The sequence below is a fragment of the Candidatus Kuenenia stuttgartiensis genome, assembly GCF_900232105.1.
Lineage (GTDB): Bacteria > Planctomycetota > Brocadiia > Brocadiales > Brocadiaceae > Kuenenia > Kuenenia stuttgartiensis_A.
Window position 1 is genome coordinate 403396 of the sequence record NZ_LT934425.1, and the last position, 922746, is coordinate 1326141.

General features: G+C 41.2%; 777 protein-coding genes, 11 tRNA genes, 3 rRNA genes, 30 pseudogenes, 4 CRISPR repeat arrays and 2 riboswitches (1 of these 827 only partly in view). Of the genes and pseudogenes, 342 read left to right on the forward strand and 479 right to left on the reverse strand.

Annotated features, from left to right (window positions below):
• Positions 1-130: 130 nt before the first annotated feature.
• Positions 131-3637 (forward strand): UvrD-helicase domain-containing protein, encoded by a 3507-nt coding sequence (locus tag KSMBR1_RS01970; RefSeq protein ID WP_169702854.1) that lies wholly within the window; start codon positions 131-133, stop codon positions 3635-3637.
• A 405-nt stretch (positions 3638-4042) separates the two neighbouring features.
• Here the strand turns inward: KSMBR1_RS01970 and KSMBR1_RS01980 are convergent, their stop codons facing one another.
• The 13 genes from KSMBR1_RS01980 to KSMBR1_RS21465 form a co-directional block, all read right to left on the reverse strand.
• Positions 4043-4414, reverse strand: coding sequence for a hypothetical protein (locus KSMBR1_RS01980; RefSeq protein ID WP_099323824.1), 372 nt, complete (start codon positions 4412-4414; stop codon positions 4043-4045).
• A 10-nt stretch (positions 4415-4424) separates the two neighbouring features.
• Complete coding sequence (locus KSMBR1_RS01985; protein WP_099323825.1) at positions 4425-5942, reverse strand: tetratricopeptide repeat protein; 1518 nt, start codon at positions 5940-5942, stop codon at positions 4425-4427.
• A 171-nt stretch (positions 5943-6113) separates the two neighbouring features.
• Positions 6114-6186, reverse strand: a tRNA-Glu gene (locus tag KSMBR1_RS01990).
• A gap of 123 nt (positions 6187-6309) precedes the next feature.
• On the reverse strand, positions 6310-7077 hold the full coding sequence (locus KSMBR1_RS01995; RefSeq protein ID WP_099323826.1) for a dihydroorotate dehydrogenase electron transfer subunit: 768 nt from the start codon (positions 7075-7077) through the stop codon (positions 6310-6312).
• Complete coding sequence (locus KSMBR1_RS02000) at positions 7070-7990, reverse strand: dihydroorotate dehydrogenase (RefSeq protein WP_099323827.1); 921 nt, start codon at positions 7988-7990, stop codon at positions 7070-7072. Before KSMBR1_RS02000 ends, KSMBR1_RS01995 begins: the two co-directional genes overlap by 8 nt.
• A gap of 1 nt (position 7991) precedes the next feature.
• Positions 7992-8732, reverse strand: a complete 741-nt coding sequence (locus KSMBR1_RS02005) for a M48 family metalloprotease (RefSeq protein ID WP_099323828.1) — start codon at positions 8730-8732, stop codon at positions 7992-7994.
• 131 nt (positions 8733-8863) lie between these two features.
• Positions 8864-9628: a TIGR04255 family protein gene (locus KSMBR1_RS02010; RefSeq protein ID WP_099323829.1), complete on the reverse strand. Its 765-nt coding sequence runs from the start codon at positions 9626-9628 to the stop codon at positions 8864-8866.
• A gap of 182 nt (positions 9629-9810) precedes the next feature.
• Positions 9811-9884: transfer RNA gene (locus KSMBR1_RS02015), tRNA-Gly, on the reverse strand.
• 1 nt (position 9885) lies between these two features.
• Positions 9886-10899 (reverse strand): tRNA modification radical SAM protein MnmL/YtqA, encoded by a 1014-nt coding sequence (mnmL, locus tag KSMBR1_RS02020; RefSeq protein ID WP_157820316.1) that lies wholly within the window; start codon positions 10897-10899, stop codon positions 9886-9888.
• A 215-nt stretch (positions 10900-11114) separates the two neighbouring features.
• Complete coding sequence (locus KSMBR1_RS02025) at positions 11115-12371, reverse strand: tetratricopeptide repeat protein (RefSeq protein WP_164995153.1); 1257 nt, start codon at positions 12369-12371, stop codon at positions 11115-11117.
• 269 nt (positions 12372-12640) lie between these two features.
• The gene (locus KSMBR1_RS02030; RefSeq protein WP_099323832.1) at positions 12641-13342 is read right to left on the reverse strand and encodes an MgtC/SapB family protein; all 702 of its coding nucleotides are present in this window, start codon (positions 13340-13342) and stop codon (positions 12641-12643) included.
• A gap of 207 nt (positions 13343-13549) precedes the next feature.
• Complete coding sequence (locus tag KSMBR1_RS02035; RefSeq protein ID WP_164995154.1) at positions 13550-15238, reverse strand: HD domain-containing phosphohydrolase; 1689 nt, start codon at positions 15236-15238, stop codon at positions 13550-13552.
• A 235-nt stretch (positions 15239-15473) separates the two neighbouring features.
• A complete protein-coding gene (locus KSMBR1_RS21465; protein WP_169702852.1) occupies positions 15474-16010 on the reverse strand; it encodes a hypothetical protein in 537 nt (178 codons plus the stop codon).
• Between the two features lie 419 nt (positions 16011-16429).
• Between KSMBR1_RS21465 and KSMBR1_RS02045 the strand changes: the two genes are divergently transcribed.
• Entirely contained in the window at positions 16430-18352 is a 1923-nt protein-coding gene (locus KSMBR1_RS02045) for a YgiQ family radical SAM protein (protein ID WP_099326944.1), read from the forward strand.
• A 143-nt stretch (positions 18353-18495) separates the two neighbouring features.
• Here the strand turns inward: KSMBR1_RS02045 and KSMBR1_RS02050 are convergent, their stop codons facing one another.
• Positions 18496-18816 carry a DMT family transporter gene (locus KSMBR1_RS02050; RefSeq protein WP_099323834.1) on the reverse strand — a complete coding sequence of 107 codons (321 nt, stop codon included), beginning with the start codon at positions 18814-18816 and terminating at the stop codon, positions 18496-18498.
• Positions 18817-19407: 591 nt separating this feature from the next.
• Here KSMBR1_RS02050 and KSMBR1_RS02055 point away from each other — a divergent pair.
• Positions 19408-20757, forward strand: coding sequence for an MATE family efflux transporter (locus tag KSMBR1_RS02055; RefSeq protein WP_099323835.1), 1350 nt, complete (start codon positions 19408-19410; stop codon positions 20755-20757).
• 358 nt (positions 20758-21115) lie between these two features.
• Here KSMBR1_RS02055 and KSMBR1_RS02060 read toward each other — a convergent pair whose 3' ends face one another.
• On the reverse strand, positions 21116-22129 hold the full coding sequence (locus KSMBR1_RS02060) for an NAD-dependent epimerase (protein ID WP_099323836.1): 1014 nt from the start codon (positions 22127-22129) through the stop codon (positions 21116-21118).
• A 229-nt stretch (positions 22130-22358) separates the two neighbouring features.
• On the opposite strand from KSMBR1_RS02060, the gene KSMBR1_RS02065 reads away from it, so the two are divergent.
• Entirely contained in the window at positions 22359-23357 is a 999-nt protein-coding gene (locus KSMBR1_RS02065) for a magnesium transporter (RefSeq protein WP_099323837.1), read from the forward strand.
• A gap of 73 nt (positions 23358-23430) precedes the next feature.
• Positions 23431-25083 (forward strand): DNA recombination protein RmuC, encoded by a 1653-nt coding sequence (locus KSMBR1_RS02070; RefSeq protein ID WP_099323838.1) that lies wholly within the window; start codon positions 23431-23433, stop codon positions 25081-25083.
• A gap of 203 nt (positions 25084-25286) precedes the next feature.
• On the opposite strand, the gene KSMBR1_RS02075 is transcribed toward KSMBR1_RS02070, so the two are convergent.
• From KSMBR1_RS02075 to radC, 6 genes are all read right to left on the reverse strand, one after another.
• Complete coding sequence (locus KSMBR1_RS02075; protein WP_099323839.1) at positions 25287-27863, reverse strand: DNA gyrase/topoisomerase IV subunit A; 2577 nt, start codon at positions 27861-27863, stop codon at positions 25287-25289.
• A gap of 4 nt (positions 27864-27867) precedes the next feature.
• Positions 27868-29709, reverse strand: a complete 1842-nt coding sequence (locus KSMBR1_RS02080) for a DNA topoisomerase IV subunit B (protein WP_099323840.1) — start codon at positions 29707-29709, stop codon at positions 27868-27870.
• Between the two features lie 176 nt (positions 29710-29885).
• Positions 29886-30569: an NAD(P)H-hydrate epimerase gene (locus KSMBR1_RS02085; RefSeq protein ID WP_099323841.1), complete on the reverse strand. Its 684-nt coding sequence runs from the start codon at positions 30567-30569 to the stop codon at positions 29886-29888.
• A 1-nt stretch (position 30570) separates the two neighbouring features.
• Positions 30571-31989, reverse strand: a complete 1419-nt coding sequence (gene pyk / locus KSMBR1_RS02090) for a pyruvate kinase (protein ID WP_099323842.1) — start codon at positions 31987-31989, stop codon at positions 30571-30573.
• A gap of 156 nt (positions 31990-32145) precedes the next feature.
• Positions 32146-32385, reverse strand: coding sequence for a hypothetical protein (locus tag KSMBR1_RS02095; RefSeq protein ID WP_099323843.1), 240 nt, complete (start codon positions 32383-32385; stop codon positions 32146-32148).
• A gap of 91 nt (positions 32386-32476) precedes the next feature.
• Entirely contained in the window at positions 32477-33175 is a 699-nt protein-coding gene (radC, locus tag KSMBR1_RS02100; RefSeq protein ID WP_099323844.1) for a RadC family protein, read from the reverse strand.
• A 296-nt stretch (positions 33176-33471) separates the two neighbouring features.
• Here radC and KSMBR1_RS02105 point away from each other — a divergent pair, with 296 nt between their 5' ends.
• The 14 genes from KSMBR1_RS02105 to KSMBR1_RS23010 all read left to right on the forward strand — a co-directional run bounded on the left by KSMBR1_RS02105 (position 33472) and on the right by KSMBR1_RS23010 (position 52148).
• Positions 33472-34023, forward strand: coding sequence for a DUF2284 domain-containing protein (locus KSMBR1_RS02105; protein ID WP_099323845.1), 552 nt, complete (start codon positions 33472-33474; stop codon positions 34021-34023).
• A gap of 22 nt (positions 34024-34045) precedes the next feature.
• Positions 34046-34357: a phasin family protein gene (locus KSMBR1_RS02110; RefSeq protein ID WP_099323846.1), complete on the forward strand. Its 312-nt coding sequence runs from the start codon at positions 34046-34048 to the stop codon at positions 34355-34357.
• A 357-nt stretch (positions 34358-34714) separates the two neighbouring features.
• Positions 34715-36403 (forward strand): ABC1 kinase family protein, encoded by a 1689-nt coding sequence (locus KSMBR1_RS02120; protein ID WP_099323848.1) that lies wholly within the window; start codon positions 34715-34717, stop codon positions 36401-36403.
• 35 nt (positions 36404-36438) lie between these two features.
• A complete protein-coding gene (xerD, locus tag KSMBR1_RS02125) occupies positions 36439-37326 on the forward strand; it encodes a site-specific tyrosine recombinase XerD (protein WP_157820318.1) in 888 nt (295 codons plus the stop codon).
• Positions 37327-38432: 1106 nt separating this feature from the next.
• On the forward strand, positions 38433-39638 hold the full coding sequence (locus KSMBR1_RS02140) for a hypothetical protein (RefSeq protein ID WP_099323852.1): 1206 nt from the start codon (positions 38433-38435) through the stop codon (positions 39636-39638).
• 193 nt (positions 39639-39831) lie between these two features.
• Positions 39832-41568: an IS1634 family transposase gene (locus KSMBR1_RS02145; RefSeq protein ID WP_099323573.1), complete on the forward strand. Its 1737-nt coding sequence runs from the start codon at positions 39832-39834 to the stop codon at positions 41566-41568.
• 36 nt (positions 41569-41604) lie between these two features.
• Positions 41605-43146: a carboxypeptidase regulatory-like domain-containing protein gene (locus KSMBR1_RS02150; protein ID WP_157820319.1), complete on the forward strand. Its 1542-nt coding sequence runs from the start codon at positions 41605-41607 to the stop codon at positions 43144-43146.
• A 35-nt stretch (positions 43147-43181) separates the two neighbouring features.
• The gene (locus KSMBR1_RS02155) at positions 43182-43586 is read left to right on the forward strand and encodes a hypothetical protein (RefSeq protein WP_099323854.1); all 405 of its coding nucleotides are present in this window, start codon (positions 43182-43184) and stop codon (positions 43584-43586) included.
• A 387-nt stretch (positions 43587-43973) separates the two neighbouring features.
• The gene (locus tag KSMBR1_RS02160) at positions 43974-44963 is read left to right on the forward strand and encodes a hypothetical protein (protein ID WP_099323855.1); all 990 of its coding nucleotides are present in this window, start codon (positions 43974-43976) and stop codon (positions 44961-44963) included.
• A gap of 390 nt (positions 44964-45353) precedes the next feature.
• A complete protein-coding gene (locus tag KSMBR1_RS02165; RefSeq protein ID WP_099323856.1) occupies positions 45354-50096 on the forward strand; it encodes a DUF3320 domain-containing protein in 4743 nt (1580 codons plus the stop codon).
• Between the two features lie 175 nt (positions 50097-50271).
• Positions 50272-50997 carry a hypothetical protein gene (locus KSMBR1_RS02170; RefSeq protein ID WP_099323857.1) on the forward strand — a complete coding sequence of 242 codons (726 nt, stop codon included), beginning with the start codon at positions 50272-50274 and terminating at the stop codon, positions 50995-50997.
• A 57-nt stretch (positions 50998-51054) separates the two neighbouring features.
• Positions 51055-51327, forward strand: coding sequence for a hypothetical protein (locus KSMBR1_RS02175; protein WP_099323858.1), 273 nt, complete (start codon positions 51055-51057; stop codon positions 51325-51327).
• A 385-nt stretch (positions 51328-51712) separates the two neighbouring features.
• Complete coding sequence (locus tag KSMBR1_RS02180) at positions 51713-51898, forward strand: hypothetical protein (protein WP_099323859.1); 186 nt, start codon at positions 51713-51715, stop codon at positions 51896-51898.
• Complete coding sequence (locus KSMBR1_RS23010; protein ID WP_099323860.1) at positions 51885-52148, forward strand: type II toxin-antitoxin system RelE family toxin; 264 nt, start codon at positions 51885-51887, stop codon at positions 52146-52148. Before KSMBR1_RS02180 ends, KSMBR1_RS23010 begins: the two co-directional genes overlap by 14 nt.
• Before the next feature lie 122 nt (positions 52149-52270).
• On the opposite strand, the gene KSMBR1_RS02190 is transcribed toward KSMBR1_RS23010, so the two are convergent.
• The 11 genes from KSMBR1_RS02190 to KSMBR1_RS02245 form a co-directional block, all read right to left on the reverse strand.
• Positions 52271-52867, reverse strand: coding sequence for a Fic family protein (locus tag KSMBR1_RS02190; RefSeq protein ID WP_099323861.1), 597 nt, complete (start codon positions 52865-52867; stop codon positions 52271-52273).
• A 114-nt stretch (positions 52868-52981) separates the two neighbouring features.
• Complete coding sequence (locus KSMBR1_RS02195) at positions 52982-53518, reverse strand: Fic/DOC family N-terminal domain-containing protein (protein ID WP_099323862.1); 537 nt, start codon at positions 53516-53518, stop codon at positions 52982-52984.
• Positions 53519-53898: 380 nt separating this feature from the next.
• Positions 53899-54465, reverse strand: coding sequence for a hypothetical protein (locus KSMBR1_RS02200; RefSeq protein WP_099323863.1), 567 nt, complete (start codon positions 54463-54465; stop codon positions 53899-53901).
• Positions 54466-55126: 661 nt separating this feature from the next.
• Positions 55127-56158: an aldo/keto reductase gene (locus tag KSMBR1_RS02205; RefSeq protein ID WP_164995171.1), complete on the reverse strand. Its 1032-nt coding sequence runs from the start codon at positions 56156-56158 to the stop codon at positions 55127-55129.
• Between the two features lie 716 nt (positions 56159-56874).
• Positions 56875-57273, reverse strand: a complete 399-nt coding sequence (locus tag KSMBR1_RS02215) for a hemerythrin domain-containing protein (RefSeq protein WP_099323866.1) — start codon at positions 57271-57273, stop codon at positions 56875-56877.
• 161 nt (positions 57274-57434) lie between these two features.
• The gene (locus KSMBR1_RS02220; RefSeq protein WP_099323867.1) at positions 57435-57833 is read right to left on the reverse strand and encodes an ATP-binding protein; all 399 of its coding nucleotides are present in this window, start codon (positions 57831-57833) and stop codon (positions 57435-57437) included.
• 26 nt (positions 57834-57859) lie between these two features.
• Positions 57860-59023 (reverse strand): cytochrome D1 domain-containing protein, encoded by a 1164-nt coding sequence (locus KSMBR1_RS02225; protein ID WP_197705307.1) that lies wholly within the window; start codon positions 59021-59023, stop codon positions 57860-57862.
• A complete protein-coding gene (locus KSMBR1_RS02230) occupies positions 59011-60099 on the reverse strand; it encodes a radical SAM/SPASM domain-containing protein (RefSeq protein ID WP_099323868.1) in 1089 nt (362 codons plus the stop codon). Before KSMBR1_RS02230 ends, KSMBR1_RS02225 begins: the two co-directional genes overlap by 13 nt.
• Entirely contained in the window at positions 60083-61792 is a 1710-nt protein-coding gene (locus tag KSMBR1_RS02235) for a nitrite reductase (RefSeq protein WP_099323869.1), read from the reverse strand. The genes KSMBR1_RS02230 and KSMBR1_RS02235 overlap by 17 nt, the downstream gene beginning before the upstream one ends.
• The gene (locus KSMBR1_RS02240; RefSeq protein WP_157820320.1) at positions 61792-62217 is read right to left on the reverse strand and encodes a c-type cytochrome; all 426 of its coding nucleotides are present in this window, start codon (positions 62215-62217) and stop codon (positions 61792-61794) included. The genes KSMBR1_RS02235 and KSMBR1_RS02240 overlap by 1 nt, the downstream gene beginning before the upstream one ends.
• 70 nt (positions 62218-62287) lie before the next feature.
• Positions 62288-64153: a nitrite reductase gene (locus KSMBR1_RS02245; protein WP_197705308.1), complete on the reverse strand. Its 1866-nt coding sequence runs from the start codon at positions 64151-64153 to the stop codon at positions 62288-62290.
• Positions 64154-65253: 1100 nt separating this feature from the next.
• Between KSMBR1_RS02245 and KSMBR1_RS02255 the strand changes: the two genes are divergently transcribed.
• The 5 genes from KSMBR1_RS02255 to KSMBR1_RS02275 all read left to right on the forward strand — a co-directional run bounded on the left by KSMBR1_RS02255 (position 65254) and on the right by KSMBR1_RS02275 (position 69852).
• Positions 65254-65583 (forward strand): hypothetical protein, encoded by a 330-nt coding sequence (locus tag KSMBR1_RS02255; RefSeq protein ID WP_099323872.1) that lies wholly within the window; start codon positions 65254-65256, stop codon positions 65581-65583.
• A gap of 464 nt (positions 65584-66047) precedes the next feature.
• Entirely contained in the window at positions 66048-66287 is a 240-nt protein-coding gene (locus KSMBR1_RS02260; RefSeq protein ID WP_099323873.1) for a hypothetical protein, read from the forward strand.
• Positions 66288-66564: 277 nt separating this feature from the next.
• On the forward strand, positions 66565-66834 hold the full coding sequence (locus tag KSMBR1_RS02265) for a PleD family two-component system response regulator (RefSeq protein WP_099323874.1): 270 nt from the start codon (positions 66565-66567) through the stop codon (positions 66832-66834).
• Positions 66835-66898: 64 nt separating this feature from the next.
• Positions 66899-67291 carry a response regulator gene (locus KSMBR1_RS02270; protein ID WP_099323875.1) on the forward strand — a complete coding sequence of 131 codons (393 nt, stop codon included), beginning with the start codon at positions 66899-66901 and terminating at the stop codon, positions 67289-67291.
• Between the two features lie 296 nt (positions 67292-67587).
• Positions 67588-69852, forward strand: a complete 2265-nt coding sequence (locus KSMBR1_RS02275; protein ID WP_099323876.1) for a PAS domain S-box protein — start codon at positions 67588-67590, stop codon at positions 69850-69852.
• Positions 69853-69980: 128 nt separating this feature from the next.
• Here KSMBR1_RS02275 and KSMBR1_RS02280 read toward each other — a convergent pair whose 3' ends face one another.
• The 4 genes from KSMBR1_RS02280 to KSMBR1_RS02295 all read right to left on the reverse strand — a co-directional run bounded on the left by KSMBR1_RS02280 (position 69981) and on the right by KSMBR1_RS02295 (position 74929).
• The gene (locus KSMBR1_RS02280; protein ID WP_099323877.1) at positions 69981-70550 is read right to left on the reverse strand and encodes a nitroreductase family protein; all 570 of its coding nucleotides are present in this window, start codon (positions 70548-70550) and stop codon (positions 69981-69983) included.
• 682 nt (positions 70551-71232) lie between these two features.
• Positions 71233-73191 carry a glycine betaine uptake BCCT transporter gene (locus tag KSMBR1_RS02285; RefSeq protein ID WP_157820321.1) on the reverse strand — a complete coding sequence of 653 codons (1959 nt, stop codon included), beginning with the start codon at positions 73189-73191 and terminating at the stop codon, positions 71233-71235.
• Between the two features lie 26 nt (positions 73192-73217).
• On the reverse strand, positions 73218-74090 hold the full coding sequence (locus KSMBR1_RS02290) for an SAM-dependent methyltransferase (protein WP_099323879.1): 873 nt from the start codon (positions 74088-74090) through the stop codon (positions 73218-73220).
• Positions 74087-74929: a glycine/sarcosine N-methyltransferase gene (locus KSMBR1_RS02295; RefSeq protein ID WP_197705309.1), complete on the reverse strand. Its 843-nt coding sequence runs from the start codon at positions 74927-74929 to the stop codon at positions 74087-74089. Before KSMBR1_RS02295 ends, KSMBR1_RS02290 begins: the two co-directional genes overlap by 4 nt.
• A 787-nt stretch (positions 74930-75716) precedes the next feature.
• Between KSMBR1_RS02295 and KSMBR1_RS02300 the strand changes: the two genes are divergently transcribed.
• The 4 genes from KSMBR1_RS02300 to KSMBR1_RS02315 all read left to right on the forward strand — a co-directional run bounded on the left by KSMBR1_RS02300 (position 75717) and on the right by KSMBR1_RS02315 (position 83079).
• Positions 75717-77030, forward strand: coding sequence for a TldD/PmbA family protein (locus KSMBR1_RS02300; RefSeq protein WP_099323880.1), 1314 nt, complete (start codon positions 75717-75719; stop codon positions 77028-77030).
• 890 nt (positions 77031-77920) lie between these two features.
• Positions 77921-80767, forward strand: coding sequence for a PA14 domain-containing protein (locus KSMBR1_RS02305; protein ID WP_099323881.1), 2847 nt, complete (start codon positions 77921-77923; stop codon positions 80765-80767).
• A gap of 28 nt (positions 80768-80795) precedes the next feature.
• Positions 80796-81077, forward strand: a complete 282-nt coding sequence (locus KSMBR1_RS22280; protein ID WP_230408032.1) for a hypothetical protein — start codon at positions 80796-80798, stop codon at positions 81075-81077.
• Positions 81078-81084: 7 nt separating this feature from the next.
• Positions 81085-83079 (forward strand): flippase activity-associated protein Agl23, encoded by a 1995-nt coding sequence (locus KSMBR1_RS02315; RefSeq protein ID WP_099323883.1) that lies wholly within the window; start codon positions 81085-81087, stop codon positions 83077-83079.
• A gap of 141 nt (positions 83080-83220) precedes the next feature.
• Here the strand turns inward: KSMBR1_RS02315 and KSMBR1_RS02320 are convergent, their stop codons facing one another.
• From KSMBR1_RS02320 to KSMBR1_RS02330, 3 genes are all read right to left on the reverse strand, one after another.
• Positions 83221-83955: a dolichyl-phosphate beta-glucosyltransferase gene (locus KSMBR1_RS02320; RefSeq protein ID WP_157820322.1), complete on the reverse strand. Its 735-nt coding sequence runs from the start codon at positions 83953-83955 to the stop codon at positions 83221-83223.
• A 166-nt stretch (positions 83956-84121) separates the two neighbouring features.
• Entirely contained in the window at positions 84122-85324 is a 1203-nt protein-coding gene (locus KSMBR1_RS02325) for a type II secretion system F family protein (RefSeq protein WP_099323885.1), read from the reverse strand.
• Positions 85325-85489: 165 nt separating this feature from the next.
• Positions 85490-86119, reverse strand: a complete 630-nt coding sequence (locus tag KSMBR1_RS02330) for a hypothetical protein (protein ID WP_099323886.1) — start codon at positions 86117-86119, stop codon at positions 85490-85492.
• Positions 86120-86580: 461 nt separating this feature from the next.
• Positions 86581-87129: a CRISPR direct-repeat array (repeat unit 29 nt; unit sequence GTTTCAATTCCTTATAGGTGCAATGAGAC).
• 118 nt (positions 87130-87247) lie between these two features.
• Here KSMBR1_RS02330 and KSMBR1_RS02335 point away from each other — a divergent pair.
• Complete coding sequence (locus KSMBR1_RS02335; protein ID WP_099323887.1) at positions 87248-88351, forward strand: IS4-like element ISCku3 family transposase; 1104 nt, start codon at positions 87248-87250, stop codon at positions 88349-88351.
• 321 nt (positions 88352-88672) lie between these two features.
• A CRISPR array of direct repeats spans positions 88673-89668; the repeat unit is 29 nt; unit sequence GTTTCAATTCCTTATAGGTGCAATGAGAC.
• A gap of 77 nt (positions 89669-89745) precedes the next feature.
• Here KSMBR1_RS02335 and KSMBR1_RS02340 read toward each other — a convergent pair.
• Positions 89746-91482, reverse strand: coding sequence for an IS1634 family transposase (locus tag KSMBR1_RS02340; RefSeq protein ID WP_099323573.1), 1737 nt, complete (start codon positions 91480-91482; stop codon positions 89746-89748).
• 230 nt (positions 91483-91712) lie between these two features.
• Positions 91713-92779: direct repeats of the CRISPR family, unit length 29 nt; unit sequence GTTTCAATTCCTTATAGGTGCAATGAGAC.
• Between the two features lie 124 nt (positions 92780-92903).
• Here KSMBR1_RS02340 and KSMBR1_RS02345 point away from each other — a divergent pair.
• Positions 92904-94232, forward strand: a complete 1329-nt coding sequence (locus KSMBR1_RS02345; RefSeq protein WP_099323888.1) for an ISAs1 family transposase — start codon at positions 92904-92906, stop codon at positions 94230-94232.
• A 31-nt stretch (positions 94233-94263) separates the two neighbouring features.
• A complete protein-coding gene (locus KSMBR1_RS23015) occupies positions 94264-94662 on the forward strand; it encodes a transposase (protein ID WP_420886552.1) in 399 nt (132 codons plus the stop codon).
• A gap of 225 nt (positions 94663-94887) precedes the next feature.
• Positions 94888-95371: a CRISPR direct-repeat array (repeat unit 29 nt; unit sequence GTTTCAATTCCTTATAGGTGCAATGAGAC).
• Positions 95372-95685: 314 nt separating this feature from the next.
• On the opposite strand, the gene cas2 is transcribed toward KSMBR1_RS23015, so the two are convergent.
• The 15 genes from cas2 to KSMBR1_RS02425 form a co-directional block, all read right to left on the reverse strand.
• Positions 95686-95952 (reverse strand): CRISPR-associated endonuclease Cas2, encoded by a 267-nt coding sequence (gene cas2 / locus KSMBR1_RS02355; RefSeq protein ID WP_099323890.1) that lies wholly within the window; start codon positions 95950-95952, stop codon positions 95686-95688.
• Between the two features lie 2 nt (positions 95953-95954).
• The gene (locus tag KSMBR1_RS20625) at positions 95955-96137 is read right to left on the reverse strand and encodes a hypothetical protein (protein WP_157820323.1); all 183 of its coding nucleotides are present in this window, start codon (positions 96135-96137) and stop codon (positions 95955-95957) included.
• On the reverse strand, positions 96131-97123 hold the full coding sequence (cas1b, locus tag KSMBR1_RS02365; protein WP_099323891.1) for a type I-B CRISPR-associated endonuclease Cas1b: 993 nt from the start codon (positions 97121-97123) through the stop codon (positions 96131-96133). Before cas1b ends, KSMBR1_RS20625 begins: the two co-directional genes overlap by 7 nt.
• Before the next feature lie 107 nt (positions 97124-97230).
• A complete protein-coding gene (cas4, locus tag KSMBR1_RS02370; protein ID WP_169702847.1) occupies positions 97231-97743 on the reverse strand; it encodes a CRISPR-associated protein Cas4 in 513 nt (170 codons plus the stop codon).
• 13 nt (positions 97744-97756) lie between these two features.
• Positions 97757-98146, reverse strand: a complete 390-nt coding sequence (locus KSMBR1_RS02375; RefSeq protein WP_197705310.1) for a type II toxin-antitoxin system death-on-curing family toxin — start codon at positions 98144-98146, stop codon at positions 97757-97759.
• A complete protein-coding gene (locus tag KSMBR1_RS02380; RefSeq protein WP_099323892.1) occupies positions 98143-98370 on the reverse strand; it encodes an AbrB/MazE/SpoVT family DNA-binding domain-containing protein in 228 nt (75 codons plus the stop codon). The genes KSMBR1_RS02375 and KSMBR1_RS02380 overlap by 4 nt, the downstream gene beginning before the upstream one ends.
• 391 nt (positions 98371-98761) lie before the next feature.
• A complete protein-coding gene (locus KSMBR1_RS02385) occupies positions 98762-99523 on the reverse strand; it encodes a hypothetical protein (protein WP_157820324.1) in 762 nt (253 codons plus the stop codon).
• Position 99524: 1 nt separating this feature from the next.
• Positions 99525-100508, reverse strand: a complete 984-nt coding sequence (locus KSMBR1_RS02390; protein ID WP_099323894.1) for a DevR family CRISPR-associated autoregulator — start codon at positions 100506-100508, stop codon at positions 99525-99527.
• 2 nt (positions 100509-100510) lie between these two features.
• Positions 100511-102217: a hypothetical protein gene (locus tag KSMBR1_RS02395; RefSeq protein WP_099323895.1), complete on the reverse strand. Its 1707-nt coding sequence runs from the start codon at positions 102215-102217 to the stop codon at positions 100511-100513.
• Positions 102214-104640, reverse strand: a complete 2427-nt coding sequence (gene cas3 / locus KSMBR1_RS02400; RefSeq protein ID WP_157820325.1) for a CRISPR-associated helicase Cas3' — start codon at positions 104638-104640, stop codon at positions 102214-102216. Before cas3 ends, KSMBR1_RS02395 begins: the two co-directional genes overlap by 4 nt.
• On the reverse strand, positions 104637-105476 hold the full coding sequence (locus KSMBR1_RS02405; RefSeq protein ID WP_099323897.1) for a nucleotidyl transferase AbiEii/AbiGii toxin family protein: 840 nt from the start codon (positions 105474-105476) through the stop codon (positions 104637-104639). Before KSMBR1_RS02405 ends, cas3 begins: the two co-directional genes overlap by 4 nt.
• Positions 105476-106135 carry a type IV toxin-antitoxin system AbiEi family antitoxin domain-containing protein gene (locus tag KSMBR1_RS02410; protein WP_157820326.1) on the reverse strand — a complete coding sequence of 220 codons (660 nt, stop codon included), beginning with the start codon at positions 106133-106135 and terminating at the stop codon, positions 105476-105478. Before KSMBR1_RS02410 ends, KSMBR1_RS02405 begins: the two co-directional genes overlap by 1 nt.
• Positions 106136-106616: 481 nt before the next feature.
• Complete coding sequence (locus KSMBR1_RS02415; protein WP_099323899.1) at positions 106617-107072, reverse strand: four helix bundle protein; 456 nt, start codon at positions 107070-107072, stop codon at positions 106617-106619.
• Between the two features lie 103 nt (positions 107073-107175).
• A complete protein-coding gene (locus tag KSMBR1_RS02420; RefSeq protein WP_099323900.1) occupies positions 107176-108153 on the reverse strand; it encodes a CRISPR-associated endoribonuclease Cas6 in 978 nt (325 codons plus the stop codon).
• Between the two features lie 386 nt (positions 108154-108539).
• The gene (locus KSMBR1_RS02425; protein WP_099323529.1) at positions 108540-108950 is read right to left on the reverse strand and encodes a hypothetical protein; all 411 of its coding nucleotides are present in this window, start codon (positions 108948-108950) and stop codon (positions 108540-108542) included.
• A gap of 105 nt (positions 108951-109055) precedes the next feature.
• Here KSMBR1_RS02425 and KSMBR1_RS20630 point away from each other — a divergent pair, with 105 nt between their 5' ends.
• The 8 genes from KSMBR1_RS20630 to KSMBR1_RS02460 all read left to right on the forward strand — a co-directional run bounded on the left by KSMBR1_RS20630 (position 109056) and on the right by KSMBR1_RS02460 (position 115456).
• Entirely contained in the window at positions 109056-109328 is a 273-nt protein-coding gene (locus KSMBR1_RS20630; protein ID WP_131493604.1) for a hypothetical protein, read from the forward strand.
• 38 nt (positions 109329-109366) lie between these two features.
• Positions 109367-109819 (forward strand): helix-turn-helix domain-containing protein, encoded by a 453-nt coding sequence (locus tag KSMBR1_RS23020; protein WP_164994994.1) that lies wholly within the window; start codon positions 109367-109369, stop codon positions 109817-109819.
• Between the two features lie 52 nt (positions 109820-109871).
• Complete coding sequence (locus KSMBR1_RS02435; protein WP_230405650.1) at positions 109872-110927, forward strand: Mu transposase C-terminal domain-containing protein; 1056 nt, start codon at positions 109872-109874, stop codon at positions 110925-110927.
• A gap of 2 nt (positions 110928-110929) precedes the next feature.
• Positions 110930-111721, forward strand: a complete 792-nt coding sequence (locus KSMBR1_RS02440) for an ExeA family protein (RefSeq protein WP_099323525.1) — start codon at positions 110930-110932, stop codon at positions 111719-111721.
• An 11-nt stretch (positions 111722-111732) separates the two neighbouring features.
• A complete protein-coding gene (locus KSMBR1_RS23025) occupies positions 111733-112035 on the forward strand; it encodes a CHC2 zinc finger domain-containing protein (protein ID WP_099323524.1) in 303 nt (100 codons plus the stop codon).
• Between the two features lie 638 nt (positions 112036-112673).
• A complete protein-coding gene (locus KSMBR1_RS02450; protein WP_099323902.1) occupies positions 112674-113696 on the forward strand; it encodes a ParA family protein in 1023 nt (340 codons plus the stop codon).
• A 1-nt stretch (position 113697) separates the two neighbouring features.
• Entirely contained in the window at positions 113698-114216 is a 519-nt protein-coding gene (locus KSMBR1_RS02455) for a restriction endonuclease subunit S domain-containing protein (protein ID WP_099323903.1), read from the forward strand.
• A 58-nt stretch (positions 114217-114274) separates the two neighbouring features.
• Positions 114275-115456, forward strand: a complete 1182-nt coding sequence (locus KSMBR1_RS02460; RefSeq protein WP_099323904.1) for a M20 family metallopeptidase — start codon at positions 114275-114277, stop codon at positions 115454-115456.
• 325 nt (positions 115457-115781) lie between these two features.
• Here the strand turns inward: KSMBR1_RS02460 and KSMBR1_RS02470 are convergent, their stop codons facing one another.
• From KSMBR1_RS02470 to KSMBR1_RS20640, 6 genes are all read right to left on the reverse strand, one after another.
• Complete coding sequence (locus tag KSMBR1_RS02470) at positions 115782-116645, reverse strand: metal ABC transporter permease (protein ID WP_099323906.1); 864 nt, start codon at positions 116643-116645, stop codon at positions 115782-115784.
• A 46-nt stretch (positions 116646-116691) separates the two neighbouring features.
• Complete coding sequence (locus KSMBR1_RS02475; RefSeq protein WP_099323907.1) at positions 116692-117363, reverse strand: metal ABC transporter ATP-binding protein; 672 nt, start codon at positions 117361-117363, stop codon at positions 116692-116694.
• Between the two features lie 71 nt (positions 117364-117434).
• Positions 117435-118073 carry a peptidoglycan recognition protein family protein gene (locus KSMBR1_RS02480; RefSeq protein WP_172953464.1) on the reverse strand — a complete coding sequence of 213 codons (639 nt, stop codon included), beginning with the start codon at positions 118071-118073 and terminating at the stop codon, positions 117435-117437.
• A 311-nt stretch (positions 118074-118384) separates the two neighbouring features.
• The gene (locus KSMBR1_RS02485) at positions 118385-119311 is read right to left on the reverse strand and encodes a metal ABC transporter substrate-binding protein (protein ID WP_099323909.1); all 927 of its coding nucleotides are present in this window, start codon (positions 119309-119311) and stop codon (positions 118385-118387) included.
• Between the two features lie 114 nt (positions 119312-119425).
• Positions 119426-121066 (reverse strand): hypothetical protein, encoded by a 1641-nt coding sequence (locus KSMBR1_RS02490; RefSeq protein WP_099323910.1) that lies wholly within the window; start codon positions 121064-121066, stop codon positions 119426-119428.
• Between the two features lie 247 nt (positions 121067-121313).
• Positions 121314-121712 (reverse strand): hypothetical protein, encoded by a 399-nt coding sequence (locus KSMBR1_RS20640; protein WP_157820328.1) that lies wholly within the window; start codon positions 121710-121712, stop codon positions 121314-121316.
• 403 nt (positions 121713-122115) lie between these two features.
• Here KSMBR1_RS20640 and KSMBR1_RS02500 point away from each other — a divergent pair, with 403 nt between their 5' ends.
• The 11 genes from KSMBR1_RS02500 to KSMBR1_RS02545 all read left to right on the forward strand — a co-directional run bounded on the left by KSMBR1_RS02500 (position 122116) and on the right by KSMBR1_RS02545 (position 136745).
• Positions 122116-123897, forward strand: coding sequence for an SLC13 family permease (locus KSMBR1_RS02500; RefSeq protein ID WP_099323912.1), 1782 nt, complete (start codon positions 122116-122118; stop codon positions 123895-123897).
• Positions 123898-124535: 638 nt separating this feature from the next.
• Entirely contained in the window at positions 124536-125900 is a 1365-nt protein-coding gene (locus KSMBR1_RS02505) for a DUF6754 domain-containing protein (RefSeq protein ID WP_099323913.1), read from the forward strand.
• 877 nt (positions 125901-126777) lie between these two features.
• Positions 126778-126984: a hypothetical protein gene (locus KSMBR1_RS02510; RefSeq protein ID WP_099323914.1), complete on the forward strand. Its 207-nt coding sequence runs from the start codon at positions 126778-126780 to the stop codon at positions 126982-126984.
• A gap of 64 nt (positions 126985-127048) precedes the next feature.
• Complete coding sequence (locus KSMBR1_RS02515; RefSeq protein WP_099323915.1) at positions 127049-127702, forward strand: hypothetical protein; 654 nt, start codon at positions 127049-127051, stop codon at positions 127700-127702.
• Positions 127702-128517 carry a hypothetical protein gene (locus tag KSMBR1_RS02520; protein WP_099323916.1) on the forward strand — a complete coding sequence of 272 codons (816 nt, stop codon included), beginning with the start codon at positions 127702-127704 and terminating at the stop codon, positions 128515-128517. Before KSMBR1_RS02515 ends, KSMBR1_RS02520 begins: the two co-directional genes overlap by 1 nt.
• Complete coding sequence (locus tag KSMBR1_RS02525; RefSeq protein WP_099323917.1) at positions 128510-129259, forward strand: hypothetical protein; 750 nt, start codon at positions 128510-128512, stop codon at positions 129257-129259. The genes KSMBR1_RS02520 and KSMBR1_RS02525 overlap by 8 nt, the downstream gene beginning before the upstream one ends.
• Positions 129260-129329: 70 nt before the next feature.
• Positions 129330-129464 carry a hypothetical protein gene (locus KSMBR1_RS22595; RefSeq protein ID WP_261341077.1) on the forward strand — a complete coding sequence of 45 codons (135 nt, stop codon included), beginning with the start codon at positions 129330-129332 and terminating at the stop codon, positions 129462-129464.
• A gap of 36 nt (positions 129465-129500) precedes the next feature.
• Entirely contained in the window at positions 129501-130055 is a 555-nt protein-coding gene (locus KSMBR1_RS02530; protein ID WP_157820329.1) for a class I SAM-dependent methyltransferase, read from the forward strand.
• Positions 130056-130543: 488 nt separating this feature from the next.
• Positions 130544-131773 (forward strand): sulfatase family protein, encoded by a 1230-nt coding sequence (locus KSMBR1_RS02535; protein ID WP_169702846.1) that lies wholly within the window; start codon positions 130544-130546, stop codon positions 131771-131773.
• Positions 131774-132337: 564 nt separating this feature from the next.
• Positions 132338-132508 carry a GIY-YIG nuclease family protein gene (locus KSMBR1_RS22285; protein ID WP_169702845.1) on the forward strand — a complete coding sequence of 57 codons (171 nt, stop codon included), beginning with the start codon at positions 132338-132340 and terminating at the stop codon, positions 132506-132508.
• Positions 132509-132791: 283 nt separating this feature from the next.
• Positions 132792-136745, forward strand: coding sequence for a tetratricopeptide repeat protein (locus tag KSMBR1_RS02545; protein ID WP_099323921.1), 3954 nt, complete (start codon positions 132792-132794; stop codon positions 136743-136745).
• On the opposite strand, the gene KSMBR1_RS20645 is transcribed toward KSMBR1_RS02545, so the two are convergent.
• A complete protein-coding gene (locus tag KSMBR1_RS20645; RefSeq protein WP_099323647.1) occupies positions 136652-138208 on the reverse strand; it encodes a hypothetical protein in 1557 nt (518 codons plus the stop codon). The two genes, KSMBR1_RS02545 and KSMBR1_RS20645, sit on opposite strands and share 94 nt — an antisense overlap.
• A 901-nt stretch (positions 138209-139109) precedes the next feature.
• Between KSMBR1_RS20645 and KSMBR1_RS02560 the strand changes: the two genes are divergently transcribed.
• Positions 139110-140333, forward strand: a complete 1224-nt coding sequence (locus tag KSMBR1_RS02560; RefSeq protein WP_157820330.1) for an outer membrane beta-barrel protein — start codon at positions 139110-139112, stop codon at positions 140331-140333.
• Between the two features lie 723 nt (positions 140334-141056).
• On the opposite strand, the gene KSMBR1_RS02565 is transcribed toward KSMBR1_RS02560, so the two are convergent.
• Positions 141057-142073 carry an IS110 family RNA-guided transposase gene (locus tag KSMBR1_RS02565; RefSeq protein ID WP_099323925.1) on the reverse strand — a complete coding sequence of 339 codons (1017 nt, stop codon included), beginning with the start codon at positions 142071-142073 and terminating at the stop codon, positions 141057-141059.
• Positions 142074-142555: 482 nt separating this feature from the next.
• Here KSMBR1_RS02565 and KSMBR1_RS02570 point away from each other — a divergent pair, with 482 nt between their 5' ends.
• Positions 142556-144823: an IS4 family transposase gene (locus KSMBR1_RS02570; protein ID WP_099323926.1), complete on the forward strand. Its 2268-nt coding sequence runs from the start codon at positions 142556-142558 to the stop codon at positions 144821-144823.
• 434 nt (positions 144824-145257) lie between these two features.
• On the opposite strand, the gene KSMBR1_RS02575 is transcribed toward KSMBR1_RS02570, so the two are convergent.
• The 23 genes and pseudogenes from KSMBR1_RS02575 to KSMBR1_RS02675 all read right to left on the reverse strand — a co-directional run bounded on the left by KSMBR1_RS02575 (position 145258) and on the right by KSMBR1_RS02675 (position 188368).
• Positions 145258-145686 carry a hypothetical protein gene (locus KSMBR1_RS02575; RefSeq protein ID WP_172953465.1) on the reverse strand — a complete coding sequence of 143 codons (429 nt, stop codon included), beginning with the start codon at positions 145684-145686 and terminating at the stop codon, positions 145258-145260.
• A gap of 18 nt (positions 145687-145704) precedes the next feature.
• Complete coding sequence (locus KSMBR1_RS02580) at positions 145705-154752, reverse strand: Ig-like domain-containing protein (RefSeq protein WP_099323928.1); 9048 nt, start codon at positions 154750-154752, stop codon at positions 145705-145707.
• Between the two features lies 1 nt (position 154753).
• Positions 154754-157576 (reverse strand): Ig-like domain-containing protein, encoded by a 2823-nt coding sequence (locus KSMBR1_RS02585; RefSeq protein ID WP_099323929.1) that lies wholly within the window; start codon positions 157574-157576, stop codon positions 154754-154756.
• A 1-nt stretch (position 157577) separates the two neighbouring features.
• Entirely contained in the window at positions 157578-158228 is a 651-nt protein-coding gene (locus KSMBR1_RS20650) for a hypothetical protein (protein WP_157820332.1), read from the reverse strand.
• A 619-nt stretch (positions 158229-158847) separates the two neighbouring features.
• Entirely contained in the window at positions 158848-160404 is a 1557-nt protein-coding gene (locus KSMBR1_RS02595) for a hypothetical protein (RefSeq protein WP_099323647.1), read from the reverse strand.
• 324 nt (positions 160405-160728) lie between these two features.
• Positions 160729-160917, reverse strand: a pseudogene (locus tag KSMBR1_RS20655) (ISAzo13 family transposase); the annotation flags it as partial.
• 86 nt (positions 160918-161003) lie between these two features.
• Positions 161004-161333 carry a glycosyltransferase gene (locus tag KSMBR1_RS02600; RefSeq protein WP_099323931.1) on the reverse strand — a complete coding sequence of 110 codons (330 nt, stop codon included), beginning with the start codon at positions 161331-161333 and terminating at the stop codon, positions 161004-161006.
• An 86-nt stretch (positions 161334-161419) separates the two neighbouring features.
• On the reverse strand, positions 161420-163309 hold the full coding sequence (locus tag KSMBR1_RS02605) for an asparagine synthetase B family protein (RefSeq protein ID WP_099323932.1): 1890 nt from the start codon (positions 163307-163309) through the stop codon (positions 161420-161422).
• Between the two features lie 51 nt (positions 163310-163360).
• Positions 163361-164359 (reverse strand): glycosyltransferase family 2 protein, encoded by a 999-nt coding sequence (locus KSMBR1_RS02610; protein WP_157820334.1) that lies wholly within the window; start codon positions 164357-164359, stop codon positions 163361-163363.
• A gap of 48 nt (positions 164360-164407) precedes the next feature.
• Positions 164408-165583 (reverse strand): phosphotransferase family protein, encoded by a 1176-nt coding sequence (locus tag KSMBR1_RS23875; RefSeq protein ID WP_099323934.1) that lies wholly within the window; start codon positions 165581-165583, stop codon positions 164408-164410.
• Positions 165584-165678: 95 nt separating this feature from the next.
• Positions 165679-167028, reverse strand: a complete 1350-nt coding sequence (locus tag KSMBR1_RS02620; protein ID WP_099323935.1) for an ABC transporter ATP-binding protein — start codon at positions 167026-167028, stop codon at positions 165679-165681.
• Positions 167029-167057: 29 nt separating this feature from the next.
• On the reverse strand, positions 167058-167891 hold the full coding sequence (locus KSMBR1_RS02625; RefSeq protein WP_099323936.1) for an ABC transporter permease: 834 nt from the start codon (positions 167889-167891) through the stop codon (positions 167058-167060).
• A complete protein-coding gene (locus KSMBR1_RS02630) occupies positions 167885-168700 on the reverse strand; it encodes a sugar phosphate nucleotidyltransferase (RefSeq protein WP_099323937.1) in 816 nt (271 codons plus the stop codon). The genes KSMBR1_RS02625 and KSMBR1_RS02630 overlap by 7 nt, the downstream gene beginning before the upstream one ends.
• Before the next feature lie 148 nt (positions 168701-168848).
• Positions 168849-169607, reverse strand: a complete 759-nt coding sequence (locus tag KSMBR1_RS02635; protein ID WP_157820335.1) for a class I SAM-dependent methyltransferase — start codon at positions 169605-169607, stop codon at positions 168849-168851.
• 64 nt (positions 169608-169671) lie between these two features.
• Positions 169672-169845, reverse strand: a complete 174-nt coding sequence (locus KSMBR1_RS20660) for a hypothetical protein (protein WP_157820336.1) — start codon at positions 169843-169845, stop codon at positions 169672-169674.
• Between the two features lie 2 nt (positions 169846-169847).
• On the reverse strand, positions 169848-171170 hold the full coding sequence (locus KSMBR1_RS02640) for a DUF4910 domain-containing protein (RefSeq protein ID WP_099323938.1): 1323 nt from the start codon (positions 171168-171170) through the stop codon (positions 169848-169850).
• 102 nt (positions 171171-171272) lie between these two features.
• On the reverse strand, positions 171273-172511 hold the full coding sequence (locus tag KSMBR1_RS02645; RefSeq protein WP_099323939.1) for a class I SAM-dependent methyltransferase: 1239 nt from the start codon (positions 172509-172511) through the stop codon (positions 171273-171275).
• A 49-nt stretch (positions 172512-172560) separates the two neighbouring features.
• Complete coding sequence (locus KSMBR1_RS02650; RefSeq protein ID WP_157820337.1) at positions 172561-173481, reverse strand: aminotransferase class IV; 921 nt, start codon at positions 173479-173481, stop codon at positions 172561-172563.
• 59 nt (positions 173482-173540) lie between these two features.
• Complete coding sequence (locus KSMBR1_RS02655; protein ID WP_099323941.1) at positions 173541-174878, reverse strand: UDP-glucose dehydrogenase family protein; 1338 nt, start codon at positions 174876-174878, stop codon at positions 173541-173543.
• A complete protein-coding gene (locus tag KSMBR1_RS02660; RefSeq protein WP_197705311.1) occupies positions 174878-176026 on the reverse strand; it encodes an NAD-dependent epimerase/dehydratase family protein in 1149 nt (382 codons plus the stop codon). The genes KSMBR1_RS02655 and KSMBR1_RS02660 overlap by 1 nt, the downstream gene beginning before the upstream one ends.
• Positions 176027-176029: 3 nt before the next feature.
• Entirely contained in the window at positions 176030-176803 is a 774-nt protein-coding gene (gene rfbF, locus KSMBR1_RS02665; RefSeq protein WP_099326952.1) for a glucose-1-phosphate cytidylyltransferase, read from the reverse strand.
• Between the two features lie 1581 nt (positions 176804-178384).
• A complete protein-coding gene (locus KSMBR1_RS02670; protein ID WP_099323925.1) occupies positions 178385-179401 on the reverse strand; it encodes an IS110 family RNA-guided transposase in 1017 nt (338 codons plus the stop codon).
• 288 nt (positions 179402-179689) lie between these two features.
• Positions 179690-188368 (reverse strand): Ig-like domain-containing protein, encoded by an 8679-nt coding sequence (locus KSMBR1_RS02675; RefSeq protein WP_099323942.1) that lies wholly within the window; start codon positions 188366-188368, stop codon positions 179690-179692.
• A gap of 34 nt (positions 188369-188402) precedes the next feature.
• Positions 188403-188485, reverse strand: a riboswitch (cyclic di-GMP riboswitch).
• 562 nt (positions 188486-189047) lie between these two features.
• Between KSMBR1_RS02675 and KSMBR1_RS02680 the strand changes: the two genes are divergently transcribed.
• On the forward strand, positions 189048-190025 hold the full coding sequence (locus KSMBR1_RS02680; RefSeq protein ID WP_099323943.1) for a sulfotransferase: 978 nt from the start codon (positions 189048-189050) through the stop codon (positions 190023-190025).
• 176 nt (positions 190026-190201) lie between these two features.
• On the opposite strand, the gene KSMBR1_RS02685 is transcribed toward KSMBR1_RS02680, so the two are convergent.
• The 13 genes from KSMBR1_RS02685 to KSMBR1_RS02745 all read right to left on the reverse strand — a co-directional run bounded on the left by KSMBR1_RS02685 (position 190202) and on the right by KSMBR1_RS02745 (position 206115).
• Positions 190202-191338, reverse strand: a complete 1137-nt coding sequence (locus KSMBR1_RS02685) for a glycosyltransferase family 4 protein (RefSeq protein WP_099323944.1) — start codon at positions 191336-191338, stop codon at positions 190202-190204.
• 126 nt (positions 191339-191464) lie between these two features.
• Entirely contained in the window at positions 191465-191839 is a 375-nt protein-coding gene (locus KSMBR1_RS02690; protein ID WP_099323945.1) for a four helix bundle protein, read from the reverse strand.
• Positions 191840-191899: 60 nt separating this feature from the next.
• Positions 191900-192274, reverse strand: a complete 375-nt coding sequence (locus KSMBR1_RS02695) for a four helix bundle protein (protein WP_099323946.1) — start codon at positions 192272-192274, stop codon at positions 191900-191902.
• A gap of 46 nt (positions 192275-192320) precedes the next feature.
• The gene (locus KSMBR1_RS02700; protein WP_197705313.1) at positions 192321-193349 is read right to left on the reverse strand and encodes a radical SAM protein; all 1029 of its coding nucleotides are present in this window, start codon (positions 193347-193349) and stop codon (positions 192321-192323) included.
• Between the two features lie 407 nt (positions 193350-193756).
• Positions 193757-194674 carry a methyltransferase domain-containing protein gene (locus KSMBR1_RS02705; protein ID WP_099323947.1) on the reverse strand — a complete coding sequence of 306 codons (918 nt, stop codon included), beginning with the start codon at positions 194672-194674 and terminating at the stop codon, positions 193757-193759.
• 1 nt (position 194675) lies between these two features.
• A complete protein-coding gene (locus KSMBR1_RS02710) occupies positions 194676-195923 on the reverse strand; it encodes a glycosyltransferase family 4 protein (protein ID WP_099323948.1) in 1248 nt (415 codons plus the stop codon).
• Between the two features lie 2 nt (positions 195924-195925).
• Positions 195926-197095 carry a glycosyltransferase gene (locus KSMBR1_RS02715; protein ID WP_099323949.1) on the reverse strand — a complete coding sequence of 390 codons (1170 nt, stop codon included), beginning with the start codon at positions 197093-197095 and terminating at the stop codon, positions 195926-195928.
• A gap of 135 nt (positions 197096-197230) precedes the next feature.
• On the reverse strand, positions 197231-198628 hold the full coding sequence (locus KSMBR1_RS02720; protein WP_157820338.1) for an O-antigen ligase family protein: 1398 nt from the start codon (positions 198626-198628) through the stop codon (positions 197231-197233).
• Positions 198629-198768: 140 nt separating this feature from the next.
• Positions 198769-199707, reverse strand: coding sequence for a glycosyltransferase family A protein (locus KSMBR1_RS02725; RefSeq protein WP_099323951.1), 939 nt, complete (start codon positions 199705-199707; stop codon positions 198769-198771).
• 5 nt (positions 199708-199712) lie between these two features.
• The gene (locus tag KSMBR1_RS02730) at positions 199713-200612 is read right to left on the reverse strand and encodes a glycosyltransferase family 2 protein (protein WP_099323952.1); all 900 of its coding nucleotides are present in this window, start codon (positions 200610-200612) and stop codon (positions 199713-199715) included.
• 308 nt (positions 200613-200920) lie between these two features.
• Positions 200921-203296, reverse strand: coding sequence for an IS4 family transposase (locus KSMBR1_RS02735; RefSeq protein ID WP_099323953.1), 2376 nt, complete (start codon positions 203294-203296; stop codon positions 200921-200923).
• 125 nt (positions 203297-203421) lie between these two features.
• Positions 203422-205095: a polysaccharide biosynthesis tyrosine autokinase gene (locus KSMBR1_RS02740; protein ID WP_230408033.1), complete on the reverse strand. Its 1674-nt coding sequence runs from the start codon at positions 205093-205095 to the stop codon at positions 203422-203424.
• A 180-nt stretch (positions 205096-205275) separates the two neighbouring features.
• Entirely contained in the window at positions 205276-206115 is an 840-nt protein-coding gene (locus KSMBR1_RS02745) for an SLBB domain-containing protein (RefSeq protein WP_099323954.1), read from the reverse strand.
• 1222 nt (positions 206116-207337) lie between these two features.
• Here KSMBR1_RS02745 and KSMBR1_RS02755 point away from each other — a divergent pair.
• Positions 207338-207538 carry a hypothetical protein gene (locus KSMBR1_RS02755; RefSeq protein ID WP_099323956.1) on the forward strand — a complete coding sequence of 67 codons (201 nt, stop codon included), beginning with the start codon at positions 207338-207340 and terminating at the stop codon, positions 207536-207538.
• A gap of 74 nt (positions 207539-207612) precedes the next feature.
• On the opposite strand, the gene KSMBR1_RS22600 is transcribed toward KSMBR1_RS02755, so the two are convergent.
• On the reverse strand, positions 207613-207735 hold the full coding sequence (locus tag KSMBR1_RS22600; RefSeq protein WP_261341078.1) for a hypothetical protein: 123 nt from the start codon (positions 207733-207735) through the stop codon (positions 207613-207615).
• A gap of 219 nt (positions 207736-207954) precedes the next feature.
• Between KSMBR1_RS22600 and KSMBR1_RS23040 the strand changes: the two are divergent.
• From KSMBR1_RS23040 to KSMBR1_RS02770, 4 genes and pseudogenes are all read left to right on the forward strand, one after another.
• A pseudogene (locus tag KSMBR1_RS23040) lies at positions 207955-208083 on the forward strand (hypothetical protein); the annotation flags it as partial.
• Positions 208023-208226 carry a GIY-YIG nuclease family protein gene (locus tag KSMBR1_RS21750; protein WP_197705314.1) on the forward strand — a complete coding sequence of 68 codons (204 nt, stop codon included), beginning with the start codon at positions 208023-208025 and terminating at the stop codon, positions 208224-208226. The pseudogene KSMBR1_RS23040 and the gene KSMBR1_RS21750, both read left to right, overlap by 61 nt.
• A 439-nt stretch (positions 208227-208665) precedes the next feature.
• Positions 208666-210033 (forward strand): NAD-dependent succinate-semialdehyde dehydrogenase, encoded by a 1368-nt coding sequence (locus KSMBR1_RS02765; RefSeq protein ID WP_099323957.1) that lies wholly within the window; start codon positions 208666-208668, stop codon positions 210031-210033.
• A 1-nt stretch (position 210034) separates the two neighbouring features.
• Positions 210035-211669, forward strand: a complete 1635-nt coding sequence (locus tag KSMBR1_RS02770) for an acetolactate synthase large subunit (RefSeq protein ID WP_099323958.1) — start codon at positions 210035-210037, stop codon at positions 211667-211669.
• Between the two features lie 110 nt (positions 211670-211779).
• Here KSMBR1_RS02770 and KSMBR1_RS02775 read toward each other — a convergent pair whose 3' ends face one another.
• The 32 genes and pseudogenes from KSMBR1_RS02775 to fliF all read right to left on the reverse strand — a co-directional run bounded on the left by KSMBR1_RS02775 (position 211780) and on the right by fliF (position 229960).
• On the reverse strand, positions 211780-212229 hold the full coding sequence (locus tag KSMBR1_RS02775; protein WP_099323959.1) for a sigma-70 family RNA polymerase sigma factor: 450 nt from the start codon (positions 212227-212229) through the stop codon (positions 211780-211782).
• Between the two features lie 599 nt (positions 212230-212828).
• Positions 212829-212972, reverse strand: coding sequence for a hypothetical protein (locus KSMBR1_RS20670; RefSeq protein WP_157820339.1), 144 nt, complete (start codon positions 212970-212972; stop codon positions 212829-212831).
• Between the two features lie 748 nt (positions 212973-213720).
• The gene (locus KSMBR1_RS02785) at positions 213721-213924 is read right to left on the reverse strand and encodes a P-loop NTPase family protein (protein ID WP_099323961.1); all 204 of its coding nucleotides are present in this window, start codon (positions 213922-213924) and stop codon (positions 213721-213723) included.
• On the reverse strand, positions 213915-214085 hold the full coding sequence (locus KSMBR1_RS20675) for a P-loop NTPase family protein (protein WP_157820340.1): 171 nt from the start codon (positions 214083-214085) through the stop codon (positions 213915-213917). The genes KSMBR1_RS02785 and KSMBR1_RS20675 overlap by 10 nt, the downstream gene beginning before the upstream one ends.
• A gap of 17 nt (positions 214086-214102) precedes the next feature.
• Positions 214103-214327: a P-loop NTPase family protein gene (locus KSMBR1_RS02790; protein ID WP_099323962.1), complete on the reverse strand. Its 225-nt coding sequence runs from the start codon at positions 214325-214327 to the stop codon at positions 214103-214105.
• A 376-nt stretch (positions 214328-214703) separates the two neighbouring features.
• Positions 214704-215041 (reverse strand): annotated as a pseudogene (locus KSMBR1_RS23045) (FHIPEP family type III secretion protein).
• A gap of 194 nt (positions 215042-215235) precedes the next feature.
• Positions 215236-215391, reverse strand: coding sequence for an FHIPEP family type III secretion protein (locus KSMBR1_RS23050; protein WP_420886554.1), 156 nt, complete (start codon positions 215389-215391; stop codon positions 215236-215238).
• On the reverse strand, positions 215343-215498 hold the full coding sequence (locus KSMBR1_RS22295) for a hypothetical protein (RefSeq protein WP_230408034.1): 156 nt from the start codon (positions 215496-215498) through the stop codon (positions 215343-215345). Before KSMBR1_RS22295 ends, KSMBR1_RS23050 begins: the two co-directional genes overlap by 49 nt.
• Before the next feature lie 187 nt (positions 215499-215685).
• Positions 215686-216006 carry an FHIPEP family type III secretion protein gene (locus KSMBR1_RS23055; RefSeq protein ID WP_157820343.1) on the reverse strand — a complete coding sequence of 107 codons (321 nt, stop codon included), beginning with the start codon at positions 216004-216006 and terminating at the stop codon, positions 215686-215688.
• Positions 215897-216276: pseudogene (locus KSMBR1_RS23060) on the reverse strand (FHIPEP family type III secretion protein). Before KSMBR1_RS23060 ends, KSMBR1_RS23055 begins: the two are co-directional and overlap by 110 nt.
• An 82-nt stretch (positions 216277-216358) precedes the next feature.
• Entirely contained in the window at positions 216359-216496 is a 138-nt protein-coding gene (locus KSMBR1_RS23065) for an FHIPEP family type III secretion protein (RefSeq protein WP_420886546.1), read from the reverse strand.
• The gene (locus KSMBR1_RS02810; RefSeq protein ID WP_099323966.1) at positions 216493-216738 is read right to left on the reverse strand and encodes a hypothetical protein; all 246 of its coding nucleotides are present in this window, start codon (positions 216736-216738) and stop codon (positions 216493-216495) included. The genes KSMBR1_RS23065 and KSMBR1_RS02810 overlap by 4 nt, the downstream gene beginning before the upstream one ends.
• A gap of 75 nt (positions 216739-216813) precedes the next feature.
• Positions 216814-217193: pseudogene (locus KSMBR1_RS22610) on the reverse strand (EscU/YscU/HrcU family type III secretion system export apparatus switch protein).
• Positions 217190-217288 (reverse strand): EscU/YscU/HrcU family type III secretion system export apparatus switch protein, encoded by a 99-nt coding sequence (locus KSMBR1_RS23070; RefSeq protein ID WP_478210069.1) that lies wholly within the window; start codon positions 217286-217288, stop codon positions 217190-217192. The pseudogene KSMBR1_RS22610 and the gene KSMBR1_RS23070 overlap by 4 nt, the downstream one beginning before the upstream one ends.
• A gap of 206 nt (positions 217289-217494) precedes the next feature.
• Entirely contained in the window at positions 217495-217695 is a 201-nt protein-coding gene (locus KSMBR1_RS02825; protein ID WP_099323968.1) for a hypothetical protein, read from the reverse strand.
• Complete coding sequence (locus KSMBR1_RS23075) at positions 217692-217853, reverse strand: EscU/YscU/HrcU family type III secretion system export apparatus switch protein (RefSeq protein ID WP_099323969.1); 162 nt, start codon at positions 217851-217853, stop codon at positions 217692-217694. Before KSMBR1_RS23075 ends, KSMBR1_RS02825 begins: the two co-directional genes overlap by 4 nt.
• Positions 217854-217859: 6 nt before the next feature.
• Positions 217860-218132, reverse strand: a complete 273-nt coding sequence (locus KSMBR1_RS23080; protein WP_157820813.1) for a flagellar biosynthetic protein FliR — start codon at positions 218130-218132, stop codon at positions 217860-217862.
• Entirely contained in the window at positions 218126-218242 is a 117-nt protein-coding gene (locus KSMBR1_RS23085) for a flagellar biosynthetic protein FliR (RefSeq protein WP_099323970.1), read from the reverse strand. The genes KSMBR1_RS23080 and KSMBR1_RS23085 overlap by 7 nt, the downstream gene beginning before the upstream one ends.
• Positions 218239-218637 carry a flagellar biosynthetic protein FliR gene (locus KSMBR1_RS02840; protein ID WP_099323971.1) on the reverse strand — a complete coding sequence of 133 codons (399 nt, stop codon included), beginning with the start codon at positions 218635-218637 and terminating at the stop codon, positions 218239-218241. The genes KSMBR1_RS23085 and KSMBR1_RS02840 overlap by 4 nt, the downstream gene beginning before the upstream one ends.
• A gap of 126 nt (positions 218638-218763) precedes the next feature.
• Positions 218764-219006: a flagellar biosynthetic protein FliQ gene (locus tag KSMBR1_RS02845; protein WP_230408035.1), complete on the reverse strand. Its 243-nt coding sequence runs from the start codon at positions 219004-219006 to the stop codon at positions 218764-218766.
• A 672-nt stretch (positions 219007-219678) separates the two neighbouring features.
• A pseudogene (gene fliP / locus KSMBR1_RS23090) lies at positions 219679-220197 on the reverse strand (flagellar type III secretion system pore protein FliP).
• 88 nt (positions 220198-220285) lie between these two features.
• On the reverse strand, positions 220286-220549 hold the full coding sequence (locus tag KSMBR1_RS02855) for a hypothetical protein (protein WP_157820345.1): 264 nt from the start codon (positions 220547-220549) through the stop codon (positions 220286-220288).
• Between the two features lie 1372 nt (positions 220550-221921).
• A complete protein-coding gene (locus tag KSMBR1_RS02860; protein WP_099323974.1) occupies positions 221922-222062 on the reverse strand; it encodes a FliM/FliN family flagellar motor switch protein in 141 nt (46 codons plus the stop codon).
• A gap of 109 nt (positions 222063-222171) precedes the next feature.
• Positions 222172-222555 carry a FliM/FliN family flagellar motor switch protein gene (locus KSMBR1_RS02865; RefSeq protein ID WP_099323975.1) on the reverse strand — a complete coding sequence of 128 codons (384 nt, stop codon included), beginning with the start codon at positions 222553-222555 and terminating at the stop codon, positions 222172-222174.
• Between the two features lie 64 nt (positions 222556-222619).
• Positions 222620-222871 carry a hypothetical protein gene (locus tag KSMBR1_RS02870; RefSeq protein WP_099323976.1) on the reverse strand — a complete coding sequence of 84 codons (252 nt, stop codon included), beginning with the start codon at positions 222869-222871 and terminating at the stop codon, positions 222620-222622.
• Between the two features lie 305 nt (positions 222872-223176).
• Positions 223177-223737 (reverse strand): flagellar basal body-associated FliL family protein, encoded by a 561-nt coding sequence (locus tag KSMBR1_RS02875; protein ID WP_099323977.1) that lies wholly within the window; start codon positions 223735-223737, stop codon positions 223177-223179.
• 73 nt (positions 223738-223810) lie between these two features.
• Positions 223811-224536, reverse strand: a complete 726-nt coding sequence (locus tag KSMBR1_RS02880) for a MotE family protein (RefSeq protein WP_099323978.1) — start codon at positions 224534-224536, stop codon at positions 223811-223813.
• 21 nt (positions 224537-224557) lie between these two features.
• On the reverse strand, positions 224558-225022 hold the full coding sequence (fliJ, locus tag KSMBR1_RS02885) for a flagellar export protein FliJ (RefSeq protein WP_099323979.1): 465 nt from the start codon (positions 225020-225022) through the stop codon (positions 224558-224560).
• Between the two features lie 108 nt (positions 225023-225130).
• Complete coding sequence (gene fliI / locus KSMBR1_RS02890) at positions 225131-226450, reverse strand: flagellar protein export ATPase FliI (RefSeq protein ID WP_099323980.1); 1320 nt, start codon at positions 226448-226450, stop codon at positions 225131-225133.
• Positions 226450-227151, reverse strand: coding sequence for a FliH/SctL family protein (locus tag KSMBR1_RS02895; RefSeq protein ID WP_099323981.1), 702 nt, complete (start codon positions 227149-227151; stop codon positions 226450-226452). The genes fliI and KSMBR1_RS02895 overlap by 1 nt, the downstream gene beginning before the upstream one ends.
• Positions 227148-228176 (reverse strand): flagellar motor switch protein FliG, encoded by a 1029-nt coding sequence (gene fliG / locus KSMBR1_RS02900; protein WP_099323982.1) that lies wholly within the window; start codon positions 228174-228176, stop codon positions 227148-227150. Before fliG ends, KSMBR1_RS02895 begins: the two co-directional genes overlap by 4 nt.
• A 29-nt stretch (positions 228177-228205) precedes the next feature.
• Positions 228206-229960: a flagellar basal-body MS-ring/collar protein FliF gene (gene fliF, locus KSMBR1_RS02905; RefSeq protein WP_099323983.1), complete on the reverse strand. Its 1755-nt coding sequence runs from the start codon at positions 229958-229960 to the stop codon at positions 228206-228208.
• A gap of 347 nt (positions 229961-230307) precedes the next feature.
• On the opposite strand from fliF, the gene KSMBR1_RS02910 reads away from it, so the two are divergent.
• Positions 230308-230532 carry a hypothetical protein gene (locus KSMBR1_RS02910; protein ID WP_157820346.1) on the forward strand — a complete coding sequence of 75 codons (225 nt, stop codon included), beginning with the start codon at positions 230308-230310 and terminating at the stop codon, positions 230530-230532.
• Between the two features lie 609 nt (positions 230533-231141).
• On the opposite strand, the gene fliE (KSMBR1_RS02915) is transcribed toward KSMBR1_RS02910, so the two are convergent.
• Positions 231142-231444, reverse strand: coding sequence for a flagellar hook-basal body complex protein FliE (gene fliE, locus KSMBR1_RS02915; RefSeq protein ID WP_099323985.1), 303 nt, complete (start codon positions 231442-231444; stop codon positions 231142-231144).
• A gap of 470 nt (positions 231445-231914) precedes the next feature.
• Between fliE (KSMBR1_RS02915) and KSMBR1_RS02920 the strand changes: the two genes are divergently transcribed.
• Positions 231915-232319, forward strand: a complete 405-nt coding sequence (locus tag KSMBR1_RS02920) for a DUF6941 family protein (protein ID WP_099323986.1) — start codon at positions 231915-231917, stop codon at positions 232317-232319.
• A 57-nt stretch (positions 232320-232376) separates the two neighbouring features.
• Here KSMBR1_RS02920 and KSMBR1_RS02925 read toward each other — a convergent pair whose 3' ends face one another.
• Together KSMBR1_RS02925 and KSMBR1_RS02930 are read right to left on the reverse strand one after the other, a co-directional pair.
• Positions 232377-232982 carry a hypothetical protein gene (locus KSMBR1_RS02925; protein ID WP_099323987.1) on the reverse strand — a complete coding sequence of 202 codons (606 nt, stop codon included), beginning with the start codon at positions 232980-232982 and terminating at the stop codon, positions 232377-232379.
• Between the two features lie 460 nt (positions 232983-233442).
• The gene (locus tag KSMBR1_RS02930; protein ID WP_099323988.1) at positions 233443-234780 is read right to left on the reverse strand and encodes an IS1380-like element ISCku8 family transposase; all 1338 of its coding nucleotides are present in this window, start codon (positions 234778-234780) and stop codon (positions 233443-233445) included.
• Positions 234781-235276: 496 nt separating this feature from the next.
• Between KSMBR1_RS02930 and KSMBR1_RS02935 the strand changes: the two genes are divergently transcribed.
• From KSMBR1_RS02935 to KSMBR1_RS02965, 7 genes are all read left to right on the forward strand, one after another.
• On the forward strand, positions 235277-236146 hold the full coding sequence (locus tag KSMBR1_RS02935) for a prephenate dehydrogenase (protein ID WP_099323989.1): 870 nt from the start codon (positions 235277-235279) through the stop codon (positions 236144-236146).
• Between the two features lie 13 nt (positions 236147-236159).
• On the forward strand, positions 236160-239027 hold the full coding sequence (gene purL, locus KSMBR1_RS02940; protein WP_099323990.1) for a phosphoribosylformylglycinamidine synthase subunit PurL: 2868 nt from the start codon (positions 236160-236162) through the stop codon (positions 239025-239027).
• 296 nt (positions 239028-239323) lie between these two features.
• On the forward strand, positions 239324-240109 hold the full coding sequence (purQ, locus tag KSMBR1_RS02945; RefSeq protein ID WP_099323991.1) for a phosphoribosylformylglycinamidine synthase I: 786 nt from the start codon (positions 239324-239326) through the stop codon (positions 240107-240109).
• Between the two features lie 155 nt (positions 240110-240264).
• Positions 240265-240735: an NADH-quinone oxidoreductase subunit NuoE family protein gene (locus KSMBR1_RS02950; RefSeq protein ID WP_230408036.1), complete on the forward strand. Its 471-nt coding sequence runs from the start codon at positions 240265-240267 to the stop codon at positions 240733-240735.
• Between the two features lie 179 nt (positions 240736-240914).
• On the forward strand, positions 240915-242567 hold the full coding sequence (locus KSMBR1_RS02955; protein WP_099323993.1) for a NuoF family protein: 1653 nt from the start codon (positions 240915-240917) through the stop codon (positions 242565-242567).
• Positions 242568-242766: 199 nt separating this feature from the next.
• Positions 242767-243948 (forward strand): HD-GYP domain-containing protein, encoded by a 1182-nt coding sequence (locus tag KSMBR1_RS02960; RefSeq protein WP_099323994.1) that lies wholly within the window; start codon positions 242767-242769, stop codon positions 243946-243948.
• A gap of 3 nt (positions 243949-243951) precedes the next feature.
• Positions 243952-244650: a metallophosphoesterase family protein gene (locus tag KSMBR1_RS02965; RefSeq protein WP_099323995.1), complete on the forward strand. Its 699-nt coding sequence runs from the start codon at positions 243952-243954 to the stop codon at positions 244648-244650.
• A gap of 9 nt (positions 244651-244659) precedes the next feature.
• Here KSMBR1_RS02965 and KSMBR1_RS02970 read toward each other — a convergent pair whose 3' ends face one another.
• Positions 244660-246198, reverse strand: coding sequence for a sigma-54 interaction domain-containing protein (locus KSMBR1_RS02970; RefSeq protein ID WP_099323996.1), 1539 nt, complete (start codon positions 246196-246198; stop codon positions 244660-244662).
• 377 nt (positions 246199-246575) lie between these two features.
• On the opposite strand from KSMBR1_RS02970, the gene KSMBR1_RS02975 reads away from it, so the two are divergent.
• The 10 genes from KSMBR1_RS02975 to KSMBR1_RS03025 all read left to right on the forward strand — a co-directional run bounded on the left by KSMBR1_RS02975 (position 246576) and on the right by KSMBR1_RS03025 (position 256755).
• Positions 246576-247001 (forward strand): Hsp20/alpha crystallin family protein, encoded by a 426-nt coding sequence (locus KSMBR1_RS02975; protein ID WP_099323997.1) that lies wholly within the window; start codon positions 246576-246578, stop codon positions 246999-247001.
• Between the two features lie 34 nt (positions 247002-247035).
• Entirely contained in the window at positions 247036-247446 is a 411-nt protein-coding gene (locus KSMBR1_RS02980; protein WP_099323998.1) for an Hsp20/alpha crystallin family protein, read from the forward strand.
• Between the two features lie 133 nt (positions 247447-247579).
• Positions 247580-248086, forward strand: a complete 507-nt coding sequence (locus KSMBR1_RS02985) for an Hsp20/alpha crystallin family protein (protein WP_099323999.1) — start codon at positions 247580-247582, stop codon at positions 248084-248086.
• A gap of 297 nt (positions 248087-248383) precedes the next feature.
• Positions 248384-248860, forward strand: a complete 477-nt coding sequence (locus KSMBR1_RS02990) for a phosphate-starvation-inducible PsiE family protein (protein WP_197705318.1) — start codon at positions 248384-248386, stop codon at positions 248858-248860.
• Between the two features lie 291 nt (positions 248861-249151).
• Complete coding sequence (locus KSMBR1_RS02995) at positions 249152-250807, forward strand: IS1634 family transposase (protein WP_420886551.1); 1656 nt, start codon at positions 249152-249154, stop codon at positions 250805-250807.
• A 228-nt stretch (positions 250808-251035) separates the two neighbouring features.
• Positions 251036-251698, forward strand: a complete 663-nt coding sequence (locus KSMBR1_RS03000) for a nucleotide exchange factor GrpE (protein WP_099324000.1) — start codon at positions 251036-251038, stop codon at positions 251696-251698.
• Positions 251699-251746: 48 nt separating this feature from the next.
• Positions 251747-253615, forward strand: coding sequence for a molecular chaperone DnaK (dnaK, locus tag KSMBR1_RS03005; RefSeq protein ID WP_099324001.1), 1869 nt, complete (start codon positions 251747-251749; stop codon positions 253613-253615).
• Between the two features lie 328 nt (positions 253616-253943).
• Entirely contained in the window at positions 253944-254930 is a 987-nt protein-coding gene (cbiB, locus tag KSMBR1_RS03015; protein WP_099324003.1) for an adenosylcobinamide-phosphate synthase CbiB, read from the forward strand.
• Between the two features lie 124 nt (positions 254931-255054).
• Positions 255055-255864, forward strand: coding sequence for an energy-coupling factor transporter transmembrane component T family protein (locus tag KSMBR1_RS03020; RefSeq protein WP_099324004.1), 810 nt, complete (start codon positions 255055-255057; stop codon positions 255862-255864).
• 90 nt (positions 255865-255954) lie between these two features.
• Positions 255955-256755, forward strand: coding sequence for a hypothetical protein (locus KSMBR1_RS03025; protein ID WP_099324005.1), 801 nt, complete (start codon positions 255955-255957; stop codon positions 256753-256755).
• 262 nt (positions 256756-257017) lie between these two features.
• Here KSMBR1_RS03025 and KSMBR1_RS03030 read toward each other — a convergent pair whose 3' ends face one another.
• The 3 genes from KSMBR1_RS03030 to KSMBR1_RS03040 form a co-directional block, all read right to left on the reverse strand.
• Positions 257018-258139: a glycosyltransferase family 9 protein gene (locus tag KSMBR1_RS03030; protein ID WP_099324006.1), complete on the reverse strand. Its 1122-nt coding sequence runs from the start codon at positions 258137-258139 to the stop codon at positions 257018-257020.
• A 177-nt stretch (positions 258140-258316) separates the two neighbouring features.
• A complete protein-coding gene (locus tag KSMBR1_RS03035) occupies positions 258317-259747 on the reverse strand; it encodes a HAMP domain-containing sensor histidine kinase (protein WP_099324007.1) in 1431 nt (476 codons plus the stop codon).
• Entirely contained in the window at positions 259725-260399 is a 675-nt protein-coding gene (locus KSMBR1_RS03040; RefSeq protein WP_099324008.1) for a heavy metal response regulator transcription factor, read from the reverse strand. Before KSMBR1_RS03040 ends, KSMBR1_RS03035 begins: the two co-directional genes overlap by 23 nt.
• Before the next feature lie 41 nt (positions 260400-260440).
• Here KSMBR1_RS03040 and KSMBR1_RS20715 point away from each other — a divergent pair, with 41 nt between their 5' ends.
• Positions 260441-260602, forward strand: coding sequence for a hypothetical protein (locus tag KSMBR1_RS20715; RefSeq protein WP_157820349.1), 162 nt, complete (start codon positions 260441-260443; stop codon positions 260600-260602).
• A gap of 148 nt (positions 260603-260750) precedes the next feature.
• Here KSMBR1_RS20715 and KSMBR1_RS03045 read toward each other — a convergent pair whose 3' ends face one another.
• The 6 genes from KSMBR1_RS03045 to KSMBR1_RS03070 all read right to left on the reverse strand — a co-directional run bounded on the left by KSMBR1_RS03045 (position 260751) and on the right by KSMBR1_RS03070 (position 268794).
• Positions 260751-262151, reverse strand: a complete 1401-nt coding sequence (locus KSMBR1_RS03045; RefSeq protein WP_099324009.1) for a trypsin-like peptidase domain-containing protein — start codon at positions 262149-262151, stop codon at positions 260751-260753.
• A gap of 42 nt (positions 262152-262193) precedes the next feature.
• The gene (locus KSMBR1_RS03050; protein ID WP_099324010.1) at positions 262194-264623 is read right to left on the reverse strand and encodes a DUF4340 domain-containing protein; all 2430 of its coding nucleotides are present in this window, start codon (positions 264621-264623) and stop codon (positions 262194-262196) included.
• A gap of 163 nt (positions 264624-264786) precedes the next feature.
• Positions 264787-266490: a GldG family protein gene (locus tag KSMBR1_RS03055; RefSeq protein ID WP_157820350.1), complete on the reverse strand. Its 1704-nt coding sequence runs from the start codon at positions 266488-266490 to the stop codon at positions 264787-264789.
• A complete protein-coding gene (locus KSMBR1_RS03060) occupies positions 266487-267197 on the reverse strand; it encodes an ABC transporter permease (protein ID WP_099324012.1) in 711 nt (236 codons plus the stop codon). Before KSMBR1_RS03060 ends, KSMBR1_RS03055 begins: the two co-directional genes overlap by 4 nt.
• Entirely contained in the window at positions 267198-268142 is a 945-nt protein-coding gene (locus KSMBR1_RS03065; RefSeq protein WP_099324013.1) for an ABC transporter ATP-binding protein, read from the reverse strand.
• A gap of 451 nt (positions 268143-268593) precedes the next feature.
• Positions 268594-268794, reverse strand: coding sequence for a DNA-directed RNA polymerase subunit omega (locus KSMBR1_RS03070; protein WP_099324014.1), 201 nt, complete (start codon positions 268792-268794; stop codon positions 268594-268596).
• 226 nt (positions 268795-269020) lie between these two features.
• Between KSMBR1_RS03070 and cysK the strand changes: the two genes are divergently transcribed.
• The 4 genes from cysK to KSMBR1_RS03095 all read left to right on the forward strand — a co-directional run bounded on the left by cysK (position 269021) and on the right by KSMBR1_RS03095 (position 272915).
• Positions 269021-269950 carry a cysteine synthase A gene (gene cysK, locus KSMBR1_RS03080; protein WP_099324016.1) on the forward strand — a complete coding sequence of 310 codons (930 nt, stop codon included), beginning with the start codon at positions 269021-269023 and terminating at the stop codon, positions 269948-269950.
• Positions 269950-270687 (forward strand): serine O-acetyltransferase, encoded by a 738-nt coding sequence (gene cysE / locus KSMBR1_RS03085; RefSeq protein ID WP_099324017.1) that lies wholly within the window; start codon positions 269950-269952, stop codon positions 270685-270687. The genes cysK and cysE overlap by 1 nt, the downstream gene beginning before the upstream one ends.
• A 276-nt stretch (positions 270688-270963) precedes the next feature.
• Positions 270964-271746, forward strand: a complete 783-nt coding sequence (lsrF, locus tag KSMBR1_RS03090) for a 3-hydroxy-5-phosphonooxypentane-2,4-dione thiolase (protein WP_099324018.1) — start codon at positions 270964-270966, stop codon at positions 271744-271746.
• Between the two features lie 149 nt (positions 271747-271895).
• On the forward strand, positions 271896-272915 hold the full coding sequence (locus KSMBR1_RS03095; protein ID WP_099324019.1) for a zinc-dependent dehydrogenase: 1020 nt from the start codon (positions 271896-271898) through the stop codon (positions 272913-272915).
• A 150-nt stretch (positions 272916-273065) separates the two neighbouring features.
• On the opposite strand, the gene KSMBR1_RS03100 is transcribed toward KSMBR1_RS03095, so the two are convergent.
• The 7 genes from KSMBR1_RS03100 to KSMBR1_RS03130 form a co-directional block, all read right to left on the reverse strand.
• Complete coding sequence (locus KSMBR1_RS03100) at positions 273066-274154, reverse strand: tetratricopeptide repeat protein (protein ID WP_099324020.1); 1089 nt, start codon at positions 274152-274154, stop codon at positions 273066-273068.
• Positions 274155-274232: 78 nt separating this feature from the next.
• Positions 274233-274526 (reverse strand): carbon storage regulator CsrA, encoded by a 294-nt coding sequence (gene csrA / locus KSMBR1_RS22615; protein ID WP_099324021.1) that lies wholly within the window; start codon positions 274524-274526, stop codon positions 274233-274235.
• 239 nt (positions 274527-274765) lie between these two features.
• On the reverse strand, positions 274766-275215 hold the full coding sequence (gene fliW / locus KSMBR1_RS03110) for a flagellar assembly protein FliW (protein ID WP_099324022.1): 450 nt from the start codon (positions 275213-275215) through the stop codon (positions 274766-274768).
• A 263-nt stretch (positions 275216-275478) separates the two neighbouring features.
• Complete coding sequence (gene flgL / locus KSMBR1_RS03115) at positions 275479-276396, reverse strand: flagellar hook-associated protein FlgL (RefSeq protein ID WP_099324023.1); 918 nt, start codon at positions 276394-276396, stop codon at positions 275479-275481.
• An 83-nt stretch (positions 276397-276479) separates the two neighbouring features.
• Positions 276480-278450, reverse strand: a complete 1971-nt coding sequence (flgK, locus tag KSMBR1_RS03120; protein WP_099324024.1) for a flagellar hook-associated protein FlgK — start codon at positions 278448-278450, stop codon at positions 276480-276482.
• 12 nt (positions 278451-278462) lie between these two features.
• The gene (locus tag KSMBR1_RS03125; protein WP_099324025.1) at positions 278463-278987 is read right to left on the reverse strand and encodes a flagellar protein FlgN; all 525 of its coding nucleotides are present in this window, start codon (positions 278985-278987) and stop codon (positions 278463-278465) included.
• Positions 278988-278992: 5 nt separating this feature from the next.
• A complete protein-coding gene (locus KSMBR1_RS03130; protein ID WP_099324026.1) occupies positions 278993-279442 on the reverse strand; it encodes a rod-binding protein in 450 nt (149 codons plus the stop codon).
• 551 nt (positions 279443-279993) lie between these two features.
• Here KSMBR1_RS03130 and KSMBR1_RS03135 point away from each other — a divergent pair.
• The gene (locus tag KSMBR1_RS03135) at positions 279994-282894 is read left to right on the forward strand and encodes a tetratricopeptide repeat protein (RefSeq protein ID WP_099324027.1); all 2901 of its coding nucleotides are present in this window, start codon (positions 279994-279996) and stop codon (positions 282892-282894) included.
• 1235 nt (positions 282895-284129) lie between these two features.
• On the opposite strand, the gene KSMBR1_RS23095 is transcribed toward KSMBR1_RS03135, so the two are convergent.
• Positions 284130-284408 carry a phage integrase N-terminal SAM-like domain-containing protein gene (locus tag KSMBR1_RS23095; protein WP_099324029.1) on the reverse strand — a complete coding sequence of 93 codons (279 nt, stop codon included), beginning with the start codon at positions 284406-284408 and terminating at the stop codon, positions 284130-284132.
• A gap of 440 nt (positions 284409-284848) precedes the next feature.
• Here KSMBR1_RS23095 and KSMBR1_RS03150 point away from each other — a divergent pair, with 440 nt between their 5' ends.
• The 9 genes and pseudogenes from KSMBR1_RS03150 to KSMBR1_RS03195 all read left to right on the forward strand — a co-directional run bounded on the left by KSMBR1_RS03150 (position 284849) and on the right by KSMBR1_RS03195 (position 292796).
• A complete protein-coding gene (locus KSMBR1_RS03150) occupies positions 284849-286021 on the forward strand; it encodes a hypothetical protein (protein WP_099324030.1) in 1173 nt (390 codons plus the stop codon).
• 504 nt (positions 286022-286525) lie between these two features.
• Positions 286526-286732 (forward strand): annotated as a pseudogene (locus KSMBR1_RS23100) (reverse transcriptase N-terminal domain-containing protein); the annotation flags it as partial.
• A gap of 211 nt (positions 286733-286943) precedes the next feature.
• Complete coding sequence (gene sugE, locus KSMBR1_RS03160) at positions 286944-287264, forward strand: quaternary ammonium compound efflux SMR transporter SugE (RefSeq protein ID WP_099326957.1); 321 nt, start codon at positions 286944-286946, stop codon at positions 287262-287264.
• A gap of 154 nt (positions 287265-287418) precedes the next feature.
• Positions 287419-287619, forward strand: a complete 201-nt coding sequence (locus KSMBR1_RS03165; RefSeq protein ID WP_099324031.1) for a hypothetical protein — start codon at positions 287419-287421, stop codon at positions 287617-287619.
• 66 nt (positions 287620-287685) lie between these two features.
• A pseudogene (locus KSMBR1_RS23105) lies at positions 287686-287880 on the forward strand (ParE family toxin-like protein); the annotation flags it as partial.
• A 161-nt stretch (positions 287881-288041) separates the two neighbouring features.
• The gene (locus tag KSMBR1_RS21480; protein WP_169703826.1) at positions 288042-288518 is read left to right on the forward strand and encodes a general glycosylation pathway protein; all 477 of its coding nucleotides are present in this window, start codon (positions 288042-288044) and stop codon (positions 288516-288518) included.
• Between the two features lie 278 nt (positions 288519-288796).
• Positions 288797-290419: an NADP-dependent glyceraldehyde-3-phosphate dehydrogenase gene (locus tag KSMBR1_RS03180; RefSeq protein WP_099324032.1), complete on the forward strand. Its 1623-nt coding sequence runs from the start codon at positions 288797-288799 to the stop codon at positions 290417-290419.
• A 41-nt stretch (positions 290420-290460) separates the two neighbouring features.
• Positions 290461-290733, forward strand: coding sequence for a HigA family addiction module antitoxin (locus KSMBR1_RS03185; RefSeq protein ID WP_099324033.1), 273 nt, complete (start codon positions 290461-290463; stop codon positions 290731-290733).
• A 1109-nt stretch (positions 290734-291842) separates the two neighbouring features.
• Positions 291843-292796: a class I SAM-dependent rRNA methyltransferase gene (locus KSMBR1_RS03195; RefSeq protein ID WP_099324035.1), complete on the forward strand. Its 954-nt coding sequence runs from the start codon at positions 291843-291845 to the stop codon at positions 292794-292796.
• A gap of 147 nt (positions 292797-292943) precedes the next feature.
• On the opposite strand, the gene KSMBR1_RS03200 is transcribed toward KSMBR1_RS03195, so the two are convergent.
• Positions 292944-293258 carry a hypothetical protein gene (locus KSMBR1_RS03200; RefSeq protein ID WP_099324036.1) on the reverse strand — a complete coding sequence of 105 codons (315 nt, stop codon included), beginning with the start codon at positions 293256-293258 and terminating at the stop codon, positions 292944-292946.
• A gap of 367 nt (positions 293259-293625) precedes the next feature.
• Between KSMBR1_RS03200 and KSMBR1_RS03210 the strand changes: the two genes are divergently transcribed.
• From KSMBR1_RS03210 to KSMBR1_RS03220, 3 genes are all read left to right on the forward strand, one after another.
• Complete coding sequence (locus tag KSMBR1_RS03210) at positions 293626-294219, forward strand: CsgG/HfaB family protein (protein ID WP_099324038.1); 594 nt, start codon at positions 293626-293628, stop codon at positions 294217-294219.
• Positions 294220-294338: 119 nt separating this feature from the next.
• Positions 294339-295298 (forward strand): ribonuclease H family protein, encoded by a 960-nt coding sequence (locus KSMBR1_RS20720; protein ID WP_157820351.1) that lies wholly within the window; start codon positions 294339-294341, stop codon positions 295296-295298.
• A 72-nt stretch (positions 295299-295370) separates the two neighbouring features.
• Entirely contained in the window at positions 295371-296378 is a 1008-nt protein-coding gene (locus tag KSMBR1_RS03220) for an aspartate-semialdehyde dehydrogenase (protein ID WP_099326959.1), read from the forward strand.
• 146 nt (positions 296379-296524) lie between these two features.
• Here the strand turns inward: KSMBR1_RS03220 and KSMBR1_RS03225 are convergent, their stop codons facing one another.
• From KSMBR1_RS03225 to KSMBR1_RS03235, 3 genes are all read right to left on the reverse strand, one after another.
• Complete coding sequence (locus KSMBR1_RS03225; protein ID WP_099324039.1) at positions 296525-299728, reverse strand: EAL domain-containing protein; 3204 nt, start codon at positions 299726-299728, stop codon at positions 296525-296527.
• A gap of 102 nt (positions 299729-299830) precedes the next feature.
• Entirely contained in the window at positions 299831-300061 is a 231-nt protein-coding gene (locus KSMBR1_RS03230; protein WP_099324040.1) for a hypothetical protein, read from the reverse strand.
• A 109-nt stretch (positions 300062-300170) separates the two neighbouring features.
• Positions 300171-300422: a PilZ domain-containing protein gene (locus tag KSMBR1_RS03235; RefSeq protein WP_099324041.1), complete on the reverse strand. Its 252-nt coding sequence runs from the start codon at positions 300420-300422 to the stop codon at positions 300171-300173.
• A 469-nt stretch (positions 300423-300891) separates the two neighbouring features.
• Between KSMBR1_RS03235 and KSMBR1_RS03240 the strand changes: the two genes are divergently transcribed.
• Positions 300892-301749 carry a hypothetical protein gene (locus tag KSMBR1_RS03240; RefSeq protein ID WP_099324042.1) on the forward strand — a complete coding sequence of 286 codons (858 nt, stop codon included), beginning with the start codon at positions 300892-300894 and terminating at the stop codon, positions 301747-301749.
• A 26-nt stretch (positions 301750-301775) separates the two neighbouring features.
• A complete protein-coding gene (locus tag KSMBR1_RS03245) occupies positions 301776-302480 on the forward strand; it encodes a tetratricopeptide repeat protein (RefSeq protein ID WP_157820352.1) in 705 nt (234 codons plus the stop codon).
• 51 nt (positions 302481-302531) lie between these two features.
• On the opposite strand, the gene gcvPA is transcribed toward KSMBR1_RS03245, so the two are convergent.
• The 3 genes from gcvPA to carA all read right to left on the reverse strand — a co-directional run bounded on the left by gcvPA (position 302532) and on the right by carA (position 308690).
• The gene (gcvPA, locus tag KSMBR1_RS03250; RefSeq protein ID WP_099324044.1) at positions 302532-303875 is read right to left on the reverse strand and encodes an aminomethyl-transferring glycine dehydrogenase subunit GcvPA; all 1344 of its coding nucleotides are present in this window, start codon (positions 303873-303875) and stop codon (positions 302532-302534) included.
• 98 nt (positions 303876-303973) lie between these two features.
• Positions 303974-307249, reverse strand: a complete 3276-nt coding sequence (gene carB, locus KSMBR1_RS03255; protein ID WP_099324045.1) for a carbamoyl-phosphate synthase large subunit — start codon at positions 307247-307249, stop codon at positions 303974-303976.
• A gap of 319 nt (positions 307250-307568) precedes the next feature.
• Positions 307569-308690, reverse strand: a complete 1122-nt coding sequence (gene carA / locus KSMBR1_RS03260) for a glutamine-hydrolyzing carbamoyl-phosphate synthase small subunit (protein ID WP_099324046.1) — start codon at positions 308688-308690, stop codon at positions 307569-307571.
• A gap of 606 nt (positions 308691-309296) precedes the next feature.
• On the opposite strand from carA, the gene KSMBR1_RS03265 reads away from it, so the two are divergent.
• Positions 309297-310523, forward strand: a complete 1227-nt coding sequence (locus KSMBR1_RS03265) for a bifunctional 3,4-dihydroxy-2-butanone-4-phosphate synthase/GTP cyclohydrolase II (RefSeq protein ID WP_099324047.1) — start codon at positions 309297-309299, stop codon at positions 310521-310523.
• Positions 310524-310634: 111 nt separating this feature from the next.
• Here KSMBR1_RS03265 and KSMBR1_RS03270 read toward each other — a convergent pair whose 3' ends face one another.
• Entirely contained in the window at positions 310635-311243 is a 609-nt protein-coding gene (locus KSMBR1_RS03270) for an RNA ligase partner protein (RefSeq protein ID WP_099324048.1), read from the reverse strand.
• Positions 311228-312475 (reverse strand): putative sugar nucleotidyl transferase, encoded by a 1248-nt coding sequence (locus KSMBR1_RS03275; protein ID WP_099324049.1) that lies wholly within the window; start codon positions 312473-312475, stop codon positions 311228-311230. The genes KSMBR1_RS03270 and KSMBR1_RS03275 overlap by 16 nt, the downstream gene beginning before the upstream one ends.
• Before the next feature lie 492 nt (positions 312476-312967).
• On the opposite strand from KSMBR1_RS03275, the gene KSMBR1_RS03280 reads away from it, so the two are divergent.
• Positions 312968-314587 carry an ArnT family glycosyltransferase gene (locus KSMBR1_RS03280; protein ID WP_099324050.1) on the forward strand — a complete coding sequence of 540 codons (1620 nt, stop codon included), beginning with the start codon at positions 312968-312970 and terminating at the stop codon, positions 314585-314587.
• A gap of 185 nt (positions 314588-314772) precedes the next feature.
• Complete coding sequence (locus tag KSMBR1_RS03285; protein ID WP_099324051.1) at positions 314773-315084, forward strand: hypothetical protein; 312 nt, start codon at positions 314773-314775, stop codon at positions 315082-315084.
• Between the two features lie 464 nt (positions 315085-315548).
• On the opposite strand, the gene murD is transcribed toward KSMBR1_RS03285, so the two are convergent.
• Both murD and KSMBR1_RS23110 read right to left on the reverse strand, forming a co-directional pair.
• Complete coding sequence (murD, locus tag KSMBR1_RS03290) at positions 315549-316922, reverse strand: UDP-N-acetylmuramoyl-L-alanine--D-glutamate ligase (protein WP_157820354.1); 1374 nt, start codon at positions 316920-316922, stop codon at positions 315549-315551.
• Between the two features lie 303 nt (positions 316923-317225).
• Positions 317226-317735, reverse strand: a pseudogene (locus tag KSMBR1_RS23110) (IS1634 family transposase); the annotation flags it as partial.
• A 135-nt stretch (positions 317736-317870) separates the two neighbouring features.
• Here KSMBR1_RS23110 and lexA point away from each other — a divergent pair.
• Together lexA and KSMBR1_RS20730 are read left to right on the forward strand one after the other, a co-directional pair.
• On the forward strand, positions 317871-318521 hold the full coding sequence (gene lexA, locus KSMBR1_RS03305; protein ID WP_099324055.1) for a transcriptional repressor LexA: 651 nt from the start codon (positions 317871-317873) through the stop codon (positions 318519-318521).
• Between the two features lie 25 nt (positions 318522-318546).
• Positions 318547-318711: a hypothetical protein gene (locus KSMBR1_RS20730; protein ID WP_157820356.1), complete on the forward strand. Its 165-nt coding sequence runs from the start codon at positions 318547-318549 to the stop codon at positions 318709-318711.
• Here KSMBR1_RS20730 and KSMBR1_RS03310 read toward each other — a convergent pair.
• On the reverse strand, positions 318689-320062 hold the full coding sequence (locus KSMBR1_RS03310; protein WP_099324056.1) for an IS701 family transposase: 1374 nt from the start codon (positions 320060-320062) through the stop codon (positions 318689-318691). The two genes, KSMBR1_RS20730 and KSMBR1_RS03310, sit on opposite strands and share 23 nt — an antisense overlap.
• A gap of 898 nt (positions 320063-320960) precedes the next feature.
• On the opposite strand from KSMBR1_RS03310, the gene KSMBR1_RS03320 reads away from it, so the two are divergent.
• Both KSMBR1_RS03320 and KSMBR1_RS03325 read left to right on the forward strand, forming a co-directional pair.
• Positions 320961-321410: an MOSC domain-containing protein gene (locus tag KSMBR1_RS03320; RefSeq protein ID WP_099324058.1), complete on the forward strand. Its 450-nt coding sequence runs from the start codon at positions 320961-320963 to the stop codon at positions 321408-321410.
• Between the two features lie 3 nt (positions 321411-321413).
• Positions 321414-321920: a MogA/MoaB family molybdenum cofactor biosynthesis protein gene (locus tag KSMBR1_RS03325; RefSeq protein WP_099324059.1), complete on the forward strand. Its 507-nt coding sequence runs from the start codon at positions 321414-321416 to the stop codon at positions 321918-321920.
• A 358-nt stretch (positions 321921-322278) separates the two neighbouring features.
• Here KSMBR1_RS03325 and KSMBR1_RS03330 read toward each other — a convergent pair.
• The 7 genes from KSMBR1_RS03330 to KSMBR1_RS03360 all read right to left on the reverse strand — a co-directional run bounded on the left by KSMBR1_RS03330 (position 322279) and on the right by KSMBR1_RS03360 (position 326044).
• Positions 322279-322353: transfer RNA gene (locus KSMBR1_RS03330), tRNA-Glu, on the reverse strand.
• A 19-nt stretch (positions 322354-322372) separates the two neighbouring features.
• Positions 322373-322445 (reverse strand) — tRNA-Lys (locus tag KSMBR1_RS03335).
• An 86-nt stretch (positions 322446-322531) separates the two neighbouring features.
• Positions 322532-323092 carry a ribosome recycling factor gene (frr, locus tag KSMBR1_RS03340; RefSeq protein WP_099324060.1) on the reverse strand — a complete coding sequence of 187 codons (561 nt, stop codon included), beginning with the start codon at positions 323090-323092 and terminating at the stop codon, positions 322532-322534.
• A gap of 5 nt (positions 323093-323097) precedes the next feature.
• Positions 323098-323823, reverse strand: a complete 726-nt coding sequence (gene pyrH / locus KSMBR1_RS03345; RefSeq protein ID WP_099324061.1) for a UMP kinase — start codon at positions 323821-323823, stop codon at positions 323098-323100.
• A 31-nt stretch (positions 323824-323854) separates the two neighbouring features.
• Complete coding sequence (locus KSMBR1_RS03350; RefSeq protein ID WP_099324062.1) at positions 323855-324442, reverse strand: translation elongation factor Ts; 588 nt, start codon at positions 324440-324442, stop codon at positions 323855-323857.
• A 186-nt stretch (positions 324443-324628) separates the two neighbouring features.
• Positions 324629-325324, reverse strand: a complete 696-nt coding sequence (gene rpsB / locus KSMBR1_RS03355) for a 30S ribosomal protein S2 (RefSeq protein ID WP_099326960.1) — start codon at positions 325322-325324, stop codon at positions 324629-324631.
• Between the two features lie 330 nt (positions 325325-325654).
• Positions 325655-326044, reverse strand: a complete 390-nt coding sequence (locus KSMBR1_RS03360; protein ID WP_099324063.1) for a transposase — start codon at positions 326042-326044, stop codon at positions 325655-325657.
• A 389-nt stretch (positions 326045-326433) separates the two neighbouring features.
• Here KSMBR1_RS03360 and KSMBR1_RS03365 point away from each other — a divergent pair, with 389 nt between their 5' ends.
• From KSMBR1_RS03365 to KSMBR1_RS03380, 4 genes are all read left to right on the forward strand, one after another.
• Positions 326434-327780 carry a glutamine synthetase family protein gene (locus KSMBR1_RS03365; protein ID WP_099324064.1) on the forward strand — a complete coding sequence of 449 codons (1347 nt, stop codon included), beginning with the start codon at positions 326434-326436 and terminating at the stop codon, positions 327778-327780.
• Positions 327781-328092: 312 nt separating this feature from the next.
• Positions 328093-328566, forward strand: a complete 474-nt coding sequence (locus tag KSMBR1_RS03370; RefSeq protein ID WP_099324065.1) for a hypothetical protein — start codon at positions 328093-328095, stop codon at positions 328564-328566.
• Positions 328541-328957, forward strand: a complete 417-nt coding sequence (locus tag KSMBR1_RS03375; RefSeq protein WP_164994835.1) for a CBS domain-containing protein — start codon at positions 328541-328543, stop codon at positions 328955-328957. The genes KSMBR1_RS03370 and KSMBR1_RS03375 overlap by 26 nt, the downstream gene beginning before the upstream one ends.
• A 70-nt stretch (positions 328958-329027) precedes the next feature.
• On the forward strand, positions 329028-329858 hold the full coding sequence (locus tag KSMBR1_RS03380; protein WP_099324067.1) for a metallophosphoesterase: 831 nt from the start codon (positions 329028-329030) through the stop codon (positions 329856-329858).
• Between the two features lie 145 nt (positions 329859-330003).
• On the opposite strand, the gene KSMBR1_RS03385 is transcribed toward KSMBR1_RS03380, so the two are convergent.
• On the reverse strand, positions 330004-330267 hold the full coding sequence (locus KSMBR1_RS03385) for a SemiSWEET family sugar transporter (RefSeq protein WP_099324068.1): 264 nt from the start codon (positions 330265-330267) through the stop codon (positions 330004-330006).
• Positions 330268-330452: 185 nt separating this feature from the next.
• Here KSMBR1_RS03385 and KSMBR1_RS03390 point away from each other — a divergent pair, with 185 nt between their 5' ends.
• The 3 genes from KSMBR1_RS03390 (at position 330453) to KSMBR1_RS03400 (ending at position 333438) form a co-directional block, all read left to right on the forward strand.
• Complete coding sequence (locus KSMBR1_RS03390; protein ID WP_157820358.1) at positions 330453-331469, forward strand: tellurite resistance/C4-dicarboxylate transporter family protein; 1017 nt, start codon at positions 330453-330455, stop codon at positions 331467-331469.
• A gap of 449 nt (positions 331470-331918) precedes the next feature.
• Positions 331919-332908, forward strand: a complete 990-nt coding sequence (locus KSMBR1_RS03395; RefSeq protein WP_099324070.1) for a KpsF/GutQ family sugar-phosphate isomerase — start codon at positions 331919-331921, stop codon at positions 332906-332908.
• Between the two features lie 5 nt (positions 332909-332913).
• Positions 332914-333438 carry a KdsC family phosphatase gene (locus KSMBR1_RS03400; RefSeq protein ID WP_099324071.1) on the forward strand — a complete coding sequence of 175 codons (525 nt, stop codon included), beginning with the start codon at positions 332914-332916 and terminating at the stop codon, positions 333436-333438.
• A 172-nt stretch (positions 333439-333610) separates the two neighbouring features.
• Here the strand turns inward: KSMBR1_RS03400 and KSMBR1_RS22315 are convergent, their stop codons facing one another.
• A complete protein-coding gene (locus KSMBR1_RS22315; protein WP_230405830.1) occupies positions 333611-333913 on the reverse strand; it encodes a hypothetical protein in 303 nt (100 codons plus the stop codon).
• Between KSMBR1_RS22315 and lptC the strand changes: the two genes are divergently transcribed.
• The 3 genes from lptC to cobA all read left to right on the forward strand — a co-directional run bounded on the left by lptC (position 333912) and on the right by cobA (position 339718).
• A complete protein-coding gene (gene lptC / locus KSMBR1_RS03405; RefSeq protein ID WP_261341091.1) occupies positions 333912-335738 on the forward strand; it encodes an LPS export ABC transporter periplasmic protein LptC in 1827 nt (608 codons plus the stop codon). The two genes, KSMBR1_RS22315 and lptC, sit on opposite strands and share 2 nt — an antisense overlap.
• Positions 335725-337509, forward strand: coding sequence for a HEAT repeat domain-containing protein (locus KSMBR1_RS03410; protein WP_099324073.1), 1785 nt, complete (start codon positions 335725-335727; stop codon positions 337507-337509). Before lptC ends, KSMBR1_RS03410 begins: the two co-directional genes overlap by 14 nt.
• Before the next feature lie 682 nt (positions 337510-338191).
• Positions 338192-339718, forward strand: coding sequence for a uroporphyrinogen-III C-methyltransferase (cobA, locus tag KSMBR1_RS03415; RefSeq protein ID WP_099324074.1), 1527 nt, complete (start codon positions 338192-338194; stop codon positions 339716-339718).
• 373 nt (positions 339719-340091) lie between these two features.
• On the opposite strand, the pseudogene KSMBR1_RS03425 reads toward cobA, so the two are convergent.
• The 7 genes and pseudogenes from KSMBR1_RS03425 to KSMBR1_RS20740 form a co-directional block, all read right to left on the reverse strand.
• Positions 340092-340970, reverse strand: a pseudogene (locus KSMBR1_RS03425) (IS1634 family transposase); the annotation flags it as partial.
• A gap of 51 nt (positions 340971-341021) precedes the next feature.
• Entirely contained in the window at positions 341022-341324 is a 303-nt protein-coding gene (locus KSMBR1_RS23115) for a CHC2 zinc finger domain-containing protein (RefSeq protein ID WP_099323524.1), read from the reverse strand.
• An 11-nt stretch (positions 341325-341335) separates the two neighbouring features.
• Positions 341336-342127 carry an ExeA family protein gene (locus KSMBR1_RS03435; protein WP_099323525.1) on the reverse strand — a complete coding sequence of 264 codons (792 nt, stop codon included), beginning with the start codon at positions 342125-342127 and terminating at the stop codon, positions 341336-341338.
• 2 nt (positions 342128-342129) lie between these two features.
• Complete coding sequence (locus KSMBR1_RS03440; RefSeq protein ID WP_099323532.1) at positions 342130-342714, reverse strand: Mu transposase C-terminal domain-containing protein; 585 nt, start codon at positions 342712-342714, stop codon at positions 342130-342132.
• A 165-nt stretch (positions 342715-342879) separates the two neighbouring features.
• Positions 342880-343185 carry a DDE-type integrase/transposase/recombinase gene (locus tag KSMBR1_RS03445; RefSeq protein ID WP_230408017.1) on the reverse strand — a complete coding sequence of 102 codons (306 nt, stop codon included), beginning with the start codon at positions 343183-343185 and terminating at the stop codon, positions 342880-342882.
• A gap of 52 nt (positions 343186-343237) precedes the next feature.
• The gene (locus KSMBR1_RS23120) at positions 343238-343690 is read right to left on the reverse strand and encodes a helix-turn-helix domain-containing protein (RefSeq protein ID WP_164994994.1); all 453 of its coding nucleotides are present in this window, start codon (positions 343688-343690) and stop codon (positions 343238-343240) included.
• A gap of 38 nt (positions 343691-343728) precedes the next feature.
• Positions 343729-344001: a hypothetical protein gene (locus KSMBR1_RS20740; protein WP_131493604.1), complete on the reverse strand. Its 273-nt coding sequence runs from the start codon at positions 343999-344001 to the stop codon at positions 343729-343731.
• 105 nt (positions 344002-344106) lie between these two features.
• Here KSMBR1_RS20740 and KSMBR1_RS03460 point away from each other — a divergent pair, with 105 nt between their 5' ends.
• Positions 344107-344517: a hypothetical protein gene (locus KSMBR1_RS03460; RefSeq protein ID WP_099323529.1), complete on the forward strand. Its 411-nt coding sequence runs from the start codon at positions 344107-344109 to the stop codon at positions 344515-344517.
• A gap of 243 nt (positions 344518-344760) precedes the next feature.
• Here the strand turns inward: KSMBR1_RS03460 and KSMBR1_RS03465 are convergent, their stop codons facing one another.
• Complete coding sequence (locus tag KSMBR1_RS03465) at positions 344761-345570, reverse strand: IS1634 family transposase (RefSeq protein WP_099324077.1); 810 nt, start codon at positions 345568-345570, stop codon at positions 344761-344763.
• A 206-nt stretch (positions 345571-345776) separates the two neighbouring features.
• On the opposite strand from KSMBR1_RS03465, the gene KSMBR1_RS03470 reads away from it, so the two are divergent.
• On the forward strand, positions 345777-348179 hold the full coding sequence (locus KSMBR1_RS03470; RefSeq protein ID WP_099324078.1) for a DUF7948 domain-containing protein: 2403 nt from the start codon (positions 345777-345779) through the stop codon (positions 348177-348179).
• A gap of 88 nt (positions 348180-348267) precedes the next feature.
• Here KSMBR1_RS03470 and KSMBR1_RS03475 read toward each other — a convergent pair.
• A tRNA-Pro gene (locus KSMBR1_RS03475) sits at positions 348268-348345 on the reverse strand.
• Between the two features lie 463 nt (positions 348346-348808).
• Between KSMBR1_RS03475 and KSMBR1_RS03480 the strand changes: the two genes are divergently transcribed.
• A complete protein-coding gene (locus KSMBR1_RS03480; protein WP_099324079.1) occupies positions 348809-349066 on the forward strand; it encodes a hypothetical protein in 258 nt (85 codons plus the stop codon).
• 89 nt (positions 349067-349155) lie between these two features.
• On the opposite strand, the gene rtcA is transcribed toward KSMBR1_RS03480, so the two are convergent.
• Together rtcA and KSMBR1_RS03490 are read right to left on the reverse strand one after the other, a co-directional pair.
• Entirely contained in the window at positions 349156-350199 is a 1044-nt protein-coding gene (gene rtcA, locus KSMBR1_RS03485; protein WP_099324080.1) for an RNA 3'-terminal phosphate cyclase, read from the reverse strand.
• A gap of 80 nt (positions 350200-350279) precedes the next feature.
• On the reverse strand, positions 350280-350624 hold the full coding sequence (locus KSMBR1_RS03490; RefSeq protein WP_157820359.1) for a hypothetical protein: 345 nt from the start codon (positions 350622-350624) through the stop codon (positions 350280-350282).
• A gap of 689 nt (positions 350625-351313) precedes the next feature.
• Here KSMBR1_RS03490 and KSMBR1_RS03495 point away from each other — a divergent pair.
• The 12 genes from KSMBR1_RS03495 to KSMBR1_RS03545 all read left to right on the forward strand — a co-directional run bounded on the left by KSMBR1_RS03495 (position 351314) and on the right by KSMBR1_RS03545 (position 362469).
• Positions 351314-352303 carry an AAA family ATPase gene (locus tag KSMBR1_RS03495; protein WP_099324082.1) on the forward strand — a complete coding sequence of 330 codons (990 nt, stop codon included), beginning with the start codon at positions 351314-351316 and terminating at the stop codon, positions 352301-352303.
• A 9-nt stretch (positions 352304-352312) separates the two neighbouring features.
• Positions 352313-353194, forward strand: a complete 882-nt coding sequence (locus KSMBR1_RS03500) for a DUF58 domain-containing protein (RefSeq protein ID WP_099324083.1) — start codon at positions 352313-352315, stop codon at positions 353192-353194.
• Positions 353195-353216: 22 nt separating this feature from the next.
• Positions 353217-354245, forward strand: coding sequence for a hypothetical protein (locus tag KSMBR1_RS03505; RefSeq protein ID WP_099324084.1), 1029 nt, complete (start codon positions 353217-353219; stop codon positions 354243-354245).
• 64 nt (positions 354246-354309) lie between these two features.
• Positions 354310-354825, forward strand: a complete 516-nt coding sequence (locus KSMBR1_RS03510; RefSeq protein ID WP_099324085.1) for a hypothetical protein — start codon at positions 354310-354312, stop codon at positions 354823-354825.
• A 177-nt stretch (positions 354826-355002) separates the two neighbouring features.
• Complete coding sequence (locus tag KSMBR1_RS03515; protein ID WP_099324086.1) at positions 355003-355998, forward strand: vWA domain-containing protein; 996 nt, start codon at positions 355003-355005, stop codon at positions 355996-355998.
• A 156-nt stretch (positions 355999-356154) separates the two neighbouring features.
• On the forward strand, positions 356155-357069 hold the full coding sequence (locus KSMBR1_RS03520) for a VWA domain-containing protein (RefSeq protein WP_157820360.1): 915 nt from the start codon (positions 356155-356157) through the stop codon (positions 357067-357069).
• 16 nt (positions 357070-357085) lie between these two features.
• Positions 357086-357967 carry a tetratricopeptide repeat protein gene (locus KSMBR1_RS03525; protein WP_099324088.1) on the forward strand — a complete coding sequence of 294 codons (882 nt, stop codon included), beginning with the start codon at positions 357086-357088 and terminating at the stop codon, positions 357965-357967.
• 459 nt (positions 357968-358426) lie between these two features.
• On the forward strand, positions 358427-360268 hold the full coding sequence (locus KSMBR1_RS03530; protein WP_099324089.1) for a BatD family protein: 1842 nt from the start codon (positions 358427-358429) through the stop codon (positions 360266-360268).
• The gene (locus tag KSMBR1_RS03535) at positions 360265-361134 is read left to right on the forward strand and encodes a tripartite tricarboxylate transporter TctB family protein (RefSeq protein WP_099324090.1); all 870 of its coding nucleotides are present in this window, start codon (positions 360265-360267) and stop codon (positions 361132-361134) included. The genes KSMBR1_RS03530 and KSMBR1_RS03535 overlap by 4 nt, the downstream gene beginning before the upstream one ends.
• Before the next feature lie 514 nt (positions 361135-361648).
• Positions 361649-361771 (forward strand): hypothetical protein, encoded by a 123-nt coding sequence (locus KSMBR1_RS22620; RefSeq protein ID WP_261341080.1) that lies wholly within the window; start codon positions 361649-361651, stop codon positions 361769-361771.
• A 54-nt stretch (positions 361772-361825) separates the two neighbouring features.
• Positions 361826-361954 carry a hypothetical protein gene (locus KSMBR1_RS22625; RefSeq protein WP_261341081.1) on the forward strand — a complete coding sequence of 43 codons (129 nt, stop codon included), beginning with the start codon at positions 361826-361828 and terminating at the stop codon, positions 361952-361954.
• Positions 361955-362049: 95 nt separating this feature from the next.
• Positions 362050-362469: a hypothetical protein gene (locus KSMBR1_RS03545; protein WP_099324092.1), complete on the forward strand. Its 420-nt coding sequence runs from the start codon at positions 362050-362052 to the stop codon at positions 362467-362469.
• 155 nt (positions 362470-362624) lie between these two features.
• On the opposite strand, the gene KSMBR1_RS03550 is transcribed toward KSMBR1_RS03545, so the two are convergent.
• Complete coding sequence (locus KSMBR1_RS03550) at positions 362625-365000, reverse strand: PDZ domain-containing protein (protein ID WP_157820361.1); 2376 nt, start codon at positions 364998-365000, stop codon at positions 362625-362627.
• A 304-nt stretch (positions 365001-365304) separates the two neighbouring features.
• On the opposite strand from KSMBR1_RS03550, the gene KSMBR1_RS03555 reads away from it, so the two are divergent.
• The 4 genes from KSMBR1_RS03555 to KSMBR1_RS03570 all read left to right on the forward strand — a co-directional run bounded on the left by KSMBR1_RS03555 (position 365305) and on the right by KSMBR1_RS03570 (position 371844).
• Positions 365305-366312 (forward strand): response regulator, encoded by a 1008-nt coding sequence (locus KSMBR1_RS03555; RefSeq protein WP_099324094.1) that lies wholly within the window; start codon positions 365305-365307, stop codon positions 366310-366312.
• A gap of 103 nt (positions 366313-366415) precedes the next feature.
• Positions 366416-366604, forward strand: coding sequence for a hypothetical protein (locus tag KSMBR1_RS03560; protein ID WP_099324095.1), 189 nt, complete (start codon positions 366416-366418; stop codon positions 366602-366604).
• 487 nt (positions 366605-367091) lie between these two features.
• Positions 367092-370424, forward strand: a complete 3333-nt coding sequence (locus KSMBR1_RS03565; protein WP_164994825.1) for a diguanylate cyclase — start codon at positions 367092-367094, stop codon at positions 370422-370424.
• Between the two features lie 346 nt (positions 370425-370770).
• Positions 370771-371844, forward strand: a complete 1074-nt coding sequence (locus KSMBR1_RS03570; RefSeq protein WP_099324097.1) for a DUF362 domain-containing protein — start codon at positions 370771-370773, stop codon at positions 371842-371844.
• Between the two features lie 145 nt (positions 371845-371989).
• Here KSMBR1_RS03570 and phoU read toward each other — a convergent pair whose 3' ends face one another.
• The 7 genes from phoU to KSMBR1_RS03600 form a co-directional block, all read right to left on the reverse strand.
• Entirely contained in the window at positions 371990-372655 is a 666-nt protein-coding gene (gene phoU, locus KSMBR1_RS03575) for a phosphate signaling complex protein PhoU (RefSeq protein WP_099326961.1), read from the reverse strand.
• Complete coding sequence (locus KSMBR1_RS20750) at positions 372645-372782, reverse strand: hypothetical protein (RefSeq protein WP_157820363.1); 138 nt, start codon at positions 372780-372782, stop codon at positions 372645-372647. Before KSMBR1_RS20750 ends, phoU begins: the two co-directional genes overlap by 11 nt.
• Positions 372783-372786: 4 nt before the next feature.
• The gene (gene pstB / locus KSMBR1_RS03580; RefSeq protein ID WP_099324098.1) at positions 372787-373554 is read right to left on the reverse strand and encodes a phosphate ABC transporter ATP-binding protein PstB; all 768 of its coding nucleotides are present in this window, start codon (positions 373552-373554) and stop codon (positions 372787-372789) included.
• Between the two features lie 64 nt (positions 373555-373618).
• On the reverse strand, positions 373619-375220 hold the full coding sequence (pstA, locus tag KSMBR1_RS03585; protein ID WP_099324099.1) for a phosphate ABC transporter permease PstA: 1602 nt from the start codon (positions 375218-375220) through the stop codon (positions 373619-373621).
• Positions 375217-377481: an ABC transporter permease subunit gene (locus KSMBR1_RS03590; RefSeq protein WP_099324100.1), complete on the reverse strand. Its 2265-nt coding sequence runs from the start codon at positions 377479-377481 to the stop codon at positions 375217-375219. Before KSMBR1_RS03590 ends, pstA begins: the two co-directional genes overlap by 4 nt.
• A gap of 131 nt (positions 377482-377612) precedes the next feature.
• Positions 377613-378587: a PstS family phosphate ABC transporter substrate-binding protein gene (locus tag KSMBR1_RS03595; protein WP_099324101.1), complete on the reverse strand. Its 975-nt coding sequence runs from the start codon at positions 378585-378587 to the stop codon at positions 377613-377615.
• A gap of 78 nt (positions 378588-378665) precedes the next feature.
• The gene (locus tag KSMBR1_RS03600) at positions 378666-380045 is read right to left on the reverse strand and encodes a porin (RefSeq protein ID WP_099324102.1); all 1380 of its coding nucleotides are present in this window, start codon (positions 380043-380045) and stop codon (positions 378666-378668) included.
• A 582-nt stretch (positions 380046-380627) separates the two neighbouring features.
• On the opposite strand from KSMBR1_RS03600, the gene nifU reads away from it, so the two are divergent.
• Both nifU and nifS read left to right on the forward strand, forming a co-directional pair.
• Entirely contained in the window at positions 380628-381482 is an 855-nt protein-coding gene (gene nifU, locus KSMBR1_RS03605) for a Fe-S cluster assembly protein NifU (protein ID WP_099324103.1), read from the forward strand.
• Entirely contained in the window at positions 381479-382672 is a 1194-nt protein-coding gene (gene nifS, locus KSMBR1_RS03610; RefSeq protein WP_099324104.1) for a cysteine desulfurase NifS, read from the forward strand. The genes nifU and nifS overlap by 4 nt, the downstream gene beginning before the upstream one ends.
• Before the next feature lie 231 nt (positions 382673-382903).
• Here the strand turns inward: nifS and KSMBR1_RS03615 are convergent, their stop codons facing one another.
• Entirely contained in the window at positions 382904-384442 is a 1539-nt protein-coding gene (locus KSMBR1_RS03615; RefSeq protein WP_099324105.1) for a DegQ family serine endoprotease, read from the reverse strand.
• 431 nt (positions 384443-384873) lie between these two features.
• On the opposite strand from KSMBR1_RS03615, the gene KSMBR1_RS03620 reads away from it, so the two are divergent.
• Together KSMBR1_RS03620 and KSMBR1_RS03625 are read left to right on the forward strand one after the other, a co-directional pair.
• Positions 384874-386289 carry a phospholipase D-like domain-containing protein gene (locus KSMBR1_RS03620; protein WP_099324106.1) on the forward strand — a complete coding sequence of 472 codons (1416 nt, stop codon included), beginning with the start codon at positions 384874-384876 and terminating at the stop codon, positions 386287-386289.
• 289 nt (positions 386290-386578) lie between these two features.
• Positions 386579-388411: a tetratricopeptide repeat protein gene (locus tag KSMBR1_RS03625; protein ID WP_169703550.1), complete on the forward strand. Its 1833-nt coding sequence runs from the start codon at positions 386579-386581 to the stop codon at positions 388409-388411.
• A gap of 129 nt (positions 388412-388540) precedes the next feature.
• Here the strand turns inward: KSMBR1_RS03625 and tilS are convergent, their stop codons facing one another.
• Entirely contained in the window at positions 388541-389989 is a 1449-nt protein-coding gene (gene tilS / locus KSMBR1_RS03630; RefSeq protein ID WP_099324108.1) for a tRNA lysidine(34) synthetase TilS, read from the reverse strand.
• Between the two features lie 260 nt (positions 389990-390249).
• On the opposite strand from tilS, the gene KSMBR1_RS03635 reads away from it, so the two are divergent.
• Positions 390250-390744: a DUF192 domain-containing protein gene (locus KSMBR1_RS03635; RefSeq protein WP_197705320.1), complete on the forward strand. Its 495-nt coding sequence runs from the start codon at positions 390250-390252 to the stop codon at positions 390742-390744.
• Positions 390745-391016: 272 nt separating this feature from the next.
• A complete protein-coding gene (locus KSMBR1_RS03640; RefSeq protein ID WP_157820364.1) occupies positions 391017-391655 on the forward strand; it encodes a formylglycine-generating enzyme family protein in 639 nt (212 codons plus the stop codon).
• Between the two features lie 29 nt (positions 391656-391684).
• Here KSMBR1_RS03640 and KSMBR1_RS03645 read toward each other — a convergent pair whose 3' ends face one another.
• From KSMBR1_RS03645 to hisD, 3 genes are all read right to left on the reverse strand, one after another.
• Positions 391685-392122 (reverse strand): Minf_1886 family protein, encoded by a 438-nt coding sequence (locus tag KSMBR1_RS03645; protein WP_099324110.1) that lies wholly within the window; start codon positions 392120-392122, stop codon positions 391685-391687.
• 198 nt (positions 392123-392320) lie between these two features.
• Positions 392321-393388: a histidinol-phosphate transaminase gene (gene hisC, locus KSMBR1_RS03650; RefSeq protein WP_099324111.1), complete on the reverse strand. Its 1068-nt coding sequence runs from the start codon at positions 393386-393388 to the stop codon at positions 392321-392323.
• Between the two features lie 56 nt (positions 393389-393444).
• The gene (hisD, locus tag KSMBR1_RS03655; protein ID WP_099324112.1) at positions 393445-394764 is read right to left on the reverse strand and encodes a histidinol dehydrogenase; all 1320 of its coding nucleotides are present in this window, start codon (positions 394762-394764) and stop codon (positions 393445-393447) included.
• A 397-nt stretch (positions 394765-395161) separates the two neighbouring features.
• Between hisD and udp the strand changes: the two genes are divergently transcribed.
• The 4 genes from udp to KSMBR1_RS03675 all read left to right on the forward strand — a co-directional run bounded on the left by udp (position 395162) and on the right by KSMBR1_RS03675 (position 399164).
• A complete protein-coding gene (gene udp, locus KSMBR1_RS03660) occupies positions 395162-395941 on the forward strand; it encodes a uridine phosphorylase (protein ID WP_099324113.1) in 780 nt (259 codons plus the stop codon).
• Between the two features lie 89 nt (positions 395942-396030).
• A complete protein-coding gene (era, locus tag KSMBR1_RS03665) occupies positions 396031-396927 on the forward strand; it encodes a GTPase Era (protein WP_099324114.1) in 897 nt (298 codons plus the stop codon).
• A gap of 2 nt (positions 396928-396929) precedes the next feature.
• Positions 396930-398495 (forward strand): DUF2851 family protein, encoded by a 1566-nt coding sequence (locus KSMBR1_RS03670; RefSeq protein WP_099324115.1) that lies wholly within the window; start codon positions 396930-396932, stop codon positions 398493-398495.
• A gap of 24 nt (positions 398496-398519) precedes the next feature.
• Positions 398520-399164 carry a lysophospholipid acyltransferase family protein gene (locus KSMBR1_RS03675; RefSeq protein ID WP_099324116.1) on the forward strand — a complete coding sequence of 215 codons (645 nt, stop codon included), beginning with the start codon at positions 398520-398522 and terminating at the stop codon, positions 399162-399164.
• 566 nt (positions 399165-399730) lie between these two features.
• Here KSMBR1_RS03675 and KSMBR1_RS03680 read toward each other — a convergent pair.
• The 6 genes from KSMBR1_RS03680 to KSMBR1_RS03705 form a co-directional block, all read right to left on the reverse strand.
• On the reverse strand, positions 399731-403675 hold the full coding sequence (locus tag KSMBR1_RS03680; protein ID WP_099324117.1) for a tetratricopeptide repeat protein: 3945 nt from the start codon (positions 403673-403675) through the stop codon (positions 399731-399733).
• Between the two features lie 2 nt (positions 403676-403677).
• Entirely contained in the window at positions 403678-404712 is a 1035-nt protein-coding gene (locus KSMBR1_RS03685; protein ID WP_099324118.1) for a family 8 glycosyl hydrolase, read from the reverse strand.
• Positions 404705-406849 (reverse strand): cellulose biosynthesis cyclic di-GMP-binding regulatory protein BcsB, encoded by a 2145-nt coding sequence (locus KSMBR1_RS03690; protein ID WP_099324119.1) that lies wholly within the window; start codon positions 406847-406849, stop codon positions 404705-404707. Before KSMBR1_RS03690 ends, KSMBR1_RS03685 begins: the two co-directional genes overlap by 8 nt.
• The gene (gene bcsA, locus KSMBR1_RS03695) at positions 406846-409119 is read right to left on the reverse strand and encodes a UDP-forming cellulose synthase catalytic subunit (RefSeq protein WP_157820365.1); all 2274 of its coding nucleotides are present in this window, start codon (positions 409117-409119) and stop codon (positions 406846-406848) included. Before bcsA ends, KSMBR1_RS03690 begins: the two co-directional genes overlap by 4 nt.
• Positions 409120-409283: 164 nt before the next feature.
• A complete protein-coding gene (locus tag KSMBR1_RS03700) occupies positions 409284-409448 on the reverse strand; it encodes a type II toxin-antitoxin system HicA family toxin (protein ID WP_197705321.1) in 165 nt (54 codons plus the stop codon).
• 61 nt (positions 409449-409509) lie between these two features.
• Positions 409510-409758, reverse strand: coding sequence for a type II toxin-antitoxin system HicB family antitoxin (locus tag KSMBR1_RS03705; RefSeq protein ID WP_099324121.1), 249 nt, complete (start codon positions 409756-409758; stop codon positions 409510-409512).
• A 495-nt stretch (positions 409759-410253) separates the two neighbouring features.
• On the opposite strand from KSMBR1_RS03705, the gene KSMBR1_RS03710 reads away from it, so the two are divergent.
• The 14 genes from KSMBR1_RS03710 to KSMBR1_RS03775 all read left to right on the forward strand — a co-directional run bounded on the left by KSMBR1_RS03710 (position 410254) and on the right by KSMBR1_RS03775 (position 425212).
• On the forward strand, positions 410254-410550 hold the full coding sequence (locus KSMBR1_RS03710; RefSeq protein ID WP_099324122.1) for a hypothetical protein: 297 nt from the start codon (positions 410254-410256) through the stop codon (positions 410548-410550).
• A gap of 193 nt (positions 410551-410743) precedes the next feature.
• Complete coding sequence (locus KSMBR1_RS03715) at positions 410744-411604, forward strand: hypothetical protein (RefSeq protein WP_157820366.1); 861 nt, start codon at positions 410744-410746, stop codon at positions 411602-411604.
• A gap of 280 nt (positions 411605-411884) precedes the next feature.
• Positions 411885-412883, forward strand: coding sequence for a hypothetical protein (locus KSMBR1_RS03720; protein ID WP_197705322.1), 999 nt, complete (start codon positions 411885-411887; stop codon positions 412881-412883).
• Between the two features lie 116 nt (positions 412884-412999).
• Positions 413000-413467: a GIY-YIG nuclease family protein gene (locus tag KSMBR1_RS03725; protein WP_099324124.1), complete on the forward strand. Its 468-nt coding sequence runs from the start codon at positions 413000-413002 to the stop codon at positions 413465-413467.
• Positions 413464-416076 (forward strand): DNA mismatch repair protein MutS, encoded by a 2613-nt coding sequence (gene mutS / locus KSMBR1_RS03730; RefSeq protein WP_230408037.1) that lies wholly within the window; start codon positions 413464-413466, stop codon positions 416074-416076. Before KSMBR1_RS03725 ends, mutS begins: the two co-directional genes overlap by 4 nt.
• A 287-nt stretch (positions 416077-416363) precedes the next feature.
• A complete protein-coding gene (locus KSMBR1_RS03735; RefSeq protein WP_099324125.1) occupies positions 416364-417368 on the forward strand; it encodes an Rpn family recombination-promoting nuclease/putative transposase in 1005 nt (334 codons plus the stop codon).
• 166 nt (positions 417369-417534) lie between these two features.
• Positions 417535-418551 (forward strand): flotillin-like protein FloA, encoded by a 1017-nt coding sequence (gene floA, locus KSMBR1_RS03740; RefSeq protein ID WP_099324126.1) that lies wholly within the window; start codon positions 417535-417537, stop codon positions 418549-418551.
• A gap of 334 nt (positions 418552-418885) precedes the next feature.
• The gene (locus KSMBR1_RS03745; RefSeq protein WP_099324127.1) at positions 418886-419668 is read left to right on the forward strand and encodes an MlaE family ABC transporter permease; all 783 of its coding nucleotides are present in this window, start codon (positions 418886-418888) and stop codon (positions 419666-419668) included.
• A gap of 13 nt (positions 419669-419681) precedes the next feature.
• The gene (locus KSMBR1_RS03750) at positions 419682-420428 is read left to right on the forward strand and encodes an ABC transporter ATP-binding protein (RefSeq protein WP_099324128.1); all 747 of its coding nucleotides are present in this window, start codon (positions 419682-419684) and stop codon (positions 420426-420428) included.
• A 211-nt stretch (positions 420429-420639) separates the two neighbouring features.
• Positions 420640-421086, forward strand: coding sequence for an outer membrane lipid asymmetry maintenance protein MlaD (gene mlaD, locus KSMBR1_RS03755; RefSeq protein WP_099326965.1), 447 nt, complete (start codon positions 420640-420642; stop codon positions 421084-421086).
• A 4-nt stretch (positions 421087-421090) separates the two neighbouring features.
• A complete protein-coding gene (locus KSMBR1_RS03760; protein WP_099326966.1) occupies positions 421091-421693 on the forward strand; it encodes an MlaC/ttg2D family ABC transporter substrate-binding protein in 603 nt (200 codons plus the stop codon).
• Positions 421694-421845: 152 nt separating this feature from the next.
• Complete coding sequence (locus KSMBR1_RS03765) at positions 421846-422781, forward strand: MlaA family lipoprotein (RefSeq protein WP_157820367.1); 936 nt, start codon at positions 421846-421848, stop codon at positions 422779-422781.
• Between the two features lie 22 nt (positions 422782-422803).
• Positions 422804-424381, forward strand: coding sequence for a bifunctional phosphoribosylaminoimidazolecarboxamide formyltransferase/IMP cyclohydrolase (gene purH / locus KSMBR1_RS03770; RefSeq protein ID WP_099326967.1), 1578 nt, complete (start codon positions 422804-422806; stop codon positions 424379-424381).
• Positions 424382-424603: 222 nt separating this feature from the next.
• A complete protein-coding gene (locus KSMBR1_RS03775) occupies positions 424604-425212 on the forward strand; it encodes a phosphoribosylanthranilate isomerase (protein WP_099324130.1) in 609 nt (202 codons plus the stop codon).
• Between the two features lie 10 nt (positions 425213-425222).
• Here the strand turns inward: KSMBR1_RS03775 and KSMBR1_RS03780 are convergent, their stop codons facing one another.
• Positions 425223-425447 carry a DUF2905 domain-containing protein gene (locus KSMBR1_RS03780; RefSeq protein WP_099326968.1) on the reverse strand — a complete coding sequence of 75 codons (225 nt, stop codon included), beginning with the start codon at positions 425445-425447 and terminating at the stop codon, positions 425223-425225.
• A 196-nt stretch (positions 425448-425643) separates the two neighbouring features.
• Between KSMBR1_RS03780 and KSMBR1_RS03785 the strand changes: the two genes are divergently transcribed.
• On the forward strand, positions 425644-426123 hold the full coding sequence (locus KSMBR1_RS03785; protein ID WP_230408068.1) for a nucleoside deaminase: 480 nt from the start codon (positions 425644-425646) through the stop codon (positions 426121-426123).
• A gap of 52 nt (positions 426124-426175) precedes the next feature.
• Positions 426176-426613, forward strand: coding sequence for a nucleoside deaminase (locus tag KSMBR1_RS03790; RefSeq protein ID WP_099324131.1), 438 nt, complete (start codon positions 426176-426178; stop codon positions 426611-426613).
• Positions 426614-427211: 598 nt separating this feature from the next.
• Here KSMBR1_RS03790 and KSMBR1_RS03795 read toward each other — a convergent pair.
• The 3 genes from KSMBR1_RS03795 to KSMBR1_RS03805 form a co-directional block, all read right to left on the reverse strand.
• Entirely contained in the window at positions 427212-428582 is a 1371-nt protein-coding gene (locus KSMBR1_RS03795; protein ID WP_099324132.1) for an IS66-like element ISCku7 family transposase, read from the reverse strand.
• A gap of 161 nt (positions 428583-428743) precedes the next feature.
• Complete coding sequence (locus tag KSMBR1_RS03800; RefSeq protein WP_197705323.1) at positions 428744-429451, reverse strand: Druantia anti-phage system protein DruA; 708 nt, start codon at positions 429449-429451, stop codon at positions 428744-428746.
• Between the two features lie 109 nt (positions 429452-429560).
• The gene (locus KSMBR1_RS03805) at positions 429561-431444 is read right to left on the reverse strand and encodes an IS1634 family transposase (RefSeq protein ID WP_099324133.1); all 1884 of its coding nucleotides are present in this window, start codon (positions 431442-431444) and stop codon (positions 429561-429563) included.
• Positions 431445-431649: 205 nt separating this feature from the next.
• Between KSMBR1_RS03805 and KSMBR1_RS03810 the strand changes: the two genes are divergently transcribed.
• The 30 genes from KSMBR1_RS03810 to KSMBR1_RS03965 all read left to right on the forward strand — a co-directional run bounded on the left by KSMBR1_RS03810 (position 431650) and on the right by KSMBR1_RS03965 (position 461357).
• On the forward strand, positions 431650-432513 hold the full coding sequence (locus tag KSMBR1_RS03810) for a lysophospholipid acyltransferase family protein (protein WP_157820368.1): 864 nt from the start codon (positions 431650-431652) through the stop codon (positions 432511-432513).
• Positions 432514-432645: 132 nt separating this feature from the next.
• A complete protein-coding gene (locus KSMBR1_RS03815) occupies positions 432646-433380 on the forward strand; it encodes a LolA family protein (RefSeq protein ID WP_157820369.1) in 735 nt (244 codons plus the stop codon).
• Positions 433380-434012 carry a TVP38/TMEM64 family protein gene (locus KSMBR1_RS03820; protein WP_099324136.1) on the forward strand — a complete coding sequence of 211 codons (633 nt, stop codon included), beginning with the start codon at positions 433380-433382 and terminating at the stop codon, positions 434010-434012. Before KSMBR1_RS03815 ends, KSMBR1_RS03820 begins: the two co-directional genes overlap by 1 nt.
• Complete coding sequence (locus KSMBR1_RS03825) at positions 434005-435063, forward strand: radical SAM/SPASM domain-containing protein (protein WP_099324137.1); 1059 nt, start codon at positions 434005-434007, stop codon at positions 435061-435063. The genes KSMBR1_RS03820 and KSMBR1_RS03825 overlap by 8 nt, the downstream gene beginning before the upstream one ends.
• A 13-nt stretch (positions 435064-435076) precedes the next feature.
• The gene (locus KSMBR1_RS03830) at positions 435077-435958 is read left to right on the forward strand and encodes a hypothetical protein (protein WP_157820370.1); all 882 of its coding nucleotides are present in this window, start codon (positions 435077-435079) and stop codon (positions 435956-435958) included.
• 68 nt (positions 435959-436026) lie between these two features.
• The gene (locus tag KSMBR1_RS03835; RefSeq protein ID WP_099324139.1) at positions 436027-436593 is read left to right on the forward strand and encodes a DUF4823 domain-containing protein; all 567 of its coding nucleotides are present in this window, start codon (positions 436027-436029) and stop codon (positions 436591-436593) included.
• Positions 436594-436817: 224 nt separating this feature from the next.
• Complete coding sequence (locus KSMBR1_RS03845) at positions 436818-438161, forward strand: B12-binding domain-containing radical SAM protein (protein ID WP_099324141.1); 1344 nt, start codon at positions 436818-436820, stop codon at positions 438159-438161.
• A complete protein-coding gene (locus KSMBR1_RS03850; protein ID WP_099324142.1) occupies positions 438139-439302 on the forward strand; it encodes a carboxylate--amine ligase in 1164 nt (387 codons plus the stop codon). The genes KSMBR1_RS03845 and KSMBR1_RS03850 overlap by 23 nt, the downstream gene beginning before the upstream one ends.
• A gap of 267 nt (positions 439303-439569) precedes the next feature.
• Complete coding sequence (locus KSMBR1_RS03855; protein WP_099324143.1) at positions 439570-439866, forward strand: nucleotidyltransferase family protein; 297 nt, start codon at positions 439570-439572, stop codon at positions 439864-439866.
• Positions 439853-440314: a ribonuclease toxin HepT-like protein gene (locus KSMBR1_RS03860; RefSeq protein ID WP_099324144.1), complete on the forward strand. Its 462-nt coding sequence runs from the start codon at positions 439853-439855 to the stop codon at positions 440312-440314. The genes KSMBR1_RS03855 and KSMBR1_RS03860 overlap by 14 nt, the downstream gene beginning before the upstream one ends.
• Before the next feature lie 14 nt (positions 440315-440328).
• Complete coding sequence (locus KSMBR1_RS03865; protein WP_099324145.1) at positions 440329-440595, forward strand: macro domain-containing protein; 267 nt, start codon at positions 440329-440331, stop codon at positions 440593-440595.
• A gap of 102 nt (positions 440596-440697) precedes the next feature.
• Positions 440698-441483: a hypothetical protein gene (locus tag KSMBR1_RS03870; RefSeq protein WP_157820371.1), complete on the forward strand. Its 786-nt coding sequence runs from the start codon at positions 440698-440700 to the stop codon at positions 441481-441483.
• Positions 441480-442304, forward strand: a complete 825-nt coding sequence (locus KSMBR1_RS03875) for a polysaccharide deacetylase family protein (RefSeq protein ID WP_099324147.1) — start codon at positions 441480-441482, stop codon at positions 442302-442304. Before KSMBR1_RS03870 ends, KSMBR1_RS03875 begins: the two co-directional genes overlap by 4 nt.
• A gap of 193 nt (positions 442305-442497) precedes the next feature.
• Positions 442498-443712, forward strand: coding sequence for a beta-ketoacyl-[acyl-carrier-protein] synthase family protein (locus KSMBR1_RS03885; RefSeq protein ID WP_099324149.1), 1215 nt, complete (start codon positions 442498-442500; stop codon positions 443710-443712).
• Positions 443700-444761: a beta-ketoacyl synthase N-terminal-like domain-containing protein gene (locus tag KSMBR1_RS03890; RefSeq protein WP_099324150.1), complete on the forward strand. Its 1062-nt coding sequence runs from the start codon at positions 443700-443702 to the stop codon at positions 444759-444761. Before KSMBR1_RS03885 ends, KSMBR1_RS03890 begins: the two co-directional genes overlap by 13 nt.
• 100 nt (positions 444762-444861) lie before the next feature.
• Positions 444862-445848, forward strand: a complete 987-nt coding sequence (locus KSMBR1_RS03895) for a class I SAM-dependent methyltransferase (RefSeq protein ID WP_157820372.1) — start codon at positions 444862-444864, stop codon at positions 445846-445848.
• Complete coding sequence (locus KSMBR1_RS03900; RefSeq protein WP_099324152.1) at positions 445845-447026, forward strand: beta-ketoacyl-[acyl-carrier-protein] synthase family protein; 1182 nt, start codon at positions 445845-445847, stop codon at positions 447024-447026. The genes KSMBR1_RS03895 and KSMBR1_RS03900 overlap by 4 nt, the downstream gene beginning before the upstream one ends.
• Positions 447023-447610 carry a hypothetical protein gene (locus KSMBR1_RS03905; RefSeq protein WP_099324153.1) on the forward strand — a complete coding sequence of 196 codons (588 nt, stop codon included), beginning with the start codon at positions 447023-447025 and terminating at the stop codon, positions 447608-447610. The genes KSMBR1_RS03900 and KSMBR1_RS03905 overlap by 4 nt, the downstream gene beginning before the upstream one ends.
• Positions 447607-448914 carry a phenylacetate--CoA ligase family protein gene (locus tag KSMBR1_RS03910; RefSeq protein ID WP_099324154.1) on the forward strand — a complete coding sequence of 436 codons (1308 nt, stop codon included), beginning with the start codon at positions 447607-447609 and terminating at the stop codon, positions 448912-448914. The genes KSMBR1_RS03905 and KSMBR1_RS03910 overlap by 4 nt, the downstream gene beginning before the upstream one ends.
• Complete coding sequence (locus KSMBR1_RS03915; RefSeq protein ID WP_099324155.1) at positions 448907-449959, forward strand: radical SAM/SPASM domain-containing protein; 1053 nt, start codon at positions 448907-448909, stop codon at positions 449957-449959. The genes KSMBR1_RS03910 and KSMBR1_RS03915 overlap by 8 nt, the downstream gene beginning before the upstream one ends.
• On the forward strand, positions 449956-451317 hold the full coding sequence (locus tag KSMBR1_RS03920; protein ID WP_099324156.1) for a lipid biosynthesis B12-binding/radical SAM protein: 1362 nt from the start codon (positions 449956-449958) through the stop codon (positions 451315-451317). The genes KSMBR1_RS03915 and KSMBR1_RS03920 overlap by 4 nt, the downstream gene beginning before the upstream one ends.
• The gene (locus tag KSMBR1_RS03925) at positions 451302-452054 is read left to right on the forward strand and encodes a beta-ketoacyl-ACP reductase (protein ID WP_099324157.1); all 753 of its coding nucleotides are present in this window, start codon (positions 451302-451304) and stop codon (positions 452052-452054) included. Before KSMBR1_RS03920 ends, KSMBR1_RS03925 begins: the two co-directional genes overlap by 16 nt.
• Before the next feature lie 2 nt (positions 452055-452056).
• Complete coding sequence (locus tag KSMBR1_RS03930; protein ID WP_099324158.1) at positions 452057-452308, forward strand: phosphopantetheine-binding protein; 252 nt, start codon at positions 452057-452059, stop codon at positions 452306-452308.
• Complete coding sequence (gene fabZ / locus KSMBR1_RS03935) at positions 452305-452745, forward strand: 3-hydroxyacyl-ACP dehydratase FabZ (RefSeq protein WP_099324159.1); 441 nt, start codon at positions 452305-452307, stop codon at positions 452743-452745. Before KSMBR1_RS03930 ends, fabZ begins: the two co-directional genes overlap by 4 nt.
• Positions 452742-453590: a class I SAM-dependent methyltransferase gene (locus tag KSMBR1_RS03940; protein ID WP_099324160.1), complete on the forward strand. Its 849-nt coding sequence runs from the start codon at positions 452742-452744 to the stop codon at positions 453588-453590. The genes fabZ and KSMBR1_RS03940 overlap by 4 nt, the downstream gene beginning before the upstream one ends.
• Positions 453591-453723: 133 nt before the next feature.
• Complete coding sequence (locus tag KSMBR1_RS03945) at positions 453724-456123, forward strand: efflux RND transporter permease subunit (RefSeq protein WP_164994746.1); 2400 nt, start codon at positions 453724-453726, stop codon at positions 456121-456123.
• Complete coding sequence (locus KSMBR1_RS03950) at positions 456120-457574, forward strand: phytoene desaturase family protein (RefSeq protein WP_099324162.1); 1455 nt, start codon at positions 456120-456122, stop codon at positions 457572-457574. Before KSMBR1_RS03945 ends, KSMBR1_RS03950 begins: the two co-directional genes overlap by 4 nt.
• Positions 457564-458604 (forward strand): glycosyltransferase family 2 protein, encoded by a 1041-nt coding sequence (locus tag KSMBR1_RS03955; RefSeq protein ID WP_099324163.1) that lies wholly within the window; start codon positions 457564-457566, stop codon positions 458602-458604. Before KSMBR1_RS03950 ends, KSMBR1_RS03955 begins: the two co-directional genes overlap by 11 nt.
• 500 nt (positions 458605-459104) lie before the next feature.
• Positions 459105-460292 (forward strand): OmpA family protein, encoded by a 1188-nt coding sequence (locus tag KSMBR1_RS03960; RefSeq protein WP_099324164.1) that lies wholly within the window; start codon positions 459105-459107, stop codon positions 460290-460292.
• A 111-nt stretch (positions 460293-460403) separates the two neighbouring features.
• Entirely contained in the window at positions 460404-461357 is a 954-nt protein-coding gene (locus tag KSMBR1_RS03965; RefSeq protein WP_099324165.1) for a YbgA family protein, read from the forward strand.
• A 145-nt stretch (positions 461358-461502) separates the two neighbouring features.
• Here KSMBR1_RS03965 and KSMBR1_RS03970 read toward each other — a convergent pair whose 3' ends face one another.
• From KSMBR1_RS03970 to ffh, 14 genes are all read right to left on the reverse strand, one after another.
• The gene (locus KSMBR1_RS03970; RefSeq protein ID WP_099324166.1) at positions 461503-461994 is read right to left on the reverse strand and encodes a hypothetical protein; all 492 of its coding nucleotides are present in this window, start codon (positions 461992-461994) and stop codon (positions 461503-461505) included.
• 35 nt (positions 461995-462029) lie between these two features.
• Positions 462030-462932, reverse strand: a complete 903-nt coding sequence (gene murB, locus KSMBR1_RS03975; protein ID WP_099324167.1) for a UDP-N-acetylmuramate dehydrogenase — start codon at positions 462930-462932, stop codon at positions 462030-462032.
• 255 nt (positions 462933-463187) lie between these two features.
• Entirely contained in the window at positions 463188-464825 is a 1638-nt protein-coding gene (locus tag KSMBR1_RS03980; RefSeq protein WP_099324168.1) for an NADH:ubiquinone reductase (Na(+)-transporting) subunit F, read from the reverse strand.
• Positions 464826-464837: 12 nt separating this feature from the next.
• On the reverse strand, positions 464838-466256 hold the full coding sequence (locus KSMBR1_RS03985; protein WP_099324169.1) for an Rnf-Nqr domain containing protein: 1419 nt from the start codon (positions 466254-466256) through the stop codon (positions 464838-464840).
• Positions 466250-466933, reverse strand: coding sequence for an RnfABCDGE type electron transport complex subunit G (locus KSMBR1_RS03990; RefSeq protein WP_099324170.1), 684 nt, complete (start codon positions 466931-466933; stop codon positions 466250-466252). The genes KSMBR1_RS03985 and KSMBR1_RS03990 overlap by 7 nt, the downstream gene beginning before the upstream one ends.
• 75 nt (positions 466934-467008) lie before the next feature.
• A complete protein-coding gene (locus KSMBR1_RS03995; RefSeq protein WP_099324171.1) occupies positions 467009-468112 on the reverse strand; it encodes an RnfABCDGE type electron transport complex subunit D in 1104 nt (367 codons plus the stop codon).
• Entirely contained in the window at positions 468109-469134 is a 1026-nt protein-coding gene (locus KSMBR1_RS04000) for a 4Fe-4S dicluster domain-containing protein (protein ID WP_172953469.1), read from the reverse strand. The genes KSMBR1_RS03995 and KSMBR1_RS04000 overlap by 4 nt, the downstream gene beginning before the upstream one ends.
• A gap of 388 nt (positions 469135-469522) precedes the next feature.
• Positions 469523-469978: an N-acetyltransferase gene (locus tag KSMBR1_RS04005; RefSeq protein WP_099326970.1), complete on the reverse strand. Its 456-nt coding sequence runs from the start codon at positions 469976-469978 to the stop codon at positions 469523-469525.
• Between the two features lie 19 nt (positions 469979-469997).
• Positions 469998-471371, reverse strand: coding sequence for a TatD family hydrolase (locus KSMBR1_RS04010; RefSeq protein ID WP_169703782.1), 1374 nt, complete (start codon positions 471369-471371; stop codon positions 469998-470000).
• 286 nt (positions 471372-471657) lie between these two features.
• Positions 471658-472107: a YraN family protein gene (locus tag KSMBR1_RS04015; RefSeq protein ID WP_099324174.1), complete on the reverse strand. Its 450-nt coding sequence runs from the start codon at positions 472105-472107 to the stop codon at positions 471658-471660.
• A gap of 137 nt (positions 472108-472244) precedes the next feature.
• Positions 472245-472592, reverse strand: coding sequence for a 50S ribosomal protein L19 (rplS, locus tag KSMBR1_RS04020; protein ID WP_099324175.1), 348 nt, complete (start codon positions 472590-472592; stop codon positions 472245-472247).
• A 40-nt stretch (positions 472593-472632) separates the two neighbouring features.
• Entirely contained in the window at positions 472633-473313 is a 681-nt protein-coding gene (gene trmD / locus KSMBR1_RS04025; RefSeq protein ID WP_099324176.1) for a tRNA (guanosine(37)-N1)-methyltransferase TrmD, read from the reverse strand.
• A 3-nt stretch (positions 473314-473316) separates the two neighbouring features.
• A complete protein-coding gene (rpsP, locus tag KSMBR1_RS04030; protein ID WP_099324177.1) occupies positions 473317-473574 on the reverse strand; it encodes a 30S ribosomal protein S16 in 258 nt (85 codons plus the stop codon).
• 21 nt (positions 473575-473595) lie between these two features.
• On the reverse strand, positions 473596-474951 hold the full coding sequence (ffh, locus tag KSMBR1_RS04035; RefSeq protein ID WP_099324178.1) for a signal recognition particle protein: 1356 nt from the start codon (positions 474949-474951) through the stop codon (positions 473596-473598).
• Between the two features lie 402 nt (positions 474952-475353).
• Between ffh and rpmE the strand changes: the two genes are divergently transcribed.
• From rpmE to murA, 4 genes are all read left to right on the forward strand, one after another.
• Entirely contained in the window at positions 475354-475584 is a 231-nt protein-coding gene (rpmE, locus tag KSMBR1_RS04040; protein WP_099324179.1) for a 50S ribosomal protein L31, read from the forward strand.
• Positions 475585-475593: 9 nt separating this feature from the next.
• A complete protein-coding gene (gene prfA, locus KSMBR1_RS04045) occupies positions 475594-476676 on the forward strand; it encodes a peptide chain release factor 1 (RefSeq protein ID WP_169703783.1) in 1083 nt (360 codons plus the stop codon).
• A gap of 136 nt (positions 476677-476812) precedes the next feature.
• Positions 476813-477784 carry a peptide chain release factor N(5)-glutamine methyltransferase gene (gene prmC / locus KSMBR1_RS04050; protein ID WP_099326971.1) on the forward strand — a complete coding sequence of 324 codons (972 nt, stop codon included), beginning with the start codon at positions 476813-476815 and terminating at the stop codon, positions 477782-477784.
• Positions 477765-479039, forward strand: coding sequence for a UDP-N-acetylglucosamine 1-carboxyvinyltransferase (gene murA / locus KSMBR1_RS04055; RefSeq protein WP_099324181.1), 1275 nt, complete (start codon positions 477765-477767; stop codon positions 479037-479039). The genes prmC and murA overlap by 20 nt, the downstream gene beginning before the upstream one ends.
• A gap of 265 nt (positions 479040-479304) precedes the next feature.
• Here the strand turns inward: murA and KSMBR1_RS04060 are convergent, their stop codons facing one another.
• The 3 genes and pseudogenes from KSMBR1_RS04060 to KSMBR1_RS04070 form a co-directional block, all read right to left on the reverse strand.
• The gene (locus KSMBR1_RS04060) at positions 479305-479631 is read right to left on the reverse strand and encodes a hypothetical protein (RefSeq protein ID WP_099324182.1); all 327 of its coding nucleotides are present in this window, start codon (positions 479629-479631) and stop codon (positions 479305-479307) included.
• Positions 479632-479754: 123 nt separating this feature from the next.
• Positions 479755-480246 (reverse strand): annotated as a pseudogene (locus KSMBR1_RS04065) (ISNCY-like element ISCku10 family transposase); the annotation flags it as partial.
• Between the two features lie 184 nt (positions 480247-480430).
• Positions 480431-481051 (reverse strand): Druantia anti-phage system protein DruA, encoded by a 621-nt coding sequence (locus KSMBR1_RS04070; RefSeq protein ID WP_099324183.1) that lies wholly within the window; start codon positions 481049-481051, stop codon positions 480431-480433.
• Between the two features lie 96 nt (positions 481052-481147).
• Between KSMBR1_RS04070 and KSMBR1_RS04075 the strand changes: the two are divergent.
• Positions 481148-482161, forward strand: a pseudogene (locus KSMBR1_RS04075) (IS4-like element ISCku4 family transposase); the annotation flags it as partial.
• Positions 482162-482540: 379 nt separating this feature from the next.
• On the opposite strand, the gene KSMBR1_RS04080 reads toward KSMBR1_RS04075, so the two are convergent.
• From KSMBR1_RS04080 to KSMBR1_RS04100, 5 genes are all read right to left on the reverse strand, one after another.
• Positions 482541-483104, reverse strand: a complete 564-nt coding sequence (locus tag KSMBR1_RS04080; protein ID WP_099324184.1) for a D-glycero-alpha-D-manno-heptose-1,7-bisphosphate 7-phosphatase — start codon at positions 483102-483104, stop codon at positions 482541-482543.
• Positions 483101-483700, reverse strand: a complete 600-nt coding sequence (locus KSMBR1_RS04085; RefSeq protein WP_230405764.1) for a D-sedoheptulose-7-phosphate isomerase — start codon at positions 483698-483700, stop codon at positions 483101-483103. The genes KSMBR1_RS04080 and KSMBR1_RS04085 overlap by 4 nt, the downstream gene beginning before the upstream one ends.
• 103 nt (positions 483701-483803) lie before the next feature.
• Entirely contained in the window at positions 483804-485327 is a 1524-nt protein-coding gene (gene rfaE2 / locus KSMBR1_RS04090) for a D-glycero-beta-D-manno-heptose 1-phosphate adenylyltransferase (RefSeq protein WP_099324186.1), read from the reverse strand.
• Positions 485328-485364: 37 nt separating this feature from the next.
• Positions 485365-485991, reverse strand: a complete 627-nt coding sequence (locus KSMBR1_RS04095; protein WP_099324187.1) for a response regulator — start codon at positions 485989-485991, stop codon at positions 485365-485367.
• The gene (locus KSMBR1_RS04100) at positions 485984-488359 is read right to left on the reverse strand and encodes a PAS domain S-box protein (RefSeq protein WP_099324188.1); all 2376 of its coding nucleotides are present in this window, start codon (positions 488357-488359) and stop codon (positions 485984-485986) included. The genes KSMBR1_RS04095 and KSMBR1_RS04100 overlap by 8 nt, the downstream gene beginning before the upstream one ends.
• Before the next feature lie 561 nt (positions 488360-488920).
• Here KSMBR1_RS04100 and KSMBR1_RS04105 point away from each other — a divergent pair.
• From KSMBR1_RS04105 to KSMBR1_RS04125, 5 genes are all read left to right on the forward strand, one after another.
• On the forward strand, positions 488921-489481 hold the full coding sequence (locus KSMBR1_RS04105; RefSeq protein WP_099324189.1) for a hypothetical protein: 561 nt from the start codon (positions 488921-488923) through the stop codon (positions 489479-489481).
• Positions 489482-489629: 148 nt separating this feature from the next.
• The gene (locus tag KSMBR1_RS04110) at positions 489630-491144 is read left to right on the forward strand and encodes an SUMF1/EgtB/PvdO family nonheme iron enzyme (protein ID WP_169703784.1); all 1515 of its coding nucleotides are present in this window, start codon (positions 489630-489632) and stop codon (positions 491142-491144) included.
• 208 nt (positions 491145-491352) lie between these two features.
• Positions 491353-492972, forward strand: coding sequence for a murein biosynthesis integral membrane protein MurJ (murJ, locus tag KSMBR1_RS04115; RefSeq protein WP_099324191.1), 1620 nt, complete (start codon positions 491353-491355; stop codon positions 492970-492972).
• Between the two features lie 99 nt (positions 492973-493071).
• On the forward strand, positions 493072-494178 hold the full coding sequence (gene rlmN, locus KSMBR1_RS04120) for a dual-specificity RNA methyltransferase RlmN (protein WP_099324192.1): 1107 nt from the start codon (positions 493072-493074) through the stop codon (positions 494176-494178).
• Positions 494179-494610: 432 nt separating this feature from the next.
• Positions 494611-494796 carry a ferredoxin gene (locus KSMBR1_RS04125; protein WP_099324193.1) on the forward strand — a complete coding sequence of 62 codons (186 nt, stop codon included), beginning with the start codon at positions 494611-494613 and terminating at the stop codon, positions 494794-494796.
• A 68-nt stretch (positions 494797-494864) separates the two neighbouring features.
• On the opposite strand, the gene KSMBR1_RS04130 is transcribed toward KSMBR1_RS04125, so the two are convergent.
• On the reverse strand, positions 494865-495002 hold the full coding sequence (locus KSMBR1_RS04130) for a large ribosomal subunit protein bL34 (RefSeq protein ID WP_099324194.1): 138 nt from the start codon (positions 495000-495002) through the stop codon (positions 494865-494867).
• Positions 495003-495353: 351 nt separating this feature from the next.
• On the opposite strand from KSMBR1_RS04130, the gene KSMBR1_RS04135 reads away from it, so the two are divergent.
• From KSMBR1_RS04135 to KSMBR1_RS04175, 10 genes and pseudogenes are all read left to right on the forward strand, one after another.
• The gene (locus tag KSMBR1_RS04135) at positions 495354-495665 is read left to right on the forward strand and encodes an HU family DNA-binding protein (RefSeq protein WP_099324195.1); all 312 of its coding nucleotides are present in this window, start codon (positions 495354-495356) and stop codon (positions 495663-495665) included.
• Positions 495666-495681: 16 nt separating this feature from the next.
• On the forward strand, positions 495682-496149 hold the full coding sequence (locus KSMBR1_RS04140; RefSeq protein WP_157820373.1) for a SoxR reducing system RseC family protein: 468 nt from the start codon (positions 495682-495684) through the stop codon (positions 496147-496149).
• A gap of 124 nt (positions 496150-496273) precedes the next feature.
• On the forward strand, positions 496274-497167 hold the full coding sequence (locus KSMBR1_RS04145) for a DNA adenine methylase (protein WP_099324197.1): 894 nt from the start codon (positions 496274-496276) through the stop codon (positions 497165-497167).
• 8 nt (positions 497168-497175) lie between these two features.
• Positions 497176-498015, forward strand: coding sequence for a type II restriction endonuclease (locus KSMBR1_RS04150; RefSeq protein ID WP_099324198.1), 840 nt, complete (start codon positions 497176-497178; stop codon positions 498013-498015).
• A 2-nt stretch (positions 498016-498017) separates the two neighbouring features.
• Positions 498018-498198, forward strand: a pseudogene (locus tag KSMBR1_RS23125) (site-specific DNA-methyltransferase); the annotation flags it as partial.
• A 257-nt stretch (positions 498199-498455) separates the two neighbouring features.
• Positions 498456-499850 (forward strand): TRM11 family SAM-dependent methyltransferase, encoded by a 1395-nt coding sequence (locus KSMBR1_RS04155; RefSeq protein ID WP_420886555.1) that lies wholly within the window; start codon positions 498456-498458, stop codon positions 499848-499850.
• 5 nt (positions 499851-499855) lie between these two features.
• Positions 499856-500302, forward strand: a complete 447-nt coding sequence (locus tag KSMBR1_RS04160; RefSeq protein ID WP_099324199.1) for a hypothetical protein — start codon at positions 499856-499858, stop codon at positions 500300-500302.
• A 153-nt stretch (positions 500303-500455) separates the two neighbouring features.
• Positions 500456-501805 carry a hypothetical protein gene (locus KSMBR1_RS04165; protein WP_197705326.1) on the forward strand — a complete coding sequence of 450 codons (1350 nt, stop codon included), beginning with the start codon at positions 500456-500458 and terminating at the stop codon, positions 501803-501805.
• 172 nt (positions 501806-501977) lie between these two features.
• Positions 501978-502289 (forward strand): HU family DNA-binding protein, encoded by a 312-nt coding sequence (locus KSMBR1_RS04170; RefSeq protein WP_099324200.1) that lies wholly within the window; start codon positions 501978-501980, stop codon positions 502287-502289.
• A 16-nt stretch (positions 502290-502305) separates the two neighbouring features.
• Positions 502306-502773, forward strand: a complete 468-nt coding sequence (locus tag KSMBR1_RS04175) for a SoxR reducing system RseC family protein (RefSeq protein WP_157820374.1) — start codon at positions 502306-502308, stop codon at positions 502771-502773.
• Between the two features lie 428 nt (positions 502774-503201).
• On the opposite strand, the gene KSMBR1_RS04180 is transcribed toward KSMBR1_RS04175, so the two are convergent.
• Complete coding sequence (locus tag KSMBR1_RS04180) at positions 503202-506243, reverse strand: MXAN_5808 family serine peptidase (RefSeq protein ID WP_099324202.1); 3042 nt, start codon at positions 506241-506243, stop codon at positions 503202-503204.
• Between the two features lie 497 nt (positions 506244-506740).
• Between KSMBR1_RS04180 and KSMBR1_RS04185 the strand changes: the two genes are divergently transcribed.
• The 5 genes from KSMBR1_RS04185 to KSMBR1_RS04205 all read left to right on the forward strand — a co-directional run bounded on the left by KSMBR1_RS04185 (position 506741) and on the right by KSMBR1_RS04205 (position 514650).
• Positions 506741-508489: a peptidylprolyl isomerase gene (locus KSMBR1_RS04185; RefSeq protein ID WP_099324203.1), complete on the forward strand. Its 1749-nt coding sequence runs from the start codon at positions 506741-506743 to the stop codon at positions 508487-508489.
• Between the two features lie 332 nt (positions 508490-508821).
• Positions 508822-509778, forward strand: a complete 957-nt coding sequence (locus KSMBR1_RS04190) for a bifunctional riboflavin kinase/FAD synthetase (protein WP_157820375.1) — start codon at positions 508822-508824, stop codon at positions 509776-509778.
• Positions 509779-510265: 487 nt separating this feature from the next.
• Positions 510266-511303 (forward strand): IS630 family transposase, encoded by a 1038-nt coding sequence (locus tag KSMBR1_RS04195; protein WP_099324205.1) that lies wholly within the window; start codon positions 510266-510268, stop codon positions 511301-511303.
• A gap of 202 nt (positions 511304-511505) precedes the next feature.
• Positions 511506-512981: a nicotinate phosphoribosyltransferase gene (locus KSMBR1_RS04200; RefSeq protein WP_172953470.1), complete on the forward strand. Its 1476-nt coding sequence runs from the start codon at positions 511506-511508 to the stop codon at positions 512979-512981.
• A gap of 25 nt (positions 512982-513006) precedes the next feature.
• A complete protein-coding gene (locus KSMBR1_RS04205; protein WP_099324207.1) occupies positions 513007-514650 on the forward strand; it encodes an NAD+ synthase in 1644 nt (547 codons plus the stop codon).
• 435 nt (positions 514651-515085) lie between these two features.
• On the opposite strand, the gene KSMBR1_RS20755 is transcribed toward KSMBR1_RS04205, so the two are convergent.
• The 5 genes from KSMBR1_RS20755 to KSMBR1_RS21780 form a co-directional block, all read right to left on the reverse strand.
• A complete protein-coding gene (locus tag KSMBR1_RS20755; protein WP_157820377.1) occupies positions 515086-515337 on the reverse strand; it encodes a hypothetical protein in 252 nt (83 codons plus the stop codon).
• Positions 515338-515429: 92 nt separating this feature from the next.
• A complete protein-coding gene (locus tag KSMBR1_RS04210; RefSeq protein WP_230408069.1) occupies positions 515430-515882 on the reverse strand; it encodes a paraquat-inducible protein A in 453 nt (150 codons plus the stop codon).
• Between the two features lie 232 nt (positions 515883-516114).
• Complete coding sequence (locus KSMBR1_RS04215) at positions 516115-516387, reverse strand: ribbon-helix-helix protein, CopG family (protein ID WP_099324209.1); 273 nt, start codon at positions 516385-516387, stop codon at positions 516115-516117.
• A complete protein-coding gene (locus tag KSMBR1_RS04220) occupies positions 516378-516587 on the reverse strand; it encodes a hypothetical protein (protein WP_172953472.1) in 210 nt (69 codons plus the stop codon). Before KSMBR1_RS04220 ends, KSMBR1_RS04215 begins: the two co-directional genes overlap by 10 nt.
• Before the next feature lie 147 nt (positions 516588-516734).
• A complete protein-coding gene (locus KSMBR1_RS21780; protein ID WP_230408039.1) occupies positions 516735-518177 on the reverse strand; it encodes a choice-of-anchor V domain-containing protein in 1443 nt (480 codons plus the stop codon).
• Positions 518178-519176: 999 nt separating this feature from the next.
• Between KSMBR1_RS21780 and KSMBR1_RS04235 the strand changes: the two genes are divergently transcribed.
• Positions 519177-519452 (forward strand): PqqD family protein, encoded by a 276-nt coding sequence (locus KSMBR1_RS04235; protein WP_099324213.1) that lies wholly within the window; start codon positions 519177-519179, stop codon positions 519450-519452.
• A gap of 182 nt (positions 519453-519634) precedes the next feature.
• On the opposite strand, the gene KSMBR1_RS04240 is transcribed toward KSMBR1_RS04235, so the two are convergent.
• The 10 genes and pseudogenes from KSMBR1_RS04240 to KSMBR1_RS04285 all read right to left on the reverse strand — a co-directional run bounded on the left by KSMBR1_RS04240 (position 519635) and on the right by KSMBR1_RS04285 (position 531376).
• Entirely contained in the window at positions 519635-520243 is a 609-nt protein-coding gene (locus tag KSMBR1_RS04240; RefSeq protein WP_099324214.1) for a signal peptidase I, read from the reverse strand.
• 12 nt (positions 520244-520255) lie between these two features.
• Positions 520256-520528 (reverse strand): hypothetical protein, encoded by a 273-nt coding sequence (locus KSMBR1_RS04245; RefSeq protein ID WP_099324215.1) that lies wholly within the window; start codon positions 520526-520528, stop codon positions 520256-520258.
• 20 nt (positions 520529-520548) lie between these two features.
• Positions 520549-523803 (reverse strand): C25 family cysteine peptidase, encoded by a 3255-nt coding sequence (locus KSMBR1_RS04250; protein WP_099324216.1) that lies wholly within the window; start codon positions 523801-523803, stop codon positions 520549-520551.
• 18 nt (positions 523804-523821) lie between these two features.
• Positions 523822-524964, reverse strand: coding sequence for a phosphoenolpyruvate carboxykinase (ATP) (locus tag KSMBR1_RS04255; RefSeq protein ID WP_099324217.1), 1143 nt, complete (start codon positions 524962-524964; stop codon positions 523822-523824).
• Between the two features lie 476 nt (positions 524965-525440).
• Positions 525441-525572 carry a hypothetical protein gene (locus KSMBR1_RS22630; RefSeq protein ID WP_261341082.1) on the reverse strand — a complete coding sequence of 44 codons (132 nt, stop codon included), beginning with the start codon at positions 525570-525572 and terminating at the stop codon, positions 525441-525443.
• A 124-nt stretch (positions 525573-525696) separates the two neighbouring features.
• Complete coding sequence (locus tag KSMBR1_RS04265) at positions 525697-526572, reverse strand: hypothetical protein (RefSeq protein WP_099324219.1); 876 nt, start codon at positions 526570-526572, stop codon at positions 525697-525699.
• Positions 526573-527107: 535 nt separating this feature from the next.
• Entirely contained in the window at positions 527108-528439 is a 1332-nt protein-coding gene (locus KSMBR1_RS04270; RefSeq protein ID WP_099324220.1) for a hypothetical protein, read from the reverse strand.
• 667 nt (positions 528440-529106) lie between these two features.
• Complete coding sequence (locus KSMBR1_RS04275; RefSeq protein ID WP_099323647.1) at positions 529107-530663, reverse strand: hypothetical protein; 1557 nt, start codon at positions 530661-530663, stop codon at positions 529107-529109.
• Between the two features lie 248 nt (positions 530664-530911).
• A pseudogene (locus KSMBR1_RS21785) lies at positions 530912-531128 on the reverse strand (type II toxin-antitoxin system HicA family toxin).
• 2 nt (positions 531129-531130) lie between these two features.
• Positions 531131-531376 carry a type II toxin-antitoxin system HicB family antitoxin gene (locus tag KSMBR1_RS04285; protein ID WP_197705329.1) on the reverse strand — a complete coding sequence of 82 codons (246 nt, stop codon included), beginning with the start codon at positions 531374-531376 and terminating at the stop codon, positions 531131-531133.
• 272 nt (positions 531377-531648) lie between these two features.
• On the opposite strand from KSMBR1_RS04285, the gene KSMBR1_RS04290 reads away from it, so the two are divergent.
• Together KSMBR1_RS04290 and KSMBR1_RS04295 are read left to right on the forward strand one after the other, a co-directional pair.
• Positions 531649-532602, forward strand: coding sequence for a hypothetical protein (locus tag KSMBR1_RS04290; RefSeq protein ID WP_099324222.1), 954 nt, complete (start codon positions 531649-531651; stop codon positions 532600-532602).
• 47 nt (positions 532603-532649) lie between these two features.
• On the forward strand, positions 532650-533051 hold the full coding sequence (locus KSMBR1_RS04295; protein ID WP_099324223.1) for a hypothetical protein: 402 nt from the start codon (positions 532650-532652) through the stop codon (positions 533049-533051).
• Positions 533052-533275: 224 nt separating this feature from the next.
• Here the strand turns inward: KSMBR1_RS04295 and KSMBR1_RS04300 are convergent, their stop codons facing one another.
• The 59 genes and pseudogenes from KSMBR1_RS04300 to KSMBR1_RS04590 all read right to left on the reverse strand — a co-directional run bounded on the left by KSMBR1_RS04300 (position 533276) and on the right by KSMBR1_RS04590 (position 587208).
• The gene (locus KSMBR1_RS04300) at positions 533276-533521 is read right to left on the reverse strand and encodes a YgiT-type zinc finger protein (protein ID WP_099324224.1); all 246 of its coding nucleotides are present in this window, start codon (positions 533519-533521) and stop codon (positions 533276-533278) included.
• Complete coding sequence (locus KSMBR1_RS23880) at positions 533514-533849, reverse strand: toxin-antitoxin system TumE family protein (RefSeq protein WP_478210070.1); 336 nt, start codon at positions 533847-533849, stop codon at positions 533514-533516. Before KSMBR1_RS23880 ends, KSMBR1_RS04300 begins: the two co-directional genes overlap by 8 nt.
• The gene (locus KSMBR1_RS04305) at positions 533830-534126 is read right to left on the reverse strand and encodes a hypothetical protein (RefSeq protein ID WP_099324225.1); all 297 of its coding nucleotides are present in this window, start codon (positions 534124-534126) and stop codon (positions 533830-533832) included. The genes KSMBR1_RS23880 and KSMBR1_RS04305 overlap by 20 nt, the downstream gene beginning before the upstream one ends.
• A gap of 326 nt (positions 534127-534452) precedes the next feature.
• Positions 534453-534596, reverse strand: a complete 144-nt coding sequence (locus tag KSMBR1_RS20770; RefSeq protein ID WP_157820381.1) for a hypothetical protein — start codon at positions 534594-534596, stop codon at positions 534453-534455.
• Positions 534597-535414: 818 nt separating this feature from the next.
• Positions 535415-535777, reverse strand: coding sequence for a hypothetical protein (locus KSMBR1_RS04310; RefSeq protein WP_157820382.1), 363 nt, complete (start codon positions 535775-535777; stop codon positions 535415-535417).
• 134 nt (positions 535778-535911) lie between these two features.
• A complete protein-coding gene (locus KSMBR1_RS04315) occupies positions 535912-536502 on the reverse strand; it encodes a sugar transferase (RefSeq protein WP_099324227.1) in 591 nt (196 codons plus the stop codon).
• 70 nt (positions 536503-536572) lie between these two features.
• On the reverse strand, positions 536573-536707 hold the full coding sequence (locus tag KSMBR1_RS23135) for a four helix bundle protein (RefSeq protein ID WP_420886547.1): 135 nt from the start codon (positions 536705-536707) through the stop codon (positions 536573-536575).
• Between the two features lies 1 nt (position 536708).
• Positions 536709-536882, reverse strand: coding sequence for a hypothetical protein (locus KSMBR1_RS22320; protein ID WP_230408040.1), 174 nt, complete (start codon positions 536880-536882; stop codon positions 536709-536711).
• Positions 536883-536900: 18 nt separating this feature from the next.
• On the reverse strand, positions 536901-537119 hold the full coding sequence (locus KSMBR1_RS04320; protein WP_099324228.1) for a hypothetical protein: 219 nt from the start codon (positions 537117-537119) through the stop codon (positions 536901-536903).
• A 56-nt stretch (positions 537120-537175) separates the two neighbouring features.
• Positions 537176-537349 (reverse strand): annotated as a pseudogene (locus KSMBR1_RS23140) (hypothetical protein); the annotation flags it as partial.
• A gap of 154 nt (positions 537350-537503) precedes the next feature.
• Positions 537504-538667: pseudogene (locus KSMBR1_RS04330) on the reverse strand (DegT/DnrJ/EryC1/StrS family aminotransferase).
• 323 nt (positions 538668-538990) lie between these two features.
• Positions 538991-539560 carry a PIN domain-containing protein gene (locus tag KSMBR1_RS04335; protein ID WP_099324230.1) on the reverse strand — a complete coding sequence of 190 codons (570 nt, stop codon included), beginning with the start codon at positions 539558-539560 and terminating at the stop codon, positions 538991-538993.
• Positions 539557-539772 (reverse strand): ribbon-helix-helix domain-containing protein, encoded by a 216-nt coding sequence (locus KSMBR1_RS04340; protein ID WP_099324231.1) that lies wholly within the window; start codon positions 539770-539772, stop codon positions 539557-539559. The genes KSMBR1_RS04335 and KSMBR1_RS04340 overlap by 4 nt, the downstream gene beginning before the upstream one ends.
• Positions 539773-540323: 551 nt before the next feature.
• Entirely contained in the window at positions 540324-540530 is a 207-nt protein-coding gene (locus tag KSMBR1_RS04345) for a hypothetical protein (RefSeq protein WP_099324232.1), read from the reverse strand.
• A gap of 26 nt (positions 540531-540556) precedes the next feature.
• Positions 540557-541696, reverse strand: a complete 1140-nt coding sequence (locus tag KSMBR1_RS04350) for a DegT/DnrJ/EryC1/StrS family aminotransferase (RefSeq protein WP_099324233.1) — start codon at positions 541694-541696, stop codon at positions 540557-540559.
• Positions 541689-542000, reverse strand: a complete 312-nt coding sequence (locus tag KSMBR1_RS23145; protein ID WP_420886556.1) for a toxin-antitoxin system TumE family protein — start codon at positions 541998-542000, stop codon at positions 541689-541691. The genes KSMBR1_RS04350 and KSMBR1_RS23145 overlap by 8 nt, the downstream gene beginning before the upstream one ends.
• Positions 541997-542149, reverse strand: a complete 153-nt coding sequence (locus KSMBR1_RS23150) for a toxin-antitoxin system TumE family protein (RefSeq protein ID WP_420886557.1) — start codon at positions 542147-542149, stop codon at positions 541997-541999. The genes KSMBR1_RS23145 and KSMBR1_RS23150 overlap by 4 nt, the downstream gene beginning before the upstream one ends.
• Before the next feature lie 73 nt (positions 542150-542222).
• Positions 542223-542516: a hypothetical protein gene (locus KSMBR1_RS04360; RefSeq protein WP_099324235.1), complete on the reverse strand. Its 294-nt coding sequence runs from the start codon at positions 542514-542516 to the stop codon at positions 542223-542225.
• Between the two features lie 77 nt (positions 542517-542593).
• Positions 542594-543280 carry a sugar transferase gene (locus tag KSMBR1_RS04365; protein ID WP_099324236.1) on the reverse strand — a complete coding sequence of 229 codons (687 nt, stop codon included), beginning with the start codon at positions 543278-543280 and terminating at the stop codon, positions 542594-542596.
• Between the two features lie 535 nt (positions 543281-543815).
• Positions 543816-543992, reverse strand: a complete 177-nt coding sequence (locus KSMBR1_RS23155; RefSeq protein WP_172953508.1) for a DUF5615 family PIN-like protein — start codon at positions 543990-543992, stop codon at positions 543816-543818.
• The gene (locus KSMBR1_RS04375; RefSeq protein ID WP_099324238.1) at positions 543989-544261 is read right to left on the reverse strand and encodes a DUF433 domain-containing protein; all 273 of its coding nucleotides are present in this window, start codon (positions 544259-544261) and stop codon (positions 543989-543991) included. The genes KSMBR1_RS23155 and KSMBR1_RS04375 overlap by 4 nt, the downstream gene beginning before the upstream one ends.
• A 364-nt stretch (positions 544262-544625) precedes the next feature.
• Positions 544626-545228 (reverse strand): GNAT family N-acetyltransferase, encoded by a 603-nt coding sequence (locus tag KSMBR1_RS04380; protein ID WP_157820383.1) that lies wholly within the window; start codon positions 545226-545228, stop codon positions 544626-544628.
• Positions 545229-545424: 196 nt separating this feature from the next.
• On the reverse strand, positions 545425-546312 hold the full coding sequence (locus tag KSMBR1_RS04385; protein ID WP_099324240.1) for a hypothetical protein: 888 nt from the start codon (positions 546310-546312) through the stop codon (positions 545425-545427).
• A 103-nt stretch (positions 546313-546415) separates the two neighbouring features.
• Entirely contained in the window at positions 546416-547549 is a 1134-nt protein-coding gene (locus KSMBR1_RS04390) for a glycosyltransferase family 4 protein (RefSeq protein WP_099324241.1), read from the reverse strand.
• Positions 547534-547796 (reverse strand): annotated as a pseudogene (locus KSMBR1_RS23160) (asparagine synthase-related protein); the annotation flags it as partial. The gene KSMBR1_RS04390 and the pseudogene KSMBR1_RS23160, both read right to left, overlap by 16 nt.
• Complete coding sequence (locus KSMBR1_RS04400) at positions 547796-549148, reverse strand: RNA-binding domain-containing protein (RefSeq protein WP_197705332.1); 1353 nt, start codon at positions 549146-549148, stop codon at positions 547796-547798. The pseudogene KSMBR1_RS23160 and the gene KSMBR1_RS04400, both read right to left, overlap by 1 nt.
• Positions 549132-549269, reverse strand: a complete 138-nt coding sequence (locus KSMBR1_RS20780; RefSeq protein ID WP_172953473.1) for a hypothetical protein — start codon at positions 549267-549269, stop codon at positions 549132-549134. Before KSMBR1_RS20780 ends, KSMBR1_RS04400 begins: the two co-directional genes overlap by 17 nt.
• Complete coding sequence (gene asnB, locus KSMBR1_RS04405) at positions 549269-551233, reverse strand: asparagine synthase (glutamine-hydrolyzing) (RefSeq protein ID WP_099324243.1); 1965 nt, start codon at positions 551231-551233, stop codon at positions 549269-549271. The genes KSMBR1_RS20780 and asnB overlap by 1 nt, the downstream gene beginning before the upstream one ends.
• 361 nt (positions 551234-551594) lie before the next feature.
• Positions 551595-553151, reverse strand: coding sequence for a hypothetical protein (locus KSMBR1_RS04410; protein WP_099323647.1), 1557 nt, complete (start codon positions 553149-553151; stop codon positions 551595-551597).
• A 710-nt stretch (positions 553152-553861) separates the two neighbouring features.
• Positions 553862-554239 carry a GxxExxY protein gene (locus KSMBR1_RS04415; protein WP_099324244.1) on the reverse strand — a complete coding sequence of 126 codons (378 nt, stop codon included), beginning with the start codon at positions 554237-554239 and terminating at the stop codon, positions 553862-553864.
• Positions 554240-554318: 79 nt separating this feature from the next.
• Positions 554319-555461 (reverse strand): glycosyltransferase family 4 protein, encoded by a 1143-nt coding sequence (locus KSMBR1_RS04420; RefSeq protein WP_099324245.1) that lies wholly within the window; start codon positions 555459-555461, stop codon positions 554319-554321.
• Between the two features lie 17 nt (positions 555462-555478).
• Positions 555479-556606 (reverse strand): hypothetical protein, encoded by a 1128-nt coding sequence (locus KSMBR1_RS04425; protein WP_099324246.1) that lies wholly within the window; start codon positions 556604-556606, stop codon positions 555479-555481.
• Between the two features lie 486 nt (positions 556607-557092).
• Entirely contained in the window at positions 557093-558220 is a 1128-nt protein-coding gene (locus KSMBR1_RS04435) for a glycosyltransferase (protein WP_099324248.1), read from the reverse strand.
• A complete protein-coding gene (locus KSMBR1_RS04440) occupies positions 558213-559043 on the reverse strand; it encodes a class I SAM-dependent methyltransferase (RefSeq protein ID WP_099324249.1) in 831 nt (276 codons plus the stop codon). The genes KSMBR1_RS04435 and KSMBR1_RS04440 overlap by 8 nt, the downstream gene beginning before the upstream one ends.
• Positions 559044-559534: 491 nt before the next feature.
• Positions 559535-560227 (reverse strand): class I SAM-dependent methyltransferase, encoded by a 693-nt coding sequence (locus KSMBR1_RS04445; RefSeq protein WP_157820385.1) that lies wholly within the window; start codon positions 560225-560227, stop codon positions 559535-559537.
• A gap of 287 nt (positions 560228-560514) precedes the next feature.
• Positions 560515-560676 carry a hypothetical protein gene (locus KSMBR1_RS04455; protein WP_197705333.1) on the reverse strand — a complete coding sequence of 54 codons (162 nt, stop codon included), beginning with the start codon at positions 560674-560676 and terminating at the stop codon, positions 560515-560517.
• 2 nt (positions 560677-560678) lie between these two features.
• Positions 560679-561719 (reverse strand): EpsG family protein, encoded by a 1041-nt coding sequence (locus KSMBR1_RS04460; protein ID WP_099324251.1) that lies wholly within the window; start codon positions 561717-561719, stop codon positions 560679-560681.
• Between the two features lie 235 nt (positions 561720-561954).
• A pseudogene (locus KSMBR1_RS23165) lies at positions 561955-562823 on the reverse strand (class I SAM-dependent methyltransferase).
• Positions 562824-562828: 5 nt separating this feature from the next.
• On the reverse strand, positions 562829-563953 hold the full coding sequence (locus KSMBR1_RS04470; RefSeq protein ID WP_099324252.1) for a glycosyltransferase family 4 protein: 1125 nt from the start codon (positions 563951-563953) through the stop codon (positions 562829-562831).
• Positions 563954-564388: 435 nt separating this feature from the next.
• Positions 564389-565726 (reverse strand): IS1380-like element ISCku8 family transposase, encoded by a 1338-nt coding sequence (locus tag KSMBR1_RS04475; RefSeq protein ID WP_099323544.1) that lies wholly within the window; start codon positions 565724-565726, stop codon positions 564389-564391.
• A gap of 79 nt (positions 565727-565805) precedes the next feature.
• Positions 565806-566186 carry a class I SAM-dependent methyltransferase gene (locus tag KSMBR1_RS04480; RefSeq protein ID WP_099324253.1) on the reverse strand — a complete coding sequence of 127 codons (381 nt, stop codon included), beginning with the start codon at positions 566184-566186 and terminating at the stop codon, positions 565806-565808.
• Between the two features lie 417 nt (positions 566187-566603).
• On the reverse strand, positions 566604-567659 hold the full coding sequence (locus tag KSMBR1_RS04490; protein WP_099324255.1) for a glycosyltransferase: 1056 nt from the start codon (positions 567657-567659) through the stop codon (positions 566604-566606).
• On the reverse strand, positions 567656-568612 hold the full coding sequence (locus tag KSMBR1_RS04495) for a class I SAM-dependent methyltransferase (protein WP_099324256.1): 957 nt from the start codon (positions 568610-568612) through the stop codon (positions 567656-567658). The genes KSMBR1_RS04490 and KSMBR1_RS04495 overlap by 4 nt, the downstream gene beginning before the upstream one ends.
• Complete coding sequence (locus KSMBR1_RS04500) at positions 568609-569328, reverse strand: class I SAM-dependent methyltransferase (protein WP_099324257.1); 720 nt, start codon at positions 569326-569328, stop codon at positions 568609-568611. The genes KSMBR1_RS04495 and KSMBR1_RS04500 overlap by 4 nt, the downstream gene beginning before the upstream one ends.
• A gap of 146 nt (positions 569329-569474) precedes the next feature.
• Complete coding sequence (locus KSMBR1_RS04505; RefSeq protein WP_099326974.1) at positions 569475-570044, reverse strand: CatB-related O-acetyltransferase; 570 nt, start codon at positions 570042-570044, stop codon at positions 569475-569477.
• Between the two features lie 61 nt (positions 570045-570105).
• Positions 570106-571362 (reverse strand): lipid II flippase MurJ, encoded by a 1257-nt coding sequence (locus KSMBR1_RS04510; RefSeq protein ID WP_099324258.1) that lies wholly within the window; start codon positions 571360-571362, stop codon positions 570106-570108.
• Positions 571363-571794: 432 nt separating this feature from the next.
• Positions 571795-572007 (reverse strand): annotated as a pseudogene (locus KSMBR1_RS23170) (type II toxin-antitoxin system HicB family antitoxin).
• Between the two features lie 1193 nt (positions 572008-573200).
• Entirely contained in the window at positions 573201-574247 is a 1047-nt protein-coding gene (locus KSMBR1_RS04525; protein WP_099324260.1) for an NAD-dependent epimerase, read from the reverse strand.
• A gap of 461 nt (positions 574248-574708) precedes the next feature.
• Entirely contained in the window at positions 574709-575986 is a 1278-nt protein-coding gene (locus KSMBR1_RS04530; protein WP_099324261.1) for a nucleotide sugar dehydrogenase, read from the reverse strand.
• Between the two features lie 31 nt (positions 575987-576017).
• Entirely contained in the window at positions 576018-577574 is a 1557-nt protein-coding gene (locus KSMBR1_RS04535; RefSeq protein ID WP_099323647.1) for a hypothetical protein, read from the reverse strand.
• Positions 577575-579786: 2212 nt separating this feature from the next.
• Complete coding sequence (locus KSMBR1_RS21805; protein WP_197705339.1) at positions 579787-580023, reverse strand: hypothetical protein; 237 nt, start codon at positions 580021-580023, stop codon at positions 579787-579789.
• On the reverse strand, positions 579990-580142 hold the full coding sequence (locus KSMBR1_RS04550; RefSeq protein WP_197705340.1) for a hypothetical protein: 153 nt from the start codon (positions 580140-580142) through the stop codon (positions 579990-579992). Before KSMBR1_RS04550 ends, KSMBR1_RS21805 begins: the two co-directional genes overlap by 34 nt.
• Positions 580143-580400: 258 nt before the next feature.
• Positions 580401-580781, reverse strand: coding sequence for a toxin TumE (gene tumE, locus KSMBR1_RS04555; protein WP_197705341.1), 381 nt, complete (start codon positions 580779-580781; stop codon positions 580401-580403).
• Between the two features lie 4 nt (positions 580782-580785).
• A complete protein-coding gene (tumA, locus tag KSMBR1_RS04560; protein ID WP_099324263.1) occupies positions 580786-581004 on the reverse strand; it encodes an antitoxin TumA in 219 nt (72 codons plus the stop codon).
• A gap of 837 nt (positions 581005-581841) precedes the next feature.
• On the reverse strand, positions 581842-583398 hold the full coding sequence (locus KSMBR1_RS04565; protein WP_099323647.1) for a hypothetical protein: 1557 nt from the start codon (positions 583396-583398) through the stop codon (positions 581842-581844).
• A gap of 348 nt (positions 583399-583746) precedes the next feature.
• Positions 583747-585303, reverse strand: coding sequence for a hypothetical protein (locus KSMBR1_RS04570; protein ID WP_099323647.1), 1557 nt, complete (start codon positions 585301-585303; stop codon positions 583747-583749).
• A 548-nt stretch (positions 585304-585851) separates the two neighbouring features.
• Complete coding sequence (locus KSMBR1_RS04580; protein WP_099324265.1) at positions 585852-586031, reverse strand: hypothetical protein; 180 nt, start codon at positions 586029-586031, stop codon at positions 585852-585854.
• A 435-nt stretch (positions 586032-586466) separates the two neighbouring features.
• A complete protein-coding gene (locus KSMBR1_RS04585) occupies positions 586467-586958 on the reverse strand; it encodes a PIN domain-containing protein (protein ID WP_099324266.1) in 492 nt (163 codons plus the stop codon).
• Positions 586948-587208 carry a UPF0175 family protein gene (locus KSMBR1_RS04590; protein ID WP_099324267.1) on the reverse strand — a complete coding sequence of 87 codons (261 nt, stop codon included), beginning with the start codon at positions 587206-587208 and terminating at the stop codon, positions 586948-586950. Before KSMBR1_RS04590 ends, KSMBR1_RS04585 begins: the two co-directional genes overlap by 11 nt.
• Before the next feature lie 331 nt (positions 587209-587539).
• On the opposite strand from KSMBR1_RS04590, the gene KSMBR1_RS04595 reads away from it, so the two are divergent.
• Positions 587540-589423, forward strand: a complete 1884-nt coding sequence (locus tag KSMBR1_RS04595) for an IS1634 family transposase (RefSeq protein WP_099324133.1) — start codon at positions 587540-587542, stop codon at positions 589421-589423.
• Between the two features lie 637 nt (positions 589424-590060).
• Here the strand turns inward: KSMBR1_RS04595 and KSMBR1_RS04600 are convergent.
• The 8 genes from KSMBR1_RS04600 to KSMBR1_RS04635 all read right to left on the reverse strand — a co-directional run bounded on the left by KSMBR1_RS04600 (position 590061) and on the right by KSMBR1_RS04635 (position 596201).
• The gene (locus tag KSMBR1_RS04600) at positions 590061-590429 is read right to left on the reverse strand and encodes a GxxExxY protein (protein WP_099324268.1); all 369 of its coding nucleotides are present in this window, start codon (positions 590427-590429) and stop codon (positions 590061-590063) included.
• A 534-nt stretch (positions 590430-590963) separates the two neighbouring features.
• Entirely contained in the window at positions 590964-591446 is a 483-nt protein-coding gene (locus KSMBR1_RS04605; RefSeq protein ID WP_099324269.1) for a PIN domain-containing protein, read from the reverse strand.
• Positions 591443-591724, reverse strand: a complete 282-nt coding sequence (locus KSMBR1_RS04610) for a UPF0175 family protein (protein ID WP_099324270.1) — start codon at positions 591722-591724, stop codon at positions 591443-591445. The genes KSMBR1_RS04605 and KSMBR1_RS04610 overlap by 4 nt, the downstream gene beginning before the upstream one ends.
• A 1213-nt stretch (positions 591725-592937) precedes the next feature.
• Positions 592938-593150 (reverse strand): type II toxin-antitoxin system MqsA family antitoxin, encoded by a 213-nt coding sequence (locus KSMBR1_RS04615; RefSeq protein WP_099324271.1) that lies wholly within the window; start codon positions 593148-593150, stop codon positions 592938-592940.
• Entirely contained in the window at positions 593150-593401 is a 252-nt protein-coding gene (locus tag KSMBR1_RS04620) for a DUF4258 domain-containing protein (RefSeq protein WP_261341085.1), read from the reverse strand. Before KSMBR1_RS04620 ends, KSMBR1_RS04615 begins: the two co-directional genes overlap by 1 nt.
• 415 nt (positions 593402-593816) lie before the next feature.
• Positions 593817-594260 (reverse strand): type II toxin-antitoxin system VapC family toxin, encoded by a 444-nt coding sequence (locus KSMBR1_RS04625; protein WP_099324273.1) that lies wholly within the window; start codon positions 594258-594260, stop codon positions 593817-593819.
• Positions 594257-594472, reverse strand: coding sequence for a hypothetical protein (locus tag KSMBR1_RS04630; RefSeq protein ID WP_099324274.1), 216 nt, complete (start codon positions 594470-594472; stop codon positions 594257-594259). The genes KSMBR1_RS04625 and KSMBR1_RS04630 overlap by 4 nt, the downstream gene beginning before the upstream one ends.
• A gap of 424 nt (positions 594473-594896) precedes the next feature.
• A complete protein-coding gene (locus KSMBR1_RS04635) occupies positions 594897-596201 on the reverse strand; it encodes a nucleotide sugar dehydrogenase (RefSeq protein ID WP_099324275.1) in 1305 nt (434 codons plus the stop codon).
• A gap of 1479 nt (positions 596202-597680) precedes the next feature.
• Between KSMBR1_RS04635 and KSMBR1_RS22325 the strand changes: the two genes are divergently transcribed.
• The 3 genes from KSMBR1_RS22325 to KSMBR1_RS20795 all read left to right on the forward strand — a co-directional run bounded on the left by KSMBR1_RS22325 (position 597681) and on the right by KSMBR1_RS20795 (position 598579).
• Complete coding sequence (locus KSMBR1_RS22325; RefSeq protein WP_211436095.1) at positions 597681-597884, forward strand: GIY-YIG nuclease family protein; 204 nt, start codon at positions 597681-597683, stop codon at positions 597882-597884.
• 234 nt (positions 597885-598118) lie between these two features.
• Positions 598119-598316, forward strand: coding sequence for a hypothetical protein (locus tag KSMBR1_RS04645; RefSeq protein WP_099324276.1), 198 nt, complete (start codon positions 598119-598121; stop codon positions 598314-598316).
• 98 nt (positions 598317-598414) lie between these two features.
• Positions 598415-598579 (forward strand): hypothetical protein, encoded by a 165-nt coding sequence (locus KSMBR1_RS20795; RefSeq protein ID WP_157820388.1) that lies wholly within the window; start codon positions 598415-598417, stop codon positions 598577-598579.
• A 233-nt stretch (positions 598580-598812) separates the two neighbouring features.
• On the opposite strand, the gene KSMBR1_RS04650 is transcribed toward KSMBR1_RS20795, so the two are convergent.
• On the reverse strand, positions 598813-601365 hold the full coding sequence (locus KSMBR1_RS04650; RefSeq protein WP_099324277.1) for an exopolysaccharide transport family protein: 2553 nt from the start codon (positions 601363-601365) through the stop codon (positions 598813-598815).
• Between the two features lie 322 nt (positions 601366-601687).
• On the opposite strand from KSMBR1_RS04650, the gene KSMBR1_RS04655 reads away from it, so the two are divergent.
• The gene (locus KSMBR1_RS04655) at positions 601688-602089 is read left to right on the forward strand and encodes a hypothetical protein (RefSeq protein ID WP_099324278.1); all 402 of its coding nucleotides are present in this window, start codon (positions 601688-601690) and stop codon (positions 602087-602089) included.
• Positions 602090-602140: 51 nt separating this feature from the next.
• Here the strand turns inward: KSMBR1_RS04655 and KSMBR1_RS04660 are convergent, their stop codons facing one another.
• From KSMBR1_RS04660 to KSMBR1_RS04685, 6 genes are all read right to left on the reverse strand, one after another.
• Positions 602141-602710 (reverse strand): polysaccharide biosynthesis/export family protein, encoded by a 570-nt coding sequence (locus KSMBR1_RS04660; protein ID WP_169703435.1) that lies wholly within the window; start codon positions 602708-602710, stop codon positions 602141-602143.
• Between the two features lie 206 nt (positions 602711-602916).
• A complete protein-coding gene (glmS, locus tag KSMBR1_RS04665; RefSeq protein ID WP_099324280.1) occupies positions 602917-604743 on the reverse strand; it encodes a glutamine--fructose-6-phosphate transaminase (isomerizing) in 1827 nt (608 codons plus the stop codon).
• A gap of 204 nt (positions 604744-604947) precedes the next feature.
• On the reverse strand, positions 604948-605238 hold the full coding sequence (locus KSMBR1_RS04670; RefSeq protein WP_157820389.1) for a PqqD family protein: 291 nt from the start codon (positions 605236-605238) through the stop codon (positions 604948-604950).
• Between the two features lie 44 nt (positions 605239-605282).
• Positions 605283-608111, reverse strand: a complete 2829-nt coding sequence (locus KSMBR1_RS04675; RefSeq protein ID WP_197705343.1) for a polysaccharide biosynthesis protein — start codon at positions 608109-608111, stop codon at positions 605283-605285.
• Positions 608112-608736: 625 nt separating this feature from the next.
• Positions 608737-608922 carry a hypothetical protein gene (locus KSMBR1_RS04680; protein WP_157820390.1) on the reverse strand — a complete coding sequence of 62 codons (186 nt, stop codon included), beginning with the start codon at positions 608920-608922 and terminating at the stop codon, positions 608737-608739.
• Between the two features lie 322 nt (positions 608923-609244).
• Positions 609245-610981, reverse strand: coding sequence for an IS1634 family transposase (locus KSMBR1_RS04685; protein WP_099323573.1), 1737 nt, complete (start codon positions 610979-610981; stop codon positions 609245-609247).
• Between the two features lie 346 nt (positions 610982-611327).
• On the opposite strand from KSMBR1_RS04685, the gene KSMBR1_RS04690 reads away from it, so the two are divergent.
• Positions 611328-611576 carry a hypothetical protein gene (locus tag KSMBR1_RS04690; protein WP_099324283.1) on the forward strand — a complete coding sequence of 83 codons (249 nt, stop codon included), beginning with the start codon at positions 611328-611330 and terminating at the stop codon, positions 611574-611576.
• 113 nt (positions 611577-611689) lie between these two features.
• On the forward strand, positions 611690-613009 hold the full coding sequence (gene serS / locus KSMBR1_RS04695; protein WP_099324284.1) for a serine--tRNA ligase: 1320 nt from the start codon (positions 611690-611692) through the stop codon (positions 613007-613009).
• A gap of 280 nt (positions 613010-613289) precedes the next feature.
• Here serS and KSMBR1_RS04700 read toward each other — a convergent pair whose 3' ends face one another.
• From KSMBR1_RS04700 to KSMBR1_RS04715, 4 genes are all read right to left on the reverse strand, one after another.
• Positions 613290-613982: a hypothetical protein gene (locus tag KSMBR1_RS04700; protein ID WP_099324285.1), complete on the reverse strand. Its 693-nt coding sequence runs from the start codon at positions 613980-613982 to the stop codon at positions 613290-613292.
• 23 nt (positions 613983-614005) lie between these two features.
• Positions 614006-614482, reverse strand: a complete 477-nt coding sequence (gene ispF / locus KSMBR1_RS04705; protein ID WP_099324286.1) for a 2-C-methyl-D-erythritol 2,4-cyclodiphosphate synthase — start codon at positions 614480-614482, stop codon at positions 614006-614008.
• Between the two features lie 32 nt (positions 614483-614514).
• Positions 614515-616260: a dynamin family protein gene (locus KSMBR1_RS04710; RefSeq protein ID WP_099324287.1), complete on the reverse strand. Its 1746-nt coding sequence runs from the start codon at positions 616258-616260 to the stop codon at positions 614515-614517.
• Between the two features lie 109 nt (positions 616261-616369).
• A complete protein-coding gene (locus tag KSMBR1_RS04715; RefSeq protein ID WP_099324288.1) occupies positions 616370-616753 on the reverse strand; it encodes a RidA family protein in 384 nt (127 codons plus the stop codon).
• A gap of 379 nt (positions 616754-617132) precedes the next feature.
• Here KSMBR1_RS04715 and truA point away from each other — a divergent pair, with 379 nt between their 5' ends.
• From truA to thiC, 8 genes and pseudogenes are all read left to right on the forward strand, one after another.
• On the forward strand, positions 617133-617867 hold the full coding sequence (gene truA, locus KSMBR1_RS04720) for a tRNA pseudouridine(38-40) synthase TruA (RefSeq protein WP_099324289.1): 735 nt from the start codon (positions 617133-617135) through the stop codon (positions 617865-617867).
• Between the two features lie 141 nt (positions 617868-618008).
• A complete protein-coding gene (metG, locus tag KSMBR1_RS04725; protein WP_099324290.1) occupies positions 618009-618335 on the forward strand; it encodes a methionine--tRNA ligase subunit beta in 327 nt (108 codons plus the stop codon).
• Between the two features lie 54 nt (positions 618336-618389).
• A complete protein-coding gene (locus tag KSMBR1_RS04730; protein ID WP_099324291.1) occupies positions 618390-618698 on the forward strand; it encodes an AAA family ATPase in 309 nt (102 codons plus the stop codon).
• Positions 618699-618905: 207 nt separating this feature from the next.
• Positions 618906-619127: a hypothetical protein gene (locus KSMBR1_RS04735; protein ID WP_099324292.1), complete on the forward strand. Its 222-nt coding sequence runs from the start codon at positions 618906-618908 to the stop codon at positions 619125-619127.
• On the forward strand, positions 619112-619936 hold the full coding sequence (locus KSMBR1_RS04740; RefSeq protein ID WP_099324293.1) for a DNA repair protein RecN: 825 nt from the start codon (positions 619112-619114) through the stop codon (positions 619934-619936). Before KSMBR1_RS04735 ends, KSMBR1_RS04740 begins: the two co-directional genes overlap by 16 nt.
• Positions 619937-619974: 38 nt before the next feature.
• Positions 619975-620103: a hypothetical protein gene (locus tag KSMBR1_RS22640; RefSeq protein WP_261341086.1), complete on the forward strand. Its 129-nt coding sequence runs from the start codon at positions 619975-619977 to the stop codon at positions 620101-620103.
• Between the two features lie 129 nt (positions 620104-620232).
• Complete coding sequence (locus tag KSMBR1_RS04745; protein WP_099324294.1) at positions 620233-621015, forward strand: pseudouridine synthase; 783 nt, start codon at positions 620233-620235, stop codon at positions 621013-621015.
• Positions 620984-622255, forward strand: a pseudogene (thiC, locus tag KSMBR1_RS04750) (phosphomethylpyrimidine synthase ThiC). The gene KSMBR1_RS04745 and the pseudogene thiC overlap by 32 nt, the downstream one beginning before the upstream one ends.
• A gap of 455 nt (positions 622256-622710) precedes the next feature.
• On the opposite strand, the gene KSMBR1_RS04755 reads toward thiC, so the two are convergent.
• From KSMBR1_RS04755 to ftsH, 12 genes and pseudogenes are all read right to left on the reverse strand, one after another.
• Positions 622711-623166, reverse strand: coding sequence for a DRTGG domain-containing protein (locus KSMBR1_RS04755; RefSeq protein WP_157820391.1), 456 nt, complete (start codon positions 623164-623166; stop codon positions 622711-622713).
• Between the two features lie 125 nt (positions 623167-623291).
• Positions 623292-623840, reverse strand: a complete 549-nt coding sequence (locus KSMBR1_RS04760; RefSeq protein WP_099324296.1) for an AAA family ATPase — start codon at positions 623838-623840, stop codon at positions 623292-623294.
• A gap of 152 nt (positions 623841-623992) precedes the next feature.
• A pseudogene (locus tag KSMBR1_RS23175) lies at positions 623993-624639 on the reverse strand (acetate--CoA ligase family protein).
• Positions 624560-625198 (reverse strand): hypothetical protein, encoded by a 639-nt coding sequence (locus KSMBR1_RS21830; protein ID WP_157820392.1) that lies wholly within the window; start codon positions 625196-625198, stop codon positions 624560-624562. Before KSMBR1_RS21830 ends, KSMBR1_RS23175 begins: the two are co-directional and overlap by 80 nt.
• A gap of 40 nt (positions 625199-625238) precedes the next feature.
• Positions 625239-625505, reverse strand: a complete 267-nt coding sequence (locus tag KSMBR1_RS21835; RefSeq protein ID WP_099324299.1) for a hypothetical protein — start codon at positions 625503-625505, stop codon at positions 625239-625241.
• 28 nt (positions 625506-625533) lie between these two features.
• The gene (locus tag KSMBR1_RS22650) at positions 625534-625854 is read right to left on the reverse strand and encodes a CoA-binding protein (protein WP_099324300.1); all 321 of its coding nucleotides are present in this window, start codon (positions 625852-625854) and stop codon (positions 625534-625536) included.
• A 40-nt stretch (positions 625855-625894) separates the two neighbouring features.
• Positions 625895-626059 carry a CoA-binding protein gene (locus KSMBR1_RS22655; protein ID WP_157820393.1) on the reverse strand — a complete coding sequence of 55 codons (165 nt, stop codon included), beginning with the start codon at positions 626057-626059 and terminating at the stop codon, positions 625895-625897.
• Positions 626060-626291: 232 nt separating this feature from the next.
• Entirely contained in the window at positions 626292-628622 is a 2331-nt protein-coding gene (locus KSMBR1_RS04790; RefSeq protein ID WP_099324302.1) for a translocation/assembly module TamB domain-containing protein, read from the reverse strand.
• A gap of 341 nt (positions 628623-628963) precedes the next feature.
• Entirely contained in the window at positions 628964-630010 is a 1047-nt protein-coding gene (locus tag KSMBR1_RS04795; protein ID WP_099324303.1) for a DUF3326 domain-containing protein, read from the reverse strand.
• Entirely contained in the window at positions 630003-630218 is a 216-nt protein-coding gene (locus KSMBR1_RS04800; RefSeq protein WP_099324304.1) for a hypothetical protein, read from the reverse strand. Before KSMBR1_RS04800 ends, KSMBR1_RS04795 begins: the two co-directional genes overlap by 8 nt.
• Before the next feature lie 576 nt (positions 630219-630794).
• Positions 630795-631292 carry a CBS domain-containing protein gene (locus KSMBR1_RS04805; protein WP_230405760.1) on the reverse strand — a complete coding sequence of 166 codons (498 nt, stop codon included), beginning with the start codon at positions 631290-631292 and terminating at the stop codon, positions 630795-630797.
• A 135-nt stretch (positions 631293-631427) separates the two neighbouring features.
• A complete protein-coding gene (gene ftsH / locus KSMBR1_RS04810; RefSeq protein ID WP_099324305.1) occupies positions 631428-633305 on the reverse strand; it encodes an ATP-dependent zinc metalloprotease FtsH in 1878 nt (625 codons plus the stop codon).
• Positions 633306-633675: 370 nt separating this feature from the next.
• Here ftsH and KSMBR1_RS04815 point away from each other — a divergent pair, with 370 nt between their 5' ends.
• Both KSMBR1_RS04815 and KSMBR1_RS04820 read left to right on the forward strand, forming a co-directional pair.
• Positions 633676-634866: a M20 family metallopeptidase gene (locus tag KSMBR1_RS04815; RefSeq protein WP_099324306.1), complete on the forward strand. Its 1191-nt coding sequence runs from the start codon at positions 633676-633678 to the stop codon at positions 634864-634866.
• Between the two features lie 61 nt (positions 634867-634927).
• The gene (locus tag KSMBR1_RS04820; RefSeq protein WP_099324307.1) at positions 634928-635674 is read left to right on the forward strand and encodes a polyprenol monophosphomannose synthase; all 747 of its coding nucleotides are present in this window, start codon (positions 634928-634930) and stop codon (positions 635672-635674) included.
• 12 nt (positions 635675-635686) lie between these two features.
• Here the strand turns inward: KSMBR1_RS04820 and KSMBR1_RS04825 are convergent, their stop codons facing one another.
• Together KSMBR1_RS04825 and KSMBR1_RS04830 are read right to left on the reverse strand one after the other, a co-directional pair.
• The gene (locus KSMBR1_RS04825) at positions 635687-637456 is read right to left on the reverse strand and encodes a menaquinone biosynthesis decarboxylase (protein ID WP_099324308.1); all 1770 of its coding nucleotides are present in this window, start codon (positions 637454-637456) and stop codon (positions 635687-635689) included.
• Positions 637457-637641: 185 nt separating this feature from the next.
• Complete coding sequence (locus KSMBR1_RS04830; protein WP_099324309.1) at positions 637642-638817, reverse strand: FprA family A-type flavoprotein; 1176 nt, start codon at positions 638815-638817, stop codon at positions 637642-637644.
• Between the two features lie 812 nt (positions 638818-639629).
• On the opposite strand from KSMBR1_RS04830, the gene KSMBR1_RS04835 reads away from it, so the two are divergent.
• From KSMBR1_RS04835 to KSMBR1_RS04850, 4 genes are all read left to right on the forward strand, one after another.
• Complete coding sequence (locus KSMBR1_RS04835) at positions 639630-641381, forward strand: ArnT family glycosyltransferase (RefSeq protein WP_099324310.1); 1752 nt, start codon at positions 639630-639632, stop codon at positions 641379-641381.
• On the forward strand, positions 641378-642082 hold the full coding sequence (locus KSMBR1_RS04840) for a glycosyltransferase family 2 protein (RefSeq protein WP_099324311.1): 705 nt from the start codon (positions 641378-641380) through the stop codon (positions 642080-642082). The genes KSMBR1_RS04835 and KSMBR1_RS04840 overlap by 4 nt, the downstream gene beginning before the upstream one ends.
• Positions 642079-642405 (forward strand): lipid-A-disaccharide synthase N-terminal domain-containing protein, encoded by a 327-nt coding sequence (locus tag KSMBR1_RS04845; RefSeq protein ID WP_099324312.1) that lies wholly within the window; start codon positions 642079-642081, stop codon positions 642403-642405. Before KSMBR1_RS04840 ends, KSMBR1_RS04845 begins: the two co-directional genes overlap by 4 nt.
• A gap of 556 nt (positions 642406-642961) precedes the next feature.
• The gene (locus KSMBR1_RS04850) at positions 642962-644617 is read left to right on the forward strand and encodes an IS1634 family transposase (RefSeq protein ID WP_099326979.1); all 1656 of its coding nucleotides are present in this window, start codon (positions 642962-642964) and stop codon (positions 644615-644617) included.
• 616 nt (positions 644618-645233) lie between these two features.
• Here KSMBR1_RS04850 and KSMBR1_RS23180 read toward each other — a convergent pair.
• The 5 genes from KSMBR1_RS23180 to thrC form a co-directional block, all read right to left on the reverse strand.
• Positions 645234-645431, reverse strand: a complete 198-nt coding sequence (locus KSMBR1_RS23180) for a PIN domain-containing protein (protein WP_099324313.1) — start codon at positions 645429-645431, stop codon at positions 645234-645236.
• Positions 645406-645657 carry an antitoxin family protein gene (locus KSMBR1_RS04860; RefSeq protein WP_099324314.1) on the reverse strand — a complete coding sequence of 84 codons (252 nt, stop codon included), beginning with the start codon at positions 645655-645657 and terminating at the stop codon, positions 645406-645408. Before KSMBR1_RS04860 ends, KSMBR1_RS23180 begins: the two co-directional genes overlap by 26 nt.
• Positions 645658-646958: 1301 nt before the next feature.
• Positions 646959-647723 carry an MBL fold metallo-hydrolase gene (locus KSMBR1_RS04865; RefSeq protein WP_197705346.1) on the reverse strand — a complete coding sequence of 255 codons (765 nt, stop codon included), beginning with the start codon at positions 647721-647723 and terminating at the stop codon, positions 646959-646961.
• A 185-nt stretch (positions 647724-647908) separates the two neighbouring features.
• The gene (locus KSMBR1_RS04870; RefSeq protein ID WP_099324315.1) at positions 647909-648958 is read right to left on the reverse strand and encodes a hemolysin family protein; all 1050 of its coding nucleotides are present in this window, start codon (positions 648956-648958) and stop codon (positions 647909-647911) included.
• Between the two features lie 113 nt (positions 648959-649071).
• Positions 649072-650409, reverse strand: coding sequence for a threonine synthase (gene thrC / locus KSMBR1_RS04875; protein WP_099324316.1), 1338 nt, complete (start codon positions 650407-650409; stop codon positions 649072-649074).
• A 242-nt stretch (positions 650410-650651) separates the two neighbouring features.
• Here thrC and KSMBR1_RS04880 point away from each other — a divergent pair, with 242 nt between their 5' ends.
• The 3 genes from KSMBR1_RS04880 (at position 650652) to KSMBR1_RS04890 (ending at position 654662) form a co-directional block, all read left to right on the forward strand.
• Positions 650652-651041 (forward strand): hypothetical protein, encoded by a 390-nt coding sequence (locus KSMBR1_RS04880; protein ID WP_099324317.1) that lies wholly within the window; start codon positions 650652-650654, stop codon positions 651039-651041.
• Positions 651042-651374: 333 nt separating this feature from the next.
• The gene (locus KSMBR1_RS04885; protein WP_099324318.1) at positions 651375-653183 is read left to right on the forward strand and encodes a glutamate mutase L; all 1809 of its coding nucleotides are present in this window, start codon (positions 651375-651377) and stop codon (positions 653181-653183) included.
• Positions 653184-653537: 354 nt separating this feature from the next.
• Positions 653538-654662 (forward strand): hypothetical protein, encoded by a 1125-nt coding sequence (locus KSMBR1_RS04890; protein ID WP_099324319.1) that lies wholly within the window; start codon positions 653538-653540, stop codon positions 654660-654662.
• 312 nt (positions 654663-654974) lie between these two features.
• Here the strand turns inward: KSMBR1_RS04890 and KSMBR1_RS04895 are convergent, their stop codons facing one another.
• The 27 genes from KSMBR1_RS04895 to KSMBR1_RS05025 all read right to left on the reverse strand — a co-directional run bounded on the left by KSMBR1_RS04895 (position 654975) and on the right by KSMBR1_RS05025 (position 683966).
• Positions 654975-655256 (reverse strand): hypothetical protein, encoded by a 282-nt coding sequence (locus tag KSMBR1_RS04895; RefSeq protein WP_099324320.1) that lies wholly within the window; start codon positions 655254-655256, stop codon positions 654975-654977.
• Between the two features lie 388 nt (positions 655257-655644).
• Positions 655645-656694 carry an S-methyl-5-thioribose-1-phosphate isomerase gene (gene mtnA / locus KSMBR1_RS04900; RefSeq protein WP_099324321.1) on the reverse strand — a complete coding sequence of 350 codons (1050 nt, stop codon included), beginning with the start codon at positions 656692-656694 and terminating at the stop codon, positions 655645-655647.
• 142 nt (positions 656695-656836) lie between these two features.
• Positions 656837-657610, reverse strand: coding sequence for a phosphorylase family protein (locus tag KSMBR1_RS04905; RefSeq protein ID WP_099324322.1), 774 nt, complete (start codon positions 657608-657610; stop codon positions 656837-656839).
• A gap of 380 nt (positions 657611-657990) precedes the next feature.
• Positions 657991-658257 (reverse strand): cyclic di-GMP-binding domain-containing protein, MshE-related, encoded by a 267-nt coding sequence (locus KSMBR1_RS04910; RefSeq protein ID WP_099324323.1) that lies wholly within the window; start codon positions 658255-658257, stop codon positions 657991-657993.
• 240 nt (positions 658258-658497) lie between these two features.
• Complete coding sequence (gatB, locus tag KSMBR1_RS04915; RefSeq protein ID WP_099324324.1) at positions 658498-659940, reverse strand: Asp-tRNA(Asn)/Glu-tRNA(Gln) amidotransferase subunit GatB; 1443 nt, start codon at positions 659938-659940, stop codon at positions 658498-658500.
• A 30-nt stretch (positions 659941-659970) separates the two neighbouring features.
• Positions 659971-661431: an Asp-tRNA(Asn)/Glu-tRNA(Gln) amidotransferase subunit GatA gene (gatA, locus tag KSMBR1_RS04920; RefSeq protein ID WP_099324325.1), complete on the reverse strand. Its 1461-nt coding sequence runs from the start codon at positions 661429-661431 to the stop codon at positions 659971-659973.
• 25 nt (positions 661432-661456) lie between these two features.
• Positions 661457-661744: an Asp-tRNA(Asn)/Glu-tRNA(Gln) amidotransferase subunit GatC gene (gene gatC, locus KSMBR1_RS04925; RefSeq protein ID WP_230405759.1), complete on the reverse strand. Its 288-nt coding sequence runs from the start codon at positions 661742-661744 to the stop codon at positions 661457-661459.
• Positions 661745-661774: 30 nt separating this feature from the next.
• Positions 661775-662044, reverse strand: a complete 270-nt coding sequence (gene rpmB / locus KSMBR1_RS04930; RefSeq protein WP_230405758.1) for a 50S ribosomal protein L28 — start codon at positions 662042-662044, stop codon at positions 661775-661777.
• Positions 662035-662487: a Fur family transcriptional regulator gene (locus KSMBR1_RS04935; RefSeq protein ID WP_099324327.1), complete on the reverse strand. Its 453-nt coding sequence runs from the start codon at positions 662485-662487 to the stop codon at positions 662035-662037. Before KSMBR1_RS04935 ends, rpmB begins: the two co-directional genes overlap by 10 nt.
• A gap of 141 nt (positions 662488-662628) precedes the next feature.
• Positions 662629-662738 (reverse strand): 5S ribosomal RNA (gene rrf, locus KSMBR1_RS04940).
• Between the two features lie 171 nt (positions 662739-662909).
• Positions 662910-665909, reverse strand: a 23S ribosomal RNA gene (locus tag KSMBR1_RS04945).
• Positions 665910-666126: 217 nt separating this feature from the next.
• A tRNA-Ala gene (locus KSMBR1_RS04950) sits at positions 666127-666202 on the reverse strand.
• A gap of 26 nt (positions 666203-666228) precedes the next feature.
• Positions 666229-666306: transfer RNA gene (locus tag KSMBR1_RS04955), tRNA-Ile, on the reverse strand.
• Between the two features lie 109 nt (positions 666307-666415).
• A 16S ribosomal RNA gene (locus KSMBR1_RS04960) occupies positions 666416-668004 on the reverse strand.
• Together the 16S, 23S and 5S rRNA genes with 2 tRNA genes alongside form the textbook arrangement of a ribosomal RNA operon.
• Positions 668005-668759: 755 nt before the next feature.
• On the reverse strand, positions 668760-672059 hold the full coding sequence (locus tag KSMBR1_RS04965; RefSeq protein ID WP_164994668.1) for a PD-(D/E)XK nuclease family protein: 3300 nt from the start codon (positions 672057-672059) through the stop codon (positions 668760-668762).
• Entirely contained in the window at positions 672046-672432 is a 387-nt protein-coding gene (locus KSMBR1_RS04970; protein WP_099324329.1) for a diguanylate cyclase, read from the reverse strand. The genes KSMBR1_RS04965 and KSMBR1_RS04970 overlap by 14 nt, the downstream gene beginning before the upstream one ends.
• Before the next feature lie 526 nt (positions 672433-672958).
• Entirely contained in the window at positions 672959-673189 is a 231-nt protein-coding gene (locus KSMBR1_RS04975) for a hypothetical protein (protein WP_099324330.1), read from the reverse strand.
• 183 nt (positions 673190-673372) lie between these two features.
• On the reverse strand, positions 673373-673957 hold the full coding sequence (locus KSMBR1_RS04980) for a TonB-dependent receptor plug domain-containing protein (protein ID WP_099324331.1): 585 nt from the start codon (positions 673955-673957) through the stop codon (positions 673373-673375).
• 358 nt (positions 673958-674315) lie between these two features.
• On the reverse strand, positions 674316-675647 hold the full coding sequence (locus KSMBR1_RS04985; protein WP_099324332.1) for a 2-hydroxyacyl-CoA dehydratase subunit D: 1332 nt from the start codon (positions 675645-675647) through the stop codon (positions 674316-674318).
• A 22-nt stretch (positions 675648-675669) separates the two neighbouring features.
• Positions 675670-677589 carry an acyl-CoA dehydratase activase gene (locus KSMBR1_RS04990; RefSeq protein WP_099324333.1) on the reverse strand — a complete coding sequence of 640 codons (1920 nt, stop codon included), beginning with the start codon at positions 677587-677589 and terminating at the stop codon, positions 675670-675672.
• Positions 677590-677614: 25 nt separating this feature from the next.
• Positions 677615-678004 carry a hypothetical protein gene (locus tag KSMBR1_RS04995; RefSeq protein ID WP_099324334.1) on the reverse strand — a complete coding sequence of 130 codons (390 nt, stop codon included), beginning with the start codon at positions 678002-678004 and terminating at the stop codon, positions 677615-677617.
• A gap of 225 nt (positions 678005-678229) precedes the next feature.
• Positions 678230-678814 (reverse strand): CvpA family protein, encoded by a 585-nt coding sequence (locus KSMBR1_RS05000; RefSeq protein ID WP_099324335.1) that lies wholly within the window; start codon positions 678812-678814, stop codon positions 678230-678232.
• Entirely contained in the window at positions 678811-679941 is a 1131-nt protein-coding gene (locus KSMBR1_RS05005; RefSeq protein WP_157820395.1) for an AsmA family protein, read from the reverse strand. The genes KSMBR1_RS05000 and KSMBR1_RS05005 overlap by 4 nt, the downstream gene beginning before the upstream one ends.
• Positions 679942-680073: 132 nt before the next feature.
• On the reverse strand, positions 680074-681300 hold the full coding sequence (locus KSMBR1_RS05010; RefSeq protein WP_099324337.1) for a 2,3-bisphosphoglycerate-independent phosphoglycerate mutase: 1227 nt from the start codon (positions 681298-681300) through the stop codon (positions 680074-680076).
• Positions 681301-682004: 704 nt separating this feature from the next.
• Positions 682005-682574, reverse strand: a complete 570-nt coding sequence (locus KSMBR1_RS05015) for a Fe-S-containing hydro-lyase (protein ID WP_099324338.1) — start codon at positions 682572-682574, stop codon at positions 682005-682007.
• On the reverse strand, positions 682571-683437 hold the full coding sequence (locus KSMBR1_RS05020; protein WP_099324339.1) for a fumarate hydratase: 867 nt from the start codon (positions 683435-683437) through the stop codon (positions 682571-682573). Before KSMBR1_RS05020 ends, KSMBR1_RS05015 begins: the two co-directional genes overlap by 4 nt.
• The gene (locus tag KSMBR1_RS05025) at positions 683415-683966 is read right to left on the reverse strand and encodes a 2-oxoacid:acceptor oxidoreductase family protein (RefSeq protein ID WP_099324340.1); all 552 of its coding nucleotides are present in this window, start codon (positions 683964-683966) and stop codon (positions 683415-683417) included. Before KSMBR1_RS05025 ends, KSMBR1_RS05020 begins: the two co-directional genes overlap by 23 nt.
• 639 nt (positions 683967-684605) lie before the next feature.
• On the opposite strand from KSMBR1_RS05025, the gene KSMBR1_RS05030 reads away from it, so the two are divergent.
• The 6 genes from KSMBR1_RS05030 (at position 684606) to KSMBR1_RS05055 (ending at position 692532) form a co-directional block, all read left to right on the forward strand.
• Complete coding sequence (locus KSMBR1_RS05030; RefSeq protein ID WP_099324341.1) at positions 684606-686105, forward strand: tetratricopeptide repeat protein; 1500 nt, start codon at positions 684606-684608, stop codon at positions 686103-686105.
• The gene (locus tag KSMBR1_RS05035) at positions 686099-687016 is read left to right on the forward strand and encodes a CgeB family protein (RefSeq protein WP_099324342.1); all 918 of its coding nucleotides are present in this window, start codon (positions 686099-686101) and stop codon (positions 687014-687016) included. Before KSMBR1_RS05030 ends, KSMBR1_RS05035 begins: the two co-directional genes overlap by 7 nt.
• Positions 687017-687053: 37 nt before the next feature.
• Positions 687054-688136, forward strand: coding sequence for a CgeB family protein (locus tag KSMBR1_RS05040; protein ID WP_099324343.1), 1083 nt, complete (start codon positions 687054-687056; stop codon positions 688134-688136).
• A gap of 9 nt (positions 688137-688145) precedes the next feature.
• Positions 688146-689282, forward strand: coding sequence for a non-hydrolyzing UDP-N-acetylglucosamine 2-epimerase (gene wecB, locus KSMBR1_RS05045; protein ID WP_099324344.1), 1137 nt, complete (start codon positions 688146-688148; stop codon positions 689280-689282).
• Between the two features lie 102 nt (positions 689283-689384).
• Positions 689385-690761 (forward strand): tetratricopeptide repeat-containing glycosyltransferase family 2 protein, encoded by a 1377-nt coding sequence (locus KSMBR1_RS05050; protein WP_099324345.1) that lies wholly within the window; start codon positions 689385-689387, stop codon positions 690759-690761.
• 31 nt (positions 690762-690792) lie between these two features.
• Positions 690793-692532, forward strand: a complete 1740-nt coding sequence (locus tag KSMBR1_RS05055; RefSeq protein ID WP_164994667.1) for a TPR domain-containing glycosyltransferase — start codon at positions 690793-690795, stop codon at positions 692530-692532.
• 60 nt (positions 692533-692592) lie between these two features.
• Here KSMBR1_RS05055 and KSMBR1_RS05060 read toward each other — a convergent pair whose 3' ends face one another.
• The 10 genes from KSMBR1_RS05060 to KSMBR1_RS05105 form a co-directional block, all read right to left on the reverse strand.
• Positions 692593-693561 carry a hypothetical protein gene (locus KSMBR1_RS05060; protein ID WP_099324347.1) on the reverse strand — a complete coding sequence of 323 codons (969 nt, stop codon included), beginning with the start codon at positions 693559-693561 and terminating at the stop codon, positions 692593-692595.
• 91 nt (positions 693562-693652) lie between these two features.
• On the reverse strand, positions 693653-694354 hold the full coding sequence (ccsA, locus tag KSMBR1_RS05065; RefSeq protein WP_169703793.1) for a cytochrome c biogenesis protein CcsA: 702 nt from the start codon (positions 694352-694354) through the stop codon (positions 693653-693655).
• A gap of 68 nt (positions 694355-694422) precedes the next feature.
• Positions 694423-695511 (reverse strand): peptidylprolyl isomerase, encoded by a 1089-nt coding sequence (locus KSMBR1_RS05070; RefSeq protein WP_157820396.1) that lies wholly within the window; start codon positions 695509-695511, stop codon positions 694423-694425.
• Positions 695512-695811: 300 nt separating this feature from the next.
• Positions 695812-695896: transfer RNA gene (locus tag KSMBR1_RS05075), tRNA-Leu, on the reverse strand.
• Positions 695897-696025: 129 nt separating this feature from the next.
• Positions 696026-696098 (reverse strand) — tRNA-Cys (locus KSMBR1_RS05080).
• 234 nt (positions 696099-696332) lie between these two features.
• Positions 696333-698225 (reverse strand): cytochrome b N-terminal domain-containing protein, encoded by a 1893-nt coding sequence (locus KSMBR1_RS05085; RefSeq protein ID WP_099324350.1) that lies wholly within the window; start codon positions 698223-698225, stop codon positions 696333-696335.
• Between the two features lie 28 nt (positions 698226-698253).
• Positions 698254-698742 (reverse strand): QcrA and Rieske domain-containing protein, encoded by a 489-nt coding sequence (locus tag KSMBR1_RS05090; protein WP_099324351.1) that lies wholly within the window; start codon positions 698740-698742, stop codon positions 698254-698256.
• A 254-nt stretch (positions 698743-698996) separates the two neighbouring features.
• Positions 698997-699557, reverse strand: a complete 561-nt coding sequence (locus tag KSMBR1_RS05095) for a YceI family protein (RefSeq protein ID WP_099324352.1) — start codon at positions 699555-699557, stop codon at positions 698997-698999.
• 139 nt (positions 699558-699696) lie between these two features.
• Positions 699697-700665, reverse strand: coding sequence for an orotidine-5'-phosphate decarboxylase (gene pyrF / locus KSMBR1_RS05100; protein WP_230405757.1), 969 nt, complete (start codon positions 700663-700665; stop codon positions 699697-699699).
• 38 nt (positions 700666-700703) lie between these two features.
• Positions 700704-701267, reverse strand: coding sequence for an anthranilate synthase component II (locus KSMBR1_RS05105; RefSeq protein WP_099324353.1), 564 nt, complete (start codon positions 701265-701267; stop codon positions 700704-700706).
• 545 nt (positions 701268-701812) lie between these two features.
• Between KSMBR1_RS05105 and nusA the strand changes: the two genes are divergently transcribed.
• The 8 genes and pseudogenes from nusA to KSMBR1_RS22865 all read left to right on the forward strand — a co-directional run bounded on the left by nusA (position 701813) and on the right by KSMBR1_RS22865 (position 709661).
• On the forward strand, positions 701813-702886 hold the full coding sequence (gene nusA / locus KSMBR1_RS05110) for a transcription termination factor NusA (protein ID WP_099324354.1): 1074 nt from the start codon (positions 701813-701815) through the stop codon (positions 702884-702886).
• A 49-nt stretch (positions 702887-702935) separates the two neighbouring features.
• On the forward strand, positions 702936-705164 hold the full coding sequence (gene infB, locus KSMBR1_RS05115) for a translation initiation factor IF-2 (RefSeq protein ID WP_099324355.1): 2229 nt from the start codon (positions 702936-702938) through the stop codon (positions 705162-705164).
• A gap of 301 nt (positions 705165-705465) precedes the next feature.
• Positions 705466-705789 (forward strand): DUF503 domain-containing protein, encoded by a 324-nt coding sequence (locus tag KSMBR1_RS23185; protein ID WP_099324356.1) that lies wholly within the window; start codon positions 705466-705468, stop codon positions 705787-705789.
• A 55-nt stretch (positions 705790-705844) separates the two neighbouring features.
• On the forward strand, positions 705845-706222 hold the full coding sequence (rbfA, locus tag KSMBR1_RS05125) for a 30S ribosome-binding factor RbfA (protein WP_099324357.1): 378 nt from the start codon (positions 705845-705847) through the stop codon (positions 706220-706222).
• The gene (hisG, locus tag KSMBR1_RS05130; RefSeq protein WP_099324358.1) at positions 706219-707091 is read left to right on the forward strand and encodes an ATP phosphoribosyltransferase; all 873 of its coding nucleotides are present in this window, start codon (positions 706219-706221) and stop codon (positions 707089-707091) included. The genes rbfA and hisG overlap by 4 nt, the downstream gene beginning before the upstream one ends.
• 220 nt (positions 707092-707311) lie before the next feature.
• The gene (locus KSMBR1_RS05135) at positions 707312-708571 is read left to right on the forward strand and encodes a tetratricopeptide repeat protein (RefSeq protein ID WP_099324359.1); all 1260 of its coding nucleotides are present in this window, start codon (positions 707312-707314) and stop codon (positions 708569-708571) included.
• Positions 708543-708683, forward strand: coding sequence for a hypothetical protein (locus KSMBR1_RS20805; protein WP_157820398.1), 141 nt, complete (start codon positions 708543-708545; stop codon positions 708681-708683). Before KSMBR1_RS05135 ends, KSMBR1_RS20805 begins: the two co-directional genes overlap by 29 nt.
• A 234-nt stretch (positions 708684-708917) precedes the next feature.
• A pseudogene (locus tag KSMBR1_RS22865) lies at positions 708918-709661 on the forward strand (YebC/PmpR family DNA-binding transcriptional regulator).
• 121 nt (positions 709662-709782) lie between these two features.
• On the opposite strand, the pseudogene KSMBR1_RS23190 reads toward KSMBR1_RS22865, so the two are convergent.
• The 4 genes and pseudogenes from KSMBR1_RS23190 to KSMBR1_RS21880 all read right to left on the reverse strand — a co-directional run bounded on the left by KSMBR1_RS23190 (position 709783) and on the right by KSMBR1_RS21880 (position 711676).
• Positions 709783-710663 (reverse strand): annotated as a pseudogene (locus KSMBR1_RS23190) (ATP-dependent metallopeptidase FtsH/Yme1/Tma family protein).
• Positions 710664-710701: 38 nt separating this feature from the next.
• A complete protein-coding gene (locus KSMBR1_RS23195) occupies positions 710702-710809 on the reverse strand; it encodes an AAA family ATPase (RefSeq protein WP_197705351.1) in 108 nt (35 codons plus the stop codon).
• A 16-nt stretch (positions 710810-710825) separates the two neighbouring features.
• Positions 710826-711118, reverse strand: a pseudogene (locus KSMBR1_RS22870) (AAA family ATPase).
• A 24-nt stretch (positions 711119-711142) separates the two neighbouring features.
• Complete coding sequence (locus KSMBR1_RS21880) at positions 711143-711676, reverse strand: ATP-dependent metallopeptidase FtsH/Yme1/Tma family protein (protein WP_197705353.1); 534 nt, start codon at positions 711674-711676, stop codon at positions 711143-711145.
• 413 nt (positions 711677-712089) lie between these two features.
• Here KSMBR1_RS21880 and KSMBR1_RS05150 point away from each other — a divergent pair.
• The 3 genes from KSMBR1_RS05150 (at position 712090) to KSMBR1_RS05165 (ending at position 713931) form a co-directional block, all read left to right on the forward strand.
• Positions 712090-712165 (forward strand) — tRNA-Phe (locus tag KSMBR1_RS05150).
• Between the two features lie 492 nt (positions 712166-712657).
• Complete coding sequence (locus KSMBR1_RS05160; protein ID WP_157820399.1) at positions 712658-712933, forward strand: hypothetical protein; 276 nt, start codon at positions 712658-712660, stop codon at positions 712931-712933.
• 26 nt (positions 712934-712959) lie between these two features.
• Positions 712960-713931, forward strand: a complete 972-nt coding sequence (locus tag KSMBR1_RS05165; RefSeq protein WP_230408071.1) for a S41 family peptidase — start codon at positions 712960-712962, stop codon at positions 713929-713931.
• Between the two features lie 134 nt (positions 713932-714065).
• On the opposite strand, the gene surE (KSMBR1_RS05170) is transcribed toward KSMBR1_RS05165, so the two are convergent.
• From surE (KSMBR1_RS05170) to mutL, 13 genes and pseudogenes are all read right to left on the reverse strand, one after another.
• Positions 714066-714464: a 5'/3'-nucleotidase SurE gene (gene surE, locus KSMBR1_RS05170; protein ID WP_157820818.1), complete on the reverse strand. Its 399-nt coding sequence runs from the start codon at positions 714462-714464 to the stop codon at positions 714066-714068.
• Positions 714395-714691 (reverse strand): 5'/3'-nucleotidase SurE, encoded by a 297-nt coding sequence (gene surE, locus KSMBR1_RS22875; protein ID WP_420886558.1) that lies wholly within the window; start codon positions 714689-714691, stop codon positions 714395-714397. Before surE (KSMBR1_RS22875) ends, surE (KSMBR1_RS05170) begins: the two co-directional genes overlap by 70 nt.
• Entirely contained in the window at positions 714642-714794 is a 153-nt protein-coding gene (locus KSMBR1_RS23200; protein ID WP_172953510.1) for a hypothetical protein, read from the reverse strand. The genes surE (KSMBR1_RS22875) and KSMBR1_RS23200 overlap by 50 nt, the downstream gene beginning before the upstream one ends.
• A 379-nt stretch (positions 714795-715173) precedes the next feature.
• Positions 715174-716507 (reverse strand): annotated as a pseudogene (locus KSMBR1_RS05180) (IS1380 family transposase).
• Between the two features lie 126 nt (positions 716508-716633).
• The gene (locus KSMBR1_RS22665) at positions 716634-716762 is read right to left on the reverse strand and encodes a hypothetical protein (RefSeq protein ID WP_261341087.1); all 129 of its coding nucleotides are present in this window, start codon (positions 716760-716762) and stop codon (positions 716634-716636) included.
• Positions 716759-717475 (reverse strand): hypothetical protein, encoded by a 717-nt coding sequence (locus KSMBR1_RS05185; protein WP_157820400.1) that lies wholly within the window; start codon positions 717473-717475, stop codon positions 716759-716761. The genes KSMBR1_RS22665 and KSMBR1_RS05185 overlap by 4 nt, the downstream gene beginning before the upstream one ends.
• A gap of 160 nt (positions 717476-717635) precedes the next feature.
• Positions 717636-718997 carry a DNA repair protein RadA gene (gene radA / locus KSMBR1_RS05195; protein ID WP_099324367.1) on the reverse strand — a complete coding sequence of 454 codons (1362 nt, stop codon included), beginning with the start codon at positions 718995-718997 and terminating at the stop codon, positions 717636-717638.
• Between the two features lie 336 nt (positions 718998-719333).
• Positions 719334-721814, reverse strand: coding sequence for an ATP-dependent Clp protease ATP-binding subunit (locus tag KSMBR1_RS05205; RefSeq protein ID WP_099324369.1), 2481 nt, complete (start codon positions 721812-721814; stop codon positions 719334-719336).
• A 7-nt stretch (positions 721815-721821) separates the two neighbouring features.
• On the reverse strand, positions 721822-722889 hold the full coding sequence (locus tag KSMBR1_RS05210) for a protein arginine kinase (protein ID WP_099324370.1): 1068 nt from the start codon (positions 722887-722889) through the stop codon (positions 721822-721824).
• A complete protein-coding gene (locus KSMBR1_RS05215; RefSeq protein ID WP_099324371.1) occupies positions 722876-723376 on the reverse strand; it encodes a UvrB/UvrC motif-containing protein in 501 nt (166 codons plus the stop codon). The genes KSMBR1_RS05210 and KSMBR1_RS05215 overlap by 14 nt, the downstream gene beginning before the upstream one ends.
• A gap of 37 nt (positions 723377-723413) precedes the next feature.
• Positions 723414-724712, reverse strand: a complete 1299-nt coding sequence (hxlA, locus tag KSMBR1_RS05220; RefSeq protein WP_099324372.1) for a 3-hexulose-6-phosphate synthase — start codon at positions 724710-724712, stop codon at positions 723414-723416.
• 14 nt (positions 724713-724726) lie between these two features.
• Positions 724727-725092, reverse strand: coding sequence for a 6-carboxytetrahydropterin synthase QueD (gene queD / locus KSMBR1_RS05225; protein ID WP_099324373.1), 366 nt, complete (start codon positions 725090-725092; stop codon positions 724727-724729).
• A 227-nt stretch (positions 725093-725319) separates the two neighbouring features.
• The gene (gene mutL, locus KSMBR1_RS05230; protein WP_099324374.1) at positions 725320-727101 is read right to left on the reverse strand and encodes a DNA mismatch repair endonuclease MutL; all 1782 of its coding nucleotides are present in this window, start codon (positions 727099-727101) and stop codon (positions 725320-725322) included.
• 524 nt (positions 727102-727625) lie between these two features.
• Between mutL and KSMBR1_RS05235 the strand changes: the two genes are divergently transcribed.
• The 12 genes from KSMBR1_RS05235 to KSMBR1_RS05290 all read left to right on the forward strand — a co-directional run bounded on the left by KSMBR1_RS05235 (position 727626) and on the right by KSMBR1_RS05290 (position 747067).
• The gene (locus KSMBR1_RS05235; RefSeq protein ID WP_099324375.1) at positions 727626-729611 is read left to right on the forward strand and encodes an alpha-1,4-glucan--maltose-1-phosphate maltosyltransferase; all 1986 of its coding nucleotides are present in this window, start codon (positions 727626-727628) and stop codon (positions 729609-729611) included.
• 14 nt (positions 729612-729625) lie between these two features.
• On the forward strand, positions 729626-732958 hold the full coding sequence (gene treS, locus KSMBR1_RS05240; RefSeq protein WP_099324376.1) for a maltose alpha-D-glucosyltransferase: 3333 nt from the start codon (positions 729626-729628) through the stop codon (positions 732956-732958).
• A gap of 75 nt (positions 732959-733033) precedes the next feature.
• On the forward strand, positions 733034-733285 hold the full coding sequence (locus KSMBR1_RS05245; protein ID WP_099324377.1) for a UPF0175 family protein: 252 nt from the start codon (positions 733034-733036) through the stop codon (positions 733283-733285).
• Positions 733272-733775 (forward strand): PIN domain-containing protein, encoded by a 504-nt coding sequence (locus KSMBR1_RS05250; protein WP_099324378.1) that lies wholly within the window; start codon positions 733272-733274, stop codon positions 733773-733775. The genes KSMBR1_RS05245 and KSMBR1_RS05250 overlap by 14 nt, the downstream gene beginning before the upstream one ends.
• A gap of 34 nt (positions 733776-733809) precedes the next feature.
• Positions 733810-735756 (forward strand): 1,4-alpha-glucan branching protein GlgB, encoded by a 1947-nt coding sequence (gene glgB, locus KSMBR1_RS05255; RefSeq protein ID WP_099324379.1) that lies wholly within the window; start codon positions 733810-733812, stop codon positions 735754-735756.
• Positions 735753-737576 (forward strand): malto-oligosyltrehalose trehalohydrolase, encoded by a 1824-nt coding sequence (treZ, locus tag KSMBR1_RS05260; protein WP_099324380.1) that lies wholly within the window; start codon positions 735753-735755, stop codon positions 737574-737576. The genes glgB and treZ overlap by 4 nt, the downstream gene beginning before the upstream one ends.
• A 7-nt stretch (positions 737577-737583) precedes the next feature.
• Positions 737584-740013, forward strand: coding sequence for a DUF3536 domain-containing protein (locus tag KSMBR1_RS05265; protein WP_099324381.1), 2430 nt, complete (start codon positions 737584-737586; stop codon positions 740011-740013).
• Between the two features lie 65 nt (positions 740014-740078).
• Complete coding sequence (locus KSMBR1_RS05270) at positions 740079-740408, forward strand: transposase (protein WP_099324382.1); 330 nt, start codon at positions 740079-740081, stop codon at positions 740406-740408.
• 82 nt (positions 740409-740490) lie between these two features.
• The gene (malQ, locus tag KSMBR1_RS05275) at positions 740491-741990 is read left to right on the forward strand and encodes a 4-alpha-glucanotransferase (protein ID WP_099324383.1); all 1500 of its coding nucleotides are present in this window, start codon (positions 740491-740493) and stop codon (positions 741988-741990) included.
• A gap of 1 nt (position 741991) precedes the next feature.
• The gene (gene treY, locus KSMBR1_RS05280) at positions 741992-744994 is read left to right on the forward strand and encodes a malto-oligosyltrehalose synthase (protein ID WP_099324384.1); all 3003 of its coding nucleotides are present in this window, start codon (positions 741992-741994) and stop codon (positions 744992-744994) included.
• 289 nt (positions 744995-745283) lie between these two features.
• Positions 745284-745874 carry an imidazoleglycerol-phosphate dehydratase HisB gene (gene hisB, locus KSMBR1_RS05285; protein WP_099324385.1) on the forward strand — a complete coding sequence of 197 codons (591 nt, stop codon included), beginning with the start codon at positions 745284-745286 and terminating at the stop codon, positions 745872-745874.
• Positions 745874-747067: an outer membrane protein assembly factor BamB gene (locus KSMBR1_RS05290; RefSeq protein WP_099324386.1), complete on the forward strand. Its 1194-nt coding sequence runs from the start codon at positions 745874-745876 to the stop codon at positions 747065-747067. Before hisB ends, KSMBR1_RS05290 begins: the two co-directional genes overlap by 1 nt.
• 458 nt (positions 747068-747525) lie before the next feature.
• Here the strand turns inward: KSMBR1_RS05290 and KSMBR1_RS05295 are convergent, their stop codons facing one another.
• The 11 genes and pseudogenes from KSMBR1_RS05295 to KSMBR1_RS05345 all read right to left on the reverse strand — a co-directional run bounded on the left by KSMBR1_RS05295 (position 747526) and on the right by KSMBR1_RS05345 (position 762119).
• Positions 747526-748428: a formate/nitrite transporter family protein gene (locus KSMBR1_RS05295; RefSeq protein WP_099324387.1), complete on the reverse strand. Its 903-nt coding sequence runs from the start codon at positions 748426-748428 to the stop codon at positions 747526-747528.
• Between the two features lie 355 nt (positions 748429-748783).
• Entirely contained in the window at positions 748784-749215 is a 432-nt protein-coding gene (locus KSMBR1_RS05300; protein ID WP_099324388.1) for a hypothetical protein, read from the reverse strand.
• 50 nt (positions 749216-749265) lie between these two features.
• Positions 749266-750012: a PAS domain-containing protein gene (locus KSMBR1_RS22340; RefSeq protein ID WP_230405755.1), complete on the reverse strand. Its 747-nt coding sequence runs from the start codon at positions 750010-750012 to the stop codon at positions 749266-749268.
• The gene (locus tag KSMBR1_RS22345; protein ID WP_230405754.1) at positions 750009-751055 is read right to left on the reverse strand and encodes a cache domain-containing protein; all 1047 of its coding nucleotides are present in this window, start codon (positions 751053-751055) and stop codon (positions 750009-750011) included. The genes KSMBR1_RS22340 and KSMBR1_RS22345 overlap by 4 nt, the downstream gene beginning before the upstream one ends.
• A 45-nt stretch (positions 751056-751100) precedes the next feature.
• Positions 751101-751571: pseudogene (locus tag KSMBR1_RS22350) on the reverse strand (HPP family protein).
• A 632-nt stretch (positions 751572-752203) separates the two neighbouring features.
• Positions 752204-753610, reverse strand: coding sequence for a sigma-54-dependent transcriptional regulator (locus KSMBR1_RS05320; RefSeq protein ID WP_099324391.1), 1407 nt, complete (start codon positions 753608-753610; stop codon positions 752204-752206).
• Between the two features lie 10 nt (positions 753611-753620).
• On the reverse strand, positions 753621-756677 hold the full coding sequence (locus KSMBR1_RS05325; RefSeq protein WP_164994655.1) for a PAS domain S-box protein: 3057 nt from the start codon (positions 756675-756677) through the stop codon (positions 753621-753623).
• Between the two features lie 221 nt (positions 756678-756898).
• Positions 756899-757969, reverse strand: a pseudogene (locus KSMBR1_RS23205) (PDDEXK nuclease domain-containing protein).
• Between the two features lie 87 nt (positions 757970-758056).
• Positions 758057-759820 (reverse strand): B12-binding domain-containing radical SAM protein, encoded by a 1764-nt coding sequence (locus KSMBR1_RS05335; protein ID WP_230405752.1) that lies wholly within the window; start codon positions 759818-759820, stop codon positions 758057-758059.
• 449 nt (positions 759821-760269) lie between these two features.
• Complete coding sequence (locus KSMBR1_RS05340) at positions 760270-761532, reverse strand: argininosuccinate synthase (RefSeq protein WP_099324393.1); 1263 nt, start codon at positions 761530-761532, stop codon at positions 760270-760272.
• A 131-nt stretch (positions 761533-761663) separates the two neighbouring features.
• Entirely contained in the window at positions 761664-762119 is a 456-nt protein-coding gene (locus KSMBR1_RS05345; RefSeq protein ID WP_099324394.1) for a CBS domain-containing protein, read from the reverse strand.
• Between the two features lie 486 nt (positions 762120-762605).
• Between KSMBR1_RS05345 and KSMBR1_RS05350 the strand changes: the two genes are divergently transcribed.
• The 5 genes from KSMBR1_RS05350 to KSMBR1_RS05370 all read left to right on the forward strand — a co-directional run bounded on the left by KSMBR1_RS05350 (position 762606) and on the right by KSMBR1_RS05370 (position 771498).
• Complete coding sequence (locus KSMBR1_RS05350) at positions 762606-765356, forward strand: Glu/Leu/Phe/Val dehydrogenase dimerization domain-containing protein (RefSeq protein WP_099324395.1); 2751 nt, start codon at positions 762606-762608, stop codon at positions 765354-765356.
• A 401-nt stretch (positions 765357-765757) separates the two neighbouring features.
• On the forward strand, positions 765758-767950 hold the full coding sequence (locus tag KSMBR1_RS05355) for an IS4 family transposase (protein ID WP_099324396.1): 2193 nt from the start codon (positions 765758-765760) through the stop codon (positions 767948-767950).
• A 385-nt stretch (positions 767951-768335) separates the two neighbouring features.
• The gene (locus tag KSMBR1_RS05360) at positions 768336-769352 is read left to right on the forward strand and encodes an IS110 family RNA-guided transposase (protein ID WP_099323925.1); all 1017 of its coding nucleotides are present in this window, start codon (positions 768336-768338) and stop codon (positions 769350-769352) included.
• 590 nt (positions 769353-769942) lie between these two features.
• Positions 769943-770695 carry an ABC transporter ATP-binding protein gene (locus KSMBR1_RS05365; RefSeq protein ID WP_099324397.1) on the forward strand — a complete coding sequence of 251 codons (753 nt, stop codon included), beginning with the start codon at positions 769943-769945 and terminating at the stop codon, positions 770693-770695.
• Entirely contained in the window at positions 770692-771498 is an 807-nt protein-coding gene (locus KSMBR1_RS05370; RefSeq protein WP_099324398.1) for an ABC transporter permease, read from the forward strand. Before KSMBR1_RS05365 ends, KSMBR1_RS05370 begins: the two co-directional genes overlap by 4 nt.
• 141 nt (positions 771499-771639) lie before the next feature.
• Here KSMBR1_RS05370 and KSMBR1_RS05375 read toward each other — a convergent pair whose 3' ends face one another.
• The 3 genes from KSMBR1_RS05375 to KSMBR1_RS05385 are packed head-to-tail and all read right to left on the reverse strand — an operon-like array spanning position 771640 to position 775676.
• A complete protein-coding gene (locus KSMBR1_RS05375) occupies positions 771640-771963 on the reverse strand; it encodes a hypothetical protein (protein WP_099324399.1) in 324 nt (107 codons plus the stop codon).
• 25 nt (positions 771964-771988) lie between these two features.
• Positions 771989-774271, reverse strand: a complete 2283-nt coding sequence (locus KSMBR1_RS05380) for a xanthine dehydrogenase molybdopterin binding subunit (protein WP_099324400.1) — start codon at positions 774269-774271, stop codon at positions 771989-771991.
• Positions 774258-775676, reverse strand: a complete 1419-nt coding sequence (locus tag KSMBR1_RS05385) for an FAD binding domain-containing protein (protein ID WP_099324401.1) — start codon at positions 775674-775676, stop codon at positions 774258-774260. The genes KSMBR1_RS05380 and KSMBR1_RS05385 overlap by 14 nt, the downstream gene beginning before the upstream one ends.
• Positions 775677-776003: 327 nt before the next feature.
• Here KSMBR1_RS05385 and mfd point away from each other — a divergent pair, with 327 nt between their 5' ends.
• Both mfd and KSMBR1_RS05395 read left to right on the forward strand, forming a co-directional pair.
• Positions 776004-779282: a transcription-repair coupling factor gene (mfd, locus tag KSMBR1_RS05390; RefSeq protein ID WP_099324402.1), complete on the forward strand. Its 3279-nt coding sequence runs from the start codon at positions 776004-776006 to the stop codon at positions 779280-779282.
• Positions 779283-779535: 253 nt separating this feature from the next.
• Positions 779536-779718: a hypothetical protein gene (locus KSMBR1_RS05395; protein ID WP_099326984.1), complete on the forward strand. Its 183-nt coding sequence runs from the start codon at positions 779536-779538 to the stop codon at positions 779716-779718.
• 123 nt (positions 779719-779841) lie between these two features.
• Here the strand turns inward: KSMBR1_RS05395 and KSMBR1_RS05400 are convergent, their stop codons facing one another.
• Positions 779842-780744: a flagellin gene (locus KSMBR1_RS05400; RefSeq protein WP_099324403.1), complete on the reverse strand. Its 903-nt coding sequence runs from the start codon at positions 780742-780744 to the stop codon at positions 779842-779844.
• Positions 780745-781414: 670 nt separating this feature from the next.
• On the opposite strand from KSMBR1_RS05400, the gene thiL reads away from it, so the two are divergent.
• Positions 781415-782335 (forward strand): thiamine-phosphate kinase, encoded by a 921-nt coding sequence (gene thiL / locus KSMBR1_RS05405; protein WP_157820401.1) that lies wholly within the window; start codon positions 781415-781417, stop codon positions 782333-782335.
• 84 nt (positions 782336-782419) lie between these two features.
• Complete coding sequence (gene tsaE / locus KSMBR1_RS05410) at positions 782420-782959, forward strand: tRNA (adenosine(37)-N6)-threonylcarbamoyltransferase complex ATPase subunit type 1 TsaE (protein WP_230405751.1); 540 nt, start codon at positions 782420-782422, stop codon at positions 782957-782959.
• A 132-nt stretch (positions 782960-783091) separates the two neighbouring features.
• Here the strand turns inward: tsaE and KSMBR1_RS05415 are convergent, their stop codons facing one another.
• Complete coding sequence (locus KSMBR1_RS05415) at positions 783092-783328, reverse strand: helix-turn-helix domain-containing protein (RefSeq protein ID WP_099324405.1); 237 nt, start codon at positions 783326-783328, stop codon at positions 783092-783094.
• A 448-nt stretch (positions 783329-783776) separates the two neighbouring features.
• On the opposite strand from KSMBR1_RS05415, the gene KSMBR1_RS05420 reads away from it, so the two are divergent.
• Both KSMBR1_RS05420 and KSMBR1_RS05425 read left to right on the forward strand, forming a co-directional pair.
• Complete coding sequence (locus KSMBR1_RS05420; protein ID WP_099324406.1) at positions 783777-783977, forward strand: cold-shock protein; 201 nt, start codon at positions 783777-783779, stop codon at positions 783975-783977.
• Between the two features lie 442 nt (positions 783978-784419).
• Positions 784420-784872, forward strand: a complete 453-nt coding sequence (locus KSMBR1_RS05425) for a response regulator (protein WP_157820402.1) — start codon at positions 784420-784422, stop codon at positions 784870-784872.
• Positions 784873-784936: 64 nt separating this feature from the next.
• Here KSMBR1_RS05425 and abc-f read toward each other — a convergent pair whose 3' ends face one another.
• Positions 784937-786751 carry a ribosomal protection-like ABC-F family protein gene (gene abc-f / locus KSMBR1_RS05430; RefSeq protein ID WP_099326986.1) on the reverse strand — a complete coding sequence of 605 codons (1815 nt, stop codon included), beginning with the start codon at positions 786749-786751 and terminating at the stop codon, positions 784937-784939.
• A gap of 377 nt (positions 786752-787128) precedes the next feature.
• On the opposite strand from abc-f, the gene KSMBR1_RS05440 reads away from it, so the two are divergent.
• The 5 genes from KSMBR1_RS05440 (at position 787129) to KSMBR1_RS05460 (ending at position 790929) form a co-directional block, all read left to right on the forward strand.
• Complete coding sequence (locus KSMBR1_RS05440; RefSeq protein WP_099324409.1) at positions 787129-788247, forward strand: AI-2E family transporter; 1119 nt, start codon at positions 787129-787131, stop codon at positions 788245-788247.
• A gap of 35 nt (positions 788248-788282) precedes the next feature.
• Positions 788283-789014 (forward strand): CBS domain-containing protein, encoded by a 732-nt coding sequence (locus KSMBR1_RS05445; protein WP_099324410.1) that lies wholly within the window; start codon positions 788283-788285, stop codon positions 789012-789014.
• Between the two features lie 30 nt (positions 789015-789044).
• Positions 789045-790259 carry an efflux RND transporter periplasmic adaptor subunit gene (locus KSMBR1_RS05450; protein WP_099324411.1) on the forward strand — a complete coding sequence of 405 codons (1215 nt, stop codon included), beginning with the start codon at positions 789045-789047 and terminating at the stop codon, positions 790257-790259.
• A 241-nt stretch (positions 790260-790500) separates the two neighbouring features.
• A complete protein-coding gene (locus KSMBR1_RS05455; protein ID WP_099324412.1) occupies positions 790501-790710 on the forward strand; it encodes a DUF2283 domain-containing protein in 210 nt (69 codons plus the stop codon).
• Between the two features lie 6 nt (positions 790711-790716).
• Complete coding sequence (locus KSMBR1_RS05460) at positions 790717-790929, forward strand: enoyl-CoA hydratase-related protein (RefSeq protein ID WP_099324413.1); 213 nt, start codon at positions 790717-790719, stop codon at positions 790927-790929.
• Positions 790930-791229: 300 nt separating this feature from the next.
• Here KSMBR1_RS05460 and KSMBR1_RS05465 read toward each other — a convergent pair.
• Positions 791230-791516: pseudogene (locus KSMBR1_RS05465) on the reverse strand (ISAzo13-like element transposase-related protein).
• A gap of 673 nt (positions 791517-792189) precedes the next feature.
• Here KSMBR1_RS05465 and KSMBR1_RS22670 point away from each other — a divergent pair.
• The 4 genes from KSMBR1_RS22670 to KSMBR1_RS05485 all read left to right on the forward strand — a co-directional run bounded on the left by KSMBR1_RS22670 (position 792190) and on the right by KSMBR1_RS05485 (position 794161).
• Positions 792190-792618 (forward strand): reverse transcriptase family protein, encoded by a 429-nt coding sequence (locus KSMBR1_RS22670; protein WP_099324415.1) that lies wholly within the window; start codon positions 792190-792192, stop codon positions 792616-792618.
• Positions 792618-793085, forward strand: coding sequence for a reverse transcriptase domain-containing protein (locus KSMBR1_RS22675; protein ID WP_099324416.1), 468 nt, complete (start codon positions 792618-792620; stop codon positions 793083-793085). The genes KSMBR1_RS22670 and KSMBR1_RS22675 overlap by 1 nt, the downstream gene beginning before the upstream one ends.
• A gap of 18 nt (positions 793086-793103) precedes the next feature.
• Positions 793104-793379 carry a group II intron maturase-specific domain-containing protein gene (locus KSMBR1_RS23210; RefSeq protein ID WP_099323535.1) on the forward strand — a complete coding sequence of 92 codons (276 nt, stop codon included), beginning with the start codon at positions 793104-793106 and terminating at the stop codon, positions 793377-793379.
• 146 nt (positions 793380-793525) lie between these two features.
• On the forward strand, positions 793526-794161 hold the full coding sequence (locus tag KSMBR1_RS05485; RefSeq protein ID WP_099324417.1) for a LamG-like jellyroll fold domain-containing protein: 636 nt from the start codon (positions 793526-793528) through the stop codon (positions 794159-794161).
• A 160-nt stretch (positions 794162-794321) separates the two neighbouring features.
• Here the strand turns inward: KSMBR1_RS05485 and KSMBR1_RS05490 are convergent, their stop codons facing one another.
• Positions 794322-795839, reverse strand: a complete 1518-nt coding sequence (locus KSMBR1_RS05490) for a bifunctional glycosyltransferase/class I SAM-dependent methyltransferase (RefSeq protein ID WP_099324418.1) — start codon at positions 795837-795839, stop codon at positions 794322-794324.
• A gap of 627 nt (positions 795840-796466) precedes the next feature.
• Between KSMBR1_RS05490 and KSMBR1_RS05495 the strand changes: the two genes are divergently transcribed.
• Positions 796467-797003: a hypothetical protein gene (locus KSMBR1_RS05495; RefSeq protein WP_099323556.1), complete on the forward strand. Its 537-nt coding sequence runs from the start codon at positions 796467-796469 to the stop codon at positions 797001-797003.
• 32 nt (positions 797004-797035) lie between these two features.
• Here the strand turns inward: KSMBR1_RS05495 and KSMBR1_RS23215 are convergent, their stop codons facing one another.
• From KSMBR1_RS23215 to KSMBR1_RS20815, 5 genes are read right to left on the reverse strand one after another with little or no spacing between them, the layout of a single operon-like run.
• Positions 797036-797338, reverse strand: coding sequence for a CHC2 zinc finger domain-containing protein (locus KSMBR1_RS23215; protein WP_099323524.1), 303 nt, complete (start codon positions 797336-797338; stop codon positions 797036-797038).
• Positions 797339-797349: 11 nt separating this feature from the next.
• The gene (locus tag KSMBR1_RS05505; RefSeq protein ID WP_099323525.1) at positions 797350-798141 is read right to left on the reverse strand and encodes an ExeA family protein; all 792 of its coding nucleotides are present in this window, start codon (positions 798139-798141) and stop codon (positions 797350-797352) included.
• A 2-nt stretch (positions 798142-798143) separates the two neighbouring features.
• Positions 798144-799199 (reverse strand): Mu transposase C-terminal domain-containing protein, encoded by a 1056-nt coding sequence (locus tag KSMBR1_RS05510; RefSeq protein WP_230407994.1) that lies wholly within the window; start codon positions 799197-799199, stop codon positions 798144-798146.
• A 52-nt stretch (positions 799200-799251) separates the two neighbouring features.
• Entirely contained in the window at positions 799252-799704 is a 453-nt protein-coding gene (locus tag KSMBR1_RS23220; RefSeq protein WP_164994994.1) for a helix-turn-helix domain-containing protein, read from the reverse strand.
• Between the two features lie 38 nt (positions 799705-799742).
• Complete coding sequence (locus KSMBR1_RS20815) at positions 799743-800015, reverse strand: hypothetical protein (protein WP_131493604.1); 273 nt, start codon at positions 800013-800015, stop codon at positions 799743-799745.
• Between the two features lie 105 nt (positions 800016-800120).
• Here KSMBR1_RS20815 and KSMBR1_RS05525 point away from each other — a divergent pair, with 105 nt between their 5' ends.
• Both KSMBR1_RS05525 and KSMBR1_RS05530 read left to right on the forward strand, forming a co-directional pair.
• The gene (locus KSMBR1_RS05525; protein ID WP_099323529.1) at positions 800121-800531 is read left to right on the forward strand and encodes a hypothetical protein; all 411 of its coding nucleotides are present in this window, start codon (positions 800121-800123) and stop codon (positions 800529-800531) included.
• A 252-nt stretch (positions 800532-800783) separates the two neighbouring features.
• A pseudogene (locus tag KSMBR1_RS05530) lies at positions 800784-801953 on the forward strand (IS1380-like element ISCku8 family transposase); the annotation flags it as partial.
• 513 nt (positions 801954-802466) lie between these two features.
• Here the strand turns inward: KSMBR1_RS05530 and KSMBR1_RS05535 are convergent.
• From KSMBR1_RS05535 to KSMBR1_RS21510, 5 genes and pseudogenes are all read right to left on the reverse strand, one after another.
• Complete coding sequence (locus KSMBR1_RS05535) at positions 802467-802706, reverse strand: hypothetical protein (RefSeq protein ID WP_230408045.1); 240 nt, start codon at positions 802704-802706, stop codon at positions 802467-802469.
• Between the two features lie 380 nt (positions 802707-803086).
• Positions 803087-804190: an IS4-like element ISCku3 family transposase gene (locus tag KSMBR1_RS05545; protein ID WP_099323638.1), complete on the reverse strand. Its 1104-nt coding sequence runs from the start codon at positions 804188-804190 to the stop codon at positions 803087-803089.
• 68 nt (positions 804191-804258) lie between these two features.
• Positions 804259-804612 (reverse strand): MBL fold metallo-hydrolase, encoded by a 354-nt coding sequence (locus tag KSMBR1_RS05550; RefSeq protein WP_197705356.1) that lies wholly within the window; start codon positions 804610-804612, stop codon positions 804259-804261.
• 60 nt (positions 804613-804672) lie between these two features.
• Positions 804673-804789 (reverse strand): annotated as a pseudogene (locus KSMBR1_RS22880) (hypothetical protein); the annotation flags it as partial.
• Between the two features lie 7 nt (positions 804790-804796).
• On the reverse strand, positions 804797-804973 hold the full coding sequence (locus tag KSMBR1_RS21510) for a hypothetical protein (protein ID WP_164994612.1): 177 nt from the start codon (positions 804971-804973) through the stop codon (positions 804797-804799).
• 377 nt (positions 804974-805350) lie between these two features.
• Between KSMBR1_RS21510 and KSMBR1_RS05555 the strand changes: the two genes are divergently transcribed.
• From KSMBR1_RS05555 to KSMBR1_RS05565, 3 genes are read left to right on the forward strand one after another with little or no spacing between them, the layout of a single operon-like run.
• Complete coding sequence (locus KSMBR1_RS05555) at positions 805351-806907, forward strand: hypothetical protein (protein WP_099323647.1); 1557 nt, start codon at positions 805351-805353, stop codon at positions 806905-806907.
• A gap of 31 nt (positions 806908-806938) precedes the next feature.
• On the forward strand, positions 806939-807172 hold the full coding sequence (locus tag KSMBR1_RS05560; protein WP_420886559.1) for a type II toxin-antitoxin system RelE/ParE family toxin: 234 nt from the start codon (positions 806939-806941) through the stop codon (positions 807170-807172).
• A 12-nt stretch (positions 807173-807184) separates the two neighbouring features.
• A complete protein-coding gene (locus KSMBR1_RS05565; RefSeq protein WP_099324422.1) occupies positions 807185-807499 on the forward strand; it encodes a HigA family addiction module antitoxin in 315 nt (104 codons plus the stop codon).
• A gap of 366 nt (positions 807500-807865) precedes the next feature.
• Here the strand turns inward: KSMBR1_RS05565 and KSMBR1_RS05570 are convergent, their stop codons facing one another.
• From KSMBR1_RS05570 to KSMBR1_RS23225, 5 genes are all read right to left on the reverse strand, one after another.
• The gene (locus KSMBR1_RS05570; protein WP_099324423.1) at positions 807866-808642 is read right to left on the reverse strand and encodes a hypothetical protein; all 777 of its coding nucleotides are present in this window, start codon (positions 808640-808642) and stop codon (positions 807866-807868) included.
• Positions 808643-808773: 131 nt separating this feature from the next.
• On the reverse strand, positions 808774-808959 hold the full coding sequence (locus KSMBR1_RS05575) for a hypothetical protein (protein ID WP_099324424.1): 186 nt from the start codon (positions 808957-808959) through the stop codon (positions 808774-808776).
• 75 nt (positions 808960-809034) lie between these two features.
• The gene (locus KSMBR1_RS05580; protein WP_099324425.1) at positions 809035-809889 is read right to left on the reverse strand and encodes a hypothetical protein; all 855 of its coding nucleotides are present in this window, start codon (positions 809887-809889) and stop codon (positions 809035-809037) included.
• 361 nt (positions 809890-810250) lie between these two features.
• The gene (locus KSMBR1_RS05585; RefSeq protein ID WP_099324426.1) at positions 810251-810847 is read right to left on the reverse strand and encodes a hypothetical protein; all 597 of its coding nucleotides are present in this window, start codon (positions 810845-810847) and stop codon (positions 810251-810253) included.
• A 224-nt stretch (positions 810848-811071) separates the two neighbouring features.
• Entirely contained in the window at positions 811072-811230 is a 159-nt protein-coding gene (locus KSMBR1_RS23225) for a DUF3309 family protein (protein WP_099324427.1), read from the reverse strand.
• 492 nt (positions 811231-811722) lie between these two features.
• Here KSMBR1_RS23225 and KSMBR1_RS05595 point away from each other — a divergent pair, with 492 nt between their 5' ends.
• Positions 811723-812826, forward strand: coding sequence for an IS4-like element ISCku3 family transposase (locus KSMBR1_RS05595; RefSeq protein ID WP_099323638.1), 1104 nt, complete (start codon positions 811723-811725; stop codon positions 812824-812826).
• Between the two features lie 439 nt (positions 812827-813265).
• On the opposite strand, the gene KSMBR1_RS05600 is transcribed toward KSMBR1_RS05595, so the two are convergent.
• The 5 genes from KSMBR1_RS05600 to KSMBR1_RS22360 all read right to left on the reverse strand — a co-directional run bounded on the left by KSMBR1_RS05600 (position 813266) and on the right by KSMBR1_RS22360 (position 828517).
• Entirely contained in the window at positions 813266-814801 is a 1536-nt protein-coding gene (locus KSMBR1_RS05600) for an Ig-like domain-containing domain (protein WP_197705357.1), read from the reverse strand.
• Positions 814802-814848: 47 nt separating this feature from the next.
• On the reverse strand, positions 814849-816732 hold the full coding sequence (locus KSMBR1_RS05605) for an IS1634 family transposase (RefSeq protein ID WP_099324133.1): 1884 nt from the start codon (positions 816730-816732) through the stop codon (positions 814849-814851).
• A gap of 11 nt (positions 816733-816743) precedes the next feature.
• Positions 816744-826403 (reverse strand): Ig-like domain-containing protein, encoded by a 9660-nt coding sequence (locus KSMBR1_RS05610; protein WP_099324428.1) that lies wholly within the window; start codon positions 826401-826403, stop codon positions 816744-816746.
• A 205-nt stretch (positions 826404-826608) separates the two neighbouring features.
• Positions 826609-828078: a diguanylate cyclase domain-containing protein gene (locus KSMBR1_RS05615; protein ID WP_164994563.1), complete on the reverse strand. Its 1470-nt coding sequence runs from the start codon at positions 828076-828078 to the stop codon at positions 826609-826611.
• Positions 828059-828517: a hypothetical protein gene (locus KSMBR1_RS22360; protein ID WP_230408047.1), complete on the reverse strand. Its 459-nt coding sequence runs from the start codon at positions 828515-828517 to the stop codon at positions 828059-828061. The genes KSMBR1_RS05615 and KSMBR1_RS22360 overlap by 20 nt, the downstream gene beginning before the upstream one ends.
• An 81-nt stretch (positions 828518-828598) precedes the next feature.
• Positions 828599-828683: riboswitch (cyclic di-GMP riboswitch) on the reverse strand.
• Positions 828684-829618: 935 nt separating this feature from the next.
• On the opposite strand from KSMBR1_RS22360, the gene KSMBR1_RS05620 reads away from it, so the two are divergent.
• From KSMBR1_RS05620 to KSMBR1_RS05640, 5 genes are all read left to right on the forward strand, one after another.
• Entirely contained in the window at positions 829619-831028 is a 1410-nt protein-coding gene (locus KSMBR1_RS05620) for a sigma-54-dependent transcriptional regulator (RefSeq protein ID WP_099324430.1), read from the forward strand.
• Positions 831029-831067: 39 nt separating this feature from the next.
• On the forward strand, positions 831068-832603 hold the full coding sequence (locus tag KSMBR1_RS05625) for a response regulator (RefSeq protein ID WP_099324431.1): 1536 nt from the start codon (positions 831068-831070) through the stop codon (positions 832601-832603).
• Positions 832593-832973: an STAS domain-containing protein gene (locus KSMBR1_RS05630; protein ID WP_099324432.1), complete on the forward strand. Its 381-nt coding sequence runs from the start codon at positions 832593-832595 to the stop codon at positions 832971-832973. The genes KSMBR1_RS05625 and KSMBR1_RS05630 overlap by 11 nt, the downstream gene beginning before the upstream one ends.
• Positions 832974-833122: 149 nt before the next feature.
• Positions 833123-834061 carry a tetratricopeptide repeat protein gene (locus KSMBR1_RS05635; RefSeq protein ID WP_099324433.1) on the forward strand — a complete coding sequence of 313 codons (939 nt, stop codon included), beginning with the start codon at positions 833123-833125 and terminating at the stop codon, positions 834059-834061.
• Between the two features lie 263 nt (positions 834062-834324).
• On the forward strand, positions 834325-836160 hold the full coding sequence (locus tag KSMBR1_RS05640) for a tetratricopeptide repeat protein (RefSeq protein WP_099324434.1): 1836 nt from the start codon (positions 834325-834327) through the stop codon (positions 836158-836160).
• A 198-nt stretch (positions 836161-836358) separates the two neighbouring features.
• Here KSMBR1_RS05640 and KSMBR1_RS05645 read toward each other — a convergent pair whose 3' ends face one another.
• Both KSMBR1_RS05645 and KSMBR1_RS05650 read right to left on the reverse strand, forming a co-directional pair.
• Positions 836359-836598, reverse strand: a complete 240-nt coding sequence (locus tag KSMBR1_RS05645; RefSeq protein ID WP_099324435.1) for a BrnA antitoxin family protein — start codon at positions 836596-836598, stop codon at positions 836359-836361.
• Positions 836595-836888 carry a BrnT family toxin gene (locus KSMBR1_RS05650; RefSeq protein ID WP_099324436.1) on the reverse strand — a complete coding sequence of 98 codons (294 nt, stop codon included), beginning with the start codon at positions 836886-836888 and terminating at the stop codon, positions 836595-836597. The genes KSMBR1_RS05645 and KSMBR1_RS05650 overlap by 4 nt, the downstream gene beginning before the upstream one ends.
• 623 nt (positions 836889-837511) lie before the next feature.
• On the opposite strand from KSMBR1_RS05650, the gene KSMBR1_RS05655 reads away from it, so the two are divergent.
• The 6 genes from KSMBR1_RS05655 to fliE (KSMBR1_RS05680) all read left to right on the forward strand — a co-directional run bounded on the left by KSMBR1_RS05655 (position 837512) and on the right by fliE (KSMBR1_RS05680) (position 842705).
• Entirely contained in the window at positions 837512-838369 is an 858-nt protein-coding gene (locus KSMBR1_RS05655) for a tetratricopeptide repeat protein (protein ID WP_157820407.1), read from the forward strand.
• 30 nt (positions 838370-838399) lie between these two features.
• Complete coding sequence (locus tag KSMBR1_RS05660; RefSeq protein ID WP_099324438.1) at positions 838400-839722, forward strand: two-component system sensor histidine kinase NtrB; 1323 nt, start codon at positions 838400-838402, stop codon at positions 839720-839722.
• A gap of 41 nt (positions 839723-839763) precedes the next feature.
• The gene (locus KSMBR1_RS05665; protein WP_099324439.1) at positions 839764-841134 is read left to right on the forward strand and encodes a sigma-54-dependent transcriptional regulator; all 1371 of its coding nucleotides are present in this window, start codon (positions 839764-839766) and stop codon (positions 841132-841134) included.
• A gap of 428 nt (positions 841135-841562) precedes the next feature.
• Positions 841563-841940 carry a flagellar basal body rod protein FlgB gene (gene flgB, locus KSMBR1_RS05670; protein WP_099324440.1) on the forward strand — a complete coding sequence of 126 codons (378 nt, stop codon included), beginning with the start codon at positions 841563-841565 and terminating at the stop codon, positions 841938-841940.
• A gap of 11 nt (positions 841941-841951) precedes the next feature.
• Entirely contained in the window at positions 841952-842395 is a 444-nt protein-coding gene (gene flgC / locus KSMBR1_RS05675; protein ID WP_099324441.1) for a flagellar basal body rod protein FlgC, read from the forward strand.
• 10 nt (positions 842396-842405) lie between these two features.
• Positions 842406-842705 carry a flagellar hook-basal body complex protein FliE gene (gene fliE, locus KSMBR1_RS05680; RefSeq protein ID WP_099324442.1) on the forward strand — a complete coding sequence of 100 codons (300 nt, stop codon included), beginning with the start codon at positions 842406-842408 and terminating at the stop codon, positions 842703-842705.
• Between the two features lie 206 nt (positions 842706-842911).
• On the opposite strand, the gene KSMBR1_RS23230 is transcribed toward fliE (KSMBR1_RS05680), so the two are convergent.
• From KSMBR1_RS23230 to KSMBR1_RS05710, 7 genes are all read right to left on the reverse strand, one after another.
• Positions 842912-843115: a GIY-YIG nuclease family protein gene (locus tag KSMBR1_RS23230; protein WP_197705358.1), complete on the reverse strand. Its 204-nt coding sequence runs from the start codon at positions 843113-843115 to the stop codon at positions 842912-842914.
• Positions 843116-843537: 422 nt separating this feature from the next.
• On the reverse strand, positions 843538-844266 hold the full coding sequence (gene thyX, locus KSMBR1_RS05690; RefSeq protein WP_099324443.1) for an FAD-dependent thymidylate synthase: 729 nt from the start codon (positions 844264-844266) through the stop codon (positions 843538-843540).
• A gap of 75 nt (positions 844267-844341) precedes the next feature.
• Positions 844342-844869, reverse strand: a complete 528-nt coding sequence (cobO, locus tag KSMBR1_RS05695; RefSeq protein WP_099324444.1) for a cob(I)yrinic acid a,c-diamide adenosyltransferase — start codon at positions 844867-844869, stop codon at positions 844342-844344.
• Positions 844870-845104: 235 nt separating this feature from the next.
• Complete coding sequence (locus KSMBR1_RS21515) at positions 845105-845278, reverse strand: hypothetical protein (protein ID WP_164994572.1); 174 nt, start codon at positions 845276-845278, stop codon at positions 845105-845107.
• 3 nt (positions 845279-845281) lie between these two features.
• Positions 845282-845755 carry a type II toxin-antitoxin system VapC family toxin gene (locus KSMBR1_RS05700; RefSeq protein WP_099324445.1) on the reverse strand — a complete coding sequence of 158 codons (474 nt, stop codon included), beginning with the start codon at positions 845753-845755 and terminating at the stop codon, positions 845282-845284.
• Positions 845756-845867: 112 nt separating this feature from the next.
• Positions 845868-846743, reverse strand: a complete 876-nt coding sequence (locus tag KSMBR1_RS05705; protein WP_099324446.1) for a restriction endonuclease — start codon at positions 846741-846743, stop codon at positions 845868-845870.
• 248 nt (positions 846744-846991) lie between these two features.
• Positions 846992-850441: a pyruvate carboxylase gene (locus tag KSMBR1_RS05710; protein ID WP_169703553.1), complete on the reverse strand. Its 3450-nt coding sequence runs from the start codon at positions 850439-850441 to the stop codon at positions 846992-846994.
• 735 nt (positions 850442-851176) lie between these two features.
• Between KSMBR1_RS05710 and KSMBR1_RS05720 the strand changes: the two genes are divergently transcribed.
• From KSMBR1_RS05720 to gcvPB, 3 genes are read left to right on the forward strand one after another with little or no spacing between them, the layout of a single operon-like run.
• On the forward strand, positions 851177-851398 hold the full coding sequence (locus tag KSMBR1_RS05720) for a DUF433 domain-containing protein (RefSeq protein WP_197705359.1): 222 nt from the start codon (positions 851177-851179) through the stop codon (positions 851396-851398).
• A 56-nt stretch (positions 851399-851454) separates the two neighbouring features.
• On the forward strand, positions 851455-851679 hold the full coding sequence (locus KSMBR1_RS23235; protein WP_164995708.1) for a DUF5615 family PIN-like protein: 225 nt from the start codon (positions 851455-851457) through the stop codon (positions 851677-851679).
• A gap of 16 nt (positions 851680-851695) precedes the next feature.
• Positions 851696-853156 carry an aminomethyl-transferring glycine dehydrogenase subunit GcvPB gene (gene gcvPB, locus KSMBR1_RS05725; RefSeq protein ID WP_099324449.1) on the forward strand — a complete coding sequence of 487 codons (1461 nt, stop codon included), beginning with the start codon at positions 851696-851698 and terminating at the stop codon, positions 853154-853156.
• A gap of 447 nt (positions 853157-853603) precedes the next feature.
• Here gcvPB and KSMBR1_RS05730 read toward each other — a convergent pair whose 3' ends face one another.
• From KSMBR1_RS05730 to KSMBR1_RS05755, 6 genes are all read right to left on the reverse strand, one after another.
• Entirely contained in the window at positions 853604-854116 is a 513-nt protein-coding gene (locus KSMBR1_RS05730) for a RidA family protein (protein WP_099324450.1), read from the reverse strand.
• Positions 854117-854419: 303 nt separating this feature from the next.
• Positions 854420-855997: an FMN-binding glutamate synthase family protein gene (locus KSMBR1_RS05735; RefSeq protein WP_099324451.1), complete on the reverse strand. Its 1578-nt coding sequence runs from the start codon at positions 855995-855997 to the stop codon at positions 854420-854422.
• A gap of 71 nt (positions 855998-856068) precedes the next feature.
• Positions 856069-856779, reverse strand: a complete 711-nt coding sequence (locus KSMBR1_RS05740; RefSeq protein ID WP_099324452.1) for an iron-containing redox enzyme family protein — start codon at positions 856777-856779, stop codon at positions 856069-856071.
• 160 nt (positions 856780-856939) lie between these two features.
• Positions 856940-857347 (reverse strand): bacteriohemerythrin, encoded by a 408-nt coding sequence (locus KSMBR1_RS05745; RefSeq protein ID WP_099324453.1) that lies wholly within the window; start codon positions 857345-857347, stop codon positions 856940-856942.
• A gap of 273 nt (positions 857348-857620) precedes the next feature.
• Complete coding sequence (locus tag KSMBR1_RS05750; RefSeq protein WP_099324454.1) at positions 857621-858967, reverse strand: sigma-54-dependent transcriptional regulator; 1347 nt, start codon at positions 858965-858967, stop codon at positions 857621-857623.
• A gap of 18 nt (positions 858968-858985) precedes the next feature.
• Positions 858986-860071: a two-component system sensor histidine kinase NtrB gene (locus KSMBR1_RS05755; RefSeq protein ID WP_099324455.1), complete on the reverse strand. Its 1086-nt coding sequence runs from the start codon at positions 860069-860071 to the stop codon at positions 858986-858988.
• A 504-nt stretch (positions 860072-860575) separates the two neighbouring features.
• On the opposite strand from KSMBR1_RS05755, the gene gltX reads away from it, so the two are divergent.
• The 12 genes from gltX (at position 860576) to glmS (KSMBR1_RS05815) (ending at position 874909) form a co-directional block, all read left to right on the forward strand.
• Complete coding sequence (gltX, locus tag KSMBR1_RS05760) at positions 860576-861931, forward strand: glutamate--tRNA ligase (protein WP_099326989.1); 1356 nt, start codon at positions 860576-860578, stop codon at positions 861929-861931.
• Between the two features lie 196 nt (positions 861932-862127).
• On the forward strand, positions 862128-862691 hold the full coding sequence (gene thpR, locus KSMBR1_RS05765; protein WP_099324456.1) for an RNA 2',3'-cyclic phosphodiesterase: 564 nt from the start codon (positions 862128-862130) through the stop codon (positions 862689-862691).
• A gap of 97 nt (positions 862692-862788) precedes the next feature.
• Complete coding sequence (recA, locus tag KSMBR1_RS05770; RefSeq protein ID WP_099324457.1) at positions 862789-863883, forward strand: recombinase RecA; 1095 nt, start codon at positions 862789-862791, stop codon at positions 863881-863883.
• Positions 863884-863886: 3 nt separating this feature from the next.
• Positions 863887-866544 carry an alanine--tRNA ligase gene (alaS, locus tag KSMBR1_RS05775; protein ID WP_099324458.1) on the forward strand — a complete coding sequence of 886 codons (2658 nt, stop codon included), beginning with the start codon at positions 863887-863889 and terminating at the stop codon, positions 866542-866544.
• Positions 866545-866965: 421 nt separating this feature from the next.
• The gene (gene rpmF, locus KSMBR1_RS23240; protein ID WP_099324459.1) at positions 866966-867193 is read left to right on the forward strand and encodes a 50S ribosomal protein L32; all 228 of its coding nucleotides are present in this window, start codon (positions 866966-866968) and stop codon (positions 867191-867193) included.
• On the forward strand, positions 867183-868214 hold the full coding sequence (gene plsX / locus KSMBR1_RS05785) for a phosphate acyltransferase PlsX (protein WP_230405740.1): 1032 nt from the start codon (positions 867183-867185) through the stop codon (positions 868212-868214). Before rpmF ends, plsX begins: the two co-directional genes overlap by 11 nt.
• 39 nt (positions 868215-868253) lie before the next feature.
• Positions 868254-869249: a beta-ketoacyl-ACP synthase III gene (locus KSMBR1_RS05790; RefSeq protein ID WP_099324461.1), complete on the forward strand. Its 996-nt coding sequence runs from the start codon at positions 868254-868256 to the stop codon at positions 869247-869249.
• A gap of 6 nt (positions 869250-869255) precedes the next feature.
• Entirely contained in the window at positions 869256-870176 is a 921-nt protein-coding gene (gene fabD, locus KSMBR1_RS05795; protein ID WP_099324462.1) for an ACP S-malonyltransferase, read from the forward strand.
• Positions 870177-870217: 41 nt separating this feature from the next.
• Positions 870218-870454: an acyl carrier protein gene (gene acpP, locus KSMBR1_RS05800; RefSeq protein WP_419469883.1), complete on the forward strand. Its 237-nt coding sequence runs from the start codon at positions 870218-870220 to the stop codon at positions 870452-870454.
• Complete coding sequence (gene fabF / locus KSMBR1_RS05805) at positions 870455-871699, forward strand: beta-ketoacyl-ACP synthase II (protein WP_099324464.1); 1245 nt, start codon at positions 870455-870457, stop codon at positions 871697-871699.
• Between the two features lie 355 nt (positions 871700-872054).
• Positions 872055-873062 carry a UDP-3-O-(3-hydroxymyristoyl)glucosamine N-acyltransferase gene (lpxD, locus tag KSMBR1_RS05810; protein ID WP_099324465.1) on the forward strand — a complete coding sequence of 336 codons (1008 nt, stop codon included), beginning with the start codon at positions 872055-872057 and terminating at the stop codon, positions 873060-873062.
• A 20-nt stretch (positions 873063-873082) separates the two neighbouring features.
• Positions 873083-874909, forward strand: coding sequence for a glutamine--fructose-6-phosphate transaminase (isomerizing) (gene glmS / locus KSMBR1_RS05815; protein WP_099324466.1), 1827 nt, complete (start codon positions 873083-873085; stop codon positions 874907-874909).
• Positions 874910-874952: 43 nt separating this feature from the next.
• Here glmS (KSMBR1_RS05815) and msrA read toward each other — a convergent pair whose 3' ends face one another.
• The gene (msrA, locus tag KSMBR1_RS05820; protein ID WP_099324467.1) at positions 874953-875585 is read right to left on the reverse strand and encodes a peptide-methionine (S)-S-oxide reductase MsrA; all 633 of its coding nucleotides are present in this window, start codon (positions 875583-875585) and stop codon (positions 874953-874955) included.
• Positions 875586-876031: 446 nt separating this feature from the next.
• On the opposite strand from msrA, the gene cysC reads away from it, so the two are divergent.
• Positions 876032-876643: an adenylyl-sulfate kinase gene (gene cysC, locus KSMBR1_RS05830; RefSeq protein WP_099324469.1), complete on the forward strand. Its 612-nt coding sequence runs from the start codon at positions 876032-876034 to the stop codon at positions 876641-876643.
• Between the two features lie 134 nt (positions 876644-876777).
• Positions 876778-877773 carry a GDP-L-fucose synthase family protein gene (locus KSMBR1_RS05835; protein WP_099324470.1) on the forward strand — a complete coding sequence of 332 codons (996 nt, stop codon included), beginning with the start codon at positions 876778-876780 and terminating at the stop codon, positions 877771-877773.
• A 242-nt stretch (positions 877774-878015) separates the two neighbouring features.
• Here KSMBR1_RS05835 and KSMBR1_RS05840 read toward each other — a convergent pair whose 3' ends face one another.
• Entirely contained in the window at positions 878016-879374 is a 1359-nt protein-coding gene (locus KSMBR1_RS05840) for an IS701 family transposase (RefSeq protein ID WP_099324471.1), read from the reverse strand.
• A gap of 323 nt (positions 879375-879697) precedes the next feature.
• Positions 879698-880255, reverse strand: coding sequence for a hypothetical protein (locus KSMBR1_RS05845; protein WP_099324472.1), 558 nt, complete (start codon positions 880253-880255; stop codon positions 879698-879700).
• 666 nt (positions 880256-880921) lie between these two features.
• On the opposite strand from KSMBR1_RS05845, the gene KSMBR1_RS05850 reads away from it, so the two are divergent.
• The 4 genes from KSMBR1_RS05850 to KSMBR1_RS05865 all read left to right on the forward strand — a co-directional run bounded on the left by KSMBR1_RS05850 (position 880922) and on the right by KSMBR1_RS05865 (position 884329).
• Positions 880922-881740, forward strand: a complete 819-nt coding sequence (locus tag KSMBR1_RS05850) for a PSP1 domain-containing protein (protein WP_157820409.1) — start codon at positions 880922-880924, stop codon at positions 881738-881740.
• Positions 881733-883295, forward strand: coding sequence for a methionine--tRNA ligase (gene metG / locus KSMBR1_RS05855; protein WP_230405741.1), 1563 nt, complete (start codon positions 881733-881735; stop codon positions 883293-883295). The genes KSMBR1_RS05850 and metG (KSMBR1_RS05855) overlap by 8 nt, the downstream gene beginning before the upstream one ends.
• 17 nt (positions 883296-883312) lie before the next feature.
• Positions 883313-884134 (forward strand): M48 family metallopeptidase, encoded by an 822-nt coding sequence (locus KSMBR1_RS05860; RefSeq protein WP_099324475.1) that lies wholly within the window; start codon positions 883313-883315, stop codon positions 884132-884134.
• A gap of 109 nt (positions 884135-884243) precedes the next feature.
• A tRNA-Leu gene (locus KSMBR1_RS05865) sits at positions 884244-884329 on the forward strand.
• Between the two features lie 217 nt (positions 884330-884546).
• On the opposite strand, the gene KSMBR1_RS05870 is transcribed toward KSMBR1_RS05865, so the two are convergent.
• The 17 genes from KSMBR1_RS05870 to KSMBR1_RS05950 all read right to left on the reverse strand — a co-directional run bounded on the left by KSMBR1_RS05870 (position 884547) and on the right by KSMBR1_RS05950 (position 901793).
• The gene (locus KSMBR1_RS05870; protein WP_099324476.1) at positions 884547-886214 is read right to left on the reverse strand and encodes a TolC family protein; all 1668 of its coding nucleotides are present in this window, start codon (positions 886212-886214) and stop codon (positions 884547-884549) included.
• A 397-nt stretch (positions 886215-886611) separates the two neighbouring features.
• Positions 886612-887949 (reverse strand): IS1380-like element ISCku8 family transposase, encoded by a 1338-nt coding sequence (locus KSMBR1_RS05875; RefSeq protein ID WP_099323544.1) that lies wholly within the window; start codon positions 887947-887949, stop codon positions 886612-886614.
• Positions 887950-888196: 247 nt separating this feature from the next.
• A complete protein-coding gene (gene folE, locus KSMBR1_RS05880) occupies positions 888197-888760 on the reverse strand; it encodes a GTP cyclohydrolase I FolE (protein WP_099324477.1) in 564 nt (187 codons plus the stop codon).
• Between the two features lie 11 nt (positions 888761-888771).
• Positions 888772-889641: a 4-hydroxy-tetrahydrodipicolinate synthase gene (gene dapA / locus KSMBR1_RS05885; protein ID WP_099324478.1), complete on the reverse strand. Its 870-nt coding sequence runs from the start codon at positions 889639-889641 to the stop codon at positions 888772-888774.
• Between the two features lie 130 nt (positions 889642-889771).
• Positions 889772-890521 carry a pyridoxine 5'-phosphate synthase gene (locus KSMBR1_RS05890; protein WP_099324479.1) on the reverse strand — a complete coding sequence of 250 codons (750 nt, stop codon included), beginning with the start codon at positions 890519-890521 and terminating at the stop codon, positions 889772-889774.
• On the reverse strand, positions 890518-891528 hold the full coding sequence (locus KSMBR1_RS05895) for a CdaR family protein (protein ID WP_099324480.1): 1011 nt from the start codon (positions 891526-891528) through the stop codon (positions 890518-890520). Before KSMBR1_RS05895 ends, KSMBR1_RS05890 begins: the two co-directional genes overlap by 4 nt.
• A gap of 2 nt (positions 891529-891530) precedes the next feature.
• Positions 891531-892352, reverse strand: a complete 822-nt coding sequence (gene cdaA / locus KSMBR1_RS05900; protein WP_099324481.1) for a diadenylate cyclase CdaA — start codon at positions 892350-892352, stop codon at positions 891531-891533.
• Positions 892345-893286 carry a dihydropteroate synthase gene (gene folP / locus KSMBR1_RS05905; protein WP_197705361.1) on the reverse strand — a complete coding sequence of 314 codons (942 nt, stop codon included), beginning with the start codon at positions 893284-893286 and terminating at the stop codon, positions 892345-892347. The genes cdaA and folP overlap by 8 nt, the downstream gene beginning before the upstream one ends.
• A 159-nt stretch (positions 893287-893445) precedes the next feature.
• On the reverse strand, positions 893446-895002 hold the full coding sequence (locus KSMBR1_RS05910; protein ID WP_099323647.1) for a hypothetical protein: 1557 nt from the start codon (positions 895000-895002) through the stop codon (positions 893446-893448).
• Positions 895003-895177: 175 nt separating this feature from the next.
• On the reverse strand, positions 895178-895702 hold the full coding sequence (locus KSMBR1_RS05915; protein ID WP_157820410.1) for an LptE family protein: 525 nt from the start codon (positions 895700-895702) through the stop codon (positions 895178-895180).
• 46 nt (positions 895703-895748) lie between these two features.
• Complete coding sequence (bamD, locus tag KSMBR1_RS05920) at positions 895749-896675, reverse strand: outer membrane protein assembly factor BamD (RefSeq protein ID WP_099324483.1); 927 nt, start codon at positions 896673-896675, stop codon at positions 895749-895751.
• Positions 896672-897445 carry a DNA repair protein RecO gene (gene recO / locus KSMBR1_RS05925; protein WP_099324484.1) on the reverse strand — a complete coding sequence of 258 codons (774 nt, stop codon included), beginning with the start codon at positions 897443-897445 and terminating at the stop codon, positions 896672-896674. Before recO ends, bamD begins: the two co-directional genes overlap by 4 nt.
• Positions 897446-897460: 15 nt before the next feature.
• Positions 897461-897895 carry an rRNA maturation RNase YbeY gene (gene ybeY / locus KSMBR1_RS05930; RefSeq protein ID WP_099324485.1) on the reverse strand — a complete coding sequence of 145 codons (435 nt, stop codon included), beginning with the start codon at positions 897893-897895 and terminating at the stop codon, positions 897461-897463.
• A gap of 67 nt (positions 897896-897962) precedes the next feature.
• Positions 897963-898955, reverse strand: coding sequence for a PhoH family protein (locus KSMBR1_RS05935; protein WP_099324486.1), 993 nt, complete (start codon positions 898953-898955; stop codon positions 897963-897965).
• A gap of 2 nt (positions 898956-898957) precedes the next feature.
• On the reverse strand, positions 898958-899803 hold the full coding sequence (locus KSMBR1_RS05940) for a phosphatidate cytidylyltransferase (RefSeq protein ID WP_157820411.1): 846 nt from the start codon (positions 899801-899803) through the stop codon (positions 898958-898960).
• Positions 899800-900516, reverse strand: coding sequence for an isoprenyl transferase (locus KSMBR1_RS05945; protein WP_099324488.1), 717 nt, complete (start codon positions 900514-900516; stop codon positions 899800-899802). Before KSMBR1_RS05945 ends, KSMBR1_RS05940 begins: the two co-directional genes overlap by 4 nt.
• On the reverse strand, positions 900513-901793 hold the full coding sequence (locus KSMBR1_RS05950; RefSeq protein WP_099324489.1) for an adenylosuccinate synthase: 1281 nt from the start codon (positions 901791-901793) through the stop codon (positions 900513-900515). Before KSMBR1_RS05950 ends, KSMBR1_RS05945 begins: the two co-directional genes overlap by 4 nt.
• A 506-nt stretch (positions 901794-902299) precedes the next feature.
• Here KSMBR1_RS05950 and KSMBR1_RS05955 point away from each other — a divergent pair.
• The 5 genes from KSMBR1_RS05955 to KSMBR1_RS05975 all read left to right on the forward strand — a co-directional run bounded on the left by KSMBR1_RS05955 (position 902300) and on the right by KSMBR1_RS05975 (position 906100).
• Positions 902300-903301, forward strand: a complete 1002-nt coding sequence (locus KSMBR1_RS05955; protein WP_099324490.1) for a peptidylprolyl isomerase — start codon at positions 902300-902302, stop codon at positions 903299-903301.
• Positions 903302-903370: 69 nt separating this feature from the next.
• Positions 903371-904573 (forward strand): HD domain-containing protein, encoded by a 1203-nt coding sequence (locus KSMBR1_RS05960; protein ID WP_099324491.1) that lies wholly within the window; start codon positions 903371-903373, stop codon positions 904571-904573.
• A gap of 139 nt (positions 904574-904712) precedes the next feature.
• Complete coding sequence (locus KSMBR1_RS05965; RefSeq protein ID WP_099324492.1) at positions 904713-905072, forward strand: PilZ domain-containing protein; 360 nt, start codon at positions 904713-904715, stop codon at positions 905070-905072.
• An 81-nt stretch (positions 905073-905153) separates the two neighbouring features.
• Entirely contained in the window at positions 905154-905726 is a 573-nt protein-coding gene (locus KSMBR1_RS05970; RefSeq protein ID WP_169703559.1) for a peptidylprolyl isomerase, read from the forward strand.
• A gap of 116 nt (positions 905727-905842) precedes the next feature.
• Positions 905843-906100 (forward strand): zinc ribbon domain-containing protein, encoded by a 258-nt coding sequence (locus KSMBR1_RS05975; RefSeq protein WP_099324493.1) that lies wholly within the window; start codon positions 905843-905845, stop codon positions 906098-906100.
• Positions 906101-906166: 66 nt separating this feature from the next.
• On the opposite strand, the gene KSMBR1_RS05980 is transcribed toward KSMBR1_RS05975, so the two are convergent.
• Positions 906167-907465 (reverse strand): APC family permease, encoded by a 1299-nt coding sequence (locus KSMBR1_RS05980; protein ID WP_157820412.1) that lies wholly within the window; start codon positions 907463-907465, stop codon positions 906167-906169.
• 339 nt (positions 907466-907804) lie between these two features.
• On the opposite strand from KSMBR1_RS05980, the gene KSMBR1_RS05985 reads away from it, so the two are divergent.
• Positions 907805-908743 carry a tetratricopeptide repeat protein gene (locus tag KSMBR1_RS05985; protein WP_099324495.1) on the forward strand — a complete coding sequence of 313 codons (939 nt, stop codon included), beginning with the start codon at positions 907805-907807 and terminating at the stop codon, positions 908741-908743.
• A gap of 30 nt (positions 908744-908773) precedes the next feature.
• On the opposite strand, the gene KSMBR1_RS20830 is transcribed toward KSMBR1_RS05985, so the two are convergent.
• The 5 genes from KSMBR1_RS20830 to KSMBR1_RS06005 all read right to left on the reverse strand — a co-directional run bounded on the left by KSMBR1_RS20830 (position 908774) and on the right by KSMBR1_RS06005 (position 913745).
• Positions 908774-908929, reverse strand: coding sequence for a hypothetical protein (locus KSMBR1_RS20830; protein ID WP_157820413.1), 156 nt, complete (start codon positions 908927-908929; stop codon positions 908774-908776).
• Positions 908930-909024: 95 nt separating this feature from the next.
• Positions 909025-909867 (reverse strand): sterol desaturase family protein, encoded by an 843-nt coding sequence (locus KSMBR1_RS05990; protein ID WP_099324496.1) that lies wholly within the window; start codon positions 909865-909867, stop codon positions 909025-909027.
• Positions 909864-911183 carry a TIGR04282 family arsenosugar biosynthesis glycosyltransferase gene (locus tag KSMBR1_RS05995; RefSeq protein WP_099324497.1) on the reverse strand — a complete coding sequence of 440 codons (1320 nt, stop codon included), beginning with the start codon at positions 911181-911183 and terminating at the stop codon, positions 909864-909866. Before KSMBR1_RS05995 ends, KSMBR1_RS05990 begins: the two co-directional genes overlap by 4 nt.
• A 208-nt stretch (positions 911184-911391) precedes the next feature.
• Entirely contained in the window at positions 911392-912243 is an 852-nt protein-coding gene (locus tag KSMBR1_RS06000) for a universal stress protein (RefSeq protein ID WP_099324498.1), read from the reverse strand.
• An 11-nt stretch (positions 912244-912254) separates the two neighbouring features.
• Complete coding sequence (locus KSMBR1_RS06005) at positions 912255-913745, reverse strand: SulP family inorganic anion transporter (protein ID WP_099324499.1); 1491 nt, start codon at positions 913743-913745, stop codon at positions 912255-912257.
• 969 nt (positions 913746-914714) lie between these two features.
• On the opposite strand from KSMBR1_RS06005, the gene KSMBR1_RS06010 reads away from it, so the two are divergent.
• On the forward strand, positions 914715-914969 hold the full coding sequence (locus KSMBR1_RS06010; RefSeq protein ID WP_099324500.1) for a hypothetical protein: 255 nt from the start codon (positions 914715-914717) through the stop codon (positions 914967-914969).
• Between the two features lie 64 nt (positions 914970-915033).
• Here the strand turns inward: KSMBR1_RS06010 and hdh are convergent, their stop codons facing one another.
• A complete protein-coding gene (gene hdh / locus KSMBR1_RS06015; RefSeq protein ID WP_099324501.1) occupies positions 915034-916767 on the reverse strand; it encodes a hydrazine dehydrogenase in 1734 nt (577 codons plus the stop codon).
• A 700-nt stretch (positions 916768-917467) separates the two neighbouring features.
• On the opposite strand from hdh, the gene KSMBR1_RS06020 reads away from it, so the two are divergent.
• From KSMBR1_RS06020 to KSMBR1_RS06045, 6 genes are all read left to right on the forward strand, one after another.
• A complete protein-coding gene (locus KSMBR1_RS06020) occupies positions 917468-919090 on the forward strand; it encodes a sigma-54 interaction domain-containing protein (RefSeq protein WP_099324502.1) in 1623 nt (540 codons plus the stop codon).
• Positions 919091-919383: 293 nt separating this feature from the next.
• Positions 919384-919635, forward strand: a complete 252-nt coding sequence (locus KSMBR1_RS06025) for a transposase (RefSeq protein ID WP_099324503.1) — start codon at positions 919384-919386, stop codon at positions 919633-919635.
• A gap of 38 nt (positions 919636-919673) precedes the next feature.
• On the forward strand, positions 919674-921422 hold the full coding sequence (kaiC, locus tag KSMBR1_RS06030) for a circadian clock protein KaiC (RefSeq protein ID WP_099324504.1): 1749 nt from the start codon (positions 919674-919676) through the stop codon (positions 921420-921422).
• Positions 921419-921754, forward strand: a complete 336-nt coding sequence (locus KSMBR1_RS06035) for a circadian clock KaiB family protein (protein WP_099324505.1) — start codon at positions 921419-921421, stop codon at positions 921752-921754. Before kaiC ends, KSMBR1_RS06035 begins: the two co-directional genes overlap by 4 nt.
• 129 nt (positions 921755-921883) lie before the next feature.
• Positions 921884-922243: a circadian clock KaiB family protein gene (locus KSMBR1_RS06040; RefSeq protein ID WP_099324506.1), complete on the forward strand. Its 360-nt coding sequence runs from the start codon at positions 921884-921886 to the stop codon at positions 922241-922243.
• On the forward strand, positions 922240-922746 hold the beginning of the coding sequence (locus tag KSMBR1_RS06045) for a sigma 54-interacting transcriptional regulator (RefSeq protein WP_099324507.1). It continues 1473 nt past the right edge of the window; 507 of the gene's 1980 nt are visible here — the first part of the coding sequence; it begins with the start codon at positions 922240-922242; the stop codon falls past the right edge of the window. Before KSMBR1_RS06040 ends, KSMBR1_RS06045 begins: the two co-directional genes overlap by 4 nt.

A 922746-nucleotide genomic window follows, 5' to 3' on the forward strand; every position in this document is an offset into this window, starting at 1 on the left:
GATATTGTATCATTTGGATATATTCAATCTACTTAATTAAATGCTTAAGCAGCCCAATCTTTTCGCTAGGCAAAGAACAAACCCAAACCCACTTTTTCAAAAAACTAAATTATCACTGGAAAATCAGATAATGTATGAACCTATTGATCGTAAAATACGGGAGTTAGCGGTATCGGAACAACACAAAAATATTGTGCTTACCGCCGGTGCAGGAACGGGGAAAACAACTATCCTCGTACAAAGGATACTCCACCTGCTTCTGGCACATAAAAGCCTCCAATCCGAAGAAAGCCCTATTCTAAAAATTATTGCGTTAACCTTTACAGAAAAGGCGGCAAGTGAAATGAAAATCCGTCTTATGGAGGAACTGGAAAAAATCGTGGCCGCAATGAAAGGTATATGCAGACCAGAAGAAAGCTCACAAGTCAATAATTTTATCTCCGACTTGCAAACCACTTATCACACGACATACAGTGAGATTGAACGCCGGGCAGTACAATCTCTGGCAGATATGGACAAGGCTATGATTTGTACAATTCACAGTTTTGCCGCATATATTTTACGCATGTTTCCGATAGAATCGGGAGTAGCGCCAGGTTTCACCGTTGATGAAGGGTCTGTATTCGAAGATCTTTTTGAGAAAGAATGGTCTGACTGGCTGGAACTGGAATTGTCGCTTACCTCAAAAAATACCGTAACATGGAAAAATGTGCTAACGAGAACCGAGCTGGAAACAATTAAGTCGTTTGCAAAACGTTTATCAGATTTTACGATTCCCTTGGATACGCTGACACAGAAAACCGGCGATCCCGCAGTTCTTGATGTTTTATTAAATTCCTATTGCGACAGTATCAACGCCCTTCTCCTAAAATGCGGGAAACCGGACAATAAACTCTTATTACAACTACAGGAATTTCTTACTATTTTTAATGAACTAAAAACCCAAGGCTTTCATTACTTAAGCAGTTTACATTATAACTTCGGGAAAACAATCTCTAAGGCGAAAAGCGGTTGGGAGGAAGCAGATGTACTTGTTGCGCAGGACATTGTTAAAAAATGCCGTATTCTTTTAAGAAAATTGCAACGTGTTGACGAATCTTTCATTACTACGGCGCTAAACCTTGTTTTGCCATTTTGCAAAACCTTTCGACAAACATATCTGTCCCAGGGATACATCTCATTTGACGGGCTTCTTACCCTTGCCAGAAATTTGCTGCAAAACAACGCTTATCGCTCTATAAGGACATCGCTCAAAAAGAATTTTTCGGCAATCCTCGTGGATGAATTTCAGGATACAGATCCCATCCAATACGATATCATCCTCTTTCTTTCCGAAATGGTAAACCACCACAGCGACACCATACACGGTATTCCACTTGAACCCGGGAAACTCTTTATCGTTGGAGACCCGAAACAATCTATTTACTCCTTTCGCAGGGCGGATATCGAAGCATACGAACACGTTGTCAAACAAATTTGTAATAATGAAGCGCCTCTCAGTCTGCTGGAAAATTTTAGAAGCCATTCCGGTATTGTAAACGCAGTAAACGATCTTTTCGGTGAAAAAATAATTACCGAACAACAAGGGTTACAACCCAAATACATTCCTATTCATGCAAAACGCATTCAGTCAGACCCCTTTCAAAGAATTGAAATTATCAGTGTTTCTGATACAAATGGAGAAGAACTGACTGCAGAAGCGGCAAGAGAGGCTGAAGCGGATTGGATAGCAAAATGGATAAAAAATAATGTCTTTTACGACAATGGAGGAGATACGTCTGCCGATGCTGCTACCTCTTACAAATTGAAATATAAAGACATCGCCTTGCTTTTGCGTTCATTTACACAGATACGGCCCTATGTTGAATCATTTAAAGAACATGACATACCGTTTATTGCAGAAGGGGAGAAATATTTTTATACCACCCAGGAAGTTATTGATTTTATGAATCTTTTGCGGACGATTGAAAACCCTTATGATACCATCGCCCTGGTGGGTACCTTACGTTCGCCCTTCGCCGGTTTGACGGATAATGAAATATATCTCCTCAAGATAAATGACCTTCTCGATTATCGCAAAACAATTTCAGATAACATTGACATAGACGCGACTATAGGCGACTTTTACTCATTTCTCAGGAAATATAATGTACGTTCGCGGATTATACCCGTCTCTCACCTCATTTCAGAAATCATCAATGATCCCCGCTTTGCCGGCATAACAGCAAGCGCATGGCAGGGAGAACAAAAACTTGCGAACCTTAAGAAATTTTACCGGACAGCATGCAAGTTGGAGCAAATTCAGGGTATTTCACTTAAACATTTTATAAACAATATGAAAAAATACATCGATGAGGCAAGAGAAGAAGGAGAAAGCCCGCTTTCCGATGAGACACTAGATGTGGTAAAAATCCTTACTATCCATAAATCAAAAGGGTTGGAATTCCCTGTTGTAATTCTGGGCAATCTGCACGGTGAAGCAAAAAAGGAGAATGAGACCCTGGATTCCGTCGCATTTGACTGGAACACCTCCACCACGGGAATAGTACTTGGCAAAGGGGAGCAACAACTGAGGAATCTGCAGAGCATCATTCTTGAAAACAAAATAAATGAACGTACGTGGGAAGAAGAAAAACGGGTCTTGTATGTCGCCATGACAAGGGCTAAGGAACGGCTGATTCTCACCGGTGCATTAAAGGATAACGACAAATCTTATATTGGATTAATTATGAAATCTTTATCTGATGCGTATGACATATCGCTTAACAACGAACCCGAAACGCCTTCCGGCCATGTCAGGAAAATAGTTTTTGGAAATAGCGAAATATTTCTTGAAAATTTCAACTATACCGGCGCGAGACGCTTTGTTTCAAAAACCGCAGAAAAAACGTGGGATATTGACTGGAATTCATTTGTCCGAATATGGAATGACCGGAAACAATCAATGTTTGCAGAAACAGAAAAACCATTATTTACTTCTCCTTCTGCTTTAAGTGAAGAAATATCACCAGTGCACTATGAAACTCCCACACACAACAAACACATTGATTCTGCGGAAATACAGCAGGAATATGCCGCTGCAATTGGTTCTTTATGCCATCAGATTTTAGAGAAATGGGACTTTCAGGGAACGTTGCAGGCACTTTATGATTTGATAACATCTTCAGTCACAATACATTTCACCAATGCAAGCCTTCACCACACGATAATTCATCTTATAAAAACAGAAGCTGTTACTATACTTACTGCTTTTTTTCATTCGAAGGCATACAATGAACTAAAGAATGCAAGGATACTTGGACGTGAAATACCAATACTTCTGCATTGGGAAGGGCAAATAATGAGAGGTACAATTGATATTATTTATGAATTTGAAAATCAAATAATTATCGCCGATTATAAGACAGACTACGCTTCATCGATTGAGGATAACCCTGCTCTAACAAACACCTGCCATGAAGAAGATGCATTCAGTAATGCGGAAAAAATAAACATGAATATTTCCTCTCCAACATACACGCCCAAATACCATCACCAAAAAACCATTTATACGGAAGCGGTAAAACGTTGTCTTAAAATTAACAATCCTCTATTTAAACTCATTTTCCTGCGAAACGGAACGTCTGTATTCATTTGACGCTTCAAAAGGACACGAGTTTTGTAACTTCTCAAAAAGTTGTAGTAGTTGCAGTTGGTAGAAGGTAGAAGGGGAAATTCATTGAGGGACAAGTTTTGCCTCCATTAACTCCGCACTTCAGTGCGAAGATACCGTAAAATACCCCGGCGTTAGTCATGACTTTCAGCTATGCCGTAACCCTGACAGGATTTTCAAGCCCTGTCAGGATTAAAACCGGCAATTACTTATTCATTAAAACGCATTTGGTTAACGTTGCTTTCGTGCTCGCACCCAAACTCCTGTTTGGGAACGTAATTGCACTGGAAACTACATTCGTGGGTTCAGGCTTCGTCTGGAATTCAGGCAAACGGTTGCAAACCTGAACCCACCGGGAGTCGTGTAATGTTTACGCCGAATAGTAACTATTTATTTCTTCTTTTTTGCACTTGGTTTTGCAGTTGCCTTTGATTGTGTTTTCGGTTTTGCTTTTGGTTGTTGTTGTGATTTTGCTTGTGGTTTTGTTTTTACAGCTTTTTTTGTAACGGTTGTTCCTGTTTTTTTCTTTTCTTTTGCTAATGGCGCAGGATTACAGAGTTGGTCCCGTTTGGAAGCAATGCGACCGCAGGAATTACATACATATTTAAGTGTCACAAGCTTAGGCGCACACACATGGCGCGGGTCGCTGGTTAACGCACCGCAATAATAACATGCTATCGCCCTTTGCATCTCGATAGGTTTACATAAATGCCCTTTGTTCGTTGTCGTCATACCACACGTTTCACACGTATAAACAGCCATAATTCTCCTCCTATATCTGACCTTTTTTCGATCTATAATAAGTTAAAAGATATTGATAAACTTCATCCTCTGTCGCAAATACTTTTTTCAAATAAGAAACAGCCTCTTCAATATTTCCCTTCTCTAAAAATATTAAACCAATATTTCCATAAGCAGCAGTGAGATTCTCATCAAACAGAATAGCTTTTTTATATTCTTTTATCGCTTCATCATACTCTCCTTTCCGGTAGTAAACAGTCCCTATATTATTTCGCAAAACGGCATTTTCAAGGTCTTCCGCAATCAACGCCTTATACTCATTTATTGCTTCTTTGTAGTTGCCGTTGTTTTTATATGCCAAAGCAAGCGCAGTATGTATTTGTTTATTTGATGGATATTCATTCATTGCATCTCTATATGTCAAAATTGCCTTGTCATATTCCGTTACACCCATAAACCTATTGCCCCGCATTAACAGGCGTGTTTCATGCGGTGTTATCGTCCCCCAACACCATACAAACGTTAACAATAGCATCAAACTCAATACCAGAAAACTTCTATTTTGCGGAGTAAATTCTGTTATTGTTATACGCTTCTTCTCAACTATTTTTACTATCATCACGGCAAAACATAATCCCCATACAGCGCCAAGCAACGTTTGGAAACTACCAAGATACTTTTGTGTATAAAATGCCGTGATTATTCCGCAAAAGACAAGAAACAACTCAACGTATATACTATAATTGCCCGATTCAGGAATCAACCATCTGAACTTACGGGTCAAAGACAAGGCGCTCATGCCGGATTTGTAACCTAATGTCCCGTTTTTACATGCATCCTTACACGAAAGGCAGCGTATACAATTTGCATTGACAACCGCGCTATGCTTGGCAATCTCTTCGTGTACCGTTATTCCCATAATACAATTTCTCGTGCAATTCATACATCCGGTACATTCCCTGATTTTCCTTATCCGCCAAAAACTAATATTCTCAAATAGTGCAAGCAGAGGAGCCCATGGGCACACGTATCTGCAGAATGCCCTTGATCCCATAAGATAAATGAAGAGAAAGGCGTCAAATAAGAGAAAGGATGCAATAATAGCAGGGCTTCGGGGGAGGTCTGACGTCATAACCTGCGTATCACTGATATTAATATGAAACTGAGGAATGCCATAAATATACCAGAATTCAAAAATGGCAGTTATCGTTTTCAGGAGAAATACATACTGTATGATATTTGCTCTGGAATGAATAATTGAGGGATTTATTCCACACTTATTAAGCACCCGTAAAGCAAATTCCTGGAAAAAAGCAAAGTGGCATCCCCATCCACAGAATACCCTTCCAAAAAACACTGTTATTAATACAATAATAATAAAAAAAGCGGCGGCGGAATTCAGCAGGCCAAAACCTAAAAGGGTGACAATACCATTCATGCTAAAGGTTCCTACCTTCTGAAATCCATATTTATACCACAGCAGAATATGGACTATTATGAATACATTTATTGAAAATAGTACAATTAACCTTTTTTTATTGATATTCATAACATGATAAAATCAACCAAACGAATAATATCTTTTGAAGATTACTATTTTTAGGCGTGAGGGTAGAGGCTTGCCGTATGACGAAGATTTGAAACATTCGGGGGAGGCAACTGTAAAGAGGCCTTTTGAACTTTATCATCAAAGACCTCTTTATTGGTTAACTTCATAATATACCCCCAAGGGGATTTGAACCCCTGTCTCCAGGCTGAGAACCTGGCATCCTGGGCCTCTAGACGATGGGGGCGCTTCAGGTCAAAATATCATTGTCAAAATAATATGTCGGAAAACGAATAGCTTACAAACTTACAACATTTATTTTCTTATGTCAACAAAATTCATCCTGTTGCCTGAAATTCCTTTCTCTGATTCAAAAAGAAACCCTTCTCCCCGATTTTGTGATTGCAGTTTTTCCAAAATCGGGCATCTTTCCTAATGCCTCTGCGTTAAAAACCGGTCCGTCAATACATATTCGCTGCCCACTACAGTCGCATTGGCCGCAAATGCCAAACCCACATTTAATATATCTTTCAATTGATACTTCACAATCAATATGGCGTTCATTGCATAATTCGAATATTTTGTACAACATTTTTTCAGGACCGCATGCATATATCTTTTTATAATTATGTTGCCCTGTTAATTCTCTCAACAAATCAACCGTTGTTCCTCTGTAACCAAAAGAACCATCATCTGTACATAATTTCATCTCTCTGAAGCGATGTTGAAAAAGCAATTCCGGCATAGTCCTTGCCCCCTGAATGATTGTCGTATTTTTCTGCATATCCGCTAAACACGCAATAGAAGCCATTCCAATACCACCGCCTACAATACACGTAGCCGCATTGTTTTCAGGCAAGCCATATCCCATGCCATACGGCCCCCTGATACCTATTTGATCTCCCTTTTTCTTTGTATGCAAGGTTTTTGTAAATTCACCTCTTTTTAATACAGTTATCCCGGCAACATTTCCATCAATATAGGAAATAGTAAATGGTTTCTCGTCATTTAGCGGAACCCAAACCATAATAAACTGCCCCGGCTCATACTGTCCGGCATACTCAAAGAAAAACGTTTTTACGTTTGGAGTCTCATCTATGATATCGTATATTTTTACCATTTTTGGCTGTTCAATCATGGGCAACACCTACAAGCTCATTAATAGTGTTATACCCGTTTTCAATCATCCACTGCTTCATTTCAGCGCACACCTTGCTGAAAACATTAATTCCTCTTGTGTAAACGCCGGTTCCAATGCCAACAGCCGAAGCCCCTGCCATCATCATCTCTATCGCGTGCCTTCCTGTGGATATGCCCCCTACTCCGATAATTGGAATTTTCACCGCCTGGTAAACGTCATACACACAACGTACGGCAATCGGCCGCAAGGCGTCCCCGGTGACGCCCCCGACCTTAAACCCTAACACAGGTTTCTTTGATTCAATATTAATTACCATTCCAGGACCCATTGAATTCACGGCGGTAATGCCGTTTGCCCCTGCATCCTCTGCTGCTTTTGCAATTGAGGTGATTTCAGGCACGTTTGGTGATATTTTCACAAATATAGGCACATTTGTTTTTCGTCTCACCGCATAGGTTATTTCGTAGGTAGCCTTTGGAGTTCCCTGTCCGGACAGAAGGCCAAAACCAGGAGTATGAGGACAAGAAAGCGGTATTTCGATAGCGGAAAACCCGGATGCTGACAGCCCCTCTGCAACCTCAATGAAATCATCCGTACAGGTTCCAATAATACTGGCAATTACAGGAACGCCTATTTCATTAAGGTTCGAATATTCGATACGTGCGGCCTCAACACCAGGGTTCGAATATCCTACGGCATTTAACATTCCCGCCTCGTAGGTAATAACCGTCGGATTATGATGGCCTTCCCTTGAATCCTTACTTACGGATTTAATCGTTACCGCACCGGCTCCACTTTCTGCCACTCGTTTTAATAATGTCTTTGTGGTTCCCAGTATTCCCGAAGCCAGCACCGTTGGATTCGACAATCGCATACTACACAAATTTATTGATAATGTTACCTCTGTCATTTTACCAGTCGCCTTTTAAGGTTGCGATGAATTCTCTTAACTTGCATACCCGCATCTCAACTTCTGCATAATACCCCATGCCAAAAATGCCTGACAAACCATTATGAGCAACAATAATATCAAGGTTTCTTTCCAGAAAATCAGGCAGACCATTAGGGTCATACCCTGCATTACAGGCATAGAACACCCCTTTTGTATCCGCCTCTGCCTCAAACTCCCTGAGATGGTTTTCCAACGATAACGCTGCAACCTCATCCCAATTAGCATTATTTTGCTGTGAGAAAACATTCTTAAGTTCCCGGTAAAATTTTGATGCATGCCTCAGTGATAAATGTGCAATTTCATGACCTATAATACAAGCCAACTCATTTTCATTTTTCGTTAATTGTAACAAGCCTTTTGTAATATAGATATGCCCGCAGGAAGAAGAGAAAGCATTGATAGAATAGGATTGAATTATACTGCAAATGTACGGAAGGGTTTTTCTCTCTGAAACTGCAACGATTGATTGTGTAATATCATTTATTTTTTTATTCAGTTCTGCATCTGTATCAAAATGACATCCACGGCTTAAATATTCATCAACTTTCCTGCCAAGCTCTATCTCTTCTTCTTCGCTCAATCCAGTATTATCACCGTTCAGTTGCCATTCGTCATTCGCAAAACAGCATACACCGGAGAAGAAAATAGCATCTGCTACCAAAAGAATAAAAATGGCAAAAAAGATTCTTTTCCATTCCATCGTATCATCTTACCGTAACTATTGTATGAGATTATCTGCGGGTGCGGGCTTGAAACTTAAACCTCATATTTTATGCTGTTTACCTCGCCCAAATGATTGTATTCCGGCATGATTGTTAATTATATCATTTATCATTTCAACAATTCCAAAAACTTTTTATTAAAAGAATCGTTAAATAGTTTGTTCTGCATTTCACGTGCAACCTCATACCAATCATCTATTAACATATCTTTTACTGTGCCTCTCAGTGTACATTGGAAACTTATTACCTGTTTATTTTCTTTTGTTGTAGCGGTATTTATCGAGACTATGGCATATCCGCCTATTTTTTCTACAGGCAGTGTGTATTTACTAAAAATATTATTAGGAGAATATATCCTGCCATTGTCGTTTATTGCTGGCAATATGATTTTCATAATCTTGTTTATCTCAGAAAGGTCATCAATATGTTCCTGCCAAAATATTCTATCCTGGTATGTTAATTCGCAAAACTTAACAGGAAATTCTGAATGCAGGTTATTTTGGATAAACGCTGCCAATTGTGCATATCTCTTGTAAATACTGGTAAAGCCGGGATAATCCTTCTCTCTTTCTTCATCTTTTTTAATCCAATTGAAGAATATTTTGTTAAATTGCAATTGTACCAGCCAATTTGTATCAATGGTGCTAAGCCGGTACAATACCGGCCCGGTATAATTATAATCAATTTTAGGCTCTAAACTGTAATCAACCATTTCAAGATCTTCCAATGGATTCCCATATCGAATTAGCGGATAATCATTTTTAAAAGCATTGATTATTTCATATATTAACCCGTTTTTCCCTAAAACGGGTTGTTTGAGAGTAATCCCCATAATTACTTCAGACAAAGGCGCCTTTGAATACGTATTATCCATATTTCACCATTTCTTAAAAACAAAAATTCAATACTAAAGTGTTACGTTTGTTTTTGTTATTCAGGATCACGACATGTGCAAAACCCGTCCCCTGCTATCACACATTTAAAACAGCAAGTGAATATCATTTAATCGGGAATTATACAATTGTTCAGGTTAAACTACGATGGTATTTTGTGAAATGGAGCGGGCGATGGGAATCGAACCCACATATCTAGCTTGGGAAGCTAGTATTCTACCACTGAATTACGCCCGCCTTAAAACCCTATGATATGTAATCTTGATTCGTTTAAATTTGGTTTTTGACTACTGTTTATTATCGTTGAAGCGTCACAAAGACTCCCCTGATACGCACCTCTTTTTTCCAACTCCTGTGTAATCATTGTTGTGATGCTCGACTTACCGGCTTTCCACACGGGAGATATAAGGAAGTTGCCATGAGTATCACCTACTAATCTTTGTATCGTAACATCCGGAGGTATACGTTCCAGAAAATCTGCAGCCAGCCGCACATATTCATGAATATCCAGGGTTGTCACATTCCCTTTAAAATATTCTTCAGCCAATGCGGTATTCTTTGCCACATACAGATGATGCAATTTGATCCCCTGTATACCCATCTCCGCAACCGCATCCGCGGTCTTCATCATATCATCGTCAGTCTCGAAGGGGAGTCCCAAGATAACATGAACGCATATATTTATGCAAGTTTTTTTTGTAAGGTTTATTGCTTCAACAAAAGATTTATAATCGTGCCCTCTGTTAATGCGCTTCAAAGTTTCTTCATGTATGGATTGAAGCCCGTATTCAATCCATACATGATATTTTTCCGTGTAGCTATTGATAAGATTTAAAATGTCCTCATTAACGCAATCAGGCCTGGTACCAATGGAAAGGCCAACTACATCACTGTCTGACAATGCCTCTTCATAGCATGCTTTTAGTGTATGAAAATCAGCATACGTGTTGGTAAACGATTGAAAGTAGGCGATAAATTTTTCAGCGCCATACCTTTGTTTTTGAAACGATTTCCCTTTTCTAATCTGTTCCGTTATCGATAAAGAAGGTTTCCTTACATTTGGACTAAAACTTTCATTCGCGCAATACGTACATCCGCCCACTCCGGACCGCCCATCCCGATTTGGGCAGGTAAAACCCGCATGAAGCGCTATTTTATGCACTTTGAAAGGAAACTGTTGTTTTAGATATTCGCCAAAAGAGAAAAATCGATATTTATACGAATAATCCGTTTGAGTCTTTAAAACAGACATTTTATTCATGCGGCAAATCTAACAAGAATATGAGGCATTATCAAATACAAAACATTCCGGCTCACTATTAAACTGTCAAAATTTCCAAAGGAAACGCTATTGATTGTAATTGTATCCGAATCTGTCTTATGAAAATATAAAAAAAGAGGGTTTAAAACCCTCTTTCTCTAATAAGTTATATTTTGTTTCTCTTGTGCAAAATACCCTTATTAACATTAATCCAAGCAATTATGTATCAATCTCTTATATTCCGAATATTCCATTTGCGCTTCTTCTTTCATCCCTTTTCGTTCGTATATAAGGGCTAAACCATAATGTGCTTTTGCAAAATTGGGGTCAATGCGAATCGTCTCTTCAAGCGCTCTGGCAGCCTCGTCCAATCTCCTGTCTTGTGAATATGCATTCCCCAGGTCAAAGTATATTTCAGGATTGTATGGATTTATTTCGATCGCCATCTGTAATGAAGTAATCGCTTCATCTAATGCCCTCTTATCTGAATAAGGGTTTTTTATATTATAATGTGCTGAAGCCGCTTTTTGAACTGAAGAAACGGCTTTAACAAGTGTTCGTTTATTTGCGTATGCCAAACCCAGCCTGTAATGAGCGTCGGCATTATCGGGGTCAAGTTTTACAACAGTTCGAAATTCTTCAATCGCATTATCAAATAATTTTTCATCAGAATATACAATTCCCAGGCTATAGTGCACCTGTGGATTCTTAGCATCGATTTCTATCGACTTTTTGTAAGAAGCCACAGCCCCATCAACGTTTCCCTTTTCATAAAATGTCAAACCAAGATGATAATGTGCCAGTGCGTGCCTGGGATTTATCTCTGTAACTTTGCTAAACGCATTCAACGCGTTATCAGGAAGTCCGTTATTCAGATATATTTGCCCCAGAAAAAAATGGGCATCGGTATAATTAGGATTTATCCCAACAGCATCTAACAGAGTTTGAATTGCTTCTTCAGTTTGATCGTTATTTACATAAACAACACCAAGATTGTACATTGTTTCAACGGCTTTTGGATTTATTTTCAGGGCGTTTTTGTATTCAGAAACAGCCTCGGAATATTCCCCCTGCACACGGTACACATCCCCAAGTTTCTCATGCGCCAGGAAACTATCGGTATCTAATTGCAGTGAAGAACTAAGGGTGGCTTTCGCATTATCCCACATTTCTTTTTCCATATAAAGCAACCCTAACTGAAGATATGCTTCTTTATATTTAGGATTTATTTCAACCGCTTTTACAAGTGCTGAAATCGCTTCGTCCAGCATTGTCCGGCTATTATATGCAATTGCAAGATTAAAATGCGCCTCTGCCAGCCCGGGATTAATGCGAATCGCTTTTTGGTAAGAACTAATTACTTCATCAGGCATATCCACCTTTGAACACCCGCATATGCCAAGAGAAACTAATACTGCCATTATTATCGGTCTGTAAAATGGCCATACTAGATTCTTTATCATTACAGATTCTCCCATAAAAGTGCTGTCAGTAAACTATTAAGCAAATACAATTACTTTGAGAATTGATTACACTTATATACCTACGCTAAAACCCGTTGCCCATTGAGAAAAAGAGTCAAACACTTATGCATTGGATTATTTATCATCTTAATGATTTGTTTTCTTACAAAGAAACCATGCTCTTTGCCGTTAGGTTTAAGGGAATATATCAAATAGCCTATATATTGTCAAATGTTTATTTTATAGCTATTTAGACAATTTAGAGGCTGTTATTCCCAACCAAGTTTTCTTATTTCTTTAATAGATCGAACAAACTCCTCAGACACTTTTGAAACCGAAATACTCTCCTTAAATCTCACACTAATATCATACAAAATTTCATCTTTTACCAGGTCTCTTTCGAATCCATAATGTTGCATTTCCATTGAATTTTTTCTCAATATTTCCAAAATCACTTCCAGGCACGATTGCGTGCCCGCGATACACAATTTTAATGTCTGATATTTATCCCGCCTTACGTTCTTTTCGAAAAAAGGCACAAAGAATAATGTGAAGAACACTATCACCGTTGTAATCAGCGCAGGGATAAAACAATTACTCCCTATCGCCAATCCAATGCCGGCGACCACCCATAAGGATGCCGCAGTAGTCAATCCCCTCACCGATGCCTTAAATCTCATAATTGTTCCTGCCCCTAAGAACCCAATACCAGTCACTACCTGAGCCGCTATCCTGGCAGGATCAATCCTAATGACCGAATCATCAGAATATATTTTATATTTTTCAAACATGTTTTCCGAAACCACCATCATTAACGTCACACCAACACATACCAGGATGTGTGTTCGTAATCCTGCCGGCCTACCCCTTGTTTCTCTTTCCCATCCGATAATTCCTCCTAAAATAACCGCCAGCAGGAGTTTTCCAATGGCAGTTTCAAATCCACTCAATATGCTTAAAATATGACACATAATCTCTCCTTATCTCCCAAAACACACCGTTTGTTTTCTTCGCTTATTGAACAACCTGGAATAACGCATGTTGTTATTTTTTACCGCGCATATAACTACAAAATATAATTACCCAATATCCTGTGGAAAATAAAGAATTCCTTCCAAAATTCCCCCTTAATAAAGGGGGATTGAGGGGGGTTGTTACCGCAAGATACCGGGTAATTACTACAAACTATACTCATCCTTATACTCTTCTGCAATTTCAGCAAATATATGCTTAATCTCTAAAAATGCATTCACGATAACCGGATCAAAGTGAGCGCCGGAACACGCTTCAATCTCTTTTACCGCTTCTTCATGCGTCCATGCCTGTTTGTAGGGACGCCTGCATCGCAAGGCGTCGTATGCATCCGCAAGGGCGATAATCTTTGCGTGCAATGGAATCTCCTCTCCGGCTAATCCTTGCGGATATCCAGTGCCATCAAATTTTTCATGATGCATATAAACTATGCCCGCCGCCATTTCCAGCATTGGTTTTCCCCTTAACAATTCATACCCCAAAAGTGTGTGATTTTTCATTATTTCATACTTTTTTTTAGTTAATCTTTTTTTATCAAGCAATATTGTATCAGGAATCCCCATTTTTCCAATATCGTGCAGTGGAGAAAACAGTTCGATATCTTCACAATATTTTTTCGGCATATCAAGATGTTCTGCGATTCTCCGTGAATACATACCAACACGTATTACATGCTTTTCCGACTCGTCGTCCCTCATTTCAGCAATGTCAGCTATAGCACGGTAAACATCCATGCGGATATTCACCTCATCTTTTGTTCTGTCCGTTACATCGAGTGGAAACCAAATATAGTTGATAATGTTGCCTTTTATATCAAAAATGCCATTAATTATCAAATGTACCCAGACAAGAGAACCCTCTTTTGATCTGTTTGGCAGTTCTCCTTCCCAAAACGCAATTTCGGGATTCGCAAGGGAATCCCATAGTTCTTTAAAAAACACTTCATACCCTTTTTCTGAAATACCCAAATCACCATAGACTGAACGGTCAGGATTAATAATATTGACATTTTCCCCTATCATTTCATCCTGCGAAAACCCGTATACCTTTTCAATAGCCGGATTAACAAATACCATCTTCCCCGCCGTATCAGTTATTATTATGCCTTGCATTGACTTGCATAGCACTTCAAAATAAAGCCTGCGTTCATTATTTGCCTTCGATAGATGTTTATCAATCTGATCTAAATCGATATTTGCCATTTCCAAATCACGTTCATATCTTCTAATAATAAAACCTGCAAATATATACGTTGCCAATCCCAATATAACCGATACCATAACGCCAATAATTACATGAGTATAGACAAAGCTTTTCAATTTTGTTTTTAACTCCGGGAAGTGCTGATGAACAAAAAGACGAATATCCGTATTATCAACCATAGACATTGCAACAATAGTAACGGCGTCTCCTTTATAGAAGACCCCTTCAAAGATATTATTATCGGCAAAATCCTGGTACCGGTATTTTTCAGGACTGTTTAATCTTGTAAAATAACCGTCATTTACATTGAGATTGCTTTTCAGTTCAAGACCTGGCATTGCGATGACTCTTCCTTCGCCATCCACAGCACAAACAAACCCTTTATTCGGGATTATAACTTCATTGCAAATATTCTGTATCAAGTGGATCTGCCTTGGCCTGGGCAATTCAGATAACATATACCTGGCAAAAGATTTTATAATCGTATTTGCTATGGTTTTATTATCCTGCACTATTTGATGCTTTAATTCGCGTAAAACAGATTTATACGACACGCCTACAAATAACGCAGCACCTATGAGTGCTATTAACAAAACACTACCCGACAAAATCCATTGCATCCTTAATTTCATAATTTGCGCCTTATTTTGCCTAAAAAACATTTTACGATGTACGAATTCTTCCCTCCCCCTTTTGGGATAGGCCAAGGGGTGATCGTATTACAATTGTAGTTTCTTTTTTATTAATTATAGTATCTTCCAAAAAAAAGGGGTAACATTAATCAATGATAATGTCACCCCTCTTTATAATCCACCTGAAAGAAACTCAGAAACAATTTATTTTTCTGCTATTTCATAATCCGATTTACTATTCATCTTCATCCTCATCTTCATCCTCGTCAACATCTTCGTCCTCTTCGTCCTCTTCGTCGTCTTCGTCCTCTTCCGCCATTTTCCCTTCTATTTTTTCCTTCACCTCAGCTCTTTTTGTTTCTATCTTCTCTTTAATATCCTTCTTTTTCGTTTCTATTTCTTCCTTCACTTCAGATCTCTTCATTTCAACATCTTCTTTTATTTTTGCCCTTTTTTCTTCTACAACCTCTATAGGTTCATCACGTCTCTTTCTTACCTCTGCTTTTTTTACTTCCTGTTCAATCTTTTTTTCTTTAGCCTTTACTTTATTTTCTGCCTTTTTCTTTTCAATTTTTGCTTTTTTCCTCGCGCGCTTCTCATCCGGAGATAACTTCTTATATTCATCCTTCTCCAATTCTTCGTAAGTCTTAGCATCCACTTTATTAACTACCGGACTTTGCAACCATAAAAGTGAAAACATAAAAGTTGCAAATACAACAAAAAAAACGTTCCTCATTATAACTCCTTCTAAATAGTACATTTTTGAAACCAAAGGGATTCACATCCCTATTTTTTCAATATTTAAGCCGACATAGCCAGAACCAAACAAACACAAAAACAGTCCTTAATCTGCAATCTGCAATTTGCCGACTGCCGACTGTAGATTGCTGACTGCGGAAGGCGTAATTAAACATTTTGCCAAAAAGCACGCACTGACGAATGGAAGTGTGCAAAGAAATTACTGATACTGATAAGAGTCTGATATGCTTTCAAATGCTATAGAAATCAACAAATATTGTCAAGTGGTATCTCCAGATATAACTTGTGTAGATTAGGCTCATGGTTTGGGAACGCTCTGTATTTTTCTATAAAAAGGTATTATACTTTTACTTCCATATGCATTGTTATATCAACCGGAAAGAATTGCTCCTCGATGAGCGTGATTGTTTAACTTCTCTCATGCCTGCCGTTATGAATAAACAAAACGAAATAACAAAATGGCTTCCTGTTACCAAAAAAGAAGTGGAAATGCGGGGATGGGGCCAACTGGACGTCATTCTTATATCAGGCGACGCATACGTTGACCATCCGGCATTTGGAGCTGCGGTGATAGGCAGGATTATCGAAAAAGAAGGATACAGGGTTGCAATTATTCCTCAACCAAATTGGCGTGACGATCTGCATGATTTCAAAATACTTGGCGCACCGGTATATTTTTTCGGGGTAACCTCTGGTTGTATGGACTCTATGGTGAACCATTACACTGCCAACAAAAGGCTCCGTTCCACGGATGCTTACAGCCCTGGCGGAAAAACAGGGTTGCGCCCTAACTATGCCGCCGTCACGTATACAAAAATATTGAAATCTCTCTACCCCGATGTCCCCGTCATCATTGGCGGTATTGAAGCTTCCTTACGAAGGGTGACGCACTATGATTACTGGTCGGACAAACTGATGCCTTCTCTTCTTGAAACAAGCGGAGCCGATTTACTGGTGTATGGAATGGGAGAAATGCCCGTGAGAGAAATCCTTAAACTTTTAAAAAAAGGGGTACCCCTCCACCAACTGACTATGGTGAAACAAACGGCTTATCTCCGGAATCAAGGCAACGGCATGCCAAAAAACAAGCATTGGAACGACATTTATATACATTCCCACCAGAAATGTTTGGAAGATAAAAAGGCATTCGCCGCAAATTTTAAACAAATAGAACAGGAATCAAATAAGGTTTTTGCCGACCGCATTATCCAAACTATTGGAGAAAAAACGCTGATTATCAATCCGCCATTTCAAACAATGACCGAAGAAGAAATTGACGCTTCTTTCGAACTGCCTTACACAAGACTCCCCCATCCGATATATAAAACGCTTGGCGCTATTCCCGCGTATGAAATGATTAAATTTTCGATCAACACGCATCGCGGATGTTTCGGCGGATGCAGTTTTTGCACCATCTCTGCGCATCAGGGAAAGTTCATTGCCAGCCGTTCACAGTCTTCTATTATGAGAGAAGTGGAACAGGTAACCAACATGCCGGATTTCAAAGGCTATATTTCAGACCTTGGCGGCCCATCCGCCAACATGTATAAAATGAAAGGCAGAATACAGGAAATATGTGATAAATGCATCCGCCCTTCATGCATTTATCCCGCTGTTTGTGACAATCTCAATACAAACCATTCTCCGATAACCGAAATTTATCGCAAAGCCGATGCGCATCCAAAGGTGAAAAAGGCATTTGTAGGCAGCGGCATCCGGCACGATTTATTGACAAAAAGCTATAATAAAAAAGCCGACACATCCATTTACGACTATTTGGAACAGCTTTTAACCCGGCATGTTTCCGGGAGGTTAAAAGTTGCCCCTGAACATACTTCCCCGACAATCCTTAAATTGATGAGAAAACCGTCATTTGAACATTTTAAGGAATTTAAAAAGCTATTTGACCGTATTGATAAACAACACGGACTCAATCAACAGCTTGTCCCCTACCTCATCTCCAGCCACCCGGGATGCACGGAAGACGACATGGCAACCCTTGCCGCAGAAACCAGGGAACTCGGATTCCATCTGGAACAGGTGCAGGATTTTACTCCCACACCCATGACCGTTGCAACCGTCATGTACTACTCCGGCTACCATCCCTATACGCTTAAAGAATATTACGTACCCAGATCAATCCGTGAAAAAAAGGAACAGCATCGTTTCTTTTTCTGGTATAAGAAAGAAAATCAGGATTGGTTAAGGAAGAAACTTTTTGCGTTGAAAAAACCGGATTTGCTCAAAAGGCTTTTCCCCTTCGGGAAAACAAAATCACACCCGCAAACAAAACCCATCAGTGAAATAATGTCCCACAGACCGCCTAAACAAAAGCAGCGAAGGGATGCGTTCTAATCTGGTGGGTGCACTCCGATTTACCCATCATTACATACAAATGATGGTTCTCACGCGGGTTTTAGGCCTTGTAGCCTGCCCCCAGGTTTATGCAGTCAATTTCCGAAAAGAGGGATACGTGGGAAGGAACAACCTGGAAATCACTACGAATAAGACAGTTTTAATGCAATTATTCCTGCCACTATCAGCAGTACCGATACTATCCTCAAAATATTTGCCGGGTCTTTGAACATAATTATGCCAATAATAAATGCGCCAACAGCGCCAATTCCGGTCCAAATAGCATATGCCGTACCCATCGGTATTGTCTTTTGCGCCAACCACAAGAATGCGCCGCTGAAACCCATAGACGTAACAGCAAATATAACACACATAACTTTGTGCTCTGTTGTCTGTGAAAGCTTTAAGCCCAGCGGCCAACCTATCTCAAATAAACCCGCAATAATCAGATATATCCAGGCCATTATCGCTTACCTCTTATTTTTCGGCTGATAAAAAACGGTATCGCATAACGCAGCGCACTACCGGCGGGTAATAAACCGCAGGGCAATTGCGGCCAGGTTACAGCGCATTGTCACGCATTCAATCTCGTTCCCAAGCTCCACAAACCTTGCCAAAATGGAGATTTTACCCTATTTTGCGATATTCACTCCACATTTTAATGGAAAACAGTACTTGTGAAACAAGGATAACAAAACTTGGAATTTCAGCAACTGGAATCCCGATATTATTTGTTATTTGGAAATTGTTATTTGTAATTTGCAATTTGTTATTTATAACACTATTGATACGGAGAATTGAAACAGATGTTTATGCAGTTGTCTCGCCTATCCTGCTCACGGTCAAAAGCCGTAAACAACACAAAACGTTTCGTTTCACTTGTACACAATTGAACCAGAAATGAATGGATTTAGGCTGCTTAGCAGTTCTGCCTCACAATGACACACGGGGATTAACTTAGTTATCTATTTGCAAATGCAAGCATTATGACCACTGCAACCCTGCAGCCCGTATAAATATTATGAAAATTCTTATACGCACACTTATCAATCACTATGCCACTGCTTGAACTAACAGAAAAAAACCTGAATAAGAATATCTTAAGACTCTGCATACCAGTCGCTATTGAAAACTTGCTCCATATGAGCGTTTTTATTTCTGACACTATAATGGTAGGCAGGCTCGGAACAGACGCCATTGCCGCTGCAGGTCTGGCTGGCTCCTTATTCTTTTTCATCTCCCTGGTCACCACCTCTTTGAGCTATGGCGCTTCAAGCATCGTGGCAAGACACATTGGCGCAAAGGAAAAAGACCATGCGCAACTTGTGGCGTCACAGGCGCTCCTCATTGCACTCTTTATGGGAGTACTCATCTCGCCGTTCCTGATATATTTCGCAAGGACTATTTTTATCCTGATGAGTGCGGAGCCAAAAGTAGCGGATATTGGAGAGAGGTATTTTCAAATTGTCTCCGGTTTTTTAGTTTTTCGCCTCATTATTTTTGTAAGCAGCGACATCCTTCGGGGCGCGGGGGACACCAAAACGCCAATGAAAGTGACTTTCATCGTTAACTGTTTTAATATCTTATTCAACTGGTTGCTTATTTTCGGAATAGGGCCATTTCCCATGCTTGGTGTGGCAGGTGTGGGATGGGCAACCGCAATTTCATTTGCGACCGGAGCGGGTTTGCTGTTGTCAAGGCTTTTCAGTGGAAAATGCATCGTGCACCTTCAATACAACACTATAAAAAAACTACACGTTGCCTCTATCAGGAGGATTATTCATATTTCATTTCCCGCCACCATTGACGCCCTTCTCACACAAATAGGGTTTTTGTTCTTCACGAAAATTGTCGCCATACTCGGCACCGTTCCGCTGGCCGCGCATCAGATAGCCATACGCATCGAATCAATGTCGTTTATGCCTGGATTCGCCATCGCGGTATCCACCGCCACATTGGTTGGACAGAGCCTCGGTACGAATAACGTGCCTCTCGCTCTGAAAAGCATGAAACGCAGTTGCCTCTTTTCCGTTTGTTTTATGTGTTTCTTTGCCATTATTTTCATTGTTTTCCCGTCACAAATGGCAAAAATGTTTAACCCCACTCCAGATGTACTCTCTTTGGCAGTCGTGTGCATCATGATTGCCGCCATTGAGCAGCCAGCGCTGGCAATCTATATGGTTTTTTCCGGTGGGCTACGCGGGGCGGGAGACACATTAAGCCCGATGCTCATAACCATTGCCGGTACACTGTGCCTGCACCTTCCCTTTGCCTACCTGTTTGGAATCAAACTTGGATGGGGATTGGGAGGCGTATGGCTGGGAGCGGCAATCGACTGGATATGCCGCGCCATTGCTATCTTCATTCTCTATAAAAGAGGCAGATGGAAAACCATTATCGTATAAACAATAGTCACCGTTCACAGGGTTTAAGTTATTGCTAAAATGGTACTTAATAAATTATGAATTTATCACAAAAAAATTGAATTGCTAAAGCGCTTATTTTCTGCGCATTAAATTTTTGGTAACAAGCGCATCTTTAGTATCTCGCATTTCGTGCTTGCTTAAAAACTCTAGTTCCCAGGTTCCGGCTTGGTAACGAGAAGGAATCCACCCCCTGCACCCCCGCCAGCGGGGGACACTCTCACCCTTTGGAGGGGATAAGGGGGAGGATTTTGGAATTTGTTTCGGATTTCGTACTTCGAATTTCGTATTTTTTATTTCCTGCTTCTTTGGTTCTGGCTATGCCAGTTTAGGAATAACTTTATCTCACATTGAAATACCATTTATACCAGTCGGTAAATTTTTTCAAACCTGTTTCAATTGGTGTCGCGGGTTTAAAACCAACGTCTTTTATCAGTTCATCAACATTTGCGTACGTAACGGGAACATCTCCCGGCTGCATGGGGAGCATTTTTTTCACTGCTTTTTTCCCCAAGTACTCCTCTAATATCGCAACAAACCTAAGGAGTTCCACCGGTTTATTATTACCTATATTGTACACCCTGTAAGGAGCATTACTGGTGGCGGGGTCGGGATTCTCTCCGTCCCAATCAGGATTTTTACAAGGTATCCTCATCATAACCTTTACTACTCCTTCAACAATATCATCAATATAGGTAAAATCACGTTTCATTTTTCCATGATTAAATATATTGATCGGTTTTCCTTCGATAATTGCCTTCGTGAAGAGAAAGTAAGCCATATCCGGCCTTCCCCAAGGACCGTACACTGTGAAAAAACGCAGTCCCGTGCAGGGGATGTTGTATATGCCGGAATAGGTATGCGCCATAAGTTCATTGGCTTTTTTGGTTGCCGCATATAAAGAAGCGGGGTGGTCCACGTTGTGATGTTCGGAAAAGGGAATTTTTGTGTTCTTTCCGTAAACAGAGCTGGAAGATGCGTAAACAAGATGTTGTACGTTATTCTGCCTGCAACCCTCCAGTATATTGATGAATCCGACTATATTGCTATCAATATATGCGTGTGGATTAATGAGAGAATATCTTACCCCGGGTTGTGCGGCAAGATTGATAACACCATCAAACTTTTCTTTTTTAAAAATTAATAAGAGGGCGTCTTTATCAATTATGTCCAACGTATGAAAAGAAAATTGTTTGTTATTTATAAGTTGTTTAACCCTATCATGTTTCAATGTTGTATCATAATAATCATTTATGTTATCGATACCCGTAACATTGAATCCTGATGCTAATAATTTTTTTGAAACATAGTAACCAATAAACCCTGCCGCTCCGGTGACAAGTATCTTTTTCATCCGAAAATACCTCTGTGTTAAATTTATAAAGTATGATTCGTTAAATAGTTTCAACCATTATTGTAGAGACGCACGGCCATGCGTCTCTACTTAACCAAGTAGATGTTGACATTATCCATTTAGTTTTTTTATTATACCGCTATCATAAATCTCAACCCTAACTATCTTTTAGCAAATTTACCTCCTACTCACGGGAGTCATTCTTAATATAGAAAAGAATAGTGCAATCATGTTGTTTCGCAATAAAAAATTAAGAAATTCAGACCCTGACTATAGTGCCAAAATTAAATATTCTACTGAAATGCTTGCTGTTTCGGAAGATAGTACAATTGAAACTGCTTTTGAATTTATCCGTGACAGTAAGCTCGCTGGTAATATTTTTTATTGCTATGCCACTGATAGTGAAGGAAAATTGACGGGCATAATACCTTTAAGAAAACTTATCACTTCTCCCAAAAAAGCAAAGATTTCTGATATTATGATACGCAACCCCATCAAACTATTCATGGAAACTTCTTTAGATACAGCGCTTGAATATTTTTTAATGTATAAATTCCTGGCCTTCCCTGTTGTTGACGAACAAGGAAAACTTATTGGCGTTACACGGGTTAATAATTTAATAGAAGACACAATAGCAATTGAAGAGGATGTGACGCGGGCACGGGATGACCTGCTCAATATAATCGGTATAAAACTTGAAGAATTTCGAAAACCTTCTGTTTTCAAAAGCACCTTTTTACGATTCCCCTATTTACTTTTTAACATTCTGAGCGGAATTACTTGTGCGCTGATTGCAAACCTGTTCAGCGTCACCTTAAACAAGTTTATTTTTATCGCATTCTTTATAACGGTAATTTTAGGTCTTGCAGAAAGTATGGGCACGCAGGCAGTTGCGGTTACTCTTTCTTCATTTGGAAGAACTATAAAAATGAAAGGGATTGTTCTTTACGAGATACGCATCGGTTTCAAAATAGGCGCTCTGTGCGGCGGAATCATGTACCTGGTGTCTTTTTTCTGGCTACATGAACAGGTATTCTCTATAGTCCTGTCTCTTACAATCCTATTTACCATCGTTACCGCTTCTTTCCTTGGATGTATTTTACCGATACTCTTTAAGAAGATGGGTATTAATCCAACCCATGCCTCGTGCCCACTTGTATTGGCAATTTCCGATATCATTTCGCTGACCACATATTTTTCGCTCGGGACATATCTTCTTAAACCGTAGTGAGGGCTGAAGCGATACCCGCGAAACGTTGACAGTCATTGTATTAAAGAAATACCAGAAATAAACAGACAAAATGGATATAATATCAATTTTAACCGGCCTAATAGCAGGGCTTTCAGTTTCCTACATCATTTTCTATTTGCTAAACAAGGCAAAAAGTGTTTCTAAAACAGCCTATGAAACATTAAATGCGAAATTCCATGAAACAAATACACAATGGAAGGTTTCAGAGGACAGGCTTTTAGTGCAACAACTGGAATATTCAAAATTGAATACAAAGTATGAATCAGCAGCAATAGAGCTTACAGGACTTCAATCCAAATCCTCTTCATTGGAAACAACAGTTAAAAACAATGAATTGAGAATTGCTGAACTTTCAAAGGTGATGGCAGAGCAAACGACCTTAAACACATCTCTGCAAAATGAAATCAATTCATTAAAGCAGAAAATCGCCGAAGGAAATGCAACTAATAATTCGTTGAAAGAAAATTTGAAATCTCAGAAAGAACTCAATCAAAAACAAGCAGACGCATTAGTCCAACTATCAGACAAAATAACGAAAATAACCGCCGAGAACAGCACACTGACTGCCAAAAATTCTGCACTAACGGAAAAACTATCGACTCAAAAAGAAGAGATCACTAAAATGCAGGAAACCTCTCATTTGCAATTTGAAAAGATGGCAAATCAAATTCTGGAAGAAAAATCCGGTAAATTTACCGAAACAAATAAAACAAACATTGAAGCTCTTTTAAAGCCGCTTGGTGAAAATATCGACAACTTCAAAAAGAAAGTTGAAGAAACGTATGACAAGGAGTCTAAGCAACGATTTTCACTTGAAGAGAAAGTCAAGGAATTAGTGGAACAAACAAATAAAGTAAGCAGTGAGGCTAATAATCTTGCGACGGCACTTAAAGGTCAGGCGAAAAAGCAGGGTAACTGGGGTGAAATGATTCTTGAAAGTATCTTGCAAAAATCAGGATTGGTAAAAGACAGAGAATACTTTTTACAACAGACAATAAAAGACGAAGGGGGAAACAGTTTAAGACCCGATGTCATGGTGAAACTTCCCGACAACAGAGTAATAATTATCGATTCAAAAGTATCATTAGTCTCTTACGACAGGTTTTCATCAGCAGAGACAACCGACGAACAAACAATTCATTTGGCTGAGCATTTGAAATCAATCTATGGGCACATAGACGATCTGCACGGAAAAAAATATGATGCCCTTGAGGGTTCATTAGACTTTACAATGATGTTTGTTCCTATTGAGCCTGCATATTTAATATCCATTCAAAAGGATCAAGACCTTTGGACATACGCTTATGAAAAAAGGATACTACTCATTAGTCCAACAAATTTAATTGCCTGCTTAAAGTTAATGGCTGATTTATGGAAAAGAGAGATGCAAAGTAAAAACGCAATGGAAATAGTAAGAAGAGGGGATTTACTCTATGAAAAATTTGTAACATTCGTTTCAACTCTGGAAGATGTTGGAAAACATATTAATAAATCCCAACAATCATACAATGCAGCCATTGGACAACTCAATAGTGGAAGCGGCAATTTAATTGGACAAGCATTAAAACTCAAAAATCTGGGATTAAAATCAAATAAAGAAATTCCGGCAGCTATGTTGCCGACAGACTTTGAACCGGAACAAAACAAGCACGAAATAATAACTGCGAAATCCGAAACAACTTCTAATGACAAAATTATTTGAAATTCTAAACGCGCGTAACAATTTAGTATTTTGGAAAATTCCAACAATGTAGTGAGACGAGGTTAGTCGCACTACAAATTTTGTACTTCGTATTGTTGCCTGCCTGTATGTGGTCGCACGCAGACAGGAAGTTTTGGATTTGTTTTGAATTTTATGCTTTGTAATTAGAATTTGCTTCGGATTTTGTGTTTCGGATTTCACAATTACCGCGGCCCTCTATCATTAAACAGCTTCAATTGATGGTAGTCTTCTTTTGCGTCATGGTCCGGTTCTGGTTTTCCGTTCTCAACCATCTTAACGTCGATTACCTCATAACTGCTCAACCGATTGCCTCTTGCCTTCCATCCTTTGACATCCACAAGGTTATTCAAAGACGCAACTTCACTTCGTTTTTCTTTTTTACGTCCGAAAACGCTGTGTATCTCTGCTTTAGGGTCTGCATCCGTTGTGACAACTGCCGGAAAACTACCTTCACTTTCTCCAATGAATGAGAAGACACGGCCAACAACATCTGATTCTGTTTTAAAGCGTTTTATGTAGTAATTTTTTGATTCTCCGTCAAAATACACCGCGGTAATAATGGTTTCAGGGTTATATTTTTCAAGTATGTCAATTTTTTCATTATCATAATGATTTGTCAGTTCAAAGGTCGTCAACTCCAATGCGCCATCCTTGTATATCACCAGTATCCTGTCTTCCCCTTCAAATTTGCCCAAATATTTCCCACGGTTTTCACTATTAAGCCTTCCAACCGTCTCGTCATACCAGATATCAATCCCGCCGAGGGTAGAAGTTCCGGCTTTTTTATGAAGTATCTTGCGAACCGGATATTTTGTAAGCCTGTTCCCGATAGAAGCACGTCCCTTCACGGCAAGACCGGCAAAGTCATAGTCAAATGTCAGTTTGCGGGCAGCGCTTTTCGTGCTGAGTGCCACCGTTACTTCCTCTGATTCGCTGTTTGGGTTTGCGCTGAAATAAAGTACCTTTGAGCCTTTTTTCCCCTGCGACAGGTTGTAGGATTTATCGTACGTAATGGAAGTGACTGCAAAACGTTTCACATAAACGGGACCGTCTTTTCCATCCTGATATATCATGTGGTATATCATGCGTGCGTCGTTTTTTTTCCATACCTGGGCATGTATAATATCTTTTCCGACAAATGCTTTTTCCGATACCCGTGTAACCATAAAGGTACAGTCCGACAGGAAAACAATGATGTCGTCAATATCAGAACAATCGCCAATGTACTCTTCTTTCCTGAGGCCATAGCCTATAAAACCATCCATCCTGTTAATATACAGTTTTTGATTGGCCTGGGCAACCTGTGCAACATGAATAGTTTCAAAGTTGCGGATTTGTGTTTTTCTTTCCCGACCCTTTCCGTATTTTTTAATCAGATTTTCAAACCAGGCAATAGCGTACTCGGTAAGATGCTTTAAATCATATTCAACCTGTTTGATTTCGACTTCCAGTGCCTTAATAGCCTCGTTGGCCTTAAAGGAATCGAAGCGGGAAATGCGTTTAATTTTTATTTCGGTGAGACTGACGATATCTTCCTCATTTATTTCACGTTGAAAATGTTTTTTATAAGGCATCAAACCTTTATCAATGGCGGCAATCACCCCTTCCCATGTTTCACATTCTTCGATATCCCTGTAAATGCGCTTCTCAATAAATATTTTCTCCAGTGAAGAAAAATGCCATGCTTCCCGCAGTTCGCCAAGTTTAATCTCCAGCTCGCGTTTCAAAAGACCTACGGTGTGTTTTGCAGATATTTTCAGGATTTCATTCACACCGAGAAACCTTGGTTTTTCATCTATAATGACGCATGCGTTGGGCGATATGGATATTTCACAATCAGTAAAGGCGTACAGTGCGTCAATAGTGACATCGGGAGAGACATTTGGCGGGAGTTCAACAACTATCTCCACATCCTTTGCGGTATTGTCCACCACTCTTTTGATTTTTATCTTGCCGTTTTCATTTGCTTTTACGATGGAATCCATAACGTTAGCCGTGGTAGTCGTGTAAGGAATACTGCGGATAACCAGGGTTTTCTTCTCCAATATCTCTATTTTTGCCCGAACGTTGATTCTGCCGCCGCGCAACCCTTCGTTATAATTGCTGAAGTCCGCCATACCTCCCGTGGGAAAGTCCGGCAGGAGATTTACTTCTTTCCCGCGCAGTGTGTCTATTGATGCTTCAAGCAATTCAATAAAATTGTGGGGCATAATCCTTGTAGCAAGACCTACGGCAATACCTTCAGCGCCTTGTGCCAGCAGCAACGGAAATTTCATGGGCAAAAGCACAGGCTCTTTCTTTCTGCCATCATATGAAAGCTGCCATTCGGTGGTTTGATTGTTAAAAGCCACTTCAAGGGCGAATTTTGAAAGACGCGCTTCGATATAACGAGGAGCGGCTGCGGAGTCACCCGTCGAAATATCGCCCCAGTTCCCCTGCGTCTCAATCAGAAGGTCTTTTTGTCCCAAATTAACCAGCGCTTCACCAATAGCGGCGTCTCCATGTGGATGGTACTGCATGGTATGGCCAATAATATTGGCTGCTTTATTAAAGCGTCCGTCGTCCATCTGTTTCATCGAATGTAAAATACGGCGCTGAACGGGCTTTAATCCGTCAAGCAACGCAGGAACTGCCCTTTCCAGGATTACATACGATGCGTATTCAAGAAACCAGTTGCTGTACATTTCCGAAACATGAAGCGCCTCATGGATGACGCCATTTGCTTCAGAAGAACTTTTAAACATTTTATTATTAACCATACTCTTAAGCTACATTCTTCTCAACGGACAGGTTCTCGATAATAAATGTTTGCCGGTCAGGGGTATTTTTCCCCATATAGTAGCTCAGCGTCTGAACAATTGAATCTTTTTGTCCAAGCACTAAAGGCTGCAGACGAATATTTTCGCCAATAAATTGTCCAAATTCATTTGGCGATATCTCTCCCAAGCCTTTAAAACGCGTTATTTCAGGATTTTTACCCATCTTATTCATCGCTGCGAGTTTCTCTTCCTCGTTATAACAATACATTGTCTCATTCTTATTGCGAACACGAAACAGCGGTGTTTCAAGTATATACACGTGCCCGTTCTTCACTAAATCGGAGAAAAACTGTAAAAAGAACGTCATCAATAGCAGGCGGATGTGCATCCCGTCAACATCTGCATCGGTGGCAATAATCACGTTATTGTAGCGCAGATTTTCAATACCGTCTTCAATATTCAAAGCGTGCTGGAGCAGATTAAATTCTTCGTTTTCGTAGACCACTTTTTTGGTTAATCCAAAGCAATTAAGCGGTTTGCCCCGCAAACTGAAGATGGCCTGAGTCTCCACATTGCGCGCTTTCGTAATTGAACCGCTCGCAGAATCCCCTTCTGTAATAAAGATAGAACTTTCGTAACGTTGTTCATTCTTTTCGCTATTGTAGTGTATACGGCAATCCCGCAATTTTTTGTTATGGAGATTGGCCTTCTTTGCCCTCTGATTTGCCAGTTTCTTTATGCCGGCGATTTCTTTGCGTTCCCGCTCAGACTGCAGGATACGCTTCAAAAGCTTTTCTGCAACATCATTATGCTTATGCAGATAATCGTCCAGTTCTTTTTTCACATAATCGTTAACAAATGCACGAATGGAAATGCCGTCCGGGCTGATATTAATCGAGCCTAGTTTTGTTTTCGTCTGCGATTCAAACACCGGCTCCTGTATGCGCACACTAATAGCGCCAACAATGGAAGCCCTGATGTCAGCGGCGTCGAAATCCTTTTTATAAAACTCGCGTACCGTCCTGACTATTGCTTCACGGAAAGCGGCCAGGTGAGTACCCCCCTGGGTTGTGTGCTGTCCGTTTACAAAGGAATAGTACTCTTCGCCATACTGGTCGGCATGGGTAAAAGCAAATTCAATATCCCTGTCGCGGGAATGGATAATCGGATACCGCAGGGTCTCCGGGTCAGTTTTCCGGGTAAGTAAATCAAAAAGACCATTTTCGGAATGAATTTTCCTTCCGTTAAAGTCAATGGTCAATCCGGCATTGAGGTAGGCATAATTCCAGATTTGATTCTCAAGAAAATCGGGAATAAAACGGTAATTTTTAAATATCTTCTCATCAGGAATAAATTGTATTAATGTCCCGTTTCGATGGCTGGTCTTTTCAACCGGGAAATCTTTCGTCATATTGCCACGGGAAAACTCAACGGATTTCGCATTGCCGTCACGTATAGATTGCACCATGAAATAACCTGATAATGCATTCACCGCTTTCGTACCAATGCCATTCAACCCTACTGATTTCTGAAATGCCTCAGAATCGTATTTACCACCGGTGTTAATTTTGGCGACACAGTCGAATACTTTCCCCAGCGGGATGCCGCGCCCATAATCGCGCACCGTCACCTCATGTTCACTGATTTTAATCTCTATTGTCTTTCCGAAACCCATCACATATTCATCAATAGAGTTATCAACCACTTCCTTCACCAGCACATAGATGCCGTCATCCATAGACGACCCATCGCCAAGTTTACCAATATACATCCCGGGACGAAGACGGATATGTTCCTTCCAGTCCAGTGATTTTATATGTTCTTCCGTGTATGCTGACTTCACCATGATAAATCCTTTAAAAAAATATGATTACTACTCTGCCGGTTTAAACAGATACGTTGGAGAGTTACGATTTACGATTTGAATTTTGGGATTTGGGATTTTTTTAATCTGTGTAATCGTTCGACTGAGCTCTCGACGAAGTCTGTGAAATCTGTGGTTTCCTTTTTATTAATTCATGATTAACACATTTGCCTAAGCAATTCCCCGGGAATGCTTATATCGGTAACGACAACCTCTCCCGTATGATTTGGCCCTTCTCCCAGATAAAATCCCTTTTTGCACGCGGCAAAAGTTATCGTTTTTCCTGCCTTTATTGCAGCTCCCAATACATTGCCGGTATCACAATCTAAGCCGGATGGTATATCCACAGCTATGATTTTTTTCTTCAGTGTATTTATCCCACGAATCAATGTTGTAAACGGTTCACGCACCTCTCCGGACAATCCTGTGCCAAAGAGCGCATCAATGAGCATTGTAAAGCGTTTCAGATTATCAATGGCATCATTTACCGCCTGAAGATCAATATATTCTTTTACCGGTATCTTCATATTCAGAAGTATTCGCAGGTTTATACCGGCGTCGCTTTTCTTTGGAATATCCGTTGTTTTTGCAAAAATAAATACTTCAACCGGAATGCCTTTATTAGAAAGGTGTCTTGCTGCAACAAAACCATCCCCTCCGTTGTTGCCCTTGCCGCATACAATAGCAATTTTTTCTCTCTGCAGGTCACCGGTTTCTCTCACCACCTCCTCTGCCACAGTTCTGCCTGCATTTTCCATCAGGAGCATCCCGGGAATCTGATATTCCTCAATAGCTTTCCGGTCAAGTTCTCTCATTTCTTCACGGGTCAATGATTTCTTCATCTTAATACACCCTCAACAAATTCGTTGAACCAGGTATCCCTACCGGTACACCTCCGGTAATCGCAATGGTTTCATTTTCGCCAATGTATCCTGCTTGTTTTGCCGCCTCTATGCCTTTTTTCATCATATCATCGGTATTTTCCATTGATTCGGTAAGAATCGGTATAACACCCCACACCAATGCAAGCCTTCTGTAGGTGCATACCGAAGGAGTTACAGCAAGGATCTTCTGCCGCGGGCGATACTTTGAAATAAAACGAGCCGTACTTCCCGATTGGGTACAGGTGATAATCGTATTCATGTTTAATTCATTTGCGACCTGACACGTTGCTATGCTTATGGCGTCAGGAATAGTGGTACGGTTTTCCGGTATGCGAAATTTTTCGAATGTATTGCTTTGCGTTAAATCAGGCTCAATTTGTTTCGCAATCTTCGTTAGCATTAGCACCGCATCGGCAGGATAGCGCCCTATTGCCGACTCTTCTGAGAGCATTACCGCATCGCTTCCGTCAAGAATCGCATTTGCGACATCGGTCACCTCTGCCCGTGTGGGGCGATAGTTATTTACCATTGAAGCCAGCATTTGCGTTGCGGTAATCACTGGTTTGCCGTATCTGTTTGCAAGCCGGATAATCATTTTCTGAACGGAAGGAACTCTCTCCAGTGGTATTTCAACCCCAAGATCTCCCCGTGCAACCATAATTGCATCCGCAGTATTCACAATTTTTTCTATATTATCTACTGCCTCGTGCTTTTCAATTTTCGCGATAATTGGGATAGTTTTGCCTTTCTTCTGTATAAGGTCCCGCAATTCCGTTATATCCTCAGCGGTTTTTACAAAAGACATCGCTACGTAATCAACCCCTTGCTCTATTCCAAATTCCAGATCCTTTTTATCCTTTTCCGTTAATGAGGATACCGGCAAACTTCGTGCAGGAATATTAATTCCCTTTCGAGAGGTCAGTACCCCTCCCACAATTACCTTGCAATGAATATTTCTATCATCCTTTTGTATGACTTCTACTTCTATTTCTCCGTCACTTAACAGAAGGGTATCGCCTATAGATACATTCATGGGTAAATCTGAATAATTGATTGATATAACACGCTCATTCCCCACTATATTCCTGGTGGTAAGGGTAAATGTATCGTTTGTCTTCAAGGTAACCGCATCGCCGGAAAGCATCCCGATTCTTATCTTTGGCCCTGACAAATCCTGGAGCACGGCAACGGGTTGCATTAATTTTTCCGAAATGGCGCGAATATGGGAAATACACTCTTTGTGTTGGGATAGTTCGCCATGCGAAAAATTAAGACGTGCCACATTCATCCCGGCACATATTAACTGTTCAATCATAGCCGGAGAATTACTCGCCGGCCCAATGGTACATACTATTTTTGTTTTTCTGTAATTATTCATTTTTCACAATTGTCGAATTAGTTTAGTTTTTCAAAAAACTAAAATGTTACCCAATTATCATATTTTACAATTAAATATTTTGACAAAAAGTGCAAGGAAATAACTTTTAAGTGGGTTGTAATTCTACATGTATTTCGGGCAAACGAAAATTGTTACTTAATCTCTAAATACAGGCCTCATATTTATTTTCAATATGCTATCTTCATCCTTTTTTTCTTTTTCCCGCTCGCTTTTTCTTGCTCTCGCCTTTTCAAGTTCTCTTTCAAGCATTTTTCCAAGTTCCTTTTCTTTTTCTAGCTCTTTTTGCAATTCCTGGATAATTAAGGACGATCGCATGTATTCGCAGATCAGACAAAAATTTATAAATAAGCTTATATAAAAAACAATATCTATCATTCCCTCTTCTTTCTCATCTATAATTAGTCATTTGTCATTAGTCTCTCGTCTCTCGTTAACCGCCGATTATAGATTGCCGACAAAAGAAGTCTTATGACACAACCCCTTTATCCCTCAAACTTACATAACATCCATTCCCTACAATAATATGATCCAGGACTTTTATACCTACAATATTGCCCACTTCCTGAAGCCTCTGTGTTATTTGTATATCTTCCTTGCTTGGTTCAGGGTCACCGGAAGGGTGGTTATGCACAAAAACTACCGATGCGGCAGATTCTTTAATAGCAGGGCTAAATACCTCCCGCGGATGCACAATGCTGAGTGTTAAACTCCCTATGGAAATAGTCAATTCTTTTATGATCCGGTTTTTATTGTCTAGTAATGTAATAAGAAAATATTCCTGCTTCTTTTCCCTCAACCTTTCGTGAAAATGATGGAAAATATCGCTGCTCTTTTTAAATTGTTGCGCCGTTTTTACCGGAATGGTAGAAAATCGTCTCGCAATGGCAAGCGAGGCCTTGATTTGCGCTGCACGGGCAGGGCCTATGCCTTTCACCTTGCATAGTTCACCTATTGAAATAGCACTTAATGCTCGAAAATCACCATAGTCAGAAAGAAGTTTCTTCGCTAAATCAATGGCGCTATATTCCTGCGTTCCATCGCGGATTATGATGCCTAAAAGCTCCGCATCGGTTAAATGTTCTTCACTGCCCTGGATTAGCCTTTCACGTGGGCGTTCGTTGAGAGGCAATTGTTTTATTGTAGGGCGTTTACTTTTTTCCTGCATTTTTTTGTAGACGATAACTTTTCAATTATTCCGGCCGGCAAAAATGAATGGACATGTATTTTAGCAACACTTTAGTTTTTTGAAAAACTCCAACAATCGTATTATCTTAAATGCGTTCACACCCAAATGGGCAAATGCTTCGCCTCTACTTTTTCAAAAAAACTAAAGTGTTACGTAATTCTAAGCGAAAAAATATTTAATTACAAAACAATGACGGTTTATAGTAAAATCAGTCTTGTTGTTTGTATATAACAACAACCATCACGCTTCGCAAGAACTATTTTTCAGGAGTTCCTATGCATAGTAACACAACATTTACCGCCATTGCCCACCGGCAACATAATGACGAACGGCACAATGTTTTAATAAAAGAAGCCTTGTCCCTCGGCTGCGAACAAGCCTTTTTTATACACCCCGATGTGATAAGCATTGCACGATGGGTTCAATTAAAATGTAAATACGGCTGCAGCGAATACAATAAAAAACTAACATGCCCCCCACATTCCCCTGCTTATGATGAAATGAAAGAAATTCTGAAAGAATACAGCAATGCATTGCTCTTGCATGGCCACCTGAGCTGGCAAATGAGATATATGATAACAAAAATTGAAGAAAAGGCTTTCTCCCTGGGATTTTACAAAGCTTTTGGACTAGGAGCAGGCCCATGCCAATTATGCGAACAATGCGATGCTGCTTCAACATGCATTCGCACGGAGGAAGCCAGGCCATCAATGGAAGCATGCGGCATTGATGTATATCAGACTGTAAGAAACCTTAATCTTAAAATAGAAACACTCACGAGTAAAACCGACGAAGTGAATATATATGGCCTGGTTTTGTTAGAATAAATTATAGGGAAGGGAGATTACTATGCTGTCAGAAATTATGAAAAAAGCAGTAAACCTTGGTTTTGGCGCAATGCTTGTAACGAAAGAAAATGCAAACGAACTCATTGAAGAAATGGTGCGAAAAGGCGAAATCCAAAAGGATGAAACCCTCGCGCAAGTAAAAGAAATACTGAAGAAAATCCTTCCCAGCAAAGAAGAGATTGAAACACGGACGGAAGAATTAGTAGAAAAAATACTCCACAAGCTTGACATACCGACACGGCACGAACTCCAGGAAATGCAAAAAAAACTTGAAGCTATTTTGAAAGAATTAGACATCAAGGAAAAGAAGTAAGGGACTTGGAATTTTCTATTCTATAGTAGCAGTCGGCAGATTTAGGACTGTGGACTAGGGTGGCAAGGACAAACCCTGTTTTTCAGTGTTGAACTCTCACTCCGTTGTCTATGAAGCATCCATTTTGAAATGTGGATATGCAACGACGGCAGGGGCGAAGCATTTGCCAGTTTGGCTATGAACGCATCTATGACAATTTGTAGCAAATGCTTCGCCCCTGCTTTTGCAATTACAAAGCATTGAGCAAATATTACGAAACCACAGACAAGCAAGGCTTTTCTGTGCCACCCATTACGGAATAATTGCTTTGTATCAATTTGACAAATCACAAACTGTAAACCTTTTGAGTATAACTTCATGCCAATCAGAAAAATCCGCCAAAAAATCAGAGACATTCACCGCCTGAACAAAATCATGAGGATTCTGGGCAAGCACGGGTTCGGTTTTGTTATTCAACGACTCCATCTGGAAAACTATGCCTTCGGCAAGAGCGTTATCAAAAACCGTTTTTTCAGATATTTTGCGGAAAAACAGGAACCCCGCTCCGTTCGTCTTAGAAAGGTGCTGGAAGAACTTGGCCCTACTTTTATAAAATTTGGACAAATCTTAAGTGTCAGACCTGATTTAATCCCCTTGGATCTTTGCGAAGAACTGAGCAAATTGCAGGACCGGGTGCCGCCATTTCCTTATGAAGACGTCAAAAAACAGATAAAGGACTCTTTTGGGAAATTACCCGAAGAGTTATTTTCTTCATTTGATCCCGTGCCGTTCGCTGCTGCATCTTTGGGACAGGCACATAAAGCGCGGCTTCACACCGGTGAAAATGTGGTAATAAAGGTACAAAGGCCAAACCTCAACAAAATAATTACCACAGATATGGATATCCTTAACACGTTTGCCCAGCTCGCAGACCGGTATATGCAAGATATAAGGATTCTCAACCCGATCACCATTGTCGATGAATTTTCGAAGGTTATCACAAAAGAAATAGATTTTACCTACGAAGCGCACAATATGGATAAATTCCGGAAGAATTTTAAGGACAACAAAACCGTACATATCCCGAAAGTATATTGGGATTACACAAGGCCAATGGTGATGACTACTGAAGAAATACATGGGATACGGCTGAATGAGTATCTGCTTCAGCCGCACACTACTGAAGAAAAAAAAACCGTAGCGGTAAACGGGGCAAATGCAGTGCTTCAGCAAATATTCATAGACGGTTTCTTTCATGCAGACCCCCATCCTGGCAATATTTTTGTTCTTCCCAATAATGTTTCCGCCTTTATCGATTTCGGGATTGTGGGCAGGCTTGATGAAGAGACGCGCGATGCTATCATTACGCTGCTCATTGCAGTATCTAAAAAAAATATACCCGGCATTATCAAGGCTTTAGAGCTGTTAGGGGCAATTGATGAAGAAAATCCTATCCGCGATCTAAAGAATGATATCAGCGAATTTTTAGAACGATATTACGATATCCCGTTAAAACAAATAGAAGTCCCTGCAATGTTACACCAGACCCTCGATTTAATGACACGGCACAAACTAAAAATCCCCCCCCAATTTCATCTTCTCTTTAAAACATTTGCCACCATAGACGGAGTTGCCAGACAATTAGACCCTGAATTCAATTCCATACTTCATACAAAACCATTCGTAGAAAAACTTGTGCATGAACGCTATGATCCAAGGCGCATATTCAAAGATATAGAGATGTATTCCAATGAATTGTTCGACATTTTAAAGTATATTCCAAAAGACGCCTTTGAAATCTTAAGGAAGATTAAAAAGGGAACTTTAAAAATAGAATTTGAACATCAGGGCCTTTCAAAATTTATCTCCGAAATGGACAAATCAAGCAACCGGGTTTCATTCAGTCTCGTTATTTCCGCCCTTATTATAGGCTCTTCCCTCATTATCATGGCCAATAAAGGACCGTTGGTGTATGGTTTTCCGGCACTGGGTATATTGGGATTTGTATTTGCGGGTATCCTGGGAATGGGGTTGGCAGTAGGCATCCTGAAATCAGGCCGTTTGTAAATACTGTAGTATTTTTCAGAAGGATTTTTAGTGCCGTGGATGAACTTATTGATTCCTTTATAAACTATCTTCTTGTTGAATGTGGTTCAGCCATGAACACCATTCATGGCTACCAAAGCGACCTGCAGCTTTTTATAAAATTCTTATTAAGCAAAAATATTCATGATTTCAACACTATCCGTCCGAATATCATAACAAGCTTCATTATTTCTGAAAAACAACGGGGACAATCGGTAAATTCTATTAACCGTGCAATTGTTTCCATCCGCATGTTTTATAAATTCCTTATCCTTGAAGGAAAACTGCAAAAAAATCCCCTTGTATCCCTCGACAGTCCAAAACTATGGAAAAAATTACCTTATGTATTGCCGATACACAAAATCGAAGACCTCCTTTCCGCCGCAGACGTCAAAACAAAACTAGGCATCCGGAATAAAGCCATTCTCGAACTACTCTATGCTACCGGCGCAAGGGTATCCGAAGTAGCCACAATATCGCTGAACGGAATAAACCTGGAATATGGATATATAAAATGCAAGGGCAAAGGTTCCAAGGAACGAATCGTACCTCTTGGGAAAAAAGCGTCCATCGCCATACAGGAATATTTGACGACCGTAAGGCCGCAAATCAAAAACAGCCAGAACAGTCATTATTTATTCTTATCGAGGACGGGACGGCCATTACGGAGAGAAAACATCTGGCTTATTGTAAAAAATTGTGCATTAAAAGCGGGAATTACCGAAGCTATTTCTCCACATAAGTTAAGGCATTCATTTGCGACACATTTGCTGGAAAACGGGGCAGACTTACGGGCTGTCCAGGAAATGTTAGGCCATGTAAGCATCTCTACTACGCAAATATACACGCATGTTAACAAACAACATCTTAAAGCCATCCACCAAAAATTTCACCCGCGTGCTTAAACAAATTCGTATATAAGAAGCGTAGGGTGGATTAAGCGACAAGCGAATCCATCAAAATAACGGCAGCGAAAACGAACAAATACCAAAGACTTTACCAGCAACACGGTTGGTATTCCATTACGAAGGGGTGCATTCCTGATTTTTTATAACTTCCGCCATATTTTAATGATACGTTACAATAGTGTTAACCCTGACAGGGTTGTTTCGTCCTGAACCCATTAACGGTTACAAAAAATCAGGGAAATATAGGGACACTTCCCTTATTTTTCCAACAAGATCAAGCAAGTAATATGGGAAGTGTCCCCTAATTATCCCTTTAACTCCGCCATTTATGGCGGAGATTCGCATGGTTAAACATTGGCTTTAGCCATGATTTTTGCAAAGAATTAGTTCACGATTCTTTGTTCTCCAAACTGCATGTATCCATATTTTGACGAATGACATATTCCATTCATTCAGGGCTAAAGCCCTTTTGTTTTGGGTTCCTTCTGTCCCCAGCCTAAAGGCTGGGGTTAGGTCATTGGATTCTTTCTGTCCACAGCCCCAAGATTGTGGTTGGTTCATCGGACACTCCCTACATCCCAACCTCAGACTGAAGGCCGGAGGTTGTTTCCCTCGTCTCTCGCCCCTCGTGATGGGGGCATTCCTCATTTTTTGCAAAAAAACAATTAGTAGGGGCTAATAGTAACCCAAACTTCCCTATCTGCGTGCAACGCACAGGCAGGCAGCTTGAGTGTTAAATAGCACAAGCATCTTGCTTGTGATACAATGTGTGAAAATTTACAAAAGACAATTTGCCTGTCTGCGTATACCGTACTGGCAGGCCAACCTGAACCCGCAGGGAAAGCCTTCTTATGGGCGGCCCCACATTGCTTGTCCCGTGCGTGGTTGGCCTTTTTTAAATATTGACAATGGAATTGCGTTGTCTATAATGCACGCACTATTTTACCCTATAAACCTTTACATATTTAATAAGGGCAATACTTATGAAAAAAAGGAGCCATATTTTTACCTTTTCGATAGTGCTTTCATTGCTATTTTGTTTTGCTTTTCCTTTTAATTCTATATTAAAAAAATGGAAATTATAAATTTAGGAGACATTAAACATGAGAGATAAAAACAAAAGCTATTTAAGAGAGGGCATTATTACAGTAATTTTGCTTTCATTTATGTTTTTAGTAAACATTTTGCAGGTAAGAATAGCGTTGGGGATAGAAATAATAAGCGGAGGAACTGGTGCTCTAAGCCTTAGCAAGAGCGAAGCCTTTCTTAATGGTGATACTATAATAATAACCTTAATTGATAGCGATCTAAATGTATCAAGCTCCGCAGATACTGGTACTGTGAAATTAATATCATCAGATACAGGGAGTAGTGGCATAAATCTTACAATGACAGAGAACAACTCCAATTCAAGTACGTTCTTAGGAACATTTATTACAGCTTCCTCCACAAATCAGAACATTTCTCCTGTTCAAGTAAAAGCTATTGCCAACGGGACTATTGCGGTAGTGTATCAGGATGCAAGTCCTGCGGCTGACGTTACGGCAAATGTAAGCACCAAAAATTTTGGTGCTGTACTTGATATTACGGCAGATCATGTAGCGATTGGCGGAAATGCCGTTGTATCCTTGTATGACCCGGAAACAAATGCCTCGATATCTTATGCAAATGTTGCCAATGTAAACGTTAAATCCACTACGGATTCAACGGGCACTACATTGAGGTTGACTGAAACGGGTAACGATACGGGGTCATTCCTTGGAACGATTGCCGTAAGTGCCAGCGATACATTGGTAAATACCCGTATTAAATCAGCGGTTGGCGATACTATAACGGTTTCATTTACCGACAATCCTGATGCGGATGGTGCTATTAGCATAGTTTCCGATACCGCAGAGGTTGTTGAGGCGGGAACGATTGATTCTAGCGCACCCTCTGGTTCGATAGCTATAAACGATGGCGATATATATACAAAAACCACTTCTGTAACCCTGAATCTTTCTGCAACAGACAACACGGGAGTTACTGGCTATTATTTGTCAGCAAGCTCAACGACTCCGTCATCTTCTGATTCAAGTTGGATATCAGTATCATCGACCACCAGCTACAGCGCAAACGTCTCGTACACATTAAGCAACGGAGATGGTTCAAAGACGTTGTATGTGTGGTACAAAGACGCCGCAGGGAATGTTTCAAGTACTGCCAGTGATTCCATCACTTTAGATACCACTGCCCCAACGGTATCAATAACCAGCCCAACACCCGATGCTACCTATTCAACCACAAGCAGTACCATAAGCCTAGCGTGAGTTTATCACGAAATAAGGTGTAAGACAAAGACATCAAGTTGCAATCCAATGATTTGTATCGGGTTGCGACTTTTTTTGTCTAAAAAATTATGTATACACTGAATAATACTATATTTATATTGCATTATATGCCTGTATATACTATTATACACGGAGTATTAATCTATTACGTATACACTAACAACTAATAGCCATGGCTACCATTCAATCTAAAAACTCCAGAGGTTATAAATATTGGTATATTGTCGAATCGCGGCGCGTTAACGGCAAGCCCAGGCCCATCGTCCTGGCCTATCTTGGCAAGGCAGACGATTTATTAAAACAACTGCAAGGTCTTACCGAAAAATTACGGCTCAAATCTTATTCACATGGCGCGGTAGCCGCATTGCTAAGTGTGGCCAATGCCCTGGACGTCCCTTCCGTGATTAATAAATATATAAAGTCGCCACGGCAGTATTGTGCTAAAAAACCTGTTCGAAATAATCTGACCGCCGGAAGTACCCTCTTGTTGGGTGCCGTGGGGAGAGTGTGTGTGCCTACCAGCAAAAGAGGATGGTGGGATTGGGCAAAGACGACTACTGCCGAATACTTACTCAGACACAGCTTGAGTAAAATAGACAGTCAGCATTTCTGGGATTTGATGGATGCACTTCCTGAAGAATCCATTGCAGAAATCGAGCGCGAATTAATTGAAAAGACATTTAAAACATACAACCTTCAAAGCGACACACTGTTTTTTGATACAACCAATTTTTTCACGTATATCGACACAACTAATCTGCGATGCACTATTGCCCGGCGGGGGAAAAACAAACAAAAGCGATACGATCTCAGGCAGGTCGGGTTGGCGATGGTCGTTACACGTAACGACATGATACCGTTGTTTCACCATACCTATCAGGGGAACATGGCGGATGCAAAGGTGTTCAGCGCGGTTCTTGAGACGATAAAAGACAGGATGACCGGATTAGGTTTCGACAGCAAAAAGCACACTATTGTTTTTGATCGTGGAAACAATTCCATGGACAATATGGCTATTGTAGAGAGATTGGCATTGCATTACGTTGGAGCGCTTACACCGTATCATCACAAGCAGTTGGTAGGGGATGCCATGTGTAATTTCAGGGAATATGACGTTGACGGCAGTAAGATACAGGTGTACCATGACAAACGGGTTATTTGGGGGCAGGAAAGAACCGTTGTCGTATTTATTTCCGAGAAATTAAAGGTTGGGCAATTAAGGGGAATGTCTCAGTCTCTGGAAAAGGCAGAACATCAGTTAAAGCTCTTACAGCAGCATCTGTGTAATCCAAAGGGAAAGATGCGGGACAAAGAGGGTCTGGAGGATACGATAAGAAGTGTAGTGAAATGTCAATTTGCGAAGGATGTTATCGATTGGTCGTTAAAAGAGGTATCTGAAGGCAAGTTTCAATTGAATTTTTCAATCGACCAGAAAAAGCTCGAAGAAATAGAAGGGGAACTGGGGTTCAGGATTCTTATGACAGACCATCACGATTGGGATACCGCGGACATTATAAAAGCCTACTATGGGCAATCAAAAATTGAACATGCCTTTAGAAATCTCAAGAACCCCTATCACCTTGCTTTAAAACCGCAATTTCACTGGACGGATCAGAAAATCAGGGTGCATTTTTTTATTTGCGTCCTCGGATACCTAATGGCGGCGATTGTGTGGTATCAGGCAAAAGCGCACGCACAATTTAGTGGAACGTTAGATACCCTGTTAGACACCCTTAATAATATAAGGCTTTCTGCTATGCTTGAAGAAACAAAGGCCAGAGGGAGAGTTAAGGCTACCTACAAATTGGAAGAAATGTCCGACAAGGAATCTCTGTTGATGAATGCGTTAGGCATTATGGATTTCCACAAACATCGGCTGAAACTTCAAGGACTCAGTGTATACAATTGATGTTGTGCTTAACGCATTGACTGTATTTATGTTACGTTGCTTCATGCCTTATTTTGTGATAAACTCACGCTAGGCGGAAGCGCATCTGACAGCACCAGCGGGGTAAGCAGCGTTGTATGGTCAAATAGCTCTACAGGCAGCAGCGGAACTGCAAGCGGCACAACAAGCTGGTCTGTTTCAAATATAAATCTTTCTGAAGGGAGCAACTCCATAATGGTAACGGCAACTGATAATGCGGGAAATACGGCAACGGATTCAATTACTGTTACCTATTCCGAACCGCAACCCACTCCTTCGCCAATACCTATAATAAATCCTCCAACAGTGGAAACTGATTCGGCAACAAATGTTTCAACCGGCTCTGCCACATTAAACGGTACGGTAAACGCCAATAACTCATCTACTATCGTATGGTTTGAATACGGAACAACAAATGGTGTTTATTCCTTTTTGTCATCAACACAATCCGTTAACGGTACGGCTGATACGTCAATAAGCATTAGCATCAGCGGCCTGTCAGAAGGCACAATGTATTATTATCGTATTGCAGGACAAAACAGCGCAGGTACCAGCTATGGAGATGAAAAGAATTTTACGACTGAATCGTCCTGCATTGATGATTTCGAACCTAATGATGACTTCGACGTGGCATACGGACCCTTGGAGTCGGGGAAAAGTTATGAGGGGAAATTGTGCAGTTCTTCAGACAGGGATTATTTTAAGTTTGAGTTGAAAAATCCAGATGTACAGTTGATGCTTACTGTGCCAACTGATAATGATTATGACCTTTACCTGTATGATTCCTCGAAAAGTGAAATAAGCAACTCCGCAAATCCTAAAGGCACGGAAACGATTTCACACAACGACCTCGAAGCCGGTATGTATTATATACAGGTATCAGGTTACAGTGGATCATATAATACGGAAGATGTATATGTCCTTGTTGGTACATGGACGGCTGCAACAAGCACGACACCTGTACCAACCCCCGCCGAATTAGGCACTATATTTGGAAGTGTGGTTGATACGGATGGAAAGCCTGTTGCAAATGCAACTGTATTTACTGATAAAGGTGGATATTCGGCAAAAAACGGTTCTAATGGCATCTATCAATTGAACGATGTTGCGGAAGGGAGCTATTTACTGACCGCACTGGCGGAAGGCTACGGGTCAGTATCGCAGACAGTAACAGTTAAGGCAGGAGAAACAACGCAAGCTGATTTTACACTATTACGTGCGATAACACCTCCAACGCCTGTTCCTTCGCTTTCACCTTCATTTAGCCCGGTACCATCAACAACACCCACGCCGAGTACCTTAACAGGCAAAATATTCGGGTATGTTATGGATGAAATAGATAACCCTGTCAAAAAAGCAAAAGTAAGATGTAAGGGGAAAAACACAAAAGTAAAAGCAAATGCGACTACAACCAAGCAGGGCTATTTTGAATTTAACAATCTTAGCGCAGATTCTTACAAAATTACCGCTAAGAAAAAGGGTTTTAATAAATCAAAATATAACGTGAATCTTGAAGAAGGAGAGGAAAAGGAAATTGAGATTGTGCTGGAAGAAAAGTGATTATTTTTAAGAACAATTTAACAGGAGAATGAGAAATGTATAAGATATTTATTTGTTTAGCAGTACTTTTTGTTAGCACGACAACTCTTTTTGCCGATAGGGTTAAAATTAATGATAAAGGTATTGCAGATGTTGAGTTTGAACCGATTGAGATTGGAGCAGGTAGTTTTGACTCACAAATATTTATAATTGGTAACATAGAGTCTGAAATTAAAGGTGTTATGGGATTTGCAGATATTGGTGGTGGTTATGGTAGTTATGAAAGACAATTACCTATTACATCTACGTATAATAACGCATCACATTATTTTACTGTATCTTTGGCATACTCAGAATCAGACAAAGCAGTTATATGCATCCGGGAATGCTGGAATAATTCAGAGGAGGATTATGAATTTCCAGAACTGTATTTTGAATTAAGGTGGATGATATTAAAATAGAAAAGATTTGATATGGAAAAACGTGGTGGGTGACTATTACCCTTAAAACCAGCGGATAACAGTGAAAAATATTCCTATCTTTTAACGTTTTCGCGTTATAGCCTCTTAAACCCTGTCAAGATTACTATGAAAAAGTGTTAAAGAATGCCAAGCCAGACAGAACAGAGCAGCCAAAATAGAGAGGACTTGTTAAGGAGATTAAACAGAAATTCATAATAGAGGTAAATGGATTTACCTGAATATAATCAATTCCAACATATCCTTGTGATCAAAACTGTTAAACGTATAATCGTTTTAGGAAGAAACACATAAAATTGTCAATAGATTAGGTTTGACCCCATGACCTCCCTTAAATAAATATCCTTGAATAAAATGAGCCAAAATAAAATGGTAGAATTTTTAGTAGAACACAAAACTTGGTTACTGATAGGTTCTTTTATCATAGCCTTGCTTCTCCCTGCATTACAACATTTATCAAATATTGTTTCAGAGCATAAAGCTCAAAAAGATCAAGAAAAATTGATGCAAGAAAATAAGGCTCTTCAAAAACAAGTAGAGGTCTTATCTACACAAAATGTTGAGTTGTCAAAACAAGTGTCAATTTTAGACAGCAAAGCAGAAATAATAAAAGGAATAGGCCAGAACCAATTGTTTGCTACATTTTACACAGAGGAATTAAGTCAGAACATAAGTAGCATGTGGCTCAAGATTATGCTTAAAGAAGAAATGGAATATGCCAAGCTGTTACCTCTTGCTTTTGCCATTGAAATTTCATTTGACAAATATAATTCAAATACAACTCGGTTTTATATAACTGACGCAGGTACGATGGCTAATTCAAAGGGTAAAAGCACTCCTGTTTCAAGCTATCGAGTCGTAAGTGGCGCATTAAAAAGAAAGGAAGACAAAATATACTCTGAAATGTTTGCCCCTTCACAGAAAAGCTTAAATGAAATTGTAGTGCCTATAACAATATTTGAACAGGACAAAATGACAATAAAACAATTTCAAGACTATTCAATCATTTTTTTTCTTCCTGATGCAATCATAGATATCGCTACTAACCTGGAGTTTATTATCAACGGTTGGGCAATATTAGATCAATCAATAAACAGTGCTGTTTGGGTCCGGAATCCTGCAAAGTATTCTTGGTATCATGTTGGCAATATTGAAAATTTAAAAAGATCTGCAACAAACGACCCTTCTGTTGCCCCCGCATTCTCATTATGGCCATTAAATCTTTTCCAAGGTATTCCAAAAAAATATTCTGGCTTCCCTGGTAGTGTACGACCAATTTTTCATGTAACACATGCCGAAATAAAAAGTGAACAAGACATTCAACCTGACCGCGTGGAATCCGGACATGTTGAAAAGTAACTTGACAGCTAGAATTTTCCTTATCAGATGCACCGATCTCACGGCAGCAGCTTATCTCGCACATTGTTCGAAGGAAAAGAAATAACCCTAGGGGAATAGAGGGACACTTCCCACATTTCATTCTTTTCTAAGGGGGGACTTTTGGGTCAAGAATGGGGTCACATCTTGATTAGTGATTATATTGTTGATAATCGGTTGATTCAGAGGACGCCATACTTAATTTGGCAGATTTTCATTCTTATTTTGTGACCCCTTCAGACACCTGAACCCATGAGTTTATTCGGAGAATAACGCTGTGTGCAGTCGATGGCAGAATCGATAATATAGAATGCTAGATTAAAGTTACAAACTTGATACCCACAAGCAAACCCGCAGAGGAGATAAAAAACCATGACAAAAGAAGTATCTCAACGATTAGAATCCGGCAGAAAAGAGTTGCTGGACCTTAGTATGCGCAATCCATTGCTAAATCAACGTAAACGTGCCAAGCAAGTGGAGGTTTCGGATGAACTTTCCAATGAGATATACCGTATATTGGTAACGCAAGGTAAGGAAATGAGCTTTGAAGCATTGCCAGAATCAAAACTTGCACAAATAGTGGAGACAAATGAAAACGAAGAAAACCAAAAAAACCATGACGAGGATATCAATTCGACAGATTTACTTGCACAACCTGAAGAGTCTCTTGCAGAAGGAATGCTGGCGTCTCGCCATACAGATAGAAAGCTACAAACTATTCTTTCATCGGAGAAGTTGCAAACAAGAGTACTATCTATTCATAACGATGCCAAAACATACATAGAGGAACAGGGTGTAAATATACTTTATTTGGCATTAGGTTTCCTCTATTGGTATGAATCAGATAGCGTCAAAGAACCCAGGCGTGCTCCATTAATTCTTGTACCTGTTGAATTGAAACGTATAAGCGCACAGGATCGTTTTTTTCTTCTTTATACAGGAGAAGAAATAGGAGATAACCTTTCACTCATAGAAAAACTCAAAACAGAATTCAGTGTTAACTTGCCAGAAATCGGAGATACGGATGATTTGAACCCGAACTCCTATTTTTCCGAAGTTTGCAAGGTAATTAATGCAAATTCTCGCTGGAAGGTGGAAGCTAATGAGATTACATTGGGATTTTTCTCTTTTGGAAAATTTCTAATGTATAAAGATTTGGATGCTAACGCCTGGAGCAAAGAAACAGCCCCTTGTGACCATAAAATACTTTCTACATTATTAGATGATGGTTTTAGGGAAGCAGACAGTTCATATGACGAAGGAACACATATTGATGAAATTGTTTCACCCTCTGAAGTACACCTGATTAAGGATGCTGATAGTACTCAGATGCTGGCTATCTTGGACGTAAATGCCGGTCGCAATATGGTAATTCAGGGTCCACCTGGCACTGGTAAATCTCAAACCATTACTAATATAATTGCAGAATGCATTGGAAACGGAAAGAAAGTTTTATTTGTATCAGAAAAGATGGCTGCGCTGGAGGTTGTTAAACGTAGGTTAGACGATGTTGGATTGGGAGACGCTGTATTAGAGCTGCACAGTCACAAGACCAACAAAAAGAAGGTGTTGGAAGAATTAAACCGCACCTTGCATCAGAAACAACCACTTGTAAAAAATACAAAAGATGACATTGAGGCTTTAACACAACTGCGTGACAAATTAAACACATATTGCAATGCTGTAAACAAGCCCATAGGAAATACAAAAATAAGTTTTGTAAAGGCGCTTGGCGGTGCTTTACAAATTACTGAAGGTATGCAAACAACTTCACTATTTAATTTTGCACCAATGGTTGAGTGGCCGGAATCCAACTATAAAAATGCGCGGATGCTCGTTGAAGAACTGGACCGATATTTAGAGGAAGCTGGTCCACCGGCACGAAATTGTTTCAAAGATAGTCGGTTGGATGAATCCCTACCTTCTCAACGCCAATACATAGAAAATATTTTGAAAGAAGCTTATACACTAACAAAAGAGTTAATAGGTAAAACTACTGTACTTGCAGAATCTGTGAAATTAAAAATTCCGGAAAATATTCAGGAATTGGATATGCTTATCCGTACCTCTAAACGAATTATTGAATCACCGTTTCTTGATGGTATTAAAATAGATTCCGGAAAATGGAAGGAACACAAAGACGAAATTGTTCAACTGATTGATGCCGGGTGCCGCCTCAAAGAATTGCATAAATTGTATGATGAATATCTGATCGATGACGCATGGGAACAAGACCTCTCTGAAGTCCTTCAAAATTATATTAAAAGAGGTAAAAAATGGTGGAGTTTTCTTTCTGGCAATTTTAGGCGATCTAAAGCTCGTTTACAGAGATTAAGTCGTAAGCAATTGCCTAAAAATTCAACCAAAATTATCGAAATAATAGAAGCCGTGCTGGAGAGTCAGAAGTTCTGTAAAATCTACAGCAACTATGAATCATTAGGCAAAACATTATTTGGAATTCAATGGAAAGGCAAGGAATCCGATTGGGATACGTTAGAAAAACTCTTCAAATGGATCGTGGCTCTTTATCAAGACATCGACAATAATGTTATACCGACAATAATTATTAACGTTATTTACGAACCAAATCTTGCTATTAGACTTAAGGAACAATTAAGTAATGTAGAGCCGTTGATACAAAAACATAATGAAGCCTTGTTTGCTGTTTCTGTTAACTTGAAATTGCAAAATGAAGATACCGATAAGAGTTATTGGGATATTTCGATGAATTCCATGAAATGCTTTTTTGAAGAATGGCAGAGTCGTTTTGATGATTTATATAATATTGTTCGCTACAATCAGATTTCTAATAATATGAAAGACCATGGTTTGTCTTTTATCATTGAGGTTACAAAAGAGTGGGATAAGGGCAGAGGATCGCTCGTCAGGGCATTTGATTACTGTTGGTATAATGGGCTTGTAGAAAAGGCTTATTCGGAAAATCCTTCGATAAAGTTGTTTGATAGAGTTCAGCATGAACACATCCTCAATAATTTTTCACGTCTTGATCATTTACTTTTTGAATACAATAAAGCCAGATTAATGTTGTCTCATTGGGAGACACTGCCAAGTTTGAGTGGAGGCGGGCAACTGCAAATTATTAGCAGAGAGATTCATAAAAAGAGACGCCATATGCCAATTCGCGAATTGGTTAATCAAGCAGGGCAAGCCATACAGGCAATTAAACCAGTATTTATGATGAGTCCAATGTCTATCGCTATGTATATTCCTCCTTCAGTATTGGAGTTTGATCTTGTAATATTTGACGAAGCCAGCCAAGTTAAACCTGTGGATGCTTTTGGCGCAATATTACGGAGTAAGCAGGCAGTTATTGTTGGGGATGACAAACAACTTCCTCCTACAAGTTTTTTTAATAGCTTGCAAAACTCTGATGATGAAGAAGACTTTGACAATCTTGGGGATATGGAAAGTATTCTAAGTCTATTTTTGGCAAAAGGTGCGCCGGAACGTATGCTAAGGTGGCATTATCGCAGCCGTCATGAGTCACTAATTGCAGTGTCTAATAACGAGTTTTACGACAATCGTTTGGTTGTATTTCCCAGTCCAGGCATTAATTCTAATGCAAGAGGACTCAGATTAAGACATTTTCCAAAGACTGCTTATGACAGAGGAAAGACTTGTACTAATCAAGAAGAAGCACAGATTGTGGCACAAGCAGTTTTGGAACATGCAAAAACGTATCCGGATCATTCACTTGGAGTGGTTGCCTTTAGCGTAGCCCAACGAGATATCATTGAATTGCAACTTGAACGGTTAAGGCGAATAAATTCAAAATGTGAATCCTTTTTCAATGAAAACAAAACAGAACCTTTTTTTATAAAAAATCTTGAAAATGTTCAAGGAGACGAGCGTGATGTAATTTTTGTCAGTATTGGATATGGAAAAACTGCTGAAGGTTATATGACCATGAGTTTTGGCCCATTAAACCGCGAGGGAGGAGAAAGGCGATTAAATGTACTTATTTCAAGAGCAAGGCTTGCTATGGACGTATTTTCAAATTTTATTGCGAGTGATATAGATCTAAACCGATCTAATGCCCGGGGTGTTGTATCATTAAAAAAGTTTCTTAACTATGCAGAAACAGGGAATCTTGATCAACCATACTTAACGGACAAGGAGCCTGATTCTATTTTTGAGGAAACAGTTATTAAAGCGCTTATACAACGTGGAATAGCAGTAGAGCCACAGGTTGGCACTGCTGGATTTTTTATAGATATTGGTGTAAAAGACCCTAGAAATCCAGGACGGTTTATTCTTGGGATAGAATGTGACGGAGCAACTTATCACAGTTCCCGATCTGCCAGGGATAGAGACAGGCTGAGACAGGAAGTCTTGGAAGGATTAGGCTGGAAACTATACAGAATATGGAGTACCGACTGGTATCGGAATCCGAAATCTGAATTGGAAAGGGTAGTAATTGCAATCAAACAGGCAAGGGAACAATCTCAGAAAACGTTGGAAACTCATAAAATATCAAGGGATGTAAGGATACATGTTGAACGTGGAGAAATCAGCAGACAAAAAGAAATTATAGATCAAAAATCAATCCCTTATACTATAACAAAATTAAATGTAATTCTTTCCGAAAAAGAACTGCATGAATTATCACCAGAATATCTTTTGGATTATGTGAAGGAGGTTGTGGAGAAAGAATCTCCAGTCCATAAAGATGAGGTTATACGCAGGATCACGGAAGGCGCAGGTTTGAGAAAAGCCGGAAAACGAATACAACAGGTAGTAAACAAATCTATACATTTCGGGATACAACAACAATGCATTATAGAACGGCAAAATTTTTTGTGGTCGCCAGATATGGAAATTCCTCAAGTGAGAAATCGTACATATTTAGAAAATGCTTCGAAAAAAATTGAATGGGTCGCTCCTGAAGAAGTTTCACAAGCAATCCTAACATCTGTGGAAACCTCTTTTTCTCTGCATACTGATGAGGCAATTCAAAATGCAGCTAAAATGCTAGGATTCCAGAGGGTTACTGAAAATTCAAAAACGATTTTTAATAAACAAATATCATTACTCCTGGAACAAGGATGGTTGCTGGAAAACAATAGGGTTCTTTCGATAGGGAAAAATATATAAACATTATTGGGACATCCATCTCCATCAATGATAAGCAATATTAAGGTGTTTATGGATATTTACCGTTTTTATATGTTCCAATACGCGTATAAAAGGCTGCGAATGAAGGATGTTTTTTATAAAATGCCACAAAACAAAATCCTTTTTGTACATTTATTTTGGGAGTTTCTGTCTTATGCCCATTAAATCTGATTGGATCAACGATCTTCCCAACTTCTTAATGCTTGCTGACGAGCTACATGTGGAGATAAATGCCTCAGGTGCAACTACTCGCACCAGCACCATATATAATAGCGATTGGCAGATGGTACAAGCCAAGCGGCATCTCCTTGCCATACTAAAGCACCTGCACAAATCGTATACTCCAACAACTGCTAGCAGTTCTGAGAGCAACAAGGAACGAATCCTCTTACTTGTTTCGTTCGTACAAGGTTTGGGGCATGTTGAGACTCTCATAGCGGAGGGGCAATATATCAAAGCATGTCCAGCCATCCGCCAGGACTATGAGTTTCTAACTCGAGTTCTAGAGCTGCGGAAAGGTATTGCGAAGACAGGTGTGATACCCAATGTTAAAAACGCACCGGAAGGCAGTCAACGCTTCTATGGACAATTGTCAAAGATTGTTCACCCGCAAGACCCAAAAATATTTTTGAATTTCCTTAAAAACTGGGAGGGAGAGTCAAACTCAATTGAAGTGTCACATCTTCCACACTTCGTTAAGCCAATTGCCTCTCATTTGTATATGATTCATGTCTGGTTAATTTTTGAATTCACACGAGAAGCAATTCTACTTTATTCTGATGTTTGCGGCCAAAACGAAACACTTGCTCGAGCCGTTTTCGAGCTCGAGCGTGCAATTCCCATCCTTCAATCAGTTGGCATTAAGTTTCATAGAATTTAGGGGACACTATACTTAATTTACTATTTTATTTTTATATAAGTTTTAGAGGACGTATATATGGAATTCCTTATTACATGGTTTTTATTTGGAATAGGTGCCGCAATGGTTGCAAATAGCAAGGGTGGAAATGCCATTAGATGGTTTTTTTTAGGTGTTATTTTTGGCCCGTTTGGATTATTGTTTTCATTCTTTTCTGGTGGCAAACAATGCCCTTATTGTATGAGCAAAATACATAAAGATGCTGTTATATGTCCAAAATGCCAGCAAAAGATTCCATGGCATAACGGAAAATCTGAAAGAAATTACGAGCATCTTATTAATAAAAGATAAGGTGGACTGGTTTGTCAAGGGGAGAGCAAAAGAGTCACATCTTAAATATTAGCAGGGTCAAAGGGTCAAACCTTATCTATTGACAAAAGAGCCAATAGCATAAACGTTCCAGGCATCTCTATCAGGGGCGATATCAGGCAATTCTTGTTTAAAAGGAAGATTAAACAGGGATTTATAATAGAGGTAAATGGATTTACCTGAATATTAATCAATTCCAACATATCCTTGTAATTAAAACGGTTAAATGTATAATCGTTTTGGGAAGAAACATCAAATTGTCAATAGATTAGGTTTGCCCCCCCACGACCCACCGTAAAATATCTTGATACATTCAGTTCATTAATTTTCACAGATCTGATTTAAATAATCATACGAAAGGAGTGAAATGGTGACTACTCGATTTATAGTAGATGAATCAGGTAATAAAACATCTGTTATTTTGCCGCTTGAGGATTATGAAGAACTGTTAGAAGATATTCACGACCTGACAATTATAGCCGAGCGCAAAGATGAACCATCCATTAGTCTTGAAGAACTTAAAAAAAGGTTAAAAGCCGATGGGCTCTTATAAGATTGAGCCGAGGAGTTCGTTAGAACATGATCCGGGAAAAGTTGATAGACAATTTATTCCAAAGGTTCTTAATGTTATTGAAAGTCTCGCGGAGAATCCTTTTCCAGTTCAATCCGGAAAAATGAAAGGCTCTGAGTCAAGCTATCGTTTACGAGTTGGAGATTATCGTATAATTTATCAAGTCGATACTGATAATAAGAGGGTAATTATTTATCATGTTCGACATAGAAGGGATGCTTATAAGAGGTAAAACATTACTGACTCGAGAACGATATGTTGAAATACCAACCGAGACGACAGCAGAATTCAGGGGACACCATATTTAATTATTGACGCAGTAATTAAGTATGGTGTCCCCTGAATTTAATCACCCTACTTAAATAAATTCAAATATGGCTCAAAGAGGAAAAGGCGATAGCGGGTCTTGCCGCTTACCTCTTTCAAAATGCCTTGTTGCACAAACAGGTTAACCAGTCCATTAGCGGCTTTTGTGCTTAGGTTGCATATTTCCTCTGCCTGCTTTACATGGATAAAAGGCTCTTTGAACAGATATGAGAGCAAAACGAGCGCTGTATGGGCGCGTCTGCCTGCTGTATTACGTAAGGTGTTTTCTACATTTTCTTTTAATTTTAATATTTCCGAAAGTGTGTTGGATGCCTGCCGGGCTGTTTCATCCACACCTGTCAAAAAATACTTTAACCAGTGTATCAGGTCATTTTTTTCCCGCACACGGGTCAGGTTGTCGTAATACAGACTTTTATTTTTCTCAAAAAATACCGAGAGATAAAGAAGGGGCTGTTGCAATATTTTTTTGCTTACCAAATAGAGTGTGATCAGCAACCGGCCTATTCGTCCGTTGCCATCCAAAAAAGGGTGTATGGTTTCAAATTGATAATGAGCAATACCGATACGGATAAGTGCGGGTACGTGTATGTCTTCGTTGTGTAAAAAATTTTCGAGATCACCCATTAATTCATTGACGTAAGGCACTGTAAATAAATAAAGGTATCAAGTAGATCAATTTCATGCTCTGGAAACATGCAATCAAGGCTTCAAAGTGAGACGTTAATTTATTTACAGCGCCTAAGTATACGCCGGCGGAATAAATACTGCATCATTCAAACTTGCTCCGCCAATCCAGTTTTGACTTTTGCGAAATGCACCTGGCATTTTATGTTTTCCTCTCACTCCTGGGAGGAGTCTCTCATGGGTTTTACAGAGCAGCCTGGATGAAAGCGGGAGTTTTTCCAAGTCTTTTATTGCATGTTTCATGGCCTCCGAATAGTTGCGTACTTCCAGCCAATCGTTCCGCCTTTCAGGGTTTATTTCCTCTTCCGGCAATAAAGCTTCGTCAATGTTGGTTTGCGTACCTTCAATCCGGCTTGAAATAACGGCCTCTTTGGTGACGTGTAATTGAATAAACAGGTCAATATTGGGCACCAGCCGTGCAAAGGAGTTAAGTTCGCCTAAGCTGATAGATGCTTTTTCCAGTAAAGTGCTGAGTTGGGCATCCTTCCACTGCCATTGATTATTGATAGGCTCTGGCACAAAATAGCTGTAGCCGGTACCTTTCTCAAAATGACCCGCTCTGAAGGATTCTATATCGAGTGTCTTTTTCATTATCACCTTAGGAAAGTAAATTTATTTTCAAATAAGTTTACTTTAACTTGAAAAAGTAAACTTATCAATATTTAAGTTTACTTTCCTTCCGGTAGTTTTATTTGGGATAAGTTGTTTTTTATCAAAGCATTAAGTGTAATTTCCTCATCAATCTGTTTTTAAGGCAATAAACCTTTCAGTAAAATTAAAATCATCTTCATCATCAGGCAAGCCGATGTATCTGCATTGTCTTTCGTATATCGCTTTCATTTTCGTTACTGGCAGATGTAAAGGGTTACAAAAAACCTGGAGTGTACCCGTGTCGAACCCAGGCAAGGTGATCCGGGGTTAGTTGTGCTGCCGCTACATTATTATCACTATTTTTATGGCGCCCTGAACCTTTACTTTAGATTATGCCGTCCACTTGCCGGGTCAAATTCCCGCTGGACATCATCTCTTTCCTGACGGCCAAGTCTGTTCCAAGTGGTTTTACTTCCCGGATGAGTAGTCGTATCAAACCCGTTCTGTGCGCTTATACCCACGAGATCGCTGATTATAAATCTATCGTGAAAGTTATCCCATATGAAGACATCAGCGAATAATCCTGCAGATAGCAATGAACTTGAAAGTGCGTGAAAACAACTTTTCCAATCGCTTTCAGGTAAAACTTGTCGAGAACGACCTGACCTTACATAACAAACCCTGTGAATTTCGATAGGTGGAGCAGGAGAGCGTCCTGCCATAGACGAAAAAACCCTTTGTAAATCTTGATACCGGGGTTTCGTAGGGTCAAGATGTGGATCAATAAACATCATCGAGTTGGCACACTTAAGTATAAGTTTAAAATTATCTATGTAAGAAGAGATGTAACGGGTGTATTCCCGATTTTTTGTAAAAAAGAAAGCCGTTGACTGATATTTTACTTGAATGTGTGTAAATTCATGGAGAGAGCATTCAAAATTATTCATTATAACGTGAACCCACCCCCTTACCCCTCCCAAGAGGGGACTCCAAGTATTCCCCTCTTGGGAAGACTAAAGGGTGGGTAATGAGTCCGCTTATGGCCATGAAAAATTGCTGCCAAAATTTACAAAAAATCGGGAATGCTCCCAACTTAATTGGTTGGAATAACCGTATTGGAGGCTTCAAAGAGGTAAAATAAAGGAGAATACCTGCGGTAAGGGGCTATGTTAGAGGCACAGCAAGAGGGTGGAAAAATCATATTAATACCAAAAACCCTCGTTAACAGTGCACCGGTACAAAAACTTACTGAACACGAACAAAATATCCTAGCTACAACAGCCGAGGATTAAACACCGCAGAAATACGGATGGCCGTTAAGGCTGGTCTTATTGACCATGATACAAGCGTACTGGTGGCACAAGAATTGGCAGAAGGGCGAAAGAGAGGCCGAAAAAGACATTACGGCAGAACGTGTTTCCGGGGCTGTATGATACTATTGAAGACACGCTAAAGGAATAGCGTTCTTATATTCCATGGCAAATAATATACGTTGGACACAGTGTTTTAAAAAAGATTTTCAGTTCCTTCCGGAGTATAAAAAAAATACCGGCTAACAAAACAATTGCAATTGCTCCAGTCGATCCTTCTTGTTGGCTATATCTTATGCTAATACCGTGGCTTCGCCGGATAAATACGCCATTTTTGGGAGGGGTGTTTGTAAAACTCCGTTTTGATACCACAAAACGGTTCTGTCCGTGCAAGCAGCATGGATTGGTCTTTTCCCGAGAGTTTTTCAAACTGTTGCGCATATGAAACATTTTCTTTAAGCTGTTCAATGCTGTCCATACCAGAAACCAACGTGCTTACCGACTGACTCCATGCATAATATAAGCATTCTTTTATGGTTGCCACTTTATCTTCCAGTAATACTCCATTTGCCGTTGTTTTCATTGCGAGGATTCCAATGTCATACTTTACGGCTTCCGGAATGACCAGTTTAATAAAACTCAAATAATGCGGATCTACAAGATTTATCGGCATCTGCACAGTTTCCAGGAGATGGTGGTATTTTTGAATGACATTCACCAGCGCTTCCGAATTCCGATGTCCGGTAACTCCCACATGGCGTATCTTTCCTTCTTTTTTGGCATTGATAGCCGCCTCAATAGCCCCGCCCTTGCTAAAAATGGATTCAACATCCTCCATCGTTTGCACGTCGTGAAATTGCCATAAATCAAGGCAATCAGTTTGTAATCGCCGGAGGCTTTCGTGCAATTCTTTTGAAGCGGCAACTCTGTCTCGTGCTCGCGTTTTTGTCATGATAAATGCCCCGTCACGCCTATCTTTGAGCGCTTTTCCAATTCTTATCTCGCTGTCACCATTATTGTAAGACCAGGCAGAATCAAAGAAATTAACGCCTTCATCCAGTGCGGCATGAATCATTCGGACGGCATAATGTTCATCTTTCATCCGACCGATGTGATATCCACCAACACAGAGCATGGAAACCATTCCTTCGGTTTTTCCCAAACGGCGTTTTGGCACACCTCCCCCTTTTCCAGCTTCTGAGGGAGAAGATACTTTTTCTCCGGGGAACATCGTATTTATACTTTCCGGAAAGTTCAAACCAAAGGCAACTGCAAAAGACCCTTTGAGAAAATTCCTGCGATTAGTAAGTTTATCGTTCTCAAGTGCCATTTTAAGAATTTTATAAAATATGTTTTCTGTATACATGGTTTTATTGGAGACACATCCCATTTATCAGTCTTCCCCGTGGCCTTAATTTAAATATCCTATCAAGTTTCCGCTCCATTTTCTTTATAAAACTTTGACTGCCAATGGAACGACCACTCCCTGTATGCGATTTGCTCCATCTTTTTCCCTCAACAATCGCAATCTCCTCCGGCGTGAGGTCGTGGAGATGTATATAAGGTATAACACCCCCCCGCCCCTTAAATCCCCTCTTTTTAGAGGAGATTTCTAACTTATTTGCTAAACTGCATGCGTACAAAGGTTATCGTTTTCCATACATCGGCTGCTGAAAGATTATGATCGCTGCCTGGTCCATAAGCATGGATGGGGGTATCCGGTATTCCATACTCTACTATACAGAAGATATCTCCATCTACTCTTTTCGAAAAAAAAACTCTTTGTTAAAAACCGGCATTGTGTACCCTTCCAGTATGGAACCGACTCCATCACTATTTTTCCCATGACACCTTGCACACTTCCCTGAAAAAATATACGTACCCCTCTCCAGTGATGATTTATCGCTCGCGGCAAATGGATTCCTTTTTACGAGGTATTCCTCCGGAGCTTTTCTAACCGGGTGTGACCCCCCGCAAATACCGTTACCGGCACTATCAATACAAATGAAATACGCACGGTTTTAACTGAGAAAATCAACGAACTCATCAATAACCTATCTTTTCAAGCTCCGGATAAAACGTTCCTTCCTCAAACGCTATCCTACCTGCAAGCGCACTTTTTATACCATCGAAGTCAGATACAAAATCACCGCTATCTACAGCATCAGGTGTTGAATATTTATTGAAGAATGGCAATAATGCATTTTCGGCAATCTTCCCGAGTTCGTCTATAAACGACTGTGCGGCTGATTTAAAAAATACATTGTCGGACTTCCCCATTGATTCTGTTATAACCTTATTTTCTTCTGCTACGTGTGCCAGTAAAGCATCCTTTAAGCTGTTAAGTGTATCCAACCTTTTTTGTCCACTCTGAGAATCAATTTGTCCCAATAAATCGATTGCTGCCTTGTGTGTAGCTTTAAAACTGTCTACAGTTGCCCCCATATGCCACTTCTCCTTTCTTTAATTTTACAAATATTTATCACGCTTGACTTGTAACTATTCAGCGTAAACGATACACGGCTCGTTCCCAAACCTTGTACTGAACATAGTGAAGTATCTGTTTGGGAACGCAGTTGTACTCTGATCTCCGGTAGTTTAATAAATTACGCTGAATAGTTACCCTCTGTTAATTCATAAACAGTTTTATTTAAGTTGATTTTCTTTGCAGCATTCACCTGAAGGTCATGTAATGCCCCGGCGTGTTCCTTCATATGCATCAGATGTGTTTCTAACATTTCCGGTGCAACTTCTTTTATTCGTTCAACAGTTGCTTCCTCACTGTATGCTTCAGATTCTTTTTCTTTGATTGTCAATGCACCTGTAGGGCAGGAGCCAAGACACGCCCCAAGACCGTCACAGTAAAATTCTTTTACAAGCTTTGCTTTGATGCCATCTTTAGTTTCAACAATTTGAATTGCCTGCTCCGGACAAGCGGGTATACAATTTCCACAGCCATCACACAATTCTTCAACAATCTGAATGATTTTCCTTTTTACCTTCATAAAAATATCCGTTTCAGATTTAACATTTATGATTCATCCGGCAATATAAATATCCCGGATGGAGTAGGAACTGTTATCTCGTCTAAGACCTTCCATTCATTTGTATCAAGGACTCTTACAGTATTATCAAAATAAGATGAGAGATAAAGCCTCCTGCTATCTTCAGAAAATCTTATATGCATTATCCTCTTTCCCGCCTTTATATCGTTTAAGACCTTTCTGCTTTTAGCGTCTACCACCGTCAGAAAATCTTCCTTATCACCGCTGTAGTTTACCGCAATATACCTGCCGTCAGGAGAGACGGCAACAAATACGGGAAGCCCTGTCAAATCAATATAGCCGCTGTGCTTAAAGCTGTTGATATCTACAATATGAAGCCTCCTCTCTCCGACTGCCGGGATAAATGCGCTGTCCTTATACACTCCCCACGTGCCAAAATGAGGTATCTTAAATATCGCCTCACCTTCGCCCCTCCTCAAATTCCTTCTGGAATAGTTCATGGTATTTACGTCAAGCATACCAACGCTTCCCTTATTAAAAAGTCCAACTATATATTTATTCTCAGACATAAGTGCGTCAAAAGGCATACCGCCCGCATTTTTTATCATCTTATGCACTTCAAAATTCTTTTCCGAATCAAGCACCCATATCTCATCTTTATCCATGAGGGCAAATATCAGAAACCGCTTCCACGATTTTATACCTACGTTTTTTGAGTTTGTCTCAATCTTTTTTAATGTGCTAAGGCTCTCGTCAAGTATAACCACATCATGAGGGTCATAGTTTGCAACCGCCACCATATCTCCGGTAAATATAAAGCCTATACCGCTTTTACCGACCTTAACCTGCTTTATGAGGCTGTCAGAGACTGTCTCTATTTGCGAAAGGTAGCCGTCCCTGCTTATCACATACATAAAGTTTTTATTAAATTTTACAGTTGCATGGTTGAGGTTTCCAAGATTTCCAATCTCCCCGGAAAGAACACCGTTCTCTATTACAGCAAGCCTTTCCCTCTCCCTTTCAACAACATAAATCTTCTCTGCAAAAGCAGACGTAAGAGTGTAAAGAATAAATATTCCTGTTGTAACTACCATAAAAATGGCATAAAACAATTTTGTATAAGAACACGGGATTGCTTCGTTTTGTCCGGAATGGCTGGTCTTACCGGATTTAAACCTTATATATGACATGCCGGATCCTCCTCAAAATAATCTCCGTATCTGATATACGCCCTTGCCCTTGAATTTCCGTTGCATATCTCAATATAAGCGCATTTTCCGCATCTGCCATGGAGCCTCCGCGGGCTCTCTCTAAGCCTTGAAAGGATGCCGTTTGAATTCCATATCTCACAGAAACTCCTTGTCCTCACATTTCCAACTGCATCAGAAAAAAACGGATCGGGTTTTACATTGCCTTCAGAGTCAATATTCACAAGCCGCTTTCCTGCCTGATTCCCTCCCCATGTCCTTAACCTTTCATAAAGTCCGTCATATATATAGGGGTATCTCTTTTTAACAGCATTAAGAAGCATCACGGCATCTGCGTCATTGTTGCCCGTCACAACATTTATCGGAATATTGTTATCCACATATTCAAAAGACTTTTCAAGTATAAAGCCTATCGCCCGCCTGTAGCCATCGCGGTCTACATCATGCAAATCTCCGGCCCTGCCTGAATATACCAAGTGTGATATATATATCTTCTGTATGCCTTCCTTACGGGCAAGCTCAAATATAAACGGAAGGCTCTTCTGCGTGTTTTCAGTAAGCGTGAATCTCACACCGACCTTCAGACCGTTTTTCAGGCACAATCTTATCGCCCTCAGCGAATCCTCAAATGCACCCTTTCTGCCCCTGAATGAGTCATGTATCCCCGTCTCTCCGTCTATACTTATGCCTATGTAGTCAAGCTGCTCTTTTATTCTGTTTATATTATCTTCCCCTATAAGAATACCGTTTGTTGAGAGATAAGTCTTTATCCCTGCCTTTTTCAGTTCGCAGGTTATATCGAAGATATCCTTCCTCATAAGCGGTTCACCGCCTGAAAGTATTGCTAATTTTACCGCTGACTGTTTAAACTGTTGTATAAGACTTATTGTATCTTCACTGCCAAGTTCTTTACCTTTTATCTGATTTGCATATGCGTAGCAGTGTTTGCATGTGAGATTGCAGTTGTTTGTAATATTCCATATAACAATAGCGCCGCTAAATGGTCTGCAACCTTTTTTGGAAAGAGAATCTTTTACGTATTCAGTTATCCTTAGCATTTGCGGATTCCTTTATAAAACTAAGAAGAAACTCCACCTCTTCTGCGCCTGTCTTTATCTCCGGCATAGTTGCCTTCGCATAGCCGAGGGTCTTGTATGCGGTCTGGGGGTTTGTTATATATGCCCTTATCATATTTTCGTTACTGTTTTCATATATCCATCTGAAAGAAGGGCCAAACGCCTCATACGTGGGATGGTGGCATCCCCAGCACTTTTGCCTGAAGACCTCCCCGCCAAGTTGAATTGGGTCATAGCGCCTGTTTTTATTTACAAAATTATATTTTCCAACAGGCAGGCTTGCGGGAAATCTCTTTTGCTCCTTCAATGTAAGCGCATCATACACGATAAGACTTCCGTCGTTTTCATAGATACTTAAATATGCAGTGCCGCCGTCTCCGCTTATTTCGGTATGCATCATCTTTTTGCCTTTTACAGGAACTATTCTTTTCTGTGAAAGTTCCCTTTTGTCTATTAAGACGAGTTCATCGCTGCCGTTATCAACCCATAAATACGGATTATTGGAGTTTGTCCTCACAAAAAAACCGCTCCCGCCAACGTCTATCTTCCCCAAAAACGCCCAGTCATACATCCGCCATATCGTCAGGTATGTCTTTCCTATATGCGCAGTGGCAAAATAAAACGAGCCTTTATCATACCAGTAGGATGCAGAAAAAAGATGTGGCATGCTTTCTATCGGATATTCAAAGATCTGTTTTCTGTCTTCAATGCTGTATACCTGAAGAAGCTTGCCGTTTCTTGAGCTTCCTATTACATAGGAATCAAGCGGATCTATAAAAAAATCATCAAAAGGATTCATGATCTTTATATAGTCAATAGAAAGACTTTTCGTATTGATTATCCCAATAAGCGGTTTATCCCTGAATGTAAATATCGCCTCATCCCTCGAGTGAAGCTCGTATATAGCATTGATCTTTCCTTTAACAGGGATAACCTTTAATACAGGGTCGCTGCCCTTCTTTATGCTTTCAACATCAATAGCAACGATAGCTTCCGGAAGAATACATGCAGCAAACAACCGACTTCCGTCTCTTGAAAGCGATATATTCCTTAAATTCACACATACCCTTATCCTTCCATAAAACCCCCTGTCGGTATCATACATTCCGACCCAGCCGTCTCTTGCCGGTATGAAAAACTTCTTCGCATCAGGCGTAAACTTCAGACCGCCGTGAATATTGCTGAAATCAAACTTATCTAGTATGCTGTCTCCTTCCATGACCCATACCCTGTTAATGCCCCTCTCAACAACTACAATGAGGTTTTTTATGTCTTTTATCTTTAACGGCTCTGCATCCCCACCTGTGATTTCAAGGCTTTTTTTTATGTCATCTTCTTTCCATTCCACGGACATAGGCTTTCTGATAAATGCCACAATCATATTTATTTCTTCATCGTTCAGGTAGTCGAAAGAAGGCATTTGTGTTGCTGGAAGCCCATTCTTAATAATGTCTGCAAGGTCTTTATCAGAAAGATTTTTTAAAAGTGCAGGCAGAAGCGCAGAGGCAGTTGTTCCCATCCTTTGAGGATGATGACACGATGAGCAATATGCCTGATAAAGCAGTTCATCTTTAGTAGAAGCATTCAGGACGGGCACTGTAATAAAGCTTGTGCAGATAACAATAAACAGTATGCCTCCTGCCGTTACGAATAAGCTTTTACCGTGTACAGGCATTATTTACCAAACCTCTCGCGCACAAAGATTATCGCTTTCCATATATCATCTGCCGAGAGATTATCACCGCTGTCGGGCCCGAAAGAAGGCATCAGGGTACCAGACAAACCCTGCTCTATTAACCAGAATATATATCCATCCTCTTTTTGTGAAAAAAACTCTTTATTAAAAACGGGCAATGCGAATCCTTCCAATATACCACCTACACCATCGCCATTTTCCCCATGACACTTCGCACACTTCCTTGAATAAACAGACCGGCCCCTCTCAAGCGCTACTAATTTACTACTTCCTGCATACGGATTCTTGATAGCAAGGTATTTTTCCGGAATTTTTTTAGCCGTCTGTACATCCTCCGCATGGACAGACATCGGCACTATCAATATAAACGCAATAATCGCTGTTTTGATTGCCATTAAACCCATATTACTACCCTCCTTAACATCTAAATTTTGGATGCCGGAAGGCTTCCCTTCCGGCATCCAGGCCTAAGTTTTAGTAAATATCAAGCCTTGTGTTATAGACATTAAATTTGCCCGTCGGAGTTACAAGTCTTGGATCTGTGATCCTTGCCTTCTCTGTAAGCGTTTCATCGTCAAATACAATAATCTCTCCTTCCCTATCCCAGACAGATATCCATAACTCATCGCCCCCTTTATTATATTCCATATGGACAATCCTGCCCTTGTCTGTAAGTTTCAATACTTTTGGTTCCTTGTCAAGATGCCTGATATCGTAAACCGTAACGCTTCTTTGTGCATCTACATCTTTTGAGAGTGTATGGTCTACCCACAGGTGGTGGCTCTTTGGATGGGTCTTGATAAACAATCCGCCGTCCCCTGCAACCTTGAGCTTTCTTACTACCTTCCATCTGTTTTCAGTCTTGTCATGTCTTGGTTTTGTGCATACAAGGGCCACTGCCGCTTCTCCGAGATGCGGTGTTGCATAAACCCATCCGTATTCGGGGTCCTTAAAGTTTGTCCCCCTTCCGGGGTGAGGTTTAATACCGGTCTCTACAATAGCCTCAAGCTTTTTTGTCTTTGTATCAACAACAACAAGCTTATCCCTCATGTTGGCTGCAACGAGAAAATATCTGTGTGATTTGTCCCATCCGCCGTCATGGAGGAATCTCTCCGATTCAATTGTAGTGACCTTGAGATTTTTTATGTCAGAGTAATCCACAAGCAGGATGAGTCCTGTCTCTTTAACATTTAACACCCATTCAGGGGCAAAATGCGATGCAACGATAGAAGCCACCCTTGGCTCAACATGGTATTCCTGTGTATCATAGGTGTAGCTCCTTGTGCTTACAATCTTCAGCGGCTCAAGCGTAAGACCATCAAGGATAACGTAGCTTGGAGGCCAGTAATTTCCCACCACGGCAAGCTTATCAACAAAGTCCCCCTTTCTGCCTTTATACTTACTGCTCTCAATTGACCTAGCATCAAGCCCGGTCTTAACCTCTGCAATAGTCTGTATAGGGTCCATCCAGAGGTCAACGAGTGTCGCCTTGGCGTCCCTGCCAATCGTATAGAGGTATCTGCCTGATTTTGAATACCTGAGGGTATGCACGGCAAACCCCGAATCCAGAACAGATACTACCTCTTTGGTATCGCCGTCAATTATGGCAATCTTACCGGCGTCCCTCAAAATTACTCCAAAGAAATTCTCCCAGTTTCTATGGTGCACAGGTTTTGTAGGTCTCTTTTCAACCGGCACATAAACTTTCCATGTCGCCCTGATGTCTTTCATGTTAAACTCAGGCGGAACCTCCGGCTCCATTTGGATATACTTCGCAAGGAGCTCAGCATCTTCCATCGTATAAATATTAACACCTGCGCCCCATCCTGGCATACCGCCTTTCGTTCCGTTAAAGATTATATTTTTGAGTCTCTCCGTGCCCATAGGCTTCGTCCTGTCAGGTGTAAGGGCATTACCCGTTGCACCTTTCCTTAGCATACCATGACATCCGCCGCATCTGTTAAAATACTCCCAGTTTGCCTTCTTATATTCTTCTCCTGAAAGCTGCACCTCCGCATTAGGTTTTGCCACCTGACGACCTTCTTCCGAAAGCTCAGCCTCAGCCTTCTGAACAACGTTTGCCTTCTTATATTCTTCTCCTGAAAGCTGTGCCTCCGCATTAGGTTTTGCCACCTGACGACCTTCTTCCGAAAGCTCAGCCTCAACCTTCTGAACAACGTTTGCCTTCTTATATTCTTCTCCTGAAAGCTGCGCCTCCGCATTAGGTTTTGCCACCTGACGACCTTCTTCCGAAAGCTCGGCCTCAGCCTTCTGAACAACGCCAGTACCCATAATCACAAATGAGAAAACGGATATCACAATTACCAACCATAACTTCATACATCCTCCTTTCGTTTACCGAAGTGCTTTGTGCAGGGCTTAAAAGCCTTGCAGATACCTTTATTACAGCCCTTTTTCTTTAATTAAAGGTAATATATGACTGCGATTTGTATTACCAAGGCCGAGAAGTAATCTGTACTATAGTCAAATAAATCTATTTTTCGAAAAACATTACAGGTAGGGGCGAAGCATTTGCCTGCATATAAGAGAGAGACGTAAAATGCTGTACATACGTCAACCCCGCTACGTTGAAGGAATTATGCTGTACGCATGCAAATGCTTCGCCCCCATTTTCCAAAAAGCCAAATTACCGCTAAGGTTCTAAAATCAGATTTGTTTGACTATATATCAGGCGGAGGGAGCAATTGACTATCAGAGAGGAACCATCGGCTTTTGCCCAATTACTGACAACTTATAATATTTTTCATCAGTCCCGGGTTTTCACTTAGCTGGTTATTATTTGTGAAGATCAAAAGTGAAAATCTATCTATATATACAAGTTGTTCAAATCTTCGGTTACGGTAATATCCCGAATTCAATGATGAAAACTTGCATACCATAATGATTAACACATTCTGTTCCTTATTTTCAGAAGTACATATCAATAGTCCTATTTCCCTTATACCACTGATCTTGCGGAATACGCCTTTTACAATATGAATTATAAAACTGTATTTCCTTTTGCAATATGTTATGCACATGTGAAAAGAATTTGAAGCTAACATTCTGGGGACATCATAAAATCATTGACTTATGTTGAAAAATAATTACAATCCCGTCGCTTTTAGGGCGGTTCACCAAGCACCCTTATTCAGGCTATTTTAGCCCCCTACGGAGCTTCTGTATAAAAATTGCCTATGTTGGTTATTTATATTTCGCTACCATTGTATTATTTCAAAATACTAAATATTTATAAATTCCCGCAACTAAACAACACAATCAGAATGGAAGGGATTACCATGAGTATACGCATGGTTGACGATTCTCCGGACGTACATTTTCAACTCAAATTTTTCCTGAATTCCAACGGTTACACCTCAAGAAAAATACGGAGGAGAAGAATTTGTCGCGGTCTTGCCTGATATGGAGTTAGAAGGTGCATGCCAGATAGCGGAAAACATACGTATAAACTACGTATAAACATTGATGCGCCAAAAATTGCCCTTCAGGAGTCGCATGTTTGCGGCCTGGTTACCGTCAGTATGGGGATTGCAACGACGATTTCCGATCCGGACTTAAACTCTGACATTTTGATTGATTATGCGGACAAGGCATATACCAGGCTAAAAATGAAGGACGTAACAGGGTTAAAATTTTTCAGCGCAGCGATACGGAGAAGACTTAGTATCTTATCAGTTACTTCTTTGTACTTTCAGGCAAAATACTTAATGGTGAAATCCGATAATTGTGAAATACGAAACAAATTCTAATGACAAAATGATTCGAAATTCTAAACAAATACATCTTTCGTGTCTAACATTTAGTGATTCATATTGCTGCCTGTCTGTGCGTGATCGCACGCAGACAGGTATGTTTTGGATTTGTTTTGAATTTTAGTAACTATTCAGCGTAAAACATTACACAACTCCCGGCGGGTTCACTCATTAGAAGGCTTTTGTCAAGGACAAAAGCCTTCTAATGAGTGAACCCGCGAATGGTGGGATAAGTGAGAATTCGGCGTAGCCTCCCAATTTATGATATCAGGCGAGGATGACTTCAGCTCAGGCAAAATCGTTGGAGGCGACTTTGACGAAAGCATTGTGAAAGCAAAGGCATATTTGTTGTTTCTTGGCATGAAGTATAGGTTTTAATATGCATGGGAGAAAAGATGCATTATGATGTGATTATTATCGGCGGTGGTTCGGCAGGGTAGACCTGATATTATTATGAAAAGATGTTTGCGTTACAAATGGCAGAGAAGGAACTCAGGGACATGCTGAAAGTTGTTTTAAAGACATTTGATTTAAGGGAATTAATCCACATAATACCAAAAGAAGATTATTTACTTGTCCTTGAAGAGGCAAAATATTTTATGGAAGACTCCGTTATCAGCGAGATTCACGCAATGCCCGGTTTCTTTTCCAAAAATAAGATTGCATCAAGATTAAATAATGGATTTGAGTTTGATCGCTGACTGGAAGTCACGGCTAAAGCCGATGTTTTCGTTATACTGATCTCCGCCATAAATGGCGGAGTTAAAGGATAACCAGCTTTCTTCTATGAACTAAACCCGACTTCCGGTCTGGGATGCGGAACAAAAGTCGCGTGAAGAAATCCAACCCGGAAATTTAAACGGAGTCAAAGTCCTTATTTTAGATGACAATGACACGAACCGCTTAATTTTGATGGAAATGCTTTCAGGTTGGGGAGCTATTGTATCGGAGGCGTCATGCGGAGAATAAGTGCTGGAGATGCTTAAGGATGCAACTATTGCGGACACACCCTTTTGGGTACTTCTGCCGGACTGCCGCATGCCAGGCATGGATGGGTTTCAGGTTGCGGAAAATATTAAAAACGATCCGAAACTTGATGGAATAACGGTTATGATGCTTAACTCTGACAACAGAAACAGCGATTCTGACAGGGCTAAAAAATTAGGGGTGCATTCCCGATTTTTTGCAAATATTCGCACCTACATGTTGGCTAACAGGTATTGTATCGCAAACATCTTGTTTGATTAACCCTGACAGGGTTTGGAACCCTGTCAGGGTTGTTTCTGTCATTTTCAAGCGGTAAAAGACAGGCTTGAAACCTGTCTCTACGTTACTGTTAACCCCTACTGATTGTTTTTTTGCAAAAAATCTGGAATGCATCCCATCGTATATTGTCAAGCCGGTAAAACGTAGTGAACTTTTAAATACCATCGGTCTTGCCGTGAGAAAAACACAAACTCTCACGAAGGAACCAATAAGAGAAGACTTGCCGAATAATCGTGAAGATATTGATTTATTGAATATCCTTCTCGTTGAAGATTATATTTATAACCGCATTGTCGTTCAGTCATATTTAAAAAACAGCGCCAACATTGATATTGCAGAGAATGGAAAGATCGGTGTAGAAAAATTTAAGTTAAAAAAGTATGATATCTTATTAATGGATTTGCAAATGCCGGTGCAGAACAAAGCGGGAGAAACGTAGTTACAGTAATCCCCGACCTTAAAGAATCTGAATTGGCAATGATTATAGAAGCATGCGCAAAGGAAAGACATTCAGAAAAGATACAAATACAATTAAAAGAATTTTCAAATTACATGGAAACCCTTAAGGTTGTTTATGGAAAAAACTGAGCACAAAACCATTCTGCCGAAACCATGTAATCTCACTAAAAAGATCTATTCCCCGAATAGTTACCAAAAAAGAAACACAATACATTGAATACATCTTTCTCATGAACCGTAAAATAACTTCCCATTAATGGAGATTTAAAAACAACTATGCAAAAAACACTTAAGACATTAGAAGAGTCATGCAATTATTATAAAAACCTTTATAATACTTCTCCCATTGGCTATGTCTCTTTAGATAGCAATGGTCTTATACGGGAAATAAACCAAACCGGGGCAAAGCTGCTGGGAGTAGAACAAAATAAATTAACAAATACTTCTTTTCTTGATTTTGTGACGGCAGAAACTTCTGATATTTTTTTAAATCATCTGAAACAATGCGAACATTCTATTGAACAGGTAATTTCTGAAATAATCATTTCAGCAAAAGGGCACCACCGTACAACCCTCCAATTGATCAGCATAAAAAACAAAGATGAGAATGGTTGCACCATTTACAGAACCGCTATAGTTAATACTTCGGGAGGTTTACAGCAAAGCATTTCCGGCAGGGACAAACCATTTGTTGACTATGAAAACGCCACAACAGAAGCACTTGCAAAAGAAAACAAGAGGCTTAGAGAGGAATTGTCCGGACATTTAAGGGCAGAAGAAGACCTGCGCAAATTATCACGCGCAATAGAACAAAGTCCATGCACCGTAGTAATCACCAACGCAAAAGGCATTATTGAATACGTCAACCCCAAGTTTACTCAGTTGACCGGCTATGCGCCTGAAGAGGTAGTTGGGAAAAACCCGAATATCTTAAAACCAGACAATATTCTGGCAGAGGAATTTGACCATTTATGGAAGACAATTACTTCTGGAAAAGAATGGCAGGGAAAATTTCGTAACAAAAAAAAGAACGGCGATTTGTATTGGGAATATGCATATATATCTCCCGTAAAAAACCAATCAGACAGCATCACTCATTTTATCGCGGTAAAAGAAGACATCACCGAACGCTTAAAAGCTGAGGAAGAATTAAGTAAATTTTCACGCGCCATCGAACAAAGTCCCGTCATCACCATTATAACCAATTCCAGGGGCATCATAGAATACGTTAATCCACGGTTCACAGAATCAAGCGGTTACACCGCCAAAGAGGTTATCGGGAAAAACCCCCGCGTTCTCAAGCCGGAAAACATTTCTTCCGAAGAGTTTGCAGAACTATGGAAGACCCTTCTTTCGGGGAAAGAACTTAATGGAGAATTTTGCTGCAAAAAGAAGAACGGTGAAATGTATTGGGAAAATGTATATCTCTCTCCAATCAGAAACCATGAGGGCAAAATCACCCACTTTATCATTGTAAAAGAGGATATCACCGAACGTAAACTGATGGAAGAAGAGCGGATCAGGCACATTAAAGAATTGGAAGACCTGATGTCTTTTTCTACAATCATCAACGAAGAAGATGTACAGGAAGAAGCTCTTTTTAAACATCTTGTCTCTGCACTGCAAAAAAACTTTGCTCCGGACATCGCTGCCGCAATCATGCTTGACAAGGAAAAAAACATGCTTTACCTGCCGGTCATTGACCCTGTAATGCACGCCGGGGAATTAATACATAAGGAAGCAATACTTGACCCTTCACTGTGCAAAGTAATGAATACCGGGAAAAAATCCATCGTAAATGATATTACCACCGAATCTCCGTGTGAATGTATTGTAACACACGGGAAAAGAGGCGGGTATGTTTGTTTTCCCATCATTATTGGAAACAAGACAGCAGGTATGGTGCTCATGATGAAAAAAGAATTCAGCACATGGAAAAACAAAAAAACCCAAAGGCTTATGTCTAATTATACAGAAACGGCAGCGCTCGCTCTGCACAAATTGGAACTTCTTGAGATAGCAAAACATACAAACGTGATGGACGAATTTCAAGGAATATACAATAAACGGTATTTTACAGAACTATTGACAAAGCAACTCGCAGTGGCAAAAAGAAGGGACGAAAACCTAAGCCTTCTTATATTGGGTCCCGACAATCACAAAGCGACAACCGAAACATACGGCTCCAATAATGCGGGGAATCTCCTCCTGCAGCAGATAGCGGGAGTCTTAAGCGACTCGGTCAGTAATTCCGATATTATAGCAAGGTATGATAAAGCGGAATTCGCCATTATTATGCCGGCAACCTTTGCCACAAGGGCGCTGGTGAAAGCAGACGGAATCAGACAACGCGTAGAATATACCGGTTTTCATGATCCGGCTTCAGGCAATCAGGTAAACATTACTATCAGCATCGGCATCTCCTCATTTCCGGAACACGCATCCGAAGTGGAACCTTTGGTGACGCTCGCAAATAAGGCCTTCTACAAAGCGAAAAACGATGGAGGAAACAGGGTTGAAGCCATTGTTACTTCCAGATAAGTTAATGCCCCCTGCTTTCTTATTAATGGAGAATATGACACGGTCGGCAGTCTACAGTCATCAAATTGCAGATTGAGGACTGCCGACTGTAGATTGTGGACTGCCGATTGAAAAGTTACAAGCCCTGTCTAAGGAATAATAATTTCCACTAACGCCCGCTTCGGTACATGGTGTATCATTTCCTTGTCCCTCCAGTATTTTATGTCCCCGTCGCTGCCCACCGGCTCAATAAGCACCTTCTCCTTCGGTTTTCCCAGCGCCAATACAAGAAGGATTTCATACTCACCGGGAATGTTCAATACGTTTCGCAATCCTTCTTTCTGTATTGATCCAATAATACATCCACCAAGCCCATTTTCCGTTGCCCCAAGGAGAATACTCTGCGCCGCAACGCCATGGTCGCACCAAAAGTTTTTGCTGATAGTGGTATCCCCAAGCATTACTATATATGCAGAAGGCCTCTCCCCTTCCACAGGCCCGGGCCAGTCCTGCAGGTAACCCGCCCAGGCAAGATGCGGGAATATTAAGGCATTCTTTTGTACGTCACAGGAAAGCATATATTTCAACGGCTGCATGTTGCCGGCAGATGCAGAAAGTCGTGCGTAATCTACAAGGGTTTCCAATACTTCCCTCTCTATCAGAAATTCCTGATAAAATCTCCGGTAACTTCTGTTTTTTATAATCATATCTTTCAGCATTTTTGCCCTCCTTCATAACTTCTCAAAAAGTTTAGGTTTTTATAATAATTTCGTAACACTTTAGTTTTTTGAAAAAACAAAAACGCTCGTTCCCAAGCTCCGCAGACTGGGTCAAATGAACTTTGTTGCCTCAAAAGTGGGGGCAACTCCTCGCATTATGCCTGTTTTCGACCCTATTTAGTGCTGTTTTTCCCATTAAAGTGGAGAATGCCTGTCGTAAAATAGGATAAATTGTCCATTTGACCCAGTCTGTCCGGCTTGGGAACGCAATGGTATTGGAAGCTCTCGCTTCCACTCAGCAAGCATTATTCGGCTCAAAATAGGACGCCAAATATCTTGATAATATACTGAAAAGTATAAGCTGACATGTGCCCATTCTCTTTTTCATTCGAAGCTGGAGCTTCTCAAACAATCCCGTTCCCAAGCCGGAGCTTGGGAACGAGCGTTTTTTTTTCATAGAACTAAAGTGTTACATAATTTCTACCTTCTACAGTCTGCAATCTACAATCTACAATCGGCAATATACCGACTGTAGATTGCAGACCAATGTCATTAAATTAAGCAGCCGGCAGCAAAAAGTCCCCCTTTAAAAAAGAGGATAAAGGGGGTTGCTTTTAATCAAATATCCTTAACTTAATGACATTGGATTGCCGATTGCCGACTGTCTTGTATCTGGATTTATTTAACCGGAATCATATTCCGCCTGTCTAACGGTAAATACCGGACAGTGCGCCTTGCGTACAACCGTTTCTGCAACACTGCCCATAATTGCATGGGATATACCCGTTCTGCCGTGCGTGCCCATTACAATCAGGTCGATAGCATACTCCCTTGCCGCCTTAACTATTTCAACAAATGGAACCCCCTGTACGATGATACTCTCAACGGGCATCTTGCTCCGGATGTCTTCTTGTACGCATCTGAGCAGTCTCTCCTTTAATTCTTTGATAGCACTTTCATCCCCGATATTGAAGCGGTAAAGCACCGGCTCATTGACACCATGGACACGCGCATCAAGTACGTGTATCAAATAGAGTTTTGATCCATATTTGCCGGCAATCTCTATTGCATAATTTAATGCCTTTTCTGAATATATGGAGTAATCTACCGGACATAGAATGTTTTTTGGTTCAGACTCAGGGGTGCGCGGATGAGTGACTTGGCAGTCCTTCCTAAGAGCGGTAAACAAGGCAAGGCACATGAAAACCATAATAACTGCGAAGGGAAGGGCAGTGACGATGGAGGCTGTTTGTAATCCGGCCAGGCCGCCGCTGAAAAGCAGTACCGCCGCGATGGAAGACAGGAGAATACCCCAAATCACCTTGGTCGAAGTGGGAGGGTTTGCACTGCCGTTGGTAGTAAGCATGCCCAGTACGAATGTGGCAGAGTCGGCAGAAGTAACAAAAAAGGTAACGATAAGGAGTGCAGCGAGGGTGCCGAGTACGATGCCCAGGGGAAATTGCTCCAGGGTAATGAAAAGTGCAGAGGTCATGTCGGATTGTACGGCATCGGCAATACTGCCATCCTGAAAAAGATCAAAATATAGGGCTGATCCTCCAAATGCGGCAAACCAGAGGGCGCCGATAACGGACGGAACGAAGAGAACGCCTATCACAAATTCGCGAACAGTCCGGCCTTTGGAGATGCGGGCGATAAAGGTACCGACGAAGGGCGCCCATGCAATCCACCATGACCAGTAAAACAGTGTCCACGACCCAACCCATTCATCACCCTGTCTGAAGGGAGTGAGACGGAACGACATCTTCACGAACTCGTGTAAATAGCTGCCGAGAACGGTGGTAAAAGAATCCAGGATGAACACGGTGGGACCGCAAACCAGGACGAATGCGAGGAGGAGTCCGGCGATAAGCAGATTAATGTTGCTGAGATAGAGAATGCCTTTGTTGAGTCCTGTGCTGGCCGAGATGAGATATAAAACCGTAACAATAACTATGATCAGCATTTGGATAGGAACCGTGTTGGGAACGCCAAAAATATGATGCAAACCACCGTTTATTTGTAGGGTACCTAGACCAAGAGAAGTAGCCACTCCACAAACGGTAGCAAGGACGGCGAGTATATCAATAAGTTGGCCGATGGGACCGTCCACTTTCCGTCCGATAAGAGGGCGAAAGACCGTACAGATCAATCCGGATTCTCCTCTCCGGAATTGGGCGTAAGCCATGGAGAGGCCAATGACCGCATAAATAGCCCAGGGATGGAGGCACCAATGAAAGAAGGAATAGCGCAGCGCCATCCGGGCGGCTTCTGGCGAATGTGGTTCCGCCAGCCCGTGAGGCGGGTGTGCGAAATGATTCATCGGTTCAGCCACGCCGAAGAAAACGAGGCCGATACCCATGCCGGCGGAGAAGAGCATCGCAAGCCAGGATGAAAAGGAATATTCAGGCGGATCATCCTGTTTGCCGAGTTTAATATAGGCATAAGGGCTGAAGATGAGATAGAGGCAAAAGCCGACAAACCCCGCGGTGGATAAGAGATAAAACCAGCCAAAATTGCTGATGGTAAGGGTGAGAGTACTTTGGGCAGTATCGGCCAGGTGCTCATGGGCAAAATAACCCCAGAATACCAGCAGTGCAGTTAGAACGACAGAAACATAAAAAACCGGCGTATGATGCTTCATGAGATGGCGAAAATGCGCCCCCCCTATCATTGAACCGGTCTGGAGCCTACAAAACTATCATGGAAAACATCCGGTTTTTGAAAAAGGAAAATGCCCCATTTGAGATACCCTTTCTCGCCGTTCTTAATCCAGTGACCCAATCCTGTTTTCATTCTCTCAATGTATTCCGGTGTGCACTGCCGGACGATTTCTGTTTCCCGTCCGGTAATTTCCTCTAAAACACGTCTATAATGAATGGGGAGTTGGGAAGACAAATCTTCGAATTTTAGCTCAATCCAACCAAGTTGAGCGGCTATTTTGCGATAAACACCGGGCGAGCCAAGCGATTCGAGGTGAATTCGCGCCAGCACTGGGGCGAGAGCTTCCTTAGGGCATTCGTCACTTTGCATGGGGTCTGTAAAGATGAAGACCCCGCCTGGTTTGAGGACACGATGAACTTCCTCCAGCACTTTTTTGCGGTCGTCGCTGTGAAGGATGGCATCCTGTGACCAGACAACCTCAAAGCTATTCGGGGAAAACGGGATATTTTCAAAACTGCCGTCAACAACTTCGATGAGTGAATCCAATCCGGCTTCTTCGGTTTGTTGGCGGTTTTTTTGATTCTGGACATCGCTGAGGTTGAGGCAAGTGACCTCACATTGGAACTGCATGGCAAGATACCGTGCGGAGCCGCCGTAACCTGCACCGATATCGAGTACCCGGGTAGAGGCGTTCAGCCGCGGAAGGAAGGCACACATGGTTTCGACTGTGCGCCTGCTGGCCGCGAATATAGACTCGGAAGGATACCGATAGATCCCTATGTGGATGTCTTCACCTCCCCATACGGAGTAATAAAAACGGTCTGCGCTTTGATCGTTATAATAATCCCTGGTGGTTGTTTCGGGCCGGGAATAAGTCATAAGGCAATTTTCTCTGGTTCATTTTCGTAACGTTTCTCAGCGAGATGAATAAAGAAATCGGGATCTGCCTGATGGTAAGTTTCCTCGAAATCACCGACGGTGCGAATTGTCTGGAAACCAACTTCGAACATGAGTCTGCGTGTATAATCTTTTCGGAGGGGAAACATATTCAGGTGAAAATTGGAACCGTCGGTGAATTCATAGCGAAACCGTGCCAGGCCTTCATCAACATATTCGGGTTCAGCTCTGACGTTTTCTCCGCAGTAATAGTAAGTGTGTTTGGATTTGAAGCCTTCGTCAAGAATAATGTCATAATTCCGCTGGTCGAGAACAAGAATGCCATCATGGCGAAGGACGGCGTAAAATTCCGCGAGGGCTTTGCGCCGGTCATGTTCATTGAATAGATGGGTAAAGGAATTTCCCAGGCAAATCACGGCGTCAAATTTGCCGTGAACATCCCGATTAAGCCAGCGCCAGTCCGCCTGCACCGTGCGGAGAATAAAGCCGTGTTCACGCCCGGTAGCAAAGGCTTTGGCAAGCATTTCAGGGCTTCCATCAGCACTGACCACTTCAAAACCGGCTTTGAGGAGCCGGATAGAATGAAAGCCGGTACCGGTCGCAACGTCGAGGATTTTACGGGCGCCGCGGCGGCGGAGTTCTTCGATAAAAAATTCTCCTTCACTGGAGGCACGGGCATCCCAGTCGATCAACTCGTCCCATTTCTCCACAAAACTGTGAACGTATTCAGCCTTGTAATTATCGGTTCGCCGGATAGATTGAGGATTTTTGCCGAAATCCTGGTGGTTCTTTTTTGTACTTGTATTCGTATTCATTTTCATAATTTATAGATATTCCTCCTCTGGAGATTTTTAATACGATAAAAAGATAAATAGGTACGTTTCGTCGATCGGTATTTTTATGCTAACCAGCATGTAAATTTTTGTCAACCATAAAAAACGCTGTTAAAACAGCCCTTTCGAGGTATTTCAGATTGCCGGTTGCCTGTATCAAGCCTGATAACGAGGACATAGCATTTTATAAATCAGTAGTTTTTTTATTTTTTGATAAAGTATTTAACGGTGAAATCCGAAACAAAATAACATGATGATTTTTTGAAACATTTTATTTTTTTGAAAAAAACAGAATACTCTTTTACAAGTTCCGCTGACAGGGTCAAATGTTCAATATTCAATTCTCAAATTATTGCTCATGTGAATAATTTTAATTACCTATGCACTTGACTGAACTGACCTTAATTATGTAGTATGCAAACAAAGTATTTTCATATGAATCAACATAGTCTTTGCAAACTGAGTATATTAAACCTGACGGGGTTCGAAACGGGTGCATTCACGATTTTTTGTATATCTTCACACATTTTGTTTTTTTACAAAGAATTGTAATACTTTAGTCCTATGAAAAAAACCGCTCGTTCCCAAGCCGAAGCTTGGGAACGAGCATTTTTGTTTTTCCAAAAATCTAAACTGTTACAAAAAATCAGGAATGCTCCCTTCGAAATTCGAAACCGTGTCAGGATTGCTTCTTTCATTTTCAGGTAAAAATTTGTATGCAATACGGTAAGATGCACAAACAATTAATTTAAAATAACGGGGGGGTTTTATTCAAATGGACAAAATTGAAGAGAAGATTCTGGAACAGGCGCTAAAGCATACTGCACACGTTGAAGTTATTTATGAAGAAGGGGAAACACGTTCGGTAAGCTTCGAAAATAATAAACTAAAATACATTAATACTAAATCCGTCCGGGGTGTAGGCCTTCGGGTAATAAAGGATGGAAGGATTGGGTTTTCCTGCACCACCGATTTCAGAAAGCCTGAAAAACTTGTAGCAAATGCGTTGGAGAGCGCTGAATTCGGACAAATTGCCATGTTTGATTTTCCCCCGCAAAATAATTATCCGCAGGTGACAGTTTTTGACAGGGATGTTATTGACTTTCCCATTGAAAAATGTGTGCGCATAGGCAAAGAGGCTATTGAAAGGGCTTTGGCAGTAGATTCAAGCTATGAGTGCAGTGCAGGAATAGGGAAAGGACACGGAAAACAGCGTCTTCTCAATTCAAAAGGCCTGGACATTACCATTGAATCCACCTCGTTGGGCATTGGCATAGAAATCTTACATATTAAGGGACAAAGCCTGCTTTCAATCGGCGAAGGGGAGAGTTCAAAGAGACTTGCAACAGATCTCAATAAACACGTTGATAAAGCGCTCAACGATTTAAAACTAGCAAAGAAGGAAGTGAAATTAAAAACAGGTGACTACCCTGTTGTTGTTACGGCAAAAGCCATGGACATCTTTCTTTCCACATTTGAAGCAGGATGTAATGGGAAATTATTGCAAAAAGGCGCTTCGCCCCTCACCAACAGGCTGGGAGAGAAGATAATAGACGCGAGAGTAAGTATTTATGATGACGCAACTATCGATTTTGCTGATATGAGCTATCCTGTGGACTCCGAAGGGGTGCCTGCGCGTCGCACGCCATTATTTGAAAAGGGTGTGCTGATAAACTATATTTTCGATCTGCAGACCGCAGGCATTATGAAAACGCAATCAACCGGAAATGGCAACCGGGGGTTTTCTTCCCAACCGTCTCCTGGATACTCCAACATCATCGTTGAAACGGGTGATATGCCGTTTGACTCAATGGTGAAAGATATTAAATGTGGCATTCTGGTTGACCAGGTGCTTGGCGGAGGACAAAGCAATGTGCTGGCAGGTGAATTTTCCGTAAACATAGATCTCGGATACCTTATCGAAAACGGAGAAATTATTGGCAGGGTAAAGGATTGCATGATTGCAGGGAACGTATTTGATTTATTTAACAATATCGTTGCGATTGGTGATAGGGCGGAATGGCATGGGTCTACAAAAGTACCACCATTTTATTTTAAGTCAGTAAATGTGGCGGGAAATGCGGATTAAACTCCTGCGACATAATCGATTGGCTCAATAGTACATTATCAGTAATTTTTTGTAACTATTCAGCGTAATTTATTAAACTACCGGAGATCAGAGCGCAACTCGTTCCCAAACGGGTGCATTCCCGATTTTTTGTGACTTCCGCCATGTTTTAATAAAACGTACAGTAGTGTTAACCCTGACAGGGTTTCAAACCCTGTCAGGGTTGTTTTGCCCCAACTCCATGAACACTTACAAAAAATTGGGAATGCAATTGCACTGGAAACTTTGTTTCCAGAGAGGATCAGACTTGACAAATTACAAACTGTCTTAACTCTGTGATTTTATTCCCTATCTATCAGCAAACAGGCGAGAAACCGGAGTTTCTCGAACAAATGCATTCCCAAACTGGAGTTTGGGAACGAGCCGTGTATCGTTTACGCTGAATAGTTACAATTTTTTTGCATTTTTTGGCAAAATAATTAATGGTAAAATCCGAAGCACGAAATCCGAAATCCGAAACAAATTCTAATGACAAAATGATTTGAAATTCTAAACAAGTGCATCTTTCGTATCTCGCGTTTCATGTTTCATATTTCATGTTTCATATTGTTGCCTGCCTGTGCGTGATCGCACGCAGAGGGATGTTTTGGATTTGTTTTGGATTTTATGCTTTGTTATTCGAATTTGTTTCGTATTTCGTATTTTTTATTTCCTGCTTGTTTGGTTCCGGCTATGCCAGCTTATGCTTAACTTGTTAGCGTCTTTTGCGGCAATGCCTCTTTCCGGAAAACACCGTAGTTCTCCCCTTTAAAAATTTATTGCTTAATCTGAATTTCTATTGTATGTTAACCTGTTTCTACTTTTGATTGAATAGTAAATTAAGTAATTATCATTCTTCACTACACGACCTTATGATACTTGCCGTTATCTTTATAATTGTCTCCGTCATAACGGGTTTTCTGGTTACCTACTTTCTGGCAGCAAAATATTCCCTTTTTGAAAGGGGCGCATATGGAATTGCCATAGGGTTAGGTTTGCAAACATGGCTCGTCTATCTATTCTCTTTAATCTGGAAGCTGCAATTTATATGTATCTATTTTTCCATAGCACTATCATTGTTATTTTGCATCTTATTTTTCATAATAAACCGTAGCGATATAAAACTAAAAATACTCTATGAAGCAACGGACATTAAAAAAGATTTTCTACTGAATAAAACGTCATATTTTGCACATATTGCCGTTTTTGCCTTTTTTACCGTGATCTTCTGCCGTCTGTTTTACCGCACCATTATATGGAAAGAAACCGGCATATATGTAGGTTTATCTAATAATTACGGCGACCTGCCTTTACACCTTGCGTACATTACCTCCTTTGCGTGGGGGGATAACGTTCCGCCTCTCGATCCGGTTTTTGCAGGCAAAAAACTAACCTACCCCATTTTGTCTGATTTCTTATCGGCTATTTTCCTAAAATCAGGCCTAAATTTCAGAAATATACTATTCATACCAGGTTTTCTATTAACCGTTTCCTTTTACGGCATTCTTTACTATTTTACATATCGCATAACGAAAAAAAGACTCGCCGCAACCCTTTCCACTTTTATTTTCTTTTTATCCGGCGGATTTGGTTTCTACTATTTCTTTCAGGACCTTGCGAACACCTCTGGTAGCCTATGGGAATTTCTCTCTAATTTGCCGCAAAATTATACAAAAATCCCCCCATTAAATTATCACTGGATTACCCCGTTGACCTGTCTCAATGTGCCGCAGCGGTCTTTCCTTTTCGGATTTCCATTTACTATGCTCATTTTTTTATTCCTCTACACCGGCATACAAAAGAAGCACTGGAAGGAGTTCTTATTTGCAGGTGTCGTTGCCGGGGCATTGCCGTTTTTCCACACCCATAGTTTTCTTGCCATGTTGATGGTAACAATACCATTAGGAATAATTTACTGGGACTGGCGAAAATGGTTTTTATTCTTTTTTCCGGCTTTTATACTCTCACTTCCGCAGGTATGGTATTTTTCCAGTCATGTCGACAGTGAACGTTTCTTTAAATTTCAATTCGGATGGATGGCGGGGGATGAAAATTTCCTGTGGTTCTGGATCAAAAACACGAGCCTATTCTGGTTTTTTGTAATCGGCGGGGGCGTCCTCTTCTTTTTAAAACAAAACACTACTGCTTTAAGCCGTTTAAAATATTTTCCGCTCACATTTCTGATACTTTTTTTAATACCAAACATCCTCCTATTTGCCCCGTGGGCATGGGACAATATAAAAATGTTTATTTACTGGTACCTTGGCGTTACCCCTTTGGCGGCGCTCGCATTGACGTATCTCTATGAAAACAAACGTTTGAAGATCCTTTCAAGAACCGTTTTTTTCCTTTCCGCGTTTTCCCTCATCGCCGCCGGTTTTATCGATGTTTTTAAATTTGCCATAGCCCCTATAAATGGCTGGAAGGAATTCAGCACGGAAGAGATAGAACTTGCCAAACAGATTGTCAATGAAACTCCTGCCGACGCAATTTTTCTCAACGCAACGGTGCATAACCACCCGGTATTTTTAACTGGACGAAAGTCCCTTATGGGGTTTCCGGGCCATGTTTGGAGTCATGGACACAGCGGTGGCAGGGAACGGGAAGTCGATATTAATGCAATGTTGAGGGGAAAACCCAATGCCATTTCACTTATTAACAAATACAAAACCGATTATGCGATTATTGGTCATCATGAAAAAAGAAAATATGCAAACAAGGATTTTTTCAAAAAGAATTATACCTGTATTATCAGTACACGAAGCTATCAGGTGTTTGATCTTAACAAGAAAATCACCCCTGATCTTACTTCTGATATAGCAGCCAAAAAAAACGGTTTGTCGGTGCGATATTATGACAACGAAGATTGGAGAGGCGCCCCTGTTTTTGAAGAAATTACTGCTGATATCAATTTCAACTGGGCAAATGATGATGATAAATTTGTGCCAAGCCCCTTTAGCATTGTATACGAAGGATACATTATCATTAAAAATACCGGTCAATATACCTTTACATTGGCATCGGACGACGGTTCATGGCTTTATATAAATGAAAATCTCCTTATTGACAATGGTGGCGTCCATAGGGTGCAATCAAAATCCGAAACTATTACACTGAAAAAAGGCGTCCACAAAATGGTCATAAAATATTTTGATAAAGGAGGCGGGGCGGTTTTAAAACTTACATGGAAACCTCTCTCCAGGGGGAGGGAATCCGTTATCCCCGCACGGGCTTTACTTCCCCAAAAGCCTTTGAACACCCTAAAAAACCGGCAAAATGGGCTGTCAGTTAAATACTATGATACTATAGAGTGGCACGGCGAACCCATTTACGAAGATATTGACACTGAAATTGAATTTGATTGGCCGAATAATAGTGTAAAGGTTTTTAACAGCCCATTTGGTATTATCTGGGAAGGGTTTATTGATATCGATACTGCTGATACTTATACATTCGTGTTATTGTCAGATGACGGCTCATGGCTTTACATTAACGATGCATTGATAATTGACAACGGCGGTTCCCATATGGTACGGGAAAAATCCGGCTCTGTTTTTCTCGAAAAAGGCAAACACAAAATTAAGATTAAGTATTTCGATGAAAAAGGCGGAGCGGTGTTCAGACTGTTGTGGAAGAATTCTGACGGCAGTGTGGTAAAAATACCTGTAGAAAGATTTTCAGTTCATGAAAATGAATCATCCGAAGCGAACGAAATGTAACAATTGTTTATAAATTAGCTAATGGCTCATGGCTCATGGCTCATGGCTTATGGCTCATGGTTCATGGCTCATGGTTCATGGCTCATGGCTCATGGCTTATGGCTCATGGCTTATGGCTCATGGTTCATGGCTCATGGTTCATGGCTCATGGCTCATGGCTTATGGCTCATGGTTCATGGCTCATGGCTCATGGCTCATGGCTCATAGCTCATGGCAGCAATCAGCTATCAGCAATCAGCTATCAGCTATCAGCTATCAGCAATCAGCTATCAGCTATAATTTGGTAGATCGTTTCTTTAAATTACTATAAAACATCCATGAAAAAACAAACCATACCATTACTCATTGCTTTTTTTGTGCCTGTCGTTATCGCATCGCTCTTCCGTTTTTGGGATTTGGATATTCGTCCGCTACATTCCGACGAAGGAGTGAATAGTTTTTTCCTGCGGAATCTGTTTGAGAGGAATCAATATCGTTACGACCCCGCAAACTATCATGGCCCTTTCCTCTACTATATTGGGCTGATCCCTTTTTATGTATTAGGCCAAACAGATTTCTCGTTCCGGCTTATGCCGGTTTTATTTGGGATTATGGTTGTGGCCTCACTTTATCCTTTACGAAAAAGAATGGGGAACATTGGCCTGCTCACTGCCGGGTTACTCATTGCCATCTCTCCCTCTAATTCTTTTTTCTCGAGAGATACTATCCACGAAACATATTTTATATTTTTTACACTGACAACTGTCGTCTCATTCTTTCTCTATTCGGAAACAAGAAAATCCAGATATATCTATTTCGCCGCATCAAGCATCGCTTTTATCATTACCATAAAAGAAACCTACATAATCACATTTACCGTATTTATCATATCATTAGTCTGCGCATATGGTTATGAAGTATTGCTTTTTCACCGAGGTACGAGAATCAAATGTATAAAACATATTTTTAGTGTTTTTGCGAATACCTGCAGACAAAAATGGCGCGTAATCTGTATCTGCATCGGCCTGTTTCTGTTCATTAATTTTTTATTTTATTCATCGTTTTTCACTTACTACGACGGCGTAAAAGGCATTTTGACTACGTTAAAGATATGGACAAAAACCGGCACTCATTCGGCAGGCGGCCATGCAAAACCCTTCTTTTATTATTTTAAATTACTCTATAAATTTGAGCTTCCCATGCTGGTTATGGGAATTGCCGGGATGTACTATTCATTCAGATACAGAAACAGATTCGCCATTTTTACCTCCGTATGGGCGGTACTTATCTATGTCATTTACTCATGCATACCATACAAAACTCCCTGGTTGATCATAAATCTTACCCTTCCGATTGCAATCTTATCCGGCATTTTTATAAATGGATTATTTAAAATTATCACACGCAAATGGCATTACGCAATTTTCTTCGCGCTATACACCGGTGTTTTTTGTTTCTTCTGCTATCAATCTATCATGCTAAACTTTGTAAATTATGATGATGAGCGATACGAGCTTGTGTATGTTCAGACAAAAAGAGATGTTTATAATTTAATAGACCGGTTAGAAACGCTTTCAGGCATATGCGGGAAGGACATGGAGATAAACATCGTTTCAAAGGATTACTGGCCGCTACCCTGGTATCTCAGGGAGTACAAACACGCAAATTTCTGGGGAAAAGTGATAGATAATCCCAACGCACCCGTTATTTTAGCGGATAAAAAGGGAGAGAGTGATTTAAAGGGAAAACTAAAGGGAAATTACAAAAACGAACGGTTTGTTTTACGTCCGGGCGTATGGATCACCGCCTACATACAACAAGGATTGTATGATAGTGCCTTTGCTCATGAAACCGGGAGAGAAACATCTACGCGATTGCCTTTGAACGTCTCCGCAGAGGAGCTTGATCCGGGATTAAAGGCTCTGTACTACTATAACATTGAATGCATTGGAAAACCTTTTTCCTCGTCCATTGAAAAAGACTCTATTTCTTTCACGTATAATGATGAGACCAAAAAACCCTACCGGTCTCCTTTTGGAATAGCATGGGAAGGCTATCTGCATATTCAAAAAAGCGGGGTTTATCAATTTGCCACAAGGTCAGACGACGGGTCTTTTGTCTACCTTGATGAAAACCTTGTGGTAGATAATGGAGAGCCGCATGCAGTGCGGTATATTTCGGGAACGACGTTCCTCGAAGAAGGGTATCATGCTATCAGGATTCAATATTTTGATATTGGAGGCGGGGCCATTATGGCGTTATTATGGAAACCGCCTGGCGGGCAAGAAACGTTGATTCCAGGCGATATATTCTTTCACAAAAAACCGGATTAGCGTAACACTTTGTATTTTTAAAAAATTTCAATAATCGCAAGGTAGGGACGAAGCATTTGCCGTAAATTGTCATAAAGGCGTTCACGCCCAAACGGGCAAATGCTTCGCCTCTACCTTTTCAAAAATACAAAGTGTTGCAGACTAGCCGTAATAGCCTTTCAAATCATTTATTTTTATCACTATAATATCCTTAAGCATTTGCAATGAATGCCTTACAGGACTTACCTTGCTTAGCGTGGAATTCCGCCATTTGATCGGTATTTCTTTCATCTTAAAATGAAATTTGTTGGAAAGATAGAGCGCCTCAACATCAAATGCAAACCCGGTTATTCTGCACTTTTCAAAGACCTTTCTCACTGCGTCTCTTTTAAACCCCTTAAATCCGCATTGCGTATCTACCACCCCCCCCATTAATAGCCACCGGATAATACAATTAAAGATTTTGCCCATCTTTTCCCTGTACCATGGCTGATGTATTATTATATCCGCTCCAAAAATGCTTCTCGACCCGATAATCACATCATAGCCTTCTGTTTTAAGATAGGGCAAACATTTATCAATCTCTTCTATTGGCGTAGAGAGATCGGCATCGGTAAAAAAAACATACTCGCCATTTGCCGCCAGCATACCCCTTTTTACAGAATAACCTTTACCCTTGTTTTTCTTATTTTTCAAAAGGATTATGCCACTCTTGTTTGCATGTGAAAATTCGTTTATCTTTTTTATGGTATTATCAACAGAACCATCATCCACCACAATAAGTTCAGAATGATACTCCTGTTTAGAAAGGAAGGCACAAACACTTTCCAGGGTAGGTAAGATTCTATCCTCTTCATTATAAGCGGGGATTATTATCGACAGGAAGCATTCTTTCATTATAACCATTCACAGAGAGGGTTAAGAGACTTGGAATTTTTTATTATACCGTAGCACTTGGCAGTCGGCAGATTGCAGATTACAGATTGTGGACCGGGAAGTACAGTATTCCACATTAATAAAGGGAGCAAGGGAGTTGTTTACCGCAACTTATTGAGAAGGTACCTTAGAACTTCATATCATTTACACTAAGAATTGCGGTAAGCATAGAGATAACAATAACACCAATGACTGCCCCCATGAGCAATATAAGCACAGGCTCCACCATCGTCACGAGACGTTTCATCCGGCCTTCTACATCCGCATCAAAATTGTCCGCAACCTTAAGAAGCATCCGGTCCAGTTTCCCTGTTTCTTCACCTACCTTGAGCAAATGGATTGCAATTTCCGGCAGAAAACCTCTCTCCGCAAGTGAAACGGTAATACCTGCGCCTTCTTTTACATTTGTCTTAACACCGACGAGTATCTCAGAAAGATGCTTATTTGACAAAACATCTTTGACAATATCTAAAGACTTCAGCAACGGAACACCGTTTTCTAACAATGTACCCATCGTTCTCGCGAACCTGGATATCTGCATTTTCCATAACAGATTTCCCATGAGAGGCAATTTCAATTTTTTCTGATCTATTTTGGCAGCAGTAGTATTATCCTTCATCGCCCTTTTATATATGAAAAATAACGCCATAATCACCGCAATAAAAATCCAGCCATATTTTATACCATATTGGCTCATTCCCATAAGTACCATTGTTGAGAATGGCAGTGAAATGCCCATCCCTTCGAAGATTTGAGAAAATTTAGGGATAACATAAACAATGAGAGCCCCAATCGACAAGAGACCTGTACTGCTTAACAACAAAGGGTAAATCATTGCCGAGATAATTTCACCTTTTGTTTTCTGCAATTTTTCCTGAAAATCACCCAATCTTTTCAAAACCTGCGGCAAGACGCCCCCTTCTTCTCCCGCACGCACCATGCTGATGTAAATACTGGAAAATAATTTTTCATGATTTTTGAGCGCCTCTGTGAATGACTTTCCCGACTTAATCCCATTCAACAAATCTTCAATAACACTCTTCATTGCATTTTTTCCCTGTCCCGACAACAAAATAGACAGGCTTTTATCAATTGGAATGCCGCCTTCAAGCAGCGTTGCCAATTCCTGCGTAAACGGTAAAACAGCCTTTTTACTTACCCGTTTAAAAAATAATTCAAATTTTTTTCCCTTGTTTATCTGATGTATATTTAAAATAATATGCCCTGACTTACGGAGGTCGCTTATTAAGCTTGTTTTGTTTTCGGCCTCTTTTTCGCCTTCTACTATATTGCTGGAGCTGGTTAATAATTTATATCTGAATGTACTCATCACTATTTATTTTCATAACAATTTAGTTTTTTTAAAAAGTAGGGGCGAAACATTTGCCAGTTTAGGTATGAACGCATTTATGACAATTTATAACAAATGCTTCGCCCCTACACTATGCAGCAAGCATCTCTATTATTGGAATTTTTCAAAAAACTAAATTTTTATTTATTTTCTAATGTTTGCCCTCATGACAACAACATGCTCCTGTCCATACCAATCGAGCTTAATCCTGTCTTTCTCAATATTCTTTACCTTGTAGTCAACAATCGACTCCCCTTCTTCTATAAAAATATAAGCACTTTTATTTTTTTCACGATCAGGATTGAGTATCAGTGCCTTTTTCACATCACCGAGTATTAAAATACCAAACAGCTTAATCGGTTTTGGGTTGCCTTTTGGTTTTTGTTCTTCAACTTTCGGTATGGGTTCTTCTTTTTTAGGCAAGGGATCTCTCTTTGCGGTTGCGGTTTTGATTTTTTTTTCTGAGGGCCTCCAATCACTGCGGTCCTGAGAAAATGGATTATTCGACAATAGCGTTTCATAATCATCAATCGTTTTTTTATCCTTGTCGAGAAACGTCAGTTGTTTTTTATTGTCGGGAGCCTTTTCAATAAAATCACTCCTTTTTATCGTATCCTCAGGAGGTTTATATACCAAAAGCACACTTATGCCAACCATGCCTAAAAAGCTGACAAGCAATATGAGGTTTATTACCGGTAAATAATTCTTCCAGCGCCTCAGCTTTTCAGTAAGGATTTTGGCAATTATTTGTAAATAGTGCGTATTTATTTTCAAGGTTTTTAATGTGTCTTAAGATTTTTTAAATACTTACGAAACATCTTTATTCTAACAGCGCATTCAGGCTTTTCAAGGCATTCTCGTTTTTGCCTCTTTTGATAATTCAGTTTCGCTTTGTTTGTGATGAACTTTTGGTTTGAAACGAAAATAAAACAATACCATATGCATAATACACAATTTTGCATTTTACCGCACCATACCCTTCAACAAAAAGGGGGAAAAAATGTTGGCAACGGCTATAAATGGTATTATTAAAACACAGGACAGGAACTCTGGCGCACTACAGCCGTTGCCATTATTACGTTTATAGACATAGCGGCACCGTCAAGTTGAGAAAATAGACATCTTAAACAACTGGTTCAATGAGACGCGACATTAGTTTTTTCCCTTATTCTTGACATCCATGTTTCAATAATGAGACGGGAATATTTCTCGTTTAGATTACTGTATTGATGTTAGTTTCAATTCCTTATAGGTGCAATGAGACGTCACTTAAGTCTTTTTCACGCAGGCGACTTGTAGCTGTTTCAATTCCTTATAGGTGCAATGAGACAAGCGTCGATGAACAATTTAGAATTGCCCGTGATAGGTTTCAATTCCTTATAGGTGCAATGAGACAGCTAACGCCTCATAATCCCTGTTGTATATCTTTAGTTTCAATTCCTTATAGGTGCAATGAGACTGGGTAATCTTAAGAAAAAACTTCCCGACCAAATACTGTTTCAATTCCTTATAGGTGCAATGAGACTGTACAGAAGCAAGGCTTTTCATTAATTCCACTACTGTTTCAATTCCTTATAGGTGCAATGAGACGCCTTTAAAACCAATATTATTGCACTTCTTGCACCCGTTTCAATTCCTTATAGGTGCAATGAGACTGGTAATGGTGCAAGGCGTGATATCGGCATTGTAACGTTTCAATTCCTTATAGGTGCAATGAGACGCATGTCAAATGCCTTGTCTATTGCACGCTCAACAGTTTCAATTCCTTATAGGTGCAATGAGACCCACCGTGGTGGGTGGGTCACGCCCCATAAGCGCTAACTTGTTTTATTGACAAATTTTATTCATCATGGTATTTTTATGTTAATTATCCCGCTAATCACTCTATAGGAGGATAAAGCCATGATGAGAGAAGATTGGGATCTTCTAAGAACTTTCTTCCCAAACGATTGGAAAAGTTTAGCCGTTGATACAAATGCTTTAAAAGGCTTGCGCAAGGATAAATCTGAAGAAAAGCTTCTTCGAACATTATTAATTCATTTAGGATGTGGCTATTCATTGCGTGAAACAGTAGTTCGAGCCAAGCGTGCTAACTTAGCAGATTTATCCGATGTTGCCTTATTAAAGCGATTAAAAAAGAGCAAAGAATGGCTATATAAATTATGTTTATCTTTATTCCGTGAGCGTGGCCTCCAAATTAATAAACGGAATAATTTTCATCTTCGCTTATTTGATGCAACAACAGTAAAGGAACCTGGGAAAACAGGAAGTCTTTGGCGCATTCATTATAGTATTGAGGTTCCTTCATTATCTTGCGATTTCTTTAAACTTACGGGAACTGAAGGAGAAGGCACAGGAGAATCTTTTCGGCAGTTTCCGATGAAAAAAGATGATTATATTATAGCTGACAGAGGTTACTGTACTGGCCAAGGAATTCATCATGCAACAAGGAAAGGCGCTTATCTTAGCGTTAGAGTTAATTCGCAATCTCTACGGATATTCGGCGAAGAAAAGAAACCCTTTCCTTTATTGAAAGAAATCCAATATTTAAAAAGACCCCTTGCTATAAAATCATGGAACGTTTTTATTCCAAACGTTGATAATACTGAATATGTCAAAGGGCGTCTTTGTATAATACGCAAAACAGAAGAAGCCATTAAAATAGCTCATAAAAAACTTAAAAGACATGCAAGCAAAAAGGGCATTGAACTAAAACCGGAGACCCTTATTTATGCCAAGTACGTAATAGTATTCACAACGTTTCCTGAAAATCAATTTACCGCTTTTGATATCTTAGAATGGTATCGAGTTCGATGGCAAATTGAACTGGTCTTTAAAAGATTTAAACAAATAGCACAATTTGGACACTTACCTAAATACGATGATGATAGCTCAAAAGCTTGGCTTTATGGCAAACTATTCGTTGCTCTTTTGACAGAAAAACTAATAGATTTTGCTACGTCTTTTTCCCCCTGGGGATACTTCATTGTCAAGCAAGAAGACTAAAAGCAAATGGCGTGAATTTGCTTTTATGCTTAATCAAGTAAAACGGGCTATAGAACCAGCGTTATCATTACAGGAAGTTCTTAAGTGCTGGAATGACATTGCTTGTTCTTTAGCAGAAAATACAAGAATCCGAAAAACACAGATATCAAAATACTTCGAGCGCACCTAAAACAAGTTAGCGCTTATGGGGTCACGCCCTGTCATTGCGGTTTCAATTCCTTATAGGTGCAATGAGACAATTACCGTCGTATCTTTCCCCGTTTTCCGGGATAGGTGCAATGAGACGTTCCTTCCCTCTCCAATTGTAGAACACAATACCGAGTTTCAATTCCTTATAGGTGCAATGAGACTCATCAATATTTTCATCTAATGTAGTGGATGCGAAGTTTCAATTCCTTATAGGTGCAATGAGACTTTATCGACGAGGCAGTGCTGTACTGCCTCTCTGACGGTTTCAATTCCTTATAGGTGCAATGAGACTTTTCGTTTTTCGGCCTGATAAGCTCAGTGATAATGTTTCAATTCCTTATAGGTGCAATGAGACTCTGCCTACATAGTTTTGTTGTAGGATTATAGATAGTTTCAATTCCTTATAGGTGCAATGAGACGCTGAAGGTGGTAGATGAGGGGTCATATCTTATTGGTTTCAATTCCTTATAGGTGCAATGAGACTCGGTTTCCTCGGCTCCGTACATGCCTCCGAAATCCTGGTTTCAATTCCTTATAGGTGCAATGAGACCCGCCACGCCTGCGGCAAGTAAAATCCTTATTGCTGAGTTTCAATTCCTTATAGGTGCAATGAGACAAATAATTATACTCAGAACTAAAAATCAAATTATCGTTTCAATTCCTTATAGGTGCAATGAGACCGCAGGCGAGTCGTGCCTGGCGCGGCATGACAACGCTGTTTCAATTCCTTATAGGTGCAATGAGACTTGATTCGCATATAGACGATACAAGCGACCCTCGTTTCAATTCCTTATAGGTGCAATGAGACTTGCGGGTGAGATAGTACATTGCGGCTGATGCGGCGTTTCAATTCCTTATAGGTGCAATGAGACAATAGAATCCAGTATCGACATGGCCATGTTTTCAAGTTTCAATTCCTTATAGGTGCAATGAGACATTATTATTGTTTGTGGTTAGTCGTTGGTTGATCGTGTTTCAATTCCTTATAGGTGCAATGAGACGTGTTTGGGAATTTCTTTTCACGCCCTTCCGAGATTGTTTCAATTCCTTATAGGTGCAATGAGACTTGATTCGCATATAGACGATACAAGCGACCCTCGTTTCAATTCCTTATAGGTGCAATGAGACCCTACTAGCGTGAGTTTATCACAAAATAAGGCATGAAGCAACGTAACATAAATACAGTCAATGCGTTAAGCACAACATCAATTGTATACACTGAGTCCTTGAAGTTTCAGCCGATGTTTGTGGAAATCCATAATGCCTAACGCATTCATCAACAGAGATTCCTTGTCGGACATTTCTTCCAATTTGTAGGTAGCCTTAACTCTCCCTCTGGCCTTTGTTTCTTCAAGCATAGCAGAAAGCCTTATATTATTAAGGGTGTCTAACAGGGTATCTAACGTTCCACTAAATTGTGCGTGCGCTTTTGCCTGATACCACACAATCGCCGCCATTAGGTATCCGAGGACGCAAATAAAAAAATGCACCCTGATTTTCTGATCCGTCCAGTGAAATTGCGGTTTTAAAGCAAGGTGATAGGGGTTCTTGAGATTTCTAAAGGCATGTTCAATTTTTGATTGCCCATAGTAGGCTTTTATAATGTCCGCGGTATCCCAATCGTGATGGTCTGTCATAAGAATCCTGAACCCCAGTTCCCCTTCTATTTCTTCGAGCTTTTTCTGGTCGATTGAAAAATTCAATTGAAACTTGCCTTCAGATACCTCTTTTAACGACCAATCGATAACATCCTTCGCAAATTGACATTTCACTACACTTCTTATCGTATCCTCCAGACCCTCTTTGTCCCGCATCTTTCCCTTTGGATTACACAGATGCTGCTGTAAGAGCTTTAACTGATGTTCTGCCTTTTCCAGAGACTGAGACATTCCCCTTAATTGCCCAACCTTTAATTTCTCGGAAATAAATACGACAACGGTTCTTTCCTGCCCCCAAATAACCCGTTTGTCATGGTACACCTGTATCTTACTGCCGTCAACGTCATATTCCCTGAAATTACACATGGCATCCCCTACCAACTGCTTGTGATGATACGGTGTAAGCGCTCCAACGTAATGCAATGCCAATCTCTCTACAATAGCCATATTGTCCATGGAATTGTTTCCACGATCAAAAACAATAGTGTGCTTTTTGCTGTCGAAACCTAATCCGGTCATCCTGTCTTTTATCGTCTCAAGAACCGCGCTGAACACCTTTGCATCCGCCATGTTCCCCTGATAGGTATGGTGAAACAACGGTATCATGTCGTTACGTGTAACGACCATCGCCAACCCGACCTGCCTGAGATCGTATCGCTTTTGTTTGTTTTTCCCCCGCCGGGCAATAGTGCATCGCAGATTAGTTGTGTCGATATACGTGAAAAAATTGGTTGTATCAAAAAACAGTGTGTCGCTTTGAAGGTTGTATGTTTTAAATGTCTTTTCAATTAATTCGCGCTCGATTTCTGCAATGGATTCTTCAGGAAGTGCATCCATCAAATCCCAGAAATGCTGACTGTCTATTTTACTCAAGCTGTGTCTGAGTAAGTATTCGGCAGTAGTCGTCTTTGCCCAATCCCACCATCCTCTTTTGCTGGTAGGCACACACACTCTCCCCACGGCACCCAACAAGAGGGTACTTCCGGCGGTCAGATTATTTCGAACAGGTTTTTTAGCACAATACTGCCGTGGCGACTTTATATATTTATTAATCACGGAAGGGACGTCCAGGGCATTGGCCACACTTAGCAATGCGGCTACCGCGCCATGTGAATAAGATTTGAGCCGTAATTTTTCGGTAAGACCTTGCAGTTGTTTTAATAAATCGTCTGCCTTGCCAAGATAGGCCAGGACGATGGGCCTGGGCTTGCCGTTAACGCGCCGCGATTCGACAATATACCAATATTTATAACCTCTGGAGTTTTTAGATTGAATGGTAGCCATGGCTATTAGTTGTTAGTGTATACGTAATAGATTAATACTCCGTGTATAATAGTATATACAGGCATATAATGCAATATAAATATAGTATTATTCAGTGTATACATAATTTTTTAGACAAAAAAAGTCGCAACCCGATACAAATCATTGGATTGCAACTTGATGTCTTTGTCTTACACCTTATTTCGTGATAAACTCACGCTAGAGCACTTAAGACCTATTGTACCTCACAAGTTTCAATTCCTTATAGGTGCAATGAGACGTAGGAAAAAACTTGAAATAGTCCGAGACCACCACAGGTTTCAATTCCTTATAGGTGCAATGAGACAATCCTTTTTGGAATACCTGTTGTTCCCGCAATCAAGTTTCAATTCCTTATAGGTGCAATGAGACCTGTTGTTCGCCTTCGTTATCACCCTGAACACTTTCGTTTCAATTCCTTATAGGTGCAATGAGACGATATCACAGAGTGTGAAATGGAGGGGGTCTTTATAGTTTCAATTCCTTATAGGTGCAATGAGACCCTATACTTCTCAATAATTGGGAGAATTGTTTCTACGTTTCAATTCCTTATAGGTGCAATGAGACCAGCAGAAATGATCATGCTTGAGAAAATGTGCCACAGTTTCAATTCCTTATAGGTGCAATGAGACAAGGGTGCTATATAAATACGAGTGTATCTCTTTTAGTTTCAATTCCTTATAGGTGCAATGAGACATTCTCCCGTTCCAAGCGACGACCCAAAAATTCTCCGTTTCAATTCCTTATAGGTGCAATGAGACGGGGCAACTCTCAATGCAGATGGTACGGTAACGGGGTTTCAATTCCTTATAGGTGCAATGAGACTGTATGTACTCCAAAAATGTCTTTATTTTTCTGTCAGTTTCAATTCCTTATAGGTGCAATGAGACTACGACGCAGTGTATATATCTGCGCTTGCCCAATACGTTTCAATTCCTTATAGGTGCAATGAGACAAGTGCAAGCCACGTATTCGTAAGATGGAATGTAAGCGTTTCAATTCCTTATAGGTGCAATGAGACGCCTCTCTAACATCAGAGGTTAGATCCCTACGTCCGTTTCAATTCCTTATAGGTGCAATGAGACCAAATTCGGTGTCCTTACTGTATTTCTTCTACCACGTTTCAATTCCTTATAGGTGCAATGAGACTTGTAAGTTTTCGCACGTAATTCCTGCCTTTTTTCAGGTTTCAATTCCTTATAGGTGCAATGAGACAGGGGATTCTCAGGCTACCAGTTCTAACATATCACGTTTCAATTCCTTATAGGTGCAATGAGACTTGATTTTATTTAGCCATGTATAATCTCCCCACGGCGCTGTCAAAGTTTTCCATAAGCACATAATATACAAAGATATGTAAAAAAACGTGGACATTCCCCCTAAAATATTTTATATTATAGGGCATGAACCAGCATACAACACCAATCGATAACACACACAACGAACTACTTCATTCAATTACCGTTCGTCCTGTTTCACAAAACGACCAGGCAAATTGGGACACACTGATGCGCCAGCATCATTACCTTGGATTTCGTTCTCTCGTAGGAGAATCAATTCGCTACGTAGCGGAATCACAGGGACAATGGCTTGCCTTGATCGGCTGGGCTGCCGCAGCATTAAAATGTACCGTTCGCGATAAGTGGATTGGATGGCCGCCATTTTTAAAATCACAACGCCTGAAACTCATAGCAAACAACTCACGTTTCCTGATCCTTCCTCAGATACACGTACCAAACCTTGCCTCCCGTATTCTTTCTCTTAACCTTAAACGCTTATCACAAGACTGGACTAAGGTCTATGGGCATCCAATCTGGCTTGTGGAGACCTTTGTCGACCCTCGTTTTTTTAAAGGCGTCTGCTATAAGGCCGCAGGATGGATTTTTTTAGGACATTCAACCGGTTTTGCCAGATCATCACAAGGCTATCTTCTGCACAATAAGCCAAAGATGGTCTTTGTTCGCTCATTGAAAGCACAAGTCCAAAAACAACTTAACAACCTTAATCTTACCATACAATTAAGAAAGGAGACAAAGCCTATGAAATTATCTTTAAAAGATGCGGAATTTCTTGACGAATTATTGCAGCAAATCCCTGAACATCGCATGCCCAGAGGCGTTCGCCACAGGAAACGTTCTATCCTGGCAATTTCTATCTGTGCTATCATCTGCAATGCCTGGAGCTTTGCCGCCATTGCAGAGTGGGCAAAGCGTTGTCCGCAAAATATGCTCAAACGTCTCTCCTGCCGTTATAATACAAAAACGAAACGATACGAACCACCGAGTGAACCTACCATCAGGCGTTTCTTACAGCAGGTGGATGCAGAAGCAGTTGATAAAGTCCTCTCGCGTTGGTTTCAATCTGTCGGTGATAAAAGCCTGCCCATTGCGGTTGACGGGAAAACCCTTTGCGGTGCAAGACAGCCTGACGGCAAACAGGTACATTTGCTTGCCGCTTTTCTTCATAAACAGGGTATAGTTCTCGCACAAACTCAGGTAGACCGCAAAACAAACGAAATACCGATGGTTCCGGTATTGTTTGATGATTTAGACATAAAAGACCGTGTCGTTACTTTCGATGCCTTACATGCGCAAAAGGAAACCGCCCGTTATCTGGTAGAAGACAAAAAGGCAGAATATATATTCACGGTGAAAGATAATCAAAAAACCATAAAACAAGCCATCAAGGAACTGAATCTCAGTTCTTTTCCCCCCTCAGCACGAAACAATTGAAAAAGGCCATGGCCGCATTGAAATCCGCAGGATTTGGACCAGCACCGAATTAAACGAATATCTTGATTTCCCCTACGTTAAGCAGGTATTTTGCATTCATAGAATATTTACAAAAGTCAAGACCGGCAAAAAGACCGAGGAAATTGTTTACGGTATTACCAGCCTGACACAACAAAAAGCAAGTCCCAAAACCATTCTTAAGTTTTCCCGCGGACACTGGTCAATAGAAAATGGACTTCATTATGTGCGTGATACCTCCTTCCGTGAAGACCATTCTCAAATACGCACACAAAATGCCCCAAGGGCAATGGCTTCTTTGAAGAACCTTGTGGTTGGGCTGTTTCATTTTCTCAATGTACCAAATATTGCAAAGACGCTCAGAAATTTTGCGGCAAGACCTTTTCTTGCACTTCAAATGCTTCGCTTGTAATGTAGAGAACAAAAAAAAGCCTTTATTTTTTTACTATCTCTTTCATTACTACAGGGATACTCCCGCTCCATTTTGCTTGTTTTGCTCATTCTTGCCCGTTTACATGAGAACCCTATCGTTTTTAACTTTCTTCTCCACTTATTGACGGGAGCTTTTGGCACAAATTCTTGATCCGCGTCTTTCGTAGGGTGACTTTGACGTTGCCGTGATAATCTCCCGAATACCGTTTCAATTCCTTATAGGTGCAATGAGACTTGTTGCGCAGAATGTATCATCTGCTCTCGTCCTCAGTTTCAATTCCTTATAGGTGCAATGAGACTAAAATATGAAAAATAAAATATTGTATTTTTTATTGTTTCAATTCCTTATAGGTGCAATGAGACTCTATTGAGGCCTATCTCCGCTTTTCCATAAATTATGTTTCAATTCCTTATAGGTGCAATGAGACGGTTTCCATCGAGGGTGTCGGAATCGCCCCTGAGAAGTTTCAATTCCTTATAGGTGCAATGAGACATATGCCATTTGTTTTTGGCGGGCAGGCGCAAAAAAGTTTCAATTCCTTATAGGTGCAATGAGACAATAAGGCTGGATACCTCCGATAACCTCGGTATAAAGTTTCAATTCCTTATAGGTGCAATGAGACGTTGTACAAAAACTTAATTTAGATTTATTTAAACAAAGTTTCAATTCCTTATAGGTGCAATGAGACCAGTTTTGTGGGTACAAATAATACAGAGACTTATGACTTTTTTTCGTATGAAAAATGGCCATTTTGCTCGTCTACCTCTCATTATGTAAAAAACCCGGCAGGTCGACATGTAGTACTTAAACTGTCATCTCATGACGGGATAACCTTCATTTCAATGTATCTAAATAGACCTGCAGAGACGTACGAACAGGTATTTACCCTAAGGTCGACAGGTTTTTTTATAATATTTAGCCATCACGAAACACTTACTTATCCAAACAATGAAATACTTTTGTCGTATCATTGTATTCCAACAGTCAAAGCAAACCTAATAGTCATAATATATTATCAACCGGTCTTTTGTCAAATCCAACAATCTCTTTATCCAGCCATTTTTCATTTCTTGATTTGAATACAATGAGTGAGTCCTTATCCTCCTCGTTCATGATCTTCTTTGCCTTTATCTTCAATTCTTCCAGTCTGGCTTCGGTAATTTCTCCCTCAAACACAGAATTTTGTATATGATGGAGGTAACCCCTGCAAAGCTTTAGCATCTTCGTGCATCGTTTCTGGTCCACATCGTACACAACAACAACGTACATTGTTAATCTCTCCGTTCAAACAGATGAAACCGTTCAAGCCGGTTAAAGCCGTTTAAACCGCTTAAACCGTTTAAACCGTTTAAACCGCTTAAACCACTTAAACCGCTTAAACCACTTAAACCGCTTAAACCGCTTAAACCGCTTAAACCGCTTAAACCGTTCGAACGGTTATGAAAATTCACCACCAGATCTTAAATCCCTCATACCCTTGCTCACCAATCAGGTGTTTAACCAATTTATAACATTCCAGTCTTATAAGATACCGGTAAGAGACCTGCCTCTCAAGTTTCTTATGGCTGATAATTGTCTTCAGTTTCTCATCATATTCTTTAACAACGGTCTTTCTTCCCTTCTCATTAAGGTAACAGCAATTAACATCTGTCATAAAATCCTTCTCCGTAATCTGATGTCTGTTAAGTATGGTAAATATGGTTCTGTCGCTGAAAATAGGCTTAAAAACCTCCGCCATGTCGAGACTCAGGGAAAACCTCCGTTCACCCGGTTCATGGAGATAAGAGATCAGGGGATTTAACTGCGTATGGTATATTTCACCCAGACATGTCGTATAGACCATCGAGTTTAGATACGAGATCAAGGCATTAATCATATTGTCCGGAGGCTGCTTTACCCTGCGTTCAAATGCTATCTCCTGGTCAATAATGGTGGGCCACGCCTTGTAATACGTATTTCGGATGTTTCCTTCTATTCCCATCAACTCCTCCACGACCTCTGTTTTTTCGATCTGTGACCTGAAGCCTTCAATCGTACTGATATATTCATCCACTCCTTTTCCCCTGTTGCCATAATATCTCAGGTTCTTCAGGATATTGAAACTCGCTGCTTCGATAAACGCCCTTGCCAGGACAATTCTCTTCTGACGGCTCGTATAGTGGTTCACCTGCTTCACCAGGAGTTGCCCGGAGTTTAAGTATTCCCGCGGATAATAGCTGCCGGAATAATAACCATAGTAGTTGAATACATGCACCGGTATGCCTTTCTGCGCAAGATAATTAAAGAGTTTCGTATTGAAGTCAATCTCACCGAAAGCATAGAGGGCTTCTGTGTTCTCAATGGGTATTACGGCCTTAGAACCGTCTTCCTTTTCAAAGAAGATGGTATTTTCCTGTCGTTTCAAACGGCCGTTGTTAAAGATGTAATAGTTCTGTTTCATAGTTTTAAAAATAGTTTAAGCCGTTCAAACAGTTTCAACCGTTCAAGCAGAAAAACCATATCGGTTTAAACAGTTTGAACGGCTTAATCGGCGTAGATTGTTCTTTATTACACCCAGCACATATCCCCATAACTACAATTCTTGCACATCTTCATCCTTTGTATCGGCGGAGGTAATTCGGCTTCTACAAGCACTTTGATTTCGCTTACTATTGCATGAATCTTCTCATCATCTCCCGGTTCCAAAAACACGTCCAGGGTCTTTCTGAGCTTTGGATAATTAATTTTACCCGTAATGCCTTCTACGCCCTTCTGTTTCAGATACCAGAGGTAATACTTCAACTGCCAGATATGCGGCTCTTCCACCTTGTCCGACTTCTTTACCTCGTGAATGACCCTGTCTTTCCCGATGAAATCAATCTTGATAGTGCCGTCAATCTCGATCTCCTTATTCTCCCGTTCGTACGATGTCTCGTGGATCAGCTTACCGAGGTAGACCGCATCGCTGTTGTGCTCCATTTCAATATTTTTGGTAAAATACCAGAGCTTCTTCCTGCAGAGGAAGTAATAGTTAATCTGGGTGCCGGTGAAGCGGATAGATGTTTGTTCTGTAGTGTTCATTATTTATATCCATTCATTCTTTCAATTTTCTCAATATACTGGCAAACTCACTTTTGTTAAGCTTTCCCGTTGAAAGGTCCAGCATAGCATCGTAGAGTTTCCCCTGAGAATCTGAAATGCTGATTCCATTAAGTTCGGGAAAAACCAGCGCAGATACCAGAGCGGTTCGCTTATTACCGTCAACAAAAGGATGGTTTTTACTGATGTGAAATGCATAAGCCACTGCCATTTCACAAATATCGTTATGCAAGTACTCACCATGAAAAGATGCGTGGGGCATTGCAATAGCTGAAGATAAGAGGTTTATATCCCTTATCCCCGGCAATCCTCCATACAATCTCATCTGATTGCTATGTATATCAATGACTTCGGCAAGGGTCAGAAAAAGGATATCTTTCATCATTCAGCCAGCTTCTTAAGTGTTTTTTCGTGTTTTTTATTTATTTTCACTAAAGCCGCTCTAAACTTTTTATCTCTATCCTTGTCATGAACCGGAGAAATAATAAGATTTTTCCCGTCAGTGGTGATTTCAAGTGGTGTATTCATATCAACCTTGAGGATTTCCAGTATGGGTTTATCAATAATTAATGCTGCGCTGTTACCGTGTGGGACCAGATTTTTAAGCATATTACCTCCTGAAATGTAGCATTTTGTAAATTTTTAATGCCACTAAGACACCAGGCATCAAAGAAAATACTGATGACTTAGTGACTGTATAGCAACCTCGAATTTTCTTAACGTAAAATTATGTATATACATTGTACTACCATAATATACTTCGTTCAATATTTCTTCCTATTTCAGTGTCTCAAAATTATTTTTGACAGGATTCACGGGATAAGCAGGATATTTTAATCATGTTCATACTGTCCATCCCTGTTTTGTGAAATTCGTTTTTCTTAGTGTCCATTCGTGGCTAAACCCCTCGTCTTCAACTTTTGTATAGAGAAGATTCGTTGGTTCGTTGTCATTTAATCCTCCTCATCGGTGAGACGTACCAATTCATTTGTAATACCCCTCAAACAATTTTCTTATATTGTGTGAAATGTTTGCTGCTCTGGACAAAACTATAAGGAATAACTGTTTTTACCAATATTCGATGTTCACCAAGCTTAACTGTCCCTGAGCCATAAGTACTTATACGATCAAAACCATCTTTGGCCTTACACAATACTTCCCCAAAATCATCCAGGTATTGAACCCATTGAAACTTACCGGTCAACAATCGCTCCTCCGGCTGTGGAAGTGTGTATCCTTCGGGAAGATTACCTTTGCAAATCGAATCCTTAATATATTGCCAGAAAGAGCCTCTCTTTCCTATGCAATTAATGTGACTACCTACCCTTCTTATCAAAGATACTGCATCTCCTGAAAGACCATTAATCCCTATCGCCACTTTCAGTTCAGCATCGGTATAAAAGCAAAACTCACGATAAGCAATGGTGGGAACATAGAAGCCTTTCGGGGCATCCCTTTCTTCCTGACGAATTTTTATAAAGGTATTCTGCACGATACAACCTGCCGGTGGGCTAAATCTTATTTCGCAGCCTTTAATAAGATCAAATACCTGCCGTGCCTTGATTTCGGCATTATTTTCATCAAAGCCCCTAAAGCAAGCATCAATCAAGGTCATCTTAAAAGCATAGGGAGTTGGAATCAAAAGGGTCTTTCCGCCCTTGCTTGTAGCATGGGTCATTCGAAGGGAAAAAAGGCTCACCGGTAAATAGCTTAGAATGAGCCATTTCCCTATTCCCCGGTCAATTAATTTTTCCTCAACCATGTTAGCCTCCATAAGGTTGAACCTTGCATATTATATCTGCCATTACCCCGCTAAATGCACCAAGCCCGTCAAATGGTGTAACTGCTATCGGGTCGCCGGTTGTGGTCCTATTCAGATTACCGGCAATCTTTTTTATCTCGTCTCGATAATTTGAATTCAGTCCGCTAAGAACGGGGGCAGGCAACGTGCTTGTAGATGTGGCTATAATGCCAGTGAAATCAAGGATATGCGGGTGTTGCGTATTGCGGTGCGCGCCGGTTGGTTTGATAAAGGTATTGAGCACACTCTTCAAAAGGGCTTTTATCCTGGCCTGCCTATCAATACCATCCACATAAGCAAGCGTGATATCATTCCGGCCAACCTTATAAAGGTCTACATTCACTACTACTGCGTATTGACCGGAAGATGCGGGACGGTGAAAGATATTCTGCCCAAGATTTTCTCCTGCACCGGAGCCTTTTCCACGTCCTTCAGGCACATATTTGGCGTGGAAGTATGATTCTGTCCGTGTATTATCAGGACATCCCACAACCCAGCCAAACTCAATGGCTGATTTGCGGGAAAGTGATTTTGTCCCGGCCCATCCTGTAAGCATTATCCCTTCGCAATCATCAATGATACATTTAAAGAGTATTTTATCTAAGATAAAAGGATCCTTTTTATTCTGTCTTTCAGCTTCCGTATATTCATTTAAAGACATGACATCTTTCTCGTACTCTGCATCAAATTTAATTCTATTTGCGTTGAAAATATCGCAGCCCTTGCATAAGGGAAGGTTATTTGATTTTGCCTCCATAAACAAATGTTCTGCCTGAATATGCTTGAACATGTCACCGGAAACGGCATTGACCGTATGATTCTTGCCTGTTGCATCCACAATTTCAACCATCCGCGTCATCATGGTGTTTCCTTCGCTGCCTTCATTGTTAAGGGCGTGCATGTTCATCGTTACAATGCCTGAAATACTTAAAGAGTGCAGTTTCATAATTATTTACCCTCCTTGTTTGTTATCGTTGGATTATCGGTTTCAATCTTTGGCGCTCTTGCGTAGCCATAGGCCAAAAGAAGCATACCGACTAGTTCACTCTGGTCTTTCCCGTTATTTTCAATAAGAGATATTACCTGATCAAGGTCTTCTTTTGAAACGGTATGATATTTACCTTCAAGCCTGTTTGTAACTTCCCAGTTATAATCCTGAACAAACTCGGCCAACACCGGGACGAATTCTTTTGCCCCACCTTTAATTTTTTGCTTCCATTTTTGGGCTAGACCGAAACGTACATCCCATTTCTTGTTGTTTTGTTGCTGTAACCACAGGGCTGTTATAGTAGCATTTCTAATAGCCCAGGCAACACTTAAGAATCCCGTATTTTCTACAATCTCTTTCATTCCATATCCCCTTTCAAAAAGTATCGTTAGATTTTCAGTAGAAAATTCTTTTACCCCTTCTTTTTTACCTCGTTTTTCCATAGTATGGACTGCAAATTTCGCCAAAAAATCAAGCAGGTCTGACACGCTACCAGTTGTAAGCCATTTTCTGTATTGCTGGAGAATGGGAACATCGCCGGAATGGGTTTCATTCAGAGAGCCAAGACATCCAGGTTTTTTCTGAGCATAGTCTCCGATATGCTCCCTAATTATTTCGATAAACGCAATTGCATCATCTTTATTTTCAATGCGAAACCAGTTTGGAATAGGCAAAAATGCATCATTCATCAAGGCTGCCGCTGTTCCCATGCTTTTGAAATATGCTTGCCGCAATCCTCTTATAACCTCAGCAGGTCTACGTCCGCGCAAACTGATCTTTCCCATAGTATCTTGTACAACATCCGAATGTATTATCAGTTCTTCAGCCAGACGCAATGTGGCCTCTATGTCAAGCCTTATTCCACCCCACAGCCTCAGATCGAGAAGTTTTCCCCTGAGCATAGACAGCGCCTTCGGCCCTATTTCGGCAGGCTCAATGACAAAGAGTTTAAAATCGTCGCCATTACGGTAAGGGAGCATTGCAGCAGAAGCCCCTCTAAATTTCATCCACTCGGCGAAAGGTTCTACGACTTCACTATTGATAGCGCTAGGTGATTTGTAAATGGTCTTGGTTGCATGCAAACCTTTTCCTGATGAAGGATTAAAAAACTGGCTGTTGCTTACTTTAGGTATTTCAACCTGTTCAAGGCGATCCAACCGATTGAGGCGTTCAAGCCATACTAGTTCAGATTGAACCCATTTAAGGACTTTTTCAGGATTTTGAATCACCCATAGATAGACGTCTTTATCGGAACTCCAGCCTTTTCGCATTGACTCAAGGATTGCCGAAGGACCGTATTCGCGATTAACGCTTTCAACTGGAGATAAGCCTTGCTCTTCAAGTGCTTTGTTTAATGCTTCTTTTTTCTTTTTACTACCCTTTTCCTTTGCTTTTACCCGGCCTTGTTCCTCCTCATAATCCAGCACCATAGTACCCTGTGGTTTTTCCTTTTCCTTGCTTTTTCGCCAAATGTAGTAAAACCCGGGAGACGGTGGTCTCCATTGTACATCAGGCACATCCGATGAATACTCAATTTTAAAATGAGTTCCCCTATCTTGGATAATTGTTCCAACCCCGGCTACTTCTTCAAGTAGGCCTGCGGTGCCTATGGCTCTTAAGGAATCGGCATAAGTCCCCGTTCCTTTTGGAATTTCCACAACCTTCATCCCTCTCCTCCTTTCTGGCTTCTTTGGTCTGCCAGCCTGAGCCTTCTTACGAGAAATACATAAAGAGGCCACAACCCGGTATCTTCGCTGTTTGGACCACTAAAAATTAAAAGATCGTCTTGAAAACTACGTTGGGTTAGTTTATCGGGGTTGTCAGTCAATGCAATGCCCTCAATAGAGGATGGCAATGTTTCACTGACCCATTTCTTTGTGTCGTTAATAAGCCTAAAGTCTTCCAGCGATGCCGTAAATGCCCCATGATGTCTTGCTATAGCTGTCCAGGTTACAACTGCATTAACACCAAAATTATCTCTCAACCACCCTGCCACTGAATATGCGCCTTCAGAAGCATGAGGCGGCTGTTTAGGAAACTTTTTCTTATTTTCAAAATCCATGTCTGGCGCGTAATCTGAATGAGCAAGGGGCTCGCCAGTCAACATCTGAGGGTTCTTGTGCTGCTGCCACTTTCTTACAGCCTCCTGCCACTTCATGGAGAGCTTTCCCACATCGTGTAGGGCGCAACAGACATCAGCCAGTGTTTCCAATTGGTTGGCTGACATTTTATATCGTTCGGCCAGTCGTGTTGCTGCATAGCTATAAAAAGGCTTCATTGCCCGGCACGCTGCAACTACTCTTTGAACATGCTCCCGGTAAGTTTCATAACTGATTTTGTACCGGGGAATAAGCGGCCTATCGAAGTATCTGATCTCTTCGTGACACCCCTTTACACCGATTTTCAAGCCAACGTCAGGGGAATAAGAAGCAAACTCCGGATTTATAACGACAAGCCATGAAGCGTTTCTGATCTGGTCTTTTGAAGTAATTCGTTCCCATCCGAAGGATGTCTCGGTTTCGTCTATAATATTGGCATTTTCAATAGGATACCACGCAACCGTTTCCCCAAAGTCACGGCATTCTTCAAAAAACGGAGAAAGCTTATAAAGGCTCGAACGGGGAACTGACAGCATCCTCGGCCATTTGTTTTTATCAAATCTCAAAACTGAAGGGTCGTTACAGATAACCACATTTATGGAAGCCACGTCCCGCACCAATTCTCTGACGGCAACTTCGTTGCGTCCGTCCATAGCCTCGTGAATCTTGGTTTTTAAAGAGTATTGATTTTGCCGGTAGGATTCCAGATGCCTTTCCTCAATGTTCGAATGCACCTTATCAAGTCTTTCAAGCTCTGAGTTAAAATCAAGGATTGCGCCATCCGACGGCAGCCGTTCCAGAACCTCTCTGGTACCTGAAATCAAGGCCTTATGGTCGTTCTCTCGATAGGGACCAAAATCAGGCAGGCCTTTTTCATTTGTTAGTAATTCATAAATCCAGACAGTTCCAATGCCACGCACACCTTCATATCTTGCACAACGCCCGGCACGCTGTATAATGCTGTTCAGAGGGGCAATTTCTGTATGCAGGTTGTCCGCAGAAATATCTATACCTGCCTCAACAACCTGCGTGGTTACCAGGATTACATTCGTTTTAGTGGCTTCTTTTCCAAACCAACCCTTGAGTTTATCTTCTACCTTTTTTCGATCTTCTGAGTAAAACCTGCTATGAAGCAAGAAAACAGTGGTGTTGCTACCTTCCAGGCGTTTCGCCATTTCTTCGTAAATATTCTGCGCCCTCGTAACGGAGTTGAGGATAATGATAGAACGGTTACCATTATGATGATCAAGGATATCGTTAATCGTGAGTGGTCTGTTTATCCAGCGGTACGCACGTTTTTTTTCTTTGTGAGATGGCAAACTCATTACTTCATCAGGAGTTAGACTGACAAACTGTCCTCCCAGTATCTCTTTTAATAAATCCAGACTCTTCGTCGTAAGTGTAGCCGTCATGATGACAAACTGGGAAAATGGTTTAAGCCTGTCCAGCATTTCTACGGCCGTTCTCATTGCTTTATCGGACTCCAAAAGGTGGAATTCATCAAATACAATCAAACTCCCAAGCAATGCTCCGGCATTGATATTCCCAACTCTCTGCGGAAGAGAGACAGGACAATTAAGGTAAGAGGAAAGGCACTGGTCAACGGTTGTAAATATTACATCGCCTTCAAAAAAGGGATCGTCCTTTTGTTCACCGGTTTGTATTGTGATTACAAGTTCGCCTTTTTCACCCCTACGGGCATTTGGATCACACACTACCCTGAAACCACTTTTGCAACACGCTACCGTTTCAGCGTAAAGGGTAGTAGCTAATGTTCGAAGCGGCAAGACATAAATTAATCTATCAACAAACGTCGTGCCTTGTTTTTTTGCCCAAAGATACGGCAAAATAGCAGCCCATGTTTTCCCGCTGCCAGTAGGAGCGCGGAGAAAAATATTTCTGCCATCAAGAAGACGTTGTGCAACTTCTTCCTGATAAGGATAGGGGGCAAGTCCTTTATTGCTCATTAATTGATCGAAAAGTATTCTCAAGAAAAAATCTTTCCCAAAGTGTTTTTTAATTCATCTAAAACCCGGTCACTATCTGGTAACTCTCTCAAATGGCTACCTAAAGATGGTTTCCAATTTTCTTTTACTTGTTCCACCCCATGAAAAAAAGAATCAATTCTCTTGAATTCAATTTCTTTGAGTTTGCATTTCTTTTCAAAAAGTAATGCAATTTCCTTAAATCTTAAACTCTCTGAACAAAAAATGGACAAATACCACAGGTCGTAATAATCGCGGGGCCATCCCCGCTGCAAAATGGTACGAAGCTTTTCCGCATATATCTCTTCGATACTATAACTTTGAATTTTTGCCGTGATATCTTTTGAATCAGAGTATAAATGGAAAATATTCTTTGAAACTGGAGGGGACAATATTGGTTCTCTTAGTGAAATATCGATCTTAATAGATGTCCTCCATCTTTCAGGAGGAACTATCTTGTCCCTATGTTTAGCTCCCCAAAAAGGGATTTTGAATTCATATCCCATTAACCGATCATTAGATTGCATATTTTTAATCTGAATAGGCCCAAATAAAATTCCTGCATTTTGGTAAATTATGTCATGTATTATCTCAAGTTCTTTTTTTATTTTTTCTCGCTCAACCTCTATTAGGCCAGAAAAATCAAGGTCTTCAGAAAATCGGAAATGTTTGAAATAAAGCTTGCGCAGGCAAGTTCCACCTTTAAAACGAAAGCACTCTTTAAAAAGACTGCGATTGTATAGCCCATTAAGATAGTGCCCAAGCACCCAGTCTTTATCTACTGTTTCTATAGGAACTCCCCATTCTACTGATTTTTTACTTAACTCCCTAAAAGGAATCATTATAAAGCAGTCCTTGCCATAGCATATATCTCTGATTCTGTATGATTAACGATCAATCGCCACTTTTTCAGATGTTTACCCTCAGCCGAAGACAGAGGGTCGAGTAACGTATACTTAGGCAATAGAACCTGCGCAGCATTTGCCCGAAAATCTTCGAACCCTTTTAATTCTAATATTTCTGATAAATAGCCTAACCGCTTGATAAGTGTATTGTTCTCCATTTTTAACGCATGGTGCCATAATTTTCCCTTATCTAATCTTTCGTGCGATATAAAGAGACCTTTGACAGCCTCTGTAAAACCCCCAGCATATTCTGGTAAATCGAAACAATCAACAATGGTCTTTTCCATATCAGTGATAAAATAAAAATCCCGACCAACCCATTCTTTTCTAATTCCAAAAAATTTATGCGGGCTTATAGTTATGAATTGGTACCGAACATTGAGTATTTCCTTATTCTGCTTTCTCTTGCTCGTTTGAATATGAACAATGTTAGAAATTTGTTCTGTTAGCCCATAATAATTCAACGCTGAAGAATATGCTATCGCCGATGGTTCTATTAGTCTTGTCCCGATTAAGAACGAATCTACATCCCTATTGGAAAGGATATACTTTCCACGCTCTACCTGAGTAATCAATCCCTTTCGTTTAAGGTTCATTAACAGAGTTGTGCAATTCTTAAATAACCTAAAGGCTTTTATTTCTTTTGTTGAGAAAATAATGTTTCCTTTTTCAGAAAGGAAATTAAACAAATTTTTTTCTTCTACTGATATCCCTTGGGTATAAACACGTCTCATAAGTTACCTTTTATGTAAACATTCCATTGACAAAAACATAATTTAAATTACACAAAAGGGTATATTTTGTCAAACCGCCCTCTTTCTTGTCAACTCTTTTTTTGCGCCATCCACCCACGGATTTCCTGTCCAATTGAATAATGGAACGATTATCTCCAATAAAAATAAACGTTCAAACAGATAAAACCGTTTAAGCAGTTCAAGCCGATTAAGCCGTTCAAGCAGAAAAAGCAGTTCAAACTGTTTAAACCGAGGAAACCGTTCAAGCCGAGTAAACCGTTCAAGCCGTTCAAGCTGAAAAAGCGGTTTAAGCCGTTTGAACGGTTTAAACTGATTAAGCGAATTAAACTGCTGAATCCTTTTTTGTATTCATTTTATTCATGATTTCATCCAGTGTCTCTTTCACACTCTTTCTCTTCGGCATCTTGTACTTGGATCCTTTGTACCTGCTGCCTTTCAGGTGATTCATGAAGTTGTTAATCATTATTGAGATACGCTTGCATTGTTCAATGAGGGGTTTTAATTCATTCTGGTCAATATAGTTCTGATCTCCTGCTATATACAACTGGCATCGTACCTCACCACAAGAACCTTTAGCAATTGATAAAAACTGTATGAATTCCTGGTTGCCGCCCCTTTCATAGCCTTCGGCTATGTTAGACATGATGGAGACAGATGCACGCCGGATCTGGTCTCTGAGGCCGTAGTCTTTTGAGAAGGTACCGTCTTTTGTAATCCCGTAAATCTTGTTTGTTAGTTCTCTTGCTGACTTCCAAACTTCAAGGTCTTCGAAGTACATGTCTGCCTCCTTTTAGAAAATTAAGCCGGTTAAAAATGGTTTAAGCAGTTTAAGCAGTTTAAACCGCTTAGACCGTTCAATCCGATTAAACAGTTTGAGCTGTTCAAGCTGTTTGAATGGTTTCCACAGTTTGAACCACTTCCACATACCCACACCCCATGCTATTATTTTGCCCAAAGCCGCATTCCAGACCGATCCTGATTAATTCTTTTGGGCCGGTTACGGTAAAGGGCTGTAATGTCCCTTTTATATGGATGGGATTCACACTGCCGTCCAATCCCTTCTTGAAGACGGTAAACTGTTTCACAGACTTCCCTTTTGTTTCAAGAAAACAAAATTTCAGAGTTTCTCCCTGATACGGTTTACCAAAGAGGGTCTCGTACTTATGCATAAGGTTTTGATTCAAGAGTTCTTCGTATCCGTTATCACCCGGGAACAAATAAATATCCTGCTGACCCGGAGGCATGGGTTTTTTAATGAAGAGGGGAGATTCTAAGGGTTTTAATGATAAACCGTTTAAACCGTTTAAGCCGTTTAAGCCGTTTAAGCCGTTTAAGCCGTTTAAGCCGTTTAAGCCGTTTGAACTGTTTACGCTGTTTGAACTGCTTGAACCCGTTGTTGTCTCCAACGGATCCGTCAGGGTTTCTACCCGACATACGCTGAATGTTTGTTTGCCAAGCCGCACCTCCTGGCCCTCTCCGAATATACCCTCTATCAAGTGTTGAATGAATTTATCTACGGGTGATGCAATCTGAAAGGAAAGGGTGAAGGGGGAAAGATGAGAGGATTTAAAGGAGAAACCGTTTAAGCCGTTCAAGCCGAGAAAACGGTTTAAACCGTTTAAACCGTTTAAGCGGTTTGAACGGATGATTTTGATAGGACAGTAGAATGATATACCTGAAAAGACAAAGAGCTTAAACCGCTTGTCTTTTTTATAGGCGAAGCCCTGCTGATGAAGCCATTGGGCATAGTCAGGGTTTGACATGGACAGGAAACTATAGATGATGGCCTGTATCTGGTGTTGATAGTTGAAGTCGATGATGCCGGATTTATCTGCCGTGAAGGTTATTTTTATCCTCATAATTAATGACACCAAAACTTGCTCTTGGCTTGTATAGAGATTACAGGAAATAGACAGGAAAATCATTTTTCAAGGGTAGCTGGCTAAGTATAATAGCACTTTACAGGAACAAATCAATACAAAATCATGTTGCTACGTCTTAGAATAAATGCTCCAAAAATGCCCAATTAGTCTCAGAATATTTGAGTCTAATACCCAGCAAATGATTTGAAAAATCTTACCCAGCTACCCCGCCTTTTTTTTATCCTGCGTAAGTATTTCACTTGATTTTTTGTTCACGTTAAGAAAAATACATCGTTTACCCCGTTAGAAAGAAGTTCCGTCCGTAAGGCGGAGTAAAGCCTCATTAAATAGTTTGGAAGGGGTTAAAACCACTTCCAAACTTCCTAACGGCGGTTTACTTCCCAGTTCCCCGTTTTCACGAGGACAAGTTTTGTAAGATTTTTCCGGAACATAAAAAACTCAGGGCAGGAGGACCGAACGTTGGGAAACTTCATCCTCCTGCCCATTTCCCCCCTATACAAAGGAGGCAGTGCGTGAATATTATAGAAAAAATCCACAAGCATGAAAAGCTTATTGCGACAAAACAGAAGCCATGCTTTTGTCCAAAGTGCAAGAGTACCCATGTCAATTTCACCCTTCATGAATGCAGATATCGGTTGTTTCACGTTATTATCGACTCCCTTGTTCATACGATAGAATCTTTCCTGGGACGTTGGAAATGTTCCTTGTGCAAGAAGACGTTTACTTCCTATCCTGAGTATGCGCTCCCTTACAAGCGGTACGTAAAGGATCACTGTCTCTCCTTCAGTCAGGCTTATGTCAAAGATGATACAGAAACCTACCGGAGTGTCTCCTCTGCCATCGGATATACTACCCGAACACAGGAAATAGACAACCGCATGCTTGCCTGGTCAACCGTTTGGAGGTGGCTGCGTTTCTTTGGCTCACTGAAATACACACTCCGCAACGCCTTTGACCTCATCAGGCAGGCCGACCCCAACTCTCCGGTTTTTCGCCAAATGTTTCCCATTTACCACGGAAAGTATAAAAGCAAACAACGAAAAACCTCCCTCGATCAATCGATTCAATTGTTCAGCGCCGAGCCGGAATATCACCGAATTTTTGGGCATTCATTTTTCCCCGAACTGGCAACAAAAAGCGGCTGGTCTTGAGTTACAATCACCTCCACACTTAAAAAAGGAGGTGAATTATGAAATCGAAAGACGAAAAATGGGCTTTATTCTGGTGCAATCTTCTGCATCCTGTCATCTTCGGTGAGATTGAGAAGGAGCAGACCAACCTTTTTCTGAAAAAACTCTGCCTTCAGGAGGTCGTATTCCCCAACGGAAAGCGGAAAAGACCCACTATCTCTACCCTCAGGAGAAAACTCAACCGCTACCGCAAAGATGGATTTCAATCTCTTGCAAGAAAGGCGAGGAGCGACCGTGGCGCATCCAGAAGGTTTTCTCCTGAAATTATCGACAAAGCCGTTGAACTCAAAAAAGAACAACCACGCCGCAGCGACGATTGCCTCAACCGCTTTCTTGAGAAATACTATGGGAAAACGATCCCCAAATCCACCCTCTACCGCCATCTCAGACTCGCAGGGGCGACCCGGCTCAAACTCGGCGTCTCACAGCAAAAGGTGCGTATACGCTCTTAGCCGTGAGCATACCCACGACCTCTGGATTGGCGACTTCCAGGAAGGCCCTTTCGTGCTCGTTGACGGCGAGGCGCTTCCCACAAACCTCTGTCTCTTTATCGACTGCTACAGCCGTTATGTGGTCGAAGGACGGTATTATCTCAAACAAACCCTCGATATCCTTATCGATTCTCTCATCAGGGCCTGGACTATCCACGGCTCGCCCAAAGAACTCTACCTCGACAATGCCAAGGTCTACCACTCTGACGCCATGCGCTCTGCCTGTTACAACCTCGGCATTAAACTCATCCACAGACCACCACGCGACCCTGCTCCCGGCGGACTGGTCGAACGTTTCTTCGGCACCAGCCAGACACAGTTCGAGTCGGAAGTCCGCTCCGGCGACATTATCACCCTTGATGCCATTAACCAGGCCTTCTCCGCTTACCTTGCCGTTGTCTATCACGCAAGAATCCACTCCGAAACCAATCAATCTCCAAAACAACGCTACGACGAGGGGCTTACCGTCATCCGACACGTCGATATGGACGCCGCTCTTGCCTTCTTCATGAAACGCATCCCCAGAACCGTTGACAGAACCTTTGCCGATGTCCGCATTGATAACCGCTTTTACCGTGTTGACCCCAAACTCAGAGGCGATAAAGTAGAAGTCCGTTACGACCCATACGGCGATCTCAAAAAGGTCTTGATCTATTCCGCAAACGGTGAATACCTCGGCTCGGGAAATCTCTACCTGCGCGACCAGGGCGCTGAAACTCCAGCCGCCTCACCTTCAAAACCAAAACATAATTACCTCGACCTTATCACTCAGAAACACAAATCCATTCTCCAGGCTCAGGCCAAAGGCATTGATTACCACCAAATCATCTCCGAACGACCCTGGCCATTCATGGCATTCGTCCAGAAACTCGCACTCCTCATGGGACACAAAGGCTCTCTCTCCGCCTTCAGCTCTCATGAACTCGAATCGCTTAAAAAATGCTACAACCGTATCCCCGCTCTCAACGAATCATTGCTCACGGAGGCATTCCAAAATGCCTCCGTGAAAACCTTACCCTATATCATTCGTGAATTACAAATCGCTTACTCGAAAAAGGAGGTCTCTTAACCATGTTTACTTCTCATTTTTCCATGACTACTCAGCCGTTCTCTGAAAGAATCAACACCAGCCTTATCATGAAAGACGAACGCTTTACCCAGGGGCTTGCACGACTCCAATACCTCTTACACTCAGGCTCTATCGCCGTCCTCTACGGACAGACGGGAGTCGGAAAATCCACACTCCTCAAACTCTTCCTCTCACAAATCCCCCAAAACCTGTTTCTCCCCATCTACCTCCATTTTACCCACCTAAAATCATCCAGCCTTCTCTCCTTAATCGTCTCCCAGCTCGGTGAAATACCAAAACACACCAAAGACCGGCTCTTCCTCCAAATTATGGATAAATCCTTGCGCTCAAATCTCACTCCCATTATCGTTATCGACGAGGCTCATCTCCTGAAAACCGACGCCATCACAGACCTCAGACTCCTTGTCAGCTCTCCGCTTGATTCTTCCACTCATCTCAAAATCATCCTCTCGGGACAGGAACACCTCAAATATATCCTCAAAAGAGACATCCATGCCGACTTCGCACAACGCATCTCGGTACATTACCACATTCATCCCCTTACTAAAACTCAAACCGCTGCATACATAGACTTCCATCTGAAATCTTCCGGCGCATCCGATAAAATCTTTGACTCAGACGTCAAAGACCTGATCCATGAGTTCTCCGCCGGCATCCCAAGGCAAATCAACGCCATTTCCACCGCCTGCCTGATTAACGCTTCCATCAGACAATCACAGAAAATTACCCAGGATATCTTCCATCAGGCTCTTGCTGAAATTCAATCTTTTTAAGGAGGTCTACCATGGCCCGTCTCTTTTCCCCTCAACTCTTGCGCTCATTACGAAACGATATCCCCATCGATCGACTCATCGCTGATGTCCTCTCCATACCTCATAAATACTCCGAAGGCTATTTCCGCTTCCTCTGCCCTCTCTGTTCTGAATTTAATTCCGCCACCAACCCAAATACGAACCTCGCCAGGTGTTTCCGTTGTAAAAAAAACTTTAATACCATCGACATCGTCATGGTAGATTCCAACTCCTCTTTCCCAGATGCTGTCTATCTGCTAAAATCCGTTTTACCTCAATATATTAATTCCACTTAATCTGAGAATTCCAGGTTCATTTATTGTGGGGCTTAGCATCATGTAAACGAAAACACCTCTATATCTATTCTTAAAGGTCTTGCTATAAGGCATAATCTATCTCTTCCACAACCTTGTAGTAAGACAAAAGATCAGCCTCTATAGGTGCACTACCGATTTTTTGTAACTCTTTACACCAGACTGTCGGCAGACTGGTACTGTATTACAAGTATCCTGCTTGTGATATTTTTAGCTCAAGCTGGAAGTTTGAGTTACTATTCCCCCCTACTTGCTTTTTTACAAAAAACCGGGAATGCATCCGTTTTAACTATTGGGAACTTACGACCCCTGATTGCTCAGACCACGCTCCCTTGAACTGCCGGGATGAACAGATAATTCCCAGGACGGGACTTTTACCCGTATGAATAAACAAATGTTACTACGTACGGACACTTCCCATATTAATTTTTGAAATAAGGGAAGTGTCCTTCTATTCTCAAAAAGAGGGAAAATATTGTTGGCAACGGCTACAAGATGGTATTATGATGACGTATAGAGGGAACTTATGAATCGTCCATTTGAAATATTGACAGACAATACACCGTCGTTGCCATTATTACGTTTATAGACATCTTAAACAACATACATGAGGGTTTGTTATGGGAAAAGTTATCTCTTTTATTAATTACAAAGGCGGCGTAGGCAAAACTACCACCACCTACCATATCGGATGCGCCCTTGCAATGTACCACAACAAAAAAGTGTTGCTTATCGATGTAGATCCTCAAACCAACCTGACCTTTTTATGTGCTACGCCTGAAAGATGGGAGGTATTTAAAAACAATAAAGGAACCATCGCAAAACTCTTTGAATCGTATCTGAAGGATAGTTTTGATATCTGTCAAACTGAACATATTATATGGAAATCACCTGTTGAATTATCTGCAAAGGGCAAAATCGAAAAGGATGTGGTGAGAAATCTTGACCTGATTCCCTCTGATATTGATTTACTGGGAATCGATATTGAATTGGCCTCAAAAACATGGCGGAAGATAGAGTCTGGTTTTTATCAGGAACAACTTCAAATCTTCAGGCGAACAATCAAGGGTTTAAAAGACTTGTTTCGCATAGATACTTCTGGTGATATACGAGATGCACTTTTTTATATAGAACAGCGCCATGTACTGGAAAATGCCCTTCACAGGATAAAAAACAACTATGATTATATCCTCATTGATTGCCCCCCAAACCTCTATCTGGCAACTCAAAATGCACTTGCCGCAAGCGATTTCTATATCATTGCAACAATACCGGACCATATGTCAACCATAGGGATAAATATGCTCCTCCAGAAAATCGGGGAATTACATACTACACTGAACCGTAAATGTCTTTTGACGAACACGGAATCACATGATATAAAGCATAAAGGGGTCGTATTCACCATGGTACGTACCGCCGGACAGGGTATTGTAAGTACCCATAAGGATAAAATAAACGACTTGCGTACAACTTATGGCTCATTATGTTTTGAAAACTATGTTTCATGGGGTACCGGCTATACCGAATCCTCTGCGCTGGCGGTTCCTGTGTTTTTAATGGATGAGGAAAATGCAAGGCGAGTGGCGTCACAATATAAAGGGGTTACAAAAGAATTTCTGGAGAAAGTGAGCGGCGATTAACATGGCAAAGAAGACAGGAAAGACCGGTCTGGCAGATACTTTAACAAAGGCAAAAGAATGTTTGTCATTACTCCCGGACAAGGATGAATGGCAAAGAATATTGCAAATCATCCAGGAGATAACACAAGAACTTGAGGTATTGCGGGAAAGCATTGGGCGTTTTCCCGATAAATCGGAATCTCTCCATGTGTCCAACTCCATCCATTCATTGGTATCATTTTTTGACACACTGAAAGAAAACCCCCTCCTTGCCGAAATGATCTTTCCCAAGAAGGCCAAATCCAGGAAAACCAAAAGCAGTCCCATTGATGTTAACGCTTTACAACAGCATTTAGAAGGTATTCCCACGGAAAAAATCCTTGAAGAACTAACAAAATATAAAAAGGACATCCTTATTGAGTTATCAGCAAAGATGAACATAACAGCAAATAAGAAATTGACAAAAGATGCCCTAGCAGACAGGCTCTTTAAACTTGGATTTGCAAATAAGAGAGGCTATGAATTGCTGCGCAAAGCTTAAAACTAAAATGTTACGATTTGTTTGACTATAATAATTTTTACAAAGATGGATATTAATTATGCCGAGCAAGGAAATTATCCGAAGCATTCTTTCGCATGCCAGGGATGCACAGGGTTATATCGTAAAGATGAGAAGGGATTTTCACAAGTACCCTGAATTGAGTTTTAACGAAGTCCGCACTTCTGAAGTCATTGCCGCGGAATTGAGACAATTGGGGTTCAATGTACAAACAGGTATTGGAAAAACAGGCATTGTCGCTTATTTACCAGTTGATAACGCCACACGAACAGTAGCCTTTCGTGCGGATATGGATGCCCTTCCCATTGAAGAAGAAAATGATCTGGACTATAAGTCTTCGCATGAAGGAATTTTTCATGCCTGTGGGCACGATGCCAACATGGCAATGCTATTAGGGGCGGCAAGGATTATCGTATCTTTGAAAGACCTATTAAAACGACATGTAAGGTTTCTCTTTCAACCCGGTGAGGAACAGCCGCCAGGGGGGGCAATTTATTTAATCGAACAAGGCGCTTTACACGGCGTGGATGAAATTTACGGGCTGCATATTGATCCTACCCTCCCCTCTTCAGTTTTTGGATTACGTTCAGGCGCTACAATGGCGTCAACAGACCGTATTATTATAACGATTCATGGTAAAGGCGGGCATTCGGCAACCCCGCATTTGTGTGTAGACCCCATTGTTATCGCTGCAGAAATAATATTAGCGATACAGACCATTGTATCAAGAAAATTAAACCCCTTATCCCCGTGTGTTATTTCCTTATGTCAGATTTCAGGAGGTACGGCATTTAATGTTATTCCGGGTCGTGTAAAAATTCTTGGCACGGCAAGAACCCTTGATGATAACGTGAGGAATGCACTACCATCACTTTTAGAAGATACCATTAAAGGTATTACTTCGTACAATAATGCTTCCTATGAATTTGAATATCTTGGGGGGTATCCTGTTTTGTATAACCATGAGGAACAGGTCGATTTTGTGCGCGGAAGAATTAAAGAATTGTTTGGTGATGATGCGGTAAAAAATATAGATCCGATACTCGGAGGAGAGGATTTTTCTTACTATTTGGAAAAAACAAACGGCGCTTTTGTTTTTCTTGGTTCGGGGAACAGGGAGAAGGGAGCAAACCAGCCGTTGCACAGTCCTCAATTTCTGATTGATGAAGATATTCTTTACAAAGGCTCTGCCTTGCTGGCTTCCATTGCATGCAGTTCGTAATAAAAAATGGGTTAGCTAATTTATGGGGAAATGGAACAAAAAGTGTAACTTCTCAACTTATTGAAAAGTTATAAAAAAACACCATTTGTCGGCTATATGCGTTTTACAATAGTGGGTTTACTGGAAAAACGAAAGTGCCTTCCCTGGGCTTAAGTTGGCTTGGGAAAAAACCGCCGCAGATGACTGTTGTTGCTGTTAATGTAGAGACGCATTGCATGCGTCTCTTTGTTGTGTCAACATTTTCTTTACGCATAGCAGTTTCCAGACGCATGCAATGCGTCTCTATAAAAATATTGAAATTCTTAAACATAAATTTAAGCGGACGTTATTTTCCGGGAATACATTTTTTTATTATATAGGCGATAAAAAATATTGCGCCTAATAATGCCACATCTATAGGGCCAATGGGCAAATCAAAACAATAGGAAATATAAAAACCGGTAAAGGCGGCAAAAACACCAATGATTGAGGAAACAATACAAAAGGGGAAAATTCCGCGGGTAATCATCCTTGCGGTTATTGCGGGCAATAGCAAAAACCCAAAAATAACCATTGGGCCTACCGCCATAACACCAAAAGATATAACGATACCGATGATTAAAAAAAGCAAAATGTCCCATAAAATAACTTTTTTCCCCATGACAACTGCCATATCGCTATCGAATGAAATTAACATAAAGTTACGGTGATATCCGGTGAGAAAAATAAAAATAATTCCATAAATTGCGAATGTTGCCCATAGATATGCATCCGGAATTGCAACAATTTCTCCCTTTAGCAAAGAAATTAACTCCGAATGTCCGTGTGGATTCCATGAAACAAATAAAACAGATGCAGCCCCTGCAACGGCATACGTAAATCCAATGCGATTTTCTGTAAAACCCTTCCCTTTCCTTTCTAAAATGGCTAATAGAAAGATGGCAAGGATGGTAAAAAAAATGGAACCTGTAAGTGCCATAGCCTTTTCAGATTCAACATGAGGAAAAAAATGCCATCCCAAAGTATGCATAAAGAATGCAAAGGTAATCCCTGCATTTGATACCTGGGGAAGCGCAATGCCCATCAATATCATGCGACGCAATACAAAGAAAATCCCTACCTGTGGACAAACAAAGCCTATCACCAGTCCTACATAGAAAGAATTTCTCAGGAGAAAGTTCGGGTTGAGTATTTCAAAAAGGTATTCCATACATTTTGTGTATAAAAAGTAATTTCTTTAAAAATGTTTCTTCTTCTCATTTTGCATTTTCTACCACCGCCGCATTATTTTTGATGTGGATTTTTTTGTTTACCCATGCCGGTATACTGAAAGATTCATGCGTTATCATCATGACAGTAAGATGATGTTTCTCATGCAACATTGTGATAAGTTCCATAATCATTTTCACTGCATCGACGTCAATTCCTGCGACAGGTTCATCCAGTAGTAATATATTCGGATTTGTTGCCAGTGCGCGGGCAATGAGCACCCTTTGTTTTTGACCGCCGGACAATTCCGAAAACAATTTTCTTTTAGATTCCAGCATTCCAACATCCATTAAACATTGTTTTGCTAAAATACGACTTTTTGCAGGAGTGAATGAAAAGGGTTTTATTTGCCCAAATGTACCCATCAATACTATATCTAGTGCCGTAAACGGATAGATTTCGTCCAGGGACTGGCTTTGCGGTACATAACCAAACCTTTGCGGTGTATTGTTCTGGTAAATAATATTACCATGTAAAGGCGGAATAATGCGGAGGATGGTCTTGAAAAGCGTTGTCTTGCCGGAACCATTTTGTCCAAATAAAACAATAGCATCCCCTCTGTTTATGGAAAAATTTATGCCCTCCAGTATCGGCGTCCCGCGATACCCAATGGACACATTTGCCAGATTAATACAACTATTCTCATCCATATTTACCATTTTATCAATCTGATGTTAGTTCACTAATAATATTTTCCGGCTTATAAATAACCGGGCATATTACTTCGTTATCACAAAGTCTGCGCAAATACATAATCAAAAGGAAACTTATCTCCGGGACATTCTGTGGTTTTACAGTCTTTATGCATAAGAATATTTTCCGCAGGGATATTGTATTGCTTTTGCAGATATTGTACCAAAACAACAAGTGACGCCATTTGCGCCCTTGAAGGATATGATTCGTTAAAATTTCCGACCATACATATCCCTATACCATAACGGTTATATTTATTTATTCCAACGTGCGCCCCGCTTAGTTGTTTTACCCATCTGTTCCCAATTTCAATCTCGCCTTTTCCGGAGCCATTTCCATTACCCACCACAAAATGATATCCTAACCCATTTTTCCAATGTCTTGTTTCTCTGTGATATTTATCAAATTCAGCGGCATTTCCTGACTTTGTGGCGCTATGATGAATGACAATATATTTCCATTCACGTACTTTGTAGTGTTCAATTTGTCTGTTTATACCGGCCAAGCCTGCTTTAAGATGTTCTTCGGCAATAGTTGGTCTGTGTACCGGCAGTATGAGATAAACAAACAAACAGGCAATTGCAGGGAAAAACAGGTAAATATACCGGTAACGTTTACATTGAACACGCATGATGCTGTTATAAAGAAGACGATTACCGTTTTTCATAAAAACCATACGCATGTCCCTAAGCTGGCATAGCCAGAACCAAACAAGCAAGAAATAAAAAATACGAAATACGAAACAAATCCAAAACATACTTATCTGCGTGCGACCACGCACAGGCAGGCAACGATATGAAACGCGAGATACGAAAGGTGCACTTGTTTATAATTTCAAATCATTTTGTCATTAGAATTTGCTTCGGATTTCACAATTATCGGATTTCAACATTAAATATTTTGCCAAAAAGTACGCACTTACGAATGGAAGTGTGCAAAGAAATTACTGCATAAGGTACTAACTAACCGAAGAAAGATCATTTATTATTACTTTTTCAACGATGATACAATTTTATCAACATTATAATCAAAAAGAGAGAGATAGTCCTCTGTTTCTTTTTGCCCACCCGGCATAATTGGCAGTGCGATAATGGTTGCTCCTGTTTTATCCGCTACAAATTCAGACATCCTGCGTTCCCGAAATGGTTCAACAATAATAAGTTTCACTCCCTCTCTTTTCATCATGGGAATAAGTTCATTAATATGTGTGGGAGAAGGAGGAATGCCAGGTTTAGGCTCAAGTGTCCCCACCACATCAAGATTGAAACGTTTTGCAAAGTAAGGATATGTTTTATGATAAGTGATTACTTTTGTCCCCTTAAAAGGCGCTAATTTTTTTTCCCATTCAGCCAGTTTTATTTTCAGTTTTTCAATAAACGCATTATAATTGCCTTCGTAATACGAACAATTTGCCGGGTCAATATCGCATAATCGTTCACTTATTTGTCTTGCAATCGTCATTCCGTTTAAAGGATCGAGGGTAAAATGAGGATTCCCCATAGAATGAACATCCCCCATCGAACGGTCGGACATCAAAGGATCCGGTATTTCCAGAGGATTGATTCCTTTTGAGGCAAGGATATATCCGGAATGTCCCGGAAGTATATTTTTATTTCTTGCCCCTATTATGAGATTCCGCAGCCAGCCAATCTCTAATTCCATCCCCACTTCAATGAATAAATCCGCTTTGTTCAGCTTTACGATAAAGCTTGGCTTCGCATCAACAAAATGCGGATCTTCCGTGGGTTTTGCAATGCTTGTTGTTGTAACATAGTCCCCGCCGATTTCTTTCGCCAAAGATTCCAGGTCAGCGGTTGACGTTACAATCTTTATTTTATCTGCGTAAGAAAATGTTTGCAGAGACACGAGAAATAATAACCATAACCACAGATAGGGTAGAATTTTTGCTTTCATAGATTTACCTCTTTTTATCGTTGATTTTTCAATAAAATGCTAAAAAACATCTTTAACGTGGGGGTTCAGGTTGCAACCCGCCTGTGGGAAGATACGTTTTTCTTGTTTAGTAATTTAGAATTTATGCGCTCCATGCGACCCTAACAGAAATTCAAACTGGAGAATTACGGAATGTTCGGTACTGTCATTTCCCAGTATATTATCATAGTTATATTGAAGCCTTATCTTTGAAAATTCGGATGGGTAAAATGTGAGATTGGGGGAGAGTCGCCCGCGCTCAAAACCTAATGGGTCTGATGCTTCTTTTTCTCCATCCACATAATCACCGCGAAGTCCGACAACCCATCTTCTTTTAAATCCCCAGCATACCTGAGAATAGGCGCCCCAGTTATTCATTATTTCATTAGACATTCCTGCATTTACATCTTCACCCGCCTCGAAACGTCTGCCCATAATCTCCGTTTGCCACGTTACAAAGGGGAATCCCCCAGCGGCATATTTAGATTTCCACTTCCAGAACATATCAAGACCGTAAATGATTGTATCTTTATCCCTTCCTGTAGAATTTGGGCCAAATGTCGCCGAGGCGCCTAATAAAACAGTCGTTTCATCCGTTACTTCGAAAGAAGTTGTAATACGTGGCGTATACAGCATGTCTTCCATGCCGCGTACGCGGGTTTCAACTGCCTCACGCCCAAACAGTGCTTCTTCATTCCTGAAACTGTGTGCCGTTTCTCCCTGACTGTTCTGCACTGTAAAAAATAATTCCGTATAGTTGCTTGTGGGCGCCAGCCATGAAAGTCTTGCCCCTGGCCCTCTCATCCCATCAGGTCCCAGAAATCTGCCATTGACTAATGGTTGGTCTGCAAAGTCCCATGCGTGGGGATGGAATGGATTCAGCCTCCCAAATTCGGTAAAGAAGGTGCCTGCTTTTGCCTGCAGGTTAAGCGGAAGCGACATGGATGTCAAGAAAGCCTCTTCCACCTCAAGAAATGATTCACCATCATTGTCGATCTGAAATACAATGTTTGCTTGTCCCTTAAAGTACGGATCTACTGCCCCATCAAATGTAGTTTCTAAATTTTGAACCGTAAACCCACGCTGATTAGCATCGTGTCCGCCCATGTTAAGGTTTTCCAAATCTTTAGCAGTCGAGCCTGCTGCGGCAAATAGACCATCAAATGAAATATTCATATAACTCTTTCCCATGCTCCACAAATTAATCGGTTGTGCCGTAGACCATTTTCCCGGAGCCTGATCAGGAGTAAGTTGCGCAGTAGCCGTGTAATCCAGTTCCTCTTTCTCAATAGCATCATATTTTAATTCCATGTCTTTAAGCTGTTTTTCTTTATCCTGAAGTTGTTTTACAACGTCTTCAAATTCTTCTTTTTTTACGTAAACGCCTTCAAGGCCGGCAAGCTTTGCGTCAACTTCCGCAGGCAGCGATTCTTTTTCAGTTAATTGCGCCTTTTCTTTTTCTAAAGTAGCAATTTTTTCCTGCATTTTATCTAAACGGCTGTTGTAATCCCGTTTCATTTCTTCAATAAGCATCTTCATATCCTGAAATTGATTCATCATCGCATCGAAATCCTCTTTTTTCATATGAACACCATCTTCGGCAAGATTTAATTTTTCAGCTATGTGTTCCGAAGACGATTGATTTCCAAATTTTGAAAAATCTTCAGAAAATACCATGGACACACAATTCACTGCGAAAAACACAAAGAAAAAAATTAAAAATGGCATGTATTTCATAACAATCCTCTCCTGTATTCCGGGTTTATTACTCAGTAACGTATAATTTGATTGCGTTTTTTTGAGCGTATGTGGAAATATCCAGACAGGCAGTTTGCGAAAAATATGCCTCGTTATGAGGCAGCGCTGCTGCATATACATATTATTTTGCGGAGGATAAACCATCAGAAACGCGAAGGCAGTGAACGCCTTTTGTACGTATATCAGTGGTATATTTTTTCAGGTTTTTACCCGCAAATGCCTGTCTTTATGATAAAAGAAATACAGGGATATTGGGTGGAGGACGTATTGTGAGTTTATGAATGGTGGTTGAAGTGAGAACAGAATGTGTTGGGGCGGAAATGATAGAGGTGATGCCGGCAAATGTTTCGAACGTAAGAAATTGGCACGTTAGGGAGGATGTTTTTAACCATTGGCATATTTGGCATGTTTCAGGGTTGTGCTGCCCGGCATCTTCCTGATGTTTAATTTGTGCGTCTGTTGTTTCTTCTACAACATGAGCTTGGGTATGGTCACACTCGCTTACCCCAAAACTACTATTATGAAAGCCGCCTACGGTAAGCGTCAGTAAAAGATAAGGAATAAGGAACGTCAGAACTGAGGTATTGATAAATTTTTTATTTTGCAGACTATGTTGAAGAAACATGGCATGAATTCAGTGTAAAAAAAGATTTTTATTAAACACGATAGTTATGCTAGATACTTTTCTACATCAAGTCAAGCTTAAAATATGGTGTTGTTACATTATAAAATAATTGTGACAGCAAGTGGAAATCCATAGTTCCCGCCAATAAAAACATCTTTTTCTTGTAAGTTTTTGAAAGGCATGTGTTTTTAATTGATTATATGGGGCTTGCAATCCAAAATTGTATGTGATAAAGTCGGAACCTTTGTCATGCTATACCTTACTGGTTCACCAATTGTGATTTCTTAAAAGTTGCTGTTGTAGAGCAAAGAGACTCTTCGCTCTACATTTCGTGATTTGCGAACCTGTAAGATATACTTTCTTAATTTTACAAAAAAGGACTTTTGTGCATAAAGGCGAATAAATGACACTAGATTTTAAAATGTGGTATACATTATCATTGCTTATCATCATGAGCATTCTGCTTATCTTTGATATCATAGAGCTGGAAGTATTGTTTTTTTCTATATTACTGCTTTTGCTTATGGGAAAAATAATCACATTAGAGGAGGCGTTCGCGGGATTTTCAAACGTCGGCATGCTCACCATTGCCCTTTTGTTTGTCATTGCAGGCGCATTAAGCAACACCGGTATGTTAAAGCAAATTAGCCCAATTATATTGGGAAAAGAAAATACCCGTATTAGTCATACATTATTAAGACTTTTATTCCCCGTATCAATCATCTCTGCATTTATAAATAATACCCCTGTTGTGGCGATGTTTATCCCAACGATACGTGCGTGGACGGAAAAACATCATTACGCTCCCTCTAAATACCTGATTCCGCTTTCTTATGGCGCGATATTGGGTGGGATGTGTACGCTTATCGGCACAAGTACAAATCTGATAATTCATGGGTTAATGATTGATTATGGCATGGAAGGATTGGGATTTTTTGAGATTTCAAAGATAGGCATACCTGTCACCATTTTAGGTATTTTATTTATGAGTTTTTTAGGCCATCGCTTGCTTCCTAACAGAAAAGAGCCATTGATTGAATTAGGTGAACACACCAGGGAATTTGTCATAGAACTGAAAGTTACACAGGAATATGAAAACATAGGAAAGACCATAGAAAACGCCGGACTGAGAAGGTTGAAGGGACTCTTCCTTTTTCAAATTGAGAGAAATGGGCGGAGAATCGCTCCTGCAAAACCGGATGAAAAAATACTATTAGACGACAGATTGTTTTTTACCGGGATTCCAAAGACTATTTTGGAATTGCAGAAGATTCCAGGATTGCAGTTGACGAAGGATTCACACTTTAATCTCAAACAATATGATTCAGCGGAAATAAGGACATTTGAGTGCGTTGTTTCCCGAGGTTCTCCCTTAGTAGGGAAAACGGTTCGTGATAGCGATTTTCGTTCTAAGTATGAGGCGGTTATTATTGCAATACACCGGCATGGGGAACGTATTGCAAAAAAAATTGGCGATATTGGTTTGCGTCCGGGTGATACCCTGTTGCTGCTGGCAGGAAAGAATTTTTATAAAAGGTGGTACCATTCAAAGGATTTTTATCTCATTGCGGTTGCAGAGACATTGCCTTCTAAACCTCAGTGGAGGGGATATGTTTCTTTGGGCGTATTTTTTATGATGATTATTTTGACAGTGGCAAATATTCTTCCCCTCTTGTCTGCCGCAGGTTTAGGGGTTATTATTCTGGTTTTAACCAGAACGGCAAATGCCGGTGAAGCCAGAAGGACGATTGATTGGCGGGTGCTTATAATCATTGCAATGTCCCTGGGAATTGCAAATGCCGTAAAACAATCCGGCCTTGCGGATGTTTTGGCGCATATAATCGTCAGGATTGGAGATCATTTTGGCGTGCTTGGGGTATTGGCAAGCATTTATTTTTTCACAAGCATTTATACATTAGTCATTACGAATAATGCGGCGGCTGCAATGTTGTTTCCGATAGCTGTTTCTGCCGCTTCCGCTATCAATGTAGACCAGCGCGGATTTGCCATCGCCATCATGATCGCCGCCTCTGCCAGCTTTGCAACTCCCATTAGTTATCAGACAAATTTGATGGTATATAGTCCTGGTGGTTACAGATTCAGGGATTATCTGATGATAGGGGCGCCTTTGCAGCTTGGGATTGGGGCAATAGCGATAGCCTTGATCTATTGTTTTTATTTTTAAATGAACCCGCGATACTGTTCGATGGCCAATTGTTTTTTTGCCGGCATGCCAAAAACAATTTTATTACATCATTACTTTGTTAAAATAATATGCAAAACAACCTTAATTCCCTCTATTTAAAAGGATTTATGCTTTGAAAAATCCTTGATTAATACCATACAATAAGTAGGATGCCGAACGCAAAGGCATACAAAATATATCACTTTATGAACGGTTTCAGTGGTTTTTAACAAAGTAATGTTACATTATCAATATTTTTTTGTTTTTTTGGCAAAATATTTAATTATGAACTCCGATAATTGTAAAACACGAAACAAATTCTAATGACAAAATGATTTGAAATTCGAAAGGAATCTGTGTGTATAAGTTGCCAAATGCCTGTTTGTTTTTTCCTATTGTATTTTAACTACCATAAATTATAATGAAACCGCTGTGGCTTGCTAGTCACAAAACTAGCGTGGAATCTGTACTAGTATCCATCAACTTCTTGTTTTTAATGCTAGTTTTTCAAAATGCATAATCGTAAGACATTGATTAGATGAGGTTTCCGTAAAGTTTGTAGCGTTGGTTTTTTTGTCATTTGAATTTGTTTCGTATTTCGTGATTGTTTGGTTCTGGTTATGCCAGCTTAGCTTGTAATGCCCGGCAAAGCAGGGAATTTTCAGTGTCACTCTTCTGCCGGAACAACAATTACAGTTGATAACCTACGGGATTGCCTCTTTTTTTCTATCATTTATCGTATGTCTTTTCCTGTCTTGAAAGATACCATTAAAAATATTCTCTCCGTTTTTATAGTTATTTGCCTGACAACATTTTTTTCCGCTATAGAACTGTATGCGGAGTTGCCTTCATTTCTCATTCCTCCAAAAGAGTTTTCAGCCTTTGACACACCAAACGACGCCGGAGAGACGGTGTCACTCACATGGGAAGCTTCTCCCAGCGACTGTGCAGATGTTTTTTATGTAATTTATGCGGATAAAGAAAAAAATGGTTCCTTTGAAAGGGAAGCGTTGCATATTCAATCAAATACTTGTTATCGAAAAGGTGTACCTGAAATTTATGGCTACAAGGAAGACAACGGGAATTATCACTATGTGCAGATAAATCCGCGAAAGGTTTTTAACGAGGAGACCTTGGGAAAAAGGCAGCATTTTTATTTTAAACTTGCTGTAATTTCAGGGGAGGAAAAGGTTTTTTCAGAAAGCATTGCTTTCGCCACGCCACGCGGAAACTGGCTGGACATGAAAAAGATCAATAATTTTGCTATTATGATTGTTTTTTCCGCCATTGTCCTCTATTTCATCCTGCATGCCAGACGGAATCCCGACATGTTTTTGAGGAAGATAGGAGGGCTTGATGCGGTTGATGAAGCCCTGGGACGCGCCACGGAAATGGGTAAACCGGTGCTTTTTGTGCATGGCTTGACGCCAATGGGTACAATATCAACGATTGCGTCCACCAATATTCTGGGCAGGATTGCCCGCAAAATTGCTGACTACGATGCTACCCTCAAAGTGGTGAATAGTGACCCGATCGTCATGTCCGTTAGTCAGGAAGTGGTAAAGGAATCTTATCTTGAAGCAGGAAGGCCTGATGCTTACAATCAGGATAACGTATTCCTCGTTGCCGCTGAACAATTTCCTTATGTGGCAGCAGTGAGCGGTATCATGACGCGCGAAAGGCCTGCAGCCAATTTTTTTATGGGATACTTCTACGCAGAGGCTTTGCTTTTAGCCGAAACAGGCGCATCCACAGGGGCAATACAAATTGCCGGCACTGACGCATATACGCAGTTGCCGTTTTTTATCACTACGTGTGACTATACATTGATAGGAGAAGAACTTTACGCTGCAAGCGCTTATTTATCAAGGGAACCAATGCTTATGGGTACGCTCAGGGCGCAGGATGTAGGGAAAGGGCTTCTCATTATTATATTACTCATAGGTACTGCGCTTGCCAGTTTCGGGCTTACGTTTATTACGCATTTGTTTGAGGCTTTTTGATCAGGATTGCTTGATCAAAAACAATTATATAAATTTTAGTAACACTTTAGTCTTTTGAAAAATTCCCGTTATAGAAAAAATACCATGTAGCCCCGTCAGGGGCGGTCTGTTTGTAGCGCAATAAAATTCAATAAGGTAAATAGCTCCGTAGGAGCGGCCTGTCCGTATTCAGGCAGACCTGTTTAATATGGATTTACAAGAGACAGGTCGCTCCTAATTGCAGAGACAGGTTTCAAAACCTGTCTCTACGATCTTTTATAATATTCTATTTTGCTACAAACAGGCTGCTCCTACGGAGCTTATATGTAATACATTTTTCAAAAAACTAAAGTGCTACAAATTTCATAATATTTTGGTTTTTTGAAAAATTCCAATAATAGCAGTGTTTGCCGCATAGTGTGTAGAGATGAAGCATTTGCATGTTTGAGCATAAACGCATGTATGCACGTTCTCGCAAATGCTTCGCCCCTACGGTTTCATAGAACTAAAGTATTGTAACACTTTCGTTCTATGAAAAAAAACGCTCGTTCCCAAGCTCCGGCTTGGAAACGGGATTGTTTTGAGAAGCTCCAGCTTCGAATGGAAAAGATAATGGGCCCATGTCAGCTTGTACTTTTCAGTATGTTATCAAGATATTTGGAGTCCTATTTTGAGCCGAATAATTCTTGCTAAATGGAAGCGAGAGCTTCCAATACCATTGCGTTCCCAAGCCGGAGCTTGGGAACGAGCATTTTTGTTTACGTTTTTTTTCATTGGGATTTTGTATTTTGGAATTTGTTTCGTATTTCGTGCTTCGTGCTTTGTATTTTGTATTTTTTATCTCGTGCTTGTTTGGTTTTGGCTATGCCAGTCTGGGTTTTATAAAGGATGTTTTATTATGATTACCGACACTGAAATACGGATAAAGGGAATAAAGGCACTTACAGAATCTCTTGGTGATGTTGAAGCGGATCGTTTTATTTCTCTTATTCAAAGAAAACTATTTGATTATACAAAATGGCGTCAAGGCATGGATGAAGAATCATCAATAGAGGAAATCAGCAAAAGGGCAATGGCTGTTAGTAATAAAAATACCAGGCAATAGAACCTATTTGTTACAAATAAACGTAATTTTTTAGAACGGCTTTTGTTTTAGCAGGCAATTATTTATGAATCTTTTAAAACGAACAATTCCACTTATCATTGCCTTTGTTATGGGCGTACTTATGGCAATACAATATTACGTCCCCCACAAACTCTCGCAAAATCTGCTTGAAGTTGTAACACGATGGGACAGGATTATCGCCGGTTTTGCCGTGTTTATTGGCGCATACAGCTTATTCCATCTGCATTGGGCAAGGATCAGGAGAAAAGTCGAAGGGTGGGGATACAGTGTCTTTGTCTTTTTTGGGGCAGCAATTACTATTACATTCGGACTCCTGAATGGAGGAAAATTTTTCTGGCATAATAAACAGGATGGGACGATGCTGGATTGGATATACTATTATGTGCAGGTGCCTGCCGGGGCGACAATTTTTTCCATTCTGGCATTTTTTATTGCTTCTGCTGCATACAGAACCTTTCGTGCGCGTACAAGAGAGTCTGCTGTGCTGCTCATTGCAGCAATTGTTGTTATGCTGGGGCGTGTTCCCATCGGAAATTATATTTCTCATTACATACCGGCAGTCGCCGATTGGATCATGGCAGTTCCAAACCTTGCCGCAAAAAGAGGTATTCTGCTGGGGGTAAGCTTTGGGGCTATTGCTACTTCAATAAAGATAATTTTTGGCATCGAGCGGTCTTATCTTGGCGGAGGGGATTAGTGGAAAGATTATTGCATATCGACCGCCGTATCATTTTTGCAATTATTACGGTTGCAGTCATTGTCTCTCTTATTTTACGATTTGAACTGCCAATACCCGCCTCAATACCGGTTCAGGGAGTATACAACAAGGTGGAATCCCTTCCTGAAGGGTCGCATGTTCTTATATCATTTGATTATGACCCTTCTTCAAAGGAAGAACTGCAACCAATGGCAATTGCCTTTCTCCATCACTGTTTTCAAAGGAATTTAAAGGTTATAGGGATGACACATTATCCTGGGTCTCCGGGTCTGGCAGAGCGGGCAATTGTATCCGTAGCGGAGCAGTATCAGAAAGTAAACGGTAAAGATTATGTATTTCTCGGCTTTAAACCCGGTTCTGCATCACTTATTATAAATATGGGAGAGAATTTATATTCCGCCTTTCCAAAGGACTATTATGGGAATGATACTTCTACTTTACCGATATTGCAGGAAGTTGAGTCGTTGAGGGATATTGAATTATTGTTTGACCTTGCTGCCGGCACAACAATAGAACTTTGGATTGTTTACGGAAAGGAAAAATATAAATTTGAACTCGGCGCCGGCTGTACGGCCGTAATGGGACCTGATATGTATCCTTTTCTCCAGTCAAAGCAGTTGGTAGGATTGCTCGGGGGGTTAAAAGGTGCGGCAGAATATGAAGCGTTGGTAGGAAAAGAGGCAAACGCGGTGAGCGGAATGAGGCCGCAAAGTGTTGTGCACGTAATAATCATTTTATTTGTCATATTTGGAAATGTTATTTATTTTGCCTCCGGAAAGGCACGGCATGCGTAAAGATTCTAATTATTATATCCTTGTAGGCTCTATTATCCTGTTTATCATTGTAAATATTGTATTAATGACATCGGGAAAGCTGCCTTTCTCTTCAGATGGATTTGGTATTATTTTAGGGGCGGGGATAACCCTGGCAATATACAGCTTCCTTTATCGGGACAATCCTGCGTTTAAGATTACCGAAAATCTTTATGTTGGCGTCTCATTGGGTTATACCATAATCATAACGTGGTATAATTTTTTAAAACCCGATTTATATGACCCGCTTATTGTGCCGTTGTTTTCTGCCGCAGCGGAAAAGGCTCCGCAGTATTCATTAATCATTCCATCTATGCTGGGAGTCTTTATGCTCCTGAGATTTTCAAGGCGATTATCATGGTTAAGCCGTTGGACATTTGCATTTGTGGTTGGACTCGGTGCGGGCGTAAGTATCCCAAGGGTGATTTCCGCCTTCATCCTTGAACAAATAAAACCTTCCCTACACCCGGTATTTTCCGGAGGAGAAACCGTATTCTCCAGCATTAACACATTACTCATCCTGCTTGGGGTTATTTCTGTTCTTATTTATTTTATCTTTTCAGTAGAACATAAGGGTTCGATTGGGACAATCTCCAAAATAGGGATATGGTTTCTTATGATTTCTTTCGGCGCATCTTTTGGATACACTGTTATGGGGAGGTTATCGCTGCTTATCGGAAGGATTCAATTTTTACTAAAAGACTGGCTTGGCGTTTTGCAGTAAAAAATATGCGGCACTGGCGCGTAACAATGCCCCGTACTTGTAGTAGCGCATTTTATAACAGGGGAAAACTATGGGGTTCAAATCATTGCTGGGTATCAAGAAACACCAGTGGAAAAAAACAGTTAATAAATATATTGTTAAAACAAAAACAGCGTTTCCCCGGTATCCCTGGGATGACTTTTACCGGATAACGGAATATTTCTAGGGACTGGGACTGTCTTCACTGCCCGAACGCACCTTCTTGTTTCGTCTGTGGCACTATCTCCAGGCAAATGCAAAAATTGTTGAGATTGGCAGTTGGATTGGTGAGTCGTCCTGTCTCCTGGCGTCGGGGCTAAAAGGTGAGGATGCAAAATTATATGCCATTGACAACTTCAAAGGGCAGGCAAGCGACCCTGCAGCCAGAATGAGGTATCAAGAGAGAATGTCCCGGTTGAAAATAAACAACACGAAGGAAATATTTGACAAAAATATTGCCCATTTTAAGCTATTATCGAAGGTCGAATCGATTGCTGCCGATTCTCTGGAGGCTGTAAAGTCGTTTCGGGAACCACTCCATTCAATAGACCTTTTGTTTATTGACGGCGACCATTCGGAAGATGCAACAAGAAAAGACATTACGACGTGGATGCCGTTTCTGAAACATGGAGGAACTGTTGTTTTTCATGATTTTTCTTCTAACCACGGCGTTCCGCAGGCCATCTGGTGGGCGATACAACAATCATATTTTTCCGGACTCGTGGGCATCTACGGGACGATGATCGCCTTTAGATCCAGCGAAAGCCTTGAGAAATGAGTCTGAGAACCAGCCCTCTCGTGAGGCAAAAGCTTCGGGACTGATAAGAAGAGATTGAAACGATGGATTTCACAGGTGCTTGCTTTTGTTGAGTATACTGCATCGAGCTTGAGTTGTTTAAGTTTTGTGAACGGAAAAAAATTATACTACTTAGCGGCAATTCTTTTTAATCCCTACCTCAAACCATTTGGGCTAATTTTGGAGACACCATACTTAATTCTGCAGATTCTCTCGTTCCCATGCTCCAGATTGGGAATGTGCCTGTGCCATGTGGTAAATGCATGGACACATCCCTTATTTTCTCACCAAATCAAGCAAGTAATATGGGGTGTGTCCCTAATTCTCTCTAATTCTCTGAGGCAATGTTGGATTTCCATTTTGACGGACCGTTCCCTTTGTTAAATGATACAATTAAAACTACTATACAAATATGTTTTGTTTATACATTATTTGTAATAGTATATTTCGGTTGCAATAAAGCATATGCAATGGAACATAGACCTAATATTCTGCTTTTTACCATTGACGCCTGCCGGCCTGATCATCTTGGATGTTACGGATATTCTAAAAACCTGACTCCGAATATTGATTCCCTTGCAAAAGAAGGGGCGCTGTTTATCAATGCATTTAGCCAGTCGGCATGGACTACGCCCGGGATGATTTCGATATTCACTTCCTTATATCCGTTTACCCATAAGGTGGAAGCCCGGGGAGATTCGCTGGATACAAAGGTAGTGACATTGCCTGAAATTCTCAGGGAAAACGGATATGCCGTGCCCGTGCTGCCAAGGTTTGTTGATATCCCCAATTACCGGAACCTGGGTTTTGATGCGGTGGAAAAAGGGCAATTCGAGGGAAAAGAAGTCGGGGATTTGTTGAAATTATTACATGCCTACAAAGATCAACCGTTTTTTATATGGTATCATTATCACGGACTGCATTTGCCCTATAATCCCCCGGATTCTTATCGCAAGGAAATTGCTGAAGCTAATGGTATGAAACCTGAGCACGAATCCGAAGGGGTTTCACTGATAAAAACGAAGTCGGTTATCAAGCATGATGCCGTTGTTTTTACCGATGAGGAGAAAAGCCTTGCGGTTGCTTTGTATGATAGCCAGTTACCGCCATTGGACGATTCTATAGGGATACTGGCCGCGAAACTGAAGGAATGGGAATTGTACGAAAATACAATAATTATCATCACTTCCGACCATGGGGAAGAGTTGTTTGAACATGGGTTTGTTGGCCATGCATCGACTTCGTTAAACGCAAAGCTGTACGATGAAATAATACGAATACCGCTCATCATTTTGTGGCCGAAAAAAATAACATACAAACGCATCGGCGCAAACGTGCAACAGATTGATATTATGCCCACAATTCTTGATATGCTTGGTATTGCAAGCACAAATGCATCAGAGGGACGTTCACTGTTGCCGTTAATGGAAAAGGATCAAGGCGGGGAATCATCGATAGTCTATTGTGAAACCATTATGGGCGGATATCAAAGCACCGAAGTATTGCGAAATATCAGATTGCGCTGCATAAGGACGGAGAGATGGAAGTTGATTGCCAAAAATGGCAATAATGTGGATACATATGAGCTGTATGACCTGAAAAACGACCCTGGAGAAAAAAATAACGTTGCCAAAAAATACCCGGATATTGCACTTGATTTGAAAGAAAAACTCTTTTCAAAAACCGGCAATAACAAATAGTAACGGCGATGCATTTGTATGTTTTGGCGTGAACGCATGTATAGTCAAAGAAATCCGATTTGGGAAATTCCTGGTAACCCGGCCGCTTAAAACACACCCCGCCTGCCTGTGCGTTACACGCAGATAGGTCAGCTACGCTGCCATCCCTCTTTTTAGAGGGAAAAATGAGAAGTCCCATCTATCAAGAGGGGATTTAGAGGTGTGTTTATTATTATAAAACCAGTCATCATGTTTCATTTGCAACACCCAGAAACGATGAAAATGGTTTTATAACCATATCGTGTTGTAGTATCTGTACTTAAGTACCTGCCCATAAATAACTCCTACAAGTTTTGATTGCAAAGTAATTTGCCGTGCGCTATTTTCCAGTGCATTCGGATAAGAAGAATCCACAGTTATATGATTTATTTATGGACAATTCCTAAGCTATTTTTTGTAGTCTTACTTTCGAGTTGGAAACATCTGGCATTTCTGTTTCTGTACCGGTTCAAATGTATAGGGCCATCCAAAAGGTATCAGCTTGTCATTGCTAGGGTATCGGCTTGTCATTGCGAGGGTCTCCACTTGTCATTGCGAGGGTCTTTTCCGAAGCAATCAGTATACTACGAGATATTTCGTGACGTAAGAAACGCCATATCACGGGAGAAGCAAATTAAGGGTGGCTCAAGGGCTAAAAAAATAGCATTAATTAATGGAATGAATGCAGGATGGAAGGATCTCTATGACGGTCTATGAGATTGCTTCGGAAAAAGCCCTCGCAATGACAAGCTGATACCCTTGTAATGACAAGCATGTGGTTTTGGTATGATGGATAGAGCCTCGGATTTCTAATCCGCTTCCGCTTGTAATGACAAAATAAGTCATCAGTCATCATGTTTCATTTGCAACACCCAGAAACGATGAAAATGGTTTTATAGCCATATCATATTGCGGTACCTGTGCTTAAACTATCTTTTGTAGTCTTATTTTCGAGCCAAACGCCTTTGATTATACAAAAAAGAAAATAATTATTGCAGGCATGAAAAAACATCATATCAGGTACGACGGGAGGAAACTCCAGCCACCACGAATAAAGCATTCCTTACGGTTATTAGCAGTGTATTGCGGTTTCTTTCTGCTTATTTTAGCCCTTAATGGCGTTGCCTCTGTACAAACCAACTGGGCAGATAATTATCATCGCCCTGAAAATATTTTTGAAAAAGGGTGTAACGAGACACCTGCGCTGTTTACCGGGATAAATAAGTACCTATTGGCTAACAATGCACCTCACGATTTAGTCGCTATGCAATGGTTCTTAGACGGCAACGTCATGGCAAAACAGGCGGACATATTTACCGTTGAAGCGGCGAGTTTTGCAGAAGTGGAAGATGCAAAACAACATACCATGCGTGTTTCACGCATGGTACCCTTTCCTGTGTGGTTAGAACAGCGGGATCATATCTACGTTATTTGCGCAGGGTACTCCACCAGACAGGATGATTTATTGCCCTATGTGGAGTCGATTAAAAAAAACGGCTACCCAAAGGCGTCTTTGGGCATTGTCTCCTTAAAGGACAGAAAGGTTATTCTGGAGGCATCTCCTTCGCTTGAAATAAAGAGGAAGGGTGATGAACAATCTTTGGAGATTATGAGGAAGAAGCAGGTTGGTACGGGAAGGGTGGATCTTTCTGATGTGGAAGAGAAATTGCTCGAAAGCGATGAAGCATCTGAGGAATTCTTTCAGACGTACGAAGGAGACTATTATATTGGCAAGGCATGGAGAAGTTACCACGCGGGCAATTTTGACATGGCAATTGAATTTTTCCAATTTGCCGCTTCATTTACTGAAACCGCCAACGAAGCATATCTTGGCACTGCATATTGCTATATCGAACAGGACAGGAAAGACGAGGCGCTCTCTATTTTTGATAAATTAGTGGCAGAAAGATTTAAGTTAAAAGAGATTGCAGGCGTTCTGGCAAAAATAGAATATTTTGACAAAGCCCTCGAAGTGTGCAATAAGGTGCTGTACACCGACCCGTTTAATGCTGATTTCCTGATGTTGAAACTAAATATTCTTCTGCAAAGAAAGAATTATGACGAGATGAGGACCATTCTGGCTGGAGTGCCAAATGATAAAAATACCCTCGAATTATTATTGCTCGGTGCAGATATAGAGGCGTGGTCGAAAAACTATGAGAAGGCAATAGAAAAATATCAGCAATTAACAGAACAGTTTCCGGAAGAAGGCAAGGCCTGGCTGGGATACCTGAAGACGGTAACATGGTCAAAAAACTGGTTATTATTGTCGGACATTTTACCGCAAGGTATCGAAAAGATTGAAATGACGGATGATGACCGCCCCTTTTTTGTGGATGCCTTTCTTGCATTGGGGAATATTGAAAAAGCGCTGGCGGTGTGGGATGAAATGGATGCAAATGCAAAGGACTGGAGCAAGTCTTTGTCAGCAATAGTTGATAAATATATGTCATTGGGGAAACTGGAGGAAGCGACACATTTACTGGAAAAAGTATTGGCGACCAGGAAGAAAGATATTCACCTGGCGGAACAGTTGGCGTTAAACTATTTTTACTCGGAAATGCCGGAAAAGGGGTTTGAAGTAATCGGACAGTTTCAAACCGATCCGGAGGCGCAACTAAATATTGAACTCACAAGGGCGGAAATCTTCGCCCTGTTAAAAAATTATGAAGCGTCTTTGTCCATCCTGCAAACAATTGACGTATCAAAAGAAGAAGGAAATCGGGCAGAAACGGTGGAATTAGAGAGTTATTACGGATTGGAAAAAGATGAACAGCTTTTGGAAAAAGCGGCGCTCTATTTAGAAAAACCGCCGGAAGAGGACATAATTGACAGGGCAAAAATACTGACCCTTTCTATTCTCTCCCGGATAAGAATCGGGCAGTACAAAGATGCGGAAAAAGAGATTGAACTATTATCCACTATGCTGCCGGAAGATTACGGCGCGGCGATTCTCAGGGTCTTGCTCAAAAATGCAAGTAAACAGTTAACTGATCGCGATGAATCGATACTGGCACTGGGCAAACAACTATCAGAGTATTCAAAAGACGTCGCTATGGTACGACCACAGCTCCTCGGTGATGAAACGCTGTATGACCAGACAAAGATTTTGTCAATGCATATTCTTGAAGCATGGAGAATCGCCGGTGAATTGTCAAACTATAAAAACAAAGACGTCCTGCAGCAATTGGCAAGGGCGGAATATAAAGCGGGCAATTACCAGCAATCTTTCGACATTTATACAGGACTCTATGAAGAAGAGAACAATGAGCGGTATAAAATGGGGATGGTGGAATGTATGCTGGACTATGGCAATATAAAAAAGGCAACCGAATTATTTGATGAAATTCAAATGCTGCGTTTGCCGCCGAAAGACGTCCCCCGTTATTTCGAGAGTATGATTCGATTGCAAAAGGATGAAGTATTATTTTTTAATACAAAGCTGTCGCAGCTCCCTGAAGATAGCGCCGCTACGGTCACAATGAAAACATTGGTTATTATTGAGCGATTAATGAATGGCGATGAAGTTTTTGCTGATAATGAAATAAAGCGCTATCTTACAGAACGTCAGGAGGAGGTTTCCATCTTCCGCCTGACTTTGTCAAGAATGGGATATTTTGAAAAAGGGTTAATGGGGAAGTGTTATGCATTTGTAAAGAATCAGTACCTTAAAGCAATAGAACAGTATCCTGAGGATACGGGCATTCGCTATGAATATGCAAAACATCTTGCTTCGCATCGTGAATACGCACCGGCAATAGAACAGCATTTGGCGCTGTATGAGCTTGACCCAAACGATTACCGGACGGTGAAATGGCTGGCGCGATTGTATAGCTGGACGAAGCAGTTTGTAGAAGGATTGCAGTGGTATGAAAAATATGGAGAAATACGTCAGGGAGACCTTGCGGTGCGTCATGAGATTGCGAGGGTTTACGGCTGGGCGCTGATGCTTGAAGAGGCAAACGAGGCATATGAAAAACTCTGCGAAGATTTTCCCGATAATCATGAACTCTATTGGGAATGGCAGGCAAAGAAAAATAACTGGTTAAGGCGAAAGCGAACGGCGGTTTCTTATTATGAAAAATTAGTGGAGCGTCACCCGGAAGATGCGGAGCTGGTATTTGATCTGGGGCAATTATATTCGCAGCTCAATTTGAGCCGGAAATCGGAAGATACGTACAGAAAACTGCTTGTTTATGAACCGGGACATAACCGGGCGCTATTTGCAGCGGATTCAGAGAAATGGCGCAGAAAACAATCAGCCGGATTAAAAATTACGTACATCCATCAGGATGGAACAGGCGATACGTTCGGGAATTTTGAAATAACACGGTTCAGAACAGATGCGAATTACAAGCCGGCACGGATAATGGAGGCAACAGACGTTTCGTTGGGTCTTGGACATACCACATTCAATTTTTTGGACCATACCGGATCTACGGCAGATCATCTTTGGCTTAAGGGGAACAAAGATTTCCGGAATGGCGTTATGATATATTTAAACGGTGAATTGTCCACCTATACGGAAAACAATAAAGAAACGGTTCAATTTGAAACAGGCATACATTATCAAATAGCCGAATTGTTTGATGCTACCGTGTTTACAGGGAGAGAGGATGTCCTTGAGAATTTTATCACATTAAGCAATCACAGGGCACGCTACTATACCGGCGGGCGGATTATGTGGGATATTGATAAACGTGTTGACGTATATGCGCAGGGGAAACAGTACTGGTATAATGACTGGAACGATGGCTTTGAGTATGACGTGTCTGTTGGGTATAAATTTTTTGTATATCCGAGGATTTTAAAATTATCCGTACTACTATCCATCAATTTCTTGTTTTTTATGCGTGTTTTTCATGCCGCCATTTCCGTAAGTGCTTTAATATCAAGGGCTGAAGCGGTCATCAGTGAACAAGAGAACTTCTGGCCTTTCTCCGTCAAAACATAGCGGTTGGCCCTCGGAACTTTGCGGATTAGACCGTGTGCCCGCAGCATCTTTATCCGTCGGGTCGTTCGTCCGGAATATTTCTTTTGCTGATCCTTGCCGGATTGTTCGGATTCCCGGTAAAGCCACTTACGCAAATCATGGTTGCGGAATCCATTTATCGCGTTTTCGCCTTTGGACAGGAACATCAGCATCTGGTAATCATCCTGCTGCCAGGGATTCAAACCTCGATACCTCTTGCCCTCTTTGACAACCTTGTTACAAGCGCTGCTCACCACTTCTTTCAGTTTCTCCTCTACCTGAGCCGCCGCCAAAGCATCCCCATAACGATCATTGCATTGTTGGCTCACCTCACACCGTCGATGAAGATCGCTTACGCCCTTACGCATCTTCTGCCATGACGCCGGTTTGCCTTCATCATCATTGGGACTCCGAAAGACCTTAAAGTCCCGCGTATTATTGATCGTTGTCTCAATACGCAAGAGACTACCGCTCTTGTTATACATCTTCACTGAATTATAATTCACACTGTGCTTGACCCGTATACCTTCATAGCGTCTTCGATAGTCGCTGATAACCTCATCAGGGGCAGCGCCTGCAAGGTTACGCCTACCCAAATACTTCATCACCGAAGAACTGTCGCAAACCCGCATCGCATGATGAACAAACGATGGAAACAACTCCTCCAATGCCTCAACCGATTTAAACATGATGTCCGTCGCCCACTCCGTCTCATCCGCAGACCAGTAATACTCCGGTTCCAACGGACGAAGAATCTGCGACAATGCCGGGCAACTGCCCAACGCAAGCCCGTTCAGCAGCTTCGCCCAGTCAGTCTTAAGCTGCTCATGGAGCAGAACCTGCGCAGCCGCAATATCCTCTATACGCACAAAACAGTTGCCGTCCTTAACATAATCAATACCTTGCTTCTGAAGTTGCCGCTCCAGCCAATGACGACCATTGAGACAAATGAAAATATTAAACGGCGCCCAACTCTGGATACGAACATGACCAAAACCAAACACTGGATCGTTAAAATAATGATACACAAAGACACACTTGCGGGGCGCCATTACCAACTCGAGCTTCTTGCTGGCCTTGTTGCCCTTGACCATCGGCGCAATACAAGGCTCTACCACACTCAACAGGCAGATGGAACCTTCCGTAATCCTCTTATCCGCCGCGATCTGGCGAGCCAACTTCTCCTTATCAACACCGCTGCTCATCAAATACCGCACCTCGATACCCAAATCTTTCGCCCGCGATTCACAACTGTCTCGCACCTGTGCCGTAAGCCCATTGACCCAACCGGAAAAATCCTTAAGCAGAATTCTCGCTTGGTTCATGAATGTTCCCATCCCACGCTCACTGGCCAACCACCGCAATGTCCCGCGAAAACGAATCCTGTCCAGACCGCTTATTGCACCCACGATCCTGTCTCGATATAATTCCATCAACTTATTCATAAGTAGTGTCCTCCAAATTGTCTGATTACTATTTACGAGGATACTACTATACTTTATAATAAACTAAAAATCACCTTTTTGGTTGCGGCCAAAGGCCGCGCTAGGAATTTAGTGGACTTAGATAATAGAAATTTTTAAATTTTGAATTACCGGTAATTCAAAATTTAAAATTAAACATTTCGTAACACTTTTGTTTTTTGAGAAATTTAGGGAGACACAAAAACAATGTAGCTCATGTAGCCCCGTTATGGGCGATCTGTTTGTAGCGCAATAAAATTCCACCATGGTAAATAGCTCCGTAGGAGCGGCCTGTATAGAATTGACAGGAAGACAGGCCGCTCCTGACGGAGCTTATAGGGCATACGTTTTTCAAAAGACTAAAGTGTTACAATATTTCTATAATGCTTTTGGCAGTATTTCTCTTTATCGGAGAGTAGCTGATTTTAACCCTGACAGAGTTTGGAACTCTGTCAGGATTACGTAATAGCCTAATAAGAATGGATAGCCATTTTACCGATTTACTGACGTTACTAAGTAATTGCAAATGCACAATTCGTTAGATAATTTTAAATTTTAAAATTGCAAATCTGATTACATTTTGTATAATTTGGCAATCCATTTTGTTAAGATACTTACTATATATCGACTTCTACTATAACTTTGCGCAACATCCACTATCTCATCCTGTTGCAGGTGGAATTACAGAGCCTTACGATTCAAATTCCATAAGATTAGCAAGATAATCTATCATACTTTTCATATATATTGTACTTCCCTGAGTGATGTCACCGTTTTGCTCTCTAAGAGAACAACTAACAACTGTAACAAAGCAATTGCGGTTTAATGATACTAAATAAATGTTTTGGATATGACAAAAATTACGCACCTATACGGGATTACAGTGAATAACCTGACAAGACATTTAAAAACTATATTAATCGTATGCCTTTGGGCAGTTATTTTTCCCGCTTCCCTTTCAAGCATTTACGCCTTCGATAATGATAGATTAGATCTCACTATCACCCGGTTCCTTGATGCTCTTTCCTATAAATACAAAGGATTCGATATAAAGATTACAGAGGTTTCAGTTAAAGAAACATTTGATGACAACATTACATATGCCAACAAGAATGAAAAGGAAGACTTCATCACAAATGCCCGACTCGGGCTAGGGGTAAATTACGAAGGGAAAACCAGGACATTTGAACTAACCGGTGACATTGGCTATCAGGCCTTTACAAAAAATTCTAATTTCAATAATATCACCCAACACATAAATTTAAATTTCAAAAATGAGTTTTCAAAACGTGACCGCATAAACCTGAAAAATGTCCTTACACACATCGAAGCGCCCTCCTCGGATGAAGAAGGTTTTACCTCGCAGCAATTTGGGAGGTCAAGGGGACGATTTGAATTTTTTCAGAACAAGTTTGACATAAATTACTCAAACGATATTGCCAAACAGATTTCTCTCTTTGTAAAATACGCCAACGAGATAAACATATTTCCGGGATCAAACAGGTCAAATTCTTTTCTAAATAAACCAGGCATGGGTCTAAGTTATTTGTTTCGTCCCACCAAAACTATTTTTTTGTTTTCATACGACTTCACCAGTGTACAATTTGAAAATGACCAGGATGCCACAATACACACCATCGGACCTGGCATAAGACAATATATAACAAAAAAACTTTTTTTTGATGGGGGAACGGGGGTAGATTTTATCGATTCTTTTGACGACGAAAACCTCACCAAACCCTTTGTTAAGACATCGCTGACATATATCGTAGACGAAAGGACTCGTGCAAGACTTTCGTTTGACAAAAAATATACAACAAGCCCTTACTTTGCGGACATCTTTAATAACTGGCGTACTTCCGCTTCTTTAACAAGACAAATGTTAGAAAGACTTGTTTGTTCCTTATCAATTTTTTATGGTGAGGGTGAATATGTTTCCTCGTCCTTTGAACAAAGACTGTTGGGGGTAAATTCCTCACTAAACTACGATATTAGCAGAAACTTAAAGGGAAGTTTGGCATACACTTATTCACAATTAGGTTCTAATTCTGAAACTGCCGAATATTCAAAAAATACCATATTCCTGGGATTAACCGCGGGGTTTTGAGATGATAAACTGGCGCCTATCCTGGTAGGCATATGGAAGAGGCAATATAAAAGATTTCAACGAATGGATGAGGCTTGATTTATAGTATATTTACAATTAGTGGTTATTTTTGCCCGATTATGAAATTCTTTTAAAAGCTACACTGGTTGTATTTTTTGGAATAGGTGCGAAATAATTCCAATTTTATATTAAAGTCTTTCCCGAATAAATATAGTAGCTACAATATTAACCCAGACAGGTTCACTCATTAGAAGGCTTTTGTCAAGGACAAAATATCTCCGGTCGCAAAAATATCTACATTTTCACGTTTTGAATACCCCTCCAAGTACGGAATCGCTCTTACTGCTGTTTACGAAAATGACTATACCGTTCACGTTTATCTACGCCCGTGGTATTTCGCAATTGTTTTGGTATCGTTCTCATCCGCACCATTCACCCATCGGGATCAAGGCTTTGTGAAAGACTTTCTCACCGCCCCTGACTTATCTTCTGTCCCAGAAAACCATCGGTTCCATACCAGTGTCCAATCGTTATTCACAGAATATTCGGCTCTACGGCCAAAACCTCACGGCTCATGGTATGGGCAGATCAGAATGGAATATTCTTTTTCGCCGATTCCTTTACCGGCACAACTCATAATAAAAGGTGGAACAACTTCCAATCAGGTTTCATGGATTGGTTACCTAACCCGCAACCGGTTCCTTGCACCACCTAATCTGCTTGCTACCCAAACATTTTTTTCTCGTCGTAGTTTACTTGCTCCTTTATTATGTAATAACATGCCCTGGCCAGCTTATTGCTCAAGGCTTTCGTTGCCAGAACTACATGGCTCTTTGACGCCTTCCTCTGATGCCATTTCCTTCCCTTTTCGCAAAATCTTACGTGAAAATGCGCTGCCTCCACATACGCCCACGCAAGGTATTTATTCCCGTTCTTACGGTTTCCTTTCCCTTTGCTCTTACCATTCGATAATTTTTTTGCCGATACGCATCTGCAATAAGATGAATACATCCCCACATCACTAAATCGCTCTATGTTCCCAGTCTCCAGCATTATCGTCATTGCCAGGATTTCGCCTATCCCTGGCACCTTGAGCAATTTCTTATACGGCTTCTTTAGCTTCACCTCCTTTAATACCGCTTTCTCTATCTTGTATATCTGCTTATTTAATACCTCTATTACCTCGTGATCGCACTGTGCTGACATGGTCAAATGCACGTCGCTGAACATCCCCATTACCTCTTCGTTACTCAGCTTCTTTATCGTATCACCGCTTATCGGTACTCCTTTGTTACGGTTTACCATCGTTTGCATACTCAATATATGCGCTGTCCTTTGTTGTACCAACATCATCCGCTTCCTCAGTAAATCCCTCACTGACCGCGTCTCTTTGGGATAAATATATCCCTCTGGTAATATCTTTAACCGTAACATCTTTGCCAACCAAAACGAATCCCTCGTGTCGTCAATGTACTTTAATCCCTCATACTGCTGCATTGCCGATGTATTTGCCAGGTGTACCTGATAGCCTGCCTCCATCAGACCATCCACTATCCAGTACCAGTTAAAGGTCGATTCTACTACTATACCCTTTATTTCTTTTTTGTATGGCTCTAATACGCGCTTTATTTCATTGATGTCATTACGGTTTCTCCTCTTGAATACCTTCCGATCCTCCTCATCGAGTATTCCAATATAATTATTATCACCATGTAAATCTATTCCTACGAAATATCCCATTGCTCGCTCCCTCCTTACTTTGTTATTATTTAACAATCGCCTTTCACGGTATCCTCCATTTTACCATGAAGAGTGCGCTCGGAGGTGCCTTCTATATGATTATCAGGTTTGTAACCCAATGTCATTAAGTTAAGAATTATTGTAACACTTTGGTTTTTTAAAAAAACGTATTACCGATAAGCTCCGTAGGAGCAACCTGTTTGTAGATAGGATACCATACTCCGTCAGGAGCGGCCTGTCTTCCTGTCAATCATATACAGGCCGCTCCTACGGAGCTATTTACCTGTTGAATTTTATTGCGCTACAAACAGACCGCCCCTAAAGGGGCTACATTGTTTTTTATGTCCCCTTGGATTTTTCAAATAACTAAGGTGCTATGAATTATTTGATCAAAAACAACCCCCCTTTTCCTCCCTTAATAAACTGGGGATGACCCATATTTTTTGCTGGACACCGTGTTAACCGTATGTTACACTGTGTACATGCATAGAGTAGGAGGTCGAATATTTTCAGATGATGTAATAAAGCGTTTATCAGAAACTATCCAAAAGGAACCGTGCCTATCGCGTCGTAAACTGTCGCGTCTGGTATGTGAATGGATGGACTGGAGGAATCAAGCGGGCCGTTTGCAAGAGATGAGTTGTCGCAAGGCGTTGTTGGAATTGGATCGTCGTAAAGAGATCAATCTTCCAAAGGTTAACAGGCATTATGCATTTCAAAAAGTCAATAAACCTGCGGAGGCGCCTCCGATTGCGGAAGTGTCATGCGAGCTAGCGGAGTTGGGGGACGTAGAGATTATACGGGTTACAACGAGAATCAATTCGAAACTTTGGCGTAGCATGTTAGAAGCGCATCATTATCTTGGAAGTGGGCCCCTATGCGGGGCGCAACTTAGGTATCTTGTACGCAGTGAACATTACGGATGGATAGGAGGGCTAAGTTATAGTGCCTGTGCCAGACGGGTGGAAAGTCGCGACGAGTGGATAGGATGGACTGAGGAAGCACGTAAGCGGAATCATACGTTTGTTATCAATAACAGTAGGTATTTAATAGCGCCTACGGTAAGAGTAAAATGTTTGGCATCGCATGTATTGGCAAAATGCCAAACACGTTTGGTAGATGATTGGGAAAGAGTGTATAAATATCGTCCTGTACTTTTAGAAACCTATGTGGAACGAGGACGGTTTTCCGGAAGCTGTTATCGGGCAGCTAACTGGAAGTATGTAGGAGGCACGGAAGGTCGAGGGCGAAAAGGAACAGGTGCAACGGTCAAAGACGTTTATGTTATGCCGTTGCAAAAGAAATGGCAGGCGGTGTTGTGTTGTTGTGCCGATGGCAAAGTACATGTTCGCCAAAGAGTGGCACAAAAAGAGCCTCGGGATTGGATAGAGGCGGAACTTGGAGGAACAAAATTGGGCGATGCACGATTGACATCAAGACTTTTAGAAATGACAGGTATGTTTTATGACAAACCTTTGGCAAACATTCCGCAGGCGTGCGGCTCAGTCAGTGCGACTAAGGCTGCATACCGATTCCTTGACAATGAGAATGTAGATTGGAAGGCGATATTGCAAGCTCATTATGAGGCCACGGAAGAGCGTGTGAAGGAGAATAGTTTGGTTTTGGTAGCGCAAGATACTACGACTCTGAATTATAGCACACATCCGAATACGCAGGGGTTAGGACCGATAGGTACTAAGAGTGAAAAAGTTCGTGGACTGATGGTGCATGATACGATGGCGTTTACTGAAAGTGGTACACCCTTGGGACTTCTGAATGTGCAATGCTGGGCGCGGGACGGAATAGGCAGCAAACATGAACGACACAAGAAGCCTATCGAAGAGAAGGAAAGCTGGAAATGGGTGGAGAGTTACCATGCAGTATCGCAAGTACAGAAACGCTGTCGAAACAAATCTTTACTGGTGGTTGTGGCAGATCGTGAGGCCGATATTCACGAGGTATTCGCTGAGCAGTATAATACGCCTGATGGCGCTCAGTTGCTGATCCGCGCAGAACGTTCGCGCAATAGAAAGGTTGTTGATGATAAAGAATCATGCGAGTTTTTGTGGACTAAACTGGAACAGCAACCGGTTATAGGTACCCGCGAAATATTGATACCTCCGAGTGAGAAACGCTCCGCACGTCAGGCAATACTTATGGTACGAACGATGCCTGTTACGCTGTGCCCACCTATGCTAAAAAAGAATATGCCTGCGGTCAGGGTGTGGGCGGTGCTGGCGCAGGAAGTCAATCCGCCTATCGGAATTGATGGGTTAGAATGGATGCTGTTAACCACAGTTGCGGTTAAGCAAGAAAAAGATGCTTACGAACGTTTGGAATGGTATGCTCGCCGATGGGGTATTGAGTGTTATCATCGTATTATCAAGAGCGGTTGTCGTGTCGAGGCCCGGCAGTTGGAGAGTGCTCGTCGTCTGTGCAACGCTTTGGCCATTGATATGATTATAGCTTGGCGTATCCATTACCTGACTACTTTAGGACAAGAAACACCTGATGTCCCTTGTACTGTCTACTTCAGCGATTCTGAATGGAAAGCATTGACAACTTTTGCGAACAAGGTCAAGGAGCCTCCTGATTTACCTCCAAGCCTCAATGATGCCGTGCGGCTTTTAGGTAAACTTGGCGGTCATCTGGGTCGCCGTGGTGATGGCCATCCCGGAAGTGAAGTACTTTGGCGAGGCATGTCACGTTTGGCTGATATTGAAGTTGCTTACGAACTTTACACCACTTAGCCTTCAGCTCAATTGGCCGTACAACTACGGTGCTCTTGAAATTTGTGGGTAAAGATTAGCTTTATTAAGGGGGACTTTTGCGGCCGTTTGTTTAACTTAATGACATTGGTTTGTAACCTGATGAACCCTTAGTTTATTTGGCAAATAGCGCTCTATAGTATTACCTTGTAAAAACTTCTTTTTTTGTAAGTTTTTCTTCGTGCCCTTTGTGCTACGTGTTCTCATGGTGGTTAAACATTTTTTGGTTGCAGTTTTGCTGCGCTATGTATTTAATGGCGAAATCCTTCCTGCTAGCAGTGTCAGATACCAATATAAAACGTGGAGTTCAAGTTGCAAACTTGAACCCGCCATGAAGGCTAATTGGCAATTCATCACCGAAAAGGCCGGGATAAAACTATCTTGTCTCTATCAGGCACTTGAGAGTTGACGAGACATTATTGAGAATTGTCCACGAAGTTTATAACTTTCCAAATAGTATCTCCTGTTTTACTTTTCCCTTCTTTGAGTTGAACTTTTGTAACACCTTGATATCCGTCAGGAAAGCGAACTCTCGTATCAACGAATACCATTTCCTCCGATTTCACAATTTTTCTTACCTGGAATATAGCATCACGATAGAAATTTCTAAGAAAATTTGGATATTCCTTGTTTTGTTCTAATAAGACTTTATTTTTTTCATACACATCGTCAGAAATGTACTCTTTTATTGCATCAACATCACCATTTTTGAAAGCCCGAAAAAGAGGAACAAATGTATCACTCTTAACATTTTTATATAACAAATCGCTCCTTGAAATCTCTTGGGCATTTAGTATATTAAATGAAACACAAACGAAAAAAACAAACCATACAAAAAAAGCCACTCTCATCATTTTCCTCCTTTATTGAGTTAATGTCTGGAACCACAGATTGGACATAGACCTGTACCCAATTCCATTTGGATGGAGTGTGTCCGCATATTCGTCTTCATAGCGACGACGTTCTGTTGGCAAATCTAAATAGTTAAAATAACTGTAGAAATCAGGAGGAATTATGAGAATATTGTTACTGAAATTACTTTTTAATTCATCGATGACCTGATTATACTCTTTAATCAATATATTTCTTGGCGCCTTGTCAGGGTCATGATAAGTTCCGGAACTGTCTCCTAAAGCGATTGGCACTTTTGCTAAACAGACTTTCTGACCTGCAGCATTTATTGCCTCTGAAATTTTTTGCATATTATCTTTAAAAGTCCCGGGATATCCGGGATCACCAGGATTCAAACCCAGCCCGCTTGGGATGGGTAACCCTAGCGGATTAGCATCATTTGTTCCATACTGAACCAAACATCCACTAGCGTTGGGATGTCTTAGAAGCATTCTATTAATAGAAGAAGCTCCATCAGGTGAGGTAGACCCCCCAACTCCTTCATTAAAAACAGTGTGTGGATACCCTCTCGCCGCTGTAAGTAAATTATTTAATATTGGTGGGTAACCACCTCCCGCATTTCGCCCATCTTGTGAAGTGTCGTCAGAAACGTCATCGTCTCCAATTCCTATTGTAATACCATCTCCCATTCCCCAATAATAATCACCAATGCCAATTTGCACTCTTTTATCGTGTGCATACTCTCCGGGAATTTTATTACCCTCAGCATCCACAACAAAAGCATCCATTACATATTCACCCCGAGAAAGGTTTGTAAATACAACTTCATAAGGCGCTGTGTAATCGCGGATACTTTGCGCATAAGCAGTTCCGCTATCGAGCACAAAGAGAATTCCCTGATTTTGCTGTAAATTGTTGGTTTCCGCCTGAACAGAGAGATCTGAATTTTCCTGTAAATAATAATTATCGGGTGTAGTAATCCTCACAAGCGGCGTTGTGTCAGGCGTTGTAGTGTTATAAAATCTTAAGGACAATACCTCCACGGCGCTAAGCGCCCGGTTGTAAACCAGAACCTCGTCTATCTTACCGTCCATATGGCCATAATTAGAAGTTGATGCCCCTATAGCCATATATGATGCTGCTGTATATGGCACTATGGTATTTCCCGCCGGGTGTGTTTGTGTATCAACGAGTTGCCCATCTACATATAATTTCTGTTCACCTGTAGTTTTGTTGTAAGTGCCGGCAACGTGATACCACTTGCCAGTCGAGGTGACCAAGTCATTGGTTGCGTGCTTTTGCGTTTTCGTACCTTCGGATGTTTTAGTGGTTAAAATAAATCTTATGGTGTTTCCCGAAGCGCTATACTGATCAAAATATAATCCATATCCTTGCCCTCCCGAATTCCAGGACCAACCTCCAAAAATAGTATCTGGCGCTACCGTATCTACTGAATATCTGTAAAACCACGCAGAAACCGAAATTTCGTCATAATTTAAAGGCGGAATCGATACATAAGTACTTTCGCCGTTAAAACTCAGTGCCCTTCCGAATTTCCCTGTAGTCCATGTGGATCCGGTAAAACCTGTAATTGTGCCGTTTTTATTATTATCCGAAAAATCCGTTGCAATCGCTCCAGTACCTTCATCAAATGCATAGTGGGCCTGCTGACCACCTGTCTCTTCACTCAAGCTCATGGTAATCGTCGCTGTGCCGTACATATAGTCCGTAGTAAAACGCCATATATAGTCAGATGCCATCGCATTGCCTGTCAGATCCTTTACCCCAGTGATAATCATAGCCGTGTAGGTGGTGGAAGAGGACAGGTTGCCCGACGGGATAAAAGTGGCAGTCGTCCCGCTGTACGATACCGTTCCATCTATAGTATCGATCCCGTCACTCACCAGAAATGTGGACAGTGTTATGCTGCCGGCATCCATCTCCTCATTAAATGTCGCCGTTATCACACTATCTACCGCTACACCTGTCGCACCACTTGCAGGACTCCATGCACTCACCTCCGGTGGTGTTTTGTCGGGAATTACAGTGTTGCTAAATAAGGACAACACCGCCTGGTCACTCTTGTTAAACAAAGACAACACCTCCTGGTCGCTCAGAGCCCGATTGTAAACCCGAACCTCGTCGACCTTACCGTCCATATAACCATTATTAACCCTTGAATACCCTATCCTCATATCTGAATAGGACGTCAGTGGCACTATTGTGTTCCCCGCAGGATGGAGTTGGGTATTAACTAGCTGTCCATCTACATATAGCTTCTGTTCTCCTGTAGTTTTATTATACGTACCTGCAGCGTAATGCCAATTACCAACTGAATTGCTAAAACTATACGTTCCTGTCTTAGTTATCCTGGTTCCACTCACATTTTTTGACGTTAATATAAAATTAAGTGTGTTCGGGGAACTCTGATGAAATCGTAAATCAAAACCCTCCTGCTGTTGTAAGTTTGAACTCCATCTCCATCCACCGAATATGGCATCAGCGTTCGTCGTGTCATTTGCATTTTTATAAAACCACGCAGAAACCGAAATCTCGTCATAGTTTAAACGGGGAATCGATACATAATTGCTTGTACCGTTAAAACCCAAAGCACCGCCGATTTTCCCTGTTTTCCATGTAGCTCCGGTAATTGTGCCATTTCTGTTATTACCTGACGAATCCGTTGCAGTCGCTCCCGTCCCTTCATCAAATGCATAGTGTGCCTGCAGAGTTGAGTCAGGCGCTGCTCCCGTGGTAAAGCTCCAGACGTAATTAGCGGTCATACCATTGCCCGCCACATCCTTTACCCCGGTGGTAATCGTCGCCGTGTAGGTGGTGGATGATGACAGGTTGCCAGTCGGGGCAAACGTAGCAGTCGTACCGCTGTATGATACCGTCCCACCTATATTACTGCTCCCATCACTCACCAGAATGGTGGCCGTCGTTATGCTGTTTGCGTCCATCGCCTCGCTGAACGTACAGGTGATGGCACTGTTTACCGCCACCTCCGTAGCATCACTTACCGGACTCGTTGCAATCACCTCCGGCGGTGTCGTGTCGGGCGCTCCCGTGGTAAAGCTCCATGTGTAATTGGCCGCCACCGCATTGCCCGCCACATCCTTTACCCCGGTGGTAATCGTAGCCGTGTAGGTGGTGGAAGATGACAGGTTGCCAGACGGGGTAAACATGGCAGTCGTACCGCTGTACGATACCCCCCCATCTATATTACTGCTCCCATCACTCACCAGAAAGGTGGACGGTGTTATGCTGCTCGCGTCCATAGCCTCGCTGAACGTGCAGGTGATGTCACTGTTTACCGCCACCTCCGTAGCATCACTTACCGGACTCGTTGCAATCACCTCCGGCGGTGTCGTGTCGGGCGCTCCCGTGGTAAAGCTCCATGTGTAATTGGCCGCCACCGCATTGCCCGCCACATCCTTTACCCCGGTGGTAATCGTAGCCGTGTAGGTGGTGGAAGATGACAGGTTGCCAGTCGGGGCAAACGTAGCAGTCGTACCGCTGTATGATACCGTCCCACCTATATTACTGCTCCCATCACTCACCAGAATGGTGGCCGTCGTTATGCTGTTTGCGTCCATCGCCTCGCTGAACGTACAGGTGATGTAACTGTTTACCGCCACCTCCGTAGCATTACTTACCGGACTCGTTGCAATCACCGTCGGCGGTGTCGTGTCTGGACTTACAGTGTCATTAAACAAAGACAACACCTCCTGGTCGCTCAGAGCCCGATTGTAAACCCGAACCTCGTCGACCTTACCGTCCATATAACCATTATTAACCCTTGAATACCCTATCCTCATATCTGAATAGGACGTCAGTGGCACTATTGTGTTCCCCGCAGGATGGAGTTGGGTATTAACTAGCTGTCCATCTACATATAGCTTCTGTTCTCCTGTAGTTTTATTATACGTACCTGCAGCGTAATGCCAATTACCAACTGAATTGCTAAAACTATACGTTCCTGTCTTAGTTATCCTGGTTCCACTCACATTTTTTGACGTTAATATAAAATTAAGTGTGTTCGGGGAACTCTGATGAAATCGTAAATCAAAACCCTCCTGCTGTTGTAAGTTTGAACTCCATCTCCATCCACCGAATATGGCATCAGCGTTCGCCGTGTCATTTGCATTTTTATAAAACCACGCAGAAACCGAAATCTCGTCATAGTTTAAACGGGGAATCGATACATAATTGCTTGTACCGTTAAAACCCAAAGCACCGCCGATTTTCCCTGTTTTCCATGTAGCTCCGGTAATTGTGCCATTTCTGTTATTACCTGACGAATCCGTTGCAGTCGCTCCCGTCCCTTCATCAAATGCATAGTGTGCCTGCAGAGTTGAGTCAGGCGCTGCTCCCGTGGTAAAGCTCCAGACGTAATTAGCGGTCATACCATTGCCCGCCACATCCTTTACCCCGGTGGTAATCGTCGCCGTGTAGGTGGTGGATGATGACAGGTTGCCAGTCGGGGCAAACGTAGCAGTCGTACCGCTGTATGATACCGTCCCACCTATATTACTGCTCCCATCACTCACCAGAATGGTGGCCGTCGTTATGCTGTTTGCGTCCATCGCCTCGCTGAACGTACAGGTGATGGCACTGTTTACCGCCACCTCCGTAGCATCACTTACCGGACTCGTTGCAATCACCTCCGGCGGTGTCGTGTCGGGCGCTCCCGTGGTAAAGCTCCATGTGTAATTGGCCGCCACCGCATTGCCCGCCACATCCTTTACCCCGGTGGTAATCGTAGCCGTGTAGGTGGTGGAAGATGACAGGTTGCCAGACGGGGTAAACATGGCAGTCGTACCGCTGTACGATACCCCCCCATCTATATTACTGCTCCCATCACTCACCAGAAAGGTGGACGGTGTTATGCTGCTCGCGTCCATAGCCTCGCTGAACGTGCAGGTGATGTCACTGTTTACCGCCACCTCCGTAGCATTACTTACCGGACTCGTTGCAATCACCTCCGGCGGTGTCGTGTCGGGCGTTGTAGCGTTGTTAAATAAGGACAAAACCTCCTGGCCACTCAACGCCCGGTTGTAGATACGGACGTCGTCTATACTTCCACGGAAAAAACCAAAATTGGTATACCTGCTTCCTATGGCCATGTAATTCCGCCCCGTTAATGGCACTATAACATTCCCCGATGGATGTGTTTGTGTATCCGCCAACTGCCCGTCCACATATAACTTCTGTTCTCCCGTAGTCTTGTTGTATGTACCAACAACATGATACCAACTCCCATTCGAATCGGTAAAATCCTTTGTTGCATCTTTTACTGTCCTTGTCCCGCTTGTATTCCTTGTGACCACGACAAACCGAAGTCTGTTGGGCGTACCCGAATTAAAATACAAGTCAAATCCTTCCTGCAATTGCACATCAGCATTATATATAAAACCACCAAATATAACGCTAGTGCCGGATGCATTTTTATTGAACCATGCAGATACTGAAATCTCATCATAATTCATACTAGGAATTGTTACATAATCATTCCCGTCAAAATTCAATGCGCCACCGATTTTTCCTGTTGTCCATGTGGCTCCTGTACCGGTAATTGTGCCATTTCTGTTATTACCTGACGAATCCGTTACAGTCACTCCAGTACCTTCATCAAATGCATAGTATGCCTGAAGAGTTGCGTCAAGCACTGCTCCCGTGGTAAAGCTCCAGACGTAATTAGCGGCCATACCATTGCCCGCCACATCCTTTACCCCGGTGGTAATCGTCGTCGTATAGGTGGTGGATGATGACAGGTTGCCAGTCGGGGCAAACGTAGCAGTCGTACCGCTGTATGATACCGTCCCACCGATATTACTGCTCCCATCACTCACCAGAATGGTGGCCGTTGTTATGCTGTTTGCGTCCATCGCCTCGCTGAACGTACAGGTGATGGCACTGTTTACCTCCACCTCCGTAGCATTACTTATCGGACTCGTTGCACTCACCGTCGGCGGTGTCGTGTCGGGCGCTCCCGTGGTAAAACGCCAGACGTAATTGGCGGTCATACCATTGCCCGCCACATCCTTTACCCCGGTGGTAATCGTCGCCGTATAGGTGGTGGAATATGACAGAGAACCAAATGGCATAAACATGGCCGTTTGATTGACATAATACACAATTCCACTTACAGTAGCGATCCTGTCACTCACCAGAAATGTGGACGGTGTTATGCTGTTTGCGTACATCTCCTCGCTGAATGTACAGGTGATGGCACTGTTTACCTCCACCTCCGCAGCATCACTTACCGGACTCGTTGCAATCACCGTCGGCGGTGTCGTGTCGGGCACTCCCGTGGTAAAACTCCAGACGTAATCGCCTGTCATCCCATTGCCCACCACATCCTTTACCCCTGTGGTAATCGTAGCCGTGTAGGTGGTGGATGAAGACAGGTTGCCAGTCGGGGCAAACGTGGCAGTCGTACCGCTGTATAATATCGCCCCACCTATATTACCGCTTCCATCACTCACCACAAAGGTGGACGATGTTATGCTGCTTGCGTCCATCTCCTCGCTGAACGTACAGGTGATGGCACTGTTTATCTCCACCTCCGTAGCATCACTTACCGGACTCGTTGCACTCACCTCCGGCGGTGTTGTGTCGGGCGTTGTAGCGTTGTTAAATAAGGACAAAACCTCCTGGCCACTCAACGCCCGGTTGTATATCTGGACGTCGTCGATGAGTCCGTTGAACGCTATAGAGGTACCGGCTAGCGCACCTATGCTTAATGGCACATCATTAAGTATAGAGGCGGAAAGATTGTTTCTAGTTACTGTTCCGTTGGACAGATTGCCGTCAATATAGATGTTAACACCACTAGCGAGTGATGTTCCATCGTAGGTAAAAGCAACGTGGTGCCATACATTGTCGTCAACCTGGATGGCGCTATCTTTTACGATTCCATTAGAGGGAGAATTCCATTTATTAGTAAGGAATACACGCAACGAGCCGGGTTCAACATAAAAAGACCAACCAGTATAAGAAGGCGCAGCTCCATCTTTACTAACTATTGGGTTTTCAAGCGTAGTAGGAGCCAGCTTAATCCACGCCGAAACGGAGAAACTGTTTGTGCGTTCAAAGTCAAATGGGGTATCTGCTGTACTCACATAATCATTCACCCCGTCAAAGGAGAGGGCGTTGCTGATTTTACCAGTTGTCCAGACAGGACCATTGATTAGAACGCCGTTGTTGCCATTGCCTGAAGAATCTGCGGCGTTTGTTCCAGAGCTCTCGTCAAAACGATAGTAGGCGACCTGCGGAGTCGTATCGGATATAGTAAATGCGTTGCTCACGGCTGACATCAATCCGGCACTCGTTGCCGTCAGGTTCTTTGAACCCGCAAGATCGATGCTCAAACCACTAAACGTTGCAAGGCCGCTTGCATTCGTTTTCTGCACTGCCGTACCGCTGAGCACTCCTGTCCCTGAAGACAATGATATCGTAACCGAAACGTCGGAAGTGTATACATTGTTACCGCTATCATCCTGTAACTGTACCGTCACCGCAGGACTAATTGCGGCTCCTGCCGTTGTGTTCGTAGGCTGTTGGACAAATGCCACCTTCGTTGCCGTTCCTGCAATGGCGATGGCACTATTCATTACGGAAAACACATCTGTATTATCAAGGTAAGGACCGCGAACAGAATCGATATTAATTGCGTAATGTACAAAAAGCTCCGAGCCTGTACCTCTTGCATATAATGGAACCAGTGAGTTTGTGTGATTTCCAGAATTCCAGTACCAGTATACTGTCTCACCGGTATCAATTAGGTAGTTACTATTTGCGTCCTCCCAACTCGCCTTCCGCCCGCCGGTATTATAGACTATTTTCTCTTTGGAAAGAGTTGTAGAATCCACATTGCCAAGAGGCTGATCAGCCAATATCCCTGGCCCTGCAGTCAGATACCCAGTTTCATGATCAGCAGTTACAATAACCAGAGTATTGTTCCATGTGGCGTCATTGCCAGTATCATTTACCCAATCAGTTACAGTCTGAATAGCATTATAAAAGTCTTTCGCTTCACCGATCATCTGATTCATGTTATTTGCATGAGATGCCCAGTCAATAGCACCTCCTTCTACCATTAGCACAAAACCGTTCGGGTTTCTGCTCAGCACCTTAACTGTCGCCAATACACTCTCGGAAAGGGTGGGATTATCTGAATTATACCCCCCGCCATTTGCATTGTGATATACTTGATTAAATAAACCGGCTAATTTCAAAGTGGAAGATGTATTCGCGGCAGACATCAAGGCATTACCGCCGTTAACACCTGTCTTCCGCTCAACCAAAACATGCTTTCCCGCCTGGCCGCTTTCGGTTCTTAACTTGTTCAATATCTGGTCGCTTATGTAATTTGTGACGTTACCGCCAATCATAACATCCGCAGGAGGCATAGTTGAACCATGGCCTCCTCCGTATTTTGTATTAGTAGTAACTGAACCGGTGGTATTAGGATTTCCAAAAAACCCCTCGTCTGCTATGGCAAAAGTATTTATGCGAGAGTCATTATGAGCTACCCACGCCCCTGGTGTGGCATGTGATGCAGGAACCGTGCTAATTGCACCAACTGCTTTTCCTAATTCTTTCGCTCTCTCCCCAATGGTAAACAATCTTGTTGAACCATCTGAAGAGACAGACATCCGTCCGAGAGAAGTTTTAGAACCACTATAAATAGCTGAAGCAGTGCAAGCGCTATCCTGAGTATCAGGAGTAGTATTTACATAATCAAAATCGGACCACGCCTCCGTCGTATTATAGCTGCCCCCTTCAGGGAAGGTGGATACCATATATTTAACCCATGGGGGCCCTGATTGATATAAAGGCGCGGTGTCGCCGTTGTATTTATTTACTGCCTCAATATGTTTAGAGCCAAATCCGTCCCCTATAAATAAAATAATATATTTTGCATTTCCACCGTGCGCAAATCCACCGCCGGCCAGAATGAGTAAAACCAAGGCAAATAAAATAATACCTAGGGCTTTTTGGGAGAATTGTCTTACCCACTTTTGTTTTCTGTAACGGCTGTTATGCGTCATTTTATTTGTCCAACCTTTCCGTTAATTCGAAATACGGCGTAAAAGAAAAACTATCACTGTTTATATCATCATTGCTACCTTCAACAGCCAATATATTTTCACCGGGAAACAGTTCTTCTATAAATCCGCTTACATCTAACAGTTCACCGGGTAAACCAAACGGGTTTGAGATAATTGGTATGCCATTAAGATACGCAATGAACGGACCATCACACTCAATGAATAGTGTCATTTTTGTAACTGCATCTGGGTCATTGACTGTAAAATCCTTGCGTACATAAACAGTTAAATAATTGCCCTGCATATCTTCCAGATTGGTCGTAATCCCCTCCCGTCCATATCCAAAATATGAAGGTCCACTCTGCCATCCGCTATCATCAAATACACTGTGTTTCCATTCATCCGGAGGTTCTTGTACTCCTTTAAAATAGTGCCATTCATCACCTTCCTTGATACATACTTTTTCGGACAACAAGGCCAGCACCTCCCCTTCATCTAATGCATAATTGTAGATACGAACGTCGTCTATACTTCCACTGAAAAAACCCCAATCGTTATATCTTGCTCCTATGGCCATATAATTCCGTTCCGTTAATGGTACTATCACATTCCCCGATGGATGCGTTTGTGTATTCACCAACTGCCCATCCACATATAACTTCTGTTTTCCCGTAGTCTTGTTGTATGTACCAACAACATGATACCAACTCCCATTCGAATCGGTAAAATCCTTTGTTGCATCTTTTACGGTCCTTGTCCCGCTTGTATTCCTTGTGACCACAACAAACCTGAGTCTATTGGGCGTACCCGAATTAAAATACAAGTCAAATCCTTCCTGACATTGAACATCGTCATAATATCGAAAACCACCAAATATAACGTTGGTGCCAGATGCGTTTTTATTGAACCATGCAGATACTGAAATCTCGTCATAATTCATGCAAGGAATTGTTACATAATCATCCCCGTCAAAATCCAATGCACCACCGATTTTCCCGGTTGTCCATATAGCGCCATGAACTGTGCCTTTCATGTCATTCCCGGAAGAATCAGTTGCAATCTCTCCCATCCCTTCATCAAATGCATAGCAAGCGTCAAAACCCCACGGATATTCGTCGATACCAGTAGTAAAACTACAGGTGTAATCAGTAAGCATCGCATTACCTGCAATATCCCTTACATCTGTGGTTATCGTTGCCGTGTACTTCGTAGCATATGACATAGGATTTGCCGGTTTAAAAATAGCCGTCATATCGACAGGGTTGTAGTCTACTTGGCCCTCTATGGGACTGCCAATCCCGTCACTTACAAGAAAGGTAGATGTTGTTATGGTGTCTGCGTCCATTGCCTCGTTAAATGTAGCCGTTATCTCCTCAATATTTACAGACACCCTGGTCGCACCATTAACCGGATTCGTACCGCTTACCTCCGGTGACGTCTCATCAAACATATCTTCTGTCGTAAAGTACCATGTGTAATCAGCAAGCATCGCATTGCCCGCAATGTCTCTTACATCCGTAGTTATCGTTGCCGTGTATGTCGTGGCATATGACAGAGGAATTGCCGGTTTAAAAATAGCCGTCATATCGACAGAGCTGTAGTCTACTTGACCCTCTATGGCACTGCCAATCCCGTCACTTACAATAAAGGTAGATGTTGTTATGCCGTCTGCGTCCATTGCATCGCTAAATGTAGCCGTTATCTTTTCGATATTTACTGATACCCCGGTCTCATTCAGGGCAGGACTCGTTGCGCTTACCCTCGGGTATGCCGTGTCGGATGGCTGAGTGGCCCTCAGCATCAGCGCATTAGCATAAAACTGGCCGTTTGGAGACGAAACGGTGAACAGCATATCACCGTCAGCACCAAGGTTGATGTTGGTGAAACGTGCAACGTACCCATTGACGGTATTATCGCCATTTACTATTGTTACCGCTGGATCTGTTTCTCCTGAAAAATCAGCGCCTGGTGTGCTTGCGTTTGTAAAGGACACAACATCCGAGATGGTGGTTGTCGTCATCCGGTCGGTATAGGAGGTATTATTGCGGTTACCGAAAAGAACAAATTCATAGTTCAAATCCGGATCAAGACCGGCAAAGGCAAAGGTAAGATTTGTTCCGCTGTAACTGATAAGCCCCGCACTATCCACAGGGCCGTTGAAAATCGCATATGCATCGGTTCCGCTGTTTGCATTACCGCCTTGAGCCAGTATATTGCAGTAATCTATGTATCCTCCAGCAATAGTTAGGGTGGCCGGGGTATTCGTACCGGTAAAGTAATCCTTCAGCAACCCGTTTTGCCCTGTTGTGTAAAGCGTGATCCTGGTATTCGCCTGCCCTGTAGACCATGAAAGGTCATTGTAAGCAGTAAATACATGAACCCCCTCAACGACCGCTACCGTCACGATTGCCTCATTGGATGAGGCCCCCTCGTTATCCAGCACTGTATAGGTAAAACTATCTGTCCCCGTAAACCCTGCATCCGGCGTATAGGTCACTGTGCCATCATCATTTAATTCCGCTACACCATTGGCAGGATTACTTGCGATTATCACCAAGAGCGGATCAATAGCACCTTCAGAATCAGTATCATTGGCAACAACATCTATCTCAACCGGGGTATTCATATTCGTTACAGCCGCACCATCATTAGCAATAGGTGGTACGTTGCCAGCAAAAACATTATTCATTGTTTTAGTAAAACCAGGCGCAAATCCACTGCCAATTAGAATGAATAAAACCAAGACAAGTAAAATAATATCTAAGGGTTTTTTGAGGAATTGTCTTGACTCCCTATGTTTTCTGCGATAGTTGTTATGCTTCATTTTATTTGTCCTGCCTTTCAGTTAATTCGAAATAGGGAGTAAAAGAGAATTCATCACTGTTTATATCATCATTGCTACATTCAATAGCCAATATATTTTCACCGGAAAACAGTTCGTGTATAAATCCGCTTACATCTAATAATTCGTCCTTCAAACCTGACTCATTTCGGATAATTTCAATGCCGTCAAGATACACAATGAATGGGCCGTCACAGTCAATGGATATAGTCATATTTGTAACTGCGTGTACGTCATCAACAATGAAATCCCTGCGTACATAAAAACTTGAATAACTGCCCTTCATATCTTCAAGGTTGGTAATGTTACTACCACTTTCACTTCCCTTTCCATTTCCATTTCCTTTACCATATCCAAAACCTGACCTTCCCTTTTGCCAATCGCTATCATCAAACCCGATGTGGTACCATCCATCCGGAGGTTCTTGTTTCCCTTTAAAATAGCGCCACTCATCCCCCTTATCGATCTTTACTTTTTTTGAAGAAGATGCTGAGGTAGCCTTAGCATATGCATTCTGCCCAAATATCCCGCTCATACCTAATATGAAGCAAAAGGATATGGTTGTATAAATTATGCAGTTAATCAAATAAAGCCACCAGCTCTTTCGCACGTAACATTTCGATTCCCTTTCCATTTTATCCTCCTCCGTTTTTTTATTCAATTAGGCTGTCTTTGGCAGCAACTTTTTTAACTCCCCCTCTAAAAAGAGAGGCATGGGGGATTAAAGGCATTTTTACACATGTCCTTCCCCTTAATCCCCTCTTTCCAGAATGGAAACCATGATTGAAATTCCTGAGCATTTAAATTATAAACAGGCAAAATTCCCGGTGCAAAGCATACCGGAACAAGGTTTGTCAGTGCCGCCCGTCCGCCCAGTCTCTATTCATCAAAGCAAGAAGTATTAAAATGCATAACCCTGCCATATTCGGTATAGGCGCTCACCCTTGGTGTTTTGAATCCAGGTAAATTCTTATTTTCCATATCGTACCGCCCTTCGATTTTACATTCTTTAACGACCATACATAGCGACATAAGTTTTCAAGTTTTCAACAGCCTGTCATTTACAGGCCAGACCATGAATCCATTATTTTTATGGATTCCCGTTCCCCGTTTTCACGATGACAAGTTTCATGGGAATGACATTTATGTTTCTGATATATGCCGCTATCGTATTACCCTGTAAAAACTTCTTTTTTTTGTAAGTTTCTCTCTGTACTACTATCCATCAATTTCTTGTTTTTTATGCGTGTTTTTCATGCCGCCATTTCCGTAAGTGCTTTAATATCAAGGGCTGAAGCGGTCATCAGTGAACAAGAGAACTTCTGGCCTTTCTCCGTCAAAACATAGCGGTTGGCCCTCGGAACTTTGCGGATTAGACCGTGTGCCCGCAGCATCTTTATCCGCCGGGTCGTTCGTCCGGAATATTTCTTTTGCTGATCCTTGCCGGATTGTTCGGATTCCCGGTAAAGCCACTTACGCAAATCATGGTTGCGGAATCCATTTATCGCGTTTTCGCCTTTGGACAGGAACATCAGCATCTGGTAATCATCCTGCTGCCAGGGATTCAAACCTCGATACCTCTTGCCCTCTTTGACAACCTTGTTACAAGCGCTGCTCACCACTTCTTTCAGTTTCTCCTCTACCTGAGCCGCCGCCAAAGCATCCCCATAACGATCATTGCATTGTTGGCTCACCTCACACCGTCGATGAAGATCGCTTACGCCCTTACGCATCTTCTGCCATGACGCCGGTTTGCCTTCATCATCATTGGGACTCCGAAAGACCTTAAAGTCCCGCGTATTATTGATCGTTGTCTCAATACGCAAGAGACTACCGCTCTTGTTATACATCTTCACTGAATTATAATTCACACTGTGCTTGACCCGTATACCTTCATAGCGTCTTCGATAGTCGCTGATAACCTCATCAGGGGCAGCGCCTGCAAGGTTACGCCTACCCAAATACTTCATCACCGAAGAACTGTCGCAAACCCGCATCGCATGATGAACAAACGATGGAAACAACTCCTCCAATGCCTCAACCGATTTAAACATGATGTCCGTCGCCCACTCCGTCTCATCCGCAGACCAGTAATACTCCGGTTCCAACGGACGAAGAATCTGCGACAATGCCGGGCAACTGCCCAACGCAAGCCCGTTCAGCAGCTTCGCCCAGTCAGTCTTAAGCTGCTCATGGAGCAGAACCTGCGCAGCCGCAATATCCTCTATACGCACAAAACAGTTGCCGTCCTTAACATAATCAATACCTTGCTTCTGAAGTTGCCGCTCCAGCCAATGACGACCATTGAGACAAATGAAAATATTAAACGGCGCCCAACTCTGGATACGAACATGACCAAAACCAAACACTGGATCGTTAAAATAATGATACACAAAGACACACTTGCGGGGCGCCATTACCAACTCGAGCTTCTTGCTGGCCTTGTTGCCCTTGACCATCGGCGCAATACAAGGCTCTACCACACTCAACAGGCAGATGGAACCTTCCGTAATCCTCTTATCCGCCGCGATCTGGCGAGCCAACTTCTCCTTATCAACACCGCTGCTCATCAAATACCGCACCTCGATACCCAAATCTTTCGCCCGCGATTCACAACTGTCTCGCACCTGTGCCGTAAGCCCATTGACCCAACCGGAAAAATCCTTAAGCAGAATTCTCGCTTGGTTCATGAATGTTCCCATCCCACGCTCACTGGCCAACCACCGCAATGTCCCGCGAAAACGAATCCTGTCCAGACCGCTTATTGCACCCACGATCCTGTCTCGATATAATTCCATCAACTTATTCATAAGTAGTGTCCTCCAAATTGTCTGATTACTATTTACGAGGATACTACTATACTTTATAATAAACTAAAAATCACCTTTTTGGTTGCGGCCAAAGGCCGCGCTAGGCCTTTCGTGTTTCGTGGTTAAACTTTTTTGGTTGTGACTTTGCTGCGCTATCTGTATTTCAGGCACTTTAAGGAGTATTATACATCTTTGTTCAAATGCTGTAAATACGCCAAAACGGATATACTCTCAGGAGTACACCCGAAAAGGTGCATGCCACGTTGCAAATAAAAAAGCCTTACTACGAAAATATCTTTAAATATCTCCGGCAGGACTCGTTGCCATTTCACGTCGGCCAATTCTTATCGTGCTTTCTGCAATAACGGTTGCTTTTGAAACGGCAGCCACGCCTCCATATCCTAATGATTGCGCTTCGGCGGCTGCCCACATTCGACGCCCTCTCTCGCCAAGCTCGACTTTCAGAGTGTCATATTTAACTCGAATTACATTTATTGTCTCTTTAGAAATCATCCATGGAATGGAATATAATATAAATGAAAACCAAAAACCTGTATAAACCGATGAGTTATTCATTTACTATACCTAAGTATTTGCACTCATAATTTGTGCAATGCGGCCTGAATCAAGAAAAACGATTGCTCAACTCTTTTGTCCCAGGTATTTTGCATAGCTATGGATCGTTGCAGTGCACCGCTTGCGGGAGTAAAGGATACCAGCGCTTCTTCCAATTTTTGAACAAAGTCATCTCCATCTTTAGCTATATAAACTACATGACCGTGTTCACGTATGACTGGAATATCAGTGGCTACAACTGGTTTCCCGCAGGCGAAATATTCATAGAGCTTGAGTGAATCAATGGCCTTTGTATAGTCATCCCGACGGTGCGGTATTATGTGCAGGTGTTTCCGGATCATGATACGGGCCATTGCATCCCTGGGGAGACTAGCCGTCTTTCGCCTGCAATTGTAGTGCGGCCCTGCCTGACTGCACGATTATGTCGCTCAAAAGCATATTACCACCTATTTGATTGATTAGAATATGTTTCTTTAACGCTGCTTTCGTAATAGAACAGCGTTGCAATTCTGTAAACGGTGCTTATGTATGTCCCATATTGAGAAAGTTCTGCCGGGTCAGAGGCCGGCGACGTAATTTTCTCAAACAACCGGCGTTCCGCAAAATTCCAAATAAATGAATCCTTTTTATCCAGACAAAACTCCCGCATTTGTTCACGCCTTGCCTCGAACCATTTTGTCAAGTCAAACATGTCGGTTTGGAGATGTAATCTTTTGGACGTTTTTACCGATTTGGAATAATAACCGAGAATATTCAAAATTCGTTGCCGGACGCTTTTCAATTTCTTGTAACTATAAAAGTTTATCAAGTGCGTTACAGGGCTTTGAGAACGCCAATGTCCTTTATCCCTCGGCATTCTGTGCAAATCCGGCGATAGTAACCGAATCAGATTATAGTGAAATGGCTCTGTATAGCGTTGTGCTGCCGACATGGAAAATGCGGCCTCAATAAAGGCGCGGGTAATAAAAGGCGAAAAGAAATCCTGCAATTGCATACACATACGTTTATTACTACCACGTTTTCTGTGAATCGCTGAGTAAAGGAAAAAAACATCGGGGATGTCGTTCAGTGCAAATCCGTAGTCAGAATACAGTTTTACAAAGTTGTTCATACAATTTCGCGACTGTTCTATTGCCTCACGACGGATTATTCCACCGCTGTCGTTAACAATCTTCCTGGTAAGGGAATGCTGCATCTGTGCAATATCATACCTGTTCAAAAATAAATCCAGGTCAGGTGTGCTGTAAAAACCCCTTGCCAATTCGCCGCCGCTGCCTCCCAGATCTATAATCTGTTGCTCATTGGACAAGACCTGACATGCCAGCAGCGCTGAGACGTAATCGATGATGACCATGCCGTCTGACTGCAATACAATCTGCCGGCATCCTTGATCCCAGTTGTTTAGAATGTCAGACAACGGTATGTCTATCAATTTGTAATTAAGGTTAAAAGTATCCGCAATCTGTTTTGCGATTTTCGCGTCGGCACCGGATTTTTCACCGAAGGTGTAATATTGTACCGGCAGTCCCGCATGGATAAGTAAAGCTGTCACAAAGCGAGTATCAAGCCCGCCAGTCAGGGCACATTTCACGTTATCAAAACTCTGATTCAGGACGCTCAGGATTTGGGTCAGGTTATCGGCCAGGAGTTTATAATGTGCATCTGTAAATTTTTTATGGCGGAGGCAAGCCAAATCCGAAGGTTTAAAATAACATGTCCGGTCAGGCTCATCGCGGCCCTCTTTCCATGTCCAAAGTTGTCCTGCTGATACTACTCTGATATCTGACAATAATGTACGGTCGTCCCAAACCCAGCCCGTACTGAGGAACAAACTTACTCCAAGCGGGTCTAGTGCGCGGAGCTTACAGATACGTCCGATAAGACGCACACTGTTGCTGATTATCCATAAATCACCCTGATGAAAATAATAGACCTGTTCCATACCGGCAATGTCGGTCATTAATTCGAGTCGCGCCGGTGTATCTGCAGCGCGTATAATGCAATACATTCCTTCGAGGTTTTCAGTGAGGCTGTCCCAGTGTGAAGATAAGGCTTCGGCATGGTGCGCGGAATAAGTGCCGCTTGCATTAACAGGCAAACCGCTGTAGAAAACGACGTCAGAGTCACTTTGTGCGACATAACGCCTGGGAGCGGCAGTAAGGTCTGCCGTATGCATTGAAGCAGTGAGCATAGAGCCTGAAATGCTTCTACGATGCCATAGTGTAGTGGAATCCAATCGCGGATAGATTTCATTCATCTTTTTTAATTCCGCCAATACTTCATGATCACGCCCTTCCGGTAAATTCCAGCCAATAACAAATAAATTCATGATTTTCCTCTTGCACAAAGAAAGATAGACATTCTCCTGGAAATAGAATGATTATGTAAATTGCTCAAATCTTTTTTTATCTCTTAAATAGCTCTTAATACGCCTTAACAGTGACACAAAATATTTTATGATATGTTTTGGAAAATCTCTGACGAAGGTTTTCTTTACCTCTTTCTTAATATCCTCCGGGATATTTCCCAACATTCGTTTTATGTCTTCCCATTCAAAATAAGCACACTTAGTTATCAAAAAACTCACGATTGCACGAGCATAATACATTTTTAGATAATCCATCTCGTCCTTGTCAAAACTGATACTTTTATAATTACTTAGATTTTTATATCCAAAATCTAAATACTCCAATATATGAAATCCATGCTTAACCAAATAATAAAATCCGCCTTTTTTATCTCTCCCCGATTTTGTCAGAACATAATGAACAAAACCAAACTTGTATTTATCCAGTAGTTTAAATACTAATTCCACATCACTCTGGTTATATTTGCTGTTAAATCCATTGAACTCAAAAAACACACTTTTTTTATACATGACAGTATTTGGGGAGCCGTCGGCAACATGCAATTTCAACAGGATTTGCTGTTTCAGTATCTCAGCGCCGTTAAAAACATTCTGTTCAATCGGTAAGCCCATGCTTGTTACATAACGGCCAGCTATACGATATGCGGATACAATACCAATCTGCTCATCCATCTCACCGACTTTGACCATTTTTTCAACACAATCCGGAAATAAATAATCATCAGCCAATGCATACTTTATCCATTTGGAATTGTCCGAACAGTAACCGGCGCATATATTAAAGTTATCATCCATACATACTGTCTTTTCATTCCGGTAAACCCTGATGCGGGAGTCTTTCTTTCTGTATTTTTCTATAATGGATGGGGTGTTATCAGTAGAAGCATTATCTACGATGATATATTCAAAATTCTCATAGGTCTGAGTAAGTACGCCTTTAATGCAATCTTCGATGTGATCCTCTCCGTTATACACAGGACTGCAAATACTGACTAATGTTTTAGTGTTCAATTTCCCTCTATTCCGGAACCGGAGTATTAAGTTTATTAAAAAACCTGTTCATTTCTGCATTTTCTCAGCGTTCTCTGCATATATCTCTTCGTAAGAATTAAATACTTCAATATAGCTTAGAATAGTATCCATGATATCAAGCTTTGTGTCATATCTCTCACGTACTACAAGCATAAAGATCCGCTCAATATAAAAAAACCAGCGATAAATCCTCTCAAAAGATTTCAGGCTCCCGGAAACGGCGGGAGTTATAGCATCTAATTTGGTAATAAGATATGGAAGTGCTGTTTCTATCTCTGCGCTTAATTTGTCAAGTGGAAGTTTCTGATGAAGGGTACGGAAAAAAAAGTAACTGTAAAAATCAAATAAGGCAGACCGGAAAGTTGCACTTTCCCAATCGATGACTTTTAATCCATGTCTTGTATTCAGCATATTAGCTGGGCAGAAATCTCCATGGGTAAGCACAAGAAAAATGAGTGAACTATCTTCGGAATGCACACGCTCACCCATCAAGTGAAAAAAACTTAATATTTTATCAATATTCTTTACACCTAATTCTTTCCTCAGTAAATTGCCAGACACTAAAGTATTTTTAATCTCATAAATATAATTTATTGTGTGTTTCTTTATTGGAAACTGACGTAGTATCAAACTCTCAAGACATGGCACAATATCTTTATAAAACTTTTTTAGCAATATCTTAGAATCTCGCGGATTATTTGAATGGTCTTTAGCGCCACTAATATACTCTTCTTCACACCATCGTTCTTTGATATTTATTCTACTTATAGAGGGAGCAAAATCAAATAGAGCTCCATTTTTCAGACATTCCACTTCTTTTGTAATAGTTGGAATATCGACATTATTTCGGTACACCTTTATTGCTACTCCGCTACGAATATTAAAAATTTTGTACCCTTTATTGACGAGTACACATGTTTGCCCGTAAAAAGGCAACTCTACTAACGAACCAATTTTTTGAATACCAAATTTGTATTTTACAAAACTGATAAACGTAAAAATATTTCCGTGAAAATAAGAAATATATTCGCGAATCTTGCGCTTAATCCATCGTATCGAACATTTTTTTAATCCAATTCCATTATTGGGACGTATGCTATTTTTTTTAAAAAATAGCACACAGAACAACATAAATGGACTCTGTTGCAAACAAAAATAACGACCATGTTCCATGAATTTTATATACTGGTATTTACGTAACATAATTTGGTTTCACTTAACAATTGGAGATTTTCTTGCTAAAAAATACTATCGAATCAATGGTAATTAACTAATAAAGACATGCTTTACCTATTCGGTTATTTAGACAAGGTTGCTAAAACAGACTTAGCGCTCTCTGAATGATATTGTGTCTTCCACTTCAGTAGCGGCCTTATGACTCCTCCGACATTCCCGCCATAATAATCCCCACGTGATAAATTGCCATCGATACTGTCAACAACCTGAAAAGCTGCCGCATCAGGCACCTTAAAGCGGCGGATATTTGGATTTAAAGTTCTTAGAGTTGGTGTAATATAAAAAATTCCTTCTCCCAGAAGATTCCCGGGAATCTGTGCATGAGTCACATATCGTCCCGACAAGCGAGGACGATTTCGCCACTCGGGATCATTTTCAAAAGATATAAACAATTCAATTCCTTCTTCGTTAATCAGGTGAAAATATGAAAACATATTAAATCCATGCCGAAACACTTCGTATACCATCTCAATAGTAACCGGTTGTCCTATGTCAATTGCTTCTGATACGCAACCACTTTCTGAAAGAACCCGTACAGAGTATAAACGCACCACTTCATCACCTGGAGCTTCTTCAGGTTGCCAGGTTCGCTCTGCCCTCGTTCCTTTTTCTGATCCCATATAATGACTAATAACCTCATGAGACGGTCCATCATGCAAGATACCGCCTTTATTGATTAAAATGGTACGAGGACATATTCTTGTAACAGCAGCCATATTATGCGAAACAAAAAGGATGGTTCTTCCGTGCTTCCCGATCTCTTCCATTTTATTTAGGCATTTTTTTTGAAACTGAATGTCCCCAACTGCCAGAACTTCATCAATAAGAAGTACTTCAGGTTCAATGTGGGCTGCTACGGCAAAGGCAAGTCTGACCTTCATACCGCTGGAATACCTCTTTATTGGGGTATCAATGAATTTTTCAATGCCTGAGAAATCAACGATTTCATCAAACTTGCGATCCAATTCTTTTTTTCTCATGCCAAGTATCGTACCGTTAAGATAAACATTTTCTCTCCCGGTGAGTTCCGGATGAAATCCTGTTCCAACCTCAAGAAGGCTTGATATTCTGCCTTGAATTTCCGCTCTTCCACCAGTCGGTTCGGTAATCTTAGAAAGTATTTTGAGAAGCGTTGATTTCCCCGCACCATTTAGTCCTATTATGCCAACAATTTCGCCCTGCCTGACTTCAAAAGAAACATTCTTTACCGCCCAAATTATATCAGAACTGTCATTCTCACGGTTCAGGTCATTAAATCTGTAGAGGGAACGATATTTCCGGTAATTTTCCAGAGGGCTTTTTATAAAGCTGAATATGCTCTTTGCAAAACTGTCGTGCATATTCTCTTTTAGCCCGATCCGATAACACTTACTGATATTTTCAACTTTTATTACTATGTTTTTGTCTTGCATATTATTCCTCATAAGCTGAAATAGCCAAATCAAATTACATCTACAATAATTCTCTCCATACGTCTGAAGTAGTATGCACCGCTCAAAACCAGAAAAATGGCCGTGATTATTCCAGGCCATATGAATGGCCAGGGCAACGGCGTACCAAGCAGGCTCGCCCTGAAACCTTCGATCACGCCTACTATAGGGTTAAAAGAATAAATAATACGATATTTTTCCGGAATGGTGGATGCTGAATAAACAATAGGCGCCGTATAGATCAGTAGTTGCAGCAGAAAAGGTATTGCATGCTTAATATCACGAAACCTTATAGCAAGTGAAGAAAGCCAAAGTCCTATAGCCGCAGGAATTGATGCCATAAGGAGTATAAATAACGGCACAAAAAGAAGATTGAGGGTAGCCGGAACATTATAATAAAACATAACTGCCAGTACAATTACTATGGATATTGCGAAGTCAATAAGTCTTGATAGTATTGGCACAAGGGGGAATATCAGTCTTGGAATATAAACTTTACCCAGCATTTGCTGCCCTGACACCAGACTCTGACTGGATTCCTGCATCGCCTGTGACATATACGTCCAGGGAATAATTGCCACAGTTGAAAAGAGAAAATATGGTATACCCTCTGTTGACACGTTGGCAATTTTCCCAAATATGATGCTAAAAACAATAATTTGCATGCCCGGTTTGAGTATGGCCCAGAATAATCCCAGAATTGTCTGAGCATACATAATCTTGATATCTCTCCAGGCAAGAAAATAAAACAGGTCTCTGTATTCAATAAATTCCTTCAGATTCAATATTTGCCAGCCCTTTTTCGGCTTAATAACAGTCAACTTGGTGTTGCTTGCGTTCAACATATCCCTTGATCTCCTTGATTCTCTTTTGCTAAGTTTACATATAAAGCCTTCATCAAATCTTCGGGTGTACCAATGTCCAGACAATTACCCTCTTTGAAAAGTACAGAATCAATCCGTATCTTATTCTCTATAGCGGCCTGAATAACATCTCCTACAAACAATTCTTTTTTATATCCTAAATTATCGCTCTCTTTTCTGCCTGATACATAATTATGCATGTAATCTGTAAAAGCCGGTGTCCATACGGCAATCTGCCATGTATAAGTCAGTTGAGTATTTTCCGGTTTTATATGAAGCGCGCGAATCTGGCTATTAGTATCGAGTTCTACCATATCGTTTTTATGAGGACGATCAGTGGGAAAAAGCCCAAGCACTATGTCAGAACCTGTCTCTGCCTGTTTGTCAAGTACGCGCACATATGCATTGTCCGGTTGAAATATTATATCAGGGAATCCTAAAGCAACGAGGGCATCCTGCACAAAGGGATATGCCTGATCCAATGTATAAGGTACTCCGTAAGGTAAACCCATCATCAAATATGCAAGGTGCATATCCAGCAATTTACCATCACCATAATAAGTGGGGATATCCCACTTCCCTTCACGTAATATAATATACGCCTTCGTGATGTTGGCCATTCGCATCTTCTCTAAAATATAATGACTGACAACTTTTGGACGCCGGGCATTATTATTTTCTACATAACGAAAGCCGATAGGATACAATTCCTTGCTGCAGGGCAATGGGGAAATCCTGGAGGCTTTGCCACCAGCAGGTATAAGACCAACAATATCTCTTTTAGTTCTCATCTATCGATTTTTTGATTCCTCTGGCCAGTCGTCCTTCCTGTTGTCACAATGTATCTGTAACCGGCCCTCTTTCATATATCTTTCAATGTTGTTATACTGGAATTTAATCGTCATGTCATTAATTGCCTTTTGAACGTCTGATCATATTTTATTTTTTTCTCCAGCACCCCAAATAGCTATCAAAATATTTTGGATCACTTGTAATCTCATCAAAGGAACAATACTTTTTTGTCTGATGACTGGCAAATTTCTCATCAACAGATTCTAAATTATTACAAAAACCTCTGATCAACTCGAGATTGTAAACTCTGCATCTGTTGAATAAAATGGTTGGCTCACTTCTGGCAATTAATGTGTTAAAGATCAAAAATCCGCCGGGTTTAAGTACCCTTTTCATCTCATTAAATGCTTTGACATCGGCGTCTAAATCAAATTCGTCCCCATATCTTCCCAAACCAAAATGAGTAAATGCGCCCAAAGATATAACCGCATCAAATGATTTATCCGGTAAATCGAGTGATCGTGCATCACATGTTATAATTGTCTCATTTTTCAACATCGACTCTCTTTTACGGAAATCGATAGTCGTTACGTCGGAATGAGCCAACATTCCTATAATGAATAATCTCCATGAACCAATATCCAACACCTTTGACGGTTTTGTTTTGTATAAGTGATAGGCAGCAAAATCACAATGAACATTGCTGATAAACGTCGGATGTTCTCCGCCCTGATAACGGAAATCCTTTAAAACGCGAAAACCCCTGTTATTTCTCTTCACTTGTTCAAAGTCGCGATCACATTTTTCCATGGCTTCCCTTATTTCATTTCTTAACTTAAGAGGTTCTTTCTTATACTTGCTCAATCGGAGACCAAATAAGGATAAAACGTTGTTAACGGGATTCATTGTATTACCTCCTTTTTCAATAATAGTTTGTAAAGTTTCTGAAAATATCCAATCTATCTACGGCTTATATTTTTACATTCTGGCAGGTGCCGGCATTCCCAATCATGCCGTAGCAGGTAAACCAGTCTGCTCCGTCTAAAACTTCTACTGCCTTCAAATTCCGCCTGGCAACTGTTATAACATCACAGACCGGACCGACAAAGAGAGCCACGAAAACATTACTACAAATGTTAAACATGTCTATCGTGTTTCTTCACTCGCTACAATCAATCGGTTTTTTATAAGTGCATTGGCAGCATCACTGACTAAGCAGAACTCCATGCCTGATTTTTCGGCTATGTCCAATAAGGTATGAGTACCATCTGAATAGTTCAGCACCCATAGAATTGCCATCTGATCTATTATTTTATCGCTTTGCCCCCCTACTGAATCATAAAGCCCCCTTTTACCCAGTTGTGGTTCACACTTTGGATTAGTATTAAGATATGTCCTGTTATTCTCCAGGACATTTATAACTGAAAGATATTTCTTAAAAGAATCATAAAGATATTCAGGGCGAACAAAATCACAATTATCAGCAGAAGTGTGATATTCAGGATACCTGCCATACGGTGTCCTTTGAAGGGACCCTACGGGTAAATTAAATCCGGGTGAACAAAACTGCCTCTCATCATAACCATACGGTGAAAAATTCATTATATGATACTCATCACCAGAATGTTTCAGTACATGTTCAACTGCCCTGTCGATCTCGGCATTGCCGATTCGTGATCTTTTGTAAGTAGTTTTTCCGGGATCTCCTACGCATGAGACTACAAGTCCATGCTTAATTTTTGTTACACACCCTTCATTCATGGCCAGCCATGTGATAGCCCCGATTGTTGCCGGAATGATAATAATTCTGATCGAATAATAATTGTTTATCGAACGAAGGTATTTCCCCAGCAGTGCGACTAATACCATCCCCGAAACGTTGTCATTGCAGAGAGAAGGATGACATGCATGGCATGATAATAAGATTTCCTTTGAAGTCTGTCCCTTCAGGTAACATTCGCCGTATGTTAAATGCCCCTCTTTCAGTTCAGAGTCGATATGTACTTCATAATCGTCTTCTTCAAGCTGCATCATTTCATTGTAACTCATACAGAAGCCCCAATGTTCCTTGTAGTAAGACGTGCGATAGGGAATCCAGTCGGGATGTTCGGGTAAGGTAATCAAATGCTGTTTTAATTCTGAAAGGGACACTGTTTTGTGTATAGGAACACTATAACCCACAACATGAAGATTTGACTTTTGAAAATCGATAACGCGTTTTCCTTTTGAATTTTTAACATATGCGTCCTTTATGTTCCATTCCTTAGGCACTTTCCAATCATAGACATCAGTCCCTGTTGGCACCTCTACAACAGACAGAGATACGTAATCGTCAATAATGTTTAATGATTCCCTAAATCCTTTACCCGTAATACTCCGGCATATAGGATATAACCTCGCCATTAACCCGACCATTTCATTTTTTAGGTAATCTGAACTTAATGATTTCTCAAGGTCTGCAATATTCATATTATCTGTCCCGATATGTACACAAGGCAGTCTCTGCTCACGTCATTCGCGATTCTCATTACCCTGCCCTGGATGATTGTATAGAAGATTAATGTCATAATTCTATTCATAGACCTTTACTTCGGGAATAAATACGACAAATTTACCACCCCACTCCCGTATATATGACATCTGGGACATTATTTCATCCTTAATGTTCCATGGTAGAATTACTAAATAATCAGGTTTGGTTTTCTTTACTTCTTCCGGTAAAGTAATTGGAATATGAACACCCGGTAAATAATGTCCCTGCTTGTGAGGACTCCGGTCAACGGCATAGTCAATAAAGTCCGTCCTGATACCGCAATAATTTAAGAGAGTGTTTCCTTTGGCGGGTGCGCCATAAGCGGCGATTGACTTGCCGGCCCTTTTTTCTCTGACCAGAAAATCGAGTATCTTTCTCTTTGTTTCTTTTACACTCTCACTGAACGTAACATAATGTTCTAACGTATTAAGCCCTTCTTTAATTTCTTTACTGATAAGCGCATTGACTTTATTTGAAATATTCCTGGACTTATCTTCTTTGTGGCAAGCATAAATTCTCAGTGAGCCTCCATGTGTTTTTACCTCATCAACGTCAAAAACTGTCAGTGCGTGAAACTCAAACACGTCTCTTACTGTCTTGAATGAAAAATATGAAAAATGTTCATGATAAATTGTATCAAACAGGTTTTTCTCAATTAAGCGCATTATATGAGGAAATTCCATGGTAATAATTCCCTCCGGCTTTAGTGCAACTTTTAATCCTTTAACAAAGTCATTAAGGTCTGGAACATGCGCCAATACATTATTGCCAATCAGCAGGTCTCCCTGAATCCCTTCTGCAGAGAGTTCTGACGCTGTCCTGGCACCAAAGAACTTAGATATAGTTTTTATTCCATTTTCGATTGCAGCCCTTGCCACATTTTCTGCAGGTTCAATACCTAAAACAGGAACTCCCTTTTCTTTAAAATACCGGAGAAGATATCCATCATTGCTGGCGATCTCTATAACCTGACTCCGGGAGCTAAAGCCGAATCTTTCTATCATCATTTGGACATATTCTTTTGCGTGTTGTAGCATTGAATCAGAAAAAGAGGAAAAATAAGCATAATCACTAAAGATACTCTCCGGTGATTCAAATTCAATAAGCTGTACCAGAAAGCATTTATTGCAAATATACGTATGAAGTGGATAAAAAGGCTCCATCTTATTAAGTTGAACATCTTTTATGTATGAGTTAGCCAGAGGCGACATACCTAAATCAACAAACGTGTACTTTAAAGAGGCATCACAAAAACGACATCTGTTAGCAATATTCATTTAATCAACTCCGCATTAAAATTTTCAACATTATTGTACTAATGCCTTACTATACAGGGCATTTAACAGGAACAAATGTCAACCCTACAAAAGGATGAGAAGATAAACCTCTGACAATTTGAAAATATTGGTTTTGAAGTCTAACAAGGATATCTGATTTTTTATTAAGCGGCAGCCCCTCTATTGATTTAACCAAAGTTATTTCAGCAAGTGTCCCGCAGAGAGCAATCTCATCTGCAACAAGAAGTTCAGTACGGTCAATCGGACGGCGAACAAACTTAATGCCCTCAGAGTGTGCTATAGCTTCAACAATATCTATTGTTATACTTTCCAGCGCTCCTTCCGTGGCATGCGGAGTATAAATAACTCCTTCACGAACAATGAGAACACAGGAAGTTGTTGCTTCAGCGACGCGTCCCCACTGATTAAGAAGCACCATATCCTGACAACCCAGCGCCTTACCCTCAATCCTTGCGAGACGAGCAACCTGGTAATTTGTACTTGTCTTAATTCTTGCCGGAAGTGAGACATCAGAACTTCTTTGCCACGTGCTCACACCAAGATTAATCGGTTCGGGGATACGCTTATCCATGTGATAAGCAGTTACAGCCAGGTCAGCAACAGTGTTTTCCCCCCAATACCCTTCGGTAACAAAGAGGGTAGTACGTGCCCACATATCACGGTCAGGACCCAGCAGCTCTCCGAGCAACTCATAAATCGCGCTACAGTACTCTTCATATGTGTGGTTAAATGGAATATGCAATAATCTGGCAGACCGGCATAGCCGTTCATAATGGTGACTAAGCCGTACAACTCCAAAACGTCCATCATTCTGCCAATATCCCTTAATCCCTTCAAATACATTGAGACCACGATTCACAGCCTCACATCCGATGTGAAGCGAGGCTTCATCCCATAACCGAAGCTTTCCGCCCATATAAACAAACTTCGGTTGTTGCAGTTTTACCATTTTTGCCTCCTGATGATTATGTTTTAAATATGTTGAATACAATCATTATAATTCCCGGCTTAGAGGCCTATTCCCTCATATCTTTTAATGAGATGCTTTTTCAACATCCTGCGGCCGTCTATAATCAGAGGCTGCTTTTCGCACTTTCCGATAATCTGATGGAGATTCTCGAACTCATCCCAACGGGTAAGCACCAGGATCGCTTCAGCTCCATGAATTGTTTGATTAAGATCATCACAAAAAACAATATTCTTATCTTTAAAGAGTTTCATCGCTTCTTTCTTCGCAACAGAATCATAAGCCCTAATATTCGTATTCCTGGCTATAAGTTCTGTAACAATGGGGATTGCCGGAGACTCTCTCATATCGTCAGTTCCCGGTTTAAAAGACATCCCCAGTACTGCAATCCTAACTCCTTCCAAAGATGGAAAGTGCTTTTCAAGCATATGAATAATCTGCCGGGGTTGCTGCTCATTGATCTTCATCACCGCTTCCAGAAGCCACATTGGCTTGCCCAGTTTTTTCCCATAGGCATTTAACGCATTTACATCTTTCGGGAAACAACTCCCGCCGAAACCACAGCCGGCCTGAAGATATGTAGTAAACGCCGGAGTAATACGTTTCCCATTGTCCATGATAGGACTCAGTCGTTTATCCAGATGCAACCCACGCATGACATCAACAACATCAGTTCCACCAATTGCCGCACACAGATTCCCAATTTCATTTGAGAAGGAAATCATGGTAGCCAGCAGGGAATTAGAGGTGTACTTAATCATTTCTGCCGTTTTGTTATTTGTCCTCAGCATGTCAATATTATCGAATACGCTATACATTTTTTCTAGTACACCAATACTTTTATCATCCATTCCGCCCATAACTATTCGGTCCGGGAACATAAAATCCTCGATCGCCTCTCCCTCTCTGAGAAACTCCGGGTTCATTCCAACACCAAAGTCTTTGCCGGCTTTCTTTCCAGAGGCATGTTCAAGGATGGGAAGAACAACGTCATCAGTTGTTCCAGGGACAACTGTACTCTTGACAACAACTACGTGATACGAGGATTTATCCCTCATGGCCATCCCAATCTGACGAGAAGCCTCTTTCACGTAATGCAAATCAATTTCTGTCCCGTCAAATGGAGTCCCAACCGCTATGAGTGATAAATCTGTTTCCAGGACAGATTGATAAAGGTCTGTTGTTGCCCTGAAATTTGCATTGATGTTTTTCTTTAGTAATGCTTCCAGGTTTTTCTCGTATATGGGAGGAATCGCCTTATTAATCTTTTCTACCTTCATTTGATCCACGTCAACGCAAATAACCTGATGCCCTTTTTCGGCCAGGCATATGCCGGAAACCAATCCAACATATCCGGTACCAATGATAGAAATTTTCATTATGCTTCCTCCGCTTCGCGATTATCGTTATACCAGATCAATGTCCTTTTCAAACCTTCATCTAAAGATACGCCCGGAGCGTATCCTAATTCCTTTCTGGCTTTTGTTATTACAGGACAGCGTCGGTTGGGGTTATGAGTCAGGTAGTCTTTATCGGTGCTTACTTTATAAACAACTTTGCCTTTATAATTAAAAAGTGCTTTAGAAAGAGACACCACTTTTTCTGCAAGCTCTGCTACGGAAATCTCCGGTTCTTCTTTTCCTATGTTATATGATTCCCCGTTCTTTCCATTAGTAAGAACCTTATAGTAACCGGTTATCGAATCTGCAATATAACAAAAGGTTCTGGTTGCTGACCCATCAGAAAGAAGTACAATATCTCTCCCTGTAAATACATCTCTCGCAAAATCAGGAAGCGCTCTTTTATCGGTAATCTTCAACCCGGGACCATAATTGTTAAACGGTCTGGCAATTTTTATGGGGAGATTGTACTTTATGGCATAATTGACACAGAGTGTTTCTCCGTATCGTTTTGATTCATCATAACATGCCCGGGGGCCAGTGCATGATACATGGCCAAAATATGTTTCAGGTGTAGGGATATTTTCAGGTGTCGGATCCCCGTATATTTCACTGCTAGAAAAAAATAAAAAACCCTCTACCGGTTTATTCTTTTCTTTTTGCCTGAGACAGTAATCCAGTAAATTACGCAATCCATTTACATTAGCATCCATAGTTTCTATTGGATACATTCTGTAAAAAGAAGGTGATGCAATAGACGCAGCGTGAATAACAAAATGAAAATCATCCATATCAACCGGGAGTGGATGTGTAATATCATGCCTGATTAATTTTATATTCTCATTGTTTTTCTCTATAGTCGTAAGCCAGTGAGGTACACCACGGATAAAATTATCGTATACTGTTACATTAATCTGCCTGGTTTTATCCACCTTTGTATTCCAATGTAAAAGAGCCTGTACCAGGTAATAACCAAGAAAGCCGGCTCCTCCGGTTATTAAGACTTTTTTCCCTGATAAATGTGCAAATTCTTTATTTAAGTTGTAACAGATTAATTCCAGATCCTTATTAATAATGTCCAGAGAATTTTCCATAATAGTTTTATTATCAGTTCCTGATATATTCATCCATTACCATACCTTCCAGGGCGCTTTACCCGATTTCCATAATTCCTCAAGCTCATACTTATCACGCAGATTATCCATCGCATGCCAAAAACCACTGTACCTGTATGCCGAAATAGCACCGTCACGGGCAAGATTCTGCATGGGATCCTGTTCCCAAACCGTTGAGTCGCCGGATATATAATCAATAACACCAGGCTCCATTACAAAGAAACCCGCGTTTATCCATGCGCCGTCACCGTCCGGCTTTTCTTTAAAACTCGAAATCCTGGATTCTTCTTCATTTATTTTTATGACCCCAAATCTGCCGGGCGGCTGCACAGCGGTAAGAGTTGATAGTGAATTCTGCTTCCTGTGAAATTCTATCAGCTCTCTGATATTGATGTCCGAAACTCCATCACCATAGGTCAGACAGAATGTTTCTTTGCCCACATAGTCTTTGATCCTTTTTATCCTGCCTCCGGTCATTGTTTTTTCGCCTGTATCAACCAGCGTGACCTTCCACGGTTCCACGCCATTATTATGAACCTCTATCCTGTTATTTTTCAGGTCATATGTAACGTCAGACATATATAAAAAATAATTTGAAAAATATTCCTTGATAACATGTCCCTTGTAACCAAGACAGATAATGAAATCATTCAATCCATAGGCAGAATAGATTTTCATAATATGCCAGAGAATAGGCTTCCCGCCGATCTCCACCATTGGCTTAGGACGTATTGTACTCTCTTCTGATATGCGCGTGCCATAGCCTCCGGCAAGTATCACAGTTTTCACAATAATCACTCCCTTTCTGTATTAAAATCAGAATTGTCTTGCGCAGGTGCATGATGTTTTATCCTAAGCAAACCAAAGACCAAAAAATTCGTAACGGATATTTCGATTTCATTGCTAACTGTTTAAAGCGAAAAAATATAAATATAAATTTGGAATAAAAATAATGATTCTCCGCTATTTTGCCGGAACTCCTGTCGATATCCTGTGAAAACTACTGTATGCTTTATAGAGAGCACGTCCGGTAGAATAGTTGAGGATTATACTACACATAGACAAGACAAGCTTAAGTGAAATGGTTTCAGGAAAATATTCTTATGCAGAATTTGCGTGATTGTATGCAATACCACGAAGTAAATGATATGCTGATATGACTGGTTATTGGAGGATATTCCATCTCCACAATGCTAAGTAATAATAATATTACTTAGGTTTACTAAGCAGGAATTTGTGTAACAACAAATTTTGCTTATTATTTTTAACGCATGATTTGCGTGACTACAGATTTCTTCGATATTAATTGATGCAGTTTGGTAATGGCAAGCCCGGGAAAAATATCTTCATTCCTTTTCGAATGTTCAGGATGTTGCAGATAATGACAACGAGACCATTGTTAACAGAAAATATCAGAGAAGTTGAGATAGATACTTAAACTCCAATGAATAGGTTTCCTCTCAACATTTTTAACGCAAGATTTGCGTGATTATTGATTTTCTGTAAATATTTAGTATTTACAAAGGACTGAAGATGCACCGTAACTATTCAGCGTAATTTATTAAACTACCGGAGATCAGAGCGCGACTCTTTCCCAAACCTTGTACTGAACATATTGAAGTATCTGTTTGGGAACGTAATTGCACTGGAAACTTTGTTTCCAGTGAGGGTCTGACTTGACAAATTACAAACTGCCTTAACCCTGTGATTTTATTCCCTATCTATCAGCAAACAGACGAGAAACCGGAGTTTCTCGAACAAATGCATTCCCAAACTGGAGTTTGGGAACGAGCCGTGTATCGTTTACGCTGAATAGTTACGATGCACCTCTCTCAAACTTGCTGTTCGGGAACGTAAAGGTGACGGAAACTACATTCGTGGGTTCACTCACTCATTAGAAGGCTTTTGTCAAGGACAAAATATCTCCGGTCGCAAAAATATCTACATTTTCACGTTTTGAATACCCCTCCAAGTACGGAATCGCTCTTACTGCTGTTTACGAAAATGACTATACCGTTCACGTTTATCTACGCCCGTGGTATTTCGCAATTGTTTTGGTATCGTTCTCATCCGCACCATTCACCCATCGGGATCAAGGCTTTGTGAAAGACTTTCTCACCGCCCCTGACTTATCTTCTGTCCCAGAAAACCATCGGTTCCATACCAGTGTCCAATCGTTATTCACAGAATATTCGGCTCTACGGCCAAAACCTCACGGCTCATGGTATGGGCAGATCAGAATGGAATATTCTTTTTCGCCGATTCCTTTACCGGCACAACTCATAATAAAAGGTGGAACAACTTCCAATCAGGTTTCATGGATTGGTTACCTAACCCGCAACCGGTTCCTTGCACCACCTAATCTGCTTGCTACCCAAACATTTTTTTCTCGTCGTAGTTTACTTGCTCCTTTATTATGTAATAACATGCCCTGGCCAGCTTATTGCTCAAGGCTTTCGTTGCCAGAACTACATGGCTCTTTGACGCCTTCCTCTGATGCCATTTCCTTCCCTTTTCGCAAAATCTTACGTGAAAATGCGCTGCCTCCACATACGCCCACGCAAGGTATTTATTCCCGTTCTTACGGTTTCCTTTCCCTTTGCTCTTACCATTCGATAATTTTTTTGCCGATACGCATCTGCAATAAGATGAATACATCCCCACATCACTAAATCGCTCTATGTTCCCAGTCTCCAGCATTATCGTCATTGCCAGGATTTCGCCTATCCCTGGCACCTTGAGCAATTTCTTATACGGCTTCTTTAGCTTCACCTCCTTTAATACCGCTTTCTCTATCTTGTATATCTGCTTATTTAATACCTCTATTACCTCGTGATCGCACTGTGCTGACATGGTCAAATGCACGTCGCTGAACATCCCCATTACCTCTTCGTTACTCAGCTTCTTTATCGTATCACCGCTTATCGGTACTCCTTTGTTACGGTTTACCATCGTTTGCATACTCAATATATGCGCTGTCCTTTGTTGTACCAACATCATCCGCTTCCTCAGTAAATCCCTCACTGACCGCGTCTCTTTGGGATAAATATATCCCTCTGGTAATATCTTTAACCGTAACATCTTTGCCAACCAAAACGAATCCCTCGTGTCGTCAATGTACTTTAATCCCTCATACTGCTGCATTGCCGATGTATTTGCCAGGTGTACCTGATAGCCTGCCTCCATCAGACCATCCACTATCCAGTACCAGTTAAAGGTCGATTCTACTACTATACCCTTTATTTCTTTTTTGTATGGCTCTAATACGCGCTTTATTTCATTGATGTCATTACGGTTTCTCCTCTTGAATACCTTCCGATCCTCCTCATCGAGTATTCCAATATAATTATTATCACCATGTAAATCTATTCCTACGAAATATCCCATTGCTCGCTCCCTCCTTACTTTGTTATTATTTAACAATCGCCTTTCACGGTATCCTCCATTTTACCATGAAGAGTGCGCTCGGAGGTGCCTTCTATATGATTATCAGGTTTGTAACCTGAACCAAACGTTTTATGCTTTCAATCCCGCCTTCTATTAGCAGAAAAATGGCAAAATGTATCAGGAGCATCCCTGCTCCTGATTGCAACCCACCGGGAATAACTTAGAAATGGTTTCAAAACACGTCTTTACCGCTTGAAAATGAAAAAAACAACCCTGACAGGGTTAATCCTAATTCATCATAACCACTTCCAGCGGAATCGTGTCGGACAATGTGTCTTTATTAAACAATAACAACACTTCCTCTTTACTTAATGCCTGATTATAAATGCGGACTTCATCTATGCTTCCACGGAAAAATCCCCAGTCGGTATATCTTGTTCCTATGGCCATATAATTCCGACTCGTTAATGGCACTATCACATTCCCCGATGGATGTGTTTGTGTATCCGCCAACTGCCCGTCCACATATAACTTCTGTTCTCCCGTAGTCTTGTTGTATGTACCAACAACATGATACCAACTCCCATTCGAATCGGTAAAATCCTTTGTTGCATCTTTTACTGTCCTTGTCCCGCTTGTATTCCTTGTGACCACGACAAACCGAAGTCTGTTGGGCGTACCCGAATTAAAATACAAGTCAAATCCTTCCTGCAATTGCACATCAGCATTATATATAAAACCACCAAATATAACGCTAGTGCCAGATGCATTTTTATTGAACCATGCAGATACTGAAATCTCATCATAATTCATTCTAGGAATTGTTACATAATCATTCCCGTCAAAATTCAATGCGCCACCGATTTTTCCCGTTGTCCATGTAGCTCCGGTAATTGTACCATTTCTGTTATTACCTGACGAATCCGTTGCAGTCGTTCCTCTCCCTTCATCAAATGTATAGTAGGCCTGCTGAGTCGTGTCCTGTGCAGCACCAGTGGTAAAGCTCCATGTGTAATTGGCCGCCATCGCATTCCCCGCCACATCCTTTACCCCCGTGGTAACCGTCACTGTGTACATTGTAGAATATGCCAGTGTACCTGACGGTGTAAACGTGACCGTCGTATCACTGCACGATACCGTTCCTCCTATAGTACCGTTCCCGTCACTCACCAGAAATGTTGACTGTGTTATGCTGCCGGCTTCCATCGCCTCGCTGAACGTGCCGGTGATGACACTATCAATGGCAACATTGGTCGCACCATTTGCAGGACTTGTTGCGCTCACCGTCGGCGGCGTCGTGTCGGGCGCTGCACCAGTGGTAAAGCTCAATGTGTAATTGGCCGCCATCGCATTCCCTGACACATCCTTTACCCCTGTGGTAACCGTTACTGTGTACATCGTAGAATATGCCAGACTACCTGACGGCGTAAACGTGGCAGTCGTACCGCTGTATGATACCGTTCCTCCTATAGTGCCGCTCCCGCCACTCACCAGAAATGTTGACTGTGTTATGCTGCCGGCATCCATTGCCTCGCTAAACGTGCCGGTGATGACACTATCAATGGCAACATTGGTCGCACCATTTGCAGGACTTGTTGTGCTCACCTCCGGCGGCGTCGTATCGGGCGCTGCATCAGTGGTAAAGCTCAATGTGTAATTGGCCGCCATCGCATTCCCTGACACATCCTTTACCCCTGTGGTAACCGTTACTGTGTACGTCGTAGAATATGCCAGTGTGCCTGACGGAGTAAACGTGACCGTCGTATCACTGCACGATACCGTTCCTCCTATAGTACCGTTCCCGTCACTCACCAGAAATGTTGACTGTGTTATGCTGCCGGCTTCCATTGCCTCGCTAAACGTGCCGGTGATGACACTATCAATGGCAACATTGGTCGCACCATTTGCAGGACTTGTTGTGCTCACCTCCGGCGGCGTCGTATCGGGCGCTGCACCAGTGGTAAAGCTCAATGTGTAATTGGCCGCCATCGCATTCCCTGACACATCCTTTACCCCTGTGGTAACCGTTACTGTGTACATCGTAGAATATGCCAGACTACCTGACGGCGTAAACGTGGCTGTCGTTCCGTTGTACGATACCGTTCCTCCTATAGTGCCGCTCCCGCCACTCACCAGAAATGTTGACTGTGTTATGCTGCCGGCTTCCATCGCCTCGCTGAACGTGCCGGTGATGACACTATCAATGGCAACATTGGTCGCACCATTTGCAGGACTTGTTGTGCTCACCTCCGGTGGCGTCGTGTCGGGACTTACAGTGTCATTAAACAAAGACAACACCTCCTGGTCGCTCAGAGCCCGATTGTAAACCCGAACCTCGTCGACCTTACCGTCCATATAACCATTATTAACCCTTGAATACCCTATCCTCATATCTGAATAGGACGTCAGTGGCACTATTGTGTTCCCTGCAGGATGGAGTTGGGTATTAACTAGCTGTCCATCTACATATAGCTTCTGTTCTCCTGTAGTTTTATTATACGTACCTGCAGCGTAATGCCAATTACCAACTGAATTGCTAAAACTATACGTTCCTGTCTTAGTTGTCCTGGTTCCACTCACATTTTTTGACGTTAATATAAAATCAAGTCTGTCTGGAGAACTCGGATAAAATCGTAAATCAAAACCCTCCTGCTGTTGTAAGTTTGAACTCCATCTCCATCCACCGAATATGGCATCAGCGTTCGTCGTGTCATTTGCATTTTTATAAAACCATGCAGAAACCGAAATCTCGTCATAGTTTAAACGGGGAATCGATACATAATTGCTTGTACCGTTAAAACCCAAAGCCCCGCCGATTTTCCCTGTTGTCCATGTGGCTCCGGTAATTGTGCCATTTCTGTTATTACCCGACGAATCCGTTGCAGTCGCTCCCGTCCCTTCATCAAATGCATAGTGTGCCTGCAGAGTTGAGTCAGGCGATGCTCCCGTGGTAAAGCTCCAGACGTAATCGGCGTCCATACCATTGCCCGCCACATCCTTTACCCCTGTGGTAATCGTAGCCGTGTAGGTGGTGGATGAGGACAGGTTGCCAGACGGGGTAAACGTGGCAGTCGTACCGCTGTATGATACCGTTCCTCCTATAGTGCCGCTCCCGCCACTCACCAGAAATGTTGACTGTGTTATGCTGCCGGCATCCATTGCCTCGCTAAACGTGCCGGTGATGACACTATCAATGGCAACATTGGTCGCACCATTTGCAGGACTTGTTGTGCTCACCTCCGGCGGCGTCGTATCGGGCGCTGCATCAGTGGTAAAGCTCAATGTGTAATTGGCCGCCATCGCATTCCCTGACACATCCTTTACCCCTGTGGTAACCGTTACTGTGTACATCGTAGAATATGCCAGACTACCTGACGGCGTAAACGTGGCTGTCGTTCCGTTGTACGATACCGTTCCTCCTATAGTACCGCTCCCGCCACTCACCAGAAATGTTGACTGTGTTATGCTGCCGGCCTCCATTGCCTCACTGAACGTGCCGGTGATGACACTATCAATGGCAACATTGGTCGCACCATTTGCAGGACTTGTTGTGCTCACCTCCGGTGGCGTCGTGTCGGGACTTACAGTGTCATTAAACAAAGACAACACCTCCTGGTCGCTCAAAGCCCGATTGTAAACCCGAACCTCGTCGACCTTACCGTCCATATAACCATTATTAACCCTTGAATACCCTATCCTCATATCTGAATAGGACGTCAGTGGCACTATTGTGTTCCCCGCAGGATGGAGTTGGGTATTAACTAGCTGTCCATCTACATATAGCTTCTGTTCTCCTGTAGTTTTATTATACGTACCTGCAGCGTAATGCCAATTACCAACTGAATTGCTAAAACTATACGTTCCTGTCTTAGTTATCCTGGTTCCACTCACATTTTTTGACGTTAATATAAAATTAAGTGTGTTCGGGGAACTCTGATGAAATCGTAAATCAAAACCCTCCTGCTGTTGTAAGTTTGAACTCCATCTCCATCCACCGAATATGGCATCAGCGTTCGCCGTGTCATTTGCATTTTTATAAAACCACGCAGAAACCGAAATCTCGTCATAGTTTAAACGGGGAATCGATACATAATTGCTTGTACCGTTAAAACCCAAAGCCCCGCCGATTTTCCCTGTTGTCCATGTGGCTCCGGTAATTGTGCCATTTCTGTTATTACCCGACGAATCCGTTGCAGTCGCTCCACTACCATCGTCAAACGCATAAAAAGCATGCAAAGCGCTGGATGTATCAGTTGATGGCATACCACTTGATGTTGTAAAGGACATTTTACTCCCATATGTCGTACCAGCACTGTTCTGCGCCGCTATCCTGTAATAATAAGTCTTTCCTGCCGATAATCCACTTATACCGATGCTTATCGTTGCCTCGTTCGACCCACCCGCACTCTGCGTTGATGATTTACTGCCATAAGACCCGCTGGTCTCTCCATACTCGAACCACACCGTTGTCAATAACCCACCGGCATTCACCGTACCATTCAATGTAGCAGTGCCAGACGTTACATCAGTTGCTGACCCTGTCGTCGCCGTCGGAATGGTGCCGTCAGGAGTGGTAGCACCAGTATAGATCACGGTAATCGTGTCTGTCTCCGTATTGCCTGCCCCATCTGTGGCTGTTATCGTGATTATATTCTCTCCACCTGATAAGCCTATGCCGGAAATATTCCAGCTTGTGCTTCCACTGGCCGTACCGCTTACACCCTTATTATTACTCCACGTTACACTGCTTACACCACTGGCACTATCTGAGGCATTGCCACCCAGGTTTATCATGCTGCTGGTAGTCTCATAGGTAGCGCTTGAAGTAGGACTGGTTATGGTTGCCACAGGATTGACCGTATCCAGAATGATAGAATCACTGGACGCTTCTGACACATTCCCTGCGGCATCCTTATACCACACATAGACCATCTTAGTACCATCCCCGCTGCTCAACGTATAGGAAACATCTTCGGTGTAACTGATAGAAGAAGTGACGGACGTCCACCCAGTGGCTGATGCTGATGGCGTCATGGAACTGGTAGAAAGGAAATATCCCGCCACCCCTACATTATCCGTTGCCGAAAGCGTCAGGGTTACTGTCCTTGAACCGATATAGGCATCGCCACTGTTTATACTGATCGAACAATTCGGCGCGGTGGTATCAGCGACAGAGGTTGATGACGGTGGCGGCAATTTCCATGTGCCGGCGAAAGAGCTTATGTAGACATAACTATTGTAAGGATTGACTGATATACCATGGATATTGATATCTGAACCCAGATTCCCATTAATATTCGTCCAGGTCATTCCATAATCGGTTGAACGAAAAATACCGTTTGAATGACCATACCATGAAGCATAAGCGGCTGCATACACCACATTGGGGTTGTTTGGGTCTACGGCTACTGAATTGATATCTTCGTATCCGTACCTGCTTTTAGTAATACCGTTGGCATTACCTCGGTATATCGTCTCTCCGCCATTGGCGCTTGTGTCTGTTATGATATAGATACCTTCATTCCTCACCGCAGCATAGATTCTGTTTTGGTTTGTGGGGTCTATGGCAATTTGTTTAATATGATTACCACTTTTAACAGGTATTGATGGATATAGGTTTGTCGCCGACCACGTGCTTCCTTTATCTGTGGATTTTTGAATATACCAATTACCGGTAGTACCATCTTTCCCCCAGGTATATACAATGTCGCCATTCCCCTGAAACATGCCAAGGACGACTTTTGAATTCGCTACTGCAACATACGCATTAGATGTTCTTATATTATCAAACCTGTATTTGCCCGCATAAAGAATGTTATTATTTTGCGGATGGAAACTCATTAAACAATTTAACCAGTCATTTTCCCCCCCTTCAGTCCCGGATATAGCAGCAAAGGAATCTCCGCTATTTCTTGATACGGCAACTTTATATTCACCATCTGTCCAATTTCCATTAATTTCAACAATAATATTCCCCTTTATTGCCCCGCCAGCCGCAGATCCTTTTGGCGTGGCGGTTGAAATACTCTTAAAAGTATCCTCGCCATCCGTTGTTAGCATCGGCCCAAAGTCCATATGGAAAGTTGCCAATACATTTGGATCATCTCTATCCCATCCAAACAGAGACGGACTGCTCACTATCCCAGCAGAGCCGGTATAGCCTGTATTTGAATACTTCCAGGTAACACCTCCGTTAGTAGTCTTTCTTACAATACTAGCATGCCCACTTATTAACGCCGTATTTTCAATGGTTGGATGAAAGGTAACCGGGACTGCCCATTCTCCTGAACCAGAAAAATCTTGAGTCCACTTACCGCCTTCAAACTCGGAGCCACATACCCAACCATCGCCATTTTGCTCGTCCATTGTATCCGTCAAAGTCCAATTCGTTCCTCCGTCGTGAGTATAATAAAGCTGTTTGGTCGGCCATAACCCAAGAAACCCTACCATTAATTTGTCAGGATTTACCGGACTCATCGCAATTTGTTGCGCTTGGCCGGTCGTTCCGTTACTAACAGGAGATGCCTTTGTTTGCGTGAATGTCAACCCCCCGTCTTTTGATTTATAAACGCCATTAGTATTTGCCGTTGCATACATAATATTGGGATTGTTGTAATTAATTACCGTCGCGTATGGATGAGATGGTAGCCCTGTTCCTATTTTTGTTACTGTTGCGGAACTGCCGTTATCCACAACCTTGTACAAGCCCCAGCCGGTTGATACAAATAGGATACTGCTATCAGTTGGATGTACTTTTATATCATACAACCCGTCATAGGCGTCTAAAACATACCCGCCTCCCGATTTATTGACCAAATTCCACGTCGTGCCGCCATCGATTGATTTTAAGAGTCCGCCTTCACTCTGCGCCGCGTAAATCGTACTTCCCGCAAAAGCAAAATGAATACCGCCCACGGCTTTGTATCTATGAAAATGCGCATCTTTAACCATTGTCCAATTATCGCCACCGTCGGTCGTCCTAAATATTCCTTCCGCGTCATGCTGTTTGGATATTGGCGTGCCACTGGCACTCATCTCACTTCCGGCAACATAAACGATATTCGGATTTGTAGGATCAACGACTATAGAAGCCCCGCCATTGGCAAAGAATCCATTTGCCTTTCTTTCCCATTTAATACTGTAAGGGTCTGCATTGGCATTTGTGGTTTTCCATACCTGATTTGTGTCGGAAACTAAATATGCAATATTGGAATTGGATGGAGCATAAACAATACCACTTATCAACTGCCATCCCTCGCCCCCTGAAAGCCCCGCCGTCTTCTGAGCTTGCGTTCTTTTGACTACCTGCTGCCATGTCTGTGTACTGCCAGATTGTTTAGAGATTATGGCTTTTGTACTCTTTTTTGACGATACACTGTTGCGTGATCCGCCAGCAGGATAGTACTCAACCAACGTCGTATGCGTCAACTCACTGCCATTTACTGTTTCATCCGAAGTCTCCGAACCCGATGTCACATCTGACTCTGACTCTGTCTCTGACCCGGTCTCTACTGTCGACAAAGCACCATCTCCCGATACGGTAAAGATGTATCCTTCACCTATGTTATCCTTGCTCTTTAAACTTACCTCGTTACCAACAATGCTGACATCGGCGCTCCCATCCCCTGACTCAACAAAATAACCGTCAGTCCGCTGCACCGCGGTTACCGTCTCACCCACATTAAGCGTTATAGCCCCTGACAACGTCAAAAACACAGCAAAAAGCTTTCCTGTCTTTGGATGACGTGAATACATGACATCACTCCCCGCATAACTCTTTGTACTATGATAAACACTGCCATCCCATGTACGTTCACTGAGCGGCACATTATTAAGATTATCCCAGTTGGGTATGCACCTTATGAGTTTGAGTCGGGGAGAAACCTCGGTAATACTCTTAAAACCCGACATATCTCCTGTGTCGCCAAACCACCCAAACCAATTATACCAGCCGCCGTTAATGCCAGCCTTGGCTGCAAAAAGACGATTCCTGTATTCATCTGCTTCGTTTGTTTGGGAGTTGCCAACCTTGTCTTTTGTAATATCTACCCCGGCATTAAAATTGTTGGCATCATCTACATAATTTGTATTTTGCGGGCTTTTTTGGCTTAGCATATCCGGCGTTAGCTCATCCTTGTCTGCCCGGACTTTTACCTGATATATCCATTCATCATTGTCCGACTCACTATAGAGCAACGTTGGTTGAACGATCCATTTAGAATTCGTGAATTCCTGAGAAATCCTTGTCCTTAATTTCTTGTAAAATGCAGCCATTCCCTCTGAATACGTTGCATACTCATGGGTAATGGCGCCATGCACCAAACCCAGATCCGCTCCTGTCCAATAAGACAAATCTACAGATATGTTATTCCCCGTTTCGTCTAATCTGTAAAATTCACCTGCAAGCTTTGGCTCATCAATTATATATCCGCCAAAGGTGAACGGCAACCCTGGGTTTTCATAACTCTTTGCCAGGCTTATAATATTTTCAACTACCTCATCAATAACCGCCTGTTGCTGAAAATCCCACATTACGTAAAATTGCTCTGAAGACCCGGCAGGGTGATAACCTGTCGCCAGATTGTAAGGAAACGGATCATGGCTTTTCCATACCATACGCTGATTGTAAAATTCCTTAGCTTCCTCTGAAAGAGGCTGCGTAATGTCTATCGCCCTGCTATATCCTGATAAAATCTGTGGATACCATTGTGGGTTGATCAGATAATACTTAAGGCCTGTGCAATTGGGATTATTGTGATAGTCTGTAACTTCTGAGGATGGATTTATCGCAATGGAATCATACCCCATCTGCCTTGCATAGCTAACGTCCTCAGATGGTTTATCATTCCAGTGTATGCCATAAATATTTTGATATGCTTTTTCTTCCGCAAAATTCTTTTCGTTGAAAATAAAAATATGGGCAAATATTAAAAAGAAAATACTTACGCTGCTGATTCTTAGCTTCATTGCTATTGCTCCTAATAAAAGATTAACTAACAAACATGGTGACCTGGCGAGCTTCGGTATTTCCGAAGCCCCATGGCTTTGCGTCCCAACCTCACGATTGGTTTGCCTTTTTCACGTCTGCTATCTCTTATCAGGAGTTAGCAAACATAAAACTCAATATTTAGATTTGGCGATTCCTCCCTTCTCACTTAAAAATCTTTATTTACGATTTATCTCTACAAATGAGTCCAGTTTTTTTAAATGTAACTACAACAACTGCAGCTTTCGCAGTTCGCGCAGATTTTGTAATATTAAATTCCACAAATTATTTTTATCTTTTGTCCCTGTAATCTGTGAAATCTGCGGTTACAAACACTTTTATTGGTCTGAAGTTTTACCTCGTTAACTGTTATAAATATCGACAATTCTTGAAAATATTTAATAAAATTATAAAACTATTTTTAAGAAAAATATTCTCAAAACTAAATATACTACAACCTAAATTCTGCAATGCAATAGCACGTAGATGAGCGCTGACAAAAGCGGATTAAACAAGGTGCAAAGGTTGCACATTCTAAAAGCTCATAAGAAGTTAAAATTCCCTTGCACTGCCCCTCCTGGTTATGTTTAATATTGCTTGTAATTTTATTTTCTCAGTTGGTTACACTAACAACATCCGTTTTACAAAGCATAAGGTATTATGATGAGATTACTATTAGATATCGCCCGAAAATATCGTAAAAAATTTCAACATTATCAGACTTACCAGAAAATAAAATATTTTGAATCTATCAATAATTTTGACCCAAAGAAAAATATAATAATTACAGGATCTCCGAGAAGTGGTACTACGTGGCTACAAGAGTTGTTTTGTGACATTGAAAAAACGTATCCGTTGTTTGAACCACTGCATCTTGATGGCTCCCCAAAGTTTAAAGAAATAGGTTTTGAGTGGGGACAGTACATTCCAGAAGATTATAATTGGCCTGAAGCAAAGGAGTTATTCGAAAGCCTTTTTAGAGGACAATATTTAACACCGTTCATGATTTCACATGCCAGGGTAGCGCAATTAAAAAATGCAGATTTCTTAATTATTAAATATGTAAGAGCAAATTCATTATTACCTTGGTTCGTTAGGCAATTCGATATCAGGCCACCTATTTATATTCTTAGGCATCCATGTGCTGCAATTGCTTCACAGATGAAAATGAACTGGTACACATGTTCAAAATTTACCATACCAAAAACGAAGTTCCCTGAAAAATATACAAAATATGAACATATATTAAATAATATTAATACAACACTAGAATATGTAGCAGCCAAATGGTGTTTGGATAATATAATACCATTAAATCATCATGGAAATAATAGACTATGGATAACCGTTTTCTATGAAAATTTAATTGCGAACCCTCATGAAGAAGTACCCTATATTTTTAATAGGCTCAATCTGGAATTACCTCGAAATCTATGGTATAAGGTTAATGTACCAAGTGCTATGACTGGTAGCATCTCGCCATTAAGACAAAACAAAATAGAACAATTAAGTAAATGGAAAAATGAGTTATCAGAAAGGGATATTGACTCTATCCTGGGTATGCTTAAAAAATTTGAGATAAAAATTTATGATGATAACATTTTCCCTGTTAAAACCAAGCAAACTCCAGCGAGGTAAAACCTCAGACCAATAAAAACCCCCATTTTTTTGTATAGTTCCTCAAATTCTTCAACCGTGGAAACCTTGTATTTCACTCGTATTTCAAATATCTCTGTTTTTATCTTTCACCATTTTTTGCAGTGCAGAAAGACTTTCAGACTCTCCCTGAACACTTCTTCCTTAAATTTTCAACATCAAAGCGTACCTCTATATACATCCAGAGTCATTTCCGCTATCGTTTCCCAATTATATTTTTCGGCAATAGTATTTATCTGTATCTTCCTTTGTTCTTCGTTTAATGATCTTTGAATAAATCCTTGTATCTTTAATGCAATAGCATCAACATCTCCGGGCTTAAAAAATCTGTCGCTTTCCAACCATACTTCTCTGTTAGCAGGAATATCGGATGCAATACAGGAAAGACCATAGCTCATCGCCTCAAGCAAAACTATCGGTAAACCCTCATAGTAAGAAGGTAATACAAAAAGCCCTGCGTGGCTATAAAGCTCCCACAGCGGTTCACCAGTGAGAAATCCTGTCAATATAATATTACTACTTTGGCTCGCCTTATTTTTTAAATCCAAGCTATATTTATCTTCATGATCAGCCCTGCCCACGATAACCAGTTTCCACTTTTCTGTTAGAAGGTGGGGGTTAGCAGTTGTCAGTTTATTAAAAGCGACAATCAGGTCGTGAAACCCTTTTTCAGGCACAAAGCGCCCTACAGCAAGGATATATTTCTCTTTTGCGAGGGCATACTTTCTCAGGGTATTATTACCCGGTAAAATTGCTGGCAACACTACCCCGTTGGGTATTATTGTTACGCTTCTCTTGTATTTTGCATGAATATGATCCGCTATTGTTTGAGAAATAGTGATTATGTCGTTAGCCCATTTACTCCCTGCAAGCTCGCCGAGTTTCAAAATACCCTTTGCCAGTATCCCCCACTTCTTTCTTTGATAATCAGGCCCATGATGAGTCATAACTACTTTTAGTCCAAAAAGCCGGGCGAGTGGTATGAACAAGGATGGTCCTATTGCATGGATATGCAGGATATCCGGAGAAAACTTTTTTGCAGCAAAAATTCCGATAAAGGTATGTAAAAATGTCTCAAGGAATTTATTCTTTAGGCATGGCAAAGGAATTAATGTTACCCCTTTATACTCAGTAATATTTATATCAACGTAGGGTTTTCTGGTAAAAACTATTACCTCGCAACCTTTTTCAACCAATTGAGGATAGAGATTTTCGCAATGTGCCTCCACGCCACCCTGTATGTGCGGAAATCCACGGGTACCTAGAACGGCTATTTTAAGTTTAGAATGGTTCATGGATGATGGCTCTTGGCTCATGGCTCATGGTTCATGGTTCATGGTTCATGGCTGATGGCTCATAGGTTATGGCTCTTGGCTCATGGGTTTTACATCTAAAATCAGCCATCAGCCATCAGCTATCAGCTAAATAGTTTTCTTTATTGCATTTATAAGACTTGAAAGCTGCTTACCGATTGTATCTCCTGCTATTCGTAAATCATTAAGGTTTGAACTGGAAATCCATTTATTTTTGTAAAATATAGTTAGAAAAGTAATTGTTTCAAATAGTGACCCACGTGCGATGTACAGGTATTGGATAAATTCTTTTTTAGAATTACGCCCTTTGCCTTCGGCAATGTTTGCGGAAATTGATGCTACAGATGATTCTAATTGTTCTATAAGCCTGTAATGATTCCGATTAGTATTCATTATTTCAGCAATATCAATGACACTTACTGCAAAATCTACAGCTTTTTGCCAAACCTCCAAATCCTCAAAACTAAACTTTATTCCACTCATTTTCCTCCCCTCCCTTGACCATCAGCCATGAGCTATCAGCTATCAGCTATCAGCCATCAGCTAAATAGTTTTCTTTATTGAATTTATAAGACTTGAAAGCTGCTTACCGATTGTATCTCCTGCTATTCGTAAATCATTAAGGTTTGAACTGGAAATCCATTTATTTTTGTAAAATATAGTTAGAAAAGTAATTGTTTCAAATAGTGACCCACGTGCAATATACAGATATTGGATAAATTCCTTTTTAGAATTACGCCCTTTGCCTTCGGCAATGTTTGCGGAAATTGATGTTACAGATGATTGTAATTGTTCTATAAGCCTGTAATGATTCCGATTTTTATTCATTATTTCAGCAATATCAATGACACTAACTGCAAAATCTACAGCTTTTTGCCAAACCTCCAAATCTTCAAAACTAAACTTTATTTCACACATCTTCCTCCCCTCCCTTGACAATCAGCCATCAGCTATGAGCCATGCGCTAAGAACCATCACCCATATCCGGCAAGCACAATTCAGGTTCTTTGTTCATCATAACACGTAGTTTATTTTTTACAATCCACTTCATTGGAATACGTATATGCTTCTTTATCACAGGCGCTGCATTACCAACCATCCAGCATCGTTTATCGCATGTATCAACGGCACTACGAACTATATCTGCCCCTTTGCTATTCCAGATATCTTCAAATGAACTTTCTCTAATATTTCCCATAGGCATTTTACAGTTCATGCCATTGCAGGGAAGAACGTCCCCTGATGGGTCTATAAAACAGGATTCGGAACCCATTTCACATTTTAAAAACCTATTGCCATCATAGATGTAATTCATAAGACCGTAATTAAAATATGCACGGAACCATTTCTTAATAGATTTCGACTTTAATAATTCTACGATCAGCCTGGAGAACTCTTTACACACCACATCTTTATTTTCAATGCGGTTATCCAGTTTGTAAAAATAGTGTGAGTTGTGAAGCGTTGCAGTGGCAAACTCATAGCCAAGTACATTTGATAACTCATAGAGTGGTATAAGATCTTTACAATTCATATCCTGGACTGTCATACCAAAGCCAATGTCCTTTAAACCCATTTTTCGCAATGTGAACAGTGTTCTCAACCCTCTGTCAAATCCCTCCGGAATTCCTCTAATAGTGTCATTCGCTTTTTGGAATCCTTCGATACTTATCCTTATTCCAAGATCAGGATGCTTTTGGCACAGCGCTACAATCCGGTCGGTAAAAAATCCATTAGTACTTATAACTATTCGCCTTGTCTTAGGACGTATTGCTTCAATAATTTCAGCAATATCCTGCCGGAGAAAGGGTTCTCCACCGGTAATATTTATAAACCTCAACCCGGAAGGTAATTTTTCGATATCATTTATAGTAATTTCTTCGCTTGATTTAGTGGGATAATGCCACACATCACACATGTTGCACTTTGCGTTGCATCTGTAAGTAAGTATGATACAAATTTCCCTTGGTAGTGGCATTTTCTGATTCACCATAGTTTGTCCTTTTTTAGTAAAAAGAAGTTTTTAAAGTAAGTGAGTAACTTTACGCTGGCATAGCCAGAACCAAACAAGCACGAAACAAATTCTAATGACAAAATGATTTGAAATGCTAAACAAACGCATCTTTCGTATTTCGCGCTTCGTATTGTTTTGCCTGCCCGTGCGTGATCGCACGCAAACAGGGATGCTTTGGATTTGTTTTGAATTTTATGCTTTGTAATTAGGATTTGATTCGGATTTCGTATTTAGCATTTTCGGATTTTACCATTAAATATTTTGTCAAAAAAATGTAAAGGAATTACTGATAAGGTACTATTACATATTTATTCGCCACACTAAGATACTAAAGGCGCGAAGCATTATTTCTTCTTTTCTTTGAGGCTCTGTGGCTTTGTGTGAGCTTATTTTTTTCTCGCCATTAGCATAACACCAAGCATTTTCATTTCTGAAGAATCCAAATTCCTGAATTTTTTATTTAGTCTCAGCTTAACTCTTTTTAAATATTCTTCTTCCACAACAATAACAGGTTCAATTATTACATCAACCCAACCTTTTTTTTCTAACATATCTTTATACTCAAATGCCCTTACTCTATTTGGAGAGCCTTTAAACTTAAAGGTATTCCAAAACCAATCACTGTACCGATATATATTTAAAGGGTCACGATCTCTTATCCAGGAGGTGTGTGTCTTCAAATCAATTAATGTAACTAATACCCCCCCCCGATTAACTACATTGCTAAGTTCCATGAGAGTTCTTTCGACATCTGTAAAATGTTCAAAAGCCGCCTGGCTAAAGACAACATCAACCTTCTCTTTAATTTTTGAAATCGCAAAACCTTTATCTACAATATAATTTATCTCAGTGTATTCCCTTTTATGGCACTTACTCAATGTTTCCTTTAAATGTTCAATATTACAGTTTGTATAACGTTTCTTTAATCGTTCAAATAATTTGTCATAAAATTCTACTGGGGACGAAAAGGCTAACTTATTAACATCCAGTGCAATATACTTTTTCGCGCCAAGCGCCAATAATATCAAACCGACTCCAAAATCCGGACCGGGACCAAGCTCAAGGACTATTTTGTTCGTCAAAGGTTTTTCATCATTAGAATAAAAACGAAGATATTCAATCCAACTATCAACAACCTTGAAATCATAATCAATAGACCGCTCTATTTCATTGATAGAAAAAGTTCTGGGCGTCTTATAACCAAAGAAGCTATGTCTCAAATAATTCAGTATAATAAATACTGCACCAATAAGATGGTATCTAATATTTTTAACGTCTTCCGGTTTGACTGTTTTTATGTTCATGTCAATATTTTCCTATCGCTGATTGATAAATGTTTATTAATCCCTGATAATACTTTTCAGCGTTCAAATTTTGCTCTACAAATACCCTGGCATTTTCCCTCATCTCTGCGACTTTACCAGGGTTATCCAATACGTATCTTATCTTTTCAGCCAGCTCATGGGCATTTCCTGATTCAAAAGTCAATCCTGTTATTCCCTCTTTAACTAATTCCGGAATTCCACCGATTTTTGCCCCGATAACTGGGACGCCAAGGGCAAAGGCCTCTAATACTGACATGGGATTATTTTCATACCACTCGGAGGGAAGAACAACAGCCAAACATTTTTTTATCTCTTTATATAACGCCTCGCCTTTTATATATCCAGGGAATTGAATATTATTACTCCCATCCGATTTAGCCTTTTCTTCAAGGTCCCCTTTTATTGGCCCATCACCGATTATCTTAACCTCGACTTTGCGGTTAGTATTTAGCAACTTTGTAGCTTTAATGAGTGTATATAATCCTTTCTCCGGCGCTAGTCTACCAAAATAAACGAGGGAGTTCTCACGACCATTTTCCCCGTCTTTCACTTTTCCAAATTTCTTTATATCAATAAAATTAGGCAAATGAATGATTTTCTTCCTGAAACCCATCCCCGCCAGCTTTTTTTTCAGGAAAAAGCTTGGGGAAATGAAGGCATCCACATTGTCGTATATGTCAAAAAACCTGTGATGCACATACATCTCCAATGCAGCAAGACAGCTTTTAGCAAGTGATCCTTTGACGCATTTGTTTTTGATTACTGCTAAATAGTTCCCCCCGGAACAGACCTCACAGTTTTTACCATTAGCCATCATCAAATAAGAGGCGCAAACCATCTTATAGTCATGAAGCGTCATCACAACAGGTATCTTTCTTTTTTTTAAAATATGCAAGATTGAAGGGGAAATCTGATGGTGGATGTTGTGGAGGTGTGCAATATCAACGGGGTATTCATTCAACAATTTAGAAAGCAATTTCTTTGCCTTCAGAGAATAAAGAATCCTGCCTGTGCTTTTTAGTTGGTTTATCACGCCATTGCTACTCGTATTCAAGTCTACATAAGGCATGAAATAATCCTTGGTTTTACAGGATAGATTTTCCGGATGTTGCATGGAGAAGAATATAGATTTGTGACCGTGAGATTCCAGTATTTTTGCCGTCTCAAAGTAAACAGTCTCACACCCGCCACGCATATAATGAAATTTATTGATGTTAAGGATATTCATTTTTACAAGTATTTTTTGAATTCGATATATCTGGCTTCCCAGGAATTTTCACTTATAAAGTGTTTAAACTGGTCATCCGGAATTGCGCTTAATTTATTTTCGCCTTTAAACAGGGAATCCTGGACAAATTTAATGAACTCTTCTCCTGTATGGGCAACATATAAATATTTTTCATATTCAAGGATATCAGGTAATGCGGTTGAAACTATGGGCTTTTTAAAATACAGGTACTCAAAGAGTTTCGTTGGAAATACCCCCTTCCCGTGCTCGCTCAATGCATATGGAATAATAAACAAATCCATGCAGTCCATATATATTGGAAGCTGCTTGAAATGTTTCCAACCAAGAAAAACAATATTATTACAATCGAGTTTCTTCTTTGCTTCGGATGTTTCACTTCCAATTAATATCACCGTAGCCGCAGGTATATCTACTGCAAGTTTTCTAACAAGGTCGAAGTCAAAGGTTTGATGGAAACTGCCGATATAACAAATTCTATTATTGCCCATATTTGCCAAATCGCCAGGTATTCCAACATCTTTTATTCTGTTAATATTATAATTCCCGATATCTATTCCTTGAGGTATGCGTACTACATTTTTATTCAATTCCAGTTTTTCACTAAAAATGGTTATTGAGTCAGCGATAACCAGATCAACCTTTTTTGCTATGTTTTTATCGTTAAAAACAACTTCTGGCGGAAAGTATTTATTGAATTCAAATCTCTGTACACAATCGTATATTCTTTTTACGGCAGGAATTTTATCAAAAATATCGTTCACATAATTCGCTGGATGGCTAATAATAACACTATCAAAATGGTTTATTTTGTACTTTTTCATTATTTTTCTTATCTGCAAAAGTGCTAACTTCGCATTGAGGAATCGAAAGATTCCTCTTTGAAGAGGGAATATCTTTAATTGTATAAAACAAAGATGCTTCATAGTAAATCGGCCTTTTCCACCAACGTTTCTAACCAAAAAGAATCTTTTAATGAATGCTTTAAGCATTTTGATAATTCCCACATTTTTAGCACTTATTCTTTCAATGTAAAATACATTAAAATCTTTAACCAAGAATTCGACTATTGTTTGTTGTCGTTGTTTTAATAACTCCCAATCACGAATAGAAAATGAACCTATAATCAAAATATTTTTATTTTTTGTATCCATTAAAATCTTTTCTGGTTAATCACCTCTTAAAACGAGCTACTATTAAAGTGGTACAATAATTAATTATTTAAAATTCTTACGCCGCCTAAAGATACCGTAGGATATTCGTATGATTCATACCTTTCTCCATTCATACTAATTACTCTCAAACTCAAGACCTGAAGAAATATTTTTTTGCGGGTTTTCCCGTACGATTACCCCATTATATATTCCTAGTAATCCCCAAAATATATGGCCGTTTGCAAGTGCGTTACCTGTTATACCATATACCAGAAAACTAACAAGCATTAGTAATGCAACCTTTGCAAAATCGTTTTCTTTAAGGTTTTTTACGGCAAAAACAAGCATAGTAAATAATAGGGTTAGATAGCCTATTCCTCCGAAAATCCCCGTTTCGGCAAACATGAGCATATAATCCCCATGTGCAGCTATATTTTTACCGAATTCGTGGGCGGATAATTCAAAAAATGTCCCAATCCCGCTACCAAAGATAGGATGCTCTTTGAAGATACTCAACGCATATTGAAACAACTCCAACCTTCCTAATGCAGAGCTATCAACAGTTGACGCACGAGAAATAATCTTGTTCGATATAAACACAAAGATTATCCCTAGCGGTAAAGCAAATCTCAATATTTTCTTATATTTGAACAAGAAGAAAAAAAGAATTAATTGGAGAGCAACTGCAATCCAGGTAATTCTGGTAAAAGTGAGAAGTATATTTAATAAAAATAAAAACGGTAGAAGACGATAAAGATATTTGCCGTCTTTCTTTCTCATGAAAAAATAGAGGTACAGCGGTAAAAATATTAACAAGGCAAATGAATAGCCCGGCGCGTGCGGAAAGCTGGTTCGTATTCTTTCAAAACTTTGGATAATTTGATAATCCTGATAAATCAGATTAGTTATCGAACGTCCATAAAAGATATTATACCCAGTTATGTACTCAATAATCCCACAGATTAACAATGCGATAAAGATAGCCGTTATAAATTTGAATATCTTTTTTTCAATGTTATTGTTGCTGACAACAACAAAGTAGGTTAATAAATAAAAAGAAAACGCTGCAAGTACCCTGGTTAAACCCCTGACGGATGTCGACAGGCTCACTGAAAATGGTGTCGTTAATACCAAATAGAGTGAAAATAGAAGTATCGGATATATGATGCTTTTATTCCAATACTCTCTTCTTACCTGAATAAAGTCTTTTAACCTTATATAAAAAAACAAAATCATCATTATATTTAGAATCCCCAGCAAATTAATGCTTTGGCTTCCCGATAATGAAATACTCAACCTATCTGCAAATCCTGCAAAAGCCAGATAGACAAAGAAATAAATATTTATAACTGCCAGTTCACTCCTCAAAATAAAGACGATGGTTATCGTCATTAACAAAAAGACAACCGCTAGTTTGGCATTATATAATAAAGAAACTGCAAATAGAGTTGAAAGCATCGCTACCGCAAAGACGTTCTTTCCCATTTCTTGTAACTTCTCAATAAATTGTGGTAGTTGGTAGTAAAAATACAAGTAACACCTTAGTTTTTTGAAACCGTAGGGGCGAACATTGTTATTGTTGGAATTTTTCAAAAAAATAAAGTGTTACAAAATGAACAAAGCTGGCTGCCTTTGGCAGCAACTTTATTATGTTTGGGTAAGTTATCAGTTCTTCAGGGATATTTTTTCGTTTTTAAAAGGCGGACGATCCCTTCTGTAAAACCTTGCAGTTGCCTATACTTTTCCTGATTCCCATTGCATAAAAATTCGATACCATAGATTATCCATAAGCCTGATAATGAATAGAAAAATACGATATGGGATGCCATTGTTTTCTTTGCATGTTTTTTATACACGTAATAGTAGTTTTTTACCTCCATTACCTTTTTAGGCTGAATATCCATGCGATTTGCTTTACTACAATTGTGATAGAGTTTGGCCTCCGGAATCATTTTTAAAACCGCTTTCCGTGATATTCTGTAGGACAGTTCTGCATCTTCCCGGTAGCTATAGCCGGTAAACCATTCATCAAATTTATCATTCTTCAAATGTTCGCTTCTAAAATTCATGTTACAACCTGAGAGCATCTCCACTTGCATTGGCCTGTCAATTGCTATTCCAACGATGGGATATCCAAAACCGGAAACGGTCATCTTACCATCATAATTGTGGAGCATAAATATTTTCAGCATTGCCAGTCGAAGTTTCCATTTCCACCCCTGAGGTTCACATTCAATCATTACGTTTCCACCAACTCCGCCTAATTTTTCATCATTTCTAAAATAACGGAGTACCTGTTCATAATAATCCTCAAACAAAACGACATCGTCATCTAAAAAACTAACGATTTCTCCTCTTGCGATATCTATGCCCTTATTTCTTGCAGCCACTAAACTTTTTTTTGCCTGATAGATATATATAACCTCTATCTTATTAGATTTGGTTAACAATTGCTTTCTGCAATCTTCTATGTACTTTTTTGTATCACCGGTATCGCTTTGGTCAACGATAATTACTTTTAATGGCAATACAGTCTGCAACAAAATTGAGTCAATAAGTTTTGCTAAGTCATTTTGCCGATTACACGTCGGAACGATGATGGAATAATTCATACTTGTTATTTAGGGAAATGCTTGCCTTTCCTGTATTGAATAAGTCCCTTAAAGTACCCTAATGTTGAAACCCTATCAAGATATAAAAAGTATACCATTTTGCTTCTGTATAGTAAGAATGCAGAAAAAAAAATTGCTTTCCCTACATATTTTCGAAATATTTTCAGATATAAAATTAATTTATTATTTAGCTCTTTTATTGTCTGAAATTTATTATCATATTTCGCATTCAGTAAACAAGCGCCATACGCATGCCTTTTACTTTGCAGATATAATCCTTTCGGGCTGGATCTATGATGATGATATACAACACAATCAGCAGCATACATTAATTTCATCTTGCCATGGATTTGCATCCTCCATGCAAAATCGGCATCACCGCCGGAGACCCAATGTGTTTCAAAAAGGCCTATTTTATCGAATACAATCTTTTTGTAGCATACATTTGCAGTTACGGCGAATGGATAATAGGGATGGTTGAAATATCTTGATTGGTCTAATGCCCCCGCGAATAATTGATATTCTTCCACCAACGTTTTTGGTTTTCCACACCGAATCTCCCCTGCTACACCCCCAGCATCTTCTGCAGCAAAATACTTTATTGCATTACACAACCAATATTTATTTACTACACAGTCGCTATCAGTAAATGCCAGTATCTCACCTTCGGCATTTTTAACCCCTAAATTTCTTGCTGCATAAGAACCCTTCACTTCTTTTTCTATTAATAATTTAACCGGAAATGCCTTAATACTTTGTAATGAGTTATCCGTGGAACCATTATCTACTATAATAATTTCCAGTTTTTCTTTAGGATAATTTAGATCCAGCAAAGACCGTATACATTCCGAGATCCTGGAGGCATCGTTATAATTTGGTACGATTATTGAAATTTTTGGCATCATGAATTAACCCCTTTGAGCATGTATATTTTATTATCTCCTGAATCCTGCACTAAATTTTGATACTATTTTATAAACCCTTATTAATAAAGGTTTAGAGAGAATTTTGTTGGTCTTAATATTTAACCCATTAGTACCTTATCAGTAATTTCTTTGCACACTTCCATTCGTCAGTGCGTGCTTTTTGGCAAAATATTTAATGGCGAATCCGAAATGCTAAATTTCAATCCTACCCCTTACCCCTCTCCAAATCTAATCTTTACCCACAAATTTCAAGAGCACCGTAGTTGTACGGCCAATTGAGCTGAAGGCTAAGTGGTGTAAAGTTCGTAAGCAACTTCAATATCAGCCAAACGTGACATGCCTCGCCAAAGTACTTCACTTCCGGGATGGCCATCACCACGGCGGCCCAGATGACCGCCAAGTTTACCTAAAAGCCGCACGGCATCATTAAGGCTTGGAGGTAAATCAGGAGGCTCCTTGACCTTGTTCGCAAAAGTTGTCAATGCTTTCCATTCAGAATCGCTGAAGTAGACAGTACAAGGGACATCAGGTGTTTCTTGTCCTAAAGTAGTCAGGTAATGGATACGCCAAGCTATAATCATATCAATGGCCAAAGCGTTGCACAGACGACGGGCACTCTCCAACTGCCGGGACTCGACACGACAACCGCTCTTGATAATACGATGATAACACTCAATACCCCATCGGCGAGCATACCATTCCAAACGTTCGTAAGCATCTTTTTCATGCTTAACCGCAACTGTGGTTAACAGCATCCATTCTAACCCATCAATTCCGATAGGCGGATTGACTTCCTGCGCCAGCACCACCCACACCCTGACCGCAGGCATATTCTTTTTTAGCATAGGTGGGCACAGCGTAACAGGCATCGTTCGTACCATAAGTATTGCCTGACGTGCGGAGCGTTTCTCACTCGGAGGTATCAATATTTCGCGGGTACCTATAACCGGTTGCTGTTCCAGTTTAGTCCACAAAAACTCGCATGATTCTTTATCATCAACAACCTTTCTATTGCGCGAACGTTCTGCGCGGATCAGCAACTGAGCGCCATCAGGCGTATTATACTGCTCAGCGAATACCTCGTGAATATCGGCCTCACGATCTGCCACAACCACCAGTAAAGATTTGTTTCGACAGCGTTTCTGTACTTGCGATACTGCATGGTAACTCTCCACCCATTTCCAGCTTTCCTTCTCTTCGATAGGCTTCTTGTGTCGTTCATGTTTGCTGCCTATTCCGTCCCGCGCCCAGCATTGCACATTCAGAAGTCCCAAGGGTGTACCACTTTCAGTAAACGCCATCGTATCATGCACCATCAGTCCACGAACTTTTTCACTCTTAGTACCTATCGGTCCTAACCCCTGCGTATTCGGATGTGTGCTATAATTCAGAGTCGTAGTATCTTGCGCTACCAAAACCAAACTATTCTCCTTCACACGCTCTTCCGTGGCCTCATAATGAGCTTGCAATATCGCCTTCCAATCTACATTCTCATTGTCAAGGAATCGGTATGCAGCCTTAGTCGCACTGACTGAACCGCACGCCTGCGGAATGTTTGCCAAAGGTTTGTCATAAAACATACCTGTCATTTCTAAAAGTCTTGATGTCAATCGTGCATCGCCCAATTTTGTTCCTCCAAGTTCCGCCTCTATCCAATCCCGAGGCTCTTTTTGTGCCACTCTTTGGCGAACATGTACTTTGCCATCGGCACAACAACACAACACCGCCTGCCATTTCTTTTGCAACGGCATAACATAAACGTCTTTGACCGTTGCCCCTGTTCCTTTTCGTCCTCGACCTTCCGTGCCTCCAACATACTTCCAGTTAGCTGCCCGATAACAGCTTCCGGAAAACCGTCCTCGTTCCACATAGGTTTCTAAAAGTACAGGACGATATTTATACACTCTTTCCCAATCATCTACCAAACGTGTTTGGCATTTTGCCAATACATGCGATGCCAAACATTTTACTCTTACCGTAGGCGCTATTAAATACCTACTGTTATTGATAACAAACGTATGATTCCGCTTACGTGCTTCCTCAGTCCATCCTATCCACTCGTCGCGACTTTCCACCCGTCTGGCACAGGCACTATAACTTAGCCCTCCTATCCATCCGTAATATTCACTGCGTACAAGATACCGAAGTTGCGCCCCGCATAGGGGCCCACTTCCAAGATAATGATGCGCTTCTAACATGCTACGCCAAAGTTTCGAATGGAATCTCGTTGTAACCCGTATAATCTCTACGTCCCCCAACTCCGCTAGCTCGCATGACACTTCCGCAATCGGAGGCGCCTCCGCAGGTTTATTGACTTTTTGAAATGCATAATGCCTGTTCACCTTTGGAAGATTGATCTCTTTACGACGATCCAATTCCAACAACGCCTTGCGACAACTCATCTCTTGCAAACGGCCCGCTTGATTCCTCCAGTCCATCCATTCGCATACCAGACGCGACAGTTTACGACGCGATAGGCACGGTTCCTTTTGGATAGTTTCTGATAAACGCTTTATTACATCATCTGAAAATATTCGACCTCCTACTCTAAGCATGTACACAGTGTAACATACGGTTAACACGGTGTCCAGCAAAAAATATGGGTCATCCCCAGCTCCAAAGGGGGACAACCACCCCCTGCGCCCCCGCCAGCGGGGGGGCATTTTCCCTCTTTGGTGGGGGAATTCGTGCTTCGTGTTTCTTATCTTTTATCTCATGCTTGTTTAGTTCCGGCTATGCCAGCTTAGGTATAGTATAGGTATTTTGTGCCAATACTATAGCGTCCCCTCTACAGCCTCTTATAAAGTATCCTTGGTATAACAAAGGTGCGATTATTTAAAATGGCGCCAATTATATTGGCCTTTTTTTGTACCAGAGGTGCAATTAACGCCTTTATTACGGGATGTTTGGTCTTGCTTTCATTTACTACCAGGACTGTTCCATCTAATGAAGAACTCAGTATATCCGCATCGTGAGAATTTCTTAAATTCGCATAGTCAACAAAGACAAACCCATATTTTCCTTTAGCTTCTTTTATGGTATTGGCCATACGTGTGGAATCAAAAAGGAGCGTGGGGTTAAGTGTTGTGTTGCCGGCAGTTAATACCGACAGGTTGCAATCTATCTCTTTGATAGCCTCTTCCAGTGCAATTTTTCCTTCGAGTACGTGCGTAAGGCCGGATTTATTCGGAATCTTAAACATTTCGTGTATTTCCGGGGATTTCAGGTTCGCATCAATAACCAGTACCTTATGGCCTTCTCTCGCAAGGGAAAGGCCGATGTTTGCAACTATGGTGGTAGAACCTTCCAAATGAGAGACGGCGGTTATCAAAAGAGCCTTTAGCTTTTTATCTTTCATCAATAGATATATCTGGTCAGAGAGGTCATGATAGGACGAATTCAAAACAGTTGCTTTTTTAGTGTTGCGGAGCAATGATTTATTTCTAAACCATTTTTTTGGAATAGCGCCTAAAAGTGGCAAATTCAAGAATGTCTCAACATCTCGCGGCGATTTGAATGTATGGTCAATATATTCCAGTCCAAAGGCGAACATAATTCCCAGGAATATGCTCATAAAGAAGGCGAGGACAATGGATATTTTTTTCTTATCACTCGTTGAGCGAAGAGGTACCAGGGCCTGTTCAATAATTTTGACGCTTGCCGGGCCTATTGCCTCTATATCAGGAAGCGTTGCACCAGTAAGGTTTTGGGTCAACTTTTCAATATTTTCTCTTAATTGTACAACAATTGGCTGTTTTTCCCCATATTTTAGCTGAAGTTCTGCCAATTGTTGTTCAAGATCAAAGATAATATACGAGCGGCTTACTACGTTGGCAATCATAGCTGCAGATTGCGGGTTGAAATCGGTAGCGTGTATTGTAAATAACAAGGTGCCCCTTATTGGTTCTGCAATGATATTTCTTTTGAGTCTTTCAACCGCCTTACGGAATGCATATGGCTGTTCATGTATGTTACCGGAAGGATTTGCCAGCTCACCTTTGGTATGCAATATTCTGATTTGTCGATTATCATTCAAATCACTATAAGATAGGGACTCATTTTCGGATGAGACAATATCTGATTTCAACTTCGACATCTTAAGTCTTAAATCTATCAAGTACGCTTTAAGTGAAGAGCAGTAATTCTTTTCATAGTCAGGCGGGCGCTCGTGAAGATTAAGCGCCCTTACTGCACGTTCGATTACGGGATTAGAAATTACAATCTCACTCTGAGTAAGAGATGCTTCGGATTGTTCATAAGCACCAAAACCTCTATAATAAGGAGAATCAATTTGTTTTTGTGCAGAAACAAGTATTTTAACCTGCGCCTCATAAACAGGTGTCCTGAGTTCCAGGCCGACAAAGACACTTATTATAACAGTAATAAATGTGGTTATAATTACCGCTTTGTGTCTGAATACGACCCGCAAATAATCCCGCAATGTACTTAAATTTGAATTCACATTCCCTCCATAGTGCTTAGCAATTAATAATGTAATCTTAACGAGTGCTTTTATTTGCGATAATAAACGATAGTATACAAAGCACTGGAATAAGCGAAAACACAGGTATTCGGGCACAAGTATATTATCGACAGCTTATGCAATTAAGCATTAGCCTGAAATAATAAAATATTTAAAACACTAAAGTATTCCTTCTGCTGCAACCACTATATCATCCGGCTCTAATAGGATGTCTTTGCCGACGTCTCCTTTCATGGCGCCTTTAACGTCTACTTTAATGCTTTCATATCCCGGTTTGCCAGGGACTATTCTAAGGATTTTAACCCTGTCAGGAGAACCATATTTTGCAAAGCCTCCTGCCATGGAAATTGACCGAAGGACTGTCATATTATCCTCAAGTGTGAATTTGCCGGGTCTCATTACCTCGCCATACACAAAGAAATATCTGCTCTTTTCTACTACCAATATATCCCCAGCCTCAAGGTGCATATCAATGTTCGTACTGCTTTCTTTTGTATTTTTAAGGTCTATAATGAATTCCTTATATTCCTTATTGTCCTTCAGCTTACGTCTGAGTTTTACACCTCCATAAAGGCCGTCCAGAGTTATGCCTCCAGCTGTCGAAAGGGCCTTTAGTACGGTAATATCATCCTCAAGTACAAATCTTCCGGGATTTTTAACCTCACCATACACAAAATAATTAATGCTTTTAGACTCTGACAATGATACGGACACAACAGGATATTTTATGTAACCAGTAAGGCTTTTTGTGAGTTCCTTTTCGATATCGGGCAGCGTCATCCCTTTAACATAAATGACACCAACATAGGGAAAAGATATAGCTCCATCTGACGTCACGGGAGCTGTTGTTCTAAGGCTTTCATGCCCCTGTACGATTATTTGAAGAACATCATCCACATTTACAGTATATTGTTCCCTAGGCTCATCTGCATAATTTGTTTTCGATATAATAAATAGACTGAAAAATACAAATAACACTACCAAAAAGCTTTTAAACATCGCTACCTCCTTTAAATAAAATATGCAATGACATTGCTTTTTAAGCTTTCACCGCTTCGCACAATTCCTCTGTCTTTGCAAGTTGAGTATGATATTGGGTCGCCTTTTTTTAGCCATCTTCAAAGGGAACTTACGGCATCCATATTGGTTTCTCTCCGCGTCTTTGAAAAGCAATTCGTAAATCACAATTATCTTGCGCCGGTATATGATGTTTTACTGATAGCAAACAAAAGACCAAAAAGTCCATATCGGATTTACGATTCCATTGCTAACTGCCAAAGATATAAGAAGATAAATACAAATTTAAAATAAAATAATGATTCTCCATTATTTTGCCAAGCGCACTCTCTATAATACAAACTGCATAATGTATGCAGTAGTTTTAGCAGTATATCCACAGGAGAAGGCCTGTTAAATAGTGGAGAATCAACATAAAAATAATATGGCATACAGACAAGATACACTTAAAAGAAATGGTTTTAGAAAAGTATTCTTATGCAAAAATTGCGCGATTGTATACAATGCCACGAAGTGAATGTTATTACTATAACCCTGCATTTTGAAAAATGTATTGGAACGAATGGTATGCTGATATGTGTTGCTATTGGAAAATATTTCTTCTACAAAATACCTAAGTAAAGAAAGTCTTATTACTTAGGTTTACAATACTATAATTTGTGTAACAACAAATTTTGTTCTTTTTTTAAACGCAATATTTGCGCAATTACGGATTTTTTCTGAATGAATTGTCACAATAAGACGAAATTCGAAATACGAAACAAATTCTAATGATAAAATGATTTGAAATTCTAAACGAGGTTGAAGCACGATCAAAAATCATTGTTGGAGATTTCGAAAGAGATTATGCGAAAAACTATCTGATGGTGTATGTGAGGGAAACCCTGTTATTGCTATTTTCGACAAAAGGTGGGAATTCGAAGATACTGCAATTCGTATGTTTTTATCTGTATTAATTGATATAAACTGTGATATAACATATCGCTAAAAGTATTGTAACAATCTCTGATAATTTATTTTTTGAAAAACCTCAATAAATTTTATGGAAAAGGGGGATGAAAACCTGGAATGAACTGACGTAAATACTATGAAACATCACAAGGCGCTGTAAAATAGTATCCCACACGGAGCCTTACGTCTTGGCGCTTCCAATGTGATATACATCGTGTGGAATTTAATTTCTAAAAATATTCAGAGGGAATATATGAGCAACTCAGAAAACGAACAGGAAGTACTTGTAGTTATATCAAAATTGAAAAACTATATCCGCTCAACCGCCGGAATGAATACGGCCGGCAATGTTGCGTCGAAGTTATCTGGCATCGTCCGCAACTTGTGCGACCAGGCAATTGAAAATGCTAAATCGGACGGACGCAAAACGGTGATGGAAAAGGATTTTTCCTGAACGTCCGCCTGTTTTTAGAAAACAATTGGATGCGCTAATGATTATTATTTACAAAAATAAATAACCCTTGTGCCTCAGCAAAACATCTTAAGCGGGACGGCAATTAAGCCGTCCCGCTTAAACCTGTTGTTGCAATCTATGGCCTTGATGCTTATCCCATTTATCTTTTTGTCTCTTTCTTCATTCACAGTCATCATGTTTCATTTGCAACACCCAGAAACGATGAAAATAGTTTTATAGCCATATAGTGTTGTAGTATATGTGCTTAAGCTATTTTTTGTAGTCTTACTTTCGAGCAAGGTAATTGTAATGGATAAATTATACTCCGCTTACATAATGACGAATAAAAATAATACCGTACTCTACTCTACACAGGGGTTACGAATAATCTTAAAAGAAGAGTATATGAGCATAGAGAGAAGAGGGTTGAGGGGTTTACAAAAAAGTATAACGTTACAAAACTTGTAATCGCAAGGGTCCCCGCTTGTCATTGCGAGGGTCTTTTCCGAAGCAATCAGTATACTACGAGATATTTCGTGACGTAAGAAACGTCATATCGCGGGAGAAGCAAATTAAGGGTGGCTCAATGGCTAAAAAAATAGAATTAATTAATGAAATGAAGGAAGGAAGAATCTCTATGACGGTTTATGAGATTGCTTCGGAAAAGGCCCTCGCAATGACAAGCTGAGACCCTCACAATGACAAGCATGTGGTTTTGGTATGATGGATAGAGCATCGGATTTCTAATCCGCTTCCACTTGTAATGACAAAATAAGTCATCAGTTATCATGTTGCATTTGCAACACCCAGAAACGATGAAAATGGTTTTATAGCCATATCGTGTTGTAGTATCTGTACTTAAACTATTTTTTGTAGTCTTATTTTCGAGCCAGTTTGGGTACGAGTTGTGCTTCGGTAGTCTAATAGATTACGCTTAATAGTCACAATCCATTAATATTATTTATTTGACTATAATTACAAAAAAGTTCGGGATAAATATTATATGGCATTGTAAAATATTAATGTAGAGACACATACAATGTGTCTCTACATTAATATTGAAATTCCTAAACTTTAAATTGTTACTATTTTTTTAACATAAAAAAGCAATTTCAGGCGGGTCATAGATGAAAATTACATCAATAAATCCCTATACAGAAGAGATTATCGAAGAGTTTGAACTGCTTACGGAAAATCAGTTGCATGTGGAAATAAAGAAATCCCGCGAAGCCTTCCTTAAATGGCGTAATGTAGAAATAACCGAAAAAACGAAACTCGTTCAAAATTTAGCCATGGAATTACGGAAGGAACAAAGGAGATATGCTGCCACCATCACAAGGGAGATGGGAAAATCTATTACAGAATCCACGGCGGAGGTGGAAAAATGCGCGAAACTGTGTGAATATTACGCAGAAAATGCCGCGGAGTTTTTGAAGACAGAGTACATTCAAACCGGAGAAAAACAATGCTACGTAAACTTTGAACCTTTGGGAATAGTGTTGGCAATAATGCCATGGAACTTTCCTTTCTGGCAGGTATTTCGCTGCGCCGTGCCTGCAATCGTCTCCGGAAACTCCTGTGTGCTGAAGCACGCCTCCAACGTTCCACGGTCTGCCCTTGAAATAGAAAGCATTTTTACCAATGCAGGGTTTCCGCTTAACGTATTTAAGACCGTATTGATCGACGCAGGATCCGCAATAAAACTCATTGATGGAGATAAGGTGGACGCAGTTTCCCTTACCGGCAGCAATAAAGCCGGAGAACAAATCGGGGCAATCGCGGGGAAAAGGATCAAACCCATTGTCCTTGAACTCGGTGGTTCAGATCCGTTTATCGTACTGAAAGATGCGGATATTGAAAGAGCTGCGGAAACTGCGGCAAGGGCGCGGATGCTGAACGTCGGACAAAGCTGTATTGCGGCAAAGAGGTTTATTGTTATTGAAGCCGTCGCCGGACAGTTTATCAGCAGGTTTACGGAACATTTCCGGTCTTTAAAAATGGGAGACCCTATGGATGAGAATACAACGGTATGCCCCCTGGCGCGAAGGGATTTTGTGGAAGAATTGGAAGGTCTGTTAAACGACGCAAGACTAAAAGGCGGAAAGATTGTTTTTCCGGATGAACCAAGACCCCCAAAAGGGTTCTTTTTTACACCATGCATCGTGACGAATGCAACCCGCGAGATGAGAATTGCCAGAGAGGAAGTATTCGGGCCAATTGCCCCTGTTTTAATAGTAGCAAATGAAGAAGAGGCTGTTTTGGTTGCAAATGATACGGAATATGGTTTGGGCGCATGCATCTGGAGCAGAGACGTTGATAAAGCGCAAAGGCTTGCAACGCTCATTCAGTCGGGTATTGTGGCAATCAACGACATGGTAAAATCGGACCCCCGAATGCCGTTTGGAGGCATAAAGAAATCAGGGATCGGAAGGGAATTGTCCCATTATGGTATTAAAGCATTTGTCAATATAAAAACTGTAGTGGTAAAAAATTAAGATGAAGGCATCTGATTTATTCGTTCACCAGTTGCTGGAAGAAGGCGTTGAATATATTTTTGGTTTGCCGGGTGAAGAAAATCTTGATTTCCTGGACTCCATTCGCAAGGCAAAGATAAAACTCTTTGTTACGCGACACGAGCAGGCGGCGGCTTTTATGGCGGCAACATACGGAAGGCTTACCGGAAAAGCAGGGGTTTGTTTTTCAACCCTAGGGCCTGGCGCCACAAATATGGTCACCGGAGTCGCACACGCCCAGCTAATCGGCGCCCCATTAATCGCTATTACCGGACAAAAGGCGCTGGTAAATAACTGGCAGGCAAAATTTCAGGCAGTAGATATCGTCAGCCTAATGAAACCAATTACAAAACAAAGCGTGTCAATCATTGACCCAAACAACATTCCGACAATTGTAAGAGAATCATTCAAAATTGCAGAAGATGAAAGGCCGGGCGCCGTTCATGTTGAACTTCCCGAAGATGTGGCGTCTTCAAAGGCAAACGCCCCGACTCAAAAGAGGGGATTTATCAGAAGGCCATCCCCGGACCACCGCGCGATTGGTGCAGCAGCGGAACTTATTAATAAGGCAACACATCCTTTGATCATCCTTTCTTCCGGCGCAAACAGAAAACGAATCACAAAACATCTTCAGGACTTTATAAATAAGACGCAGATTTACGTAGTACACACACAAATGGGGAAAGGGGTAATCGGGGACGACTGTCCATACAGCCTGTTTGCCACAGGGATACACAAAAGGGATTACGTAAATTGCGGCATCGATTTGGCTGATTTGATTATCACCATTGGATATAACACGGTTGAGTATCCTCCTTTTGTATGGAATAAAGACCTTCATAAGAAGATTGTAAATATCGACTTTGTTGACGCACAAACGGATAAATATTTTAATCCGGATATTGAGGTAATCGGGGACATCTCCCATTCATTAAGAAAACTGGCGGTAAAGATAGAGAAGAAAACCACTTTAGAATTCGAAAAACTCCGCAATTTTCTGGAAAAGAAACTGGAGGCAAAAGAAGAGGGAAAATATCCCTTTACTCCCATGGAAATTGTGTACCACGTCAGAAAAACACTCGACAGGGAAGACATCGTCACGCTGGACAATGGCATTTACAAGCTATGGTTTTCGAGACTCTACAGAACGTATGCACCTGACACCCTGCTTCTTGACAATGCGCTTGCTACCATGGGCGCTGGATTGCCATCAGCGCTCACGGCAAAGCTGCTCAATCCCGGGAAAAAAGTGCTTGCGGTTGTTGGCGACGGCGGTTTCATGATGAATTCTCAGGAACTGGAAACGGCCGTCAGGTACAAAATACCGGTTGTGGTACTCATCGTAAATGATAATGCCTTTGGTTTCATAAAATGGAAGCAAAAGAATATGAAGTTAAGGAATTTTGCCCTCGATTACAGCAACCCCGATTTTGTAAAGTACGCAGAGAGTTATGGCGCAAGCGGTTTTAAGATAAACAAAGGAGAACACCTTTCTGACGTACTACGCCAGGCTTTTTCCCTGAACAAACCGGCAGTCATTGAATGCCCCGTTGACTATTCCGTAAATTACGACGTATTTTCACAGGAACTTCAAAATTGTGTGTGTGAATTGCTGTAATATTACCTGCTGCATAAAGCGCAGTCGGCAGTTCGGCAAATTGCAGAGTGTAGACTGTTGAGTGATTACTTTACCCATGAAATTTTTCAGGAAGGTGGGGGAAACGAAGACTACTTAATAGGAATTTTCCTTACCTTAGAACGAAGCATAAATAAGCCCTGATGGTGAATTTGTGAAACCCGTGATTCTGAAATATCCAGCATTTGGCTGATTTCCCTCAGCATTAAGTCTTCGTAATAATAGAGTGTTATTACCAATTTTTCACGAGCCGGCAATTCTTTAATCGCCGCAACTAAAAGTTCTTTTTCTTCCTCTGTCTCAATATTACTTAACGGGTCGCCTATTTTTGAGTCAGCAAATAGCATTCCTACCGCTTCTTTATTACCATCCTCCGACTTTGCATTCATTTCTTCGAGTGAAAGAAACATGCCGAAGTTAATTTCCACCAGTAATTTTTCCCACTCAGCAGTATCAATCTCTCCAAGTTCTGCCGCAATTTCTTCCGGGAGTGGATGCCTGTTTAATTTTTGTTCTAATGTTGCATATGCCTCTCTCGCCAATGAGACCTTCTCACGAACGGAGCGCGGGCAGCCAATCTTGTGCCCTCAGGTGATCCAATATCGCTCCACGAATTCTTGAGACGGCAAATGTCCAAACTTCGTGTCCATGCAGGGGTCAAATCTCTCCGATGCTTCCAGCAAGCCAATAACACCGTATTCGAAAGATCCTCTTATCACAAAAAGAAGGTAAATAAATAATAAATTTGTTTACTACATACTTTACCAGCGATAGATCTCTGTAACTAATTTTTCTCTGTCTATTAGATTTTTATTCTTGTAATTTGCTTTCCCTTCTTTTTTAACCATATACTTTTTTGTCCTAACATAGATTTTTATCCTCATTCGTAACCTAAGTCATGAATTTTGTTTTATTTAAAAGCAATTTTCGCAAACCATACAACCATCGAATCATCGTTTTTCAGATTCGATACTCTCCAGATTATAAAAATCAATACGGTATTATCTGCCCATGCCTCCATTTTTTCCTCTATTGCGTCAGTTTCTGCCTCATTTATCTGGGATTGTTCAGGCGCACTTCTGTATCTTCTTTTGCGTGTCAGTGGTAAATACGCTAAGTATGTATTTTAGGAAAAAATGGCTTATAATACCCGTATTCCCGCTATTATAATACTTCTGAGCGCCAGTGCAGGCAATGATACTTTTGAGTTCAGCCCGAGAAAGCAAGAGACAAAAAATACAAGTACTATGAGATATATTCGTGCCTGAGCAAATATTTGTTCCATAGGGAGCATTCCTGATTTTTTGTAACAGTTTAGATTTTTGGAAAAACAAAAATGCTCGTTCCCAAGCTCCGGCTTGGAACGTAATTGCGTTGGAAGCTCTAGCTTCCATTTAGCCGGCAAGCGAAGCTTCGTGTATTATTCGATTCAAAAGAGGTTTCCAAATATCTTGGGTAACATACTGAAAGCCTCCAAGCTGACATCATGGGTTCATTCCCTTTTCCATTCGAAGCTGGAGCTTCTCAAACAATCCCGTTCCCAAGCCGGAGCTTGGGAACGAGCGGTTTTTTTCATAGGACTAAAGTATTACAATCTTTGTAAAAAAACAAAATGTGTGAAGATATACAAAAAATCGGGAATGCACCCGTTCCATATCACCAACGCTCCCCCGTTATTTTATTTAATCTATAATAGTACTTCCATATATAAAAAATATGAAATACGAAACAAATCCGAATAACAAAGCATAAAATTCAAAACATACAACAATATGAAACATGAAATACGAGATACGAAAAAGGCTTGTTTAGAATTTCAAATCATTTAGTCATTAGAATTTGTTTCGTGTTTCATCATTATCGTATTTCACCATTAAATATTCTGCCAAAAAAATGCAAATAAATTACTGCTAAGGTAATACATTGTCACAATGGTTATCCGTCAAATGCTGCACATTCGTAATTCTTCTGAAGTAATCTCCAACGCCAAGTGATTTGTTTGAATCACTATTCTTTAAAAGCGTGCAACCAATTTATTTAAGGCAACTGGTTGCTTTTGTGTTAGGATAAAGAGCCGTAAAGGGTTTTTGCATACGCGTTGCAATGGAAACATTTTGATCGTGAAGCATATAGCCGACGTATTCCAGTTTTACATCGAGAAACCTTTGCGATACCAGTGCTATTTTTTTCACCGTGGAATCGGCTTCATCCTTGCTATCCGAATTATTTATAAACAACTTATCGTTGTATTTTTTCTTTTTCTCGAAAGAACCTTTATCATAGCATATGCATCTGTTATCGCCGTTGGCTCAGGTGTTGTAATAAGTAATATTTCATTTGACGCTAATACAAAATTCAATAAATCAGATGAAATACCGGCGCCTGTATCAACAATCACAATGTCCACTTCTTCATCTAATCCACTGAAGCTTTTATATAATGTTCTTTCTGGTTTGCATTCAGATTCGCCATATCTTCAATGCCGGAGCTGGCGGGTACGATTTTTATCCCTTCAGGCCCTTCTACAATTATCTCTTTTACTTCTTTCCGTCCTTCAATGACGTCCTGCAAGGTATATTCTGGATGTATTCCCAATAAAATATCGATATTGGCAAGGCCCAGGTCAAGATCTATCAGCAAAACCTTTTTTTGTATTTCCTCATAATTATCGCAATGTTTGGGGCGATGTTTGTTTTCCCAACGCCGCCCTTGCCGTCGTAATCGCTATAGTTCTTACGGCAGAAAGGCCTGCCGCCGTATTTTGTTTATCACGTTGTGCAATGCCTCCACGGGTAAAACGTATTTACTGCTACAAATAAAAAATAGTTTTCACATTTATAAAAAATACGAAGCACGAAACACATTCCAAAATCCTCCTCCCTGCACCCCCGCTGACGGGGGTGCAGGTGAGATTCATATTTAGCATTTCGGATTTCAGCAGTAAATATTTTGCCAATAAATGTACAGAAATTACTGCTAATGTACTAAAGCTTCACAACCCCTACCGAATCAATCATTACGCCGGGAGAAATTTCCTTATACGACATACTGCCAACTGCGGCAGCGCATTTTTCATAAGCCGGCGAACATGGCTTCTCACGGATGATGAAGTTAACAAGACAACCTCATAGCCGGAAGTAAGTGAACCTCTTACTATTTCTGCTAATTTATCAATTACTTTATGTGCCATATTCGGGTCCAGTGCCAGCAGATTTCCCTTTTCTGCTTATGAATTGCGTTTGCTATGGTTTGTTCCAGATGGGGGTCGAAAGAGATCACACCTATCTTGCCTTCGGTATTCTGATATCTTTTACATATTGTCCTGGAGAGTCTTTGCCTTACGTATTCGGTCAATTGTTCATATCCTTTGTTGCCGGAGCGTAATCAGCTATTGTTTCAAGAATGGATGAAAGATCCCGGATAGGCACTTTTCCTTTAAAAGATTTTTAAGAATCTCCTGGATACTGCCAAGGAAATTATATTTGGCGCTAGCTCTTCCACAATAGTCGGATAATCCTTCTTCACCTTTCTAATAGTTTTTGTACGCTTCACGACAAAGGATCTCGTATGCATGTGTTTTTATAATCGGTTAAATGTGTTATCATCACGGATGCGGGATCAACTACCGTATATCCCAAAGCTTCGGCGTCTTCCTTTACCGCATCGGTAATCCAAAGGGCGGGAAGCCGTATGCAGGGTCTAATGTTTCTATGCCATTCACTTTCTGGGTAACTGCTCCGGAGTCTATTGCAAGATAACTGCCCGTCAGCAATTCTCCGTGTGCCATTTTCTGTCCTCTTATTTTTACCACGTACTTATTGTCTCCAGTTGCAAATTATCCCTTACCCTGATAGGCGGAACGATCATCCCCAATCTTTTGCAATTTGCATACGCAAGGTATTTATTCTCTCAAGAATACCGCCATTTTATTCGGATCAACCAGCGGTACCAGTTTATAGCCGACTTCAAGCTCCATCCGGTCAACACGCAACATGCCTTCAACATCTCTCCTCTTTCGGTTCCCGCGCCATGCCTTCAGTCTCTTTTACAAGCGCTTCCGCCAGTTCTGTCTCCTTAGAAGACCTTCTGAGAACAAAGAACATCATCCAGAAGAAGCCGGCAAGAACCAAAAACGGTATTTTTGGTAATCCCGGTACAATGCTAAACAGCGTAAGAATTCCTCCCGCAAAAGCAATGGCATTAGGTTGGCTAAATAACTGTCCGTAACATCCGTTCCCAGATTCCACCGGTGGCGGAAGTCTTGGTGACAATGACCGCAGACGCCGTGGCAATAATAAATGAAGGAATTTGGGAGACAAGGCCATCCCCAACTGTCAAAAGAGTATAATGCTGCATTGCCTCGGAAACAGACATTCCACTCCGCAACCCATAACAATGCCGCCAATAATGTTTATGAGTACAATTATTATGCCGGCAACCGCATCGCCACTGACAAATTTGCCGGCGCCATCCATTGCACCATAAAACTCTGCTTCCCTGGAAAGCTTTTCCCTTCGTTCACGTGCCTCTTTTTCTGTGATGAGTCCCGCATTTAAGTCCGCATCAATACTCATCTGCTTCCCTGGCATTGCATCAAGAGTAAACCTTGCAGCCACTTCCCCGATTCTCGTTGCGCCTTTTGTTAGACAATAAACTGTATTACAACTATAATTAAGAAAACAACCAACCCCACAAGCAATTGCCGCCGACAACAAAATCTCCAAATGCGCCAATCACCTTTCCACCGTAACCCTGCAATAATATCTGCCGGGTAGAAGCCACGTTGAGCGCCAGGCGAAAAAGCGTCATAAACAGCAATATAGAAGGAAAGACGATAAATCTAATGCTCCTTTTATATGAAAGAAAACCAGCAGCAACAAAAGAACCAATGAGATATTTGTCCGAACAAGCAAATCAATAATAAAAGGCGGCACAGGTATAATAAGCACGATAAAAATACTTATCACACCAATAATTAACGCCATATCTCCTTTAAAAAGATATTTAAAAAAGGCATTTTTCCCTTGAGAATTTAATTTATCTGCTGCCATGATTTATATTGTCACTTTTCATTAAAAAAATATTTTAGAATTTTCATCACTATTGCCTCTGTCTGTTTTCTCCATTTACTTCTTTAATCCGTACACATAAGACAATACCTTTGCAACTGCATAGTACAATTTTTGCGGTATTTCTTTGCCTACGTCCACTGTTTTGTACAATGTCCTTGCAAGCGACCGTTCTTCAACAATGGGAATTTTATTTATTTTTGCAATTTCTTTTATTTTCAGGGCAATATAATCCGCTCCCTTTGCAACAACTTTGGGCGCATGCATTGATTTACGGTCGTATTTCAATGCTACGGCGTAATGCGTTGGATTCGTTACGACAACATCGCTTTTTGGATCGCGGAAGCCATACGTTTCAACGCCATCTGAATCTGCGCAGACCTGATTTTTGACTTTATTACCGGATCACCCTCCGCTTGCTTCCTTTCATCCTTCACCCTTTTTTAGACATTTTCATGCCGCGTTTGTATTGCCATTTTTGATAGATATAATCTACCATTGCCAGGATCACGAGCGCTATCGATACACGCATTACCAGTCCGAATGTCAGTTCGTGGTAAGAATAAAAAAATTGCAATGCCTATGTCTATCAGGTTATCCAGTTTGGCAAGCTCTTTTGATGTAAAGGATGCCGATACCGCCAATTAACAGAAGCTTTACAACGGAAAATAAAAGTTTTACAAAGGATTGAACATTAAAGAGTTTTTTACGCCGCTTATCACATTGAGTTTGTTTAAGTCAGGCTTTAACGGCTAAGGTAAACAAGAGACCGGTCTGCATATATGAAACGATCAATCCGACAATCAATAATCTCCCCAGGATAGGGAGCAAAATTTTCGCGCTTACATAGATGTAATAAATAATCTTTTCTACAATAATGTCCGGGGTAATATCCTTCTGTGATAAGTTCTGAAGGGTAAAAACGGTTATCTCTTTCATACCCGCATACATAATATACCCAATGCATATAACAGTAAAAAACCTACCAGGATAGCAATCGCACTGCTTAGGTCGGGACTTTGGGCTACGCTTCCTTTTTGGCGCGCCTCGCTTATACGTTTGCGCGTGGGTTGTTCAGTCTTTTCCGTATCAGCCATTTTCCCTCACATTGCCGATAGCAACGACATCAATCCCTTTTCAAAACCAAAGATATACATCCTCATTGCGCCAATCATGAGTGGAAACGAGACAAAAACCACAATGAAGCCGATTATTATTTTTATTGGGTATGCAATAACAAATATATTAATTTCCTTCGCACACTCGCCATCAACGCCATTGCAACGACCGACAACATCAAGACAACAAAGGCGGGATGGAATTTTAATCCCTATTACGAAAAGCGTTCTAAAGAGACTGAGTATTTTTGTTAGTATTGCCGTTGTATAATCAAAGCTGCAATGGGTACAGCATGGAAGCTTTGCGCAATTGCATTTATAAAATAGTGGTGGCCATCAATTGCCAGCAATAGCAATATGGCTATCAAATTGTAAAATACGGAAACGGTTGGCTTTCATCTCCGCTCAGGGATGAAGGGTCGGCGATAACCGCCATATCCAGTCCCATTTGGTTACTTAACAAATACCCGGCCATACTAAACGCAGCAAACAGTATTGACGCTGCAAATCCAACAATAGCGCCAATAGCAATCTCTTTTACAACAATTAAACCAAAGGGGATAAGCTCTGAAGGCAATTCATGCAGATTTTTATCCAGATTGGGATAAAGAATAAATGCCAGTATCAGGGCAATAGCAATACGCAGGAGCATTGGTATATGGGTATTGCTAAAGACCGGGGCGAAAAGGAGTATCCCGCCTACACGAAAAAACACCAGCATTAAAAAGGGCAGGTCGTTAATGAAATCGAACAAAATTTCCATAAGCACCTAACCTGGCCTAGCCAGAACCAAACAAGCGCGAAAATAGTCCTCAGTCCTCAATCTGCAATTTGCCGATTGCCGACTGCGGAAGGGGTCATTAAATATTTTGCCAAAAAATGTAAAGAATTACTGATAAGGACTACTTACTGTATTTTGCCAGTCACCCAACAGGTTTACCGTGTATGACGTCATAATCCGCAGCATCCACGGCAAACAAAATAAGAACATCCCCAAAACGGCAAACACTTTCGGCAGAAACGTCAGTGTTTGTTCATGAATACTCGAAACAGCCTGGAATATACCGATAGCTAGTCCAACTATCATTGCAACCCCAAGCAGGGGCGCCATCATAAGAAAGGTAGTTTGCAAAAAACTTTTCCAATAGTGGTATTACTTCCGGATCATATCATATCCTTCAATATATAATTCCTAAGCCGGCATAGCCAGAACCAAACAAGCACGAGATAAAAAATACGAAGCACAAAATAATAAACAAATTCAAAAACACAAAATCCCAATGAAAAAAACCGTAACACTTTAGCATTTTAGCATGGGTGCATTCCCGATTATTTGAAGCGTTCATGGAGTCGGGGCAAAACAACCCTGACAGGTTTGAAACCCTGTCAGGGTTAACACTACTGCAACTTTCATTAAAACATGGCGGAAATCACAAAAAATCGGGAATACACCCCTTTAGCATTTTGAAAAACGTATTCCCTATAAGCTCCGTAGGAGCAACCTGTTGTAGCAAGATAAGATGCCATAACAGATATTAGCTCCGTCAGGAGCGACCTGTTTCCCTGTCAATTCTATACAGGCCGCTCCTACGTAGCTATTTACCCTGTGAATTTTATTGTGCTACAAACAGATCGCCACAACGGGGTTACATTGTTTTTAATGTCCCCCTAAATTTTCAAAGAACTAACGTGTTACAAAAAACCGGGTTTTGAATATTTGCCAGTTTGGACATGAACGCATTTACACCAAATTCATGACAAATGCTTCGCCCCTACGCTATACTTGTGATCAAAGACTGGATGATTAATTGCCAGCCACAACCAGAACAAAGAGAATTAATTTAAATGGCATTGAAATCATAACCGGCGGCAGCATAAACATACCATGGACGTTAATACGCAGGCGACCACCAGATCGATTACAAGAAAAGGCAGAAACAAAAGAAACCCCATCTGAAAAAAGTCTTCAGTTCACTGGTGACAAATGCAGGAATTAATATATGCATAGGAATGTCACTCGCTGAAAAGGGTTTCTCTACTTTTGCAATGTTTGAAAACAATGCAATATCTTTTTTCCGCGTCTGTTTCAGCATGAATTTACGAACAGGCTCAATCCCCTTTTCAAAGCCTCATCCTGCGTAATTTCCTCTTTAATATACGGTTGTAATGCGTCTGAATTGATTGCGGTCCAAACGGGAGTCATAACAAAAAACGTTAAAAAGAGAGCTATGCCGATAAGAATTTGATTCGGAGGAAGTGTATGAAACGACAAAGCCTTTCTCACAAAAGACAAGACAATAATAATCCTGGTAAATGAAGTCATCGCCAGCAAAAGGCCGGGCAATAAAGTAAGCCCCTGTTAAAAAAAAGACTATCTTTAACACTCTGCCATTTCCTTTGGGTTTTTTACACTATCCAGGCTCATCGTTAGTTTCAGCGGAGAATCTGTCTCGCGGCAGCTCTGCAGTCCCTAAAAAACCCAGCAACGCCATTATTCCGCCAAAAATTAAAAAACCCGTCCATTTTTCAAAGTGTTTTCCCCGGAACAGCAATTCTATTTTCCATGCCAGTGAGAGTCCAGTGAGAGTTAAATTAGGTTGGGTTTTAAAAGACAAAGACCCAACGGCATTCATTTTTACCCACCCCTCAACCCCTCCCAAGAGGGGACTTATCAAATTCCCCTCTGGGAGGGGCAGGGTGGGCCTGTTCATTGGTTAACTAAAAATATTTAAATTCCTATACTTAAGTTATTTTAAAAAACTTCGTATATTCACTGCCTCTGTCCTCTGTATCAATTGAATCAACAATCTCTTTTTCCGTAATTTCTGTAAGAGTTTGCATTTTTTCATTTGAAGCGCCTACAAGCAATAATTTCCCCGGTACTTAATGAAATAAATATGCCTCTTTGCGCCCAGTGAAGTGTTTCTATGATTGAAATATAGCGCTTTTTTTTATGAATACCTGTTTTAATCCCAAGTTTCTTGCGTAAAAAACATCATGACGACAATGATAATAATTACAATGCCTAATGATTTTATTACTTTTGTAACTTTGTGAAAATTAATCGGGGAGGTAACCCAATGCCTTCATCTTTTACGGCAACCTCTTCTTGTCCTTCTCCGGAATCAACGGCATCCCCGGCAGCGTAAGTGGTATTGCCTAAGAAAAACAATAAAAAAATACAATGAGTAAATGTCTGTTCATTAAATATTTTGACAAAAATTAAAAGAAATTACTGATAAGGTACTATTACGTCACAAACATTCGCAAACAATATGCCTTAAGCCTATTTACCAATGTATCGCATTATTAACGGTGGTAAAAGAATGGATAAGTGCATGCCTTAATAAGATAGCAACTTACGCTTTAAAAAAATAATCCATTTTACATAAATAATTCTATGTCATAAATATACATCACCATTACACCGGCGATTAAATCGTAGTTTTTTTCTACGTAAAGTAGTGTTTTTATACACATTTAAATGCATAAGCCGGCATAGCCAGAACCAAACAGACATGAAACGAAAAATACGAAATTCGAAACAATTCAAAAATACAAAATCCCAATGAAAAAAACCGTATTAGTTTAGTTTTTTGAAAATACAGGGTGGATTAAAAACGAAGTGTAGGGTGGATTGGAAAGATGGACGATAGACGAGGGAAGACAACGAAAAGAGCGAGTATAAACGTTGTGGTTCAGGCTTCGTCGTGATCTCAGCCGAACGGTTACAAACCTGAACCAACGGAGGAGGTTGAATTAAAGTCAATTTGTTTAGTCATTGGTCAATTGCAGGAACACGGTGTCCGCGTCACTACAAATTCTTTAACTGTGTAATCTGTGAAATCTGGTGGTCCCGCCTTTCGTATTTCATGGTTGTTTTATTTTTATAAATTGCAAAAGAATTTTCGTTATGATGCTGTAGTCATGTGCTAGCCAAGATTTCTCACTCTATCCTGTGGGCCACATATGCTGTAATTTTTAAACAAAACGTTCTTCCACTACTACCACCTCTCCTCTTGCCAATAATTTTCACGGACTAATAATTCAACCGGAGTGCAGCACTTTTTCAAGTTCAACAATTGAACCCTGAGACAAAGCAAGAATATCCTTAATAAGCATATTCGCGCGTCCCAATTCTACGGATACAGGGACAGTCACATCTAAAATTAAATCTAATATCGGCATGCTTCGCCGCCTTTTGACTATCCATTTCTTCCGGAATTAATTGGCTAAATTCTACAGATTCTATGGTGGGCTGTGCATCATCTTCTGCTCTGTACTCATATTCACCTCTTTAAATAAAAACCAATACCACTATAACGAAACGGATGTTTTTTATCGCGAGTTTTTTGCCAGAAACCCCTGGCGTTCCAAAAAACTTCGGCACTTCATCTATTTCCAAACTTAAATGGTCCGTAATCTTATTATCAAGACTTATCACATCCCCTACTCTGAGATTGATAAGTTCGTTAAATGATAACTGTGTTGTACCCAATATTGTGTTCACTAATAAAGGGACTTGATTGAGCGTTTGCTTTATTATGACAATCTCTTCTTCCCGATTAAGGGTTGCCTCCGTTATTTTTCCCATAACTGCTTCTAAAGTTGCAACAGGAAGACAAAAAACAAGCGTACCGGTGCCCAATTCACCACTAATCGCAAAATTTATGGCAATCATACTTCCGTGTTATGCGCCACTTGTAACGACCGCAAGTCCATGTCTGTTTTTGCAATTTGCCACTCTATCTCTGCAACATCATTCCAGCAAAGACACATCGAATGGAGTACATTTGACAACACTTGTGAAACCACAGATTCTCGATAATAGTAAGAGGTCTTATTTTCTGCTGTATTTTCCCGGGTCCGCCTAATCCACGATCTATCATAGCAAGGCAAAACCCCGCATCCAGGGTTAAACAACCCTTTCCCTGTACGCGTAGGTCAACAACACTTGCACATAACAAGATCCGTAAAAGAATTGAGAAATAATTCATAACAAATTCCTCTATCGCGATAAGTTCAACACCAACGGTGGTCCTTACATATGAGAAAAAGTCAAACCCATGTTAACCGCCATGTTCTCACTAATTTTTTGCAGTTGTCGTTTTTGCTCCCGCGGAAACCTGTCTGGTCTTCTGAAATCGTAATGCTGAACCTTTTTTACCACTTTTGTTCAATTGAGTACCTGTCCGCTCTCTATCGCATTGAGCAGGGCATCAACTTCTTCATTGGATAAAATAGCATCTGACATAGCGTATTACCTGAATAAATGGTTACAATAATTTTCTGTAATTATGCTTTATTGAACAACAAAATCTTCAAAATAGACCTGTAAAACAGCTTTTTCCATATTCAATATCACATCAACGGAATCTTTTATTTCACGCTTAATGTATTCCCGACCCTCTACAGAATCAATATCATCTATGGTCTTTGAGGAAAGAATGGAAATAAGCCTGTCTTTTACCTGTATTGTTCTGGTTTCTAACTTACCTCTTGCCTCTTCATTGCGTACTTCCAAAATTACCTTTGCCTTGAGATACCTTCTTAAATTAGACCCGCTAAGATTCACAACAATTGTATCTATTGTCACAATAATAGGGCCTTGCGGCAAAGGTTCCTTGGGATCTTTATCTGACTTCAATGGGATTTCATCGCTATATTTCGTTATTTCCCCTATGCGGCCTTGCAATTCTTCGGTTATCACGTTGACCGGTATTTCAGCTCCTGTTGATATATTCGCGCCGAAATACATGCCTGCCATAAAAAACATATTAGTTGCAAATACAATAACTTTACCACGTATTCCCCCGATATTCATATGCACCTTCTTTTTTTGAAATGCGTCTTTTTTTCTCATAAACCCCCGCTTCAATAAATATTAAAATGTTTTATCACTTTATTAAAATAAATGCAGAAAAAAACCACCGTCACTATTGGTTTCCACTGCTCCGTACACCATCTTCAAGCAATTTCAGCTTTTCGCTAAGCTTTACCGCAAGAAACGGAGTAACAGATTCCAATATTTTTGCAGATGTTTTTTTATCCATCATTGTTAGCAGTTTTACCGCGGTCTCTTCGTCCATTTCCTTTAAAATCATGGCAGCCTTTTGAGGTTTCATTCCCCCGTAAACCTCGGCCAGCTTCTTGATATTCTTTAATTCGAGATCATCAAATTGAATAGTCTCCTTCTTTAATTCCTGCATTCTTGCGGTTATCAACTCAAACGCCTTATTCAACTCTTCCCTGAGTGTTTCAATTTCATATCTCTCTTTTTTAAGGTCGGCGCGTAGTGATTCAAGCATTTTTTCCCTAAGATCCAGGAGTTCCTTCTTCTTCTTGTATTCGTGTTTTTCTTCTGTTATTTCATTTATCATCTTTGAGACTTCGCTTGATGACAAGGGTTTAAACACCTTTGCTGCATTCGATTTATAGACGGAAGGCAGCTTGCTCGCATACAAATTCTTTGCTTCTTTACCTTCTCCACCTACAGTATCCGCCGCTGACGTATCTATATTTTCCGGAGATAATTCCTGCGCTTCCGGTTCCGGTGCAGGAGCTTTCCCTTTCATAAAAAGAAACCAATATGCGGCTCCTCCCAGAACGATCATCCCCACTCCGGCCATCATCAGCATTTTTTTGTTAATCGGGAGCTTCATAGTATAATCTCCATAAATTGATTATTCCAATACATCCTTTTCCCTGATGTGTTTGTGATAAAACCGGGAGGTTGCTATCTCGTCCAGTTTTTTAATTTCAAGGCGTTTCTCCTGATCGTCGAATTCCTTTTTATGCCTTTCCCTTAGTTTTTCCAACAACTTTCTTTTTTTAAAAACATGTAATAATTTTTGCCTTACATGATCTATCTCTTCAGAAATCTTTTTTATTTTTGATTGTTGGACAATAATATCACGATTAAGACTGGCAAAATACGACTCAAACAAAACAAATGTCGACGCATCCGCAAACGTCTGCAACATCTCTGTCATTTCAATCTGCCTTGTTTCAAGCAAAGATTTTAGTAATAACTCCATCTTCTTTTCTTCATGGAGTTTTTTTTGCGCAGTTTTTAACTCTTTGGAAATCTCTTCTTCTTTAAATTTTTCAATATCAAGTAATTTTTGGAATTTAAAACGAAATTTCATAGCGCAACAAAGCCGAAACCAAAAAGATGTTAACTGCAAAGAGCGCAGTTATGTAGGGTGGATTAAGGCGTTGGTTTTTACGCCGAATCCACCAATAATACCGTGACCTCATGTAAACAATGCCGACAATTTCGAAATGGATTCGTTAAAATTACCATTTGTGGTCATATCCTGTTTAAGATACTCGTTTATAGCGTCTATGACTGATAGGGCATAATCAATTTTCTTGTTGCCCCCCTTTGCGTACGCCCCTATATTTATCATGTCTTCGGCTTCTTTATACGTTGCATATACTGCCTTTAACATCTGCGCAGCCTTCCTGTGTTCCCCGGTAATGATGTCATCCATACACCGGCTGACGCTTTCCATGATATCAATGGCGGGATAGTGGTTTTGGGACGCCATTGCCCTTGACAACACCACATGTCCGTCAAGAATACCCCTTACGGCGTCAGCAATGGGTTCATTAATATCATCACCATCCACCAATACAGTATATAAACCAGTGATGCTGCCCTTCGTGCCCGTGCCGCTTCTCTCCAGAAGCTTTGGCAATAACGCGAACACTGAAGGTGTATATCCCTTTGAGGTCGGGGGTTCTCCTATTGCAAGCCCAATTTCCCTTTGTGCATTGGCAAATCTTGTAACGGAATCCATCATGAGTAATACCCGCATGCCACGATCTCTGAAATATTCCGCAATACTGGAAGCGATATAGGCGCCCTTTACCCTTAATAAAGCCGGTTTGTCAGAAGTAACCGATACAATTACCGATTTTTTCATGCCTTCTTCTCCGAGATTCTTTTCAACAAACTCCCGGACTTCTCTTCCGCGTTCACCAATAAGCGCAATAACATTAACCTCCGCTCCGGAATTCCTGGCAATCATGCCCATTAATGTGCTTTTCCCTACGCCGCTCCCTGCAAAAATTCCCAATCTCTGTCCCTGCCCGAAGGTAAGCATGCCGTCTATTGCCCGTACACCTGTCTCCAATACCTCCTTTATCCTGCTTCTGGTCAAAGGATCCGGGGGAGAATTATAAATGGAAACCCTTTCTTCCACGTTTAACGGCCCTTTTCCATCCATAGGCTCTCCCAGTCCTCCTAAGATTCTTCCCATTAGCCCCATTCCAACGCCCACCGTTAATGGCGAGCCTGAAGCGGTTACTCTGTTTCCCGGGCCTATTCTCTCAAGTTCCCCTATGGGCATAAGGAGTATCCTTTTTTCTTTAAATCCTACCACCTCCGCCGGTATTGGAGTTTCTCCATTATTGGAATGTATGTAACATAGTTCTCCTACAGGAACAGAAGGCCCGTTTGATTCTATTACCAAACCTGCGATATGGGCCACCCTTCCGGTGCGTTGAACCAACACCGATTCCGATACCCTTTTTTTGTGCAAAGCAAAATCAATGCATGGCGTGGCCATCACTCTTTTTCCCCTACAGATTTTTTAATTTCTTCCCACCGTGTTTCAAGCAAGCTTTCAACATCGCCAAAATCTGTTTCCACAACACAACCGCCGGCTGATATCATTTTATCCTCTATGATTTTAATGTTAAAATCCTTTATTCCTGCGTCTTCGGCCGTAAACCGTTTATAATCCTCCGGGGAAATACGCAAGGAAACGATCTTATTATTCCCAACATAAGAAAGAGCCTCTGCTACAACGTGTTTTACAATGCTGGCGCCATTTTCGTTAATTTCATAACCAACAACTTTATTCGCAACAGCCAATACGAAATGTATGATCTCCGATTCGGAGTCCTTCCAGATTATTTCTCTTTTCTCCGTTAATTGTTTCACCGCATCCTCAAGCAGTGTGATCAATGCTGCATATTTTCTTTTTGTTTTTTCTATCTCTGATTGAAACTCCTTTTCCGCAGAGAGTTTCCCCTCTTTGAAGGCTTCTTCTCTCACCAGTCTGATTTCTTGTTCTTTTAACGCCCTTAATTCATTTTCCTTTGCTAATTCAAGTTCTTTCAGTTTTTCTTCTTCTTTTATATTTATTAACTCTTCTTCTGTTTTAAGCGTGTTTATTTGCTTTTTATGAGAATGAGGTATTACAGTCTCTATAACTTTCACTCCCTTTATAACAGGTAAGGAATAAACGCGCTTCCCGGTTTTCATACTAATTTATCGTCCTTGCCGGAAGACCCCCCCTTCTTTTGAACAACATTTTCGCCCTTTGCTTCCAACCGCTTTACCGCCTCTACAATTTGCAATTGTGCGCTCTGCACTTCGGACAACAATCTCGGCCCCAACAGCTCTCTTTCTTCCCTCACCGTCTCGCCAATACGTTTAGACATGTTTTTGAAAAACTTTGTCTCAACCTCCGCATTCGCCGTTTTTAATGCAAGCGCAATAACATTTATATCCACCTCTGTAAGTATTTTTCTAAACGCTTCATCAAGAACATAAATCATATCATCAAAAGTAAACATCAACTTCTTTATTTCTTCAGCAAGCTCCGGATTTCTACGGCTTATTTGTTCAATCACATCCTTATCCACTCCGCCCTCCAGCCCACCAATAATCTCCGAGGCAAATTTATGCCTTTTCTTCGCAGGCGTCTTCCGTCTTCTTCCTTCCGTTTTTATCTTTGCCATAACTACCTCGTTTACCTTGGTAATTAAACTTATCGGAGGAAGTTCGAGCGTTGCGATCCTCATGATAATATCAGATTGTGCTTCCAGGGGAAATCTGGACAACAGCCTGGAGGCGCGTTCCGGTTCCGTATATGATAGTATAAGTGCAATCGTTTGCGGGTGTTCTCCTATCAGCAACCGCATGTATTCATCGTCAGAAACATCCTTTAAATTGGAAAAAGGCGTGGGGAGCATCACCCCTTGCTCCACATTCGCTATGATATCATCGCTTTTGTCTGTCCCAATCGCTTTTTCAAGTATCTTTCTAAAAGCATTTTTATCATGCTCCACCAGGCCGCCGCAGAGTTTCATTTCTTGCCGGAGTTCATCCAAAACGGCGTCCACGATCTCATTATCCACATTTTCCATGCGGGTAATTTCGGCGGATACCGCCACAATCTGATTCTCATCAAAGGTCTTAAGTATTTCCGAAGCGACGTCTGGATCAAGTATAGACAAGGCAATTGCTGCCTTTTGTATGCCTGACAAGTTTAATTTCGTTTTCATATCGGTATAATATCCTGTTCTTTACATTATTACGATGAGATATATTCTCCTTCTATCCACCTCTTTAATGCTGTCGAGGTAAGATCGGTATCCTTCTGCATATGTCCGAGTATTAATTTCCGTTTTTTCTCTCTTTTCATTCCTTCCATTATTTCTTCAGGATTTTCCGACTCTTCCATCGCCAGCATTTCTTCTACTGCCGCTTCCAATTCCTCCTTTGTGTATTGGATGCCTTGCCGCTCTTTGCTTATGCGTAATTCTTCAAACAGTTTATTCCTGCCGGCAGTATCGTCATGCTGCATTTTGGCAAATCCTTGCTTACCAGACTTTCCCTTAGCCGAAAAGTGTTCCATTTCAACCGTAGGTGCTGCCTTCTTTTTAATCTTCTTCATGCTTCGCAGCATAAACATCAGAAACATCAGCACTGTTATGCCGAGCGAACCGTTTTTGGCCAGTTTTAACATAAATTCTTTTTGTTGCTCCTTCTTTAAAATTGCTTCTTCCTCTGCATAATCAGCTTCATAAAACTGTACATTTTGTATCTCAAAACTATCATTGCGGGAAACCATATTTACCCCCAACGCCTGTTTTACAAGAGAAGCAATTCCCTTCATTTCCTCATTATTTCTGGAAACATATGTTTGTTGTATTTTTCCATCTTCGGACTCAATTTTTTCATACTTGCCATCAACAAGAACAGCAACGGACAATCTTTTCAAATTCGCTCCGTGATCTGAAACCATACGTTCTACCTTGCTTAATTCATATTGCGTTTGCGCAGTTTCTTCCTCTTCGGAAGAACCGGAGGATTGAAGCATACTTGATTGCGATAAGTTAAGATTTGCCTGCATTCCGGGAACACCTCCCCCCGAAAACGGAGTACCGCCGGATACCTTGGTAGTTACCGTTTGAACCTTAGGCACCCTGCGTTCAGGATCAAACTCAATTTGTTTTTCATCTACATGACGAAAATCCAGGTCAGCGCTTACCCTGACAACAGATTTTCCCGCTCCAACAATCCTGTCCAACATATCCTGAGCCTTCGCCACGTAATATTCTTCTATTTTTTTCTTTATTTCCAATTGATCATTACTTGCGCCTGTCTGTGAGAAAGGAGATTCTTTCTCCGAAAGCAGGTTGCCCCGAGTATCGGTTACCGTAACATTTTCAGGGATTAATCCCTCGACGCTGGAGCTTACCAAATGTACGATACTTGCAACTCGTTCCGGTTTTAACTTACCGCCGGTTTTTAGTTTCAACACAACGGATGCCGTTGGGGGTTTTTCATCTTCAACAAATAAAGATTTCTCAGGTATGGCAAGGTGTACCTGCGCCCAATCTACAAAATCCAGATGTTTAATTGTTTTCGCAAGTTCGCCCTGGATTGCCCTGCGATAATTTATCTTCTGGATAAAATCAGAAGAGCCAAAGCCTACCTTGTCCAGTAACTCATACCCGGTTTGTTCATGGGGCAAACCTTCACTGGCAAACTTGAGCCTCATCTCATAAATCTTATCATTGGGAACGAGAATCGTAGTCCCATTCCCACTTATTCTGTATGGAATATTCGCTTCCCTCAGATGATTTATAATCTCCCCGCTTTCTTTCGGGCTTAATTCTCCGTACAATAATCCAAAGTCTGGTTTCCTGGCCCATTGCATTACCCCAACTATGCCAATCAGAAATGACAGGGTTAACGATATCATAATAAATTTATGCGAAAAACTAATTTCCTTCCAAACATTCTTTAACTGCCCTGTAAAACTATTCATGTCTAAATTCATAGTAAATGCTCCTTTGATGGTTATGAGTATTTTATTGGTACGTTCGGATACAAAGCAATTACAATACCAACAGATAGCAATGGACACGCCAACAACAAAAATGTCCTATCATATTGATAAATAATACATTACAAGAACAGGTAAAATATTGTTTTCAAAACGAATTCGGGCGAATGAAGGTGGAAGTCGATAATTACACTCTACTGTAAATTGAGTGTATATTATTTTAACAGAAAGACGGGAGGGTATAGGAGCATTCCAGATTTTTTGTAACCGTTTGTGTGATTGGGGGCAAAATAACGTTGCCAGGGGTTAAGACTACTCTACGTTTCATTAAAACATGGGAGATGTCACAAAAAACCGGGAATGCACCTGTATCAACCCCACAAGGGCATGAAAGCAGCAAGGGATGTGGTAAACCTGTCCCCCGCTGGCGGGGGATTAAGGGGGTGGAATTGTCTGCGGAGCGTGGGAAAGAGGGTCAAATTTGTTTTTATAATAAAGGGGTAGTTGAATCGGTGGAGAAATCCAGTCCACCCCCTGCACCCCCGCCAGCGGGGGACATAGTTTGAACAGGAGCATTCCCGATTTTTGGTTAACTAATTGTACATTGTAACACAAGCATCCAGCTTGTGGTATTTTACCCTCAAGCTGGAAGCTTGAGTTACTATTCTTCCCCTCCCCCCTGCTAATGGCATTTTTACAAAAAATCGGGAATGCTCCCGTTGAGTTGAGGAAGGTATTCTTTTGTCTTATTATTTAAACTGTTTACCAATGTCGAAACAGTCATATGTTGTAACACTAAATTAAAATAGTGATGTTTACCGCATAGTGTATGGACGAAGCATTTTGCTATAAATTGTCATAAATGCGTTCATACCCAAACACGGGCAAATGCTTCGCCCCTACTTTTTTCAAAAAACCAAAGTGTTACCAAATGTTTGACGAGGAGTAATTATTCAGCGTAAACGATACACGGCTTGTTACCAAACAGATACTTCACTATGTTCAGTACAAGGTTTGGGAACGAGTTGCGCTCTGATCTCCGGTAGTTTAATAAATTACGCTGAATAGTTACAACGAGGGAGGAAAAAGAATTATTATTTAAATGAAGAAGGTGCAAATTGATTTTTTGCGGGATGGTACATGCGGAACGGGTGGCCTTGGAGTGTGAAAAACGGCTATTTTTGTTCTTTCATTACTTCTGTATACGTTTTTACTAACTTATTACGGGCCTCCATCATATACTTAAAACTCACCTCCGCTTTTGACATGGCAACCATAACCTCATGTATATTTTCAACTTTGCCCGATGACAAATGCTCTATGCTATCATTGGTTTTTGTTTGCAACTCATTAATCTCATTAAAAAAACTGCCGAATGCATCCTGAAATGAAGTCCCTTTATCTGTTTGTTTCTTAGAATCAAAGTCATTCTTATGATTCTGAATTATTTGATCTTTTCCGAGGGGTGATATCGCCATAAAAGGAACTCTACATTGTATTGTATAGTTTAAAGGCAAGTCTATATATTTTTTGAATACGCAACAAACTGATAGACTAAGTATTGGGGATTTATTCTAACAACGTTGCTGGCGGTGTCAACAAAAAACCCCGCAATTAAGGTGATGCCATACCTGTCTTTTTAGAAATATTATTGGTGGATTCGGCGTAAAAACCAACGCCTTAATCCACCCTACTCATAATTTAAACGCAAAGGCAAAAAAAGATTTTTTACCGGATAATACTGTAGTAAGATATCCGGAGCAAAAATAATCTATGGTAATTGGTCATCAGTCTTTCGTCTTTCGTCTTTCGTCTTTCGTCACTCGTCATTGGTCAATTGTAAGCTTGTGAATAATTTTTTAATCTGTGAAATCTGTGGTTCCTCTTTTGTATTACCGTATTTCGTGCATGTTCGGTTCTGGCTTGTCCAGGTTAGGATAGTATTGATATGAAAGTGTTACTGTTCACCCTGTGCCAGGCGGCAAATATTGATATTAAAAATAATTTAAACATCCTCGGTGCCTTCGATATGATTACGACGACAAGGGTACCCATTGTATATTCCAGCACCCTTGTATTGAAATTGCGGTTTGGTAAAAGAGACGCGGGGAAGAAGACATTCAGAATATCTTTCATTGATGCAGACGGGAAAAAACTATTGCCCACACTAGAAAATGCGTTTTTCGTAACAATTCCAGACGGGAGTTCATTTTGCTTCATGAACTTTATTCACCCAATTCATAAATTACCGTTGAACCATTTTGGCAATTATTCCATAGATTTTTCTATAGACGGGGCACTTGTCTGGTCGTTTGAGTTGATAGTAGCCGAAGCAAGAAAAAATGTCACATAGCGCTGCAAAGGGGTTTTTACCAGGTGATGCTATAGTTTATTACGTGTCTGAAACCGGTTATCCAAATGAGAATCCCATTTTTTTTAGAATATGGATCCTTTTATCTCTCCATCGAACAAGATCATTTAAACCAATTTGTGGTGTTTTTTTCTCGATTTGTATGAGCTCCGGCAATCCTGATATCATTTTGGCGTCAATTTCCGGTCTTCCGCCGTCTATAGACTCTCTAAGGTTGACAAATGCATTTTGTGGCGGAATGTTATACGCTTTTATGAAATGAGAGACACTTTGCAAAACGCCCCGAAGGATATATGTTCCGCGTCCGGTAACCGTAACGTTCTCACGTTCAACGAGCCTTTTTGCAAGGCTTTCATCATAAAAAAACCTTGGCGATAATTCGTCCTGCCGTACAATTTTCAAGTTATTCTGCCCAAACATTTTTCTTGCATGTTCGACAAGAGACCTTTCCTGCTCTTTTATAGAAGAGAACACTAGCCCGTCTAAGACAACAAATCCATATACTCCTTCGTTTTTCGACACAGTCGTTATGCTGTTCAACAGTCTGGCATGGTATGTCATTTTACCGGAAGAAGATAAGAGAAAACTCATATATGGACTTACCAATAAATATATTTCTTTTATGTTTCTGCTTTCCTCTAACATATTTCTTCAAGATTCCTTGCTAGTCTGCTATCCCTATCTATAACATTATACCCGTCATATTGGGCAGTGAAATTCCGTTTCTTATTCCAATGCCTGTTTGATGTATTTAATATATAATCACAAAACAAAACCAAGTCAAGGACTATGATTTAATTGTGAAGTACGAAATCCGAAACAAATTCCAATGGCAAAATGATTTGAAACCTAAATCCTGCAAACGATTTTCGCAATGCGAAAATCAGTATTTTCCACTACCAAGATTGGCAAAAAGCGATAACAGATATCCGTTTTTTAGCAATTGTGGTAGCGCTATTGTACTACTTTAAACAAAAAGACATGGGAAATTGTCGGAAACGTGCTCTCTGATGCAATGAAAATCAAGATAGGGATGTACTGTCTCCATCTGCGGTATACTTACCACTCTCAAAAGACTAAAAAAACGAAATACAACGTCGGTTTTCTACTGAAAAACTACATCCAGTGACATGCGTTCCCACTTTTCCCATTCCTCCTGATGGAGAAATTTCTCCGGCAATTTTAATGTCATCTGCCGGCTTCTCTCCACCAGTTTCCCTGCCACACGGATTAACCACAGTCTCATCGTCTTTACTTCCCACTTTTGTATCACTCCACCACTGAGCAATCCCATCCACTTCAAAAGATTATACGCTAACACCGCACACTGAAATAGCGCAGCATTGGCCAAAAATTCACCCGTACGTATGTGCCCCGCATTCATCTGTCCTTTACTCTCTTCTATCAAAGTCTCGCAGGTAGCCCTCTTTCCATAACAACGATGCGCTTCCATCGGACTTAACCGCTCCGTTGTAACGTAACAAAAATACTCATACACGGACACTTCTACTAATTTCTTTTCTCTTTTGACCAATTGCCGCACTGCCACAAAACGTCTCGCACGATCCCACCCTGCACATCGATACCAAAATTCAGCCTGTTCCCATCCTGGCTCCCCTTTCACCTCATTCCATTTCTGCCCTTCAAGCAATCCTTCCAGATTCTTCAGCTTTACCTTAATCAGATATCCCGCCAATATTGACTCAAGGTATTCAAGTAATTCTCCGGTAAAAAAACCGCTGTCTCCCCGAAATACCACCCTTACCCCCTTATTCATGTACGCCATACATTCCTTCATGAACTCTACTACTCCGTTACTCGTGTAGGCGCTTCCACAGCGGAACCAACTATGTAATACCTCCTTTGTTTCTGCAATAAATGCCATTAAGGGATGATACGCCTTCTGCCCCTTCTTGTGCGGATTATATCCTACCTCTGCACCCTCCTGTTTCCCATATACACCATCTACGGTAGAATCAACATCTATCCATACTTCGCAAAGAGCACTCCTGAGTTTATGGCCTGATCTCACCGCACGCTTCCATATCTTTCCCCTAAACCGGTGGATCACCCCCGTCAGTTCCACTATATCTCCCTGACTCGCCAGCTTCATAATACGTCCTATCGTAGTATCTACAGGTACCTCTTTCCACCCGGACATCTTCTTCAATACCTCATCTGTACACACCTTCATCACCTCTACCATCGATGTCGCCCCTGCTATCAACCCTATCACTACCATTTGTACCGCATCGACAAACTGATACCGGGCATTTGCTCCACGATCCTTATGGACCGCTTCATGGACTCTCTCCCGGAACATCAGCTTACCCATAAAATTCAATACCGGTAAAAGCCCTGCATGTACCGTTAAGCCTTTCCCGCTCATCTCTGCCTTGATTTTCGGTTGTCTTTTGCTGTATTTTTTTGCTATATTCTTCATCGAAATGGTGAATCTCCTTTCAGGTGTTTTTTGTTATCAATATACCGCCGAATACCTTGGAAATCCTACCATTTCAATCCTATTCCTGCAACAAGGCTTTGCCTTGTTTGCAGGATTTAGGTGAAATTCCAAACAAGCACATCTTTTTTCATGCCTCGTATTGTTTTGCCTGCCTGTGCGCGATTGCACTCAGACAGGGCTGTTTTGGAGTCGTTTTGAATTTTATGCTTTGTTATTAGAATTTGTTTCGGATTTCGTACTTAGAATTTCGTATTTTTTACTTCGTGCTTGTTTGTTTCCAGCTACGCCAGCGTGGGTATTTATGCATGCATTTTTACTGTATACATTGCATTTGACAAGCATATTTGCTTTCCAAAAACCTACGGTTTAACAGAGTTTAAAACATTGACAAATTAACGTTTTAACGGTAATATGCGTTTCTCCAACGAATTCCATCTTACCTTCAATTTATACCATTAAATACACATTTTTTATCATGATGCAATTTGGGAATGTTTGCATAGTCGGTCCCGGTCTTATTGGCGGCTCTATCGGTTTGGCTTTAAGAAAGAGGAATCTGGCAGAGACCGTCATTGGAATCGGACATCAGGCTTCTTCCTTAGAAAGCGCCCTGAAAATAGGCGCCATAGATGTGGGACATTTAAACGCCGATAATGCAGTCAAAAATGCGGATATTGTTATACTTGCCACTTCGGTGGGTAAAATTATTGAGTTTGCAAAACAGGTCATCCCCTTTATGAAAAGCAATTCTGTCCTGACAGACGTAGGAAGCACCAAAAGCTATATCGTCAGGCAGATAACCAAAGACATGAGAGATGATATTTCTTTTGTAGGAGCACATCCGATTTCCGGTTCAGAGAAAAGAGGCATTGACCATGCTTCCCCGGATCTTTTTGAGGGATGCATATGTTTTATAACTCCATTCAACAGCAATAAAAAGGCGGTGGAAACTATTTCTCACTTGTGGAGTTTTCTGGGAGCAAAGGTGGAAAACATCTCTCCTGAAAGGCATGATGAATTGCTTGCATATGTCAGCCATCTCCCTCACCTTGCCGCATCATGTCTTGTAAATGCTATAGCGGAAGATGACTTAGCCTATGGTGCAAACGGCTTAAAGGATACCACAAGGGTAGCCTCCGGCGACCCGGAGTCATGGAGGGATATTTTTGGCCAAAACCGTGAAAATATGATAAAGTCAATTGACCGGTTTGTGGCAGAACTCACCGCATTTAAAAATGACCTGCTTTCCGGAAATAAAGATATGATACTGAAACGGTTGAAGAAGGCTAAGATATCCCGCGATAGCATTTTCCATAATAATTCCAGGACGCACGCTAAAGAATAAGCAGGTGGTTTTTATGCATTCAAGAATAGAAGTTTTTTTAAAGGATGAATATGCAGACCCGCTTGGGAAAAATGTTATATCAGAAATAGAAACCTTTGGTTTAGCGAAAGTAAAAAGCGTCAGAGTCCGGCAGGTCTATATCTTTTTCGGAAAACTGACTGAGAATGAATTAGACACTATTGCCAAAAAGCTTTTGGCAGATTCAGTCACGCAACATTACCTATGCACATCAGATTCTTCTCGTCAAACCCCTCACGAACACTTCCATATTATAGAAGTAAGCCGTAAACCCGGCGTTATGGACCCTGTTGAACAATCGGTTATAAAAGCGCTTCGGGATATTAATATTTCAGTTGACGGCGTTAAAACCGCCCATAAATATATGATTGACGCTTCTGTACCTGCAGAGGCGATACCTGTGATTGCAGCAAAGGTTTTGGCAAATACCAATATAGAAGACGTATTTATCTATCCTGAAATACCCAAATACCGGCAAACGGTTTTTAGCGCACCTTTTAAAAAGAAAACCATATCACTTATAAATGCACAAGACGTCCAATTGGAAAAAATAAGCGCAGAAGGCCAATTGTCGCTAAACATCCATGAGATGCGTGCAATTCAACAACATTATACCACTCTGAGGCGTGAACCAACGGACATTGAATTAGAAACCATTGCGCAAACATGGTCTGAACATTGTGTGCATAAGACCATGAAAGGACGTATCAATTTTAACGGAAAAATAATCGACAACTTACTGAAAAATACTGTGATGAAGGCTACGGAGGAATTGAATGCCCCTTGGTGCGTTTCCGTGTTTAAAGACAATGCGGGTATTATTGAATTTGACGAGGAATACAATGTCTGCTTTAAGGTGGAGACCCACAATCACCCTTCTGCAATAGAACCGTACGGAGGCGCCAATACCGGCATTGGCGGGGTAATTCGGGACATTATGGGCACGGGCCTGGGGGCAAAACCGATCCTGAATACCGATGTGTTTTGCTTTGGGATGCCAGATACGCCGCCTGAGAAGATTCCTAAAGGCGCTTTGCATCCAAAGAAGGTTTTTAAAGGTGTTGTTGCAGGGGTAAGAGACTATGGCAATCGCATGGGGATACCCACGGTGAACGGCGCCATTTATTTTGATGAACGGTATATCGGGAACCCCATTGTTTTCTGCGGTACGGCAGGCATTATCCCAAAGAATATGTGCCAGAAAGAATCCCGGCCTGATGATCTTATCGTTGTTGTGGGCGGGCGAACCGGGCGTGATGGCATTCATGGCGCAACGTTTTCTTCGGCAGAGTTGAATGAGCAGTCAGAACACATGTCAGGCGGCGCTGTCCAGATTGGCAATGCAATAACGGAGAAGATGACACTTGATACGCTGTTGCAGGCGCGCGACAGGGGATTGTACAACTGTATTACCGATTGCGGTGCGGGTGGATTATCTTCCGCTGTGGGCGAAATGGGACAGTATACAGGGGCTTGTGTTTATCTGGAGAAGGTTCCGCTGAAATATGAAGGGCTTTCCTACGCTGAAATATGGATTTCCGAGTCGCAGGAGCGCATGGTTCTTTCCGTTCCAAAAGAAAAGGAAATGGAGATTATTACCTTATTTAATGCAGAAAATGTTGAAGCGACAGTTATTGGGCACTTCACCGGCGACAACATGCTTCGGTTGTATTATCAGTCGGAAATGGTCGGCGAGCTGGAAATGGATTTCCTCCACAATGGCTTGCCACGATTAGAACGGGAAGCAATATGGAACGCGCCCGGTTTTGAAGAACCATCCCTCCCCGAAAAAGAAAATTATGGAACTGATTTAAAGAAACTACTTTCTGAATGGAATATTTGCAGCAAGGAATGGGTAATCCGGCAGTATGACCATGAAGTGCAGGGTGGAAGCGTTCTGAAACCGCTTCAGGGTGTGCAGAATGACGGGCCTGGTGATGCAAGTATTATTAAGCCGGTACTGTGGCGAAACAAGGGCATTATTGTATCAAATGGCATGAACCCCCGCTATGGCGATATTGACCCCTATCATATGGCCGCATCTGCCATTGACGAGGCATTACGCCAGATTATCTCCGTTGGCGGAAATTTAAAGCGCGTTGCCTTGCTGGATAATTTTTGCTGGGGCAACACAAATAAACCCGACCGCCTTGGAAGCCTTGTCATGGCTGCACAGGCTTGTTACGATATTGCCGTGGCTTACGGGACGCCGTTTATTTCCGGAAAGGATAGTTTGAATAATGAATTTATTACAGAGACGGAAACAATTGTTATACCGCCTACGCTTCTCATATCTGCGATTTCCGTTTTGGATGATGTAAGGAATGCCGTATCCATGAATGCAAAGGAACCGGGAAATTTAATATATCTCGTCGGCGTGACCCGTAATGAATTAGGCGGTTCGCATTATTACTATATTCATGGGCATAAAGGGAAAAATGTGCCGGTGGTGAATGCTTTTTCAGGAAAAAAAACCATGAATACCCTGTCGATAGCAACAGCCCATGGCATTGTGCGGTCGTGCCATGATTGCTCGGAAGGCGGATTGGCCGTTGCAGCGGCAGAGATGGCATTTGCCGGAGGCTGTGGGATGGAACTTAATCTTTCTCAGGCAGTTGTCGAGGGCGAAATAACAAGAAATGACACGATCCTTTTCTCTGAAACCAACACGCGATTCCTTGTTGAGGTTAAGCCGGAACATAAAATAGAATTTGAGGCAGTGATGAAAGACGTACCCCACGGTTTATTGGGCAAAGTAAGACAGGAACCCTGTCTGAAAATTATCGGTTTAAACAATATCACTATCATAGAAGAAGACATTTATGCCTTGAAAGAAGCATGGCAGTCTCCGCTTCGATGGTAATGCGTATGGATGGGTAAGAAAAACCTGTTTTTGACCTGTCTGACTGGAGCAAACATTCACCACTAAGCTGGCTTAGCCAGAACTAAACAAGCACGAGATAAAAAATGCGAAACAAATTCCAAAATACAAAATCCAATGAAAAAAACCGGGTCTTGAATATTTGAAAATTAAAATTTAGAATTTGTTTCGGATTTCACCATCAAATATTTTGCCAAAAAGCACGCACTGACGAATGGAAGTGTGCGAAGAAATTACTGATACTCCTCTTCATTTGTTATTGATTCAAGGTATTTTCCATGAAAACTCCAAAAATCTTAGTCCTTCGGGCTGCCGGAACAAATTGCGACAACGAAACGAAGTACGCCTTTGAAAAAGCTGGAGCAAAGGCAGAGGTAATTCATATTAACGTCCTGCTGAGCAATAAAAAAATACTGGAGAACTATCAATTATTAGCTTTACCTGGAGGGTTTACTTACGGGGATGATGTGGCTGCAGGTAAAATTCTGGCAAACCAGATAAAATACAATCTGGAAGATGAAATAAAAAATTTTATTGATGCAAAAAAACTCATTCTGGGCATATGCAATGGTTTTCAGGTGCTGGTGAGAGCGGGTTTGCTGCCTTCGTTTGAAAGATTTCATCAGGAAGCAACGTTAACCCACAACGATTCCAATAAATTTGAAGATCGTTGGGTGTATTTAAAAATTTGTGCTGACACATCATATTTTATACGCCGGGAGCATGCTCCAATTCTTTATTTGCCGGTAGCACACGGCGAAGGCAAATTCCTCGCAAAGGACAAAGATGTTTTGGATAAAATAGTGAAAAACCGCCAGATAGTCTTTCAATATGTTGATGAGAATGGGGAAGATGCGGGCTATCCTATGAACCCCAATGGGTCGGTTCTGAATATAGCAGGCATTTGTGACCAGACGGGGCAAATTTTAGGCATGATGCCGCACCCCGAAAGAAATGTTGACCCAACACAACATCCATGCTGGACACGTCAGGGACTGAAAGATTCGGGGGATGGCTTTTTGATTTTTAAAAATGCGGTTCAATATATAAAGGAATTTTTTTAAACTTTTACAATAAGTAAGAGCGAAGCATTTGCTCGTTTGGGTATGAAAGCATTTATAACAATATACAGCATACAGCAAATGCTTTGCCCCTACATTAACAATAGTAAGAAAGCATTACCGGAATAGTATATTTTTTATTGCAAGGAGAAGTAATTATGTCGGATGAAGTAAATTCATTATCATTTAATTTAGACAAATGTCATGCCATTCTTTCCCGTGCCGCGTCAAACGATTTAATTCCGATATTACAGGAGATGCAGGAGGAGTACGGATATTTGCCCCTGACGGCAATGGAAGAAGTGTCGGTGCGGACGGACATACCGTTGAGCAGGATATACGGAGTCGTGACTTTTTATTCGCAATTTTCGCTGGTTCCCCGAGGAAAACATACCGTCAGGCTGTGCGCCGGCACTGCCTGCCACATAAAGGGCGCCCCGGACATCGGGGAGAAAATAGCAGACGTCCTGCAGGTAAAAGAAGGCGAAACAACACCTGACTATAAATTTACCCATAAAACGGTAGCATGTTTAGGCACGTGTTTTTTGGCGCCTGTAATGATGATAGACGACCGCTATTATGGGAAATTGACTGAAGAAAAAACCGAGGAAATTCTCAAGAGTTATTAGGGAATTTTAGATTTTAAATGTTAAATTTTAAATTAATTCAGAATTCAACATTTCGGAAGCGAGTTGTGCTTCGGTAGTTAAATAGATTACACTAAATAGTTACAATATTAAATTAATTTTAATTCAGAATTCAGAATTTAAAATTCAACATTTCTATTAGGAATGGAGGAGAAGTGTTAATGGAAAAATTGAATAGCATTGATGCCCTGAAAAGGTATAGAAAATCTTTGGAAGCGGAAAAAAGCAGCGGGGAGAAAATACGTATTTTAATTTGTACGACAGGTTGCCGGGCGTTGGGGGCCTGGGAAGTGTACAAAACCTTTCAGGCGGAAATTGAGATGCAGTCCCTTAAAGACAGGGTGGAAGTGGTGGATACCGGCTGTCAGGGATTGTGCACAAGGGCGCCTGTAGTAACGGTAGAGCCAATGGGGGTATTTTACGGCAGGGTCACGGAGAGTGACGTGCATGAGATAGTTTCCAGGACAGTCCTTAAGGAGGAAATCATTGAAAGGCTTTGCTGCACGGAAGATGGAAAACGGGTACCCTACCGGAAAGACATATCCTTTTACAAAAAGCAGAAAAAGATTGTATTAAGGAACTGCGGGGTAATCGACCCGAAAAAGATAAGTGAATACATTTTGAGGAATGGGTATGCCGCCCTTGAGAAAGTACTTTCCGGCATGTCCCCTGACAAAGTAATTGAAGAGGTGAAGGCATCCGGTCTGCGGGGACGTGGCGGGGCCGGATTTCCGACGGGGAAGAAGTGGGAGTCTGCAAAAAATGCCGTGGGTGACGAGAAATATGTTATCTGTAACGGAGACGAAGGGGATCCTGGTGCATTTATGGACCGTGCGGTGCTTGAGGGAGACCCTCATTCTGTAATTGAAGGGATGTTGATTTGCGGTTATGCTATAGGTTCCGGGAAGGGGATAATCTATGTGCGGGAAGAATATCCTATTGCCGTGGAACATGTGAAGATAGCCATAGGCGATGCCCGGTCACTTGGATTGTTGGGGGAGAATATATTAGGGAGCGGATTCCATTTCGATATAGAAGTAAAAATGGGTGCAGGTGCATTTGTATGCGGCGAGGAGACGGCATTGATTGCTTCTATTGAAGGTGAACGCGGGATGCCGCGTCCGCGTCCTCCTTTTCCTGCGGTAAGCGGATTGTGGGGAAAGCCAACGAATATAAACAACGTGGAAACACTGGCAAATATTCCGGTAATAATCCTTGAGGGTGCGAAGTATTTCAGCGCAATAGGAACGGAGTCGAGCAAGGGGACGAAGATATTTGCACTGGCGGGCAGTGTAAACAATACGGGACTGGTAGAAGTGCCGATGGGAACAACGCTTCGTGAGCTGGTGTTTGAAATAGGCGGAGGCATACCCCGTCGCCGGCAATTCAAGGCGGCGCAGATGGGAGGTCCTTCGGGCGGATGTGTGCCTGAGCAATACCTTGATACGCCGATTGATTATGAATCGGTAAAAGAGGTTGGGGCGATAATGGGGTCCGGGGGACTTATTATCATGGATGAAACCACCTCTATGGTAGAGATAGCGAGGTATTTCATGGAATTCTGCCAGAATGAATCATGCGGGAAGTGTACTCCGTGCAGGGTAGGTACTAAGCGGATGCTGGAGATACTGACGAGGATAGCAAACGGGGAAGGGGAAAGAGAAGATATTGGCCTTCTGGAAGAACTGGCGGAAGCAACCAGGACGTCTTCGCTGTGCGGACTGGGACAAACATCTGCGAATCCCGTTGTTTCTACGCTGCAGTACTTTAAAAATGAGTATGAAGAGAATATCGCCAAAAAAGCATCAGCATAAAATGTGAGATGAAATCTGAAACACGAAATACTAAATACAAATCCACCCTCTGTACCCCCCCGCTAGCGGAGGACATTCTCCCCCTTTGGAGGGGATAAGGGGAGAGGGTTGAGGAAGTCATATAACAACGTGGAGCATTTTGTTATATAAGAAGATTGTGTTATAAGTTTTTAAATTTTTATGATGTTATGCAATATTTATGATTAAAAAACATATAAACAGCTTATCACCCGGTATGGTGCTGGGTAAACCAATTTATGGAGAGAATTATGAGGTATTGCTAAAGAAAGGCGTTGAACTATCGCAGGGGTATATCGATAGGTTGAAAACAAGGGGATATGCTTGTCTTTACATAGAAGATAAGGATACGGAAGATATTGTTATTAAAGACCCGATTTCTGATAAAATTCGTCTTATGGCAACGAAGGATATTCTTAAAACTTACAAGGTAACGCAGACAGCCATTGTCGATATAGAAGCGGATACTTCAGAATCAGTTATCCGAAGCATCAATACCCCAAAGGTGAAAAGAACTTTTCAGGAAAGCCAGGCATTCAAACAAATGGTTGAGAATATTGACTCTTTCCTTGAGGAAATTATGGGACAGGATATTTTGTCCGGTTTGAATTCAATAAAGACAGTAGATAATTATACCTTCGAGCATTCTATAGATGCAGCAATAATATCGTTGATTATTGCAAGAAGGCTGTATCTTGACAAAAAAAAACTGAAACAAATAGCCATCGGCGAGTTTTTACACGATATAGGCAAGATTTTTATTGACGTAAAGCTGCTTAATAAACCGGGTAAGTTAACAAATGAAGAGTTTGATAAAATAAAACAGCACACTTCTTTTGGATATGAGTTACTTAAAGATATTGACACTATCGGATATGTATCTGCGCATATCCCTTATCAACATCATGAGAGGCAGGATGGGAAAGGATATCCGCGTGGCCTGGCGGGGAATAATAAGCTTGATAAGGGAGAAATCACCTATGTAGAGCATGATAAAATGATTATGGGTGCGGAGATTGCTGCCGTTGCCGACGCCTATGACGCATGTATTTCAGACCGCCCGTATCGCAAGGGAATGCCCCCTGATCTGGTGTATGATCTCATAAAAAACGGCGCCGGCACGCAATTCAACGAAGAATTAGTGAATTGCTTTTTAACGGTAATGCCGAAATATCCTGTAGGTTCAGAAATCAAGGTTATACGGGGAATGTATAAAGATTTTACGGGCGTTGTCGCCTCTGTAGAAATTTCACAAATGACCAGGCCAAAAGTAAAATTATTGTACGATAATAAACAAGGCAAAATCAAACCTGTTGAAATTGATTTAAAAAGTGATGCTTCTTTTGAAATTCAATGTATTTAAGAAATGAAGATCCTTATAATCTCTGATATCCATGGAAATGAAGCAGCATTAAAAGCCGTTTTGGAAGAAACAGCCGACATGATATTTTGTCTTGGCGATATCGTCAATTATGGGCCATACCCGAAAGAGTGCATAGAAAAAATCCGAAAATTAACGGACAAGATTGTCCGCGGAAATCATGATAATGCCATTGGTAAAAACATGGAATGCGGCTGTTCTGAAAAATATAAAGCACTGAGCGATCAAGGGAAGATTTTTACGAAAACCATACTGGATGCCGGCGAAAAAGAATTTCTTGCAAACCTTCCGCTAACGCTAAATACAGAGGCAGGCGGCGTAACATTCCTGTTGTCTCATGGCTCACCCGGCGGAGATATTTACAAATACCTCCGGCCCGAAGTTTCCGATAGTGAAATGGAAGATGAATTAAAAGGCGTGCGGGCAAATATCGTTTTGCTTGGACATACACATCTGCCTGTGGTGCGTAAGGTAGGTGAGATAACCGTCGTCAATCCGGGAAGTGTTGGTCAGCCGCGCGACGGGATACCCCTGGCTTCGTATGCCATATGGAAAGACGGCGCCCTGGAGATAAAACGGGTACCGTATGATATTGATGCTACGGCAAGGGGATTGCGGCATACAACGATACCTGCCGATCACGTAGCAAGGCTTGAAGAAATTTTAAGGAAAGGCAGGATGTAATTAACAACGCTATTTAAATAAACTCTTTTTAAGTGAAAATTTTTTCATTTTATTTAAAATCGTACGTCTGTTAAGGCCTGTGCATGCTGCTATACTACCTATCCTGCCATGATGCTTCTGAAATACGCTGACAAAATATTCCCGCTCCAACATATCCAAACGTTTCTGCAGATCCTCATAAGAGGAAATATCAGGTCCGGCATTTAAAGGTTTGGGGAGACAAAGGTTCGTAGTTGCGGAATGGTCTGCCGTCAACTCTATATTTTCGATAGTTTCGGATTCTTCCAGAAGGACAGCCTTTTCGATGACGCCTTCGAGTTCCCTGATATTTCCAGGCCATGAATGTGTCATAAGTTTTCTTAAGGCGTTTGGAGATATGCCGCTTATATTCTTTTTGAAGCGAATGTTGAATTTTTCAATAAAATGATTCACCAAAAGCGGGATATCATCGGCGCGTTCTTTTAGGGATGGAAGCCTGATTGATATAATATTCAGCCGGTAAAAGAGGTCTTTCCGAAACGTTCCCTTTTCAATTAATTCAAGGATATCCTGGTTTGTTGCAGCAATAATGCGAATATCTACTTTTATGGTCTTTTCGTCCCCTACCCGTTCTATGTACCTTTCCTGCAGTACCCGCAACAACTTAACCTGGGTGGGAATCGACAATTCTCCGATTTCATCCAGAAATATGGTTCCTTTATCCGCAAGTTCAAACTTCCCTTTTTTGTCCCGAATAGCACCGGTAAAAGAACCCTTGACATGGCCAAAGAGTTCGCTTTCCAAAAGGGTCTCAGGCAAAGCAGCGCAATTTACGGCCACCAGGTTATAGTCTTTTCTGTGGCTATTATAATGAATTGCCCTTGCCACCAATTCCTTTCCTGTTCCCGTCTCTCCCGTAATAAGAACCGTTGAATCGGTTTGGGAGACCTTTTCGATCAGGTCGTAAATATTCTGCATCAAATAACTCTTGCCGATCAGGCTATGAAAACTGTACCGCTCTCTTAATGAAGTCTGCAAACTCCGGATAGTAGTATTTTTAACCTCTAATTCCCGAAACAAGGCCTTTAGCATCTTCTGAGATTCCTGATATTGAATCTCCTTATATACCCTTTTTGTAACATCCTTACTGATAGAAAGCACACCTTGCAGTACGCCGCCATCATCAAGGATAGGAATACAACTCTGGTCAAAAAAGTGTGTAACTTTATCTGGAGAAATAATCTGCAGTTCTTTAATAGTGAATGCCTTTTTTGTTTTAAGAACATTATTAAGGTTTCTGGCCAGTTCCTGTTCTATCGATCTAAGCCGCAAGGCCAGGTAGTTTGTGCCTTTTACCTCATGAAAACTCACGCCAAATGTCCGTTCCGCAGATTTATTCATAAGCACAATGTTAAGATCCTTATCCAGGATAATAACATCTGAATCAAGGTTATCTATAATCGACTTGTCAATTTCCCCGTCACTCGCCAGGAAATAAGGCTGAATATCCGCATTACCTCCGATGTCGGGAACAAACAATTTTTGAACTGAATCCTTTTTTTCTTTCATAATCGTATTGAGATTATTTCAAATAAATGAGAAATATATTTCCCTTGCTACAATAAGATAATATTATCCATAACTTCCATATAAACAAGGAATAATGTAAAAAGTCCCCATAAATACCGCAAGATCGTACGTAAAATGCAACACATTTGAGCATGTAAATCCACAATAAAACGGAATGGCTCTTCCCATTATCCAACGATATAACGTCTTTAAAATGCGTCAAAATAGATAACATTTGTACTAATGGCAACTTACGAAATATGGCACATTCATTGCTCAAAGAACAACCAGCAAAAAACATTTTTAAAATACGGCATATGCCGCGGCAAGTTTAAAGAACAATTTTTTATTACCTTTTTGAAAGGAGGTTTTGGTTTATGATGATGCCGCTATCAAGAACACTTGAAACGTTATTGGGGCTTCAGGAAGCGCTGGATCTTACGCGTGATGCGGGATTTTTTGAGAACGGTACCGCAAGTAGCGGGGTATATCCGCCTGTAAATATTTTTGAAAAAAATGGGGACTTGGTACTCGTTGCAGAATTACCGGGAGTAAAAAAAGAAGACCTGAACATAGAGGTGAAGGAGAACATATTACGATTATCAGGAACACGTACAATCGACTACGGAAAAAATGTCAGTTATCACCGTATCGAACGTAATTTTTCGGAATTTGACAGGACGTTAAGACTGCCGTTTAACATTGAATCTGAAAAAGTTCAGGCAGAGTATAAAGAAGGTCTTTTGGTAGTTTCCTTGCCACGTGCAGAGACTGATAAACCGAAAAAGATTGCAATTCAATAATTAATCAATAATCAAATTATGAGAGGAGGATAGTATGGGTAACGAAGCAAAAGAAGTTGCAAAGGCTGAAAGTCGGAAACCAGTAAAAACTGAGTTTGAAGGCGAAAAAACGGTACCAGGAAAATATTATGTTCCCAGAACAGATATAGTTGAAACAGAAAAAAACCTGGTTGTTTGCATGGATGTCCCGGGTGTAAAAAGGGAGAACATAAATGTCATGCTGGAAAATAATATCCTTGAGGTTGATGCCAAGATTGACTTCTCGCCGTATGAAAACCTCAATCCGGTATATACTGAATACAATGTAGGCCATTATACACGGAAATTTACCGTATCAAATACCATTGATACCGAGAAAATTGATGCAAACCTTGCAGATGGCGTCTTGGTCCTGACACTTCCAAAGGCTCCAGAAGCACAACCAAGAAAGATTCAAATAAAATGACAAGAGTTGGCAAAAAGCAATTAACATTGTTTCTTATGAATAAATTTTGATTTGACATGTTTGTTGTTAGTGAAAGAAAAGGAGGTTTTTTGAATAATGAATATCTTACATTTTCTTTAGAAAGGAGGCTATTATGGCCTGGAAAGACTTAATTACCTGGAACAGGAAGAAGCAACAGCAATTACAACCTGAGATGCGGCATCCCGTTGCCACACTCCATCGGGAAGTGGATCGGTTATTTGATGATTTCTTCAGAGGTTTTGACAGATTTCCATCCATTTCCTTTAAAGAAGAACGATTCGCAGAATTTTCGCCGAGAATAGATGTAAGTGAAAATGACAGAGAGATTGAAATTACTGCAGAAGTACCGGGTATGGATCAAAATGATGTTGAAATTACTTTGAGGGATGATGTGCTTACGATTAAGGGAGAGAAGAAACAGGAAAAAGAAGAAAAAGACAAAGAGTACTATCATGTAGAGCGGAGTTATGGGTCATTTTACCGCTCTCTGCAACTTCCATGTGAAGTTGACCAGGAAAAAGTGAAGGCATCATTCAATAAAGGAGTGTTGAAGATACATCTACCCAAAAGCGTAAAAGCGCATGAAAATGTGCGAAAGATTGAAGTAAAAAGCGAGTGATTGTGATGGTTATTATGGAAGCGCTTATTATCGCTGCCATGCGATTGGCGCTTCCATAGTAGATGTAATTTACCACTGGGCATTTATTATTTTCAAAATAAAAACAATTGCACCTATGATAGTTTGTTACGTGATTGGGAAACACCTGAGGTTGAAAAAGATACTTCAACGCCTTATTTTGCAGTAGCCGAAGCAAATGGAAAAAATACGAAATTCTTTGGGACACCAATATAGAGTATGTAGTAGAAGTTTGCGTAATCAATGTTTTTTGTTTTGCATTACAAGAGAGTTAAGGCTATGGAGTTGAATACGAAAGGCAAATTGCCGCATCCGGAAAACTGGAAATCAATGCATTTTTATGAAAAATTTGAGCATATTGTCTCAATTGCTTTAACGGTTATAATTTCAATTGTGATCATTATTGCTTTTTTACGACTCATAGTTGATGTATACAATCTCCTTATAGTGCTTGCCCTGAATCCAATTGAACATTCAGTATTTCAGACAATTTTCGGAATGATTATGACATTACTCATTGCTCTTGAATTTAAGCATTCAATTCTTCAGTCAATATTCAGGCGGGCAAGCATTGTTCAGGTAAGGACGGTAATGCTTATAGCAATACTTGCGTTGGCTAGAAAACTTATCATTCTTGATGTAAAAACCGAATCACCCGCCATTATTGCAGCGCTTTCTGGTGCTTTGCTGGTGGCAGGTATTGTGTTCTGGCTCATAAAGGAAAGAGAGGATAGCGCGAGATACAAAAACAGATAATCGGTATCATAATTCCGAATAATATTAAACGGAAAATAAAATTACCATAACTTTTGCAGGCTAGTATGTTTTAGTGTTTTGTAACCGGCAGTTGATACAGCGGTTAATCAGGGTCGCGTCAAATTCTTATTTAACCAATTACAACGGATGTTCACCCCTGCCAAAACGCATAAGTGCTTAATACATAGTTTGTTAAGGCTGTATTTTTAATAAATATGTAGTCACTAATATATTGTTATTATCCGACAATATACTTGACTGATAATGGTTGTTATCTGTACAATGGTGGACATGCATATTGTAGAGAACAAGTCAAAATCCGGTAAAAAAATCTATCGATCTACCCTTCTGCGGGAATCGTACCGTGAGGATGGGAAGGTCAAGAAACGCACCATTGCGAATCTGTCGAATTGCACTCCCCTGGAGATTGAAGCGATAAGACTTGCACTCGCACATAAAGACGATCTCTGTGCATTGGGCGCATTGTCAGAATCGGTGAAACTCCATGAGGGTTTGTCTGTGGGAGCAGCGTGGAGCGTGTACCAAGTGGCAAAGGAATTAGGGATAGAAGAGGCATTGGGAAAGGACTTTGAAGGAAAGCTGGCGCTTTGGCAAGTAATGGCAAGGGTAATAGGCCGGGGGTCAAGACTGTCTGCAGTAAGGCTGGCGCAGATACATGCTGCGGGTGACGTCCTGGATATGAAGCGTGGGTTTGACGAGAACAATCTGTACGATAATTTGTCATGGTTGTCAGAGAATCAGGCAAAGATAGAGCGAAAGCTGTTTGAGTTAAGACGAGGAGGCAATAAGCCGAAGTTGTTTTTGTATGACGTGACGAGCAGTTATTTAGAGGGGAAGTCGAATCATTTTGGTGAGTACGGGTATAATCGTGACGGCAAAAAGAGGAAAAAACAGATAGTGATCGGTATGCTTTGTGATGAATCCGGGGAGCCGGTATCAACAGAAGTATTTAGGGGTAACACCCAGGATCCGAAGACCTTTGAATCTCAGGTAAAGAAGGTATTAGAGCGGTTTGGATGTAAAGATGTAACGATTGTAGGAGATCGTGGGATGATCAAGACGGTGCAAATCGAAAGTTTACCGGAAGGGTTTCATTACATAACGGCGATAACTAAGCCGCAGATAGAGTCGTTGATAAATAAAGGGATACTGCAATTAGGATTGTTCGAAGAAAAGCTCTGCGAGATAAAGGATGATGAGGTTCGATATATTCTGAGGCGCAATCCGGTAAGGGCGGAAGAGATGTCAAAGACCCGTGTATCAAAATTACAGAGTATAGAGAAATACATCGTGAAGAAGAACAGTTATCTGAAGGAACATCCTAAGTCGTCAGTATCGAAGGCACTGGAAACAACAAGGGAAAGGCTAACGAGATTGAAACTTGATGGGTGGGTGCAGATAAAAGAAGAGGATAGGACGCTAAAGATAGAGAGAGATGAGGAAGCATTAAAGGAGGCATCATACCTTGATGGTTGTTACGCAATCAAGACTGATCTTGAGGAGAACGAGGCGGATACCAATCTGGTACATGAACGATACAAGGATTTAACGGAAGTGGAGAAGGCGTTTCGGGACTGTAAGACGGTGAATTTGGAGGTTCGTCCGGTGTATGTAAGAAAGGAGGATAGTACACGGGGACATGTGTTTGTGGTAATGCTTGCGTACATGATAATTCGAAGGCTGCGCAGAGCGTGGAAGAATTTTGACTTGACGGTAGAGGAAGGTCTCGCACAATTGACGACCATTTGTTCGATGGAAGTAACAATCAAAGGCCAAAAAGCTAGTTGCCAGAAGATCCCGCGTCCGCGGCAACAATCACATGAATTATTAGAGGCATTACAGATAAAGTTGCCAGAAGTATTGCCAAGCCGGAACATACGGGTAGTCACTAGAAAAAAGCTTGCTGTTCGGCGTAAAAGTCAATAAATATAAGGCTTTTACGGCACTTTTGTTTTTTGACTTGGGGTGAACATCCGTTACAATATAAAGAATTACCTCGAATCTAAAAAACGGCTTGTTTATGGTAATATCAAAACACTTCAACACGGACTTTGACGTGGCCCTGGCGGTTAATAACTTGCCAAAGAGATATTTTTTGTTATAATTTAAATTTTAAAATTTCAGAGCCCCTTTTTGACTAAAAACATTAAAATAATGTCAAACGAATCAGAAAAAAAACTTGATAAACTTGAAGATGATAAAGAAGCAACTCCTGAAGGGAAGTATGCTTCGCCGTCCGATACCGAATCAGAGAGTAAGAATGGTGGTGATCCAGAATCGAATGAGATTGAAGTTGTTCAACCATCAGAGGTACTGTTTGCGGAACAGCAGGCAATAGTACAATCACTAAAACAAGAATTAGATGAAAGTAGAAATAAGATTGGTGAACTTCAGCATTCCGTACGCAGACTGGCGGCTGATTTTGACAATTACAAGAAGTGGGTCGCAAAAGAACGCCAGATAGTTGAACGTACGGCAACTGAATCACTCATTAAAAAATTACTCGATATTTACGAGAGTCTTGAAAAAGCTGCTGCCACTAACGATGAATCCATGGGCAAGGAATTCAAAGAAGGGATAAAATTAATTTATAAAGAATTTTCCCGTGTGTTAAAATCTGAAGGACTAGAGCCTATAAAAGCGGAAGGGACACAATTAGATGTCTGTAAACATGAGGTTTTGATGCAGATGGTGAATGATGAGGCGCCGGAGAATACCATATTGCAGGAAATACAAAAGGGGTATTTGCTAAACTCCCTGGTTTTAAGACCTGCAAAGGTAGTGGTATCACAAAAATCGCAAAAAGAAGAGACTTAAGGAACTGAAAACACTAAAAATTAGGAAGAGATTAAAGGAGAATAGGATATGTCAAAAATTATTGGAATAGATTTAGGCACAAGCAATTCTGCCGCTGCGGTATTAATAGGTGGTAAACCGACTATTATCCCAAGCGCTGAAGGGGCGACCATCGGAGGAAAGGCATTTCCTTCCTATGTTGCTTTTACAAAAGACGGGGAAAAACTTGTAGGCGAACCGGCAAGGAGGCAGGCCGTTAGCAATACAGAGGGCACAATATATGCGATAAAGAGAAAAATGGGGACCGACTATAAAGTCGAGATTAGGGGAAAAAGTTTTACTCCTCAACAAATTTCCGCATTTATTCTGCAAAAAATCAAACATGATGCTGAAGCGTATCTGGGAGAACGTGTTGAAAAGGCGGTAATAACGGTTCCTGCATATTTTAATGACAACCAACGTCAGGCAACAAAAGACGCCGGTACTATTGCAGGACTCGACGTGGTGAGGATTATCAATGAACCTACTGCGGCGTCATTGGCATATGGATTAGACAAGACGGAAGAGTCTCAAAAGATTCTTGTTTTTGATCTGGGCGGTGGTACTTTGGATTGCACCATCATGGACTTTGGCCAAGGCGTATTTGAGGTTGTTTCTACCAGCGGCGATACCCAACTAGGCGGCACGGACATGGATAATCATATTGTTGATTATCTGGCAGAGGAGTTTAAAAAGGAATTTGGCATCGACCTGAAAAATGACAAGATGGCAATGCAGAGATTGAGAGAGGCGGCAGAAAAGGCGAAAATAGAACTCTCCACAACACTTTCCACAGATATTAACCTTCCGTTTCTTACGGCGGATGCTTCCGGCCCAAAACATTTTACACATTCCATGACGCGGGCAAAAATAGAACAACTGGTTTCTCCAATAGTTAACCGGTGCGGCGCTTCTATAGAACAAGCATTGAAGGATGCGAAAATGACGGCGAACGACATCTCCAAAATCATCCTCGTAGGAGGCCCTACCCGTATGCCATGTGTTCAGAAATATGTGGAAAATTACGTGGGAAGGAAAATTGAACGCGGAATTGACCCTATGGAATGCGTTGCTATGGGCGCAGCCATACAGGCGGGTGTTTTATCAGGAGAGGTAAAGGACCTTGTATTGCTGGATGTAACTCCGCTTTCTTTGGGCATTGAAACGCTTGGCGGCGTTACCACTCATTTAATAGAAAGAAATACCACTATTCCCACAAAAAAGAGCCAGATTTTTACCACTGCAGAAGATAATCAGAGCAGTGTTGAAATACACGTTCTTCAGGGCGAACGTTCCATGTCGCGTGACAATGTAACCCTTGGAAAGTTTCATCTTACCGGGATACCTCCGGCGCCAAGAGGGGTTCCTCAGGTAGAAGTATCTTTTGATCTCGATGCAAACGGCATAATTAACGTACATGCGAAAGATCTTGGGACAGGAAACGAACAGAAAATTACAATAACCGCTTCAACAAAACTGAGCCAGGAAGAAATTGATAAGATGGTCAGAGATGCGCAGAATTACGCCGACCAGGATAAACTGGTGAAAGAAAAGATAGAAATAAAAAACAAGGCGGATAATCTGGCGTATAGCGCAGAAAAAACATTGAAGGACCTGGGCGATAAAGTAGAGAGTGCACAAAAACAGCAGGTAGAAAATGCAATCAAAAATCTGAGAGAAGCAATCAAATTGGAAGACGAAAAAGACATCCAGAAAAAGATGGATGAATTAACAAATATCCTGCAGGAAATCAGTACAAAGATTTATCAGGAAGCTGCAAAGAAAGAAGGCCCACAGACGCCTCCTCACGGCGGCGGTGAACAGGAAGAAAAGGGTGGTGGAAAAGGCAAAGGGGGCGAAGATGATATCATTGACGCCGATTATGAAGTAAAAAATTGATGATACTATTCCTTTGCCGGTGAGGTTCTTCGAAGAATAATGACGGAGGTATTTTATAAAAATACGCTGTCCGCATTAAAGGTTTGCAAAGAAATACCCGTTTTAACGATTGCTTTTGAAAAATCTAATCCCCAACTACTATTTTTATTCTTATTTGAAGAAATGGTAGTTGGGGATTTTGTGTTTCTATACTTAGTGGTTAAGTGGCCAATTGGGATTTTACAGGCTGGTTTGGGTTGTAAACCTGAACCCGCCGGGGTCTTACTCATTCTGTGTAATCTGTGAAATCTGTGGTTTTTCTTTTATTAATTAATGATTTCTACTAATAATGTATGATTCCTTCTCTTTTATCCATTTCCAGATAATTGCCGCATTCATACTTGATATAACTATTGGCGATCCACAATGGCGTTTTCATCCCGTAAGATTGATAGGGAAATCTATTCATTGTATAGAATATATCGTGCGTAGATTGCCTCTGCCGGAAAGGTTGATGGGGTTGTTTTTAACCGGCGGCATTGTGTCCGGCGTGTATATAATCACCTGCGAAATTATGTCCCTTTCTAAACAATGGAACCCGGTATGTCAGGTAATAACGGGAGGTATTATTGTTTATTTTGCGATTTCCATAAAAAATCTGGCAGATGAAGCAAAAAAAGTGATCAACATGCTTCGTATAAATGATTTAAAAAATGCCAGAAGTATGTTATCCCGCATTGTGGGACGCGATACAGCAGATTTAAACAGAGAACAAATAATACGCGCAGCTATAGAAACGGTGGCAGAGAGTTGTGTTGATGGCACTTTAGCGCCATTATTTTATTGTTTCATTGGAGGACCGGTCGCAGCGATGACCTATAGGGCGGTAAACACGCTGGATTCTATGGTTGGATATAAAAACGAAAAATATATAAAGCTTGGATGGGCGTCAGCGAGATTGGATGATATGGCAAACTACATCCCGGCAAGATTATCTGCCTTGTTTATTCCTGTGGCTTCTTTTTTATGCGGGCATGGTTTTCAATCCTCTTTAAGGACGGCTTTTCAGGAAGGAAGAAAACATGAGAGCCTTAATAGCGGAATACCCGAGGCTGCTTTTGCAGGTGCATTGGGGGTTCAACTGGGAGGGCCAAGCACCTATGGGGGTGAAGTTGTGGATAAACCCTATATCGGCGATAATAAAAAACAGTTAACACTGGAATCGCTGGAAATGGCGTTAAGGCTAATGTTTGTCACGTCCGTATTGTTTTTGATAAGCGGATTAAGTTTCATCATGATGGTCCGGGTTTTGGCAACGACGCAGCATTCGAGGTGACATGAAAATGCCGTTCCTGCCCCCTGATTCAGAAGGATAAATTCCAGCAGAAATCAAAAATCCTTTAGCGGGTTCACATGCAATGCGTCTTTCCAAAAATATTGAAATTCCTATACATTAAATTATGAACTGTACTAAGCATTTTTTGGAAACATTAGACCCAAGGGCAAAGATCATATCCCTTTTTTTTATTGTTTCCTGCATGGCCTTAACGCCGATGAGCAGGGCGAAGGATTTTGGAGTATATTTTTTGTTAATACTTGCAATCTTTTTATTTTCCGATATTTCACCAGCCCGGTTATTGCAAAAATTTCATTTTGTCCTGTTTCCCATCACCGTATTGCCTTTTATGCTACTGTTCATTCTTTTTTTAAGAAGAGCATTTATTTGTTATTTTATCAAAGGAAGCTGTTCGGCAGTAAGTATTGCGAAAGAAGAAATATGGACTTTTTTGTGCTTTATAATCAAACTTGATTTATCTATAGTATTCATTGTTGTTGTATCAGTAACTATGTCCTATACAGATTTTTTGAGAGGAGTGGAGAAATTATATATACCACGGGCACTTGTATTACGCATGGTATCTGCTTTGTATCATATCATTCAATTAATCAATAACAGTAAGAGGCTGTTGCGGTTTGAAATGTACCGTTTTATCGGCTTTAAACACCGGAGAAAATTAAAAAAATATATCCCTGCCCCATTTACATTATTTGACAAAAGACCTGATTCTCCCGGAAAAGACCATAGTGTATTATGTATTTGTGCTGGCGGAGAAATGTACAACACGGCGCATTTGCGGTTTTCCTATAAGGATTTTTTGTTTATGATAGGCGTAATCATCATGCTGGTATGCATCGTTTCCGGAGTAATTTATAAAATAGAAAACATTAAAATATCACACTCACATTTATGGCAAAATTTACAGATATGATTACTTCAAAAAGTTAAAGATTCGCGGTTACAATCTCTTTTTATCAACATGAGGCATCGACTCACCGGATATTAAAGGAAGAATTCTGACATGGAAATAAATTCTAATAAAGGACGCGTTTGTTACACAGAAGACATTTGTGCTGACGGCATATGTTGTTTTATGAGCATTCCCAGGAAGCAGAATCATTTGGGCATATGGAAACATATCTTCAGGAAAAGAAGCGCTGCGTATGGCATAAAATTGCTTTATACCGCCCTTCACGCAAAGGATATTGTTTATAATCCATGCAAGTGCCTGGAGTTTTATTTAACATGGAAAGATGACGCATCCGATGATATGCAGATACTATTGCGATGCGCTGCGTATGGTAAAAAGCGCAGGCCGTATGTATGCAAGGCATTTCCCGACAGGAAAGATAGTTTTATGCACGACGTCCCGGCACCTTGTATTTACAACGAGTATATTGCCCCTGAAGAATATGTCAGATTGAAACACACACACGTTTTCCGTCTTTTTTATGCCATCAAAGACGACCAGGCTCTTTTGCGCAAAATCTCTCCCCATTGTTCAGTCGATGATACACGGAAAAGACTAGATCAGTGTAAAGATAGTGTAAAAATAAGTGCCATCTGGAATGAAAAACCTTCGGAATATTTTCTAATAGAAGTACCAAAGGTTCCATCTATTCTCTGCACTTCAGAAGTACACCCCGTAATAAAAACGATACGGCAGGCATACAATCGCTGGACCGGACATATTGAGACATGGCTGGAAAAGCATTATGGCGATAAATGGCATACTTATTTGGAACAGGCGCTTGAAAACGAAGATAACAGGCCTGGCAGAAAAAAGAAGGAGAAAATATTCAAAAGCAAGATGACAAAATGAAACATCCATGAACCTTTGGTTCACAAACATGTAGTAAAATAAATAATCCACAAATTACCACGATTTCCACAGATCAGGAGAAGATTAAAGCGGTTTTTTATCTGCGCTAATCGTTCGACTCACGACGAAGTCTGCGAAATCTGCGGATAAGAATTATTTTAAGGAAGCAAACATTTTACTATGTATACTGTACTATCATATGCACTGCAAATTTTTTCAAAAGAGTAAGGTGTTGCAAAATCGTAAGCCTCTTGATTATTCCTTATGCATAGTATTCAAGCAGTACATTTAGTATCTCTTTTGTGTTTGTTTTGCTTTTATCAAATATTACTTTCCCATAAGGCTCTCTTGGCCCCCATCTGTCAAAGTTTGGTTTGGAAAAAAGAGCGATAGTTTTCGTCCCTACTGCAACTGCAAGATGCATTGGGCCTGAATCAGGAGTTACTATGACCTTACACTTTGATACTAAGGCAGCTACTTCGCGCAATGTGGCATTTTTTATGTATAAGGCAGATCCTATTACCGATTGTATACATTTTTCATTTCCCATCTCTTCTGGCCCTATAAATATTACCATGGGGATATGCCGTGTTCTCAGATTCTCTGCAATAATACCAAAACTTTCCAGATTCCATGCCTTTCCTTTTTTTTGTCTGCCGCCGGTAAATATGCCAATCGGTTTCTTAAATGAATCTCCGAAATGCAATTTGAAGAAATCTTCTGCCCTGAGCTGTTCTTCCGGTTTGAGTATAATTTTGCGTTCATCAAAAGCTGCTATCCCTATTTGTTGCATACATTCCCGGATTTGATCTACCTTGTGACGCGATTGTGGATGTTTAAAAACAGAGGTAAACAATATATTGCCATCGTTTCGCATACACCCGATGCGATGCCTGGTTCCGGATGCATATGTGATATAGGCGCCCAGTGAATTAGTCGCCGTGCTTAGATGAATGGCTGCATCGTACTTTTCTTTTCGAAGTATTGTAATAAGACGCCATAATCGATGCGGAAGCACAGTGTCTATTCGTTTGATAGTATGAATTTGTTTTATGGCATATCCCTCCAGTATGGATTTTGCATGCCTCCCCCCAACAAAACAGAATTGCACATTTGGCAGGGCTTTAATAAGCGCTGATACAGCGGGGGTAACCAGGATAGTATTCCCTAAACGTTGGTTTACGGAAACAAGCAGTATCTTCTTCATTGCATACAGGTTGGGCAAAGGTTCAACGCCAACATGCATCATACGTGCAAGAGCCAGTAAAAAGATACGGCGAATACTGAGTTTCAGGCAGCGCAGAAAACTTGAACGTTTGAAATGTTTCCCGGATAAAGCGAGACCAAATTCATCTTTTAAAACAGGGGTATATTGCTTTTCCATCTTTTCCTTTGATTACTCGTTTAAAAGAATATGTCACAATAAATGACAACTCTTATACCAGGCAAACATTAAGGGTTGATGAAGAAGACATGAAGAAAGCTTAATGTGTAAGGCAATTGATACATCAATCAAGGGAAGCGTTGGTACCGCTTAAGATACGTGTAACTAAAAAACAGGTTAGCGATTGAAATGACTTTTTGGAAGGGTAACTAAAAAAGCGCTGCCTTTTCCTATTGTGCTTTTTACTTCTATTTTTCCTTTATGAAGGTCTGCTATGTTTTTGCAAATACTTAATCCCAGGCCTACCCCTCCGGTATCCCTTGACCTTGAAGCATCTACACGAAAAAACCTGTCAAAAATCTTGTTATGGTCATTTTCGGAAATCCCTATTCCGGAGTCCCTGATTGAAACAATAACTTCATTTTCCAAATCTTTCAGAGAAATGCAAATATTGCCTCCCGGGGAAGTATATTTAATCGCATTATCCAAAAGATTGGAAAACAAACGATAGAGTAATTTTTGATCTCCATCTATTGTAATATTTTCCATCTTACTTATTGTGCAGTCTATTTTTTTAGTTTCTGTAATTACTTGAAACGCTGTGTAAAGTTCACACAGCATTTTTTTAAGATCAACATCATAGAACTCTTGTTTTGCCGCGTCTGTTTTCAGCAAAACCAGTAAATCATTTATCATGTTAATTATTTTTTCATGCTCAATTAAATTATTTTCCAGCAGTTCGCAATATTCTTCCGGGGTTCTTTGTTTTGCAAGCATTACTTCTATTCCGGCTTTTAGAGCAGCAAGCGGCGTTCTTAATTCATGGGAAACATCAGAGGTAAATTGAATAATTTTTCGGAAGGCATCTTCAAGACGGTCTAACATAAGATTAATTGTATCCGTCAATTCTTCTAACTCACTTCCTGTATGTGCGGGTTTAAGTCTTGTATGTAAATTGTATGCCGTTATTGTTTTGGCTGCGTTTGTAATATATCCGACAGGATCAAGGCTTTTTTTGGCGATAAACCAGCCTCCTATGATAGTGATAATAACAATTCCCGGCATTATCACTATTATATCATCCCTGAAATTTTTTAATGTTTTATATGATGGCTTCAGAGAGGTAGCCATCTGTAAAACATATTTCGGGCTGTTATCCTGGAATACGGGTATTGTTAAAAGAAGGAAGCTATCGGTTGAATCTTTTGGTTTGGCGGTATCGAATGTTTCATTTCCATTTTTTGCATTGTTAATTGCTTTTTCAAAAGTTTTTAAAGGGAACTCAATGGAATTTACCGATGTAATGATTGAATTATTTTCTATATCATATAACAATGCTGATATTTTAAAAAATTTCCCGACGGAAACTTCTTTTTCGATTTCAGTTTTCAGGGCATCCAGATTTAAATTCGTTTCCGTAAAATGTTGTAAAATATCTTCACCTTCATCTAAAAGGATTGCACACATTTCTTTATTAAGTACATAGTATAAACGATAGTATAAGTATATTCCTAAAATGACTACTATTAGCAATACTGAAGTAGCGTACCAGAGTGTTATTTTAAAACCAATTGTTCGGAAAAATTTAATCTCTTTCTTCGAGAACATAGCCGACCCTTCTCACCGTATGTATAATGCCTTTATCAAAATCTTTCTCCAGTTTATTTCTTAAACGACTAATGTGAACATCAATTACATTGCTAAAGCTTTCATAATTGTAATCCCATATGTGCTCAGAAATCATCGTTCTGGTTAAAATCTGTCCTGGGTTTCTCATGAAATATTCAAGAATAGAGAATTCAATGGGCGTTAACTCAATCTTTTGTTTATCCCGGAATACTTTTCTGGTTTTGGGATCAAGTGTTACATTGCCTGTTTTTAAATTTGATACATAATTGTCTGTTCTTCTCCTCATGCAAGCGCGAATACGTGCTAACAGCTCGGAAAAAGAAAAAGGCTTGACTATATAATCGTCAGCTCCAATATCCAGACCGTTTACTTTATCGTTTACGGAATCTATTGCCGTGAGAAATATTGCCGGAGTGTGAATTCCGGTGTTTCTTATTTGTTTCAGTACTTCCTTTCCATTGATTCCCGGAAGCATTATATCTACTACTATGAGGTCATAATTCTCATGTGTCGCCAAATGTAAGCCATCAATACCATTATGCGCTATATCAACAGTATAGGAATTTTCCTCAAGGCCTTGTTTTAAATACTTTGCAATTTTTTTTTCATCTTCTATGATTAAAATTTTCATGGGGATTAACTTTATTATCGGATGCAATATGAAGAGTCTGTATGCCAACAAGCAAAAATGACCGGTGGCAATCTCTGAATCGGGAGGATATGATACCCTTGTTCCACCGTACCTATCAGGAAATCATTGCAGATACGGCTGTTTTTTGCACAGTTCCGGAAAGAGTAAAAAGCCGTATGGAAGAGTTGTTGGCTGGATATTAAAAGGCACTCGATGGAGGCGTTAAAAATTGAGGACACACAATAAAAGTCCAACATTCAAGGACTCGGTGTATACAGTTGACAACTTACACAACATACTGTCATAAAATTGCTTAGGCGACATTATTTCCATTTTCGTAATAAACTCACGTTAGCGAACTTTTAACCGTGTGTATCCCTGATGCTCGCCATAAATATCAGACCAGACGATACCAACGTCCCACAGTTCTCCCTTTTTCATCAGGTTAAGCAATGCTCCAAATTCTTCAATGTTATTCACCCGATACTGCCCTACATATACAAGTACATGGCCTGCCTTAATTCCAACATTCTCCGCAGGACTTTTCTTTTGGACTTCAGAGATTAGCACCCCACCCTTAACCCACCATAAATTCAATTGTTGCGCAAGCTGCGGGGTTAGGTCCTGGACGTAAAGCCCAAGTTTCTCCAAGGCAAGCTTTTCCGCCGAAGGCATTGGAGCCTTTTCAAGGCTAACCGACAACTCCATTTCCTGACCATTGCGATTAATGGTAATAATTAATTTATCACCTGCATCCTTTTTCAGAATATATTTTTCAAAATCAAGCACATCAAAGATTCTTTTCGAATCAATCTTTATAATACAATCTCCGGTTTTTATTTTTGCCTTATGTGCCGGACTTTCCTTTTCAACGGAAGTGACCAGTATACCATTTGAAACATAGCCCTGCTCCTCTACTTGTGCGCCAAACCATATTTTATTAATCTCCCTGAAGTTAAATAGTTTGACAAGTGTTTCACGAACCTTATCCACAGGAATGGCAAACCCTATACCCTGCGCATGATTTACGATTGCCGTGTTTATCCCGATAAGTTCTCCGTCAATATTAATCAAAGGCCCTCCGCTGTTTCCCGGGTTTATCAAGGCGTCTGTTTGAATAAGCCCGTTATATTCGAGGTTGCCATATTCCCCGCTAAAAGTAAAAGTACGGTTCTTTGCGCTTAGAACACCGATAGTTACCGAATTTTCCAGACCAAACGGGTTACCCAGGGCAATCACCGTTTCGCCGATCATAAGGTCCTTTGACGTGCCCATTTTAACATAAGGAAGCGGGCTTTCTGATTCTATTTTTAACACGGCAAGATCGGTCACAGGATCAGAACTAATCATAGTAGCCTCGTAGTTTTTGCCATCTGCCAGCCTTACATTAAGCTTTGAAGCCCGGCTTACAACATGTTCGTTTGTTACGATATAACCGTCCTCATCAATAATTACCCCTGAACCCAAAGGCTTTTCTACTACCTTCCGTTGACTCTTATTAAAATAATCATTAAAAAATTGTTCAAATAATTCGCTCCTGAACCCAAAAAAAGGATCTCCGTACCGTTGTTTAATAAATCTTTCCGTGCTGATATTAGCAACTGCAGCGCTTGTCTTTTCCACGGCAACGACCACAGGCGTCCTGCGGTTAGAATGCTCATTTAAAGCAAATGCCGCATTATTTGACAATAATGCGGCATTTGCACATATGAAGACAATAAAATTGAAAAGAGAAAACAATTGATGCTTCATCCGAATATCTTCTTATAAATTAAAAACCATTTTTTATGTTACTCAGTGAAAACTGCCTTGTGGGCTGCTGCCCGGTGGCTTGCCGTGCATACCTCCTCCGCCGTATTCACCGGGAATCTGGTCTTTTGTTGTATTCAACACATCTATTGCTTCCTTTAAATTCCTTTCGACTGCCTGCATGGTAAAATCATCTTCTTTTCTCATAAGCTTCGCTACCTTATCTTTACCGATAACGTAGATACATTCGGAATTTTTACTCTTTGCATAATAGTTATTTTCATCCTTCTTTTTTCCGATATAAAGGACTTCATCACGTTCACCCAAGCCAATGATAATAGACAGTTGCGGTTCATCTAATGCAAACTGTGTCAGATTTGTTGCTTTGTACTGTTCTATATATTCACCCGTCAGTCTTTCAAGGTTATGGACATAATATTCCACTTCCCGGCTTTGAAAGTCTTTTACATCGTAATTTTTTAACGTCCAAAAATTATCCGCCTTTTCTATCTGTATTTCCCTGTCAGGATAGACGAGGGTAAGTTTTCTCACATCCATCCTTTCAAAATCTAAAATCTTTGTCGGGGCTAACTCGGCATTAAAATCCCTTATTTTTGGCCAGGACAACTCAAATACCAAATTAACTCCGTCAATCATAGCATATGAATTGTCCATATCTCCCCCCCCAACAGTATTCCCTATCAACAATGTTTTTGTCTCAATGATTTTGTTAATAGTGTCTTTCGCATCAGTTGCTATATTTTGTTTTTCAGATTTTTGATTAATAATTTTTTCGTATGTCACGTGAATTTTCATTCTTGGATTATCCAAACCGAAAACACTAAGATCCGAGGGGTTTTCCGCAACATAATTTTCCGCTTTTAAGAAAGAGAGATCCCATACGATTTGATTCACCTTGTCTGCATCAGCACGCGCCTGAATCGGTTTGCTTAGTTCCCAAATAGCATTACCTTCTTCGTCTGTTTTATTCGTTTTTTCACATAAAAAAGTGCGGTCTGTTTTTTCAATTACAATCTTCTTAACCAGTTCTTTATCAAAATCGCAGACCAATCTGTCTCTGAAAGCAATCAGCGCATTTTCAAGCTTGTCATAAAATTCAACCGTTGAAACGGTATATACCGGATCTTCATCTACCCGCTTTACATAACATTTATTACCTTCGGGCAATTTATTTCCCACATAAAATCTTGACAATTCTTTATTTTCTTCTTTTATCACGGAAACCTCAAATACAGGATCTTTTAACCCATATACTGATAAATCTTCCGGTTTGTCAGAAACAAAGTCTACTATTTCAAGAGTTTTAATTTTCTCAATAAAATTCCTAGCACTGTCCTGATCCGCATAAATATCAATTGGTTTTCTGATAACCCAGTCAAGCTCCAGTGATTTTTCGATGGATATCGTATCTTTTTTTGTTTTAAATTCCAGCTTGTTCACTCCATACGAACCGTAAGAATCAAACCTCACTAAAACCCTATCTCTCAGATCGTTTGGTTTCTTTTTGATTTCAGCAAGAATATTATCCTTTAGCAAAAAAATACTTTTCTCATCTACACGCTTAGCATACACTTTGTTATCAAGTGAGTATCCGAAAATGACCGATTGATCATGTCCCCGTTCAGTAACTGTAACCATATATGCCGGATTATCCAGCCCGAACTTGGACAGCTCTACTTCTCCTTCCGGAAGAAAATCCTCCCGATCGATTTCGAGATTTTTAAGTTTTGCGATGATATCTCTTACCTTTTGCAAATCAGCCAGGTCGTCAAGAGGTTCCTTAATTCTCCAAAACTCTCTGTCTTTCTCACAAACAATGTTATATTCTTTTGTTTTTATTTGCAGTCGCGTAACCGCTTCTTTGTCAAAGGTAAAGACCCACTTGCTTCTTAAATCAAGAATGCTTTTATTGATTTTTTCCAGCAAGCTACCCGGTACAACAAAAACTTCATCATTTGTGTCAAGTTTAATATATACATTATCGCCCGCCGCAAGTCTTTCTCCAATGAATACGGTGTATTTATTGCTTGGCCCTGTTATCTGTATTTTGTCCGGACTGGTTTTTACACTTGTGTACATCGTGATATAGTTCTCTTGTTTATCAAAACCATAATATTTTAAGTCAAATGGTTTGTCTCCTTCTTTTTCAAATGAGCCTACTTTCGACATAAACTCAAACTCGGAGAGAATACTTGAGACCTCAGAATTATTTGCACGCAGCCTGTAAGGTTCCACAATAAACCAAAAACCATTCTCAGCTTTTTCCAGTACTATTTTACCGGTTTCGTTCTTTAATTCTATCTTGTTCACCAGTGACGCTTTGAAATATGGCAGCACCTTTTTTTGTAACCGCTCCCACTCCTCTTGGGGCAGTTGCTTTTTTTCATAAACAAATATATACGTTATGCCTATAATTGCAATTATTAAGAGAATTATGGTAGTTTTAAATTTCATTGCTTAACTATTTCCTCCCACGAAGAATAAACTCTAATCAGAAGCGACTGCCACATAAATAATTTTGCCTTATATAAAAATGTATGAAATACAAAGGTCACACATTATTAAAAATCCAGACAACATGGATAAACACCAATCACCTGGGAATTGCCGTTCATTCCTAACGACGTCTTTTCCACCACACGATACCGCCAATAACTATCGGAACCAAAGGAATACCAGCAATTGAAACCCAAAAAATAACTTTCATTTGTTCTGGGTGAATCACCGCCTTACGGAAATCAGCATCTTTGGCGGAAATACCTAATTGTGTCTCCTTCTTAGCAAGCCAATTAATTGAATTACGCACTAAATCATGATTGCCGGGATTATCTCCAAACTCGTTTGTGGCAAAGTCCACATCTCCAAAAACAACCAGCCTTGCACCTGTTGGTTTTGCATTCGGGTCGTTTGCCATTGCAGGGTGCGCCTGTGTGACGCTTTTCGGCAATTCTTTCACCTGGGATGCCGCCGCCAGAGAAATAGGACTTAATACATCTGTTTCCATGTTTTTCTCTGGTTTTTTATATTTCAAATCCGCAATATCTGTTTCTCCCCAGGCGCTATCGGGCGCGTACATCAATACCTTAGCCTCATACGGCATTTGGTCATTCGGAGGGGCGGCATCTATGGAACATGCGCCGTAAAGTATCGTATTGTAATTTTTCAAATCGTCGGTAATTCTGTGGTCGCCATATTCTTCATTTTTTACATAAATCTCTGCAACCGTTTGTATACCAAACAGCGGCATCTTTACAGTATTATAAATTACAATGTCATCACGAACTACCATGCCATATTCTCCCAAAAGAGTTCCGAAACCGGTAGTGATATTGGGTGGAACTGCGGGTTCCAGCATGAGCAGCAAATTCCCTCTGTTTTCCAGATAATTTCTTATAATATTCAGCTCTTCTGTCAGATATGCCTTGGAAGGTCCCGCAACAATCAACACGTCGCAGTCATCAGGGATTTTCTTTTTATCCATGATATTCAAAGGCGCTACGCGACAGTTGTCACGTTTCAGGGCATTTGCGATTCCGGAAATACCGACCCTGTCGTAATCGTCAAATTGGCGTTCACCGTGCCCCTGAACAAAATAAATCGTTGTTTGTTTTTCCTGTGTAACGTTGAGGATTGCCCCCGTAAAAGCTTCTTCTCCTTTAAACCTAAAAGGATATTGCCGCTCCATCACGTCACTCTGTTGTACATGCTTGCTATATTCCCCGCATTCAAACACAACAGAATTTAATTGAAGGTCACTGATTTTCAGGCGCATTGCTAATTCTTCCACCTTGCTGCGACTTCTCAGTGGGTCAATATTTTCAATCTTTATTTTTTCTGTGTTGTTATGCGCGTATTCTTTCAAAATGTCTACAATTTGCTCAAAAAACATCTCGCCCTGATTGAAGAGAGTGGTGATCACGACAGGTTTATCGAGATTCTTAAGTATATTTTTTGTTTTTTGTGAGAGAGTATATTTCCCGGTAAGTGTAAGATCAAACCTTACATAGTGCCTATGGTTAAGGAAGCCAACAATTGCAAAAATACTTGCGGCAAAAATCGACATGACCGCTACGTTTGTTCCGACAAGGGCTTTTCTCTTGGACGCTTCCGTAGAAAACCACTTGTTTCTCATCGCTTTTAAAATACTAAACCCAATAATGATAGCACTACCAATACCCGTGGGCACTACCGAAGACACACTCCAGCCATTTAATATCCTGGATAACCCAAAACCGGATATTGCTGCAATAATTCCGGCTAATATGATATAACCACTGTACAAATCAATCCAATCTTTCTTTTTATCACTCACAGCACTCATCTCCATCTCCTGCTTTCAACAATGCGTACGACAATGAATAAAAGTAACGTCGAAAAACTAAAGTAATAGACTATATCTCTTGTATCCACAATCCCTTTAGTAAATGTTTCCCAGTGATCATACGTGCCGATATACCGTAAAGTACTATAAAGCCACCCTTCGTTTTCCGCACTTGCCAATCCAATTACCAGCAATATAAGTAACGCTACAATACCGGTAACCGCCGCAACAATTTGATTTTTTGTTACTGCAGAAACGAGCATACCGACAGAGACAAACAGCCCCCCCATTAACACCAATCCAATATAACTGGCAATTATTGCACCATAATCGGGGGAACCCACCCATGCCAGAAAAATAATATAAAATGCCGTTGGAGCAATCATGATATTATATAATGCCCATGCTGCCAGGAATTTTCCAAAAACCACTGCAAAATCGGTAATCGGTGCCGTCATGAGCGGTTCAACCGTCCCGGTTTTATTTTCCTCTGCCAGCAATCGCATCGTAATGACGGGGGTGAGAATGGAGAGAATGAATTGTGTATATGCCAGGCTGTATCTCAATGTTGTTTCCTGCGTTATACCCAACATAATTGAGAAAAAATAACCCGAAAACACCATAAATACCGCGATAATAACGTAGGCGATTGGGGAAAGAAAATATGCATTGATTTCTCTTTCAAAGATAGTACCTGTGCTTGTCATTTACAACACCACCTCCTTTTCTTTCGTAGTAATCTGATGGAATATTTCTTCAAGTGTTATTGCATCTTGCCTCATATCCCTGATAATTCCATTATTTTTCACTATGCTTAAAAATACTTCTTCCCGAATATCGGAATCTCTTTCCGTTTCAATTGAATATTTATTAATTTCACCTTTGTCACGCCAAGTGATCTTTTTTACGCCTTTTATAACTGATAAAGCATCCTTGACCTTTTCACCATTTCCACGCACTTCGAGTTCAATGAGGTTTCCGCCTTTGAGTTGGTCACCTAAATTTGACGGCGTATCCATAGCAACGATCTTTCCCTTATTTATAATAATCACACGTCCGCAAATCATCTCTACTTCCGGAAGTATATGGGTAGATAGCAGGATGGTATGTTTTTCACCCAATTCCCTGATAAGCTGCCTGACCTGCCTTATTTGATTTGGATCAAGCCCGATTGTCGGTTCGTCAAGAATAAGGATTTTAGGGTCATGTACCAGGGTATCTGCCAATCCTACCCTTTGCCGGTACCCCTTTGAAAGAGTGCCGATAATTTGTTTTTTTACATCCTGAATTCTACATTTTTCTATACATTCCGCAATTTTTGTTTTACGTTCACGATATGGCACTTTTTTTAATTTCGCACGAAACGTAAGGTATTCGTTAACCCGCATTTCCGGGTACAGGGGTACATTTTCCGGCAAATACCCGATTAATTTACGCACGTTTATTGAATCCCGAAAAACATCGTATCCATCTACTACCGCAGTGCCTGAAGTCGCCGGCATATAACAGGTCAGGATACGCATTGTAGTCGTTTTGCCTGCGCCATTTGGACCCAAAAGCCCTAATATTTCACCCTGATTCACCTCAAAAGAAATGTCATTAACCGCATAAACATCTGCATACCGCTTCGCCAAATGTTCAACCTTTATCATTATTCTCACCCCCTCATATTTATATCAAACAGCAGAAAACGTCCCGAAAAGTTACATACATTCATGGCCAGTAATGTTTCGTTTAAATGTCTACATCATCATTATCATTGCCGCAACAACAAAGCAAGTTTCGCAATAGTAGATTTTGTTGTTTACAAATAGTTACCAACTGCTCATACAGTGGTTTTAATTAGGACAACCCGGCCATTGCTACATTGCCTGATTGGATTACAAAAAAAGGTTTTTGGCAATTTTGCCGTATATTTTGGGTCAGCCTGGATGCGAGGCCGTGGATATGTTAAATCATTTTAGGTGGGCAGCACATTGCATTAAATCAAAAAAACTTTCGTTATCTGCTCTAAAACCATTTCAGATAAACACAACTCACCAATTTAAAAAAATTTTTACACTGTTGGGTTAATTACCCTATAAGACAAAAAACATCATTCCCCTATTTTTTCTCTTCGTCATTTAACATTATTTTATTTTGCATTAATTCCGCAAAAGCAATTTCAACCGGGTCATCGATTTCCGTTTCAATATAGGGCTCCGCCTTTTTTGTTAGCTGCCTTGCCCTGCTAATAATTAGAGTTGTCAACCGTAACGGACCGCCTACTTGATTTATTAACGTGTCCAGACTTTTGTAATTCATAAAAACATCCTTAAAAAAGAATATGTTCCAGGATTTTCATAAAAATAAAAATTTTGAGAACTGTATGTATTTAAATAAGATACGGCGAGGGAGTAAATGTTATACTCAAAGTCTTTTTTGTCAAGAAAAAATAAGGCTTTTAAAAATATCTTGAGAAATAATGAACAACATAGTATATTTTGTCTCATTTATACCTTCTTCCTGATAATTAGCTGAGGGGACGACTATGACAAAGATATACGATGACATCACTGCTACAATTGGCAACACGCCATTAGTCAGATTGAATAAAATATCAAAAGGGCTGGACTGCATTATCACTGCTAAGATGGAGTCTTTCAACCCCATGGCGAGTGTAAAAGACCGCATTGGAATCGCCATGATTGAGGCCGGCGAAAAGGCAGGATTGATAAAAAAAGACACAGTTCTGATAGAACCTACCTCTGGCAATACAGGAATTGCCTTGGCTTTTGTAGCTGCCGCCAGAGATTATAAATTAATTTTAACAATGCCAGATACGATGAGCCTGGAACGCCGGGAGCTTTTGAAGGCTTTTGGGGCCGAAATTGTATTAACACCAGGATCGGAAGGTATGAAGGGGGCGATTAATAAAGCAGAAGAAATGCTTCAAAATATTCCCAATTCATTCATGCCGCAACAATTTAAAAATGATGCAAATCCGGAAATACACCGCAAAACGACTGCAGAAGAAATTTGGAATGATACCGATGGACAAATCGATATTTTTGTAGGTGGTGTTGGCACAGGGGGCACCATTACCGGGGTTGGCGAGGTCATTAAAAAAAGAAAACCTTCATTAAAAGTAATCGCCGTGGAACCCTCAGGTTCTGCTGTACTTTCCGGTGGAAAACCGGGACCTCACAAAATACAGGGACTTGGTGCAGGCTTTGTACCTGAAATTCTTAATACAAAAATAATCGATGAAATTGTTAAGGTGGAAAACGAACAGGCGTTTGCCTTATCGCGCCAACTTGCACGTGATGAAGGAATTTTAGTGGGTATTTCTTCAGGCGCCGCAGCGTATGCCGCACTGCAGGTCGCAGCAAGGCCTGAAAACAAAGGAAAGCTATTGGTGGTAGTATTCCCTGACACCGGCGAAAGATATCTATCCACCGTATTGTTTAAGGAACTTTAATGTTTGGCCGATTAAGAGAGGACATTGATGCCGTTTTCCAAAATGACCCCGCTGCAAAAAGCAAATTTGAAATAGTTTTCTGTTATCCCGGATTACATGCTTTATGGCTATTCAGGATATCTTCATTTTTCTGGAAGAAACAATGGTATTTCACCGCCCGTTTTCTTTCCCACATTAATCGTTTTTTAACAGGGATAGAAATCCATCCGGCCGCACAAATCGGACGAGGAGTTTTTATAGACCACGGCATGGGAGTCGTTATCGGAGAAACGGCAACGGTCGGCGATGGTTGTCTTATTTACAAGGGAGTAGTGCTTGGAGGGACATCTTTTGAAAAGACAAAGAGACATCCAACGTTAGGAAAAAAGGTCATTGTAGGCTCAAATGCTTGTGTTTTAGGCAATATTTCCATAGGAGATAATGTACGCATAGGTTCCGGTTCGGTAGTAGTAAAAGACGTCCCCGCTAATGCTACGGTGGTAGGTGTACCCGGAAGAATTATCGAAAGAAGCAAAAACAAGGATCACGAGGTAATGTTAGACCATGGACAACTGCCCGATCCGATTGCAGAGGCCTTTAGAGCGCTAATTAAAGAAAACAATAAACTTCTAACGCGTATCAAAAAATTGGAGGAAAGTTTAAATATTGTAAGCAATGACAATAGCCGGGAATCTAACACAGAATCAATAATCATGACAACATTTATGAAAAATTACCATAATGGCGAGGGGATCTAATATACACTTGTATTATTCTTTATGCAACCACTGCCGGAATATAGAACAGCATATCTCTTTTGAACCTTTCACCAGAGTAGGGGCGAAGCATTTGCCCCCTTGGGCATGAACGCATTTATAACAATTTATAGCAAATGCTCCGCCCCTGCATTATGCAGCAAACACCGCTATTCTCTATTGTAGATGACATCAAAATATGTCTTATAATTTCGTTATTACCGTTGTTAAGGGAAGCCGTCAGGATCCCGTTTTTTTTAAAAGGAGGAATTAACTATCATGGGCTGGGGAATGAAGAATCGTTTGTCTCAACTGATTAAACCAAATGGGCGCTGTATGTACTTGCCAATCGACCATGGTTATTTTCAGGGACCCACAACAAAGTTAGAGAAGCCAGGAGAAACCATTAAACCAATTCTAGAATATAGCGACGCCCTTTTCTGTACCAGAGGTGTATTGCGTGCCTGTATAGACCCTCAGCAAAGCAAGCCCATTATTTTAAGGATCTCTGGTGGCACCAGCATGGTGGGCAAAGATCTTGCCAACGAGGAAATCACCACATCAATGGAAGAGGCTCTCCGCCTTAATGTTTCAGGCGTCGGTCTTTCTGTATTTATTGGCAGCGATTATGAGAAGCAAACGTTATTAAATTTGGCAAAAGTTGTTAATGAAGCGGAAAGATACGGCATGCCGGTAATGGCAGTGACTGCGGTTGGAAAAGAGCTGGAAAAACGGGATGCGCGTTATCTTGCGCTGTGTTGCCGCATATGCGCCGAATTGGGTGCAAAGGTTGTAAAAACTTACTGGTGCGAAAATTTTGATAAAGTCACGAGTGGTTGTCCCGTCCCGGTCGTCATGGCAGGAGGCCCAAAGGTAGGTTCTGACCGTGAGGTTTTTGAATTCGTTCATGATGGTATGCAAAAAGGCTCAATAGGTATAAATCTGGGCAGAAACATCTGGCAAAATGAACGCCCTGTTCCCATGATCAAGGCTTTACGGGCCATCGTTCATGAAAATGCCAGCGTGGATGAAGCTGACGCAATATTTAACAAAACCAAATAATAATAAGACATTTTAGGAGTCTGGTATTTTTTATTATCCAGTCGGCAATCGGCAGATTGCCGACTGGATACTGCGCACGGTAGCGCGCAAACCCACCATTTCACAATGTACATCCTGCGTTATAACGACCATAAGAAAAGGGGCATTATATGCGAGTAGCAATGTATTACAACAACAATGACGTCAGAATAGAAGAAATGCCAACTCCACAAATAGGGCCGGGCGAGTTATTGGTAAAAATATTCGCAAGCGGTATATGTGGCAGCGATGTAATGGAATGGTACCGCATTAAAAAGGCGCCTTTGGTTTTGGGTCACGAAATTGCAGGAGAAATAGTCGCCATTGGCGATGCCGTTAAACAATTTAAAGTTGGCGACAGAGTTACCGTTGCACACCATGTTCCATGCAACACCTGCCATTATTGCCTGAATGGACATCATTCCGTGTGCGATACTTTACGCACTACCAATTTTTATCCCGGTGGTTTTGCAGAATTTCTGCGTGTTCCACAAATCAATGTTGATCGCGGAACTTTTATTCTTCCCCAGGAGATGTCTTATGATGAGGGAACCTTTGTAGAACCTTTGGCATGTTCAATTCGCGGACAACGACTGTCCAATTTTAAACCCGGACAAAGTCTGCTCGTTATCGGCAGCGGCATATCGGGATTATTACATATTCAATTGGCGAGAGCGCTTGGCGCAGGCAAAATATTTGCAACGGACATAAACGAATATCGCCTGAAATTTGCAAAAAAAATAGGGGCAGATATCGCAATTAACGCAAAAGAAGATGTGCCTTCCATTATCCGCAAAGATAATAATGGAAGATTGGCAGATTTGGCGATTGTGTGTACAGGAGCAATATCCGCAACAGAACAGGCCTTTCATTCCATAGAAAGGGGAGGGACTATCCTCTTTTTTGCACCAACGGAACCCGGGGTAAAAATCCCTATTGACCTATGGAATCTTTGGCGTAATTGTAATTCTATTGTTATGTCCTATGCTGGCCCTCCTGCTGATATGGCGGTTGCAATTGAATTAATACGGACAGGTAGAATTGCCGTAAATGATCTGATAACTCATAAACTACCGCTAAATGACGCTGCAAAGGGATTTAAACTGGTAGCCGACGCAAAGGAATCCGTGAAAGTAATTATAGCGCCCTAAAAGTAAACCAGTTTAAAATCGATAATCACCAGTAGGCAGTCGTACAAGATTACAGACTGGAGATTGAGTATTGAGTACCTCTGATCGCACCATTAAAAATTTTGGAAAAACGTGCGAAGAAATAACTTTTACGGTACTAAGAAGGGATAATTAATCAATAACCAGACTAATGCGCTTGTGCATTTGAGCAGTTTGCGAGAGACCGGAAACGTTTTCTTTTATATCCTGTTGATCAGGCTGTATGGATAATGACTTTTCCCACATTTTCCGCGCCTTTGCAGGATTATTCGTCACTTTGTAACAATTCCCCAGTAAATTATACAGCGGCACAGCTTCATCCCCGACTTTGTTCTCCGACCAAAGAGAATCAACAAAATCTGTCGCTTCCTTTGTTCTCACATACTCTTCTAAAATGTGAACCGCATCATCATATTTCTGTTGTTTATAATAAAGTCTTCCAAGGTTATAATATGCGTCTAAATATGCTGTATCCAACCGGATTGCCATTACAAAAAATGATTCGGCCTGTTTATCAAAATCCGTTTTTAAGCAACACTCGCCAAGCAGATTATAGGCCTCTGCGTTATTCGTGTCTTCCAGCACCGCTTCCCTGAGATGGTGCATTGCCCGAGGATAATCTTCTTCTCCCTTGTATACAATGCCAAGCAAGTAATGCACCTCGTAATTGGCAATCTCTTTTTTCATAAAATAGAGCAAAATCCCCTTCGCTTTTGAAATTTCATTGCTTTTTATCAGCAGTTTTGAGATATTCACCGCGGCAGAAGTACTATCCGGCTGCAATCTCAATGATTCGGCAAAAAACGCTTTAGCGTCCTCTTCATTACCGTTTTTAGCGCAACATATTCCCATAAGATTATACGTATCCGCATCTTCCGGATTCGCCACTACAACCTCCTTAAAATGCGAAAGAGCCATACTGTATTCTTCCCGGTCCATATACAGAAAAGCAAGGTTATAATGAACGTCTATTAAATCAAAATCAATGTGTAATGCTTGCCTGAAATTTTCAATTGCTTCGGAATAGTTATGGTTTCTTGTGTAATAAATACCGAGAAGATTAAAACCCTCTGCGTAATTGGGGTCTGCATCCACTGCTGCTTTTAGATATTTAAACGCCATACCCCAATCATCTTTTTCTATCAGGTCCTTCGCGCGCGAAACATTTATTTCAAAATCTGTATTGCCATTTAGAGCGCTGCTTTCTTCAACAATAAACATGGTTAGTTTCCTTTAAATTAAGAGATATTCCTGTAAAATACGCAAAATAATTACCTCAAACTGTACCACAGTGCACAATTAATCTGCGTCTTCAACTGCCTCCCTTTTTGCTATAAATTTTTCTTGAAAACGAAAATCCTCTCCAATATGCCTCCATTTTTGCGCAACTTTTACCAACTCATTTTTGGATACTTTTGAAGACTCTCTATTCTGGGATTGGATTTTTTCATAAACTTCTTCCCTGTGAATCTCAATGTCCTTTGGAGCGATAATTCCCAATTTCACCTGTCTTCCCTGAAATTCTAAAACGGTAATTTTTATCTCATCACCTATGGTTATGCTTTCTCCCAACTTCCTTGTTAGTATAAGCATCGCTTCTCCTCTATTGAAAGTGTATAAAAATAACGTACCGTGCAGTAAACGTATATCTCTTTCCCCAAGACCTTTTTGAAGAACAAAGAAAGAAACTGGCTGCAAATAATAGAATACTATTCGTATTAAACTGCCTGTAAGCGTCCGGGCAGAGGCGCATCATAGTAAAGCAATGCGTCTGCATCTCATAATAACATTTATTATGGTTGTGCACCCGAACAACGCAGGGGTATATTCAATTAAGCATTTTTTTGCACAAGCGGATAATGTAATGCGTAATAATCATCTGTTAATACGAATTGCTTCCCCTTGTTGTTTATCATATTTACAAGTATAGGCCCTTTCAGGTTTATGGTTACATTGGAAGCATCATCTCCAATGTTTACTATACAAAATATTTCAACCTTTTCCTTGTTGCCCATCTCCAACGCTGAAACATCATCAATCTTTTTCAATGGGTCATAGTCGGTGAAAAGAGGAACCGGGTTTATGACGGGTAACGCAACAAGGGGGTTATCAACCGAAACCAACCATTCAAAAGGCCGGCAGTCAGGAAAATTAACAAGAATGAACTGTTTAAGCTCTTCGTACCCTACAATGCCGTCTTCAAACCTGATAATATCTTCTTTGTTATAACCTAACTCACCCAACTTTTCCGTTTTTAATGTCTCCATTTTCTTCTGCTCCATTTTTGTTTTTACCTCCTATAAAAAATAAGGTTAAAGAGATTTATATGCTACGTGGCGGTTAATTAAGCAAACACAATACCATTTGTAAACAAGTAAAATCAATAACCACACAAAGCCGCTTATGTAATTGTGAGAATAGGAGTTATAAAACTTTAAAATAACGATAGGCTCTGTAGCAACAAGGGATGAGATTTTTTACTTTGGAGAGAGTACGGGCAATAACGTTGAAATTATTTACCCATGATGTTGATAATTTAGACAATCTATCCGCCAATAAAATCTAGCAATGACGGCTGAATAATCCTGGCGCCGGTCTGCAGTGCTGCTTGCAGCACATTTTCCTGATTTTTTAATTCTGTGATTAAGGATGCTAAATCAGCATCTTCGGTATAAGAGATTAATTCTTTCAGCGCTATTTTCGAGTTTTCGACTCTATTTTCCGTTATTGCCAATCTATCGACTTTTGCGCCAAACTTTGTAATCTCTGTCAGTACGTTATTATTTGCCGTTTCAAAATTTTTCTTCTGTGATAAAAAAGCGTCTGTATCAAAATCGCTTTTTTTCAATTCGTCGCGTAAATTTATAAGATTTGCAAATATGCCGTTTTCCATAAACAGCTTTCCGCCAGGCTGGTTCACTTGTATAAATGTATTGCTCCCTATCTGATATTGTATTGTTTCATTATTGCCATCATACTTTACGCCTGTTATCTCACCGCCTGAATCTCTTGTCGCTCTGAAGGGGGCAGTTAAGGTTTTTGTTCCCGAGAAAAGATACCGTCCGTTGCTATCCGTTATGTTTGAGAATTGAATAATTGTCTCCATTAACTCATCAATCTCGCTTGCAATAATTCCCCTTTCACTATCCCCAAGCGTACCATCCGCCGCCTGCACCGTTTTGGTCTGAATCTTCACCATAATGTCCTGTATGTTTTCCAATGCATCGAAGATGAAGTTTATTTTATCTCTCGCATGTTTAATAGCGTCTAAATATTGCTGTAATTCATTTTCCCCGGATTTAAATCCAAGTAATTTTCTCGTGCTTACAGGATCATCTGATGCGCGGTTTATCTGCTTACCGCTGGAAAGCTTTTCCTGTATCTCCTGCATTTTCTTGTAATTTAGCTGGATGTTAGAAAGCGTCGTATTACTTAAACTCGCCTGCGTAACTCTAAAAGACATGGCGTCATCCTCCACAACTCATTAAAATTATTCTACCGGTGTCCCGCATTTCACTTTAGTACGAAAGACCACTCAACCCGCCGTTACAATGAATTTAATAAGGTATTTATTAATCTGTCAACGGTTGATATATATTTTGCCGACGCCTGATACGCCTGTTGAAATCGTATCAGGGTAACCAGTTCTTCATCAATATTTACCCCGGAAACCTCTTCTCTTCTGTTCTGAAGACTCCCCTCCAATGCCGTATACTTCTCCTCAGACTTATATGCACTATTCGCCTCTTCTCCTAATGCCGCGGCAATTTGATGTAAATAATCAGATAAGGTAGTATTTCCAACAATACTGTTATCATTTTGTAATGCGGATAAACGCAAGGCATTTGTATTATCCCCTGATTCACCTATAGATGTTGCAATTAGTGTTACATCCTCCCGTATCCTTTTTTCAATATTAATATCCGAAGCATCTTTACCGCTAAAAAAAGTATTAATTCCCAAAGCAGCAAGCAAGTCAGTTTCATCAGAATCATTTATAACATCTATATCAAATGTATCTCCTGTATTAATATCACCTGCCGAAAACGAGACAGAAACACCATTTGCAACCGCAAGGGTATTGCCAGGAGTATATCCTTCACCTACATCAAGTGTAGCAATAAGATTTGAACCGCTATCCCTGACTTCAACCTGAAGACCTGACGTAGTCCCTATTGTGCCGCCTGCCCCTAAAGCTGTGAATGTATATACATCATTTGTACTTCCATTGTATATACCCGAAATTGAAGGCGTTGTTGTTCCTGTAATTCCAGTGGTTTGAGGATTCGGGTCCAATGCATAAGAAAAATTAAATTTATACCCGGAGTCTGCGGTAATCTGCAATTTGCCGTCTGAAATAGCAGAGGAAAGATTTGTTATCCCATCAATATCAGCGCTTAATTTTGTAAGCGAATCATTTGCTACATCCACCGTAATTTTGTTTTTGACCTCTTCCCCTGTACTCGTATTTATTACCGTAACATATATATCTCCGCTCGATGGTGCAAAAGGCAGCCCCAGACCCGCAGTATTCAATGCCTTAGTTGCGTCCGTCACCTTATTTGTCCCAAGTACCGTTGTAAACCCGCCGTCTGTGCCTACGCCTTCACTATGAATCGCATTAAATTTCTTTATAAGCGCGGTTGCAAAGGTATCCAGTTTAGCATCGTATGCAGGCAACGTGTTGTTATACATCTCCAACAAACCGCTCAATTCACCGCCAGTAGGTTTGTGTTTCGAACTTCCATAGCTGGTAATATTGAGCTTGCCACTTGAATCTACGCTGGATTCAAGGGTTAACGCATTTGAACCACTCACCAGGACTCCACCTGCAATCATCACATCTATCATGCCGTTCTTCTGCGTCCTTGTTGTGACGTCCAAAAACTTGCTGATTTCGCCGAGGAGCGTCTCTCTTTTGTCCAACAGGTCATTCGGCTCCCCGCCTGTTGTTTGCAGCGAGTGGATTTCCTTATTAAGGTCAACGATATCTTTCGCCAGCCCGTTTACTTCATTAAGTTTGGATTCCACGGATTGTTTGACAAATTCCTTCATCATGCCCAGCTCGTCAACTATTGCACGTATGGATTCGGTCATGGTAATCGCCTTTTCCACAAGCACAGAGCGTGAACTGGTACTCTCGTCCTGCGAAAGGTCGTTCACAAATTTAAAGAAGCTTGTCAAGGAATTGCTTATACTGGCATCGCTTAATTCGTTAAATACCGTTTCAAGTTCTCTCAATTGCTGACTTTTTATAGAGGAGGCGCCAAGCGATGAAGTGACAAACCTGATCCGGCTATTAAGGTAGTCATCCTTCTGCCGCATTATTTTCACCAGGTCAACGCCCTGCCCGATAGAACCGATAGTCGTCTGCAAGGGTAGTCTTGTTGCAAGACTGACCGTTTGTTTCGTATATCCTTTTGTATTTGCATTCGATATGTTATGTGCGGAAACCATCATTGCACGCTGCGCCGCAAGAACTCCGCTCATACCAATTTGTATATCTGACGAGGCCATAACCTATTCCCTCTAAATTTTAGTGTCAACCAAAACCCTTGATACTTCTTTTTCCTTCATTTTCCCTGTATTCTTATATACGGAGTGCTTAAAGACAGGCGGACAAAATATATCAATAATATCCTCTGTAATTTCAAGCGAATGATGGGTAAGAGCCGTATTCATCTCATTTAGCCTTTGTAATTCCACCATTGACTTTGTTAATCTGTCAACCAGTGTTCTCCAGGTATTGCCATGAAGTTCTTCCCCTTTATCCATCATTTTACTCATGGATATTTCCCTTACCTTTAAACCTTGTTTTTCGCAATACCGGCGTATTATCCTTTGGCGTTTTTCCTCAAGAAGTTGCGCCAGTTCCGCCTTGTTTCTCTCTGCGTAGATAAGCGTTTCCAGCTCTTCAATATTACAGGATATAAGACAGGCGTGCTTTGTCTTTGCAATTTCTACTAATTCACCGTAAACAACCGACAATCTTTCCAGCGTGCCGGTTAGTTCCGTAAGCAAGGCGTCTATAACGTTGTTCTCTTTAATTCTCATTGTCTTTACCCTTTAAAATTAACAGAAGCCATTTCTTTATTTATTCCCACATCTTCACCGTTTCCTTTTTTACTCCATTTTTCCGGTAAAGATGGCACATTTTTACCGAACGCTTCCGTCACGACATTTTTAGGTTTTAATTGATTGTATATAACAGGCGCAACTCCAAAGCCGCCTTTTGCCGCTAAATCTTCAGCAAGGGCATTCTGCATTATTTCCGTATAACCTTGCATACCCCCCCCACCGTCAAACAAACCACCCTTTGGTATCGTTTTCCACATTGCTTTTACCACAAAATTCAATAAAACAGCCTCGAAATCCTGCGCTATCTTCCGGAGAGACGCATCATCATTGGTAATTTTCTTTTGACCGGCAAGACTATTTAAGTTACTAATGCTGCTTGAATGAACAGGGTCAATTTGCAAAAACGGGTTGATGTCTAAACTTGTTTCCATTTAATACGTTCCTAACTTTAACAGGTTACAAACCGGACACGAACATACAAGCTTGTCCGCTTTTTGGAGCACACTATTTTCCAGAAAACTGTGAAGGCTTTTTCAATCTGTCTATAGCAAAGAGCAAAGGTAATACCATAATCGCCCATTTTGTGAAACACTGTATATACGGTGCTTATCTATCTGACTTTTATTAAATAACTTATACAATTATTTGGTTTTTAATATTTCACAAATCATTCATTTTTTTAAAAACAAAAGGGGGAAACGTTTCCTATTTAATGAGAAAATTATTCCTGTAGCATCTATCGGCAGTTCATATATTAAACCTTACGGCAAAAGGATGTATTAAAAACAACCGGTAAAAATAATCATAGTGGGGGCGAAGCATTTGCCAGTTTGGGTATTAACACATTTATGACAATTTATAGCAAATGCTTCGCCCCCACTTTATTTTATGCATGGTAATACTTATAAAAATTCATATACTATGAACGTAATAATCGCCAGGTACTTTTTTATACACGCTATTTTGAAAGGACAATCTGCCAATGGATGATCGTTTTCCAACGAATGGAAATGGAGTGGAAAGTCAATCCACTTTAAAAATCCGGTTAGAAAACCTATTGGAAAAGGAAGCAATGATACACAATGCATTTTCCTCAAGCAGAACGGAACTGTTTGTGGGCAGGCAAAGATATTTTGACCGGCTGGATGAACACATACACGGGGATACTCCCCCACTCATTGTAACCGGCAAACCGGGGATGGGGAAATCAGCGCTTCTTGCAAATTGGAGAAAACGCTATATCTCCTTAAATCCTGCCAACAAAACCATAATACATTTCATCGGCATTTCACCCCGCACAAGCAGTTTAGCATCTATGCAGCTACGCATTATCCATGAATTAACCTATGGATTTAACCTTCCTCCGGATATTCCCACTAATCAGAACGACCTCAACGTCGCATTTGTCAATGCCCTTTTCATGTCCGCTGCAAAAGGCAAAGCGGTTATTATTCTGGACGGTATCGAACGATTGGAGGGAAGAGACCCCGCACAAGTCTTATCATGGCTCCCAATTGAAGTGCCTGCGAACATACGGTTTATTTTGTCCGTATCGCCCGGAACCGTATTTGATGTTGTTGCAAAACGTAACTGGCCTGTTCTTGAAGTAGCACCTCTTGAAGTTGTTGAGCGAAAACAATGTATTCACGCATATCTCCAGAATACTCATTCAACAGCATTAAGCGAAAACCATATAAATACAATCGTCCATGCCGTCCAAACATCCAACCCGCTCTACCTTGATATACTCATGGGGGAATTATGTATTGACGACGCCCCCTCCATTGCCGGACAAAAAATAAGCCGGTATCTCTCCGCACAAAATATTGAGGAACTCATTCTCAGGGTTATTGAACGATACGAACTCGATGATACACTGAACGGCGCTGATGCGTCATTTTTCCGGAATATCATGTCATTGTTGTTAAGCGCAGGAAACGGACTCATGGAAAATGAAATAAACGAACTGCTCCGTGGGGAAACACCGTCACCGCAAAATACGCCATTAAAAACCTTGCTACCAAATATGAAACATATCCTGATACAACATTCAAATCTCATTCTTTATAAACACAATGCCTTTCATGATGCGATAAAAAGCAGGTATCTCTCAGAAGAAGATGAGAAAAGGCGGTTTCATTTACGTCTTGCAGATTATTTCGGGAAAAACTATTCGAGTCAGCGCGCAATTGAAGAATTTCCGTGGCAACTGACTCAGGCAAGGTCATGGAATCAGTTATTCGGACTTCTCTCTGATATATCCTTTTTCAATGTCTTGTATGAAACAAGCGCTTATGCGGCAACGTATTATTGGTCGCAATTGGAAGAAAACTCTCAAATGCGCATTCCATACGCATATTGCACCATTTTAGAGTCCCCGGAGAATTATATTGACCGCATTAAAAACCTTTCCTTTTTTTTAAAGGAGAAAAACCTCCTTACAGAGGCATTGAAGATGTTTGAACATCTTGTCTGTTATTATGAACAAAACAAGGACTACGAAAATCTGCCCGTAGCCGTCGGAATACTTGCAGATATCCTTTACGAAAGGGGCGGCATGGAAGAATCCATGCAATTACACAAGGATGAAGAACACATTTACCGGAGCGTTGGAAATAATTACGGATTAATGCGCTCCTTGTCACGTCAGGCAGTTATTGCCCTTGCCAACGATGATTTGGAGAACTCCCTACATCTCTTCAGGCAGGAAGAACAACTCTGCCGTGAATTGAACGATACTTATCGGCTGTCGTATAATCTTAACAAACAGGCGGAAATACTGTCTCTCCGGCACAAAACCACCCTTGCCGCAAAACTGCTTACGGAAGCGGAATCTATCAGCCGCGGCATAGGTGATATGTCAGGATTATCCGTGTGTTTAGGCAACAAAGCCCGCATAAAAAAGGGTTCCGGAAATCCGGAAGAGGCGATGACCTTTCTGAAAGAACAGGAGCATCTTTGCCGCACCCTGGGAAATAGCAAGGAACTCTCCGTCTGCCTTGGAAATCAATCGCTTATTCTTACCACCCTTGGAGACCTTGATGGCGCATTCGTTTTACTGAAAGAAGAGGAATCTCTCTGCAAAAACATGCGCAACGAACACGGGCTATCCTATAACATCGGGAACAGGGCAAATATCCTTTCGATACGCGGTAATCTTGCAGAGGCACTGGAATTATATAAAGAACAATTCTCACTATTCAAAAAGACACTAAACAAACACGGACTATCATACAATCTAGGCAACCAGGCAAACATTCATTATTCACTGGGAAATGCAGAGGAAGCAATGTCGTTCTACACGGAACAGGAGCGTTTATGCAGGGAACTGGAAAATGAGGACGGATTATCCTATGCACTCGGTAATCAGGCGATCATTCTTGCGGAAAAAGGCGACCCTGATAAAGCAATGGAATTGCATAAAGAAGAAGAGCGCATTTGCAGGAAATTTAACAATATGGAAGGATTGCAACGCTCTCTGGGCAACCAGGCAAGTATATTGTATAGCAAGGGTCATTTGCATGAGGCGCTCGCCCTCCATAAAGAAGAAGAGCGTCTATGCAGAAAACTTGGAAACAAGAGCGAACTTTCAGCCTGCCTTGGTAACCAGGCGCTTGTCGTTAAGGATCTGGGGAATCCGGATGAGGCGATTGGACTATTAAAAGAACAGGAAGCTATTTGCAGAGATCTTGGGATAAAGAGCGGGCTTGCTATTTCATTGGCAAATCAGGCAGAGATGCTTGCGCAAAATCCGGGACGGGCAGATGAAGCACTGCCTCTTGCCGAAGAAGCCTATTCAATTACCACTTCTTTCGGTTTTCAGTCATTATCTCACGAAATAGAACCCATTTTACGCGCAATTGAATCCCGATTGGGCAAATAGAGTAAAACTATTCAGCGTAATCTATCAAAGGGAATATGCCCTGTTTTTGTGCAGGAGGTAAGAATAGATAATAGATTCGAGGGGAGCATTCCCGGTTTTTTGTAAAAATGCCATTAGCGGGGAGGGAAAGAATAGTAACTCAAGCTTCCAGCTTGAGGGTAAAATACCACGAGCAGTCATCATGTTGCATTTGCAACACCCAGAAACGATGAAAATGATTTTATAACCATATCGTGTTGCGGTACCTGTGCTTGAGCTATTTCTTGTAGTCTTTTTTCGAGCCAGGATGCTTGTGTTACAAAGTACAATTAGTTAACCAAAAATCTGGAATGCTCCTGTTCAAATTATGTCCCCCGCTGGCGGGGGTGCAGGGGGTGGACTGGATTTCTCCATCGATTCAACTACCCCTTCATTATGAAAACAAATTTGCCCCTTTTCCCCGCGCTCCGCAGACAATTCCACCCCCTTAATCCCCCGCCAGCGGGGGACAGGCTTGCCACCTCCTTTGCAGCTTTCATGCCCTTGTGGGGTTGATCCATGTGCATTCCAGGTTTTTTATTACTTCTGCCATGTTTTAATGAAACGTACAATAGTATTAACCACTGGCAGCGTTGTTTTGCCCCAATCACACATACGGTTACAAAAAATCGGGAATGCTCCTGAGTAGATAGTAGACAGTGCCCGTCCCTCATTCCACCGTTGTGCAGAGACGCACTGTATTGTGTACAAGCTACCAGCCTCTTGAGTTAACACCTTTAGCAAACTTATGGTTGGTGCAATCTTTTAAATTGATACAGTGCAGTTATTTTTCAAAACACAATTCCGGTAAAATAATTTTCAATTCAATGCCTATCAGACAGGAGAGCCTTTTTCGTTTGACAAAAGCCTTCAAATGGATGATGCCGAAACCCGCAGGCGGAGGGTCTTACACCATTGCCCTGAAGTTTGATGGGACGGCCCATGCATGGAGATATAATACTTATGGTGAATTGGGGACGGGACGACCACGCAGAGCGCTACACCGATACAGGCAAGCAATCTCCTCTTAAAACCGGCAATACCAACAGCAACCACTTGACAATAAGCTGAGGAGAGCCTTCAATATAATTTATTATTTGACGAACCTCTTCACGGGTCATGACTACTGGAATATTCGTCTTCTTCTGTGCACGTATAGCGTTAATCTCTTCTTTTAATGATACTTTTAAAGTAACTATTCAGCGTAATTTCTTTAACTACCATATATGACAAAAAAGGCCAAAATCACAGATATTATCCAGAAGTTGTATTGCTATATATAGACAAGAAGCGTAAATTAATGGGTTTTTGCCATATATTGTACTTTTACTCAAACACGCTGAATAGTTACCTTTTAAAACCTTCTTATACAAAAATACAAGTGCGTTCATAGCCTGGTTTTGGGTAGAAGGGGCAACGCAAGATTTCACGGCAAGGTGGGTCAAAAATTGTTCTATTTTTTCTTCACCGTCCATTAAATCCTCTTGACTGGTCATTCGGTGGTATTGAATATAGCCAAACAAATATGATTTTAGGAATTTGGCAATAAAATGGCTTTCTAAAAAACAGATTTATTTGACTAAGCATACTATACAAGCACGCCCCTTAATTCCCTCTTTATAGAGAGGACTGGGAGGTGTAAATTTTTCGAAAACCTTATTTGTTTGACTATATATCATTTGATTCAATCACAGTATGATCGTTCTGTATGGAGGGAATAATGCTTAAGCCTCATTATATCTTTTACTTTATTTGGCAACCCCCCCCTTTTTTGATTGACATCCTTTTCTCCTATTCTATACTGTGTACGAAATAAAATTATAAGGTAATTTTTAAAATACAACACAATAATTTTACCTGATAATAGTACTTTTCCCTAGTTATCAGGGCAATTGATTGTGATAATCAATGGTTATCCAATATTTGGAGTTACGACATGAATGCCAACGCTCAAACAGGAGACACTCAAGACGCTGCTCGCTTGCGTGCGCTTCTTTCTCAGCTCAATTGGCTAAACGCCCTCAACGACGAGCCCGCCAACGGGGTTTACGAGTATCAGTTCCATTCGGACGCTCACATCACTGGTGAATTCACGTCGGGCTTAGGCCCCTATAGCTTTCTCAATACAGTGCCAATACCTGATACGCCGGGAATCGTAACTGCACCAATCATTCTACGTTTGGTTGATCATCTTCCTGAATATCGACCGGACATGTCAAAAAAGGACGAGACGTTTTATCACGGTGGGACGATGGTTGATGAACTTGCGGCACTATCATCACTGTGCATCGGTGCTCGAATTATGGCGGGCGGCGAATCGCGGCGATTTGAACCCGGCAAGGATCCAATGGGACGGCCCTGCGCATGGGATTACAAACCAGCGCCATTCCTTCGTGTACGACCTGGGCGCTATGTTCTTCCTTCCATCACTGGCACCCATTCACTCGATAATCTTAACATGCTGAAGTCAATTCCCAAGATATCACCGGAGAGGTATGTCAATCTCATCCGGTCCTGCATTGCATATCAGGATGCTCTTTGGGCTGCTGAATCGGAGCCTCATCTTGCTTGGTTGCTGTTCGTATCTGCTCTTGAAACTGCGGCAAACGACATCTATCTGTCGGATAGATCTCCAGCCGAACGCCTGAAAGATGCGAAGCCAGACGTGGCAACCATTCTTGATGAAGCGGGCGGCCATCAATTGGTCGAGAAGATTGCCAAACTGATTGCGCCTTCTTTGGGTGCCACAAAGAAATTTCTGGACTTCACCCTAAATTTCGGACCGAACGAGCCAACTGATCGGCCGGATCAAGAATGGCTGCGCGTGAAATGGTCGAAGACCAACCTCAAGCATACTCTCAGCAAAGTTTACAATTACCGATCTCGCTCACTGCACGGTGGTTTACCGTTCCCAGCTCCAATGTACGATCCACCTTTCTATTTCGATCGTAAGTCAAAGCCATCTGAGGTCCCACTAACTGGCCTCGCATCACATTCACGCGGCGGTACGTGGTTGCCTGAGGATATGCCAGTAAATCTACATTGTTTTCACTACATCACACGTGAGACCTTGATTAATTGGTGGCGTAATTTAGCGAATGAGAGATAACAAAATCTTCAACCGGACGCATAAAGCCGCGCCGGTTAAGGGCTTGGGTTTGGATAATAGGGTGAGATTAATCGAAATACCGTTGACGCACCGCAAACGAGTTACAGACCTACCGGAATTAACAGGTCAAGGACACACTTCCCAGTGCTTGTGTGTGTGCAGTAAGGAAACAAGTCGCTAACGTACCTGCACGAAATCGTAGAACTGCCGGTATTCAGGTATCACCTAAGTTATCCAATGGTCAATTATGCAGAACGGGGGAATACTGTCATTTCGCCATATACAACACCATGGCAGGTCAACTGCAAGGCAGGCTGATGAAAGGGCAGTACTGAGAAGTTGGAAAAAGCAAATGTCATTCTATAATGGCGTGAATAGGGTATGAAACATGACTTGACTCTAAAAGGTCGGGAATCAAACTTTTCGATTCTGAAAGGAATGCCTACTTCCAACAGGTGTTTCATTGCGGGAAAATTGAAAGAATATTCGGAGGCAGGAACGCAAATGACGGGAATCAATCCTGGTGCTCTTCCCGATGATGCAATAACGTGGCATACCATAAATTGGGATGCTGCAAGGCGTCACGTCAGAAGACTGCAAATGCGTATCGCAAAGGCTGTAAAGGAAGGAAGACCAGGCAAGGTGAAAGCTTTGCAATGGCTCCTTACCCACTCTTTCCACGCCAAGCTCCTGGCTGTTAAAAGAGTGACCTCAAAATCGAGGTAAAACAGTCTGGTTGTCCTACAAGGGCAGCTTATTGAAATACTTGAGCTGTATGGTGGGAAACTATCACGTACAGTTCTTAGGAGGGTATCGGGCAGCAATGCCCGTGACCTATCCGATTCCGTTGAAAGGAAGTGAGGACGACCTCACCGCTCCAATATACATAGGGGACGACCTCAGCATTTGTGAAGGCAAATATATGGCGTGGATCATTCTTGTTATTGCGGGACTGTTTGAGACTGGCTGGGCGATCGGGTTGAAGTACACCGAGGGGTTCACCCGATTGTGGCCTACGGTCTGGACAGTCTTGGCGATGATTATCAGTCTTTGGTTACTGGGCATTGCCTTGAAGTCGCTTCCGATTGGCACCGCTTACGCCATTTTGGTAGGAGTTGGAACCGTCGGAACCGTTGCGCTAGGCATCGTACTGTTTGGAGAATCTACGAATACTGCCCGGCTCATCAGCATTGCTCTGATTATTGCCGGTATCGTCGGGCTTAAGCTTGCGACACCGGCCTAACAACGTGTTCAACCCTGACGAGCAAAAACATCGCTTCTCTCTGCTTTTGCTAGTCGGTTAATATGAACATTACCCCAAAAAACAATACTTCTATTATTCATGTGACGTGCTATACTAATAAAAACAATAACCTTGAATTTGAGGGAAGAACAGTATGTCAACTGTAAGCAAAATCAAAGAAGCGATAGAAACCCTTCCAGAAAATGAGTATGTCCAATTGAGGCAGTGGTTTTTGGAAAAAGACTGGGAAAAATGGGATAATCAGATTTTAGCGGATTCAGAAGCAGGAACGCTGGATCCCCTGATCAAGGAAGCCTTTGAAGAAAAATCGAAGGGAAAGCTTAAAGAACTATAAATGCATCGGACAACAAATCGATCCTGAAAATATTTTGAGAATCTTCCACCACTTGTTCAAAAGAGAGCTAAGAAGAATTTTGAGCTTCTCAAAAAGAACCATTCGCATCCATCTCTTCATTTTAAAAAAGTTGGAGAGCTTTGGTCAGCCAGAGTCGGAATGAATCATAGGACACTTTCTGTTGAAAATGGTAAAGATTATATTTGGGTTTGGATAGGTACTCACGATGAGTACGAGTGTATGATTAATAAAAAGGTCTAACAAGCGCATTAAGCTAACCACCAATACTATATGCGATTTAATATTTATTGAGGCTGCCGCTTCAAGCCTTTCTTGCAAGCATTACGTACAGGCGGTGGTTGCTTATACGAGACATCAGCAGCAAGTATTGGCAATAAATCAATCTGTACATCGGGGTTAATATGAGTGGAATAAAAGATATATCCGACCGAATGGGGCGAGTTGTTTATGGCCTAATTAGTTTAAGCCTAGGGCTTATAAGTTTCGCAATGATGGTGGTTGCCTTATGGGGCATTTGGGTCTCAGTACACGAAAAAACCCTTCTTGAGAAAGCTCTTCTTGATGCAATTGGTTTGATTGTGATTGGAATGGCAGTCTTTGATGTTTCCAAGTTTTTGGCGGAGGAAGAGGTCTTTAACAGTGGTGGCGCGAAATCGCCCACAAAACAGAGAGAGAGCTTATTAAAGTTTCTCGCCATCATTGCCATCGCTGTAAGTCTGGAAGCCCTGGTGTTCATTTTTGATGCCGGGAAAAAAGAAATTAGTAGTTTGATTTATCCAACATTTTTGTTAATCGCTGCGGTTTCGGTGGTGGTCGGTCTTGGTGTGTATCAAAAACTGACTCGGAATGATGGGGATTCATCGCAAAACAACCTATAGTCGCGATGACAGTTCGAATGTAACGGTAGCGTATTTTTGTAGATGGTATATGTTCGATGTTTAAGAGCAAATGCATGGCTACTAACAACTGGGGCAAGTTGACGCCAAAAGACGGCACAACTTACCCAAAACGTTAGTCATATATACTCTAAACGGTTGAGATTTTAACTTTTTACAAAAGACTTAAATTTCACATCCACAAAGCTTTACAGCCGGAATTATGCCAAAAATAAAAGTTAATTTTTAACCCGTTTGGGGTATAGAGAAGGAGAATTGACATGAAAGATATGGCGTTCACCCCAGTGCTTCGCGCGGATCACGCTCTGCCGGAGCAGTATCGCATTTCAAAACCAATGGATCAGCGAGAATACCTCTGCAATGGTACAATCAAGAACTGGACAGGACCACGGCAAGATGTGCTGTCCCCGATCTGCGATATGCACAACGGTACCATTCAGCAGAGACGTATCGGCAGCTATCCTTTGCTCACGGAGCAACAAGCAATCGAGACCCTTGAGGCCGCCTGCCAGGCGTATGATCACGGGCGGGGTACATGGCCAACCATGTCGATTGCGGAACGGATCACGCATGTGAAGGGGTTTACCGGACGGATGAAGGAGCGAAGAGCTGATGTTGTCAAACTTCTGATGTGGGAGATTGGAAAGACACTTCCTGATGCGCAGAAGGAATTCGATAGGACGGTTGACTACATAACGGACACCATTGATGCGCTGAAAGACCTGGATCGTGTTTCATCGCGGTTTGTTATTGAGCAGGGAGTGATCGGCCAGATCCGCCGTGTGCCACTTGGCGTGGTGCTTTGCATGGGGCCTTTCAACTACCCGCTCAATGAAACATTCACAACCCTGATACCTGCCCTCATCATGGGCAATGTGGTTATTTTCAAACCGCCGAAACTAGGCGTCTTACTCCATCACCCACTTCTTGAGGCATTCCGGGATTCCTTCCCCAAAGGCGTGGTTAATACCGTCTATGGTAAAGGGCAGAGAGTTATTGGCCCCATTATGAAATCCGGCAAAGTCGATGTGCTCGCCTTCATTGGGAGCAGCCGGGTTGCCGATATTCTCAAACAGCAACATCCAAAACCGCATCGCCTGCGCTGCGTGCTCGGTCTTGAGGCCAAGAACGCCGGAATTGTCTTGAAGGACGCTGACCTGGACCTCGCTGTGAAAGAATGTGTATTGGGATCTCTCTCCTTCAATGGTCAACGTTGCACAGCCCTCAAGATGCTCTTCGTTCATAAAGAGATTGCCGATGCGTTCATAACGAAGTTCAGCGACGCTGTTGATAGGCTCAAGAGTGGAATGCCGTGGGATGAAGGCGTTCAGATCACGCCGCTGCCTGAACCCAACAAAACGACCTACCTCACGGAACTGATAGAGGACGCTTGCAGCAAAGGAGCACGAGTAGTCAATAAGGATGGCGGCGTCGTAAGGCAGACCTTCATTGTTCCAGCCGTTGTATTCCCCGTAGGCCCTGGCATGAGATTGTTTTCCGAGGAGCAGTTCGGCCCGGTTGTACCGATTGCTACGTTCAGCAACATCGAAGAGCCAATGAACTACGTAATTCAATCAGACTACGGTCAGCAAGTCAGCCTATTCGGGAGCAATACGAATCTTATTGGCGAAATCATAGACACTATGGTGAATCAAGTATGCCGGGTAAACATAAACAGTCAGTGTCAGCGTGGCCCTGACACATTTCCCTTCACAGGCAGGAAGGATTCCGCAGAAGGAACGCTATCCGTTTCGGATGCGCTGAGGGTCTTTACCATTCGGACGCTTGTAGCAGCGAAAGAGACCGAAGCAAACAGGCAAATCCTAAAGACCATTGTCACGGAGCGGAAATCACGATTTCTCTCGACGGACTTTATCCTCTGATCAATACGGGTCGATTTTGAACAATATCATTGAGATAAATCATGATAGAATATTACACTAAACGTCCTTTAAATCGCCCACCGATTCATCCCGGTGAAATTCTGTGTGAAGATGTGCTTTCAGCGCTTGGAATTTCTATAAGCGAAGCCGCACGAAAATCAGGTATTTCCAGACAACAGTTGCACCGTGTCCTATCCTGCACTCATCCCATTACAACGGAGATGACGCTTAGTATCGGAAAGTTTGCCGGCAACAGCCATGGGCTTTGGTTGCGCATGCAGCAAGCATATGATTTGTGGTATGCGCAACAATGAATGAAAGACGGGCTAGCTGAAATTGGGACAGTTGTATCGGCAGATTCCGGCTCCTAACCATGCTCTTGCAGCGGATAGCAAAAAACCGCACCTGCTGAATAACAGTGTTAGATCAATACCACGTACAAAAGAATAATTCTTTTTTACAACGGAGCAGAAAGCGGACATCATGACTTCAAATATTCCCTTTATTGAGGAGATGCTATTTACAAGGAAAATGCTCCCTACACGAAGCTTCGCTTACTTGCTAAATGGAAGCGAAAACTTCCAATGCAATTACGTTCCCAAGCCGGGGGTGCATTCCCGATTTTTTGTAAATATAGTCAAAAAACAAGGTTTTCGGAAGATGAATAATAAAATTTATTGCAAGGGTGGTACGGGCATTCCTGCCTGTATTCTGCACAGGCAAAATGCCTGTGCCACCCGTATAGACAGGCAGCTTGTGTATTAAATATCACAAGCAGTCATCATGTTTCATTCGCAACACCCAGAAACGATGAAAATGGTTTTATAACCATATCGTGTGGTAGTATCTGTGCCTAAACTATTTTTTGTAGTCTTACTTCCGAGTTGGAAACATCTGGCATTTCTGTTTCTGTACCGATTCAAATGTATAATGGCCATCCAAAAGGTATCAGCTTGTAATCGCGAGGGTCTTTTTCAGCTCGTCATTGCGAGGGTCTTTTCTGAAGCAATCAATATACTACGAGATATTTCGTGACGTAAGAAACGCCATATCGCGGGAGAAACAAATTAAGGGTGGCTCAAGGGCTAAAAAAACAGAATTAATTAATGGAATGAATGCAGGGGTCTATGACGGTTTATGAGATTGCTTCGGAAAAAGACCCTCGCAATGACAAGCTGATGCCTCGTAATGACAAAATAAGTCTCAGTCATCATGTTGTATTAGCAACACCCAGAAACGAGAAAAATGGGTTTATAGCCATATCGTGTTGTAGTATTTGTACTTAAACTATTTTTTATAGTCTTATTTTCGAGCCAGGATGCTTGTGTTACATTGTGCAGATAATTACAAAAAATCGGGAATGCACCCCAAGCCGGAGTTTGGAAGTAAGCATTTTTATTTTTTCAATATTTCTTTTTAAAAAATGACAATAACATACATATATAAAACAATAGAAAAGGCATTGTCTTTCAGAAAAGGTTACATAGATAACGCTCATACCAATGTGTATCGTTTACTAAATTCTTATGGCGACAATCTGCCGGAGGCAACGATTGATATCTATGACAACACTGTCCTTGTGCAATATTTTAAAACACACGAAGACCGCACAAAAAAGGAAATTTATGAAGCGGTACAAAAACTAATATCTCCCGAATGTATAATAGAAAAGGAAAGATTAAAGGGAAGAGACGTTGTCACCCGCTTAATATCGGGGAAAGAAATCCCAGATAATTATGTTGTCATTGAAAATGGAATACAGTTTTGCACTTCTTTTAATGATGGAGGCGGAACCGGGCTATATTTAGACCAGCGGGATAACAGGAAAAAGGTGCAATCTTTTGCTCGCGGCAAAGAGATTTTGAACTGTTTTTGTTATACATCGTCATTTTCCGTTTACGCATGCGCAGGAGGTGCAGCAAAAACAACAAATATCGATCTATCCGGAAAGGCAATAGCGTGGAGCAAAAATAATTACGTATTGAATCAAATTGATGTCAATAATCATGATTTTATTGCCGGAGACGTGTGGGAATATTTTAAAATATTCCAAAAAAGGGGGAAAGAATTTGATGTGATAATTCTGGACCCGCCCAGCTTCTCGACAAGCAAGTTGAGGACATTTACTGTGGAAAAAGATTTTCCTGAATTGGTTGGTTTGGGACTCAACATTCTTAGAGAAAACGGAATCCTTGTATTTTCAACAAATATTGCCAAAATGACTCTATCGAGGCTATTTCAGTCGTTGCCAAAAATTAAGTCCCATACTAAGAAGTTATTTAAAGTCATTAATGTTTCATCGCAAGGACTTGATTTTCCTGTTGATGGCATTTATGTAAATGAACCCTACTTGAAATTTATTATGTTCTCCTGTTAACCATTGACCGTAACAGGAAAACCATGGAAAAGTATGACATATTCAAGGGGTTCACAAAATGTGATTTTAGAAATGTTATAACTATTTATATCAACAAAAGTTTAAATCTAATTTAGAAATCTCTATTTATGAACCCTTACAGTATAATCACTGTTTTTTGTTTTTCTTTTTAATAAGATACGTGGAATACAGAGAAACGCCCAGCAATATGATTATACCCGATATGCCAAAGTATATCCTTTTGTCAAATCCTTTTTTCAGGTCCTGCAAAGTAAGGTCATGGCGAGGAGAATACTTTTCCATGTGAAAATCATCCCGTTTTGTAAACCCCAATGTGCTATCAGGAATTTCTTTGGTAAAACTAGGTTTTTTCACCATCGGTGGAACGACAAAAAATATAATGCCAATCAAAAAAGTAATACCAAAAACAATATACATTAATACATTATTTTTTTGCTTCATTATATATCACTCTCCTATTTTCTCTATAAATTATACTCATTTCCCAAAATACTATTGTACCGCCGACGAAAATTAATTCTATAAATAAACCGGAGGTTGTCAATATAATAAAGGGAATGGTTCCGCCCCTTCCTCTAAACCATAACAAGAATGAGATGTAACATCCATCAACTCTTAGGAGATGCTTTAGTTGGCCGGGTTTATTGCCCGAAAATCCCGGCGGGTTTGTAACGTGATCCGGCAAATGTATCGTGACTTCCGTCCATCTAAATAGGTATTGCCGTGTTCATTGTAAACATTGTATATTTTATTATCGGCAAAAGTCCTTTTTATTTTTTAATCAAATCGATTCATATGAGGAGGTTTTGTGAACAAATCGACCGTAATTATTGCCTTTATCATTTGTCTTCTGTGTTTTGGCTGCAAAACAATTTCTAAAACAAATATTATTGTCGATAGCAATGATGCTTCCCGCAGTATAAAAACCATTGCCGTTATGCATTTTAACGACCAATTACTGCCAAAAAAGGGAGTAACAGGCACATTGGTAAAAACGATCAGCACTGCAAATGCAGGTGAGATGCTTGCCTCTATAATGTCACGGGAACTTTCAGGGTTGGGCATATACGAGGTTCGCTCCCGTACAGACATTGCCAAAATTATCAACAAATCGAAGGCCAATGAAAAAGAACTTGTAGAGCGCAGAGATTATGATCGTTTGGGAAAACTGCTGGGCGTGGACTCGGTGGTCATCGGAAAAATTTTAGAATTTAAACTATCAAGCTCCTTAATCTATGAGCGGGGTACGGTTTCTTTTGTGGCCGAGTGCATTGATACAAAGAATGGTAACATTCTTTGGACTATTGATGTAAATGAAAGCGCCGCTTACGAAGATGAGATTGAATTGGCCGGCAAAGCTATGCGAACAGCCATTGAAAAACTAAAAAAAGAGCTAAGGTAGAATATCATAAAAACCTCAACTTATTCAGAAGTTACATTGAAAACAACTAGAGTATTTGTTTCCTTTTTGACTTTCGTTTGTGAAGCTATATAATACTGCAAAAATTGAGGGTTTTTTAAATGACAATAATTGCCGGTATTGATGAAGCGGGATACGGACCAGTGCTTGGCCCCTTGGTAATCAGTGTTGTGGCACTTGACGTACCTGACGACAAAGCTAATTGTTCATTATGGGATTTGTTAAAAGATGCTATTTCTGATGGACTTCATGGCAGAAAACAACGGCTGGCGGTATGTGACAGCAAAAAACTGTACAGCACACGAAACGGCGTTAAACCGTTGGAAGATGCGGTTCTGTCATTTTTGGGAGTAAAGGGTGTTAAAATTGCCTCTTTTTATCAGTTATTGAATTCCTTATCATGTTTCGACAGGGAAGTAATAGATGGTTATCCCTGGTACACTCAAAAAGATTATGCATTGCCTTTCGCCACAAGCGAGGCTGTTTTTGTAAATTATATTGATTTGCTGCAGCACAGCCTTGCAAAACACGGTATCAGATTTTCTCATGCGGCAAGCTGTGTTGTTGCCGTTCGCGAGTTCAATGAACAAGTGCGGTCATGCGGGAACAAATCTACTGTTTTATTCAATAATAGTATCAAACATGTGGCAAAGTTGCTGAAAGAAAGCAATGGCAATGTAGAATTGCTCATCGATAAACAGGGCGGACGAAATACGTATTCACATTTACTGCAAAAATATTTTCCGGGAAAAGAGATAAAGATTTTGGGAGAAAGCAGTGAAGTTTCTTCATATGTAATAAGCGGGAAAAAACGGAGTATAAAAATATCTTTTGCGGAAAAAGGGGAAACCGTAAGCCTTGCGGCTGCCCTTGCTTCGATATTCAGCAAATACATCAGGGAATTGTTTATGGTTTTAGAAAATCGGTATTGGCTTCAATTGCTGCCGGGCCTGAAGCCAACGGCAGGATATTATACGGACGCACAAAGGTATTTATCGCAAATAGAACAGGTGAGACGGGAAAAAGGTATTTGCGATGACATTCTTATAAGAATAAAATAGGGCGCGTGTTTTACATTTTATCAAACGGGAAATGGCCGTTTGCAGGAACCGGGAAAGGAGTTAGAAGCAAAAATGTCTGTTAACATTGCAATAGTCGGGGCTACAGGCGCAGTTGGCAAGGAATTTTTAAGCATTCTGGAAAGCAGGAAATTTCCGTTGAATGAACTGAGATTGTTGGCGTCAGGGCGCTCGGCGGGAAAAAAAATACTGTTTTGCGGAAAAGATTACATCGTGCAGGAATTAACAAAAAATTCATTTAAAGGCATTAAGATTGCCCTTTTCAGCGCCGGCGCGGATATCAGCAAGGAATATGCGCCTTATGCCATTGAAAGCGGCGCTGTCTGTGTGGATAATTCCAGCGCGTTTCGAATGGATGATGACGTCCCTCTGGTAGTGCCGGAAGTAAACCCATACGATATTCCGAAACATCATGGTATAATTGCGAATCCCAATTGTTCAACAATTCAAATGGTGGTTGCGTTAAAACCTATCCATGACGCCGTAAAAATCAAAAGAGTGGTGGTCTCTACCTATCAGGCGGTATCAGGCGCGGGCCTGAAGGCGATTGATGAGCTTAAAAAGGAGGCAATGAGTATTTTAGAAGGCAAAGAGGGTTTTCAGCGAAAATTATTTCCTCATCAAATAGCATTTAACGTGCTTCCTCAAATTCCCCAGAGCAAAGCATTTTTACCCAATGGCTATACTTCGGAAGAAATGAAGATGGTGAATGAGACCCAGAAGATCATGGGAGACCATTCGATTCGGGTAACTGCGACAACGGTGCGGGTGCCGGTTATTCGCGGCCATAGCGAGTCGGTAAATATAGAAACGGTGAAAAAAATAACGGCAGCGGAGGTGAAAAGACTCCTTTCCACGGCGCCTGGGGTTAAGGTAATCGACGACCCTGCCAATCAGCTCTATCCATTAGCCTCAGAAACGGCAGGAAGGGATGAAGTCTTTGTGGGGCGTATTCGCGAAGACATATCCATTGACAATGGCATCGATATGTGGATTGTAAGTGATAATATTCGCAAGGGCGCCGCCCTCAACGCAATTCAGATTGCAGAGAAGTTGTTGTAATGATTTTAATCTTTTGAGAAAACAGGCAAATGTCCGGAATCCCATAAGCGCCAGGTTGTTTTTGATATTTTTTACACGGAGGCCAATATCGGCAGTCGGCAATCTACAGTCAGCAATCGGCAAATTGTAGACTGTAGACTGTGGCGCTAATTAAATACTTCACTAACTGACCGTGGTTTACCGATGTAATTTCCCTGTGCGTAATTTACCCCTAATTTACGCAGCAATTGCAGTGTATCCCCGGAGTCTGCAAATTCCGCAACAGTTCTTTTTTTTAAACCATGCGCCAACTCAACTATTGCCTTTACCATGTGCTGATCTACCGGATTGTTTGGCAAGTCATTAATAAAGCTGCCGTCAATCTTTAAATAATCAACCGTTAAATGCCTGAGATAATTGAAAGAAGAAAATCCACTGCCAAAATCATCAAGAGAAAAGCGACAATCCATATGCTTAAGCGCTGCAAGAAAGTCCTGCGCTGCAATCATATTTTCCATCATAGCTGTTTCGGTCATCTCAAAAACAATACTTCCCGGCTTAGTGCCACTGGTATTAAACTGATGCTTTATGATCCCTAACAATTCGGTATCGGCAAATGCCTTGCCGGAAAGATTAATATCAAGGAATATACCTCTGTCAGAAAATTGCTGCTCCGCAGCAAGACGGATAGCGCTACAAACGACCCAGCGGTCGATATCACGGATAAGTCCAAAACGTTCTGCAATACTAAGAAATTCTGCGGGGAATATCAATTCATCTTTCTCGCCAAGCATGCGTAGTAATGCCTCATATCCGATAATATTTTTATTTGACAGATCAATCACGGGTTGTAAATGTAATACAAAACGGTCATTGTCCAATGCATTCCTGATCCTCTTTTCCCAGTTTATTTGGGCTTCAATATGTGTTTTTTGTTCCTGGGAAAACACGCAAAACCGGTTACGCCCGCTCTCTTTTGCACGATACATTGCTAAATCAGCATTAACAAGCAATGTTTCAGCATCACGTCCATGTTCGGGGAATATCACAATGCCAATGCTAAACGTCACTTTAGAATGCTCAAAGGTATGTTCTCTGGTCAATTCAAGAATTTCGTTTGCAATTAATCCGGCTTTCTCCCTGTCAGTATAAGGCAATAGTATGGCGAATTCATCTCCGCCAAATCTGGCAAAAATATCGGTATCACGTAAACGGGAACGAAGCATTTCTGCCAGGCGAATAAGAAGTTCGTCTCCAGCCTGGTGTCCGAGGGTATCGTTTACGTATTTAAAATTATCAAGATCGAGAAACAGGAGCGCCCCGGTTGCCCCATACCGTAAGGTCTGGGCAATCCAATACTGCAATTCCTCCTGAAAACGCCTGCGATTAAAGAGATTTGTCAGGGGATCCCGGGTTGCCATGTTCAAAAGTTGGGTCTCGAATTTCTTATGTTCTGTAATATCTTCTTTAATCGCAAGATAATTGGTCACATGACCCTTGTGATTTCTTATGGGGGAAATATGCACGTGTTCCCAGTACAATTCTCCCGTCTTCTTTTTATTCAACAGCTCGCCTTGCCATTCCTTACCCGAAATAATGGTATTCCATAAATTCCTGTATGTTTCATTTGATGTTTTCCCCGATTTTAACATCCGCGGGGTTCGCCCAATAATTTCATCCCCGGTATATCCTGTTAGTTCGGCAAGCTTTGGGTTAACGTATTCAATAATCCCCTCCTTGTCGGTAATAAGAATTGATGCCGGACTTTGTTCTACTACCTGTGACAATTTGCGAATCCTTTCGTCCGCTCTTTTCCGCTCAATCAAACGCCCGAGCTGTAGGGCAAGATTATCCACTACTTCAAAGAATATTGCCTGTGGTTTTTCTTCTTTTCGTGAGAAAAACTCAAATATATACAGTATCTTATCACCTTCTTTTATGGGAAACGCAAATGCTCCCCGTACTCCAATAGCAGCACTTTTTACAATGGCGTGTTGCGCTCTGATACAATTACTATCTTTGGTAACATCCGGAATCCATTCCATTTTCCTGCTGCTAAAGACCTTCCCCGGCAAATCTTCTCCTGGTTTTAAAATAGTATTCTCACCTATCTTTCTCAACAGACTGAACTCTTTGGTGTTTTCAAAATACCATAGCCTTGTAGATTCCAGCCTTATTGCACCATTTACCGTATATATTACCTTACAAATATGACCGACGGGCCATCCTAAATATCTGCACATTTTTTTAAGATATAATCTCATAGTACTGTCAACGGTCAACAAATCATGCGCAGTATCAAACACTTCGTTAATTAATTGCAGGATGGCCTGTTTTTTTCTTTTCTCATCGTCTTTTTTTCTCCGTTCACTAATATCGCGAAAAATAGCAATGATATGTATTTGTCTCCCTATTTGTAGTGTTGAAAATGAAGCCTCCAGAGGGAATTCACTCTTGTTTTTTTTAACGCCTGTAATCTCAATTGTTTCATTAATAATGCACCCCGCTTTAATATTGTTAAAAAAACGCATCTCTGGTTCTGTGTGTTCTGCGCCGCCGATAACGTTGAGGATATTTTTCCCTTTCATTTCTTCTTCCGAATATCCAAATATTTTTTCGGCAGCAGGATTCCAATGCGTAATATGCCCGTTCTCATTTAATACAACAATTCCATCATTTATCACGGACGCTAAATTTGCAAATTTTAGCTCATTTTCCTCTAGTCCGATGTTTTCACCCTCAGAATCTAACAACTGCCTTTCAAGTTTCCTGATTAAATATTCGTTATAATTCCGGCAAAATTCCGTTTCATCTTTTCCGGAAAATGCACTGATAGGGTGTGGAAGATATTTTTTATACCCGTTCAATGTGCTCATCACGGCATCAATAAAAATATCAGCAGGCATCGGTTTCACTAATAATCTATCCGCCCCTAAACTCATGGCATATTCCCTGGCCCTTCTCCCGGTAAATGCCGTAGTGTAAAAGATAAAAGGGATATTTCTCAAATATTTATTTGTTTTACATTTCCGGCAGAATTGAAAACCATCCATATGTGGCATAAGAATATCACAAATTATTAAATCAAACCTGTTATTTTGCAACGTCTCAAATGCCGTCAATCCATTTGTAGCAGAAGTGACTTCTCCGCCGTGCTTTTCCAGCATACGTTCCAGAAAGCGCAAGTCATCTTCTGAATAATTAGCGATAAGTATCTTCATGGTAGTATCGGTTTTTAAATAATGTGCCTTTGCAGCTTCAGGTTTACAACGCAAACCCATACAGTTTATACGGGTAATTGCGCCATATATCTCCTCTTTATCAAAAGTAAGGGCGAAACATTTGCTGCAAATTGGCATAAATGCGTTCATGCCCAAACTGGCAAATGCTTCGCCCCTACACTATGCGGCAGACACCGGTATTATTGGAATTTCTCTAAAAACTAAATTGTTATCAAAAAATTATCCCCGTTTTTAAAAAAGCGTCTTGTTCCCGATGTGGCACTTTTTCTTTCTTAGCCGGCGCACAATGACAAGTACCATCCCCACAATGAGAAAATACAAACATTTTGCAATATCCGATTGAACAAATCCCCCTCCGCCATTTTCATATCCGGCATATACAACACCTCCACATGCAAATAAAACCAAAATTACTATCACCACAGTAGATTTTAATTGTATAAGAAGCTTTTTCTTTTCCATAATTATCTAGTCCTTTCCCTGGCATAAAAACCTATAATTAATCTTGTGAACAATTCCATACATCAGCCTTCTTCATATACTTACGGACGAGAAGATATGTGCCTTCATTTTATTCTTGAATCCATTTCACCATTGTCAGGACAGGCTTGCTTTCTTCATGTGAGTCCACAACCGGAATACGAACAACAATAGCAAAACCCTGTTGTGGTGCTTTCGCCCTAGTCCTGATTTTCATTCCCTTACGGCTCACATCTATAATTTCAGTCTCATGAAGCAATGTCCTTGAATAATCACGGACTTTTACCAGCCATGACAAATAACTACGCTTACTTTTCCGCTTTTCTAATGTTTTGCACTTCATACGGTTAATTTATACAATTTTGAAGTTATGTAAATACCCTAAAAAGAGTACATCCCTACGGATACGCCCATAAGTATGTGTAAGGCAGAAGGCGGAAAAAAATTGCCATAAACAACCTACATTTTATAGACTTATTTCAACAAGTAAATACCCTAAAAAGGATATACCCTTTTGGGTCTATAGATAGCATTTGAAGTAATGGTGTAAATGCTATTTAATTCACTCCCTTACCCTTTAGTAGTTGTTTAAATGAGAAATAGATTGTATTATTTATCTGTTCTGAAATGATAAAACATTGCTTAAACACAGAGTCACAACTGGGAATGAAAATGACGTTTCGACCACTGGTGAGATTACAGATTTAATGTAGAGACACATGCAACCGGAACCAAACAAGCAAAAAATAGAAAATACGAAATTCCAAAGTACGAAATGCGAGAACGGAAATTTATTTTAGGACGAAAAACAAATGACCGGAAAAAATAACCAATTGTTAGAACCATCAAAATATCCTCACCCTCATACCCGTACAAAATCATGGCATCGGATGGTTGCAAATTTCTGCATTTTTTTTCTGGTAATATCCTTAGTCATGCTTTATTTCAGCTATACCGGCAAGCCGCAAGCCGGCCTTTTAGAAATAGGTATTTCCGCTTTTCTTTTTTGCATATTGTTCCATCTCGTCATGAAGTTCTTCCCGCTAATATCTAAGATTATTACCTCACTGCTAATAATTGGATTTGCCGTCTCGCTAGTCTGTATAAACTATCATTTTTTAAAGGTGGAAAAAAAGGATGCGTCCATTGAGGAACTATTGGTGGGTGATTTATTTGTAAATAAAATCATGAAAACATTCAGGAAAGAACCTGTCTCGCCCGCGTTAAAAGGCGGAGTACCAGAACAAATTTTTGCACAAACGGATAGCGTCCCATTAGCAATACCATCCCTTGATCAACTAAAAATGACATTATCCAATCCGATATCCTCGAAGTTTACATCAAAATACAGCGTTGCTCTTTCGCCCGCTATGAAAGAAGGAACACTATTTTTAAAGGCATCATATAAGGGAGATATTGACAGCAAATACATTCTGCCAGGCATTTCCGGCATTCTTGCCGCTACAACAGAAAGCGGCCCCCCTATGTATGAACCTATTGACAAAGGTGATTTCGTCTCTTTCTCTCTTTCTGCATGTAATAAGGAAAAACTCCTTACTGCATCAGATATGCGTATCATTCAACTGCCAATATCTATAGGCGTCGGCGCAGCAACTCATGAAATAAAACTATGCAACCCTATAAGAGAAAACCGTGTGCCAATCGATTAAATTATACATACAGAAAGGAACAAGCCATGAAAACAACTATTATTACAATTATTATTGTTTTTGCTTTAACAACAATCAGTTATTGCCAGAACAAAGAACAGGAAGACCCTACAGATGCTTCCATCAATGCCTTTAAACAGGCAATTGCAGCAAATCCGGAATTTGTTGAGGCGCATTATAACCTTGGAGTGCTTTATGATGAAAAGGGCATGACCGAAGAAGCTATTGGTGCGTATATTAAAACAATCGAAACAGATGCGAATTTTGTGAAGGCGTATAATAATCTTAGTGTAATTTATTACAAACTGAAGCAGACGGACAAGGCGATTGAAACCATAAAAAAGGCCATTGCCATATCGCCAAAGTATTCAGAAGCGCTCTATAACCTTGGAATTTATTATTATGAGAAAACACAATACAATGAAGCGATAAAGGCTTTTAAAGATGCCGTAAAACGAAACACAAGGTTTGACATGGGCTTTTATAATTTAGGAGTCGCTTACGCGGCTATTGATGCCACAGATGAATCTATTGCCGCATTTAAACGGGTGATAGAACTGAATCCTAAATACCCTGACGCATACTATAATCTGGGTGTTGCTTATTCAAAGAAGAATCAGTTTGATGAGGCAATTCAACTGCTTAAAAAAGCTTTGGAAATCAACCCGAAAGACTCGAAGACGCATTTTGCCCTGGGAATCATTTATACGGTCAAAGATAAGGCAAAATAATCTTTTGCGGCATGAATAGTAAGAATACCGTACCACAATGGCGGGCCTACATCAGGTGCATTTTGTGAATTCATTCACCAGGTGGTCAATAGATTCTTTCGTTTTTGTCTCTGTTACACACAGAAGCATACAATTCACCATTCCCGGATAGTATTGAGAAATATCTATTCCACAATGAATGCCTTTTTCCTGCATACGCCTGATAATTGAAGCAATGCGAAAGTCGTTCTTCGCCTTTAAAACAAATTCATTAAAAAAAGGGTTGTGAAAAACAGGTTCAAAAATATCCAGATTACAGAGTCGTTCAAATGCATAATGGCTTTTCTGAATATTCAAATTACCAATTTCAGCGATCCCCTTTTTCCCCAGCGCACAAAGGTAAATACATGCCCGAAGGGCAAGCAGCGCCTGATTTGTACAAATGTTAGAGGTCGCCTTTTCCCGCCGGATATGTTGTTCTCTTGGCTGCAACGTCAGCACAATACACCGTCTCCCGGCCTTATCAACAGTCTCTCCGGCTATCCTCCCAGGCATTTTTCTCAGTAGCTCATTTTTTACAGTAAAAAATCCCAGGTAAGGCCCTCCGTAATTTAAATAGTTCCCCAAAACCTGCCCCTCTCCTACGGCAATATCGGCATTGTATTCTCCGGGAGGCATAAGAATGCCTAGAGATATGGGATTTACGCATGCAACAAAAAGTGCGTCATGTTTATGCGCTATTGCAGAAATCTCCTGCATATCTTCAACGCACCCAAAAAAATTCGGGCTTTGTACCAATACGGCGGCGGTATTATCTGCCAGCGATGCCTCTAATTGATGCATATCGGTCGTTCCTTCAGGACAATTGATTTCAACAATTTCTGTGTTAAAACCTTTTAAATAGGTTTTCATTACCTGACGATATTCAGGGTGAATCGCACTGGAACAAACAATTTTATTTTTTTCCTTATGCCGTATAGAAAGCAATGCCGCCTCCGCCAATGCGGTTGAGCCGTCATACATAGATGCGTTTGCTACGTCCATTGCGGTCAATTCGCACATGAGGGTCTGAAATTCATACATCACCTGAAGCGTGCCCTGGCTGACTTCCGGTTGGTAAGGCGTGTAGCAGGTATAAAATTCACTACGTGACGCCAGATGGTTAACAACAGAAGGAATAAAATGGTCATAGGCGCCTGCGCCTAAAAACGAAGAATAATCATCCGTTGTTTTATTCTTTTTGCTTAATTTTTTTATGGCATGCAGCACCTCCGGTTCTGATAAACCGGGTGGGAGTGACAGGGAAAAGTTTCTTAATGCTTCGGGGATTTCACCAAGAAGTGCATCCAGGGAGGATATGCCCATATCTTCAAGCATCTTTTTTTTATCGGATTCTGTATTTGAAATATAATCCATACATACTGCCTCAACAAACAAAAATGACCGATTCGGCCGTTTGTTTCACATTGAAATATAACCGGACGGAATGGTATTTTCTCTGCCACAAAAAATAATTACCGTTGATGATACTCCTGGATCGACCTTACATCAAGGGTTCCGCTTTTTAATGCCTCTATCGCTCTTACGGCTGCTACAGCGCCGGCAACGGTAGTAAAATAAGGAATTTGATAGGTAAGAGCAGTTCTTCTGATGGAGAAAGACGCCTCCTGCGCAGCCTTTCCCTCTGCCGTGTTTATGACGAGTTGTACTTCATTATTCTTTATATGGTCAACGATATTCGGGCGCCCTTCTATTACTTTTAAAACGGGCGTAACAGAAATATTTTCTTCTGAGAGTGCCGCTGCAGTGCCCTTTGTAGCCGTTATTTTAAATCCCATTTGGAGCAGCTTTTTTGCTATTTGCACGATAGGTTTCTTATCCTTATCCCTTACACTTATAAAAACGGAGCCGACTAATGGGAGGCAGTAATTGGCAGACATCTGCGCCTTTGCGTATGCGCGCCCGAAATCTTTATCCAGTCCCATAACTTCTCCAGTCGATTTCATTTCAGGCCCCAGCAATGTATCAACCCCTTTAAACTTTAAAAAGGGGAAAACCGCCTCTTTTACGGCAGTGTGTCTCATCGTGATATTTTCGGGCATATTTAACCCACGAAGCTTTTCCCCTGCAATTACTTTAGCCGCAATCTTAGCCATCGGCACGCCTATCGCCTTGCTTACAAAGGGTATTGTCCTTGAAGCGCGCGGATTCACCTCCAGCACATATATCACCTTATCTTTTACCGCATATTGAATGTTAATAAGGCCTATGACGTTCAGTGCAAGCGCTATTATCCGTGTTTCCTTCTTTAATTCTTCTATAATTTCATTATTCACTGAATAAGGTGGGAGCGAGCAGGCACTGTCTCCGGAATGAACACCTGCTTCCTCTATATGTTCCATTACTCCCCCGATAAATACTTCTTCTCCGTCACTGATTGCATCAACATCAATTTCTATTGCGTCCTGCAAAAAGCTGTCTATTAAAACGGGATGTTCATGCGATACTTCCACCGCATGGGAAATATAATGCTCCAGACCCTGTTCATCGTATACAATACGCATTGCACTTCCGCCCAAAACATACGATGGGCGTAATAAAACCGGATATCCTATCCTTTTTGCTATCATCTTCGCATCTTCCGCAGAGTTTGCACAGCCATTTTCCGGCTGCTTTAGTCCTAACCGGTTCATAAGCAACGCAAACCGTTCACGGTCTTCGGCAACATCAATATTCTCAGGAGAAGTGCCCAGAATTTTCACCCCTTCTTTTTCCAGGGGAACCGCGAGCTTCAGCGGAGTCTGCCCTCCAAATTGAACAATTACGCCCTCGGGTTTCTCCTTGTGAATTATCTCCAGAACATCTTCCATGGTTAGAGGTTCAAAGTAGAGCCTGTCAGAAGTGTCGTAATCCGTGCTTACCGTTTCCGGATTACAATTCACCATAATGGTTTCATACCCCAGCTCTTTTAAGGCGTAAACTCCATGCACACAACAGTAATCGAACTCAATTCCTTGTCCTATCCGATTAGGGCCGCTCCCCAAAATAATAATCTTTCTCTTTGTAGTGGGATCCGCTTCACACGAAGTTTCGTACGTTGAATATAAATAAGGGGTAAATGCTTTAAACTCTGCGGCACATGTATCCACATGTTTAAATACCGGCCTCACAGACGTCCGGTACCGGTATTCCCTTATTGTCTTCTCATCGGAACCGCATAACCTGGCTAAAAATATATCAGAAAACCCATATTGTTTTGCTTTTGCAAGCAATTCAGCATTCATAACAAAATCCCTGTTTTTTTGTGATGCGTCATTGTCCTTTAACTTTACCATTAAATGTCTTTGTTTAATCTCATTTTCAAGGTCTGTTATTTGTTTAATGTTATAAAGAAACCATTTGTCAATACGGGAATAGGTATAAATTTCGTCAAGGGTCATGCCCAGACGAAAAGCGTCCGCAATATGCCATAACCTGTCGGGGGTTGGCGTAATCAGTTTCATTTGTAAATATTCCGATTTTTGTTCAGCCGTCCAGTCATCGATTCCAGAAGGCAGGAGGGGGTCAAAACCGCTTCGCCCGGTTTCGAGAGAACGAATCGCCTTGCCTACCGCTTCTTTAAAAGTACGGCCAATCGCCATAACCTCACCGACTGATTTCATATGAATAGTAAGCTCCTGGATAGTATCAGGGAATTTGTCAAAATTGAACCGCGGAATTTTGACTACACAATAATCTATGGCCGGTTCAAAGCAGGCGGGGGTGTAGCGGGTAATGTCATTAGGGATTTCATCGAGCGTATACCCGATTGCAAGTTTTGCGGCGATCTTTGCGATAGGGAATCCTGTGGCTTTTGAAGCCAATGCAGAACTCCTTGAGACCCTTGGATTCATTTCAATCGCAAGCATCTCGCCATTTTCAGGGTTGACGGCAAACTGAATATTTGAACCTCCGGTTTCAACGCCTATTTCCCTGATGATTCTGACCGCGGCATCACGCATTTTCTGATACTCCATGTCAGTAAGCGTCTGCGCAGGCGCCACAGTGATACTGTCGCCCGTATGGACTCCCATTGGGTCAAAATTTTCAATAGAGCATATGATGACGACATTATCTTTTAAGTCACGCATAACTTCCAGTTCATACTCTTTCCACCCAAGAACTGAACGTTCTACTAAAACTTCATGAATGGGGCTTGTCTCCAGCCCTGTAGTTATATACTCTTTATATTCTTCAATGTTATACGCCGTACTGCCTCCTGACCCTCCAAGCGTGAAAGATGCACGGATAATGGCAGGGAAACCGATGGCGTCTATAATCTTCAGCGCAGTGTCTAAAGAATTGACATACACACTTTCAGGCACTTGTACGCCAATACGCCCCATCGCCGCCTTAAATTGCGAACGGTCTTCAGCCATTTTTATGGCTTTTAGTTTTGCGCCTATAAGCTCTACATTAAACTTATCCAATACGCCTTTTTCTGCAAGGGACACAGCGGCATTTAGCCCTGTCTGCCCCCCAAGCGTCGGCAATATCGCCTGCGGGCGTTCCTTTTCAATGATTTTTGTAATTATTTCCGTTGTGATGGGTTCAATATACGTTTTGTCCGCCACCTCCGGGTCAGTCATAATCGTCGCCGGGTTGCTGTTTACCAGGATAACCGTATATCCCTCTTCCCTTAAGGCGTGGCATGCCTGGGTGCCGGAATAATCAAATTCGCACGCCTGGCCAATGACAATAGGGCCAGAGCCAATAATCAGGATTTTTTCAATATCATTTCGTTTGGGCATTTTATATATAGCTAAAAGTATCTATTCCCCGAAAAATTTAATGTAGCATCTTAATATCGATAGGGTTGGTTGGCACGAACAAACTTATTAGTCCCTAAGCTGGTATAGCTGGAACATAACAAGCACAATATAAAAAATCCGAAATGCGAAGCACGAAATCCGAAACAAATTTCAAAATACAAAATCTCAATGAAAAAAACGGGTTTTGAACATTTTGAAATTAAAATTTAGCATTTATTTCGTATTTCGAATTTGGTTGCAGCCAAAGGCCGCGCCAAGAAATCTGTGGTTTCCTTTTTGCTCATATCTCTCCAAAGCATCAACTTTTCATCGTCTGCAAAAATCTATCAAACAAATAATCTGCATCGTGAGGCCCTGGGGAGGCTTCCGGGTGGTATTGCACGGAAAAGGCAGGCACAGAATGGCATTTCAACCCCTCTACGGATTTATCATTTAAGTTCAGATGTGTAATTTCCACATCCCCATAAGTGCTTTTATGCAACATGCCCTGCGATGGTATTTCCACGGCAAAACAGTGATTCTGGGCAGTGATTTCCACCTTTTTAGTCGATAAATCCATGACGGGTTGGTTTCCGCCATGATGCCCAAACTTGAGTTTGGACGTTTTCAGCCCCAATGCGAGCGCCAGCAACTGATGTCCCAGGCATATCCCAAATATTGGCCTTTTCCCTAACAGGCCTTTAATGTTCTCAATCATATATGAAACGACCGAAGGGTCTCCAGGTCCGTTGGAAAGAACAATGCCGTCAGGATTCATCTCCAATACCGTTTCAAATGAGGTTTTTGCAGGAACGACGTGTACAGAACAACCGGCATGCGCCAATTTTCTTAAAATAGAGTATTTTACGCCACAATCATAAACAATAACCTTGTATTTACGGGATAAGTGAGGTGTGCCTTTTTTATTTACCCAGTCATACGGTTTTTCACAGGTCACCTTTGCAACCAAATCTCTTCCGGTAAGACCAGGCGCTGATTTTGCTTTTTCCTGCAACCGTGTCCTATCAAAATCTATGGTTGAAATAATGCCCTGCTGCGATCCAAAATCACGGATCTGGCATGTAAGTGCCCTGGTATCAATACCTTGAATACCAACGATCCCCTTTTTCACAAGAAATTCTGATAAATCTATTTTTGACCGCCAATTACTGGAGAATGGAGAGCATTCTTTAACGATAAATCCTTCCAGAAAAAGTTTGTATGATTCAACGTCCTCTTCATTAATGCCATAATTGCCTATTAACGGATACGTTAAAGCAACAATCTGACCTGCATATGATGGATCTGTCAGGATTTCCTGATATCCCATCATGCTCGTATTGAAGACAAGTTCCCCAATTGTCTCTCCGGCAGCCCCTAATGAGCATCCATTGAAACACGTTCCGTCTTCCAGTACCAATATTGCCTTTTTTTCATTCATAATTTATAACACCGGGGAATTTCAATATTTTTGTATAGACGCATTGCATACGTCTCTGTTTTGTCAACATTTTCATTACATGCAACAGTTTATAGACGCATGCAATGCGTCTATGCAATTAAACATCAGCAACGGCATAAAGTCGCTGCCAAAGGCAGCTTAATTTGTTTTAATGCAAAGCCTTACGATAGGTTTACCGCAGACATTGCAATAGTTTTAGGATTTCAAATCGTACAACTAAAAAATAAATGTGTCAAGGCAAATTAAAAAACTTTGCCATGTTAGCTTTTTGCTTGATTAAGACTTTGCCTCTGTTATAGTTATAGGAAATAATATGCTACTTTGTAACACTTTAGTTTTTTGAAAAATTCCAATAATAGCGGTGTTTTGCCGCATAGTGTAAGGGCGAAGTATTTGCTGTAAATTGTCATAAATGCATTCATACCCAAAGGAGCAAATGTTTCGCCCATTCTTTTTAAAAAAACTAAAATGTTACGAAATTATCGTATATTTATGTAATATTATTATCTTTAAATAACAGTTCATGCTTGTCCTTTTACAACACGGGCAGTATTTCATAGACAAATCAATTGTGAGGTGTATTCAATGCAATTCAATTCAATACAAGAAGTAATAGAAGACCTTAGAAATGGGAAAATGACAATATTAATAGACGACGAGAGTCGGGAAAATGAGGGGGATTTAATTCTTGCAGCGGAAAGGGTTACTCCCGAAGCTATTAACTTTATACTAACACATGCAAGAGGCATTCTTTGCCTTGCGATAAATGCCAAAAGGGCTGAAGAACTGGACTTTTATCCAATGGTTTCCAATAACACATCAAGCTTTCAGACGCCTTTTACCGTTTCCGTTGACGCCGCAAGAGAAATTTCCACAGGCGTATCTTCCAAAGACAGGGCAACGACCATATTAACAGCCATTGATGATAATGCCACTGCGGAAGACTTTGTTCGACCAGGTCACATATTTCCGCTAAAGGCGCATAACGGCGGAGTTCTTGTCAGAGCCGGCCATACAGAAGGAGCCGTTGACCTAACCCGCATTGCCGGTCTCAAAAATGCCGCAGTCATTTGCGAAATTATGAGGGAAGACGGAAACATGGCAAAACTTCCGGACCTCAAAAAATTTGCCGAAAAAAACAATCTCAAAATCTGTACAATTGCGGATATCATAAAATACCGCCATGAACAGGAACGATTAATTGAGAAACGCGTAACCGCAAAACTCCCCACAATATATGGGGAATTCATCCTTCATCTCTATCGTTCCTTTGTTGATGAGTACCTCCACCTTGCTTTATGCCTGGAAGTTGGCAGCAAAGACATAAATACTCCTTCCCCAATGCAAAATGAACCGATACTGGTAAGGGTACACGATGAATGTCTGACGAGCGATGTTTTCGGTTCTTTGCGTTGTGACTGCGGAGAACAGCTTCATAATGCCCTCAAAATCATAAAGGAAAACGGTAAGGGTGTTTTGCTTTATATGAGGCAGGAAGGACGAGGGATCGGCTTAGAAAACAAATTGCATGCGTACCACTTACAAGATAAAGGATTGGATACGGTAGAGGCAAATGAGAAACTAGGACTTCCAGTGGACAAAAGGGACTATGGAATCGGCGCACAAATTTTAAGAGATCTGGGCATTACTAAAATGCGTTTGCTTTCGAACAATCCAAAAAAATTTGCCGCGCTTGCAGGATATGGACTGGAAATAGTTGAGCGCGTGCCAATCGTTGTTGAACCAAACGCAGAAAATCAAAAATATCTGCGTACGAAAAAGGAAAAACTTGGACACATGATAGAGACGTAATAATTAACAACCTAAACAGTGTTGGTAAAGCTTCAAAACCGGTAAAAAGATATTGAAACCACAGATCCTCCGTATTACACATATTTTTAAATCAGGCATTTGGCAGTACCATCAGGAGGCAGCAGCCAGCTTATCCAAAATACTCCGTAACATGCGAGGGTCGATGTACCTTATACCTAGCTTATCCGCCCATTTGACAATGCCGGTATCCGCAGTCATCATTATGCCGTCCATTTCTTTTGCAAGCAGGATTAAATCAACGTCTTCTTTGCTGTCAATAATTCCCTCACGCAGCGCCATGCGATATTTTTTCCTGAGATTTGCTATCGCTTCAGGTTCGGTATCGGGCGAGGTTTCCCTGACGGCGGTTTCCGCCACCCTCAAGCCCTTATCGATCCTCAGCCGTACGTCTTCAATAAGTTCATAGAGCAAAAACGCGGGAACGGTCAACTCGTAACGTTTCGGGGATTTTTGCTGCAATAACATTTGCAAATCAACTTGTATATCTTTTATCTCTACAAAGTTTAAAAGCTCCTCATAAATCGTCTGCGGCATATAAAAGGTAGGCCCTTTCAATTTGCTGATAATTTCAAGAAAAGAACGCAGGGCATCTGTAGGGTCATTGCCAAAGGTCTGATAAACTTCCGGATTGGTAAAGATACTGGTATCGATAATTATCTTTTCGTTGATGATTTGTTCATGTTTTATGTCTTTTTGCATATAGTTCTTTCATTTTCAGTAAGCTGAAATATTTTTTTAAAAAGTTCCTCTTCCGCAGCGGACATTTTTTTATCCCGTCTTTCCATAGCAAGCCTTGCCACACATAATGCCTTATCCCACTCGTAAACCCTTATCCCATTGACGGTACACCATGAAAACGAAGGTAGATATTTCGGAGGATAGAGATTGGTGACAATATTGCATGCAAAGCCAATGACACTCCCTGTCATAATCGTCGTATTTATGGCGGTTTTCGTATGATCTCCCATCGCCATGCCAAGGGAATTGTGGTTTGTGTTTATGAGGGTATTTCCCATTTGAACTTTTATGAGGCCATAGGTATTAAGTAAATTACTGTTCGTTGTATCCGCCCCGATGTTGACCCATGAACCAAGATAGGAGTCGCCCAAGAATCCGTCATGTTGTTTGTTGGTAAAGCTGTGGAATATTGTGTTTACGATTTCTCCCCCTATTTTGCATACTTCTCCGATATTGGTGCCTCCCCGTAACCGCGAATTGGGCAGGATTACAGAATTATCTCCAATGTAAACCGGCCCCTCAATGGAGGTATTAGGGGAAATGGTTACATTATTGCCAATATAAACCGGCCCATTCTCTGCGTCGAGTACACAGCAAGGTTTGATCCTGCTGCCCTTTCCAATGTATATCTTATCTTTATTGATGAGATAAGTGCCTTCATACACGTTCCCCGCATTCCGTCCCTCCTTAACAAATAAGGAAAAGTCTTCCGCTATTTGATGTGCATTACGTTTTATAATGTCCCAATAATAACTGAATACCGGCGTATGAATATCAACCCTAGGCAAGGTGTTTTCCCATTTTTCATGATAGTTTTCTTCAAGAAATGTGTTATACGATATTTTTCCAGGGGAATTTTTTTTGAGACGAAGGTAAACAACCGTATCGCCTTGCATGCCAATTTCCTCAGGGCCTTCCAAAGAAACAGGACGCGAAAGAATCGCGCGGCCGTTTATAAAAAGACAGCTATCGTTCTGTTTCCGGGGGGCATTCACCTCCAGGGGATAACGTTCCTTTACAATATCCGCGAGGGCATCCCTGCAGAAAAGGGTAATGGTAGCACCGGGATAAAGTCTAGATATCCTTTCCCATTGCGTATACAAACCACAACGCAACTCAAACGTTGCCCTGGTGTATACGAGGGGAGCAAGGCGTGAATAATTGGCGTCTTCGAAAATATAAATATGAGACAAATTGAATTACCCTCTTTTCCATGGAAAGACCTTAATTTCTTTGCATTTTCAGGCAAAATATTTAACAGTAAAATCCGAAAACACGAGATACGAAACAAATTCCAATAACAAAATGATTTGAAATTCTAAACAAGTACGTCTTTCGTATCTTGCATTTCGTGCTTCATATTGTTGTATGTTTTGGATTTTATGCTTTGTTATTCGAATTTGTTTCGTATTTCGTACTTCGTATTTCGTATTTCTTGCTTGGTTCAGGCTTTGCCAGTTTAGGATACTGAGAGGGTTAAACATTGTCAAGCCAATAACAGATATACTCAAAAGGTTTACAGTTTAATACAAAGCCATTTACTGGCCAAAAAACCCATTATCATTTTGCTATAATCGTTGACGGAATTTGTTAACTGTGCTAAAATTCCTTACAATGTATTCCTTTTCACATGAAGGGAGTATCGTCATATTATCACATAGCATCGTACAAATATCGTTATTTAAATGAACAAAACTACGATAAATATACGCTTATTGACCGTCATCCTGGTACTTTTCCTTTCATTCCTCTTTCTCTTCAATACAGGAAAAAGGGATTTTTGGGCGCCGGATGAACCCCGTTACGCACAGGTCTCCAAAGAAATGCGGGATAGCGGCAATTTTATACTTCCGCAGTTAAATAGCGAACCATATCCCCACAAACCCCCCCTTTTATTCTGGATGATTAATCTGTTTTCCGTCCCGTTCGGTAAAATAACGCACCTGTCCGCGCGTTTGCCTTCTGCCCTCGCAGGTGTGGGATGCTGCCTGATACTGTTTAATTTTGCCAGAAATGTTTTCCATAACACCAGAATAGGCTTGCTTTCAGCCCTTATACTCGCCACCAGCATAAAATTCCTTTGGATGACGCACCGTGCTGCCTTTGACGTGCTGCTTACCTTTTTCGTTATGGCAGCCTTGTTCAGTTTCTATAAAGGCTATAAGGAAGCGGGAAATAAAGGCCGTTATTACACCCTCTTTTATATCTTCATGGCCCTTGGAACGCTTACAAAAGGCCCTGTAGGATTTCTTCTTCCATTCCTCGTAGTCGTGGCATATCTTTCTCTGAAAAGAGATATAAAAGTTTTGAAAGAAACAAAACCCTGGATAGGGGGAGTTCTTTTTGCAATTTTGGTGTTCTCGTGGGTATATCTGGCAGGCATATACGGTGGTAAGGAATATACGCAACAAATATTATTCAAGCAAAATATCGGACGGTTCGCTGATTCCTTTGCCCATAAACGGCCTCTTTATTACTATTTTATCCATTTCCCCCTGAATTATTTTCCGTGGACAATCTTTATCCCAGGCGTTGTCGTGTATCTGTTTTCACGAGAAGGGAGAAAGAGGTTTCAGGAAGTGGTATTCCCTGCGGTTTGGTTTGTCGTTATCTTCTTTTTCTTTTCTATCGTTTCGGGGAAAAGGGACATCTACGTTCTTCCACTCTATCCTGCCGCCTCTTTAATAATCGCATGGTTTCTGAATGAGTTTGTAGAACAATTCAGGGATATCCGTTTCAGGAAAACAGGCTATATCCCTTGTTATTTCATAAGCGGACTAACCATATTTCTAGGGTTTCTCTTACCGTTAGGTATATACAAATTTCGGCCTGAACACATTCGTCTTACCATACCATTTGTATTGTTACTTTTTGCCGGCGGCATAATTATGCTGCGTTTCATAAAACACTCAAGAATATTGCCTTTCCTCTTTGTCCTCATCCTGCTTGTTTTCTCTCTATTTACCCTGAGTACACTGCAGGTAATCCCATTATTAAATCAGTACAAATCGGCAAAGGAAATTTGCGACAAGGCAAATGCTGCAATGAAACCCGGCGATCAACTGGCAATGTATAATTTTCTCAGAGACACATACCTGTTTTATACGAATAGAAATCACATGCCGGTAATAAATGATTCTGAGGATCTGAAGAAATACATGAATTCAAACGAACGGGTCTTTCTGTTTATCAGAGACAAGGATTTTAAAAAGGTGTCAGAGTCACAGGATATACCCATCTTTGTAATTGCCAGGGATTCCGTAGGGCATCGGGAGATGCTTTTTGTGTCAAACAAGGATATTTGACAAGGACAATCGCATAATATCGCATGATAACGACAATACTTTCAGAACATTATACAGACATTCATTATCCCAACCGGCAATTAATCTCTTTTATGAATTTATTCGTTGGATAAAACGTTAAATCGGATTTTACAGGAGGCGTCAAAAATGAAAAAAAAATCACCCGTAAAAAAATCATTGCCTTAATGGGTATCATTATAATTGCGATTGTTGTACTCAAATATCTGGACAGAGTAGAGCCGGTTCTTGAAATCGTTCCAATGGAATTAAATTTTGGCGATATTGAAACCAAAAAGTCATTTACCTTACTGAATAAAGGAAAAGAAAAGTGGAAAATTCTTTCTAATGTAAAGACACTTCAGTATGAAATTGATATCCCTAAAGACATCGAATGGATTTCGCTTCCGCTAAAATCCGGGATGTGCGAAAAACAAGAAGAAAAAAACGTCACTGTTGTTATTAACAGAGATAAACTTTCCGTAGGGAAGAACATGTGAACAATCGAAGCAAAATCGAATGACAACAATAAAACTATTAATATTGTAGCGGAGAGGATAAAAGAAGAAAAATTCATAAAAATAATGCGTCCCCATGCAAGAACGTCATTGTTAATAGACAATGAATTCACTATTCAGTGGATAGCAACCGCAAGCATAGGTAATTATGTGGATATTCTTCTTTTACTATACCGTAAGAGTTCGCAAATAGGGATTTCTAAAATTAGATTTAACTTTTGTTGAAATAAATAGTCATAGTATTTCTGGAATCACATTTTATGTACCCCTTGAGTATAACTGATCCCATAATAGAAACTATCGTAAAATCTTACAATTACAGAAAAGATGATACAAGCGATGGAAATTATAAATGGATGCCGAAAAGTCCGCTTCGTCCCGGAGAAGAGAAATATACTCAATCAGACTGAAACCACGGGTTTCAGTCTGATTGAGTATATATTTAGTCATAGTGACAACACCATATTTTTAAATTGTTTGCCGCGTTCTTCATAGTTATTAAACATATCATAGCTAGCGCAGGCTGGTGAGAACAATAAAACGCCTCCCGGTGTTGTGAGGGTATTTGCTGTTTGAAAGGCGTCTTTTAAGGTATTTGCAACGCATACATGGGGGTATTCTTTTTCCCCCTTTTTTAGAGAAATAAGTTCCTCTATTTTGTTTGCAGTTTTTCCAATAAGAACAACAGCTTTACAGTAATTTGAACAAATTGCGGCAAATTCCTCAAAATCGCTTCCCTTATCGTATCCTCCAGCAATAAGCACAGAGTTCTTAAAACTCATAATTGCGGCAATTGCAGATTCGGGGGTGGTTGCTTTAGAATCATTATAATACCTGATGCCTTTTGCCTCTCTTACAAATTCCAAACGGTGTTCTAATCCACAAAAAGAAGTAACTGTTTTTTCAATGGTTTGTTTGTTTGCGCCGTGTAAATATGTTGCACACGATGCTGCAAGTACATTGTGGAGATTGTGGTCTCCAGGAAGTTTGATTTTTGAGACACAGGGTATCGAAATGGTATTCCCATCTATGGAAATTACAATATGTTCGTTTTCACGAAATGCGCCATTTTCTACCGGTTGTTGTGTGCTGTACCACAAAACACGGCCATAACATTCTTTTCCCCATGTTCTCAGCTCCGTGTCATCGTAATTCAGAATGGCGGAATCACTCTGCTTCTGATGCAAGATAATATTCTTCTTTGCATGGATATAAGAATCAATGTCTTTATGCCTGTCCAGATGGTTGGGAGAAATATTTGTTACTATACTTATACAGGGACTCTTTTTAATTGAAGAGAGCGATTCCAGTTGAAAACTGGATAGCTCCAGCACCACAATATCCGCCGGCTTCATTTCTTCGAGTTGCAGAAGCAGTGATTTACCGATGTTGCCTCCAACCCATATTTTATTGGAGGTTTGTTGCAAAATGTCGCCAATCAGCGTGGTTGTGGTGGATTTCCCGTTGCTGCCGGTTACTCCAATGGTGAAAGCGGGACAAAGTTTAAAGAATATGTTCATTTCTGTGTCAATAGGAACACCGTTTTCCCTTGCAATTTGTATGAATTTTGAATCCCCGGGAACAGCAGGGCTGACGATGACCATATCAGTATTGATAAAATCTACATCTCTGTGTTCGCCCAGCCGGTAAGTAATCTGCAGATTTTCAAGATGCCGCAGGGATTGTGAAAGATCTGTTTTACTCTTTATATCCGTTACCGTGACATGCGCCCCCTGCCTTGCAAGAAATTGTGTTATGCCAATGCCACCCCCAAATACACCGAGTCCCATAACGGTAACTCTTTTATTTTTAAATTCCATATACATTTCACTTGTTTTGTTTATTTCACTCAAAATTAAAAGGAGAAATCGTAACACTTTAGTTTTTTGAAAAATTCCAATAATAGCGCTGTTTTCCGCACAATGTAGGGACGATGGATTATGGATTACGGACTACGGACATCCTTCGTCTTTCGTCTCTAGCTCTTACGTTTTTCAAAAGACGCAATTTAAATGATTTTTTTGCGATGCTTTTAACACTCCAACAGGCAGCGTAATGTCTGAATATAACCATTCAATGATTTATTTGCAATAGTGGTGAAGCCGAAAACAATTGAATGCCTCTATTCCAACTTCTTTTTTTAATCCCGCCAAAATATCTTTCAGGATATCAGGCCCTGATGCATTGCCCCAGAAAATCTTGCTCTGTTTGGGAAATCCCTCTTCATCAACGGTAAGGGATAGCGTAATTAACGGACAATCATTACGACTCTCTTTTGCTACCCTCAAAATAGGTATTTGTTAAATCATATAAAATCACCATCTCTTTGAGGGAAAAATATCTCTCGCGCCCGCTTTGATAACCCTTGCTCTATGGCAACATGATTCTCCCACAGCAAAACTGCCGCGCGATGCAGCGCTTTATCATACAGTTTAACCCCGGAGTCTAACAGCTCTACCACCCCCGCTTGTTTCAGAAAGCCATCGCACGGTATCACGCTCGCTGCCAGGATGAACCATTCTCCCCACAATGAGCGTCTTGGAACAGGCAATTAGATCCTCTGTAAAATCAAGCCCTTGTAATATTTTATCAAACCCGTATTCATTCATTTGGCTTATAGCCATATGCTCGGAGAAGGTAAAGATGTCTCCAAAAAGCAATCAATTCCCCGCTCAATTTAAGAAAAAAATCGCCGCTTAATTTTTAACAAAGTAATGTTTTAAAAAGAGAATTGACAAAGTTACAGCAAAAAATATAATGGTAAACATATGTCCACCAATGAAGAAAAATTAACGGATACTATTTTAACCAAAAAACAGGCGGATTTTCTAGCCTTTTTAAAAGCATCTCTTCAGGAAAAAGGGTATCCACCTACGGTACGCGAGATTATGCGCGGGATGGATCTTTCCAGCACCAATATCGTCAAAAAGTATCTTGACATCCTTGCCCGTAAAGGACACATCAAAAAACAATACAACAGTCCCAGGGCTATTGAAATTATAGAAGCCCCGGCCGGACATGCAGAAACGAATCTCATCCCCATTGTTGGAAGTGTCAAAGCAGGCGCTCCTCATCCGGCAATAGAAGATATTATGGGATATCTTGCAGTAGATAAAACAATCTGCCGTACCGGAGACGCATTTTTTTTGCGGGTTGAGGGAGACAGCATGATTAATGCTCATATACAGGAAGGCGACCTCGTACTGGTGAGGCCGCAACCGGTTGCCAATAACAGGGAAATTGTGGTTGCCCTCATAAATGGTGAGGCCACGGTCAAAAGATTCTACAAGAAGGGAAATACGCTGGAATTGCACCCGGAACACCCAATGATGAAACCCATTGTGCTCCAGGGAGAACAAGATGAGGTTCGCATCATTGGCAAGGTTACTGCGGTGGTGCGGTTGTTAGAGAAGTTATAACAGTGATTTCCGGGGGGATGACGGTATGATTACTGAAGTTCATGAAGCGATCAAAGTAGGGGCGATTTTTGGTGATAACAAAAAAAAACTCAAACCCGTTTGGTTTATTTGGAACGGCACAAAATATACTATCCGGGAAATTACTTACATCATTACTTTGTTAAAAATTAAGCGGCGATTTTTTTCTTAAATCGAGCGGATTTAATTTTAAAATATTCTTGTGAGAGTTTTTCGTTCTTTGATAAAGCGTTTGTTGATGAGAATTCAAGCAGGGAATTGATTGCTTTTTTGAATTCATTAAAGGTAGAAGGTTTTGTTTCCATGATTTTATCCAGATAAGCGTTTTGTTTTATCCAGTAAACGAATGTCCATGAGATCAGACAAATATTCCAATATCGCTCAATCTTGTCAATGTGCCTTACCTGATAATGATCGAAATAAAAAGTATCCTTCAATTCCTTGAAACAGTGTTCAATACCCCAACGCAACAGATAGTTTGTGATAACCGTTTTTACAGAGGCGTCGAGTTGATTGGTGATAAGGACATGATATTTTTTATCATCTTCCTTGTTCCATTTTCCCAAAATTACCACAAACTTCAACGGGACATTGCAACCATTCAGTTTGGCGTCAAACGTGTAGGTTTTATAGGAAACTTCACTTCCATCCGCGGATTTTAAAGTAACATACTTGGTTTTGTCGGCATAATGCTTTTTGATGAGGGTCACGAGCTCATCTGGTTTGATTATGCAATATTTTTGTTTTTCCGGATGGTACATGGAGATATTTCTGTTTGATTTTATTTCTGAAAAAAAGTGTTTCTTTTTTGCGTGAATATGTTCGAGAAACCGTTGAGAGGCATACCATGTGTCGAAGGCAATAGCTGAAAAATCAAAGACGTTAGAAGCAGCATCAAACATATCCATTGCTATTTGTATTTTGTCTTTAAATTTGGGATCATTTTTCCCTTCCCCGAACTCATCGGCAGGAAGGTAGGGAATAACATCCAGGGGAAAATGTTTTGTTTTTGAGACAAATGCCGCGCCAACAACAACATTGCAGGTTTCCGGCCTTTTAAGCGGACCGCAATATTGCCATTTGGCTGCCTCTGTATTTTTAGCATAGGGCTTTGGACATCCGGTATCATCTATGGTAAGGATGCTGTCTTTTGTCAATGCCGTGGTTCTTTGTTTTTGGATAATGTCCATTCTTTTCTGCTTTAATGCGGGTAAATCCCATTTGGATTCAGAAAAGAAGTATTGAAATTTCTGGTAATCCGTATGAACGGCTTGCGCCATGGCCTCCAGTGAATTTCTTTTATAGTCTTTAAACATTGCGTAGACAACAAGTAGAAACATTGCAAATTGTTTTTTAGTAAAACACGATGCAAAATGTTCAAGAAATTTATTTAATAACGGTATGTTTGTTCTGAAAATACTCAAATCCTTTGCTCCGGTAATTGATTGTGTAAAAAATTTACAAGTGCAATTAATACCGGAAGTAACGAGCAAAATCAAGAGTAAATATTTATCGCAAAGCATTGCTAAATCATAAGTTGTGGCCGACTCGACTTACGACTTAAAAATATTTTTTCAGACGCTTTCTTTAACAAAGTAATGTTACATCTGGAAGGAAAGGGTTGGAAAAACGGTGATACACTACTTTACGGTTACCTAAGGTGCCAATTTTTTTCCATCTCCTATAACACTTATACCCTGCTATGGACACTCCATTCCATTTATACCTAAATTGGATAAGAAAGTTAATAACTATGTAATACCTCTTCCCGAATTCCGAAAGCGTCGAATATAACCTTCTGTTTTTTTGATAATTCGCTCAGGAACGGTTTGTTTTGATTTATTTGTATAATTTTTAATTTTTTGCGTTCTGCAAATAATTCCTTATGTGCGTGATACCGCTTTTCGTGAAGATCATTCTCAAATACGCACAAAAAATGCCCAAGGGCAATGGCTTCTTTGAGGAATCTTGTGGTTGGGCTTTTTCATTTTCTCCATGTAACAAATATTGCAAAGATGCTCAGAAATTTTGCGGCAAGACCTTTTCTTGCACTTCAAATGCTTCGCTGGTAATGTCGAGAACAAAAAAAAACACTTTATTTTTTACTCTCTCTCTCTTTCTTTCATTACTACAGGGATACTCCCGCTCCATTTTGCTTGTTTTGCTTATTTTTACTCATTTAAATGAGAACCCTATCGTTTTTTACTTTCTTTTCCACTTATTGACGGGAGCTTTTGGCACAAATTCTTGATCCGCGTCTTTCGTAGGGTGACTTTGACGTTGTCGTGCCCCGCAAGAGGTTCTCCTTGACACCAAAAACTTCCCTTGTTAAACTTCTTCCGGGATTTCCGATTTGCAATAGCGTGCAGTAAGAAAACATATTGTACTCATTAATAAACTTATTCGTATATTAAAATACCAATGGGGAAAATTTTAGCTGTCTGCGTAAGCGAAAGAAAAGGTATCCAGAAACGAAATATAGGCAAATGCATGGCAATTAAACATTATGGCCTAGAGGGAGATGCCCATGCAGGAAAATGGCACCGCCAGGTGAGTCTGCTTGCAACGGAAAGCGCCGACGTGATGCGTAGTAAAGGCTTAGAGATAAAAGACGGCGATTTTGGAGAAAATATTGTCACCAGTGGCATAGAACTAAAATCGCTTCCTGTTGGAACTACGCTGAAAATCGGAAATGATATTATCATAAAGATAACCCAAATCGGCAAATTATGCCATGACCGCTGCGCCATTTATTACAAGGCAGGCGACTGTATCATGCCGCGAGAAGGGATTTTTGCAGAAATCCTTAGCAGCGGAATGATTAAAGCCGGAGATGAAATTTTAATACATGAATATCCCTCTGGGGTGTAAACTATGATTCGCACCGCAATAGTAACATTGAGCGATAAAGGGTCAAAAGGGGAGCGCGAAGACAAAAGCGGAGAGATTATCCGTACGATGCTCCAACAAATCAATACATCCATTGTCGCATACGAAATAATCCCCGATGAAAAAGACCTCATTATCAAAAAACTTCGTGAATTCTCCAAACTATCCGATCTTATCATCACAACCGGAGGTACCGGAGTTGGCCCTCGCGATATCACGCCTGAGGCAACAAGGGCAGTGATAGAAAAAGAATTGCCTGGCTTCGGAGAAGCAATGCGTATGGAAGGGATGAAGCACACACCAAGGGCAATGGGTTCCAGGGCGGTGGCAGGGATATATCGGCAAACCCTTATCATAAACCTTCCTGGAAGCCCAAAAGGCGTTGCGGAAAACCTCTCCGTCGTTCTGCCGGTTATTCCTCATACCATAAACCTTATCAAAGGCACGGTGACAGATTGCGCCAAAGACCGGGAGCAACACCCTCACAGGTAGCCACCCGAAAATGCAGACAAATGAATGTCTCTCTTCTTCAAAACTGCATCAAAAACAATGACATCGCCTCCCAACAAACAGCACAGACGCACCATCAAGTCGTGATCTCCATAAAAGTATCAACTTAGTTTTTTGAAAAAGTATGGGCGAAGCATTTGCCCGTTTGGGTATGAATTTATCTATGACAATTTATAGCAAATGCTTCGCCCATACACATGCGGCAAACATCGCTATTATTGGAATTTTTTAAAAAACTAAAATGTTACCAAACGATAAATTTTGGATTATAGGTCAAAATTTGTTATAAAACAAAAAAGCCATAAGAGTTTGGTTTCTTATGGCTTTTTCAAATCATATATGACCCCATGGGGATTTGAACCCCAGTTCACAGATCGAAAATCTGTTGTCCTAGACCAGACTAGACGATGGGGCCATTTATGCACAATAGTAAATGAGGGCAGATGGACTCGAACCATCGACACCCGCCTTAAAAGGGCGGTGCTCTACCGACTGAGCTATGCCCCCATTATACAGAAATGTATGAATATTGCACGCAGAAAATAAAATTACAAAGGGAAAAAACATCGATAATATACGTTTCAACGGTACGTTTATACCTTGAGTATTTCTTCAGTCTTTCTTTTGATTAAATCATTTACCTTAGTTTCAAAGTCTTTGATAATTTTTTGAATTTCATCCTTGGCGCGCTTAACATCGTCTTCTGTTAAAATATTTTCTTTCTTTTCTTTATCCGCTTGTTTATTTGAATCCTGCCGTATATTACGCAAAGAAACCTTTGTTGATTCCCCAAAATCTTTTACGGTTACGGAAAGTTTTTTTCTCCTCTCCTCATTAAGCGGAGGAATAACGATGCGCAGGGTTTTAGCTTCAACAGAAGGGTTCAGGCCGATGTCTGATTGAATGATTGCCTTTTCGATATTAGATACTATAGTAGTATCGTAAGGTTTTATCAAGATTGACTGTGCATCAGGTGTGGAAATCACTGCAAGTTGCTTTAAGGGTGAAGGGTTCCCGTAGTATTCAACCCGTATATTTTCGACCAGACCAGTGCTTGCCCTACCGGTTCTTATTCCCTTCAAATCATCTTGCAAATGAGCGATAACCTTTTCCATTTTTGCCTTTGTTTCTTTGCAAATCGAATCTATTGACATATCGGTTAATTTCCTATAAAAGTACCAACAGATTTCCCCAAAACAGCCTTTTCAATATTTCCTTTTTTATTCATGTTTAATACGATTATTGGCAATTTGTTTTCCATGCTCAAGGATACCGCAGTCATATCCATTACGCCTAATTGTCGGTTTAATACTTCGGCATAGGTCAGTTTGCTTAACAGCTTTGCGGATGGATTATTAGCTGGATCATCTGTATACACGCCGTCAACTCTTGTGGCTTTAAGCATCACGTTGGCATTAATTTCTATCGCGCGTAAAGCAGCTGCAGTATCGGTTGTGAAATAGGGGTTTCCCGTTCCCCCCGCAAAAATAACAATATTTCTTTCTTCAAGATACCGTAAACAATTTCGTAAAATAAAAGGTTCTGTGATATTCTTAATTTCAATTGCGCTTATTACATGCGTTTTAATGTTGCACTCTTCCAGGGTGTCCTGCAAAAGCAATGCATTTAAGATGGTAGCAATCATCCCCGCCTGATCCGCTACAATTCTGGATTTTCCCGAAAGGCCAAATTTAGCGCCGCGCAACACGTTACCGCCGCCAACGACAAGCGCCGTTTCAGCACCGAGTGATAAAATCTTTTGTATCGTTTTGGCAAATGTTGCAAATTTTTCAGTATCGATGCCTTTTCCGTTTTCACCGCCAAAGCCTTCGCCGCTAACTTTCAATAAGATACGTTTATACTTTATTTTCTTATTTTTCGGCATAATGATTGTGTGCGGCAATCTAAACTGCTAGCTATTTCCCCCCTACTTCAAGCCTGGCAAAGCGATTAATTTTAATATTTTCACCTATTTTTGCGATAATTGCAATTAATAAATCCTGAATAGTTTGTGAGTCATCTTTTATAAACGGTTGTTCCAGCAGGCATTTTTCCTTATAAAAATTTTCCAGCTTTCCTTTAACGATTTTTTCAGAAATATCAGATGGTTTTCCTTTGGTATCCTCTATAAAACCCCTTTTTTGTGTTTCCACAATTTCCGAAGAAATATCTTCCCTTTTTATTGCGATTGGATTGGTTGCGGCAATTTGCATGCAAATATCTTTTAAAAACTGCTGAAAGACCTCGTTTCTTGCCACGAAATCTGTTTCACAATTCACCTCAACCATTACGCCTATTTTCCCGTTAGTATGAATGTAAGAACCTATTCTGCCTTCGGCAGTTGTTCTTTGTTCTTTCCTGGAAGCTTTTGCAAAACCTTTCTTTTTTATAATTTCCAGTGCTTTATCATAATCGTCATTTACTTCATCCAAGGCGTTTTTGCACTCTAATATTCCCGCACCTGTTTGTTCACGCAATTTCATAACACTCGCTTTATCTGCCATCGGTATCCTCCAAAATAATATAGCTACGAACTGTCCTTGTTGCGAAGCCGGTAATCTTGTTATTACAAATAATCAAGCGGAACATCTTGAGATGTGTATCTTTAAAGGCAGTTGTTAGATTGGCAATCCAAGGATATACAAACTCTGAATTTTACGAAAAATGGAAGGATTTTCGTAAAAACCTGATTAATCTTTTGTCAGCGTAACAAGTTGTTCTTTTCCGGCAAGAACGGCGTCTGCTGTCTTAGATAAAAAGAGATTAATCGACCGTATCGCATCGTCATTCCCAGGTACACAAATATCTACCATATCAGGGTCACAATCGGTATCCGCCAGGCAAACAGTTGGTATTCCCAATTTTTTTGCCTCTTTTATAGCGTTGTGTTCGTATCTTGGGTCCACTACCACAAGTGCCCCTGGAAGTTTGGTCATATTGCGGATGCCTTCCAGATTGGTAAGTATTTTCTTGTATTCTCTGTTGAGTGAGGAAATCATCTTTTTACTGTATTGGTTGATTTCGCCTGTATCTTTCATTTTTTCCAATTCTTCAAGACGTTCTAAACGACTCCTGATAGTATCAAAATTTGTCAACGCACCACCAAGCCATCTTTCGCTGACATAATGCATACCACACCGCTTTGCTTCTCGCGCGGTAATATCCTGTGCCTGCCACTTCGTGCCTACAAACAATATATCTTTCTTTGTTTGCACCAGGTTCGTTACAAATCTGCAAGCAGTGATAAGACCCTTCACCGTTTCCCGTAAATTAATGATATGAATCAGATTTTGCTTACCAAAGATAAAAGGCTTCATCTTTGGGTTCCACCTGCTTGTTCTATGTCCGAAATGAAACCCTGCTTCGACTAATTCTTGAATATTCACAATAGACAAATAACGCCCTTTCCAGATTGAGATAATAAAAGAAAATAAAGGAATTTTTCAGAAAAGAATGTGATTATAGCCATTATAGGCAAGTTGTCAAGTATATTTATTGTAACACCTCAGCAACGTCAAAGTCACCCTACGAAAGATGTGGATCAAGAATTTGTACCAAAAGCTCCCGTCAATAAGTGGAGAAGAAAGTTAAAAACGATAGGGTTCTCATGTAAATCGGCAAGAATGAGCAAAACAAGCAAAATGGAGCGGGAGTATCCCTGTAGTAATGAAAAAGAGAGAGTAAAAAATAAAGTGCTTTTTTTGTTCTCTACATTACTAGCGAAGCATTTGAAGTGCAAGAAAAGGTCTTGCCGCAAAATTTCTGAGCGTCTTTGCAATATTTGTTACCTGGAGAAAATGAAAAAGCCCAATCACAAGATTCTTCAAAGAAGCCATTGCCCTTGGGGCATTTTTCGTGCGTATTTGAGAATGGTCTTCACGGAAAGCGGTATCACGCACATAATGAAGTCCATTTTCTATTGACCAGTGTCCGCGGGAAAACTTAAGAATGGTTTTGGGACTTGCTTTTTGTTGTGTCAGGCTGGTAATACCGTAAACAATTTCCCCGGTCTTTTTGCTTGTCTTGATTTTTGTAAATATTCTATGAATGCAAAATACCTGTCGTTTCGTTTTTGTATTGTAACGGCAGGAGAGACGTTTGAGCATATTTTGCGGACAACGCTTTGCCCACTCTGCAATAGCAGCAAAGCTCCAAGCATTGCATATCTTTGTATATTATGTGCTTATGGAAAACTTTGACAGCGTCGTGTCTTGCGGGGCATAATCAAAGACGAAGGACCAATGACTAATACACTACTGCTCCCAACTATCACAATTTATTGGTAAGTTACGACGACGCTAACGTTACTCCGCAACTGCCTGTAGCGGTGTATAAAATCCTTGTTTTTTGTAACTGTTGCAATTAGAATTGCTTCTTTAATCCATTCTATTCAAAAGATTACGATTGTTTGGTCAAAATTTTCATTACAGAGAAATTTTACCGTGGAAAATAATTTTAGTAAAATCTGTTTTCAACCAGAGAAAGGCAAGATCGCATGTCGGGTGAACATATTGATTTGGCAGTAATTAACCGGGCAAAAGACGATAAGGTAAAGCTTGTTCAGTTACAATTTACCGATATTAACGGTAGTGTAAAGGCAGTTACCATACCAATTGAAAAGTTCCCGGAATCTTTGGAGAAAGGGTTGTGGTTTGACGGTTCATCAATTGAAGGTTTTACAAGGATTTGTGAAAGTGATATGTTTTTAAAACCCGATGCAGGTACATATGCGTTGCTTCCCTGGGAGACGGTTGCTGTGACTGCGAGGCTGTTCTGTGATGTTTATATGCCTGATGGTTCGCCTTTTGAGGGAGATCCCCGTTACATATTAAAGAGGGCAATTAAAAATGCCCGTGATATGAATTTTGAATATAACGTGGGGCCTGAACTGGAATTTTTCCTGTTTAAACCGAAGAATGACGGGGCCGTTGCACCCACCCCACATGATGTAGGAAGTTATTTTGATTTCTCTCCCAGGGACCTTGCGGGGAATGTGAGGGCAGATATTATTTTTACTCTTGAAAAAATGGGTATCAATGTGGAGATGAGCCACCACGAAGTAGCTCCGGGCCAACATGAGATTGATTTTAAATATGCAGAAGCATTACGGACGGCTGAGAATGCCCTGACCTTCAAGCAGGTGGTAAAATCCATTGCACATAAGCATGATCTCTATGCTACCTTTATGCCGAAACCGATTTTTGGGATATGTGGCAGCGGGATGCATTGTCATCAGAGCCTTTTTGATATAAGGACAAACACCAATATTTTTTTTGATGAAAATGACACGTATAAATTAAGCAGGAACGCAAAACATTTTATTGCCGGGCAACTGGAGCATGTAAGGGCGATGAGCGCAATACTTTCTCCGACCGTGAATTCCTATAAGAGATTGGTTCCGGGATATGAAGCGCCGGTGTATATATGCTGGGGGCAAAAAAACAGATCTGCCCTCATCAGGGTGCCGAGGTATTCTCCCGGCAGGGAGCAGGCAACAAGGGCTGAACTGAGGTGTCCTGACCCAAGCAACAATCCCTATCTTGCTTTGGCAGTAATGCTGGAAGCAGGACTGGATGGTATAAAAAGAAAGCTTGAATTGCCAAAGGCAACAGAAGAAAATGTGTATGAATTTAATAAGGATGAACTGGCATACCGTAATATTGCAACATTGCCTGGTTCTTTGGGGGAGGCGTTGCATGAATTAAAACAGAGTGCGTTGATGAAGAGGGCGCTGGGTTCACATACTTATCAAATATATTTGCATTCAAAATTTTCCGAATGGGATGAATACAGGATTCAGGTAACGGAGTGGGAGCAGAAAAAATATCTTGAAACCACATAGTTCTCCCTGACCACGGGTATCTAAAATCAATTAATTGCGAGTGGATAAAAACCATACCATGAATGAGATCGGTTACAATATTGCCTTTGCAGAAAGTATGGGTTCCGGCGGGCATATCGGCTTTGTAAAATATTTTCTAAAAAGAGGGCAGGCTTTCGGCATGTGAAATTGTTGGCTATGAGCGAAGGACTCAGAAACGAATTGTATTAATCCGACAAGTTTCTTGATGTTATCATTTCGGCAAACCGGGAAGCCTTGTCGTTAAAAATGGATTTGTGGCGCAGGATTTATAAGTACAGGCCCGTACAATGCATGGATTATCCTGATTGTGCCGGAGCCGCTTCCGGGCAGGAAATAACAGGACTATGCATTTATAACGAATATAATACTTCAGGCGCTTATCAGCAGTTGGTCTATAAGCGTGAATGGAAGGCATTTCTCGCAATCAGGGATGATTTGACCGCTTTGCGCGGAATATTCTCAGGCAATGAAGTTTCAGCCACAAGGGAAATATTGCTAAATGCAAAGGGAGTTTGTCTTGCGGAGATATCCGTAGAATCGGAGAAACAGGATTTTATCCTGATTCCTCTACCGAAACGAACAGAAAATATTTTATATTTATCCGAAAAACACCAGCCTATTACTACGATAAAAGACGCTTACAGGAGATGGGATGAGAAGATAAAAGGGAATCTTCAGTACCATTATGGAACGGAGTGGAATAAAAAATTGGAAGAGGCTATTAGAATGGAGGGAAAAGATGTTAGTAAAGGAAATAATGAGTAAACAGTTGGTCACCCTTAATGCCGATTCAAAGCTTGGCTTTGCCGAAGATATTATGTATTTGGGGAGAATCAGGCATTTGCCGGTAGTAAATGGAAAAGAAATAGTGGGTATTTTGACGCAAAGAGATCTTTACAAGGCGTCGCTGACTTCCATTGTTACGAATTGGGAAGAAAATAAGACTTTTCTTGATTCTGTTAAAGTTGCGGAGGTAATGACAAAAGACGTCATTACCATTTCTCCGAACACTTCAATTGAAGATGCTGCACAGATTATGATTGATAAAAAGGTTGGCTGTTTGCCGGTGGTTGAAGATAAAAATACTCTTCTTGGCTTGATAACAGAAACGGATGTATTGCAGTATTTTGTTCATGAATGCAGAAAAAACAGATAACCGTTTTGTTTTTTAAAGAGTTCATGCAAATTAACCTGTCTTTTTTGCAGATCCGGAAAATATTGCCAGTATGATTTCAAGAAGAACATTTATAAAAGGAGCCGGCGGATGTGTACTGGGTATGGTATCCGTAGGGGGTTATAGCCATTTTTTAGAGCCCCGGTGGGTAGAAATAAACAACGTTACCATAAAGCTTGAAGATTTACCGACTAAATTTGAAGGTTTAAGAATAGCGCAACTTTCAGATATCCATCATTGTGAATATGTATCAAAGGATTTTATACGGAATTGCGTCCACAAGACTAATGCGTTATGTCCTGATGTAATAGTCCTGACTGGAGATTATGTTTTTGGCAGCAACGATTATCTTTCTTCGGTGGCAAAAGAATTATCTGAATTGAAGGCAAAAGAGGGAGTTTTCGCTATCCTTGGAAATCATGATGATAAGGGAAGCACCTATGATGAATTGCAGAGAAATGGCATTCGCTTACTCATAAATGAGCATATTGTTTTATATAGGGACAACGCGTATATATTTATTGCGGGCATAGATGATCTCTGGAAGGGCGAAATAGATATTAAAAAAACCCTGAAAGGAATGGATGAGAATCCAAAGATTTTACTGGCACATAATCCGGACGTGATTGAAACAATCCAGTATGAGGATGTCGATTTTGTTATATCCGGACATACTCACGGGGGGCAAGTGTGTTTCCCCTTTTATGGACCTCCTATCGTGTACTCAAAATTTGGGGCTCGTTATGCTGCGGGTCTCTTTCGTGAAAGAAATACGTTAATGTATGTAAACAGAGGCATAGGCGTATCTAATTTGCCGGTACGGTTTTTTGCAAGGCCTGAAATCACGCTGTTCACCATAAGAAATGGTTTGCAACAGGTGTAGTTCTTTCTTCTTCCTTTAGTACTTTATCAGTAATTTCTTTGCATTTTTTGTCATTAGAATTTGTTTCGTATTTCGAATTTCGTGCTTATTTGTTGCTTGGTTCTGGCTATGCCAGCTTAGGTATTATTTTTAAAATGTGCAATTATTATTTGCCCCTGTATTTATATAAAAAGCGCAAAGAGAAAATAGTACTCACAAAAGAAAGAGTAAATCCATTGGCAAGCACAATGATTATATCTCTTAAATGTAACCCGTAAACTAACCACATACTGCAGCCGAGTAGTAAAAGGGATAACATTATCGGGGAAACATCATTTAATTCCTTTGTCCTTATCCCACGAATGATTTGCGGGATAAAACCTACTGTAGTACACAATGCCGCAATTGTTCCTATTATAGACCATCCCATATATATTTCCCCGGTTATTTTGTTATTATCAAAAATATAGTATTAATTGTTTAAAGCATACCAAAAAGAATTGCAAAAAGTAAGATCAAACGCTATATTTAACGACTTAACGGGCAGTAAGGAAAGGGGGAAAATAATCAAGGGAAAAGGGAAAGATAAAAGATAAAATGGGCGGAATAAGAAACATGATAAAAACATTACACCCGGCTTACTTTGTGTTTATCATGTCAACAGGCATTATATCGATAGCGTCAAATATGTTGGGAATAACGCCGGTAGCACAGGGGTTGTTTTATTTAAACATTGTGGCATATGCGGTTATATTGACGATCCAGATACTGAGGATAATAATGTACTGGAGTTTGCTGTACTCAGACATATCAAATCCGAAACTTGGACTGGTTTATTTTGCGATAGTAGCAGGAACCAACGTGCTTGGGGCGCAGTTTGTAACCGTAGTTAACTGCCAGTGCGTTGCCAAGTCATTGTGGTTTTTTGGAATATTTCTGTGGGTGGTGCTCACCTTATCGACATTCACCTTGTTATTTTTAAAAAACGAACAGCAGATAGAGCGCACAATACACGGGGGGTGGTTAGTATCGGTGGTAGGCACACAGTCGGTTGCGGTGCTTGGTGCGTTATTATCGCCGTGTTTTGCGGAGACCTCAAACTTTATCCTGTTTTCCTCGATGGTGTGGTGGATGATAGGATGTTTCTTATACGTGGTGATTATAACGTTAATAACTTATAGGTTAATATTTTTCAAGATAGCACCGGAGGTGTTGGTGCCTCCGTACTGGATCAACACGGGAGCTGTAGCGATAACAACACTTGCAGGGGCGACAATAAGCTTAAGCATCCCGAAGATAGAAGATCCGTTTTTAGATATTGATGGATTTATCAAGGGATTTTCTGTGTTCTTCTGGTCTTTTGGAACGTGGTGGATTCCGCTGCTGGTAATAATCGGGATATGGAAATACGTGTATCACATGACGCCGTATAAGTATAATCCGCTGTACTGGGGTCTGGCGTTTCCGTTGGGAACGTATACGGCAGGTACACTAAAGCTGGCAGAGGCGCTGGGGATAGGATATATATCAAACATATCAAAGGTATTTATCTACATAGCGTATATTGCCTGGCTGATAGTGTTCGTGACTATGATTCGTTCTTTTCTTAAACCAGCTCTGGCAAAGCAATAACGCAATGTCAGTTTCCAGGAATCTTTTAGCGAACCATACGATACTTTTTTTGTAACAATTTAGTTTTTTGGAAAAGTAGAAACGCTAGTATAGCGTTTCATTAAAATATCTATATTGATACCGTCATTGCGAGCGACAGCGAAGCAATCTTAAGTCTTTTGGGAACAAGAGATTGCTTCGTCGCTACACTCCTCGCAATGACATTTTTTTACGTACACATTTTAACGAAACGATGTACTAGTTCCCAAGCTCCGGCTTGGGAACTATACTGTAAGAGTTCACAAATAGGGATTTCTAAAATTAGATTTAACTTTTGTTGACATAAATAGTTATAGTATTTTTGAAATCACACTTTGTGAACCCCTTGAGTATAGCAGTTTTTCCCATTTCATAGCACTAAAGTATTATAAATTTCATCTCTTTCATCTCTAAGATAAAATCCTTACGTTATGTTGAATGGCTTAACAGAAAAACAGCCCCTGTCTGACATAGATTATGCAAAAAAAGTATTATTACTCGAGTCAGAAGCAATAAAAAATCAGATTCATCGTATTGACCATCATTTTCAAAAAGCCGTAGACGTCATATTTACGTGTTCCGGCAGGGTCGCAGTTACCGGGGTTGGAAAGGCTGGCATTATTGGACAGAAGATTTCGGCCACTTTGGCGAGCACTGGCACGCCTTCCTATTGGATACATTCTTCCGAAGCCAGGCATGGCGACCTTGGTAAAATTGTTGCCAGCGACATTGTACTTGCGTTGTCAAACAGCGGCGAAACAGAGGTGGTGTTGCTTTTGCCATTTTTGAAACAAATGGGAACAAAGATAATCTCCGTTACGGGCAATAATAAATCTTCCCTGGCGCTGCATAGCGATGTCGTTCTTGATATTGGAAATGTTGAAGAAGCCTGCCCTTTAGGCATTGCGCCTTCTTCGAGCACAACGGCGATGCTTGCCATTGGAGATGCCATTGCGTTAACGATATTTAAAAAGAGGAATCTTAGCAAAGAAGAGTATGCCTTCTATCATCCTGGCGGAGAACTTGGAAGAAAATTACTGCCGGTTGAAGTTGTTATGCGCAAAGGCAGGGAAAATCCTGTAGCGGATGAAGATATGCCTCTGCTGGATGTCCTTGGCATTATGACGGAAACAAAAGGTAACCCGGGAGCAGTGAGTATTGTTGATAAAAATAACCGGTTGACGGGGTTTTTTACGGACGGGGATTTGAGAAGGCTTTTAAGGGAAGGAACGTCATTTTTATGCAAGACAATAAAAGAGGTTATGACCCCCTTTCCCAAGGTAATCAATAATCGTTGTTTAGTTGAAGAGGCATATAAAATACTGAGAGAAAACAAAATTGACCAAATTCCTGTGGTTAACGATTTCCATACACCTGTCGGCATATTTGATGTGCAGGATTTATTGGAGGTTAGATTTTAAATACGATGAAAAAGATAAAACTTGTTATTATCGATGTTGATGGTGTTTTAACAGATGGCTCGATCTTTATTGATAGTGAAGGGCGGGAAGCAAAGGCTTTTAACGTGTTGGACGGCACGGGTATCTCTTATCTTCATCGTGTCAATATTAAAACGGCAATAATTAGCGGAAGAACGAGCAAAGCGGTAGATCACCGGGCAAAAGAATTGAATATCGCAGAGGTGCATCAGGGAATCAAAAATAAACTGGACGTATATAATGATATCCTTGGGAAATATTCGCTTAAAGATGAAGAAGTGTGTTATATTGGCGATGACCTCATAGACCTACCCATATTTTACCGCGTCGGTTTTCCCGTTGCGGTTGCCAATGCCATGCCTGTCGTAAAACAATATTCTTCTTACGTTACAAAAGCCAAAGGCGGATGTGGCGCTGTAAGAGAAATTGCCGAGAAGATAATTAAATTTCAAGAGAAATGGCATATAATCATGGATCGATATCAGAAGAATCGTAACACTTTAGTTTTTTGAAAAAAATTTACCACGCATCTATAGTACAGTATGCGTGGTAAAAGGAATGCTTCTTTATAACACTCCCCTCCCCAGGCCCCTCTATAAAGAGGGGATTTAGGGGTGTGTTTAATAATCATGTATATACCTTTCTTTTTGTAAACACCGGAATCCTTGATTTTATTGAGTGTTTTCAAAAAGCTAAAGTGTTACGAATAATCAGATATAAATATTGAAAATTTCTTTTTTCATACCAGCCCTGCATAATTAATGTTTGTAACAAATAAAGCACTTCAGAAGTGAGACTTTTTGTTTTCCTGTAAATAATGACTACGCGAAGATATATATTTTTAAGCATACCCATCATTTGTTTCATTACGATAATCATTTCAGTTATTCTCTCAAAGCCTAAATCAAAAAGTCCTGTCGAAAAACCAGGAGAAAGCATTGTTTCGTCAGAAAATTCTCTAAAGAATAAGCGAATAATAGACGACATACGAAAATCCGAGAAGATCACTCAAACGGTTGACGGTCTTTTTCTCCCCAACTACGATAAGGAAGGAAATGAGACGTACACAATGAGAGGGAAAAATACCTTTTTGCTGGAGAACGACAAATATAAAATAATTGAACCGGAAATTGAATTAATGGATGATGAAGATCCGGGGGACGAAGCGAAAAGGGTGATAATTACATCGGACATTGGAGAGATGGATAAGATTTCAAATGAGGGGTACCTTTCCGATAACGTTGTAGTTCATCTGGATAAGGAAACCAGGTTGTATACCGAAAACATGCAGTACTCTCCCGGGAATAAGTCCGTACATACGGATGAGTTTGTCACTATCACCGGAACAGGGCTTGTAATCACCGGCAAGGGTTGCGAGGTGGATCTTGCCAACAGAAAGATGTGGATTATAAAAGATGCGGAAATGGAAATGGATGGTGTGAAAAATGATCTCTTTTTCATGTATGAAGAAGGCTTAGGACAAGGCCATGTACCGGAAGCACCGGATATGGGGAAAACGGTTGAAGATGAAAAGACTGAAGAAAAAACAATCATTCGTTCCAACGGTCCGCTTGTGTTTGATAGGGATGCTGATTTCCATGTCATGACATTCAACGACAATGTTGAAGCCGCGAAGGGCAGCACTACCGTTTTCTCAGACAAGCTTGTTATTTTTCTTGATGCAGAAACAAAAGTAACGAAACAGGCGATTGCAAGCGGAAATGTTCTTGCTTCGCAGGGATCAAAAATTGCCAAAGGAGACACACTTTCCTGGGATGCCAATACGCAAAGCGCAATTCTTGAAGATGCAAAGAAGGCAGAATTTATACGAGATGATCTCAGTATATACGCCGCCAAAATGATTTTTTATAAAAATGCAAACAAAATAGACGTTCCGTGTGCCGGCAGCTTGAGAATAAAACCCAATGAGAAAAACATTCCGGAGAAAAAAACTGCGGATGCAGATGCAAAGTATGAAATGATTAATGTGAAATGGGAAGGGAAAATGAATTACATGGGGGATGCAAGGGAAGCCATCTTCGAGGAAAATATTGAAGTACGGAGAGATGATTCCCTTCTCCGGTGTGATTATTTGTACGTAACGTTTAACGACAATAACTATGACCTGAAATCATTTGACGCAAAGGATAAGGTTCATATTGTTGATAAAAAAGGCGGTTTATGGAACGAGGCGGTTGGTGATCAGGTTGCATGGGATGCACAAAGTAACGCAACCGTTTTATATGGGACCCCTTTTGCTATTCTCAGGGAAGGAAATACAAGGCAGATTATTTCCCCCAAGGTTACTTTCTTCGAAAATGAGGAAAAAATCCTGTGTGAGGGAAAGGGGAGTTTATATGAAATCGGAAAGGGAATGAATCGCACCGAAGAAACGGACAAAACAGGCATTAAAGTTACCTGGCTAAAAAAAATGGAGTATGATAGTGTTATAAAAAAGGCAGGATTTTTTGAAGAGGTTCTGGTTTCTCAAAGCGGACAAAGGCTGAGCGGAGACCAAATTGATGCATATATGGGAGCAAACGGAGAGATTTCAAAAATTATTACCGCCGGCAACGTTTATTTTTATAGCGAGGATTTAGGAGGGAGCGAGGGGTTCGGCACATTTTTTACCTGGGATTTACCGAAAAACATGGGAGTGCTGACTGGCAGCCCGAAGGCGGAATTAAGAAAAGAAGGTTCGAGGACTTTTTCTGAAAAGGTTTACTTCAATATGGCAGAAGGCAGGATAACGTGGGAAGGCAGACCTCACTGGCAACTTATCAGTAAAGAAGCTGGCAATGCGGATAAATAAAAAGATTCGTCATATTATAATTTTTTTGGTATTTTTTCTAACAACCTTTGCAGGGCAGCTTTACGCAGAAAATACGCAACGTGTGGAAATTTTTGCGCATCGGGGTATATTGGAAGAAACGCCGGAAAATACATTTGCTGCTTTGCACAGGATTGCAGAATTGGGCATAGACGGTGTTTTGGTTGATATTCGCAGTACAAAGGATGGCCGGCTTATATTAATGAACGACGAAACGATTGACCGCACAACGGATGGTATGGGCAGGGTTGACCGTTTATTATATTCGGAAATACAACAGTACGATGCTGGATCATGGCGGGGCGTGGAGTTTGAGGGGGAACGTGTTCCTTTGCTGTCAGACGTACTGATGTTTTGTAAAATTAACAAACTTAAACTGATTTTAAATATACAACAGATTTTTCTGGAAGAACAAGTTGCAGAACTGATTAATACCTATGAGATGTCTTCGCAAGTTTATTTATGGGGAACGATGAGGAATTACAGCCCTAAAAACGCAAGGTCTTTCGGAAAGGGACTGGTGTATGTTTCCACAGATGAACTAAACGAAGAAAAACTGAAACAAATCCGCAAAGAAAAGAAATACGCATTTACTTCTTTACTGGAAAGTGATGACCGTCGGATAATACAGAGGGCGATAAAGCGGGGAGTAGATGTTCTTCTCGTGGATTATCCCTATGTAGCAATGGATGTTTTGGATATAAATACCCGATTAAACACCACAACTGAAATAAAAAAGAAAGCACGTGAAAAAAGGCCGCTTTCGATAGACAATAACGACCCGTTTATTCAAACAAAAATAAAAACACTGTTGAACACGTTGCAGAGCGAAGGAGAGGATGAATCAAGGACAGCGGCAATAACATTAGCCGTTCTGCCACAGAAATACACGGTACCGCCGCTTCTGAAATTATTCAAAAAGAAGAGTGCAAAGATAAGGCAAAATGCCGTTTGGGCGCTGAGTTTTTGTGGTGATAATACTATCGCACCACAGATAGAACCGCTTTTAAACGATAAAAATACCATCGTTCGGAGGGAGGCGGTGCTCGCATTAAAAAGGCTTGGCGCAGCACAATCAATACGGGCGCTTACTGACAGGTTTCAAAGAGAAACTGAGATAAACGTAAGATATGATATTGCAAGGGCATTATGCACTCTGGGAAATCAAGGTTCAGTCTTTCCCATACTGGAGATGCTTAAAAAAGAAAAGAGCTGGCTTGTCAAAGAGGCTTGCATTGAAGCGGCAGGCAATAGTGGTAATGATAAAGCAATTGCAGCCTTGTACGATATTCTTATCACCGATGCGGAAAGTGAGGCCTCCTTTGCCCGTACAAAATCAGCGTGGGCATTGGCTTCTATGGAGGAAAAGGCCGTTCCTTTTCTGATAAAGGCCCTCCATGATAACGAAGAATCTACAAGGCGTAAAGCCAGTTGGGCGTTAATAAAAACAGGCAATCCTGCGGTACCGGCATTAATTGGCGCACTGAATGACGTTAATGAACATACGAGAAATCGTGCAGCGCAGATACTCGGATGGATTGGCAATGCAAGCGCCGTAACCCCGCTGATGTGGTCGCTAAAAGATAAATCCCCTTTGGTGGTAAGCTCTGCAGCCTGGGCGCTTGGCAGAATCGGGACGCCAAAGACACTTCTATCCCTGAAGGCACTCATAAATAGCGGGAATGAAGACGTCGTGGAAAGCGCATTTGAGGCGATGGGCAGGATTGTGGAGCGATACAAAGATATTGAGTAGCATCTGAATGCCTTACGCAAAGAGAAATGCAGCCCAAAAGTGGTATATGGCGGCATTGGTTACGTTTTACAAACGTGTGCAATAAACAATTTGACTAAATAATAGGATTTCAATATTATGACGAGATTAAAATTTTGTAACTATTCAGCGTAATTTATTAAACTACCGGAGATCAGAGCGCAACTCGTTCCCAAACCTTGTACTGAACATAGTGAAGTATCTGTTTGGGAACGTAATTACACTGGAAACTTTGTTTCCAGTGAGGGTCTGACTTGACAAATTACAAACTGTATTAACCCTGTGATTTTATTCCCTATCTATCAGCAAACAGGCGAGAAACCGGAGTTTCTCGAACAAATGCATTCCCAAACAGATACTTCACTATGTTCAGTACAAGGTTTGGGAACGAGCCGTGTATCGTTTACGCTGAATAGTTACAAAATTTTTGTAATAGTCCTTATAATATGTGTTTTATGGCAGAGACAATCCCCCGACAATTAGCAGTATGTAGCACCTTATCAGTAATTTCTTTGGTATTTTCTGGTTTACGAGGGGATTTATGGGTGGGTAAATAAGAAAAGCCGTTGGGTTTTGTTTTTTTAAACCCGGCTTATTTCAATATTTTTGCAGAGACGCATGCATGCGTCTCTGCATTTAATCTATAAGGAAAGGTATTTTATTGATGAAACGCAGTATTGTGTACTTAGTAGGAGCAGGTCCTGGAGATCCGGGGCTTATAACCGTAAAAGGGCATGAGTGTATTAAAAAAGCAGACGTCATTGTTTATGATTATCTCGTAAACGTTGAATTACTTAAAGCCGCAAAGCCAGACGTGGAAATGATATATGTAGGAAAGCAAGGCGGTTCCCATACCCTTGAACAGGAGGATATTAATAAGCTTCTCGTAGAAAAAGCATTGGAAGATAAAATTGTCACACGGCTGAAAGGGGGAGATCCTTATATTTTTGGACGCGGCGGAGAAGAAGCCCTTGTTCTGCGAGAATATAAGATCCCTTTTGAAGTAGTTCCGGGCATTACCGCAGCTATAGCGACTCCTAACTATGCAGGCATTCCCGTAACGCATAGGGAATATACCTCTACTTTTGGTTTGATTACCGGGCATGAAGACCCTGCCAAGAACGAAAGCTCCATTGACTGGTCAAAAATAAGCACGGGGATTGGCACACTGGCATTTTATATGGGGGTAAAAAACCTTCCATATATTACAGAACAGCTTATGAAGCACGGACGTTCCGGCGATACGCCGGTGGCGGTAATACGGTGGGGCACCACTTTCCGGCAGGAAACCGTTGTCGGCACACTGAATACGATTGTAGCGAAGGCAAAAAATATCAAACCTCCTGCAATAACCATCGTTGGTGAAGTTGTTAAGTTGCGTGACCAGCTTAATTGGTTTGAAAACAGGCCATTGTTTGGCAAAACGATTGTCGTTACCCGTTCGAGAGAACAGGCAAGCGAATTTGCGGACAGGCTATATGAATTTGGCGCAAATGTAATCGAGTTTCCCACGATTGAAATTGTAAAACCGGATTCAATACAACCATTGGATGAAGCAATAAATACCATTAATACTTACGACTGGCTGGTATTTACAAGTATTAATGGTGTGGATAGTTTTTTCCAGCGATTGTTTGAATTAGGAAAGGATGTAAGGGTTTTGAAAGGCCTTAAGATATGTGCCATAGGCCCTGCTACTGCCGGAGGCATAGAAAGGTATAATATCAGGGTCGATTGTAAACCGCCAAAGTTTGTGGCAGAATCTGTGGCGGAAGAACTGAAGAGGGTAACGGCAATAAAAGGCGAGCGGTTTTTACTTCCACGGGCAGATATAGCAAGAAGTTATCTTCCCGAAGAATTGCAGAAGTCAGGCGGTGAAGTTAACGACCTGATTGTATACAAGACCCTTATGGGGCAGCCAAAAGACGTCAATATTTTAGAGAAAATGAGAAACGGGGAGATTAACATCATTACCTTTACCAGTTCCTCAACGGTAAGGAATTTTGTACAACTTATAGGAAAAGAAAATATCACTTCTTTAAAAGGACATATCCAATTTGCGAGTATTGGCCCCATTACTACAAAGACAGCGGAAGAAATGGGGATTGATATTGCCATTAAAGCGAAGGAATATACGATCCCCGGATTGGTAAATGCCATACTGGAAAGTACATCTCCCATTGATAAATAAGTTCATAGTACAGGAACTTCAATATTAATGTAGAGACGCATGCAATGCGTCTCTACATTGAAAAATCGCCAAAGGCATAATTTACTTCAAAAAATAAACCCCCTGCTTACTTGACCTACATCATTTTTTCACCCCCCCCGGAGAAACGTTCTATGTGCATTACAGCACAATGTTTTTCCAGTTGATATGTCTGTAAATTCCATTTAATTTGAAACGCAATGTAATGTAAAAGGTATCGGTACCGCATATCACATATAAGGAGGCCATCAATATGAAAAGAGCAAATATTAACATAAAAATATCCGTTATGTTTTTGTTTATAACGGATGTTCACCCCAAGTCAAAAAACAAAAGTGCCGTAAAAGCCTTATATTTATTGGCTTTTACGCCGAACAGCAAGCTTTTTTCTAGTGACTACCCGTATGTTCCGGCTTGGCAATACTTCTGGCAACTTTATCTGTAATGCCTCTAATAATTCATGTGATTGTTGCCGCGGACGCGGGATCTTCTGGCAACTAGCTTTTTGGCCTTTGATTGTTACTTCCATCGAACAAATGGTCGTCAATTGTGCGAGACCTTCCTCTACCGTCAAGTCAAAATTCTTCCACGCTCTGCGCAGCCTTCGAATTATCATGTACGCAAGCATTACCACAAACACATGTCCCCGTGTACTATCCTCCTTTCTTACATACACCGGACGAACCTCCAAATTCACCGTCTTACAGTCCCGAAACGCCTTCTCCACTTCCGTTAAATCCTTGTATCGTTCATGTACCAGATTGGTATCCGCCTCGTTCTCCTCAAGATCAGTCTTGATTGCGTAACAACCATCAAGGTATGATGCCTCCTTTAATGCTTCCTCAGCTCTCTCTATCTTTAGCGTCCTATCCTCTTCTTTTATCTGCACCCACCCATCAAGTTTCAATCTCGTTAGCCTTTCCCTTGTTGTTTCCAGGGCCTTCGATACTGACGACTTAGGATGTTCCTTCAGATAACTGTTCTTCTTCACGATGTATTTCTCTATACTCTGTAATTTTGATACACGGGTCTTTGACATCTCTTCCGCCCTTACCGGATTGCGCCTCAGAATATATCTAACCTCATCATCCTTTATCTCGCAGAGCTTTTCTTCGAACAATCCTAATTGCAGTATCCCTTTATTTATCAACGACTCTATCTGCGGCTTGGTTATCGCCGTTATGTAATGAAACCCTTCCGGTAAACTTTCGATTTGCACCGTCTTGATCATCCCACGATCTCCTACATGCTAAGCCCCACAATAAATGAACCTGGAATTCTCAGATTAAGTGGAATTAATATATTGAGGTAAAACGGATTTTAGCAGATAGACAGCATCTGGGAAAGAGGAGTTGGAATCTACCATGACGATGTCGATGGTATTAAAGTTTTTTTTACAACGGAAACACCTGGCGAGGTTCGTATTTGGGTTGGTGGCGGAATTAAATTCAGAACAGAGAGGGCAGAGGAAGCGGAAATAGCCTTCGGAGTATTTATGAGGTATGGAGAGGACATCAGCGATGAGTCGATCGATGGGGATATCGTTTCGTAATGAGCGCAAGAGTTGAGGGGAAAAGAGACGGGCCATGGTAGACCTCCTTAAAAAGATTGAATTTCAGCAAGAGCCTGATGGAAGATATCCTGGGTAATTTTCTGTGATTGTCTGATGGAAGCGTTAATCAGGCAGGCGGTGGAAATGGCGTTGATTTGCCTTGGGATGCCGGCGGAGAACTCATGGATCAGGTCTTTGACGTCTGAGTCAAAGATTTTATCGGATGCGCCGGAAGATTTCAGATGGAAGTCTATGTATGCAGCGGTTTGAGTTTTAGTAAGGGGATGAATGTGGTAATGTACCGAGATGCGTTGTGCGAAGTCGGCATGGATGTCTCTTTTGAGGATATATTTGAGGTGTTCCTGTCCCGAGAGGATGATTTTGAGATGAGTGGAAGAATCAAGCGGAGAGCTGACAAGGAGTCTGAGGTCTGTGATGGCGTCGGTTTTCAGGAGATGAGCCTCGTCGATAACGATAATGGGAGTGAGATTTGAGCGCAAGGATTTATCCATAATTTGGAGGAAGAGCCGGTCTTTGGTGTGTTTTGGTATTTCACCGAGCTGGGAGACGATTAAGGAGAGAAGGCTGGATGATTTTAGGTGGGTAAAATGGAGGTAGATGGGGAGAAACAGGTTTTGGGGGATTTGTGAGAGGAAGAGTTTGAGGAGTGTGGATTTTCCGACTCCCGTCTGTCCGTAGAGGACGGCGATAGAGCCTGAGTGTAAGAGGTATTGGAGTCGTGCAAGCCCCTGGGTAAAGCGTTCGTCTTTCATGATAAGGCTGGTGTTGATTCTTTCAGAGAACGGCTGAGTAGTCATGGAAAAATGAGAAGTAAACATGGTTAAGAGACCTCCTTTTTCGAGTAAGCGATTTGTAATTCACGAATGATATAGGGTAAGGTTTTCACGGAGGCATTTTGGAATGCCTCCGTGAGCAATGATTCGTTGAGAGCGGGGATACGGTTGTAGCATTTTTTAAGCGATTCGAGTTCATGAGAGCTGAAGGCGGAGAGAGAGCCTTTGTGTCCCATGAGGAGTGCGAGTTTCTGGACGAATGCCATGAATGGCCAGGGTCGTTCGGAGATGATTTGGTGGTAATCAATGCCTTTGGCCTGAGCCTGGAGAATGGATTTGTGTTTCTGAGTGATAAGGTCGAGGTAATTATGTTTTGGTTTTGAAGGTGAGGCGGCTGGAGTTTCAGCGCCCTGGTCGCGCAGGTAGAGATTTCCCGAGCCGAGGTATTCACCGTTTGCGGAATAGATCAAGACCTTTTTGAGATCGCCGTATGGGTCGTAACGGACTTCTACTTTATCGCCTCTGAGTTTGGGGTCAACACGGTAAAAGCGGTTATCAATGCGGACATCGGCAAAGGTTCTGTCAACGGTTCTGGGGATGCGTTTCATGAAGAAGGCAAGAGCGGCGTCCATATCGACGTGTCGGATGACGGTAAGCCCCTCGTCGTAGCGTTGTTTTGGAGATTGATTGGTTTCGGAGTGGATTCTTGCGTGATAGACAACGGCAAGGTAAGCGGAGAAGGCCTGGTTAATGGCATCAAGGGTGATAATGTCGCCGGAGCGGACTTCCGACTCGAACTATGTCTGGCTGGTGCCGAAGAAACGTTCGACCAGTCCGCCGGGAGCAGGGTCGCGTGGTGGTCTGTGGATGAGTTTAATGCCGAGGTTGTAACAGGCAGAGCGCAGGGCGTCAGAGTGGTAGACCTTGGCATTGTCGAGGTAGAGTTCTTTGGGCGAGCCGTGGATAGTCCAGGCCCTGATGAGAGAATCGATAAGGATATCGAGGGTTTGTTTGAGATAATACCGTCCTTCGACCACATAACGGCTGTAGCAGTCGATAAAGAGACAGAGGTTTGTGGGAAGCGCCTCGCCGTCAACGAGCACGAAAGGGCCTTCCTGGAAGTCGCCAATCCAGAGGTCGTGGGTATGCTCACGGCTAAGAGCGTATACGCACCTTTTGCTGTGAGACGCCGAGTTTGAGCCGGGTCGCCCCTGCGAGTCTGAGATGGCGGTAGAGGGTGGATTTGGGGATCGTTTTCCCATAGTATTTCTCAAGAAAGCGGTTGAGGCAATCGTCGCTGCGGCGTGGTTGTTCTTTTTTGAGTTCAACGGCTTTGTCGATAATTTCAGGAGAAAACCTTCTGGATGCGCCACGGTCGCTCCTCGCCTTTCTTGCAAGAGATTGAAATCCATCTTTGCGGTAGCGGTTGAGTTTTCTCCTGAGGGTAGAGATAGTGGGTCTTTTCCGCTTTCCGTTGGGGAATACGACCTCCTGAAGGCAGAGTTTTTTCAGAAAAAGGTTGGTCTGCTCCTTCTCAATCTCACCGAAGATGACAGGATGCAGAAGATTGCACCAGAATAAAGCCCATTTTTCGTCTTTCGATTTCATAATTCACCTCCTTTTTTAAGTGTGGAGGTGATTGTAACTCAAGACCAGCCGCTTTTTGTTGCCAGTTCGGGGAAAAATGAATGCCCAAAAATTCGGTGATATTCCGGCTCGGCGCTGAACAATTGAATCGATTGATCGAGGGAGGTTTTTCGTTGTTTGCTTTTATACTTTCCGTGGTAAATGGGAAACATTTGGCGAAAAACCGGAGAGTTGGGGTCGGCCTGCCTGATGAGGTCAAAGGCGTTGCGGAGTGTGTATTTCAGTGAGCCAAAGAAACGCAGCCACCTCCAAACGGTTGACCAGGCAAGCATGCGGTTGTCTATTTCCTGTGTTCGGGTAGTATATCCGATGGCAGAGGAGACACTCCGGTAGGTTTCTGTATCATCTTTGACATAAGCCTGACTGAAGGAGAGACAGTGATCCTTTACGTACCGCTTGTAAGGGAGCGCATACTCAGGATAGGAAGTAAACGTCTTCTTGCACAAGGAACATTTCCAACGTCCCAGGAAAGATTCTATCGTATGAACAAGGGAGTCGATAATAACGTGAAACAACCGATATCTGCATTCATGAAGGGTGAAATTGACATGGGTACTCTTGCACTTTGGACAAAAGCATGGCTTCTGTTTTGTCGCAATAAGCTTTTCATGCTTGTGGATTTTTTCTATAATATTCACGCACTGCCTCCTTTGTATAGGGGGGAAATGGGCAGGAGGATGAAGTTTCCCAACGTTCGGTCCTCCTGCCCTGAGTTTTTTATGTTCCGGAAAAATCTTACAAAACTTGTCCTCGTGAAAACGGGGAACTGGGAAGTAAACCGCCGTTAGGAAGTTTGGAAGTGGTTTTAACCCCTTCCAAACTATTTAATGAGGCTTTACTCCGCCTTACGGACGTAACTTCTTTCTAACGGGGTAAACGATGTATTTTTCTTAACGTGAACAAAAAATCAAGTGAAATACTTACGCAGGATAAAAAAAAGGCGGGGTAGCTGGGTAAGATTTTTCAAATCATTTGCTGGGTATTAGACTCAAATATTCTGAGACTAATTGGGCATTTTTGGAGCATTTATTCTAAGACGTAGCACCTACAATCGTTACATCTTTGCATCCAAACCGCTCTAATACCTTCTTTACCTGTGATTCAAAGGTCTTCGGATCCTGGGTGTTGCCCCTAAATACTTCTGTTGATACCGGCTCCCCGGATTCATCACAAAGCATACCGATCACTATCTGTTTTTTCCTCTTTTTGCCGTCACGATTATACCCGTACTCACCAAAATGATTCGACTTCCCCTCTAAATAACTGCTCGTCACGTCATACAAAAACAACTTCGGCTTATTGCCTCCTCGTCTTAACTCAAACAGCTTTCGCTCTATCTTTGCCTGATTCTCTGACAACCATGACAAATTATCGTACAGATTGTTCTCGTCAAACCCACGCTTCATATCCAGGACGTCACCCGCAGCATGTATCTGCGCCAGCCTTACTGCAGACAGTCTTGACCCCCGGCCTATTACCCTTGCCATTACTTGCCAAAGCGCCAGCTTTCCTTCAAAGTCCTTTCCCAATGCCTCTTCTATCCCTAATTCCTTTGCCACTTGGTACACGCTCCACGCTGCTCCCACAGACAAACCCTCATGGAGTTTCACCGATTCTGACAATGCGCCCAATGCACAGAGATCGTCTTTATGTGCGAGTGCAAGTCTTATCGCTTCAATCTCCAGGGGAGTGCAATTCGACAGATTCGCAATGGTGCGTTTCTTGACCTTCCCATCCTCACGGTACGATTCCCGCAGAAGGGTAGATCGATAGATTTTTTTACCGGATTTTGACTTGTTCTCTACAATATGCATGTCCACCATTGTACAGATAACAACCATTATCAGTCAAGTATATTGTCGGATAATAACAATATATTAGTGACTACATATTTATTAAAAATACAGCCTTAACCAACTATTTATTAAGCACTTATGCGTTTTGGCAGGGGTGAACATCCGTTATAATATTCCTGGGATCGGCAGCTTTCGCAGACCAAAGCGGTAAACAAAAAACATTACATCAGGAGATAGTTAAAAAAGCGCAAATGCTTACGGTACCCTTTATTCTTAATAAAGGACAAGTAGATGCAAGGGTAAAATTTTATGCCAACACCTTTGGCGCGACAATTTATGTGACAAGCGAAGGTGAAATAGTTTATTCATTGCCGCATATTTCAGACAGGCCAGGAACGAAAACGCAAAATATTACCGCGCAAACCGAACCCTGTTCCCAAGACTCCACAGTTGCAACTATGAGAAAGGCAGATAGTAAGAACAACCTGGTTATGAAGAATATCGTGCTTACGGAGCATTTGGCCGGTGGAAAGACGGTTAATATAAAGGGAGAAAAAACTTCGGTTACGAAGGTTAACTATTATAAGCATAAAGACCCTTCGCAGTGGCAACAAAATATCCCAACATACGAGTGTCTCTGTTTTGGCGAGGTTTTCAACGGAGTAGATTTAGTATTAAAGGCGTATGGCAACAATGTAGAAAAACTTTTCCACGTAAAACCAAATGCCAGCGCGGAAGGAATAAGAATAAAGATACACGGAGCGAGTTCGTTACATGTTAATAAAACAGGACAACTGGAGGCAGAGACGCCGTTAGGAAATGTTACGTTCACCAGGCCGGAAGCATATCAGGAAATAAATGGGAAAAAGATCCTGGTGGCGGCAAGCTATCATTTGAAAGATGCCGGTATGGTTTATGGTTTTAAAGTGGATGAGTATGATAAAACGAAGGAGCTTGTTATCGACCCCCTTCTTGCTTCTACCTATCTTGGCGGTTCAGATAACGATGAAGTGTGTTCTTTGGCAATTGACGGGGATGGGTATGTCTATATCGCCGGTAATACATTGCAGTCTGACTTTCCGACTACCGGTGGTTCATACAATACCGGCAGCGCAGGAAGTAATGTTTTCATTTCAAAAATAAATCCAACGTTAACTAGTCTTCTTGCTTCGACTTATTTGGGCGGATCTTCAGAGGATAAAGTACGGTCTTTGCTTTTAGACCCGGAAGGGAATGTTTACGTAACTGGAGAAACGAATTCGTCCGATTTCCCAACAACTGAAAATGCTTATGCAGGGTCGTTAAACGATTCATATGGAGATGTTTTTGTTTCCCGGCTTGACACCGATTTGACGAATCTTCTGGCTTCTACCTATTTAGGCGGGACTTTTGGCGATTATAGCCGAGATATAGCAATTGCTGCAGAGGGAAATATTTATGTAACGGGTGATACAAATTCTGCTGATTTTCCTGCTTCAGCGGGCGCTTATAAAACTTCATTGACCGGCAGCTCCAGAGATGTTTTTGTTTCAAAACTGAATAATGAACTAACCGGTCTTTTGGCCTCAACATTCATGGGAGGTTCTTCCGGTGATTATAGCAGCGCCCTTGTTATCGATTCCAAAGGAAACGTTTTTATCGCAGGCACTACCGGCTCATCAGATTTCCCTGCTTCTTCAGGCACGTATGATGCTGTCTTTAATGGTGGAGAACATGATGTTGATGGTTTCGTTTCAAAGTTTGATAAGGATCTGACGAGCCTTCTTGCTGCCACATACATTGGGGGATATTTTAATGACTATATAAGCGATATGGCAAGCGATTCTGAAGGCAATATTTATGTAACGGGTGGCACCCTTTCTTCGAATTTTCCAATAACTACAAAGGCATATGATACGACATACAATTTTGGCTCCGATGCCTTTGTATCGAAATTGAGCAATGATTTAAAAACACTTATTGCCTCAACCTTTTTGGGCAGTTCGGGCTATCCTTCAGAAGGGTACGACTATAATTACGGATATGAGCATGCGAATGCCATCGTTATTGTTTCGGACGGAAAAATTTACGTAACCGGCAGTACGTATTCTTCAGATTTCCCTACCACAATAGGGTCTTATAACGCCTCATTTAATGGTGGAGGTGCAGATGCGTTCATTTCCAGTTTTGACAACAATCTGGAAGATCTGCTGGATTCCACCTATCTTGGCGGTTCCTCTGGCTATGATTGCGGCAAGGCATTGGCAACAGGGCCGGAGGGAGATATTTATGTTGCCGGATTTACGAATGCTTCAAATTTCCCGGTTACCAGTGGGGTTCTTTATGCAAATTATAGCGGTAAGATAGACACCTTTATTTCACAACTGGATAGTGATCTATCTGCATTTTTGGGGAAAATATCGGGAAGTTTGAGCGATGAGAATAAAAACCCCGTTGAATCTGCTAAGATAGCACTGAAGGGAAAAACTACAAAAATTAAAAGGAAAACCTTTTCTGATGAAAATGGACTTTTCGAGTTTGGCAATTTAAAGGCGGATACGTATAATATTACAGCTACAAAGAATAGCTACAGGAAATACAAAACAAAGGTTGATCTGGAAGAGGGAGAAAAGAAGGAAATTAAGGCAGAGATGAAGAAAACAAAGACCCGATGAACAGCAAAAAAGAATCTTTTCGCGGTGGCTTAATTAATTACGTTAAAGCGGTGTTCCGCGAGGGATTAAAAAAGAGGTGAAACATAAGTGGTCGGGGCGAGAGGATTTGAACCTCCGACCTCCTGCTCCCAAGGCAGGCGCGCTAGCCAAACTGCGCTACGCCCCGTCATATTGAAAATATTCGTTTTTTCAGGTTAATTGTAGTTCACATTATACGTTACATCTGTATAAATACAAGCAAAAACAGAATAAAAACGTACCCATCATTGCCTACATGCCTTCGCTAGCACCTTATCATACTTACTTTACATTTTTTGACAAAATATTTAAATGTATGATGCTTCTAAGATATTATTTTACAAGAAGATAGCGCATGCATTCCGGCGTTTTAAGTAATAATGGTTAATTATTGCCCGCCAAAAAGCAAAAAACACCGAAAATCTTTTATTCTGTTTTCGATTAAATTTGCAAAAGAGTAGCATGGCATAAGTAATTACACCTCAATGTATTAAAAAAACAGTAAAATATTTTTTTACAAATGGAACAATATTTTGTGTTGCCTTGTTTTAAGATTGAGTTATAATCGTACCTTATTTTTTATTGTAATTTTGAAGGGGTAGGAGTAGTAGATGAACATTCAGCAAAAAGAAAAGTCGAGAAAAAAATATAACGAAAGAAGCCTTTCTTTAAAAAACGTATTTATTGACAAGGCGGAGAGAAGTTGTTTAATGTGCGGTAAAAAATTCATTAGCCGCGGGCCGCACAACAGAAGATGTGCGAGGTGCAATCAAAAGATTGATCAGGCGGCAGAAAATACATTTTACATGCCAACAGTGTACGGAAATGATGGCTCTGTAGGAGGCGAAACATACACGGTAGCTGAATAAAGATTAATCCTGTTTTTTTGACAAAAGGGCTATGCGATTATTGAAAAGCATAGCCCTTTTGTCATTTATCCGCGTTATTGTTACGCATGTTAAAGAGGTTTTATTGTTATAGAACCTTCTTCATTTATCCTGCCCGTTATTGTAACACCAATAGGGATAAACTGTTTTGTAATTTCAATGTTCGTTAACAGATGTTTGGTAATTATGGACGTGGTAAAGGTTGTCTCTTCCTCCTTTACCAGGGCAAGTGGCACAATAAGCTGATCGGCCAGGTATTCATCGAATACGCCTTTAGTTTTTAAAAAATTGTTTAGTTTGTTACACGCCTCTTCTGCTACCGTTTCAGCGCGTTTGCCAATTTCACCCAAGCTAAAATAACAACATTGGCTATATTCAAATTCCCCAATGAGAAGCAACAGGGTGCCCTTGCCGATTGCAGGCATTTCAAATAAGGCTATTTCATGTGGTATGTTTTGTACTGAAAACTGTTTCTGAGCCTCCATTTGTTGTCTTTTTGCGATGTTTGTGTCCAGATTGCTTACTACAGAGAGACCTTTAATCCGGAGAAGACGCCCCCTATCCTTTATTCGTATGGCGTGCTGTGTATGTGACGGACTTATTTTCATTACAACTTCGCCTCCGCCACGTGGATAAAAGCCGGCTCTCGTCGTTTGCATTTCAGCATCATATCCCATTTTTCTCAGGAAAAACAACCATTGCCGCTCAAGATAATCCGTACAAGGACTATGGCTTACATGCGTACCGCCGGTAATGGTGATTGTGGATGGGCCTTCTGCGAAACTGAGTGGATAGAATATCGTTTGTAATACAAGGGCAATTGAACCCGCAGTCCCGATATTGAAAGAATATGTTCCGTGCAGGATATTACCAGGATAAAATCTGATGGTTGTAGAGCGAAGGGTGTTCCCGGCTACCTCCGCATTGCAAATCCTGGCGGTAGCGTTTATTGCCTGTAAATGCTGATGGCTGATTCCGGGTGTTTTTCTGTTGGCTCTGATGCTATGTATTTCAAAAGGCTTTTTAGTAATGGCTGACAGAGAAAGCGAAGTCCGCAGTATTTGCCCCCCGCCTTCCCCAAAAGAACCATCAATTTTGATAATATCATCGGCCATAGTTGAAAGAAAAAGGGCAGAACATGAGAATGCCCTGCCCTTGCCATTTTGATTTTTATTATTACATTTTGTGTAAAGGCCTATTTGCTAAATCCACGTACAATCTGAACGAGTTCGTCAAGGTGTGAGAGATCGACCCCAAGGTCTCCGAGCGGCACGTAATTTGGATTTTTGGTTCCCTTTGTCATAGATTCTTTCATATCTTCGTCGGTTCTTGACCTCTGGTAGTCAGGGTCGCTGAAATCAGGCACTCCAAATTGTTTTCCAGCTTCAGAGCCTTTTCCATCAGAGCCGTGGCATAATTCGCAGGTATCTTTATAAATTAGTTTAACGTCATTTGCAGATGCAGTGAAGCTTGGTTGTACAAAATAGAGACTAAAAATTGCTGTTGCAGGAATAACACAATAACTAAAAAGTTTTTTCAACGGTAAGCCCTCCAATAAATAAAATGTTAATGTATTGTTATTAAGATTTTTCATAAGGCACGTTTCGCTTTTGATATTATCGCGAAAAGTCTTTTTCTTAAAAACATCACCCCCAATCAAGAATTATGATTAATAGGTATTATCAAATAAAATACCGGAATAAAGACCCTCTTTCGGCGCAAAATATCCTCCTTACACACGGTACTCTTTAACTTTAATAAAAAAATTATTCAAAATGTATTCTGTGAAAATACTGATTTATATCAGGCCGAAGTCGCAAGCAAAAATCGTAACATCCACTCCATAAGGTGTCAAGTACTTTCCGGCGTAAGCGAATATTTGCAAAATACATGTTCACATGCAAATACAATTATTATATAATCACATTTTTATGTTTGCAAAATAGGTCTGATTTACAACATCACAGCGACATTTTTATTTCAGATGTTGCAACGATTTCTTGGTAGATATATGTTTCATAACCTGCCTATGAAAGAAATAACCCTGACAGGGTTAATGCCCTGCCGACTTTGTGCAGGACTTAATAATAAAATGTCGCTGTAGTGATAACGAAGGAACAAATCAGGGGACAATTTTTGTTTATTTACACTGATTTATAATCAAAATAAATTCTCGCTAATTTACTTTATATCTTATAAACGAAAGATGAATTTGCTATGGAGGAATAAATGGATTCTGGTGTTAGAAGTATTACAGAAAGGGTAAAGGCGGAAAGTGATTTAATAAATACCCTTCTGTACGAGGTAGGTAAGGTAATTGTAGGACAAAAATACCTGATCGAGAGATTATTAATCGGGATGCTTTCCAACGGACATGTTTTATTAGAGGGTGTTCCCGGATTGGCAAAGACAATGTCCATTATGACACTCGCAAAAGCAATGCATGCCTCCTTTCAAAGGATACAATTTACCCCTGATTTACTGCCTGCGGATTTGCTTGGCACGCTTATTTACAATCCCAAGAGCGGTGAATTTACCGTTCGCAAGGGACCGGTTTTTACGAATATCGTGCTGGCGGATGAGATAAACCGCGCTCCGGCGAAGGTGCAAAGCGCACTTTTAGAGGCCATGCAGGATCGGGAGGTTACCATTGGCGATGAGACGTTTAAACTGGAGGAACCGTTTCTGGTATTGGCAACTCAGAACCCAATTGAGCACGAAGGCACGTATCCGCTGCCGGAAGCACAGTTGGACCGTTTTATGCTGAAATTGAATATTACGTATCCTGACAAAAAAGAGGAACGTGAAATATTAGAGCGTATGGCTACCACCAAAAGCGATATTAAGGTAAATCCGGTAATTTCTCCGAACGATATCTTACGGTTACGCACGGTGGTGGACGGGATTTACATCGACGACAAGATTAAAGATTATATTATAGATATTGTCTTTGCCTCCAGAGAACCGAAGACGTATAACCTGGATTTGGATCAATTCATTGAATATGGAGCGTCTCCGCGTGCAACAATAAATCTGACATTAGCGGCAAAGGCGCACGCGTTTCTCAAGGGTAGGGGATTTGTCACTCCTCAGGACGTAAAATCTATAGGAATGGACGTCCTCCGGCATAGAATAATCATAACATATGAAGCAGAGGCAGAAGAAATACGGCCGGAAGATATTATTAATAAAATTTTTGATAACGTGGAAGTTCCTTAATTAACAGACATGATTTCAGCAGATGTTTTAAAACAAATTCGTCAGATCCAGATTCACACAAGCCGCCTTGTCAATGAAGCGTTAGTGGGCGAGTACCACAGTATTTTCAAAGGAGTTGGTATTGAATTCGAGGAGGTGCGCGAATATCAGCCCGGAGATGAAATACGGATGATTGACTGGAATGTGACGGCACGCATGGGACGCCCCTTTATTAAACGCTTTGTTGAGGAACGGGAATTAACCGTAATGCTTCTGGTGGATGTAAGCGCGTCAGAAAATTTCGGCTCGGTAAAATATTTAAAAAATAAAGTGGCAATAGAAATATGCTCTCTCCTTGCCTTTTCTGCAATTAAAAACAATGATAAAGTGGGTGTTATTATGTTTACGGATAAAATCGAGAAATTCATACCTCCGAAAAAAGGGGCAAAACACGTCTTCAAAGTTATTCGGGAACTTTTGTGTTCAAAGCCGTCGGGAAAAGGCACGAACATCGCCATGGCGCTGGACTACTTAAATAAGATTGCTTCCCGAAAGACGATTACCTTTATCGTGTCTGACTTCATTGCGGAAGAAAATGCTTATGCGCGTTCATTAAGAACCGCAAATAAGAAACATGATGTGATCGCGGTTAATATTATTGATCCGAGAGAACAGAAATTGCCCAATGTAGGTTTTATCGAATTAGAGGATGCGGAATCAGGCGAGAGAATAATAACAGATACCTCGAATTCAAGTGCAAGAAAAGAGTATAGCATGATGGCCCTACGGCAAAAAGAAGAACGGTCTCAATTATTTCGTTCAACAGGTGTTGATGAAGTTGTCGTTAATACTCAAAAAAATTACGTAGAACCCATAATTCGTTTTTTCAGAATAAGAGAGAAGAGGATTTAAAATCTTTTCACATGGTAGTTATATGCCCAACATAAAGCGCTTTATGCCCCTTTATAGACTATTTATAGTACTAATGGCAGCAGTATATACCTTACTTTCCTGGAGCGCAATCCAGGCAAGCGAATCGGGCGACCTTAATAACGTACCGATTGAGGTTGCAGCGAGTGTTGAGAAAAGCGATGTGACGATTGGCGACAAAATAAACGTAATAATTCAGGCAAAGAGTCCTGTTGGTGTAAATGTTACAATACCCGATCCCGGAGACCGTATCGGAGAATTTTTTGTAAAAGATGCGGGCGAGACAAAGGAAGCCGTCGGAGGAAAAGAGGGGGACAGGATTGTTGAACGCCGCTATATTTTGCGTTCTTACAAAACCGGGCTGCAAATAATTCCGCCAATAAAAATAAAATACCATGCAGAAGGTTACGGAGAGGGGGAAGTTGCTACAAATGAACTTGAAATAAACATCAAAGGCATGATAAAAGAAGGTGAAGAGATCACTGACATTCGTGACATTGCCCCTCCTCTCGGCATTGACACAAACTATGCGCGTTTACTACAATGGATTTTTGCAGGAGTTGCGGCAATTGCCCTGTTCATGCTCGCCTACCGGATATTGAAAAAGCAAAAGGGCGGAAAGCGTGTTCAAACAAGAGTAGCAGCAAAGAAGCTGCCACATGAGACAGCTTATGAATTGCTTGAGATATTATTAAAAGAAGACCTTGTCGGGAAAGGTCTGGTAAAAGAATATTATTACCGCATTACCAATATTTTGCGGCATTATATAGAAGACCGGTTTGGATTGTCCGCCCCCGAACGTACTACGGAAGAATTCCTGGTTGAAATGGCATATACAAATAAATTAAATACCGCTCATAAAAAATATATTCAGGAATTTCTTGAGAAATGTGACTGTGTAAAATATGCAAAATACGGCCCTTCTTTATTGGAAAGTCAGGAAACATACCATCTTGCAAGGCGGTTGGTAGACGAAACAAAGAGCGAAGGGGAAGGGAAAAAAGAAGAGGCCGTGATTGTTGATGCGAAATGATAATAGCAGATGTGTCGTTAATTACTGTTTTGTATCGCGTTAACCTTTTTAAAAAGGATGAAAAATGGTAAAAGCGCCGGAAAAATTTATGGAAACATATTTAAGTCGTGAAAAAGAGCTTAGTGGTAAAAAGGAAAGGAGACCTTCCCGTGAGCATGCAGCGGTATTCTCCCCGGAAAAAACGAACAGACTTAAAAGGAATATGCAAATAATCTGGGGAATTTATGGCACTCCGGAAATTAAGGAAATCCTGGCAAAAAAAGAGAGGATTCATTTTTTAGATTTGAAAAATGCCAGGGCTTGCCTGAATCTTTACTATGTAAACAGAGGGGTACTGGCTGAATACGAAGTAGATATGGGAGACCAAAGAGATCTTGCCGGCGCCAGGATATACAAGCAATCGGAAACGCTTATTAGTAGGTATTTCTATACGGAAAAGGGAGCGGAAGAACTATTGAAGTCAACAAATGAGGCGTACCAGGCTTTTGTCGATGCTCTTTCGGCAAATGATATAGAAGAAAATGCCCTATGGGATGCAATTGCAAAGCAAGAAAGCATTAAACTATCGCCGGGATATTAAAAACCTTCATGCATGCTGCTAAATCCTCTCTATCGAGAGGGGCCTGGGAGGGGTGTTATCTGTCCCGTTCCCAAACTCCAGCCTGAGAACGAGCATTTTTACATTTTCAAAAACCAAACTATTACCGTATATTTAATTTATATTATTAATACGTTTTTCCATGATATGTTGTTTTAAATGATTCTTCGAGACCCTTTATTACTACTGTTACTGGTTATTATTCCCTTTCTGTTGTATGTTTATTTCCGGCAAAAGGGAACACATCCGCTGATTTTTTCTTCAATAAGAAATCTAAAAAAATTAAAACCTTCACTTGCACAAAGGTATCGCCACATCATTGTTGTTTTACGCTCGCTGGCTATTGCATTATGTATTATTGCATTAGCGCGTCCGCAGCAAGGCAATGAACAAACAAAGGTAAAGACAGAAGGGATAGACATTGTTCTCGCCGTGGACATTTCAGGAAGTATGCTGGCGGAAGATTTCGAGATGGACGGCAAACGCCAGAACCGTTTGTATGTGGTAAAGCAGGTGGTAAAGGATTTTATAAACAAACGCTCAACCGACCCTATCGGCCTGGTGGTATTTTCGGCTAATGCCTACACACAATGCCCTTTAACGCTCGACTATGGGATATTACTGCAGTTTTTGGAAAAAACAGAGATTGGGCTACTTGAAGACGGCACAGCAATCGGCTCTGCGATTGCTTCCTCTGTAGACCGTTTGAGAAATACAAAAGCACAAAGCAAGGTGATTGTGCTTTTAACGGACGGCAGAAATAATTCAGGGCAAATTGACCCTCTTACCGCAGCGGAACTTGCACAGGCATTTAATATTAAAATTTATACGATCGGGGCAGGGTCAAAGGGATTGGTCCCTTATCCTGCAAGAGATTTATTTGGAAACAGGGTGATGAGACAGGTAAAGATAGATATTGATGATGAAAGCCTGGCGGAAATAGCAAATATTACCGGAGGCCGGTATTACCGGGCTACCGATACGGGGTCGCTCAAAGAAATTTACCAGCAAATAGATGCGCTCGAAAAAACAGAAACGGAAATAACCCATTACAAGGAATACAAGGAATTGTTTCATTATTTTCTGCTTCCGGCATTTGGGTGTTTATTGATTGAATTGTGCCTGAAAAAAACAAAATTAAGGAAAATTCCTTAATAACTGTGCCTGTTTTTACACATACTACAGAAAACAAAACTATTATATCGGGAATACAATTTACCACATATGCAATACGGCAATCTTAATTACTTATACCTGCTTTTCATTGTACCTGTTCTGGCTATAGGGTATATACTCTTCTTTCAAAGAAGAATGAGAGATTTAAACCGGTTTGCCAGTCTCGATCTGTTGAAGATGGCAGGCTTTTCCCTTAGCAGAAAAAAACAATGGCTCAAGGCTGTTCTGATGATTATTGGAGTCCTCTTTCTTATCATCACACTCATAGAGCCCAAATGGGGATATCATTGGGAAGAGGTGGAAAAAAAGGGCATTGATATTATGATTGCGGTTGATACTTCCCGAAGTATGCTGGCAGATGATGTAAAACCAAACCGCCTGGAAGTCGCAAAACGGGAAATTGAAGACCTGTTGAAAATACTGGAAGGCGACCGTGTCGGGTTGATTGCATTTGCGGGTAGGGCGTTTACTTATTGTCCACTCACCTCTGATTATAGCGCATTCCGGCTTTTTTTGAATGATTTGAATGTAAACATTATCCCCGTAGGCGGGACTGCAATAGCCGAGGCGATTTATAAGGGCATCGACGCCTTTGGCGAAAACGAGAACAACCATAAAGCAATGATAATAATTACCGATGGGGAAAACCACGAAACCGATCCATTAAAAGCGGCAAGTAAAGCAAAAGAAAAGGGGATAGTCATCTATACGGTCGGCGTTGGCAAAAAAGAAGGGTCGTACATCAAAATCATTGATGAACAGGGAAAAGAGACTTTATTAAAAGACGCACATGGGCAGGTAGTAAAATCAAGGCTGGACGAAATAACCCTGAATAAAATAGCGCTTGAAACAGGCGGACTTTATACACCCGCATATGGTACTAAATGGGGACTGGCGAAGATTTATAATGAAAGCTTCGCACAAATAGAAGGGTCTGTTTACAAGACACAAAGGGTTAAAAAATATGTAAACCGGTTTCAGATCCCCCTTTTCTTTGCCATTATTTTCATATGCCTCGAATGTTTTGTGAAAGAAACGAAATACTCTTGAGAGAAAAAAGGATTCTATGACGAATGTGCTGCCTTTCATTATAAGCGGTTGGTTGTTTCTCGGCTGGATAGACCCCTTTGCCGATCAGGTCCGGCAGGGAAATGAACTCTATAAAAACGGAAATTATGACCAAGCCCTGGAAAAATATCTTAACGTACAGGTAGATTCCCCAGATGTTCCGCAATTGAGTTTTAATGTTGCTGATACGCAATACAAGCGGGGTAAATACGATGAAGCACTTAAATCATTTGAGAAGGTGCTGAAAACGGGAACCCCGGAAATGCAGGCGAAAACCAGTTTTAACATAGGAAACACACTCTATAAGCAGGGGAAGATGGGCGAGGCATTAGACTGGTATAAAAAAACGGTTGATATTATTGATGAAATAGCACCAAAAAAAGGCGGTGAACTTGAACAATTAAAAAACGATGCAATGTATAATCATGAATTTGTCGAAAAAAAATTAGAGGAACAGCAACAACAGGGGCAGGATAATCAACAGGAACAGGAACAAGAACATAAACAAAGTGAACAGGAACAGCAAAATGACCAGAACGAAGGCGATGATCAATCTGCTGAAAATAAAGAACAAGAGGGTAAGGAACAAGAACCGGATGGAGGTAACCAGCCATCCGAAGATAAGCAGGAAGAAGATTTAAACAAGGAGAATGAACAACCTTCTCACGCGAATGAAGAGCAGCAGCAGCAGCAGCAGCAGAAAGATAAACCTCCTACACAGCAGCAGGATGCGCAAACCCAGGAAGAGGGAAATCGACAAATGTCGAAAGAAGAAGCGGAGCGTATTCTTGATGCGTTGAATCAGGTTGAAAAAGAGGCGAGACCAGTAAACAGAGAAAAACAACACCAGCCACACAGGTCGGTAGAAAAAGACTGGTAATTCCTAAGCTGGTAAAGCCGGAACCAAAAAAGTACTAATACATCGTTTCGTTAAAATGTGTACTTAAAAAAATGTCATTGCGAGGAGTGGAGCGACTAAGCAATCTCTTGTTCCTAAAAGACTTAAGATTGCTTCGCTGTCGCTCGCAATGACGGTATCAATGTAGATATTTTAATTAAACATTATACTAGATAAAAAATATGAAGCACGAAATACGAAACAAATTCTAAATTTCAATTCCACCCCCTGCACCCCCGCCAGCAGGGGACATTTTCCCCTTTTGGAGGGGGTTGAGAGGGAGGATTTTAGAATTTGTTTCGCATTTCGGATTTTACCATTAAATGTTTTGCCAAAAAGCACGCACTGACGAATGGAAGTGTGCAAAGAAATTACTGATAAGGTGCTAATTCAGAGTGGAGCGGTAAATAGGAATTTATTTGGTATAGGAAATATTTTAAAATGAAGAAACTTACAGGCTTTGTTTGGCTTTTTATGTTACTGGCAATTATTTTCGGAGGCATGGAAAAGGTATATGCCTCGGAGATTGGTTTAACCGTCACGGTAGATAAAAACATATTAACATTGGACGATAAGTTGAAACTCACATTGACCGTCTACGGCGCACAGGATGTATCTCAGCCAACATTCCCGGAAATAGAAGGCTTTAGCGTGTTGTATGGACCTCAAATTACCGCACAGACGCGAATAATCAACGGGGAGGTATCGATAAGCAAGGGATACACCTATATGTTGCAACCCGTTGCAAAGGGCAAATACACCATCGGCTCATCAACTCTGACGCACAACGGAAGGCAATATACCTCAAATCCGATAAATATTGAAGTGATAGAATCAAAACCTTCCACAGGCACAAAAACGATTGATCTTGATAAGTTGGTTTTTGTGGAATTGTATACGGATAAAGATGCGGCATATTTATATGAACAGGTAACCCTTTACTTCCGGCTCTATTTCCAGAAAGGATTGCCGGTTGCTGATATTGATTACACTGCGCCTGCTACAAGAAATTTTATGGAAGAAAAACTGGGTGACCAGCGCCAATATGAAGTAGTAAGGGATGGCATACTCTATAGTGTACTGGAACTGCGCACCGCGATATTTCCAATAGTGTCTGGAGAATTGGCAATAACGCCGGCAAAAGTAAAATGTAACTTAATTGTTCAGGAACAGAGGAATCGCAGGGGGACGCCGTTTGATGATTTTTTTAACGATTCATTTTTTGATGACTTTTTTGGCAGTGGACAAAGGAAATATCCCGTAGAAAGGACAACAAACCCTGTTCTCTTAAAAATAAAACCTTTGCCGGAAGACGGAAAACCAAAGGAATTTAAAGGCGCCGTGGGAAATTTTAATATGGAAGCTTCCGTTAAAACATCCCGGGTAAGGATAGGAGACCCGATAACATTGTCTATTTCTGTATATGGAGACGGGTATATTCAGACCATAAATGAACCTGAGCTGGCATTCAATAATGACGAAGATTTTAAGGTTTATCCCGCAGAAGCAACTACACAAATTACCAATAGAGAAGAAGTTCTTCGCGGCAGAAAAGTATTCAGCAAGGTAATTGAACCACAAAATACAGAGGTAAGAAACATCCCTGCAATCGTATTCAGCTATTTCGATCCTCGTGAAAATCAATATAAAACAATTACAAAAGAACCGATTCCTATCACGGTGGATTCATGGGAACAGGAAATACCCATTCAATTGGCACACTCTCTGGAAAAATCGCCGTCTTCCCGGCGGCAGGTACAGTTGCTAACACAGGATATCCTCCCCATCATGACCAATCTTTCTTCTTTGAAGAATCAGGGAAATCCTCTCTATAAAAACCCCTTCATCGTAGGAGGCCTTTTTCTTCCCGCTATTGCCCTGGCAACCACTTTTTTTGTTGTACGGCATAAAGACCGTCTTCAAACGGATATCGGTTATGCGAGAAACAGAAGGGCACGTTCCGTGGCAAACAAAAGACTCACCCTTGCGCAATCTGCGCTTTTTGGGGATTCATCCCCCATGTTTTATGCATACCTTTCCAGGGGAATTACCGAATACCTTGCGGATAAATTCAATATTCCCGCCGCAAGCGCGTCGGGTGGAAAAGTGGAGGAATTGCTGCGAAATAACAGAGTTTCGGATGACGTCATTGCTGAAGTAGCCCAATGCCTGTCTGATTTTGATTACCGCAGGTTTTCCAGCGACGCCGGCACGATAAATGAGAGGGAAAACTCTTTAAAGGTTGCAGCGCAGCTCATTACAAAATTGGAGAAACAACTATGATTCGAACACAATTCCAAATATTCATTTTTGTTATACTGTTTATTTTCGGAGGGGTGGCATTTGCAGATGCCCTTTTGAAGGATGAGGTGATAAAAATGTTTACCGCTGCAAACGAAGACCATTTGCAGGCCATGAAGCTCATAGCGGAAAAGAAACTTCCGGAAGCAAATAAAAAACTCGAAGAAGCCGCGCTACAGTATGAGATAATCCTTTCCAAAGGTTTTCGGCACGGCCAGATTCACTATAACCTCGGAAATACTTACTATCGTTTGGGAGAAGTGGGCAAAGCAATTTTAAACTATCGAAAAGCCGAGAGGTTGATGCCGGGAAACGCAGAGATTAAAGCAAACCTGAGACTGGCAAAAAACTCCATCGAAGACAAAGAGGTTATTCATGAGACGCCGGCAGTCATTCAACGGATATTTTTCTGGTTTTTCCTCTTGAATCAGAGTGGACTCGCGGTCTTTTCGGTATTAATTTATGTAATGACCATGTTGTTACTTATTGCGTTGGTGATTTTAAAATATAGATGGTTGAAACGTCTTATCGTAGGCTTCGCGGTTGGATTGCTGATCGCTGTTGTATCGCTGGGAATAAAAATGTACGTGGAACGGGGCATTGATCACGGAGTGATAATAGCAAAAAATTGTTTGGTGCGGTATGGTCCAGGGGAAGAATATGAAACGAAATATGAAATTCACGAAGGGGCGGAATGTGTCATTGAACAAGTAAAAGGGCAATGGTATAAGGTATATGTGCATGTAGGTATAAAACAGGGAGATCCCCTGCGGGCTGATGCTGATAAAAAAGAGGATAAGGAAATAAGAAGGGGCTGGCTGCACAAAGACGCCGTGGGCATCATTTAGTAGCGACGTGCCGGGTCTTCAGGCAGATAGAGATATGGGGGGTTAATAATCAGTGGATTTTAATCGTACAAAATCTGTGGTCACTGCAATTGTGAAAATCCAAAATACTAAACACGAAATCCGAAACAACTTCTAATGACAAAATGATTTGAAATTCTAAACGAGAGTATCTTTCGTATCTCGCTTTTCGTGCTTCATATTATTGCCTGCCTGTGCGTGATCTCATGCAGACAGGGATGTTTTGGATTTGTTTTGAATTTTATACTTTGTTATTCGGATTTGTTTCGTATTTCGGGAGCATTCCCGATTTTTTGTAAGCGTTCATGGAGTTGGAGCAAAACAACCCTGACAGGGTTTGAAACCCTGTCAGGGTTAACACTACTGTACGTTTTATTAAAACAGGCGGAAGTCACAAAAAATCGGGAATGCACCCCGTATTTCGTATTTTTTATTTCTTGTTTGTTTGGTTCTTGGCTATGCCATCTCAGGAATTTTAACATTTTTGGAGTTTATAATGGGCGGAATATACGGCAAATTAACGATTACCGCATTTATTTTATTTGTGGCAATCCAGGTCGGTTTTATTATCATGTGCGCAGCGTTTGGCAGAAGAAATAAAAATGTCTTAAAACCATAGAAATAGTAAAACGTAAGATAAAGTAAAAACGGCTGAATTATTTAGGGGATTTTTATGAAGACAATTAATTTAAAAGCTCATTTTGATGGCAAAAAAATACTTTTAGATGAACCATTTGACATTGAACCAGATACAAAACTCATCATAACTGTTTTGCCGAAGCACTTGGATGAAGAGCGGTAAGACTGGATGGTCATCTATACAAAGAGGCTTGCAACAGGCTTGTGGAAAAAATGAGCCAGAATATTCTACGGATTTAATAAAATTGGAGGAGAAAAATGACAGAGATTGATAAGCAAGACGAAAGAATTGGTTTCATCTTTGGTGGTGAGATTCCAGATGTCACGGAAGAATCTTTAGCGACATATCTGACCTACTTAAAGGAGCATATCGAATTGCCATGTGAGCTAACCGGCATCGAAGATTTTGATTGGGAAGAGTATTATGTGATTGGTCCAGGAGACCAAAAGGAGTATGAGAAGCTAAAAAAGACCAAACCCTCTTATACTGATAAGTACGATATGCTCTCGTTAGCAACTGAAGTAGATGAATGGGTGGGGATTTTGGTCAATTTGAAGCGAGTCTCAGATAAGAAGAAATTCACTTTACCATTAGCGGAGCTGAAAGCAACAGATGAGAAATTGAAGAACTATCAGTTGCTGGATGATTATTCTGTCTGGTTTGTAAATAATCGATAGCAAAGCGGTAAACAGGTATTGGTGATTGTGTGGTGAATCGCCGCATAACCGTTGCACACAGGTTGGGTCAAATGGGCAATTTTATCCTGTTTTTGCGATATGCATTCCCCACTTCAAAAAAATAGTACTGAATAGGGCATATGCTTCGCCCCTACTTACTTTTTGTTTAGGAGAAGGCCGCCATTTGCCCTGTAAAAGAGGGAATCCCCCCGTACAACATCACAAAAGACGTCGCTCTCTCCCTGGTTGTCAAGCAGCATGCCTATGCCGGTGATTTCTTCTGTTTTTGACGGAAAGGAAAAACCCTGGCTGCTGTCCTTTGCCCGGTAAACGTCATCTCCCTGAAAATCCGCCAACACTCCGATACCCTTCTCCATGCCCGCCCCCTGCGAGACGATTTCGCCCGTATAGATGTCATTCCCCATGGTATCAACAAGAAACCCTATGCCGGTATCGTGCCCACACCCCTGCGAAACGCCAAAAGAACACTCGTATTTGTCGTCACCCCCGTTATCCCCCAGTATTCCAATTGCAGAATGTATGCCGGCGCCCTGGGCATAGCGGCTTGCATAGTAGGTATCGCTCCCTTCGGAATCAAACAATAACCCCATTGAAAAATAATATCCGCTGCCCTGAGAGAAATAGTCGCCATAATACCTGTCCGAGCCTTTTTTATCTATTAATATCCCTATGCCACCGGAAGCCCCCACTATGGTAGTTTCAGGTCTGATGCCCATGCCCATTCCCTGCGACATGGATTGAAAGGATTTTTCAGGATCCCTGAAATCAGGGTATTTTCCGCCGGTAAAATAAAAATCGTTTCCATTATCATCTTCCAATATCCCTATTCCTTTTGTAAACCCGACTCCCTGCGAAAACTGGCGGCTGAAATAAACGTCGTTACCATTGGCGTCTATCAATTGTCCCAATCCAAAAAAACCAACCCCGCTATTCAACGCATTTCCGCTATAGAAATCATCGCCTTCATTATCTAGTAATAGCCCTACTCCAAATAAACCTGCTCCCTGCGCAAAATCCCGTCCCAAATACTTGTCATCACCTTTAACATCCTCAAGAATACCAATTCCAAATCTGCCGGTTCCCTGAACAAATGATTTTGCGGCATTATACGTGTCATTACCTGAAAAATCAATGCAAACGGAAACGGGTATTTCTTTACCCGATGCGCCTGCATTATTAGAATAATAATCATTTCCGCCAAGATCCACGATGACCGCTGCATCATTATAATAATAGGTAGCGCCGGTTCCACCGATGACGATCTTCCCTATGCTTGTATCCTGCACCAGTAAAACATCGCCGGCATAGTCATCGTCTCCCCCTGCTTCTTTACCGGAAGGAATTTTAATGTTATCTGCACCCTGGAGGAATGCTGGCAGGGTAAACGGCTGTAAAGCCGTTTGCGTCAGATCGCCGTCATATTTTTTTATATCTTCAATCCTGTGCAGCATCAGTGTTACGGCTTCAAATAATCCTGAAAGATCAACCTTTTGAGACAACTCAAGCACTCTTGCCATATCGGATGGCTCAATAGTTTCTTCCTGAACCCATATTTTTTGAGCGGATTGATACAAAAAATCAAACTCATCCTCTGTTAAAGCGTCAAACACTTCCTTGATAAGCGAAACACAGGGGACAATATCATTGATGAGCCTTTGTATGCTTGCCTGCAAGTCCCCCTCATGGTTTATTTCTTCTCTTTCTGAAAATTCAACATCTAATAACTTTGCCGCAGACAGCACCTGGCCGGCAATGCTTTCTTCCAGAAAAAGATCCCGGATAATTTTACCGGTTTCATACGTATTCATTGGATTTTGCAGCGAATAATCTATTATGGACAAACGAAACGGATTTGATGCTTCATTTGTCTGATATCCTTCCCTTACGTAAACTTCCTCCCCTATTCTTTGAATAGTATCGCTGCACATTTTTCTATATGCCCTGTTTTCCATTACAAAGTCCATAAACGATTGCCCTTGTCCTTTTTTGGCACCTTGGGTTAAAAATGTTTTCGGGGATAAAACAGGGAGACTAACGGGTTTTTTCACATTTTTTAAAAGTTTTGCGATAAGCTCCGGCCTGCACTCAATTACATTGCCATCCCTTAAGACCGTCAGTGTCGGAACGGCTCCGGCGCCCATAGTTTCTATACTATTTTTGAACCTGATTAAATTCTTCCCTTCATTATCGACAAGAGGTTCATTGTTAATCTTTGTTATAATATCTCCCGTTTTCATGCCTGCCTTTTCTGCCGGAGAACCTTTTGTTGTTTCTACAACCAAAATGCCTTTGTCCTTTTCATTTTCCATAAAGATGCCAATCCACCCCTTATTGAAATGTACCTTTTCCTTATCAAAGCCTGTCTCCGAAAGTTCAAAAAAATTTTCAGGAGAAAAGCTTACATCCCTGACTGATACCGGCACAGCCTCTTTTGCAAAGGCATGGTGAGGTAACATATTTACTGTAAGTGTACAAAAAAGGATTACCCTGTATAAAATTTTTATAACCATATTCATATTCATCCTCATTTATCTTCGTTCGTAACGAAGCAACCGCTTCGTTCTACAAGTTTGAAATTCCTAAGCCGGCATAGCCAGAACCAAACTAGAAATAAAAAACATGAAAACACTTTCCGGCAGCATAATCAACATTGTGTGTTTATACGCCCTTTATATTTGCTTGACAAGATAAATTAAAGCTAATATCATAACCAAACGTCACGTTTTTAACCCGCCGCGATGAGGCTTGCAGCATGGGTAAACCATCAGTACGCCCATCAAAAATAACATAACATTTAACCAATATACCTATACAATGGAACTTTTGTATCCGGAAAAAGAAAAACCACCATTAATCCTCGTTGTAGATGACGTTGAGGCACACCTTGAACTCATAGAAGCGGTATTGACCACAGAAAGATATAGGGTTGAAGCTACCACCGACGTAAAAAAAGCCATTCGGTTCACTGAAACTCATTCTCCTGAATTAGCCATTCTGGATGTAATGATGCCGGGGATGAATGGCTACGAATTGTGTAAAAGACTGAAGTCTACCTCCAGGAGAAAGTTCTTCCCTATAATCCTCGTGACAAGTCTCAATCAGGTAGAAGACAAAATAACAGGACTTGAGGCAGGGGCAGACGATTTTTTCAGCAAACCATTCAACACCCTCGAACTTATTACAAAGATTCGCTCCCTCATTAAACTTGAGAGACTCCAGGATGAACTGGAATGCTCAGAAGATATAATCTTTACCCTCGCAATTACCATCGAGGCTAAAGATTACTATACAAAAGGACATTCAGAAAGGGTTGGCAATTTGTCGGCGGAATTTGCCGGTTTTTTAGGATTTCCTGATAAAGATATCATTAGTATCAGAAAAGGCGGCATATTGCACGACATTGGAAAGATTGGAATAAATGAAGCAATACTTCTAAAAAGCGCCCGTCTTTCCGAAGATGAAACAACCCTGGTGAGAGACCACCCTGTGATCGGATCAAAAATCTGCAAACCATTATATTCCTTACGCCAGGCACTCCCTATTATAAGAAGCCACCACGAGAGATGGGACGGAAAAGGCTACCCTGACGGACTTACGGGCAATGAAATACCTGTTATGGCAAGAATGGTAAATATTATTGACACATTCGATGCGATGACGTCTATAAGACCTTACAGGAATGGTGTTTTTACGCGGGAAGAAGTCATAGCCACCATGAAGAAGGAAAAAATGTCAGGACAATGGGATCCCCATCTTACGGGAAAATTTATAGAAATGATGGAAAAGCAGTATCTGAATCAATGGCCGCTGAAAAGAGATTAACGTTAATGAGTCTGTGATTGGCTCATAGCAATCTGGCTAATGGCTATCGTTTTTAATCTGTACTACTATCCATCAACTCGTGGCTAAATAAAAAGGAGACTATGTGAAAAATATAACACTTGAAACTATTTGCAAAAAGATTACTGATCTGCAGCATGATATAAATCTGATTAAGAAGATTCTTTTAGAGGAGCCAGAGTTACGTGAAGATTTTATTTTACGGATAAGAGATATTGACCTGGAAAGGTCCATTATAGTTGATGACTTCAAAGAGAGATACGGACTAAAATAGTGTATAAGCTTGCCACTAAGGAAAGTCTTGACAAGAAGTTCAAAAGACTTCAGAAAAAAGACAAAGAAATGCTGCGGTTAATTAATCGGAAAGTACAAGAGATATTGGCAGATCCTTATCGTTTTAAACCGCTGAAAAAACCATTGCAAAATAAACAAAGAGTTCACGTCTGAGGATCATTCGTTTTGGTTTATGAGATAAATAAAAAAGAAAAGATTGTAACACTTTTCGATTTTGATCGTCATGATAATATCTATAAAGATTAACTACAGTGTTACGTTTTTTGACATTTGAATTTGTTTCGTATTTCGAATTTGGTTGCGGCCAAAGGCCGCGCCAGGAAATCTGTGGTTCCCTCGTCGGCAGTCTTCAGTCTACAATCGACAATCGGCAATCGGCAAATTGCAGATTGAGGACTGAGGATTGCAGATTGAGGATTGATGACTGTTAACAGATTGTTTCTTTAAATAATATGGAGTCTGGCAGTATGATAAAAATTGCCATAGCGGGTGCAGGAAAGGGCGGCAAAGCCCTTCTTGATATATTTCACAACAATGGCGAGACACAGGTAGTCGGCATAACCGATAAGGACAAGAATGCGCCCGCCCTGCGCCTCGCTAAAGAATGTGGAATTTTTAGTACAGATACCATTGATGAACTCTATTGTCAAAAACCAGACATTATTCTCAACGTTACCGGCAACGCTGAGATAAGTGAATATATCAGAAAATCTTCCCCCAATCCTGTAGAGGTTATAGAGGGTACAGGGGCAAGATTCCTCTGGGAATTAGTAAGTAAACAGCAAGAAGCCAGAAAGGACATGGAGGCACTGTATCAAAGCGGGCTACTCATTACACGATCTAAAAGTTTAACCGGCGCCCTTGACGAGGCGCTTGGTTCCGCCTTGAGGCTTACGGACACACCTGCCGGGAGCATTGCAATCATTGACGGCGAAGAAATGATTATGGCCTCTCAAAAAGGCTTAAGCCGCGATTTCCTGAAATCATTGCGATGGAAACCCAGAGGGGATGGCATTACCCGATATATACTGGAACAAACCAAGCCGGTCGAGTTTCAGGATGTTGAGAAGGAACCGATGTTTAATGATACGGTGATTTTAAAAGAAGGTATAAAATCTCTCCTTGCAGCGCCGCTCCTTCTAAACGGCAGTGTAGTCGGCATACTCTATTTAGACGATTTCAAGCCACGGGTATTTACCGAAAGACATAAAAACCTCATAAAACTCTTTTCTACAATGGCCGCCCAGACAATTGAAAAGTATAAATTACTCCACGACCTGGAAGCATCCTTAATGTATTTTCAGGGGATGCTGGATGATTCGGGCGACATAATTATCACCACTGACTGCGAAGGCAATATTGTGAAGTTTTCAAAGGGCGGCGAGAAAATTTTAGGCTACAAGGAACATGAGATCAGAGGCAAAAAATGCTCCGAACTCTACGTAAATAAAGGGGAACGGACGAATATCCTCGAAGCACTCAGGGGAAAGAGTTCTCTCTCCAATTATGAAACAACACTCCTCAAAAAAGATAACACCCCGGTTGATATAAGCCTCACTATTTCGGAGTTGCGGGATAAGACAGGTAACGTCATAGGCACCGTAGGGATAAGCAAAGACATTACCGAAGAAAAACGCATGAAAGGTGAACTGGAGAAGAAGAATAAGGAACTTGAGGAACTGACCAACAACCTGGAAGAAAAGGTGCTTGAGAGAACAAACGCGCTTGAAAAAATGAACAGGGAGCTTGTCAGGGCAAACGAACTGAAAGGACGTTTCATCGCAAACGCAAGCCACGAACTCAGGACACCTCTTCATTCCATAATAGGTTTCTCAGAAATACTGCTCCAAAAAACCTTTGGAGATTTAACCGAAAAACAACAAAGATACCTGAACACCATCTTTGGTTCTGCCAAACATCTCCTTTATCTGGTGAATAATATCCTGGATCTGGCAAAAATAGATGCTGGTAAGGCTGAAATTTCCTATCAGACATTTCCGGTGAAAAGCGTCATTGATGAAGTATTAGTGGTAATAAGGCCACTTGCGGACCGGAAGATGATAGTGCCTGAGACAGTGGTCCATCATGACGTCTATTTTACCGCAGACAAGATAAAGTTTAAGCAAATCCTCTACAACCTGATAAGCAATGCAATTAAGTTTACGGCGGATAGCGGCAATGTAGGCATTGCCATTGAAAAGATAATCAGCGATAAAAAAACCTTCCCATGGGTAACAGAATCGCAGGAGTTCCTTAAGGTCTCCGTGTGGGATACGGGAATAGGCATCAAACCGGAAGACAGAGAGCGGATCTTTGAGGAATTTGAGCAGATCGATTCCTCAAAATCCACGGAGGGCACGGGACTCGGCCTTTCGCTTACGAAAAAACTCGTGGAAATACACGGGGGACATATCACGGTTGAAGGCATTTATGGGCAGGGTTCGGTCTTTAATGTCTACATGCCCTTCATAGTCAGGGAAGGATACGGTGCTGTAAAGGCATCCATGACTTCCCTGACGGCCTTGCCAGAAGAAGAACAACAAGGGCCACTGATACTTGTGGTGGAAGATGATTTACCGACAGCCGAGATTCTGGACATCCATCTTACCCAGGCAGGTTACCGGGCAGCGCATGCCTATGACGGAGAAGAAGCATTACGTAAGGCAAAGGAACTCAGGCCATTTGCGATTACCCTTGATATTATGCTTCCAAAAAAAGACGGTTTGGCGGTACTTCAGGAGCTTAAGGCGGATGCGGAAACCAGAAATATTCCGGTAATAATCCATTCTATTGTGGAGAATAAAGAGCTGGCTTTTGCCTTGGGGGCAGCAGACTACCTGGTAAAACCAGTGGAAAAGACAACTCTTCTCGAGAAACTTTCGGAAATGTCTTTTGTCACAAAGAAAAGCCATTTTCCAGTAAACATTCTTGTTATTACCAGCGATGAAACCACCATGGGGACCCTTCATAGCACCATTGAAAATGAAGGGTTTCTGATGCAGACTGCCACTGATGTTGAAAGTGGACTTAGCCTTGCATTGGCGACAAAGCCGAATTCTATTATCATTGATTTGGGCATACAGGAGGGAGGATTTAAAATAATCAGAGAATTTCAGGAAAATCCCGCCTTGAAAGACATACCCATTTTTGCCATTGCCGCAGAAACACTTTCTCCAAACGAACGGTTGGAAATGGTAGATCAGATAGAATGGGTTTTATGGAGGGAATCATTAAGCTCAAAATCATTTATAAATCATTTGAAGGATATCGAGATCATGCACCCGAAAAGGGCGGGGCTTATTGATGAACTGACCATGATTTTCAATCACCGGTATTTTCAGATACGGCTGGTGCAGGAAACATTGAGGGCGGAACGATATAATCTGCCGCTGGCGCTTATACTTTTCGATATTGATCACTTTGACAACTATGTTGCCCGGAAGGGAGAGTACTATGGCAATCTCGTCATTAAAAAAACCTCCGGGCTTGTCAAGAAAAACACAAGGGGGTCTGATATTTTTATCCGGTACGGAAACAGCACTTTTGCCCTGCTGCTGACAAATACCATTATGTCGTCCGCAACCAACCTCGCAAAGAGATTTGTCTCAACAATCCACGATTATCCGTTCCTTTATGAAGAGGTTCAGCCTATGGGCAAGATCACCATAAGCCTGGGTCTTGTTGAATTTAAGGCGCAGTCTCCTGAAGAATTCGTCTATGCCGCCGAATTTTCACTCTCTGCTGCAGCAGCAAAGGGCAGAAACAGGGTAGAAGTGTATAGGAAAGGCGATAAAACATAAATACAGTATCAATTTAGAAATACAAGCAGTCATCATGTTTCATTTGCACAACACACAGAAACAATGAAAATGGTTTTATAACCATATCGTGTTGTAGTATATGTGCTTAAGCTATTTTTTGTAGTCTTACTTTCGAGGCAGAAGAATAGATGCTGATCAACCCTGTTTTACTGCATGCCGACAGGGGGGATTATTGGGGTGTTTGAAACTCCTAAACTTTAAATTAGGTTGGGTTTTTAAAAGACAAAAACCTAACGGCATTCATTTTTACCCACCCCTCCCAAAAGGAGGAATTTGATAATCCTTCTCTTGGGAGGGGTGGGTTTGTTCAAAGAAGGATAGAAATATGAAGTCTAAAGTATATTTTATAAAAACTGAAAATGGAGAAAAGGTCCCTTCCCTCGCTGAAAAAGCGGGAAAATTGTTTGATTATGCCAATTTTAAGGACGCCATTAAGAAAAATGACATGGTGGCGGTAAAAACAAGTTTCGGCGAAAAAGGGAATATCGGATACCTCAAACCACCAATTATTAAATCAATTGTCAACAAGGTAAAAGAGCATGACGGGAAACCTTTTTTAATTGAAACAAACACGTTGTACCTGGGGAGAAGGACAAATGCCGTTGATCATATCGCACATGCGCACGAACATGGTTTCAGTTATGAAAGTGTTGGCGCTCCGATCATCATCGGAGACGGCCTTTTCGGAGAACATGATGTGCAGGTAGAGATCAACCAGAAAATGTGCAAATATGCCCATGTTGCGGGAGTGGCAAGGGCGTCCAATGCAATCGTCTCTATTTCCCATGTAACAGGACACCTCGCAACCGGCATGGGGGCAACGTTGAAAAACATCGGGATGGGACTCTCTTCACGCGGTGGAAAATTATCACAACATTCTGGAGTCATACCGCAGATTCTTAAGAAAAAATGCACCACCTGCGGGGTATGCGGAAAGTGGTGTCCGGTTGGAGCGATTAAAATTGGGGAAGAATATGCAATCATTGACCCGCAAATATGCATCGGCTGCGGAGAATGCCTGGCAGTATGCCAGTTTCAGGCGGTAAAGATTGCATGGGACGAAAATGCCGTAAATCTCCAGAAAAAGGTGGCGGAACACTGTCTTGCTCTTTTAAAGGGAAAAGAAGGGAAGGCGGTTTTCTTTAACTTCCTCACGCACATTACCCATCATTGCGATTGTATGGACAAACCCTTTGAGCCTGATATTGCAGACATCGGCATCATCGCCTCATGGGACCCCGTTGCAATTGAAAAAGCGACCACCGATCTAATCAGGGAACACATCGGCAAGGACTTTTTTAAGGAATCCTGGCCAAAAATAGATTACACCGTTCAGATGAATTACGCCCAGGAAATAGGTTTGGGGAGTATGGCGTATGAACTGGTGAGTTGTGGATAAAAAAATTTGCAACACTTTAATCTTTGAAAAAGTAGAGGCGAAGCATTTGCTGTAAATTGTAATAAATGTATCCATACCCAAAATGGCAAATGCTTCGCCCCCTGCTTTTTCAAAAAACCAAATTGTTATATTTCAACGACTTTCACTAATATTTCGACACATTTAATTCTTCCATTTCACCCGTAACCATATATACCGTCCTTTCCGCTATATTTGTCACCCTGTCCGCAATACGTTCCAGATTGTGAGAAACCCATGTAAGGTAGGTTGCCAGATTGATTATCTTTGGATTACCCATCATCAGCAGCAAAAGTTCGTGGTAAATCTGGTCGTGGAGCGCATCCACTTTATCATCTTCATCACATACACTCCTTGCCGCTTCCACATCTCTTTCCATAAAGGCCTTGAGAGATTTTTCCAGCATGGCAATGCCTATCTCCCCCATTCGTGGAATATCAACCAATGGTTTTATCAAAGGTTCCTCGCCAATCATAATATTTATCTTGGCATTGCCCTCCGCATGATCACCCATCCGTTCAAGGTCGGTTATTATGCTCAGAATAGCGGTCAACGTCCTTAAATCCACCGCCAGAGGCTGTTGTGTCGCAATGAGTACAATACATTTCTCCTCAATGTCAAACCGCTTTTTGTTAATCTCCAGGTCTTTTTTTATAATTTCCTTCGATGCCTCTATGTCTCTGGTTTGCAATGCCTGTATGGAATCCTGTATCGCCTGCGAAACCATTTTCCCCATATCAAGCACTTCGTCCTGCAGCGCTTTTAAAGCCTTGTGATATACTTCACGTACCATAACGTCCCCGCCTCCCCTCTCTTTTAAACCGGCAAAACCCGTCCTTTCCCAGCACCATAACATGGCGTAATTGTTCCAGGATACCCTGCGAAATAACCGCTGTTTTTGCAATGAAAATTGTTTTCACGTTTCTACCCGAACCTGCCCGTTATATAATCCTCTGTCCTTTGTTTTTTCGGTTTCGTAAATAATTCAGTCGTATCATCATACTCTACAAGTTCCCCCATCATAAAGAACCCGGTATAATCGGAAACCCTTGCCGCCTGCTGCATATTGTGGGTTACGATAACCACCGTGTAGTCCTTTTTCAGTTCGACAAGCATGTCCTCTATCTTTGCCGTGGCAATCGGGTCTAACGCGGAACAAGGTTCGTCGAGAAGTACAATTTCCGGTTCCATGGCGATTGCCCTTGCGATACACACCCTCTGTTGCTGTCCTCCTGACAGTTCAAGGGCGCTGAGATGGAGGCGGTCCTTTACCTCGTTCCATAGCGCCGCCTTTATAAGCGTCTTTTCGCAGATATCATCCAGTGTATTTTTTTTCTTTATTCCCAATACACGCGGACCGTACACCACATTCTCATAAATTGTTTTCGGGAACGGGTTTGGTTTCTGGAATACCATGCCAACCCGCTTCCTGAGTTCAGTGACATTGACAGAGGGGTCGTAAATGTCTTTTCCGGCAATCTTAATGGAACCCTCAATCCGCACCCCTTCTATAAGATCATTCATGCGGTTTAAACACCGGATTAACGTTGACTTTCCGCATCCGGAAGGCCCGATAAACGCTGTGATCATTTTTTCTGAAATATCCAGGTTTATGCCATTCAGGGCTAAATTGTCGCCGTAATACAATTTCAGGTCTGTAATATTAACTACCGGATTAGGTTTTTTTTTCATTTTACCGGGAGAAATGGTACACCTCTCTTGTTTTCAAAATTACTTCTTTAGAAACATACATCTCTTATACAGATGACATCCTGTATTTTTTTCTCAACTTGTTACGCACTATTATTGCCGTAATATTTAATACCAGCACGCTAAATAGTAATGCAAGGGTTGTGGTATATACCATGGGAATTGCAGCCTCGACATTTGGCGACTGAAACCCTACATCGTAAATGTGGAAACCCAGATGCATAAATTTTCTTTCTAAATGAAGAAAAGGAAAATGATGGTCTATGGGGAGAGAAGGTGCAAGTTTCACAACACCCGTAATCATAAGCGGTGCAACCTCTCCCGCTGCCCTAGCCATTGCCAGAATAGTACCGGTAAGTATGCCCGGGGCGGCCTGGGGAAGCACAACCCGCCATAACGTTTCAAATTTTGTTGCGCCAAGGGCGTAAGAACCTTCCCTTATCGATCCGGGCACGGAAGACAGCCCCTCTTCCGTAGAAACGACCACTACCGGCACCGTTAATAATGCCAACGTAAGCGCTGCCCACAAAATACCGCCCGTTCCAAACGTAGGGGACGGCAATGCAGATTTAAAAAACACATTGTCAATAGTACCCCCTATTAAATAGATAAAAAAGCCAAGCCCGAATACCCCGAAAACAATTGAGGGAACACCTGCCAGATTGTTGACCGAGATGCGTACTATCCGTGAAATAAAATTATCACCGGCATATTCTTTCAGATAGACTGCCGTCAATACTCCAAGGGGAACGACGGCAATACTCATGATAAATACCATCATGACCGTACCAAATATTGCAGGGAATATCCCCCCTTCCGTATTGGCCTCCCTTGGTTCATCGGCAATAAACTCCCACAATTTTGTCAGATAAAAACCTGTTTTTGCGAATACATGCATCGAATTGGGTGTGTACATACGTACTACCTGAAAAACAGGAAGTATTTTTTCTTCTCCACCGGCAAGACGTATGATGAATTCTTTCTCTCTTGCCTTTTGGTAAAGGTTTGAAAGCAAGGCCTCCTTTTCGCGATATATTTTCTCAAGGGCGTCAATTTTTATTTTGACGCCATCCATTTTTTTTTGAACTATATCAGACGGCGGCAGCGACTGTAATTGTTTTACGATAATTCGTTTTTTTTCCATCTGATAGTTAATGTCGCCAATTTCCTTTTTTTCGAGCCGCCTTATTTTTTTGAAAAGTTTTTTATTTTCGTTTATAAACCCCATTGCCCCTTCCGGTTGTATTGCTTCAATCCCGCCGTTCTTTCCTATAATGCCCTGCAAAAACCCATACATATTTCCCCACTCGCGCCTCTCGATGGCAACAGCATCGGCGGGATATTCCAGTAAAACTATTTTGTCATCATCAATCCATCTGAAATCAAGTCCGTAAATATCACGGTTGCCTATTTTGATCTTTGTCCGGTAACCATCTTTTTCGTAGGGAATAGGCTCTTTTTTTGCCACCTCCCCTAAAACCGTTGTCCCGTCTTTGAGATGAAAATGAACAATGGTATGCGGCCAAAATATACCAAGCCCTTTTATCATAATAAGCGTAATCAGCCCGCAAACCATCAAAAGGCATATGGTCAGAGAGCTTGCGGTTAACCACACATATGGATCACCTGACTTTAAAAACTTTTTCATAGTTTACTGTATTTTTTCTTCATCTTTTGCCGGACTACTTCGGCAAGGGTGTTAACAATAAATGTTGTCACAAAAAGCAGAAGTGATGCAAGAAAAAGCACCCGGTAAAGAGTTCCGCCAAACGGCGCTTCGGGTATTTCCACGGCAATATTTGCAGCCAATGCCCTGAATCCGCTGAAAAGATTCCAGTCCATCACAGGGGTATTACCCGTTGCCATAAGCACGATCATGGTTTCCCCCACTGCCCTCCCAAAACCGATCATAACTGCAGAAAAAATAGCCGGGCTTGCGGTGGGGAGCACAATCTTCATCGCGGTTTGCCACGGTGTAGCGCCAAGTGCCAAAGAAGCGAAAATAAGGCTTCCGGGAACATTGCTCATGGCATCTTCTGATATGGTAAAAACAAGCGGTATCACCGCAAATCCCATGGCAAACCCTACTACAACTGCATTTCTCTGGTCATAATGCAGCCCTAAAACATGTAATAACCACTGCCGGTAATCTCCTCCAAAAGCAAACGATTCAAATACCCCCGAAAGGCAAATAGATCCAAAAATTGCGCTGATGATAAATGGTATCAAAAATACCAATTCCACGCCATGTTTGTATTTACTTTTGCAGAATAGAGGAGTCACCTTCCAGATAATCATCGCGGCAGAAATGGAAAGTACAATGAAAAATGGCATAATTACCAAAGCCGGAAAGATTTTTTCAATTAACGGAGCAAGCCATAATCCTGCGAGAAAACCCAGAATCACACTGGGAAGTGCCGCCATTAATTCAATAACAGGCTTGATTACCTTTAAAGACCGGTGGAGAAATTGCGAAGTATAGAGCGCCCCGAATATGCCGATTGGCACGGCAATAAGCAGCGCATACACCGTGCCTTTGATCGTACCGAAGATTAAAGGAATCAGGCTGAACTTTGGCTCAAAATCGTCCGTACCGCCGGTTGATTGCCATATGTATTCAGGTTTTTCGTATCCCTCATACCATACCTTGCCAAACAGTGTCTTTAATGTAGTTTCAGGATGCGGGTTAGAAATGTTCCACAAATATAATGCGCCTGATGCATCGGCTGCCAGGATGCCGTTTGCCTTTTGAGAGAAGGCAAGTGCGGTTACAGGAGAAGACGTTTTCACATTTAACAATGTTTGTTCTGATGTGGCGTGGCGGAGAAGTACCAAACCGTTTGAATCGGCAGTAACAAAACCCTTGTCTCTCACAGACCCGGCAATAGCCACTACCGGGGCGTTATGGGATTGAAACGTATGTATTTTTTTCAGCGACCATCCCGAGAGAGACAATGCATCTCTCACCTTCATCCAGGAGGAAACTTTGCCTTCTGAGTCGCCAATCACCAGTGAAATATCGCCCAACAAAAACCTCATTGCGGAGACGACGCTGCCGGAAACCTTTACCCGTTCCAAAACTACGGGTTCCTCTTTCTCCCTTATGTCAATACATATTACCTCCCCTGAATCTGTGCCGACATAAAGATTATCCATAAAAATGTCAAGGGCAAGGGCAGTTATGGCAATCGTCCCTTCCCGCAGTGGCTGTTCCGTCTGATTATGTATAAAAGGGGTAATTCTACGTAACGATTTTTTAATGAGGCGGGTAATATCCTGGCATAAATCCCTCTTTTCCCCTTCTCCAAAAAGAGAGGTCTCTATTATTGAAGAAAGCAGCAACAACCGGCCATCGTCAGTATGTACCGCAGTAACACTTGTTTCTTCATCCTCCCGCGAAACAATGTGTTTCACTGCAAAAGGCAAAGAATCGCCTTCTTCATTCGTATGAATCGCTTTACGCGAAGAAATTACCGGGGATATTATCCGTTTTCCGTTTTCAAACGATTGGGTAAAACCAATGGAAACCGTTAAAATTCTCCCGTCATCCATTCCCATAACATGATGGTCTTTATATTTGTCAACCGATGTGATATGCGCGTTACCAATCCCGGGAAGATCGTGTTTCCTGATAATACTGCCGTCCCGCAGCGAGACAAATTCTGTTTTGCCATTATTATACACGACATACGCAATCTCCAGATGTTCATCAGCGCCAATACAAACCGCCGCCTTACGAATGGCAAATGTATTTTCTTTTACAACCTTCGCTCCTTTTAAAAGGGGAAGGACTTCCATGAAGATAAAGACAAAGAGGGCAAGTATTACAAATATGGTGGCTACACCGCTGCATGTGATCATCCAGCGGGCAGTTTTGTCGGTAAGTTTTCTGCTTTTCAGGCTTTTCATATGCGAACAAACAGTGCGGTCTAAAAGAAAACCACCCCTCTTCCCTAATTTTCAGTTTCTTAGGAATACAAAGGGGTGATTATTAAAACAATTTGATTGAATGCAGATATTGAGAATCGCAATGATGGATGCTATTCTATTTTTTTCAGTTCTTTTTCCACAACTGACGACGGCAATGGCATATATCCATCTTTTATCACTATTTGCTGGCCCTCATTGCTCAGGATAAATCTGACAAATTCTCGAATCAGAGGGTCAAGAGGCTGCCCCGGTTTTTTGTTAATATAGATATAGAGAAATCGTGCAAGGGGATAAGAACCGTTCAGCACGTTCTCTGATTTTGCCTCTACAAAATGCCTTCCCTCTTTCAACGCAACAGGCACGGTTTTGATACCCGATGTCTGATATCCTATACCGCTATATCCGATGCTATAACGGTCTTCAGTAATCCCCTGAACCACAGAGGCAGAACCAGGCTGTTCTTTTACCGTATTTTTAAAATCTCCTTTAAAAAGTGCATGTTCCTTGAAATAACCGTAGGTGCCGGAAGCGGAATTGCGCCCATAAAGACTTATCGGTTTTGACGCCCAATCTGCCGTCAGCCCAAGTTGTCCCCAGGTCTTAATATCTTCTTTATATCCGCCTCTTCTGGTACTTGAAAAAATCGCGTCTATCTGCGGCAGGCTCAGGCCTTTTATAGGATTATCCTTGTTTACATATACCGCCAATGCATCGAGCGCTGTTCTTATTTCTGTTGGTTTGTAACCATACTTTTTTTCAAATGCATCGATTTCCGTTGGTTTCATAGCCCTGCTCATCGGGCCAATCTGTGCTGTCCCTGAAATCAGCGCAGGAGGCGCTGTTGTAGACCCTTTGCCTTCAATCTGTACCTTCACGTTGGGGTATAACCTATTGAAACCCTCTGCCCAAAACGTCATGAGGTTATTCATGGTATCAGAACCGATGCTGTTCAGATTTCCCGAGACACCGCCTATCTTTGCATAGGATTTAATCTCCGGTTCAGCCGTTAATGGTTCTTCGGCATAGGCCGCACCTATTATTCCCCAACTTGCAATAGTTAACAATAACAATAATTTTTTCATCATTATAATCATTCCTCCTTAAATTATATGAGCGATATATTACTCGAATTTATATTGAAAATCGACTTATTTTTCTCCTTTTTAGAACATAATCTGGTATTGTACCCGTACCCTATTCTCCTCTTTATCCTCTTCTTCCCCCTCTGTTACAAGATGCCCGAAGTCCGCCTGAATTTTTGAGCGATGGCCGCGAAAGTAATAATTGACTCCAAAAGTATACTCTCGTTGAATATCATTTGAAATATCGTCATCGGGGTCTATCACGGAGTAACGTCCGGCAAGTTCCAGTTTTTTAGGTAATACAAAGTAACCAAGTTGCGTATGAAAGCCTTCTGATTCCAGGGATTCCCCGCCTGATTCAGGATCTCTTGACATAAGATAATATTCATTATTCCAGGAAATCCCTTTATATACTAATCCGCAATCAACTACACCCGTAATGTTGTCATAATCTTCCTCTTTAACATCTTTTCGTTTACCATTAAAGGCAACGGATGCGCCAATGGTTGCTTTTAATGTATCGGAATAAGCCAAATCGGTTTCATCATAATAGTTATACTTTCCAAACGGATTATACCGGGCGTTCAGAACAAACATAAGTTCATTGTCAAAATTTTCCTTGCCCTGAAACCAGTCCGCCTGATCCTCTCCCGCCCCCTGAAACACCGCTGCGTGATATTCCATATATCCGTCAAAGGGTTTTCCATACAAATCTACACCGTAATCACGGTCCTGGTCAAAGAACTCGCTGGCAATAGACCTTTCCTGAAGCAAAAGTGTTGCAGAGGATGCTAGCCGCTGCCTGTTAAACGGCACCTTAAAGTAACCAATTTTAGTGTTTAATTCTTCCAAGGGCGTCCAGTATACGTAAAAATCCCTCACCCCTACGTCGAATTTATCCCCGTCTATTTCCACATAATAATGCAGGTCTTTGCTGTAGATATTACCACCAAAATTAAGCCTTGCACGACGGACGTCGATATTTTGTGTATCCGACTCGCCAAAATCATCGTCCTTGTCTTTATATTCATATTGCATCTGCAATCGTCCGCCAATGTTAAGGGAATAATTGCCATCGGTCGTTCTGATACTTAAGGCTGATTTTTTATCGTCCGGCGTATACTCAACGATCATATCGGGCATGCCAACTCCCAAAATTTCTTTGGCCTCATCTGTGGAAAAATAGTCCTGCACTGCCTGCTTTGTCTCTTCTTTCACGACAACCTTGGTTTCCGTGCTGATTATCTCTATACGATTTTTTAAAACATCCATCTGTTCCTGTTGCCGTGCAAATGCCTCTTCCATCAGTTTTAATTGCTGCTTTAATTCTTCTACCTCACTTCTGGCATCGGTACTGGATTCTCCCTGTGCAAACACTATCGGAGATACACCGCCCATGCATAACACACAAAAAACAAAGAAATTTGGTAGCATAAAATTACGCCATTTACGGCCGATCATTTAAAATTTCTCCTTTTAAAAACAACACATATAAAATAAAAAAATACAAACTCTTTTCGGTTTCTCTATAGCACAATCATGCCTGCAACACGTCTTCTGTTATGTCTTTTTGTATTGTTACGATAGGCAACAGACTATAATGAAAACGCAAGGATTATAAATTACAAATATTAAGGCCATATAAAGAAATTATTAAGATTTTGTTAAGATTTTCCATGTATCAGAATTGCCAGAAAAGCGGGATTAACGCGACGGCCGTAATCCAGAGCATCAGGTTAAAGGAAAAATATTTAATGGTGAAATACGAAACGCGAAACAAATTCTAATTTTCAATTTTCAAATGTTCAAAACCAGGTTTTTTATTGGGATTTTGTATTTTTGAATTTGTATCGTATTTCGTACTTCGAATTTCGTATTTTTTCATCTTGCTTGTTTGGTTCTGGCTGCTATGCCACCTTGGGTGTAACAAGGTCAGGCAATGCTTGACATGACAATGAGAAAAGAATATATTCGAATACATGCATTAGTGTATATTGGCAGTGAAAATCTGTTTCTTATCAGTTGTAAAGAAAGGAATAAAAGGTGTGGGACTATTCTGAAAAGGTAAAAGACCATTTTTTGCATCCGAGAAATGTTGGCGATATCGAAAATCCGGATGCTGTGGGAGAAGTAGGCAGTTTAGCCTGCGGTGATGCGCTTAAACTGATGCTGAAAATAGATGCCGGGGGCGTTATATCGGATGTAAAATTTAAGACCTTCGGCTGCGGGAGCGCCATTGCCTCGGCAAGCGCCCTGACAGAGATGATAAAAGGGAAAACAATCGCTGAAGCAGAGAAGGTCGCTGATAGTGATATTGCAGAGTATCTTGACGGTTTGCCTGAACAAAAAATGCATTGTTCTGTTATGGGACGTGAGGCGCTGGAAGCTGCTATTGCGAATTATCGCGGGATAAAGCTGGAGAAAGCTGTTGATGAGGGAACAATTGTGTGTAAATGCTTTGGGGTAACCGACAATAAGATCGCTCATGAAGTCAGGGAGCATAAGCTGACGACTATTGACCAGGTAACAAACTATTGCAAAGCGGGAGGAGGCTGCCAGTCGTGTCATCCTCAAATCCAGGCTATTATCGATGAAATCTGGCACAAGGAAAAAGAGAAAGAAATTATTAAAAAGGTACAGAAACCCGTTAAAAAATTAACGAATATTCAAAAAATGAAGCTTGTGCAGGAGACGATAGAAAGGGAGATTCGCCCTGCCCTGCTGGCGGATGGAGGTGATATTGAATTGATTGATATCGACGGCGACCGGGTAATGGTTTCTTTCCGGGGAAGTTGTTCCGCATGCCCGAGTTCGGGAGTAACCTTAAAATCGACGGTAGAGGCTAAATTAAGAGAATTCGTCACCGATACGCTCATTGTGGAGGAGGTAATATCATGAAGGTTGTTTATGCGGATAACAATGCGACTACAAAGGTTGCTCCTGAGGTTTTGGAAGAAATGCTGCCTTTTTTTTCTGAATATTACGGCAATCCTTCCAGCATGCATATTTTTGGCGGTCAGGTTGCAAAGAAAATAGACAAGGCAAGGCAGCAGGTTGCGGACCTCATTGGCGCCGGGCCGGAAGAGATATTATTTACCAGTTGCGGCACGGAGAGTGATAATACTGCGATATTGGGCATCCTCCGGGCGAATCCGGGTAAAAAGCATATTGTGACGTCACGGGTCGAGCACCCTGCGGTTTATAACTTGTGTACATATCTCACCCAACATGGGTATCATGTCACAGAATTGGGGGTAGATAGAAATGGAATGCTCAATGTGGATGAATTGTCTGAAGCGGTGAGAGAAGATACGGCAATTGTGTCTATTATGCATGCAAACAATGAAACCGGCGTCATTTTCCCTATTGAGGAAGTTGCCGGCATTGTAAAACAAAAGGGGTCTTTTTTGCATACCGACGCGGTGCAGGCAGTAGGTAAAATACCGATAAATCTCGCTGATAGTGCAATTGATTTATTGACGCTTTCAGGGCATAAATTACATGCACCAAAAGGGGTTGGTGCCTTGTACATAAGGAAAGGCACATCCATCGCACCCTTTATTATCGGAGGGCATCAGGAGAAAAACCGCAGAGGAGGTACGGAGAATGTGCCTTCTATTATTGGACTTGGCAAGGCATGTGAACTGGCAAAAAAATTTATGCAGGAGGAACAGACAAGGGTAAAACAATTGTGCGACAGATTAGAGAGTGAAATTGTGGCAAAGGCCCCTGATGCGATAATAAACGGTTATAAATCTCCCAGGTTACCCAATACTACAAATATAAGTTTTGAATATGTTGAAGGCGAAGCTATTTTGTTGCTGCTTAATGAGAAGGGAATTTGTGCTTCTTCCGGTTCCGCCTGTACTTCTGGTTCACTGGAACCTTCGCATGTATTAAGGGCAATGGGCATTCCTTTTACCGCAGTACACGGTTCCATCCGGTTGAGCCTGAGCAGATATACGACAACAGACGATGTAGAATATATAATTGAACACCTTCCACCCGTTGTGAGGAGACTCAGGGAAATATCACCATACAACAGGGATTCTAAATTTCAGGGACACGTTTCTGCGGGTTATTGCTAGCGTAATCTATTAGACTACCGAGCGCGACTCGTTCCCAAACCTTGTGCTGAACATAGTGAAGTATCTGTTTGGGAACGTAATGGTGCTGGAAACTATGTGCGCGCAACCGAACGGTTGCAAACATGAACCCGCCTGGCCCGGGAACGAGATCTAAAAAACCAAAGTGTTAACAAAAATGGCAATCGTAACGATTGCCATTTTTGTTTTGTTTTTGTACTGGGAGAAGTTTTCTTACTCTTTATCTGATTTTACAATAATATATTGAGCGTATTCGCCGCGTTTCACAAGCAACAAAATGCCCTTTTTCTTGTCACCCTTCTGCACGGCGCTGTTAAATTCTTCCACGGTAGTTATTTTTTTACGGTTAACTTCCCTGATAATGTCTCCTTCTCTTATGCCTACCATTGCGGCAGGGCCTCCGGGCTGTACCGCGGAGACGATAATGCCTGTTTCATTTTCCAACCCCAGATTTTTTGCAATTTCACTTGTAATATTTTGCACCGTCATACCAAGTTCTTTTTCCGGCAATGTCCCGGCCGGCGCTGAAGCAAACAAATCGGAAGGTTGTTCGCCTATTTTTACTGTTAGTGTTTTTTCATTCCCTTCTCTCAGGACGGTTATCTTCACTTTTTTGCCTGCTTCCGTTTGCGCAACCGTATTGCGCAGGTGATTAACATCCCGTATTGGCTTGTCGTTAAACTTGATTATAATATCACCACGTTCAAGACCTGCTTCTTTTGCCGGGGAATTTTCCTGCACATCGCTGATGATAACGCCTTCTGCGATGGCTACCTCAAATGATTTTGCCAGATCCGGGCTGATATCCTGTATCGCAACACCGAGCCAACCACGCGTGACCTTCCCTTTCTCAATGAGGTCTTTCATGACGATTTTTACCATATTAACGGGTATGGCAAACCCAATACCCTGATAACCGCCGCTTCTGGTAAAAATTGCGGTGTTTATGCCAATCACTTCCCCGCTTAAATTGACCAGCGGCCCTCCGCTATTACCGGGGTTTATCGCTGCATCTGTCTGGATCATATCTTCGTACTGCGCAACACCAACATTAGCCCTTCCCATGGCGCTAATAACGCCCACGGAAACGGTCTGTGATAAACCAAAGGGATTTCCTATTGCAATAGCCCACTGCCCTACTTTAATGGAATCCGAATTCCCTAGCTTTGCAAAAGGCAAATCCTTTCCTTCGATCTTTACAATTGCTATATCCGTTTGCGGATCGGTGCCAACGATTGTGCCTTTAAATTCACGCCTATCTCCGAGGGCAACCGTTAGTTCGTCAGCATTTTCAACAACATGGTTATTGGTGACGATATACCCGTTTTCGCTGTCAACAATTACACCGGAACCTAGTCCCTGAACCTTGAAATCTTCTTCAGGATACCGGGGTTTTAAGTACTTGTCAAAAAAGTCATCTCCAAAAAAATCCCAAAAATCGCGAAATTGCTCCTGTTCCTGTCTCGGTTGAGGTTGGGGATGGTTACGGTCTCTCGGCATTTCACGCTGACGTTCTCTTTTGTGTTTAAAGCTTTTTACTGAAGTTATTGACACAACTGCAGGCTTTACCTGTTCCACCACTTGTGCGAAAATCTTCTCAAAGCTTTGTGCGGCTTCAACTACCGAAGTGTCGCTATTTGTCTTATTTGAAGCGAAGATGATTGATTTTTGGGGCAAACATAAATTTATGCCTGCAAATATCCCCAGAATGCATAGTATGCGTATACAGTTGCTTCGTGCTTTGTTCAACATTTATATGCTCCCTTTTTTTAAATGACTAACGTATAAAATACTGAGCTTCAATTCTATTTTAGGCAGTGTTTTTTGTCAATATAATTCAAAATACCTTGCAGGGCAAAAAGATGCGGACAGCCTTCCTAATTTCTTGCATTATTCTGTTTTCGCTGATATTATCTAAACAGTCATAATTTTCCATTCCGATAACATGCGCCGATATTATTCTCAATTATTTACAAACATCATCTCGCTACTATTGTTACCATCAATTTTTAAAGCAGCGCGTATGGCTTTTTTATGTAAGCACAGGTCGCCTCGTTCTTTCCGGGGAAATCTGAATAATCAATCCTTTCGGGTGTTTTATTTTAAAACTACCGGATACGCTGAATTCAACAATAAACAATGTGCATTTGTTCCTTAATAAAAAATTAAGAAAGGGTGTGGGTATGAAAAAGATTCATGCGGTTATTATTACAGGGATTGTAATCCTTATGTGTATTCAGGTGAAGGCATTTTCATCTGAAGTCTATTTTACTCCTGATGAAATTAAAGAGAAAATCCTTAGCGAGATAGACGCTTGCCGCGAATCTATTGATATTGCCACGAGAAACATCACTTCAGTCGATATAGTAAATGCACTTGCGAAGGCAAAGGAGAGAGGGGTAGAGATAAGGATTGTTATTGACAGAAAACGTTTTCTCTCGAAGGGGATACTATCACAATATTGCGGGGAAAACGGGTTTGCCGTGAAGATATTGATCCAGAAAGGTATTATGAACAATAACTATGCCATCTTTGATTCCAAACTGCTTGCAACAGGGTCTTATCTTTGGCATGAAAAAACAAGCAGGTTTAATTGCGAAAATGTCATTTTTATGGACAAAACTCCTGTATTGGTAAAATATCAAAGAGAATTTGACAGGTTATTTCATAAGGGTAAAGCCTCTCCTCTTAAAAAACAGACGTATATTGCGGAAGAAGCAGAGAAAAAGAGACCTGTAAAAGCGGTATCTGAAAACAGTGAAAAAAAGGCAGTTGAAGGAAAGGTGATAGCTTCAGGGTATGGCATAACAATTACAGAAAATGCGGATGGCTTTATTGATATGAATTTTGAGGAGTTTGATAAAATATTTGGGGTGATAAGCGATTTGTCGGATAATCAAAAGGAAAATTTGTGGCGGAAATGTGAGGGCAGAAAGGTTAAGTGGCGCGGAAGGGTCAAATATATTGGATGGACGATTATTAACGGATGGCTAATGAATACTACTCACGGACATACGAGTGTGGAAACAGACCTGAACCCTGAGCATAAGAAAAACTTTGCCGATGTTAAATATGGCAGTCTGGTAACGTACACAGGAGAACTTGCTTCGCTGGTAACAAAGGTATATCCTTATAAACTGAAAAACGGCAATGTAATCCGAATTGAAGACGATACTTCCAAACCATTAACAAAAGAGGAACTAACCGCTGACCCTTATACGACAGTTTTGTGTCAGGGACCCGGAAAAGAATATATAATAGAAACGCTTGCAGATTTGGAAAGTATGTTTGGCGAAGAGAGCGGTTTTTCCGCAGATCAAAAAAGGGACAAATGGGACAAATTTGAGGGCAAATACCTGAGCTGGATGGGGAAGATCATATACAAGCATCTGGCGGCAGAAAACGATTTGCGCATAGGGTTTGAACAACAGGAGGGCGGCCTGTGCAAATTAGAACTCAAGGTGAAAAAATCAAGAATAGATAATGTATCGGGATTTAATGAGGGTGATACAGTAATCTATCAGGGGATGCTAACCAAAAGGTGGGGATTAGATATCCCTTATATCATAGAAGATGGAGATATATTGACCTTCAAGTAACATGGTATGCGGGCAGGAGCACCATAAGCACTAAGTTGTTTTTGATATTTTTCAGATGGAGTCCAATACGAAAGTCGGCAGTCGGCAATCGAATATTGAACAATTAAACTGGATTTATTTAACAGGGTGAAATATTCGTTATTCATTCGCGTCTATTAGCGTGTATTCGCGGTTAATAAAGTAACCGCGAATACACGCTAATAAACGCGAATATGGAAATTTCATTACACGGTTAAATTAATCCGTGGTTTAGTTGCTTTCTGTTTTTTGCAATGAGGAGATGGTAGTTATGGCAAAAAATGTATTCATAATAAAAAGTCTTCTTTTTTTCATGCTTGCCGTGCTAAACACAGTAGCGTTTGGGGAAGAAAATTATGAAGAGTGTATCAATAAGGGGAATATCCTTATACATAAACAGAACTATCAGGATGCGCTTCACGAGTACGAACGCGCCATTTCCCTGAAACCCGATGCGCCGGAGGCATGGTATAACAAAGCAGCCGTACTTGATTATATGGGTGATTTTGAAAGAGCCATAGAAGCCGCTGATATGGCAGTTCAATCGAAACCTGATTACTGGGAAGCGTGGTATATGAAAGGAAGGGCTTCAGACCACACAGGAAAATATTATGAGGCAATTAAGGCATTCGACAAGGCATTAGAAATAAAACCGGATGCTTTGATGGTTTTATATAACAAGGGAAACGTACATGACCACATAGGCGATATCGAAGCATCGGTAAAGACGTATGACTCTATCCTGAAATTAAAACCTGATGAATATGAAGCATGGAATAATAAAGGATTGGCATTGGCGAGAATTCCGGAAAAAAGGGGCATAGCGCTGGAAGCTTATGATCAGGCAATAAGAATAAATCCGGTATATTATGAAGCCTGGATTAATAAGGGAAACTGTTTCGTTAGGTTGCGCAGGTATGGCGAAGCGATTGATGCATACGATACCGCAATAAAAATAAGGCCTAAGGAACATGCGGCATGGGCGAATAAAGGCTTTACACTCGCTGACATGGGAAAACATGAAGAGGCCGTAGACGCTTTTAATAAAGCAATTGAGCTGAGCCCGGGTTCGTATGCAGCATGGAATGGCAAAGGACTCGCATTGGACTCACTGTCCAGATACGAGGATGCCCTGAAAGCATATGAGAAGACCATTGAGATACAACCGGATTCTTATGGGGCATGGACAAATATGGGGTTGACCTTGTCCCGTTTAAAAAGACATGATGAAGCCGTTGCTGCATATGAAAAGGCATTGATAATACAGCCTGATTCGTATGAAACAATGACGAATAAAGGCTGCGAATTGTTTCACCTCGGAAACTATGTTGAAGCAATAAAGGCATTTGACCGGGCAATAGAATTGCAGCCGGATTACGCGGAGGCTTGGAAAAACAAGGGAAATGCCCTGGCCAGGATGGGGTGGCTTGAAGAGGCGACAGAATCATTTGCAAAGGTAGGACAAATTATTACTGATGAAGAAGCTGTGAACGTTCCCCGTTTATCAAAAATCAAACTGGAAGCGTTACAAAACAACGGCATTGCACTTATCCGTCTCAACAAGTATGCTGACGCCGTAAACGTTTACAATAATGCGTTACGGATTAAAAATGATGATTTTGATGTATGGATGAATAAAGGGATTTCCCATTCATTTTTAAATGAATACGAAGAGGCGTTAACCGCCTTTGATAAAGCGGCGTTATTAGAAAGCAATGCATATGAAGCATTTAATTACAAAGGGTACGTATTGGAAGAAATGGGAAAATATCAGGAGGCGCTTGATGCTTATGACAATGCGCTCCGGTTAAAACCAGACTTTCCTGAAGCAATGAACAATAAGGGACTTTTGCTGGATAACATTGGCAATCACGAAGATGCTGTAAAAATGTATAACAACGCACTACGTATCAACCCCGATTTTGACGCAGTATTATTTAATAAGGCCTGCGCACTTTCATTGCTATCAAGAAAAGAAGAAGCCCTTGATTCATTAGAGAAAGCGGTGCAATTAAATCCCCTGCATAAGAATGCCGCCCGCAACAGCCCTGATTTTATAAAATATAAGGGAGATGCCGGCTTCGGGAAGATTGTAAGTGAATAGTATGGTCAAATAATATAATAATGGTTTTTTGTAACCCTTCGGCTAAGCTCACTACGAAGCCTGAACCACACGTTTTATACTTTCAAACCAGCCTTCGATTAGCACTACAAATTCAAAATTCGCAACACTTTAGCTTCCGGATGGTTGAAAGGTTAATTTGAGTATTTTTTTTGTATTGCCAGTAACCTTAACGCTGTTATCCAGACATATTCCGACGATCCATACCGGTTTATTATTCATAGCAATTATAGGTATGAGGCTGCGTTTTCCCTGGGGTATTTTTTTATCGATAAATAGTTTTTTCACTTTCTTACTGCCCCGAGTTCCCAATGGAGAAATGGTATCTCCGCTATTTCTCTTTCTTAAGAGAAGTGGTTCTTTAACGCTTTCGAAATCCAGTATCTCTTCATATCTTGTTTTCGTTAATATAAATTTTTCGAGCGACACATCCTTACTCTCCGGAAGCTCTGCGGTTAAACTGCCAAGACCCACAATTTGGGTTGTCCCGGGTATTTTCAAGGGAATCTCCGGTAATTCTGTAAATGTTTCCCGGGAAAACCCCTTTTCTAAAAAAAGCCTTCCCCGCTCATACCGTAAGGTAATTTTACCCGGTAATTGGAATTTCCTGGCATTCCCTTTTTGCGCCAGACCTTCGAGTATCATGGAATAATGTCCATAATGTATGGCTTTCAGAGGGATATGCATTACGTGCAACAATTTCTGCAGCAGCAGGAATTGCAGAATTTTTGGTTGTTTCAGGAGAAACCCGGCGTTAAGAACATATGCATTGTCTGGTTCTTTCACAATGGCGTTTTCAAATACTGATTCGCATGCTGCAAGGAGGTATTCATTGTTTATCGTAAGTATCTGCGATAATCGGGACAGGGCGTTTTTTATATTAGGATTGTATTTATGTTCCAATAAAGGAATGAGTTCATGACGTATCCTGTTCCTCGTGTATTCCTTTTCATAATTAGATGCGTCGACCCGGTATTTCGTCTTATCTTTATTGAGATATTCGAGAATCTCTTTTTTCCATGCAAATAACAGAGGCCGAATGATCAACTGCGGCGTACCCGGAGATAACAGACGTTTAATGGGTATTCCTCCAAGACCGGGAGCGCCGGTTCCCCTGATTATTCTGTGGAGAATGGTTTCTGCATTGTCATCGGCATTGTGTCCGGTTGCTACATGAGAAACATTGTAGTTTTGCGATGCCTCGGAATAAAATGTATATCTCTCTTTGCGTGCCATTTCTTCCAGCGAAAGTTTGGTTTCTGAAGCGATCTTTCCGATATTTACCCTTTTTGAAATAAATGGCAGTGAGAGTTTGTTTGCTAAATCCTGGACGAATTGTTCATCTTCTTCTGAAAAATCACCACGAAGCTGATGATTAAGGTGCGCCACATATAATCGCAAACGCAGGTTTTTTGCAGCATTAAGAAAATGAAGGGTTTTCAGTAGAGCGACAGAATCAGGCCCGCCGGAAACACCGACAATGACTGAATCATCTGGTTGAATAAGCTGGTATTTACAGATAATTTTGAATATGTTTTCGACAAATGGATACAGTTTCATAATTAATGGGAAGAAGACACTATTCTACTGTTTTTGGTTAAAATAGGATATAAGCATCATTTGATGAGAACTATATCCCTTCCTCCCTAATAAATCAAGCAGAGAAATGGATTGACTTTGCAGGTGAGGTGCGTAAAATATTCATACATAGTGAAATTGTTGATTTTAGTAATTTTCTAATTAAACAAATGTATTACATCCATCTCCGTGTATTGACGTTTTTTTGCTTCTTCATTACAGGTTTAGAAAAAGATATGCGTATGAACAGGACATTAAAATATTTTTTTCCTGCTGTACTTTCCCTTTGCATTATAGTATACCATTGCATAAAAAATGATTGCTACGGGAACCATGAAAAGAAAACAGAGCAAATAACGGTATCCGGAACAGACATAGAGGTAGAGTTGGCGATTACCCCTGAAGAACACATGGCAGGGCTAATGTATCGTAATACCTTAGAAGATAATAAAGGCATGCTCTTTGTCTTTCCGGATGAAAAGAGGCTTTCATTCTGGATGAAGAATACCTATGTGCCTCTTTCTGTTGCATTTATAGATGAGAATGGACGGATTACCCAGATAGAAACAATGAAACCCAGGAGCCTCGATCTTCATGACTCACGCGAAAAGGTTCGCTACGCCCTGGAAATGAAATCTAATTGGTTTGAAATACATAATGTGCGGGAAGGAGATGTAGTGAAAATGCCACCGCGCATTATCGCAAATGGAGAATCTCGTAATGGTAAGAATTGGTAACACTTTAGTTCTTTGAAAAATTCCAATAATCCCGAAGGGATGAAATGATTATAGAAATTATACAAAAAACCCATAATTAACCCCGAAGGGGTGATATAATTTTATCTTTCATGAAACACCGAACATTCTATAATCATATTACCCCTTCGGGGTTATTCTTTTTTCCCGGAATTTTTCAAAAAGCTAAAGTGTTACAAGAATTGAAATTTTAAGCAACAATGTAGTTTTTGAAAAATCTCCATTTTAACTATTTTTACAGAAAATATATGCATATGACACAGCAAAGTATTATTAACGAAAAAGATGGCTCTGAAATGGTGTATGTGTCTGCCGGTAATTTTGTTATGGGAGAGGACAGGAAGGTTGTGTATGTCGATGCATTTTATATTGATAAGTTTCCCATAACGAATTCCCAATATAAGAAGTTTATTGATGAAGCTGGCGCGAAACACCCTTCTTTCTGGAATAATGAACGATTTAACAAACCACTGCAACCAGTGGTAGGGGTAAGCTGGAGTGATGCGGTTGCATATGCGAAATGGGCGGGAAAACGACTCCCTAAAGAAAAAGAGTGGGGCAAGGCTGCCCGGGGGATTGACGGAAGGGAATACCCGTGGGGAAACATGCAGCCTGACCATACGCTGGCCGTATTTAATCTCGACCCTAATACTGGCGCCCCGGCGGCGGTAGGAGCCAGAAAGGAAGGCGCAAGTCCTTATGGGTGCTATGATATGTCGGGGAATGTTTGGGAATGGTGCGAGGATTGGTATGAAGAAGGAAAATACCGTGTAGTGAGAGGAGGCTCATGGTTGAATCATCATTATATTCTCAGGAGCGCTTATCGTAGTTGCAGTTATCCCGAAGGACGGGATAACAACGTAGGTTTTCGTTGCGTAAAAGACGCTGAATAAAATACCAAGTATATATTGGGATGAGATATTTAACTTTTTTTGATACCAAGCGCACTTAATGACATCCGGATATCATAGTTGCCTTTAAATTCGTACTCTTCATCAAAGACCTTTTTAAAGTTATAAATATTTTTAAAATCATCTTTCGAATCCGTTTCTGTTTTCCCCATCAAACCGCTTTCAACAAGATTGAAGACGATATTCCCAAAATCAATATCCTCCTTTATACCCCATTGTTCAAATACAGTTAAGGCCATAAAACCAAATTGCTTCAAAGCATAACGTTTAATCCCCTCCAAAAGTTCTTTTCCCGTCACATGACGGCCTGAATCAGCGGCCTTATATTGAGTTTTGCCTAGCATGTTTGTGGTAAATTCCAGTGCCTCGAATACAAATTGATAAGCCATCGGGGAATAGCGCGGGTCTTTTTTTTCTATTTCCTTTATTTTGTTCCAGGGGTTTTTCATTTTCGTTTCTCTAAGAAAAAGCTTACCGTATTTCCGGGGAAAAGTATTAATTATTGGTAATTTTTCAGCATTGTAAAACTAAGCGATTGCTTAGTTAAGAGCGAAGTGACACTTCGCTCTGCATTTCAGCCACAGAGCCGCAAAGTTTTTTAGAAAACATCACCTCTGTAGCTACATAGTTACAATTATTGTAACAATTTAATGTATGTTTCCTGCTCCGGCAATTAGCAGGTCTTTTAGATTTTTTATTAAGAGGTCAATTTCTTCCTGCGTTCCTATCGTAATGCGCAGGCAATCATCAAGCCGTCTTATGTTAAAGTATCTTACCAAAATCTTCCGTTTTTTTAATTCATTATATAAATTCTGTGCAGAAACCCCCTTCATACATCTGGCTAAAACAAAATTGGCATGAGATGGATAAATGAAAAAACCCATTCCCTGCAATGCCTTTGTAAGGTACTCTCTTGTTTTTATGATTTTCTCGACATGCTCCATCATGGTCTTTTGATCTTCCATAGCTGCCACTGCGGCTACTATGCCTAACCGGTCAACATTATATGAATCTTTTACCTTCATCATCCCTTGTATAAGAGATTCTTGCGCTACGCAAAAACCAAACCGAATGCCTGCAAGTGAATACGATTTTGAGAGTGTACGCAAAAGGAGTACATTATCATGCCTTTCTACCAATGGCAAGCAGTTCTCGTCGGAGAAATCCGCATATGCTTCATCAATAACAAGCACTCCATCAATTTCAGACGCCAGTCTTGATATTTCCCGGGGAGAAATCATTGTGCCCGAAGGCGAATTGGGATTTGCGATAAAAGAAACTTTTGCCCCTTTTACGATGAAATCTTCAGGGAGGATATAATCTTCCGTAAAATCAATCATACATGCAGCGCCGTTTTGTAATTCAGAAAGGGTTTTATAGAGCATATAGGAAGGGTAGGGAAAAACTATTTTATCACCAGGCCCTGCAAAACTGCGAACTATTATAGAAAGAAGATCGTCCGACCCATTCCCGGCCATGACACGTTCCGGTTTTGTTTTAAGTACTTCCGCAATTTTTAATCGTGCCGCCATTGCGACCGGGTCAGGATACAAACGAAGCGTTTCGTTTAATGAATTACGTATTGCTTCCAAAACATGCTGTGACGGCGGATAGGGATTTTCATTTGTATTTAGCTTTGTGTAAACACCATCCCTTGGTTGTTCACCCGGTATATAACCGGTCATTTTTTCAATATGTTCTTTAAAATAACTCAAGAGAATGCTCCAATGAATAAAACAGTAGTGATAGTGAGCCAAGAACTACGTTACTTTCAACGCACGGACGGCTTTTTCCTGCCTGAATCCAATCTGATTTTAACCGATTTTGCATGCGCATCAAGTCCCTCAGATGCTGAAATTTCAGACACATCCTGCTGTACGCTCCTCAGCGCTGATTGTGAATAGGTGATAACACTTGTCCTCTTAATGAAATCATTTACCGATAAACCGGATGAAAAACGCGCAGTGCCTCCGGTAGGGAGCACATGGGATGGTCCGGCGATATAATCTCCCAGAGCCACAGGGGTGTAATCTCCCACAAATACCGCGCCGGCGTGTTTAATGCCTGATAACACGGCTTTTGGATTCTGCGTCATAATCTGCAAATGCTCTGGAGCAATGGCATTGGAGAGCGCTATGCATTCGTTCATATTTTTTGTGATAAAAATTACTCCATATTTGCTGAGGCATTCATTTGTGCCGGCGGAACGGCTGAGTGTTTTTATCTGCAGGGTTATTTCTGCTAAAACTTGCTTTGCCAACAATTTTGAAGAAGTGACTAAAAGAGAAATACCCGGAGTATGTTCCGCCTGAGAAAGCAAATCAGAAGCGATATATGATGGGTTTGCATGGTTATCGGCAATAATTAACACCTCGCTCGGGCCGGCAAGCATGTCTATTCCCGCATATCCGAAAATTTCTTTTTTGGCAAGCGTCACAAACACATTTCCAGGGCCTACGATTTTGTCCACACTTGGAATGGTTTTCGTTCCAAAAGCGAGCGCAGCAATTGCCTGAACACCGCCGATTTTGTATATCTCACTAACGCCTGCCTCTTTTGCCGCCACCAATCTCTCCGGAGGAATGTTTCCGTCTTCCTTTGGGGGAGAGACCATGACTATTTTCTCCACTCCGGCAACCTGGGCGGGAATAGCGTTCATCAATACGGTAGAGGGGTACGAAGCCGCCCCCCCGGGGACATATATCCCTGCGCTGTCTATTGGGGTATAGATTGTGTCAAGAATCACCCCTTTAGACCTTAGCGGTTTTACGTTTTGAATGCGAATATGGTTCTGATATGTTTGAATATTTTTTATTGCAAGGCGTATTGCCTTTATAAATTTACCGGTTACATATTTATAAGCGTCTTCAATTTCCTCTTCTTTTACCCTGAATTGTTCCGGCGAAAGAGGTGCCTTGTCAAAACGTTTGCCATATGCGGCAATGGCCTTGTCGCCATTTTTTTTTACATCCTGAATGATTTTGAGTACGGTTGTTCTGATGTCTGAAGAACTGTTTAAAGGGTCTAAGCCTTGTTTGATTTTTTCAATCTCCAGGCTTGCATCGCATTCCCATGTTTTAAGTATCCGCATCATTCATCATCCAAAAAATTAACGAGGCCGTTGGCCTCGTGTTATAAAGACGTAGAAAGAAATTATTGAAAAAAATTATATTTACTATGGTAAATGTTGTCAAGGAAAATGAAAAGACGTTCATCAACAACAAGGACTGGTAGTTCATGGATATTGTCTGATGCCGGATTATTGTCATCTTGAAGTGAGAAGTCCGGCCATTACTACACGAAACAAATAAGCTTGCAAATCAGAAATAGGGTTTCTATAATGCAAACATGCCACTGGTAAAATGATCAATCCCGGCAAAATTGTACAAACATCTCAACAAGTTAAATCGGGCATTTTCAGCTATTTTCCTCTCCCACGTTTAAATAATTCCGCTTGTATAAAGGCTAATAGCATATAAACAAGTACCATGGATAATGTATACCACTTAGACCTGAATAGCAAAAACATACAAGGGGCGAAGATCGCTTTATTGCCAGGCGACCCCTTTCGATCCCAAATTATTGCAGAGAGCATTTCGAAGACATACGGAACCGGCAACGAGAGACTCGCCTGGAAACGCGAGTATTGCTCATATCTTACTGAGGTGAGTGGACAAAAAATCCTCATTACCTCAACGGGAATCGGGGGTCCCTCCGCATCAATCGCCGTAGACGAGTTGGCACAATTGGGGATACAAACTTTTATCAGAGTGGGGACATCAGGTGCAATACAGGAATATATCGATATTGGAGACGTTATTATCACTACCGGAGCGGTTAGGCTTGATGGCGCATCGACGCATTATGCCCCCATTGAATACCCCGCAGTTGCCAACCATGAAATTATTTATTCCCTGATAGAAGGCGCAAAATATTCCCGGATAAAATATCATGTCGGTATCACCGCATCATCGGATACTTTTTATCAGGGCGAAGAAAGAAGCGATTCGTTTAGAAAATATACCTTAAGAAAATTTCAGGGAATAACAAAGGAATTGCAGTCCCTTAATGTACTCAATTACGAAATGGAGGCGTCCACGGTATTAACCCTGACCGCATCCATGGGGTTGAAAGGGGGATGTATTACCGGGGTGGTAAATAAAAGAGGCATGGAGAAGATAACGGAACAATGTCTTAAAACAGGGGAAACTCATTTAATTAAGGCGGCAATCGCATCCCTGAAATATCTGACAGATCTCTCCGGTTAATTGCAGACAGAGACGCATTGTCCTGCGTTGGTACTATTTTCCGAAACATCTTATTATAAACATTTAGAAAAAAGAGAAGATTGCTATTTATGCAAAACAAAAAAGATTTCAGATCAGGATATGTTGCGGTAATAGGGGAGCCAAATGTAGGCAAATCCACCCTCATTAACAATTATATGGGGTGTAAATTATCCATCGTTACTCATAAACCCCAAACGACAAGAAAAAAAATTATGGGTATATTAACGAAGGAAGATTACCAGATTATCTTTTTTGATACGCCGGGCATTATAGAACCAACATACGAACTACAAAAATACATGGTGAAAACCGCTTACAGTGTTATTAAAGAAGCGGATATACTCCTTATGATGGTGGAACCTTTTAAACAACCTGCAAAAATACACAGAGATGTAGTGAAGAAACTCGCCACCTTTAACAAGCCGATACTGCTGGTAATCAATAAAGTGGATATGGTAGAAAAGGATAAACTCCTTCCCATTATCGCTTCATATAATACGTTAATGAAGTTTTCCGAAATTATTCCCATTTCCGCAAAGGAAGGAACTAATCTTGAACGCCTGCTTTCTCTTATTGTGCAGTATTTGCCAGAAGGCGAGCCGCTGTATCCGGAGGATTCTATTACCGATTACAATGAGAGATTCCTTGCCGCCGAAATTATCAGGGAAAAGGTCTTTGAGTTTTATGGAGAAGAAATTCCTTATTCTTCAACGGTGGAAATTGAAGAATTCAAGGAGAGGGAAAAAGGCAGGGACTATATCAAGGCGATTATTTATGTTGAACGGAAATCGCAGAAGGGAATTATTATCGGCGAAGAGGGCAAGGCAATCAAGCACGTGGGCGTCATTGCACGAAAAGATATCGAGGATCAACTGGGAAGGGAAGTATTTCTTGAACTGCACGTTAAGGTCATGGAGAAATGGCGAAAAGATACACATAAGTTAAAAAGGTTGGGTTATCAATAACAATGTTGGATATTGAATCGTTTTCCACAGAAAATTTTTCGACGGCTTACCGTAATATAGTTGCCATGTGCAGCGCTGCCGCACGTCATGAAAACATCTCTTTCATACTGGAAGGCACAGAAAAATTAATAAAGGAAGAACTTGTCCGGTGTATCTGGTTCGGACAGCACATTGAAAAGAAAAATTTGCGCACGGACGATGGCCTCCGCCTGGAAATCCTTTCTCCGGGATGGTGGAACAATGAAGAAGGGCCTGATTTCAAGCACGCGGAGTTTTTTCTGGAGGGAAAGGGGTTAATAAGAGGCAGTGTCGAAATCCATGTATTTGCCTCCGACTGGATACATCACAAACATGAAAACCAAAAAACCTACGATGCCGTATGCCTGCACGTGGTTATGTGGAATGATCTGAAGGGGAGATGCGTCAAAAACTTCTCCGGAAAAGTAATCCCACAAATAACATTATCACTCTATCTGGAGGCAGAACTTGATGAGATAATCGAAACCATTGATGTTGGCTCTTACATCGGCAACAAACAGGTTATCCCGGGATATTGCAATCTGGAGATGCGAAAACAAAAAATAACACAACAATGGATCGGGGGTTTTCTTGATTACGCAGGAGATGAACGCATCCTTCAAAAGGCAAAAAAATATGAAAAATGGATTGAAAACAAACCTTTCGAACGGGTTCTTTATGAAGCAATAATGGAATCGCTGGGATACAAAAACAATAAAAAACCTTTTCTGATGCTGGCCTCACTCGTTACCGCAGAAACGATTCAATCTTTTGTGCCGGAATATACTCCTGCTCAGGAGAAAAAAATCATAGCCCAGTCCCTGTTGCTGGGTATGGCAGGATTATTACCCCTGAATGAGGAGGAGACAAAAAGATTTGATGATGAAACCATACAGTATTTTGACCGTATTTTCTCAACATGGCAGGGCATAAAACCAAAGATACATCAGACGCCCCTGACCAGGGAAAGCTGGTCGTATACAGGGATCAGGCCTGCAAATTTTCCCGACAGGAGAATTGTTGCCATTGCCAACATCCTATCAGAACACCTTGACAATGGCCTCTTCCGGTATATATTGCGTATCTTCCAAAAAAGAGATGATACGAAAAAAAACACGCGGGGATTTAAATCATTCGTCAATGAATTCCTCTCTCCCTTTCTGGAAACCCATGACGCATATTGGTCGTATCGTTACACCCCCGGTGGCAAGAAGCTGAACAAACCGCAAAAACTCCTTGGAAAAGAAAGGACATCAAACATTTTTGTTAATGTGATCATCCCGGTCATGCTCGTATACGCAAGAAAGCATAACGACAAGGCATTAGAAGAAAGATTGCACTACATTTACAGAAACTACACACCTCATCCTTCCACCAGCGTTACAAAATTTATGGGTACTCGTATATTTGGAACATCAATGGTTTCAAATAAAGTGATACATTCCGCAAGAAGACAGCAAGGGCTTTATCAGCTATTTAAGGACTTTTGTGAAAACGATACGATCAGTTGTAACAAATGCGCCTTATATGCAGCCATGAACAAAGAATAACGTATTAAAAAACAGAGTACCAAAATGAAAAATCTAAAGTTCTACATTACAGGGATACTTGGCTGTTTTTTAGTCAGGATATTGCTGTTTACCCTGCGAATAGAACACGAACCAGGGGGAAGTCTGGAAAAGGTAAAAAAGTCATTAAATATTTATGCTATATGGCACTGTACGCTGCTTTGCCTTGCCTATATTGGCCGCAATGCAAATATACAAGTACTTGTCAGCCAGCATTCTGATGGTGAATACATTGCAGGGGTAATTAAACGGCTTGGTTTCGGCGTTATCAGAGGCTCTACCACCCGTGGAGGCGCCAGGGCGGTAAAGGCGTTAGTGGATAAAACAAAGGCAGGGTATTCAATTGCAATTACACCTGACGGGCCCAGAGGGCCGCGATGCGTGGTGCAATCAGGGTGTATATACCTTGGCAAAAAAACAGGCGTACCCATTCTCCCTGTTACAGTCGGAATGTCAAATTACTGGAAACTTCCAAGTTGGGACGAATTTCGCATACCAAAGCCGTTTTCCCGTGTGTTAATACTCTATGGCAAACCCTTGTTTATCCCCCCACAACTTAACGATGAAGAAATGGAAGCATACCGTCTATTGCTGGAAAGAACCATGTGCGAAATGATGAAAAAAGCAGATTTACTGGCACAACAAAAATAACCCGTGTTTAGCACCTTCTCAATAGTTTCTTTGTATTTTTTGTAACTATTCAGCGTAAACATTACACGACTCCCGGCGGGTTCCGGTTTGCAAGCCTGAACTCTCGAAGGTAATGGGTAATTGGGGCCACTTCCCATATTTTCAAATCAAATCAAGTTGGAAAATATGGGAAGTGGCCCTACATTTACTTTTTATTTAGCTCATCGTAAAGGGCTATTTGTTCTTCCACGCTAAGCTGTCTTGGTTTTTTCTTGTTGCACAAGCACATGGAACAGCGTTCATCGCTGCAAAACTGACAACTAAAGCAGTCGTCGCACGGATATTTTTTGTCTTTACAATTTCCCATTATCGTATAACCATGCCTGCCAAGAAAATCTTACGGGCACAAATATTTAATTTTTTTAACACTTTAGTCTTTTGAAAAATCTGACCACGCATTAACTCCCATGCTTCAGCATGGAAAATAGCTCGATCTCGTTCCCCAAGCCGGAGCTTGGGAATGAGCATTTTTAATTTAAAATTCAAAATTCCTAATCTAACATTTCAAAGAAATACCTTTTAAACTACTATCCTTCACCTAGCAAGCTGCTCAGGAAAATTCTCCCTAGCACTGCTGAAATATTCTTCAGTTCACCGGGGGGCAGCGCATAAAAACCTTTCCGCATCCCTTCTTTATCACACCGCAATGATACGTCAAAAATATCATTTATTCCGCCATCTCGGATAATCTCAAATCTCTCCCCTTTTTTATCTTCTCCCTGATACGGCACTATTTTCCCCATGACATAATTCTGCAGACTCTCTTTAAAATCTTTATGTGACGTCGCCATTAAACGATCCGTTGTCGCTCTGCCAAATTTTCTAAAATACATTACTTTGTCTTCAACACTAAGCGCATGGTCCATTGACGCCGGCAAATCCATCGCAAGATACCTGTTCACCCTTCCTGACAACGGGAGCAAAAAATCTCCATTTCCGCTGCCGCCTTTTGCACCGTTACACCCCTGAAAAACAATCGATGTCCCCTGTTTCCACTTCCCCGTTGTTTGATCAAAGGAATAGCCCATTGCGCCAGCATCCTGTTCAGGCATTTCATGGCGAAGGCCTTCCCTTCCACCGCCGGATTCACCATAAAAGGCAACCGGTTCCAAATAGGGAAAGAAATGACTCTTTCCCCTGTAATTCATAGTAAATGCATCCTGCAGAAACATTGACTCTTGTGTTTCGTTTATCTCAGACCTCTTTGCCTCCCACTCCCAACAACCGCTGTAATCCCCCGGCATACGCTGGCTAACCATCGCAAACACCATGTCGGATTGTTTTTTGCGCAGCGCACAATGATTAATGAATTCTCTTTCCCGGCGGGCAATGGCGTCTGACGGCCTTGTTTTTAAATAGAGACCATACCATTTCTGCGATTCCTCAAATTCATGCATCTGCCTGTTCAGTTTCCCCATCCATATCATAGCGCGGGTATCTCTGGAATTTGATTCCCACATTGCCAAAAATTGTTTCTTTGCCATTTCATACTCTTCGTGCAAAGCCAGGAACCTTGCATACTGATACTGAATGCCGGTATTTTCAGGATATAATTCCACGGCATCGTTCAGCCAGTTTTTTGCAAACTGATAGTGTTTCCCCTCCCGCCCTTTGTCAAAATCTCCCGCCTTATCCATGATTAACTGAAAGAGGGAGAGAGAGATCTGATTATTTAAGAGATATTCCGTTACTATATTATTTGCAAGAAAGTAGTCGCCGTAATGAATATTTGCCATTGCTATCGCTGTTATGACACGCGTGTTTTTTGTCAAATCCTCCGGCAATTCCATGATTATCCTGTAAAACGCCTCTCTTTCAATGCCACATTTCACCACATTTTCCAAATAACGGGGCATTTCCTGGCGAGGCAGATTCGATAATTGTATTTCATCACATACTTCCTTCGCCTTCTTTTTATTGTTCATTGCCATGAAACATTCCATCATGCCCAGTTTATATGATGCATCTTCACGCATACAATAGAGTTGTTCATAAACCTCCAGCGCCTCCTGAAAATTCCCTGCTCTATATTCAGCCATTGCCAACTGCTCCGTTATGTCTGCATTATTATGCCCGGACAGTTCATCCGCAATTTTCCAGGCATGAAGCATGCGGAGGGCAGTCACCTTTGATGCATCAAAGAATAATTCATCCTCAAAAAATTGCTGCGGCATCGTATCAAACCAAGAAGAAGATTCTGCCAGTGATGCTCCAAGCGCCTGAATGGATTGGTAATGTTCTTCCATTTGTCCGCTTGAAGCGAACAACGATATTGAAAAAACCGCCGAACCATAATCGGCATTCTCCAGCGCTGCTAGCAATTCAACACCTTTGTATGCATAGAGCAAAACGGAAAGCATTGCGGCTGTATATTTTTCTTTCTGCGTTTCTAAAAGCACCCCAATCTCTCTTTCCGCTTCCCTATGCAAGCCCACTTTGATTTGCGAAAGTATCCGCAATGCCGACACCCTTGATTTAGGAAAAGATTCATCCGCGCCCCATTTTTGCAATAATGAAGCGGATTTTTTGATAAGTGCCTCGTAATCTTCCAGGCCATAATAACATTCCAGTTCAATAAGCTGCGCCTTGTAATCATTGCCGGTATTTTGTTCAAAAGCTTGTAACATTGACAATGCTGTTTCATAATTTTTTACAATAGAGAAAAGCCCTGCCTTTGCAATATTCAGTGCGCTACTGGTCTCCGGCGTGTTTTCAAATTGACGCAAAATTTCCATACCGTTCTCCGGCATATCCATGGAAGCGTATTGAAGAGACAACTCCCCGGCGATAAGGCTATTCGCACCGTCCATTTCCAATGCCTGCTTCAGAACCTGAACAGCCGCTTCCCGTTTCTTATTGGCAGTTAATGTGTTCACTATGGCGAAAAGAGTCTTCCTCCATCGTTCCGAAGCAACCTCCATACCTCTCCATAAACATAGCGCTTTCTCTGTCTCCTCCAAAGACAAATACATCTCCACCAGGAAATCCCGCCTGTCATCGGACATTTCTATTTTGTCTATTCCTTCTTTTATCGCCTTTGACAGCAGCGACCATTCCTGCGCTGATGAAAGTGCTTTAAAATACCCAAACCAGATATCGCCATTTTCCGGCCATCTACTGATCAAATCCTGATAGAGGACAATAGCGCTCCCATAATTCCCCAGCCAAAACTCAAGGTCGGCGCGAAGTTGCAACATCTTCAATGTGTCGCTTTCCTTTGGCATATGGGCAAGTATCATCCTCGCCTCCCTAAATTGCCGGGTTTGCACGAGCATATTCAATTTCAAACATAAGACCTCCCTGTTGGAAGGATCAAAAAATAACATCGTGTCGCACAATTCAAGGGCTTCATCAAATTGTCCTGTTCTAAAAAAAGCGTCTGCAAGTTTTTCTAACGCATAATTCTTTTCCTTTAGCTCATTTAATAAGGGAACAGCCTTTGTGGAGTCATTTTGCATCACGAAACAACATGCCTTGCCCAGTTTTGCCTCTAACACCGTTTCAGAGTAAGAAAGAACCCTGTGAAAAAGTTCCAAGGCCTGCGCATAATCACCAGACCGATAATAGTCCCATGCCCGCACGATATCCTCATTTTCCCTGCCATTTCCGCCTTCGGCAGAAATCCCCATCCCTTCCATTGAATGAGGCGGATCGTCCATTCCGTCAAACGCACCATAATCGTCCTGCCCATAATGAGTTTTCCGTACAATCGATAACAGGTTCGACAGTCTTTCCTTCGTTACCGCGATATGAGGTGAATTTTCCAGAGCTTCCTGCGGCTCCGCACGATGATTGTTGATAATAGTCGCCTGGGGATATCCGTTTTTCCGCAGCATATCAATATCTCCATGCAAATCCGACCGTTTCCCTGCCCCGCCTGCAAGAAGAAGGTAATAGTGACCATCTTCCTTTATCCGCATGCGAAGACCGGTGGCATGGGAAATGTGTTTCGCGCGTTTTTCCGCTTCTTCCCGATTGGTGATATAGGCAACCCGGATGGTATAGAAAGCGGCGTAATCATCCGCTCTTTCCCGCTTATTCTTTACTACTGGTGGCCTGGCGTTTGTTTGGTCCGGCAATATTTCCATAATAACAGGAATCGCTCTGTATGGGTCATTCACCACGGACGCCTGTGGATATCCATTCGCCCTGATAATGCTTTCAGACTCCGACAGATCAGAACGTCTCTCCGCTTTCCCCGCAAGGATGACATAATAATTTTGAGCGGTTCTTTTTATACAAACTGGAAGAAATATGTGTTGCGACAACTTCTTCACGCGCTTCTTTGCTTCTTCCAGATCAGTGACATAAGCAACTTGAATGGTGTACAAACGGGACGCCGGCGTTTGCGCTGATGTATCGGGGTTATTGAAAGAAGCGTATCCATCCTGCAACCCCAAAGAATATGCAATGGTTCTCTGTACCGCAAAAAAGATACAGCATAAAACCAGAAAACAGATATTTACTTTCATTTTCACTCTTCCGCCAGGAGGTACAGACAATACGAATAATAATCTTTTTTATCATACACCAACCTTTCACTTGCTTCTTTGAACAATTTCTTGCTCAACGTTTTTTCACCCATCTTCTCCGCCGCCCTGGCAAATACGGCGTAAAAACCTGGCGGGGCATTTTGCAGTGAAATGCTGTCGTTTGCAACATCTACCCAAAGTGGAATAAAGCCCAGCTTATTATAAATATCCAGCATCTTCGCCAAACCTTCCGGAAACGGGGGATTTTCTTCCCACGAGAGATAGAGGAATACACGGATTGCCTCATAACCGAAATACGGTTTTCTTTCATTACAAACAGCTATGTCCCTGCCCTCCAGCATTACCCAGTCTGCAGGCATTTTCAGCGACCCAAAACAAGATTTTGCAACGAGCAGCATGCTGTCTTTGTAAACCTTTTGCCAGAATGCTTCGGCGTCAACCTTTGCAAACGCACGATACGCTGAAAAAATAACATAGGAAGGGTTTACGATAAAACGATTATTCTCCCTTATAAATCCGTGATAACCGGGTAAAAGAAACTGGTGTCCGTTCCACTCCACCGCAAGATTCTCCCGCACACTTCTGATAATTTTCAAGGCGTTATTTTTATAATTATTGTTGGGCCATTCTTCATCGGCTTTGATCAGTGCGTATGCGATGAGAATATCGCCGTCGGTGGCATTATTATAATCGACTACCCCCCAGACGCCGCTCGTTCTCTCTCCCCATTTCCACGCAAACAGATGATCGTTCCTTACCGCAATGTTATCCTGCGTCCACTGCCAAAGCTTATCAAACACGGCCTTATCATTATACTTTACCGCCAGCAACATTCCGTATCCCTGCCCTTCGGAATGACTGATATGCCCATTGTAATAATCGACCACCCTGCCGTCCTGTCCGACAAAATTCGACTTAAATGCTTCCCAAACAACCGGCTGCCGCCCGTATGTCATATTGCATATACCCAGCATAAAAAACACACCTATAATAATGCAACTTAATTTCTTATGCACTTTTCAACCTCCTCTTTCTAAAGCGATATAACAAATAGAAAACGGTTATTCCCAAAAACAGAAAAACAAAAACTAACAGATAAGCATAATACTTACTCATGGAATATATATACGCCTTTACCCGGGATATTTTACCGCCTTTACCGCTGAAATATTTTTTCCCTATATCAAAAGAATAGACCTTGTAATGAGGGGCGGAAGCAAGGTCAACCAATGTAAGATCGCCCTTGCACGCGCCTTCTACCGCAGGTTCTGTCAGCATCTTGCTAAAGGCATACAGCTCTTTCGGAGAAAACGCCGTGACCATCAATATCGTGCGTCCAACCCTGTAGGGGGATTTGAATTGCATTACGGCGCCTTTCGCCTTTCCAAAATCGCTTATTTGCCCACTGAAAGCAAGGGTTTTTTCATCCCGCCAGCTCTTCACCACCGGGTACGGGACGGAAGTATTTTTTGTAAGTTTCAAAGGGGCAAGTTCCTTTAAATCGTCCGGAATGCTTTCGGCGCTTCCCAAAATAATAATCTCACCGTCCCATGCGTCTGGTTTGCGAAAACCCATTTTAATTTCCAGGAGAGGAAATCCGTTTTTTTGAGTGATAGAACCAATGATGTTGAAGGCGGAAGCTATCACGCTGGACGTTGGCTGCGTCATAAAAAGAAACGTTTCGTGTCCGTCAGGCCAGCGGGTAAAAGGAAACCCGTTCAAAAAAAACAGCTCCAGCCTGGGCAATTCAACAAGATGCGGCATTGGCGGAAAAATAAATGTTGAATTATCGAATATGGTGAAGAAGAGATTGTCTATGGGCTTCGGTTCACAATTGCTACTCATTGACGGGGCGAGCATCGGCGCAAAGGAAATAACGTTCGTTCCCGCCCGGAACAAATAGGTAGGGATAGTGAGGTTGTATCCTGCCACAATAGCCCCCAATTCGTTATCAAGGCGAATAGCCCGTATATGTATTCCATTCAACAATACATTCAGAACGGAAAAATTCCTCATGCCGGCGCCATATGCAAAGTGCAGGGAAAGATTTGCATATTGATTTTGCTTCACCAAAAAATCGGGCGGCAGGCGAAAGATGATTTCTTTCGGATTAGGGGATAATCCTTTAAAAGTATACGTTTCAAGGTTAAGGGTTTTAAGGGTATATTTTTTATCGGGAACCAGCATGTGTTTGCCGCTGTACTGTGCAACATCAGGGAGTTCAAACTTCACCGGCGTCATTTCGTCGGTGTCAGGAAAGGGAAAAGACATAATGGCGAACGTTTCCGCGGCCAGTTTCACCTGCTCGGTATGTTCTCCGGTAATTATAATTAAGGCGTGATGAGGGTCGCGTACGAATTTTTCCAGCGGAAGGTGTGTTATTTTCAAAAGGGCGCCGGCACCTTCATTGATTTCAACGCCCTTTTTTCTTAAAAAATCGTAGATAAAATCCTTTTTCCCCAAAAGGATATTGTCCACGTTGGGCTTGATATCTTTACTCACACTGAAAAATACCTGCCGGTAATCATATCGCAGCGCAATTCCGGAAGCCACGATGCCCGCATAATTGATCAACTCCTCGGAAGTAAGTCCCTCAGCAATGAAATTCACCCTGCCGCGAGGAAAGATTTTCGGGTCAAATATAAATTCAGAAATCGCAGATAACCGCAAAGGAACCGGTTTTAAGCGGTATTCCACGCGTAAAATGGATTCGTCAACCTTAATGGTTGTCCAGAGACCGGGAGCGCACGGGTCTTCACATTCATCGGTATAATGCTGCGTAACGGCAAAGCTGATGTTGTTGTAGCCGGTATCCAGTAAAATAGCAGGAATTGCCACCTTTACCTCCCCCTCAGGAACAATGGGGCTTAGCTTGATTTGCGCAATCGGATATCCATTCACTTTCACTACCAGGGTAGACTTGTTTTCCAGCAGAGAAGATGAATTTACATATTGAAAACGCATGACTGCCTTTTCAATTTCCCATCGTTCAGGAACACTGACCGGGATTGTGTATTCAGCGCTAATACATTTTAAATCGATGCTTTTAACAAGGGTATTGGTAAATTTATATAAGGGCACTTCTACTACTGCCGCATGCGCCAGATGTGCCAGGCAGAAGATGGTTGCTATACAGAGAAATAATTGTTTCATTTTGTATGCAATCCCTCAAGCTTCATCTTTTTCAGCCACAATGACTGCATTTTCCCATATATTACAAAAAAACTTTTTTTCAGTACGCTATACAATAATTTCGACGAAAGTGTAACGCAGTCCCTGCTCCCCTTTATACCCATACGCACAATAAAATAGAAGATCCCCCACGGACTTACACGCTTAAACCGCTTCTGCAAAAAATCTTCCCATCTTTGACTGTCGCCATACACATATTTAATCAAACGCAATTGCGCCGCTTTTCCTTTTGCAACAAAATCACATCCGCAGAAAACATACTCTTTCTTTTTTATCTTACGGAATATTCTTGCATCAAATGCATATTTTTCCCCATAAATATCTCTGACGTTTAATACAACATCCTCTTCCGGTTTTATAGGAAACGGCGTTTTCAACTGCACCCCCATCCCTGAATACGAGATATCCTTTATTTCACCCTGCACAATATACTTCATGCGCGGAAAATACACATTGACCTCGCCCCGCGCCCACATGCGATGATGACGGCGTATCTGCCTTCTCTCTACAAACGCACCCAGCGACGCCACAGCGATAAAAAGATTAAACATCGTCCATGACAGGGTAATAAGGATAATATCCCGGTATAATGGGAATTGTATCCACTTTACTATCCCCACAGGAACACACACGGCAATTACCAGTACCATGAGAAGGAATGGAATTGCCTGCCTGGTGAGAACCGTTTCGTCCAGACTCTGTCCTTTCGGGGTAACCTTAAAGGTGGGATGCCGTGGATTTCTGATAACGGAAAATATCACGGGTATAAGGAATATAGACAGCACGCTTTCATATATTTCCGAAAAAAACGGCCATCTGAATTTGCCGTGGAGAAAGTCCGTCACAACAATACACCCAATAACGTGGGGCAATGCATATGCCACTATCTCTGCAAAAGATGCATGGTATACCTTCAATCCGAATAATAAAAATGCCGCAGGGACAATATAAAAAATAAACCTCGAAAACCCAAAAAACCAGAATAGGGAAGCGCTCATATAACAGAGACGCTGATACCATTTCATTCCTTTTGCGAATAAGGGATTCTTCAGTATGAAAATTTGTATCATACCCTGCGCCCAGCGGCTCCTTTGTACAAGCATATCATCAAAGTTCTCAGGCGACAATCCGCATACCATTGGCCTGTCGATATACACGCTATTATAGCCCTTGCTATGTAAAGCAACGGTTGTTTCCGCGTCTTCAGTTATCGTTTCGCCGGCAATTCCCCCAACCTCCATTAAATATTTTCTACGCAAAAGGGCGGCGGAACCGCAGAAATACGAAGCATTCCAGGAATCAAGGCCATGATGGATACCGTGATAAAACATCTCATTCTCGCCGGGGGCTTCGCCAAATATCGCAAGATTTTTTTCAAACGGGTCAGGATTTATGAAAAAATGAGGTGTTTGCACAAGAAAAAGCATTTCATCTTTCAGAAACCATCCTGCCGTATTCCGTAAAATATCCCTTGTGGGTACATGGTCGCAATCCAATATGAGTACAAGCTCAGCGCTTGTGTGCTGCAGGGCATGGTTCAGATTCCCCGCCTTGGCATGCACATTTTGCTGCCGCGTAATATAACTGATACCCAGTTCCTTCGCCATCCTCTTCAGGGAATAATGCCTTTTCCACGCATCCATTCCCTTTTCGGGATGATTCCTTTTGGCGACAGTGCCGCCGTCATCCAGTATATAAACATTAAACTTGTCCTTTGGGTAGTCAATCTGCGTACACGAAAGGGCAGTAGTTCTTATAACATCTTCAGGTTCATGGTAAGTGGGGATAAAAATATCCACCGTGGGATACAGCCGGGAGTCGGCAGGCAAGGGCGCTATCTTGTGGTTAAGCGGCCATATATTGACAAATAAACCGAAAAAGTGAATGGCAACCGCATATGCCTCCGCAAGATAAAGCAAAATGGTTGCCGCATAATCCAATGGCCCCGTGTACACCAAACTCTGGAAAGTACGCCAGAGCAAATACCGCAGGGTAATAAACACAATGATCAGGATGAAGAGGATTCGCAAGGGCGGGCGTTTAAATACCTCTATTTTACCAGCAACTATTATAAAACCTATAAGACCCCAGAATATCCCAAGCTGGTAGTAAATATCCAGATAACATCCCGCCATGAAAATAAAAAAAAATGCCCCCACACCCGCAAAAATACACATCAGATAAAAAATGGATTTTTCGGCATCAAACTTTCCGGTTTTTATTTTTGGCATATTTCCAATAGGAAGCATGGTGTTTATTTACGTTTTACGATTTACGATTTGAGAGAGAGAGAGTAGGGACACGCCATGGCGTGTCTCAAAAGAAACCACAGATTTCACCGATTAAAAAATCGTAACAGTTCACCCCCCCCTGCTGTGGAAAAAACCTTTTCTGTTTATACCTCGTTCTTTATCCAATCATTTTTTGTAATCCCTGCTTGCCTGATTATTCCTGTTAACAGATCAATACTTATTTCTTTCCTGTGAGGATTTGGAATTGTTAGTCTTAAACTGCCCTTTACCATAATAAAGGTGCTTTCCGCCTCCATAAGGACCTTCAAAGCCGAACATTCTTAGTTTCTTCACAAGTTCATTATAAGAAGTGGGAGTAAGTTTAGGCATTTATATACTTACTTCCTCTACTTCTTTAATTTCAGTATTACCAAGTTTTGGCATAGAAAGCCCTTTTCTAATACTAATAAGAATCCAACCCTCTATAACTTCTTTCAAGTTATTTCTGCATTCTTCAAGTGTTTTGCCCGTAGCCCAGACACCGTTAAGCCCATGCACCTCACCATAGTAAGGTTCTTCGTCTTCTATTATCTCATAATGTGCCTTTTTTAATGCCTCGTTTATATATTCAGTAATCATAAGTATTTATCCCCAAAAAGTTCTTTTTCAATCCACAGAGCGCAGACTTCGTAGTGAGCTCAGTCGAACGGTTAACACAGATTTTAACCAAGCTTTTCTCTTCTTTTTAACATTCCTAAACACTTTGGTTTTTTGAAAAATTCCAATAATATAATAACATTGTTTTGCCGCACGGTGTAGAGGCGAAGCATTTGCAATAACTGGCATATATGCGTTCATGCCCAAACATGCAAATGCATCACCCCTACGGTTTCATAAAACTAAATTGTTACCAAAAAAATGTCCTTAAATAAATTCCATATCTCCTGAATACTTTTTTCCGTTTCTTTGGCGGTCATTTTTTGCCTCCTTAACAAACTTATTGAAAAATTATGCCGGAAAACTAATGCGTTATAAAAATACTATTGTTAAACATGATTAAATATGTTAACAGATGAGACTTTCAGACAGCAATAACTTCATGCAATCATTTCATTCTTATCTATCTGAAACAAAATGGGTTCTATAAAAGATACGTGCGTAGCCATTATACCTACCATACACAATATTGCACCATCAAAATCCGTTGAATGTTACCTGCAACAAATGATGCTTGAAGGCTTTGTCATGCCAATGTGCATTGTCGATAATTCCGAAAGCCCTATCTATGAAAAGAACCGCATATACCTTGAAGAAGTAAAGAATCGTCTCAAAGGAAAGATTGCGCTGTATCATTTCGGAAAAGAGGAACAAAAGATGTTTTTTTGTGAACTGGCAAAAAGGGGTATCGACCGTAAATCCATTGAGATATAGTCAAATAAATCTATTTTTCGAAAAACATTACAGGTAGGGGCGAAGCATTTGCCTGCATATAAGAGAGAGACGTAAAATGCTGTACATACGTCAACCCCGCTACGTTGAAGGAATTATGCTGTACGCATGCAAATGCTTCGCCCCCATTTTCCAAAAAGCCAAATTACCGCTAAGGTTCTAAAATCAGATTTGTTTGACTATACTAAAAACTGCCTCGGGGTACGGGGCGTCAAGAAATAAATGCTTTCTCCTCGCAAAGTATTTGGGTGCGGAATCAATATTTTTCTTTGACGACGATACCCGCCCTGATGGCGCCATATTTAAGGCCCACTTTGAAATACTTGGCGGGGAAAAAGGTTCACGAAAAATATCAATCGTGAGCGGGCCGTACACGGGGGTACGAGGCATAAATTTTACCTTTATAGAAAACCGGGAAGACCAATTAAGATTTTTGGCGGCATTGGGTCACCACGGCGAAAGCTCTTTACGCTATCTGAAGCATAAGGATACAGCAACAGAAAATGCGATGGACGAAAACGTTGAACACCATCTTGAAATCGTAAAAAATATACGCGGAGGAAATTTTGTTATTGATAATATTTACGAGGATATCGTTTGCCCAATCATAAAACAAGCGCCAGGCATCGACGATACCTTTGTCGCCCAAAGGGTTATTGAAAAAGGCCGCCAGGTAGTGAAAAGCCGGAAATCCGTTATTCACGAACATTTTAAATATAAAAGCAACAAACACTCCATTCTTGCCTATTTAGAATCATGGGCGCGAACAATTTCATTTGAATCGCTCTACCATGGAATGAATTTTGAAAACACAAAACAACATATTTTACATTACGGAAACACCCTGCTTACCCTTGAAAATAAATACTGCAAATCTATTGGCAAAAAAATACAGGATGAAGAATATATAACCTCCCTTATTCATGAAATTTCCGGAAGCATTAACGATTATCAAAGACTCAAAAAGACATGGAAACACATCATCGATATGTGCAGTAGTGCAGAACTTTTACCTATTGAAAAACTGAAAGTATAGTCAAACCAACTGGGGAAATACGAAATACGAAGTACGAAACAAATCCGAATAACAAAGCATAAAATTCAAAACAAACCCAAAACTTCCCTGTCTGCGTGCGATCACGCACAGGCAGGCAACAATATGAAGCGCGAAATGCGAGATACAAAAGATGCACTTGTTTAGAATTTCAAATCATTTTGTCATTAGAATTTGTTTCGGATTTCGTGTTTCGTGCTTCGGATTTCACAGTTACCGGATTTCACCAGTAAATATTTTGCCAAAAAGCACGCACTGACGAATGGAAGTGTGCAAAGAAATTACTGATAAGGTACTAAACATGGACATAAAACAATACCGGTTAGTTACAAAGGGCGATTTTGACGGTTTGGGATGTGCGATTCTTTTTAAGTCGCTGGGGATAATAGAAGACATCCTCTTCACCCATCCAAAAGAAATCGAAAGTGGAAATATTCAAATCACAAGCAATGATATCATGGCAGGATTACCCTATAGAGAGAAAGCCTATTTGGTATTTGACAATTATCCCGGTAGCATAAAAAACAGCGTTGGCAAAAAGAACAATTTCATTATCGACACCAATACCCCATCAACTACAAGGGTGGTATATAATTATTTCGAGGGAGGGAAAAGTTTTTCTGACATCAGTGATGAGTTGTTATCCGCGGTAGATAAAGGATACACCTCCAACTTCACTACGTATGAAATTCTTTATCCTGCAGGCTGGAATCTTTTGAATTACATAATCGATCAAAGAACCGGCCTTGAAAAATTCGGAAAGTTCCGGTCTTCGCATTACCAGTTGTTGCTTACATTAGTTGACTACTGTAAAAATCACACCATATTGGAAATACTCGGTTTGCCTGAAATGGAGGAAAGGATTGAGATCTATTTTTCCGTTGTCGATCAGTGCAAAGAACAGGTTTTACGACGTGCTTCCATATATCACAATTTAGTGGTAATTGACCTTCGGCATAAAGACGTAATTTATCCCGGCAACAGGTTTATTGTATATGCGTTATATCCGGAATGCAACGTGTCGCTCCATATCCTGTCTGATACCGCTCGTAACAAAACCATCTTTGTGGCGGGGAAATCCATTATCGACAGGTCGTATAAGGCACATATCGGGAAAATAATGTCGTTACATGGCGGAGGTGGCCACGCAAACGCCGGAACATGCCAGGTTTCCAATGAGAATGCGGAAGAGGTGCTGGAGGCATTAATCCGAAAATTACAATACGGCGTCCTCAAAAATCTCATTATGGGCTATTTTTAATAACCGGAACCTGTATAAAAATACTGACTTCCCATTTATAACATATTCATTTATACTATTCGGGGAACTTGTTGTGAGTTTGCAACCTGAACCTCTAATTTAACCTGCGGGAAGAAATGGGTTTTTCTGTAAAAAAAGGAATTTATTGCCTTATAATTAAACTTTCTCAGGAACGGGAAATACCCATAGGCAAATTAGGCACGTTTCATTTTCCGGCGGGTTTTTACGTCTACGTTGGGAGCGCACAAAACAGCCTGCGCCTAAGAATTGAACGGCATTTGCGTCAAACAAAAAACAACCGCTGGCACATTGACTACCTGCTGGATTACGGACAAATCATAACAGTGTATTCTTACGCGAAGGATAAAAGTCTTGAATGTGTACTGGGGCATAAGATTGCCTCTTTACCAAAGGCAATTTTTCCCATAAAAGGTTTTGGTTCATCAGACTGTTCATGCATCACACACCTTTATTTTTTCCCGGATAATCCCTCTGGCGCATTGGCTTCTTTCAAAGGCAAATTTGCCTTGCTGGAATGCAGGCACTATAATACAAATGGAGAAGATGAGAGGTATAGCAAATGATCACTGAAACCCCTATGATACGCCAATATAATGAGATCAAAAAAGATCACAAAGATGCGCTGCTTTTCTTCCGCATGGGCGATTTTTATGAATTATTTTTTGAAGACGCAAAAATTGCCTCAAAGATATTAGGGATTACCCTTACTTCCCGTTCCAAGGGTGAAAATGCGGTTCCTATGGCAGGCATTCCTCATCACGCCTCAGAATCCTATACCCGAAAACTAATCAAAGCAGGTCATAAAGTGGCGATCTGCGAACAACTGCAAGACCCCGGCGAGGCGAAAGGAATTGTTGACCGCGGGGTTATCAGAATCATTACCCCGGGCACGGTTACAGAAGATGCGCTCCTTGATGGTAAAAACAATAATTATTTATTGGCACTGTGGAAGGATAAGGAAATTTTTGGCTTGTCATGGATAGACCTGTCAACCGGAAAATTTGAAATTGAAGATATTCGGGAAGAACGCCTTTTTGACGAATTAGCCCGGTTAAACCCCTCCGAAATAGTGCTGCCCGACGATATTACGGAAAGCAACGCCACCTTCACACAAAGGATAAGAACCGAATGCAATGCCATGATTACACCGCTGCCCGCCTGGGAATTCTCGGAAAGCACCGGCTATCAGGCATTATTGGAACACTTCGGCACACATTCCCTGGAAGGATTCGGATGCCAGGACGCAGGAGTTGCCCTGGGCGCCGCAGGCGCAATATTGCATTACCTGAAAGAGACACAAAAGACGTCGCTCAAACACATCGCCAAAATACAAAAGTACGAAACAAACAACCGGGTGATTATGGACAGGGCGACGCAACAAAGCCTGGAACTAACACAAACTATCCGAAACAAAAACCGCGAGGGATCGCTTCTTGGAGCGCTTGATCAGACAAAAACACCTATGGGCGCAAGATTGCTTAAGGATTGGGTCATAAGCCCGCTGAAAAATCACGATGAGATCAAATATCGCCAGCTTGGGGTAAGAGAATTCACCGAAAAACCGGAGTTGCGAAGAGAAATCATCGCCATCTTACACGATATTTATGATATTGAAAGGATTGCGGCAAAGGTAAGCTGCGGACGTGCAAACGCACGCGACCTCATATCGCTGCAGCAATCTCTCTCAAAATTGCCGGAACTCAAGGAAAAACTGGATTTTTTTATCACCGCTATTATTTCAGACAGAGAAAAGGAGATCGACCCCCTTGATGAATTAAGAACGCTGATAGGCATGGCAATATCACTTGATTCGCCGCATTCTCTCAAAGAAGGCGGTATTATTAAAGAAGGGTATGATGCAGCGCTTGATGAACTACGCTACATATCCAAAAATGGAAAACAATGGATTGCACATTTTCAGGCGGAAGAAATTGCCAGGACAAATATTAATTCCCTTAAGGTAGGATACAACAAGGTTTTTGGGTATTATATTGAAATTACCAACACTCACCGGGAAAATATCCCCCCTGCCTATATCAGAAAACAAACCTTAAAGAATGCCGAGCGGTATATCACGCCGGAGTTAAAAGAGTATGAAACAAAAGTGCTCACCGCGGAAGAACGCGCAAAAGACCTGGAATATGATCTTTTTATTCAATTACGGGACAAGGCGGGCACTTTTACGAAACAGCTCCAGGGCATTTCAGAGGCAATTGCCCAAATTGACGTCCTGTCAACATTGGCTAAGATTGCAGTAGAAAACAGATATGCCATGCCTGAAATTACAGACAGTTTGGAACTCAATATAAACGACGGCTGCCATCCTGTGCTTACTATGGAACTTGATAGAGAAAGGTTTGTGCCTAACGATATAAATTTAGACGGCGTCCAGGATAAGACGATGGTCATAACTGGTCCCAACATGGCTGGAAAAAGCACCTATATCCGCCAAACGGCGCTTCTCGTAATTATGGCGCAAATGGGCAGTTTTATCCCGGCAAAAAATGCGACTATCGGCACTGTAGACCGTATTTTTGCGCGCGTCGGCGCATCCGACGAGCTATCAAAAGGGCAAAGCACCTTCATGGTGGAAATGAATGAAACCGCAAACATCCTGAATAATGCCACAGAACGTAGTCTGATTATCTTAGATGAAGTAGGAAGAGGGACAAGCACTTTTGACGGTATCAGCATTGCATGGGCAATTACAGAATATATTTACCAAAATATCGGGGCACGAACGTTATTTGCCACACATTATCACGAATTAACGGAATTATCGCTGCTCTTCGCCGGCATTAAGAATTTCAATGTCGCGGTGAAGGAATGGGGAGAAGAGATAATCTTCCTGCGAAAAATTGTTGCAGGCGGAACAGATAAAAGCTACGGAATACATGTTGCGCGGCTTGCAGGAATACCGAAGCAGATTATTCAGCGTGCGCGCTCTATTTTGAACAACCTGGAAGCGGCGACCTTAGACATAAACGGCAAACCGAAGTTTGCCCCTTTAAAAACAGACCATGTAAAAAAGCCCCGTCAACGAAAACTCTTTGCCTCAAAGGAAGATTTGGTAATCGATGAAATAAAAAAACTTTCTCTCGATGAAATAGCGCCGGCTGACGCCCTAAATAAACTTGCCGAATTAAAGAAAAGGCTTTATGAAGATGAGTAATGAACAAAAAACGGATAATGAAGTAACAATTTAGCTTTTTGAAAAAGTAGGGGCGAAGCATTTCCCAGTTTGGGTATGTACGCCTTTATGACAATTTACAGCAAGTGCTTCGCCCCTACACTATGCGGCAAACATCGCTATTATTAGATTTTTCGAAAAGCTAAATTGTTGCTAAATAAAAGACATCTCTTGCTTTTTCTCCTTTTTTTAGTACAAATATATGCAATAAAAAGCAACCGTTTTGGCTCTTCGAAAGAAATCCCCGGCGGGTTATAGAAAGATCATCTATGGAAATTCTCAATCCTCACGACAAATTCTTCAAAGAGACGTTTTCCATACGAGAAAATGCAATCGATTTTCTTAGCGGGAGATTTCCGCCGGAAATTTTAAAAAAGCTGGATTTATCCACTTTAACACAGGATAATAGCTCATATATCGACGAGGAACTCAGAGAACATTTTTCAGACATTGTATATACCTGTTTCTGTAAAGAAAAAGAGATCAGGATAACCCTTTTATTTGAGCATAAGAGTTATGCCTTGGCATGTCCATATCTGCAGTTGATGAAATACCTTTTAAAGATATGGGAAGCAAACAGCAAGCAGGCACAAAGGCTCATACCGGTAATTCCGGTGATATTGTATCATGGTAAAGAGGCGTGGAAAGTCAGGAGGTTCAGAGAATATTTTGAAGGGATAGACGAAGTATTCTACAGGTTTATACCGGAGTTTGAATATCTGCTGACGGATATAAGTTGCTATAGTAATGAGGAAATAAAAGACAGGGTCTTCAGAAGGGTATCCCTTCAAATAACCATGTTATTAATGAGGAACATATTTGATGAGAAGTATTTGGAAGATAAGCTAAAGGGTTTCTTCGAAATAGGGATACAATATTTTGAAGAGGATGAAGGGTTAAAGTTTCTGGAAAGTGCAATCAGGTATTTGTACTATGCGTCGGATATAGCGGAAAAACGGGTAATAGATACCCTAAAGGAGATATCGGAAGAAGGAGGTAAATTAAGTATGACAATAGCAGCTAAATTAATAGAAAAAGGCAAAATAGCTGGTAGAGTGGAAGGTAGAGCGGAAGGTGCAATAGAGGGCGAGAGGAAAGGCAGGATAGAAGGCCTAAAAGAAGCGATAGAGATTGGTTTGGAGCTAAAGTATGGCGTTAAAGGTTTAAAGCTTCTGGAACGTATCAGGAAAATAGTAGTGATAGAGAAGCTGGAGGCAATAAAGGAAGCGGTGAAAATAGCGAAGAATATGGAAGAAATTGAAAAACTGCTCTAAAGGGGTTTTTTGAAATAGGGAGGCAGTATTTTGAAGAGGATGAAGGGTTAAAGTTTCTGGAAAGTGTAACAGACTGTTCCTACGTAGCTTATCGGTAATACGTTTTTCAAAAAACTAACGTGTTGCCCGAATTATTTGTTTAAAAAATTTCATACAAGGGAAAACTATGCAATATTCGCCACTCCTTCTTCTTCCAGTAGCAATTTCATTGTCGCTCTATTTATTGCTCTTTTTGTTTATTTTCGCCATTTTATTCATTTTTTTAACGTACGGCAGGCTTTATATAAATGCCATTTCTTCCGGAGCCGCTATCTCCTTTTCGAAAATAATTGGCATGGCCATGAAACGCATCGATGTTAAATCGATGGTAAAATATTGTATTATGGCAAAAAAAGCGGGGATAGATATCGCACCTTCGTCCCTGGAAGCACATTACCTTGCTGGAGGAAATGTTGATCAGGCAGTACACGCCATTATTGCAGCAAGCAAAGCAAATATAGAGCTTAGCTTCGATAATGCCTGTGCTATAGACCTTGCAGGAAGAAATATTTTCGACATAGTCAAGGCCGGTATTTATCCAAGGGAATTTGCCTGTCCGGATCCGGCAAAGGGTTCTTCAACGCTCGACGCAATAACAAAAGATGGTATTCAAATAAAAGTAAAGGTACGCATTACCCTGCGTACCAATATTGAAAAACTGGTGGGGAGCGCTGCGGAAGAAACCATCACTGCAAGGGTGGGGGAAAGCATCATTACCGCTATCGGGTCATCGGACTGTTATCGAAAAGTCCTTGAAAGACCGGATCTCATTTCACTATATGTAATGGAAAAGAAGCTGGACGCCGATACAGCCTTTACCATACTTTCAATTAACATTATCGATATCACTGTTGGTGAAAACATAGGGGCAAAATTGCAATCTGCGCAAACGGAAGTAGATAGAAAAGTAGCGCTTGTGGAAGCGGAAAAAAGGGAAAAGGCCGCCATTGCACGCCAGCAGGAAGCAAAAGCGCTTGCGGAAGAGAGCAGGGTAAAAATACTCACGGCAGAGGCCGAAGTGCCAAAAGCAATTGTGCAGGCATTTCGCGAAGGGAATATGGGCATAATGGATTATTGTCATATAAAAAATATTGAAGCCGATACTGAAATGAAATCAGCGCTTTCAAAACAAGGCACACCCTAAGCTGGCAAAGCCAGAACCAAACAAGCACGAAAACAGTCCTCAGCCTGCAATCTGCAATCTGCCGATTGTAGATTGCAGATTGCCTACTGCAGAAGGGACAATTAAATATTTTGCCAAAAATGTAAAGAAATTACTGTTAAAGTAACACGCATCCAAGAAACGTCATGCGGCATACGTGTTTGTCCTTGATAATGAAAAAAGTTTATGCTAAATTACTCCTCTTATGTAAATATTACTTATTTGAAATTCTTTCATTTTTCGATCTTAAAGTCTCACAAGGACAATGTTAACATTAATTAATTGCTTACACCATAAATGATATTTTCAATCACAGATGAATCAAATCTTTTTCCCCTTTAAAATTATAGGAAACTCCCTCCATAAATTCATCAGAGAATTGGGAAAAATGGGGTGTTTTTTTGCGAACGCCTTGTTTTATATGTTATTCCCCCCTTATCTGTTCAGGCGGATTATCAAACAAATCAATTTCATCGGGGTAAAGACGGTCCTTGTCATCGTCTTAACCGGCACATTTACCGGAATGGTGCTAGCCTTACAGATGTATTACGTATTAATAAAGTTTGGGGCAGAAGCAAGGCTTGGGCCTGCGGTAGCCATGTCATTGATCAAAGAGTTAGGGCCGGTTATTTGCGCATTAATGGTTACCGGACGAGCAGGCTCTGCAATAACAGCGGAAATTGGAATTATGAGGATATCAGAACAAGTAGATGCGCTTGACGCTATGGCTTTAAACCCATACAAATATCTTATCATACCCAATATTATAGCCGGAGTAATATCACTCCCACTCCTGAATGCGATCTTTGTAGTCCTTGGAGTTTTTGGTGGCTATGCGGTCGGCGTAGGGCTTATGGGCGTATCGAGCGGCACCTACTTTGGCGGCATCAACGATTTTGTCGCGGCAAGGGACGTTTTTGAAGGATTTTATAAATCGCTGAGTTTTGGCGTTTTAATAACATGGATATCCTGCTATAAAGGATTTTATACAGGATATGGGGCAGAGGGGGTAAGCAAAGCCACAACGCAGTCCGTGGTAATTTCCTCCGTTGTGATACTTATATGGGATTATTTTATGACATCTTTACTGGTTGCATAGCTTTAAACAAAAAATGATAGAGATCGTCGATTTACACAAAAGCTTTAATGAACACAAAATACTACGTGGAGTCAATTTAAAGATAGAAGACGATCAAATGTTGGCATTGATTGGTGGTAGCGGGACGGGAAAGTCGGTGCTGTTAAAGCACATAATCGGGCTTGCAAAACCTGATAAAGGCAAAGTATTGGTGGATAATCAGGATATTAGCAAATTGAGGAGAAAGGCATTAAAACGTCTGAAAGAGCGATTTGGCGTCGTTTTTCAGGGCGGAGCACTTTTCGACTCTCTTACCGTCTTTGAAAACGTAGCATTTCCCCTCAGAGAAAAGACGAGGATGAAGGCATTGGAGATAAGGGAAACGGTATTCAGGGAACTTGCCAATGTGGGACTTTCCGGTGCTGAAAATAAATACCCGGCAGAAATCAGCGGCGGGATGAAAAAACGTGTTGCCCTTGCGCGGTGCCTGGTAATGCAACCGGAAATAATTTTATTTGATGAACCTACGACAGGACTCGATCCTTTGATCGCAAAAGCAATTCACAATTTGATACGGTCATTACAAAAGAATTTACACTTCACGGCAATTATGGTGACACATGAAATTCCCGAAGTATTTTCTTTCGTTGACCGTGTTGCAATGTTATATAACGGAAAAATCATTGCGGAAGGCACTCCGCAGGAAATACAAGATTCAAAAAACCCTATCGTACACCAGTTTATTCACGGGGAACTGGAAGGCCCTATTTCTATAAAATAATTGTAATGGTTCGTCACAGAGGCACAAAGTGCGCAAAAGTTATTATTTTTAGAAGCTAAAGGTTGCGAATTCTGAAAAACTTTATGATTTTATTGCAGAAGATATCCCTTTTTTGAAATTTTCTATCGTTTTTTCCTTGCGTCCTTTGCGATGGACTGCTGAACTGTCACAAATAATTTATTTATGCCTCTTGTTAACAAAGGTGAAATTTATGAAAAAATTTGATGTCGAAATTGCCGTAGGTATATTTATCTTCTGTGGTATACTTTGCATGGGTTATATCTCGGTAAAGCTTGGCAAGATCAATTTTTTAAGCGATAATTATTATCAGGTGAATGCCATTTTTAGCACGGTAAAAGGACTCAAAAAAAATACTGCCGTGGAAATAGCCGGTGTTGAAGTAGGCAAGGTCGATAACATAGTGCTCGAAAATTACGAAGTAGTGGTATCTATGAAAATCAGAAAAGACATAAAACTACAGGAAGATGCCATTGCCTCTATCCGCACGAAAGGACTTTTAGGCGAAAAATACGTTGAAATTACACCGGGCGGTTCAGACCACATAATAGAACATGGCGGCACCTTGATAGAAACAGAGCCGCCCCTTGATTTAGAAAAGCTTATTGGAAATTTTGTTTTTGGAAAAGTTGGAGATTAATTACATGAAAAATCAAAGAATTGCATTAAATCTGCTTGTTTTCGCATTACTTCTGGCGCCCGTTTCTTCTTTATTGGCAGGCGAAACAGGCGCACTGGTCATGAAATATATCGAAAGTGGGATGGCAATATTAGAAGATGAAACCCTTAAAGGAGAAGATAAAAAAGAGGAACGTAAAGAAAAGTTATGGGCTGAGCTTACCAATATTTTTAATTTTACTGAAATGTCGCAAAGGGCACTCGGGCAATACTGGCAAAAAATCAGCCCCGAAGAAAAAGCAGAATTCATAGGATTGTTTACTAGTATTCTCAAAAATACCTACCTGGGAGAAACAGGCACTTATTCGGCAAAGAAAATTGTTCTGGTCGGGGAAAAGGAAAGAGGGAAATACGCCACAATACAAACAAATTTCATTCTAAATACCGGCAAAGAAGCCGCTGTGGATTTTCGTATGATGAGTAACGACGGTAAATGGAAGATATATGATGTGATTATTGAAGGGGTGAGCCTGGTAAATAATTACCGCAGCCAGTTTAGCAGCATCCTTGTGAAATCACCCTATGCAGAATTAATAAAACGGCTGAAGAAAAAAATCACCGAAGAGTAGACCCCCCTTGTGGCACTAACAGGCAGACTAAACAATTATTTCCCATCAACCTTAACTTCAGGAGCATACAAGTGAAATTCCCCGTTTTATTGTCGTTTATTTTTATACTCACTCTCCCGTTTTTAACTATTTCTTTGAGGATGAAAACCACAATGGCATCTGAAGAATATGCCGCGAAAATTGCACCTAACGATGAATCAAAGACCGAAGGTGACTCTGTTAAAGAGAATACAGATATGCACAAACATGGGGAAGCAGTCGGAGTTGAAATGGAAGTTGTTTTTGCAAAAGAGGCAAACAACACTTCTGAGGAAATTTCATCCGTAGAAAATAATGACGCACCAAAAGAAATCACATTGGAAGCTTTGGATGTTGCTGAAACCGAAGTGCCAGAGGAAACAACAGAAGCAACTGACGCAGAAGAAGAGATTGAATATGAAGACGACTTCGGGGAAGACGAAGAATACCTTCAGATAAAAGATTCAATCGAACCATTTAACCGCGCTATGTTTGTCTTGAATGACAAATTCTATTATTATCTTTTTAAACCCGTATATAAAGGATACAGCTTTGTCGTACCTGAACCTGCAAGAAAGAGTGTGAGAAATTTTTACACTAATTTACAAATGCCGGGGCGCTTTTTCAATTGTCTGTTCCAGGGTAAGGGGAAAGGCGCAGGCACAGAATTGTTGCGTTTTACCATTAACAGCACACTGGGGCTTGCAGGTTTTTTTGATGTGGCAAAGGCCGGATTTGATTTAAAGGAATATGACGAAGACGTTGGGCAGACTCTTGCCAAAGCTAATATGGGAGAAGGCACATACATAGTACTGCCATTTTTCGGGCCATCCAATGTGCGGGATACCGTAGGACTTGCGGGAGATACCCTTCTTAACCCGATAACGTGGGTCACTTACTTCTTTCTTGCGCCCATAGAGGGATTCGGAATTAATGCGTATGATGTCACAAACACCGGTTCTCTGGAAGCGGAAGACGCGTATGAAAAAATAACAAAACCTGCCATCGACCCCTACATTGCACTCCAGGATGCTTATACAAAAAACCGAATCAAAAAGATCAAGGAATAACAGCGAAAAGGAGAAGAAAAATATGGCAAAATTGGAACGGGCGCTTATCAGCGTATCAGATAAAACAGGAATCGTAACGTTTGCAAAAGAATTACAATCGTTAGGCATAGAAATAATTTCCACCGGAGGTACCTGTAAATTACTGAAGGAAAACGGCATTGCCGTAATTGAAATCTCAGAATATACAGGGTTCCCGGAGATTATGGACGGCCGTGTGAAAACACTGCATCCGAAGGTGCATGGAGGACTCCTGGCATTAAGGAATAATGACTCCCACAAAAAACAAATGAAAGAACTGGGGATAAAACCCATCGATATGGTGGTGGTAAATCTGTATCCTTTTGAAAAAACAATTGCAAAAGAAGGCGTTTCCATGGAAGAAGCCATAGAAAATATTGATATCGGAGGGCCTTCCATGATACGCTCTGCCTCTAAAAATTACAGGGATGTCATCGTCATTGTCAACCCAAAGCGTTATGAATTTATTATCGGGGAACTACAGGCAGGGCATAACGATATTTCTGAAAAAATGCGCTTTGAACTGGCCGTTGAAGCATTCAGAACAACAGGACGCTATGACAGAGTCATTGCAAATTACTTCGACAGTCTTGGGGAAGAAAAAGGCGGGTATCCAACGGCGCTGTCCCTTGATTATATTAAACGTCAGTCATTGCGTTATGGTGAAAACCCGCATCAATCGGCAGCTTTTTATGCAGAAGAAAATATAAACGAACCATGCGTCTCCAATGCGCAGCAATTGTGCGGAAAAGAGCTTTCATACAATAATATAATAGACCTTCACGCAGCATTGGAATTAGTAAGAGAATTTGAAAAACCGTCCGCCATCGTAATAAAACATACCAATCCCTGCGGCGCAGCTTCAGCAAATACACTGGCGGCAGCATTTACAAAGGCATATAACGGAGACCCTGTTTCCGCATTCGGATGTATCCTGGGATTAAACAAAAACGTAGATGCGGCAACCGCTGAGGCAATTACCGGACCGGGGCATTTTGTTGAAGCAATAATAGCTCCCGATTACGATCCGCAAGCCATTGAAATACTTACAACAAAAAGAAAATGGGGGAACAGTTTAAGGCTTTTAAAGACAGGTCCCCTTTCGGCAAAGACGAGAGACGCAAGGATTCAGGAAATAAAAGGCGTTGGCGGAGGCGTCCTTTTGCAAAGCAGGGACATCTCCCTCTATGAACCTGAAAATCTTAAAACAGTTTCGAAAAAGCAGCCTTCCGAACAAGAAATGGCTGATCTTCGTTTCGCGTTTACTATCTGCAAACATGTTAAATCAAACTGCATTGTTTTGGCAAAAGACGAAGCGGTTGTGGGAGTCGGTGCAGGGCAAATGAGCAGAATTGATTCTACGGAAATTTCCATAAAAAAGGCCGGCGAAAGAACGAAAGGCGCCGTGATGGCATCCGATGCCTTTTTCCCCTTCAGGGACTGCGTTGATGTTGCTGCAAAGGCAGGAATAACCGCCATCATTCAACCAGGAGGTTCTAACAGGGATGATGAATCAATTGCCGCATCTGATGAACACGGAATCTGCATGGTACTTACCGGACAACGGCATTTCAAACATTAGAAACCCATACAAAAGCCGGCAGTCCATAATCGACAGTCTGCCATCGGCAGTCAGCAGAATGATGAAATTAGAAGCACGAAATACGAAAGAAGCACTTGTTTAGAATTTCAAATCATTTTGTCATTCGAATTTGTTTCGTATCTCGTACTTCGAATTTCGTATTTTTTATCTCGTGCTTGTTTTATTCTGGCTACGCCAGCTTAAGTATCATAAGGTGAGTACATGAGGATAAAAATCTGTGGGATCACAAACATCAAAGACGCGGAGACTGCAGTGGAATACGGTGCAGATGCACTGGGATTTGTCTTTGCAATAAGCCCCCGTCAGGTAACAAAGGAACAAGCAAGGGATATTGTTGCAGCATTGCCTCCCTTCGTTTCCCTTGTAGGAGTGTTTGCTGACGAGCAAGCCGATAAGATCAGGGGGATTTGTAATTTCTGCGGCATACACACCGTGCAGCTTCACGGCAACGAATCCCCCCCCTATTTAAACGATTTAAAGGGATACAAGATTATAAAGGCATTCCGGGTTAAGGATGAAAATGACTTAAAACAACTGGCTAATTACAAACCTCACGCCTTTTTACTGGATAGCTATATAAAAGGAGTTATGGGAGGCACCGGAAAAACGTTTAATTGGGAAATTGCCAAACAGGCGTGTAAATACGGAACTATTATTTTATCGGGTGGGTTGACTCCCGATAATGTAAAGGAAGCAATTCGCATTGTCTCCCCCTATGCAGTGGACGTGTCTTCCGGGGTAGAATCCTCTCCGGGAACAAAAAACGCATCTCTCATAAAGGAATTTATAACAAATGCGAAGTGGCAGTAAACCACCCCTTTTATTTCCTGCCCAGCAGCCACATTATGATAGAAAGAACAATGCTGATAATAATACACGTAGTGAGGGGAAAATAAAAACTGAAATTCTTCTTTTGCACGGCAATATCTCCGGGAAGCCTTCCTAAAAACGGAATTTTGTTTACAAACAAAAACAAGGCGCCGGCAATAATCAGGATAATGCCTGTTATTATCAGAACCTTTCCAAACGAACCAAATTCGCCCATAATACCCCCCCCTTCCCAATCCAAAAAAACATTATTAACGATTATATTATAAACCACTGAGAATGCAACCGCCCGAAGCATCCCGCAAAAACACTCACTATTATAATTATTATTTGCAAACTATTTCTTGCCCGATTGCCGGATACTTTGTACAATGCGACGGAATAGTATACGAGAAGAGGAATTTTTGACGATTATGAAAGAAACCACCTGCGAAAAATGGATGTGCCTTGCCATAAACAAGGCAAAAGAAGGAATCCTTGACGGCCAAACGCCTTTTGGCGCATGCATAATTAAAAACAATCGGCTAATAAGCTGTGTCCATAACCATGTATGGAAGAATACAGACATTACCGCCCACGCTGAAATTATCGCAATCAGAGAAGCCTGCAAAATATTAAACACGGTAGACTTATCCGGCTGCACAATATATTCCACCTGCGAACCCTGTCCCATGTGTTTTTCTGCGTGCCACTGGGCAAGGATAGCAAAAATTGTGTACGGCGCCAGCATTAAAGATGCGTTAGCAATTGGATTTAATGAACTTTCAATTTCCAACGAAGCCATGAAAAAAAACGGCGGAAGCCCTGTTGAAATAAAAGGGAACGTTCTCCCGAAAGAAAATATTGCGCTTTTCGCCTTGTGGCTTAAACAACAGAATAGAAGAATTTATTAAACGCAACAATTCGGTTTTTTGAGCATAGTTTCAGGACAGGAGAAAACAGCATATGGATCGTTTTATGCGCACCGCAATAGAAGAAGCAAAGCAGGGATTGCTGGAAGGAGGCATACCCATCGGTTCCGTTTTGGTAAAGGACGGGGAAATTATTGGCAGGGGACACAATAAGCGCGTGCAGGAAAACAACCCTATAGCGCACGCGGAAATTGATTGCCTTGTCAATTCAGGAAGGGTAGGGAAATACAGTGGTACAACACTTTATTCCACCCTCATGCCCTGCTACCTTTGTGCCGGAGCAATTGTACAATTCCGCATAAAAAAAATCGTTGTAGGAGAATCGGAAACCTTTAGCGGCGCAAAAGAATTTATGGAACTGCATGGGGTAGAAATCATTGATTTAAACATTGAAGAGTGTAAACAGTTAATGAAAGATTTTATACAAAACAATCCTGAACTGTGGAATGAAGATATCGGAGAGCTTCAGTAGAAACAAATAATATAAAACTGCCGGAGAATCAAATTTCCACTAACACGCTAGATATGGGTGCATTCCCGATTTTTTGTAACCGTTCATGAGGTTAGGACGAAACAACCCTGACAGGGATTCAAACCCTGTCAGGGTTAATATTCTGCAATGTTTCACCGAAACCAGCGGAAGTCACAAAAAATCAGGAATGCCCTCTGAGGTATCTATGATATCTATTTGGAGCAAGATTAAGGCGATAGGCTGGTTAATGCTTGCACAATTTCACGTGCTATTTACTTTACTTAAAAAACTCAATAATCGTAACGCTTTAGTTTTTTTAAAAATTCTAATAATAGCGCTGTTTACCGCATAGTGTAGGGACGAAACATTTGCCCGTTTGGGTATGAATGCATTTATGACAATTTGCAGCAAATACTTCGCCTATATTTTTTCAAAAAACTAAAGTGTTACCTATAATCATTTTTTTAAAGTGGCAAGTTTATTCGGCAACAAATTGTTACCGATCATTGCATAAAAACAATTTTTTCGCATGATTTTGTCCTTTACTTTCTATTACTTGCACTTGTAAATTATCGTAACACTTTAGTTCTTTGAAAAATTAACAAGCGATGTTATAAGTTAAGCCGGAAGTGGTTTTTGTTAAAAGAGCTTTTTTGGCGTATGCCAGAAGGTTTTCCACGGGGTTGTCTCCTTGCAATTCTGCAGAGCGAAGCAACGTCATAAGGATAGCCTGGGTATTGGCGCCCTGAACAGAACGATTCTGTTGTGATACCTTTCGGGTCAATACTGGCTTTCGCATCTGTTGCTCGGCATGATTATTATAGGGACTCACACCTTCATGTTCCAGGAACGTAAAGAGTTCCTGTTTATGGCGCTTCAGGCGTTTGGTCAATCTTTGTACGTCTTTATCCTGACAAGGCGTTGCCAAAAACTGTTCAAGCCTGCGATACAATCTTTTTTTTAGCCGAAGAAAGCATACCAGGCTTATCTGGTTCTTTTTCTCTGATAACCGGATGGCATCCTTGAGCAACCGGGAGAGTTTTTTCCGGAAAGCTTTCCATGCGGCAGAATGGTTGTGGGCATCTACTTTCACGAGTTCCGTGAACAGATGATAGAAACACCGCTGCTTTGCCAGTGCGCTTATCTTGTTGTAAGCGCCCAGAAAGTCACAGATCAGGATACCACCAAATAGAATGCCCAAGAGTTTTTTTATGACAGGAGACCCCCGACTTGGTGTTATGAGATAGTAGCAGAGTTTTTGTGTTGTAAAACACCATAGCCAATGGGTTTTTCCATTCAACCTCCATCCGGTTTCATCTGCATGTAAGACAGCGCTTGCGGAGACTTTTTGGCCAATCTCGTTATACTGTGGCTCCAGGAGTGTTGCAAGGGATTTCCATGCCTGGGTTAGACCGCCGGCGCTTATTTGAAGGTTGAAAAATACGGAAAGCATCTTTACGATGTTGTTTACACTGATACCGATTAAGTAGTGAAGCCATGCGGTAAAGACAACAAGGCGCAATCCTAGTCGGGCGCCATGCAACGCATCTGTGACCTTGGGTTGAACTATCTTTTTGCAACAAGCACACCAGTAACCATGAACTGTATGTTCCGTCACAACAGGGTCAAGGCGTGGAATATCTTCGATGTATCGCTTATAAGTTCTTACCGGTTTTTGTAATGGCTGGTGGCAATCAGGGCAACTCTCCATGGAATGCGTTTGATAGGCAGTTACTGTTTCAGGTCGTTTCCGGCAAACTCCCTTATGTCCCTTTTTCCTGCCACAAGGCCGTTTTCTCTTTTTCTTTGTGGGCTTTAGATAGGGCGGTATCGAACCGGAAGGGGTAGTCGGACCCGGTTTATCGCAAAGCCGGTCATATTTTTCTGCTTTCTCCGCCAGTATCAGGATGGCTTGAATCGCATCCTCTCTGTCCATCTCCAAAATAGCTATGGCTTCATCCCTGGTCACAGTCAAGAAACCTCCGAAAGTTTTTTTGAAGAGGGTAGAGGTAGAGATCCTTAGGTTGGCCATGATACAGATAGCGATTGCCCCGTTTTGCGCTCCCTTTGGTTTTGCCAGCACGAATCCAATTGGCCGCCTGATAGCAGGTACCCTTAAACCGCGCGGTATCAACAAAGGTTTTCGGCTAAATAAACGGGATGGCCGTAAACGGTATTCCAGTCATCTGACAGACGTCTGAGGGCAAGTGACAATACCTTGGATGCAAGGTGTTTGATCTTAACCCATGGTAGAATGAGAAATCGTACGTTATTTGCAATCAAATGTAAGTGTGTACGTTTAGTCGTCTCATCCCATTCAATGAAACGATCACGGTCTTTGACTTTCCATGCGGCGCTTGCCCACCCCAGGCAGGCAACAACCTGATTGCCTATACGTACGATGTGTCTGAGGTGTTCGCCAACAAGCCGGGGATTGCCGAGGTAGTGATAGTGTTGGAAGAGATACTCCCAGAGATATCTTTCCTGAGGGTCTTTTACCACATGGATTGTCAGGTTTTCATACTCTGTGATTTTACCTTCTAGTGGTCTCCTGACGAAAAGGGGTGTCTGGACAAAGACCTTGGGTTTCAGATTGTTTTTGGCCCGTATACGTGGAGGAAGCGTTATCAATCCCTGTTCTTCTAATCTCAAAAGGAGGTCTCGTGCTGCGTATTCTTTATGTTTGCCATTGGGCTGCACCCAGTTCCAATGCTTGCATAGTTCGCAGGAAATATAAGTCCGACCTCTGAGAAAATGCTGCTCGATGAGCGCCTTTATAAAGGCGATATCGTCCGCATGCAGTTTTCGTGAACGGTATTGGAATATGATAGGCTTCATAAACTGTTTCCCTTTATCCCATGTTCCGGAAAGAAATTACTAAAGTCAAATTTGGCAAACACTTATAAACATTGATTCTGCGACTACATGTCTTTTGGAAGTCTTTTAATTACTGGCCGAAAACAACATTGGACATTCCAAGTTTTTCCAATAGCATTTGTGTGACGGCGGGAAGTTTCACGGCTTTCTTTAAGGTTTCACCGGTATTTTTAGCCTCAAGAGTGGCGATATCTATATCTTTGAACGGCGCATAGAGTTCCTTTGAGTTTAAAAAATCTTTTTCTCCTATTGCCTTTCGTTGGTTTGATAGATAACGGTTTATAAAATATGCCAGGATGCAGATAGTATAGACGGCTTTAACATGTGCCTCGGTATTGACAAAGAAGGGCCTGATTTTTAAGAACGATTTTACATTTTTAAAGACATCTTCTATTTTTGTCTTGTCCCGATAGGCTCTAACTATAGATTGGGGTTTTGCTTTAAACGCACCTCCATCTTCCCGTTCTGTATGGTTAGTGATAAAAACACATACGCCATCCAACAATCTATCTGCGGCTATAACATCAGTTAACAGCTTGATTTCTATTTTGAAACTTTTGACGGATTTGACCTGCCCGTTTTTCAGTCTATGGGTAACGGTGATGGACGTCAGAACAGGGTCTTCGAAATATTTATGAATCTTTAACCTTTTCAGCTCATCTACAATGCGGCTCTTTGTTGCGTCATATTGCCGGTCTCTTTGGGCATTTTTAAGGTTTTTATTCTCTTCTTTGAGATAATCCTTAAAAAAGGTTATTTTCTCGTCTCTATTATTGCGGTCTTCTATAAATAAAGTGGGATTAAAACCGGTAATAAAACGCTTGTTTCCTATGACGCCATTGTCATGGTAGTATAATTCATCATCATAGTTTAAAAACCCTTGCGGGATAGGTATATCGGAGGCGTCCTTATCTTCTATGGATAACCCATTAAGAGACTTTAAACTGACACCGCAAGAGGGTATCTGATTTCTATCCAATGCCGAGATGTATTTGAGTTTGGCTTCTTCTATCAAATTGGCATTGTCCTCAGAGATTATGCCTCTGTCAAATACAAGGGTGACGTTTTTATCAGTCAATTTGAATCTGGTTTTACAGGCATTGATATTCTGTTTGAGGGTTTTTACCTCAGCGGTGTTCCCGGGGAATACATCCCATTTGAAAGGATATCCCTCAGAGTTGATAAGAACACCCAGTAAGACCTGCCGCCTGCCATGACACTCTATTTTGCCCTTGCCAAATGCCGATAGATCACAGTTATATCCCACAAAGTAGGAAGTAGTTAGGTCGTAGTTGATAAATTTATAGGATTCCGGACGTTTCCAGAAGGTTTGGTTAAAAAGGTGGTTCTCTATAGATATTTTGTTTTTGTGTATTTTATCTAATTCATAATAGATTTTATCGTCATTTAGGCCTGAAAGATCAATTTTAAGAATGTCCTCCAGCGCGCTCTTTTTCGCCCAATGAGGAATGGAATAATGAGAACACGGATCGGTGCACCTGTTAATAGTCAGTATCTTTGCAATCATATTGGTAGGAAGGGCGCCTGCAGTGACATCGTAGTCAAAAGCCTGATCAAGCTGCCACTGGTTCCACAACTCATTAACAACGGCTATATCGAGATATGCCCTGCTTTCCAGGACTGCAACGTCTTTGAGCTGAGTCTGCAATTGATCTGTGTTTTCAACTGTTTTACATATCAGTTTGATTTGCTCGGCTTGAATATCGGAAAGTTTCCCGATGGGCCAAAGTATTCTTTTTCTGACCTTTTTGCCATCCCTGTAGGATTCGGCAATAGAGTAAGATTTATAGGTTTTCCCTTTGTATTTAGAATCGCTATAAGTAAGGTGCATAATGTAGTCCCAATATTCTTTGACTACACTATCATTAATAAAATATTTTGTCAAGTCAGTATTTATAGGGTTATAAAGGATTTGTATTAATAAATAGGCCATTTATTCTGCGACTACATATTATTTTGAATTTGTGGAAACCCGCTTAAAATAAGGATTTTGTTGAAATCTTTCCGGAAAGGGGGCTTTATTGAAGCCTTTTATACCACAAAGGAAAAACAGACGCCAGCTTTTTTTACCTTTTTTCGCTATTAATTTTTCAAAGAACTAAAGTGTTACAAATTATCGCATATTTGAAGGAATAATTTTGAATAAACATCTCCTTAATATTCCAATTGTTTATAAGTACGGAACAAAGTGGTCGGCTTTTCTACCTGCATTACCTTTATATTTATTGGGCAGATACATAGCAGATTTAAGCTATTTGTTTTGCAGGTCGGCAAGAACTAACGTGAAAAAAAATCTTCGGCTGGTATTTCCCGATATTTCACAAAAAAAACTCTCCTTCATTGCAAAAAATCTTTTTAGAAACTACAGTAGATATTTGATAGATTATTGTAGATTTACAAATCTAAATAAACGCTCCATTCTTGATCAAATCACTTATTATGAAGGAAAGCAAAACCTTGAACTTGCATTGCAGATGAATAAAGGTTTACTATTGCTTACCGCACACCTTGGTAATTGGGAACTGGGTGGTATTTTCTTTGGCAGTTATGGGATAAAGACAAATGTGTTAACGTTGCCTGACGAAAATCCTGAAATCGGAAATATTCGCTCATGGTATAGAGAGATATTTAACGTTAAAACCATAACGATTGATAAATCTCCATTTTCTTCAATAGAAATGGTGAAAGCTCTCAGTAATAATGAATTAATTGCCATGTTAATTGACCGCTATGATGAGAAAACAGATGGTATAATCGTGGATTTTTTTAAGAAACCAACACAATTCCCGAGAGGGCCATTAATTTTAAGCAGACTAACAGGCGCTCCAATTGTTGTCGCATTTGTTGTGAAAGAAAAAAACACATATACGGGAGTGATTAAAGGGCCTTTCATTGTTACACATGAAAAAGAAGAATATGAGACAATGAAAAATATCGTAAATATACTTGAAGAATATATAAATATGTATCCTGACCAGTGGTATAATTTTACCCAGGTTTAAACGGTTAATTTTTTTGATACTGTTGCTCAGTTTATGGTTGAGAGCAGAACGCTGTCTGGGTTCAGTCCATCCATTTTTCATATTGTAAATCCATTTTCGCTACCCTATATTTGGTTATCCTGGAGAAAGAATATGCTGGTTATAAAAAATATTTCTGTATGCTTTTTTCTTGCAATATTATCTATCGGGTTTGTTTTTATTATCCCTGGTAATGTATCATGCGAAACTTTACCGAGTGAATCTTCTGAAACCAACCATAACGTATTTGAAAGGTTTTTAGAGCTCACACAGAACAATCATTCAATAATTGCCAAGATACATCAAGAGAAGCATCTCTCATTATTGGGGAAAAAAGTACACATTTACGGGACTCTAACCATGAAAAAGCCTAATATGCTGCGGTGGGATATAAACAAACCGGACAAATCCATCATTGCCATTGACGGTAAGGATATGATTGTATACCATCCTGAAGCAAAAGAAGCTCAAATATATAGCGTCTCTGGTAATTTTACGGCACGCAATACTATGCGTTTTTTTTCGGAAATTCTATCCGGATCGTTGGAAGAAATGGAAAAAAAGTTTACCCTGGAGATTTCTCGTGAAGAAGATGGGATTTCCTTTCATTTAACGCCAAAATCCAAGATGGCAAGACGATATTTGTCCCATATTGTTATTCATTATGATAAAGATTCAAGTATTCCGTCGGGTATTGGAATGTTTACCCCTAAGGGGGACAAGATAATTACAAGATTATCAGAGGTGAAAATTAATCCAGAGATTAGTGCTGACATCTTTACCATAAAATTACCCGCTGATGTTTTGATAACAAACCGAAGAGACACACATGATGGTTTAGTTGAATAATGGTGACAATAATTAAAATTGTATCTTTTATCGCCTTATCCTTTTTGTGTGCTTATTTGTATCCATATCTCAATCCTACCAATATTGCAGCGTTTATTGAAAAAAACAAGTTGTCGGTCCCTCTGGTCTTTATTTTGATAACCTCCGTAAGACCAGTTCTTTTTTTTCTTCCGTCAATGGGTTTGACAATAGTAGCGGGTATATTATTCGGGAAGTATTGGGGAACGGCCTATGTGGTGCTAGGCGGTGCACTTTCAACAGTGGTGGGTTATTATTTTGCTCAGTGGTTTGGCAGAAACACGGCTAAAAAACTAATTAAGAAAAACAGTTATCTTCTGTTCCTAGAAAAAAAATCGACAAACAATGGGAAGAATATGGTGCTTTACATGAGGCTATTTAATCTGCCCTGGGACCTGGTAAGTTATTGGGCGGGAGTTTCCGGTATTAATTTTAAGGATTTTTATATAGCAAGCATGATTCCTATTGTACCGATTAGTTTTTTATATACCTATTTTGGGAGTACGGTCTTTAATCCCACATGCGCCGGGTTCTTCATAGCTTTAACTATCATGTTTGCATTAGGTGCTATTCCGTTTGTAAGGGCAAAACTTAAGGGGAATAGTTATGTCTGAGTATGTAGGAGTAATAAAATTTCCTATTAACAGACTTCATATGGAACTAACAAATGTCTGTGACTTTTCCTGTGAATTTTGTCCTGATTCGAGGATGAAAAGAAAACGGGGTTTTATGGATGTTAAAATGGCGAAATCAATAATAGATGAAGTAAGTGTCGCAAATATGGTGAAATTATTGGTTTTTCATGTTATGGGAGAACCTACCCTGCATCCACGTTTGGTGGAGATAGTTGGATATGCACATCAAAAAAACGTGGTTGTTTGTATTACAACACATGGTGCTAATCTGGGTGATGATTTGTTGAATGACTTAATAAAAGCAGGTGCAAAAAAGATAATCGTATCGCTTCAAACTCCTGACGAAAAGACCTTTTCAATGAGAGGCGTTAGCGGGTTGTCTTTTCAGGAGTATGCAGACAAAATAGCATCCATTGCAGGATCTTTTATTGATCAAAGACACGGAACAGAGCTAACTATTGGTTTCCTTTCTTCTCCTTTAAGGAAATTAATAATACCGATAGCAAAAGATTTATGTATTGCAGATACATCAAAAAAATTAAGAGCTTATTTGAAATTGTGGGCAGAGAAAATATTGGTTAATTCTAAGATTGAATATCGTCTGCCTGACGTATTTAGACAGATTTCACGTGCAAAATGTTTTAAAGAAAATACAGTGATTATTAGCGATAAGATTTCTTTTCAAACTAGAATAGTTGGAGATTGGGCAACCCATTTTAACCAAAAAAATGTAAATGCAAGATTTGGATATTGCCCCGGAATGCAAGATAACTTTGGCATACTTTGGAATGGGGATTATACCTTTTGCTGTACAGATTATGACGGTAAGACCTCGATGTATAATTATAACGACACCTCTATTAAAAATTATATAAACAGTAAGCCAGTACAAGAAATAGTACGTGGGTTCAAAAGATATAGAGTTTTACATCCCCATTGCAGGCAATGTCTCGGCGATAGAAATATGCTCAATTCGTTCGTAAAGCAGATAGGTTCAATTGTTTACTTTAAATGGATTAAAAGGAACTAAAAAGGAGAACGACATGAAGCCCTTCAAAGTTATGGCCGTACTTATCTCAATATTTTTTGTTATAAACTTTAAGTTAGCAGTGGCGGAAACCATTACCAACGAGACAATTTTGACAATGGTTGAGGCGGGATTAGGAGAAGAACTGATTAACAGTAAGATAAAAACTTCTCAAAATCAATTTGATGTCTCAACAGAAGGTATCTTGAAGTTAAAAAAAGAAGGGGTAAGTGAAAAAATTATTAAAACAATGATTGAGGTCTCCACAAAGTCGGATACCTTAGAACAGAAGACTATTTCAACCGTTAACCGTGCTGAATCCCCTTATTTGGTAGAAAAAGCGCCACCTATTGAAAAAGAACAAAAAGAATTAAGTTCAACCGCTTCAAACACAAACCACAATGAGGACAACATTTATTACGCTCGTTGTAATCTGAAAGTGATAAAAGGCAATCATATTACCTGGGTTAACTGGCAATCCACTCCAACATTCATTCACGCGGGCACCAGGTTGAAAGTTACCAGAACGGGCAACACTGCATCCGTTGTAAATATTGAAACAGGCAGCAGCTACACCTTAGATATCGGCGCTGATGGGGAGGTATTCCTTGAAAAATTTGTTACGAAAAAACCGTTAGATATTAACCAGTTCTCTGCCGATGTTCTGAACAATATAAAAAATACTGTAGCAAGAATTGGAATGACAAAAGAAGAGGTGTACACAGCGATGGGACCTCCTACCAATATCGGAAATGTCAGGTCTAACACAAAAACGTATGAAGATATCATGAGTGCTGATTTGTGGGTTTATGCAAGACGACGTTTTGGCAAAAACATTGGAGTTGAATTTGATGCGGGTACAGGAAGAGTAAACAGGACGGAAGGGATCTGGAAATAAGTTTTGTTTATGTTTTTTTGATATTGTGGCTTTTCTGTTAATTTATTTATTTGGATAGGGAAGATTCAATGAAATTGACTTATAAAAATGTAAGTAAAGGCGGTATTCTTATTTTTGTTTTATTAATTGGTCTATTATTTCAAGGATGCGCAAGCTTAAAAGCAAATAGAGATATGGGAGTAAAGATTTCTAAGGCAGAAAATAAAATTATGGTATTCCCCTTTAGGAATCCATATTACAAAGGTGTGGAATTAGAAGGAATTGGTGATACTTTCGCAATTTCTGTTGTTGGCGAAATCCAGTCTACGGGGAGAACATGTGCGCTTGCTGAGAGTGATGCTTTCAAGGCAAATAAATCAGTCAAAGTTGATGATGCGTGCGCCTACGCTCACCAAAAAGGGGCAGGTATTGCCGTTATAGGTGTTGTTACCGAATGGCTTGACGGTGCTACACAATGGTCTGGTACCGTAGATGTGGCATCTGTTACTGTGAATGCTTATAATACAGAAAATTGTAACCTCATATCTTCTGCTTCTGGCAGGCAAAACGGACAATGGTTTACCTTCGTAAACGCACCGGCAACAAGATTTATGCGTCCATTATCCCAAGAGATAGTGCAGGCTCTGTTTGAATGATTTTTTCGCTGTGGTTATCAAATTCCATTATTGAAAGTAAGATGGTACATGGTCTAAGACTTATGCAGAAACTCAGGGGGATTCAGGGGAGTTGTTTTAACCAAATAATCCTTAGCTTAATGACATTGAATTGCAAACTTGAACCCGCCATGAATACAATATTAATCACAATCAAGACGACTTTCATGGAGATTTAAAAAATTAAAGGCCGACTTTGTAGAACCATGAAAAAACTTTTATTGGTCTCTCCCCTTGCATCAAAAAGCTTTCTGGGAGGCGATTTTTACTTTCGCCTCCCGTATCTGGGACTTTTGAAGGTTGCTTCCCTTACTCCGTCCGATTGGGACGTTAGTATTATTGATGAAAAGGTTGAACCGCTCGATTTGACTCAAGATGCCGATCTTGTAGGTATTACTGCCATGACGCCTGCCGTTAATCGCGCTTATGAAATAGCAGACAGTTTTCGGTTACGGGGAATAAAGGTCATTATGGGCGGCATGCATGTGTCGAAGATGCCTGATGAGGCGTTGCAGCATTGTGACAGTGTGGTTATAGGTGAGGCAGAGCAGCTATGGGACAAAGCACTGGATGATTGTAAAAGGGACGAACTAAAAAGTATCTATCGGCATGGCAACGAATATCCTTCCCTTGCCAATTTCCCTGCACCAAATTGGAAATTATACGAAGGGAAAAGATACCTCCCTGTGCATTTCCTTGAAACGACCCGTGGATGTCCACACAACTGCGAATTTTGCTCTGTAACAAATTCATTCGGAGGTAAATTTCGAAACAGACCTGTTGATGAGGTTGAAAAGGAGATACAAAACCTGAAGCCTTTTGAGGGGATGTTTGTTCTTAAAAATGGGGTCTTTTTCGTAGACGATAACATAATAAGCAACAGGGTGCACGCAAAAGAGCTTTTAAAACGGATCATACCTTATAACCTCAAGTGGACAGGACAAGCATCTGTCAATATCGCAAAAAACGACGAAATCCTCGAACTCTGCAAAAAGAGCGGCTGTATGGGACTTATTGTAGGGTTTGAGTCGTTATCTCAGGGTAACCTTGCAAATATGGGAAAGACGTTCAATACACCCGATACGTATATCGATGTGGTAAAAAAATTGCATGATTATGGTATAGGGGTCACCGGCGCCTTTGTTTTTGGCTTTGATCACGACGACGAAAGTGTCTTTGACAGAACTATTGAGTTTGTCATTAAGGCAAAGATTGATGTTTGTTATTTTTCAATTTTAACGCCGTATCCCGGCACGCGGGTTTATTCACAGATGCTGCATGAAGGAAGAATAATAGACCGGGACTGGTCTAACTACAATACGAACCATGTCGTTTTTATGCCAAAATTGATGCGACCGGAAAAGCTCCTTGACGGTTTTCATCATGCCTTAAAAGAGAGTTTCTCTTATACTGCAATTTTTAAAAGACTCTGGGGCAACGGGACATACAAGAATTTCTTCTACCCCATGAACTTTGGTTTCAGGCAGACCGTTAGAAAAACAATACAAAACAAGCAGGATTTTTCCTATGAACAGGGTTCTGGTTCTTGACGGAATGTGGAATAAGTCCCTTGCTGCCGTAAGGTCTTTTGGCAGGAAGGGATTTTATGTCACAGCAGGCGAAAGGACACGGCTTGCAACGGCAATTTTTTCTAAATACTGCAGCCGGAGATGGATCTATTCATCTCCGGTACTATCCCAGGTTAATTTCCTTACTGACCTTGAAGCGGAACTGAAAGCGGGGAGGTACGATGTTATCTTTCCTATGGAATTTTCTACACAGGTTCTTTTAACTGAAGTTGCAAACAGGCAGATGATTGAAAAATATACAAGATTGCCTTTTGCCGATGCTGATCTTGCCAAAAAAGGGAATGATAAAGCATTTATTATGCAGTATGCAAGAGAACGAGGGATTGGCGTCCCGACAACGTATATGGTAAATGATATTGAGCAGCTTGCGGTGATTGCAAAAGAAACTGCGTACCCTGTTCTTATAAAACCACGGAATAGTTCCGGTTCAAGAGGTATTGTATATGTTAAAGAAAAAGAGGAATTATTAACATTATACCTTAAAGTACATAAAGAGTATCCATTTCCCATCATTCAGGAATATATACCAGATGGCGGTGATGTGTACGGAGTTGGGTTACTTTTCAATTTTCAATCGGAGATACGTGCATCTTTTGTATACAAGCGTTTACGTTCACATCCCGTAAGTGGTGGTCCGAGTACTCTAAGGGAAAGCGTGAAAAGGGAAGACGTCAGGGAGATCGCCGGGTTATTTATGAAGTCGCTTCGGTGGACAGGGGTTGCCCATGTGGAATTTAAAATTGATCCAAGAGACAGGAAGCCTAAATTACTTGAAGTAAATCCGAGATTCTGGGGGTCTTTACAACTGGCGGTTGAATCAGGCATTGACTTTCCTTTTCTATTGTTCAGGCTGGCAATGGAAGGTGATATTGAGCCTGTTATGGACTATAATGCCGGTGTCAGATGCAGGTGGCTTATTCCGGGAGATTTATTGCACTTTATCAAAAACCCGGAGAGGTTAAGACTAAAACCTAATTTTTTTGATTTCAACACAAAAGATGATATTATTTCTCTGAGCGATCCCATGCCGGTAATTGGAAGGCTCTCATCTGTATTGATGTTTTTATATGATAAGGAAATGAAACACCTTTTACATGGATGAAGATATTTTGCAGACATGAGAAGAAATTATGTAACACTTTAGTTTTTTGAAAAATCTGTCCCTGCTTTAACCACATGTTTCAGCATGGGGGTTAACAAAATAAAAATGTCAGGTCATATAAGTTTTGATACTCTTTAATGGAGTAATGGCGCAGATTTAGAACCTGAAATGTTATATACAGAAAGTATTTTTATTACGGATATAAAGAATGATGTTTATTCATGAATTGTCCTTCTAATCACACTTTATACACTGAGGAGCCACTCAATGCGTAAAAAAGAAGAATTAAAATTATTAGCAAATAAATGTATTGCAATACTCACTAACAAATATCAGGTTAAAAAAATCTTCCTTATCGGATCGCTTGTACATGGTATTGTCCATGAAAGGTCTGATATTGATTTGGTTGTTGAAGGGTTGCCTTCAGAGTTTTATATAAAAGCCCTGTCAGAATTGAGCGATATCATGCCTCCCGGTGTCGAGATTAATCTCATTCCATTTGAAGATGCGTTTGAAAGTTTAAAGGAAAAAACAATAAAGGAAGGGGAACTTGTTTACGGATAGGGAACGACTGAAGAAGGACATTGAAATAGAACTCGAAAATCTGCAAAGGCTCGTACAAGAGATGGAAGAACTAATCCGTGAGTTACCTGAAAATCCCGGTTCTGTTGAAACACGGGCTGCGGGAAGCATTCTTCATGATTTCTATTGTGGTATCGAAAAGATTTTTGAAAGGATCGCTATTACTGTTGATAACAACTTGCCAGGGGGAGAAGACTGGCATAAACAATTGCAGAAACAAATGGCAACCCCTTATAAGGGAGCAAGAAGAGAGGTCATAACGGAGGAGGAGTTAATGTTAGAATTAAAAGAATACTTAAGTTTCCGTCACCTTTTCAGACATATCTATGGTTTTAATTTAAAGTGGGAACAATTTTCTCGACTTTGCTATTCTTTGGGGTCTTTATACAAAAAATTAAAGATTGCATTAATCGACTTCTTGAAAAACTAAACAGAGAAGAAGATATGATTACCTATATAATTGGGAACCTATTTGAATCCCCGGCTCATGTGTTGATCAATACTGTCAATACTGGGAGAGTTATGGGGAAGGGTATTGCCAAAGATTTTAAGACAATTTACCCTGAAATGTTTAGAGAATACCTACGCTGGCATAGCCAGAACCAAACAAGCAAGAAATCCGAAACAAATTCCAAAATTCTCCCCCTTACCCCCTCCAAAGGGGGAGAATGTCCCCTGCTGGCGGGGATGCAGAGGGTGGATTCGTATTGAACATTTCAGATTCGCCATTAAATATTTTGCCAAAAAGCACGCACTGACGAATGGAAGTGTGCAAAGAAATTATTTTTAACGGTAAGGAGCCAATGTATGACAATGAAAAAAACTTGTATTTTATTGGTATGGTTAATAGCAATTGTCGTTTTTTACGAGACTAAAACAAGCAATGCCGAAGAATCCATTACGCAACTGGCTCATGACGATTTATATAAAAAGGCGATGTTTCTTAAAGAAGAGGGTAAAAGTGATGAGGCTATAAACACGTTTAATAAATTCATGGAAGTCAGCAAGGACGAATTGAAAAGAACTGATGCCATGTTAGAACAATGCATGATTATGAAAGACATGAAAGCCCCTGCGTGGAAGTATAAGGCAAAAGAAGCACAGCAAAAGGTTAAAATTCTTTACCGGTCTCATTATTTGAACCCGGAATACTGGCTTGTCTATGCAAAATTTGCAGCGCTTATCAATAGGGAGCGTGATGTATATGGGGCATTTAAAAAAGCTTTCTTTTATAAGCCGGATTATCCGGAAGGTTACATCGTAAAGGGAGATTTGTACGGCTACCTTGCAAAAAATACCGATCCGTCAGAATCCACAGTTAGTACTTCAATCGATTCTGCATATGAGCCTGTTAGTAAAGAGAATTCGGCCCGTTACAATAAAGGAAAAGAGGCAAAGAAGTCTTACGAAATTGCACTCAGAAATTCAACACTGGGCAACGACAAAAAGGCTTATATTCATTATAAAATTGGTACACTGGAAATGGATATTTTATCAAATAAAGAAGATGCCATAAGAAACTGGAAGAAGACGGCTGAGCTTTCTCCTGACAGTATTTATGGGAAAAAATCCGTAGAACTCCTGAGCGGGAATCCGTGATTAATGGCTTGACCGTTGATCTTGAGGATTGGTATCACATCTGTGGCGTAGAGGGCTATTCTGATCCGCAAAAATGGGATACTTATGAAAACCGTATAATAAGGAATACTGACAAGGTACTTACTCTTTTAAGAACGTATAAAGTAAAGGCTACTTTTTTTGTCCTCGGATACATTGCCTTCAAGGAACCTGGTCTTATAAAGACAATTAAGAGCGAGGGACATGAAATAGCAACTCATGGCTTTTATCATAAGAGGATCTTTGAGATGACGGAACGGGAGTTTGAAGAAGATGTCAATAAATCCATTTCTGTTATATCATCAAATATCAACGAGAGGGTACTGGGTTTTAGGGCGCCGGAATGGTCGATCCGGAAGAATACTTTATGGATGCTTAATGCATTAAGGAAATACGGTATTCTTTATGATTCAAGCATGGTTCCTCTTACAAGAATGGGATATAGGGATTACCCTGTTTATCCATGTTGCTACAATACTGATTATGGAAAGATTTGGGAATTTCCGCTCACCACAACAAGGCTGTTTTGGGAACGTCTTCCCTTTACGGGTGGCTTACCGTTAAGACTATGTCCTTATTTTTATATTGTATCAGAAATAAAAAAAATTAACCGCATGGGGTTTCCTGCAATGGTCTATATACATCCGTGGGAATTTGACAAAGAACAACCACGCATTGATTTGCCGTTAAGCAGGAGATTTATGCACTATTTCAACATAAGTGCCACTCCCAGGAAGACAGAAGGCTTACTTAGCAATTTTCAATTTGCCCCTATCAAAAATATATTGGGGATTACAACATGAGAGATATGTATTATCTTAAATCCGTATCCACCTTTTGCATTATTTATAGCTTAATAGTCGCCTTCTTATATGTATTTACAGTTGTTACGGGTTTTGTCGGGAGTATTTTTATTTTTGTAACGATTTTGTTTCTGCTTTTTTTTTATTATAATGGGTTCGTAAAATTTAAAAAAATAAGGAACCGTTTTCTACGTTGAAGAAGAGAGTTGTTATTACTGGAATGGGCATAATTACCGCCCACGGTATTGGTAAGGAAATAACCTGGAAAAAGATCGTTTCAGGCGCATCAGGTATTAAAGAAATAGAGTCTTTCGATTCCTCAAAATATCCCGGAAAGTGCGGTGGAGAGGCAAAGCAGTTTACCTCTGCTTCCGAAATAAGAAATTTAAATGCGGCACGTCTTGACAGGGCATCGCATTTATTGATTCATGCTTCACGTGAAGCGCTTCTGGAATCAAACGTACTCCCATACATCAAAAATACAAATATACTTTTATCTTTAGGGACAACACTTGGTGGAATGATTTCCGGAGAGTTGTTTCATAAAGAAGTTCTGAAAAAAGGGCTGAAAAAGGCACGCATTTCTTTATTAACTGATTATCTTGCAAATTGCCAGGCGATTAATTTATTCAGGGAATTTCAATTAAAAGGAAATTACAATATATTTTCTAACGCATGTGCATCCGGTACAAATGCCATAGGTTGTGCGTATAATTCTATACAATCAGGCCTTTATAAAATTGCCATTTGCGGAGGATACGATACTATGAGTGAATTTACCTTTGCCGGTTTCAGCTCTCTTATGGCAATGACTCCTACTAAGTGCAGGCCGTTTGATAAGAATAGAAACGGGCTGGTACTGGGGGAGGGAGTAGGAATTTTAATTTTAGAGGAATTGGAACACGCCGTGAAACGAAATGTACGAATATTGGGCGAAATAATCGGGTACGGGGAATCTTCCGATGCGTATCATATGACAAGCCCCGACCCGACAGGTGAGTTCGCATTTCGTGCCATTATGAATGCCTTGAATGATGCGGATAATCCAAAAATTGATTATATCAATGCACATGGCACCGGAACTATTTATAATGACGCGCAGGAATCCAATGCAATATTGAAAGCGTTTGGAGAGGAAACACAAAACATACCCGTAAGTTCAATAAAACCCATGGTTGGCCATATCCTTGGTGGGGCTGGGGCGGTAGAGGCTATAGTATCATTGCTTTCAATTGAGCGTAAAGCCGTTCCTCCAAATATAAATTATTGCACGCCTGATCCCGTTTGCAATTTGAACATATCAAAGGAAACAGTGTATTGCGATATAAAAACCGTTTTGTCCAATTCATTTGGTTTTGGGGGGACTAACGCAACTTTAATACTCAGGGAATATACATGGATCGGATAGTGTTAACAGGCGTGGGGCCATTGACGCCTATTGGAAAAGGAAAAGAAGATTTCTGGAATGCAGTAGTGAACAACTTCCCAGGCATAAAGAAGATAACAAAGTTCATGCCCGATCAAGAATTTTACGGGGGAGAAATTAATGATATCCATTTTGACGAATATATCCCCGACACAAAATTCAGACGTGCCACTGAAATATCTAAATTTACTATGTCCGCCGCAAAGATGGCAATGGATGACGCTCAGGTTGATTCTCCCAATATTAAAAATCTTGGGCTAGTTGTCGGCTTAACCCACGGTGCTCTAAACTATACACAATCCTATCACGAACTTCTGGTAACCGAAGGTCCTGAATCTGCCAGTCCCATACTCTTTTCTGATTCTATATTGAACGCCCCCGCAGGTAATACTTCTATCTGCTTAGGTATTCACGGTCCCGTTCATACTTTGATTGGGGGCAGTGTAACAACCATACGGGCGATCATGCTCGCAGTACAATTATTAGCCACAAAAAAAATGGAAAAGTCAGTTATTGCTTCTGCCGAAGAATTAAACAAATTTTCACTATACTGTTACTACAGGCTGGGGATAAACACATTGTCTGAAGGTGCCGGTGCTCTCTTAATAGAACCGGAAGATACAAAGAACAATCAAGTCCCGTATTGTTATATTTCCGGCTTTGCTTCACAAACCAATCCTTCAAATTTACAGTCCGCGTTGGAAGAATCCGTTGAAACCGCGTTGAAAAAAGCCAATTTAAAAGCAAAAGACGTTGATCTGTTAATGACGTCCCCTTCTTTCCCCAAAGTACAGCAGCTTGATGCATATGAAATTCCCATGGGTAGTTTGGATTCAATTACGGGAAATGCATTTGCTGTTTCTACCATATGGAACGTTATTCTATCGGCGTTGTGTATAAGGCATGGGGCAATACCATTGCCTATTCTCAAAAATTCAGCGCCGATTAACAACGAGATCAGGAACGTAATGATTTGTGCAACTGAGAGCGAAGGGGTTGCGGGAGTATTAATTTTATCGAAAATATCATGAAAATAAACGCGGCTTGTTTAAGACTATGAATTATAATTTTCCCGATACAAGATTATTATTAAGCCAATTTCTTGTACAAAGATATCAAACAGAAATGCTTTTGAAATTTGCGCAAGAAGAAGGAATCCTGCGGCTTCTTGAGTCTATTGATACATTTCACATCAATGAAGCTATAGAAGCGCTTCAAAATAAGCTCAATTATCAATTGCAGGACAGGTTGAGAAGAAGAATGATACATACACTTATTTATCTATTACAGGAGTGTGGATATTTAAGCCTTGAAAACACCAGATATCAATGGCATATGATTGAAAATGCTGCTCCGAAATTAAAAGACGAGGAATATAAAATTATTGAAGTTTCATTTAAGGGAGTGGTGGGGTTTTTTGAAGAGTGTATCAAATACAGCGGTGATTTTTTGCGTGGAGCAACGCCACGTTTCAATTTTAATGCGGAATTTACGTCGATATGGGAAAGCTTTCTGGGTAATGCAGAGTTCAACTTTGCCAGATCCATTCTTATAGAATTGTTAATGTTTGAAAAAAAAGAAAACAGTAATATTCTCGTTCTTTGCTTTGGCCCAGGTTTTGATTTGGTAAAGATAAGTGAGCGATTTTCCAATGTGAAATTATTTGGTCTTGATTTTGCCGAGAACTTTTACGATAAAGCCAAAAGCAAATTATCAAATTCTCATACCATCGAATGGGTACGTTCTGACCGTTGGAAAGGTTTTGGCTTTCCATTACCTTTTCAGGATAATTGCATGGAAGTTGTGTTTTTTGGATGTGCTGATCCATATATCCCCGTTGAAAAAAGAAGATATGCTTATAAGGAAATCTTCAGGGTTTTGAAGCATGAGGGTTCACTTGGCATTTTGACCAACAGTTACCCTGACCAGGAGAAAAAATACGTAAAAGATAAATGGATAAGATTGGGAATACTTGCTCATGATTTCTGTGAAAGTGTCTGCGAGGGGTGGCAGGGTTTTCATGAAGCAGTGAATTCAATAAAACTTTTTAAAGAGATTGGGTACCATACGAATACCGTAATGCTCAATGCTTCGATCTGGAGATTGGACAAACCTTGAGCGGAAGAATATTGATAACGGGCATTGGTTTCATTACACCAATCAAACCTTTTCAGGGGGTGAACGAATTCTGGCATGCATTGTGTTCCGGGCAGGATCTTATAAAAAAAACGAGACTTCCTTTGCTTGAAATTGATGGGGAATGGCCAATGGCGGAAATTAGCCTTTCCTGCATAACGCAAACCGTTCAACCGGAAGATAAATTTCAATATCTTATGAAAAGAGCTTTGAACATGGCAATTGAGGATGCAAATCTGAAAGATTGCTCAAATATAGGTTTCTCCATGGGTACGGTTTTGGGAAATATGTTATTAAAGGAAAAAAAATTGGCTGATGCAAAAAAGCAAAAGAAAGAATACTGTGGTGAACAAGATTCCCTTTCTAATGTGACATTGCAATTTTCTTCCCTATATAACCTAAACGGACCAAAATATACCGTCTCAACCGCATGTACTTCCGGTACTGATGCCATAGGGATTGCAGCCAGAAGCATACTATCCGGCAAAACTGATATTATGATTGCCGGTGGAGCTGATATTTTGAGTGATTTTGCTATTATCGGATTCCATGCCCTTCAGGCAATTACAACTGATAAGGTAAGACCCTTCGATAAAAACAGAAGCGGACTCGCACTCGGCGAAGGGGCGTCATTTGTTGTGCTTGAGTCCGAGAAAAGCGCGGCAAAAAGAAATGCAAAGGTATATGGCCGGGTCATGGGATATGCGTCGCGTGCTGACGCCAATCATTTAACAGGCCCTCATCGCGAAGGACGAGGCCTTGCCGAAGCAATAGACAGGGCAATGGGTCAGTCGGGAGTAAAACCGGGTGATATTAATTATATTAATGCACACGGGACTGGTACGGTTTACAATGATCTTATGGAAACAAAGGCAATAAAGCGGGTATTTGGAAGGTTGGCATATGATATCCCAATCAGTTCGACAAAGTCAATGCTGGGACATTCCCTGGGTGCGGCGGGGGCTATCGAAGCTATATGTTGCCTGCTGGCAATAAAAAACGGAATTGTACCTCCTACCATTAACTTTCAGGAATGCGATCCCGACTGCGATCTTGATTATACTCCGAATATTGCAAGAAACCACCACGTGAAAATGGCAATGTCTCTATCCGCCGGTTTTGGCGGCCAAAACTCAGCGATCATATTAGGTGGCGCATGATTCCAGCGGTTACCGGAATAAGTATATTGAACAGCAATACTCCGGATGGTAAAATTCCGGCTTTTGAGGGACTGGATAAGAAGTGCCGAATATATAATGCTCTTGATGGTTTGGTGGTTGCTTCCGTCGGTAATGTCTTGCTAAGCGCTGGAATTCCGGTTCCTGTTGCAAATGATGACATTAGTCTTTATCTAGGAATTGATATTTCCATCGAAGATATCAAAAATGAATATTTTAATAACATTCTGGACGAAGGAATTCTTGGAGCAAGTCCGCAACTTTTCCAATTTACAACACCAAATTCTCTTGCCGCTCAAGCGACAATAGCTTTCGATTTAAGGGGAGAGTGTATTACCATGCCCATCGGGTCTTCATTCAGGGAAGTTGTGGAATATGCATGCGAATGTATTATCGGACGAAATATCAAAATGGCAATTGCAGGTTGTATAAGAAAGGTCAAGGCATTAAATCTCCATACAAGTGGTCATGTATACAGTTCTGAATTTTTTTTTATTGAGGATAGGGAAAGCGCAATGCGGAGGGGTGTGAAAATTTACCCTAATGCGCTGGACAGTGTTTTATGAAGATCTTTTGTGCGCCAGACGGACTTTCCGCTGAGACAATCAATAATAATCAGAATGAATTGTTGCTTGCCACGATAGACTATGCGCGACAAATGTCTCCCTTTTATAAAGAAATCCTTCAAAATGCCGGTACCTTGCAATCCGCCGCCCATGCAAGGGAATACCTGGATAAATTGCCTTTTACCACAAAACAGGATATATCAAATAACAATTGGAATTTCCTGGCAGTAAAAAAACAGGATATCGCGGAGTTTGTGTCTACTTCCGGCACCACGGGTGAACCGGTATTTCTTGCGCTTACGGAAAACGACTTAGAACGTCTTACCTGTAGCGAAGAGCGAAATTTTAATACTATAAACGCTGGCAAAGAAGATTTATTTCACATTGTTGTAACCTGCGACAATCTATTTACCGCTGGCATTGCATATTACAGAGGACTCATAAGGCGCGGCGCTTCCGTCGCAAGGATAGGGCCTAAAAGCATTATCAGGCATTTTCAACTCATTAAAGAATTACGGCCTACCGGAATTGTCGCGGTACCATCGTTCATGCATTACCTGATACGCCATGCAAATGAAATTGGAATAAATATTCCCGATTTGGGCATTGAGAAAATAGTTCTCATAGGCGATAGCATACGAAATACGGATTTTAGTACGAATACACTTGGCAGCTTTATTGAGAATTCATTTAGAAGGAAAGTTTTTTCCACATACGGTATCTCAGAGGGGCAAATTTCATTTGGTGAATGTGAATTTCACCACGGACTACACGGACATACGGATTTTGTTTACGTAGAAATTGTGTCGGATGAGGGTATCCCGCTACAAGACGGCGAGATTGGCGAAATGGTAATTACCACCCTTCAACACGAAGGGATGCCTCTGATCCGTTACAAAACGGGAGATATTACCTTTAAACTTTCGGGACAGTGTTTATGCGGAAAAAACTCCGTTCGAATTGGTCCGGTTTTGGGACGTAAACACCACCGGTTAAAGGTAAAAGGGGTTACTCTCTATCCAAAGACAATTGAAAATGCAATTTTTCATTTAAAGGATGTGATAAACTACCAGTTGGAAGCATATACCGGCGATACCAAAACAGACCACATTATTTTACGAATAGGTTCCCATAGAAACGATGATAAATTCAGATCATCCTTAATTGATATTCTTCGTGCGAAAACAAGAGTAGTTCCTGAGATTGAGATAGCTTCGCCAAACGAGATAGAGAAGAAACTCTTTGAAGGGGGCAGTAGAAAGGCGATTACTTTTAAGGATAGGAGGATTAAATTACATGAGTAACACTATGGACATGATCAATGAACTAAGCTTTTCAAATGATGAGATCTCCGATTGCCTGGCGAATGGAAGCATTCTTTCAATAGAACTTGAATTTACCAAAAAGTGTAATCTCAGATGCCTTTACTGCTATTCCAGTGCCGGGTTCGCAGCGGAAAATGAATTGAGCCTGGAAGAAATGAAATCGGTGGTGGATCAGGCAAAAGGGCTGGGGGCAAAGAAAATAATCCTCCTGGGAGGCGGCGAACCACTTCTATACGAGGGTGTGGTAGATATCATTAAATATATTAATTCAATCGGATTGCAGCAAATACTCTTTACAAACGGCGTATTGATTGATAAAGAAATAGCGCAAACACTATACAGAAATAAAGTTTCTGTGGTAATAAAATATAATAGCTTTAATCCCGAGGTTCAGGACATGCTTGCAAATGCCAAAGGAACTTATAAACAAATAACCAGAGGACTAAAAATATTGATGGAATCGGGGTATCCCCGTGAAGATTTGGGACTGGGTATACAGTCCGTAATATGCAAACAAAATATTAACGAGATCCCGGAAATGTGGATGTGGGCGCGGAAAAGAAATATAATTCCATATTTTGAAATATTGACTTACCAGGGCAGGGCAAGGGAAAACAAGGATTTGATTGTGCCTACCCTGGAAATTAAGGAGATATTTAAACGGCTGGAGCAAATCGACAGGGAGCATTTTGGCATTCAGTGGAATTCTCGTCCGACAATTGCCGCCTTTTCCTGTAAACGCCATCTCTATAGCTGCCTTATCAATTCCCAGGGACATGTACAGCCGTGTACGGGCGTTGATATGTCGGTGGGAAACATCAGGGATAAATCACTTGGGGAAATTCTGGTAAGCAGTGGAGTTATAAAAGACCTGAGAAATATTTACGAAAACATAGAAGGACAGTGTAAAACGTGCGAATATAATAAAGAATGTTACGGTTGCAGGGGAAACGCTTACCAAATGACGGGAAATCATTTGGCTTCAGATTCCACATGTTGGCATTGTGAAAAAAACCCCAAATGAAAATTTTGCTTATCTCTGTTAATAACGAGATGAAACCGTACCCCGTGGCGCCATTAGGCATCGCATATATTGCAACTATTTTAAAAAATAAAGGGCATAGCGTATACGTTCTTGATCTTTGTTTTGCCGAAGATGATTACGTGGCGATAGAAGAATCGCTGAGAAAATTTTCTCCGGATCTCCTAGGTCTATCCATCAGAAACATAGATAATTTAACCTTTAGAAAAAGTGTTTACTATCTTCCGCGGGTTAAGGAAATAGTTCGGCTTATCAAGCGCCTTACATCGGCTCAAATAATTGTTGGAGGATCGGGTTTTTCCCTTTTCCCGGAAGAAGTTTTGAGGTATTTGCAACTTGAAATGGGTATTGTTGGCGAGGGAGAAATATCTCTTCCGCAATATATAGACGTCATTATCCATGGTGGTGAAATTAACGATATACCTAACCTCTGTTATATAAAAGATGGGAAATACACCCGTAACAATACCCTCTGTAGTGTTGAACCTTTTACACCAAAACGGGATTTGCTAAACAATAACAAATATATGGAACTGGGCGGTATGGCCAATATTCAATCAAAAAGGGGTTGCCCGTTTCACTGTACCTATTGCACATATCCAAGTCTGAATGGCAATACGGTAAGGTTGAGAGAACCATTGGAAATTGTTGATGAGATTAAGGAGTTAAATTCCGAATATGGAGTTGACTATGTTTTCTTTGTGGATGACATATTTAATTGTCCTGAAAAACACACTGTTGCCCTCTGCGAGGAAATAATCAGGCATGAACTTAAAATTGATTGGGCGTGTTTTGCCACACCAAAAGGAATGACGAAAGAACTTGCGCTTCTCATGTCGGACGCTGGTTGCAAGGGCATTGAATTCGGAACGGATGCCGGATCCCGAAAAACACTGAAAGCCATTGGCAAGTCTTTTACCATCGAAGACATAGCATTTGCCACAGAATGTTGCAATAGTATTAATTTGCCGAATGCTCATTACATTATTGTTGGTGGCCCAGACGAAGACGATTCAACGCTAAGCGAAACATTTTCACTTTTTAATAAAATAGAGCCAACCGCGGTTATTGTATTTGTGGGAATCAGGATATATCCAAACACATTGCTTTATTATAAAGCGATTGAAGATAAAATCATCGAAAAAGATCAAAATATATTGGAACCTGTTTTTTACATCTCACCTAAGATAGACAGGGACGTTCTGCTTCAAAAAATTTATGATTACGCACAACAAAGCCATAATTGGATTGTGCCTGGTCTTGATATTAGATGTGATACGGATATGTTAACCGTTATGAGAAAAATAGGAAAAAGAGGGCCTTTATGGGATATGATCTAGTTCATTCACAAAGAGTAGTGCTGGTGACCGGCGGCAGCAAAGGCATCGGAAAAGCCATTTGCAAGGTATTTATCGGGGAAGGCGATCATGTAATTGTAAATCACTGCAAACCAATTGATGATATAGAGAAATTAAGAGAAGAATTTTCATCTCCGCAAGGAAGCTTTTCAATTGAAAAAGCAGATGTCACCGATTATGCGCAAATAAAACAAATGGTTGACAATATTGTGAAAAAGCATGGAAAGATAGACGTGCTTATCAATAACGCAGGTATAATTAAAGACGGTTATATAATGCTTATGTCGGCAAAAGATTGGAACGACGTTATTAACGTAAACCTGACGGGCGTTTTCAATTGTACAAAAGCAGTGTCTGAACATATGATTGGGCAAAGGAGCGGAACAATCATCAATATAGCGTCTTTGAGTGGAATTACTGGATTACCCGGCCAGACAAATTACTCCGCCGCTAAAGGTGGTGTAATTGCATTTACCATGGCCCTTTCAAAAGAACTTGCGCCTTTTTGTATTAGGGTAAACACCGTCGCTCCGGGAGTCATTGAAACAGATATCATTGATTCCCTCGATAAAAATAAGAGAAATAGTTACAAGGAACATATTCCTCTAAAAAGATTTGGAAAGCCGGAGGAAGTTGCATCCGTTGTCCGCTTCCTTGCATCATCCGAAGCAAGTTATATTACAGGGGAAGTTATTCGTGTATCCGGGGGATTAAATTGAATATGCATGACACGATCCAAAAACTCAAGGAATTACTTGTTACAAAATTAAAACTAAAAATCGGTGTAGACCAGATAAAAGAAGACACTCTGCTTTTCGGCTCAAATAGTCTGGGACTTGATTCCATAGATGTCCTGGAATTAATTATTGCTATAAAAAAAGAGTTTGGCGTTGAAATCATGGACAGAGAAACATCGGAACAAGTCTTTACCTCCGTTGGCGCAATAGCAAGATATATAGATAAAAACAAATGAAGAAGGCATTCCCAAGTCCCCCGGAAATACTCCCACACGCATACCCGTTTATTATGATAGACAAAATCATTAAATTTGAGGAAAAGATAAGCATTGTATGCATAAAGAATGTAAGTTTAAATGATGAATATTTGGGTGGACATTATCAGAAAAATACAAACTTCCCGGCTTTGCCGCAAGTGCTTGTATTAGAGGCAATGGTGCAATCATCAGGATTGGTACTGGGTAACACTAAAGACAAAGTTGCATATCTGTGTTTGATAAAAGAAGCCACATTTGAAAAATCTGTTGTGGCAGGAGATCAACTCGTAATCACTTCCAGGATAACGCAATCGTTTACACCCTTTTATGTATTTGAAGCTGTTGCAACAGTAGATAGCGAGATTGCCTCCAAAGCGGTAATAACACTTTCGTTGACGATAAAAGGAACAACATGAATTTGCAGCATGTGAATTGTAACCTTTGTGGCGCTGATGATACTAAAATAATTACAGTTCAAAGCAATCATAACGTGGTAAGATGCAAGAAATGCAGCCTTGTATATGTAAATCCAAGACCGAATACTGAGCATTTAATCCATCTCTATGAAACCTATCACCAAAGAAATGGAAAGAGAGAGTACACATGGGCAAATCTTATGGAGAGAAATTACAGGGAAGTATCGGGGTTTTTGGCGCAGGTTTTTCCCGGAAAAGGTAAAATCCTCGATATTGGATGCGGCTATGGGCATTTTCTCGAAATAATGAGGATTCTTGGATGGGTTGTTAGCGGAATTGATCCATCGCCAAATACGGTGTGTGCTGCAAACAAAAAGAATCTCAATGTTATTGAAACGTCCATTGAAGACGTTTCCCTCCCGGAAGCTTCTTTCGATGCGATAACAGCTTTTTACGTCCTGGAACATCTTCCGGATCCATACTCTGCGGTAAAAAAAATCCATTCCCTGCTAAAACCTGGAGGCGTGTTCGTCCTGAGAGTTCCACACACGACTCCTATTGTCAGACTCCTTTCATTATTCCATATAAAAAATAATCTCTACGATACCCCATACCACTTGTACGATTTTTCACCCGAAACCATTACCGTTCTGTTAAAAAAAGCGGGGTTTACAACGGTTCAGGTAAAGCCTGGCACACCGACACTTCCGGTTAATTTTTTAGAGAAAATAGTCTCCATTACATCGGGAAATATTGCCCGAATATTTTTTGCGGTCAGCGGGGGAAAATTTCTTTTCCCAGGCACAAGTAAAACCACAATTGCTTGTAAAAATCTGACAGAATAAACTTAACGCGTCGCGATAGTAAAACATGGAATTTTTCTTAAAAAAGTGCGCATCATTTATCCATTCCTTTCACAAGCAAATAGTTGTTGTATTTGCTCTGCTCACGGCAGTCTCCATAGTAACAATTTTTTACATGGAAATTAAAACGGACATAATAGACGTTCTTCCATCTAAAAATAAGAAAGTAGGCCAGTTTAAGGACTTCATTGAAAAATACGGTATTTCGGATAATGTAGTATTGCTGTTGGAATCGACGGAGAATGAAATTGATGAACAAACAGAACTCATAGAAACGCTTGCAAACAAACTTGCAGCATCTCCATATATTGAGCACGTTGATTATAGCCCGTTAAAATACGAAAACAGTTTTTTTATCAATCATATACCGTTGCTTCTTGATGAAAAAGGATTGAAACGCCTTGAAAACAGACTTACCCCAAAAGGCATCGAACGGCAAATAAGATATAATCTCCAAAAACTTCTCTCTCCCCTTAGTTCTCCAATCGATTACGAAATGATTTCAAAAGACCCTCTTGATATTGCAGACATAGTAAAAGATTCTCTTATGAGCGCAAACAAAGAGGACAGCCTTGATATCAGTACCGGTTATTACATCACGTCGGATTATTCAACTGCCGTTATCTTCGTTAAACCAAAGGGCAAAGGAAGGGATATGGCCTTTGTCGGTAATTTGAAACGGGAACTGGACGACATTATCTCATTCTCAATGGAGAAAGCCGGCAATCCTTCGGACGTACGGGTGGAACTTACCGGCAACTGCGTTTTATCGGAAGAAGTGCGCCAAATTATCCGTCATGACGTAGCATACTCTTTTCTCTTATCCGTTTTTCTCATTGCCGCACTCATATGGTTTGCGTACAGAGTAAGAGTTAAGATTCTATTGGTTATCGGATTTACCTTGTTGACGTCTCTTTCCACTACACTTGCCTTTGCATACCTGGTTTTCGGTAGTCTGAATATAGTAACAAGCGTTGTTGCGGCGCTACTTATCGGCCTTTACGTGGATTATGCAATGCATTCGGTAAATAGATTCGGCGAGGTTTTTAGAAAACTGAACAACCGGCAAAAGGCCCTGGAACAAACCCTTACCAAAACTGGTTCTGCGATCATTATATCTGCAAGCACAACGTCGCTGTCTTTTTTCAGTATAATTGTGACCAAATTCAATGGTTTGCATGAGTTGGGTATTGTTGCAGGAATAGGAGTTTTATTATGTTTGTTATCCACGCTCTTCCTGACAAACTCTCTTCTTTACTGGATAAGTAAAAAAGGGTTGCATAAAATCCAGTTGAAAAAAGAGGTCCCTACAGGAGTTGAAAATCTTATCAAACTGCTCGTTAAAAGACCCAATAGGATACTTGCTATTAGTATTATCGTTTTTATCATCGCGGGTTTTGGTGTAACAAGATTAAAGTTTAACAATGATCCCGATAGTATCATCCCAAAAGATTGCTCCTCGGTTGCTGTGGGAAAAAAACTTCAGAAAAAAATGGGTAATAAAGGGGAACCGCTTTCCATAGTAATTAAAGCTCTGGATAAAAAGGGACTATCCTTTGCCTTTGACGAACTTGAAAAACTGCTTATGCAATTGAAAGAGAATGGTCTGATTAAGGATTACAATTCGTTAAACATCTTCATGCCAGCTCCCTCCGTTCAGTTGGAAAGAAAAAGAAAAATAAAAACAATGCTGGCGGATAATGACATACAGCCTGACGCGCTGACGAAAACGCTACTGGACTCTCTTGAAAAAAATAAATTGGTATATGAGAAAACGTATGTAAACAACTACATAAAAAATGTAACAAATGCGCTGTATAACGCGCAATCCATTGGCCTGGAAGACGTTGAAATGCTATCTTCTCCAAGAGTAAAGCATTTTTACAATAAAGAAGACCTGTCCATTGCCTCTTATATTTATCAGGGGAATAATGGATGGGACATAGAAACCATTAACAAAATTCAGCAAATGGTTGATTCGAAAGGGCAGAATTGGATATTTACGGGGAAACCGATCTTGTTCAATGAAATAAAACCTACCATCATTTGGGGCAGCGCTTTAGCATCGATCATGGCGCTCCTGATGAATTTTGTTATTATTTATTTGTACTTCAGAAAAATACTTCATACGATATTTGTTTTGCTGCCGGTAACGCTGGGGTTTCTCCTGACGTTGGGGGCGATGGCCTTCCTGGGTATTCCTTTTAACGTCATTAACGTAGGCACTATAGCTTTAGTTTTCGGGCTAGGCGTGGATTATGGCATATACGTAATGCAGGCATATGTAAGAGAAGATGAAAAAAATATTTATAGTGCACTTCGAACGAGCGGTAAAAATGTGATGATGTGCTCGGCCACAACCGTTGCAGGTTGTGGAAGTCTCGCGCTTGCAAAATTTACCGGCATTGCAACCGTGGGCCTTGTACTTTCCATAGGAGCAATTGCTTGCGCCATTACCGCGTTGCTTGTATTGCCAACAATTATTTATCTGAATGAGAGACGAATTTCACAATGAAGGATTTTGATGTCATAGTTATCGGAAGTGGAATCGGGGGACTTATTAGTGCCGGAACGTTGGTCTCAAAAGGGATGAAAACCCTTCTGGTTGAAAAAAACAAAATTCCCGGCGGACTACTTGCCTCTTTCAAAAGGAAGGGGTTCCTCTTTAATTCCGCTGTTGACTGTATCTCGGGTGTTGCTAAAGGGGGGTACATTTCAAACGTTCTAGAGAGTCTCGACGTTGATTCCGAAATAAACTTTGTAAAGCTGAATCCCATAAGATTTAGTATTTTCCCAGATATCCGGATTCCCGTAGACTCAAACATGAATGTCTATATTGAAAGGCTCATTCAACTATTTCCCTCGGAAGCGTCGGGAATAAAAAAATTATTCAACTTCATGGATGGTTCATTTACCTTGGTACAGTCCATGCTAGATTCATTTTTATCCGGCAAGCCTGGATTAGGGAAAGCAACTCATGAAATTTTTGAACTAAGAAATATTTCATACAAGGATCTGCTGAGAAAATATATCACTAATTACCGCCTTACCATGGTTTTATCCGACCGATGTCCCTTTATCGGACTGCCGCCATCACGAGTATCGGCATTCTCAATGGTCAACATGATCATGAGCTATTTCAAATTGGGTGCCTACAGACCAATAGGTGGCTTCCAGAAACTTGCGGATATTCTTGTCAAAGGAATTGAAAACAAAGGAGGCATGGTACTGTTGGGAAACGGAGCTGATAAAATACTACTGGAAAATAATAATCGGTGTTATGGAGTTCGGTGCGAGAACGGCAATGAATATACTTCCGAATTTGTGGTCTCCAGCGTTGACTCGCATCATACATTCGGCGATCTGTTGGGAAGAGAATTTGAATCTATTCCAACGGAAATGCGAAAAAAAACGGGCATCTCAACGTCATTTTTCGTTGTATATGCCGGAGTCAAAGGTGAGGTTACCGAACATTCGAGCGTTGGTTATTTTCCCTCGTATGACATGGAAAGTTTTTTTTCTCCTAAAAGCTCCTTTAAGAATGACTCGACCATTGGTGTAACGGTTGCCAGTATGGAGGACAAACTCCTTGCCCCTGATGCCTGCAACACGGTGGTATTGCACGAAATGGCGGAAGCCTCCGATAAAGAGATAGACAAATCCGTATGTACGGGAATAGTGATTAAAAAAGCGGAAAAGATAATACCAGGATTGAAAGACAAAATTATTGTCCTTGATTCCGCTACACCTAAATCCATTGAACGATATACCGGAAATTTCAATGGCTCCGCATTTGGATGGAATCAAATACCAGGTTTTAAAAACGTAAAGGGGTATGGAATAAACAATCTATACATTGCCGGTCATTGGGGAGAAATAGGTGGCGGAGTATTGGCGGCAGCATATTCCGGGGCCAAAGCAGCGAAGGAAATCCTTACAAAGGAAAGCGTCACTAATGGAATCTAAAATATATGTTGCAATACCGGCGTATAATGCTTCCAAGACAATCGGCAATGTGGTTTCCGCTGCTTTAAAACATGTTTCCACAGTTATAGTCATAGATGACGGGTCCACTGATAATACTGCAATTGTTGCCTTTGAAGCAGGTGCTGGAATCATTACTCTGGGAAAAAACAAAGGTAAAGGTAACGCATTAAAGATATTTTTTCAAAAAGCAATTCAGGAAAAATTTGACGCGGTTATAACCTTGGACGCAGACGGACAACATGATCCGGAGGAAATACCTCTTTTCCTGCATGAACACAAATTGTTTCCAGAATCAACAATAGTAGGAAACAGGTTCCGTGAGAAGGAAAAGATACCAGACGCCCGATACAATGCCATGCGTATTGCCCAGTTTTATATTTCTCTTTCAGCAAACCAGTATTTGGAAGATTCCCAGTGCGGTTTTAGGTTGTATCCCATGGCAATAATAAAAAACATACCACTAACGACAGAAAGATATGTTACTGAATCAGAAATATTAATGAAGGTTGGAGATATGGGCAAAACCATTAGATTTGTAGATATTAAGACGATATACAACAATAGTAAAAGTTATCTAACGCCGGTATATGATGTTTCAAGCATAGCGGCGTATGTTATTTCTTATATTCATATAAAGTGGTTTGTCGAGGGATTAACCCCAAATAATCCATATACTTATTCTACAATAGGCTATATAAGGGATACTCTCGGGGAAAAAAAAAGCTTGAATATGTTTTTTCAAACTCTTACCGTGTTTACAGCGCTTCCTGCAAGCATATTTTTTTATTTGGAGTATAGTTTACTTCAATTCTTTATTCCTTATAATTTTGCTTCTATACGCAAACTTGATTGTGGGTTTTCGCGGATTGTTCTTGCAACACAGATGTTGCCTATATTACTTATTGTAGCCCTCATTGAAAAATGCTTAAAGACAACTGGATGTAAAATAAATCTTGTTAGCGGAACTATAAAAAAATTTTATCCAAACTTATGGAAAAACAAAAGATAGGAATGTCCTTTTTGAAAATATTTTTAACCAACGGCCTAAAGGGTATTTAATAATAAAAAAATGAATAGTTAAATGGAAATATCAAATGAAACATCCATGACCTAACTATCATAATTGAGTATAGAAATGTTTATTTTTTAGATAAGCGACTTCATTTTCCGACTAATATTCTCATGCTATTAAATTATTTGTGGTAAAATCATTAGGCATTATTAGCCTATATAAATTTCTGTACTTGACACCTCCGGATGAATTAATCAAAATGTTATAACATTTTCAGCGTGTTAGACGGATTTTGGATTATACTATTTCTATGTTTATTGATATTTTTATCTGCTAAAATAACGCAATCTGTGGTTTGCAGACAATTTCTTCTGAAATTTGACTTATGTGCTAAAAACATCGCATAAAAGAACAACGTGTTTAATAGCATTGTGTTTCCGTTCTTATGCAGAACCCTATGACGGCAAATTATCTTTTAATCTTATAAAGGAATAGTTATGAAAAAAACATGTTTGTTGGTATTGCTTGTTACAATGACGCTTGCTGTTCTTACAGGTTGTGCTCAACTCAAATCTATCACGTTTGAAAAAAAACACCCCGAACCTCTTGAATCATTCGTCCCACAAGATTTAAGCGCAAAATCCCTTAGTGTGAAGTATGCACCGAAGATTGAAAGTTTTGTTATCATTTTAGATGCCTCTGCCTCTATGGAAACAGCATATACCGGTATCGTTAATAAAGGGCATCCAAAATTTGACGTGGCCAAAGATATTATATCGCGCATGAACAAAACATTGCCTGAAGTCGATGTAAATAGCGCCCTTGTAACATTTGGACACGGATTTTTTACGCCGTTAAAGAAGACATTTATTGTTTATGAACTCACACATCACTCACGAGACCTTTTAGAAAACGCGTTAAATATGGCAATCTATCCTAAAGGAAGCAGCCCTGCCGGAAACGCTATTGCTGACGCATCAAATCAACTGCTAACGTCGGTGGGACAAAATGCGGTGATCTTTGTGAGTGACGGCGAAAATTTAATAGGCACTCCCCTGGAGAAAATAAAGGATTTAAAAGAACTGTATGGAGAGAAGACATGCTTTTATACCATTCATGTGGGAAATACTCCTGAGGGGAAAGAGGCGCTCAGAAAACTTGCACGGTCCGCAACCTGTGGTTTTTCTGTAACTGCTGATGAAATTGCTTCCAGCGGGAATATGGCAAACTTTGTTAAAAAAGTATTTTTGACCGATATTCCTAAACAAGACAGCGACGGCGATGGTGTTTACGATGAAGACGATGAATGTCCGGATACTCCGGAAGGAGCTATTGTGGATTCCAGAGGATGCTGGGTGGTAAAAGGAATCGCCTTTGAATATAAGAAATGGGATATTAAAGAAGAATTTGAATCGAACCTTACCAATATTGTGGATGTTTTGGAAAAAAATCCTGATTTGCAAATAAGAATAGAAGGGCACACAGATAATATCGGTTCAATGAAATATAATATCGACCTTTCCCAAAAAAGAGCGCTGGCGGTAAAAGATTATTTAGTAGAGAAGGGTATTCATGAATCGCGTATCTCTACGACGGGTTTTGGATTTAAACATCCTATTGCCCCCAATGTTACAGAAGAAGGCCGTGCCCTTAACAGAAGGGCTGAAATTGTTCCTATAAGATAGCAATAGCAGGGGCGAAGCATTTGCCCCTTTGGGTATGAATTCATTTATGACAATTTACAGCAAATGCTTCGCCCCTGCACTATCCGGCAACACGTTTTAGCACAGAAGCAAATGGATGAAAAGATCAAATTGGGGATTAGCGCATGCATGCTTGGTGAAAATGTTCGGCATGACGGAGGACACAAGCTTGACCATTATTTGAAATATACACTTGGAAAATTTATTCAGTGGGTTCCTGTGTGCCCCGAAGTGGAATGCGGCCTTCCCACTCCAAGAGAATCAATGCAGTTGGTTGGAGATCCTGAAAACCCTCGCATTCTTACCATAAAAACGCATAAAGACTACACCGTTCAGATGAAAAAATGGATCTGCAGTAAGGTGGTAGCGCTTAAACATGAAAACGTGAACGGTTTTGTGTTTAAGAGTAAATCTCCAAGCTGTGGTATGCAGGGAATAAAGGTATATCCATCTTCATCTGGCATTTCTGTCGGGAAGGGCATCGGCTTGTTTGCCAGGGGATTTATGGAAAAATTTACCTACGTTCCGACGGAAGACGATTGTCATCTTCAGGTTCCTGAAAGAAGGGAAAATTTTATAGAAAACGTATTTGTGTTTTACCGGTGGAAGAAATTCCTGAAAGAAGACGGCTCTATAAAGGGCCTTACAACTTTTCATGCAAACCATAAATTATTAATTATGTCCCATAGTACAGAAACAGTCAAAGACCTCGGTAAAATGGCGGCTCAGCCGGGCGGAACCGGAAAGAAAGATTTGTTTGATCAATATTGCAAGACATTAATGACGGCATTAAAATTAAAAGCAACCGTAAAGAAAAATATCAACGTTTTGCAGCATATTTTGGGGTATTTTAAAAGAGAGTTGTCTTCCTGGGAGAAAAAAGAATTATTGGGGATTATCGAACAGTATCGCGAAAAACAGAGTCCCCTGATTGTACCTGTAACTCTTCTACGGCATTATGCTCATAAATATGATAAAGAATACCTGAAATCGCAATATTATCTTAATCCACATCCGATGGAATTTAGACTGCGGAATCAGTTTTGATTGCGTAAAATAATTAAATCACAATTTATAAACCCATCCGTGTATATCACGACAGCGAATCCGCCGTTCCATTATTATATTGGTGGATTTGGTGCGAAAAAGCAGCACCTTAGGGTTGTTTCTTTTCATTTATGGTTACAGCAATTCAGGTATCGTTTGTTTTCCCCTTTGAAAGAGGTTTGAGTCTTCTCAGGCTGTGATTGCAATAAGGGCATTTTCTAATAAAAAGATACATAAAAAAGAGCAGAATTGCCCATAACCCTGCTGTAAAGAAAAAGAGTATAACATCGCCGAAATCCAATTTATGAATTCTCTCCGGCACAACACGCTTTTCACAATAGCGGCAAAAAGCCGTTTCTTGTTTTTTTGCCGATGGTCTGAAGTCAATAACTCTTTTTACATTTTTTAAGGAAATTGTACCGGACATTTTCCTCCCCCACCCAATACCCTTTATAATGTGATTATCGCATTCGTACTTTTTAAAGACATTATGTATTTGCTTGCATTTTCCTGCCAGAAATAATTCTATGCGAAAACCTTTCGGGGGCTTCGACCGGTAATATTTTTTAACCAAAAAATGTTCCGGGTCATTGAGTATTGCTATGGCAACCGTCTTAATTTTCTCTAAATCTATCATATGTGTTTTCTATGGATGTAGATTATACAATCAATTTATGGTTCTCCAACAACCATAATTTCTGTATTCAGCGAATAGCCTGATTTTTCTTTTACCGTTTTCTGTGTGTATTGAATTAGCGCCAAAACATCGTTTGCCTTAGCATTTCCCAAATTAACGATAAAATTTGCGTGTTTTCCGGAAATTTCTGCGTCGCCAATGCGCATTCCCTTCAGCCCCGCCTGTTCTATCAATCTTCCTGCCCCAACATCCTCTATTTTCTTAAAAACTGAGCCGCAACTGGGAAATTCCGGCAATTGAGGCTGTTTTGTTTTGCGCCACTCCCGATTCGCTTCCATAACTGATTTTATTTCTGATTTCGGTTTTTGTGAAAGCTGGAAGGTTACATCAAGCACAATATCTTTCTGTTTATGCAAGATACTCGTATCATATCCAAACCGGAAGTACTCACCATCAACCGTTGTACTATTCCCATCTTCCGCTAAAATACGGCTCTTGCTGACTATTCCGGAAATAAATATGGTGTGTTTTCTGTCAGGAGATAAAAAATGCAGATTTTGCCATATTGCGCCGCCTACAGTACTCGGAATATCCACAAAATGCTCAAACCCTGATAGTCCTCGTTGATAGCATAGATTAAGAAGGTCGCCAATAATCGCGCCACTTTCCGCAACCAATTTATTCTTTTCAAGGAAGGTCGTTTTGTTTGCAAGATTTCTGATCACAAGACCGCGAAATCCCTTATCGGTAAATAAGATATTTGCGCCGCAGCCAAGCAAAAAATAAGGGGTTTTTCTGCGCTTTGCCTCTAATACCGCTTGTGTTAATTCTTCGGTGGTATGTACTTCAACAAACCAATCAGCGGGACCGCCTATTTTATAAGTAGTAAAAGGGGCGAGAGGTATGTTTTTTTTCAGGTTTGGTATGCTGAGTACCATTTATTGTTTTTATTTTACTCTTTCTATAAAAGAGTGTAATTTGTCAGAGTGTGTAACACTTTAGTTTTTTGAAAAATTCTAATAATAACGATGTTTACTGCACAGTGTAGGGGCTAAGCATTTGCTGTAAATTGTCATAAATACGTTCATGCTCAAATGGGCAAAACGCTTCACCCATACTTTTTCAAAAAAACTAGATCGTTACTCAGGTTTTAATCTTTGAGAAGAATGAATCATGCGGCGGGTAGGCAGGTGTTATTTTTTATATGAATCCAGCAAAGCAACGAGGTCCTTATCTTTTTGCCCTGAGGTTTCGAGGATATTTCTCACCTTCCCGATAAAACTGTAGCCTTCTTCAATTTTATCCCTTAAAAGTAGTTGTACAACCAGTGTGAAGGTAAGTTTTTCGATGATTTTCCCGGCATCTGGTATGTTTGCGGCAAGCATTTTTTCTTTTAACTCTAATTTTTGGTAAAGAATATCTACCGAAGGAGTAAGCGTGCCGGTAAAATCATCAAACAGTGCGTTTTCTTTTTGGAGATTCAGCACGTTGGCGGCAGCATCAATTACGGTAACGGTCATAGGCGCCGGCCCGCAGAGATAAAATGCTATATCAGGGTCAGGGGTAAGGTATTTATTGAGCAGCGGCCCTATAAATCCCTTCTCCCCCTGCCATTGTTGCTCCTGCTCATCAATGTATCCTTGTTTTTTAGCTAGTTGTTTACCCTCATCGGCAAGACTCAAAAAGCACTTCTTATCTATTTCATTTAACATGGCAGGGTCGTCATCGCGAAACGCACCGGAAAGTACAGGAATGAATTTAAAATTGGGGTTTTGCATTTGCCACTTTAACCATTTGGGCAAATACATTATTGGAATATCCTGGAGTCGCCTTTCTCCCAGGAAAAATATCGCCTTCTCCTGCCTTCCCTCTATGAACCATTGTTCCAATAACGCCAATATTGGTGCAAGTCCTGCCCCTCCAGCCACAAATACCGCAGTGTGTGGTTCTGTTTTCAGAGAAAAATGGCCGTAAGGTCCTGTAAAATGTATTTTTTCGCCGAGAAAGAAATTCCACAAACTCCGTTCCTGGGTATAGTGATGTACACAACTAGGCCCGATGCATGGGGCGCCACCACTTTCCACCGCCTTTGAAGGATCTACGGGGGCCAATCGAACAATAAGCTTTAAAAGGTCTGGTTCGTATGAAGCGAGCGAATAGCCTCTATACATGGCATTCCCCGGTTTATAAGGAATAAATTCTTTCCCCAGATTTTCACACGCCTTCTTTATATGAGTTTCGTATTTATTATAATGTTCCTCCACAAAATCTTCCGGAAGCATTAATTGAATATATTGACCGGGTTTATACGCAATAGGCTTTGAAGGTTTAAGCCATATTTCCATTTTATCGCTGGTGATCAGAATCTTTTTGACTGCCCTGGCTGTGTACTTTTTTACATTGAGGGTATCTTTTGACAGGTACAAACTAACATCCTTCTCCACCCGCACCTGACATGCCAGACGTTCATAACCATCTCCGATACCATCTTCCAGAAATTTTTTTGCATTTTCCCGGGAGCGCATATCAAAATGCGGCGTTTCAACGGCCGTATACAAACCGACATCGGTATAAAGTTTCACTTTACACTGACCGCATGTTGCCATCCCTCCACACGCCGCCGGAATATTAAAGCCATTGTTTTGTAATAATGATAAGAGCCTTTCTCCGCCTTCAATATTAAGCTCTTTCTTAAACTCATCATCACTTATAACAGTTAGCTTTTGTTTTGCCCCACGCCCGAAAAACTGGAAGATGATCTCGCACACTAAACTTAGTGCCAATATGAGTACGGCGAGAATACCTGCGCCTAAAAATAAAGGGGTAAGCATGTTTACTCCAACCTAAAAAATACGAATCATTCCAATGCCGGTAAATATAGCGGCCATTATGCCAAGTAAAAGGATTGCTATTGTATCTTCATCCCATGCATTTGTTGGCACAAAGAGACGCTGACGTCTCAACAATGCAAGCCAAACAGTAACCATTAGCCAGTGAAGTCCATACCCAAACGCAGTAATGGTTGAAACCATAAAAGATGTGCCTGTAGGAATGGTAAATGTTGCACTGGCAAGTACAATACAATTTACGGTAATTAGTTCAAGAAACTGCCCCATTTGTTCATATGCCGTTCGTGCAAATTTTCTAAGCATCACGCTTAATGTTTGCACAAATACGGCAATGGTTACAATAAATACTGTCAGGTAGAAGATTTTCTCCAGCCGTATTGACATGGATGAATATTTTGCTAAAACATCGCTTCCCATTATCAACACCTTATTATATACCACCCAGTTTAAAGCAGTAGAAAGCGTCATAACGATAATTACGGCAATCCCCATTTTCCATGCCGCATCTATTTGCCGTGATTTATTGAGCAACGGGCATATGCCTAAAAGTTTACTGAGTACTATACCATCAAAGAAAAGGGCATTTAATAATATTGGCAAAAAAATAAGAAACTGAGTATGCAATGTCGGGCTGGTACGAATGTGTACAATGATACTTATAAACAAACAGATGCCCAGCCCGATGGTAATTAACGATTTTCGGGAAATTTCAAACTTTGAACGCGGGGCAGGAACAGGGCCTTCTTCCGGTGTCTCAACAGCGGCGCATTCACATGAAGCCGCTTCCTGATAGACAATCCTTGCCTTGAGCAAGAAAGGACGCATCATGAGGCGAAATCCCGCCAATGCGAAAAATCCTCCCACGGGAGTTATCATTAACACAACGCGAGGAAACGTTTCCGGAATTACGGAAAAGCCCATAATCGTGCCAAAACCCAGCGGTTCCCGCAGAAAGGCAAGCAATATCAGCGCAAAAGCATATCCCATACACGCCTTTAAAATCTTTTTCTGCGCTTCCCAGAATGGCACCGTTAACCCTTCAGAAATTACGGCAAGCACTATACAATTAGTGGTAATAAGGTCGATATATGCCCTGATACTGGCAGCCACCTCCGGCACAAACGCCTGGGCAAAGAATGCAAAAATGGTCACAAACACCGAAACAATAATCATTAAAAGCGAAATCTTGTGGTGTGATCCCGCTATGGTTATTAATCTTCGAAATGGATAAATTAAGGAAAAACTCCCCATTGCAACAAACAACACACCAAGTCCCATCGTCAGAGAATTTTCGAGTTTATTCGTTACCGCCAAAGCAGAACAAAACCCTAAACCGGCGCCTGCGGTTAAAATAAGATTGTCTCTCAAGAAAAATTTAGAAGTTTTTCGTATATGTCGCTTTAGTCCTACCATTTCTGTTCTCCGGATTTTCTCCAAAATTCCTGTACTGCGTCATTGATAAACTCCTCAATACCCCTGCTTGTATTGGTAGCACCGGTTATAGCATCAAATTCATTATCACCCGTAGCTTTCCGCTCCTTAACCATCTTGATTTGCGGTTTTAATTTCATTCCAACAAATTGCTTTTTAAATATATCTTCCGTCATTCTTCCACCAAGTCCAGGAGTCTCGCTGTGATCCAATACTTCTATCCCTTTCAGCGTTTCCATGTCAGGTTTCAGGCAAATAAACAAAGACATGGCGCTTGATTTATTATATCCATATCCTATCCTTGACCTGATAAACCCTATCCCTTGCAACTCTCCGTCTTTAATGAATTTATATACCTTCCCCTCTTCTTCGTTTTTTGCCCCGACAGCTTCGGTTTCATCAACGGTTATCGACGTATCAAATACTTCTCTTATATTATCTTTATCGTACCCTTTGATAGTAAAACCCATGATGGTTTTTTCAGTTGTACGGTATGGAATTCCAAAGATATCAAGAACAGCACGTTTTTCCTTTATTTCATGATATGCGGCAATTTTCGGTGCTGTATAAAAATATACCAAAAACAATCCGGTACACGGAATAAATGCAATGAAAAGGATCGAGAAAATACGGAGTATAAACGTCTTAAATTCTTCCATAAATTATGTTTCGCTAAAACTTTGTGATAGTTAAATTAGTGGCTGTAAACTATTTTGCCGTTATCTTTTGTTATTTCAGGTGCGGTATCTTATTTTTACCATCAACGATTGAATGGGTATTGCAAGCAAATTCATAAGCAATATAGCATACATTGCTCCTTCAGACAGTGTGGTATAATTCCTTAGCAACACGGTAATAAATCCACACCCTATGCCATATATCCATTTCGCCTTCTGATTATAGGTTGCTGTAATAGGATCTGTAATCATATAAAAAGCACCCAATACTAACCCTCCGCTCAGGAGCTGAAAAATAGGCGGGGCAACATTTTCCTTTGACAGGAGTGAAAACATACCTGAAAAGATAAACACGCTGCCAAAATAGGACACCGGCAACCGCCAGTTCGCAACCTTCATTTTTACAAGCCATATACCGGACAGTATAAGTGCTAATCGGCAGGTTTCTCCCAAAGAGCCATTCGCAGTACCTATGAGCAGGGAAAAATAAGAAGTGATGGTGCCGTCTGTCTTAAACGCGGTAAGCGGGGTAGCGTGGGTAATGGTATCAAGCCCATACCGCAAGGTATGAAGATCAGGTATACCGACAAAAGGCATCTGGTAGCCTGTCGCCAAAAGTGACGGGAAACATATTGTCAGGAACAATCGGCTAAATAGCGCAGGATTCACCAAATTGTACCCAACGCCTCCCAATATATTTCTGAAGATAATGGCCATTGCTGCGCCAAAGCCTATCAGCCAGAGAGGCGCTTGTGGTGGCAGAATGGCGGGAACGAGCAGGCACGAAACAAACCCTCCCTCACTAATGTGATCTTCCCTGGCAATTATTGCCCATATCACATCAACAACAAACACCCCAACAACAAGTGAAACAATCAATTTCGAAATCACACACTGTAACCCGTAAAAATACATCGCAGGAAACACCCATCCCATTGTCAGCGCAATAAGCACAGCACCCATAAACTTTTTCGTGTCCGTGTTGTTTCGGATAAAGGGCTGTGTCTGCGCTGTATGTTTGGAGCTGCGCAACAAACCGTCAAACGCTTCAAAAACTGCCCCAAAAAGGAAATTGACTGTTTCGTGGGTATGGATAAAGGTCTCTATCCTGTCAAGATTCTTATTAAGTGGCGATTCGAGTTTATTGAGTAATTTCTTCATGCTTTTTGTACATCCGGCGATTTACATTCCTTGATGATCCGCAACAATTCAATTTTCGAAGGGCATGCAAAACTGCACAGACCGCATTCAATACATTTTTCTATATCATAACTACGCACCTTCTGTTTTTCTCCTCTGTTGTAGGCCTGGTGGTACAAAGCAGGTTCTAAATTAACAGGGCAAATATCATCACAGAAGTTACAATACACGCAGGCTCGCAATTCCCCAAGCAAATTAGTGGTAAAATGCAGCCTATCCGTGTTAATCATAGGAAACATCTCTTTCTTATCCTGCGCCGCCAGAACAACAATGTCATTTACCGTCCAGCCAATTTTTTGAGCAAAATCGTTAACTTCCATTCCTCTTAACGGACCGTTTATAAACACACGATAAGGGGCGGTCTCCTTTACCCTGTTTTTTAGTATTTTTTCAAGGGTTGTTCCCAACTGCACCTTGATAAACTCATTTTCCTTAAGACCTGTGCCCGAAAGGGCAATAAAGCGGGAATTTACACTCTTATTAAGAATGCGGCTTTTGTGGATTGCCAATGCCGTTTGCGCGTCGAAAACTAGAATACCCTGGGACAGCGTATCCTGCCCAAAGTTTATATCTTTGTTTAAGATGGCTTTTGATAATACCACAGGGTCATCGTAAGGATATTTCGCATCTATAACAAAAACTTCCAACCATTCATTCATAGCCGCGTATTCTTTTGCTGCTGAAATATGTTCGGTTTCGTTATTGGTGATAACAACAGAACATTTCGCTTCAGGGAAGATGGTAGTCTGTAGCTCTTTTATTTTATCGAAGAAAACCGTTGTTTTATGTCCCAATGTTACCCAATTAGGCAATGCCCATGGTTCCGTGGGGCATAGGGTAACAATAATGTGTTTCACCGATTGTTCCGATGGCAGGGTAAAATTGAATACTTCAGGGGGGTTGTCAGATGAAATTTCCTCAACAATATTACAAAAACGTATTTTGTAGGCGTCAAAAAGATTTACGCCACCCTTGAAAACCATGTTTTGCTTTTTTTTAATCACTTTCTTACTTTTTCAAATAAAATAGAAGCTCTTGGAAATTCCATAAAAGTGTCCGGATAAAATATCAATCCGGACATCAGAAGTCAAGGTAATATTTTAGAACTAAATTATGCCGCCGATTGAACGGGTGAAAACAGAACACATTATCATTCAATAAACGTATTCCTGAAAACTATGCTTATTAAAATCTATAACTGGCGGCATTAAATGCAAATCAAATATATAGGAAATACAGGAAAAGAAGCTAAATACAGAAATGCTAAAAGAGAACAGAACCGTTTGGCATGACCGTTAAGCAAGGAAGTTTTTTGGCAAGCGACGGGGCAAGGGCAAGAGAAACCAGCCTTTTCTTTAATGCCAAAATCCATTATTTGCTTATATCAATAATAAGCGGTATTTCTCCGCAATCAGGGAATTTATGGCACTTTACACATTCTGACCATATTTTTTGAGGGAGTTCCGCTTTTTCTATCCTGCAAAATCCGCATTTCTCAAAAAATTCCGGCGAATACGTAAGAACGAACATCTTGGCGATGCGGAGTTCCTTCGCCTCCTGCATACACGCCGATACGAGTTTTTTTCCTATTCCTCTCCGCTGGTGTGAACCCAGAACTGCCAATGATTTTATTTCCGCAAGATCTTTCCAAAAAATATGCAAAGCGGCGCAACCAATTAATTGGGTATCCTCCATAAATACATAAAAATCCCGTATATTTTCGTAAAGCTCACTGAGGGAACGCGGCAACATTTCATCCTTTGACGCGAAACCGTTGATAAGCCTATATATCTTCTCTACCTCTTCTATTGTTGCTTTACGCAATATTAGTTTTTTTTCTTTGTTATCAGCCGAGGACATCGTGTTTTCTCACCCTAAAATCTACGCCCAACTCCACTGCAATTTCTCTACATTTCTTTATATCGATACCTGGAATTTCTACAACAGAGACCTGAACATTTGGAATAACCTTTTTCGCATCTTTAACAAACTGTATCAAAGCAAAATAGGCTTTTTCGCCAAATACCGGCTTGCAGATCGCAGCATATTTTTCCGCAGTTTCCGCATTTAAACTGATGCAGATGGTATCAATAAGGCCTTTTAATTCATTCGCTATTGACCTGCCATTGATAATATCCCCATGGCCGTTTGTATCCAGCCGGATGCGTTTCCCTTTTGATTTTAAATCCGCAGCAACGGCTTTTAAAACTTCCAGCCGTTCGGTCGGTTCTCCATAACCGCAAAACACCACTTCATCATATCTGCCAGGGTCTCCTATCGACTGCAGTACTTCTTCAATTGTCGGTTCCCGCTTTAAATGCAGATTATGCCCCTTCACAAAAGGATAGGTCGTCCTCATGCAAAATGAACACTCCATAGAGCATCGGTTCGTTAAATTTATGTAAAGAGAGTTTCTGATAGCGTAAGCTATTTTCCCCTCCAATTCAGGCTCCCCTATGCCGAATAATGCGTACGCATTAAAAGAAGTAATGCGTGCAATATCTTCGGGGGAAAGCCCGTATATTTCAGCAAAAACGGGGATAACTAAGGATAAATACGACGGCTCATTACGCTCCCCTCTTTTCGGATGAGGTGATAAAAAAGGACAATCAGTCTCCAAAAGAAGCCTTTCGACAGGAACAGTTTTGGCAATATCCCTCAAATTTTGCGCATTTTTAAAGGTAATCGGCCCGGCAAAAGACAAAAACATGCCCAGATCCAGGCATGCCTTTGCCACTTCAGCCGTTCCGCTAAAACAATGAACAACCCCCTTTAATCCACCATTTTTATATTTATTCAGAATTTTTAAACAGTCCTCACTGGCTTCGCGGCAATGTATTATCACCGGAAGATCATGCTTTTTCGCAAGTGCAAGGTGTTTCTCGAATAGTACCTGTTGGTCTTCATGAGGACTCTTGTTACGATAATAATCAAGTCCGGTCTCGCCGACCGCGACAATTTTTGATCCTCCAATCAACGACTCAAGCTCAAGCCACGTTTCTTCTGAAACCTTTGTGGCGCCATGCGGATGGATGCCAACGCTTGCATAAATATTTTCAAAACGATGCGCCAAAGCAATGCACTTTTTACTCGTAGAAAGGCTTGTTCCCACATTAATAATACTTCCGACGCCTGCCTCTCTGGCACGTGACAAAACGGAGTCCAAATCTGTTTTATATTCCGGAAAATCAAGATGCGCGTGTGTATCAATAATCATCATATTATTAAAATTCTTTACCAAAAAAGCGCCACTTAAAAACATAACCTTACGGCGATATTATCAATATCCCTTAAACGCCAGGGAACTGAAACGGGTTCATCAATCATCAAAAACACTGCTACTATAGTCAAACAAATAAGGTTTTCAAAAAAATTTACACACCCCAGTCCCCTCTATAAAGGAATTAAGGGGCGTGCTTGTATAGTATGCTTAGTCAAATAAATCTGTTTTTTAGAAAGCCATTTTATCGCCAAATTCATAAAATCATATTTGTTTGGCTATACTTTTAGCTACATGTTTTTGTAAACGCATTTTTATAGAGTGTAATAGCAGGATGTTTTTTTGCTGGCGGGTAAAAAACAGAAACTACATCAAAACGCAAATCTATGCCCTCTACTTTTTTTTCAGCAATATAGCGGGAAGCCATCTTTATAATTTGCTTTTTTTTTGCTTCTGTTACGGCTAATTCAGGAGGTCCATAACTATCGGATCCACGCGTTTTTACTTCTACAAAAACAATGGAACCGCGGTCATAGCAAATAATATCAATTTCTCCGGTCTTACGCCGGTAATTCCTCTGTAGTATCTTATATCCCTTTTTTTTCAGAAATTTCGCAGCGACAACTTCTCCCTTTTTACCGAGAGCTTTCTTGTGCGGTTGTACGTCACTGGTTTTTTTGAGTATATTTTTCAGGAAAAAAAGGGAACCTATTAGTTTTTTGAAAAATCCGTCCATGAGTTAAACCCTATGCTTCACAGACTGGGCCAAATAGGCAATTTTATACTATTCCTAGATATTCATTCCCTGCTTTTTAGAAAACAAGTTCATTTGACCAAGTCTGTTCAGCATATGGAATACCTCTATATATGTCCTTAATCCACCCTTTTTTCTTTCAACCTGGTACCTTTACTGGTTCTGTCCCTCATGTAATACAACTTTGCACGCCGTACTTTTCCTGATTTTTTTACCTTAACATCCAAAACCTTTGGGGAATGAATGGGGAAAACACGCTCTACGCCTTCTCCCTGAACAATGCGTCTTACGGTAAAGGTTTCCCGTATCCCTCCGCCATTTTTTGCGATTACCAACCCACTGAATACCTGCGTACGTTCCTTTTCTCCTTCTTTGATTTTGATCGAGACATCTACCTGATCGCCAACAGAATACTTTGGTATTTCTGTTTTCATGTGTTCTTTTTCTATTACATCGATAACATTCATGATCCCACTCCTCATAATTTATTACAGGGTAAATATAATACTATTTCTTGTTTAATAAATCGGGCCTTTTTTCCCGTGTCCTTTTTTCAGCTAAATATCTTTGCCATTCCTTTATTTTTTGATGATGACCCGAACGTAATATTTCCGGAACTTTCATGCCTCTGTATTCAGCAGGACGGGTATATTGAGGATACTCCAATAACCCGTCATGAAAAGATTCTTCGGTTATTGAGTTCTTATCTCCCAAAACACCGGGTATCAGACGGACTACCGCGTCAATAACTACCATTGCCGATAGTTCTCCACCTGAAAGAATATAATCGCCGATGGACAACTCAAACACATCAAGGCCGGTTCTGATTCTTTCGTCAAACCCTTCATAATGGCCGCATATCAACATAAGATACGCCTCTTTTGCCAATTCTTTAGCGATAGCTTGGGTAAAACAACGCCCTTGCGGCGTTAGTAAAATTTTTTTAGCGGGTATGTTAGTTTGCCGCTCAATCGCTTCTACTGCATTGAAAACGGGTTCCGGCTTCATTACCATCCCAGGCCCCCCGCCATAGGGTCTGTCATCTACACAACGTTGATTTTCTGCATAGTCTCTGATATTGAAAATATTGTATTGTACAAGGGCCTTTTCTCTGGCGATTTTCAAGATACTATGCCCCAGTACGTTTTCAAAAATACCGGGAAACAATGTCAAAATATCAATGCGCATGTATTATTTTTTAAACGCAATACCAAGTTTTTTAAATATGCTGGCAACCGTTTCCGTTGGTTTTGCCCCAACGCTCAACCAGTAATCAACCCTCTCTCGTTTCAGAGTCACCTGTTTTTCGTTGTTTGATTCCATAGGATCATAAGTGCCTAAATTTTCAATAGACATGCCATCCCGTTCCTCATGTGCATCGAACGCGCCAATTCGGTAAAAGGGCCTGTTTTTACGTCCCATTCGCATCATCCTAATTCTTACTGCCATTTTTTCTCCTTTTAGATAAAATTACCGTATCATACCCTTGCCAAAGGGCATACCCCCGGGAAACATCCCCTTTTTCTTCAGCCCCTTCTCGTTTCCCTTAAAATGTTTCATTAGTTTTTTCATCGATTTAAATTGTTTAAGCAGTTGATTAACATCCTGAACGGTCGTCCCGCTGCCTTTGGCTACGCGCTGCCTTCTGCTTCCATTTATCATATCGGGGATCAAACGTTCCTGAATCGTCATTGATTTGATAATCGCTTCAACCTTTTCTAATTGTTTTTCGTCAAAATTAAGTCCGTCCATCTTGTTCCCCAAACCGGGAATCATACCCATGATTTCTTTGATTGGTCCCATTTTTTTTATCTGTTGAAGTTGCATGAGAAAATCTTCCAGGCTGAGCGTATCACTTTGTATCTTCCGGCTAAGGTTCTGCGCTTCTTCAAAATCAATGGCCTGCTGTGCGCGCTCCACCAGTGAAACTACGTCGCCCATTCCCAGTATTCTGGAAGCCATCCTATCAGGATGAAACTCCTCAAGACGGTCGAGTTTTTCGCCAATGCCCACGAACTTAATAGGTTTTCCCGTAACCGCCCTTATTGAAAGAGCCGCACCGCCCCGCGTATCACCATCAAGTTTAGATAAGATCACCCCGTCAAAACCTAATTGCTCATCAAATTCCCTGGCGCTATTTACCGCGTCCTGACCTGTCATTGCATCACAAACAAAATATATTTGATCGGGTGTGAGTGTATCTTTTATTTCCCGCAATTCAAGCATCAGTTCATTGTCGATGTGTAATCGCCCTGCAGTATCTAAAATTACCACATCATGTCCGTTTTCTTTTGCATATTTTATCGCTTCACTACATATCTTTGTTGGTGGTAAATCTTTTTCAAAATATACCTGTATATCCAGTTGCCGGCCCAGCGTCTTTAATTGTTCAACAGCCGCAGGGCGTTGTATATCCGCTGCGGCAAGCAACGGCTTTTTTCCTTTCGAAAGCATCAGCCTGGCAAGTTTACCAGCCGTTGTTGTTTTACCGCTGCCTTGCAAACCCACCAACATCACAACCGTCTGCCCCCCTTCCTTGAAAGGAATAGAGGTATCAGACTCCCCCATCAATTTAATCAGTTCGTCGTGGACAATCTTGACCACCTGCTGGCCCGGCGCAACACTTTTGATTACCTCTTCACCCACAGAACGCTCGGTAACCTGCTTAATGAAGTTTTTTACTACTTTATAATTAACGTCCGCCTCAAGCAATGCCAGACGCACTTCGTGCAAACCGTCCTTAATATTTCCTTCGGTTAATCTTCCCTTCCCGCGGAATTTACCAAGAACAGCTTCCAAACTATTTGTGATTGATTCAAACATAATCGAACGATTTTAAAACAATACTTGCCTTATTAAAACAGTGCCCATCTTAAAGCCTAATTTAAATTTAAAAATAAATCTTTGACGTTTCCTTTTACCGCTTACGTAATTTCACAGTATAATTTTACTGATTCGCAATAGCAAGATAACAAAATAATACTATAAATTTTTCATTTTATAAAATAATACAAGATATTCAAATGAATTTTATGAATACCGTATAAGACAAAATGGCGTTTAGCTATGTAAGTATGGGTGTGCAGTACGTTTGATTTTAGGGTTAAGTCGAATATTTCTATTGCACAAGATTTGTTGGTTTGCTAATATTTTCCGTTTGTGTTAATATATTTTATATTATTTTTTTTATATTTGCAGGCGCTTTTTTATTGAGGAGATAACGTAGCAATGAAAAGCAGTATTCATCCAAATTATATAGAGGCAGTTGTAACATGCGGATGCGGAGAAACATTTAAAACCAGAGCCACAAAACCTAAAATAGCAGTAGATATATGCTCAAAATGCCACCCGTTTTATACGGGGAAACAAAGATTTATTGATAGTGCCGGCCAAATTGACCGCTTTAACAAACGATTGAAAAAGAGCAAAATAATTCAAGACCCAGGTACAACAAAATAATAGTGCTATTTGATGAATAATAACTTATTAAAAAGATTGGAAGATATGCAAAAACGGTATAACGAGCTGGAAAACTTGCTGGCCGACCCGCAGGTTATAGCTGATTCCGGCCGTTATATGTCACTCATGAAAGAACACGGATGCCTTTCCAAAATAGTTCATAAATATGCCCAGTTGACAAAAACCTACATAAGAAAACAGGATGCGGAAAACCTGTTATCTGACGGGGAATTTGCAGATATGGCACGCATGGAACTGGATGAACTGGAAGGCCATGAAAAGGCAATTATGGATGAAATCAAGGAATTATTTATTGCCGAAGACAAAACCGCCAATAAAAACGTTATTGCTGAAATCAGGGCGGGAACCGGGGGAGAAGAGGCAGCCATTTTTGCGGCGGATCTGTTTCGCATGTATATTAAATATGCTGAAAGTCAAAATTGGAAAACAGAACTGTTTGATTACAACGAAACTGATTTAGGTGGTTTCAAAGAGGTCACCTTTTCCATAGAAGGTCGTAATGTTTACCAGAAATTACGTTTTGAAAGCGGCACACATCGTGTTCAGCGGGTACCGCAAACGGAAGCAAGCGGCAGGGTTCATACTTCAACAGCAACGGTAGCCATCCTTCCTGAAGTTGAAGAGGTAGAAATTGACATTAATCCGGCAGATATCCTGATAGAAACATTCCGTGCCTCCGGACCAGGGGGGCAAAAGGTAAATAAGACGAGTTCCGCCGTCAGGATTACCCATATCTCCACCGGTATTGTTGTAAAATGTCTCGATGAAAAATCACAGCATAAAAACAAGGCAAAAGCAATGCGCATACTACGAAGCCGCTTGCATGAATCGATTGAAGAAAAAAACCAGCTTGAACGGGATCAAGTAAGGAGAATTCAGATAGGAACTGGCGACCGTAGCGAAAAAATTCGTACGTATAATTATTCGCAAAACAGGGTCACCGATCACCGGATAAATTTTTCCGTGTATAATCTTGAACATGTCATGCTGGGATATTTGGACGAAATTATTGCTGCCCTTGCTAACCACTACCGGGAAGATCAATTAAAACAGTTGATCACAAGTACATAACCACGTTAAAAATATCCCGGAAAATAGAGGGTTCACCTTAATACCTTTTTTAATAACAATTTAGTTTTTTGATAAATCCGCCCATGCGTTAATCCGTTGCTTCCGCATGGGGAATAGTTGAGAGGTATTTTCTCACGTGAAACCTTCTTTTCCTTTTGTTTCAAATCCCAATGACAAAAGTACTAAAGTAGAAAACAAGACGTCCACAACTAAAAACACTGTCGGAAATATCATTCAATGGGCAACAAGGGAATTGCAACGTTCCGGCATTGATACTCCCCGTTTGGACGCAGAGGTTATACTGTCACATCTGCTGAACTGTGATCGCATACAATTTCATACACACCCCGACAAACCCGTACAACGCATAATAGCATCACGCTATAAAAAGGCCGTTCAGAGAAGAGCCAAAAGGGTACCGCTCCAATACATTACCAACCATGCAGAATTTATGTCCTCAGACTTTTATGTTGACGAAAGGGTACTTATACCGCGTCCGGAAACGGAATTACTAGTGGAAGCGGTTATTAAAAAGGCAAAAAGTTTCATCCATGAAAATGAAATTGTAATCATTGACATCGGTGTTGGAAGTGGGAATATTGCAATTTCCCTTGCAAAAAATATAAGCACTGCGGGAATAATGGCAATAGACATTTCCCCCGAGGCGTTGGATGTCGCCAAAATGAACACACAAAAACACCATTTGCAGGAGAAAATTACGTTTCTCTGCGGCAATGTATATGAGCCGTTACAATCATGCAGCATCAAAACAAAGGCACATTTCATCGTATCAAACCCCCCCTATATAGCTTCCACCGAATTATCTGAGCTGCAACAGGAAGTAAGGGATTATGAACCGTACACCGCTCTTATCAGCGGCAATAGTGGTTTGGAAATGTTTGAACGTATCCTGGCAGAAGCAAATTCGTGGCTAAGGCCGGCAGGTTTTCTCCTTTTGGAAGTAGCCGAAAAACAAGCGCGTCAGGTCATAAAAATGATAAAAAATACAAACATCTTTACATCGATACAGCGCATAAAAGATTACCAGAACATATCACGCATCATCATTGCACAAAGGGAGGGCAACATTGGACAAGATCGTAATTGAAGGTGGACATCGTTTGGAAGGAAAAGTACGCATAAATGGCGCAAAAAATGCAGCATTACCTATTATGGCTGCATGTTTATTACTCCATGGCCCCTCGCGTATAAAAGGAATACCCAATATTGTCGATATTCAGACGCAGATAAAAATATTGAAAAATCTTGGGGGAGATATCCGGCACATCGAAGACGGTTCTCTTGGAATAATATTTCGGGATGGCGAGCATAAAGAAAAGATTACAGCGCCTTACGATTTGGTAAGAAAAATGAGGGCGTCCGTCTGTGTTCTGGGCCCACTACTCAGTAAACGTGGCAATGCAAAGGTTTCATATCCTGGAGGATGTGTTATCGGGCAACGTCCTATAGATTTACATTTGAAAGGACTTAAGGCATTAGGCGCCAGGATTGAAACGGATGAAGGATATGTAATCGCCTCAGCAGGCACACTGAAAGGCACACGTATTTCTTTAAAAGGGCAATACGGCACGACGGTACTGGGGACATGCAATGTTATGACTGCTGCTGTATTGGCAGAAGGCACAACGATCATTGAAGATGCAGCTTGCGAACCTGAAGTGCAGGATCTTGCTTATTTCCTTAACAAAGCCGGCGCTAAGATTTCCGGCATAGGAGGCAGCATACTCACCATTGAAGGCGTTAAGGAATTGCACGGTGTGGACTATGAAATCATACCTGATAGAATAGAGGCAGGAACATTTATGATTGCCGGGGCGATAACGAAAGGAGAAATTACGCTGGAGAATGTCAGGAACGATCACCTTGTCGCAACAATCGAAAAATTGCGCGAAATAGGCGTGGAAGTAACTGCAAATGGCAATACCGCCGTGGTGAAAAGCAATAATACCTACCGGCCCGCCAATATAACAACGATGCCATATCCATGCCTGCCCACCGATATGCAGGCACAATTTATGGCCTTGCTTTGTACAATATCAGGGAAAAGTGTAATTGCCGAAAAAATATTCCCAGACAGATTTATCCACTCCGCGGAATTAAGAAGAATGGGGGCAGATATTCGGGTAGACGTCCCGTATGCCACAATAAACGGGTCCCCTTTTCTTTCGGGTACTCACGTCATGGTTTCTGACCTCCGTGCCGGCGCCGGGCTAGTGCTTGCAGGTCTTGTGGCAAAAGGCACAACCCACATCCACCGTATCTACCATTTGGACAGGGGATATGAACAGATCGAAAAACGTCTGTCTCAACTCGGCGCTCATATAACACGGGTAAGCGAGTAAAACATTTCCGGCGCTTTGTTGTTAGACTGCAACGAGAATAAAACATTTTCCTTGTAGTAGCAAGGCGCACCTTGCCACTACAAATCATACCCCTATAGGTAGATTCTTTTTCAAAAAACTAAAATATTACTACAATTGTGTTCTCAAAACAGTAGCTTGAGAACAAGAATGGAGAATCTACAAATATTTGGGAATGCTCCCGCTCTTTCGGGTACTCACGTCATGGTTTCTGACCTCCTTTGAAATAGTTTAAGTATAGCTTATTTCAATAAGAGAAATTCCATTTCCGTATGAAGCAAAACACCACCAAGATCAAATCGGCAAATAGCCTGACGGCGCTATTTGCGATGTTTAGAGCAACAAAAAAAGTACCCGCTTCTGCTTCTTCAGTAAAAAACACCTCCAACCACGGTTTCAATAAATACTTAGAGAAGAAATAGAGAAGAAAACCGGCGGCTGCAATATAAAAAATATTTTTGCCCCATAAAACATAATCCCTGATTCTCATCAAAGAATCTTTCTTTGAGCCTTTTGCATCACAAAAGCCAAAAGCAATGTCGCCTATTTTGTCTCTGACAGTAGCAGAATTCATAAGAAGATATGCGGCTAAAAAAAGGATTATAATTAAAACATCACCGCATATATCCGGCAGGCTGGGTGTATGGAATTCAAAATGATGGCCATGTCTCCTCCAAATTGTAAAACATTAAAAAGAATAAGTATCCGTCTTTATGCGTAACTTCTCCTCCCTTCCGTTCTTTGCCAGCCTCTGTCCTGCCTTTACCACCACATCATTAATCTTGCCCAACGTCTCCTCATCGAGCAATCTTACGTTATCCCTGATGCTTTGCAGCGAATACTTCTTACCCCTCCCAAATACGGCATCTACTCCCATTATCTGGCGAATCAGACTATGGTGATTCACCATATCTTCCAACCTGTCATAATCCGCATCTAATCCCAATCTCACCACTCCTATTACCATTATCTGCCATAACTCCATCCCATTACGCCCTGTCTCTTTCTTCCCACACTTTACCTTTGCTTCCAATACCCTGAATACTTCCTCTCGTAATTCCTCTGTAACAAATATGTATTGTAATGCCCTCAATATCGGCGCTAACTCATCCCTGCTCTTTTCGGGAATTTCTACCTCTGATATTGGTGTGCTTCCAAGTCTCCTTTGCGGCTCGAATCTTTTTCTCATGGCGTGGCAGTTCTCCTTTTGATGACTCTGTTTTTCTGATGTTTTGGGCGAATGTTTGTCTCTTTTCACCCCTTGGTACCCTCGCTTCCCTTATTCTACGCCCTAAGTTTAACATCTACTCACTATACTTTCAACCCTTCATGCAGACACGGCAACGTCAAAGTCACCCTACGAAAGACGCGGATCAAGAATTTGTGCCAAAAGCTCCCGTCAATAGTTGTTTTTGGACTTGTGCTTTCAATGAGCGAACAAAGACCATCTTTGGCTTATTGTGCAGAAGATAGCCTTGTGATGATCTGGCAAAACCGGTTGAATGTCCTAAAAAAATCCATCCTGCGGCCTTATAGCAGACGCCTTTAAAAAAACGAGGATCGACAAAGGTCTCCACAAGCCAGATTGGATGCCCATAGACCTTAGTCCAGTCTTGTGATAAGCGTTTAAGGTTAAGAGAAAGAATACGGGAGGCAAGGTTTGGTACGTGTATCTGAGGAAGGATCAGGAAACGTGAGTTGTTTGCTATGAGTTTCAGTCGTTGCGATTTTAAAAATGGCGGCCATCCAATCCACTTATCGCGAACGGTACATTTTAATGCTGCGGCAGCCCAGCCGATCAAGGCAAGCCATTGTCCCTGTGATTCTGCTACATAGCGAATTGATTCTCCTACGAGAGAATGAAATACAAGGTAATGATGCTGGCGCATCAGTATGTCCCAATTTGCCTGGTCGTTTTGTGAAACAGGACGAACGGTAATTGAACAAAGTAGTTCATTGTGTGTGTTATCGATTGGTGTTGTATGCTGGTTCATGCCCTATAATATAAAATATTTTAGGGGGAATGTCCACGTTTTTTTACATATCTTTGTATATTATGCGCTTATGGAAAACTTTGACAGCGCCGTGACATTATGGGCCATTCCTGTCAGGTTGTTTCTCTTTTAGCTGAAGCCGGGAAAAGTTGTTTTGCTATTCCACTGGTGAGCAGAATTCATAAAGGCGTTGTCTTTTCAAACAGAGACCAAAGAACCTTACTCGACAAAATGGTTTTATTGATTAATTCTCTGGAGCTGAAAGAATTGTTCTACTTTATTGCAGACGCCTATTACGCATCCCATGCTATTATTAATGGCGTAGTTGCCCGGGGCAGCCACTTGATTAGCAGGGTAAGGAGTAATGCCGTTGCATACTTTCCCGTGGAACCGACTCCTGAAAAGAAAGGACGTGGACGACCCAAAAAATATGGTATGAAAGTAAAATTAAAAACATTGTTGAATGATCGCGCATCAATGAAGGAGGCGGAAAGTCCGGTTTATGGAGAGCAAGGCATAAAAATAAATTATAGAACCCTTGATCTGCTTTGGAAACCCGTGGGTATTCTTATTCGATTTGTATTGGTGGATCACCCTCAAAGAGGGAAAATTATTTTAATGAGTACGGATTTAACTATTAATGCAATGGAAATTATCTGCCTGTATGGATTGCGTTTCAAAATCGAAGTGTCTTTCAAACAGGCGCTTAGAACCTTGGGCGCATATGCCTACCATTTTTGGATGAGAAATATGCAGCCAATTAAAAGACGTTCCGGCAATCAACATGTTCACAAAAGAAGCTCTGAATACAGAAATGCAGTTCGCAGAAAACTTGCAGCCTATCACAGACATATACAGGCCGGCGTTATTGCACAGGGGCTTTTGCAATATATTTCTTCAGCATTTCCATCGCTTGTTTGGAATTCCTTCGGGTCATGGTTGCGGACTATGAGGCCGGGAATTTGTCCTTCAGAACAAGTGACGGCCATTGCAATGAGAAATTGCCTTCCTGAATTTCTCGTGGATTCATCTCAAAAGTCAATCCTTACAAAATTTATTCTTGAACGAATCGATTTTTCCAGGGCAGAAGGGGCTCGATTGGTCGCATAGTTGCTTTTACTACACTTTTTAACTATTTTATTTTCACTCACAAGGTATTTTTACTCGTGAGAATGGGATTAGTGCCTACTGTAAAATACGGTACTCTCAAGTTATATATTTTATTATGCTATTAAAAATTAAATGTCAACAGTAAAAAAAACTGAATGTATAGATCGAATCTTCGTTACGTATTTTATTAGTTGAAAGTGTTGCTAAAAAAGCGGAAAAATGTATTGGATATGTGAAAAGTTGTGTGCATTTTAATGATTTCAGCGATCGCTCCAGGTCAGAATTGTCTGTTTGCTGTGCCATAAAATACAGCGAAACAGGGGGAAACTTCCCGGATTAATTTTTGAAATATGGGAAGTGTTCCCCTATTTACTCCAATTTACTCGGGGATAAAAAGCCGGGCAGCCTCTAAAAGATCTTTCACTACGTAGTCTGCCCCAAAGGGCGCATCCGGGTCAGCTTCCTGTTCATGATTTGGATTTATAATGAGCGCCGATTTACAACCGGCTTCTTTGCCAGCAAGAATATCCGCAGGGGAATCACCAATCATTATTGATTGCGACAGGTCGATATTGTATTGTTGTGCAGCATCAAATAACATCTTAGGCCGTGGTTTTCTGCAATCGCAATGCATCCTGTATTGTTCGACTACGCCTTCTGCATGATGCGGACAATAATAGAAGGCATCAACCTCAGCCTTTTCTATGATTAATATTTTTTTCAGTTTTTCATGGGTTTGTATTAAAGATTGTTCGTCAAAATATCCCCTGGCAATACCTGATTGATTTGTTACAACAATAATCAGATAATCATGATCCTTGAAAAGGCGTATGCCTTCAACCGCATGGGGTAATAATTTCAACTGTTCCGGTGAACTTAAATAGGGCGTGTGGACAACTATGGTGCCGTCCCGATCAAGAAATGCGGCTCTTTTCTTTTTCATTCAGGAACATGTCCAAAAATGTCTTTCTCGATAAGAGAACACAAAATATGCCCGATGGTAATATGGCATTCCTGTATCCTTGGCGTGTTTGAGGAAGGTACTTTTATGCAAAAATCTACCTCATTTTTTAAGAGACCCCCACCCATTCCGGTAAAACCCACGGTTATTGCTTTTAAGTCCCGGGCAATTTTGACCGCATTCAGTATATTTTTTGAGTTTCCGCTTGTAGTAAATGCCAGAACAATATCTCCCGCCTTTACCAGCGCCTCTACCTGTCTGGAGAAACACAAGTCATAGCCAAAATCATTTGCAATTGCGGTCATTACAGAACTATCCGTTGTTATGGCGATTGCCGGAAGGGGCCGCCGGTTCATTTTGAACCGGCCTATCATTTCTCCCGCTATATGCTGCGCATCTGCTGCGCTCCCGCCATTTCCCATCAAGTACATAAAGTTGTTATTTTTAAACGCCCTGACGATAACATCGGCAACGTCTCTGACAATCTCAACGTGGGTTGACAATAGTTTTTTTATTGTATCGATACTCTCTTGTAATTGGTATTCAATATCATTCATAAATAGTTCTTGTGTTTTCATATAAATCAGGCTGCCTTTGGCAGCGTTTATTCAGTTGTTGATGCTAATGTAGAGACGCATGCAATGCGTCTCTACAAAAAAGTAAGGTATAACTGCCTGTTTTTTAATGCGTCTGTGTGATTACGCCCTGTAACAATTCATCCCGGGTATGCTTATTAATGATTCTTGAGACAATGTTGGTGGTTGAAATTCCTTCCACTAAAGGAGCCAATACTACCTTGCCTCCGTAGGACTCCACAAACTCCTGCCCCACTACCCCTGCATCTTTCCAGTCTTCGCCTTTTACTAATATTTCAGGTTTTAAGGACGTAATAATGCTCATAGGTGTTAACTCATCGAACAACACCACGTACGAGACGTCTTCTAATGCCGCAAGCATTTTTGCACGCTCGTCCTGAGAAACAATAGGACGGTTAGGCCCCTTCAGTTTTTTTATTGAACTGTCCGTGTTCAGCCCAACCACCAGCAAATCGCCCTGTTTTCTTGCAAACTTAAGATACTCTATATGACCAACATGCAAAATATCAAAACAACCATTTGTAAAAACAACCTTGTCATTTCTCCTTCGGTGTTCTTTTAAAATATTTTCAAGCATTTCAACGGTTTTAATTTTCCCGGATTTCTGATTCCCTTCGCTTGCAAGTTCATTAAGTATTTCGTCTTTACTTACCGGAACAACGCCAATTTTCCCGACTTCAATTCCTGCCGCGATATTTGCCAGCAATGTGGCTTCCTCAAAACTATAACCCTCCCCGAGCACCAGGCCAAACATGCTAAGCACCATATCGCCGGCGCCGGTTACATCATACACCGCTTTTGGAGTAGTAGGGAATACCCTTCCTTCGCCTTTTTTATGATAAAGAAACATGCCTTCTCTGTCTATAGTGATAACGCAATACTCCAATTCCAGGTCAGAGACAAATTTACCCGCAGCCCTATGCAAACTCTCACTGTCGGTAATTTTGATTCCGGTAGCACATTCTGTCTCATGCCTGTTTGGAGTAACGGCGGTAACCCCTCTATAGCAGGAGTAATCTCCCGAAAGTTTTGGATCTGCAATTACTACTTTTTTGTGTTCCCGGCAAAGATGAATTATAGCCTTCAGTAGCGAATCAGAAAGCAAACCCTTGTTCATATCCGATATCAGGACAGTATCACAGTCCTTTATCTTTTCGCTCAGATAACCATTTAATTGTTGTTCTTTCTCTTTGGAAATGTAGTGGGTTTTTTCATAATCAACACGTAATAATTGTTGTATGCCTTTTCCTGCAGTTTGTAGATGTCCCATTAAACGCATCTTCATTGTTGTTGGACGGCTATTGTCAACAATGACCCCGTCAACGTCACATTTCATATTTTTAAGTATTTGCAAAAGAATAGTGCCATACGAATCATCTCCAATAACTCCGCACGCAAGCACCTGTGCCCCTAACATTTTTAAATTTGCAATAACGCTCCCCGCGCCGCCGGGCCGTATATCTTCTGAAGAAACGTTAATTACAGGTATAGGCGCCTCCTGTGATATGCGCCTGACCTCACCCCAAACATACTTATCAAGCATCAAATCCCCGATAACCAGGATTTTCGGGGATCCCAAATGTGAAACGATATGAAAAAGCTTATCCATAATATATTTAAAACTCCGGCAAAATACACGTTATATACTAGTAAGTATCCGCAATAATTTCCGTGGGATTTTCTTCCAGGAAATAGGACAACTTAACATTAAGAGACGCCGATAATTTATCAAGCGTATTAAGAGATGCAGCGATTTGACCGTTTTCAATCTGTGATAATAAGCTTGGAGACAGACCTGTCCGGTTTGCTAATTGCTTTTGGGTGATCTTTTTACTTTTCCTCAAAAACTTAAGCTTTTTCCCGACATCGCTCTTCAGTTTATCCTTCGAATTTTTGATAAGACAGTACGTCTTTTGTGCATTATGTAAAGCCTTTCTCAAGTCATTTAAGTCGAATGGTTTTTTTAAGTAATCAAATGCATCGAGTTTCATCGTTTCAACTGCCGTCTTAAAAGAGGGATAACCGGTCAATATAATAACACAAATATTCTGGAACCTTGATTTTATCTCTTTAAGCAACTCGGTACCGCTTATTTGCGGCATTTTTAAATCCAAAATGACGATGTTAAATCTGTCTTGTTCCAGGACGTTTATGGCCTCTGAAGGCATTGTAATGCCTTTGGCGGTGTAACCCTCTTCGCTTAAAAATTTGGTTAAATATAAATTATAGTCAACATCATCATCTACAACCAATACCTTTACGCCTTTATCCATCGTATGTCACCTTTTCAAAGTTTGTGGGTAAATTAATTTCAAATTTTGCGCCTTTTCCCACGTCGCTTTTCACATGAATAGCGCCATTATGCCTTTTTATAATGCCATAAGTAATGGACAACCCCAGCCCGGTCCCTTTCCCTACTTCTTTGTCCGTAAAAAACGGGTCAAAGACTCTTGAAAGCTGGTTTTCCGGAATACCTTTACCGGTATCCTCAAAAGTAATAGTAATGGTATTTTTATTTTTAATGCCCGTTGTTATGGAGATGGTATCGCCGGAATCCGTTGCATCATCCGCATTAATCAGCAGGTTCATTATAACCTGTTGTAATTGCTCCGCAAATCCTTTAATTTTCGGTAGCCGGGAAGATAATTTCAAAATAATTTTCTTATTTTTTTTCGTGAACGGTTCTATAATAAGAGCGACGGTGTCCTTTATAATTTTATTAATATTGGCAGGCCTTGGTTGTTCGTTTCCTTCAAAATGCGATAATTCCAGCAGGGAATTAACAATCCTTTCTATCCTTTTAGCCACCTTTTGCATCGTTTTAAATTCTTTTATTGTTTCATTGCTAAATCCCTTTTTTCTTTCAAGAAAGCCTTGTGTCATACCCGAAATGATTGCAAGGGGGGTATTGATTTCGTGGGCGACGCCTGCCGCAAGCCTTCCGATGGATATCAATCTATCCGAATGTATTAACTGCTGCTGTAATTTTTTTTGCCGTTCTTCTTCCCGTTTTTTTTCCGTTATATCCTGAATCAGTTCCAGCACCTGAACAACATTTCCCTCCTTATCGAAAATCGGAGAACTGATCACATTGCAAAATTTCTTTTTATTATGGTTATAAACCATGCGCTCTGTCTGGTTAATTTTTGCCGTTTTAAATACTTTAAACGAAGGGCACTCAACAGGGTCTTCCTCAAAATTGCAAAAGGTATCAAAACAGGTATGATTTACTATATTTTTGCCGAGGGGATGATTATTGATTAATCGTTTGTTTGCCCAGCGAATTTTTTTGTCTTTGCCGATAACGAGGAGGTCTGCCCCGATTTGACTTACAATATCATCCAGTTTCTCCTTTTCCCTTTTCAATTCCAGCTCCAGGTTCTTCCTTTCGGTTATATCCCGAAAATGTGCCAACATATAGATAATATCATTTCTTTCTCTAACGGCAATAATATCCAGTTCCATTACCAATATCTGCTTATTTTTGCTGATTACCTCAATTTCAGTTGTCGGCGCCTTCTTATTGACTGCCATCGATAGCAGTGAGATAACCGTTCTTTTTGATGGTATGGTCAGGAAATCAAAGACATACTTATTTACAAGCTCTTCCATCTGATATCCGATAATTTCTTCCTCGCGCCTGTTCACCGTAAGTATCTTTCCATTCAAATCTACCATCATCATTGAATCTGCCGCATAGTTAAACAACATCTTGTATCGTTCTTCCGAGGTTTTAATCCGGCTGAATAAAATAGTGTTTTCAAGTACTATTGCAAGCTGAGGCGCTATCTGCCAAAGATAGAAATAGCACTGTTCGTCAAAACTGTTGAGCTCCTTGGCGCCAAATGTGATTGCCCCAAGCACTTTTCCCTTAAGTATCAGGGGAAAACCCAGCCGTGAAAGTATTCCTTCGTTATGCAATACCTTATCAGTCCAGAAATGCCCGGTGCTCGTATCATTCACTATGATGGGCTTGCCGGTTTGAATAATTTTTTCCAAAAGGCTGCCACCCATGGGAAATGATTCCCCTGCATTAATTTCACTAAAATCATACTTTTTTGCCAGCGCAAACACCTGAAACCATTGACCTTGTTCATTTGAAATAATTAAGCAGGCGCGAACAAATGGAATAATCTTTTTCAGTTCGCTGCATACCATTGAAAAACTCTCACGAATGTCAATGCTGGTAGCAATCGATTTGTTTATATTATTGATAATCTCTTTATCGAATAGCGTCTTTTTCAGATTCCATTCCAACTGTTGTTTGTAAAGCGCATTCTCAACCGTCTTTTTCAGGTAATCGGCGTCAAAAGGTTTCAAAATATAGTCAACCGTGTCCATGCATAGTTCTTTGATTACCTTACCAACCTTTGCCCGATCAACCATAACGATAACATTTGTATCCGGCAAGGCATTCTTCGTACTTTTTACTGACAAAAACTCATGTTCATCGCACAGACAGAGGTCGAACAAAACCAAATCAATGTTATATTTCTTTATTAAGAGAACAACATCCTTGCCGTGACATGCCATGTAAATAAGATATCCGCATTTTAAGAGCATTTCTTTGAGTGAATTACCTGCCGGATATTCGTCATCATTATCGTTGACAACGATAAGAATTTTTCGGACTTTTTCCATAGAAAACGCAACTGACTAATATCTTGTAAATACTTTCATAATAAAAATTTATTAACGTCGCTCATCTTAATATCATAAAAAATCTATGTCAAGAATAAAGAATCCCACCGCGCGCCGGAGATTAATTATAGTCAAACAAATAGTAACACTTCCGTTTTAGAAAAACGTAAGAGCGAGAGACGAGGGACGAAAGACGAGAGACGAAAGACGAGAGACGAAAGACGAGAGACTAAGGACGAGAGACGAGGGACGAAGGAGGTCTATCATCCGTCGTCCCTACACTATGCGCCAAACTTTTTCAAAAAACTAAAGTGTTACAATAAATCTGTTTTTAGAAAGCTATTTTATTGCCAAATTTCTAAAATCGTATTTGTTTGGCTATATTTAAATATATTGCCGAAAAGGCGCCATTTTCCATGAACTTTCCTCTCTTTTATTTTGTTTACAAAGGATATGCTTGTCCAATCTTGCTTCTAAAACAATTGACAAGCCCTGCATTCTTATGTAATATTTTCGGATTATAATTTAATTGTGGATTTTATCAGCAAAAGGAATTTTATCATGAAGGTTAAACTGGGCAGATTAGTTACATTGCGAACAATGTTCCTGTTAGGACTGTTTGTAAGTGTTTTTGTTATTTTTGCGACAGAAAAATGCGTTCTGGCACAACATTCAGGCGGTGGTATAATTGATACCTCCAGACAGCCAGGGGAAAAACCGCCCAGCTTCCATCAGTCCTTTGCCCCATATAGCGGTACCGTTCCAATACCATGGATGGACGAAAAACCAAATGCTGTCTCCATTAAAGTAACTGATATTATCACTTATGAAATTCCCGTGGACGAAAAAAAGATTACGGGAAATAAATTATCCTTTAATGATCTTGAATTAAAAGAGGTTAAAAATAGTTCCGAAATAAATTTTCACCAGGTAGATTGTCATTTTTTTAAAGTGATAAAGCAAACGCAAGTGCGAAAGGCAGAAGGGTTGATTTGTGTAAGAGAGCGGGAAGGCACACAATATTGGTTATCTGACGATAAAAAATATATCGAATGGGGAAAGTGGTCAAACTGGAAACGGAAAAAACCGGGTGAAGTCGAGGCTGAGATAACAGAGGATTAAATTAACCGCAGATTTTGAAGAATCATGCATGCCTTTAAATAAATAATGGTATACAGCTATATTACATACAACATTAGTTTTCTATACACCTCAAAATAACATTTCAATTGTAGCGAATATCTATCATTTCTGAATGGGGGTCTTTTCTTTGAAATCTTTTTATCTGGCAACGTTTTCTGTTATCCTCAACTTATTTTTATGTAATATTCTTTTCTCTCAAAGCACGGATAGGAATAATTTAGAAAATACGCCAATAACAGAAGAAAATACGTCTAAAAACAGGATGTGTCCTGAATGCAGCAGAATATATCCCGGAGACGTAAGCTTTTGCAGTATTGATGGCAAACAGCTTATCGAGTATACCGCGGCAGATCTTATATGCCCGACATGCAAAGAAAAGGCAGCGCCAGGAGAAAAATTCTGCAAAAAAGATGGCATGCCTTTGATTGTTCAACCTCTTACAGAGCAGAAGGACCCCGAAGGAAACATTGTTAATCTTACCCCAGCCGAAATAGCACGAAAGATACAAACCCACATAGAAGAAGGAAACCGGTTTAAAAATGAAGAAAAATATACCGATGCGCTAAATGAATTTAAACAGGCGGTATTTTTACATCCGGATAATATAGGAATACACTTTAACCTCGGTGGTATTTACTGGAAATTAGAAAATCAAAAATTGGCATTGTTTCACATGGATACATGCAGAGACTTATTAGAAATGCTGCCTGAAGAGAAAAAAAATCAGGAAAATTATCAAAAGATAAGTCAGGATATATATCTCTATATATATAAGCTGGAAAAAGGGCTTTTGCCTGAGGAAAAACAGAAGCGCGAAGCGCTAGTTTTGGAAAAAAGAAACAAAAAAATGAGCGCAGCGCTGGAGAAAAACCGTGACAAATGGAGTGAAATGGTTTTAATTCCCGCAGGAAAATTTGTTATGGGGTCAGGTGGTGAAGAATTTATTCCCGAGGAATCACCAATACACGAAGTATATTTAGATGCATATTATATCGATAAATATGAAGTCACAAACGCATTATACTGGGAATTCGTACGATATATAAAAGAAACGGGAGACCACAGCAAATGCCACCCGGAAGAGCCAAAAGATAAAAACCATGTGCCAGGTACTGTGCATACAAACTGGGACTATCCCTATTATGATTATCCCGGTTATCCCGTATCCCGTGTTGACTGGTATGATGCGTATGCGTACGCTGCCTGGGCGGGGAAGAGACTTCCCACGGAAGCAGAGTGGGAGAAAGCCGCAAGAGGAACTGACGGGCGCAGATACCCATGGGGGAATGTTTGGGATGCAACATTGGCAAATGTAGGGCCTAGTGGATCCCTGATTGTAGGTAGTTATGATATTGGAAAAAGTATTTACGGATGCTATGACGTTATTGGCAGCCTCTCAGAATGGTGCAATGATTGGTACCATGCCGAATATTACCACAAAAGTCCAAGTATGAATCCAAAAGGCCCTGATTACAGCACAGGGGTGAGAATTATCAAAGGTGCTTCCCTCTTTGCCCCCTACGCCTATAAAATGAGATGTGCTGTCAGAATGTTTGGTAAGCCGGAAGACAGGAATAAGAGCATTGGGTTTCGTTGCGCAAAAGACTATGTTCCTGAAGACGAAGAAAACAAGGCAAAATAGCCACAGAAAAGATTTTTGCAATATAGTTTCAGTCCCTTCCATTAAATCCACACATAAGAATTTATCCCCAACCTCTCTCGCCAGATGGGGAAATGCAAAAAGTTCCTATTGTGAGGGTATTTAGGGGCGGGATAATTATTACAGATTTTTCGGCAACACGTTTTAATCAAAAATAAATACACGCCCCTTATACCTCCATCAATTTTCCATGTCAGACATAAAAAAATTAATTTATTCCGTAAAAACCATAAGCAGTTGCACTTTTTTAAGCCGCATACTGGGGCTTGGAAGGGATATTATCTGTGCCAGTATTTTTGGAACAGGCCTCGTATGGGACGCCTTTACCGTCGCCTTTAAAATTCCCAATCTCTTTAGGCGTTTATTTGGAGAGGGCGCCCTTAGCGCTGCTTTTATACCGGTATTCACCGAACATATAGAAAAGCACGGAGAACGGGAGGCCTGGAAATTTGCAAATATTGTCATAACGTTACTCATTATCATCTTAGGGGGGATTGTATTCATAGGTGAAGGATCTTTTTTTGTGGTTCCAAAACTATTCAACATTCATGAAAAATGGCAGTTAATTTTTAAATTACTAATAATCTTGTTTCCTTATGTTTTTTTTATTTGCATTGTCGCTTTTATGGGAGCAATATTAAACACGGTTCGCCATTTTTTCATCCCCGCATTTGCCCCCATGATTCTTAATATATGCTGGATAAGCGGGGCATTTGTATCCTTTTATACGGGGAATGTGACCGAGAAAATGGTCTTTACAGTGGCAATTGCCATCCTTTTTTCGGGCATTATCCAGATGTATGTCCATCTGCCCTTTCTCAGGCAGAAAGGTTTTAATTACCGTCCATCATTCCAATTTACACACCCAGGCTTAAAATCGGTTTTTACACGAATGGCCCCCATCGTCTTCGGGTTGGCAATCGTACAGCTTAATGTTTTACTTGACAGTATAATTGCCGTTGGATTTGCCTCAACTAGTGATGGGCAGGGCTCTTTTGCTTTTGCCGGAATGAACATACCGTTTCCCCTGAAAGTCGGGGCAGCATCCGTGCTGTATTACAGCGACAGATTAATCCAGTTTCCTTTGGGAGTTTTCGGCGTTGCCATGGCTACCGCAGTCTTTCCTTTTTTTTCCACATATGCGGCAAGAGAAGACTGGGAAAACTTTTCAAGAACCTTCAACAAAGCTTTAAAATTCATTCTCTTTATGGGTATTCCTGCATCGATTGGTATTATCATGCTCCGGGAACCTATTGTGAGCCTGCTTTATAAAAGAAACCAATTTGACGCCGAATCGGCATTAAGAACATCTCGCGTCATCTTGTTTTATGCTATCGGCATATGGGCGTATTGTGGTCTACATGTACTGATCAGGGCATTTTATTCTCTCAAAGATACGGTTACTCCCGTCAAAATCGGTACATTGTGTGTCGGCTTAAACCTGGTGTTGAATATTTCGCTCATCTGGACTTTACAAGAAGGGGGTCTGGCCCTTTCCACTTCAATTAGCGCCATAATACAAATAATTATATTAACCCTGATATTGCAAAAAAAACTAAGTATAAAAATACAAAAAGAAGTTTTTGTCTCTCTTGTAAAAACGATAATCATCTCAGTTGCGATGGGGTTTGTATGCTTTTTTACGCTAAAAATGCTTCCTTATTCAGAGGAAAACACCTCGCTTTACTTTAAGGGAATACGGCTTTTCATTCCAATGTTGACCGCGAGCGCTACTTTTGCTGTCGCTTCTTTCTTAATCAAATCAGAAGATTTCAGAAATCTCATTAAAGGAGTATTGAAAAAGCCATAACAGTACTTTTATCATAATATTTACCGATTATGCAGTTTCAATCTCGTTTCCAGTCTCCAGCCTGGAAACGAACGTTTTTATTTTTTCAAAAAATTGGGTATGAATAAATTACAGTTAACTTCAATTACCGAATTAGATTTATCTGAATCGGTGGAACTTTGCCGCTCATTGGGAGAGCCTTCTTACAGGGGGAAGCAAATTCTTTCATGGATGTATAAAAAAGGCGCAACGGATTTTAATCAAATGTCCGATATTCCCCTGCCGTTTCGAGAAAAGCTTGAAGAAGCACACAATGTTTTTCAAACCAAAATACACACAATAAACACCTCGCAAGACGGTACAGAAAAATTTCTGATCCATTTGCCGGACAACAACTTAATTGAATGTGTGCTTTTAAGAGACGGTAAGAGGAGGACGGCATGTGTTTCAACGCAGGTTGGTTGTGCTATGGGGTGTAGTTTTTGTGCAAGTGGTGTATTAGGACTTACCAGAAACCTTAAAACCGGGGAAATAATCGAACAAGTTCTACATATCAAAAACCACCTCCCCGCAAATGAACACATTACCAATATTGTCTTTATGGGAATCGGAGAGCCACTGGCCAATTATGATAAGGTGGTCAAGTCTCTCAGAATTATGAATGCTGATTGGGGTCTGGCGATAGGTGCCAGAAATATCACTATTTCAACCGTTGGCCTGATAGAAGGAATCAGAAGATTGGCAAAGGAAGGGCTCAAAGTAAATCTTGCTATTTCTCTTCATGCATCGAATGATAATACAAGAAATAAACTCGTCCCATCAAACAGTAAAACAGGGATTAAAAACATCCTGGGTGCTGCGCAGGAATACTTTAATGCTACCCATAGAGATATTAGTTTTGAATATACCATGATTGACGGCATTAATGATTCAAAACAGGATGCCAAATTACTTGCACAAATATTAAAAGGAGTTCAGTGCAACGTTAATATTCTTCCTGTAAATCCAATAAAGGAAGGCAATTTTGCCCCCCCGGTACAAAAAACAGTGGAAACATTCTGCACCGTGCTAAAAAATCATGGCATCGTCGCCACGGTTCGTCAAAGAAGAGGAATTAACGTAAATGCTGCATGTGGACAACTTAGGCTACAAATTCAAAAGCATTGTCATGGAGAAAAGATATTACATACACCACCGTCATTGTTTCTCCCCGCAAATTATAAATAAAAGTGTGAAAGATACGGATATCGTGTTTTTCTTTGCGGCAAAGACATATCAAACAGATACATTTTCCTCTTCAAAGTTAAAAAAAAAGATTGTTGTATTTTATCTAATAACATGATAATTATTATGAATGAATTTAAGAGAGATACTAACCCCTGCGTTTGCCCCATGCTAATGATTTACAACAACCATCTTACAGAAAAGGGGCAAAAATTGGGGGTTAATCAACAGATTTATTTACTGACGTAGAAATATTTCTTGTAAATAAAAAGTATTATAAGAACATCATTTTCTGGCAAAATAAAAGGGATGCAAACTTTTACAAAAAAAAGAGCATCATTAGGAAGGAGGTGGGGGGGAAACTTGATATTTCTTTATTTAAGGAATTTTTAATACTTTTAATCACATTATTTTGTTTTTTCAAGGAGGTTTTTTATGCATGCAAAAGTAGATGCAGATACTTGTACAGGATGTGAACTTTGCGTACAAACATGTCCTGAAATTTTTTATATGAACGGTGATCTCGCCGAAGCGAAGGATATTGAAGTGCCTTCTGAGTATGAAGATACCTGTAGACAGGCAGCGGAAGAATGTCCCGTAGAGGCCATCAGCCTCGATTAGTTTCTAAACAAAAAGAGACCCTAAATAATGTATTCAATTTTTAGGGTCTCTTTCTTTTCTTTGTTCGCTCAAACATTCAGTAGCGGCCTTCTCCCTATGCGGCGTCTCCTATTTAAAATAGCACGCCCTCCCTTTGTCCGCATTCTTTTTCTAAAACCGCACATTCTCTTACGTTTTATCGAACTTTTCCTAATTCTTACTTTCATAATCTATCTCTCCTTAAATCAAAATTAACAGGACTATATTATCGTATTAGCTGTTTTATTGTCAAGGAATTTTATGTAAAAATAATACGGGAGTATCTGGTTTTTTAACCATGGATTTTTGTTGCAGAATAGTCGTAAATTCTTATTGACATTGATCTTTTGAATTGATACTATGTTCAAACTAGTCATAAGTGGCATGCCTAGAAGTTAGTTAAGATTAGGTCACAGCCTTTCAGTAATCCCCTAAACCCGAGAAAGAGATAATTTTTTTATTTTTAACGTATTCGCTCAGTTAAATACTTCTATAGGTTGCCAGTAATATACTTACCGTTATAATTAAGGAGATATGTAATGCAAACAACGACAAAAAGGGATCTGTGCGAAAAGATTGCCAGGAAAACAGACAACACGCATATGGTGGTAAAAAAGACAATTCAAATGTTTTTGGATGAAATTATAGGGGAGCTTTCACAGGGTAATCGCATTGAATTGCGCGACTTCGGCGTCTTTGAAATTCGCCAGCGTGCGGCACGCAAGGCAAGAAACCCAAGAACCGGAGAAGTTGCTTTTGTACCGTCAAAAAATGTCGTTGTGTTCAAGGTTGGAAAACTCATGCGGGAAAAAGTTGGCAACTCACCACAAACACAACCCCCGGCACAATAAATATATTGGAGCTTCCATGTTTAAACAAACACAAGTAAAAGAAGCAGGTATCATAAAACGTATTAACGGCAACAGAACTACCATCGAATTACTAAAACAAACAGCGGAGAACTGTAAGAGTTGCAGTGGTTGTGCAGAGGTAAAAAGTAGTCCGCACTATTTGGAAGTTGAAACAGTTCCCGGCACAAAGGAAGGGCAATTGGTAGTTACGCAAAAAACAATCCATTCACCTTACAAAAGTATAATACTCGTGTTTGTCTTTCCCTTAATTAGTTTAATAGCGGGTAGTTACGTAGGGCAAAATTACAACTTTTTTGGTATAACATCAAAAGACATAAGAATTATAGTTTGTGGATTTATTTTTTTTATATCTTCATTGGTTATAGCAGCTATTTACGACAAAATGTCAAAAAGTAAAACAACCACACCTCAAAAAATCATTCCTTATAATCTCCACAATAGCTACGACACCATTTTTAAATAGATTCCACTCCTTATGTTTAAATTTAAAGCCAAGGATAAATGAAAAGGTGTTGTAATAATCAGGACAAAGACCCTTTTGCATTGCAAGGTTTGAATAAGACAAAAAACATTTTAAAGACTTCACAATGAAAAACAAAATAGCAAAACAATTTTTGAAATGGGCTGGTGGCAAAACGCAACTCATTAACGAAATAAAGAAGTCGTTGCCATACGATATTACTAAATCAAGATTTACTTACCTTGAGCCATTTGTAGGAAGTGGTGCTGTTTTATTTTGGATACTCAACAACTTTCCAAAGTTAGAGAAAGCGGTTATCAATGACATTAACGAAGACTTGATAAACACTTACAGAGTCATTGCCACAAAACCCGAAGAGCTTATTTCAATTCTGCAAATCCTGCAAAATGAATATCACAATCTTGACAGCAAACAAGAAGAAAGAAAAGAGTACTACTATCAGAAAAGAGAATTGTACAATACAAGAAAGGAAGAAAAAAGCAGCCAAGCTGCTTTATTTATCTTTCTGAATCGCACTTGCTTTAACGGGCTATACAGAGTAAACAGTAAGAATTTATTCAATGTACCGATGGGTAGTTATAAAAAACCTACTATCTGTGATGGTAAAAACATTTTATCTGTAAGTAATCTTTTGCAAAAAGTTGAAATCCTTTGTGGTGACTACGAAGCGACATTAGATAAAGCGACAAACAATTCATTCTTCTATTTCGATCCACCGTACAAACCATTAAGCGAAACATCAAGTTTTAACTCATACGCAAAAGACGAATTCAATGATGAAGAACAAATAAGACTGAAAAACTTTTGTTCTAAATTAAATGTACTTGGTCATCAATGGATTTTGAGCAATTCTGATGTTAAAGGAAAAAATTCTGCTGATAATTTTTTTGATGATTTGTATAGTGATTTTACGATTTTAAGAGTTGATGCCAGAAGAAGTATTAATGCTAATCCTGAAAAAAGAGGTTCCTTAAAAGAATTATTAATTACAAACCAATAAAATACAGAATGTCTGAACAATTTAAACTATTCTTATCACTACTAAGTGAAACAAATGCAACCCTTGATTATTTTACTGATTTCAAAAAAATAACTTCAAACATCAATAAAATTTCAATAAAGCTGCATCAACTAAACTACCTTATCGGTAAAAAGGATTTAAAACAAGCTGTTAATGAACTTTATGAGGAAAATAAAGGTGTTTTTCAAGTACTTGATGTATTAATCGCAGTTAGAAAAAAAGACAAAAAGAAAGTCATTAATAATGAAGGTAAAATCGTTCTTCTCGAAACCTATTTTGAATCTGCTGAGAAGATACTTGAATATATTAAAGACACTGGCTTAGCTGAAGTTTTTAAAAACTGTAAAATCGCGAACCTTGTCGATTATGTTTTTGGTATTGAAGTCGGTTTAGATACAAATGCAAGAAAAAATAGAGGCGGTGATAAGATGGAAAAAGCAGTTGCTTTGATTTTCGATAACGCAAAGATTTTCCATAAAAAGCAGGTCAACATTACTGATTTTCCTGAAATTCTAAGTTTAGGTGAAGATTTAAAATGTTTTGATTTTGCAATAAAAACCAAGAGAAAAACATATTTGATCGAAGCGAATTTTTACAATAGTACAGGTTCTAAACTTAATGAAACAGCAAGGTCATATTCTGATGTTGCATCCAAAATTAATCAATGCAATAATTTTGAATTTGTTTGGATCACCGACGGTCAGGTTTGGCGTTCAGCCGCAAACAAGCTACAAGAAGCATTCAGTGTCATTCCAAGTATGTATAATCTTGCTACACTTCATTTATTCATTGAAAAACTGAACAAAGAAAAAACTGTTTCTTTTTAAGTATGGTATGTTCACATTTCAAATCCGAAGATAAAAACTTATATTTACTTCATGGAGATACAATGGTTCTCTTGTCTTAATTTGAACATAAATTTGATATGGCTTTTACATGTCCACCATATTTTATATCTAACAACGGACTTTTCAATTCAAAGTGGTAAAATCGTGAGCGTAAATAAAGGTTAATTGGATAAATCAGGTGGCTTCGAATGATTCAAAAAACATCGAAAAATCCAAGTTTGATAACAGAATTTTGTACCCTTTGTAACTCTGAGGTAAAGCATGCATTATCTTCTCATTTTAAAGAATCTCACAGCATAAAGTTGCTTGAAGAATCTATTCTAACTGATGTTGACAACGGTATGCCGGAAGTAGAAATTGGAAGAAAATATGGAATCACCTTCCGCTATTTAGAAAAACTTATAACACAAAGCAAGGGTATTAATGTTGGTTTTATTAAGCATAAAAAAATAAAGACTTTTGAGCCAAAAGATTTTAGCGAAGAAACCACAACAGTTTGGAGTTTTAAAAGCAGGGGTAATTGGGCAACACACAGTGGAGAGTACAGGGGCAACTGGTCTCCTTACATTCCACGTAATGTAATTCTTAAATATTCAAAACCAGGAGAAACTGTCCTGGACTTCTTTTGCGGAGTTGGTACTACTGCAATAGAAACAAAATTGTTGGGTAGAAAATGTATTGCCATTGATATTAATGATACGGCTATAGCTTTAGCGAAAAAAAATGTTGATTTTAAAGTTCCGGTAATAGAACCACTTTTCCAGCATAGCCAGCACAGCCAATATAAAATATATGAACCAGAATTGTTTGTGGGAGATGCGCGGAATCTATCATTTTTGAAAAATAATTCTATCGATCTCATTTGTGCCCATCCTCCTTATGCAAATATTATTCATTATACAGATTCCAAAGAGGGTGATTTATCCAGTCTTGATACGGAACTTTTTTTGAAAGAAATGGATAAAGTTGCTAAAGAAAGTTATAGAGTATTAAAACCAGGCAGGCAATGTGCTATTCTTATTGGAGATACGAGGAAGAAAAAGCATGTGATACCACTAGGGTTTAACCTTATAAATGTCTTTTTGAATGCAGGGTTTAAAATTAAAGAACTAGTAATAAAGCGCCAGCATAATTGCAAAACAACTGGTTTTTGGTATACAAACAGTATTAAGTTTAACTTTCTTTTATTAGCTCACGAATACCTGCCTATTTTTGAAAAACCTATTATAGAAGCAGATGAAGTTAAAGAAGATTATGTTGAATATGGTTTTTTAAGACACTATCAAAAAAAACCGAAGCTTGAGAAAAAACTGGAGGAACTTGAAACTTCAACGGTTTGGATATTTGCAGAGGATAATTTTGAAAAATTATTAAATAAAAATGTTATTGACAGATATACAAGAGAAGATGGATATAAAGTAATTGATATTGGGTTAGATTCTGCGAAAACATCGCTTCTTTCTCATCAAAGAAAGAAAAATCTATTATTTGTCAAGTCCTCCTGTTTGGATAAAAAAGAATATTCCGGTTCCGACATCACTTTGTATCTAAAACAATTAAAAGATGTTTTGCAAAATGAATTGCCGTATATAAACGAAGGTGGACATTTTGTTGTCCAGACAAAAGACGTAAGAATTGGTAAATTTGTAGAACCTTTGGCAAAGTATACTGTTGATTCAGTGAAATTTACAGAATTTGTCATTAAAGAAATTATTGTTGTTACCACCGAAAACCGAAAAATTGTTCAAAAAGAAAATATGTCAGATTTACATACCTCGCACCAGTATTTACTAGTTTACAAAAAGAAAGATTAGCTGCTATGGAATACTTAGAAAAATTTATGTCATTTAATAAGGATGGTAAGAAGGTCCTCCCTTTGAAGGTATTTGAAATAAATGGTGGTTTTATTGTAGGTGTATATCAAGGTTTAATAAGTAAATACGATATTCTCATTAAATACAGACAAAATGTAAGAGATCCGTGGACCAGAATCAGAACACCAAAACATATTCACTGGACAGCAGATATATTAATAAAGCTTTATGCTGATAGGGAAAAAACCCAGGAATTTCTCGATTTCTTAATTAATGTTTGGAATCAAACGAAACCATTCAAAAACAATGAGGAACGAGAAAAATTTTTAAGTATAGAAAATTTATTATATGTTAATCAAAAAGAGATTTGCAGATTAGCACAGATAAAAAACTTCCTTAATTTTCTCCTATCTGCGGATTATTTATTTTCATCCTCCTTTGAAATAATTTAAGTATAGCTTATTTCAATAAGAGAAATTCCATTTCCGTCTGAAGCAAAACAATGGATGTTTCATTCCACTTTTTCTAAGTCTCTCGATCAAGTTAAATCAATATCTAACTTTTAACTCTTGCAAGCTAACCCATTCTGATGCGAAATTTACAATATGAATACTTTCAGCACATTTTTTAAAGCCTTATTAAACAACTCAAATATATCCTTATCACGGGATTTATATATCGATGAAATAAAATATATTATTTCTAAAATAAACGAATATTTTTACACAAATTATAAGGGTATTGGAGATACAAATATTTTAGATGTTGAGTTTGAATATTTCTCCGAATTTCATAAATTCTGGGAGAAATATCATAAGCAGATACTAAATCCACAGATTGATGATAGTCAATGTTCGAATGTTGCAGAAGTGTTACACGATATTTTTACCAAATATGGAAGGACGCTTTTTTATGAATTATATAGCACGTGTTCTCTAACACCTGAAAAAATTTGTAAAATACGGTATTTTTCTGCCAATCAGGATTTTAGAGGTTCAAGAAAATTTGAAGATTTATTTAAACGGTATAAAGACGACCCAAGTATTTTTGATACAAATAACATTAATCAAAACCCAGAAGATTTCTTAAGAAATATTGGAATAACAAGCCTTTCGCAAAATGATAAACGAGTCAAATATGCAATTACAGCTTCTAAACTCTTAATTGACAATAGAATTGAACCTTATGAACTGTTGTCATTTTGCCAGAATGATATAGAAAAGGTAAGAACCCTTTTGATAAACAATCGGGGTTCTGGTTTTGGTAATAAAAAGACGGACATGTTCTTAAGGGATATGGTTGTCTTAGGAGTTTGGAAGAATCCAAAAAATTTTGATAAAATTGATGTTGCGAGTGACATAAATACTGTAAAAGTTGCCCTAAGAAGCAGAATTTTAAAAACCGATATTGTTTTAATAAGCAGCTTTCTGGATGTTTTTTGCTATCAATACACCCTCATTGACAATATGAATGCATTGGCATGGCGGAGAGTTTGGGAAATATGGAATAACAAATATCCAAAAGAGTGCATCGCTAGCCCCAGCCTGATTGATTATTTCATTTACAGGATTATAGGGAAAGAATTCTGCAAAGAATCATTATGCATTTTTAAATGCGAAACAGAAAATCATACTTTTAAATGGCATTCAGGGAGGAATAAGACCTGCCAAATATGCTTCAGAAATAAAGTAAAAAGTAAGGCTCATGTAATAAATAAGGTATTGCCATGCACAGATAATGAAGGCTATTTAGTAATTGAAAATTCTGGTTTTGTTTCTGGCAATAATTCCTTACTTCCGAATCTAAAAGAATGCCCTTTTGAAATTGTCTGTAAGCCTAAAACCGATATTTTTAAAAAGCTTAATCCGCCTACATCTATCAGCATTTTTGGTCAGACTGGATGGGATAAGGCTAGAACAAGAGTTGGTGAAGGCGGTGGTGGAATAATGTCGTAAGCAGTTGTATAAAAATATATTCATTCATAAATACACACATAGGTCACAGCCTTTCATTAATCCCCTAAACCCGAGAAAGAGATAATTTTTTTATTTTTAACGTATTCGCTCAGTTAAATACTTCTATAGGTTGCCAGTAATATACTTACCGTTATAATTAAGGAGATATGTAATGCAAACAACGACAAAAAGGGATCTGTGCGAAAAGATTGCCAGGAAAACAGACAACACGCATATGGTGGTAAAAAAGACAATTCAAATGTTTTTGGATGAAATTATAGGGGAGCTTTCACAGGGTAATCGCATTGAATTGCGCGACTTCGGCGTCTTTGAAATTCGCCAGCGTGCGGCACGCAAGGCAAGAAACCCAAGAACCGGAGAAGTTGCTTTTGTACCGTCAAAAAATGTCGTTGTGTTCAAGGTTGGAAAACTCATGCGGGAAAAAGTTGGCAACTCACCACAAACACAACCCCCACCGCAATAAATGTATTGGAGTTTCCATGTTTAAACAAACACAAGTAAAAGAAGCGGGTATCATAAAACGTATTAACGGCAACAGAACGACCATCGAATTACTAAAACAAACAGCGGAGAACTGTAAGAGTTGCAGTGGTTGTGCAGAGGTAAAAGGTAGTTCGCAATATTTGGAAGTTGAAACAGTTCCCGGCACAAAGGAAGGGCAATTGGTAGTTACGCAAAAAACAATCCATTCACCTTACAAAAGTATAATACTCGTGTTTGTATTTCCATTAATTAGTTTACTAGTGGGTAGTTACGTAGGGCAAAATTACAACTTTTTTGGTATAACATCAAAAGACATAAGAATTATAGTTTGTGGATTTATTTTTTTTATATCTTCATTGGTTATAGCAGCTATTTACGACAAAATGTCAAAAAGTAAAACAACCACACCTCAAAAAATCATTCCTTATAATCTCCACAATAGCTACGACACCATTTTTAAATAGATTCCACTCCTTATGTTTAAATTTAAAAGGAGAAGGATATTTGATTGAAGCATTAGTTGTTGCATGTCTCTAATTATTTAAGACTTAGTTCTTATTTTGATTAATGTTGTTTTTGTATGTGGTAATGCTTTCTCAGCAACCAAAAAGAGACCGGTTGCAAAAGAACTTCCACATCGTTCCTTTTGCAACCGGTCTTTTTTATCGTCAAGATGTTCACAAAATGTGAATTTTATACAGGGTGGCACTGACACAAACTATGTTTATCCGTTACGAACGACAGTGAAAGAATCGTAAGTCTTTTTAGAACAATAGATTGTTTCGGGCCCCCCCTCACAAAGGTATTTATTTTTACATATACATTTCACCGAAACTTTATACGAGCGTTCCTGCTGTACACAAATGGCATAGGAAAAAAGCACAGTAACCCATTACATGCCTTTTGCTACCGTTATGCCCTTTGTTGCTACAAATGATTTTATGCTTACCAGATCATGATCATCGCGGGCGATGATAGTAATCACGTTTGGACCTTCTTTTAACGAATGTTTTGTATCAATCTTCAATGACGATTGTTGTCTTGGGCTTACATGTTTGTTTGATTTGAAAAAGATTTTATCATTGTTTATCAGTACATAAGCATGTTTTACGTGGGTATCGTCTTTTACAAGTGCAGAAATGGATAATTCTTCCTCGCCAAATAAAATGTTTGGCACGCCATCCAGAGAAATGGTGGGGGGGATTCGCTGTATAAACATTTCGAGTTCGTCGGATGATTTTCCGGCATCATTATTTACCGCAGTTACGTCCTTTGCAGAAACCCATCCGTATCTATTATTAGGAAGTTCCGCCCTGTACCAATCAGCGTTGCTGACGTCAGACTTGAGAATTGTGCCCTCGTTCATCATTGATAAAACAGGGGTGTCAAATGACATTCCACCATACAGTGGAATATGGTTTTTGTTTATCTTCAAAAGTTTGGAACTGGCCGTCAGCTTTTGGGGGACACCGGCAACCACGGAGAATTTTAATGTATTACTTAAAAAAGCGCCGAAGATAGAGTCGGAAATAATAATATCCACATTAAATTCATTAGAAGCAATTGTTTCTTTGACGTTAAAAGTTAATTCCGCCTCCTTGATTTCTCCCGGATTTAATTGACCAATTTCAACCCTGCCTTTTTCTACAAACACCTCTTTGTCACTCAAATTTCTGAGGGTAACAACCGTTTTTTCGGAAATCCCATTTCCCATGTTTTTTACCATGACAAGGAGATTAATATTTTCGCCTTTGTTTATTAATCCATCACCGTTATTTTTGCCTGAAGAGTTTGTTGCCTGATCTAAAATCTGATAAGAAAAGGCAAAAAGCGGCTGAGGCAATGCCTCTATTGCCACAGTTAAATTAAGATCTGCCGGGTTGTTTTTATTTAACTCTTCAAATTTAATAGTAATTTCATCTTCCCGATCAAGTGAATTTTTTGGTATTTCTATCGTTTTGGTGTACGTCTTTTTACTTCCTTTGCCTATTTTACCAAAAATAAATTCATGTTTATCGTACAGACCGTTTTTGCTGGAAGAAATTCCGCGCAATTGATAGAGAGGTTTATCCCCCGTGTTTTCAATAGTTACCGTAAGCGTAATTTTTTCTCCGGCCTTTACCCGTTTATTAATGGGGTTTGTTAAAAAAGTAACATTTGTTGCGGATGCCCCTTCATTTATCCCTTCAGACCAGTCAATACTCAAGCTATCAAGCGCCTGTGCTATTTTCTTTTCTTCCTCTTCGGAAATTGCGTCAATTACTGAAAGAGAATTTTGCAGAAAACCTTCCTCTTTTTTCCATGTAGAAGTGTTTGCCAGTAATTTTCTGGCGAAGACAATATGGAAATCTTTATCAAAATCAGGCAGTTTGTAAGGGTCTTCGTCTTCCGCAGGTTCCACCTCCGCCTCTTTCCCGGCAACCGCGTCCTCTTTTTTTTCCTTTATTTCATGGAAGTACTTAAGGGTAGCAAAGGGAAATGCATCTTTGTGGTGGTCGTCCAAATGTTTTTTCAGATCTTCTTCCCTGATTGCCGTGATGCCATGAAAAAGATTGATGTTGTCCTTTTCTACGGTCACCGGAACAAGCTGTATGTCCGGTGTAATGCCAAAAGATTGAATGTCGGTAAAAAGAGGGGTAAGATATTTTGCGATGGTTAATTTTAGCGCCGAACCGTCCATTAACTCTATAAGCTGCTGGACAGACCCCTTGCCAAATGTTCTGTCTCCGACGATTATCGCACGGTTATTTTCCTTTAGAGCGCCGGCAACAATTTCAGCCCCTGAGGCGCTTCCTGCATCGACAAGCACCACTATGGGGTACAGTTCCTCGTCAGTATCCGTTTTTTTTGCATCGATCACTTCTCTGGGATGGCCTCCAGGCCCAACGGTAACAACAATAGAGCCACTTTCCAGAAATTTGTCAGACACCTTGATTGCCTGGTCTAACAAACCACCCGAATTGTTCCGCAAATCGAGAATGAGTCCTTTCATTTTATCATTGTTTTTGTTTAATTGTTTTAACTGCTCATTAAGGCGCTGAGAGGTATCATCCTGAAAATTCCTGATTCTTACATAGCCATAACCTCCTTCAATAGATGCGGATTCTACCGTAGGAATTACTATTATTTCCCGTTTGAGGGCAAAAAGTTTTGTCTCTACTGCTTTATGTTTTAAAATGGAAAGTGTGACGGTTGAACCCTGATCACCACGCAGTTTCCCAACAGATTCGGTAAGGTCCATATCTACGGTCGATTCTCCATCAATTTCCACAATTTTATCTCCTGCCTTTATTCCTGCCACTGCAGCAGGGGTTCCTTCAATGGGAGAAATTACCGTCAGAACGCCATCTCTTATTCCTACCACCATGCCGAGTCCTCCGAACTTGCCGGTAGTGCCAATCTTAAATTCGGTAAATTGTTTTGGCGGTAAGATAATGGAATGCGGGTCAAGCTGCGTCAACATGCCGTTGATTGCCGTATATTCCACATCGCTGGCGGTAAGTGATGCGTTCTCTTCCCGATGCTTATTGATAAAATCCAGGGCATCCTGCAGCACTTTGAAAACATCCTTGGACCGGTGAACTTCTGACAAATCAAATGTCTTTGAAACAGTGTCAACCGTAACGGTGTTTATCTTCTTCTCCTCAGAGTAGTCTACCAAGACTTCAGGTATGACTCTTTCCTGCCAATCAAGAGCTCCCTTAACCATTTCAACATTATCAATACGGTCAGGGTCAACATACAGGCGGTTAATATAGGAAAGTACAATTCCGGGAAGGCGAAATTTATATTCAGTATCTTCTTTTACTGACAGATTTTCAAAATGGGGTTCCAGACCAAATGTTTTATTGAAAACAACAAAAAAACCGGAAATGGAAGATATAGAAATTATAATTATTATTAACACATACTTAAACGGATGCTTTAATCTCATGAATATTTCCTTTTTGATCAAAAAATCAAAGTAACTTTACACAATGTAACTAAACCCTTACTCAAAAATATAAAGATACGCCGTAAACTGTTGAATAGCAATGATTCGCTCATTAAAAAGGCGAGTAATACGGCAAGAGACCATGCATAACAATTACGATAAATGTAGTATCGATTTCATTTTTTGTAAAAGTCCAATACATAACATAATTTTAATGCATTGTGGGAGCTAATCCATGAATTGCCGCCACATAAGGCCAAAATAGTGTTTTCCGGTGGTCGATCTCCTTGAAAAACAAAACTCTCACTAACTGGCACTACTGTACACAAGTAGCAATTTGAGTATAGAGAGAAGGAACAGATTTATCAAGGAAATTTGCCTTGCCCAGTGATTATGAAAAAAGCATTTGATAATTATAGGAAGAACAGATAAAATGCTACGCTTGTCATAAATTTAGCTTCATTCATAGAGTTTTTAGAAAATTTAAGAGGGAAATAATGGTATCCACTTCCTGGCTACAAAAGAATAAAAAAATCGTTTATATCATAATGATATTTGCCGTTTCTGTTTGGGGCATAAGCTTTTCCGCGATGGAATTAATTCCCAAAAAACCTATCGCCAAAGTATTGGGAAGGAAGATTACACAGGATGAGTTTACCGAAATGGCAATCAGGTGGCAGAGGTTGTTTTTCCCTCAAACGCAGGAATCAATTATCCCTATAGTCTGGAAGCAGTTTCTGATGGTTGAAAAGGCAAATCAAATGGGATTAATGATAACAAGCCCTGAAGTTGAAGACGGTTTACGGAGAATTGCTTTTCAGGTTTTCGGGCAAACTCCTGAGCTTGAAAAAAGAAGACTAATGCAGTTTCTGTGTAATACTTTTAAACTTACTCCGGATCAAATACAACGTACTATCAGGGAAGCCCTGCTGGTTGAAAAGCTGGAATCTCTGTTGCGTTCATCCACAAAAGTAACAAGTGAGGAACTTTGGTACCGGTTTTCTCTGGAAAACGAGCAGGTAAAGTTAAAAATCATGGCATTAAAGGCGAGTGATTTTGCCGATACCGTTCAGGTAAATGAAGAAGAGCTAATAGCGTTTTATAATAAATACAAGAACAAAGAATATGATGCACACAGTGGAACTCCAGGCTACATGCTTCCTGAAATGGTAAAGATTGAATGCCTTATTGCTAAATTTGACGATATGCAGGCGCTTGTTGATGTTACGAAGGAAGATATAAAGAAGTATTATGAGGATAATAAGGAAACGCAATATAAAATCGATCCCGCAGAAATAACAACCGAAGAATCTTCTGTTCCTGAGGATAAAACGGAGACAATGTCAGAAGGCGACACAAAGGAAAAGGACCTTAGCCACGTTTACAAATCGTATGATGCGGTAAAGGATGAAATTCGGAAAATACTTGCAGGACAAATGGCAAGGGAAAAAGCATCAGAGGTGATACATAAGGTGGATGAGGAAATTTACGCAACAATAGACAAGGAAGACCGCCCGAATTTCAGCGATCTTGCCGTAAAATATAAATTAACCCGCACCATTCCTGCCGGAAAAGAATCGAAGCGCGAGTTTCTTGCAGAAAGCGATTTGTGGGAAATCTTCCCGGGGTCTGATAAGATTTCGAAGGTTGCTTTTGACAGGGAAAAATTTGAACCATCTATGCCGCTGGAGTTTGTTGAGGGGTTTGTTATTTTTCAGGTAATCGATAAGAAATATCCCGCTCCTGCCCCATTTGAGGAGATCAAAAATAAAGTTTTACGGGACATTACAATAGAAAAGGGATTGCAAAAATCGATAGAAATCGCAGAAAAATACACAAGTGGTTCCAATTCAGCCACTGCGTTTGAAGATATTGTAAAATTAATTGCTGGTGAGTATAGTCAAAAAGATTTTCTGGTATGTGAAACTGATTACATCAAGCGTCCTATGAAACTTTTTGACAGGGATTCGCGATATATAGAGGCGCTTGATGCAGACCGCCCTAACCTCACAAATAAGGCCTTTGAATTAAAACCGGGCGAAGTGGCCTTTGCTGTAGAAACTCTTGATGAAAAGGCGTGTTACATAATAAGTGTAATAGAGAGAAAACCTGCCGATACCGCTCTTTTTGAAAAAACCAGGGAAAACGTCATGAAAAGGTTTTTGTACGAAAAACAGGAGGCCTTTTTGACCGCATGGAAAGCCGACATGAACAAACAGATGGAAATTTACACAAAATTTCAATAGAAACGTACTTGTGGCAAAAATCCTGTTTGTGATGAAACCTTCATAATCTCTGGCCACAAAAGGAGGAGAAGATATCTCCTTTGCGGTCATTCTGGACATATTCACTTCGTTTAGAGTAACTCCGCCGGGCGTCTTTCAAGATTCCCCAATACAGTCTGGAGTAGCGAATAAATTCCAATTTCTTACCTTGTTACTACGTAAATGGTACTGCTTTAAATAACAAAAATTTGGGGGATATGACGATAGCTGATGGACATCCTTGTTTTTTTTAGTCCCTTCATCTCTCGTCCGTCGTTTTCCATGTGTTATGGCATATATTGGGGGAGCTATCATTGGAAAAGATTTACCGTATAAGCGAATTTAAAGGAAAAATTCATAATCCGGTAGTTACACTTGGTGTTTTTGACGGCGTACATCGTGGACATCAGAAAATTATTGAATACACAAAAAGTTTAGCCTCTAAAAAGAGCGGAGACTCTGTCATTATCACCTTTGACGTACACCCAAGAGTTCTTTTGGAAAACAAAACCCCTTTTTTCATCACTTCCCTGTCGCATCGTTTGGTATTGTTTGAAAGGCTGGGTGTTGATTATACGTTAATATTGCCATTTAACGATTCCCTTGCACAAACAAACGCAAAAGATTTTATAGAAAACATACTCGTAAAAGAGTTAGATTCAAAATGCATAGTGCTTGGTTTTAATTGCCATTTTGGAAAGAATAGAAGCGGGAATATCAAACTCGTAAAGGAATTGGCGGGCAAATACCATTATGAAGCACACGAATGCCCACCGGAAACCTATAAGGGGCAGGTTATCAGCAGCACTGTTATCCGTAAAGCCATTCAGGAAGGCGCATTAGAGAAGGCGGAAGCCATGCTTGGAAGGCCTGTCTCTGTTTTAGGCACTGTCGTAAGAAAATCCGGCAGAGGCGTAACTATGGGATATCCCACCGCAAATCTGGATTTGCACCACGAAATCAGGCCACCACAAGGCGTATACGCCACAAAGGTATGCTGGAAGGAAAGGGAATATCTGGCATTGACCAATATCGGCTCCAGGCCTACTTTTTTCAAAGAGTCCTTATCAAGCGAAGACGAAACCATGGAGATAGAGACACACATACTGGATTTTCACGAATCAATTTACGGAAAAAACCTTGAAGTGCAGTTTCTCTTCAGGATCAGAGACGAAATACCCTTCGGTTCCATTGAAGCATTAAAACAGCAAATAGAAAAAGATAAAGAAATGTTGTTGAAAAAGATGCTCTCTGGAGCCTTGACGAAATAGCCATATTCAAATATGTCGCTCCTAGAAATTTTCCCAAGAACAACTTGGCGCGGCCTTTGGCCGCAACCAAATTCAAAATACGAATATCGAAATACGAAACAAATTCAAATGACAAAAAACCCAATGCTCCAAACTTTACGTAATCCTCATCTAATCAATGCCTTACGGTTATGCATTTTGAAAAACGAGCATAAAAAACAAGAAGTTGATGGATAGTAGTACAAAGAATAGCAAAAGAGATTGGTGTACCGTGGTAGGCATTTAAGAAAAAAATTAGCTGAAGGAGATTTGTTATACGTAAAAATTTTACTATTGATATAGAGAAAGACGGAAAGTTTTATATTGCCCAATGCAGAGAACACTCAAATTGTTTTACTCAAGGCAAGACCACAGCAGAAGCTAACCGTAATATAGTAAAAAGCATTTATTTTTATAAAAATCTGTTTTTTTCTTGCATTTGAATTGTTTCTAGAGTATTAAATTCTGCATGAATCCATTTCTCAGTGAAAAAACCCGAATAGAATTTAAAAAAGCACATAAGAAAGAGCCTCATAGACGTCATGCCGACCGAATCAAAGCTATACTTCTTCTTGATTCAGGATGGAGTTATGAAGAAGTAGCAGAGGCGCTCTTGTTAGACGATCAAACAATCAGGAATTACGAAAAACTATACAAAGATAAAGGTTTTGACGGGCTTTTATCTGACAATTATATTGGCTGTGTGCCAAAACTCACCTGCGAACAAGAAGAACAATTAAAAGATCATATCAGGAAAAACAACTATAGCGCGGCAAAAGAAATTGTTGAATATGTAAAACAGACATTCAATAAAATCTATACACCCGAAGGAATGGTACATACCCTCGATAGATTAGGCTTTACTTACAAGAAAACTACAATAGTTCCAGGCAAAGCAAACCCTGAAAAACAAAAAGAATTTGTCGAAAAATACAAACAACTCAAAGAAGAGAAAGCCCCCGGAGATAAGATACTTTTTATGGATGGAGTTCATCCACAGCACAATTCTACGTCTGCATATTGCTGGATAGAGAAAGGCAAAAAGAAGGAAATACCCTCTAATACCGGCAGGAAAAGAATAAATTTAAACGGTGCTATTGACATAGAAACCTTTGAAGTAACAATCCGGGAAGATGAAAGCATCAATGCTCAATCAACAATAAAGCTTTTCCATGAAATAGAGTCAAGGTATGCTCAAGCCGGTACTATTTACATAATCTCTGATAATGCTAAATATTACAGGTCTAAGTTGGTCAAAGAATACCTTGCAAATTCGAGAATAAAGATCAAATTTCTCCCTTCCTATTCACCCAATTTAAATCTCATTGAAAGATTATGGAAATTCTTTCGCAAAAAAATATTGTATAACAAGTATTATGATACTTATGAGAAGTTTAAAAACAAATGTTTAAGTTTTTTCAAAAATATTAACGAGTATACAGATGAATTGTCTACTCTTTTAACTGAAAATTTTCAAATTATTGGCGAGCAAATTTCGAAAACCTGATTTGTTTGACTATATAAAAGAAGTAATAGGGCTTATCCTTGAAGTAAAAACTTATCAATATACACTATGATGGTGCGAAAAGAGTTAAATATTGACAAAAAAGGACTACTTATACCCTGCAATCAAACACGGATGAGCACTGCTAATCACAGATAGAACAAATAGTTATGCTTAGATGGTATTTCACCAAAAAGGTGATTTATTGTTTATACTTAACTCTTTGAAAGATCGGTGCAAATCTTACTGTCCGAATGCCTTTTTTAACTGGTGTAAAAATACGGACAAATCCTTTTTCCCTTCCATATCCATGAAAGAACCAAAATCCCTTTTTCTCTCCGAAGACTCACTTGGTATTGTTACTGATTTTTATCAGCTTACTATGGCTGCCGGATATTTTGAACACGGCATGCATGATATTGCCACGTTTGAATTTTATATTCGCCACCTGCCGGAAAATCGCAGTTACATAATTACCGCAGGACTAGAACAGGTGCTTCACTACCTAACCCATATCCGGTTTTCACCTGAAGCTATCCGGTTTATCAGGAAACAACCGGCTTTCAGTCATGTAGGTGATGCATTTTTTGCATATTTGAAAAAATTTGCCTTTAGCGGCGATGTATTTGCCGTTCCTGAAGGGACGATTGTATTTGCGGAAGAACCTATACTTAGGGTAACAGCCCCCATAATTGAGGCGCAAATTGTCGAAACATATCTGCTTTCCACCATTAATTTTCAGAGTTCCATTGCAACAAAGGCGTCGAGAGTCGTCTATGCTTCCCGAGGGCGTGATGTTATTGATTTTGGAACACGCCGCGCCCATGGTCCGCAGGCAGGCATCCTTGCAGCCCGCGCTTGTTTTATCGGAGGATGTAAAAGCACCTCTAACGTTTTTGCAGCATATGAGCTGGATATTCCCCCTGCCGGTACAATTGCCCACTCATGGGTAATGGTTTTTGAAAACGAAGCGGAGTCGTTTCGTAAATATCATGAGACATTTCCTGATGATACGGCGCTCCTTATTGATACCTATGACACACTCGTCGGGGCGAAACATGCCGCCGCTATAGGTGAAAAACTGAAAGGAGTACGTATCGATAGTGGAAACTTATTGGAACTAAGCAAAGAAGTAAGAAAAATATTGAATAGTCAAAGGATGCATCATGTTAAAATAATTGCAAGCGGCGATCTCAATGAGGAACGTATTGACGACTTGCTAAGAAATGGGGCTCCTATTGATTCCTTTGGCGTGGGCACTGAAATGGTAACGTCAAAGGATGCGCCTGCATTGGGAGGAATTTATAAACTGGTCGAACAGGAACATGACGGAAAGCCTGTCCCTAAAATGAAGTTCAGCAAAGATAAGCTTACTTATCCGTACAAAAAACAAGTCTACCGTCGTACAGACAAAGATACTCATTTTGTTGAGGATATAATAGGGCTTGAAAATGAGCAGGGAGACGCCATTCCTCTTTTAATACAGGTGGTAAAGGGTGGCGAAATATGTTATGCCCTGCCTGCTTTACAGGAGATTCAAAATAATGCACTGTGTAATATTGTCAAATTGCCGGAGCCATACAAACGTCTTAGAAATGCTGAAACCTATCCTGTTAAAAAAAGTCAGGCATTAGAAGCAAAAAAACGAGAGGCAGAGCAACTCCTGAGAAGGAATAACTGAAAAGAGGATCTTCAGGTGAAAAAATATGAAAGTAGCGCTGGCACAAATTAATACTGTCGTTGGTGACTTTGAAAACAATGTACGGAAAATATGTTCATTCATAGAACAGGCAAAAAGGAAACATGCAGACCTTGTTGTTTTCCCCGAACTTGCAGTTACTGGTTATCCGCCGAAGGATTTTCTTGATATTCCTGCCTTTGTAGGCCACAATTTGAAGGCGTTAAGGGACATAACTCAACAGGTATCAGGTATTGCCGCTATTGTGGGATTCGTTGACAGAAACAGGCAATCATACGGCAAACTCGTCCATAATGCAGCCGCATTTATTCAAGACAGACAAATTGTGTCGGTGCACCACAAGTCGCTTCTCCCGACATACGATGTTTTTGACGAATCCCGCTATTTTGAATCTGCATGTTCCATCGCCCCAGTCCAGTTTAATAACTATACGCTTGGAATATCTATTTGTGAGGATATATGGAACGATGAAGAATTCTGGATGCGTCCACTTTATGAAACTGACCCCATTGAAAAGCTCATATCGAAGGGTGCGAATGTTATTATCAATATTTCCGCATCTCCTTTTACGGTTGAGAAGCACGAATCAATACGGCTGAGGATGCTTACGCATGATGCAAAGAAGTACAAAGTCCCTTTCATTTACGTAAATCAGATCGGAGGCAATGATGAACTTGTTTTTGATGGGAGCAGTGCTGTTATCAATGCGCAAGGCAAGCGTATTGCTCAGGCAGCGGCATTCGGGGAAGATTTAATTGTCGTTGACCTTGAAAATACCGCAACACAGGTTGTCCCGCAGACCTTTACTCCAATCGAAACAGTTCAAAAAGCACTTCTTCTTGGGCTTCGGGATTATGTCGTAAAATGTGGTTTTGAGAAGGTGATTATTGGGTTAAGCGGCGGTATAGATTCCGCAGTAACCGCTGCCCTTGCCGTAGAAGCGCTGGGAAGCGAAAATGTAATGGGCATAATTATGCCATCTCAATTTTCTTCACAGGGCAGCGTTGATGATGCGGTGCAGCTTTCAAAAAATCTTGCCATTGACTACAGAATCTTTCCCATTAAAGATCTGTTTGATGGTTACCAAACGATCCTGCGTGAAGAATTCAGGGGGCTGCCTTTCGATATAGCGGAAGAGAATTTACAGGCGCGAATCCGCGGAAATATTATCATGACCTTGTCTAATAAGTACGGGTATCTGGTGCTTTCTACGGGAAACAAATCTGAGATGGCGATAGGGTATTGTACATTGTACGGAGATATGAACGGGGGGCTTGCGCTCATTTCAGACGTGCCAAAAACGATGGTGTATGAATTGGCTAAATACATGAACCGGGAAAAGGAGATAATACCGCAGGAAACACTGTCCAAACCACCTTCGGCGGAATTAAGACCAAACCAGCTCGATCAGGACAGCCTGCCTCCTTACGATATTCTCGATAGTATATTAAAGGCATACATTGAAGAAGCTAAATGTATAGAAGAAATTGTACGTATGGGGTTTGATGAAACAACCGTACGTGACGTTATTCAAAAAGTAAACAGAAATGAATACAAAAGGCGTCAGGCTGCGCCGGGGATAAAAGTAACGTCAAAGGCATTCGGCTCCGGCAGACGCATGCCAATAGCACATAAATTTACCGGCGAGTAAATGGCCATTAATAATGGGACACTTCCCATATTTCTTGCTTGATTTGTTGTGAAAATAAGGGAAATGTCCCCACATTTACAGTTCCTTAGTTGAAGGGGTGTATTCCCGATTTTTTGTAAAAAAGAAAGCCGTTGACTGATATTTTACTTGTGCAACAAATAAAAGTTGCCGAAGGCCTAATTAAAAGAAGGGTAACATTTTAGTTCTTTGAAAAATCCCAATAATCCCGAAGGGATGAAATGATTATAGAAATTATGCGAAAAACCCGTAATTAACCCCGAAGGGGTGATATAATTTTATCTGTGTTGCCTTTCATAAAATACCTAACCGTGGCGATTATATCATCCCTTCGGGATTAGGCGTGGTTTTACTGTGTTTTCTATAATCATATTACCCCTTTGGGGTTCTCCTTTTTTCCTGGAATTTTTCAAAAAACTAAAGTGTTACAAAGAAGGAGAAGTCGGGGGCAATACAGGAAGTTAAACTAAAATTGATCAGGAGATCGAAAAACTGGCTATTGTTTAAACAAAAATCATCTTTTATTTCAAAGACAATGTTGTCACCTTCTTCAAAATGAAGTCTGTCTCTAAAAGATATAGGGAGCATTCCCGTTTTTTTGTAACCGTTAATGATGGGGTCAGGACGAAACAACCCTGACAGGGTTTGAAACCCTGTCAGGGTTAACACTACTGCAACGTTTCATTAAAACATAGCGGAAGTTACAAAAAATCAGGAATGCACCCAAAGATATAAGAGTTCCGGAGAATCTTAAGGCTTTACTATTCAGTTGTGCCGTCTTTTAAAGTTACCATCTTTTCTATCATCATTGTAGCCGCGATAGAAAGCATAATTGCACAGGCAAAAAAATAAATACCTATCTGCGCGTTGGCATCTGCGATATCCCTGGTCTTGATCAGTATGACGAGTATTGCTACGATGAAAACATCAAGCATAGACCATTTTCCTAAAATACCTGACCAGTAAAGAAAACGTTTTCTCCCTTCCGGTTCTAATGGTACGAACCAAACAAAAAGTAGGCCAATAAGTTTTACACAGGGAAACATGATGGAAAAAAAGAAGATTATTACTGCCAGACCGATGTGGTTCGACTTCCATAATTCCCACACACCATCCCAAATAGAATACGTATTTGTGAAGAAAATTACTTTTGTCAGCTTGAGTGTTGGAAGGTTCAGCCCTGCAATGAGGAGTCCCAATGCTATCACTATCATCACGGGCATATCCCATCGATACGGCTTAATACTATAAATTGACTTTTTTTGCGGCATAATATAAGGGTGTACACTAAACAATTAGTTCGTTTATTAACTCTTAGGCATCCTGTCTGCATTCACTACTATACAGGCAGATGGTTGGTGCGGTTATAATGAACGTGTTGATTCGGGGTGGGAGAAATCGCTAATGCCGGGTTTATTAATATGTTTCTACTTGTCTTTAAAGACCTCAAATCCTTTCAGGTAGTCTTCCGTACTCTATTGGTGTTTCTATTCCGAGCTTGGCCAATACATCGATTGCTTCACTTATTGAAATATCAAGTTTTTTGGATAATCCCTCTTGCGAAAGCTTGCCTTCTTTGTAATATCTTACCATTAAAAATTCCCAACCGTATTCAAGAAGCTCTCTCGCTATTGTTGATTTATCCTTATGTTCCTGCCTGGAAAGTTCTTCAATCCTCTCCAAATCTTTCTCTTTTAATCTCAGGCTTATTACTCCCACCCGCTTCCTCCTTTCAGACGATGAGTAGCGCCCTCAATCATTTTTTTGCTGTATCTGCCATAGACGGATAGTTTCTCAAGTTTTACCAATGCAATGGATTTATCCATTTTATTTTGAAAGAGGATATGGCCACATTTTGATTTGCGATTAAACCTATTTTTGAAATCACCGCTCCAGATGTAGCACCTTTTGTTCCTCATAGTCTCGTAAGGGGGAGGTTGCAGCGTTCCACTAATATTATCCCCTGTGTAGCAGAAATGCATTGGGTTCACTTCAGGGCTAAAGCCTCTTATTGTGTTAACCCCATGCCGAAGCATGGGGTTAACACCTCGTTATCAAAGATTCTCCTATTTCACAAGCACTACTTTCAACGTTGTTTTTAGATTATTGTACTTAAATTTCACCTTTGAGGTTCCTTTCTTCTTTTTTGCAGTAATGTTAAACGCGGCCTCACCGTAGGTTTCTCCTGCAATTGTCATTGTTTTACGTGGAGATGCGGATACCTTCTTTTTGCCATCTTTGTTTTTCTTCACCGTTGCTTTAACCTTCTCGCCTGATATTGGCAGACAACCTTCGGGGGTTATCAAATACACGGTAACTTCAGCCGTTTGCCCCTTTTTCAGCTCTATCTCTTCGGGAGAAACAACTATCGAGGTAACTTCACACTCCGATGGGATAGAAGTCTCCGTTGGGTTTGGAGTTGGGCTTGAGGCTGGAGGTGTTGGCGTAACAACCGTTGCTGCCGCCAATGTAAAGTCACGGACAGTGGTATCGCCTTCAACTATCGCCACGCCTGAAGCCGGCGCCTGAATATATCCTGCCGCAGAAGCAATAAACGTATAAATTCCATCCGATATATTCTCTAACTGGTAATACCCTGTTGTATCAGTAGTCGTTTTATAGATACCCGAAATGCTTGATACCGCAGCTCCATTGATACCTTCGCCCGTGTCTTTGTCAGTTACGAATCCGGCAAGTACACCCAATGTTTCACCAGGAAGCGTGGGAGTTGCAACAGTCACCGGTGTTGGTTCCGTTGTTGGCGTAGCAGTTGGAGTAGCAACAATCGCTGTTGAAGTTGGAGTCGGAGTTGAAGTACTGCCACCACCACCACTACCGCCGCCGCCACCTCCACCTCCACCTCCACCACCGCCACCGCCGGTTGCTGGGGTAGGAGTTGGGGTTGGTGTAGCTGCCGACAATTGGGACATCGTAAATGTGTAGGTATAAACATAGTCTCCTTCAGTTGTTTCATCACCGTTTTCTTGTACTCCTGCCGCATAAAAAGTTACAGGATCATCTATTGTCGTAGAGGGCGCATTCCACAGTACCTGCCATAAGGGCTGACTGCCTCCTAAAATAGTTTGTGATATGTATTGGTCTGATTTAGAAGCCGATTCACCAACAACGGCGGTGAAAGTGCCAATGTAATTATTATTCGCATCTAACGCTGTCATATCAAAGCCGTGATTTGGAAAGGCGTCGGTATCGGAACCTTCAAAGGAGACCGTAATCTCAACGCTTTCCCCCAGAGTATACGTTTCGGGGGCAGATATTGAAAATATGGCGCTTCCTGAATTCAGCTCAGTTCCAGTGTGACATTCAGAACACGCATCACCATCACCATCACCATCGGCATCGGCATCAAGAGGGGAACCTGTATGGTCGTTCCACTCCTCCCCCAATGCCATCGTTGACTTGCAGATTTGTCCAAATATAGGACTTACCATAATGCACAACACACAGCATGAAAGGATAAAATACATACACTGCATAAACTTGTTTCGCATGGTTCGCTGCACCTCCTTTAAAAAATTGTAATAACTTCCCGGATAAAAACGGAAAGAGGGTTCTGTTGATTAAGCCTCCCATTACTCCCCTTTATGAAAAAACCGGCCTCTCCGACCTATTGATAATGCTGCATTTTATCTTTAACATTTTGGGAAACCGGAGTAGATCAATAGTGTCATAATATCCTCTTGTAATCGAATCCTTCTAAAACGCCTTTTTTTGCAACGCTCGTAATAAAGCAATCGCTTAGTTCTACTGAAAAATATGTCTACTGATGAACAACTATTGTGCCATTAACGGAATATTGTTTTTAAAATATCACAAGTCTTATTTTCAAAAGCAGTTATTAATAACATTGCCACCTATGTGATAAATGAATCAAAAAAACCTCCCGATATAACAAAACAAACACACGCAATATTTGCGCAAAATAAAACACGAGGTTTTCATTTGCTGTAACAGAGAGATTATCACCTCTTCGAAGCCTGCAAACACAGGTTTTTAGTTTATATAGCCTAACAAATTAGGTTTTCTAAACATAAAAACATTGCATGCGCATTGAACAAGGGATTGCAGTCCCTTGTTTAAATTCAATTTTCGAAACCTATACGCTTGTGGCGATACGCAGTATTTGCATGAAGCACGCCAAGGTGCATTTCCGATTTTTTGTAAAAAAGCTTATTATTTATGCAGGATGGGCCACTCGTCAGAAGTCAGAAGTCAGAAGTCCGCGAAAAACTCTGATCTCTGATCTCTGACCTCTGATCTCTGACTTCTATATTCTCTTTTCATCCTACTAAAATGACGGGTTACAAAAAATCGGGAATACTCCCCGCGCCCCGCCAGCGGGGGGACATAGTTTGAATCCGGATCATTGCCCCTCTGCCCCCTCGCTGTTTCCCTTTTTTGGAAGCACTTGAATTAACTATTGTTTTGCATTAAAATAACGCCATTATTTTACTTCTTATAACCGCACCGATTAAAGTGAAGACAGAAAAATGAATTTTTCAAAACCAAAGAAGAAACAGAAAGGTGTGATAATACAGGATATTGGCAAAGAAGTAGTCCTTCGTAATGTTGATGAAAAAACGATTCATGTACTCAATACTACGGCAAGGATTATATGGGAACTTTGCGATGGCGAGCATACCATCGGGGATATGGAACGTCAATTAAGAGAAACGTTTTCCATACCCGACGATACAAACATTTGCAACGATATAGTAAATACGCTGACTGTCCTGGCAGAAAAAGGCATGTTGGAGGAATTATAAAGAAAATACTATTTTGTAATACTTTAGTTTTTTGAAAATATTGAAATCCATAAACATTTAATGTAGTAGCAAGGCACGCCTTGCCGCTACATGTGGCGGTTATAATATCCGCTTGTAATTAAATATGTTACAAAAACACTTGCCCGCAAGCATGCATTTAAAAAACGAAAATTCCTATACTATTAAATAAGGCGTCGATTTATAAAAATGCTCTTATTTTCTGGCGCTTTCCCTCTGCATAAAAAAAGAAATATTACTTTACGGAACAGTAAAAAGAGAAAACGTGTGCCACGATTCACAATTGTTTTATTACAATCCTGTTTATTTCCTGTGAATATGTTTCTTTGAAATCCGCACAACGCGCGAACAACAGGGGTACTCCTTATGATCAACCATCCTGTTGATCTGCCTGCGAAAGTGTCAAGAGAGAGCATCTTTTCCCCTCGTTTAATAGCGGATACTTTGCCTATTATTTCACTATGGCTCACCACCGGATCGGCATGCGGCACATTGTCTCCCTTTGTAATGAAGGAAAAGCCCGTACCCTTTTCTGAGATAGTTAATACCCTGTGTACAATAAGCTTGTTCTCCGATCTGAAGGCTATAATATCGCCACGCCGTATCTGTGAATAGCCACACTCAACCAGGACATTGTCCCCTTCCCTTATGAGCGGATACATACTCCTGCCAACAATGGGGATAGTAAACATTTCATTGGTTTGATCCCATACATTGACGATAGCATGCAGCACTTCGCCTGAAATATTGTTATGATTTTCTTTTTGCATCATATTAGAATCTTATCAGGAATTTCTTTGCATTTTTTTGGCAACATATTTAATGATCCCTTCTGCAGTAGGCAATCTACAGTCGGCAGTCGGCAGTTGACTAATGACCTCAAGCCTGTATCCCCCTTTATTAAGGGGTGACTTTTGCGGCCGGTCGCTTAGCTTAATGACATTGGTTTGCAACCTGGGCCCCACGTTTATGCTGTTCCTGATTTTTGTAGAGGTGCATTGCATGCGTCTCTCTGTGGTGTCAACATTTTCTTTACGCGCAGCAGTTTCCGGACGCATGCAATGCACCTCTACATTTATTACTTTATTTTTACCCTTATTTTTTCGGCAATATTATTCACACTGAATACCACAACCGCCTTTCCCTTTTTCTTTGCGGTAATGACAAAAGATGCTTGTCCATCTACATCAGTTACAGCAGTTTTGTTTGCAATTTTTGCAATTTTCTTTCCCTTTTTTATGTTTGCCTTTATCTCAAAACCCTCCGTATTGCCATTGGTTTCGCATGTTATTGTTATGAGGACTTCCCCTTCTTCTCCTTTCTTAAGCACTAATTTTTTAGGTTCTGCTTCAATAGCACTTATTGTACATTCCTGTGGTAAAGGAGTAGGCGTAACGGGTATTCCGTCGTCAGCAACAACATGCAACCGTGTTGCTGGATCCCCAAACAACACAAAAGTCTCTACCAATTCACTCCAATAACTACTCTGGGAGTAAGCATCCAGTTTTGCTTCTGTGCTGATCTCGCCTAAACCATATGAAGAACCGGTAAAGACCGATTCATAAAAAGAAAGCATAAGTAATCTGTGTCCCGATGTATAGCTCAGGGCGGTTGCCGCCCATACGGCGATTGCCCCTTTATCCTGTAATCTCTGAAATTCTTCAGCAACTGAAACCTGTGTGCTTTTCCCCGTAAAAAATCCGTTAAGGCAGTTTGCAACTGTGACAACCGGCAGTTTATACCAATTATCCAGCAACGCAATGTCATCTGTGGTATAAATAGACGTGCTTGCATTCAGTCCCCACATATTTACAGCCCCGTGTCCAGTGTAATTCACCATAAAACAACCGTTATTTATATTCTGGGTTATATTAAATGCCACATCATCGTTTGCAGTATAATCGCCTACATAAACCCTTTTTGCGGTATAGTTATCAGGTAATAGTTCAATGATTTCTTCCGAAAGACTTTCAAAAGAAGATTGATCGTCATCCGCTACGAGTAAGACGTTTTTTGCCCAATCTTCCTCGGACGGATGCTGATCATAGAATATTACCTTATTAATAATGTCTTCCGCCTGTTCGATTGTTTGCGCACAGAGCCGTCCGATATGCATGTCAGGGAGGATATCATTGCCACTTACAAGTACAAACCAGTTATCCGAAGGCGTCTCTCCCAATTCGTCAGTTTCTATAATCTGGGAAGGGACGTAATTTATCGTGCCTGATGCTAAGTTATCGTTGTAATCCTGATACGCGTCTCCTATTAATACAACGTATGCAGGGGCGGGTTCCTGCCAATTGTTATACGTGTAAGACAGGAAATCCCGTATTGCCTGCGGGGAAAAAATACCGTCATTAAATTCATCATAAATATCGCCAACCTTCACCGTAACCACCCTTAAACCATCATCGATGCGATGGCTGGCCAATGCAAGCGCATTATCATAAAAATCTTCATGCGTGATAATAATATAGTCCGCTCCCTTATCGGATGATTTCCATGATGATGTTTCATCCTTTTCAATTGCAAAGGGAGTTTTATATTGCGCTAATGTCAATGCCAGAAATCTTGTATCAGATTGGGCAACCCCTTCGAATTGTAATGTATATCTTTTGTTGTCGTTTACAATATTTGTGTTAATTACGCGCACAACTGCGTTGTGGTCTGTAATGTCAAATGCCTCCATATCACTGCCGGTGAAGGAGGATACTTCAAATTGATAGACGCCTTCAGAAGGCGCACGGAAAAATAGCTCATCATTTTCTGCAACATACGTATCAAGGTAGTCTATCTCTGCCCAGTTGATCAGCAATTGATCAACCGAAGCCCCTGTATCACCCACGGTTTCTACCGTAATGGTATTTTTCCCATTGTTTAAATACTCATGGGATACGGTTGCTTCATGATTGAAGACTATTCGTCCATCCCAGTATTGATCGTCTATCTCTTTGTCATTTATATATATCTTTGTATGGTGATCCGGGTCACTCTTGCTGACGTCTGTATATCCCTTTAATTGCACCCGTATAGCAGCGGTCTCTGGACCCGAAAGGATATTTTTTATATTCAGGGTAAGCTCTTTTGTTTGCGGTGCAGTCAGTTTGCCGCCCCAGAAATAATGATCCTGTCCTTCACCCTCCGGCATTGTTTGCCAGTAATATGTATTTTCTTCAACATGGATCGTTGCTGGAAAGTAATCAGGAACAATAGCGTTGCCCGAAGTGGCGCCGTCGTGGATATTCATACGGACGCCACTGGTAGCGCCGGCGGTTAGCCAGTAAACATTTTTATCGGTATAGATATCGGTATATTCTTCGCCATAAAAAACGATAGTATCCGAAGTATTAAATACACCATCCTCTTCACCTTCAATAAATATGGCAACGTCCTCTCCCTTATTTGTCATAGTCAAAGTGCGGGGATCTATTGCGTCCACATCAAATCCGGCATCGATAAGATCATTGTAAGTTAATGTATACATGCCTTCTTCTTTCACGGTTATTTTAAGCCTGGGGGAAACCTCAGCGCCGGAACTGTCCATTTTTCTTTGAACGGGGGTACGGTATGAATTCTCCGCAATCACAGGGCGTTTTATATTGTGGTAATTTATGATTTTCTTTTTAAGAAGATTTTCAAAAAAAGGACTTGCCATTGAAGTTTTTTTTTCAGGAGAAAGGTGACCCTCTTTCCATGAAACACGGGCGACAATCTTTCGGTAAATGCGTACCTCGCCAGTGACGGGATTGAACTGAACAGGCGTGAAATGTACTTGTGCGACCGGTTGATCGCGCAGGTATCCTTTATTGCCCATTTTTACCGGTGTGTCTGGAAAGAAGGCGTTAGAGGTATATATATGCTGATTTTCAAAGAACGTCTGCTTTATACTGCCGGAGGGGAATGTATCCTGGTTTTCCCCTTCTATCCCGGATTTAGGGGCAGGATATATATTGTATCCCTGCAAGGTTTCGTATTGTGCATCTAAAATATCAAGAGAGACGCCATGAATGACCGGCAAACCAACCATTGTTCCGCACTGTGGCAATTGTGGTTCCCCAGGCATGGCGCTTTGTATGGTGTCTTGTATACAAATACGCTGATATGTTTTTCCCTCATGTTGTAATGTTTCGGTATGAAAGCCGTCTATAGTAAATTCAAGTTCAATTGACCGGCTGTCTGATGGCAATAATGTAACAGAGGCGTTGCACAATCCTGTATACCACAGCATCAGGAAGGATAGTATGGCGACTAGAGGTGCAATGACCATGCACAGTGAATAATAAGAACGGTTGCGGCGTACGAAAAATATTTTTACTATCCATCTTCTTATCATCTTTCTCCCCCTCAAGGACTATGTACACACTTCGGCGCATACTATATCCGCCATATCTTGTAAGCGACCGGCAGTTAAGTGGTAGCATCGTGCTTTTGCGATAATATTTGATAATTCCATGAACAATCGAATCGAACTGCCTTTAAATTCGTCCAGCAATATTTTTGATTTATAACTGCCCTGGTAATTCCCCAGAAGCGCAAGAGCTGCCTGGCTAACGGGTATGGGAAGAAGTCTTGCATTGCCGTTGAACGAAGCGTGTCCTTCTGTTCCCTTGAGGACGTCTAGCACAAGTATTTTGTGCATGGCGCATATTGTCTCTATTTTAGAAAGAATTTTATTTGCCTTGTCCGCACGTAGTATGAGTGCTGGAAAACTACCATTTACATCAACGTACATATTCCGTACCCCGGCAATGTTTTCTATGAGACGCAACACTTCATCATTCATTTTATCAACGAGAATGGTTAAGTCCTGTTCGTTGTTTTTCGTAATTCCCTTCTCATTCTGCAAAAAGAAAATATACTCAACGGGCACTTTCGTGCCAGAACTGCCCGGCAGTATTTGATCAATATCCAAAAGCAGTTTATCCAGCCATTCCTCTCCGCCGATAGTATTGTCCGGAAATCCAACCAATGATAACGTATCCTTTCGAACCCGCAGGCTTCGGGGAAACGGGTACACTAAATGGTCGTGTCTCCCCAGGGCAGCCATTTCATCAGAAAGAAATTTAAACCCTCTCTTCAGAAGTGTTAGTACTAAGGTAGTCTTGCCATACCCGCCATCTGCCACGATAAGCACGCCGTGGTTATCGAAGGAAACTACACCGGCATGTATTAAAAAATGGCTTTTTATGCGGGTAATAATTGACATGAGTATGCATTCATAAGCAAATCCGTCTAATAATTTAGGATCATTAAGCGGCCATATCTCATCATTGCACATTAATACCGGCTTGCCAAAAATGTTGTCAGGATGTGTAATTAAAGAGAATTCTATCTGCGATGCAGGAAGAGAGGGAAATTCATTCTTCAGAAACCGACTATACATCTTTGTAAAAAGGTCAATAAATTCAATGGAATCAGATTTGATTGTTACCACCAAATCAAAGAAATAGAGCGTTACTTTGTTAAGAAGATACGGTTTTTGTAATAATCCCATGGGGTATTTATATATTAAAAAAAAGGTAACACTTTAGAGTTTTGAAAAACCATAAAAGCAAAATCATGCAGTTCAGCAGTCATTCAGCATACCCGCTCTTCAATTCCACCCCCTACACCCCCGCCAGCGGGGGACAGTTTATGCAACTGCTCTTGTTCTCAAACTCCGGCATGGAAACGAGCGTTTTTAATTTTTCAAAAGACGAAATTGATACAAAAATATTGTATACTCAAGATGCTCACAATTTGTGATTTGCCCCCCCGTGAGTAAGAAAGCCCCGTTCGTGAGAGCAATGCCTCTTCCAGATTTTCTAACGGGGTTTATAGACAATGTCGTACAAGTTCAACACGGACAAACAAAGTTTGTCCGTGCCACCCAGATATCAATTTAAAATTCACATTTTATGCGCTTCTTGAGTATAACCATTCATGTAACCGGCATGGGCAGTTACCAGGATGCCCTATCCACCTGCTGTGCTATCCAAGAATATTGCCGCCATTTACATAACCAGTATGGGCAGCGCCTAATTTCTCAAGCAGTTCTTCATCTGTATAAGTTTCAATCTTTGGCGGCTCATACGTCAACACGGGTCCATTTTGTACATTCATGTGCAACCTCCTTTCAAAAATGTGTCTGATGTTCATGATTTAATGGTATCTTAACTTCTACACTTCCCAGAAGAGATAGCGCTCTCTCTGGAAAAAAACTATTCCTTACAATGTTTTCCACGTTTTACTCCGACACTATTACCCGCACCTTAATTGGCCCATGCATGGTGCTCTTGCCATTTGTATCAATATCTTCCAATGTGTAAAAGTATCTGCCACTGCGATCAAGGATGTCTAAATAGCTGTAGCTTGCACCATAGACCGCATCGCCAGATGCTTCGATTAATTCATCATTAATTCTGGTGTACGGACCTCCCCTCTGCTTTGCGCGGTGAATGTTGAAGCCTGCGTTGTATATTTCAGTGACAGTTTCCCATTCCAGCATGATTTCTTCTTCAAATGCGGTAGCCGTAAAAGAGGTAAGCTCTACTGCGGTAGTTTCACAAAGAACCTCCAAATCTATCGCACTGTCATCAACTGCGGCAGTTTGTTTTTTGCCGTTTACAGATACCTGAGCATGTATATTTAAATTGTCATATGTACCTTCTGAAAGAGACACTGCAGCTTCCCATCCCTCAGCTTTTCCGCTGTTAAGTCCTATCCACGCAAAATCCGGTGGTGTGCCATCATTGTTATCATCACCATCAACAAGTTTGGTGGATTTCCCTGACTTTATAAAATTGTCATCCGGCGATGCCAACACTTTCCCAGTCACACCTAATACCAAAGCATACAGAATTTCATTTGTACAATCATAACGAAGATAAAGCTTTGCATCGATGGAAGGATTTTTCTTATCAGATCTACCCGCTCTCCACATATTGGCAAAAAAATCGCCGCTCCCATCTTCTGCCAGATTCCATTCACTTTCATCACCATCTACCGTCGCCGTGCCAAAAGCTGGCACTGGAGGACTCGCGGCAAAGGCCGATGAAATAAAACTATTATTCATTATTACACACACTATTAATGCAAATAATGTTATTCCTGCTTTAAACATGTATTGTTTCCTTATAAATAATGTTATTGGGATTAGCTCACAAAAAAGCTGTTTATTAAACTCCATGCGCTTGGCAAGGGTCTGCACGTTGTTGAAATAATCAATTGATATGCCAATATGATCTAATAATTTCAGATTTATTGTAATTAATTGCCTAACAATACTTTAGGAATAATATTTTTTTCAGATTATGGTAAACCTGTCAAACAACGAAAGGATAAACCATTGTATATTTGTTTTTTTTGCAAAATTTGCAGAAAATCAAACACAGCTCGAAAGCATTGTGATTTGAGGGATTATACAGGCAAAGAGAAAATGTGAAAAATGAAGTCACCTTTTTCATTGTATTGGGACGCAATATTTGCGTATAAATAGGGGGATTATTGGTGGAAAGGGCTTGGGTGGCGGAGGTGGTTGTTTTCTGTGACCGTTACTTTTGTGGCATTGATAAAAGGTATGTATTTTAGATGTCTCAATTAAGCATCGGAGATGATACTGTTGGTTGTATTTTTACAAAAATCTCACTTCATAAAAACTAAAAGGTCAATCCCAGGCCAAGAGATACCGCATTTTTCAATAAATCGCCGGAATCAAAAGTATTATCTCTGTTCGCATATGAATAATCAAACTCTGCAAACCACCATTTTTGAGGGCGATATTTAACATTTAAATGCACATGAAAACTGTCAACATCTTCAACCACACCCGACGTACCAGTCGATTCTGCAAATCTCATGTTCCAATAATACACATCAAGGTATCCATCAATACGGTCATGTTGGTTAATATATTTTATACCGACTTTTGTGTAAAAATAAGAATTATTATTTGCCTGCCGTTGTTCTTTCAGACTCCTCTCACCATAAATTTCAACCGATGAAACGGGATTAATGAGATAGCGATCTCCCAGCACAACATTCCATCCCTCAAAATTTTCTATGTTACTATGCTTTTTATATTTTGAAGTTCTGTAGTTCGTATTTAAATATATTTCATTTTTCTGATTAATAGTCCAGGAAATGTTTAACGGTATGTCGTTTTTATAATTATCTCTATTCTTAGAGGTCTCAGCATCATATCGTTGAATGGAGTAAACGAACCCCGAAGACACCTTAACAGGCAGTAAAGGATAATTATATTCTATGATTGCGCCCAGAGTATCAAGATTATAGTCGTCACTCTTAAATTCGTCTTTTTGATAACTCACATCCTGGTTATTATAACGTATCAGAAAATCAACGTTAGGAAAGAAATCAGGAAAATCCATTTCAAAGGAAGCAATATTTGTGGTAAGGTCTCTTTTCCCAACGAAAACATTCGGCCCCTGATCTTCAAAAGGGATGTCCAGGTCATCAATATCGCCGAAGGACCTTCTTTGAAAACCAGGAGGAATCACATGTTTTCTAAACCGGTCACTGAAAACAAACGAAAAATCATTTGCGAAATAAAATCCAAGCGAGCCTTCCCACGATTGATTCACGCGATCCCTTTCCTGTTCATGCTCGTAATCATAAATCTCTACATCATATTTGAAATGTGAAAGCAAGTAATCTGAAAAAGGTGCTGCAATCAATAATGATGGCCGATGCAAGGTATAAAGATCAGAAACCTCTTCCTCTGCCGCATCATATACATTGTCATCATATATTTCATTTACCTGATATGAGGGCTTTATACCGACAGGCCCAATATGAATATCGTTATATAACAACGAAAGCTCATCCATAATATTAAATTCTGATGCGGCAGAAAGCCCCTTCATTTCATAATTATCAACATCTATTTCCTCAGACATTCCACAAGGATATCGATATGCCGCAGAAAAAAAGACCAATAATAGTATAAACCTAAAATATTTTACGCCCAAAATATCTCCTTAGAGTATTACCTTGTAAAAACTTCTTTTTTTGTAAGTTTTTCTTCGTGCCGCACTAGTACATCGTTTCGTTAAAATGTGTACGTAAAAAAATATCATTGCGAGGAGTGGAGCGACGAAGCAATCTCTTGTTCCCAAAAGACTTAAGATTGTTTCGCTGTAGCTCGCAATGACGGTATCAATGTACACATTTTAACGAAACGATGTACTAGGTTCTTCGTGGTTAAATCCTCTACATTTTGGTCACAGCTTTGCTGCGCTATGTACAAGTATAGGAATTTCAATATTTTTAGTTAACCAACAAACAAACCCCTTAATCCCCTCCCAAGAGGGGAATTAGGCAAGTCCCCTCTTGGGAGGGGATTAAGGGGTGGGTAAGAATAAATGTCGTTGGATTTTTATATCTTTTAAAACCAAACCTAATTTATAGCTGATTTAACGAAACAGGCCTTTTAAGGGAATGCCAAATAACACGGATAATAATTAAGTCGGAAAATATTTGCAAGTATTAAATATGGGGCGGATTCTACACTCCCAAATTCGGCTTATCAACGAAAACATGGGGGCTGTCCCCATGTTTTCGAAAAATTCAGTCGTTATTTTATCTGCGCTTATCTGTACTACTATCCATCAATTTCTTGTTTTTTATGCGTGTTTTTCATGCCGCCATTTCCGTAAGTGCTTTAATATCAAGGGCTGAAGCGGTCATCAGTGAACAAGAGAACTTCTGGCCTTTCTCCGTCAAAACATAGCGGTTGGCCCTCGGAACTTTGCGGATTAGACCGTGTGCCCGCAGCATCTTTATCCGTCGGGTCGTTCGTCCGGAATATTTCTTTTGCTGATCCTTGCCGGATTGTTCGGATTCCCGGTAAAGCCACTTACGCAAATCATGGTTGCGGAATCCATTTATCGCGTTTTCGCCTTTGGACAGGAACATCAGCATCTGGTAATCATCCTGCTGCCAGGGATTCAAACCTCGATACCTCTTGCCCTCTTTGACAACCTTGTTACAAGCGCTGCTCACCACTTCTTTCAGTTTCTCCTCTACCTGAGCCGCCGCCAAAGCATCCCCATAACGATCATTGCATTGTTGGCTCACCTCACACCGTCGATGAAGATCGCTTACGCCCTTACGCATCTTCTGCCATGACGCCGGTTTGCCTTCATCATCATTGGGACTCCGAAAGACCTTAAAGTCCCGCGTATTATTGATCGTTGTCTCAATACGCAAGAGACTACCGCTCTTGTTATACATCTTCACTGAATTATAATTCACACTGTGCTTGACCCGTATACCTTCATAGCGTCTTCGATAGTCGCTGATAACCTCATCAGGGGCAGCGCCTGCAAGGTTACGCCTACCCAAATACTTCATCACCGAAGAACTGTCGCAAACCCGCATCGCATGATGAACAAACGATGGAAACAACTCCTCCAATGCCTCAACCGATTTAAACATGATGTCCGTCGCCCACTCCGTCTCATCCGCAGACCAGTAATACTCCGGTTCCAACGGACGAAGAATCTGCGACAATGCCGGGCAACTGCCCAACGCAAGCCCGTTCAGCAGCTTCGCCCAGTCAGTCTTAAGCTGCTCATGGAGCAGAACCTGCGCAGCCGCAATATCCTCTATACGCACAAAACAGTTGCCGTCCTTAACATAATCAATACCTTGCTTCTGAAGTTGCCGCTCCAGCCAATGACGACCATTGAGACAAATGAAAATATTAAACGGCGCCCAACTCTGGATACGAACATGACCAAAACCAAACACTGGATCGTTAAAATAATGATACACAAAGACACACTTGCGGGGCGCCATTACCAACTCGAGCTTCTTGCTGGCCTTGTTGCCCTTGACCATCGGCGCAATACAAGGCTCTACCACACTCAACAGGCAGATGGAACCTTCCGTAATCCTCTTATCCGCCGCGATCTGGCGAGCCAACTTCTCCTTATCAACACCGCTGCTCATCAAATACCGCACCTCGATACCCAAATCTTTCGCCCGCGATTCACAACTGTCTCGCACCTGTGCCGTAAGCCCATTGACCCAACCGGAAAAATCCTTAAGCAGAATTCTCGCTTGGTTCATGAATGTTCCCATCCCACGCTCACTGGCCAACCACCGCAATGTCCCGCGAAAACGAATCCTGTCCAGACCGCTTATTGCACCCACGATCCTGTCTCGATATAATTCCATCAACTTATTCATAAGTAGTGTCCTCCAAATTGTCTGATTACTATTTACGAGGATACTACTATACTTTATAATAAACTAAAAATCACCTTTTTGGTTGCGGCCAAAGGCCGCGCTAGGTTTATCTGCGTCCTATTTCATAATTTAAATCATAAATAATTAGCCAGAAATCGCTATCTATTGCCACAACGATAAGATGCAACCTCTTGTTATACATGCATCAGGTATATTCTATATTCAAGGTCTGGCCACAAGTTCCTTAATCAGGCATTATCCCATTCATAGTTACGAATGCCAGCCTGTCTCAGTATTTCTTTCACTAAACCTATATGTATATCTCCACTACCATGAGGATTGGGGATACGGATTTTTTTCTGACCTTTTTTCATGAATTGATGCTTGCCTCCTGAAAAAAGGTCCCGAATATCCAAGTGCCCTAAATTTCCTAATTAACTCTTTCCTTGAAACGCCAGATAGCATACTTACGTGGTTACTATTTCCTTTATATTTATATCAATATTATTGACCACTGGAACAGCATCTCCGTCTTTTAATTTGAGAATGAGCCACTCTTCTAAAACTTCTATAAGCTCCTTCCTACACTCTTCAACTGATGTACTATTAGCCCAAACTCCTTCAAATCCTGGAATTTCAGCATACCAACTATCATCGTCTAACCTTTTATATTCAGCTTTTTCTAATGCCACTTGAATATATTTAAATAACATTATTTTAACTCCTCACCATGATGCCGAAATATTTGTTGAATTCAAAACCTTTCACATTTTATTAAATAACAACTGATTCTTAACAAAATCAACTGACAAAACCAATTCAACCAATTAAAACAGTTTCACGGCCTACGACCTACGACATACGACTTACTATATAAGGGTGTACTTTCAATTTTACGTAAAATTTAATAGAAAGACGTGTTCAATTGCTTATACTGTAAGTAAGTGTAAAAAGACCGGTTAGGTAAATTGAAAGGAGTCAGAAAGTGATTATACAGAAATCTATTAAACTTGCAATGGAAGTATTTGAACAAAAAATGGAAGATTTTGCTGATAAAGTAAATGTGAAGGAACTTACCGCTGATTTTGCTATGGACTTTTCTGCAGCCCTGAAAGATGCTTTTTCTGAGGCAGGCAGAAAAGCCTATCAGAGATTTATCGAATTCCATGATATTAATGAAACGACACTGGAGATCAACGGCGAGATACTCCGCCAGAAGATGGTCAGTCCCAAGATCTTTCTGACACCCTTTGGCTTGATACAAATAGCTCGCTCTCTGTATCAAGCTGATGCCGGAGGAAAGTCTTATTGTCCTCTGGATAATTTTTGGGGCATGAAGGATGAATTTGCCACCGAAGAGGTACGTCAGGCCGTTGCATTTTCCATGGCTCATCTGACCGCAGATGAGACACAGCAACTGTTTGAAAAATGCGCATGGTTTCACCCATCGGCGACGGCAATCAAGAATATTACCGACAACATCGGTGACATTGTGGAAACACATGCTGATACAATTATGCAGGCCGTTCTGGACGTTCAGCAGATTCCACAAAAGACGGATGTTTTTGTTGTTAGCATGGATGGTGTTAATGTTCTTTTGCGGGAACAAGGCATCCAGCAAGGCCGCCCGGCACAACGTCCCAGCCTTAAAGCATCTTCGAGTGAAAATACCGCATATAAAAACGCCATGGTAGGGGCGATACCTGTTATGCATTGCCCTCCGGAGAAGAAGAAAGGCCTCAAAGACTGCAATCGTGTTATATTGCACGAATGCCCCAGGATGGAGCGACAGCCTTTAAACAGCAGCTTGAACAAGAAGTACTTGCAGCCCAGAAAAAACTTCCAGATAACACAACGAAGATCTTTTTGTGCGACGGCCAACGTTCGCTCTGGTCGTATGCAGAAAAGACTTCGATATACGATGACTACGAAAAACTGATAGATTTTTATCATACAACCGAACATCTCTCGAAAGCCGGCGAAGCGTTGTTTGGCAAAAGTAACGATTCGAGCAACGTCTGGTACAATAAATATCGCAAGAAGCTTCTTGAGGACAGCGACGGAGCAGAATCTGTTCTGCGTTCGATGGCCTATTATTCTAGAAATCTGCCGAAAAGTCGTCAGGAAAAATTGGCGGTAGAGATAACTTATTTTATGCGTAATCAGGATAAAATGCACTACGCTGATTTCCTTGCCCGCGACCTGCCTATTGGTAGCGGCCCCGTTGAAGCAGCTTGCAAAAGTATTGTAAAAACACGTTTGGGTCGTAGCGGTATGCGGTGGAATCGAAATGGCGGGCAACGTATTCTGCATTTGCGCTGCTTTGTTAAATCGAACAGATGGGATGCATTCTGGAAGCAATATATTCAACTCAAGCGTTCCGCATAAACTCATTATCTTACGTAAAATGAAAACTACACCCCTATATAATGTGATAAACTGCATTATATTGGATTTTCCAGGGTCGTGCCATAGTAATGGACTAAAATAACGTATTTTTACAATCTCGCTAAACATATTCTATAATCAAGATTTAACCTCAATACCCTTCAAATATTGTTATACACGTGTCAGGCATATTCCATAATCAAGGTCTGACCACACACTTTTATTTATGCAGTTGTACTTTCTTCAAACGCTAAAATATCAACTGTCATCTTTCCCCTCAAGTGGCTTTTGCTCTGTGCCAAACATTCAAGGTCCTTATAAACACCACTTGTCAGGTATTTTTCCCCACACTGCTGGCAGACACCTGCCTGAACGTCTTTAATAACTACCAGATCATCACCCCAGCGATAGTCAATTGTGACCTGCTGCTGAATTACCTTCCCTTTACAAAAATAACAGGTATCAAGCATTTTTAAACCTCCTTCCTTCGTGTTTATGATGCGGATGTGTGGATAGGTTTAATTTTTTGTGGTGACCAGTGTTGTCATAACGAAAGACAATCCTATCGGAGGAATCCATGTATTGATAAACATACATTAAACGATCTGCTGTTATCTCTACATCAACAAATTCACGCCAATGTAAAATAGAACTATCCATAAATTGAAGCTTACCTTGAATAAAACCTTCATGTGTCCCGCGTTTATCATACGTAACATTTGATAATTGGATAACAGAACATGATTCAACAACTTTTTGTATCTGAATAAAATAGCCTTCAATTCGTAAATTGGATATCCCTTATTGCTCCTGCCTTCTCCCTTAAACATTTTAATAATCTCGACTCACCAATCCATTCCACAAAATCCATAGTCATAGTCTCTTCAAATTCATCATTTTCGTAGCGAGAGATAAAATCTTGCGTTAGCATCTGATATTTTTTCTCAAATTCCTGTAGCCTTTCTTCCGTTTGCCTTATCCCTGTTTCCAGTAGGCGCAACTCATTTGCCAACGCTGCTTCCACTAATGGTTTTATTTGACGATTCCGTTTGGAAATCAATCTAATGTCAGTCATTCTAAAACTCCTTTAAGCATTGTGCGATAAATTTAATGTATATTCTTTTCTTCACTTTCGTGCTTTAATTACTTGATAATTATACCAAATTTTATGTTATTTCAATATTTCATCCTTTTTAAACCTTTTACGAACTACGAAGAGGGGCACAATGTTTTGAATATCTCTCACTAAATTGAACAATTAAGTTCTATTCCCTATATTTCATTATAATTCATAAATTTTTCAGCCGCCGAGTAGGCAAGGAGGAGTTTCACCTCCAAGCCTCTCACAGAACCGTACGTGACAGTCTCCTGTCATACGGCTCGTGTTATTCTTGATATGCTTCAACAGTATCCCATTTTCCAGTGATAAAACAACGCTGGGTTAGCTTGTCTTATCGAATTGAGCTTTGCCACTGATTTCTTGCGGTATGCGTTTACCACCTGGCTGTACTCAATCGGCACTGTTTTGCATACGTGTGTATTCATTTGTTAATCTTCCCCAAGAGGGTCTTCTCCCCCATCATAAGGTTGTTGTAGTGAATACTGCACTGAATAAACTAAGCCCTTCGCTCCTTTCCACTTTCGCGGAATATCTTCACTCGTATGGCTTAGTCCGACTTCCGTTTCACGTCTTTTCCAGACGTTACCCCGAAACGGATATCCCGTGTTCCATAATAAAGCCCAACTTTAAGTCATGTCGCCTGTATAACGGTGGGCACATAGCCAGTAAACAGGTCTCCGCTATGCTTGTTTCTGCATCCTTAGCACAATGCGATTTTGCCCGACAACTTATGCGATTTCGTTACTTCTTCAGCGATTCATTTGCATTCATCTCTTAAAGTCACACCTGATGGATTTTCTTCCACCTTTTCTCTATCCGTTCACTACAGCAGCTTTGCAGCTTTTGCAGCGTAGAGCGGTTTGGCAACCCCACCTGTATGGCGTTGCCGATACTTCGCAATGGGTAGCACTTCCATTGTTGTATCATCTTTATTACAGCATGTTAAAGAACTTCGTTATTCCTTAACTTCACGGCACAAACTAAGACACCAAGGCAAAAAGGTTTTCAAAAACTTATTATTACAACTATTTTGTGTTTCTCTTCGTGGCTTTGTGGCTTCGTGGCAATAAGGTACAAAGTATCTTAAATCTTAAATAATTGATCAGAAATCGCTATATTAACGCAAGAGAAAATATCACTATTCATTATTTAAGAAACGTATTTCTACAATCTCGCCGAGCATATTCTATAATCAAGGTCTGACCCCACCCCCCCCTTGGGTATTGCCCACCTTTTTCACTGTTTACCTGAACCCCGATTTTCGCAAAAACCGCCTTTCGGGATCCATCTCATACCCCGCTGGCGGTTCTTTTTCTTTCTCCCTGTCCCAGAAGCCTGACACTATGGTTCCATCTTCGGTCATTGGGGTATGGGTTTGCCACTCATAGGCTTCCACAGCATGATTCAGGTTTGTGCCAATAATCTCAGGTAGTACATAATCTGCAATCGGCTTTAACCGCTCCCCTGTATCTGCTTTCTTATATGCATGAAATCCCAGTAAATCCGACACAGCCACAAAATCCTCGGTCCGAAATTCGTTCAGCTTAACCCGAAACAACTCCTTGATCTTGTGAGCCAATTCAGCCCATATTTCTTTATTTGTCATAACACAACCCCCCCATATAGTATAAAATAAGGTGTACTCTCTTTTATCAAAGCATTCTATATTCAAGGTGACCCCAATTCCCCCCACTTCTCCTTCTAAGAAGGTTTCAAAAGTCTTGCATTCACCAGAGACCTTTAACCTTTAACAATCTTCCATAATGTTAGAAAAATCAATTTCATATCTGTGGAAAGGCTTCTTTCATTAACATATCTATTATACAGTTTTATCTTTAACGGAAGGACTTCTTTTATATAACCGCCTTCAGGGTCTTTGAATTTTTTCAACACACACTCCTCGTCTCTGAACTCAATAGCAGCATAATCTGTTATACCTGGCTTTACTTTCAATATATTTTTGTAATCATCTTTAAACATCTCAACATATTTTAATACCTCAGGCCTGGGTCCTACAACGCTCATATCACCCTTGAGCACATTAATAATTTGCGGAAGTTCATCAAACTTTGTTTTTCTTAGAAACCTCCCAATCTTCGTGATACGAGAGTCACCCGCAGAGGTAATCTGCGGACCGCGTTGTGATGCGTCAACAACCATTGTCCTGAATTTGTATAAACTAAATAGCTTGAAATTCTTCCCTACCCTTTTTTGTATAAAAAAGACAGGCCCGGCGCTGTCAAGTTTAATAAGGATTGCAATCAGAAGAAAAAGCGGAAGAAGGATAAGCAGTGAGAAAAAGGAGGAAATAATGTCAAACAGACGCTTCATTTTTTTATAGGTTAAAGGTGGTAGGTTTTTGGTTTTGGGTAGTAGGTTATTGGTATTTGGTAATTATAGTTCATTTGGTATTGTTTTTTATCTTCCAGGAAATTAGGGATTTTTCCAGAGATTTTAACATCCTGCTGCATTCTTCATATCGATTAATCAAATCTTTAAACTTTAGCTCTTCAATATATCCTTTTCTAAATGTCATTTTAAGATGATATTTCGTTTCTCAGGAGCATTCCCGATTTTTTGTAACCGTTTGTGTGATTGGGGCAAAACAATGCTGCAAGGGATGTGGCAAGCCTGTCCCCCGCTGGCGGGGGATTAAGGGGGTGGAATTGTCTGCGGAGGAAATCTGGGAGGTTTATAACATGAATAGCCATAAGTTTTTCTTCTCATTCCTACGTTCTGCGGGAATGCATGTCACGAAACAGGATAAAATTGTCCATTTGACCAGTCTGCGGAGCGTGGGAAAGAGGGTCAAATTTGTTTTCATAATAAAGGGGTAGTTGAATCGATGGAGAAATCCAGTCCACCCCCTGCACCCCCGCCAGCGGGGGACATAGTTTGAACAACAGGAACATTCCCGATTTTTGGTTAACTAATTGTACATTGTACATTGTAGCACAAGCATCCTGCTTGTGGCATTTTACCCTCAAGCTGGAAGCTTGAGTTACTATTCTTCCACTCCCCCCCTGCTAATTACATTTTTACAAAAAATCGGGAATGTTCCCTGAAGCATCGTTTCTCTGGTTTCTCCCAAAGCCCTGTTTCTTCCTTCAAGATACATATTCACATGCTTATTATTCCAACCTTCTGCAACATTTGCAGGAGCAGAATTAGAAGCGCGTCTTACTTGTGACCAAGTTCATACAGCTCAAACTTTGGAAGTGTAAACGTGAGATCATTCACCTCTATATGCAAATCACACATTTTTTGATATACCTCCAAATCTTCATAACTTTCAATTTTCCACCTAACACCTTTAACCCAACACCCCTCACCTAACTTCCGCCGCCCAAAACTATCTCTCTCACTGCTTCCACAACCCTGACCTGGTCTTTCTCAGTCATTTTTGTATACAGAGGCAAACTAACTGCTCTTTCATACACAGCTAAGGCATTAGGAAAATCCTGCGGTTTAAGATTATACGTATCACGCCAATAAGGATGTAAATGGAGCGGTATAAAATGAACACTACAACCAATACCCTTTTCAGCCATCAGTTCAATAAAGCGGTCGCGGGAAATAGAGACCTCTGGTTTTAAACGCACTATATACAAATGCCATGCGTGCAGGTCATACTCCTGCGCCTTGGGAGGTAAGGTAACCGGCAAATCACTAAATGCTTCATCATAATACGCTGCCATCTCAGTGCGTCGTTTTTGAAACGCCCGTGCCTTTTTCAGTTGATGAATCCCAAGACTTGCGGCAACATCGGTCATATTATATTTAAAGCCAGGGGCAACCACCTCATAATGCCAGGAAGGTTTTGTTGCAGTGTATCTATTAAACACATCACGATTAATTCCGTGCAATCGCATTACACGACACCGTTTTGCAATCTCAGCATCACGAAGTACAATCATTCCCCCCTCACCAGTTGCAATAGTCTTAGTCACATAAAAACTATACACCGTAGCATCAGTTTCAAGCGTACCAACCAATTTCCCATGATACGTAGTCGGCAATGAATGCGCAGCGTCTTCAACTATCTTCAATCCGTATTTTTTGGCAATTGCCATAATCGGATCCATATCGCAAGCCAGTCCAGCAAAATGTACCGGAATAATCGCTTTAGTACGTGGCGTAATCGCGCTCTCTATTCTTAATGGATCAATGTTAAGAGTATTTTGGTCAATATCAACAAAGACTGGATGTGCGCCTAAATAGCGAATCACCTCTGCCGTTGCCGTAAAGGTGTGTGGGGTTGTAATTACTTCATCTCCGGCACCAATTCCCAATGCCTCTAATGCTAAGTGCAACCCTGCCGTAGCAGAATTTACGGCAATTGCCTCAACCCCATCACCAATAAAAGCAGCAAAATCCTCTTCAAAGCGTTTCGTTTTAGGTCAGGTCGTGAGCCATCCGGAGCGAAGTGAGTCGACCACTTCAGCGATCTCTTCTTCACCAATATCCGGCAGGGCAAATGGTAGGAAATCATTCATATATTTTTATTTAAACAAAACTACACCTCGTAGGTGCAGGTGCGCCTTCTTAAACCTTCCAAACAATAAACAAAGGTAGTATTCCCGATTTTTTGTAAAAAAATTCAAATGTAGGGTGGATTAAGCGATAGCGAATCCACCATTCCATATCATTATTGTTGGATTCAGCTTCGCAGTGACAAGGCACGCCTTGCCACTACAATTTACATAAAAAACCCTGACAGGGTTAAAATAAAAAAGAATGCTTGCGATACAATACCCCTCTTACAACAGGCAGGTGTGAAGATTTACAAAAAATCGGGAATGCACCTAGTAAACCTTCCTTATTTCTTCGAGGAAATCCTTTGTTGTTCTAACTTTAATAAGGGAGCATTCCCGATTTTTTGTAAGTGTTCATGGAGTTGGGGCAAAACAACCCTGACAGGGTTTGAAACCCTGTCAGGGTTAACACTACTGTACGTTTTATTAAACATGGCGGGAGTCACAAAAAATCGGGAATGCACCCCTTTAATAACAGCTTTAACTTTATCTGTAAAGAAGTGCGAATCACCCGTAAGCAGACAATCTACCCTTGCATAAAGCGCTGCGGCCAGTATCGGTATATCTTTTTCATGGGCTATCAACTCTTTTGCCTTTGCCAATTCTCCTGCATATTTCTTCCTCGCTAATATTTCTATATCACACAAAGCTCTGTCTATCTCCGATAGGGCAATCTCAAGGGTACGTTCTCCGAGGTATTTTAGCTTCTTTTTAGTAACCTTCTTGAGTTCGTCAACCACATCCTCACTGGTAATCAGGTACAGTTCCGGCATATTCAATATCTTAGACTCGCTGCCCTCAAAAAAGATACCGGAGATAAGAATATTAGTGTCCAGAAATATTTTGTACCTCATCTTCGAATATTCTCAATCTCTTTCAACATCGATGTCTCAGTGATACCCTCCTTCTTTACAAGCCATCTCAGATATGTCCTGCTTTTTTCGGCATACGCCTTTCTAAGCGCAGCATTTATAGCTTCAGACACATCAGAAAATGTACCAAGCCTTACCTCTTCTTCTATCTTTTTATACAAATCATCTGGTATATCCATAGCAACCTTTTGCATTCTTTATTACCTCCTTTAAACATCTTAATCAATTTCAATTTCGTGTTCAAGTAAACCCTGTTAAATAAGGTGTTGCTTGTGAGTGCGGATTAAATAGCCGACAGCGACTCATCATATTACCCCGGATTATATTATAGGCATTCTTTTTTAAACAGGGTAAATATTGTGGTGTATCCATTCTTGTTGCTATATACCTTTAAGGAAAAGGGCAATTTCTATTAAAGCCACACAAGCAGCTTATAACCTGCTATGCCTATCCATTCATGGATTGCAAAATAAGATACGGCAAAGCTTCCCACCGGGGGAAAAACTCAAAGGGTAAGGGGGAGAAAGTCGTCTTTCATTTTGTGCCTTGGCTATCTTTTTTTATTGTAACCAGATAATGTGTTCTCAAAAATGGCATCTTCTCCAGGAGATAGCACAATAGCTATGAATACGGGGCAAGGGTGATGCATTTGAGATCGATTTGGCAATGGGGAAAGAGTTCGTAAATTTCTTTCTTCTTTACGACTTTCACATCGGGGTTTTTGGGGTTGTACAATAAAGCAATTTTATAAACTCATCATAAAATCAACCTCTTTTTTCCCATCCTGGTCAAGGTCTTTATAGAATTTATTAAAATCGGTCTTTGCCTCTTCTTTATTAATTCTCAATATCTTTACGACTTCATTAAAATCATCGGTTGATAACTTTCCAAATTCCTTTTCAAATATCCCTTTGACTAATTGTGCTACCTTTTCATACCTGTCATTGCTCATAGTGTCTCCTTATTTCTCTTACAATTTCATTTTCTATGACAATCCTTTATCACCCTTATCACCCTATCAATATCACCGGTCGTCATCGCAGTCCCGGATGGTAAACAAAGCCCTCTTTTAAAAAGGTCTTCACACACTGCACCGCCGCGCATGGAACAGCCCTTAAAAACCGGCTGCATATGCATCGGTTTCCAGACAGGGCGGGATTCGATATTCTCTCTTTCCAATGCCTGACGGACTGCTTCCCGGTCAGCACCAAAGTCCTCAGGCGTAATCAGTATGACGGTCAGCCATCTGGTCGCTCGCCCGTATGAGGCCTCAGGCATGAATTCGATCCCAGGCATATCGGCCAGTACCTTACGGTAATAGTCACATATCCAGCGCTTCTTTTCGACACGCTCATGCAGAACGCGCAACTGGCCCCGGCCAATCGCCGCAACAATATTGCTCATCCGGTAGTTGTACCCTATCTGCGTATGTTCGTAGTGAGGCGCAGGGTCACGGGCCTGCTGTGAAAGGAATTTTGCCTTTTTTATCAGGTCCCCATCGTCTGAGGCCAGCATCCCGCCCCCGGACGTGGTGATGATCTTGTTTCCGTTAAAAGAATACACCACAAAGGCAGATCCCTTCCCGGCATGTCGTCCCTTATACGTTGCACCAAGGGCCTCAGCCGAGTCTGAGACAACTGGGATATGGTACTGATTACAGATATCGAGAATCCTGTCAAGGTCAGCAGCCTGTCCGAGTATGTCTGCACTGATGACCGCCTTCGGGAGATTGCCCTGCTTATTTCTGAATGACAGCTCTTCTGCCAACAGATCAGGGTCCATATTCCATGACTTTGCCTCAGAGTCGACAAATGACAGTTTTGCGCCCTGAAAAATAACCGGACTCACGCCACCAATAAAAGTGAAAGATGGAGCAATCACCTCATCGCCAGGGCCGACACCCAACAGACGCAGGGCAAGATGCATTGCGCTGGTGCCGCTCGACACGGCCGCCGCATGCGGAATACTTACCATCTCAGAGAATTCCCGCTCAAACGCATCAACATGTGGCCCAACCGGCGCAATGTAGTTGCTCTCAAAGGCCTGTTTGACAAATTCAAGCTCCTGCCCGCCCATGTGAGGCGGAGAGAGAAAAATACTTTTATTTAACTCAGCCATTTATTGAATATTTGTTCAAATAATTACTTATTATTTCGGGTGTATTCCCGATTTTTTGTGATTTCCGCCATGTTTTAATGAAACGTTGCAGTAGTGTTAACCCTGACAGGGTTCCAAACCCTGTCAGGGTTGTTTTGCCCCGACTCCATGAACGCTTACAAACAATCGGGAATGCACCCATTATTTCTTCTAAAACATCTCTCAATTTCGGAATCTCAGAATTGAGAATAGTTCCCTCAAAATGCTTGTGATTTTTAAAGCTTAACATTGGTTTATGCACAGCATTATCATATCGGAATATTATATTGTCTTTTTATCCTGGTAATGGAATGCATAAGAAAGTTTTTCAATCTTGTATCTCAGGTCAACATATTCAGTAACAAATAGCTTTGAATCATCAATGAATTGTATAATTGTTTTTATTAAACCAATCTTTTCTGTCCTGGAATCAATCTTTAGTTACGATGTTATAATAAAGCCGGATTTTGAATATTCATTAATTATCTTTGCAAATTCTTGCAAATATTCAGCTATTAACATATTCAATATCTTTAAGCTTTTTCAGTTCATCAAGAATTCTATCCCGTATTTTCAATTCACCTGCCCATGTAATGTATTCATCATCACCACCTTTTAAATCTTCTGTAGTAAATTCCTTTAAAAATATTTCTGATGAAACCTCATATTCCCCTTCAAATTCTTTTATTTCCCTGTTCGTCCTATTCAAACCAATTTCCAGTCTCTTTATTTCAGCAGAAATAGCAGATTTAACTATCTCTTCTGTCGCTTTTTCTTCAGCTATAATTTTCAATTTACTCATCAAAACACCCCCTCTTCATAACCTCCCAATTTCCCATCTTTTCAACCTCACACCTTCCCAACTTCTTAATTTCCCGTTTAACCAAAAATCGTCTGGAAAATATATTTAATATCATTAATAAAGCTATAATTCTCAACATATTCACGGTTTAGCTTTACTTTATCAGGGAAAAGCACCTCTCGATTATATTTTTCCGGATCACCTTGCGCTGCCAAAATCTCTTCCTCATTTTTGTATTTCAATGTTGCCGGGCTTGTAATACCAGGCCTTACAGACAAAATCACCCGATCATCACCCGTTAGCATATCTGCAAAACCAGGGACATCAGGCCGTGGTCCTACAAAGCTCATATGCCCAAAAAACACATTAATCAGTTGAGGTAGCTCATCAATCTTTGTCTTGCGGAATAATCGACCAAGCGGTGTAATCCGAGGATCATGTGTAGTAGTAACTGTTGTATCAATGGATGGGATATAACGCATTGTGCGAATTTTAATAACCGTGAAGGGTTTCCCATGTTTCCCAATACGTGTTTGAGTAAAAACCCCACTTTCCCTCGTATCAATTAAAGCCGCTATATAAGCCAGAATGATAATCCAGCCTGTCAGGATCAAGCCTATTGAAGAGACTACAAAATCGAAGCCTCTTTTTAAAAATCGGTTAAAGGGGGATAGTCCTTGTTTTGGCTTTCCCAATCCATTGACTTGTCTGTTATTCCCGGGTGTTTCTTTTTCCCGTTGTATTTTATATTCTGCAATTGTCATAGAGATTGTTTAATAATTAAGATGCGACCCTTTTCGTTCTCTTTTATGTCTTATGTCTTATATTTTTTGACTTACGACTTAAAACTTATGACGTACGATTTGTATTTATTCGACTTTCGACTTACGACGTATGACTTATTTTTTTTAAGTCAGCAATCCCCATATTGACCCAAGTCCGTAACTGAAATGAAGGATTGCAAAGACCATGGGAAGGCTAAAGAAATATCTGTTCCCATGTTTATATGAGAGCATGGCCGAAGAAAATACATTGGCCAATGCATAACAGCCTGAAATTACAGCCAGAAGCCCACAACCGAGGTCCAAAATTATGTATTAAAATACCGGCAATAGAGAGAAATAATCATCTCCAATTGCTTAAAAATTCCAATCTACTTCTCGTGTCTATATCATTGAGCGAGAACCAGAGTTTCATAAATCTTTTTAGAAGAATTCCGACCGGCAGTTGGTCAGATAATATTATTCCTGCATGCTCTTTTCCGTTTCTCAAATATTCATTATGCAGGATGGCAAAATCTCACTTATTATGGGTAAATATCGCTCTTCCTTCTTTCGTAGCATAAGCAAGTTGTTCCTCGTCAGACTTTCCATCATTTCTTACCTGCTGGGTGGTAACTGCATTAACCCCTCTGTTTATGAGTGCTTGTGCAAAAGCCAGCGGAACATCTTCGTCAAGATAGGGCTTTATCTTTATTTCTGAATAAGTTTCTTAATGTTTTCTTCACTATTTTCATCTGTCTCCTTATCTATATCTTCCTGATGCTCATAATAGTATGATAGAGCATCATGTATTTGCGAAAGTGTAAGATGGGGGAATTCTCGTGCAAGTTCTTCAGGCGAAAGGCCGAGTCTGTAATAGGCCACGATATTCGATACCCTCGTCCTTGTTCCAACGATTATTGACTTTCCTCCGCCTATATCTTCTTTTGAAGTTATATATGGATGAACAACCTTTGTAGACATGATCACCTCCTGTTTATATGTATAAGAATTTTAGCGTTATTTTAACTTACCATAAAAGATATGTCCATTTTTCGTAATCCATTTCCTTACGGTCAGCAATCCCCATATTGACCCAAGTCCGTAACTGAAATGAAGGGTTGCAAAGACTATGGGAAGCATAAAGAAATATCTGAACCCATGTTTATAGGAGAGCATGACCGAGGAAAATACATTGGCCAACGTATAACACAGCGAAGATTCTCCTCTTATCCCTCGTAAAACTGGGAATTATTAGAGCGAAAATCCTCGAATAAAAAAAGTTTTTACACAGTATCCTATAATAGTGTAAATATTACGCCTATTACGTCACTCATGTAAATTGGAATTATGACCTCTCGTTCATAAGATCCCATTTATATACCCTGGACTTTTCACCCTTATGAACTTCTGTTTCTGAATCATAAACTCCACCCATTTTTTCATAAAATCGACAAGCAGCTATGAGATTTGATCCCACAACCACTTTAAATCGAAAAACCCCTCTGGTTTTGAATTCATCTACTAATTTAATAAAAAGCTTTCTCGCCACGCCTTTACCTTGATAATTTTCTTCAACAACGATGCTTAATAATTCTGCGTCTGGCAGGTCGTTTTCTTTTTTTGCCGGATAAAATAAAGTTTCTAAGGTCTTTCTCATAGTTACCGGCTTTAATAATTTTGGTAATAAATATACTGTTCCTTTTATAAAATTCTTTTTAAAAAATTCCTTATAAAACCCACGAATACTAATTACCCCTGATACAAACCCAACAATCTTCCCATCTTCCACTTCTATTAGATAAAAAGCATTATTTGAATTATTCATTAATTGGTATATAAGTTTTAAAAAAGGGATTCCCAGGGTACTCAAAAATCCTGTATCTATGTATTTATTGTGAAGATTAGCGATTTGCTCTACCTCTATATTTTTAAGTCTTTTGGTACTCATATTCTTCTTTAAAGTATTTCTACAATCCTCTCTCCTACTGAGCATTATCGTGTTTTTTCATCCATATGAGATGTACCCTCTCTTTTGTAAGGCTAACCTCAAAACCTATTTCATTTTTACCCTGAAATGTTTTGAGGGGGATTTCATGGCCATTATCAAATAAAATAGCACTTTTAACATTTCTGCTCCTTTCATCTCATGATCTTTTTGTAATCTTATTTGAAAGAAAATCCTGCATATATAAAGCTTCTATTTTTGGTTCTATTTTTCCTAAAAATGATCTGACAGGATATAATATTCTCAATATAACATTGATATAAGGTTTATAAACTATATGAAGGTTTGTATAAGCTTTTTTGAAAAGGAACTTATTCTGTAAAAAATCTTGTATTCCAGTTTCATGCAAAACACTTCTGAATCCAGCATTAACATACTTAAATTCTTTTTCTTGTAAATAATATTTATTCATTGTGTAAAACAAAGCACAAGATGGATTTAGTTTTAAATAAGAAGGATGAAAATATATTGCGAAATAATTAGCCTCAATGTTATCAAATATATAATTAGTAGAATATCCTATCATCTTGCCTTCATAAAAGATTCCCCAATAATGCACGATGTCATCAAAAGATCTTGTTTTCATAATATTATTACCGAATTCAAGTTCGGCAATTTTTGTTTTTTTTACTCCTTTGTATCTGCTAAAGGCAGAAATAAACACTTCATACCCTTTTTTAGCGATAAACCCTGCATCAACCATTTCAATGTTACAATTCTTTAGACCTTTTCTAATCTCACTTCTATTTTTTGATGGCAGCTCCGATATATCTAAAAATTTATCACAAATAACAGCATACCACCCTTTGGTTTCATTTTCTACGAAGCCATCTGTCCATCTAATTAAAATTCCTCCTACTTGATTTAATATGTATTTGGCTTCTTCAAAAGATAACGAATAATCAAACATTACAGGGCCAATGGGTTGAACCATTTCATTATATATCCCCCAAAGTGTATTTTTATATACGGCAGATTTAACACCTGATTCTTCAAATAATTTGGTAAATCTTTCTATGTAGCACATATCATTAAAATATTCCTTACATTCTTATTTGATTTCTCAATAATCATACTCTATTTAAAAAAACTCTCCAAATAACCTTCATAATGGATTAAGAAGAGTAACATCAAACAATCTTTTCACTATGCAATCCCATTGTTTTCATAATTACAGCATTTACCTTATGAACATCATACTTTTCAACGGCAATCTCTCGGCTTCTCCTACCCATCTTTTCTATTAATTCTGGTCGTAAGATAAATCGTTCCATCGCGCAAGCCAGTGCTTTTACATCTTTCACAGGTACTAAGAAACCGTTCTCACCTTCTCTCACTGTTTCACGGCAGCCTGGCGCATCAGTCGTCACAACAGGCCGTCCCATAGCCATAGCCTCTAACACGGTACGTGGTGTGCCTTCCCCGTAGTAGGAGGGTAGCGCATATACCGAAGACGCAGTAATTGCAGGGCGAACATCGTCTAGCTTGCCAAGGTAGTCAATGATACCATCAGCAATCCATAAATTCAGGTCCTTTTTTTTAATGGAATCAGGGTTCTCATCAATCCACCCCACTAAGCGAAATACAACATCCGGATACTTAGCCTTAACTATGCGTGCCGCCTCTACATATTCATAAATCCCTTTATCCTTAAGTAAACGGGCAATTAGCAGGAATGAAACATCCGTAGGAACCGGCATCATCTTAAAGTCAGACACGTTTACTCCTGAACCGTTGATCAGTACTGCTTGCCCTGCTCTTCTTAAAAGCCCAAGCCGGTTAAAATAATTGCAGTCATCCGGATTCTGAAAATAAATTTTTTGATTGCAGTTTAAACTTATTTTATAAAGGAAGCGTGCTATAGCACCGATAAACCGTTGCCTTAAATTACGACGAGAGAAAGCGTATCCCAATCCTGTGATTATAGAAAATATACCTGAAACTCCGGTCAACCTGGCTGCCAGTGAGCCGTATAATACCGGTTTGATGGTATAGCCCAAAAATATATCCGGTTTAGTACGTCTCATAAGATTGTATAATGACAAAAACGTACGAACATCGCTTAAAGGATTCATCCCTGTTCTGGATAGATATACGTCCCGATACTCAACCCCCAGTTGGGAAAGTTTATCTCTGATTTCCTTTGAGGCATTGGGAGCACATGCGTACACCTCATGCCCCAGGGAGACAAAATCCTTTAATAAAGCCCCCCTAAAATTTACTAAAGATTCTGCAAAACTACCAAGAACTAAGACTCTTGCCAAAAAGCAACCTCCTTCTCAAGCCACGCCTGAAACATCAACACATCCCAAAAAGGTACTGCCAGTTTCGTTTGCCAGACAAGTGATCTGCCCACTTCTGTCTAATCGGTGCACAATGAAAGAAGCCTTCCCGCTTAAGCCGATTTTCATTCAACAACTCTTCTGCCCAGTCTCGCAAAGGGCCGCGCAGCCATGTATCAATAGGCACCCCAAATCCCATTTTAAAACGTTCAATAAGTTCTGCTGAAATCAACGAGGCACTTGACCATCATTGATCGCCTCTGCCGCAAAGTAGCCGCCTGTTTTCGGAGCTCCTTTGAAAATAACTTTTTTCTCGTCTTTGAGGCGCTTGAGCCATCGTTCAAGGGTTCTTTGGCGGATGTTAAAGGTTACTGCAATCTCGCCCCTCTTCACTCCGGGTTTCATCCTTATATAGTTCAGGATTTCGTCTACACCGCCACTTACACCGCCACTTACACCGCCACTTACACCGCCACCCAGCCTGAAGGTCACTAACACTCCGCCGCCAATCTCTTCCACAGTAAAGACAATCTCCGGGTATACTTCCAGTTCCTTGCGGATGCGGATAAAGCCGCTGCCGTATTTTTCGATGTTTTTCGTCAGATAGAAAGCCTCTGCAATCAGCTTGTTGCGCAATCGGGACTGGTAATGATCCGTGGACAGATCGGCAATACTCAAGCCTCCATACAGCTTGCCGGGACTGAAGATGGTAATCCTGTCATCGAATATCTTGATCTGAATGTCCGAGGAGTTGGCGTAATCCCGGTGAACAACGGCGTTGAGCAGAGCCTCGCGCAGCGCGGGCAAAGGATAGGCAAAGCGCTCCTTGCGTTGCAGGCTACCATCAAAGGTAAAGGCCACACTGATGTACGAAACAATAAATTTCATAGCCTGATCTACCGCCTCGAACAGGGTGTCAGTTATCTGGCGGTCATCTAGAATCATAGTCGGTGTTTTGAAACGACCGATATGAATATGGTGCCGCAGCGCCTCTCCGGCAAAGAGGAGCAGCGACGCCCAAGTGGGTCGGCCGTTGACAACATATTTCAGTTTTTCGAGAGCGAGCAGGGGGGAATTGTCGAGGCTGAAGCGGCCACCCTGATTTACCTGATCAATGAACTTTTCGATCTTGGTAACGGAGAGAGCATCAAGCGACTGGCGGGGCGCTTCGTAGGAATCCCATGAAAGCTGTAAGGACTGCATGTACAGGTCGGTGATTTCAGACAGAGTGAGCTGGTGGTTTGAGGTGGCAACCCGTTTGTAGTATTTGCCCTTGGTATTCACCGGCTTCACCGGATATTCATTGATGCAAATGGTGACGACGGTTTTCCCCCCCATCGTTACTGCGTCGATATCGGGGATAATCGAGGGACTGGTGGCTGATTTAATCTGGCTCAGCCAGTCGTTCAACGACTCCTTCCCGATGGTAACGCCCTTTACCAAACCATCATCCGCAACACCGACAAGGACTGTTCCTCCCTGGGCATTGGCAAAGGCAACGAGTGTTTCGATGGTTTCCCGGTAGAAGGACGTCTTGAACTCGACGGTCTGCGATTCGCCGGATTCAATCAGTCTGTTCATATCTATGACTGTTGCCATATAAACCTCTTAAATCATGGCCTTCTTTAACCATCTTTGCAAGCAAAGGCCCCCGAAGGTTTACCAAAGACGCAGCTAAACCGGCTACAACAACAACCTTCATTATGATTGATTCTCCAGCCATGCCTGAAACATAAGGATATCCCATAGATAATACTGCCAATTCCGCCTGCCTGAAAGATGCTCCAGCCACTTTTCCCTGATTGGAATCGGGTTAAAAAATCCCTCATTTAGAAGTCGTTTCTCAGCCAAAAGTTCTTCTGCCCAGTCTCGCAAAGGGCCGCGCAGCCACGTATCAATAGGTACCCCAAACCCCATCTTCGGCCGTTCGATTAAACGCTTTGGAACATATTTATACAACACTTGCCTCAGCAACCACTTCCCCTGGCCATTATGCACAAGCATAGAAAGCGGTAACCGCCAGGCAAATTCTATGAGGCGGTGGTCAAGAAATGGTATACGTGTCTCCAGACTTACCCCCATAGCAGCCCTGTCCACTTTTACCAGAATATCGTCCGGTAAATAGGTAATCATGTCCAAAAACATCATCTTTTTTGTAAAATTAATTAAATTTGCCCAACTTTTTTTATCTGAAAGAGGAGTTAGCGGTTCAGTTCCACCCAAAACAACCGAAGACGGTAACTTCCAGTGAGAAACTAATTGCCGATATAACTCTTCTTGTCCGCCAACATTTAGTATTTCAGCTAATTTATGTAATTTATCGCCAAACATTCGATGTTTCATGAAACCGGGTAATAGATGACTCGATTTCTTGTATACATCGTCCCATACCCTTGTTGATACAGTGGTCAATCCACGGGCAATAGCCCATCGAAGATGACGTGGCATCCAACCAAGCCTTTTCCAGATATTCCTTGTCCATGTATATCTAGGATATCCCCCGAACACTTCATCTCCAGCATCGCCAGACAAACTAACCGTAACATGATTTCTGGTTAATTGAGACACAAGGTAAGTCGGTATTTGAGAAGAATCGGAAAAAGGCTCATCATATAAAGCAGGGAGTTTAGGAATAACCTCCATCGCCTCTTTAGATGTTACATACAATTCGGTATGATCGGTACTCAAATGACGAGCTACCTCTTGCGCATGATTGGCTTCATTATAACCATCCTCATAAAAGCCGATGGTAAATGTCTTCACCTTTTGACTACTTTGCGCCTGCATTAACGCCACTACGGTTGACGAATCCACACCTCCGGAAAGAAATGCACCTAAGGGCACATCGGCTTCCATCCGCAGCTTAACTGCATCCCGCAGTATGTTATCCAATTGGGCAATAGCATCTTCTGTAGATCCCGTGAATGGCTCAAACTTCCCCTGTTCCGCAACTTCCCTGGCTGACCAGTACGGAATAGGATTTGAGGAGAAATCTTTAGATGGCGAAATTGTCAATATTGTGCCAGGCAGAAGTTTATAAACACCCTTATAAATTGAATAGGGCGCAGGAATATAATTATGACGTAAATAAAGCGTCAGTGCGTCGCGGTTAATCTCACACTTGAAATCAGGATGGGTTCTTAATGCCTTTAATTCCGAACCGAATAGAAGTGTTTTTTCCATCCATCCATAATATAGTGGTTTCTCCCCAACCCGATCACGCACAAGGCATAATACACGTTCCTTTCGATCCCATAGGGCAAAGGCAAACATACCATTAAAACGTTTTACAGCCGCAATAACTCCCCATTGTCGAAAGGCCTCCAGCATCACTTCGGTATCTGAGTGACCACGCCAGGTGGGTTTAATACCCTGAGAATTCTTTTCTAATTCTTCACGAATCTCCCGATAGTTGTAAATTTCACCATTAAAGGCAACCACATACCGTCCACACGCTGAATGCATGGGCTGATTACCTTCGGGAGAGAGATCCAAAATAGATAAACGGCGGTGGCCTAAGGCAACGCATACTTCAGCATCCACCCATACGCCACTATCGTCCGGGCCACGGTGCTGAAGTGTATCAGCCATTTTATTTACCATGAATCGAAGTTCATTATTCGCACGACCATTGTTTTTACTTAAAAAACCCGCTATTCCGCACATAATGTCCTATATTTTCTTTCTTGCAATAATTATCATATTTGATCATTTTTTAAATAAAAATCGTAACTGCTCAAGTCTGTATCACGCAAAGCCGCCGAGTAGGCAAGGAGGCGTTTCACCTCCAAGCCTCTCACAGAACCGTACGTGACAGTCTCCTGTCATACGGCTCGTGTTATTCTTGATATGCTTCAACGGTATCCCATTTTCCAGTGATAAAACAACGCTGGGTTAGCTTGTCTTATCGAATTGAGCTTTGCCACTGATTTCTTGCGGTATGCGTTTACCACCTGGCTGTACTCAATCGGCATTGTTTTGCATACGTACTACTATCCATCAATTTCTTGTTTTTTATGCGTGTTTTTCATGCCGCCATTTCCGTAAGTGCTTTAATATCAAGGGCTGAAGCGGTCATCAGTGAACAAGAGAACTTCTGGCCTTTCTCCGTCAAAACATAGCGGTTGGCCCTCGGAACTTTGCGGATTAGACCGTGTGCCCGCAGCATCTTTATCCGTCGGGTCGTTCGTCCGGAATATTTCTTTTGCTGATCCTTGCCGGATTGTTCGGATTCCCGGTAAAGCCACTTACGCAAATCATGGTTGCGGAATCCATTTATCGCGTTTTCGCCTTTGGACAGGAACATCAGCATCTGGTAATCATCCTGCTGCCAGGGATTCAAACCTCGATACCTCTTGCCCTCTTTGACAACCTTGTTACAAGCGCTGCTCACCACTTCTTTCAGTTTCTCCTCTACCTGAGCCGCCGCCAAAGCATCCCCATAACGATCATTGCATTGTTGGCTCACCTCACACCGTCGATGAAGATCGCTTACGCCCTTACGCATCTTCTGCCATGACGCCGGTTTGCCTTCATCATCATTGGGACTCCGAAAGACCTTAAAGTCCCGCGTATTATTGATCGTTGTCTCAATACGCAAGAGACTACCGCTCTTGTTATACATCTTCACTGAATTATAATTCACACTGTGCTTGACCCGTATACCTTCATAGCGTCTTCGATAGTCGCTGATAACCTCATCAGGGGCAGCGCCTGCAAGGTTACGCCTACCCAAATACTTCATCACCGAAGAACTGTCGCAAACCCGCATCGCATGATGAACAAACGATGGAAACAACTCCTCCAATGCCTCAACCGATTTAAACATGATGTCCGTCGCCCACTCCGTCTCATCCGCAGACCAGTAATACTCCGGTTCCAACGGACGAAGAATCTGCGACAATGCCGGGCAACTGCCCAACGCAAGCCCGTTCAGCAGCTTCGCCCAGTCAGTCTTAAGCTGCTCATGGAGCAGAACCTGCGCAGCCGCAATATCCTCTATACGCACAAAACAGTTGCCGTCCTTAACATAATCAATACCTTGCTTCTGAAGTTGCCGCTCCAGCCAATGACGACCATTGAGACAAATGAAAATATTAAACGGCGCCCAACTCTGGATACGAACATGACCAAAACCAAACACTGGATCGTTAAAATAATGATACACAAAGACACACTTGCGGGGCGCCATTACCAACTCGAGCTTCTTGCTGGCCTTGTTGCCCTTGACCATCGGCGCAATACAAGGCTCTACCACACTCAACAGGCAGATGGAACCTTCCGTAATCCTCTTATCCGCCGCGATCTGGCGAGCCAACTTCTCCTTATCAACACCGCTGCTCATCAAATACCGCACCTCGATACCCAAATCTTTCGCCCGCGATTCACAACTGTCTCGCACCTGTGCCGTAAGCCCATTGACCCAACCGGAAAAATCCTTAAGCAGAATTCTCGCTTGGTTCATGAATGTTCCCATCCCACGCTCACTGGCCAACCACCGCAATGTCCCGCGAAAACGAATCCTGTCCAGACCGCTTATTGCACCCACGATCCTGTCTCGATATAATTCCATCAACTTATTCATAAGTAGTGTCCTCCAAATTGTCTGATTACTATTTACGAGGATACTACTATACTTTATAATAAACTAAAAATCACCTTTTTGGTTGCGGCCAAAGGCCGCGCTAGGTGTATTCATTTGTTAATCTTCCCCAAGAGGGTCTTCTCCCCCATCATAAGGTTGTTGTAGTGAATACTGCACTGAATAACCTAAGCCCTTCGCTCCTTTCCACTTTCACGGAATATCTTCACTATTATGGCTTAGTCCGACTTCCGTTTCACAGCTTTTGCAGCCGTCACCCCGAAACGGATATCCCGTGTTCCGTATTAAAGCCCAACTTTAAGTCATGTCGCCTGTATAACGGTGGTCACATAGCCAGTAAACAGGTCTCCGCTATGCTTGTTTCTGCATCCTTAGCACAATGCGATTTTGCCCGACAACTTATGTGATTTCGTTACTTCTTCAGCGATTCATTTGCATTCATCTCTTAAAGTCACACCTGATGGATTTTCTTCCACCTTTTCTCTATCCGTTCACTACAGCAGCTTTACAGCTTTTGCAGCGTAGAGCGGTTTGGCAACCCCACCTGTATGGCGTTGCCGATACTTCGCAATGGGTAGCACTTCCATTGTTGTATCATCTTTATTACAGCTTGTTAAAGAACTTCGTTATTCCTTAACTTCACGGCACAAGCAAAGCACGCAAAGAAAAGCATAAACACTGAATGGTAAATCCTATAAGCCATTGACGACCCGTTCAATTCCATCCTTAATAAGATTAACATTAAAATTAACAAGCAGGCCTAGCTTCACTCCCGTTAATCTGAGATAAGTCAATAATTGTTTATTATGAACAGGCAAAACTTTTTCTACGGCTTTCAGTTCGACAATTACCAAATTTTCCACAATCAAATCCGCCCGAAATCCAAGATCAAGCTTGATATCTTCATAACGCACGGGTATTCCGACCTCTTTTTCACATTTCAACCCCAATTTCTTCAATTCATATATGAGAATTTCGAGATATACTGATTCCAATAACCCCGGCCCGATGTTTACATGAATTCTATAACAGCAATCCACGATGATCCTCGATATCTGATTTTCATCCATATTGGATTGTTCATCCTTTCTTTGCACACTTTGCGGCTTTGCGCGAAAATTGGTTTTGATTAAATTTCTCAGGAAAATATCAACTTCTCCCTAATACTTCTTTGTATAACATTTCGTATTTCTTTACCACGGCATCGAGTGAAAAGTTTTCTATGATACGCTGCCTTGCCATCATGCCTAATGCTAATCGTTTGTCCCGCCCTAATTCAATTAACTTTCGCCAGCCGTTTGCCAAAGCAACCGGATCGCGCGGCGGGACAACAAGACCTGTATCACCAACAATAGAGGAAGATTCTCCCACATCCGTCACCACACAAGGCACACCACAACCCATCGCTTCACCAATTACATTTGAAAATGCTTCAGCATAAGAAGAAGAGGATGCTATATCTAATGCCGCTGTTAAACGAGGTACATCAATGCGCTCACCAAGTAAATGTACATTTGTAGAAATATTTAAATTATTTATCACCTGGTTTAGTCGTTCATTACGCCCATCTACCTGAGTACCAGCAAGCAAGAAATGGACATTTGAATAATCTTTTAGCAATAATGATGCGGCTTGTAGAAAGTTAGTGTGATCCTTCATGGGATGATAACGCCCGATCAAACCTATAAGAAGTGTATCTGAAGAAACATCCAATTCGTGACGGACTGCCTTGCCAGATTCAATAGAGGGTGAGAAGAGATTGACGTCAAAGCCATTAGGAATGATAATACGTTTGTCGCCTCGATATCCAAGGTATTCATGCTGCTCTGCACTGGTTTTAGAATTATAAACGATACGCCTGGGAAATCCCGTAAGATACCTACATATCTTAATTACGATCGCGGTTCCTTTTTTTTCGTAAGCAAAAGAATAAAGAGAATGACGTATATTCCACAATACAGGCACCTGCCATTTTATAAAAAAACTGGCCAATTGTGCGGCGAGGTTGCCATGATACATCCAGCCTTGTAAGAGATCGGGTTTTAAATCGCGTAAAAGTTTTATCAAACGACAGAATCCAATAATTGAGAACCTTCCTCTTTTCATACAAAGAGCATATACCTTAACCCCCAGGGACTCTATCTTCTCTCCATACGTGCCGCGACCCGTGAGAGATACCACCTGCAGATCAAAAACCTCTTTATCCATTCGGGAAAGAAGTTTGTTGAGCATGGCCTCCGCTCCACCGCTATTCAGGCCGGTGATTATATGAACAATACCTATTTTACTCATGAGCACACACGTATTATTTATTTCCCGTTGAGCCGGATTTTGTTTTGTTTAACGACAGCATAATATTCCTTAATCGCAGGATCCATTGGTAATGCCTGATTCTTTTTCTCCCAAATCCAGCGCCCGTTAGCAGTATATTTCTTCACCTCTGCCTTTTTCATTTGCCACCATGGTGCTCCACATGCGTAAATCCAAACATATTTAGGAGATAAGGCTGTCGTTTGCAAAAATTGTTCTTTAAATTTTACGGGAGAATATCGCGCCGATTTGTCTGAATAGCTCTTGCCAAGCGGCCACATTCCAAGTGCAACTGAACATCTTTCTTTCCAAAATACGGGATCTTCTACATGTTGTTTCATTGTTTTATTAATCGTGTTATATAGCCAGGTTATGGAGTCCACTCTTGTATTACTGTATGTACACTCTCCCGCGACAACGATACCTTTGTTGTTCTTCACGCTGGCCATCCCATTGAAAAAGTCAATCCATAACTCATAAGCATACGGCATGGTTCCTTCACCTGGATTAAACCAGTAAAAGGCGCCCTCTGGCAGAATAATAACCTCGATGTCTGGGAAAACTCCGGTCAACGACTGCATTATCTCTTTGCCGCGTTGGTATATCTTGGCCTTCAAAATATCTCGATTCATTGACTTAAATCGTTCCGCCTTTGTGTCAAATAAAGAGGCTTTATACGGTTCTGTATCAAGTGCGATACCTTTCGTACCTGATTGTTTGATGAGATCCGCAATATTTCTAAAATTATTGAGAACAACTGCCCATGCCTTGTCATCTGTCCAATTTGGTAATTCGCGATATCCAATAGCCACTTTAATAAAATTACTGTCAATTCCGTAAGCAGCCCCTTCTTTATTGATTTTTGTTAACACCTCTATGTCTTTAAAAATCTGTTTCTTAGGTGTCCACCAATCCGCAACGTATGCCAGCATAAATCCATTTATGCCAATATTTTCTCCCCAATCGCTAAGGGTATCTGCAAGATAATCAGTATCTATAGCAGAAAACAATAATACTTTGGGACTATTTGTCTGAGATTGTTTAGGAGACCCTAACAAAAATTGCCGTGGAATAATGCATATAAAAAAACATAGTATAAATAAAGAAAATATCTTACGTATAAACATCTTTAATACTCCTTTCATACCAAATGAAAATTCAAAGCCAGGATCGGCTTCATTGATGGTGAAGCCGATAATTATGTAAATTACGATAAAATCTTTGATTACGTATCGATCGCCACTGTCCTTCTGCCGAACGTAGTATTAATAAAACTTAATGAAATAACAAACGGACAAAACAATATAAAAATGAAATTCTCTTTACCGATTCTGAAACCATTTATAAAAAAAACTTACAACCAATGATGATGCCAGGAGAAAATCGTACCACCCTATATAGGCCTTATGCCATATTGCTATATCCGCTATACCTTCTGGAAAAATTGCAGAACTCCGTAATGCCATGTATATAAATAATGTGATTATCGATAATGGGGCAGAAAATATACACTTTTTAATACGCCCAGGAATTGACATTTGCGAGTCATTAATCATTTGCATACTTTTTCGTTCAACACCGAAGATTTGCTTCATAACGTCTCCCACCCATAACTATTCTGCAAGTAATTGTTCCGTATTATAAACCATTTTTTGAACACTCATATTTTCTATAACACGTCGTCGTACTTTTTCCTTTAATGACATCATTTTTGTTAAATCTAAGGATAGAAGACTATTCCAACCCATGACAATAGAACCTGGGCTTTTGGGGGCTAAAACTATTCCTGTATCCCCAACAATCCACCCCGAATCCCCAACATCCGTCACCACACAAGGCACTCCACACGCCATTGCCTCGCCAATAACATTGGGAAAACCCTCGCCATAAGAAGAAGAAGAAGTGGCAATATCTAAGGTATTATATACAAACGGCATATCAGAACGCGTACCTGTCCAAATAAGTTTAGTCTCTAAGCCATACTTACAAGAAAGCTCTCTTAGTCTGGATTTATATAGATCTGGGCCGTCACCAACACAAACAAAGCGGACATCTTTTCTTTCCTTTACTAATATAGCCGCTGCTTCAAGAAAGGTTGGGTGATCTTTCATGGGGTCAAGGCGTGCCACCAGGCCTATTACTTTTTCATCTTCTTTGATTCCCCATTCTGCCCTTATTCGAGTTCCTGACCCTGCATCGGGCTTGAATATTTCCGTGTCAATGCCATTAGGAATCACCACCATTTTTTTTTCTGGGAAACCGCGTTTCTGATGATATTCCTTTCCAGCGTTAGAATTAACAATAATGGTATCTGCAAAACGTGAAAAAAAACACGCAACTCGAAATAGAAGACGCGCAAGCCAGTCGTACTGGCTTAAATCCACATTTGAGGCACGCACCCCCCATATCATCCTAACCCGAGGAAACATGGGTTTAAGCAGAATAGTTAAAAGATTTGCTTCAAATAAGTATCCATGTAAGATATCCGGTTTTTCGCGATATACTAAACATATCAAACGCCAAAGAAAAGGAAATACATCCCACCGTTTACGTTTACCCAGGCTGATTACGGGTACACCTGCCTCCTGTAAATCGCGTTCAAGTGGACCACCATGATAGAAGACTGCCACTTCTACCTTATGCCTGCGTTCATGCAAACCTTTTGCAAGGGCTACGAGTTGCCGCTCGGCGCCACCGTAATTAAGCGAGCGGGTAAGGAAGAGTATTTTTTTATTAGACATTTCCCTTTACAAATACAAATTCATTACAACCAAGCCTGCCACCACACGTCTTCAGTTTTTCCAAAACAAATCCTCTTTCTCTATAAAAGCTAAATATCTCTTCTGGCTTGGCTACTTCAAAGGGATAACCACCTAGCCAATCGTCCCAATCCCGAATAATTGACATGCCACGACGTTTTCTATATTTCATAAAATAGCCTAATGGGTTGCGATACTTTACAAAGCCAGCCAATACGGCTAAAGTGAAGAGCCACGGATAAAATATTGCCTTAACCAAACACTTGCCAATCATCCCTGAACAATAAAATTGCTTAATCCTTCGCCAGCGTTTAGACCGACCACCTTGATCGTTGTAGATAGCAATAAACAACTTTCCACTGCTTGCAACAGGTAAAATACTATTTTGTAGTGCCTTCCACATGTCCCCAGTGTGGTGAAGCACACCCCATGAATAAACGACGTCGAATGTTCCCAATGCACTTAAATAATTTGTGTCTAAAGCAGAACCTTCTCCAATTGTCCAGTTGCTATCATTAGGGAAATAACGCCGTTTCAGCTCATGAGTACAGGCTACAGATTGTGGATCATAATCAAAAGAATGAACGCGGGCACCCAGACGCCGTGCCGCCAGACTGAATAACCCACTACCTGAACCAATATCGAGGAATGATTTTCCCTCTAAATTTTCAATACTCAACATAGTTTTTAATGATCTTTCCGCTTCGAGAATTCTATCTTCATTTATGCAAGCAAAAAAATGCCGCCAGTTCTTGCCAAACTCAAAACGTTCCCCCTTTTTTATTTCCATCGAGTGATCATCCATACCTTCTATTCTCCTTTTACACAACCAGCTAACAAACTTTCCCACATATCCATGTTCTTTGCCATTTTGAATCGTTCAAGAACTTCTGGCACCCCTGGGAATTCACTTATATTTCCCTCTTACCATAAAATCCAACATAACTAAATCACGTGGAACTTCAATGCTTTACTACGAGACGCCTATTCGTGCTATTTACATTATTCCTACTATGGTTGTTAGCAAGGTAATCGAATTTTCTCTTTGTACTAAAAGATTATAGACGAAAAAACAGGAAGCAACACCCAATCCCAAGGGGATGACATAATGGACACGCCGGGCATTTCACGGAAAAACGATCATGTCGCCCATTAGGGGTTTATCGTCGGTTTTTTTTGCAATCGTCTATAATCATTTCATCCCTACGGGATTCATAGCGCTTTAATTGAATAGTAATAAATTCATCGTTAGGAATTTCAAAATAAAATCACAATTGATGAACCTTCTCAGTATATCTATATTGCCTTAATGCTGATAAAGACCATCCCAGCCAGTTTCCTCAAAACCCAACGACGAATCTGTCTTGGCAACCAACCAATTATCATCGCCCACCGACCGTATCGAATTTGCAGCCATTGTTCTTCGATATGTGTCAAGCGCACGAAACGTTTATCGAATACAGTGCAAATCTCACGGTAACTTCTGTACCAGGTCCACCGGTCTAACCATTGACAAAAATCCCGACTCCATTGCAGTATGGATTTATCACCTTTGAAATAACCCATTCCAAGCGCTCTCAGGAATGCCGCGTAGTAAATCCTGCCCTTTGAACTTTTGGGAAACCAATGCAGGAAAGGTATTCCGCAATGACCTTCTCTACAGCAACTCTTGTCAGGAAACATGCTCAGAACCTGGCCGCCAGGCTTTAGCACGCGATAAATTTCAGTAAGTACACTGTCAATATCCTCAACATGCTCCATAACCTGATTATTGACTACATAATCAAAACTCTCATCCGGAAATGGAATTACTCCATGCTCCATGTGCTTGATTACCCCCCCAAGCAACTCGGGTTGAACGCGACTTGAATAATCCCCCCCCGTATAAAAAACATCGCACCCCCTGGCGTCAATCCCCTTATTTCTTAACGCCGTTACAATCTGGCCAGCCCCACAACCATAATCGAGTACAGTTATTGAGGCAGACATTCCGGCCGCCAATTTACAAATATAATATGCAAAAAACTCGTAGTTATTCATTACAACCTCGATTACATCCGGGTAAACACAAATTCATTACATGCTTTTCCACCTGCACAAGTCTTTAACTTTTCCAAAACAAACCCTCTTTCCCGGTAAAAGCTAAAAATCTCTTCTGGCTTTGCTACTTCAAACGGATAACCGCCTAACCAATCTGCGTATTAGACATACCCATTTTTTTACTCGTGGTATACCTTAACAGCGGATTTTTGCCATTTAAAATATTTACAGCTACACTACCGAAAACAAAATAAGGAATAAAGATGGCCGACTTCCCCAATATTGGTGAGCGAAATGACGTGGGGCGAGAACCCAGGCCCCAGCCGCTCAAGAACTTTCAGCAGCATTGTTTCTGCGCCACCAGTAGAAAGGCCGGTGATAATGAACGTAATCTTCATCGTTATCTCAGAATAAGGTACCATCGACCAAACCATGTATCCGAACCAAAGCCACCTTTCCTGCCTTCGTTTATTAGGAGCGCGAACAACAATAGAAACCATACTATGGCAGTAATTTTCCCCCGCTCTCTTTTTAAGTTCAACCCAAGGAGAATCGCTACAAGAGCATTTGCAATGTACATCAGCCGCCCTGCTGCCGCATGAATGAGGGTCATACATATTGCAAATGTGCAAAAAATCAAGGAAAACCGAAACCAAAACTCTTGTTGATCATCGGAACTTTTATTTTTTAAAAGAAAAAAAATCAACCCATTCTGCAAAACAGTAGCTGCATAGAAAAAAACATTGACCTTTCCTTTTAATTCATAAGATTCCGATCTTCGCCCAAAATCAATGCTACCCATTATACGGTTAAGATAAAAAACATATAGCCCGACAGCAAGAAGGATAGCAATCAAGCGAATATTTGACCTCCTGGCAACAACGGCTGCAATAGCACACGGAATAACGAAAATAAAGGAGGTGTGAATTGTTGAAGCCACTACAGCCCCTAAAAAAGGACTTAAGCCTCCTGCAACCATCATTAAAAAAACCGACAAAGCAAATCCTTGCCTTATCTGGTTGTAATACATCTGCGTAGATAGCGTGGAATCTATGACAAAGGCAAAAAGAATGAATATCCATGCCCCTCGCGTCAATTTGTTGTTTGCGACAAGAAACATGAGCGAACTAAAAAAAATAGTGATCCTTAACGAGGTTTCAGCACCGAAAATCTCCCCCATAAACGAGGCATATGTTGACCACAAAGGCTCCTCCAGCACATAGGACCACCAGTCCGTCAAAATCGTAAAATTTGTTCCTTCAAAATATTTGATGTAACTTAGATCATCAGGGGCTGTATAAAGTGTACGCCTCGCCAGAATCAAAGATACGCCGACAAAAAAGACCATCGCCAGCCATGTTGTTTGCCTCAAACCAAATAAATCCAGACGTGATGGACCGGGGTTAGCACTTTGATGATAATTTGTAGGCTTTTTAAACATAGCTATTCCAAAAAGATGAATTGATATTGACACATGATTTTCTGAATTAAAAATGGAGTACCCCCACCCGTGGTTGTGGGTCTCCGATTTACCACTCCCCAAGTTACCGATCACTTTGGCCAATCGCACATCGATTTTTCGTGCAATGCGCTCGTTGTTCAACACCTCCAGAAACCGCGCCCAGTTTGCGCCAAATTCAAATCTCTTGCCATTCTAAACTTCTGAACCATGTACATCAACCATCAATCCATTCTCCCTTTCTCTGTACACGAGTGAACACAAACTGATTGCATCCCAATCCACCGGCGCCGGTTTGCAGTTGATCCAGACGAAACCCCCTATCTCGATAGAAATTAAAAATTTCTTCAGGCTTTGCCACCTCAAACGGGTACCCACCAATCCAATCGATCATATCGTGCCAGTAGCTCATGCCCCTTAAACTGCGTTCCGAGTAGCGAGTAACATTGTCAAAATAAACCCACGGCTTACATTTCAAGATGGCCAGGGTCAAGAACTTCAGTTCGCGCGGCCCCATGATCAGAATGGCATATGGCAATTTGAGGGGACGAGGCAGCGCATTGTATATTCGCTTCAGCATTCGCCACCGCCGACTCCATCCGCCCTGGTCGTTATAAATCGCAATGAACAATTCCCCCCCCCCCCAGTAACCAGCGATGCCACATTGCCCAGTGCTTCCCACATTGCGCCAGTATGGTGTAAAACACCCCATGAATAAACGACGTCGAATGTTCCCAATGAACTCAAATAATTTGTGTCTAAAGCAGAACCTTCTCCAATTGTCCAGTTGCTATCATTAGGGAAATAACGCCGTTTCAGCTCATGAGTACAGGCTACAGATTGCGGATCATAATCAAAAGAATGAACATGAGCACCCAAACGCCGTGCTGCCAGACTGAATAATCCACTACCTGAACCAATATCCAGGAATGATTTTCCTTCCAAATCTTCAACATTCAACATAATTTTTAATGATCTTTTCGCTTCGAGAATTCTATCTTCATTTATGCAAGCAAAAAAATGCCGCCAGTTCTTGCCAAACTCAAAACGTTCCCCCTTTTTTATTTCCATCGAGTGATCATCCATACCTTCTATTCTCCTTTTACACAACCAGCCAATAACTCTTCCCACATGCCCATGATCTTTTCCATTCCGAATCTCTCAAGAACTTCTGGCGCCCTCGATGCCAGACGTTTATACAATGCCTCATCCGTCATCAATTGACCCATGGCTGCTGCCATTGCATTTACATCTTCCGGTGGTACTAACAAACCATCTATACCATCACGGATAATTTCCCGAGGCCCGGAAGGACAAGCAAAACTTACTACGGGTAGTCCACAGGCCATGGCCTCAAGTAAGGCATTAGGAAACCCCTCGTAACGGGAAGATAAAACAAACATATTCGCTTGACGTAAAAGCTGCATAGGATTATTTACTCGTCCAGGCAAAGAAACAAGCCCTGCAATCCCCAACTCATTGGCAAGTTGTATCAAGGTATCCCGATCTTTCCCGTCACCAAAAATAAAAAGATGCCAATTGTGATGGGACTGTGCTATCCTGGCAAAGGCATGTAAAAGCAAGTCAAAACCCTTTTGCGCAGTTAACCTGCCCATTGCAACTATGATTTGCTTAGACTTCGCATTTCCCCCAAAAGCAGTATCTGATTGTTCGAGATTTGTTTTTTCATTTACGTTACTAATTGGGTTAGGTATTACAAACGTAGTCCCCTTTTTAACAATTTCTTCTATCCATTGTCTTGCCTTGTTAGACTGAACAACAATTGCATCTGCCCATGGATAGGTTGCATTGCGTAGCAAAGACCAGGTACGCCCACAATCATGGTAAGCGGGGTCTATCCTCTCTGAAATAATAACCTTCAAACCCAGTCCACGGGTCGCCAACAAGGTCATTATATTCATCCTGTCCACAAAACTAATCACAATATCAGGCTTTGACGATTTTATTGCACGACGTAATTTTATAAGACGAATTATATTATTCCTTATAGCTGCAAACGGATTGCTAGATTCACCCATCCGCCCCAGTGCAACACGTTTTACATCAAGGCGAAGTTTGTAAAAATCAGAGGCAGTAGAATCAAGCGTAATGAGTGAAATCTCCCAATTTTTTTGGGCCCAATAATTAGCCATTGTTGATATAACACGCTCTGCACCGCCGGAAGATAAAGAAGAAATAACAAGGGTTATACGCATGGTTTGTTAGCTATAGATACTATATTTTCGTTGCTACCATGAATGCCCATAAAACAAAGAAGTATCTTGAAAAGAACCTGGGCCTGGGCCTTCCCCTTCCAGTTAAGCGTTGACCAAGTAATAAAAGGCCGCTCAAACACCTCTTCTACTTTAAAATATTTGGCAAGAAGTGTTTGTACCTAAATCCTGCAAACGATTTTCGCAATGCGAAAATCAGTATTTTCCACTACCAAGATTGGCAAAAAGCGATAACAGATATCCGTTTTTTAGCAATTGTGGTAGCGCTATTGTACTACTTTAAACAAAAAGACATGGGAAATTGTCGGAAACGTGCTCTCTGATGCAATGAAAATCAAGATAGGGATGTACTGTCTCCATCTGCGGTATACTTACCACTCTCAAAAGACTAAAAAAACGAAATACAACGTCGGTTTTCTACTGAAAAACTACATCCAGTGACATGCGTTCCCACTTTTCCCATTCCTCCTGATGGAGAAATTTCTCCGGCAATTTTAATGTCATCTGCCGGCTTCTCTCCACCAGTTTCCCTGCCACACGGATTAACCACAGTCTCATCGTCTTTACTTCCCACTGTTGTATCACTCCACCACTGAGCAATCCCATCCACTTCAAAAGATTATACGCTAACACCGCACACTGAAATAGCGCAGCATTGGCCAAAAATTCACCCGTACGTATGTGCCCCGCATTCATCTGTCCTTTACTCTCTTCTATCAAAGTCTCGCAGGTAGCCCTCTTTCCATAACAACGATGCGCTTCCATCGGACTTAACCGCTCCGTTGTAACGTAACAAAAATACTCATACACGGACACTTCTACTAATTTCTTTTCTCTTTTGACCAATTGCCGCACTGCCACAAAACGTCTCGCACGATCCCACCCTGCACATCGATACCAAAATTCAGCCTGTTCCCATCCTGGCTCCCCTTTCACCTCATTCCATTTCTGCCCTTCAAGCAATCCTTCCAGATTCTTCAGCTTTACCTTAATCAGATATCCCGCCAATATTGACTCAAGGTATTCAAGTAATTCTCCGGTAAAAAAACCGCTGTCTCCCCGAAATACCACCCTTACCCCCTTATTCATGTACGCCATACATTCCTTCATGAACTCTACTACTCCGTTACTCGTGTAGGCGCTTCCACAGCGGAACCAACTATGTAATACCTCCTTTGTTTCTGCAATAAATGCCATTAAGGGATGATACGCCTTCTGCCCCTTCTTGTGCGGATTATATCCTACCTCTGCACCCTCCTGTTTCCCATATACACCATCTACGGTAGAATCAACATCTATCCATACTTCGCAAAGAGCACTCCTGAGTTTATGGCCTGATCTCACCGCACGCTTCCATATCTTTCCCCTAAACCGGTGGATCACCCCCGTCAGTTCCACTATATCTCCCTGACTCGCCAGCTTCATAATACGTCCTATCGTAGTATCTACAGGTACCTCTTTCCACCCGGACATCTTCTTCAATACCTCATCTGTACACACCTTCATCACCTCTACCATCGATGTCGCCCCTGCTATCAACCCTATCACTACCATTTGTACCGCATCGACAAACTGATACCGGGCATTTGCTCCACGATCCTTATGGACCGCTTCATGGACTCTCTCCCGGAACATCAGCTTACCCATAAAATTCAATACCGGTAAAAGCCCTGCATGTACCGTTAAGCCTTTCCCGCTCATCTCTGCCTTGATTTTCGGTTGTCTTTTGCTGTATTTTTTTGCTATATTCTTCATCGAAATGGTGAATCTCCTTTCAGGTGTTTTTTGTTATCAATATACCGCCGAATACCTTGGAAATCCTACCATTTCAATCCTATTCCTGCAACAAGGCTTTGCCTTGTTTGCAGGATTTAGGTTGTATTCTATTTGAGTCAAAAGTTTGAATATGCCCCCACCGGTGGAAGTGCTTCGCGCAGTTAGGACAAACCGCCCGTTGTTCACTTATTTTTTCACGTGCAGGAACCGTTCCTATGATCTGACCACCAGGCATTAAAATGCGTGATATTTCACTTAAGGTGTTTTCAATTGCTTCATCAGTAAGATGCTCAATTACTTCAGATATTACCACAGCGTCAAAAAGCAGATTGTTGAAGGGAGTTTCCTGGCTATAGCCAACCTTGGCCTTTTCACCCATTCCAAAAACGTTGACGAAGAAGTACAACTGATTTTTCGCTTGGATCCAGGGAGTATACATCAAGCCCCAGACTTATCGCTGCCTGCTCAAAAATTCCAGCTCAAATACCAATGTTTAACACCCTTTTTTTAGGCTTCACTTTCTTTGCCAAAAAAGTTAGACACGCTATGCTACCAGAGAAACTTTCTGGCGCTTCATTTTGATAGTAATCCCAAATCACATCCTGGTTCATTGGTATCCTTTCATTACAAGCCCTTGTCCAATCGATAGGCAAACAACTTTTTCGGGTTTATCAGAGAAAAATGAATCCATAACTTTTTTTGCACCAGGACAAGATGTAAAACCCGAAGTAGTAGAATTAAGCATAACCAGGGTAATTTGCCAACATCGCCCTGACCAATAGTTGGTCATAATAGACATTACCCGTTCGGCACCGTCGCTGCTTATAGAGTGGATGAATAATAGGAGTCTCCTTGTTTATCCAAAGACACTAAATACTTCAGAAAGTCTTTTTGCAACGACCTCTGTGCTAAAGTTATTTATCACAACATCGCGGCCCCGCATTCCCATTTCGCGCCCGGCCATTCGATTCTCGTGCAAATACACAAGGGAATCGAACCAGTCGTCCTGTGATGTGACGCCAAACCCCACATTACCTTTTCCGAGAACCTCGGCGTTCATGCCTACAGGGGAAACAACGACAGGAATTCCACACGCCATGTACTGAAGCATCTTGAAACTACACTTACCACGGGTCCATTCATTATCTGGCATAGGCATAATGCCGACATCCATCTTTTGGATAGCGTCAACTTCACCGGCTTCTGACCAAGGGATGTACCGAATGCGATTTTGTAGCACTTCCGTAAGTATCGGGTAACCGTCAGAAACAACAAGAAGCACCGCATTATCAACCCGCTTGAAAAAAGCGCTTAATACAAAAGAAATACCCTCAAGATAAGGCAGATTACCCCTGGTTCCAATCCATCCGATTACGAACTCGCCTTCATCTATCGATTCTATGGGAAAGAACCTTTCAACATCAACCGCTGTAGGCACTATGATCACATTCTTATTGAACGAGGAAAACCAATCGGCAATGTACTGGTTTCCTGCAAGCACCGCGCTTGCATGAGCAGCAATTCTTGAGGTGCTTCGGGCCGCAGCCCCTGCACGGGTCAACCATATGGCATCATCAACATCAAAGACCAACGGTGAGCCAAGCATTCGTTCCAGCGTTAAATACCCAGGCAGCAACTCCCTTTGCAGCCATGTAGCATGATGCCATCTAGTCTGATATACGGCGGGGGTTCTCATAGCAATCTTCATCCCTTGCCAGGTTGCAACTATCGGGAAGCGTGCGAATCTCGGCCATTGACCGATATCGAACGGCACTCCTTTATAGACATTGATTTCTGGAAAATATTCTGAAACATTTATCCCGAGCTTTTGCAATTTCTGGATATTTTGACGAACTCTAAATCTTGCCCCCGGGATAAAACGGCCTTGAGTTAGCGCGGCGACACGAATCATGGATTAACCCTCGCCCAGATAGTCATGCGTCCGGTCTGACCAAATACACTTAAAAACCAAGCCAGCGGATATAGCGCATATGACCACCTGCCAGCCCGTTCTGGAAAGCTGATAAGTTTTTGCCCCAGCCCGGCATAGCCCTTGCCTCGCAGCAGGTAACCGGTGCTGGCGATCAGGTTGCTCAACACTCGATGGTGGTGAATCTTCTCCATTGTCCAGCCGCCGGCCTGCAGAACCCGCCCCAGGGTTTCGGGTGTGAAATGATGAAGATGGTTGGGCAATTGCAGTGCATACCATTTCTCTTTGAACAGGCGAAACTCCAGCGATGCTGAGTTTGGCACGGATAGCACCAGCCATGCACCGGGCTTGGTCCATTCGCGTAGTTTCTTAAGGCCGCCGATGGGGTCGTGGAGGTGCTCCAGTACCATCCAGCCCACGACAAGGTCAAAAGGCTCATCAGGCTTCGGGGCAGTTTCCAGTGGCCCGGCATGAACGTGGTAGCCGTGCTGGGCTGCGGCCTGAGCAGCCTTCTCGGAAAACTCGATGCCCTCCACTTGCCAGCCTTGTCCCGCCATGTGGTGTAGGAACACGCCGGACGCACAGCCCACTTCCAGAAGTCGACCAGGGGCTAGTGGCGGCAAGGAGGCAACGTTGAAGTTGAAAAACCATTTGACCAAGGGCCTGAGCAACTTCTTGATGCTGGAAGCCTGCTTGGGCTTAGCCTGCTGCACCCGTGTGCCCAGGTAAGGGCCGTAGTCATCTGGGTAATAGAAGCCGATGCTGTCTGGACTTGGACGGGGGTTGGTGCGCATTAGGCCGCATTCAAAGCATTTGACGACGGCGAATTCACCGGGAAGGTCGTGAAGCAGGTCGCGCCCAATGAGAACGATATTGTCGTTCCTCGGACAGCCCAAGGGGCAGGAGACATTCTCTATACAAGTCGAATCAATCATTTTATAGCCTCACAAGCCCAGCCAAATGGTTCATCCTTCTTTTTATCGAACCTATCAAGCCACAAGAACATCACTTGCAGCAAGCGCATAATTCCTATCGCAACAATTTTGATAGGGAAAAGTGCAATTCCAATGACGTTTGGATTGTTGCTGCGAAGCCCTGTTGGCGGGAAAATTGTCAAACCCCGCGGTAACTCGTATGCCCAACGTACCCAAAGACCTCCAAAATTGGTGATCTTGATTTCCTGGAATCCAGCGTGCTTGCAGATGGATTCAAGCCCATAGGAAGTATATCTAAAAAAGTCATATGGGGTCTGATGTTCAGGATGAGCCATCGGTACCGTCATATATAGCTTTCCACTTGGCCTAAGGACGCGATACATTTCCTTGACGCTTTCCTGTGGCCATTCAAGATGTTCAAGCACTTGAGTACACAGCACCGCATCGAAGCTATCATCCTTGATAGGCATTTCATGTAAGGGAGCAACATAATCAAGATTGGCATAATTCCAACGGCTCTCCCCCACGGCTAAATCAATCGCTTTATAGTTGCAATGAGAAAAGAGTTTTTTGTAAACACCTTCACCTGCTCCAGCATCCAATATAGAAGCGCCCTTTGGCAGACTCTTTGCTACGCTCTCTACGAAACGAGTCACATACCATCTACCTATATCCTGTATTTTACTTCTCGTTGAGAAGTCTTCATTCACAAGCATCAGCATTATCCTAATAATACGAAGGCAAATTATTTAAAGGGGCACACCCAAGCACCCCAATTGATTGCATTGAGCACGATGTGGCTGTGGCATTGGTTATACATACGTCATTGTCATTACATGCTGGCGGTTTTTTCCGTAGGCTCCTATCGGGAGGGAGACTTGATACGGGTTTCCCGAATACGCCTATGATAATAATCAATCAGTGCATGGATATTCTCGGATAACAAGTAGGGTACAGCCTCACGGACGATTTCCTCAGGCCAGTCCCACCATGCCATCTCAATTAACTCGGCAATTATTTCTTCAGGGAAACGAAATCGAATATGTCTAGCTGGGTTGCCGCCAACAATTGAGTAAGGCGCAACATCTTTTGTTACCAGGGCCTTTGCCCCAATCACAACACCATTGCCAATAGTAACCCCTGATAAAATTAACGCTTCCCGTCCAATCCAAACATCATTTCCAATAATAACATCACCTTTAGTGATAGGATGAGCTTTAATGGCCAACCATTCTCTGTAATATAGATTTAGTGGTGATGTAGTAGCCAAATCAGACCTATGCTCACCCCCGAGCATAATAACAACGTCGTCAGCAATAGAGGTATATTTCCCTATACTTAGGGATGCGCCGCTCCCAGGAAATAGTATTCTTGGTTTTCCATAACTCTTGTCTCCGATATTGAACCCAGCCAAATCTGGGTTTTCTTTCATCAGAAAGCGGTAAGGTCCCGGGCGCGAAAACCATTTTGTGCGTATACGCCACACCAATCTCTTAAACATATTTTTTCTCAGAAATTTTCTTGGTCATCAAAGCCCACGATATTAAGAAATAAATACTTACACCCATGGCCAAGCCAAGAGCGCCCATAACATAAAACATTAGAATCTTTATTACCACGCCCAGCGAATAGGCAACCATACCTACTGCTGTTGGTGATTTAGTATCACCCAGTGAATAAAACATGGATGTCATTATCATACCCAGATTGCCAATTGCGAATTGCCCGGACATCAATAACATCATCAACCATAACAATTTCAAGTTCTGATTGGATAATTTGCCATATCCAGCTAATAGAGCGAGTAGGGGTTGACCGAACAGACCTAAAATCAATAGACCGGCGAGGCTGAACGCACCCACTTGCAGCAATTTCCGGTGATATATCCTCCGAAAGCCTGCCTTGTCCCCCGCCTTGTCGAGCCGACTGAGTGCTGGCACCAAGGGCGTCGAGATCGCCTTGTTGATAACTTGGCTGACAGCACCATAAATCTGTTGAGCGAGGTAATATAATGACAGGCTACCACTACCGGCAGAGGAAAGCAAAAAGCGGTCAACCAAGGGATCCGTCTTGTAGTAAGCCGTGCCCAGAAGTAGGGGTTTGATGCGCCGCCAGGCTTCTCTGATGGCCGGGCTTTTCAAGTCTGGACGAACCGGGCTACCCATACCGGGGGCGAGTAGCAAGGTTTGCAGTCCCATGCGCAGGGTGCTTATCCATGCAGCCGCAATCACACCGAAACGGGGAAGCGCCCAAACCAATAGCAGCAAGGCAAAGACACTTGCCAAAATCGGAGTAAATTCGGCCCACAAAAACTGCTGTCGTGCATGGTAAGCGGCCCATTGCACACCATTTATAGCAGTAAAGACCATGCCAACGAGTTGGATGCGGGTAAGCTCTACAGTCAATGCCTGCCCCGCTTCATCGAAGCCTGGCACGGTGAGCGGTACCCACCACGGGGCTGCCGCATAAAGCAGAAAGGCCAACAGCCCGAACAAACCTCCGATAAGAGCAAGAAATCCCCATGCGTCATGCCGAATACGATCTTCGCTTTCTCCCGAAAGAAGCGGCACCAGTACATGCATAAGTGAACCACTGATAACCGCAAGGACAAGCTGCGGCATCGCCATGCCGGCAAACAGGGCATCTGTGTAAGCACCAGGCCCCAGTTGCGTAAGCACATACCATTGAAAGAAAAACGAAAGACCAATGTTGGTGGCTGAAAGTATGCCGAGTTGAATAAATAGTTTCACGGTTTACATAACCTGAATTTGTTCATTAAAGATAGTCAGCACACTAATTGTTGATACAATAAGCACTAGAAGTATTTGTAGAAGTACGTGAGGGTCTCATCTTAAATGTTAAGCAAATGTCCACGGTGACAAATAATATCCAAAATATGAAATAACAAATCCCAAATAAATCACAAAATCCAATTTTCAAAATTCCAATTTAATAATTAATAATTACTCATCGCAAAAAAGTTTTGCCACGAAGGCGCAAATAGTTTTCTTACCACAGATGAACCCCGTACGATAACCTTCGGTTCCCCACAGGGCAGGCACGAATGGATACGAATAAGCGCAACTATCAGTGCTTGTGTCAGTGTTCAGTGTTAGACAATAAGTTTTGAGTTGCTGTTTTAGCATTAATAAGGTTCGTCTTTAAATTAACTGTGGGTATTTCTACGCATAAATAAGTCTTCCTTTTGGTTCTGGTATTTCTCTACCAAGGCTCTTTGCCGTTTCTATCCATTCTGAAATCGCAATCTTCACATTCCATATAGCATCTTCATATGATACACCATCTGACATACAACCAGGTAACTCAGGAACTTATACAATATATAAATTATCTACGTCACTCCAATATATTATCATTTCATATTTATACATCATCAACCTCCTTATTAAGTTTATATTTTAGTATCAGGTTTCTTATCTGTTTTACTTGATATGCTTTAGCTTTTCCATAAAGTCAGCTTTCTTAAATCTTCAAATCTTATATTTTTATCCGATAATCCAGAAAGAATTTTATCAAGTACCTTTTTTTTATTCATTTCATATTTTTATACAAAGATGAAAACCAATAAAACCAGCCGCACCGGTAACCAATATCTTTCTCATATATTAATATTCCCTTTTATAACCGCCACAGGCGTACAGGGAGCATTCCCGATTTTTTGTAAAAATGTCATTAGCAGGGGGGGAATAGTAACACAAGCATCCAGCTTGAGGGTAAAATACCACAAGCAGGGATGCTTGTGGTACAATGTACAATTAGTTAACCAAAAATCGGGAATGCTCCTGTTCAAACTATGTCCCCCGCTGGCGGGGGTGCAGGGGGTGGACTGGATTTCTCCACCGATTCAACTACTCCTTTATTATGAAAGCAAATTTGCCCCTCTTTCCCATGCTCCGCAGACAATTCCACCCCCTTAATCCCCCGCCAGCGGGGGACAGGCTTGCCACATCCCTTGCAGCTTTCATGCACTTGTGGTGTTGATCCGGGTGCATTCCCGGTTTTTTGTGACTTCTGCCATGTTTTTAATGAAACGTACAGTAGTATTAACCCCTGGCAGCGTTGTTTTGCCCCAATCACACAAACGGTTACAAAAAATCGGGAATGCTCCTGGCGTACACCATTTTTTCTTAGGGTTTCGGAATTGTGGGATTAATGGGGTCAAGTCTTGTCAGGTCGTCCGAGAATGCAATCGTAATCTTTAATGTATACTATATGTTGTCTAATATTAATATGATTGATCAATATGTAGTATAGTATTTGGTACTCAAGGCAATTCGCGGACAACCTGTTGTTTCTTGACATTCCCCTTTTTGGAAAACAGAGACTCTTCCCATCTTCCTAACCCCTTCCAGATGCCCTTACATAATATGCCTCAAGATCCTTAAACCTTCAAATTCCGTATTTACTAATTGGTGTAAGTCAATAAAGTTATACTTTGTACTACAATCCATCAACTTCTTGTTTTTTATGCTCGTTTTTCAAGCTGCACAAACGTAAGGCATTAATTAAATGATGCCTACGTAAAGTTTGGAGTATTGAGTTTTTGTCATTTGAAATTGTTTTGTATTTAGATATTCGTATTTCGAATTTGGTTGCGGCCAAAGGCCGCGCCAAGATATTCCCTGTACCACCCCACAAACCTCTTAATCCCTTCTTCTATTGGAGTAGACGGTTTAAAATCAACATCTCGTACTAAATCGTCAATATCGGCATATGTTGCAGGAACGTCGCCTTGTTGCAGAGGTAAAAGATTTTTTACCGCCTTTTTACCAAGATAATCTTCAAGAACTTCAATAAAATGCATAAGCTCAACGGGATTATTATTTCCTATGTTATAAAGCTTATATGGCGCATAGCTCGTAGCAGCATCTGGTTTATCGCCATTCCATTCAGGATTTGGTTCCGGAGTTTTATCCATCACCCTGACTACACCCTCAATAATGTCTTCTATATAGGTAAAATCCCTCTGCATCTTTCCATGATTAAACACATCTATTGGCCTTCCCTCTAATATTGCCTTTGTAAAGAGAAACAATGCCATGTCTGGCCTTCCCCATGGACCATATACAGTAAAGAATCTGAGCCCAGTACATGGAATCTTATACAGGCTTGAATAGGTATGAGCCATGAGTTCATTGGCTTTTTTAGTGGCGGCATAAAGGGAAACGGGATGGTCAACGTTGTGATGGACGGAAAAGGGCATTTTTGTATTGGCTCCGTAAACAGAACTTGAAGAGGCATAGACAAGATGTTTCACTTTATTATGCCTGCATCCTTCGAGGATATTCATAAATCCGTTGATATTGCTGTCTATGTAGGCATAAGGATTTGTCAAAGAATACCTCACCCCCGCCTGGGCAGCAAGATTTACAACGATGTCAAATTTCTGGTTTGAAAAGAGCTTTGTGATTGCTTCTCTCTGTGCAATGTCCCCTTTTATAAACTTAAAATTTGTATGTCCTTCAAGCTGTTTCAAACGGGCATATTTAAGATTTACGTCGTAGTAATCATTGAGGTTATCTAATCCAATTACATCCTCTCCAAGTGCAATTAATCTTTTGGATAAGTGAAAACCAATAAAACCAGCCGCCCCTGTAACCAATATTTTTCTCATGTATCAATATTCTCCTTTATAACCGCCATAGCCGTACACCATCTCCACTCAGAAAAGGGGGGAAAGGAACATATTTGGGGCCAGACCTCGAATATAGAAAACAAAATTCAGCCCGCAATATCCAAAATATGAAATACCAAAACTCAAATAACAAATTTCAAATAATATTCAAAATCCAATTTTAATAATACAAGTTTTATTATTTTCACCTGCCAAAGTTATTTTTACTCAATATCTTTTATCAGTGCTTATTCGTACTACAATCCATCAACTTCTTGTTTTTTATGCTCGTTTTTCAAGCTGCACAAACGTAAGGCATTAATTAAATGATGCCTACGTAAAGTTTGGAGTATTGAGTTTTTGTCATTTGAAATTGTTTTGTATTTAGATATTCGTATTTCGAATTTGGTTGCGGCCAAAGGCCGCGCCAAGTATATCCGTGGCTAAATTTTACTACCCTTTTACGCTCTTTTTACCTTATCAGAATGATTCGTATGATTCTTAATTAAATTTCTCGTATCAACGATAAGTTTTGCATTTTTTAAGATAAATTCAGGGTCGTAATCCGAGTGCTCTGTTGCGATAAGAACGGCATCATATTTAGCAAGCGTCTCTGCATGTAAAGGAACGGAGCTATTATTAAATGTGTATTTCCTCATTTTCGGGAGAACCGGTATATACGGGTCGTTATAGTCAACATGTGCATTTTTCTCCACAAGAAGCTCCATGATCTTCAGCGAGGGTGATTCACGGGTATCGTCTATATCCTTTTTATATGAAAGCCCCAGTATTAAAATCTTTGCGCCCTTAATGCTTTTCCCTTTCTCATTAAGCGCCTCAACAGTCTTTTGAACCACATAATAGGGCATGTTGGTATTTATTTCCCCTGCAAGCTCTATAAACCGGGTGGAAAACTCATATTCCCTCGCCTTCCAGGTCAAATAAAAGGGATCGATAGGTATGCAATGTCCCCCAAGACCAGGGCCGGGATAAAATGCCTGAAATCCAAAGGGTTTTGTCTTTGCCGCCTCTATAACTTCCCAAACGTCAATCCCCATCCTATCAAAGAGCATCTTCAGTTCGTTCACCAGCGCTATGTTCACAGATCTATAGATATTCTCAAGTAGTTTTGTGGCCTCCGCAACTCTTGTTGAAGAAACCGGGACGGTCTTTACCACTACCGAATCATAAAGGGCTTGTGCAACGGTAAGACAATTATCCGTATAACCGCCAACCACTTTAGGGATTGTCCTTGTTGAAAAACCCTTATTATTCGGATCTTCCCGCTCCGGTGAAAACGCAAGATAAAAATCCTCACCAGCTTTTAACCCCGACTCCTCAAGTATGGGTCTCATGTCCTCATCCGTAGTCCCTGGATACGTAGTGGATTCAAGGACAATAAGCTGTCCCTTGCGAAGATTTCCGGCAATAGTCTTTGTTGTGTTAAAGACATATGACATATCAGGCTCACGGTATTTGTTCAGCGGCGTCGGAACACAGATGATGATACAGTCCATAGCTGATAACTTCGAGAAATCCGTGGTGGGGGTGAAACGCGATCCGGCGTCCGTGATACGTGAACTATCAATATGTTTGATATAGCTTTTGCCCTGACTCAGTAATTTTACCTTTTCAGGGTCAATGTCGAAGCCTGTCACCTGAAACCCTGCCTTGCAGAATTCAATGACCAGAGGCAATCCAACATAGCCGAGGCCGATAATGCCAATGTGTACTACTATCCATCAATTTCTTGTTTTTTATGCGTGTTTTTCATGCCGCCATTTCCGTAAGTGCTTTAATATCAAGGGCTGAAGCGGTCATCAGTGAACAAGAGAACTTCTGGCCTTTCTCCGTCAAAACATAGCGGTTGGCCCTCGGAACTTTGCGGATTAGACCGTGTGCCCGCAGCATCTTTATCCGTCGGGTCGTTCGTCCGGAATATTTCTTTTGCTGATCCTTGCCGGATTGTTCGGATTCCCGGTAAAGCCACTTACGCAAATCATGGTTGCGGAATCCATTTATCGCGTTTTCGCCTTTGGACAGGAACATCAGCATCTGGTAATCATCCTGCTGCCAGGGATTCAAACCTCGATACCTCTTGCCCTCTTTGACAACCTTGTTACAAGCGCTGCTCACCACTTCTTTCAGTTTCTCCTCTACCTGAGCCGCCGCCAAAGCATCCCCATAACGATCATTGCATTGTTGGCTCACCTCACACCGTCGATGAAGATCGCTTACGCCCTTACGCATCTTCTGCCATGACGCCGGTTTGCCTTCATCATCATTGGGACTCCGAAAGACCTTAAAGTCCCGCGTATTATTGATCGTTGTCTCAATACGCAAGAGACTACCGCTCTTGTTATACATCTTCACTGAATTATAATTCACACTGTGCTTGACCCGTATACCTTCATAGCGTCTTCGATAGTCGCTGATAACCTCATCAGGGGCAGCGCCTGCAAGGTTACGCCTACCCAAATACTTCATCACCGAAGAACTGTCGCAAACCCGCATCGCATGATGAACAAACGATGGAAACAACTCCTCCAATGCCTCAACCGATTTAAACATGATGTCCGTCGCCCACTCCGTCTCATCCGCAGACCAGTAATACTCCGGTTCCAACGGACGAAGAATCTGCGACAATGCCGGGCAACTGCCCAACGCAAGCCCGTTCAGCAGCTTCGCCCAGTCAGTCTTAAGCTGCTCATGGAGCAGAACCTGCGCAGCCGCAATATCCTCTATACGCACAAAACAGTTGCCGTCCTTAACATAATCAATACCTTGCTTCTGAAGTTGCCGCTCCAGCCAATGACGACCATTGAGACAAATGAAAATATTAAACGGCGCCCAACTCTGGATACGAACATGACCAAAACCAAACACTGGATCGTTAAAATAATGATACACAAAGACACACTTGCGGGGCGCCATTACCAACTCGAGCTTCTTGCTGGCCTTGTTGCCCTTGACCATCGGCGCAATACAAGGCTCTACCACACTCAACAGGCAGATGGAACCTTCCGTAATCCTCTTATCCGCCGCGATCTGGCGAGCCAACTTCTCCTTATCAACACCGCTGCTCATCAAATACCGCACCTCGATACCCAAATCTTTCGCCCGCGATTCACAACTGTCTCGCACCTGTGCCGTAAGCCCATTGACCCAACCGGAAAAATCCTTAAGCAGAATTCTCGCTTGGTTCATGAATGTTCCCATCCCACGCTCACTGGCCAACCACCGCAATGTCCCGCGAAAACGAATCCTGTCCAGACCGCTTATTGCACCCACGATCCTGTCTCGATATAATTCCATCAACTTATTCATAAGTAGTGTCCTCCAAATTGTCTGATTACTATTTACGAGGATACTACTATACTTTATAATAAACTAAAAATCACCTTTTTGGTTGCGGCCAAAGGCCGCGCTAGGCCTTCTTTGATTTAATTTTTTCGATTATACTGTAAGAGTTCATAAATATGGATTTCTATGGTTGAGTTTAACTTTTGTTGACATAAATAGTTATAGCATTTCTGGAATCATATTTTGTGAACCCCTTGAGTATAGTTCCAAAATGTTAAATACCAAAACTCAAATAGCAGCTAATTAAGAAATTCCAAACGACAAATAACAAATTTCGTAACACTTTAGTCTTTTGAAAAACCATCAAAGTAAAATCATGCTGCTCAGCAGTCATTCTGCATTCCTGCCCCTCAATTCCACCCCCTACACCCCCGCCAGCGGGGGACAGTTTGAGCAATCACACTCGTTCTCAAACTCCGGCTTAGGAACCAGCGTTTTTACTTTTTCAAAAGACTAAAGTGTTACCAAATTTCAAATAATTTCAAAGATCAAATTCCCGAAATCCAAAACAGTATTATTCTGATGATATACCAGTAATGTATAGGAAATTCAAAGTTGCCACTAAGACACCAAGGTTTTTCTTTGTGGCTTTGTGTCTTCGTGGCGAAAAAGTCGTCGAAGGCCTAATTTACAAGGACTTCGTCCCTCTCAGTTACATGAATAACTTATGTAACAAGTGAACGGATACAGCATAAATCTGGCAGTCGGCAATTTGCCGGGCGTCGAGTGCTACGGCATCTTGGAAAATTCCAGGGCTTTATGCCATACGCAGCCAAAAAGAGTTTAACCACAAAGGGCTTGGCGCGGCCTTTGGCTGAAACCAAATTCGAAATACGAATATCGAAATACGAAACAAATTCAAATGATAAAAAACGTAATACTTTAGTTTTTTGAAAAATTCCAATAATAACATTGTTTTGCCGCACGGTGTAGGGGCGAAGCATTTGCATGTCCGGGCATGAACGCATTTATGCCAGTTATTGCAAATGCTTCGCCCCTACGGTCTCAAAAAACTAAATTGTTACCCCAAAACCAAATACTCCAAACTAGTATAGAGTTTCATTAAAATATCTACATTGATACCGTCATTGCGAGCGACAGCGAAGCAATCTTACATCTTTTGGGAACAAGAGATTGCTTCGTCGCTCCACTCCTCGCAATGACATTTTTTTACGTACAAAGAATACAGGACACAAAGGGCACGTAGAGAAACTTACAAAAATCATGAATAATCAATTGATATACCAATATGGTTTAATAATTTAAGATTTATTGTAATTGGTTATCTGGCTATACGTTAGAAATACCAGGGGTTTCAGAGTATGGTAAATTGGGCAAATAACAAAAGGATAGGCCTTTTTTATATTTGTTTTTCTTTGCAAAGTTTGCAGAAAATCAAACACGGCTTGAAAGCATTGTGATTTGGGGGATTATATTGACAAGGATGAAGCACACGATAAACGAATGCCTTTTTTTCTATTGTATTATAGTGCAATATTTGCGCACGAATTGGGGACACTTCCCATTTTTCATAAACTTGCGAACGGATTTAAAAAGGGTATTCCAGAACTCCTGAGGTGCCTTTTTTGGTAACACTTTAGTTTTTTGAAAAAGTAAGGGCGAAGCATTTGCCAGTTTAGGTATGAACACATTTATGACAATTTACAGCAAATGCTTCGCCCCCCCTACACTATGCGGCAAACATCGCTAATGTTAGAATTTTTAAAAAAACTAACGCGGTAAAGATAGGTTTGAAACCTGTCTCTACGTTACTATTAATCCCTACTGATTGCTTTTTTTGCAAAGAATAGGGAATGCACAAGTAGAATCCGGTGTCCGTGATCCGGAAACTATCAATATGTTTTATGTAGCTTTTGCCCTGGCTCAACAATTTTACCTTTTCAGGACCAATGTCGAAGCCGGTAACCTGAAACCCGGCCTTGCAGAATTCAATGACCAGTGGCAATCCAACATTAGCGGAGTCCGATAACACCAATATGCGACTTCTTTGATTTAATTTTTTCGATTAGTTCCATATTTGTTTTTGAGAAATGGGTAATTCCGGGGACACCTTACTTATTTCAACCGAAAAACGATATCATTGTCCATGATGACTATGGCCCGGTATCCAGGCGTCACCCGAACCTACCAGATATTCTCCGGCTTATTGATGCACTTAAAGCGCAACGACGGATGGAAGGGGTACTCCGACCAAAGACAGTATGCCTTCTTTGCCCTTGTCCTGATATCCGGCGTAAGTTTGCCGTAATGTTCCCAGAAAGACGGCAGTGTCGCTGATTTCATAATTTCTCGACATCCAGAGGACTGCTCTTTCCTCCGACGATCTCCTGGCGGACCTGACGTGCGGCTCCGATAAGCTTATCCTGGGTTCCTGGAAAACGAATTCTTCCATTTAGCCTCATCCAGGAGGTATTCGATGTAGTCGCGCATATGCTCGACAACGGTTTCCTGAAGCTGGTCCGGCACAGTTTCAAGCATCTTAATCATAGTTGTGGCCGCAGATGTATCCATAGTTTATCCCTCCTTATTTATCCGTATTGTCAATGAGAAAATCTGGGGACAGGCCTTGACGGCCTGTTGCCAGAATTCCCTTTTAAAAAATACCTCTATGTCCACCCATCTATAAAATACCATGAAAACATGAGGGCCGCATCTTAAATGTTAAGCAAATGCCCACGGTGACAAATAATATCCAAAATATGAAATACCAAAAATCAAATATACCAGGTAGATATTTATAAGAAAATCTATTCAAAATACTTTTTTGTATCATTGGGCTAACTGCCTTGCCTCCTCAATAACCTTAAGAATCGAAGGTTCGACAGCGCCCGCTACATTGTCCGGAATGTGCTTGTGATGAGGGAAATTCTCAAGTCCTGGAAAATGCGGCGTGTTGTCATATCGAAAGACAAGCTTGTTTTGCTCGTCCTGAAAATGATAGCGATAGCCAAGGCGCCTGGGTCGACCGGCTTCACCAACAACTGCTTCATTCAACTCCAGCATATGTCCCCTCCGGAAACGCACTCGTATCCGCAAGTTCACACGACTAGCCGCCACAATCTCCTCTTCGTAACGCTCCACATAGGCGCCTTCCGCCTGCCGAACTGCGACTTCAACTTCCCTAAGATATCTTGATAGAAAATCAAGCAATATGCTACACATGTGCCTCTATTTCAAGCCTGATCGTAACATAATGTTGATAGTCATTCGCCCATTCGACGAAATCCTCGGAGTCTTCCAACTGTCCCTTGCTAAACTTGTCGAAAAACTCCTCCGATGTCATACGGTATCGATTTTCAAAAATGCTGAGATGCTTGGCTATAGCTACAAGAGCGTCTACAGGCGAATCATACTCAATTCTTTGTTTTCTCATATTTCCTCCTTCCGAAGTATTTGGGGTCACGAAGTATTTGTGGTCAGATCTTGAATATAGAATACAAAATTCAGCCTGCATCTTTTTAAGTATTCTTTGTAATTATTTTTGCCACCAGATGAACACTGATAAAAATTTCTTTATAACCTCTTATAAATAACTACGGATGAACTCTGATGAACTCTGATAAAGAGGTTAATAATATTGATCCGTGTTCATCCGTGTGAATTCGTGGTTAAGTTTTAGTACACTATTCTTTTCCATTCGAGCTTCGGTTTGCCAAAATTTACTATAATACCTTTGTCAACCACGGATGAACACTGATGAACACTGATAAAAATTTCTTTATAACCTCTTATAAATAACTACAGATGAACACTGAGAAATACGGTTAAAGAGGTTGATAATATTGATCCGTGTTCATCCGTACTACAATCCATCAACTTCTTGTTTTTTATGCTCGTTTTTCAAGCTGCACAAACGTAAGGCATTAATTAAATGATGCCTACGTAAAGTTTGGAGTATTGAGTTTTTGTCATTTGAAATTGTTTTGTATTTAGATATTCGTATTTCGAATTTGGTTGCGGCCAAAGGCCGCGCCAAGTGAATTCGTGGTTAAATTTTAGTACACTATTCTTTTCCATTCGAGCTTCGGGTTGCCAAAATTTACTATAATACCTTTGTTAACCACGGATGAACACCGATGAACACTGATAAAAATTTCTTTATAACCTCTTATAAATAACTACAGATGAACTCTGAGAAATACGGTTAAAGAGGTTGATAATATTGATCCGTACTACTATCCATCAATTTCTTGTTTTTTATGCGTGTTTTTCATGCCGCCATTTCCGTAAGTGCTTTAATATCAAGGGCTGAAGCGGTCATCAGTGAACAAGAGAACTTCTGGCCTTTCTCCGTCAAAACATAGCGGTTGGCCCTCGGAACTTTGCGGATTAGACCGTGTGCCCGCAGCATCTTTATCCGTCGGGTCGTTCGTCCGGAATATTTCTTTTGCTGATCCTTGCCGGATTGTTCGGATTCCCGGTAAAGCCACTTACGCAAATCATGGTTGCGGAATCCATTTATCGCGTTTTCGCCTTTGGACAGGAACATCAGCATCTGGTAATCATCCTGCTGCCAGGGATTCAAACCTCGATACCTCTTGCCCTCTTTGACAACCTTGTTACAAGCGCTGCTCACCACTTCTTTCAGTTTCTCCTCTACCTGAGCCGCCGCCAAAGCATCCCCATAACGATCATTGCATTGTTGGCTCACCTCACACCGTCGATGAAGATCGCTTACGCCCTTACGCATCTTCTGCCATGACGCCGGTTTGCCTTCATCATCATTGGGACTCCGAAAGACCTTAAAGTCCCGCGTATTATTGATCGTTGTCTCAATACGCAAGAGACTACCGCTCTTGTTATACATCTTCACTGAATTATAATTCACACTGTGCTTGACCCGTATACCTTCATAGCGTCTTCGATAGTCGCTGATAACCTCATCAGGGGCAGCGCCTGCAAGGTTACGCCTACCCAAATACTTCATCACCGAAGAACTGTCGCAAACCCGCATCGCATGATGAACAAACGATGGAAACAACTCCTCCAATGCCTCAACCGATTTAAACATGATGTCCGTCGCCCACTCCGTCTCATCCGCAGACCAGTAATACTCCGGTTCCAACGGACGAAGAATCTGCGACAATGCCGGGCAACTGCCCAACGCAAGCCCGTTCAGCAGCTTCGCCCAGTCAGTCTTAAGCTGCTCATGGAGCAGAACCTGCGCAGCCGCAATATCCTCTATACGCACAAAACAGTTGCCGTCCTTAACATAATCAATACCTTGCTTCTGAAGTTGCCGCTCCAGCCAATGACGACCATTGAGACAAATGAAAATATTAAACGGCGCCCAACTCTGGATACGAACATGACCAAAACCAAACACTGGATCGTTAAAATAATGATACACAAAGACACACTTGCGGGGCGCCATTACCAACTCGAGCTTCTTGCTGGCCTTGTTGCCCTTGACCATCGGCGCAATACAAGGCTCTACCACACTCAACAGGCAGATGGAACCTTCCGTAATCCTCTTATCCGCCGCGATCTGGCGAGCCAACTTCTCCTTATCAACACCGCTGCTCATCAAATACCGCACCTCGATACCCAAATCTTTCGCCCGCGATTCACAACTGTCTCGCACCTGTGCCGTAAGCCCATTGACCCAACCGGAAAAATCCTTAAGCAGAATTCTCGCTTGGTTCATGAATGTTCCCATCCCACGCTCACTGGCCAACCACCGCAATGTCCCGCGAAAACGAATCCTGTCCAGACCGCTTATTGCACCCACGATCCTGTCTCGATATAATTCCATCAACTTATTCATAAGTAGTGTCCTCCAAATTGTCTGATTACTATTTACGAGGATACTACTATACTTTATAATAAACTAAAAATCACCTTTTTGGTTGCGGCCAAAGGCCGCGCTAGGTGAATTTGTGGTTAAATTTTAGTACACCAATCTTTTCCATTCGAGCTTCGGGTTGCCAAAATTTACTATAATACCTTTGTTAACCACGGATGAACACTGATGAACACTGATAAAAATTTCTTTATAACCTCTTATAAATAACTACAGATGAACTCTGAGAAATACGGTTAAAGAGGTTGATAATATTGATCCGTGTTCATCCGTACTACTATCCATCAATTTCTTGTTTTTTATGCGTGTTTTTCATGCCGCCATTTCCGTAAGTGCTTTAATATCAAGGGCTGAAGCGGTCATCAGTGAACAAGAGAACTTCTGGCCTTTCTCCGTCAAAACATAGCGGTTGGCCCTCGGAACTTTGCGGATTAGACCGTGTGCCCGCAGCATCTTTATCCGTCGGGTCGTTCGTCCGGAATATTTCTTTTGCTGATCCTTGCCGGATTGTTCGGATTCCCGGTAAAGCCACTTACGCAAATCATGGTTGCGGAATCCATTTATCGCGTTTTCGCCTTTGGACAGGAACATCAGCATCTGGTAATCATCCTGCTGCCAGGGATTCAAACCTCGATACCTCTTGCCCTCTTTGACAACCTTGTTACAAGCGCTGCTCACCACTTCTTTCAGTTTCTCCTCTACCTGAGCCGCCGCCAAAGCATCCCCATAACGATCATTGCATTGTTGGCTCACCTCACACCGTCGATGAAGATCGCTTACGCCCTTACGCATCTTCTGCCATGACGCCGGTTTGCCTTCATCATCATTGGGACTCCGAAAGACCTTAAAGTCCCGCGTATTATTGATCGTTGTCTCAATACGCAAGAGACTACCGCTCTTGTTATACATCTTCACTGAATTATAATTCACACTGTGCTTGACCCGTATACCTTCATAGCGTCTTCGATAGTCGCTGATAACCTCATCAGGGGCAGCGCCTGCAAGGTTACGCCTACCCAAATACTTCATCACCGAAGAACTGTCGCAAACCCGCATCGCATGATGAACAAACGATGGAAACAACTCCTCCAATGCCTCAACCGATTTAAACATGATGTCCGTCGCCCACTCCGTCTCATCCGCAGACCAGTAATACTCCGGTTCCAACGGACGAAGAATCTGCGACAATGCCGGGCAACTGCCCAACGCAAGCCCGTTCAGCAGCTTCGCCCAGTCAGTCTTAAGCTGCTCATGGAGCAGAACCTGCGCAGCCGCAATATCCTCTATACGCACAAAACAGTTGCCGTCCTTAACATAATCAATACCTTGCTTCTGAAGTTGCCGCTCCAGCCAATGACGACCATTGAGACAAATGAAAATATTAAACGGCGCCCAACTCTGGATACGAACATGACCAAAACCAAACACTGGATCATTAAAATAATGATACACAAAGACACACTTGCGGGGCGCCATTACCAACTCGAGCTTCTTGCTGGCCTTGTTGCCCTTGACCATCGGCGCAATACAAGGCTCTACCACACTCAACAGGCAGATGGAACCTTCCGTAATCCTCTTATCCGCCGCGATCTGGCGAGCCAACTTCTCCTTATCAACACCGCTGCTCATCAAATACCGCACCTCGATACCCAAATCTTTCGCCCGCGATTCACAACTGTCTCGCACCTGTGCCGTAAGCCCATTGACCCAACCGGAAAAATCCTTAAGCAGAATTCTCGCTTGGTTCATGAATGTTCCCATCCCACGCTCACTGGCCAACCACCGCAATGTCCCGCGAAAACGAATCCTGTCCAGACCGCTTATTGCACCCACGATCCTGTCTCGATATAATTCCATCAACTTATTCATAAGTAGTGTCCTCCAAATTGTCTGATTACTATTTACGAGGATACTACTATACTTTATAATAAACTAAAAATCACCTTTTTGGTTGCGGCCAAAGGCCGCGCTAGGTGAATTCGTGGTTAAATTTTAGTACACTATTCTTTTCCGTTCGAGCTTCGGTTTGCCAAAATTTACTATAATACCTTTGTTAACCACGGATGAACACCGATGAACACTGATAAAAATTTCTTTATAACCTCTTATAAATAACCACGGATGTACAGTAGAGTAGAAACCAGACGACAAGAACTTAGGCAGAAGTTTGTTTTCTCTGTTTGCTGGCTGGTTTCCCGCCAGTGCCACCATATCTCCGCCATATACTTATCATCTGCCCCCCTCGTCAAACCGTGCATGCGATTTTCCCGCACACGGCTTTCCGACAGTCTTCTTCTTAAGCTTTCACAGGTTGTCTGGCAGAAACATATTTTGTCGGGTCTATTAGTCCATATCTATTGACTAATTCCTTAAACGCTCCTCGATTATAGAGCTTGCTCCTGCGCTGACTTTTCCTCTTATAATATCTCGTCAATCTCCTGAAAAGATAATATCGTAGGTCTCTTCTTCCTGCTTGGCTTTTCGATATAGTTTACGCTGAAAGTCTCGGACTCTTTCCTCATCGCTCTTTTGCGATTTCGGTATTGATAGTATGCGTTACGGTCATCAACCTGAATAATGAGACCTCCCAAGTTCATTTATATACCTTTTACAGTCATACCGTCACTCTCAACTCCGACGACACCGCATAGTTCTACCGTTTGTCTCTTGCTACCTATGCGATTACAGATTTCACCCTCTCTGGGAGGCTCATCTATCGTATTTTTAGCGTAACTAAGCCTGCGTGTTCGCTTGCACTACGGTCTGACTGCTCGCTACAGGGAACTCGAACGTATTCATCGCTGTTTACGTCCTCCCGTGAGGCTTTCTGCCTCTTTCACTACCGCCCGAACGGTCAATTGGCGGGTTGGATTTGCACCAACTGATATATATACGCTTCTTGGCGTACCGGATTAACACAGATAGAAACAAATCCCAAATAATTACGAAATTACAACTTTTCCATAATACATTTTACTTTGGCTACCAATTGAACAAGCTGACAATCTTAATAACTAGCAGAACAATAATTTTCATTCCTCTCCTGCATCTTGTAATATCCCAACTACTATTTCGTCTCTAATCCAAATACCGTTTCCCAATATCTTGGCAATGGCTGGTTTTATTGAATTAAGCAGTCCCTTTTTCTTGGCCATTAACAGTACGCCTAGTGTCCCAATCACCTTAAGTCCTAAAACTTTTGCCTGGAGTCTTGCAATCTTTTCGTCTATCAGCACATGCTGGATACCTTTTTCTTTTGCCAGGATGATAACTTCTGCCTCACCTTGCTCCAGTTCATACAACAATTTTATCTTCTCAATATCGTGAACTTTTTCAATTCTTACCCATTCGCAAGTTTCCAGTTCATAAACGCCAAAACTTTTTCTTCCACCAGCCATAATCTCTTCTTTGACATGCAGTGGGACACAAACGTCCGTATAAAGCTTTTCAAGTAACGGAATCTGACCACATATTGAAAGGGCAATCCAAGGAGATGTATTGACCACGATTCCTTTATCTGTCACTTCTGGCTTCCTCTAGTATTTCTTCCAAATCCATCTGAAATGGAGAAACCTTGTATTTTTTTAATCTCATCAAAAACTCAACCCTGCTCAGACCAGCCATCTTTGCAGCCTTACCAGAAGATATTTTGCCAAGCTCATAAAGTTTTAATGCTAAAAGATATCTTGCTTCATCTTCGAACTCTTCTCTGGTTTCCTTAAGAGAGAGCAGGACATCATCTGAATATTTTATAGTAAGTACATTTTCTTTCATTAATTTTATCTCCTCTTCCAACAAGGTTTGTCAAGCAAATATTTGGGGTCAGACCTTGAATATAGAATACAAAATTCAGCCCGCATCTTTTTAAGTATTCTTTGTAATTATTTTTGCCACCAGATGAACACTGCTAAAAATTTCTTTATAACCTCTTATAAATATAGCCAAACAAATATGATTTTAGGAATTTGGCAATAAAATGGCTTTCTAAAAAACAGATTTATTTGACTAAGCATACTATACAACCCCCTTTCCGGAAAGATTTCAACAAAATCCTTATTTTAAGCGGGTTTCCACAAATTCAAAATAATATGTAGTCGCAGAATAAATGGCCTATTTATTAATACAAATCCTTTATAACCCTATAAATACTGACTTGACAAAATATTTTATTAATGATAGTGTAGTCAAAGAATATTGGGACTACATTATGCACCTTACTTATAGCGATTCTAAATACAAAGGGAAAACCTATAAATCTTACTCTATTGCCGAATCCTACAGGGATGGCAAAAAGGTCAGAAAAAGAATACTTTGGCCCATCGGGAAACTTTCCGATATTCAAGCCGAGCAAATCAAACTGATATGTAAAACAGTTGAAAACACAGATCAATTGCAGACTCAGCTCAAAGACGTTGCAGTCCTGGAAAGCAGGGCATATCTCGATATAGCCGTTGTTAATGAGTTGTGGAACCAGTGGCAGCTTGATCAGGCTTTTGACTACGATGTCACTGCAGGCGCCCTTCCTACCAATATGATTGCAAAGATACTGACTATTAACAGGTGCACCGATCCGTGTTCTCATTATTCCATTCCTCATTGGGCGAAAAAGAGCGCGCTGGAGGACATTCTTAAAATTGATCTTTCAGGCCTAAATGACGATAAAATCTATTATGAATTAGATAAAATACACAAAAACAAAATATCTATAGAGAACCACCTTTTTAACCAAACCTTCTGGAAACGTCCGGAATCCTATAAATTTATCAACTACGACCTAACTACTTCCTACTTTGTGGGATATAACTGTGATCTATCGGCATTTGGCAAGGGCAAAATAGAGTGTCATGGCAGGCGGCAGGTCTTACTGGGTGTTCTTATCAACTCTGAGGGATATCCTTTCAAATGGGATGTATTCCCCGGGAACACCGCTGAGGTAAAAACCCTCAAACAGAATATCAATGCCTGTAAAACCAGATTCAAATTGACTGATAAAAACGTCACCCTTGTATTTGACAGAGGCATAATCTCTGAGGACAATGCCAATTTGATAGAAGAAGCCAAACTCAAATACATCTCGGCATTGGATAGAAATCAGATACCCTCTTGCGGTGTCAGTTTAAAGTCTCTTAATGGGTTATCCATAGAAGATAAGGACGCCTCCGATATACCTATCCCGCAAGGGTTTTTAAACTATGATGATGAATTATACTACCATGACAATGGCGTCATAGGAAACAAGCGTTTTATTACCGGTTTTAATCCCACTTTATTTATAGAAGACCGCAATAATAGAGACGAGAAAATAACCTTTTTTAAGGATTATCTCAAAGAAGAGAATAAAAACCTTAAAAATGCCCAAAGAGACCGGCAATATGACGCAACAAAGAGCCGCATTGTAGATGAGCTGAAAAGGTTAAAGATTCATAAATATTTCGAAGACCCTGTTCTGACGTCCATCACCGTTACCCATAGACTGAAAAACGGGCAGGTCAAATCCGTCAAAAGTTTCAAAATAGAAATCAAGCTGTTAACTGATGTTATAGCCGCAGATAGATTGTTGGATGGCGTATGTGTTTTTATCACTAACCATACAGAACGGGAAGATGGAGGTGCGTTTAAAGCAAAACCCCAATCTATAGTTAGAGCCTATCGGGACAAGACAAAAATAGAAGATGTCTTTAAAAATGTAAAATCGTTCTTAAAAATCAGGCCCTTCTTTGTCAATACCGAGGCACATGTTAAAGCCGTCTATACTATCTGCATCCTGGCATATTTTATAAACCGTTATCTATCAAACCAACGAAAGGCAATAGGAGAAAAAGATTTTTTAAACTCAAAGGAACTCTATGCGCCGTTCAAAGATATAGATATCGCCACTCTTGAGGCTAAAAATACCGGTGAAACCTTAAAGAAAGCCGTGAAACTTCCCGCCGTCACACAAATGCTATTGGAAAAACTTGGAATGTCCAATGTTGTTTTCGGCCAGTAATTAAAAGACTTCCAAAAGACATGTAGTCGCAGAATCAATGTTTATAAGTGTTTGCCAAATTTGACTTTAGTAATTTCTTTCCGGAACATGGGATACAAGCACGCCCCTTAATTCCCTCTTTATAGAAGGGACGGGAGGTGTAAATTTTTCGAAAACCTTATTTGTTTGACTATAACTACAGATGAACTCTGAGAAACACGGTTAAAGAGGTTAATAATATTGATCCGTGTTCATCCGTGTGAATTCGTGGTTAAGTTTTAGTACACTAATCTTTTCCATTCGAGCTTCGGTTTGCCAAAATTTACTATAATACCTTTGTTAACCACGGATGAACACTGATGAACACTGATAAAAATTTCTTTATAACCTCTTATAAATAACTACAGATGAACTCTGAGAAACTCGGTTAAAGAGGTTGATAATATTGATCCGTGTTCATCCGTACTACAATCCATCAACTTCTTGTTTTTTATGCTCGTTTTTCAAGCTGCACAAACGTAAGGCATTAATTAAATGATGCCTACGTAAAGTTTGGAGTATTGAGTTTTTGTCATTTGAAATTGTTTTGTATTTAGATATTCGTATTTCGAATTTGGTTGCGGCCAAAGGCCGCGCCAAGTGAATTCGTGGTTAAATTTTAGTACACTAATCTTTTCCATTCGAGCTTCGGGTTGCCAAAATTTACTATAATACCTATTTTTATCCCTGTTGCTTTCAAGTAGTTTATTAGTTGTGCTTCATGTTGGGGGCTTAGTTCTTTGACTGCTTTTAATTCAATAATAACTCTGTCCTCAACGAGGATATCTGTATAAAAATCTCCAACTACTTTGCCTCTAAATAATACCTTGAGTGGCGCCTGCGCTTTTGCATCTATCTTCTTGTCAAAAAGGGCAATAGTTAATGCTTTTTCATATACACTTTCAAGAAAACCTGTTCCGAGCTCATTTGAAACCTCAAAACATGCACCAATAATTTTCTCAGTTAAATCTTTTTCTAATAATTCCATGTCAGTTTAACTCCTTATGTTAACCACGGATGAACACTGATGAACACTGATAAAAATTTCTTTATAACCTCTTATAAATAACTACGGATGTACAGTAGAGTAGAAACCAGACGACAAGAACTTAGGCAGAAGTTTGTTTTCTCTGTTTGCTGGCTGGTTTCCCGCCAGTGCCACCATATCTCCGCCATATACTTATCATCTGCCCCCCTCGTCAAACCGTGCATGCGATTTTCCCGCACACGGCTTTCCGACAGTCTTCTTCTTAAGCTTTCACAGGTTGTCTGACAGAAACATATTTTGTCGGGTCTATTAGCCCATATCTATTGACTAATTCCTTAAACGCTCCTCGATTATAGAGCTTGCTCCTGCGCTGACTTTTCCTCTTATAATATCTCGTCAATCTCCTGAAAAGATAATATCGTAGGTCTCTTCTTCCTGTTTGGCTTTTCGATATAGTTTACGCTGAAAGTCTCGGACTCTTTCCTCATCGCTCATTTGCGATTTCGGTATTGATAGACTGAGAAACTCCAAGCTTTATCTTTTTTCTTTCCCCAGTAAAAGCGCATTATCATAAAGATATTCGCTTATATAGATTCCCTCAGTTAACAGCTTATCAAGAGAATGCTTTAATTGCAGAATCTTTCCCTGCTTCTTTGCATCTAACAAAATTCCTATGGTGCCGGTGACATTGAGTCCATTCAATTTAGCGACCTTCCTGGCTTTATCCTCGTCTATAATAACAAGGCCGATATCCTTTTCTTGAGCCAGGACGATTACCTCTGCCTCTCCTTCATCAATGATTAACCCAAGTGCTGTCTTTGCTTTAATGTCTAAAACATCCGCCTTCCTGTTTTCCCCCCATTTTTCAATGACAGAAGCCTTTCGTTTCCCTTTCCTCGTTGTCTCTTTAAAAACGGCGTTAGGGATATATATTTCTTCAAAAAGTTCATCCAGCAAAGACAATCTGTCAATAATAGCCAGGGAGATGAGTGGTGTGGAATTGATTACCGCCTTCATCTTAAGGCTTCCCTTGCCTTTTGGATACTGCGTAAGTCCTCTTCCAGTTCTTCCGGTGGGTAGTTATACACAGATATCTTGTTATTGGATAACAATTCCATGAAATCTAATTTGCTCATCTCTGCCAATTCAGCAGCCTTTCCCAAGGATAGTTTACCTATTTCAAAGAACTTGATGGCAGCAAATATTTTCACATCTTTAAGGAACTCTGCCGGCTTTTCATTTAGAGCCAGTAATATATCTTCAGCAACGGACAGTTCCATCTTTTTTACCAACATTTCGGCATCTCCTTATGAAAAATAGAAAAAATAGGTCCAACTCAGCCTCGTCGGGATAAGTATCCTTGAGAACTTCTATCTTATGCAATAACTCCATTGTCAATCCCTCCTTCTGAAAAGTATTTGGGCTCAGACCTTGAATATAGAATACAAAATTCAGCCCGCATCTTTTTAAGTATTCTTTGTAATTATTTTTGCCACTAATGGACTAAGACACAAACGGGTAAATTCCAAATAACAAATCCCAAAAATCAAATAACAGACAACATCCAATTTAGTAATTACTGCACAACAAAGCCTGCCCTCATGGAAATAGTGTACGCAAAGAAAAGCAGATCATAAACATATTTTAGCCGTGAATAAAAGATAGACAGGATCAGCCCTTGTAACTATTTAGCGTAAACATTACACGACTCCCCGCAGGTTCAGGTTTGTAACCCAATGTCATTAAGTTAAGCAACCTGCCAGAAAAGTCCCCCTTAATAAAGGAGGAAAAAGGGGGTTGTTTTTAATAAAATAATTCTTAACACCTTAGTTATTTGAAAAATCCAAGGGGATATAAAAAACAATGTAGCCCCTTTAGGGGCGGTCTGTTTGTAGCGCAATAAAATTCAACAGGTAAATAGCTCCATAGGAGCGGCCTGTATATGCTTGACAGGAAGACAGGCCGCTCCTGACGGAGCTAATATCTGTTATGGTATCCTATCTACTACAAACAGGTTGCTCCTACGGAGCTTATCGGTAATACGTTTTTTTTAAACCAAAGTGTTACAATAATTCTTAACTTAATGACATTGGTTTGTAACCTGAACCTATGAGTTTATGCGTATAATGGGGCCATGTACTGCGGTAAAATTCCAATGCCCAAATCACAAAATCCCTGTTTGGAACCTGGAATTTATTTGTCATTTGTTCTGCTAATAGAAGGCTGAATTGAAAGTATAAAACGTTTGGTTCAGGTTACAAACCTGAACCCGCGAATGTAGTTTCCATTGCCATTACGTTCCCAAACAGATACTTCACTATGTTCAGTACAAGGTTTGAGAACGAGTTGTGCTTCGGTAGTTTAATAGATTACGCTGAATAGTTACCAGCCCTTTATAATTCAAATGCCTAATACGAGAAACAACCCTGACAGGGATTTAAACCCTGTCAGGGTTAATACATTTTCAGGTTAAGGTTAATAAGTTAAAGATAAATAGAGCATATATATTTACACAGAGACAGACATTTTCTCAGTTTTTTCGTCTACAGCACGAATAATCTGTTGGATTGTATCTGCTTCTGCCTCATCAAAGTATACTTCGCCACATTGCGCGCACACCCAGGCAGGAATAGTATCCAACATCAGATGATAGCTTTTACGATCAATGTGGAAAGGTGCAGTTCCCCGCTCCATTTCACCTTGACAATACATACATTTCATTATAGTTTCCTCCTTTTAAAATTCTCTTCCCATTCCTGCTCGCTTAGAAGGTAAGCAGTAATAACGGCCGGATATTCTGTTTTCGGTGAACAGACAACATGTATTGGACGATTGCTTTCTCCCTGACCAGGAATAAGACAACTATGGCCACGAACATCTTCCGGATAATCTTCTACCAGTTCTCCATTTCCGATAGCAAGGCAAACTTCAGCCATGCTTATCATTCTATCAGGACGTGACATTTGTCTCACAGCATGAGGAAGAACTAAAATCCTCTTTTCTGCACTTTGCCTGCAAGACTCAGAATATTCATAAATATATTAAAAGTATTTGGGCTCAGACCTTGAATATAGAAAACAAAATTCAGCCCACATCTTTTTAAGTATTCTTTGTAATTATTTTTGCCACGAAGGGACTAAGACACAAACGGGTAAATTCCAAATAACAAATCCCAAAAATCAAATAACAGACAACATCCAATTTAGTAATTACTGCACAACAAAGCCTGCCTTCATGGAAATAGTGTACGCAAAGAAAAGCAAATTAAAAACATATTTAGCCACAAATTAAATCCGTACGATAACCTTCGGTTCCCTACAGGGCAGGCACGGATAAACACAGATAAAAAAACGAATCCCAATTTCTCCAGGATATATTTAACTTCGGCTACTTTTTTAACGGATTAAAAACCCTGGCGCCAATATACTCTGCAACCTTGCAAAGGTTTTCATCCGCAGAGACAAAAAGCCAGGCACTTTCAGAAACCAAACTAAAACATCCGAGATGTAATGCGTCCAATGTTCTAAGCCCATGTTCCTTGCCGTGTCTTTTTAACAAGTCTTCTGCCTCTTGAACAATTGCATGACTTAAGGGTTCGATGTTGAAACGAGTGAGTTCTGCTTCAAATCCGTCAATTGCTTCAGCTAACGACTTTTCATTTATTTCTTTACCTCTAAACCTTCTATGTAAAACACTGATAAACTCTAGTGTTGCCAATTCCAAAATCCAGGGTTCGTTCTCTTGCGAATTTAACAGGTCGGTAATCGCTTCCGTGCCCTCTTCATTATGGAAGAATTTTGCAAGCGCCGAGGTATCAAAGAATAGAATCATATCCTATCTTCTCTCTGTAATTTTATATCCTCACTCAACGACCCTTTACATTGCTTTAAAGCCTTCCTAACCCTCAGATAGGCTGGTTCCCCCTCTCGGCTCTCACGTTTTCTATCCCTCGCTTTCAAGGAAAGTATCATTTCATACACTGTTATCAATTCAGAAGGGCTCAATGTTTCAAGTTCTTTTATTGTCTGTTCTTTTATTTTCATTTAAATACCTCCCAACAAATAATGGTATTGCCGTGTTCATGGCATGGGGTCATGGGGTCAAGTCTTGTTTCTTGATTCTGCCGAAAAAGTCGTCTGCCAAAGAGGATGCCAGGAATTTTCTATCCAGAATGCCCCACAATCGACTTTCTCCGTTCTATGTAATGGTATCAAACCTTCATTATTTAATTATCATCCTCTTCAATTTCTGGCTAATTATTTTTGCCACGAAGGCACTAAGACACAAATAGCATTCTTACCACAGATACAGGCAAATACCAAATCTCAAACAACAAATTTCAAATAATATACAAAATCCAATTTTAATAATACAAGTTTTATTATTTTGACTTGCCAAAGTTATTTTTACTCAATATCTTTTATCAGTGCTTATTTGTATATCTGTAGCTACATAATTGTTACTCTTTTATGCTCTTTTTACCTTATCAGAATGATTCGTATGATTCTTAATTAAATTTCTCGTATCAACGATAAGCTTTGAATTTTTTAGAATGAAATCAGGGTCGTAATCAGCATGCTCTGTTGCGATAACAACCGCATCATATTTAGCAAGCGTCTCGGCATGTAAAGGGACTGAACTATTATTAAAGGAATATTTCCTCATTTTCGGGAGAACCGGTATATACGGGTCGTTGTAGTCAACATGGGCGTCTTTCTCCCCAAGAAGCTCCATGATCTTCAGCGAGGGAGATTCACGGGTATCGTCTATATCTTTTTTATATGAAAGCCCCAGTATTAAAATCTTTGCGCCCTTAATGCTTTTCCCTTTCTCATTAAGCGCCTCAACAGTCTTTTGAACCACATAATAAGGCATGTTGGTATTTATTTCCCCTGCAAGCTCTATAAACCGGGTGGAAAACTCGTATTCCCGCGCCTTCCAGGTCAAATAAAAGGGATCGATAGGTATGCAATGTCCACCAAGACCCGGGCCGGGATAAAATGCCTGAAATCCAAAGGGTTTTGTCTTCGCCGCCTCTATGACCTCCCACACATCAATCCCCATCCTGTCAAAAAGCATCTTCAGTTCGTTCACCATCGCAATATTCACTGATCTATAGATATTCTCAAGTAGTTTTGTGGCCTCCGCAACTCTTGTTGAAGAAACCGGGACGGTCTTTACCACTACCGAATCATAAAGGGCTTGTGCAACGGTAAGACAATTATTCGTATAACCGCCAACCACTTTCGGGATGGTCCTTGTTGAAAAACCCTTATTATTCGGGTCTTCCCGCTCCGGTGAAAACGCCAGATAAAAGTCCTCGCCAGCTTTTAACCCTGACTCCTCAAGCATGGGTCTCATGTCCTCATCCGTAGTCCCTGGATACGTAGTAGATTCAAGGACAATAAGCTGACCCTTGCGAAGATTTCTGGCAATGGTCTTTGTTGTGTTAAAGACATATGACATATCAGGCTCACGGTATTTGTTCAGAGGCGTCGGAACACATATGATGATGCAGTCCATAGCTGACAACATCGAAAAATCCGTGGTGGGAGTGAAACGCGATCCGGCGTCCGTGATACGTGAACTATCAATATGTTTTATGTAGCTTTTGCCCTGGCTCAATAATGTTACTTTTTCTTGATCAATGTCGAAGCCGGTAACCTGAAACCCAGCCTTACAGAATTCAATGACCAGCGGCAATCCAACATAGCCGAGGCCGATGATACCAATATGCGACTTCTTTGATTTAATTTTTTCGATTAGTTCCATAGTTGTTTTGTTTTAGCCTCGCGATTACAAAAGATATATTTTTAACCCGTGAATTTTGCCACGAAGACACTTAGACACAAAGGGGTTTTGCCACAGATGGAGACCCCGTACGATATAACCTTTGGTTCCATACAGGGCGGGCAAGGATAAATACAAATAAAAAATAACATTTTAGCTTTTTGAAAAATTCACAGGATAGAAAAAATACCATGTAGCCCCGGCAGGGGCGGTCTGTTTGTAGCACAATAAAATTCAATAGAATAAATAGCTCCGTAGGAGCGGCATGTCCGTATTCAGGCAGACCTGTTTATATGGATTTACAAAAGACAGATCACTCCTAATTGCAGAGACAGGTTTCAAACCTGTCTCTACGATCTGTTATAATATCCTATTTTACCACAAACAGGCTGCTCCTACGGAGCTTATTAGTACATTTTTCAAAAAACTAAAGTGTTACGATAAAAAATAACTCACAAATCCCAAATAATTTCTCTATGGATCATATGCATTCACTTACATACCTGCCAGCAGGCAGGCCGCGCCTGCTGATTTAATTTACAGGGACTTCGTCCCTCTCAGTTACATGAATAACTTCTGTAACCAGTTAACGAATACAGCATAAACCTGGCAGTCAGAGATCAGAGGTCAGCAGTCGGTAGTCGGCAATTTGCCGGGCGCCGAGTGCTACGGCATCTTAGAAAATTCCAGGGATCTATGCCATACGCAGCCAAAAAGAGTTTAACCACAAAGGGATTGGCCAGGCCTTTGGCTGAAACCAAATTCGAAATACTAATATCGAAATACGAAACAAATTCAAATGACAAAAAACATAACACTTTAGTTTTTTGAAAAATTCCAACAGTAACGATGTTTGCCGCATAGTGTAGGGGCGAAGCATTTGCTGTAATTGCCATAAATGCGTTCATACTCAAATGAGCAAATGCTTCGCCCCTACTTTTTCAAAAAAGTAGAGTATTACTGGCACATCGTTTCGTTAAAATGTATACGTAAAAAAATGTCATTGCGAGGAGTAGAGCGACGAAGCAACCTCTTGTTCCCAAAAAACTTAAGATTGCTTCGCTGTCGCCCGCAATGACGGTATCAATGTAGATATTTTAATGAAACGCTATACTAGATTTTCACCGTCATACCTGCCTACAGGCTGTCTTCAGTCGGCGGGCCGCGGTCTGTAATTTGTAATTTGCGGGAGTATTCCCGATTTTTTGTAAAAATGCCATTAGCAGGGGGGTGTGGAAGAATAGTGACTCAAGCTTCCAGCTTGAGGGTAAAATAACGCAAGCAGTCATCATGTTGCATTAGCAACACTCAGAAACGATGAAAATGGTTTTATAGCCATATCGTGTTGTAGTATCTGTGTTTAAACTATTTTTTGTAGTCTTACTTCCGAGTTGGAAACATCTGGCATTTCTGTTTCTGTACCAGTTCACCTTAGTATATGGCCATCCAAAAGGTATCAGCTTGTCATTACAGTGGGTCTCCGCTTGTCTCCGCTTGTCATTGCGAGGGTCTTTTCCGAAGCAATCAATATACTACGAGATATTTCGTGACATAAGAAACGCCATATCGCGGGAGAAGCAAATTAAGGGTGGCTCAAGGGCTAAAAAAATAGAATTAGTTAATGGGATGAATGCAGGATGGAAGGATCTCTTTGACGGTTTATGAGGTTGCTTCGGAAAAGACCCTCGCAATGACAAGCTGATGCCCTTGTAATGACAAAATAAGTCATCAGCATCAGTCAACAGTCATCATGTTGCATTAGCAACACCCAGGAACTATGAAAATGGGTTTATAACCATATAGTGTTGTAGTATCTGTACTTAAACTATTTTTTGTAGTCTTATTTTCGAGCCAGGATGCTTGTGGTACAGTGTACAATTAGTTAACCAAAAGTCGGGAATGCTCCTGTTCAAACTATGTCCCCCGCTGGCGGGGGTGCAGGGGGTGGACCGGATTTCTCCATCGATTCAACTACCCCTTTATTATGAAAACAAATTTGCCCCTCTTTCCCACGCAGACAGACTGGGCAAAATGAACTTTGCTGTCTCAAAAGCGGGAACAACTCCCGGCATTATGCCTGTTTTCAACCATATTTAGTACTATTTTCCCATTAAAGTGGGGAATGCCTGTCGTAAAATAGGATAAAATTGCCCATTTGACCAGGCCTGAGAGCTTGGGAATGAGAAGAAAAACTTATGGCTATTCATGTTATAAACCTCCAGGATTTCCTCCGCAGACAATTCCACCCCCTTAATCCCCCGCCAGCGGGGGACAGGCTTACCACATCCCTTGCAGGCTTTCATGCCCTTGTGGGGTTGATACTATGGAGCAAATTAAGGTGCATTCCCGGTTTTTTGTGACTTCTGCCATGTTTTAATGAAACGTACAGTAGTATTAACCCCTGGCAGCGTTGTTTTGCCCCAATCACACAAACGGTTACAAAAAATCGGGTATGCTCTTCGCCTCTCTGTTGTGTCAACACTTTATTTACGCGTAGCAGTTTACAGACGCATGCAATGCGTCTCTACAAAAATATTGAAATTCCTATACGTAAATTCAGCGCCTAAACCCTGTCCTTACTCCTTACTTATAATCATCTATAATAATACGCGCCGGTTTCTGTATAATTCATGATGGTGCCAAGAAGTTTTGTTTTTGTTTCTTTTATAATAGCTGTTGCCTGATCAACCTCATCAACGGTGACATGCCCTGATTTGGCCACCAGGATCACACCATCTGCCAATGGCAGTAATGGAGTAACACTGCCCGTTGCGTTTAACAAGGGCGGTGTATCCACAAGCACCACGTCATACCGTTGTTTCAACAGGTTCAGGAATTTTTCAAAAAGCTGAAAATAGGTCCTTCCTTCCGGAAAAATCTCCCCGGTTCCAAATCGCAGGAGTGAGATATTTGAGCCATTTAACGTTGTCACGTTCGATAATATCTCACGTTCCAATAATCTGCTTCCCCCCAAACGCCCCAAACGGTTGATCACCGGAGTAAAGTCCTCCTGGAAAAATACCCTTTTATCTTCGTACGTTTCTATACTTCCCGGTTTGAATGAATACGTTCCCTCTTTCCAACTGAATAGTTTCTGGAGATGTTCTTCTATCTGCAATTTGATAGGACCTTTTAATTGTTCCTGATTTATATAGCCCGCATTGATGAGGATATATCCCAACGGCAATTTCGTGCGCTGGTTTCGTTCCATGGCGTCTTTCAACTGGGTCTCATTGATAAAACCCCCTCGCAGGAGCATCGTTCCCAATCTGTTGGTAAATGGAGTGTCCTCATTGTCAATATGAAAAAGGTTGCCATTTTCAAAGATGGTGGTAATCTTTTGTAATTCGTTGGAAACAGTCAGCTCTCCGCTCAATTTTTTTAATGAAATAATGGAAAAAAGATCGTCCACACTGCAATTGCACAAAGAACCATCCTGTATTTGCCATGACCGGATTTTTTCCATTGCATTTGACATTCCGGCATTTTCATTATCTTTTAATCCAAACAAATTGCTTAAACTCGTGTTGTACACGTCCGCATCCACCATTATCACGCGTAACCCACCCTTTGCCATACTTACTGCCAATTTTGTAATAACCGTGGTCTTACCCTCCCCCGGCGTGGCGCTTCCTACCATCATGGCCTGCCCGCTCATTCCTGTCTGCATAAAAGGCAACCGGTTGATAATACAATCGGAATTGGTGTGATAATAATAACCGCCTTTCTGATTCTTCTGCCCCGGAGATTTTCCGTTGCCGGATAAAGCCAGCACCCCCTCTTTCTTTAATGATTTCATATACGGTATCGTGCCGAGAACCGGCATACTCGTACACTGGACAATTTCTTCCTGAGTTTTGACCGTGTTGTCCATATATTCACGGAAAAATACAAGGCCTGTTCCAAATGTTAAGCCTACCACGACCGATAGAAGGACGTTTAATTTCTTTCTTGGTTTTGATGGAAATAGAGGAGCTTCCGCTTTATCAACAACACGGATTGTGTCCTTCTTCATGTTTCCTGTTAAATTAATCTCCTTTGCCTGATTAATCAGGATATCGTAAATCGCCTGATCACTCATTGCCTCCAGATGTAAAATATCGTAATTTATTGCTCCTCCCGCCTTGACCAAAGACATTTGTTCCTGGATATCCTGCATTTTTGGGTTTGTACTTTCAAAGGCGATGATACTGTCCAGTTCTCTCTTAATTGACGAACAGACCTTCTTCACCTCTTCAATGATTTCCTGCTCAAGCCCCTTTATGCTTGCATTTGCTTCTATCATCCTGGGATGATTTGGCCCGTACTTTTTAGTGTTTGCCAATACCGATTCTTTAAGGCTGCACAGTTGTTTGTAAAGTTCATCAATAACTTTATTTTCTTTTATTTCGGGAAACAAGAATATACTTTCATCGTCAAAAGAAAAGGATCGAAGTTTTTCATATTTATATTGAAATGCCGCCTTCTGCGAATCACCTACTTTAAACTTCTGCCCTTGAATCTGTGATTTCAGCCAATCGAGCGCCTGCTGTGATGACATACGTTGTATCTGGCTACTCCTCTCTATAAAAGCATGGGCGTGGGCATTGGCTACGCGTGCGGATGTTTCCGGGGATTTGTTTGAAAAGCTGATATTTACCAGATGTGTTTCACGAATGGGTTCTATCTGAAGATTTTTTAAATACCAGTCGATCATTTCAGATGTCACCTCTGCGTCTGACAAAGGCAAGGAACTTTCGGTATCGTTCTCATCGGGAGCTGTCTCTGGTGAACCTGTTTTCTCAGGCGCATCACGATAAAATACTTCACTGAGTTCGTTCTCCTGAATAACTTGTTTCGCAAGACTCCTGCTGGCAAGTAGTTTGTATTGTGTCTGGTAGTACTCCTTATCCGTGGCGTCTATCCGCATAACATCAGCCATTTCTTCCATAAAAGACTTTTTGTTATCGATGATAATCTGTGTTGTCGCTTTGTAGACAGGCGTTACAGTAAACGACAGATAGGTAACGACGGAAACCACTGCAGTGAAGAAAATTACCAATATCCATATATGTTTTCTTATGATGTTAAGATAATCCGTAAGATGAACCTCGCGATTAAGCGGTTTCCTACCAAATGTATTGTTAAATTCGTTATTTTGGTTCAAGGCTTTGCTCTCCTTATAAAAGATACGTATAGTTTCTTATCAGTAATTTTTTTGGCAACACTTTAGTCTTTTGAAAAAGTAGGGGCGAAGCATTTGCTCGTTTGGGTATGAACGCATTTATGACAATTTACAGCAAATGCTTCGCCCCTAAACTACGACTATTGGAATTTTTCAAAAAACTAAAGTGTTGCCTCCTTTGTATTTTTTGGCAAAATATTTAATGGTTAAATCCGAAATACTAAATACAAATCCCCCCCCTGCACCCTCGCCAGCGGGGGACATTCTCCCCCTTTGTAGGGGGCAAGGGGGAGGATTTTAGAATATGTTTCATATTTTCATGCTTCGCGCTTGCTTGGTGGGAGCATTCCTGATTTTTTGTAACAGTTTAGATTTTTGGAAAAACAAAAATGCTCGTTCCCAAGCTCCGGCTTGGGAACGTAATTGCGTTGGAAGCTCTAGCTTCCATTTAGCCGGCAAGCGAAGCTTCATGTATTATTCGATTCAAAAGAGGTTTCCAAATATCTTGGGTAACATACTGAAAAGCCTCCAAGCTGACATCCTGGGTTCATTCCCTTTTCCATTCGAAGCTGGAGCTTCTCAAACAATCCCGTTCCCAAGCCGGAGCTTGGGAACGAGCGGTTTTTTTACCCACCCATTATTCCCCTCTTGGGAAGGGAATAATGAGTGGGTTGACGGCATAATGAAAAACCTTGAAACACTTTAGTCTTTTTCAAAAAACTAACGTGTTACAAAAATTCACACTTCAAGCCGATTTTTAAAAATACCTTACAGGCACTCTGATAATATCGTTTGGCTTTACCAGTGCATCAAGTTTTGCTTTATACTCCTCTTCTTTTCCATCTTTCGTCCTCACTACGATTACGCGGCGAGGAGATGCTTTTTCCGTTACCCCACCCGCCTGCGCAATTGCCTGGCGGACGGTCATACTGTTTTTCCAGTAGTATTCACCGGGGGTTGTTACTTCCCCAACCACATACACTTTTTTACTCCGATACTTTTTTACCCTTATCGTTACTTGCGGAGAGACAAAATATCCTCCCTCCAATAATTTCTTCTCCATAAGTATTTCCAGATCAAAGACTGACAGGCCGTCGGCATCCACCTTGCCAATTAAGGGAAAGGTAAAGGCTCCGTTTTGTGATACTTCAACCATTCTGTCCATGTCTTCGTTGTCCCACACACGGATATCAAGGATATCTTCAGGCCCGACCACATATTCATTATTTGAAATGTTGTCGGCTGAGAAGGCAAAGGATGTCGTGCACAGTAATCCTATAAAAATGCATATTATTTGTAATGTAGTTTTCGACTGTTTTTTTCTCATATCAGGCTCCTTTCTTTTAAGTAAATAGTTGTTATTAGTCATTATTCATTATTCATTGGTACCTTATCAGTAATTTCTTTGCTTTTTTGGGCAAAATATTTAATTGTCCAGTCGGCAGTCGGCAAATTGCAGATTGAGGACTGAGGACTGAGGACTGAGGACTGTTTTCTTTCTTGCTTGTCTGGTTCTGGCTATGCCAGCTTATATTATTCAACCGTTACGCTCTTTGCCAGGTTTCTTGGTTTATCCACATTGCACCCTCGCATAACTGCCATGTGGTATGCCAGTAATTGAAGGGGGATGACAGAAAGCAAAGGGGTTAGTACTGCCGGTGCATCCGGGATATACACTACGTGATCCGCTTTCCCCTGTATCTGCTCGTCGCCTTCTGTCGCGATAGCAATGACCCTCCCTTTTCTTGACTTTACCTCTTCGATATTGTTGAGTATTTTCCCATATGTGGCGTCCTTTGTAGCAATAACTATTACCGGCATGTTTTCGTCTATTAACGCAATAGGCCCGTGTTTCATCTCCGCTGCCGGATATCCCTGCGCGTGAATATATGATATCTCCTTCAGCTTTAAAGCGCCTTCAAGCGCTACGGGATAGTTGAACCCACGCCCCAGATACAACGCATGATTTTTATCTTTGTAGGCATCCGCCATCTCACGGATTTCCTCTTCTCTATCAAGGATCTTTTGAATCTTGCCTGGAATGGAATTAATTGCAGTTATCATTTCCGGAACTTTTGGGTCCGTCTTGTGCCTTAACAATAGTATATGGAGGGCAAACAAATAGAAGGCGGCTACCTGAGCAGTAAATGCCTTTGTAGAGGCAACTCCGATTTCAGGGCCTATGTGTAGATATATGCCGGCATCGGCCTCTCTGGCAATGCTACTCCCGACGACATTACAAATAGCAAGTACTTTTGCACCTTTATTTTTTGCCTCCCTCATAGCCGCCAGGGTATCGGCGGTTTCTCCCGACTGGCTTATTGCCATTACCAGTGTATCTTTTTCGATTATAGGATTGCGATATCTGAATTCAGAGGCATATTCAACTTCAACCGGTATTCGTGCAAGCTCTTCCAGCATGTATTCTCCTACCAGACCTGCATGCCATGATGTGCCGCAGGCAATGACCACAATGCGTTTAACTGCAAGAAGGTCTTTTTCACAATGGGAAAGTCCGCCCAGTTTTATAGGGGCTTTGCCACCATCTACCCTTCCCCTCATAAGATTTTGAAGCGCCTGCGGTTGTTCGTGAATCTCCTTCAGCATAAAGTGTTGGAAACCGGATTTTTCAATCATATCCATGTTCCAGAGCACTTCTTCGATCTTTTTCAACGACGTGATGTTTTCGATGGTCTTTGTCTCGTAGTTATCAGGGGTGATAATCGCAACCTCAAGATCGTCCAGATAGATAACATTTCTCGTATGTTCCAGCGTAGCCGAGACGTCCGACGTGATGAAATATTCATTATCGCCGATTCCAATAATCAATGGAGAACCTTTTCTCGCAGCCACTATTTTCCCCGGATCCTTCGTGGATATAACGGCAATGCCGTACGTTCCCTCAATCATCTTGACGGCGCTCATTACGGCTTCTTCCAGGTTGTTGGTTAGATTTTCTTCAATTAAATGCGCCAGCACTTCTGTATCTGTCTGACTTTTAAATATGTGCCCTCTTTTTTCTAAATAAGAGGTTAAATAGTCGTAATTTTCAATAATGCCATTGTGCACAACAGCAATTTCACAACGGCAATCCATGTGTGGGTGCGCGTTTTCAACCGTAGGCGCACCATGGGTTGCCCATCTGGTATGGACAATACCCATATTTGCAATGATAGGATTCGTATTCAGTTTATGTTCAAGTTCGACAACCTCTCCTATGGCCTTCTCGTATCGCAATGTGCCGTTTTCAATACATGCGATACCGGAAGAATCGTATCCGCGATATTCGAGTCGTTTAATGCCATCCAAAAGCACCTTTCCGGCTTCTTTGTTTCCAATATATCCTACAATTCCACACATATATGGTTATTCCTTTCGCTTAATAACTATTTTCTATCTATTAAAGACTCTTACTTGCCGGAACTGTTTTTTGTGGAACCGGCAATAGTTGAAATATATCAACATTGCATTTCAAATTCGCCTGTTCAGATTTTACTACGGGTTTTTTGTATACTTTTTTTGTTTTTTTTGTTTTGTCCATGTTGGTACTTATTAAGGCAAAACTTATTTATAAACGATTAAGTTTTTAACAGAAAGGTCTTCCAGAAAACATAACACATCAAAACACGCAGCATTTGCATCCACCTGATACTCATTACATAGTTTTTCCGCTATTTCTCTGACCGTAAATACGCCATTACACATATTCCATATTTCAGCCCCTACATCATTCAGTTGATGAAGCCATTGGCCATCCTCAGAAAAAAGGACAGTATCACCACCTACCTTCCTCCAAAAGCACTTATTTTCGTTTCGGCAAGGAACCTTATTTTTATTGTCCAAAATGATGCGCATGTGTTTCGCCATAAGCCTTATTATCAACAAACTATTCTAACGGATTACCTCGTTTGTGAATACTGCGTGGTATCCGTTGTGCCGGCATATTCCAATTGAAAGATTTTGTTCCGGGCGTATTTAATATTCCTATACTTAATTTCATACACCGCAGTACAATCCACTATACTGCTTATTATTCTTAATTTTTCCGAGAAAAGGTTTTTATTATCAATACCGTTTAAATCACATGGATAGATATTGTTCATAAGGGCAACTGCAACCTCCTTGCCGCTTAATTTTTTAAATGAATTATTTGCATCCGTACCTAATAAAATAACTGCCTCTAACGGTGCAATCTTACTATTTTGTTTTGTAATCTCTGTTTTCACGGGAAACTGAGAAATGTAATATGAGCCTTTTTCTTCCGTAGCTACGATTAATTCATCCGAAAGGATTTCCGCCTCGTGAGTAAACAGGCTTGATATAATCGTTTTATTATCGCCGGATTTCTCTACAAGAAGAAATCCTCTTCCATCCGTCACTACGCCTGCCGCAGGGATGAAAAAATCATTTGCACCCTTTCCGTTGTGTATGCCTTTCTTAAAAAATCCCTCATAAATGCAACGACACATATACTCCACAACAGATAGCTTCCCGGCAGTGGGGATAAATACCCTTTTTTCCGCTTCAGAGGAATTTATACAATAATATTTTTCCTGCTTATAATTTATTTCTTCCCCATCATTATACAATCTGTTGCTCTCCTGATATCCGAATATAAACCGGCAGTCATTTTGACCATTCATTTCAGAGAAATGGAAATATTTTTGCGCTTCTTCCTCGAGTTCTTTGTTCAAAAATGAAAAGGCTAAACACATTTTCCCAATGTTCAATGTTAATCCGCCATTATTCCCGACAGGCCTTTGGTATCCACGCCGTTCAAGAGGCAATACATATTTTTTCAGCATGTCCCTGACTTTTTCATAATGATCCATTGCGGAAAGATTCTTCAGGAGTGTTTCAAACTCACTGAGTATTTTATTTATTTCGTGCAAAGAGAACATCCCGCTATTCTTCGCAAAAAATACCTTCTCATGCCTGCTTGCGGTTGTGCCTTCTTCTGCGGTAAGTATTTCTTCGTAAAGCTTTTCACCAGGCCTCAAACCGGTAATCTTTATGTCTATGTCCTGATAGGGTTTCAAGCCATGGATCTTTATTAAGTCTTCCGCTAACGCCAAAAGCTTTACAGGTTCTCCCATGTCCAGGACAAGGATATCTCCGCCTTTCCCTAAAATTGCCGCCTGAAGAACCAGTGACACCGCCTCCGGAATCGTCATGAAATATCTTTCGACATCTTTATGGGTCACAGTAAGGGGCCCTTCCTCCTTTAGCTGCTGCAAAAACAACGGTAAAACACTCCCGCGGCTGCCTAAGACATTTCCAAATCGCACCGATAAAAACTCTGTATTTGACATCCCTTCAAACGCCCTGCAAATATGTTCCGCCATCCTCTTTGTCGCGCCCATAATACTAGTCGGCCTAACCGCTTTATCCGTAGAGATTAAAACAAACTTTTCCACCTTATTCTCCATCGACACCTTTGCTACTTTGTACGTCCCAAACATATTCACTTTGACCGCTTCTTTGGAGTTATATTCCATCATAGGCACATGTTTGTAAGCAGCGGCATGGAAGACAATCTGCGGTTTCATATGTTTAAAAACACTGGTAACGGACTCTTCGTCCCTTATATCGCCGGCAATAAATAATACTTTTTGCAACATTTGCGAATTGACGCGCTGGTTATGAAGCAGATGCGGAAATCGTTTTTCCAAATGAAGTTTCAAAGAATGTAATTCTGTTTCATCTGTATCGAAAAGTATTACTTTTTCGGGATGAAAGGAACAAACCTGCACAGCTATTTCAGAACCGATAGAGCCGCCGGCGCCGGTAATAAGAACAACCTTGTTATGTATAAACCGTTCTATCCCTTTATGGTCAATCTCTACCGCCTGCCTGCCTAAAAGATCTTCAATACTGATATTTTCAAGATTGTGAATATTTATTGCAGGTTCACAGTTATCGTATATGCGTGGAATAATCTTTATCTCCACGTCATACCTGTTTGCGATATTGTATAATCTCCTCAATGATTTGTAGTTTAATGATGGAATGGCAACAACCATTGCCTTGACCCTCTTTTCTTTTATAATATCTTCCAATATGTCGGTTTTGCCAAACACCGGAATACCGTGTATGCTTTTTCCCACTTTGCCAACATCGTCATCAAGCAATCCAACGGGGCAATAATCTTTATAACCCCCTTCTTTCAGATCCCTGAGGACCATGCTTCCTGTGTTCCCGGCGCCGATGATAATGGTTCTCTTCCCATGCTTTGCGTTGATTCTTCCGTAAATGTATTTTGAAAATACTCTTTTTGAAATTCTTAATCCGCAAAATAATGTGAGAGAAATCAGGCATTCAATAAAAATGATACTTCGAGGAAAACCCTGAACTGGAAATAAAGAATAAAGGCCGGAAATATTTATAATGTTATTTGATATATATGGATTCCAGATTATCGCCCCAAGAACAGTTAATGCTACAAACTGTGATAATGTGATATAGATGAAATCAGGGATGCTTACATATTGCCATGTGATTTTATATATTTTAAAAAGAGCAAGCATGCCCATTTTGACAAGCAAAAACAGGGGCAATGCCCTCAAAATCATCCATCTATATTGCGGGGAAATCTCAAAATCAAAGCGAAAAAGAAAGGATACAAAAAGGGAAAATGCAATGATAACTACATCACACGCACAAAAGAACATCGTACGCTTAAAATAGGTGGGATAGAATAATTTATTTATAGCTCTTCCTGCTGTCACCAATGTGAGATTTCCTTTTTAAGTTTTAAGTAGACTCTTTTTATTATGATTGAGCAGATTTTTAAAACATAACCCAGACAATCCGGAGACACCGCCTACTTTTGGTCTCACAACACTTTTTGAAAATATCCTTAAAAACAAAAAACCGTAACACTTTAGTTTTTTGAAAAAGTAGTGGCGATACATTTGCCCGTCTGGGTATGAACGCATTTATGACAATTTACAGCAAATGCTTAGCCACTACTTTGCAATTATTAGAATTTTTCAAAAAAACTAATCTTAAAGAAAAACCCATACCACATATCATATTAAAAATAATAACTCTGTAAATACCCTATTTGGGGTATATACAAATGGGTGTCTTCTTTTGAGTTAATGGATAGCGTGCGCGTGCGCCTGCACTTATGCAGATTTATTCGTATGCAATAATGAAGTAACCGGGTATTTTGAATTAGAACGAAATCGGTTTGAACATCGAAAAATAGAGGGACACTTCCCGTATTTCAAAAATTACTGTGGGAAGTGTCCTTTCTTAAAGAAAAATCCATATCACATATCATATTAAAAATAATAACTCTGTAAATACCCTATTTGGGGTATATACAAATGGGTGTCTTCTTTTGGGTTAATGGATAGTGTGCGCCTGCGCTTCTGCAGATTTATTCGTATGCAATAATGACGTAGCCGGGGGGAGCATTCCCGATTTTTTGTAACCGCTCATGAGGTCAGGACTAAACAACCCTGACAGGGTTTCAAACCCTGTCAGGGTTAATGCTCTGCAACGTTTCACCGAAACCAGCGGAAGTCGCAAAAAATCAGGAATGCCCTCCATCTACTATACCTTACGAGTTCACAAGTTAGGCCTTTGGCGACTTTTTCGTTGATGTAGAGCGAAGTGCCACTTCGCTCGAACGAAGCAATCGCTTCGTTCTACAACTTTGAAAAATTCCTGAACGGCAAGCAAGATGCTTGTGATACAATGTGATAAAATTTACAAAAAATCGGGAATGCTCCTGTTGTTCAAACTATGTCCCCCGCTGGCGGGGGTGCAGGGGGTGGACTAGCGTGAGTTTATCACAAAATAAGGCATGAAGCAACGTAACATAAATACAGTCAATGCGTTAAGCACAACATCAATTGTATACACTGAGTCCTTGAAGTTTCAGCCGATGTTTGTGGAAATCCATAATGCCTAACGCATTCATCAACAGAGATTCCTTGTCGGACATTTCTTCCAATTTGTAGGTAGCCTTAACTCTCCCTCTGGCCTTTGTTTCTTCAAGCATAGCAGAAAGCCTTATATTATTAAGGGTGTCTAACAGGGTATCTAACGTTCCACTAAATTGTGCGTGCGCTTTTGCCTGATACCACACAATCGCCGCCATTAGGTATCCGAGGACGCAAATAAAAAAATGCACCCTGATTTTCTGATCCGTCCAGTGAAATTGCGGTTTTAAAGCAAGGTGATAGGGGTTCTTGAGATTTCTAAAGGCATGTTCAATTTTTGATTGCCCATAGTAGGCTTTTATAATGTCCGCGGTATCCCAATCGTGATGGTCTGTCATAAGAATCCTGAACCCCAGTTCCCCTTCTATTTCTTCGAGCTTTTTCTGGTCGATTGAAAAATTCAATTGAAACTTGCCTTCAGATACCTCTTTTAACGACCAATCGATAACATCCTTCGCAAATTGACATTTCACTACACTTCTTATCGTATCCTCCAGACCCTCTTTGTCCCGCATCTTTCCCTTTGGATTACACAGATGCTGCTGTAAGAGCTTTAACTGATGTTCTGCCTTTTCCAGAGACTGAGACATTCCCCTTAATTGCCCAACCTTTAATTTCTCGGAAATAAATACGACAACGGTTCTTTCCTGCCCCCAAATAACCCGTTTGTCATGGTACACCTGTATCTTACTGCCGTCAACGTCATATTCCCTGAAATTACACATGGCATCCCCTACCAACTGCTTGTGATGATACGGTGTAAGCGCTCCAACGTAATGCAATGCCAATCTCTCTACAATAGCCATATTGTCCATGGAATTGTTTCCACGATCAAAAACAATAGTGTGCTTTTTGCTGTCGAAACCTAATCCGGTCATCCTGTCTTTTATCGTCTCAAGAACCGCGCTGAACACCTTTGCATCCGCCATGTTCCCCTGATAGGTATGGTGAAACAACGGTATCATGTCGTTACGTGTAACGACCATCGCCAACCCGACCTGCCTGAGATCGTATCGCTTTTGTTTGTTTTTCCCCCGCCGGGCAATAGTGCATCGCAGATTAGTTGTGTCGATATACGTGAAAAAATTGGTTGTATCAAAAAACAGTGTGTCGCTTTGAAGGTTGTATGTTTTAAATGTCTTTTCAATTAATTCGCGCTCGATTTCTGCAATGGATTCTTCAGGAAGTGCATCCATCAAATCCCAGAAATGCTGACTGTCTATTTTACTCAAGCTGTGTCTGAGTAAGTATTCGGCAGTAGTCGTCTTTGCCCAATCCCACCATCCTCTTTTGCTGGTAGGCACACACACTCTCCCCACGGCACCCAACAAGAGGGTACTTCCGGCGGTCAGATTATTTCGAACAGGTTTTTTAGCACAATACTGCCGTGGCGACTTTATATATTTATTAATCACGGAAGGGACGTCCAGGGCATTGGCCACACTTAGCAATGCGGCTACCGCGCCATGTGAATAAGATTTGAGCCGTAATTTTTCGGTAAGACCTTGCAGTTGTTTTAATAAATCGTCTGCCTTGCCAAGATAGGCCAGGACGATGGGCCTGGGCTTGCCGTTAACGCGCCGCGATTCGACAATATACCAATATTTATAACCTCTGGAGTTTTTAGATTGAATGGTAGCCATGGCTATTAGTTGTTAGTGTATACGTAATAGATTAATACTCCGTGTATAATAGTATATACAGGCATATAATGCAATATAAATATAGTATTATTCAGTGTATACATAATTTTTTAGACAAAAAAAGTCGCAACCCGATACAAATCATTGGATTGCAACTTGATGTCTTTGTCTTACACCTTATTTCGTGATAAACTCACGCTAGATTTCTCCATCGATTCAACTACCCCTTTATTATGAAAACAAATTTAACCCTCTTTCTCACGCTTCGCAGACTGGTCAAATGGACGATTTTATCCTGTTTCGTGACATGCATTCCCGCAGAGCGCAGGAATGAGAAGAAAAACTTATGGCTATTCATGTTATAAACCTCCCAGATTTCCTCCGCAGACAATTCCACCCCCTTAATCCCCCGCCAGCGGGGGACAGGCTTGCCACATCCCTTGCAGCGTTGTTTTGCCCCAATCACACAAACGGTTACAAAAAATCGGGAATGCTCCCGATTGTAGCAAGGCTAATAGCAGGGTATTTTGAATTAGATCGAAATCTGTTTGAACACCGAAAAATAGAGGGACACTTCCCATATTTCAAAAATTAATGTGGGAAGTATCCTTCTATTACATTCGTTCAGAAAACCCTTGGATTTTTCCCAGGCGATGGCATATAATCCACTTCTCAATTTAGCAATTCGCCAGAGGAGAGACAAAACATATGCTTGATATACATTTCATAAGAAATAATGTGAACGCAGTGAAAGAGGCAATTGCCAATAAACAGGAAATTGCCGTAAACATTGATGCTATTTTAGAAATAGACGCCCAACGCAGGAAAAAGATTCAGATCTGCGAACAGTTGAAAAATCAACGGAATGAAAAGTCAAGGGCGGTGAGTGAACTAAAAAAGAACGGACAAGACGCTTCCGCTATCATTGAGGAAACAAAAAAGATTGGCGATGATATAAAATCCATTGATGGGGAATTACGGGATATGGAATCCCAACTTAACGACCTGTTGCTTGGAATCCCCAACATACCGGCAGCGGATGTACCTGTTGGCAAAGACGCCTCTGGCAACGAAATAGTGAGACACTGGGGAGAGCGGAAAACATTTCATTTTACGCCGCAGCCGCACTGGGAGCTGGGAAAGACGCTGGATATTCTCGACCTTGAACGGGCAGCTAAAATTACCGGTTCCGGTTTTATTTTATTAAAGGGTGCTGGCGCAAAACTTGAGCGGGCGCTCTTTAATTTTATGCTGGATATACATACCCGTGACCACGGATATACAGAAATCTTTCCCCCCTTTCTCGTAAACAGGAAGTCCATGACGGGCACCGGGCAATTGCCGAAACTGGAAGACGACATGTATCGGACATTACAAATGTACACCGCGCATGCGTCTGAAAAAAAAGCCGTTGCTGAAGATCTCTTTCTTGTTCCAACTGCGGAAGTGCCCGTAACCAACATTCACAGGGACGAAATCCTTCTGTATAAAAACCTCCCCATTTATTATACCGCGTATACTCCCTGTTTTCGGAGGGAGGCAGGTTCTTATGGAAAGGACACTCGGGGCATCATGCGGGTGCATCAATTCAATAAGGTGGAATTGGTAAAACTGGTGCGGCCCGAAACCTCGTATGGTGAATTGGAAACACTGCTCGCTAATGCGGAAAAGATACTGCAATTGCTTGGACTGGAATACAGGGTGGTGAAATTGTGTACGGGGGATATGAGCTTTGCCGCCGCTAAGTGTTATGATATTGAAGTCTGGGCGCCAGGAGTAGATAAGTATCTTGAAGTTTCTTCCTGCAGCAATTTTGAAGACTTTCAGGCACGGCGCATTAACTTGCGTTTTCGCAACGAAGACGGGAAGCTACAATATGTACATACTTTAAACGGTTCCGGATTAGCGTTGCCGAGGACGGTAATAGCAATCCTTGAAACGTATCAGCAGGAAGACGGTTCAATCCTGATTCCGGACGTCCTTCAGCCCTATATGAAAGAAACCAGGATCATTGCAAATCAATCGTAACGCGGTATAACCTCGTGAGGTTCACGGTTGAAAACCTGTGAATTCCAAACCTAATAAGCGCTAAGTTGTTTTTTATATTTTTTACGCGGAGTCCAATAGGCTAAAAAATATTCGTTATTCTTTAGCATCTATTCGCGTTTATTAGCGTTCATTGGCGGTTCCTTTATTAACCGCAAATAGCCGCTAATAAACGCGAATATGGAGATTTTATTACACGGATAAATTAATCCGTAATTTTAACTTAGCGTTTATGCCCCGGAGCCCAGAACCCTTCATAGCTTTATTTCAAGGAATAGCTCTTTCCAAACATTTCTATCCCAATCCATCTTCCCTCAGAAGCAACCAATAACCGTCCCTTACCGGTAATAAGCAAGAACAATACGAGTAAAGGAAATACTACCGGAAAGGCAATTATCAGGACAGAAAGTGTCACAAAAATTACAGGCACAGAGGTAACAAGGATTACCGCCAGTATAGGGAAGATCAACATAAATACGATGATAAGGATTCCAAACGCAAACATTAAAGCAGGAGGCAGGACAAAGATGGAGATTAATCCCCAAAATACCTTTCCGAACTTGCCGGAGATTTGTTTATCACGCAAAATAACCCCGTTTTTTAAATCTTCCCGGGGCAAAAATGGAATTTCGGGGAGGTCTTCAATGCCTGTTTCTTCCAGCGTAACTTCTTCTGAAGTTGTGCTTCCTGCAACAGGAACGGCAAGGGTGTAGTCTGATTCTTCCACACCCTCACTTTTCATTACCGAAAGGTCAGCGTTTTCTTCTTTCTGCATAACCTCTGCTTCAGATGGTTCTTCAATGCCTGTTTCCTTCAGTGCAACTTCTTCTGGGGTTGCGCTTCCCGCAACAGGATCGGTAAGGGTAGGGTTGTCTTCTTCAATGCCTTCCCTTTGGATTTCAGAACCGGCAGTGTCTTTTTCTGTTTCTTTTTTCTTTCTTTTCCAAATTGCCATAGTACTGTAACCTTATTATTTTATTAAGTATTTTCGTGTAAACCCGCTATTGCTTGTGCTGCGATCGCTTCCCCGCGGCCAATTGCATCTACACCTTCCATTGTTGTTGCCTTTATGTTTACCCTGTTTGTATTTAAATGTAACAATTGTGCTATATACTGTCTCATTTCCTGTTTTCTCAAGCCTATTTTTGGTTTTTGCGCTAGTATGATGACGTCTATATTATTGATTTTAAAATTGCCTTCTTTTAAAAGATCAACAACTTTTAAAAGAATAACCGAACTGGAAACATCTTTCCATTTTTCGTCGGTATCGGGGAAGTGTTCTCCAATATCGCCAAGAGCTGCAGCCCCTAACAATGCGTCACAGATAGCATGAATAACCACATCCGCATCGGAATGACCCAGTAAGCCGAGATGGTAATCAAACGAAACCCCACCTAAAATAAGCTTCCGGTTTTCGACTAGACGATGAATATCATATCCAATCCCAAAGAGCATACAAAATAGTTCCCCATTAACTTACTTTTTGTTTAGCTAAGACCGCTCTTCCGCATAAGGTTTTTAACACTTTCCAACAATGCATTTACTTCTGAAATTTGCCGTGTCGTTTCTTCCCTTTCCGTCCATCTGAGATCACGATAAGATGAAATGTTGTTGCTTATATCTTCAATTACACGATCGATAGCCTTATTCACCTCAAACTTCATAAACTCCACAAAACGTTCACAGATAGCGTCTGCCCGCCTTAAAAATTCATTTCTGAAGGTTTTACGCTTTTGAGGGAAAATAGCTAACCCTATAAAAGCCAGTGCTACAGAAATACCTATCGTTACCGGTGGAGGCGCGATCCAGGAAAACATCATTATTCCCACAACGCCAATTCCTATAGCAAATGTTTCGATGAGCAGAAAACTGATAAAACCTGCTTGCACTAATCCATTAAGTTTTTCAGATTCCCGTTCCGTATCCAATTCCCGAAACTCTTTGGAACGGGTCTTTAATGCAACTTCAATTTCATGTTTGCGGTCATCATAATGGCGTTCAATATGCCCGTTAACTATATTCCCCGCCATGCGGTCATACCCAACTTCCTTCTCAACATGATCTCTGGCCATATCCCATAATGCACGGTTATTTCGTGCCACATAATCAACTACATCATCAATAATTCGGTCGAGGTCTGTTTGCGGATTTAAAAGCCCATACACCTCTCTTTTAAATCGGTCATTCAGTTTTTCTCTTCCTATTTTTGACATAAGAACCGATCTGGCAGTAACATAAGTGTTTAAAAAATTTTCTAGTTTTTCTTTTAATCGCGAGAATACCAGCCTGATCTCATCTTTATATTTTAACGTGTACTCCTGCATATCCTGTTTTTTGTTTTTCAGGCGCGTTTCAAATCTTTCAATATTTTTAATATCCGTGTTGCATTTATTCACCTTTTCCCCAAGCCTTTGTTGTAGTTCGGTGAATACATTAAACAGATATTTTAAAGGGCTTACGAGTTTGAAATCTATTTTTGTATCAAGGTCAAGTTTTTCAAACATAAACGCCTCAACTTCTTCAATACCGCTCTGTTTCAGCAGCGCTTCATTATTTTCGCTTCGTGCTTTGTATGCCTCTTTTGCGGAAACGGATAAAACCTTTGGCTCAAAACCCAGCAGCCGGTAACAATTTTTTTCCACAAACGATATAATATCAATAAGCTCTTTCGGCGTCTTTAAATCAATTTTATTCAGTATAAAAAGTACCTTACGTCCCCATTTACCCTTTAAGAATTGCAAAAACTGCCGTTCGCTTTCGGTAAAAGGATGATCGGCAGAGGTAATGAAGAGTACGAGTTCAGCCCTGTGTACAAAACCTTCCGTTAGTGCGGAGTGTTCTAAAATAATTGAATTTGTTCCCGGCGTGTCTACCAGGGTAATATCTTTCAAAACCTCCATCGGGTATGTTGCCCGGCATAAATGGTCTCCTACCTCCTTTACTTCCACTTTATCCCCATAGGTCAGCAAAGTAATTCTGTTAGTGGTGGGGGTCGGGCCATCCACTAAGACACGTTCACCACACAAGGCATTGATAAAACTGGATTTGCCGGAATTATATTCTCCTGCAACCAGCAAATAGAAAGGTTCTTCCAATTGAGAACGCATTTCCTCTACTCGTTTCTCCATCTCTGTAATACCAATTCTTTCGAAGAATTTTTTTGAATTATCCAGCAAATTTACTATTTCCGGATAGATATCTCTTCGCTGTGTCTTTGATGTGATGTTTAACATAGATTGGATCAAATACTGTAAAGTGAAAAATGGTTATTAAGGAATACCTTTGCGTTAATTGTTGCGAAGGTTGATGTTATCAATTTTAGCAATGCAAGTCAATTTCTTTTCAGCCGGCAGTTGCAATGGCTTCGATCTCGATAGCAACGTCCTTCGGCAGCCTGGACACCTGCACCGCAGCTCTGGCTGGCGGTTCATTTTGAAAAAATTCCTTATAGACGTCATTCACCGCCGCATAATCATTTAAATCCTTCATAAAAATAGTCGTCTTTACCACCTTATCCAAAGAAGCACCTGCCGCATCCAATATATTTCTCAAATTATTTAAAACCTGTCGTGTTTGTACCGCAGCATCGCCATGTAATGTTTCACCTGTTTCGGGTATTATAGGAATTTGTCCGGAAACAAATACCAGATTGCCGGCCTTAATAGCCTGGGAATATGGACCAATTGCCGCAGGCGCAGCCTTTGTTGAGATTACCATTTTTTTCATTTATTTACTCTCTTAATTAATGAAAGATGTACACTCTGCGAAGATGTTAAAATCGGGGAGATGGGAAGCCCTTTTTATTCAAATAGATTTGCAAACAACACGGTTTTTTCATTGATTACACACGTCTTTTTTGCTTCAATCCTTCCCGGTTTGTGTCTTCTGCTGAATTTAGCCCGGTAAGGTTAGGTTTTGTGCCTCAACCCAACCTTATAACTTACATAAACTTTGTGCGCAGAAGGCTCGTGTATATTTCATTACGATTTTTCCAAATTTTTAATAAGTATATCTTTTTATCATGCACCGGTAAAAGTATTTTTTCTGCAAATGTGATTGTTTATTTCCTTTTATCTCACAATTAAGGTTTTTTAATTAAATATTCATGCGTAACGTACGCCTTACTATTGAATACGAAGGTACTAATTATGCGGGCTGGCAATGGCAAAAAAACGCCATTTCGGTACAGGAGACCCTTACCCATGCAGTAAGGACCGTTATCCGGGAAGAGGTGGAAATACATGGTGCAGGCAGGACTGACGCCGGAGTACATGCCCTTGGCCAGGTTGCCAATTTTAAAACGTATTCTGCCATTCCTGCAAAACAGCTATTACGGGCAATAAATTTTCACTTGCCACAAGATATTACAATAAAAGATGTTGCCGACATGGAAGAAGGTTTTCATGCACGATACAGTGCGACGTCTAAGGTGTACCGGTACACCGTGTTGAATGACTGGTTAAGAACCTCCCTGAATCGTAATTTTTGTTATGTGTATGGCTTCCCATTAGATCTTTCTAAAATGATGACAGCGGCGCAATACCTTATCGGCACCCATGATTTTACTTCATTTACCACAAAGGCCTTGGATAATAAGGACAGGATACGGACAATCAAGAACCTGGAGATTCAGAAAGAGGGGAAATATATTTATTTTGTAGTTGAAGCAAACGGCTTTTTATACAAAATGGTAAGAACGATTGTCGGTACACTCCTGGAAATAGGACGTGGAAAAATGGACGTCTATCTTATAAGAAAACTCTTAGAGACCGGGAACAGAGATGACGCCGGCCCAACGGCCCCTGCGAAAGGATTATGCATGAAAGAAGTAAAATATTAATATGTAGCGTCTGACCCGAATAAATGAGGTACGAAGTACGCGAATTACGATTTAAATCGTAATTCGTAATTCGTAAAATGTTACGTTGACATAAATTTTAAAATTGGCTATAGTTATGTAGATTTTTGAAAGGACTTGCAGATGATATCAATTGAAGATTTTTTACGGGTAGAGTTACGAGTTGCGGTAATAAAACATGCGGAGCCGCACCCAAATGCGGACAAATTGTTAGTATTAAAGATTGACGCCGGCGATGGAAACCAGGAAAGGCAGATTGTTGCCGGGATAAAAAACTATTACACCCCGGAAGAACTTATCGGAAAACAAATTGTTATCGTAAACAACCTTGCTCCCTCTGTCATTCGGGGCGTTGAAAGCCAGGGTATGCTGCTTGCCGCAAAAGATGCAGAAAAATTAGCAATCTTAACGACAGAAAAAAACGTTCAACCCGGTTCAGGAATCCAATAAATCGCAACAATAAATCCTAAAATCCTATTTTGCAGAAATATGGTATAGTGTTCTGTGCTGCAAGAATTATATATTTCCAATTTTGTATTAATTGATAAAGCAACCATTACGCTCAGTGAAAGATTAAATGTATTCAGCGGGGCGACAGGGGTGGGGAAATCTCTTGTAATTGGCGCTTTACATTTTATTCTTGGCGGTCGTTTTACGCAGGACATTGTGCGAAACGGCAAAGATGAGGCAGTGGTGGTTGGCAAATTTTACCTGAAGGACGACTCTTTGCTGGAGTATTTCAGGAAGACTTTGGATAACACAAACATTGATGAAGACTTCTCCTCCAAAGAAGCATCGTTCCAACGGACGTAACAAATGCCGATTAAACAATGCGCCTATCACATTGTCCATACTCAAAGAGATTGGACAATCATTAATAAACATACACGGTCAGCATGAACATGAAACATATATTGCAGGGAATGAACCAGTTGCAGATCCTTGATGATTTTGGCTGCATCTCCCCTCTCCGGGAAAAGTTTTCATCCTACATAAAAACAGATAAAAGAAAAGACCGCATTGCTTGAAGGACTTAAAAAAAACCAGCGCGAAAGAATAGAAAAAACCGAATTATATGCCTTCCAGGCAGACGAAATAGATAAGGCGCAACTCGGGGTTGGAGAAAAGGAGGCACTTGAAAAGAAGAATGCCTTCTCATCAACGCCGAAAAGATATACAATGCCGTCTCATCATGTTATTCCCAACTCTATGAAACATCAGATGCCATGTATGGTACGCTAAAATCGATTGCCCGCGAATTACAATCGGTTGCAAAATTTGACGAAGACCTTGTAAAGGTCTCCGAATCATACAACCAATCGCTTTACCAGATTGAAGACATTGCCTTTTCCCTGGGGAAATACAAGGAAAACTTCAGTTATGATCCACAAAAACTCTCTTCTCTGGAAGAACGACTGGATACCATCAGAAAACTAACAGCAAAATACGGGAACACGATAGACGATGTTTTATCATACCGAAATGAAATAGAGGCAAAACTAAAACAACTGTCAGAGGAAGGGTCAAGCATTGAGAGCCTGGATGAGGAGCTGACGGCTACAACAGCATTGCTGAAACAAAAGGGCTGCGAATTAAACAAAAAACGCATCTCTGTGGCGGAAAAACTTGCACCTTTGATCGACAAGGAATTGGGGGATCTAGGTATTCCGCACGGCAGGTTTCAGGTAGAAATCAAATCTCCCTTCCTGGATGACAACGAAGGGGTCTCTATTTTAGAAACAAACAGTTCCGGGATATCGAACATAGATTTTCTTATTTCTCCAAATCCTGGCGAGAATTTAAAACCGCTAAGAAAAATAGCCTCTGGCGGAGAAATTTCCAGGGTGATGCTGGCATTAAAACACCAGCTTGCCAGGGTCGATAAAACACCCGTCCTGGTTTTTGACGAAATTGACGCAAATATCGGGGGAAGGATGGGCGAAGTAATTGGAGAAAAATTAAGCAGCATTGCCAAATCACATCAGGTAATCTGCATTACGCACCTCCCACAAATTGCATGTTACGCTGACGAACACTGGAAAAGTAAGTAAATTGTAAAACGGGGAAAACATACTCCACCATTGAAAACATGGCCGGCGAACACCGTATAGAAGAGATTGCCGATATGATAAGAGGAGCGGAGAAAACGGACATCACCAGAAAACAGGCAAGGGAAATGCTGCGCGATGCAAAGAAAAAAAATAAGGCAGGAAATTAATATCAGTGGTTTGCGGGCAGGCTTCTGACTTCTGACTTCTGATTCCCCGGTTCATACGGTACTATTAACGCATAAAAAAATACAGTACTATGATTAATATTTAAGGCATCATTTATAAGAAATTCTGAAATGCAGGAACGTTTACAAAAAGTATTGGCAAGTGCGGGCATTGGGTCACGCCGTGAATGCGAAAATGTTATTTTAGCGGGCAGGGTAACTGTCGATGGTGAAAGAGTTACTGCTTTAGGCGCTACGGTAGACGCCGGGAAAAGCGTGATTTATTGTGACGGGATGCCGATCAGACCTGAAGCTAAAATTTATTATCTGTTAAATAAACCAAAAGATTGTTTGTGCACAAATTACGATGAGTTAAACCGCCTAAGGGCAATTGATATAATAAAGAATGTCAAACAAAGACTCTATACCATTGGCAGGCTTGACAAGCAAAGCGAAGGGCTGATTATCATCACAAATGACGGAGAACTCTCCAATAAGCTGTCTCATCCAAAATATGAGGTGAACAAAACATATTTTATTGAGATTGACGGATATTTATCAAATGAAACTATTACGGCATTACAATCCGGGGTTTGGCTGGCTTTTGGTAAACACAAACCCGTCAGAATAAAAAAAATGCATCGCAGTTTTAAAAAAAGCAGGTTTGAAATGATCCTCTGTGAAGGGAAAAACAGAGAAATACGAAGAATGCTCGCAGATCACGGGCACAAAGTAAGAACCCTGAGAAGAATAAAAATCGGCTCCTTATGCGACCCGGACTTAAAAGTAGGCAAATACAGGAAATTAACTGAGCAGGAGATAAAAAGTCTTTACTCAATGACGGAAAAAAAACCTATTGAAAAAAAAAGTGGAAAACAACGATATGACACAGTTACAGCAAGCAAGAAAAAATAATATAACAAAAGAAATGGCTGAGGTGGCAAGAATTGAGGGACTCGACCCTGAATATATAAGAGGGCGTATTGCCGAAGGGAAGATCGTCATCCCCGTAAACCATAAACGGAATTCCCGTAAATTATGCGGCATTGGCGCAGGCCTAAAAACCAAGGTAAATGCCAATATAGGCACCTCGGCAGACTATGCGGACATCGACAAAGAATTAGAAAAATTACGTGCCGCTGAAGAAGCGGGCGCCGATGCGGTAATGGACCTGAGCACCGGCGGGGAATTAAGAACCATTCGAAAAGCAATCATAGAATCTGCTTCTGTTTCCATAGGCAGCGTGCCAATATATGAGGCGGCTGTAAATTCCATTAAAAGAAAGCAGGCGATTTACGATATGACCGCACGGGATATGATCGAAGCCATACAATTGCATTGCGAGGATGGCGTTGACTTTATAACCGTACATTGTGGCGCAACAATGGGGGTATTAAAACATTTGCGCGAAGATAAACGTATTTGCGGCGTCGTAAGCAGAGGAGGAGCCTTTTTGGTAGAATGGATGATACACAATAAAAAGGAAAATCCATTCTATGAAGAATTTGATGAAATATTGGCTATCGCAAAAGAATATGACGTAACCATAAGCCTGGGGGACGCCTTGAGGCCCGGTGCATTGGCTGACGCCTTTGACCGTGCGCAGGTATATGAGTTGAACGTACTCGCCGAGCTTACGCAAAGAACATTGGAGGCAGACGTGCAGGTAATCGTTGAGGGACCAGGCCATGTGCCGCTGAATCAAATAACGCGCGCATGTTCAATTACAGAAAGAACTTTGCAAGGGAGCGCCATTTTACGTGCTGGGTCCCATTGTCACAGATATTGCTCCCGGTTACGACCACATTACTTCCGCCATTGGAGGCGCTATAGCCGCTTCTGCAGGCGCTGATTTTCTCTGTTATGTAACACCGACGGAACATTTAAGCCTTCCCGGCCCGGAAGACGTCAGAACCGGCGTAATGGCTGCGCGGATAGCCGCCCATGCGGCAGACCTGGTAAAAGGGGTTAAATCTGCCTGGGAGTGGGACAAAAAAATGTCGCACTATAGAAAAACAGAGATTGGGAAGGCCAGTTTAATACCTGTATCGATCCTGTCATAGCCAAAAAGATCCGGGAAAAAGGCAGACCAAAAAACGAAGATGTGTGTTCTATGTGTGCGGAATATTGCGTATTTAAACTGGGAGATGCGTAGGGATTTACGAAGTACGATTTGGGATTTGGGATTTGGGATTTTAAATCGTACTTCTTAAATCGTACTTTGTACTTTGCAGGTTCAGGTTTGTAACCAGAACCAAACGTTTTATACCTTCAATCCCGCCTCCTGTTAGCAGAGCAAATGATAAATAAATTGTAACTATTCAGCGTAATTTATAACACACCTCTTAATCTCCTCTTGATAGAGAGGACTCACCAAATCCCCCTTTTTTAATCTGTACTACAATCCATCAACTTCTTGTTTTTTATGCTCGTTTTTAAGCTGCACAAACGTAAGGCATTAATTAAATGATGCCTACGTAAAGTTTGGAGTATTGAGTTTTTGTCATTTGAAATTGTTTTGTATTTAGATATTCGTATTTCGAATTTGGTGCGGCCAAAGGCCGCGCCAAGAAATCTGTGGTTTCTTTGTTTACACGTATGCCTGAATAGTTATTTCGTTAGCCCCAATTTTCTGTAAATAGTTTCAAAATCAACTTCTTTCTCTATTATTCCCGATGCATGCTGTATTTTAGACATATTGTTTAATTGCGTGGTGTCTGCAAGTTTTTCGCATGTTTCGATGGTAGTTGCGGTGTCGGCGCGTACCACGATTACGGGTATGTTTGCTTCGTGAGCGCGGCCTAAAATAGAATAGCTCGGATAGAGGTCCCCTGTAAGGATTAGGCATTTCGTGGAAGTTTCAAGGGCAGCGGCATGAATATCACTGCGGTCGCCTCCCGTTATAACCGCCTTGTCCGATATCTTTTTGAAGTGCTTGATGGCGCTTTCAAGGTTCATTGCCCCTATTACAAAATGTTCGATCAGCTCGTCGGCTTTTTCTTCGCAACAAAGGATTTTTCCATTAAGCGCGGTCACAATGTCCCGAATTGAAGTCGCTCTCAGCAAGGGGTCTCTTCGGATAATTCCCGAGTACTCACGCCATGTTTTGTTAAAAAAGGCTGGATGGTGTTTTTCATATATTCCAGTTTGGCGGACGGAACCAGGTTAAAAATACACAAGCAGTTTCTCTTTCAATACATTTGAAGCATAGAGGAAGCCGTCAAGCATTTCAATGTATGATTCGAATTTATCAACAAATATACCTTTGCGTTTACTTCGGTGATAAAATCCAATTCGGAAAAACCAAGGCATGTGCCGCAGGTTAACCTGCCGATGCCCCTGATAATCATGATGTCTTTGCCGGACGAGGCTATGTGAAATGCCTCCATTGTTTTTTCGCGAATATTAAGATTTTCGCCTTTCACCAGGCGTTGTAACATATCTTCCGTAAATATAACGGGGCTTATGGACTGTAGCGGTTCGTTTACATCAAGCGCCCGGGAGAGGAAAACGGCATCCTCGTCGGTAAGCACATCATCCACAAAAACCGGCGAAAATCCGACAGGTTTAAAATAGCCGATGTTATACCCGTCTTTTTTCAACTTGAGACCAGGCCGGCGCAAATGAGATTTTTCCCGGAAAGGGGCGATAAAGATGCAATAAATAGAGGTATCATATACCCTCCTCACCTGAAAGTATAAAAATGTTGGAAAAATAAGAATGATTGTATAGTCAAACAAATATGTTTATGCAGGATGCGTTAAGCGATAGAAAATCCACTGTAAATATTATTGGTGGATTCGGCGTAAAAACCAACGCCCTAATCCACCATAATCGCAATTTTTCAATTTCCCCTTTTCGCTGCGCGAAGCATTTACGGCAATACGTACATCTATTGCAATGGCGCCGTCGCCTTGGGGAACACCACCAGCGGATTAATATCCATTTCGATTATTTCCGGGAAATCCTTCACCAGTTGGGAGAGCCGCAGTATATTTTCTACTATTGCATCGATGTCAACGGATTTTTCACCGCGCACGCCTTTAAGAAGCGGAAATGCACGGATTTCCTGTATCATCTCTCTCGCTTCGTTTATGCCAACCGGCGCAATTCTGAAGGTTACATCTTTAAGCGCTTCAACGTAAATGCCGCCAAGCCCAAACATTATCAAATGGCCAAACTGTGGTTCATGTGAGACGCCAAGGACGAGTTCCCTGCCGCCGGTAATCATCTGCTGTACCATAATGCCTTTTAGATCGGCTTCCGGCATATGGCGTCTTGCTTTTGCATGATGTCACTAAAGCAGATTCTTACCTCCTGTTCGTTTTTGACCCCAATAATTACACCCCCAATGTCCGATTTGTGAAGTATATCGGGGGATGAAATTTTCATCACCACCGGATATCCCATTTCTTCTGCCGCCTTTACTGCGCCCGTCTCAGAGGTAGCGATAATGCTTTTAGGAATGGTAAAGCCATAGGTGGAAATCACCTGTTTGGCGTCTTCTTCGCTTAGATAGGCAGCCTCCTTCTGTTTCATTTGTGTAAAAATTGCACTGACACGTTCCTTTCTGACAATAAAATTCTTTGTTTCCGGCGCAGGTTTGCTTTGCCATAAAGTGTATTGTACATTGCCTCGATGGCGTAGATTGCACGTTCGGGGAAAGGGTAATTAGGCACTTCCTCTGACACATGATTTTTAGAGCACTTTCAATTCTTTTGCGCGCCATAAAGGAAGTTGCAATGGTTTTGTCCGCATAACCTGCAATTTCACAGATTGCTTCTGCAGTTTTTTCTATTTCGTCATTGCCTGAGGAGTGAGTATTGCAAGAATGGCGTCTACATTCGGATCTTTTATGACGTTTTTCTATAACAAGCCGGTAACGGTCTGATTTTGCGTCACCCAGCACATCTATGGGATTATATACATTTGCCATTGGCGGCAGGAAATGGCGCAATATTTCTATGGTATCTTTGGAAAATTCAGCCATCTTTAATGCGGACCGCTCTATTGCATCCGTCGCAATAATGCCTGGTCCTCCCGCATTGGTAATCAGGGCTACCCGCGCGCCTTTTGGCAATTGTTGAAAACTAAACATTCTGGCATAATCAAAAGCTGCTCGATCGTATTAGCGCGAATCACTCCGATTGCTTGAATGCCGCATCAAACGCCCTTTCCGATCCTGCCAATGTGCCGGTATGGGAAGAAGCCGCTTTGGACCCGGCGGCAGTACCGCCAGATTTTACTACGATTAAAGGTTTCTTTTTCGTTATTTTTCCGGTGGTGGCAATAAAATCTTTGCCGTTTTTAACACCTTCCAGATAACCGAGAATCACCTTCGTGTTTTCATCTTCATACATTGCGTTAATGAGGTCTACTTCGTTAATATCTGCTTTGTTTCCCATGCTGACAAACTTTGAAAATCCCACACATTCAACTACAGCCCCAATCCAAAATTGCGGTACACAAAGCGCCGGATTGTGAAAAAAAGGCAATATTTCCCCTTTCCGGCATATCGGCGGCAAATGAGGCGTTGAGGCACGATTGTGTATCTATTAATCCAAGACAATTCGGCCCCAGCAGCCGTATAGCATGGCGTGTTATTTTCTGGCAAAGTTCTTTTTCTCTGATAGCGCCTTCAATGCCGCTTTCTTTAAAACCGGCGCTGATAACTACAATTGAATCGATTTTCTTTTCAGCGCATTCGTCTACAATCTTTACCACATATCGGGCGGGTACGACGATAATCGCCATATCTATGGTGTCCCTGATATCTTTAAGTTTGCATATGTTCTTAGACCAACAATATCTTCCGCCTTTGGTTTACCGGGTATATTGTTCCCTGATACCCGTATTGTACCAGATTTTTTACTATATCGTGGCCAACCTTGCCCTTTTCGCGCGAGGCGCCAATGACGGCTACCGTTTTAGGAGAAAAAAAATGTTTCAGTGTGGTCATAGTCATAGTCCCATAGAATAATGCAGCATTTAAAACGCTCGTTTTCAAGCGCTGGCTTGGGAACGAAGATGAAAATAAGTTGAGGTTTTTATAATAATTTCTAAATAATTTCTACAGTCTACAGCCGGCAAATTGCAAATTGCAGATTGCAGATTGTGGACTGTAGATTGCCGACTGCCGACTGTACAGTATTCCCCATTAATAAGGTAAGCAAGGGGTAGTTTCCCCCAACTTATTGAGAAGTTCTGTTTTTTATTGTTGTGTTATTTGCACTATTCTCTGTATTGGGCATTACTTCAAACATGTTTTTAATGGATTTCCGAAATGGTTTAAATGGAACCGGGTGGATTTCAGGATCAGAGATAGTGCCTTTAATCTCCACAACAGTCAATTGTTTTCGTACGCCGCCTACAACAAAATCGAATAAATTTCCAATTAAGGGGAGTTGAGAAAAGAAGCCCTTCTCAAAACCTGTGACAACAGTTACGCCAAGTGTTCCATTAAGACCAATGTCGCCTTTTCCCACAAGATCTACCGTATCGCTGGAAATAATGCCCTCGATAATATTAACAACATTGTCTTTGACGGAAAAATTGAGTTTTGCGGTATCAAAGGTTTCCTTTTGGGGTAGTCTTAAATTGAAAAATTTGAAAATGTTAAGAATTATAGGAATGTCTGAAAGATATCCATTGGTGATGTTAATTTGTCCTTCAGCATAAAAATCCTTCAGGTCGCTGCCGTACCCATGGTACTTAACCCTTCCGTCGAGAATACCTGAAAGCTGTTTTCCTTCAAGATTAAATTTTTTTACGAATTCTTCCAATACGATTCTTGAAAATGTCAATTCGCCTTCATATTTGTAAGGCTCAGTGTTTGTTTTAATGGAAATGGAGCCATCTACGTTCCCGCCCCAGCAATTAGCGTTGATGTGCTTGCTGTAAAGTTGTTCTTTGTTGATATCCAACCTCCCGTCAATTCCCCATAAGGCAAATTTATACGTATCGTTTCTGATTTCAAAGTCTTTTAAGTTAACTTCCACCGTATAATCGTTTCTTTCTGCTTCCTTAAATCCCTGGAAAACAACCGTAAGGTTTGCTTTACCACGAGGGTTAAGGATATCCCATAACTTTTGCTTAATGGCGGTTTTTTCGCTTAATATATTCAAAAAATTTTCTGTAACAACTACGTTAGGGATGTTAACATTCAACATTTTCCTTTCAGTTTCTATGTTATATATGCCATTTATTTCCATAAAGATGTGCTGGTTGTCGTATTTAAGAAAACCACTGGTATTTTTTAATAGAATAATATTATTGCAGAATTTAATGGGGCCATTTATATACGACAGGGGAAATGGCATTTCCGGAGAATTGACAGCAACATCCTTGCAATCGGCCACTAAAAAAATGTTGCCATTTGTATCCTCTCCTTCACTGTATTGAAATGTTATGTCTGCAAAGCCGGTAGGTTGGAGTTTCGACCACACTTCTTTACCAAAACGAGGGATATTTTCAAGAAAATGTTTATTTATGAAAAGGTTGGGAACATTTGCCACAATTATTTTTTCTTTACCGGAAAGATTGACGGTTCCTTTCAGATCAACCTGTGACGTATAGTCACCGTTTTTGATGTATGCTGTGATATTACTGATGTATAGTGTATTGTTGCTCATCTTCAGGACACCGTTCACATTAGAAGCGGGGAGAGACAAATCTTTATATATTGCATTCAGCGCGTTGAGGTGAATCGTAACGTCATAGTCAATTTTCTCCTGGTTATTTTTATTGTTAAAGCTGGCAATGCAGGAGAAATTGACCTTTCCCTCCGGTTGATACTCATCCCATATATGTTTTCCATAAAAAGGGAACAGGCAGAGAAATTCTTCGTTCAGGGTCATATTATGCGCGTCTAATGTAATGCTCAGGGCTGGTATGTCCGGGCACATTTTCATAGAGAAAGAATAATTCCCCATATGTTCATCGGCGATGGTTCCTCTGGCAGTGATATTTTCGAAGGAACCGGCAAACGGCATAAACGAAATATTGATTCCCGAGAGTTTAATTTCCGGGTTGCGTAATTCAGGGTTTTCCTTGATGTGAACTTTTAAACCGCGGGCTTCAATTCCATTGTGTAATACATCAGAAAAAAGGGGCAGATTCGCATTTTCAAAACCTTCTTTTATACCATCCAAAAGTTCCCAAATGCCGGCGGGTTTTTCTACAGTTAATTCCGGGTTGATAGCAATAATTTTAACAACATTGAATTCTTTCTTAAGCAAACGTTTCAGATCATATTCGATTACTACCTTCTGGCATTTAAAAAACTTGTTCTGCATTATTCCGGATTTGCCGGAGAGGAAGATATCTTCGAGGAGAATACCTTCTGCAAAATTAAAGTGCGCCCTTTCAATATGTATATCGCCAAGATTTTGAAAGGCGTCTAATATCCTGCCTTTTATAGCCTCGTCCGAAGTTAGTTTGCTAATGAAAATATATCCGGCAATGCCGGCGCCTGCAATGATTAACGAAAAGCAAACAAATATAATAAATACTATTTTTTTCATGAAAGCGATGTGTTATTCATAGAGACGTATGTGGTGCGCAATAAGTTTTTCTACAGTCCACAGTTACTACCTTCGCAGTAATTTCTTTGCACTTTTTGGCAAAATATTTACTGGTGAAATCCGAAATACGAAACCAGAAATACGAAACAAATTCTAATGACAAAATGATTTGAAATTCTAATCAAATGCCTCTTTTGTATCTTGCATTTCGTGCTTCATAATTGTTGTATGTTTTGGATTTGTTTTAAATTTTATGCTTTATTATTCGGATTTGTTTCGTATTTCGTATTTCGTATTTCGTATTTTTTATTTCTCGCTTATTTGATTCTGGCTATGCCAGCTTAGGCGATAGTCAGTTTTTTCACGGGTCTTCTTAACTCCAGGGGGTCAATGCCCTCCTTCATTGCAGCAAGGAGACCGCCTGTTTCCCAGTAATTTTCTGCAACGATCACATTCTTCATTCGTAAAATATCCGGAGTGGCTTTCATCACCGTCGTGTTTTCCTTTACCGCAATTATAGGTATCCCCCATTTTTGTGCGGCAAGGGCAGGAATACCGCCCATGCAGGTATAGGGAAGAATAATTGCATCGACATCATTAACTCTCACATCCCCACCCTGTGTAACGAGTCTGGGCGCCCTGTCCAGTCCGCGCAAAACGCTTCCAAGATATGCAGGGCCTATTGCTTCTGCTGCCGCCCTTGGATCAACCGTTCCGCTATGCGTTTCCCGGTAAATTTCATATTTGCTCAATAACGGGGCGTGCGCTGCGGGCAACCCAAACGTGGCAGAGACCAGATGAGAAACCACGGCTTCTGCTCCTCCATAGGGATTTGCCCCTTTTCCATCAAAGTATGCCTTTAAATCCTTCATATCAATTTTAATATTGAGCGAAATCGCCAGCGCCTGAGCGCCCTGCTTTATTGCTTCCCTGCAAGCCTCAATAAGCGTCTGTTCGTGTTCAATTTCTCCCACGAAAGAATTACTTTTTGTTTTTACCGCCTGCGTCATCGTCTCCTTTTTTGTTTTAAGCACGCAGACTATTTCCACTCCCCCGACAGTCCTCAAAGCGTTGATTGTATTTACCGCCAGATCATATCCCTCTGTTTCTATTCCCTTGTCTAACACAACCCCGATCTTATTCTTTTCCACTTCCTTCAGTTCCGCTTCACCCTTGAAAAATCTATCCAGGGAATATCCTTCAACGTAGAGAACGTTTCTTCCCGCAAGGTTAAGCACAACTCCGTTGACGACGTTCGGATGAGAAATCACCTTATCGGCAATCGACGCAATCATGTTGGTTGCGGGCGTGGCATCTCCAACGTATCCGCCAATATCCGCCCCCACGCCTGTAGGGATAATGTGCGCCACAACAAACTGGTTAGCCATGTATACCCCCGCCGGTTTTTCTTTTCGTCACGGTATCATTCACCATAATTGCGGCGTCAACGATCAGGTCTTCCCCGATTACCTCTACAATGGCAAATCTCAGTACTTCACCTGTTAGTGTATTATTGAAATGCTCCTGAAGGTATTCAAGCAGTTGCGTGCAGTCAACGCCGTTCCTGGGGATTTTTATTCTCTTTGAAACTACCATACGTATATTATCCTTCAATAAAGCCTTGTAAAAACAAAAGTAGTCTGTAGTCTATGGCAAAAAGAGTAAAGGGGTTGTTTTTCAGGAGATAGAAGTACTCTGTCGTTTTTTGAAAACATAGGGGCGAAGCATTTGACGTATCTTCATTAGGCACTTAGGCACTGTAAATAAATAAAGGTATCAAGTAGATCAATTTCATGCTCTGGAAACATGCAATCAAGGCTTCAAAGTGAGACGTTAATTTATTTACAGCGCCTTAGCGCCTAAATATCGACAATTTTTTGTCGATATACCAAAGCATCTAAATTCGAATATCGAAATTCGAAACAATACAGAAACTCAAAATACAAACGTTCAAAACCACTCAACTATTATGGTTTTGGTCATTTCAAATTTTGTTTTTTTGGGATTTGTTTAGAATTTCAAATCATTTTGTCATTAGGATTTGTTTCGGATTTCGTGTTTCGTATTTCATATTTTTTATCTCATGCTTGTCTGGTTCTAACGATGCCTATTTAGGAATTTCAATGTAAAAAACATCGTTTTGATTGAAATGAAAATTACCGGTGAAATTCACTACGACTCTGAATGGATAATGTCTTCGCTTTTATATTGAGTTTGTTTGAATTCTGTGAAAACTTCCATTTTGCCATGTTCGGTGCTAATCCTGACAAATTCCGGACGTAGTACACCATAAACACATCTTAAAACGTCTCCCCTCGAGATTACTCCCACAGGGACCATATCTTTGACAACGGGAATACGAATAATCGCTTCCTTTGCCATTATATGAATCACCTTTTCAATTGTAGTATCTTCTTCTACACAAATAGGCTTTTTGGTCATGATATCCTCTGCCGTTACCTGTTCCAGACTTTTTCCCTGATCCATTGCTTTTATAAGATCAAATTCAGTTATTATTCCAACAACCTCATTATTATTATTTACGACAGGCATTCCGCTAAAATTGCCGGTCAATAATTTTTCGGCCAAAGATCTTCCAAGTGTTTCTTTTTTAGCCGCAGTGATTGTTTTCCTCATAACATCCTTTGCCATAATAACGTCTGTAACCATAATAGTTGTCTCCTTTCGAAATTTAATAAGATTTTATAAAAATAATATTTTTCATCTGCACTGTAAGTAAAAGAAAATGTATGTCTTAAATTACCATAAAATTAGTCGGGATTTTCCATGCAGTGCGTAGCTATGCTATGCATTATTAAGTATTTTTTCCACATCTTCTTTTTCAAGGGTTTCTTCTTTAATGAGTGCTTCTGCCAGTTTTTCAAGAGAGGATTGGTTGTTTTTTAGAATTTCTGATGCCCTTGCCTCTGCTTCCAGTATTATCTTTTGTATTTCCTGATCCATAAGCCATGCCATATCCTCGCTGTAACGCTTTTGAAATGCGAGCTCCCTTCCTAAAAATGGATGATCTTCTCCCCGCCCAAGGCTAAGGGGGCCTATTTTGTCGCTCATGCCCCATTGCGCAACCATTTTCTCGGCAAGTGCGGTAGCCTCTTTGAGATCATTTTGTGCGCCGGTGCTTACGTCGTTAAAAATCAACTTTTCCGCACATCGTCCGGCAAGTGCAACGGTGAGTTTGTTCACCAGGTATTGTTTCGGATAATAGTGACGGTCTTCTTCCGGTAGTATTTGCGTTACCCCCATTGCCAATCCTCTTGGGACGATGCTTACTTTATGTATGGGATCTGTTCCGGGCAGCTTGATTGATACAAGCGTGTGCCCTGCCTCATGATACGCGGTAATACGTTTTTCCAAATCGTTGATTATTTCTTCCCTGACAGTACCCATAAGTATCTTGTCTCTCGCGTCATCGAAGTCTTCGTTGTTGATGGTTTTTTTCTTTTTACGCACAGCGATAAGGGCGGCTTCATTTGCAAGATTTTCGAGGTCTGCACCCGTCATACCCGGGGTTCCTCTGGCGATCTTCTCAAGATCAACCTTATCGGCAAGTTTCTTGTTTCTGACGTGAACTTCAAGGATTTTTCTACGTTCCTTCCATCCAGGCTTATCAATTACCAACTGCCTGTCGAATCTGCCCGGCCTGAGAAGCGCCGGATCAAGCACGTCTGGCCGGTTTGTAGCGGCCATTACAATTACTTCCGTGTGAGGGTCAAAGCCGTCCATTTCTGACAAAAGCTGGTTTAATGTCTGTTCCCGTTCGTCGTGTCCACCCCCAAACCCTGCTCCGCGGGTTCTCCCCACGGCATCGATTTCGTCAATAAAGATAATGCTCGGATGCGCGTCTTTTGCCTTTTTAAACATATCCCTGACGCGTGCTGCCCCCACACCTACAAACATCTCGATAAATTCCGATGCGCTGATGCTGTAAAATGGCACACCTGCCTCTCCTGCAGTTGCCCTGGCGAGGAGTGTTTTCCCCGTTCCAGGCGGGCCTATAAGCAGTACGCCCTTTGGCACTTTTGCCCCGATCTTTTCAAATTTGCCAGGATCTTTAAGGAATTCTATCACCTCTGTCAATTCCTTTTTCACATTATCCATGCCGGCCACTTCACAGTATGTGACCTTTGGCTTTTTTACATCAAAAAGAGTCGCCTTACTCTGCCCAAAAGTAAAGAGTCCCCCCGCTCCGCCTCCCACCTGCCTTGCACCTCTCATTACAAGCATCCAAACGCCTATGATGATTACCCACGGAAGAATGCCAATAAGAAACTGCCAGAAAAATGAGCCTTCTTCGGAAGATTCGACGCGTATTTCCACACGCCTGCTCCTGAGTTTTTCTATCAATCCCTCTCCCTGGAAAGTGGGCAGTTGCGTTTTAAAGTCTTTTACGGAAGTTGGTTCCTGGTCTTTGTGCAGCGGAATAAGCGCTTCGTTATAGAATTGACCTGCAATGTGTAATTTTTTTATGGTAACGGAAGAGATATTGCCCGCGTCCAGTTGTTCCAGGAATTGACTATAAGCAATGGTATGACGAACAGGCACTGAGGTGGAAATGGAATATCGCTGAAGCATATATATGGCGATAAAAAACAGTGCGAAGATGATGAGTACTTTCCATTGCGGAGACGGCGTAAAAGATTTCGTTTTCTGGTCTTTTTTCATAAGACTATATGTTATCTGAATATGTGATATTGTCAACCATTTAATTTTCGCAATTATTCACCCAACGAGGGTATTTTACACATAAGCGCTAAGTTAAAATTACGGATTAATTTAACCGTGTAATGAATAATAAATATCTAACAATGAACCTGGTGTCTTTATATATTTCGCAAAATAATCTCACTATAGTTTACCAGCAATTACATTGAATTTTAATATGTTTTTTGCATATAATCTGTAATTATTTCTCCTTTTTCAAGATACCAAACTGATTCAGGAATAAGTGTTTTTTTTACCTGGTGGTATCTTGCCGTCTCGTTTTGACAAGAGATGAATTTGAACGGCTTTTGTTATACAGGGAGTACTTTAAATGAATAATATGGTAAAAGACATTGAAAAATACATGCAAAATGAAGCAAATGAAATTATAAATTTTGCGTGTAAACTAATAAATACAAAAACCGAAAATCCTCCGGGCAATGAAATTTTGGCCGTTTCGGTAGTGGAGAAATATTTCAAGCGGCTGAAGATTCCTTACGAAATATTTGAAAAAACGAAGAGCAGGACAAATATTATTGGATATATTGGCGAAAGAGAAAGATCGAGGGAGCGCCCTTCATTGCTGGCAGCATGCCATTTGGACGTTGTGCCTGCAGGCGATGGCTGGCAGAGCGACCCCTTTTGCGCACATGTTAAAAACGGGAGGATTTTTGGCAGGGGTTCTTCTGACAATAAAGGCCAAATGGCTTCTATGATGGCAGTGGCAAAGTATCTCAAGGAAAATGAATCCGGGCTAAAAGGCCTGTTTTTGCTGGCAGGTGTTGCCGACGAAGAAAGGGGTTCAGCATTAGGCATGGAGTATTTGCTTGATGAATGCGGCATACATGCCGATTATGCCATTATCCCCGACGTGGCGAATAATATGCAAATGATTGACGTGACGGAGAAGGGGGCATTGTTTCTGGAAATAACTTCATTTGGCAAGCAGGCACACGGTTCCACTCCGGAGAGGGGTATAAATGCGGTATGGAATATGATCGCCTTCTTAAACCAAATCAGGCATTACAAATTCAGACATGCCTTTCATCCATTGCATTCCCCTCCAACAATGAATCTGGGATCGATCCATGGCGGAACGGTAGCAAATACGGTGCCTGCCATCTGCAAGGCGCAAATAGACCTGCGCTATTTGCCGGGAGATTCGCCTACTGATATTATCAATGACATAAGGAGCATTATGAAGGAGGTCGAAGATCAGCATTCCGCAAGATTTGAATTAAAAATCACGTCTGACCAGCCCTCTACAAACATTCCTGTCGATAACCCGCTTATAGAAATAATTACAAAACATACGGAGGCAATCTTAGGGACAAAACCGAAGCCTATGGGGCAATCAGGCTCTACGGTGACGAAACAGCTTATACAAAAGGGTATTACTGCCGTGGGGTTCGGGCCTGGTGACCATGACGAGGCCCATGCCGCAAATGAGTCGATAAGTATTCAGGAATTAATCGATTTCGCAAAGATTATGGCACTTATTTCATGGGATATTTTGACGTAAAGCACAATCGAGGCCCGTTCAGGCAACTGAATAGTTACAATAATATTTTTATAATACGACCATGAAAACATACGTAATGATACCAACTTATAACGAAAGAGAAAACATCGGGAAATTAATTCTGGAAATATTGCATCTGGAGATTCCTGATTTGCATGTTGTAGTGGTTGACGATAACTCTCCTGACGGCACCGCCGGCGAAGTGAAAAAATATGCAACGATGCATCCGGAGGTTGAATTGCTCCTGAGAACAACAAATAGGGGGAGAGGTTCAGCGGGCGTTGCCGGCTTTCAATATACACTGGATCACGGGGCAGAGTGTGTAGTGGAAATGGACGCTGATTTTTCACACCATCCGAGATATATTCCTGATATGCTTAATGCCATACAGAACGCTGACCTGGTAATCGGGTCAAGGTTTGTGAGCGGAGGCAGGGATGTAAACAGAGGGATTGTTCGCAGGCTGGTAACATTCCTCGCCGGAGTCTATGTCAGGATTTTACTGGGACTAAAAATAAACGATGTTTCTTCCGGTTATCGATGTTTCAGGAGAAAGGTCTTGGAGGATATTCAGTTGGATTCCATGATTTCGACAGGCCCTTCCATTGTATCTGAAGTATTCTACAAAGCTCATGTGAAAGGGTTTTCCATCAGGGAAATACCTATAGAATTTGAAGACCGAATCCACGGTGAAACAAAACTGAATTATAAAGTACTATTGAAAACATTGCTTATGGTTTTGAAATTCAAACGACTGCACAAAAAAGGGTTGTTGTTTAAGACTTCGGGGAAAAGCCTGGAAATATAGAGACGTAATCGATTATTTCCAGTAAGCATCCCAATTTTTATTTACCCGGTCAACAACCTCATCCGGCATGACAAGCGGTGAGGGGTAGCCTGTCTTCCATGTAGCGTCAATGCCCATTTTCCCCCTGAAAACGGGGCTTATGCCCACCAGTTTTTCTTCCGTGAATACAATATCCCTTTCGGCGTCGAATCGGGTAAATATGCCCCAGATCGTTTGTTCAAGATTGCAGATATCGACGTCAGTGCTTACCGCAGCGATAATGGCAGGGCCTGTAATTCCCGTCGATTTTGTGAGATTACGCACCACCTCTCTTCCATTCTCCTTTACGGAAACTACGAGAAGTGCCTCTCCCAGTAGATTCCAATGGATTATCCTGTTGTCAATATCTTTTAGCAGCGTTTCGAAATTTTGGGATGTTTTTCGGTCTACCTGTTTTTTTGCAGTGTCATCCCTTGTCGCATCGATAATCATTTTACTGCCAAGGTTCATTTTGTAACTGGTGAAATCAAGGGTATCCAGCGGAACCTTTGGAATCATGATAAAATCATACGCAGGGTCAAAATGTTCGTGGATTGCCCTGAGGACTGCATGAAAATCACGCGGGTTAACTTCTTCTGATACAGTTACAACACACTTCGTCAGAGAGAGTTGTCCCTCGCCCATTATAGAGAGCGCTGTTTTCATTGCCTCTTTCCTGTAGCGTTCTTCAACGGACACTACCAGCAGATTATGAAATCCCGCTTCGTAATATGCCCAGAGGTTTTTGATTTCAGGATGGATGAGGCGAATGAGGGGACCAAGCACTTGCTGCGTTGCGTTCCCCAGATATTTATCTTCCATTGGCGGCCTGCCGACAACGGTTGCGGGATAAACAGGGTTTTTGCGGTGTGTAATGGCGCTAATATGAAAAACAGGAAATTCAGAAGCGTTTGAATAATGCCCGAAATGGTCACCAAAGGGGCCTTCCATCCTCAATTCAGTGAGATGGACAGTACCTTCCAGAATAAACTCGGCATCAGCGGGAACAGGTATTGAAATAGTCTTTCCCTTTGCCATTCGTGTTCTTCTTCCGCGTAAAAAACCGCTGAACATTACCTCGTCAATTCCCTCCGGCAGGGCTGCAACCGTTGCCAGCAGGAGGGCGGGGTCAGTTCCCAATGCTACGGCGATTTCAAATGGTTTCCCTGATTTTTGGGATTGGAAATAATGAAAGCCACCGCCTTTTTGTATCTGCCAGTGCATGCCCGTTGTTTTCCCATCGAAAACCTGCATGCGATACATACCGACATTCCGTTTTCCGTTGCGGGGGTCGTAGGTGAAAACCTGTGGTAGCGTGATAAACGGGCCTCCATCCTCCGGCCAACAGGTGATTACGGGAAGTCCATTGAGGTCCGTTCCCTGAATTACCTCCTGCGATGTTGTCCAAAACGTTGTTTTGGGAAGGGTGCTGATGAGACGTTTTGTAATTCCAGGATGCTTAAAAAACACTTTCGGTTTAGGCGGCATTGCGTCTTCCATGAATGTGATGAGTTCTTCACCCAGTTGATCGGGATGTTTTCCCAATGCCAGTTCTATCCGTTTATCGCTTGCAAGTACGTTCATTGCAAGGGGAAACCGGGAATCTTTTATGTTTTCAAAGAGTAAGGCGGGAAGCCCTTGCTGCAGGGCACGAATAGAGATTTCGGCGGCTTCAAGTTTTGCATCTACCTCAGTTTTGATCCGTATCAGTTCACCGTTTTTTTCTAAGTATTTAAGAAAGTCCTGTAACGAATATATTTTCATGTATTAGTACCTTATCCGTAATTTATTTTGCACACTTCCATTCGTCAGCGCGTGCTTTCTGGCGAAATATTTAATGGTAAAATTCGATGCACAACCCAGACAGGGTTCGGAACCCTGTCTGGGTTTACCATGCGGGGATGGGTAAAAAGTCGTTGGGGCATTTGTCTTTTAAAACCCGGCCTGATTTATCCTCTCTTTGCAATTTCCTGTTTTGTTTTTTCATAGATTTCCTGAAGTTGCGTTTCGTCGGGAATGTATTGGATTTTTATGCTTTCCAGCAAATCAAAACCACACTCCTTAAGTGCGTCTTCCACGTGGCTAACAGACTGCCCTCCCCATCCATAAGAACCAAATGCCAGGCCAATCCTGTCTTTCGGCGAAAGCCCTTTTAAATAAGTGAGAAATGCCGACACGGTAGGAAGCAAATTACTGTTTAATGTAGGAGATCCCACACAAATAAATCTTGCGTCTAATACGTCCGTAACAACATCCGACAGGTGATTATAACGGAGATTAATCATCTTTGTACTAATACCGCCGTGATTGAAGGCGTTTTGTAAAGCATGTGCAATTTTTTCCGTGGATTTCCACATGGTATCATAAATAATAAGGCATTTATTCTTTGTCTGGTTGGCCGCCCATTTATTGTACTCATCTATAATATTTTTTATATGTGAGCGCCATACAATTCCATGACCTGGAGCAATCATGTCAATCGGGATATGAGAAAGTTTTTCAATGGTTTTTTTCACTAGCATGGAATAGGGCAGGACGATATTCGCATAGTATTTTTTCGCCTCTTCAATAACGGCTCCAAGGTAAAGTTCATCATCAAATCTTTCATGAGAAGCGATATGCTGTCCAAAGGCGTCATTCGAGAAAAGGATTTTATCCTCAACCAGATAACTTGCCATGTTATCCGGCCAATGAACCATTGGGGTCAGAAAAAACCTGAAGGTCCTTTTGCCAATATTGACTTCCTCATCCGTTTGCACCACCTTCATATTCCAGTCGTTCCCCTTATAATGCGCCAGCAGCCCTTTCTGTCCGTTAAGGGAGGTTACAATAGTGGCATTTTTTGCAATATCCATAATAAGCGGTAAACTGCCGGAATGGTCCATTTCGACGTGGTTTGCAATAACATACTGAATACTTGCGGGATCAATAAGAGAGGAAAGGCGCTGCATCATTTTGTCGAAGAGATACGGCCTGACGCCATCAATTAATGTTATTTTTTCATCAATTACCAAATAGGAATTGTATGTAGACCCCCGGTTGGTTGAATAACCATGGAAATTTCTTAAATCCCAGTCAACTTCTCCAACCCAATAAATTCCTTCTTTTAGTGGTATCGGTTTCATGCGAATTCCTCCTAAACGGTTAAAGGTATAACGAATAATGTAAATCCCGGCTCCGGTCGGGTATGTGTGTTGCAATCATAGTAACAATTCCGCCGGTTTGAAATGTATGCGGAGTACGATATAGTATAGCATTAGTCAATGAATAATTGTCATAAATATTGGCATACAAAATTCTCAAACCATAGTTCTAACTTGTTAACATTACAAATTGATTGTGATAGTCAAACAAATCCAGGTTTAGAAATTTAGCAGTAATTTAGTTTTTAAAAAGTAGGGGCGAATTACGAAAGCCGGGGCAGACACTCCGGTATTTTTGTAAAAATTACCAATATCTATGTAAATATTACGCGGTTTTGTATCCAGGGACCCAGCCTTGCGATATATGCGCAAAAGGTTTTTTAAGTTGTAACAACACATAATTAAACACATAAAGCATATATAATCTTCCTCTTGCATTTCTAAAAGCACATGGCATTCCTATTGCTATCTATTTTAAACAGTTACTTAAAAGCCGGGGGTTCCTGGCCATGCAGGGCAGGAGCGCCGTCTGCCGGAATTTCGGCGCCGGTAGGACGCCATATAATTTATCTTGACATGCCCTGTGCTAAGACCCACAATAGATGAATTTGATATTCTCACATTAAATGCCCCCTTTTAAAGGCGGGGTAATGTTTACAACAAACAAAAAATTCCAGATTCAAATAATGTGATATTTTGTACCAAATAAACTGAGACGTAGCCCTCCCTGCTCAACGAAAGCAATGTTAACCACATATCCCTTTCTTATGAAATGGGAAAGATAAGCAACGCCGATGAGACCGGCAATTTATGAAGAAAAAAAGAACCCTTTCAGCATCTCTGCTCTACCGCCCATGGGAATAATCCAGTTGCGAGCCTTCATTAAAAAACACGACCTGTTTAGCATACTTACCGGTATAACTATTTTCCTTTTCTTCTTTGAACTAGGCGGTAGAAGTTTTGAGGTCAGGGACACCCGTAGGTTTGCGGAAATCGCACTGGAGATGCTACAAAGTGGAAACTGGCTTATACTTTACAAGCATGACGAAATTTATATGAATAAGCCACACATGTTCATGTGGCTGATTGCTCTTTTTTCTTCTATCGGACACCACGTTACTCCCCTTACTGCCCGCTTGCCCAGTGCTATTGCAGGCATTGCAAGCATTCTTGCAACATTCTGTTTTATCGGAAAATTTTCCAGCAAACGCACTGCTTTCATCGCTGGTGTAATCCTTGCCACTACCCAGAGATATTTCTGGTATGGACGAACTTCCTTACCCGACATGCTCTTCACTACTTTTATCATGCTTGCCCTATATTCTTTCTATCTTGGATACAAACAAAAGCCGGTTTTTTATATTGGCTTACATTTTTTTACCTTCCTTGCAATCTTAACAAAAGGTCCGCTGGCTATTATTTTTATCTTCGGTACTATTGCGGTATTCCTCATCCTTCAAAGAAATTTACGGGCTATGAAAGGAATGAAATGGCGATGGGGTATAATCCTCCTTCTGACAATGACCGGATTATATTTTGCATTTATACTAAAAGTAGGATTTGAACCATTTATCGCCACAATAAAAAGGGAATTCTTAACCCGGGTAAATAGCCCTATAAACCACGGAGAACCATTTTATTATTATTTAGTTACTCTTTGGACGGATTTCCTGCCATGGTCATTATTTATTCCGTTTGCCGTGATCTTTGCCTATAAAAAATGGCGGGAAGGAGACGATTTCATTACCTTTTCTTTCTGCTGGACGATACTCATTTTTGTATTTCTCTGCACAGCGAAGGCAAAGCATACAAGATATATGCTCCCCCTCTACCCTGCGTTATCGATCATAATAGCAAGCCTCATTGCTAATACATTGAAAAGGCCGGTTATGAACTTTTTGTGGCTACAGGTATCGGTGCGGTGGATTATTTTTGTAATGGCCGGAGCAGGAATAATTCTCCTTGTTGCTGTACCTGTCTATCTCGTTACGTATTCCTGGATTGGAATATTCACATCCCTTATCACACTCCTTGTCTTATCAGGGGTATTTCTCTCCCTCCGCCGAAAAACCGGATTCGCCAATGCAAGTTTTACGATGTGTATGTTTGCAGCAATCATAGGATGGGGAATATACATTCATTGCCTTACGGTTCATTCGAAGGAAGTAACTTTTGGTACAAAACTGACCGATGTAATAAAAAAAGAACTGGGAGACCTGAATGGCTGTGATATACGCGGGTATAAATTAGGTGAATCGTTATGGACTATTATAAACCTAAGTTTGAACGCCAATATCTCCCTAATCAAAAATACTGATGAGTTAAAGACCTTTTTAAACACGTCAGAACACCTGCAGCCGGTCTGCATTATTGAAAAAAATACTTTTCTTGACATAAAAAACAATTTGGCGGATACTACGTTACACACCGTGGATATTTGTACAAAAAAGCGTAAGGTAACGCTTATTTTCAGAAGAGAGCGCCAGACAAACCCGGCAGCACACCCGGCATGGCAAGACATCGAAGAAGAAGGGAATCATAGATGAAAAAACCTGATATCTCCATTGTTATTCCATTATACAACGAGGCGGATAATATTGAACCTCTTGGACATGCCATCCTCCTTGCCATGCAGGGACAAAACTACGAGGTGATCTTTGTGAACGATGGCAGCACTGACGGTAGTGCAAAAAAACTAAAAGAATGGTGTGCGGTACATACAAACTTCCGCACCATTCATTTCAGGAGAAATGCGGGCCAAACGGCGGCCATGGATGCCGGCTTTAAATCTGCTGCGGGAGAATATGTCGTTTCAATGGATGCCGACCTGCAAAATGATCCGGCGGACATTCCTGCATTGCTTGAAAAGTTAAACACATATGATATGGTATGCGGGTGGCGGCAAAAGAGAAATGATCCATGGATAAAGCGGATTTCCTCAACGGTGGCAAATTTCATCAGAAACAAACTTTCATGGGAAGATATTAAAGATACAGGATGTTCCCTTAAAGCATACAGGAAGGAATGTCTGAATCGCATCAAATTGTTTAACGGCATGCATCGGTTTCTGCCTACCCTGTTTAAGATGGAAGGATTCACCGTCATAGAAGTAGTGGTAAAACACTACCCAAGGAAATTCGGGAAATCGAAATATGGGATATCAAACAGGGCCTTTCGGGCATTTATTGACCTGTTAGTTATACGATGGATGAAAAAGCGGACGCTTCATTATGAGGTGGAAGAATGACGCTCCTTACAACTCACATAAATACATGGGTTGTCATAGGTTTTACCGGCCAGCTTCTTTTTGGATCGAGGTTCTTTGTCCAGTGGATTATTTCTGAAAAGCGCGGCGAGAGCATTATTCCCGAGATATTCTGGTATCTGAGTATGGGCGGAAGCGCTATGTTGCTCATGTACGCTATCTACCGTCATGACCCCGTATTTATTCTGGGACAATCCACCGGGCTTATTATTTACATACGCAACATCATGCTGATTTACAAAAAGAGAAAAATAGTGAAAATAGCGGCTGGAGACCAGCGTGAGAAACATCCGGCAAATCCTTAACGCAGCAAAGCCACAACCAAAATGCAGGTAACATTTACAAATGTAGAGATGCATCAGTCCCCCAATCCTCAATCCTCAATCCTCAGTCCTCAGTCGGCAATTTGCAATTTGCCGACTGAAGAAGTGTCACTTAAATATTTTGCCAAAAAATGAGCGGCATAAATTTTGTTTGACTATAAATAGTATCTATTCAGCGTAACACACCAAATATTATATCTTCATTTTTGATATCGAATTTTATTGTACCACAAACAGCATACCCCTAACGGGGCCACATTGTTTTTTATGTCCACCCGGATTTTTCAAAAAACTAAGGCGCTACAAAGAGTTACAAACTTTTACGATTTGGTCACTTTAGAAAATCAGGGAAAACATTTCCCCACAACAGGAAAATTTCTTTTACTTAAAGCGGATGTTCACCCCTGCCAAAACGCATAAGTGCTTAATACATAGTTTGTTAAGGCTGTATTTTTAATAAATATGTAGTCACTAATATATTGTTATTATACGACAATATACTTGACGGATAATGGTTGTTATCTGTACAATGGTGGACATGCATATTGTAGAGAACAAGTCAAAATCCGGTAAAAAAATCTATCGATCTACCCTTCTGCGGGAATCGTACCGTGAGGATGGGAAGGTCAAGAAACGCACCATTGCGAATCTGTCGAATTGCACTCCCCTGGAGATTGAAGCGATAAGACTTGCACTCGCACATAAAGACGATCTCTGTGCATTGGGCGCATTGTCAGAATCGGTGAAACTCCATGAGGGTTTGTCTGTGGGAGCAGCGTGGAGCGTGTACCAAGTGGCAAAGGAATTAGGGATAGAAGAGGCATTGGGAAAGGACTTTGAAGGAAAGCTGGCGCTTTGGCAAGTAATGGCAAGGGTAATAGGCCAGGGGTCAAGACTGTCTGCAGTAAGGCTGGCGCAGATACATGCTGCGGGTGACGTCCTGGATATGAAGCGTGGGTTTGACGAGAACAATCTGTACGATAATTTGTCATGGTTGTCAGAGAATCAGGCAAAGATAGAGCGAAAGCTGTTTGAGTTAAGACGAGGAGGCAATAAGCCGAAGTTGTTTTTGTATGACGTGACGAGCAGTTATTTAGAGGGGAAGTCGAATCATTTTGGTGAGTACGGGTATAATCGTGACGGCAAAAAGAGGAAAAAACAGATAGTGATCGGTATGCTTTGTGATGAATCCGGGGAGCCGGTATCAACAGAAGTATTTAGGGGCAACACCCAGGATCCGAAGACCTTTGAATCTCAGGTAAAGAAGGTATTAGAGCGGTTTGGATGCAAAGATGTAACGATTGTAGGAGATCGTGGGATGATCAAGACGGTGCAAATCGAAAGTTTACCGGAAGGGTTTCATTACATAACGGCGATAACCAAGCCGCAGATAGAGTCGTTGATAAATAAAGGGATACTGCAATTAGGATTGTTCGAAGAAAAGCTCTGCGAGATAAAGGATGATGAGGTTCGATATATTCTGAGGCGCAATCCGGTAAGGGCGGAAGAGATGTCAAAGACCCGTGTATCAAAATTACAGAGTATAGAGAAATACATCGCGAAGAAGAACAGTTATCTGAAGGAACATCCTAAGTCGTCAGTATCGAAGGCACTGGAAACAACAAGGGAAAGGCTAACGAGATTGAAACTTGATGGGTGGGTGCAGATAAAAGAAGAGGATAGGACGCTAAAGATAGAGAGAGATGAGGAAGCATTAAAGGAGGCATCATACCTTGATGGTTGTTACGCAATCAAGACTGATCTTGAGGAGAACGAGGCGGATACCAATCTGGTACATGAACGATACAAGGATTTAACGGAAGTGGAGAAGGCGTTTCGGGACTGTAAGACGGTGAATTTGGAGGTTCGTCCGGTGTATGTAAGAAAGGAGGATAGTACACGGGGACATGTGTTTGTGGTAATGCTTGCGTACATGATAATTCGAAGGCTGCGCAGAGCGTGGAAGAATTTTGACTTGACGGTAGAGGAAGGTCTCGCACAATTGACGACCATTTGTTCGATGGAAGTAACAATCAAAGGCCAAAAAGCTAGTTGCCAGAAGATCCCGCGTCCGCGGCAACAATCACATGAATTATTAGAGGCATTACAGATAAAGTTGCCAGAAGTATTGCCAAGCCGGAACATACGGGTAGTCACTAGAAAAAAGCTTGCTGTTCGGCGTAAAAGTCAATAAATATAAGGCTTTTACGGCACTTTTGTTTTTTGACTTGGGGTGAACATCCGTTAAAGACCAATAAATTCCCTGCCATGCCCCGCCATTTCAATTATCATTCCAGTTATAACCTCATAATATATATAAGGTTAACACTTCTTTGAAATATAAAGAATATTTTGTGGCGTATTTGGCATGAATATTGATTCGAATAATGGTGGAAATTTTTAGCAGGATGATTACTGAATAATTTAAAGGTAAAGTTTAAATGACAAGAATTAATACAAATATAGGAGCGTTGAATGCTCTAAAGTCATTAAACGACCAGGCCAATATTTCACCGCAAACGATAATGAATTTGTTTAAATAATATTGTAATATGCTATTGAGAAATTATTTTAAGAAATTTAGAGACCGTTAGTATTATGATTCCATGTTTTTTCATCTCGTCTATTAAGTCTAAATCTATTTTGACATCATCGTCGCGAGTGACAAGATAATCGATTCTGCCTTTTATTCGTTATGGCAGCCTCCGGAACCATATTGTCCTTTTTTGTCCCTGCAGAGATTTGTATCATCTGTCAAATATACCCTGAGACCTGCGCCTGCCAGTATTTCAATAAACATATCGATTTCGTCATCGGTTATTTTGGAGAGATTTTTTATCCTGGAACGTCTGAGAACGTCTTACAATTCTTTGAGGAGATAGTGTTGATATGACCATGTCAAATTCCAGGCAGAGGAATTTTTCCATAATTTTGGCAGGATAGCCTTTTCTGTTAATAAAAGCAGAAACCCATACATTGGTATCAATGAGGACTATTTTTTGAGTCATTTATTTTCCCAACTTCTCTATGAGCTTCTGTAATAGCAATTTCTATTTCTTCCGATGAATGTTTATCCGTTCTTTTATAAATAGTTTCAGTTAGTGTTTTCAGTTGATTACACAAACGTTCATCCAGATTAATATCAAGTTTAACCCGCTCATGCTCATTGAGTGAAACAGGTTCTAAGGGTTTAAATACGCCATCTTCAAATATGGCATTGATGGTTTTAGACATTTTTTATTACCCCTTATAATAAATCTGGTACCGCAATATAATATGGCTATTAAACCATTTTCATCGTTTTTGGGTGTTGCAAATGAAACATGATGACTGATAACTTATTTTGTCATTACAAGTGGAAGCGGATTAGAAATCCGATGCTCTATCCATCATACCAAAACCACATGCTTGTCATTGCGAGGGCGTCAGCTGTCATTGCGAGGGTCTTTTCCGAAGTAATCTCATAAACCGTCATAGAGATCCTTCCATCCTGCATTCATTTCATTAATTAATTCTATTTTTTTGGCCCTTGAGCCACCCTTAATTTGCCTCTCCCGCGATATGGCGTTTCTTACGCCACGAAATATCTCGTAGTATACTGATTGCTTCGGAAAAAACCCTCGCAATGACAAGCGGAGAGACCCTCGCAATGACAAGCTGATACCTTTTGGATGGCCCTATACATTTGAACCGGTACGGAAACAGAAATGCCAGATGCTTCCGACTCGAAAGTAAGACTACAAAAAACAGCTTGAGTACATATACTACAACACGATATGGTTATAAAACCATTTTCATCGTTTCCGGGTGTTGCAAATGAAACATGATGACTGTTTGGTAACGCAGTGGCAGCAGTGGCACTGGAAACTACATTCGCAGGTTTATAACCGTTCGGTTGATCTCACAACAAAGCCTGGACCAAAGCAAAGTAACACTTTAGTCTTTTGGAAAATGTACTACCTATAAGCTCCGTAGGAGCAGCCTGTTTGTCGCAAAATAGGATATTATAACAGATCTTAGAGACAGGTTTGAAACCTGTCTCTACAATTAGGAGCGACCTGTCTCTTGTAAATCCATATAAACAGGCCTACCTGAATACGGACAGGCCGCTCCTACGGAGCTATTTACCCTATTGAATTTTATTGCGCTACTACAAACAGACCGCCCCTAACAGGGCTGCATGGTATTTTTTCTATCACGGAAATTTTTCAAAAGACTAAAATGTTGCAAATTTTGTGATTTGGGCACTGGAATTTTATTGCAATACATGGCTCCATTATCCACACAAACTCATGGTTTGCAAACCTTAATCCACTTGGAGTTAGGCTGGGAAGTAAATAAGGTACCCCCCTTGATTAATGCTTAATTTATAGACAATAAAATGCATTTTGCTACTTTATTTGCCATGACACGACAAAGCGATGCATAGAATTTGAAGGGGCATACTATCGCACCTTATCGAGCGGAAATGAGTGTCTGAAGTTCAGGAGGGGGAAACGGTGGGGGCATTATTACAGGCAGCTCGTGAATTGTAATTACAATTTTATACGCAATCCATCATAAGCGAGTTCCACGTTTTCAGGAAGCCTGCTATTTGTTGACTCATGCTCTATATCATGGCATATGTGGGTAAAATAGGTCTTTTGGGGCCTGACTTTAGAGACAATATCCAGCGCCTGGTCTATATTGAAATGCTTTGCGTGAGGCGTGTAGCGGAGTGCGCCCAGGACAAGGACGTCGAGATTCATTAATTTTGCCAATGAGTGATCGGGTATTTCACTCACATCCGTTATATAAGCGAATCTTTCGAACCGATAGCCCGTAACGAGGCCATTCCCATGAATAGCGTCAATCGGCACAATGGAAAAACCGCCTATTTTTACATTGCCATCAATGGCGTTAAGAGAAAAGCGGGGTACATAGCCATCGTTTTTTGCCCGGATATCAAACGCATAGGCGAAAATTCTTTTTATGCCCTCAAGGGTATCTGGTGTGCCATAAATAGGGATGTCTTTACGCTGTACAATATTGAACCGCCGGAGATCGTCCAGCCCGAAAATATGGTCTGCATGGATATGGGTTATGAGGACGGCATCCAGCCTGGTAACGTTGTTCTTTATACATTGAAGCCTCATTTCCGGCGTGGCGTCGATAAGGATGTCGCAGCCATTTTCACAAACAAGAACTGACGTGCGCATCCTTTTATTCTTTGGATTATCGGAGGTACACACCTTGCAGTTGCATGCAATCATCGGTACGCCGTGCGATGTTCCCGTGCCCAGGAATATTACTTCCATCATTTGTACCCTTTCAAAGGATATGAATACATTTAAGGGACTTGAAATTTTCTATTATGCTGCAGCAGTCGGTAGTCTACAGTCGGAAAATCGCAGGTTGAGGACTGCCGATTGCCGACCACAGAAGCAACAATTAATATTTTGTCAAAAATGCAATGAAATTACTAATAAGGTACTAAATTGTTACGTTATTTGTGCCTTCGCATGCCAACACGTTGACTCCATATTTTTTTTACTATCCCGTCATCGTCTTCATCATAAATTTCACCCAAAATCTCTTCCAGAATATCCTCCATGGTTACGATTCCAACGGGTTTTAAATTTTTACAAACTATTGCCATTTGGAGGTGATATGTCTGAAGATTTTTTAATATCTTCAAAATGGGGTCATTTACCTCTACAAAATAAGGCTCACGGACCAGGTTTGACAATGAAAAAGGGCTTTTTGTATCCATCATTGCAATGAACTCTTTCGTGTGCAAAATGCCAAAAACCTTTAACTCTCCTTCTTCCGAAATAACAGGAATCCTTGTATGGCCGCAGGCAATTACCACCTTCAGTATGTCTTCTTTGTTCATTGATACGGGTATGGTTACTGCTTTGGAAAATGGAAGCATTATTTCAGAAACCTTTTTAAATCTCAAGGCAAATAGGTTTAAAATGTAGTCTTTGTGAAACGGAGGCAATGATTCCAGGGAAAGTTCGGGGGTCACGGTTTTATCAGAAACCGTTGTACGAATACCAAACAGCGATAAGAGTTTTATCGTCGATTCTTCCAGGGTATGAATAACGGGCATGGCAACCTTTATCATTATTCTCAGGAAACGTCCCGATACTAAAGACACCTCTTCGGGGTAACGGATTGCAATTGCTTTTGGCACCAATTCGCCAATAACAACGGAAAAAAAGGTAAATGGAATAACAAAGAGGGCAATGCCTAGAATTTTTGCGGTTGTTTCCGAAACATTAAGTAATTTTTGAAGAAACGGGAGTATCGTTTTTTCGACTTCCGCACCACCCACAGCAGCAGATAGTATGCCAACAAGGGTGATGCCTACCTGAATAGCGGCGAATGTCCTTTCCGGCCTGCTTTTTAAGTGCAGGAAAATTTTTGCCGCGCTATTCCCCCTGGACGCCATACTGCGCATGAGCGGCACGTTGGTGGATGCAAATGCCATTTCTACACACGAAAACAAACTATTAAACAAAAGCATTATTGCTATTATAATCCAATCCATAACGTATCTTCATGTATGGGTTAAATGGTATTTGCTTCTAAAAAACTCTTTTGGTATGTTTTGTGGTTCACGAACGGTACGATGGTAATGTGGCGGGAAAGAGTGAAATTCATTTATAAAGAAAAACCCTCAAATTTTTCTAAAATTGCGGTTTTAACTGCTTCGTATGATGGCGGAACTGATACAGGTAGATTTGCAAACCTTGGTGTAACTTCTTTCAGTTTATTTTCGTGATAATTTATCTTAAACTCGGTAAACTTCAACCCGTGTGCGGTTGAAATAACCACGACCTTTTCATGCGCTTTAATTTTTTTCTTTTCCAGCAATTTTTTCAGAACGGCAAGCGCAACGCCTGTGTGGGGACAGCTAAACAGTCCCGTTTTGTCCGCTTGCGCCGCTGCATTTGCCAATTCGTCTTCCGTTGCCTGTTCGACAATCCCATCAAACTTTTTCAATATATTGATCGCCTTTTGGTAACTTACGGGATCCCCTATCTGAATGGCGCTGGCGAGTGTTTTTTGTGCTTTTATTGGCTTAAATTCTTTAAAACCTGTCAAATAACTAAGATACAAAGGGTTTGCCTTGGCTGCCTGAGCGCATACAATGCGCGGCCTTTTGTTTGTAATACCCATTGCTTCCATAATCAGAAAACCCTTTCCTATGGCGGAAGTGTTACCTAGATTCCCTCCGGGGACGACGATTACATCGGGGACTTCCCAGTCAAACTGTTGTACAATTTCGACGCTGATAGTTTTCTGTCCTTCGATGCGCAGAGAATTCATGGAATTGGCAAGATAGATATTGTTTTTAAGACACACCTCCCTGACCAGTTTCATGCAGCCGTCAAAATCCGTATCGATGGAGAGCGTAAGGGCGCCGTTTGCAATGGGCTGGATAAGCTGTGCCAGGGACACCTTGTCCTTTGGGAGAAATACAATTGAAGGAATCCCGGCCGCTGCACAATATGCGGCAAGGGCGGCAGATGTATCCCCGGTGGAGGCGCAGGCTACCGCGGGAATTTTTTTCCCTTCTGAAATCATCTGTTTTACCATGGAAACCAGTACGGTCATTCCCAAATCTTTAAAAGATCCCGTGTGGGAATTTCCGCATTGCTTGATCCAGATATTTTCAATGCCGAGTTCCTTTCCCAGCCTTTCAGCCCAGAAAAGGTTACTGCCGCCTTCATACAAGGAGACTACATTTTCATTTTTCACCTGCGGACATACAAATTCCTTCTTTCCCCAGACAGAACTGCCATATGGCCATTTCGTGCGAAGATAGCGTGCATCCAGCAAATCCTTCCAGTATTTTGCGTCGTGCTTACGCAATTGATCCAGGTCATGCACGACCTCAAGAAGGTTGCCGCATTTTTTGCAATGATAAATAATTTCGTTTAGCTTGTATTTTTCATCGCAGCCCGCAATGCATTGAAACCACGCTCTGTATGGCATGAAGCCGTTCTCCCTTTTCCCTCGTAAAATAAATATTTTCTACAATTACTTCTGTGAAATTTTTTCTCATTATAGGCAGACATACATTGGATTATCAAGTAAAATAAAAAGGCCTTTCCCGCGCAGAACGGTTATTTTCGTTTTGACAAAAACACTCTTGTTCTGATAAGCTTCTCACAAGCCGTTGTATCGACAAAATTGTATAATGCCAGACCACCATAAAAATTTTGAAAGTGTTTATAATGTTGCCATTCTTCAAAGATTTTGATAAAGAAACTTTCAAACGTGGGCTGAAACATGCCTTCAGTGTTGGCACTGCGCAGGAATACGAGGTATTTAAAGAATACGAACATGCCCTCGCTGCCCGATTAGCGGCAATAATTCACAAAAGAAGGCTTACCATACCGGCAACAATGTTTCTGGAGTGTATGCAGCCGCTTAACTATATTGGAAGTCAGGCAATGGTATTCTTAAGGCCATTTTTAACCTTTTTCTTTTCCCCCAAAGAATATGATATACTTCAGGGCATTCTTGAAAGAAGAAAGGGTATGAAGATGATAATTGAAGCATTAGAAAATGCGCCACATCAACATCAGCAAGAAGATAAAAAGAAAAACGAAGAAAAATTGTAATAATTCGTAACACTTTAGTTTTTTGAAAAGTGTACTACATATAAGCTCCGTAGGAGCAGCCTGTTTGCAGCAAAATAGGATATTATAACAGATCGTAGAGACAGGTTTGAAACCTGTCTCTGCAATTAGGGGCGACCTGTCTCTTGTAAATCCATATAAACAGGTCTGCCTGAATACGGACAGGCCGCTCCTACGGAGCTATTTACCTTATTGAATTTTATTGCGCTACAAACAGACCGCCCCTGACGGGGCTACATGGTATTTTTTCAATCCCGGGAATTTTTCAAAAAACTAAAATGTTACAATAATTCACATTAAAATAGAACATAGATTATGGAACAAAAATATCCTGATTTGAATGTTATCATTGCCACAGATTGTGGCAGTACCACTACAAAAGCTATTTTAATTGAGAAAAATGACGGCGTTTACCGGCAAACATTCAGGGGAGAATCACCGACAACCGTGGAAGCCCCTTTTGAAGACGTTACCCGTGGAGTACTCAACGCATTTGCGGAGGTGGAGGAGCTTTCAGGCAGGAAGATTTTAGACGGAGAAAAAATTATAACTCCTGCCAGTGGCAATGTGGGGGTTGATATTTATGTTTCCACAAGCAGCGCAGGCGGGGGATTGCAAATGATGGTTGCGGGGGCAGTCAAGACTATGACAGCAGAAAGCGCCCAAAGAGCGGCATTGGGGGCAGGCGCAATCGTCATGGACGTCATTGCCTCAAATGATAAACGGCTCCCTCATGAAAAAATTGACCGGATAAGACACCTGCGGCCCGATATGATACTCCTTTCCGGAGGTACGGACGGGGGGACGGTTACCCACGTAGTGGAACTGGCAGAATATATCGCGGCAGCGAATCCAAGACCAAGGCTCGGCATGTCATTTCAACTTCCCATTGTGTATGCAGGCAACAAGGACGTTCGTCAAAAAATCACCGAAATACTGGGGGAAAAAACTTCGCTGCATATCACTGAAAACCTGCGTCCCACACTGGAGCGGGAAAATCTTTTCCCTGCACGCCAGGAGATTCAAAAACTCTTTCTTGAACATGTCATGGCGCAAGCGCCAGGCTACAAGACACTGATGACCTGGACAGGCGCCCCGATTATGCCTACCCCGGCGGCAGTCGGCCTCATTATGCAGACGATAGCAAAGAGGGACAATATTAACGTAGTCGGGGTTGATATTGGTGGTGCAACAACTGATGTTTTTTCCGTTTATGGAGAGGTCTTCAACCGTACGGTTAGCGCAAATCTGGGAATGAGCTATAGCGTGTCAAATGTTTTGGCAGAGGCGGGACTTCCGAATATTTTGAGGTGGATGCCTTTTGATATAGAGGAATCTGATTTAAGGAACAGGATTAAGAATAAAATGATCCGCCCTACGACCATACCGCAAACTCTGGATGAACTAAAAATAGAGCAGGCATTGTCTCGTGAAGCGCTCAGGCTTTCCTTTGATCAGCATAAATCATTGGCAGTCGGGTTAAGAGGTGTACAGCGGGAGAGGGATATTTCCGAGGCGTTACAACAGGATGTTTCAGCAGAAACGATTGTTGACATGCTAAAATTAGATCTTCTGGTTGGCAGCGGAGGGGTATTATCCCATGCGCCGCGAAGGGTGCAATCAATGCTTATGATGATTGACGCCTTTCAGCCGGAAGGGATAACGAGGATTGCCGTGGACAGTATTTTCATGATGCCGCATCTCGGAGTCCTTTCCTCAATAAATGAAAAGGCGGCAACGGAGGTATTTATGAAAGATTGCCTGATTCATCTTGGAACCTGCGTTTCTCTTGCAAAAAGCCGCACCGGCAAGGCAGGGGAGGCATGTCTGTCGTATAAAATAACCCTGCCCGGTGGGAAAACAAGGGAAGAATCAATGCCGTTTGGAGATTTGCGCGTGATACCCCTTGATATTAATGAAACTGCGGAAATGGAGATATCCCCGTCGAAGAATTATGATGTAGGCAAGGGAAGGGGAAAGGCTATCACCGCACATGTACATGGCGGGGTTATCGGCGTTGTAATCGATACCCGGGGAAGACCTGTTGTTTTGGCGAAAGATAAAGCCTCGCGGGTAGAGCAATTAAAGAAATGGACGCAAGCCATTGATGCGTATCCGCAATAGGAGTTTTACCAGGACGTTAAATTATGCTTAGTACTTATCACTACTTTCTTTGCACACTTCCATTCGTCAGTGCGTGCTTTTTGGAAAATATTTAATGGCCACTTCTGTAGTCGGCAATCTACAATCAGCAATCAGCAATCAGCAATCGGCAAATTGCAGATTGAGGATCGAGGACTGGAGATTGGGGACTATTTTCGCGCTTGTTTGGTTCTGGCCATGCCAGCTTAGGAATTTCAATATTTTTTAAAGGCGCATTGCATGCGTCTCTTTGTTATGTCAATATTTTTCTTTACGTACAGCAGTTTACAGACGTATGCAATGCGTCTCTACATTAAAAACAGGATTTTGTAAAACATGACACACGCATATACACCTGGTTTACGCATATCTGAAAAAACAAAAATCGCAAGCCGAAGATCCTTGCCCCTGCTGGGTGACGTTCTTGTTAAAAAAGGCGCTACGTTGAAGGCTGAGGATGTTGTAGCTGTCACCCATTTACCCGGCAAAGTGCACGTCACTAATGCGGTTAACCGGCTGGGAATTCAACCAAAAGACCTTAAGGATTACATGTTGAAAAAAGAGGGTGATTCCGTACAGAAAAACGAACCCATTGCGGAGACAAGGCCATGGCTGAAGATGATGAAATCTGTTTTGCTATCGCCCATTACCGGTACTATTGAAACAATCTCTACGATAACGGGACAAATTCTTCTGCGCGAACCTCCAAGGCCGATCGAGGTATATTCCCACGTTGATGGTATCGTTACAGAAGTAATGGAAAAAGAGGGGGTGGTGGTAGAAACGGTTGGCACCTTCATACAGGGGATTTTTGGCGTTGGCGGGGAAACGGTTGGCGAACTTGCAATCGCCGTTGACGGCCCTGACGATATAATTACCGCAGATAAAATTCATTCTGAATACAAAGACAAAATTATTGTTGGCGGCGCTTTTGTTGAATATGATACCATTGAAAAGGCAAAAAAGATCGGCGTTAAAGGTATAATTGTCGGTGGTTTTAATGATGATGACCTTAAGAAACTCCTGGGATATGATTTAGGCGTGGCGATTACCGGTTCGGAAGAAATTGACATAACGCTTATCATTACGGAAGGGTTTGGGCGCATACAAATGGCACAAAGGACGTTCGAATTGCTCAAATCCCGCGCAGGCGCCAAGATTTCAATAAACGGGGCGACTCAGATACGTGCAGGGGTGGTGCGTCCTGAAATTATAATACCGCTTGCAACTCAGACAACCGGAGAGAAAGATACTGGTATGGCAGACAGAGGTATGGAAATCGGAGATCCGGTGAGGGTCATTCGTGCGCCCTATTTTGGCAGGATCGGAAACATCAAGGCACTGCCCTTTTCCCCACAACTCATCGAAACAGAAGCCACCGTACGCGTGCTTGAAGTAGCATTTGCAGATGGCACATCTGCGGTTGTTCCCCGGACAAATGTGGAAATGATTGAAACTTAATTACGCCTTTACGTACAACTTATTTCCTCCATCCTCGTTTTGTAAGTTTTTGTTCATTAAAAACCGCTAAATTCGAAATTCGAAAAAATCTCAAAACTCAAAACTACAAATTCAAATATTCCAAACCTCGTTTTTAATTTTTTTCACTTGATATTAGAATTCGCTTCGGATTTTCGAATTTGGTTGCGGCCAAAGACGACACCAGGTGTTTAATGGCGAAATCCCCCCCTACCGGCAGGCAAGAACAATATAAAATGGAGGTTCAAGTTTGCATTGATGCAAAGCCTTAATGCCAGCATCCATTAACCAGCCTTATTCGGCAGGTAATCTTTCTGCTTCTGCTTCGGCTTCGGCTTCGGCTTCGGCTTTAGCCGCTTCTTCTTTCTGTTGTTTTTCTTTCCGTTTTTTTTCTGCCTGCCTTATGTCATATTCAAGCTCACGGTTGAGTTTATCCGCATCCGTTTTCGAGTCATCAATAAAAAATTGCTCTGAGGTTTTAAATTTTATATATACCCTTTCGTCACCGCAGCCTGGAAGAACGAATAAAATAGCAAGGATTGGTATTGTCTGTAAGAGATAATTTCGTAGTTTCATGCATAGTATTCCTTTAATGAAATATTAAAACGGAGGGTTTGCGGCTAGTATATTTAGTACCTTATCAGTAATTTTTTCGCATCTTTTGGCAAAATATTTAATGGTGAAATACGAAATACGCAACGCGAAATACGAAACAAATTCTAATGACAAAATGATTGTGACTATTCAGCGTAATTTATTAAACTACCGGAGATCAGAGCGCAATTGCGTTCCCAAACAGATACTTCACTATGTTCAGTACAAGGTTTGGGAACGAGCCATGTATCGTTTACCCTCAATAGTTACAGATAATTTAAAATTTTAAACAAGAGCACCTTTCGTATTTTTTATTTCGTGCTTCGTGGTTAAAATCTTTTTGGTGGCGGCTATACCACTCTATGAAATGTTATTTACCTAAAATTTTTTGCACGTTTTCCGTGGAAGGTTTTTCTATTACGCCTTTCTCGGTAATAATCGCAGTAATATTTTTTGCCGGCGTTACATCAAAGGCGGGATTGAATACCTTTACTCCCTCCGGTGCCGTTCTTTTGCCAAACCCGCAGGTAACTTCCTCTGATGACCGTTCTTCAATGGGAATTTCATCGCCAGATGTGATATTCAGGTCAAATGTAGATACCGGAGCTGCGACATAGAAAGGAATGCCATGTTCTTTTGCCAGGATTGATACGCCATATGTGCCAATCTTATTTGCGGCGTCGCCATTTGCCGCAATCCTGTCTGCGCCCACAATAACACACTGAATCTTGCCTAATTTCATTACATGAGCCGCCATGTTGTCGCATATAAGTGTAACGTCTATGCCGGCATGCATGAGTTCCCATGTCGTCAGTCGTGCGCCTTGCAAAAGTGGACGGGTTTCGTCGGCGTAGACCTTAAATTTTTTACCGTTTTCTTTTGCCTTAAACATAACTGCCAGCGCGGTGCCGTAATCCGCAGTGGCAAGTCCGCCCGCATTGCAATGTGTAAGAACGCCATCACCGTCTTTAATAAACTTCGCTCCGTTTTCCCCTATTTGCCTGCAAATAGATTTGTCTTCATTTTGAACATTGATTGCTTCCCGCAAGAGGATTTCTTTGATTGTATGGACCGGTTTATCACGGTTTTCCCATGCAACACGTTCCATTCTGGAAAGCCCCCAGAAAAGATTTACCGCCGTAGGCCGTGAGGAACCAAGATAGTTTGTAACATTCTTTAGTTCTTTAAAAAAAGCCTCTGTATCATCGGTGCGAATATCTTTAATTCCTAATAACACGCCGGTAACCGCTGCGATGCCAATTGCCGGCGCTCCTCGTACCATGAGTGTTTTAATTGCGCGCCAAATACTCTTTAAGTCTTCACAATATATATACTTTATTTCAGCAGGCAAAAGGGTCTGGTCGATCAATCGAACACGGCCTTCTATATTCCCTTCCCACTCTATGGTTGGTAACGGCATTTCCATCTCCTTATGTAATAATACATACCATCTATAAACTTAATTGTTATGCTATTTGGGATTTTGAATTTCTGCATTTCGCAAACTAAAATTAAAGGGGGTGAGGTGCTACAATGCTTTTCGTCCGGGGTAACAGCCGCCATCATTTTAACAGAGTGTTATATATTTGTGTAATAAAATCCGGCAGGAACTCCGATAATGAGCGTGATGCGAACTTTGCCTGTTTACGGAGATTTTTTAAGGTAAAAATGCTGTACGGTTTCTTAAATAGGTACAATGATACGGCAGGCACATTTATGTTCCCTTTTTCATTAACAAGGTTTTCACAGACAGCCACATCTTCATCTGCCCTATCGGAAATTGCCCGCACGACAATAAATGGGATCCCTAGATTATGCGACTGTTCCGCAATCAGAAAAGATTCCATGTCAACGGCAATTGCATAAGTAGTATTTCCAAGTAATTTTTTGTATGAAGATAAGTGGATTATTTTATTTGTTGTCGCAATTATTCCATAATGTACTTTAAAACGAGGGCTGCCGGACAATTCCCTCGCCACATCCAAAATGGAAGATTCACAGGAAATAACCGGGCTGCTATGCGCTTTCTTTCCCAATGTTTCATCTGTTACATACAATACTTTTTCCCCTATGACCAAATCGCCCACATCAATTTCCGGCCGCAGCGCCCCCGCAAAACCAGAAGAAATTACTAACTGTATTCTGAATTGTTGAGATAAGTGCTGGAGAACAGAGGAAACGTTTTGCCCTATTCCCGTCTGAATAAGTGCTACCGGAAAACCATACAGCTCGGCATGGTAAAATGTAATATGTCCGAAACGTATTTTCCCCAAAATATTTACTTTTGATTTTATAGAAACAATTTCCCGGCTTAGAGCGAAAAATATTACAATCATTGTTCTTGCGCTAATTTAACGTTTAGGAATTTCAATTTTTTTGTAGAGACGCATTGCATGCGTCCGGAAACTGCTGCACATAATGAAAATGTTGAATGAAACAACAGAGAGACACATGCAATGCGTCTCTACATCAACAATCTAAGGTGGGATATGGAAACCCACGGCAACATCAAAGTTATATTGCAAAGTACTACAAATCAGGCATGTTGTCGAAATGATAGTTAATCAACAGAGTCAATATGGAAGTAAATCTCGGACCAATGCGTCTATAAGCAAACAACACGCGGAATGAAAAGAGGTGCTAGAAATATTTAGCGGTAGCGAGGAAAAATATAGAAAGGATATCGAAAGGAGCCAAACAGATAGATAAGAAAGAATTAGTTATGAGAATTAAAATATTTCGAAAACATATTATCTACCTGATCCTGGCTCAACCAATCTTTTGCTTCTCCCATGTCTATATTTGTCGCAACTTTTATATATTCATTAATATACTGAAGTAAATCCTTTTTTGTAATAGCCTCCATTTTTACCAGTAATTCACCTATACGCAAATTGTTATCATGCTTTTGTAAACTGAGCACTTCATTTAATGTTTCTTGTGAAATATAATTATTCTTAACTAAAAATTCACCTATTTTCATTAACAATCTCTTATTTTATGATTTAATCTTTTTATCTTTACGATATTATATCGGTTTGCCAAATCATACATAAAAATTATGCCTATTTATTATTTTGCAAATTTAGTGGCTCAAAAATTCAAAATTAATTAATACTTCTTCAAATAATTGTAGCGCTTCATAGTTTCTTATGGTTCCACGGATGTAACATGATGAATGTTTTTAAAAACGGACAAAATTTGAGGTTAATGACAGCGTCGTTTAGTCCAAACCTTTCAATTTATTCTTCAAGATTTCATTCACTATTTTTGGGTTTGCCATTCCCTTTGATTCTTTCATAACTTGTCCAATGATAAAGGCAATAGCATTCTTTTTACCCTTTTTATAATCTTCTATCGCATTTGGATGAGAAACAATAACCTTATCTACTATTTCAATTATCTGCCACTCATCACTAATTTGCGCCAGTTTTTTTTCTTCGATAATTGTTTTTGGTTCTTTTCCCGTGTCAATCATTTCAGAAAACACTTCTTTGGCAATTGTATTGCTTATTGTGCCATCATCAATCATTCCCACGAGAGATGCTAATTGCTCCGGTTTCATTTTCAGCGAAGCAATATCCAACCGTTTCTCTTTTACTTCCCTTAACAAATCATTTATTATCCAATTACATAATGCTTTAGGGAGATTTACAACCTTCACACATTCCTCGAAAAAATCTGAAAGCATTTTATCCTCAGTCAACAAATCAGCGTCGTAATTGGATAATTGAAAAGACGCTACAAACCTCTGTTTTCTTTCAAGAGGAAGTTCCGGAATAGTATCTTTTATCGAACATATCCATTTTTCATCTATCACAAACGGTAATAAATCCGGCTCGGGAAAATAGCGGTAATCCTGCGCTTCTTCTTTTGAACGCATTCTTACGCTTCTCCCGCGTATTTCGTCCCATAATCGCGTTTCCCGCTCTATCATTTCACCACGATTCAGTAATTCGCGCTGCCTTGATGTTTCATATTCAATCGCCTTTAATACAGATTTCATTGAGTTTAGGTTTTTAATTTCCACCCTATTACCCAATTTTTTTTCACCATTTTTTCTCAATGAAATGCTTGCCTCAAATCTAAGTGATCCCTCCTGCATCTTACAATCAGATATGCCTGTATAAAAAATTATTTTTCTTAATGTCTGCATATAGCTTTCTACTTCAACTATATTTCTCATGTCCGGGTATGAAACAATTTCCAACAAAGGAACTCCAGCTCTGTTAAAATCGATAAGGCTATAATCTGCACCTGCTTCTTCAGGGTGTATAAGCTTACCGGCTTCTTCTTCCAGATGAACATTATGTACCCTGATTTTCTGAATGGCATTGTTCACTTCAATAACGATAAATCCATCAACACCTAAATTATAATAATTTTGTGAAATCTGATAGTTTTTGGGTAAGTCCGGATAATAATAACTCTTTCTATCAAAATTCGTGTATCGGTTAATAGTGCAATTCAGTGCTATAGCAGCCTTTAATGCATACTCAAAGGCTTTTTTGTTTACGACCGGCAAAACACCAGGCATTCCTAAACAAATTGGACATATTTGTGTATTGGGCTCAGCGCCAAACTTTGCATTACAACCACAAAACAATTTTGTGACTGTAGACAATTCAGCATGGGTCTCTAGTCCTATAACAACCTCGTAAGCCATTTGAATATTTTTGCCTTTAATACAGTAAAATTACAATTTGGGTTCAATCAAATGAAAGTCAGTATCTCTTTCAAAAGAATATGCAATTTGTAACATTTTAGCTTCTTCGAAGTAATTGGTGAGTATCTGCAAACCAATCGGCAAACCTTCTTTAGAAAATCCACAAGGAATCGAAATGCTTGGAATGCCGGACAAGTTTGCGGGAATGGTATAAATGTCAGAAAGATACATCTCTAAGGGATTGTCAATACGTTCTGCGATCTTAAATGCAGGAACAGGGGAGGTGGGGCAAACAATGCAATCAACTTTTTCAAAGACCGTGTCAAAATCTTTTTTTATTAAATTCCTCACTTTTGAAGCTTTTAAATAATAAGCCTCATAATAACCTGAACTTAATGCATAGTTGCCGAGCATAACACGCCGTTTCACTTCATTACCAAATCCTTCCGAACGGGACCGGCAATACATTTCATCAATGCCTTTTATATTGTTTGCACGAAAACCATACCTTACACCGTCAAATCGCGATAAGTTAGAGCTTGCCTCTGCATTTGCCACTATATAATAAACAGCAACTGCATATTCAGTATGGGGCAAAGATACCTCTACAAGCTTAGCCCCAAGTCTTTCGTAAATTTTTAAAGAGTTATCTACTGCCGTACGAACATCAGCATCCAAACCCTCTGCAAAATATTCACGCGGAATGCCAATTTTAATGCCTTTTACACCACCACCAATTCCATTTAGATAATCAGGGACATTTATATCAGCACACGTAGTATCATTCTTATCTTTACCTGCAATTACACTCAAAAGCAATGCAGCATCACTTACATCCTTAGTGATAGGGCCAATTTGATCAAGAGAAGAACTAAATGCAACTAAACCAAATCGAGATACCCTTCCGTAAGTTGGTTTTAATCCAACAACTCCACACAAAGCCGCAGGCTGTCTTATTGAACCACCAGTTTCAGAACCCAATGCCATAAATGCAAGATCTGCGGACACTGCTGCTGAGGAACCACCGCTTGATCCGCCTGGCACAAAATTTTGATTATAAGGATTGCGAGTAATTTTATAGCTGGAGTTTTCGGTTGAAGAACCCATTGCGAATTCATCCAAATTGGTTTTGCCAATTATAATGGAATCTTCTTCTTTTAACCGTTTAACAACAAAGGCATCGTACGGTGGGATAAAAGTTTTGAGAATCTTAGAGGCACACGTAGTAGTTAAATCTTTTGTACAAATATTATCTTTAACGGCAATGGGGATACCCGCGAGCAAACCTACACTCTCATGGTTTGCAACCTTCTTGTCAATTTCCTTAGCCTTTTTAAATGCGTTTTCTTCATCTAATGTAAGAAATGACTGTATATTTGAATCGATCTTAAAAATCCGTTCAAACAACATATTAACTATGTCCGTTGCCCGAATTTCTTCTGATAATATTTTCCGTTTTATTTGAAGTGCGGTAAAACTTAAAAATTTCAAAAACGCTTCTCTTATAACAAATTATTTATTCCAGTACTTTTGGTACTTTAAAAAAAAAACCCTCAGTAGCAGGTGCCAAGGAGAGGGCTTTTTCCCGTCTGATTGATTCTTCCAACGTATCTTCTCTAAATATATTGGTAATATTGAAAGGGTGAATTAACGGCGCAATATTTTCGGTATTAAGTTTATTTAATTTTTCTATATACAACAGCACTTCTCGCAACTGACTTGTAAATATTTTCTTTTCATCGTCACTAAGCTCAAATTTTGATAATGATGCAACATATTCGATGTCTTTATTACTAATATTCATAATTTTTCAACTTATCCACGATTCATAAGGTTATAATGCTTTTATTACTTTTCCAGCACTAATGCACCTCGTACAAACTTTTATTCTTTTCACAGTTTTGTTATCAATCAGTGCTTTTACCTTTTGTATATTCGGCTTAAACTTTCGTTTTGTCTTCCCTGTAATTTTTTTACCTACGCCACCTTTCCACTTTGCCAAACCTCTAGTTTCAATCTGATTGCCCGCTACTGTCTTTTTTTTGCATATCTCACAAACCCTAGACATAAAAATACCCTTTCTACAAAAATTTCTTACTGACATAACTTTTCGTCAGGTTTTTTAAAACAATCTTCACACAGTCCTTGAATTTGTAACCGATGTGATTTTGGAACAAATTTATTTTTTTTACACACAGCAACTTGTAGATTTTCAATTTTTTTTTCAAAAAATTCTATAATCTTACCACAGTTATCACAGACTAAATGATCATGATGTTCTTGTCCATGAACATGCTCATAATGCGTGTGCCTCTCGCCAGATATAACTTCTCTTAACAACCCACTTTCGACAAGCAGAGCAAGAGAACGATAAATCGTCGCTTTTGATACTTTATAACCATTCAGCCTCAAATCCACTAACAACTCATCTGCTTCAAAGTGTTTATGGCTTTCAAACACATGAGTAAAAACAGACTTTCGTTCTGTTGTATATTTTAAACCTCGAGAATAAAGAAATTCAATGAACTTCTCTTCCTCTGAATCCATGATGGACTACCTTTATTTTAAATTTCACCTATAAAACTTGAAAATATAACCTAAATTTAGTTTTTTGTAGATTTAAGATAAAAATAAAGCTACAAATAATAAAACCCATCCCGATGTATCGGGACGGGTTTTATTATTTATTCCCGGCAGTAACTTACTCTCCCAGCTTTCACCAGTACCATCAGCGTAAGAAGCTTAACTACCGTGTTCGGAATGGAAACGGGTGTTTCATTCTTACTATATCCACCGGAAATTATAAATTTATATCAATCAACCTCAAACTTCACTCTTTTTCAAACGATAGCATTTGAAACTAAATCGTCAATGTGTAATATTTTTTTTGAAAAAGTATCAAAAAAATTAACAGCTTATACAATAATGAATAACTTAACGGTAACAAATTGAAACGCAATTTATATAAAGAACTCAAGCTTTTCGACAAATTAGTACCAGTCAGCTAAATATATTACTATACTTACACCTCTGGCCTATCAACCTCGTAGTCTACAAGGTGTCTCTCTTCTAAAAGAAAATGATATCTAGTTTTGGAGTAGGCTTCATGCTTATATGCTTTCAGCATTTATCCTTTCCGCACATAGCTACCCAGCTATGCCGTTAGCACGACAACTGGTACACCAGCGGTACGTCCATCCCGGTCCTCTCGTACTAAGGACAGATCTCCTCAAATATCACACACCCACGACAGATAGGGACCGACCTGTCTCACGACGGTCTAAACCCAGCTCGCGTGCCGCTTTAATCTGTGAACTCCAGAACCCTTGGGACCTTCTCCAGCCCCAGGATGCGACGAGCCGACATCGAGGTGCCAAACCGCCCCGCCGCTATGGACGCTCGGGGGCGATAAGCCTGTTATCCCCGGAGTACCTTTTATCTGTTGAGCGATGGCGTTTCCACACACAACCACCGGATCACTAGGCCCTGCTTTCACACCTGCTCGACTTATATGTCTCGCAGTTAAGCTTCCTTCTGCCCTTACACTCTACGTGCGATTGCCAACCGCACTGAGGAAGCCTTTGGACTCCTCCGTTACTCTTTTGGAGGAGACCGCCCCAGTCAAACTGCCCACCTACCACTGTTCCAAACCCGGATTCACGGCATTTGGTTAGAATTTTAGCATAACAAGGGTGGTATTTCAACGGCGACTCCATCCCGGCCAAAACCGAGACTTCAAAGTCTCCCACCTATCCTACGCAAATTGTACCAAAACCCAATAATAGGCTACAGTAAAGGTTCACGGGGTCTTTCCGTCTTGCCGCGGGTACGTGGCATCTTCACCACGACTACAATTTCGCCGAGTCCCTCGTTGAGACAGTACCCAAGTCGTTACGCGATTCATGCACGTCGGAAGTTAGCCGACAAGGAACTTCGCTACCTTAGGACTCTCATAGTTAGAGCCGCCATTCACCAGAGCTTCGGTTCTGAGCTTCGCATCTTTTCAAACACTAACCCATCCCCTTAACTTTCTGGCATCGAGCACGCGTCGGTCTCTATACGTTGATTTTAAATCTTAGCAGAGACCTGTGTTTTTAGTAAACAGTCGCCCGGGTCTTTTTACTGTGGCCTCAATTTTACTTGAGGCACTCCTTCTCCCGTAGTTACGGAGTAATTTTGCCGAGTTCCTTAACGAGGGTTCTCTCGAGCGCCTTAGGATTCTCTCCCTGCCTACCTGTGTCAGTTTTAGTACGGATACCACAATAACTCACAATCGAGGCTTTTCTTGAGAGATGCTCCGGTTACTTATAGGCTTACGCCAACGTACTCACCATCGATGTTTTAGCATTCCGGATTTTCCTGGAATAACACCTCCGGCTTGAACAAACCGTGTCTATTAGGCTTGCTAACCTTTACACCTCTGTCCCCCCATGTTCAACGCTATTATGGTAGCACAGGAATATTAACCTGTTGTCCATCGTCTACGCCTTTCAGCCTCGACTTAGGCTCCGGCTAACCCTGGGCGGATTTACCTTCCCCAGGAAACCTTAGGCTTACGGCGAATAAGATTCTCACTTATATTATCGCTACTTATACCGGCATAATCACTTCTATATCGTCCAAGAGTCTTTACAGTCTCTCTTCAACCTAACATAGAACGCTCTCCTACCACTGTTCAAATTATAAATAATTCGAACAATCCGAAGCTTCGGTAATAAACTTAGTCCCGTAATATTTTCGGCGCAAGAATGCTCGGTTAGTAAGCTATTACGCACTTTTTAAATGATTGCTGCTTCTAAGCCAACATCCTAACTGTCTTTGCACTCTCACTTCCTTTATCACTTAGTCTATTTTAGGGACCTTAGCTGTCGGTCTGGGCTGTTTCCCTTTTGACAATGAAGCTTATCCCCCAATGTCTGTCTCCTATGACTTATATAATGGTATTCGGAGTTTGATTGGACTTGGTAGCCTGGTAGGCCCCAGAATCTATTCAGTATCTCTACCCCCATCATATTCACGCCATAAGGCTAGCCCTAAAGCTATTTCGGAGAGAACCAGCTATCACCAAGTTTGATTAGACTTTTACTCCTCCCCTCAGTTCATCGCCTCGCTTTTCAACGCAAGTGCGTTCGGACCTCCACGAATTTTTACATTCGCTTCATCCTGACCAAGGGTAGATCACATGGTTTCGGGTCTATTATGTACTACATATAGTTCGCGCTTTCACACTCGCTTTCGCTGTGGCTTCGTCCCATAAAGACTTAACCTGCAATACACAATAAGTCGCCGGTTCATTATGCAAAAGGCACGCGGTCACACATTATTCTATTAAAGAATCATAGTGCTCCCACCGCTCGTAAGTACACGGTTTCAGGTTCTATTTCATTCCCCTAACAGGGGTTCTTTTCATCTTTCGCTCGCGCTACTTGTACGCTATCGGTCGCTGAGTAGTATTTAGCCTTAGAGAGTGGACTCCCTAAATTCACACCCGCTTCCACGAGACGGGTGTTACTCGGGTAATTACGCTAGAAGTGTAATTCTTTTCGCTTACAGGACTATCACCTTCTATGGTTATTCTTTCCAGTACTATTCAGCTAAAAATTACATTTGTAACTTCACAGGCAGTCCTTGTACTGCCACCGCAACACCCACGACCCCAACTATGCAACGCACAAGGGCTTGACACATAGCTGGTTTAGGCTTCTTCCTTTTCGCTCGCCGCTACTAAGGAAATCGAATTCTCTTTCTTTTCCTGGAGTTACTAAGATGTTTCAATTCTCTCCGTTCGCCTCTACACCCTATATATTCAGGTGTAGATACTATAGCATAAACCTATAGTAGGTTGCCCCATTCGGAAATCTCCGGATCAAAGCTTGTTTGGCAGCTCCCCGAAGCTTATCGCAGTCTTCCACGTCCTTCATCGCCTCTCAGCGCCAAGACATCCACCATGTACCCTTATTGGCTTGATATCTTAAATAAATCGAGAATCAAATTGCTACCCGTTAAGTATTCACTTTTCAAAGAACAAACTATGTCGCAAAACTTAGTATTTCAATCTCCAACAATGACAAATGCTGAGATATACAATATGCAGTCTACATGTGATTATACAGGCTTAAAATTAGCTATCAAAGACAGGCGACCAGTTACCGCAAGACCTAAAAACCTTGCGCAAAGAAATCAAACTGGTGGAGATGAGCGGGATCGAACCGCTAACCTCTGCCTTGCAAGGGCAGCGCTCTCCCAGTTGAGCTACATCCCCCTTCAGACCGGACGTATAAAAGAAAATGGTGGGCCTAAGTGGACTCGAACCACTGACCTTTCCCTTATCAGGGGAATGCTCTAAACCAACTGAGCTATAGGCCCAAACCATCGAGCAATATTTGGGCCACACTCTGTTTCCAAAGGCAATATAACTTACAAAAAAAATAGAAGCCTTTTGCGCGCGAGACAAAACCGTTACAACAATCCTTAGAAAGGAGGTGATCCAGCCGCAGGTTCTCCTACGACTACCTTGTTACGACTTAGTCCTCCTCACAAAACACACCTTAGGCACTTCCCTCCCTTACGGGTTAGGCAGGCGATTTTGGGTGCATCTTGCTTGGGTGGCTTGACGGGCGGTGTGTACAAGGCTCGGGAACATATTCACCGCGGCGTAGCTGATCCGCGATTACTAGCGATTCCAACTTCATGGAGGCGAGTTTCAGCCTCCAATCTGAACTGAGATCGGCTTTATAGGTTTCGCACCATCTCGCGACTTAGCATCCCTTTGTACCGACCATTGTAGCACGTGTGCAGCCCGGGACATAAGGGCCATGATGACTTGACGTCGTCCCCACCTTCCTCCGTCTTAACGACGGCAGTCTCTCTAAAGTGCTCAGCATTACCCGTTAGCAACTAAAGACAAGGGTTTCGCTCGTTAGGGGACTTAACCCAACGTCTCACGACACGAGCTGACGACAGCCATGCAACACCTGTGATAGCTTCGGACTGGATACCGATCGTCACCCTTTCAGGATTCTACTTCTACCATGTCAAGCCCCGGTAAGGTTCTTCGCGTTGCATCGAATTAAGCCACATGCTCCACCGCTTGTGCGAGCCCCCGTCAATTCTTTTGAGTTTTAGCCTTGCGGCCGTACTCCCCAGGCGGGGCACTTAATGCGTTAGCTCCGGCAGAGAAATAATCAAAACCCCTCTACTTAGTGCCCATCGTTTACGGCTAGGACTACCGGGGTATCTAATCCCGTTTGCTCCCCTAGCTTTCGCACACTCAGCGTCAGTTTCGGACCAGAGAGTCGCTTTCGCCGCCGGCGTTCCTTCTGATATCTACGCATTTCACCGCTCCACCAGAAGTTCCACTCTCCCCTCCCGTACTCAAGCCCTGTAGTATCAGATGCCGTTCTTCCGTTAAGCGGAAGGCTTTCACAACTGACTTGCAAGGCCGCCTACGTGCTCTTTACGCCCAATAATTCCGAACAACGCTTGCCGCCTCTGTATTACCGCGGCTGCTGGCACAGAGTTAGCCGTGGCTTCCTCTGGAGCCTTAGTCAAGCAAGTGCGCTATTAACGCACCTGCATTTCCTAACTCCCGACAGTGGTTTACAACCCGAAGGCCTTCTTCCCACACGCGGCGTCGCTTCGTCACCCTTTCGGGCATTGCGAAAGATTCTCGACTGCAGCCTCCCGTAGGAGTCTGGGCAGTGTCTCAGTCCCAGTGTGGCCGACCACCCTCTCAAGCCGGCTACCCGTCTTTGCCTTGGTAGGCCATTACCCCACCAACTAGCTGATAGGACATTAACCCCTCTTTAAGCACAAGGAACAGAATTCCTAGCATTTGACCACAAGTGCTTTTGCACCTATAGTATTATTGGGTATTAGCAGCCCTTTCGGTAGTTCCGATTGCTCGAAACGCAGTTATTCCCATCTCAAAGGCAGGTTATCAATGCATTACTCACCCTTTCGCCACTAGGCTTGCGCCCCTTACGGGGCACTTCCTCGTTCGACTTGCATGCCTAATCCACGCCGCCAGCGTTCGTTCTGAGCCAAGATCATACCCTTCATAAAACAACAAAAGGCTAACCAAACTAACTGGCTACTTAATTTTACATCTATTCAAAAAAAAGAAATTGTTATGGCTTTTGTACTCGCACGCAATTGACTTCTAAATTATAAAAGAACAGAACTTCCAAAACCACTCATTTCCTTAATATACTATTTAAACTTCAGGATATCAAGCAAAAAGTAAACTTTTTTTTATTTCATACTTTCTCGACTTAGGATTAGTACTCAATGAGCAGTTTCACAAAAAAATTGAACTTCGAAGATAATACCATCAAAAACTATTATTTCAATCTTTAAATTCGATAATATTTTGAAAATATTCTTATAACATGCAATATTACTTAGGCTTATACATTAATATTGCTTATAATATTTTTCGAATCTTTACACTATTGTGATTTTTTACCGTCAGATGCTGCATAGAGCAAAACGACTGTAATATCTTGTCAAAATTAGACATATAAAAGATTAATAATCCGCGAGAGTTGTAATGAAAGAAATAACTCAACAATAGGTGACAAATAGTTGAACTAAATATTGGGCAGCGTCCCTGATAACAACGAAACCAGCCGTTTCAGGCATGTATTTTCTGCTTAGGTAAACAACTCATGGCCACAAAAAAGAATACGGCCAAACTCACAGCATTTCCAAATCTCCAGGAAAAGAAATACTTCAGGCTTAAAAAAACCCGCATAATATTTGATATAAAGCCAAATCCCCCCCGAATCAGACGTTTTGAAATTTTTGTCGCTTCAAATTTATCTGATTTTTGTAATTTTATTAGTAATATTATTTCTGTAGTTCAGCAACCTTTCATCGTTTTCCAGCCTGAAGCGGGAAGGTTGGTGTCCCTTTCTGCATAGGGTAGCGAATTTACACCACTGACAGTTTTTTTCTTTTCCCGTGGTGGGGAACAATCCCTGGCGAATGATAGCCAGGATTTCATGGACGGTTGCCCAGAAAAATTCTTTATGCTGTGCCCATTCATTGTTATTTATGGTATTTTTTTGCAGGCATCTTTCTCCATTTTCATCATTCATGCAGCGCGCAATATAAACGAATGAAGCCTCGTCGAATATTATTTCAGAGGGAAGAGAAACCTCCTTTCTATAGGTATTTACCAGGAACTGTTCTGCCATTGATATGTAAAATGGCAGTTGCAATTTTTGTCCGCACACGGCCGCTTTTAATAAATGTTCAGTGCCTGCCTTTCCGGATTTGTAATCCACCAGCCGGAAATATATTTCCTGTCCGCTTTTTTTAACATCTATTCTGTCAATCTTTCCTTTAAAAAAAATTGCCGGATAGTCTTCAAATTTGCCTTTTGGCAATGCTAATTGTAACCTTGCTTCCAAAAAAGCAGGGCTATAACCCGTGTGTTCAATTTGTTTAATATCCCATGACAGGAAATGTATTAAAGCGGCGACTATTTCATCCTTTTTGAGTTCCCATAGTAGCGGATAGGGAATTGGTATTTGTTTTCCCATTTTCACAAATGATTCATTTGCAATTTTATGCAGGTATTCAACTGGATTTGTATCGGCGGCTTTCCCATCGAAATATCCCTTTTCTTTTAAATGGCAATATAATGTGTCTAATATCTCATGATAGATAGTGCCCAGTTTGGGCAATGATATGGTTTCACCCTTTTCCGGCTCTTCCAACGGTTCCAGTTGCAGTATTTCTCTCATAAAAAATTGGAATGGGCATGCGCCAAACGTTTCAAGCATCGTAGGATTAAAACCTTTTTGTACACGATTTTTGTACCAATGTTCCCCATCGGAAACAATACCATCATATGCTGAGAGATAGGGGCTAAAACATTCTATAGCCTGCAACGCTGATTTGGAACGTGTATAGGCTGCCAGGTTGCCACCGATTGCATTAATGCAACATGAGGGGTCTATATGTTCCAGCACCATACGGATCACGGCCTCATTGGGTGTAAGCAGCGATATATCTTCTTTGCATAATTTATTTTTTATGCTGCGGGGAACGTTCATTTTTACAGGAGACTTGTTTTCTTTATCCTCATTGCGGGTATGTATTCCTTTTATATTTTGAAGGATGTCCATTATGTAGTGGGAAGGGGTTTTGGGTTTTCCCGCCTCATCTGAACGTTCATAAAGAAGATAAATCCTTTCCTGCGCGGCATTGAGCAGGAAATAAAATAACAAACGTTCCTCCTCAAAACCCCTTAGTTTTTCAGGAATATGATTCCCAAGCGCTTCGGATAGTATTCTTCGGGTATGGTCCGGCAAAAATGGTTCTTCAAAAATAGCGCGTGGAAACTCCTTTTCGTTCAATCCGACAAGAAACAGTATCCGGAATGGTATGCCACGAGCAGACATGGCGTTCATAACCCTGACGCCTTTATTATTAGCGGTCCCGGCTTGGATCCCTTCCTGCTTGCAGGCGTTTATGAAAGTATCTGCAAATTGATCGTATGTAATTTCTTTATCGATACGATCGAGAATAGACAATGTGTCAAACAGGCAAAATATTCTTTCTTTAATAAAAATATCTCTTTTTATAATTTCCTGATCTATGTCTTCAGAAGGAATGTGTATATATTTATCGAGAAATAGTTTTGTTTTTTGACACATTTGAGACCAGGTCGCCTTTTCCTGCAGGGAAAGCAAATCATTTGACAACAACTGCACTATATTTTTCAGCGACTCAATCTGATCGCAGGAGATATTGATATTGTGAGGCAAAATATCTTCCTCCGCTGGCTCTGCCATTGCGTTCTTTAACTGTTCAAGTTTTGACAACCAGCAGCGTATACCGCTATGGATACCATTTGTCCTGCTAATAATATCCCAGAGATTCTGCCGTGAAAGGACGTCTTTTAATTCAGGAACAGGGATATTGAAATAGGGTGATTCCAGAATATCGATAACCATAGGACGATAAAAGTTTTCGCGATCCAGCAATAGCAATTGTTTTATCATGGTAAATAAGGGGTACTTTTCTATCGGTTCCTTGTCAAGTGTGGTAAACGGGATTGCGTTTTCCTGAAAAACCTCCTGTATAATGTTTAAATATTGCCCAAGTTCTCTTGCGACAATGCCTATATCGCCAAATACGTAACCTTTATTAATGAGTTTGAGTATTTCCTTTGCAATCACCCATATTTCATCATGTTTGCCGGATACATTGATGATGCTAAGGTTATCCAATGAAGGGGCGTCAGGCATGGATTCTCCATGCAGAGAGGTTTTTGTTTCCGAGTCTGCGTCCATTAAATAAGAAAACCCCTGTAGATCATCTGGGGGCAGATCCTCAATGTCCCGTGCGATCCCCAACAAAAATGATTCGTAGAAATGTTTAACGTAGGTAAAAACGGCATGATTTTTTTTGTAGGGCAAAAACAATATTGTTGGATAATATCTGAATATTTCAGAGAAAAAATCCTGTTCCACGCCGGTTAAATCATAGAAACCATATGCCAGTATATATTTGAATTTTCTGAGATATTCAGAATCAGCAGCGTGCTTTGCCGCCGAACGATAGAGGTTTGAATCGTGGGATATGCCGGATGCATTCAGCGTGTTTTGGAAAAGAGTAAATAACCGCGATATATCAGACAGTTTTTGAATATCAGCACCGCCGGTAAGTTGCTCATTAATAACTGCCCTTAAATCATCTGCATTAACATTGGCGTCTGTGAGGTCTTGCAGAGAATGAAACATTGAGCGGGCAATGGATGATGGCGATATTATATTTTTTAAGGAAGGTATATGATGCCTCTCCTGTTCGATAAGTTTGGTGATAATCCGTTCGTAAATAAAAGGTTCCTGCCGGATATGCCCGATATCATTTTTTGAATTCCTGCATATTTCTCTTGCCAGGAGATAGAAATTGAGAAAAAATACGTTAAGAAACGATACGTCATGTTTCTTTACCAAACGTTCCTGAAGCCTTTCAAGCATATAGTTTGTGGGAACAATAACGGCAATGGGGGATAAGGGATCTTCGCTTTTTATGGTATGCAAAGTTTCTACAAACGAGTTCTCAAGCGAGGGATGGTAGTGCCCAAATTTAATCGATAACATATGATACCTCAACCTTGTCTCTGCTTTTTTCTTTTGCCCTGTACAATGCCTTGTCAGCAGATCGCAACAAAGCACTGCATTCAGTTTCATGCGACGGAAAAGAGGAAACCCCGATGCTTATCGTCAACGCAAGTTGTTTTTCAAACATATCTTCAAAAAACCTCCTGTTGTATACGTCGGTTAGCGCGTCTGTTATTGCGGCATGTTTGGTGAACTCCATAAGCCTGACCCTGTAAAGCGCAGATGATGCCAATCCTGCATAAACCAATAGAAGTTTTCGCATATCCCTGTCATCCCAAAATCCCTTTTCTTTCTTTATCATCAGCACCATGCCTATCGCCATTTCCCCATAGTAAGGGGAACGTAAACGCATCCTCCTTCTTTATATTTGCTACTGAGGCAATCGCAGGCCGGTTCCGTGCTCATATCATTCACTATAAGTTCCTTTCCGGTGTGCAACACACCTGCAGCCTGAAGGATTCAGGAATATATCCGTTTTAATGAGTTCACCTTTCGGCATTGGCGAATATACGATTGGCATATCTAGTGTCTGAACGAAAACTATTTAACTTGTTGCTGTATTAAGAGTTGAAATTGTTGCATAAGCGCGAATCTTTTTATCCTAATTTGGAAAATATTAGTTTGACTATGATAATCTTCGTGAAAATGGCGCATTTTTTGAGATTAATGAAAATATTCGTCAAATATTTGCAACAATTAGTAGTCTTAACTATCCAATAAATAGTTGTTTAGATAGTTTTCGTTCAGACACTATCTAGTATAACGTTTCATTAAAATATCTACATTGATACCGTCATTGCGAGCTACAGCGAAGCAATCTTAAGTCTTTTGGGAACAAGAGATTGCTTAGTCGCTCCACTCCTCGCAATGACATTTTTTTACGTACACATTTTAATGAAACGATGTACTAGTATATTTCTTTCAGTATCAAGCGTCATTATTGCAAGGATATCGGGGTAAAAATCCTCCTTCAACGTCCTTCCCAAATTATTAAACAGCGATTCTTCATGCACTTCGTCATTCATAAGGCTTGAAAAATACACGAGGTGTCTCATCTCTTTGATAGTACGGTTCCCTTGTTCTATAGTATCACGGAGTTCTTCATCCATGATTTTACGCGTGGAATGTCTGATGCCACAAGCACAAACCCCTGATTTTCTCCGTTTTCTCGCTGAATACTCAATGAGGAAAAAAGGACAGGTATTTGCCGCCCTGTTTTTTACAAGTAAGTTGTTTCTGTGTGCCGGATAACGCCTTGCTCAATCAAACAGTTAAGCAGCGTCCCGGTGTTCCTACTTCAATATCATTTTCTCTGTAGTACAGGCGGCTTCTGCCGTTGCTATCATAATAAGAGGCGGAAATGAGCATCTCAATACCATAACACGGTCAATGAGGTCAACATCCAGAACGAATTCCGTCCAGATGGATGCCGTATCGTAAACAGCGTCATTGAGGCGAAACCCGTCCACCATGATAAGATATCGCGAATTGTAATCGCCCAGACGCGAAAAACCCCTTGAGCCAAGATAAGAATAATTGCGGTCATAATTCACATAAAAACCCCTTATACTTCTCAAGATATTCGTAAGTGTGCGGTATCCGTATTTCTTTATATCATCGGCAGTGACAATGCTGGCGGATAAAGATAACGGGGCTTCAGTAACCTTCTGTTTGTATTTGGATGCGGCATAAACGGTAGCAACATCTATGTCTATAAGGTCTTCGATGGTCATGCTTAGTAAATCGAGTAATGGGGTATCGGCTGGATTTTGGGTGTCTGTATACGGGTGAAACAGAGAAGGATCATTTTCTGCTTCTGCGCTGTGTGTGTAATATGATATTAACAGAAAGATAACAACTAATATGAAGGCTCTCATTGTGTTATTTTCTTAATTGACAACACCTTCGCTTTTTGAAAAATGCGGACAACGATGGCGTTATTTGTGTAGGATGGGGCAAGCGAAGCAGCCCCATCGATAAAAAAATTTCAAAAAACTAAAGTGTTATGAATCTTTCAATCTGCGAAATCGCTCGACTGAGATCACGACGAAGTCTGTGTAATCTGTGGTTCCTCTTTCGTATTTCGCGCTTATTTGGTTCTGGCTTGTACAGGTTGGGTTTAAAACTAAAAATCAGGTTTAAAACTAAAAATCAGCGGTAAACTATTACCATATGAAAAAGGCAGGGTAAAAACAATCAGCATCTTTGTTTTTACGACAGAACGGTTATAGTTTTTCAAGAAATAGTACACGTTTCACGTTGAGCGGCAGACGCTCTTCTTCCACGTATCATTTCCAGGAAACCTTCAATCCTTGTAGAAAACTGTCCAGGCATGTAGTTTTTATCGTCTACGCAATCACCATCGAGACTGAGAAAGGGGTAGCCTATTTTGTTGAGTTCTTTCTTAATAGTGGGTACGGCTGCATTATTTCTTCTGCATCCCCATGAAGAAAATACAACAACGCCGTCAACATCGTACTCACGGGCTAGCATTTTTGCTACTTCTATGCGCCGTTCCAACGGACCGTTATACGTATTCATGATATGTTTTCTGGCAAGGCTTTCGTATGGTTTTTGCACATCAAGCTTATCCCAGTAAACATAGTTTGTTTCTTCAAAGACAATTTTAACATTCTCTTTTTCTTCAAGATTTTGCAGGAAATCCACATTGAAATAGGGTTTTAATTCCAGCCAGAGAATTTTGATTTGATTTGTGGGCGGGATTTTTGGGGATTTTGTCTTATTTTCTGCAATCTTTTCGCGCAATTCATTCGCCAAACTGGAATAAAATTCCAGGGCTAATCCGGAACCGATAAGCAGATAGGTGGGAAACATAAACCCTAAGGCACTGCTGCCTTTCAGAGGGCAAAGAGGATCTTTTCTTAATTCGTTGATTTCAAGAATCTTTTCCCGTGTTTTGTTTGAGTATTCAAAGGCTCGTTCTAATGCTTCATGCCTCATCTTTCTCCCTGTTGTTTTTTCCAGATATTTGACGAGATCTTCCAGTTGTTTGGCAAGGTATTGAACGGAATATTCATCTTCTTCGTAAGGGATGTCTATCACGATCGTGTCCTTTCCCGTCAGACATTCACACAGTTTTGCTGTTTTGGTATTGTTGTCACAGAGTGTTGACGTGGCGACCTGTAGAATATTCCTCGGAAAAATGTTTCTATATGCATGGCCGATTGCAGCGCGGTGAAAGGTGCAGATATCAGTGGAAACTCCTCGTGATTCAGCTTCTATAAGGCCGCGGGAACTTTGGCCTATTCCGGCAAAAAGGGCAGCTCCGATCTCAAGGCAAAAGGGATAAAGCCCCATGGCAAACAATATTTCCGAGGGGACAAACATGGTTGTCCATATAGTCCGGTCAGGATGCGCATACACGTTAAAAAGATGTTTTACCCCGACGTGTATCTGCACTTGCAGCGAGCGGAACCCACCGATTTTCTTGTTGCGGAAGAAAAAGAGGTATATCTTATAAAGCCGCAATCCTTCTCTGATAAGCAACTGTGAGTGTCGCTGCATGAGCGAGGTTGCCCATTCCTTTAGTTTTAAAATTAATGACATAAAGAAAATTCTAACGTATTTCTTATTTTGGGGCAACCATTAATTGTTCAAGGAAGGCTTCAACGCGTGTTTTGATTTGTCCTTCGCTGCTTAACGAGTAGTCACAATTCAAATGGAGAAGCGGGATATTTTTTTCATAGAAAGTCTTTTTTATCATGGGATAATCCAGAAGATTATGGTCGCAGAATTTTAATGTATGATAAATTGCAGCATGGATTGATTTTTCCTGCATAATCGTTAATGCCTTATTAATCCTGTCAAAGATATTTTCCATCCGGGAGCAGGGGCTTCTTTTGATATACCGTTTTGCAATGGACAAAATAGGCTCTTCGTTTATGCTCACCACGGCGTCAAAATACCGGCTGCCGTTACATAGGTCTTCTGCCACAACCTTTGCACCTGCATCCTCTATAATCTTCATTATCTTTTCATTCTCCATGATACTACCCCAGATGAATAACCGCGGTACTTCGCGTGTGTCGCGTACACCTTCACCCTGCTTAATAATATGCGTTAAATAGGTGTTAAACTTCTCTGGAACTGCATTTACTCCTTTTTTCAGCAAGGAAAACATCTCGTATCCCGAATGGGCAATATATCCGTTCCAGTATTTCTGCAAACATTGTCCTACTTTTTCCCGTACCGAGTTATAGACGACAATGCTCCGGTTGATGTCGTCAGGCAGGATTTTCATGGTGAAGTACGACTCGAGTTTCTCTTTAAATTTCTTGAGCAGGTTGGCGTAATAGTAAACCGCAGCGTCATCAATATTTTTAGGAATATCCAACATATAGTTAAATCGCCCTTTCCCTTCGTCCATTTTTACCCAGGCATCGTAAAGGCGCCTCATCCCGTCACAGGAATTGACAAATACCATTCCCTGAAAATCCTCCAGACTACCTTCAATCTTTCTATCGGTAACAGCCTTTATATAAGGGCAGATGTTTCCGCAGAGCACCTCGTCAGCGGCGCATGAATCATGTTCTGTCCCTTTAATCCTGACAGGATGAAACCCTGCGGCATGAATAATTTCTACCGGGGTATAAGAACAAAAATATCCGATCTTGGGCAAATTGCTTTCTTCAATGGAAAAATCCGCGATAGAAGTTTCAAGTAAACTTTTGCTGTTGTCAGATCCTGACAGCGACACAGAGACGTTGCTTTGCGCCTGCGCTTTTTCCAGCGCTATTAACGCCGCCCCAAGCGCACCGTTAATTTGCGGCTCTCCTGAGATTTCAATTTTGCAGCCCAGGTTTTTTTCCAGCTCCGTTACTACGCCAATATTTTTAGCAACGCCGCCTGTCATGGCAACCTTTTGTTCCAACCCTACCCGTTTTACTTGTGCGGTAATACGTTTTGCGATTGAAATATGCAGTCCACGGCAAATATCCGCCGTTTTGTGGTCGGCGCCAATAAGCGATACAACCTCCGATTCTGCAAAAACGGTACAAAGGCTACTCACGGAAACGTTATCTTTTCCGTGCAGGGAAATCTCTCCCATCTCCTCCAGCTCAATTTCCAGTGTTCTTGCCATAACTTCCAGAAAGCGGCCGGTACCGGCGGCGCACTTGTCGTTCATAACAAAATCAAGTACATTGCCATTTCCATCGATTTTGATAACCTTACTGTCCTGTCCGCCAATATCAATAATTGTCCTGGCGTCAGGAAAGTAATAATTTGCACCTTTTGCATGGCAAGTGATTTCCGTTATTACTTCATTGGCAAAAGGAACTTTTACGCGCCCATAGCCTGTGGCTACGATATAGTTAATATCTTTTTCTGTAAGATTATGCTCTGTAAATATTTGTTGAAGGGTTTTTTCCGCAGCTTTTTTACTGCTTGCACCGGTTGCGATGATTGTTGCAGAAAGGATCTCCTTCTTATCATTTAAAAGAATTCCATTGGTTGACATAGAACCAATGTCTATTCCGATAGTATACATAACTATAAAATCTCCTATTTTAAGATTATTCCGTTTCTGGTTTCGGCGGTATGGTGCTGACCCAAATATTTACAACAAAGAAGCCTATGGCAATGACTTCGATACCGGCAAAAATTTCTACCAGGGGATGAAGCGGGCGAAAGCAGACTAAACCTACAAGCCCGATATTTGCAAGATAGAATTGAAGTGTGCCTATTTTAGGATAGGCGAGAGGCCTGCCGGTAAATCTGGGCAGTATATGATATCCAACACCAAAGATCATCATGGACATCCATCCCAAAAGGTTTAAATGTACATGAGAAAACAATAATTGAGCGGGATAGCTTTTCATGGATATCATAACGGTACCAAGTATTGCCGCTATAAAAAAATAAACCAGGCTTGCCCGAAGAAAATTTTTCGAAAGAGGACTCATTTATCAAAAGCTCCTTTTTAAGAAAGTTGTTGATTTAAAAGAACTTAAATCAAATTTATAAAGAACCTAACAAAAAGGGTAAGAATATATAAAAAATATGGATTGTCAAACAAAAAATTATTGTTACATAGTAATACTTAAGATTACAAGCGTGACCCAAAAGTATGTTCAAAAGGTCAATTGCCCTGTCGAATCGTGTTATAAAATATCGTGTATGGTGCGTGATCAATTCGGGGGGATTTCTTCTTTTTTCTGAGTAACTTCTTTTTCCGGAGTCGCTTCTTTTTTCTTTTGCGTTTTTAGTTCCTCAATTTTTTCCGCATAGGAGCGTACTTTATTCGCTACGCTTTCAGGAATAATTGTAACCAATCTTTGCATACCTTTTCCTATGGGGGCTGCTATTTTTGAGGTATTCACCCTATCGCGTGTTGATTCACTGCAGAATAATAAAACGCCAAAGATAATTACTCCGCAAAAGAGAACCCCTTTAAAAATCCCCAAAAAACCACCGAAAAACCTCGACCCAACAGATATGCCGCTTTTATTGATAACGATTTTTAACAGATTTGTAATAAAACACGTTACGGCTAAGATTACTCCGAAAATGGTAAAATAACTCAATAAATCCGTAACAGATTGAGACAGAATGCCTTTCAGGATATTGCTAATTACTCCGTGGAAGAAAAAAGCGGCAAAGAAAGAGATGAGCAGGCATCCTATTCTGAGAAACTGCATTACAGGGCCGCTGACAAATCCAAATAGTATTGCAAAAAACAAAACACCAAAAATCGAATAATCAATCCATATCATTTATGGCCATTCCCTGCCTTTCTTTCCTTCTTTACTTCCTTATTTGTACGTAAGAAATCATTTGCGATACCCCTGACAAGTTGTTCCACGTTTTCCTGAGAGAGTTTTATTGAAATCTTCGGGTCATTTATGTCGCCGCGTATCTCCAATGGGATGGCATTTTGCCTGAAAACAATCCCTGTAATCTTTTCTATGCCCTTGTTTACGAATCTTTCATTCACCGTGACATTTGCTTTATAAAATAGTTTTCCTCCGAATTCTATCATGCCTGATACCTCCATCTTTAATAGCTGACTATCAACGATTACTTTTGGGGTATACATTGTTTCCTCCTCGATCAGCACTTCTGTTTCTAATAAATCAAAAGAATAGCGGTCGTCGATGGTAATAATATCTGACAAAGCAGAAAAAAGCACATTGCTTTTAACATAGCCGTTCCGGACGCTGAGGGTAAAGCGGCCTTTAATATCTTTGCTTGGGATATTCCCGCCAAACCCTTTTCCACTCAGATGTCCTTCAATGCTCAGAATGCCACCTGCTTCGCTTCCATCCTTTTTAAATAAAGGCAAATCACGGAGCACAGGCATTTCTTGTGTTATGTAAACATCATGCGCTTTGATTGTTATATTAAATTCCGGCATATCTCTTTTGAGTTCCATAACGCCGTGAAGATATGTTTTGCCGCCATTTGCTTTGAATTGCACATGAGTAGTTATCTCGTTATCTTTAAGAGAAAGTGTATCGGTAAACAAGTCTTCAATCAATAAACTATTTTCGTAGTTTATTTGTTTAACCTCAATTTTTTCAAAAATAACCTGATTCCATAAGAGGGGAAACAGCTTTAATGTACCCTGTATGTCATCAAACTGTGTTGTAGTTTCCGGGTCATTGTTTTGCTTTTGCAGAATAATAAGAGAAATACGGATTTGATTCGGCCAGTGATATGATACCGTGCCTGTTTGAGCGGAAGAAGGAAGTTTGTTTTCCAGCAAGAGAACGACTTTTTGCGTGATGCTTTTTTCAAAGAGAAGAGTGGGAAATACGAAAATGGAAATAGCAACAACAAGAGCTGTTAAACAGAAAGAAATTACCAACCATTTTATCCATAATACTTTTTTCTTCTGCATTTGCATATTTGTGTGAAAAATTGGTCATGAGTCATTAGTCAATTGTAATGGGCAACCACAAGGAACGCCCCTACTTGCGACGAATTTTTTAAATCTGTGTAATCTGTGGTTCCTCTTTTATACTTCGTAAAATTATGCACCTGTTAAAGGGAGTTTCCCGAAAAGATTAAGTACCTGAGGCATTATGTCCATTCCGGTAATAATACCCATACCTCCCCGTGTACAATCCCGCTCATTAAACGCAGCGACCTTGTCTACCCGAACACCGGTTCCGCGAAAAATGATGGGGATTGGATCACCCGAATGGCTTTTCAATGCACAAGGGGTTGAATGATCTCCGGTTATTATTAATAATGTATTTTCCGATGTTTCATGAAAAAGCCTCGCCGCGTGGTCGATCTTTTCGATAAATTCTTTTTTACCTCTGAAATTTCCATCTTCTCCGAAAGAATCTGCGGCTTTTACATGTACAAAAACAAAATCGTAATGCTTCAGGTTGCTGATTGCCGCCATGAATTTAGCTTCAATATCGGTGTCCGGCAGGCCTGTTGCGCCGGGGACGTCAATAACATCCATTCCCAGGTAAGCGGCAACTCCCTTATACAACCCACCTCCTGCTATACAACACCCTGAGAAAGCATAACGTTCTTTAAAGCAGGGAACCTCTTTGTATTGTCCTGCACCGCGCACTAACAGATAGTTCGCCAACAATTCTCCTTTTTTTCGTCTTTCTTCGTTTAAAGGGTGTTTTTGGAGAATTTCCCATGCCTTTTTCAAAAAAACATTCAATATTCGCGCGGTATGTTTTGCTTCAATAGACTCATCTAAAGGGGTAACTTCCCTTACAGGGACGTCCGGTTTGTGCGGATCGGCATCAATAATGGCACTGGAAAGGCCTTTCCCTCTCATTACCACAGCCGCACGATGGCCGGTTCCAGGTTTAACGAGAAATGTAACGCCGTCGATTTCTATGCCATCCAGCGCCTGTGCTAACGGTGCTACCCCCCTGATTCTGCCTGCCCTGCGGTCTTTAATAATAAAATTTTCGTCTACCGTGCCGAAATTTCCACGCAGGGCAACGTCGCCTTCCTGTAATTTCATACCAACGCCGGTCACCTCTATTGTTCCGCGTCCTGAATAATATTCTCTATAATCATAGCCTAGTATGTTGAGATGTGATGTGTCGCTGCCAGGCACACAACCACGGCCCAAGCTGTACATCATTCCGCATTCAGATTCGGAAGCCAGTTTGTCCATGTTTGGCGTTTTTGCCGCTTCCAGTGGGGTTAAATTGCCAAGATCTTTTATTGGACGGTCTCCCAGTCCATCGCAGATGACTAAAATAACTTTTTCCAACATTTTTCTGATACTCCTTTAATGTATAGATTTTCAAATCAATACGGAATGGGGAAAGAATGGGATAAAAATGCCTTTACACACCCAAGCTCCTCTTTTTAGTACTTTATCAGTAATTTCTTTGTACCGGCTCGAAAATAAGAATACAAAAAATAGTTTAAGTACAGATACTACAACATGATATGGTTATAAAACCATTTTCATCGTTTCTGGGTGTTGCAAATGAAACATGATGACTGGTGACTTATTTTGTCATTACAAGGGTATCCGCTTGTCATTGCGAGGGTCTTTTCCGAAGCAATCTCATAAACCGTCATAGAGATCCTTCCATCCTGCATTCATTCCATTAATTAATTCTATTTTTAATTAATTCTATTTTTTTAGCCCTTGAGCCACCCTTAATTTGCTTCTCCCGCGATATGACGTTTCTTACGTCACGAAATATCTCGTAGTATACTGATTGCTTCGGAAAAGACCCTCGCAATGACAAGCTGAGACCCCCATGCAATAATGACAAGCTGAGACCTTTTGGATGGCCCTATACATTTGAACCGGTACAGAAACAGAAATGCCAGATGTTTCCGACTCGAAAGTAAGACTACAAAAAATAGCTTGAGTACATATACTACAACACGATCTGGTTATAAAACCATTTTCATCGTTTCTGGGTGTTGCAAATGAAACATGATGACTTTTTGGCAAAATATTTAATGGGAAATATCTATTTGGGAATAGGCTAAAACCCCTTCTTTGTACAAATCGTTTCCATAAATATCATTTGCGACAATTGCCGGAAAATTTTCAACCTCTAATTTCCTGATTGCTTCCGCTCCTAAATCTTCGTATGCAACTACTTCCATTCTTTTTACCGATTGCGCCAGCAATGCAGCAGCCCCTCCTGTAGCAACAAGATAAACAGCCTTATATTTTTTCATGGCTTCCAGCACCTCTTCCGACCGATTCCCTTTGCCTATAGTTGCCTTTAGCCCCAGTGACAATAATAGTGGTGTATATTTATCCATACGGTAGCTTGTGGTTGGTCCGCACGACCCGATTGGCATACCCGGCGGAGCAGGGCTAGGCCCTGTGTAATAAATGATCTGGTTTTTTATATCAAATGGCAGTTCCTTGCCCTGATCGATGAGGTTTGCAAGCCTTTTGTGCGCGGCGTCTCTTGCAGTGTAAAGTATGCCGCTGATCATGACCTTATCTCCTGCCTTTAGTTGTTCGATAATGGCATCTGATAAGGGTGTGTTTATCGGTATAATATTTGTCATAATCGTTTGCTCCCCAGTATTGCAATTTTTACCCGATGAGAATGGCAGTCTATATTGACTGCCACAGGCAGGCTTGCAATGTGACAAGGGTGACTCTCCACGTGTACTGCCAGGGTAGTTATCATACCGCCCAGTCCTTGAGCGCCGATTCCCAGATGATTTATTTTATACAGAAGTTCTTTCTCCAATTGCGCCGTTTCAGGATTTTTATTCTCCGAACCTACCTGACGCAACAGGGCCTTTTTCGCTAAAAGGGCGGCATAATCAAAGGTACCACCTATTCCCACTCCTACAATAATTGGAGGACATGGATTCGCCTTTGCTTTCTCCACAGTTTCCACGACAAAATGAACAACTCCCTCACGTCCTTCCGCAGGTGTGAGCATGGCAATCCTGCTCATATTTTCGCATCCGCCCCCCTTTGCCATGAAAGTAATCTTCAGATGATTATTGGGTACAAACTCTGTATGAATAATAGCCGGGGTGTTATCATTCGTATTCACCCGTGTGAGGGGGTCTGCTACGATAGATTTTCTCAAAAACCCCTCTTTGTATCCTTTACGCACCCCAGCATTGACTGCATCGTGGAGTCGTCCGCCGGCAATTTCTACATTTTCTCCAACTTCTAAGAAAACAATTGCAACGCCGGTATCCTGGCATAAGGGCATTTTATTTTCATGCGCGATCCTTGAGTTTTCCAATAATTCGGAAAGAATTTCTTTTGCGACAGGTGATGCTTCTTTTTCACTGGCAAGCGCCAGGGCATTGACCACGTCACTTCCCAAATTGAAATTTGCGTCCTGGCAAAGCCTGGAAACTGTCTCTGAAATTTCCGATGCGTTAATCCTGATAGGTGTACCCATATCGAATCGCCCTTATATTTTCATCAAAGAATTGCGACGGAAAGACGGTGTTAAAGTTTATAGTCTCAATATTAATTCCGATTTTTTGTAATAACTTGCCCAAGGCAATCATATTAACAAAAACAGGGCTGTTAAAGCATTCTGTAGCAATTTTTCCAAAAGGGATTCTGTCACTTTCAGGACAGTGTAAATCACACTCTTTACCCTCTGTTCCGCATGCAGCGGATTCAATAAGAACATATTTTGCCTTGACCGTAGTATCGAGTATGCTTGAAAGCTGAAGCGCAATATCTGCTTCTTCAAAAAAAGGGACTTCGATAGGTTCGTCGGAATAAGTAATCTCTGCTTTGATATTGCCGCTGCGGACAGCCGCATCATAAACAAGATTAAGGGCAACTTCTTTTCCTGATTTAGCAAGGATATTTGCCAGAATATGCGCCATAAGCTTAATGCCCTGGCCGGCTTCACCTGCCAGTATGATTTTTTTTGTACGGTGTTCACCGGGAATGGATGTAATTTTCTTTACCATGAAAACAACGCCAACTCCAAAAAAATTTTTAATGGTGAAATACGAATATTTAGTTTTTTAATCTGTGCAATCTGTGTAATCTGTGGTTCCTCCTTTCGTATTTCCTGCTTGTTTGGTTCTGGCTATGCCAGCTTAGGATTTTAGATAAATTATGTTATCTTGTCAAAAAAATACTTGTGTGCAAAACAAATAGTAAATGATTAATTTTTCAACACCCTGTCCGCTTTTGCCCCAAATAAAATGATTGCATTTTGATTGTTTTTTTATGGCCACTTACAGCCCACCTATATCTTTCTTATTACTAAGTACTTACATTTGAATATGTTAAAAATATTAAAAGTTTTCATTGGCATATATATTGCGTATTTATGAGTGAACATTGATAAAACAATGGTTAAGGTGTTTTCGATTGGGCATCTGGCAACAGTATCTTTAAGCAATCAATATTCTAAGCAGTCATCATGTTGCATTTGCAATACCCGGAAACGATGAAAATGGTTTTATAGCCATATCATATTGCGGTACCTGTGTTTGAGCTATTTTTTGTAGTCTTATTTTCGAGCCAGATAACATGTATCTATTAGAATACGTTTAATAAATTTGAATTCTATTGTATAAATATTAAGGGAATACATATCTATGCCCTCCTCGATAGCTAAGGATTTTTTTACAGAAGCTGAGAATTTAAAGAAAAAGGGATATTCTCTAAAAGCGGTGAAAGCTTATAAAAAAGCAATAGAAGCCGACCCTTTTTTTCTTAGCGCTCATTACAACCTCGCACTCCTCTATTATCAACTTAAACAAGTAGATAATGCCATTTTGCATTTAAAGAAGGTAACCGAATTAAATCCCACCGATGCCTCTGCATTTAACAATTTGGGTGTTATGTATTTTTCAAAAAATATGTTTAAAGAGTCTGAAAATTGTTTTGAAAAAGCTTTAGGAATTGAAGTGTATTACAAAGAGGCTAAAAAAGGTCTTGAGAAAGTGCGTCTTAAGCTAAAAGGGAAAATAAATAAAAACAGACGATTAAACGTTGGTTTTGTAAGCATTTGGTTCGAACGTGGACAATCGTATGTAACTAAAACATTGCGGGATGTTGTTGCACAAGAACACGAAACTTTTGTGTTTGCCAGGACAGGCGGGGTTTATGATCGCCCTATGTTGCAAACAGACGGTATATGGGATGTTCCTAATTTAACAACATTTGGGAAATATGAGATATCTCATGAAGTACTTGGGAAGTGGATTGATAATAATAAACTGGATATGGTGGTTTTCAATGAAGAATATGATTGGTCTTTAGTTAAATACGTTAAAGAAAAATCCATAAAGGTTGTCACCTACCTTGATTATTATAAAGACGACTGGAAACCATACATGTATTTGTACGATGCTGTGCTTTGTTCCACAAAAAGAACATACAATCTTGTTAAAAATTTTTGTAATGCCTATTATGTCGGATGGGGAATAGATACGGAACTTTTTAAACCGACAAATAATAGTACAGAAAAATATACCTTTTTTCATAATGCCGGATGGTTAGGTATCAATTATCGCAAAATGACGCCTGCCGTTATCCTTGCCTTTGAAGCGGTATCCCGGTATTTGCCAGATGCAACCCTCTTTATCCATGCACAGACCGCACTGGAAAAACTTCCGCCAGAAGTTTTGAATATCGTGAATAATACTCCGCGCATAACCTATCATGTCGCCACCGTTCCAGCACCGGGTCTTTATCATAAAGGCCATATCCTTGTTTTTCCTTCCAAACTGGAAGGGCTGGGACTGCCTTTACTGGAAGGAATGGCATGTGGGCTTCCAGCCGTTGCCACTGACGCGCCGCCAATGAATGAGTTTGTACAGAATAACTATAATGGCTTGCTGGTCAAAGTCGCTAAAAGGTTCCTCAGAGGGGATGGCATCTCCTTTCCAGAGGAAATTGTAGATATAAATGATCTGGCTTTTAAAATGCATTTTCTGGCTAAAAATCCGGAGTTGATTAACAAAATGCAGCAAAATGCAAGGAATTGTATTGATAACTATGACACCTTGAGTAAAAAGGTAAACGAAGTAATTAACGATATTCTTCGCGACAAGAATAGGATTAGCTATAGGAAAACGAGCGTAAAATGCTAACAATACATCTGGTTGGTGCACAAAAAACAAATTACCCCTGGGGTTTTGAAAACCATCTGATTTCGGCATTAGAAGAGATGGACTGTAATATCCTTAGTACGGATTTTCGACAAGAACGACACAATCTCCAAAGACTATTGCAGCAAAAAGCTGACCTTGTTCTCGTTTGTAAAGGTGAATTCATACCGCCGGAATTGATTCAATCTATTCCTTACCCAACCGCCTTATGGTATTGTGAACAGATTGGTAACGATACCGCAGTAGATTACATCGCACTTGTCAGAAGAAAAGAGCTGGAATATAATGCAACTGCTTTTGATTATGTCTTCTCTCATGATAAAACCAACCTACAAGTTTATAAAAACATCGGTTGTGTAAATGTCCACTGGCTACCTTGCATCGCCGTAAATACAAAAATTCACAAAAAACTTGAAGTATCGAAAAAATATGACGTTACCTTTATTGGTAACCAAACCCCCCGACGCAAAAACATTCTTGTTGCGTTGGAAAAGTATTTCAAGGTCTTCACTCCGAATATATGGGACAGTAAAGAACTAAATGAAGCCTTTAATGAATCCAAGATCATTTTAAACATACACCTTTCTGATTTACTTAATATAGAAACACGCATAGGTGAAGTACTTGGGTCCGGTTCGTTCCTCCTTACGGAAGAACTTCCCTGCAAAGACCTTTTTATTGATGGAGAACACTTAGTACAATGGCATCAAGGGGATGTTGAATATCTTATAAAAAAAATCCACTATTACCTCATCCATGAGGATGAAAGGGAAGGAATTGCAGGAAAAGGCCACCATTTTGCTATTGAACACCATAGCTTTGAGGAAAGAATGCGCCAACTATTGGCAACCATAGATTTCAGCAAGAATAAATGCGGCGCAGAGAGACTTTGATCAAAAATGAAAATTTCTATAGAATGAGCATAAACCAATGGCCTTTCACATTCCATTAGAAGAACAGATCGACAAGATCAGAACACATCTTGCAAATATAGGCAAAGTATCTACCCGCAAGGTTAGGCCTCGAATCTTCGTAGTGGTACATCATGTCAATTGGGAAAAACACGGATTGGTAGATGGATGGGCAGAGATTGCTGACGTTATTCACTATGATTGGGGAAATTCCTTCAATCAATATGCTGCCGACTGGCATCAAAGAGGCAAACCAGATTTTAACAAGGTATTACTACGGCAAGTTGAATTAGCTCATCGTGAGAAGACGATAGATCTCTTGTTTTCTTACCTCTCGGGAAGATGGGTCTATCCATATACTATTCGGGCTATCGGTAAAATGAACATAATAACAGTAAACATTAGCCTTGATGACAAGGTAAAATTCTGGGGTTATCAAGAGCCAGGTGGTCTTTCTGGAAATGCTGAAATTGCGCCTGAGTTCGACCTCTGCATTACCACACAATCAGAGGAAGATGTTCAAAAGTATATTAGCGTTGGCGCCCGAGCCTTGTTTCTTCCACCAGGAGGAAATACCCACTCATTTTCTCCAATACCAGCGCCCAGAGATATTCCTGTTTCCTTTGTAGGCCAATGTTACGGCACAAGACCTCATATCATTGGGTGGTTAATAAGTTGTGGGATTCCAGTTCAAACATTTGGCAAAGGCTGGCCTTCAGGAGAACTATCACACCGTGAGATGAACGTAATCTATTCCCGTTCAGTTGTAAATTTAGGCTTCGGCTTTATTGGGGATTCTCCACATCTGACAGGATTAAAAGGTAGGGATTTTGAGGTTCCCCTCATGGGAAACCTCTATTTGACAACTTATAATCAAGTCCTGGAAAACTGTTTTATCCTTGGAGAAGAAATTGATTGCTATCAGAATGAAACGGACTTACTTTCAAAATTACAATATTATATAACACACCCGGATATTGCCTTAAATATAGGAGCAGCAGGAAGAAACCGGTGTTTGCTTGATCACACATGGACTAATAGATTTAAGATAATTCTAACCGTTACCGGTCTTTCTGATTCCTGTATAAATTCTCATACATAATAAGTCCATATGTTTAAAATCATGAGTGTTTTAGGTACTCGTCCAGAAGCCATAAAACTTGCACCAATAATTAAAGAATTACAAAAACATTCAGACACTCTGAAAAGTGTTGTTACCGTTACCGCTCAACATCGTCAAATGCTCGATAGCGTCCTGAGTGTCTTCGCGATAAAACCAGATTACGATATGAATATTATGGATAAAAATCAAGGGCTAACCGATATAACATGCAAAGTATTAAAAAACATAGAAGTGATCTATGAAGAAGAACAGCCTGACTTGGTTTTAGTACAGGGGGATACAACTACTGTTTTTGCCGCCTCATTGGCCGCTTATTATAGGAGAATCCCTGTGGGACACATAGAGGCGGGATTACGATCAAGTAATAAATACCAACCCTTTCCGGAAGAAATAAATCGAAGACTTACCAGTGTCATAGCGCATTTACACTTTGCGCCAACTGATGAAGCAAAAACAAATTTACTAAATGAGGGTATATGTGAAGACCTTATCTGTGTAACAGGTAATACAGTGATAGACGCCTTACTTGAAGTTGCAGCACAGGATTTCACATTTGATAACGATTTACTGAACAACATAAAAGGCAGAATGATCTTAATTACAGCGCATCGGCGAGAAAGTTTTGGAAAACCGTTCATTGATATCTGTAATGCAATCCTGACGTTAGCGAAACAATATCCGGATGTTACTTTTGTATATCCGGTACATCTCAATCCAAACGTTAGGAATATTGTATATCCCATGCTAGGCAACTTATCGAACATCATGCTTATCGAGCCGCTAGAATACATGCCTTTTGTTCACTTAATGAAACGAGCCTGTATTATCTTAACTGATTCCGGGGGCATTCAGGAAGAGTCCCCTTCCTTAAATAAACCTATCCTGATACTTCGCGAAGTCACAGAACGCCCTGAGGCTATAAAAGCGGGAAGCGCAAAACTCGTGGGCACACATTCCCAAACTATTATTCGTGAAACAACTCGTTTATTGGAGGACACACAGGAGTACGAGCGGATGATCAATATTGTAAATCCCTTTGGCGATGGAATGGCATCTCAACGAACAGTAAATTTTATTAAAAACAAATTTATGGAAAACAATAATAATACTGCAGGGAAATATTAGTTCTAATATTCAGTATAGATGATATATTGGATGAACCGCGCTAAAATGAAAAATATAAATAAGCATTTAATCTCCACCTGTAAAATATAAAAAAATCACCTCATGAAAAACTTGCACAGTCCAACAATCTCCGCCTGCCTTATCGTAAAAAACGAGGAAAGATTCCTGCCTAATTGCCTCAACAGCGTTAAGAACGCTGTTGATGAAATAGTAGTTGTTGATACAGGTTCAACTGATAATACCGTAAATATCGCAAAAGAATTTAGCGCTAAGGTGTATTTTTATTCATGGAATAATAACTATAGTGAGGCAAGAAACTATGCAATACGCCATGCTACCAAAGAGTGGATTCTTATGATCGATGCGGATGAAGAGCTTGAGCAGAATGATATTCCTGTATTGAAACAATCGATAAGTAACGATAATTATAATGGTGTTATTATTGCTATATACAGTAAAGTGAAAAGTGGGATGCACAAGTTTTATAACACACGGGTTTTTCGCCGGGAGAAGGCATTTTATAAAGGTATTATCCATGAACAAGTGGTGATTGAAGGGAAAAGGCTTCCATCGGAGATACATCTTTATCATTACGGGTATGATCTTGACGAAGATACGATGCGGAAGAAATGGCACAGAACAACTCAATTATTGGAAAAACAAATAGCGTTAAACGATAATGATAGTTTTGCATGGTTGAATCTTATCCGTAATTATTGCACACAGCAATTGTTTCGGGATGGTATTAAGACCGGAAAAGAAGCGCTAAAGAGAATTACACCCGAGGCGAATTTGCATCATTTTATAATGATTCTGTATGAAATGGCAGATTGTTATCTCAATACCGGAAATACCGCAGAAGCAAAAAAGATGTGCCACACCGCTTTAGCTAAATTAAGGGAAATGAATGTTGCGCCGGAAAATATTGATATTGTTTATACACTGGCTTGTGTGTATTTAAAAGAAGGAGATTGTAATAAAGCTATTGAATATTTTAAACATTTTTTGACATTGCGTGAGTGGTATTTGAAAAATATCAGCGATTGCCTTATGACTGATACCCTGGGATATGATTATTCCGCATATAACGGGTTGGGTTTTTGTTATGGCAGTATGGGACAGTGGGAAAAAGCGGTTGGTTTTCTGCAAAAATCGATAGTCTCAAATCCTAAATATATTACCACCTATAAAAATTTAGCTTCATGCTATTCTGCAATGGGAAACAATACGGACGCTATTAATACTTTATTGCGGTCAATTTCCGAAAATATCGCAGATCAGGAGATTTTTATCCGCTTGGGAGATTTATTTCTGAAACAACAGGAGTACAAACAGGCGATATCATACTATGAAAAGTATTTAAACTTGTGTCCTGAAGATAAAAATGCCTTGTTAAAAATATCTGCATGTTATGAAGAATCAGGCTATAAAGACACCGCTCAAATCGGATATAGCGCATTACAGAAGTGGAATAAATAATGCTTTTCTCTTTAGAAATAGGAAATGTTTTATGACCAAAGACCCTGAAAACAATAACCACAGGTCCACCATATCGGCATGTATGATTGTGAAGAATGAAGAAGGTTTTTTGCCCCAATGCCTTGAGAGTATAAAGGGGGCGGTTGACGAAATAATTATTGTCGATACCGGTTCTTCTGATAAAACAGTGGACATCGCAAAATCGTTTGGCGCAAAAGTATATCATCATCCATGGCGCAACAGTTTTAGCGAGGCGAGAAACTATTCTTTGGGTTATGCTACATGCGATTGGGTTTTGCAAATAGACGCGGATGAAAAACTGGAGCGGGAAGATATTCCCTTATTGCATAAGATTATTTGCAACTCCGCCTGCAATGCCTTTTATGTAGCTATCTACAGCGAGCTTCCCGGTGGATTGTCAAAACATTATTTCACAAGAATATTCCGCAAAGGGAAGGCTCATTACGAAGGAATAGTACACAATCAACTTGTGCATGAGGGTCATTCCCGTCCATCTGAAGTGCGGATGTACCACTATGGATACAATCTGTCCGCAACGAAAATGGAAAAAAAATATAAACGGACAGGGGATCTTTTACGGAAACAACTGGAAGAGAATCCTGAAAATATTTTTGCGATAGCTAATCTTGTAAGAAATTATAGAAATGAGCGCAATTATGATGAAGTGATAAAACTAGCAGAGAAAGGACTGGGAATATCTGAACCGGCTCTCGACCTCTCAACAAAAAATCAAAGGCAAAGGATCAGCATTGACCTTGCTTTCGCGCTGATGCGCAAGGATAGGCTGGACAGAGCGGAAGATGTGTGCAAAAAGGCATTGAGGGAAGATCCTGATTTTCTCGATAATTTGTTTATGTTAGGTGACATATTAAGCAGAAAAAAAGCTTTTCACGAGGCATTGGGTATTTACCGGAAATTTCTTGTCGTTAAAGAAAAAGACCGCAGATCTCCTGATTTTAATTTACTTATTGTAGATACCTATGAGTACGAACATAAGGTGTATAACAACATGGGAGATTGCTACAGAAATCTGGGTTTACGGAACGAAGCGGAAAGAGCATATAAAAGAGCAATAGAGATTTTTGATAAAGAAACACTGTGTTATTCAAGCCTCGCCCGTTTTTATTTATCACAAAACCGTTTAGATGAAGCTGCAAACGTACTTGATTCCGCAATACAATCAGGAATCGCAGATCATTTGACATTCTTATTGCTGGGTGAAATAAAAACAGTTCAAAACAAGACAATTGACGCCATAAATTCTTTTAAAATGGCAATTCAAAAGGATGAAAAAAATATAACGGCATATGCTTGCCTTATAAATGTATTAATTCAGTCAAATCAATTGGAGGAGGCGGAAGGATTGTTAAAAAAAATATCCTCCTTTTATCCACATCATATAATAGTTAAATGTATTAATGAAAAAATTAATTCCCGGCGTGGTGATAAGGATAGCGCCATTCAGTTTGTGCGTCGTATAATAGCGTCTAATCCTTCGGATAATAACGTATATTTAGAACTCGGGAATCTCTGTTTAGAGATAAATGAGTATGCGCTGGCTATTGAGGTATATGAGAAGTTTTTAAGAGGCTCTTCCGCACAGGATGCAAAAATATTAACGAATATTGCTATGTGCTACGCTGGTTTGGGACAAGTAAGACCGGCAATTGTCGGCCTGAAAGCGGCACTCGAAATAGACCCTTCTTATCAATCTGCAAGAAAGAATCTCTCTATTTTGGAGAAAAAGTGAAGGGGAATATAAGATATATTAAAATCAGATTTTTCCAGTAATAATTCTTCCATAAAATGGTTAATAATTAACCATCTTACCAACCATCCTTATAACCACAAGCACCGTCCCCAGGGAAAAGAGTACCACCGTAACGAGGGACAACGGGATACTTGGATTATTTTTGATAGTGACGAAAACCCCTGGCACTGTTTTAATATCAAGAAATGCAATCTTTGTTCCCAAAATTTCCTTTGCGTTATGTTCACCAACGGTAAGGTATATGCTTTGGGTTTCCCTGTTTTGGGTGGTGGAAAGTAGTTTTACCACGGGATAGCGATATTGGGGTGGCATGTATAAATCTACCATTCTGGTATTTTGGCCGTTTAAGGTGAAAACTTCATTTGCCTTAAGATTGTGCATCCTGTCTCCGACTTTAAGTACCACGGAAGAAACCGTATTCCCATAATCACGCAATAAGACTGCTAACGCTCCATTATTCAAAACTACGGGATTGTTATAACCGATTGTATCTTCATATTCGGCACCGTCTTTTCTTACTGAGACATAACCCGTTATTTTTTTAGGCATGCCATTTGGATAAGAACTTGTATCAAGACCTGTCACCTTCATTTCAAAGCCGCCCATGTCGGTCCATTCTTCTGAGACAGAAATTGGAGGCGATAAAGAACAATACAACCCCCCAATAAGATGTACGACCAAGGTTACTATAAAACCAACATGCATAATTGATGCCCCATATAAAGGCACTTTTTTAATCCCTCCTCTCACTTTTCGAAGGACAGAATCCGTGGTGCAGAAGAAGGCGTTTATGCCGTAAATAATGCATGCAAAAAAAAGTAGATAAAACCAGATGTGAATGGGTTTCTTATGACTGAAGAAAAAGATAATATCTTCTCCGGAAAGGCCGGAATAATGATAAGGATAAAAATTCATTATAAGACTTCCGATGATAAGGAGTCCTGTAACTGAAAATCCAATAATTATCCCTAATTTTTGGGACTTAATAAAATCATACACCTTTTTCATTTTTTCAATAGAACCTTATCTAGAAATATCCGGATTTATTATGTGGCTTGTTTACAAATTTTCGTAAAAACAAAAGAGGTTTTGCTGCATCTTAACTGAAACTGTGAGAACTTCCTATGACAAAGCTAGTGCCGATATATGTCATCATCAGTATAAAAAACCCTACGATGGCAAGCGGCGGCTTTAATTTTTTTGCTTCAGGCCAATAATCCAGGTGCAGGCAGGTTGCATAAAAAAACCATATGATAACAGACCAGACCACCTTGGCATCCCATAAAAAATAAGACCCCCATGCAACGTATCCCCACAAACCTCCGAAAATCATTGAAATGGAAAAGGCCGCCAACCCGTATCGGAACCCGGAATCTATTATTACATCATATGTTTTTTTATTTCCCTTTGCAAAATAACGTGCGATTGCTGCCGCCATAGAACTCGCCCATAATGCATAACAGAAAAATGAAAGGGGGACATGCAATGCGTACCATATGGTAAGCATTAAGGGAGGCGCAAAACTCAAACCCATTTTAAAAAAAGTGGCTGCTGCCACAAAAAAGCCGTATCCAATACCAAACAATGTCATCCGGTAAATGGGACTTTCTGCTTTGGAAAAAATAAGCAATATCATGAATGTTGCCGTGGCAAAGGCATGGAATGATTCGAATTTATTTGTAAGAGGAAAATAGCCTATCGATAGACCACGTATGGTAATAACGGCTATTTGTAAAATAACAATCCCCAACAATACAGGAAAACGTATTTTCCACCTGGTAAATCCGACAAACCAATACATCGAATACAGGCCGAAACACACCCAATATAAAACAATAGAAATCTGATTAAGTAGTAGCGCCTTTTCCATCATTGCAAATTAATTTCAACCTGTGCATTATCCCGAAGATCGTTGATCAGATCACCCATTTCAATCGCAACTAATTTTTCACGGACAGTGTCTTTGACAGCATCAAAACTTACATCTTTTGCCGGAGCGTGATTTGTAACATAAATTAAGTGATATCCAAATTCTGTTTTAACCGGCTCACTCACCTTGCCGACTTCTGTAGAAAATGCCGCGTTAGCAAAAGTTTCCACCATCACCCCATGCCTTGGGAAAGAACCGAGTTCTCCTCCCGTTTTCCCAGTAGGACATTCAGAATACTTTTTGGCCAGTTCCGCAAAGTTCGCGCCGTTATCCAGCTCTTTTTTTATCGATTCAATTTTAGCCCTTGCTTTGTCCAAATCTTCCTGCTCCTTCATTCCCTTTGTTCCTATAAGTATATGGCTTGCGGTGACCTCTTCTCCTGTAAATTCATTAATATTTTTAATGAAATAGTTTTCCAGTGTTTTATCATCAACATTATTAGTCACATAAGCATCAAGCGCCGCAGACATTCTAATTGCAGTACTTAGCTCATCAATATTGCTGCCCTGGATTTCGAGAAATTGTTCTAATGTTTTCCCTTCTGCAGCAGGATTCTTTGCTATATTTTCCCGCATTTTATTGATTTCGTTATTTACAACGTCATCAGCGACATCCAAACCTTTTTCCCGGACAAATTGCCTTAAAATTGCCTGTGTAACAAGCTGCTCAGTAATTTGTTTTTCCAAAGAGGGTATCGCCCCAGGAGGCACTTGTTTTCTGAAACGATCAAGAATTTTATCAAGATCCTTGCGGAGAATTTTTTCTTCATTTACAGAAGCAATTATTTTGTTAGGATCAGGTTTTTCTTTCTTGCCGTGAACAAACCCCATGCCATGGTCGCTTCCGGAAGTGGCGACAGCCTTCGTTTCTTGTCCTAAATTAACGTTTTTATGTATTTCTTCAAAATCTCTTTCGTTTGCCTGACTACTTAATTGCGGGACGTCCGATTCATCCTTTCCACAACCACTGACGGCAGCGAGCATTAACAATCCTGAAATAATTATAAAAGTAAAATGTTTTCCTACCATAAGAACTCCTTTTAGCCTTTTTGGAATAAAACCCAAAACGTTTATCAAAAATAAATATCCTGAATGTAATAAAACACAAAAAATCTGGTTATTCAGATCTATAAGTATTTTTTTCTTAACACTCTTTGTTTTTGTCGCAAAAACCCGATTGTCATAAGAAAATTTTAAGAGAGTAATACAAAACAATCCTATTTAAAAAAAAGTTCCTTAATATGCCTATTTCAAAAAATCTATTTTGTGTACCAAAACAAAACGAACGCCAATATAACGATAGATTAGATACCTGTTTAAATATGTACATGGGCGAGGTGGGAGTCGAACCCACACAACCGTTTAAGGTCAAAGGATTTTAAGTCCTTCGTGTCTGCCATTCCACCACTCGCCCTGTGATATGTATGTATGTGAGCGTTTGTTTTACGTGTAACTATTACAAATGCTAGAATTCGAGGGTTAAATGAATGTCTTGAAAAGCGAAGAGTTTGCAGGGGTGCTTCTTGTTTCAAGATATAAAAAAAGGCGGCACTGGGATTCGAACCCAGGATAACGGTTTTGCAAACCGTGGCCTTAGTCCACTTGGCGATGCCGCCGATAAATTCTCATAATTTCTACCAATACTGTCGGTAGTATTAAACACAGATTGTTGCATCATTGGTTTGGAAGGTTTACAACAAGTACTGCATAATTCGAACAGGTCTCAGTGGCAAATCAATTTTAGATCGGCAAAAAAGTTAATCGTATCATTAAGAAGGAGATTAGGCAAGAAATATTTATTAATTACCTTAGCACCTATAGCGAGTACGGGGTCTAGCAAAATCTACCACTCATTTTGAAGCAAACTGGTATTTTTCGGTTAATAAACCAAAGTGTATACTTGGTGTTAAATAAGAAACCGCACTGACATTTTTCATAGATTCCTGCATTTTTAAATTAAAGTGGTCGGGTTGTTTGTTGCACGTTTGTTGAGAATTTTCGGATACCGTTAGTCTTTTTTCATGTTGCATACATTCTGAGACGAGAAGACGGTCTTTTGATAAAGAAATAAGATATTTCACCAAGGCATCCAATTCGTTGGTGCTAAGTTTTTCCTCGAATCCCGGCATTTTATTTTTCGTACCATAGAATTTTTTATCGTCCGGGTTTTTAATGAAACCCTTTAACCACTCTTCCGATAAGTAATCGGTTAAATTAGGCGCAATCTTTATTGCATTTTTATCGCCTATGGGATGGCAGATAGCACAATTGCCTTTAAGGGTTAATTCTCTGCCCCTTTCAAGGCTATCTGTGTTTGTATTGAGTAAATTTCCCGATTGGCTTAATAAAAACTCTGTAATGTCCCACACTGACCCTTCCGGGAGTTTTATCGCCGGCATCACACCGGACTCTCCGAAATATTTTTTATCTCTGGGATTTTTGAGTAACCCAAACAACCACTCCCGTGATCCAAAGTTGGTAAAATCAGGGGCGTTATCCCCCCCTATTCCTTTTAACTTGTGGCATCCATTACAATTTTGCTTAAAAATTTTTTCCCCTAAATAAATAGGGTCATTCAGGAAAATAGACATCCCTCCTTCCGGATGAATGCCTTTTTTTGCGAGAACGACTGCCCTAGCGGCCTGAATTTCAGCGTCTTCACGCTGATGAATAATATGAATATCATGTGCATCATGATGCATTGCAAGGACGGTCAATGCAATTGCCCCTGCCATTCCAGAAGAGACCGTTGCAAAGAAAGGAATCCTTTTGGCGGGAGAATTTGAAGGTGTTCTATCTATGAACGGCAAAACAAGGAGAAATACAAGACCAATCATTGGTACGATAACGGTACCTACAATCAGGAGATTTCCCTGACAGTATTTTAATAGCTGAAATAAGAATAAAAAATACCATTCTGGTCTGGCAAGATAATTGGATGCCGGGTCAGCCGGCGCCTGAAGTTCTGCCCCCCCTTTCCAAAAAACCCATACTGCTAGAGCAGCATAAATGATCATGGCAAATACGATATCTTTAAACACCTGATCCGGCCAAAAAGGGTCAACCCGCTCCTTTAACAGCTTTTCACTTATTTTCCAATGAGGAGTTACACCATGCTTGCGAAACAGAGCGACATGGACAAAAAGAAAAAATACCAGCGAAATTGGCAATATGAATACATGAAGTGTAAAAAACCGTGTAAGGGTGAAATTACCATAATCAGATCCGCCTTGGTGCAGCACTTTAATGTACTCGCCAATTACAGGGATAGTTCCCATGATATTGGTAGCAACCTGCGTGGCCCAGTATCCTTTTTGATCCCATGGCAAAAGATATCCGGTCAACCCAAATCCCATGAGAAAAACAAGAAGAAAGACCCCGGTAATCCAGTTAAGTTCGCGTGGTTTTTTATATGCGCCATAAATAAACACCTGGAAGAAATGAACAATGGCTAAAATTATCATTGCGCTTGAACCAAAATGATGGACGCCCCTTACAAACCAGCCAAAGGAGGTTTGTTCCTGTATATAGTAAACGCTTCCCCATGCTGTCGTCGAAGAAGGGGAATAAAAACTGGCCATTACTATCCCGGTTATCGCCTGAAGCATGAAAAGGAATATTAATCCACTGCCAAAAACATATGTCCACCGTGCGCCGCCATGCACAGGTTCATCCAAGGCGGTTTTAAGCAACGTGTTTAAGCCGGTTCTATTATCAATCCATTCGTAAAATTTATTTGCCATAGTGCGGTTCTGCCTTATCTTAAATATCTTAGGTTATATTTTTATAATCAACGAAAACAGTATTGTTTTCAACTTTTGTCCGATAACTGTACATGCCGCGAGGAGCAGGTCCGGATATTGTTTTGCCATTTACATCGAAGACACCCTCATGACATGGACACAAAAATCGGGAAACATCATTTGCCCAGTCTATACCACAACCAAGATGGGGGCAATTTGTTGAAAACACCTTTAATGAATCATCTTTTTGCCTTATAACCCACACAGATCCCATCACCAATCCTTCAAAGATATTCCACGCATCCATCTTCGAAGAGGTCACCGCCACTTTTTTAGGGATACCGACGGGAAAGTCATCGAGCTTGCCAATACCAATGAAATCTTCAGTCCCATAGACGGTTTCTTTCAGCCATGGATGGATTATCAATCCTATTATTGGAGCTAGTATGCCTGCAACAAGTGTTCCACCCAAAATATTCGAAATAATCTTCAAAAAACTTCTTCTGCTCTTTTCCATTCTTTATTTTCCTTTGTCTTTCCGGAAGTACTATTATGAGATCATGTCTAATAACTTTTAGTCCTTCATGTTATGTGCGATGCATAAGATTGTTTCATAAAATAATCACTGTCGCAGCTTTCGGGGAAGGATATGGTTGTTTTTATTGCCTTTTCATAAAAAGCGTTCATTTTATTTATTTACGCTCGCAAATCAATGCTAAATTTTTAAAAATGAAAATTAAATTTTATCACAAACGATATTTCCTTTGAAACTTATTTTAAAGGAAACGAAAATGCGATGGTGATATTATTCTTTACTTTCAAAGCGCCTAGTAATGCCTTGTATGGTTTTATGCCATACTCTTTTTGCATCAAATCAACAGACCCTTTCAGGATGCTTTCAACCGTTAATTCGCAGTCAAATTCGATAGTATTTGTAACGCCATGCAAGGTTAATTCTCCAGTGGTATGGTAACCGACATTGTTTTTACCAACACCCGTCGATTGGAAGCTTATTGTCGGATATTTTTCTGAATGAAGCACATCGTTATTTGTAGCCTCTTCAATTTCCGATTTATCCTTTTCTTTTAATGTATCATTTTGTTGCTGGCCATTCTTCATTGCACAGACTACTTTTAATGCGTTTGCCGGTATTGTCACATTTATTGTTGCGGATGAAAGGTCATCGGAGGGGATATTTAAATCAACTTTGAAACGAGTTACATCCAGCAATAAATCATGCGCAACGGTGCTTAACATTCCTTCCTTAAAAGTATAAACCTGTATTTTGCCTGTATTTTCATCAAAAGAATATGTACCTGCTTTTATCGCCATGTCTTTCTCCTCTACCGAACATTAGCAAACCGAATCCGTCTTAAAACAACCTAAAACCAGTAATATCAAACTTATATTCCTGATTTTTCATTTTTTTTTAAAATTATTCTCTGCGTAATTTGGAGTAAAAAAACAATATTCATCGTGTTTGAGCTGGTACACACTTATTTAAATCTTCCTTCATATTCATTACGGCATTCTGCGCGGCTTCTTTCCATGTTTGTGCGCCATATTTATCTTTCCAACTTCGGTTATTATATGCGTAGAGGATGGAACGGGAAGCATTGATAATTGCTCCGTAGCCGTCTGAATTGAAACAATTTTTTATATCTTCCGCTGTCGCCCCCTGGGATCCATAGCCTGGAATAAGCAAGTAAGCATTGGGCATTGTTTTTCGCAATATCAAGATATCTTCAGGGTATGTGGCGCCGACAACGGCGCCTATTGCACTATATCCATATGTTCCAATTGACCGACTTCCCCATGTATGAATTTTTTCTGCAATTATTTGATGCAGCTTTTTTGTGCCGCACAAAAGGTCTTGAAATTCAACAGAGGAGGGATTGGAGGTTTTTGCCAGTACAAATATGCCTTTATCGTATGTTTCCGCGTTTTTTATAAAAGGGAGTATACTATCCACTCCCAATAAAGGATTAACCGTGATGGCGTCCGATTGGAAAGCAATTTGGGTGGTGTTGTTTATCGAAACCTGTCCAATATGAGCATTTGCATATGCAGCAGCCGTATTGGGAACATCGCCTCTTTTAACATCGCCAATGACAATAAGCCCCTTTTGCTTTGCATAATGAATAGTTTCTGCGTATGACCAAATACCCTGCCAGCCATAAAGCTCATAAAATGCAATTTGCAGCTTTACAATACCCACCAAATGTTCCAGAGTGTCAATGACTTGTTTATTAAACTCCAGAATAACGTTTGCTGCATATTTAAACGCGTCATCCTGCAATTTTGAAAATTGTTGCTTAATAGACTCGGGTATGAGGTCAAAGTGAGGATCTAATCCTACCACCACACAACAGTTTTTTTTCTGTATGGCAGTTGTTAATTTATCTGAAAAATTTGCTTTACGGTTTATTGCTATCGCCACATCGAATGTCCTTAAACAGCAGAAATAGATGTAAATAATTAAAGCATTAAAAAGTTCTTAAGAAGCTTTGGACCTTCTTCGGTGAGAAAAGATTCCGGATGGAACTGGACCCCTTCCAGTAAATGAACCTTATGCCGAATCCCCATAATTTCATCGTTGTCGGCTCTTGCAGTAATTTCAAAGCAATCCGGCAGAGAATCTTCTTTCACAATGAGCGAGTGATAACGTGTGGCCATAAACGGATTGGAAAGTCCCTTATAAATAGTCTTGCCATCATGGATGATCATTGAGGTCTTTCCATGCATAAGCCTTCGCGCACGAATAATATCTGCACCATATGTATAAGCGATGCATTGATGCCCTAAACAAACCCCCAGTATAGGTATTTTACCGGAGAAATACCGTATGATATCATTTGATATGCCTGCTTCTTTAGGAGTACATGGTCCAGGTGAAATAATAATATGCGATGGGGTTTCTTTTTCGATCTTATCAAGACTTATTTTATCGTTTCTAAAAACTTCCATTTTTTCGCCAAAAGCACCTATTTGCTGTACGAGATTATAGGTGAAAGAATCGTAATTGTCAACAATGATGACCATGATTTCCGTTTGTCCTCAGACTGATACTATAAAATGAAATATTGAATAGCAAAAAAGTTTTTAAGTACAGTTTAAATAAGCGATTAGATAATACCTGCAGTTAACGCTGCAAATGCAAAAACAACTTGACAATATGACATTTTTTGTTAAAATTTAAAAATTATAGACGTTGCAATATATTAATGTATGCTTTCATAGGTTGCTGTAGTTTCGCCGTTTCAGGCTTACTAAGAGTCCTAAATAGGAAGACAGCTTCAGATAAAAGTGGGTTATACCCACTTTTTTTTTTAATATTCATGATTATGTCCTTATATTGATTATAGTAAGAAGATTGAGAAATTTATAGTTAATAATTTTTGGACTATGCATATTTATTAATGGTTTCGCATTGACAAAGTAAAAATATACCAATTAGAAATATATTGTGTCAATAATGTTAAGTATTTAATGTTTTTTGTGTCTAAATATACTTTATAAAAAAATTTGCATCAATGAGCAGTGTTTATTATTGATTATTTTCTAAATTTCATTTTAGATAAAATGGTATGGACAAAGAAAATTTACTCCGTTTAGTGGATAGTTTGCATAGAGACAAGGAAATTGCAAAGGAAGTAGTGTTTCAGGGCATTGAAGCTGCCTTAATTACCGCAGCAAAGAAGCATTTCAGGTCACAGGAAGCCGTTTCCATACAGATAGATAGAAAAACAGGGGAAATAGTGGCTATGGAAGGAGACCGCAAAATAGACCCTTCTGAATTAGGTAGGATCACTGCCCAAACAGCCAAGCAGGTCATTATTCAAAAGATTAGGGAGGCAGAGAGGGATGTGATTTTCGAAGATTTTTGCAAGAGGAAAGGGGTAATTGTTAGCGGTAAGGTGCAAAGGTTCGAAGGGGCTACTATGATTGTAAATTTAGGCAAAACAGAAGGTGTTTTACAAAAATCGGAACAAACGGCCAATGAACATTATACCATAGGAGAACGGGTTCGGGCAGTTATTCTTGATGTAAAAAAAGTGGGAACACGTGTAAAAATAACACTGTCGAGAACTCATCCCGATTTTGTTCGAAAGCTTTTTGAATTAGAAGTGCCGGAAATTGCTGAAAATACTATCGAAATTAAAGCACTGGCAAGAGAAGCAGGCCAGAGGTCAAAGATTGCCGTTGCTTCAAGTGATGAGAATGTAGATTGTGTAGGCGCGTGTGTTGGAATGCGCGGGTCCCGTATCAAGAATATTGTTGATGAGTTGAATGGCGAAAAAATTGATATTATCCGGTGGAGCGAGGAGCCGGAATTGTTATTACCCAATGCTTTGAAGCCTGCGGAAGTTTCGGGAATAATTTTATCTCCCGAAAATCGAACGGCTACAATCGTTGTTCCAAATGATCAGCTTTCTTTAGCGATAGGGAAAAGGGGGCAAAATGTGCGCCTTGCTTCAAGACTGACTGAATGGAATATTGATATCATTACCGACGCAGAATTTGAAAAAAGGCAAAAAGCCGACGATCTTGAACTTGCAGAAGTTGCCGACGCAAATAATGTTTCTACTAATGACCTCTCGGGGAAAAATGTTGCTGCCACGAATTCTGAATATAACGACAATGTCGAATCAAAGAGTTAATAATGAGGAAATAAATTTATTTTTTGGGTAATTGTTTTTGGGAATTTAAATGGGAAAAGTTAGAATTAGTTCGCTTGCAAAAGAGTTAGGCATTAAAAGTAACAACTTAATTGATAAATGCCATGAGAAAGGGTTAACGCATATCAAACACCATGCGAACACCCTTGATCCTGAACAAGTTGAAATGCTAAAAAAACTGTTCCGGCGAACTCCAAATGATTCGGCTACAAAAAAGGAACTTAAAGTTAAAGAGGCCATTAAGGTTGATGTAAAAGAACAAAAACGAGAAGATAAGACTATATCGCAGGAAGATAAAGAAATCAAAGCTGTTCAACCAGACAAAATTGTTAGATTTCACAAAAGCACACCTCGGCAAAAGCAATCCACGAAAGTTGCACCTTCAAAAGTATTTTGGAAGAAGAAGCAGGTTGGTGGCCCTTCACATCAAAAAAACAAGGGATGGCGTGAAAGATATGTAGAAGTTAAAAAACCTGTAGTTAAAGAACGAGAGTCGCGTGTGATTATGGAGACGCCAATTACGGTAAAGGATATATCATCTAAATTAGGAATTCGTGCAAATGAAATTATAACAAAATTGTTGCTCGAGCATAATGTACGCGCAACAATAAATCAAATCTTAAGCGAAGAAATAGTGCAATTATTAGGCTTGGAGTATAACGTAGAAATAGAAATTAAGAAAAAAGAGGCTTCGGAAGAATACGATTTCGTTGCGGATCAAGTATCCGCAAGAGAGGAAGATAAAGTACTTCGTGCGCCAATAGTTACCTTTTTGGGACATGTTGACCACGGAAAAACATCGTTACTGGATTGTATTCGCAAGACGAAAGTTGCAGAAGGGGAGGTAGGCGGAATTACGCAACATATAGGCGCACACAAAGTGGAAACAAATGGCAAGCACGTTGTGTTTCTAGATACGCCAGGACATGAAGCTTTTACCGCAATGAGGGCGAGAGGTGCAAATGTCACAGACGTAGTAGTCCTTGTGGTTGCAGCAGATGATGGAGTGATGCCCCAGACAGAAGAGGCCATTAATCATGCTAAGGCGGCCAATGTACCAATAATTGTTGCAATTAATAAAATTGATAAGCCAAGTGCAAATACTTTGCGAGTTAAGCAACAGCTTTCTAATTTAGATTTGATACCTGAAGAATGGAGTGGAAAAACCCCATTCGTGGAGACTTCTGCAATAACTGGAGCAGGGATTGATACATTATTTGAATTGCTTTGGTTGGAATCGGAAATACTTGAATTAAAGGCTATACCAAAGAATCCTGCAAGGGGCGTTGTCCTGGAGGCCCATCTTAGTGAGGGAAGAGGCGTTGTCGCGAATGTAATCATTCAAGACGGAACTTTGCATCAGGGCGATATTATTCTTTGCGGAAGGACATATGGCAGGGCCCGTCTTTTAATTGATGATAAAGGGAAAGAGATAAAAGAAACAGGCCCAGCCTCGCCGGTTTCAATTTCTGATTTTTCTGATATCCCTGAGGCAGGTGATAAGTTTTATGTAGTGAGCGATATACAAAAAGCCAGAGAAATTGCCTTGGAGAAAAGAAACAAAGACAGGGAAACTTCGCTTGCAAAACATCAACATATTACCCTGGATAATCTTTATTCCATGATTGCAGATGGTAATGTGAAAGAAATCAAAATAATCTTAAAGGCCGATTACAAAGGCTCTGTTGAAGTATTGAAGAAGGCCCTGGATGCGCTGTCTACGAGTGAAATTAAGGTGAGGATTTTACATAGTGCTGTTGGTGGCATTACAGAGTCTGATGTACTTCTGGCAGACGCGTCTGATGCGTTAATTATCGGTTTTTATGTAACCGCAGAAGAAAAAGCGCGTTTACTGGCAGAAGAAAAAGGCGTGGAGATCAGGCTTTATAAGATTATTTATGATGCAACTAACGAAATAAAGGCTGCAATGGAAGGAATGCTGGAACCTGAAAAAAAGGAAGTGGTATTAGGTTATGTTGAAATCAGACAGGTGTACAATATTTCCAAATACGGTAATATTGCAGGATGTTACGTAAAATCTGGTAAAATTACAAGAAATTCACTTGTTCGTTTGATTCGCGAAAATATTATTATTTATGATGGAAAGTTAGAGTCATTAAAAGTCATGAAAGACGATGTAAGAGAGGTGAAAGCTGGATTCGAGTGTGGTTTAAAAATAGCCAATTTCAATGATATCAAAGTTGGTGATATCGTTGAGGCATACGAAATACAAAAGATTGCCAGAACCCTTTCTGTATAACAAAAAATATTTTACAAATTTTTAGCGTATGTTTATTATATTTGTGTCGTAAAAGACAGTAAAATCAAAAAACACTTGTATCTTGCGACTTGAATACGGAGGATGATATCTCGTATGTGTTTTTTTAAGGATGCTATGCTTTCGTTAAACACTAAGCCAAATTCTTGTTGTCAAATGAAAGAAAGCAATATTTATCCAAGGTTACACAATAACTAAATTAATTTTAAAAAGAGAGTATATTTTGTTTGTATTTTAAAATAATTAATATCAACAATTAAATCAATTTTACCCATGCAGCGCTATGAATTTGGAATTTTACAAATCTGACGATACCATAGTTGGTTTGTTGTGTGTACAATTGATTCTCCGTAATGCGAGAACTTTAAAAGAAAAACGACGTGTCATAAAAAGCTTAAAAGATCGTGTAAAAAATAATTTTAATGTCTCAATATCGGAAACAGGTGTATTGGATAATTGTCAGTATTCTAACCTGGGAATTGCGATGGTGGGAAACGACAGACAGTACATAAACAGCACTCTTTCCAATTTAATTAATATGTTTGAATGTGCATCCTCATTTGAACTTGCCGGATACCGTATGGAATTTATGTATTCCAAGTCGTAATAAAATGTTTCGTGGGAGTTTATTTTTATAAAAGGCGGGTTGATTACTACGGCTTATGTCTAAAAGAAGAGCGGAAAGACTATCTGAATTTATTAAACAGGAAGTAAGTAAAATTATACTTTATAAAGTAAAAGATCCAAGACTGAGCTTTATAACAGTAACCGAGGTGGATATATCAGCAGATTTGAAAAATGTAAAGGTCTATGTTTCTGTGCTTGGTAACGAATTGGAGCGGAAAAATACTATGTGTGGGCTGGATCATGCCAAAGGATTTATACAGACGGAATTGGGGTCTTGTTTGCGAATAAAATATACCCCTCACTTGAAATTTTGCCTGGATGAATTAACTGAAAAACGTAATCGTATCTTAAAAATTATTGACGAAGCTGTTCGTGGAAGTTCTGTAATTGAAAAGAATGGATCGGAAGAATGAAAACATTAAATTTTGGTTTGCCGAAAGGCAGTTTGCAAGAATCTACTATTGACATGATGAAAAAAGCGGGCTATACGGTTCGCGTCAATTCTAGGTCATATTACCCCACAATTGATGATGATGAAATAACTATAAGATTAATTAGGCCGCAGGACATGTCAAGGTTTGTGGAAAAAGGTATTATTGATGCGGGTCTAACGGGCGCTGACTGGGTAAAAGAGGCAGGTTCCGACGTTAAAGTAGTGGTGAACCTTGTCTATGCGAAACAACAACTCACAAAGGTCAAATGGGTATTGGCCGTTCCGGAGGATTCAGAAATAAGGTCTGTGCAGGATCTAAATAATAAAAGCATTGCTACGGAGTTGGTTAATGTTACCAGACAATATCTTGCGGAGAAAGGAATTGTCGCTGATATTGAATTTTCTCATGGTGCAACAGAAGCAAAGGCGCCTGCTTTGGTTGATGCGATCGTAGAGCTTACCGAAACAGGCAGCAGTCTCAGGGCTAATAAACTTCGAATAATAGATACAATTATGGAGTCGGCAACCCAGCTTATCACTAATCACCAGTCATGGAAAGATGATTGGAAACGCACAAAAATAGAAAATCTTGCCATGCTTTTTGAAGGAGCAATCATTGCACGTGAAAAAGTTGGATTAAAAATGAATGTACCTGGAGATTCCCTGGAAAAGGTATTAAAACAATTGCCTGCACTGAGGAAACCCACGGTCTCGACCTTAAGCGAAGGTGCCGGCTATGCGGTTGAAACAATGGTAGATCAAAGCATCGCGAGAAACATTATTCCGGCATTAATTAGGGCAGGGGCTGAAGGAATTATTGAATATCCATTAAATAAAGTAATACTTTAACGACCCGTAACTATTTAACCAATTGAAGTATTATAGCACCATCATGCCACTTTCCCTGCACTTAATAGTCGCTATTTTTTAAAGAAGGCTCGATACGGACAATCGGTAGCTTTATACGGATTCGTCGTATAGCGTATTTTCCATTAGGTAGAGGTATTGCTTCGCCAGTAGTTACTTGCTATTTTATTTAAAGCTTGCAAAGTGTAAAAAGAAATATGAAATGTTTTGTAAATCATTTACCATTATTGTTTTATCCGTAATTATCTTCTTTCTGGAGTTTTTGGGATGTAGTAATGTTACCATTAGGAAAAATTCTCCCACATCCGGAGAAGGGGTATTTCTACACTTAAAAAGAATGGAAGATGCGTTTTCCTACTTTAGTGCGGGGTACTTTTTTTTACTAGAGAGAAATTGGGAAATGGCTGCTGATAATTTTGAAAAGGCGAATGAAATAGACCCCAATTCTGAGAGGGTCATAAAGCATTTGGCTACCTGTTATTTTCAATTAGGCAAGAATGAAAAAGCTATAAATGCCCTCGAAAAACTTGCGAATCAAACCCCACAGGAATTCAGCCTTCATTACACACTGGCCACTCTCTACGAAGCAGTTGACAGAAAGAAAGAGGCAATTTCGGAATATGAATATGCCAGAAAATGTAAAATTACCAAACTGGACGAAGTTTTTCTGGCAGACTCCCTCTATCGGCTTGCAAATATTTATATAGAACTGGGCATGATAGAAAAAAGTGCGGAGTGTTTTAAAACCATGTTTAATATGAACATTATTGCCCGCCCGGCAAAGTTTCATTATGAAATTGGGTTAAAATACTTTGAGAAAAACATTGTTGATATGGCGCTGGAACATTTTTTGAAAGCAAAAAAATATGATCCGGAACTAACTTTTTCGAGTTTTTATATAACACTATGTTATGATATTTTAAATGATCATGATACTGCTGTTGAAGAAGCGAAGGAATTTCTTCTTAAAGAACCTGAAAACTGGATAATGCGCCTTACACTCTCTGAAATTTATGAGAAATTGGGAAAAAAAACGGAAAGAAATGGAGAAATAGAAAAAATTAAGGAAATTCTCGAAAACAACATAGAGATAGGCAGCAGGAATCCAAGAGAATATTTTTTACTCTGTCAGATATATAGCAGCCAGAATAACATTGACGAAGCGACAAAAACAATTGAAAAAATGAGATTGTTACCATTAGAAGCAGAAACAGAAAAAGATGTTCACTTTATGTTGGCCAATCTTTATTACCAATGTCAAAAATATGATACGGTGGAAAAAGAATTGCGTTTGGCCATAAAGATAGACCCTGATTTTCACGAAGCCAATAATTTCCTTGGATATTTTTTTGCGGAAAATAACAGAAATATTGACGAGGCAATTACATTAATCAATAGAGCCCTTGACTCTCAACCAAAAAATGGCGCGTATCTTGATCAGCTTGGGTTGGGCATACTATAAAAAAGCGCAAATAGAAGAAAGAGATGATTATTTATTCATGGCGCTTCAAAAGCTGGAAGAGGCGATTAAACTATTGGAAGATCCGTATATTTTTGAGCATCTGGAGACGTGAATTATAGCCTGGGCAGTTGGTACGATGCGTTGGGCGCGTGGAAAAGGCAAAGGTATTGTATGAAAAAACACACGTCTATGAAAAACAATTGGAAAATGTAACACATAAAATTGACAAAATAAAACGTCTCATTTCTTTAGAAAAAAACAGTACAAAAATAATAAAACATCATTTAAAGAAAAAAATATAGTTTGAAAAATTAAATTCTATGTATTTAAGTGGGGAATAATACACTTGGCAGGACATTCACATTGGGCTGGGATAAAACATAAAAAAAGCATTGCTGATGCTAAAAGAGGCAAGGTGTTTTCTAAAATATCCAGGATGATTACTATCGCTGTCAAAAAAGGTGGTAGCGACCCTAATATGAACCCGAAACTGGAACTTGCAATAAGTAAGGCGCGGATGGCAAATATGCCGAAAGACAACATAGAGCGTGCGATACAAAAAGGTATCGGAACGGGAGGCGATAATATCGAATTGCAAGAATGCTTGTTTGAAGGGTATGGGCCAAATGGAATAGCAATAATGATGGATGCGTTAACCGATAATAAAAACAGAACCGTCAGAACTAAGAAAACTATTTGAAAAGTTTGGCGGCATATGGGTGAAACAGGTTGCGTTTCCTGGATGTTTGAAAAAAAAGGCATTATATTGGTGAACAATAATGTGTGCGTAGAAGATGAATTTATGATGCTGGTGTTAGATGCGGTGCAGAGGATTTCCAAACAGTGAGGGAGTATTATCAAGTGTTATGTGCTCAAACTGATTTGGATGCAGTTAAAAAAGCTATTGAAACTCAAAAATAAACCATAGAGATGCAGAAACAAGCGGTTGGCAAATAATACTATAGAGGTGGAAGGAGAAGCATATCGAAAAGCGCTTCAGCTTATAGAGGCGCTAGAGGATCATGATGATGTAAATAGTGTTTACTCTAATCTGAACTTTGCACAAGAATTTTTTGAGGCTGAAAAGTAAAGCTTTCCCAAAAGTATAAATTTTGTTTTTTTGAAAGTTGAGGTGTGTTGCTTTTGCACATGGATGGAAAAAGCACACGGGAATTTAGTAGTACTTACTGTGCATAATTATACTACGCACTCTACAAACGATGGGCAAAATCATTTACGCGGGTATTTATCTGGTGAAAAATCTTACTTTTATCACCACTGAGGGAAATATCCTTCTTTTTTAAATTTAGTAACTCAAGAACTTGTTCTCCATCAAGGACTTCGCACTCTTCGAGTTTTTTTATCAATACATTAAGCTTACCCCGGTTGTCCTGAATTAATTTTCTCGATTTTTCGTAACATTCATTAATGATTTTTGTCACTTCTTCATCAATTGTAACAGCGGTTTTTTCACTGTATTCCTTTTCCTGAACAAGATCATGACCTAGGAAAATATTACCAGATTGCCTGCCAAAAGTCTGAGGGCCTATTTTCTTACTCATACCAAATCGGCAAACATAATTTCTTGCTAGTTTTGATACCTTTTCAATATCATTTTGGGCACCTGTTGAAATTTCATCTAAAATAATTTCTTCGGCGGCCCTACCCCCAAGCAAGACACAGATATTTCCAACAATTCAGACTCCGTTGTTAAATACTTATCTTCTATCGGCAATTGCATGGTATATCCCAAAGCAGCTGTTCCTCTGGGAATTATGGAGACTTTATGTACTGGATCGGTTTTGGGCAACATAGCAGCAATAAGAGTATGGCCAGATTCGTGTATAGCAACAGTTTTTTTCTCTGCTTCACTCATAATCCTGCTCTTTCGTTCAGGTCCGGCCAAAACTCTGTCAATTGCAGCTTCCAGATCTTCCATCCCAACAGAATTTTTATTGTGCCTTGCCGCAAGAAGTGCTGATTCATTAATAACGTTTGCTAAATCGGCTCCGGTAAAACCGGGCGTGCGTTTTGCTATCGTTTTAAAACTAACATCCGGATCTATTTTTACACTTTTTGCATGGACTGCCAAAACAGCTTCTCTTCCAGAAAGATCAGGCCTGTCGATCGTTATTTGGCGGTCAAAGCCCCTGGACGTAATAAGGCGTTATCTAAAACATCCGGTCGATTTGTTGCCGCAATAATGATTATGCCCTTTTGTGAGTTAAAACCATCCATTTCTGCCAAAAGCTGTTTAAGGTTTGTTCCCGTTCATCGTGCCCCCGCCAAGCCCCGCTCCCCTTTGCCGACCCACACTATCAATTTCATCGATAAAAACATACATGGCGCCTTTTCCTTTGCTGCTCAAACATATCCGCACACGGGCAGCGCCCATGCCGACGAACATCTCAACAAAATCCGAACCGCTGATAGAAAAAAAATGTACCCCGGCTTCTCCGCAACTGCTTTTGCAAGAAGTGTCTTTCCCGTGCCTGGAGACCCTATCAGGAGAACACCTTTGGGAATTTTCCCCCCAATTTTTGAAATCGATCGGGATAAGCAAGAAAATCCTTAATTTCCTTTAATCTTCTTTTTTGCTTCATCGCATCCGGCGACGTCGGCAAAGGTTATTTTTTGTGTGCCATTATCAGAATAAAGTTTGACTTTTGCTTTGCCAAAAGACATGAAAGGGGAACCCATACCGCTAAATTTCTTTAATAACAAAAACCAGACAAGCGTCATAACACCGAAAGGTATAATCCACCACATAATCATGCTTTTTAGAAAATTATTTTCCGGTGCACCTTTAAAACGTACTTTTTGTTCCTCAAGTTCATTCACCAACGCCTGGTCTTGTATAGGAACAGTAAAAAACGCAATCTTGTCTTCTTCACCACCTTCAGCGGAAAGTTTTTTATAATAACCTCGAATAATATTCTGGCCCACGGTGCACTCGGATATATAACCATTCTTAAGATAGAGTCTAAACTGGCTATAAGACACTTCTTCTGCTTTTGGAGAAAAAAACATCTGTGCCAGATATACAATAGCAAAGAAAAGGAGGATGTAACCAAGGGAAAAAGACCGCCTTTTGTTATTTTTCATGGAATGTTATCTTTGATCATGTAATTAATAAAATAAAATATAAATATTCAAAAAAGATAGACAGAACAATGATATATATTAGAAATATGTCTATTGTCAAAATTTAAATCCCTGCTTCCGGGGATGATATCAAAGTCTCGTTTAAAAAAACAGATATGCCAAAGGCAGGTGAAAGGGTCAGCGGTGAATAGAATAAAAATTGGCGAATATACATGGACTGGATTTTAAGACCTGTATAGTATTTAAGTATAGCCGCTGATGAGGGCAGATTTAAAAAAACGCATACTGCCTGTCAATTCAGGTATATGATTCGCTATTTAATGCTGGTGGGTAAATAAAAAACTTGACTTATCGCCTGTTTCATACCTATAATATCGCCACTGCATTAGTGATGTATCAATGTAAAATTAATGGGGCAGATAGCTCAGTTGGTAGAGCACAGGACTGAAAATCCTGGTGTCGACGGTTCGATCCCGTCTCTGCCCACCACTTACAATCCTTCAAAGATCTCCCGCATTTAGCACCCCTCCATATCTTGCGAACACAGCATACAAGAAAGCAACTTTTTTTCCTATTGCAAGTTTTTTGTAACTATTCAGTGTAAACATTACATGAATCCCGGCGGGTTCATGTTTGCAACCGTTCGTCGTGAGCTCAGCCGAACGGTTACAAGCCTGAACCCGCGAATGTAGTTCCAGTACCATTACGTTCCCAAACAGATACTTCACTATGTTCAGTACAAGGTTTGGGAACGAGTTACGCTCTGATCTCCGTAGTTTAATAAATTACGCTGAATAGTTACAGTTTTTTACAAAAACACAAATATACGGTATAGTATTACCTTATACAAATACAATGGAAATCGTGCAACATTTCTGGAAAAGCAACGTATCTTTAAAATACCTTTCGATAAATTTCACTCTCAAAAAGTCATTCTTTTATAGTTTTATAAAATTAATTATTTTCAGGAAGCAAAGGAAAATGAAAAAAAGTCTATTTGTTTTATTATTTTATACAATGATAATTTTTGCAGGCAGTGTCTCCGCAAATACATTTACATTGGGAGCGCCGGCAAATGCTGTGACAAAACGGGCAAATCAGCAAACCAGTGATTTTATATATAAGGAGTTTGAAGAGTTTGTTAAGGTAATAAAGGCGCTGCAGGAAAAGTATGTTGAAGAATTGGATATTAACACTATTTTTACAAACGCATACCGTGGAATGATGTCGGAGTTGGATCCCTTAGTCAATATATAAGTCCCGAAGAATTAGAAGAGCTTAAGATCGAAACGGAAGGGGAGTTTGAAGGTTTAGGTATCGAAGTAATTGTCAGGCATGGGCTAATAACCGTAATAACCCCCATACTCGATTCTCCAGCATTCAAGGCAGGGATATTGGTAGGAGATCGCATTCTCAAGGTTGATGGCATACCAACCAAAGACATAGCTATTCGTGAAACCGTAAAACTCCTTCGGGGGAAGCCGGGCACAACAACAACCCTTACTGTTTTGCATGAGGGAGAATCTATGCCGGTGGATATTACAATACAGCGGGCAAAGATCCATGTAAACAGTATAAGAGACGTAAAAATGGTGGATGAAACGGAGAAGATTGGCTACTTAGCTCTGATAAATTTTCAGGAAAACACCGTTGATGATCTGGATAAAACAGTGAAAGAATTATTGAAGCAAGGCATGGAAGGTTTAATATTGGACTTGCGATTTAACCCTGGAGAATTGTTGAGCGCCGCCGTGGGTGTTTCTGACAGATTTTTAAAAAAGGGCGTTATTGTTTCAACCCGAGGCAGAGGTCCTGACCAAAACATTCTGTACCGCGCCCGCAGAAGCGGCTCCTATCCTGATTTCCCGCTGGTAGTACTGGTAAATAACGGAAGCGCCAGCGCATCTGAAATTGTCGCCGGAGCGATAAAGGATAATAAACGCGGTTTGCTGGTAGGCATGAAAACATTTGGCAAAGGATCTGTGCAGAGCCTGGTTCCAATACGCGAAGGCAATGCCGCCTTAAAACTAACGACCGCCAAATATTATACGCCATCGGGAGAATGTATCCACGAAAAAGGGATTGAACCCGATATTGAAATTCCGCTTGATTTTTCCCAGATGAGGGAATTGCAGGTAGAATTGTCAGCGGCGAAAATAGGCAGGAAAGCGGCTGATAAGGAAAAAAGAACCCCCTCTCTTCAAAGATTTGCAACTCGAAAAGGCAATAGAGGTAATAAAAGGCATGGAAACTGACGGGAAATAAAATAACTAATAAGAGAATGGGCATTAATTCATGGATTTTTACTACAGGCAAGAGGGAATACCTGCTTTTTTCTCCAATTTAGGGAGAATACGTTTCTCAAAAGACTAAAGTGTTACCATTGTTTCTATTGCCAATCCCATCCCTCAATTATTTTATGGTGTTGATAATCTGTGCGGTCATAACGAAGGGGGGTAATGGAGATATACCCGTCACGAAGCGCACTCAGGTCGGTTCCTTCTTCATGGTATTTGGATTTATCTGCTCCTGTCAACCAGTAATAAGCCCTGCCGCTTGGGTCAATACGTTTTTGAAAAACTTCTTTAAAATCCTGCGTGAATTGGTGTGTTATCTTAATCCCTTTTATCTGATCAGGCGGAATTGCAGGAATGTTTACGTTTAAGAGCAAATTTTTGGGTAGATTATGGCTTAAAATACGTTGTATAATGCCTTTTGCTACGTCTGCCGTCCTGTGGATGTCATCAAGTGTTCTGTTATTTCGAAGGAAACCGCGATGGATGAAAATCCCATGACAGTGGCTTCCACCGCTGCCGCTACCGTTCCGGAATAAAGGATGTGGATGCCCACGTTTGCCCCCATATTTAGCCCTGATATGACAATGTCAGGCTTCTCCCGCATAATCTCATTTACGGCAAGTTTTACACAATCTGCCGGCGAACCGTTAACGCCGTACCCGATAAATTCATTGTTCATGTGCACTTTCCTGATACGCAGGGGTTGGTTGAAAGTGATGGAATGCCCACACGCCGCTTTGCTCAATATCCGGCGCAACAACGGTAACGGTTCCTAGATCCTGAATATAGTGTTTTAACGAAGCGATTCCCGGTGCATAAATACCATCTCATTTGTGAGCAAAATCTGCATATGTTTTATCCTTAATAAGGAGTCTGCCGTATATTCGCCGTACACACGTAATAATCATATTTCCAATATGGATTTTTTGCATTGATATCTTTGTACCTAAATCCTGCAAACGATTTTCGCAATGCGAAAATCAGTATTTTCCACTACCAAGATTGGCAAAAAGCGATAACAGATATCCGTTTTTTAGCAATTGTGGTAGCGCTATTGTACTACTTTAAACAAAAAGACATGGGAAATTGTCGGAAACGTGCTCTCTGATGCAATGAAAATCAAGATAGGGATGTACTGTCTCCATCTGCGGTATACTTACCACTCTAAAAGACTAAAAAAACGAAATACAACGTGGTTTTCTACTGAAAAACTACATCCAGTGACATGCGTTCCCACTTTTCCATTCCTCCTGATGGAGAAATTTCTCCGGCAATTTTAATGTCATCTGCCGGCTTCTCTCCACCAGTTTCCCTGCCACACTGATTAACCACAGTCTCATCGTCTTTACTTCCCACTTTTGTATACTCCACCACTGAGCAATCCCATCCACTTCAAAAGATTATACGCTAACACCGCACACTGAAATAGCGCAGCATTGGCCAAAAATTCCACCGTACGTATGTGCCCCGCATTCATCTGTCCTTTACTCTCTTCTATCAAAGTCTCGCAGGTAGCCCTCTTTCCATAACAACGATGCGCTTCCATCGGACTTAACCGCTCCGTTGTAACGTAACAAAAATACTCATACACGGACACTTCTACTAATTTCTTTTCTCTTTTGACCAATTGCCGCACTGCACAAAACGTCTCGCACGATCCCACCCTGCACATCGATACCAAAATTCAGCCTGTTCCCATCCTGGCTCCCTTTCACCCTCATTCCATTTCTGCCCTTCAACAATCCTTCCAGATTCTTCAGCTTTACCTTAATCAGATATCCCGCAAATATTGACTCAAGGTATTCAAGTAATTCTCGGTAAAAAAACCGCTGTCTCCCCGAAATACCACCCTTACCCCCTTATTCATGTACGCCATACATTCCTTCATGAACTCTACTACTCCGTTACTCGTGTAGGCGCTTCCACAGCGGAACCAACTATGTAATACCTCCTTTGTTTCTGCAATAAATGCCATTAAGGGATGATACGCCTTCTGCCCCTTCTTGTGCGGATTATATCCTACCTCTGCACCCACCTTGTTTCCCATATACACCATCTACGGTAGAATCAACATCTATCCATACTTCGCAAAGAGCACTCCTGAGTTTATGGCCTGATCTCACCGCACGCTTCCATATCTTTCCCCTAAACCGGTGGATCACCCCCGTCAGTTCCACTATATCTCCCTGACTCGCCAGCTTCATAATACGTCCTATCGTAGTATCTACAGGTACCTCTTTCCACCCGGACATCTTCTTCAATACCTCATCTGTACACACCTTCATACACTCTACCATCGATGTCGCCCCTGCTATCAACCCTATCACTACCATTTGTACCGCATCGACAAACTGATACCGGGCATTTGCTCCACGATCCTTATGTACCGCTTCATGGACTCTCTCCCGGAACATCAGCTTACCCATAAAATTCAATACCGGTAAAAGCCCTGCATGTACCGTTAAGCCTTTCCCGCTCATCTCTGCCTTGATTTTCGGTTGTCTTTTGCTGTATTTTTTTGCTATATTCTTCATCGAAATGGTGAATCTCCTTTCAGGTGTTTTTTGTTATCAATATACCGCCGAATACCTTGGAAATCCTACCATTTCAATCCTATTCCTGCAACAAGGCTTTGCTTGTTTGCAGGATTTAGGTTGTAATTAAAACAAATCAAGCAACGCCTTTTTCTTTCTACTATGGTCTTCTTCTGTAATAAGCCCCTCCTTCAGTAAATCTTTTATTTCCCTGAGCTGATTTTTTATATCCATATCATTCATTCCATTATTCAAAAGCATTTCCTTTTTATAATCATAGTCTTCCTGTAAAAGAATCCCGTCATTGAGTAGTTCGCGCAATATAAGTAATTGTGCTTTGATTTTACTTTCCCTTTGAACACATTCGCGCCAGGTTCCACTTGTTGATAACCGGATGAAGAGTGAATATTGCTGCCAACTTTTTCTTTTTTTTGCAGTTGGTTATAGAAATCAGACTTGTCGGACTCGGAAATGTCCGGTTTTTTTATTTCAGGCCTCTGGTATGTTTCATCTGATATGTTTATGACCAGCCAGTTTTTGTGCCCCGGTTCAAAGGCTTGTCCATACGCAGGCAATAACGCCCAAAAACGACTGCCTTTTATCTTCGTCGGGTCTTCTTTTGCCGTACCCATCCCTTTTTTCTCAGACACCAAATCGCTGTACGTTTGGAACTTTTGTACCCGGCTAAAAACAATATTTAGACGGCTATCCCTCATAAACATAACGCAGTAGTTCTGTTTGTCCGCGAAAAACGGCCGCCCTGAGTACGAGACAACCTCTATTACCTGTGCAGGAGTTGCTACAGAAAAAGCCTGGATAATCAAGGGCACAAGCCTGCTGATTTCGTCATCCTGAAAGACGTTCACAGATGTACTCTTTTTCAAAAGCCCCTTTTCTTCGAAATAAATCTGCGATAATACATTACCGATAACATCACTGTTCATTTCATAAGGATGATTGAATTGCACAGAACCCCTGTTTGTTTAATGGATAATTCTTTATGCCTCACCTTAATCTTTCCATCCTCATATGTTTCTGCGCGAATTGCACCCGAAATATGAAAAGACAGCATGCAGAAGATAATACTCAAAAACAAATTGGTTTTTTTAAAATGTGTATTCTTTGAATTCACCCGATTATTTCTACTACTTCCGAAAGGTAGCATATTTCAATTAATTCAATCCCAAAATCTTTTCCTAATCCTTTAGCGTTATCTTTTGGAATAACTGCTCTTTTAAAACCCAACCGTTGAGCTTCTTTTAATCTGATTTCAATTTGATTTACACTTCGCACTTCACCGCCAAGGCCAACCTCGCCAATGACTACCATATCCGGAGGTATTGGTTTCTCTTTAAAACTTGAGGCAATTGTCATTGCGATACCAAGATCCGCCGCAGGTTCGTAAACATGAACCCCCCCTACAATATTCACAAAGATATCCTGGCCTCCCAATTTTAAACCAATCCGCTTTTCAAGTATGGCAAGGAGCATCGATACCCTGTTATAGTCAACGCCGCTGACCTTTCTTTCCGGCATGCCAAACGTTGCCTTTGTTGCAAGCGCCTGAATTTCTAACAGCAAAGCGCGTGTTCCTTCCATACAGGGAATGATTGTAGAACCTGCGCCTACTCTCATACCCTGTGAAATAAAAATCTCCGATGGGTTGTCAACCGGATGTAATCCGTTTTTTCTCATCTCAAAGATTCCAATCTCATCCGTGGATCCAAATCGGTTCTTAACAACCCTTAGAATGCGATAGCATTGAAATTTTTCTCCCTCAAAGTACAAAACGGTATCAGCCATGTGCTCCAACACCTTTGGACCTGCAATTATACCTTGTTTGGTTACGTGTCCTACCAGAAATATTGCAGAACCCGTAGATTTCGCGGTAAAAATCAGTTCATTTGCGCATTGTCGTACCTGAGCAACGGTGCCCGGAGAGGATTCTAGCTGGGGCTTATAAATCATTTGGATGGAATCTATCACCACCAGGGTAGGATGTGTGTTGTGTATATTTTCTAATATAAAATCTAAATTTGTCTCAGAAACAACGAGTAATTTAGGCGACAATACGGATAGCCGCTCTGCCCTGAGTTTTGTTTGAGCAACGGATTCTTCTCCTGTGACATAGAGCGTGGTATATCCTTTTTGACTGACGTGCTGACATACTTGTAAGAGGAGTGTTGATTTGCCAATTCCCGGCGTTCCGCCGATCAATACCGCTGAGCCAACAACCAAACCTCCCCCCAGGATTCTGTCAAATTCGCTGATTCCCATTTCGATACAAGGGCAATCCTGAAGTTTTATCTCAGTTATCGGAATGGGAAGTTGTCTGTCAAGCATGGCAGACAAGGAAGTAGCGCCAACGGAATCATTACTATATTCCTCTACAGTGGAATCCCATTCTCCGCAACCGCCACAACGCCCTACCCACTTTAAACTTTTCCATCCGCAACTTTGGCAGACGTAAACAACAGATGTTTTCGCCATGTATCGTGAGAGTTATTCACCCCTCAATTGTTTCGTGCGAAAAAATAAAAAAGGGCAAAAAAAGCCCTTTTAAAATTTTTACCAACAAGAATTATGGTATTAAAAACACATTAAGCGACACTTGCAGAGCCTGGATATTTTTAAAGGATTATTTGTTGCCGCTAAAAAAAAGAAATGTAAGCCGGAAATGATTCTATAATGCTGCTTTATGTAATAATGTTATCTAACAAATTTTTATTTAATATTACACCCCTATTTGCATAGCGTATGGGAGAAGCATTTGCCTGTTTATAGCAAATGCTTCGCCCATACTTTTGTTGGCATATCTCAAATTAATTAAATGCCATTTTCAGCATTTGCCAGCGCTGGTTCCGGTTCTTCAACAATATCCTCGAACACCAGCTTGCCATCTTGCAATAAAACTTTCACACTGGATTTTCCTTCGAATCGTCCCTGCAAAATTTCCTCAGAAAGAGGATCTTCTAAATAATTTTCAATAGCCCTCCTGAGTGGTCGGGCGCCAAAATTTTGATCATATCCCTTGTCTATAAGGAAATTCAATGCTTCATCTGTCATTGTAATGCTGATTTGATACGGTTCCAATCTCTTTTTCACGTCAACAAGTTCAATTTCAACAATCTTCTTCAAATCATCTTTGTTTAAAGGTTTAAAAACAATAATATTATCTATTCTGTTTAAAAACTCCGGACGAAAATGTTTTTCTACCTCCTTTTTCAATTGTTCTTTCATTACCTCGTAGTTATCCTTCTCCGAAGCTTTACGAAATCCTAAAGAGGCCTGATTTTTAATAACCTCCGCGCCAATATTTGAGGTCATAATAATGATAACATTACGGAAATCAACATGCCTGCCGAAACTATCGGTAAGTTTTCCTTCATCCATGATCTGTAACATCATGTTAAAAACATCCGGATGCGCCTTTTCAATCTCATCTAATAAAACAACCGCATAAGGACGGCGGCGAATTTTTTCCGTTAACTGCCCGCCTTCCTCGTAGCCGATATAACCCGGAGGAGCTCCTATTAATCGTGAAATACTGTGCTTTTCCATGTATTCTGACATATCAATCTGTACCAAAGAACCTTCTTCTCCAAAAACCAATTTGGCGAGAGATCTTGCCAAATGTGTCTTACCAACACCGGAAGGGCCTACAAAAATAAAAGAGGCCACAGGGCGATTTGGATTCTTCAGTCTAGCGCGTGATCTTCTGATTGCTTTGGAAATTGCCCTGGTTGCCTCTTCCTGGCTTATCACCATTTTATGAAGTTCCTCTTCCATATGAAGCAATTTATTTGCCTCTGTCGATTCTATTCGTGAGATAGGTATGCCGGTCATTTTCGACACTACTTCATCAACAATTTCAACATCAACCTCCCCTTCCAGTTCGGCATGTTTTTCCCGCCACTCTCTTTCGACAACTTCCTTTTTCTTTTTCATTTTGTCCGCTTTATCCCTTAACCGTGCCGCCCTTTCAAAATCTTGTATTGCCACGGACTCATCTTTTTCTTTTTCCAGCCGGATAATTTCGTCTTCCAGATGTTTTACGTCCGGCGGTTGCGTGGTTGCTTTGAGTCTTAACCTGGCGCACGCCTCATCGATTATATCAATAGCTTTATCGGGCAAAAATCTTCCGGTAATATAACGCACGGAAAGTTCAGTTGCGGCTTCTAATGCCTCGTCGGTAATTCTTACTTTGTGGTGAGATTCATAGCGGTCGCGAAGCCCTTTTAGTATTTCAACCGTTTCTTCTTTCGACGGCGGCTCTACGATAATTGTCTGGAACCTTCTTTCTAGCGCACCGTCTTTTTCGATATATTTTCTGTATTCATCCAAAGTGGTAGCTCCGATACACTGTATTTCACCACGGGACAAGGCAGGTTTTAAAACATTTGAGGCATCTATAGCGCCCTCTGCCCCTCCTGCGCCAACAAGGGTATGTAACTCATCAATAAAGAGTATGATGTTTTTTGCCCTTTTTACTTCTGACATTACCGCCTTGATCCTCTCTTCAAACTGGCCTCTGTATTTCGTACCGGCTACCATCATTGCGAGATCAAGGGCTACTATTCTGCGCCCTCTCAGCAACTCAGGAACATCCCCGTGAACCACTACCTGTGCAAGGCCTTCAACTATCGCAGTTTTTCCCACGCCGGCTTCCCCCAGAAGAACAGGATTGTTTTTTGTTCGCCTGCATAAGACCTGAACAACACGTTCAATCACATCTTTCCTTCCAATAACCGGATCAAGTTCTTTTTCTCTGGCCTGCTGTGTAAGATCGCGCCCGAAAGAGTCAAGCGCAGGAGTTTTGGAACGTCCTTTCTTTTCTTCTTTTTCCTGTGATTGACTGTTTTGCACCGATTCCGAGCCCAGCAAACCAATTACTTCCTCCCGTACTTCTGCAGGTTTAACGCCCAGGTTCAATAATACCTGCGCGGCTACACCTTCCTGCTCCTTCAACAAGCCCAACAATAAGTGCTCCGTTCCTATATAATTATGTCCCAGCGCCCGCGCCTCTTCCATCGCATATTCCAGCACCTTTTTTACGCGGGGCGTGAACGGAAGCTGCCCTACCGATACCAGATCAGATCCACCTTGCACTATCTTTTCTATTTCAATACGTATTTTCTTTAGTTCAACATCTAAGTTTTGCAGAACATTAGCCGCAACGCCGCTTCCTTCTTTCACCAGCCCTAATAATATATGTTCTGTCCCAATATACTCGTGATTAAACCGCCTTGCCTCTTCCCGCGCAAGGGCCATAACCTTTCTGGCACGATCAGTAAATCGATCAAACATAAAACACCTATCCTTTCAAAGTTTCTATCTTTTCAAGCCGTTTCCTTACATACAACGCACGAATTATATTTCTTTGCGAAGAAGTAAGCTCGCGCCCTTCTAACTTTTGTAAATGTCCCGGTAAAGTAAGAACAAAAAGTTCATTTAATGTTTTCATTTCAATATCATTGATAATTCCCAAATTAACGCCCATCCTCACTTGCGAGAGAAGATGCATGATTTCTTCCGAAGTAATCATGCGTGCAACCTTCAGCATCCCGTACGATCTCCACACGCGGTCTTCCAGTTGTTCCCTGCTTTCAGCGATCAGGGACTTTCTTGCAATCCGTTCGTAACTGGTAATCCTGGGAATTACCCCTTCAATAATTTCAATAATTTCGGCCTCTGATTTTCCAAGGGTAAACTGGTTTGAAATCTGATATAAATCCCCGGAGACCTGCGTCCCTTCTCCGTATAAACCTCTCACTACCAAGCCAAGCTTCATTACTGCATTAAATACTTTTTCTATATGATGTGTCATTCCCAACGCCGGCAAATGAAGCATTACCGATGCCCTCATCCCCGTACCAACATTTGTGGGACAGGCCGTTAGATATCCAAATTGCGATGAATACGCATAGTTTATTTTTCTTTCCAGTTTGTTATCAATAATGTCTATCGTTTTCCATGTTTCCCGAAGCTCAAGGCCGGAACGGATTACCTGTATTCTTATATGATCCTCTTCATTGACCATAACGCTAATATTTTCCGATTTTTCAAAAGCGACGCCTCTCTCTTTTTCACCTTCTGCATGTTCCCTGCTAATGAGGTGTCTTTCTACGAGAAACAGCCGGTCAACAGAAGAAAGTTCTGACAGGTTAATATAACTAAGGGCAGGTGCAACATCCGCGTCTATAATCTTTGTTCTTATAAGTTCCTCAAGTTCCTTCTTTTGTTTTACATTAGCACGGGAAAGAAAGGGATATTTTGCCACATTTCTCGCAAGGCGAATCCTGCTGCTTATAACAATGTCAGATTCCGGTCCCGTTCCCCTAAGCCATTCACCTGTATTATCAGCCAAATCACTTATTTTCATTATTATCGCCCGAAAGTTCGTATATTTTATCTCTCAACTCAGCCGCCCTTTCATAATCTTCCTTTTCGATTGATTTATTCAATTCATTTCTAAGCTGCATGAGTTCATTTTTTTTAATCATTTCTTTCCCCGCCCTGGAAGGCACTTTTCCCACATGCTGTGCGCTGCCATGCATTTTTTCAAGCAAAGGGATTAACCCCTTTCTGAAAACAGTATAATCCATAGGGCAACCAAGTCTCCCGTGTGAACGAAATTCCAAATATGATAATCCGCAAACAGGGCATACAATCTTGGATAACTCGTTTATCCCCGGAGCAACCTGATTAATAAGATTTGTTAATATTTCTGTAGGAGAAGGTACCTTGGCAATCTGCGTGCTTACTCCTTGCGCACATTCTTCACAAAGATGCCGTTCTTTCTTCACATTACCAACGATTTCCGTCAAGTGCACGGTTGCGTATTTTTTGTTGCAGGATTCACATTTCATGCTTTGTCACCCCCATAAATCTTTCTGCGGGAAAACATTACTTCTTTTCCCATTTTAACAAATCTGTCACCCTTCCTAAAGAACTTTTTTCAGATAATATTTCTTTACGAATCCTATTTTCTTTTTCCAGACAATCCATGCCATAGTTAACACTAATTTCAGATTCCGCCTGAGGTACTGCCATGAGCCCATCCTCATCTCCGATTATCCAATCCCCCGGCATGATTTGAATTCCGGAGATATTCAGAGGCACATTAATTTCCCCCAATCCTTTGGGTTCTCCCGCATCAGGCATGACTAATTTTGTATACACCGGAAAATTCAATTGCTTCATTTCCGCCGTATCGCGAACCGCTCCATAAACTACCAAACCGCTTAATTTTTTTTGTATAGCGCTGTGCGTAGCCAGTTCTCCCCAAACAGCAGGCCCCGTTCCGCCGGCATCAATTACGATTACATCCCCTTCTTTCGCAATATCTATGGCTTCTACAGGCTTAGCCCAGTCGCCGGGATAGGTTCGAACGGTGACGGCAGTGCCTATGAGTTTTATGGAAGGATTTACCGGATACAGCCCTACAATACTTTTCGCGCGATGACGGCCATCGGATATGTTTGCGGTCGAAAGTTTCATGAACGCATTCCGGACGTCTTCGCGGGTTACTCTTTTGAAAAAGCCGGTCTGAATTCTTCTGTTTTCTTTAACAGCTTGCCTGATATTGTTTGCCGCATCCCTGGCGTTTTCTGATTTACTGATATATCCGCCAACAATTACGATTTGCGCCCCGGCATTGATCGCATCAACAACATTTTCAGAATTTATGCCCCCCGCGACAGCAACAGGGGTATGCGCATTTTCGCATATGTGCCGTAATACATTAAAAGGTGTTTTTCCGCTCATTTGATCGTCGATTGCGGTGTGGATAGAAATATAATCGACGCCGCATTTTTCAACAATTCCGATACGTTCATCAATTGCGTCAGTATCCATAAAATCAGCGCATACTTTTATGCCATAATTTTTACCGGCCAACACGCATTCCCGTATCGTTGCACCAGGCGCATTGCCCATTACCACCGCAATATTGGCGCCTGCTTTTGCAGCCATTTCCATTTCTACGCGTCCGGCATCCATAGTTTTCATGTCAGCAACCAGCATCGTATCGGGAAATATTTCTCTCAGCCGGCGAATGGCATTCATTCCTTCGCTTTTTATAAGCGGGGTGCCTATTTCCAGCCAATCAGCGCCACCTTCTATTGCCTCACTGGCAACCTTTATCGCCCTGTGAATATCCACAAAATCAAGAGCTACCTGAATAATAGTATGCTTTTCAGACATTATTAAAAAAATCCTTATTCAAAATACGTTGCGCCACATCGGTCTGATTCCCACGTAGTAACTTTTTCAACCTTTATGCCTGAGGGCATGGCACTTGTTAATTCTCTGTAAATCATTCTGGAAATGTTTTCGGTGGTTGGGTTTTCGGCCTTAAAATGTTCCATGTCATTTAAGTACGTATGATCAAATTTTTTTGTAACGTCTCCGATAAGCTTTTTTGCTTCTCTGAAATCAATCACCATTCCAAGATTGTCCAGCTTTTCCGACTTCAAAACAACCTGAACCTTCCAGTTATGGCCGTGAAGATTTTCACACTGTCCTTTATATCCCCGAAGATTATGTGCCGCCGCAAAATCCGTATCGATTATAAGTTCGAACATAAATATTGCTCCGGAAAGAAATGGTTTTTAAAGAAAGGTATTACAAAACGCTGCACTTTTTAGTAAAAGGGACGGGCAATTGGACAAACATTGCTTTTTACCTGAAGCTTTGAAAAAAGCTTATCCGCGGCAAAATTAAAAGTCAAGGGTTTTAATCGAAAGAAAGAATGTGCTTAACGTCTTTTTATAAAAAAACATAGGATAACCATTCCTTCATTTTCAATGGCTCATTTTCTTTTGAAATGTTTGTACAATTCATCCAAAGAAAGTGATAGTGTCGTCGGCCGGCCATGGGGGCAGTTATTTGTATAGGCATTGATATTTTTTTTCTTTTCCATGAGTTCTTCTATTTCCCGATACTCTAATCTTTGCCCCGCTTTTACCGCGGCCTTGCATGCCATGATATTGACTAGTTTATTCATGACGCCTTCATTGCCCTTTCGGGAATCTTCCTCGCCAAAATCATGCGTCAGGTTTTCTATAAATTCTTTTCCATTTAAATGTTTCAGGATTTGGGGAAAGGAACGAATCATAATGGTATTGCTTCCAAATTCCTCGATCTCTATGCCAATGCCTTCCAGTTGTTCTTTTATGCTTAATACGAAAAAAAAGTCTTTTGGGTTCAATTCCACAAGTTCCGGGATCAGTAATCGCTGGCGGGGAGATTGAGATGACTGCATTCCTTTCAATATTGCATGGTACAGGATTATTTCATGCAAGGCATGCTGGTCTATAATATTCAAACCCTCATTCGTCTCTTCTACAATAAAGGCATTGTGAATCTGAAAATACCTTTTTTTGCCGGAGAAAATCGCTTTCCCAACAGATATCTCTTCTCTTATGGGCATGGCCGTGGTGTGCTTCACATCCGTAGATGGCCCTGACGCGGGCGTTTTTTCCACTGTTTTTTCAAAAGGAAATTGTTCCCATAAAGAGGTGTTTCTATGATCAACTGTATCGGTGTTTCCCAAGTCTCTTTGAAATGTTTTTTCCGGCGTCACTATATCAATGGATTTGGGCTGTGATTTATTCAAGGCGTCTTTTAGCGTAGAGAGCACATAATTAAAAACAACACTCTTATTCCGGAACCTTACCTCTGTTTTTGTGGGATGGACATTGACGTCCACCTCGGACGGTGCAACCGTTAAAAATAAAAATACTATGGGGTATCGTTTGTTCATTAATTTCCCATGGTAAGCGTCGCTGATTGCACGGTAAATAGCCGTATCCTTAATATAACGTCCGTTTAGAAAAATAAATTGCAGCCTTCCATTCGCTTTGTTCAGGAATGGCGGTGCAATATATCCTTTGAGGGAAAACAACTCTTCCCGGAGAAAGGCAGATAAAAGATGTTTTTTCAACTCACTGCCAAAAAATGTCTCAATTCTTTCTATTACTTCCTGAACGGGCGGAAGGTTAAATACCGTTCTGTTGTTGTGTCTTAACGTAAAATGGATATTCGGATAACACAGGGCAAACCGCGTTAACACGTCTGAAATATAAGACATCTCCGTCGGCGCCGTTTTCATAAATTTCTTACGCACGGGAGTATTAAAAAAAAGATCCTGCACCTCTATCTGCGTGCCTTCCGGCGCCCCGCATTCTCTCACATCGCCAATGCGGCCCCCTTCGGTTTTTATTTCTGCGCCACTTATCGCCCCTCTTATTCTCGAAGTAATTTTTGAGTTAGATACCGCACCAATACTGGGCAGGGCTTCGCCGCGAAACCCCAGTGTGTTTATCGCAAACAAATCTTCCGCGCTGGATAGTTTGCTGGTAGTGTGGCTTCGGAAAACAAGAGCGAGGTCTTCCGCGTCAATACCAACGCCATCGTCGGATATTCTTATCAGTTTTCTTCCCCCGTCTTCCAGATAAACATCGATCCTCTTTGCCTCTGCATCAATGGCGTTTTCAATGAGTTCCTTCACAACAGCGGCAGACCTGTCAATTAACTCGCCTGCCGCAATTTTATTAATTACCGACGGAGGAAGAATTTTAACTTTACCCATTTTCACACACTGCCCTAAATCCTAAACAAAAAAAATACTCACAGTAAAAATCTGCGGTAACCCTTTTTTGATATCCTTATTAATAGTAAATTGTCTCTTGGCTTCTGACACAATACCTTTTTTCATGCTACACAACAAATTTATTAGATGCATTTAACATTGACTATTTATTATAATGCTATTCTAAATTAAATCTTAACATTTTTATTAAAAAACGCACTTTCCTTATTATAATATTTATCAATAACTTCAGAATCATTGCCGCCGAGTTAAGAATTATTTTACCGAATAACTCCCTTTTGCCCTGCCAGAAATTGGATATGGGCAGACAGATTTTCTTGCAGCTAATTTAACTAACCCCCGATGAACGGAGATCACAACGAAACATGAAAGTCGTCCGGATTGGTATTAATATAGTATCTATTGTATTCATAAAGAACTTGTAGTTAATTTTACAATGTTACATGGAAAGACTTTCATATAGAACAACACCGACTTCAAACTTTTAAATAGCAGGAATATAAATGGAATTTGAAGGAAGAAAAAGGGTAATTATTGAAAACGTAAGACCGCAAATTGATTGCGGTCGTTTTCCAGTAAAACGAGTAATTGGAGAGAAGGTAGTAGTCCAGGCAGACGTCTTTACTGACGGACACGATGATGTTATCCCTGTTTTATTACAACGTAAGGCCAGCGAAAAGGTTTGGCTGGAAATACCCATGAAGACTCTGGGAAATGATCGATGGGAAGGAAACTTTACTGTTCGGGAAATCGGCATTTATTATTATACAGTTGAAGGATGGGTAGATCACTTCACCACATGGAAAAAGGAACTGAAAAAAAAGTATGACGCAGGGCAGGAAACAAGCATGGATATTTTGACAGGCGTTGTCTATATTCAAAAATCATCAGCGCTGGCAACAAAGGATGATTCCAAAAAACTTCATGTATTTGCTAATACCTTAAAAACAGAAAAAAATACAGCAGGAGCCCTTTCTCTTGCCTTTAATGAGGAATTAGCTTCGCTTATGAAAACATGGCCAGACAAAAGTCTGTCAACTCTATATGAAAAAGAATTAGGAGTAGTGGTGGACAGGGAAAAGGCTCTTTTTAGCGCCTGGTATGAATTGTTTCCGCGTTCCTGTAATTCTGAACAGGAAAGAGGCGGCACATTGAAAGACTGTGAATCACTCATTCCTGAAATCGCAAATATGGGTTTTAATATATTGTACTTGCCTCCAATTCATCCTATTGGAATAACGAACCGAAAGGGGAAAAACAATTCCCCTGTCTCACAAAAGGGAGAGCCTGGAAGTCCCTGGGCAATCGGATCGCACGAAGGAGGGCATACGTCAATACATCCTTCCCTTGGTACAGAGAAAGATTTTCAAGCGCTGATAGAACGGGCGAGGGAATATAATATTGATATTGCATTGGATCTTGCGTTTCAGTGTTCCCCGGATCATCCTTATATAAAAAAACACAGGAACTGGTTCAAGATACGACCTGATGGTTCAATACAACATGCGGAAAATCCTCCAAAAAAATATGAAGATATTGTTCCCTTTAATTTTGAAACGGAAAACTGGAAAGGACTTTGGCATGAGCTGAAAAATGTTGTCTTTTGCTGGATTGAACGCGGGGTTCGTATATTCCGGGTGGACAATCCACATACAAAACCGTTTGCTTTTTGGGAATGGTTGATAGGAGAAACACAAAAAATCTATCCGGAGGTAATTTTTCTTTCAGAGGCTTTTACGAGGCCAAAAGTAATGTACCGATTGGCTAAAATAGGGTTTACACAGTCATATACCTACTTTACCTGGCGGAATACAAAACGGGAACTGACTCAGTATGTCACTGAACTCACACAGGAAGAATTAAAAGAATATTTCAGGCCGAATTTCTGGCCAAATACGCCGGACATTTTACCGGAACAACTGCAATATGGAAGAAGACCAGCATTTATAATACGGTTTATCCTGGCAAGCACCCTGTCTTCTAATTACGGTATTTACGGACCTGCCTTCGAACTTTGTGTCAGTGAAGCGGTAACCGGTAAGGAAGAATATTTTAATTCCGAAAAATATGAGATAAAACAATGGAACTTGAACATGCCGGGAAATTTAAAGGATCTCATAACAAGGATAAATCGGATACGCATAGAAAACGCAGCATTGCAGGATACAGGGAATATACGTTTTTATGAAGTTGATAATGAACATCTTCTCTTCTATGGAAAGACAACAGAAGACCTTTCCAATATTATACTCGTCGTTGTCAATCTGGACCCGCACCATGCTCAATCGGGCTGGGTCAATGTTCCGATAAAAATATTGGGAATAGACGCAAATCAGTCATACATGGTGCATGATCTGTTGAGCGATGAAAAATACGTGTGGCAGGGGAAAAAAAACTATGTAGAACTTCAGCCCGATGCCACTCCCGCGCATATTTTCCGAATAAGGAAAAGGCTGAGGAAAGAAACCGATTTTGATTATTATATGTAAAGGAGTATCGCTCTATGCCGCCAAAAGAGATGCTTCACGCTGAAGAACCCCTCTGGTATAAGGATGCAATTATTTATGAACTGCATGTAAAGGCATTCTACGATTCGAATAGCGATGGGATTGGCGACTTCAAGGGCGTCACGGAAAAGCTGGATTATCTGGAAAATCTCGGCGTAACCGCTTTATGGCTTCTGCCCTTTTATCCCTCTCCCCTAAAGGATGACGGATATGATATCGCGGACTATTTTGGCATTCATCCCGATTACGGAACATTAAGAGACTTCAAACTCTTTATCAAAGAGGCGCATAAAAGAGGTTTGAAGGTAATTACGGAACTCGTTCTCAACCATACCTCCGACCAGCATAAATGGTTTCATGCCGCCAGGAGACCGAAACAGAAATCAAAAATGAAAGATTTTTACGTGTGGAGTGATACGTCTGAAAAATATAAAGACGCGCGAATAATTTTTAAAGACTTTGAACATTCCAACTGGACATGGGATCCGGTTGCAAAGGCATATTACTGGCATCGTTTCTACTCACATCAACCCGATTTAAATTTTACGAATCCGGCCGTGCAAAAAGAAATGCTCAGGATTATCGATTACTGGATTGATATGGGAGTCGATGGTTTCCGTCTGGACGCAGTGCCGTATCTGTTTGAAAAGGAGGGAACAAATTGTGAAAATCTCCCTGAAACCCACGATTTTTTGAAAAAGCTGAGGGCACACGTTGAAAGCACGCACAATAATGTTATGCTCCTGGCAGAAGCAAATCAATGGCCAGAGGATGCTGTCGTATATTTCGGCAATCAGGATGAATGCCATATGTCGTTCCATTTCCCCCTCATGCCGAGATTGTTTATGTCAATATGGATGGAAGACAGATTTCCGATCATTGATATCTTCGATCAAACCCCGCTATTGCCGGAAACATGTCAATGGGCTCTTTTTTTAAGAAACCACGATGAACTCACCCTTGAAATGGTAACCGATGAAGAGAGGGACTATATGTACCAGGTATACGCAAGCGATCCCGTTGCAAGAATAAACCTCGGCATCCGAAGACGGCTGGCTCCCCTGCTAGGGAACAACAGAAGAAAGATAGAGCTTATGAACGCACTCCTTTTTTCCCTGCCGGGTACGCCCATTATTTATTATGGAGACGAAATCGGGATGGGGGACAATTTTTACCTTGGAGACAGAAATGGCGTACGAACTCCCATGCAATGGAATGTCGACCGGAATGCTGGATTTTCAAGGGTAAACCCCCAGAAACTCTATCTGCCTATCGTTACCGATCCGGAATACCATTATGAGGCAATTAACGTGGAAAATCAGGAAAAGAACCACGCGTCACTTCTCTGGTGGATGAAACGGGTAATAGCCATGAGAAAACGGTATAAGGCATTTGGAAGAGGGAGTATAGAATTTCTTTTCCCTGATAATCCGAAAGTACTCGCATTTATCCGCCATTATCAGGACGAGCATATCCTTGTCGTCATGAATCTCTCACGATTCTCTCAGGTAGTGGAATTAGACCTTTCAACGTTTTCCGATTGTACGCCGGAAGATGTGTTTAGCGGAAATAAATTCCCAAAAATAACGAAATCTCCTTATGTACTTACCATTAACAGGCATGATTACTTTTGGTTTCTGATACAAAAAGAAGCGGAAGAATTACGTCTTGCAAAAGACGAAAGTATCCCTGAATTGAGTATAAACGGAAAGTGGGAAACTGTTTTCCAGGGAAAAACGGCGGTAAAATTGGAAAAAATGATTTTGCCTGTTTATCTTAAAAAGAGCAGATGGTTCGGCGGCAAGGCATCGGATATTCAAGAAGTCAAAATTATTGAAAATATTTCATTGCAGAAAGACACGCATACCACACAACTTATCCTGATTGAGGTAAAATATAACGGCAAGGAATCTGATAGGTATGTCCTTTCTTTTTCTTATCTGAGCGGAAGCGAAGCAGAAACAATGCTGCATGAAAACCCCCAGAAAATTGTGATGAAACTGAAAACAGATGATACTGAAGGGATTGTGTATGACGGCATTTATGATGAAGAATTTCAAAAGTTTATATTGAAAATGGCGGTAAACAGATTGTCAGTAAAGGGTACTCAGGGAAGACTTGTCGTTCATACCGGGAAAATGCATAAACAATATAAACTGAAAGAATTGCTTTCAGAAAAATCATCCGTATTAAAAGCGGAACAGAGCAATTCATCATTACTCTATGGTAAAGAATTAATTTTCAAACTTTACCGACGCCTTTGCGAAGGTATTAATCCGGAGTGGGAAATTGGCAAATTTCTAGGCGAGTATACTGCATTCGCCAACGTTCCGGCATTTATAGGGGAAATAGCATATGTGAGAAAGGGAAATCAACCGATATCGATCGGTATCCTCCAGCGCTTCATTCCCAATCATGGAGACGCCTGGTCATATACACTTGATTCATTAATGACGTATTTTGACAGGGTCTTTGCAAAAAAGAATGAAATTCCGGAAATGCCCGTGATGTCTTTTTCCCTTTTAGAAAGTACGTCGCATGAAATACCTTTGCTGTTTAAGGAATTAATTAGCGGGGTATATCTTGAGATGGCGTCGCTTTTGGGGAAAAGAACGGCCGAATTGCATATCGCGCTGTCAAAAGAAACGGATAACAACGATTTTCGCCCCGAACCGTTTTCACGGCTGTATCAAAGATCTCTTTATCAATCAATGCAATCTTATCTGAAAAAGGTTTTCGCCTTGCTCAGAAAAAACATGAAAAAATTGCCAGAGAATACAAAAGAATCAGTCGATAAATTGCTATTGCAGGAAAACAGAATAATAGAACTCTATAAAAACATCTTTAAAAAGAAAATTTCCGCTTTGAAAATAAGGATACACGGCGATTATCACCTGGGCCAGGTTATTTACACTGGAAATGATTTTTTTATTATTGATTTTGAAGGCGAACCGGCCAGGAGCCTTAGCGAAAGGAGACTTAAAAAATCCGTATTAAAGGACGTAGCGGGAATGATACGGTCTTTCCATTACGTGTCAAATACCGCTCTCTTGAAACATATCACCATACGCCCGGAAGATATTCCCGTGTTGGAACCATGGACAAACCTATGGTATCAATATGTGGCAGGAATTTTCTTAAAATCATATATTGAAACGGCAAAAAATACCCACCTTTTCCCTGAAAATAATGAAGATTTTACCATGCTCCTTACTTCTTTCCTTTTGGAAAAGGCAGTTTATGAACTGGGATATGAATTAAATAACCGCCCGGAATGGACATCGATACCCATAAAGGGCATTTTACAACTTTTGGAAACAAACAAATGATGACAGATGAAGGAAGAACTTTAACTTTATCTATTTTTGCACACTTTACTTAAATAAGATTGGAGATAAAATAATATGGCAACATTAACAATCGAGTATCCGGATGAAATTTTGGTATCATTAAAAGAAACACAAGACGATTTTTCTGAAGAGCTGAAAATAGCAGCAGCAGTAAAGCTTTACGAGATGGGGAAACTATCGTCTGGTAAGGCAGCCAGGCTTGCGGGTATGGATAAGATTTCTTTTTTGAAAATACTTGGTAAATATCAGGTGTCCATATCGACATTAGAAGAATTTAAAGAGGATATGAAAGTTGACATCGGTTAAAAATATTGTCGTTGTAAACACATCACCAATCATCTATTTGTCTGCTATCAATAAAACAGACCTGTTAAAGAAACTTTTTGGCGAAATCTTTATACCCGGTGCAGTAAAACAAGAAATAATATCAGGAGGCAAAGACACCTTCGGTTTTCTGGAAATAAAAAATGAACCATGGATAAAAACTAAGACTATCGAAAATGAATTGGCAAAAAAGTGTCTTCTAACGGATATCGATGATGGTGAAGCAGAGGTAATAGTTCTTGCAGAAGAATTAAAAGCGAATATCATCGTTATGGATGACAGATTAGGTAGAAAGGTTGTACGGCTCAGAGGTTTTCGTGTTATCGGTACATTGAGATTATTGATAGCCGCTAAAGAAAAAGGAATAATAACGGAAGTAAAGCCGCTGGTTGAAAAGCTTAAAGAATTCGGCTTCTGGATAAGTGCGGATGTTTATAAAGACGTTTTGGCACGATCAAACGAAATAACATAAAGGGCATTTTACAACTTTTGGAAACAAACAAATGATGACAGAAAAAAATAAAACCTGTGAAACGGTTAATACCAGCAAAAGTCTTTTAACAGACCACGACATATATCTGTTTAAAGAAGGAAACCATTTTCATCTCTATGAAAAACTCGGCTCGCATCTTATAACATTTAATAATGTGAAAGGCGTTTACTTTGCCGTATGGGCGCCAAATGCCGAAAAGGTATCCGTAATAGGCGACTTTAACAACTGGAACAAGACATCGCATCATCTCAGGGCGAGAGAAGACAGTTCAGGTATCTGGGAAGGATTTGTTCCCGGCATAGGCGAAGGAACAATCTATCGCTACCATATTCGTTCACGATACAACAATTACCGTGTTGATAAAAGAGACCCATTTGCCTTCTACGGCGAAACTCCCCCTAACAGCGCTTCTATAGTGAGGGATTTAACATACACGTGGGGCGATCAGGCATGGATGAAGGAACGGTCAGGGAAAAATAATATCAATGCCCCCTTGTCCGTATATGAAATCCATTTGGGTTCGTGGAGGCGGATTCCGGAGGATGGAAACAGATTCCTGACTTACCGTGAAATGGCGCCATATCTCGCGGAATATGTAAAAGAGACGGGATTTACACATGTCGAATTACTCCCTGTCATGGAACACCCTTTTTATGGTTCATGGGGATATCAGATAACAGGTTTTTTTTCCCCAACGGGCAGATACGGAACCCCGCAGGATTTTATGTATCTGGTTGATTATCTGCACCAGAACGAAATTGGAGTCATTCTCGACTGGGTGCCATCACATTTTCCCTCCGATGAACATGGCCTTGTTTACTTTGACGGCACACATCTTTATGAACACGCCGATCCGAGGAAGGGGTTTCATCCGGACTGGACAAGTTATATTTTCAATTACGGCAGGAATGAAGTACAAAATTTCCTCGTGAGCAATGCCCTTTTTTGGCTGGATAAATACCATATTGACGGATTAAGAGTGGACGCCGTTGCCTCAATGCTGTATCTTGATTACTCAAGGAAAGAGGGAGAATGGATACCAAACAAATACGGCGGCAGGGAAAATATTGAAGCCGTCAGTTTTTTGAAAAAATGCAACGAGACAATATATCATTTTTACCCCGATGTTCAGACCATCGCAGAAGAATCCACTGCATGGCCCATGGTTTCAAGGCCAACGTATGTAGGGGGGCTTGGATTCGGAATGAAATGGAATATGGGATGGATGCACGACACATTAAAATATTTCTCAATCGACCCCATTTACCGGAAATACCACATGAATCAAATTACCTTTAGCATACTGTATGCCTTTACAGAAAACTTTGTCCTCCCGCTTTCACACGATGAGGTTGTGCATGGGAAAGGGTCGTTATTGTACCGCATGCCGGGTGATGAGTGGCAAAAGTTTGCAAATCTCCGGTTGTTATTTGGTTACATGTTCGGACACCCGGGAAAGAAATTACTCTTTATGGGAGGTGAATTCGGGCAGACAAAAGAATGGTATCACGAAGAAAGCCTGAGCTGGCATCTCCTGCAATACCCGATACACAAAGGGATGCAGGAATGGGTTAAAGACCTCAACCGCTTTTACAGAAATGAACCCGTATTGTACGAAATTGATTTTGAATATACGGGCTTCGAGTGGGTCGATTTCCACGATCTGGACCGCAACATCATAAGTTTCCTGCGAAAGGGAAAGACCGTAAAGGATCAGATTCTGGTGGTCTGCAATTTTACCCCTGTGCCAAGATACAACTATCGTATTGGAGTTCCATATGGCGGATTCTGGAAAGAGGTATTGAACAGCGATGCAAAACATTATAATGGAAGCGGACACGGAAATTTAGGCGGAGTAGAGGCAAGTCCGCTGCCTTCACATGGCAGATATTATTCGATTGCACTAACACTGCCTCCGCTTGGTATAGTTTTTTTTAAAAGAGAAATGGATGACAAATGAGGATTGGCGCACATTATCTCGGGAACGGAACGTGCGAATTTGTGGTGTGGGCGCCTTTTCTTAAAAGCGTTGCGGTAAAACTCATTTCACCCGACGAAAGACTGCTCCCTATGAAAAAAGATGAAAAAGGCTATTGGAAGGCTTGTGTTGAAGATGTATATCCGGGCGCCTGTTATTTTTATCAGCTCGGGGAAAAAACAGACAGGCCCGACCCGGCTTCATATTTTCAGCCTGCCGGAGTGCATCAATATTCACAGGTGGTGGAATTCGACTCCTTCAAATGGAAAGATAGTAAATGGAAAGGGATAGAACTTTCACAATTAATAATCTATGAACTCCATGTCGGTACATTTACTCCCCAGGGCACATTTGACGCAATACTTCCAAGATTAAACTCCTTAAAAGAGTTAGGCGTTAATGCCATTGAATTGATGCCCGTTGCGCAATTTCCCGGGGAAAGGAACTGGGGATATGACGGCGCCTATCTCTTTGCCGTGCAAAATTTGTATGGTGGGCCGGAAGGCCTTATGAGGCTTGTCAATGAATGCCACAAACATGGCATCTCGGTAATTCTTGACGTCGTATATAATCATCTTGGCCCGGAGGGAAATTATCTTGCGGAATACGGCCCGTATTTTACCGATAAATACCACACTCCATGGGGAAAGGCCATAAACTTTGATGACGCTTACAGTGACGAGGTTCGTTCATTCTTTCTTCAGAACGCGCTATTCTGGTTTGAAAATTATCATATCGACGCCTTGCGGCTTGATGCCATTCACGGTATTTACGATATGGGGGCAAAACATATTTTAGAAGAATTGAAGGAGAAAACGGCAGAACTCTCCGTTCAAAAAAAGAAAACCTATTATTTAATTGCAGAAAGCAACCTGAATGATACAAAAATAACGCGGATAAAAGAAACCGGCGGTTATGGGATAGATTCCCAGTGGTGCGATGATTTGCACCATTCCCTGCACACACTCCTTACCGGAGAGATCACAGGATATTATTGCGATTTCGGTGAAACGAAACATCTGGTAAAATCTCTCGGAGAAGGGTTTGCTTATTCAGGAGAATACTCTCCATTCAGGAAACGACGTCATGGTAACTCTTCGAAAAATTGTCCGCCATCGCAATTTGTCGTCTTTTCGCAAAATCATGATCAAATAGGCAATCGGATGCTTGGGGAACGGTTATCAACATTGGTTTCGTTCGAGGCGTTAAAACTTGCGGCCGGTGTAATACTTCTTTCCCCTTATATACCGCTTTTGTTCATGGGAGAAGAATATGGCGAAGAAGCGCCTTTTCTCTATTTTGTCAGCCACTCGGATGTTCCTTTAATAGAAGCGGTAAGGCGCGGAAGAAAGCATGAGTTTCATGATTTTCAATGGCAGGGCGAACCGCCTGACCCGCAGGACAGTGAAACCTTTTTAACATCAAAATTAAACTGGGGAAAAAAGAGACAGGGACATCATAAAGTATTGCTGGATTTTTATAAACATTTAATACATTTGAGGAAAACAATTCCTGCCTTCGCGAATCAGGATAAGAACAAACTTTCCGTGTACGGCCTTGAGGATGAAAAGGTCGTGTTTTTGCAAAGAGGAGAGGGAGTGGATAACTCTTTTACCGTATTTAATTTTAGCGATAGTGAAGTGTCCGTGAAACTTCCCCTTCAGGAAAATCACTGGAAAAAGCTTGTTGATTCATCAGATGAGATGTGGGACGGTCCCGGCTCATTGTTAACAGAAAAAACAGGGCAATTTAATCAAATCACTCTGAGAAAACACAGTTTTATTACGTTTATAAAGGAATGATCTATTTATGGAAAGATATATTTGTATTCACGGCCATTTTTATCAACCGCCAAGAGAAAATCCCTGGCTGGAAGATGTGGAACTTCAGGATTCGGCATATCCCTATCATGACTGGAATGAGAGAATAACCGCCGAGTGTTATGCACCGAATGCTGCTTCGAGCATTCTCGACGTTGACGGAAGAATAGTAGATATCGTAAATATATATTCAAAGATAAGCTTTAACTTCGGCCCTACCCTGCTTTCATGGATGGAAAAGCATAAACCAGGCGTTTACCAGGCAATTCTTGAAGCTGACAAATTGAGCCGTGAACATTTTTCCGGGCATGGCTCAGCTTTGGCTCAAATATACAACCACATGATCATGCCACTTGCCAATAAAAGAGACAAGTATACGCAGGTTATATGGGGACTAAGGGATTTTCAATCAAGATTCGGAAGAGATGCGGAAGGCATGTGGCTTCCGGAAACTGCCGTAAATACCAAAACCCTTGAGGTACTGGTGGAACTGGGAATAAAATTCACCATACTGGCGCCCCGCCAGGCCCAGAAAATGAAAAGAATGGAGAGCCATGCTTGGAAAGATATGGGAAACGGGGAAATAGACCCTACAACACCCTATCTTTGCAGACTCCCCTCAGGACGAAGCATTTGCATCTTTTTTTACGACGGGCCTATTTCACAGGACCTCGCATTTGGCGGTTTGCTGGAAAATGGAGAAAATTTCGCAACTCGATTGCTTTCCGCATTTACCGAAAACAGGGACTGGCCTCAGCTTGTGCATATTGCAACAGATGGCGAAACATACGGACATCACCATTTTAAAGGGGATATGGCGCTTGCGTACTGCCTATATCATATAGAGTCAAAAAATCTGGCGAAAATTACAAATTATGGGGAGTATCTCGAGAAACATCCGCCAAAATTCGAGGCGGAAATAAAAGAAAATACTTCATGGAGCTGTATTCACGGAATTGAAAGATGGAAAAATAATTGCGGATGTTGTTCCGGCAGCCATCCAGGCTGGACACAGGAATGGCGCACACCTCTTAGGGCTACTATGAATGCCCTGAGAGACAAACTGGCAGCCATTTATGAAGCAGAAGCCGGCAAATATTTTAAAGACCCATGGGTTACGAGGAATGCCTATATTGAAATTATCCTGAACAGAAAGGAAAATGCGGTTCGCAGTTTTATCGAAAAGCAAACAATTACGGCGCCTACAAAAGAAGAAATAACAAAAATCCTGAAACTCCTTGAAATACAGCGGAATGCCATGCTGATGTACACCAGTTGCGGATGGTTTTTCGATGAGATTTCCGGCATTGAAACAGTGCAGATTATCAAGTATGCCGCAAGGGCAATTCATCTCGCAGAAGAAATTTCAGACTCCGCCATTGAGACGGAATACCGTGCGCTTTTAAAAAACATAAAGAGCAATGTGCCAAAATACGAAAACGGCGACAGAATATATGAATTATTTGTAATGCCCAGCAAAATAGACCTTTTTCATGTATGCGCCCACTATGCAATTTCCTCCCTTTTTGAAGATATTCGGGAAAAAGCGCCAAGTTATTGTTATTCTGTAACAACCGAAAAATATGAACAGCGGTACGCGGGGAGAGTAAAACTCGCTTTAGGGAAAATGCATATAGTATCAACCATCACATGGGAGGAGGTGGAGACAGTGTTCGCAGCGCTCCATTTAGGCGACCATAATGTAAATGGTGGCGTAAAATGTTTTACCACTGAACAGGAATTATTACACATGTTTCAGGAGATCGGGAATATTTTTGACAGAGGTGAAATCTCAGAAGTTATAAGACTTATGAACAACTATTTTGGCGCCCATAGCTATTCTCTGTGGCATCTGTTTACAGACAGGAAAAGGATGATTTTAGATCAAATCCTGCAATCCACAATGAAGGAAATAGAAGTTTCATTCAGGATGATTTATAAAAACAATTATTCCTTGCTGAATTTTCTCCATTATCTGCAGACCCCCCCGCCTCGTCCACTTTTTTTAACTGCAGAATATACGGTAAATAGAGATTTAATAAATATTTTTTCCCTAGAAGAAGAAATGAATCTTGAAAAACTTGAAAACCTCATCAACGAAGCAAAACGCTGGTCATTTGCCATTGATAAAAATGCCACTGGCTTTGCGGCAAATGTATGGATAAACTCACACATGGAACGGTTACGAAAGAAACCAAGCGATATCAGTCTTGTTGAGGAAATCGACGCCGTGATAAAACTATTAAACTCTCTCTCCGTAAAGCTGGACCTGTGGGAGGCGCAAAATATTTATTTCCATATCGGAAAAAACATTTATCACACAATGAAAGAAAAGTCATTAACCGAAGACCCTCGTTTTAGAAGATGGGAAGAGGCATTTAAAAAACTGGGATATTATCTTGGGGTGAAGGTGTCATAGATTGTGGAGACAACGCATGCGTTGTCTCTACAATTTGTGTCAAAAGAACATTTTGTAAAAAAATAATGGCTGAAAAATTTCAAAATAAATACCGAATACCATCTACCCGGCTACAAAATTGGAATTACGGGTGGGCAGGCGCACATTTTATAACCATTTGCACGGCAAACAGAGAATATTTTTTTGATAAAATAAATAATGGCATTCTGCAATTATCTAATGTTGGGGTAATTGCAAATGTATTGTGGTATGAAATTAAAAACCACACAACAAATGTTGAATTGGGGACATTTATTGTTATGCCCAATCACGTTCATGGTATATTGGTTTTGAATGGAAATAACAACAACACCGACACAACCGTAGTAGAGACAACGCATGCGTTGTCTCTCTAAAGTGTCACCAAATAGCAAATCGTAATAACAATTCCCGGTTGGGAACGGAAGTGAAATAATTTTTAAAATGTAAACAATCTCTATGTACAAAAGAAGAAGCGGCATATTACTACATATAACATCACTCCCATCGCCATATGGCATAGGAGATTTTGGGCCATTCGCCTACAAATTCATCGACTTCCTGGCAGAAACGAAGCAGTGTTTATGGCAAATCCTGCCGTTAAATCCCACATCCCTCCCCTATGGAAACAGCCCCTATAGCAGTTGCTCTGCCTTTGCAGGAAACCCTATCGTAATAAGCCCGGACATGCTAGTGGAAGATGGACTGCTTGCCAAGCCGGATATTGAAGGCGGCAGACGCTTGCCGAATAATCGGACGGATTACGCAAATACTACCGTCTATAAGGAAGGCATTCTTCAAAAGGCATATAAAAATTTTCAAATACAGAAAAAAGAAAAATATGCCTTTCCGTTATTCTGCGAACAGAACGCTCATTGGCTGGATGATTACACACTATTTATTGCCCTTAAAGAATATTTTCAGGGAAAAGTATGGAGCGACTGGCCTGCGGAAATAAAGCACAGAAAACCTGACGCAATGGTTGAATGGAGAGAAAAATTAAAAGAACGAACGGAAAAAGAAAGGTTTATCCAGTACATATTCTTTAAGCAATGGCACAAGCTCAAAGAGTACTGCAATAAAAAAAACATACAAATAATCGGAGATATTCCTATTTATGTTACGTATGACAGCGCTGATGTCTGGTCGCATCCGGAATTATTTAAATTAGATGAAAACAAACAACCATCATTCGTTGCGGGGGTGCCGCCGGATTATTTCAGTGAAACAGGACAAAAATGGGGAAACCCTATTTATACGTGGGATTTTCATAAAGAAACGGAGTTTTTGTGGTGGATCAAACGTATAGAACACAACATGAAGCTCTTTGATATTGTCCGATTAGACCATTTCAGGGGTTTCGTTGCGTATTGGGAGATCCCTGCGCACGAAGAAACGGCTATTAATGGCACATGGGTTGAAGCTCCTGTTGAAGACTTTTTTACCACCATTTTTAAACACTTTCCTAATTTACCCCTTATTGCAGAGGACCTCGGCACCATAACACCGGAAGTAAAACTCGTTATGCAAATGTTTCAATTTCCCGGTATGAAACTTCTCCTGTTTGCCTTTGGCGATGATGTAGCAAAAAATCCTTATGTACCACATAATTATGAGAAAAACTGCGTGGTATATACCGGAACACATGACAACAATACCATAAAAGGGTGGTTTAAAAATGAGACAAACGAAGAAACACGAAAAAAACTTTTCAAATATCTTGGAAGAGATGTTTCCGAAACAAATGTGTGTCGGGAATTAATACGACTAGCAATGATGTCCGTTGCAAACACGGCGATCATTCCTATGCAGGACATCCTTGAACTTGACGAAGAAGCCAGGATGAATTTACCGGCAACCACTGAAAATAACTGGGCATGGAGACTGCTTTCCGAACAGCTCACGCCATCCGTAACGAATGCACTTAGAGAAATTACCGGAATTTACGGTAGGAGCTGATATGATACAAGCACACTTTCGCACCCCACGCATACCTATTGCCACCTACAGATTACAACTCAATAAACATTTTACCTTCCATGACGCAAAAGAAATAGTCGCCTATCTGCATGCTTTGGGCATAAGCGATATATATTGTTCTCCTTACCTGAAGGCCAGGGAGGGCAGCCTTCACGGGTATGACATCGTTGACAACCATTCATTGAATCCTGAAATCGGCACAGAACAGGAAATGGATGAATTATCCCGCGAGCTTGAGCATTATGGAATGGGGCACATATTTGATCTGGTGCCAAACCATATGGGTATTGCCGATAAAGAAAATGCATGGTGGATGGATGTGCTGGAAAACGGGATGAGTTCCTGTTATGCGAATTTTTTCGATATAGACTGGGATCCTATAAAGGATGAATTAAAAAATAAAATACTCCTTCCCGTCCTGGGAGATCAATACGGCAACGTCCTTGATAATCAGGAATTAACCCTGACGTTTGAAAACGGCTCTTTTTTTATACTTTACTACCATCACAAATTCCCCATACGACCACAAACATATCCGGAGATTTTAAAATACCGACTGGAGGAATTAGAAAAAACCTTACCGGAGGAAAACCTTCATCTGACGGAGTTTTTAAGCATTTTAACCGCTATTGACCATCTTCCCGCATACACGGAAACAGCAGAAGAAAAAATCAGGGAACGACGACGCGAAAAAGAGGTGATTAAAAAACGACTCCACACCCTTTACAACGAAAGCACGGAGATCCGAAATTTTATCGATAAAAATGTGCTGCTGTTTAACGGACAAAAAGGAGGCACGGAAAGCTTCGATCTCCTCGACAATCTGCTGGATAAACAGGTGTACCGGCTTTCCCACTGGCGAGTCGCCACCGAGGAGATTAATTACCGGCGGTTTTTTGATATAAGCGAACTCGCAGCAACCAGGGTAGAAGAGCCAGACGTCTTTCGGGAAACCCACGAACTTGTGTTTCGCCTCATCCGGCAAGGTAAAGTAACAGGGCTGCGGGTAGATCATCCCGATGGATTATACTGTCCGCCTGAATATTTTAAAGAATTACAAAAGAACTGCTATCTCCTTACTTTTGGTGGAAACGGGAAAAATTCAAAAAATAATCGCGCATCAGAGGATGAACAATCAGAGGAAAGGGCGGCGCTGACAAAGCAATACCATGAGATACTTGCAAGGGAACCGCACTATAAACCATTCTATATTGTGGGAGAAAAAATACTGGGAAGGTCAGAAAGGATACCGGAAGACTGGCCGATTTTTGGCACAACAGGATACGACTTTATTGCCACGGTGAACGGCATATTTGTTGAAACAAAGAATGCAAAGGAATTTGACAAAATATACTCCAGGTTTATTAAAGAGACGATACACTTTCATGAGATTGTCTATGAAAAAAAGAGGCTCATTATGCAAGTGGCAATGTCTAGCGAAATCAACACACTGGGGCACTATCTGAACCGTATCTCTGAAAAAAACAGGCATACCAGAGATTTTACGCTCAATAGCCTGACCTACGCAATTATTGAAGTAATCGCATGTTTTCCCGTATACCGGACATACATTCATTCCTCAGAGGTAAACGAACCGGATAAACGTTATATTGAACATGCTGTTTCTAAAGCAAGGCAAAAAAATCCCGCCCTTAATGAATCGATTTTTTTCTTCCTTAAAGACGTGCTTCTCAACAATTATCCCGGATATTTTAACGAGGAAGGCAAAAAAGCATGGCTTAATTTTACCATGAAATTTCAACAAATTACGGGCCCGGTTATGGCAAAAGGGGTAGAGGATACTGTTTTTTATGTATACAACCGCCTCATTTCACTGAACGAAGTTGGCGGCAGTCCCGATTGGTTTGGGACTTCAATCGAAGCCTTTCACGGACAAAATACGGAAAGGGCAAAATCATGGCAACATTCCATGTTAGCCACTTCCACACATGATACCAAACGAAGCGAAGACGTCAGGGCGCGCATCAACGTCCTCTCCGAAATACCGGCAAAATGGAGAGAATGTCTGATAAAATGGAGCAGAAACAATAAAAAACACAAATATCTTGCAGGAGACCTAGCCGCCCCTAGCAAAAATGAAGAGTATTTATTTTATCAAACACTTATTGGCGCCTGGCCTTTTGAACCAATGGACGATTCAGGGTATGAAATCTTCAAAAACAGGATTAAGGAATACATGCTCAAAGCGTCACGCGAGGCAAAGGAAAATACGAGCTGGATAAACCCAAATACGGTATATGAAGAGGCATTAATGCACTTCATTGACAACGTAATGAACAGGAAGCAAAATAATGCTTTTTTGCATGATTTTAAAAAGTTTCAGGAAGAGATTTCTCATTACGGCATATATAATTCGATCGCACAGACGTTGCTTAAGATAACTTCTCCCGGAGTCCCGGATATTTATCAGGGGAATGAAATATGGAGTTTTTGCCTCGTGGACCCTGACAACCGCATGCCCGTTGATTATGGCCTGCGAATGAGCATGTTGGAAGAATTAAAAGAGCAGGAAACAAGCGGCGGAATACAGGCCCTTATTACAAATATGATGAGAAACAGGGAAAAGGGCTTGATAAAACTGTATGTTACCCACAAGGCGCTTACCTTCCGGAAAGAGAACAGAGAACTGTTTGAAACCGGGAATTATACGCCCCTTGAGGCTGCGGGAACAAAAGAAAATAATGTATGTGCATATGCAAGAAACAGCAACACCAAAACCGCGATTGTCGTCGCACCCCGGTTCATGACGCAAATTCTTTCCCATCCGGAAGAATTGCCCTTTGGAAAGGACGTGTGGGAGGATACCTTTCTTTCCCTCCCTTTTGAAGATAACGCAGCAGGATACCAAAACATTTTTACAGGAGAGGTTGCTAAGACAACTATTCATAATAATGCAAAAGGCATATTCCTTTCAGAAATATTTACCACCTTTCCGGTGGCCCTGATGGAAAGAATTTGTTAAAATCTCATTCTACAATAATTGGCTACTTTGTGATAAGCGGAGCATTTGCTATAAACGGTTGCTGCTCGTTCCTCAGTTGAAATATCTAAGCCTATTAAATTCATGTAGTGCGACGAACCTCGTCGCACTACAAAGGACAATTTTCCGTTTCAAAAGACTAAAGTGTTACCCGTTTTTTAGTACCATTTTCACTCGTTGCCAAACAGTTAAATTTGTTGCCTTTGGCAGTCTGATTTCATTATCTTATATTATCTTATTACAACATCCTCAACATATAAACACATCTTATATGAAAAAAAGAATTGCAAAAATCGAAAGAAAGACCAAAGAAACACAAATTGAGTTGGTTTTGAATATTGACGGAGAAGGAATATGCAACGTTAGTACAGGGATTGGTTTCCTGGACCACATGCTCGAATTATTAACCAAACATGCCTTATTTAATCTGGATATTACCGCACATGGTGATATTCAGGTAGATGGCCACCACACGGTTGAAGATATTGGGATATGCCTTGGCCTGGGAATAAAGGAGGCATTGGGCGACAAAAAAGGAATCCGGCGTTTTTCAAACGCCAGTATCCCCATGCAGGAAACGCTGGCAAATGTAGCCATAGACATAAGCGGAAGGTCTGCACTGGTATTTAATGCAAACTTTCATAATGAAAAGATTGGCAATTTTGATGTAGAACTTATTCGGGAATTTCTTGAAGCATTCACAACGAATGCAGGCGTTAATTTACACATAAATATTTCTTACGGTACAAATTCCCACCATATGGCTGAGGCGGTGTTCAAAGGCATGGCAAAGGTATTGTGCGAAGCCGTCCGCCTTGATGAACGCATAACCGGCATACCTTCAACGAAAGGAGTACTTTAATGTTACATGGCCGTTCTTTTCTGTTTTTTTCAAAACCTGAATGCAGCTTCGCAAGAAAAGTCATTTCCTATGTTATTTACATAGCATTCCTTTTCATTATAATCTTCCTGCCAAACACACCTGCATCATTTTGCTCGGAACTTGCGGATAGTCCATGGCCTATGTTTCGGCACAATTTACAACGTACCGGATTAAGTCCTTATAAAAGCATTCAAAATCCGGTGATAAAATGGACATTTCAAACAGAAGGAGCTGTGACCTCTTCACCATGCATTGGAAATGACGGCGTTATTTACTTTGGCTCTAAGGATAAAAAACTTTACGCTGTATCCAGGGACGGCAAACTAAAGTGGACATTTCAAACACAGGGAGAGGTTGAATCTTCCCCCGCAGTAAGAAAGGACGGAACAATTCTGTTCGGGTCATGGGATGGCAACCTTTATGCTTTAAATGCCGACGGGAGTTTATTGTGGAAATATGCAGCCGAAGGAGGGATTATTTCGTCTCCGGCAATAGCGCCGGATGGAACAATTTATTTTGGATGCTGGGATAAAAAATTACATGCAATTACTTCAGACGGAAAATTAAAATGGACTCAGCGAACCGCGGACCACATAGTTTCATCTCCGGCAATAGCACCGGATGGTACGGTATGCTTCGGCTCTGAGGATTACTTTTTATTTTCCATGACGTCTGAAGGAAAGGCATCATGGAGTTTCGGAACACGGTATATTCTGGATGCATCCCCCTTAATCAGACAAAATGGTGATATCTGCGTAGGGTCAGAAGATGCAAAGTTTTATGTTTTTCAACCCGATGGTCAAGCAAAATGGACATACAATACCTTATATGATATTGATTCATCCGCTGCAATCGATACGGAAGGAAACCTTTACGTTGGTTCAGGGGATAATAATCTCTATGCATTTACCCCCGATGGAAAGTTGAAATGGACATATGCGGCAAGAGGCTCAATTCGTTCTTCACCAGCGGTTACATCAGACAATGTTATATATTTCGCATCGGGAGATAAAAAAGTTTACGCATTGGACCAAAACAGCAATTTGAAATGGTCTATCACTACCGGAGATGCGGTCGAATCATCGCCCTGCATTGACAAAGACGGCACAGTATATATCGGTTCCAATGATGGAAAGCTCTATGCTATAGGTGAAAAAAACGCCAGTAACTAAAGGTATATACTAAACAGGCTTATAACAGGTGAATTCAGTACAGACGGCGTGAAGAAGTTTTTAGATAAAAAAAGGGCTAGCAACATAATTTACTTGCTGGCCCTTAAATACCTCAAATGCAACTCCAGGCGGGTCCAGGTTTGTAACCTGAACCTATAGTTTATGCAGATAATGGGGGCCATGTAATGCGGTAAAATTCCAATGCCAAAATCACAAAATCTTTGTTTGGAATTTATTTGTCATTTGTTCTGCCAACAAAAGGCGGGATTGAACGTATAAAACGTTTGGTTCAGGTTACAAACCAATATCATTAACTTAATGATATTGGGATGCAGTCCTGTGAAGAAGTTTTCAGATAAAAAAAAGGGCCAGCAACATAATTTACTTGCTGGCCCTTAAATACCTCAAATGCAACTTTATAACATAAATGTACGTAAAAAATCACTCGTTGTAGTACATTACGCCTTCATCTTCATCTTCACTTTTACATCTTTAATCTCTTCAAATGTCTGACCTGCACCAGGCAACTCACCGGCGCCTGAACCACCTTGTATGGCAGCACTCATCCTCTTTGCGCCCCGTTCATCCATGTAGGTAGCAAACCAATAGAGGAATGTTACAAAGAATCCACCTCCCACAATATTACCCAAGGTAACCGAAACAAGGTTCCATCCGAACATCTTGCCGAAGTTGATAACAGCAGGGTCATGAGGCAATAAACATGCCAGCGTCATAATAGACATATTTGCAACACAATGCTCCATACCTGTAGTAACAAAGCAGAACAAGCACCACCAAATCATAATAAGTTTGCCAGAGTCGCTCGTACATCTGAAACTACTCCAGACAGCAAGACAAACAAGCCAATTACAAAAAATACCCCTGAAAAACAATTCCCACCATGGCGCATTCATTTTATATGTTGCTACTTTCAGCAAAAACGACAACCATGGATCTTTGGCAAAAACACCTGTGGGAATAAGCATTAATGCAAACAACATTGAACCTGCCAAATTACCTATATATGTCCAAAACCACCCTAACATACTATCACCAAACGTTACTGTACCTCTAAAGCAACCTTTAAAAATCAATAGATTATAACCCGTAAACAGTTCAGCACCGGCAAAAACTACGAGCGCCAATGCCAGGCCAAAGAATATTCCGGCAGCAATCTTACCCAGCCCTGGATTTATTGCTCCGATAGGAGCCGCAACAATAAATGCAATGAGAACACCAAACCCAATATAAAAACCTGCCATTACGGAAAGCGTCAAAAAGCCTATAAGGCTATGTTTCATGCAAGTCGCTTTTTTAAGTGAAACCGCCGCAATTGCATCAACAGCACCAGTATATAACATTAATTTTTTCTCCTTTAAAATAATGTTGAAAACACCATCTTAAAAACCTCTCCTTAAGCCTCGTTAATACAACCAAAATTGCCACCATTCCAAACTGAGTAACCATATACATTCACTCCTTATTTGCCTTTGCTTACGACCTTAAAACACCTCCTTTCTCTTTCATCTCATACATCATTATTCCCTCTACAAAATACTTGTACGTTTTTTTGCCGCAATACAGCACTGCAATAACAGACATTAAAGCAATGAATGCATAAACCTAAATATCCCGAGTCCGTCCTTTTTTTCTGTTTTCGTTTTACCCACGTGTAAACTATACCGGGTGGCATGGACAAATTGCTTTTGTACTCTGTTATTTCCCACTCCTCATATCGCTGATAGTCTGCCTTGCAAGCGACAACTGGTCCTCCAGCGCCCATATTTCTCCCTGCAATTTTGCCTTTTCAGCCTCAAGGAATGCAATTGCATCGTTCATCTCCTCGTTTTTACGTTTTAGATCCAACTCCCGCTGAGCAAGCAGTTTCGCAGCATTTTCCGCCGCTTCCTTTTGTTGTTTTATTTCATTTACCAACGCATTCGCTTCTTCAACTGAAGCGAACGCCTTCATAACCCTTTTGGTCGTTTCTTCCTTAAACGTTTTCTCCCTCCGGTAACCAAGGTCTTTCATGGAATAATATTTGCTTATCATCTTCGCCGCAAATGCAATGTTTATGAATAACAATATTATTATTAAAGTCTTTGCGTTTACCGAAAAACCCTTTGCCTTTGCCTGTTCATTTCCCATAATTTACACTCCTCGTTAGTGTATTTAAATTCTTACTATCATATAAACGCTTATCTTTCCGTTATGTCCCTAAATACACCTTCAATTCTTAACGGCTTACCATTTTCATCACGGACAAGATTACACGTTGTTTCAGAAATAAACTTTTCTCCATTTTTTCTTTTGCAATAAGCGGTAAAATCCCTCCAGACTTCCACCTCTTCCAATTTTTCCAGCAATTCCTTCCTGTCGTCAGGGTTTACATAAATATCCGCCAATCGCGAACCAACTACTTCTCCCGGCGAGCTGTATCCAAGAATCTCTGCACCTGCCTGATTAATCCACTTAAATACGCCGTCCTTGCCGGGTTCACACTGAAAAATCCCCTCCTTCAAAGAATTTAATAACAGTCTGTATCTCTTTTCAGACTCAATAATATCCAGCTCCGCCTTTTTTCGCTCAGTGATATCCCTGAGTACGCCACGAATAGCAACAGGCTTGCCTCTTTCATCTCTGACCAGGGTGCTGGTACGTTCCGCGTAAAAAGTCTCCCCATTCTTCCTTTTAAAGAGCGACGTAAAATCACGCAACATACCCTCTTTTTCCAGCTTTTCGCAAAGCAGCCTTCTGTTCGCTGAGTCCACATAAATATCTCTAACTTTTGTACCTATTACCTCTTCGGGGTTGTCAAACCCAAGAATCTCAGCGCCGGCCTTGTTGATAAACGTAAATGTACCTTCCACTTCAGGCTCTGACTGATAAATACCCTCTTTCAAAGACTCAAACAGTTCTCTGTAACGGCGCTCGGACTCAATCACTTTTTTTTTTCCTCATCCAGTGCGCACGCAGTAGTAAGCTGCCGGGCAATAAGAACTGCCGCGATTATAATGGGAAACGCAAGAAACAACAAAATCGCATTTACAACATACTGAAGATTATAGACAACGCCGTACCCTTCATCCTTGTCGATTTCTGTAATAAGCCCCCAGTTGAAATCCGGCATCCATCGCCACACACCCAATACCGTTACCCCGCTATAATCTTTGTATCCCCTTGCGTCAAACCCGTCAGTGCCTGCAATACACTGGGCTACGCCATACGTCAACACATCAGTGCCAGGCTCAACCACCTTCAGTTCCAGTGAACACCGCTTTTCCACCACACCCATTTCCCTGAGCGTTTCGGCAAACCGTGATTCAGTGATCATGTACCCTTCTCTGTTCACGAGGTATGCCTCACCCGTTGTGCCCAATTCAACTTTTACGACCATATCGCTCAACGTGTTAATGTCAAGTCGTAAAACTATTACCCCGTTGATTATGCCTGATTCGTCTTTTACCGGTGCCGAAACAAACATGGTAGGCACACCCATTTCTTTTTCACCATTTTCGTTTATAAGTGGAATATCAGCAGGGTGCACCTCAGAAACGAACGTTTTACCCCTTGTAGCCTCCGTAAAATAATTTTTTTGGGAAACATCGCCTCCCACCATAATTTCCATTGTTGAAATGGTAACCAGGCCATTGCTGTTGCATAGAAATATTTCTTTGTATCCGTATTCAGATATTAACCTGTTCAGATACAATAAAATACTTGCATAATCTGCGTCTTTCTTTGTAATTTTCAAACTCTTAAGAATGACAGGGCTGTCGCCAATCACACGAGCGTCTTTCTGCCTTTCGCGCATCCATGTTCGTATCAAATCCTCTTGCTTAGACTCAACCCCCTGCAGGTTTCTTACCAACTCCCTCTCAACATCGGACTGCATCTTCGGATACGCGACGATCCTCAGTACTACCAAAGGCAGCAAGGTAAATGCAATCAGCAAAAAAATGAGTCGATTCCTGATCGAAATAAACATTTTTTTCTCCATAATTTAACAAAATTGCACATCCAAAAATAACTATTACAACCTGTAACCGTTTTTCACTTCCCACCTTGCCTGCCAGTGCGAAGGATACTCACGCTTTCCAAGTTTATCAAACACAACGACAACTATCATCAGAATAATAACACCTACCATAACGGGGTTTAAGTGTACATATACCCCAGAACCTAAACCTCCGGACTGTACTGCTACATAAGCTATGGCACCTGCCGGAGGATGAATAGAGCATGTTACCATTATAAGTACGACCGCAATGGCAACGCCAATTGAAATCTAATACCAGTTAGTGCCAAACAAATCATAAATCACACACCATGAGCACGCACCGGCAAAATGCATCATAATCACATTTCTAGGCTGCGCCAGGGGGGCTTTATACGCCTCGTAAATCAACACCGCAGACGCACCAAAAGGGCCTAATAACATAGAAAATCCTGAAGAAAACGCAAGCCATGACGTAATCTCTATGCCTTTGATCGCACCAAACAAGGCTAAACCACAACTCCCTCGCAGAAATCGCCGAATGCAACATTTTCGGCAACTTCTTTACCGTCTCTAAAAGCGACATTTTTTTCTCTCCCTCATTTTTTAGATGCAAAAAAAATTCGCTAAACAAGCACAACAACAGATATTATTACCATCATCTCACCATCTTAGCATTTTACAGGGTTTCATTTCCTCTGCACAAAAAACTCCTGCTGCATAACTCATCCGTCAACCCCAATCACGAGTTATCCGCTGTTCAGAATAATGAGGATAAGACCCCTGCATAACGAAAAAATCATGTCCCCCTCTCTCTTTCTCTCTTAACACGCCCTTAATTTACCAAAATCTTTCCCAGATGAACAAGTATCATCAATAAAAACAAAACAACCATCAACATTAACTACGGCCATACCAAACCTATTAGAGTAAATTGCAAGACTTGCATTTGTACGGTATACGACATATACGAAAAATATACCAACACCCCCACAAAAAACAAAAAAACCTTCCCCTGATAACGTAACATATATAAATACCTATATTTGCGTAATAATCAGAAAAAGGGCGCTCAAATAAAATATTTGCAGGCAAACATTAAAAATATTTCATAATGCAATAGCAATTTCAGTATGAAATCATTTTATGCCATCATCGGGAATTTCATGTTGGGGTTTGATTTTGTATTTTTTGATCTTTCTCCAAAGTGTTGTTGTCGAAATGCCGAGCACTTGCGAAACCTTTGTCTGGTTGCCGCCATATTTATTCATTGCCTCAACTATGGCGTTTTTTTCCTGTTCCGACAGGGTTTCAACAATAGAAGATTTTACCGTCACATCCCTCTCCGGATTGCTATTATGCGCAACAAACCCTCCCGTAGGAAGCGGAAGCGCCTCTACCCCGATTACCTGATTCTTCGACAAGGCAACCGCCCTTTCTACAATATTTTGCAATTCCCTGATATTGCCCGGCCAATCATAATTCAGCAAAACAGCCATCGCGCTACCGGAAAAGACCCTTTTGTCCTTTTTTAATTTATCTGTATACAACTCCAGAAAATAATTGACCAGCAAGGGGATGTCTTCCTTTCGCTCTTTTAATTGGGGCAAATGGATGCGTATAACGTTAATACGGTAAAACAGGTCTTTTCTAAACCGTCCCTGATTAACAGCCCTCTCAAGATTTTCATTTGTTGCGGCAATAATCCTCACATCCACATGTATTGATTTGTTTCCGCCTACCTGTCGAATTTCCCCATCTTGCAGAAAACGCAAGAGTTTTACCTGGGTAGAGGCAGACGTTTCCCCGATTTCATCCAGAAAAATAGTTCCCTTATGTGCATGGTGGAACAACCCTACCTTCTCTTTCACCGCCCCGGTAAAAGACCCTTTTGCGTGGCCAAAGAGTTCGCTCTCCTGCAAATTTTCCGGTAACGCGCCGCAATTAATAACAACAAACGGGTATCCGCTGCGGGGGCCGTTGTAATGAATCGCCCTTGCAATCAACTCTTTCCCGGTTCCGCTTTCTCCCGTTATCAGGACAGTGCTTTCGGTGCGGCTCACATCTGCTGTAACCTTCAGTACCTCTACCATAACGGCAGAATTGCCGATAATCCCCTCCAGCTTATATTTTTCCCTTACTTCTCCTTCCAGATATTTAAGCCGCTCTTTCAGTTCCTTTTTTTCAAGGGCATTCTTAGCAACCTTTAACATTTCCTGATAACGAAAAGGCTTGGTGACATAATCGTACGCGCCTTCCCGGATCGCCTGAACAGCCGTGCTAATAGCGCCATATGCCGTAATTACTATTACCTCGGTCGCCGGATTTTCTGTTTTTACGGCATTGAGCACCTCCAAACCATTCACCTTCTTCATCTTTAAATCCGTCACTACCAGATCGTATACGTTGCCGTCCGACAGCTTCTTAATCGCACCTTCACCACTTGATACACACTCTACGTGATACCCTTCGTCCTTAAACGCAATCAGGAGGGACTCTCTCATTGCATCCTGATCTTCTACTACAAGTATTTTATAGTTTTTCATGATTAAAAAATTATCCTGCCAAAAGGTTGCCCTGCACATCCTGTTTTTCGTTCATAACGGGCAATTTTATATAAAAAGCCGTTCCCCTGCCATATTTACTCTTCACATCTATCGTACCTCCATGCTCATCAATGATACGCTGAACAACGGACAGCCCAAGCCCGGTGCCTTCCGATTTTGTCGTATAAAAAGGCTCAAATACCTTGTTTATTTCGTGCTCAGCCATCCCAATCCCGTTGTCCGATATGATGATCTCGATTGCATTTCTCAAAAATAATGTAGTTTTCCGTACAACAATCCTGATTCGGCCGCCATCGGGCATTGCATCCAAAGAATTTATAAATAAATTCCATAATATCTGATGGATTAAATCCGTATCAATATAGACTTTAGGCAGTACGGTTTCGTAGATTTCCTTTATTTCAATTTTATCCGTAAACCTCTTATCCTGCCCTAAGAGAAAAATGGTATTTTTAATTATTCCCTTGATGTCCTGCAAAACTAAGGAAGGCTCGCGGGGATGCGCAAACGACAGGAAATCGCTTATAATCCTGTCCAACCTTTCCGATTCCCCGACAATCATTTCCAGCAAATCCATGTCCTGTCCGGACAATTTCAGATGTGAATCTAAAATCCCAACCGAATTGCAGATTGCCCCCAGAGGGTTTCTTATTTCATGGGCAATTGCGGCGGCCAGTTCACCCATTGAAGCCAGTTTTTCGGAGCGCCTGACCTGATCTTCCATCCTTTTCCTCTCGGAAATATCTCTGACAAACTCTCTGATAAATATACATTCGCCTGTTTTCCGGTTGTAAAAACCCGTCCCATGAATCTCGACATTTATTTCATTTCCGGATTTCGAGAGAAAGACCGTTTCCAGCTCGCTGCTTCCCGTCTCTTTTATCAGGTTTATATGCCGTTTTATCTCGTCGCGGTAACCGGCAGGAACGATATCTCCAAGTTTCATCTGTTTCATTTCTTCAATAGCATATCCCAGTTTGTTTAGCTCCGTTTTGTTGACGTCGGTAAAATTCCCTTCAGGATGAATCTCGTGAATCATTTCCGGCGCATTCTCCACAAGATCCCTGTATTTTTTTTCTGATTCTTTGATAGACAAAAACAGCCTGGCATTTTCAATGGTAATCGCTATTTGAGAAGTCAACTGGTTTAATACGTCATAATGCATTTCCTTAAAAGCGTTTTTCTTATAGCTCCCTAACGTTAACGTCCCAATCGATTCCCCTTTTGATTTCAATGGAAAACATAAATAGGAATGTATCTCTTTTTCATAGAGTTTGTTGTCGAAAGCGTATTCTCCACTGCTTGTGTCCGCAACAAAGACGGGGACTCCCTTTTCAAAAACAATGTCCTGCGCCATTGTTTTTCCCGGTAGTTGTTGAATGCCCAGCCAATTTTTTGCCAACAACACCCCGTCAACAATATTCGATTCTTCAAACATTTCAGGCCCGTCCGGAAAATACGCTACGCTTAACCATGTAATATCAATCATGCGTTTCAATTCCCTGAATACCGCCTCATAAACCGCCTTAATATCAATGCCGGAAGCTATTGTCTTATTAATATTATTAATAATATCCTTTTCCAGGGCTATCAGCTTAACCTTTGTGATGTCCTTTGAAATGACTACAAAACCAATGGGTTTCCCATTTTCAGAGCGCCGCAACGTTGCCGTATCATGCACCGGAAAGACTTCGCCGTTTCTCCTCCGTTTCAGCACTTCGCCTTCAAATCGTCCGCTCTTAAAGGCCTTTTCAAGGATGAAATCTACCTTTCCGGACTCAATATCCTCTTCCACGTGAAGTTTTCTTATATTAGCAATGCCAATCATCTCTTCCTGCCGGTATCCAAAAATCAAGCTCGCACCTTTATTAAAAGCAAGAATGTTGCCGCTCAAATCCTGGGCAATAATAGAATATTCCGTAGAACCAGCGAGGATACTATTTAAAAAATTGGTGGTGGACTGAAGTTCAAGTGTTCTTTCCTTAACTTTATTTTCAAGATCAATCGTATAATTTCTCAGTTTTATCGTTTTTTCTTCAAGAGACGCCGCCATCACATTAAACTCTTTTGCCAGTTTTCCTATTTCATCGTTTCTTTCTTTATATATGACCCTTTGCCCCAGATCACCGCCGGTTATTTTCTTCGTTACTTCGGTAATTTCATAAATAGGAGAGGTTATTCTCCTGCTAAAGTAAAAAGCAGCCAGGGTAAGCGGAAATGCCAGCACCATTAACATAGAGAGTACAAAGTTTTTTAAACTATAGGCAGTTTCATAGCCTTCGTGAATGTTTATCTGTGTAAGCAACCCGCAGTTAATATCGGCAATCCAGCACCATGCGCCCAACACTTTGCATCCGTTATAATTAATATACCCTTTTGTATCGTATCCATCTCTGCCGCTCAAACACTCTGCCGCTCCCGCAGTACGCATTCCGGTACGGGGATTTAATACTTTTAATTCAAATATGGTGTTTCTTCGTATCAGTCCTGAATTTTTTAATTCCTCTAAAAACCGTGACTCTGTTACCATATAACCTTCCCGGTTAATCAGAAAGGTCTCTCCTGTTGCCCCTAACTTTACATTTTTTAAAATATCGTTAAGGGGCGTTGTATCTATGCCAAAAACGACGGCGCCCAGAAGAGAATTGTCCGGTTTAAGGATCGGAGCAGATAAAAATATTACATAACTTTCCGCAGAACGGCCTGCCTCATCCTCCATGAAAAAAGGCGTGATGCCTGACGTCTCCATTTCCCCCATTAGCGCTTCACGGCAATACTCAGCATACCTGTTGCTTCTTTCAGCAGGTTTTGGAGCCGAAGCAACCACGCTTTCCTCCAGGGAGACAACACCTATCGTTTTATATCCATACTCGTTTTTAATCTTTTCGGTATATGCTGACAAGGCGGAAAAATCATCGCCGGAAATGGCACTTGCAAATGAAACAGAAATATTTTTTGTTATCATTTTCGCCTCGTGTTTCCGCTCATTAAGCCACATCTTTATCAGCTCTGCCTGCTTCTGTTTCACCCCTTCCAGGTTACGCACCAACACACCTTCCAGGTCAGATTTGGCCTTGGGGAATGCGAAAAAAAGAAGCAGCAACAACGGCGTAAATGAACATAATAACAATATTAAAATGAAACTTTTTTTTATGGATTTAAATAAAAACATAATCTGTGTTTTTAACAAGGTAAAAGAATACTTACGGGAAAATTAGGAACAAGCCGTAAGATGTTTGGTGTTTTCTCGTTTTTTTTGCGGCACATTTATTCTTTCCTGTCGTGTTCCTTACTTTCTCCAGCCCGCTGTTCCAGCAAGGCTCTCGATTTCTCAATCGCTGCATGAAGTTTCTTTTCCAACAACTCTTTTGGAGGCAATTCGGTTAAATATTCTGCAATCTTAATGGAAGACTTGTTCAACTCCAGCAGTTCAATCTGTTCATGAGCACCTTCAGCACACAGGACCAGTCCAAGATGGTCGTTCTCATCCTTTTCCTTTTCGTACTTCTTCAACCAGCGCAGGTAGAGTTCCATCTGTCCCTTGAAGGTAGCTTTAAACTTACCAAGTTTGAGTTCGACAGCCACCAACCGTTTCAGCTTACGGTGGTAAAAGAGTAAATCGAGGTAGAAGTCTTCGTTATCAATTGCCATTCGCTTCTGTCTGGCAACAAAGGTAAATCCTGCGCCAAGTTCCAGAATAAAAGATTCCAGTTCCCTTAGAATCGCAGCCTCCATGTCAGATTCGCTGTATATATCTTTCAGATTTAAAAAATCCAGCACGTAGGGATCACGAAAAACAAGGTCTGGTTATATTTTATCGTTAGAACGTAATTCAGCCAATTCGTGCTTTGCCAATTCTTCTGGTTTTCTGAAAATAGCCGTGCGCTCATAAAGCATTGAATCGATCTTCTTGCGTAGGGTATGTACACTCCACCGATCTACCCTGCACATTTCAGTGTAAAACTCTCGTTGCAAAGGTTCTTTTAAGGGAATTAGTGCGATAAAATGAGTCCAGCTTAAATGCCGTATCAGCGATACGACAATCTCTTTGGATGGGTAAACATCTGCGAATTGAATCATTCTGCGCAGATTTTTTCCGGAAAAATTGTTGCCATATTCCAATATTAATTGTCGTGACAGTGATACGATAATCTCTCTGCCATATTCCGCCCGTTTTCCTTTCAGAATTTATTCATTAACCCGCTTTCCAATCTGCCAGTAAAGCATGGTTATAGCGGCATTGACCGTTGAGGCAACTGTATGGCGGGCTTCCTCGATAAGGCAACGAACGTCCTTATAAAAGTTGCTTACAACAATATCTTCCACATTTTTTTTCATCACTTTATATCCTGCCCTGATTTTGTTTTGACCGAACCTACCCTGAAGTGTATGTCCCTGACTATACCCCTCCGTACAGGAATATTTTCACCGGAGAACAACCTCTTCCTTATTATTCTTATTCCGATAAACAAGATACAACAATCCGTCTGCCATTGAATAATTGTAAGGGAAGGGGCACAATGTCCCGCTTAATTTACTTATCATATAATTATACATTTCTTCCGCCTTTTGCGGGGACATACCCTCCTTCACTGCATATAAATACCCTAACCCCAGATCCTCGCCTATCGGTGACCGTATACTTGCCAAACCATACTCCGAAGGATTATTGACAATCGGCGAATCCTTTTCCATACCAAACAATGACGGCAAACAAGAATATCCCGCAGAATGCAGATACTCTTCGTTCAGCACAAAGTCAAGTGTTTCCATCGCTTCATTTTCAGTCTCCGTTGGAAACCCCACTATGACGTAAAGGTGAAACGAAATGCCCGCTTTCAAACATTCATCCAGCGTTTTTTTTACTACATCGCGTTTTGTCCCCTTTTTCATTTTATCCAGCACACGTTGACAATACGACTCCAATCCAAACACCAGCTTTTGACACCCTGCTTCCGCCATTTTTTTCAAAACGTCTCCGGTAAGGGCTTTTTCAAAACGCACGCCTCCCATCCATTTTATTTCATCCCTGCTTTCCAATAAGCATTGAGAAATTTCACGCAATTTATTCATCGGGACCGATTCATCCGTAAAGAAGAAACACTTTGTTTGGTATTCCCGTGAAAGTTTCTGTATATCTTCCATTATCAGGTCAGTGCGCCGTAACCGAAAGTTTCTATGGTCAAGGTGCAAATTACAAAAGGCACATTTCCTGTAATAGCAACCCCGCGAGGTCTGTATGGGCAAAACAAGAGAGGGGGTAAAGTAAAGAGACAGAGGGAACCCTTTAAAATCAGGCGTCGGCAAGGTATTTAAATCTTCCGAAAAGTAATTATCGTTAATCTTTATAACGCCTTTTTCCCGGTAAACAAGATTTGGCACCTTTTTGAAATCATTTTTGCCATCCACCTGCGCACACAATTCCAGTAGTGCGTGCTCTCCCTCAAAAACAATAAAGCTGTCCACCAGTGTAAAAAGTGAATCAACCTTTTTCAACTCCTCTATGAGTTTCGTAAAAACACTTCCGCCAACGGTGATGTGTATTTCCCTGTTTTGTTCTTTTATTAGCTTTGCAAGGGTAAGGCCAGGTATTATTTGCGAAGTGTTAGTAATAGAAATACCTACTATTTTTGGCGTCGCTTCCAAAATTGAGGACAGGACATATTCTTTATAAAGAGAGAGAAAAATATTTTCTCTCTCTGAATGGATTGCCTGCAAAATATCGTTCGAGGAATATACTGAAAACCTCATAGTGTTACTTACCGCCGTCATCACTGAAGGATAAAAAAGGGACGACATAAGCCGAAGGGCTTCGTTCACAATATGGACGGCTTCCATATAGCTATCAAGGTGATAGAAAGCATCAGACCTCAAAATATTTTTTGCGCGTTCTACTTGATGTATGAACCACGGAAGTGCTTCCACTGCCTCTGTTAAAGCATTTCTCTCTTCATGATAATTGAGGCTGTTTATGAGACGTTCTTCTAAACCGCGTAATTTATCCGTAATTTTATTGTAAGATTCGCCACATGTTTTCTGCGTCAGAAGCATATCCAGCAGCTCGATATTCAAATCTCTCTGTATAACATCGCTGACGCCGTTTTGTTTTAAAAAGGCAGTTAAGGAAGGCAGACTGAGATATGGTTGAGAAGGATGCCATGAAGGAGGAAAAAGCAACAAAACTTTCATTCTTTCACCTTTCTTACGCTTGTTTCATTGTGAGCGCCACGTCACGCAACGCTCATTGAACAACTATTCCATACATAACCCTATGCTTCAGCATGGATTATGTATAGCAGGCACTGCTTACCGGAAATTGGGCAGTTACGAAGTACGATTTGGGATTTACGATTTTAGATTTGGGATTTTAAATCGTACCTCATACTTCATACTTCATACTTCACAAATCCCTGCGGGATTGAAAGTATAAAACGTGTGGTTCCGGTTTGGTCTTTGCGTATTTGTGTGAATATTTTCATTCCCATTCGTGAGCAACAGTTCCTAATATTTAATTATACTACTTATTGCGCGTGATGGCAAAAGTACCTGTAGCGACAGGAGTTCCCCACCCCACCGCCCGATACGGTTGCTGTCAGGAGGAAAACCCCTGACAGCGCAAAAAAACCACCTATTCTCATTCACGGCAATAATTTCGGCGGCATTATTGACTCCAAATTCAACGCCTCCCTCCCGCTCAAAACATTCATCTGTTTCTGCGATTGCGTCTTTACAGGCAAACCGTAAATCTTAATAAATCCAAGAGAAGCCGCATGGTCAAAGACGTCCGTTTTCTGGTAAGTAGCAAGTTCCTCACTATAAAGGGCGTGAGGCGATTTTCTCCCGACTACGGCACAAGACCCCTTTGACAATTTTACGCGAATCGTTCCATTCACAATTCTCTGACTGCTCAATACATAAGCGACAAGATCCTGATGAAAGGCAGAAAACCAAAGGCCATTGTAAATCAAATCAGCATAATGACTTGAAACTATTTCCTTAAAGCGCAAAGCATCTTTTGTCATATTCATGCCTTCGAGCGCCTTATGTGCGGCATGAAGTATAATGGCAGCCGGCGCCTCGTAAATTTCACGCGATTTTATCCCCACCAGCCGGTTTTCTATATGATCAATGCGGCCAACGCCATGCTCTCCCCCCAGTGCGTTTAGCGTATTAATAAGCGCAACCCCTTCTGTTTTTTTGCCATTTAACGCTATCGGGATACCTTTTTCAAAATCGATTTCTATATATGCCGGTTCGTCAGGGACGTCTTTAATATTTCTCGTCCATTTATAAACATCCGCAGGCGGTTCCATCCAGGGGTCTTCCAATACGCCGCACTCAACACTTCGCCCCCAGAGGTTTTCATCGGTGCTGTACGGACTATTTACTTTTGCCTCAACATGGATTCCATGTTCTTCCGCATATTGAATTTCTTCATCCCTGGACATCTTCCACTCACGCAACGGGGCAATAATCTGTAATCTCGGGTTTAACACCTGTAACGAGACATCCAAACGAACCTGATCATTCCCCTTACCTGTGCAACCATGGGCGACAGCATCCGCCTTTTCATCTTCTGCCGCATCCGCCAGTAATTTCGCAATAAGCGGCCTGCCCAAGGCGGTTGCCAACGGATACACCCCTTCATATAATGCGCCCGCCTGCAATGCCGGCATGACGAAATATTTCACAAATGTATCTTTCGCATCGACAACAATGGCCTTCTTTGCCCCTATTTTCAAAGCCTTTTGACGAATTGATTCAAGATCTTTTACGGCACCCAGATCAACAGTCACCGTAATAACATCCATATCATATTTTTCCGGAATCCACTTAATGGCCACAGATGTATCAAGCCCGCCGGAATACGCCAAAACCACTTTTTTTCTTTGTTTCGTCATAAAATCATTAAACTCCAAGTGTTAAATTACACAATTTAGCTTACAGGCTTGTCAGCATGTTACACAAGATAGATTTGCGATTTACGATTTAAAATCGTACCTCGTAAATCGTAAATCAAAATGCGGACGCCTTATCTTTTTTTGACAACCTTTGTCATGTACCGTAAAAGAACCAAACGCGACACAATTCCCACCACCTTGCCGTCCCTTAACACGGGAACTGCGTGTATTTTTCTGTTCAACATGGCGGCTGCAACTTTTATTATGGTATCGTTCTCGCTGGCAGTAGCGGCCAAAATTGGTTTTGACATAATTTCGGTAATATCCATATCTTTGCACTCAAGACATCTTTTATCAAAATAATCTTCACCCATAATTGAAAATAATGCGTCATCCGAATTTAAATATTTGGGCATAAGCACCTTTAAGAGGTCGGTCTCGGTTACAACCCCAACAAGTTTTTCCTTATCGTCCACCACAAATATGACGTGAAACCTGATTTTCCCAAGCATTTCCATTAGGTTGTAAAATGTACCAGAAGCAGGCACTACTGTTGGATCTGTAACCATAATGTCTCTGATTTTCATACGATATTCTCTCCCTTCCCTAAAAAAATAGTTTATTTATTTTGACAATGATGTGTTTTCCGGTTTTAAATAATTGAAGAAATGAAGGACATATTTTATATCAGATAGTAAAATGTGATTACAATAAAATTTTCATTTCCCGTATGGAAGTCGTTGGTCATTAGTCATTGGTCAGCAGTCAGCAGTCAGCAGTCAGCAGTTTAGTTTTTTAAAAAAGCAAAAGCGCTCGTTCCAAGTCTGTCCAGCTTGGGAACGAGATCGAAAAACGGGCAAATGCTTCGCCCCTACAGTTTTACAATTCCCCCGGATCAGGGTTCTGCATTTAGGTTCTGGACTTTAAAATACCTCCCCCTTGTTTTTTTTGTTAACTTTATCAGAAAAAGGAAATATCTTGAGAAGTATTGAAATATTTAGTTAACTAAAACAATCAATACATTCCTTATTCCTGCAAATAAAACAAATTTTCAATGTCCGGCACATATACCCATGAATTCGTCCCTTTTGTTTAGAAACAGAAAAATTAAAAATCCGCTTTTAAAAAACGTTCACAACCGGCTTGACGAAGCGATTGAAGTCATTAGGGAAAAAGATCCCGTTTTTTACAAGAATTGCCATAAATTATTTCCCGTTCTTAAGACGCCTGAGCATGTCTGGAAAATACCTTTGGAATTCTACACTGATGGCGGCGTAAAATTAGTTCTGCGAATAACGGTAGTTTTCCACAATCTTGCCCTTGGCCCGCCTAAAGGTGGTATCTTGTTAATCCCGCCCCATATTCTTGGGGATGGCTTTTTTGAACTTTTTGACCAATTACGGAAACAAAAGACATCTCTTGATGAAATACGTGAATTTTGTTTTGAATGGGTCTCTGAGGGAATTGAAGCCCTTTCCATTGTAACCACGTTAAAACTTGCTCTATATTCCCTCCCGCTTGGTGGAGGAATGTGCGGAATTTTTCTTGGCAAACCGGAATATGACAGGGGAGAACTATTTCTTAAATCCATTGACCTGACAAATAATGAAAAAAGGAGATTGGTCAGGGAAGTAGGTTACTTACTTACAAAAGAAGGGATTATGGGGTATGATGCATATTCCCCCGGCCCGGACATAGGCACCGATGGCGCAATGATGGATTCTATTGCAGATGGCCATTTCAGGGCATTAACTGAGATGGAAAAAATCAGAGAAAAAGGGCTTTTGGAAAAATTAAAAAGCATCAGGGATGCTGAGATTGTATGGACAGTAGATTTGCCTTATTTAAAAACAGCAGCGGCGTTTGCAAAGGAAATAAAAATACCGGCGGAAGCAAAAAGAAGCGTCCCGGAATTGGGCGCCGTTACGTTTAAAACTCACGGCGGATTAGCAGGCAGAGGAGAAGCCACAGCATTTGCTGCGGTGGAAATCACGAATATTCTGGTTTGGCACAATGAAGATCCAAAAGACTATTTAAAAGTACGGATTGGAAGGGAAAGAAAGAATTATTTGGCGGAAAAGACGGTTGTTATTCACGGTTTTGACAACATCGGGTTAAACGCGTCACAGTTCTTTTCACGAAAAGGAGCAAAAGTAGTTGCGGTAAGCGAATATGAACGGAGAGAAAAGAAATTAGTGGCGGTGTATAATTATGAGGGGATAGACGTAGATGCGTTAATCAGGCATAAAGAAACATGCGGCGGCATTTATGGCTTCCGGGGAGCAAGTGTTTATGCCGAACCCTATCAACTACTGAATGAAAAGGTTGACATCGTTTTTCTGGCTGCCATAGAAAACCAGATACACGACCATAATGCTGAAAGCATTCAGGCCCGTTATGTTATTTCTGCTGCAAATGCAGGCATCTCCCAGGAAGGGTATCACATACTGATAAAAAAAGGGAAGATTGTTGCCAGAGATTCCATTGTAAAATCCGGAGGAATTATCGCATCTTACCTTGAAAAAATACAAAATGCCCAGAATGACTACTGGGAAAAAGAATACGTCTTTAAAGATATTATATCGAGAATCGAAAACGTTTTAAAAAATAATGTATTCAAAAACCTGGTGGAAAAACACTCCATTGATTTATCGGTCGCAGGCGATGTGGCGGCTATCAAAAGAATCACCAGCACCATGGAGGCAAAAAATGCACCGCAAAAGAAAATGAAAGACAAGAAACCCTTAATAATAGGCATCTTTGATTCCGGACAGGGCGGGATTATTGTAACGGAAAAACTTAACAGGATACTGCCCGTGGGAAATATAAAACTGCTGCTTTTTACCGACAAGGCGAATTTCCCGTTCGGACAAAAATCAAAGGAGGAAATAAATGACATCACCTTTCGGGCAGTTCATGAAATAAACGAACGCTGCAAAACCATGCATCAATCAAACGGGTTTTTCTACCGGTTTATTTATAATACTCCGTACTTTCTTAAAACAGTATTCATCTGGCTGGGGATCATTCCCAGAGACGTCATCGTCTGCTTTGCCTGCAATACGGTGGATACCATGGTTAATCATAAAAAATTACGTATCCGTTTTCCACACATGCAATTTATTGGCCCTGTAAAGAAAACATTATTAAAAATAAACGCGCTGCCAAAAGACGCAAGGATTGGCATTATTGGCACGGTAGGAACAATAAAAAGCGGCATTTATGAAAAACGTATCAGAGAAGCAGGATACCATGTGTTGGCAAAGCCAACCCCATTACTGGCGGTCTTATCGGAAATGTTATACAAAAAAAGCTTTGATACGGAAGAAAAACAAAAGGAATTTTACAAAACAGCAAGAGACCTCATCTATGTAAATTTAAAAGAATTTATAAAAAAAAATACTATTTCTCACCTGTGTCTTGCCTGCACGCATTACGATTATTTAAAAAGCACACTAAAAGACCTCTTCGGCGAAGTGGAATTTATCAGCACGGTGGAAACCGTAATTGAAGAAGTCCAGGACATCATAAATCAGATACCATTGCAAATGGGGGAGCGGGAACTGGAATTTATAAAAAGGGCAAGAAAAGGGAAAGATTTAGACCGCCTGATCCTTGAAGATATTATTTCCTCCCAAAACCTGTCCCCGGAAGAAAAGGTAAAATTAGGAGACAGGGAAGACCAAATCAAAAACATACTGCAAAATAAATTAGAGGGAATTACGGCTGATGAAATTGAAGAAATGAAGTTTTTTGATAGTAATAGTGTTAAAGTAAAATATAACGGAAAGGAAAGGCTCGTAAGCCTTTTTCATTTGCAGTAAACAAAAACTGCAAAAAAAACAGTAACTATTAAGCGTAAACATTACACGACTACCGGCGGGTTCAGGTTTGTAAACCAATGTCATTAAGTTAAGAATTATTGTAACACTTTGATTTTAAAAAAAACGTATTACCGATAAGCTACGTAGGAGCGGCCTGTCTTCCTGTCAATCATATACAGGCCGTTCCTACGTAGCTATTTACCTGTTGAATTTTATTGCGCTACAAACAGACCGCCCCTAAAGGGGCTACATTGTTTTTTATGTCCCCTTGGATTTTTCAAATAACTAAGGTGCTATGAATTATTTGATCAAAAACAACCCCCCTTTTCCCCCCTTAATAAACTGGGGATGACCCATATTTTTTGCTGGACACCGTGTTAACCGTATGTTACACTGTGTACATGCATAGAGTAGGAGGTCGAATATTTTCAGATGATGTAATAAAGCGTTTATCAGAAACTATCCAAAAGGAACCGTGCCTATCGCGTCGTAAACTGTCGCGTCTGGTATGCGAATGGATGGACTGGCGGAATCAAGCGGGCCGTTTGCAAGAGATGAGTTGTCGCAAGGCGTTGTTGGAATTGGATCGTCGTAAAGAGATCAATCTTCCAAAGGTGAACAGGCATTATGCATTTCAAAAAGTCAATAAACCTGCGGAGGCGCCTCCGATTGCGGAAGTGTCATGCGAGCTAGCGGAGTTGGGTGACGTAGAGATTATACGGGTTACAACGAGAATCCATTCGAAACTTTGGCGTAGCATGTTAGAAGCGCATCATTATCTTGGAAGTGGGCCCCTATGCGGGGCGCAACTTCGGTATCTTGTACGCAGTGAACATTACGGATGGATAGGAGGGCTAAGTTATAGTGCCTGTGCCAGACGGGTGGAAAGTCGCGACGAGTGGATAGGATGGACGGAGGAAGCACGTAAGCGGAATCATACGTTTGTTATCAATAACAGTAGGTATTTAATAGCGCCTACGGTAAGAGTAAAATGTTTGGCATCGCATGTATTGGCAAAATGCCAAACACGTTTGGTAGATGATTGGGAAAGAGTGTATAAATATCGTCCTGTACTTTTAGAAACCTATGTGGAACGAGGACGGTTTTCCGGAAGCTGTTATCGGGCAGCTAACTGGAAGTATGTAGGAGGCACGGAAGGTCGAGGACGAAAAGGAACAGGTGCAACGGTCAAAGACGTTTATGTTATGCCGTTGCAAAAGAAATGGCAGGCGGTGTTGTGTTGTTGTGCCGATGGCAAAGTACATGTTCGCCAAAGAGTGGCACAAAAAGAGCCTCGGGATTGGATAGAAGCGGAACTTGGAGGAACAAAATTGGGCGATGCACGATTGACCTCAAGACTTTTAGAAATGACAGGTATGTTTTATGACAAACCTTTGGCAAACATTCCGCAGGCGTGCGGCTCAGTCAGTGCGACTAAGGCTGCATACCGATTCCTTGACAATGAGAATGTAGATTGGAAGGCGATATTGCAAGCTCATTATGAGGCCACGGAAGAGCGTGTGAAGGAGAATAGTTTGGTTTTGGTAGCGCAAGATACTACGACTCTGAATTATAGCACACATCCGAATACGCAGGGGTTAGGGCCGATAGGTACTAAGAGTAAAAAAGTTCGTGGACTGATGGTGCATGATACGATGGCGTTTACTGAAAGTGGCACACCCTTGGGACTTCTGAATGTGCAATGCTGGGCGCGGGACGGAATAGGCAGCAAACATGAACGACACAAGAAGCCTATCGAAGAGAAGGAAAGCTGGAAATGGGTGGAGAGTTACCATGCAGTATCGCAAGTACAGAAACGCTGTCGAAACAAATCTTTGCTGGTGGTTGTGGCAGATCGTGAGGCCGATATTCACGAGGTATTCGCTGAGCAGTATAATACGCCTGATGGCGCTCAGTTGCTGATCCGTGCAGAACGTTCGCGCAATAGAAAGGTTGTTGATGATAAAGAATCATGCGAGTTTTTGTGGACTAAACTGGAACAGCAACCGGCGATGCCTGTTACGCTACGCCCACCTATGCTAAAAAAGAATATGCCTGCGGTCAGGGTGTGGGCGGTGCTGGCGCAGGAAGTCAATCCGCCTATCGGAATTGATGGGTTAGAATGGATGCTGTTAACCACAGTTGCGGTTAAGCAAGAAAAAGATGCTTACGAACGTTTGGAATGGTATGCTCGCCGATGGGGTATTGAGTGTTATCATCGTATTATCAAGAGCGGTTGTCGTGTCGAGGCCCGGCAGTTGGAGAGTGCTCGTCGTCTATGCAACGCTTTGGCCATTGATATGATTATAGCTTGGCGTATCCATTACCTGACTACTTTAGGACAAGAAACACCTGATGTCCCTTGTACTGTCTACTTCAGCGATTCTGAATGGAAAGCATTGACAACTTTTGCGAACAAGGTCAAGGAGCCTCCTGATTTACCTCCAAGCCTCAATGATGCCGTGCGGCTTTTAGGTAAACTTGGCGGTCATCTGGGCCGCCGTGGTGATGGCCATCCCGGAAGTGAAGTACTTTGGCGAGGCATGTCACGTTTGGCTGATATTGAAGTTGCTTACGAACTTTACACCACTTAGCCTTCAGCTCAATTGGCCGTACAACTACGGTGCTCTTGAAATTTGTGGGTAAAGATTAGCTTTATTAAGGGGGACTTTTGCGGCCGTTTGCTTAACTTAATGACATTGGTTTGCAACCTGAACCCATGAGTTTATACGGATAATGGAGCTATATACTGCAGTAAAATTCCAATGCCCAAATCACAAAATCCCTGTTTGGAATCCGGAATTTATTTTTCATTTGTTCTGCCAATAGAATGCGGGATTGAAAGTATAAAATGTTTGGTTCAGGTTACAAACCTGATAATCATATAGAAGGCACCTCCGAGCGCACTCTTCATGGTAAAATGGAGGATACCGTGAAAGGCGATTGTTAAATAATAACAAAGTAAGGAGGGAGCGAGCAATGGGATATTTCGTAGGAATAGATTTACATGGTGATAATAATTATATTGGAATACTCGATGAGGAGGATCGGAAGGTATTCAAGAGGAGAAACCGTAATGACATCAATGAAATAAAGCGCGTATTAGAGCCATACAAAAAAGAAATAAAGGGTATAGTAGTAGAATCGACCTTTAACTGGTACTGGATAGTGGATGGTCTGATGGAGGCAGGCTATCAGGTACACCTGGCAAATACATCGGCAATGCAGCAGTATGAGGGATTAAAGTACATTGACGACACGAGGGATTCGTTTTGGTTGGCAAAGATGTTACGGTTAAAGATATTACCAGAGGGATATATTTATCCCAAAGAGACGCGGTCAGTGAGGGATTTACTGAGGAAGCGGATGATGTTGGTACAACAAAGGACAGCGCATATATTGAGTATGCAAACGATGGTAAACCGTAACAAAGGAGTACCGATAAGCGGTGATACGATAAAGAAGCTGAGTAACGAAGAGGTAATGGGGATGTTCAGCGACGTGCATTTGACCATGTCAGCACAGTGCGATCACGAGGTAATAGAGGTATTAAATAAGCAGATATACAAGATAGAGAAAGCGGTATTAAAGGAGGTGAAGCTAAAGAAGCCGTATAAGAAATTGCTCAAGGTGCCTGGGATAGGCGAAATCCTGGCAATGACGATAATGCTGGAGACTGGGAACATAGAGCGATTTAGTGATGTGGGGATGTATTCATCTTATTGCAGATGCGTATCGGCAAAAAAATTATCGAATGGTAAGAGCAAAGGGAAAGGAAACCGTAAGAACGGGAATAAATACCTTGCGTGGGCGTATGTGGAGGCAGCGCATTTTCACGTAAGATTTTGCGAAAAGGGAAGGAAATGGCATCAGAGGAAGGCGTCAAAGAGCCATGTAGTTCTGGCAACGAAAGCCTTGAGCAATAAGCTGGCCAGGGCATGTTATTACATAATAAAGGAGCAAGTAAACTACGACGAGAAAAAAATGTTTGGGTAGCAAGCAGATTAGGTGGTGCAAGGAACCGGTTGCGGGTTAGGTAACCAATCCATGAAACCTGATTGGAAGTTGTTCCACCTTTTATTATGAGTTGTGCCGGTAAAGGAATCGGCGAAAAAGAATATTCCATTCTGATCTGCCCATACCATGAGCCGTGAGGTTTTGGCCGTAGAGCCGAATATTCTGTGAATAACGATTGGACACTGGTATGGAACCGATGGTTTTCTGGGACAGAAGATAAGTCAGGGGCGGTGAGAAAGTCTTTCACAAAGCCTTGATCCCGATGGGTGAATGGTGCGGATGAGAACGATACCAAAACAATTGCGAAATACCACGGGCGTAGATAAACGTGAACGGTATAGTCATTTTCGTAAACAGCAGTAAGAGCGATTCCGTACTTGGAGGGGTATTCAAAACGTGAAAATGTAGATATTTTTGCGACCGGAGATATTTTGTCCTTGACAAAAGCCTTCTAATGAGTGAACCCGCGAATGTAGTTTTCAGTACCATTACGTTCCCAAACAGCTACTTCACTATGTTCAGTACAAGGTTTGAGAACGAGTTGTGCTTCGGTAGTTTAATATATTACAATGAATAGTTATAAAAAAACACAGGCATTCGCAAATAACTTCGGTAAAACAATGTACAACAAACATCCGTTTCTCGAATTCCGTAACGTATACTTCGGATATAACCATGGCGAAAACATTCTCCATAAATTATCTCTTACAGCATGGGAAAAAGAGATTGTTGTCATTCTCGGCCAATCCGGATACGGGAAATCAACACTGTTAAAGCTTGGCAATCGATTATTGGAAGCGTCGGACGGCACAATCTTATACAAGGGTACAGATATTCACACCATTTCACCACTCGTATTACGAAAAGAGATAGCATATCTATCCCAAATCCCATGCCTCCTCGAAGGCACCGTGGAAAGCAACCTGTTGCTGCCTTTTCGTAAAAATGAACTTCCCCATGACATGAAAAATCAAATCATTGCCATGCTCCATCTGACAGGGCTTAACGAATCGTTTCTACAGCGGCCTTCCCATGAACTATCTGTTGGAGAAAAACAAAGAATAGCGCTGGCAAGAACATTAATCAACCGTCCGTCAGTTCTTTTGCTCGACGAACCCACTACCGCACTGGACGAAGAAAATTCCCGCATACTCATCCACAGCCTGAAACAAATCATTCGGGAAAACGCCATTTCCATGCTTGTGGTAACACATCAGCTCGATTTCGCGAAAAGACTGGGAAACCGTTTTCTGGTGCTTGAAAACGGAAGGGTGAAGGAAATTGAACGCCCTGAACTGGCATTTGCAAAGGAAGAACTATGAATAATGCTATCGATATTCCCTGGTCGCAGCTTAGTTTCTGCAGCGTATTTGTAATCCTGCTTATCGGCATCTCTCTTTATGAATCGTTACGGTTGGAAAAAACAATACTCATCGGAAGCTTTCGCGCCGTAATACAGTTAATCCTCGTAGGGTTTTTCATAAAATTAATATTTGATTATAAACAATGGTACGTTGTAATGCCCATTCTTCTTGTTATGATCTTTGTCGCATCACAAACCGTGATTAAATGGCTTAAAAACCCCGTGAAAGAAATGTATTGCTGCGCATTAATCTCGGTATCACTGGCTTCGGCATTTTCGCTGCTATTTATTTTTTTGCTGGTGGTCAGGATTCCTGTCTGGTACGACCCGCAATATTTAATACCTGTAGCCGGTATGATTATTGCCAATGGAATGAATGGCGCCGCATTGGCGGGAGAACGCTATAAAAGCGAATTAGAAATCAGAGTGCCGGAAATAGAAATGTTGCTTTCTCTTGGTTATGAATCAAAAATGGCTTCCCGGAAATCCCGTCAGCAGGCGCTCAGCGCTTCATTAATCCCATCGTTAAACAGCATGATGGTTATGGGAATCGTTCACCTGCCAGGGATGATGACGGGACAAATAATCGCAGGCTCCAGCCCTGTTACGGCAGTCAAGTATCAGATAATAATTATCCTTAGCATTGCGGCAACGGTAGCGCTCACCTCGTGGGTATTTGTCTCGCTGCTGGACAAGAAATTTTTCACCCCGTATCATCAAATACGGTATGAATTAGTCAACCCAGGGAAACGAAAAAAATAAACAGTAGTCCTCAATCTGCAATTTGCCTACTGTAGACTGTAGATTGCCGACTGCAGAAGGGACAATTAAATATTTTGCCAAAAAGCACGCACTGACGAATGGAAGTGTGCAAAGAAATTACTGATAAGTACTAAGACACTTTTAAAATGCACGAACTATCGTTGCGGTTTTCTGGCTTACCATTTCGTACTCTTCCGCCACCTTTTGCGCACACTCAAAATATTCCTCGCTCAATACTACAATCCTGATGTCTTCCCTGATACCGTTGCCAAAAAGGCCCGAAGACTTGCCCTCTGAAGAGGGAGAGTATATGTACAGTTTGCGATCAGACCCCGAAAGCCAGTTTTTTTTGTAATAAAAAAACAACGTTTGAACATCGTCTTCGATCTTCAGTTTAGCGCAGTATTTATTCACCAGTCCAACAAGCTGGTTGATGAGTGAAATGCGTGTTTCCTCAATTTTCATGGAGACTCCTTTTATTCAAAAATTGTCAGCATTTGCATGATATCCGTTTGACGTATTCCGGGTATAACTGCAATAGTACCCGCTCCGGGGTCAATGGTGTGGCAAAGTCAAAATCATTTCCAGGCATGAATGCGCGCATTGCGTCCCGAAGAGCAAAGAACACGCCTATTCCATACATAAAAGGCGGCTCTCCTACTGCCTTGCTTCCGTAAGGGCCGGGCAAGCTCTCTTCATTTGCCAAAAATTCAATCTCTATGTCATCCGGCATAAAATAAGCATCCGGAACTTTATACGTGGCAAGGTCACGTGAAAGCAACTGTCCTTTGTCATTAAAACGCAGGTCTTCCAACGCCATCCACCCCAAACCCTGCGCCAGCCCTCCCTCGATCTGCGCGCGGTCAACTGTTTCATTAAGAGGCCTGCCTAAGTCATGCACAATTTTTACCGAATCAATGGTATACACCCCCCGCAGGCAGTCCAGTGTCACCTCTATAACCGCTGCCCCGTACACATGATATGCAAACGGGCTGCCCTTTTCTTTCATTTTGTCAAACCATATTTTTGGCGTTGCAAAGAATCCATGCGCTGAAAGGTTTATACGTTTTTGATGTGCAGTGTGAATTAATCGATCCCACGTCCAGCCTGTATCATGCGCATCACAAAGAACCTTTTCGTTTGCAATTGAAATCTTTTCTTTGTCGGAAATGGAAAGTTCCTTAGCTAAAAGGGATTTTAATCTGTCAATAATCTGATTGACCGCCAATAACAAGGCATTTCCGTTAAGAAGGGTTGTAGCGCTTGCAGCGCTGGGAGACATATTTGCAATGCGGGTAGTATTCGTGGCTTCTACTTTTATGCGGTTGTGGTTTATTCCCAATGCTTTTGCGGCAATTGCCGTGATGTTGGTAGTTAGCCCCTGCCCCATTTCTACTCCGCCGGTAGAAACGCTCACACTTCCATCGGTAAATACATGCACCAAAGCGCTTGCCTGATTCATGTAAGTCGTAGTAAATGATATGCCAAAACAAATGGGCATTACGGCGATCCCTTTTTTTGTTTCAAAGTGGGATTTATTAAAGGAGAGCATCCGTTTTCTAATCTTCTGAAGAGTGTATCTCGTCTCAACTTTTTCCCAAACGGTTCTGATGCTGCAATCCTCAGTTATTTGTCCGTAGGGAAAGGCATTGTTTGCTGCTAACAGATTTTTAGCCTGTATTTCCTCTCGCGGCATATTGAGCTTTTCTGCCACCTTTGTGATTGCGCTTTCAATTGCGAACATTCCCTGCGGCGCCCCGAATCCCCTGAAGGCAGTATTTGGCGGGAGATTTGTCTTGCAGCACACGCCGAATATCCTGACGTTGGGTATATAATAGCAATTCGTGCTGTGAAACATTGTTCTCTCCAAAACAGCCGTAGATAAGTCTGCAACGGCGCCGGAGTTTTGATAATGTTTCACCTCGTAACTGAGTATGACCCCATCTTTTGTCACACCCATTTTAAAATCGGATTTATACGGATGCCGTTTGCCGGTCATCTTCATGTCTTCACCTCTCTGCAAAACCAGCTCCACAGGCCTTTGTGTAATCCATGCAGCAAGCGCCGCCATGCAGGCCCATGGCGTAGCCTGGTCTTCCTTACCGCCGAAACCGCCGCCGATACGTTTTACCTCCACCTCCACATTATGACTGGACAGTCCCAGTACCTTTGCCGCATGATGCTGCACTGCGGACGGGCTTTGCGTTGAAGAATAGATACGTATATTGTTTCCTTCCAGCGGGACCGCTCTCGCTCTCTGCGTTTCCAGATAAACATGTTCCTGCCCGCCCGTATCGCAGGAGCCTTCTGCCACGAGATCGCATTTTTGCCACAGAGAATCAACATCTCCAAGGGTAAACGTCCTCGGCGTGTCAATAATGTATCCTTTTTCAAATGCCTCTTTTGGATCGGCAACGGCAGACAACTCCTCTATTTCCGCCAAAATTATTTTTGCTGCATTTCTTGCGGCTCGCTGACTTTCCGCCACAACAACTGCCACCGGTTGTCCTATGTAATTCACCTTGCTTTGCGCCAGAAGTTCTTCGTCCTGAATAATCGAACCAATTTGATTTATTCCCGGAATATCTTTTGAAGAGAGAACGGCAACCACCCCTTTTGCTAAACGTGCTTCCTGCAATTGGAGGCGGATAATATTTCCATGCATAACCGGAGAGGAAAATACCGATGCGTAAAGCATGCCTGACGGCAGGGGCATATCATCCAAAAAAAGGGATTCTCCGCGCGTATGGGCTGCTGCATCAATGCGATTCATAAAAATCCTTCACTTTGATTGTGCCAGGGAAGAGTTTTGTAAAGTGTGCTATTATCAATTGGCGGGCAAGCAGCCTCTTATAACAAGAGCTTCCCCGTATATCGCTTATTGGCGATATTTCATGCTGCAGTATTGGGAATGCGCCTTCTATCGTATTTTTCGTAATCTCTTTTCCTCGAAGATAATCGCATGTGTTCTTCAAAAAAAGGGGGATTTCTGCGACTCCGCCCATGGTAATGTGTATGTCTCTTATGACACCGCCGTCTTCCTTTACCTTTATTGCGCTGTTTACCGAGGCTACATCCAAATATTTCCTTTTTGAAACCTTCTCCCAATTTATTTTTGTTCCGGGGGCGGGAACAGGGAATACTATTTCTGACAAAATCTCTGACGGCGCTTTATCAAGTTTTTTGTATCCTTTGTAAAAAGAGGAAATCGGTAATGAACGCGTATCGCTGCCCTGCTTAAGAATCAATGTTGATTCCATTGCAAGCAATAGTATCGTTACATCGGCAATTGGAGAAGCATTCACAATATTCCCTCCCACGGTTGCCCTGTTTCTGATTTGCGTGGAAGCAACAAGGGAGATATATTCCTGAATACCGGGAATGGCCTTCATTACTTCCGGGTGATTAGAAAATGCCTCAAATGTGGTAAGAGCGCCTATACGAAGGAGTCCGTTTTCGCAAACGATATGCTTCATTTCCGAATGTGCGTTGAGCAGGCTAATCAATGAGTCTGGCAAAATGTCGCCCTTTTGCACATATAAATCAGTGCCTCCGGAGATGAAAAATCCGGGGGTGGAGGCGGCCTTCTTATATTGTTTCCCGGAAATGCTGTTTAATCGTATGGGAATATCCTTGAAATAGTCAGGAATAATTCCCTTTTCAACAAGTGTTTTTACGCCGGTTGCGGTATCAATGTGTTCTTTTATCATGCCAAAACTTTGCTTTAAAGACCGGTATCCTGTGCAGCGGCAAAGGTGTCCCCCAAGCATTTTCTTAAAGCCCTCTTTTGTCAGATGACTGGCACATTCCATAGCATATCCGGTAAGAGAAACAATAATCCCCGGGGTGCAAAAACCACATTGCGTCGCCCCTTTATCCACAACCGCCTGTTGTATGGGTGAAAGGTTATCCATGTTTAACCCTTCGATTGTTACCAGATGTTTTCCGTGTAATTCTTCCAACGGCATTAAACAGGAATTTGCAGACTTATAAAAAACCCTGTTATTTATTAATTCACCGACGAGCACAGTGCATGCCCCGCAATCACCTTCGCGGCATCCTTCCTTTGTACCCGTCAGCTGCTGATTTATGCGAAGGTAATCAAGTACTGCTATGCCTGAAGATTCGGCGGTATGCAACTCTTTCTCATTAAGCAGAAAACGTATTTCCTGAACCATAGTATAATTGCCAATTCATTTTTATATTTCCCGGAATATTACCATTATCATTACTTTTTACGGCATACTCTTTAAAATCTTTTCTCAGAAAATGCCGCACCCAGGACTTATTTTCCCTATTAAGGCATTAATATACAAGTAAAAAGGCATTAAACTATTACCCTGTAAAAATTTCTTTTTTTTGGTGGTGGCTATGCGGCGACTCTCTGTTTTAATTACACATTCATACCCTACGTTGTATTTACAAATGCGGCTGCAATGTGATAAACTGAGACGTCATGTCCCCTGTTTCCTCTCTTTTTGTAGAAAACCCATTGGATATTGCACATGAAAGAATCTATACAACTGCTGCGAAAGCATAAACAATACAAGGAAATTATTCGTCAACTTTCTTTCGGGAAGGATTGTTGTGTCAACGGCCTCTGGGGCTCCTCTGCGAATTTGTTTGCCGCGGCGGTTGCCAATGAACATTTTTATACAAAAGGGTTGACGCCAAAGATCCTTTTAGTCGTGCCAGACGCTGAAGATGCACGGGAAGATTGGGAAGATTTGAAGACGTTTTCAAATCTTCCCGTGACGCTGTTTCCGGCGGTTGAAGATATCTTTAATAATGAATCAGATGCGTATGAGGATATCATGGCGCAGCGGCTGTTCATTTTAAATCAATTATGCCGGAAAAACAAAGACGCCTCACACCAAACGGATGTAATAGTTTCTTCGATTCAGGCGCTTATACAGCCAGTCCCTTCAAAAAAAACCATCGGCGATAATATCGTTTCTTTTCAAAAAGGCCAGGAATATCCGATGGAGAACCTTATTGGCCTGCTGCATTCCCATCATTATCAAGAGACCAGTCAGGTGGAAAATCAGGGTGAATACGCAATTCGTGGGGGTATTATTGATATATTTCCCTTCGCAACGGAAATACCTTGCCGCATTGAATATTTTGGAGATGAAATTGAATCTGTTCGTAGTTTTAATGTGGAAACCCAGCAATCGGTGGCACAGATAAACAGTTGCCAGATATTATTCGTTCATAAAATGTATGGCCTTCATCCCATGCAGGGGGAAATACAAAAAACATCGCTTCTTGATTACCTTAGCGGAGAAACTACCATTATCCTGAAGGAACCAACAAGGATTGAAAGTAAATTAAGACAGATGCTGGAAATAACCGACTACAAGGAAGCACTCTTCACAGAGGAAGAGATTTTTAAGCAATTAAAGACCTTTACGAAAATTACTTTGTCAAAATTGCCGTTTACCACGGAGAACAATGCGTATGCTTTTCAGGTTAAGGCGATAGATGAATTCCCACGACAGATACAGGATATTGTGGCGGAATTTAAAAAGATTACCGAAGCGCATGATAAAACAATCGTTTTTTGCATAAATCCCGCGGAAGAACAACGTTTTCGGGAAATAACAAGCGGCTTGCCCGAAGGCTTGCAGAGGTTTGAGCTTCGACGCGGATATATAAGCCAGGGATTCCGATTTGCCGATATCAATATAGCCATCCTTGCAAACCATGAAATCTTCCATCGTTACAAACAGCACCACGAGGTTAAAAAGGTGGTGCAAACCCGGGCAATCGACTCGTTTCTTGACCTGAAGAAAGGGGACTATATAGTACACGTCACCCACGGCATAGGGCGTTTTTTGGGTATTGAGATTATTGAGGATGATGGCTGTAAGAGGGAATATCTTGTTCTGGAATACGATGAGGGAACAAAAATATATGTACCTGCAACAAAGATCGAACTTGTTCAAAAGTACATTGGCGCTTCCGGCCATAAGGCAAAATTGGATAAGATTCATTCTAAATCGTGGGAGATGCGCAAAAAGCGTGCAGAACATGCCGTTGCGGACATTGCAAGCGATTTATTGCATATTCAGGCGTCGAGAAACGCGAAGGAGGGCATTACCTACCCTCCGGATACGAAATGGCAAAGGGACTTTGAATCAGCGTTTATATACGAAGAAACGCCTGATCAATTACAGGTTTTGGAGACAATAAAGTCTGACATGCAATCAAAGAGACCGATGGACCGTCTTATTTGCGGAGACGTCGGTTATGGAAAAACAGAGCTTGCCATTCGGGCGGCATTTAAAGCAGCAATGTATGGCAAACAGGCGGCGGTTCTGGTGCCCACCACAATTCTGGCGCAGCAGCATTACACTACGTTTTCTGAGCGCATGGCGGACTATCCGGTAGAAATTGAAGTCTTGAGCCGGTTGAAATCTCATAAGGAACAAAAGGATATTTTGGAGAAAACGCTGGCAGGAAAGATTGATATCCTCATCGGCACTCACCGGCTGTTGCAAAAGGATGTTGTCTTTAAAGACCTTGGGCTTGTTATTATTGATGAAGAACAGCGGTTTGGCGTTGCCCACAAAGAACGGTTTAAGAAGATGCGGCAGGTGGTTGATATGCTGACTCTGACGGCCACGCCCATACCAAGAACGCTTCATATGTCTCTGATGGGAATTAAGGACATTTCTTCGCTAAATACCCCGCCGCTGGGAAGGCAGTCCATTAGGACACAAATCATGCGATTTGACCCTCAACGCATCAGGCAAGCCATATTGCTCGAAATGAACAGAAACGGGCAGGTATATTTCGTCCATAACAGGGTGTATAATATCGAGCGCATCGCGCACACCCTATCCACTATAGTGCCGGAGGCGAGAATTTTAGTCGTTCACGGACAAATGATGGATGAAAAGCTTTTAGCACAGAGAATGAAAGATTTTGTAGATCATAAGGCGGATATTCTTGTTTCTACCACAATAATAGAGTCCGGGCTGGATATACCAAATGTGAATACCATCTTTATTAACTGCGCAGACTCCTTTGGCCTTGCCGATTTGCATCAATTGCGTGGCAGGGTGGGAAGATACAAACATCATGCATATGCGTATATTGTTTTACCCATTGATCGTCCGGTAACCCCTGAAGCTGAAAAAAGGGTGAAGGCGATTGAAGAATTTGCGGAACTGGGCGCCGGATTTAAAATAGCTATGCGGGATCTCGAAATCAGAGGGGCGGGAAATATCCTGGGGGTGGAACAGCACGGCCACATAGCGGCAGTAGGTTATGAGATGTATTGCCGTTTGCTGGAGATAGCCGTATGCAAGGCACGTAATGAACCCGTCAGCGAACCTCCCGATGTCTCATTGAAATTAAATCTGGAATCCTTTCTCCCTGACGAATATATCCCGGAATATAGTTTGAAAATGGATATTTACCGAAGGTTGAATCGTTCCAATACCTTCAAAGAAATTGACGAGATCAGGAAAGAAATGATTGACCGGTTTGGGAATGCGCCTCAATCAGTAAAAAACCTGCTTTCCGAGAGTGAGCTAAGAATCATTGCAAGGGATTCGAAAATCCGTTCTATAGTCCGGGTAAACAACACCCTCATCATCCAGGTAAATGATTTAAAAAAGGCGGAGATTTGCCTTTCTAAGTTGAAGAAAAATATACGGGTAATTAATAATGACACATTGCATCTAAGGCTGTTAAAAGATAGGATGCATCCCGAAGATTTGGTGCATTATTTAAAAAAATCTTTGACTGATACCGATACTGCCAGGTATTCATGATTTTTCACAACGTATAGTTAATTTCTGATCATTTGTATGCATAGGTAGTTATTCGCTGTTTGGAAAACGAAAGAGACGCCTTGAGTGAAAAATCTTATCATGGCACAGGATTCTGTTATACTACTTGACATAGTGGGATGAAAGTGTAGGATATGTAACGATTTTGTATGTGGCAAGAAAGGCATAGGTGGCATTTTCCAACCAAATATCCCTTAAACCGTTTATAAATTTTTATAGAAAGAGAGGTTTTTTAATGAAAAACGTGGAATTATCTGTAGAAGGAAACATACTCACCATAAAGATAGACCTGTCAAAAGAATTTGGACTTTCTTCGTCCGGAAAGAACATTATTGTTGCATCAACGGAGGGAAATGTTACCATCCCCGACCGTGAAGAAAAGATCGGAATGAACGTTTACCGGAAACAAACAACGTAAAAGTGGACGGGGGAAAAAAACGACCTATGCAGTAAATAGTTCAAAAAAAGGGTTCACAGGAAGCGAGTCATTTCCTGTGAACCCTTTTTGATTAATCTGGCTCTCTGTCTGCATCAATGCTACTTATTGAAATAACTGCATTATGCTTTGAGGCCCTGCATTTGCCTGCGCCAGCATAGCGCTTGCAGTCTGTTGTAATATTTGAAACTTTGTTGACTCTAACTGTTCGTATGCCATGTCCGCATCTTCAATCCTGCTCCTGGCCGCCTCAGTATTCGTCCTCGCTACAGTTAAACTGGTTTCCTGATAGGTCAGCCTGTTAACTACTGCACCAATGTAACTCAATCCTTCTGATACATCCGCAATGGCGGTATCTATATTGCTCATCAATGCCTGCGCGGATGCCGAAGAAGTAACCGCCCTGCCCGCCGTAGCAACACTTACCCGCAATCCATCAGCCTTATAGTTTGTATTGCTGTCATCAAAGCTTACATTGTCTTTTGCTAACAAGTCAAACTTCAACACGTCATTGGTGCTGCTTGCCCCTGCGCCAATCTGGAATTTAAACTGCACGCTACTTGCCGCTCCTGAACCTGTAGCAGAATTTCCTGTACCAAATATTGACTGGGAATTCCATGTAGCCTGGGTAACTTCAAGATCGATTTGCGTTGCCAATGCTTTGAGTTCCGACTGAATAGCGTTACGTTCTGCACTCCCTAACGAATCGTCTGCCGCCTGCGTTGCCTTTGTTTTCATCTGTGTCAAAATATCAAGGATATTATTCAGATGGCCTTCCGCAACCGCCATAAGATTCTTGGCAGAACCTATGTTTGCAAGGGCCTGGCCAAGCCCTTGTGAACGGGCATTGAATTTTTTGGCAATCGTAAAACCCGCAGCGTCATCGGCGGCATTATTAATTCTTTTGCCCGTCGCAAGCCTTAATTGCGAAACCGACAATTTCGAATTAATGTCATTTAACGACCGTAACGCATTCAACGCATTAATATTTGTGTTTATCCTACTCATAACCGGACTCCTTTCCAAAAAAACATGTAATTAATTCCTTTCTAACAGTAAAAACGAAACATGTTACTCATTTTTGTTGCTATAGCAAAAACCTTGTAAACAAAGAATAGCAATGCGTATGCCACTGAATATTTACACCGCGGTAACAAGGCGTATCTGCCGCATTTACAATACAATAAGATGATTATTTATTATTTTATACGCGATTATTAAAGGGTTTAATTATTCAACAACCGAAAGATTTGTTGAAAATTTTTCCGATCAATTGGGAAAGTATTTCTTGTGTTATTTATCCATAAAACCGGCTTTGTTCGTTTTTTGTTTTTTGATAAGCAATGATGTTTTTTTTGTAAAAAACAGTGATGAAACATATTGAATAGCTGCAATATTATTTTGCGAACAGTGAAAAATGGTTTGCAGTGTAAATGTCAAAAAAAATTTCTTGCCTTACCTCCGAAGTGTGATATTCTTTCGCTAATAACCCGCCGCCGTAGACGTAGAATGTTAGGATTAGTAGAAATTTCTTTGCATTTTTTTGGCAAAATATTTAATGGTCACTTTTGCAGTCGGCAGATTGAAGATTGAGGACTGTAGACTGTTTTCTTGCTTGTTTGTTTGTTTCCTGCTATGCCAGTTCAGGATTTTTGAGAGAATATCTGTACTATTTCAAATGGACGAATTTCCTTTAATCAAGTGGATAAGAAACAGAAAGAAAAAATCAAATGCCGTTGTATGCGGCATTGGAGATGACTGTGCGGTTATAAATACTGGCAAAAATACCTTATGCCTGATAACCACGGACATGTTGGTAGAAGGCACACATTTTGACCTAAATAAATATAATGCGTCCGAAGTAGGAAGGAAGGCAATTGCCTGCAGCATTAGCGACATAGCGTCTATGGGCTGCAAACCATCCGTTGCGGTAATTTCTCTCTGTTTTCCACACGGAACAAAAAACAGTTTTGCAAAAAGGTTATATGCCGGCATATGGGAAATAGCAGATAAATATGATATCGATATTGTCGGAGGAGATATCATTAGCGGAGAAGGCCCTTTTTGTATTAATGTTACCTTGCTGGGAAAGAATGAGGGATTAATGCCTGTATATCGTTCCGGTGCAAAAGCAGGAGATAAAATTTTAGTGACGGGAAGACTTGGCGGTTCTTTATTGGGCAAACATATGTTTTTTGAACCACGATTAGATGAAGGCATTGCGTTGAACAAAAATTTTACTGTCCATGCCATGATAGATATCAGCGACGGATTGACTGCGGATTTGAATCATATATTGGAAGAAAGCGGGGTGGGAGCTGTTTTGTTTGAAGATAAAATCCCCGTGTCTGACGACGCATTAAAAATATCGAAAAAAACGGGGAAAACCCCGATTCATCACGCCTTCTCCGATGGGGAAGATTATGAACTGTTGGCGGTATTGTCAAAAACACAGGCGGAAAAGGTATTGACGTCAGATTTATTTCATGGCCTGGAGATAAGTTGTATAGGAGAAATTGTTGAAGATAAAGGACTTTGGCTGAGGGACGGGAAGGGTAAATTGCGCCGGATACGACCTAAAGGTTATAAACATTGTTAAACCTAAGCTGGCATAGCCGGAAGTGTAAAAACAGTCCTCAATCTGCAATCTACCGACTGTAGATTGTAGAGAGTAACTTTCATTTTGCTGAGCATTTTCAAAAAACCAAAAAGAATTATGGATGGTGCAGGAACATTGGCGAAAAAAGGGCATGAAATAATTTTCACCAGCAAAAATGCAGAGGAAACAATAAAATTTGGTAAAGCATTAGGCACATTATTAACAAATGGGCATGTCGTTGCCTTGATTGGCGACCTGGGCACTGGAAAAACTACCATGGTAAAAGGAATAGTTACAGGACTTGACGTCAAGGATAGCAGAAATGTAAAAAGTCCCACCTTTTCTCTGGCGCACAAATATAATGGCCGCATTCCTGTTTATCATATAGACGCCTACAGACTATCAGGGTCACAGGAATTATTGGATATAGGCAGTGATGAAATGATCTTTGGAAATGGCGTGACAATAATAGAATGGGCAGACAACGTACCCGACAGCCTTCCTGAAGAATATTTGAAAATAACATTAACACATGTTTCTGAAGAACGAAGGAACATAAAAGCATGCGCTTACGGCAAACGTTACGATCAAATAATACAATTATTACGCGATTGGTGCGATTGACCGGATTCGTAGTAATGCAAAGTGACCGCAATTGCAGAACAAAGCGAGAGTGTTTTTCTCTTTTTTTGTAAGATACTTTAACCCTGCCGAGTTCTATGCCTGCCGCACAGGCGGTATAATCAACGAATTTCCTTATACTGCCTGCCTGATACGTTTCGTGGAAATACCAGATCTTTTCTCCTTGTTATTACATGAGGGATATCCATTATTTATCCGGTTTCCCTCGAGATATTCATGGATATCGCCTTCCATAAACTTTGTCCGTCCTCCGATCCGGTAGCCTTTTATTCTCCCTTCCTTCAGATAACGCATCAGTGTCTTTCTGTCGATGCCTATTCTCTGTGCTGTTTGTGTAGTGGTATACCACATGGTGAAACCTCCTTACGCTTATGATTATAAAAAAGATATTAACAGGTGAATGCATGTTCACCATTATATCCTTTTGAAATAAACAGTCAACGTTTTTTTGAAGACGATTACTCCAAAAAGTTGTTATTAGTAATATTATTGCGTTTATCAATTGTTTGCCGTTTGTAACAATTCCGTGGCTTCAGGAATGGCATGGCTTGCTGATGGGATAGTGCAGTTAGGGATCGGTTGGCAGCGCTTAAGAATTTTATTTTCAAAATATTTTATATTTTTCTTGTTATAAAGGAAAATTGCGTATATACTTCTTAAGTCGGTTGACTTGAACAGTAATATTATACAAAGTTGTGATGTGTTTCGTTGTAATGTTAAGGCTGCAAGGATGAAAACCTTGTGGCCTTTTTTTATTAGTAGCCAAATTTTTTTACCAAACGAAAGGGGGTGATTTATTATGGCGAACGGAACAGTAAAGTGGTTTAATGATTCAAAAGGTTTCGGCTTTATTTCTCAGGAAAACGGAACTGATGTATTTGTTCATCAGACGTCCATCAAGTCAGAGGGTTTCAGAACTCTTGCTGAAGGAGATAAGGTTGAGTTTGATGTCATTTCAGACCAAAAAGGCCAAAAGGCCACAAATGTTGTAAAAGTATAAATATGTGAAAAGCCCACTCTAATGTTTTAAATATAAACGATTGTATGATAGTTGATATATAAAAAATGGAGTAGACGCAATAAATACTGTTATAATTACAACACACAGCCCCATTATCCGTAATAGGATAATGGGGTTTTTTTTGTAAAAAAAAGAAGGAAAAACCGTTGCAAAATATCGGCGTTTGTCAATATACACGCCAAAAACCATTTCAAAAAATGAATGTGCTGGAACAAATTTTTAAGGCTCATTGTTCTGTATGACACACAAGTACACTGCATATTTTTTATATTCTTTTATTGGTTTTTTTGTGCAGACGCGTCTGTCTTTTTCCCTTTGACAGCATACCCGGTTTTTGAGGATTGCTTGTGTGAAATCCGTTAACTATAACTATGGAGAAAATATAAGGAATCATCCAGTTTATTATGAAAGGAACAAATCTATGAAAACAATAATGGTTTTGGAAAATAACGAACAACAGCGTATTCTCTGTAAACAAAAATTATCAAACGAAGGCTATAATGTCATTACGGCAAATGACGGCAAAACGGCGATTAAAAAAGTAAATGATTACTGGCCGGATATTGTCATAATGAATGTTAATATAAGTGATATAGATATCGTTGATGTTATAGGTAATATATTAATTCAGCATAAAAACATCCCTATCATACTGCGCACGGATAACAACTTTTACGGAAAGAATTTTCACCCGTGGCATGCGAATGTAATTACTTCACGCCCTTCATGGTTTTTTGAACTGAAAGAGAAAATAAAAACGTTGCCCAACGAAAACAAAGAGGTTGCATGCAATTTCAAGATTGGTGAAAAATTGAGCGTACACGAAAGGACCCGTCTTAACAGGAAAAGAAAGACTGAGAAATTGTGCGCATAGAGACACATAGAGTTCCCCCGCGCGGGTTCAGGTTTTGTAACCTGAACCCACACGTGGCAGTGAACTACGATGATACCGTTTCATGTTCGCTGCGTAATTTTTCCAACGCCTCCCATCGGTGAAAGGCTTCTGCCAGTTCGTATTCCAGGGCTGACGCTCTCCCTTTAATTTTTTCTATTTCCTCTTTCCCTTTCTGATAAAACACGGGATTGCCCATTGTCTGAGTTAACTGCTGTTGTTCTGTTTCCAGCAATTCAATCCGATGTGGCAGGGATTCCAGTTCGCGTTTTTCATTATAACTGAGTTTACGTGTTCGTTTGGATTGTTTACTCTCCGCTTTTAACTTTGTAGGAAGCTGTTTCCCCGGGAAATCGTTTTGTGCATGTACAGTGCGTTGTCTTAACCAGTCATCATACCCGCCCACATATTCATTGATCAGTCCTTCCCCTTCAAAAACGAGTGTGCTGGTTGCTATGTTGTTAAGAAAGGTACGATCATGGCTGACGAGAAGAAGTGTTCCCTGATACTCCATCAATAATTCCTCTAAAAGTTCCAGGGTTTCCACATCAAGGTCATTTGTGGGTTCATCCATTACCAGGACATTGGAAGGTTTTGTGAACAAACGCGCCAGAAGGAGACGGTTGCGCTCTCCTCCGGAAAGTGTTTTGACTGAGACCCGTGCCCTGTCCGGAGAAAACAGGAAGTTTTGCAAATATCCGATGATGTGCCGTGGTTTGCCATTGAAGGTGATCACATCGTTTCCCTCACCAACGTTTTCAAACACCGATTTATCTTCATTCAGTTGCGCACGCAGTTGGTCAAAATAAGCTATTTGCAGTTGAGTGCCATGGCGAACATTACCTTTTTGCAGAGTCAATTCCCCTAATAAAAGACGTAAAAGAGTCGTCTTGCCGGAACCGTTGGGTCCGATAATTCCCACCTTATCTCCCCGCATAATCGTTGTGGAAAAGTTATTCACAATGAGACGATTATCATATCCGTAAGTTGCGCCTTCCACCTTTATAACAACCGCGCCGGAACGGTCTGATTCCTGCGTCTGTATAAGTGCGGAGCCTGTTCTTTGCCTGCGCTCGCTTCGAACCTGCCGCATTTTCTCCAACTCTCTTTTCCGTCCTTCATTACGAGTGCGTCTGGCCTTAATTCCTTGTCTTACCCATACTTCTTCCTGTGCAAGTTTCTTATCAAAAAGTGCGTGCTGTTTCTCTTCTGCGTCCAGAACAGCCTGTTTACGCGTCAAAAAAGTTTCGTAATTACACGACCAGCTTGAAAGATTTCCTCTGTCCAGTTCAATAATACGGGTAGAAAGTTTCCTTAGAAACGAACGGTCATGGGTAACAAAAAGCATTGTGCCTTCATAACGCAGTAGAAATTCTTCCAGCCAGCAGACGGCATCGATATCCAGATGATTGGTCGGCTCATCCAGCAATAGAATACCGGGACCACACACCAGTTCTCGGGCAAGCAATACCTTTCGTTTAAGGCCTGAAGAAAGGGTATTGAATTCAGCATGAGCATCTAACTGCATCTGCGAAATTATCTTATTTATTTGATGACGGCCTTTGCGTTCAGAAGAAGGCAGATTTCCGAACTCGTTCGATAGTATATCGGATACCGTACCATTTATTTTTTTTGGAATTTCCTGGGAAAGGTATGCCGTGCGCAATCCTTTCTGCCGCACAATTTCTCCGGAATCAGGCATCAGATCACCATTGATAAGTTTTAGCAGGGTAGATTTGCCGGCGCCGTTGCGGCCAAGGAGACATGCCTTTTCGCCCCGCTCTAGCTGCAAATTTGCGTGTTCAATCAACAAAGGACAGCCAAAACCTATCGTTACATCCTGCAAACTTATCAACGCCATCGATATTCTCCAAATATTATTTTCTTTAAATTGCACCTTAACAGTATTAACAAACAACCCTTTATGTGATTTTATCACAGCGCCGTCAGCCTGCAATCAAATAATGAAACAGACATGACTGGTACCTTTTGCAGTCCTCAATCTGCAGTCTGCAGATTGCAGATTGAGGACTGAGGACAGTTTTCTTGCTTGTTTAGTTCTGACTTTGTCAATTCAGGGTTTGGGAACAACCGGCCAAAAGTTGCGGTCAAAGACTGCCAAATTCTAAGAAAAACATTTTACTTAGGAGATAAACTGTATAACATGATTGAAAACATTACGCTGGTTGGCCCTATTGGTATAATCCTGCCTGAAGGACGGCAGAGAAGGAGGCTTTTATGGAAAAACAAAAAATATTTGAAAACATGTGGATAAGAACGCTGCTGTGGCTTTGCGCAATTGCCGCGTTTCTCCTGGTGTGCTATTATTTAAAAGGCATTTTAATATCACTCTTTCTGGCTTTTACGATAGCCTATATTGTTGATCCATTACTCGATATTATTGAAAAACGAAGATTTTTATTTTTAAAAAAAGGGTTGCCGCGGGGTCTTGCAATAGTGGTACTTTTAACAGGCATGTTGTTTATGGCGGGCGGGGCGGCCGCCTACACAATACCAAAAACCTTGCATGGCATTGAGCGAGTTGGCATGGTATTAAAAAAACAGTATCCGAAGTATCAGGAAAATGTGGAACTGTTTATTGAAAACCATAAGGATACCGGGATTGCGATATTTTTAAAAACACAACTAGGCATACAGAACGGCAGTGAAAAAGAAACGCAGGAGAAACGTCCGGGACTTATGAAATTTGCCCTTGCAACAGTAAAAAACATCTTTCAAGGAGCCTTCGGTCTGGTGGGAATAATAATAAACATCGTGGTTTTTGGAGTAGTGACCATATATCTCCTGAAAGATTTTGACGTTATTATAATAAAGTGCAGGAACCTGCTTCCGGTTTCAAAAAAAGAAAAGATATTTGAGATTTTCGGGAAGATAAATGAAAACCTGAAGGCATTTCTAAGGGGGCAGATTACGGTTTGTATTATATTATCCATAATATATGGAATAGGATTGACCGTTATTGGCGTACCGCTTTCCTACCTCATAGCCCTGCTGGGTGGATTTGGGAACGTTATTCCCTACATCGGAATAATGCTTGGCCTTGTTCCCGCACTGATACTCGCGTTTATTCAATATCAGGATATCACCCATTTGATCCTTGTCGTAGCGGTATTTGGCGTAGGGCAGTTCTTTGAAAGCACCATAATAACGCCAAAAATTGTTGGAACAAAACTCGGACTGCACCCTGTAGCTATTATACTGTCCATTTTGATATGCAGCCAGATATTGGGATTTTTGGGTCTTTTGCTTGCAGTTCCCATTGTGGCTGTGGCGAAGGTGCTTATTGATGAAGGGCTTTTGAGATACAAAAATACCGATTTCTTTAAGGGTAGTTAAGGGAATGAGGTCTTTGTTTAGGGAGTAAATGCAAAATGGGATTCCAGATAATCGACCAGGGAACAAGATTCCCTCTTACTGCAGGAATGTTTACAACGCCACCTCGCCGGGTTGAAAGGCTGCAACATACCGCAAAGGATAAAAGAATTGAGGAAAACAAGGACAATTTGCAGGAACGGGAACAACGAGAAAATAAAAAACAAAAACCCCGTAGTTCATCAACGCTTATGTACCAAAAAACCGAATACCCACACCAGAGAAATTCATTACATGCAAATCAGATCATGTCTTCTCCTGTAGTTACAATTCTGCCGGATACCAGGCTCGATGAAGCATGGGAAATTATCAGGGAACATAGGTTCCGCCACCTGCCCATTCTCACACCGAATAAAAAAGTTGCCGGCATTATTTCCGACAGGGATTTACTTCGTGAGGCGGCGCAGAGCGAAGCATCCGGAGATAAACAACCGGTCAATACACCTGCTCAAAAATGGTATGAAGCAGATGCCCATTATACGGATGCCGGATTTTACCATGATAACATTTATACATTTCCAAAAAAGAAAACCGTTTTGGACATTTGTAAAACAAGAATTCTTACAGCAACGCCTGACACTGAGCTGAGGGAAATTGCAAAAATATTGATAGAAGAACATATTGGGTCAATGCCAATTGTTGATGAAAACAACCATCTTTTGGGCATAATTACCAGGAGCGACATCCTGAGAACAATTGTCGCGAATGGAGCTATTGATCTTTTAATCTAGCATACCATTTCAGTAAAATAGCATACTACAATGAGTAATGATCTGACAAATCTTCACATCGATAAATCAAAATTTCTGGTTCGGCGCGGCAAAACAAAGGGGAAAATATATCTCTCTGTCGCCGCCGGAATCATTATTGTTCTGGGGATATTGTATGGAACCGGCATTCTGCAACCTGCTATTCGTGTGCATGTATCAGGGATTTCTACCATTTTCCCCTCTCAGACGTTTACCCTTTTAAATGCGAGCGGGTATGTTGTCGCCCAGCGAAAATCCGCCATATCGTCTAAGATCACCAGCTCGCTTGTATCCTTATCGGTAGAAGAAGGCAGCAGGGCAAAAAAAGGAGATGTTATTGCCTGCCTGGAAAACAAGGACGCAATTGCGGCGTTGAAAAGAGCAAAGGCGGATATGAATACCGCCAGATACAGGCTGAAGCAGGCTGAAGCAGAACTTACTGAGGCGAAGCTTGCTTACAATAGAACAACGAATCTTTTGCAAATGGGAGTCGTTTCTCCGTCTGAATATGACACGGCAGATGCAAAATACAAACTTGCGATTGCAAAGGTTGAAGAAGGGAAGGCCGCAATACGCTCGGGCAAAGCGGCAGTGAGCGAGGCAAAGGTGCAACTTGATTATACTTTTTTACGCGCACCTTTTGATGGGGTAGTATTAACGAAAAATGCCGATATTGGCGATATAGTCACTCCTGTGGGAGCAGCGGCAAATGCCAGGGCGTCGGTAGTGACTATTGCCGACCTCGATTCACTCATGGTGGAGGTTGATGTATCCGAATCAAATATTGAACAGGTAAGCGCCGGGCATCCATGTGAAATCCAACTGGATGCTTTTCCGGGAGAAAGACTTCGCGGTGAAGTGCATATGATTGTGCCTACTGCGGACAGGACAAAGGCCTCGATACTGGTAAAAGTCGCATTTGCCGACAAAGATTCCCGCATTATGCCGGAGATGAGTGCAAAGGTTGCGTTTTTAAAACGACACGCAACGGATGATGAAAGAAAGCCAATAAAGGCAATTCCTGTAACAGCCGTCAGGACAATGATGGGAAAGAATGTTGTATATACGGTTGAAAACAACCGGTTAGTGGAAAAGGTCATAAGCACAGGAAGGTGTTACGATGCTATGATAGAGATATTATCAGGATTAGAAGATGGCTGGAAAATAGTAACAGACGGGAATAAGAAAATGAAAAACGGCAGAAGGGTAAAAATATCCGAAGAATAAAAATATGTCCATGTACAGCTAAAAGCATCAATTATCTGAAAATTTATAAATCTTATTATACGAATTCCGGGGACACTATACTTAATACGGAAGGATAGGAAAAGCCAAGGTTTATGATTTCAAGCAGAATCGTCACAATAAGTATTATGAACAAAAGAGAGTGGAAGTGTTTTACCTTATCAAAGAAAATAGGATTGTAACCGTTACCGTATATGTATTCTATGGAAAGTGGGAGGCATAAATGAACATCATTTACAACGACAAGACAGACCTTCTTTACATCAGATTTGATGACAAAAAACAGGATGTCATAAACCGGCGGTTCTCCGATGACATTGTCCTGGATATTGGCGAGAATAACAGAATTGTAGGCATTGAAATTCTTGATGCTTCTAAACATGTAACTCTTGATAAACTCTTACCGGTTAATTACGAGCTTTCAAAGACATAGAATTGATTGTCTGTAACTAAAGAATTAGCTATAACTATAGCACAAAAAGACCCCATTGCCGTTAAGATGGCAAAAATCCTGCTCAACGAAAATCAGAAAATAGAGAAAAGGCTTGAGAAAGAAATAAACCTCTTTGCCCGATGCTTTGCAACACAAGATCGTCAGGAAGGCATAAACACCTTTTTGGAAAAAAGAAAGCCCATGTTTAAAGGTGTATGATTTTTTTAAAAAAGAGGCATTATTTAAATTGAAGTTTAATTTTCGTTAATAAAAAACTCTTAATGAAATGTGAGTAAAACTTGGTTGCTTTCCTAAATATCCTTAATATCTTCAGAATTAGAAACGTGTCATTTCGTTTGAATAAAAAAGTTAAAGAATAAAATTTTTTCAAAACTCTTTTCAAATTTAAATTTATGCATAAGGAAAAAATGACAAAACGACCTATGATATTTGTAGATGGTACCAATTTGTTAACTCAACTAAGGCACTGTCCAAAAATAATTTGGTATTTTTATTAATTTAGTTAAGTGAAATTGTATAATTCCAATCTGGCAAGACACTGTGTTTGTTTATGTTTATTTCTTTCATTTGGTCATCAGTGATTTTGATTCCTTTTTGGTATTCTTTCTCGTTAAGAATGGTTTGTACGAGAAGACCCGCTGTTGTTGTAGTGCCAGCAATTAAACTTAGCATAACATCATAAGACCTCAAAGGATACCCTCCCAATTTTTACTGATAAAACTAAACAGACGATGTTCTACCGGATTCCATTTTGATGCTCCTGAGGGATGAGTGCCTTGAAGTATGGAATACCTGAGTGGTTGAAAATACCACCTCTGCGAGCCTAATCCTCGTAGAGAAGTTTGTGCCTATGCGCACACAATGGAGCAATCCGTATGCGTAGAAAGATAGCATATACCCGTGAGGGGTATGACGGAGTTACGAGGTACAGACGACCTTTTGGGGTGTATGAGTGTGGCGTGTTATTCCGTGCCAACTGCCATTTCTCAGCGAAGCACTGACAATGTCCTTTGTTGGAGATGGATAAACAGATTAAGTAAAACCATCTCTGGTTAATGCGTTTGAACATACATCACGAAGGGAAAAGGGGTAATCCATATGACCGGGGGAGGACTTACGCCTTGGGCAAAATTCCCTAACAGCAAGGTATAAGGAAATTCCGAAGTCCGAGCTGTATGAGATGGTGATAGACAAGCTTCTCTCACAAGTCTATCTTTGAAGTCGTCAGCATTGCTCATAATAGTTTCCGGTGTGAATCGGAAATGAAAGGGGCATAACCGTAGTGGAATTGATGAAAGTGGCAGATTGAATACGTTCAATGAGAAAAGAAACTCTTTTGCGTAGGTAAGCAGTAACAAGAGCCTCTCTTGTTTTGCCTATGTTTGGGAGAATCCGTACCCAGGAAACACGATTGACAAATCTATTATCCGTAATCAATCGAAAGGAATATATCGAGAGATGCTTAAGTATCATTCATTAAGAGACAAGGTGTTTAGTCTGAAAAACCTTTATGCTGCTTTCAAACACGTAAAGAAGAATAAAGGCAAAGCTGGTCTTGACAGGGTAAGTATTAAGCAATTTGAGTCCAATCTTGATGTGAATATCATGAGTATCCATCAGGAACTCAAGACTGCCATATACAACCCTGCGCCTGTCCTGCGGGTATACATCCCCAAAGGCAGGCATGACAAGAGACCTCTTGGCATTCCCATTGTTAAGGACAGGATTGTACAGCAGGCATTCAGGCAAATCATAGAGCCAATATTTGAGAAAGGATTCTCAGATAACAGCTTTGGATTTCGCCCTGACAGATGCTGTCACGATGCTATCAAACGGCTTGAACAGTATAAGCAGAAGGGTATACCAGCGTCCTTGATGCCGATATAATGGCATTCTATGACACCATACCCCATAAGCTTATTATGGACTCCTTACGTGAGAAAATCGCTGATGGATGGGTTTTGAACAGTATTGAGAACATGCTCAAAGCAGGGGTCATGGAGGACGGCATCGTGCACGAGACAAACAAAGGCACTCCGCAAGGAGGCGTCATTTCCCCTTTGCTTGCAAACCTTATCGGTGACATCATCGACAAGGAACTTGAAAAGGCTGGATATAAGTTTGTCCGATACGCCGATGATTTCGTTGTCATGACTAAAACAAAAGATGAACTCCCAGCCGCCCTCAGCTATGTCAAAGAAATCATTGCAGGGAAACTTGGAATGAAGCTGAGCGAGGATAAAACCAAGCTCACCAACTTCGAAAGAGGTTTCAGGTTTCTCGGATACGATTCCAAGGGCAAGTATAAGGGTATAAGCACGAAATCACTGAACAAACTCAAGAGCCTGTCCTGAGCCTGCCGAAGGAACAACATCAGAGACATCACCAGACGTACACAGGGCGTCAATCTGCAAGCCATCGTTGATACATTAAACCCCGTAATTCGTGGGCATGTCAACTATTTTCGGCTGGGCAATGTACAAAAGGTATATCGCTCATTAGACTGTTGGGTACGCATGAGACTGAGATGTTTCAAGTTCTCAAGAAAATGGAGAACAGACAACAAGCGTTTCCCTGTTCACCGATTCTTTAAAATGGGGTTACTCTCATTCGAAAGAGAATTTCTTAAGGCGTGTGCTAAAGCATGATGTTTGACTTTTCTCTGTTATAGAGCAACACTTCGGGGTCGCTAACTACGAGAAAGACGTATGGTTTAAAAAGGATGCTTTGTCACGTTGTCCAAAGTATCTGGCGACGAGTGGGGGTTGGAGGCTAATGGCCTCCAACCTACCAGCTGGTAAAAGTAAACGAAAATCCTTATAATGCTCCCATATTGAAACGGGGGGAGTGGTCTATGCTCCATTGGGATGCAGAATTTGAACAAATGCAAGGCATGGGGTTTCAGGTTCATCTGCCTGAAACAAATTCTTACATCGAATGCGCGGAAATAACATTGCTCAACAGTTGGTATCATGTTGTTTGGACAATTTCAGGCAATACTTTGTCTTTTTATGTAAACGGTATCTTGAAAAAAATATCTTATATGCCGTCAAAGGATGTAGAATCCTTCGCAAAGAATTTTGAGGCATTTAAAATACTGGAAGCAGAAAAGGGACATGTTTTTAATGGAACAACAGAAAATATTCGTATTTATCCCTACCCGATGCCCCGCCAAAAGATATTTGAACGATTTAATATCCTCAGGGAAAAATACGGCATTGTGGAATCAAATGAAATAGGAAATTTCTATCGGAAGGTTTTTGTTAATGGCAAACCACTGGAAAGTAATATGTGCAGATTGGAAAAAGGCATATATCGGTTGAATATTTTACCATCCAGACTACATGGTTATATTAGTTGCGTTGCCCCTCAATTCTTTAATGAGGAAATAAAACGCGGTAAACGACATGCAATGTATTTTGAATACTAATGGAAACTAAGTATTTCGCTTCAATTATTTGTAGCACTTTAGTTTTTTGAAAAATTCCAATAATAGCGGTGTTTGCCGCATAGTGTAGGGGCGAAGCATTTGCTAAAATTGTCATAAATGCGTTCATGCCCAAACGGGCAAATGCTTCGCCCCTACTTTTTCAAAAAACTAAAGTGTTACAATTATTTTGGAATGTCTGTTCCATTAAGTCTTCAATTGAATCGGGGCGGTGGCAAATCGCCAGAATTTGAAAGGCAAAAAATCCCGGCCAGATTCTTGCCAGCCGGAATGAAGTCATATCAAGAAAGGCAATGAGTTTTGAACTGCCGTTCATATCCAGCAAAGGAACCCCAAATCCCAAGATCTTTTCAACTTTGAATCCGGAGTTTTCAAGCAAACGGCGAAAGGAATTGACCGTCATGAGTCGTTTATGGGTTAAGTCAAGTATACCTCTCCTTCCATAATTAAAACTACCATAACAGAGCATCAACCGAAGAATAAAAAATGCAACATTACCAGTGCTTGCATATAATTTACCACCGCTTTTAAGAAAATTGAAAATTTCTTTAGTGCCTTTTTCAGGACAATTCAAATGCTCAAGAACGTCCAAAGAAAATGCAAAATCATATTTTTCTGCCGGAAACTGACCTCCCCATGGTTCGTCAAGGTTCACTACATAATGTTTGAGAACATCACTTTGTACAGCATTACATTGGTCGATAACCGTTACGTCAACCCCCCGTTCCGCATGTGCCATTGAAACAGCTCCAATGGCGCCTCCGCCAATATCTAATAACGTTTTACCCTTTTCAATTGGAAGATTCCGAACATGGTAGTGCAGGGAATTTTTTGCGGATTTACTGGTATATTGATACTGCATATCCGCCCTTACATCAAACTTAGGGTCATAAAAAATCTCGTAATTCATCAAACGATATTTAATAAGAGTCTTAATACAATTCCAGGCATAAGCTACACCATTTACGCGACAAACTTCATCTCCATAATACGTTGGGATGGGAATTTCCTTTATTTTAAAACCGGCGGCATGAAATTGCACAATAATATCCGCATCGAAATCAAATCCCTGACTATTATAATTAAAAGGAATCTTACGAAGCGCTGATACCCGGTAAGAGCGGTAGCCGGAATGCATTTCAGACATCTGGCTCTTAAGCAAGGCGTTTTGTATTTTGGTGAGAATCCGATTACCTATCCATTTATACAACGGCATACGGCCTTTCAAGGCGCCGCCTCTCTGCAAAAAACGGCTGCCGAAAACGGCGTCTGTTTTTTCTGTATAAGCGGCTAATATATGGGGCAGGCTTTCGGGGGCATACTGGCCGTCACCGTGGAGAAGTACAACAATATCAAAACCTCTTTGGATGGCATAATTGTAACCAAGTTTTTGATTGCCGCCATACCCCTGATTATAAGGTGTTTGAAAAATTCGTAGCGGAGCAATTTCTCCTGACCACTGAATATTCTGTGCCTTGCTATATGTGTCGTCGGTGGACCGATCATCAATAATATAGATTTCCGCTAATTTCTCTGCAACCCATTTCGGTATACGATTAAGTACATCTTCGATATGTTGCTCTGCATTATAAGCAACAGTAAATACTGCCACACGATTGTTTTGAAGAACCTCTAATGCCAGTTGTTTAATATTATTCATTAGCCATGCTCAATCAGACGGGAACCACGGATTTCGGCTCAAATTGTTAAACTTTAGTTTTTTGCAAAAATAGGGGCTAGTATAACGTTTCATTAAAATACCTACATTGATACAGTCGTTGCGAGCGACAGCGAAGCAATCTTAAGTCTTTTGGGAACAAGAGATTGCTTCGTCGCTCCACTACTCGCAATGACATTTTTTTACGTACACATTTTAACGAAACGATGAACTAGGCATTTGCCAGTTTGGGTATGAACGCTTTTATGACAATTTATAGCAGATGATTCACCTCTACAATATACGGCAAACATCGAGATTGTTGGAATTTTTTAAAAAAACAAAGTATTACTAAAAAAAGCACTTCGTGGGTTATGGATTTACATTTTATGAGCATCTCGAGTATCGTTAAATTGCTCGCTCATAAGGGACATGCCCCAAAACTTTAGCTGCATATAAGTCTTGGGTATGATGTATATGCGCCTCACATTTAAATTATGCAACCTTTAACGGATGTTCACCCCTGCCAAAACGCATAAGTGCTTAATAAATAGTTGGTTAAGGCTGTATTTTTAATAAATATGTAGTCACTAATATATTGTTATTATCCGACAATATACTTGACTGATAATGGTTGTTATCTGTACAATGGTGGACATGCATATTGTAGAGAACAAGTCAAAATCCGGTAAAAAAATCTATCGATCTACCCTTCTGCGGGAATCGTACCGTGAGGATGGGAAGGTCAAGAAACGTACCATTGCGAATCTGTCGAATTGCACTCCCCTGGAGATTGAAGCGATAAGACTTGCACTCGCACATAAAGACGATCTCTGTGCATTGGGCGCATTGTCAGAATCGGTGAAACTCCATGAGGGTTTGTCTGTGGGAGCAGCGTGGAGCGTGTACCAAGTGGCAAAGGAATTAGGGATAGAAGAGGCATTGGGAAAGGACTTTGAAGGAAAGCTGGCGCTTTGGCAAGTAATGGCAAGGGTAATAGGCCAGGGGTCAAGACTGTCTGCAGTAAGGCTGGCGCAGATACATGCTGCGGGTGACGTCCTGGATATGAAGCGTGGGTTTGACGAGAACAATCTGTACGATAATTTGTCATGGTTGTCAGAGAATCAGGCAAAGATAGAGCGAAAGCTGTTTGAGTTAAGATGCTAAGCCCCACAATAAATGAACCTGGAATTCTCAGATTAAGTGGAATTAATATATTGAGGTAAAACGGATTTTAGCAGATAGACAGCATCTGGGAAAGAGGAGTTGGAATCTACCATGACGATGTCGATGGTATTAAAGTTTTTTTTACAACGGAAACACCTGGCGAGGTTCGTATTTGGGTTGGTGGCGGAATTAAATTCAGAACAGAGAGGGCAGAGGAAGCGGAAATAGCCTTCGGAGTATTTATGAGGTATGGAGAGGACATCAGCGATGAGTCGATCGATGGGGATATCGTTTCGTAATGAGCGCAAGAGTTGAGGGGAAAAGAGACGGGCCATGGTAGACCTCCTTAAAAAGATTGAATTTCAGCAAGAGCCTGATGGAAGATATCCTGGGTAATTTTCTGTGATTGTCTGATGGAAGCGTTAATCAGGCAGGCGGTGGAAATGGCGTTGATTTGCCTTGGGATGCCGGCGGAGAACTCATGGATCAGGTCTTTGACGTCTGAGTCAAAGATTTTATCGGATGCGCCGGAAGATTTCAGATGGAAGTCTATGTATGCAGCGGTTTGAGTTTTAGTAAGGGGATGAATGTGGTAATGTACCGAGATGCGTTGTGCGAAGTCGGCATGGATGTCTCTTTTGAGGATATATTTGAGGTGTTCCTGTCCCGAGAGGATGATTTTGAGATGAGTGGAAGAATCAAGCGGAGAGCTGACAAGGAGTCTGAGGTCTGTGATGGCGTCGGTTTTCAGGAGATGAGCCTCGTCGATAACGATAATGGGAGTGAGATTTGAGCGCAAGGATTTATCCATAATTTGGAGGAAGAGCCGGTCTTTGGTGTGTTTTGGTATTTCACCGAGCTGGGAGACGATTAAGGAGAGAAGGCTGGATGATTTTAGGTGGGTAAAATGGAGGTAGATGGGGAGAAACAGGTTTTGGGGGATTTGTGAGAGGAAGAGTTTGAGGAGTGTGGATTTTCCGACTCCCGTCTGTCCGTAGAGGACGGCGATAGAGCCTGAGTGTAAGAGGTATTGGAGTCGTGCAAGCCCCTGGGTAAAGCGTTCGTCTTTCATGATAAGGCTGGTGTTGATTCTTTCAGAGAACGGCTGAGTAGTCATGGAAAAATGAGAAGTAAACATGGTTAAGAGACCTCCTTTTTCGAGTAAGCGATTTGTAATTCACGAATGATATAGGGTAAGGTTTTCACGGAGGCATTTTGGAATGCCTCCGTGAGCAATGATTCGTTGAGAGCGGGGATACGGTTGTAGCATTTTTTAAGCGATTCGAGTTCATGAGAGCTGAAGGCGGAGAGAGAGCCTTTGTGTCCCATGAGGAGTGCGAGTTTCTGGACGAATGCCATGAATGGCCAGGGTCGTTCGGAGATGATTTGGTGGTAATCAATGCCTTTGGCCTGAGCCTGGAGAATGGATTTGTGTTTCTGAGTGATAAGGTCGAGGTAATTATGTTTTGGTTTTGAAGGTGAGGCGGCTGGAGTTTCAGCGCCCTGGTCGCGCAGGTAGAGATTTCCCGAGCCGAGGTATTCACCGTTTGCGGAATAGATCAAGACCTTTTTGAGATCGCCGTATGGGTCGTAACGGACTTCTACTTTATCGCCTCTGAGTTTGGGGTCAACACGGTAAAAGCGGTTATCAATGCGGACATCGGCAAAGGTTCTGTCAACGGTTCTGGGGATGCGTTTCATGAAGAAGGCAAGAGCGGCGTCCATATCGACGTGTCGGATGACGGTAAGCCCCTCGTCGTAGCGTTGTTTTGGAGATTGATTGGTTTCGGAGTGGATTCTTGCGTGATAGACAACGGCAAGGTAAGCGGAGAAGGCCTGGTTAATGGCATCAAGGGTGATAATGTCGCCGGAGCGGACTTCCGACTCGAACTGTGTCTGGCTGGTGCCGAAGAAACGTTCGACCAGTCCGCCGGGAGCAGGGTCGCGTGGTGGTCTGTGGATGAGTTTAATGCCGAGGTTGTAACAGGCAGAGCGCAGGGCGTCAGAGTGGTAGACCTTGGCATTGTCGAGGTAGAGTTCTTTGGGCGAGCCGTGGATAGTCCAGGCCCTGATGAGAGAATCGATAAGGATATCGAGGGTTTGTTTGAGATAATACCGTCCTTCGACCACATAACGGCTGTAGCAGTCGATAAAGAGACAGAGGTTTGTGGGAAGCGCCTCGCCGTCAACGAGCACGAAAGGGCCTTCCTGGAAGTCGCCAATCCAGAGGTCGTGGGTATGCTCACGGCTAAGAGCGTATACGCACCTTTTGCTGTGAGACGCCGAGTTTGAGCCGGGTCGCCCCTGCGAGTCTGAGATGGCGGTAGAGGGTGGATTTGGGGATCGTTTTCCCATAGTATTTCTCAAGAAAGCGGTTGAGGCAATCGTCGCTGCGGCGTGGTTGTTCTTTTTTGAGTTCAACGGCTTTGTCGATAATTTCAGGAGAAAACCTTCTGGATGCGCCACGGTCGCTCCTCGCCTTTCTTGCAAGAGATTGAAATCCATCTTTGCGGTAGCGGTTGAGTTTTCTCCTGAGGGTAGAGATAGTGGGTCTTTTCCGCTTTCCGTTGGGGAATACGACCTCCTGAAGGCAGAGTTTTTTCAGAAAAAGGTTGGTCTGCTCCTTCTCAATCTCACCGAAGATGACAGGATGCAGAAGATTGCACCAGAATAAAGCCCATTTTTCGTCTTTCGATTTCATAATTCACCTCCTTTTTTAAGTGTGGAGGTGATTGTAACTCAAGACCAGCCGCTTTTTGTTGCCAGTTCGGGGAAAAATGAATGCCCAAAAATTCGGTGATATTCCGGCTCGGCGCTGAACAATTGAATCGATTGATCGAGGGAGGTTTTTCGTTGTTTGCTTTTATACTTTCCGTGGTAAATGGGAAACATTTGGCGAAAAACCGGAGAGTTGGGGTCGGCCTGCCTGATGAGGTCAAAGGCGTTGCGGAGTGTGTATTTCAGTGAGCCAAAGAAACGCAGCCACCTCCAAACGGTTGACCAGGCAAGCATGCGGTTGTCTATTTCCTGTGTTCGGGTAGTATATCCGATGGCAGAGGAGACACTCCGGTAGGTTTCTGTATCATCTTTGACATAAGCCTGACTGAAGGAGAGACAGTGATCCTTTACGTACCGCTTGTAAGGGAGCGCATACTCAGGATAGGAAGTAAACGTCTTCTTGCACAAGGAACATTTCCAACGTCCCAGGAAAGATTCTATCGTATGAACAAGGGAGTCGATAATAACGTGAAACAACCGATATCTGCATTCATGAAGGGTGAAATTGACATGGGTACTCTTGCACTTTGGACAAAAGCATGGCTTCTGTTTTGTCGCAATAAGCTTTTCATGCTTGTGGATTTTTTCTATAATATTCACGCACTGCCTCCTTTGTATAGGGGGGAAATGGGCAGGAGGATGAAGTTTCCCAACGTTCGGTCCTCCTGCCCTGAGTTTTTTATGTTCCGGAAAAATCTTACAAAACTTGTCCTCGTGAAAACGGGGAACTGGGAAGTAAACCGCCGTTAGGAAGTTTGGAAGTGGTTTTAACCCCTTCCAAACTATTTAATGAGGCTTTACTCCGCCTTACGGACGGAACTTCTTTCTAACGGGGTAAACGATGTATTTTTCTTAACGTGAACAAAAAATCAAGTGAAATACTTACGCAGGATAAAAAAAAGGCGGGGTAGCTGGGTAAGATTTTTCAAATCATTTGCTGGGTATTAGACTCAAATATTCTGAGACTAATTGGGCATTTTTGGAGCATTTATTCTAAGACGTAGCACCCGGTATCAGTTTGTCGATGCGGTACAAATGGTAGTGATAGGGTTGATAGCAGGGGCGACATCGATGGTAGAGGTGATGAAGGTGTGTACAGATGAGGTATTGAAGAAGATGTCCGGGTGGAAAGAGGTACCTGTAGATACTACGATAGGACGTATTATGAAGCTGGCGAGTCAGGGAGATATAGTGGAACTGACGGGGGTGATCCACCGGTTTAGGGGAAAGATATGGAAGCGTGCGGTGAGATCAGGCCATAAACTCAGGAGTGCTCTTTGCGAAGTATGGATAGATGTTGATTCTACCGTAGATGGTGTATATGGGAAACAGGAGGGTGCAGAGGTAGGATATAATCCGCACAAGAAGGGGCAGAAGGCGTATCATCCCTTAATGGCATTTATTGCAGAAACAAAGGAGGTATTACATAGTTGGTTCCGCTGTGGAAGCGCCTACACGAGTAACGGAGTAGTAGAGTTCATGAAGGAATGTATGGCGTACATGAATAAGGGGGTAAGGGTGGTATTTCGGGGAGACAGCGGTTTTTTTACCGGAGAATTACTTGAATACCTTGAGTCAATATTGGCGGGATATCTGATTAAGGTAAAGCTGAAGAATCTGGAAGGATTGCTTGAAGGGCAGAAATGGAATGAGGTGAAAGGGGAGCCAGGATGGGAACAGGCTGAATTTTGGTATCGATGTGCAGGGTGGGATCGTGCGAGACGTTTTGTGGCAGTGCGGCAATTGGTCAAAAGAGAAAAGAAATTAGTAGAAGTGTCCGTGTATGAGTATTTTTGTTACGTTACAACGGAGCGGTTAAGTCCGATGGAAGCGCATCGTTGTTATGGAAAGAGGGCTACCTGCGAGACTTTGATAGAAGAGAGTAAAGGACAGATGAATGCGGGGCACATACGTACGGGTGAATTTTTGGCCAATGCTGCGCTATTTCAGTGTGCGGTGTTAGCGTATAATCTTTTGAAGTGGATGGGATTGCTCAGTGGTGGAGTGATACAACAGTGGGAAGTAAAGACGATGAGACTGTGGTTAATCCGTGTGGCAGGGAAACTGGTGGAGAGAAGCCGGCAGATGACATTAAAATTGCCGGAGAAATTTCTCCATCAGGAGGAATGGGAAAAGTGGGAACGCATGTCACTGGATGTAGTTTTTCAGTAGAAAACCGACGTTGTATTTCGTTTTTTTAGTCTTTTGAGAGTGGTAAGTATACCGCAGATGGAGACAGTACATCCCTATCTTGATTTTCATTGCATCAGAGAGCACGTTTCCGACAATTTCCCATGTCTTTTTGTTTAAAGTAGTACAATAGCGCTACCACAATTGCTAAAAAACGGATATCTGTTATCGCTTTTTGCCAATCTTGGTAGTGGAAAATACTGATTTTCGCATTGCGAAAATCGTTTGCAGGATTTAGGTACAAATTAAACATACACCATTAGGCAGAAAAAATATAAAATCACCCATGAAAACTCAAAGATGTAGTGCCGAAAAATGAAGGACTAAAGTCGTATCACATTGGCAATAAAAGAGATACGATTTCTGCTTGTCGAAGTTGGGTTAACTGAAGTTCACCTCTGCGAAACAACATAAGAATATGTGAACATATGAGATAAGTAATTTTGCGTACCATTGTCAATATCTATCGTTGTACGCAGGGTTAAATTGCCGCAATCAAACTTGCCATGAAATGAAAAGAAGATTTATCGGTACTTGACTCTCTCCGCCAAGGGCATTAATTAAATGCTGTTCTGTCATTCTTTTCATAAATACCCCCCTAGAAAAATAAAGCCTTACTACGAAAATATTCTTTTCAAACATCTTCGGTGGTAAGGCTGTCTTTTTTGCAACTACTAATACAGAAAGATCAGACCAAAAGACCATTAAATTTATCCCTCCATTCTCTATATTCAAGTACGTAGTTATAGCCGCAAACCTTGCTTATTTCTCTGTTTTGTAATATTTTATCTATTATAAACGCACATTCTCTCGTTTCCCTTTGCGGACCATAGGGGTTGAAGATCATACCCTCTTTCTGAACAAAAACATAGTCACAGATTAACAGAATATTCTCAAAGATATAAAAGGTAAAACCTGGGGTATGCCCCATAAGCGCTAACTTGTTTTAGGTATGCTCGAAGTATTTTGATATCTGTGTTTTTCGGATTCTTGTATTTTCTGCTAAAGAACAAGCAATGTCATTCCAGCACTTAAGAACTTCCTGTAATGATAACGCTGGTTCTATAGCCCGTTTTACTTGATTAAGCATAAAAGCAAATTCACGCCATTTGCTTTTAGTCTTCTTGCTTGACAATGAAGTATCCCCAGGGGGAAAAAGACGTAGCAAAATCTATTAGTTTTTCTGTCAAAAGAGCAACGAATAGTTTGCCATAAAGCCAAGCTTTTGAGCTATCATCATCGTATTTAGGTAAGTGTCCAAATTGTGCTATTTGTTTAAATCTTTTAAAGACCAGTTCAATTTGCCATCGAACTCGATACCATTCTAAGATATCAAAAGCGGTAAATTGATTTTCAGGAAACGTTGTGAATACTATTACGTACTTGGCATAAATAAGGGTCTCCGGTTTTAGTTCAATGCCCTTTTTGCTTGCATGTCTTTTAAGTTTTTTATGAGCTATTTTAATGGCTTCTTCTGTTTTGTGTATTATACAAAGACGACCTTTGACATATTCAGTATTATCAACGTTTGGAATAAAAACGTTCCATGATTTTATAGCAAGGGGTCTTTTTAAATATTGGATTTCTTTCAATAAAGGAAAGGGTTTCTTTTCTTCGCCGAATATCCGTAGAGATTGCGAATTAACTCTAACGCTAAGATAAGCGCCTTTCCTTGTTGCATGATGAATTCCTTGGCCAGTACAGTAACCTCTGTCAGCTATAATATAATCATCTTTTTTCATCGGAAACTGCCGAAAAGATTCTCCTGTGCCTTCTCCTTCAGTTCCCGTAAGTTTAAAGAAATCGCAAGATAATGAAGGAACCTCAATACTATAATGAATGCGCCAAAGACTTCCTGTTTTCCCAGGTTCCTTTACTGTTGTTGCATCAAATAAGCGAAGATGAAAATTATTCCGTTTATTAATTTGGAGGCCACGCTCACGGAATAAAGATAAACATAATTTATATAGCCATTCTTTGCTCTTTTTTAATCGCTTTAATAAGGCAACATCGGATAAATCTGCTAAGTTAGCACGCTTGGCTCGAACTACTGTTTCACGCAATGAATAGCCACATCCTAAATGAATTAATAATGTTCGAAGAAGCTTTTCTTCAGATTTATCCTTGCGCAAGCCTTTTAAAGCATTTGTATCAACGGCTAAACTTTTCCAATCGTTTGGGAAGAAAGTTCTTAGAAGATCCCAATCTTCTCTCATCATGGCTTTATCCTCCTATAGAGTGATTAGCGGGATAATTAACATAAAAATACCATGATGAATAAAATTTGTCAATAAAACAAGTTAGCGCTTATGGGGGTATGCCCTCCGCTATGTAAGGCTTCTATGCCTTTTTCAAAAAAATTCTCTTTAAACTTTACATCAAAGGTGAAACCTGCACAGATTCTGTGGGCAGAATCCAGGTCATGTATGCGTACCTGGGATTTAAAAAATTCACGGTACTGGTTACTCGCACCAAGAAAATGGTGATGGGTAAAGATGATTGCATCAACAGGCTCAAGACGATTGTCAAAGCAGGAAGGGCAGTCTATCCAAAAAGACTTATCTCCTGTCTCGATACGATAAGCAGCATGTTCCAATCCAAGGGCGGGGAAGGAGTTCAAGCGGGTTACCTTTTCGTTCACAGGGGTTCCCATGACTTTAAATTTCGCAGAACATTCCGCTGAAGTAATAAATTTTTCCTTAGGGGCACCACAGAAAGGACAATTATCAGGATAATATCCTACTATGTTATAACCACATACCAAACAAACATATTGTTCTTTTTTCACTACACAATTTATTAAAGGGACACTTCCCATATTTAATTTACCTCCGATTCTTTTTCCTTTTCCTTTTCCTTGGCCTACCGGCCTTCTTTGGCAAAAGGCCACGATCAAGCGCTTTCTCAGGCTTTTTTACAAATCGCTCTGTGCCAAGCGGCCTCCCTGTTTTGTTATAGCCACTGAGGGTCTTTAGATTAAAACGCCTTGTCTTCATCGTCAAAAAAAGACGTCTCCCCGATTGTTTCCACGTTGGGTGATATGGTGCAGATAATTCACAGCGCAGACTCTCGCTATTTTTTTGGCATACAGGGCATACAGAGGAAAATATCACACCTTAACGTGCATGTCAAAAAATATGGGAAATGTCCCTACAATTCCCTACAATTCCAACGTAATTTTTTCTTGACGATAATAAACATTATGTTTATTATCTCTCAATGATAAAATCATTCCGTTGTCGTGAGACTCGAAAAATATTCTACCGCGAATATTCCTAGCGCGGCCTTTGGCCGCAACCAAAAAGGTGATTTTTAGTTTATTATAAAGTATAGTAGTATCCTCGTAAATAGTAATCAGACAATTTGGAGGACACTACTTATGAATAAGTTGATGGAATTATATCGAGACAGGATCGTGGGTGCAATAAGCGGTCTGGACAGGATTCGTTTTCGCGGGACATTGCGGTGGTTGGCCAGTGAGCGTGGGATGGGAACATTCATGAACCAAGCGAGAATTCTGCTTAAGGATTTTTCCGGTTGGGTCAATGGGCTTACGGCACAGGTGCGAGACAGTTGTGAATCGCGGGCGAAAGATTTGGGTATCGAGGTGCGGTATTTGATGAGCAGCGGTGTTGATAAGGAGAAGTTGGCTCGCCAGATCGCGGCGGATAAGAGGATTACGGAAGGTTCCATCTGCCTGTTGAGTGTGGTAGAGCCTTGTATTGCGCCGATGGTCAAGGGCAACAAGGCCAGCAAGAAGCTCGAGTTGGTAATGGCGCCCCGCAAGTGTGTCTTTGTGTATCATTATTTTAACGATCCAGTGTTTGGTTTTGGTCATGTTCGTATCCAGAGTTGGGCGCCGTTTAATATTTTCATTTGTCTCAATGGTCGTCATTGGCTGGAGCGGCAACTTCAGAAGCAAGGTATTGATTATGTTAAGGACGGCAACTGTTTTGTGCGTATAGAGGATATTGCGGCTGCGCAGGTTCTGCTCCATGAGCAGCTTAAGACTGACTGGGCGAAGCTGCTGAACGGGCTTGCGTTGGGCAGTTGCCCGGCATTGTCGCAGATTCTTCGTCCGTTGGAACCGGAGTATTACTGGTCTGCGGATGAGACGGAGTGGGCGACGGACATCATGTTTAAATCGGTTGAGGCATTGGAGGAGTTGTTTCCATCGTTTGTTCATCATGCGATGCGGGTTTGCGACAGTTCTTCGGTGATGAAGTATTTGGGTAGGCGTAACCTTGCAGGCGCTGCCCCTGATGAGGTTATCAGCGACTATCGAAGACGCTATGAAGGTATACGGGTCAAGCACAGTGTGAATTATAATTCAGTGAAGATGTATAACAAGAGCGGTAGTCTCTTGCGTATTGAGACAACGATCAATAATACGCGGGACTTTAAGGTCTTTCGGAGTCCCAATGATGATGAAGGCAAACCGGCGTCATGGCAGAAGATGCGTAAGGGCGTAAGCGATCTTCATCGACGGTGTGAGGTGAGCCAACAATGCAATGATCGTTATGGGGATGCTTTGGCGGCGGCTCAGGTAGAGGAGAAACTGAAAGAAGTGGTGAGCAGCGCTTGTAACAAGGTTGTCAAAGAGGGCAAGAGGTATCGAGGTTTGAATCCCTGGCAGCAGGATGATTACCAGATGCTGATGTTCCTGTCCAAAGGCGAAAACGCGATAAATGGATTCCGCAACCATGATTTGCGTAAGTGGCTTTACCGGGAATCCGAACAATCCGGCAAGGATCAGCAAAAGAAATATTCCGGACGAACGACCCGACGGATAAAGATGCTGCGGGCACACGGTCTAATCCGCAAAGTTCCGAGGGCCAACCGCTATGTTTTGACGGAGAAAGGCCAGAAGTTCTCTTGTTCACTGATGACCGCTTCAGCCCTTGATATTAAAGCACTTACGGAAATGGCGGCATGAAAAACACGCATAAAAAACAAGAAATTGATGGATAGTAGTACGAAGGTTTCCTCGTGATATGCAAATGCGCGCATTTGCAAAGCTCAATGCGATTGATGCAGCCATCCATCTTAAAGATTTGCACCTGCCACCATCAAACCGGTTTGAGGCGTTAAAGGGCGAACGTAAGGAGCAGTATAGCATTCGAATCAATGATAGATGGCGTATTTGTTTTGAGTGGCGTAATGGTAACGCAGAAGAGGTCGAAATTGTTGATTATCATTAAGGAGGTTACATAATGGCTAAACGTCGTATTACTCCAGTTCACCCTGGGGTATATCTGAAAGAATTACTCGATGAATTAAAAATATCACAATACCGGCTATCACAGGATTTAGGTGTGCCTGCCATGAGGATCAATCATGTGGTACATAGCAAACGTCCGGTAACTGCAGAGCTTGCCTTGCGTTTAGGGCGCTATTTTGGTCAAAGCCCGCGCTATTGGATGAACCTGCAAAGCCGGTATGATATGGATATTGCCGAAGATGCCTTATTCGAACAGGTAACACGTGAAGTTCGCCCCTTTAACGGTAGATTTATAATTCACAAGTAAACTTCGTTCATAGGTCGAAATAGAGGGACACTTCCCATATTTAATTTACACCCGATTCTTTTTCCTTGCGCATACTCTTGCTATTTTTTTGGCATACAGGGCATACAGAGGAAAATATCACACCTTAAAGTGCATGTCAAAAAATATGGGAAGTGTCCCTCTATAAGACCATAAAAGCAGAGGGACAAATATTGCTACCACAAATTCAATCTTTTTCATACTTTTACGTCCTTTCTGGTGCAGCGCACCATTAGTTTTTCTGTCTGGCGTTTTATTGGGAGTACACTTGTTTGAGACAACATCCTCTATTTACACAGCGATCCTTTCTGTTTTCTCGCAGCCAATGTATAGTCTCGCGCATGTTGTTTATTCGAGGAATTCAATGCGTTTAATATAAGCCTCGGCTTTTCCTCCACCCTCCGTTGTAGTAGTGTCAACCTCAAGACATAAAGCAGATATTGCAGGAGCTTCTTCTTTGTAATATGTTTGAAACGCACTAGTCAAATCAAACTCTGAAATTACCGTTTCATTAAGTTCCGGATTACCTACACAGACAAAACGCCCACTGTCGTGAAAATATTTCCCTTTGTAAGGTATGTTAATTTCGTCAGCTTCGCCGAGAAACAGGCTTATGAAATAAGGTAAATCCGGTATCATAAAATACCCACTGGACAATTTTTCTGGACCAAAAAATATATATAAACCCAAAGCCTGATTCCTATTTCCGCTCTCAAAGTTAGCATCATTCGGGTATTTACTGATTCCCCATTCAATGCGCACTTTAGAAACTTTCGGAATAATGACATCCTTAAAAACAAGAAAACCTCTGACGGGTTGCTTGGTTTTAATAAACAACATACCCTTCTGAATGGATAATTCAATTTCCGGATGATACTTAGCTGCACCCTCACAATAAAACCCCTTCGATTCCAACCATTTACGGACAGTACCGCCTGAATAATTCGAAAAATCGATTACATATTTTACCTTCTGAACCTTTTCATTGTCTTGTTTTTCCAGACTGTTGTCCTTAGCATCCTGCGATGACTCATGGCTCTCAGCTTGTTTATTTTCTTCAGAAGAAACGTTTCCGCTCAAAACAAATATTACTATAAATATGAGACTTGCAATAAAACTTTTCATTTTCGTTTCCTTTCCTTTCATGAAAAATAATGAAAGGAGAGAAGTTGGGATTTAACATATACATTCCCAACTTCTCAACCGTTTAACCTTATAACCTCACGTTTTCAATTATCCAAAACGCATTTGTAGTACTATTTTGCAGCGTCCTGAATTTTCTCACCAGCCTTTTCGGCCTGTTGCCCGGCTTTTTCTAAGGCCTTATCTAATTCCTTGCCTGCGCTCTCCACCGAACCCTCTTTTTTCTGGCAGCCGGCTAACCCTGCAATCAGAGCACTTATTGCTAACGCTACCATTACATTCTTGCCAAATTTCATCATTTATATCTCCTTTATTAAATACAAACTATATAAACGGGAGTATGCTGAGATTTCCCCAACCCATGGGCTACGATTTTACCAAAAATTGTTTATATCACTTTCAAGTGTATCAAGGCGTCCGGAAATTTCGCCTTTTTCATCGGAGGTAAGGGGTTGGCCTTTTATCCGTTGCAAAAATTCCCTTCGGACTTCATCTAATCTCAATTGGAAATCCCTTCCCCGGACACGCGGCAATCTTCCGATCAGCATCCCATCGTCAATCTTCCTCTGGAGTACGATCATCCAATCCTCGAGCCTTGTCTCATCGATTCTTGAAGGATAGGCACGCACCTTCTTGACCTCCCCTTCCAGCTCGTTCAGTGTCGCGATAAGGGGATCCCATTCTTTCTGCGTGGTCTTTCTTTCCCTCAGCACCGTATAATCCCTTCGGAGATTATCAAGTTTTGTCATAAAAGCCTGAGATTCGTTAGGGGTTAATTCACCAGATCCCAACCCATTGCCAATCGTCTGTTGAAGCAAAAACATTCGATCCGAGAATTGTGTCTCATCGATTCTTGAAGGATAGGCACGCACCTTCTTGATCTCCCCTTCCAGCTCGTCCAGTTTCGTGATAATGGGATCCCATTCCTTCTGCGTGGTCTTTCTTTCCCTCAGCACCGTATAATCCCTGCGGAGATTATCAAGTTTTATCAGAAAAGTCTGTGCCTCGTTATGGGTTAACTCACCAGATCCCAACCCATTGCCAATCGTCTGCTGAAGCGAAAACATTCGATCCTCGGTTTTCCTTTCGTTTTCAGGCCATCTTTGAGAATGATAAACCAAATCACATTGTACCAGAACGGTCGTCATCCCCAGAACAATTGCAATAAGTAATATCTTTTTCTTAAAATACCCTCCTTTCAAATATTTCAAATAATCAATTGCCTTCATCTTTCTTTTCCTCCTTTCTGAATTGTACATCGATGTAGATTTTTCAGATTGTTTATTCAGGAAACTGATACTTCAACCATGTATGTTGGGTTTCGTTCCCCGACCCAACCTTATAAATTAGGCCTTCGGCAACTTTTCATGGATACTGAACGTAGGGGTTGAAGATTTTCAACCCTTACATTGAAACATTGAAATCCCTTAACGGTAAATTAGGCCTACGGCGACTTCTCATGTAGAGCGAAGTGGCACTTCGCTCTACAGCCGCAATTTTGAAATGCTAAAACATCAAGAAAAGTCCCACAGGGTTCGGGCAACATAAACGGGAGTCTACCGGGATTTCCCCAACTCATGAGCTACGATTTTACAAAGCATTGTTTACATCGCTTTCAAGTAAATCAAGGCGGCTGGAGGTCTCTCCTTTTTCCTCGGTGGTTAAGGGTCGGTCTTTTATTCGTTGCAAAAATTCCCTTCGTATATCATCTAATCTCAATTGAAAGTCCCTTCCCTGGACACGCCGCAATCTTCCAATAAGCATCCCATCGTCGAGCCTCCTCTGGAGCACGATCATCCGATCCTCGAGTTTTGTCTCATCGATTCTTGAAGGATAGGCGAGCACCACCTTAACCTCCTTCTCCATATCTTCCAGTTTCGTGAGAAGGGGCGCCCATTCCTCTTGCGTAGTCTTTCTTTCTCTCAGCACAGTGTAATCCCTTCGGAGATTATCAAGTTTTACCACAAATTCCTGAGACGCATCAAGGGTTAATTCACCGGACCCCAACCCCTTGCCAATTTCCTGTTGAAGCAAAAACATTCGATCCTCAGTTCTTCTTTCATTTTCCGGCCATCTCTGAGAGACCGAAGCACATTGTACTAGAACGGTCATCATCCCCAGAACAATTACGAGAAGCAGCATTTTTTTCTTAAAATACCTTACTTGCAAAAAATCAATTACCTTCATCTTTTCTTTCCTCCTTTTCTAATTGTACATCGGGATAGACTTCCCAGAATGGTTATTCAGGGAACTTATACTTCAGACATGCAGGCCTGCGCTTTCAACCCTTGCTATTGTTTATTTATCTTTTGCTTATGCTTATACACGCCTTTCGTTTCTATAGTACATTCCTTTCCTTAAAATGATTCGTGACAAATCGTGTCCTTCTCGTTTTCAATCTCCTCCTGCGACTAGCTCCTGCTCAACAAAATCAGGATCAGTACGATAATCAGCACCATCCCAAAAACAAAGCCGGGTTTATAACCCCACGACCGACTATATGGCCAGGTTGGGATTACGCCCAAAATGACCAGAATCAGAGCTCCGATTAATATTGTGCTAAGTGACATATTCGTGCTCCCGTTAAAAAATGAAGGTTAAATTAAAGTAGGGGCGAAGCATTTGCTATAAATTGTCATAAATGCGTTCATACCTAAACCGGCAAATGCTTCGTCCCTACTTTTTCAAAAAACTAAATTGTTACACAAAATGTGAGTTTTATAAGAATGGCACGGGTAAAACCCGTTTGCCCATGCCACCCGGCCATATCAATATTAAAAGGGGAGCATTCCCGATTTTTGGTTAACTAATTGTACATTGTGACACAAGCATCCTGCTTGTTGTATTTTACCCTCAAGCTGGATGCTTGTGGTACTATTCTTCCCCTTCCCCCTGCTAATGGCATTTTTACAAAAAATCGGGAATGCTCCTGTTCAAACTATGTCCCCCGCTGGCGGGGGTGCAGGGGGCATAAGCGCTAACTTGTTTTATTGACAAATTTTATTCATCATGGTATTTTTATGTTAATTATCCCGCTAATCACTCTATAGGAGGATAAAGCCATGATGAGAGAAGATTGGGATCTTCTAAGAACTTTCTTCCCAAACGATTGGAAAAGTTTAGCCGTTGATACAAATGCTTTAAAAGGCTTGCGCAAGGATAAATCTGAAGAAAAGCTTCTTCGAACATTATTAATTCATTTAGGATGTGGCTATTCATTGCGTGAAACAGTAGTTCGAGCCAAGCGTGCTAACTTAGCAGATTTATCCGATGTTGCCTTATTAAAGCGATTAAAAAAGAGCAAAGAATGGCTATATAAATTATGTTTATCTTTATTCCGTGAGCGTGGCCTCCAAATTAATAAACGGAATAATTTTCATCTTCGCTTATTTGATGCAACAACAGTAAAGGAACCTGGGAAAACAGGAAGTCTTTGGCGCATTCATTATAGTATTGAGGTTCCTTCATTATCTTGCGATTTCTTTAAACTTACGGGAACTGAAGGAGAAGGCACAGGAGAATCTTTTCGGCAGTTTCCGATGAAAAAAGATGATTATATTATAGCTGACAGAGGTTACTGTACTGGCCAAGGAATTCATCATGCAACAAGGAAAGGCGCTTATCTTAGCGTTAGAGTTAATTCGCAATCTCTACGGATATTCGGCGAAGAAAAGAAACCCTTTCCTTTATTGAAAGAAATCCAATATTTAAAAAGACCCCTTGCTATAAAATCATGGAACGTTTTTATTCCAAACGTTGATAATACTGAATATGTCAAAGGTCGTCTTTGTATAATACACAAAACAGAAGAAGCCATTAAAATAGCTCATAAAAAACTTAAAAGACATGCAAGCAAAAAGGGCATTGAACTAAAACCGGAGACCCTTATTTATGCCAAGTACGTAATAGTATTCACAACGTTTCCTGAAAATCAATTTACCGCTTTTGATATCTTAGAATGGTATCGAGTTCGATGGCAAATTGAACTGGTCTTTAAAAGATTTAAACAAATAGCACAATTTGGACACTTACCTAAATACGATGATGATAGCTCAAAAGCTTGGCTTTATGGCAAACTATTCGTTGCTCTTTTGACAGAAAAACTAATAGATTTTGCTACGTCTTTTTCCCCCTGGGGATACTTCATTGTCAAGCAAGAAGACTAAAAGCAAATGGCGTGAATTTGCTTTTATGCTTAATCAAGTAAAACGGGCTATAGAACCAGCGTTATCATTACAGGAAGTTCTTAAGTGCTGGAATGACATTGCTTGTTCTTTAGCAGAAAATACAAGAATCCGAAAAACACAGATATCAAAATACTTCGAGCATACCTAAAACAAGTTAGCGCTTATGACCCCTTGCCCACCCCCACTGGTAGGGGATTTAAAGATTTAATGAAGCATGAAAGTAGATTTTCAAATATCATCGGCAAATCATGGTTTCATTCTTTCTTCCATGCGAAGCTGGAGCTTCTCAAACAATTACGTTCCCAAGCCCGGAGCTTGGGAACAAGCGTTTTTACCTTTTCAAAAAGCTAAAGTGTTACAATATTTTTCTTGTTGCGTAACATGAGTCGCCCGAAGATAAAGCAAAGATCTTACGTGCTTATTTTATTAAATAAACAGTAACCTTTATCTTTTTATTTACTCCCTTTGCCTTAAAATTGATGTCTGCTTTGCCTTTCCCCTTTTTAGCCTTAATGGTAAATATCACCTGTCCGTTAGCGTCTGTTTTTTGTCCGGATGGAGTAATCTTTATTTTCTCCGGATTATTTTTAGAAACCTTTGTTTTTACCTTCACGTCCTCGGCAACGCAGCCATCTTCGCCGGTTACCGTTACTATTATTTCCGCACTCTCATTTTTCACAATTTCCAACTCTTCCGGATGTGCGGCAATTGATGCGGCTATACAGGTAACCGGAGCAGGTGTTGTCGTTGGCGACGGCATTGGAGCAGTTGCCGTTGGTGACGGTGTTACCGCCGCCACAAAAGCGGTAGCTGTTACCACCCTTGGATAACCGGTGGTATTAATTTCATCGAAATAGGTAATCGTTAATGTCTCCCCTGCGGCTGCCTGAATACGTTCATATTCCAATGTGCCTCCGCTGTCTACCACCTGAATTGTTCCCACAAACGCACCTGTATCGGCGCCCGTTTCAACCATCCTCACCCTTGTAGTATTAAATGGGGACGTTTCAATAAATACATCGTTTGGCAGCACCTCTGCTTCTGTATGGTTCGTATTTCGCTCCGCATCTGCCAGCATCATTTTGGCATAGTCTCCTATAGAATAGGAGTCGGCATCAAACGAAAGTGTTGCATCAAAACTGCCGAATGTTAGTTCCCTTGAGATTGTTGCCTCTGTCAGTGCTTTGCCGGTGTATTCCACAGTGGCAGTACCGCCCTGCACTGTTTTTATAACGCCAATATTTGATCTGACATTTGAACTGGCGCCGCCGGTGGTGGCTGTTCCCGTCCTTATAGTTGCAAGGAAAGTGCCGCTGTCAGCGCCGTCCTCATTCAGGTCAAGCAGCAGGTCTTTTCCGGAATAATAGTTTACGCCAAATACCTTAATGGCGGTGGTAAGCACCTCTTCCGATGCGGAATCGGCGTTTCTGCCGAGATCCGTTACGGTGACAACTACGGTATCGCCAAAAAGATATGCCATATCCTTGCTCAGTGACATACTGACTGTGTAACCAGGCGTTGGCGCAGGAGAAGGCGTGGGCGTTTCTGCTGGTATTGTCGGAGTGGGCGTCTCCGTTGCCGGTGGAGTAGGCGACGTAACAAATATTGGCGTAGGAGTAAACTTCAGTTCAGGCGACGGCGTGGGGCTGGGCTTTGACGTTGGCGTTTGAGGCGGCGCTGATTCGGTGGTAAAACTCCAGCTATAGTTTGAATTCAGGCTGGTTCCGGCATAGTTTGCAGCACGAACGCCAGCGGTGATTGTTGCAGTATATGCGGTGCTGTATGCCAGATTTACCAATGGGGTAAATGTAGCGGCCGCTCCGTTTGCGGTTACCAACCCGGTGACTTTATTAACTCCATCGCTGAGTATAAACGTATCATTCGTAAGGGTAGAACCGTTGATATACATCCCATGTTCCGGAAAGAAATTACTAAAGTCAAATTTGGCAAACACTTATAAACATTGATTCTGCGACTACATGTCTTTTGGAAGTCTTTTAATTACTGGCCGAAAACAACATTGGACATTCCAAGTTTTTCCAATAGCATTTGTGTGACGGCGGGAAGTTTCACGGCTTTCTTTAAGGTTTCACCGGTATTTTTAGCCTCAAGAGTGGCGATATCTATATCTTTGAACGGCGCATAGAGTTCCTTTGAGTTTAAAAAATCTTTTTCTCCTATTGCCTTTCGTTGGTTTGATAGATAACGGTTTATAAAATATGCCAGGATGCAGATAGTATAGACGGCTTTAACATGTGCCTCGGTATTGACAAAGAAGGGCCTGATTTTTAAGAACGATTTTACATTTTTAAAGACATCTTCTATTTTTGTCTTGTCCCGATAGGCTCTAACTATAGATTGGGGTTTTGCTTTAAACGCACCTCCATCTTCCCGTTCTGTATGGTTAGTGATAAAAACACATACGCCATCCAACAATCTATCTGCGGCTATAACATCAGTTAACAGCTTGATTTCTATTTTGAAACTTTTGACGGATTTGACCTGCCCGTTTTTCAGTCTATGGGTAACGGTGATGGACGTCAGAACAGGGTCTTCGAAATATTTATGAATCTTTAACCTTTTCAGCTCATCTACAATGCGGCTCTTTGTTGCGTCATATTGCCGGTCTCTTTGGGCATTTTTAAGGTTTTTATTCTCTTCTTTGAGATAATCCTTAAAAAAGGTTATTTTCTCGTCTCTATTATTGCGGTCTTCTATAAATAAAGTGGGATTAAAACCGGTAATAAAACGCTTGTTTCCTATGACGCCATTGTCATGGTAGTATAATTCATCATCATAGTTTAAAAACCCTTGCGGGATAGGTATATCGGAGGCGTCCTTATCTTCTATGGATAACCCATTAAGAGACTTTAAACTGACACCGCAAGAGGGTATCTGATTTCTATCCAATGCCGAGATGTATTTGAGTTTGGCTTCTTCTATCAAATTGGCATTGTCCTCAGAGATTATGCCTCTGTCAAATACAAGGGTGACGTTTTTATCAGTCAATTTGAATCTGGTTTTACAGGCATTGATATTCTGTTTGAGGGTTTTTACCTCAGCGGTGTTCCCGGGGAATACATCCCATTTGAAAGGATATCCCTCAGAGTTGATAAGAACACCCAGTAAGACCTGCCGCCTGCCATGACACTCTATTTTGCCCTTGCCAAATGCCGATAGATCACAGTTATATCCCACAAAGTAGGAAGTAGTTAGGTCGTAGTTGATAAATTTATAGGATTCCGGACGTTTCCAGAAGGTTTGGTTAAAAAGGTGGTTCTCTATAGATATTTTGTTTTTGTGTATTTTATCTAATTCATAATAGATTTTATCGTCATTTAGGCCTGAAAGATCAATTTTAAGAATGTCCTCCAGCGCGCTCTTTTTCGCCCAATGAGGAATGGAATAATGAGAACACGGATCGGTGCACCTGTTAATAGTCAGTATCTTTGCAATCATATTGGTAGGAAGGGCGCCTGCAGTGACATCGTAGTCAAAAGCCTGATCAAGCTGCCACTGGTTCCACAACTCATTAACAACGGCTATATCGAGATATGCCCTGCTTTCCAGGACTGCAACGTCTTTGAGCTGAGTCTGCAATTGATCTGTGTTTTCAACTGTTTTACATATCAGTTTGATTTGCTCGGCTTGAATATCGGAAAGTTTCCCGATGGGCCAAAGTATTCTTTTTCTGACCTTTTTGCCATCCCTGTAGGATTCGGCAATAGAGTAAGATTTATAGGTTTTCCCTTTGTATTTAGAATCGCTATAAGTAAGGTGCATAATGTAGTCCCAATATTCTTTGACTACACTATCATTAATAAAATATTTTGTCAAGTCAGTATTTATAGGGTTATAAAGGATTTGTATTAATAAATAGGCCATTTATTCTGCGACTACATATTATTTTGAATTTGTGGAAACCCGCTTAAAATAAGGATTTTGTTGAAATCTTTCCGGAAAGGGGGATACATTGAAAAGGTTGCAGATATTGCCGTGTCTATCGCCACACTTGCTGCCCCATTGAGCGGTTTTGTCGAATTTATGGTAAGGGTTACGACCGGAGGCGGTGAAGGGGGTTCCGGCGCAGAAACGGTGGTAAAATTCCAGGTATAAGAAGAAGCCATCGCATTCCCAGCCAAATCCTTCACCCCGGTGGTAATCGTTGCCGTATAGGCAGTGGAATAGGATAGATTATTCAGTGGTGTAAATACGGCCGTCGTGCCATCGCAGGTTACTGCTCCGCTAATGCTGCCGCTACTATCGCTTAACGTAAATGAGGTTGTGGTGATGGTAGATACATTCATTGTTTCGCTGAATGTAGCAGTGGTAGCATTATTTATTGCCACGCCGGATGCACCATTGGAGGGATTCGTGGAATTCACTGTGGGCGGTGTTGTATCCGTTACTGTTCCGGTGGTAAAGCTCCATGTATATGCAGACGACATCGCATTTCCTGCCAAATCTTCCACTCCCGCTGTAAGCGCAGCCGTATAGGTGGTATTGGATGAGAGATTTGCCAGTGGAGTAAATGTGGCGATGCTCCCATGATAAGACACCGCTCCGCCAATGGTGCTGCTGCCATTGACCACTGTAAACGTGGCTATGGTAAGGGAAGAAGCGCTCATAGTCTCACCGAATACGGCAGTAATAGCGCCGTTAAGGACGACATCCGTGTCCCCGTTGGCAGGAACTGTGGAACTGACCACAGGCGCGGTGGTATCAGCCGATGCGCCGGTTGTAAAACTCCACGTGTAGTCAGATGCCATCCCATTGCCTGCCAAATCTTTCGCTCCTGTGGTAATCGTTGCTGTATAAGTTGTATTAAGCGCCAGATTTGTCAGCGGAGTAAATGTGGCGGTAGCGCCTGCACTGGTTACCGTGCCGTCAATATTACCAACGCCATCACTCAGGATAAACGTAGCCTCAGTAATGGTAGAAGCGCTCACTACCTCGCTGAACGTGGCTGCGATTGCGCCATTGTAAGCAACCCCTGTAGCGCCACTGGCCGGGCTTGTAGCGCTGACCACGGGCGCCGTGTCGTCCGTGGATGTCCCTGTGGTAAAACTCCACATATACGCAGACGCCATATTGTTTCCAGTATGATCTTTTACCTCAGTTGTTATGACGGCAGTGTAAGCAGTATCGGAGTCAAGGATACCTGACGGTATAAATTCAGCGGTTCTGTCATTGTAGGACACCGTTCCACTGATATTGCCGCCGATGTCGTCGCTTACAGTGAATGCTGCCGTTGTAATCGTAGAATTGTCCATAGCCTCGCTGAACACGGCGGCGATGGCTCTGTTGACGGAAACATCATTGTCGCCATACGCCGGGCTTGTGAAGCTGACCCCAGCCGTTACCGTCACCGTTCCGGAATTTACTGCAGTAAGACTCCCAGACGTCGCCTTTATTTCAGCAGTACCTGCAAAATGTCCGGTAAAAACCGCACTCTTACCGTCGCCGGATGAGGCAATATCACCGGAAATCACACCACCAGTGATGTTCTCAAGCGACCACGTATCTGCCGCAACATTAGCTACAAAATTATCCGAGGCATCCCGGGAAATGGCATATGCGGTAATCAGGTTGCCCGGTGTTATACCCTGCGCAGGAACAATTTCCCCGCTTCCATCCGGTTCCGTCTCTACCCCCACCTTTGTGGCTGCTCCTGCCAGTATGGTAAAGTCATCGCTTACGTCGGAAGCCAACTCGCTACTTGAAGCCGTCAGGTTCTTTGTGCCAGCCAGGTTGATACTCAGGTCATTAAATGTTGCAAGACCACTGGCCTGCGTTGTTTCCACCGTTGTCCCGCTAAGCACACCCGTTCCGGAAGACAATGTCATTGTAATTGAAACACTACCGGTAGATACATTATTTCCATAGATGTCCTGTAGCTGTACCGTCACCGATGGACTGATCGTATTTCCCGCCGTAGTATCCGAAGGTTGCTGGCTAAAACCCACCTTCGCCACCGCTCCCGCCGATATGGTAAACGCATTGCTGACGGCTGAATTTAATCCGTCACTTGATGCCGTAAGGTTTTTTGTACCCGCAATGTTGATGTTCAAATCATTAAACGTTGCGAGGCCGCTTGCATTTGTCGTTTGTAGTATTGTTCCGTTAAGTTCCCCGGTCCCGGAAGACAATGAAATCGTAATATCAACCCCGGCGGCAGCTACATTATTACCATTGACATCCTGCAACTGTACCGTTACTGCCGGGCTGATCGTAGCCCCTGCCGTGGCATCAGAAGGTTGCTGAACAAAGACCACCTTTTTTGCCGGTCCTGCTATAGTTGTAATGCTACCGCTCGTGCCCGTTAAGTTGTCAGCATCAGTTCCCGTCACGGTGTGAACAGTTCCTGCTGTCGTACTGGTGGTAAAGGTTACCGTTGCAAGGCCGTTGACGTCTGTTATGCTCGTGCCGGATGAAAAGGATCCGCCATTGGTGCTGCTCCAGGTGACTACTTTACCATCTGCACTTACTGCATTATCATTGGCATCCGCAAGTTGCGCTGTAATTGCTACGCTGCCTCCCGCTGCCGGGCTGTTGTCGTCTGAACTTACGATGTACTTGCCTGCAAAAGGTCCGGCAGTCCATTGTGAAAATGCATCTACACCGGTAAGCGATAGCGTGTTGGCGTCCGTATCTCTTGAGGGAACATACCGGCTGGGCCAGGTCGTTCCCCCATCCGTGGATTTTGCATAAATCAAATTTGCTTCGTTTATTCCGTTCAACTCGTTATCTGCATATTTTGATACGAGGGTAGCATCCAGGCCGGCGTTTGTCGTTGGGGTAATAACAAATATTCTGTTTATCCCGGCAACTCCGTCAATAGTCTGAGCAGTTCCCGTGCCTGTCTTTCTCAAAACAACCGTAGAACCCGGTGCTGAGCCAGCAGCATTTATCTGGATTCCTAAACCACCAAATGTTTCATTTACCCCCGTTGACAATGTGCGTGTTGTCTGAATATTCCCGGTAACGACACTGTCATTTGTAGTATTCCCATCAGTATCGTTTGTTTCTGACAATATTCCGGACGAACCAAGAGTCAGGGTATTACTACTCCCCGTTGTAAGTATTCCACCCGACACCGTAAGTGTCCCATTAACGGTTGCAGAACCGCCAAGTGTAACTCCACTGGAATTATTGACCTTGAGGTTTCCATAGGTAAGGGCACTGACCTCCTGCGCCGCTGTACCTGTATATTCCACGGTCAGATCCGTAAGCGTCTTGTTTGAAATGGTATATTGAGCATTAAAATCAGGAGTAGTTGCCGTCCGTGTTACTTTGACAGTACCGTTCCCGGTCAAAGCGCCGCTTCCGCTGATTACAACTGAAGCACCAGGACTCAAAACGGCATTCAGGTCAACATCCAGCGTTCCATCAATACTAAAGTTCGTATTTACAGAAACGGCAGCGCCGGTATTCGAAATCGTCAGATTGTTAAACGCCGTTGTTGTTCCGCCTATGGTTTGTGCGGCGGTTCCATTCAACGTTATTGTGCTTGTTGATGCAGTAAAGGCACCGTTATTTGTAAAGTCTCCTCCAATGGAGTGGCTAAAGCTGCCAGAGTCAAACGCAGCGCTGGAACCAATGGTGAGGCTGCCGCTAACTGTCATTGCGCCTCCTGCGGCGGCAGAAGCGGTTTCCGACATCGAGAAATCTCCGTCGATGGTCAGCGCCGATGCTGGCATGGTCTTTGTGCCGGTACCACTCAGTATGAGATGCCAATATCCCACTGTTCCGCCATTTGGATTTAACACCGTCTGATCTCCGCCGTTATACTCTACCGTATTTATCAGGAATCGTGCCCGCCATGTTCCATTATTGGTAATTGCACCGGCGATGCGCATGATATTGTCGGTGCTCATCGTCAGTTCTGCGCCGGCGTCGATGGTAATATTGTAGAAATTCGTTTCCCCGGACATTGATGCGGCAGCGTTCGTAAAAATTACGGTGCTCGTATCGGGATTAAAAGTTCCGTTATTTACCCAGCAACCGTTGCTGCCATCAATGGTAAGCTGCGAACTTGAGGTTCCGTTCAAAATACCGCCGCTCCGGATTGTCATGCTGTTGATTGTAACGCTGGAGGGTAGTACCGGGGAATAGTTGCCAGAGGGTAGGGCAGGAATTATTACGTCGCCAGTTGCTCCCGGGACGCCGCCTATCCAATTCGCCGGGTCTGTCCAGTCCGTACTGAAATCGCCATCCCAAACAATATCTGTGGCCACCCTATTGGCAAGTGTCCACTCGAAATCTCCAAAGATTGAACTAAATGCGGCAATACCCATATTAGACAATTCAATCCAGTTGTCTGTTGTATTGAGACTTGAACTGCCACGTTCCTCTACGGCGGCTTCGGGGTCAGCATGATAATGCCATGAACTCAGATTACTTTCCGTATTCCCATTAAGTTCTGAATCGTGGTAGTGGAGTTTCACTGTAGCAACAGAGCCGCTTCCCCCGGTTCGGATAATGTCATAGTATCTCGTAATAGCAGTTGTTTTCCAGGAAGGGGCAGAGCCGATAGTAATTTTTACACTCATTTCTGTTGGCAACGTTCCTGCATCAGAAAAGGTTATCGTGGTAAACTGACTACCGAAACTATACTGGGTATTGGAGGTAATGGTTGTCCGCTTGACAATGCCTGTCACATCACCTGTTCCTACCGTAGTTGCTGAAGCGCCCATCGTAAGCGTGTTGGAGCCTATGGCAAGGTTGCCGGTCAAGGTCAAGGTTGCATTCACCGTGAGATTTGTGGTTGCTGAAACAGCGACGGTTGTATTTGAAATCGTTAAACTATTAAATGTTGTTATACTTGTGCCGGCAATGGTTTGCTCTGATGTACCATTAAATGTCACGACGCCAGTACCGGCAGTAAAGGTGCTGTTGTTTGTCCAGTTGCCTGTCAGACTCAGGGTGCTCGAATTGCCATCAAGTGTTCCTGCAGTGAGCGTTACATAGCCATTGATAATGTGAGATAATCCGCTGCCGGGATTTAACGTCCCGCCGCTCCCATTCATCGTTAATGATGCAGCCGTAACACTGCCTGTAAGAGTCGCCGTGCTTGCTGTCCTCTCAAAGGAAAGCGCCCCTGTTGTAGAGAAACCGGCGATGTTTGGCGTAGCGCTCGTTCCGCCAATGGTTATATTGGAGCCGTTAGCGGTAAACGTGGCGCTATTAGTAAAACTCCCGTTTAACGTCAGGGCATAGTTGCTTGCTGATGTGTTGAATGTCCCTCCCGTAATATTTAATGTCCCGTTCACAATTATGGCCGCCCCCAGCGTTCCCGTTCCTGTGCCGGACTTTGTAAGGTTATTAAAGGTAGTGGCATTATTGGTAATCGTTTGTGCGCCGCTTCCGTTAAAATTGACTGACCCTGTACCGGCGGTAAACGTTGCCGAACCTGTCCAGTTACCGGTCAGGCTCAGAGTACCTGAACTGCCATCGAGTGTGCCCGCAGTGAGTGTTACGTTACCGTTGATGGCGTGAGATAATCCACTGCCAAGATTTAACGTCCCGCCGCTCCCGTTCATCGTTAATGATGCAGCCGTAACATTGCCGGTAAGAGTCGCAGTGCTTGCCGTCCGTTCAAATGAAAGCGCCCCTGTTGTCGAGAAACCTGCAATGCCCGGCGTAGCACTTGTTCCGCCAATAATTATGTTAGACCCATTTGCCGTAAATGTTGCATTGTTAACAAAACTGCCGTTCAAGGTTAAAGCATAGTTGCTTGCGGATGTATTAAGCGTACCTGCCGTGATGGTAAGGTCGCCGTTTACTATGATGGCGGCGCCAAGCGTCGCCGTCCGCCCGGATTTGTCAATAGTGAGATGATGATAGGTTGTTCCCTTTACCGTTTGCGCAGCGGTCGTGCTGGTGTAGTTAACCGTATTGGAATTGACCGTTGCCGTCAGGGTAGTAATGTCTGAAGTACCGCCAATATTTAAAACAGCGCCACTGCCCTGGGTAAGCCCGCCAGAACCGCTTAAGGCTGTGTCAACGGTCAGGGTTGTGTTGTTGGTGAGGGTAACTTCTGCAACCGTCACACTGGGAATTGAAATCGCCGATGTTCCTCTGATTGCTTGGTTGTTTGTGTCAAAGGTATATACTCCCGTTCCGGCGTCAAAGGTCGCGCCGTTATGAATGATCCCTCCCTGAAAGGTCACCGCCTCATTAGCCGAATTATTCCATGTTCCGCCAGCATCAATTGTGACCAATCCTACAAACATCTTTGTTCCGGTTTTGCGTGTGATACCTAATGTGCCTGCAATACTCGTGATGCCATTTGCCGTTAAGGTGTTAGAGCCTGTATTGAACGTTCCTGCCGTTACAGTAAGGACTCCGTTCACTGTGGTGGTAGCACCCAGAGTTGCTGTATTTGACACCTTGTTAATCGTGAGATGATGATAAGTCGTTCCTTTTACCGTCTGATTGCCAGCGCCATTATAATTAACCGTATTGGGATTGGCAGTAGCAGTCAGGGTAGTAATGCCTGAAGAACCGCCGATGTTTAATACGGCGCCGCTGCCCTGTATAAGCTCCCTTCCACTGCCACTACCACTACTGCTTAAGGCAGTTTCAACCGTTAAAGTTGCATTATTCGTGAGGGTTGCTCCCGAGGCAACGGTTATTGTTGGAATCGAAAAGTCACTATCGACAGAATAATCTGTTGTAAAAGTAGCAGCGGTAAGTGATTTCGAGGCCGCCGTGCCGCTGAGTGTGCCGCCGCCTCCTGACTTCTGAAATGTCCATGTGCCCTGAGTCCCCGTGATTGACCCTGTTCCGTCTATCTGCAGATTGCCATTCATCGTAACGCCTTCTGTGACGGTGAAATCCATGGCGCCACCGTCATTTATTATAATATCGCCAAATGTCTTTGTGTTCGACTTTGAAGTGATGTTTATTGCGCCAGTTACGCTTGTTGTTCCTGTGACGGTTGATGTAACACCTCCAATACCAAGCGTTCCGGAGGTAATGGTAAGATTGCCGTTTATTGTGATAGTTGCCCCGAACGACGCCGTATTCGAGGCCTTATTAATGGTAAGGTGATTAAATGTAGTAGTCTTGCTTCCGATTGTTTGATCATTCGTTCCGGTAAATACTACGGTACCGGTGTTTGCCGTAAATGTTCCTGAGCCTGTCCAGTTGCCGTAAAGCGTTAAAGTACTCGATCCCCCATTCAATGTTCCTGCGGTTAGCACAACATTGCCTGTGATGGTGTGGTTGAATGCAGCGCCAAGATTAAACGTCCCGCCCGATGCGTTTACGGTAAGATTGCCTGCTATAGTAAGTGTCGAATCAGGTGTTTTTGTCCCTGCGCCTGAGATTGTCAGGTTTTGATAACCCGGTGTTCCGGATACAGTCTGAGTTATTCCCGATGTATATTCCACCGTTGTTCCGGAGGCGATATTTAATGTATTAAACGATGGAAACGTAGTCCCTACTGTCGCTGAGCCTAGTTTAACCGTTCCGGATGTGAGGTTAAGAACGCTGGAGCCAGATAGGGTGATTACATAACCTCCATCGCTAAAGACACTATTTGATGTTACGTCGCCAATCGTAAGCGTGTTAACTGTTATATTGCCCCCAAGGGTGCCCCCGGCGGTATTATTGACCTTCAGCGTTACATATGTTCCTGCATGTATTGCCTGGGTAGCGGAACCATTATAATTAACCACGTTCCCGCTTGCAGATGCCGTCAGGGTGGTAATGTCTGAAGTACCGCCGATGTTTAAAACAGCGTTGCTTTCCTGCGTGATCCCTCCCGTGCCGCTCAAGGCCGTGCCAACCATCAGGGTAATGCTGTTGGTAAGGGTAACGCCCGTAACGGTTACTCTGGGGATAGAAATCGCTGTTGTCCCTCCTATTACCTGGCTGTTAATATCAAAGGTTTGCACTGCCGTTCCAGCGGTAAAGGCAGCGCCGTTATGTGTAATCCCTCCCTGAAAGGTCACCGCTTCGTTAGCCGAGTTATTCCAGACACCGCCTGAATTGATCGTAACCATTCCGGTAAACGTCTTTGTTCCGGTTGTGCTCGTGATACCTAATGTTCCTGTAACACTCGTAATACCGTTTGCAGCTAAGGTATAAGCGCCTGTATTAAGCGTTCCTGCCGTAATGGTAAGGTCTCCATTCACGGTAGTTGTAGCGCCAAGCGTTGCGGTTTGGCCTGATTTGTTGATAGTTAGATGGTGATAGGTAGTCCCTTTTACTGTTTGTGAAGCCGTTGTACTGGTGTAGTTGACCGTATTGGGATTGGCAGTCGCAGTCAGGGTGGTAATGGCTGAAGTGCCGCCGATGTTTAAAACAGCGTTGCTTCCCTGGGTAAGCCCACCTGTGCCGCTTAAGGCTGTGCCAACCGTTAAAATTGTGCTATTAGTGAGGGTGACTCCCGTAACGGTTATACTGGAAATGGAAATTGCCGTTGTCCCTCCGATCTCCTGGCTGTTTGTTGCAAATGTCTGCACCCCAGTTCCGGCGGTAAAGGTCGCGCCGTTATGGGTGATTCCTCCCCGAAAAGTCACTGCCTCATTCGCTGAGTTGTCCCACGTTCCACCCGCATCAATTGTAACCAGTCCGACAAAGATCTTTGTCCCTGTATCTGAAGTGATGTTTACCGTTCCGTCAATAGTTGTCGGGCCGGTAACCGTTGATGTTACTCCCCCTAAATTAAGCGTACCGGTTCCGTTAACAGAAAGATTTTCTGCAATGGTTAAAGTACCGCTATTTACCGTTGCTGTGCCATCGATGGCCAAATTTCCAAAGGTCATGCTGACAGTCGGAGCGATGGTAGTAGTTGAGGCAAGGGTGGTAGTAGCCTTGGACAGGTTAAAAGTGCCTCTCGTATTGGTAATATCTCCACCAAAGGAGATTGTTGCCGCGTCGCTGGATGTGAGATCTGAGCCAGCTCCGTTTTTGATATAATCACCAGAGAACGTTAAGGCACCGGTTGAAACTGTAATGTCGCAATTTCGTTGTTGACTTGTCGCTGCCCCTTGCAGAGTAGTCCCGCCTACGGTAAACGTACCTGTACCCACCGTGAGGGTAATATTCGTCGTGGCCGCAGTGGGTTGGGCGGTAAAATCGCCGCTGCACGAGAATATTCCTCCATTAAAGGTAATCGTCATATGCGAACCGCTTCTGGCAGGGCTCAGGTCGGCATTTACACATGAAAGGGTAACGCCGGAGGCAAGATTTATGTTATGCACTCTGGCTGTTGTAGTAATTGTATTGGTAATATCACCCGAAATGGTCAGGTTTCCATTAATTGTCAGTGTTGATGCAGCGGAATTACCATAGGTAAGTGAAGCGATTGTTGTGGAAGTGGTTATCGTAGGCTGGTTGGTAATAGCGCCGGTGCCTATCTCGACTGCATCATCTGACGCGGGAGGGAGGCTTGGGGTACCGCTAACGGTAGTCCAGTTTGATGCCGTTTCCCATGCAGAACTTGTGGCGCCGGACCAGCGAACCGTTCCTGCGGCGAGCGCTTCTGCATCACCGGCAAAGGCCAGTGTGAGTATAAAAAGTGTTAAAATTATAAACTTATTCACGTAAGTCAGGTCATCTCAAAAACTTTATGTAGAGCGAAGCGCCACTTCGCCCTGCAATTTTGAAATTACTAAACATTCCATTCTCGTTTTCAAGCCGGAACTTGGAAACGAGAATTAAATTAGGTTGGGCTTTTAAAAAACGAAAACCCAACGGCATTCATTTCTACTCACCCCTACCCCTCCCAAGAGGGGAATTTGAAATTACTTACCGGTGCGTATTTTTCCCTTCTTTCTTGGAACAATAGAGTGCATTGTCGGCTTTTTTGATTAAATCCTCCATGTCATTGCCGTCTGCCGGATATAGACTGATGCCTATGCTGACGGTAATGCCGATTTTGTCATTATTAATCAGGAATTTTTGGGAAAGTAATCCGAGAAGCTTCTTCGCCACATGATTTGCATCCTCTCTATGATTAATGTTTGTAAGGATAACCATAAACTCATCTCCCCCAAAGCGGGCAACCGTATCACATTCCCGGACGCATTCCTTCATCCTCACGGCTGCCTCCTTTAACAGCAAATCTCCCATATGATGCCCGAAGGAATCGTTAACGGCCTTAAAGCCATCCAGGTCAAGCGCCATGACGGCTGCCATCTTCTTATTACGTTTTGCCTGAAGGATGGCCATTTCCAGCCGGGCACGAAATAAATTGCGATTGGGGAGGTTGGTAAGGGCATCGTGATATGCCATGTGTTGAATACACGCTTCCGAACGTTTACGTACAATGGCATTGCCTATAATCTCAGAAACAATACGGAGCAGCATTATATCTTGTTCTTTGCAGGAGCAGCCGTTCAAAATATTTTCACAACTAATAAATCCGAATGAATCTTTGTCCGCAAATACCGGAAAGGACAATACGGATTTGACTTCCCGTTTAATCAAAAACTCTTGTTCTGCCGCTGCTTCTTTTGGCATACGGCACACCTGTGGGATATGAATAACATCGCCCGCACGCAGGTGTTTCATCCACCATGTGAATGCGAAGAAGGAAACGTCCATAAATCGACGTCTTTGAGAGGGTATGCCTTCGTTGCACCATTCATAAACATTGTCAGCCATGCCGTTATTCGTACCGGACAGCACAAGGCATACCCTGTCAACTCCGATCTGCCTGCCAATTTCTCCCTCGCCTATTGTTTGGAGTATTTTTGGAATAGCCTCATCAACAGAAACAGACTCCATCAATATGTTCGACAGTATATACAGGATTTCATGCCGCTGTTCATTTTGCTTTTGTATTGTTATATCTTCCTTTATCGCAAAAAAATGTGTTATCATTCCTTCCTCATTCATGAGGGGAGAAATAGACGCCTTCTCCCAGTAGAAACTGCCGTCTTTTTTCTTATTACAAAACACCCCTTTCCATTTTTTGCCGGAGGTAATTGTTTCCCACAAATGTTTATACTCTTCGGGAGCAGTCCTGCCGGATTTCAGTATGCGGGGATTTGCCCCTGTAACCTCTTCCCGGGTATAGCCGGTGAGTTCAGTAAATTGCGAATTTACATATTCAATAGTTCCCTTTATGTCTGTCACAATTACTGCACATGGGATTTGTTCTATTAACGTGTAAAACATGATACGTTTATCTTTTCTGCCTGTTACCGCGCTCTGCGTGGCAACAAATTGTTTTGGACGCTCTGAGTCCGGATTATTACTCGAGATACAGGGCATCTGATCCTGCATTCCCACGCGAGAGCGCTGGAACGGGAAAAAACATTACACACTCTTTCGCATTGCTTGTTTTTCGTTGGGCAATGCCCATCCTACTTAACTCACTTTGTTCTGAATGATAAGAAAGACGTTGGGTTTTGCCTTTACAACAGACATGCTGGTTACTATTGAGGCGTGTAATCTGAAGGTGGTTACGATAGAGATATGTGCGGAGTGTGAACTTGCCGAGACGAAGCGTAAAGTTTGTATTGGCTTTCGCTACTGTGATTTGTCCGAACCTAAGAATCTGTGTGCATTCAAATAAATCAAAGGCGGAAAGCGATAGCTCTGTGCTGTATACGGCTGCGCTTCGCGCAGCCGTATAACCATAGCCGTATAACCATAGCCGTATAACCATAGCCGTATAACCATAGCCGTATAACCATAGCCGTATAACCATAATAGTCATGTAAGAATAAAGCACAGTAATGTCTAAAATCAAAAAAAATCTTACTGTCGAAGGCTGAATAATTCAGCACTTATCGGTAGTAAGGCTATCTTTGTACTGTAAGTAAAGACCTTTTACTTTGCGTCCCCTGATTGCTCAGGGTTTGCCTTTATCGATATTTTCATGAATCTTGTATTAAAAGCGGGAAATATACATTATTACCACGGGTTATTCAATAGTTATTTTTACCGGTATCAAAATTTTTGTAATACTTTAGTCCTATGAAAAAAACCGCTCGTTCCCAAGCTCCGGCTTGGGAACGGGATTGTTTGAGAAGCTCCAGCTTCGAATGGAAAAGGGAATGAACCCATTATGTCAGCTTGGAGGCTTTTCAGTATGTTACCCAAGATATTTGGGAACCTCTTTTGAATCGAATAATACACGAAGCTTCGCTTGCCGGCTAAATGGAAGCTAGAGCTTCCAACGCAATTACGTTCCCAAGCCGGACAGACTGGGTCAAATGAACTTTATTGTCTCAAAAGTGGGGACAACTCTTCGCATTATGCCTGTTTTCGACCCTATTTAGTGCTGTTTTCCCATTAAAGTGGAGAATGCCTGTCGTAAAATAGGATAAAATTGCCCATTTGACCCAGTCTGCGGAGCTTGGGAACGAGCATTTTTGTTTTTCCAAAAATCTAAACTGTTACAAATTTTTAGATCAGGCTGATTAAAGTATGGCTATAAACAGTGGTATAAAATTTGCGACAACGCTACATAATCATTTAAATGTTTCTGGTAACTATTCAGCTTAGAGGGGATTTAATTTGTACATAAGTTTTATAAAAACCAGTTAAACCACGGAACACGCGGAATACACGGAAATTGATTATTTTGCATAAGTTTTATAAAAACGTGTAAGTATCCTCTTAAAAAAATACTACATTGTGTGAGAAATCGTATTTTTAAACAGATGTTGATAATGGAAGATTAGTAGTGTTTAAAAATTAAACGTTTTGATATACTGAACTCAAAGTATTTTTTTTACGGGAAAAAAATTAAGTTTTATAATGCGTGGGACATTGAACGGTTTGTTTTTAATGGAAGGATAAATAAATGAAGCCGAAAGGTATAATTCTTATTGTCGATGACGAAGAAACAATCAGGCTTTCTGTCAGGGAGTTTTTAGATGCGCAGGGTTATGAAGCAATTGCCGCCGGTAGTTGCGAAGAAGCGCTGGAGAAAATGGATACATTTATGCCGGATTTGATACTGCTGGATTTGAGATTGCCCAATATAAATGGAGTGGAACTTATTGAAAAAATAAAAGAGAAAGACCCTAACGCGTTAATGGTGGTAATGACGGGATATGGAAGCGTAGACTCGGCAGTTGAAGTAATGAGACTAGGGGCATACGATTATTTAGAGAAACCGTTTAAGCTTGACAGGTTAAGGTCGGTGGTTGAAAAGGCATTAAGGAGGCAGGGGCTGCGCCAGGAGGTGCTTGAAATAAAGGAAAAGCAATGGACGTTTGATGAAGAATCGGACGGAATTATTATTGGCAATAGCCCGCAGATGAAAGAGATATATTCTCTTATTAAACAGGTGGCAAAAAGTTCTTCTACAACGGTGTTAATACAAGGAGAGAGCGGTACCGGGAAAGAGCTTGTTGCAAGGGCGGTGCACCGGTTAAGCGCAAGAAAATCAGGGCGTTTTGTGGATATAAATTGCGCTGCCCTGACGGAAAGCCTTCTGGAAGCAGAATTATTTGGTTATGAAAAAGGGGCATTTACCGGCGCGGCGACAGCCGGTAAACCGGGTTTGTTTGAAATTGCCGATAAGGGAACCGTTTTCCTTGATGAAATAGGCGAGATGGGGGTTTTGCTGCAGGCAAAACTTTTAAGAATTCTGCAGGAAAGGCAGTTCAAAAGGGTTGGCGGCATACAGGATATCAAAATAGACGTTCGGATTATTGCCTCGACAAACAGGAACCTTGAAGAAGAAATAGCGTCGGGAAATTTTAGAAAGGATTTGTATTACCGGTTGAAGGTATTGCCGATTTATGTGCCGCCATTGAGGGAAAGAAGAGAAGATATAATGCTTTTGGTGAAATACTTTATACATAAATATAATAATGAGTTTGGCAAGAATATTTGCGATATCCCGCCCGATACTGAACGGATATTATTGGAATACGGCTGGCCTGGGAACATCAGAGAATTAAAGAATGTGGTAGAAAGAGGCGTGTTGATTGCAAACGGCAGCGCATTATCGCCTAAATATGTTGCAAATATCAGCGTTGGGAAAAAAGAATCTGAAAGCCTTGCCGGTATTACTGTTGATGGAAATACTGACTGTGTAAGCAGCGACGGACTTGATGCCCGTTCACTGGCATTTATGGAAAAACAACATATAGAAAATGTCCTGAAAGAAACCTCATGGCGAAGGACGGAAGCGGCAAGGGTGCTGGGTATCAACAGAACGACCTTATATAATAAAATAAAAGAGTATGGCATTGCACAGTAATATTTAATTAATAAGCAAAAGATCGCCTATAAAAAAAAGATGAAGAAAAAAATTTTATTGGTAGATGATGAAGAAACGCTGCGATGGGCTTTGCAAAATACCCTTTTGGATGACGGTTATGATGTGGAGGAGACCAACGATAGCATTGAAGCCCTGGAATTGGCGAAAAAAAGAAAATACGATTTGGTGATTAGCGATTTAACTATGCCCTTCATGAATGGCGTGCAGTTAATTGCTGAAATAAAGAAGGCAAATCCCTCAATAAGGGCGATTATTATGACGGGTTATGGTTCAACGGAGGCGGTTATTGAGGCGATGCATACCGGCGTTTCTGATTTTATAACAAAGCCTTTTAAGCTTGAACATATGAAGAAGGTGATTCGCAAAGTCCTGAGTGAAGGCGAAAATACCGGTACAAATGCGCATAGCGAAAAAAAACGCGGGAATGAAGAACCACGGCCGTGTGAGGTATATACTGACAAGCACAAGGATTCATCCTGTTATATTGTGCAGGACGAAACAGAGAAGGCAAATCTTACTTTTTATGATGCCGTTGAGACTGATGACCGCCAGTTGGCGCTGTTTGGAAGTTTTTCACGCGAGGCCGGGTTGGAAAATCTGGATACGGTGATAAAAACAGTTTTTCGCTATGAGGCTAAAACATGCAGATCACCGGCATCTTTGATAAAAAACATGAATACATTTCTCTGCGAAAATATAAAAAACCGTTTTCCGCTTATGCTTTTCTGTGTAATTTTGGAGAAACAAGGGCAAAAACTCTCTTATTCAATTTGCGGGGAAGGACTCGCCTGTTTTGTATTTTCGCAGGAAAAAGAAATGACACAGTTGCAATCGTATCCCTTATTCCTAAATATGTTTCCTGACATAAGCGTGCCGGAGCAAACCCTGCCAATGCCTGCGGGTAATAGATTTATTGTGATTGACAGCAATGCTGTTGCTACAAGCATCCGGAAGGGAATTATTCAGAAAGACAGGCTCAGGGATGCACTTGTGCGGGATGTTGCCGGGGATTGTGAGCATGTGGCGAAAAAAATGAAAGAGGGAATAGTTGGATGGCATGAACTGACTGCCGATGCACGAAATTGTTCCGTCGCTGCCTTTACCCTGGAGAATGGCAGATGCATGCCATGGAAAGAAGAGATTTCTATTTCCATGCCCATTGATGATTATGATGAAGTGCTGCAATTATTCGAAGAAAAGTTGTCAAAAATAGTGGGTGACGAGTGTAAGAGGCATGACATTATTACGTCTGTTAATGAGGCCGTTTTGAACGCATTATTCTTTGCATACAAGGAGGGGGAAAAAGGGGAAATTGTTCTGAAATTTTCTAGATTGGGGGAAGATATCATCATAGTGGTAAGCGACAGGGGCTGTGGATTTGATACGCAGAACTATGAAGAACCTGATACGACATTTTATAAAGGCATAGCAAGAAAAGACGGGCGAGGGATTTTTGTTATGAAACAGTTAATGGATAGAGTAATGATACAATCCGGCAGGGGAACCGGGACTTCGGTCTTTTTGGCGAAACGGGTAAACTTCTATGGAAATTGAAAGGCATGAAAAAGGCAATGTGGTCGTGTTATCGCCAAAGGGGAACCTCGTGTATGAGGGGGCAATCAAACTGGAGTGCATGCTTAAGATTTTGTGCGAAGATGCATGCGCCATTATACTGAATTTCAGAGATGTAAAGTATATTTCCGCAAACGCATTGGGGAGTATCGCATATTATGTGAGTTGTTTCAGGGAAAAACAAAAGGGATTTAAGCTGGTTCAAACAAATAAAAACATTAAAAAACTTATGGATATTACCGGCCTGCTTCGCATTGTGGAGGTATTTGAGAACGAGGATGAAGCAATGTCAAGCATTGGTCCCCGTGTGGGGAAACTGGAAAGAACATTTTTATGGTCAGGGGGAAATTAATCCTCAGTCCTCAGTCGGCAATCCTAAATCTGCAATTTGCCGATTTCCGATTGTAGATTGCCGACTGCATAAGTGACCATTAAATATTTCGTCAAATAATGCAAAGAAATTACTGATAAGGTACTAACTTTATTAAGAGGTAATAAAATATGACTAATACTCCATCTGATGACGAAAAAAAGGAAACTGCATTAAATGAAATAATCGAAGGGCTGCAAAAACGGGAGGAGGAAGATTCTTTCCCGGAAGCGATTTCGCAAGGTGAAGACGCGCCCGATATGCCTGTTCATGAAGCCTCTGACGAGTCGGTAAAATCAAAAAAATTGTTAAAAGCGGGCATGTTGCTCAATCAATATGTACTTTCCGCTATGGTGCTTTTTTTTATAGTAGGCGCGATAAGCTTCTTTTTATTTCTCCAGAAAGATTGGATTAAAGTAAAAGGCAATAAAATGGTTTCCCGCCTTGTGGAAAAAAAGCTGGAAGAGTCTTTGGATAAATATATGGACTTGAACGACAATTTAAGGGGTGGCAAAAGGGCTAAGGCAAAACTGTCAGACGATATAAAGGGGGAAAATTCTTCTGGTGTACAGCGAGGCCGGGAAGAAACGCAGGAAGACAGGACAGAATATATCATCGAAGCAAATCGATTGTACGAACAGGGCGATTACAAGACGGCGGCTTCTCTCTATGGAAAGGGATTAGACAAATCGATGCCTTTTCTGAATGAGGATTTTATTGTATATCGTTTGGGCGATTGTTATTTTCAATCGGGAGATTATAAGGAAGCCCTTGAAGTGTTCAGGCATTTAAACAATGATTATCTTAACAGCGAGTATCAATTGCAAAGCAGATTAAAAATGGGTGAATGTTGCGCAAAACTGGGGGACTATAAGCAAGCAAGAAAAACCCTTTACTCCGTTATCGCCCAGGAAGGTGACTGCAAAACGGAAGAAGATAAGTCGTGCGTGGCAGAGTCTTATTTTAAAATCGGAGATTATTACCGGGAGGAGTCAAAACGTCTGAAAAATGCATCTCAAATGGTAGGTACGGTCACCGCAGGATCCGGGAAAAGCAATGACCATTTGTAGAACGAAGAATAGGAAGGCAAATGAAGAATTTTGGTAACACTTTAGTCTTGTTAAACGGGGAATTGTCATTTGTAGTGCGACGAGGTTCGTCGCACTACATGAATTTAGTGGGCTTAGATATTTCAAGTGAGGAACGAGCGGCAACCGTTTATAGCAAATGCTCCGCCCCTGCACTTATACGGCAAGTAGCGTTATTATTGGAATTTTTCTAAAAACTAAAGTGTTACAAAATTCTGCATATACCATTTATGGGATAATGAATAATGAATAGAAGAATAATTTTTATACTCATATTTCTTTTAGGCGTATTTCCTGTATGCTCTCTTTCCAAAGCCGGTGAGGAGACTACTGGCGAGGCGAAGGAGGATATCTCAAATACCGTGCAGGGCGTATTGAACGAGGAGAGGAAAAACCTGGAAATGCTTCAGATGCAGTTGCAGGCTATTGATGAATCAAGCGAACTCAGTGAATCATTAAATAAAGAGTTGAGAAATCTTGAGATGCTCCAAATGCAATTGCAAATATTAAGAGATCAGGAGTTAGAAGAAAAGGAAGATAATGGCGCCGGGACGAAGGCGGCTGAAAAGAAGAGTGGTGCTCCGGAAGAAAGAAAAGAGGTTTTTATACAACCAAATGAAAATATCATGCTGAAAAAAGAACTGGACGAGTATGATATGCCGGTTTATTCAATTAACGCAAAACAGGTGCAGGTGTCTGAAATATTGAAAGCGCTGTCAGCAGTCTATGGCAAAAGTATTATTGTGGATGAAGAAATTGCACCCGAATACTTGTCATCTTTTATAAATGTATCAATCAAAAAAAGCCCATTACAGGATATATTGGAAGTAATTATCGGAATGCGCAACCTGGAATTTATTCCGAAAGAGAACGCTATATTTGTTACCTCTTTGTCACAGCTTAACGTCGATACGGCATCTGACTATTATAAGGATAAGGCTGCCCAAATATATCAAAGGGCACAAATAAAATATCCCAACGACAAAATGGTCGTCAAGGCGTATTATGAACTGGGGAATTATTATTATGATCTGGGTTTCAATTTTCTTGCGTTGCAGGAATATCAGGTTGTTGTAAAAAAATATATAACGTCTCTCTTTGCAAAAGATGCTTTATTTAAAATCGGAGACTGTTATTACCGCCTCAATGACCCGGAAAGCGCCATTAGGGCGTATTTTCAGTTTATTTATGGCTATCCGAAAGATCCTTTAATTGCCGATGCTTTTATGGGGATCGGCGACTCTTTAATGATGCAGGGGTTTTATGTGCGGGCAAAGGACACCTACGAAAGGGTGCTGAATGGATATCCGGAAACAGAGATTGCCGCTAAGGCGCAGCTTAACATTGCCAAAGCGCTTGCAAAAATGGAAAAACACCGGGAGGCGATTCGGGCATTGATGGAGGCCAGGGAACTCTATAATTCCCTCCATATAGGGGCTGAGATTGAATATTTAATAGGAAAATGTTTATTCTCGTTGAAGGAGTATGAGGATGCCAAAACAGTTTTGGGGAATTTCCTGGCCAATGCGGGCAATGAGAGATATGCCGAAGACGCAAGTTTCTTATTGGGAGAATGCTTCTATAATAATGAGAATTATGTTGAGGCATTCCAGGTTTTTAAGAGAGCGCTGGAAACCTATCCAAACAGCAGCAATGTCCCACGCGGTATGTATTTTTTGGGAAAGTCTCTGCGGGCAATGCACTTTTATGATTCTGCGATAAAAACATTCCGGGAAGGGATACAATTTTGGCCAACTAATGAATATGCGGACAAAATGGCCATGGAGATAGGATGGTGTTATTTTGATGATGATAATTATGCGCGGGCGCAGGAAGGTTTTAAGGATTTTATAAAGAAGTACCCTTACAGCAAGGTATTAATAGAAGGAATGGTTGGCCTGGCGGATGCACTCTTCTGCGAAAAAAAATACGAACAAGCTGTGAAGGCATATATAGATGTTTTAGGAAATAGCAGCGAAAAGGAAATCAGGGCGTTTGCATTTGAAAGAATTGGCGCTTGTTATAAAGCTATGGGAAAACTGGAACAAGCAATAAAAGCGTTTCGTTTAGAGTTGGGATGATGCCTGTCTCAGCCATAAAAGAATCCCCCCGCAATCGGCAGTCTACGGTCGGCAAATTGCAAATTGAGGACTGAGCAAGGTGAGGAATCTTAGGATTTCTCACCTTGGCAGAAATGACAATTACAGGCATATTAAATTCTTCTATGTCCCTAAGCACCATCCATTTTCCAAATCTTTAACTGCGTCTTTACCCCTGCTTCAAGCCGGTTGTTCGGCTTTTCCGGGGGGCCACTTTATTTGGAGTTTTCTTTGACTGATTGCACAGTCACGAAGATAAAGATTTATTAGGGTCTGGTATGGAATACCGGTATCCTCCGACATAGACCTGAAATAGAGAACAGTATCACGGTCCAAACGCATAGTAACCGGTTGTTTTAAATACTTTAAATAAGGATTTTTACGCCCCTTCATTTTGGAAAAATCATAATGGTCTCTCATTGTCTGTTCCTCCAATATTCACTTTCTTCATCGCCATCGGCTTTCCTCGCAGAGATGATTCTGATAACTGTATCGCTTTCCCGGAAACAGTGGCAGATGACCAGAAGCCTAAGTTTATAACTTATTCCAAGTAAGATAAAACGATCTTCTTCGTGTGAATGGTCGGGATCAAAATATTGAATGGCATTTTCATCATAAAAGGCTATACGCGCTTCTTCGAAGGAAATCCCATGCTTTTTGATATTGGACTTTTCCTTCCGGTTATCCCATTCAAATGTTAATTCGATCATATGTACATTGTACTTATAAAAATATTGATGTCAAGGTTCGGGTTCAAACAAAACAGGGAGTCAAATTTTTCAAAAACGGGATGCACCCTGACAAACTGCAAAACCCCAACTGATGACCTTGTATAAAGTCTCCCGCCTCTTTATTGTCTTATAATTAGACAACGCGTCCATATTTTTTACTTATCAATAACAACGACAGGCGCTTCAGGTATGGTTACCTGGTATTTTTTTGATAATTATTGTGACATAAGCTTTCTTTTGTAAAATAGTTGTGAGTCCATGTGCCGTAATTTCTGTAGTATCTGCCTGCAGGGTTATTGTTGTCGGCCGTGTACGGCACTGCTTTTGCGATGCCCTTTATACTGATTGCATTTTTTTTAATATCATGAACTAATTAGTACCTTAGCAGTGATTTCTTTGCTTTTTTTGGCAAAATCCTCCCCCTTACCCCCCTCCAAAGGGGAAGAATGTCCCCCGCTGGCGGGGGTGCAGGGGGTGGATTCTAATTTTCGTATTTTTTATTTCTTTCTTGTTTGGTTCTGGCTACGCCAGCATAGGTAAACATAAGGACGTGTTATTTGAGTTTTTTGAAAAAAACAGAGAAAAAGTTCCTGGTGGTTTTTATGGCTTTGTGGATGGGTGTGCCTGTTTTTATAAGTTCTGAAAGATGTTTGTTTAGCGAGACTGTAAACAGTGGAAAAAATGCAGGAACCGGAGAGATTCAGGACGTATCTCATGGAAGTTCTGCTTTGGTCGGTACTTTGTCTGGTGCGGGCGAACATCAAGGAGTGGAAAGGGTATTATCAAATCTCAACGTTGAAAACGAACGGCTTCGGGAATTAGAAAAGAAATATTTAACATTGCAAGGCGTTACTTCAGAGACAGGGATTGGGAAATATTTTAAATCAGGCGCAACGAAAGATATTGATTCTGTGGCGGTTCATGAAGTGGGCAATGTGTCAAAAACAGACGGCCAAAGCGATGCCGGTGATACATCAAACGAGATTTCAGAATACACGCCATTACAGTATTCAAAAAACTTTGAGGATGCAGTGCCGCAAAAAGAAGAAGTTGATGCGTCCGTTGAGGATGGCGAGGAGAGAGCCAGGATGCACAACCGGCTGCATCGCTATTTGACCGGCATAGAAAAAGAGACGCCTCCCATAACAATAGCAGAATGTTTTTATACATTGGGTGAATATGAAAAAGCCTTGCAGGGTTATAAAAATATTCCGCAAGAAGCGGTTACGCCGTATCAATACATGTGGGCCCGGTACCAGATTGCAAATTGTTTCCGGCAGTTAAAAAAATACGATGACGCGCTGAATGAATTCCAGCGTTTTATCGACGAAAATCCGAAGAGTGAGTTAATAGTGCAAGCGAAATGGTATGTTGATGATATTGCCTGGTGGAAGGAATGGCAGGGGAAAAATACATTGAAGAATAATAAATTGTTAATGCTTTCTGATAATAATGAGTGAAATAATGGGAAAAGAAAACGGGGTTACGTTATGAAAAATATTGCCGTGAACAAATATCCGAAAAAATTCAGGAATGAACTCGCAACCGCCTTTGAACAGTTTAATCTTTATACATTGCGTTTGGAAGAGGCTTACAATAAGCTGCAAAGCAGGGTAAAGGAAATAGATAAGGAGATGGAAGATACAAATGCCCGTTTAAAGGATAAAGTGCAGGAACTCGACAGCCTTACGAAATATCTAAATAGTCTTTTGGGAAGTATTCATAGCGGTGTTATCGCCATAAATGTGAAAGGGGAAATAACTACTTTCAATACGGCGGCAGAAGAAATATTGAGCTTCAGCGGGTCTTGCGTGGTAGGGGGAAATATAGCGTGTTTATACGAAAATGCGGACGGTGGTGAATCCTTGCTTACGGAGGCTATTAAAAAGGGGCAAAATTTTATTAATGTTGAGCGTAAAATAAAGACCAGCCAGGGATTAACCAGGATGCTGGAAAGCAGCGTGTCACTGATTAAGGACTCGCAGGACAATATTATAGGCGCTGTAGAGGTGTTTAAAGACTTATCAAAGATAAGAGATTTGGAGATGCGATTGAGAAAAGCGGATAAACTTGCAGCCATTGGCGCAATGGCGGCCAGTATTGCCCATGAAATTCGTAATCCACTAAATGGTATTGAAGGGTTTTCTGCATTACTTGCAAGGGACTTTGAAGATTCCGACCCCCGTAAGAAACTGGTAAAAAATATAATACAAGGCACAAAAAATCTGAACAAAACGGTTACCGAGTTGCTGGTATTCGCGCGTCCGGTGCGATTGAGTTTAATGAATAGCCGTATATCTGAAATTTTGGACAGAACACTCTTTTTTATTAAGGAAGACATGAACCGGAATGGAATAGATGCTATTTCTATCCATAAAGAATACGGCGCAGATGATTATTGTTTGAAATGCGATGCGGAAAAATTGCAGCAGGTCTTTTTGAATCTTTGCTTAAATGCAATTCAATCTATGACATGCGGAGGCCATTTAACGGTATTTACGCGGACAATAGAGGGAGAAAACGACAACGGCGTTGTTCAGATTGGCATAAAGGATACCGGAGTAGGAATTAAAAAAGAGGTTGTCCGGAAGATGTTTGACCTCTTTTTTACTACAAAACAGGATGGAACGGGGATTGGATTGGCAATTGTGAACAAAATTGTAGAAGCGCATAACGGCAAAATCTTTGTTGAAAGCGAAGAGGGAAAGGGAACGACATTTTATATTAATCTGCCCATAAATTCGCATGACTATATGGATTCGTACAGCGCCTTCGTTCCGGAAGAAGAGGCATTGGCGATGCAGTTTGCTTAAGTAGCAAGTTATTTATGTCTTCCAGTCTATAGGGGAATAAAATGAGTGTCGAGAAAATAATGGTTGTCGATGATGATGCATTGGGGCGTGAATACCTCTGTGAAACGCTGAAAAGAGGCGGATATGATGTTACAGGGGTTGGCAACGGACAGCAAGCCGTCTCGCGAATCGGCAAAGAAGATTTTGACATGATATTCATGGATATGAAAATGCCTGGAATGGACGGCATGGAGGCGCTTGAAAAGGTAAAGGGAATTTCGTCGGAAACCGTAGTCATTCTCATGACTGCGTATGGCACTATAGAGTCTGCTGTGGAAGCTATGAGAAAAGGCGCTTATGATTACATTATAAAACCTTTTTCTCCCGATCAGATAGAGCTTTTAATCTCAAGGGTGAATGAACGGCAGAAATTAATCGCCGAAAATAAATACTGGCGGTCTGCTTCCAATGTGGATGAAAAATCTGAGCCTGTGTACAGCAAAAATTCTAAAATGTCGCAAATATATGAACAACTGAAAAAGATTGCACAGAGCAAGGCAAGTGTTCTTATACAGGGAGAAAGCGGTACGGGCAAGGAATTAGTTGCGCGTGCGATACATTATTTCAGCCCGCGCTGCGAAAAACCTTTTATTCGGGTAAATTGCGCAGCCCTGGCAGAGTCCCTCCTGGAAAGCGAACTCTTTGGGCACGAACGCGGCGCATATACCGGAGCGGTGGCAAAGCGTATAGGACGCTTTGAACTGGCAAACGAAGGTACGCTGCTTCTTGATGAAGTCAGCGAGATTTCTCCCAATATACAGGCAAAGTTGTTGCGGGTGCTGGAAGAAGAGGAATTTGAGCGGGTTGGGGGAGAAAAAACCATAAAAATCGATGTCCGCATTGTGGCAACCACAAACAGGGATTTGGCAAAGGAAATACAAAAGGGGACGTTTCGCGAGGATTTGTTTTACCGGTTAAATGTTGTTCCAATACACTTACCGCCCTTACGGGAGAGGCGCGAAGATATCCCGTTGCTGGCGAATACCTATCTTGAAAAATATAGTTCGGAAAATAATTCATCTGTCAAATCGATTGAAAAAAGGGCAATGGATTACCTTTCCCAATACAATTGGCCTGGGAATGTGAGGGAATTGAAAAATATTATGCAAAGAGCGGTTGTTATGGGTTCATCGGAAGAGCTTGGATTAGAGAACTTTACATCCCTCATTGACATAAAAAAATCCGAACATACCATGTGTAATGATTCCGTAAACATAAAAAAGAATGGTCAATCTATTGAAGATGCAGAGAAGGAGTTGATTTTTACCACACTCGAAAAAACGGGCGGGAATAAAACAAAGGCAGCCGGGTTGCTTAAAATTACAACCAGAACATTGCGGAATAAACTCAATAAATACGTAATTGCTCAATAAATTGTGGCAATGGAGGTATTGGGGACTTGGGATTTCCCATTATACCGTAGCAATCTACAATCTACAGTCGGCAGTCGGCTTTCAATAGAGGTCAGATGTCAGAGATCAGAGATCAGAGGTCAGATGTCCGCGAAAAACTCTGACTTCTGACTTCTGACTTCTGAAATCGGCAATCGGCAGTCGGCAAATTGCAGATTGAGGATTGAGGACTGAGGATTGAGCAGAAGGCGATGTATTTTCCTACATACCGTGAAATTTTTTCTTAATAGGGGGGCAAAGATTTGCCTTCACGGATGCAATAATATATTTTTACTTACGCTGTATCTTATTGATAAATAGATATATGTGTATTTTTATTGCATATTGTATTTGCTGTCTCTGTTTTCCGGTATTTGTTTTGCGATGTTCTGTGGATAAGGAGAAAGATTATGAATATTGGTTTAGATAAAACGTTTGGTTTATTAGAGAATATGTTGGATGTTTCGTCTCTAAGGCACAAGGTTGTTGCAAACAACATTGCCAATGTAAACACTCCTGGTTACAAGAAAATGGTGGTTAATTTTGAGGGTGAGCTTGAAAAGGCTATACAAAGCAGTTCGCAGAAAAATTTTAATAAGTTTGAACCAAAGGTCGTAATTTCAGAAGATGTTGTAGATGGGACATTGCGCAACGATGGAAACACGGTGGATATGGAAAAAGAGGTTGCTACTTTACTGAAAAATACGGGTTTTTATAAAATATATTCGCAGTTACTGGCAAAAAAATTTGATTTAGTAAAAGCCGCAATTGACGGCTCTAAAGGATAAGGAGGGAAAATATGGGAATAAGTAAGGTATTTTCAGCGCTGGATATAAGCGCTACCGGGCTTACCGCGGAACGTATCCGCATGAATGTGATAGCAAATAATATTGCTAATGCAAACGCTACTAACTCTCCCGACGGCGGTCCGTATCGCAGGGAACAAGTGGAATTTCAGTCTATTCTTAATAAGGCGGCTAATTTGTCCGATATTGATGGAATGGAACGTTTGGGCGGCGTAAAGGTGAGTAATATTATGAAAAGCAAAGAACCTTTTAATAAGGTATTTATTCCCGGGCATCCTCAGGCGGATGAAAATGGTTTTGTAGAGATGCCTAACGTAAACATTGCAACGGAGATGGTTGATCTGGTCACGGCGTCCAGATCTTACGAAGCGAATCTTGCGGTGATAAATTCTTCTAAAGATATTACAAATCAGGCATTGTCAATTATTGGAAGATAGGGGTGTAGTTATGGCTGTTTTACCGATTAATAATAATGGCGATTCAATTCAACAAAACAAAGGGTTTGATTTTGTTGAAGAGCAGAAAGGCGCTTCCTTTAAAGATACATTGGGAGGTTTTATCAATGAGATTAATGACCTTCAGGTGAAAGCCAGTGACAGTATCGAGAAGTTTTCCGGTGGAAAGATTGAAAACATCCACGAAGTTATGGTTGCCATGTCAAAGGCGGAGGTTAGCTTTAAGTTTATGATGGAAACCCGGAACAAACTGGTAGAAACATACAAGGAAGTTATGCGTATGCAAATGTAACTGGAATAATACATAATACACATCGCAGCAAAGCCGCAACCAAAGAGAGTTTAACCACCTCGTCATTGCGAGGGCTTTTTCCGAAGCAACCTCATAAACCGTCATGGAGATCCTTCCATCCTGCATCATTCCATTAATTAATTCTATTTTTTTAGCCCTTTGAGCCACCCTTAATTTGCTTCTCACGGGATATGGCGTTTCTTACGTCACGAAATATCTCGTAGTATACTGATTGCTTCGGAAAAGACCCTCGCAATGACAAGTTTTGTAACATTATACTTTTTTGTAAATCCCTCGACCCTCTTCTCTCTATGTTCATATACTCTTCTTTTAAGATTGTTCGTTACCCATGTGTAGAGTACTGTATCATTTTTATTCGTCATTATGTAAACAGAGTATAATTTATCCATTACAAATTACTTTGATTGAATCCGGTGTTATTGAAAAAGATTGCTTCGGAAAAAGCCCTCGCAATGACAAACTGAGGACTCGCAATGACAAAAGCGTGTCATTACAAGGGTGCCAGCGTGTCATTGCGAGGGTCTTTTCCGAAGCAACCTCGCAAATAACACGCTCTTTAACCACGGAACACCTGGCGAGTCCTTTAGTCGCAACCAAATTCGAAATACGAAACAACCCTTCGGAGTGAGAGATAAAGTGAAAGTGAGATTTTCACTCTGGCTTTATCTTTCACTCCGAAGAACGGTTATGCATTTAAAAAAACTAGCATAAAAAACAAGAAGTTGATGGATAGTAGTACAAAGAATATTGAACGCAAAGGACACGAAGAAAAACTTACAAAAAAATAGAAAAAAAGAGGCAACCCACAGTATCATATATTTCTAAACATAGTTCTCACTTCAACCATCTTCCCGCACGTCATTTTTCCTTCCGGGCATGCATTGTTTACGCAACCAGGGCCTGCATCTTTCAAAATATTTGGGGCGACCTTTTTCGCTAGCCGCAGCATTTCAATTGCCATAGCCCTGATTTCCCATTGTGCGCGATTGCAGCAACGTACACGAAGGAAATGCAATAATTCGCGGGCGTTCATGGTAATGATAATCTTTGTCTCCGCGGCATTGGGCAGTAAAAATCTGGCGTCTTCAAATGTGCTTTCTCCACTATCGCCCAGCGCCTCTATCAGTTCGTCATACCATTCCTGAATACAATTCATTTTTTCAATGAACCACTGTTTTTTTCCGATTTTTTCAATCCTGGGGGGGATAACAAAATCAAAACCACCGGTTTTCTTACGGTACTTTCCCACATAACGCTGGCTTTGCTGGGAATAAGAAGCCAAACGATGCCGGACAAGCTGATGTGAACAGGCGCGGGAAATGCCCTCTATACCAAAGGTAAAACTGACGTGTTCTATGGGCGAGAGATGCCCCATTTCCGTTAATTTTTCAATAAAAACGGACTGATCCTTGCTGTCAATCTGTTCCTTTAATTCAGCAACAGAGGAGGGGCTATAACACAGTTTGGCGGCTTGCGCCACGATATGTTCAGGGTCTTGTGTGTATCGTAATAATAGTACATTTAGTTTTGATTCAGACATGTTTTCATAATATAACAAGATGAAAAAATAAACATTAAAAATCTGTATCCCTTTTCGGTTTGAGACTTCACCCCGCTAAAATTCTATCCCTTTACGTGCCTTTATTCCATTTTTATAGTGGTGCTTTATTTCTTTCATCTCAGTCACTAAATCCGCAATATCGATCAATTGACTTTTGGCATTCCGTCCTGTAAGGACAAGATTCAATCGCCTGGGTTTATTTTGTATCACCCCAATAACGTCTTCGACATCCAGCAATCCATAATCAATCAAATGGTTAATTTCGTCAAGAACAATGAGATCGTATTCATCTGAGAAAATCTCCTTTTTCGCATATTCCCAGGATTCTTTGACATTTTTGATAGTTTCTTCGGAAAAATGTCCTTTTTGCGTTTTAATAAATCCCTGCCCCATGAGAACCATCTTAAAATCAGGTTCCAATAATTTAGCAGCCCTCATCTCGCCGGTTTTTTGAGAACTTTTGATAAATGAAAGCATAAGCGCTTTCATCCCCTGTCCAATAGCACGAAAGCAAAGCCCTAATGCCGCGGTAGTTTTCCCTTTTCCATTTCCGGTATGTATAAGTATAAGCCCATTTTCCATATATTATCCTAAAGCGGGACAAGCCAGAATCAAATAAACGTAAAATACAAAAGAGGAACCAGTAGAGTAGAAACAGACGACAAGAACTTAGGCGTAGCTATTCAGCGTAATTTATCAAACTACCGGGGGTGCAGAGCGCAACTCGTTCTCAAACAGATACTTCACTACGTTCAGTACAAGGTTTTGGGAACGAGCCGTGTATCGTTTACGCTGAATAGTTACCAAAAAGATATTATTAGTTTTCTGTGTGGATTTCATCAGCTTTTTTAATGAAACTTACAATTTTTTTTGAGCTTTCGTTTTGTCGCTTTCTATAATAATCTACAATTTTCTTAATATCGTAATTAAATTTGGCGGCGTGTTTTTCACGATACTTATGAATCTCTTCTATTATTGGATCATTATACATTTTTTATTCTCCTAATAATTCTTCTGGAGTACAGATTATCGGAGCGATATAACCATTATCAAATATTACTTTCTCAATTAATGGTCGCATTTTCGCATTTGCTATATGTTTACAATTCCAGGTTAATAAATAATTCATATTATGGATTGATGCTATAGAAATATGTAAAGAATCTACCACGGCTTTAGGAGGTAAGCATTTCTTATCCATTAAAGCTTCTGATAAACCAATAATATCATTTGTGATATCAAGTAAAGCTATTTTATTTAATTCCAATAATCTTTTTTGTGCTGCATCGGGGTCGCCTGCTTCGGCTTCATCGATTACAAATTGTGAAGTGAATAAATCAAATTCATCTCGATGAGTAGACCACCAATCGTATGTAATTTGTTGATGAGCGGCTATAATAATATCACGACTCGGTTTAGAGGTTAGATAGCTTATAATACTTGTCTCTATGTACAGTTTCTGATTCATGGTTAAATTATACTATTATTATCAACTATATTCTTAAACAGCTAACGTCTGCGTTCAGGTGCGGCTGGCACGAGCAGCGGGACAGACGTCACCTGCAACGCATTGTTAGCAGTCAATCTCTAAACCTCTCAAAATAGCTTAGATCGACGTCATAAACTGTCCGCTTTTTAACTCCAAGCTCAACGCGCTGAAACATTTCGACCAATTTTGCACCATCAACAAGTTCAACTTTTGGCGCACCCTCTCGATTGGCTTCAACTACTGCCGCGTTGGTAAATGAAGATGTTGTAATGATGATTCCTTTCTCGGCTCTTCCGATCATGGCATTTCTAAAGTCGCCCACTTGTGAACGACCAACCAAGTTGCCATCCGCGTATCGCTTGCACTGAAACAATACTTTGAAACTTACGAACGGATTGATCTCCAGTGTGCCGAAGCCATCTATGCCGCCATCGGCTGAACCTCCCGTGATCTCGACATTTTCAAATCCTGATTCACGCAGGAGTTCCTGAGACACCTTCTCGAAGCCGAGCGGGCTCAATGAGCGCAGAATAGCGATCAGGCTCATTTTCTGATCTGCTTGCGGTGTGTCCGGGGTGGGTGCTTCCTCTTCCGTTGCTTCACCCTGCTCCGCCGCTTTTTGTTTCCTGTTCTCGGCGTGGATCGCGACCCATTTCTTGAATATTTCGGCTGCCTGAGCATCAGAAATGTGTGCTGTACGACCCTTTTCCGTGAGCGTCCATGTGCCGTGCTTGGACGATTTGAGCATTCCCTCCCAGACCAGATACTGCCTCGCCCAGGCAACCTGATTGTGAAACCTGCTGTCACCGGACTTCAATGTTTCGTCCAGCACCTCGTCTGTGAGGTTAAGATTCTTGGCTATACGGTCCGAAACTTCTCGCGGCCTACCGGAATCTCCAAGGTCACGGAGCGCGTCAAGAAGTGGTCCAAACCACTTTACAAACTCGGCATTTGATTTACGCGTCATTGTTGTTTTCTGACTGCTAACTTTATATTAGACTTCCCAAATATCATATTAATTTACGGCAATTATGAGATATATTTTTATTTGTATACATTACTGCTAAGTGCTTGCAGCACGACTTTTCAGTTTTTCAATATTAGATAACAGTTTGATTTCCTGTAATATTTCCATACAAGCTTATAATTGACCAATGACTAATGACTAATAAGGTACTAAATGGGCTGCTTCCTTGTGTATTGCCTCCTGTCTCATCACTTGTAAACAAAAAGCAGATCCCTGGCCTCTACATTGTCTCTTGGTTTCACCAGCACCTTACTAATCTCGCCATCGTGCTCTGCATAAATGGTTGCTTCCATTTTCATCGCCTCCATAATCAGGAGCGGATCATTTTTGGCAACTTTATCACCTGCTGATACTTTTACTTTAACAATCATGCCTGGCATAGGCGCTCCGACATGCTTGCTATTCCCCTCCTCTATTTGGGGATGTCTGATGATTGAAGCGGCAATTTTACGATTTGCAATAACAACTTCACGCGGCTGGCCGTTCATTTCGAAGAATACCGTGCAATTCCCCTCCTCATTTACCGTACTTATTGCTACCAGTTTGAAAATCAGGGTTTTCCCTTCTTCGATTTCAATATAGATTTCTTCATGCATGGGCATGCCGTAGAAGAACACATTCGTAGGAATGACAGATACATCATCATATTTCTTTCTGTGTTCTGCATATTGAAAGAAGACTTCCGGATACATTAAATAAGACATAAGCTCTTCGTTGGAGATATTCCTGAAGATACAGGACTCTACTTTTTCTTTCACCTCTTCAAGGTTCACAGGTGGAAGATTAGCGCCCGGCCTTTCCGTATAAGCAGGCGCTCCACGCAATATTTTGTACTGTACTTCTTTAGGAAAACCTCCCGTGGGCTGGCCAAGGCGTCCCTCAAAAAATTCAACAACAGAGGTCGGAAATGAAATATCTTTTTCGTTGTCGAGAATATCCTTTGCCTTCATATTATTCGTGACCAGAAAAAGCGTCATATCCCCGACCACTTTTGAAGAGGGGGTTACTTTTACAATATCGCCAAAAAGCTGATTCACCTCTGCGTAAACATCCGTAATTTCGCGCCACCGGTGCGCCAATCCCATTGAGTGCGCCTGTTGGAAAAGATTGGTAAACTGTCCCCCAGGAATTTCATGATGGAACACCTCTGCGGTACATGCCTTTTGGATGGATTCAAATGGCGCATAGTATTCCCTGACCACTTCCCAGTAATCCGAGAGCAGTCCGAGTGCTTTAAAGTCCATGCCGGTGCTGCGTTCGTGAAACCGCAGCATCTCTACCAGTGTATTCAAATTGGGTTGAGATGTTAATCCGGAAAGGGGTCCCATAGCCGCATCCACAATATCTACTCCAGCCTCTGCTGCTTTTATAAGGGTGGCAATCTGTCCGCCGGAAGTGTCGTGCGTATGCAAATGTACCGGAATGTTTACTGCCGACTTCAAAGCGCAAACAAGCTCATAAGCAGCGTAGGGCTTCAGTAGTCCTGCCATATCTTTTATTGACAGCATATGCGCTCCCAGTTCTTCCAGTTCTTTTGCCATTTTCACATAATAGTCAAGGGTATATTTCGTGCGTTTCGGGTCAAGTATATCACCGGTATAACATATCGCCGCCTCGCATAAGGCGCCGGTTTCCAGAACAGCATCCATCGCCACCTTCATATTCTCAGCCCAGTTAAGAGAGTCGAAAACACGAAACACGTCTATTCCGCTTTCAGCCGCCTGTCTGATAAATGCATTGACAACATTATCGGGATAATTTGTATATCCCACGCCATTGGAAGCCCTGAGCAGCATTTGAAAGAGTATGTTGGGCACAAGTTTGCGCATGGAGCGCAAACGATCCCAGGGACACTCCGTAAGAAACCTCATCGCAGTATCAAAGGTTGCTCCGCCCCACACTTCAATTGAAAAGAAATCGGCATGGTTCTTTGAGTATACCTCAGCAATTTTCAACATATCGATAGTTCTCATGCGGGTTGCAAGCAGTGACTGGTGTGCATCACGAAATGTAGTATCTGTCAATAACAGTCGTTTTTCATTGCGAATATGCTGAACAAATTTTGCCGGTCCCATTTCAAACAGCATATCACGGGCGCCTTTAGGCCTTGATTCTTTATGGTCAACTGTGGGTACCGGCGCTTTGCGGCGACATACGGATTTCGGAAGTTCTTTGATAAGTGGATGGCCGTTGACAAGGACGTCTCCTAAAAAACGCATAATAAGCGTAGCACGGTCCCTGCGCCGGGAAAAACGGAAAAGGTCTTTGTTCTCGTCAATAAAACGTGTAGTGCACTTTCCTTTCAGGAAATCTTTGTGATTTATAAGATTGATGAGGAACGGAATATTAGTTTTTACGCCGCGAATCCGGAATTCATCCAAAGCCCTGTCCATGCGGTTAACTGCATCCTCAAAACAAATTCCGGACGCTGTAACCTTCACGAGCAGAGAATCGTAATAGGGGGTGACAATGGCTCCGGAAAAGGCGGTTCCTGCATCAAGGCGAATGCCCATACCGCCGGCAGAACGGTAATGCTGAATACGTCCGTAATCAGGAATAAACGCATTGGAAGGATCTTCTGTGGTGATCCGGCTTTGAATGGCGACCCCCCTGGTTTGGATTGATTCCTGGTTTGGTATCCGGATTTCAGGTGAATCAAGGGGAAACCCTTTGCTGATCAATATCTGTCTTTTGACAATGTCGATATCGGTTATTGTTTCCGTAACGGTGTGTTCAACCTGTATTCTTGGGTTGATTTCAATAAAATAAAATGTGTTTTTTTCCGTATCGAGAAGGAATTCCACCGTGCCGGCATTATCATAATTTACCGATTTACATATTTTTACCGCCGCGTTACAGATGTCTTGCCTGACGGACGCATCAAGATGCTGTGCCGGGGCTATCTCTACAACTTTCTGATGGCGCCTTTGAAGGGTACAGTCTCGTTCATAGAGGTGTACAATATTTTTATGTTTGTCTCCCAGTATTTGCACCTCAATATGACGCGCCTTTTCTATGTATTTTTCAATGAAGCATTCATCGTAGCCAAAGGCCGTCATTGATTCGCGCTGCGCTTCGTTAAGGCGGCCTACCAATTCAGATTCGCCCAGAACGATACGCATTCCCCGTCCGCCGCCTCCATTGGCAGCCTTAATGATAACCGGGTATCCCACTTCACGGCAAAAGGCCTTGGCTTCATCCGGGTGCCTGATAGGGTATTTATTTCCGGAAAGTATTGGGACCTGAGCCTGGCCGGCTATCTGCCTGGCGGATATCTTGTTGCCAAGCAGCTCAAGTATTTCCGAACGTGGGCCTATAAAGACAATGCCAGCTTTTTCGCATGCGCGGGCAAAGCCAGCATTTTCAGAGAGAAACCCGTAACCCGGGTGTATGGCGTCTATCCCCTTGTCTTTGGCAAGTTGAATGATTCCTTCTATATCCAGATACGCTTTAACGGGATCTTTGCCTGTGCCTGTCTGATATGCTTCGTCTGCTTTAAACCGATGAAGTGCGAAACGATCTTCATGGGAATATATTGCTACAGTCCTTATGCCCAATTCGTGCGCTGCACGAAAAACACGTATTGCTATTTCACTACGGTTGGCAACGAGTAGTTTTTTAAATCTTCTGATTTCCATTAAAAATCCTTCTACTGACAAGCATGATCGTTTTATATGATTGTTTTTAGGCAATAGCGGCTTTCATATCTGCCCATTTTCCATTTGTTTTATAAAGGTAAATACTATACCGGATGCTTCCTTCCCTACTACTCTTCGTTTTTCATCATAGTATTTTTAATCATAAAATAAACACTATTTTTATTAATAATCAATTTATTTTGCCCTACGCCCCTACGTAGATTTTGCAGTTTTTGTAACAAGCGTAAAAACCGCGAAACAAAAGGAGGATAAGAAAGCTTCGTAATGCGTTATTCATTAGCGTCTATTTACGTCTATTCTCGGTTAATAAAGGAACCGCCAATGAACGCCAACAAACGCGAATCTGTAAATTTCATTACACGGTTAAATTAATCCGTAATTTTAAGTTAGCTCTTTTGGTTGATTCCCCTCCATCAAAAGGAATGCGACATCGTCCAGTACTATTTATGGCATGTATTTCACTTGTAGGAAATGTGTACGTATCAATGATTGTTTCAGAAGGGGGGGTTCTTTTTGGCCATGATAGTAGTTTGTGTATAGTTTTGAGTTCAAAATATAATAATAATGTTCACACAGCAAAAGCAATAGCGCAAGACAAAACTCCGGGTCATGAAAGAGTTCTCGTAACACTTTTTAAATATTGACAATGGAATTGCGTTGTCTATAATGCACGCATAATTTTACCCTATAAAAATTAATACAGGATGAGAAATAATGGTGGATTGGAGGAACCACATTGTAAGTACATCGGATGTGCTTAGGGGAAAACCCAGAATTAAAGGAACCAGAATACCGGTTAGCCTTATCCTTGGGTATTTGGCTGCTGGCGAACCTCTTGAAAAAATTATGGCGGAATTTCCTGGTATTACTAAGGAACAAATAGCAGCTTGTCTGGATTATGCCCGCGAGCTTTCTGAATATGAGGTAGCCGTTTGATGGCGTTGAGATTCCTTGAGGATCACTGTGTTTTCAATTTTATAATCTAAACACTTCTGGATGCTGGTTTCGAAGTGTTTAGATTAAGGGATTATGCTTCTCCGGATGCGGTTGACCAAACTGTAATTTCAATAGCGCAGGAACTCGATTCTATTTTGATTTCTTTGGATGGGGATTTTACAGATATAGTAAATTACCCTCCCGCAAACTACAAAGGCATTATCTCTCTACAAGTAAGAAATCATCCTGGTAACACTTTTAACAATACGAATCAACCTTAACCACTATACACACATTATGAATACCCCAGAGCCGCTTATCTTTGAAAAATCTGTTCCCAACAGAAGATGTTTTAGCCTGCCCGCCTGCGATGTGCCGGAAAGCCCAATAACACAGTTAATTCCTCAAAAAATGCAAAGGAGCCGGAACCCCAACTTTCCCGAAGTATCGGAAATTGACATAGTGCGGCACTTTACAAAACTTTCCCAAATGAACTATTGCGTTGACACGCATTTTTATCCGCTGGGTTCATGTACCATGAAATACAATCCGAAGATTAATGAAGATGCCGCAAACCTGGAAGGTTTTACAAGGCTACATCCTTATCAACCGCAAGAACAATGTCAGGGTATTTTAAAAATACTCTACGATCTGGAACAGATGCTTGCAGATATATCAGGTATGCCTTGTTTCACATTACAACCTGCGGCGGGCGCCCATGGTGAATTAACAGGTATGCTGATAATTCAGGCATATATGAAGAAGCAGCGGGAAATCAGAAATACCATTATTGTGCCCGATTCTGCCCATGGAACAAATCCTGCCTCCGCTGCCCTTTGCGGCTACCGTATAGCATCCGTCCAATCAGACGCCAACGGACTTATCGATGTTAAAAAATTGAAACAAATGCTGTCAAATGATACAGCGGCTCTCATGGTTACCAACCCCAACACCCTAGGTCTTTTTGAAAAAGATATACTTGAAATAAGTAAAATCGCCCACGATGCCGGAGCGCTGGTTTATTGTGACGGCGCCAACATGAATGCGCTTCTGGGCATAGCACGTCCGGGAGACATGGGGGTAGATATTTTACACCTTAATCTGCACAAGACATTTTCTACCCCTCATGGAGGAGGCGGGCCTGGGGCGGGTCCGATAGGGGTTTCAAGGGCATTAGAGGTATTCCTCCCTATACCACGAACAGTAAAAAATGAGGATGATTCATATGCATTAACGTATGATTTCCCGGACTCAATAGGAAGGGTCAGGGCTTTTTATGGTCATGTGGGTATAATGATTCGGGCATATACGTACCTGTTGTCGTTAGGAAAGGAGGGGATAATAAAAACGGGGGAAAACGCCGTCTTAAACGCCAATTACCTGAGAAACATCCTTTCAGAATATTACGAAATACCGTATGGAAAGACCTGCATGCATGAATTTGTCATATCCGCAAAAAAACAAAAGGCACAGGGCGTTTCCGCTTTGGATATTGCCAAAAAATTATTGGATTACGGTTTTCATGCCCCTACGATTTATTTCCCACTAATCGTGGAAGAGGCTTTAATGGTGGAACCGACAGAAACTGAGTCACGGGAAACACTGGATGCGTTTGCAGGCGCAATGATTGAAATTGCCGGCGCAATTGCACAAGCGCCGGAAACCGTGCGTAATGCACCGCAAAAAACGAGAATCGGACGCCCTGACGAAGTAATTGCCGCCAGAAATCCAAAATTAAGGTGGAAAGGTACCGGGTAGGCTTTAATGTGAGATTTACGAAGGATTCGGCGGCCTGGGTTTTGCATCAAAACTGGCTGGCTCGAAAATAAGACTACAAAAAATAGCTCAAGTACATGTACCGCAATATTATATGGTTATAAAACCATTTTCATAGTTTCTGTGTGTTGCAAATGAAACATGATGACTGTTTGGTGGATTCGGTGCGAAAAAGCCGCACCTTAATCCACCATAAACGTTTGAAACACCAAACGAAACAACATAGTCTTTGCAAGCATGTTATATTAACCCTGACAGGGTTCTTTCGTATTCAGGTTTTTGTATTTGTAATGAATTGTGCTTTGGATTGTCTTTCAGATAGGTTAATTGTTTTTAATGCCTCTTCTTTAGTAACTATTCAGCGTAATTTATTAAACTACCGGAGATCAGAGCCGTGTATTGTTTACGCTGAATAGTTACCAATGAAGACTATTTTGCCACCTTGTAGGCAATAACATTTACCAGTTCAATTTGATACGTCTTGTTCAGGTCTTGTATGCCAATTGCTGCACGGGTTGGACATGATTTGACAAATTCCTTATACACGGCGTTCATCTCTCCCCAGTAATCCATATTTTTAAGGAAAATAATTAAATTTACTATTCTATCTGGCTTTGAGCCCATGGCTTCCAATGCGGTTTTCAGGTTTGAAAAAACCAGTTTAAATTGTTCTTTTGGAACCAGACTAGGCACTTCACCCGACGCATCAACAGGTATAAAACCACCGCAGCGTATTTTAATTGCCCGGATTTTTGTAAGTCTGACCATGTCCTCTTCAAAGTAATCGCTCATCAACCCTACTTGCCGTTCAGGTTGCTTCCCGACGTTTTTCAGAGAATCCCTTAGTATAAGGTCTAATAATGTGTCTCTTTCTTTAAAAGACAACTGCAAGGCTTTGTCAATGGGTAATGCATCTAAATCAGCTAAAGTTAAATTTGCCATTTTTCCCCTCTTTTCGTTAAAAGACAAAACAAAATATAATTCAATACCAGAAGAATGAGCATATTTTCATACTGCCAGGGGTTAAACCCCATAAGCGTTAAGTTAAAATTACGGATTGATTTAACCGTGTAATGAATAACGAACAAGTTGCCCGGCAATATTAACCGGTAGATATACGGGTATGGAGGATTGCCCGTATAACTACCGGTATATAAATTACACCGTTAAAGCAGAGACGCACGGCTGTGCGTCTCTGCATTTTGATTGCGGCTTTGCTGCGTTATGATGCAACAAATGGTAACGTCATGCATCCAGAACCCTCTCTGCTTGTTCTTTGTCATAATCCATGATATAGGTAATGCCGGTGATATCTGTAGCTTCTCTCGTTAATGTAAAAATATCATCCCTCGTTATATCGTTAACCGACCATCTCCGGGAACCGGCCATCAGTTGCCTCAATCCAGTTGCCAGGCGCTGATAATAAGAATACATGCCAATGGCGCCTGTGGGAATATTGCCAAACCGATCCTTTACCTTTTGTGAGTAATAGAAGATTTGATCGGTGGAAGAACCATATTCCGAAACAGGTTTTGGCACTTTCCCTTCTGCCACCGCCTTGCCGATGGTATTGCCAACCATGGCGGCGCAAATGGTAGACCGTGACATCCCTACTGCCTTAATAAATGGCGATAAGAGGGCAAAAGATTTATAAATATGGTCTTCCGAGACGAGACCCCCTGCAAGGACTATATCAGGGACATATTCGCCACGGTCCGCAAGCCTTTTGCAATATTCATACGTTAATGCGGCGATATACACCGTTGGCAGTCCCCATTCATTCATCATACGCCAGGGACTCATGCCCGTTCCGCCGCCGGAACCATCGATTGTCAGGACATCTATCCTCGCCCAGGAAGCAAATTTAATGGCGCGGGCAAGATCGGAAGGCCGGTAAGACCCTGTCTTTAAAAAGACATATTTGGCGCCGGCATCTCTTAAATGCTGGACGTTATTCATGAATCCGTCAAATGCCCGCGACATGGCGTCCGGTATTGCGCAGATCCGTGTATGTCTTTCAAAACCCTTAATCGTCCCGTTTTTAAATGCCTGCTGCGTAAGTGCATCTTCCGGGTCGGGAATGACTACATACCCAAGTTTTTTTAACCGGATGGCCTTTTCAATGGAGGTTAACTTTACCTCGCCGCCGATATTTTTGGCGCCCTGTCCCCATTTCAATTCGACGGCGTCCGCCCCTAATTTCTCAAGGGAGTAGGGCAATACCCCAAGGCGCCAGTCTTCCTGGTTTGCCTGAATTGCAATAAATCCATACCCATCCTTTTGATTATCTTTAAACGATTTGAAACGCCGCACTAATTCCGGGCTGTTTGTAACATTGCCGTCCGTTATGGTTGAATCATCATCCATCGCAGCCACATTTTCACCGAGGACAATGCCTGTACCACAGATAGCTGCGCCGGAGCCTAAAGACTCAAAGTGGGTTTGGGCTATTTTCGTTGAACCAAGGCCCGTACAAATTATGGGGATACGCAATTTTAGTCCACCGTCCCTCCCCATTTTTGTTTCAATACAGGCGTTGGTAAACAGGTCATATTCCTTTTGGTGATGTCCCGTGATTGAGCCTGTTATATTAAAATGAGAAAAATCAACGGGGAAATCCTTTTGTGCCCCTGCGGTAATTTCGCCAAACGGCACAGGATAAATCGCTTCAGGCCCCCTATAGGCGGATTTGCCAATTTCGCAGTATCCGGGGCAGCCATCCAGGCACGTAACGCACATACCGCTCTGGGGCAATACCTCATCGCCTAAACGGGTCCACGTGCCTGTGGCCCTTGATTTGTTCGGGATAAACAAGGATCCCATAATATACTCCTTTCCTTGTTGTTAACAAATTAACTGTTGGAATAGTTATAGCGCACCAGCAGATTTTTTGATTAAAATCTGGTTGCCTTCTCTAATCCGTCCCACAATACCGTTCTTGCGTCAAGGAAATCAAGAGCGCCCTTCCTTATTTTTCTCTGCTCCTCTTCCGTTTTAGAGCAAAATACCAGAGAGTTTCTGATGTTTGCGGCATGCTCAACGTCTAATTCTATATGGGCAGAAAAGAAGAGTACTGCATCATCATTTAAACCGGCGCGTTTACAGCCTTCACGAATCGGCTGATACATGGTAGGCACAATATACTCAGTTCCTGGCCCCAATGCCCCCAAGGCTTCAACATAATCCATATAATGAATGTTCAGGTATTTTTCCACAAACAATTTTGTCTCAGGCAGCATTACTATATTGTTCAATGCCTGCTGGTCGGTATTAACTCCGGCTGCTTTCAGGAATCTGCGGAAGATTGCAGGGTGGGTAAGTTCTGCATCCATGCCTTTTTTCTCTTCACTTCTGCCGCCGTACTCTTCAAATAAATTCTTAATTAACGGCGCCCTGCCAGCTTCGTCGGGACAAATAGCAATTGCACCCGCCAAATACCGTGAAAAATGCCTTGAAAAACAATAGTATTGTTCCGCATATAATTTTACTGCCTTCATATCTGCTTTTGTTCTGAATTTTTGCAAATATGGGTGGTCGTTAACCGCCGGATGTTTTAAAACTTCTGCTTCCAGTTTGTCAAAAAATTCGTCAGTTGACATAGCCATAATTATTAACTCCTCCTAAAAAGTATGTAGATTTATCAAAATATCTTAAAATTCAAACAAAGAATCACTAACAATATACTGCACTGAATTAATCAATACACCTCCTTTCTGCTTCATACAGGAATTAAGAAAGCATTAAATTTCTTAAAATAATCCGCTCTTATTTTATACCTTTACTGTTCAGATGTTCGCTATACCTCTGATCCGTTTCCTTAATATGTTTATTCAGCCAATCGGTAAGGAATTTTGATACCTCTACGGTTAAGCTTACTTTTCCCGCATTGTAATCATTTTGAAGCGCTAATACCTTTGCAGTCATCTTGTCGTGTTTGTCCTTGTGCTCAACATATTCCGGATAATCATGTTGCTTAAATATCTTCTCTTCTGCGGCAAAATGGAAACCTGTGTAATTTATCAATTTTTTTAAAATATCACCAACAACGATCTTCCCCTTCCCCTGCCTCATAGCATCATCCAGATCGTTAATCATTCCTATTAGCTGCTTATGATGTCCATCAAACTCAGCAATTTTTACACTATACTCATCTTTCCAGGTCATTAACGGCATAATTCCATCTCCATAAATAATATTTCCTCTTTAAAAACCCAACGACTTTTTGGATATTACGTAGACTGTAGAACTCAGTGAGCAATCGTTGTGCCTGAAAAAAATGCCTGTCTGTTATTTTGAAATAAATATTTGATATGATGAGAGTTATAACAATGATGATATTTTTGTTACAGGATGGATAAGTTTTTGAGAGGGGTTGTTAGCAGATTTTTCCGAAAAATTTTCGTATATTGGCTATATGCTGGCAAAGCGTACGAATTTTTTTCGCATTCAGCACCATTCTTTGGTTTTGTATTCGATTTTTCGTGTAGATATACCCAATATTTTTGCAGCGGATTGTTTGCTGCCATTAGTTATTTGGAGGGTTCTTTGGATGATCTCTTTTTCGGCTTCTTTTAAGGTAGTGCCTATGGGTATTTTAATTACCGGGATATATTCATTGTCCGGCATAATGCTCTCCGGCAAATGATCAACGGAAATGGTATCGCTTTTACACAATACAATAGCCCGTTCTATGGTATTTTGCAGTTCCCTGATATTGCCCTGCCAATGGTGGGAAAGGAGCGCTTTTATGGCCTCCGGGTCGAAACCTTTTATCTCTTTCTTGTATTTTTTTGCATATTTAACGGCAAAATAATTTGAAAGAATGGGAATGTCGTCTTTTCTTTCTCTCAGGGGGGGCATTTGAATGTTGATAACGTTTAGGCGGTAAAATAAATCCTCCCGGAATCTACCTTCGGAGACTTCTTCTTCAAGGTTCCGGTTTGTTGCGGCGATACACCTCACATCCACTTTTATGGTCTTTTCACCCCCAACACGTTCAAATTCTCCTTTTTCCAGTACGCGCAATAATTTGACCTGAACTTTCAGACTCATTTCTGCTAATTCGTCCAGAAAAAGGGTTCCGCCGTCTGCCAGTTCAAACCGTCCCTTTCGTGATTGTATCGCCCCCGTAAAGGCACCCTTTTCGTGTCCGAATAATTCACTCTCGAGTATTCCTTCAGATAGTGCGGCGCAATGCAATGCCACGAATGGTTTTCCGGCCCTTTCGCTCCTGTAATGTATGGCGTGTGCTACAAGTTCCTTTCCCGTTCCCGTCTCTCCCATAATAAGAACAGATGCCGTACTGGGGGCAACGTCTTCAATCATTTTAAAAATCCGATGCATTTGCGGAGAGCCGCCCACCAGCTCGGAAAATGTATACTTATCTTTCAGCTCTTCCTTTAACAGCCGGTTTTGGATTACGAGTTGTTGTTTCTCCCGAAGTTTTTCCAAAACCAATTCAAGTTCTTCCACGTCTACCGGCTTTGCTAAATATTCATCAGCTCCATGTTTCACCGCGTTTACCGCCGATTTGATAGAACTGTACGCCGTTACAACGACAATGGCAATAGATGAGTTTTTTTTCTTTATTTCCTGGAGCAATAACAGCCCTCCCATACCGGGAAGCTTCATGTCTGTTATAACAATATCAAAGCTTTCCCTTGAGAGTTGATTTAAGGCGTCATAGCCGGAAGAGACACCTACAGCGGTATATCCGTCTCTTCTCAAAATCTGTATCAATCCGTCGAGGGTATTTTTATCGTCTTCAACCACTAACAGCTTTGGTTTTGTCATGAGGTAATGAACCCTTTTTTAATCCTGATTAACAGGAATAGTAATAAAAAATGTACTGCCAACGTCAGATGTCGCCATCCGTATCATTCCGCCATGATTCTGTATGATATTTTGCGCGGAAGAAAGGCCTATGCCGGTGCCGCCATCCTTGGTAGTATAGAATAAATCAAATATCTTTTCCCTGAATTCTTCCGGTATGCCTGGTCCCGTATCCTGACAGGCAATAACGATTTCGTCTTTTACACCGCTGGCACTTACATGTAATTCCCCGCCGTCCGGCATTGCTTCAATGCTGTTGATAAGAATATTTAATATCGCCTGTTTTATCTTATCTTTGTCAATATACGGAGCCGGAATATTTTCCATTACGTCTAATTTCAATTGAATGCCATTGAGTTGCGCCTGTGGAGTAAGTAAGGCAATTATATCCGTGAGCATTTCGCGAATGCTTGCATAGCTTCTGCTTAACTTGCCTGTTTTTGCAAACTGCAGACATTCCTCCACAAAACTGCTGAGACGGTTGATTTCATTTTGAACAATTGTCACAATTTTCAACAATTCATTTTTTGGGGAATTGCCATTGTCGTAACTATCGTTGATTTCGTGTTTTAGCAATAACAATTGAAGATTCATGGCATTGAGGGGGTTTTTTATCTCATGCGCCAATTCAGAGGCGAGCGTTCCAAGGGAAGATAGTGTTTTTGATTTGAGTACCTCGTCGGAAAATCTTTTTGCTTCGCTAACATCTTCTATGACAGAAATGATGTGTGTAACCCTTCCTTCTTTATCCTTAATAGGGGAAACATTTACCCTTATCCATGATTCGCTGTTATCGCCCCTGTTAATCAAAAGTTCCCGCGAACCCTGAGAAAGACGGCCATTCAGGATTTCTGTACCGGGACAACACTTATCCGTTATACATAACCCCGTTGAAGTATGGCACTTAAAAATAGCACCACAATCCTTTCCGACAACTTCATCTTTGGTTCTTTTCGTAATTTTTTCGCAGGCATGATTAAAAAAAACAACCCGGCGATGTGCATCCTGGATCATTATCCCCCGGCTGGTGTGATCTAATGCCTGGCTTAAAATGTAATTTTCCACACTAAAACCTCCCAAAAATTTACGTTTTTAAGGGTATCACAATTTCTAAAAAAGTAAATATAAAATAACATATCATATTCAACCAGAAATAATTGCGATAATCTTTATCGCCTCATTTTGCCGGTTAATAAAACGCTTGACACTATTATTCATAATTCGGTATCATATTTTCAATTATGTATTTCACCTGAGATATTCACTGCCAGATACTGACGGAGCGTAAAGAAGGGAAACCGGCAGCAGTTTAACGTACTAACATTACAACAACCCTGCCCTAAAACCAGCTTTTTCTTGCCCAGGCGTAATTACGTCATAGTACCTTATCGCTTATTTCTTTGCACACTTCCATTCGTCAGTGCGTGCTTTTTGCAAAATATTTAATGGTGAAATCCGAAACGAATTATTCATTTGTAAGTTTATGACGGATTTTTTAATCTGTGTGATATGTGGTTTCCCTTTCGTAATTTGTGAGTGCTTGGTTCTGGTTTGTCCATGTTAGATTCAATGAATAAAAATGATGATGTAATATCAGGAGTAAGAGTCCGGTTTGCACCCAGTCCGACCGGTTATTTACATATTGGCGGCGCAAGGACGGCTCTTTTTAACTGGTTATTTGCAAGACATAATAACGGTGTATTTCTCCTGCGGATTGAAGATACCGATCAGCAGCGTTCTACGAAAGAAGCAACGCAGGCTATTTTAGAGAGTATGAAATGGCTTGGTTTGGATTGGGATGAAGGGCCATATTTTCAAAGCCAACGATTGCCGATATATAAACGATATGCCGAACAACTGGTAGCGCAGGGAAATGCATATTATGACACCGATGCGGAAGGGCGCACTGCAATTCGGTTTAAGATGCAAGATAATGTTATCATACTCAATGACCTTGTTCACGGCGCAATAACATTTGATGCTGCTGTTATTGAAGACTTTGTTATTCTTAAGGCAGACGGTTTTCCCAGCTATAACTTCGCTTGCGTAGTGGATGATGCTGATATGAAAATTACCCATGTGATTCGCGGTGATGATCATATCTCAAATACACCAAAACAAATAGCACTGTATAACGCCATGGAAGTACGGTTGCCTGAATATGCACACATTCCAATGATCTTAGGTGAAGATGGTTCCAGGTTGAGCAAACGCCACGGGGCAACGTCTGTCACTGAATACAGAGACAAAGGGTATTTGCCTCAGGCGCTTGTAAACTTTCTTGCTTTGCTGGGGTGGTCTCCGGGAAACGACCAGGAAATACTATCGATGAGGGAAATGATTGAAAAATTTTCCTTAAAGCGCGTGAACAAAACCAGTGCGCAATTCGACAATACTAAATTAAATTGGATGAGTGGCCAGTATATCAAAAACACCTCCATTGAAGAACTTACCGCTGCTGCCAGGTTGTTTTTTGAAAAATCGGATATCGATACCACGGGAATCTCAATAAATCGGCTGTCAAGATTGATAGAATTGTACCATGAACGGTTTAAAAATCTCCAGGAATTGGTTGATCAAACGAGGTTTTTCTTTACGGATTCCGTTGAATATGATCCGGCAGCAACAGATAAATTCCTTAAAAGAGAAGGAATTTCTGAGATATTAAAGGAGGTTTATTCAGCGATTTCTCTCCTGAACAGTTTTGACAGACAAGGGTTGGAAGGGTGTTTGAGAGATTTAACCGCAAAAGCGGGTATTGGTTTTTCCAAAATCGCCCAACCTATAAGAGTTGCAATAACAGGCAGAAGCGCCAGCGCTGGTATCTTTGAAACAATGGAACTCCTTGGAAAAGAAACCACACTTAAAAGGCTTGAAAACACCATTAAAAACATGGACGGCATCACGAATGCCGTTGGGTTGTAACAAACATACTGTAGAGACAGGTTTAAAACCTGTCTCTACTACGGTAATCAAAGTACGAAAGCCGCGCTTGTTTTGCATTTCAAATCATTTTGTCATTAGGATTTGTTTCGTATTTCGTGCGTCGAATTTCGTATTTTTTATTTCATGGTGTCTTGTCCAGGTTGGGGGGCGTTATTCTTTTTCAGGGCAATTTTGAATGGGCGTAAGGCTTTTTATTGCGATTGAGATTACAGATGCTGTCCGGGAAAAAGTATTACATTTTCAAAATGACCTTAAAAAGGCTTCTGCTGATGTAAAATGGGTGGCGCCTGAAAATCTTCATATTACACTAAAATTTATTGGCAATACGGATGAAGAGAAGATTTGCGGGATTGTTGACGTTATTCATCAATCTGTCATTGAGATAAAACCATTTGATATTCGCTATAGTGGCGCCGGTACTTTTCCCGCTGGTAAATATCCGCGTGTAATCTTTGCCGGAGCTGTGGATTCAAGCGGCGCCCTGGCTTCAATTTATGAAAGATTAAACAGGCACTTAACCGCGCTTGGAGTACCATACGATGAACATACATTTGAGGCGCATATTACTGTCGGGCGGGTTAAAACACATAAAAATATAAAGAAACTTATGGAGTGTGTACATTCATACAAAGAATTTACCTTTGGGCAAGAAAGCATTGATCATCTGGTGTTAATGAAGAGCAATCTCACTCGGGAGGGGCCGATATACACAAGGATAAGTAATATTTGTTTTGCGTAACTTCATTATAATATTACTATCAAAAAAAGGGTTTTTATTTAGCGCATGCAAATCATATTATTTTTATAAACGATAACTTTATCTTTCTCTTACAAATATGACTACTAATACAGAAATACCTGATAAAGAAAAACGGCAGCAAGCATTGGAGAGAGCAATTTCGCATATCGATAAACAGTTTGGAAAAGGGACGATAATGAAATTAGGGGGCGATACGAAACTGGATGTTCCCGTAATTTCTACTGGTGCGTTATCATTAGATGTTGCGCTTGGCGTGGGGGGAATTCCGCGTGGAAGAGTCATTGAAATATTCGGGCAGGAATCTTCTGGCAAAACCACCCTAACGCTTCAAATTATCGCAAATGCGCAGAGGGGTGGCGGGGTAGCTGCATTTATCGATGCTGAACATGCGCTGGACTCCGAATATGCAAAAAGATTGGGTGTAAATTTGAATGACTTAATGGTCAATCAGCCAGACACCGGAGAACAAGCGCTGGAGATAGCCGAACTGCTCGTAAGGAGCAATGCGGTTGACGTAATAGTGATTGACTCGGTAGCGGCCCTTGTGCCACGCGCTGAAATTGAAGGAGAAATGGGAGATACACATATAGGATTACAGGCAAGGTTGATGTCGCAGGCATTACGCAAGCTCACCGCGTGCATTTCAAAATCAAGAACAAGCGTAATTTTTATCAATCAGATTCGTGAAAAGATTGGCGTTATGTATGGAGGAAACCCGGAAACCACGCCTGGAGGCAGGGCATTAAAATTTTATGCGTCGGTGCGTATTGATATTCGGAGGATTGGAAGTATAAAAGACGGTGATGCAATAATCGGAAGCAGAGTCCGCGCCACTATTGCAAAAAATAAGGTTGCAGCGCCTTTTAAAAGAGCGGAGTTTGACATCCTTTACAACACAGGCATATCGCGGGCAGGAGACATCCTTGACCTTGGCGCTGAACATAATATTATTGAAAAATCGGGAACGTGGTATTCATATAGAGAAACCCGGCTGGGGCAGGGCAGAGAGAATTCCAGGCAATTCCTCACGGAACATCCTGAAATGATGAAAGAGATTGAACAATCAATCCTGAAAATAGTACTGCCTTCTGCGGCATCTCAAAAGCCTCCCGACTCCCCCCCTGAAAGTACGGAAAAAAGCACACCTTCGAAGAGAGCGAAAAGTAATTAACGTATGAATACAGGTGAAATTCGCAATAAATTTTTAACATTCTTCGAAAAGAAATCCCATGTAATCTGGCCGGGAGATTCGCTTGTCCCGCAGGGAGACGCTACGCTTCTTTTTACGGGTGCAGGGATGAATCAGTTCAAAGATATGTTCCTTGGTAAGGGAAGATTAAATATAAAAAGGGCGACAACATGCCAAAAATGCCTTCGAACGGGGGATTTGGAAAATGTCGGCAGAACGGCTTCGCACCACACTTTTTTTGAAATGCTGGGCAATTTTTCCTTTGGCGATTATTTTAAAAGAGAAACCATTGCATGGGCGTGGGAGTTCCTGGTGCAGGAATTAAGGTTACCGGAAGAAAAACTTTTTGTCAGTGTGTATAAAGATGACCCCGAATCATACGAAATATGGGAAAAACATATCCGCATTCTCAAATCAAAAATCTATTCCTACGGCGAAAATGACAATTTTTGGCCTGCAAATGCCCCTGCGCAAGGCCCTAACGGACCTTGCGGCCCCTGCTCTGAAATATTTTACGACCAGGGAGCAGGCGTTGGTTGTGGTCGGGAAGAATGTGAACCTGCCTGCGATTGCGACCGCTTTGTCGAAATCTGGAATCTGGTATTTACGCAATTTGACCGAAAAGAAGATGGCAGGCTGGAACCATTGCCCAATAAAAATGTAGATACAGGCATGGGACTGGAGAGAATGGCACGTGTCATGCAGGGAGTGCCGACAAACTTCGATATAGATATTTTTGCCCCTGTAATTAAATCGATAGAAGATATTACACACCTGCGGTATCATGATAAAAAAGAAAACGCCGTATGTATGCGCCGGATAGCCGACCATGTAAAGGCCTCTATTTTTTGCATTGCCGATGGCGTTTTGCCAGGGAATGAAGGGCGGGGATATGTGGAAAGGCGTTTACTGAGGAGGGCTATACGTGATGGCGCACAACTTGGCTTAAAAGAATGTTTTTTATACAAGCTCGTGCCAATTATCAGCGATCTGATGCAGGATTATTATCCGGATATTAAACAACGCAGGGAGAATATCGCAAGGATCATAAAAAGCGAAGAAGAAAAATTCCTCGAAACTCTGGAACTGGGAACGGTACGGTTAAAAGAGTTAATGGATACAATGCAAAAGAATAAAATAAAGGAGCTTCCCGGAAAAGAGGCTTTTAAATTATATGATACATATGGCTTCCCTTTGGACATGACCGAATTAATTCTCAAGGAACACGGTTTTTCCATGGATAGCGCCGGTGTTGAAGTGGAATTGAAACGCCAGCGGATGCAGGCAAGGTCGTCATCCTCTATGACCGGCCAGGTATTTGACGCCGGTTTTTTGGGCAAGATTAAAGAGATATCAAAAGGCACAACATTCTTAGGGTACGAAAAGGATTCATGCAGGGCGAGGATCATTGCTATTGTTCAGGGCGACTACCTTATCGAAAAGGCTGAAGCCGGAAGCGAGGTATCGATAGTTTTGGATCAGACGCCCTTTTATGGTGAGTCCGGCGGACAAATTGGAGACACGGGAATCCTTGAATCGGAGGGGAGTCATATTTGTATAACGGATACAAAAAAGAACGATTCCTTTATCATTCATATCGGAAAGATAACAAAAGGCATAGTGAGGACAGGCGATATGATTGATGCGCGAATAGATACGCACAGGAGGGGTTTAATAAAAAGAAATCATACGGCGACGCACGTGCTTCATTGGGTATTGCGGAATGTCATTGGCAGACATGCGGAACAGGCGGGTTCAATGGTGTCCCCGGACCGTCTACGCTTTGACTTTCATCACTTTTCCTCTTTGACGAAGGAGGAAATTAACCGTATCGAGGATCTGGTAAACGAAAAAATAATGGAAAATGCGCTCGTGTCGGTGAAAGAACAAACGCTTCAGGAAGCAAGAAATGCCGGCGCCGTAGCCCTTTTTGGAGAAAAATACGAGGAACGGGTCAGAATGGTTTCCATCGGAGATTTTAGCAAGGAACTTTGCGGCGGTACGCACATAAACAATACCGGAGAAATAGGACCCTTCAGAATCGTCGGGGAATCCTCTGTCGCTGCGGGAATACGTCGTATAGAGGCGATCACAGGCATTTCGGCATTAACCAGGGACCGGGAGAAGGAGGAGATTGTTCAGGAATTGTGCGGCATATTGAATGCGTGTGAGGAAGATCTTTCTTCAAAAACACAGGAACTCCTGAATGAAGTAAAAAAACTCCACAAAGAACTTCACAAACAAAAGCAAAAAGAATTATTGGAGAAAATTGATTCGCTTTCCGTGACTGCAAAAGAAGTTTCAGGCGTTAACATTATAACAAAGAGAATAGATAATGCATCGGCGGATGATATGAGAAGAACGGCGGACATGCTGATGAAATCAGAAAAGGAAACCGCGGTAGCATTAGGAAGTGTTCTGAATGGGCGTGTAATAGTAATTATTTCTTTAAGCACAGGCCTGGCTTCTCGTGGTTTGCATGCGGGGAGTATCTCAAAAGAGGTCGCAAAAATAGTCGGCGGCGGTGGCGGTGGAAGACCGGAGATGGCGCAAGCGGGCGGACAGGTGGTTGGTAAATTAGACGAAGCGCTTGATTTTGCCGAAATGTTGTTCAGCAAAGAAATCCTGCAGAAGGTTTCTTAAGTCAAAAGATAGCGACCTTTAATTTTATTGAGATTTTTAAAAAAACCATATTGTTGCCTTAATTTTTTTGCAATTTGTCCTTTTTGCACATATAATTTTGTACCTCAGAGACTTGCGTTTAATATAAGGTAACATTTTGGTTTTCTGAAAAAATAGGGGCGAAGTATTTGCTATAGCTGGCATAAATACGTTCTTACCCAAACGGTAAAATTTTGCCGGTGTTGAGTCTGGATGCCTATAAATAGTATTGTTAATTTAAAAAATAATGTGTATAATCCTGCTTCTATAAAATGAACGCATCAGGGAGAAAATATTTCCGGTATTATTGACAAAACCCGGTGAGATAACCATATGTATACTCCAGCATTGCTGATCAGTTTTGTGTAAACTATTAAATAAATTTTTAACAATGAGGTTTTAAATGGCCAATCCAAAGAGGAGACATTCTAACTCAAGAACACGTAAAAGACGTACGCACGATAAACTTACGGTTCCCGTTTTTCCATTAGATAAAAATTTAGAAAAGGGGGGGCGTATCCGCTCCAAACGTTATGTTTGTTCGCACTGTAAACAAATAAATCAACCGCATACCGTATGCCATAACTGCGGATATTACCGGGGCAGGCAGGTAATTTCTGTTGAAAGGTAAATTTATGAGGATTGCGGTAGACGCCATGGGCGGGGATAAGGCGCCGCAAGAAATTGTCAAAGGCTCTGTCCTGGCTGCGCAACAGGTGCCTGATGCTGAGATTATATTGGTTGGTGACGAAAACAGAATTAAACACGAATTATGTCTTGGCGGAACCATTCCCAAAAATATAACCATTCACCATGCGGCTCAGATAGTCGGCATGGAGGATCCTGCAACACATTCCATACGGCAAAAAATAAACTCTTCCATTACGCAAAGTGTTGAGTTGGTCGCTAAGAGGAAAGCGGATGCAATCGTCAGTGCGGGGCATACGGGGGCAACGGTAGCGGCGGCAATGCTACACATGAAAACATTGAAAGGCATTCGTCGTCCAGGCATTGCGATATCCCTTCCCACCCTCCATGGATCATGTCTTATTATCGATGCAGGCGCCAATATCAGTTGCAAGCCATTACACTTGTATCAGTATGGAATTATGGCGTCAACTGTCTGCAAGCACCTAATGAATATAGAAAATCCCAAGGTTGGACTTCTCAATATAGGAGAAGAGGACGCAAAGGGAAACGATCTGGTTCGGGAAACCTTTTCGCTTCTTTCCAACGCACATTTAAATTTTATCGGAAATATTGAAAGCCGTGAGATATTTGATGGCAAGGCAGATGTCGTCGTTTGTGAAGGGTTTGTGGGAAATGTAATATTGAAATTTGCAGAGGGGATGGCAAAGAACCTTCTTACCACGATAAAAGCAGAATCAATGAATAGGTTTTGGGCAAAACTTGGACTGCTTTTGTGCAAACCGGTTTTCCAATCGATAAAAACAAAGATGGATTTTGCCGAATACGGAGGTGTTCCTTTGCTGGGGATAAATGGCATTTGTATTATTTGCCATGGGAGATCTGACGCACGGACTATACAAAATGCCATAAAAGCGGCATTAAAATTAACTAAAACGGAAATTAATGAGTATATTATTTCAGAACTGGAGAAATCCAATACACTTACGGCAGAAGTTGCTTAAGTTTTTAAAGGCTTTACACCTTCTCTGGGCAATGAGAAATTGAACGTACGCCAAAATCAAATAACATCGATAACAGGGATAGGGTCATACCTCCCTGAAAAGATATTAACCAATCATGCTCTGGAAAAATTGGTAGACACTACGGACGATTGGATTCTGCAAAGGACAGGAATAAGAGAGCGTCGTATTGTTGAAAATGGAGTGACAACATCAGATCTTGGCGCCATCGCCTCGTTAAAAGCAATAGAAAATGCCGGGATATCCGCGGAAGAGATCGATATGATTATTACTTCCACCATTACCCCCGACTACCTTTTTCCTTCTACTTCCTGTTGTTTACAAAAGCAAATTGGTGCTGTCCATGCAAGCGCATTTGATATTTCAGCGGCTTGTGCCGGATTTGTGTATGCGCTTTCCATCGGGCAAAGTGTTATAAATTCGGGTGCCGCAAAAACTGTTTTGGTGGTGGGCGCAGAATGTTTGTCAAAGATTACCGACTATACAGACCGGGCAACCTGTATTTTGTTTGGAGACGGTGCCGGTGCCGTCATACTTCAAAACAATAAGGAAAAACATCAGATATTAGACACACGATTGGTCTCTGATGGAACGTATACGGACGTACTTATAATACCCGGCGGCGGCTCAAAACATCCTGCCACCATAGAATCGGTGCAGGAAAGGTTGCATTACATTCGGTTTAAAGGAAGGGAGGTATTTAAACTCGCAATTAATACCATTACCAACCTGGTGATAGAAACCGCACAAAGAAATGGTTTTGCCGTTCAGGATATCGATTTAATTATCCCTCACCAAAGCAACCTGAGAATTATTGAAGCGACCATGGAAAGACTTAAACTGCCCATGGAAAAGGCATTTGTAAATATTGATAAATATGGGAATACATCTTCTGCTTCAGTTCCAATAGCAATTGATGAGGCGCAACAGGAAGGAAGACTCAAGAAAGGCGATTTAGTGATGTTGGTAGCCTTCGGGGGCGGATTGACCTGGGGATCATGTGTTGTTAGGTGGTAGAATATTATGCGGAAAACAGCCTTTCTTTTTCCAGGTCAGGGTACCCAATTGGTGGGCATGGGGAAAGATTTTTACAAAGAATACAAAGAAGCTCGCGAAATTTTCAACCAGGCAAATGATGCGTTAGGGTTTGACCTTGCATCTTTATGTTTTGAGGGAAATCAGGAGGAATTAAACAAGACGTCTCTTAGCCAGCCGGCTATATTGGTGACTTCCATTGCAATACTTGAAGTGTTGAAGGAAATTTCTTTTTTTAAGAAAACCACCTGTGATGCGGTTGCCGGGCTGAGCCTGGGAGAATACACTGCACATGTATCGGCTGGTTCTGTTGCTTTTGCAGATGCGGTAAAACTGGTGTATAAGCGTGGCATATATATGCAGGAGGCCTGTGAGAAAAGTTCCGGAGGAATGGCTTCTGTCATTGGACTGGAAGATGAGAAAATAGAACATATTTGCAGGGAATTGAAACCGTTTGGTGTTATCTGCGCCGCAAATTATAATAGCCCAGGACAGGTAGTAATATCAGGAGAATCAAATGTACTGGAACGGGCGGTTCTATTGGCAAAAGAAAGAGGCGCCAGGATGGTAATCCCGTTAAAAGTGCAGGGTGCATTTCATTCCGGTCTAATGACTCCTGCCAGTGACAAGCTTTATTCCGAACTGGAATCAACGGTTATCTCAAAACCCGGAGTTCCCGTAGTTGCAAACATTAACGCAGAGTATGTTTCCAATCCGGAGGAAATAAGAACAGCTCTGATAAAACAGCTAAACAGTCCTGTCAAATGGTATCAATCTATGCAGAAACTGATACAGGATGGATTTTCTCAATTTTATGAAATAGGGCCTGGAAAAACCTTGTCGGGACTTATGAAAAAAATTGATCCTGCTCAGCAAGTCAAAAGTTTTAGCACAATAGCAGATCTTTAATTGCGCAGTAAATTTGAATTGTTTTTAACAAGGAGGTAAAAATCGTGACGTCCGTCGGAGAAAAAGTAAGAGAAATTATCACAAAACAAATGGGGGTAAAAGCGGAACAGATAACACATGAAACATCCTTTGTCAATGATTTAGGCGCAGATTCGCTCGATACAGTGGAACTAATTATGGAATTTGAAGATGCATTTGATATGAATATTCCTGATGAAGATGCTGAAAAAATACGTACGGTGGGAGATGCAGTTAAATATATAGAGGAACACAAATAAATGCACGGAAGAAAAAGAGTCGTCATTACGGGTACCGGAGCAATAACTTCTCTGGGGAGGGAAAAAAAGGAACTCTGGTCTGCATTGTGCAACGGTGAAAGCGGCATTAAACCCATTACTTCTTTTGATACTACCGCATTTGAGGTGAAATTTGGCGGCGAAGTAAGCGATTTTAACCCGGCAGAGTGGCTTGATACCAAAGAGGCCAGGAGACTTGACAGATTTTCACAATTCGCGATAGCGGCGACCGATATTGCAGTAACAGATGCGGGTTTAAACTTTGACGCAATCGATACCGCGCGTGTTGGTGTCTTTATAGGATCCGGTATGGGTGGCCTTTTGGAATTTGAGGCGCAACACAAAAATCTGTTAAATAAAGGGCCATCAAGGGTTTCCCCTTTTATGGTTCCTAAACTAATGGCGAACGCAGCTTCCGCACATGCAGCAATCCGGTATGGTTTAAGAGGCCCTAATTTTGCAGTAGTTGCCGCTTGTACAACAGGGGTAATCTCCATAGGGGAAGCAGTGCGGGTAATTCAGAGAGGCGACGCAGACATCATGATTACAGGAAGTTCTGAGGCAGTTATTACCCCTTTAGCCGTAGCCGGGTTTGGCGCAATGAAGGCATTGTCTACCCACAACAGTGAACCGCAGAAAGCGAGCCGTCCATTTGATAAAAACCGTGATGGCTTTGTCATCTCTGAGGGGGCGGGAATAGTCGTTATCGAAGAACTGGAGGCTGCCAAAAAAAGAGGGGCAACAATCTATGCGGAGATATTGGGATATGGCATGACTGCCGATGCATACCATATTGCCGCTCCCAATAGCAACGGCGAGGGTGCAATACGATGCATGACGCATGCTTTAAACGACGCCGGATGCGGCGTTGAAACGATAGATTACATAAACGCCCATGCGACGTCTACCCCGCTTGGAGATCAGATAGAGGTGGGGGCTATTAAGAAGGTTTTTGGCGACCATGCTTCAAAAATTCCAGTGAGTTCTACCAAATCTATGCTTGGACACCAGCTTGGAGCTTCGGGAAGCGTAGAAATTATCATTTGTGCGTTTGCACTGAATGAAGGAGTTATTCCCCCAACAATAAATTATGAAACTCCTGATCCACAGTGCTCAGGACTTGATTTTGTTCCTAACGAAGCACGCGAAAAAAAGATTCATAAGACACTTTCTAATTCATTTGGATTTGGTGGACATAATGCAACCATCATCCTTGGCAAAGTATAATGCGTTAAGGGCGGGACAATAGTACCTTAAAAGTTATTTCTTTGCATACTTCCATTCGTCAGTGCGTGCTTTTTGTCAAAATATTTAAGGATGAAATACGAAAACAACTTCTAATGACAAAATGATTTGCATTTTATGTCTTGTCATTAGAAGTTGTTTGGGCAATTATCAATTGTCATATGAACGTATCAACACTACGCAATCATTCTCCTGCCAATCTGGTTCTTTTTTTTGTTTACATCAATTTTCAACCGATTTTTCATCACGTCATGTGTTTTCATTGAATTAGTGAAATAATTTAATAACGGAAGTTTTGAAATATTTTTAGAAAAATAGGCTTCTTTGGCCATACACCATGAAATATACCCTACACCAAATTCAAGCAATCATAGGTGGCAAAATCCTTGGCGATGAGGAAACCGTTATCACCGGTATTGCCGGCATTGAAAATGCGGGTGAAGGGGATATTTCTTTTGTTAAAAATGATACGCTCATCCGGCAGGCTCTTTCTTCTCAGGCTTCTGCATTTATAGTACACCAGGAAATTTCTGCATTAAAAAAACCCTGTATCATACTACAAAATCCGTTTTTTGCGTTTACCCTCCTCATGGGCGATGCTGCAAAAAAAAGATTTGCCCGTCAGGCAAGCATCCATACTTCCGCAATTATCAGCAGCAGCGCTGCAATTGGCAAGGATGCCTCTATTGGCGCGTACGTTGTAATAGAAGATAACGCTGTAATTGGAAACAATGTTGTCATTTATCCCGGTACGTTCATTGGAAAGGATTGCAAAATCGGAGACAATGCCCTTATTTATGCGAATGTCACTATCAGGGAAAAATGTAGTATTGGCAGAAGGGTAATTATTCATTGTAACAGTGTTATTGGCGATGATGGTTTCGGTTACCTCCAAATGGAAAAAAAACACATCAAGATCCCCCAAATAGGAACGGTGGAAATTGGAGATGATGTGGAAATCGGATCAATGGTAACTGTTTGCCGCGCGGCCATAGATAAAACAATCATCGGAAACGGCGTAAAAATAGACAATCATTCGCATATCGCGCATAATGTGGAAATTGGGGAGAATACAATGCTCGTAGGCTATGCAAAAATTGCCGGCAGCGTAAAAATCGGGAAAAATGTTATGGTTGCCGGAGACGTAGACATTACTGGCCATGCAACAATCGGGGATAATTGCGTTATAGGCGGAGGATCGAAGGTCCACAAAAACCTCAAACCAGGCGCTATTGTCTGGGGCGCTCCGGCAAAGCCGATATCTGAAGAAAAGCGAATACAGGTGTTATTGAGAAAACTGCCCGAAATGTATCAGGCGATTAAAAAAGTAATGCATACATCATAAACCGGGAGAGGAAATCGTATATGTGTGGAATTGTCGGGTATATTGGACCTAAAAATGCCCTCAATGTTTTGATGCATGGTATCAAAAGGCTGGAATATCGTGGTTACGATTCTTCCGGGATTGCCTTTTTTGAAAACGGTTCCCTGCGCTGTGAGAAGGCTGTTGGAAAAATTGCAATGCTGGAAGAAAAATTAAGCGGTAATGTATGTATTTCACATGCAGGGATTGTTCATACGCGATGGGCGACCCATGGTACACCTACTTTTGAAAATGCGCATCCCCACTTTGATTGCCATAACGAAATCGCAGTGGTGCATAATGGGATCATTGAGAATTATGACTATTTGAAATTAAAATTGCAGCAAAACGGCCATACGTTCAGAAGCCAGACAGATACCGAGGTGCTGGCGCATCTTATCGAGGAACATTACCGGGATAATCTTGAAACCGCTGTCATGGAAGCTCTGAAGAAAGTGGAAGGAACGTATGGGCTTGCAGCTATTTCTTCAAAAGATCCCGAAAAAATCGTAGCAGCAAGAAATGGATCACCGTTAATACTGGGGATTGGAGACCATGAATATTTCATTACTTCTGACGTGTCTGCCTCGTTGGAACATACACGGGAGGTAATGTACCTGGACGACAATGAGATAGCAATCCTAACCCCCGAAGGTTACAAAACAAAGACCATACAAAACATCCCTACATATAAAAAAACAGAAGAGGTGTTGTGGAATATTGATATGATCGAAAAAGGCGGTTACAAACACTTCATGCTGAAAGAAATCCACGAACAGCCCCAGGCGCTTCTCAACCTTATGAGAGGAAGGGTGGACGGAAACCACGGTCCGATAAAATTAGGCGGACTCATTAACCGGGAAAAAGAACTTTTAGAAGCAAAACGGATTATCATTATTGCGTGCGGAACGTCCTGGCATGCCGGATTGGTCGGAGAGTATATGCTGGAAGAGTTGGTCAGGCTTCCCGTCGAAGTGGAATATGCATCTGAATTTCGTTATCGTAACCCCATTATCGAAAAAAACACCATAGTAATCGCCATCAGTCAATCGGGAGAAACAGCGGATACACTGGCGGCTATGCGCCAGGCAAAGGGAAAGGGGGCCGCAATGTTGTCAATCTGCAATGTTGTCGGAAGCAGTATTGCCCGTGAGGCCGGATCGGGAATTTACCTGCATATCGGCCCGGAAATAGGGGTTGCATCTACAAAGGCATTTACTGCACAGATAGCCGCCTTCTATTTGTTTTCCCTTTACCTGTTGCTTCTGAAAAACAAAGACTACGCCATTCCGCCTGAAATGATTTCTGCTATCAGGACTATCCCTGACAAGATACAAACCATTCTCGACAGGGAAAAGGAAATAGGAGAAATCGCGAAAATCTACAAAGACACGAACCACGCCCTTTACCTTGGCAGAGGATTCAACTATCCCGTGGCGCTTGAGGGTGCCCTTAAATTAAAGGAAATCTCATATATCCACGCAGAGGGCTATCCCGCGGCTGAAATGAAACACGGCCCCATTGCCCTTATTGACAAAAATATGCCGGTAATATTTATCGCAACAAAAGACAGTACGTACGGAAAAATACTCAACAACATTGAAGAAGTGAAATCAAGGGGTGGAAAAGTCATTGCAATTGCAACGGAAGGAGACAGAAAAATTACCGAAAAGGTCGATCATGTATTCCATATCCCGGAAACTTCAGGCGTTCTGATACCAATTCTTTCGGTAATTCCCCTCCAATTACTTGCATACCATATGGCAGTCTTACGTGGTTGCGATGTGGACAAGCCAAGAAATCTGGCAAAAAGCGTCACGGTAGAATAAAACAAAAAACACTATTTCATATAAGAACACAGAGAACGCTATTTTACTTTGCGTCCTTTTCCCACTTCTCTTTTAAATACCGCTCCCTTCCCGAGCCATATTTATACCTGTTGTACTGTGTCTGGTTTTTCTCATAATATTTCTGATGATACTCTTCCGCCTTGTAAAATGCCGAAGCAGGCACAATTTCCGTGACAATTGGCTTATTAAATTTTCCTGATTTCTCCAACTCTTTTTTTGACGACTCGGCAAGATTTTTCTGTTCCTCCGTATGATAAAAGATTGCCGTTCGGTATTGAGACCCTACGTCAGCAAATTGCCTGTTCATTGCAGTAGGATCAATATTTCTCCAAAATACTTGCAAAAGAGACGCGTAAGAAATGAGCGAGGGATCATACCATATCTCTATCGCTTCTGCATGGCCCGTCCTGCCGGAATATACATCCTCATAGGCAGGATTCTCAACATTGCCGCCGGTATATCCGACAGCAGTGGAAATCACGCCCTCTAATTGGTCGAAGGGCTGCTGCATGCACCAAAAACAACCCCCGGCAAAGGTAGCCATTTCATATTTTTTATGAGTCGTATCACTATCGCTATTTTTACTTTCACCACACAATGCGCCATTTATTCCTAAAACAATTAATATAAATAATGGAATCAAATAATTATTCATACCAGCGCCCCCCTTACATGCTGTAATTTTGAAGATATTCGTTAATACACGTTTACTGCTTTTACCGAAAACGAAGCGTAATCTCATAGTATCAAATATTTGTCAGAATGAAAGAGGACATCCCACAAAAAAATCCTCCAACTCTTATTATTATGCGACAAATACAGGTGGAAAAAGTTTGCATTTTTACAATAGGTTCTATAGTATTTACAAAACTTTATTTTATCAATTATATACTCCATAAAATATTTATCTTGTTTGGAAATTTGTTTTCAACCGCGCAACATGGAATTATTGCCAACAAGGGCAACTGTCATGCAACATTTTCAAATGAATCAATCACGGCGACTCAGGTTTGTCACCCGAACCCATGAAGTTATTTGGTCGCCAGCAGGGGGCGCATACTTTAATTATTTAATACTTTCGCTTATCAATAAGGAGATGAAATGTCAGACCAGAAGGTTACGAACATAAAATGGCATCATGGCAAGATTACAAAGGCGCACAGAATCGATCTGATGAAACAAAAGGGAGTCACTATCTGGCTCACGGGTCTTTCAGGGTCTGGGAAATCCACCATTGCCGTAGAGCTTGAACACGCTCTTGTTGAAAATAAACATCAGGCATATATACTCGATGGCGACAATATACGCCACGGCCTTAATAAGAATCTTGGGTTTTCCCCCGAGGACCGCGCAGAAAATATTCGGCGTATTGGAGAGGTCGCCAAACTTTTTACTGACGCAAATATAATAACAATAACCGCCTTTATCTCTCCCTATAAAGAAGACAGAGATAATGCGAGGAAATTGCAGAACGAAGGGGAATTTATAGAAATTTATGTGAAATGTCCGCTTAACGTGTGCGAACAACGCGATGTAAAGGGTCTCTATAAAAAAGCCAGGACTGGAGAAATAAAAGAATTTACGGGCATATCTGCGCCTTATGAAGAACCCTCCAACCCCGAGCTGACCATTGATACATCGGTAATGCCGGTAGAAGAATCAACCAGAGCTATTTTAAAATACCTCGAAGAAAACAGGTATGTACGATTCTGAAAAAAAGGTGTAATCTTCTTTTTACGTAAAAGCATAACTTTATGCTGATTCTGCTCCTTCACTTAAGAGCACATTAATTTCAAGGGAGGCTGAATGGAAAGGCAACCCACTCTTCATACACCATTCCTAGTATTATGGATTTCTGGATAAATAAAAGAACAATTGTCACTGGCGGCGCCGGATTTCTCGGCTCCTTTGTTATTGAAAAACTAAAAGAGCGCGGCTGCAAAGAGATATTCGTACCAAGGAGTAAAGACTACGATCTTGTTGAAAATGAATCCTGTAAAAGGCTTTACAAGGATGCCATGCCAGACATTGTCATTCATCTTGCAGCAAGGGTCGGCGGCATAGGTGCTAACCAGTCGAGTCCGGGGAAATTCTTTTACGACAACCTGATGATGGGCGTACAAATGCTGGAGGCTGGAAGACGGGCCGGGGTAGAAAAATTTGTATCCATTGGCACGATTTGCGCTTATCCAAAATTTGCCTCTGTACCATTTAAGGAAGAGAATTTATGGGATGGTTATCCGGAGGAAACAAATGCACCTTATGGATTGGCGAAGAAAATGCTTTTGGTTCAGTCGCAGGCATACAGACAGCAATATGGATTTAATGCTATTTATCTTTTACCGGTAAACCTTTACGGACCTGGAGATAATTTCGATCTTGAATCTTCTCATGTAATCCCGGCTCTTATAAGAAAATGTGTAGAGGCAAAATATTTTACGGCGGTGGCGGAGGCCGGGCACTTTGAACCCTCACGTTCTCAACCTCAACCGTCTATTACCGTTTGGGGCACAGGTACTCCCACCCGGGAATTTCTCTACGTGGAAGATGCTGCGGAAGGGATTGTCCTTGCCACTGAAAAATATAACAAACCAGACCCGGTTAATCTTGGGGCAGGATTTGAGATTTCCATAAAAGATCTGGTAGGATTGATTACTAAACTAACAGACTTCAAAGGAGGGGTTGTCTGGGATACTTCAAAACCCGATGGTCAACCAAGGCGAAGGTTGGATACGTCTAAAGCTGAAAAAGAATTCGGATTTAAAGCGAGGATGCTGTTTGAAGAAGGTTTGCAAAAGACAATTGACTGGTATATCAAAAATAGACGACACCACAGTTTTTAGAGTATAGTATAGCGGTTTCATTAAAATATCTACATTACTTTGTTAAAAATTAAGCGGCGATTTTTTTCTTAAATCGAGCGGATTTAATTTTAAAACATTACTTTGTTAAAATAATATGCAAAACAACCTTAATTCCCTCTATTTAAAAGGATTTATGCTTTGAAAAATCCTTGATTAATACCATACAATAAGTAGGATGCCGAACGCAAAGGCATACAAAATATATCACTTTATGAACGGTTTCAGTGGTTTTTAACAAAGTAATGTTTAAAATATTCTTGTGAGAGTTTTTCGTTCTTTGATAAAGCGTTTGTTGATGAGAATTCAAGCAGGGAATTGATTGCTTTTTTGAATTCATTAAAGGTAGAAGGTTTTGTTTCTATGATTTTATCCAGATAAGCGTTTTGTTTTATCCAGTAAACGAATGTCCATGAGATCAGACAAATATTCCAATATCGCTCAATCTTGTCAATGTGCCTTACCTGATAATGATCGAAATAAAAAGTATCCTTCAATTCCTTGAAACAGTGTTCAATACCCCAACGCAACAGATAGTTTGTGATAACCGTTTTTACAGAGGCGTCGAGTTGATTGGTGATAAGGACATGATATTTTTTATCATCTTCCTTGTTCCATTTTCCCAAAATTACCACAAACTTCAACGGGACATTGCAACCATTCAGTTTGGCGTCAAACGTGTAGGTTTTATAGGAGACTTCACTTCCATCCGCGGATTTTAAAGTAACATACTTGATTTTGCCGGCATAATGCTTTTTGATGAGGGTCACGAGCTCATCTGGTTTGATTATGCAATATTTTTGTTTTTCCGGATGGTACATGGAGATATTTCTGTTTGATTTTATTTCTGAAAAAAAGTGTTTCTTTTTTGCGTGAATATGTTCGAGAAACCGTTGAGAGGCATACCATGTGTCGAAGGCAATAGCTGAAAAATCAAAGGCGTTCGAAGCAGCATCAAACATATCCATTGCTATTTGTATTTTGTCTTTAAATTTGGGGTCATTTTTCCCTTCCCCGAACTCATCGGCAGGAAGGTAGGGAATAACATCCAGGGGAAAATGTTTTGTTTTTGAGACAAATGCCGCGCCAACAACAACATTGCAGGTTTCCGGCCTTTTAAGCGGACCGCAATATTGCCATTTGGCTGCCTCTGTATTTTTAGCATAGGGCTTTGGACATCCGGTATCATCTATGGTAAGGATGCTGTCTTTTGACAATGCCGTGGTTCTTTGTTTTTGGATAATGTCCATTCTTTTCTGCTTTAATGCGGGTAAATCCCATTTGGATTCAGAAAAGAAGTATTGAAATTTCTGGTAATCCGTATGAACGGCTTGCGCCATGGCCTCCAGTGAATTTCTTTTATAGTCTTTAAACATTGCGTAGACGACAAGTAGAAACATTGCAAATTGTTTTTTAGTAAAACACGATGCAAAATGTTCAAGAAATTTATTTAATAACGGTATGTTTGTTCTGAAAATACTCAAATCCTTTGCTCCGGTAATTGATTGTGTAAAAAATTTACAAGTGCAATTAATACCGGAAGTAACGAGCAAAATCAAGAGTAAATATTTGTCGCAAAGCATTGCTAAGTCATAAGTTGTGGCCGACTCGACTTACGACTTAAAAATATTTTTTCAGACGCTTTCTTTAACAAAGTAATGTATCTACATTGATACCGTCATTGCGAGCGACAGCGAAGCAATCTTAAGTCTTTTGGGACAAGAGATTGCTTCGTCGCTCCACTCCTCGCAATGACATTTTTTTACGTACACATTTTAACGAAACGATGTAATAGTATCGGTACAGAAGTAGGGTCAAATGTCCAAATAAATAAATGTTTTCATGCCCTTTTGCGTGCCATCGGCTAATGAATGTTTACTCTGACGGAGCTGTTCAATGAGGTATTTTATTTAGCGAACCGTATTTCATATTTACTTATAAAAGCAGATGGTAACCCGACAATCATCGATTCAAAAGATTCTGTGCCTTCGTTCGGAATATCAGGAATGGAAAACTCCTCTTCTTTTAAAAAAATGCCCCGGTCATCGTAAATGCTTAATTTAAATTTTGCAAAGCGGTAATTTTTGCCGGATTTGTTTGTGATTTCCCCTGTTAATAACACGTTTTCACCAAAAGGACTAAAACGTACATTTCTGGCAAAAAATCCGTCCCCAAGATCCTCATACCCCACCATAACAGGTGCGGCAACAAAATCCTCACGATGCACTTTAGCATCCATCTTTTTTTTCGGCGCTTCACCGGATGGCGCTGCTACACCAGCAGCACCCGTAAGCTGTTTTTCCAGTACATTAACGCGCTTCTCAAGTGATTCTATCCGGGATACCAGATTTGAAATGACAATTTCCAGCAACTGCACCTTATTTGATACATCCTGAGCAAATAAAGTATTGCTACCGATAATGATGAACATTATAAATGATATAAAAATAGAAAATCTTTTCATCGGTGTTTCCTTTCAAAAAAATCATTAATCATTTTCATCACATCTTTCTATTCACGAATCGTTCTTCTATATGTGATTCAATAGCACTGCCCTCTATTGCATACCACTCCCCATGTGCGAGAAGGTAAAACCCCGAAAATCCCGTTGTTGTGAAATTGCAGGTTTTTTTACGAAAAATTATCATATCATAATTAAAATAATTAATGCAAGTGTGTTTCTATTAAGTAATTACATAAAATCAAATAAAGCGTTATAACTTGACATTAGGCAATGCAATTGCTACTATTCACTCATATTTATGCGTTTTACCTGAATGTTTCCGTAATAGGGGAAATTGTTGCCAGAAAATTCAAGTGATACGGAAAATTTTATTCCATTTGCGCCTTAAGGCTATGGATGTTTCATTATTGCGGAATGCAGACTTCTATTTAAAAACGGTATCTGCGTTTTGTATTCACAAAAGAGTTACGTTGTAGAAGAAATTACGGGTACCGCAGATTGCGATGATTTCACAAAGAGAAATCTCAATAATTTGTGTAATCCTTAAAATCTGTGGTTTCACACACTTTTTATAGGTACGAGGCTTTGTCCCGATAGATTTATATGCGACAAATTTTAACCATTCGATACGGCGTATTAAAAAATACCGGAGATTTTTTTGCGCCAATGAACTCAATAAAAAGGGGTGACGAGGTGATCATCCGCTCTCACAGAGGAATAGAATTTGGCACTGTTATTGCCAAAGTACGTGAAATAGAAGATGATGCATCCGTCGAATATCTTGGGGAAGTTTTGAGAAAAGCAACACCTGAGGATAAAGAAAAGCAGAAAAAAATAGACCAGGAAACCATCCCAAGCGAATCGAAATTTTGCCAAATGAAGATGAAAGAACATAAACTCCTCATGAAACTTGCATACGTAGAGCACTTATTTGGGAGTAAAAAAATCATTTTTTATTTTCTTGCCAATGGACGCGTTGATTTCAGAGAACTGGTAAAGGATCTTGCAAAAGAATATCAGGCGCGAATAGAGTTGAAACAAATTGGCGTACGCGATGAAGCAAGGCTTTTGGCGGATTACGAACACTGCGGGCAGGAACTATGCTGCCGGTCTTTTCTGAAAAACCTGGAACCGGTTACGATGAAAATGGCAAAAAACCAAAAAGCTACCCTGGACCCCTCTAAAATATCGGGGAGATGTGGCAGGTTGATGTGTTGTCTGCGTTACGAGGACCGCGTTTATGAAGAGTTAAAACAAGGACTTCCTAAAAAAGGAACTTCCGTGAAAACCGCAAAAGGCATCGGAGAAATAATCAACCACGATATTTTGCAGCAACAGGTTACTGTGGAATTGGAAAATGGAAGCCGGTTTACCGTTTCCACAAAAGAGATAACCCGGGTGGTACAAAATAAACCTGCACCGCCCGCCCAGAAGGGGAAAAGCGATTGTCTTCAATCCTGCAAAGAGGATTGTGGCCATGGGTAGACAGTCTTTTTATCTTACCACACCTATCTATTACGTAAATGATATACCTCATATCGGACATTCTTACACTACCATAGCCGCAGATGTTTTAGCCAGGTACAGAAGATTGCAGCAATATGACGTATTTTTTTTGACCGGTTCAGATGAACACGGGCAGAAAATTCAAAAGGCTGCCGAAGCCTGCAACAAAACACCTAATGATTTTGTCGATATGGTTGTAGGCAAGTTCAAAGATCTGTGGGAAAATCTTAATATTTCCAACGACGACTTCATACGCACCACCGACGAACGGCATGTTAAACGTGTCAAAAAGATATTTCAGAAGTTATTCGAAAACGGCGATATTTACCTTGGAGAATACGAAGGGAGATACTGCGTCCCCTGTGAAAGCTTTTGGACAGAAACGCAACTCGATGAAGGAAGGTGTCCGGAATGCAGACGCAATGTAGAAAAAGTAAAAGAAAAAAATTATTTCTTTCGGTTATCAAAATATCAAAAACCGCTTATTGAACACTATGATAAGCATCCGGAATTTATTCAACCAGAATCAAGACGAAATGAAATACTCCAAAGAATAACCTCTCATATTGAAGATATCAGCATAAGCAGATCTGCAGTAACCTGGGGAATTCAAGTGCCCATGGATACTACGCAAACAATATATGTTTGGATAGACGCACTTTTGAACTACATAACGGCTCTGGGCTATGATGATGATATGGAGCTATTCCAGAAATACTGGCCTGCAAATGTACATATCATAGGAAAGGAAATATTGTGGTTTCATGGGGCAATCTGGCCGGCAATCCTTATGTCATTAAAAATAGAATTACCCTTTAAAATCTTTACCCACGGCTGGTGGACAATTGAAGGGCAAAAGATTTCCAAATCATTGGGAAACGCAATAGACCCATTAAACATTATCCAAATCTATGGTACGGATGCTTACCGGTATTTCATCCTCAGAGAAGTTCCTTTCGGATCCGACGGCAATTTTTCCTACACCGCTTTAACAAACAGGATTAATTCTGACCTTGGCAATGACCTGGGTAATCTGCTACAACGTACACTCACCATGATTGAAAAATATTTCGATGCAGTGATACCTGAATATTCAGAGAAAGACGATGTATTAAAGGAAATCTCTCAAAACACCCTCAGTAAAATAAACAAGGAATTGGACAATCTTCAATTTAGCAAAGCGTTGGAAGCAATCTGGGAGTTTGTGGGAAGCGCAAATAAATGTATTGAAGAAAAAAAACCATGGGTGCTTGCAAAAACGAGCGCCTACAAACCGCAACTGAAAAATGTAATCAGCTCGCTGGCAAAGGCAATCAAAGATATTTCAATAGTTATTTACCCTTTTATGCCAAACACCTGCATTGAAATACAAAAACAACTTGGTATTCTGGAAAACAATGAATCCCCTTGCCTGGAATATCAGCAGATCATAAAAAGCGGCGTTATCGTAAAAAAAGGGAAGCCATTGTTCCCCAGGATTGAAAAAGAAACTGAAAATCCTGGGAAAAATATAGCGATGAATAATAAAGTTTAATAACAAGGAGCGGAAAAATGCACTTTCAGAAAAAAAACATTTCTTATTTCTTAATACTTATTTCCTTTTTTTGTTTATCGTGTAGTTCTGTACCCATCACCGGCAGAAAACAAGTGAGCTTTATTCCCGAATCAACAATACTTAACATGAGTTTCCAGCAATATCAGGAATTTGTTAAAACCAATGCGTTGAGTAAAAACCAGGAAGAATCCAACATGGTGAAAAAGGTTGGGAAAAGGATACAAGGTGCTGTAGAACAATACTTTGCACAAAACAACATGTCTCATGAATTAAAGGATTATGCATGGGAATTTAATCTTGTGGAAAGTAACGATGTGAATGCATGGGCAATGCCAGGCGGAAAAGTAGTGGTATATACGGGAATATTGCCGGTAACAAAAGACGAAAACGGCCTCGCGGTGGTTATGGGACATGAGGTGGCGCATGCAGTTGCAAAACATGGTAATGAACGAATGAGCCAGGAATTAATGACACAAATGGGAGAAACAGCGGTTTCTGTTGCTTTAAGCGGCAAATCGGATATGACAAAACAAGTTGTTTCCGCTGCATATGGGTATGGCAGTCAATACGGCGTTCTGCTTCCTTATAGTCGCCTTCATGAAAGCGAGGCAGACTATCTTGGGCTGATTTTTATGGCTATGGCGGGATACGACCCTCATCATGCGGTAGACTTCTGGCAGAGAATGGCAGATACGAAGAATGGCGAAACAGTTCCTGAATTTATGAGTACCCATCCTTCTGACGATACCAGAATAAGGAAGATAAGAGAAAAAATACCCGAGGCGATGCAGTATTATAAAAAACCTATGGAGCAATAGAGGGGGTCACGGTCAAACCGGAAAGGATTCCAACGAAGCAATCTAAGTGCACAAAACAAAAAATATCCATTGATAATTTACGGGAAAATATTATACTGGATAAAAATATGCCAGAGTGGTGGAATTGGCAGACACGCCAGACTCAAAATCTGGTCATCTTCACCGGTGGTGTGGGTTCGAGTCCCACCTCTGGCATTTATTTAAAATGCATATCCCTGCTCAAATGTCTTCCAAAACCTTCCCGCGTTTTTTTAACGCAGCATTTAAAAAAGGTATTTTAGTAAACTACCCTGAGCCTTAGTTCCCGTTCCTTATTTTTGCCGGAGACTGAGCGAAGTGAGGAATCCTAGGTGTTCTCGCCTTGGCAGAAAGGACAATTACAGGCACATTAAATTTTTCTATGTGCCTTATATCATGTAATGTCCTCTTCTACCTGAATATTATAGGCATCGAGAATCGTTCCTTTTGCAGCTTCGAGACTACCACGAGATATTTCATAATCAGTGAGCGCCTTTGTTTCATTCCCTTCTGCGGTAGCTAAATCCTCCTGGGCGCGGAGAATTTCCAGACTGGTTGATCGTCCCACGCTGTATTTCTTTTCTTCGACTTCCAGTCTTTTTTGTGCTAATTCCCTCGCCTTTCTGGTGGCCATAACCCTTTCAATGTTCGTCATTACTTCACGAACCGACCCTCTCACCTCTACAACAATATCCAGTTCTTTCTTTTTCACATTCAGGGCAGACTGTTCTTTACCAAGCTTTGCTTTTTTGTAGTCATTTCTGGCTGCCCTGTTACCAATAGGAACTTCAAAGGTCAGGGTGATAAATTCTCCCTGAAAATCCCCTGAAAATGTAGAGTCATGGGCACCATCAATGGTACCCCCAAGCCCTGAATAACGAACTCCACCGGTAAGATCCAATTTAGGAAATAGTTCATTCTTTTTCCTTCGTACTTCCATGCCCGCATTTTCGACCTCTATTTGCAATTCCTTTAATTCAGGACGTTTCTCCATTGCAATTTTAATAGTCTCTTTCAGCGGAACTTCTTTTGGTTCGAATGTTGGTTTGTCAACGGGAACAATTTCCACATCAGAAATAATCTCACTGTCTGCGAGATTCAGTATTCTTTTCAATTCATCTTCTTTGTCCCTGATTGCATTTTCGGCAGAAATTATTGCTTCAACCCGTGACGCCACCCCCGACTCTGCTTCAATAATTTCGATGGGTGCAAGGGTTCCTGATTCTACCTCTATTTTATTCTTCCGCAGTAAATCTTCCGCTCGTTCCAGAGATTTTTTTGCCACTTTCAAGTCCTCAATTGCCTTTACGAAATTCCAATATGCCTCTTGAACAGCATTAGAAACTTCAATAGCAGTGCTTTTAAATTGTGCGAATGATATCTTTTTATTATTTCTGGCGATATAAATGGGGCTTCGGTTATAAAACCAGCCGGCGCCTTTTAACAAAGGCTGAGTAATCTTTGCTTCTATGTAATTTGCATACGTTGGAGTAAGCAACGTAAACGCCTGCGGATCTACAAATTCCCGAAATAAATTGTATTCTAAAGAAAGAGTCGCGCCTGTAGGTATCAGTGATCGCAAGACAGCATTACCCGTCTTTCCTTCAGAAACGAAAGGGGTTGTCTCGGTAGTGGTTGTTTCTCCACTTACCAGTGCGCTGTTGCTGGGGGTTTTTTTGTTATTAATGCCTCCGGTTATCTCTAAGGTAGGATCAAATACCGACTTTTCTATTGCAATGTCGTGACCTCTTGCCTTCGTATCTAACCGTGATATCTCAATATCAAAATTATTTTTTAATGCATATACAATGCTGTCTTTCAGGCCGATATTCATAAACTTCAGATTTGAATGCATTTCAACTGATGAAGACGATGCCGCCTGGGGCAATTTTTCGTCCACGTTTTTTGCCTCTCCGAAGACCATCTTTCCGTTGCAAAAAAAAAGGGCTGACACGATGAGCAAACGATAAAGTGCCGTAAATATGTCCAGTTTTTTTGTAAATCTTTTCTCTGTTCCACGCACGACGGCCGCTATTTTGTCAAATATATTTCTTCTTCGCATAATATACCGATTAACTATTAAAATTTTTCCTTAACATTGTCATTTACATCAAATGAATTTTACGGGAAGCAATGCCCCGGAATTGATATTTGTATCTGTGAGGATTGAGCCATAGTACCTTTTTAAAAATTAATATTCAACCTAAATCCTGCAAACGATTTTCGCAATGCGAAAACCAGTATTTTCCACTACCAAGATTGGCAAAAAGCGATAACAGATATCCGTTTTTTAGCAATTGTGGTAGCGCTATTGTACTACTTTAAACAAAAAGACATGGGAAATTGTCGGAAACGTGCTCTCTGATGCAATGAAAATCAAGATAGGGATGTACTGTCTCCATCTGCGGTATACTTACCACTCTCAAAAGACTAAAAAAACGAAATACAACGTCGGTTTTCTACTGAAAAACTACATCCAGTGACATGCGTTCCCACTTTTCCCATTCCTCCTGATGGAGAAATTTCTCCGGCAATTTTAATGTCATCTGCCGGCTTCTCTCCACCAGTTTCCCTGCCACACGGATTAACCACAGTCTCATCGTCTTTACTTCCCACTGTTGTATCACTCCACCACTGAGCAATCCCATCCACTTCAAAAGATTATACGCTAACACCGCACACTGAAATAGCGCAGCATTGGCCAAAAATTCACCCGTACGTATGTGCCCCGCATTCATCTGTCCTTTACTCTCTTCTATCAAAGTCTCGCAGGTAGCCCTCTTTCCATAACAACGATGCGCTTCCATCGGACTTAACCGCTCCGTTGTAACGTAACAAAAATACTCATACACGGACACTTCTACTAATTTCTTTTCTCTTTTGACCAATTGCCGCACTGCCACAAAACGTCTCGCACGATCCCACCCTGCACATCGATACCAAAATTCAGCCTGTTCCCATCCTGGCTCCCCTTTCACCTCATTCCATTTCTGCCCTTCAAGCAATCCTTCCAGATTCTTCAGCTTTACCTTAATCAGATATCCCGCCAATATTGACTCAAGGTATTCAAGTAATTCTCCGGTAAAAAAACCGCTGTCTCCTCGAAATACCACCCTTACCCCCTTATTCATGTACGCCATACATTCCTTCATGAACTCTACTACTCCGTTACTCGTGTAGGCGCTTCCACAGCGGAACCAACTATGTAATACCTCCTTTGTTTCTGCAATAAATGCCATTAAGGGATGATACGCCTTCTGCCCCTTCTTGTGCGGATTATATCCTACCTCTGCACCCTCCTGTTTCCCATATACACCATCTACGGTAGAATCAACATCTATCCATACTTCGCAAAGAGCACTCCTGAGTTTATGGCCTGATCTCACCGCACGCTTCCATATCTTTCCCCTAAACCGGTGGATCACCCCCGTCAGTTCCACTATATCTCCCTGACTCGCCAGCTTCATAATACGTCCTATCGTAGTATCTACAGGTACCTCTTTCCACCCGGACATCTTCTTCAATACCTCATCTGTACACACCTTCATCACCTCTACCATCGATGTCGCCCCTGCTATCAACCCTATCACTACCATTTGTACCGCATCGACAAACTGATACCGGGCATTTGCTCCACGATCCTTATGGACCGCTTCATGGACTCTCTCCCGGAACATCAGCTTACCCATAAAATTCAATACCGGTAAAAGCCCTGCATGTACCGTTAAGCCTTTCCCGCTCATCTCTGCCTTGATTTTCGGTTGTCTTTTGCTGTATTTTTTTGCTATATTCTTCATCGAAATGGTGAATCTCCTTTCAGGTGTTTTTTGTTATCAATATACCGCCGAATACCTTGGAAATCCTACCATTTCAATCCTATTCCTGCAACAAGGCTTTGCCTTGTTTGCAGGATTTAGGTTCAATGTAAAAGAATAGAGGCAAATGAGCAACAATTTGAGAATTGAATATTGAACATTTGACCCAGTTTGCGGAACTTGGGAAAGAGCATTCTGCTTTTTCAAAAAACTAAAATATTACGGATTTTTAATGTCCCTTGATTAATGCCATAACTTCTGCACGGGTGGCGGGGTTATCGCGAAATATGCCCCTTACCACGGAGGTCAGCACCTTTGTGCCGGGTTTTTTTATTCCTCGCATGGTCATGCAGAGATGCTCTGCTTCAATAATGACGAGAACACCCTTGGGTTTTAATGCCTTCATGATAGATTCGGCAATATCTGTCGTAAGCCTTTCCTGTACCTGTGGCCGCCTTGCTTCAATATTAACCACTCTGGCAAGCTTACTGATGCCTGTTACCCTGTTCCCCTGGGGGATATAGGCAACATGGGAAACTCCGCTGAAAGGAAGGAGGTGGTGTTCACACATGGAATAAAAAGGTATGTCTTTTAAAAGAACTATTTCGTCGTATTTTTCAGATTTTAATACCTTAATTACAGAGTGAGAATCCTGCCCGATACCTGCAAATATCTCTTCGCACATTTCGGCAACCCTTTCAGGTGTTTCCTGCAATCCTTCACGGTTGGGATCTTCTCCGATGCCTTCTATAAATAAACGTATAGCAGCCTGAATTTTTTCCTTATCTATCAAAAAAAGCTCCTTTATGACAATAATCCATAATCTTCTAATACAGTCTTTAGTCTTTCCTCATTTTCTTTCGTTATCTCGCACAGTGGCAAACGCATCTCACCGTTTAGCCTCCCTAATAATTTCATAGCCGTCTTGACAGGAATGGGATTTGTCTCGATAAACATCCCTTTGCATAACGGAAAGAGCTTGTAGTGGTATTCCAACGCCTTTCCGAAATTGCCTTCTAAGCAATGCCTGACGAGAGCGGCGGTATCGGACGGGGCTATATTGGCGGTTACCGATATTACCCCTTTCCCTCCCACGGACATAATAGGGAGGATAAGGGAATCTTCTCCGGAAAGAACTGTTATATTGCACAGTTGCGATATTTTAGTTGCCTGATCGATATTTCCGCTAGCATCTTTTATTGCAACAATGTTTTTCATTTCAGCAAGCCTTGCCACGGTTTCGGGCAAAATAGAAATACCCGTCCTGGAAGGTACATTATATATTACAATGGGAATATCAACCTCTTCTGCTATTGCTTTATAATGCCGGTAAAGCCCTTCAGGGGTCGGTTTATTATAATAAGGAGTAATGACCAACGCGCCGTCTGCCCCTGTTTTTCTGGCATGTTTTGTCAAATGGATGGCTTCTTTGGTATTGTTCGAACCCGCTCCCGCGATAACGGGTATTCTGCCGGATACATAATTTACCACCTCGCTTACCACCTGTTCATGTTCTTCAAAAGAAAGCGTTGCGGCCTCGCCGGTTGTGCCGCAGGGAACGATTCCATTTGTTCCGTTCTCAATATGAAATTCAACAAGCTCTTTTAATTTTTTATAATCAACTTGCCCATTATTAAAGGGGGTTACCAAGGCCACAAGGGAACCTTTAAACATAATCAAGCTCCTTTTTCAGAAATAACAAAAACACAATTATGGTACGCAAGAAATAACGCTTTCTACCTTTTGAAATGCAATCGTTTATTTAAGTCAGGCCTTCGGCGAAAATTCCTATATAAATTACAGGTTAGTCCAACGAAGTCCCCGGCTTTGCCATACTGTGCCTGAAAATCAAATCCTTCATTTCCTGCACGGCTTTTTTTATTCCGACAAAAACAGATCGGGAAACGATGCTATGCCCGATATGCAACTCTTCTACATCCAGTGATTCCACGATATGTCCAACATTTTGATAAGTTAACCCATGCCCTGCATTTACCCTTAAACCTAAACCATGCGCAATCTTAATGCCTTGTCTGAGTTTTTCCGTCCATTTCGCCCTTAAGTTCACATCCTTCGCATTTGCGTAATTACCTGTATGCAGTTCTATAAACTGTGACCCAACCTCTTTTGCAGCAATAATCTGTTCTTCTTCAGGATCTATAAAAAGACTTATCAATATGCCTGCATCGGCAAGTCGTTTTACCACCCTGCCAATAACACTTTTTTGTGACGCCACATCAAGTCCGCCCTCGGTGGTAACCTCTTGCCTTTTTTCAGGTACGAGGGCGACCTGTTCGGGTTTTGTTTTAATTGCTATGTCTACAATTTCATCCGCAATGGACATCTCAAGGTTTAGTTTGGTAAAAACCGTTTCCCTGAGTAATAGTATATCCCGGTCTTGTATGTGCCTTCTGTCTTCTCTCAAATGAACGGTAATAATATCTGCGCCGCCAAGAATTGCAAAAGAGGCGGCAGTCACAGGATCTGGTTCATACGTCTTTCTTGCCTGACGGAGGGTAGCAACGTGGTCGATGTTTACTCCTAACTTTATCATTGTTTTCCGCTTTCTGAAGGGTTCTCCCTTTCCCTGATATCAAGGTGGGCATCGGGCAATTTATCAACAATTTCAAGGTTTTTGCTTAAATGGCATTTAATCGGCTGTTTGTAGGGTCCCGGGGGTTTTAATGAAGTAACATCAACATAGGGCAAGATATCCTCCGGATTCAGCTTTTCCAGCAAAAGCTTTGAACCTTTTATTTTTATATTGACGTACTCATCTCTCAATTTAATAACATACGGATAATTATCCGGCATCAGTATTTTTATTTTTAACTTTTCTATAACCCTGGTTTCCTGTTTTTCCACCACTTGCAGCCACATGCGTATATCCTGATCGCAGACAACTGGTACCGTAATGCTTTTATCTCCATGTTTAACGGTTACTTTTTGATCAATCTCAATTCGCCAGGGAAAGGTGCGGTTTTGTTCAACGGTAATACCTCCAATATCGACTGGTATCGTGTTGATGGAGACAACCTCTTTTAAAGCATTCAAAGGGCCTTCAACTTCTACCTCGGCGGGAAAAACAAATTCATTCGCAATGGTATATCCGATAGCAGGCTCCCCCTTTTTTTGCAAATTAACCTTAAGCCTTTTTTTTTGCAATTTTCCCAGTAAGATGCTTACTTTTTCAGGGTAAACGGATATTAATTTGACGGAATTAGGCAAGCCGAGATGCTCTCTGCCAATAATTACCGTCTGTTTGATTTGATCCTCAATTCCCTCCGGAGATTCCTGGATAACGTATTTTGCATGAACTTTTTGGTCTTTGATCAGACCCTTCGTAGTTTCAATCACATTTTGAGGGCCTCTGAGATGCACCACAATATCTTCCGCACTTTGCTCAAGCACCGTAATTCCTGTTGGGACAGAAACTGATAGCCTCACAACCTCTGTCAAATCTTCCGTATGCCTGTTAATTGCATACAGCCAGAGGGCGATTGCCATCACTAATGCCATAAATTTTGTGAGAAGATTGCCGGTAATTATTTCTTTAATCACGACTATTTAGTCCTGGAAAGGCTAAACTTTTCAGAGGATAGTTCATTCAGAATCTTTTTCAATTCTTTGTCATCAACCCCACGGTTCAATGTCCCTTTGTATGTCACAGACACATTGCCCGTCTCCTCAGATACCACAATCACAATTGCGTCCGTTTCCTCTGTAAGCCCGACAGCCGCCCGGTGACGTGTTCCCAGCTCTTTTGATAATTCTTTATTTCCGGTAAGCGGCAACAAACATCCGGCAGCGCTTATTTTCTGCTCCTGAATAATCACCGCACCATCGTGCAATGGAGAACCTGGCCAGAAGATAGAGCATAGCAGTTCACTGGTGGCATCAGCATTTAGTTTAATCCCGGTTTCTGCAAAGTTGTTCAGGCCTGCTTCCCTTTCTATAGCAATAAGAGCGCCTATTCTCTTTTTTGATAAAATGCCGACAGCCTTAAGTATTTCATCAACTACCCGGTAATCAGGTTTTGCCATTACGCTGAAAACAGGGCTCTGACCAAGCCTAAACAATGCACGCCGGAATTCCGGTTGAAATAAAATAATCATTGGCACAATAAACACCGGCACAAATTCCGTTACCAGCCAATTGATTGTATATAATTGCAGTTTCCTTATAAAAAACAATATACCTACGGAGATTAAAACAATAATAAACGCCACACCTCTTAAAATGCTTGTACCACTAGTACCCTGCATGATTCTGAGAACGGCATAAAGCATTATATAAATAAGAAATATCTCCCCCGCTGACCGTAGAATCATACGCCCGCTGATATCTCCGAATAATATTGACAGGTTTTCTAACATCTTAAGCATTCCTTATCGCATCGCATATTGTTGCCACATGGACAGCAGCTTTCACATCATGTACCCGTATGATATTTGCGCCATTCATAATTGACACGGCAAGGGTGGCAAGCGTTCCGTATAACCGCTCCTGTGCCGAAACATTCAATAGCGCTCCAATAAAATTTTTCCGTGATGTGCCTATTAACAAAGGATATCCCATTCCCTTAAACTCGTATAGCTTTTTCAGTATTTCAAGATTTTGCTGCATAGTCTTGCCAAAACCTATCCCCGGATCCAAAATTATTTTACTTTTCTCAATTCCTGCTTCCATTGCGGTAGAAATGGATCTCTTCAAACAGGACATTATTTCCGGAAACAGATCTTTACATATGGGATTTTTTTGCATTGTCAGGGGAGATCCTTTTTTATGCATTATGACAACAGGCACTCTTGCCCCGGCAATGACCTTTGACATGTTTTCATCGTCAATCAAACCGCCAATGTCATTTACCATTGACGCACCCTCTTCAATTGCTCTCTTTGCTACAACTGCCTTGTATGTATCGATGGAGATAGGTTTATTGATCTCTTTTGATAGTATCTTTATCAGCGGAATCACCCTCTTTAATTCTTCTTCCTCAGATATCGGGCTCGCCCCAGGTCTGGTAGATTCACCGCCAACATCAATAATATCCGCTCCTTCTTCTATCATCTTATGCGCATGATCAATCGCCTCTTCGGGAACAAAATGCTTGTTGCCATCATAAAAGGAGTCGGGCGTTATATTCAAGACACCCATAATGTGCGTTTTCCCGCCCAGGCACAACTTTCCCCGAGGGTAATCAATTTCAAAATACACGAAAACAATCCTCAGTCCCCAGTCCCCAGTCCCCAGTCCCCAATCTGCAATTTGCCGACTGCCGACTGCCGACTGCCGACTGCCGACTGCATAAGGAACCATTAAATATTTTGCCAAAAGTGCGAAGAAATTACTGATAAAGTACTATATTATGGTTTTTGGGTGAACCACGGAACACACGGAATACGCGGAAAGAAGAAAATAAACTTCCGTGTATTCCGTACTACTATCCATCAATTTCTTGTTTTTTATGCGTGTTTTTCATGCCGCCATTTCCGTAAGTGCTTTAATATCAAGGGCTGAAGCGGTCATCAGTGAACAAGAGAACTTCTGGCCTTTCTCCGTCAAAACATAGCGGTTGGCCCTCGGAACTTTGCGGATTAGACCGTGTGCCCGCAGCATCTTTATCCGTCGGGTCGTTCGTCCGGAATATTTCTTTTGCTGATCCTTGCCGGATTGTTCGGATTCCCGGTAAAGCCACTTACGCAAATCATGGTTGCGGAATCCATTTATCGCGTTTTCGCCTTTGGACAGGAACATCAGCATCTGGTAATCATCCTGCTGCCAGGGATTCAAACCTCGATACCTCTTGCCCTCTTTGACAACCTTGTTACAAGCGCTGCTCACCACTTCTTTCAGTTTCTCCTCTACCTGAGCCGCCGCCAAAGCATCCCCATAACGATCATTGCATTGTTGGCTCACCTCACACCGTCGATGAAGATCGCTTACGCCCTTACGCATCTTCTGCCATGACGCCGGTTTGCCTTCATCATCATTGGGACTCCGAAAGACCTTAAAGTCCCGCGTATTATTGATCGTTGTCTCAATACGCAAGAGACTACCGCTCTTGTTATACATCTTCACTGAATTATAATTCACACTGTGCTTGACCCGTATACCTTCATAGCGTCTTCGATAGTCGCTGATAACCTCATCAGGGGCAGCGCCTGCAAGGTTACGCCTACCCAAATACTTCATCACCGAAGAACTGTCGCAAACCCGCATCGCATGATGAACAAACGATGGAAACAACTCCTCCAATGCCTCAACCGATTTAAACATGATGTCCGTCGCCCACTCCGTCTCATCCGCAGACCAGTAATACTCCGGTTCCAACGGACGAAGAATCTGCGACAATGCCGGGCAACTGCCCAACGCAAGCCCGTTCAGCAGCTTCGCCCAGTCAGTCTTAAGCTGCTCATGGAGCAGAACCTGCGCAGCCGCAATATCCTCTATACGCACAAAACAGTTGCCGTCCTTAACATAATCAATACCTTGCTTCTGAAGTTGCCGCTCCAGCCAATGACGACCATTGAGACAAATGAAAATATTAAACGGCGCCCAACTCTGGATACGAACATGACCAAAACCAAACACTGGATCGTTAAAATAATGATACACAAAGACACACTTGCGGGGCGCCATTACCAACTCGAGCTTCTTGCTGGCCTTGTTGCCCTTGACCATCGGCGCAATACAAGGCTCTACCACACTCAACAGGCAGATGGAACCTTCCGTAATCCTCTTATCCGCCGCGATCTGGCGAGCCAACTTCTCCTTATCAACACCGCTGCTCATCAAATACCGCACCTCGATACCCAAATCTTTCGCCCGCGATTCACAACTGTCTCGCACCTGTGCCGTAAGCCCATTGACCCAACCGGAAAAATCCTTAAGCAGAATTCTCGCTTGGTTCATGAATGTTCCCATCCCACGCTCACTGGCCAACCACCGCAATGTCCCGCGAAAACGAATCCTGTCCAGACCGCTTATTGCACCCACGATCCTGTCTCGATATAATTCCATCAACTTATTCATAAGTAGTGTCCTCCAAATTGTCTGATTACTATTTACGAGGATACTACTATACTTTATAATAAACTAAAAATCACCTTTTTGGTTGCGGCCAAAGGCCGCGCTAGGTGTTCCGTGGTCTAAATCTTTAATTTTGCAATTCTCCAAGTTGCCTGTTTATCAAACCATGTCTTTTGTGTCACCACCAATCTTCCTCCATTGATTCCACAATACTTTGCGCCAATTTTACAAATGATTCGTTACTGGAAGAAGTGAGTGTTTCATTTCTTAAAACAATAAACTCTGTCGTGCCTTTTATATTCTTCCGTTCAACGATTGCCCTTCCCGTCCGTGTATCAACCCATCGAATGTCCGCCCTGATAGTTACCCTACTTTCCACAATATTGTCTTTTCTGTCCTCAATTAATACATTTTCATTTACACTTGAAATTTTTCCAAACAGAATGGAATCTGCTTCATCTTTGTCAACAATACGCAAATTTGTTCTTAACAACAGTTGGTCGCGTACTGCCCTGGTTAAATCGAATTCGTATCCTCTGCGAAAGGTATCATTATCAAAAATGGGGACATAGATGCTTCGAACATTTGAACGAAGCAATGACTTTGAGCTGTAACCGCATCCCGTTATAAAAAAGAAGATCATAAGAAACACCAGAGCAGAAAGGGTGTAATGCCTTCTTTTAAAAACACAGGGTATTGTCATTTTATAAAAACACTTTGGCATAATGTTTTATCTTTTTCTCATAGGGTTATTTTATCGCCTCAATCATCCTGAGAAATTCCAATCTTTCCATAGCCCTTTCCGCCCAAATAGTATCAGGAAAATCTTTCATAACATATTTAAAATAAATCGCCGCGGAAGACGGGGTTTTTCTCCTCAAATAAAACTCGCCAATTTCAAACTCACGCCTTGCTTCAATAACCCTTATTTCTTCTATCATTCTGCTGGCGTCTTCAACATACACCCCATGGGGATTTGTTACGAGATATTCCTCAAAACCTTCCCTTGCGGATACAAGCAAACCATAGTTGCGCTCCTGCTGTTTTTCGAAGTAAAATTTTGAAAGTGGTATTTGATACTGCACATAGGGAATCCATTCATTTCTTGGATAGCTTTCCATAAATTTCTTATAGGCATCCACCGCATCTTCATAATATCCCAGCTTGAAATAGCAATCTGCTATTTTAATTTGCGATTCAGGGGCAATAGGTCCCATCGGGTGATTTTCAATAATCTTTTCAAATACCCTTATCGCGGCATTCTCATCCATCTCCATTTGCGCAATACCTACCTGAAACACCTTCTCATGCACCTCTTTTGTCCTCTTTGTTCCCGGATATTCCCTCAAAACCGTATCATATGCCTTTAATGCCCGGTTATAATCTCCATTGAGATAATAGGCCCATCCTATGTTTATCTGAGAAAGCTCCGCATACGCTGAGTCCGGATAACCGTCAATAATTAGTTTAAACTCTTTTATGGCGCTAACATATTTTTGTTCCACCAGCATGAACAGTGCATTTTTATAGCGCTGTTCCGGCGATCCGACGTCGCCAGTCGGCGGCTGCATCCACCCGGTATCTTTGTTCCAGACCCATTTTCCGTAAGACGCCGTTGATATTAAAAATGTAACAGCAAGCACTATTATTGGGAAAAAACCTGAGCGCAATTTCATATTTTTATGCCTTCTTGCGGGGAAAAGTTAACATATTTCCACGAGTTTAACTCTTTTTTCAACAACGAAACAATATAATATCTCAGCACCTTTTCTATTTCAACACAAATAGATAATTGTACCCGGACACGTTCCAACCGATGCAAATTAAGGTTCGCCAACCTACCTGCAATAAACATAGCGCCTGCAGAAATCAGCATTCCGTTTTTCAATTCTCCAGGGCACCCCACACATCTCGCGCCGCCTTCCACTGCATTAAAAGTAACCATCTCATGGTGGGGTATTTTCTTTTTACAATGAATGCAATGCTCCCATTCCGGTAAATATCCCAAAATGTTTAGCATTTTTAACTCAAAGGCCAATAACCATATTGTGGTGTTTGTGTCAGTGGCAATGTGATTTAGCGTATTAAGAAATAAATCAAAAAGCGGCTCGTTGGGGTCGTTTTTTTCTGTAAATTCGTTGACAAGTTCTGCCATACAGGAAGCCCTGAAATACTTATCAAGGTCATGCCGGAATGCGGGATAGTTGTTTTGCAATACCGCATCGGTGAGGGTATGGAGGGTAGAATGTTCCTTTTTAATAAAGAGAATCCGGTAGTGCGTTAAAAGATCGATTGCTTTTGAGTTGTACTTGCCTGAAGAGCGCTTGAAGCCTTTTGCAATGGTATTTATCTTCCCGTAATCCCTGGTATAGAAAATGATGATTTGGCTTGAATCGCTATAATCTGTCCTTCCCAAGGTAATTGCATCTGTTTTTAAGATGGACATATTATGGTATGTTAATTAATCCGGGACAGAAATATTGTACCCAAGCTTTGACAATAATTCCTTTTCCCTCCGATGCATGACTTTTGCATCACCTTTTTTTTTATCATTATAACCAATTAAATGCAGCAAGCCATGTATGAGATACAGGGCTATTTCTCCTTCCGCATCATGGCAATGTTCCTTTGCAACTTTATATGCCATCTCTGCGGATACAATGATTTCTCCAGCGACATGATTTTCCGATGCATCATAAATAAAACTCAAAACATCCGTTGCATAATCATGCCCCAGAAAAGCTTTGTTTAATCTCCTTATTTCCTTGTTATCAGTGACGACAATGCTAAGGCTGGCGTCTTTGTTTTCACTTTTTAACACCCTTTTTATCAATTTTACTATGCGTTTTTCATCGATAGCATAGGATTTCTGCCGGTTTACAACTTCCAGCTTCATGAGAACCTTTTTCTTCTATCATAGCGCAGCATAGCCGCAACCAAAAAGATTTTTTACCTTATAAATACTATAATTCATATGCCGCAACAATATCCCGAACCAGCTTATGGCGGACAATATCGGATTTGGCAAGATATACGAATGCTATATTGTCTACATTCATAAATCTTTCCTGGGCATCAATCAAACCCGATAACTCCCCGCCCGGCAAATCAACTTGTGTGATATCCCCGGTAACGACAACCTTTGATTTCGTACCAAGCCTTGTTAAAAATGTCTTCATCTGCTTTACCGTACAATTTTGCGCCTCATCCAGAATAATAAAGGCGCTGTTTAAGGTTCTCCCGCGCATATATGCAAGCGGCAGGATCTCTATCAGATCGCTGTCCAGATATTTTTTCACCTGCCCGACGTCCATCATATCCGCTAAAGCGTCATACAGCGGCCGCAAATAAGGACTTACCTTGTCTTTGATATCTCCCGGCAGATATCCAAGTTTTTCTCCTGCCTCTACCGCAGGCCTTGCAAGCACAATCCTTTTTACGTCTCCGCTTTTGAGAAAAGAAAGCGCCATCGCCACCGCCAGGTAGGTCTTTCCTGTTCCGGCAGGTCCAATGCAAAAAACAAGATCATTGTTTCTGATGGCCGCAATATAATTTGCCTGCCCCTCTGTCTTGGGCCTTGTGAACATCTCTTTTTGGAAAAGATTGATTGCTTGTGCGGGTGCCCCTTCATCATAATTTTGTACATCCATAATGGTCTGCTCCACGTCCTTCACTCCCAGATTCCCCGTGAATCTAATTATTTCAAGCAATTTAATTAAGGACGTTCTAGCTGCTTCGACACCCTCTTTTTCGCCCGCCATCTTCAATACCCCGTTACGTGCTACTAATTTTACCCGAAAAGCATCCCTTATCAGGCGCAAATTTTTATCATGGTTTCCATATAAAAGGGACGCTTCATCATCATTTTCAAGGATTATTGCATCTTTAGCGGGTAAAAATTCCTGTATATTTTCCTTTATTGCAACGTATTTTTGTGTTTCAACTCCTTGATTCATGCTTAGATTAACTTAAAAAAAAGTAAAAAATAATATGTCACCGGCAGACTTACCAGCAAACAATCAATAATATCCAATACGCCGCCAAAGGAGGGCACCAGATTCCCCGAGTCCTTAACATTCGCATCTCTTTTTATCAATGACTCTGCCAGGTCGCCTAAAATAGCGAAAGAACCCACAACAGCTCCAAATAAAACCGACCATGGCAGGCTGATTACCCTGGTTTGCGGAATACTATTAAATATCACTGCTACTAAAATGCTACTTATAACAGAGAAGCAAGCCCCTTCAACCGTTTTATTGGGGCTTATACTCCTTGCAAGCTTATGCTTTCCATACTTCCTGCCCAACAAATACCCGCCAATGTCTCCAAATTTTGAAACCAACAGGGCCATTATCACCACACATGTTCCATTGGGAAAATGGCGTAAAGCAATCGCAAAACCAAGCAGAAAAGGAACATAAAAAATGCCAAAGACCGTTACGGAAATATTTTTAATCGCATCTTTTGCGCCGCGTGTGACCGCCTGTAGGAGCAATAGCAAAAAAATGAGTACGAGAACAATGTCTTTTCTGAAAAATTGGGACTCTGCGCCGGCGTCCCCATGTATGGATACCCAATAGCTTACAAACAGCCATATCCCGATGCCGATGCCGGCTACGCGAAATGGACGAAATCCGCATTTACCCGCAATAGTGTAAAACTCATACAATCCCATCCCTGCCGCAACCATTGCAATACAGCCGAACCCAATGTCTGTGGAAAACATGACGTCAAGGCTCATTACTCCAAAAAACACCGCAAATAAAATTACACCAAGCGTTACCCTTGTTTTAAGCGTGCTCACTCTTTTAAACCCCCGTATCTGCGCTCTCTGTTCGCATATGCTAAAAGAGCTTCCTCAAGGTGTGGCTTTTTAAAATCAGGCCAATACGTGTCTGTTACCCACAGCTCCGCATAAGATATTTCCCATAATAAAAAATTACTAATGCGCATTTCTCCGCCGGTTCTTATCAGCAAATCCGGATCTGGCATATTGGGCATGTATAAATATTTTTTAAAAGACTCTTCTGTAATTTCATCTATCTTCAGTTTCCCCTTTTTCAATTCCGCAACAATTTTTTTTGTCGCATCGATTATTTCTGTCCGCCCTCCATAATTTAGCGCAAGGCAAAGAACCATTCCGGTATTCATCTTGCTCTCTTCTATTGAAACCGAGAGTTCCCTCTGGACAAATTCCGGTAATTCTTTGATTCTGCCGATGGCTGTCAGGCGGATATTGTTTTTCTGGATTTCTTCCCGTTCGCCAATAAGGAAATTCTTAAGGAGTTTCATTAATAAATCTATTTCCCTTTTAGGCCTCTTCCAGTTTTCCTGAGAAAAGGCATACAGCGTAAGCTGTTTTATATGTTTTTTTGCACACTCACGTGTAATCTCACGAACAGCTTTGGCGCCCGTCTCGTGTCCCTTAATCCGTAACAATTTCTTTTGCCGCGCCCACCGGCCATTTCCATCCATGATAATTGCAATATGCTCAGGCAGTGATCCGTTTTTCTTCATACTAAATTGATTATTTGTCCACGATCCGGGCCAACAGAAAGCATTTCAATTTTCACGTCTAAAATCTTTTCAAGTCTTTTTATGTAATCTGACGTCCGGGACGGAATGTCTTTTACATTACGCATTTTGGAGGTATCTTCCTGCCAGCCAGGCAATTCCTCATAAATAGGCTCATATTCTTTCCTTGCAACCAAATCAGCGGGAAAGTATTTATGCTCTTTGCCGTCTATTTTATACCCCACACAAATCTTTATTGTTTTCTGGTTATCCAATACATCCAATTTAGTCATAACAACGCTATCCGCGCCATTTACCATTATCGAATGCTTAGCGGATACCGCGTCAAACCACCCACAGCGCCTTGGTCTTCCCGTAGTAGCACCGTATTCGCCGCCCTTTTCCCTCAAATGTTCACCTGTTTTATCCGTTAACTCTGTAGGGAACGGACCATTACCTACTCTTGTAGTATAGGCTTTCATTACCCCCAGAACCTTATGAATATGCCTGGGGGAAATACCTGCGCCTGAAGCGGCGCCGCTTGCAACGACGGTTGAAGACGTTACAAAGGGATATGTCCCAAAATCTACATCAAGCAATGCACCCTGCGCTCCTTCAAACAGGATTCTCTTTTTTGCCTTTATTGCTTTATCCATAAACTCAATCGTTTGACAAACAAACGGTTTTATGCGTTCCGCATAGCCAAGGTATTCGTCATAAATCGCCTCCCATGACAATTCATCTGCGCCATGCAAATGTACGAAAATCCTGTTTTTTTCATCTACGACCTGTTTTAATCTTTGTTTAAAATATTCCGGGCAAAAAAGATCCGATACCCTGATTCCGCTTCGTGCCATTTTATCCGCATAGCAGGGACCAATCCCCCTTCGGGTTGTGCCTATTTTCTCTCCCCCCTTTTCACCTTCTGAATATTCATCCAATTTTTTATGATAGGGAAACACAAGATGTGCCAACTCGCTGATATGCAGATTCCCGCCGATCGCTATATTTTTTCCCCGTAACTCATCGATTTCCTGGAGTAACTGGAGGGGATCAAGGACGACTCCATTGCCTATGATGCAACTTTTGTTTTTTCTGAGGATGCCGGAAGGAATAAGATGTAATACAAATTTTTCACCATCAATAACAATCGTATGCCCGGCATTGCTACCGCCCTGATAACGAACAATGATATCAAACGATTCAGTAAGTATATCTATAATCTTGCCTTTCCCTTCATCACCCCACTGCAAACCAACAAGACAGGTATTTGATCCCATAGCAAAAAATTTTCCTATCGAAAAAATTAACAAAAATAATCAGAATCCCTTAAATATCAAGCATTTAAAGGATTATAGAAAATGAAATAGTTAATGTCAAGCTAATACACTTCCGAACAGGGCAAGTCGGGTATAAACGTTAGTAGATTTTATCAAAAAACTAAAGTGTTACGAATTTCCACATATCTGGAGTGCTGGGTTTTGACCGTCCCTGACATAAATTAGCGTATAGCAAAATTAAATTGTTTGAATCACTTGCAATTACTGATAAAATCTTATGAGATAGAAAGATAATTAGTAACTATTCAGCGTAATTTATTAAACTACCGGAGATCAGAGCGCAACTCGTTACCAAACCTTGTACTGAACATAGTGAAGTATATGTTTGGGAACGAGCCGTGTATCGTTTACGATGAATAGTTACGATAATTAAGGCCCTGAAAAAAGAAGGCGAGTGTTTTGGTTTCTGTTTTATTTGCGGAAAAAAATTTACAAAAGAGAAATACATGTTAAGAAAATACATTTATTATGCCTTGTTATTTCCGGTAATGCTTTCCTGTTCATACCTGTTTTGCGGAGAAGATGTCCTGAACAAAAACAATCTTGGGTTTATTCGGGCGGTCGTTGATGAGGCGATAATAACCCAGGATGAAGTCATTAAACGTTCGGCAGCAGCCATAAGGGAGGCAAGGAGTAAATATAGCGAGGAGGAATTCGCAAAAAATATTGAGAAAATTCTGGAATATACCCTTGAAGAATTAATAGACAGGAAACTGTTGGTGAAAGAAGCGCAGAAGGTATTTGGTACGGATATATCAATGATGGATGAGGTTCAGAAAGAACTGGATTATTTTTTGAAAGGCGCCGTCGAAAATGTTGGTTCCTTATCAAAGTTCTATGAAATAGCAGAGTCTCAGGGAATAAATCCTATAGAAAGGAAAACTGAGCTTAAAGAAGATATTATGATTGATAAAATAATCAAAGAAAACGTTAATAATAAGGTAAAAGTCCCGCCAAAGCTATTAAGACGCTATTATATGGAAAACATGGATGAATTCTGCCAGAAAAAAGAAATAAAACTGCGGCACATAATGATCAAATTTTCCACACACGACAATGACAAAGCAAAGACATATGCCTTTGCTGAAAAAATCATGACGCTTCTTTCCACAGGGGAAGATTTTTCATCAGTAGCACGGTCATATTCAGAAGGCCCCAACGCTGAAAAAGGAGGCGAATGGAGTTTTGACGAGATACAAGGGTTGAGGAAAGAACTCCGGGATGTTGTTAATAGTCTGAAGGATAATGAGTACAGCAAGATAACAGAGTCTCCTGTCGGATATCATATTTTCAAAGTGGAACTCATCAGACCGGAAGTAGTAAAAAAATTTGAAGACGTGCAGGATGAAATATATAAGAAGTTGTACCGTGAAGAGATTGGAAGATTAAAGAAAAAATATATTCTCGACTTAAGGGAAGATGCATTTATTAAGGTTATTAAACACTGAGAGGAACATTTTATACGTGTTTTCTATCGTTTTGACGGTTCTACGTGCATATAACGGGAGACTAAAAAGGTGCTGAGGCGTGAGCTGGCGCTACAATTATTTGAAGCCTTTTCCATGCAGAGATGGAACGATATGATACGTCCTGTAGAGTTAACGGAGATGGATAAACATGCGCATAAAATGATCATCGCTTATTGTCTTGGTAAGTATGAAGAAGAAAAAGGGCGGCAGGTTAACTGGGATACCATAATAACGGGGGGGATATTTGAACTATTACGGCGCATTGTTATCTCCGATATAAAATCTCCGATATACAGGAAAATCAAAAAACTACACCCGGACGTCTTCCGGCAGCTCAACAAATGGGTTTATGAACAACTCAAACCAATGTTTGAAGGACTGCCAAAAGAAATGAATGCCGAACTAAAGCACTATTTGTTTGATACAAACAAGGGCGATGATTTAACAAAAAAAATATTGGAGGCGTCTCATATTTATTCGAGTTTCTGGGAATTTCAGATAATTCAGAAGGTACATCCTTCCGGTTATAAAATAGAAGAAATTGAAAGGGTTTTAAAAAACGATCTGGAACCCTTCCTGGATCTTGCCGGGATGCGAAAGATTATTTGCAAAGGGAAAATATTAAACTTTGTTGATCTCTGCGGACAGTTACGGTTTCAAATACGATGGAGCCAAACGCCCCGGTTGCCAAAAACATCCGTACTGGGACACATGCTTTTGGTGGCAATATTTTGTTATCTTTTTGCAAGAGAGGTAAATGCCTGTTCTAAAAGATTATATAATAATTTTTTCAGCGCGTTGTTTCATGATCTGCCTGAAGCAATGACAAGGGACATATTATCCCCGATTAAAAGGTCTGTGGAAGGTATGCCGGAGGCCATCAGTAAAATCGAAGAAGAGTTGGCAGAAAAAGAGATCTCTCCATTGTTAGAAGAGGGATGGTTTGAGGAGATAAAATATTTCACCCGGAATGAGTATGAAAGCAAGATTAAAATAAAGGGAAGAGTGAAGCATGTTACCACCGAAAAGATAAATGAGAAATACAATAGCGATGGTTATGCCCCGATAGATGGAGAATTTATCAAGATTGCCGATGACCTGTCGGCGTATTTAGAGGCGTATACGGCAAATGATCTTGGGCTGAATTCAAAACATTTGCAGGACGGACGACGAAAAATTGAAGAAAAATATAAAGACAGCACTATTGCAGGGATATCTATAGAGGCTTTATTTGCAGCCTTTGCGATGTAGTACCTTGAAAGTTATTTATTTGCACACTTCTATTCGTCAGTGCGTGCTTTTTGACAAAATATTTAATGGTGTTATTCTTTTTTCCACCGGTTAAACAGGTATGGATGGTTTGAAACATTTTTCAGGGTAGGAAATAGCAATGGATGGTAAAAGACATTTCAGCCGCATTAATTTTGTGGCGCATACGCAATTAAAATATCAGGACAAAACATACAGAGGAGAGCTGCTTGACATCTCTCTGAAGGGCGCATTGCTGCAATTTAAAGAAAATATTCCCCTCATAAAAGGTGAGAAATGTGAAATAATAATCCACCTTCCTTCGTCGAATGTTAATTTAAATTTTGAAGCAAAACCTGTCCATATTCATTCAGGCCACTTTGGTTTTAAATTTGTAAGCGAAGATATTGACACCATAACACATTTGAGAAAAATGATTGAACTCAATATCGGAGACCACGAACAAGTCACAAATGAGTTGGCATACTGGTTGAAAGAATAAACGCCGGTAACAGGTTCGTTTTTTGAAAAATTGTGATAATGTATTTATTCTGAATAACATCTTGAGTGAGAGGAGAATGATTTGAAAACAATACTTATTTGTGCTGCCATTGCAATAACCTGCTTCATACAAAATGCCCGGGCAAATACGGTTTATCCGAAAGTTTTGCTCGAAACCAATCAGGGAGAAATAGTTCTAGAGCTTTATCCCGAAAAAGCCCCGGAGACGGTAGAAAATTTTCTCAAATATGTCCGGGATGGTTTTTACAACGGCACAATCTTTCATCGTGTAATAAAGGGATTTATGATACAGGGCGGGGGTATGACCGAAGGTATGAGTAAGAAAACCACACTGGATCCCGTTAAAAATGAGGCGTATAACGGACTCAAAAATTTGAGGGGTACCGTAGCAATGGCCCGTACGATGGACCCGCACTCTGCCACTGCACAGTTTTTCATTAATACGGTGGATAATGGTTTTCTTGATTTTAAGGGCCAAACTGCAACAGGGTGGGGATATTGTGTCTTTGGAAAAGTGATAAAAGGCATGGAAGTGGTTGATGCTATTGAACAAATGCCTACCACAAAAAAAGAGGGACATAGCGATGTTCCCCGCTCTACAGTAGTTCTGAAAAAAGCCATTGAGATAAAATAAACATAACAGTTAAGCGTTACAGCAGAGAACGCCGAGACTTCGTCGTGAGATCAGTCGAACGATCGCAGAGGTGTTTTGCTATTTTGCCCTGAACACGATATAAAAAGCCTACGATAATGTCTGAAAAAATGCATGGATACTTCTTTTGTCCAAATTGCGGGTCGCAGACGCCGCGAAAGGCGCTTGCTTGCCAGGAATGCGGGTCAGATGAAAATACCGGATGGTCAGAGGATACGATGTATGACGGGCTTGACCTTCCCGAAACGGAACCATCCGTTCTGCGCCCTTCAAGGTCTTTATTCAAAAAGAGATATTTTCTTAGCATCGTGGCCATTATTGTTATCCTGGCCTTTTTGTGGATTTATCTGATCTGATTTCCATAAAATCTTTCATCGTAATCGTTAGAAAATATTTTTGACGGCACTATGTAGGCAAAAATTTCAGGGTTGCTTTTTGTACGGACAGGGGTTCTTCCGGAAAAACCTGCCCCTGAAATAAAACGGCAGTGATACCGCTATTGCCAAAGCCGTTGCGCCGATTATTTTCAGCTCCACATGGCAAAGCAGCCATCCACAAATAATCAGCGCCAGGACGGGAATACCGTATCCGCCCGGAATCTTATATCCCCGTTTCCGGTCGGGTCTTTTTCGTCTCAGTGCAATAACTGCCAGGCAGGTGGGAACGTATTGTAATATGCTTACCAACACACTCGCGGCTATTAAGTAGCGAAAACTCCCTGTCAGCCCAAGTAATAACGTCAGCACCGTGTTTACCGCTATTGCCAAATAGGGCGTGTGGTACTTTGGGTGTATTTTGGCAAAGACGGGCGGAAAGAATCCGTCTGCGGACAGTACATAAAGGCTTCGCGGGCTGGTGAGCGCAATGCCCGCATTCACTCCACCAATAGAGAGCAATGCCCCAATACCAATAATGATCCCCCCTGCAGGTCCCAGAAAATAAAAGGCTGCGTCTGCCAGTGGCTTGTCTGACCCTGCCAAATCAGGATATGTCCCCATTGCAACATATTGTATGAGAGCATACAGGGCAGTCACCATCATGAATACCACCATAATTACACGCGGGATATGTTTTTGAGGATTCTTCATTTCTCCCGCCGGCACAACCAGAAACTCAAATCCCGTGTACGCATAGAGCGCCAGCGTAGTTGCCATACTAAAACTTCCGCTGCTGTGCAATTGTCCAAAATTTTCTCTTTTTACAAAAAACATTCCGGCCACAATAAAAATGAAGAGCGCCGTGAATTTTCCTATAGAAAAAAAATTTATACTTCTTGCGCCAGGCTTTACCCCGCAGTAATTTGTTATGCTTAATCCGATCACAAGCGCCGTTATAATAACCTTACTCAGCCATTGCTGATCTTTTGGCAGAAAATAGTTGCAATAGAGTCCGAAACCACTGGCAACCGACGCCCAGCCAATGATAGAGGCAAGCCACATTATCCAGCCCACCAAAAACCCCGCAAATGGTCCAAAGACGTCTTTGGTATAAAGATACGCCCCGCCTGTTTTATCATACATACTTCCTATTTCCGCAAAGCACAGTGCAACGGCGAAGCAAAGCAGACCGCATAGGGGAAAGACCAATAAAGCACCAATACCGACCAAACTATCAAGTTGCCCCGCCAGCAAAAAAATGCCGGCGCCAACAACACAATTAAACCCCATGCAAACAACATCAAAGAAGTTTAACTCCCTTGCAAGGCCGCGATGTTCTTTCATAACTGATTTTTCCCGCATGTCCATAATTTCGGATTGACGAATGTTTGTTACGTTATATAATGAATGACGAAGATATGACTTTTTGAAAATTATCTTTCAGTAAACGACCAATGCTTATTCACAAACTCCTCAGACCGGGCCAAATGAATTTTGTTGTCTCAAAAATAGGGAACAATCCTCACAAAATACCTGTTTCATTTCCTATCTCTACTTATTACTGTTTTTACATTAAAACGGGGAACAATTATCGGGAAGCAGGCAACAGTTGCCTGTTTGACCAGTCTGTACTTCTGAATTATACTTATTAAACAACATCATAACAAAAGAAAAGGACGATTTATGATACATAGAATCAAACATATTACCTGTCTCATCCTGATGCATGTATTTCTTTTTCACTTTATCGGTTGTGGAAAAGAAGAAAAGGATTTAACGTCAGCCGTTCAGCAAAAAGAGAGTTCGATGCATGGTGGAAAAGTACAGGGCATGCACGGTACCTCAAGACCGGACAAAGAGATAGAAGCGGCAAAAGCGGCTGTTGAAGCGAACCCGAACGACCCGGCTGTGTATTACAATTTAGCCGTTCTTTCTGATAAAAAAGGGATGCTTGACGAAGCGGTGGACGCATACAAAAAGGCAACGGAACTAAATCCTTCTTCCGAGGAAGCCTTAGTAGGTCTAGGCAAAGTATTAAATAAGAAGGCAAAATCTGACGAAGCAATCACCGCATTTGAAAAGGCGCTTGCCATAAATATCAACAACGCAGAAGCCTATGAGGGGTTAGGTCTTGTACATGTTCATAAGGGAGGGCCGGATGAGGCGATCAGACTCTTTAACAGAGCTGTTGCGATAAATCCGGACCTTGTTGAATCCCGGTATAATTTGGGCATTCTCTATGCGAAAAACGGGCAATTTGAGGAGGCGATTGCTGAGTGGTTAAAGGCCATTAAGATCAATCCTAAGAGAACAGAATTCCATTATAACCTTGGGATTGCCTACACAAAATTAGGAAAGCTGGAAGACGCTATTGCTGTGTGGCAAAACGCATTGGAAAATACTGAAGAAATATCAAGTTTTCTCTATTTGATCGGACTTGTTTACATAGAAAAAGGGGATGCTAAAAGCGCCGAATCCTTCCTTAATAAAGCGCTTGAAGTTGATCCCGAATTTTACGATGTACACAAAGTGCTTGAGGAACTCTATCGTTCACAGGGCATGCATAGTGAAGCCGACCGCCATGCTGAAATATACAAAAGCAATTACAGCGCCCACCACTAATATACTTACAGTTAGAGCATTCGTAACACTTTAGTTCTGTGAAAAAAACTGCTCGTTACCAAGCTGGAGCTTGGGAATGAGCAGTTTTACGTTTTCAAAAAAACTAAAGCGGAGTGTTACCAGTAAAGATGCATCGCCGATACGGTATGCTGATATTTCATGAGTACCATCCAAAAATTTCACCATCGGGGCGCTGCAGCGCTTGCTGCAAGCAACCGCAGTTAAAACCCTGTTCTCCTTAGAAAGAGAATGTCGTTGGGTGCCTTCATTGGTTTGATCCCCTATTTCCGGCGATTAATTGTGTAGCCGGATAACTTGCCGATAAATGGGATTGCCAGCATACCTGTCAGTATTACACAGTGTTTTGTATCCCGGAAATTTTCGAGGCCAATGGTCATGCCTTCGTGTCCCATACGAGGCTGATCGCGGTATGTGCCCAGAAATCGATCCCACAACGGCAGGTTAAAACCGAAATTAGAGTTGGTTTCATCATAGCGTGACGAATGGTGAACCCGATGCATTTCCGGCGTTACAACAATCCAGCGCAATACACGATCTAAACGGCTCATTATACGGACGTTGCCGTGATTGAACATGGATGTCGCATTCAGTAGCACCTCGAATAACACTACCGCGAATACAGGCACGCCTATCACCGCAATCGCGCCAAACTTAATCAGCATGGATAGAATAATCTCAAAAGGATGAAATCGTATGCCGGTGGTGACGTCAAAATCCAAATCCGCATGGTGCATGCGGTGTATCCTCCATAAAACAGGAATGGCATGGAATATTACATGTTGCAGGTAAATAACAAAGTCCATAGCAACCACCGATGCTATAACCGCCAAACCGTATGGCACTGGGAAATAATGAAATAGTCCCCAACCATGTTCTCCGGCAAATACCGCCATACCCACAGCAGCCCCTGGAAATATCAGGCGTAACAGGAAGCTGTTAAGAAACACGACGCCAAGATTATTAATCCAGCGTATTAATTTTGGGATGTCAGCCCTTCGTCTGGGAGCTAAACGTTCCCACAATGCCATGATCAATAAGATCCCGAAAAAAAATTCTATTCGAATGACCATCTCGTGTTGCAAAACATATTCGCTCAAATTCATTCTTTTCTCCACTGCTGAAAGCGCTTTAGCAAATCTGCCGGAGACTGCTTAAGCATTAATAACCGAAATACTGTAGACATATTCCTGATAGTTGCAATGAAAGGGCCAAGCGATTTCCAGTGGCGTGGTGACATCTTTATCACACCGGGCGCCACTTTTGGGCGGCATATCTTTGATAGGGTGCGTGATAAAACAACATCTTCTAAAAAGGGTGTTTCTGCAAAACCGCCGCACTTATGGAATATGTCCTTTCGAACTATAATCCCCTGATCGCCATAAGGGAGTCCTAATATCCGGCCACGCAGCCTGTTTCCCATTTCTATCAGTCGGTACCAGGGAGAGGGGTCTGTTATCCGTTGTCGGAAAAATCCCCATACAAGTCGCGTGGAAAGTAAATACGATGGTAAATTTGCCATTACTTCCGGGCCAGGCTGGCAATCTGCATGGAGAAACCAGCACCAGCGTCCACGGGCATTACTCACGCCAAGATTCATCTGTCCGGCGCGTCCCGGTGTGCTTCTCAGCAGCCTTGCATTAAAGTCAATTGCAACGTTGTCAGAACCATCAGTTGAACCGCCGTCAACTATTATAATTTCAAACTCCCCCAGAGTATTTATGCAGGATAGCGTCGCGAGGGTTTTTCCCAGAGGATATTTGTCGTTGAGTACCGGGATAATGATGGATACCGTGGGCATTGCCTTACATGCAACCTTTTTCAAATCGTCCAGGGTATCTACGTCAATCTCCGGTCTTAACTGCGCTATTGACAGATCATTCTCATGCGCATGCCTCACGGTTTGTTCAAGTACCAGATTCGAACTCCATGCAATATTTTCAAACAGGCATGTTTGCATCGAACGGGCGCCAATCAAAACGTATCCGCCGTCCACTGATGGTATTATTACAACGTCCGCGTGCATGAGTTGTTCGATTGCATCCTGTATCTTCTCGGCCGTCAAGTCAGGGCAGTCCGTACCCACGGCAAGAACTGTCTGGAATCCATTTTCGAATGCCCTGAGAAATGCGTATTTCAATTTCTTGCCGAGATCGCCCTGCGGTTGCAGCCATACATCGTATGAATCCTTCAGCCAGCGGGAAATCAGCCTCCGGCCTGCACCGTTTCCGTACACAATCACCTTTGCATTGCCTTGACCCTGCAAGGTGAGTAGTTCATAATGGGTTTTTTGCGCCATATAATCGTAAATACGACATGCCTTTTCGTCCCCCAGCTTTGCGGCTAATCGCGTTTTAACATGGCCGGGTTGTGGATATTTTGCAAATTCCAGGATTAATGTTGCCTTGCTATTGGTGTACATGGACTTGTTGCCTGCTATTAACAGCAATTGGTGTAACGGCCTTTTTATGTTCTTGATGTTGATGTGCTATTTTCATTTTCTGAAATTGTTTTAAAAGCATTTCGGGTCGCATGATGTTTTTACCTTCGTGTTTTGTGCGTCGTATTTTTTGTCTCGTGCTTGTTTGGTTCTGACTATGCCGGCTTAAGCAGGGATAAAATATAAACAGTTATCTGAGCAGTAACAAAGGGATATCGCTCGTACGCAGCATAGCGGTTGTATTGCTTCCGGCCAGAAACTGCCTGATACGTGAATGTCCATATGCCCCCATTACCATCAGATCAATTTGATTTTCTTTCTGATAGGTACCAAGCGCCGCCTCTACCTTGCCTTCGAGCGTCTTTTGTGTCACGTCAAAACCAGCCGAAACCAGCTTGTCAAATGCTGATTCCAGTTGCGCTTTCCGTTCATCTGTACCACTGCATACCATAATCAGATGACAGGGCAGGCCTTTCAGCAACGGGCTTCCGGCCACCATATCAAGCGCTTTTTGGGCGGTCGGGCTGCCATCAAAGGCTATCATGAAGCAGTTTGGAGGGGAGAATTTTGATAGTACAATCAGAATAGGTTTGTGTATCGTGCGTATCACATTCTCAAGATTACTGCCAATCGGGTGAGCGGCGTTATCGTGTTCCGCACTCCGGCGTCCCATAACCAGAAGTCTCGTCTCGTCCTCAAGCTCCATCAGGGTTTCTACAAGACTACCGTGTCGCTGAAGTGTGGAAATATCTTTTGCTCCGTCTTCTCTGACACGGCGCTCAGCGGCTTCCAGCATGTATTTTCCGTGCTCTCTCGCCAATTTACTATGCTTTTCTTCCAGCACTGTTAGTTCGTCAAGTAAATGCTCCTGGCTGCCTAGTCCGATTTTTCCGGTGAGGTCCCCCTTGATGGGATATTCTGACTTATCGAGTACATGAAGCAATTTCAAATGTGCGTTTAAGCGCTGGCTGGCCCACGCCCCGGCATCACATACTGCTGCGGAGACGTGGAAGCGGCCAATACAGGTTATGATATTTGTCATCGTTATTCTCCTTAGTGACCGGCAAGCAATTTCTCGACTTCTTCGGGTTTATCATGCACTCCGAATTGATCTACAATCGTGGCGCTTGCTTCATTCATGCCAATAATTTCAACATGTACTCCCTCACGTCTGAATTTAATTACAACTTTGTCCAGTGCGTAAACTGATGTGACATCCCAAAAATGCGCTTCAGACAAATCAATGGTAACACGTTCCAGCGCTTCCTTAAAGTCAAATGAGTTGGTAAACCTATCCGCTGAAGCGTAAAATACCTGACCTATTACTTTATAAATACGCCATGGCAAAGCTTTGTTGATATGACTTTTTACCACAAAAATACGACTGATTTTGTTAGCAAAAAACAATGACGACAATAAAACGCCGATGAGCACGCCGATAGCAAGATTATGTGTTGCAACCACCGCCGCAACCGTGGATACCATTACAATACTGGACGACAGCGGATTTTTTTTCAGGCTTCGGATAGAGCTCCATGAAAATGTCCCGATAGATACCATGATCATTACTGCCACCAGGGCGGCCATTGGGATTTGCTTTACCCATGTTCCTGCAAAGACAACCATACTTAACAAAAACACCCCCGCCGCAAAAGCCACGAGACGCCCGCGTCCGCCCGATTTTATAGCGATAATAGACTGTCCAATCATGGCGCAACCTGCCATTCCTCCCATCAACCCTGCTCCGATATTGGCAATGCCCTGCCCCTTGCACTCCCGGTTTTTATCACTTTTTGAATCGGTTAAATCATCAACAATAGTGGCCGTCATCATAGATTCCAGCAAACCCACTACCATGAGCGCAAAGGAGTATGGGAAAATAATGGTCAGTGTCTCAAACGTCAGCGGGACTTCCGGCAATAAGAATATGGGGAGCGTATCAGGAAGCTTACCCATATCTCCAACAGTACGGACATCCAGTCCCATACCGACAGATACTGCCGTCACCGCTACAATACAAATAAGGGGAGAAGGCAGTATTTTACCCAAAACCGGTATATAAGGGAACAGATAGATAATACACAAACCGCCAGCCGCCAATGAATATACATACCAATTAACATGCATAAGTTCAGGCAACTGCGCTATAAAAATCATAATAGCAAGGGCATTGACGAAACCCTTCACTACGGAACTTGACACAAAACGCATCAGGTTCCCTAATCTGAGAAATCCGGCGATGATTTGGAGGGCGCCCGTCAATAGCGTTGCCGCAAGAAGGTATTCCAGACCATGTTCTTTAACCAGAGTGACCATGAGCAGCGCCATTGCACCCGTTGCCGCTGAGATCATACCGGTACGGCCGCCTGCAAAGGAAATGATCACAGAAATACAGAATGAGGCGTACAAACCCACCTTTGGGTCAACTCCGGCAATAATTGAGAATGCAATTGCCTCTGGGATAAGGGCAAGCGCTACAACAATACCGGCAAGCAGGTCACCCCGTACGTTTGAAAACCACTCTCTTTTCCAGTTTTTTAGCATGTAGAACTATTTCTCCCGTAAATGAAACATGTGACAAACCAAACACTGACGTCGCTGGATACGAACAAGCAAAGCGTGGCAATAAAATATTTTTTTATTATTTTGTTATAATCAGGCAGATTTACGTCTTAATCAGGACGCACGCCTCGCAGATGACGTTCAAAACGCAGTCAACATAGAAAACGGCATGCAATCTTTGAAGGGGAGCATTCCCGATTTTTTGTAAGTGTTCATGGAGTTGGGGCAAAACAACCCTGACAGGGTTTGAAACCCTGTCAGGGTTAACACTACTGTACGTTTTATTAAAACATGGCGGAAGTCACAAAAAATCGGGAATGCACCCCTTCAAAGGAAAGAGACCAGGCATGAATGATGGCATAGGTTTCACAAGCAAAAGTATATGGTGCTTGGCACAACAAGGGCGTAAAGATAACACAAAATAAAATTAATATCAAACAAAATTGGAGGGACACTTCCCATATCACATATACATATTCGAAAGGGGGAGTATTCCAGATTTTTTTGTGCTAAGACCCATAATCAATAAACCTGATATTCTCACATTAAATGTCTTTTTTAAAGGCAGGGTAAATTTTGGTAACACTTTAGTTCTATGAAACAAAAACGCTAGTTCCCAAGCTCCGGCTTGGGAACTAGCATTTTTGTTTTTTGAAAAATTCCAAAAATAGTGGTGTTTGCCGCATAATGTAGGGGGCGAAGCATTTGCTATAAATTGTTATAAATAAGTTCATACCCAAACGGGCAAATGCTCCGCCCCTACTAAAGTGTTACAAATAATGTGATATTTTGTACCAAATAAACTTAGACGTAGCATCTTGTAAAAAAATTCAAAGATATGGTGGATTAAGCGATAGTGAATCCACCATTCAATAGCATCATTATTGTTGGATTTAGCTTCGCAGTTGCAAGGCACGTCTTGCCACTACAATTTACATAAAAAACCCTGCCATGGTTAAAATAAAAAAGAATGCTTGCGATACAGATTGGCTGGATGAAAGGGAACGGGAGGAGTATAAAGACTTAATGGTAAAAGATGACAAAGAATTAGACACACTTATCAGGGAGGCGACCTCGACAGGGAGGCCGCTAAGTCAAGGGAAAAAAGCGGGTGTAAATGAAATATGGGAAGTGGTCATTTATTTTCCCGTAACATGTTCAGCATCAATTTACCATTGCAGTGAAAAAGCGTGTGGTGCTGTGTAATTGCCAGCACATAAAAAGGAATCTGTGCGTACTTTGCACAGATTCCTTTTTATTCATTAACAAATCAATGTTCTCTCACAGACTTTGATTCAGAATCCTGTTTAACATCATGAGTACCAGCTTCCATGCCGAGTTCCTTGAGTTTTCTCTCAATGTACTCAACCTCTTCAGCAGGTGCATGATGTGTGTCTAACCAGCCTGGATCTGGACAAAGATCGAAGATCGTCTTGCCAGGGTGATTCTTTACGATATATGGCCCGGTCAACTGATCCAGCCATTCGCCTGTTTTCCAGAACTGCTCAGGCTGCCATGAAATACCAACCTTCTTTTCCAAAGCAGCAAGCCTTCTTGCACGTGAAGCATTCTGCTTTACGTTGACCAACCAACGATCCATACCGAATGAACCGTCTGAGTAGGTAGCATCATTCCAGGAGCCGTGCGCCATGCCCTTGTAAATGTATGTCTGGAAGTAACCAACACTTTCAAAACAAAGCCTCTCCACATCAGTAACGTTTGACATTCTAAACTCTCCGGATTCGCCAGTCTTACCACCGTAAGCTTCTCCATCATGGTACGCGCCAATCTTCAAACTCCAGATGTGCTGACCTGACCAATCAGGACAAAGATCCTTTGGCATGGGGTCTAGTACACCGTCAATAAGAAGATCTTCCGCTACCTTGAATGTTTCACGATACTTCAAACTAGCGTCTTTAACAGACTCGTCCATCGCCTGCAAATTCTCGCGGGCGAATCTTGGTGAATGACAGTCGTCACAGATAGATACCCAACGGTCTCTCTTTTCCTTCCAGAGTGGTGCACCACGATCAGCCATCGACATACCCATACTGGTATATACGATACTTGCTCTCTGCACGTTATGATGCCCGCCCCTCATATGACAGTACTGGCAGGTAGGACCAACGTAATCAGCATCAGAAAGCTTCTTTGAGAAGTCAAACTGTTCCGTATCCCACTTGTTAACCTGATATACCGTACCATGAAGACCTATATCATAAGCTTCCCAATCCCTGTGATCTTTACCCCAGTGACAGGTCTTGCATTGCTCGGAGCGTCTTGCAACTGCCGGATCAAACTGATGCCTCTGGTGGCAAGTGCTGCACCTTTCTTCAGGGCTGGTATGGCAGAAAGTACAACCCGCTGTATCTCCGGGTGGCCTTTCAATTGACCATGCACACTCAACCTGAGCGAAACTGGAACAAGATGCGTGGGAACCAATTCCTCCCTGCCCTTGCTCATTGTACTGCGTTTCGTGACATTCCGCTGTCCCGCAAGCCTTTGATGAAGGCATAGTTAACTTCTGATGGTTGTTGCCGTGGCAGGTATCACAACCAGTTGGTGCCGGCTCTGCCTTTGAATGAGCACTCTTATTATAATCCCTTACAATGCCGGGAGTCATAACTGAGTGACAAGCAACACACTGCTCCAGCTTAAATGTGCCCTTAATCGGGTTTGAAGGCCTTACCTCATCCCTGTTGTACATATAATCCGGGATGTAATAACGGTACGCAGGCAATGTCTTCCAAAACTTGCTGTATTTTCCCGGGTATGGTGACCTCTGTGCATCTTTTGGGTAACCCATATATTTTGCTTTCAAACCAGAGAAAAATACCTTACCACTATTATCAGGCTCCCCAGGCATACCATAAACTTCGTGTGGTACCCAGTGAGTGATAATTTCTACAGCCTTGGCTTCTTTCACCATAAGGCTTGAAACAGTACCTATAACGCCACAACCAATCAACGCTGATGCCAATGTAACTTTCAAAAATTTACGCATGATACTTCTCCTTTACAAAAATTCCTGTGTGGAATTAATTATCTCAACAAAAATTTTTTACAAAAAACTAATATTATCAGGCATTGCGACAATCACCCCCTTACAAAAAGAACTTACACCTTTTTAAGAAAAGACTTTCGGTATCGGAAAATAGTTAAAAAGTATCCCAGCATTTTTTACAAATTTTAAAAGATAAAAATCTTTCATTCACGAACTTAAGCATTTTATTAAAAAAAAACATTGCGCTGGTTACACTGAACGCTATTAATACGTAAATAACAATTGGCGTTAAAAAGAAGCTGGAAATTATCAGGAATAGAAGCTTTAGTGTTCTGCAAGACGATGTCGTTGTAATCATCATATACACCCTTTCTTAATTGATTTTTACAAATAGAGTTGTCTGAAAAATTACTTAATCTGTATTTTTAAATAACAATCGTTGTGCCAATGGCATCAAAAATCCGTATATCCTTTTGTTTAGGCAAATTACGGCTTATACGATTACAAACAACGCCCTTCATGATACGTAGGTGCTTACGATAATTCGTTATTATTTACGGGATTTAATAAACATAAATAAATTGACGTTCAAGCAAATCCAAAATATTATAATCCAATTGAAAAACCGGTATGTTTTTGGAGTATTAACGATAGTGTGGAAAATGCATTGTTTTCGGATAAATAAAGGTTTATTAAAAATATGAATTTGGAATTCTTCCAATCTATCGCTATTTCCGTATCAAACGAACGTTCATTGGATGTGGTTTTTCGTAATATTGTAAATGGGCTTGCTGAAGACTCTAATGTTGTGCTTGCCAGGATTTGGCTCATTGCCCCTGGTGACATATGTCATACATGTTATTGGCGGAAGGGGTGTCCGGATCAAACTAAATGTTTGCATCTGGTTGCAAGCAATGGAAGATCACTCTATAGTGAAAAATGGCCAACGTCTATTAAAGGACGTTATAAACGATTTCCCCTTTACACGTATTCCCGGAAAAATGTTAGCGCCTCAGGGAAAATAGGCTATATAGGTGGAACCGGAAATGCTGTTTTACGCAATGATATCTATGAAAATCCGGATTGGTTATTGGACACTGAATGGGCGCAAAGAGAAAAAATAGCAAGTTTTGATGGGCAGCCGTTGGTGTTTCGAAATGAAACACTTGGTGTGCTTGCGCTTTTCAGCAGAAAAGAGTTGGATCAGGCATTGTTGATCATGCTCAGGACTTTTGCTTCGAACGCTGCCGCTGCCATCGCCAATGCAAGAGCATTTGAAGAAATAGAACAATTACATCAACAGTTGGAACTGGAAAATGAGTATCTCAGAGATGAAATCAAAGAAGCATATTCATTTGCGGATATTGTTGGCCAAGGTTCATCCTTACAAAAAACACTCCAACAAATAGAACTTGTGGCGCCAACTAACGCAACGGTTCTCATAAAAGGTGAAACCGGTACCGGAAAAGAACTTATTGCCCTGGCGATTCATCAACGTAGCAAACGAAAAAATAACCCGCTTATTAAAGTTAATTGTGCTTCAATCCCGAAGGAACTTTTTGAAAGTGAGTTTTTTGGACATATAAAAGGCGCTTTTACCGGGGCAATTAAGGACAGGGTTGGTCGTTTTCAACTTGCTGACGGAGGAACTATTTTCCTTGATGAAGTGGGAGAAATACCAATAGAGTTACAAGGCAAATTGCTTCGGGTGCTTCAGGAAGGGGAATATGAGATTATCGGAGAGGGAAAGACTCGTCGTGTTGATGTAAGGGTTATCGCCGCAACCAACAGAAATCTGGAAAAGGAGATGGAATCAAAACAGTTTCGGCAGGATCTTTATTTTCGTTTAAGCGTCTTTCCTCTTGAAATAGACCCTCTTCGTAAGAGAAAAGAAGATATACCTCTCCTGGCAAGACATTTTTTGAAGCAAAACTGCCGGAGTATTGGATTTAAAGAATTATTTCTGAAGAAAGAGCAGATTCTGCAACTTCAGAGTTATGATTGGCCAGGGAATATACGCGAACTGCAAAATGTTATTGAACGTGCAGTTATTTTATCAAGGGGTGGGGAGTTAAAATTAGATTTGCCGGAAGTATATATTATTAAAAAACCACCAAACCTCCCACAGCGTATTAAATCTTCCGGAGAACCCGGTGAGGTAATGACATCCGATGAATTGAAGTCTTTGGAAAAGGAAAATATTCTTGCCGCACTTATTAAAACAAATTGGAAAATTTCCGGGGCTGGAGGTGCGGCGGAACTTCTCGGAATGAAATCTACAACCCTATCATCTAAAATTAAAGCATTTGGGATTCAGAGGTGACCTTAATATTCAGGGGACACCATACTTAATTATTGATGAGATATTTATTGGGGATTGGAGGGGCGCTTCCCATATTTTTCGATATGCACGTTAAGGTGTGATTTTTTTCTCTGTATGCCCTGTATGCCAAAAAAAATAGCAAGAGTATGCGCTGTAAATTATCCGCACCATATCACCCAGCATGGAAACAATGGGGGAGACGTCTTTTTTGATGACGAAGATAAGGCGTTTTATCTAAAGATCCTCCGTTGCTATAGTAAAAAATTGGGTTTGGATATTTGGGCATCCTGTCTATGACAAACCACATCCATATACTTGTGACGCCTGAACAAGAAGAATCCCTTGCCAGAGGGATAGGCGGGACAAATCTGGTATACACACAATACATAAACCGCAAATATAAAAGAAGCGGCAGGCTATGGCAGAGTCGCTTTTATTCCACGATAATAGAAAAAATGCCATACTTATGGACGGTGATAAGATACATAGAACGAAATCCAGTAAAAGACGGGCTTGTAAAAAAGGCAGAGCCTACCTGCTTATAGGCATTACTTCAGATTAAGAAAGGCGCTGGGAGGTTACGATGGTTAAGGCAAAACATGATGTTGCTGTTCTTGAAAAATGCCCGACGGGCATCAGGGGTCTCGATGAGATCACGAAGGGAGGGCTTCCGAGAGGCAGGACAACCCTGATCTGCGGCGGTGCGGGTTCCGGCAAAACACTTTTCGCCATGGAGTTTCTCATGCGAGGCGTCAGGGATTACGGAGAACCCGGGGTCTTCATGAGCTTCGAGGAGACGCCGGAGGATCTCGCGAAGAACTTTGTCTCACTCGGTTTTGATCTCCCGGACATGATGTCGCGTGGTCTCATCGCAACGGACCACGTCAAAATCGAGCGAAGTGAGGTTGAAGAGACGGGTGAATACGACCTGGAAGGATTGTTCATCCGCCTGGGCAGCGCCATTGATTCCATCGGCGCGAAGCGGGTTGTCCTGGATACCATAGAAGCGCTTTTCTCCGGGTTGTCTAATGCCGCTATCATTCGGGCAGAGCTTCGCCGGCTTTTTCACTGGTTGAAAGAGCGCGGTGTGACGGCCATCGTCACGGGGGAAAGCGGCGACAAGATGCTGACACGTTACGGGCTCGAAGAATACGTCGCCGATTGCGTGATCTTCCTCGACTTTCGCATCGAGGAGCAAATTTCTACCCGTCGCCTGCGTATTGTCAAGTACCGCGGCTCGTCTCACGGCTCCGATGAGTATCCTTTCCTGATAGACGAGAGCGGCGTTTCTATCCTGCCAATCACTTCCCTGGGGCTCGACTACCCCGTTTCCACGGAGCGCATCTCCACTGGCATCCCCAAGTTGGATGCCATGCTTGACGGGAAGGGGTACTACCGGGGCAGTACCATCCTCGTATCAGGTACAGCGGGTACAGGCAAAACAAGTTTGTCTGCTGCCTTTGCCGATGCCGCTTGCCGGCGAGGTGAGCGCTGTCTCTATTTTGCTTTCGAGGAATCGCCCAGCCAGATCATCAGGAACATGGGTTCAATCGGCATGAATCTCGCCCGGTGGGTGAAGAAGGGGCTTCTCAAGTTTCATTCAGCCCGGCCTTCGCTTTACGGCCTTGAGATGCATCTTGTCACCTTCCACAAGGTGATCAATGAGTTCAATCCCCAGGTTTTCATTGTAGACCCGATCAGCAACCTGAGCGCTGCGGGAAAAGCATCGGAGGTTAAATCCATATTAACGCGCCTGATCGACTATTTGAAAATGAAAAAGATATCTACTTTCCTTACCGACCTCACCCATTTTGGAGGCAGCCTTGAACACACAAGCGAGGAGATATCCTCTCTGATCGATACATGGCTTCTCCTCCGGGATATCGAACTCAATGGTGAACGCAACCGGGGCATCTACATTTTGAAGTCACGCGGCATGGCCCACTCCAACCAGATTCAGGAGTTCCTGCTCACGAACCAGGGCATTGACCTTATCGATATCTATACCGGTCTTGGCGAGGTATTAACCGGCAGTGCCAGGGCCTCCCAGGAAGCCAGGGAAAAGGCCGCTGAGTTGGTACGCCGGCATGAGGCGGATCGCAGGTTCCGCGAGCAGGAGTGCAAGAGGAATGTCCTGGAAACAAAAATCGCAGCCCTCCGTGCCGAGTTTGATGCGGAATCTGAAGAGTTGCATTTGATGGCGGAAGGAGAGCGAAAAAGACAAGCTGTTCTGGCAGAAGGTCGTTTAGAAATGGCGCATCTTCGCAAGGAGGGGACATTCAGCAGTCCGGCGAAGCGCTCGAAAAAAAAGAGAGAAAGGAGGGTAAAGTGAAAGCTGTCTCATCAGGAAAGAGGAAGAAAGCAAAGACCGATTTTACGGAAGGGGTCTGGAATCTCCGGTTGTATGTAGCCGGTCAGACCCCGAAATCAATTACGGCCTTTGCTAATTTAAAGAGGATCTGCGAAGAGCACCTTGCGGGTAAATACTGCATTGAAGTGATAGACCTTTTAAAGAATCCTCTGCTTGCTAAAGGTGACCAGATTATTGCCATACCTACACTGGTAAGGAAGCTCCCTGAACCGCTTAAAAAGATTATCGGAGATCTGGCTAACACAGAGCGCGTGCTGGTGGGACTCGACATTCGTTCTGTCTCCGGAGGATAAAATCAACCCTTCGACTATCTCCGGTCTCAAGCCCGGGGTTTGCTCAGGGTTGATACGGATCGGCACTTTTACCTCGTCCTGAAGGCCGGGGCTTGGCAACGTCGAAGTATCAATTTTGGAGTAACAGCCATGGAGAGGAACAGAGGTAAAACGAGCACTGAGAAATTCGAAAAAGCGGCGACGAAGTTAGGCCAGGCAAAGCACGTTTTTCGGCTGTATGTTACAGGGATGACCCCAAAGTCAACCCGGGCAATCGCCAATGTCCGGAAACTCTGCGAGACATACCTGGCAGGGCGCTACGAACTCAACGTGATAGACATCTACCAGCAGCCCAATCTGGCCAAGGAAGAGCAGATTATCGCCACCCCAACGCTCATCAAAAAACTCCCACTGCCATTCCGGAGGTTTATCGGCGACATGTCGGATACGGAAAGGTTTCTTGCAGGCATAGGTCTGGAACCCAAAGAATTCATGAGTACGAACCAATGAGCAAATCGTATAGAACACGACAACAACTTTTGGATGAGTTGCAGGAACTTACGTCGCGGATGATGGAAGCGGAGGAAACTCTGCGCGCTATCCGGGGCGGTGAGGTGGATGGACTGGTTGTCTCAACGGCGGAAGGAGAGCGGGTCTTTACACTATCGGGCGCCGAGCATCCTTACAGAGTCATGGTCGAAACCATGAACGAAGGGGCCGTCACTCTGGCCTCCGACGGCACGATCCTTTTCTGTAACCAACGTTTTGCAGATATCGTCCAAAGATCTCTGGGAAAAGTAATGGGATCTTCAATCTACCAATACATTTCATCAACAGACCGCCAATTATTTGAGGCATTGGTTGAGCGGGGTTTGAAGGGGAACAGTAAGGCGGAACTGGCCTTGCAGACCGGAGGTGAAAATACTGCACCTGCCTTACTTTCCATAAGCACCCTTCAGCACACGGATATGCCCGCTGTGGTGTGCATGGTGGTTACCGACCTGACGGAACAA

Excerpts from the sequence above, each read along its gene's own strand:
- KSMBR1_RS01970 (WP_169702854.1), top strand. The coding sequence starts at position 131 with ATGTATGAACCTATTGATCGTAAAATACGGGAGTTAGCGGTATCGGAA.
- KSMBR1_RS01980 (WP_099323824.1), bottom strand. The coding sequence starts at position 4,414 with ATGGCTGTTTATACGTGTGAAACGTGTGGTATGACGACAACGAACAAA.
- KSMBR1_RS01985 (WP_099323825.1), bottom strand. The coding sequence starts at position 5,942 with ATGAATATCAATAAAAAAAGGTTAATTGTACTATTTTCAATAAATGTA.
- KSMBR1_RS01995 (WP_099323826.1), bottom strand. The coding sequence starts at position 7,077 with ATGATTGAACAGCCAAAAATGGTAAAAATATACGATATCATAGATGAG.
- KSMBR1_RS02000 (WP_099323827.1), bottom strand. The coding sequence starts at position 7,990 with ATGACAGAGGTAACATTATCAATAAATTTGTGTAGTATGCGATTGTCG.
- KSMBR1_RS02005 (WP_099323828.1), bottom strand. The coding sequence starts at position 8,732 with ATGGAATGGAAAAGAATCTTTTTTGCCATTTTTATTCTTTTGGTAGCA.
- KSMBR1_RS02010 (WP_099323829.1), bottom strand. The coding sequence starts at position 9,628 with ATGGATAATACGTATTCAAAGGCGCCTTTGTCTGAAGTAATTATGGGG.
- mnmL (WP_157820316.1), bottom strand. The coding sequence starts at position 10,899 with ATGTCTGTTTTAAAGACTCAAACGGATTATTCGTATAAATATCGATTT.
- KSMBR1_RS02025 (WP_164995153.1), bottom strand. The coding sequence starts at position 12,371 with ATGATAAAGAATCTAGTATGGCCATTTTACAGACCGATAATAATGGCA.
- KSMBR1_RS02030 (WP_099323832.1), bottom strand. The coding sequence starts at position 13,342 with ATGTGTCATATTTTAAGCATATTGAGTGGATTTGAAACTGCCATTGGA.
- KSMBR1_RS02035 (WP_164995154.1), bottom strand. The coding sequence starts at position 15,238 with ATGAAATTAAGGATGCAATGGATTTTGTCGGGTAGTGTTTTGTTAATA.
- KSMBR1_RS02045 (WP_099326944.1), top strand. The coding sequence starts at position 16,430 with ATGAATAAACAAAACGAAATAACAAAATGGCTTCCTGTTACCAAAAAA.
- KSMBR1_RS02050 (WP_099323834.1), bottom strand. The coding sequence starts at position 18,816 with ATGGCCTGGATATATCTGATTATTGCGGGTTTATTTGAGATAGGTTGG.
- KSMBR1_RS02055 (WP_099323835.1), top strand. The coding sequence starts at position 19,408 with ATGCCACTGCTTGAACTAACAGAAAAAAACCTGAATAAGAATATCTTA.
- KSMBR1_RS02060 (WP_099323836.1), bottom strand. The coding sequence starts at position 22,129 with ATGAAAAAGATACTTGTCACCGGAGCGGCAGGGTTTATTGGTTACTAT.
- KSMBR1_RS02065 (WP_099323837.1), top strand. The coding sequence starts at position 22,359 with ATGTTGTTTCGCAATAAAAAATTAAGAAATTCAGACCCTGACTATAGT.
- KSMBR1_RS02070 (WP_099323838.1), top strand. The coding sequence starts at position 23,431 with ATGGATATAATATCAATTTTAACCGGCCTAATAGCAGGGCTTTCAGTT.
- KSMBR1_RS02075 (WP_099323839.1), bottom strand. The coding sequence starts at position 27,863 with ATGGTTAATAATAAAATGTTTAAAAGTTCTTCTGAAGCAAATGGCGTC.
- KSMBR1_RS02080 (WP_099323840.1), bottom strand. The coding sequence starts at position 29,709 with ATGGTGAAGTCAGCATACACGGAAGAACATATAAAATCACTGGACTGG.
- KSMBR1_RS02085 (WP_099323841.1), bottom strand. The coding sequence starts at position 30,569 with ATGAAGAAATCATTGACCCGTGAAGAAATGAGAGAACTTGACCGGAAA.
- pyk (WP_099323842.1), bottom strand. The coding sequence starts at position 31,989 with ATGAATAATTACAGAAAAACAAAAATAGTATGTACCATTGGGCCGGCG.
- KSMBR1_RS02095 (WP_099323843.1), bottom strand. The coding sequence starts at position 32,385 with ATGATAGATATTGTTTTTTATATAAGCTTATTTATAAATTTTTGTCTG.
- radC (WP_099323844.1), bottom strand. The coding sequence starts at position 33,175 with ATGCAGGAAAAAAGTAAACGCCCTACAATAAAACAATTGCCTCTCAAC.
- KSMBR1_RS02105 (WP_099323845.1), top strand. The coding sequence starts at position 33,472 with ATGCATAGTAACACAACATTTACCGCCATTGCCCACCGGCAACATAAT.
- KSMBR1_RS02110 (WP_099323846.1), top strand. The coding sequence starts at position 34,046 with ATGCTGTCAGAAATTATGAAAAAAGCAGTAAACCTTGGTTTTGGCGCA.
- KSMBR1_RS02120 (WP_099323848.1), top strand. The coding sequence starts at position 34,715 with ATGCCAATCAGAAAAATCCGCCAAAAAATCAGAGACATTCACCGCCTG.
- KSMBR1_RS02140 (WP_099323852.1), top strand. The coding sequence starts at position 38,433 with ATGAGAGATAAAAACAAAAGCTATTTAAGAGAGGGCATTATTACAGTA.
- KSMBR1_RS02145 (WP_099323573.1), top strand. The coding sequence starts at position 39,832 with ATGGCTACCATTCAATCTAAAAACTCCAGAGGTTATAAATATTGGTAT.
- KSMBR1_RS02155 (WP_099323854.1), top strand. The coding sequence starts at position 43,182 with ATGTATAAGATATTTATTTGTTTAGCAGTACTTTTTGTTAGCACGACA.
- KSMBR1_RS02160 (WP_099323855.1), top strand. The coding sequence starts at position 43,974 with ATGGTAGAATTTTTAGTAGAACACAAAACTTGGTTACTGATAGGTTCT.
- KSMBR1_RS02165 (WP_099323856.1), top strand. The coding sequence starts at position 45,354 with ATGACAAAAGAAGTATCTCAACGATTAGAATCCGGCAGAAAAGAGTTG.
- KSMBR1_RS02170 (WP_099323857.1), top strand. The coding sequence starts at position 50,272 with ATGCCCATTAAATCTGATTGGATCAACGATCTTCCCAACTTCTTAATG.
- KSMBR1_RS02175 (WP_099323858.1), top strand. The coding sequence starts at position 51,055 with ATGGAATTCCTTATTACATGGTTTTTATTTGGAATAGGTGCCGCAATG.
- KSMBR1_RS02180 (WP_099323859.1), top strand. The coding sequence starts at position 51,713 with ATGGTGACTACTCGATTTATAGTAGATGAATCAGGTAATAAAACATCT.
- KSMBR1_RS23010 (WP_099323860.1), top strand. The coding sequence starts at position 51,885 with ATGGGCTCTTATAAGATTGAGCCGAGGAGTTCGTTAGAACATGATCCG.
- KSMBR1_RS02190 (WP_099323861.1), bottom strand. The coding sequence starts at position 52,867 with ATGGGTGATCTCGAAAATTTTTTACACAACGAAGACATACACGTACCC.
- KSMBR1_RS02195 (WP_099323862.1), bottom strand. The coding sequence starts at position 53,518 with ATGAAAAAGACACTCGATATAGAATCCTTCAGAGCGGGTCATTTTGAG.
- KSMBR1_RS02200 (WP_099323863.1), bottom strand. The coding sequence starts at position 54,465 with ATGAATAATTTTGAATGCTCTCTCCATGAATTTACACACATTCAAGTA.
- KSMBR1_RS02205 (WP_164995171.1), bottom strand. The coding sequence starts at position 56,158 with ATGGCACTTGAGAACGATAAACTTACTAATCGCAGGAATTTTCTCAAA.
- KSMBR1_RS02215 (WP_099323866.1), bottom strand. The coding sequence starts at position 57,273 with ATGGGGGCAACTGTAGACAGTTTTAAAGCTACACACAAGGCAGCAATC.
- KSMBR1_RS02220 (WP_099323867.1), bottom strand. The coding sequence starts at position 57,833 with ATGAAGGTAAAAAGGAAAATCATTCAGATTGTTGAAGAATTGTGTGAT.
- KSMBR1_RS02225 (WP_197705307.1), bottom strand. The coding sequence starts at position 59,023 with ATGTCATATATAAGGTTTAAATCCGGTAAGACCAGCCATTCCGGACAA.
- KSMBR1_RS02230 (WP_099323868.1), bottom strand. The coding sequence starts at position 60,099 with ATGCTAAGGATAACTGAATACGTAAAAGATTCTCTTTCCAAAAAAGGT.
- KSMBR1_RS02235 (WP_099323869.1), bottom strand. The coding sequence starts at position 61,792 with ATGCCTGTACACGGTAAAAGCTTATTCGTAACGGCAGGAGGCATACTG.
- KSMBR1_RS02240 (WP_157820320.1), bottom strand. The coding sequence starts at position 62,217 with ATGGGTTTAATGGCAATCAAAACAGCGATTATTGCGTTTATATTGATA.
- KSMBR1_RS02245 (WP_197705308.1), bottom strand. The coding sequence starts at position 64,153 with ATGAAGTTATGGTTGGTAATTGTGATATCCGTTTTCTCATTTGTGATT.
- KSMBR1_RS02255 (WP_099323872.1), top strand. The coding sequence starts at position 65,254 with ATGCCAGATAGCGGAAAACATACGTATAAACTACGTATAAACATTGAT.
- KSMBR1_RS02260 (WP_099323873.1), top strand. The coding sequence starts at position 66,048 with ATGTTTGCGTTACAAATGGCAGAGAAGGAACTCAGGGACATGCTGAAA.
- KSMBR1_RS02265 (WP_099323874.1), top strand. The coding sequence starts at position 66,565 with ATGCTTAAGGATGCAACTATTGCGGACACACCCTTTTGGGTACTTCTG.
- KSMBR1_RS02275 (WP_099323876.1), top strand. The coding sequence starts at position 67,588 with ATGCAAAAAACACTTAAGACATTAGAAGAGTCATGCAATTATTATAAA.
- KSMBR1_RS02280 (WP_099323877.1), bottom strand. The coding sequence starts at position 70,550 with ATGCTGAAAGATATGATTATAAAAAACAGAAGTTACCGGAGATTTTAT.
- KSMBR1_RS02285 (WP_157820321.1), bottom strand. The coding sequence starts at position 73,191 with ATGAAGCATCATACGCCGGTTTTTTATGTTTCTGTCGTTCTAACTGCA.
- KSMBR1_RS02290 (WP_099323879.1), bottom strand. The coding sequence starts at position 74,090 with ATGACTTATTCCCGGCCCGAAACAACCACCAGGGATTATTATAACGAT.
- KSMBR1_RS02295 (WP_197705309.1), bottom strand. The coding sequence starts at position 74,929 with ATGAAAATGAATACGAATACAAGTACAAAAAAGAACCACCAGGATTTC.
- KSMBR1_RS02300 (WP_099323880.1), top strand. The coding sequence starts at position 75,717 with ATGGACAAAATTGAAGAGAAGATTCTGGAACAGGCGCTAAAGCATACT.
- KSMBR1_RS02305 (WP_099323881.1), top strand. The coding sequence starts at position 77,921 with ATGATACTTGCCGTTATCTTTATAATTGTCTCCGTCATAACGGGTTTT.
- KSMBR1_RS22280 (WP_230408032.1), top strand. The coding sequence starts at position 80,796 with ATGGCTCATGGCTCATGGCTTATGGCTCATGGTTCATGGCTCATGGTT.
- KSMBR1_RS02315 (WP_099323883.1), top strand. The coding sequence starts at position 81,085 with ATGAAAAAACAAACCATACCATTACTCATTGCTTTTTTTGTGCCTGTC.
- KSMBR1_RS02320 (WP_157820322.1), bottom strand. The coding sequence starts at position 83,955 with ATGAAAGAATGCTTCCTGTCGATAATAATCCCCGCTTATAATGAAGAG.
- KSMBR1_RS02325 (WP_099323885.1), bottom strand. The coding sequence starts at position 85,324 with ATGAGTACATTCAGATATAAATTATTAACCAGCTCCAGCAATATAGTA.
- KSMBR1_RS02335 (WP_099323887.1), top strand. The coding sequence starts at position 87,248 with ATGATGAGAGAAGATTGGGATCTTCTAAGAACTTTCTTCCCAAACGAT.
- KSMBR1_RS02340 (WP_099323573.1), bottom strand. The coding sequence starts at position 91,482 with ATGGCTACCATTCAATCTAAAAACTCCAGAGGTTATAAATATTGGTAT.
- KSMBR1_RS02345 (WP_099323888.1), top strand. The coding sequence starts at position 92,904 with ATGAACCAGCATACAACACCAATCGATAACACACACAACGAACTACTT.
- cas2 (WP_099323890.1), bottom strand. The coding sequence starts at position 95,952 with ATGTACGTTGTTGTTGTGTACGATGTGGACCAGAAACGATGCACGAAG.
- cas1b (WP_099323891.1), bottom strand. The coding sequence starts at position 97,123 with ATGAAACAGAACTATTACATCTTTAACAACGGCCGTTTGAAACGACAG.
- cas4 (WP_169702847.1), bottom strand. The coding sequence starts at position 97,743 with ATGAACACTACAGAACAAACATCTATCCGCTTCACCGGCACCCAGATT.
- KSMBR1_RS02375 (WP_197705310.1), bottom strand. The coding sequence starts at position 98,146 with ATGATGAAAGATATCCTTTTTCTGACCCTTGCCGAAGTCATTGATATA.
- KSMBR1_RS02380 (WP_099323892.1), bottom strand. The coding sequence starts at position 98,370 with ATGCTTAAAAATCTGGTCCCACACGGTAACAGCGCAGCATTAATTATT.
- KSMBR1_RS02385 (WP_157820324.1), bottom strand. The coding sequence starts at position 99,523 with ATGGTTGAGGAAAAATTAATTGACCGGGGAATAGGGAAATGGCTCATT.
- KSMBR1_RS02390 (WP_099323894.1), bottom strand. The coding sequence starts at position 100,508 with ATGAAACTGCACTCTTTAAGTATTTCAGGCATTGTAACGATGAACATG.
- KSMBR1_RS02395 (WP_099323895.1), bottom strand. The coding sequence starts at position 102,217 with ATGAAGGTTGTGGAAATTCCAAAAGGAACGGGGACTTATGCCGATTCC.
- KSMBR1_RS02405 (WP_099323897.1), bottom strand. The coding sequence starts at position 105,476 with ATGATTCCTTTTAGGGAGTTAAGTAAAAAATCAGTAGAATGGGGAGTT.
- KSMBR1_RS02410 (WP_157820326.1), bottom strand. The coding sequence starts at position 106,135 with ATGAACCTTAAACGAAAGGGATTGATTACTCAGGTAGAGCGTGGAAAG.
- KSMBR1_RS02415 (WP_099323899.1), bottom strand. The coding sequence starts at position 107,072 with ATGTACTTCGAAGACCTTGAAGTTTGGAAGTCAGCAAGAGAACTAACA.
- KSMBR1_RS02420 (WP_099323900.1), bottom strand. The coding sequence starts at position 108,153 with ATGAGGATAAAAATAACCTTCACGGCAGATAAATCCGGCATCATCGAC.
- KSMBR1_RS20630 (WP_131493604.1), top strand. The coding sequence starts at position 109,056 with ATGCTTGCCTGGTCAACCGTTTGGAGGTGGCTGCGTTTCTTTGGCTCA.
- KSMBR1_RS23020 (WP_164994994.1), top strand. The coding sequence starts at position 109,367 with ATGAAATCGAAAGACGAAAAATGGGCTTTATTCTGGTGCAATCTTCTG.
- KSMBR1_RS02440 (WP_099323525.1), top strand. The coding sequence starts at position 110,930 with ATGTTTACTTCTCATTTTTCCATGACTACTCAGCCGTTCTCTGAAAGA.
- KSMBR1_RS23025 (WP_099323524.1), top strand. The coding sequence starts at position 111,733 with ATGGCCCGTCTCTTTTCCCCTCAACTCTTGCGCTCATTACGAAACGAT.
- KSMBR1_RS02450 (WP_099323902.1), top strand. The coding sequence starts at position 112,674 with ATGGGAAAAGTTATCTCTTTTATTAATTACAAAGGCGGCGTAGGCAAA.
- KSMBR1_RS02455 (WP_099323903.1), top strand. The coding sequence starts at position 113,698 with ATGGCAAAGAAGACAGGAAAGACCGGTCTGGCAGATACTTTAACAAAG.
- KSMBR1_RS02460 (WP_099323904.1), top strand. The coding sequence starts at position 114,275 with ATGCCGAGCAAGGAAATTATCCGAAGCATTCTTTCGCATGCCAGGGAT.
- KSMBR1_RS02470 (WP_099323906.1), bottom strand. The coding sequence starts at position 116,645 with ATGGAATACCTTTTTGAAATACTCAACCCGAACTTTCTCCTGAGAAAT.
- KSMBR1_RS02475 (WP_099323907.1), bottom strand. The coding sequence starts at position 117,363 with ATGGTAAATATGGATGAGAATAGTTGTATTAATCTGGCAAATGTGTCC.
- KSMBR1_RS02480 (WP_172953464.1), bottom strand. The coding sequence starts at position 118,073 with ATGGTTTTTATGAAAAACGGTAATCGTCTTCTTTATAACAGCATCATG.
- KSMBR1_RS02485 (WP_099323909.1), bottom strand. The coding sequence starts at position 119,311 with ATGAAAGCAAAAATTCTACCCTATCTGTGGTTATGGTTATTATTTCTC.
- KSMBR1_RS02490 (WP_099323910.1), bottom strand. The coding sequence starts at position 121,066 with ATGAAATACATGCCATTTTTAATTTTTTTCTTTGTGTTTTTCGCAGTG.
- KSMBR1_RS20640 (WP_157820328.1), bottom strand. The coding sequence starts at position 121,712 with ATGTTTCTTCAACATAGTCTGCAAAATAAAAAATTTATCAATACCTCA.
- KSMBR1_RS02500 (WP_099323912.1), top strand. The coding sequence starts at position 122,116 with ATGACACTAGATTTTAAAATGTGGTATACATTATCATTGCTTATCATC.
- KSMBR1_RS02505 (WP_099323913.1), top strand. The coding sequence starts at position 124,536 with ATGCCCGGCAAAGCAGGGAATTTTCAGTGTCACTCTTCTGCCGGAACA.
- KSMBR1_RS02510 (WP_099323914.1), top strand. The coding sequence starts at position 126,778 with ATGATTACCGACACTGAAATACGGATAAAGGGAATAAAGGCACTTACA.
- KSMBR1_RS02515 (WP_099323915.1), top strand. The coding sequence starts at position 127,049 with ATGAATCTTTTAAAACGAACAATTCCACTTATCATTGCCTTTGTTATG.
- KSMBR1_RS02525 (WP_099323917.1), top strand. The coding sequence starts at position 128,510 with ATGCGTAAAGATTCTAATTATTATATCCTTGTAGGCTCTATTATCCTG.
- KSMBR1_RS22595 (WP_261341077.1), top strand. The coding sequence starts at position 129,330 with ATGGGGTTCAAATCATTGCTGGGTATCAAGAAACACCAGTGGAAAAAA.
- KSMBR1_RS02535 (WP_169702846.1), top strand. The coding sequence starts at position 130,544 with ATGGAACATAGACCTAATATTCTGCTTTTTACCATTGACGCCTGCCGG.
- KSMBR1_RS02545 (WP_099323921.1), top strand. The coding sequence starts at position 132,792 with ATGAAAAAACATCATATCAGGTACGACGGGAGGAAACTCCAGCCACCA.
- KSMBR1_RS20645 (WP_099323647.1), bottom strand. The coding sequence starts at position 138,208 with ATGAATAAGTTGATGGAATTATATCGAGACAGGATCGTGGGTGCAATA.
- KSMBR1_RS02565 (WP_099323925.1), bottom strand. The coding sequence starts at position 142,073 with ATGGGATATTTCGTAGGAATAGATTTACATGGTGATAATAATTATATT.
- KSMBR1_RS02570 (WP_099323926.1), top strand. The coding sequence starts at position 142,556 with ATGCATAGAGTAGGAGGTCGAATATTTTCAGATGATGTAATAAAGCGT.
- KSMBR1_RS02580 (WP_099323928.1), bottom strand. The coding sequence starts at position 154,752 with ATGACGCATAACAGCCGTTACAGAAAACAAAAGTGGGTAAGACAATTC.
- KSMBR1_RS02585 (WP_099323929.1), bottom strand. The coding sequence starts at position 157,576 with ATGAAGCATAACAACTATCGCAGAAAACATAGGGAGTCAAGACAATTC.
- KSMBR1_RS20650 (WP_157820332.1), bottom strand. The coding sequence starts at position 158,228 with ATGGAAAGGGAATCGAAATGTTACGTGCGAAAGAGCTGGTGGCTTTAT.
- KSMBR1_RS02595 (WP_099323647.1), bottom strand. The coding sequence starts at position 160,404 with ATGAATAAGTTGATGGAATTATATCGAGACAGGATCGTGGGTGCAATA.
- KSMBR1_RS02600 (WP_099323931.1), bottom strand. The coding sequence starts at position 161,333 with ATGGCCCGTATCATGATCCGGAAACACCTGCACATAATACCGCACCGT.
- KSMBR1_RS02605 (WP_099323932.1), bottom strand. The coding sequence starts at position 163,309 with ATGAATTTATTTGTTATTGGCTGGAATTTACCGGAAGGGCGTGATCAT.
- KSMBR1_RS23875 (WP_099323934.1), bottom strand. The coding sequence starts at position 165,583 with ATGTTACGTAAATACCAGTATATAAAATTCATGGAACATGGTCGTTAT.
- KSMBR1_RS02620 (WP_099323935.1), bottom strand. The coding sequence starts at position 167,028 with ATGCAAGACAAAAACATAGTAATAAAAGTTGAAAATATCAGTAAGTGT.
- KSMBR1_RS02625 (WP_099323936.1), bottom strand. The coding sequence starts at position 167,891 with ATGTTGAACGCAAGCAACACCAAGTTGACTGTTATTAAGCCGAAAAAG.
- KSMBR1_RS02630 (WP_099323937.1), bottom strand. The coding sequence starts at position 168,700 with ATGAGAACTAAAAGAGATATTGTTGGTCTTATACCTGCTGGTGGCAAA.
- KSMBR1_RS02635 (WP_157820335.1), bottom strand. The coding sequence starts at position 169,607 with ATGAATCCCGTTAACAACGTTTTATCCTTATTTGGTCTCCGATTGAGC.
- KSMBR1_RS20660 (WP_157820336.1), bottom strand. The coding sequence starts at position 169,845 with ATGTTTAACATTTGTAGTAATGTTTTCGTGGCTCTCTTTGTCGGTCCG.
- KSMBR1_RS02640 (WP_099323938.1), bottom strand. The coding sequence starts at position 171,170 with ATGAATATTGCAGACCTTGAGAAATCATTAAGTTCAGATTACCTAAAA.
- KSMBR1_RS02645 (WP_099323939.1), bottom strand. The coding sequence starts at position 172,511 with ATGAATATTGCTAACAGATGTCGTTTTTGTGATGCCTCTTTAAAGTAC.
- KSMBR1_RS02650 (WP_157820337.1), bottom strand. The coding sequence starts at position 173,481 with ATGGTAAAACTGCAACAACCGAAGTTTGTTTATATGGGCGGAAAGCTT.
- KSMBR1_RS02655 (WP_099323941.1), bottom strand. The coding sequence starts at position 174,878 with ATGAAAATTTCTATCATTGGTACCGGATATGTTGGATTGGTTTCCGGC.
- KSMBR1_RS02660 (WP_197705311.1), bottom strand. The coding sequence starts at position 176,026 with ATGAATATATCAGGAACTGATAATAAAACTATTATGGAAAATTCTCTG.
- KSMBR1_RS02670 (WP_099323925.1), bottom strand. The coding sequence starts at position 179,401 with ATGGGATATTTCGTAGGAATAGATTTACATGGTGATAATAATTATATT.
- KSMBR1_RS02675 (WP_099323942.1), bottom strand. The coding sequence starts at position 188,368 with ATGAAGCTAAGAATCAGCAGCGTAAGTATTTTCTTTTTAATATTTGCC.
- KSMBR1_RS02680 (WP_099323943.1), top strand. The coding sequence starts at position 189,048 with ATGATGAGATTACTATTAGATATCGCCCGAAAATATCGTAAAAAATTT.
- KSMBR1_RS02685 (WP_099323944.1), bottom strand. The coding sequence starts at position 191,338 with ATGAACCATTCTAAACTTAAAATAGCCGTTCTAGGTACCCGTGGATTT.
- KSMBR1_RS02690 (WP_099323945.1), bottom strand. The coding sequence starts at position 191,839 with ATGAGTGGAATAAAGTTTAGTTTTGAGGATTTGGAGGTTTGGCAAAAA.
- KSMBR1_RS02695 (WP_099323946.1), bottom strand. The coding sequence starts at position 192,274 with ATGTGTGAAATAAAGTTTAGTTTTGAAGATTTGGAGGTTTGGCAAAAA.
- KSMBR1_RS02700 (WP_197705313.1), bottom strand. The coding sequence starts at position 193,349 with ATGGTGAATCAGAAAATGCCACTACCAAGGGAAATTTGTATCATACTT.
- KSMBR1_RS02705 (WP_099323947.1), bottom strand. The coding sequence starts at position 194,674 with ATGAACATAAAAACAGTCAAACCGGAAGACGTTAAAAATATTAGATAC.
- KSMBR1_RS02710 (WP_099323948.1), bottom strand. The coding sequence starts at position 195,923 with ATGAATATCCTTAACATCAATAAATTTCATTATATGCGTGGCGGGTGT.
- KSMBR1_RS02715 (WP_099323949.1), bottom strand. The coding sequence starts at position 197,095 with ATGGATACAAAAAATAAAAATATTTTGATTATAGGTTCATTTTCTATT.
- KSMBR1_RS02725 (WP_099323951.1), bottom strand. The coding sequence starts at position 199,707 with ATGAATTATTCCATCATCGTTCCGACGTGTAATCGGCAAAATGACTTA.
- KSMBR1_RS02730 (WP_099323952.1), bottom strand. The coding sequence starts at position 200,612 with ATGATGCCAAAAATTTCAATAATCGTACCAAATTATAACGATGCCTCC.
- KSMBR1_RS02735 (WP_099323953.1), bottom strand. The coding sequence starts at position 203,296 with ATGCCCCCCCGCTGGCGGGGGCGCAGGGGGTGGTTGTCCCCCTTTGGA.
- KSMBR1_RS02745 (WP_099323954.1), bottom strand. The coding sequence starts at position 206,115 with ATGTTTAAAAGCTTTTTGGTAGTGTTATTTGTATTTTTCAGTCTATTT.
- KSMBR1_RS02755 (WP_099323956.1), top strand. The coding sequence starts at position 207,338 with ATGAGCAACTCAGAAAACGAACAGGAAGTACTTGTAGTTATATCAAAA.
- KSMBR1_RS22600 (WP_261341078.1), bottom strand. The coding sequence starts at position 207,735 with ATGATGACTGTGAATGAAGAAAGAGACAAAAAGATAAATGGGATAAGC.
- KSMBR1_RS02765 (WP_099323957.1), top strand. The coding sequence starts at position 208,666 with ATGAAAATTACATCAATAAATCCCTATACAGAAGAGATTATCGAAGAG.
- KSMBR1_RS02770 (WP_099323958.1), top strand. The coding sequence starts at position 210,035 with ATGAAGGCATCTGATTTATTCGTTCACCAGTTGCTGGAAGAAGGCGTT.
- KSMBR1_RS20670 (WP_157820339.1), bottom strand. The coding sequence starts at position 212,972 with ATGGAACAAATATTTGCTCAGGCACGAATATATCTCATAGTACTTGTA.
- KSMBR1_RS23065 (WP_420886546.1), bottom strand. The coding sequence starts at position 216,496 with ATGACGCTTTTTCGCCTGGCGCTCAACGTGGCTTCTACCCGGCAGATA.
- KSMBR1_RS02810 (WP_099323966.1), bottom strand. The coding sequence starts at position 216,738 with ATGGCAGCAGATAAATTAAATTCTCAAGGGAAAAATGCCTTTTTTAAA.
- KSMBR1_RS23070 (WP_478210069.1), bottom strand. The coding sequence starts at position 217,288 with ATGCGTGTATCGATAGCGCTCGTGATCCTGGCAATGGTAGATTATATC.
- KSMBR1_RS02825 (WP_099323968.1), bottom strand. The coding sequence starts at position 217,695 with ATGAAAGAGATAACCGTTTTTACCCTTCAGAACTTATCACAGAAGGAT.
- KSMBR1_RS23075 (WP_099323969.1), bottom strand. The coding sequence starts at position 217,853 with ATGGCTGATACGGAAAAGACTGAACAACCCACGCGCAAACGTATAAGC.
- KSMBR1_RS02840 (WP_099323971.1), bottom strand. The coding sequence starts at position 218,637 with ATGGAAATTTTGTTCGATTTCATTAACGACCTGCCCTTTTTAATGCTG.
- KSMBR1_RS02860 (WP_099323974.1), bottom strand. The coding sequence starts at position 222,062 with ATGCCGATATTAGATTTAATTTTAGATGTGACTGTCCCTGTATCCGTA.
- KSMBR1_RS02865 (WP_099323975.1), bottom strand. The coding sequence starts at position 222,555 with ATGATTGCCATAAATTTTGCGATTAGTGGTGAATTGGGCACCGGTACG.
- KSMBR1_RS02870 (WP_099323976.1), bottom strand. The coding sequence starts at position 222,871 with ATGAATTATTTCTCAATTCTTTTACGGATCTTGTTATGTGCAAGTGTT.
- KSMBR1_RS02875 (WP_099323977.1), bottom strand. The coding sequence starts at position 223,737 with ATGAGAAAAAAAGACGCATTTCAAAAAAAGAAGGTGCATATGAATATC.
- KSMBR1_RS02880 (WP_099323978.1), bottom strand. The coding sequence starts at position 224,536 with ATGAAGCTCCCGATTAACAAAAAAATGCTGATGATGGCCGGAGTGGGG.
- fliJ (WP_099323979.1), bottom strand. The coding sequence starts at position 225,022 with ATGAAATTTCGTTTTAAATTCCAAAAATTACTTGATATTGAAAAATTT.
- fliI (WP_099323980.1), bottom strand. The coding sequence starts at position 226,450 with ATGGCCACGCCATGCATTGATTTTGCTTTGCACAAAAAAAGGGTATCG.
- KSMBR1_RS02895 (WP_099323981.1), bottom strand. The coding sequence starts at position 227,151 with ATGAAAACCGGGAAGCGCGTTTATTCCTTACCTGTTATAAAGGGAGTG.
- fliG (WP_099323982.1), bottom strand. The coding sequence starts at position 228,176 with ATGAAAACGAAATTAAACTTGTCAGGCATACAAAAGGCAGCAATTGCC.
- fliF (WP_099323983.1), bottom strand. The coding sequence starts at position 229,960 with ATGAATTTAGACATGAATAGTTTTACAGGGCAGTTAAAGAATGTTTGG.
- KSMBR1_RS02910 (WP_157820346.1), top strand. The coding sequence starts at position 230,308 with ATGTCACAAAAAACCGGGAATGCACCTGTATCAACCCCACAAGGGCAT.
- fliE (WP_099323985.1), bottom strand. The coding sequence starts at position 231,444 with ATGGCGATATCACCCCTCGGAAAAGATCAAATAATTCAGAATCATAAG.
- KSMBR1_RS02920 (WP_099323986.1), top strand. The coding sequence starts at position 231,915 with ATGAAAGTGTTACTGTTCACCCTGTGCCAGGCGGCAAATATTGATATT.
- KSMBR1_RS02925 (WP_099323987.1), bottom strand. The coding sequence starts at position 232,982 with ATGTTAGAGGAAAGCAGAAACATAAAAGAAATATATTTATTGGTAAGT.
- KSMBR1_RS02930 (WP_099323988.1), bottom strand. The coding sequence starts at position 234,780 with ATGAAGAATATAGCAAAAAAATACAGCAAAAGACAACCGAAAATCAAG.
- KSMBR1_RS02935 (WP_099323989.1), top strand. The coding sequence starts at position 235,277 with ATGATGCAATTTGGGAATGTTTGCATAGTCGGTCCCGGTCTTATTGGC.
- purL (WP_099323990.1), top strand. The coding sequence starts at position 236,160 with ATGCATTCAAGAATAGAAGTTTTTTTAAAGGATGAATATGCAGACCCG.
- purQ (WP_099323991.1), top strand. The coding sequence starts at position 239,324 with ATGAAAACTCCAAAAATCTTAGTCCTTCGGGCTGCCGGAACAAATTGC.
- KSMBR1_RS02950 (WP_230408036.1), top strand. The coding sequence starts at position 240,265 with ATGTCGGATGAAGTAAATTCATTATCATTTAATTTAGACAAATGTCAT.
- KSMBR1_RS02955 (WP_099323993.1), top strand. The coding sequence starts at position 240,915 with ATGGAAAAATTGAATAGCATTGATGCCCTGAAAAGGTATAGAAAATCT.
- KSMBR1_RS02960 (WP_099323994.1), top strand. The coding sequence starts at position 242,767 with ATGATTAAAAAACATATAAACAGCTTATCACCCGGTATGGTGCTGGGT.
- KSMBR1_RS02965 (WP_099323995.1), top strand. The coding sequence starts at position 243,952 with ATGAAGATCCTTATAATCTCTGATATCCATGGAAATGAAGCAGCATTA.
- KSMBR1_RS02970 (WP_099323996.1), bottom strand. The coding sequence starts at position 246,198 with ATGAAAGAAAAAAAGGATTCAGTTCAAAAATTGTTTGTTCCCGACATC.
- KSMBR1_RS02975 (WP_099323997.1), top strand. The coding sequence starts at position 246,576 with ATGATGATGCCGCTATCAAGAACACTTGAAACGTTATTGGGGCTTCAG.
- KSMBR1_RS02980 (WP_099323998.1), top strand. The coding sequence starts at position 247,036 with ATGGGTAACGAAGCAAAAGAAGTTGCAAAGGCTGAAAGTCGGAAACCA.
- KSMBR1_RS02985 (WP_099323999.1), top strand. The coding sequence starts at position 247,580 with ATGGCCTGGAAAGACTTAATTACCTGGAACAGGAAGAAGCAACAGCAA.
- KSMBR1_RS02990 (WP_197705318.1), top strand. The coding sequence starts at position 248,384 with ATGGAGTTGAATACGAAAGGCAAATTGCCGCATCCGGAAAACTGGAAA.
- KSMBR1_RS02995 (WP_420886551.1), top strand. The coding sequence starts at position 249,152 with ATGCATATTGTAGAGAACAAGTCAAAATCCGGTAAAAAAATCTATCGA.
- KSMBR1_RS03000 (WP_099324000.1), top strand. The coding sequence starts at position 251,036 with ATGTCAAACGAATCAGAAAAAAAACTTGATAAACTTGAAGATGATAAA.
- dnaK (WP_099324001.1), top strand. The coding sequence starts at position 251,747 with ATGTCAAAAATTATTGGAATAGATTTAGGCACAAGCAATTCTGCCGCT.
- cbiB (WP_099324003.1), top strand. The coding sequence starts at position 253,944 with ATGTATGATTCCTTCTCTTTTATCCATTTCCAGATAATTGCCGCATTC.
- KSMBR1_RS03020 (WP_099324004.1), top strand. The coding sequence starts at position 255,055 with ATGAACTGTACTAAGCATTTTTTGGAAACATTAGACCCAAGGGCAAAG.
- KSMBR1_RS03025 (WP_099324005.1), top strand. The coding sequence starts at position 255,955 with ATGGAAATAAATTCTAATAAAGGACGCGTTTGTTACACAGAAGACATT.
- KSMBR1_RS03030 (WP_099324006.1), bottom strand. The coding sequence starts at position 258,139 with ATGGAAAAGCAATATACCCCTGTTTTAAAAGATGAATTTGGTCTCGCT.
- KSMBR1_RS03035 (WP_099324007.1), bottom strand. The coding sequence starts at position 259,747 with ATGTTCTCGAAGAAAGAGATTAAATTTTTCCGAACAATTGGTTTTAAA.
- KSMBR1_RS03040 (WP_099324008.1), bottom strand. The coding sequence starts at position 260,399 with ATGAAAATTTTAATCATAGAAGATGAAAAAAAAATTGCAAAGTATTTA.
- KSMBR1_RS20715 (WP_157820349.1), top strand. The coding sequence starts at position 260,441 with ATGCCAACAAGCAAAAATGACCGGTGGCAATCTCTGAATCGGGAGGAT.
- KSMBR1_RS03045 (WP_099324009.1), bottom strand. The coding sequence starts at position 262,151 with ATGAAGCATCAATTGTTTTCTCTTTTCAATTTTATTGTCTTCATATGT.
- KSMBR1_RS03050 (WP_099324010.1), bottom strand. The coding sequence starts at position 264,623 with ATGAAATTTAAAACTACCATAATTCTCTTAATAATTGCAATTATAGGC.
- KSMBR1_RS03055 (WP_157820350.1), bottom strand. The coding sequence starts at position 266,490 with ATGAGTGCTGTGAGTGATAAAAAGAAAGATTGGATTGATTTGTACAGT.
- KSMBR1_RS03060 (WP_099324012.1), bottom strand. The coding sequence starts at position 267,197 with ATGACAAGCACAGGTACTATCTTTGAAAGAGAAATCAATGCATATTTT.
- KSMBR1_RS03065 (WP_099324013.1), bottom strand. The coding sequence starts at position 268,142 with ATGATAAAGGTTGAACATTTGGCGAAGCGGTATGCAGATGTTTATGCG.
- KSMBR1_RS03070 (WP_099324014.1), bottom strand. The coding sequence starts at position 268,794 with ATGAATTACAAAAGTCTGGACACGTTAATAAATCAAGTAGGCGGTCCG.
- cysK (WP_099324016.1), top strand. The coding sequence starts at position 269,021 with ATGACAAAGATATACGATGACATCACTGCTACAATTGGCAACACGCCA.
- cysE (WP_099324017.1), top strand. The coding sequence starts at position 269,950 with ATGTTTGGCCGATTAAGAGAGGACATTGATGCCGTTTTCCAAAATGAC.
- lsrF (WP_099324018.1), top strand. The coding sequence starts at position 270,964 with ATGGGCTGGGGAATGAAGAATCGTTTGTCTCAACTGATTAAACCAAAT.
- KSMBR1_RS03095 (WP_099324019.1), top strand. The coding sequence starts at position 271,896 with ATGCGAGTAGCAATGTATTACAACAACAATGACGTCAGAATAGAAGAA.
- KSMBR1_RS03100 (WP_099324020.1), bottom strand. The coding sequence starts at position 274,154 with ATGTTTATTGTTGAAGAAAGCAGCGCTCTAAATGGCAATACAGATTTT.
- csrA (WP_099324021.1), bottom strand. The coding sequence starts at position 274,526 with ATGCTTATACTAACAAGGAAGTTGGGAGAAAGCATAACCATAGGTGAT.
- fliW (WP_099324022.1), bottom strand. The coding sequence starts at position 275,215 with ATGGAGCAGAAGAAAATGGAGACATTAAAAACGGAAAAGTTGGGTGAG.
- flgL (WP_099324023.1), bottom strand. The coding sequence starts at position 276,396 with ATGTCTTTTAGAGTTACGCAGGCGAGTTTAAGTAATACGACGCTTTCT.
- flgK (WP_099324024.1), bottom strand. The coding sequence starts at position 278,450 with ATGGCCTCGTCAGATATACAAATTGGTATGAGCGGAGTTCTTGCGGCG.
- KSMBR1_RS03125 (WP_099324025.1), bottom strand. The coding sequence starts at position 278,987 with ATGAGAATTAAAGAGAACAACGTTATAGACGCCTTGCTTACGGAACTA.
- KSMBR1_RS03130 (WP_099324026.1), bottom strand. The coding sequence starts at position 279,442 with ATGGAAACAAGTTTAGACATCAACCCGTTTTTGCAAATTGACCCTGTT.
- KSMBR1_RS03135 (WP_099324027.1), top strand. The coding sequence starts at position 279,994 with ATGGATGATCGTTTTCCAACGAATGGAAATGGAGTGGAAAGTCAATCC.
- KSMBR1_RS23095 (WP_099324029.1), bottom strand. The coding sequence starts at position 284,408 with ATGACCAGTCAAGAGGATTTAATGGACGGTGAAGAAAAAATAGAACAA.
- KSMBR1_RS03150 (WP_099324030.1), top strand. The coding sequence starts at position 284,849 with ATGAATGCCAACGCTCAAACAGGAGACACTCAAGACGCTGCTCGCTTG.
- sugE (WP_099326957.1), top strand. The coding sequence starts at position 286,944 with ATGGCGTGGATCATTCTTGTTATTGCGGGACTGTTTGAGACTGGCTGG.
- KSMBR1_RS03165 (WP_099324031.1), top strand. The coding sequence starts at position 287,419 with ATGTCAACTGTAAGCAAAATCAAAGAAGCGATAGAAACCCTTCCAGAA.
- KSMBR1_RS21480 (WP_169703826.1), top strand. The coding sequence starts at position 288,042 with ATGAGTGGAATAAAAGATATATCCGACCGAATGGGGCGAGTTGTTTAT.
- KSMBR1_RS03180 (WP_099324032.1), top strand. The coding sequence starts at position 288,797 with ATGAAAGATATGGCGTTCACCCCAGTGCTTCGCGCGGATCACGCTCTG.
- KSMBR1_RS03185 (WP_099324033.1), top strand. The coding sequence starts at position 290,461 with ATGATAGAATATTACACTAAACGTCCTTTAAATCGCCCACCGATTCAT.
- KSMBR1_RS03195 (WP_099324035.1), top strand. The coding sequence starts at position 291,843 with ATGACAATAACATACATATATAAAACAATAGAAAAGGCATTGTCTTTC.
- KSMBR1_RS03200 (WP_099324036.1), bottom strand. The coding sequence starts at position 293,258 with ATGAAGCAAAAAAATAATGTATTAATGTATATTGTTTTTGGTATTACT.
- KSMBR1_RS20720 (WP_157820351.1), top strand. The coding sequence starts at position 294,339 with ATGACAATAATTGCCGGTATTGATGAAGCGGGATACGGACCAGTGCTT.
- KSMBR1_RS03220 (WP_099326959.1), top strand. The coding sequence starts at position 295,371 with ATGTCTGTTAACATTGCAATAGTCGGGGCTACAGGCGCAGTTGGCAAG.
- KSMBR1_RS03225 (WP_099324039.1), bottom strand. The coding sequence starts at position 299,728 with ATGAACGCATTTATGCCAATTTGCAGCAAATGTTTCGCCCTTACTTTT.
- KSMBR1_RS03230 (WP_099324040.1), bottom strand. The coding sequence starts at position 300,061 with ATGGAAAAGAAAAAGCTTCTTATACAATTAAAATCTACTGTGGTGATA.
- KSMBR1_RS03235 (WP_099324041.1), bottom strand. The coding sequence starts at position 300,422 with ATGAAGTGCAAAACATTAGAAAAGCGGAAAAGTAAGCGTAGTTATTTG.
- KSMBR1_RS03240 (WP_099324042.1), top strand. The coding sequence starts at position 300,892 with ATGACCGGAAAAAATAACCAATTGTTAGAACCATCAAAATATCCTCAC.
- KSMBR1_RS03245 (WP_157820352.1), top strand. The coding sequence starts at position 301,776 with ATGAAAACAACTATTATTACAATTATTATTGTTTTTGCTTTAACAACA.
- gcvPA (WP_099324044.1), bottom strand. The coding sequence starts at position 303,875 with ATGGATTATATTTCAAATACAGAATCCGATAAAAAAAAGATGCTTGAA.
- carB (WP_099324045.1), bottom strand. The coding sequence starts at position 307,249 with ATGCCCAAACGAAATGATATTGAAAAAATCCTGATTATTGGCTCTGGC.
- carA (WP_099324046.1), bottom strand. The coding sequence starts at position 308,690 with ATGAATGAAAAAAAGGCAATATTGGTACTGGAAGACGGAACGTGTTTC.
- KSMBR1_RS03265 (WP_099324047.1), top strand. The coding sequence starts at position 309,297 with ATGCAATTCAATTCAATACAAGAAGTAATAGAAGACCTTAGAAATGGG.
- KSMBR1_RS03270 (WP_099324048.1), bottom strand. The coding sequence starts at position 311,243 with ATGCAAAAAGACATAAAACATGAACAAATCATCAACGAAAAGATAATT.
- KSMBR1_RS03280 (WP_099324050.1), top strand. The coding sequence starts at position 312,968 with ATGAACAAAACTACGATAAATATACGCTTATTGACCGTCATCCTGGTA.
- KSMBR1_RS03285 (WP_099324051.1), top strand. The coding sequence starts at position 314,773 with ATGGGTATCATTATAATTGCGATTGTTGTACTCAAATATCTGGACAGA.
- murD (WP_157820354.1), bottom strand. The coding sequence starts at position 316,922 with ATGGAATTTAAAAATAAAAGAGTTACCGTTATGGGACTCGGTGTATTT.
- lexA (WP_099324055.1), top strand. The coding sequence starts at position 317,871 with ATGTCCACCAATGAAGAAAAATTAACGGATACTATTTTAACCAAAAAA.
- KSMBR1_RS20730 (WP_157820356.1), top strand. The coding sequence starts at position 318,547 with ATGATTACTGAAGTTCATGAAGCGATCAAAGTAGGGGCGATTTTTGGT.
- KSMBR1_RS03310 (WP_099324056.1), bottom strand. The coding sequence starts at position 320,062 with ATGCTTTGCGATAAATATTTACTCTTGATTTTGCTCGTTACTTCCGGT.
- KSMBR1_RS03320 (WP_099324058.1), top strand. The coding sequence starts at position 320,961 with ATGGGGAAAATTTTAGCTGTCTGCGTAAGCGAAAGAAAAGGTATCCAG.
- KSMBR1_RS03325 (WP_099324059.1), top strand. The coding sequence starts at position 321,414 with ATGATTCGCACCGCAATAGTAACATTGAGCGATAAAGGGTCAAAAGGG.
- frr (WP_099324060.1), bottom strand. The coding sequence starts at position 323,092 with ATGTCAATAGATTCGATTTGCAAAGAAACAAAGGCAAAAATGGAAAAG.
- pyrH (WP_099324061.1), bottom strand. The coding sequence starts at position 323,823 with ATGCCGAAAAATAAGAAAATAAAGTATAAACGTATCTTATTGAAAGTT.
- KSMBR1_RS03350 (WP_099324062.1), bottom strand. The coding sequence starts at position 324,442 with ATGGCAGATAAAGCGAGTGTTATGAAATTGCGTGAACAAACAGGTGCG.
- KSMBR1_RS03360 (WP_099324063.1), bottom strand. The coding sequence starts at position 326,044 with ATGCTCAAACGTCTCTCCTGCCGTTACAATACAAAAACGAAACGACAG.
- KSMBR1_RS03365 (WP_099324064.1), top strand. The coding sequence starts at position 326,434 with ATGTCGGGTGAACATATTGATTTGGCAGTAATTAACCGGGCAAAAGAC.
- KSMBR1_RS03370 (WP_099324065.1), top strand. The coding sequence starts at position 328,093 with ATGGATTATCCTGATTGTGCCGGAGCCGCTTCCGGGCAGGAAATAACA.
- KSMBR1_RS03375 (WP_164994835.1), top strand. The coding sequence starts at position 328,541 with ATGTTAGTAAAGGAAATAATGAGTAAACAGTTGGTCACCCTTAATGCC.
- KSMBR1_RS03380 (WP_099324067.1), top strand. The coding sequence starts at position 329,028 with ATGATTTCAAGAAGAACATTTATAAAAGGAGCCGGCGGATGTGTACTG.
- KSMBR1_RS03385 (WP_099324068.1), bottom strand. The coding sequence starts at position 330,267 with ATGGGATGGTCTATAATAGGAACAATTGCGGCATTGTGTACTACAGTA.
- KSMBR1_RS03390 (WP_157820358.1), top strand. The coding sequence starts at position 330,453 with ATGATAAAAACATTACACCCGGCTTACTTTGTGTTTATCATGTCAACA.
- KSMBR1_RS03395 (WP_099324070.1), top strand. The coding sequence starts at position 331,919 with ATGTTGAATGGCTTAACAGAAAAACAGCCCCTGTCTGACATAGATTAT.
- KSMBR1_RS03400 (WP_099324071.1), top strand. The coding sequence starts at position 332,914 with ATGAAAAAGATAAAACTTGTTATTATCGATGTTGATGGTGTTTTAACA.
- KSMBR1_RS22315 (WP_230405830.1), bottom strand. The coding sequence starts at position 333,913 with ATGTCGTCTATTATTCGCTTATTCTTTAGAGAATTTTCTGACGAAACA.
- KSMBR1_RS03410 (WP_099324073.1), top strand. The coding sequence starts at position 335,725 with ATGCGGATAAATAAAAAGATTCGTCATATTATAATTTTTTTGGTATTT.
- cobA (WP_099324074.1), top strand. The coding sequence starts at position 338,192 with ATGAAACGCAGTATTGTGTACTTAGTAGGAGCAGGTCCTGGAGATCCG.
- KSMBR1_RS23115 (WP_099323524.1), bottom strand. The coding sequence starts at position 341,324 with ATGGCCCGTCTCTTTTCCCCTCAACTCTTGCGCTCATTACGAAACGAT.
- KSMBR1_RS03435 (WP_099323525.1), bottom strand. The coding sequence starts at position 342,127 with ATGTTTACTTCTCATTTTTCCATGACTACTCAGCCGTTCTCTGAAAGA.
- KSMBR1_RS03440 (WP_099323532.1), bottom strand. The coding sequence starts at position 342,714 with ATGGACGCCGCTCTTGCCTTCTTCATGAAACGCATCCCCAGAACCGTT.
- KSMBR1_RS23120 (WP_164994994.1), bottom strand. The coding sequence starts at position 343,690 with ATGAAATCGAAAGACGAAAAATGGGCTTTATTCTGGTGCAATCTTCTG.
- KSMBR1_RS20740 (WP_131493604.1), bottom strand. The coding sequence starts at position 344,001 with ATGCTTGCCTGGTCAACCGTTTGGAGGTGGCTGCGTTTCTTTGGCTCA.
- KSMBR1_RS03465 (WP_099324077.1), bottom strand. The coding sequence starts at position 345,570 with ATGGTTGTTATCTGTACAATGGTGGACATGCATATTGTAGAGAACAAG.
- KSMBR1_RS03470 (WP_099324078.1), top strand. The coding sequence starts at position 345,777 with ATGCTTACGGTACCCTTTATTCTTAATAAAGGACAAGTAGATGCAAGG.
- KSMBR1_RS03480 (WP_099324079.1), top strand. The coding sequence starts at position 348,809 with ATGAACATTCAGCAAAAAGAAAAGTCGAGAAAAAAATATAACGAAAGA.
- rtcA (WP_099324080.1), bottom strand. The coding sequence starts at position 350,199 with ATGGCCGATGATATTATCAAAATTGATGGTTCTTTTGGGGAAGGCGGG.
- KSMBR1_RS03495 (WP_099324082.1), top strand. The coding sequence starts at position 351,314 with ATGGATTCTGGTGTTAGAAGTATTACAGAAAGGGTAAAGGCGGAAAGT.
- KSMBR1_RS03500 (WP_099324083.1), top strand. The coding sequence starts at position 352,313 with ATGATTTCAGCAGATGTTTTAAAACAAATTCGTCAGATCCAGATTCAC.
- KSMBR1_RS03505 (WP_099324084.1), top strand. The coding sequence starts at position 353,217 with ATGCCCAACATAAAGCGCTTTATGCCCCTTTATAGACTATTTATAGTA.
- KSMBR1_RS03510 (WP_099324085.1), top strand. The coding sequence starts at position 354,310 with ATGGTAAAAGCGCCGGAAAAATTTATGGAAACATATTTAAGTCGTGAA.
- KSMBR1_RS03515 (WP_099324086.1), top strand. The coding sequence starts at position 355,003 with ATGATTCTTCGAGACCCTTTATTACTACTGTTACTGGTTATTATTCCC.
- KSMBR1_RS03520 (WP_157820360.1), top strand. The coding sequence starts at position 356,155 with ATGAGAGATTTAAACCGGTTTGCCAGTCTCGATCTGTTGAAGATGGCA.
- KSMBR1_RS03525 (WP_099324088.1), top strand. The coding sequence starts at position 357,086 with ATGACGAATGTGCTGCCTTTCATTATAAGCGGTTGGTTGTTTCTCGGC.
- KSMBR1_RS03530 (WP_099324089.1), top strand. The coding sequence starts at position 358,427 with ATGAAGAAACTTACAGGCTTTGTTTGGCTTTTTATGTTACTGGCAATT.
- KSMBR1_RS03535 (WP_099324090.1), top strand. The coding sequence starts at position 360,265 with ATGATTCGAACACAATTCCAAATATTCATTTTTGTTATACTGTTTATT.
- KSMBR1_RS22620 (WP_261341080.1), top strand. The coding sequence starts at position 361,649 with ATGGGCGGAATATACGGCAAATTAACGATTACCGCATTTATTTTATTT.
- KSMBR1_RS22625 (WP_261341081.1), top strand. The coding sequence starts at position 361,826 with ATGAAGACAATTAATTTAAAAGCTCATTTTGATGGCAAAAAAATACTT.
- KSMBR1_RS03545 (WP_099324092.1), top strand. The coding sequence starts at position 362,050 with ATGACAGAGATTGATAAGCAAGACGAAAGAATTGGTTTCATCTTTGGT.
- KSMBR1_RS03550 (WP_157820361.1), bottom strand. The coding sequence starts at position 365,000 with ATGGTTATAAAAATTTTATACAGGGTAATCCTTTTTTGTACACTTACA.
- KSMBR1_RS03555 (WP_099324094.1), top strand. The coding sequence starts at position 365,305 with ATGGAACTTTTGTATCCGGAAAAAGAAAAACCACCATTAATCCTCGTT.
- KSMBR1_RS03565 (WP_164994825.1), top strand. The coding sequence starts at position 367,092 with ATGATAAAAATTGCCATAGCGGGTGCAGGAAAGGGCGGCAAAGCCCTT.
- KSMBR1_RS03570 (WP_099324097.1), top strand. The coding sequence starts at position 370,771 with ATGAAGTCTAAAGTATATTTTATAAAAACTGAAAATGGAGAAAAGGTC.
- phoU (WP_099326961.1), bottom strand. The coding sequence starts at position 372,655 with ATGGTACGTGAAGTATATCACAAGGCTTTAAAAGCGCTGCAGGACGAA.
- pstB (WP_099324098.1), bottom strand. The coding sequence starts at position 373,554 with ATGAAAAAAAAACCTAATCCGGTAGTTAATATTACAGACCTGAAATTG.
- pstA (WP_099324099.1), bottom strand. The coding sequence starts at position 375,220 with ATGAAAAAGTTTTTAAAGTCAGGTGATCCATATGTGTGGTTAACCGCA.
- KSMBR1_RS03590 (WP_099324100.1), bottom strand. The coding sequence starts at position 377,481 with ATGAAAAGCCTGAAAAGCAGAAAACTTACCGACAAAACTGCCCGCTGG.
- KSMBR1_RS03595 (WP_099324101.1), bottom strand. The coding sequence starts at position 378,587 with ATGATGAAAAAATTATTGTTATTGTTAACTATTGCAAGTTGGGGAATA.
- KSMBR1_RS03600 (WP_099324102.1), bottom strand. The coding sequence starts at position 380,045 with ATGATCGGCCGTAAATGGCGTAATTTTATGCTACCAAATTTCTTTGTT.
- nifS (WP_099324104.1), top strand. The coding sequence starts at position 381,479 with ATGAAGGTTGTTTATGCGGATAACAATGCGACTACAAAGGTTGCTCCT.
- KSMBR1_RS03615 (WP_099324105.1), bottom strand. The coding sequence starts at position 384,442 with ATGTTGAACAAAGCACGAAGCAACTGTATACGCATACTATGCATTCTG.
- KSMBR1_RS03620 (WP_099324106.1), top strand. The coding sequence starts at position 384,874 with ATGAAAAAGATTCATGCGGTTATTATTACAGGGATTGTAATCCTTATG.
- KSMBR1_RS03625 (WP_169703550.1), top strand. The coding sequence starts at position 386,579 with ATGGCAAAAAATGTATTCATAATAAAAAGTCTTCTTTTTTTCATGCTT.
- tilS (WP_099324108.1), bottom strand. The coding sequence starts at position 389,989 with ATGAAACTGTATCCATTTGTCGAAAACATATTCAAAATTATCTGTAAA.
- KSMBR1_RS03635 (WP_197705320.1), top strand. The coding sequence starts at position 390,250 with ATGAACAGGACATTAAAATATTTTTTTCCTGCTGTACTTTCCCTTTGC.
- KSMBR1_RS03640 (WP_157820364.1), top strand. The coding sequence starts at position 391,017 with ATGACACAGCAAAGTATTATTAACGAAAAAGATGGCTCTGAAATGGTG.
- KSMBR1_RS03645 (WP_099324110.1), bottom strand. The coding sequence starts at position 392,122 with ATGAAAAACCCCTGGAACAAAATAAAGGAAATAGAAAAAAAAGACCCG.
- hisD (WP_099324112.1), bottom strand. The coding sequence starts at position 394,764 with ATGCGGATACTTAAAACATGGGAATGCGATGCAAGCCTGGAGATTGAA.
- udp (WP_099324113.1), top strand. The coding sequence starts at position 395,162 with ATGGATAATGTATACCACTTAGACCTGAATAGCAAAAACATACAAGGG.
- era (WP_099324114.1), top strand. The coding sequence starts at position 396,031 with ATGCAAAACAAAAAAGATTTCAGATCAGGATATGTTGCGGTAATAGGG.
- KSMBR1_RS03670 (WP_099324115.1), top strand. The coding sequence starts at position 396,930 with ATGTTGGATATTGAATCGTTTTCCACAGAAAATTTTTCGACGGCTTAC.
- KSMBR1_RS03675 (WP_099324116.1), top strand. The coding sequence starts at position 398,520 with ATGAAAAATCTAAAGTTCTACATTACAGGGATACTTGGCTGTTTTTTA.
- KSMBR1_RS03680 (WP_099324117.1), bottom strand. The coding sequence starts at position 403,675 with ATGAAAGTAAATATCTGTTTTCTGGTTTTATGCTGTATCTTTTTTGCG.
- KSMBR1_RS03690 (WP_099324119.1), bottom strand. The coding sequence starts at position 406,849 with ATGAAACAATTATTTCTCTGTATAGCAACCATCTTCTGCCTGGCACAT.
- bcsA (WP_157820365.1), bottom strand. The coding sequence starts at position 409,119 with ATGCCAAAAATAAAAACCGGAAAGTTTGATGCCGAAAAATCCATTTTT.
- KSMBR1_RS03705 (WP_099324121.1), bottom strand. The coding sequence starts at position 409,758 with ATGATTACTGAATATATAAACGAGGCATTAAAAAAGGCACATTATGAG.
- KSMBR1_RS03710 (WP_099324122.1), top strand. The coding sequence starts at position 410,254 with ATGGGTTCTATAAAAGATACGTGCGTAGCCATTATACCTACCATACAC.
- KSMBR1_RS03720 (WP_197705322.1), top strand. The coding sequence starts at position 411,885 with ATGGAAGTGTGCAAAGAAATTACTGATAAGGTACTAAACATGGACATA.
- KSMBR1_RS03725 (WP_099324124.1), top strand. The coding sequence starts at position 413,000 with ATGGGTTTTTCTGTAAAAAAAGGAATTTATTGCCTTATAATTAAACTT.
- mutS (WP_230408037.1), top strand. The coding sequence starts at position 413,464 with ATGATCACTGAAACCCCTATGATACGCCAATATAATGAGATCAAAAAA.
- KSMBR1_RS03735 (WP_099324125.1), top strand. The coding sequence starts at position 416,364 with ATGGAAATTCTCAATCCTCACGACAAATTCTTCAAAGAGACGTTTTCC.
- floA (WP_099324126.1), top strand. The coding sequence starts at position 417,535 with ATGCAATATTCGCCACTCCTTCTTCTTCCAGTAGCAATTTCATTGTCG.
- KSMBR1_RS03745 (WP_099324127.1), top strand. The coding sequence starts at position 418,886 with ATGAATCAAATCTTTTTCCCCTTTAAAATTATAGGAAACTCCCTCCAT.
- KSMBR1_RS03750 (WP_099324128.1), top strand. The coding sequence starts at position 419,682 with ATGATAGAGATCGTCGATTTACACAAAAGCTTTAATGAACACAAAATA.
- mlaD (WP_099326965.1), top strand. The coding sequence starts at position 420,640 with ATGAAAAAATTTGATGTCGAAATTGCCGTAGGTATATTTATCTTCTGT.
- KSMBR1_RS03760 (WP_099326966.1), top strand. The coding sequence starts at position 421,091 with ATGAAAAATCAAAGAATTGCATTAAATCTGCTTGTTTTCGCATTACTT.
- KSMBR1_RS03765 (WP_157820367.1), top strand. The coding sequence starts at position 421,846 with ATGGCATCTGAAGAATATGCCGCGAAAATTGCACCTAACGATGAATCA.
- purH (WP_099326967.1), top strand. The coding sequence starts at position 422,804 with ATGGCAAAATTGGAACGGGCGCTTATCAGCGTATCAGATAAAACAGGA.
- KSMBR1_RS03775 (WP_099324130.1), top strand. The coding sequence starts at position 424,604 with ATGAGGATAAAAATCTGTGGGATCACAAACATCAAAGACGCGGAGACT.
- KSMBR1_RS03780 (WP_099326968.1), bottom strand. The coding sequence starts at position 425,447 with ATGGGCGAATTTGGTTCGTTTGGAAAGGTTCTGATAATAACAGGCATT.
- KSMBR1_RS03785 (WP_230408068.1), top strand. The coding sequence starts at position 425,644 with ATGAAAGAAACCACCTGCGAAAAATGGATGTGCCTTGCCATAAACAAG.
- KSMBR1_RS03790 (WP_099324131.1), top strand. The coding sequence starts at position 426,176 with ATGGATCGTTTTATGCGCACCGCAATAGAAGAAGCAAAGCAGGGATTG.
- KSMBR1_RS03800 (WP_197705323.1), bottom strand. The coding sequence starts at position 429,451 with ATGAAGCCTATCATATTCCAATACCGTTCACGAAAACTGCATGCGGAC.
- KSMBR1_RS03805 (WP_099324133.1), bottom strand. The coding sequence starts at position 431,444 with ATGGCCTATTTATTAATACAAATCCTTTATAACCCTATAAATACTGAC.
- KSMBR1_RS03815 (WP_157820369.1), top strand. The coding sequence starts at position 432,646 with ATGCTGGTTATAAAAAATATTTCTGTATGCTTTTTTCTTGCAATATTA.
- KSMBR1_RS03820 (WP_099324136.1), top strand. The coding sequence starts at position 433,380 with ATGGTGACAATAATTAAAATTGTATCTTTTATCGCCTTATCCTTTTTG.
- KSMBR1_RS03825 (WP_099324137.1), top strand. The coding sequence starts at position 434,005 with ATGTCTGAGTATGTAGGAGTAATAAAATTTCCTATTAACAGACTTCAT.
- KSMBR1_RS03830 (WP_157820370.1), top strand. The coding sequence starts at position 435,077 with ATGAAGCCCTTCAAAGTTATGGCCGTACTTATCTCAATATTTTTTGTT.
- KSMBR1_RS03835 (WP_099324139.1), top strand. The coding sequence starts at position 436,027 with ATGAAATTGACTTATAAAAATGTAAGTAAAGGCGGTATTCTTATTTTT.
- KSMBR1_RS03845 (WP_099324141.1), top strand. The coding sequence starts at position 436,818 with ATGAAAAAACTTTTATTGGTCTCTCCCCTTGCATCAAAAAGCTTTCTG.
- KSMBR1_RS03850 (WP_099324142.1), top strand. The coding sequence starts at position 438,139 with ATGAACAGGGTTCTGGTTCTTGACGGAATGTGGAATAAGTCCCTTGCT.
- KSMBR1_RS03855 (WP_099324143.1), top strand. The coding sequence starts at position 439,570 with ATGCGTAAAAAAGAAGAATTAAAATTATTAGCAAATAAATGTATTGCA.
- KSMBR1_RS03865 (WP_099324145.1), top strand. The coding sequence starts at position 440,329 with ATGATTACCTATATAATTGGGAACCTATTTGAATCCCCGGCTCATGTG.
- KSMBR1_RS03870 (WP_157820371.1), top strand. The coding sequence starts at position 440,698 with ATGAAAAAAACTTGTATTTTATTGGTATGGTTAATAGCAATTGTCGTT.
- KSMBR1_RS03890 (WP_099324150.1), top strand. The coding sequence starts at position 443,700 with ATGGATCGGATAGTGTTAACAGGCGTGGGGCCATTGACGCCTATTGGA.
- KSMBR1_RS03905 (WP_099324153.1), top strand. The coding sequence starts at position 447,023 with ATGATTCCAGCGGTTACCGGAATAAGTATATTGAACAGCAATACTCCG.
- KSMBR1_RS03910 (WP_099324154.1), top strand. The coding sequence starts at position 447,607 with ATGAAGATCTTTTGTGCGCCAGACGGACTTTCCGCTGAGACAATCAAT.
- KSMBR1_RS03915 (WP_099324155.1), top strand. The coding sequence starts at position 448,907 with ATGAGTAACACTATGGACATGATCAATGAACTAAGCTTTTCAAATGAT.
- KSMBR1_RS03920 (WP_099324156.1), top strand. The coding sequence starts at position 449,956 with ATGAAAATTTTGCTTATCTCTGTTAATAACGAGATGAAACCGTACCCC.
- KSMBR1_RS03925 (WP_099324157.1), top strand. The coding sequence starts at position 451,302 with ATGGGATATGATCTAGTTCATTCACAAAGAGTAGTGCTGGTGACCGGC.
- KSMBR1_RS03930 (WP_099324158.1), top strand. The coding sequence starts at position 452,057 with ATGCATGACACGATCCAAAAACTCAAGGAATTACTTGTTACAAAATTA.
- fabZ (WP_099324159.1), top strand. The coding sequence starts at position 452,305 with ATGAAGAAGGCATTCCCAAGTCCCCCGGAAATACTCCCACACGCATAC.
- KSMBR1_RS03940 (WP_099324160.1), top strand. The coding sequence starts at position 452,742 with ATGAATTTGCAGCATGTGAATTGTAACCTTTGTGGCGCTGATGATACT.
- KSMBR1_RS03945 (WP_164994746.1), top strand. The coding sequence starts at position 453,724 with ATGGAAATTAAAACGGACATAATAGACGTTCTTCCATCTAAAAATAAG.
- KSMBR1_RS03950 (WP_099324162.1), top strand. The coding sequence starts at position 456,120 with ATGAAGGATTTTGATGTCATAGTTATCGGAAGTGGAATCGGGGGACTT.
- KSMBR1_RS03955 (WP_099324163.1), top strand. The coding sequence starts at position 457,564 with ATGGAATCTAAAATATATGTTGCAATACCGGCGTATAATGCTTCCAAG.
- KSMBR1_RS03960 (WP_099324164.1), top strand. The coding sequence starts at position 459,105 with ATGAAAAAAACATGTTTGTTGGTATTGCTTGTTACAATGACGCTTGCT.
- KSMBR1_RS03965 (WP_099324165.1), top strand. The coding sequence starts at position 460,404 with ATGGATGAAAAGATCAAATTGGGGATTAGCGCATGCATGCTTGGTGAA.
- KSMBR1_RS03970 (WP_099324166.1), bottom strand. The coding sequence starts at position 461,994 with ATGATAGATTTAGAGAAAATTAAGACGGTTGCCATAGCAATACTCAAT.
- murB (WP_099324167.1), bottom strand. The coding sequence starts at position 462,932 with ATGGTACTCAGCATACCAAACCTGAAAAAAAACATACCTCTCGCCCCT.
- KSMBR1_RS03980 (WP_099324168.1), bottom strand. The coding sequence starts at position 464,825 with ATGCTTACCCCTTTATTTTTAGGCGCAGGTATTCTCGCCGTACTCATA.
- KSMBR1_RS03985 (WP_099324169.1), bottom strand. The coding sequence starts at position 466,256 with ATGGTAGGACTAAAGCGACATATACGAAAAACTTCTAAATTTTTCTTG.
- KSMBR1_RS03990 (WP_099324170.1), bottom strand. The coding sequence starts at position 466,933 with ATGGAAGAATTTAAGACGTTTATACTCCGTATTTTCTCGATCCTTTTC.
- KSMBR1_RS03995 (WP_099324171.1), bottom strand. The coding sequence starts at position 468,112 with ATGAAGAAATTACTCAATAAACTCGAATCGCCACTTAATAAGAATCTT.
- KSMBR1_RS04000 (WP_172953469.1), bottom strand. The coding sequence starts at position 469,134 with ATGGTTTTCAAGGGTGGCGTAAATCTTTTTGACGCCTACAAAATACGT.
- KSMBR1_RS04010 (WP_169703782.1), bottom strand. The coding sequence starts at position 471,371 with ATGATGATTATTGATACACACGCGCATCTTGATTTTCCGGAATATAAA.
- KSMBR1_RS04015 (WP_099324174.1), bottom strand. The coding sequence starts at position 472,107 with ATGGACGGATTTTTCAAAAAACTAATAGGTTCCCTTTTTTTCCTGAAA.
- rplS (WP_099324175.1), bottom strand. The coding sequence starts at position 472,592 with ATGAATGTTATCGATGTAATAGAAAAAGAACACATGAAAACAGAAATA.
- trmD (WP_099324176.1), bottom strand. The coding sequence starts at position 473,313 with ATGCGCATTGATATTTTGACATTGTTTCCCGGTATTTTTGAAAACGTA.
- rpsP (WP_099324177.1), bottom strand. The coding sequence starts at position 473,574 with ATGGCAGTAAGAATTAGGATGATGCGAATGGGACGTAAAAACAGGCCC.
- rpmE (WP_099324179.1), top strand. The coding sequence starts at position 475,354 with ATGAAAAGCAGTATTCATCCAAATTATATAGAGGCAGTTGTAACATGC.
- KSMBR1_RS04060 (WP_099324182.1), bottom strand. The coding sequence starts at position 479,631 with ATGAATTCTGCTACTGTCAGAGACAAAATAGGCGACATTGCTTTTGGC.
- KSMBR1_RS04070 (WP_099324183.1), bottom strand. The coding sequence starts at position 481,051 with ATGAACCAGCATACAACACCAATCGATAACACACACAATGAACTACTT.
- KSMBR1_RS04080 (WP_099324184.1), bottom strand. The coding sequence starts at position 483,104 with ATGAAAAAGAAAAGAGCCGCATTTCTTGATCGGGACGGCACCATAGTT.
- KSMBR1_RS04085 (WP_230405764.1), bottom strand. The coding sequence starts at position 483,700 with ATGAAAACACAAGAACTATTTATGAATGATATTGAATACCAATTACAA.
- rfaE2 (WP_099324186.1), bottom strand. The coding sequence starts at position 485,327 with ATGGATAAGCTTTTTCATATCGTTTCACATTTGGGATCCCCGAAAATC.
- KSMBR1_RS04095 (WP_099324187.1), bottom strand. The coding sequence starts at position 485,991 with ATGGATAAAGGCGTAAAGGTATTGGTTGTAGATGATGATGTTGACTAT.
- KSMBR1_RS04100 (WP_099324188.1), bottom strand. The coding sequence starts at position 488,359 with ATGGAAAAAGTCCGAAAAATTCTTATCGTTGTCAACGATAATGATGAC.
- KSMBR1_RS04105 (WP_099324189.1), top strand. The coding sequence starts at position 488,921 with ATGAAGGTTAAACTGGGCAGATTAGTTACATTGCGAACAATGTTCCTG.
- murJ (WP_099324191.1), top strand. The coding sequence starts at position 491,353 with ATGTCAGACATAAAAAAATTAATTTATTCCGTAAAAACCATAAGCAGT.
- rlmN (WP_099324192.1), top strand. The coding sequence starts at position 493,072 with ATGAATAAATTACAGTTAACTTCAATTACCGAATTAGATTTATCTGAA.
- KSMBR1_RS04125 (WP_099324193.1), top strand. The coding sequence starts at position 494,611 with ATGCATGCAAAAGTAGATGCAGATACTTGTACAGGATGTGAACTTTGC.
- KSMBR1_RS04130 (WP_099324194.1), bottom strand. The coding sequence starts at position 495,002 with ATGAAAGTAAGAATTAGGAAAAGTTCGATAAAACGTAAGAGAATGTGC.
- KSMBR1_RS04135 (WP_099324195.1), top strand. The coding sequence starts at position 495,354 with ATGCAAACAACGACAAAAAGGGATCTGTGCGAAAAGATTGCCAGGAAA.
- KSMBR1_RS04140 (WP_157820373.1), top strand. The coding sequence starts at position 495,682 with ATGTTTAAACAAACACAAGTAAAAGAAGCAGGTATCATAAAACGTATT.
- KSMBR1_RS04145 (WP_099324197.1), top strand. The coding sequence starts at position 496,274 with ATGAAAAACAAAATAGCAAAACAATTTTTGAAATGGGCTGGTGGCAAA.
- KSMBR1_RS04150 (WP_099324198.1), top strand. The coding sequence starts at position 497,176 with ATGTCTGAACAATTTAAACTATTCTTATCACTACTAAGTGAAACAAAT.
- KSMBR1_RS04160 (WP_099324199.1), top strand. The coding sequence starts at position 499,856 with ATGGAATACTTAGAAAAATTTATGTCATTTAATAAGGATGGTAAGAAG.
- KSMBR1_RS04165 (WP_197705326.1), top strand. The coding sequence starts at position 500,456 with ATGAATACTTTCAGCACATTTTTTAAAGCCTTATTAAACAACTCAAAT.
- KSMBR1_RS04170 (WP_099324200.1), top strand. The coding sequence starts at position 501,978 with ATGCAAACAACGACAAAAAGGGATCTGTGCGAAAAGATTGCCAGGAAA.
- KSMBR1_RS04175 (WP_157820374.1), top strand. The coding sequence starts at position 502,306 with ATGTTTAAACAAACACAAGTAAAAGAAGCGGGTATCATAAAACGTATT.
- KSMBR1_RS04180 (WP_099324202.1), bottom strand. The coding sequence starts at position 506,243 with ATGAGATTAAAGCATCCGTTTAAGTATGTGTTAATAATAATTATAATT.
- KSMBR1_RS04185 (WP_099324203.1), top strand. The coding sequence starts at position 506,741 with ATGGTATCCACTTCCTGGCTACAAAAGAATAAAAAAATCGTTTATATC.
- KSMBR1_RS04195 (WP_099324205.1), top strand. The coding sequence starts at position 510,266 with ATGAATCCATTTCTCAGTGAAAAAACCCGAATAGAATTTAAAAAAGCA.
- KSMBR1_RS04205 (WP_099324207.1), top strand. The coding sequence starts at position 513,007 with ATGAAAGTAGCGCTGGCACAAATTAATACTGTCGTTGGTGACTTTGAA.
- KSMBR1_RS04210 (WP_230408069.1), bottom strand. The coding sequence starts at position 515,882 with ATGATAGTGATAGCATTGGGACTCCTCATTGCAGGGCTGAACCTTCCA.
- KSMBR1_RS04220 (WP_172953472.1), bottom strand. The coding sequence starts at position 516,587 with ATGAGGAACAAAAGGTGCTACATCTGGAGCGGTGATTTCAAAAATAGG.
- KSMBR1_RS21780 (WP_230408039.1), bottom strand. The coding sequence starts at position 518,177 with ATGCGAAACAAGTTTATGCAGTGTATGTATTTTATCCTTTCATGCTGT.
- KSMBR1_RS04235 (WP_099324213.1), top strand. The coding sequence starts at position 519,177 with ATGAATTTTTCAAAACCAAAGAAGAAACAGAAAGGTGTGATAATACAG.
- KSMBR1_RS04240 (WP_099324214.1), bottom strand. The coding sequence starts at position 520,243 with ATGATGCAAAAAGAAAATCATAACAATATTTCAGGCGAAGTGCTGCAT.
- KSMBR1_RS04245 (WP_099324215.1), bottom strand. The coding sequence starts at position 520,528 with ATGCGTCCGGAAACTGCTGCGCGTAAAGAAAATGTTGACACCACAGAG.
- KSMBR1_RS04250 (WP_099324216.1), bottom strand. The coding sequence starts at position 523,803 with ATGATAAGAAGATGGATAGTAAAAATATTTTTCGTACGCCGCAACCGT.
- KSMBR1_RS04255 (WP_099324217.1), bottom strand. The coding sequence starts at position 524,964 with ATGGGATTATTACAAAAACCGTATCTTCTTAACAAAGTAACGCTCTAT.
- KSMBR1_RS22630 (WP_261341082.1), bottom strand. The coding sequence starts at position 525,572 with ATGAATGTACAAAATGGACCCGTGTTGACGTATGAGCCGCCAAAGATT.
- KSMBR1_RS04265 (WP_099324219.1), bottom strand. The coding sequence starts at position 526,572 with ATGTTTAAAGCAGGAATAACATTATTTGCATTAATAGTGTGTGTAATA.
- KSMBR1_RS04275 (WP_099323647.1), bottom strand. The coding sequence starts at position 530,663 with ATGAATAAGTTGATGGAATTATATCGAGACAGGATCGTGGGTGCAATA.
- KSMBR1_RS04285 (WP_197705329.1), bottom strand. The coding sequence starts at position 531,376 with ATGTTATTTAAATATATTCAAGTGGCATTAGAAAAAGCTGAATATAAA.
- KSMBR1_RS04300 (WP_099324224.1), bottom strand. The coding sequence starts at position 533,521 with ATGCTTGATACCTGTTATTTTTGTAAAGGGAAGGTAATTCAGCAGCAG.
- KSMBR1_RS04305 (WP_099324225.1), bottom strand. The coding sequence starts at position 534,126 with ATGACTGACATTAGATTGATTTCCAAACGGAATCGTCAAATAAAACCA.
- KSMBR1_RS20770 (WP_157820381.1), bottom strand. The coding sequence starts at position 534,596 with ATGAATACACACGTATGCAAAACAGTGCCGATTGAGTACAGCCAGGTG.
- KSMBR1_RS04310 (WP_157820382.1), bottom strand. The coding sequence starts at position 535,777 with ATGACAAATAAAGAAATATGGGCTGAATTGGCTCACAAGATCAAGGAG.
- KSMBR1_RS04315 (WP_099324227.1), bottom strand. The coding sequence starts at position 536,502 with ATGAAGCGTCTGTTTGACATTATTTCCTCCTTTTTCTCACTGCTTATC.
- KSMBR1_RS23135 (WP_420886547.1), bottom strand. The coding sequence starts at position 536,707 with ATGACATTTAGAAAAGGATATATTGAAGAGCTAAAGTTTAAAGATTTG.
- KSMBR1_RS22320 (WP_230408040.1), bottom strand. The coding sequence starts at position 536,882 with ATGGCTATTCATGTTATAAACCTCCCAGATTTCCTCCGCAGACAATTC.
- KSMBR1_RS04320 (WP_099324228.1), bottom strand. The coding sequence starts at position 537,119 with ATGTACAATGTACAATTAGTTAACCAAAAATCGGGAATGTTCCTGTTG.
- KSMBR1_RS04335 (WP_099324230.1), bottom strand. The coding sequence starts at position 539,560 with ATGAGGTACAAAATATTTCTGGACACTAATATTCTTATCTCCGGTATC.
- KSMBR1_RS04340 (WP_099324231.1), bottom strand. The coding sequence starts at position 539,772 with ATGCAAAAGGTTGCTATGGATATACCAGATGATTTGTATAAAAAGATA.
- KSMBR1_RS04345 (WP_099324232.1), bottom strand. The coding sequence starts at position 540,530 with ATGAGCAATGACAGGTATGAAAAGGTAGCACAATTAGTCAAAGGGATA.
- KSMBR1_RS04350 (WP_099324233.1), bottom strand. The coding sequence starts at position 541,696 with ATGGCTGAGTTAAATAAAAGTATTTTTCTCTCTCCGCCTCACATGGGC.
- KSMBR1_RS04360 (WP_099324235.1), bottom strand. The coding sequence starts at position 542,516 with ATGAGTAAATTGAAAATTATAGCTGAAGAAAAAGCGACAGAAGAGATA.
- KSMBR1_RS04365 (WP_099324236.1), bottom strand. The coding sequence starts at position 543,280 with ATGACAATTGCAGAATATAAAATACAACGGGAAAAAGAAACACCCGGG.
- KSMBR1_RS04375 (WP_099324238.1), bottom strand. The coding sequence starts at position 544,261 with ATGTCTACAAAGGTTGTTCATCCATATATAACTTCAAAAGAAGATATA.
- KSMBR1_RS04380 (WP_157820383.1), bottom strand. The coding sequence starts at position 545,228 with ATGAGTACCAAAAGACTTAAAAATATAGAGGTAGAGCAAATCGCTAAT.
- KSMBR1_RS04385 (WP_099324240.1), bottom strand. The coding sequence starts at position 546,312 with ATGTGCTACATAGAAAGATTTACCAAATTATTTGAAGAATCAGGTGTT.
- KSMBR1_RS04400 (WP_197705332.1), bottom strand. The coding sequence starts at position 549,148 with ATGAACAGACTGATTGAATCCGGCGAATCGCAGACCGTCGAGTTCAAG.
- KSMBR1_RS20780 (WP_172953473.1), bottom strand. The coding sequence starts at position 549,269 with ATGAAGGTTGTTGTTGTAGCCGGTTTAGCTGCGTCTTTGGTAAACCTT.
- asnB (WP_099324243.1), bottom strand. The coding sequence starts at position 551,233 with ATGTGCGGAATAGCGGGTTTTTTAAGTAAAAACAATGGTCGTGCGAAT.
- KSMBR1_RS04410 (WP_099323647.1), bottom strand. The coding sequence starts at position 553,151 with ATGAATAAGTTGATGGAATTATATCGAGACAGGATCGTGGGTGCAATA.
- KSMBR1_RS04415 (WP_099324244.1), bottom strand. The coding sequence starts at position 554,239 with ATGGATGAAAATCAGATATCGAGGATCATCGTGGATTGCTGTTATAGA.
- KSMBR1_RS04420 (WP_099324245.1), bottom strand. The coding sequence starts at position 555,461 with ATGAGTAAAATAGGTATTGTTCATATAATCACCGGCCTGAATAGCGGT.
- KSMBR1_RS04425 (WP_099324246.1), bottom strand. The coding sequence starts at position 556,606 with ATGTTTATACGTAAGATATTTTCTTTATTTATACTATGTTTTTTTATA.
- KSMBR1_RS04435 (WP_099324248.1), bottom strand. The coding sequence starts at position 558,220 with ATGTCTAATAAAAAAATACTCTTCCTTACCCGCTCGCTTAATTACGGT.
- KSMBR1_RS04440 (WP_099324249.1), bottom strand. The coding sequence starts at position 559,043 with ATGGATGATCACTCGATGGAAATAAAAAAGGGGGAACGTTTTGAGTTT.
- KSMBR1_RS04445 (WP_157820385.1), bottom strand. The coding sequence starts at position 560,227 with ATGTCTGCCTCAATAACTGTACTCGATTATGGTTGTGGGGCTGGCCAG.
- KSMBR1_RS04455 (WP_197705333.1), bottom strand. The coding sequence starts at position 560,676 with ATGAAGATTACGTTCATTATCACCGGCCTTTCTACTGGTGGCGCAGAA.
- KSMBR1_RS04460 (WP_099324251.1), bottom strand. The coding sequence starts at position 561,719 with ATGTTTAAAAAGCCTACAAATTATCATCAAAGTGCTAACCCCGGTCCA.
- KSMBR1_RS04470 (WP_099324252.1), bottom strand. The coding sequence starts at position 563,953 with ATGCGTATAACCCTTGTTATTTCTTCTTTATCTTCCGGCGGTGCAGAG.
- KSMBR1_RS04475 (WP_099323544.1), bottom strand. The coding sequence starts at position 565,726 with ATGAAGAATATAGCAAAAAAATACAGCAAAAGACAACCGAAAATCAAG.
- KSMBR1_RS04480 (WP_099324253.1), bottom strand. The coding sequence starts at position 566,186 with ATGTATACTCCCTGGATCCAAGCGAAAAATCAGTTGTACTTCTTCGTC.
- KSMBR1_RS04490 (WP_099324255.1), bottom strand. The coding sequence starts at position 567,659 with ATGATTCGTGTCGCCGCGCTAACTCAAGGCCGTTTTATCCCGGGGGCA.
- KSMBR1_RS04495 (WP_099324256.1), bottom strand. The coding sequence starts at position 568,612 with ATGATTGATTCGACTTGTATAGAGAATGTCTCCTGCCCCTTGGGCTGT.
- KSMBR1_RS04500 (WP_099324257.1), bottom strand. The coding sequence starts at position 569,328 with ATGCTTGTGAATGAAGACTTCTCAACGAGAAGTAAAATACAGGATATA.
- KSMBR1_RS04505 (WP_099326974.1), bottom strand. The coding sequence starts at position 570,044 with ATGAAAGAAAACCCAGATTTGGCTGGGTTCAATATCGGAGACAAGAGT.
- KSMBR1_RS04525 (WP_099324260.1), bottom strand. The coding sequence starts at position 574,247 with ATGAGAAAAATATTGGTTACAGGGGCGGCTGGTTTTATTGGTTTTCAC.
- KSMBR1_RS04535 (WP_099323647.1), bottom strand. The coding sequence starts at position 577,574 with ATGAATAAGTTGATGGAATTATATCGAGACAGGATCGTGGGTGCAATA.
- KSMBR1_RS21805 (WP_197705339.1), bottom strand. The coding sequence starts at position 580,023 with ATGGAAGAATTCGTTTTCCAGGAACCCAGGATAAGCTTATCGGAGCCG.
- KSMBR1_RS04550 (WP_197705340.1), bottom strand. The coding sequence starts at position 580,142 with ATGGATACATCTGCGGCCACAACTATGATTAAGATGCTTGAAACTGTG.
- tumA (WP_099324263.1), bottom strand. The coding sequence starts at position 581,004 with ATGAGAAAACAAAGAATTGAGTATGATTCGCCTGTAGACGCTCTTGTA.
- KSMBR1_RS04565 (WP_099323647.1), bottom strand. The coding sequence starts at position 583,398 with ATGAATAAGTTGATGGAATTATATCGAGACAGGATCGTGGGTGCAATA.
- KSMBR1_RS04570 (WP_099323647.1), bottom strand. The coding sequence starts at position 585,303 with ATGAATAAGTTGATGGAATTATATCGAGACAGGATCGTGGGTGCAATA.
- KSMBR1_RS04580 (WP_099324265.1), bottom strand. The coding sequence starts at position 586,031 with ATGAACTTGGGAGGTCTCATTATTCAGGTTGATGACCGTAACGCATAC.
- KSMBR1_RS04590 (WP_099324267.1), bottom strand. The coding sequence starts at position 587,208 with ATGAAAGAAAATGTACTTACTATAAAATATTCAGATGATGTCCTGCTC.
- KSMBR1_RS04595 (WP_099324133.1), top strand. The coding sequence starts at position 587,540 with ATGGCCTATTTATTAATACAAATCCTTTATAACCCTATAAATACTGAC.
- KSMBR1_RS04600 (WP_099324268.1), bottom strand. The coding sequence starts at position 590,429 with ATGGAATTATTAGAAAAAGATTTAACTGAGAAAATTATTGGTGCATGT.
- KSMBR1_RS04605 (WP_099324269.1), bottom strand. The coding sequence starts at position 591,446 with ATGAAGGCGGTAATCAATTCCACACCACTCATCTCCCTGGCTATTATT.
- KSMBR1_RS04610 (WP_099324270.1), bottom strand. The coding sequence starts at position 591,724 with ATGTTGGTAAAAAAGATGGAACTGTCCGTTGCTGAAGATATATTACTG.
- KSMBR1_RS04615 (WP_099324271.1), bottom strand. The coding sequence starts at position 593,150 with ATGAAATGTATGTATTGTCAAGGTGAAATGGAGCGGGGAACTGCACCT.
- KSMBR1_RS04625 (WP_099324273.1), bottom strand. The coding sequence starts at position 594,260 with ATGATTCTATTCTTTGATACCTCGGCGCTTGCAAAATTCTTCCATAAT.
- KSMBR1_RS04630 (WP_099324274.1), bottom strand. The coding sequence starts at position 594,472 with ATGAAAATAAAAGAACAGACAATAAAAGAACTTGAAACATTGAGCCCT.
- KSMBR1_RS04635 (WP_099324275.1), bottom strand. The coding sequence starts at position 596,201 with ATGGAACTAATCGAAAAAATTAAATCAAAGAAGTCGCATATTGGTATC.
- KSMBR1_RS04645 (WP_099324276.1), top strand. The coding sequence starts at position 598,119 with ATGCTCCTGTTCAAACTATGTCCCCCGCTGGCGGGGGTGCAGGGGGTG.
- KSMBR1_RS20795 (WP_157820388.1), top strand. The coding sequence starts at position 598,415 with ATGGCTATTCATGTTATAAACCTCCAGGATTTCCTCCGCAGACAATTC.
- KSMBR1_RS04655 (WP_099324278.1), top strand. The coding sequence starts at position 601,688 with ATGTTTCATATTTTCATGCTTCGCGCTTGCTTGGTGGGAGCATTCCTG.
- KSMBR1_RS04660 (WP_169703435.1), bottom strand. The coding sequence starts at position 602,710 with ATGAGAAAAAAACAGTCGAAAACTACATTACAAATAATATGCATTTTT.
- glmS (WP_099324280.1), bottom strand. The coding sequence starts at position 604,743 with ATGTGTGGAATTGTAGGATATATTGGAAACAAAGAAGCCGGAAAGGTG.
- KSMBR1_RS04670 (WP_157820389.1), bottom strand. The coding sequence starts at position 605,238 with ATGCGCATCATTTTGGACAATAAAAATAAGGTTCCTTGCCGAAACGAA.
- KSMBR1_RS04685 (WP_099323573.1), bottom strand. The coding sequence starts at position 610,981 with ATGGCTACCATTCAATCTAAAAACTCCAGAGGTTATAAATATTGGTAT.
- KSMBR1_RS04690 (WP_099324283.1), top strand. The coding sequence starts at position 611,328 with ATGGCTATTCATGTTATAAACCTCCCAGATTTCCTCCGCAGACAATTC.
- serS (WP_099324284.1), top strand. The coding sequence starts at position 611,690 with ATGCTTGATATACATTTCATAAGAAATAATGTGAACGCAGTGAAAGAG.
- KSMBR1_RS04700 (WP_099324285.1), bottom strand. The coding sequence starts at position 613,982 with ATGGCAATTTGGAAAAGAAAGAAAAAAGAAACAGAAAAAGACACTGCC.
- ispF (WP_099324286.1), bottom strand. The coding sequence starts at position 614,482 with ATGCTCTTTGGGATTGGATATGATATTCATCGTCTAGTCGAAAACCGG.
- KSMBR1_RS04710 (WP_099324287.1), bottom strand. The coding sequence starts at position 616,260 with ATGTTAAACATCACATCAAAGACACAGCGAAGAGATATCTATCCGGAA.
- KSMBR1_RS04715 (WP_099324288.1), bottom strand. The coding sequence starts at position 616,753 with ATGAAAAAAATGGTAATCTCAACAAAGGCTGCGCCTGCGGCAATTGGT.
- truA (WP_099324289.1), top strand. The coding sequence starts at position 617,133 with ATGCGTAACGTACGCCTTACTATTGAATACGAAGGTACTAATTATGCG.
- metG (WP_099324290.1), top strand. The coding sequence starts at position 618,009 with ATGATATCAATTGAAGATTTTTTACGGGTAGAGTTACGAGTTGCGGTA.
- KSMBR1_RS04740 (WP_099324293.1), top strand. The coding sequence starts at position 619,112 with ATGTATGGTACGCTAAAATCGATTGCCCGCGAATTACAATCGGTTGCA.
- KSMBR1_RS22640 (WP_261341086.1), top strand. The coding sequence starts at position 619,975 with ATGGCCGGCGAACACCGTATAGAAGAGATTGCCGATATGATAAGAGGA.
- KSMBR1_RS04745 (WP_099324294.1), top strand. The coding sequence starts at position 620,233 with ATGCAGGAACGTTTACAAAAAGTATTGGCAAGTGCGGGCATTGGGTCA.
- KSMBR1_RS21830 (WP_157820392.1), bottom strand. The coding sequence starts at position 625,198 with ATGTTTAGTTTTCAACAATTGCCAAAAGGCGCGCGGGTAGCCCTGATT.
- KSMBR1_RS21835 (WP_099324299.1), bottom strand. The coding sequence starts at position 625,505 with ATGGGAAACAAAGCAGATATTAACGAAGTAGACCTCATTAACGCAATG.
- KSMBR1_RS22650 (WP_099324300.1), bottom strand. The coding sequence starts at position 625,854 with ATGGCGATTATCGTCGTACCCGCCCGATATGTGGTAAAGATTGTAGAC.
- KSMBR1_RS22655 (WP_157820393.1), bottom strand. The coding sequence starts at position 626,059 with ATGACCACACTGAAACATTTTTTTTCTCCTAAAACGGTAGCCGTCATT.
- KSMBR1_RS04790 (WP_099324302.1), bottom strand. The coding sequence starts at position 628,622 with ATGAAAAAAATAGTATTTATTATATTTGTTTGCTTTTCGTTAATCATT.
- KSMBR1_RS04795 (WP_099324303.1), bottom strand. The coding sequence starts at position 630,010 with ATGGCTAACCAGTTTGTTGTGGCGCACATTATCCCTACAGGCGTGGGG.
- KSMBR1_RS04800 (WP_099324304.1), bottom strand. The coding sequence starts at position 630,218 with ATGGTAGTTTCAAAGAGAATAAAAATCCCCAGGAACGGCGTTGACTGC.
- KSMBR1_RS04805 (WP_230405760.1), bottom strand. The coding sequence starts at position 631,292 with ATGGTTACAGACGTTATTATGGCAAAGGATGTTATGAGGAAAACAATC.
- ftsH (WP_099324305.1), bottom strand. The coding sequence starts at position 633,305 with ATGAAAAAAGACCAGAAAACGAAATCTTTTACGCCGTCTCCGCAATGG.
- KSMBR1_RS04815 (WP_099324306.1), top strand. The coding sequence starts at position 633,676 with ATGAATAATATGGTAAAAGACATTGAAAAATACATGCAAAATGAAGCA.
- KSMBR1_RS04820 (WP_099324307.1), top strand. The coding sequence starts at position 634,928 with ATGAAAACATACGTAATGATACCAACTTATAACGAAAGAGAAAACATC.
- KSMBR1_RS04825 (WP_099324308.1), bottom strand. The coding sequence starts at position 637,456 with ATGAAAATATATTCGTTACAGGACTTTCTTAAATACTTAGAAAAAAAC.
- KSMBR1_RS04830 (WP_099324309.1), bottom strand. The coding sequence starts at position 638,817 with ATGAAACCGATACCACTAAAAGAAGGAATTTATTGGGTTGGAGAAGTT.
- KSMBR1_RS04835 (WP_099324310.1), top strand. The coding sequence starts at position 639,630 with ATGAGACCGGCAATTTATGAAGAAAAAAAGAACCCTTTCAGCATCTCT.
- KSMBR1_RS04840 (WP_099324311.1), top strand. The coding sequence starts at position 641,378 with ATGAAAAAACCTGATATCTCCATTGTTATTCCATTATACAACGAGGCG.
- KSMBR1_RS04845 (WP_099324312.1), top strand. The coding sequence starts at position 642,079 with ATGACGCTCCTTACAACTCACATAAATACATGGGTTGTCATAGGTTTT.
- KSMBR1_RS04850 (WP_099326979.1), top strand. The coding sequence starts at position 642,962 with ATGCATATTGTAGAGAACAAGTCAAAATCCGGTAAAAAAATCTATCGA.
- KSMBR1_RS23180 (WP_099324313.1), bottom strand. The coding sequence starts at position 645,431 with ATGACTCAAAAAATAGTCCTCATTGATACCAATGTATGGGTTTCTGCT.
- KSMBR1_RS04860 (WP_099324314.1), bottom strand. The coding sequence starts at position 645,657 with ATGTCTAAAACCATCAATGCCATATTTGAAGATGGCGTATTTAAACCC.
- KSMBR1_RS04865 (WP_197705346.1), bottom strand. The coding sequence starts at position 647,723 with ATGATGGAAGTAATATTCCTGGGCACGGGAACATCGCACGGCGTACCG.
- KSMBR1_RS04870 (WP_099324315.1), bottom strand. The coding sequence starts at position 648,958 with ATGGATTGGATTATAATAGCAATAATGCTTTTGTTTAATAGTTTGTTT.
- thrC (WP_099324316.1), bottom strand. The coding sequence starts at position 650,409 with ATGCCATACAGAGCGTGGTTTCAATGCATTGCGGGCTGCGATGAAAAA.
- KSMBR1_RS04880 (WP_099324317.1), top strand. The coding sequence starts at position 650,652 with ATGTTGCCATTCTTCAAAGATTTTGATAAAGAAACTTTCAAACGTGGG.
- KSMBR1_RS04885 (WP_099324318.1), top strand. The coding sequence starts at position 651,375 with ATGGAACAAAAATATCCTGATTTGAATGTTATCATTGCCACAGATTGT.
- KSMBR1_RS04890 (WP_099324319.1), top strand. The coding sequence starts at position 653,538 with ATGACACACGCATATACACCTGGTTTACGCATATCTGAAAAAACAAAA.
- KSMBR1_RS04895 (WP_099324320.1), bottom strand. The coding sequence starts at position 655,256 with ATGAAACTACGAAATTATCTCTTACAGACAATACCAATCCTTGCTATT.
- mtnA (WP_099324321.1), bottom strand. The coding sequence starts at position 656,694 with ATGCCGTTACCAACCATAGAGTGGGAAGGGAATATAGAAGGCCGTGTT.
- KSMBR1_RS04905 (WP_099324322.1), bottom strand. The coding sequence starts at position 657,610 with ATGATTGTAATATTTTTCGCTCTAAGCCGGGAAATTGTTTCTATAAAA.
- KSMBR1_RS04910 (WP_099324323.1), bottom strand. The coding sequence starts at position 658,257 with ATGAAAATAGGTGAATTTTTAGTTAAGAATAATTATATTTCACAAGAA.
- gatB (WP_099324324.1), bottom strand. The coding sequence starts at position 659,940 with ATGGCTTACGAGGTTGTTATAGGACTAGAGACCCATGCTGAATTGTCT.
- gatC (WP_230405759.1), bottom strand. The coding sequence starts at position 661,744 with ATGAATATTAGTAATAAAGACATCGAATATGTTGCATCATTATCAAAA.
- rpmB (WP_230405758.1), bottom strand. The coding sequence starts at position 662,044 with ATGTCAGTAAGAAATTTTTGTAGAAAGGGTATTTTTATGTCTAGGGTT.
- KSMBR1_RS04935 (WP_099324327.1), bottom strand. The coding sequence starts at position 662,487 with ATGGATTCAGAGGAAGAGAAGTTCATTGAATTTCTTTATTCTCGAGGT.
- KSMBR1_RS04965 (WP_164994668.1), bottom strand. The coding sequence starts at position 672,059 with ATGTTATCGATTAAATTTGGGCACTACCATCCCTCGCTTGAGAACTCG.
- KSMBR1_RS04970 (WP_099324329.1), bottom strand. The coding sequence starts at position 672,432 with ATGCGTTTACGTTCCCCTTACTATGGGGAAATGGCGATAGGCATGGTG.
- KSMBR1_RS04975 (WP_099324330.1), bottom strand. The coding sequence starts at position 673,189 with ATGGATGAAGAACTCCGTGATACTATAGAACAAGGGAACCGTACTATC.
- KSMBR1_RS04980 (WP_099324331.1), bottom strand. The coding sequence starts at position 673,957 with ATGAGAGCCTTCATATTAGTTGTTATCTTTCTGTTAATATCATATTAC.
- KSMBR1_RS04985 (WP_099324332.1), bottom strand. The coding sequence starts at position 675,647 with ATGTCATTAATTTTAAAACTAAAGGAATGGGCAACCTCGCTCATGCAG.
- KSMBR1_RS04990 (WP_099324333.1), bottom strand. The coding sequence starts at position 677,589 with ATGTATACTATCGGAATAGACATTGGTTCTATGTCAACCAATGGAATT.
- KSMBR1_RS04995 (WP_099324334.1), bottom strand. The coding sequence starts at position 678,004 with ATGAGTCCTCTTTCGAAAAATTTTCTTCGGGCAAGCCTGGTTTATTTT.
- KSMBR1_RS05000 (WP_099324335.1), bottom strand. The coding sequence starts at position 678,814 with ATGATATGGATTGATTATTCGATTTTTGGTGTTTTGTTTTTTGCAATA.
- KSMBR1_RS05005 (WP_157820395.1), bottom strand. The coding sequence starts at position 679,941 with ATGCAGAAGAAAAAAGTATTATGGATAAAATGGTTGGTAATTTCTTTC.
- KSMBR1_RS05010 (WP_099324337.1), bottom strand. The coding sequence starts at position 681,300 with ATGTTGGAAAAAGTTATTTTAGTCATCTGCGATGGACTGGGAGACCGT.
- KSMBR1_RS05015 (WP_099324338.1), bottom strand. The coding sequence starts at position 682,574 with ATGACAAATATTATACCGATAAACACACCCTTATCAGATGCCATTATC.
- KSMBR1_RS05020 (WP_099324339.1), bottom strand. The coding sequence starts at position 683,437 with ATGGGTACACCTATCAGGATTAACGCATCGGAAATTTCAGAGACAGTT.
- KSMBR1_RS05025 (WP_099324340.1), bottom strand. The coding sequence starts at position 683,966 with ATGGTAAAGAAAATTACATCCATTCCCGGTGAACACCGTACAAAAAAA.
- KSMBR1_RS05030 (WP_099324341.1), top strand. The coding sequence starts at position 684,606 with ATGCCCTCCTCGATAGCTAAGGATTTTTTTACAGAAGCTGAGAATTTA.
- KSMBR1_RS05035 (WP_099324342.1), top strand. The coding sequence starts at position 686,099 with ATGCTAACAATACATCTGGTTGGTGCACAAAAAACAAATTACCCCTGG.
- KSMBR1_RS05040 (WP_099324343.1), top strand. The coding sequence starts at position 687,054 with ATGGCCTTTCACATTCCATTAGAAGAACAGATCGACAAGATCAGAACA.
- wecB (WP_099324344.1), top strand. The coding sequence starts at position 688,146 with ATGTTTAAAATCATGAGTGTTTTAGGTACTCGTCCAGAAGCCATAAAA.
- KSMBR1_RS05050 (WP_099324345.1), top strand. The coding sequence starts at position 689,385 with ATGAAAAACTTGCACAGTCCAACAATCTCCGCCTGCCTTATCGTAAAA.
- KSMBR1_RS05055 (WP_164994667.1), top strand. The coding sequence starts at position 690,793 with ATGACCAAAGACCCTGAAAACAATAACCACAGGTCCACCATATCGGCA.
- KSMBR1_RS05060 (WP_099324347.1), bottom strand. The coding sequence starts at position 693,561 with ATGAAAAAGGTGTATGATTTTATTAAGTCCCAAAAATTAGGGATAATT.
- ccsA (WP_169703793.1), bottom strand. The coding sequence starts at position 694,354 with ATGTATTGGTTTGTCGGATTTACCAGGTGGAAAATACGTTTTCCTGTA.
- KSMBR1_RS05070 (WP_157820396.1), bottom strand. The coding sequence starts at position 695,511 with ATGGTAGGAAAACATTTTACTTTTATAATTATTTCAGGATTGTTAATG.
- KSMBR1_RS05085 (WP_099324350.1), bottom strand. The coding sequence starts at position 698,225 with ATGGCAAATAAATTTTACGAATGGATTGATAATAGAACCGGCTTAAAC.
- KSMBR1_RS05090 (WP_099324351.1), bottom strand. The coding sequence starts at position 698,742 with ATGGAAAAGAGCAGAAGAAGTTTTTTGAAGATTATTTCGAATATTTTG.
- KSMBR1_RS05095 (WP_099324352.1), bottom strand. The coding sequence starts at position 699,557 with ATGGCGATAAAAGCAGGTACATATTCTTTTGATGAAAATACAGGCAAA.
- KSMBR1_RS05105 (WP_099324353.1), bottom strand. The coding sequence starts at position 701,267 with ATGGTCATCATTGTTGACAATTACGATTCTTTCACCTATAATCTCGTA.
- nusA (WP_099324354.1), top strand. The coding sequence starts at position 701,813 with ATGGACAAAGAAAATTTACTCCGTTTAGTGGATAGTTTGCATAGAGAC.
- infB (WP_099324355.1), top strand. The coding sequence starts at position 702,936 with ATGGGAAAAGTTAGAATTAGTTCGCTTGCAAAAGAGTTAGGCATTAAA.
- KSMBR1_RS23185 (WP_099324356.1), top strand. The coding sequence starts at position 705,466 with ATGAATTTGGAATTTTACAAATCTGACGATACCATAGTTGGTTTGTTG.
- rbfA (WP_099324357.1), top strand. The coding sequence starts at position 705,845 with ATGTCTAAAAGAAGAGCGGAAAGACTATCTGAATTTATTAAACAGGAA.
- hisG (WP_099324358.1), top strand. The coding sequence starts at position 706,219 with ATGAAAACATTAAATTTTGGTTTGCCGAAAGGCAGTTTGCAAGAATCT.
- KSMBR1_RS05135 (WP_099324359.1), top strand. The coding sequence starts at position 707,312 with ATGTTTTGTAAATCATTTACCATTATTGTTTTATCCGTAATTATCTTC.
- KSMBR1_RS23195 (WP_197705351.1), bottom strand. The coding sequence starts at position 710,809 with ATGGATGGTTTTAACTCACAAAAGGGCATAATCATTATTGCGGCAACA.
- KSMBR1_RS21880 (WP_197705353.1), bottom strand. The coding sequence starts at position 711,676 with ATGAAAAATAACAAAAGGCGGTCTTTTTCCCTTGGTTACATCCTCCTT.
- KSMBR1_RS05160 (WP_157820399.1), top strand. The coding sequence starts at position 712,658 with ATGAAAAAAAGTCTATTTGTTTTATTATTTTATACAATGATAATTTTT.
- radA (WP_099324367.1), bottom strand. The coding sequence starts at position 718,997 with ATGGCGAAAACATCTGTTGTTTACGTCTGCCAAAGTTGCGGATGGAAA.
- KSMBR1_RS05205 (WP_099324369.1), bottom strand. The coding sequence starts at position 721,814 with ATGTTTGATCGATTTACTGATCGTGCCAGAAAGGTTATGGCCCTTGCG.
- KSMBR1_RS05210 (WP_099324370.1), bottom strand. The coding sequence starts at position 722,889 with ATGAAAATAAGTGATTTGGCTGATAATACAGGTGAATGGCTTAGGGGA.
- KSMBR1_RS05215 (WP_099324371.1), bottom strand. The coding sequence starts at position 723,376 with ATGAAATGTGAATCCTGCAACAAAAAATACGCAACCGTGCACTTGACG.
- hxlA (WP_099324372.1), bottom strand. The coding sequence starts at position 724,712 with ATGTCTGAAAAGCATACTATTATTCAGGTAGCTCTTGATTTTGTGGAT.
- queD (WP_099324373.1), bottom strand. The coding sequence starts at position 725,092 with ATGTTCGAACTTATAATCGATACGGATTTTGCGGCGGCACATAATCTT.
- mutL (WP_099324374.1), bottom strand. The coding sequence starts at position 727,101 with ATGGGTAAAGTTAAAATTCTTCCTCCGTCGGTAATTAATAAAATTGCG.
- KSMBR1_RS05235 (WP_099324375.1), top strand. The coding sequence starts at position 727,626 with ATGGAATTTGAAGGAAGAAAAAGGGTAATTATTGAAAACGTAAGACCG.
- treS (WP_099324376.1), top strand. The coding sequence starts at position 729,626 with ATGCCGCCAAAAGAGATGCTTCACGCTGAAGAACCCCTCTGGTATAAG.
- KSMBR1_RS05245 (WP_099324377.1), top strand. The coding sequence starts at position 733,034 with ATGGCAACATTAACAATCGAGTATCCGGATGAAATTTTGGTATCATTA.
- glgB (WP_099324379.1), top strand. The coding sequence starts at position 733,810 with ATGACAGAAAAAAATAAAACCTGTGAAACGGTTAATACCAGCAAAAGT.
- treZ (WP_099324380.1), top strand. The coding sequence starts at position 735,753 with ATGAGGATTGGCGCACATTATCTCGGGAACGGAACGTGCGAATTTGTG.
- KSMBR1_RS05265 (WP_099324381.1), top strand. The coding sequence starts at position 737,584 with ATGGAAAGATATATTTGTATTCACGGCCATTTTTATCAACCGCCAAGA.
- KSMBR1_RS05270 (WP_099324382.1), top strand. The coding sequence starts at position 740,079 with ATGGCTGAAAAATTTCAAAATAAATACCGAATACCATCTACCCGGCTA.
- malQ (WP_099324383.1), top strand. The coding sequence starts at position 740,491 with ATGTACAAAAGAAGAAGCGGCATATTACTACATATAACATCACTCCCA.
- treY (WP_099324384.1), top strand. The coding sequence starts at position 741,992 with ATGATACAAGCACACTTTCGCACCCCACGCATACCTATTGCCACCTAC.
- hisB (WP_099324385.1), top strand. The coding sequence starts at position 745,284 with ATGAAAAAAAGAATTGCAAAAATCGAAAGAAAGACCAAAGAAACACAA.
- KSMBR1_RS05290 (WP_099324386.1), top strand. The coding sequence starts at position 745,874 with ATGTTACATGGCCGTTCTTTTCTGTTTTTTTCAAAACCTGAATGCAGC.
- KSMBR1_RS05295 (WP_099324387.1), bottom strand. The coding sequence starts at position 748,428 with ATGTTATATACTGGTGCTGTTGATGCAATTGCGGCGGTTTCACTTAAA.
- KSMBR1_RS05300 (WP_099324388.1), bottom strand. The coding sequence starts at position 749,215 with ATGGGAAATGAACAGGCAAAGGCAAAGGGTTTTTCGGTAAACGCAAAG.
- KSMBR1_RS22345 (WP_230405754.1), bottom strand. The coding sequence starts at position 751,055 with ATGTTTATTTCGATCAGGAATCGACTCATTTTTTTGCTGATTGCATTT.
- KSMBR1_RS05320 (WP_099324391.1), bottom strand. The coding sequence starts at position 753,610 with ATGAAAAACTATAAAATACTTGTAGTAGAAGATCAGGATGCAATGAGA.
- KSMBR1_RS05335 (WP_230405752.1), bottom strand. The coding sequence starts at position 759,820 with ATGAAAGTTTTGTTGCTTTTTCCTCCTTCATGGCATCCTTCTCAACCA.
- KSMBR1_RS05340 (WP_099324393.1), bottom strand. The coding sequence starts at position 761,532 with ATGACGAAACAAAGAAAAAAAGTGGTTTTGGCGTATTCCGGCGGGCTT.
- KSMBR1_RS05345 (WP_099324394.1), bottom strand. The coding sequence starts at position 762,119 with ATGAAAATCAGAGACATTATGGTTACAGATCCAACAGTAGTGCCTGCT.
- KSMBR1_RS05350 (WP_099324395.1), top strand. The coding sequence starts at position 762,606 with ATGAATTCGTCCCTTTTGTTTAGAAACAGAAAAATTAAAAATCCGCTT.
- KSMBR1_RS05355 (WP_099324396.1), top strand. The coding sequence starts at position 765,758 with ATGCATAGAGTAGGAGGTCGAATATTTTCAGATGATGTAATAAAGCGT.
- KSMBR1_RS05360 (WP_099323925.1), top strand. The coding sequence starts at position 768,336 with ATGGGATATTTCGTAGGAATAGATTTACATGGTGATAATAATTATATT.
- KSMBR1_RS05365 (WP_099324397.1), top strand. The coding sequence starts at position 769,943 with ATGAATAGTTATAAAAAAACACAGGCATTCGCAAATAACTTCGGTAAA.
- KSMBR1_RS05370 (WP_099324398.1), top strand. The coding sequence starts at position 770,692 with ATGAATAATGCTATCGATATTCCCTGGTCGCAGCTTAGTTTCTGCAGC.
- KSMBR1_RS05375 (WP_099324399.1), bottom strand. The coding sequence starts at position 771,963 with ATGAAAATTGAGGAAACACGCATTTCACTCATCAACCAGCTTGTTGGA.
- KSMBR1_RS05380 (WP_099324400.1), bottom strand. The coding sequence starts at position 774,271 with ATGAATCGCATTGATGCAGCAGCCCATACGCGCGGAGAATCCCTTTTT.
- KSMBR1_RS05385 (WP_099324401.1), bottom strand. The coding sequence starts at position 775,676 with ATGGTTCAGGAAATACGTTTTCTGCTTAATGAGAAAGAGTTGCATACC.
- mfd (WP_099324402.1), top strand. The coding sequence starts at position 776,004 with ATGAAAGAATCTATACAACTGCTGCGAAAGCATAAACAATACAAGGAA.
- KSMBR1_RS05395 (WP_099326984.1), top strand. The coding sequence starts at position 779,536 with ATGAAAAACGTGGAATTATCTGTAGAAGGAAACATACTCACCATAAAG.
- KSMBR1_RS05400 (WP_099324403.1), bottom strand. The coding sequence starts at position 780,744 with ATGAGTAGGATAAACACAAATATTAATGCGTTGAATGCGTTACGGTCG.
- thiL (WP_157820401.1), top strand. The coding sequence starts at position 781,415 with ATGGACGAATTTCCTTTAATCAAGTGGATAAGAAACAGAAAGAAAAAA.
- KSMBR1_RS05415 (WP_099324405.1), bottom strand. The coding sequence starts at position 783,328 with ATGTGGTATACCACTACACAAACAGCACAGAGAATAGGCATCGACAGA.
- KSMBR1_RS05420 (WP_099324406.1), top strand. The coding sequence starts at position 783,777 with ATGGCGAACGGAACAGTAAAGTGGTTTAATGATTCAAAAGGTTTCGGC.
- KSMBR1_RS05425 (WP_157820402.1), top strand. The coding sequence starts at position 784,420 with ATGAAAACAATAATGGTTTTGGAAAATAACGAACAACAGCGTATTCTC.
- abc-f (WP_099326986.1), bottom strand. The coding sequence starts at position 786,751 with ATGGCGTTGATAAGTTTGCAGGATGTAACGATAGGTTTTGGCTGTCCT.
- KSMBR1_RS05440 (WP_099324409.1), top strand. The coding sequence starts at position 787,129 with ATGGAAAAACAAAAAATATTTGAAAACATGTGGATAAGAACGCTGCTG.
- KSMBR1_RS05445 (WP_099324410.1), top strand. The coding sequence starts at position 788,283 with ATGGGATTCCAGATAATCGACCAGGGAACAAGATTCCCTCTTACTGCA.
- KSMBR1_RS05450 (WP_099324411.1), top strand. The coding sequence starts at position 789,045 with ATGAGTAATGATCTGACAAATCTTCACATCGATAAATCAAAATTTCTG.
- KSMBR1_RS05455 (WP_099324412.1), top strand. The coding sequence starts at position 790,501 with ATGAACATCATTTACAACGACAAGACAGACCTTCTTTACATCAGATTT.
- KSMBR1_RS22670 (WP_099324415.1), top strand. The coding sequence starts at position 792,190 with ATGCTTAAGTATCATTCATTAAGAGACAAGGTGTTTAGTCTGAAAAAC.
- KSMBR1_RS22675 (WP_099324416.1), top strand. The coding sequence starts at position 792,618 with ATGGCATTCTATGACACCATACCCCATAAGCTTATTATGGACTCCTTA.
- KSMBR1_RS05490 (WP_099324418.1), bottom strand. The coding sequence starts at position 795,839 with ATGAATAATATTAAACAACTGGCATTAGAGGTTCTTCAAAACAATCGT.
- KSMBR1_RS05495 (WP_099323556.1), top strand. The coding sequence starts at position 796,467 with ATGGTTGTTATCTGTACAATGGTGGACATGCATATTGTAGAGAACAAG.
- KSMBR1_RS23215 (WP_099323524.1), bottom strand. The coding sequence starts at position 797,338 with ATGGCCCGTCTCTTTTCCCCTCAACTCTTGCGCTCATTACGAAACGAT.
- KSMBR1_RS05505 (WP_099323525.1), bottom strand. The coding sequence starts at position 798,141 with ATGTTTACTTCTCATTTTTCCATGACTACTCAGCCGTTCTCTGAAAGA.
- KSMBR1_RS23220 (WP_164994994.1), bottom strand. The coding sequence starts at position 799,704 with ATGAAATCGAAAGACGAAAAATGGGCTTTATTCTGGTGCAATCTTCTG.
- KSMBR1_RS20815 (WP_131493604.1), bottom strand. The coding sequence starts at position 800,015 with ATGCTTGCCTGGTCAACCGTTTGGAGGTGGCTGCGTTTCTTTGGCTCA.
- KSMBR1_RS05545 (WP_099323638.1), bottom strand. The coding sequence starts at position 804,190 with ATGATGAGAGAAGATTGGGATCTTCTAAGAACTTTCTTCCCAAACGAT.
- KSMBR1_RS05555 (WP_099323647.1), top strand. The coding sequence starts at position 805,351 with ATGAATAAGTTGATGGAATTATATCGAGACAGGATCGTGGGTGCAATA.
- KSMBR1_RS05565 (WP_099324422.1), top strand. The coding sequence starts at position 807,185 with ATGGCTAAACGTCGTATTACTCCAGTTCACCCTGGGGTATATCTGAAA.
- KSMBR1_RS05570 (WP_099324423.1), bottom strand. The coding sequence starts at position 808,642 with ATGAAAAGTTTTATTGCAAGTCTCATATTTATAGTAATATTTGTTTTG.
- KSMBR1_RS05575 (WP_099324424.1), bottom strand. The coding sequence starts at position 808,959 with ATGATGAAATTTGGCAAGAATGTAATGGTAGCGTTAGCAATAAGTGCT.
- KSMBR1_RS05580 (WP_099324425.1), bottom strand. The coding sequence starts at position 809,889 with ATGAAGGCAATTGATTATTTGAAATATTTGAAAGGAGGGTATTTTAAG.
- KSMBR1_RS05585 (WP_099324426.1), bottom strand. The coding sequence starts at position 810,847 with ATGAAGGTAATTGATTTTTTGCAAGTAAGGTATTTTAAGAAAAAAATG.
- KSMBR1_RS23225 (WP_099324427.1), bottom strand. The coding sequence starts at position 811,230 with ATGTCACTTAGCACAATATTAATCGGAGCTCTGATTCTGGTCATTTTG.
- KSMBR1_RS05595 (WP_099323638.1), top strand. The coding sequence starts at position 811,723 with ATGATGAGAGAAGATTGGGATCTTCTAAGAACTTTCTTCCCAAACGAT.
- KSMBR1_RS05605 (WP_099324133.1), bottom strand. The coding sequence starts at position 816,732 with ATGGCCTATTTATTAATACAAATCCTTTATAACCCTATAAATACTGAC.
- KSMBR1_RS05615 (WP_164994563.1), bottom strand. The coding sequence starts at position 828,078 with ATGCCCTGTATCTCGAGTAATAATCCGGACTCAGAGCGTCCAAAACAA.
- KSMBR1_RS22360 (WP_230408047.1), bottom strand. The coding sequence starts at position 828,517 with ATGGTTATACGGCTATGGTTATACGGCTATGGTTATACGGCTATGGTT.
- KSMBR1_RS05620 (WP_099324430.1), top strand. The coding sequence starts at position 829,619 with ATGAAGCCGAAAGGTATAATTCTTATTGTCGATGACGAAGAAACAATC.
- KSMBR1_RS05625 (WP_099324431.1), top strand. The coding sequence starts at position 831,068 with ATGAAGAAAAAAATTTTATTGGTAGATGATGAAGAAACGCTGCGATGG.
- KSMBR1_RS05630 (WP_099324432.1), top strand. The coding sequence starts at position 832,593 with ATGGAAATTGAAAGGCATGAAAAAGGCAATGTGGTCGTGTTATCGCCA.
- KSMBR1_RS05635 (WP_099324433.1), top strand. The coding sequence starts at position 833,123 with ATGACTAATACTCCATCTGATGACGAAAAAAAGGAAACTGCATTAAAT.
- KSMBR1_RS05640 (WP_099324434.1), top strand. The coding sequence starts at position 834,325 with ATGAATAGAAGAATAATTTTTATACTCATATTTCTTTTAGGCGTATTT.
- KSMBR1_RS05645 (WP_099324435.1), bottom strand. The coding sequence starts at position 836,598 with ATGAGAGACCATTATGATTTTTCCAAAATGAAGGGGCGTAAAAATCCT.
- KSMBR1_RS05650 (WP_099324436.1), bottom strand. The coding sequence starts at position 836,888 with ATGATCGAATTAACATTTGAATGGGATAACCGGAAGGAAAAGTCCAAT.
- KSMBR1_RS05655 (WP_157820407.1), top strand. The coding sequence starts at position 837,512 with ATGGCTTTGTGGATGGGTGTGCCTGTTTTTATAAGTTCTGAAAGATGT.
- KSMBR1_RS05660 (WP_099324438.1), top strand. The coding sequence starts at position 838,400 with ATGAAAAATATTGCCGTGAACAAATATCCGAAAAAATTCAGGAATGAA.
- KSMBR1_RS05665 (WP_099324439.1), top strand. The coding sequence starts at position 839,764 with ATGAGTGTCGAGAAAATAATGGTTGTCGATGATGATGCATTGGGGCGT.
- flgB (WP_099324440.1), top strand. The coding sequence starts at position 841,563 with ATGAATATTGGTTTAGATAAAACGTTTGGTTTATTAGAGAATATGTTG.
- flgC (WP_099324441.1), top strand. The coding sequence starts at position 841,952 with ATGGGAATAAGTAAGGTATTTTCAGCGCTGGATATAAGCGCTACCGGG.
- fliE (WP_099324442.1), top strand. The coding sequence starts at position 842,406 with ATGGCTGTTTTACCGATTAATAATAATGGCGATTCAATTCAACAAAAC.
- KSMBR1_RS23230 (WP_197705358.1), bottom strand. The coding sequence starts at position 843,115 with ATGGATAAATTATACTCTGTTTACATAATGACGAATAAAAATGATACA.
- thyX (WP_099324443.1), bottom strand. The coding sequence starts at position 844,266 with ATGTCTGAATCAAAACTAAATGTACTATTATTACGATACACACAAGAC.
- cobO (WP_099324444.1), bottom strand. The coding sequence starts at position 844,869 with ATGGAAAATGGGCTTATACTTATACATACCGGAAATGGAAAAGGGAAA.
- KSMBR1_RS21515 (WP_164994572.1), bottom strand. The coding sequence starts at position 845,278 with ATGTATAATGATCCAATAATAGAAGAGATTCATAAGTATCGTGAAAAA.
- KSMBR1_RS05700 (WP_099324445.1), bottom strand. The coding sequence starts at position 845,755 with ATGAATCAGAAACTGTACATAGAGACAAGTATTATAAGCTATCTAACC.
- KSMBR1_RS05705 (WP_099324446.1), bottom strand. The coding sequence starts at position 846,743 with ATGACGCGTAAATCAAATGCCGAGTTTGTAAAGTGGTTTGGACCACTT.
- KSMBR1_RS05710 (WP_169703553.1), bottom strand. The coding sequence starts at position 850,441 with ATGGAAATCAGAAGATTTAAAAAACTACTCGTTGCCAACCGTAGTGAA.
- KSMBR1_RS05720 (WP_197705359.1), top strand. The coding sequence starts at position 851,177 with ATGGTGGATTGGAGGAACCACATTGTAAGTACATCGGATGTGCTTAGG.
- gcvPB (WP_099324449.1), top strand. The coding sequence starts at position 851,696 with ATGAATACCCCAGAGCCGCTTATCTTTGAAAAATCTGTTCCCAACAGA.
- KSMBR1_RS05730 (WP_099324450.1), bottom strand. The coding sequence starts at position 854,116 with ATGGCAAATTTAACTTTAGCTGATTTAGATGCATTACCCATTGACAAA.
- KSMBR1_RS05735 (WP_099324451.1), bottom strand. The coding sequence starts at position 855,997 with ATGGGATCCTTGTTTATCCCGAACAAATCAAGGGCCACAGGCACGTGG.
- KSMBR1_RS05740 (WP_099324452.1), bottom strand. The coding sequence starts at position 856,779 with ATGGCTATGTCAACTGACGAATTTTTTGACAAACTGGAAGCAGAAGTT.
- KSMBR1_RS05745 (WP_099324453.1), bottom strand. The coding sequence starts at position 857,347 with ATGCCGTTAATGACCTGGAAAGATGAGTATAGTGTAAAAATTGCTGAG.
- KSMBR1_RS05750 (WP_099324454.1), bottom strand. The coding sequence starts at position 858,967 with ATGACAAAACCAAAGCTGTTAGTGGTTGAAGACGATAAAAATACCCTC.
- gltX (WP_099326989.1), top strand. The coding sequence starts at position 860,576 with ATGAATAAAAATGATGATGTAATATCAGGAGTAAGAGTCCGGTTTGCA.
- thpR (WP_099324456.1), top strand. The coding sequence starts at position 862,128 with ATGGGCGTAAGGCTTTTTATTGCGATTGAGATTACAGATGCTGTCCGG.
- recA (WP_099324457.1), top strand. The coding sequence starts at position 862,789 with ATGACTACTAATACAGAAATACCTGATAAAGAAAAACGGCAGCAAGCA.
- alaS (WP_099324458.1), top strand. The coding sequence starts at position 863,887 with ATGAATACAGGTGAAATTCGCAATAAATTTTTAACATTCTTCGAAAAG.
- rpmF (WP_099324459.1), top strand. The coding sequence starts at position 866,966 with ATGGCCAATCCAAAGAGGAGACATTCTAACTCAAGAACACGTAAAAGA.
- fabD (WP_099324462.1), top strand. The coding sequence starts at position 869,256 with ATGCGGAAAACAGCCTTTCTTTTTCCAGGTCAGGGTACCCAATTGGTG.
- fabF (WP_099324464.1), top strand. The coding sequence starts at position 870,455 with ATGCACGGAAGAAAAAGAGTCGTCATTACGGGTACCGGAGCAATAACT.
- lpxD (WP_099324465.1), top strand. The coding sequence starts at position 872,055 with ATGAAATATACCCTACACCAAATTCAAGCAATCATAGGTGGCAAAATC.
- glmS (WP_099324466.1), top strand. The coding sequence starts at position 873,083 with ATGTGTGGAATTGTCGGGTATATTGGACCTAAAAATGCCCTCAATGTT.
- msrA (WP_099324467.1), bottom strand. The coding sequence starts at position 875,585 with ATGAATAATTATTTGATTCCATTATTTATATTAATTGTTTTAGGAATA.
- cysC (WP_099324469.1), top strand. The coding sequence starts at position 876,032 with ATGTCAGACCAGAAGGTTACGAACATAAAATGGCATCATGGCAAGATT.
- KSMBR1_RS05835 (WP_099324470.1), top strand. The coding sequence starts at position 876,778 with ATGGATTTCTGGATAAATAAAAGAACAATTGTCACTGGCGGCGCCGGA.
- KSMBR1_RS05840 (WP_099324471.1), bottom strand. The coding sequence starts at position 879,374 with ATGCTTTGCGACAAATATTTACTCTTGATTTTGCTCGTTACTTCCGGT.
- KSMBR1_RS05845 (WP_099324472.1), bottom strand. The coding sequence starts at position 880,255 with ATGAAAAGATTTTCTATTTTTATATCATTTATAATGTTCATCATTATC.
- KSMBR1_RS05850 (WP_157820409.1), top strand. The coding sequence starts at position 880,922 with ATGAACTCAATAAAAAGGGGTGACGAGGTGATCATCCGCTCTCACAGA.
- metG (WP_230405741.1), top strand. The coding sequence starts at position 881,733 with ATGGGTAGACAGTCTTTTTATCTTACCACACCTATCTATTACGTAAAT.
- KSMBR1_RS05860 (WP_099324475.1), top strand. The coding sequence starts at position 883,313 with ATGCACTTTCAGAAAAAAAACATTTCTTATTTCTTAATACTTATTTCC.
- KSMBR1_RS05870 (WP_099324476.1), bottom strand. The coding sequence starts at position 886,214 with ATGCGAAGAAGAAATATATTTGACAAAATAGCGGCCGTCGTGCGTGGA.
- KSMBR1_RS05875 (WP_099323544.1), bottom strand. The coding sequence starts at position 887,949 with ATGAAGAATATAGCAAAAAAATACAGCAAAAGACAACCGAAAATCAAG.
- dapA (WP_099324478.1), bottom strand. The coding sequence starts at position 889,641 with ATGTTTAAAGGTTCCCTTGTGGCCTTGGTAACCCCCTTTAATAATGGG.
- KSMBR1_RS05890 (WP_099324479.1), bottom strand. The coding sequence starts at position 890,521 with ATGATAAAGTTAGGAGTAAACATCGACCACGTTGCTACCCTCCGTCAG.
- cdaA (WP_099324481.1), bottom strand. The coding sequence starts at position 892,352 with ATGCTTAAGATGTTAGAAAACCTGTCAATATTATTCGGAGATATCAGC.
- folP (WP_197705361.1), bottom strand. The coding sequence starts at position 893,286 with ATGGTTCCTTATGCAGTCGGCAGTCGGCAGTCGGCAGTCGGCAGTCGG.
- KSMBR1_RS05910 (WP_099323647.1), bottom strand. The coding sequence starts at position 895,002 with ATGAATAAGTTGATGGAATTATATCGAGACAGGATCGTGGGTGCAATA.
- KSMBR1_RS05915 (WP_157820410.1), bottom strand. The coding sequence starts at position 895,702 with ATGACAATACCCTGTGTTTTTAAAAGAAGGCATTACACCCTTTCTGCT.
- bamD (WP_099324483.1), bottom strand. The coding sequence starts at position 896,675 with ATGAAATTGCGCTCAGGTTTTTTCCCAATAATAGTGCTTGCTGTTACA.
- recO (WP_099324484.1), bottom strand. The coding sequence starts at position 897,445 with ATGTCCATCTTAAAAACAGATGCAATTACCTTGGGAAGGACAGATTAT.
- ybeY (WP_099324485.1), bottom strand. The coding sequence starts at position 897,895 with ATGAAGCTGGAAGTTGTAAACCGGCAGAAATCCTATGCTATCGATGAA.
- KSMBR1_RS05935 (WP_099324486.1), bottom strand. The coding sequence starts at position 898,955 with ATGAATCAAGGAGTTGAAACACAAAAATACGTTGCAATAAAGGAAAAT.
- KSMBR1_RS05945 (WP_099324488.1), bottom strand. The coding sequence starts at position 900,516 with ATGAAGAAAAACGGATCACTGCCTGAGCATATTGCAATTATCATGGAT.
- KSMBR1_RS05950 (WP_099324489.1), bottom strand. The coding sequence starts at position 901,793 with ATGGGATCAAATACCTGTCTTGTTGGTTTGCAGTGGGGTGATGAAGGG.
- KSMBR1_RS05955 (WP_099324490.1), top strand. The coding sequence starts at position 902,300 with ATGTTAAGAAAATACATTTATTATGCCTTGTTATTTCCGGTAATGCTT.
- KSMBR1_RS05965 (WP_099324492.1), top strand. The coding sequence starts at position 904,713 with ATGGATGGTAAAAGACATTTCAGCCGCATTAATTTTGTGGCGCATACG.
- KSMBR1_RS05975 (WP_099324493.1), top strand. The coding sequence starts at position 905,843 with ATGTCTGAAAAAATGCATGGATACTTCTTTTGTCCAAATTGCGGGTCG.
- KSMBR1_RS05980 (WP_157820412.1), bottom strand. The coding sequence starts at position 907,465 with ATGAAAGAACATCGCGGCCTTGCAAGGGAGTTAAACTTCTTTGATGTT.
- KSMBR1_RS05985 (WP_099324495.1), top strand. The coding sequence starts at position 907,805 with ATGATACATAGAATCAAACATATTACCTGTCTCATCCTGATGCATGTA.
- KSMBR1_RS20830 (WP_157820413.1), bottom strand. The coding sequence starts at position 908,929 with ATGGTGAAATTTTTGGATGGTACTCATGAAATATCAGCATACCGTATC.
- KSMBR1_RS05990 (WP_099324496.1), bottom strand. The coding sequence starts at position 909,867 with ATGAATTTGAGCGAATATGTTTTGCAACACGAGATGGTCATTCGAATA.
- KSMBR1_RS05995 (WP_099324497.1), bottom strand. The coding sequence starts at position 911,183 with ATGTACACCAATAGCAAGGCAACATTAATCCTGGAATTTGCAAAATAT.
- KSMBR1_RS06000 (WP_099324498.1), bottom strand. The coding sequence starts at position 912,243 with ATGACAAATATCATAACCTGTATTGGCCGCTTCCACGTCTCCGCAGCA.
- KSMBR1_RS06005 (WP_099324499.1), bottom strand. The coding sequence starts at position 913,745 with ATGCTAAAAAACTGGAAAAGAGAGTGGTTTTCAAACGTACGGGGTGAC.
- KSMBR1_RS06010 (WP_099324500.1), top strand. The coding sequence starts at position 914,715 with ATGGTTAAAATAAAAAAGAATGCTTGCGATACAGATTGGCTGGATGAA.
- hdh (WP_099324501.1), bottom strand. The coding sequence starts at position 916,767 with ATGCGTAAATTTTTGAAAGTTACATTGGCATCAGCGTTGATTGGTTGT.
- KSMBR1_RS06020 (WP_099324502.1), top strand. The coding sequence starts at position 917,468 with ATGAATTTGGAATTCTTCCAATCTATCGCTATTTCCGTATCAAACGAA.
- KSMBR1_RS06025 (WP_099324503.1), top strand. The coding sequence starts at position 919,384 with ATGACAAACCACATCCATATACTTGTGACGCCTGAACAAGAAGAATCC.
- kaiC (WP_099324504.1), top strand. The coding sequence starts at position 919,674 with ATGGTTAAGGCAAAACATGATGTTGCTGTTCTTGAAAAATGCCCGACG.
- KSMBR1_RS06040 (WP_099324506.1), top strand. The coding sequence starts at position 921,884 with ATGGAGAGGAACAGAGGTAAAACGAGCACTGAGAAATTCGAAAAAGCG.